The 862,914-nt window shown below is 62.9% G+C and carries 744 protein-coding genes, 6 tRNA genes, 8 pseudogenes and 2 riboswitches (1 of these 760 running past the window's edge); of the genes and pseudogenes, 361 read left to right on the forward strand and 397 right to left on the reverse strand.

Annotated elements, in window-relative coordinates:
* A protein-coding gene (locus tag FJ974_RS23870) for an AGE family epimerase/isomerase (protein ID WP_140532625.1) crosses the window boundary here: on the reverse strand, positions 1-2,201 show its 5' portion. 37 nt of this gene lie to the left of the window's left edge; the window shows 2,201 of its 2,238 coding nt (coding positions 1-2,201); it begins with the start codon at positions 2,199-2,201; its stop codon lies beyond the left edge, outside the window.
* Positions 2,202-2,210: 9 nt separating this feature from the next.
* Complete coding sequence (locus tag FJ974_RS23875; protein WP_140532623.1) at positions 2,211-3,731, reverse strand: phosphomannomutase/phosphoglucomutase; 1,521 nt, start codon at positions 3,729-3,731, stop codon at positions 2,211-2,213.
* A 201-nt stretch (positions 3,732-3,932) separates the two neighbouring features.
* Here FJ974_RS23875 and FJ974_RS23880 point away from each other — a divergent pair.
* Positions 3,933-4,009 (forward strand) — tRNA-Pro (locus tag FJ974_RS23880).
* A gap of 177 nt (positions 4,010-4,186) precedes the next feature.
* On the forward strand, positions 4,187-4,528 hold the full coding sequence (locus FJ974_RS23885) for a hypothetical protein (protein ID WP_140532621.1): 342 nt from the start codon (positions 4,187-4,189) through the stop codon (positions 4,526-4,528).
* 31 nt (positions 4,529-4,559) lie between these two features.
* On the opposite strand, the gene FJ974_RS23890 is transcribed toward FJ974_RS23885, so the two are convergent.
* The 6 genes from FJ974_RS23890 to FJ974_RS23915 form a co-directional block, all read right to left on the reverse strand.
* Complete coding sequence (locus FJ974_RS23890) at positions 4,560-4,919, reverse strand: helix-turn-helix transcriptional regulator (protein ID WP_140532619.1); 360 nt, start codon at positions 4,917-4,919, stop codon at positions 4,560-4,562.
* Between the two features lie 9 nt (positions 4,920-4,928).
* A complete protein-coding gene (locus tag FJ974_RS23895) occupies positions 4,929-5,177 on the reverse strand; it encodes a type II toxin-antitoxin system RelE family toxin (RefSeq protein ID WP_140532617.1) in 249 nt (82 codons plus the stop codon).
* Positions 5,178-5,243: 66 nt separating this feature from the next.
* Positions 5,244-6,860 (reverse strand): ABC transporter ATP-binding protein, encoded by a 1,617-nt coding sequence (locus FJ974_RS23900; RefSeq protein WP_140532615.1) that lies wholly within the window; start codon positions 6,858-6,860, stop codon positions 5,244-5,246.
* A gap of 17 nt (positions 6,861-6,877) precedes the next feature.
* Complete coding sequence (locus FJ974_RS23905) at positions 6,878-8,002, reverse strand: ABC transporter permease (RefSeq protein ID WP_140532613.1); 1,125 nt, start codon at positions 8,000-8,002, stop codon at positions 6,878-6,880.
* A complete protein-coding gene (locus FJ974_RS23910; RefSeq protein ID WP_140532611.1) occupies positions 7,995-8,918 on the reverse strand; it encodes an ABC transporter permease subunit in 924 nt (307 codons plus the stop codon). Before FJ974_RS23910 ends, FJ974_RS23905 begins: the two co-directional genes overlap by 8 nt.
* A gap of 174 nt (positions 8,919-9,092) precedes the next feature.
* Entirely contained in the window at positions 9,093-10,685 is a 1,593-nt protein-coding gene (locus FJ974_RS23915; RefSeq protein WP_140532609.1) for a peptide ABC transporter substrate-binding protein, read from the reverse strand.
* A 293-nt stretch (positions 10,686-10,978) separates the two neighbouring features.
* On the opposite strand from FJ974_RS23915, the gene FJ974_RS23920 reads away from it, so the two are divergent.
* Positions 10,979-11,425: a TadE/TadG family type IV pilus assembly protein gene (locus tag FJ974_RS23920; RefSeq protein ID WP_140532746.1), complete on the forward strand. Its 447-nt coding sequence runs from the start codon at positions 10,979-10,981 to the stop codon at positions 11,423-11,425.
* 23 nt (positions 11,426-11,448) lie between these two features.
* Positions 11,449-13,179, forward strand: a complete 1,731-nt coding sequence (locus FJ974_RS23925) for a pilus assembly protein TadG-related protein (protein ID WP_226891373.1) — start codon at positions 11,449-11,451, stop codon at positions 13,177-13,179.
* A 7-nt stretch (positions 13,180-13,186) separates the two neighbouring features.
* Here the strand turns inward: FJ974_RS23925 and FJ974_RS23930 are convergent, their stop codons facing one another.
* The 10 genes from FJ974_RS23930 to FJ974_RS23975 form a co-directional block, all read right to left on the reverse strand.
* Positions 13,187-14,842: an alpha-glucosidase family protein gene (locus FJ974_RS23930; protein ID WP_140532605.1), complete on the reverse strand. Its 1,656-nt coding sequence runs from the start codon at positions 14,840-14,842 to the stop codon at positions 13,187-13,189.
* A 64-nt stretch (positions 14,843-14,906) separates the two neighbouring features.
* Complete coding sequence (gene glgX / locus FJ974_RS23935) at positions 14,907-16,904, reverse strand: glycogen debranching protein GlgX (protein ID WP_140532603.1); 1,998 nt, start codon at positions 16,902-16,904, stop codon at positions 14,907-14,909.
* A 199-nt stretch (positions 16,905-17,103) separates the two neighbouring features.
* Positions 17,104-18,732: an alpha-D-glucose phosphate-specific phosphoglucomutase gene (locus tag FJ974_RS23940; RefSeq protein WP_140532601.1), complete on the reverse strand. Its 1,629-nt coding sequence runs from the start codon at positions 18,730-18,732 to the stop codon at positions 17,104-17,106.
* Positions 18,733-18,735: 3 nt separating this feature from the next.
* Complete coding sequence (glgA, locus tag FJ974_RS23945; protein WP_140532599.1) at positions 18,736-20,181, reverse strand: glycogen synthase GlgA; 1,446 nt, start codon at positions 20,179-20,181, stop codon at positions 18,736-18,738.
* A gap of 86 nt (positions 20,182-20,267) precedes the next feature.
* A complete protein-coding gene (gene glgC, locus FJ974_RS23950; protein ID WP_140532597.1) occupies positions 20,268-21,533 on the reverse strand; it encodes a glucose-1-phosphate adenylyltransferase in 1,266 nt (421 codons plus the stop codon).
* A gap of 63 nt (positions 21,534-21,596) precedes the next feature.
* Positions 21,597-23,810 carry a 1,4-alpha-glucan branching protein GlgB gene (gene glgB, locus FJ974_RS23955; protein ID WP_140532595.1) on the reverse strand — a complete coding sequence of 738 codons (2,214 nt, stop codon included), beginning with the start codon at positions 23,808-23,810 and terminating at the stop codon, positions 21,597-21,599.
* A 58-nt stretch (positions 23,811-23,868) separates the two neighbouring features.
* Positions 23,869-26,331: a glycogen/starch/alpha-glucan phosphorylase gene (locus FJ974_RS23960; protein ID WP_140532593.1), complete on the reverse strand. Its 2,463-nt coding sequence runs from the start codon at positions 26,329-26,331 to the stop codon at positions 23,869-23,871.
* Between the two features lie 143 nt (positions 26,332-26,474).
* A complete protein-coding gene (locus FJ974_RS23965) occupies positions 26,475-27,257 on the reverse strand; it encodes an ATP-binding cassette domain-containing protein (protein ID WP_140532591.1) in 783 nt (260 codons plus the stop codon).
* Positions 27,254-28,372, reverse strand: coding sequence for an ABC transporter permease (locus FJ974_RS23970; RefSeq protein ID WP_140532589.1), 1,119 nt, complete (start codon positions 28,370-28,372; stop codon positions 27,254-27,256). Before FJ974_RS23970 ends, FJ974_RS23965 begins: the two co-directional genes overlap by 4 nt.
* Before the next feature lie 96 nt (positions 28,373-28,468).
* The gene (locus tag FJ974_RS23975; RefSeq protein ID WP_140532587.1) at positions 28,469-29,488 is read right to left on the reverse strand and encodes a sugar ABC transporter substrate-binding protein; all 1,020 of its coding nucleotides are present in this window, start codon (positions 29,486-29,488) and stop codon (positions 28,469-28,471) included.
* 211 nt (positions 29,489-29,699) lie between these two features.
* On the opposite strand from FJ974_RS23975, the gene FJ974_RS23980 reads away from it, so the two are divergent.
* From FJ974_RS23980 to FJ974_RS23995, 4 genes are all read left to right on the forward strand, one after another.
* Positions 29,700-30,926, forward strand: a complete 1,227-nt coding sequence (locus tag FJ974_RS23980; RefSeq protein ID WP_140532585.1) for an ROK family transcriptional regulator — start codon at positions 29,700-29,702, stop codon at positions 30,924-30,926.
* A 2-nt stretch (positions 30,927-30,928) separates the two neighbouring features.
* Positions 30,929-31,372, forward strand: coding sequence for an RbsD/FucU family protein (locus tag FJ974_RS23985; RefSeq protein ID WP_140532583.1), 444 nt, complete (start codon positions 30,929-30,931; stop codon positions 31,370-31,372).
* A complete protein-coding gene (locus FJ974_RS23990; RefSeq protein ID WP_140532581.1) occupies positions 31,372-32,295 on the forward strand; it encodes a carbohydrate kinase family protein in 924 nt (307 codons plus the stop codon). Before FJ974_RS23985 ends, FJ974_RS23990 begins: the two co-directional genes overlap by 1 nt.
* Positions 32,296-32,547: 252 nt before the next feature.
* The gene (locus tag FJ974_RS23995; RefSeq protein WP_140532579.1) at positions 32,548-33,690 is read left to right on the forward strand and encodes a DegT/DnrJ/EryC1/StrS family aminotransferase; all 1,143 of its coding nucleotides are present in this window, start codon (positions 32,548-32,550) and stop codon (positions 33,688-33,690) included.
* A 161-nt stretch (positions 33,691-33,851) separates the two neighbouring features.
* Here FJ974_RS23995 and cysQ read toward each other — a convergent pair whose 3' ends face one another.
* Genes cysQ through cysD form a run of 3 tightly spaced genes read right to left on the reverse strand, consistent with a single transcriptional unit; the run spans position 33,852 to position 37,490 of the window.
* Complete coding sequence (cysQ, locus tag FJ974_RS24000) at positions 33,852-34,634, reverse strand: 3'(2'),5'-bisphosphate nucleotidase CysQ (protein ID WP_181177080.1); 783 nt, start codon at positions 34,632-34,634, stop codon at positions 33,852-33,854.
* A gap of 10 nt (positions 34,635-34,644) precedes the next feature.
* Positions 34,645-36,582 carry a sulfate adenylyltransferase subunit CysN gene (gene cysN, locus FJ974_RS24005; RefSeq protein WP_181177073.1) on the reverse strand — a complete coding sequence of 646 codons (1,938 nt, stop codon included), beginning with the start codon at positions 36,580-36,582 and terminating at the stop codon, positions 34,645-34,647.
* Between the two features lie 2 nt (positions 36,583-36,584).
* On the reverse strand, positions 36,585-37,490 hold the full coding sequence (gene cysD / locus FJ974_RS24010; protein WP_140532574.1) for a sulfate adenylyltransferase subunit CysD: 906 nt from the start codon (positions 37,488-37,490) through the stop codon (positions 36,585-36,587).
* A gap of 441 nt (positions 37,491-37,931) precedes the next feature.
* Between cysD and FJ974_RS24015 the strand changes: the two genes are divergently transcribed.
* On the forward strand, positions 37,932-39,227 hold the full coding sequence (locus tag FJ974_RS24015; protein ID WP_140532572.1) for an O-antigen ligase family protein: 1,296 nt from the start codon (positions 37,932-37,934) through the stop codon (positions 39,225-39,227).
* Positions 39,224-40,165 (forward strand): NAD-dependent epimerase/dehydratase family protein, encoded by a 942-nt coding sequence (locus FJ974_RS24020; RefSeq protein WP_140532570.1) that lies wholly within the window; start codon positions 39,224-39,226, stop codon positions 40,163-40,165. Before FJ974_RS24015 ends, FJ974_RS24020 begins: the two co-directional genes overlap by 4 nt.
* Here the strand turns inward: FJ974_RS24020 and FJ974_RS24025 are convergent.
* From FJ974_RS24025 to FJ974_RS24035, 3 genes are all read right to left on the reverse strand, one after another.
* The gene (locus FJ974_RS24025; RefSeq protein WP_140532745.1) at positions 40,153-40,647 is read right to left on the reverse strand and encodes a sugar transferase; all 495 of its coding nucleotides are present in this window, start codon (positions 40,645-40,647) and stop codon (positions 40,153-40,155) included. The two genes, FJ974_RS24020 and FJ974_RS24025, sit on opposite strands and share 13 nt — an antisense overlap.
* A gap of 45 nt (positions 40,648-40,692) precedes the next feature.
* Entirely contained in the window at positions 40,693-41,604 is a 912-nt protein-coding gene (locus FJ974_RS24030; RefSeq protein WP_264296791.1) for a glycosyltransferase family 2 protein, read from the reverse strand.
* A gap of 85 nt (positions 41,605-41,689) precedes the next feature.
* Complete coding sequence (locus tag FJ974_RS24035; RefSeq protein ID WP_181177072.1) at positions 41,690-43,711, reverse strand: nucleoside-diphosphate sugar epimerase/dehydratase; 2,022 nt, start codon at positions 43,709-43,711, stop codon at positions 41,690-41,692.
* Between the two features lie 594 nt (positions 43,712-44,305).
* On the opposite strand from FJ974_RS24035, the gene FJ974_RS24040 reads away from it, so the two are divergent.
* A complete protein-coding gene (locus tag FJ974_RS24040) occupies positions 44,306-45,013 on the forward strand; it encodes an ABC transporter ATP-binding protein (RefSeq protein ID WP_140532566.1) in 708 nt (235 codons plus the stop codon).
* A 39-nt stretch (positions 45,014-45,052) separates the two neighbouring features.
* Here FJ974_RS24040 and FJ974_RS24045 read toward each other — a convergent pair whose 3' ends face one another.
* Genes FJ974_RS24045 through FJ974_RS24075 form a run of 7 tightly spaced genes read right to left on the reverse strand, consistent with a single transcriptional unit; the run spans position 45,053 to position 53,876 of the window.
* The gene (locus FJ974_RS24045) at positions 45,053-45,895 is read right to left on the reverse strand and encodes an NAD-dependent epimerase/dehydratase family protein (RefSeq protein ID WP_140532564.1); all 843 of its coding nucleotides are present in this window, start codon (positions 45,893-45,895) and stop codon (positions 45,053-45,055) included.
* Entirely contained in the window at positions 45,892-47,124 is a 1,233-nt protein-coding gene (locus tag FJ974_RS24050) for a class I SAM-dependent methyltransferase (protein ID WP_140532562.1), read from the reverse strand. The genes FJ974_RS24045 and FJ974_RS24050 overlap by 4 nt, the downstream gene beginning before the upstream one ends.
* Positions 47,121-47,681, reverse strand: a complete 561-nt coding sequence (locus FJ974_RS24055) for a dTDP-4-dehydrorhamnose 3,5-epimerase family protein (RefSeq protein WP_319023044.1) — start codon at positions 47,679-47,681, stop codon at positions 47,121-47,123. The genes FJ974_RS24050 and FJ974_RS24055 overlap by 4 nt, the downstream gene beginning before the upstream one ends.
* Positions 47,678-48,805, reverse strand: a complete 1,128-nt coding sequence (gene rfbG / locus FJ974_RS24060) for a CDP-glucose 4,6-dehydratase (RefSeq protein WP_140532560.1) — start codon at positions 48,803-48,805, stop codon at positions 47,678-47,680. Before rfbG ends, FJ974_RS24055 begins: the two co-directional genes overlap by 4 nt.
* Complete coding sequence (gene rfbF / locus FJ974_RS24065; RefSeq protein WP_140532558.1) at positions 48,787-49,557, reverse strand: glucose-1-phosphate cytidylyltransferase; 771 nt, start codon at positions 49,555-49,557, stop codon at positions 48,787-48,789. Before rfbF ends, rfbG begins: the two co-directional genes overlap by 19 nt.
* Before the next feature lie 53 nt (positions 49,558-49,610).
* The gene (locus FJ974_RS24070; protein WP_140532556.1) at positions 49,611-50,459 is read right to left on the reverse strand and encodes a hypothetical protein; all 849 of its coding nucleotides are present in this window, start codon (positions 50,457-50,459) and stop codon (positions 49,611-49,613) included.
* A gap of 21 nt (positions 50,460-50,480) precedes the next feature.
* The gene (locus tag FJ974_RS24075; RefSeq protein ID WP_226891664.1) at positions 50,481-53,876 is read right to left on the reverse strand and encodes a glycosyltransferase; all 3,396 of its coding nucleotides are present in this window, start codon (positions 53,874-53,876) and stop codon (positions 50,481-50,483) included.
* 347 nt (positions 53,877-54,223) lie between these two features.
* Between FJ974_RS24075 and FJ974_RS24080 the strand changes: the two genes are divergently transcribed.
* Complete coding sequence (locus tag FJ974_RS24080; RefSeq protein WP_181177071.1) at positions 54,224-55,084, forward strand: ABC transporter permease; 861 nt, start codon at positions 54,224-54,226, stop codon at positions 55,082-55,084.
* A 53-nt stretch (positions 55,085-55,137) separates the two neighbouring features.
* Here the strand turns inward: FJ974_RS24080 and rfbD are convergent, their stop codons facing one another.
* From rfbD to FJ974_RS24105, 5 genes are all read right to left on the reverse strand, one after another.
* Positions 55,138-56,040, reverse strand: a complete 903-nt coding sequence (gene rfbD, locus FJ974_RS24085; protein ID WP_140532550.1) for a dTDP-4-dehydrorhamnose reductase — start codon at positions 56,038-56,040, stop codon at positions 55,138-55,140.
* Entirely contained in the window at positions 56,037-57,119 is a 1,083-nt protein-coding gene (gene rfbB / locus FJ974_RS24090) for a dTDP-glucose 4,6-dehydratase (protein WP_140532742.1), read from the reverse strand. The genes rfbD and rfbB overlap by 4 nt, the downstream gene beginning before the upstream one ends.
* Positions 57,120-57,133: 14 nt before the next feature.
* On the reverse strand, positions 57,134-57,688 hold the full coding sequence (gene rfbC / locus FJ974_RS24095) for a dTDP-4-dehydrorhamnose 3,5-epimerase (RefSeq protein WP_140532548.1): 555 nt from the start codon (positions 57,686-57,688) through the stop codon (positions 57,134-57,136).
* Positions 57,681-58,571 (reverse strand): glucose-1-phosphate thymidylyltransferase RfbA, encoded by an 891-nt coding sequence (rfbA, locus tag FJ974_RS24100; RefSeq protein ID WP_140532547.1) that lies wholly within the window; start codon positions 58,569-58,571, stop codon positions 57,681-57,683. Before rfbA ends, rfbC begins: the two co-directional genes overlap by 8 nt.
* A 189-nt stretch (positions 58,572-58,760) precedes the next feature.
* Entirely contained in the window at positions 58,761-59,351 is a 591-nt protein-coding gene (locus FJ974_RS24105) for a biotin transporter BioY (RefSeq protein WP_140532545.1), read from the reverse strand.
* Positions 59,352-59,450: 99 nt separating this feature from the next.
* Here FJ974_RS24105 and FJ974_RS24110 point away from each other — a divergent pair, with 99 nt between their 5' ends.
* Positions 59,451-60,356, forward strand: coding sequence for an MBL fold metallo-hydrolase (locus tag FJ974_RS24110; RefSeq protein ID WP_140532543.1), 906 nt, complete (start codon positions 59,451-59,453; stop codon positions 60,354-60,356).
* A 103-nt stretch (positions 60,357-60,459) separates the two neighbouring features.
* Here FJ974_RS24110 and FJ974_RS24115 read toward each other — a convergent pair whose 3' ends face one another.
* Together FJ974_RS24115 and FJ974_RS24120 are read right to left on the reverse strand one after the other, a co-directional pair.
* Entirely contained in the window at positions 60,460-61,245 is a 786-nt protein-coding gene (locus FJ974_RS24115; protein ID WP_140532541.1) for a DUF1499 domain-containing protein, read from the reverse strand.
* Positions 61,246-61,326: 81 nt separating this feature from the next.
* On the reverse strand, positions 61,327-62,955 hold the full coding sequence (locus tag FJ974_RS24120; RefSeq protein WP_140532539.1) for a fatty-acid--CoA ligase: 1,629 nt from the start codon (positions 62,953-62,955) through the stop codon (positions 61,327-61,329).
* Between the two features lie 192 nt (positions 62,956-63,147).
* Here FJ974_RS24120 and FJ974_RS24125 point away from each other — a divergent pair, with 192 nt between their 5' ends.
* Positions 63,148-63,504: a hypothetical protein gene (locus FJ974_RS24125; RefSeq protein WP_140532741.1), complete on the forward strand. Its 357-nt coding sequence runs from the start codon at positions 63,148-63,150 to the stop codon at positions 63,502-63,504.
* A 100-nt stretch (positions 63,505-63,604) separates the two neighbouring features.
* The gene (locus tag FJ974_RS24130) at positions 63,605-63,994 is read left to right on the forward strand and encodes a DUF427 domain-containing protein (RefSeq protein ID WP_140532537.1); all 390 of its coding nucleotides are present in this window, start codon (positions 63,605-63,607) and stop codon (positions 63,992-63,994) included.
* A 121-nt stretch (positions 63,995-64,115) separates the two neighbouring features.
* Here the strand turns inward: FJ974_RS24130 and FJ974_RS24135 are convergent, their stop codons facing one another.
* From FJ974_RS24135 to ppdK, 4 genes are all read right to left on the reverse strand, one after another.
* Positions 64,116-64,850 carry a polysaccharide deacetylase family protein gene (locus tag FJ974_RS24135; RefSeq protein WP_140532535.1) on the reverse strand — a complete coding sequence of 245 codons (735 nt, stop codon included), beginning with the start codon at positions 64,848-64,850 and terminating at the stop codon, positions 64,116-64,118.
* 120 nt (positions 64,851-64,970) lie between these two features.
* Positions 64,971-66,074, reverse strand: coding sequence for a glycosyltransferase family 9 protein (locus FJ974_RS24140; RefSeq protein ID WP_181177070.1), 1,104 nt, complete (start codon positions 66,072-66,074; stop codon positions 64,971-64,973).
* Between the two features lie 169 nt (positions 66,075-66,243).
* On the reverse strand, positions 66,244-67,347 hold the full coding sequence (locus FJ974_RS24145) for a glycosyltransferase family 9 protein (RefSeq protein WP_140532531.1): 1,104 nt from the start codon (positions 67,345-67,347) through the stop codon (positions 66,244-66,246).
* Positions 67,348-67,502: 155 nt separating this feature from the next.
* Entirely contained in the window at positions 67,503-70,187 is a 2,685-nt protein-coding gene (ppdK, locus tag FJ974_RS24150; RefSeq protein WP_140532529.1) for a pyruvate, phosphate dikinase, read from the reverse strand.
* 219 nt (positions 70,188-70,406) lie between these two features.
* On the opposite strand from ppdK, the gene FJ974_RS24155 reads away from it, so the two are divergent.
* The 4 genes from FJ974_RS24155 (at position 70,407) to FJ974_RS24170 (ending at position 72,593) form a co-directional block, all read left to right on the forward strand.
* Positions 70,407-70,751: a VOC family protein gene (locus FJ974_RS24155; RefSeq protein ID WP_140532527.1), complete on the forward strand. Its 345-nt coding sequence runs from the start codon at positions 70,407-70,409 to the stop codon at positions 70,749-70,751.
* Between the two features lie 129 nt (positions 70,752-70,880).
* A tRNA-Gln gene (locus tag FJ974_RS24160) sits at positions 70,881-70,955 on the forward strand.
* Between the two features lie 402 nt (positions 70,956-71,357).
* Positions 71,358-71,648 carry a hypothetical protein gene (locus tag FJ974_RS24165; RefSeq protein ID WP_140532525.1) on the forward strand — a complete coding sequence of 97 codons (291 nt, stop codon included), beginning with the start codon at positions 71,358-71,360 and terminating at the stop codon, positions 71,646-71,648.
* 141 nt (positions 71,649-71,789) lie between these two features.
* A complete protein-coding gene (locus FJ974_RS24170) occupies positions 71,790-72,593 on the forward strand; it encodes a sulfite exporter TauE/SafE family protein (protein ID WP_181177069.1) in 804 nt (267 codons plus the stop codon).
* A 180-nt stretch (positions 72,594-72,773) separates the two neighbouring features.
* Here FJ974_RS24170 and FJ974_RS24175 read toward each other — a convergent pair whose 3' ends face one another.
* The 4 genes from FJ974_RS24175 to FJ974_RS24190 form a co-directional block, all read right to left on the reverse strand.
* Entirely contained in the window at positions 72,774-76,313 is a 3,540-nt protein-coding gene (locus tag FJ974_RS24175) for an autotransporter domain-containing protein (RefSeq protein ID WP_226891376.1), read from the reverse strand.
* A gap of 102 nt (positions 76,314-76,415) precedes the next feature.
* Positions 76,416-77,075 carry a peroxiredoxin gene (locus FJ974_RS24180; RefSeq protein WP_140532521.1) on the reverse strand — a complete coding sequence of 220 codons (660 nt, stop codon included), beginning with the start codon at positions 77,073-77,075 and terminating at the stop codon, positions 76,416-76,418.
* A gap of 177 nt (positions 77,076-77,252) precedes the next feature.
* Complete coding sequence (locus FJ974_RS24185) at positions 77,253-78,428, reverse strand: AraC family transcriptional regulator (RefSeq protein WP_140532519.1); 1,176 nt, start codon at positions 78,426-78,428, stop codon at positions 77,253-77,255.
* Positions 78,425-79,783: an aspartate aminotransferase family protein gene (locus FJ974_RS24190; protein ID WP_140532517.1), complete on the reverse strand. Its 1,359-nt coding sequence runs from the start codon at positions 79,781-79,783 to the stop codon at positions 78,425-78,427. Before FJ974_RS24190 ends, FJ974_RS24185 begins: the two co-directional genes overlap by 4 nt.
* A gap of 270 nt (positions 79,784-80,053) precedes the next feature.
* On the opposite strand from FJ974_RS24190, the gene FJ974_RS24195 reads away from it, so the two are divergent.
* Positions 80,054-81,760 carry an HAD family hydrolase gene (locus FJ974_RS24195; RefSeq protein WP_140532515.1) on the forward strand — a complete coding sequence of 569 codons (1,707 nt, stop codon included), beginning with the start codon at positions 80,054-80,056 and terminating at the stop codon, positions 81,758-81,760.
* Positions 81,761-81,858: 98 nt separating this feature from the next.
* Here the strand turns inward: FJ974_RS24195 and FJ974_RS24200 are convergent, their stop codons facing one another.
* The 5 genes from FJ974_RS24200 to FJ974_RS24220 all read right to left on the reverse strand — a co-directional run bounded on the left by FJ974_RS24200 (position 81,859) and on the right by FJ974_RS24220 (position 88,892).
* The gene (locus tag FJ974_RS24200; protein WP_140532513.1) at positions 81,859-82,359 is read right to left on the reverse strand and encodes a hypothetical protein; all 501 of its coding nucleotides are present in this window, start codon (positions 82,357-82,359) and stop codon (positions 81,859-81,861) included.
* Complete coding sequence (locus tag FJ974_RS24205; protein WP_181177068.1) at positions 82,353-83,543, reverse strand: rhomboid family intramembrane serine protease; 1,191 nt, start codon at positions 83,541-83,543, stop codon at positions 82,353-82,355. The genes FJ974_RS24200 and FJ974_RS24205 overlap by 7 nt, the downstream gene beginning before the upstream one ends.
* Positions 83,544-83,977: 434 nt before the next feature.
* Positions 83,978-87,436 (reverse strand): chromosome segregation protein SMC, encoded by a 3,459-nt coding sequence (gene smc, locus FJ974_RS24210; protein WP_140532507.1) that lies wholly within the window; start codon positions 87,434-87,436, stop codon positions 83,978-83,980.
* Positions 87,437-87,499: 63 nt separating this feature from the next.
* Positions 87,500-88,228: a DsbA family protein gene (locus tag FJ974_RS24215; RefSeq protein ID WP_140532505.1), complete on the reverse strand. Its 729-nt coding sequence runs from the start codon at positions 88,226-88,228 to the stop codon at positions 87,500-87,502.
* Between the two features lie 154 nt (positions 88,229-88,382).
* Complete coding sequence (locus FJ974_RS24220; RefSeq protein WP_140532503.1) at positions 88,383-88,892, reverse strand: DUF721 domain-containing protein; 510 nt, start codon at positions 88,890-88,892, stop codon at positions 88,383-88,385.
* 26 nt (positions 88,893-88,918) lie between these two features.
* Here FJ974_RS24220 and mutY point away from each other — a divergent pair, with 26 nt between their 5' ends.
* Positions 88,919-90,058, forward strand: coding sequence for an A/G-specific adenine glycosylase (gene mutY, locus FJ974_RS24225; protein WP_140532501.1), 1,140 nt, complete (start codon positions 88,919-88,921; stop codon positions 90,056-90,058).
* A complete protein-coding gene (locus FJ974_RS24230) occupies positions 90,051-90,662 on the forward strand; it encodes an HAD family hydrolase (protein ID WP_140532499.1) in 612 nt (203 codons plus the stop codon). The genes mutY and FJ974_RS24230 overlap by 8 nt, the downstream gene beginning before the upstream one ends.
* Before the next feature lie 44 nt (positions 90,663-90,706).
* Here the strand turns inward: FJ974_RS24230 and FJ974_RS24235 are convergent, their stop codons facing one another.
* Entirely contained in the window at positions 90,707-91,840 is a 1,134-nt protein-coding gene (locus FJ974_RS24235) for a site-specific DNA-methyltransferase (RefSeq protein WP_140532497.1), read from the reverse strand.
* 170 nt (positions 91,841-92,010) lie between these two features.
* Between FJ974_RS24235 and FJ974_RS24240 the strand changes: the two genes are divergently transcribed.
* On the forward strand, positions 92,011-92,700 hold the full coding sequence (locus FJ974_RS24240; protein ID WP_140532495.1) for an HAD family hydrolase: 690 nt from the start codon (positions 92,011-92,013) through the stop codon (positions 92,698-92,700).
* 85 nt (positions 92,701-92,785) lie between these two features.
* Here FJ974_RS24240 and FJ974_RS24245 read toward each other — a convergent pair whose 3' ends face one another.
* The gene (locus FJ974_RS24245; RefSeq protein ID WP_140532494.1) at positions 92,786-94,213 is read right to left on the reverse strand and encodes a right-handed parallel beta-helix repeat-containing protein; all 1,428 of its coding nucleotides are present in this window, start codon (positions 94,211-94,213) and stop codon (positions 92,786-92,788) included.
* Positions 94,214-94,378: 165 nt separating this feature from the next.
* Here FJ974_RS24245 and FJ974_RS24250 point away from each other — a divergent pair, with 165 nt between their 5' ends.
* A complete protein-coding gene (locus FJ974_RS24250) occupies positions 94,379-95,497 on the forward strand; it encodes an acyltransferase family protein (RefSeq protein ID WP_181177067.1) in 1,119 nt (372 codons plus the stop codon).
* 205 nt (positions 95,498-95,702) lie between these two features.
* Here FJ974_RS24250 and FJ974_RS24255 read toward each other — a convergent pair whose 3' ends face one another.
* Positions 95,703-96,164, reverse strand: a complete 462-nt coding sequence (locus FJ974_RS24255; protein ID WP_140532490.1) for a cupin domain-containing protein — start codon at positions 96,162-96,164, stop codon at positions 95,703-95,705.
* Between the two features lie 109 nt (positions 96,165-96,273).
* Here FJ974_RS24255 and FJ974_RS24260 point away from each other — a divergent pair, with 109 nt between their 5' ends.
* A complete protein-coding gene (locus FJ974_RS24260; protein WP_140532488.1) occupies positions 96,274-97,836 on the forward strand; it encodes a winged helix-turn-helix domain-containing tetratricopeptide repeat protein in 1,563 nt (520 codons plus the stop codon).
* A gap of 26 nt (positions 97,837-97,862) precedes the next feature.
* On the opposite strand, the gene FJ974_RS24265 is transcribed toward FJ974_RS24260, so the two are convergent.
* Positions 97,863-98,600 carry a hypothetical protein gene (locus FJ974_RS24265; RefSeq protein ID WP_140532486.1) on the reverse strand — a complete coding sequence of 246 codons (738 nt, stop codon included), beginning with the start codon at positions 98,598-98,600 and terminating at the stop codon, positions 97,863-97,865.
* A 128-nt stretch (positions 98,601-98,728) separates the two neighbouring features.
* On the opposite strand from FJ974_RS24265, the gene thrC reads away from it, so the two are divergent.
* From thrC to FJ974_RS24285, 4 genes are read left to right on the forward strand one after another with little or no spacing between them, the layout of a single operon-like run.
* Positions 98,729-100,126 (forward strand): threonine synthase, encoded by a 1,398-nt coding sequence (gene thrC / locus FJ974_RS24270; RefSeq protein WP_140532484.1) that lies wholly within the window; start codon positions 98,729-98,731, stop codon positions 100,124-100,126.
* A 14-nt stretch (positions 100,127-100,140) separates the two neighbouring features.
* Positions 100,141-101,433, forward strand: coding sequence for a M16 family metallopeptidase (locus FJ974_RS24275; protein ID WP_140532482.1), 1,293 nt, complete (start codon positions 100,141-100,143; stop codon positions 101,431-101,433).
* Between the two features lie 15 nt (positions 101,434-101,448).
* Positions 101,449-102,045 (forward strand): GNAT family N-acetyltransferase, encoded by a 597-nt coding sequence (locus tag FJ974_RS24280; RefSeq protein WP_140532480.1) that lies wholly within the window; start codon positions 101,449-101,451, stop codon positions 102,043-102,045.
* Positions 102,046-102,048: 3 nt separating this feature from the next.
* Positions 102,049-104,937, forward strand: a complete 2,889-nt coding sequence (locus FJ974_RS24285; RefSeq protein WP_140532478.1) for an EAL domain-containing protein — start codon at positions 102,049-102,051, stop codon at positions 104,935-104,937.
* Between the two features lie 11 nt (positions 104,938-104,948).
* On the opposite strand, the gene FJ974_RS24290 is transcribed toward FJ974_RS24285, so the two are convergent.
* Positions 104,949-105,557, reverse strand: a complete 609-nt coding sequence (locus FJ974_RS24290; RefSeq protein WP_140532476.1) for a YqgE/AlgH family protein — start codon at positions 105,555-105,557, stop codon at positions 104,949-104,951.
* 126 nt (positions 105,558-105,683) lie between these two features.
* Between FJ974_RS24290 and FJ974_RS24295 the strand changes: the two genes are divergently transcribed.
* The 3 genes from FJ974_RS24295 (at position 105,684) to FJ974_RS24305 (ending at position 107,536) form a co-directional block, all read left to right on the forward strand.
* Entirely contained in the window at positions 105,684-106,490 is an 807-nt protein-coding gene (locus FJ974_RS24295; protein WP_140532474.1) for a protein-disulfide reductase DsbD domain-containing protein, read from the forward strand.
* Positions 106,491-106,574: 84 nt separating this feature from the next.
* Positions 106,575-107,057 (forward strand): peroxiredoxin, encoded by a 483-nt coding sequence (locus FJ974_RS24300; RefSeq protein ID WP_140532472.1) that lies wholly within the window; start codon positions 106,575-106,577, stop codon positions 107,055-107,057.
* On the forward strand, positions 107,057-107,536 hold the full coding sequence (locus FJ974_RS24305; protein ID WP_140532470.1) for a DUF2938 domain-containing protein: 480 nt from the start codon (positions 107,057-107,059) through the stop codon (positions 107,534-107,536). The genes FJ974_RS24300 and FJ974_RS24305 overlap by 1 nt, the downstream gene beginning before the upstream one ends.
* Here the strand turns inward: FJ974_RS24305 and rnhA are convergent.
* The 11 genes from rnhA to coxB all read right to left on the reverse strand — a co-directional run bounded on the left by rnhA (position 107,530) and on the right by coxB (position 116,741).
* Entirely contained in the window at positions 107,530-108,057 is a 528-nt protein-coding gene (gene rnhA / locus FJ974_RS24310) for a ribonuclease HI (RefSeq protein WP_140532468.1), read from the reverse strand. The genes FJ974_RS24305 and rnhA overlap by 7 nt on opposite strands.
* A gap of 18 nt (positions 108,058-108,075) precedes the next feature.
* Positions 108,076-109,038, reverse strand: a complete 963-nt coding sequence (locus tag FJ974_RS24315; RefSeq protein WP_140532466.1) for a homoserine kinase — start codon at positions 109,036-109,038, stop codon at positions 108,076-108,078.
* Positions 109,039-109,044: 6 nt separating this feature from the next.
* Positions 109,045-110,049, reverse strand: coding sequence for a 4-hydroxy-3-methylbut-2-enyl diphosphate reductase (gene ispH / locus FJ974_RS24320; protein WP_140532464.1), 1,005 nt, complete (start codon positions 110,047-110,049; stop codon positions 109,045-109,047).
* Positions 110,050-110,184: 135 nt separating this feature from the next.
* Positions 110,185-110,922, reverse strand: coding sequence for an SURF1 family protein (locus tag FJ974_RS24325; RefSeq protein ID WP_413468365.1), 738 nt, complete (start codon positions 110,920-110,922; stop codon positions 110,185-110,187).
* Positions 110,923-110,936: 14 nt separating this feature from the next.
* Positions 110,937-111,323, reverse strand: a complete 387-nt coding sequence (locus tag FJ974_RS24330; RefSeq protein WP_140532461.1) for a DUF983 domain-containing protein — start codon at positions 111,321-111,323, stop codon at positions 110,937-110,939.
* A 139-nt stretch (positions 111,324-111,462) separates the two neighbouring features.
* Positions 111,463-112,344 (reverse strand): cytochrome c oxidase subunit 3, encoded by an 882-nt coding sequence (locus FJ974_RS24335; RefSeq protein ID WP_140532459.1) that lies wholly within the window; start codon positions 112,342-112,344, stop codon positions 111,463-111,465.
* Between the two features lies 1 nt (position 112,345).
* Positions 112,346-112,972, reverse strand: a complete 627-nt coding sequence (locus FJ974_RS24340) for a cytochrome c oxidase assembly protein (protein ID WP_140532457.1) — start codon at positions 112,970-112,972, stop codon at positions 112,346-112,348.
* Positions 112,973-112,980: 8 nt separating this feature from the next.
* Positions 112,981-113,142, reverse strand: a complete 162-nt coding sequence (locus tag FJ974_RS24345; RefSeq protein ID WP_140532455.1) for a hypothetical protein — start codon at positions 113,140-113,142, stop codon at positions 112,981-112,983.
* 2 nt (positions 113,143-113,144) lie between these two features.
* On the reverse strand, positions 113,145-114,089 hold the full coding sequence (locus FJ974_RS24350) for a heme o synthase (RefSeq protein WP_140532453.1): 945 nt from the start codon (positions 114,087-114,089) through the stop codon (positions 113,145-113,147).
* 74 nt (positions 114,090-114,163) lie between these two features.
* Positions 114,164-115,816: a cytochrome c oxidase subunit I gene (gene ctaD, locus FJ974_RS24355; protein ID WP_140532452.1), complete on the reverse strand. Its 1,653-nt coding sequence runs from the start codon at positions 115,814-115,816 to the stop codon at positions 114,164-114,166.
* Positions 115,817-115,853: 37 nt separating this feature from the next.
* The gene (gene coxB, locus FJ974_RS24360; RefSeq protein ID WP_140532450.1) at positions 115,854-116,741 is read right to left on the reverse strand and encodes a cytochrome c oxidase subunit II; all 888 of its coding nucleotides are present in this window, start codon (positions 116,739-116,741) and stop codon (positions 115,854-115,856) included.
* A 329-nt stretch (positions 116,742-117,070) separates the two neighbouring features.
* Here coxB and FJ974_RS24365 point away from each other — a divergent pair, with 329 nt between their 5' ends.
* The 3 genes from FJ974_RS24365 to FJ974_RS24375 all read left to right on the forward strand — a co-directional run bounded on the left by FJ974_RS24365 (position 117,071) and on the right by FJ974_RS24375 (position 120,219).
* Positions 117,071-117,622: an invasion associated locus B family protein gene (locus FJ974_RS24365; protein ID WP_140532448.1), complete on the forward strand. Its 552-nt coding sequence runs from the start codon at positions 117,071-117,073 to the stop codon at positions 117,620-117,622.
* Between the two features lie 141 nt (positions 117,623-117,763).
* Positions 117,764-119,176, forward strand: a complete 1,413-nt coding sequence (gene tldD, locus FJ974_RS24370) for a metalloprotease TldD (protein ID WP_140532446.1) — start codon at positions 117,764-117,766, stop codon at positions 119,174-119,176.
* Between the two features lie 377 nt (positions 119,177-119,553).
* On the forward strand, positions 119,554-120,219 hold the full coding sequence (locus FJ974_RS24375) for a transglutaminase-like cysteine peptidase (protein WP_413468321.1): 666 nt from the start codon (positions 119,554-119,556) through the stop codon (positions 120,217-120,219).
* Between the two features lie 166 nt (positions 120,220-120,385).
* Here the strand turns inward: FJ974_RS24375 and FJ974_RS24380 are convergent, their stop codons facing one another.
* The 3 genes from FJ974_RS24380 to FJ974_RS24390 form a co-directional block, all read right to left on the reverse strand.
* Positions 120,386-123,070: a caspase family protein gene (locus FJ974_RS24380; protein ID WP_140532444.1), complete on the reverse strand. Its 2,685-nt coding sequence runs from the start codon at positions 123,068-123,070 to the stop codon at positions 120,386-120,388.
* A gap of 170 nt (positions 123,071-123,240) precedes the next feature.
* Complete coding sequence (locus FJ974_RS24385; RefSeq protein WP_140532442.1) at positions 123,241-124,482, reverse strand: class I SAM-dependent RNA methyltransferase; 1,242 nt, start codon at positions 124,480-124,482, stop codon at positions 123,241-123,243.
* Positions 124,479-125,249: a TlyA family RNA methyltransferase gene (locus tag FJ974_RS24390; RefSeq protein WP_140532440.1), complete on the reverse strand. Its 771-nt coding sequence runs from the start codon at positions 125,247-125,249 to the stop codon at positions 124,479-124,481. Before FJ974_RS24390 ends, FJ974_RS24385 begins: the two co-directional genes overlap by 4 nt.
* A gap of 120 nt (positions 125,250-125,369) precedes the next feature.
* Here FJ974_RS24390 and FJ974_RS24395 point away from each other — a divergent pair, with 120 nt between their 5' ends.
* Positions 125,370-125,771, forward strand: coding sequence for a GFA family protein (locus FJ974_RS24395; protein ID WP_140532438.1), 402 nt, complete (start codon positions 125,370-125,372; stop codon positions 125,769-125,771).
* Positions 125,772-125,849: 78 nt separating this feature from the next.
* Here the strand turns inward: FJ974_RS24395 and FJ974_RS24400 are convergent, their stop codons facing one another.
* The 6 genes from FJ974_RS24400 to FJ974_RS24425 all read right to left on the reverse strand — a co-directional run bounded on the left by FJ974_RS24400 (position 125,850) and on the right by FJ974_RS24425 (position 130,866).
* On the reverse strand, positions 125,850-126,137 hold the full coding sequence (locus FJ974_RS24400) for a hypothetical protein (RefSeq protein WP_140532436.1): 288 nt from the start codon (positions 126,135-126,137) through the stop codon (positions 125,850-125,852).
* 256 nt (positions 126,138-126,393) lie between these two features.
* Positions 126,394-128,307: a 1-deoxy-D-xylulose-5-phosphate synthase gene (gene dxs, locus FJ974_RS24405; RefSeq protein WP_140532434.1), complete on the reverse strand. Its 1,914-nt coding sequence runs from the start codon at positions 128,305-128,307 to the stop codon at positions 126,394-126,396.
* A gap of 142 nt (positions 128,308-128,449) precedes the next feature.
* Positions 128,450-129,370: a pirin family protein gene (locus tag FJ974_RS24410; protein WP_140532431.1), complete on the reverse strand. Its 921-nt coding sequence runs from the start codon at positions 129,368-129,370 to the stop codon at positions 128,450-128,452.
* A gap of 9 nt (positions 129,371-129,379) precedes the next feature.
* Entirely contained in the window at positions 129,380-129,646 is a 267-nt protein-coding gene (locus FJ974_RS24415) for a DUF2277 domain-containing protein (RefSeq protein ID WP_140532429.1), read from the reverse strand.
* Positions 129,647-129,684: 38 nt separating this feature from the next.
* A complete protein-coding gene (locus FJ974_RS24420) occupies positions 129,685-129,936 on the reverse strand; it encodes an exodeoxyribonuclease VII small subunit (RefSeq protein ID WP_140532427.1) in 252 nt (83 codons plus the stop codon).
* 3 nt (positions 129,937-129,939) lie between these two features.
* Positions 129,940-130,866 (reverse strand): histone deacetylase family protein, encoded by a 927-nt coding sequence (locus FJ974_RS24425; RefSeq protein ID WP_140532425.1) that lies wholly within the window; start codon positions 130,864-130,866, stop codon positions 129,940-129,942.
* Between the two features lie 113 nt (positions 130,867-130,979).
* Positions 130,980-131,158: riboswitch (cobalamin riboswitch) on the forward strand.
* Positions 131,159-131,200: 42 nt separating this feature from the next.
* Here FJ974_RS24425 and bluB point away from each other — a divergent pair.
* Complete coding sequence (bluB, locus tag FJ974_RS24430) at positions 131,201-131,938, forward strand: 5,6-dimethylbenzimidazole synthase (RefSeq protein ID WP_140532423.1); 738 nt, start codon at positions 131,201-131,203, stop codon at positions 131,936-131,938.
* On the opposite strand, the gene FJ974_RS24435 is transcribed toward bluB, so the two are convergent.
* Together FJ974_RS24435 and FJ974_RS24440 are read right to left on the reverse strand one after the other, a co-directional pair.
* On the reverse strand, positions 131,939-132,922 hold the full coding sequence (locus FJ974_RS24435; RefSeq protein ID WP_140532421.1) for a hypothetical protein: 984 nt from the start codon (positions 132,920-132,922) through the stop codon (positions 131,939-131,941).
* A 110-nt stretch (positions 132,923-133,032) separates the two neighbouring features.
* The gene (locus FJ974_RS24440; RefSeq protein WP_140532419.1) at positions 133,033-133,641 is read right to left on the reverse strand and encodes a TetR/AcrR family transcriptional regulator; all 609 of its coding nucleotides are present in this window, start codon (positions 133,639-133,641) and stop codon (positions 133,033-133,035) included.
* A 121-nt stretch (positions 133,642-133,762) separates the two neighbouring features.
* Between FJ974_RS24440 and FJ974_RS24445 the strand changes: the two genes are divergently transcribed.
* Positions 133,763-134,983: an MFS transporter gene (locus FJ974_RS24445; RefSeq protein ID WP_140532417.1), complete on the forward strand. Its 1,221-nt coding sequence runs from the start codon at positions 133,763-133,765 to the stop codon at positions 134,981-134,983.
* A 258-nt stretch (positions 134,984-135,241) separates the two neighbouring features.
* On the opposite strand, the gene ribB is transcribed toward FJ974_RS24445, so the two are convergent.
* Positions 135,242-136,342: a 3,4-dihydroxy-2-butanone-4-phosphate synthase gene (gene ribB, locus FJ974_RS24450; protein ID WP_140532415.1), complete on the reverse strand. Its 1,101-nt coding sequence runs from the start codon at positions 136,340-136,342 to the stop codon at positions 135,242-135,244.
* Between the two features lie 97 nt (positions 136,343-136,439).
* The gene (gene aroC, locus FJ974_RS24455; protein WP_140538578.1) at positions 136,440-137,558 is read right to left on the reverse strand and encodes a chorismate synthase; all 1,119 of its coding nucleotides are present in this window, start codon (positions 137,556-137,558) and stop codon (positions 136,440-136,442) included.
* A 182-nt stretch (positions 137,559-137,740) separates the two neighbouring features.
* On the opposite strand from aroC, the gene FJ974_RS24460 reads away from it, so the two are divergent.
* A complete protein-coding gene (locus FJ974_RS24460; RefSeq protein ID WP_140538579.1) occupies positions 137,741-138,004 on the forward strand; it encodes a DUF1344 domain-containing protein in 264 nt (87 codons plus the stop codon).
* 44 nt (positions 138,005-138,048) lie between these two features.
* On the opposite strand, the gene FJ974_RS24465 is transcribed toward FJ974_RS24460, so the two are convergent.
* The 4 genes from FJ974_RS24465 to FJ974_RS24480 form a co-directional block, all read right to left on the reverse strand.
* A complete protein-coding gene (locus tag FJ974_RS24465) occupies positions 138,049-138,636 on the reverse strand; it encodes a histidine phosphatase family protein (protein WP_140538580.1) in 588 nt (195 codons plus the stop codon).
* A gap of 48 nt (positions 138,637-138,684) precedes the next feature.
* Complete coding sequence (fabI, locus tag FJ974_RS24470; protein ID WP_140538581.1) at positions 138,685-139,503, reverse strand: enoyl-ACP reductase FabI; 819 nt, start codon at positions 139,501-139,503, stop codon at positions 138,685-138,687.
* Between the two features lie 105 nt (positions 139,504-139,608).
* On the reverse strand, positions 139,609-140,532 hold the full coding sequence (locus FJ974_RS24475; protein WP_140538582.1) for a DnaJ C-terminal domain-containing protein: 924 nt from the start codon (positions 140,530-140,532) through the stop codon (positions 139,609-139,611).
* Positions 140,533-140,632: 100 nt separating this feature from the next.
* Complete coding sequence (locus tag FJ974_RS24480; RefSeq protein ID WP_140538583.1) at positions 140,633-141,097, reverse strand: RT0821/Lpp0805 family surface protein; 465 nt, start codon at positions 141,095-141,097, stop codon at positions 140,633-140,635.
* Positions 141,098-141,137: 40 nt separating this feature from the next.
* Between FJ974_RS24480 and pdxH the strand changes: the two genes are divergently transcribed.
* Together pdxH and FJ974_RS24490 are read left to right on the forward strand one after the other, a co-directional pair.
* Entirely contained in the window at positions 141,138-141,755 is a 618-nt protein-coding gene (pdxH, locus tag FJ974_RS24485; protein WP_140538584.1) for a pyridoxamine 5'-phosphate oxidase, read from the forward strand.
* A gap of 24 nt (positions 141,756-141,779) precedes the next feature.
* Entirely contained in the window at positions 141,780-142,412 is a 633-nt protein-coding gene (locus tag FJ974_RS24490) for a LysE family translocator (RefSeq protein WP_140538585.1), read from the forward strand.
* A 104-nt stretch (positions 142,413-142,516) separates the two neighbouring features.
* On the opposite strand, the gene FJ974_RS24495 is transcribed toward FJ974_RS24490, so the two are convergent.
* From FJ974_RS24495 to FJ974_RS24530, 8 genes are all read right to left on the reverse strand, one after another.
* Entirely contained in the window at positions 142,517-143,272 is a 756-nt protein-coding gene (locus tag FJ974_RS24495; protein ID WP_140538586.1) for a crotonase/enoyl-CoA hydratase family protein, read from the reverse strand.
* A 27-nt stretch (positions 143,273-143,299) separates the two neighbouring features.
* Positions 143,300-145,069, reverse strand: coding sequence for an acyl-CoA dehydrogenase family protein (locus FJ974_RS24500; RefSeq protein WP_140538587.1), 1,770 nt, complete (start codon positions 145,067-145,069; stop codon positions 143,300-143,302).
* A gap of 256 nt (positions 145,070-145,325) precedes the next feature.
* A complete protein-coding gene (locus FJ974_RS24505) occupies positions 145,326-146,933 on the reverse strand; it encodes an FGGY-family carbohydrate kinase (protein WP_140538588.1) in 1,608 nt (535 codons plus the stop codon).
* 147 nt (positions 146,934-147,080) lie between these two features.
* The gene (locus FJ974_RS24510) at positions 147,081-147,809 is read right to left on the reverse strand and encodes an SDR family oxidoreductase (RefSeq protein WP_140538589.1); all 729 of its coding nucleotides are present in this window, start codon (positions 147,807-147,809) and stop codon (positions 147,081-147,083) included.
* A gap of 25 nt (positions 147,810-147,834) precedes the next feature.
* A complete protein-coding gene (locus tag FJ974_RS24515) occupies positions 147,835-149,094 on the reverse strand; it encodes a sugar ABC transporter permease (RefSeq protein WP_140538590.1) in 1,260 nt (419 codons plus the stop codon).
* Positions 149,091-149,912, reverse strand: coding sequence for an ATP-binding cassette domain-containing protein (locus tag FJ974_RS24520; RefSeq protein WP_140538591.1), 822 nt, complete (start codon positions 149,910-149,912; stop codon positions 149,091-149,093). The genes FJ974_RS24515 and FJ974_RS24520 overlap by 4 nt, the downstream gene beginning before the upstream one ends.
* Positions 149,913-149,994: 82 nt before the next feature.
* Complete coding sequence (locus FJ974_RS24525; RefSeq protein ID WP_140538592.1) at positions 149,995-151,059, reverse strand: sugar ABC transporter substrate-binding protein; 1,065 nt, start codon at positions 151,057-151,059, stop codon at positions 149,995-149,997.
* A gap of 170 nt (positions 151,060-151,229) precedes the next feature.
* Positions 151,230-152,114 (reverse strand): AraC family transcriptional regulator, encoded by an 885-nt coding sequence (locus tag FJ974_RS24530; RefSeq protein ID WP_140538632.1) that lies wholly within the window; start codon positions 152,112-152,114, stop codon positions 151,230-151,232.
* 302 nt (positions 152,115-152,416) lie between these two features.
* Between FJ974_RS24530 and FJ974_RS24535 the strand changes: the two genes are divergently transcribed.
* From FJ974_RS24535 to FJ974_RS24545, 3 genes are read left to right on the forward strand one after another with little or no spacing between them, the layout of a single operon-like run.
* On the forward strand, positions 152,417-152,704 hold the full coding sequence (locus tag FJ974_RS24535) for a DUF1778 domain-containing protein (RefSeq protein ID WP_140538593.1): 288 nt from the start codon (positions 152,417-152,419) through the stop codon (positions 152,702-152,704).
* Positions 152,701-153,216: a GNAT family N-acetyltransferase gene (locus FJ974_RS24540; RefSeq protein ID WP_140538594.1), complete on the forward strand. Its 516-nt coding sequence runs from the start codon at positions 152,701-152,703 to the stop codon at positions 153,214-153,216. The genes FJ974_RS24535 and FJ974_RS24540 overlap by 4 nt, the downstream gene beginning before the upstream one ends.
* Before the next feature lie 45 nt (positions 153,217-153,261).
* Entirely contained in the window at positions 153,262-154,422 is a 1,161-nt protein-coding gene (locus FJ974_RS24545; RefSeq protein WP_413468322.1) for a glycoside hydrolase family 25 protein, read from the forward strand.
* A 3-nt stretch (positions 154,423-154,425) separates the two neighbouring features.
* Here FJ974_RS24545 and FJ974_RS24550 read toward each other — a convergent pair whose 3' ends face one another.
* Positions 154,426-155,367: an AraC family transcriptional regulator gene (locus tag FJ974_RS24550; protein WP_319023061.1), complete on the reverse strand. Its 942-nt coding sequence runs from the start codon at positions 155,365-155,367 to the stop codon at positions 154,426-154,428.
* Between the two features lie 147 nt (positions 155,368-155,514).
* Between FJ974_RS24550 and FJ974_RS24555 the strand changes: the two genes are divergently transcribed.
* The 6 genes from FJ974_RS24555 (at position 155,515) to FJ974_RS24580 (ending at position 164,495) form a co-directional block, all read left to right on the forward strand.
* Positions 155,515-156,981, forward strand: coding sequence for an alpha-glucosidase/alpha-galactosidase (locus FJ974_RS24555; protein WP_140538596.1), 1,467 nt, complete (start codon positions 155,515-155,517; stop codon positions 156,979-156,981).
* 104 nt (positions 156,982-157,085) lie between these two features.
* Complete coding sequence (locus tag FJ974_RS24560) at positions 157,086-159,164, forward strand: ABC transporter substrate-binding protein (protein WP_140538597.1); 2,079 nt, start codon at positions 157,086-157,088, stop codon at positions 159,162-159,164.
* A 112-nt stretch (positions 159,165-159,276) separates the two neighbouring features.
* Positions 159,277-160,284, forward strand: a complete 1,008-nt coding sequence (locus FJ974_RS24565) for an ABC transporter permease (RefSeq protein ID WP_140538598.1) — start codon at positions 159,277-159,279, stop codon at positions 160,282-160,284.
* The gene (locus FJ974_RS24570; RefSeq protein WP_140538599.1) at positions 160,285-161,424 is read left to right on the forward strand and encodes an ABC transporter permease; all 1,140 of its coding nucleotides are present in this window, start codon (positions 160,285-160,287) and stop codon (positions 161,422-161,424) included.
* 9 nt (positions 161,425-161,433) lie between these two features.
* Positions 161,434-163,104, forward strand: a complete 1,671-nt coding sequence (locus FJ974_RS24575; RefSeq protein ID WP_140538600.1) for an ABC transporter ATP-binding protein — start codon at positions 161,434-161,436, stop codon at positions 163,102-163,104.
* Between the two features lie 20 nt (positions 163,105-163,124).
* On the forward strand, positions 163,125-164,495 hold the full coding sequence (locus FJ974_RS24580) for an alpha-glucosidase/alpha-galactosidase (protein WP_140538601.1): 1,371 nt from the start codon (positions 163,125-163,127) through the stop codon (positions 164,493-164,495).
* Here FJ974_RS24580 and purD read toward each other — a convergent pair whose 3' ends face one another.
* A complete protein-coding gene (gene purD / locus FJ974_RS24585; RefSeq protein WP_140538602.1) occupies positions 164,496-165,776 on the reverse strand; it encodes a phosphoribosylamine--glycine ligase in 1,281 nt (426 codons plus the stop codon).
* A 219-nt stretch (positions 165,777-165,995) separates the two neighbouring features.
* Here purD and ubiA point away from each other — a divergent pair, with 219 nt between their 5' ends.
* Positions 165,996-166,979 (forward strand): 4-hydroxybenzoate octaprenyltransferase, encoded by a 984-nt coding sequence (ubiA, locus tag FJ974_RS24590; protein ID WP_140538634.1) that lies wholly within the window; start codon positions 165,996-165,998, stop codon positions 166,977-166,979.
* 14 nt (positions 166,980-166,993) lie between these two features.
* Here ubiA and FJ974_RS24595 read toward each other — a convergent pair whose 3' ends face one another.
* The 3 genes from FJ974_RS24595 to FJ974_RS24605 all read right to left on the reverse strand — a co-directional run bounded on the left by FJ974_RS24595 (position 166,994) and on the right by FJ974_RS24605 (position 170,157).
* Entirely contained in the window at positions 166,994-167,560 is a 567-nt protein-coding gene (locus tag FJ974_RS24595; protein ID WP_140538603.1) for a DUF6101 family protein, read from the reverse strand.
* Positions 167,561-167,744: 184 nt separating this feature from the next.
* Positions 167,745-169,175 carry an FAD-binding oxidoreductase gene (locus tag FJ974_RS24600; RefSeq protein WP_140538604.1) on the reverse strand — a complete coding sequence of 477 codons (1,431 nt, stop codon included), beginning with the start codon at positions 169,173-169,175 and terminating at the stop codon, positions 167,745-167,747.
* Positions 169,176-169,194: 19 nt separating this feature from the next.
* Complete coding sequence (locus tag FJ974_RS24605) at positions 169,195-170,157, reverse strand: L-threonylcarbamoyladenylate synthase (protein ID WP_413468323.1); 963 nt, start codon at positions 170,155-170,157, stop codon at positions 169,195-169,197.
* Between the two features lie 170 nt (positions 170,158-170,327).
* Between FJ974_RS24605 and FJ974_RS24610 the strand changes: the two genes are divergently transcribed.
* Positions 170,328-170,897 carry a hypothetical protein gene (locus FJ974_RS24610; protein WP_181177311.1) on the forward strand — a complete coding sequence of 190 codons (570 nt, stop codon included), beginning with the start codon at positions 170,328-170,330 and terminating at the stop codon, positions 170,895-170,897.
* 113 nt (positions 170,898-171,010) lie between these two features.
* Here FJ974_RS24610 and FJ974_RS24615 read toward each other — a convergent pair whose 3' ends face one another.
* Together FJ974_RS24615 and glyS are read right to left on the reverse strand one after the other, a co-directional pair.
* The gene (locus tag FJ974_RS24615; protein ID WP_140538605.1) at positions 171,011-171,382 is read right to left on the reverse strand and encodes an ATPase; all 372 of its coding nucleotides are present in this window, start codon (positions 171,380-171,382) and stop codon (positions 171,011-171,013) included.
* A 164-nt stretch (positions 171,383-171,546) separates the two neighbouring features.
* Complete coding sequence (glyS, locus tag FJ974_RS24620) at positions 171,547-174,003, reverse strand: glycine--tRNA ligase subunit beta (protein WP_140538606.1); 2,457 nt, start codon at positions 174,001-174,003, stop codon at positions 171,547-171,549.
* Between the two features lie 220 nt (positions 174,004-174,223).
* Between glyS and FJ974_RS24625 the strand changes: the two genes are divergently transcribed.
* Positions 174,224-174,406 (forward strand): hypothetical protein, encoded by a 183-nt coding sequence (locus FJ974_RS24625; RefSeq protein ID WP_140538607.1) that lies wholly within the window; start codon positions 174,224-174,226, stop codon positions 174,404-174,406.
* Here the strand turns inward: FJ974_RS24625 and FJ974_RS24630 are convergent.
* Complete coding sequence (locus FJ974_RS24630; RefSeq protein WP_140538608.1) at positions 174,403-175,350, reverse strand: glycine--tRNA ligase subunit alpha; 948 nt, start codon at positions 175,348-175,350, stop codon at positions 174,403-174,405. The two genes, FJ974_RS24625 and FJ974_RS24630, sit on opposite strands and share 4 nt — an antisense overlap.
* A gap of 176 nt (positions 175,351-175,526) precedes the next feature.
* On the opposite strand from FJ974_RS24630, the gene FJ974_RS24635 reads away from it, so the two are divergent.
* A complete protein-coding gene (locus FJ974_RS24635) occupies positions 175,527-175,988 on the forward strand; it encodes a GNAT family N-acetyltransferase (RefSeq protein ID WP_140538609.1) in 462 nt (153 codons plus the stop codon).
* Positions 175,989-176,472: 484 nt separating this feature from the next.
* Here FJ974_RS24635 and FJ974_RS24640 read toward each other — a convergent pair whose 3' ends face one another.
* From FJ974_RS24640 to FJ974_RS24660, 5 genes are all read right to left on the reverse strand, one after another.
* Positions 176,473-178,248 (reverse strand): tetratricopeptide repeat protein, encoded by a 1,776-nt coding sequence (locus tag FJ974_RS24640; protein ID WP_140538610.1) that lies wholly within the window; start codon positions 178,246-178,248, stop codon positions 176,473-176,475.
* Between the two features lie 195 nt (positions 178,249-178,443).
* Complete coding sequence (locus FJ974_RS24645; RefSeq protein WP_140538611.1) at positions 178,444-178,860, reverse strand: DUF1284 domain-containing protein; 417 nt, start codon at positions 178,858-178,860, stop codon at positions 178,444-178,446.
* A gap of 6 nt (positions 178,861-178,866) precedes the next feature.
* Positions 178,867-179,457 carry a biotin transporter BioY gene (locus FJ974_RS24650; protein WP_140538612.1) on the reverse strand — a complete coding sequence of 197 codons (591 nt, stop codon included), beginning with the start codon at positions 179,455-179,457 and terminating at the stop codon, positions 178,867-178,869.
* A gap of 191 nt (positions 179,458-179,648) precedes the next feature.
* Positions 179,649-180,314: a GntR family transcriptional regulator gene (locus FJ974_RS24655; protein WP_140538613.1), complete on the reverse strand. Its 666-nt coding sequence runs from the start codon at positions 180,312-180,314 to the stop codon at positions 179,649-179,651.
* A gap of 107 nt (positions 180,315-180,421) precedes the next feature.
* On the reverse strand, positions 180,422-181,438 hold the full coding sequence (locus tag FJ974_RS24660) for a polyprenyl synthetase family protein (protein WP_140538636.1): 1,017 nt from the start codon (positions 181,436-181,438) through the stop codon (positions 180,422-180,424).
* A 163-nt stretch (positions 181,439-181,601) separates the two neighbouring features.
* Between FJ974_RS24660 and FJ974_RS24665 the strand changes: the two genes are divergently transcribed.
* The 7 genes from FJ974_RS24665 to FJ974_RS24695 all read left to right on the forward strand — a co-directional run bounded on the left by FJ974_RS24665 (position 181,602) and on the right by FJ974_RS24695 (position 185,895).
* On the forward strand, positions 181,602-181,826 hold the full coding sequence (locus FJ974_RS24665) for a DUF2007 domain-containing protein (protein ID WP_140538614.1): 225 nt from the start codon (positions 181,602-181,604) through the stop codon (positions 181,824-181,826).
* A complete protein-coding gene (locus FJ974_RS24670) occupies positions 181,826-182,638 on the forward strand; it encodes a tRNA1(Val) (adenine(37)-N6)-methyltransferase (RefSeq protein WP_226891377.1) in 813 nt (270 codons plus the stop codon). Before FJ974_RS24665 ends, FJ974_RS24670 begins: the two co-directional genes overlap by 1 nt.
* A gap of 111 nt (positions 182,639-182,749) precedes the next feature.
* On the forward strand, positions 182,750-183,607 hold the full coding sequence (locus FJ974_RS24675; protein ID WP_140538616.1) for a S49 family peptidase: 858 nt from the start codon (positions 182,750-182,752) through the stop codon (positions 183,605-183,607).
* Positions 183,608-183,689: 82 nt separating this feature from the next.
* A complete protein-coding gene (locus FJ974_RS24680) occupies positions 183,690-183,875 on the forward strand; it encodes a hypothetical protein (protein WP_140538617.1) in 186 nt (61 codons plus the stop codon).
* Between the two features lie 26 nt (positions 183,876-183,901).
* The gene (locus FJ974_RS24685; RefSeq protein ID WP_140538618.1) at positions 183,902-184,798 is read left to right on the forward strand and encodes a 4-(cytidine 5'-diphospho)-2-C-methyl-D-erythritol kinase; all 897 of its coding nucleotides are present in this window, start codon (positions 183,902-183,904) and stop codon (positions 184,796-184,798) included.
* A complete protein-coding gene (gene moaB, locus FJ974_RS24690; RefSeq protein WP_140538619.1) occupies positions 184,785-185,348 on the forward strand; it encodes a molybdenum cofactor biosynthesis protein B in 564 nt (187 codons plus the stop codon). Before FJ974_RS24685 ends, moaB begins: the two co-directional genes overlap by 14 nt.
* A 118-nt stretch (positions 185,349-185,466) precedes the next feature.
* Positions 185,467-185,895, forward strand: a complete 429-nt coding sequence (locus FJ974_RS24695; RefSeq protein ID WP_140538620.1) for a GFA family protein — start codon at positions 185,467-185,469, stop codon at positions 185,893-185,895.
* On the opposite strand, the gene FJ974_RS24700 is transcribed toward FJ974_RS24695, so the two are convergent.
* Together FJ974_RS24700 and FJ974_RS24705 are read right to left on the reverse strand one after the other, a co-directional pair.
* Complete coding sequence (locus FJ974_RS24700; RefSeq protein WP_140538621.1) at positions 185,885-186,859, reverse strand: hypothetical protein; 975 nt, start codon at positions 186,857-186,859, stop codon at positions 185,885-185,887. The two genes, FJ974_RS24695 and FJ974_RS24700, sit on opposite strands and share 11 nt — an antisense overlap.
* A 195-nt stretch (positions 186,860-187,054) precedes the next feature.
* A complete protein-coding gene (locus FJ974_RS24705) occupies positions 187,055-187,558 on the reverse strand; it encodes a glycosyltransferase (RefSeq protein WP_140538622.1) in 504 nt (167 codons plus the stop codon).
* A gap of 149 nt (positions 187,559-187,707) precedes the next feature.
* Between FJ974_RS24705 and FJ974_RS24710 the strand changes: the two genes are divergently transcribed.
* Positions 187,708-188,862, forward strand: coding sequence for a PA0069 family radical SAM protein (locus tag FJ974_RS24710; RefSeq protein WP_140538623.1), 1,155 nt, complete (start codon positions 187,708-187,710; stop codon positions 188,860-188,862).
* A gap of 153 nt (positions 188,863-189,015) precedes the next feature.
* Positions 189,016-189,714 (forward strand): ribonuclease HII, encoded by a 699-nt coding sequence (locus tag FJ974_RS24715; protein ID WP_140538624.1) that lies wholly within the window; start codon positions 189,016-189,018, stop codon positions 189,712-189,714.
* A gap of 196 nt (positions 189,715-189,910) precedes the next feature.
* On the opposite strand, the gene FJ974_RS24720 is transcribed toward FJ974_RS24715, so the two are convergent.
* The 7 genes from FJ974_RS24720 to FJ974_RS24750 form a co-directional block, all read right to left on the reverse strand.
* On the reverse strand, positions 189,911-190,402 hold the full coding sequence (locus tag FJ974_RS24720; protein WP_140538625.1) for a F0F1 ATP synthase subunit B: 492 nt from the start codon (positions 190,400-190,402) through the stop codon (positions 189,911-189,913).
* 11 nt (positions 190,403-190,413) lie between these two features.
* Entirely contained in the window at positions 190,414-190,992 is a 579-nt protein-coding gene (locus tag FJ974_RS24725; protein ID WP_140538626.1) for a F0F1 ATP synthase subunit B, read from the reverse strand.
* A gap of 62 nt (positions 190,993-191,054) precedes the next feature.
* Complete coding sequence (locus tag FJ974_RS24730) at positions 191,055-191,279, reverse strand: F0F1 ATP synthase subunit C (RefSeq protein ID WP_140538627.1); 225 nt, start codon at positions 191,277-191,279, stop codon at positions 191,055-191,057.
* A 77-nt stretch (positions 191,280-191,356) separates the two neighbouring features.
* Complete coding sequence (locus FJ974_RS24735) at positions 191,357-192,118, reverse strand: F0F1 ATP synthase subunit A (protein ID WP_140538628.1); 762 nt, start codon at positions 192,116-192,118, stop codon at positions 191,357-191,359.
* A gap of 64 nt (positions 192,119-192,182) precedes the next feature.
* Positions 192,183-192,575 (reverse strand): AtpZ/AtpI family protein, encoded by a 393-nt coding sequence (locus tag FJ974_RS24740; protein ID WP_140538629.1) that lies wholly within the window; start codon positions 192,573-192,575, stop codon positions 192,183-192,185.
* Positions 192,576-192,839: 264 nt separating this feature from the next.
* The gene (locus tag FJ974_RS24745; protein ID WP_140538630.1) at positions 192,840-194,024 is read right to left on the reverse strand and encodes a cell wall hydrolase; all 1,185 of its coding nucleotides are present in this window, start codon (positions 194,022-194,024) and stop codon (positions 192,840-192,842) included.
* 141 nt (positions 194,025-194,165) lie between these two features.
* Positions 194,166-195,446 carry an MFS transporter gene (locus tag FJ974_RS24750; protein ID WP_140538631.1) on the reverse strand — a complete coding sequence of 427 codons (1,281 nt, stop codon included), beginning with the start codon at positions 195,444-195,446 and terminating at the stop codon, positions 194,166-194,168.
* A 115-nt stretch (positions 195,447-195,561) separates the two neighbouring features.
* Here FJ974_RS24750 and FJ974_RS24755 point away from each other — a divergent pair, with 115 nt between their 5' ends.
* Together FJ974_RS24755 and FJ974_RS24760 are read left to right on the forward strand one after the other, a co-directional pair.
* Positions 195,562-196,482, forward strand: coding sequence for a LysR substrate-binding domain-containing protein (locus tag FJ974_RS24755; RefSeq protein WP_140538637.1), 921 nt, complete (start codon positions 195,562-195,564; stop codon positions 196,480-196,482).
* 131 nt (positions 196,483-196,613) lie between these two features.
* Positions 196,614-197,564 (forward strand): IS481 family transposase, encoded by a 951-nt coding sequence (locus FJ974_RS24760; RefSeq protein WP_226891378.1) that lies wholly within the window; start codon positions 196,614-196,616, stop codon positions 197,562-197,564.
* Positions 197,565-197,711: 147 nt separating this feature from the next.
* On the opposite strand, the gene der is transcribed toward FJ974_RS24760, so the two are convergent.
* Both der and FJ974_RS24770 read right to left on the reverse strand, forming a co-directional pair.
* Complete coding sequence (gene der, locus FJ974_RS24765; RefSeq protein ID WP_140533238.1) at positions 197,712-199,142, reverse strand: ribosome biogenesis GTPase Der; 1,431 nt, start codon at positions 199,140-199,142, stop codon at positions 197,712-197,714.
* 6 nt (positions 199,143-199,148) lie between these two features.
* The gene (locus FJ974_RS24770) at positions 199,149-199,814 is read right to left on the reverse strand and encodes a tetratricopeptide repeat protein (RefSeq protein WP_140533237.1); all 666 of its coding nucleotides are present in this window, start codon (positions 199,812-199,814) and stop codon (positions 199,149-199,151) included.
* A 183-nt stretch (positions 199,815-199,997) separates the two neighbouring features.
* Between FJ974_RS24770 and FJ974_RS24775 the strand changes: the two genes are divergently transcribed.
* Positions 199,998-201,023, forward strand: a complete 1,026-nt coding sequence (locus FJ974_RS24775) for a polysaccharide deacetylase family protein (protein WP_413468366.1) — start codon at positions 199,998-200,000, stop codon at positions 201,021-201,023.
* A 15-nt stretch (positions 201,024-201,038) separates the two neighbouring features.
* Here the strand turns inward: FJ974_RS24775 and sbmA are convergent, their stop codons facing one another.
* From sbmA to FJ974_RS24790, 3 genes are all read right to left on the reverse strand, one after another.
* Entirely contained in the window at positions 201,039-202,316 is a 1,278-nt protein-coding gene (gene sbmA, locus FJ974_RS24780) for a peptide antibiotic transporter SbmA (protein ID WP_140533235.1), read from the reverse strand.
* Between the two features lie 122 nt (positions 202,317-202,438).
* Positions 202,439-203,593: a YbfB/YjiJ family MFS transporter gene (locus FJ974_RS24785; protein ID WP_140533234.1), complete on the reverse strand. Its 1,155-nt coding sequence runs from the start codon at positions 203,591-203,593 to the stop codon at positions 202,439-202,441.
* Between the two features lie 228 nt (positions 203,594-203,821).
* On the reverse strand, positions 203,822-204,028 hold the full coding sequence (locus FJ974_RS24790) for a hypothetical protein (protein ID WP_140533233.1): 207 nt from the start codon (positions 204,026-204,028) through the stop codon (positions 203,822-203,824).
* Positions 204,029-204,124: 96 nt separating this feature from the next.
* Here FJ974_RS24790 and FJ974_RS24795 point away from each other — a divergent pair, with 96 nt between their 5' ends.
* The 3 genes from FJ974_RS24795 (at position 204,125) to FJ974_RS24805 (ending at position 206,794) form a co-directional block, all read left to right on the forward strand.
* Positions 204,125-205,039: a LysR substrate-binding domain-containing protein gene (locus tag FJ974_RS24795; protein WP_140533232.1), complete on the forward strand. Its 915-nt coding sequence runs from the start codon at positions 204,125-204,127 to the stop codon at positions 205,037-205,039.
* Between the two features lie 82 nt (positions 205,040-205,121).
* A complete protein-coding gene (locus FJ974_RS24800) occupies positions 205,122-206,375 on the forward strand; it encodes an aminopeptidase (protein WP_140533231.1) in 1,254 nt (417 codons plus the stop codon).
* Between the two features lie 56 nt (positions 206,376-206,431).
* Positions 206,432-206,794: a DUF488 domain-containing protein gene (locus FJ974_RS24805; RefSeq protein WP_140533230.1), complete on the forward strand. Its 363-nt coding sequence runs from the start codon at positions 206,432-206,434 to the stop codon at positions 206,792-206,794.
* A gap of 82 nt (positions 206,795-206,876) precedes the next feature.
* Here FJ974_RS24805 and FJ974_RS24810 read toward each other — a convergent pair whose 3' ends face one another.
* The 10 genes from FJ974_RS24810 to FJ974_RS24855 all read right to left on the reverse strand — a co-directional run bounded on the left by FJ974_RS24810 (position 206,877) and on the right by FJ974_RS24855 (position 216,656).
* Positions 206,877-207,230, reverse strand: coding sequence for an ArsC family reductase (locus FJ974_RS24810; RefSeq protein ID WP_140533229.1), 354 nt, complete (start codon positions 207,228-207,230; stop codon positions 206,877-206,879).
* A gap of 220 nt (positions 207,231-207,450) precedes the next feature.
* A complete protein-coding gene (locus FJ974_RS24815; protein ID WP_226891379.1) occupies positions 207,451-207,777 on the reverse strand; it encodes a nuclear transport factor 2 family protein in 327 nt (108 codons plus the stop codon).
* Between the two features lie 83 nt (positions 207,778-207,860).
* Entirely contained in the window at positions 207,861-208,496 is a 636-nt protein-coding gene (locus tag FJ974_RS24820) for a 2'-5' RNA ligase family protein (protein ID WP_140533228.1), read from the reverse strand.
* Between the two features lie 63 nt (positions 208,497-208,559).
* Positions 208,560-209,546 (reverse strand): 2-dehydropantoate 2-reductase, encoded by a 987-nt coding sequence (locus FJ974_RS24825; protein WP_140533227.1) that lies wholly within the window; start codon positions 209,544-209,546, stop codon positions 208,560-208,562.
* The gene (locus FJ974_RS24830; RefSeq protein ID WP_140533226.1) at positions 209,546-211,075 is read right to left on the reverse strand and encodes an acyl--CoA ligase; all 1,530 of its coding nucleotides are present in this window, start codon (positions 211,073-211,075) and stop codon (positions 209,546-209,548) included. The genes FJ974_RS24825 and FJ974_RS24830 overlap by 1 nt, the downstream gene beginning before the upstream one ends.
* Positions 211,076-211,125: 50 nt before the next feature.
* Positions 211,126-212,712, reverse strand: coding sequence for a gamma-glutamyltransferase (gene ggt / locus FJ974_RS24835; protein WP_140533225.1), 1,587 nt, complete (start codon positions 212,710-212,712; stop codon positions 211,126-211,128).
* A 14-nt stretch (positions 212,713-212,726) separates the two neighbouring features.
* Positions 212,727-213,527, reverse strand: a complete 801-nt coding sequence (locus tag FJ974_RS24840; RefSeq protein ID WP_140533224.1) for an ABC transporter permease — start codon at positions 213,525-213,527, stop codon at positions 212,727-212,729.
* Positions 213,524-214,453, reverse strand: coding sequence for an ABC transporter permease (locus tag FJ974_RS24845; protein WP_181177115.1), 930 nt, complete (start codon positions 214,451-214,453; stop codon positions 213,524-213,526). The genes FJ974_RS24840 and FJ974_RS24845 overlap by 4 nt, the downstream gene beginning before the upstream one ends.
* On the reverse strand, positions 214,453-215,535 hold the full coding sequence (locus FJ974_RS24850) for an ABC transporter ATP-binding protein (protein WP_140533245.1): 1,083 nt from the start codon (positions 215,533-215,535) through the stop codon (positions 214,453-214,455). Before FJ974_RS24850 ends, FJ974_RS24845 begins: the two co-directional genes overlap by 1 nt.
* Before the next feature lie 80 nt (positions 215,536-215,615).
* Positions 215,616-216,656 carry an ABC transporter substrate-binding protein gene (locus tag FJ974_RS24855; RefSeq protein ID WP_140533223.1) on the reverse strand — a complete coding sequence of 347 codons (1,041 nt, stop codon included), beginning with the start codon at positions 216,654-216,656 and terminating at the stop codon, positions 215,616-215,618.
* Between the two features lie 230 nt (positions 216,657-216,886).
* Here FJ974_RS24855 and FJ974_RS24860 point away from each other — a divergent pair, with 230 nt between their 5' ends.
* Positions 216,887-217,588: a GntR family transcriptional regulator gene (locus tag FJ974_RS24860; protein WP_181177114.1), complete on the forward strand. Its 702-nt coding sequence runs from the start codon at positions 216,887-216,889 to the stop codon at positions 217,586-217,588.
* Between the two features lie 22 nt (positions 217,589-217,610).
* On the opposite strand, the gene FJ974_RS24865 is transcribed toward FJ974_RS24860, so the two are convergent.
* From FJ974_RS24865 to FJ974_RS24890, 6 genes are all read right to left on the reverse strand, one after another.
* Complete coding sequence (locus FJ974_RS24865) at positions 217,611-218,696, reverse strand: ABC transporter ATP-binding protein (protein ID WP_140533221.1); 1,086 nt, start codon at positions 218,694-218,696, stop codon at positions 217,611-217,613.
* Positions 218,686-219,294 (reverse strand): cupin domain-containing protein, encoded by a 609-nt coding sequence (locus FJ974_RS24870; RefSeq protein WP_140533220.1) that lies wholly within the window; start codon positions 219,292-219,294, stop codon positions 218,686-218,688. Before FJ974_RS24870 ends, FJ974_RS24865 begins: the two co-directional genes overlap by 11 nt.
* Before the next feature lie 176 nt (positions 219,295-219,470).
* A complete protein-coding gene (locus tag FJ974_RS24875; protein WP_140533219.1) occupies positions 219,471-220,541 on the reverse strand; it encodes an ABC transporter substrate-binding protein in 1,071 nt (356 codons plus the stop codon).
* A gap of 28 nt (positions 220,542-220,569) precedes the next feature.
* On the reverse strand, positions 220,570-221,403 hold the full coding sequence (locus FJ974_RS24880; protein WP_140533218.1) for an ABC transporter permease: 834 nt from the start codon (positions 221,401-221,403) through the stop codon (positions 220,570-220,572).
* Positions 221,400-222,287: an ABC transporter permease gene (locus FJ974_RS24885; RefSeq protein WP_140533217.1), complete on the reverse strand. Its 888-nt coding sequence runs from the start codon at positions 222,285-222,287 to the stop codon at positions 221,400-221,402. Before FJ974_RS24885 ends, FJ974_RS24880 begins: the two co-directional genes overlap by 4 nt.
* Before the next feature lie 106 nt (positions 222,288-222,393).
* The gene (locus tag FJ974_RS24890; protein ID WP_140533216.1) at positions 222,394-223,677 is read right to left on the reverse strand and encodes an NAD(P)/FAD-dependent oxidoreductase; all 1,284 of its coding nucleotides are present in this window, start codon (positions 223,675-223,677) and stop codon (positions 222,394-222,396) included.
* A 194-nt stretch (positions 223,678-223,871) separates the two neighbouring features.
* Here FJ974_RS24890 and FJ974_RS24895 point away from each other — a divergent pair, with 194 nt between their 5' ends.
* The 5 genes from FJ974_RS24895 (at position 223,872) to FJ974_RS24915 (ending at position 229,186) form a co-directional block, all read left to right on the forward strand.
* The gene (locus FJ974_RS24895) at positions 223,872-225,029 is read left to right on the forward strand and encodes a fumarylacetoacetate hydrolase family protein (RefSeq protein ID WP_140533215.1); all 1,158 of its coding nucleotides are present in this window, start codon (positions 223,872-223,874) and stop codon (positions 225,027-225,029) included.
* 270 nt (positions 225,030-225,299) lie between these two features.
* Positions 225,300-226,232 (forward strand): substrate-binding domain-containing protein, encoded by a 933-nt coding sequence (locus FJ974_RS24900; RefSeq protein ID WP_140533214.1) that lies wholly within the window; start codon positions 225,300-225,302, stop codon positions 226,230-226,232.
* 102 nt (positions 226,233-226,334) lie between these two features.
* Positions 226,335-227,321, forward strand: a complete 987-nt coding sequence (locus tag FJ974_RS24905) for an ABC transporter permease (RefSeq protein WP_140533213.1) — start codon at positions 226,335-226,337, stop codon at positions 227,319-227,321.
* Between the two features lie 4 nt (positions 227,322-227,325).
* Positions 227,326-228,120, forward strand: coding sequence for an ATP-binding cassette domain-containing protein (locus FJ974_RS24910; RefSeq protein ID WP_140533212.1), 795 nt, complete (start codon positions 227,326-227,328; stop codon positions 228,118-228,120).
* A 43-nt stretch (positions 228,121-228,163) separates the two neighbouring features.
* A complete protein-coding gene (locus FJ974_RS24915; RefSeq protein ID WP_140533211.1) occupies positions 228,164-229,186 on the forward strand; it encodes a LacI family DNA-binding transcriptional regulator in 1,023 nt (340 codons plus the stop codon).
* A gap of 296 nt (positions 229,187-229,482) precedes the next feature.
* Here FJ974_RS24915 and FJ974_RS24920 read toward each other — a convergent pair whose 3' ends face one another.
* Positions 229,483-230,064, reverse strand: coding sequence for a TetR/AcrR family transcriptional regulator (locus FJ974_RS24920; RefSeq protein ID WP_140533210.1), 582 nt, complete (start codon positions 230,062-230,064; stop codon positions 229,483-229,485).
* 246 nt (positions 230,065-230,310) lie between these two features.
* On the opposite strand from FJ974_RS24920, the gene FJ974_RS24925 reads away from it, so the two are divergent.
* The 8 genes from FJ974_RS24925 (at position 230,311) to FJ974_RS24960 (ending at position 242,063) form a co-directional block, all read left to right on the forward strand.
* Entirely contained in the window at positions 230,311-230,550 is a 240-nt protein-coding gene (locus FJ974_RS24925) for a hypothetical protein (protein WP_140533209.1), read from the forward strand.
* Complete coding sequence (locus FJ974_RS24930; RefSeq protein WP_140533208.1) at positions 230,544-233,726, forward strand: efflux RND transporter permease subunit; 3,183 nt, start codon at positions 230,544-230,546, stop codon at positions 233,724-233,726. Before FJ974_RS24925 ends, FJ974_RS24930 begins: the two co-directional genes overlap by 7 nt.
* Before the next feature lie 14 nt (positions 233,727-233,740).
* Positions 233,741-234,895, forward strand: a complete 1,155-nt coding sequence (locus tag FJ974_RS24935) for an efflux RND transporter periplasmic adaptor subunit (RefSeq protein WP_140533207.1) — start codon at positions 233,741-233,743, stop codon at positions 234,893-234,895.
* Positions 234,896-235,144: 249 nt separating this feature from the next.
* Positions 235,145-236,248, forward strand: coding sequence for a mandelate racemase/muconate lactonizing enzyme family protein (locus FJ974_RS24940; RefSeq protein WP_140533206.1), 1,104 nt, complete (start codon positions 235,145-235,147; stop codon positions 236,246-236,248).
* A 218-nt stretch (positions 236,249-236,466) separates the two neighbouring features.
* Positions 236,467-238,131 (forward strand): ABC transporter substrate-binding protein, encoded by a 1,665-nt coding sequence (locus tag FJ974_RS24945; protein ID WP_140533205.1) that lies wholly within the window; start codon positions 236,467-236,469, stop codon positions 238,129-238,131.
* 134 nt (positions 238,132-238,265) lie between these two features.
* On the forward strand, positions 238,266-239,156 hold the full coding sequence (locus tag FJ974_RS24950) for an ABC transporter permease (protein WP_264296792.1): 891 nt from the start codon (positions 238,266-238,268) through the stop codon (positions 239,154-239,156).
* Entirely contained in the window at positions 239,153-240,037 is an 885-nt protein-coding gene (locus tag FJ974_RS24955) for an ABC transporter permease (RefSeq protein WP_140533203.1), read from the forward strand. The genes FJ974_RS24950 and FJ974_RS24955 overlap by 4 nt, the downstream gene beginning before the upstream one ends.
* Positions 240,030-242,063, forward strand: a complete 2,034-nt coding sequence (locus tag FJ974_RS24960) for an ABC transporter ATP-binding protein (protein WP_140533202.1) — start codon at positions 240,030-240,032, stop codon at positions 242,061-242,063. Before FJ974_RS24955 ends, FJ974_RS24960 begins: the two co-directional genes overlap by 8 nt.
* 19 nt (positions 242,064-242,082) lie before the next feature.
* On the opposite strand, the gene FJ974_RS24965 is transcribed toward FJ974_RS24960, so the two are convergent.
* The gene (locus tag FJ974_RS24965; protein WP_140533201.1) at positions 242,083-242,979 is read right to left on the reverse strand and encodes a LysR family transcriptional regulator; all 897 of its coding nucleotides are present in this window, start codon (positions 242,977-242,979) and stop codon (positions 242,083-242,085) included.
* Positions 242,980-243,102: 123 nt separating this feature from the next.
* On the opposite strand from FJ974_RS24965, the gene FJ974_RS24970 reads away from it, so the two are divergent.
* The 4 genes from FJ974_RS24970 to FJ974_RS24985 all read left to right on the forward strand — a co-directional run bounded on the left by FJ974_RS24970 (position 243,103) and on the right by FJ974_RS24985 (position 248,866).
* On the forward strand, positions 243,103-244,758 hold the full coding sequence (locus FJ974_RS24970) for an ABC transporter substrate-binding protein (RefSeq protein ID WP_140533200.1): 1,656 nt from the start codon (positions 243,103-243,105) through the stop codon (positions 244,756-244,758).
* 3 nt (positions 244,759-244,761) lie between these two features.
* Complete coding sequence (locus tag FJ974_RS24975) at positions 244,762-245,643, forward strand: DUF427 domain-containing protein (RefSeq protein WP_140533199.1); 882 nt, start codon at positions 244,762-244,764, stop codon at positions 245,641-245,643.
* A gap of 381 nt (positions 245,644-246,024) precedes the next feature.
* Entirely contained in the window at positions 246,025-247,347 is a 1,323-nt protein-coding gene (locus FJ974_RS24980) for an NAD(P)H-dependent oxidoreductase (RefSeq protein WP_140533198.1), read from the forward strand.
* Positions 247,348-247,366: 19 nt separating this feature from the next.
* Positions 247,367-248,866, forward strand: a complete 1,500-nt coding sequence (locus FJ974_RS24985; RefSeq protein WP_140533197.1) for a xylulokinase — start codon at positions 247,367-247,369, stop codon at positions 248,864-248,866.
* Here the strand turns inward: FJ974_RS24985 and FJ974_RS24990 are convergent.
* Positions 248,856-249,818 (reverse strand): sugar-binding transcriptional regulator, encoded by a 963-nt coding sequence (locus tag FJ974_RS24990; RefSeq protein WP_140533196.1) that lies wholly within the window; start codon positions 249,816-249,818, stop codon positions 248,856-248,858. The two genes, FJ974_RS24985 and FJ974_RS24990, sit on opposite strands and share 11 nt — an antisense overlap.
* 238 nt (positions 249,819-250,056) lie before the next feature.
* Here FJ974_RS24990 and FJ974_RS24995 point away from each other — a divergent pair, with 238 nt between their 5' ends.
* From FJ974_RS24995 to FJ974_RS25030, 8 genes are all read left to right on the forward strand, one after another.
* On the forward strand, positions 250,057-251,043 hold the full coding sequence (locus FJ974_RS24995; protein ID WP_210240701.1) for an ABC transporter permease: 987 nt from the start codon (positions 250,057-250,059) through the stop codon (positions 251,041-251,043).
* A 115-nt stretch (positions 251,044-251,158) separates the two neighbouring features.
* Positions 251,159-252,097, forward strand: coding sequence for a sugar ABC transporter substrate-binding protein (locus FJ974_RS25000; protein WP_140533194.1), 939 nt, complete (start codon positions 251,159-251,161; stop codon positions 252,095-252,097).
* Between the two features lie 29 nt (positions 252,098-252,126).
* Positions 252,127-253,635 carry a sugar ABC transporter ATP-binding protein gene (locus FJ974_RS25005; RefSeq protein WP_140533193.1) on the forward strand — a complete coding sequence of 503 codons (1,509 nt, stop codon included), beginning with the start codon at positions 252,127-252,129 and terminating at the stop codon, positions 253,633-253,635.
* A 107-nt stretch (positions 253,636-253,742) separates the two neighbouring features.
* The gene (locus FJ974_RS25010; RefSeq protein WP_140533192.1) at positions 253,743-254,507 is read left to right on the forward strand and encodes an SDR family oxidoreductase; all 765 of its coding nucleotides are present in this window, start codon (positions 253,743-253,745) and stop codon (positions 254,505-254,507) included.
* Positions 254,508-254,519: 12 nt separating this feature from the next.
* The gene (locus FJ974_RS25015) at positions 254,520-255,305 is read left to right on the forward strand and encodes a glucose 1-dehydrogenase (protein ID WP_140533191.1); all 786 of its coding nucleotides are present in this window, start codon (positions 254,520-254,522) and stop codon (positions 255,303-255,305) included.
* A 454-nt stretch (positions 255,306-255,759) separates the two neighbouring features.
* Positions 255,760-256,734 (forward strand): ABC transporter substrate-binding protein, encoded by a 975-nt coding sequence (locus FJ974_RS25020; RefSeq protein ID WP_140533190.1) that lies wholly within the window; start codon positions 255,760-255,762, stop codon positions 256,732-256,734.
* A gap of 78 nt (positions 256,735-256,812) precedes the next feature.
* Complete coding sequence (locus tag FJ974_RS25025; RefSeq protein WP_140533189.1) at positions 256,813-257,889, forward strand: quaternary amine ABC transporter ATP-binding protein; 1,077 nt, start codon at positions 256,813-256,815, stop codon at positions 257,887-257,889.
* Positions 257,886-259,865 carry an ABC transporter permease gene (locus FJ974_RS25030; protein WP_140533188.1) on the forward strand — a complete coding sequence of 660 codons (1,980 nt, stop codon included), beginning with the start codon at positions 257,886-257,888 and terminating at the stop codon, positions 259,863-259,865. The genes FJ974_RS25025 and FJ974_RS25030 overlap by 4 nt, the downstream gene beginning before the upstream one ends.
* Before the next feature lie 10 nt (positions 259,866-259,875).
* Here FJ974_RS25030 and FJ974_RS25035 read toward each other — a convergent pair whose 3' ends face one another.
* On the reverse strand, positions 259,876-261,234 hold the full coding sequence (locus FJ974_RS25035; RefSeq protein ID WP_140533187.1) for an NAD(P)-binding domain-containing protein: 1,359 nt from the start codon (positions 261,232-261,234) through the stop codon (positions 259,876-259,878).
* 258 nt (positions 261,235-261,492) lie between these two features.
* On the opposite strand from FJ974_RS25035, the gene FJ974_RS25040 reads away from it, so the two are divergent.
* Positions 261,493-262,221 (forward strand): helix-turn-helix domain-containing protein, encoded by a 729-nt coding sequence (locus FJ974_RS25040; RefSeq protein WP_140533186.1) that lies wholly within the window; start codon positions 261,493-261,495, stop codon positions 262,219-262,221.
* Between the two features lie 159 nt (positions 262,222-262,380).
* Here the strand turns inward: FJ974_RS25040 and FJ974_RS25045 are convergent, their stop codons facing one another.
* Genes FJ974_RS25045 through FJ974_RS25060 form a run of 4 tightly spaced genes read right to left on the reverse strand, consistent with a single transcriptional unit; the run spans position 262,381 to position 266,162 of the window.
* A complete protein-coding gene (locus FJ974_RS25045) occupies positions 262,381-263,421 on the reverse strand; it encodes a heme-dependent oxidative N-demethylase family protein (RefSeq protein WP_140533185.1) in 1,041 nt (346 codons plus the stop codon).
* A gap of 9 nt (positions 263,422-263,430) precedes the next feature.
* Complete coding sequence (locus FJ974_RS25050) at positions 263,431-264,396, reverse strand: PDR/VanB family oxidoreductase (protein ID WP_140533184.1); 966 nt, start codon at positions 264,394-264,396, stop codon at positions 263,431-263,433.
* On the reverse strand, positions 264,393-264,989 hold the full coding sequence (locus FJ974_RS25055) for a dimethylamine monooxygenase subunit DmmA family protein (RefSeq protein ID WP_140533183.1): 597 nt from the start codon (positions 264,987-264,989) through the stop codon (positions 264,393-264,395). The genes FJ974_RS25050 and FJ974_RS25055 overlap by 4 nt, the downstream gene beginning before the upstream one ends.
* 39 nt (positions 264,990-265,028) lie before the next feature.
* The gene (locus FJ974_RS25060) at positions 265,029-266,162 is read right to left on the reverse strand and encodes an aminomethyltransferase family protein (RefSeq protein WP_140533182.1); all 1,134 of its coding nucleotides are present in this window, start codon (positions 266,160-266,162) and stop codon (positions 265,029-265,031) included.
* Positions 266,163-266,442: 280 nt separating this feature from the next.
* On the opposite strand from FJ974_RS25060, the gene FJ974_RS25065 reads away from it, so the two are divergent.
* The 14 genes from FJ974_RS25065 (at position 266,443) to FJ974_RS25130 (ending at position 279,405) form a co-directional block, all read left to right on the forward strand.
* The gene (locus FJ974_RS25065) at positions 266,443-266,730 is read left to right on the forward strand and encodes a hypothetical protein (RefSeq protein WP_140533181.1); all 288 of its coding nucleotides are present in this window, start codon (positions 266,443-266,445) and stop codon (positions 266,728-266,730) included.
* Between the two features lie 10 nt (positions 266,731-266,740).
* Positions 266,741-267,118, forward strand: a complete 378-nt coding sequence (locus tag FJ974_RS25070; RefSeq protein ID WP_140533180.1) for a hypothetical protein — start codon at positions 266,741-266,743, stop codon at positions 267,116-267,118.
* A gap of 15 nt (positions 267,119-267,133) precedes the next feature.
* Entirely contained in the window at positions 267,134-267,295 is a 162-nt protein-coding gene (locus FJ974_RS25075; RefSeq protein ID WP_140533179.1) for a hypothetical protein, read from the forward strand.
* Between the two features lie 14 nt (positions 267,296-267,309).
* Positions 267,310-268,713: an APC family permease gene (locus FJ974_RS25080; protein ID WP_140533178.1), complete on the forward strand. Its 1,404-nt coding sequence runs from the start codon at positions 267,310-267,312 to the stop codon at positions 268,711-268,713.
* Between the two features lie 47 nt (positions 268,714-268,760).
* Positions 268,761-269,450: a hypothetical protein gene (locus FJ974_RS25085; RefSeq protein WP_181177113.1), complete on the forward strand. Its 690-nt coding sequence runs from the start codon at positions 268,761-268,763 to the stop codon at positions 269,448-269,450.
* Positions 269,447-269,764 carry a hypothetical protein gene (locus FJ974_RS25090; RefSeq protein ID WP_140533177.1) on the forward strand — a complete coding sequence of 106 codons (318 nt, stop codon included), beginning with the start codon at positions 269,447-269,449 and terminating at the stop codon, positions 269,762-269,764. Before FJ974_RS25085 ends, FJ974_RS25090 begins: the two co-directional genes overlap by 4 nt.
* Before the next feature lie 95 nt (positions 269,765-269,859).
* Positions 269,860-270,756, forward strand: a complete 897-nt coding sequence (locus FJ974_RS25095) for a class II glutamine amidotransferase (protein ID WP_140533176.1) — start codon at positions 269,860-269,862, stop codon at positions 270,754-270,756.
* A gap of 4 nt (positions 270,757-270,760) precedes the next feature.
* Positions 270,761-271,492, forward strand: a complete 732-nt coding sequence (locus FJ974_RS25100; RefSeq protein WP_140533175.1) for a GXGXG domain-containing protein — start codon at positions 270,761-270,763, stop codon at positions 271,490-271,492.
* Positions 271,493-271,498: 6 nt separating this feature from the next.
* Positions 271,499-272,827 (forward strand): FMN-binding glutamate synthase family protein, encoded by a 1,329-nt coding sequence (locus FJ974_RS25105; protein ID WP_140533174.1) that lies wholly within the window; start codon positions 271,499-271,501, stop codon positions 272,825-272,827.
* Between the two features lie 36 nt (positions 272,828-272,863).
* Positions 272,864-274,171, forward strand: a complete 1,308-nt coding sequence (gene glnT / locus FJ974_RS25110) for a type III glutamate--ammonia ligase (protein ID WP_140533173.1) — start codon at positions 272,864-272,866, stop codon at positions 274,169-274,171.
* 36 nt (positions 274,172-274,207) lie between these two features.
* Entirely contained in the window at positions 274,208-275,461 is a 1,254-nt protein-coding gene (locus tag FJ974_RS25115; RefSeq protein ID WP_140533172.1) for a sarcosine oxidase subunit beta family protein, read from the forward strand.
* 74 nt (positions 275,462-275,535) lie between these two features.
* Positions 275,536-275,811, forward strand: a complete 276-nt coding sequence (locus FJ974_RS25120) for a sarcosine oxidase subunit delta (protein WP_140533171.1) — start codon at positions 275,536-275,538, stop codon at positions 275,809-275,811.
* Entirely contained in the window at positions 275,811-278,792 is a 2,982-nt protein-coding gene (locus FJ974_RS25125; protein WP_140533170.1) for a sarcosine oxidase subunit alpha, read from the forward strand. The genes FJ974_RS25120 and FJ974_RS25125 overlap by 1 nt, the downstream gene beginning before the upstream one ends.
* The gene (locus FJ974_RS25130) at positions 278,785-279,405 is read left to right on the forward strand and encodes a sarcosine oxidase subunit gamma (RefSeq protein WP_140533169.1); all 621 of its coding nucleotides are present in this window, start codon (positions 278,785-278,787) and stop codon (positions 279,403-279,405) included. Before FJ974_RS25125 ends, FJ974_RS25130 begins: the two co-directional genes overlap by 8 nt.
* A gap of 117 nt (positions 279,406-279,522) precedes the next feature.
* Here the strand turns inward: FJ974_RS25130 and FJ974_RS25135 are convergent, their stop codons facing one another.
* A complete protein-coding gene (locus FJ974_RS25135; RefSeq protein WP_140533168.1) occupies positions 279,523-280,188 on the reverse strand; it encodes a hypothetical protein in 666 nt (221 codons plus the stop codon).
* 269 nt (positions 280,189-280,457) lie between these two features.
* Between FJ974_RS25135 and FJ974_RS25140 the strand changes: the two genes are divergently transcribed.
* Together FJ974_RS25140 and FJ974_RS25145 are read left to right on the forward strand one after the other, a co-directional pair.
* Positions 280,458-282,827, forward strand: coding sequence for a DUF1989 domain-containing protein (locus tag FJ974_RS25140; RefSeq protein ID WP_140533167.1), 2,370 nt, complete (start codon positions 280,458-280,460; stop codon positions 282,825-282,827).
* Positions 282,828-283,080: 253 nt separating this feature from the next.
* Positions 283,081-284,790: an APC family permease gene (locus FJ974_RS25145; protein ID WP_140533166.1), complete on the forward strand. Its 1,710-nt coding sequence runs from the start codon at positions 283,081-283,083 to the stop codon at positions 284,788-284,790.
* Between the two features lie 81 nt (positions 284,791-284,871).
* Here the strand turns inward: FJ974_RS25145 and FJ974_RS25150 are convergent, their stop codons facing one another.
* The 4 genes from FJ974_RS25150 to FJ974_RS25165 form a co-directional block, all read right to left on the reverse strand.
* Positions 284,872-288,024, reverse strand: coding sequence for an efflux RND transporter permease subunit (locus FJ974_RS25150; protein WP_140533165.1), 3,153 nt, complete (start codon positions 288,022-288,024; stop codon positions 284,872-284,874).
* Positions 288,025-288,275: 251 nt separating this feature from the next.
* The gene (locus FJ974_RS25155) at positions 288,276-289,409 is read right to left on the reverse strand and encodes an efflux RND transporter periplasmic adaptor subunit (RefSeq protein ID WP_413468367.1); all 1,134 of its coding nucleotides are present in this window, start codon (positions 289,407-289,409) and stop codon (positions 288,276-288,278) included.
* An 83-nt stretch (positions 289,410-289,492) separates the two neighbouring features.
* The gene (locus FJ974_RS25160; protein WP_140533163.1) at positions 289,493-290,098 is read right to left on the reverse strand and encodes a TetR family transcriptional regulator; all 606 of its coding nucleotides are present in this window, start codon (positions 290,096-290,098) and stop codon (positions 289,493-289,495) included.
* Positions 290,099-290,490: 392 nt separating this feature from the next.
* Positions 290,491-292,131: an acyl-CoA synthetase gene (locus tag FJ974_RS25165; RefSeq protein WP_140533162.1), complete on the reverse strand. Its 1,641-nt coding sequence runs from the start codon at positions 292,129-292,131 to the stop codon at positions 290,491-290,493.
* 204 nt (positions 292,132-292,335) lie between these two features.
* On the opposite strand from FJ974_RS25165, the gene FJ974_RS25170 reads away from it, so the two are divergent.
* Together FJ974_RS25170 and FJ974_RS25175 are read left to right on the forward strand one after the other, a co-directional pair.
* Positions 292,336-293,301, forward strand: a complete 966-nt coding sequence (locus tag FJ974_RS25170; RefSeq protein WP_140533161.1) for a sugar-binding transcriptional regulator — start codon at positions 292,336-292,338, stop codon at positions 293,299-293,301.
* 84 nt (positions 293,302-293,385) lie between these two features.
* Entirely contained in the window at positions 293,386-295,440 is a 2,055-nt protein-coding gene (locus FJ974_RS25175; RefSeq protein ID WP_140533243.1) for a bifunctional aldolase/short-chain dehydrogenase, read from the forward strand.
* Between the two features lie 67 nt (positions 295,441-295,507).
* On the opposite strand, the gene FJ974_RS25180 is transcribed toward FJ974_RS25175, so the two are convergent.
* The 3 genes from FJ974_RS25180 to FJ974_RS25190 form a co-directional block, all read right to left on the reverse strand.
* A complete protein-coding gene (locus tag FJ974_RS25180; RefSeq protein WP_140533160.1) occupies positions 295,508-296,560 on the reverse strand; it encodes a substrate-binding domain-containing protein in 1,053 nt (350 codons plus the stop codon).
* A gap of 42 nt (positions 296,561-296,602) precedes the next feature.
* Positions 296,603-297,598, reverse strand: a complete 996-nt coding sequence (locus FJ974_RS25185; protein WP_140533242.1) for an ABC transporter permease — start codon at positions 297,596-297,598, stop codon at positions 296,603-296,605.
* A gap of 77 nt (positions 297,599-297,675) precedes the next feature.
* Complete coding sequence (locus FJ974_RS25190) at positions 297,676-299,187, reverse strand: sugar ABC transporter ATP-binding protein (RefSeq protein WP_140533159.1); 1,512 nt, start codon at positions 299,185-299,187, stop codon at positions 297,676-297,678.
* A 137-nt stretch (positions 299,188-299,324) separates the two neighbouring features.
* On the opposite strand from FJ974_RS25190, the gene mtnK reads away from it, so the two are divergent.
* Both mtnK and mtnA read left to right on the forward strand, forming a co-directional pair.
* Positions 299,325-300,599 carry an S-methyl-5-thioribose kinase gene (mtnK, locus tag FJ974_RS25195; protein ID WP_140533158.1) on the forward strand — a complete coding sequence of 425 codons (1,275 nt, stop codon included), beginning with the start codon at positions 299,325-299,327 and terminating at the stop codon, positions 300,597-300,599.
* Positions 300,596-301,690, forward strand: a complete 1,095-nt coding sequence (gene mtnA, locus FJ974_RS25200; protein WP_140533157.1) for an S-methyl-5-thioribose-1-phosphate isomerase — start codon at positions 300,596-300,598, stop codon at positions 301,688-301,690. Before mtnK ends, mtnA begins: the two co-directional genes overlap by 4 nt.
* Positions 301,691-301,814: 124 nt before the next feature.
* Here the strand turns inward: mtnA and FJ974_RS25205 are convergent, their stop codons facing one another.
* On the reverse strand, positions 301,815-302,870 hold the full coding sequence (locus FJ974_RS25205; protein WP_140533156.1) for a zinc-dependent alcohol dehydrogenase family protein: 1,056 nt from the start codon (positions 302,868-302,870) through the stop codon (positions 301,815-301,817).
* 116 nt (positions 302,871-302,986) lie between these two features.
* On the opposite strand from FJ974_RS25205, the gene FJ974_RS25210 reads away from it, so the two are divergent.
* Positions 302,987-303,889, forward strand: a complete 903-nt coding sequence (locus FJ974_RS25210) for a LysR family transcriptional regulator (RefSeq protein WP_140533155.1) — start codon at positions 302,987-302,989, stop codon at positions 303,887-303,889.
* Positions 303,890-303,900: 11 nt separating this feature from the next.
* Positions 303,901-304,058, forward strand: a pseudogene (locus tag FJ974_RS25215) (6,7-dimethyl-8-ribityllumazine synthase); the annotation flags it as partial.
* 45 nt (positions 304,059-304,103) lie between these two features.
* Here FJ974_RS25215 and FJ974_RS25220 read toward each other — a convergent pair.
* Positions 304,104-305,915, reverse strand: coding sequence for an autotransporter domain-containing protein (locus FJ974_RS25220; RefSeq protein WP_181177112.1), 1,812 nt, complete (start codon positions 305,913-305,915; stop codon positions 304,104-304,106).
* Between FJ974_RS25220 and FJ974_RS25225 the strand changes: the two genes are divergently transcribed.
* From FJ974_RS25225 to FJ974_RS25255, 7 genes are all read left to right on the forward strand, one after another.
* Entirely contained in the window at positions 305,914-306,213 is a 300-nt protein-coding gene (locus tag FJ974_RS25225; protein ID WP_181177119.1) for a hypothetical protein, read from the forward strand. The genes FJ974_RS25220 and FJ974_RS25225 overlap by 2 nt on opposite strands.
* Before the next feature lie 73 nt (positions 306,214-306,286).
* Complete coding sequence (locus FJ974_RS25230; RefSeq protein WP_226891380.1) at positions 306,287-307,009, forward strand: FadR/GntR family transcriptional regulator; 723 nt, start codon at positions 306,287-306,289, stop codon at positions 307,007-307,009.
* Between the two features lie 154 nt (positions 307,010-307,163).
* Entirely contained in the window at positions 307,164-308,228 is a 1,065-nt protein-coding gene (gene fba, locus FJ974_RS25235; protein WP_140533153.1) for a class II fructose-bisphosphate aldolase, read from the forward strand.
* A gap of 164 nt (positions 308,229-308,392) precedes the next feature.
* Complete coding sequence (locus FJ974_RS25240) at positions 308,393-308,551, forward strand: peptide ABC transporter permease (protein WP_140533152.1); 159 nt, start codon at positions 308,393-308,395, stop codon at positions 308,549-308,551.
* Positions 308,552-308,721: 170 nt separating this feature from the next.
* Positions 308,722-309,447 (forward strand): MgtC/SapB family protein, encoded by a 726-nt coding sequence (locus FJ974_RS25245; protein ID WP_140533151.1) that lies wholly within the window; start codon positions 308,722-308,724, stop codon positions 309,445-309,447.
* 107 nt (positions 309,448-309,554) lie between these two features.
* Positions 309,555-311,555, forward strand: coding sequence for a protein-L-isoaspartate(D-aspartate) O-methyltransferase (locus FJ974_RS25250; protein ID WP_140533150.1), 2,001 nt, complete (start codon positions 309,555-309,557; stop codon positions 311,553-311,555).
* Between the two features lie 94 nt (positions 311,556-311,649).
* Positions 311,650-311,850: a hypothetical protein gene (locus FJ974_RS25255; RefSeq protein ID WP_140533149.1), complete on the forward strand. Its 201-nt coding sequence runs from the start codon at positions 311,650-311,652 to the stop codon at positions 311,848-311,850.
* Positions 311,851-311,873: 23 nt separating this feature from the next.
* Here the strand turns inward: FJ974_RS25255 and FJ974_RS25260 are convergent, their stop codons facing one another.
* The 7 genes from FJ974_RS25260 to FJ974_RS30325 all read right to left on the reverse strand — a co-directional run bounded on the left by FJ974_RS25260 (position 311,874) and on the right by FJ974_RS30325 (position 320,294).
* Positions 311,874-313,109, reverse strand: coding sequence for a VWA domain-containing protein (locus tag FJ974_RS25260; protein WP_140533148.1), 1,236 nt, complete (start codon positions 313,107-313,109; stop codon positions 311,874-311,876).
* Positions 313,102-315,360, reverse strand: coding sequence for a DUF5682 family protein (locus FJ974_RS25265; protein WP_140533147.1), 2,259 nt, complete (start codon positions 315,358-315,360; stop codon positions 313,102-313,104). The genes FJ974_RS25260 and FJ974_RS25265 overlap by 8 nt, the downstream gene beginning before the upstream one ends.
* A 3-nt stretch (positions 315,361-315,363) precedes the next feature.
* Positions 315,364-316,443, reverse strand: coding sequence for an ATP-binding protein (locus FJ974_RS25270; protein WP_140533146.1), 1,080 nt, complete (start codon positions 316,441-316,443; stop codon positions 315,364-315,366).
* A gap of 19 nt (positions 316,444-316,462) precedes the next feature.
* Entirely contained in the window at positions 316,463-317,893 is a 1,431-nt protein-coding gene (locus FJ974_RS25275) for a DUF5691 domain-containing protein (protein ID WP_140533145.1), read from the reverse strand.
* Positions 317,890-319,287: an SWIM zinc finger family protein gene (locus FJ974_RS25280; RefSeq protein WP_140533144.1), complete on the reverse strand. Its 1,398-nt coding sequence runs from the start codon at positions 319,285-319,287 to the stop codon at positions 317,890-317,892. The genes FJ974_RS25275 and FJ974_RS25280 overlap by 4 nt, the downstream gene beginning before the upstream one ends.
* Before the next feature lie 114 nt (positions 319,288-319,401).
* Positions 319,402-319,968, reverse strand: a complete 567-nt coding sequence (locus FJ974_RS30320; protein WP_319023045.1) for a LysR substrate-binding domain-containing protein — start codon at positions 319,966-319,968, stop codon at positions 319,402-319,404.
* On the reverse strand, positions 319,896-320,294 hold the full coding sequence (locus tag FJ974_RS30325) for a LysR family transcriptional regulator (RefSeq protein WP_319023046.1): 399 nt from the start codon (positions 320,292-320,294) through the stop codon (positions 319,896-319,898). The genes FJ974_RS30320 and FJ974_RS30325 overlap by 73 nt, the downstream gene beginning before the upstream one ends.
* 189 nt (positions 320,295-320,483) lie before the next feature.
* On the opposite strand from FJ974_RS30325, the gene FJ974_RS25290 reads away from it, so the two are divergent.
* Together FJ974_RS25290 and FJ974_RS25295 are read left to right on the forward strand one after the other, a co-directional pair.
* A complete protein-coding gene (locus tag FJ974_RS25290; protein ID WP_264296793.1) occupies positions 320,484-320,894 on the forward strand; it encodes a VOC family protein in 411 nt (136 codons plus the stop codon).
* Between the two features lie 49 nt (positions 320,895-320,943).
* Positions 320,944-321,675 (forward strand): SDR family oxidoreductase, encoded by a 732-nt coding sequence (locus FJ974_RS25295; protein ID WP_210240700.1) that lies wholly within the window; start codon positions 320,944-320,946, stop codon positions 321,673-321,675.
* Positions 321,676-321,999: 324 nt separating this feature from the next.
* Here the strand turns inward: FJ974_RS25295 and FJ974_RS25300 are convergent, their stop codons facing one another.
* Positions 322,000-323,019: an isopenicillin N synthase family dioxygenase gene (locus FJ974_RS25300; protein ID WP_140533142.1), complete on the reverse strand. Its 1,020-nt coding sequence runs from the start codon at positions 323,017-323,019 to the stop codon at positions 322,000-322,002.
* Between the two features lie 174 nt (positions 323,020-323,193).
* On the reverse strand, positions 323,194-323,883 hold the full coding sequence (locus FJ974_RS25305) for an SDR family NAD(P)-dependent oxidoreductase (protein ID WP_140533141.1): 690 nt from the start codon (positions 323,881-323,883) through the stop codon (positions 323,194-323,196).
* A gap of 242 nt (positions 323,884-324,125) precedes the next feature.
* On the opposite strand from FJ974_RS25305, the gene FJ974_RS25310 reads away from it, so the two are divergent.
* Positions 324,126-325,241, forward strand: coding sequence for an anhydro-N-acetylmuramic acid kinase (locus FJ974_RS25310; RefSeq protein ID WP_140533140.1), 1,116 nt, complete (start codon positions 324,126-324,128; stop codon positions 325,239-325,241).
* Positions 325,242-325,348: 107 nt separating this feature from the next.
* Here the strand turns inward: FJ974_RS25310 and FJ974_RS25315 are convergent, their stop codons facing one another.
* Both FJ974_RS25315 and FJ974_RS25320 read right to left on the reverse strand, forming a co-directional pair.
* Positions 325,349-325,771: a GNAT family N-acetyltransferase gene (locus FJ974_RS25315; protein ID WP_140533139.1), complete on the reverse strand. Its 423-nt coding sequence runs from the start codon at positions 325,769-325,771 to the stop codon at positions 325,349-325,351.
* 62 nt (positions 325,772-325,833) lie between these two features.
* The gene (locus tag FJ974_RS25320) at positions 325,834-327,018 is read right to left on the reverse strand and encodes an MFS transporter (protein WP_140533138.1); all 1,185 of its coding nucleotides are present in this window, start codon (positions 327,016-327,018) and stop codon (positions 325,834-325,836) included.
* Positions 327,019-327,066: 48 nt separating this feature from the next.
* Here FJ974_RS25320 and FJ974_RS25325 point away from each other — a divergent pair, with 48 nt between their 5' ends.
* On the forward strand, positions 327,067-327,606 hold the full coding sequence (locus FJ974_RS25325; RefSeq protein ID WP_140533137.1) for an Lrp/AsnC family transcriptional regulator: 540 nt from the start codon (positions 327,067-327,069) through the stop codon (positions 327,604-327,606).
* Between the two features lie 302 nt (positions 327,607-327,908).
* Here the strand turns inward: FJ974_RS25325 and FJ974_RS25330 are convergent, their stop codons facing one another.
* From FJ974_RS25330 to FJ974_RS25340, 3 genes are all read right to left on the reverse strand, one after another.
* On the reverse strand, positions 327,909-329,348 hold the full coding sequence (locus tag FJ974_RS25330; RefSeq protein WP_140533136.1) for a DHA2 family efflux MFS transporter permease subunit: 1,440 nt from the start codon (positions 329,346-329,348) through the stop codon (positions 327,909-327,911).
* 197 nt (positions 329,349-329,545) lie between these two features.
* A complete protein-coding gene (locus tag FJ974_RS25335; RefSeq protein ID WP_140533135.1) occupies positions 329,546-330,052 on the reverse strand; it encodes a hypothetical protein in 507 nt (168 codons plus the stop codon).
* A gap of 57 nt (positions 330,053-330,109) precedes the next feature.
* A complete protein-coding gene (locus FJ974_RS25340) occupies positions 330,110-330,940 on the reverse strand; it encodes a class I SAM-dependent methyltransferase (protein WP_140533134.1) in 831 nt (276 codons plus the stop codon).
* A gap of 85 nt (positions 330,941-331,025) precedes the next feature.
* On the opposite strand from FJ974_RS25340, the gene FJ974_RS25345 reads away from it, so the two are divergent.
* Positions 331,026-331,952, forward strand: a complete 927-nt coding sequence (locus FJ974_RS25345) for a LysR substrate-binding domain-containing protein (RefSeq protein ID WP_140533133.1) — start codon at positions 331,026-331,028, stop codon at positions 331,950-331,952.
* 110 nt (positions 331,953-332,062) lie between these two features.
* Here FJ974_RS25345 and FJ974_RS25350 read toward each other — a convergent pair whose 3' ends face one another.
* Both FJ974_RS25350 and FJ974_RS25355 read right to left on the reverse strand, forming a co-directional pair.
* Entirely contained in the window at positions 332,063-332,398 is a 336-nt protein-coding gene (locus FJ974_RS25350; RefSeq protein ID WP_140533132.1) for a hypothetical protein, read from the reverse strand.
* A gap of 73 nt (positions 332,399-332,471) precedes the next feature.
* Positions 332,472-333,305, reverse strand: a complete 834-nt coding sequence (locus tag FJ974_RS25355) for a helix-turn-helix transcriptional regulator (protein WP_140533131.1) — start codon at positions 333,303-333,305, stop codon at positions 332,472-332,474.
* 99 nt (positions 333,306-333,404) lie between these two features.
* Between FJ974_RS25355 and FJ974_RS25360 the strand changes: the two genes are divergently transcribed.
* Positions 333,405-334,307 (forward strand): SDR family oxidoreductase, encoded by a 903-nt coding sequence (locus tag FJ974_RS25360; protein WP_140533130.1) that lies wholly within the window; start codon positions 333,405-333,407, stop codon positions 334,305-334,307.
* A gap of 72 nt (positions 334,308-334,379) precedes the next feature.
* On the opposite strand, the gene FJ974_RS25365 is transcribed toward FJ974_RS25360, so the two are convergent.
* From FJ974_RS25365 to tssH, 4 genes are all read right to left on the reverse strand, one after another.
* Complete coding sequence (locus tag FJ974_RS25365) at positions 334,380-334,655, reverse strand: hypothetical protein (protein WP_140533129.1); 276 nt, start codon at positions 334,653-334,655, stop codon at positions 334,380-334,382.
* Positions 334,656-334,763: 108 nt separating this feature from the next.
* A complete protein-coding gene (locus FJ974_RS25370) occupies positions 334,764-335,561 on the reverse strand; it encodes a sigma-70 family RNA polymerase sigma factor (protein ID WP_264296826.1) in 798 nt (265 codons plus the stop codon).
* A gap of 59 nt (positions 335,562-335,620) precedes the next feature.
* Positions 335,621-336,094 (reverse strand): carboxymuconolactone decarboxylase family protein, encoded by a 474-nt coding sequence (locus tag FJ974_RS25375; RefSeq protein WP_140533127.1) that lies wholly within the window; start codon positions 336,092-336,094, stop codon positions 335,621-335,623.
* Between the two features lie 105 nt (positions 336,095-336,199).
* On the reverse strand, positions 336,200-339,040 hold the full coding sequence (gene tssH / locus FJ974_RS25380; RefSeq protein ID WP_140533126.1) for a type VI secretion system ATPase TssH: 2,841 nt from the start codon (positions 339,038-339,040) through the stop codon (positions 336,200-336,202).
* A 322-nt stretch (positions 339,041-339,362) separates the two neighbouring features.
* On the opposite strand from tssH, the gene tssA reads away from it, so the two are divergent.
* Genes tssA through FJ974_RS25470 form a run of 18 tightly spaced genes read left to right on the forward strand, consistent with a single transcriptional unit; the run spans position 339,363 to position 359,391 of the window.
* Positions 339,363-340,529, forward strand: coding sequence for a type VI secretion system protein TssA (gene tssA / locus FJ974_RS25385; RefSeq protein WP_140533125.1), 1,167 nt, complete (start codon positions 339,363-339,365; stop codon positions 340,527-340,529).
* A gap of 5 nt (positions 340,530-340,534) precedes the next feature.
* Complete coding sequence (tssB, locus tag FJ974_RS25390) at positions 340,535-341,071, forward strand: type VI secretion system contractile sheath small subunit (protein WP_140533124.1); 537 nt, start codon at positions 340,535-340,537, stop codon at positions 341,069-341,071.
* Positions 341,072-341,074: 3 nt separating this feature from the next.
* A complete protein-coding gene (gene tssC, locus FJ974_RS25395; protein ID WP_140533123.1) occupies positions 341,075-342,583 on the forward strand; it encodes a type VI secretion system contractile sheath large subunit in 1,509 nt (502 codons plus the stop codon).
* Positions 342,584-342,641: 58 nt separating this feature from the next.
* Entirely contained in the window at positions 342,642-343,091 is a 450-nt protein-coding gene (locus FJ974_RS25400) for an Hcp family type VI secretion system effector (protein ID WP_181177116.1), read from the forward strand.
* Positions 343,078-343,833 (forward strand): type VI secretion system baseplate subunit TssE, encoded by a 756-nt coding sequence (gene tssE / locus FJ974_RS25405; RefSeq protein ID WP_140533121.1) that lies wholly within the window; start codon positions 343,078-343,080, stop codon positions 343,831-343,833. The genes FJ974_RS25400 and tssE overlap by 14 nt, the downstream gene beginning before the upstream one ends.
* Before the next feature lies 1 nt (position 343,834).
* A complete protein-coding gene (gene tssF, locus FJ974_RS25410) occupies positions 343,835-345,709 on the forward strand; it encodes a type VI secretion system baseplate subunit TssF (RefSeq protein WP_140533120.1) in 1,875 nt (624 codons plus the stop codon).
* Positions 345,673-346,788, forward strand: coding sequence for a type VI secretion system baseplate subunit TssG (gene tssG, locus FJ974_RS25415; RefSeq protein ID WP_140533119.1), 1,116 nt, complete (start codon positions 345,673-345,675; stop codon positions 346,786-346,788). The genes tssF and tssG overlap by 37 nt, the downstream gene beginning before the upstream one ends.
* Entirely contained in the window at positions 346,785-348,245 is a 1,461-nt protein-coding gene (gene tagH / locus FJ974_RS25420) for a type VI secretion system-associated FHA domain protein TagH (RefSeq protein WP_140533118.1), read from the forward strand. The genes tssG and tagH (FJ974_RS25420) overlap by 4 nt, the downstream gene beginning before the upstream one ends.
* Before the next feature lie 4 nt (positions 348,246-348,249).
* Positions 348,250-348,702, forward strand: a complete 453-nt coding sequence (gene tssJ, locus FJ974_RS25425) for a type VI secretion system lipoprotein TssJ (RefSeq protein ID WP_140533117.1) — start codon at positions 348,250-348,252, stop codon at positions 348,700-348,702.
* Positions 348,703-348,740: 38 nt separating this feature from the next.
* Complete coding sequence (tssK, locus tag FJ974_RS25430; protein WP_140533116.1) at positions 348,741-350,075, forward strand: type VI secretion system baseplate subunit TssK; 1,335 nt, start codon at positions 348,741-348,743, stop codon at positions 350,073-350,075.
* Between the two features lie 4 nt (positions 350,076-350,079).
* Positions 350,080-351,408: a type IVB secretion system protein IcmH/DotU gene (icmH, locus tag FJ974_RS25435; protein ID WP_140533115.1), complete on the forward strand. Its 1,329-nt coding sequence runs from the start codon at positions 350,080-350,082 to the stop codon at positions 351,406-351,408.
* A gap of 1 nt (position 351,409) precedes the next feature.
* On the forward strand, positions 351,410-354,949 hold the full coding sequence (gene tssM / locus FJ974_RS25440; RefSeq protein ID WP_140533114.1) for a type VI secretion system membrane subunit TssM: 3,540 nt from the start codon (positions 351,410-351,412) through the stop codon (positions 354,947-354,949).
* Positions 354,931-355,470 carry a type VI secretion system-associated protein TagF gene (gene tagF, locus FJ974_RS25445; protein ID WP_140533113.1) on the forward strand — a complete coding sequence of 180 codons (540 nt, stop codon included), beginning with the start codon at positions 354,931-354,933 and terminating at the stop codon, positions 355,468-355,470. Before tssM (FJ974_RS25440) ends, tagF begins: the two co-directional genes overlap by 19 nt.
* Before the next feature lie 2 nt (positions 355,471-355,472).
* Positions 355,473-356,336, forward strand: coding sequence for a DUF4150 domain-containing protein (locus FJ974_RS25450; protein ID WP_140533112.1), 864 nt, complete (start codon positions 355,473-355,475; stop codon positions 356,334-356,336).
* 12 nt (positions 356,337-356,348) lie between these two features.
* On the forward strand, positions 356,349-356,771 hold the full coding sequence (locus tag FJ974_RS25455; protein ID WP_140533111.1) for a hypothetical protein: 423 nt from the start codon (positions 356,349-356,351) through the stop codon (positions 356,769-356,771).
* On the forward strand, positions 356,771-357,253 hold the full coding sequence (locus FJ974_RS25460; protein ID WP_140533110.1) for a hypothetical protein: 483 nt from the start codon (positions 356,771-356,773) through the stop codon (positions 357,251-357,253). Before FJ974_RS25455 ends, FJ974_RS25460 begins: the two co-directional genes overlap by 1 nt.
* Positions 357,254-357,256: 3 nt before the next feature.
* Positions 357,257-358,345, forward strand: a complete 1,089-nt coding sequence (locus FJ974_RS25465) for a DUF2169 domain-containing protein (protein WP_140533109.1) — start codon at positions 357,257-357,259, stop codon at positions 358,343-358,345.
* An 8-nt stretch (positions 358,346-358,353) separates the two neighbouring features.
* Positions 358,354-359,391: a hypothetical protein gene (locus FJ974_RS25470; protein WP_140533108.1), complete on the forward strand. Its 1,038-nt coding sequence runs from the start codon at positions 358,354-358,356 to the stop codon at positions 359,389-359,391.
* 1 nt (position 359,392) lies between these two features.
* On the opposite strand, the gene FJ974_RS25475 is transcribed toward FJ974_RS25470, so the two are convergent.
* From FJ974_RS25475 to tssI, 3 genes are read right to left on the reverse strand one after another with little or no spacing between them, the layout of a single operon-like run.
* Positions 359,393-360,556, reverse strand: a complete 1,164-nt coding sequence (locus tag FJ974_RS25475; protein ID WP_140533107.1) for a hypothetical protein — start codon at positions 360,554-360,556, stop codon at positions 359,393-359,395.
* A gap of 9 nt (positions 360,557-360,565) precedes the next feature.
* Entirely contained in the window at positions 360,566-360,988 is a 423-nt protein-coding gene (locus FJ974_RS25480; protein ID WP_140533106.1) for a DUF6484 domain-containing protein, read from the reverse strand.
* A 10-nt stretch (positions 360,989-360,998) separates the two neighbouring features.
* Positions 360,999-363,326: a type VI secretion system tip protein VgrG gene (gene tssI, locus FJ974_RS25485; protein ID WP_140533105.1), complete on the reverse strand. Its 2,328-nt coding sequence runs from the start codon at positions 363,324-363,326 to the stop codon at positions 360,999-361,001.
* A gap of 248 nt (positions 363,327-363,574) precedes the next feature.
* Here tssI and tagH (FJ974_RS25490) point away from each other — a divergent pair, with 248 nt between their 5' ends.
* From tagH (FJ974_RS25490) to FJ974_RS25520, 7 genes are all read left to right on the forward strand, one after another.
* On the forward strand, positions 363,575-364,639 hold the full coding sequence (gene tagH, locus FJ974_RS25490) for a type VI secretion system-associated FHA domain protein TagH (RefSeq protein WP_140533104.1): 1,065 nt from the start codon (positions 363,575-363,577) through the stop codon (positions 364,637-364,639).
* 293 nt (positions 364,640-364,932) lie between these two features.
* Complete coding sequence (tssL, locus tag FJ974_RS25495) at positions 364,933-366,453, forward strand: type VI secretion system protein TssL, long form (RefSeq protein ID WP_140533103.1); 1,521 nt, start codon at positions 364,933-364,935, stop codon at positions 366,451-366,453.
* Positions 366,454-366,475: 22 nt separating this feature from the next.
* Positions 366,476-370,003, forward strand: a complete 3,528-nt coding sequence (tssM, locus tag FJ974_RS25500; protein ID WP_140533102.1) for a type VI secretion system membrane subunit TssM — start codon at positions 366,476-366,478, stop codon at positions 370,001-370,003.
* 153 nt (positions 370,004-370,156) lie between these two features.
* A complete protein-coding gene (locus FJ974_RS25505; protein WP_140533101.1) occupies positions 370,157-370,930 on the forward strand; it encodes a PP2C family protein-serine/threonine phosphatase in 774 nt (257 codons plus the stop codon).
* Between the two features lie 5 nt (positions 370,931-370,935).
* Entirely contained in the window at positions 370,936-373,593 is a 2,658-nt protein-coding gene (locus tag FJ974_RS25510; protein ID WP_140533100.1) for a serine/threonine-protein kinase, read from the forward strand.
* Between the two features lie 11 nt (positions 373,594-373,604).
* Positions 373,605-374,105: a DUF1036 domain-containing protein gene (locus tag FJ974_RS25515; RefSeq protein ID WP_181177111.1), complete on the forward strand. Its 501-nt coding sequence runs from the start codon at positions 373,605-373,607 to the stop codon at positions 374,103-374,105.
* Positions 374,102-376,534, forward strand: a complete 2,433-nt coding sequence (locus FJ974_RS25520) for a M23 family metallopeptidase (protein WP_140533099.1) — start codon at positions 374,102-374,104, stop codon at positions 376,532-376,534. Before FJ974_RS25515 ends, FJ974_RS25520 begins: the two co-directional genes overlap by 4 nt.
* A 312-nt stretch (positions 376,535-376,846) precedes the next feature.
* Here FJ974_RS25520 and FJ974_RS25525 read toward each other — a convergent pair whose 3' ends face one another.
* Positions 376,847-377,404, reverse strand: a complete 558-nt coding sequence (locus tag FJ974_RS25525) for an OmpA family protein (RefSeq protein WP_181177110.1) — start codon at positions 377,402-377,404, stop codon at positions 376,847-376,849.
* Between the two features lie 242 nt (positions 377,405-377,646).
* Here FJ974_RS25525 and FJ974_RS25530 point away from each other — a divergent pair, with 242 nt between their 5' ends.
* Positions 377,647-378,144 (forward strand): DUF6931 family protein, encoded by a 498-nt coding sequence (locus FJ974_RS25530; RefSeq protein ID WP_226891386.1) that lies wholly within the window; start codon positions 377,647-377,649, stop codon positions 378,142-378,144.
* 198 nt (positions 378,145-378,342) lie between these two features.
* On the opposite strand, the gene FJ974_RS25535 is transcribed toward FJ974_RS25530, so the two are convergent.
* Complete coding sequence (locus FJ974_RS25535) at positions 378,343-378,636, reverse strand: hypothetical protein (RefSeq protein ID WP_226891388.1); 294 nt, start codon at positions 378,634-378,636, stop codon at positions 378,343-378,345.
* A 28-nt stretch (positions 378,637-378,664) separates the two neighbouring features.
* Positions 378,665-381,178 (reverse strand): caspase family protein, encoded by a 2,514-nt coding sequence (locus FJ974_RS25540; protein WP_226891390.1) that lies wholly within the window; start codon positions 381,176-381,178, stop codon positions 378,665-378,667.
* 305 nt (positions 381,179-381,483) lie between these two features.
* On the opposite strand from FJ974_RS25540, the gene FJ974_RS25545 reads away from it, so the two are divergent.
* The gene (locus tag FJ974_RS25545; protein ID WP_140535517.1) at positions 381,484-382,980 is read left to right on the forward strand and encodes an HAL/PAL/TAL family ammonia-lyase; all 1,497 of its coding nucleotides are present in this window, start codon (positions 381,484-381,486) and stop codon (positions 382,978-382,980) included.
* A 116-nt stretch (positions 382,981-383,096) separates the two neighbouring features.
* On the opposite strand, the gene FJ974_RS25550 is transcribed toward FJ974_RS25545, so the two are convergent.
* From FJ974_RS25550 to FJ974_RS25580, 7 genes are all read right to left on the reverse strand, one after another.
* On the reverse strand, positions 383,097-384,173 hold the full coding sequence (locus FJ974_RS25550; RefSeq protein WP_140535514.1) for an ABC transporter ATP-binding protein: 1,077 nt from the start codon (positions 384,171-384,173) through the stop codon (positions 383,097-383,099).
* Between the two features lie 9 nt (positions 384,174-384,182).
* A complete protein-coding gene (locus tag FJ974_RS25555; RefSeq protein ID WP_140535511.1) occupies positions 384,183-385,235 on the reverse strand; it encodes a carbohydrate ABC transporter permease in 1,053 nt (350 codons plus the stop codon).
* Positions 385,235-386,263: a carbohydrate ABC transporter permease gene (locus FJ974_RS25560; protein WP_413468324.1), complete on the reverse strand. Its 1,029-nt coding sequence runs from the start codon at positions 386,261-386,263 to the stop codon at positions 385,235-385,237. The genes FJ974_RS25555 and FJ974_RS25560 overlap by 1 nt, the downstream gene beginning before the upstream one ends.
* Positions 386,264-386,283: 20 nt before the next feature.
* A complete protein-coding gene (locus FJ974_RS25565) occupies positions 386,284-387,546 on the reverse strand; it encodes an ABC transporter substrate-binding protein (protein WP_140535509.1) in 1,263 nt (420 codons plus the stop codon).
* A gap of 116 nt (positions 387,547-387,662) precedes the next feature.
* Positions 387,663-390,188 carry a hypothetical protein gene (locus FJ974_RS25570; protein WP_140535506.1) on the reverse strand — a complete coding sequence of 842 codons (2,526 nt, stop codon included), beginning with the start codon at positions 390,186-390,188 and terminating at the stop codon, positions 387,663-387,665.
* Positions 390,185-391,021, reverse strand: coding sequence for a 5-dehydro-4-deoxy-D-glucuronate isomerase (kduI, locus tag FJ974_RS25575; protein ID WP_140535503.1), 837 nt, complete (start codon positions 391,019-391,021; stop codon positions 390,185-390,187). The genes FJ974_RS25570 and kduI overlap by 4 nt, the downstream gene beginning before the upstream one ends.
* Before the next feature lies 1 nt (position 391,022).
* Positions 391,023-392,114 (reverse strand): glycoside hydrolase family 105 protein, encoded by a 1,092-nt coding sequence (locus tag FJ974_RS25580; RefSeq protein WP_140535500.1) that lies wholly within the window; start codon positions 392,112-392,114, stop codon positions 391,023-391,025.
* 111 nt (positions 392,115-392,225) lie between these two features.
* Between FJ974_RS25580 and FJ974_RS25585 the strand changes: the two genes are divergently transcribed.
* Positions 392,226-393,263 carry a LacI family DNA-binding transcriptional regulator gene (locus FJ974_RS25585; RefSeq protein ID WP_140535497.1) on the forward strand — a complete coding sequence of 346 codons (1,038 nt, stop codon included), beginning with the start codon at positions 392,226-392,228 and terminating at the stop codon, positions 393,261-393,263.
* A gap of 296 nt (positions 393,264-393,559) precedes the next feature.
* Entirely contained in the window at positions 393,560-394,306 is a 747-nt protein-coding gene (locus tag FJ974_RS25590) for a hypothetical protein (RefSeq protein WP_226891392.1), read from the forward strand.
* A gap of 56 nt (positions 394,307-394,362) precedes the next feature.
* On the opposite strand, the gene FJ974_RS25595 is transcribed toward FJ974_RS25590, so the two are convergent.
* The 3 genes from FJ974_RS25595 to FJ974_RS25605 are packed head-to-tail and all read right to left on the reverse strand — an operon-like array spanning position 394,363 to position 399,222.
* Positions 394,363-395,880: a hypothetical protein gene (locus FJ974_RS25595; protein WP_140535494.1), complete on the reverse strand. Its 1,518-nt coding sequence runs from the start codon at positions 395,878-395,880 to the stop codon at positions 394,363-394,365.
* 60 nt (positions 395,881-395,940) lie between these two features.
* Positions 395,941-397,017, reverse strand: coding sequence for a glycoside hydrolase family 5 protein (locus FJ974_RS25600; protein WP_226891395.1), 1,077 nt, complete (start codon positions 397,015-397,017; stop codon positions 395,941-395,943).
* Positions 397,018-397,059: 42 nt separating this feature from the next.
* A complete protein-coding gene (locus FJ974_RS25605; RefSeq protein WP_140535492.1) occupies positions 397,060-399,222 on the reverse strand; it encodes a GumC family protein in 2,163 nt (720 codons plus the stop codon).
* 241 nt (positions 399,223-399,463) lie between these two features.
* Here FJ974_RS25605 and FJ974_RS25610 point away from each other — a divergent pair, with 241 nt between their 5' ends.
* Together FJ974_RS25610 and FJ974_RS25615 are read left to right on the forward strand one after the other, a co-directional pair.
* The gene (locus FJ974_RS25610; protein ID WP_226891396.1) at positions 399,464-400,876 is read left to right on the forward strand and encodes a lipopolysaccharide biosynthesis protein; all 1,413 of its coding nucleotides are present in this window, start codon (positions 399,464-399,466) and stop codon (positions 400,874-400,876) included.
* Entirely contained in the window at positions 400,873-401,967 is a 1,095-nt protein-coding gene (locus FJ974_RS25615; protein WP_140535489.1) for a glycosyltransferase family 4 protein, read from the forward strand. The genes FJ974_RS25610 and FJ974_RS25615 overlap by 4 nt, the downstream gene beginning before the upstream one ends.
* Before the next feature lie 41 nt (positions 401,968-402,008).
* Here the strand turns inward: FJ974_RS25615 and FJ974_RS25620 are convergent, their stop codons facing one another.
* On the reverse strand, positions 402,009-403,472 hold the full coding sequence (locus FJ974_RS25620; protein WP_140535486.1) for a hypothetical protein: 1,464 nt from the start codon (positions 403,470-403,472) through the stop codon (positions 402,009-402,011).
* A 292-nt stretch (positions 403,473-403,764) separates the two neighbouring features.
* Between FJ974_RS25620 and FJ974_RS25625 the strand changes: the two genes are divergently transcribed.
* Positions 403,765-404,922 (forward strand): GNAT family N-acetyltransferase, encoded by a 1,158-nt coding sequence (locus FJ974_RS25625; RefSeq protein ID WP_140535483.1) that lies wholly within the window; start codon positions 403,765-403,767, stop codon positions 404,920-404,922.
* A 137-nt stretch (positions 404,923-405,059) separates the two neighbouring features.
* On the opposite strand, the gene FJ974_RS25630 is transcribed toward FJ974_RS25625, so the two are convergent.
* From FJ974_RS25630 to FJ974_RS25640, 3 genes are all read right to left on the reverse strand, one after another.
* Positions 405,060-406,283, reverse strand: coding sequence for an FAD-dependent oxidoreductase (locus tag FJ974_RS25630; RefSeq protein ID WP_140535480.1), 1,224 nt, complete (start codon positions 406,281-406,283; stop codon positions 405,060-405,062).
* Positions 406,280-407,017 (reverse strand): WecB/TagA/CpsF family glycosyltransferase, encoded by a 738-nt coding sequence (locus FJ974_RS25635; RefSeq protein ID WP_140535554.1) that lies wholly within the window; start codon positions 407,015-407,017, stop codon positions 406,280-406,282. Before FJ974_RS25635 ends, FJ974_RS25630 begins: the two co-directional genes overlap by 4 nt.
* Before the next feature lie 458 nt (positions 407,018-407,475).
* The gene (locus FJ974_RS25640; RefSeq protein ID WP_226891397.1) at positions 407,476-408,267 is read right to left on the reverse strand and encodes a helix-turn-helix transcriptional regulator; all 792 of its coding nucleotides are present in this window, start codon (positions 408,265-408,267) and stop codon (positions 407,476-407,478) included.
* Positions 408,268-408,450: 183 nt separating this feature from the next.
* Here FJ974_RS25640 and FJ974_RS25645 point away from each other — a divergent pair, with 183 nt between their 5' ends.
* The 5 genes from FJ974_RS25645 (at position 408,451) to FJ974_RS25665 (ending at position 413,357) form a co-directional block, all read left to right on the forward strand.
* Positions 408,451-409,536: an ABC transporter ATP-binding protein gene (locus FJ974_RS25645; protein WP_413468325.1), complete on the forward strand. Its 1,086-nt coding sequence runs from the start codon at positions 408,451-408,453 to the stop codon at positions 409,534-409,536.
* Positions 409,537-409,557: 21 nt separating this feature from the next.
* On the forward strand, positions 409,558-410,718 hold the full coding sequence (locus FJ974_RS25650; RefSeq protein ID WP_140535475.1) for a spermidine/putrescine ABC transporter substrate-binding protein: 1,161 nt from the start codon (positions 409,558-409,560) through the stop codon (positions 410,716-410,718).
* Between the two features lie 76 nt (positions 410,719-410,794).
* Complete coding sequence (locus tag FJ974_RS25655; RefSeq protein WP_140535472.1) at positions 410,795-411,661, forward strand: ABC transporter permease; 867 nt, start codon at positions 410,795-410,797, stop codon at positions 411,659-411,661.
* A complete protein-coding gene (locus tag FJ974_RS25660; protein ID WP_140535469.1) occupies positions 411,661-412,473 on the forward strand; it encodes an ABC transporter permease in 813 nt (270 codons plus the stop codon). Before FJ974_RS25655 ends, FJ974_RS25660 begins: the two co-directional genes overlap by 1 nt.
* Before the next feature lie 122 nt (positions 412,474-412,595).
* Positions 412,596-413,357 carry an SDR family NAD(P)-dependent oxidoreductase gene (locus FJ974_RS25665; RefSeq protein WP_140535467.1) on the forward strand — a complete coding sequence of 254 codons (762 nt, stop codon included), beginning with the start codon at positions 412,596-412,598 and terminating at the stop codon, positions 413,355-413,357.
* 17 nt (positions 413,358-413,374) lie between these two features.
* Here the strand turns inward: FJ974_RS25665 and asnB (FJ974_RS25670) are convergent, their stop codons facing one another.
* From asnB (FJ974_RS25670) to FJ974_RS25680, 3 genes are all read right to left on the reverse strand, one after another.
* Positions 413,375-415,342: an asparagine synthase (glutamine-hydrolyzing) gene (gene asnB / locus FJ974_RS25670; RefSeq protein ID WP_140535464.1), complete on the reverse strand. Its 1,968-nt coding sequence runs from the start codon at positions 415,340-415,342 to the stop codon at positions 413,375-413,377.
* A gap of 83 nt (positions 415,343-415,425) precedes the next feature.
* Positions 415,426-416,445: an NAD-dependent epimerase gene (locus FJ974_RS25675; protein WP_181177209.1), complete on the reverse strand. Its 1,020-nt coding sequence runs from the start codon at positions 416,443-416,445 to the stop codon at positions 415,426-415,428.
* Positions 416,446-416,483: 38 nt separating this feature from the next.
* Positions 416,484-417,764, reverse strand: a complete 1,281-nt coding sequence (locus FJ974_RS25680; protein WP_140535459.1) for a nucleotide sugar dehydrogenase — start codon at positions 417,762-417,764, stop codon at positions 416,484-416,486.
* A gap of 257 nt (positions 417,765-418,021) precedes the next feature.
* Here FJ974_RS25680 and FJ974_RS25685 point away from each other — a divergent pair, with 257 nt between their 5' ends.
* A complete protein-coding gene (locus FJ974_RS25685) occupies positions 418,022-419,188 on the forward strand; it encodes a glycosyltransferase family 4 protein (RefSeq protein ID WP_140535456.1) in 1,167 nt (388 codons plus the stop codon).
* Positions 419,172-419,975 carry a class I SAM-dependent methyltransferase gene (locus tag FJ974_RS25690; RefSeq protein ID WP_181177208.1) on the forward strand — a complete coding sequence of 268 codons (804 nt, stop codon included), beginning with the start codon at positions 419,172-419,174 and terminating at the stop codon, positions 419,973-419,975. Before FJ974_RS25685 ends, FJ974_RS25690 begins: the two co-directional genes overlap by 17 nt.
* Before the next feature lie 6 nt (positions 419,976-419,981).
* On the opposite strand, the gene FJ974_RS25695 is transcribed toward FJ974_RS25690, so the two are convergent.
* Positions 419,982-421,673 (reverse strand): ABC transporter ATP-binding protein, encoded by a 1,692-nt coding sequence (locus FJ974_RS25695; RefSeq protein ID WP_226891398.1) that lies wholly within the window; start codon positions 421,671-421,673, stop codon positions 419,982-419,984.
* Between the two features lie 478 nt (positions 421,674-422,151).
* Between FJ974_RS25695 and FJ974_RS25700 the strand changes: the two genes are divergently transcribed.
* Positions 422,152-423,285, forward strand: coding sequence for a glycosyltransferase (locus tag FJ974_RS25700; RefSeq protein ID WP_181177207.1), 1,134 nt, complete (start codon positions 422,152-422,154; stop codon positions 423,283-423,285).
* Between the two features lie 167 nt (positions 423,286-423,452).
* Here the strand turns inward: FJ974_RS25700 and FJ974_RS25705 are convergent, their stop codons facing one another.
* Both FJ974_RS25705 and FJ974_RS25710 read right to left on the reverse strand, forming a co-directional pair.
* The gene (locus FJ974_RS25705) at positions 423,453-424,802 is read right to left on the reverse strand and encodes a hypothetical protein (RefSeq protein ID WP_140535448.1); all 1,350 of its coding nucleotides are present in this window, start codon (positions 424,800-424,802) and stop codon (positions 423,453-423,455) included.
* A 264-nt stretch (positions 424,803-425,066) separates the two neighbouring features.
* Positions 425,067-425,297: a hypothetical protein gene (locus FJ974_RS25710; RefSeq protein WP_140535445.1), complete on the reverse strand. Its 231-nt coding sequence runs from the start codon at positions 425,295-425,297 to the stop codon at positions 425,067-425,069.
* Between the two features lie 52 nt (positions 425,298-425,349).
* Here FJ974_RS25710 and FJ974_RS25715 point away from each other — a divergent pair, with 52 nt between their 5' ends.
* Positions 425,350-426,096 carry a hypothetical protein gene (locus tag FJ974_RS25715; protein WP_140535442.1) on the forward strand — a complete coding sequence of 249 codons (747 nt, stop codon included), beginning with the start codon at positions 425,350-425,352 and terminating at the stop codon, positions 426,094-426,096.
* 201 nt (positions 426,097-426,297) lie between these two features.
* On the opposite strand, the gene FJ974_RS25720 is transcribed toward FJ974_RS25715, so the two are convergent.
* Complete coding sequence (locus FJ974_RS25720) at positions 426,298-428,292, reverse strand: acyltransferase family protein (RefSeq protein WP_226891401.1); 1,995 nt, start codon at positions 428,290-428,292, stop codon at positions 426,298-426,300.
* Between the two features lie 378 nt (positions 428,293-428,670).
* On the opposite strand from FJ974_RS25720, the gene FJ974_RS25725 reads away from it, so the two are divergent.
* Positions 428,671-429,723 carry an NAD-dependent epimerase/dehydratase family protein gene (locus FJ974_RS25725; protein ID WP_140535438.1) on the forward strand — a complete coding sequence of 351 codons (1,053 nt, stop codon included), beginning with the start codon at positions 428,671-428,673 and terminating at the stop codon, positions 429,721-429,723.
* Entirely contained in the window at positions 429,720-430,508 is a 789-nt protein-coding gene (locus FJ974_RS25730) for a glycosyltransferase family 4 protein (protein ID WP_226891402.1), read from the forward strand. The genes FJ974_RS25725 and FJ974_RS25730 overlap by 4 nt, the downstream gene beginning before the upstream one ends.
* A 65-nt stretch (positions 430,509-430,573) precedes the next feature.
* Here FJ974_RS25730 and FJ974_RS25735 read toward each other — a convergent pair whose 3' ends face one another.
* The 3 genes and pseudogenes from FJ974_RS25735 to FJ974_RS25745 all read right to left on the reverse strand — a co-directional run.
* Positions 430,574-430,912 carry a slr1659 superfamily regulator gene (locus tag FJ974_RS25735; RefSeq protein WP_140535435.1) on the reverse strand — a complete coding sequence of 113 codons (339 nt, stop codon included), beginning with the start codon at positions 430,910-430,912 and terminating at the stop codon, positions 430,574-430,576.
* A gap of 35 nt (positions 430,913-430,947) precedes the next feature.
* Positions 430,948-431,496, reverse strand: coding sequence for a slr1658 superfamily regulator (locus FJ974_RS25740; RefSeq protein ID WP_140535433.1), 549 nt, complete (start codon positions 431,494-431,496; stop codon positions 430,948-430,950).
* Positions 431,497-431,503: 7 nt separating this feature from the next.
* A pseudogene (locus FJ974_RS25745) lies at positions 431,504-431,689 on the reverse strand (SpoIIE family protein phosphatase); the annotation flags it as partial.
* A 17-nt stretch (positions 431,690-431,706) separates the two neighbouring features.
* On the opposite strand from FJ974_RS25745, the gene FJ974_RS25750 reads away from it, so the two are divergent.
* A complete protein-coding gene (locus FJ974_RS25750) occupies positions 431,707-432,246 on the forward strand; it encodes a serine/threonine-protein kinase (RefSeq protein ID WP_140535430.1) in 540 nt (179 codons plus the stop codon).
* Between the two features lie 3 nt (positions 432,247-432,249).
* Here FJ974_RS25750 and FJ974_RS25755 read toward each other — a convergent pair whose 3' ends face one another.
* From FJ974_RS25755 to FJ974_RS25770, 4 genes are read right to left on the reverse strand one after another with little or no spacing between them, the layout of a single operon-like run.
* A complete protein-coding gene (locus FJ974_RS25755; RefSeq protein ID WP_140535428.1) occupies positions 432,250-433,026 on the reverse strand; it encodes a MinD/ParA family protein in 777 nt (258 codons plus the stop codon).
* Positions 433,027-433,082: 56 nt separating this feature from the next.
* Positions 433,083-433,505 carry a hypothetical protein gene (locus FJ974_RS25760; RefSeq protein ID WP_140535425.1) on the reverse strand — a complete coding sequence of 141 codons (423 nt, stop codon included), beginning with the start codon at positions 433,503-433,505 and terminating at the stop codon, positions 433,083-433,085.
* 25 nt (positions 433,506-433,530) lie between these two features.
* Positions 433,531-433,818 (reverse strand): hypothetical protein, encoded by a 288-nt coding sequence (locus FJ974_RS25765; RefSeq protein ID WP_140535422.1) that lies wholly within the window; start codon positions 433,816-433,818, stop codon positions 433,531-433,533.
* The gene (locus tag FJ974_RS25770; RefSeq protein ID WP_226891403.1) at positions 433,811-436,345 is read right to left on the reverse strand and encodes a DEAD/DEAH box helicase; all 2,535 of its coding nucleotides are present in this window, start codon (positions 436,343-436,345) and stop codon (positions 433,811-433,813) included. Before FJ974_RS25770 ends, FJ974_RS25765 begins: the two co-directional genes overlap by 8 nt.
* A 213-nt stretch (positions 436,346-436,558) precedes the next feature.
* On the opposite strand from FJ974_RS25770, the gene FJ974_RS25775 reads away from it, so the two are divergent.
* Entirely contained in the window at positions 436,559-437,119 is a 561-nt protein-coding gene (locus FJ974_RS25775) for a YdeI/OmpD-associated family protein (protein WP_140535420.1), read from the forward strand.
* Positions 437,120-437,249: 130 nt separating this feature from the next.
* Here the strand turns inward: FJ974_RS25775 and FJ974_RS30455 are convergent.
* Positions 437,250-437,348 (reverse strand): annotated as a pseudogene (locus FJ974_RS30455) (hypothetical protein); the annotation flags it as partial.
* A gap of 121 nt (positions 437,349-437,469) precedes the next feature.
* Between FJ974_RS30455 and FJ974_RS25785 the strand changes: the two are divergent.
* The 3 genes from FJ974_RS25785 to FJ974_RS25795 are packed head-to-tail and all read left to right on the forward strand — an operon-like array spanning position 437,470 to position 441,084.
* Positions 437,470-438,684 carry a glycosyltransferase family protein gene (locus tag FJ974_RS25785; protein ID WP_140535417.1) on the forward strand — a complete coding sequence of 405 codons (1,215 nt, stop codon included), beginning with the start codon at positions 437,470-437,472 and terminating at the stop codon, positions 438,682-438,684.
* Between the two features lies 1 nt (position 438,685).
* Positions 438,686-439,930, forward strand: a complete 1,245-nt coding sequence (locus FJ974_RS25790) for a glycosyltransferase (protein WP_140535414.1) — start codon at positions 438,686-438,688, stop codon at positions 439,928-439,930.
* Positions 439,927-441,084 (forward strand): glycosyltransferase family protein, encoded by a 1,158-nt coding sequence (locus tag FJ974_RS25795; RefSeq protein ID WP_140535411.1) that lies wholly within the window; start codon positions 439,927-439,929, stop codon positions 441,082-441,084. Before FJ974_RS25790 ends, FJ974_RS25795 begins: the two co-directional genes overlap by 4 nt.
* A 161-nt stretch (positions 441,085-441,245) precedes the next feature.
* Here the strand turns inward: FJ974_RS25795 and FJ974_RS25800 are convergent, their stop codons facing one another.
* A complete protein-coding gene (locus FJ974_RS25800) occupies positions 441,246-441,920 on the reverse strand; it encodes a class I SAM-dependent methyltransferase (protein ID WP_413468326.1) in 675 nt (224 codons plus the stop codon).
* A 75-nt stretch (positions 441,921-441,995) separates the two neighbouring features.
* Here FJ974_RS25800 and FJ974_RS25805 point away from each other — a divergent pair, with 75 nt between their 5' ends.
* The 4 genes from FJ974_RS25805 (at position 441,996) to FJ974_RS25820 (ending at position 446,536) form a co-directional block, all read left to right on the forward strand.
* Positions 441,996-442,232 carry a hypothetical protein gene (locus FJ974_RS25805; protein ID WP_226891405.1) on the forward strand — a complete coding sequence of 79 codons (237 nt, stop codon included), beginning with the start codon at positions 441,996-441,998 and terminating at the stop codon, positions 442,230-442,232.
* 16 nt (positions 442,233-442,248) lie between these two features.
* A complete protein-coding gene (locus tag FJ974_RS25810; RefSeq protein WP_140535409.1) occupies positions 442,249-444,963 on the forward strand; it encodes an ABC transporter ATP-binding protein in 2,715 nt (904 codons plus the stop codon).
* 190 nt (positions 444,964-445,153) lie between these two features.
* On the forward strand, positions 445,154-445,603 hold the full coding sequence (locus FJ974_RS25815) for a cyclic nucleotide-binding domain-containing protein (RefSeq protein WP_140535406.1): 450 nt from the start codon (positions 445,154-445,156) through the stop codon (positions 445,601-445,603).
* A 75-nt stretch (positions 445,604-445,678) separates the two neighbouring features.
* Complete coding sequence (locus tag FJ974_RS25820) at positions 445,679-446,536, forward strand: MBL fold metallo-hydrolase (protein WP_140535403.1); 858 nt, start codon at positions 445,679-445,681, stop codon at positions 446,534-446,536.
* 44 nt (positions 446,537-446,580) lie between these two features.
* Here the strand turns inward: FJ974_RS25820 and FJ974_RS25825 are convergent, their stop codons facing one another.
* Both FJ974_RS25825 and FJ974_RS25830 read right to left on the reverse strand, forming a co-directional pair.
* Positions 446,581-447,357 (reverse strand): polysaccharide deacetylase family protein, encoded by a 777-nt coding sequence (locus tag FJ974_RS25825; RefSeq protein WP_140535401.1) that lies wholly within the window; start codon positions 447,355-447,357, stop codon positions 446,581-446,583.
* Positions 447,354-448,442: a glycosyltransferase family 4 protein gene (locus tag FJ974_RS25830; RefSeq protein WP_140535398.1), complete on the reverse strand. Its 1,089-nt coding sequence runs from the start codon at positions 448,440-448,442 to the stop codon at positions 447,354-447,356. Before FJ974_RS25830 ends, FJ974_RS25825 begins: the two co-directional genes overlap by 4 nt.
* 74 nt (positions 448,443-448,516) lie before the next feature.
* On the opposite strand from FJ974_RS25830, the gene FJ974_RS25835 reads away from it, so the two are divergent.
* The 7 genes from FJ974_RS25835 (at position 448,517) to FJ974_RS25865 (ending at position 458,061) form a co-directional block, all read left to right on the forward strand.
* A complete protein-coding gene (locus tag FJ974_RS25835; protein WP_140535534.1) occupies positions 448,517-449,677 on the forward strand; it encodes a DUF3095 domain-containing protein in 1,161 nt (386 codons plus the stop codon).
* Positions 449,678-449,975: 298 nt separating this feature from the next.
* A complete protein-coding gene (locus tag FJ974_RS25840) occupies positions 449,976-451,316 on the forward strand; it encodes an adenylate/guanylate cyclase domain-containing protein (protein WP_140535395.1) in 1,341 nt (446 codons plus the stop codon).
* 149 nt (positions 451,317-451,465) lie between these two features.
* Complete coding sequence (locus FJ974_RS25845; RefSeq protein WP_140535392.1) at positions 451,466-453,361, forward strand: ABC transporter ATP-binding protein; 1,896 nt, start codon at positions 451,466-451,468, stop codon at positions 453,359-453,361.
* A 26-nt stretch (positions 453,362-453,387) separates the two neighbouring features.
* Positions 453,388-455,256: an ABC transporter substrate-binding protein gene (locus FJ974_RS25850; RefSeq protein WP_413468327.1), complete on the forward strand. Its 1,869-nt coding sequence runs from the start codon at positions 453,388-453,390 to the stop codon at positions 455,254-455,256.
* A gap of 2 nt (positions 455,257-455,258) precedes the next feature.
* Positions 455,259-456,257 (forward strand): ABC transporter permease, encoded by a 999-nt coding sequence (locus FJ974_RS25855; RefSeq protein ID WP_140535387.1) that lies wholly within the window; start codon positions 455,259-455,261, stop codon positions 456,255-456,257.
* A complete protein-coding gene (locus FJ974_RS25860; protein ID WP_140535384.1) occupies positions 456,254-457,435 on the forward strand; it encodes an ABC transporter permease in 1,182 nt (393 codons plus the stop codon). The genes FJ974_RS25855 and FJ974_RS25860 overlap by 4 nt, the downstream gene beginning before the upstream one ends.
* Before the next feature lie 146 nt (positions 457,436-457,581).
* Positions 457,582-458,061 carry a class I SAM-dependent methyltransferase gene (locus tag FJ974_RS25865; protein ID WP_140535531.1) on the forward strand — a complete coding sequence of 160 codons (480 nt, stop codon included), beginning with the start codon at positions 457,582-457,584 and terminating at the stop codon, positions 458,059-458,061.
* 58 nt (positions 458,062-458,119) lie between these two features.
* Here the strand turns inward: FJ974_RS25865 and FJ974_RS25870 are convergent, their stop codons facing one another.
* A complete protein-coding gene (locus tag FJ974_RS25870; RefSeq protein ID WP_140535381.1) occupies positions 458,120-459,535 on the reverse strand; it encodes an adenylate/guanylate cyclase domain-containing protein in 1,416 nt (471 codons plus the stop codon).
* Between the two features lie 217 nt (positions 459,536-459,752).
* On the opposite strand from FJ974_RS25870, the gene FJ974_RS25875 reads away from it, so the two are divergent.
* Complete coding sequence (locus FJ974_RS25875; RefSeq protein ID WP_140535378.1) at positions 459,753-460,277, forward strand: GNAT family N-acetyltransferase; 525 nt, start codon at positions 459,753-459,755, stop codon at positions 460,275-460,277.
* 147 nt (positions 460,278-460,424) lie between these two features.
* The gene (locus FJ974_RS25880) at positions 460,425-461,810 is read left to right on the forward strand and encodes a hypothetical protein (RefSeq protein WP_140535376.1); all 1,386 of its coding nucleotides are present in this window, start codon (positions 460,425-460,427) and stop codon (positions 461,808-461,810) included.
* Positions 461,811-461,952: 142 nt separating this feature from the next.
* Here FJ974_RS25880 and FJ974_RS25885 read toward each other — a convergent pair whose 3' ends face one another.
* Positions 461,953-464,862, reverse strand: coding sequence for a trifunctional glycosyltransferase/class I SAM-dependent methyltransferase/polysaccharide deacetylase (locus FJ974_RS25885; protein WP_140535373.1), 2,910 nt, complete (start codon positions 464,860-464,862; stop codon positions 461,953-461,955).
* A gap of 311 nt (positions 464,863-465,173) precedes the next feature.
* Between FJ974_RS25885 and FJ974_RS25890 the strand changes: the two genes are divergently transcribed.
* The 3 genes from FJ974_RS25890 (at position 465,174) to FJ974_RS25900 (ending at position 471,725) form a co-directional block, all read left to right on the forward strand.
* A complete protein-coding gene (locus tag FJ974_RS25890; protein ID WP_140535528.1) occupies positions 465,174-468,470 on the forward strand; it encodes an adenylate/guanylate cyclase domain-containing protein in 3,297 nt (1,098 codons plus the stop codon).
* Positions 468,471-468,489: 19 nt separating this feature from the next.
* Positions 468,490-469,170: a redoxin domain-containing protein gene (locus tag FJ974_RS25895; protein WP_140535525.1), complete on the forward strand. Its 681-nt coding sequence runs from the start codon at positions 468,490-468,492 to the stop codon at positions 469,168-469,170.
* A gap of 329 nt (positions 469,171-469,499) precedes the next feature.
* Positions 469,500-471,725 carry a mechanosensitive ion channel family protein gene (locus tag FJ974_RS25900; RefSeq protein WP_140535370.1) on the forward strand — a complete coding sequence of 742 codons (2,226 nt, stop codon included), beginning with the start codon at positions 469,500-469,502 and terminating at the stop codon, positions 471,723-471,725.
* A gap of 15 nt (positions 471,726-471,740) precedes the next feature.
* Here FJ974_RS25900 and FJ974_RS25905 read toward each other — a convergent pair whose 3' ends face one another.
* The 6 genes from FJ974_RS25905 to FJ974_RS25930 all read right to left on the reverse strand — a co-directional run bounded on the left by FJ974_RS25905 (position 471,741) and on the right by FJ974_RS25930 (position 478,760).
* Positions 471,741-472,811 (reverse strand): adenylate/guanylate cyclase domain-containing protein, encoded by a 1,071-nt coding sequence (locus tag FJ974_RS25905; protein WP_140535368.1) that lies wholly within the window; start codon positions 472,809-472,811, stop codon positions 471,741-471,743.
* Positions 472,812-472,814: 3 nt separating this feature from the next.
* Positions 472,815-473,309 (reverse strand): Rab family GTPase, encoded by a 495-nt coding sequence (locus FJ974_RS25910; protein ID WP_140535365.1) that lies wholly within the window; start codon positions 473,307-473,309, stop codon positions 472,815-472,817.
* Positions 473,310-473,322: 13 nt separating this feature from the next.
* Positions 473,323-476,370 (reverse strand): OmpA family protein, encoded by a 3,048-nt coding sequence (locus tag FJ974_RS25915; protein WP_140535361.1) that lies wholly within the window; start codon positions 476,368-476,370, stop codon positions 473,323-473,325.
* 7 nt (positions 476,371-476,377) lie between these two features.
* Complete coding sequence (locus FJ974_RS25920) at positions 476,378-477,043, reverse strand: hypothetical protein (protein ID WP_140535358.1); 666 nt, start codon at positions 477,041-477,043, stop codon at positions 476,378-476,380.
* Between the two features lie 366 nt (positions 477,044-477,409).
* Positions 477,410-477,715: a hypothetical protein gene (locus tag FJ974_RS25925; RefSeq protein ID WP_210240716.1), complete on the reverse strand. Its 306-nt coding sequence runs from the start codon at positions 477,713-477,715 to the stop codon at positions 477,410-477,412.
* A gap of 229 nt (positions 477,716-477,944) precedes the next feature.
* Complete coding sequence (locus tag FJ974_RS25930; protein ID WP_181177204.1) at positions 477,945-478,760, reverse strand: alpha/beta fold hydrolase; 816 nt, start codon at positions 478,758-478,760, stop codon at positions 477,945-477,947.
* Positions 478,761-478,861: 101 nt separating this feature from the next.
* Between FJ974_RS25930 and FJ974_RS25935 the strand changes: the two genes are divergently transcribed.
* Together FJ974_RS25935 and FJ974_RS25940 are read left to right on the forward strand one after the other, a co-directional pair.
* On the forward strand, positions 478,862-479,761 hold the full coding sequence (locus FJ974_RS25935; protein WP_140535350.1) for a LysR family transcriptional regulator: 900 nt from the start codon (positions 478,862-478,864) through the stop codon (positions 479,759-479,761).
* Positions 479,762-480,161: 400 nt separating this feature from the next.
* Positions 480,162-480,947: an SDR family NAD(P)-dependent oxidoreductase gene (locus FJ974_RS25940; RefSeq protein ID WP_140535347.1), complete on the forward strand. Its 786-nt coding sequence runs from the start codon at positions 480,162-480,164 to the stop codon at positions 480,945-480,947.
* Between the two features lie 92 nt (positions 480,948-481,039).
* Here FJ974_RS25940 and FJ974_RS25945 read toward each other — a convergent pair whose 3' ends face one another.
* On the reverse strand, positions 481,040-481,936 hold the full coding sequence (locus FJ974_RS25945) for a LysR family transcriptional regulator (protein ID WP_140535344.1): 897 nt from the start codon (positions 481,934-481,936) through the stop codon (positions 481,040-481,042).
* Positions 481,937-482,167: 231 nt separating this feature from the next.
* On the opposite strand from FJ974_RS25945, the gene FJ974_RS25950 reads away from it, so the two are divergent.
* The 8 genes and pseudogenes from FJ974_RS25950 (at position 482,168) to FJ974_RS25985 (ending at position 487,676) form a co-directional block, all read left to right on the forward strand.
* Positions 482,168-482,902, forward strand: coding sequence for an SDR family NAD(P)-dependent oxidoreductase (locus tag FJ974_RS25950; protein WP_140535342.1), 735 nt, complete (start codon positions 482,168-482,170; stop codon positions 482,900-482,902).
* Positions 482,903-482,965: 63 nt separating this feature from the next.
* Positions 482,966-483,732 (forward strand): annotated as a pseudogene (locus tag FJ974_RS25955) (SDR family NAD(P)-dependent oxidoreductase).
* 28 nt (positions 483,733-483,760) lie between these two features.
* Positions 483,761-484,360 carry an NADPH-dependent F420 reductase gene (locus tag FJ974_RS25960; protein ID WP_140535339.1) on the forward strand — a complete coding sequence of 200 codons (600 nt, stop codon included), beginning with the start codon at positions 483,761-483,763 and terminating at the stop codon, positions 484,358-484,360.
* Between the two features lie 3 nt (positions 484,361-484,363).
* Positions 484,364-484,894: an SRPBCC domain-containing protein gene (locus FJ974_RS25965; RefSeq protein WP_140535337.1), complete on the forward strand. Its 531-nt coding sequence runs from the start codon at positions 484,364-484,366 to the stop codon at positions 484,892-484,894.
* A complete protein-coding gene (locus FJ974_RS25970) occupies positions 484,891-485,703 on the forward strand; it encodes an SDR family NAD(P)-dependent oxidoreductase (RefSeq protein WP_140535334.1) in 813 nt (270 codons plus the stop codon). The genes FJ974_RS25965 and FJ974_RS25970 overlap by 4 nt, the downstream gene beginning before the upstream one ends.
* A gap of 510 nt (positions 485,704-486,213) precedes the next feature.
* A complete protein-coding gene (locus FJ974_RS25975) occupies positions 486,214-486,543 on the forward strand; it encodes an ArsR/SmtB family transcription factor (protein ID WP_140535331.1) in 330 nt (109 codons plus the stop codon).
* Positions 486,540-486,986, forward strand: coding sequence for an SRPBCC family protein (locus FJ974_RS25980; RefSeq protein ID WP_181177203.1), 447 nt, complete (start codon positions 486,540-486,542; stop codon positions 486,984-486,986). Before FJ974_RS25975 ends, FJ974_RS25980 begins: the two co-directional genes overlap by 4 nt.
* A gap of 27 nt (positions 486,987-487,013) precedes the next feature.
* Positions 487,014-487,676, forward strand: coding sequence for a glutathione S-transferase family protein (locus FJ974_RS25985; protein WP_140535326.1), 663 nt, complete (start codon positions 487,014-487,016; stop codon positions 487,674-487,676).
* 86 nt (positions 487,677-487,762) lie between these two features.
* On the opposite strand, the gene guaA is transcribed toward FJ974_RS25985, so the two are convergent.
* From guaA to FJ974_RS26020, 7 genes are all read right to left on the reverse strand, one after another.
* A complete protein-coding gene (gene guaA / locus FJ974_RS25990) occupies positions 487,763-489,340 on the reverse strand; it encodes a glutamine-hydrolyzing GMP synthase (RefSeq protein WP_140535324.1) in 1,578 nt (525 codons plus the stop codon).
* Positions 489,341-489,499: 159 nt separating this feature from the next.
* Complete coding sequence (locus tag FJ974_RS25995; protein ID WP_140535321.1) at positions 489,500-490,513, reverse strand: hypothetical protein; 1,014 nt, start codon at positions 490,511-490,513, stop codon at positions 489,500-489,502.
* Positions 490,514-490,572: 59 nt separating this feature from the next.
* Positions 490,573-491,562, reverse strand: coding sequence for a hypothetical protein (locus FJ974_RS26000; protein ID WP_140535318.1), 990 nt, complete (start codon positions 491,560-491,562; stop codon positions 490,573-490,575).
* 95 nt (positions 491,563-491,657) lie between these two features.
* A complete protein-coding gene (locus FJ974_RS26005; RefSeq protein WP_140535315.1) occupies positions 491,658-491,894 on the reverse strand; it encodes a hypothetical protein in 237 nt (78 codons plus the stop codon).
* A 218-nt stretch (positions 491,895-492,112) separates the two neighbouring features.
* Positions 492,113-492,751 (reverse strand): 5'-methylthioadenosine/S-adenosylhomocysteine nucleosidase, encoded by a 639-nt coding sequence (locus FJ974_RS26010; protein WP_140535312.1) that lies wholly within the window; start codon positions 492,749-492,751, stop codon positions 492,113-492,115.
* 3 nt (positions 492,752-492,754) lie between these two features.
* Complete coding sequence (locus tag FJ974_RS26015; RefSeq protein ID WP_140535309.1) at positions 492,755-493,216, reverse strand: PaaI family thioesterase; 462 nt, start codon at positions 493,214-493,216, stop codon at positions 492,755-492,757.
* Positions 493,217-493,322: 106 nt separating this feature from the next.
* Positions 493,323-494,612: an RsmB/NOP family class I SAM-dependent RNA methyltransferase gene (locus tag FJ974_RS26020; protein WP_140535306.1), complete on the reverse strand. Its 1,290-nt coding sequence runs from the start codon at positions 494,610-494,612 to the stop codon at positions 493,323-493,325.
* A 450-nt stretch (positions 494,613-495,062) separates the two neighbouring features.
* Between FJ974_RS26020 and FJ974_RS26025 the strand changes: the two genes are divergently transcribed.
* Positions 495,063-495,740: an MIP family channel protein gene (locus FJ974_RS26025; protein WP_027164332.1), complete on the forward strand. Its 678-nt coding sequence runs from the start codon at positions 495,063-495,065 to the stop codon at positions 495,738-495,740.
* A 70-nt stretch (positions 495,741-495,810) separates the two neighbouring features.
* Here the strand turns inward: FJ974_RS26025 and katG are convergent, their stop codons facing one another.
* Positions 495,811-498,018, reverse strand: a complete 2,208-nt coding sequence (katG, locus tag FJ974_RS26030; RefSeq protein WP_140535303.1) for a catalase/peroxidase HPI — start codon at positions 498,016-498,018, stop codon at positions 495,811-495,813.
* A gap of 136 nt (positions 498,019-498,154) precedes the next feature.
* On the opposite strand from katG, the gene FJ974_RS26035 reads away from it, so the two are divergent.
* Together FJ974_RS26035 and FJ974_RS26040 are read left to right on the forward strand one after the other, a co-directional pair.
* A complete protein-coding gene (locus tag FJ974_RS26035; RefSeq protein ID WP_140535300.1) occupies positions 498,155-499,063 on the forward strand; it encodes a hydrogen peroxide-inducible genes activator in 909 nt (302 codons plus the stop codon).
* 201 nt (positions 499,064-499,264) lie between these two features.
* Positions 499,265-499,588 carry a hypothetical protein gene (locus FJ974_RS26040; RefSeq protein ID WP_140535297.1) on the forward strand — a complete coding sequence of 108 codons (324 nt, stop codon included), beginning with the start codon at positions 499,265-499,267 and terminating at the stop codon, positions 499,586-499,588.
* A gap of 370 nt (positions 499,589-499,958) precedes the next feature.
* Here the strand turns inward: FJ974_RS26040 and FJ974_RS26045 are convergent, their stop codons facing one another.
* Entirely contained in the window at positions 499,959-500,411 is a 453-nt protein-coding gene (locus FJ974_RS26045) for a VOC family protein (protein ID WP_210240715.1), read from the reverse strand.
* Positions 500,412-500,784: 373 nt separating this feature from the next.
* Between FJ974_RS26045 and FJ974_RS26050 the strand changes: the two genes are divergently transcribed.
* The 6 genes from FJ974_RS26050 (at position 500,785) to FJ974_RS26075 (ending at position 507,084) form a co-directional block, all read left to right on the forward strand.
* A complete protein-coding gene (locus tag FJ974_RS26050; RefSeq protein ID WP_140539330.1) occupies positions 500,785-501,990 on the forward strand; it encodes an integrase core domain-containing protein in 1,206 nt (401 codons plus the stop codon).
* 251 nt (positions 501,991-502,241) lie between these two features.
* Positions 502,242-502,658: a DOPA 4,5-dioxygenase family protein gene (locus tag FJ974_RS26055; RefSeq protein WP_140536967.1), complete on the forward strand. Its 417-nt coding sequence runs from the start codon at positions 502,242-502,244 to the stop codon at positions 502,656-502,658.
* A gap of 299 nt (positions 502,659-502,957) precedes the next feature.
* Complete coding sequence (locus FJ974_RS26060) at positions 502,958-503,206, forward strand: ATP-binding protein (protein ID WP_181177240.1); 249 nt, start codon at positions 502,958-502,960, stop codon at positions 503,204-503,206.
* 127 nt (positions 503,207-503,333) lie between these two features.
* The gene (locus FJ974_RS26065; RefSeq protein WP_140536962.1) at positions 503,334-505,229 is read left to right on the forward strand and encodes a sensor histidine kinase; all 1,896 of its coding nucleotides are present in this window, start codon (positions 503,334-503,336) and stop codon (positions 505,227-505,229) included.
* Entirely contained in the window at positions 505,226-506,359 is a 1,134-nt protein-coding gene (locus tag FJ974_RS26070) for a hypothetical protein (protein ID WP_140536960.1), read from the forward strand. Before FJ974_RS26065 ends, FJ974_RS26070 begins: the two co-directional genes overlap by 4 nt.
* Positions 506,356-507,084, forward strand: a complete 729-nt coding sequence (locus tag FJ974_RS26075; RefSeq protein WP_140536957.1) for a hypothetical protein — start codon at positions 506,356-506,358, stop codon at positions 507,082-507,084. Before FJ974_RS26070 ends, FJ974_RS26075 begins: the two co-directional genes overlap by 4 nt.
* Here the strand turns inward: FJ974_RS26075 and FJ974_RS26080 are convergent, their stop codons facing one another.
* The 10 genes from FJ974_RS26080 to FJ974_RS26125 all read right to left on the reverse strand — a co-directional run bounded on the left by FJ974_RS26080 (position 507,085) and on the right by FJ974_RS26125 (position 519,379).
* The gene (locus tag FJ974_RS26080) at positions 507,085-508,620 is read right to left on the reverse strand and encodes an N-6 DNA methylase (RefSeq protein WP_140536954.1); all 1,536 of its coding nucleotides are present in this window, start codon (positions 508,618-508,620) and stop codon (positions 507,085-507,087) included.
* A gap of 324 nt (positions 508,621-508,944) precedes the next feature.
* Positions 508,945-509,190 (reverse strand): MoaD/ThiS family protein, encoded by a 246-nt coding sequence (locus FJ974_RS26085; protein ID WP_140536951.1) that lies wholly within the window; start codon positions 509,188-509,190, stop codon positions 508,945-508,947.
* Between the two features lie 59 nt (positions 509,191-509,249).
* The gene (locus FJ974_RS26090) at positions 509,250-511,514 is read right to left on the reverse strand and encodes a xanthine dehydrogenase family protein molybdopterin-binding subunit (RefSeq protein ID WP_140536948.1); all 2,265 of its coding nucleotides are present in this window, start codon (positions 511,512-511,514) and stop codon (positions 509,250-509,252) included.
* 3 nt (positions 511,515-511,517) lie between these two features.
* Entirely contained in the window at positions 511,518-511,994 is a 477-nt protein-coding gene (locus tag FJ974_RS26095) for a (2Fe-2S)-binding protein (RefSeq protein WP_140536946.1), read from the reverse strand.
* Entirely contained in the window at positions 511,994-512,854 is an 861-nt protein-coding gene (locus FJ974_RS26100) for an FAD binding domain-containing protein (protein WP_140536943.1), read from the reverse strand. The genes FJ974_RS26095 and FJ974_RS26100 overlap by 1 nt, the downstream gene beginning before the upstream one ends.
* 186 nt (positions 512,855-513,040) lie before the next feature.
* Entirely contained in the window at positions 513,041-514,801 is a 1,761-nt protein-coding gene (locus FJ974_RS26105; protein WP_140536940.1) for an AMP-binding protein, read from the reverse strand.
* Between the two features lie 207 nt (positions 514,802-515,008).
* On the reverse strand, positions 515,009-515,707 hold the full coding sequence (gene hisG / locus FJ974_RS26110; protein ID WP_140536938.1) for an ATP phosphoribosyltransferase: 699 nt from the start codon (positions 515,705-515,707) through the stop codon (positions 515,009-515,011).
* The gene (locus FJ974_RS26115; RefSeq protein WP_140536935.1) at positions 515,704-516,825 is read right to left on the reverse strand and encodes an ATP phosphoribosyltransferase regulatory subunit; all 1,122 of its coding nucleotides are present in this window, start codon (positions 516,823-516,825) and stop codon (positions 515,704-515,706) included. Before FJ974_RS26115 ends, hisG begins: the two co-directional genes overlap by 4 nt.
* Positions 516,826-517,003: 178 nt before the next feature.
* Positions 517,004-518,509 (reverse strand): histidine--tRNA ligase, encoded by a 1,506-nt coding sequence (gene hisS / locus FJ974_RS26120; protein WP_140536930.1) that lies wholly within the window; start codon positions 518,507-518,509, stop codon positions 517,004-517,006.
* A gap of 228 nt (positions 518,510-518,737) precedes the next feature.
* On the reverse strand, positions 518,738-519,379 hold the full coding sequence (locus FJ974_RS26125; RefSeq protein ID WP_140536925.1) for a DNA-3-methyladenine glycosylase I: 642 nt from the start codon (positions 519,377-519,379) through the stop codon (positions 518,738-518,740).
* Between the two features lie 211 nt (positions 519,380-519,590).
* On the opposite strand from FJ974_RS26125, the gene FJ974_RS26130 reads away from it, so the two are divergent.
* Positions 519,591-520,331 (forward strand): L,D-transpeptidase, encoded by a 741-nt coding sequence (locus FJ974_RS26130; protein WP_140536922.1) that lies wholly within the window; start codon positions 519,591-519,593, stop codon positions 520,329-520,331.
* A 338-nt stretch (positions 520,332-520,669) separates the two neighbouring features.
* A complete protein-coding gene (locus FJ974_RS26135; protein ID WP_140536919.1) occupies positions 520,670-521,590 on the forward strand; it encodes a bifunctional 5,10-methylenetetrahydrofolate dehydrogenase/5,10-methenyltetrahydrofolate cyclohydrolase in 921 nt (306 codons plus the stop codon).
* 152 nt (positions 521,591-521,742) lie between these two features.
* Here the strand turns inward: FJ974_RS26135 and glcF are convergent, their stop codons facing one another.
* The 5 genes from glcF to FJ974_RS26160 all read right to left on the reverse strand — a co-directional run bounded on the left by glcF (position 521,743) and on the right by FJ974_RS26160 (position 527,923).
* Complete coding sequence (glcF, locus tag FJ974_RS26140; protein WP_140536916.1) at positions 521,743-523,068, reverse strand: glycolate oxidase subunit GlcF; 1,326 nt, start codon at positions 523,066-523,068, stop codon at positions 521,743-521,745.
* A gap of 9 nt (positions 523,069-523,077) precedes the next feature.
* Positions 523,078-523,467 carry a DUF4870 family protein gene (locus FJ974_RS26145; protein ID WP_140536914.1) on the reverse strand — a complete coding sequence of 130 codons (390 nt, stop codon included), beginning with the start codon at positions 523,465-523,467 and terminating at the stop codon, positions 523,078-523,080.
* Positions 523,464-524,732, reverse strand: a complete 1,269-nt coding sequence (glcE, locus tag FJ974_RS26150) for a glycolate oxidase subunit GlcE (RefSeq protein WP_140536912.1) — start codon at positions 524,730-524,732, stop codon at positions 523,464-523,466. The genes FJ974_RS26145 and glcE overlap by 4 nt, the downstream gene beginning before the upstream one ends.
* A 221-nt stretch (positions 524,733-524,953) precedes the next feature.
* Positions 524,954-526,450 carry an FAD-linked oxidase C-terminal domain-containing protein gene (locus FJ974_RS26155; RefSeq protein WP_140536910.1) on the reverse strand — a complete coding sequence of 499 codons (1,497 nt, stop codon included), beginning with the start codon at positions 526,448-526,450 and terminating at the stop codon, positions 524,954-524,956.
* A gap of 150 nt (positions 526,451-526,600) precedes the next feature.
* Entirely contained in the window at positions 526,601-527,923 is a 1,323-nt protein-coding gene (locus tag FJ974_RS26160) for a DUF3422 family protein (protein ID WP_140536908.1), read from the reverse strand.
* Between the two features lie 207 nt (positions 527,924-528,130).
* On the opposite strand from FJ974_RS26160, the gene FJ974_RS26165 reads away from it, so the two are divergent.
* The 3 genes from FJ974_RS26165 to FJ974_RS26175 all read left to right on the forward strand — a co-directional run bounded on the left by FJ974_RS26165 (position 528,131) and on the right by FJ974_RS26175 (position 530,924).
* Positions 528,131-528,934 carry a FadR/GntR family transcriptional regulator gene (locus FJ974_RS26165; protein ID WP_140536906.1) on the forward strand — a complete coding sequence of 268 codons (804 nt, stop codon included), beginning with the start codon at positions 528,131-528,133 and terminating at the stop codon, positions 528,932-528,934.
* Positions 528,935-528,952: 18 nt separating this feature from the next.
* The gene (locus FJ974_RS26170) at positions 528,953-530,089 is read left to right on the forward strand and encodes an alpha-hydroxy acid oxidase (protein ID WP_140536904.1); all 1,137 of its coding nucleotides are present in this window, start codon (positions 528,953-528,955) and stop codon (positions 530,087-530,089) included.
* A 61-nt stretch (positions 530,090-530,150) separates the two neighbouring features.
* A complete protein-coding gene (locus tag FJ974_RS26175) occupies positions 530,151-530,924 on the forward strand; it encodes a metallophosphoesterase (RefSeq protein ID WP_140536902.1) in 774 nt (257 codons plus the stop codon).
* 45 nt (positions 530,925-530,969) lie between these two features.
* Here the strand turns inward: FJ974_RS26175 and FJ974_RS26180 are convergent, their stop codons facing one another.
* Both FJ974_RS26180 and FJ974_RS26185 read right to left on the reverse strand, forming a co-directional pair.
* The gene (locus tag FJ974_RS26180; RefSeq protein ID WP_181177242.1) at positions 530,970-531,110 is read right to left on the reverse strand and encodes a hypothetical protein; all 141 of its coding nucleotides are present in this window, start codon (positions 531,108-531,110) and stop codon (positions 530,970-530,972) included.
* A gap of 284 nt (positions 531,111-531,394) precedes the next feature.
* Positions 531,395-532,093: a type 1 glutamine amidotransferase gene (locus FJ974_RS26185; RefSeq protein ID WP_140536898.1), complete on the reverse strand. Its 699-nt coding sequence runs from the start codon at positions 532,091-532,093 to the stop codon at positions 531,395-531,397.
* Positions 532,094-532,168: 75 nt separating this feature from the next.
* On the opposite strand from FJ974_RS26185, the gene FJ974_RS26190 reads away from it, so the two are divergent.
* The 5 genes from FJ974_RS26190 (at position 532,169) to FJ974_RS26210 (ending at position 536,742) form a co-directional block, all read left to right on the forward strand.
* Positions 532,169-532,831, forward strand: coding sequence for a hypothetical protein (locus tag FJ974_RS26190; protein WP_140536896.1), 663 nt, complete (start codon positions 532,169-532,171; stop codon positions 532,829-532,831).
* 97 nt (positions 532,832-532,928) lie between these two features.
* Positions 532,929-533,663 carry a 16S rRNA (uracil(1498)-N(3))-methyltransferase gene (locus FJ974_RS26195; RefSeq protein ID WP_140536894.1) on the forward strand — a complete coding sequence of 245 codons (735 nt, stop codon included), beginning with the start codon at positions 532,929-532,931 and terminating at the stop codon, positions 533,661-533,663.
* A 105-nt stretch (positions 533,664-533,768) separates the two neighbouring features.
* Positions 533,769-535,142, forward strand: coding sequence for a glutamate--cysteine ligase (locus FJ974_RS26200; protein ID WP_140536892.1), 1,374 nt, complete (start codon positions 533,769-533,771; stop codon positions 535,140-535,142).
* A 100-nt stretch (positions 535,143-535,242) separates the two neighbouring features.
* Positions 535,243-536,256 (forward strand): DUF937 domain-containing protein, encoded by a 1,014-nt coding sequence (locus tag FJ974_RS26205; protein WP_140536890.1) that lies wholly within the window; start codon positions 535,243-535,245, stop codon positions 536,254-536,256.
* A 261-nt stretch (positions 536,257-536,517) separates the two neighbouring features.
* Positions 536,518-536,742: a type II toxin-antitoxin system HicB family antitoxin gene (locus FJ974_RS26210; RefSeq protein WP_140536886.1), complete on the forward strand. Its 225-nt coding sequence runs from the start codon at positions 536,518-536,520 to the stop codon at positions 536,740-536,742.
* A gap of 172 nt (positions 536,743-536,914) precedes the next feature.
* On the opposite strand, the gene FJ974_RS26215 is transcribed toward FJ974_RS26210, so the two are convergent.
* Positions 536,915-537,205, reverse strand: a complete 291-nt coding sequence (locus tag FJ974_RS26215) for a DUF1127 domain-containing protein (RefSeq protein WP_140536884.1) — start codon at positions 537,203-537,205, stop codon at positions 536,915-536,917.
* Positions 537,206-537,381: 176 nt separating this feature from the next.
* Between FJ974_RS26215 and FJ974_RS26220 the strand changes: the two genes are divergently transcribed.
* Positions 537,382-538,338, forward strand: a complete 957-nt coding sequence (locus tag FJ974_RS26220; protein ID WP_140536882.1) for a LysR substrate-binding domain-containing protein — start codon at positions 537,382-537,384, stop codon at positions 538,336-538,338.
* 40 nt (positions 538,339-538,378) lie between these two features.
* Here FJ974_RS26220 and FJ974_RS26225 read toward each other — a convergent pair whose 3' ends face one another.
* Entirely contained in the window at positions 538,379-540,589 is a 2,211-nt protein-coding gene (locus FJ974_RS26225) for an EAL domain-containing protein (protein ID WP_140536880.1), read from the reverse strand.
* Between the two features lie 121 nt (positions 540,590-540,710).
* Between FJ974_RS26225 and xseA the strand changes: the two genes are divergently transcribed.
* Positions 540,711-542,276 (forward strand): exodeoxyribonuclease VII large subunit, encoded by a 1,566-nt coding sequence (gene xseA, locus FJ974_RS26230; RefSeq protein WP_140536877.1) that lies wholly within the window; start codon positions 540,711-540,713, stop codon positions 542,274-542,276.
* A gap of 7 nt (positions 542,277-542,283) precedes the next feature.
* A complete protein-coding gene (locus tag FJ974_RS30220) occupies positions 542,284-542,406 on the forward strand; it encodes a hypothetical protein (protein ID WP_264296794.1) in 123 nt (40 codons plus the stop codon).
* A gap of 37 nt (positions 542,407-542,443) precedes the next feature.
* Here the strand turns inward: FJ974_RS30220 and FJ974_RS26235 are convergent, their stop codons facing one another.
* The 3 genes from FJ974_RS26235 to FJ974_RS26245 form a co-directional block, all read right to left on the reverse strand.
* On the reverse strand, positions 542,444-542,698 hold the full coding sequence (locus FJ974_RS26235; protein ID WP_140536874.1) for a DUF768 domain-containing protein: 255 nt from the start codon (positions 542,696-542,698) through the stop codon (positions 542,444-542,446).
* A gap of 272 nt (positions 542,699-542,970) precedes the next feature.
* Positions 542,971-543,047 (reverse strand) — tRNA-His (locus tag FJ974_RS26240).
* A gap of 350 nt (positions 543,048-543,397) precedes the next feature.
* Positions 543,398-543,859: a phasin gene (locus tag FJ974_RS26245; protein ID WP_140536872.1), complete on the reverse strand. Its 462-nt coding sequence runs from the start codon at positions 543,857-543,859 to the stop codon at positions 543,398-543,400.
* Positions 543,860-544,105: 246 nt separating this feature from the next.
* Here FJ974_RS26245 and FJ974_RS26250 point away from each other — a divergent pair, with 246 nt between their 5' ends.
* Positions 544,106-548,167, forward strand: a complete 4,062-nt coding sequence (locus FJ974_RS26250; RefSeq protein ID WP_140536869.1) for a PAS domain S-box protein — start codon at positions 544,106-544,108, stop codon at positions 548,165-548,167.
* Between the two features lie 260 nt (positions 548,168-548,427).
* On the opposite strand, the gene FJ974_RS26255 is transcribed toward FJ974_RS26250, so the two are convergent.
* The gene (locus tag FJ974_RS26255) at positions 548,428-550,386 is read right to left on the reverse strand and encodes an acetoacetate--CoA ligase (RefSeq protein WP_140536865.1); all 1,959 of its coding nucleotides are present in this window, start codon (positions 550,384-550,386) and stop codon (positions 548,428-548,430) included.
* Positions 550,387-550,650: 264 nt separating this feature from the next.
* On the opposite strand from FJ974_RS26255, the gene FJ974_RS26260 reads away from it, so the two are divergent.
* A complete protein-coding gene (locus FJ974_RS26260; RefSeq protein ID WP_140536862.1) occupies positions 550,651-552,528 on the forward strand; it encodes an AsmA-like C-terminal region-containing protein in 1,878 nt (625 codons plus the stop codon).
* A gap of 5 nt (positions 552,529-552,533) precedes the next feature.
* On the opposite strand, the gene FJ974_RS26265 is transcribed toward FJ974_RS26260, so the two are convergent.
* The 6 genes from FJ974_RS26265 to FJ974_RS26290 all read right to left on the reverse strand — a co-directional run bounded on the left by FJ974_RS26265 (position 552,534) and on the right by FJ974_RS26290 (position 559,552).
* A complete protein-coding gene (locus FJ974_RS26265) occupies positions 552,534-553,352 on the reverse strand; it encodes an ABC transporter permease (protein WP_140536859.1) in 819 nt (272 codons plus the stop codon).
* Positions 553,349-554,314 carry an ABC transporter permease subunit gene (locus FJ974_RS26270; RefSeq protein WP_140536856.1) on the reverse strand — a complete coding sequence of 322 codons (966 nt, stop codon included), beginning with the start codon at positions 554,312-554,314 and terminating at the stop codon, positions 553,349-553,351. The genes FJ974_RS26265 and FJ974_RS26270 overlap by 4 nt, the downstream gene beginning before the upstream one ends.
* 9 nt (positions 554,315-554,323) lie before the next feature.
* Positions 554,324-555,463 carry an ABC transporter ATP-binding protein gene (locus tag FJ974_RS26275; RefSeq protein ID WP_140536852.1) on the reverse strand — a complete coding sequence of 380 codons (1,140 nt, stop codon included), beginning with the start codon at positions 555,461-555,463 and terminating at the stop codon, positions 554,324-554,326.
* Positions 555,464-555,536: 73 nt separating this feature from the next.
* On the reverse strand, positions 555,537-556,637 hold the full coding sequence (locus FJ974_RS26280; protein ID WP_140536849.1) for a polyamine ABC transporter substrate-binding protein: 1,101 nt from the start codon (positions 556,635-556,637) through the stop codon (positions 555,537-555,539).
* A 343-nt stretch (positions 556,638-556,980) separates the two neighbouring features.
* Entirely contained in the window at positions 556,981-557,931 is a 951-nt protein-coding gene (locus tag FJ974_RS26285) for a DMT family transporter (RefSeq protein WP_140536846.1), read from the reverse strand.
* Positions 557,932-558,103: 172 nt separating this feature from the next.
* Positions 558,104-559,552: a helix-turn-helix domain-containing protein gene (locus FJ974_RS26290; protein WP_140536843.1), complete on the reverse strand. Its 1,449-nt coding sequence runs from the start codon at positions 559,550-559,552 to the stop codon at positions 558,104-558,106.
* 251 nt (positions 559,553-559,803) lie between these two features.
* Here FJ974_RS26290 and aceA point away from each other — a divergent pair, with 251 nt between their 5' ends.
* The 3 genes from aceA (at position 559,804) to FJ974_RS26305 (ending at position 562,064) form a co-directional block, all read left to right on the forward strand.
* Positions 559,804-561,093: an isocitrate lyase gene (aceA, locus tag FJ974_RS26295; protein WP_140536840.1), complete on the forward strand. Its 1,290-nt coding sequence runs from the start codon at positions 559,804-559,806 to the stop codon at positions 561,091-561,093.
* Between the two features lie 55 nt (positions 561,094-561,148).
* Positions 561,149-561,391, forward strand: coding sequence for a hypothetical protein (locus tag FJ974_RS26300; protein WP_127287374.1), 243 nt, complete (start codon positions 561,149-561,151; stop codon positions 561,389-561,391).
* Between the two features lie 223 nt (positions 561,392-561,614).
* Complete coding sequence (locus FJ974_RS26305) at positions 561,615-562,064, forward strand: response regulator (protein WP_413468328.1); 450 nt, start codon at positions 561,615-561,617, stop codon at positions 562,062-562,064.
* Positions 562,065-562,089: 25 nt separating this feature from the next.
* On the opposite strand, the gene FJ974_RS26310 is transcribed toward FJ974_RS26305, so the two are convergent.
* Positions 562,090-562,797: an HAD family hydrolase gene (locus tag FJ974_RS26310; protein WP_140536837.1), complete on the reverse strand. Its 708-nt coding sequence runs from the start codon at positions 562,795-562,797 to the stop codon at positions 562,090-562,092.
* Between the two features lie 185 nt (positions 562,798-562,982).
* Between FJ974_RS26310 and FJ974_RS26315 the strand changes: the two genes are divergently transcribed.
* The 3 genes from FJ974_RS26315 (at position 562,983) to FJ974_RS26325 (ending at position 567,030) form a co-directional block, all read left to right on the forward strand.
* Complete coding sequence (locus tag FJ974_RS26315; protein ID WP_181177239.1) at positions 562,983-564,419, forward strand: glutamine synthetase family protein; 1,437 nt, start codon at positions 562,983-562,985, stop codon at positions 564,417-564,419.
* Positions 564,420-564,595: 176 nt separating this feature from the next.
* The gene (locus FJ974_RS26320) at positions 564,596-565,882 is read left to right on the forward strand and encodes an NAD(P)/FAD-dependent oxidoreductase (RefSeq protein WP_140536835.1); all 1,287 of its coding nucleotides are present in this window, start codon (positions 564,596-564,598) and stop codon (positions 565,880-565,882) included.
* A 248-nt stretch (positions 565,883-566,130) separates the two neighbouring features.
* Positions 566,131-567,030 (forward strand): SH3 domain-containing protein, encoded by a 900-nt coding sequence (locus FJ974_RS26325; protein WP_181177238.1) that lies wholly within the window; start codon positions 566,131-566,133, stop codon positions 567,028-567,030.
* A 692-nt stretch (positions 567,031-567,722) separates the two neighbouring features.
* Here FJ974_RS26325 and FJ974_RS26330 read toward each other — a convergent pair.
* On the reverse strand, positions 567,723-568,373 hold the full coding sequence (locus FJ974_RS26330; protein WP_226891407.1) for a Mur ligase family protein: 651 nt from the start codon (positions 568,371-568,373) through the stop codon (positions 567,723-567,725).
* Between the two features lie 78 nt (positions 568,374-568,451).
* Positions 568,452-569,198 carry an SDR family oxidoreductase gene (locus FJ974_RS26335; protein WP_140536970.1) on the reverse strand — a complete coding sequence of 249 codons (747 nt, stop codon included), beginning with the start codon at positions 569,196-569,198 and terminating at the stop codon, positions 568,452-568,454.
* Between the two features lie 287 nt (positions 569,199-569,485).
* Between FJ974_RS26335 and zwf the strand changes: the two genes are divergently transcribed.
* From zwf to FJ974_RS26360, 5 genes and pseudogenes are all read left to right on the forward strand, one after another.
* The gene (gene zwf / locus FJ974_RS26340; RefSeq protein WP_140536832.1) at positions 569,486-570,955 is read left to right on the forward strand and encodes a glucose-6-phosphate dehydrogenase; all 1,470 of its coding nucleotides are present in this window, start codon (positions 569,486-569,488) and stop codon (positions 570,953-570,955) included.
* Positions 570,937-571,653, forward strand: a complete 717-nt coding sequence (pgl, locus tag FJ974_RS26345; protein ID WP_140536829.1) for a 6-phosphogluconolactonase — start codon at positions 570,937-570,939, stop codon at positions 571,651-571,653. The genes zwf and pgl overlap by 19 nt, the downstream gene beginning before the upstream one ends.
* Before the next feature lie 60 nt (positions 571,654-571,713).
* On the forward strand, positions 571,714-573,537 hold the full coding sequence (gene edd / locus FJ974_RS26350; RefSeq protein ID WP_140536826.1) for a phosphogluconate dehydratase: 1,824 nt from the start codon (positions 571,714-571,716) through the stop codon (positions 573,535-573,537).
* 55 nt (positions 573,538-573,592) lie between these two features.
* Positions 573,593-573,923, forward strand: a pseudogene (locus tag FJ974_RS26355) (type II toxin-antitoxin system RelE/ParE family toxin).
* Positions 573,920-574,201 carry a helix-turn-helix domain-containing protein gene (locus FJ974_RS26360; RefSeq protein ID WP_140536823.1) on the forward strand — a complete coding sequence of 94 codons (282 nt, stop codon included), beginning with the start codon at positions 573,920-573,922 and terminating at the stop codon, positions 574,199-574,201. Before FJ974_RS26355 ends, FJ974_RS26360 begins: the two are co-directional and overlap by 4 nt.
* Before the next feature lie 203 nt (positions 574,202-574,404).
* On the opposite strand, the gene FJ974_RS26365 is transcribed toward FJ974_RS26360, so the two are convergent.
* The 4 genes from FJ974_RS26365 to FJ974_RS26380 all read right to left on the reverse strand — a co-directional run bounded on the left by FJ974_RS26365 (position 574,405) and on the right by FJ974_RS26380 (position 580,623).
* Entirely contained in the window at positions 574,405-576,057 is a 1,653-nt protein-coding gene (locus tag FJ974_RS26365; RefSeq protein ID WP_140536820.1) for a vWA domain-containing protein, read from the reverse strand.
* 84 nt (positions 576,058-576,141) lie between these two features.
* Positions 576,142-577,140, reverse strand: a complete 999-nt coding sequence (locus FJ974_RS26370) for a GlxA family transcriptional regulator (RefSeq protein WP_140536817.1) — start codon at positions 577,138-577,140, stop codon at positions 576,142-576,144.
* Between the two features lie 17 nt (positions 577,141-577,157).
* Positions 577,158-578,057 carry a bifunctional methylenetetrahydrofolate dehydrogenase/methenyltetrahydrofolate cyclohydrolase FolD gene (gene folD, locus FJ974_RS26375; RefSeq protein ID WP_140536814.1) on the reverse strand — a complete coding sequence of 300 codons (900 nt, stop codon included), beginning with the start codon at positions 578,055-578,057 and terminating at the stop codon, positions 577,158-577,160.
* Positions 578,058-578,259: 202 nt separating this feature from the next.
* Complete coding sequence (locus FJ974_RS26380; protein WP_140536811.1) at positions 578,260-580,623, reverse strand: GumC family protein; 2,364 nt, start codon at positions 580,621-580,623, stop codon at positions 578,260-578,262.
* 200 nt (positions 580,624-580,823) lie between these two features.
* On the opposite strand from FJ974_RS26380, the gene FJ974_RS26385 reads away from it, so the two are divergent.
* Positions 580,824-582,119, forward strand: a complete 1,296-nt coding sequence (locus FJ974_RS26385) for a lipopolysaccharide biosynthesis protein (RefSeq protein ID WP_140536808.1) — start codon at positions 580,824-580,826, stop codon at positions 582,117-582,119.
* A gap of 3 nt (positions 582,120-582,122) precedes the next feature.
* Here the strand turns inward: FJ974_RS26385 and FJ974_RS26390 are convergent, their stop codons facing one another.
* From FJ974_RS26390 to FJ974_RS26400, 3 genes are read right to left on the reverse strand one after another with little or no spacing between them, the layout of a single operon-like run.
* Entirely contained in the window at positions 582,123-583,049 is a 927-nt protein-coding gene (locus FJ974_RS26390) for a DUF6492 family protein (protein ID WP_140536806.1), read from the reverse strand.
* Positions 583,046-583,840, reverse strand: coding sequence for a WecB/TagA/CpsF family glycosyltransferase (locus tag FJ974_RS26395; protein ID WP_140536803.1), 795 nt, complete (start codon positions 583,838-583,840; stop codon positions 583,046-583,048). Before FJ974_RS26395 ends, FJ974_RS26390 begins: the two co-directional genes overlap by 4 nt.
* The gene (locus FJ974_RS26400; RefSeq protein ID WP_140536800.1) at positions 583,837-585,006 is read right to left on the reverse strand and encodes a glycosyltransferase family 4 protein; all 1,170 of its coding nucleotides are present in this window, start codon (positions 585,004-585,006) and stop codon (positions 583,837-583,839) included. The genes FJ974_RS26395 and FJ974_RS26400 overlap by 4 nt, the downstream gene beginning before the upstream one ends.
* A 168-nt stretch (positions 585,007-585,174) precedes the next feature.
* On the opposite strand from FJ974_RS26400, the gene FJ974_RS26405 reads away from it, so the two are divergent.
* The 3 genes from FJ974_RS26405 to proC are packed head-to-tail and all read left to right on the forward strand — an operon-like array spanning position 585,175 to position 588,374.
* Positions 585,175-586,188 (forward strand): glycosyltransferase family 2 protein, encoded by a 1,014-nt coding sequence (locus FJ974_RS26405; protein WP_140536797.1) that lies wholly within the window; start codon positions 585,175-585,177, stop codon positions 586,186-586,188.
* Complete coding sequence (locus FJ974_RS26410) at positions 586,157-587,533, forward strand: O-antigen ligase family protein (RefSeq protein WP_140536795.1); 1,377 nt, start codon at positions 586,157-586,159, stop codon at positions 587,531-587,533. The genes FJ974_RS26405 and FJ974_RS26410 overlap by 32 nt, the downstream gene beginning before the upstream one ends.
* A 25-nt stretch (positions 587,534-587,558) precedes the next feature.
* Entirely contained in the window at positions 587,559-588,374 is an 816-nt protein-coding gene (gene proC, locus FJ974_RS26415; protein WP_140536792.1) for a pyrroline-5-carboxylate reductase, read from the forward strand.
* On the opposite strand, the gene FJ974_RS26420 is transcribed toward proC, so the two are convergent.
* Positions 588,349-589,689, reverse strand: coding sequence for an NAD(P)H-dependent oxidoreductase (locus tag FJ974_RS26420; protein WP_140536789.1), 1,341 nt, complete (start codon positions 589,687-589,689; stop codon positions 588,349-588,351). The two genes, proC and FJ974_RS26420, sit on opposite strands and share 26 nt — an antisense overlap.
* 614 nt (positions 589,690-590,303) lie before the next feature.
* On the opposite strand from FJ974_RS26420, the gene FJ974_RS26425 reads away from it, so the two are divergent.
* From FJ974_RS26425 to FJ974_RS26440, 4 genes are read left to right on the forward strand one after another with little or no spacing between them, the layout of a single operon-like run.
* The gene (locus FJ974_RS26425; RefSeq protein WP_140536787.1) at positions 590,304-591,761 is read left to right on the forward strand and encodes a TolC family protein; all 1,458 of its coding nucleotides are present in this window, start codon (positions 590,304-590,306) and stop codon (positions 591,759-591,761) included.
* 30 nt (positions 591,762-591,791) lie between these two features.
* Positions 591,792-593,924 carry a type I secretion system permease/ATPase gene (locus FJ974_RS26430; protein WP_140536784.1) on the forward strand — a complete coding sequence of 711 codons (2,133 nt, stop codon included), beginning with the start codon at positions 591,792-591,794 and terminating at the stop codon, positions 593,922-593,924.
* 14 nt (positions 593,925-593,938) lie between these two features.
* A complete protein-coding gene (locus FJ974_RS26435) occupies positions 593,939-595,228 on the forward strand; it encodes an HlyD family type I secretion periplasmic adaptor subunit (RefSeq protein ID WP_140536782.1) in 1,290 nt (429 codons plus the stop codon).
* Positions 595,218-595,859 carry a ribbon-helix-helix domain-containing protein gene (locus FJ974_RS26440; protein ID WP_140536779.1) on the forward strand — a complete coding sequence of 214 codons (642 nt, stop codon included), beginning with the start codon at positions 595,218-595,220 and terminating at the stop codon, positions 595,857-595,859. The genes FJ974_RS26435 and FJ974_RS26440 overlap by 11 nt, the downstream gene beginning before the upstream one ends.
* On the opposite strand, the gene FJ974_RS26445 is transcribed toward FJ974_RS26440, so the two are convergent.
* Positions 595,856-596,857: a transglutaminase-like cysteine peptidase gene (locus FJ974_RS26445; protein WP_140536777.1), complete on the reverse strand. Its 1,002-nt coding sequence runs from the start codon at positions 596,855-596,857 to the stop codon at positions 595,856-595,858. The genes FJ974_RS26440 and FJ974_RS26445 overlap by 4 nt on opposite strands.
* A 324-nt stretch (positions 596,858-597,181) precedes the next feature.
* On the opposite strand from FJ974_RS26445, the gene FJ974_RS30225 reads away from it, so the two are divergent.
* The 4 genes from FJ974_RS30225 (at position 597,182) to FJ974_RS26465 (ending at position 607,095) form a co-directional block, all read left to right on the forward strand.
* Positions 597,182-600,574, forward strand: coding sequence for a DUF5801 repeats-in-toxin domain-containing protein (locus FJ974_RS30225; RefSeq protein ID WP_264296795.1), 3,393 nt, complete (start codon positions 597,182-597,184; stop codon positions 600,572-600,574).
* Positions 600,571-605,418: a DUF5801 repeats-in-toxin domain-containing protein gene (locus tag FJ974_RS26450; protein ID WP_264296796.1), complete on the forward strand. Its 4,848-nt coding sequence runs from the start codon at positions 600,571-600,573 to the stop codon at positions 605,416-605,418. The genes FJ974_RS30225 and FJ974_RS26450 overlap by 4 nt, the downstream gene beginning before the upstream one ends.
* 72 nt (positions 605,419-605,490) lie before the next feature.
* Entirely contained in the window at positions 605,491-605,859 is a 369-nt protein-coding gene (locus FJ974_RS26460; RefSeq protein WP_140533076.1) for a hypothetical protein, read from the forward strand.
* Positions 605,860-605,901: 42 nt separating this feature from the next.
* Entirely contained in the window at positions 605,902-607,095 is a 1,194-nt protein-coding gene (locus tag FJ974_RS26465; RefSeq protein WP_319023047.1) for an ABC transporter substrate-binding protein, read from the forward strand.
* 489 nt (positions 607,096-607,584) lie between these two features.
* Here FJ974_RS26465 and FJ974_RS26470 read toward each other — a convergent pair whose 3' ends face one another.
* From FJ974_RS26470 to FJ974_RS26505, 8 genes are all read right to left on the reverse strand, one after another.
* A complete protein-coding gene (locus tag FJ974_RS26470; RefSeq protein ID WP_140533074.1) occupies positions 607,585-608,613 on the reverse strand; it encodes a phosphatase PAP2 family protein in 1,029 nt (342 codons plus the stop codon).
* Positions 608,614-608,658: 45 nt separating this feature from the next.
* Positions 608,659-609,315 (reverse strand): methyltransferase family protein, encoded by a 657-nt coding sequence (locus tag FJ974_RS26475; protein ID WP_181177104.1) that lies wholly within the window; start codon positions 609,313-609,315, stop codon positions 608,659-608,661.
* Positions 609,308-610,105: a sterol desaturase family protein gene (locus FJ974_RS26480; protein WP_140533072.1), complete on the reverse strand. Its 798-nt coding sequence runs from the start codon at positions 610,103-610,105 to the stop codon at positions 609,308-609,310. The genes FJ974_RS26475 and FJ974_RS26480 overlap by 8 nt, the downstream gene beginning before the upstream one ends.
* Before the next feature lie 82 nt (positions 610,106-610,187).
* Positions 610,188-610,709: a prepilin peptidase gene (locus FJ974_RS26485; protein ID WP_140533071.1), complete on the reverse strand. Its 522-nt coding sequence runs from the start codon at positions 610,707-610,709 to the stop codon at positions 610,188-610,190.
* A 12-nt stretch (positions 610,710-610,721) separates the two neighbouring features.
* Positions 610,722-611,261, reverse strand: a complete 540-nt coding sequence (locus FJ974_RS26490; RefSeq protein WP_140533070.1) for a tetratricopeptide repeat protein — start codon at positions 611,259-611,261, stop codon at positions 610,722-610,724.
* Between the two features lie 55 nt (positions 611,262-611,316).
* On the reverse strand, positions 611,317-612,273 hold the full coding sequence (locus FJ974_RS26495) for a type II secretion system F family protein (protein WP_181177103.1): 957 nt from the start codon (positions 612,271-612,273) through the stop codon (positions 611,317-611,319).
* 13 nt (positions 612,274-612,286) lie between these two features.
* Positions 612,287-613,258: a type II secretion system F family protein gene (locus FJ974_RS26500; protein WP_140533069.1), complete on the reverse strand. Its 972-nt coding sequence runs from the start codon at positions 613,256-613,258 to the stop codon at positions 612,287-612,289.
* Positions 613,258-614,643, reverse strand: a complete 1,386-nt coding sequence (locus tag FJ974_RS26505) for a CpaF family protein (RefSeq protein WP_140533068.1) — start codon at positions 614,641-614,643, stop codon at positions 613,258-613,260. Before FJ974_RS26505 ends, FJ974_RS26500 begins: the two co-directional genes overlap by 1 nt.
* A gap of 500 nt (positions 614,644-615,143) precedes the next feature.
* Here FJ974_RS26505 and FJ974_RS26510 point away from each other — a divergent pair, with 500 nt between their 5' ends.
* The 11 genes from FJ974_RS26510 to FJ974_RS26560 all read left to right on the forward strand — a co-directional run bounded on the left by FJ974_RS26510 (position 615,144) and on the right by FJ974_RS26560 (position 623,561).
* Positions 615,144-615,317 (forward strand): Flp family type IVb pilin, encoded by a 174-nt coding sequence (locus FJ974_RS26510; protein ID WP_140533067.1) that lies wholly within the window; start codon positions 615,144-615,146, stop codon positions 615,315-615,317.
* Positions 615,318-615,478: 161 nt separating this feature from the next.
* A complete protein-coding gene (locus FJ974_RS26515) occupies positions 615,479-615,652 on the forward strand; it encodes a Flp family type IVb pilin (RefSeq protein ID WP_140533066.1) in 174 nt (57 codons plus the stop codon).
* Positions 615,653-615,731: 79 nt separating this feature from the next.
* Positions 615,732-616,751, forward strand: a complete 1,020-nt coding sequence (cpaB, locus tag FJ974_RS26520) for a Flp pilus assembly protein CpaB (RefSeq protein ID WP_140533065.1) — start codon at positions 615,732-615,734, stop codon at positions 616,749-616,751.
* 50 nt (positions 616,752-616,801) lie between these two features.
* Positions 616,802-618,244 (forward strand): type II and III secretion system protein family protein, encoded by a 1,443-nt coding sequence (locus FJ974_RS26525; RefSeq protein ID WP_140533064.1) that lies wholly within the window; start codon positions 616,802-616,804, stop codon positions 618,242-618,244.
* Positions 618,231-618,551 carry a hypothetical protein gene (locus FJ974_RS26530; RefSeq protein WP_140533063.1) on the forward strand — a complete coding sequence of 107 codons (321 nt, stop codon included), beginning with the start codon at positions 618,231-618,233 and terminating at the stop codon, positions 618,549-618,551. The genes FJ974_RS26525 and FJ974_RS26530 overlap by 14 nt, the downstream gene beginning before the upstream one ends.
* A 72-nt stretch (positions 618,552-618,623) precedes the next feature.
* Positions 618,624-620,117, forward strand: a complete 1,494-nt coding sequence (locus FJ974_RS26535) for a pilus assembly protein TadG-related protein (protein ID WP_140533062.1) — start codon at positions 618,624-618,626, stop codon at positions 620,115-620,117.
* Positions 620,118-620,122: 5 nt separating this feature from the next.
* Complete coding sequence (locus tag FJ974_RS26540; RefSeq protein ID WP_226891408.1) at positions 620,123-620,641, forward strand: TadE/TadG family type IV pilus assembly protein; 519 nt, start codon at positions 620,123-620,125, stop codon at positions 620,639-620,641.
* A gap of 2 nt (positions 620,642-620,643) precedes the next feature.
* A complete protein-coding gene (locus FJ974_RS26545; RefSeq protein ID WP_140533060.1) occupies positions 620,644-621,282 on the forward strand; it encodes a TadE/TadG family type IV pilus assembly protein in 639 nt (212 codons plus the stop codon).
* Positions 621,279-622,442 (forward strand): AAA family ATPase, encoded by a 1,164-nt coding sequence (locus FJ974_RS26550; protein WP_140533059.1) that lies wholly within the window; start codon positions 621,279-621,281, stop codon positions 622,440-622,442. The genes FJ974_RS26545 and FJ974_RS26550 overlap by 4 nt, the downstream gene beginning before the upstream one ends.
* Positions 622,429-623,004: a L,D-transpeptidase gene (locus FJ974_RS26555; RefSeq protein WP_140533058.1), complete on the forward strand. Its 576-nt coding sequence runs from the start codon at positions 622,429-622,431 to the stop codon at positions 623,002-623,004. Before FJ974_RS26550 ends, FJ974_RS26555 begins: the two co-directional genes overlap by 14 nt.
* Positions 623,001-623,561: a hypothetical protein gene (locus FJ974_RS26560; RefSeq protein WP_140533057.1), complete on the forward strand. Its 561-nt coding sequence runs from the start codon at positions 623,001-623,003 to the stop codon at positions 623,559-623,561. Before FJ974_RS26555 ends, FJ974_RS26560 begins: the two co-directional genes overlap by 4 nt.
* Positions 623,562-623,600: 39 nt before the next feature.
* Here FJ974_RS26560 and FJ974_RS26565 read toward each other — a convergent pair whose 3' ends face one another.
* Positions 623,601-624,155, reverse strand: a complete 555-nt coding sequence (locus tag FJ974_RS26565; RefSeq protein WP_140533056.1) for a hypothetical protein — start codon at positions 624,153-624,155, stop codon at positions 623,601-623,603.
* A gap of 150 nt (positions 624,156-624,305) precedes the next feature.
* Here FJ974_RS26565 and FJ974_RS26570 point away from each other — a divergent pair, with 150 nt between their 5' ends.
* Entirely contained in the window at positions 624,306-625,049 is a 744-nt protein-coding gene (locus FJ974_RS26570; protein WP_226891409.1) for a thermonuclease family protein, read from the forward strand.
* 225 nt (positions 625,050-625,274) lie between these two features.
* On the forward strand, positions 625,275-626,021 hold the full coding sequence (locus FJ974_RS26575; protein ID WP_226891410.1) for a GGDEF domain-containing protein: 747 nt from the start codon (positions 625,275-625,277) through the stop codon (positions 626,019-626,021).
* A gap of 135 nt (positions 626,022-626,156) precedes the next feature.
* On the opposite strand, the gene FJ974_RS26580 is transcribed toward FJ974_RS26575, so the two are convergent.
* Positions 626,157-626,231 (reverse strand) — tRNA-Thr (locus FJ974_RS26580).
* Between the two features lie 221 nt (positions 626,232-626,452).
* Here FJ974_RS26580 and FJ974_RS26585 point away from each other — a divergent pair.
* The 10 genes from FJ974_RS26585 (at position 626,453) to FJ974_RS26630 (ending at position 632,648) form a co-directional block, all read left to right on the forward strand.
* Positions 626,453-626,629 (forward strand): hypothetical protein, encoded by a 177-nt coding sequence (locus tag FJ974_RS26585; protein ID WP_181177102.1) that lies wholly within the window; start codon positions 626,453-626,455, stop codon positions 626,627-626,629.
* A gap of 143 nt (positions 626,630-626,772) precedes the next feature.
* Entirely contained in the window at positions 626,773-628,065 is a 1,293-nt protein-coding gene (murA, locus tag FJ974_RS26590) for a UDP-N-acetylglucosamine 1-carboxyvinyltransferase (protein WP_140533054.1), read from the forward strand.
* Positions 628,066-628,309: 244 nt separating this feature from the next.
* Positions 628,310-628,741: a DUF2948 family protein gene (locus FJ974_RS26595; RefSeq protein WP_140533053.1), complete on the forward strand. Its 432-nt coding sequence runs from the start codon at positions 628,310-628,312 to the stop codon at positions 628,739-628,741.
* 12 nt (positions 628,742-628,753) lie between these two features.
* Positions 628,754-630,046 carry a histidinol dehydrogenase gene (gene hisD / locus FJ974_RS26600; RefSeq protein WP_140533052.1) on the forward strand — a complete coding sequence of 431 codons (1,293 nt, stop codon included), beginning with the start codon at positions 628,754-628,756 and terminating at the stop codon, positions 630,044-630,046.
* A 2-nt stretch (positions 630,047-630,048) separates the two neighbouring features.
* Complete coding sequence (locus tag FJ974_RS26605; RefSeq protein ID WP_140533051.1) at positions 630,049-630,534, forward strand: UPF0262 family protein; 486 nt, start codon at positions 630,049-630,051, stop codon at positions 630,532-630,534.
* A 163-nt stretch (positions 630,535-630,697) separates the two neighbouring features.
* Positions 630,698-631,108: a low molecular weight phosphatase family protein gene (locus FJ974_RS26610; RefSeq protein WP_140533095.1), complete on the forward strand. Its 411-nt coding sequence runs from the start codon at positions 630,698-630,700 to the stop codon at positions 631,106-631,108.
* A gap of 198 nt (positions 631,109-631,306) precedes the next feature.
* A complete protein-coding gene (gene infA, locus FJ974_RS26615; protein WP_006200926.1) occupies positions 631,307-631,525 on the forward strand; it encodes a translation initiation factor IF-1 in 219 nt (72 codons plus the stop codon).
* A 19-nt stretch (positions 631,526-631,544) separates the two neighbouring features.
* Complete coding sequence (locus FJ974_RS26620; protein ID WP_140533050.1) at positions 631,545-632,171, forward strand: Maf-like protein; 627 nt, start codon at positions 631,545-631,547, stop codon at positions 632,169-632,171.
* A gap of 13 nt (positions 632,172-632,184) precedes the next feature.
* Positions 632,185-632,406 (forward strand): DNA gyrase inhibitor YacG, encoded by a 222-nt coding sequence (gene yacG, locus FJ974_RS26625; protein WP_140533049.1) that lies wholly within the window; start codon positions 632,185-632,187, stop codon positions 632,404-632,406.
* Between the two features lie 166 nt (positions 632,407-632,572).
* Positions 632,573-632,648: transfer RNA gene (locus tag FJ974_RS26630), tRNA-Phe, on the forward strand.
* A gap of 71 nt (positions 632,649-632,719) precedes the next feature.
* Here FJ974_RS26630 and FJ974_RS26635 read toward each other — a convergent pair.
* The 3 genes from FJ974_RS26635 to FJ974_RS26645 all read right to left on the reverse strand — a co-directional run bounded on the left by FJ974_RS26635 (position 632,720) and on the right by FJ974_RS26645 (position 633,626).
* A complete protein-coding gene (locus tag FJ974_RS26635; RefSeq protein WP_319023048.1) occupies positions 632,720-633,043 on the reverse strand; it encodes a DUF982 domain-containing protein in 324 nt (107 codons plus the stop codon).
* 146 nt (positions 633,044-633,189) lie between these two features.
* Entirely contained in the window at positions 633,190-633,393 is a 204-nt protein-coding gene (locus FJ974_RS26640) for a hypothetical protein (RefSeq protein WP_140533048.1), read from the reverse strand.
* Entirely contained in the window at positions 633,390-633,626 is a 237-nt protein-coding gene (locus FJ974_RS26645) for a hypothetical protein (protein ID WP_140533047.1), read from the reverse strand. Before FJ974_RS26645 ends, FJ974_RS26640 begins: the two co-directional genes overlap by 4 nt.
* A 413-nt stretch (positions 633,627-634,039) precedes the next feature.
* Between FJ974_RS26645 and FJ974_RS26650 the strand changes: the two genes are divergently transcribed.
* From FJ974_RS26650 to FJ974_RS26675, 6 genes are all read left to right on the forward strand, one after another.
* Positions 634,040-634,702 carry a hypothetical protein gene (locus FJ974_RS26650; RefSeq protein WP_140533046.1) on the forward strand — a complete coding sequence of 221 codons (663 nt, stop codon included), beginning with the start codon at positions 634,040-634,042 and terminating at the stop codon, positions 634,700-634,702.
* Between the two features lie 224 nt (positions 634,703-634,926).
* Positions 634,927-635,979, forward strand: a complete 1,053-nt coding sequence (locus FJ974_RS26655) for a DUF262 domain-containing protein (RefSeq protein ID WP_181177101.1) — start codon at positions 634,927-634,929, stop codon at positions 635,977-635,979.
* Positions 635,979-636,836 (forward strand): SIR2 family protein, encoded by an 858-nt coding sequence (locus tag FJ974_RS26660; RefSeq protein ID WP_140533044.1) that lies wholly within the window; start codon positions 635,979-635,981, stop codon positions 636,834-636,836. The genes FJ974_RS26655 and FJ974_RS26660 overlap by 1 nt, the downstream gene beginning before the upstream one ends.
* 161 nt (positions 636,837-636,997) lie before the next feature.
* Positions 636,998-638,656: a DEAD/DEAH box helicase gene (locus FJ974_RS26665; protein ID WP_140533043.1), complete on the forward strand. Its 1,659-nt coding sequence runs from the start codon at positions 636,998-637,000 to the stop codon at positions 638,654-638,656.
* Entirely contained in the window at positions 638,646-640,469 is a 1,824-nt protein-coding gene (locus FJ974_RS26670; RefSeq protein WP_181177100.1) for an ATP-binding protein, read from the forward strand. The genes FJ974_RS26665 and FJ974_RS26670 overlap by 11 nt, the downstream gene beginning before the upstream one ends.
* The gene (locus tag FJ974_RS26675; RefSeq protein ID WP_140533041.1) at positions 640,469-641,380 is read left to right on the forward strand and encodes a phospholipase D family protein; all 912 of its coding nucleotides are present in this window, start codon (positions 640,469-640,471) and stop codon (positions 641,378-641,380) included. Before FJ974_RS26670 ends, FJ974_RS26675 begins: the two co-directional genes overlap by 1 nt.
* Positions 641,381-641,414: 34 nt before the next feature.
* Here the strand turns inward: FJ974_RS26675 and FJ974_RS26680 are convergent, their stop codons facing one another.
* The 6 genes from FJ974_RS26680 to FJ974_RS26705 all read right to left on the reverse strand — a co-directional run bounded on the left by FJ974_RS26680 (position 641,415) and on the right by FJ974_RS26705 (position 649,627).
* Entirely contained in the window at positions 641,415-642,260 is an 846-nt protein-coding gene (locus FJ974_RS26680) for a phosphoadenosine phosphosulfate reductase family protein (RefSeq protein ID WP_140533040.1), read from the reverse strand.
* A complete protein-coding gene (locus tag FJ974_RS26685; protein ID WP_140533039.1) occupies positions 642,257-645,589 on the reverse strand; it encodes an ATP-binding protein in 3,333 nt (1,110 codons plus the stop codon). Before FJ974_RS26685 ends, FJ974_RS26680 begins: the two co-directional genes overlap by 4 nt.
* A complete protein-coding gene (locus FJ974_RS26690; protein ID WP_140533038.1) occupies positions 645,586-646,515 on the reverse strand; it encodes a DUF4007 family protein in 930 nt (309 codons plus the stop codon). Before FJ974_RS26690 ends, FJ974_RS26685 begins: the two co-directional genes overlap by 4 nt.
* Positions 646,490-647,887 carry a cysteine desulfurase family protein gene (locus tag FJ974_RS26695; RefSeq protein WP_210240698.1) on the reverse strand — a complete coding sequence of 466 codons (1,398 nt, stop codon included), beginning with the start codon at positions 647,885-647,887 and terminating at the stop codon, positions 646,490-646,492. Before FJ974_RS26695 ends, FJ974_RS26690 begins: the two co-directional genes overlap by 26 nt.
* 153 nt (positions 647,888-648,040) lie before the next feature.
* A complete protein-coding gene (locus FJ974_RS26700; protein ID WP_140533036.1) occupies positions 648,041-648,379 on the reverse strand; it encodes a DUF3768 domain-containing protein in 339 nt (112 codons plus the stop codon).
* Positions 648,380-648,454: 75 nt separating this feature from the next.
* Positions 648,455-649,627 (reverse strand): type IV secretory system conjugative DNA transfer family protein, encoded by a 1,173-nt coding sequence (locus tag FJ974_RS26705; protein ID WP_140533035.1) that lies wholly within the window; start codon positions 649,625-649,627, stop codon positions 648,455-648,457.
* 223 nt (positions 649,628-649,850) lie between these two features.
* On the opposite strand from FJ974_RS26705, the gene FJ974_RS26710 reads away from it, so the two are divergent.
* The 5 genes from FJ974_RS26710 (at position 649,851) to FJ974_RS26730 (ending at position 656,084) form a co-directional block, all read left to right on the forward strand.
* On the forward strand, positions 649,851-651,581 hold the full coding sequence (locus FJ974_RS26710) for a ParB/RepB/Spo0J family partition protein (protein WP_140533034.1): 1,731 nt from the start codon (positions 649,851-649,853) through the stop codon (positions 651,579-651,581).
* A gap of 84 nt (positions 651,582-651,665) precedes the next feature.
* The gene (locus FJ974_RS26715; protein ID WP_140533033.1) at positions 651,666-653,003 is read left to right on the forward strand and encodes a hypothetical protein; all 1,338 of its coding nucleotides are present in this window, start codon (positions 651,666-651,668) and stop codon (positions 653,001-653,003) included.
* 160 nt (positions 653,004-653,163) lie between these two features.
* Positions 653,164-653,646, forward strand: a complete 483-nt coding sequence (locus tag FJ974_RS26720; RefSeq protein ID WP_140533032.1) for a helix-turn-helix transcriptional regulator — start codon at positions 653,164-653,166, stop codon at positions 653,644-653,646.
* Positions 653,647-653,798: 152 nt separating this feature from the next.
* Positions 653,799-654,173 carry a hypothetical protein gene (locus FJ974_RS26725; RefSeq protein ID WP_140533031.1) on the forward strand — a complete coding sequence of 125 codons (375 nt, stop codon included), beginning with the start codon at positions 653,799-653,801 and terminating at the stop codon, positions 654,171-654,173.
* Positions 654,174-654,506: 333 nt separating this feature from the next.
* On the forward strand, positions 654,507-656,084 hold the full coding sequence (locus FJ974_RS26730; protein WP_140533030.1) for a recombinase family protein: 1,578 nt from the start codon (positions 654,507-654,509) through the stop codon (positions 656,082-656,084).
* Positions 656,085-656,089: 5 nt separating this feature from the next.
* On the opposite strand, the gene FJ974_RS26735 is transcribed toward FJ974_RS26730, so the two are convergent.
* On the reverse strand, positions 656,090-656,374 hold the full coding sequence (locus FJ974_RS26735; RefSeq protein ID WP_264296797.1) for a Fic family protein: 285 nt from the start codon (positions 656,372-656,374) through the stop codon (positions 656,090-656,092).
* Between the two features lie 74 nt (positions 656,375-656,448).
* On the opposite strand from FJ974_RS26735, the gene FJ974_RS26740 reads away from it, so the two are divergent.
* On the forward strand, positions 656,449-656,643 hold the full coding sequence (locus tag FJ974_RS26740) for a hypothetical protein (RefSeq protein ID WP_181177098.1): 195 nt from the start codon (positions 656,449-656,451) through the stop codon (positions 656,641-656,643).
* Entirely contained in the window at positions 656,597-658,216 is a 1,620-nt protein-coding gene (gene dgt / locus FJ974_RS26745; RefSeq protein WP_226891413.1) for a dGTP triphosphohydrolase, read from the forward strand. Before FJ974_RS26740 ends, dgt begins: the two co-directional genes overlap by 47 nt.
* Before the next feature lie 91 nt (positions 658,217-658,307).
* Here dgt and FJ974_RS26750 read toward each other — a convergent pair whose 3' ends face one another.
* Together FJ974_RS26750 and FJ974_RS26755 are read right to left on the reverse strand one after the other, a co-directional pair.
* Positions 658,308-659,021 carry a DUF932 domain-containing protein gene (locus tag FJ974_RS26750; protein ID WP_210240697.1) on the reverse strand — a complete coding sequence of 238 codons (714 nt, stop codon included), beginning with the start codon at positions 659,019-659,021 and terminating at the stop codon, positions 658,308-658,310.
* A gap of 121 nt (positions 659,022-659,142) precedes the next feature.
* Positions 659,143-660,087, reverse strand: a complete 945-nt coding sequence (locus FJ974_RS26755) for an NUDIX domain-containing protein (RefSeq protein ID WP_140533027.1) — start codon at positions 660,085-660,087, stop codon at positions 659,143-659,145.
* A 162-nt stretch (positions 660,088-660,249) separates the two neighbouring features.
* On the opposite strand from FJ974_RS26755, the gene FJ974_RS26760 reads away from it, so the two are divergent.
* Positions 660,250-660,699 (forward strand): hypothetical protein, encoded by a 450-nt coding sequence (locus tag FJ974_RS26760; RefSeq protein WP_140533026.1) that lies wholly within the window; start codon positions 660,250-660,252, stop codon positions 660,697-660,699.
* Between the two features lie 11 nt (positions 660,700-660,710).
* Here the strand turns inward: FJ974_RS26760 and FJ974_RS26765 are convergent, their stop codons facing one another.
* A complete protein-coding gene (locus FJ974_RS26765; RefSeq protein ID WP_140533025.1) occupies positions 660,711-661,406 on the reverse strand; it encodes a hypothetical protein in 696 nt (231 codons plus the stop codon).
* A gap of 668 nt (positions 661,407-662,074) precedes the next feature.
* Between FJ974_RS26765 and tnpA the strand changes: the two genes are divergently transcribed.
* The 7 genes and pseudogenes from tnpA to FJ974_RS26800 all read left to right on the forward strand — a co-directional run bounded on the left by tnpA (position 662,075) and on the right by FJ974_RS26800 (position 667,094).
* Complete coding sequence (tnpA, locus tag FJ974_RS26770) at positions 662,075-662,428, forward strand: IS66-like element accessory protein TnpA (protein ID WP_140533024.1); 354 nt, start codon at positions 662,075-662,077, stop codon at positions 662,426-662,428.
* Positions 662,425-662,772: an IS66 family insertion sequence element accessory protein TnpB gene (gene tnpB / locus FJ974_RS26775; RefSeq protein WP_140533023.1), complete on the forward strand. Its 348-nt coding sequence runs from the start codon at positions 662,425-662,427 to the stop codon at positions 662,770-662,772. Before tnpA ends, tnpB begins: the two co-directional genes overlap by 4 nt.
* Positions 662,773-662,838: 66 nt before the next feature.
* Positions 662,839-663,942 (forward strand): annotated as a pseudogene (tnpC, locus tag FJ974_RS26780) (IS66 family transposase); the annotation flags it as partial.
* Positions 663,943-664,080: 138 nt separating this feature from the next.
* A complete protein-coding gene (gene istA / locus FJ974_RS26785; RefSeq protein ID WP_140533022.1) occupies positions 664,081-665,343 on the forward strand; it encodes an IS21 family transposase in 1,263 nt (420 codons plus the stop codon).
* Positions 665,340-666,212 (forward strand): IS21-like element helper ATPase IstB, encoded by an 873-nt coding sequence (gene istB, locus FJ974_RS26790; protein WP_140533021.1) that lies wholly within the window; start codon positions 665,340-665,342, stop codon positions 666,210-666,212. Before istA ends, istB begins: the two co-directional genes overlap by 4 nt.
* Positions 666,213-666,273: 61 nt before the next feature.
* Positions 666,274-666,858, forward strand: a pseudogene (locus tag FJ974_RS26795) (IS66 family transposase); the annotation flags it as partial.
* Positions 666,859-666,860: 2 nt separating this feature from the next.
* On the forward strand, positions 666,861-667,094 hold the full coding sequence (locus FJ974_RS26800) for a hypothetical protein (protein ID WP_140533092.1): 234 nt from the start codon (positions 666,861-666,863) through the stop codon (positions 667,092-667,094).
* On the opposite strand, the gene FJ974_RS26805 is transcribed toward FJ974_RS26800, so the two are convergent.
* The 13 genes from FJ974_RS26805 to FJ974_RS26865 all read right to left on the reverse strand — a co-directional run bounded on the left by FJ974_RS26805 (position 667,067) and on the right by FJ974_RS26865 (position 683,463).
* On the reverse strand, positions 667,067-667,984 hold the full coding sequence (locus FJ974_RS26805) for an NUDIX domain-containing protein (protein WP_140533020.1): 918 nt from the start codon (positions 667,982-667,984) through the stop codon (positions 667,067-667,069). The two genes, FJ974_RS26800 and FJ974_RS26805, sit on opposite strands and share 28 nt — an antisense overlap.
* Positions 667,985-668,323: 339 nt before the next feature.
* Positions 668,324-668,620, reverse strand: a complete 297-nt coding sequence (locus FJ974_RS26810) for a hypothetical protein (protein ID WP_140533019.1) — start codon at positions 668,618-668,620, stop codon at positions 668,324-668,326.
* Positions 668,621-668,869: 249 nt separating this feature from the next.
* Positions 668,870-671,614 (reverse strand): CHAT domain-containing protein, encoded by a 2,745-nt coding sequence (locus FJ974_RS26815; protein ID WP_140533018.1) that lies wholly within the window; start codon positions 671,612-671,614, stop codon positions 668,870-668,872.
* A 133-nt stretch (positions 671,615-671,747) separates the two neighbouring features.
* Positions 671,748-676,067 (reverse strand): hypothetical protein, encoded by a 4,320-nt coding sequence (locus FJ974_RS26820; protein ID WP_140533017.1) that lies wholly within the window; start codon positions 676,065-676,067, stop codon positions 671,748-671,750.
* 143 nt (positions 676,068-676,210) lie between these two features.
* On the reverse strand, positions 676,211-676,573 hold the full coding sequence (locus FJ974_RS26825) for a hypothetical protein (RefSeq protein ID WP_140533016.1): 363 nt from the start codon (positions 676,571-676,573) through the stop codon (positions 676,211-676,213).
* A 23-nt stretch (positions 676,574-676,596) separates the two neighbouring features.
* Positions 676,597-677,667, reverse strand: coding sequence for a hypothetical protein (locus tag FJ974_RS26830; protein WP_140533015.1), 1,071 nt, complete (start codon positions 677,665-677,667; stop codon positions 676,597-676,599).
* A complete protein-coding gene (locus tag FJ974_RS26835) occupies positions 677,664-678,353 on the reverse strand; it encodes an acyl-homoserine-lactone synthase (RefSeq protein WP_140533014.1) in 690 nt (229 codons plus the stop codon). Before FJ974_RS26835 ends, FJ974_RS26830 begins: the two co-directional genes overlap by 4 nt.
* A gap of 86 nt (positions 678,354-678,439) precedes the next feature.
* Positions 678,440-679,162, reverse strand: a complete 723-nt coding sequence (locus tag FJ974_RS26840) for a LuxR family transcriptional regulator (RefSeq protein WP_140533013.1) — start codon at positions 679,160-679,162, stop codon at positions 678,440-678,442.
* Positions 679,163-679,426: 264 nt separating this feature from the next.
* Positions 679,427-679,876 (reverse strand): MucR family transcriptional regulator, encoded by a 450-nt coding sequence (locus tag FJ974_RS26845; RefSeq protein WP_140533012.1) that lies wholly within the window; start codon positions 679,874-679,876, stop codon positions 679,427-679,429.
* Between the two features lie 92 nt (positions 679,877-679,968).
* The gene (locus tag FJ974_RS26850) at positions 679,969-680,409 is read right to left on the reverse strand and encodes a replication-relaxation family protein (RefSeq protein ID WP_181177097.1); all 441 of its coding nucleotides are present in this window, start codon (positions 680,407-680,409) and stop codon (positions 679,969-679,971) included.
* A gap of 1,016 nt (positions 680,410-681,425) precedes the next feature.
* Positions 681,426-681,668: a hypothetical protein gene (locus tag FJ974_RS26855; protein WP_140533010.1), complete on the reverse strand. Its 243-nt coding sequence runs from the start codon at positions 681,666-681,668 to the stop codon at positions 681,426-681,428.
* A 364-nt stretch (positions 681,669-682,032) separates the two neighbouring features.
* Positions 682,033-682,995 carry a hypothetical protein gene (locus tag FJ974_RS26860; RefSeq protein WP_140533009.1) on the reverse strand — a complete coding sequence of 321 codons (963 nt, stop codon included), beginning with the start codon at positions 682,993-682,995 and terminating at the stop codon, positions 682,033-682,035.
* 9 nt (positions 682,996-683,004) lie between these two features.
* Positions 683,005-683,463, reverse strand: a complete 459-nt coding sequence (locus tag FJ974_RS26865; RefSeq protein WP_181177096.1) for an NUDIX domain-containing protein — start codon at positions 683,461-683,463, stop codon at positions 683,005-683,007.
* Positions 683,464-683,875: 412 nt separating this feature from the next.
* Here FJ974_RS26865 and FJ974_RS26870 point away from each other — a divergent pair, with 412 nt between their 5' ends.
* A complete protein-coding gene (locus FJ974_RS26870; RefSeq protein ID WP_140533007.1) occupies positions 683,876-684,319 on the forward strand; it encodes a lysozyme in 444 nt (147 codons plus the stop codon).
* Between the two features lie 209 nt (positions 684,320-684,528).
* Here FJ974_RS26870 and FJ974_RS26875 read toward each other — a convergent pair whose 3' ends face one another.
* The 15 genes from FJ974_RS26875 to FJ974_RS26945 all read right to left on the reverse strand — a co-directional run bounded on the left by FJ974_RS26875 (position 684,529) and on the right by FJ974_RS26945 (position 698,157).
* A complete protein-coding gene (locus tag FJ974_RS26875; protein WP_226891414.1) occupies positions 684,529-685,254 on the reverse strand; it encodes an alkaline phosphatase family protein in 726 nt (241 codons plus the stop codon).
* 477 nt (positions 685,255-685,731) lie between these two features.
* Positions 685,732-686,970 carry a hypothetical protein gene (locus tag FJ974_RS26880; RefSeq protein ID WP_140533006.1) on the reverse strand — a complete coding sequence of 413 codons (1,239 nt, stop codon included), beginning with the start codon at positions 686,968-686,970 and terminating at the stop codon, positions 685,732-685,734.
* Between the two features lie 19 nt (positions 686,971-686,989).
* Positions 686,990-687,487 carry a hypothetical protein gene (locus tag FJ974_RS26885; RefSeq protein WP_140533005.1) on the reverse strand — a complete coding sequence of 166 codons (498 nt, stop codon included), beginning with the start codon at positions 687,485-687,487 and terminating at the stop codon, positions 686,990-686,992.
* 46 nt (positions 687,488-687,533) lie between these two features.
* Positions 687,534-688,376, reverse strand: a complete 843-nt coding sequence (locus FJ974_RS26890; protein WP_140533004.1) for an alpha/beta hydrolase — start codon at positions 688,374-688,376, stop codon at positions 687,534-687,536.
* Between the two features lie 5 nt (positions 688,377-688,381).
* On the reverse strand, positions 688,382-689,152 hold the full coding sequence (locus FJ974_RS26895) for a hypothetical protein (protein WP_140533003.1): 771 nt from the start codon (positions 689,150-689,152) through the stop codon (positions 688,382-688,384).
* Positions 689,092-689,793: an acyl-homoserine-lactone synthase gene (locus tag FJ974_RS26900; RefSeq protein ID WP_226891415.1), complete on the reverse strand. Its 702-nt coding sequence runs from the start codon at positions 689,791-689,793 to the stop codon at positions 689,092-689,094. Before FJ974_RS26900 ends, FJ974_RS26895 begins: the two co-directional genes overlap by 61 nt.
* An 82-nt stretch (positions 689,794-689,875) precedes the next feature.
* Positions 689,876-690,598, reverse strand: a complete 723-nt coding sequence (locus FJ974_RS26905) for a LuxR family transcriptional regulator (protein ID WP_140533002.1) — start codon at positions 690,596-690,598, stop codon at positions 689,876-689,878.
* A 413-nt stretch (positions 690,599-691,011) separates the two neighbouring features.
* Entirely contained in the window at positions 691,012-692,001 is a 990-nt protein-coding gene (locus tag FJ974_RS26910; protein ID WP_181177095.1) for a replication-relaxation family protein, read from the reverse strand.
* Between the two features lie 98 nt (positions 692,002-692,099).
* Positions 692,100-694,256: a type IV secretory system conjugative DNA transfer family protein gene (locus FJ974_RS26915; protein ID WP_140533000.1), complete on the reverse strand. Its 2,157-nt coding sequence runs from the start codon at positions 694,254-694,256 to the stop codon at positions 692,100-692,102.
* Between the two features lie 10 nt (positions 694,257-694,266).
* Entirely contained in the window at positions 694,267-694,671 is a 405-nt protein-coding gene (locus FJ974_RS26920; RefSeq protein WP_140532999.1) for a hypothetical protein, read from the reverse strand.
* A 530-nt stretch (positions 694,672-695,201) separates the two neighbouring features.
* Positions 695,202-695,828 carry a glycoside hydrolase family 25 protein gene (locus FJ974_RS26925; protein WP_140532998.1) on the reverse strand — a complete coding sequence of 209 codons (627 nt, stop codon included), beginning with the start codon at positions 695,826-695,828 and terminating at the stop codon, positions 695,202-695,204.
* 49 nt (positions 695,829-695,877) lie between these two features.
* Positions 695,878-696,420, reverse strand: a complete 543-nt coding sequence (locus FJ974_RS26930) for a hypothetical protein (protein ID WP_140532997.1) — start codon at positions 696,418-696,420, stop codon at positions 695,878-695,880.
* A gap of 112 nt (positions 696,421-696,532) precedes the next feature.
* On the reverse strand, positions 696,533-696,892 hold the full coding sequence (locus FJ974_RS26935; protein WP_140532996.1) for a hypothetical protein: 360 nt from the start codon (positions 696,890-696,892) through the stop codon (positions 696,533-696,535).
* A 9-nt stretch (positions 696,893-696,901) separates the two neighbouring features.
* Positions 696,902-697,456, reverse strand: coding sequence for a hypothetical protein (locus FJ974_RS26940; protein WP_140532995.1), 555 nt, complete (start codon positions 697,454-697,456; stop codon positions 696,902-696,904).
* 44 nt (positions 697,457-697,500) lie between these two features.
* The gene (locus FJ974_RS26945) at positions 697,501-698,157 is read right to left on the reverse strand and encodes an acyl-homoserine-lactone synthase (protein WP_140532994.1); all 657 of its coding nucleotides are present in this window, start codon (positions 698,155-698,157) and stop codon (positions 697,501-697,503) included.
* A 242-nt stretch (positions 698,158-698,399) separates the two neighbouring features.
* On the opposite strand from FJ974_RS26945, the pseudogene FJ974_RS30460 reads away from it, so the two are divergent.
* Positions 698,400-698,487, forward strand: a pseudogene (locus FJ974_RS30460) (transposase); the annotation flags it as partial.
* 353 nt (positions 698,488-698,840) lie between these two features.
* Here the strand turns inward: FJ974_RS30460 and FJ974_RS26950 are convergent.
* The 9 genes from FJ974_RS26950 to FJ974_RS26990 all read right to left on the reverse strand — a co-directional run bounded on the left by FJ974_RS26950 (position 698,841) and on the right by FJ974_RS26990 (position 707,680).
* Positions 698,841-699,920 (reverse strand): IS630 family transposase, encoded by a 1,080-nt coding sequence (locus tag FJ974_RS26950; RefSeq protein WP_140533090.1) that lies wholly within the window; start codon positions 699,918-699,920, stop codon positions 698,841-698,843.
* 93 nt (positions 699,921-700,013) lie between these two features.
* Positions 700,014-700,859 (reverse strand): hypothetical protein, encoded by an 846-nt coding sequence (locus tag FJ974_RS26955; protein ID WP_140532993.1) that lies wholly within the window; start codon positions 700,857-700,859, stop codon positions 700,014-700,016.
* Positions 700,804-701,883: a hypothetical protein gene (locus FJ974_RS26960; protein WP_140532992.1), complete on the reverse strand. Its 1,080-nt coding sequence runs from the start codon at positions 701,881-701,883 to the stop codon at positions 700,804-700,806. Before FJ974_RS26960 ends, FJ974_RS26955 begins: the two co-directional genes overlap by 56 nt.
* 163 nt (positions 701,884-702,046) lie before the next feature.
* On the reverse strand, positions 702,047-702,412 hold the full coding sequence (locus tag FJ974_RS26965) for a hypothetical protein (RefSeq protein ID WP_140532991.1): 366 nt from the start codon (positions 702,410-702,412) through the stop codon (positions 702,047-702,049).
* Positions 702,413-703,451: 1,039 nt separating this feature from the next.
* Complete coding sequence (locus FJ974_RS26970; RefSeq protein WP_140532990.1) at positions 703,452-703,652, reverse strand: helix-turn-helix transcriptional regulator; 201 nt, start codon at positions 703,650-703,652, stop codon at positions 703,452-703,454.
* A gap of 102 nt (positions 703,653-703,754) precedes the next feature.
* The gene (locus FJ974_RS26975) at positions 703,755-704,897 is read right to left on the reverse strand and encodes a tyrosine-type recombinase/integrase (RefSeq protein WP_140532989.1); all 1,143 of its coding nucleotides are present in this window, start codon (positions 704,895-704,897) and stop codon (positions 703,755-703,757) included.
* 327 nt (positions 704,898-705,224) lie between these two features.
* Positions 705,225-705,938, reverse strand: a complete 714-nt coding sequence (locus tag FJ974_RS26980) for a hypothetical protein (RefSeq protein WP_140532988.1) — start codon at positions 705,936-705,938, stop codon at positions 705,225-705,227.
* A gap of 7 nt (positions 705,939-705,945) precedes the next feature.
* Positions 705,946-706,485, reverse strand: coding sequence for a hypothetical protein (locus tag FJ974_RS26985; RefSeq protein ID WP_140532987.1), 540 nt, complete (start codon positions 706,483-706,485; stop codon positions 705,946-705,948).
* A gap of 82 nt (positions 706,486-706,567) precedes the next feature.
* Positions 706,568-707,680, reverse strand: coding sequence for an alpha/beta fold hydrolase (locus tag FJ974_RS26990; protein WP_226891416.1), 1,113 nt, complete (start codon positions 707,678-707,680; stop codon positions 706,568-706,570).
* A 380-nt stretch (positions 707,681-708,060) separates the two neighbouring features.
* Here FJ974_RS26990 and FJ974_RS26995 point away from each other — a divergent pair, with 380 nt between their 5' ends.
* The 6 genes from FJ974_RS26995 to FJ974_RS27020 all read left to right on the forward strand — a co-directional run bounded on the left by FJ974_RS26995 (position 708,061) and on the right by FJ974_RS27020 (position 716,084).
* A complete protein-coding gene (locus FJ974_RS26995) occupies positions 708,061-708,291 on the forward strand; it encodes a hypothetical protein (protein ID WP_140532986.1) in 231 nt (76 codons plus the stop codon).
* A gap of 272 nt (positions 708,292-708,563) precedes the next feature.
* Positions 708,564-711,203 carry an AMP-binding protein gene (locus FJ974_RS27000; RefSeq protein ID WP_319023049.1) on the forward strand — a complete coding sequence of 880 codons (2,640 nt, stop codon included), beginning with the start codon at positions 708,564-708,566 and terminating at the stop codon, positions 711,201-711,203.
* Positions 711,204-711,220: 17 nt separating this feature from the next.
* Positions 711,221-712,180 carry an NAD(+) synthase gene (gene nadE / locus FJ974_RS27005; protein ID WP_140533088.1) on the forward strand — a complete coding sequence of 320 codons (960 nt, stop codon included), beginning with the start codon at positions 711,221-711,223 and terminating at the stop codon, positions 712,178-712,180.
* A 5-nt stretch (positions 712,181-712,185) separates the two neighbouring features.
* Positions 712,186-714,207, forward strand: a complete 2,022-nt coding sequence (gene asnB, locus FJ974_RS27010) for an asparagine synthase (glutamine-hydrolyzing) (protein ID WP_140532984.1) — start codon at positions 712,186-712,188, stop codon at positions 714,205-714,207.
* Positions 714,204-715,757 carry a class I adenylate-forming enzyme family protein gene (locus FJ974_RS27015; RefSeq protein WP_181177092.1) on the forward strand — a complete coding sequence of 518 codons (1,554 nt, stop codon included), beginning with the start codon at positions 714,204-714,206 and terminating at the stop codon, positions 715,755-715,757. Before asnB (FJ974_RS27010) ends, FJ974_RS27015 begins: the two co-directional genes overlap by 4 nt.
* 60 nt (positions 715,758-715,817) lie before the next feature.
* Entirely contained in the window at positions 715,818-716,084 is a 267-nt protein-coding gene (locus FJ974_RS27020; protein ID WP_140533086.1) for an acyl carrier protein, read from the forward strand.
* Positions 716,085-716,104: 20 nt separating this feature from the next.
* On the opposite strand, the gene FJ974_RS27025 is transcribed toward FJ974_RS27020, so the two are convergent.
* The 7 genes from FJ974_RS27025 to FJ974_RS27055 are packed head-to-tail and all read right to left on the reverse strand — an operon-like array spanning position 716,105 to position 723,003.
* On the reverse strand, positions 716,105-716,797 hold the full coding sequence (locus FJ974_RS27025; protein WP_140532983.1) for a N5-glutamine methyltransferase family protein: 693 nt from the start codon (positions 716,795-716,797) through the stop codon (positions 716,105-716,107).
* A 45-nt stretch (positions 716,798-716,842) separates the two neighbouring features.
* On the reverse strand, positions 716,843-718,066 hold the full coding sequence (locus FJ974_RS27030) for a polysaccharide biosynthesis/export family protein (protein ID WP_226891421.1): 1,224 nt from the start codon (positions 718,064-718,066) through the stop codon (positions 716,843-716,845).
* Between the two features lie 25 nt (positions 718,067-718,091).
* Positions 718,092-719,360, reverse strand: coding sequence for a hypothetical protein (locus FJ974_RS27035; RefSeq protein WP_140532981.1), 1,269 nt, complete (start codon positions 719,358-719,360; stop codon positions 718,092-718,094).
* The gene (locus FJ974_RS27040) at positions 719,357-720,361 is read right to left on the reverse strand and encodes an SDR family NAD(P)-dependent oxidoreductase (RefSeq protein ID WP_140532980.1); all 1,005 of its coding nucleotides are present in this window, start codon (positions 720,359-720,361) and stop codon (positions 719,357-719,359) included. Before FJ974_RS27040 ends, FJ974_RS27035 begins: the two co-directional genes overlap by 4 nt.
* Positions 720,358-721,104 (reverse strand): sugar transferase, encoded by a 747-nt coding sequence (locus tag FJ974_RS27045; RefSeq protein WP_140532979.1) that lies wholly within the window; start codon positions 721,102-721,104, stop codon positions 720,358-720,360. The genes FJ974_RS27040 and FJ974_RS27045 overlap by 4 nt, the downstream gene beginning before the upstream one ends.
* The gene (locus FJ974_RS27050) at positions 721,101-722,237 is read right to left on the reverse strand and encodes a DegT/DnrJ/EryC1/StrS family aminotransferase (RefSeq protein ID WP_140532978.1); all 1,137 of its coding nucleotides are present in this window, start codon (positions 722,235-722,237) and stop codon (positions 721,101-721,103) included. Before FJ974_RS27050 ends, FJ974_RS27045 begins: the two co-directional genes overlap by 4 nt.
* A 43-nt stretch (positions 722,238-722,280) precedes the next feature.
* A complete protein-coding gene (locus FJ974_RS27055) occupies positions 722,281-723,003 on the reverse strand; it encodes a nucleotidyltransferase family protein (RefSeq protein WP_140532977.1) in 723 nt (240 codons plus the stop codon).
* Between the two features lie 464 nt (positions 723,004-723,467).
* On the opposite strand from FJ974_RS27055, the gene FJ974_RS27060 reads away from it, so the two are divergent.
* On the forward strand, positions 723,468-724,127 hold the full coding sequence (locus FJ974_RS27060; protein ID WP_140532976.1) for a LuxR C-terminal-related transcriptional regulator: 660 nt from the start codon (positions 723,468-723,470) through the stop codon (positions 724,125-724,127).
* 1 nt (position 724,128) lies between these two features.
* Here the strand turns inward: FJ974_RS27060 and FJ974_RS27065 are convergent, their stop codons facing one another.
* Positions 724,129-725,787 (reverse strand): PAS domain S-box protein, encoded by a 1,659-nt coding sequence (locus FJ974_RS27065; protein ID WP_319023050.1) that lies wholly within the window; start codon positions 725,785-725,787, stop codon positions 724,129-724,131.
* A gap of 274 nt (positions 725,788-726,061) precedes the next feature.
* Between FJ974_RS27065 and FJ974_RS27070 the strand changes: the two genes are divergently transcribed.
* Positions 726,062-726,760, forward strand: a complete 699-nt coding sequence (locus FJ974_RS27070) for a helix-turn-helix transcriptional regulator (RefSeq protein ID WP_226891423.1) — start codon at positions 726,062-726,064, stop codon at positions 726,758-726,760.
* Positions 726,761-726,990: 230 nt separating this feature from the next.
* Here the strand turns inward: FJ974_RS27070 and FJ974_RS27075 are convergent, their stop codons facing one another.
* Together FJ974_RS27075 and FJ974_RS27080 are read right to left on the reverse strand one after the other, a co-directional pair.
* Positions 726,991-728,112: a glycosyltransferase family 2 protein gene (locus FJ974_RS27075; protein ID WP_140532974.1), complete on the reverse strand. Its 1,122-nt coding sequence runs from the start codon at positions 728,110-728,112 to the stop codon at positions 726,991-726,993.
* Positions 728,109-729,479 carry a lipopolysaccharide biosynthesis protein gene (locus tag FJ974_RS27080; protein WP_140532973.1) on the reverse strand — a complete coding sequence of 457 codons (1,371 nt, stop codon included), beginning with the start codon at positions 729,477-729,479 and terminating at the stop codon, positions 728,109-728,111. Before FJ974_RS27080 ends, FJ974_RS27075 begins: the two co-directional genes overlap by 4 nt.
* A 349-nt stretch (positions 729,480-729,828) precedes the next feature.
* Here FJ974_RS27080 and FJ974_RS27085 point away from each other — a divergent pair, with 349 nt between their 5' ends.
* The gene (locus tag FJ974_RS27085; protein WP_140532972.1) at positions 729,829-730,839 is read left to right on the forward strand and encodes a class I SAM-dependent methyltransferase; all 1,011 of its coding nucleotides are present in this window, start codon (positions 729,829-729,831) and stop codon (positions 730,837-730,839) included.
* Between the two features lie 142 nt (positions 730,840-730,981).
* Here the strand turns inward: FJ974_RS27085 and FJ974_RS27090 are convergent, their stop codons facing one another.
* The 5 genes from FJ974_RS27090 to FJ974_RS27110 all read right to left on the reverse strand — a co-directional run bounded on the left by FJ974_RS27090 (position 730,982) and on the right by FJ974_RS27110 (position 740,282).
* Positions 730,982-733,213, reverse strand: a complete 2,232-nt coding sequence (locus FJ974_RS27090) for a GumC family protein (RefSeq protein WP_140532971.1) — start codon at positions 733,211-733,213, stop codon at positions 730,982-730,984.
* A 2-nt stretch (positions 733,214-733,215) separates the two neighbouring features.
* On the reverse strand, positions 733,216-735,207 hold the full coding sequence (gene asnB / locus FJ974_RS27095; RefSeq protein WP_140532970.1) for an asparagine synthase (glutamine-hydrolyzing): 1,992 nt from the start codon (positions 735,205-735,207) through the stop codon (positions 733,216-733,218).
* Complete coding sequence (locus tag FJ974_RS27100) at positions 735,207-736,469, reverse strand: O-antigen ligase family protein (RefSeq protein WP_140532969.1); 1,263 nt, start codon at positions 736,467-736,469, stop codon at positions 735,207-735,209. Before FJ974_RS27100 ends, asnB (FJ974_RS27095) begins: the two co-directional genes overlap by 1 nt.
* Positions 736,469-737,677, reverse strand: coding sequence for a glycosyltransferase family 4 protein (locus FJ974_RS27105; RefSeq protein ID WP_140532968.1), 1,209 nt, complete (start codon positions 737,675-737,677; stop codon positions 736,469-736,471). Before FJ974_RS27105 ends, FJ974_RS27100 begins: the two co-directional genes overlap by 1 nt.
* A gap of 868 nt (positions 737,678-738,545) precedes the next feature.
* Complete coding sequence (locus tag FJ974_RS27110) at positions 738,546-740,282, reverse strand: calcium-binding protein (RefSeq protein WP_140532967.1); 1,737 nt, start codon at positions 740,280-740,282, stop codon at positions 738,546-738,548.
* 432 nt (positions 740,283-740,714) lie between these two features.
* Here FJ974_RS27110 and FJ974_RS27115 point away from each other — a divergent pair, with 432 nt between their 5' ends.
* The 4 genes from FJ974_RS27115 to FJ974_RS27130 all read left to right on the forward strand — a co-directional run bounded on the left by FJ974_RS27115 (position 740,715) and on the right by FJ974_RS27130 (position 745,419).
* On the forward strand, positions 740,715-742,463 hold the full coding sequence (locus tag FJ974_RS27115; RefSeq protein WP_140532966.1) for a type I secretion system permease/ATPase: 1,749 nt from the start codon (positions 740,715-740,717) through the stop codon (positions 742,461-742,463).
* Entirely contained in the window at positions 742,456-743,829 is a 1,374-nt protein-coding gene (locus FJ974_RS27120; protein WP_140532965.1) for an HlyD family type I secretion periplasmic adaptor subunit, read from the forward strand. Before FJ974_RS27115 ends, FJ974_RS27120 begins: the two co-directional genes overlap by 8 nt.
* 214 nt (positions 743,830-744,043) lie before the next feature.
* On the forward strand, positions 744,044-744,517 hold the full coding sequence (locus tag FJ974_RS27125; RefSeq protein WP_226891424.1) for a hypothetical protein: 474 nt from the start codon (positions 744,044-744,046) through the stop codon (positions 744,515-744,517).
* A gap of 152 nt (positions 744,518-744,669) precedes the next feature.
* The gene (locus tag FJ974_RS27130) at positions 744,670-745,419 is read left to right on the forward strand and encodes a pseudouridine synthase (RefSeq protein ID WP_140532964.1); all 750 of its coding nucleotides are present in this window, start codon (positions 744,670-744,672) and stop codon (positions 745,417-745,419) included.
* 9 nt (positions 745,420-745,428) lie between these two features.
* On the opposite strand, the gene FJ974_RS27135 is transcribed toward FJ974_RS27130, so the two are convergent.
* On the reverse strand, positions 745,429-746,010 hold the full coding sequence (locus FJ974_RS27135; RefSeq protein WP_140532963.1) for a histidine phosphatase family protein: 582 nt from the start codon (positions 746,008-746,010) through the stop codon (positions 745,429-745,431).
* A gap of 133 nt (positions 746,011-746,143) precedes the next feature.
* Entirely contained in the window at positions 746,144-747,478 is a 1,335-nt protein-coding gene (locus tag FJ974_RS27140) for a dicarboxylate/amino acid:cation symporter (protein ID WP_140532962.1), read from the reverse strand.
* Between the two features lie 237 nt (positions 747,479-747,715).
* Here FJ974_RS27140 and FJ974_RS27145 point away from each other — a divergent pair, with 237 nt between their 5' ends.
* From FJ974_RS27145 to FJ974_RS27155, 3 genes are all read left to right on the forward strand, one after another.
* On the forward strand, positions 747,716-749,581 hold the full coding sequence (locus FJ974_RS27145; protein WP_181177091.1) for a sensor histidine kinase: 1,866 nt from the start codon (positions 747,716-747,718) through the stop codon (positions 749,579-749,581).
* Complete coding sequence (locus FJ974_RS27150; RefSeq protein WP_140532961.1) at positions 749,578-750,927, forward strand: sigma-54-dependent transcriptional regulator; 1,350 nt, start codon at positions 749,578-749,580, stop codon at positions 750,925-750,927. The genes FJ974_RS27145 and FJ974_RS27150 overlap by 4 nt, the downstream gene beginning before the upstream one ends.
* A gap of 238 nt (positions 750,928-751,165) precedes the next feature.
* Positions 751,166-751,507 (forward strand): hypothetical protein, encoded by a 342-nt coding sequence (locus tag FJ974_RS27155; protein ID WP_140532960.1) that lies wholly within the window; start codon positions 751,166-751,168, stop codon positions 751,505-751,507.
* Positions 751,508-751,592: 85 nt separating this feature from the next.
* Here FJ974_RS27155 and ggt (FJ974_RS27160) read toward each other — a convergent pair whose 3' ends face one another.
* The 3 genes from ggt (FJ974_RS27160) to FJ974_RS27170 all read right to left on the reverse strand — a co-directional run bounded on the left by ggt (FJ974_RS27160) (position 751,593) and on the right by FJ974_RS27170 (position 757,079).
* Entirely contained in the window at positions 751,593-753,332 is a 1,740-nt protein-coding gene (gene ggt, locus FJ974_RS27160; protein WP_140532959.1) for a gamma-glutamyltransferase, read from the reverse strand.
* Between the two features lie 257 nt (positions 753,333-753,589).
* On the reverse strand, positions 753,590-754,882 hold the full coding sequence (rhaI, locus tag FJ974_RS27165; protein ID WP_140532958.1) for an L-rhamnose catabolism isomerase: 1,293 nt from the start codon (positions 754,880-754,882) through the stop codon (positions 753,590-753,592).
* A 94-nt stretch (positions 754,883-754,976) separates the two neighbouring features.
* Positions 754,977-757,079, reverse strand: coding sequence for a bifunctional rhamnulose-1-phosphate aldolase/short-chain dehydrogenase (locus FJ974_RS27170; RefSeq protein WP_140532957.1), 2,103 nt, complete (start codon positions 757,077-757,079; stop codon positions 754,977-754,979).
* 188 nt (positions 757,080-757,267) lie between these two features.
* On the opposite strand from FJ974_RS27170, the gene FJ974_RS27175 reads away from it, so the two are divergent.
* From FJ974_RS27175 to FJ974_RS27205, 7 genes are all read left to right on the forward strand, one after another.
* On the forward strand, positions 757,268-758,077 hold the full coding sequence (locus FJ974_RS27175; RefSeq protein ID WP_140532956.1) for a DeoR/GlpR family DNA-binding transcription regulator: 810 nt from the start codon (positions 757,268-757,270) through the stop codon (positions 758,075-758,077).
* Between the two features lie 56 nt (positions 758,078-758,133).
* Positions 758,134-759,129 carry a rhamnose ABC transporter substrate-binding protein gene (gene rhaS, locus FJ974_RS27180; RefSeq protein ID WP_140532955.1) on the forward strand — a complete coding sequence of 332 codons (996 nt, stop codon included), beginning with the start codon at positions 758,134-758,136 and terminating at the stop codon, positions 759,127-759,129.
* Positions 759,130-759,213: 84 nt separating this feature from the next.
* Positions 759,214-760,767, forward strand: coding sequence for a sugar ABC transporter ATP-binding protein (locus tag FJ974_RS27185; RefSeq protein WP_140532954.1), 1,554 nt, complete (start codon positions 759,214-759,216; stop codon positions 760,765-760,767).
* Positions 760,764-761,741: an ABC transporter permease gene (locus tag FJ974_RS27190; RefSeq protein ID WP_140532953.1), complete on the forward strand. Its 978-nt coding sequence runs from the start codon at positions 760,764-760,766 to the stop codon at positions 761,739-761,741. The genes FJ974_RS27185 and FJ974_RS27190 overlap by 4 nt, the downstream gene beginning before the upstream one ends.
* Positions 761,738-762,739: an ABC transporter permease gene (locus FJ974_RS27195; protein ID WP_140532952.1), complete on the forward strand. Its 1,002-nt coding sequence runs from the start codon at positions 761,738-761,740 to the stop codon at positions 762,737-762,739. Before FJ974_RS27190 ends, FJ974_RS27195 begins: the two co-directional genes overlap by 4 nt.
* Entirely contained in the window at positions 762,739-763,053 is a 315-nt protein-coding gene (rhaM, locus tag FJ974_RS27200; RefSeq protein ID WP_181177090.1) for an L-rhamnose mutarotase, read from the forward strand. Before FJ974_RS27195 ends, rhaM begins: the two co-directional genes overlap by 1 nt.
* Entirely contained in the window at positions 763,050-764,408 is a 1,359-nt protein-coding gene (locus FJ974_RS27205; protein ID WP_140532951.1) for an FGGY-family carbohydrate kinase, read from the forward strand. The genes rhaM and FJ974_RS27205 overlap by 4 nt, the downstream gene beginning before the upstream one ends.
* Positions 764,409-764,568: 160 nt before the next feature.
* Here FJ974_RS27205 and FJ974_RS27210 read toward each other — a convergent pair whose 3' ends face one another.
* A complete protein-coding gene (locus tag FJ974_RS27210; protein ID WP_140532950.1) occupies positions 764,569-765,825 on the reverse strand; it encodes a D-amino acid dehydrogenase in 1,257 nt (418 codons plus the stop codon).
* Between the two features lie 112 nt (positions 765,826-765,937).
* Positions 765,938-766,933, reverse strand: a complete 996-nt coding sequence (gene galE / locus FJ974_RS27215) for a UDP-glucose 4-epimerase GalE (protein ID WP_140532949.1) — start codon at positions 766,931-766,933, stop codon at positions 765,938-765,940.
* Positions 766,934-767,211: 278 nt separating this feature from the next.
* On the opposite strand from galE, the gene hemA reads away from it, so the two are divergent.
* On the forward strand, positions 767,212-768,489 hold the full coding sequence (gene hemA / locus FJ974_RS27220) for a 5-aminolevulinate synthase (RefSeq protein ID WP_140533081.1): 1,278 nt from the start codon (positions 767,212-767,214) through the stop codon (positions 768,487-768,489).
* Between the two features lie 11 nt (positions 768,490-768,500).
* On the opposite strand, the gene FJ974_RS27225 is transcribed toward hemA, so the two are convergent.
* Both FJ974_RS27225 and mscL read right to left on the reverse strand, forming a co-directional pair.
* Complete coding sequence (locus FJ974_RS27225) at positions 768,501-769,667, reverse strand: pyridoxal phosphate-dependent aminotransferase (RefSeq protein ID WP_140532948.1); 1,167 nt, start codon at positions 769,665-769,667, stop codon at positions 768,501-768,503.
* Between the two features lie 113 nt (positions 769,668-769,780).
* Positions 769,781-770,200, reverse strand: coding sequence for a large conductance mechanosensitive channel protein MscL (mscL, locus tag FJ974_RS27230; RefSeq protein WP_140532947.1), 420 nt, complete (start codon positions 770,198-770,200; stop codon positions 769,781-769,783).
* Between the two features lie 238 nt (positions 770,201-770,438).
* On the opposite strand from mscL, the gene FJ974_RS27235 reads away from it, so the two are divergent.
* Positions 770,439-773,924 (forward strand): PAS-domain containing protein, encoded by a 3,486-nt coding sequence (locus tag FJ974_RS27235; protein WP_140532946.1) that lies wholly within the window; start codon positions 770,439-770,441, stop codon positions 773,922-773,924.
* A gap of 21 nt (positions 773,925-773,945) precedes the next feature.
* On the opposite strand, the gene FJ974_RS27240 is transcribed toward FJ974_RS27235, so the two are convergent.
* Entirely contained in the window at positions 773,946-774,581 is a 636-nt protein-coding gene (locus tag FJ974_RS27240) for a TetR family transcriptional regulator (RefSeq protein WP_140533080.1), read from the reverse strand.
* A gap of 83 nt (positions 774,582-774,664) precedes the next feature.
* Here FJ974_RS27240 and FJ974_RS27245 point away from each other — a divergent pair, with 83 nt between their 5' ends.
* Positions 774,665-775,321 carry an O-methyltransferase gene (locus FJ974_RS27245; protein WP_140532945.1) on the forward strand — a complete coding sequence of 219 codons (657 nt, stop codon included), beginning with the start codon at positions 774,665-774,667 and terminating at the stop codon, positions 775,319-775,321.
* 188 nt (positions 775,322-775,509) lie between these two features.
* Here FJ974_RS27245 and FJ974_RS27250 read toward each other — a convergent pair whose 3' ends face one another.
* Positions 775,510-776,418 (reverse strand): LysR substrate-binding domain-containing protein, encoded by a 909-nt coding sequence (locus FJ974_RS27250; protein ID WP_140532944.1) that lies wholly within the window; start codon positions 776,416-776,418, stop codon positions 775,510-775,512.
* Between the two features lie 140 nt (positions 776,419-776,558).
* Here FJ974_RS27250 and FJ974_RS27255 point away from each other — a divergent pair, with 140 nt between their 5' ends.
* Complete coding sequence (locus tag FJ974_RS27255) at positions 776,559-778,070, forward strand: MFS transporter (protein WP_140532943.1); 1,512 nt, start codon at positions 776,559-776,561, stop codon at positions 778,068-778,070.
* 12 nt (positions 778,071-778,082) lie between these two features.
* Here the strand turns inward: FJ974_RS27255 and FJ974_RS27260 are convergent, their stop codons facing one another.
* The gene (locus FJ974_RS27260) at positions 778,083-778,742 is read right to left on the reverse strand and encodes a response regulator transcription factor (RefSeq protein WP_140533079.1); all 660 of its coding nucleotides are present in this window, start codon (positions 778,740-778,742) and stop codon (positions 778,083-778,085) included.
* Positions 778,743-778,862: 120 nt separating this feature from the next.
* On the reverse strand, positions 778,863-779,300 hold the full coding sequence (locus FJ974_RS27265; protein WP_140532942.1) for a hypothetical protein: 438 nt from the start codon (positions 779,298-779,300) through the stop codon (positions 778,863-778,865).
* A 109-nt stretch (positions 779,301-779,409) separates the two neighbouring features.
* On the opposite strand from FJ974_RS27265, the gene FJ974_RS27270 reads away from it, so the two are divergent.
* Together FJ974_RS27270 and FJ974_RS27275 are read left to right on the forward strand one after the other, a co-directional pair.
* A complete protein-coding gene (locus FJ974_RS27270; RefSeq protein WP_181177089.1) occupies positions 779,410-779,760 on the forward strand; it encodes a DUF952 domain-containing protein in 351 nt (116 codons plus the stop codon).
* Positions 779,757-780,836, forward strand: a complete 1,080-nt coding sequence (locus FJ974_RS27275; protein WP_140532940.1) for a quinone-dependent dihydroorotate dehydrogenase — start codon at positions 779,757-779,759, stop codon at positions 780,834-780,836. Before FJ974_RS27270 ends, FJ974_RS27275 begins: the two co-directional genes overlap by 4 nt.
* On the opposite strand, the gene FJ974_RS27280 is transcribed toward FJ974_RS27275, so the two are convergent.
* The gene (locus FJ974_RS27280) at positions 780,829-782,163 is read right to left on the reverse strand and encodes an MATE family efflux transporter (protein ID WP_226891426.1); all 1,335 of its coding nucleotides are present in this window, start codon (positions 782,161-782,163) and stop codon (positions 780,829-780,831) included. The genes FJ974_RS27275 and FJ974_RS27280 overlap by 8 nt on opposite strands.
* Positions 782,164-782,290: 127 nt before the next feature.
* Here FJ974_RS27280 and FJ974_RS27285 point away from each other — a divergent pair, with 127 nt between their 5' ends.
* On the forward strand, positions 782,291-783,193 hold the full coding sequence (locus FJ974_RS27285; protein ID WP_140532939.1) for a histone deacetylase: 903 nt from the start codon (positions 782,291-782,293) through the stop codon (positions 783,191-783,193).
* 5 nt (positions 783,194-783,198) lie between these two features.
* Here FJ974_RS27285 and FJ974_RS27290 read toward each other — a convergent pair whose 3' ends face one another.
* Entirely contained in the window at positions 783,199-783,462 is a 264-nt protein-coding gene (locus FJ974_RS27290) for a DUF6460 domain-containing protein (RefSeq protein WP_140532938.1), read from the reverse strand.
* A 394-nt stretch (positions 783,463-783,856) separates the two neighbouring features.
* Here FJ974_RS27290 and FJ974_RS27295 point away from each other — a divergent pair, with 394 nt between their 5' ends.
* From FJ974_RS27295 to FJ974_RS27320, 6 genes are all read left to right on the forward strand, one after another.
* Positions 783,857-784,474, forward strand: coding sequence for an outer membrane protein (locus tag FJ974_RS27295; protein ID WP_140532937.1), 618 nt, complete (start codon positions 783,857-783,859; stop codon positions 784,472-784,474).
* Between the two features lie 273 nt (positions 784,475-784,747).
* Entirely contained in the window at positions 784,748-785,137 is a 390-nt protein-coding gene (locus tag FJ974_RS27300; protein ID WP_140532936.1) for a hypothetical protein, read from the forward strand.
* Between the two features lie 93 nt (positions 785,138-785,230).
* Positions 785,231-785,905 carry a response regulator transcription factor gene (locus FJ974_RS27305; RefSeq protein ID WP_140532935.1) on the forward strand — a complete coding sequence of 225 codons (675 nt, stop codon included), beginning with the start codon at positions 785,231-785,233 and terminating at the stop codon, positions 785,903-785,905.
* Positions 785,902-787,335, forward strand: coding sequence for a sensor histidine kinase (locus FJ974_RS27310; RefSeq protein WP_140532934.1), 1,434 nt, complete (start codon positions 785,902-785,904; stop codon positions 787,333-787,335). The genes FJ974_RS27305 and FJ974_RS27310 overlap by 4 nt, the downstream gene beginning before the upstream one ends.
* Before the next feature lie 55 nt (positions 787,336-787,390).
* Positions 787,391-787,464 (forward strand) — tRNA-Gly (locus FJ974_RS27315).
* 227 nt (positions 787,465-787,691) lie between these two features.
* Entirely contained in the window at positions 787,692-788,696 is a 1,005-nt protein-coding gene (locus tag FJ974_RS27320) for a L,D-transpeptidase family protein (RefSeq protein WP_140532933.1), read from the forward strand.
* 216 nt (positions 788,697-788,912) lie between these two features.
* On the opposite strand, the gene FJ974_RS27325 is transcribed toward FJ974_RS27320, so the two are convergent.
* Complete coding sequence (locus FJ974_RS27325; protein WP_140532932.1) at positions 788,913-789,272, reverse strand: protamine-2 (modular protein); 360 nt, start codon at positions 789,270-789,272, stop codon at positions 788,913-788,915.
* 104 nt (positions 789,273-789,376) lie between these two features.
* Positions 789,377-790,366, reverse strand: a complete 990-nt coding sequence (locus tag FJ974_RS27330; RefSeq protein WP_140532931.1) for a LysR family transcriptional regulator — start codon at positions 790,364-790,366, stop codon at positions 789,377-789,379.
* A gap of 291 nt (positions 790,367-790,657) precedes the next feature.
* On the opposite strand from FJ974_RS27330, the gene chvE reads away from it, so the two are divergent.
* The 5 genes from chvE to FJ974_RS27355 all read left to right on the forward strand — a co-directional run bounded on the left by chvE (position 790,658) and on the right by FJ974_RS27355 (position 797,270).
* The gene (gene chvE, locus FJ974_RS27335; RefSeq protein ID WP_140532930.1) at positions 790,658-791,728 is read left to right on the forward strand and encodes a multiple monosaccharide ABC transporter substrate-binding protein; all 1,071 of its coding nucleotides are present in this window, start codon (positions 790,658-790,660) and stop codon (positions 791,726-791,728) included.
* 101 nt (positions 791,729-791,829) lie between these two features.
* Positions 791,830-793,362: a multiple monosaccharide ABC transporter ATP-binding protein gene (gene mmsA / locus FJ974_RS27340; protein ID WP_140532929.1), complete on the forward strand. Its 1,533-nt coding sequence runs from the start codon at positions 791,830-791,832 to the stop codon at positions 793,360-793,362.
* A complete protein-coding gene (mmsB, locus tag FJ974_RS27345) occupies positions 793,359-794,651 on the forward strand; it encodes a multiple monosaccharide ABC transporter permease (protein WP_140532928.1) in 1,293 nt (430 codons plus the stop codon). The genes mmsA and mmsB overlap by 4 nt, the downstream gene beginning before the upstream one ends.
* Before the next feature lie 302 nt (positions 794,652-794,953).
* Positions 794,954-795,943: an AraD1 family protein gene (gene araD1, locus FJ974_RS27350; protein ID WP_140532927.1), complete on the forward strand. Its 990-nt coding sequence runs from the start codon at positions 794,954-794,956 to the stop codon at positions 795,941-795,943.
* Positions 795,944-796,064: 121 nt separating this feature from the next.
* On the forward strand, positions 796,065-797,270 hold the full coding sequence (locus FJ974_RS27355) for an integrase core domain-containing protein (protein WP_140539330.1): 1,206 nt from the start codon (positions 796,065-796,067) through the stop codon (positions 797,268-797,270).
* A gap of 46 nt (positions 797,271-797,316) precedes the next feature.
* Here FJ974_RS27355 and FJ974_RS27360 read toward each other — a convergent pair whose 3' ends face one another.
* Positions 797,317-798,411, reverse strand: a complete 1,095-nt coding sequence (locus FJ974_RS27360) for a 2'-deoxycytidine 5'-triphosphate deaminase (RefSeq protein WP_140533248.1) — start codon at positions 798,409-798,411, stop codon at positions 797,317-797,319.
* A gap of 119 nt (positions 798,412-798,530) precedes the next feature.
* Positions 798,531-798,608, forward strand: a riboswitch (SAM riboswitch).
* 75 nt (positions 798,609-798,683) lie between these two features.
* Between FJ974_RS27360 and FJ974_RS27365 the strand changes: the two genes are divergently transcribed.
* Positions 798,684-799,874: an O-succinylhomoserine sulfhydrylase gene (locus tag FJ974_RS27365; protein ID WP_140533249.1), complete on the forward strand. Its 1,191-nt coding sequence runs from the start codon at positions 798,684-798,686 to the stop codon at positions 799,872-799,874.
* Between the two features lie 20 nt (positions 799,875-799,894).
* Here FJ974_RS27365 and FJ974_RS27370 read toward each other — a convergent pair whose 3' ends face one another.
* Positions 799,895-801,040: a ceramide glucosyltransferase gene (locus FJ974_RS27370; RefSeq protein WP_140533250.1), complete on the reverse strand. Its 1,146-nt coding sequence runs from the start codon at positions 801,038-801,040 to the stop codon at positions 799,895-799,897.
* 222 nt (positions 801,041-801,262) lie between these two features.
* On the opposite strand from FJ974_RS27370, the gene apaG reads away from it, so the two are divergent.
* Positions 801,263-801,655, forward strand: a complete 393-nt coding sequence (gene apaG, locus FJ974_RS27375; RefSeq protein WP_140533251.1) for a Co2+/Mg2+ efflux protein ApaG — start codon at positions 801,263-801,265, stop codon at positions 801,653-801,655.
* 184 nt (positions 801,656-801,839) lie between these two features.
* Here the strand turns inward: apaG and FJ974_RS27380 are convergent, their stop codons facing one another.
* The 3 genes from FJ974_RS27380 to FJ974_RS27390 all read right to left on the reverse strand — a co-directional run bounded on the left by FJ974_RS27380 (position 801,840) and on the right by FJ974_RS27390 (position 805,179).
* Positions 801,840-802,871, reverse strand: a complete 1,032-nt coding sequence (locus FJ974_RS27380; RefSeq protein ID WP_140533252.1) for an Hsp33 family molecular chaperone — start codon at positions 802,869-802,871, stop codon at positions 801,840-801,842.
* A gap of 180 nt (positions 802,872-803,051) precedes the next feature.
* Entirely contained in the window at positions 803,052-803,963 is a 912-nt protein-coding gene (argF, locus tag FJ974_RS27385) for an ornithine carbamoyltransferase (RefSeq protein WP_140533253.1), read from the reverse strand.
* A gap of 16 nt (positions 803,964-803,979) precedes the next feature.
* Complete coding sequence (locus FJ974_RS27390; RefSeq protein WP_140533254.1) at positions 803,980-805,179, reverse strand: aspartate aminotransferase family protein; 1,200 nt, start codon at positions 805,177-805,179, stop codon at positions 803,980-803,982.
* 357 nt (positions 805,180-805,536) lie between these two features.
* Here FJ974_RS27390 and FJ974_RS27395 point away from each other — a divergent pair, with 357 nt between their 5' ends.
* Positions 805,537-806,055 (forward strand): GcrA family cell cycle regulator, encoded by a 519-nt coding sequence (locus FJ974_RS27395; RefSeq protein ID WP_140533255.1) that lies wholly within the window; start codon positions 805,537-805,539, stop codon positions 806,053-806,055.
* A gap of 113 nt (positions 806,056-806,168) precedes the next feature.
* Here FJ974_RS27395 and FJ974_RS27400 read toward each other — a convergent pair whose 3' ends face one another.
* From FJ974_RS27400 to FJ974_RS27410, 3 genes are all read right to left on the reverse strand, one after another.
* Positions 806,169-807,179 (reverse strand): magnesium and cobalt transport protein CorA, encoded by a 1,011-nt coding sequence (locus FJ974_RS27400; RefSeq protein WP_140533256.1) that lies wholly within the window; start codon positions 807,177-807,179, stop codon positions 806,169-806,171.
* Between the two features lie 208 nt (positions 807,180-807,387).
* The gene (phoU, locus tag FJ974_RS27405) at positions 807,388-808,110 is read right to left on the reverse strand and encodes a phosphate signaling complex protein PhoU (RefSeq protein ID WP_140533257.1); all 723 of its coding nucleotides are present in this window, start codon (positions 808,108-808,110) and stop codon (positions 807,388-807,390) included.
* A gap of 108 nt (positions 808,111-808,218) precedes the next feature.
* Positions 808,219-809,484 (reverse strand): ATP-binding protein, encoded by a 1,266-nt coding sequence (locus FJ974_RS27410; protein ID WP_140533258.1) that lies wholly within the window; start codon positions 809,482-809,484, stop codon positions 808,219-808,221.
* Positions 809,485-809,683: 199 nt separating this feature from the next.
* Here FJ974_RS27410 and ppk2 point away from each other — a divergent pair, with 199 nt between their 5' ends.
* Positions 809,684-810,589, forward strand: a complete 906-nt coding sequence (gene ppk2, locus FJ974_RS27415; protein ID WP_140533259.1) for a polyphosphate kinase 2 — start codon at positions 809,684-809,686, stop codon at positions 810,587-810,589.
* A 63-nt stretch (positions 810,590-810,652) separates the two neighbouring features.
* On the opposite strand, the gene FJ974_RS27420 is transcribed toward ppk2, so the two are convergent.
* The 3 genes from FJ974_RS27420 to FJ974_RS27430 form a co-directional block, all read right to left on the reverse strand.
* Complete coding sequence (locus FJ974_RS27420) at positions 810,653-811,399, reverse strand: enoyl-CoA hydratase-related protein (RefSeq protein WP_140533260.1); 747 nt, start codon at positions 811,397-811,399, stop codon at positions 810,653-810,655.
* 11 nt (positions 811,400-811,410) lie between these two features.
* A complete protein-coding gene (locus FJ974_RS27425) occupies positions 811,411-812,049 on the reverse strand; it encodes an acyl-homoserine-lactone synthase (RefSeq protein WP_140533261.1) in 639 nt (212 codons plus the stop codon).
* Between the two features lie 278 nt (positions 812,050-812,327).
* Complete coding sequence (locus FJ974_RS27430) at positions 812,328-813,059, reverse strand: LuxR family transcriptional regulator (RefSeq protein WP_140533262.1); 732 nt, start codon at positions 813,057-813,059, stop codon at positions 812,328-812,330.
* Positions 813,060-813,302: 243 nt separating this feature from the next.
* Here FJ974_RS27430 and FJ974_RS27435 point away from each other — a divergent pair, with 243 nt between their 5' ends.
* Positions 813,303-814,157, forward strand: coding sequence for a transporter substrate-binding domain-containing protein (locus tag FJ974_RS27435; protein WP_140533263.1), 855 nt, complete (start codon positions 813,303-813,305; stop codon positions 814,155-814,157).
* Positions 814,158-814,169: 12 nt separating this feature from the next.
* Here FJ974_RS27435 and FJ974_RS27440 read toward each other — a convergent pair whose 3' ends face one another.
* Positions 814,170-814,580: a tellurite resistance TerB family protein gene (locus FJ974_RS27440; RefSeq protein WP_140533264.1), complete on the reverse strand. Its 411-nt coding sequence runs from the start codon at positions 814,578-814,580 to the stop codon at positions 814,170-814,172.
* Positions 814,581-814,739: 159 nt separating this feature from the next.
* On the opposite strand from FJ974_RS27440, the gene FJ974_RS27445 reads away from it, so the two are divergent.
* Positions 814,740-816,389, forward strand: coding sequence for a lysine--tRNA ligase (locus tag FJ974_RS27445; protein WP_140533265.1), 1,650 nt, complete (start codon positions 814,740-814,742; stop codon positions 816,387-816,389).
* On the opposite strand, the gene FJ974_RS27450 is transcribed toward FJ974_RS27445, so the two are convergent.
* The 7 genes from FJ974_RS27450 to FJ974_RS27480 all read right to left on the reverse strand — a co-directional run bounded on the left by FJ974_RS27450 (position 816,352) and on the right by FJ974_RS27480 (position 825,265).
* Positions 816,352-817,236 carry a thermonuclease family protein gene (locus tag FJ974_RS27450; protein WP_413468329.1) on the reverse strand — a complete coding sequence of 295 codons (885 nt, stop codon included), beginning with the start codon at positions 817,234-817,236 and terminating at the stop codon, positions 816,352-816,354. The genes FJ974_RS27445 and FJ974_RS27450 overlap by 38 nt on opposite strands.
* A gap of 10 nt (positions 817,237-817,246) precedes the next feature.
* The gene (locus FJ974_RS27455; protein WP_140533267.1) at positions 817,247-817,888 is read right to left on the reverse strand and encodes a helix-turn-helix transcriptional regulator; all 642 of its coding nucleotides are present in this window, start codon (positions 817,886-817,888) and stop codon (positions 817,247-817,249) included.
* Between the two features lie 193 nt (positions 817,889-818,081).
* A complete protein-coding gene (locus FJ974_RS27460) occupies positions 818,082-820,301 on the reverse strand; it encodes a 3-hydroxyacyl-CoA dehydrogenase NAD-binding domain-containing protein (protein WP_140533268.1) in 2,220 nt (739 codons plus the stop codon).
* Positions 820,302-820,315: 14 nt separating this feature from the next.
* Complete coding sequence (locus tag FJ974_RS27465) at positions 820,316-821,524, reverse strand: acetyl-CoA C-acetyltransferase (protein WP_140533269.1); 1,209 nt, start codon at positions 821,522-821,524, stop codon at positions 820,316-820,318.
* A gap of 30 nt (positions 821,525-821,554) precedes the next feature.
* Positions 821,555-822,727 (reverse strand): acyl-CoA dehydrogenase family protein, encoded by a 1,173-nt coding sequence (locus tag FJ974_RS27470; protein WP_140533270.1) that lies wholly within the window; start codon positions 822,725-822,727, stop codon positions 821,555-821,557.
* A gap of 52 nt (positions 822,728-822,779) precedes the next feature.
* Complete coding sequence (locus tag FJ974_RS27475) at positions 822,780-824,576, reverse strand: acyl-CoA dehydrogenase (RefSeq protein WP_140533271.1); 1,797 nt, start codon at positions 824,574-824,576, stop codon at positions 822,780-822,782.
* Between the two features lie 227 nt (positions 824,577-824,803).
* Entirely contained in the window at positions 824,804-825,265 is a 462-nt protein-coding gene (locus FJ974_RS27480; protein ID WP_140533272.1) for a MerR family transcriptional regulator, read from the reverse strand.
* A 443-nt stretch (positions 825,266-825,708) separates the two neighbouring features.
* Here FJ974_RS27480 and FJ974_RS27485 point away from each other — a divergent pair, with 443 nt between their 5' ends.
* The 4 genes from FJ974_RS27485 (at position 825,709) to FJ974_RS27500 (ending at position 833,045) form a co-directional block, all read left to right on the forward strand.
* The gene (locus FJ974_RS27485) at positions 825,709-829,713 is read left to right on the forward strand and encodes an SEL1-like repeat protein (protein ID WP_140533273.1); all 4,005 of its coding nucleotides are present in this window, start codon (positions 825,709-825,711) and stop codon (positions 829,711-829,713) included.
* 192 nt (positions 829,714-829,905) lie between these two features.
* Entirely contained in the window at positions 829,906-830,829 is a 924-nt protein-coding gene (locus tag FJ974_RS27490) for a sulfite exporter TauE/SafE family protein (protein WP_140533274.1), read from the forward strand.
* Positions 830,829-831,623: a TIGR02186 family protein gene (locus FJ974_RS27495; RefSeq protein WP_140533275.1), complete on the forward strand. Its 795-nt coding sequence runs from the start codon at positions 830,829-830,831 to the stop codon at positions 831,621-831,623. The genes FJ974_RS27490 and FJ974_RS27495 overlap by 1 nt, the downstream gene beginning before the upstream one ends.
* A 165-nt stretch (positions 831,624-831,788) precedes the next feature.
* Positions 831,789-833,045, forward strand: coding sequence for an Hsp70 family protein (locus FJ974_RS27500; protein ID WP_140533276.1), 1,257 nt, complete (start codon positions 831,789-831,791; stop codon positions 833,043-833,045).
* 2 nt (positions 833,046-833,047) lie between these two features.
* Here the strand turns inward: FJ974_RS27500 and FJ974_RS27505 are convergent, their stop codons facing one another.
* On the reverse strand, positions 833,048-833,929 hold the full coding sequence (locus tag FJ974_RS27505; RefSeq protein WP_140533277.1) for a LysR family transcriptional regulator: 882 nt from the start codon (positions 833,927-833,929) through the stop codon (positions 833,048-833,050).
* 96 nt (positions 833,930-834,025) lie between these two features.
* On the opposite strand from FJ974_RS27505, the gene FJ974_RS27510 reads away from it, so the two are divergent.
* From FJ974_RS27510 to FJ974_RS27525, 4 genes are read left to right on the forward strand one after another with little or no spacing between them, the layout of a single operon-like run.
* Entirely contained in the window at positions 834,026-834,211 is a 186-nt protein-coding gene (locus FJ974_RS27510; protein WP_140533278.1) for a hypothetical protein, read from the forward strand.
* Positions 834,208-837,135: a molybdopterin oxidoreductase family protein gene (locus FJ974_RS27515; RefSeq protein WP_140533279.1), complete on the forward strand. Its 2,928-nt coding sequence runs from the start codon at positions 834,208-834,210 to the stop codon at positions 837,133-837,135. Before FJ974_RS27510 ends, FJ974_RS27515 begins: the two co-directional genes overlap by 4 nt.
* Positions 837,132-837,866 carry a 4Fe-4S dicluster domain-containing protein gene (locus tag FJ974_RS27520; protein ID WP_140533280.1) on the forward strand — a complete coding sequence of 245 codons (735 nt, stop codon included), beginning with the start codon at positions 837,132-837,134 and terminating at the stop codon, positions 837,864-837,866. Before FJ974_RS27515 ends, FJ974_RS27520 begins: the two co-directional genes overlap by 4 nt.
* Positions 837,867-837,872: 6 nt before the next feature.
* Positions 837,873-838,808: a dimethyl sulfoxide reductase anchor subunit family protein gene (locus FJ974_RS27525; protein ID WP_140533281.1), complete on the forward strand. Its 936-nt coding sequence runs from the start codon at positions 837,873-837,875 to the stop codon at positions 838,806-838,808.
* Between the two features lie 6 nt (positions 838,809-838,814).
* On the opposite strand, the gene pdeM is transcribed toward FJ974_RS27525, so the two are convergent.
* The 5 genes from pdeM to FJ974_RS27550 all read right to left on the reverse strand — a co-directional run bounded on the left by pdeM (position 838,815) and on the right by FJ974_RS27550 (position 845,139).
* Positions 838,815-839,531: a ligase-associated DNA damage response endonuclease PdeM gene (gene pdeM, locus FJ974_RS27530; RefSeq protein WP_140533282.1), complete on the reverse strand. Its 717-nt coding sequence runs from the start codon at positions 839,529-839,531 to the stop codon at positions 838,815-838,817.
* A gap of 71 nt (positions 839,532-839,602) precedes the next feature.
* Positions 839,603-842,122: a ligase-associated DNA damage response DEXH box helicase gene (locus tag FJ974_RS27535; protein WP_140533397.1), complete on the reverse strand. Its 2,520-nt coding sequence runs from the start codon at positions 842,120-842,122 to the stop codon at positions 839,603-839,605.
* Between the two features lie 269 nt (positions 842,123-842,391).
* Positions 842,392-843,252, reverse strand: coding sequence for an NlpC/P60 family protein (locus FJ974_RS27540; RefSeq protein WP_140533283.1), 861 nt, complete (start codon positions 843,250-843,252; stop codon positions 842,392-842,394).
* Positions 843,253-843,352: 100 nt separating this feature from the next.
* A complete protein-coding gene (locus tag FJ974_RS27545; RefSeq protein WP_140533284.1) occupies positions 843,353-843,703 on the reverse strand; it encodes a MarR family winged helix-turn-helix transcriptional regulator in 351 nt (116 codons plus the stop codon).
* Positions 843,704-843,774: 71 nt separating this feature from the next.
* A complete protein-coding gene (locus FJ974_RS27550) occupies positions 843,775-845,139 on the reverse strand; it encodes a leucyl aminopeptidase family protein (RefSeq protein ID WP_140533285.1) in 1,365 nt (454 codons plus the stop codon).
* 128 nt (positions 845,140-845,267) lie between these two features.
* Here FJ974_RS27550 and FJ974_RS27555 point away from each other — a divergent pair, with 128 nt between their 5' ends.
* Entirely contained in the window at positions 845,268-846,095 is an 828-nt protein-coding gene (locus tag FJ974_RS27555) for a tetratricopeptide repeat protein (protein WP_140533286.1), read from the forward strand.
* Positions 846,096-846,177: 82 nt separating this feature from the next.
* Here FJ974_RS27555 and FJ974_RS27560 read toward each other — a convergent pair whose 3' ends face one another.
* From FJ974_RS27560 to FJ974_RS27600, 9 genes are all read right to left on the reverse strand, one after another.
* Entirely contained in the window at positions 846,178-847,194 is a 1,017-nt protein-coding gene (locus FJ974_RS27560) for a type II secretion system F family protein (protein WP_140533287.1), read from the reverse strand.
* A gap of 15 nt (positions 847,195-847,209) precedes the next feature.
* Positions 847,210-848,223, reverse strand: coding sequence for a type II secretion system F family protein (locus FJ974_RS27565; protein ID WP_140533288.1), 1,014 nt, complete (start codon positions 848,221-848,223; stop codon positions 847,210-847,212).
* Positions 848,224-848,354: 131 nt separating this feature from the next.
* Positions 848,355-849,854, reverse strand: coding sequence for a CpaF family protein (locus FJ974_RS27570; RefSeq protein WP_140533290.1), 1,500 nt, complete (start codon positions 849,852-849,854; stop codon positions 848,355-848,357).
* A gap of 30 nt (positions 849,855-849,884) precedes the next feature.
* Complete coding sequence (locus tag FJ974_RS27575) at positions 849,885-851,168, reverse strand: AAA family ATPase (RefSeq protein WP_181177124.1); 1,284 nt, start codon at positions 851,166-851,168, stop codon at positions 849,885-849,887.
* Between the two features lie 29 nt (positions 851,169-851,197).
* Complete coding sequence (locus FJ974_RS27580; RefSeq protein WP_140533292.1) at positions 851,198-851,923, reverse strand: CpaD family pilus assembly protein; 726 nt, start codon at positions 851,921-851,923, stop codon at positions 851,198-851,200.
* 14 nt (positions 851,924-851,937) lie between these two features.
* The gene (locus FJ974_RS27585; protein WP_140533293.1) at positions 851,938-853,479 is read right to left on the reverse strand and encodes a type II and III secretion system protein family protein; all 1,542 of its coding nucleotides are present in this window, start codon (positions 853,477-853,479) and stop codon (positions 851,938-851,940) included.
* Positions 853,476-854,288 (reverse strand): Flp pilus assembly protein CpaB, encoded by an 813-nt coding sequence (gene cpaB / locus FJ974_RS27590; RefSeq protein ID WP_140533294.1) that lies wholly within the window; start codon positions 854,286-854,288, stop codon positions 853,476-853,478. Before cpaB (FJ974_RS27590) ends, FJ974_RS27585 begins: the two co-directional genes overlap by 4 nt.
* Positions 854,289-854,507: 219 nt before the next feature.
* Positions 854,508-855,026 carry a prepilin peptidase gene (locus tag FJ974_RS27595; RefSeq protein ID WP_140533295.1) on the reverse strand — a complete coding sequence of 173 codons (519 nt, stop codon included), beginning with the start codon at positions 855,024-855,026 and terminating at the stop codon, positions 854,508-854,510.
* Between the two features lie 181 nt (positions 855,027-855,207).
* Positions 855,208-855,378 carry a Flp family type IVb pilin gene (locus tag FJ974_RS27600; RefSeq protein ID WP_140533296.1) on the reverse strand — a complete coding sequence of 57 codons (171 nt, stop codon included), beginning with the start codon at positions 855,376-855,378 and terminating at the stop codon, positions 855,208-855,210.
* 355 nt (positions 855,379-855,733) lie between these two features.
* Here FJ974_RS27600 and FJ974_RS27605 point away from each other — a divergent pair, with 355 nt between their 5' ends.
* The 3 genes from FJ974_RS27605 to FJ974_RS27615 all read left to right on the forward strand — a co-directional run bounded on the left by FJ974_RS27605 (position 855,734) and on the right by FJ974_RS27615 (position 857,515).
* A complete protein-coding gene (locus tag FJ974_RS27605; RefSeq protein WP_140533297.1) occupies positions 855,734-856,153 on the forward strand; it encodes a pilus assembly protein N-terminal domain-containing protein in 420 nt (139 codons plus the stop codon).
* A gap of 126 nt (positions 856,154-856,279) precedes the next feature.
* Positions 856,280-856,870 (forward strand): TadE/TadG family type IV pilus assembly protein, encoded by a 591-nt coding sequence (locus tag FJ974_RS27610; RefSeq protein ID WP_140533298.1) that lies wholly within the window; start codon positions 856,280-856,282, stop codon positions 856,868-856,870.
* A 24-nt stretch (positions 856,871-856,894) separates the two neighbouring features.
* Positions 856,895-857,515 (forward strand): TadE/TadG family type IV pilus assembly protein, encoded by a 621-nt coding sequence (locus FJ974_RS27615; RefSeq protein WP_140533299.1) that lies wholly within the window; start codon positions 856,895-856,897, stop codon positions 857,513-857,515.
* A 53-nt stretch (positions 857,516-857,568) separates the two neighbouring features.
* Here FJ974_RS27615 and FJ974_RS27620 read toward each other — a convergent pair whose 3' ends face one another.
* Positions 857,569-858,504: a phosphate/phosphite/phosphonate ABC transporter substrate-binding protein gene (locus FJ974_RS27620; RefSeq protein ID WP_140533300.1), complete on the reverse strand. Its 936-nt coding sequence runs from the start codon at positions 858,502-858,504 to the stop codon at positions 857,569-857,571.
* 130 nt (positions 858,505-858,634) lie between these two features.
* On the opposite strand from FJ974_RS27620, the gene FJ974_RS27625 reads away from it, so the two are divergent.
* The 4 genes from FJ974_RS27625 to rpsT all read left to right on the forward strand — a co-directional run bounded on the left by FJ974_RS27625 (position 858,635) and on the right by rpsT (position 862,005).
* Positions 858,635-859,882, forward strand: a complete 1,248-nt coding sequence (locus FJ974_RS27625; protein WP_140533301.1) for a phosphopentomutase — start codon at positions 858,635-858,637, stop codon at positions 859,880-859,882.
* Positions 859,866-860,756 (forward strand): bifunctional DNA-formamidopyrimidine glycosylase/DNA-(apurinic or apyrimidinic site) lyase, encoded by an 891-nt coding sequence (gene mutM, locus FJ974_RS27630; protein WP_140533302.1) that lies wholly within the window; start codon positions 859,866-859,868, stop codon positions 860,754-860,756. The genes FJ974_RS27625 and mutM overlap by 17 nt, the downstream gene beginning before the upstream one ends.
* Before the next feature lie 39 nt (positions 860,757-860,795).
* On the forward strand, positions 860,796-861,569 hold the full coding sequence (locus tag FJ974_RS27635; protein ID WP_140533303.1) for an enoyl-CoA hydratase: 774 nt from the start codon (positions 860,796-860,798) through the stop codon (positions 861,567-861,569).
* A gap of 169 nt (positions 861,570-861,738) precedes the next feature.
* Positions 861,739-862,005, forward strand: a complete 267-nt coding sequence (rpsT, locus tag FJ974_RS27640) for a 30S ribosomal protein S20 (RefSeq protein ID WP_124996039.1) — start codon at positions 861,739-861,741, stop codon at positions 862,003-862,005.
* Positions 862,006-862,914 lie beyond the last annotated feature (909 nt).

Raw genomic sequence — 862,914 nt, forward strand, 5'->3', positions numbered from 1 at the left:
AGCGCATAGACCAGGTGGTAGAAGATACTGGCCGGCACGTCGGTCGCCAGTGAGCGGCCGCGTTCGTCGATGCGGTCGATCCAGAGGCCCAGCGGCGCCGGGTCGATATGCCAGCGGAACAGCCGGCCGACGCGCGCCTCGATCTCCGGCTTGAGATCAGGTCCGCCCGAGCCGTCGAGCGCGATCGCCGCCTTCACCGCTTCGGCCTGCGGCCAGGTGCGCGAGACACGGTCGAGCGGCAGGCCTTGGCGCGAGACGGCGCCATAGGCGAGACCGGTGGCGCGGTTGAGGCCGTTGGCGATCGCCGAGGCGTAGAGTTTCCTGGCAAAGCCGCTGAGCTCCGTCTGGCCGCTGCGGGCGGCGAAATCGACGAGCAGCGAAGCCCATTCGAAATGATGGCCGGGCTCGGTCCAGGTGGCCTTCTCGCCGGCGACTGGCTTCCAGCCGGCGTCGAAATGTTCGCCCAGCGTCCAGCTTTCCGGATCGAAGAAATAGCTGCGGAAGAGGTCGATGATGCGCGCGGCGCGGCGCAGATAGGCGCGATCGCCGGTCGCCCGGTGCCAGGCAAGGAAGGCTTCGAGCAGATGCATATGCGGGTTGGAGCGCCGCTCACCCTCGCCGTCGGAGGTTTCGAGGAAGCCGGTCATGCGGCTGTCCTCGAGATGCGCGTCGAGAAAGGAAAAAGTCTCTTCGCCGAGCCGCAAGGCGTCGGAATGGCCCGACATATGGGCGTGCGCCAGCGCCAGAAGCACGCAGGAATGATCGTAAGCATCCTCGACAGGGTCGGCCACCGAGCCGTCGACATTGAGCGTGCGCACCCAGCCGCCTCTGGCGGTGCGGCCCCTGCCGGCGATGAAATCGATGCCATGGGCGATCAGCCGGTCGGCCGGGCCGTCCCAGCCGCGCTCCTTGGCGACCGCGAAGGCATAGATCTGGCGCGCCTGCGTGCGCATGCGCTTGGGCTTCATCAGCGGCGCTGCGTCGAAGCCAAGCGCCTCGTGGAAGCCGCCATGGCGCTCGTCGACGCCCGATGTCGACCACAGCGGCAGCGTCTCCTCAAACAGCCAGTGACGCACGCGCCGCCGCCAGGCGCCGCTTTCAATGACGCGGTCATGCGCGGGGGTGAATCTCGTTTCCAGGCGGCCGGATTTTTCCAGCTGCTCGACGATCTTCTTGACATGCTGGCTGTGGCTGACCGGGGCGACAAAGGTGGCGTCGGCGGTAGAGACGATGGCGACGTCCTTCATGCCGATAGCCGACAGCAGGCGGCCGTCGCTACGGATGTAGGAGTTCTCGCAATCGATGGCGACGACGTCGCCGACAATGACGTTGCCGTCCTTGTCCGACGGGCCGACATCTAGCAGCGACTGCCAGGAACCGAGATCGTTCCAGCGGAAGCCGGCCGGCACCATGGCGATGCCGCTCGCCCGCTCCATGACGGCGTAGTCGATCGAGGTCGAGGGAATGGCTGAATAGAGTTCCAGCGGCATATAGAGGCCGGAAAGGTCGCTGATGGCGGCGTTGTAGGCGGCTTCCGTCGCCTGCCAGATCGCCGGCTCGAACGCCGCGAAGGCATCGCGCATGGCGCCGGCCCGAAACAGGAAGATGCCGGTATTCCAGTAGAAGGTACCGGCTTCGAGATAGCTCCGCGCGGTGGCAAGGCTGGGCTTCTCGACGAAGCGCGAGACGTCGAAGACGCCGTCCCTGTCGGCGGCGACCTCGATATAGCCGTAGCCGGTCTCGGGGTGTGTCGGCTTGATGCCGAACACCACCAGCCGGCCCGCGCTGGCTGCGGCAACACCCGCCTCGATGCTCTGCCAGAACTGGCCGGGCGTCGAAATCTCGTGGTCGGACGGCACCACCAGCACAAGCTCGTCGCCGAATTCGGAGAGCGTGCGCAGACTGGCGAGCGCAACTGCGGCCGCGGTGTTGCGACCTGTCGGCTCGAACAGCGGGCCGCCACCAGCGAGATCAAGACCGGCGAGGTCGGCATGGACGCGCTCGGCATGGCGTTCCGAAGCAATCAGGAAGATCGGCGTGGCGCCTTCCGGCCGCGCCGCCAGCCGGCGCAAGGTCTTGGCCAGCATCGAGCCGTCGCCGGAAAAGTCATGGAATTGCTTGGGGTTGTCCTCGCGCGACAACGGCCAGAGCCGCGAGCCGACGCCGCCGCTCATGACGAAACTGACGATGCGCTGGCTCATGGACGCCTGTCAAAAAGTCTGATTGTACGCGCCGACTTCCGGACTGCGGCGCAGCACGGCATCAACGGCTTCGAACATCTGGCGGCGCCGCTCGGACGATACCGGGCTTTCCACCACCACGACAAGCTCCGGCTTGTTGGAGGAGGCGCGCACCAAACCCCAGGTGCCGTCCTCGGCGACGACGCGCACGCCATTGACGGTGATCAGCGCCGATATCTTCTGGCCGGCGAAGGTCGCACCTTCGTGATGCATGGCCTGGAAATCGCCGACCACGCGCTCGACCACGCCGTACTTCACCTCGTCCGCGCAGTGCGGCGACATGGTCGGCGTGCCGTAGGTCAGCGGCAAGGCGCGATAGAGATCGGCCATCGAACTCTCCGGGTTGCGGTCGAGCATCTGGCATACGGCGATGGCGGTGACCAGCCCGTCGTCATAGCCGCGACCGATCGGCGGGTTAAAGAAGAAATGGCCGGATTTCTCGAAGCCGGCGACGGCGCCAAGTTCGGCGACGCGGCGCTTGATGTAGGAGTGGCCGGTCTTCCAATAATCGGTGCGGGCGCCGTTCGTCTTGAGCACATGATCGGTAACGAACAGCCCGGTCGATTTCACATCGACAACGAAGGTCGAGCCCTGATGCAGGCTGGAAATATCCCGCGCCAGCATGACCCCGACCTTGTCCGCGAAGATCTCGTTGCCTTCATTGTCGACGACGCCGCAGCGGTCGCCATCCCCGTCGAAACCCAGCCCGACATCGGCGCCCGTCTCCAGCACCTTTTCGCTGATGGCATGCAGCATCTGCATGTCCTCGGGGTTCGGATTGTAGCGCGGGAACGTATGGTCGAGCTCGACATCGAGCCGGATCACCTCGCAGCCGATGCGCTCGAGCGCCTGCGGCGCGAAGGCGCCGGCGGTGCCGTTGCCGCAAGCGCAGACCACCTTGAGTTTGCGGGCAATATGTTTTGCGCTGGTCAGGTCGTCGAGATAGGTCTCGCGAAAGCCGGAGACGAATTCATAAGCGCCGCCGCCGGCAAGGTCGAAATCGCCGGCGAGCACGATCTTCTTCAGCTCGCTCATCTCCTCAGGGCCGAAGGTCAGCGGCCGCGCCGCACCCATCTTGACGCCGGTCCAGCCATTCTCGTTGTGCGAGGCGGTGACCATGGCGACCGACGGCGTGTCGAGCGCGAACTGGGCGAAATAGGCCATCGGCGACAAGGCGAGCCCGATATCCTTGACCCGCGCGCCGGCGGCCATCAGACCGCAGACCAGCGCCAGCTTGATCGACAGCGAATAGGAGCGGAAATCGTGGCCGGTGACGATGTCGGGCCCGACTCCAAGCCGGCGGATCAGCGTGCCCAGCCCCATGCCAAGCGCCTGGACGCCGATCAGATTGAGCTCCGGCGCCTGCGCCGAGCCCGAATGGCCGAACCACCAACGCGCGTCATATTCGCGAAAGCCCGACGCCTTGATCAGCGCCGAGGTCTCGAATTCGAAGCTGTTGGGCTGGGCTTCGCCAACGATGCGCAAGGGCAATGGTTGAAACTCCAGAAGGCAGGAATGACGGTTTACCGGGGCGATGGCTTATCACACAAGCCTTTAAGCCGCTCTTTATCGGATGGCTAAATCCGAAGCCTTTCCTGCACTTGCGGCGAAAGCCGACCAAATGCGACAGAAGCGCTGCCATTGGCGCTTGCAGGAACGAAAGGCGGCGGCTATAAGCCCGCGGTCTGGTCACGGAGTGTAGCGCAGTCTGGTAGCGCACCTCGTTCGGGACGAGGGGGTCGCAGGTTCAAATCCTGCCACTCCGACCAGAAAAAACAAGCGCTTGGCTGCTTGTTCTCCCGCTCCAGATTAACCAGCAGCGCCGCAAAGCGAGCCGGATCAGTCATGACCGCTCGACAGGAGACCTGCACTTTGACCTAATGGCACCCAAACCCCTAGTTCGAGCGGGTGCCTAGAACATTGGAACGGCAAGACCAGGTAGGGATATGAAGTTGACGCCGACGGCCGCTTTGCCGTTTGTCCTGACCGCCGTGCTGCTTGTCGCAGCCGGCTGCTCGTCGACGGTCGCATCGATCAATCCCGCACAATACGACAAGATGAGTTGCACCGAGCTCAATGTTGCGCTCGGCGACACCGCCACCGACATCTCGCGAACCGCCATCGCGCGCGGCAAGGTCGCCAACACCAGCGTGCCGAGCTGGCTGCTGGGCGGCTCGACGGTTAAGACAGGCATCGCCAATCGCGAGACGGCCAGGATCGAGAGGCTGCAGCAGCAGCAACAGGCGATTGTTGCGGCAAGAGCGCGCAGGTGCACATCGGCGAACTAAGCCGCAGGCGATCGATTTGGTCTCGTCTGCCTCAGTCTTCGTCGACCAGTTGATCGACCGGCACCTCAAGCGCTCGTGACAACCGCAGCCAAAGACTGACGTCCCCGCCCCGCTTGCCGTTCTCAACTGCCGAAAGCATATTCTGTGAGATGCCGACTTCCGCTGCCAGAGCGGCTTGCGTCTTGCCTTTCCTTCCTCGCCAGAAAGCGAGCGGCGATACCGCATTGGCGAAGGCCAGCGCTTCCTCGGCAGTAAATCCTGGGGCCTCGCCGGCACGATAGTTCGCCACCTCCCGGGCACGCACGGCGCGGTCCTGCAGCGCGTCAAGCTCGGCGCGCGGCAAGACGGCCATTTCGTCGCCCTTGGGGGTGGTAAAATAGTGAACGCTCACTACCGTCTCCTATTCGTAAATGGAGCCACGCGGCCCGATCCTGCTTACGATGATCTCGTTTTCCGTTTCGGTGAAGAGGATGCGGTAGTCGCCGACACGCAGTCGTATTTCGTCCGAACCGACCAGCTTCTTGACGTTGTTGGCCATGGCTTCCGGAGTCTCGGAGTAGACCGCAATCTTGGCGACGATGCGAGGCGCGTCAGCCTTGTGTTTGCGGAGCGATTTGAGTGCGGCTGCCAGGTAAACAACCTGCTTCACAGCTTATATCTCATTTTGGGATAAAAAGATCAATCTAGAATCGCATTTAGGGATATTTCGCATACCTCATGCACTCATCCTGAATCGCGTCACATCGATCGCCGCGTTCATCAGCGTCTGCGTATAGGCAGCCTGCGGATTGCCGAAGATCTCCTCGGTGGGGCCTTCCTCGACGATCTTGCCCTGCTTCATGACGATGATGTAGTCGGCCATGGCGCGCACCACGGCGAGGTCGTGGCTGATGAAGAGATAGGATAGCTCGTGGTCGGCCTGCAGCTTGCGCAGCAGCTCGACGATCTGCTTCTGCACCGAGCGGTCGAGCGCCGAGGTCGGCTCGTCCAGCACCACCACCTTCGGCTTCAGGATCATGGCGCGGGCAATGGCGATGCGCTGGCGCTGGCCGCCGGAGAATTCGTGCGGGTAGCGGTTGCGGGCGTTGGGGTCGAGCCCGACCTCGCGCAGCGCCTCGACGGCGCGATGGTCGCGCTGCTTGCCGGTCAGTGAAGGCTCATGCACCAATAGCCCCTCGGTGATGACCTGGCCGACCGTCATGCGCGGCGACAGCGAACCGAACGGATCCTGGAAAACGAGCTGCAATTCGCGCCGCAGCGGCCGCATCTGCTGGCGGTCGGCTTGGGAGATGTCGCGGTCGCCGAAGCGGATCACGCCGTCGCTGGGGAGCAGCCTCAGCAGCGCGCGGCCGAGCGTCGATTTGCCGGACCCCGATTCGCCGACGATGCCGATCGTCTGGTTGCGTTTCAGCCGGATCGAGATCTTGTCGACGGCGCGCAGCATCAGCGGCTCGCCGCCGAGAAAACCGCCGCCGATCTTGAACACCACCTCGACATTCCTGCCTTCGAGCAGCACCGGCGCGTTGGCCGGCGGCGGCGCCTTGGTGCCGGTCGGTTCGGCCGCGAGCAGCATCCTGGTGTAGGCATGCTGCGGGTTGGCGAAGATCGCCTCGGCCGCGCCCTCCTCCACCACCTCACCCTGGCGCATGACATAGACGCGGTCGGCGAAGCGCCGGACGATGCCGAGATCGTGGGTGATGAAGACGATGGCCATGCCGAGCTTGCGCTGCAGCTCGGCAAGCAGCATCAGAATCTGCGCCTGGATGGTGACGTCGAGCGCCGTCGTCGGCTCGTCGGCGATCAGTATGTCGGGGTCGTTGGCCAGCGCCATGGCGATCATGACGCGCTGGCGCTGGCCGCCCGACATTTCGTGTGGATAGGATTTCATGCGCCGCTCGGGATCGGGAATATGCACCAGCCTGAGCAATTTAAGCGCCTCTTCGCGCGCCGCGGCCGCATTCAGCCCGCGGTGCCGGCGGATCGGCTCGATCAGCTGGTTGCCGATGGTATAAAGCGGATCGAGCGAGGTCATCGGCTCCTGGAAGATCATGCTGATCTTGCGGCCGCGCACCTGGTTGAGCTCGCTCTTCGACATCGTCAGAAGATTGCGGCCGCGATAGTCGACCTGGCCGGTCGCCTCACCATTGGAAGAGAGCAGGCTCATCGCCGCCATCATCGTCTGGCTCTTGCCGGAGCCGGACTCGCCGACCACGGCGACCGTTTCGCCGGCATTGACCTTGATGTTGATGCCCTTCACCGCCTCGACAGTGCCGTCGAGCGTCTGGAAGCGGACGCGCAGGTCGTTGACGCTGAGGATTGTTTCGGAGGCCATGTCGGCGATCCCCATCTTTATCGATCTTTCGGGTCGAGCGCGTCGCGCAGGCCGTCGCCGACGAAGTTCAGCGCGAAGAGCGTCGAGACGAGGAAAAAGGCGGGGTACAGCAGCAGCCAGTTGGCGGTGCCGATATTCTTGGCGCCGACCGAGATCAGCACGCCCCAGCTGGTCATCGGCTCCTGCACGCCGAGGCCGAGGAAGGACAGGAAGCTTTCCAGGATGATCACCTGCGGCACCAGCAGCGTCATATAGATCACCACCGGGCCGAGCAGGTTGGGGATGACGTGGCGCAGCAGGATGCCGCGCTGGCCGACGCCCATGGCTTCGGCCGCCTGGACATATTCCTGGCGGCGGATCGACAATGCCTGGCCGCGCACGATGCGGGCCATGTCGAGCCACAGCACCGCGCCCACCGCCAAAAACATCAGCACGAAGTTGCGGCCGAAGAACACCACCAGCATGATGACGAAGAAAATGAAGGGCAGCGAATAAAGCACGTCGACAATGCGCATCATCACTTCGTCGATCCTGCCGCCGGAAAAACCGGCGGTGGCGCCGTAGATGACGCCGATGACGCCGGCGACGACACCCGCGAGCAGGCCGATGGCGAGCGAGATGCGGCCGGCCATCAGCGTGCGCGAGAGCAGGTCGCGGCCGGTGTTGTCGGTACCGAAGAAGAAATATTGCTGCTTGACGGCCGAGCTCATCGTCATTTCGAGCCCGTCGGGCGACTTGTTCTCGATCCTGGTGTCGTCGAAGGCATCGGAACGATCGAGATAGCGGATGTTGCGGTCGTCGACCGGCTTGGTCGAGGTGACGGTGACGATAACGCGGCTACCGTCCTGGTGCCATTCCTTGATGTCGACGCGCATGCGCTTGATGGCGTCGGTCAACGCGCCCTGGATCATGTCGGGCTTTGGATAGGCGGAGAAGCTCGGCGGCGTGCGCACATAGTCGCCGTAGATGGTCGTGTATTCATGCGGCACGACCCAGGGGCCGAAGATGCTGATGACGGCGATCAGCGCCAGGTAATAGAGGCTGAACATGGCGGCGCGGTTGCGTTTCAACCGCGCCCAAGCATTACCCCAGAGCGAACGGCCGACGATGGGCTCTGGAACGGCGACGGCGAGTTCAGTCATAGCGCACCCTCGGATCAACGACCGCGTAAAGAAGATCGACGATCAGGTTGAAGACGATGGTGAAGAGCGCGATCACCACCACGGTGCCCATGACCAGCGTGTAGTCGCGGTTGAGCGCGGCATCGACGAAATAGCGGCCGACGCCGGGGATGGAGAAGATCGTCTCGACGATGATCGAGCCGGTGAGCAGCGCCGCCGCCGCCGGCCCGGTGAAGGAGACGATCGGCAGGACGGCGCCACGCAAAGCATGCTTGACCACCACCGACCAGTCGGACAGGCCGAGCGCGCGGGCGGTGCGGATATGGTGCGAGCGCAGGCTCTCGATCATCGAGCCGCGCATCAGGCGGGCGACAATGGCGATCTGCGGCAAGGCAAGCGTCAGCACCGGGCCGACCTTGTTGATTAAGGCGCCGTCGCCCCAGCCGCCGATCGGCAGCAGCTTCCAGGCCAGCCCGAAGACCAGCTGGATTATCGGCGCGGTGACGAAGGTCGGGATGGTGCTGCCGGCGGTGGCCAGTGCAATCACCGAATAATCGCCGAGCTTGTTCTGGTTGAGTGCCGCGATGGTGCCGAGGATCGAGCCGAGCAGCAGCGCCAGGACAAGTGCCGAGCTGCCGATCTGGATCGAGATCGGCAGGCCCTTGGCGAACAGCTCGGTCACGGTGAAATCCGGCAGATTGTAGCTCGGGCCGAAATTGCCGCGCAAAAGATTGCCAAGATAGTGGACATATTGCAGCCAGAGCGGATCGTTGAGGCCGAACTGGGCTTCGAGATTGGCCTTGATCTCGGGGCTCAAGCCACGCTCCTGGTTGAACGGGCCACCCGGCGCGACACGGATCAGGAAGAACGCCACCGTCACGATGACGAATAGCGTCGGGATGGCGGTCAACAGCCGCCGGAAGACATAACGCAGCATCGGCGCCCCGCTTCAGCCAGGGCGACAGCTCTCCAAACGAAGACCGTGGCGCGCTGGCATCTTTGATCTTCGCACCGCGTCCGCCGGAAATCCAACCCGACTTTCGACCCGGTACGACGTCAAACCGCAGCCGCCGCACCCAGAAGGGCGCGGCGGCACGGCCAAGGTTGCTTGTCAGTCCTTGGAGATGAAGCGGGACGGATGGATGTCCATCACATTGTCGTCGAAGCCATGCAGCTTCGAGGAAACGATGTCGTGGAAGCTGTAGTAGAGAAGCGGGATCTCGCCGACGTCGTCGACGAGGATGCGCTCGGCCTCGGCGAGGTCCTTCATGCGCTCCTCGGGCTTGCCGCCGGCGGCGGCGGCCTTGTCCATGGCCGCCTCGTATGCCGGGCTGTTGTAGTTCGAGTAGTTGTTGCCGCTTGCCTTGCGCGAGATGCCGAGGAAGGTTTCCGGATCCTTGTAGTCGGCGATCCAGGCGGCGCGGGCAACGTCGTAATTGCCCTTCTGCTCGAGGAAGGAGTAGTGGGTCTTGGTGTCGGTGTTGAGCAGCGTCACCTCGACGCCGAGCGGCTTCAGCTGTTCCTGGATGGCGACCGCCGTGTTCTTATGGTTCTCCGAGGTGTTGTAGCGGATCTCCATCTTCAACGGATGCTCGGGTGTATAGCCGAGTTTCTCGAGGACCTTCTTGGCCGCGTCCTCGCGGTCGATCTGCGGCATGTCGGCATATTTGGCCATTGCAGGCGTATAGCCCTCGATGCCCGGAGGCACCATCGAATAGCCGGGTAGCATCGAGTTCTGCCAGACCTTCTCGGCGAGGAAGTCGCGATCGATCGCCATCGAGATGGCGTTGCGCAACTCGACATTGTCCCATGGCGCCTTGTCGGTCTTGATCGCAAAATAATAGGTGCCGAGATATGGCCCGACACGGACCTGGTCACCGAATTTGGTTTTGAGATCGGCGAGCTGTTCGGTCGGCAGGTCACCATAACTGTCGAGCTCGCCGGCCTCGAAGCGCTTCATCGCCGACGAGCGATCCTCGGTCGGGATGTAGTTGACCACGTCGAGCTTGACGCTCGCGGCGTCCCAGAACTTCGGGTTCTTGATCAATTTCATATGGTCGTTGGGAACCCACTCCGCCAGCGTATAGGCGCCGTTGGAGACCAGCTTGCCGGGCTTGATCCAGTCGGCGCCGAGCTTGTCCATGGAGGCCTTATTAACCGGATAGGTCGCCTGATGGGTCAGCATCTCCAGGAAGTAAGGCGTTGGCGCCTTCAGCGTCACTTGCAGCGTGTTGGCGTCGATCGCCTTCACGCCCATGTCCTCGGCCTTGCCTTTCTTGGTGTTGAAGTCCTCGGCGCCCTTCACCGGATAGAGCATCGAGGCGTATTCGGCAGCGGTGGCCGGATCTTCCAGCCGATGGAACGAATAGACGAAGTCATCCGCCGTTACCGGGCTGCCATCCGACCAGAGGCCGTCCTTGCGCAGCTTGAATGTGTAGACAGTGCCGTCGTCGGACACCGTCCAGCTTTCGGCGGCGCCCGGAATGAGGTTCGTCTTCTGGTCATGCATGACGAGGCCCTGGAACAGGTCGCGTATAATATCAGCTTCGTAGGTCGTCGACGTCTTGTGCGGATCAACCGTCTCCGCCTCGGCAGCGGACCCGCGGTTGTAGACGGTCTCGGCATAGGCGTGCGTGTAGAAGGCGCCGGTCGCCAAGACCATGGTGGTGGCGAACACCGTCGCCTTCAGCAGATTTTTCAGCATGAAGTCTCTCCCTGTCGGCGCGGCCCCTCAGCCACACCTTTTGCGTGTTGACGCCCGGAACCGTCGAGCGGCTCGTTTTTTGAGCGTGCCGCCGGTCTGTTCCGGCAGCTGGTGGCGGCGAGACTAGACAGAGCGAAATCTTATTTCAACTACCTACTGCTTGACGTTGAGTGAGCGGCCCCTCGCTAAAACAGCGAATTCTTAAGCTTAAATCTCTTGTTCAACTTGATGCATCTCTCGGTTGTTCCAGCCGTTTTCTGTTTTTGCAGGCAGGTCTTGGCATTCTTCGAGGCATGCTGAAAAACCGCAAATCCCTCACTTCGTGGTCTCGTTTTCGGGCTGACGCCACGGGCACGTCAGCTGTGGAATTCGCCATGTTGGCGCCGATTTTCATCCTGCTTCTGCTCGGCATGGTTGCATACGGAATCTATTTCGGCGCCAGCCATTCGGTCCAGCAAATCGCCGCCGACGCGGCCCGAACGGCGATTGCCGGCCTCAATCAGACGGAGCGCCAGGCGCTGGTCACCGATTTCATCACCCACGACGTCGCGGGCTATGCCTTTGTCGACCCGAAGAAGCTGACGGTCGACGCCAAGGACAGTGCCGTCGACGGCAGCCAGTTCGTCGTCTCGGTCAGCTATGATGCGCGCAACCTGCCGATCTGGAGCCTATTCCATAACCTGCCGCTGCCCGGCACCACGATCCAGCGCCAATCGACGATCCGGGTCGGAGGCATATGATGCGCAATAAAGCGGGGGGACTGATGGGCGCGACCCGACGGCTGATCGCCGATCGGCGCGCCAATTTCGCCGTCATGACCGCGCTCTGCACGCCGGTGGCGCTGGCGTTGACCGCGTTCGCGGTCGATGAGGGCTCGCTCTACAACGAACGCCGCGCCGCGCAGTCGATCATCGACCTCGCCGCGATCACTGCCGCCGCCCACATCAACAATGCCGAGCAAGCAGTCCTGACGACGCTGAAGGACAACGGAATCACATCGGTCGCCGTGCAGCAGAAAGGCACGACCGTTGCGCCAAACGCCACCAAAGCCGTCGTGCAGGTCGTGCCCGGCCGCTATTCCGGGGTCAGTTCGATTGCGGCAGGCAGCCGTTTCGAGGCAGGCAAGCTGCCCTACAACGCCGTCCAGGTGTCGCTGAAGAAGCAGGGAACGCTCTATTTCGCCGCCTCGATGATGGCGCCGCCGGTGATCGGCACGACAGCCACCGCCAGCGCCCAACCCGAAGCGGCGTTCTCGGTCGGGTCGCGGCTTGCCAGCGTCAATGGCGGCGTTCTCAACGCGCTGCTCGGCGGATTGCTGGGCGGCAACATCTCGCTCAGCGTGATGGACTACAATTCGCTGATCTCGGCCGATGTCGATGTGCTCTCCTTCACCGACGCCCTGGCAACCCAACTGCACCTGACTGGGGTGACCTATTCGGACGTGCTGGCCTCCAAGGCGACCGTCGGGCAGATCGCAACCGCCATTGCCAACGTGCCCGGGCTCGACCACACCGCTAAGCTCGCGCTGCAGACCATGGCCTCGAGCGCCACCAACTCGGTCAAGATTCCGCTCAGCCATCTGATCGACCTCGGCTCGGTCGGCAGCCTCGGCATCGGACAGAAGCCCGCAGGGCTTTCGATCGCCGCCAGCGCCCTGAGCATGCTGACGGCGGCTGCCGCGCTCGCCAACGGCACGAACCAGGTTGCGGTCAATCTAGGCGCCACGATACCCGGCCTGACATCGACGACGCTCAACATCGCCATCGGCGAGCCGCCGCAATCCTCGCCCTGGCTGGCCGTGGGAGAACTGGGCACCGTGGTGCGCACGGCGCAGACCCGCATCAAGCTCAACGCCAGCGTCACGGTCGGCACGCCGAACCTTGGCGGCGGCATCAAGCTGCTCGCCGTCAACCTGCCGCTCAACATCGAGGTGGCCTATGCCGAAGCCAAGCTGACCGACATAAGCTGCCCGACCGGCCCATCCAGCATCAAAGTTACCATTGCCGCGCAACCCGGCGTCGTCGCCGCGCATCTCGCCAACAGCAACGCCAGCGGCTTCGCAGACTTCAGCAAGCCGCAGTCCTTCTCTAACGCCGACATCACGGACTTAAAGCTGTTGCTCATTCCGCTGCTGCAGGCGACTGGCTCCTCGGCCTTTTCGGTGACCAACATGGCGCCGACGAACCTGACCTTCAGCGCCTCCGATATCGCCAGCAAGGCGATCAAAACCGTGTCGACAAAAAACCTGACGCAGTCGCTCACCACCTCGCTCGTGAACAACCTATCACTGACGGCCAATGCGCTGGGCCTCGGTCTCGACGTGACCGCCTTGCTCGGCACGGTGAAGCCGGCGGTGACGACGCTGCTCAACGGCGTGACCGCGCCGGTCGACGACCTGCTCTACAATGTGCTTGGCGCGCTCGGCGTGCATGTCGGCGAGGCCGATGTGCGGGTCACCGGCGCGACCTGCGGGCGGTCCGTGCTCGTTCAGTAGCAGACGGTCAGCCAATTCTCCCGACGAAGCAACCTACAGGCGGCAGCGCCAGCGCAATCTCTTCGAGAACGCCGCCAAGAACGCCGGCGACGTCAACGGCAAGAGCCGTTATCTCGATATCCCTGATCTCCGCCGGCAGCGTCCACTTCGCCGGCTCACCGGCGAAGTTGAAGACGCATAACAACTTCTCGTCTTCGTGCTGGCGGATGAAAGCCAGCACGCCGCCTTCGGCGTCGAGAAAACGGATCGAGCCGGCGATCAGCGCCGGGTGGCATTTGCGCAGGGCCAGAATCGAGCGATAGGCAGCAAGGACAGAACCTGCTTCACCATTTTGCACGTCGACCGCCCGGCCACGATGCGCCAGCGGCACCGGCAGCCAGGGCTTGCCGGTGGAGAAGCCGCCACCTTCGGCGCCTGCCTCCCAGACCATCGGCGTGCGGCAACCGTCCCTGCCCTTGACGCCCGGCCAGAAGCGGATGCCCAACGGATCGCGCAAATCCTCATAAGCAAGCTCCGCCTCTTCAAGTCCGAGTTCCTCGCCTTGGTAGAGACAGATCGAACCGCGCAGGCAGCAGAGCAGCGCGATCGAGAATTTCGCCACCGCATCCGGATTCTCGCCTGGCCGCGTCCAGCGGCTGACATGGCGCACTACATCGTGGTTGGAAAAGGCCCAGCAGACCCAGCCATCGGCGACGGCGCTTTCGAAAGCCTCGACGCAGCCGCGCACATGGGCGGCCGAGAATTGCGGGCCGAGCAGGTCGAAGGTGTAGCACATCTGCAGCTTGTCGCCGCCGGAGGTATAGGCGGCGAGCGTCTGCAGCGAACGTTCCTCGTCGCCCACCTCGCCCACCGCGGCGCGATCTGGGTACTCGTCGAGCAGCGTGCGGAAACGCTTCAGAAAATCGAGGTTTTCCGGCCGCGTCTTGTCGAAGAGATGCTCCTGGAAGGCATAGGTGCTGGTGGCCGCATTGGTGCCGGCGACGCTCGCGGCGAGCGGCGGGTTGTCGCGCAACCAGCGGTCGTGGACATAGTAGTTGACGGTGTCCAGCCGGAAGCCGTCGACGCCGCGCTCCAGCCAGAAGCGCACGGTGTCGAGGACAGCGTCCTGCACTTCCGGGTTATGGAAATTGAGGTCGGGCTGCGAGGCCAGGAAATTGTGCATGTAATACTGCCGGCGCGTGGCGTCCCATTCCCAGGCTGGGCCGCCGAACAGCGATTGCCAATTGTTGGGCGCGGTGCCATCCGGCTTCGCGTCGGCCCAGACATACCAGTCGGTCTTGGCGTTGTCGCGGCTGGCGCGGCTTTCGACAAACCATTCGTGCTTGTCGGACGAGTGCGAGATAACCTGGTCGATGATGATCTTCAGGCCGAGCCGGTGCGCCTCGGAGACCAGTGCGCCGAAATCTTCCAGCGTGCCGAACATCGGATCGACGTCGCGATAGTCCGACACGTCATAGCCCATGTCGGCCATCGGCGACTTGAAGAAGGGCGACAGCCATATGGCGTCGACGCCGAGCGAGGCGACGTGGGAGAGCCGCGCGGTGATGCCCTTGAGATCGCCGCTGCCGTCGCCGGTCGTGTCCTGGAAGGAGCGCGGATAGATCTGGTAGATGACGCAGCCCCGCCACCATTCGGCTCCATGCTTGGCATTATCGTCAGCCATAACTAGCCTTTCCTGGCGCGAGCCTTCCCGGCCTGGCGCCAATGATTTTTGATTTCGCATCGGATCATCCGAAAACCGGCTGCCGCTTTTCGGTCCGATGCTCTGTCATGAAAGTCACGCTGCGGCCGGGCAGCGGGCGCACAAGATCGACCACCTGCGTCTCGATCGCCGAGCGCCACTCGAATTCTTCCCGCTCCGGCAGAGTGAAGACGCATTGGCGGCGGTCGCCATTGATCATGACGGCAAGGCGGCCGCCGCCGGTATCGCCGAGCAGCATGACGAGCCGATGTCGCCCGGGGTCGTTCCAATCCGGTTCGCCGAGCGGCGCGCCGGTCTCTGTCAGCCAGGCGACATCGGGAATGCCGGAAGCGTCTTGCGGCTCACCAGTCAGGAAATGCCCGTCCGACAGCACCGGAAAGGTGCTGCGCATCGCCGAAAGTTCCGCGGCATACCGCTCCAGCGCCTTGTCGCGGCCTGTCCAGTCCAGCCAGGTGATGGCGTTGTCCTGCGCATAGGCGTTGTTGTTGCCCTTTTGGCTGCGGCCGAATTCATCGCCGGCGGTCAGCATGATCGTGCCGCGCGAGGCAAAGAGCGTGGCAAGCAGCGCGGATCGATCGCCGAAGCGGGCGTCGGTGATCGCCGCATCATCCGTCTCGCCCTCGATGCCGTTGTTCCAGGAGATATTGTCATTATGGCCGTCGCGGTTCTGCTCGCCATTGGCCGCGTTGTGCTTCCGCTCATAGGCGACGATGTCGGCCAGCGTCATGCCGTCATGCGCGGCGATGAAGTTGACGCTGCGGCTGACCGGCTGAGCGTCCCGGCCGAACACATCGGATGAACCGGCAAGCCGCGTGGCGAGCGCGCCGACCATGCCGGCATCGCCGCGCCAGAAGCGCCTGATATCGTCGCGGCAGCGGTCGTTCCATTCGAGGTAAGGCGGCCGGAAATTGCCGAGCTGGTAACCGTTCGGCCCGATGTCCCAGGGCTCGGCGATCAGCACCCGGCCGGCGAGCACAGGATCGCCGGCGATGGCCTCGAGCAGCGGCGCCGCCGGATCGAACACGCCGTCGACCCGGCCCAGCACCGGCGCCAGATCGAAGCGGAAGCCGTCGACGCCGGCATGGCGGACGAAATGGCGCAGCGTGTCGAGCACCATCTCGCGCACCACCGGATGATCGCAGGCGATCGTGTTGCCGGTGCCGGTGTCGTTGGCCAGCCTGCCATCCGGTTCGTGCCGGTAATAGGCCTGGGCATCGAGGCCGCGCAGCGCCAGCGTCGGACCCAGCCGGTCGCTTTCGCCGGTGTGGTTGAAGACGAGATCGAGAATGGTGCCGATGCCCGCTTCACGCAGCGCCGCGACGGTGTCGCGCAATTCCTTGAGGCCGCCGGGCGCAAGGCGCGGGTCGAGGGCCATGAAGGTGACGGGGTTGTAGCCCCAGGCGTTGCTGAGGCCCAGCGGCGGCAGATGCCGCTCGTCGATCGAGGCGGTGATGGGCATCAATTCGACGGCGGAAACGCCGAGCCGCTTCAGGTGATCGATGATCGCCGGATGGGAGAGCGCCGCGATGGTGCCGCGCTGTTCTTGCGGTACATCCGGATGGAGTTTCGTGAAGGAGCGGACGTTGAGCTCGTAGATCAAACCGCCGGGCTGGAACAGCGGCGGCTTCGGCGGCAGCGGCGTGGGCAGGAACCGCGCTACCGCCTTCGGCATCAGCGAGGCCGTGTCGGCGCCTTCGTTGCGTTTGGCGGCAAGCCGCCAATGATATTGATATGGACTGTCGAGCTCGACGGCATAGGGATCGGTGAGAAGCTTGTTCGGGTCGAACCACAGACCGCGCTCCGGCGCATAGTCGCCATCGGCGCGAAAGCCGTAACGCGTGCCGTCGCCAAGGCCGGGGACAACGAGCGCATGCACGCCCTCGCCTTCCGGGTTGAGTTCCAGCCGGTGGAGTTCGCGTGTGCCGGCGTCCTCGTAGATCGAGACCCACAGGCGCCTCGCTGACGACGACCAAACGGCAAAGCGGATGCCTTCGGCGGTGACGGTAGCACCGAGGTGAATCACGGGCGCGCCTCTCCTTCTCCCCTTGTGGGAGAAGGTGGATCGGCGCGCAGCGCCGAGACGGATGAGGGGTGTTGGAAGAAATGAGGCATTACAGATTTGGATGCAGGTCTGCGCCAAGCTGGAGCACCCCTCATCCGACCGAGCTTCGCTCGGCCACCTTCTCCCACAAGGGCAGAAGGGGGAGCCTTGTCCACCACCCTCACGTAATCACGCTCGGCTTGTCGCGGCCGGTGTGGCTCTTGATTCCGGCGATGTCGTCGGCCGCGGCGATCAGGTCGGCAAGCGCCTCCTGCGTGTCGAGGTCGTGCCTCGCCTTGTCGGGCTCATAGCGCTCGATATAGACGCGGATCGTCGCGCCCGAGGTGCCGGTGCCGGAGAGCCGGAAGACGACGCGCGAGCCGCCCTCGAACAGGACCCTGATACCCTGGTGCTGGCTCACCGAACCGTCGACCGGATCGTGATAGGCGAAATCGTCGGCATTGGCGATCTTCAGGCCGCGCACGCTGGTGCCGGGCAGCGAGCCGAGCCTGGCGCGCAGCTCGTCGACCAGCTTGTTGGCGCGCTCGGTCTCGACTTCTTCATAGTCGTGGCGCGAATAGTAGTTGCGGCCGTAGGTCTCCCAGTGCCTGGTGACGACGTCCTTGCAGCTCTCGCCGCGCACGGCGAGGATGTTCAGCCACAACAGCACGGCCCACAACCCGTCCTTCTCGCGCACATGGTTGGAGCCGGTGCCGGCACTTTCCTCGCCGCAGATCGTCGCCATGTCGGCGTCGAGCAGATTGCCGAAGAACTTCCAGCCGGTCGGCGTCTCATAGATGCCGACGCCGAGCTTTTCGGCGACGCGGTCGGCGGCGCCACTGGTCGGCATCGAGCGGGCGATGCCCTTCAGGCCTTGCTTGTAGCCGGGCGCCAGATGCGCATTGGCGGCAAGCATCGCCACGGAATCGGACGGGGTGACGAAGATGCCCCTGCCGATGATCAGATTGCGGTCGCCGTCGCCATCGGACGCGGCGCCGAAATCGGGCGCGTCCGGTCCCATCATCTCGTCATAGAGGTGCCTGGCGTGGACCAGGTTCGGATCAGGGTGATGGCCGCCGAAATCCGGCAGCGGCTTGAAGTTGCGGCAGGTGCCGTTGGGGGCGCCAAGCCGGCGCTCGAGGATCTCCTTGGCATAGGGGCCGGTCACCGCATGCATGGCGTCGAAGCGCATGCGGAAGCCATATTTGAAATTGGCGCGGATGGCGTCGAAGTCGAACAGGCTTTCCATCAGCTCGGCATAGTCGGCGACAGGGTCGAAGATCTCGACGCTCATGTCGCCGGCCTTGACGGTGCCGATCTTGTCGATGTCGATCGGGTCGATATCGGCGATCTTGAAGCTTGCTATCGTCTTGGTCTTGGCGAAGATGGCGTCGGTGATCTTCTCCGGCGCCGGGCCGCCATTGCCGGCATTGTACTTGATGCCGAAATCCTCATGCGGGCCGCCCGGATTGTGGCTGGCCGACAGGATGATGCCGCCGAAGGTCTTGTACTTTCGGATGATGTTGGAGGCCGCGGGCGTGGAAAGAATCCCGCCCTGCCCGACCATCACCTTGCCGAAGCCGTTGCCCGCCGCGATGGCGATGGCCTTCTGGATGACCTCGCGATTGTAGTAGCGACCGTCGCCGCCGATCACCAGCGTCTTGCCTTCAAAACCGTCCAGCGCGTCGAAGATCGACTGGATGAAGTTCTCGGCGTAGTGCTCCTGCTGGAACACGGGCACCTTCTTGCGCAGGCCGGAGGTGCCGGGTTTCTGGTCGGGATAGGGTTTGGTGGGGACGGTGCGTATCATGTCTCAGGCAGCCCTTTTCGAAAGCAGCAAGCGATAGAGTTCCATATATTTCTCGGCGCTCTTGTCCCAGGAGACATCGGCCTTCATGCCCTGGCGCTGGATCGACGCCCAGGTCGCGGGGCTGGCATGCACCTCGGCCAGCCGGCGGATCGTGTGCAGAAGCGCGCCGCCATTGTTCGGCGCGAACTGGAAGCCGGTGGCGACGCCGGCCGAAAGCGCGGCCTCGTTGGCGTCGATGATGGTATCGGCCAGCCCGCCGGTGCGGGCGACGACCGGCACGCAGCCATAGCGCAGACCATAGAGCTGGGTGAGCCCGCAAGGCTCGAAACGCGACGGGATGACGATGGCGTCGCAGCCGCCCTGCATGATGTGCGAGAGCCCCTCATCATAGCCGATGACGACGCCGACACGGCCGCGGTGACGCGCTGCGGCGGCAAGCAGCGAGCCTTCGAGGCCGGCATCGCCCGAGCCGAGGATGGCCAGCCGTGCGCCGCGCTGAACAATGCCGTCGACGACTGCGGCCAGAATGTCCATGCCCTTCTGCCAGGTCAGCCGGCTGATGACGCAGACGATCGGGCTGTCGTCGCGCTCGAGGCTGAAACGATCCTCGACGGCGGTGCGGTTGAGATGGCGTGCCTCGAGCGTTTTAGCCGAATAATTGGCCACCAGATGCTGGTCGCTCTCGGGGTTCCAGATGTCGACATCGATCCCGTTGACGATGCCGTAGAGGTCGGTGGAGCGCATGTTGATGAGGCCGTCGAGGCCCATGCCGAATTCCGGCGAGCGGATCTCCTGCGCGTAGGTCGGGCTGACCGTGGTGATCGCCCAGGCGGCTTGCAGGCCGGCCTTGAGATAGCCGACGCCGCCATAATATTCGACGCCGTCGAGCTGCATGGCGACGCCCGGCAGGCCGAGCTCGCCGAAGATGCCGGCGCCGAACCGGCCCTGGAAGGCGAGATTGTGCACGGTGATCAGCGACGGCACGCCGACCGCCTTGCCGTAGCGCATATAGGCAAGCGTCATCGCCGACTGCCAGTCATGGGCATGCACGAGGTCGGGCTGGTAGCCGGAAATGGCGCCACCGGCGATGTCGCCGCCGACCTGGCTCAGCGCAGCGAAGCGCCGCCAATTGTCCGGCCAGTCGGCGCCGTTTGCATTGCCATAAGGGCCGCCGGGACGGTCGAAGAGGTGCGGCGCTTCGAGCACGAACAGATCGAGATCGCCGACCTTGACGGCATGGACCGAAGCCTTGCCGCCCTGCAGCAGCGGATACTGGTAGACGGCCCTCTTTTTCTTGAAGGCCGCCATCACCACGGGGTAGCCGGGGACGAGCGTGCGCATGGCGACGCCCTTGCCGGCCAGCGCAATCGGCAAGGCGCCGGTGACGTCGGCAAGCCCGCCGGTCTTGACCAGCGGAAAGATCTCGGGCGTGACCGACAGAACCTGCATGCGCCTCACATTCCGATTTTAAAGTGACAGCCTGTTGATCAAACCGACAACTGCTGATCAAGCTGACAGCTTGTTGATCGACCTGGTCAGGTCGACAACTTGTTGATCATATCCTGCGTGACGAGGCAGATGCCCTTTTCCGACACGCGGAAACGCTTGGCGTCGAGTGCTGCGTCCTCACCGATCACCAGTCCCTCCGGGATGTGCACGCCATGGTCAATGACAACGCGCTTGAGGCGCGCGTTGCGGCCGACCTGGACGTCGGGCAGCATGACCACTTCCTCCAGCTTGGAATAGGAATTGATGCGCGCACCGGTAAAGACCAGGCTGCGGCGCAGCGATGCACCGGAGACGATGCAGTCGCCGGAGACCAGCGAGGAAATCGCCTCGCCGCGGCGGCCGTCCTCGTCATGCACGAACTTTGCCGGCGGCTTCAATTCGGCATAGGTCCAGATCGGCCAGTCGCGGTCGTAAAGGTCGAGCTCTGGCGTGATGTCGGTGAGATCGATGTTGGCTTCCCAATAGGCATCGACCGTTCCGACATCGCGCCAGTAAGGCTCGGCCTCATGCGAGGAGCGCACGCAGGACTTGGCGAAGCGGTGGGCGATCGCCTTACCGTGCTGGACGATATAGGGGATGATATCCTTGCCGAAATCGCGGCTGGAGCCCGGCTCGGCGGCATCGCGGCGCAGCTGATCCATCAGGAATTTGGTCTTGAAGACATAGATACCCATCGATGCCAGGGCGAACTCCGGCTTGTCCGGGATGCCGGGCGGATCGGCTGGTTTTTCGACGAAAGCGATGATGTTGTCCTTGGCATCGACATGCATGACGCCGAAACCGGTCGCTTCCATGCGCGGCACTTCAAGGCAGCCGACGGTGACGTCGGCATTGGCGTCGACGTGCTGGCGCAGCATCAGCTCGTAGTCCATCTTATAGATGTGGTCGCCGGCGAGGATGACCATGTATTCGGGCCCGTAGGCCTCGATGATGTCGATGTTCTGGTAGACCGCGTCGGCCGTGCCCTCATACCACTGCGTTTCGGAGACGCGCTGGCTGGCGGGCAGGATGTCGAAGCTTTCGTTTCGCTCGGGCCGCAGGAAATTCCAGCCGCGCTGCAGATGGCGGATCAGCGAATGCGCCTTGTACTGGGTGGCGACGCCGAGGCGGCGGATGCCGGAGTTGAGCGCATTGGAGAGGGCAAAATCGATGATGCGCGTCTTGCCGCCGAAATAGACCGCCGGCTTGGCGCGGCGGTCGGTCAATTCCTTGAGGCGACTGCCGCGGCCGCCGGCCAGCACGTAGGCCATGGCATCGCGTGCCAGCGGCTGGGTTCTTTTGATCTCTGCCATTTTGTTACCCTCCCAAACAAGCTGCCCGGATCGTTGCAAGAGCAGGATGAGACATCATCTGCTTCAATCCGTGACGAATTCCAGCATGATCGTCGACAGCGGCGGCAAAAGCATCGTCGCCGATATGCCGGCTCCCTCCCCGCTTGCCTCGACCATGCCGCCATTGCCCTTACCGGAACCGCCATAGTCGACGGCGTCGGTGTTGATGATCTCGCGCCACTCTCCCGCCTTCGGCAGCGGCACGCGATAGTTCTCGCGCGGCAGCGGCGTGAAATTGGAGATGACGGCGATCGGGTTGCCGCCGGGCGCGCTGCGCAGCCAGGCGAACACCGAATTGTCGCGGTCGTCGACGATTAGCCAGGAAAAGCCCTCCGGCTCGCAGTCGCGTGCATGCAGCGACGGGCGTGAGCGGTAGAGGTAATTCAAGTCGCGCACGACCTGCCAGACGCCGCGATGCGGGCCGTAATCGAGCAGGTTCCAGTCGAGCGCGCGCGCCTCGCTCCACTCGCGGCGCTGGGCATATTCCTGGCCCATGAACAAAAGCTTCTTGCCGGGATAGCCCCACATGAAGGCGTAGTAGGCGCGCAGCGTGGCGAATTTCTGCCAGTCGTCGCCGGCCATCTTGTGGAGCAGCGTGCCCTTGCCGTGCACAACCTCGTCATGGGAAAGCGGCAGCACGAAATTCTCGGAAAAGGCGTAGACCAGGCCGAAGGTGATGTCGTTGTGGTGGTGCTTGCGGAAGATCGGCTCCTTGGAGAGATACTCCAGCGTGTCGTGCATGAAGCCCATGTTCCATTTGAAGCCGAAGCCCAGCCCGCCTTCGTGCACAGGGCGCGACACTTTCGGCCATGACGTCGATTCCTCGGCGATGGTCACCACGCCCGGATGGTGGCCGTAGAGCTCCTTGTTCATCTTCTGCAGGAAGCTGACGGCCTGCAGGTTCTCGCGGCCGCCCTTCTCGTTGGGGATCCACTCGCCAGCCTTGCGCGAATAATCGAGGTAGAGCATCGAGGCGACCGCGTCGACGCGCAGACCGTCGACATGGTATTTCTCGGCCCAGAACAGCGCGTTGTTGACGAGGAACGACACCACCTCGCGGCGTCCGAAATTGTAAATCGCGGTGTTCCAGTCGGGATGGAAGCCCTGGCGCGGATCGGCATGCTCGTAGAGCGCTGTGCCGTCGAAATGGACCAGGCCATGCTCGTCGACCGGGAAATGCGCCGGCACCCAGTCGAGGATGACGCCGACGCCGGCGCGGTGCGCGCCGTCGACGAAGCGGGCGAAGCCCTCGGGATCGCCGAAACGGGCCGTCGGCGCATAGAGGCCGGTGGTCTGGTACCCCCAGGACGGATCGTAGGGGTGCTCGGAAATCGGCAGGAATTCGATATGGGTGAAGCCGGTATCGACCACATAAGGGATCAGCCGACTGGCGAGCTCGTCCCAGGTCAGGAACGTGCCGTCGTCGCGGCGCTGCCACGAGCCGGCATGGACCTCGTAGATCGAGATCGCCTCGCGCCGGGGATCGGCTTTCCGCCAATAACTGCGATGCGCCTCGTCGCCCCACTGATGCGCCATGGGCGGCGCCGTCACCGAGGCGGTCGCCGGGCGCAGTTCGGACTCGAAGGCGAACGGATCGGCCTTGAGCGGCAGCCTGACGCCGTCGGGGCCGATGATCTCGAACTTGTAGGGCCAGCCGGCGCCGAGGTCGGGAATGAAAAGTTCCCAGATGCCGGTGTCGCGACGGTCGCGCATGGTGTGCCGGCGGCCGTCCCATTCGTTGAAATTGCCGACCACCGAGACGCGCCTGGCGTTCGGCGCCCAGACGGCGAAATGCACGCCGGTTGCGCCCTCATGCTCGATGATATGGGCGCCGAGCTTGTCGAAGAGCCGCAAGTGCGAGCCTTCGGCGATGTAGTAATCGTCCAGCGGGCCGAGCACCGGGCCGAATGAATAAGGGTCGGTCAGCCACCAGTCGCCGCCGGCGTTTCTTGCGTGATAGCGCAGCGGCTGGCGCTTGCGGATCGAGAGCTTGCCCTCGAAGAAGCCGGCATCGTCGCGGCGCGACAACTCGCCAGCCTTCTTGCCGGTCAGCGTGTAGGCGGTGACGAACTCGGCATTGGGCACGAAGCAGCGGGCGACAAAACCGCTGCCGGCTTCGTGCACGCCCAGGATGGCAAATGGATCACCATGCGTTCCGGCGACAATCGCCGCGACATCTCCGGCTGGCGCCGGTCCGTCCGGCCCGCCTGTCGCAGCGGTCACGCGCGGTTTCCTCATCAGGCAGTGTCCCTCCCGGGAGTTGGACCACGTTTGTTCGTGACCTCATGCAATCACATCAGACGGGCACGTTCCAGATTTCTTTCGCATATTGGCGGATCGTGCGGTCGGATGAGAACCAGCCGACGCGGGCGACATTGCGGATGGCGCGTGCATACCAGTCGGGACTGTCGCGCCAGACGGCGTCGACGTCACGCTGGCGGTCGGCGTAAGAATCGAAATCGGCGGCCACCATGAACCAGTCGCTCTGATAGAGGCCGTTCATCAGGTCACGGTAGCGGTTGGGATCGTCGGGCGAGAAGACGCCGGAGGAAATCGCCGCGATCGCCTGCGCCAATTCGGGGGACGCCTCTATGACTTCGCGCGGATTGTAGCCGTTGTTGCGGCGATCGGCGACCTCGGCGGTGGTGAGGCCGAAGATGAAGATGTTGTCGTCGCCGACATGCTCCTTCATCTCGACATTGGCGCCGTCGAGCGTGCCGATGGTCAGCGCGCCGTTCATCATGAACTTCATATTGCCGGTACCGGACGCCTCCATGCCCGCGGTTGAAATCTGCTCCGACAGGTCGGCGGCCGGCATCAGCACCTCGGCCAGGCTGACATTGTAGTTGGGCACGAACACGACCTTCAGCAGGCCGCGCACCGACGGATCGCTGTTGATGACCCTGGCGACGTCGTTGGCCAGTTTGATGATCAGCTTGGCGTTGTGGTAGCTGGGCGCCGCCTTGCCGCCGAAGATTTTCACACGCGGCATCCAGCCGCGCTCGGGATGCGAGCGGATCTGGTCGTAAAGCGCGATCGCCTCGAGGATGTTGAGCAGCTGGCGCTTGTATTCGTGGATACGCTTGACCTGGATGTCGAACAGCGCCGAGGGATCGAGCTTGATGCCGAGCCGGTCGGCGACGAGGTTGGAAAGCTTCACCTTGTTCTGCCGTTTCACGGCGGCGAATTTTTCGCGGAAAGCGGCGTCGGCGGCGAACGCATCGAGCCCCTTGATCGCCTCGATGTCGTCCATGAAGCGGTCGCCGATCGCCTCGCGGGCAAGCGCGGTCAGACCGGGATTGCACTGGATCAGCCAGCGCCGCGGCGTGATGCCGTTGGTCTTGTTGTTGATGCGGCCGGGATAGAGCCGGTGGAGATCGGCGAATACCGTTTCCTTCATCAGCTCGGTGTGCAGCGCCGAGACGCCGTTGATCGAATGCGAGCCGACGAAGGCGAGATTGCCCATGCGCACGCGGCGCTCGCCATTTTCCTGGATCAGCGAGATGCGGCTGATCTGCTCGCCGGAGAAAAGGTTGGTGGCGCGCGCCTCGAGCAGCACCTGCGCATTGATGGCGTAGACGATCTGCATATGGCGCGGCAAAAGCCGCTCGAACAGCGGCACCGGCCAGCTTTCCAGCGCCTCCGGCAGAAGCGTGTGGTTGGTGTAGCCGAAGGTACGCTTGGTGGTGTCCCAGGCGAGATCGAAATCCAAGCCGTGAACATCCATCAAGAGCCGCATCAGCTCCGGCACGGCGATCGCCGGATGCGTGTCGTTCAAATGGATCGCGGCCTTGTCGGGCAGCGACTTCAGGTCGCCATACTGGCTCAAATGGCGCTGGATGATGTCCTGGAGCGAGGCGGTGGAGAAGAAATACTCCTGGCGCAGCCTGAGCTCCTGGCCTGCCATGTGGGAGTCGGCCGGATAGAGCACGCGCGACAGGGCGTCGGCCTTGTTGCTCTCGGCGAGCGCGCCGATATGGTCGCCGGCATTGAACTTGTCGAGCAGGATCGGATCGATCGGCATGCCCGACCACAACCGCAACGTGTTGACGCGCCTGGCGCGCCAGCCGGCGACCGGCGTGTCGTAGGCGACGGCCAGCACGTGCTCGTTCGGCTTCCAGATATGGCGTTCGCGCCTGCCGTCCTTGGAGGTGATCGATTCCACCGAGCCGCCGAAGCCGACCTCGAAGGAGCGCTCGCGCCGCTCGAACTCCCAGGAATTGCCATGGTCGAGCCAGTTCTCCGGCAACTCGACCTGCCAGCCGTCATGGATCTCCTGGCGGAACATGCCGTTGGCGTAGCGGATGCCGTAGCCATGCGCCGGGATGTCGACGGTCGCCATGCTCTCCATGAAGCAGGCGGCAAGCCGGCCGAGACCGCCATTGCCCAGGGCCGCGTCCGGCTCGAGGGCCGCGATCAGATCGAGGTCGACGCCGAGCGAGGACAGCGCCTCGCGCATGTTGTCCATCAGGCCGAGGTTGGAGAAGGCGTCGCGCATCAGGCGGCCGATGAGGAATTCGAGCGAGAGGTAATAGACCCGCTTTTCCTGCTGGTCGTAGGCCTCCCTGGTCGCCTCCATCCAGTGATCGACGATGCGGTCGCGCACGACCTTGATCGAGGCGGTCAGCCAGTCATGCGGCGTGGCGACGGTGACGTCCTTGCCGACCCTGTATTTGAGGGACAGCAAGACCTCTTCAGCGAGCGTCTTCGGATCTGGATAATCGAGAGCGGGAGCCTCGATCGTCACGGCGGATGTCATAATCGCCTCTCATTTGATAGCCTGATCATACCGGCTTTCGTCGTTCGTCCCAGCCCGTCGCACTGCATTGCAGCATACGTTCAATCGGTTTAGATGACCAAGCCATTCGGTCCTCCTGCGGCGATTTACCCGTCAATTGCCGATTAGGCTGCCAGCGCATCCTCCGGCGGTTTCTTCGCGCCGGTCATCAGGGCCACGGCATCCGACATGGAAATCTGCTTCGGATCGACGACGCAGAGGCGTTTTCCAAGCCGGTGGATGTGGATGCGGTCGGCGACCTCGAACACGTGCGGCATGTTGTGCGAGATCAGCACGATCGGCAGGCCGCGCTTCTTGACGTCGAGCATCAGTTCCAGCACGCGGCGGCTCTCCTTGACGCCGAGTGCCGCCGTCGGCTCGTCCATGATCACCACTTTTGAACCGAAGGCCGCGGCACGCGCCACCGCAACGCCTTGGCGCTGACCACCGGACAGCGTTTCCACGGCCTGACTGATGTTCTGGATGGTCATCAGGCCGAGTTCGGAAAGCTTTTCGCGGGCTATGTTCGCCATTCGCGTGCGATCGAGCCGGCGGAATATCTGGCCGCTCCAGCCTGGCTTTCTCAACTCGCGCCCAAGGAACATGTTATCGGCGATCGACAAGGCGGGCGACAACGCAAGGGTCTGGTAGACAGTCTCGATGCCGGCCATCCTCGCTTCCATCGGCGAGCGGAAATGGACCGGCTTGCCCTCCAGGTGGATCTCGCCGCTGTCAGGTAAGACGGCGCCGCACAACGCTTTAATCAGCGTCGACTTGCCGGCGCCGTTGTCGCCGATCACGGCCAGGATCTCGTTCGGCATCAGATCGAAATCGGCGTTGTCGAGCGCCACGACGCGGCCGTAGCGCTTGTTGAGGCCTTTCGCCTGAAGGACCGGCATCTCGTTCATGCTGAAATCCTCCTGATCCATTGGTCGATGGTCACCGCGACGATGATCAGCACGCCGACAGCAAAGTCCTGCCACAGGAGTTCGAGGCCCGAAAGCGCCAGGCCGTTGCGGAAGACGCCGACGATCAATGCGCCGATCAGCGTTCCAACGATTGAGCCGCGGCCGCCGAAAAGCGACGTGCCGCCGATCACCACGGCGGTGATGGAATCGAGGTTGGCGGTCTGCCCGGCCTGCGGGCTAACACCGCCGATGCGGCCGATAAGCACCCAGGCGGCGATCGCGCAAATCAGTCCCGCAAGACCGTAGACGGCGATCAGGGTGCGGTTGGCATTGATGCCCGCGAGCATCGCCGAATCCGGATCGTCGCCGGTGGCATAGACATGTCGTCCGAACGGCGTTCGATTGAGCACGTACCAGATTAAGACCGCAAGAACGAGCATCAGCAGCGAACCATAGGTCAACACCCATCCCTTGAGGAAGGTCCAGTCGAGCCCAAGCGTCCTGGAAAAGAAGTCATAAGGTTTGATGATCGTGCCGGTCCATTGCAGGAACGGCGCCGATGCCTGCATGTCCTGCTGGCGAATGGTCTCGCTTTGCGAGTACCAGACATTGAGCGCGCCAAAAATGCTCCAGGTGCCGAGCGTGACAATGAAGGGCGGAAGCCGCAGCATCGTCACGATGAGGCCGTTGACGACGCCGCAAGCAAGACCGCAGAGCAACCCCAACGGAAAGGCGATGATGACCGGCACGCCATAGACCACGGCAGTTCGCCCCATCACCACCGAGCAGAGGATCATGATGGCGCCGACCGACAGGTCGATGCCCGCCGTGAGGATCACAAGCGTCTGCGCTACGCCGAGCACGGCGATGATCGTGACCTGCTGCAGCACCAGCGAGAAGTTGAACGGCGCGAAGAATCTGTCCGGTGCGGCGATCGTGAAAATGATGACGCCAAAAAGCAGAACTATGAACGGAATGGATGTGGGATACTGGTGCAGGAACCCCTGCAGGCGCCGGATCCATCCGGCGTCCGGTTCGTCGAAACTGGCCAGCGCCTCACCGGCACCCTTCAACCCGCGTTCGGCCGTTGCCAAACCCGCCGTATCGTCACTCATGAAGATAATCCTCCCGGCGCCCCCGTTGTGAGGGGACGCGACGCGTCCCCTCCGAGGTTTTGAACATAGCCGTCGTGTGACGGAGTTGAAAGGCTCTTAACCCCAGCAGAGCTTCAGGCCTTCCTCGACCGAAATCGACTTCACGCCTTCAACCGGCTTGGCGGTGATGAGCTGCGCACCGGTGTCGAGGAAACCCATCTTGGGGTCGATGTCAGGGATCTTGCCCGAGACGATCGCTTCGAGCGCCATCGACGCCATCTTCAACGGATATTGCTGGCTGGTCGCGCCGATCACGCCGGCCTTGACGTTCTTCACGCCCGGGCAGCCCCCGTCGATCGAAACAATCATCACGCTGCCGTCATCCTTGCCCACTGCCTTGAGTGCCTCCCAGGCGCCGGCCGCGGCAGGCTCGTTGATCGTGTAGACGACATTCACGTCCGGGCACTTCTGCAATGCGTTTTCCATCGCCGTGCGGCCCTTCTCCTGGTCGCCCTGGCTGATTTCGTGATCGCAGATGCGCTTGTCGTCCTCATCGCCGTATTTGTTGGGATCCTTCACGTCGATGCCGAAGCCCTGCATGAAGCCCTGATCGCGCAGAAAGTCGACGGTCGGCTGGTTGGTGGCGAGGTCGAGAAACACTATCTTGGCGTTTGCCGCCTTGTCGCCAAGAGTCTTGGAGGCCCACTGACCGATCAGCATGCCGGCCTTGCGGTTATCGGTGGCGAAGGTCGCGTCAGCGGCGTCCATTGGATCGAGCGGCGTATCGAGCACGATCACCTTGAGGCCGGCGTCGCGCGCCTTTTTGATAGTCGGCACGATTGCCTTGGAGTCGCTCGGCACGATGGCAAAACCCTTGGCCCCGGCAGAGATCAGGTTCTCGATCGCCGCCACCTGGCCGTCATTGTCGCCATCGAACTTGCCGGCTGCGGTGATCAGGGTAACGCCGAGTTCCTTGGCCTTGGCCTGAGCGCCCTCGCGCATTTTCACGAAGAAAGGATTGGTTTCGGTCTTGGTGATCAGGCCGACGGTATCGGCCGCATATGAAGCGCTTGCCATCGCGCCGCAAAAGGCAAGGCCAGCAACAGCCGCCTTGACGATATTCCATCTACTACCCATGACGTTCCTCCCAATGATGCATCTTCGGATGCCGGCCAACCGGCCTCCCAAGCATCCATGACATTCTCCCAGCATGGACGCCTGATCGCAACAGATACCAGTCGGCGATTGCTGTCAATAATTAAATCACTCTTATTTATTATTGACACACTTGCGCTGTTCACTCATTCTGAACGAAAAGCCTGTGTAGGGAAACTACGGGAGGAACAGGGTGGAGACCGGCATTGCGAGGCGCGGTTCGCCCGAGGCTTTGGAGAGCCGTCTTAATCGCGGCACCAACCAGAGCGGCATGCGCGACCACAATGAACGGCTCGTGCTGTCGCTGGTCCGCCAGCACGGCAGCCTTGCCAAATCCGACATTGCGCGCATGACCGGGCTATCGGCCCAGACCGTATCGGTCATCATGCGCGAACTGGAGGAAGACAAGCTTCTGCTGCGCCAGGCGCCGTTGCGCGGCAAGATCGGCCAGCCCTCGATCCCGATGGCGCTCAACCCGGAAGGCGCCTTCTTCATCGGTCTCAAGATCGGCCGCCGCAGCGCCGAGCTGGTGCTGATCGACTTCCTCGGCAATGTGCGTTCGATGCTGCAGAATTCCTACCGCTATCCGGCGCCGCGCGAGACGGTGGAGTTCGTCACCGCCGGAATCAAGACGATGCGCGCGGAGCTGACGCCGACGCAGGACAAGCGCATCGCCGGGCTCGGCATCGCCATGCCGTTCGAACTCTGGAACTGGGCAGACACCGCCGGGGCGCCGCGCGACGTCATGGACGAGTGGCGCCATCGCGACATCCGCGCCGACATCCAGGCACAATGCGAGTTTCCGGTCTATCTGCAGAATGACGCCACCTCCGCCTGCGGCGCCGAGCTTGTCTTCGGCCAGGCGGGAGCGGCGCGCGACTTCGTCTATTTCTACATCGGCGCCTTTGCCGGCGGCGGCATCGTGCTTAACGGCCGCCTGTTCAGCGGCCCGACCGGCAATGCCGGCGCGTTGGGCTCGATGCCTGTGCCGGGGCCGGACGGCAAGCCGGCGCAGCTTATCGACGTCGCCTCGATCGCGATGCTGGAAAAGGCGCTTTCCGCCAAAGGCATCGACGGCTCCTACCTTTGGACCTCGCCGCAGGAATGGGGCGAGATCGGCGCCGAGCTGGACGACTGGATCGCCGGCGCGGCGCAGGCGCTGGCCTACGCCATCGTCGCAGCCTGCGCCATCATCGATTTCGAGGCGGCGGTGATCGACGGATGGATGCCGCTTGGCGTGCGGCGCAGGCTCGTCGACGCGGTCACCGACGCCATCGCCGGCATCGACGCCGAGGGCCTGAAACTGCCGGTCGTGCGCGAAGGCACAGTCGGCATTCATGCCCGCGCGCTGGGCGGCGCCAGCCTGCCGCTTTCCGAGCGCTTCCTGATCGGGCCGAACACGATCTCCGGGGGCACCTGATCATGCTGATCGGCATCCCGCCGCTGCTCGGCCCGCAGCTTCTGGCGACGCTCAGGGCAATGGGGCACGGCGACGAGATCGCGATCGTCGACGGCAATTACCCGGCCGAGGAACAGGCAAAGCGGTTGATCCGAACCGACGGCCATCCCATCATTGCGGTGCTCGATGCCGTGCTCAGCGTGCTGCCGGTGGACGACGCCGTGCCGCAAGCACTGTTCCGCGCCTCGGTCAAAGGCGATCCGGCGCTCGCCGATCCCGTGCATCACGAGATGGAGGCGATCTGCGCCAGGCGCGCGCCGGGCCACAAGGTGATTGCGCTGGCCGGTCCCGACTTCTATGCACGCGTCAAGGCCGCGCACGCCATCGTGGCGACCAGCGAACCCAGGCTCTATGCTAACATCATCATTCGCAAGGGCGTGATTTATCCGCCGGAGACCAAGACATAATGATCCTTTGCTGTGGCGAAGCCCTGATAGACATGCTGCCGCGCACGACGACGGGAGGCGAAGCGGCCTTCGCGCCCTATGTCGGCGGTGCGGTGTTCAACACGGCGATCGCGCTCGGGCGCCTGGGTGCCCCGACAGGTTTCTTTTCGGGCCTGTCCTCCGACCTGTTCGGCGGCCAGTTCCGCGAGGCGCTGGGAGCAAGCAAGGTCAGCTCGACCTATGCGCACACCTCGGCCCGGCCGACCACGCTCGCCTTCGTGCGGCTCACCAATGGCCAGGCGACCTACACTTTCTACGACGAGAACACCGCCGGCCGCATGCTCACCATCGAGAACCTGCCGAAGCTGGGTGCCGAGATTGAGGCGATGCTGTTCGGCGCCATCAGCCTGATCTCCGAGCCGGCGGGATCGGCCTATGAGGAGTTCATGCGGCGCGAGCACGAGAGCCGGCTGATGATGCTCGACCCCAATATCCGCCCGAACTTCATCCCGGACAAGGCAAAGCATCTGCGGCGCATCCGCGAGATGATGGCGATGGCAGATATCGTCAAATTGTCGGACGAGGACCTCAACTGGTTCGACGAGGCCGGCTCGCATGAGGACGTCGTCCGCAACTGGCTGGATCGCGGCCCCAAGCTGATCGTCGTCACCCATGGCAGCGAAGGCGCCGTCGGCTACAGCAAGGAACATAAGGTCACGGTCGTGCCGCAGAAGGTCAAGGTGGTCGACACGGTCGGCGCCGGCGACACTTTCAATGCCGGCATTCTCGCCTCGCTGCACGAGCAGGGCCTGCTCAACAAGGCGGCGATTGGTGGCCTGTCCGAGGACGCGATCCGCCAGGCGCTGGCGCTTGGCGCCAAGGCTGCGGCGGTGACGGTGTCGCGCGCCGGCGCCAACCCGCCCTGGCGGCACGAGATCGCCTGACCGGTTGTCCGGATTGGCCGAAAGGCCTCGCCGGCCGATCACTTTATGTTTCCTACGGTCGGAACGACGCGATAGAAGACACCGGAAAAAGCTCGTTTTAGGCTCGTTTTCCGGCTTGTTCGGCAATGCGCCGGCAAAAAGCGGTAACAGGCTGCGACACTTGCGCAATTCGCCCTCGCCCCGGCCGACTTTCTCAGCCGCGCCAAGTCTGGTAGCAGCGGCCCGGTTATTGGCAGAATTATTGAGGCCGACATGCAGTTTATCGATCTTGGCGCGCAGCGCGAACGAATCCGCGACCGGCTGAGGACCGCGATCGACCGTGTCGTCGAGGACGGCCGCTACATCCTCGGACCCCAAGTCACCGAATTCGAGAACAAACTCGCGGCTTACATCGGTACCAAGCATGTCGTGGCCTGTGCCAACGGCACCGATGCGCTGCTGTTGCCGCTGTTTGCCGCCGGCATCGGTCCGGGCGACGCCGTGTTCGTGCCGAGCTTCACCTTTGCCGCCACGGCGGAAGTGGTGGCGCTGGCCAAGGCCGAGCCTGTGTTCGTCGACGTCGATCCCGATACCTACAACATCGACATTGCCAGCCTCGAGGCGGCGATCGACATGATCAAGACGGAAGGCCGGCTGAAGCCGAAGGCGATCATTCCGGTCGACCTGTTCGGGCTTGCGGCCGACTACGAGGCGCTCATGGCGATCGCCAAGCGCGAAGGGCTCCTGGTGATCGAGGATGCCGCGCAGTCGATGGGCGGCTCGGCGGACGGCAAGATGTGCGGCGCCTTCGGCCATGTCGGCTCGACCAGCTTCTATCCGGCAAAGCCCCTCGGCTGCTACGGCGACGGCGGCGCGATGTTCACCAATGACGATGCGCTGGCCGACACGCTGCGGTCCTTCGCCTTCCACGGCAAGGGCGAGACGCAATACGACAACATACGCGTCGGCATCAATTCACGCCTCGACACGCTGCAGGCGGCGATCCTGATCGAGAAGCTCGCCATCCTCGAAGAGGAGATGGAGGCTCGGCAAAAGGTGGCCAGCCGCTACGCCGAAGGTCTCGGCGATATCGTCAAGGCTTCGCGCAATCTGGGCCATGGCCGCTCGGCCTGGGCGCAATACGCCATCGAGACACCGAAGCGCGATGGGCTGAAGGCCCATCTCGGCGAAAAGGGCATCCCTTCGGTCGTCTATTATGTGAAGCCGCTGCACAGCCAGGTCGCCTATCGCGACTATCCGCGCACGCCGACCGGGCTGACCGTCTCGGAAGAACTGCCGAAGCGGATCCTGTGCCTGCCGATGCATCCCTATCTCAGCGAAGCCGACCAGGACCGCATCATCGAGACCATCCGCAACTATATCGGCTCGAACTCGGCGCATGTAGTGGCAGCGTAAGGAGCGCGTAATCTCCCCCCTCGAGGGGGAGATGGCCGGCAGGCCAGAGGGGGTCGGTGCGACCGGGCTCGGCCCTCTATCGCCGACGAAAAAGGTGGGCGCTCCACGCGGGGCGACTCTCTCTGTCGCCTTCGGCGACATCTCCCCCTCAAATAGGGAGATCAGACCGCGCTCTTGCCCGTCGCAATGAAATGCGGGTTGGCGAAATCAGCATCGCCGGCCTGGTTGCGCTTGCCATAGGCGAGCGGCTGGCCGTCAAGCGTGCGCGTCATGCCGCCGGCGGCGCGCAGCACCGCGTCGCCTGCCGCGGTGTCCCATTCCATGGTGCGGCCGAAGCGCGGATAGACGTCGGCCTCGGCGGCGGCGAGAAGGCAGAATTTCAGCGACGAGCCGACCGAGACGATCTCGGCGGCGCCGAGATCGCGGATGAAGGCATCGGTCTCCGGTGTGTTGTGCGAGCGGCTGGCGACGACCGCGAGCGGTGTGCCCCCTTGACGGACGGCGATCGGCCGGCGGCCGGCGATGCGGTAGTCGCCGTCGACTTCGATCGCTTCCGCTCTGCCCGGCCGGCCCGAGAAAAAACGCCCCGTGCAAGGCGCGAAGACGACACCAACCTCCGGCACGCCATGACGCACCAGCGCGATGTTGACGGTGAAGTCGGTCCGGCGGTTGACGAATTCCTTGGTGCCGTCGAGCGGATCGATCAGGAAGAAAGCGCCGTCGAGGTCGGGCGTGGCGATGCCGGCCGCGACCTCTTCCTCAGCCACGCAAGGGATCTGAGGATATGCGGCGCGCAGCCCCGCAAGGATGATCTTCTCGCTTTCGCGGTCGGCTTCCGTCACCGGCGAGGAGTCGGACTTCTTATCGACCGCGCAGCCTTCTTGGAAGACGCGCATGACCTCGCGCCCGGCTTCGAGCGCCAGGCGCTCGAACACGCCGAGCATGGCCTCGTCGTCAGATACCGCCGCCGTTGTCGTATTGGTCTTCGGCAATGTCGCGCTCGTCCAGCCAGTGTTCCAGGGCTTCCACCATCTCCTCGGCCGATCTGCCGAGCGTCTTCAGATGGATTTCGGGATTTTCCGGCGCCTCATAAGGGGAATCGACGCCGGTGAAGTTCTTGATCTCGCCGCTCAGCGCACGCGCGTAAAGGCCCTTCGGGTCGCGCCGGGCGCATTCCTCGAACGGGGTGTCGACGAACACCTCGACGAATTCGCCCTCGCCCATCAGTTCGCGCGCCATGCGCCGCTCGGCGCCGAAGGGCGAGATGAAGGAGACGATGACGATCAATCCGGCGTCGGCCATCAGCTTGGCTACTTCGGCGACACGGCGGATGTTCTCGACACGGTCGGCGTCGGTGAAGCCGAGGTCGCGGTTGAGGCCATGGCGGACATTGTCGCCGTCGAGGATGTAGGTGTGGCGGCCGGAAGCGAACAGCTTCTTCTCGAACAGATTGGCGATGGTCGACTTGCCGGAGCCGGACAGGCCGGTGAACCAGAACACCGCAGGTCGCTGGTTCTTCTGGTCGGACCGGCCGCGTTTGCCGACATCGAGCGACTGCCAGTGAATGTTTTCGGCGCGGCGCAGCGAATGCAGGATCATGCCGGCGCCAACGGTGGCGTTGGAGACGCGGTCAATCAGGATGAAGGCGCCGGTGGTGCGGTTTTCGGCGAAGGGATCGAAAGCGATCGGCGCCCTGGTCGAGATGTTGCAGATGCCGACTTCATTCATGTCGAGCGACTTTGCCGCTTCATGCGCGAAATCGTTGACGTTGACCCGGTATTTCAGGTCGGTGACGGTCGCGCTCACCTGATCGGTCTCGGTGCGCAGGATATAGGAGCGGCCAGGCAGCAGCGCGTGCTCGTCGAACCAGACGATGTTGGCCGCGAACTGGTCGGCGACCTGCGGACGCGCGGCCGGCGACACCAGCATGTTGCCGCGCGACACCTCAACCTCGTCCTCGAGCACCAGCGTAATCGCCTGGCCGGCAACGGCCTCGTTGAGATCGCCGCCATGCGCGACGATGCGCTTGACCCGAGAGGCTTTGCCCGACTTGGCGACCACCACTTCGTCGCCCTGTGAGACGGTGCCGGAAGCGACGGTGCCGGCAAAGCCGCGAAAGTCGAGGTTCGGCCGATTCACATACTGGACGGGGAACCGGAACGGCAACTCGACGGCAGCCTCGTCGACCGACACGGTTTCCAGGTGCTCGATCAGCGACGGGCCGGAATACCAGGGCGTGCGCTCCGAGCGGCTGGTGACGTTGTCGCCGAAGCGGGCCGACATCGGGATCGGCGCGATGCTGGCAAAGCCCAGTCCTTTCGCGAACGCGCCGTAGTCTTCGACGATCCGGTCGAACACCGCCTTGTCGAAGCCGACGAGGTCGATCTTGTTGACGGCAAGCACGATGTGACGAATGCCGAGCAGCGAGGCGATGATCGAATGGCGCCTGGTCTGGCGCAGCACGCCCTGGCGCGCATCGATCAGCACGATGGCGAGATCGGCGGTCGAGGCGCCGGTCGCCATGTTACGCGTGTACTGCTCGTGGCCGGGCGTGTCGGCGACGATGAACTTGCGTTTCGGCGTGGCGAAAAAGCGATAGGCGACATCGATGGTGATGCCCTGCTCGCGCTCGGCTTCCAGCCCGTCGACCAGCAGCGCGAAGTCGATGTCGTCGCCGGTGGTGCCGTGCTTGCGCGAATCCTTTTCGAGCGCGGCAAGCTGGTCCTCGAAAATCTGCTTGGTGTCGGACAACAGCCGGCCGATGAGCGTCGACTTGCCGTCGTCAACCGAGCCGCAGGTGAGGAAGCGCAGCAGCGACTTTTTCTCCTGCGCCGCCATGTAATCGCGAATGCCGTCGGTCGGGGCGAGGCTCTTGGCCATGATGTGGCGCATGATCAGAAATAGCCCTCGCGCTTCTTCTTTTCCATCGAGCCTGACTCGTCGCGATCGATAAGGCGGCCCTGGCGCTCGGAGGTGCGCGCCGTCAGCATCTCTGCCACGATCGCCTCCAGCGTGTCGGCGTCGGATTCAATGGCGCCGGTCAGCGGATAGCAGCCCAGCGTGCGGAAGCGCACAAGGCGGTTTTCGACCGTCTCGCCGGGGCGCAGCTGCATGCGGTCGTCATCCTTCATGATGAGCATGCCGTCGCGTTCGACGACCGGCCGTTCCCCGGCGAAGTAGAGAGGCACGATCGGGATGTTCTCCTGCAGGATGTACTGCCAGATGTCGAGCTCGGTCCAGTTCGACAGCGGGAAGACGCGTATCGATTCGCCCGGCGCGATGCGGGTGTTGAAGATCTTCCACATTTCCGGCCGCTGGTTCTTCGGATCCCAGGCGTGCTGGGCGTTGCGGAAGGAGAAGATGCGCTCCTTGGCGCGCGACTTCTCCTCGTCGCGCCGGGCCCCGCCGAAGGCTGCGTCGAAACCGTATTTATCCAGCGCCTGGCGCAGCGCCACCGTTTTCATCACATGTGTGTGGGTGTTGGAGCCATGGTCGAACGGATTGATGCCTTCACGCACGCCGTCTTCGTTGACATGGACAAGCAGGTCGAAACCGAGCTTCTGCGCCATCTGGTCGCGAAAGGCGATCATCTCGCGGAACTTCCAGGTGGTGTCGACATGCAGGAACGGAAAGGGCGGCTTGGCGGGATAGAAGGCCTTCATCGCCAGGTGCATCAGCACCGAGGAATCCTTGCCGACCGAATAAAGCATGACCGGCTTGGAAAAGGAGGCCGCGACCTCACGGAAGATATGGATGGATTCGGCCTCGAGCCGCTGCAGATGCGTAAGTGCGATATTCATGGGCAGCCTAGCGCTCTCTCGTGCCGACCAGACCTTAACAGGCGATTGGCGCGGTTTCGTCAGAACGGCCCGTCAAGCGCTGGACATTTGTTGCCGGCGTTCTAGCAGATCGCCATGGTCCAGAACAATGCTGGACAGGCCGGCCGCAACACGGTTCGGGAATGAATTTTCCAAGCGAGCTTCATAATTCGCAAAATCCTGCCCGGCGGAGGGGCAGGTTGAGGGGATGAAGAAAAAGCCTATTGCCCCGCTGAAGATTTTGGCCGCCGGCGCCCCTTTGCCCAAGCCGCCGTTTTTTGACTGGACATCTGTCCGGCGCCCTATCGGAGATCGAAGCCAGCCGCTATACCGGCCCCGGGGAACGGGGCAAGGCAAAACCGGGGTTGTTCGAGGCAGCTGTTTGGCTGTCTGCGGACAATCTGGAAAATCGCGAACAAGGCATTGAACCCGTTTTCATCGCTCCAGCGACATCTTACCCCCGCACAGATCAACATCTATTTCTCGATCGTCTGCTTCTTTTCGCCGCCGGTTCTGGGATCGGTGGTGAGCTTCGCCTTCAATGCCGGCGCCGTCTGGTCCGTGCTGCTGCTCGCCGTGAGACGGCGGCGCTTCAACATCGACCGGCCGATGCTTGCCATGACGGCGGCGATCTACGCTTATGCAGCGGCCTTGGTACTTGCCTCGATCGTCAACGGCACGCTGGCGGCCGATCTGCGGTTGTTCCTGCCGCTGATCCCCTTGCTGTTCTTCCCGGTCTCCTATTCGACCTGGAGCATCACGGACAAGGTCACGCTTGCGCGCATTGCCGTGCTTGCCAGCGCGGCGGCATGTTTTGGCGCGCTGGCGAGCGCCATCGTCCAGTATTACTGGATCGGTTCCCTCAGGGCTGAGGGCGGCGCCGGCAATCCGATCGTGTTCGCGGAGGTGACCTGCCTTGCCGCCATGATATGCCTCGCAGGCGCTCTTTCGGGCATCGAAAGGCGATGGATGCCGCTGGCCTTCGCAGCGCTCGCCGGTTTCGCGGCGATCGTTTATTCGGGGTCGCGCATGATCTGGGTGGCGCTGCTGCTGTCGGGCTTCGCCTTGCTGATGATCAACCGGCGCAGGCTTGGAGCGGTGAGGCTGACGCGCCTGATCGTAATCGCCGCCGCGGCCTGCCTTGTGGTCGCCGCCATCGGTTTTCCCATCATCATGGATCGCACCGACTTCCTGTTCAGCGACTGGGACGCGCTGGCCACCAAGGGCGATCATTCGACGGCGCTCGGACTGCGTGTGGCGATGTGGGAGATCGGCCTTGGCGCATTTCGTGAGATGCCGATTTTCGGACATGGCATCGCGGCCAGCCGCGCGCTGATGAAACAGGGTTTTCACGACCAGTTCGGCCTAAACATAAGCTTCGGCCATTTCCATAACGGCTTTCTGACCGCGCTGGTGCAGGCCGGCTTGCTGGGGGCGCTGGCGCTGGCGGCGATCTTTGTCGTCGCCGCCTGGAATGCGGCAAGGGTGCTGCGCCTGAGCACCGATCCGGTAGAGCGGTTCGGCGCAACGATGATCATGATCACCGTCATCACCTATCTGATCGGCGGCCTGAGCGGCATTCTAATCGGTCATGACATCCTCGATGCGACGCTGATGGTGTTCCTGATTTCCGGGACCTATCTGGCTTGCGGGCGAACGGTGCTACCGGTCAGGGAAGAGACCAGTTCCTCAATCGCGGCCGTCAGCCGGCAGCCATGAAGGTCCTGGTCACCGGCGCGACAGGTTTCATCGGGCGCCAGGTCGTCGCCCGGTTGCACGGGACCGGGTTCGATGTGAGGATCGCAACGCGCCGGCCGGAAAAGCTGGCGACCGCAGAGGACGCGGTGCTGCTGCCCGGCGTCGATGCGCCGGACGACGCCTTCCTGGCAATGATGAGCGACGTGGCGCATGTCATTCACTGCGCAGCGCTCAACAACGACCATGATGCCGGCGAGGCCGACTACCGGGCCGCCAACGCGACGCTGACTACCCGGCTGGCCAAAGCAGCAGCCGCACGCACCGGTGGGCGTTTCGTCTACCTTTCCTCGATCCGCGCGGTCGCTGGTCCCGGCTTCAGCGGCACCATCGACGAAGCGACGCCCCCGGCCCCCCAAAATGCCTATGGCCGCTCCAAGCGTGAAGGCGAGGTCGGAGTGTCCGCGGCCTATGCGCCTGCCAACCGGCAAGATGCGACGGCGTTACGTCTGCCGCCCGTGTATGGCGAAGGCATGAAGGGAAACATGGCCGCGCTGATGCGGCTCGCCGATACCGCCCTGCCGCTGCCGACCAGCGCGTTCGCTGGCGTCCGTTCGCTGATTTCGTCCGACGCGGCGGCAGGTGCGGTGCTGCACCTTCTGACCCGTCCCGGACCGCTTCACCCGGCCTATGTCGCGGGCAGCGCCGCGCCGCTCGCGATGTGCGAAATCATCGCCGCGTTCCGGCACGGTTTCGGCCGCCCGGCGCGGCTTTTTCCCATGCCGCCGCGGCCGCTGCGGCTGACGGCGGCGCTGCTTGGCAAAGGCGCGTCCTGGCAAGCCTTGACTGCGACGCAGATCTGCGATCCGGCGCTGCTTATGTCGGAAGGCTGGATGCCGGAGACCGACACGATCGAGCGGCTTCGCGAACTGGCGCGCCGAAGCTCCGCTCAGGCTGGGTAGAGGGTCCCCAGCAAGATCGTGACATCGAGAGCGACCGAGGCAGCTTTGAGATAGGCGGCATCGGTCTCGGCGCAGAGTTTCGGATCGGACATGTCGATGCCCTTGATCTGCGCGAGCCCGGTCATGCCCGGAAGCGCTCCCAGCACACCCAGTTCGGTACGCCGTTCGATAAGTTCCGTCTGCATCGGCAGGCACGGACGCGGCCCGACCAGGCTCATCTCGCCCTTGAGCACGTTCCAGAGCTGCGGCAACTCGTCGATCTTGGTCCTGCGCAGCACCTTGCCGACGGCGGTGACCGAGTCCTCCGGCACCTCGTGGGTAGGCAGCGACGGCGTTCCCAGATACATCGTGCGCAGCTTGTGGCAGGCAAAGAGGACGCCTCCCCGCCCGACCCGAGCTTGAGAAAAGATGGCGGGTCCGGCCGACGTCGCAAGGATCGCGAGCATGGCGGCAAGCAGCATAGGCGACGCCACCACCAGCATCAGCGCCGCGACAATCAGATCGAAAGCGCGCTTCGCCGTCACCGGTCAGATCCGGCGCCAGAGGAATGCGAGGTACAGCCCCAACGTGCCCATGAAGGTCTGCCTGTAGACCCCACTTCTGCCGAGCAGCCTGAATCGTCTGAGAACATTGCCCTTTCGCGCCTTGATGAACAGGCGAAGGCAAAGTGCTGCGTCGTGTGTGAGCAGGTCCCGGTTGACGGCAAGGCCATTGAGATTGGTATCGGTCCATGAGGCGAGCTGGCCCTTGAACAGGCGCCCGATTCTCGAAAACCTCGCCTTCCAGGAGGCATTGGCGCCGACCAGGTTCGTCGCATGCTGGCGGTACCGCACGAGCGGCCGCGGCTCGTAGCGGACCATGCCGCCGGCGGCGGTCACGATAAGATAGGCCCACCAGTCGTGGCTGACGAATTCGGTTGTTGCCGATGCCTTCGCCAAAAGCTCGCGCGCGGCGCGGTTGAGCAGCATGGTGTTGCCGCCGGCGATGCTCTGCACCAGAGCGTTGCGAAACGAAGGCGGACGCCGAAAGAGCGGCGAATAGCCGGCCTGAACGCCGGTCTCCGTGATGGTCGCGGTCCTGGAACAGAACAGCAGCGGTGTTTGCGCGGCCTGCGCCTGCATCCAGCGGATGGCGCTCTCCAGCCGGTCCGGCTCCCAGACATCGTCCTGATCGCAGAACGCGTAGTAGTCGGCGTGGATGCGCGGATCGACGATCATCGAGCGGAAATTGGCCGCGAAGCCTTCTCGCGGGCCGTCCACCAGCGTCACCCGGCCCTTGTTCCAGCGGGTCCGCCACGACTCGACGATCGAGGTCGTGCCGTCGGTCGAGCCGTCGTCGGAAATCCAGAGATCGACGAGAGGCCATGATTGCGCGAGCAGGGATGCCAATTGCTCACCGATGAATGCCGCGCCGTCCTTGGTGCCCAAAAGAACGGCCACGCGCTGATCTTGGGTTGTCACGTTTTTCACTTACCTGCGGGCGCTCCACAGGCTCAATAGCCAATTGCGGGCGGGCAGGACAGGCCTAACCCGTCTGTTCCGCCGTTTTTGGCCCTGCCTGCGCACGCGCGAGATCGGCATCTTCTTCCGGCTGGTGAAGCCCCGCCAGCACGGCAAGGGCGGCAGCCTTGTCCTGATCCCGCATGGCGGCCTGCAGCGCGGCAAGTGCCGCCTGGATTTTGGGCCATTTCACGACATCGGTCCTGAGGCCGAAGACCTTGGCGGTGTCGAGCTTGACGATCTCCTCGTCCTCGCCATGCAGCGCCTCGTGCAGCTTTTCGCCGGGCCTGATGCCTGTGAAGCGGATCGGAATGTCGGTATGAGGGCTCTTGCCGGCCATGCGGATCATGGTTTCGGCGACTTCGAGGATCGGCACGGGTTTCCCCATGTCGAGCATGTAGATGGCATAGTCCTCGCCCTGGCGCTGCTGGGCGTCGGCAGCCGACATTATGACGAGGTCGACGGCTTCCGCCACCGTCATGAAATAGCGGGTCATGCGCCGGTCGGTGATGGTGACCGGACCGCCGGCCTCGATCTGGGCCTGGAAGATGGTCGCCACCGAGCCGTTGGAGCCAAAGACATTGCCGAAGCGCACGGCGATGAACTTGGTGCCGGGGTGACGGCCGACGGCATCATGGCCGTTCGCCGCGCCGGTGTAGGGCCCGGACGACGCGGCATGGGTTTCGTGCAGCGAAGAGACGATCTGCTCGGCTGCCCGCTTGGTGACCCCGAGCATGGAAGACGGGTCGACGGCCTTGTCGCTGGAGACGAGCAGGAACTGCGGCACCCCGCATTTCGCGGCGACCTCGGCGCAGGCGAGCGTGCCGAAGATGTTGGTCTCAATCGCCGCTTCCCAGTTTTCCTCGAGCAGCGGCACGTGTTTCAGCGCTGCCGCATGAAAGATGATCGATGGTTGGAAGTCGCCGACGAGGCGCATCATGTGGCGCCGGTCGGTGACGTCGACGATGCGGCTCGTCAGCCGATCGCGATCGTTCTCGTCGATCAATTGGTCGAGCTGGAAAATGCCGAATTCGGAAATGTCGGCTACCAGCACCGCCGCGGCGCCGAGCTCCAGCGCGCGCTTGACCAGAACGCGGCCGATGGAGCCGGCGCCGCCGGTCACCAGCACGCGCTTGCCGCCGATAAAGGCGCCGATGCGCCCGATGTCGGTGGTAACCGCCGAACGGCGCATGATGGTTTCCATTTCGACGGCGTCGAGAACCAGCTTGCCGCCCTGCCCCAGCTCCGAAAGGCCGGAGAACTGGACGACGGCGATGCCGCTATGGCGGGCGACGCGCACCAGTTCGGCATAGTCCTCGATATCGCGCTCGGCGCCCTTGCCGAAGATCAGAAGGTCGAGATTGGCCGTGCCGTTGACGAAATCCTCCAGCACCTCGACCAGGCGCGGACGGACCGCCACCACGGGGACGCCCTGGATCTGCATGCCGAGCGGCGCATCGGCCTCGGTCGCCATGATGCCGGCGATGGCATATTCCGCCGGCACGGCGGTGCGGGTGAAGCGGACGATGACGTCGGCCTGGCTCAGCCGGCCGATGAACAGCGCCTGCTTGATGGAAGCGTCGCCGGCAGCGCGGCGCAGAATGCGCCAGCTCGCGCCATCGCGCAGGAACCGGTAGTAAAGCCTCGGCGCGGAAATGATGGTGAAGGAGACCAGGAAAAAGACGATGAACTGGCGCTCGTTGAGGCCGGCAACGGGCTGAAAGGAGCGGAATGCGAGCGAAGACAGATAGAGAACCACCGTCAGGATGCCGCAACTCTTCAGGATGTTGAAGAAATCGGGCGTGGACGCAAAGCGCCATACGGTGTTGTAGAGGCCGCAATAGCGAAACAACAGATGGGCGAGCAGCACGATGAGCGCCCAGCAGGCCAGCCCGCCATAGGAGAACGCGTCGAACGAAAGCCGCGACTGCGACAGGGTCAGGCTAAGCGCCACCGCCACCAGGACCATGACGAGATCCTGGACCATGATGATGGCTTGCCGCATCCTGGGTCTGAGACCCGATACGGCTTCTACATATAAGGTCATCAGAAAGTACTGAACTCCCGGGCGTAGATTAGCAGACCGGCGCCGGATGGAACATCATCCCTGTCGCCACTCCAGATTGCAATCCCCAGTCCCGTACCCCCACTATCGCATTAGCGCGGAGCCGAGAGCATCGCCAGAGATTTTTGGAACATAAGCCGGCGGGAGCTGACGATTTTGTTCCGGTGTGACATCGATTTAAAGGCCGACCGGCCGGAACGCGATATTGTTCAACAGACGTTGCTAATTTTTCTCAAAACAATGTCACGGGCGCGCGACGCATTTTCGGTCCGGCTAAGATATCGTGCGGTCAAATTGGATAGCCGGACTAAAGGTTTCCGGGTCAACTTTGGGAGCCGAAAACTGGTGCTTGTCATCGATGCGCTCATCGCGCATATGTCTTGTGCCCCCCGGGGGATCGATTTGTAACCAGCATATGCCCGTCGCTTTGATCGTATCAAACACCATCTTCCGTCCGCACGCGGCAGCACTCATTCGCACGTTGTCCCCCCGGCCCTCTCGTGCCACCCAGGTCACCTGTGGGCGGTTGCATGACAGGCAGCGCGGGCAGCATTCCTGCCCGTTGGAAACAATGTGATGGCGTATATTTCGATCGAAAACCTAACGGTTGAATTCGCGGTTTTCGGTGCCAATTCGCGGTCGCTCAAGAACAGTATTGTGTCCCAGGCGACTGGCGGCCGTGTCATGGCCGGAGCGCGAGACATCGTAACCGTGCGCGCCATCGACAGCCTCAATCTCGAAATCAAGGACGGTGACCGGGTCGGCCTGATCGGTCACAATGGCTCGGGCAAGACGACGCTTCTGCGTGTCCTTGCCGGTATCTACAAGCCGACACGCGGGGCCATTACGATGGAAGGGCGCATTGGGGCATTGCTGGACCCCAATGCGGGCATAGATCTCGAATCGACGGGCATCGAGAACATCTATCTTCGCGGCTATATGCTGGGGATGAGTCGGCGCGAAATCGCTGCCAAGCTCGACGATATCGCTGAATTCACCGAACTCGGCGAGTTCCTGGCCCTCCCAATGCGAACCTATTCGGCCGGTATGTTCGCGCGACTCGCCTTCGCAATCTCGACCGCCGTTCATAATGACATCCTGCTGATCGACGAAGGAATCGGTGCCGGCGACGCCGCCTTCCAGAAAAAGGCTCAGCGGCGGATTGAAGGGCTCTTCGATCGCACACCGATCGTCATCCTGGCGAGCCACTCCGAAGGGCTGATCTCGGAATTCTGCAATCGCCGCATCGAGATGGAGCACGGCGTGTTGAAGTCGGCAGCGTAGAGCAGCTTGCGACTGCCCAACGAGTCCAACCGCCTCCGCTCACAATAGACCATGAGCCCGTAGTTTTTCCGGGATGCCCCAGAATGCCATTGGTTCATAGTCGGGATAGGAATAATGTCCGAAATTGAAGCGGATGTCGCTTTTGCGGTCCATCCGCCACTGCTCGACCAGCCGCCGAATTGAAACCGGCTGACCGCTGGAGCAATTGATTATCCCGGCGCAGGACGGCGTATCGAGGAGGCCTGCTACGATCCGTCCGATCTCAGGGGCGGGCAGGTAGTCGCGAAGCTGTTCTCCGCCGGACATGTCGAAGCTGGCGTCGCCTCGATCGATGGCGGCATCGAGTTGCGCCAGTAAGCTGCGCGGGTTCTGCCCCTGACCAAATGTATAGAACAGCCGGACCCACTGGACCACGAATCCTCGCTCAAGGGCCAGATATTCCAAGGACTTCCGCAATGTATCCTTTGCCAATCCGTAGGGGGTAGATGGAAATGTCCGGTCATCTTCTCTTAGCGGGCCGTTCTGTACTCCATACTCAAGACAGGTGCCGGTGACCAGAATCTGCGAGACCCCTTCCGCTGCAACTGCGGAGAGGAATTTGAGGTCGGCGCCAAGGTTTGTCGTTAGGTGGAAGCTCCCCTGGTAATTAGGCAGGCCAGACCAGGCCAGGTGGATGATCCGCTGGCATTCGCGCGACCGCGCTACGGCTGGACCCGGATCGGTCTGCAAGTCGCACTCGACCCAGTCGAGGCCGTCGTTGCCCAGCAACGCGCTGGCCCGACGGGCATCCCGCACCACAGCCAGGACCGGCGTGCCGGTGGCCCGCAGCGCATTCACCACATGGCGGCCGATGAAACCAGTTGCTCCGGTCAGCAGGATCATGGCTGGAGGACTTGCAGGCCCGGTACGGCAACGACGAACCGGCATCCCCATCTCGACACCAAGGGCCCCTCCTGGCCGACGACTTCTTCGGCAATATTCCAGGGAAGGATCACCAGATAGTCGGGCTTGATCTCGCTGATCCGCTCAACAGGCAGGATGGGAAGGTGGCTGCCGGGCATCAATTTGCCCTGCTTGGAGGGGGCTCTGTCGAATACGCACGCGATCAGATCGGTCTTGACGCCGGCGTAGTTCATCAGCGTGTTTCCTTTTGCGGCCGCGCCATAACAGGCCACCGTCTTCCGGCCGGCCTCGCAATCGAGCAGAAAGCGCAGGAAGTCGTTTTTGACCTTGTCGGCTCGTGACTGGAACGAGGTGTAGGTCTCAACCTTCGTCAGCCCGAAGGCCTTCTCGCGCTCGATCATGTCATTGACGTTGGAGGCTGTCGGCCGCGGGTCGTCATCGTGGCAGCCATAGATGCGCAGGCTGCCGCCGTGAGTGGACAGTTCTTCCACATCGAAGATGCGCAGTCCGCAGGCGGCGAACACCTTGGCGACCGCGATCAAGGACAGATAGGAGAAGTGCTCGTGATATACCGTATCGAACTGATTGTGCATGATAAGCCGCAAAAGGTGCGGAAACTCGAGATTGATCGTCCCCCCTTGCGCCAGGGCGATCCTAAGCCCATTCGTGAAATCATTGATGTCCGGCACGTGCGCATAGACGTTGTTGCCGCAGATCAGCTGCGCCTGGCGTCGGTCGGCGACGATGGTTCGGGCGGTATCCGCACCGAAAAATTCCCGAACGACCGGTATGCCCAGAAGCTCGGCCGCCGCCGCAGTGCTGTCGGTAGGCTCGACGCCCAGGCAGGGTATGCCGGCATCGACGAAGTTCCTGAGCAGGTAGCCGTCATTGGAAGCGACTTCGATGACGAAGGATTTGTCGTCGAGAGCCAACGACTGAATGACCTTGCGGGCGTAGGTTCTGGCATGGTCCAGCCAGCCCCTGGAGGCTGAAGAAAAATAGGCATATTCGCCGTTGAACAGCATGGACGCATCCGCGTAATCCTCGGTCTGCACCAGCCAGCAGTTGTCGCAAACCCTAATTCTGAGCGGCAACGTGATCTCGTGCGCCATGAGCTGGTCGCGGTGCAAATACGCGTTGGATGGCGGTGCGAATCCCAAGTCCAGGAACTTGTGTTTCAGCTCGGCTTTGCAATGCCGACAAATCATATTTGCGCTCCTGCGAAATTGGGCTCGAGCCAAGGATGGCGCTGGTCGCGCGCCGAGACATCGGTCACCGGCAGAGGCCAGCTCACGTTGATCCGAGGGTCGTCATAACGAATTCCCCATTCGGACGCCGGGGCGTAAAATGCCGTGTGCAGGTACAGGAGTTCGCTGTCGGGCTCCAGCACCTGGAATCCGTGCGCAAATCCTTCGGGTATGATGACGGCATTCTGTTCCTCCGCCGACAGCTCGACCGAATACCATTGACAAAATTGAGGTGAATGCGCCCGAAGATCTATGGCGACGTCGAAAACACGACCTCGTAGGCACCGCACGATTTTCATTTCGGCATTTGGCGCGTTCTGGAGGTGCATTCCGCGTATCGCGCCGACGTTCGAGGTGACCGATTTGTTGATCTGGACGATGCGACGCTCGCCCAGGACCGTCGCGAGTTCACCGATGCAGAACAGGCGGGCGAAGCTGCCGCGCACATCGCCTATCACGCTGGTTTTATAGACCGTCAGGCCTTCGATCGGCGTCGCGGAGAATTCGAGCGGCATCATGCTGCTCCGCGTGTTGCTTGTCCCGAAGGCTCCCGCGTCCAGACCGCAGCACGCTCGGTGGCGTCGCGCTCGAAGGCCTGCAACTGGCTCAAGCTCAGCACCTCCCGCTGGCCGAGAAAGCGCTCGTACCACAGCGCCGTGGCGGCGACCCCTTCCTCGAATGTCCATATCGGGCGCCAGCCCAGATTGTGGAATGCACGGGAACTGTCGAGATGGAGCATCGTCGCCTCGTGCGGCTCCAACCGGTTCGAGTGAATCCAGGAGATGCCGGGCCAGTTGGCCTTCATGGCGAGAAGCAATTCCTCGACAGTTCGATTGCCATTGTTGTCGGGTCCGAAGTTCCAGGCGCTAGCAGCGTCCTCGTCGCCGTCCAGCAGGTGCTGGCCCAACACCAGGTAGCCGGAAAGGCATTCGAGCACGTGCTGCCACGGCCGGGTGGCGCGGGGCGAACGGATCTCGACGCTTCGGCTAGACGCGACCGCCCGCACCAAGTCCGGGATCAGCCTGTCCTCGGACCAGTCGCCGCCGCCGAAGACGTTGCCGGCCCGGGCGGATGCAATGAGCGGTGCTCCCTTTTCCCCAAAGAAGGACCGGCGGTAGCTTTGGACGACGAACTCGGCGGCGGCCTTGGAGGTGCTGTACGGATCATGTCCCCCAAGGCTGTCCGTCTCGCGGTAGCCCCATTCCCAACCACGGTTTTCGTAGCATTTGTCGGAGGTGACAACGATGGCGGCCTTGAGACTGTCGACGGCGCGGCACGCGTCCAGCACATGGACCGTGCCCATGACGTTCGTGGACCAGTTGGCAACCGGATCGCGGTAGGACTGCCGCACCAGCGGCTGCGCCGCCAGATGGAAAACAATTTCCGGCCTGGACAAGCGCACTGCCTCGGCAACCGCGTCGCCATCCCGAACATCAATGGCCCGTGAGTCGATATCGATATCGAGGGTTTCCCAGTGATTGGGCGTCGTTGCCGGCGGTAAGGCCAGGGCCGTAACTTCGGCACCCAATCGCGTCAGCCACAGCGCCAGCCAACTTCCCTTGAAGCCGGTATGGCCCGTGAGCAAGACCTTGCGTCCGTGGTAGACACCGCCGAACAATTGCTTCAACTCCAGGTCTTCCATGGTGCCTTTCCTGACTGCCAAAGTTCCTCCAGCAGAACACGATCCCGCAAAGTGTCCATTGGCTGCCAGAAGCCGCGATGCTGATAGGCCGTCAATTGGCCGTCCCTCGCCAGACGCCGCAAGGGTGCCTGCTCCCACACCGTATCGTCGCCCTCGACGTAATCGAGAACGCCTGGTTCTAGCACGAAGAATCCCCCGTTGATCCAGGCGCCGTCGCCCGCCGGCTTTTCCTGGAATTCGCTGACGGCACCATCATTGATCTTGAGAGACCCAAATCGCCCTGCCGGCTGCAAAGCCGTAACGGTGGCAAGGCGGCCGGCCTTGCGATGCGCATCGACCACGGCGGAAATGTCGACGTCGGAGACGCCGTCGCCATAAGTCAGACAGAAAGTCTCGTCTCCCAGATATTTGGCAACCCGCTTCAGGCGCCCGCCAGTCATCGTGGCCTCGCCGGTCTCTATCAGCGTCACCTTCCATTTCTCGGCAGTGCGATGATGAACTTCCATGGTATTGGTTTCCATGTCGAGCGTTACATCCGAGGTATGCAGAAAGTAATTAGCAAAATATTCCTTAATATAATAGCTTTTATATCCAAGACATACTATGAAGTCATTTATGTTATGCTTTGTGTACATCTTCATGATATGCCAAAGTATTGGCTTTCCACCGATCTCAATCATCGGCTTTGGCCTCAGGTGACTCTCCTCGCTAATTCGTGAGCCGAAGCCGCCGGCGAGTAAAACAGCACGCATGTCGTCTAAATCCATTCTTCGTGAGCTGAGAGGAGCGCTTTTCCGCTAACTTGTCATTCCGCCGCGCCTTGTCCGACCAAAGACGCGCTTGTTGGGATCTGCAGAGCCTTCTCCAGTTCTCCGAGGTCGGAGGAATAGTTCTCCTCCCGCACAAAACGGCCCCAGGTTTGTTGAACTAAAAACTCTTTCTCCAGCCAAGTGGAACTTTCATAGGCGCGGGTCATATTGTCGGCGACCAGGAGGTTTTCTTGCAGGCCCTGTCGAAAGGTCCCGCTGAACGGCCACCATTCGGGCGGGAAAGCTCTGCCGTTGCGGCCGACAAGCACCACGCGCTTACCACGCTTCAGAACCAGGCGCGTAAGGCTCCTGCGCCCGCTTTCAAACCGGTACGCATCGCGCTTGCTCGAAATATCGACACCTTCGACAATGCTGCAAAACGTCATCCTTTCAATGGCGAAGGCGTTTGAGCGAACATGAACATTGGGAAATTTGAGGAAGTGGCGACTGAGCGGACGCAGGCTCTCGTAGGAGCCGGTTGCGCCAACCAGACCGACGTCGGCGGCCGAAAGGTGGACCATGAACTTGGCCAGCCACCGATGCCCGAGTATTTCACTGTGGGTGTTGAAGAAGCATAAATGATCCTCCTTCACCAGTCGTGCGGCGGCTGCGTAGGCTCCTATATCGAATCCATCGTCGGGGAGATGGATGATTTCAAATGCCTGCTCGGCAAAAAGTGCCCGTGCCTGGGCGAGACTGGCAGCGTCCGGAAACCCTTTGAGGATGACAAAGGGCAGGTGGGCGGCGCCGGAATCATGGCTGCGGTATGAGGCAAGAAAGGTGTCGGCGGCCGATCGCCACCACCCGTCCGCGCCCCGGACCAAGTATATTACTGCGACCGACAAGGTGTAACGCCCTGCAACACGTTAAAGCATACGCTGCTTGAAGGATGGCTGGAAGGTGGGAGGATTCACCGACAGGAACCGCTCGTTATAGAATGAATCCTGCGTCAACACCTTTGCCCATCGCCTGCGAAAGTACTCCAGTTCGTTGGGATCGGCGAATGCCTCGCGCGACATGGACTCCATGTGCGTCAGCGAAGCCTGTGGCGCGTAAACCGTGCGAAAACCGAGTTGGCGCACTTTGAGGCAATAGTCGACATCGTTAAAGCTTACCGCCAATGCCTCAGTGTAACCGCCAACCTGCCGGAACAAACCGGCTCGCGTCATCATGCACGCCCCGGTCACGGCAAGGTAGTTCCGGGCTCCGCAGGTGCTGAAGAAATAACCTGCCTCGTCGCCAGCATAACCACGGCGAACGTGATCTGGATTGCTGTAGTTGTGCACGACGCCGACGTGCTGAGTCAATCCGTTCGGGTAAAGCAGACGCGCGCCAACGACACCAACGCCCGGTTTTGCAAGCTGGTCGAGCATTCGTTCGATCCAGTCTTCATTGATGATCTCGATATCGTCATTAAGCAGCAGCAGGAACTCGCCGCTTGCTTTCGAAGATCCTAAATTAAGCTTCTCCGCGACGTTGAATACGGGATTGGAATAGGTGACCCGGATGCATCCGGCAGCGTCGAGTGCTGCGATCTGCCCCGGCGTCAGGTCACCGTTGTCAACGACCACGATCTCGAGATTGGGATAGCTCGACAGATGCCTGATTTGCCGGACCACATGCATAATGAGGTCGATTTCACGCGCGCCGACGCGGACCGTGCGGCCTGCCGTTGGAATAATGATGGAAACAAGCGGAAAATTGTCCCGGTGAAGTTCGGTCAGATAGCAGCCGTCATATTTCGGGTGCGGCCGGACAACTCCCGGCCGCCCGGTGCGGGCTAAACGTCCAGTGAGAGCCTCCGCATCCGCCGCTTGCTTCCGGGTAGGGTCGGCGGGGGGTACCGCCTTGTCGGTTCTCATCAACACCTTGGAAATGTGCTTTACCTCGACATTTCCCTCGGTAAATCGCAGATTGAGGTCATAGCCAGTAGCGAGCGTTTCCAACACCGATGCAGCCCGGGCCTTGCGGTAACATGCGGCCCGCCCGATGTAGTCGGTGGCCTCAAGGTAATCGGGACTCCAGTCCGGTTTGTAAAAAATCGGTGCGTCCTCGGCCGGTTCGCTCGAGGCCCGCTGTTCGTCACAATAGATTAGGTCGAGGCTCGGCGTGTGGTTCAGCGCCGACGCGAAGTGGTACAATCCACTTTCAGACAGTTCATCTCCCGGTCGCATCAGCACGAAAAAGTCCCCTGGCAAATCGGAGACATTAAGCGACGCCACACGCGCAACACCCGTGGGAAGTGCGCCGGCGGCCTCATTCCCACCCCAGATCAGGATGTCTGAAGCCTGGTAGATCTGGTTTGCCAGCGATTTCAGCGTTTCATCAAGACCCTGCTCGCCATCACGTGCATCTATAACCACCGAGAACAGCGGCCGCTCAAGCATCGTGCGGATGTCGCGCCGAAACTCGTTGTTCTCGGCGCGCTCGTGCTGCAGGAGCACCCGGCGCCATTCCACTTCGCCGGTCGGCGAATCGATTGACTTGCGCCTTCCAGGAACCCTGAGGACCAAACTGCGGCTTACGCGGACCCAGTGGCCGTCTTCCAGCTGAAGTTCAATCACCAGCCTATGAAGTCCAAACCCGACCGCCCGTTCCGCAGCGAAGCCGCAGGCAATATTCGATTTCAAAGTCGCCTCGAATGCGCGGACCACATCGGGCCGGATTTTCGACACGGCCTTGACCGGTTGGCCTGCGATCGTAACGCGAACCGGCAGCGACTTCTGTGCATTGGCGTCGAACGCCCAGCCCGACACATGTGCCTGCGTGTCTCGCAGCAACGAAAGCCGCCAGATCGGCTCGTCGATATGAAAATAAACCTCTTGCGCAGCCAGCCTTCGCGTCATCGTCGAGGGGTCAAGACAGGCCAGCCTGCCGACCAGTCTCTTGGAGGCAAAATAGCGTCTTGCAACAAAGCGGAGCGGCCAGGCGGCCGCCGGCGACAATCCGGTCGCCTCTTGCACGCGGGCGCGGTATTCCGCGTCGGTGTCAATATTCAACAGGATATCTTCGACGCCGCGCCAGCCGCCGCGCCGAAACGCGGTCAAACCTGCACGGGAAATATGCATTGCCGGCCGCACGAGGGGGATGGCACGACCGATTTGGCGAACAGCTGCGCCGACCGCCCGCAGCGGCTTGGTCAATCGCCAGCTTCTGGATTTCTTGAGCGCTGCGAGGGCCGAAACGGTAGCTGCCAGCTTTTGCTGCTCGTCCGCAAGCTGTGATTGCAGCCTCATGCGCTTAGGCGCCTCATCTGCAGCAGCCTTTTCCAGCCGCATGATTTCGCTCAGCCGCCAGTTGCTGACTTTTTCAATCGCCGCTGTCGCCGCAACGCCGGCTTCAACTTGCTGCCGCACCTCCTCCTTCAGCCGCTCGATTTCCGCAAGCCGCTCCATAAGTTCCTCAGCGGGCGGGTGGTCGCGCATCGACCACGCATTGGTCGATTGGTCGAAGATAATCGTCGCCTGAATCAGACTGCGGTCGACCGGCTGAACACTCGATTCACTGCCACTGATAATCCTTCTGCCAATCTGGTTTTCCAGGGCCTTTCGCTTGCGGACAATGCACATCGAATTGGTAAATTCGATCGAATAGATCTGGGACAGATCCGGATCGTCTATGTCCGATGAACAATGATTTAAAATTCCCGCAAGGATAGATTTCCTGTCTCGACCAATTCCCCAGTGCTGGTGATTTATGCAATCGGATAAGTACTTGAAAAAAGTCATTGGCGAATATGGGTAAAAAAGGCCGCCTTCAAACTGCTCCCAATAGCTGCAATGCAGATCTTCTACAATGTAGATACCGCCGTCCGTGAGGCGTGGAAAATACAAACAAAACGATTTAACAATGTCGCGCGACCGATGCGAGCCGTCATCAATGATCACGTCAAATGTCGGCGAGAGGTCAAATATCCGTGCTGCGGTCTTTTGATCTGTCGAGTCGCCAACAACGATCCGTATCCGGGGATCATCGTACACGAGCTCGCCGCAGGCGGCGTCGATATCAGTGCCTATGATTGCTTCGGCACGGGGGAGAAAACTGGCCCATACTTCCAGCGAACCGCCGTTCTGGACACCTATCTCCAGGAGAGATATCCGCTCCTCCCGAACGGGTTGCAGAATATCTTGATAGACCGGCAGGTAGTGATCCCATTTGTCAGCAGTTTTGCCAACCTTCCGCTCAAACAATTCCCTAACGCTCAGCGATTCCAATAATGCTTTCGAATTGTTGTCCGCCTGCAACTGTTCACTGCCTTCCACCAAGCCCCACACCGCTCGAATTTCTGCGAGGACACGCGCTGCCTTGCGCGATGTTTTGGCTGCTTTGCACCGCCTCGTTGTTGGCCAATGTCAATGGACGCTTAGCATGAAAGATTCTGAGGCGAAAGCTTGCTGACTGCGAGCAGAATATGCCCCGGGGACGACGGCATTTCGCCCTCGCCGGTCCGCGCTGCGGGATGAATGAACCGTCGGCGACTGCGGCATTTCGACGAAGAATTTACGCGGCGACGAAAGGGGGTGGCGGGATTTTCGAGCCAAGGCTCCGGTGGTGACGTCGCTGGCGGGCCATGCTAGATGCCGCCGACGAACAGGAGCTCAGCAGACTATTGCCCACCAAGACCAGCGCGACGCCCGGTGCTCCGACGCAGCCGGCGGGGCGGATTACCCGCATCTCCGCCGACTCCGTGCCGCGGCAAGCCCTGACGGATCTGATCCATGGCGCCAAGCTATTTGATATGTGGAGCCGGTTCGCCCTGTATGACATTCGGCAGCGTTTCCGCCGCTCGCTGCTCGGCCCGTTCTGGCTCACGCTGTCGATGGGCGTGATGGTGGGCGCCATGGGTCTGGTTTTCTCGACTTTATTCCAGCAGGACGTCGGCAAAACCGTACCATATATTGCCACTGGTCTCATCTTCTGGGGATTGTTGACGAGCACCATCAATGAGGGCGCCACCGTCTTCATTTCGGCTGAATCTTACATCCGCAACGTACCGATGCCCTTGAGCGTCCATTATTACCGAATGCTCGCGCGCAATGTCATCATTTGGGCATTCAACATGGCCATCTATTTCTGCGTGCTCCTGGTGTTCCGCATTACGCCGGGATGGAACATTCTGCTGTTCATTCCGGGATTTGCGTTATTTCTCATCAACCTGGCGTGGATCTCACTGGCTGCTGCGGTGCTGTCCACCCGCTTCCGGGACGTCCCGCAAGTCATCCTCAATGTCATCCAGGTGGTGTTCTTTATTACGCCTGTGTTCTGGTCGCCGGAGAGCCTGCCGCGCCGTCCGGTCTTCGTGATGCTGAACCCATTCCACCACCTTCTCGAGCTGGTCCGTGCACCGCTGCTCGGCAGCACCGCGCCGGCGATGAGCTGGTGGTTGTGTCTGGCGATGACAGTCGTCGGCCTTGGCTTCACTGCCTGGCTCTATCGGCGCAGCCATGCGCGTATTGCCTATTGGGTATAGGCGGCGGCAGCCCCTGCGCCAGCGTCGGCGGCGCACGATGCTTGGTCACGCGCTCAATGCCGTCTCGTCTCGCCTTCCAGAAGCCGGCGCACCACCGCCTCCGCCGACTGCCGCCACTCCGGCGCCGTCCATCCGAACGCCGCCGCGAATTTCGCGCTGGACAGCCGCGAATTGACTGGGCGCAGGGCCTTACCGGGGTAATCCGCCATGGCGACATCCCGTACCCGCGCATAAGGACCGCCAAGCTCCCGGCTTTTGTCCAGGACCTGACGGGCGAAGCCGCTCCAGTTGATCTCGCCGGTTCCCGCCACATGATAGACGCCGAAGGCGGCAAAGCTCTTGTTACGGCGCAGGATAGCGCTGGCATGCCGGATCGCATCGGCGATGTCGAGCGCCGATGTCGGATTTCCCCACTGGTCGGCCACCACTGATACCTCGTCACGCTCGCTCGCCAGCCTGAGCATGGTTTTGACGAAATTCCTGCCGAACGGGCTGTAGACCCAGGCCGTGCGCAGGATGAGGTGACGCGGATTTGCGGCCGCCACCGCCCGCTCGCCGGCAAGCTTGGAGGCGCCGTAGACGCCGAGCGGCGCGGTCGCGTCGGTCTCGACATAGGGACCATCCTTGGCGCCGTCGAAGACATAGTCGGTGGACAGGTGGATGACGGGAATGCCGAGCCGGGCCGCCGCCTCGGCGACCTTGCCGGCGCCTTCGGCGTTCACCTTGAAGGCCAGTTCCTTCTCGTCCTCGGCCTGGTCGACGGTAGTGTGGGCGGCGGCGGAGACGACGATGTCCGGCTTTGCCGCCGCAAGCGCTTCGAATACGGTGTCGGGGCGCGCCAGGTCGAGCGCCGGCCGGCCGACGGCGACGACCTCCACGCCTTCCAAATCCCGCCGCCCCACCTCGATCAGGCTGGTCGCAACCTGGCCTTGGTGTCCGGTCACGGCAAGCCTCACGCCGCCCCCTTCCGACCGCCAACGACGCTCTGGCCCAGCCGCTCGCCGTTGTAGCGCTGCTCACGAATCGGCCCCCACCACCATTTGTTGTCGAGATACCAGTCGACGGTCCTCGCCAGACCGCTGTCGAAATTCTCCCGTGGCGCCCAGCCGAGGTCGCGCGCGATCTTGGAAGCGTCGATGGCATAGCGCCGGTCGTGCCCGGGCCGGTCGGTGACGAAGGTGATCAGCTCGCGGTGGCGCTTGCCGCCGGCGCGCGGCCGCCTGGCGTCCAGAAGCTCGCAGATCGCCTCGACGACGCCGAGATTGGTGCGCTCGCAATTGCCGCCGACATTGTAGCTCTCGCCCGGCCGTCCCCTGGTCGCCACCAGTTCCAGCGCGCGCGCATGATCCTCGACATACAGCCAGTCGCGCACATTGGCGCCGGTGCCGTAGACCGGCAGCGGCTTGCCGTCGAGCGCGTTGAGGATGACCAGCGGGATCAGCTTTTCCGGGAAATGATAGGGGCCGTAATTGTTGGAACAATTGGAGAGCACCACCGGCAGGCCATAGGTTTCGTGCCAGGCCCGCGCCAGATGGTCGGAGGCCGCCTTGGACGCCGAATAGGGCGAGGACGGTGCATAGGGCGTCTCCTCGACGAACGTGCCGCCGTCCAGGGGAAGATCACCGAACACTTCGTCGGTCGAAACATGGTGGAAGCGGAAACGGGCGCGGCGCGCCTCCGGCAGGCCGCGCCAATAGTCAAGCGCCGCATTCAGCATCCGGTAGGTGCCGACGATGTTGGTCTCGATGAAGGCGCCTGGTCCATCGATCGAACGGTCGACATGGCTCTCGGCGGCGAGGTTCATGACGATGTCGATGTCGTGGCGGCGCAATATCTCCAGCACCGCGCGCTCGTTGCAGATGTCGGCCTGCTCGAAGCGGTAATTGTGAGCGTTCTCGACCGCCCGCAGCGAAGCGAGATTGCCGGCATAGGTGAGCTTGTCGAGATTGATGACGCGGTAGGCCGGATTGGCGCACAGATGCCGGCACACGGCCGAGCCGATGAAGCCGGCGCCGCCGGTCACCAGAAAGTTCACGCCGCCTTCTTTCCTCACGCGAATACCTCCGCCATGCCAAGCAATGGCGCCTTGCTATCCTTGTCCGAGAGCTGGAACCCGCCTGATAGCGCGGGCCATTCGATACCGATTGCCGGGTCGTCGAAACGGATGGACCGGTCATGCTCCGGCGAAAAGGTGTCGGTCACCTTGTACAGGACCTCGGTGTGCGGCACGAGCGTGACGAAGCCATGCGCGAAGCCCTTCGGCACCAGGATCTGGTTGCCCTTCTCAGCCGAAATCTCCAGCGCCACCCATTTTGCGAAGGTCGGCGAGCCGCGACGGATATCGACGGCCACATCCAGCACGCTGCCCCTGACGACGCGCAGCAGCTTGTCCTGGGCGCACGGCGGCAGCTGATAATGCAGCCCGCGCAGGACGCCGGCGGCGGCGGAATAGGAATGATTGTCCTGCACGAAGACGAGGTCTATGCCGGCCTCGGCGAACCGCCCGGCGCTCCAGGTTTCGCTGAAAAAGCCGCGTGCGTCGCGGTGCCGCTCCGGCACGATCTCCAGCACGCCGTCGAGGCCGAGCGGCCTGACCTCAAGCACCCCGTTCCTCCGTCAGATCGGCGACCCGCTTGCGCAGATAGGAGGCATATTCATTCTTGCCGAGGCGTGCCGCGCGCTCCAGAACCTTGTCGGCGCCGAGCCAGCCCTGCTCGAAGGCGATCTCCTCCGGGCAAGCGACCTTGATGCCCTGGCGGTGCTCGATGGTGCGCACGAAGGAAGCCGCCTCATGCAGGCTGTCGAGCGTCCCGGTGTCGAGCCAGGCATAGCCGCGTCCGAGCTGGTGGACCTGCAGTTCGCCGCGCTCGAGATAGACATTGTTGAGCGCCGTGATCTCGAGCTCGCCGCGCGCCGAGGGACGGATCGTCGAGGCAATGTCAATGACGTCGTTGTCGTAGAAGTAAAGACCGGTGACGGCCCAGTTGGACTTCGGTTTCTGCGGCTTTTCCTCGATCGTCAACGCCTTGCCTGTCGCCTTGTCGAACGAGACCACACCATAGCGTTCGGGATAGTCGACATGGTAGGCGAATACCGAGGCGCCGCGTTCGCGCGCCGCCGCCGCGCGGCAGAGTTGCGACAGGCCCTCGCCGAAATAGATGTTGTCGCCAAGAATCATCGACACGCTGTCCTTGCCGATGAAATCGCGGCCGATGATGAACGCCTCGGCAAGACCATTGGGGTGCGGCTGCTCGGCGTAGGACAATTCCAGTCCGAATTCCGAACCATCGCCCAGCAAAGCCTGGAAGACCGGTAAGTCGCGCGGCGTTGAAATGACCAGGATCTGGCGGATGCCCGTGAGCATCAGCACGCTCAGCGGATAATAAATCATCGGCTTGTCGTATATCGGGAGAATTTGCTTGGAGACCGCTAATGTCAGCGGATAAAGACGCGTTCCGCTGCCTCCCGCAAGGATTATGCCTTTCAACAAGCTCTCCTTGAATTACCGAGGGGCCCGCCAAGATATATCAAGTTGCCCGTGCTTAGGTTTCGCGGATCGGCTTGTCAATTGTCGGTGCTGGCGCTGCTGTCCGTTCAGAAGCCAGCGGTTTCGGCTGCGCACCACGAAAAACAGCCGGCGAGCAGAACACCCGCCGGCTTTTTCGTCTGGTCGATATCAGGAGCGCTTGAGCAGCGTCCAGACGGCCGGCACCAGGCTGGCGGCGAGCGCTACCTTGATCAGGTCGCCGACGATGAAAGGCACGACACCGAACTGCCAGGATTTTTCGGGGCCGATGAGTGCCGCCAGCCAGGCAAAGCCCATCGCCATCATGACGATCTCGCCGGCGAGCATCGCGCCTGACAGCTTGAGCGGATTGCGGTCCCAGCCGCGATCGGCCGCCCAGCCGGCGATGGCGGCCATCACCACGAAGCCGGCGAGGTAGCCGCCGGTGGAGCCGAGCATATAGGCGATGCCGATGCCCTTTTCCGGCGTGCTTTGGAAGACTGGAAAGCCCATGGCGCCCTCGGCCAGGTAGAGAAGCAGCGTCGCGACGGCCAGGCGCATGCCGAAGGCGCAGCCAATCAGCAAGACGGCGAGCGTCTGCAGCGAAAGGTCGACCGGGCCGAGAACGACCTTGGTCTTGGCGGACAGCGTCAACAGAAGGGTTCCGGCGAGCGCCAGAAAGAGCTGCGTCGCCAGACGGGCGGCGCCCTGGTCGGGCAGCGCGAGAGAAACAAGCGGACGCATCGTGGTTGCAGTTGCCATGGTCTTCCCCATTGTGGCTGATTTGCTGGCTCGCATTTTCCTATATTGGCTTCCGTATCAGGCGGCAATCGTTTTGCCGCATGGCGATGGAGCCCCGGCATGGCGCTTGAATTCGACATACGCTTCGATCCTGCTTATGGCCAGGCGGTTACCGTTGCGCCGGACGTGCAGCGCATCACCGCCAGAAACCCGGGCCCGTTCACCTTTCACGGCACCAACAGCTATCTCGTCGGTCGAAAGACGCTGGCGGTGATCGATCCCGGGCCGGATGACGATGCCCATCTCGAGACACTGCTCGCCGCGATCGGCGACAGGGCCGTCAGCCACATTTTCGTCAGCCACACCCATCGCGATCATTCGCCGCTCGCGGCCAGGCTGAAGCTGCGAACGGGCGCCACGGTGCTTGCCGAAGGCCCGCATCGTCCGGCACGGCCGTTGCGCATCGGCGAGGTCAATCCGCTCGATGCCAGCGCCGATATCGGCTTCGTTCCCGATGTCGCGCTTGCCGACAGTGCCCTTACGCAAGGCGACGGCTGGACGGTCCGCGCCGTGCTGACGCCCGGTCATACCGCCAACCACGCGGCCTTCGCGCTCGAAGGCACCGGCATCCTGTTTTCGGCCGACCATGTCATGGCCTGGGCCACCTCGATCGTGGCGCCGCCGGACGGCGCCATGGCCGACTACATGAAATCGCTCGACAGGCTGATCGAGCGCGACGACCGCCTGCTCTTGCCGGGGCATGGCGGGCCGGTGACAGCGCCGCGCAGTTTCATGCGCGGGCTCATAGACCATCGCAAGATGCGCGAAAGGGCGATCCTGGAGCGCATCGCCGGCGGCGACCGCACGATCAAGCAGATGGTGGCGGCGATCTATCGCGATACCGACCCGCGCCTGCATGCCGCCGCCGGCCTGTCGGTGCTTGCCCATCTCGAGGATCTGGTGGCCCGCGGCTTGGTTGCGACCGAAGGCGAGCCTGCGATCGACAGCATCTTCATGCCTGGATAGCGCTAAGCAGGCATTCATGGGTTATCCGACGAATGCCTGCTTAGATTCCTTTGTTTGCCGCAGGTTCTTATCGCAAAACCGTGAGACACTTTGCGGAACCTGCTTAGTCGGCCGGCGCCGCGCCGACCTGACCGGCGACCTCCTGATCGAGCTCGCCGAGGAAGTCCGTGATGCGGGCAGCGTTGTCGCCAAGATCGTAGCGGCCATAGCGCGAGGCCGAACGCATGTCGACGACGACCGCGTCGCCATTGTCGGTGATGCGGATGGCGATATCGGCCGGCAGGCCTAGCGCAAAGCCCTTGGCCACGGCGGTTATGGTCGCCTGGCTTTGCCCGCTGATGTCCGGATAGGGCGCGCTCAACTGCCAGTCCCGCCGGTCGAGCACGGTTTCGACCGCGTCGACAACCGTCTCGAAAGGCAGATTGTAGCTGCGGCCGGTGACCAGCGGGTAGGCATCCGCCTGCAGGCTCTGCTCGCCTGGCGTCGGTGGCGACAGCGCGCTCATGTCGCTCGTCCGGTCGCTGGTGTCGAGCACCGGCGGGTCGTCCAGGTCGGTCGAGATATCGCGCAGCGGCGGATAGATCGTCGCCCAATAGACCGCGACGCCGTACGGCGCGAGCACGAGAACCGCCAGCAGCGCGCCGACACTGAGGTCGCGGCCGCCGCGGTCGCCAAAACTCCATATTCTGGCCAGGGCAAGCCCGGCCAGCAACAGGGCAAATGCAGCAAGCAGCGCGACGACCGCGAGCACCCACAGGAAGGGCGGCGTGTCGACGAGATCGAGACGATAGCCGGCAAGCACGGTCAGCAAAAGGACAAGCGAGAACGCTCCGGTCCGTCGCGACCAGCCGGCCGCCTTCGACGTCTGCCGTTCAGGAATGCTAATCATCGTCCGCCGCACTACCCCAGCCCGAGCAGACACTTAAAGGCTTTTTGCCCGGGCTTGAAGCCGAAAGATCGAACATTCCCCTCAATCCGTCGGCAGCCGATAGTCGCTGAACTGCTGGCGCAAGGCGATCTTCTGAATCTTGCCGGTGGCGGTGTGAGGAATTTCGCCGACGAAAGCGATGTCGTCGGGCATCCACCACTTGGCCACCTTGCCGCTCATGAAGGCGAGGATGTCGGTCCTGCTCGGGTCACTGCCGGGCTTGCGCACGACGACCAGCAGAGGCCGCTCGCCCCATTTGGAATGCGGAACGCCGATGGCCGCGGCCTCCGCGACATCGGGATGGCCGACGGCAAGGTTCTCGAGGTCGATGGTCGATATCCATTCGCCACCGGATTTGATGACATCCTTGGCGCGATCGGTGATCTGCATGTAGCCCGTGGCGTCTATATGCGCGACGTCGCCGGTGTCGAACCAGCCGTCCGCGTCGAACTGGTCCGCGCCGACACCGCCATAATAGGCGCGGGCGACTGCCGGACCGCGCACCTTGAGATGCCCGAAGGTCCTGCCGTCCCATGGCAGCGCATTGTTGTCATCGTCCGTCACCTTCATCTCGACGCCGAAGGGCGGATAGCCCTGCTTGGCCTGGACATCGAGCCTGGCCTCGCCGGTCAGCCCTTCATGGTCCGGCTTGATCGTGCACAGCGTGCCGAGCGGCGACATCTCGGTCATGCCCCAGGCATGCACGACCTGCACATCGTAATTGTCCTGGAATTTTTTGGTGATGGCGCGCGGGCAGGACGAGCCGCCGATGACGACCTTCTTCAGGCAAGGCAATTTCTTGCCGGTCTCCTCCAGATATTGCAGCAGCATCATCCAGACCGTCGGCACGGCGGCGCTGAACGTCACCTTTTCGGTGTCGAGCAGCTCGTAGATCGAGGCGCCATCCATCTTGCAGCCAGGCATTACCAGCTTGGCGCCGATCATCGGCGCGCTCTGGCCGAGACCCCAGGCATTGGCATGAAACATCGGCACCACCGGCAGGATGACGTCGCGCGCGGATATGCCCATGGCGTCCGGCATGGCGGCGATCATGGCGTGAAGAACGTTGGAGCGATGGCTGTAGACGACACCCTTCGGATCGCCCGTCGTGCCGGAGGTGTAGCACATGCCGGCGGCGGTATTCTCATCGAAGACCTTCCAGGCGAAGGCGCCGTCGGCTTCGGCCAGCCATTCCTCATAAGCGACGGCGTTCGGCAACGACGTCTGCGGCATGTGCGCCGCGTCGGTCAGCACGATCACCTGTCGCAGCGACCTGACCGCGCCGGCGATGTTTTCAAGCAGCGGCACGAAGGTCAGGTCGACGAAGACCGCCCTGTCCTCGGCATTGTTCATGATCCAGGCGATCTGTTCGGGAAAGAGGCGCGGATTGAGCGTGTGGTAGATCGCGCCGATGCCCATGATGCCGTACCAGGCCTCGATGTGGCGGGCGGTGTTCCAGGCGAGCGTGGCGATGCGGTCGCCAAGCCCGAAGCCGTCCCGCTCAAGCCGTTGCGCGACCCTGAGCGCGCGGCCATGGATGTCGGCATAGGTGGTGCGCACGATCGGCCCCTCGATCGAACGCGACACGATCTCGCGCCCGCCATGCTGCCGTTCGGCGTTGTCGATGAGCTTGTGGCAGAGCAGCGGCCATTCCTGCATCAGTCCGAGCATCGCGGTTCCTCCCGTTGCGCTTCAGCGTCATTGTTTTGCGCCATTGTGGGACGAACGGGGGGATTGTCCAGCCGCTATAAGTCCAAGGCTGTCCACAGCCGAAATGCCGGGAAGAACCGCCATAATCCGGCCATCGTCGGCGTTAAGCTTCATTAACGGGCTGGGAGCGATTGGCGAATGAAAGAGGTTCGCATGGACGCGCAGCTCGACGACCAAATCCTCGAAAGCACGCTTGCCGAAAGTCTGGCCGATCTGGCGCCGGACGCCAAAACCGTTTCCGATGATGAATTTGCCGAAGTCGTCGGCGGTGCGCTGGATGCTGTCGGCGGAACGCTGCTGTTCAAGATGTGCGTCGAGAACGGCGGCGAAGGCCAACATGTCGCCGCTGCCTGCATCGGCGACGGCGGGAATCGCCAGTTCCTGCTCTTGACGCTGCCAACCGCGGGCGGCGCGCTGAAGGTCGAGACCGCGGCGCGGAGCACCAATCCGGTTGCGGGCATCGCCGCCGCCTATGCCGGCCTGATGGACGCGTTCAAAGCGGCCGCCTGAACGATCGCGACAGTTCAACCAACCGTGATCCGGTGCCGCGAGGTGCCGGGTTGCGCTTGGCCTTTGGCCGACACAACTTATGTCGGACAAGGAGACTTTCATGGACAAGCTCGCCAACCCCTCCCCCGGCTTTCAGCGCAATCCCGACAAGGTGATAACAGTCGAACCCTATCGCGGCAGCGTCACGGTGCGCGCCGGCGAAATGGTTATCGCCAAGTCGACCCGGGCCAGGCTCCTGACGGAGCCGCCTTATTCACCGGTTTTCTACATTCCCTTCGACGACATCGATTTCAGCAAGCTCGCCGGCACCGAGCACTCGACGCATTGCCCCTACAAGGGCGATGCCAGCTACTGGAGCATCGTGCCGGCCGGCGAAGGCGGCAAGAATGCCATGTGGGCCTATGAGCAGCCCTTCGACGAGATGACGGAGATTCGTAATCACGGCGCGTTCTACACGAGCAAGGTAACGGTCGAAGCCACGCCGGACTGAGTGTGCCGATATTCAGGTGATGACGGCCTGCGAACTGCCGGCTCCTGTGCTCACGGAGTTCGAAGCTGTTCTCGGCTAAGCCTGACCTGAATCCCCGACTGCGGTCGCGCCACGGGCCGGTCTAATCCGTGGTGCCGTCGTTGCCGACATCCTCTGCATCGTCGAGGCGAACGAAGGTCATGCCCTTCTGCTTCAGGGCGAGCAGACCTTGGACGACACCCTCGCCCGCCGCATGGGTCGGCTGGTTGATGTGAGCGATGATGACGTCGCCGTCCTTGGCGGCGGCGATGCGACGGGCGGTCTCCTTTGCCCCCAGCAGTGAGCCGCCGTCGCCGTTGACCGAGAAGCCGGCGATCTTGAAGCCCAGCTTGCGGATCATGGCGATCGCCGACGGGCTGTATTCCGCGGTCGCGCCGCGAAACCATTTCGGCGCCGGGCCGCCGGCCCCGGCGAGCGCGGCGGCGCCGGATTCGACTTCGGCCAGCACGGCGTCAGGGCTGCCGGCGCTGCGGATGCCATATATCTTTTGTGGTGTGTCGACCGCCGGAATGTGGCGGCCGCCATGGTTTTCCAGCTCGAACAGGTCGGGATGCGCCCGCATGATCTCGACGGCGGCCGGATTGCGCTTCAGCCAGATGCCGGTGACGAAGATGGTAGCGGGGATGCCGTTGTCGACAAGTGCTGACAGAATGCGTCTATCGGTCTGTCCGCCACAGGCATCGAGTGTCAGCGCGACGCGGCCGCCGCCGCCCTGCGGTTTCAAATGCAGCGTCGGCTCGACCAGCGTCGCGGCATTGCCCGAGACGACCGAGGCCGACAGCACAATCGCGCAAAGATATTTTCGCAGCACGCGCATTCCTTGTTCCAGTCCGTCGGGTCAAACTTCCTACCGCAGGATGATCGCGCCAACATGACCGGCATCAAGGCCAAAATCGGGACGCGTCATGAGGGGAGTGCGGAATCCTGCCCGCAAATATCAGACCCCATGCCCAAGGGCCATCTCCGTCCGCGACAGCAGCTCCCGCACCGCGTCGACGACAGGATCCACTTCGAGGCGCCAGACGCAGCATGCCTTGCTCGGATCGGTCCGGCGGCACAGGTCGCCACCTACGCAGCTGCACGGCATGGAGGGCTGCAGCGAGATGCTGGGCACACCGACCGGCGCCCAGCGGATCGGGTTGGTCAGCCCGAACAGGCCGACCACCGGCGTGCCGGCCGCCGCCGCCATGTGCATCGGGCCGCTCTCGTTGCCGAGGAACAGCCGTGCCTCCTTGAGCAGCGCCAGCAACGTTTCGAGCGATAGCGCCCCGACCAGATCCACGATCGGCGTCTTGACCGCGGCCTTGATTTGCGCGGTCGCCTCGGTCTCGCCGGGACCGCCGACCAGCGCGACGGAGAGACCGGTCTCGTTGGCGATCCTGTCGATCGCCGCGGCGAAGCGCTCGGGCTGCCAGCGACGCCCGGGAAAGCTTGCTCCGGCATGCACAGCCACAAAGGCGTTTGGCCGCAGACCGAACTTGTCCAGCAAGGCCAACGCCTGCGTGGTTTCCAGCGGCAGCGGCTGGATCGAGGGTGCCTTCACCCGCAAATCCACACCGAGCGCCTCCAGCGGCGAAAGGTAGCGGTAGAGAAAATGCCGTTCTCCATACGCGATCGGCCTCATGCGGACATTGGCGGGCTGGCGTTCGTACCAGCGCAGCGGCCTTTCGGGCTGGCTGTAGCCGAGCCGGACCGGCGCGTTGACCAGCCCGGAAACAAACCGGGAGGTTTTCGAGTCGGTAATATCGATGGTCATATCAAACCGGTACCGCCGCAACGCGTGTATCGTCCGGACAAGCTCCTGGCCGCGCTGCAGTATAGTGCCGCGCGCGCTGGCACGCCGGAAAGTGACCGTCTCGGAGGCGATGCCGTTCGCGGTCAGGAAGCTTGCGACGCGGGCCTCGCATAGAAAGACGATCCTGGCGTCCGGATATGCGAGCTGCAGGTTCTTCGCCAGCACGGACGCCAGGACGATGTCGCCGATGAACTTCGTCTGCAGGATCAGGATCGAGCGAAAGGAACCAGGGGGAATCTGCGACACTTGTCTCTGGTCACCGGACGGATCGGAGCCCACGAAACCGGGTTGAGACGATGTCGACATTCAGAACCGCCACGCGCACGTTCACGGGACCTTCTATACAAGACTGTATCTGCGTGGGCCATAGCGCTCAGGCGCGCGACCAACGGCGGCGCAGAGTTCGCCCGCATTGTCAGACTGCATGCTCCAGAGGCGCCTCGGTGCGCGAAAGAAGCTCGCGCACGGCATCGACAACCGGGTCGACTTCGAGGCGCCAGACGCAGCATGCCTTGCTCGGATCGGTCCGACGGCACAGGTCGCCACCTATGCAGTCGCACGGCATGGAGGGCCGCAGCGAAATGCCGGGCACACCGACCGGCGCCCAGTGGACCGGGTCGGTGAGGCCGAACAGGCCGACCACCGGCGTGCCGGTTGCCGCCGCCATGTGCATCGGGCCGCTCTCGTTGCCGAGGAACAGCCGTGCCTCCTTGAGCAGCGCAAGCAACGTTTCTAGCGACAGCGCCCCGACCAGGTTGACAACTGGCTCCCTGACCGCGGCCATGATTTGCTCGGTCGCCTCGGCCTCGCCAAGGCCACCGACCAGAGCTACGCCCAGACCGGTTTCGTTCGATATCCTGTCGATCGCGGCGGCGAAGCGCTCGGGCTGCCAGCGGCGCCCCGGAAAGCTTGCTCCGGCATGCACCGCCATGAAGGCGTTTGGCCGTAGACCGGACCTGTCCAGCAAGGCGAGGGCCTGCGTGGTTTCCAGCGGCAGCGGCTGGATTGAGGGTACCTTCACCCGAAGGTCTACACCAAGCGCCTCCAGCGGCGAAAGATAGCGGTAGAGATAGTGCGGTTCTCCATAAGCGAACGGCCTCATGCGGACATTCGCCGGCTGGCGCTCATGCCAGCGCAACGGTCGCTCGGTCGGATGGTAGCCGACCCGGATCGGGGCATTGACGAAGCCGGAAATGAGCCGCGAGGTCTTCGAGTCGGTAATGTCGATGATCATATCAAAACGATATTGCCGCAATGTGCGCACCGTGCGGAAAAGCTCCCGCCCGCGCTGCAGCGGCGTGCCGCGCATATGTGCACGCCGGAAGGTGACGGCTTCTGAAGCAATGCCGTGCACGGTGAGGAAGCCGGCGAAGCCGGCCTCGCACAGAAAGACGATCCTGGCGTCGGGATATGCGAGTTGCAGGTTCTTCGCCAACGCTGACGCGAGCACGATGTCGCCGACGAACTTGGTCTGCAGGACCAGGATCGACCGCAAAACCGTGGGGGAAATCTGCAACATCTGTTCTTGCACCGGGGGTTCGGGGGCCGGAAATTAATTGGAAACGATGTCGAGATTCAGGGCCGTCACACGCACGTTCGTGTGAGTTTCCATACAAAATCGTAAGGTCGCAAAACCGAAAAGCGGCAAACCGCAAGGCGACGGCGCGCGCCCGCTCAGGCGCGCTTTGCCGCCTCCTTGGCCGCCTCTACGGCAGCCTGGGCGGCGGCAAGCCTGGCGATCGGAACGCGATAGGGCGAACATGACACATAGTCGAGGCCGACCTCCTCGCAAAAGCGGATCGATGCCGGGTCGCCGCCATGCTCACCGCAGATGCCGAGCTTGATGTCCGGCCGCGTCGCCTTGCCCTTGTCGGCCGCGATCCGCACCAGCTCGCCGACACCGTCGACGTCGAGCGACACGAATGGATCCTGCTCGATGATGCCTTTTTGCCGGTAGGTTTCGAGGAAGGACGCCGCATCGTCGCGCGAGATGCCGAACGTCGTCTGGGTGAGGTCGTTGGTGCCGAAAGAGAAGAATTCGGCCGCCTCTGCGATGACATGGGCGCGAATCGCCGCGCGCGGCAATTCGATCATCGTGCCGGTGAGATAGTCGATCTTGGTGCCGGTCTCCTGCATGACGCTTTGCGCCACCGCGTCGATGCGCGCCTTTACGTATTCCAGCTCCTTCGCCAGGCCGACCAGCGGCACCATGATTTCCGGCACGACAAGCGCGCCGGCCTTGCGGCCGGCCTCGACGGCCGCCTCGAAGATGGCGCGCGCCTGCATCTCGGCGATCTCCGGATAGGACACGGCCAGCCGGCAGCCGCGATGGCCGAGCATCGGATTGAATTCGTGCAGCGCCTCGGTGCGCTGCCTGAGCTTGTCGGCCGAAACGTTCATGGCCGTGGCGACCTCGGCGAGTTCGGCTTCGGTCTTGGGCAGGAATTCGTGCAAAGGCGGATCAAGCAGGCGGATCGTCACCGGCAGGCCGGCCATGATCTCGAACAGTTCGAGGAAGTCCGAACGCTGCATCGGCAGCAGCTTGGCGAGCGCTGCGCGACGGTCCTTCTCGGTGTCGGCCAGGATCATCTCGCGCATGGCGACGATGCGGGCGCCGTCGAAGAACATATGCTCCGTGCGGCAAAGGCCGATGCCTTCGGCGCCGAAGGAACGGGCCATGCGCGCGTCGAGCGGCGTTTCGGCGTTGGTGCGCACCTTCATGCGACGCGCGGCGTCTGCCCATTCCATGATGGCGGCGAAGTCGCCCGACAGTTCGGGCTGCAGCATGGCGACCGCGCCCTTCAGCACCTGGCCGTTGCCGCCGTCGATGGTGATGATGTCGCCCTTGCGGAAGGTCTGGCCCATCGAGATCAGCGTGCCGGCCTTGTAGTCGACGCGCAGCGAGCCGGCGCCCGAGACGCAGGGCTTGCCCATGCCGCGCGCCACCACGGCGGCATGGCTGGTCATGCCGCCGCGCGTGGTAAGGATACCCTCGGCGGCATGCATGCCGTGAATGTCCTCGGGACTGGTCTCGATGCGCACCAGGATCGCCTTGCGGCCTTGCGCCTTGGCGTCCTCGGCATCGCCGGAGGAAAAGACGATCTCGCCGGTGGCGGCGCCCGGCGAGGCCGGCAGGCCGACGCCGATCACATTGCGCTCCGCCTTCGGATCGATGGTCGGGTGCAGGAGTTGGTCGAGCGAGGCGGGATCGATGCGGGCGACCGCCTCTTCTTTCGTGATCAGTCCATCCTTGGCCATCTCGACGGCGATCTTCAGCGCCGCCTTGGCGGTGCGCTTGCCGGAACGGGTCTGCAGCATCCACAATTTGCCGCGCTCTATGGTGAATTCGAGATCCTGCATGTCGCGGTAGTGCTTTTCCAGCCGGTCGGAAATGTCGACGAAAACCTGGAAGGCGTCCGGCATCAGCTTCTGCAGCGACGGCTTGTCGGAGCCGGCGGCGATACGCGCCGCCTCGGTGATATTCTGCGGCGTGCGGATGCCGGCGACCACGTCCTCGCCCTGGGCATTGACCAGGAATTCGCCGTAGAGCTGCCTTTCGCCGGTCGAGGGGTTGCGGGTGAAGGCGACACCGGTGGCGGATGTGTTGCCCATATTGCCGAACACCATGGCCTGGACGTTGACCGCCGTGCCCCAGCTTTCCGGGATGCCGTGGAGGCGCCGGTAGGTGATGGCGCGGTTGTTCATCCAGCTCGAGAACACCGCGCCGATCGCGCCCCAAAGCTGTTCGTGCGGATCCTGCGGGAACGGCTTGCCGAGTTCTTCCTCGACCTTGGCCTTGTAGAGCGCGATCACGCCCTGCCATTCGATGGCCGAAAGCTCGGTGTCGAGCTCATGGCCGAGGCTCGCCTTCTGGTCCTCGAGGATTTCCTCGAACACCTCGTGGTCTAGGCCCATGACCACGTCGGAATACATCTGGATGAAGCGGCGGTAGCTGTCATAGGCGAAGCGGGCATCGCCGGAATCGGCGGCCAGCGCTTCGACCGTCTCATCGTTGAGGCCGAGATTGAGCACGGTATCCATCATGCCCGGCATCGACGCGCGGGCCCCGGAGCGGACCGAAACCAGCAGCAGCTTCGCCGGATCGCCGAAGCGGCGGCCGGTGAGCTTGCCGATGTGGTCGAGCGCCGACAGGACGTCGGCTTCCAGCGCCGCCGGATAGGTACGGCCATCGGCGTAATAGGCGTTGCAGACGTCGGTGGTGATGGTGAAGCCCGGCGGGACTGGCAGGCCGAGGCTGCACATCTCGGCAAGATTGGCGCCCTTGCCGCCGAGAAGGTTGCGGTCGCCGGCACGGCCTTCGGCGGCGCCATCGCCGAAGGTGTAAACCCACTTGGTCATGCTCGCCCTCCAAGTCCTTGGAAGATGGACAACACCCGGACCAAGGCCCGGTTCCCCGCCTTCCCGATCCGAGCGATATGATGCTGCAGTGCGAAAGGCAAGGTATCGGCAAAGAAAGCCGTGCTGCTACAATCGATTAAGCAAAAGCTGCGTCAAAAAGACTTGCCGGATCGCGTGCCACGATATAGAACATAAAGGGAACACTTCAGGAGTGGCGTGATGAAACTCGGCGGAAAGCTGGACTATCTGGAATTGCCGGCGACCGGCGGCACGCTGGACAGCGTGAAGGCCTTCTACAGCGCGGCGTTTTCCTGGTCGTTCACCGATTACGGACCGACCTATTCGGCCTTTGCCGAAGGGCTCGACGGCGGCTTCCAGGCCGACGCAGGCGAAGCGCCGGCCAGACCGCTGCCGGTGCTTTATTCCGAAAACCTCGAGGAAACGCTGGACGCGGTGGAAAATGCCGGCGGCGCCATCGTCAAGCCGATCTTTTCGTTCCCCGGCGGCAGGCGGTTCCATTTCACCGATCCGGCCGGCAACGAGCTGGCGGTCTGGGGTGCGTGAAAATCATTTCGCGAAGGCGTGCGCCCAAGCGACATTCTGACCCGTGGATCAGTTCGTCGCCGTCATAGCATTGAGCTTTGCCGCGCCTCGTCCTATAAGGCCGCGCGCAGTGGGGCACGCCCCGCCTGCTGGGGCGTCGCCAAGTGGTAAGGCATCGGTTTTTGGTACCGACATTCCCAGGTTCGAATCCTGGCGCCCCAGCCAAACTGGACTCTGTTGATAATTTGGCTCCGTGGGCTTCTTCCGTCGCCGCATCTGCCACTTTTTTCCCCAGCAAATCAAACGCCTAAACGCGGAGCGAACTTCGCGGCGCTCCCATCCGAGGGATCAGTGCGCGAAGCCGCCAATGGTCATGCCCCGTCGACAATCAACATCTGGCCAAACATAGCTTAAGGCGTCTGAGCAGAGCCAAACGGCGGCTTCTCGGCTTGCCGCCTCGTTGGCGGGAATGGCGTTCTTCGTCTGCGATTTTTCGGGAACTCGGCGATGGAACGCGGCGTTGAAGATATCTAAGGGACGGCCGCTCAGTCGCTGTGATTTCTGAGCAATTTAAGGTCGCGCATCGGGCAGGGCATTGAATTCCTTGCAATCATTGGAGAACCCGACATGCGAATGCTTACCCTCTTTGCTGCGTTTTCGCTGCTCGCCGGCCCTGCGTCGGCAGCCGATCACCTCTTCAGCGCCACATCGGCAGGCGGCTTGACGACCTCAAGCCAACCCTTCCTGAACGGCACAAACAACAGCGCGCCGACAGCCGATGCTGTGCCGGGCCAGGGTAGTCCGCTGTCGGGCGCCGAGCACACCGTGCCGGCCACCGACACGCAGACGGGTGCCTCACTCAGGACCATGCCGTCGGCCACTCAGGGCAAGACGGCGCCATCGGCCAACGCCCGCTGACAGCCTTCCGGGCACCCGAGGCGGCACTCAGAGGACCGAGCGCCGCCGTGGAATCTTTATTGGGACTACACCGCCCGGGCTGCAGCTGTCATGCGCACGCATCGACCGGAACGGTCGAGCGCGAGGCGCGTTTGCTGTCCGATGGATTGGCTACAACTGGGACTGCTCTGCGGCGCAGGCTTTCTGGCCTGGACTCTTAACACGCTGTCGGCGGGCGGCGGTGGTCTGCTGCTGATCCCGGCGGTCACGTTCCTTACCGGCAGTGCCGCCGTCGCTCCGGTGATCACGCTTACCGAACTCATGGGAAATCCGGTGCGGATCCTGGCGTTTCGTCGCGACGTCGACTGGAGCATCGCGCGCTGGTACTTGCCCGGAGCTATCGCCGGCGCGGCAGCGGGCGCCTGGCTGTTCGCCAGCGCGCGCGCCGAGTGGCTGCAAATCCTCATTGGGCTCTATCTGATAGGTGCGGTTTGGGAGTTTCGGGGCGGCGCGCGCAAGCGCAGCTATCGAGCGCGGCTCTGGTGGTTCCTGCCCGCCGGGCTGTTCGTATCCCTGCTGTCGGCGCTGATGGGCACGGTCGGCCCCGTACTGAACTCGCTTTACCTGAACTATGGCTCCAGCAAGGAGACGTTGGTGGCGACGAAGGCGGTGACCTCCTTCGCGACCGACGTGGTCAAGATCGCGGTGTTCACGGGCCTTGGGGTGTTCAGCGGTCACGCCCTTGCCTTCGGTCTGGCGACCGGTCTTGGCGCGGCGCTCTCTACGGTTGCGGCGAAGCCGTGGCTCGAGCGGATGAGCGGCCGCCAGTTCCGCACGGCCGTTGTAGCACTGATGGCCGTGAGCGGCGCGCTGATGATCTGGAAACAGCACGAGGTCATCGTCGCGCTTTATCATGAGTTTGCTCGCGGTCTCCTGGCCAGCCCGGTCGGACCAGCGCAGGACTAAATCCGCGGTCTGGCAGCCTAAATCGACCCAGCCAAGAAAACCCCGTAGATCATCCCCAAAATGGAACACCCCACAAGCACCTGGATCATGCCCAACTTTAAAGCGGGCTGGCCATAGGCGAAGTGCACGAAATACCTCGCTGGCTCGGCGAGCCGTAAGATCAACCCACCCTGTTCTATCTCACCACGCGTAGCGCAAGGTGCCCTTGCCGGCGTAGCTGGCGGTGACACCGGAGAATTCGCCTTCGAAGGTGGCGGCGAATGCGAGACCATTGGCGAACTTCACTTCGGCCGACGCCGTGGTCAGCGCGGCGTCGCGCGCCTGCGCCGCGCCATTGACCACGAAGCTTGCTCCGGGCAGCGCCTGGAAGGTGGCCGAGATGCTGCGGTCTGGATCGAAATTGTGCGCCCACGCCGCGCGTCCGCGCAGGGTGAGGGTCGCATCATTGAGCGCGAACGACTTGTCGGCGCGCAGGCCGAGTTCGCTGCGGGTGGCGGTGACGCTCTTCGACGCATAGCCTAGCGCGAAGGTGTTGCCGCCGGCGATCGCCTGCTCGGCATAGGCCGGTAGATCGAAGGTGGTGACCTGACCCGCGGCATAAGGCGCGAGGCCGATGCCGCCGGTCCACGGCGCGACGACGCGATAGCCGCCTTCGACGCGTCCGGAGTAGGCATTGGCGTTGAAGCGCGCCTGCAAATGGTCGGCGCCAATGCTGCGGTCGGTGGTGATATCCTGCCAGCCATAAGCCAGCGCACCGGTGATATAGGCCGGGCCAATATTGTGGTGCACAAAGGCGCCGGCCTGGAACAGGTCGGAGCGGCCGGTGCCGCCATTCGCCACCGAGAAGTTGGTGCCGCCGCCGGCGAGCGCAAAGCCGGCCACTGTGTATGGCGAGAACCAGTAGTCGGCGCCGGTCGCAGCACCTGCGATCCGGCTGGTGGCGGTGTTGGAGCCGAGCGCACCATTGCCGTCGGTGGTTTGCGAGCCGCCGAAGCCCGCGGCCCACACGCTCCAGCGCGGCTCATAGACCTGCGATTTGGGATGGACGGCCGCATAGGCCTCGCGCTCCGCGCTCGAACGTTCGCGGCCGCCGGCATAGGCGAGCGCATCATTGTCGTCGGCCGCATAGCCCGCAGCACCACCTGACGACGCGCCGGGATCGCCGCGCCCGGCCACGAACGGATCGGTCAGCACGCCTATAAACAGGTTCATGGCGTCAAACGTGGTCTGTTGCGATCCCGTCGCGGCTTCGCCGGATGCCTGCGTCAGCCCGGCCGGCGTCAGCGATCCGAACGCCAGCGGAATACCGCCGGTGCGGTCGAAGAAGTTGATCAACGCATCGGCGACGTTCTGCTGGTTGTCGTTGAGACCCGTCGGCAGATGGAAAGCCAAGGCGAGGTTGAGAAAGGCATTGTTGCCGTCGTAGCTAAGCGTCGAGGTGAAGTTGGACGGCAGGTCGCTGTTGGCCGGACCTGCAAACGTGCCGTTCACACCGTCGTCCGCATGGAGAATGGTGTACTGCTTCGCCACGTAGCTGCCGGGCGCGAAGCTCGCATTCACCGTGGCGCCGCCGAGCGTGGCTTTGCCCGTGACGTTGACGCGGTCGGCATTGGCCGGCGAGACCTCCACCAGATAGCTCGATGCCGCCGTCAACGTGAGGCTGCCGTTGACGGTCAACAGGCCGATGGAATTGCCCGGCGACAGCGTGCCGCCATTGACGGTGGTGGAGCCGACGACGCCGTTGCCGCCGAGCGTGCCGCCCGACATGACGGAGATGGCGCCGCCGAGCGTGCCATTGACGCTTAGGTTGCCGGCGCCCACCTCGGTCGCGCCGGTGAAGCCGGCGCTGTTCCCGCTCAACGTCGTCGTGCCGCCGCCCGCCTGCCGTATCTGGCCGTTGCCGGAAATCTGGCCGGCGAAGGTGTAGGCGTCGGAGCGGTTGAAGGAGAGCGTGCCGTTGTTGGCGACGTCGCCGATGATCGAGCCTGTCGTGCCGCCGTTGCCGAGTTGCAGCACGCCTCCCGTGATCGTCGTGCCGCCGGTATAGGTGTTGGTCCCCGTCAGCGTCACCATGCCCGTGCCGGCTTTGCTCAGCGCGCCATCGCCGGAAATCGTGCCGGCAGAGACCCCGTCAACGGCCTGATCGAAGACGACGCCGCGGCTGCCCGCGCCGCTGGCGAAGGTCACATTTCCGGCAAGGCTGTTGGTATCGCCCTTCAGCACCCCGTCCACGACCGACCAGTCCTGATTTCCGGCCCCGGTCAGCGTCCACGCGCTTGAGCCCGTCTTCTCGAAAATGTCGAAGCCGCGATATTGCTGCGTGGCGCCGATCTGCGACACGTTGAACGTGGCATCGCTCGCGCCGCCGAGCGCCAGCGCGTTGTTGGCGCCGCCCGACGCCACGACATTGCCGGTGATAGTCGAGCCCAAGCGCAATTCCAGGCGATTGTTGCTGCCGAACAGCGAGATGGCGTTGGCCATCACCGCGGGGCCGAGGTTTGTGATGCCCGTTCCGCCAGTGATCGTCCCGGCATTGACGATGGAGATGCCGCCGCTCGCCGCGCCGACGACGCCCACGCCGGCGTGGCCAAGCGCAGGCACCTCGGGACTCTCGCCGCGGGCCCCGCCCTGGATCATCCCCGCGTTGAACAGGCTGCCCGCCTGGCCATTCTGGAACTGGACGCCCGCGCCGCCGTCACCCGCAGTACTACCGAAGAGACTGGTTCTATTATCCCCACCCTTGCCGCCGGTGATGACGCCGGTCGCGGCGTTCACAATGCTGCCACCCCAGGCGACCACGCCCGCGCCGCCATCGCCGCCGGAGGCGCCCCCGAATCCGCGGCCTCCCGCCCCGCCGGCGATCGTGCCCTGATTGCCGATGGTGCCGAGATTGCTGAGCACGCCGGCGCCGGCGCTACCAGCGATGCCGCCGCCGCGGGTGCCGCCGTCCCCACCCATGACGGTGCCGGCTTGAAGGTCCAGCGCGCCACCCTGGTAAAGAAACACGCCAGCGCCGCCTGCGCCGCCGCCGCCGCCACCGCCACCGGCAATGGTGCTGGCCGCACCGCCGGCGACCGTCACCGTGCCGCCATTGAGCAGCACCAGCCCAGCGCCGCCGCCGCCGCCGATGCCCCCATCGCCGCCGGTGCCGCCGCCGCTGTTGCCGCCGGCGCCGCCAGTCACATTATTGCTCACAGTGGCTTGGACACCCGTCCCCGTCAGCACCAGGCCACCACCACCGCCGCCGCCACCGCCGCTACCGGCATTGGCGCCGGTCCCGCCGCTCCCGGCACTGCCCGAGGATCCGGCAATGGCGCTATCGAAGGAAACCGGGCCGGTGACGGCGGAAAGCGTGCCGCTGCCGCCCGCGCCGCCATTGGCGCCATTACCGGGCGCAGTGGGCGAATCGGAGGCGCCGCCGCCCCCTCCACCGCCGCCGGCGGTAAGATCGTTCGGTGTTCCCGGCGCACCGCCGGCGCCGCCCGTGCCGCTATTGTCGCTGCCGGCAGTACCGGCCTCAGCCGATCCGCCTGGGGTGGTTGCTGCGGAACCGCCTGCACCGCTACCACGGCCACCGCCGCCGCCGGCGATGCCGCCCGTGGTATTACCGCCGCCTTGGGTGATCTGCTGCGCCTGCGCCATCGGCGCTGCAATGCCCAACGCGAGCGCCAGCGCCGCGATCGGGGCCGAACTGCGTACCAGCCGGGCATGCCGATGCAACGGCGTCTTCGTCCGCGCTTGTTCAAACTGCTGCTGCACTGGCCCCACCTACCGCCACCCGTCTCGCGGGATCTACGATTGAAATATCAAACCCGCATCGCTTCAGGCCGCCGGCTGCTTGGTCTTGCGCAGATAGGGAAGAATGGCCTCGAAGGCGCCAAAGCGTTTGACGGCGTCCTCGTCCGAGACCGAGCCGGCGATCACCACGTCGTCGCCCGGCTCCCAGTCGGCGGGAGTCGCAACCGGAAATTTGGCGGTGAGCTGGATGGAATCGATGGCGCGCAGGATTTCCCGGAAGTTGCGGCCGGTCGTCATCGGATAGGTGAGTATCAGCTTGATCTTCTTGTCGGGGCCGATGACGAACACCGAACGCACGGTCTGATTGTCGGCGGGCGTGCGCCCTTCCGATGTCTCGCCGGCAGAGGCAGGCAGCATGTCGTAGAGCTTGGCGACCTTGAGCTCCCGGTCGCCGATCATCGGATAGTTGACCGCGTGGCCGGTCGCCTGGCGGATGTCGCCCTTCCACTTGTTGTGGTTCTCCACCGGATCGACCGAGATGCCGATGATCTTGGCGTTGCGCTCGTCAAACTCGGCCTTGAGGCCGGCCATCGTGCCGAGCTCGGTCGTGCAGATCGGGGTGAAATCCTTGGGATGCGAGAAAAGAACCGCCCAGCCGTCGCCGATCCACTCGTGGAAAGCGATCGGGCCATCTGTGCTGTCCGCGGTAAAATCCGGTGCGATGTCGTTGATGCGGAGGGCCATTTTGATCCCCTTTGATTCTGGTGGCGTGGCGCTGTCTTAGCTTCCCGCAAAAGACAGCGCTGACCATCAGCATTACCTTGCCGGAGCTTCAACGGTGGAGGCTGGTCACTTGCCACGCGCGGCGCGCGCAGCACTATGCAATTCCGGCATGAACGGACTGGGATCCTGGCGAAAGATTTAGTGCGCGTTTCGACGCAAGGTTTCGGAAGGACGCTCACCGAAACGAAGGCGATAGGCTTGGGCGAAGCGGCCTAATTCCCAGAAGCCGTACTGCATGGCCACACTGGTCACCAGGGTCGTGGCCGGATCTGACGCCGACAGCCTTTCGCGCACCCGGTCGAGCCGGCGATTGCGGGCATACTGTACCGCGCCCTCTCCAAGGAATTCCTGGCAAGCGAGGTTGAGGGTTCGCTGTGCTACACCGACCGCTGCACAGATGTCGCCCAGCGACAGCATCTCGTCGGGGTGCTCTTCCACCGCGCGCTCGAAGCGAGCGACGATCTGGCGGTGGCGGCCGAGAGCGGCGCGGTCAGGCCTCACCCGGCTATGGGTGAGGCAGGCGACAAGGGTATCCAGGATGGCGCCCGAAAGCGCCTTGGCCGTTTGCGGCGCCTCGATAATCTGCGGCGTCTCCCTGATCGTGCGTGCCATGTCGTTCGTCAGCCCTACAAGCCATGCCATGGGCTCCTTGGGCACCTGGAACATCCGGTCATCGTTCAGCGGAACGCCATGGTCGACGCCTGTTAATTTCGGCGCGTGCGTGGCGAGCAGGTCGAAGGACACCGCGATGAGGCCGGAGGCCCAGGCCTGGCCCGGCGGAGAACTCGTGACGGTCCGTTCGTTCGGTCGCAAGTGAATGATCTGTTGGCCGAAGAGTTTCCTGCCCGAAACGCGGCGGACAGTGCCGGGTTCGGTGGCGAACATGAAGGTGTGCAAATTTGCTGTCACACCAGATTGAGAAACCGCCTCGGCGAAGCGGCCGATGCCGATATTGAGTTGGTCGAAAGCGGCGCGCGCCATCGTCGCATGAAAGTTCCTGCCTGCCGGCCCGAGCGGATGGGGACCGCCGGACCAGGATTTGGTACCGCCGATCGCCTGCGCCATAGCCTCCGGGTCCGAGAAGCTGCCATAATAGGCTCGGGCAGGTATCTCAGCTTTCTGGCCTGATGTCAGATCTGGCGTCATGGTGCTCGCCTTGTTGGTCGTCAAATAGCCCGCGAACAGTTCGAACCTGAAGAGGCCGCAATATGCAAGCGCCGCCGTCGCTTGCCACGCGAGCAACCGTCCCGGAAACGGGTAGCACTGCACGGCCAGCACGCGCGGCTCAACGTTTAGCACGGCTTTCCGGGTCACGCCGCCAGCACCGCGCCCTCGACAATGTCGAGCGCACGGTCGAGGTCGTCTTTCGAAATGACCAGCGGCGGCGACAAGGTCAGCACGTTGCCCTGGCTGACCTTGAAGCTGAGCCCTTGCTCGAGGCACGAATAAAATACCCGCTCAGCTAGATCCCGCGCGGGCTGGCGCGTGGCGCGGTCCTCGACGAGTTCGACGCCCACCATCAGCCCCCTGCCCCTGACGTCGCCGACTTGAGGCGAGCGCGCCATGAGATCCTGCATGCGCGCCTGCATGTGCAGGCCGAGCTCGGCCGCGCGCTCGACCAGCCCTTCCTCCAGGATGATGTCGATCGTCGTCAGCGCCGCGCGGGTCGTCACCGGATTCTTTTCGTGGGTGTAGTGACCGATGGCGAAGCCGCCGGCGACGTCGAGGTCGCGGCGCGCAATGACGGCGGCAATCGGCAGGATGCCGCCGCCGAGCGACTTGCCGAGAACGACGATGTCGGGCGTCACGCCATCATGCTCGTGGGCGAAGAATTTTCCGGTCTTGCCAAGCCCGGTCGGGATCTCGTCGAAGATCAGCAGCGTGCCATGGCGGTCGCAGGCTTCCCGCACCAGCTTCCAGAAACCGGGCGGCGGCGGATTGGGCGTCGCCCGCATCGGCTCGGCGACGACCGCCGCCACGTCCTGCTCGCGGCCGAGCACGTAGGCAATCATGTTGGCGCAAGCCAGCCCCGACGCCTCCAGGGAGGCGTGGCCATAGGGGCAGCGATAGCCATCCCAGGGCGCCACATGCTCGGTGCCGGTCATCATCGGGCCGGCGATGTGGGAGCGGAAGGTCGCTTCGCCGCCGACGCTGGCGGCGCCGAAGCCGGCGCCGTGAAAGGCATCCCAGAACGACAGCGTCTTGAAGCGGCCGGTTGCGGCACGCGCGATCTTCAGCGCCACCTCGATAGCGTCCGAACCGCCGGTGGTGAACAGCACCTTGCCGAGATCGCCGGGCGCCAGTTCGGCCAGCTTCTCGGCCAGCTCGACGGCGGGCTCACAGGCGAAGCGGCGCGGCGCAAAGCACAACTCATCGAGCTGCCTCTTGATCGCGGCCACCAGCCTTGGATGACCATAGCCGAGATGATGCACGCTGTTGCCATGGAAATCCATGAAGCGGCGGCCGGCCGTGTCCTCGATCCAGATGCCTTCAGCCTTGGTGATCGTTGAGAGACAGGGGCTGGACAGGCTCTGATGCATGAACGCCGCGGCGTCGCGATCGAGCAGGCCGCGGATGCGCGGATCGTCCTGCCCGGCGTCCCATCGGGCGCGCGCCGCCGTCATGTTGGAATCACCCTCGGTATGCACAAGCTCTTTTGTCGCGGCCATGTTTGTCTCCAAAATACGAATGAGGGAGCGTGGAGCGCCCTCTGTTGCCCGCCGCTATTGTGGCCCGGTCAGGACCAGGCAGCGACCCGGTTTCACATTTAGTGCAGCTCTTCATCGCTTCGATGACGCCTTCGTTGCAGGACGCCATCCGCCCGGCGCCGGCGGCGTGGAGCGTCGATCGACCTGCGGCAATTCGGATAAACCTTTTCCGTCGACAGGCGTTGTTCGTTCCAACGGGAATAAGCGACGCCAGCCGAGAGGTTCAACCCGATGTATTTCATGGCATTGGCCACCGACTATGACGGCACGCTGGCACATGACGGCAGCGTCACGAAAACTACCCTGTCGGCCTTGGAAAAGCTCAAGAAATCCGGGCGCAAGCTCATTCTGGTCACCGGCCGCGAACTGACCGATCTCAAGGAGGTATTCCCCGAGATCGGCCTGTTCGACAAGGTCGTCGCCGAAAACGGCGCGCTGGTCTACACACCGGCCAGCGAGGAAGAGCGTACGATCTCGCCCTCCCCTTCCGCCGACCTCGTCGACCGGTTGAAGAAACGCGGCGTGAAGCCGCTTTCGGTCGGGCGCTCGATCGTCGCCACCTGGGAGCCGCACCAGGCGACCGTGCTCGATGTTATCAAGAAGCTCGGGCTGGAGCTGGAGATCATTTTCAACAAGGGCGCGGTGATGATCCTGCCCTCAGGCATCAACAAGGCGACGGGGCTGGCCGCCGCGCTCGCAGATCTCAAACTGTCGCCGCACAACGTGGTTGGCGTCGGCGATGCCGAAAACGACCACGCCTTCCTCAGGGCCTCGGGCTGCAGCGTCGCCGTCGACAATGCCTTGCCGGCGGTGAAGGAGACCGCCGACCTCGTTACCAAAGGCGCGCGCGGCAAGGGCGTCGAGGAACTGATCGGCAAGCTGATCAAGCTCGACCATCTCCTGGTGCGCAAGCGCTCGCGGGGCGTCCTGCTTGGCACTGCCCGCGGCAAGGAAGTCTATTTGTCCTTTGTCGAAACCGTGCTGATCGCCGGCAGCTCGGGCATCGGCAAATCGACGCTGGCGACGGCTTTAACCGAGCGGCTGGTCGAAAAGAGATTGCAGTTCTGCATTTTCGATCCGGAAGGTGACTATGACGGCCTGCAGGGCGCGGTGCTGCTTGGCGACGGCGAAAACGCGCCGGGCAAGCAGCAATTGCTGGAATTGATCGAGAAGCCGGAGACTAACGTCGTCGTCAACGGGCTGGCGCTGAAAGTCGACGAGCGGCCCGATTTCTTCGCCGAACTGCTGCCGGGACTTGGCAATGTCCGCTACCGCACGGCCAGACCGCATTGGCTGATCATCGACGAGGCGCACCATCTGCTGCCCAAGCGGCGCGAGGCGAGCGCGGTGCTTGCTGTGGAACAGCCCGGCACGGTTCTGATCACCGTGCATCCGGAAGCGGTCTCGACCGACGCCTTGCGACTGGTGACGGCGGTGATTGCGCTCGGCCCGCAGGCGAAGAGCGTCATCAGGACATTCTGCAGGGAAACCGGATTGCAGGCGCCGAAGAGCATCCCTTCGCCAAGGAGCGACCGCGTGCTGTTCTGGCGGCCACACGATGGCAAGCCGTTCACGGTCAAGGCGATCGAGCCCGGCCAGTCGCTACGGCGGCACAGCCGCAAATATGCCGAAGGCGAGCTCGACGAGGCCGGCAGCTTCTATTTCACCGGGCCGAAGAAGGCGATGAACCTCAGGGCACACAATTTGATCATCTTCGCCCAGATGGCGGAAGGCATCGATGACAAGACCTGGGAATACCACCTGCACGCCGGTGATTATTCCAAGTGGTTCCGCCGTCAGATCAGAGACAAGGACCTTGCGCAGGAAACGGCCGCGGCGGAGAAGAACAAGTCGCTGTCGGCGGAGGAAAGCCGCAAACTGGTGCTCGACGCCGTGCGCCGCCGCTATACAGCGCCGGCGACCGCGTCGGAGAAGTAGTTCGTCAAAAAAGGCGAGCGGCGATGCCGCTCGCTCAGCACGCCGCGCTTCGGCCGCCTGCATGTTTCAACTAAGAGCCGTGCAACAAGCCGCAGACTTTAAGAGCCGACGTGGGCTTCGTGCAGCCGTTTCAATTCCAACTCCGCGGCTCCAAGCTCGATAAACGTCTTAGGGCAAATCGATAACGCATTCCTCAATAGCGGTTTTGCGTCTTCGACTTGCCCTTCGATCAAATCCGCCTCAGCGCCATAAAAAATGGCCTCGCACAATTGATCATTGCCGACGGCTTTCATTTGCAAAGCCTGCGGAGACAGCTTGCCCATGAAGATATCGAAGATCGGATAGGGCCAAGTGGCAGGCGTGAGTTTGGCTTGTGCCTGGCGTGCCTGCATTTGCAATGCCGGGTCTTTTGCGTACCCCATCGCCATGATGCGCCACAGATCGGCATAAGCGACCTGAGCATCCGGCATTTCGCTTTGCTGCTGGAACATCCGCGCAGCGTCGCCGTATCGGCCATTGAAGAATGCTGCAAAAGCATTCTCTCCCTGATAGGCGGCATGGCTGTGAGTGATCGGCACAAGCGCGCCCACCGCTACCAAGGCGAAAACGCCGGCAACGACCCCGCAACGCAGGAATAGAGTGGACGAGCCTGCTCGTGGCGCCAAAATGACATTAGCGCCAGGGCAAGCACGGCACCCACAATCGCGCCGCCAATATGGGCGGAGTAGTCGATCCTCAGCCCTTTATCAGGGGCCGCAAAAAGCGGCAGCAGCGCCGGAACCAGAATCGAAATCGCGCGCGTTTGCATCAGGCTGCGCTTGGCGCTGGATTGGAAATGAAAGCTAAGGACGATTGCCGTGGCAAAAAGGCCGACAATGCCGCCTGACGCGCCAACCCCCACAACATTGGCCGGGGTCATATACAGCGAAGCCACCTCACCGCCCACCGCGCATATTGCAAAAATCGCCAGGAACCATAGGCGGCCCACCAACCCCTCCAGTAGAACCCCTGCGCGCCAAAGCGCAAAGCTGTTGCCGAGGAGATGCGCGATGCTGGCGTGCATCAACGTAGCCGTGACCAGCCGCCACCACTGGCCGTCCCAGATCAAGGATCGAAACATGCCGCCGAGTACAATCAAGGTTTGCGTCGAGGGCGATCCGCCCTGATTAGGATCGACGGCGAAAGTCAGTTCAGCGCAATAGATGACCGCCAGCAGGACGATAAGCCCGTAGGAGGCAAGTGGCTGTGTGGCGGACGAAGGCAAGCTGCGGCCAGCTTGTACTTCCATCGCGTCGGGCGCTGTCGGCTGCGTCGCCATATAGGTACGGCAAAGCTGAGCGATATCCGCGCCCGCGGTGTCGATTTGGCTGATCGGGATACTCAGTGCCAGCTTGCTGCCCCGCCGCAGCGAATACCATCGCCGTGGCACGCTCGCGGCATAGGTAGGATCGAGGGCCAGCCTCAGAATGACGAAGTTTTTGCCGGACACCTCGGAAAGCTTTGTTATCGCGCTCCAAGGTACGAGACCGCGTAAGTAGGATACTCTCACACCTTGCGGCGAAAGCACCACCGCAGGCGCTCGCGTCACCAATCGACGCAGCACCATGGCGGCCAGCGAGGCGCCAGCAATCACGCAGATCCACCCACTGAGGACAAGTAGGGGTAGCGGATGTTTATGCTGAAGGGAGAATATCCCGAGACCTAAAATCGAGACGAATATGGCACAGGATTTGATGAGTTTTGGGGTAGAATAGTAGAATTTCTGCTCCAGATCGCTTTCCAACGTCAAGCCCCACATCTGCCCGAATTTATGCGATCAAAGACAATTAGAGAAAAATCGGCAAGGTCATTTCCGGGGAAATCATGTGTTCGGCAGAACGCAGATATCCCCCAAAACGACAAACAATCGCACCACCTGATAAGCCCCCACTACTTTTGATGGAGGCTATCAGCGGCGCGACCTGGCGCACAATATGAGGCTCGACTCGCGCAGGACACGTTTTCTTGATTTTAATGCTTCGCGGCAAGCTCGTGCGAAGTCGCGCCGGCGGACCGTGCCATGGGAATGAAGCCGGTAAGCGGCCAGCGGTGAACATGAGATAGCCATTCAACTCCGCCACCCCTCGGTTCAGGCGGTTGACCTCGCTGCCGGAGCCGCTCAAGAACGATCCGGTCAGGGGCAGCTACGCCGATCTATTCCGGCAACGAGACCCTGAATCAGCTCGCCTCGCGCATCGCTTCGGCCGCCTGCAGGTCGACCGAGACCAGCTGGCTGACGCCCTGCTCGGCCATGGTGACGCCGAACAGCCGGTCCATGCGCGCCATGGTGATCGGGTTGTGGGTGATGATGACGAAGCGCGTCTCGGTGGTCTTGGCCATCTCGTCCATGAGATTGCAGAAGCGCTCGACATTGTGATCGTCGAGCGGCGCGTCGACCTCGTCCAGCACGCAGATCGGCGCCGGATTGGTCAGGAAGACGGCAAAGATCAGCGACATCGCCGTCAGCGCCTGCTCGCCGCCGGAAAGCAGCGTCATGGTCTGCGGCTTCTTGCCGGGAGGACGGGCGAGGATTTCGAGCCCCGCCTCCAGCGGATCTTCCGATTCGATCAGCTGCAATTCGGCCGTGCCGCCGCCGAACAGATGCGAGAACAGCCGTTGGAAATGGCCGTTGACGACCTCGAAGGCCGCAAGCAACCGCTCGCGGCCTTCACGGTTGAGGCTCTGGATCGCCTGCCGTAGCTTACGGATCGCCTCGATGATGTCCTCGCGCTCGGAAACGATGGTCTCCAACCGCTCCGACAATTCCTTCTGCTCCTCCTCGGCGCGCAGGTTGACGGCGCCGAGCCGTTCGCGCTCGATCTTCAGCCGGTCGAGCTGGCGCTCGATATCGGCCATGTCCGGCATCGGACTGTCGGCGTCGAGGCCGGTATGCTTGATGACCAGATGCGGCGGCGTGTTCAGCGCTTCCTGGATGCGCGCCTCGACCTCGGCGCGGCGCTCGTCGGCCGCCGCCAGCCGCTCCTCGGCGCGGACGCGCGTTTCTCGCGCTTCGGCCAGCGACTGGATGGCGGCGGTTGCGGCCTTGTCGAGCTCGGCCTGGCGGTTTTCCGCTTCCTGCAAGCGGTCGGCCGCCGCCTTGCGCAGCGTCTCGGCTTCGGAAAGCTGCGACAGCAGCGCGCGCCGCTTGGCGTCGATCTCGTCCGGCGCATCGGCGAGCCGCTCGCGCTCGGCCTCGGCTTCCGCCTTGCGCTCGCCCAGTGAGGCGATCTGTGTCGAAGCGTTCTCCGCGCGCTCCAACCAGTTTTTGCGCTCGGTTTCGATGGCATCGAGCCGGCGCATGCGCGTTTCGGCCTCGCGCCGCAGGCCTTCATGCACGGCACGCGCATCGGCAAGTGTGGCCCGGTCGCGCGCGACATTGGCTGATGATTGTTCTAGCTGCAGCTGCAGGTCGCCAAGATCGGGCGCATCCTTGAGCAGCATCTCGGCTTCGAGGAAAGCGGCCTGGGTCTCCTCATGGCTGTCGACGACGCGCGCGCGCGCCTCGTCGAGTGCCGCACGCCGGCTCGCCAATTCGCCGCCGGCCTTCTCAGCCTCGGCCAGCGCGTTGCGGGCAGCATCCAACCCATGCTGGGCATCGCGGCCGGCCTGGCGGGCATTGCGTTCGGCCTCGCTCGTCTGGCGAAGCGCCTGCTCGGCCTGAGCCAGCGCTGCTTCGGCCTCGCGCAGGATGCGCGTCGCCTGCACCGCTTCAGCATCGAGCTCGGCAAGCCGGTTCTTCTGCGCCAGCCGCTGGGCGGCGGCGGTGGGCGCATCGGCGCTGGCGGTCAAGCCGTCCCAGCGCCACAGCGCGCCATCGCGGCTGACCAGTCGCTGGCCAGGCGCCAGCTGCGCCTGCAGCCGGCGTCCGTCTGCGGCCTCGACGATGCCGATCTGCGCCAGCCGACGGGCAAGCTGCGCCGGCGCGCGCACGACGCTGGCCAGGCTCTTCACGCCTTCGGGCAAAGCTGCATCGCCGGGCTGGACCGTGCTCTCGCCCCAATGCACCGGCGCGCTGCGGTCGAGCGGCACGTCGAGATCCTCGCCAAGAGCGGCGCCGAGTGCCGTCTCATAGCCGCGCTCGACGCTGATCTGCTCCAGCACGGAGGGGAAAAGGTCGCCGCTCGCGGCGTTGAGGATTTTTGCCAGCGTGCGCGCTTCGGTCTCGATGCGCGCCAACTCCGCCTTGGCATCCTGCAGCGGCGGGCGGGCAGCGCTTTCGGCGGCGCGCGCCTCGGCGACCGCCTGCTCGGCGGCGATGGCGCCGGCCTCGCTCTCTTCCAGGCGAGCAAGCGCGTCCTCGACCAGAAGCCGCTTCTCGGCCGGATCCGGCAGGCCGGCGACCTTCGAGGCGATATCGGAGAGCTCGCGGTCGACCTCGGCCAGCTGGCGGGCGAAACGGTCGCGGCGCTCGGCGGTTTCGCGCAGCGTGCGCTCGATCTGGTGGCGTGAGGCGGCCGCCTCGGCCCGTTCGGCGGTCAGCGCGGCAAGTTTTGCTTCGCTTTGCGAAAGCGTCGCGGCCGCCTGCTCGAAGGCGGCGCGGGTGGTGGTCTCGCGCTCGGCGGCGCCTGCGTTTTCCGAATTGAGCGAGGCTTCTTCGGCGCGCAGGCGTTCCAGAATGTCGGCATTGTCGCGCACCATCCGCTCTTCGCGGGCGATGTCGCCATCGAGCTGCTGCAGGCGGCGCTCCAGCTCGGCCTGGCGGGCGCGGATGCGGCCGGCCTCTTCCTCGATCTGCGTCCTGGCGATCGACAGGCGCTGGAAGGCAGCCGCCGCGGCCGCTTCTGCGTCGCGCAGATCGGGCATCCTGTGCGCGCCGATGCCTTGCTCCCTGGCGGCGGCCATCTGGGCGGCGGCGCGGTCGCCGACCAGGGTGGTGGCAACGGCAAGCGCCGAGCGGGCCTCGCCTTCCTGGGTCTTGGCCAGTGTCCAGCGCAGGTGCAGAAGCGTGGCCTCGGCCTTGCGGATATCGGCCGACAGGTTCTTGAAGCGCGAGGCCTGGCGCGCCTGGCGCTTCAGGCTTTCTATCTGGCCCTCCAGCTCACCGACGACGTCGTCCAGCCGTTCGAGGTTCTGCTCGGCGCCTTTCAGCCTGAGTTCCGCCTCATGCCGGCGCGTGTGCAGGCCGGAAATGCCCGCGGCCTCTTCAAGCAGCGCGCGGCGGGCCTGGGGCTTGGCCTGGATCAGTTCGCCGATACGCCCCTGGCCGACCATGGAGGGCGAGCGCGCGCCGGTCGACTGGTCGGCGAACAGAAGCTGCACGTCCTTGGCGCGGGCTTCCTTGCCGTTGATGCGGTAGAGGGAGCCCGCCTCGCGCTCGATGCGGCGCGACACCTGCAGTTCATCGGCATCGTTGAAGGCGGCGGGCGCGGTGCGGTCGCTGTTGTCGAGGAAAAGCGTGACTTCGGCGGTGTTACGGGCGGGGCGCGCGCCGGAGCCGGAAAAGATCACGTCGTCCATGCCGGACGCGCGCATGTTCTTGTAGGAGCTTTCGCCCATCACCCAGCGCAGCGCCTCGACAAGATTCGACTTGCCGCAGCCGTTCGGCCCGACGATGCCGGTGAGGCCGCGTTCGATGACGAACTCACCGGGTTCGACGAAGGACTTGAAACCGAGGAGGCGAAGGCGCGAAAACTTCATTCGCGCCGCCCCGCACCACAGGCGCGCGCGCCGAAGCCGGACCGCTTCGGCGCAGTCTGGATGTCAGAGCAGAGGGTCGATGATGGCCGACATTTCCTCAATCGACATCGCCCCTTTATAGGTCTTTCCGTTGATGAAGAAGGTCGGCGTCGAGTCGACCTTGAACTCGTCCGCTCCGCGTTTCTGGACTGCCCTCACATCGTCCAGAAGTTTCTGGTCCGTCAAGCAGGACTCAAAGGACTCCTGTGTAAAACCGGCGAGCTTGGAAATCTGCAGCAGCGCTTCCTTGGTGTTGTTGACGCCCACCCAGCTCGGCTGCTGCTTGAACAGCACGTCGACCATCGGGAAATAATTGTCCTTGGCGCAGCGCGCCAGCATGAATCCGGCCTCGGCGCTCGGGTCGAAGGGGAATTCGCGCAGGATGTAGCGAACCTTGCCGGTGTCGATGTATTTGGTCTTCAACTCAGGAAAGGTGGTCATGGCGAAATGCGCGCAATGCGGGCAGGTCATCGAGGCGTATTCGACGATGGTGACCTTGGCGTCGTCCTTGCCGAGCTGCTTGTCGGGCAGCGCGCCTGGCTTCAGCAGCTCCGCCATATCGACCGTGCCCTGCGCTTCCGGCACCTTGGCGGCGGCCGGCGTGGCCGGCTTGGCGGGCGTCGCCGGATTGGCAGGCTTCACGTCGGCCGCCTTCGCCTCCTCGCCTGAATCACTGCATGCGGCAAGCAGCGCCACCGCCGGAACAGCGGCCAGCGTGGTCAGAAGGTTCCTGCGGGACAAAGAACGGTTCATGCGAATCACCTGATACTGGTTGGATTTTGCAATGCAAGAGCTAGAAAAGGCGAGAGTTGGCGCGAATTAAGGCATCGCCGTCCCCAATCCAATCGCCAAACTTGATGGGTGGGATCACGAATGCGCGAGATCGGTGACGCATTCATGACGCCTGTCACAATCCTTTCGCCTTCTTTTCGCCAAGGATTGTGGCGCCGAGCCGCTCCAGGGAAGCGCGCAAACCCTCGTCCTCGATCTTGCCCACGGTGCGCAAAAGCTTCGACTTCTCAGCGTCCGTGAGCGGCCTCGGCATCGGTTTCGGCCGGGCTTTTTCGGAGAGAACCGGTTTTTGCAAAATCTTGATGCGGCCGATCGCATTGAAGCCGAGAAAGGCGTTAACGCGGTTGATGATCTCGCCGGCCTCATGCTGCAGATGCAGCGCCGCCATGCCCTCGCAGGCGATGACCAGAACCGCCGGCTCGAACGGATCGTCTTCATGCAGGCGGCGCGGCCATTGGATCTTTTCAGGGCGCGAGCGGCCGGCAAGCCGGGGGCCGGCGATCTCTTCCCAGGACTGCACCAGCCCGATCGAGATGCCGGCGCGCTTCTTGAGCACCGGATCGAGGATCTCGGTTGCGAGATCGCTCACCGGAACGGGATTGCCGAAGGGCCTTTTCCCTGCCATGTGCGTTCTCCAATCCGAAGCGATCAATGGCACCGCAAGACCAGACCCGCAAGACCATAACCGAACAGGCCGGACCCGGAGATATCTCCTCCCGCCTGCTTGCCTGGTACGACGCGCATCACCGCGACCTGCCCTGGCGCGTCACGCCCGGCGCGCTGGCGCGCGGAACGATGCCAGATCCCTACCGCGTCTGGCTGTCCGAGGTGATGCTGCAGCAGACCACGGTCGAGGCGGTGAAAGCCTATTTCCGGACCTTCGTCGAGAAATGGCCTACCGTCGACGCGCTGGCGGCGGCATCCGCCGAAGACGTCATGAAGGCCTGGGCCGGGCTCGGCTACTATTCCAGGGCGCGCAACCTCAAGGCCTGCGCCGATCTCGTCGCACGGCAGTGCGGCCGCTTTCCCGATACCGAAACCGGCCTGAGGGAGTTGCCGGGCATCGGCGCCTATACGGCGGCGGCAATCGCGGCGATCGCCTTCGACCGGCCGGCGGCCGTCGTCGACGGCAATGTCGAGCGGGTCGTGTCGCGGCTCTATTCGATCGAAACGCCGCTCAGCGAGGCAAAACCGGAAATCCGCGCGCTGGTCGAAAAGCTCGTGCCGCGAGCGAGGCCCGGCGACTTCGCCCAGGCGATGATGGACCTTGGCGCCACGATCTGCACGCCGAAACGGCCACGCTGCATGCTGTGCCCGGTGCGCGAGGATTGCAGCGCCATCCTCTTGGGCGAGCCCGAGTGCTTCCCGGTACGCCTGCCGAAGGACGACAAGCCGCTCAGACGCGGCGCCGCCTTCGTTGCCGAGCGCGGCGACGGCGCCATCCTTTTGCGCAAGCGGCCGGACAAGGGCCTGCTCGGTGGCATGACGGAAGTGCCCACCACCGCCTGGACGGCAAGAATCGACGGCGCGACCACCGATGCTGCAGCGCCCTTCCCTGCCGAATGGCGGCGCGCCGGGCGCATCGGCCACGTCTTCACCCATTTCGCGCTCGAACTCGAAGTCTTTCATGCCCACATCAAAGGTGATGCGCCGGGCGGGCATTTCTGGTCGCTGGCCCATGAAATTTCCGGGGAAGCGCTGCCCACCGTCATGAAAAAGGTAATCGAGGCGGCGATACCGGGCGCGACGAAGAAACCGTCACCATCAGGTGCAAAGAGGCCCCATGACTGAAATCCGCCACATCGTTTTCGACATCGGCAAGGTGCTGGTCCACTACGACCCCAACCTGCCGTTCAGCCGGCTCATTCCTGACGAGACGGAGCGCAAATGGTTCTTCGACAATGTCTGCACCAGCGCTTGGAACATCGAGCAGGACCGTGGCCGCACCTGGGAAGAGGCCGAAGCGCTGTTGATCGCGGAGCATCCAGATCACGCGGAAAACATTCGCAATTTCCGCCGCCATTGGCATGAAATGGCACCGCACGCTTATGATGACAGTGTTGCCGTCATGGAGAAGCTGATCGACACCGGTCACGACGTGACGCTGCTGACCAACTGGGCCGCCGACACATTCATCGAGGCCCGCGGCCGCTTTCCATTCCTGGACCGCCCGCGCGGCATAACCGTGTCTGCCGAGATCGGCCTGATCAAGCCGGATCGCGCCATCTACGATCATCACGCCGCCGCATTCGGCCTTGAACCATCCGCCACGCTGTTCATCGACGACAGCCAGAAAAATGTCGACGGCGCCAGGGCCGCCGGCTGGCAGGCGGTGCTGTTCACCGACGCCAACACGCTTAAAGCGGATCTTGAGCAGCTTGGAATTTCGGCTTGAGTTGAATCGCTTGCGGCGATCCGTTGATTCAAAACCTTAATGGATCAGGCGCCTGCCCGCTCCATGCCGAGGCGGGCGATGCGGCGCAGCTCGTCGATCGGGGTCAGGCCGCCGCTGCGCTCATAGTGCCAGAAAGTCCAGCCATTGCAGGCGTCAAGGCCCTGCACTTCGGCGCCGATCTTGTGGATCGAGCCGGCGCTGTCGCCGATCGCCAGCGTGCCGTCGGCGCGCACCTTGGCCGCCCAGCGCTTCTTGGCGTCGTAAAGCGTGGCGCCCGGCGCCATCAGGCCGGTGTCGATCAGGCTGATGAAGGCGACGCGCGGCTCGGCGCGCTTGCCGGAAAGCACGGTGAGATCGGCGCCTTCCAGCGGGCGAACGGCGGCGATGCGCTCATTGGCGGCGTCGATATAGCCCTGCTCGCGCTCGATGCCGACGAAGTGGCGGCCGAGGCGCCTGGCGACAGCGCCCGTAGTGCCCGAGCCGAAGAAGGGGTCAAGCACGACGTCGCCCGGCCTGGTCGAAGCCATCATGATGCGGGCGAGCAGCGCTTCCGGTTTCTGCGTCGGGTGCAGCTTGTTGCCGTTCTCGTCCTTCAGGCGCTCGCCGCCGGTGCAGATCGGAAACAGCCAGTCGGAGCGCATCTGCAGATCGTCGTTCGACGCCTTCAGCGCTTCATAATTGAACGTGTAGCCCTTGGATTTCTGGTCGCGCGAGGCCCAGATCATCGTTTCATGCGCGTTCTGGAAGCGGCGGCCTCGGAAATTCGGCATCGGGTTGGTCTTGCGCCAGACGATATCGTTGAGCAGCCAGAAGCCCAGATCCTGCATCCTGGCGCCGACGCGGAAGATGTTGTGATAGGAGCCGATGACCCAGATGGTGCCGTTCGGCTTCAGCACGCGGCGCGCCGCCAGCAGCCAGGCGCGGGTGAAGGCGTCGTAAGCCTCAAAACTCTCGAACTGGTCCCACTCGTCGTCGACGGCGTCGACCTTCGACTGGTCGGGCCGGTGCAGGTCGCCGTCGAGCTGCAGATTGTAGGGCGGGTCGGCGAAGATGACGTCGATCGACTTTTCCGGCAGCCGGTCGAGGGCTGCGACGCAATCACCCTTGAGGATCGTATCCAGCCATTCGGACTGCTGGGGGGCGTGGGAAAGCTCGTCGAGAAGACGCACGGCAGACATTTATGACACCCAAGGCACGCGTTACGGTTACTATCCGTTATGGTTACCGATCAGCGTAAACATTCGGTGAAGGTGGCGCCTCGTCAACCGCGGTTTGCGAAGACGGGCCCGTTGGTGTATGCCGCGCCCGCCTGAACTATCAGGCCATTTCTCCCGCGTTCCGGATCGCCATGCCCCAGCCAGACCTTGTCATCTTCGATTGCGACGGCGTGCTCGTCGATTCCGAAATCCTCGCCGCACGTGTCGAGGCCGAGCTTCTGACCTCGGCGGGTTACGAGATCTCGGCGGAAGAGATTTCCGAGACCTATGCCGGGCTGACCTTCAAGGACATCCTGATGCGGATCGAGGAGAAATCGAAAATCCCGTTCCAGGCCTCGCTGATCGACCGCGCCGAAGACCTCGTCGATCGCAAGCTGCGCAGCGATGTGCGCATCATCGACGGCGCGCGCGAGGCGGTGGCGTCCGTGACAGCGCCACGCGCCGTCTGCTCCAACTCGCGCACCGAACGCATTGAATTCATGCTGGACAAGGTGCGGCTGCTGCCGTTCTTCGCCGGCCGCATTTTTTCGGGGCTCGACATCCCCAGCAAGAAGACCAAGCCAGCGCCCGACGTGTTCCTGTTCGCCGCCGAAAAGCTCGGAGTCAACCCGAAGAACACTTTCGTCATCGAAGATTCCGTGCACGGCATCACCGGCGCCAGGGCGGCGGGCATGCGCGTCATCGGCTTCACCGGCGCCGGCCATAGCTATCCCGGCCATGCCGATGCGCTGACCGAGGCCGGCGCCGAAACAGTCATCCGCCGCTGGGCGGAACTCAGCGGCACGATTGCCGCGCTGTCGGAGTGGTCGGAAGAAGCTTGAGAACGGTGCCGCGAGCCCCGGTATGATGCCGTCGGCTCGCTCATAGTCGTCTTCCGCCAAACGCGATTGGCTCGGCAATTTTTCCTCAGTTGCTCAACAGCCGAGTCCAATTGCCACTGCCAGTGCAGAAATAAGTGGCGATTTTTCCTGTCGCCTGTGCGACGCCGGTTGCGCTCGCAACTCCATTGATCGTGTTCGGGCTGGTGCCAAACACCTGGATGGTGTTCGCGCCAAGATTGGCGACCGTCTGCTGTCGGCCAGGCACACAGGGACCAAGTTTCACCGAAGCCGCAGCGGCCGAAGCGGTCGAGACCGTGTTGACGGTCGCGGTCAACTGTGTCGCGCTGGCCTGGCCGCCTGATGCAAAGGCGGTGATACCCGTAACGGTGTTGCCTGTGTCGGCAATATCGTTCACGCCAGAGACGTTGTAGCCGCTGGTCGGCTCAGGACCCTCCACCGCTGCCGTGGTGAATGAGCCAGTCGGGTTAGTCGTGGAGTTGAACAGTCCCGCCGTTGCAAAGCCCGATATCGTCACGTTCGTGCTCGGCGTGCCGCTATCGTAGGAAAAAACATAAGCCGGCGTGTAAGTGCCCGCACCGCCATCGTCCCGACCGACAAGGCTAAGACCGCCAGTAATGCTCACATTCTTCGCACCGCTCATGTAGACTTGCGCATTCTGGTCGACGGCAACGTTGTTGCGCCCATTGCGGGCGAAGACACTGTTCGAGATGGTGAAGCCGGTCACGCCGTCCAGGCGGATGCCAGCCTTGCAGTTTCGGTCGAAGATACTGTTGGAAATGCTGTTGTTGTTCGTGCCGCCATAACTCTGAATACCATAGCCCTGATTCCATTCGAACCGGCTGTTGACGATGGTGTTGGAGTTCGCGCCACCGCCGAGATAGATGCCGTCGCCGCTGTTGTTGGCGAAATCGGCGTTGACGATGAGCGAGTCAGTTGGATTTGAAATCCCACGCTGATTGCTGCCGAACGTGGTGTCGATGATGTGCGCTTCCGTGGTGTAAGTGCTACCTGCCATGTCACCGAGGCCAGCCGCGCAGTCCACCACCGTAGTGCCTTGGATGGTGAGTTGGAAACTGCCGCCGGAAATACCATTGATGCCTGAACTCTTGCAGTCGATGAAGAGTCCATCGATCGCAGCGCTATTGCTGACTCCGCTGACGTTAATGAGGTTGGTGGAGCCGGCAACACCGACGAGGATCGGCCGCGTCGATGCGGTAGCTGCAGTCCGATCACCATACTCGACAGTGCCGAGGCCGATCAGGCGATTGCCGTTCTTCATCTGCACATCACCGACCGCATAGGTCTTGGCGGGGTCGACCCAGCAGATGACATTGTAGGTCAAGCAGAGGTTGAATGCCGCGGTATCGTTGGCGACGCCGTCACCAACCGCGCCGTAGTTGCTGACGTTGCCACTCGACGGTGTTGCCGATGCGGTCGCCATCATGCACAGGTAGAGCAACGCGGCGAGCACATGAGTTTTCTTATTGCGCACTAACGATCTCCTTTTGTCGGATGACGGGATTGAAGCGCGTTAAGTATTAATTCAACCACAGCTTGCGCAAGCAGCGAATCCCACCTACCCGTTTTTCGCATGGGCTTGGTCAAGAACGCTCCTCGCTATGATGCTCTCGACAGTTGGCGCGGCATTTGCGCCTGCATGGTCGCACTGTTCCATTTCGATGTTTTCAGCCACCTGACCTTCCTGCCTTTGGTCAGGCACGCTTACCTGTTCGTCGATTTCTTCTTCGTGCTCAGCGGTTTTGTCATTGCCGCCAACTATCGCTCGCGCCTCGCCGACGGATTCGGCGTCGGGCGCTTCATGGTCCTGCGCCTGGGGCGAATCTATCCGCTGCATGCGCTGACACTTCTGCTTTTCATTCCCATCGACGCGGCAAAGGATGGCATCGGCCCGAACCTGCTTCAGGCGGTCGTCACGAACGTATTTTTGCTGCAGGGTCTCGGCGTCAATCCACAGAACTGGCTGAACTTCGTCAGTTGGAGCATCAGCGCAGAGTTTGCTGCCTATGTCACCTTTGCCGTCGTAGTGACGAGGCTGGGGGCTGCCATGTGGCCCTGGCTGCTGCCGATTATTGCCGGCCCCGTCGTGATCGCCACGATGAGCCCGCACGGCATGGACACCACATATGACTATGGGCTGGTGCGCTGTCTGTATGGTTTCGCGATTGGTGTCGTCTGCTTCGACGTCCGGGAGCGGTTCCCTCTCCTGAAGCAACCACTATCGTCGGCGGCCGAGACGCTGCTGGAAGCGGCGATCTGCGCTTTGGCCGTGGGCTATGTCTCCGTCGCCGCGAGCAGCCTGCCGCTCTCCATCGGATCGCCGCTGATCTTTGCCTTGGTCGTGCTGGTGTTTGCGCGGGAGCGTGGCTCGGTCAGCGCCATGCTTACCGCTCCTTTCATGCTTTTCGTCGGCACGCTGACATATTCGATCTATATGCTGCATCCCCTGGTCAGGTCGCTCGTTCGAGCTGCCTTCCTGCTGGTTCAACGCGTGCTGCACACCGATTTGTTCATCCCGTACGCGCTGAACCCCGGCAACGAGCCGGCCCCGATCCTCTATCTGCACGGCTCGCTCTGGCTCGGCGACCTGCTGCAGGTCTCGATGCTTCTACTGACGATCCTGCTGTCGGTGGCGACATACCGCTTCGTCGAACGGCCGGGACGCGATTGGGCCAGGCGCCTGGCGCGGCGAGACAAGGCCGGCCCGCTCGCCTCGAGCGCACCGGCAAGGAAGGCCCCTGAGCACGCCGAAGCGTGAGCCGAGTCGCAATCGAAACGCCGGCGCCAAGGCTCGCGCCACAGCCAGCCGCGGCTAAAACAGGCGTGCGCCGGCATTGAAGGTTTTCCGCGCCGCTTGCCTCGCTTGGCCGACTTGGTTCTCGAAGGCGCTGTCCGGCGGCTCGTAGAAGCGACGTCCGAATACAGAAAGGCCAAAAGCTGACATCGAAGGTTGCGGACGAGGCCTACGTTCGTGTCGTCAACGTCGAGAGCTGATCGGTGTCGTAGCGGTTTCGCAGATCGGCGAGTGTTTTTGGATCCGGTGCGCCCTGCACGGCGAGTTTAGCGAGCTCTTCGAAATAATGCTCGTGGCCAGGCGGAGAAACGGTCATCAGCACGCGAGCCGGTTTGTCGCTGACATTCGTGATGTTGTGCGGCACTCCCGGCGGGATGAACAGATAGGTGCCGGGCGTGGCGCGGATTGTCTTGTCGCCGACATGCCACTCACACTCGCCTTCGAGCACGTAAAACGTCTCCTCCTGCACCCGGTGAACATGCCGCCCAGTGGCGAACTTGGGAGGGATCGTCCAGTCGAACATGCTCGTGTGCCTAGTGTTTTCCCCGGTGACAAGGAAGACCATGGGAAAACCACGCAGCATGACGCCCTTGCTCTCGTCGGGCATGCGGATGATGGCATCGGCGCTCATATGATCCTCCTCTGACTGGACGCCTGCTTCTGGGAAGCATTCGTGCAACATCGGCCGTCCATGCCGGAAAGTCGTGAATCCGTTGCCAAAAATTTGCTAAAAGTCTCCAATGACAGTCGGGGGCGACCTCTACCAGTTCGGCCCGTTTCGCCTCGATCAGGAGGCGGGCATTCTCTTTTGCGGCGCGGAGCCGACCATGCTTGGGCAGCGAGCCGTTGCGCTGCTGCGTCTGCTGATCCAGAACGCGGGCGTACCCGTGTCCAAGGACGCGCTGATCGAGGCCGGCTGGGGCGGAATGGCGGTTGCCGACAATAATCTGACGGTTCAGATCGCGGCCTTGCGCCGGGTACTGGCCGATGCAGCAAATGTCGACAGCTGGATCGAAACACTGCCGCGCCGCGGCTATCGCTATGTCGGACCGGCTGTCGCCACGAATGTTCCTGATGCCTCGGCCGCCGCCCGCGCCGCGTCGGCACCGACCTTGCCTGAAAAGCCCTCCGTCGCGGTCCTGCCGTTCTCGAACTTGAGCGGCGATCATGAGCAGGAGTACTTTGCCGACGGGATGGTCGACGACATCATCACAGGCCTGGCACGCATAAAATGGTTGTTCGTCATCGCGCGAAACTCGACCTTCACCTACAAGGGTCGCGCCGTGGACGTGAAGCAGGTCGGCCGCGAGCTTGGCGTTCGCTATGTCCTCGAAGGCAGCGTGCGCAAGGCTGGCGGCAGCGTGCGTGTAACCGGGCAGATGATCGATGCATCGACCGGTGTGCATATATGGGCCGAGCGCTACGACCGCAGTTCCGAAGACATCTTTGCGCTTCAAGACGAGATCGCGCTGTCGGCAGTGGGCGCGATTGCGCCGAGCCTGCGGAAAGCCGAAATCGAACGTGTCAGGCGCAAGCGCCCCGACAGTCTCGACGCTTACGATCTCGTGCTGCAGGCCCAGCCTGACGTCGATTCAGGTATGCCGGAGCAAGTGACCAGAGCGCTTGTGCTTCTTGACCGCGCGATCGCACTCGAACCAACCTATGCGCTGGCGCATGGCAACGCCGCGATGTGCCATCATTGCTTGTTCCTTCGCGCCGGCCTGCAGGAGGTCAACCGTGCGTCTTCGATCCGCCACGCCAGGTCGGCCATTGTCCATGGACAAGACGACGCGCTCGCCCTGACATGGGCCGGCTTTTCCATCGGAATGGATGCGCACGACCGCGCCGCCGCGTTCACGGCGTTAGAAGCCGCCCTCGCCATCAGCCCCTCATCGGCGCTGACCTACATTCTCGGCAGTGTCATTCTCGGGTGGAGCGGCGAAGCGGAGCGCGCGATAGAATGGAGCGAGCAGGGTATGCGGCTAAGCCCGTTCGATTCCTGGACCTGGGCCGCGTTCGATGCGCAGGCAATGAGCCATTTGCTGCGCGGCCGTTACGAAGAAGCTTGCCGTGCGGCTTACAAGTCCGTTCAAGCCAATCCGGCACATAGCATCACATATGTACAATTGGCCGCAGCGCTGGCCAAGCTTGGCCGATTGGAGGAAGCGAGGGCGGCCGCCGCTCGCGTAGTCGAGCTTCAGCCGGCCTTTCGCTACAGCCGCCAGTTTGCGGGCGTGAATTGCGCACCCGCGCTCGCAGAGGCTCTCGGCAGCGCGCTGAGGGCGACCGGATTGCCAGAGTAACCCCGACGCCCGGATAAGTCCACGCATCAGTTCGTGGCCGCCGCGGCGACCCGCTTCTTCCTTTTGCCCTTCGACTTGTCCGTGGCTGCCGGCGTGTTTTCATCGTAACCGGCATAGGCCTGGTAGTCCTGCGCGGCCGGCTCCGGCACCACGACATTGGAATCGGTGAAGACGAACTGCGTGGCGGCCGACGGATCGGTGACCTGCACCTGATATTGATGGATCTGCGAATAAAGCACATCGGTGCCGTGCTGAACCGCGACGCGGATCGGCATGGTGATGGTGCCTGGCGTGAACAGCGGTCCCGGCACGATCTTGCCGGCAACCGCGATCTTCATCGTCAGTTGGCCGTCGGCATGGCTGCAATCGCGCGTCACATCGGTAATCGAGGCCTGGTAGATGATCTTCGCCGGGTCCCGGTTGGGATCGATGGGCTGGCCGTTCGGCCCGGTCTGAGCGGCGGCAGCGTCGGCATCCTGCGTCGCATCGCCCTTCTTTTTCTTCGGCTTGGCGGTTGTGCCCTTGGCATAGGTGTTGAAGAAGGCGGTGCCGTCACGCAGCGTCACCCTCGGGCAGTAGGCGCGCAGCTGGGAGGCGAGCACCTTGGGGTCCTGCGGCGGCGGCGGCGCGGTCGGATCGGTCTTCTTGCCGAAGCCGAGGTTCAGGATGCCGTTGTCGCTCGATTGGCAGCCGGCGGCGGCAAGCATAAAGCCCGCAAGCGCCAGACCCGCGACAAGACGACGGTTGACCGAATAAAACGTCATGAACTGCACTTCCCTCTCACAAAGCCGGTGACGTATATCAACCGCGCGGCAAAAATGCGACTGAGCCGGCTCGGAAAATTAACCAATTTGCGGTGGATGAAACCGCCGGCAGCAATGGGCTTTTTGCGATGCAATATGTGAGTACACGCGGGGATGCGCCCGCGCTTGGATTTGCCGACGCGGTGCTGGCGGGACTGGCGCGCGACGGTGGGCTCTACGTGCCGCGCGAATGGCCGCAATTTTCGGCCGCCGACATCCGCGCCTTGCGGGGCCTCGCCTATCCGGACCTCGCCATCCGCGTGCTGACGCCGTTCCTCGGCGGCGAGATCGCCGGCCCGGTCTTCGAGCGGCTGGTGCGCGAAGCCTATGCCACCTTCCGGCATGAAGCCGTCTGCCCGCTGGTGCAGACCGGCCCCAACAGGTTCATCCTCGAGCTGTTCCATGGCCCGACGCTCGCCTTCAAGGATGTGGCGATGCAGCTGCTGGCGCGGCTGATGGACCATGTGCTTGCCGAACGCGGCCAGCGCGCGACGATCGTCGGCGCCACCTCGGGCGACACCGGCGGTGCGGCAATAGACGCTTTCGCCGGCCGGGATCGCACCGACATTTTCGTGCTGTTCCCGCATGGCCGTGTCTCGCCGGTGCAGCAGCGACAGATGACGACGTCGAGCGCGGCCAATGTCCATGCGCTGTCGATCGAAGGCAATTTCGACGACTGCCAAGGCCTGGTGAAGGACATGTTCAATGACCACGGCTTTCGCGACCGGGTGTCGCTGTCGGGAGTCAATTCGATCAACTGGGCCCGAATCATGGCCCAGATCGTCTATTATTTTTCGTCGGCGCTGTCGCTCGGCGCGCCCGATCGGCCCGTCTCCTTCACCGTGCCGACCGGCAATTTCGGCGACATTTTCGCGGGCTTCGCTGCCAAGAAAATGGGCCTGCCGGTCGAGCGGCTGATCATCGCCACCAACGACAACGACATCCTGGCGCGCACGCTGGCCAGCGGCGAATATCGCACCAAGGGGGTGTTCGCCACCACCTCGCCGTCGATGGACATCCAGGTATCGTCGAACTTCGAGCGCCTGTTGTTCGAGGCGGCTGGCCGCGATGCCGCGACGGTCAGGCGCTATATGGAGGGGCTCAAGCAGTCCGGCGCCTTCACCATAGAGGCCAGCGAAATGGCGCGGATCCGTGCCGAATTCGATGCAGGCCGCGCCAGCGTCGACGAGGTCGCCGCCACCATCCGCTCGACGCTTGCCGGGAGCAACTATCTGCTCGATCCGCACACGGCCGCTGCAATGCATGTGGCGGCTGGCCATGTCTCCGGCACTGTCCCCATGGTGGTGCTTGGCACCGCACATCCGGCCAAATTCCCGGCCGCGGTCGAGGCAGCCAGCGGCATCGCCCCGGCGCTCCCCGCGTGGCTGGGCGGCTTGATGACAGCCGGCGAAAAATACGCGACACTTCCATCCGAGTTGAAAATGGTGGAAGATTACGTGAGCCGCCACACGCGGGCGGCGCGTTAAGGAGTATTTGCCATATGGGTGTTGAGGTAAGCCGTCTGTCGAACGGCCTGACAGTCGCCACCGAAACCCTTCCAAGCCTCGAATCCGTTGCCCTTGGTGCCTGGGTCAAGTCGGGCGCCCGCAATGAACGCGACGAAGAGCATGGCATGGCCCATCTGCTCGAGCATATGGCGTTCAAGGGCACGAGCCGGCGCAGCGCCTTCGAGATCGCCTCGGAAATCGAGAATGTCGGCGGCGAGATCAACGCCGCCACCAGCGTCGAGACGACGTCCTATTACGCCAGGGTGCTGTCCGACGACGTGCCGCTGGCGGTCGATATCCTCGCCGACATCCTGCAGGAGTCCGAGTTCGACCCGGAAGAGCTGGAGCGCGAGCAGCATGTGATCCTGCAGGAGATCGGCGCTGCGCACGACACGCCCGATGATATCGTCTTCGACCGCTTCACCGAAACCGCCTTCCGCCACCAGACGATCGGCCGCTCCATCCTCGGCACGCCGGACACGGTCAAATCCTTCACCTCAAAACAGCTGCACGATTTCATCGAACGGCAATACGGCGCCGAGCGCATGGTGATCGTGGCGGCCGGCGACATCAAGCACGACAATTTCGTGCGCGAGGTCGAAAAGCAGCTCGGCGGCTTCCGCGCCAAGGCCAACAGCAACATCCCGCAATACGCGCAATATGTCGGCGGCGACTTCCGCGAGGACCGCGACCTGATGGACGCGCAGATCGTGCTCGGCTTCGAAGGCCGCGCCTATCACGTGCGCGACTTCTACGCCTCGCAGGTGCTGTCGATGATCCTTGGCGGCGGCATGTCGTCGAGGCTGTTCCAGGAGGTGCGCGAGAAGCGCGGCCTCTGCTATTCGGTCTATGCCTTCCACTGGGGTTTTTCCGACACCGGCGTTTTCGGCGTGCATGCCGCGACCGGGCAGAGCGATATCGCCAGGCTGGTCCCGGTCATCATCGACGAACTGCAGAAGGCCGGCGAAAGCATCCTGCAAGAAGAGCTCGACCGGGCGCGCGCGCAGTATCGCGCCGGCCTCATCATGTCCGCCGAGAGCCCGGCCAGCCGCGCCTCGCAGATCGCCAGGCAATTGCTTCTGTTCGGCCGGCCGATCGCCAAGGAGGAATTGATGGAGCGGCTGGCGGCGCTGACCGTCGAGCGGCTGACCGATCTGTCGTCACGGCTGTTCTCGACCAAGCCGACGCTCACCGCGGTCGGCCCCGTGGGCACGCTGGCGCCCTACGAGGCAATCCTCGATTCGCTTTCGGGCCCGCAGACGACGGCCCGCAAGCTCGCCGTCTAACCCTCTTCAAGCGCCGTGTTCGCACTCCCTTTCTTTCGCCGCGACCTGCCGGCACTGAAGGGCGACAAGGTCATGCTGCGCGTGCCGTTGACCAACGACTATCGCGAATGGTCGGCGGTGCGCGGCGAAAGCCGCGCATTCCTCGAGCCATGGGAACCGCGCTGGCAGCCGGACGAGCTCGACCGCAATGCCTGGCGGCTGCGCATCAGCCGCTACCGCGAGGACTATGCGCAGGGCACGGCCATCGCCTTTTTCATCTTCGAGAAATCGAGCGGCAAGCTTGCCGGCGGCATCACGCTGGGCAACATCCGCCATGGCGTCGCCCAAAGCGGCCATGTCGGCTACTGGATCGGCGAGCGCTTCGGCGGCCGCGGCCTGATGACCGAAGCGGTCAAGCTGGTGTCGCGCTTTGCCTTCGATACGCTGAGGTTGCACCGGATCGAAGCTGCCTGTATTCCCGACAACGCCCGGTCGATCCGCGTGCTTGAAAAAGCCGGATTCCGGCGCGAAGGACTTTTGCGATCCTATCTCAGGATCAACGGCATCTGGCAGGATCACTATCTCTACGCCCGGATCGCGGACGATCCGCCGGGCGATGGAACGAAGGGCTGATTTTTGACGAATTTCCCGCGAATCGCGTCGCTGCTCGCCCTTCTCCTGGCGCTCATCGTCACGTTTTCGGCAGCTGCGCCGGCGCTCGCCGTCGAGCCGATCAAGATCGCCCGCGACGACAAGGCGCTCGACCTCTCGGGCGCCGTCGAGATCTACCGGAACCAGGGCGAGAATTTCCAGGTCTCGACCGCACCTGGCCCCGACGGCATCGTGCGACGCATCGAGGTCGAGGCCAAGGACGCGCGCTCGACCGGCGACTGGGCGGTGTTCGCGCTCGCCAACACCACCGACCAGCAGCTCGACCGGCTGATCGTGGCGCCGCATTTCCGCTTGGTGAATTCCGGCATCTTCTGGCCGGACCTCGGCTCGACCCGCATCGCGGCGATCACGCCCAGCGAGGGCTTCGCGCTCGACCGCCAGACCAGCCCCGACGCAGACGTGTTCCGGGTGACGCTGAACCCCGGCACGGTGATCACCTTCATTGCCGAGCTCGCCTCGCCGAAACTGCCGCAGGTCTATCTGTGGGACCCTGAATCCTACAAGGACTCGGTCAACTCCTACACGCTGTTTCGCGGCATCGTCATCGGCATCGCCGGGCTGCTGGCGCTGTTCCTGACCATCCTGTTCGTGGTCAAGGGAACCTCGATGTTCCCGGCCACAGCCGCGCTCGCCTGGGCGGTGCTGGCCTATATCTGCGTCGATTTCGGCTTCCTCAACAAGATCATCGAGATATCGCCGGGCAATGAGCAGATGTGGCGGGCGGGAACGGAGGTGGCGTTGGCCGGCACCTTCGTGGTGTTCCTGTTCGCCTATCTCAACCTCAACCGCTGGCATGGCCATTTCAGCTACGGCGCGCTGGTCTGGATCCTCGGGCTGCTCTTGATCGCCGGCGTCGCCATCGTCGATCCGGCGGTCGCCGCCGGCATCGCCCGCATCTCCTTTGCCGCCACCGCGCTCACAGGGCTCGGGCTCATCATTTTCCTCGGCATACGCGGCTATGACCGTGCGATCATGCTGGTGCCGAGCTGGGTGATGGTGCTTCTGTGGCTGTGCGGGTCGTGGATGGCGATCACCGGCATGCTCGACAACGACATAGCCCAGCCGGCGCTGGGCGGCGGCCTGATCCTGATCATCCTGCTCATCGGCTTCACCGTCATGCAGCACGCCTTTGCCGGCGGCGCGCTGCATCAGGGCCTGTTCTCCGACCTCGAACGCCAGGCGCTAGCGGTTGCCGGGTCCGGCGACACTGTCTGGGACTGGGACGTGCTGCGCGACCGCGTGGTGACCAAGCCGGATGTGAGCCTGCAGCTTGGCCTTGCCCCCAACAGCCTCGGCGGGGCGGCCCGCAACTGGCTGCCGGTGCTGCATGCCGACGACCGCGACACGTTCCGTACCACGCTCGACGTGGTGCTCGAACACCGCCGCGGCCGCGTGGCGCAGAATTTCCGCCTGCGCGGCGCCGACGGCCACTATCACTGGTTCTCGCTGCGCGCCCGCCCGGTGATCGGATCGGACGGCGAAGTGATCCGCTGCGTCGGCACCATGGTCGATGTCACCGAGCAGAAGAAGTCCGAGGAGAGGCTGCTGCACGACGCCGTGCACGACAATCTCACCGGCCTGCCGAACCGCGAATTGTTCATGAACCGGCTCGAGGCGATCATCTCGATCGCCCGCACCGAAGACAAGGTGCGCCCGACCGTCTTCGTCATCGACATCGACCGCTTCAAGCAGGTCAATGACGGGCTCGGCATCTCGGCCGGCGACACCATTCTCTTGACCATCGCGCGCCGGCTGCACCGGCTGCTGAAGCCCAAGGATTCGCTGTCGCGCTTTGCCGGCGACCAGTTCGCGCTGATGCTCTTGTCGGAGCAGGACCCGGCCCGCATCGCCGGCGTGGCCGACGCCATCAAGCATGCGATCAACAACCCGATCACCTTCGCCAAGCGCGAGATCGTGCTCACCGCCTCGATCGGGCTGATCACCTGGACGACGGCGCAGACCTCGGCCGAAGACATGGTCAAGGATGCCGAGCTTGCCATGCACCAGGCCAAGCGCTTCGGCGGCGACAGGATCGAGCCGTTCCGGCCCGCCTTCCGCACCGTCGGCACCGACCGGCTGCAGTTCGAATCGGACCTGCGCCGCGCCATCGAGCGGCGCGAGTTCACGCTCGCCTACCAGCCGATCGTGCGGCTGGAGGACGGCAGCGTCGCCGGCTTCGAAGCGTTGCTGCGCTGGGACCATCCGCGGCGCGGCATGATCCCGCCCGGGGATTTCATTCCGGTGGCCGAGAATTGCGGGCTGATCGTGCAGCTCGGCCTGTTCGCCATGCAGCAGGCGGCCGAGGATCTGGCGACCTGGCAAAAGCAGATCGGCGACGCGCCGCTGTCGGTCTCGGTCAACCTTTCCAGCCGCCAGCTCATCCGCCGCGACCTGGTCAGCGACGTGCGCTCGGTCATCGCGCGCGCCAATCTGAAGCCGCGCTGCTTCCGGCTCGAGCTCACCGAATCGCTGGTGATGGACAATCCCGAGCAGACCTCGCATGTGCTGACCAAGCTCAAGCAGCTCGGCATCGGGCTGTCGCTCGACGATTTCGGCACCGGCTATTCGTCGCTCTCCTACCTGACGCGCTTCCCCTTCGACACGATCAAGATCGACAAGAGCTTCGTCGACGACGCGACGCCGAAGCGTGCGGTGCTGCTCAAATCCATGGTCAATATGGCGCATGAGCTCGGCCTGTCGGTGGTTGCCGAAGGCATCTCCGACGAGAGCGATGCGCTGGAATTGCGTCAGATGGGCTGCGAATATGTGCAGAGCTTCATGTTCGGCGCGCCGATGCCCGGCGACCAGGTGCTGAGGACGCTGAAGGAGCAGTATCCGCTTACGCAGGCATAACCGGCTTGGAATCAGGCGTGGCCGGCGGCTGCGCTCAAATGAGCGAGGTCGATGCCGATCGAGGCCAGGATGCGGTCGTATTTGCGCTCGATATCGGTGTCGAACAAAAGCTCAGGCGTGGCCGCGCAGGTCAGCCAGCCGTTCTCGGCGATCTCGCTTTCGAGCTGGCCGGCGCCCCAGCCGGCATAGCCGAGCGCCATCAGCGCATGGCGGGGGCCGCGGCCGGTCGAGATGGCGCGCAATATGTCGACCGTGGCGGTGAGGCAGATGTCGTCGGAGACGTTGAGCGAGGACTCCACCCGATAGTCCCCGGAATGCAGCACGAAGCCGCGGCTGCGGTCCACGGGTCCGCCATTGCGCACGACGAAGTCGCGGGTTTGCGCCGGCAGGCGGATCGCCTCCTGCTCGTTCATGATGCCGAGCTGGACCAGCAGGTCAGGAAACAGCATCTGCTGCGTCTGGTTGATGATGAGGCCCATCGCGCCCTCGTCGCTGTGAGCGCAGATGTAGATGACCGAGCGCGTGAAGCGATCATCCTTCATGCCGGGCATGGCAATCAGGAACTGGTCGTCGAGGAAGCCGCGTCCAGCGGCTGGCTTCTTGTGGCGCAATAAGTCCATAACGGGAGGGTAACCCGTTTCGGCGCCGCCGAAAAGATGGTGCCGGTGCCCGATGTCACGCAAATATGATACCGGCCTGATCATGAAATCATTGCGCGGCCAAGAACGGACGATCAAATCACCGCCATGCGAAGCTTGAACATACTGGCGCTAGGCGCACTCCTCGGGTTGGGAGCCGGCATGCCGGCCGAGGCCTCGTCCTCGAATTGGTATAACAGCGAAGGCGGCAAGGTTCGGCTGGTGACCAGCGGCAAGCCGGACGAGCAAGGTCAAATCCACGGGGTGCTCGACATCGCGCTGAAGCCCGGCTGGAAGACCTATTGGCGCGACCCCGGCGATGCCGGCGTGCCGCCACAGCTCGACATCTCGGCCAGCACCAACATCGCCGATGCCCGGCTGTCGTTTCCGCCGCCGCGGCGCCACGATGACGGCTACGGCAAATGGGCCGGCTATGACCGTCCGGTGTCGCTGCCGGTGACCTTCACGCTATCGGCGCCCGGCCAGCCGGCCACCATCGATGCCGACATCTTCCTCGGCATATGCGAGACGATCTGCATCCCGGTGCAGACGCGGCTGAGCGTCGATCCTGCTGCCGATCCGGACAACGCCACGGACACCGCATTGGTCAAGACGGCGCTCGCAACCCTGCCGGCGCCGGCGCGGTCCGATTTCGGCATCCATGTGCTGCCGGGCGACCACGAGACGCTTGTCGTGGAGGCGTACTCGCCAGGCGATCCGAATAGCGTTGATTTCTTCGTGGCCGGCGAGCGCGACTATATGTTCGGCGCGCCGGTGCGCACCGAGCGGGATGGCAAGATAGTATTCACGGTGCCGATCCTCGACCGGCCGTCGGCCACGCCCACGGATGGCGGGCTCTACTATACGCTGACCAGCGCCGAGGGTTCGGTCGACGGACTGCTGCCTTTCCCTTGATCCAGGGTTGGTCAAAGGTTGCGGGAAATCGTCCGGTCCGCTATCGCAGGCTTCAATCCTTCCCCATTCCCCAGCGAGGACCCCATGACCATTTCGGTTGGCGAAAAACTACCCGACGCGACCTTCAAGGTGATGACCGCCGACGGCGCAAAGCCGATCACCTCGGCCGAAATCTTCGCCGGCAAGAAGGTCGTTCTGTTCGGCGTTCCCGGCGCCTTCACGCCGACCTGCAGCAACAACCACCTGCCGGGCTATCTTGAGAACCATGACGCCATCCTGGCGCGCGGCGTCGACACCATCGCCGTCGTCTCGGTCAACGATGTCCACGTGATGGGCGCCTGGGCGCGCTTCACCGGCGGCGAGGGCAAGATCCTCTATCTGGCCGACGGCAGCGGCGACTTCGCCAAATCGGTCGGGCTCGACAACGACCTTTCGGCAAGCGGCATGGGACTGCGCTCGAAGCGCTTTTCTATGATAGTCGACGACGGCAAGGTCGTGGCGCTCAATGTCGAAACCAAGCCTGGTGTCGACGAGAGCGGCGCGGCCAAGATCCTCGAGCAGCTCTGATGCTCGACATCGTCTGGCGTGCGGTGGCGATCGGCATCGGCGCCACGGTGTTCATGGATGTCTGGGCGATTTTTCTCAACAAGGCATTCGGCCTGCCTCGGTCGAATTGGGGGCTGGTCGGGCGCTGGGTCCGGCACCTGCCGGAGAAGATCTTCCACGATGACATCGGCAAGGCAGCACCCTATGCGCATGAGAAGGCGCTGGGCTGGGCCTTTCACTATCTGGTCGGTATCGTCTACGGCGTGATCCTGGTCATGCTCGCGGGAGCGGGCTGGCTCGCCGCGCCGACCTTCCTGCCGGCCTTCATCCTCGGCATCGTCACCGTCGGCGCCGGCTGGTTCCTGCTGGCGCCGGGCCTGGGCGCCGGCTGGGCGGCATCCAAACTGCCCAACCCGATGCTGGTCCGCGCGCTCAACCTCATCTCGCACACGGTGTTCGCGCTCGGCCTATTCTCGACGGCGCTGGTGATCCGTCAGTAGCTCTGCGTCGAACGCCTGGGCGCCGGTTTGCGCGCCGACGCGCGGCCTTCCTTGGGCGCCGTCGTGACCGGCACGGATCGTACCGGCTTGAACGGTGCCATGCCTTGCCTTGCCAGCTCGTCGGCGCGCTCATTCTCGGGATGGCCGGCATGGCCCTTCACCCAGTGCCAGATGATCTTGTGGCGCCTGGTGGCCTCGTCCAGCGCCTGCCACAGTTCGCCGTTCTTGACCGGCTTCCTGTCGGCGGTCTTCCAGCCGTTCTTCTTCCAGCCATGGATCCATTTGGAAATGCCGTCCATGACGTATTTGCTGTCGGTGTAAAGGTCGACCGTGCAGGGTTCCTTCAACGCATCGAGCGCGGTGATGGCGGCGAGCAATTCCATGCGGTTGTTGGTGGTCTCGGCCTCGCCGCCCGATAATTCCCTGGTGGCGCCGTTGTAGCGCAGCACGGCGCCCCAGCCGCCTGGGCCGGGATTGCCCGAGCAGGCGCCATCGGTGAAAATTTCGACGCTCTTGTTCATGTCAGCGCATATTCCCGTTCATGTCAGTCCATATTCCGAAGCAGATTTGATCGCCCGGTGGAAGCGCATCCTGCGGATATATTCGGTCGGATCGCGTTTCATGACCAGGCCGCCGTCGGGAATGGTCAGCCAGTCATAGAGCCTGGTCAGCATGAAGCGCAGCGCCGAGCCGCGCGCCAGCATCGGCAGCGCCGCCTTCTCGTCGCCTTCGAGCGGCCGCACGGACTGGTAGCCGGCAAGCAGCGCCGTGCCCTTGGTGAGGTTGAAGGAAAAATCCTTCTCGAAGCACCAGGCATTGAGGCAGGTGGCGACATCATAGGCATAGAGGTCGTCGCAGGCGAAATAGAAGTCGATCAGGCCCGACAGCTTCTCGCCAAGGAAGAAGACATTGTCCGGGAAGAGATCGGCATGGATGATGCCTTGCGGCAGGCCTGTCGGCCAATCACGCTCGAAATCGAGGAAGTCAGCATCGACTTCGGCCGCCAACCCCGGCTCGACCTCGTCGGCGCGGCCGCGCGATGCGTCCCACAGTTTGCGCCAGCCATCGATGCCAAGTGAATTTTCTCTCTTCATCGGGAAGTCCTGGCCGGCCAGATGGAGTTCGGCCAGCGCCTTGCCGACCTCGCCGCAATGCGCCGCCGTCGGGCGCCTGAGCGACAGGCCCTCGAGAAAGGTGATGATAACCGCAGGCCGGCCGGCGAGTGTGCCGATGACGGTGCCGTCATGCGCGGTGACCGGAAGCGGGCAGGAAATGCCCTTTCTGGCGAGATGACCCATCAGGCCGAGGAAGAACGGCAAGTCCGCCTTGTCGACGCGCTTCTCGTAGAGCGTCAGGATATAGGAGCCGCTGGAGGCATGGACCAGGAAGTTGGAATTCTCGGTGCCTTCGGCGATGCCCTTGTAGGACAAGAGCTCGCCGACCGGATAGGCCTTCAGGAACGCGCCGAGCTCGTTTTCGTTGACGTCGGTGTAGACGGCCATCTGGCTTCACGCGGCTCCGTTGACGAAGGCCATGTCGGCCGCCGTCAGTTCGACATCGCGCAATACCCGCATCACCGGAAAGTCCTCCGTTTCCGTCGCCGTGACGGCCAGATCGATGGTGACGTCGAAGCGCTGCCGGAAGGCGTCGACGATTTCGTCGACGATGATTTCCGGCGCGGACGCGCCGGCCGACAGGCCCAATGTCGAAATGTCGGCGATGTCATTCCACGGAATTTCGGCGGCGCGCTGCACGAGAAGCGACATCGCAGCGCCGGCGCGCTCCGCCACTTCGACAAGGCGGCGCGAATTGGAGGAATTGGGCGCGCCGACGATCAGGAAGAGGTCGGCGCCGGCGGCCGTCTCCTTCACCGCCTCCTGGCGGTTGGTGGTGGCATAGCAGATCGATTCGGCGGCCGGAGCATGGAGTTCCGGAAAACGCTCCTGCAGCGCCCGGATGATGCCGGCGGTGTCCTCGACCGACAGCGTCGTCTGGGTGACGAAACCAAGGGCCGCCGGATCGGCGGGGACGAAGCGCGCGGCGTCCGCCTCGGTCTCGATCAGGGTCACCGCGCCTTCCGGCAATTGGCCCATCGTGCCGATCACTTCGGGATGGCCGGCGTGGCCGATCAGCAGCACATGGCGGCCGAGCCGCTGATGGCGCATCGCCTGCTTGTGCACCTTCGATACCAGTGGACAGGTGGCGTCGAGGTAGAAAAGATTGCGTGCCTGGGCGTCCGCCGGCACCGATTTCGGCACGCCGTGCGCTGAAAAGACGACCGGCGACTTCCGATGCTCAACCGGTATCTCGGACAGTTCCTCGATGAACACCGCGCCCAGGGCCTGCAGCCCCTCGACGACATAGCGGTTATGAACGATCTCGTGGCGAACATAGACCGGCGCGCCGTATTTCTTCAGCGCCAGCACGACGATCTGGATGGCGCGGTCGACGCCGGCGCAGAAGCCGCGCGGCTGGCAGAGCCTGATCGTCAGCGGTGGCTTTGTCTCAATCATGATTGTTGGCCGGTTCAGTCGGAAACTATCTGTTCGTTTTGACGCAATTCCGGACGGAAAACCGCTCACACTTTTCCTGGAATTGCTCAAGGCGAAATGATGCGCGTACCCCTGCCCTGTCAAGAGCGGCGGCCATCACCCTTTCTTCGCCGGGCGGCGCAGCCTGAGGATCAGGATGGCGGCAAGGGCGGCGGCCAGACCGTACCAGGTGACGGCATATTGCAGATGATTGTTCGGCAAATCGATGATGGTGACGCCGCCGACCGGCAGGCCGCCGGGGTTCGGCGTGTTGTCGGCATCAATGAAGAACGGCACCAGCATGGCGCCGGCCGGCAGGCCGGCGCTTTTGGCCATCGCGTCGCGATCCTTCCAATAGAAGATGTTCTTGGCGACGTCGTTGTCGGGAAGCATCATCGACGGCTTTCCCGGCAGCGGATTGCGGGCAAGCCCGGTCACCGTCACCTTGCCCGCAACCTCGCCCTGCCGGCGCCTGGCCGGATCCTTGAGGTCGTAGGGAACGAAGCCGCGATTGACCAGCACGAAGCGGCCGTCGTCGAGCTGCAAGGGCGTGTAGACGTTGAAGCCGGCGTCGCCTTCCCAGGTGGCGTAGAAATGCCGCTCGCCCTGATGCAGGAAGGTGCCGGTCACCGTCACCGGCGTGTAGTCGATGTCGCCCGAGGCGGCGAATTCCTTCTCCGCGTCGGCCAGCGGCAGCGGCGCGGCATGGGTGCGCCTGTCGATGGTCTCGATCAGGCCTTCCTTCCAGTGCAGACGCTGGACCTGCCAGGTGCCGAGACCGACAAGAATGGCGAACAGGACGAGGCCGAGGCCAAGCAGCAATGCAGGGCGCGGCCGCGACCGGCCGGCGGTCAAACCGGTCGTCTCGCTCACTGACCGAAATCCAGCCTGCCCTCGGCGGCCTTCCTCGCGTATTGCAAGGTGATCAGCACGCCCTTGATCAGGCGCAGCGCCGTCAGACTCAGCACCAGCGCCAGCGGTATCCACAATATGAAATGCAGCCAGAGCGGCGGGTTGAGCGTTACTTCCATCCAGAGCGCCAGGCCGACGACGATGAAGCCGATGATCAGGATGACGAACACCGCCGGACCGTCGCCGGCATCGGCGAAGGAATAGTCGAGGCCGCAATTATAGCAGCGCTTGCCGACGCCGAGAAAGCCGGAGAACAGCTTGCCTTCGCCGCAGCGCGGGCAGCGGCCGTGCAGGCCGGCCGAGATCGGGTCGATGGGTGGCCAGATCGCCTTGTCTTCGCTCATGTCAGGTATCCTAGAAGCATTCCGCGCAAAAGATAAGGCGGCCACGTCGCCGCAGCCGCCCTGGCAATCTGTGAACCTTATTTGCTTGAAGCAATTCCGGACGGAAAACCGCTGCGCGCCTTTCCTGGACTTGCCTTGATCAATGGGGTTCGATCATCGCGCCGTTCGAAGCCCAGACATAGATCGCGCTGAACAGGAACAGCCAGACCACGTCGACGAAGTGCCAGTACCAGGCGGCGGCCTCGAAGCCGAAATGCTGCTTCGGCGTGAACTCGCCGCGCATCGCGCGCACCAGGCAGACCAGAAGGAAGATGGTGCCGATGATTACATGGAAGCCGTGGAAACCGGTCGCCATGAAGAAGGTGGCGCCGTAGATGGAGTCCTTGAAGCCAAACGGCGCGTGCATGTACTCGTAGGCCTGCACCATGGTGAACAGCATGCCGAGACCGACGGTCAGCACCAGGCCGTTGATCAGGCCCTTGCGGTCGCCGTGGATGAGCGAGTGGTGCGCCCAGGTTACCGTCGTGCCCGACAACAAAAGGATGATGGTGTTGTAGAGCGGCAGGTGGAAGGGATCGAGCACCTCCAGCCCCTTCGGCGGCCAGACGCCGCCGGTGAAGGCGGCGCGGGCATACTGGTCTGCCTCGCCGGGAAACAGGCTGGCATCGAAGAAGGCCCAGAACCAGGCGACGAAGAACATCACCTCCGAGGCGATGAACATGATCATGCCGTAGCGCAGGTGCAGCGATACGACGCGCGTATGATAACCCTCGTGCGCCTCCTTGATGGTATCCGACCACCAGGCGAACATCGTGTAGACGACGATGAGCAGGCCGATGAAGAACAGCCACGGATTGGCGATGTTGTGGCCGAAGACCGGGAAGTTGCCGGCCTTGAGATACTGCATCAGGCAGACCCCGCCGATCGCCATGACAAGCGCGCCGATGGCGCCCAGGAAGGGCCACGGGCTGGGATCGACGAGATGGTAGTCGTGGTTCGGTTTTGCGTGCGCGTCTGCCATATCAACCCCCGAGGCTTGCTTCGGTATCTGGAATTTTTTTGCTGGTGCCGGCGGCCGGTGCGGACGACGCGACCGGCTGTTTCTTTTCGACCGGGAACATCGTGTAGGACAAGGTGATGGTCTTCAGGTCCTTCAGTTCCGGCACGTTGACGATGTCTGGATCGACATAGAACACGACCGGCATATCCAGCGTCTCGCCGGGCTTCAGCGTCGTGTCGGTGAAGCAGAAGCATTCCACCTTGTTGAAATAGGCGCCGGCCATTTCCGGCTGCACGTTGAAGGTGGCGCGGCCGGTGATGGAACGGTCGAATTTGTTGGTCGCGCTGTAATGCGCCTGCGCCGTCGCGCCGATCTTGACGGTCACCGAACGGGCGACCGGCTCGAACTGCCAGGGAATGCCGTTGGTGTTGGCATCGAAGCGGATGGTGATGTCGCGGTCGAGCACGCGGCCGGCATATTGCTTCTCGACACGCTGTGTGGTGCCGCCATAGCCGGTGGCCTGGCAAAACATCCTGTAGAGCGGCACCGCCGCATAGGCCATGCCGATCATGCCGGTGAAAAAGGCAAGGCAGACGGCCGCGACGACGCAGTTGCTGCTGTTCCTGCCGGGCTTGGCGTCGCCGCTCATCGCCGGCCTCACATCAGGCCCGAGGGATGATGGCCGAACCTCACCATCGTGGCGATGTAGAAGATGGCGACGAGCGCCGCCAGCGCAACGCCGATGGCGATGGAGCGGCTGCGCCGCGCCTTCTGCTGGCGTTCGGTCAAGGTGACCAGTTCAAGCTTCTTGTCGGCCACGCTCATGCTCCCCCCGTCATGAAGGCGCGGCCGACCACGCTGTCGACGAGGTAGGCGGCGAAAATGGCGAAGAGATAGAGCAGCGAATAGCCGAACAGCGCCTTGGCAGGCTTCATGGCGCGGTCATCGCCGGCCATGCCGAGCACCTTCCAGGCATACCAGACGAAGCCAGCGCCGAGCAAAGCGGCAATCGTGCCATACCCGGCCGTGGTGTAGCCGAGCGCCCAGGGCAGCACGCCGACCGGCGCCAGGATCAGCGCGTAGGCGAAAATCTGGCGGCGGGTCGAAGCAGGGCCGGCGACATTCGGCATCATCGGGACGCCGGCGCGGGCGTAATCGTCCGACTTGAACAGGGCAAGGGCCCAAAAATGCGGCGGCGTCCAGAGGAAGATGATGAGGAACAGGATCAGGCTTTCGAGGCTCACCGTCCCGGTCACCGCCGCCCAGCCGATCACCGGCGGGATGGCGCCCGCGGCGCCGCCAATGACGATGTTCTGCGGTGTCCAGCGCTTCAGCCACATCGTGTAGATGACGGCGTAGAAGAAGATGGTGAAGGCGAGAAGTGCTGCCGACAGCCAGTTGATCAGGACGCCGAGCGTCATCACCGACAGCACCGACAGCACCAGGCCGAAGCTCAGCGCCTCGCCGGGCGTGACGCGGCCGGCCGGCACGGGACGGCCGGCGGTCCTGGTCATCACCGCATCGATGTCGGCGTCGTACCACATGTTGAGCGCGCCCGAGGCGCCGGCGCCGATGGCAATCGCCAGGATGGCGATCACCGCCAGCAGCGGATTGATGGAGACTGGTGCTGCGACCAGGCCGACGAAAGCGGTGAACACGACCAGCGACATGACGCGCGGCTTCAGCAGGGCGAAGAAATCGCCCGCGGTCGCTTCCGACATGCGAAAGCCCGCTTCGTCCATCAATCTGTCGTCGGCAAGGGCCATGCGTACTTAAAGTCCATCATTCCGTTGGCCAAGACCGCCGGGCCGGCCGGCAGTCTTGTAGTTCAGGCAGCCGCCTACTTGATCCTGGGCAGCTGTTCCCATTGATGGAACGGCGGCGGCGAAGGCAGCTGCCATTCGAGCGTGGTGGCGCCTTCGCCCCACGGATTGGCGCCGGCCACCCGCTTCTTCTGGAAGGCCTCGAACACGCCGTAGAGGAAGATCGCCACGCCGACGGCCGAGATGTAGGAGCCGTACGACGAGACCATGTTCCAGCCGGCGAACGCATCGGGATAGTCGATGGTGCGGCGCGGCATGCCGGCAAGGCCGAGGAAATGCTGCGGGAAAAAGATCAGGTTGACGCCGACGAAGGTGACCCAGAAGTGGGTGTTGGCGATGACCGGCGAATACATGTAGCCGGTCATCTTCGGGAACCAGTAGTACCAGCCGGCGAAGATGGCGAACACGGCGCCCAGCGACAGCACATAATGGAAATGGGCGATGACGAAATAGGTGTCGTGCAGCGAGCGGTCGAGGCCGGCATTGGCGAGCTGGACGCCGGTGACGCCACCGATCGTGAACAGGAAGATGAAGCCCAGCGCCCACAGCATCGGCGGCTTGAAGCTGATCGAGCCGCCCCACATGGTGGCGATCCAGGAAAAGATCTTCACGCCGGTCGGCACCGCGATGACCATGGTAGCGAAGACGAAATAGCGCTGAGTGTCGAGCGACAGGCCGGTCGTGTACATGTGGTGCGCCCAGACGATGAAGCCGACGGCGCCGATCGCGACCATGGCGTAGGCCATGCCGAGATAGCCGAACACCGGCTTCTTCGAGAAGGTCGAGACGACGTGGCTGATGATGCCGAAGCCCGGCAGGATCAGGATGTAGACCTCCGGATGACCGAAGAACCAGAACAGGTGCTGGAATAGCAGCGGGTCGCCGCCATTGTCGGGCACGAAGAAAGAGGTGCCGAAATTGCGGTCGGTGAGCAGCATGGTGATGGCGCCGGCCAGCACCGGCAGCGATAGAAGCAGCAGGAAGGCGGTGATCAGCACCGACCAGGCAAACAGCGGCATCTTGTGCATCGTCATGCCGGGCGCGCGCATGTTGAAGATGGTGGTGATGAAGTTGATCGCGCCGAGGATCGACGAAGCGCCGGCGATGTGGATCGACAGGATCGCCAGGTCCATGGCCGGGCCTGGCTGGCCGGATGTCGAGAGCGGCGGATAGATCGTCCAGCCGCCGCCGACGCCGTAGGCGCCCGGCGCGCTCGGCATGAACATCGAGGTAAGCAGCAGGATGAAGGCCGGCGGCAGCAGCCAGAAGGAGATGTTGTTCATGCGCGGGAACGCCATGTCCGGGGCGCCGATCATGATCGGCACCATCCAGTTGGCGAAGCCGCCGATCAGCGCCGGCATGACCATGAAGAAGATCATGATCAGCGCGTGCGCGGTGCCAAAGGCATTGTACATGCTCTTGCCGCCATCGATGGCGGCGTCGCCGTTCATGCCGTAGACCATCTGCGCCAGACCGGTGAAGATCTGGATGCCCGGCTCCTGCAGTTCCATGCGGATGACGACCGAGAGCGCGCCGCCGATGATGCCGGCGCAGATCGCGAAGATCAGGTAGAGCGTGCCGATATCCTTGTGGTTGGTGGAGTACACCCACCGGACCCAGCCATGATAGGGCTTATGGTCGTGGTCGTCGTGAGCTGCAGCCTCTGCCATGTTCCGCTCCGTTCCTAAATCCTGCTTGGCCGCGGCATCAATTGCCTGCGGCCGCTACCTTGTTGGTGCCGTCGACCTCGGCCATCAGCGCCTTGTTGGCGCCGGGCAGGTTGGTTTTGGCGGCCTCCAGCCAGGTCTTGAACTGCGCGTCGGAGACGACGCGGATCGCGATCGGCATGAAGGCGTGGTCCTTGCCGCAGAGCTGCGAGCACTGGCCGTAGAAGAGGCCTTCCTTTTCCGCTTTGAACCAGGTCTCGTTAGTGCGGCCGGGGACCGCGTCCACCTTGATGCCGAAGGACGGCATGGCGAAGGAATGGATGACGTCGGTGGCGGTGACCAGCACGCGGGTCATGGTGTTGACCGGCACCACCAGCTCGTTGTCGACGGCCAGAAGGCGAGGATAGAGAGCGCGGTCTTGCTTGCCGGCGCCGGCGCGGTCACGGTCCTGCAGGATCGCCGAGTTGAACGAGAGCGTCTTGTCGACCTGGTATTCGTAGTCCCAGTTCCACTGATTGCCGGTTGCCTTGACCGTCAATTTGGCGTCTTCCGGCGGCGTGTATTGCGCGGTGAGCAACTGGAACGAGGGAATGGCGATGAGCAGCAGCACAACGACCGGCCCGACGGTCCAGATCACCTCGATCAGCGTGTTGTGGCTGGTCCTGGACGCTACCGGGTTCACGCTGGCGCGGAACCTCAGGATGCAAATGCCAAGCAGGACCAGCACAAGGACGGTGATCGGGGCGACAAACCACATCGTGTAGTTCCCGAACCACTCGATCTGCCGCATCATGTCGGTCGCCGGCGCCTGGAAGGTCGTCTCCCAGTTCCGCGGCTGGTCGGCATGGGCGGCGGATGCGACTGCGAAAAACGTCGCGGCGGCCCCAGCATTTGCTAGAAACTTGGCGCTGGCCAGGAATTTTCTCATCGCCCTCTCGTCTCCCACTTCCTGCGATCGCGTCGCACCGATAACGGACGATGCCGGGATCGGGAATCCCGGGTCCGTCCCTAGGCTGGTTCAAACCATACTCTACTTCCCTCCGCAAGAAAGGAGCGGACGGGACCGTGCGGCATTTTTGCGCGCAGCTCTGACGACGTCTTCGGCTATCGTCCCGCGATAGAGCGGGCGGTCGCAATTCGGGCGAAATTGCTATGGAAAAGCGCGTCGTTGCTGGTGCCGGGGCGGACCGGCGGCGGTGTCGTCCTTTACTTGGCCTTGGCGCAGCTTAAAGTGCCGTGATTCGCAATGGAGCCGTCATGTATTCCTGGCTTTCGAGATTGGGGCTTCCGAGAAGCTTGGCACAGCTCGTCCTTGCCGCCTTGCTTGGCGCCGGTCTCAGCGGCGGCGCCGTCGCCGCGCCGACCAATGCCTCGCCGCCCAGCGGCACGGTCAAGTCGACGCATGGGGCATGGTCGATCATTTGCGACACGCCGGCCGGAGCGACCTCCGAGCAATGCGTGATGATGCAGAACGTCGTCGCCGAGGACCGTCCGGAGATGGGGCTTTCGGTGGTGGTGCTGCGCACCGCCGACAACAAAGCCGAGATCCTGCGCGTGCTGGCGCCGCTCGGCGTGCTCTTGCCCAACGGCCTCGGCCTCAATGTCGACGGCAAGGACATCGGCCGCGCCTATTTCGTGCGCTGCTTCCAGGACGGCTGCTATGCCGAGGTGATCCTGGAAAAGCCGCTGCTCGACACGCTGAAGAGCGGCACCTCGGCCACTTTCATCGTCTTCCAGACGCCGGAGGAAGGCATCGGCATTCCCGTCGATCTCAAGGGCTTTGCCGAAGGCTTCGCCGCCCTTCCCTGACTTGAATATCCTGTCGGCAGAATTGCTGTCGCCCGCACGCGGCAACAACGGTAGTCGCGTTCTCGTCGCCGCCGATTGTGTTGGCCTGCCACAACCCCTACATCGGAGAGATCGGCGAAATCTGCCAATGGACACTTTGCGATGAACAGCCTGATCGGCCAATTCGACATTTCCGACGATCGCGTCAAAGAGATCGTCGCCTACACCATCAAAGGCGCTGACGACGGCGAGCTGTTCCTCGAATACAGCGAGAGCGAAGCGCTGATGTTCGACAATGGCCGGCTGAAGACCGCCAATTTCAACACCGACCAGGGTTTCGGGTTACGCGCGGTGGCCGGTGAGGCTAGCGGCTATGCCCATTCCAGCGACCTTTCGGAAGCCTCGCTGCGGCGCGCGGCCGATGCCGTGTCGGCCGTCAAGGGCGGCTATTCCGGCACGCTTGCCGCAGCACCCGCCCGCACCAACCGGCATCTCTATGGCGACGAGAACCCGATCCCCTCGCCGAGCTTCGAGGCCAAGGCCAGGCTGCTGCAGGAGATCGACGCCTGGCTGCGCGCCAGGGACCCGCGCGTGCGCCAGGTGACGGCTTCGCTCGCCGCCTCCTGGCAGCATGTCGAGATCGTGCGCGCCGACGGCCAGATGGTGCGCGACATTCGTCCGCTGGTCAGGATCAACGTCTCGGTCGTGGTCGGCGATGGCGACCGCCAGGAAAGCGGCTCCTACGGCATGGGCGGCCGCAAGAGCTTTGGCGAATTCGTGACCGAGGAGAGCTGGAAGCATGCTGCCAGCGAGGCGCTAAGGCAGGCGCTGGTCAATCTCGAGGCCGTTCCGGCGCCCGCCGGCACATTCGACATCGTGCTTTCCAGCGGCTGGCCGGGCGTCATGCTGCATGAGGCCGTCGGCCACGGGCTGGAGGGCGACTTCAATCGCAAGAAGACCTCCGCCTTCGCCGGCCTGATGGGCCAGCAGGTCGCGGCCAAGGGCGTCACAGTGGTCGATGACGGTACGATCGCCGAACGGCGCGGCTCGCTCACCGTCGACGATGAAGGCACGCCTTCGGCGCGGAACGTCTTGATCGAGGACGGCAAGCTGGTCGGCTACATGCAGGACCGCCAGAACGCCCGCCTGATGGGCATGAAAGCGACCGGCAACGGCCGACGCGAAGGCTATGCGCACCAGCCGATGCCGCGCATGACCAACACCTACATGACCTCCGGCGACATGCAGCCCGACGAGATCATCGCTTCGGTCAAGAACGGCATTTATGCCGTCTCCTTCGGCGGCGGCCAGGTCGACATCACCTCGGGAAAATTCGTGTTTGGCTGCACCGAGGCCTATATGATCGAGAACGGCAAGGTGACACAGCCGATCAAGGGCGCGATGCTGATCGGCAACGGGCCGGACGCCATGCATCGCGTGTCGATGATCGGCAACGACATGAAGCTCGATAACGGCATCGGCATGTGCGGCAAGGCCGGACAGGGCGTGCCCGTCGGCGTCGGCCAGCCGCATCTGAGGATGAACCAGATGACGGTGGGCGGCACCAGGGTTTGAGACCCTGAGGACGTTCTGGTAGAGCATCGTTCGGCAAACAACGTTTCAGCGACCGTATTCCCATTATGTCCAAATCCGAAAATACGCCGGAAGACGTGCCTTTGAAGACGATGCCGGCCTTTGCCCCGACGCGGCCGCAGGACGTGTTTGGCGTCTTGCGATGCGATGGCAAACCAAAAACACTGCCGGATATGGATTCGGGCGTCTTGGCCGAAGCGCAGCGGCGCCATGCTCGCGATTGGTGCTAACCTACAGCATAGCGATCCTCGTCGGCGACCCAACACGATCGTGTTAGGACATTATTAATTGTTTAATTGCCGGGACTGCCATTCCCGCATTAGCCTGACGCCAGACTTCTCGTTGCGATGGTGTTGGCAGTGTTGCGTTCCCCTGGCGTCCTGACCTCTTCTTTCCTGCTTGGCCTTGTTTCTTTGATCGGCGCGACGACGCTGCCTGCCCGCCCGGCGGCAGCTCAGTCGACATTGTTCAAGCGGCCGTCGACACAACCTTCAACCGATGCATTACACGCCGCCGCCGTTGGAGGACGCACCAGCATTCCCTATGGCTGGCTGGATTTCTGCCACCGCCGGCCGAAAGAGTGCAAGGTGCCCGCCCTGCCGGCCGCGAACCTCAAGCTGACCGCGCAGAACCTGCACACTCTCAACCGGATAAATCAAAAGGCGAACCGTGCCATCAAGCCCGTCAGCAATTACGAGCATTGGGGCACGACGATGGACCACTGGGACTATCCGGTGGACGGCAAGGGCGATTGCAAGATCTACGCGCTCTACAAGCGCAAGCTTCTTATGGAAGCGGGATTTCCCCGCCAGGCGCTCCTGATGACGGTGGTGCGCGACCTCAACAATGAAGGCCACACCATCCTGACGGTGAAGACCGATAAGGGCGATCTCGTCCTCGACAATCTGGTCGATGAAATCAGGCCCTGGAACGCGACCGGCTACTATTTCCTGAAACGGCAGTCGCAGCAGAACCCGAACATCTGGATTTCGATCAACCAGCGCGGCGGCACGCCGAAAACCTGACGGATGCCGCCAGCAGCCTCACAGACCGAGCGGCCTTCCGGAACCGAGGCGTTCCGCTTTTGACAGGCTGATAAGCTCTACAGAACGCAGATCCCCCTGCCTTGCAGGTTCATGGGTCGGAAAATTCGGCCCATGAACGGGAAGGGTGCGGGCCGGCCGCGCCAGCCTACTGCTTGCACGGCGGCTCGCCCGGCTGCCCGCAGACCGGCTTCTTGTTTCCTTGCGGCGGCTGCTCCTTGGGCTGCTGTGGCAGGCGCCGCTCCTGCGGCTGGGCCTGAACCCTGGGCTGCGCACGGAACTCCGGCCGCTGCGACTTGGAGAACACCTGAGCGTTGGGCTGTTCCTGCAGCTTGAGCTGGCGCTGCGGATTCTCGTTCGGCCTGTTGACCTTGAAGTTCCGCTGGACGTTGACCTCCGGGCCGGCGGAACCTTCTTCGTTCTGCAACCTGCGGAACTTCCTGCTCCTGTCGTTCCCGCTGACCGAGCCCTGATTCTCGTCAGGGGACACGGCCGGATTGTTCCTCCTGAACCGCTTCTGGATGCTCGGCCCGTTATCGGCCGGTTCACCGTTGACGGTCGGCAGCTTGCGGAACTTCCTGCTCCTGTCGCTTCCGTTGGCCGGACCCTGAGTCTGGTCGGAGAACACGTCCGGATTGCTCCTCCTGAGCCGCTTCTGCATGCTCGGCCCGTTGTCGGCCGGTTCACCGTTGACGGTCGGCAGCTTGCGGAACTTCCTGCCCTTGTCGTTTCCGTTGGCCGGACCCTGATCACCCGGTTCGACAATGGACTGGCCGGCTGACAAATCCCTGCGTGTCAGCTTCCTCGGTTTACCGGACGGCACATTCGGATTGTTCTTCCCGAACCTCTCCTGGGCGCCCTGGCCGTTGTCGGCCGGCATACCGTTGACGGTGGGCAGCTTGCGCAATTTCTTACCCTGCTGACCGGTGCCCTGCTCTCCGGTCACGGCCGCACCGGCATTTCCCGTCGCCTCCTGGTTGCCGCCCACAGTGCCTTGCTTGCCGAACTGCTTCCTGGACTTGTTGCCGGGCAAATTTTGGCCATTAAGCACCGGTTTGCCGTTGACGAGCGGCAGCGTTTTGCCATCGGCTCCCGGCAAGGCGTGGTCAGTCCCAAGCTTGCGGGCGGACAGGTCCTTCGGCAGCGGAGTAGCAGCACCGGGCCGCTGGCCCTGCGTCACACCCTGGCCCGGCTTCAGCGGTAAGCCGCTCTGATTCTGATTGAACCGAGCTTGACCGGACGTGGCCGCTCTCTTCTCCAGCACCGGCGGCAGCGCGACCTTGGCTGCTAGCGCTGCGCCGGCACCGACGGCAGCTCCGGTCATTTTCTGGCCGGTGGTGGGGCCGCCCTGGGCGGTGCCGTTGGGCTGTCGGGCCTGATTTGTGGTCTCGTTATTGATCACCGTGTTGTTGATGACGGTCGCGTTGTGGATGTTGTTGAAGACGATGTTGTCCCGCGGCGGCACGATGTCACGCGGCGGCCTGACCCACACGGGCACGGGCACGAAGACCGGCACCGGCAGGACGAAAATATCGACCGGCGGCCGCGGCGGCGGCAGCACGATGAAATCCGGCGGCGGCGGCGGCAGGAAGATCACCGCGACAGGCGGCGGCGGTTCGAAATCGAAATCGGGATCGTCGAAGTAGAGCACCGGACGGTCGACATAGACGATTTCCTCCGGCGGTGGCGGCGGCACGTCATAGACGACAACGGTGAAGCTCGGCGGCGGTTCGAGCTCGGCGTCGAAATGCTCCAGCCGGCGGCGCGCGTCCCAGGCATGCGGTCCGTGCGGATAGCGTTCGAGATAGGACCAGTAGGCTTCGGGCGTGTCGCGCATCCAGGTCTGGCGCCAGGTGATCGCTTCGCGTCGCGCCGCGATGATGGCGCGCACCCGCTTGGCCATCGGATCGTGCGGATAGGCGGCGAGGAAATCCTGGTAGCCGCGCATCGTGTCACGGTCGAGGGCCGCGACATAAGCGTCATGGGCATCAAAGTCGCGAATCTCCCTGGTCCGATTGGCCTGGGCTTCGGTCTCGGAAACCTTCGGCGCCGGTGCATCCGGTGCGCGGTCGAAGAAAACGAAGGGCGCGCTGATCTTCGAAGCGTTCCACGGCACCTCGGCCCCTTGCGTCACCTCGTTGACGCGCAGGCGCGTGCGGTCGAACACGTCTTCGAGCGGCAGGCCGCCCTCGCGCATCATCTCGGCCAGCGCCTGGGCATAGGCGCCATACGGTCCCTTGCCCTCCGGCGCCACGGTTCCCGGAGCGGCATTGAAGGCAATCAGCATGTTCGGATCGGGATCGACCAGCGCGAGGCCGCCGGCCAGCGGCTGCTTCGTCTGCGGGAAGGCATTCGGCCGCGCTGCGTCGAGCACGACGATGTTGACCTTCGTCGGCAGCGCGGCTAGCGGCCGGGTAAGATCGGAGACCCGAATGGCCTGGATCGGAACGTCGGCTGGATTGGCAATGTTGGCATCGACCGGCAGGAAATAGTTCTCGCCTTCGAACTGCGCGCCGTGTCCGGCCAGGTAGACGAAGACGACCGCATCGGGGCCGGCGGCCGAAACCTTTGCGAGGAAATCGCGGAAGGCGCCGCGCAGCGATTCCTGGTCAACATCGCGCGCGCCGACCACATCGAAACCGGCTGCCTGCAAGGTCTGTCCGATCAGGCCCGCATCGTTGGCGGCCGTCGCAAGTTCGCCGGACTGATAGGCGCCATTGCCGATGACGAAGGCGAGGCGTTTTTGCTCTTGCGCGAGCGCGCCCGTCGCGGACACGGCGCTAAACACGATGAAAACGACAATGAGGCTGATGAATTTTAAAAGCGTCCGCATTGCAATCCGCCGTTCGTTATCCGCCATCCGTTTATATTAGTAACGCCGGAAAGGCAGGAATGTTTCCCTACAGCGCGAAATTAAGACCCTGCAAAAAGGCGCCTTTAGGGCGCAATTTCGTCGGAAGAACAGAGACTTCATAAAATTTCTTGCGAACCGGCGGTTGCGGACTACCGGCGTCGCTTCGGCTTTTCCAAAAGCGCCACGGCCTCGATATGCGGCGACCACAGGAACTGGTCGATCGGCGTGACGCTTTTCAACACATAGCCGCCGTTGATCAGGATGCGCAGATCCCGCGCCAGCGTCACCGGATTGCAGGAGACCGCAGCGACCAGCGGCACGTCGGAGCGGGCGATCTGCTTCGACTGGTCCTCGGCGCCGGCGCGCGGCGGGTCGAAGACCAGACCGTCGAATGCGTTCAGTTCCTTGAAGGTCAGCGGCCGCCGGAACAGGTCGCGACGCTCGCTGGTCACCCGCTTCAAGCCGCTGGCGAAACGGAAGGCATGGTCGAGCGCGGCAAGTGCTGCCGCATCGCCCTCGACCGCGTGGACCTCCGACTTCTCCGCCAGCCGCAAAGCGAAGCTGCCGCAACCGGCGAACAGGTCCGCGACTTTTTTGGCGCGGCTCAGATGCTGGCCGACGAGGCTGGCCATCGTCTGCTCGGCGGCTTCGGTCGCCTGCAGGAAGGCGCCTGGCGGCACGGCGACGGCGACCGATCCGAATTGCACCATCGGCTTCTTCGGCTCGACGATCACCTCGCCGTCGACGGAAAGCCTGGCCAGGCCCTCGGCCATCACGAAATTGGAGGCGATGCGGCGCTGGTTCTCGCCAAGCTTGCCGGCATCCTGGACGGCAACATCGAGACCGGAAGCCGTGACGGTGACCATCATGTGGAAGGCTTTTGGCGTCGCGCAAACCAGATCGGCCAGCCTCCGCAAGCGATCGAGCGCGGCGACGATCGCCGGCAGCGAGATCGGGCATTCCTCGATCGGGATGATCTCGGAAGAAAGCGCGCGCACGAAGCCGAGCAGCATGCCGGCCTCGGTCCGCCGGGCGCTGAAGACGACCCGGCGCCGGCTGTGGGGCGCGCAAGGCACCAGCGCGTCAATCTCGCCGGCGATACCCTTGGCCTTCAGCGCCTGCACCACCCGCTCGCGCTTCCACTGCCGATAGGCTTCGGCCTCGAAATGCTGCAGCGCGCAGCCGCCGCATTCGGTGAAATGGCGGCAGGGCGGCTCGACGCGGAGCGGCGAGGTTTCCAGCACCGACATCAGTGTGGCGCGGTCCTTCTGCCGCGCGGCGGTGACCGTCTCGCCCGGCAGCGTGAACGGGATGAAGACCTCGCCGCCGTCAGCCTCGGCAATGCCGTCGCCTTGCGAGCCAAGCCTGGAGATGGAGAAGCGCGCGCTCATCGCTTCGCGTCCTTGACCGCGGCAAGCAGGAATTCGCGATTGCCGTCGCCGCCTTCGATCGGCGACGGATGCAGCCCCAGCACGCGCCAGCCCGGAATGCCGGCCAGCCAGTCCCGCAAACCGATGGCGATACGCTCTGCCTCGCTCGGGTCCTTGAGCAGGCCACCCTTGCCGATCGCTTCGCGTCCAGCCTCGAATTGCGGCTTGACCAGCACCAGCGCCCTGGCGCCCTCCCCGGCCAGGGTAAGCGCCGGCGGCAGCGCCAGTTTCAGCGAAATGAAGCTGACGTCGCAGACCAGAAAATCCGGAACGCGGCCGTCAAGGTCAGCGGTGGTGAGATCGCGGGCGTTGAGGCCCTCGATCACCGTCACGCGCGGGTCCAGGGCGACGTCCGCATGCATCTGGCCATGGCCGACATCAATTGCGGTGACATGCGCCGCGCCACGTTCGAGCAGCGCTTGGGAGAAGCCGCCGGTCGAGGCGCCGATGTCAAGCGCTTCGCTGCCCGAGGGATCGAGGCCGAAATGGTCGAGGCCGGCAATCAGCTTGAGCGCCGCGCGCGACACATAGGCGCGCGCCGGATCGTCGATGGCGATGCGGCAATCCGGCGCGACAGTTTGACCGGGCTTGCGGGCAACGGCGCCGTCGACGCTGATCGTGCCGCGCTCGATCGCGTCGCGGGCGCGCGAGCGGCTGGCGAACAGACCGCGCTCGACGAGCAGTTCGTCGAGCCGCCGGCGCGTGCTCGATGACAAAGGGGAATTCATCGGTCTTCATTGGCGAAAGCCGGCGGTGAAGGCAAGGATATTGGTTGGCTGTTGAATATCGCGGCGCTTTCGGCACAATGCCACAGGTGAGGTGCAGTTTCATTCAGCCGGGGAGGACGGATGCTTGAGGGAACCTGCCACTGCGGTGCGACCCGCTGGACCCTGGAGGGCGATCCCGGGCCGATCACCGCCTGCAATTGCACGCTCTGCCGCCGCTACGGCACGCTCTGGGCTTACGACTATGTCGACGAGCGCATCCGTATCGCGGGCCCGGTGAACTCCTATACGCGCGACGGAACACAAGCGCCGGAGCTTGAGATCCTGTTTTGCCCGGTCTGCGCCTGCGTGCTCGCCTGGCGCGGGTTGCGCGCCGGCGCCGGCGGCCGCACGCGCATTGCCGTCAACGTCAGGCTTGCTCCGCCGGAGGCCGTCGCCGACCTGCCGATCGACCATTTCGATGGTCTCGATACGTTCGACGACCTGCCGCGCGACGGCCGCTGCGTGCGCGATATGTGGTTTTAGAGGCAATTTCAGGAACAACGCGCAGCGGTTTTCCGTCCGGAATTGCGTGAAAACAAATACTTAGAGCAAGTTGGCGATTTAGAAGACCGTTCGCGGCGCCGGCCGCTCGACGGCCGGCATCAGCCCGTCATTGGCGGAGGTCTGGCTGCGCGGCGGTTCAACGACGACCGGCAGGATCGGGGTTGCTTCAGGCACGATTACAAACCGCGGAACCTGCTTGTAGGAAAAGCCGCCGCGTATGCTGCCCATCTTGCCGGCGACGATGTCCAAAACCGCCTTTTCGAGGTTGCGGTCGTAGCGCGTTTCGGCTGCCGCCGGCGCGCCCATGGCCGCCAAAAGGGCCATGCCGCACAGATACGACTTCATTGTTCCTGATCTCCCTGCCTGGGCGGTTTCTGAAGCATGTCTTTGTCCCGAAACCGCTGCACACTTTCGGAAGACATGCTTTAGCAGGGCGCCGTTGAAAAACGGCCAAAGGAAAAGGTAAGCAAACCACCAAACGGAAGCGTTAACAAAGGATTAGGGTTCTTGCTTGACGCAATTCCGGACGCAAAAACCGCCGCGCACTTTGCTGGAATGCTTCCAAAGCCGGCAAACTGATTGAGCTAGCTCAGAGTATGATTCAGGCGCGCTGCGCCTGGATGCCATGGCCGAGCGCGACGAAGACCGTGCGCACGATGCCGGCGGTGTCGAGCCCGGCATCGGCATACATCTTCTCGGGCCTGGCGTGGTCGGTGAATTCGTCCGGCAGCACCAGCGGCCGTACCTTGAGGCCGCTTTCCAGCAACCCTTCATTGGCGAGGAAATACAGCACCTGGCTGGCGAAGCCGCCGATCGCGCCCTCTTCCACGGTCACCAGAACCTCGTGCGAGCGGGCGAGCCGCCGGATCAGATCCTCGTCGAGCGGCTTGGCGAAGCGGGCATCGACAACGGTGGTGGAAAGACCCGCCGCGCCGAGTTCCTCGGCGGCCGACAGGCAGTCCTGCAGCCGCGTGCCGAAGGAGAGCAGCGCAACCTTGGTGCCTTCCTTCAGAACACGGCCCTTGCCGATCTCCAGCACCGAGCCGCGCGCCGGCATATCGACGCCGACGCCATTTCCGCGCGGATAGCGGAAGGCAATCGGCCCTTCGTCATAACAGGCGGCGGTGCGCACCATGTGGCGAAGCTCAGCCTCGTCGGCGGCGGCCATGACGACGAAACCGGGCAGCGTCGTCAGGAAGGTGGTGTCGAAGGCGCCGCAATGGGTGGCGCCGTCGGCGCCGACGAAACCGGCGCGGTCGATCGGGAAGCGCACCGGCAGCTTCTGGATCGCCACGTCATGGACGACCTGGTCGTAGGCGCGCTGCAGGAAGGTCGAATAGATGGCGGCGAAGGGTTTGTAGCCTTCGGTGGCGAGGCCTGCGGCGAAAGTTACCGCGTGCTGCTCGGCAATGCCGACGTCGAAGGTTCTGGCCGGGAAGACCTCGCCGAAAAGGTCGAGCCCGGTGCCGCTCGGCATGGCTGCGGTGACGGCGACGATGCGGTCGTCCTCGCGGGCTTCCTGGATCAGGCTTTCGGCAAAAACCTTGGTGTAGCTCGGCGCGTTGGCCGGCGCCTTGGCCTGGGCGCCGGTGATGACGTCGAACTTGTTGACGCCGTGATATTTGTCGGCGGCGGCTTCCGCCGGCGCGTAGCCCTTGCCCTTCTGTGTGACGACATGGATCAGCACCGGGCCATCGGAATTGTCGCGGACGTTTCTCAGCACCGGGATCAGGTGCTCGAGATTGTGGCCGTCGATCGGGCCGATGTGATAGAAGCCGAGTTCCTCGAACAGCGTGCCGCCGGTGACATAGCCGCGCGCATGCTCGACGGCGCGCGTGATGGCGCGATCGGCGCGCTCGCCGAGATAGGATGTCAGCTTCTTGCCGAAATCGCGCAGGCCGAGATAGGTCTTGCCGGAGGCGAGCCTGGCCAGATAGGCGCTCATGGCGCCGGTCGGCGGGGCGATCGACATGTCGTTGTCGTTGAGGATGACGATTAGGCGGGCGTCGAGGGCGCCCGCATTGTTCATCGCTTCATAGGCCATGCCGGCCGACATGGCGCCGTCGCCGATGACGGCAATGACATTGTTGCGGCCGCCGGAGAGGTCGCGGGCCATCGCCATGCCGAGGCCGGCGGAAATCGAGGTCGAGGAATGCGCGGCGCCGAACGGGTCATATTCGCTTTCGCTGCGGCGGGTGAAGCCGGAGAGGCCGCCTTCCTGGCGAAGCGTGCGGATGCGGTCGCGGCGGCCGGTCAGGATTTTATGCGGATAGGCTTGGTGGCCGACATCCCAGATCAGCCGATCTTGCGGCGTGTTGAAGACATAGTGCAGCGCAACAGTGAGCTCGACCACGCCAAGGCCGGCGCCAAGGTGGCCGCCGGTGTGCGAGACGGCATCGACCAACTCGGCGCGCAGTTCCGTGGCGAGCTGCGGCAACTCGCTTTCGTCGAGCGCCCGCAGATCCGCGGGGATGCGGATCTTGTCGAGGAGCGGCGTGTCGGGCTTTGCGTTCACTCTGAAGCGGCCTGCTGAAAAATTAACCTTGCGCTAACCTTCATCTTGGGCATGCGCCATGATCATGCGCGAAATATGCCGCTCCAGGCCGAATGTAAATGCGCGTCAGTGACGCGCCCGGTGCAAGATGCCTCATCCTGCTCTATCTTTCGGGCAGCGGAATGAACTCCTCCTCATCACCAGGAACGATATCGAAGCGGCCTGTCTTCCATTCTTCCTTGGCCTGTTGGATGCGTTCTTTCGAGGATGAGACGAAATTCCACCAGATATAGCGCCTGGAACCCAGCGACGCGCCGCCGAACAGCATGAAATGGGCGCCCTGTTCGGACGATACGACAATCTCGTCGCCCGGCTTGAACACCAGAAGCCGCTCGGCCGGAAAACGGTCGCCGGCGATCGAAACCTCGCCTTCCAGCGTATAGATGGCGCGCTCCTCGGCATCGGCCGGGATTTTCACGCTGGCGCCCGCAGCCAGCCTGAGGTCGGCGTAGAGCGTCTCCGAGGCGCTCGCCACCGGCGAGCGCAGGCCGGAGAATTCGCCGATGACGACCCGGCCCTCGACACCCTCGGCATCGATCTCGGGCAAGCGGATCACCGATGTATTCTCGAAGACCGGAGCGATCTCCTCCTTGCCGTCTGGCAATGCCAGCCAGGTCTGCAGGCCGGACATCGACATCGGCGCGCCGCGCAATTCGTCCGGCGTGCGCTCGGAATGAACGATGCCACGGCCGGCGGTCATCAGGTTCACGTCGCCGGGCGCGATCACCATTTCGGTGCCGAGCGAGTCGCGATGCCGGATCTTGCCGTCGAAAAGATAGGTGACGGTGGAAAGCCCGATATGCGGATGCGGGCGCACGTCGATGGCATGGCCGGCGCGCAGGATGGCGGGCCCCATGCGGTCGAAGAAGATGAACGGTCCGACCAGCCGGCGCTTGGCGGTCGGCAGCGCGCGACGGACCTCAAAGCCGCCAATGTCCTTGGCATTGGGGATGACCATCAGCTCGATCTGGTCGCAGGCGAAACCATCGCCCGGTTCAGGGTCGTTTCCCGGAAAGAAGCTCATTCGATCCCCTCAGGCGAACCGCAGCGCGGATCTGGCTTTCGCCTTGGCCGCCATTTCCTCGCGGTTGCGCGGCTCTTGTGTGGTTTCCAGCGAATCGAGCAGCTCGCGCGCCGCGGCGGCGATCGCCTCCACGGCGTGATAGAAAGCATGTTCGTTGCGCTTGGATGGTTTGGTGGAACCGCTCAGCTTGCGCACGAACTGAAGTGCTGCGTCATGCACTTCGTCATTGGTCGCCGGCGGTTCGAAATTGGCCAAGGTCTTGATGTTGCGGCACATAGCTTGAACTCCTGCTTCTCTGCCCCACCCGTTCCAAACTATTCCGCGTCGAGCGGCTCCGTGCCAACCGGCTTGCCGTCGCGCGACAGCCTGATCTTCTCGACCTTGTCCTCGGCCGCCTTCAGCAAACGGTCGCAATGGGCCTTCAGCGCCTCGCCGCGCTCGTAGATCTTGATCGACTGGTCGAGCGGGACGTCGCCGCGCTCCAGATCATCGACGATCTTCTCCAGCGCGTCGAGCGCCTGTTCGAAGCTCATCGCCTTGACGTCTTCATTGCCTTCGCCAGCCATATCCTATCCCTTCATCAGCCGCCCGACATGGGCGGCGACCGAAAATGCCAGTCCCTGCAGATCGTAGCCGCCCTCCAGCAGGGAAACGAGCCGGTTGCCGCTGTGGCGTCCGGCGCGTTCCATCAGCTGGCCCGTCGCCCAGTCGAAATCCTCCTCGGTCAGGTTGATCTCGGCCAGCGGATCGCGACGGTGCGCGTCGAAACCGGCCGAAATGATGATCAGGTCGGGCGCGAACGCTTCGATCGACGGCAGCACGCGCGACAGGAACGCGTCGCGGAACGCTTCGCTGCCGGTTTGCGGCGCCAGCGGCGCGTTGACGATGTTGCCGGCGCCGGTTTCGTTTTTTGCCCCGGTGCCCGGATAAAGCGGCATCTGGTGCGTCGAGCAGTAGAGCACCGACGGGTCGTCCCAAAAAATGTCCTGCGTGCCGTTGCCGTGGTGGACATCCCAGTCGACGATGGCGACGCGCTCGGCCTGGTGCTTTTTTTGCGCGTAGCGGGCGGCAATCGCCGCAGTGTTGAAAAGGCAGAAGCCCATCGCTGTGGTCTTCTCGGCATGGTGGCCGGGTGGACGCGCGGCAACGAAGGCATTGGCGGCGCGGCCCTCGAAAACGTCGTCGACGGCGGCGTTGGCGGCGCCGATCGCCGTCACCGCCGCTTGCCAGCTCTTCGGGCTGGCAGTGGTGTCGGCATCGATGCGGGCGAGCCCGGTTTCGGGGATCGCGGCGCGCACGCGCTCGACGAAATCCTCAGGATGCGCGTAGAGGATGGTCGCCTCGTCGCCCTCCGGCGCCTGGACGCGGTCTAGGGCTGAAAACGCCTCGTCGTCCAGCACGCGTTCGATGGCGCGCAGACGGTCGGGCCGCTCGGGATGGCCGGGCGGCGTGATGTGTTCGAGGAAGACCGGATGGGTGTAGAGACGGGTAGCCATTGCCCTAATCTAGGCACCTACGACCGGAATGACCATGTTTCGAATTCCAATGGCTGGGGAAATCGCGCCTTGCCGTGTCGCCGGCGGCATTGGCGTCGCGCTGCGTTCGCGATAAGGTCCCGCCGCTGCCTGGTGCCCGCGACGCGGGAGAATCGGGAACACGGTTGAATTCCGTGGCGTGCCCAACGCTGTGAGGGGGACCGCGCCGGCAAAAGCCACTGTCGATGACGGGAAGGCGCCGGACGCGGGTCGATCCCGAGCCAGAAGACCGGCCCGGCAGACATGGTCGTCCGCATGGTCAGGCGGAGGACTGCTTATCGCAAGGGGACAAGCGATGACGGTACCAGCAACCGCCGCGGGCGGCGAAGACTTTGACCAATTGGGGCGCGACGCCGTCTACCGGGCGATGTTCACCAGGCGCGACGTGCGCAGCCACTTCGTGTCGGACGATCTCGATGACCGGGTGCTGGCGCGGCTGCTTACGGCCGCTCATCACGCGCCGTCGGTCGGCTACATGCAGCCGTGGAATTTCATCGTTATCCGCGATGCGGAACGGCGGCGGCAGGTGCGCGATTTGTTTCTCGCCGCCCGCGAACAGGAATTGCCGGCCATGGAAGAAGAGCGGCGGGCGCTCTACCGCAAGCTGAAGCTCGAAGGCATCTGCGAAAGCGCGCTGAACCTGTGCATCACCTGCGACCGGCAGCGCTCGCAAAACTCGCCGCTCGGGCGCTGGCACAATCCGGAGATGGACCTCTACAGCACCGTCTGTGCCGTGCAGAATTTCTGGCTGGCCGCGCGGGCCGAGGGCGTCGGCGTCGGCTGGGTCAGCATCATCGAAACGCAAGCGCTGAAGCGGCTGCTGTCGATCCCCGAGCACGTGACGCCGATCGCCTATCTGTGCGTCGGCCGCGTCTCGGAATTCGCGCCGAAACCGGATCTCGAAGCGCATGGCTGGGGCCGTCGGCTGCCGCTGCCAGAGCTGGTGATGAGCGAGATTTTCTGCGGCGCCGGCGAGGCGCCGCTCAAATCGGCGATAGTGAGGCTCGGCGCGGAAGACCGGCGGAAGCCATGATCAGACTGCGGTGCTCGGCGCCTCCCAGCGCGAGCCGCGGAAGGAGGCAAGCGCCCTGTCCTTGAGCTCGCGGAATTTCGACGAGGTTTCGACCAGCCGCCGGTCCCATTCGGGATTGGGAACCTGGCCCTCGATGGTTGCGAAATAGACCTGCATCAGCGAAACGATGGCGAATGGCTCGATGAAGGCCGCCTTGAAGGCCCACGCAAAGACGATGGCGAGCACGAAGGCCCAGCCGGCAAGCTGTCCCGGCATGACCCACAGGATGGCGGCGGCCGGCGCCAGCATCAAAAGGAAAATGAGGAAGGACACGCCCCACATGATCGCCGCCAGCCAGACCGCGTTCTTGACCATGATCTTGCCGTTCTGGGCGTAAAGCACGACGCCTTGCCTGGCAGTCTCGAAAGGCGTGCTCGAATTGATGCGGATGTTGTAGCCGAGGATGATCTCGTCGACATAGGTCAGCGACAGGCGGATGACGGTGTTGACGAAGCTGACGAGGCCGCTAAGGCCGGGAATGGGCAGGAAGGCGGCGATGCCGGCGGTCAGGCCGGTGATGGCGCGGATGGCGCCGTTGACCAGCGTATCGACGACAAAAAGGATATTGGCCTCGGCGAAACGCTGGGCGACCACTTCCCTGGCATAGGCGATCTGGCCCTGCCCGTCGGGAACGTCATGGCCGTCGATGAGATGGACCATGACCGCGATGTGCCCGGCCTTGACGATGTAGAGGATGTATCCGCGGATCCAGTACATAGCGACCGCGACGACGCCGAAGCCGACCACGCCGCCCCAGAGCGCGAAGGAGAGCGGACCGTCGGGATCGGTCGAGATGTGGCCGACGCCATAGCCGACGCTGGCGCCGGTGCCGGTCGCCATGATGAAAGCCAGCGTGATGCCGAAATAGACGATCATGCGAAAGACGATGAAAGGCCATGTCCTCATCATGATGGACACCGACCTGCCGATGCTGAAGTCCCACATGGCCCGACCCCTGCCTTAAGATGGCGCGAGAGGATGCGCCCACGCACGAGATTGTCAACGCGGCAGCGGCGTGCCGGCCCAAAAACCGGTGCACAAGCCGGCGGGTGTGGTTACCCGGTCGTTTGCTTTGGCTTCTTGAGCAACCCTTCGAGCAGCTGCTTGAATGCTGCTATCGCCTTCTTCGACGTCGCTTCAGGGTCCTTGGAATTGGCGATGCGCTGCGAGGCCTGGCTGCTGGCGCCGTTGATCAGCCGCGCCGCGGTTTCGGGATCGAGATCGGGCACGACGACGCCCTCTTGCTGCAAGGCCGTCAGGTGCTCGGTCATTGAAGCGACGCAGGCATTAGCGTTCGCCCATTGTGCCGGGTCGCCGAGGACGGCCGGGCCGTCGCGGAACATGATGCGCTGGATCTCCGGCTCCAGCGCCATCTCGATATAGGTGGTGCACTCGTCGACGAAGTGCTGCCAGCGGGTTGGCGCCCGTGACGCTACCTCGTTCACGCGCGCTGCCATCTCACCGTCGATCTCCGCGATCACCGCCTGCAACAGGCCCTTCTTGTCGCCGAAATGATGGTAGAGCGCACCGCGCGTCAGGCCGGCCGAAGCAGTAAAATCGTCCATCGAAGCGTCTGCATAGCCGATCGTGCCGAAGGCATGGCGGGCTGCGGCGATCAGCTTGGCGCGCGTCTCGGCGATCATCTCCTTGCGGGGTTTGTGCATGGCTTCTGGACCTATCCACATACGCTCCGTATGCCAATTGACATACGCTACGTATGAACTATCTGACACTCATACGCCGCGTATGTAATTGCCTGCCTTCCCCTTGTCGAGGAACAAGACGATGCGAAACCCCTATTTGGAAATCTTTCGGGCTCCCGGCACCAAGGGTTTTGCCGCGGCTGCCTTTATCGCCCGGCTGCCGATCGCCATGGCGCCGATCGGCATCGTGGCGATGCTGGCACAGACGCATGGCGAATACTGGCTGGCCGGAGCCGTCTCGGCGACCTATGCGCTGGTCAACGCCTTTCTGTCCCCGCAGATATCGAGACTGGTGGACCGGCTCGGCCAGACACGAGTGGCCATGCCGGCAACCTTCATTTCCGTGCTTTTCTTCGCAACACTGATCGTAGCTGCCAATCAGCATTGGCCGATATGGACATTGTTCTTGTCGGCACTGCTTGCCGCCGCAATGCCGAGCATCCCGGCGCTGGTGCGGGCGCGCTGGACCGAGATTTTCCGCGATCGGCCAGAGCTCAACACCGCCTTCGCCTTTGAATCCGCGGCCGACGAGCTGGTTTATGTCGCCGGTGCGTCGCTGTCGGTGGGCTTAAGCGCTGCGCTGTTCCCGGAAGCCGGCGTGCTGGTGAGCACCCTGCTGCTCGCCTTCGGCTCGGCTGCGTTCCTGCTTCAGCGTTCGACGGAGCCGCCGGTGCGTCCGGCGGCGGATGGCGCGGCCGGATCGGCGATCCGCCTTAGGCCGGTGCAGATCATCACTTTCGCTCTGATCTTCATCGGCGCGACCTTCGCGACGACGGAAGTGACCACGGTTGCCATCACCAAAGAGCTCGGCCAGCCCGAGGCGGCCAGTCTGGTCATCGGCGTCTATGCGCTGGGATCCTTTGTGCTCGGCATCATCATCGGCGCGCTCAATCTGACAATGCCGCTGCAACGGCAACTGGCGATTGCCGTCGCCGTCATCGCGCTCACCACGCTGCCGCTGCTGTTTGCCGACACCGTACCGTTGCTGGCGCTAGCCGTCTTCGTCAGCGGTTTCGCCATCTCGCCGACCTTCATCACCGCCTTCGGCCTGATCGAGCGTCATGTGCCGGCGGCGATGCTGACGGAAGGCGTCACCTGGGTGACGACCGGGATCGGCATCGGCATGGCGCTGGGCTCCTTCGCTGCCGGCGCGGTGGTCGACGCGTTCGGCCCGCAGAGCGGATTCTGGGTATCGGTGGCGGCGGGCGCGATTGCGCTCGGCACAGTGCTCGCCGGCCAATGCCGGCTGGCAACGGAGGATTGCGACGTGGATCGGGGCGAGGCGGTGGTCCCGGCGGAGTGACGGTTATTCGGTCACAGACGTTGGCAGTTAGCCGAGGGCTCCTCGACATCGTCATCCACGGACGGAGCGACGCGAAGCGGAGCGCGGACCCGAGGATCCATTCCGTTACCTTGATCGTAGAGTGCAGCGGAGCAGAATTCTGAACCGTCGCGACGCTTCGACGTCACGGAATGGATCCTCGGGTCTTCGCGCGTCGCTTCGCTCCTTGCTCCGCCCGTGGATGACGACGTCGCGGAGGACCGTCAATCCGTCGACGGACTACAAAATCTCGGTCTTGGCGATGTGGATGCCAAAACCTTCGAGGCCGACATAGTGGCGCTCACGCGAGGCGATCAGGTTGATGGAGGAAATGCCGAGATCCTTCAGAATCTGGGCGCCAAGCCCGATCTCGCGCCACTCGCTCTCGCGGCGGCGCGCCTCTTCGTGGTCCTCGCGGTCGCCGCTCGCCGGCCGCTTGCGCTCCTGATGGGCGACGCCGACGGAGCCTTCGCGCAGATAGACGATGACGCCGCGCCGGCGCTCGCCCATCGCCTTCATGATGGCGTCCAGCCGATGGCTGGTGCCGAACACGTCGGTGACGACATCCTCCGAATGCAGGCGCACCGGCACCTCCTCGCCATCGCGGATATCGCCGAAGACGACTGCGAGATGGTGCATGGAATCCCAAGGCAGCGTGTAAGTGAAGGCCTGCGCCTTGCCGCCGGGCGTGTCGATGTCCGAGCAGGCGACGCGCACGACCAGCGTCTCTTTGCGCTGCCGGTAGGCGATGAGATCGGCGACCGAAACCTGCTTCAGCCCATGCTCCTCGGCAAAGGCCGCGACCTGCGGGCCGCGCTTGACCGTGCCGTCGTCGTTGACCAGTTCGGAAATGACGCCGACCGGCGGCAGGCCGGCGAGCTTGCAGAGGTCGACGGCGGCTTCCGTATGGCCGGAGCGCATCAGCACGCCGCCTTCGCGCGCGATCAGCGGGAAGATGTGGCCAGGGCGGACGAAATCCGACGGGCCGACATTGCCGTTGGCGAGATTGCGGACGGTCAGCGTGCGGTCATCGGCCGAAATGCCGGTCGTGGTGCCGTGCTTGAAATCGACGCTGACGGTGAAGGCGGTGGTGTGGGCGGAATCATTGTCGGCCACCATCGGCTGCAGGTTCAGGCGCCGCGCTTCCTCGCGAGGCATCGGCGTGCAGACGATGCCGGAAGTGTTGCGGACGATGAAGGCCATTTTTTCCGGCGTGCAATGGACGGCGGCAACGATCAGGTCGCCCTCGTTCTCGCGCCCGTCATCGTCCATGACGACGACGATCTCGCCGCGCTCGAAGGCGCGGATCGCTTCGACGGTTTTTTTTTGGTCGTAAGGCATGGGCTCGCTTTGCTCGCTAAGGGAGTAGGGGAATAAGGGAGTACGGGAGTAGGGAAAGGAAATTCGGATGGCTCGGCATGCCGCGCAACATACTCCCCTACTCCCCTACTCCCCTACTCCCCTTCCCCGTCTGTCCTCTGTGCCGCAGATAATGATCGGCGACCGCGCAGGCAACCATGGCTTCGCCGATCGGCACGGCGCGGATGCCGACGCAGGGGTCGTGGCGGCCTTTGGTCTTCACCTCGACGTCATTGCCGTCCTTGTCGATCGATTTGCGCGGCGTCAGGATCGAAGAGGTCGGCTTGACGGCGAAACGGGCGACGATCGCCTGCCCGGTCGAGATGCCGCCGAGAATGCCGCCGGCATTGTTGGACAAAAACACCGGCTTGCCGTCATTGCCGATGCGCATCTCGTCGGCATTCTGTTCGCCGGTGATGCGGGCGGCCTCGAAGCCGTTGCCGATCTCGACACCCTTGACGGCGTTGATCGACATCAGGCCGGAAGCAATGTCCTGGTCGAGCTTGGCGTAGATCGGCGCGCCGAGGCCTGCCGGCACGCCCTCGGCGACGATCTCGATGACGGCGCCGACCGAGGAGCCGGCTTTGCGGATGCCGTCGAGATAGGCGGCGAAGACCGGAACGGACGCCGGATCGGGGGTGAAGAACGGATTTTCGGCATCGCTGACGAAATTCCAGTTCCAGTTGGCGCGGTCGATCGATTTTTCGCCCATGGAGACCAGCGCGCCGCGCACCACCATGCCCGGCACCACCTTTCGCGCCAGCGCGCCGGCCGCCACACGCGCCGCCGTCTCGCGCGCCGAGGAGCGGCCGCCGCCGCGATGATCGCGCAGGCCGTATTTGACGTCGTAGGTGTAGTCGGCATGGCCCGGCCGGTATTGGCGGGCGATCTCGCCATAATCCTTGGAGCGCTGATCGACATTCTCGATCAGCATCGAGATAGGCGTACCGGTGGTGATCATCGTCTCGCCGTCCTCGTCGAGGATGAAGCCGGAGAGGATCTTCACCTCGTCGGGCTCGCGGCGCTGGGTGACGAAACGCGACTGGCCGGGGCGGCGCCTGTCGAGCTCGGCCTGGATCTCCTCACGGCTGAAGCGGATGCCGGGCGGACAGCCATCCACAACGCAACCGAGCGCGGCGCCGTGGCTTTCACCCCAGGTGGTAACGCGGAACAAATGGCCGAAGGTGTTGTGAGACATTTAAGCGTCCTGCCCGGCCCCGAAGCCGGCTGAAGCCTGCCTTCTATTGGCGTTTTCCACAGTGGTCAAACTGTGATCCGGCGGATTTAGTTTTGACACATTCGGTTGTTTTCTGCTCTCTTCCATCCGCCGTTGAGGACCCGCCGCTGACCAAGCCGGCGCAATGACCAAAGAGGACGACGATGCGTACCCTGATTGGCGCTGTTGCCGCCATGCTCATGATTTCCACCGCCGCCGCTTTCGCCGGCCAGACCGAAGGCCTCATCAAGAAGGTCGACAAGGACAGCCTCACGCTGACGCTGGACGACGGCAAGTCCTACAAACTCAACGCCGAGACCGATCTCGACGCGCTGAAGCCCGGCATGGATATCGTCATCGCCTTCGACGTGACGAATGGCGAGAACGTCGTCACCGACATGGAACTGCCGGACAGCAGCGCGAATTAATTCAGGTGAGGCCGGCCCGACCTGCATTCGCGCGCCTTTCAGTCTTACAGCCATTCCAGGCTCCGGCCTTCCAGCCGGAGCAGTCTATCCTGCGGGATTTCAAGACTGGCCGCCTCCTGTTTGGAGACGCCGGCCACAAAGCGGAACAGGCAGCGCATGACGCCGCCATGGGTGACGCAGACGGTCTGCCTGTCGAGCGCGTCGAACCACGGCTTTACCCGTTCGAGCAGCATCTGATAACTTTCGGCGCCGTCGCCGGGTGGCTGGAAATCCCATTTGGCGAAGCGTCGTGCCTTGGTCGAGCCGGGATGCCTGGCCTCGAGCTCGGCAAAGGTGAAACCCTGCCAGTCGCCGAAACTCAATTCCACCAGAGGTGGATCGGTGCGGTAGGCGAAAGGGTCGAGCCCCATCGCGGCGCGCATCGCTTCCATCGTTTCGCGCGTGCGCCGCATCGGGCTTGAGACAAAGTCGAAATCCGCAGGATTTCTGACAAACTCCGTTAGCCGCCGGCCATTGTGGGTTGCCTGCTCGCGGCCAAGCGCGTTGATATCGGTGTCTGCCTGGCCCTGCAGCCGGCGCTCGGCATTCCACTGCGTCTGGCCGTGGCGGGCGATGTAGACGAGCGGATACATCAGGTCTTCCGTAGGTCGGGCCTGGACGGGAGGGATAAGCAGAGAGGCTCAGTCCTTGACGGTCGAGATGTCGGGCGCGTCGACCGCCTTCATGCCGACGACGTGGTAGCCGGAATCGACATGATGGACCTCGCCGGTGACGCCGCGCGACAGGTCCGACAGGAAATAGACGGCGGAATCGCCGACTTCTTCCTGCGTCACCGTCTGCTTCAGCGGTGAATTGTATTCGTTCCACTTCAATATGTAGCGGAAGTCGCCGATGCCGGAAGCGGCGAGCGTCTTGATCGGGCCGGCGGAGATGGCGTTGACGCGGATTTTCCTGGCGCCGAGATCGACGGCCAGATAGCGCACGCTGGCTTCGAGCGCCGCCTTGGCGACGCCCATGACGTTATAGTGCGGCATTACCTTCTCGGCGCCGTAATAGGTCAGCGTCAGCAGCGAGCCGCCATCGGTCATCAGGGGCTCGGCCCGTTTGGCGATAGTGGTGAAGGAATAGACCGAAATATCCATGGTGCGCAGGAAATTGTCGCGCGTCGTCTCGACATAGCGGCCGGTCAGCTCGTCCTTGTCGGAAAAGGCGATGGCGTGGACGAGGAAATCGAGCTTGCCCCAATGCTTGGCGATGTCGGCGAAGACGGCGTCGAGGCTTTCCGGATCGGTGACGTCGCAATGGCCGGCGACATGGGCGTTGAGTTCCGCCGCCAGCGGCTCGACGCGCTTCTTGAAGGCCTCACCCTGATAGGTCAGCGCGATTTCGGCGCCGTGATCGGCGCAGGCCCTGGCGATGCCGAAGGCAATCGACCGATTGTTCGCGACGCCGAGGATCAGGCCCCGCTTACCGGCCATCAGGCCCTGTCCACCCGCCATGTGCGCGTTCTCCGCAAGAAATATCAGCTTGTGGAGCCTATCGCACAGGCACCGAGCCCCTTCAAGCGTCCATAACGGACTGTCCGCGGGGGAAAACTTATCCGATCAGCCTTTTCGGCGGCGCATCAGCGCCTCGAGCTCGCCGTCGCCGCCTTCCGGCAGCATCAGCCGCACATGGGCGTAGAGATCGCCATGGCCGCCGGCCTTTTCGGGCAAACCCCTGCCCTTCAGGCGCAATACCTTGTCCGAGCTCGACCATGCCGGAACGTTGACGGCGAGCTTGCCGGTCGGCGTCTCGACCGCAACCTTGGCGCCGAGCACCGCATCCGTGAGTTCCACGGGCAAATCGACATGCAGGTCGCGGCCCTCGATGCGATAGCGCGGATGGCGGCGAAAATGGATCTTGACCAGCGCATCGCCCGGCTGGCCTGGGCCCTGCTCGCCCTGGCCCTTGAGGCGGATGGTCTGGCCGTCCTCGACATACGCCGGCAGCTTGACCGCCACCTTGCGGCCGTCCGGGAACATCGCCGTCACCTTTTCGGCAGTGGCCGCTTCCTCGATGGTGACGTCGAGCGTGACGTTGAGGTCAGCGGCCTGGACGGGCCGGCGGCGCTCGCCCGCGCCGCGAACGCCGGAGAAGGCATCGCCAAAGATCTGGCTGAAAATGTCGCTGTTGCCGTCGAACGGATCGCCGCCCGGGCGTCCCGTGCGGAACTCGAAATGCGCCCCGCCGGGTCCCTGCTGGCGGCGGAACCCGGCGAACGGATCGCCACCGCCGGCCGCGCCCTCGAAACCTTGGAATTTCGGCTTGCCGTCGGCGTCGATCTCGCCGCGATCATAGGCGGCGCGCGTCTTCTCGTCGCCGACGATCTCGTAGGCCTGGTTGGCGGCGGCAAACCGGTCCTTCGCCTTGGGATCATTCGGATTCTGGTCCGGATGATGCTTCTTGGCGAGTTTGCGGTACGCCGATTTTATGTCCTTGGCCGATGCGTTCCTGGCAACGCCCAGCACCTCATAGGGGTCGCGCATGCTTCCTGCCTGCTTGAGAGAATGAGTCCGCGGTTGCTCCCTATATGCGCCCCCATAGGAAGAAATTCCAGTGGCGCAAGGCGAGATCGGCGACTGAAAATCAGAGCGCCTCGAACGCCTGCATGTGCCATCCGCCGGCACCGGCCATGCACAGCTCGCCCTTGAACATCGACACCCCGTCGAAGCTCTCGCGCGAAGCGGTGAAGCGGCGGCAGGTCTGGCCGGTGTCCTTCAGTTCGACCAGCTCGGTGATCGAGCCGCGCGAGCCGGTGCCGGCATTGGCCCACGGCACCGCCTGGCCGCCGAGCTGCTCGATGTCGGCGGAGGAGACGGCGTTGCCGATCGTGGTCTGGTCCGACGCCTGGTCGCTGCTCACCGGCGCCCCGGCCGACGAGGGCGCGCTGGAGGTGATGATGGAACGGTCGATCTCGGCCTTTTGCAGGCTGAAGCCGCCGGCGCCGCAGGCGGCGAGCGGAAGCGCCAATGTCAGGAGCGCAACCTTGGCGCTGGCCGAAGCGATAACGCTCCGTTGCCTGCTGTCAAAAGCTTGCGCGATACGCGACAATCGGCGATCTCCTCCACGAACATTAAAAATTCGGAAAACTATGAACGAAACTGAGTTAACAAGCGGTGACTTCACAGACGCGGCTGAGCCGTTCCGGCTCTTTGCCGCCTGGCTGGACGATGCCACCAAAAGCGAGCCCAACGATCCCAACGGCGTTGCGTTGGCAACCGTCGATGCCGACGGCATGCCGGACGTCCGGATGGTGCTGCTCAAGGGGTTCGATGAACGGGGGTTTGTGTTCTACACGAATTTCGAGAGCGCCAAGGGCCGCGAGATTCTTGGCAGCATGAAGGCGGCGATGTGCTTCCACTGGAAATCGCTGCGCCGCCAGGTGCGCGTGCGCGGGCCGGTGGAGATCGTCAGCGAGGCCGAGGCCGACGCCTATTACGCGACGCGGCCGCGCGGCAGCCGTATCGGCGCCTGGGCTTCGAAACAGTCGCGGCCGCTGGAAAGCCGCTTCGCGCTGGAGAAGGCGGTCGCCGAATACACGGCGCGCTATGCCATCGGCGATATACCGCGGCCGAAGCACTGGTCGGGCTTCCGCATCCTGCCGCAGACGATCGAGTTCTGGCATGACCGACCGTTCCGGCTGCACGACCGCGTCGTCTTTTCGCGCAACGCAGCGGGCGGCTGGGACAAGACGCGGCTCTATCCTTGATATCTGCTCCACTGGAGGAATGGCATGACACTCTTTCTGGCATTCCTCGGCGTTTCCCTGGTGGTGATCATGACACCCGGGCCGGACACGGCGATCACGATCCGCAACACGCTGCTTGGCGGCCGTTCCGCGGGACTCTTCACTGCGCTCGGAATCGCGTCAGGCCTGTCGATCTGGGCGCTTGCCACCAGCGCCGGCATCGTTGCCTTGCTCACGGCTTCCGAACCGCTCTTCCTGGCGATCAAATATGCCGGGGCGGCCTATCTTATTTACCTCGGCGCCCAGGCGTTGCGTGAAGCGTTCCGGCCATCTGCCATCCCGCATCCCCAGACGGCAAAAGTTCCGCAAGCCCGTCTGGCATCAGGCGCTGCCTATCGGCAAGGCCTTGTCAGTGATCTCAGCAATCCGAAGATCGCCGTGTTCTTCCCCAGCCTGCTGCCGCAGTTCGTACCGGCCGGCGAAGCGACATTCTTATCGCTGTTGTTGCTTGGGATCACCTTTGCGTTGACGACCTTCGCGTGGCTGGTGTTTTACGCAGCCGTCGTTGCCAAGGCCGGAGACTGGCTTCGCCAGCCGTCGGTCCGGCGCGTCGTCGAAGGGATCACCGGGACACTTCTGATCGGTCTTGGCTTGCGTATCGCGACCGAGCATCGCTAAGCAGACATTCATGGCTCGGCCCACGAATCTCTGCTTGGATTTCTTTGTTTGCCGAGGGTTCTTATCGCAAGATCGTGGGACACTTTTGCGGAACCTGCTTAGGTTCAACCAGCTTTCTTCCGCGTCATGAAAGCCGTGAGCGCGGCGCGCGCCTCTTCGGATCTCAGCCGCTCGCGGAAATGCTCGCTTTCGAGCTTGATGCGGGCGACGAGTTCGTCGCGGGAGCCAAGCATCAGGTCGCGGGCGATCTTCAGCGCCTGCCGCGGCTTGGCGGCAATCTCGCCGGCCGCGGTCAGCACCGCGCTCTCCAGGGCACTCTCTTCGACCACCTCATGGATCAGGCCGGCGGCTTTGGCGCGCTCGGCGGAAAAATCTTCGCCGAGCCCAAGCAGGGCAAAAGCGCCCTGCCGGCCCAGGATCTGCGGCGCAAGCAGGCTTGAGCCGGCCTCAGGCACCAGGCCGAGATCGACGAAAGGTGTGCGAAACACCGTGCGCGGCGTGGCGAAGGTGAGGTCGCAGTGCAGGTTGAGCGTGGTGCCGATGCCGACCGCGATGCCGTCAACGCCCGAAACCACCGGCTTTTCCACCCTGGCCAGCGCCATCAGGAAATCCCAGACTTCAGTGCCGCCCTCGCCGCCGGTGGCAACAACCAGGAAGTCGGCAAGGTCATTGCCGGCCGAGAAGGCGCCGGGCAGGCCGAGGAAGACGTGCACGCGCACCCCTGGATCGGCATCCCCTTCGGCAAGGGCGGCCGACATTTTCGCGTACATGGCGCGCGTCAGCGCATTCTTCTTGTCGGGGCGGTTCATGCGGATGATCTGCACGGCGCCGCGGCGCTCGATGAGGATATGGTCGGTCACGGTGGTCCCTTCGAGCGTTGGAATGTTTCAGGCCGATATCAGCGATTTGCCGGCAGCGGCCAGGCTTTCGGCGCCGTCAATGACGCGCTCCTTGAGGGCGCGCGTTTCGCCAAGCAGGTTTTCGGCGAAGAAGCGGCAAAGGGCGATGCGGCCACGATCGGCAAGCCCGCCTTGCGCCAGATAGGCGCCACCGGCGGTGAACGACATCAGCCTGAGATAGGGGGTGGCGCCGGCCATCGCGGCATCGGCCTTGCCGTCGGCCAGCAGCCTTTGCAGGAAGCGCGTCGCCTCGTCGAGATCGGCAAGCGCCCGGTCGAGATTGTCGGCGGTGCGGCCGAAGCCGTCGATGTTCGAGGTACGCACCGCGTCCGACACCGCTTTCAGTTCGCCGATATAGCGGTGTACATGCTCGCCGCCGCCGAGCGGCAGTTTTCGCGAGACGAGATCGATCGCCTGGATGCCGTTGGTGCCTTCGTAAATCGGGGCGATGCGGGCATCGCGATAGAGCGCCGCCGCGCCCGTCTCTTCGATGAAGCCCATGCCGCCATGCACCTGCAGCCCAAGCGATGCGACCTCGACTCCGATATCGGTTGAAAAGGCTTTCGCCAGCGGCGTCAGCAGATTGGCGCGGTCGCGCCAGTTGGCGGCGGCCTCGCCTTCCGCGACACGGGCACGGTCGATGGCATGCGCGCAGGAATAGCTGATCGAGCGGGCGATCTGCGTCAGCGCCTTCATCGTCAACAGGTTGCGCTGGACATCCGGATGATGAACGATAGGCGCCATGCCGGCACCCGCATAGTCCGAGGCCTTGCCCTGGCGGCGCTCATTGGCATAGGCGATGGCTTTCTGGGTCGCCGCTTCGGCCACCGCCACGCCCTGCATGCCGACGGCAAGACGGGCGTTGTTCATCATGGTGAACATGCAGGCCAGCCCCTTGTTCTCCTCGCCGATCAGCCAGCCGACGGCGCCGGGTGTCATGCCTTGAAACCCGTCGCCATAGATCATGGTGCAGGTCGGCGAGGCATGGATGCCAAGCTTATGTTCCAGGCCGGAACAGAAGACGTCGTTGCGGGCACCGAGCGAGCCATCGTCATTGACCAGGAATTTCGGCACCAGGAACAGCGAGATGCCGCGCGTGCCAGCCGGCGCGTCGGGCAGCCGCGCCAGCACCATATGGACGATGTTGTCGGTGAAATCGTGCTCGCCATAGGTGATGAAGATTTTTTGCCCGAAGATGCGGTAGGTGCCGTCGCCTGCCGGCTCGGCGCGACTTCGCAGCGCAGCCAGATCGGAGCCCGCCTGCGGCTCGGTCAGGTTCATCGTGCCCATCCACTCGCCGGAGACGAGTTTTTCCAGATATTTGGCCTTGAGTTCCTCGGAGGCGTGCTTGGTCAGCGCCTCGACGGCGCCCATGGTCAGCGTCGGGCCGATGCCGAAAGCCATGGCGGCAGAATTCCACATTTCGAGCGCGGCGACGCCAAGCATTGTGGGCAGGCCCTGGCCGCCGAATTCTTCCGGTCCCGACAGCGCGTTCCAGCCGCCCTCGATCCAGCGCCGGTAGAGTTCCTTCCAGCCGCGCGGCGTGGTGACGGCCGCGTCCTTGAGCACCGCACCATGCTCGTCGCCGATCTTATAGAGCGGCGCGATCTCCTCGCTGGCGAAGCGGCCGGCCTCTGCCAGGATGGCGTCGACCAGATCCTCGCCAAGGTCGCCGAACGTGCCCGCCTCCAGCGCCGACTTCAGGCCGGCGACGTGTTTCAGTGTGAAGGCGATGTCCTCGACCGGTGCGCGGTACATGCTCTCTGCTCCTCCTCCGTACTGGCCGTCCGATCGTAGGACCTCAGCCGACGCGAAACCATTGGTCTTTGGCGTTTGGTTCGCGGCCTCCTTTTTACGTAAACGTCAAAATTTGTCACGCGGATTTTGCAATAATATGGACTTTGTCATCCACGAGCGGAGCGGGAGCGAAGCGGACGCATAGGCCCGAGGATGCATGTCATAATCTCGCGCAAAGGGTGCGGCGCTGATGCGGCATCAGCCGGGACGCGTACGCTCAGCGAATGCCACGGGCAGCGGCTTGCAGCGCGATGAACGCTTCGTAGCGTCGGTCGTGCCACGTCCGCACCGAGCCGGCGGCCGGCCAAAAGACGTCGCCCAGCCGTGACATGGCTGGCATGGCGGTCGACAGGTCAGGATAACGGCCTGCTGCGACCGCGCCCAGCATCGCGGCGCCCAGCAACACCGGCTCGGGCGACCGGGAGGCGGCGACTGCCATGCCGGTGGCGTCGGCGAGGAGTTGGCGAACCAGCGGCGACTGGCCGGCACCGCCGCTGATGACGATCGTGTCGATGCCATAGCCCGACGATGCCATCGCCGCGACGATCTGGCGAACTCCATAGCCGAGGCCACAAATCCCGGCGATATAGAGACCAACGAGGCTGTCGACGGAGCGATCGGTGCCGATCCCTGCGATCAGGCCACGGGCATCTGGGTCGGCGAGAGGCGAACGGTTGCCGAGAAACTCGGGGACCACGTGGATGGCTCCAGCGAGCGCAGCCGCCGCCGAGAGGTTTTCCGAGCTTGCGGCAGCAGTCGCAGCCAGCCAGTCGACCAGGGTTTTGCCTTCGGCCGCCGCCCGCTCGGTTGCTTCGGCCGCGGCAGGGTGAAAACGCACCAGATGATCTATGGCGGCGCCTGCCGCTGACTGGCCGCCCTCGTTCAGCCAAAGCCCAGGCACCATCGCCGAATAATAGGGACCCCAAACCCCCGGCACGAAAGCCGGCGCATCGCTGCTTGCCATTGTGCACGCCGAGGTGCCGAGCACATAGGCCATTCGCGACTGGATGCTGCCGATGTCTCCAGCGGCCCCGACGGTCGCCACGCCGCCGGCATGGGCGTCGATCAGCCCGGCGCCAACGATCGTGCCGGCAGCAAGCCCCAGTTCGCCTGCGGCTGCTGCGGTCAGCCCCGAGCCGACCGCCGTTCCCGGCTCAACGACTTCGGTACCGATGCGGACAAAGTTCTCGTCGGCGAGTTCGCCCAGCCCGATGGCTTGAAAATAGCTCTCGTCCCAGCGGTGCTCATGGCTGAGATAGGTCCATTTGCAAGTCATCGTGCATACCGAGCGCGCCAGACTGCCGGTGGCGCGCCAGGTCAGGTAGTCGGTGAGGTCGAAGAATTGCCCCGCCCGGGCAAATGTTTCAGGCAGGTTCTCCTTCAGCCACAACAGTTTCGGCGTTTCCATCTCCGGCGAGATGACGCCGCCGACATAATCCAGCACCCGATGCCGGCCGGCATTGATGCGCTGGGCCTGATCGAGCGCCCGATGATCCATCCAGACGATGATGTTGCGTTGGCTGTCGCCCGACCGGCCGACTGGCAGTGGCGCGCCATCGTCTCCAACCACCACCAGCGAACAGGTCGCGTCGAAACCGATGCCGCCGATTTCCCGCGGATCGACGCCCGACTTCCCGACCGCCTCACGCACGCTCGAGCAGACCGCCTGCCAGATGTCCCGGCTCGACTGTTCGGCGATCTCGCCAGGCTCGACGAAGAGAGCAATGTCGCACTTGGCCGAAGCCAGGAGCTCGCCGCGCTCGTCAAAAACGCCGGCGCGCGCGCTGCCGGTGCCGACATCGATGCCGAGGAAGTGGGAAGGCATGGGGACCTCGGAGTGAATGGTGGATGGTGAGTGGTGAGTGGTGAGTAGTGAGTAGTGAGTAGTGAGTAGTGAGTAGTGAGTGGTGAGTAGTGAGTAGTGAGTAGTGAGCAGATTACCTTCTATTCACTATTCACTATTCACTATTGACTACAAATCATTGCTCTGCGGCAGGATCACAAGATCCCGAATGGTGACGTTGCGCGGACGTGTGAGCATGAACAGCACGGCTTCCGCCACTTCGGCGGGCTGCATCAACCCTCCTGCCGCGAGTTCTTCGTCGAGCTTCTCCTGCGGCCAATCGCTGATCAGGGCCGTCACGACGGGCCCTGGAGCAACGGCTCCGACGCGTAGGCCGTGCTTGGCGACCTGGCGGCGGACGGTATGGACGAAGGCCTGCACGGCATGTTTGGAGGCGGTGTAGATCGGCTCCCAGACGACGGGAACCAGCCCGGCGATCGAACTGGTGACGATGATGTCGCCGGACTTGCGCTCGACCATGTGCGGCAGGACGGCATGCACGGAGCGGAACACCGCGTTGATGTTGAGATTCAGCATGCGGTCCCAGGCGTCCGGATCGCCGTCGAGGACATCGCCGCCGACATAGGCGCCGGCATTGGCATGGAAGATGTCGAGCTGGCCGGCCGTTTCCAGAATCCGGGGCATCATGCCGGCGACATCGGACGGTTTCATCAGGTCGATCACCAGGGGGATCGACCGCGGTCCGAGCTCCGCGCAAACATCCCTCAGCGCTTGCCCGGCACGGTCGACGAGCACGACGCGGGCGCCGGCGGCAAGCATCGCCCTTGCGCATTCCAGGCCAATGCCCGACGCGGCGCCGGTGATTGCCGCGACTTTTCCACTCAGATCCTGAGCCATTTCTACCCTCTTCCTAGTGATCGGTTCAGGCTCGGCCGTGGGAAACCCGCGAGCGCCGCGCCAGGGAATCGACGATGACCGCGATCGCCAGAACGGCGCCGGTGATCATGTAGCGAAGCGACGACGACAGATCGAGCAAGGTCAGCCCGCTGGCGATCGACTGGATGACGATGATGCCGAGCAGCGCCGAATAGGCGCTGCCGCGACCGCCGAACAGGCTGGTGCCGCCGATGACGGCCGCCGCGATGGCGTTGAGGTTGACATCGCCGGTGCCGGCCTGCTGGCTGGCAGAGGCAAGCCGCGCCGCCGAGAGCACGCCGCCGAGTGCGGCGAAACTCGAACACAGCACGAAGGCACTGAGATAGATCAACCGCACCTTGATGCCGGCGCGGCGCGCCGCTTCCCGGTTGCCGCCGACGGCGGTCATCGAGCGGCCCCATTTGGTGCGCGTCAGTGCGTAGTTCATCGCCACCACGAGGCCGACGAACAGGCCGAACATCCAGGGAATGCCCCGCGCCTGGTTGAGATAGGCGACGATCAGCTCCAGCCCGACCGTGATGGCGGCGACACGCAGGATGAGCCCGCCGACCGAGGGCGGCGACAGGTTGACGGCGCGGCGGCGGCTGACGGTGCGCAAGCCTGTGACCAAAAGCACGACGCCGGGAACCGCGGCCAGCGCATAGGAGAGCCAGTCCGGCATGACCATGAGCTGGCCGAAATTCACCAGATTCGAGCCGTAAGGCAGATTGATCGAGCCGGTGGAGCCGAGGATGTAGAGCTGCATGCCGAGCACGGCGAGCAGGCCGGCGAGCGTCGAAACGAAGCTCGGCATGCCGAGCCGGTTGAACAGAAGCGCATAGAGCGAGCCGATAAGTCCGCCGAAGACGATGGCCGTGAGGATGGCGAGCGCCACCGGCCAGCCCTGGTTGACCCACAGCGTGCCGACAAGTGCCGAGGCAAAACCGCTGATCGAGCCGACGGACAGGTCGATCTCGCCGACCATCAGGACGCAGACGATGCCGAGCGCGATCACGCCCACGGTCGAGCAGTCGAACAGAAGGTTGACCAGGTTGCTTGACGAGACGAAGACCGGATTGAGGCTGGTGAAGACGGTCCAAATAATGACCAGTCCGACGACCACAGGCAGCGAGCCGAGATCGCCCGAGCGCACGCGGTCGAGGAAGGCGATGATCCTGCCGCCCACCCCTGTCGCATGCTTGACGCGTGTGTCGCCGCGGTCCAGCGCCGTCGAAGCCGACGTGTCGTGCTTGATCTCCGCAGTCATGGCCGCTGCTCCTGCGCTTGTCCGCGTTCGGCACGGCGCCGCTCGGCGCGGCGCGAGACCGCGTTGTTGGAGGCGCCGGTGATGGCGCTGACCAGTTCCTGGTTCGAGGCGTCGGGCTCGAAAATACCGTTGTTGCGGCCGAGCCGCAGCACGACGATACGGTCGGCGACGGCCCGCACATCCTCCATGTTGTGGCTGATCATCAGCACGCCGAGGCCGCGCTCGCGCACGCGGTCGATTAGGTTGAGCACTTCCGCCGTCTGGGCAACGCCAAGGGCGGCGGTCGGTTCGTCGAGCAGGATGACCTTGGGGTCGAGCAGCAGCGAGCGGGCGATCGCCACGGTCTGGCGCTGGCCGCCGGACAGCGATGCCACCGCCTCGCGGACGCTCGGAATGCGCGCCGATAATTCATTGAGCAGCGTCCAGGCGCGTATCTCCATGGCCACCTCGTCGAGGCGCAGCGGGCTAAGCTCGTTGCCGAGGAAGATGTTGGCGACGACATCGAGATTCTCGCACAGCGCCAGGTCCTGGAAGACGGTGGCGATGCCGAGCGTCAGTGCGGCGCTGGGATCCGGCATGGTGACGGTCCTGCCGCGAAAGGTGATGGTTCCCGAGCTTGGCTGATGGACACCTGCGAGGATCTTGACCAGCGTCGACTTGCCGGCGCCATTGTCGCCGACCAGCGCCACGACCTCGCCCGCATGGACGTCCAGATCGATGTCGGTGAGGGCCGAGACAGCCCCGAAATGCTTCGAGATGCCGCGCAGGCTGAGCACCAGTTCGCCCGGCGAAACCGGATTGTCGGGAATGTCGGTCATTGTCGGCAACCTTCCATTTGCCCGGCCGGCCGGGAAGCATCCGGCCGCCTTGCGACGGCCGGGCGCCATTATACGCCTTCGCTCACTTGATGATGCCGAGCTTCTTGCAGCCTTCGGCATAACGGTCGACGCAGAGTTCCTCGGCCGTGTTGATCTTCTTGTCGATGATCTCGGCCTTGAGGTTCTCCTGCGTCACCACTGCCGGCGTGAACAGCTGCGAGGGCGTGTCGTAGAGCGTCATCTCGGCCTTCGGCGTCTCGCCGGAGAGCAGCTTGACAGCGACGTTGGCGGCGGCCGCGGCGACGATCTCGCTCGGCTTCGAGATGGTGTTGTACTGGTCTCCGGCGATGATCAGCTGCAGTGCGGCGATCGTTGCGTCATTGCCGGTGACCGGCGGCACCGGATCGACGCCGGCCGCTTTGAACGCGGCGATCGCGCCGCCGCCGGTGCCGTCATTGGCGGCAACGACACCGAGGATCTGGCCACTGAAGCGAGTGATCTGGCCGCTTGCCCATTGCTGCGCCTTCGGCGGCGCCCATTCCGGCGTGTCGAACTCGGCCAGGATCTTGTAGCCGCTGTTGTCGAGCCCTTCGTGAATGCCCTTCTTGATCAGGCCGGCGGCGGCGTCGGTCGGCGAGCCATTGATCTGCAGCACGCCGCCCTTGGCGGGATCGACCTTCAGCGCCTTCAAATGCTCGACAAGGGAGTCGGCGATGGCCTTGCCGATGCCTTCGTTGTTGAAGGAGACGTAGAAATCGGCGGGTGTGCTCGGAACCGGCCGATCGTAGGCTATCACCTTGATGCCCTGACTTTGTGCCAGCTTGACCAGCGAAGCGGCGGCGGTGGAGTCCACCGGATCGAGCACGATCGCCTTGGCGCCCTGCGAGATGACGGAGTTGAACTGCTGCTGCTGGCGCGCGGCATCGGCGTCGGCGTTCTGGTAGAGCACCTTGCAGCCGGGGCACAGCTTCTTCATTTCGGCGACGAAGCCCGGATAATCGTGCTGCTCGTAGCGGGTCGACGCCTGATCGGGCATCAGGAAGGCGACGGTGGCGTCAGTAACCGCCCCGGCAAAGGCTGCGGTGCTGCCGAGGAGAGAGAGTGCGAACGCAATCGCGCCAGCCGATTTCGATGCAAATCTGGTCATTTCATTTCCTCCGTTTCAATATAGTTTTATAGTTCTTCATGCAGCCCCAAGCGTTCAGCTCGCCGCACGGATTCCGGATTTCAGAACAAGCGATATCCATCACGGGGCGTTGTTGACACACCCCGCGTCCTTTCTGCCTGCAATTGTTGACTCCTCCCGGTTCCTCCCTGTTAGGCGGCAATCTCCGCGCTTGCATTTTCGCTCAGCAATGCCCTGAAGCGGGACGGCGGCATGCCCTTCTGCTCAAGGAACTGGCGGTTGAAATTGGAGATGTTGTTGTAGCCCGCGGCGTAGCAGATCTCGGTGATCGACAGCCCGGCCTCGCTCATCAGCAACTGGCATGCAAGGTTGATGCGCAACCGCTTTACGTATTGCACCAGCGCCATGCCCGTATGGCGGCGGAAGCTGCGCGAGAACCCGCCGGTGCTCTGGCCGGCGATTGCCGCGAGGTCGCTTTCGCTGAACGGCTCGGTCAAATGGCAACTTATGTAGGCCAGCACCTTGTTGATGCCTTCGGACATGAACCCCGACGGGTCCGGCAGGTAACCCGAACTGGCAAGCTCCACCACATCGGCGGCATGGCTCAGGATGTCGACGAGGCGAAGGAACAGTTCCACCCGGCGAATGCCTTGAGCGCCGACAAGCTCTTCCAGGAGGGGCGCGGCGAGCTCCGCCGTTGCAGCGGGGAACAGCGCGCCGCGGCGGCTGCGTTCCAGCACGTCCGCGCATGCAGCCAATTCGGGGAAGGCCTTTGTTGCATCGGAGAAGAATTCCTCCGAGAACTGCACGACGCGACCGCGCAACGGCACCGCCGCCCCGGCCGGTACGTCGCTTACCCAGTTGTGGGGCAGGTTCGGACCGGTGAGCACCAGGTTGCCGGGCGCGAACTCGCCAATGAAATCACCGACGAAATAGTGACCGGTCGTCGCAACCACATGGTGGATTTCGTATTCCGGATGGAAATGCCAGCGCACCGTGTGGAAGGGATAGCCGTGCTCCCACGCCTTGAAGGATTGCGAGCGCCCTATCTGCACGACCTCCAGCTGTGGCTTCATCGAATAGTCCTCCGCGCCTCTGCACCAACTGTCCAGAATCTGCGCCTCCTCCCAAAGGTCGCTCTCGCCAACTGACATCGACGCTAAGCGCAGATTAGCCGGATCGCTACCACGGGCTGGTCGCAAGACCGATACTTTTTTGACATGTGAGCGCACCGAGGCGCGGGACGCCGCGAAGCACGCTGCCGCAAGAGCCGGCGCCGGATCCGTTCGAGGTGCCGTCGCTGTTTTGGCGCTGATCGCCAAGCAGTCACTTGCTATGTACGTCTTAATCCCGTACATATCATCCGGAGGTGATTGCAATGCCAAACCAACAGACCCGTACTGCTCGTCTCGAAGCCCGTATCTCGCCAGACATGTTGAGCATCGTGAAACGTGCCGCCGAAATCCAGGGCCGCAGCGTTAGCGACTTTGTGGTCTCGGCAGCTCAAGAAGCCGCCCAGCGTACCATCGAAGAGACCGCCATCATCCGCCTGTCCATTGAGGATCAGCAAGCCCTGATGGAGGCTATTCTCAACCCGCCCGAACCCAATGACGCGCTGCGCAAAGCCGCTGCTGCCTACAAACGCCTTATCTCTGAGTCTCGGTGAACCTCGAACTGATCATCGAGGGGTTGGCCGGATCGCACGATCGCACCGCATTTAGCTGCGGCGTCCCGGCGCTCGATCGTTATCTTCGCGAACAGGTAAGCCAAGATATCAAACGCCGGGTCAGCAATTGCTTTGTCGCTGCAAATCGCGATGGTGCAATCGCAGGATATTACACGCTCGCGGCATCGAGTGTGCCCATCCTGTCGTTGCCCGACGACCAAACCAAACGCCTGCCGCGCTGTCCAATCTTGCCCGCCATACTGATTGGCCGGCTCGCGGTTGACAGCAGATACCAGGGACAACGGATCGGATCGTCCCTGATCATAGATGCACTGCGACGAAGCGTGCAGGCCGCTCCTGCATCCTTTGCTCTGGTTGTCGACGCCAAGGACGAGCAGGCGGCAGCATTTTATCGCAAGCATGGTTTCACCCCACTTCGGAGCCGTCCGCTTTCACTCTTCCTGCCCATTGGGACGGCGCTGAAGCTCTTCGGCCTCGAAGCAATTCCTTAACCATGGCGGTTCAGGATCGTTCCCTGGTCAGTGGGGACACCCTGATTGAAAAAGCCGGCGCGCCTCCTTCGCCGCCTGGCGCTCGTCGCAACCGCGATGGTGCTGGGCACGGCGGCAAAAGCCTCTGATTTCAGCGAGCCCTGGCGGAGCCCCGACCGGGCGCTGGTGATCGACGCCTATGAATACAATTCCATCGACTGGGCACAGTTGGCCACCGACAAGCGCATCGTCGGCTTCATCAACAAGGCTTCCGACGGATTGCCGCCGCCCTATTTCTGCTTCGGCAGCGAGACCGACGTGAAACTCTGCAAGGCGCTGTGGAAGCGCTATGCGGTGACGCGCGAACTGTTCCAGACGCGCAAGGTGGTGGCCAAGGCGCTCGGCTTGAAATGGGGCGCCTATCACCTCGCCCGCCCCGGCAGTCCGGTCGAGCAGGCCAACAATTTCATCGACTTCGCCGAGCCGTCGCCGGACGATCTTGTCGCGCTCGACCTCGAAGGCAACGATCCCTCGCAATGGATGTCGCTGGAGGACGCGGAGGAATTCGTGCGCCAGGTGCATCGCCGCCTCGGCCGCTTCCCGGCGCTCTATACCAATGGCAGGACCGCCCAGTACATCGCCGACAATCGCTACACCTATCGGCTGCTGTCGCGGCTGCCGCTCTGGTATGCGCGCTACAAGCCTGACATCGACGTGCATTTCCCGATGGGCAACTGGCAGGGCTACGCGCTCTGGCAGTTTTCCGCAAAGGCGAATTGCGGCCGCTTCAGCTGCCCATACCGCGTGCCCGGCACGCCCAACGACATCGACGTCAGCGTGGCACCTATGAGCGCCGACGCACTACGCCAGCAATGGGCGCTCGGCGGGCTGATCGACGTGCCCGCCGATTATCTTGCCTCGATACCGGTGCCGGTTTCGCGTGACAAGGCGCTCGCCGGCAAGGTGACCATCACCTACGCCGACGTGGCGACGCCGCCGACCTTCGAGGAACTGGTCGCCGTGCTCGGCTCACATTGGAGCAAATTCCGTGACGGTTTTCGTATGCCGGTCGTGAAGACGGTGCCGCAGCGTCCGGGCTTCGGCATTGTCCAGTATGTCGCCTGGAAACGGGCCGGGCAGCGCACGCCGGCACAGCTCGATGCCGCCTTCGCGGCAGCCGACCCGGTCAGCACCGCCTCGACGACGCTCGACCGCCGCCGGCGCTGATTCTCAGCGATGGTTGCCCAGGCTGGCATACATGCCGGTGGTGCGGAACTGCGTCGGGGTGGTGCCGTAGCAGCGGCGAAACACCTTGGAGAAGTAGTTCGCGTCCTCGAAGCCGCACAGCACCGCGACCTCCTTGACCGGCAGGAAATCGGCTTTGGTCAGCAGCTTGGCTGCGCGCTGCAGCCGTTGCTGAAATACGAATTCGGCCGGCGGCAATCCTTCGCTCTCGGCGAAGCAGCGCGAGAAGTGGGCGCGGCTGAGGCCGCTGATTTCGACCAGCTCCGCCACCGGCAGCGGCTTGTCGAGATTGGCGTTGATGTGATCGATGACAGGCTGCATGGCGCTTTGTTTTTCAGCAAAGGCATGGGAGCCGAAGATATCGTCATAGAGCGCCATCGCCGCTTCATAGGCGATCGCGGAGGCCGCGCCTGGCGAAGCGGCGCCCTTGATCAGCCGCAGGCTGCAATCGGCAAGGTGATCGATGGTCGCCGGCTGCAGCCGGAACACGGGGCCGGAGACGCTCAAAATCGATTTATGAATGCGCAGCGCCTCCTCGCCGTTCATCGAGATCCAGAAATATTCCCAGCGGTCACCCTTGGCCAACCAGTAGCGATGGTTGTGCGGCACGAGCACCAGCAGCGTGTCGTTTGCCTGCAGGCGATAGTTGCGGCTCTCGTAGCGCAATTGCCCGTTGCCGCTGATCGTGTGCTGAAGCACGGTGAAGGGCGTCTGGCCGCGCTTTCGCCCGTCCCAGTCGTAGGTCTCGTCCTCGCGCACCTCGTAACCCGTGCTGGTCGGCATGGCGTGCAGGCGCTGGCGGCCGCGCGGCAGCGAGATCGTCCGCATCAGCTTTCCGTTCGCGATCAGGTCCCGCAGCACAAAATTACCCTCGAAAGCATAATCCTTCTCTGGCCCCGTCGGCGAATAAGCGCATAATCCGGCCATCAAGAACGGGAAAGACCCGCGGTCGAGGAGCGGGCGGGAGGAGAAAAGCCGGATTTCCGGCTCCAATGGCATGCATGCTGGTTAGCGTGCGGCCATGTCCTCCTTGCTGCTCCTTGCTTAGCATTCGATTGGATCGAGGTGAAGGTGATGAGTTTCAAAATCGCTATTATCGGCGCCGGCAGCGTCGGATTCACCAAGAAGCTGTTCACCGACATTCTGTGCGTGCCGGAGTTCAAGGACATCGAATTCGCGCTGACCGACATCAGCGAGCACAATCTCGGGATGATCAAGGCGATCCTCGACAGGATCGTGGAAGCAAATAATTTGCCGACCAAAGTGACGGCGACGACCGATCGCCGCAAGGCGCTGGAGGGCGCGCGCTACATCATCAGCTGCGTGCGCGTCGGCGGCCTCGAAGCCTATGCCGACGACATCCGCATTCCGCTGAAATATGGCATAGACCAATGCGTCGGCGACACGATCTGCGCCGGCGGCATCCTCTACGGCCAGCGCAACATTCCGGTGATCCTTGATTTCTGCAAGGACATCCGCGAAGTCGCCGATACCGGCGCCAAGTTCCTGAACTACGCCAACCCGATGGCGATGAACACCTGGGCGGCGATCGAATACGGCAAGGTCGATACGGTCGGGCTTTGCCATGGCGTCCAGCATGGCGCCGAGCAGATCGCCGAGGTGCTCGGCGCGAAGTCGCCAAAGGAACTCGACTATGTCTGTTCCGGCATCAACCACCAGACCTGGTTCATCGAATTGCGGCTGAACGGACGGCCGATCGGCAAGGACGAACTGATCGCCGCCTTCGGGGCGCATCCGGTCTATTCGAAACAGGAGAAGCTTCGCATCGACGTGCTGAAGCGTTTCGGGGTCTATTCGACCGAAAGCAACGGTCACCTGTCGGAATATCTGCCCTGGTACCGCAAGCGCCCCGACGAGATCACGCGCTGGATCGACATGTCGGACTGGATCCATGGCGAGACGGGCGGCTATCTGCGCTACTCGACCGAAACCCGCAACTGGTTCGAGACCGAATATCCGCAGTTCCTCGAAGCGGCGTCGAAGCCGATCGAGCCGGCCAAGCGCTCCAACGAGCATGCCAGCCACATCCTCGAGGCGCTGGAGACCAACCGCGTCTATCGCGGCCACTTCAACGTCAAGAACAATGGCGTGATCGCCAACCTGCCGCAGGACGCGATCATAGAATCGCCCGGCTTCGTCGACCGGTTCGGCATCAACATGGCCGCCGGCATCACCTTGCCGGAAGCTTGTGCCGCCACCTGCATGGCTTCGATCAACGTCCAGCGCATGTCAGTGCATGCCGCGATCGCCGGCGACATCGACCTCTTGAAGCTCGCGGTGCTGCACGACCCGCTGGTCGGCGCGGTTTCGACGCCCGAGGAGGTCTGGCAGATGGTGGACGAGATGGTCGTCGCGCAGGCTCAATGGCTGCCGCAATATGCGCATGCCGTTCCGGCGGCAAAGGAGCGGCTTTCGAAATCCAGGGTCAAGACGCGTGAATGGGCGGGCGCGGCCCGTCGCAGCGTGCGCTCGATCGAGGAATTGCGCGCCGAAAAGGCGGCGCTGAAACAGGCCGGCTGAGATCCTGGCAGGCAGGCGGACGCGCAGGAGGCACGTCCGCCAAAATCAGCCGTCCAGAATAAGAGGCGGGCAGCAGCAGGCGTCCAAACAACTGGGAGGAGACGATGAGGACCTTACGCAGAATTGGCTTTGCCGCCGGACTGGCGCTGAGCGTTGCCATTCCGGCATACGCCTTGGCTTCCGAACCGACAGTGCCGCCTGAACCGGCGACATTTCCGGCCGAGGGCAAGATCCACTATGTGGCGCGCGACTCCATTCTGGAGTTCAAGGCACTGCCTGAATATCACGAGCCCGACTGGGTGACGGAGAAATACGTCAAGACCGGCAAGCTGCCGCCGGTCAAGGACAGGCTGCCGAAGGAGCCGCTGGTCTTCAAGACCGCCAACATGCCCGACGGCATCGGCGTCTATGGCGACACGATGCGCCACGTCATCGGCGGCAGGCCGGAAGGCTGGAACTATGGCGCCGGCCAGACGCAAGGCTGGGGCGGCATCGATATCGGCCTGTCGGAATGCCTGACGCGCACGGCGCCGCTGTTCCAGGTCGAGGCCAAGGACACCGAGCCGTTGCCGAACCTCGCCAAGAGCTGGGACTGGTCGAGCGACGGCCACAAGCTCACCATGCATCTGATCGAAGGCGCCAAATGGTCCGACGGCGCGCCCTTCAACGCCGACGACGTCATGTTCTACTGGGATGACGAGGTCGTCGATCCCAACGTCTCGCCGCTGAACGGCGCCACGCCCGAAACCTTCGGCGTCGGCACGACGCTGAAGAAGGTCGACGACTACACCGTCGAGTGGACGTTCAAAGAGGCGTTCCCGCGGCAATATCTCTATGCGATGGCCTACGGCACCTTCTGCCCCGGCCCTTCGCATATTCTGAAGCCGCAGCATCCGAAATATTCGAAGAACACCTACGACCAGTTCAAGAACGCCTTCCCGCCGGACTATATGAATATGCCGGTGATGGGCGCATGGGTGCCGGTCGAATACCGGCCGGACGACATCATCGTCCTGCGGCGCAACCCCTACTATTGGAAGGTCGACGAAAAGGGCAACCAACTGCCCTATCTCAACGAGCTGCAATACAAGCTGTCGACCTGGGCCGACCGCGACGTCCAGGCGGTGGCAGGCTCCGGCGACTTCTCCAACCTTGAGCAGCCCGAGAATTTCGTCGCCTCGCTGAAGCGCGCCGCCGAGAAGAACGCGCCGGCCCGGCTTGCCTTCGGCCCGCGCCTCATCGGCTACAATCTGCGCATGAATTTCTCCGCCAATGGCTGGGGCAACCCGGACGAGCGCGGTCAGGCGGTGCGCGAATTGAACCGCAACGAGGACTTCCGCAAGGCGGTGACCATGGCGCTCGACCGCAAGGCGCTGGGCGACTCGCTGGTCAAGGGTCCGTTCACCGCCATCTATCCGGGCGGCTTCTCGTCGGGCACCAGCTTCTATGACCGCAAGTCGACGGTCTACTATCCGTTCGATCTCAAGGGCGCCAAGGCCGAGCTTGCCAAGGCCGGGCTCAAGGACACCGACGGCGACGGCATCGTGAACTTCCCGGCCGGCACTGCCGGGGGCAAGAATGTCGAGATCGTGATGCTGGTCAACAACGACTACACCACCGACAAGAGCCTTGCCGAAGGCGTTGTCGCGCAGATGGAAAAGCTCGGGCTGAGGGTCGTCCTCAACGGGGTCAACGGAACGCAGCGCGACGCCATCCAGTATTCCGGCCGTTTCGACTGGCTGATCCGGCGCAACGAGACCGAGCTGACCTCAGTGGTGCAAAACACCGAACAACTTGCTCCCGTCGGCCCGAAGACCAGCTGGAATCACCGCGCGCCGGAAAGCGGCGAGGTCGACCTGATGCCTTTCGAGAAGGACCTCGTCGACATCGTCAACAAGTTCGTGACGACGCAGGACGATGACCAGCGTGCCGACCTGATGCGAAAGTTCCAGAAGATATCGACCGAGCATGTCTACAATGTCGGGCTGACCGAGTATCCGGGCGCGCTTATCATCAACAAGCGCTTCTCCAACATCCCGCAAGGCACACCGATCTACATGTTCAACTGGGCCGAGGATTCGATCGTCCGCGAACGTGTCTTCGTCGCCGCCGACAAGCAGGCGAAGCACGAATTGTATCCGGAGGAGCTTCCCGGCAAACCGGGTGACAAGGGTCCGATGTAAGGTTTACCTCCCCTGACGAAAAGACGTCCGGCCGCGCCGCGGCGCGGCCGGACAAACAGAATCTCCGAACGCACCTCAGGGAGCGACCGGCCAGAAAGGAAGCTGACCGTCCATGCTGCGATTCCTGCTTATGCGCATAGCGTCGGCGCTTCCCGTCCTCGCCATTTTGAGCCTCGTCACCTTCGCCATCATCCAGGCGCCACCCGGCGACTATGCCGATTACATCCGCTCGCAGTTGATCAACCAGGGCGGCGCTTCCTACGCCGAGGCTGAAGCGCAGGCCCAGGCCTACCGGGTCGAGCATGGCCTCGATAAGCCGCTGCCCGTCCAGTACCTCAACTGGATCGGCGGCATCGTCACGCGCGGCGATTTCGGCTATAGCCTCTATTACAACAAGCCGGTGGCCGATGTGGTGGGCGAGCGCCTGCCGCGCACGTTGCTTTTAGCGCTGGTTTGCCATCTGCTCGCCTCGGTGCTCGGCATCACCTTCGGCATATGGGCGGCGACAAGACAGTATAGCTGGATCGACTCCACGCTTTCGGCCATCTCCTTCCTCGGCATGACGGTGCCGCGCTTTCTGATGGCGCTGATCATCGTCTATCTGCTGGTCTTCCAGTTCAACGTGTCTGAAATCGGCAGTTTCTTCTCGCCGCAATATGGCGGCGCGCCGTGGTCGTGGGCGAAGTTCGTCGACCTGGTCAAACATGTCTGGCCGGTGGTAGCGATCGCGACCTTCGGCGGGCTCGCCTACAACATGCGGGTCATGCGCGGCAATCTGCTCGATACGCTCAACGCGCAATATGTCGAGACGGCCAAGGCCAAGGGTTTGACCGGCGGCGCCGTCGTCATGCGCCACGCCGTGCCCAACGCGCTGCATCCGCTGGTGATGTATCAGGGCGTGGTGCTGCCCTACATGCTGACCGGCGAGATCGAGACGGCGATCATCTTCGCGCTGCCCACCGTCGGGCCGGCGATCGTCGGCTCGATGGCGGTCGGCGACGTCTATGTGACGGCAACTTTCATGATGGTGCTGTCGGCAACGCTGATCGTCGGCAACATCATCGCCGACATGCTGCTCGTCCTGCTCGACCCGCGCATCCGCCAGTTCGGGGAGCGCTAGATGCTGGCCCGCGATCCCTCACCCCCGCCGCTGCCGGCCGAAAGCGTCCCGGTGGCCGAAGCCGCGCATGGCAATGAGAGCTACATCGCGCTTGTCTGGCGCCGGCTGAAGCGTTCCTGGACCGGCATGGCCGGGCTTTGCCTGGTCGCGCTCTTGCTTGTCATGGCGGTGTTCGCCGAATTCCTGGCGCCGATGGACCCCAAGGCGACCGACGTCGCCTTCGCGCCACCGCAACTGCCCGCTTTCCACGACAAGGACGGCAATTTCGTCGCGCGGCCGCGGGTCTATGCGCTGGCCGATTCGGCCGATCTCGATCCGGTTACCTTCCAGCCGATCGTCGGCCCCGACTACGACCATCCAAGGCTGCTCGGATTCTTCGTCGAAGGCGCGCCCTACAAGCTTCTCGGCCTCATTCCGGCGAACCGGCATTTCTTCGCCTCGATGGACGGCCAGCCGGTGCACTTCCTCGGCACCGACAAATTCGGCCGCGACGTGCTGTCGCGTGCCATCTACGGCTCGCGCGTCTCGCTGATGATCGCGCTGACGGTGGTCTTCATCGTCACGGTGATCGGCACCAGCGTCGGCATGATCTCGGGCTATTTCGGCGGCCGGTTCGACGTCTGGGTGCAGCGCTTCGTCGAGCTTGTGCTCGCTTTCCCGCAATTGCCGCTTTATCTGGCGTTGACGACGCTGATCCCGGTCACCGCGCCGACCAATGTCTTCCTCGCCTTCGTCATCATCGTCATGTCGGCGCTGGGCTGGGCGCAGATGTCGCGCGAGGTGCGTGGCAAGACGCTGGCGCTGGCGCGGATCGACTATGTGCGCGCCGCCATGGCGGTCGGCGCCACCGACCGGCGCATCATCATGCAGCACATCTTCCCCAATGTGATGAGTCACGTGATCGTCGCGGTGACGCTGGCGATCCCGACGGTGGTGCTGCTTGAATCCTTCCTCGGCTTCCTCGGCTTCGCGGTGAAGCCGCCGCTGATCTCCTGGGGCCTGATGCTGCAGGACACCGCGACATATTCGGTCATCGGCACCTATCCCTGGATCCTGTCGCCGGTCGGCTTCGTGCTGATCACCGTCTTTGCCTTCAACGCGCTGGGCGATGGCCTGCGCGATGCCGTCGATCCCTATTGAGGTGGCCGGATGACGACAATTGCGCTCGCAAACTCCCTCGCGCCGGCCGTCCGGCTCGACTATGGCGGACGCCATGACCAACCCATCATCGACGCCCGCAACATCGAGGTTGCCTTCAAGGTCGAGCACGGCACCGTCGAGGCTGTCAAGGACGTCTCCTTCCAGATCTATCGCGGCGAGACGATCGCGATCGTCGGCGAGTCCGGCTCCGGCAAGTCGGTGACGGCGCGCACCGTTATGGGGCTGCTGTCCAGGCGGGCAACCGTCTCGCCGAGATCGAGCGTCGAATATCTCGGGCAGAACATCCTGAAATTCCCGGAGAGCGCGCGGCGCAAGCTGCGCGGCAACCGCATCTCGATGATCTTCCAGGAGCCGATGAGCTCGCTCAACCCGATCTACACGGTCGGCAGCCAGATCGTCGAAGCGATCCGGGTGCACCGCAAGATGGGCCGTAGGCAAGCCTGGGCGCGGGCGCTCGAGCTTTTGCAACATGTCCAGATCCCCGACCCCGCGGCGCGGCTTAAGCAGTATCCGCACCAGCTGTCCGGCGGGCAGCGGCAGCGGGTGATGATCGCCATGGCCTTGGCCAACGATCCCGACGTGCTGATTGCCGACGAACCTACTACGGCGTTGGACGTCACCGTGCAGGCGCAGATCCTCAACCTGATCCGCAACCTGCAGAAAGAGCTCAGAATGGCGGTGATCCTGATCACCCACGACCTCACCGTGGTGCGCCAATTCTCCGATTACGTCTATGTGATGCAGCATGGCGAAATGCGCGAGCACAACGTCACCGAGCGGCTGTTCGTCGATCCGCAGCACCCCTATACGCGGCGGCTGCTGGCCTCCGAGCCACACGGGCAACCGAAGCCGCTGCCCGAGGGCAGCGGCACCATCCTTGAGGCGAACGGCGTGCGCGTCTGCTTCATGCTGCGCCACGGCAGCTTCCTGAGGCCGGACTGGCGCGAGCTGGTCGCCGTCGACGATCTCGACCTGAAACTTTGCCGTCACGAGACGCTGGGGCTGGTCGGGGAATCCGGCTCGGGCAAGACCAGTTTCGGCCAGGCGCTGCTCAGATTGATCGACGCCAAGCGCGGCGAGATCCGCTTCGACGGTCAGCCGATCCAGAACTTCTCGCGCACCGAGATGCGGCCGCTGCGCTCGCGCATGCAGGTCGTCTTCCAGGATCCCTTCTCCTCGCTCAATCCGCGCATGACAATCGGGCAGATCATCGAGGAAGGGCTGATCGTCAACCGAATCGGGACGACGCGGCGCGAGCGGGTCGAGCGGGTGCGCGAGGCGCTGGTCAGCGCCGGCATGCCCGGCGAGATCCTGTCGCGCTTCCCGCACGAATTCTCCGGCGGTCAGCGGCAGCGCATCGCGATTGCCCGCGCAATCGCGCTGGAGCCCGAATTCATCCTGCTCGACGAGCCGACCTCCGCGCTCGACCTTTCGGTGCAAGCGCAGATCATCGACCTGTTGCGCAAGCTGCAGGACGAGCGCGGGCTGAGCTACCTCTTCATCTCCCACGACCTCAAGGTGGTGCGGGCGCTGTGCCACCGCGTCATAGTCATGCAGCACGGCAAGATCGTCGAGCAGGGACCCGTCGACGAGGTCCTCACCAATCCCAAGACCGCCTACACCGAACGGCTCGTTCGGGCCGCTTTCGACGTGGCGTGAACATATGCCGGAGGCTTACAGTGGCAAGACATCCCAGGATCACGTTCATCGGCGCCGGCTCGACGGTGTTCATGAAGAACATCGTCGGCGACGTGCTGCAGCGGCCGGCGCTGTCAGGCGCGACGATCGCGCTGATGGACATCAACCCGCAGCGGCTGGAAGAAAGCGCCATCGTCGTCAACAAACTGATCGCCACGCTCGGCGTCAAGGCGAAGGCCGAGACCTATTCCGACCAGCGCAAGGCGCTCGCAGGCGCCGACTTCGTCGTCGTCGCCTTCCAGATCGGCGGCTACGAGCCCTGCACCGTCACCGACTTCGAGGTGCCCAAGAAATACGGCCTGCGCCAGACGATCGCCGACACGCTCGGCGTCGGCGGCATCATGCGGGGCCTCAGAACCGTGCCGCATTTATGGAAGATCTGCGAGGACATGCTCGCCGTCTGCCCCGAGGCGATCATGCTGCAATACGTCAACCCGATGGCGATCAACACCTGGGCGATCGCGGAGAAATATCCCCAAATCAAGCAGGTCGGGCTCTGCCATTCGGTGCAAGGCACGGCAATGGAGCTGGCGCACGACCTCGACCTTCCCTATGAGGAGATCCGCTACCGCTCGGCCGGCATCAACCACATGGCGTTTTATCTCAAGTTCGAGCACCGCCAGCCGGACGGCTCCTACCGCGACCTCTATCCGGACCTCGTCCGCGCCTATCGCGAGGGCCGCGCGCCGAAGCCCGGCTGGAACCCGCGCTGCCCGAACAAGGTGCGCTACGAGATGCTGACCAGGCTCGGTTATTTCGTCACCGAGAGTTCGGAGCATTTCGCCGAATACACGCCCTATTTCATCAAGGACGGGCGCGGCGACCTGATCGAGAAATACGGCATTCCGCTCGACGAATACCCGAAACGCTGCATCGAGCAGATCGAGCACTGGAAGGACCAGGCGGAAGTCTATCGTTCGGCCGAGCGGATCGAGGTCGGAGAGTCGAAGGAATATGCCTCCTCGATCATGAATTCGGTGTGGACCGGCGAACCGTCGGTGATCTACGGCAATGTGCGCAACAATGGCTGCATCACCTCGCTGCCTTTCGACTGCGCCGCCGAAGTGCCCTGCCTCGTCGATGCCTCAGGTATCCAGCCGACCTATATCGGCGACCTGCCGCCGCAACTGACGGCGCTGATCCGCACCAACATCAACGTGCAGGAACTGACGGTGAGGGCGCTGATGAGCGAAAACCGCGAGCACATCTACCATGCGGCGATGATGGACCCGCACACCGCGGCCGAGCTCGACCTCGACCAGATCTGGTCGCTGGTCGACGATCTTCTCACAGCCCACGGCGACTGGCTGCCGGCCTGGGCGCGCAAGGGCGGCAGAAGCAAGGCCGCCTGATCAGGCGCCACTCTTCTCGCGCTCGACTGCGCGCCAGCCGATGTCGTGACGGTAGAAGCCCTGCGGCCAGTCGATTTGGTCGATCGCCGCGTAGGCCTTCTGTTGCGCCTCGCCGACGGTCTTGCCGAGCGCGGTGACGTTGAGCACGCGGCCGCCATTGGCGACCAGCGCGCCGCCATTGATGGCGGTGCCCGCATGGAATATCTCGGCGCCCTCGCTGGCCGCCTCGTCGAGGCCGCGGATGACCGAGCCCTTCTCCGGCGTGCCGGGATAGCCCCTCGCCGCCATCACCACCGTCAGTGCTGCTTCATCGCGCCAGCGGATCGACGTGTGGGCCAGTTGGCCGTCGATGGCGGCGTTGAGCAGGACCAGCAGATCGTCCTTCAGCCGCATCATCAGCACCTGGCATTCGGGGTCGCCGAAACGGACATTGTATTCGATCAGCTTTGGCCCGCTGTCGGTGATCATCAGCCCGGCAAAGAGGATGCCGGCGAACGGCGCGCCAAGCTCGGCCATGCCGCGCATGGTCGGCTCGATGATCTCGCGCATGGTGCGCTCGGTCATCTGAGGCGTCATCACCGGCGCCGGCGAATAGGCGCCCATGCCGCCGGTGTTCGGACCGACATCGCCGTCGCCGACGCGCTTGTGGTCCTGCGCGGTGCCGAAGGGCAGCGCCGTGACGCCGTCGCAGAGGCAGAAGAAGCTCGCTTCCTCGCCGGTCAGAAATTCCTCGACCACGACCTCGGCGCCTGCCGCCCCGAGCGAGCCGTCGAAACAGGCGTCGAGCGCGGCCATCGCCTCATCGAGTGTCATCGCCACCGTGACGCCCTTGCCGGCGGCGAGCCCGTCGGCCTTGATGACGATCGGCGCGCCCTTCTTCTCGACATAGGTTTTTGCCGAGGCGAGGTCGCCGAAGCGGCCAAAAGCCGCCGTCGGGATGTCGAATTTCGCGCAAAGATCCTTGGTGAAACCCTTCGAGCCTTCGAGCCGCGCTGCCGCCTTGGACGGGCCGAAGACGCGGATGCCCCAGACGCGCAGATCGTCGGCGATGCCGGCCACCAGCGGGCCTTCCGGACCGACCACGACGAGGTCGATCTTCTTCTCCTGGCAGAAGGCGGCGACGGCGGCATGATCGGAGACGTCCAGCCTGACCAGTTCAGCGATGCTGCCGATGCCCGGATTGCCCGGCGATGCGTAGAGCCTGGTCAGCAGCGGCGAGGCGGACATCTTCCAGGCAAGCGCATGTTCGCGGCCGCCCGAGCCGAGAAGAAGAACGTTCATGGCCACCTCTTGCTGCCGATCGTCTCTGCCCTGAACCCGCTATTGGTCCGGGCGCAACGGGTCAAGGCGTCTCGGCATCTTGACGACAGTTGCACACGGAAACAATCCCGTGCCGGCTTTCATAGAGATGCCAGGGCATGGCTCCGTCACGATGTTTTCACCGGCCGATCGGCTCCTATGCCGCTTGACGGCGCTTGGCGCTGCTGCCACTTCACCACGATGGAACCAATCCAGTCGAAAGCCACCCAGGGCCGCGTCGCCGATGCGCCGAGCGGCCATTGGGTGTACCGGGTGCTGCCGCGCTGGCTGTGGCCCTATGCGCAGCTCGCGCGCTGGGACCGGCCGATCGGTTGGCAATTGCTGTTGTGGCCGTGCTGGTGGTCGGCAGCCCTTGCGGCAAGCGCCTATCCACGCCCGACCGACCCGCTGCTGACGCTTTTACCGGCGCCCTGGTTCCTGTTGCTGTTCCTGGTCGGGGCGATCGCGATGCGCGGCGCCGGCTGCACCTACAACGACATTGTCGACGAGGACATCGACAACCAGGTCGAGCGCACGCGCTCGCGCCCGCTGCCGGCAGGCAAGGTCACGCGCCGCCAGGCCTGGGTGTTCCTGATCGTCCAGGCGCTGGTCGGCCTGGTCGTGCTTTTGCAGTTCAACAGCTTCGCCATTCCGCTCGGCATCGCCTCGCTGGCGATCGTTGCCGTCTATCCGTTCATGAAGCGCATCACCAACTGGCCGCAATTGGTGCTGGGGCTCGCCTTCTCCTGGGGCGCGCTGATGGGCTGGGCGGTCGAGTTCGGCGATCTCGATGATCCCGCTATCATGCTCTATATCGGCTCGATCCTGTGGGTGATCGGCTACGACACCATCTATGCGCATCAGGACAAGGAAGACGACGCCATCGTCGGCGTGCGCTCGACGGCGCGGCTGTTCGGCGACAACACCAAGGCCTGGCTGGTCGGGCTCTATGGCGGCGCGCTTGTCTGCTTCGCCATCGCCTATGCCTCGGCGCAGGCGCCGGTGGTGGCGCTGGCCGGACTGATCGCCGCCGGCGCCCATATGGCGCGCCAGATCGCCCGGCTCGACATCAACGATCCCGACCAGTGCCTGAAGCTGTTCAAGTCGAACAACCAGGTCGGCTGGCTGATCTTTCTAGGCCTGATCGGCGGTTCGGTCTGGGTGGCGCTGAAGCCGCTGGTGTAGCCAGCGCCACCGCGCTACTCCCGCGCAATGATCTCCTGGCCGCCGATGACGAGCCTGAGGCCGAGATTGCCGGCCTTGCGGCGGGCGAGGAAACGTGGGCGGCGCATATTGGACACGCGGCCCTTGCGGCGCTCCTGCGGCGGCGCCGCCTTGATGGCGGCTCCGAGCGATTCTTCCAGCGTGCGCGCAATGCCGTCGGCCTCGATCAGCAGCATCGGCAGGCGATAGGCGTCGGCCCAGGCGCGCCAGTCGGCGGCGACGTCGTCGAGGTCGTCGGCGACCAGCAGCGGCACCGACAGCATCGGATCATTGTGCAGAAGCTCGAGCGTCACCGTGACGTTGCCGTCCGGATCTTCCATGGCGCGGGCGGCGACGCCGCGAAACGCCTTGGCGGGCAGCGCGATGATCGCCGGCACGCCGCTCATCTCCAGCATGCGGCGAATGATGGCGCCGCGCTGGTCGATGGTGAAGGTGACATCGCCGTAATCGTCGCGCGTGGCATAGCTGACCACTTGCGGCAGGCGAAACGGGTCCAGACGCATGTTGCGCCCGGCCCAGACCGGCTTCAGTCCAGTGTTCATCGAATGCCTTCCTGTTTCTCCTGAGGGCCGTTTTCCGGTCTCTCCGGGCCGGTTTTTTCCGGCCTCGCTATGGGCAGAAACATTAGCGCCGGCTTCTTACCGCCGCGCTTAAGAAAGTCGGTTAAATTTTGCTGATCAAAAGGATGGTTATCGGAATGCCACCAACCACCAGATATGGTGAGGATCAGATAACCTTACCGGGATTCATGATGCCGGCCGGATCGAAGGCCGCCTTCACCCTGCGCATCAGGTCGATCGCCATCGGCGGCGCGGTGGCGATCAGTTCGTCGCGCTTCAACTGGCCGATGCCGTGCTCGGCCGAGATCGAGCCGTGGAAGGAACGCACGACATCGTGCACGGCCTTGTTCATGGGATGGTACAGGTCGAGGAACGCAGCATCCTGCCAATCCACGGGGCGCGAAATGTTATAGTGAAGGTTGCCGTCACCCATGTGGCCGAAGCAGACGACGCGCGCGCCGGAGCAGACCGTCTCTACCACGTCGGCCGCCTTTTCAATGAACTCCGGGATCGAGGCCGTCGGCACCGAAATGTCGTGCTTGATCGACGCGCCCTCCGGCTTCTGGCACTCAGGCAACGTCTCGCGGAAATTCCAGAAAGCATCGCCCTGGGCAAGGCTGGCGGCGACCACCGCATCGCCGACGATGCCCTGCTCGAGGCCGGCCGACAGTATCTCCTCGATCAGCGCCCTGCCATCCTCTTGCGAACGGCCTGAGGAGACTTGGATCAGCACATACCACGGCCAGTCATCGGCCAGCGGCCGGGTGATGCCCTGGCCATGCTTCAGCGTGAAGTCATACGGCCTTTTGCCGATCAGCTCGAAAGCGGTGAGCGAGGCGCCGGCGCGGTCCATTGCCAGGCCGAACAGCGACAGCGCGGCGTGGGGCGAGGAGAGCCCGGCGAAGGCGACCTCCCTGCCCTTCGGCTTGGGAAAGAGTTTCAGCACCGCGGCGGTGATGACGCCGAGCGTGCCTTCGGCACCGACGAACAGGTTCTTCAGATCGTAGCCGGTGTTGTCCTTCTTCAGCTTGCGCAGATCGTCGAACACCTCGCCGGTCGGCAGCACCACTTCGACGCCGAGGCAGAGCTCGCGCGCATTGCCATAGGCGAGCACGCCGGTACCGCCGGCATTGGAGGAGAGATTGCCGCCGATCTGGCAGGAGCCCTGCGCGGCGAGCGACAGCGGAAACAGCCGGTCGGCGGCATCGGCAGCTTCCTGCAGCGTCTGCAGGATGACGCCGGCCTCGGCGGTGACCGTATTCGACAGCACGTCGATCTCGCGGATGCGGTTCAGCCGCGACAGCGACAGCACGATGTCGCGCCCGGACTTGTCCGGCACCTGGGCGCCGACCAGCCCGGTGTTGCCGCTCTGCGGCACCACCGGCGTCCCGGTCTCGGTCGCCAGCCGCATGATGCGGCTCACCTCATCGACGCTGCCCGGACGCAGCACCAGCGCCGTCCTGCCGTGCCAGAGGCCGCGCCGCTCAGTGATGTAAGGCGTAATGTCGGCCTGGTTGCGCAGCGCGTATTTGTCGCCGACGATGGCTGCGAAGCGATCGATAAGGGCTGGGTCAAGGTCGAAGGGCTGGTCGTTCATGAGAGCGACCCTATGGCGCTCAGGCGATCTTGTCACGCGGCGCGGCGGCGCGCACGAGCCGGTCGTTGATCGCCTCGCCCAGACCTTCGAACGGGATCGGCTCGACGGCGATGGTCGCGGCGCCGCTGCGGTCGAGGTCTTGCATATAGGCAAAGAGGTTCGCCGCGGCCTCGCGCAGATCGCCGGTCTCGGACAGATTGCGGAATGCTAGCGCATTCTCCCAGCCTTCGACGCGGTCCCGGCCGAAAGCAAGCAGCGCCTCGCCCCCGGCGACCTCTTCAGCATTGAGCCGCACCGATGCGCCCGGCGCATAATGGGAGGCGAGCATGCCCGGCGCCTCGATGCCGGCAGCGCCGCGCAACAGCTTCGCGCCGGCGACCGCTTCGATCTCTTCGGCGGCAATGCCGCCTGGCCGAAGCAGCCGCAGTTTCCCGTCCTCAATCTTGACGATGGTCGATTCGAGCCCGACCGGCGTTGCGCCGCCATCGACCACCAGCTTGATCCTGTCTCCAAGATCGTCGGCGACGGCTTCGGCCGTGGTGGCGCTGATCCTGCCGGAGGAATTGGCGCTCGGCGCGGCGAGCGGCCGGCCGAGGCTGGCAATCAGCTCGCCGCCGAAGCCACGCGGTATGCGCAACGCGATGGTGTCGAGCCCGGCGGTAACAAGGGGGTGGATGCCGTTCCCCGGACGCTGCGGCAGCACCAGCGTAATCGGGCCGGGCCAGAACGCTTCCGCCAGCTTTGCCGACAGCGGATCGAATTCAGCGATGCGGGCCGCCATGGCGAGATCGGCGACATGGGCGATCAGCGGGTTGAAGCGCGGACGGCCCTTGGCCTCGAAGATGCGCGCGACCGCGACGCCGTTGGTGGCGTCGCCGGCCAGCCCATAGACGGTCTCGGTCGGGATGGCGACGACATCGCCACCCTCCAGCAGTGCCAGCGCCCGCCGCATCGCCGCGCCGACGCCAAGTATCTCAGCCAAATTCGTCACCAATCTCGAATATGCCGGTCCCGTAATACGGCGGCGGACACGGGGCAAGTGCGGACATTGGCGATTTATCAATCCCTAAAATGTTAAGTTTCCGCGCAAGCCGACAGCAATGCGCCGGCATTAGGGTTGGGTTTGTTGTTGTTGCGGCTGGGGTTTCGGTCATGATGTCAGTGCGTATCCTGGGAGCTGTCGGCGCCGGATTGATGGCAATGACGAGCGTCGCGCAGGCCTCGTCCATCATCGTGCTCGGGGTCTCTACCTCGACACCGTCCATCATCAGGCTGGGCACGGCAGAACCCGTCAACATCTCCGCCGCTTCGACACCATCGATCGTAGTGCTCGGCGACCCGGTGCCCGCCGTCACCGACGAAAAGGTCGCGGCGATCCCGGAGCTCGGGCACAGGCATGCACAGGCCCCGATGATCATTCGCGCCGGCGTTGTCGGCGGCGCCTTTGCGACGCCCATGGCGACCGCATCAGCCAAGCCCGAAGCACCGGCGCCCACCACGCCAGCCGGCGGCACCGCGCCGGCATCAACGCCGGCCAAGGGCACCGCTCCGGCGACAGCAACGCCTGCCAACGGCACCGCCGAAGCGGCCCCCAACAGCGACACCAAGGCGGACAAGCCGGCCGCGACAGCGAGCGCCTCGGGCGACGGCGCGCAGAAGCAGCAGCCACAAGCCACGCCACCGAGCGCCCCGATACAGCCACGCTTCAGCAAGGCGATGTAGGCTACGCGGCGGCGCCCCCGGCCTGGATGCGTCGGGTGCGAGTGAGCATCCTCGAAGATTGATAAAAAAGGGCGACGCAAGCGTCTCCCTTCGCTTTCAAGCGACGAAACGGCTCAGGCCGCTTCTTCCTTGTCTTCCTTGTCGTCCTTGTCTTCATTGTCGTCGTCGTCCGACTCGTCTTCGTCGTCGTCCTCGCCGTCCTCGTCTTCGTCATCCGAGTCGTCGTCGCCCGAAGCCTTGGCTTCCTCATCGGCGTCTTCGTCCTCGTCGTCGTCCTCGCCGTCCTCATCCTCGTCGTCCGACTCGTCATCGGCCGAGGCTTTGGCTTCCTCGTCGTCGCCTTCGTCCTCGTCATCGTCGGACAGAGCGGCGGCTTCGACCACCGTGGCGGCGGCGGGGTCGATGGTGTTTTCGGAAGCGGATTCGCTCGCCTCGGCGGCGGCCGGCGTTTCTTCAGTCAATTCGATATCGTGATCGGAATTCATGGCATGCCTCCGTTGTTTGGGGGAACGTCTAGTTCTCCCACGCGGAGGTCATCGCCATATGACTGTAAGCCGGCTCCAGCGCATTAAATTTGGCGCGCAAAATGCCGAAGAATGTCCGCACCCTGGCGGACAGAGGCAGCTGCGGAACCCGCTTTTTTGACTTGTCAGCCGACGATTTTGGAGAAATCGGCGACCTGGTCGGTGGCGGCGCGGATGCGGGCAAGCAGGGCCAGCCGGTTGGCGCGTACGGCCTGGTCCTCATCATTCACGAGAACCCGTTCAAAGAATGAATCAACCGGTTCACGCAACACGCTCAGCGCCAGCATGGCAGCGGAAAAATCTTCGTTTTGAATTGCTTGGCCGGCTTCCTTCTCGGCCTGATTCACCGCGGCAAACAGCGATTTCTCGGCATCCTCGCGAAACAGCGCCGGCTCAACAGTCTCGGCGATCAGCGTTTTCTTCTTCTCCTCGGCAGCCAGGATGTTGGCCGCGCGCTTGGTGCCGGCAAGCAGGTTCTTGCCATCCTCGCTGTCGAGGAAGGAACCCAGCGCCTCGACGCGGCGCACGATTTGCAGGAGATCGTCGGACCGCGGCGTGATGACGGCGTCGATCAGATCGTACCGCGCGCCCTGGTCACGAAGGTAGACCTTCAGGCGGTCGTGGAAGAAGGCTAGGACGTCGGACGACTGGTCCGTGCCAGCTGGGAAATTTGCAACGACTTTTGCGAAGGCCGACGCCAATTCCAGACGAATCCGGTTCTCGATCAGGATTCTCACCACGCCAAGCGCCGCGCGCCGCAATGCAAACGGATCCTTGCTGCCGGTGGGCTTTTCGTCGATGGCCCAGAAGCCGGTGAGCGTATCGAGCTTATCGGCAAGCGCCACCGCAATCGAGACTGGATCGGTCGGCACGCGGTCGGACGGACCTTGCGGTTTGTAGTGCTCCTCGGCGGCCGCCGCCACTGACGGATGCTCGCCCTGTAGCAGCGCGTATTTACGACCCATGATGCCTTGCAATTCCGGGAATTCGCCGACAACCTCTGTCTGCAGATCGGCCTTGGCCAAGACAGCAGCTCGGCTTGCGAGCGCGGTGATCTCCCCCCTTGAGGGGGAGATGGCCGGCAGGCCAGAGGGGGTCGGTCCGACCGGGCTCGGCCCTCTATCGCCGACGAAAAAGGTTGGCGCTTCACGCGAGGCGACCCCCTCTGTCGCCCTTGGCGACATCTGCCCCTCAGGGGGGGAGATCGACTGCGCCACGATCGGCGCCAGTTCTTCCGCAAGCTTTTTGATGCGCTCGACGCGCTCGCCCTGCGTGCCGAGCTTGGCGTGAAATGTCACGTTGAGATGATCGAGGCGGGCCATGCGCTGGTCGAGCGGCTTCTTCAGGTCGAGGCCGAACTTTTCCGCCGATGCCTGCAACTGGTCGAGGTCTGGCAAATCGCCCTGGTCAGTCCGCCAGAAATACAAAGCATCCGAAAGCCGTGCGCGCACCACCTTGCCGTTGCCGTAGGCGATCTCCTTGCCGCCGTCGGTCGCCTCGATGTTGGCGACGGGGATGAAGCGGTTGGAGAGATGGCTAATCTCCCCCCTTGAGGGGGAGATGCCCGGCAGGACAGAGGGGGTCGCTTCGGCTGACGCGACCTGATCTGGTCTGTCGTTGAAAGAGGAAGTTGGCGCTCCACGCGAGACGACCCCCTCTGTCGCCTTCGGCGACATCTCCCCCTCGAGGGGTGAGATTGGGCGCGACGTCACAAAACACTTCTGGTTGGCGCGGATGGTGAGCCGGATGACCTCGGCCGGGATGGTCAAAAAATCCTGCTCGAATTCGCCCATCAGCACGACCGGCCATTCGACGAGGCCGGAGACTTCTTCCAGCAGGCCCTGGTCCTCGACCAGGTCGAGCCCGTTGGCGAAGGCGATGTTGCGGGCGTCGGCCAGGATGATCTCTTTGCGCCGGTCGGCATCGAGCACGACCTTGGCCGCCTCCAGCTTGCTCACATAGTCGTTGAAGCGGCGGACGGTGATCGGGCCCGGCGCGTGGAAACGGTGGCCGTAGGTGATGTTGCCGGCGCGGATGCCGTCGATCTCGAAATCGACCACCACCGGCTCTTCGGTCTCCGGGCCGAAAGTGCAGACGATCGACTGCAGCGGCCGCACCCAGCGCAGCGAGCCGGGTTTTGCGGAGGCCGGCCCCCAGCGCATCGATTTCGGCCAGGGGAAATTGCGGATAATGGCGGGCACCAGTTCGGCGATGATCTGATCCGCCGCCCTGCCCGGCTTGGAAACGTGGGCGACGTAAAAGTCGCCCTTCTTCGGGTCGGAATGGACATGCGCCTCGGCAACCGAGGCAAGGCCGGCCTTGCGCAGGAAACCTTGCACGGCCTGCTCGGGCGCGGTCGTCGCGGGCCCCTTGATCTCCTCGCGAATGTCCTTGGAGCGCGCGGTCAGCCCGCGAATGTCGAGCGCCAGCCGCCGCGGCGTCCAATATTCGCGCGCCGCCTCATAGGTGAGGCCCGCCTCGACCATACCGTCGGTCAGCATCTTCCTGAGGTTGCCCGCAGCCTTGCGCTGCATGCGAGCGGGGATTTCCTCGGAACGAAGTTCAAGAAGCAGGTCGGGCATAAATCGGGCTCATGCGGCAAAAAGGTCCGGGCGGGCATAGCAACTCAACCGGCCGCTGTCACCCTGCACGCGAACCGTCGGCGTGGCCGATTTCCGGAAATTTTCATGGCGGCTGTCGGGACGGCGCGAAGCCGCTCGTCCTTGGAGCAGAAATTCCCGTGAACCGAATGCAGCGCTGAAGCGACCAACGCTCAGGCAGAGAGCTATTGGCTGAACGACCATGAAGACGGCATCGAGAACCCTGCAGATCCTGGCGCTCAGCGCCTGCTTCGCCGCGCAGATGCATGGCACGTTCGCGATGCCGGGGGTGAGACAAGCACTGCGCACGATCGACAGCGCCAGCAGCCAAATCACCCTGCCGATCACCGCCGCCACCGAAACCGCAAAAGCCGTATTGGGCTAAGCAGCCGCCAGGCCGCCCGCCCGCGTCTTCAGGAATGCCTCGCCGCAGGCCTTGGCCAGATTTCGCACGCGCAGGATGTAGCTCTGCCGCTCGGTGACCGAAATCACGCCGCGCGCGTCGAGCAGGTTGAAAACGTGGCTGGCTTTGATGCACTGGTCATAGGCCGGGAAGACCATGCGATGCACCGGCAGATTGTCGTTCGACGCCGGCTGGCCGGCGTCGAGCAGCGCCCTGCACTCGGCCTCGGCATCCTCGAAATGCCGAAGCAGCATCGCCGTGTCGGCATATTCGAAATTGTGGCGCGAATATTCCTGCTCGGCCTGCAGGAAGACGTCGCCATAGGTGACTTTTTCGGCGCCCTCGCGGCCGTTGAAATTGAGGTCGTAGATATTGTCGACGCCTTGCACATACATGGCGAGCCGTTCCAGCCCGTAGGTGAGCTCACCCGCCACCGGGGCGCATTCGATGCCGCAGACCTGTTGGAAATAGGTGAACTGCGAGACCTCCATGCCGTCGCACCAGCATTCCCAGCCGAGACCCCAGGCGCCCAGCGTCGGGCTCTCCCAATCGTCCTCGACGAAGCGGATGTCGTGCAGCAGCGGATCGACGCCTATCGCCTCGAGCGAGCCGAGATAGAGCTCCTGCAGGTTGGGCGGGTTCGGCTTCAGGATCACCTGGTACTGATAGTAGTGCTGCAGCCGGTTCGGGTTCTCGCCGTAGCGGCCGTCCTTCGGCCGGCGCGAAGGCTGGACATAGGCGGCATTCCAGCGCAGCGGACCCAGCGCGCGCAAGGTGGTCGCCGGATGGAAGGTGCCGGCGCCGACCTCCATGTCGTAGGGCTGCAGGATGACGCAGCCATAGGCGGCCCAGTAATTGTGCAAAGTCAGGATCAGCCCCTGGAACGAGCGGCTGGGATGCATATGGGCAGGGATGTCGATGGTCACGGCGGCCTCGGGAAGCGCGGAGATCACGCATTCCCTAGTTGCCGGGCCGGCGAGCGTCAAGGCAGCCGCGCCCGTGTGCGCCGGCGAGGTTGAACGCTTTGCGGGCTACTGGCCCATTGCCGGCCGCTGCCGGTGGCCGTCCGCTCGCTCGAGTTTTCAACGGCAAAGGTCTGGCCATGTCCGGTCAATTCATCGTCCGCCCCGTCACCCGGCAGGATTACGAGCAATGGCTGCCGCTCTGGGACGGCTACAATGCGTTTTATGGCCGCTCGGGTGAGACGGCGCTGGCTGAAGATATCACCCGGATGACGTGGTCGCGCTTCTTCGACGCCTATGAGCCAATGCACGCGCTGGTGGCGGAGCGCGAAGGCAGGCTTCTCGGCCTCGTCCACTATCTCTACCACCGCTCGACCACGGCGATCGCCCCGAACTGTTATTTGCAGGACCTTTTCACGGAACAGGCCACGCGCGGCCAGGGCGTCGGCCGGGCGCTGATCGAAGGCGTCTACGAGCACGCCAGGGCCGCCGGCTCGGGCCGTGTCTATTGGCTGACGCATGAGACAAACCACACCGCCATGCAGCTCTACGAAAGAATGGGCGAGCGCTCCGGCTTCGTCGTCTACCGGAAAATGTTCTAGGTCCTCGACATAGGGATTTTGAAAAGTCGCCATTGTCGACGAGTAAGATTTTCGCCGGTCATTTCCGCGAAATCGGCACGAACGCTGAGATTGGCTGAAGCCGCCGAACCTCGTCATTCCAGGGCGGAGCAGCCGCGAAGCGGCGTCGCGGAGACCCTGGGATCCATTCCGTGACCCTGATCGAAGAGTGCAGCGGAGCAGAATTCTGCGCCGCAGCAGCGCTCATGCGTTACGGAATGGATCCTCGGGTCTGCGCGCGTCGCTTCGCTCCTTGCTCCGCCCGTGGATGACGATGGAGTGGGCGTATCTGCCAATCTCCAAAGCATGCCACCTGCCAACGCAAACACAGCCTACGGTCAAGATTTCGCCGCCAGAGATTGGTGTTGCCTACATTCAAGTGAGGCTGACCCGAGCTCGGCAGACGTCGAGCTGAATCGAAAACGGGGCTCAGCGAGCCCCGTTTTGTCAAACGCTGGCGAAAGAGTCAGCCCTTCGGCGCGGGCGTCGGGTCCGGCTTGACCTTCGGGGTTTCCTGCGCCGTGTTGGATTCGATCGGCGGCAGGCCCTTGAGCAGCTTCTGCTGCAAGGCGGCAAGCACGTCCGGATCGGGCTTCAGGTCGCGCGCCTGGTTCCACTGGAAGGTCGCTTCGAGCTTGCGGCCGACGCGCCAATAGGCGTCGCCGAGATGGTCGTTGAGGACCGGATCCTCCGGCTTCAGCGACACGGCCCGCTCCATTTCGCGCACGGCATCGTCGTAGCGGCCGAGGCGGTAATAGGCCCAGCCCAGCGAATCGACGATGTAGCCGTCGCTTGGCCGCAGATCGACGGCCTTCTGGATCATCGCCAGGCCTTCCTTGAGGTTGGTGTTCATGTCGACCCAGGAATAGCCGAGATAGTTCAGGACCTGCGGCTGATCGGGCTGCAGTTCCAGCGCCTTGCGAAAGTTGGGTTCGGCCTTCGGCCATTCCTTCAGCCGCTCATAGGCGATGCCGCGCTGGTAGAAGATGTTCCAGTTGGCGGCGGTCGGCGTCTTCAGCACCTCCGCGGCTTTGTCGTAGAGATTGGCGGCCGAGCGGAAATCCTCCTTGGAGGAGTAGACCCCGCCGAGCGCCAGATAGCCGCGCATGTCGTTGGGATGCTTGTCGAGATAGGCCTTGAGATGGGCGATCGCCTCGTCGTGCTTGTCGAGATCGGCAAGGTTGAGGCCGAGCTGCAGGTCCGACAGCTCCTTCAGCGGCGAGGAATCGGGAATGCGCCGGTAGAGCGCGATGGCGCCCTCGCCGTCCTTCAGCTGCTCGGCGACGGCGGCGAGCTGCACCAGCGCCGCATCGCTGTTCGGCTTCAGCGCCAGCGCGTATTGCAGATAGAGCCGCACGAAAGGCTCGCCGCCGCCGCGATTGAGCGCGGTGGCAAGGTCGAGCAGGATTTCAGAGGCGCCGTCCGACGGGCTGGAGACGAACGGCTCGATCTTGTCGCCCTTGCTGATCCTGTCGCGCAGCGCGGTGATTTCCAGCTTGCCCGGCGCGAATGCCTCGGCCTGGTTGAGAATTGCCAATGCCTTGGACTTGTCGCCCTTGCGGGCGAGGAAGGAGGCATAGGCCTGGGCATTGCGCAGCCAGGTCTCAGGCGCCGAGCCGCCGGCCGCGGTGTCGGCCATGGTGGCGGCGTAGATTTCATCGGCCTTGTCGGAAAGGCCGGAGGCATCGGCGATCAGCGCGCGATGGAAGGACTTGAACAGGCCGAACCAGTCTGGCCCCTTGAGCTTGTCGATGGAGGCCATCGCCTCCGAAGCATCGCCCGCGCCTTGCTTGGCCCAGCCATCCATGACGCCCGACAGCAGCCGGTCGAGGTCGGATTCGAGCGACAGCTTCAGCCAGTACTGGGCCTTGGTGAAATCCTTCTTGTGGAAGGAATCGACCGCGAGCGCCAGCCGCGAGAAGCGCTCGACATCCGGCACTTCCTTGAGCTTGTCGGCGTAGACCAGCGATTCCTCGAAGTGGCCTTGCGCGATCAGCGCCAGCATCAGGCTCTGCTGCAGCTCGGGGTCGCCCGGCGCGAAGGCCAGCGCCTGCTTGTAATAGGCGATGGCGTTGTCGAGGTCGTTGTCGCTTTCGGCGGTATGGGCGGCGAGATAGGCGCCCGAGAAGGACGTGATCTGGACCGGTTGGGCGGTTTCCTTGGCCTGGGCAGGCAGCGCCGAAAGCGCCACACCCGTCAGAAATGCCAGCCTCTTCAGCCAGCGCGAACGTCCTTGCCGCATCTTATCCCTTTCAGTCAGACGCGATCCCGCCCTCGGCGGACCGCCCTTAGACTCGACCTTTTCCGAACAAAGCATGGCCTTTTTGGGGTCATGCTTCAATGCGGCGCGAATCACAATCCGATCATCCCGCATAACAAACGACGGCAAGCACGGGAAATATCCTCCTGCGAGACCGAATGCGCCAGACGGTTCGGCTTAAAGGCGCGTGCCGCTAAAGCCGCTCGCTGCCACCGTGCCGCACAGTTCAAACCACTCGCAACCCGGACACGCGGTGCGCGTCAGGCCGGAAGAAAACGCTTTCCGCATCCGCGCCAGGCTCGGGGCATCCAACCCAAGCCGATCGCCGGTAAGGACGGTCCTGCCGAGCAGCTCGCCGATATCGCGCGCCGCGAGTTCGTCCCGCTCGGTTGCGCTTTCGCCCCGGCAGTGCGGCTCCGGCTCGTTGAGCAGCGGCGCGCAAATATCGTCGGCCCCGGAAACGATCAGAAAATCCTCGCCCCCGCCAAGACGCGCTACGATCCCATCATAGTTGGCGGTGAAGGCGGGGCTGTATCCCTTGCCGACATAGGTCAGCAGGCAAAGCAGGTGGTGGGCGCGGAGCCGGACGGTCATCGGTCCTCAGGATGCACCGGCTGCCTTAGTGCCGGAGAACAGCTTGAGTGTCGCGGCGCCCAGCGCCGACTTCAGTAAGCCGCCGACGATGAACGGCAGGAAGCCGAAGGTGATGGCTTTCCCGGCGCCGATGATGACGGCGAGCCACGCCGTGCCGAGGACCAGGCACAGGAGATTGCCTAGCAGCATGGCGGCGAAAGCAAGCATGACCCGATTGCCGTTCCAGCCGCGCTCGGCCAGCCAGCCGACGAGAGCGCCGACAACCGGAAACGAAAACAGATAGCCGCCCGTCGGACCGACGAAATGCTGCATACCGGCCGCACCGCCGGCCAGCACCGGAAAGCCCGCCGCGGCCTCGACCAGCCAGGCGGCGATGGTGAGCGCGCCGAAACGCCAGCCATAGAGGGCGCCGACCAGCGTCACTGCGAAGGTCTGCATGGTGACAGGCACCGGCACCATAGGCACCTCGATGTAGGACGACAGCGCCAGGAACAGCGTGCCGAGTGCGACGGCCACGACCTGCCAGGCGAGCGAACGGCCATCCAGCCTGAATGGGCTGAAGGAGGGCTTGCGGGTCGGATGTGCAAAGTTGGTCACGGTGATTTCCCTGTTTGTTGAAATTATAGATAATTATCTATTTCGATCTATTATCGAATCCACATTTTTAGCTGGATAGCAAGCGCCTGCCCTGCGAAAAGCAGGTGGACCATCCGCGACGCTAACCATTCAGGTATCACCTGGACGCCAAAAGCCGACATTTTACGGAGACGGAACGCCAGCCGCGCTCGCTATCCGACGATGGCGAAGGCGTCGCGGGTTCTGCCGGAGGCGGTCTTGACAGGCTTCTGGCCGATCCATTGCACGTGCCGGCCAAGCGTGGCCATGGCCGATTCCCTGTTGCCCTGCCTGAGCGCGCTCAAAATCGCGCGGTGATCCTGATCGGTGCGGGTTTCCCATTCGGAGCGCCAGGCCGCAAACAGGAAGCGGGCGCTTGCGGCATGCAGATCATCGATCGTGGAAAGCAGGCGCGGCATGTTGCAGGGCGCCAGGATAAGCCGGTGGAAGGTGCGATTGGCCTCCTCCCAGGAGCGGACGTCACGGGACTTGTCGCCGGCCTTGGTCGCCTCCTCGGCCTGGTCGAGGATGGCGGGCGTCAGGTGCGGCGCGGCGTGGCGCAAAGCCAGCACTTCGAGCGCTGCCCGCATCTCGGCCACCTCCCTCACCTCGCTGAGATCGAAGGCAGCGACGCGCACGCCGCGGCGCGGTTCGCTGATTGCCAGACCTTGCGCCTCGAGACGGCGAAAAGCCTCCCGCACCGGGACGTGGCTGGTGTTGAATTCTTCCGCGACATGGTCCTGGCGTAGCCGCGACCCCGGCTCGATGGCGCCCGATATGATGCGGTCCGCCAGTGCCTTGCTGATGCGGACGGCGATGGTGTCGTCTGAACTGGCCATGTTTTATAGATAATTTGTGGAGCCGTCGGTTGTCGAGACGATCGAGCCGGGATTCACAGGTACCTCCCGGCGGATGCCGGGAGCAAGGCCTGGAATCCGGCAGGCTCTCAGTTCACCCGGCTGATGCAGAAATCGATGACGTCGATCAGCGCCGATTTTTGCGGCGTCGCTTCCAGCGGCGCCAGCGCATCCCTGGCGATCTCGCCGAAATGGCGGGCGCGGCCTATCGTGTCGGCGATGGCGCCATGGCGGATCATCAGGCCGATCGCCTTCTCCAGCCCGGCATCGTCAGTGACATTGTCCTCGATGGCGCGCTTCCAGAAGGTGCGCTCGGCCTTGGTGCCGCGCCGGTAGGCGAGGATCACCGGCAGCGTCACCTTGCCTTCGCGAAAATCGTCGCCGACATTCTTGCCGAGATCCTTGCTGGTGCCGCCATAATCGAGCGCATCGTCGATAAGCTGGAAGGCGAGGCCGAGATTCATGCCGTAGGAGCGCAGCGCGACGCGGTCGGTCCGCGAGGCCTGGGCAATGACCGGGCCGACCTCGGCGGCGGCCGAAAACAGCGCCGCGGTCTTGGCCTTGATGACGGCGAAATGCTCGTCCTCGGTGGTCTCCAGGTTCTTGGCGGCGGCAAGCTGCATCACCTCGCCCTCGGCGATGATCGAAGCAGCGCTGGACAGGATGTCGAGGGCTTCCAGCGAGCCGACCTCGACCATCATGCGAAAGGCCTGGCCGAGCAGGAAATCGCCGACCAGCACGCTTGCCTGGTTGCCCCAGATCATGCGCGCGGTCTTCTTGCCGCGGCGCAGCGCGCTTTCATCGACGACATCGTCGTGAAGCAGCGTTGCGGTGTGCATGAACTCGACCGCGGTCGCCAGCTTGACATGGCCCTCGCCCGAATAGCCGAACATCTGGGCGGCGGCGAGCGTCAGCATCGGCCGCAGCCGCTTGCCGCCTGACGAGATCAGGTGGTTGGCGATCTCCGGGATCATCTCGACGTCGGAGCCGGCCTTGGACAGGATCAGCTCGTTGACTCGGCCCATGTCGGCGGCCGTCAGATCGATGAGATCCTTGATGGAGGCGGGTTCCCGCTTCCCGTTTTCAATGTTGAGAACGACACCCACCACGATCACTCCCGTCTAATCCACGCGCACGACGGCACCCCTTGTCCCGGCGGGACTCTAGGGCGGCACTACCGGGCACGGCAAGAGGCGAATTGGCGCGGCTGTTCCCGTGTGACGTGCGGCATGCGTTTACATCAACGCCGCAAACTGCGAGTTTCATTCCATGATCGAGCTCATCCGCACCAACGACGCCGTCGTCATCTCCTTCGTCGAATCGCTGATGCGCGACGCCGGCATCGCCTGTTTCGTCGCCGACCAGAACATGAGCGTGCTCGACGGCTCGCTCGGCATCCTGCCGCGGCGCGTCATGGTCGATGCCGACAAGGCCGATGCGGCGCGGCGCATCCTGAAGGATGCCGGCATCGAGAACGAAATCCGCCAGAACTAATGGCAGCACAAGCAATGGAAACACCGGGCGCCCTCGCCCCCGACACGCCGGCTCACACGGTCGATGCCTTCCACCGCGGGCGCTTCTGGCTGGTGCAACCAAGGCAGAGCGGCCACCGCGCCGGCATGGACGCCATGATGCTGGCGGCCGCCGTGCCATCCGCCTTTTCCGGGCGGCTCGCCGATTTCGGCGCCGGCGCCGGCGCGGCAGCCCTTGCCGTGCTGTCGCGTTGCCCCGCGGCGCACGCCGTGCTGGTCGAGCGCTCGGCCGAAATGGCGGCGTTTGCCGCCACCACGCTTGCCCATCCCGGCAATGCGCATCTCGGCGACCGCGCCTCGGTGCTGACGGCCGACGTCACGCTATCAGGCCGGGCGCGCGGCGAGGCCGGGCTGGCCGACAATTCCTTCGACTTCGTCATCATGAACCCGCCATTCAACGCCGCCGAGGATCGCGCCACCCCTGATGCGCTGCGCAGGCAAGCACATGTCACGCAAGACGGGCTGTTCGAGCGCTGGATCAGGAGCGCGGCGGCCGTGGTGAAGCCGCGCGGCGGGCTCGCACTCATCGCCAGGCCCGAGCAGCTTGTTGCCATTCTCGATGCGATCGAAGGCCGCTTCGGCGATGCCGAGATGCTTTGCGTTCACCCGCGCCCCGAGGCGGCGGCGATCCGGATCGTCATCAGGGCGGTGCTCGGCGCGCGCGGCAAGCTTTCGGTCCGGCCGCCGTTGACCTTGCATGGCCTATCCGGCAACGAGCCGACGGAGCGGACCGAGATGATCAACAATGGCCTGGCGTCGCTGTTCGGCGACTGAGCGGCCGCGCTTGCCGGCAGAGGCATTTTGCTGTTGGCCGGCGAATTCCTACATGCCAAGAGCAAAGATGAATCCTCATCTTGTCCTGCAAATGACCGGAGACACGCTTTCGTGAAACGCTTCTTCAACCGCCTGCTGCCGAAATCCTGGCGCTCGACAGTCGTCACTATCCCGGTCATCCGGCTGCATGGCACCATCATGGCCGGCGGCGGCCCGCTCCGGCCGACCCTGTCGCTCGCCTCCACGGCCGGCCTGATCGAGAAGGCGTTCGCGTTCGACGCGCCGGCGGTGGCCATCTCGATCAATTCGCCGGGCGGCTCGCCGGTGCAGTCGCGGCTGATCTTCAAGCGCATCCGCGATCTCGCTGCCGAGAAGAACAAGAAGGTGCTGGTCTTCGTCGAGGACGTGGCGGCGTCCGGCGGCTACATGATCGCGATCGCCGGCGACGAGATCTTCGCCGATCCGTCCTCGATCGTCGGCTCGATCGGCGTGGTGTCGGCCTCGTTCGGTTTCCCGGAACTGTTGAAGAAGATCGGCGTCGAGCGCCGCGTCCACACGGCCGGCCAGAACAAGGCGGTGCTCGACCCGTTCAGGCCGGAGAAGAAGGAAGATATCGAGCGGCTGAAGACGCTGCAGCTTGAAGTGCACGAGACCTTCATCGACCTCGTCAAGGAGCGGCGCGGCACTAGGCTGAAGGACGATCCGGACCTCTTCACCGGCCTGTTCTGGACCGCCAAGAAAGGCCTCGAGCTAGGCCTAGTCGATGCGCTGGGCGATATGCGCGGCGTGCTCAAGACCCGTTTCGGCGCCAAGACCGAGCTCAGGCTGGTCAGCGCCCCGCGCGGGCTTTTCGGCCGCTTCGGCCTGTTCGGCTCGCGTCTTTCGGCACCCGACATCGCCGCGGCCGCCGCCAGCGGCGTCATCGATGCGGCGGAAGAGCGCGCGCTTTGGGCGCGCTTCAGGCTTTGAAAAAGCCATAAAAGCCGCTAGCATTGCCACTTGACCGAGCCCATCCGGCCGGCCTTGCCGCCGATAGCGGAAGGAGTTTGAGATGCCGCAGATCATTTTCTTCGCCGTCGTCGGCGCCGCCGCTTATTTCGGCTATCGCACCTTCGTGCGCGAGGCCGAGCGCGTGACGGCCAAGATCCGGCGCACCGAGAAACAGGCGGCCAACGGCACGATGGGAACGCTGGTCAAGGATCCGAAGACCGGCGAGTACCGTCTGGCCAAGGACTGAACGCCATCTCGCCAGCAGCCGACATTTTGGAGACCGGCACACAAGCCCGGACTTGGCTTGCACCTGCCAAGATCAATCTGGCGCTGCATGTCATCGGCCGCCGGCCGGACGGTTATCACCTGCTCGACAGCCTTGCCGTGTTCACCCGCTTCGGCGACCGGGTGGAGATCGGGCTGGCCGAGCATGACGAATTTATGGTGTCCGGGCGCTATGCCGCCGGCGTGCCGCTCGATGGCGACAATCTGGCGGTCAAGGCGCGCGATGCATTGCGGCGGGAAGCCGGCGCACGGCCGACGCCGCCGGTCGCCATCCGGCTGGAAAAGAACCTGCCGATCGCCTCCGGCGTCGGCGGCGGCTCAAGCGATGCGGCAGCGGTGCTCAACGGCCTCGCCCGAACCTGGGGCCTCGACATCGACGAAGCCGGACTGGCGCGGATCGGGCTGTCGCTCGGCGCCGACCTGCCGATGTGCCTCAGGGCAAGGCCGCTGATCGCGCGCGGCATTGGCGACGAGCTGTCGCGGCTCAAGGATTTCCCGGCGCTGGCGCTGGTTCTCGTCAATCCCGGCGCCGCCGTCGCCACGCCCGACGTGTTCAAGGCGCTTGCCAGGCGCGACAACGAGCCGCTGCCGCCCTTGCCGCGCCGTCTCGACTTCCACGCTGTCCGAAACTGGCTGGAGACGACACGCAACGATCTCGAGCCAGTCGCGCGCTCGATCCAGCCGGCCATCGGCGAAGCGCTCAAGGCGCTCAACAAAGCGGATGCTGCCTTCGCCCGCATGTCGGGCTCCGGCGCCACCTGCTTCGGCCTGTTCGAGACCGGCAATGTCGCCAAGCGCGCTGCGATCGAGATCCGCGGCCGCCACCCCGACTGGTTCGTCGCCGCAACGCGCAGCATGGAGGCCGGCGCCCATGGCCAGGATTGACGAAAGCCGCCCCTTCATTGCGGTGCGCATCGCGGTGCTGACGGTTTCCGACACGCGCAGCCTCGCCGACGACAAATCCGGCCAGACGCTGGCCGACCGCATCACCGAGGCCGGCCATATCCTTGCCGCGCGCGACATCGTCACCGACGACCGTGAAAAGATCCGCGACAAGGTGCTCGGCTGGTCGAAAGACGAAAATGTCGATGTCGTCATCACCACCGGCGGCACCGGCTTCACCGGCCGCGACGTGACGCCGGAAGCGCTGGAGCCGATCTTCGAGAAGCGCATGGACGGCTTTTCGGAAGTCTTCCACCGCATCTCCTTCGACAAGATCGGCACCGCGACGATCCAGAGCCGCGCGACCGGCGGCGTCGTCAACGCAACCTTCGTCTTCGTGCTGCCGGGCTCGCCCGGCGCCTGCAAGGACGCCTGGGACAGCATATTGAAGCCGCAGCTCGACTACCGGCACATGCCCTGCAACTTCGTCGAGATCATGCCGCGGCTTGACGAGCATTTGCGGCGCGGCGGCAAGACCGGATCGCAAACATAGGCAAAGCGCCGGTTCGAGATTGCCTTCGCCAGGCAGAATGGCGAGCTCGCCTTCGAAAAGCCATTCCAAGTCCCGTGACTGAAAGTTACCTTGTCTGCGCCAGCAAGGAACTTGTGCGATGGCCATGCATAGCGGCGGATGCCATTGCGGCAACATCCGCCTCAGCTTCTCAACCACGGTCGACCCTGCCCGGATCGAAGTCCGCGCCTGCCAATGCTCGTTCTGCACCCGGCACGGTTCGCGCGCCGCCGCCGATCCAAACGGCCAGTTGGTTATTTCCGTAGAGGACAAAGCGCGGCTGCAGATCTATCGCTTCGGCCTGCGCACCGCCGACTATCTTGTCTGCCGGGAATGCGGTGTCTATGTCGCGGCGATCGCCGGCGACGGCGCCGAGGCCAGGGCGATCGTCATCGTCAACGCGCTGGACGACCGCGAGCGGTTTTCCCGCGAGCCGATCCCGGTGCGCTACGACGCCGAAGGCCGCGAGCAGCGCCTGACCAGACGCCACACCGCCTGGACGCCGGTCAAAGTCACGATCAGCGGATGACCGGCTCGCCATGGAAGCGGCGGCGCGACGGGCGCGAGACGCCGAAGCCGACTTCCATCATCAGCCTTGGCGTATGCGCCGGCACGGTGCCCATGTGGAAGCCGAATGGATCCTCGACAAAGCCAAGGCCGGCCTCGCCGGTCAGCGTGACCGGGCTCTGCGGGCCGTAGACGCCCAGAACCTCTTCGGCCGAGTGCCCGACCAGCAGCGTCAGCTGATGCTTGATCGCCCGGCGCCTGTGGCTGCCGCGGATATAGACATGCGGTCCGGTGCCGGCATCGACCGGCACCAGGTAGAAGAAAAATTTCAGCATGCGCCAGTCGTCGAGGTCGAAATGATATTTGCCGAGCGAGGCGAGGTTCTTGTCGGCGTCGGAGGCCTTGCCGGTCGGGAAGCTCCACCAGACGCGCGTGGTGATCAGCTTGGCCTGGCCGCCGAGATAGTGCTGGGCGATATCGAGCAGCAGCGGATCGTACTGAACGGCGAGCACTGCCTGACAGTCGAGGCTACGCTCGAAATAATGCCCGCTGAGCAGTGAGCGGCCGAAGCGCTTTTCCGCCTCGGCATGCTCGCCGGGCATGAATTCGAGGCGGCGGTCGAAATTGCCGAAACAGGGCGTGCGGCCGGCGAAGGCGCCGATCTCCTCATGGATCGCCCGCGGCAGCATCAGGCCGGAAAACAGCCCATCGGACCGCAGCGCCTCGACAGCAGCGTCGCGCTCGACGCCGGCGAACATGGTCTCATCTGCGTTCTCGAGCGGGCGGGTGCGTTTGGCGCCAAGCCAGTGCATGCGGCGTCCAGGCATGGTGCGCGCCAGCACGAACATCGGCAGCCAGGCCGGGTTCTCACGAAGGTCCGACAGATAGGTCGGGATGCGCACGGCGATGCGGCTGAACAAGCTGCCGTTTCGGGCGATCGCCTCCAGGCTGGCCGTGCCGGATTTGTCTGGGGTAGCAAGATTCATCGGGGGTCCTCGTGATGAACGGCGACCCGACCACGCGTCGGCAGCCTACCGCTCTAGCGTTCCCCAAACCCGATTGTTCCGCACCGAGGAAATTTTAACTCCACCTAATTTTTTGTGCAACGCACAATAGAAGGCACGATCGAGATAGCGCCGAATTTTACCACACTACTCGCTGTGGCCCGCAGAACGGAAACTTCACTTCGGCGGCGCAACCCAGATTTCCGCGTCCAGCCGCTTCGTGGCGAGGCCGCGCGCCAAAGCTTCGGCGCTGCGCGCGCTCTTGGCGAGCGCCGCAGCCTGGCGCTTGCTGATGACAAGCCCTTCGGCGAGCGCGCGGTTGGCGGAAAAGACCCGCGCCAGGAACGGCGCGCGATTTGCCCGCGCGCGTGAAAAGCGCGCCGGCATGGTCTGTCTCGCCATGTGAGCGGCGACCGCTTCGATCCAGCCGTCGGCCAGCCGCGCGCCTGGCTCCAGGATCAGCAGCCAGTCACCCTTGGCCTGGCCGATGCCGGCCGCGATGCCGGCCGCGACATAGTGGCAGCCGGCATGTTCGGCGACGCGATGCGTCTGGTCGGTCGAGCCGGTGTCGCAGACGACGACATCGCGCACGATGCCCTCGACCGCGCCGCCGACCAGCGAGGCGAGCGTGCGGGCAAGGCCCTCTTCGTCGTTGCTGGTTTCGATCAGAACGCTGAGCATCGTCAGCCGAATAGCCGAAAGCCGGACACTGCGCCAGTCGTGCGTTTTGCACGAAAAAGTTCTTGATTTGTTCTCATTGAGGAAATAGGAATAGTTTCATGAACAGAGCGATTCGACAGCCTGCCGACAGTCCCTGGGAGAGGGCGAAAATGGAACAGATCGTACGTGCCGACATTGCCGCTTTCGGAGCTGGCAGAGCCGAGATGGCGAATGCGATGATCGAACAGAGCGGCATGCGGGTGCGGCCGGACCGCAATCGCGGCCGTTCGGCCGGCATCAACCCGTCGGGCCGCTTCGAGCCGGTCAGCCGGCATGTATTCGACGACGGCTGGAATTCGCTGGAGGAATTGCCGCCGTTCAAGACCGAGGTGCAGGTCGAGAAGCCGCGCACCATCATCACCCGCAACGAATCGCCGGATATTTCCTTCGACCGGTCAATCAACCCCTATCGAGGCTGCGAGCATGGCTGCGTCTACTGCTTCGCCAGGCCGACGCATGCCTTCATGGGGCTGTCGCCGGGGCTCGATTTCGAATCGAAACTGTTCGCCAAGCCGGATGCGGCGCGCATGCTCGACAAGGAATTATCGAAGCCTGGCTACCAGCCGCGCACCATCGCCATAGGCACCAACACCGACCCCTATCAGCCGATCGAGAAGCAGTACCGGATCATGCGCGAGATCCTCGAAGTGCTGGAAGCGCGCGGCCACCCAGTCGGCATCGTCACCAAGTCGGCGCTGGTGGTCCGCGACATCGACATATTGTCGCGCATGGCCGAGCGGGGCCTTGCCAAAGTGGCATTGTCGGTGACGACGCTCGACCGCATGCTGGCGAGAACCATGGAACCCCGCGCTTCGACGCCGACCAAGCGGCTGGAGGCGATCAAGCAGCTTGCCGAGGCCGGCGTCCCGGCATCCGTGATGGTGGCGCCGATCGTTCCCGGCCTGACCGATCCGGAGATGGAGCGCATTCTCGATTCGGCGCGCGCCGCCGGCGCCCGCGAAGCCGGCTATGTCGTGCTGCGGCTGCCGCTGGAAGTGGCGCCGATCTTCAAGGACTGGCTGCTGCGCCATTATCCGGACCGCTACCGGCATGTGATGTCGCTGATCCGTTCGATGCGCGACGGCAAGGACTACGATTCGGAATGGGGCAAGCGCATGAAGGGCGCCGGTCCCTATGCCTGGCAGATCGGCCGGCGCTTCGAGATCGCGGCCAAGCGGCTCGGCCTCAATGCCGAGCGGCGGACTCTCAGGACCGATCAGTTCGTCGCGGGAGCCAATGCCAGCGAACAGCTGATGCTGCTTTGACGAAAGAAAAAGCGTGGGCACGCGATGCTGCCCAGGCGCGCAATCCCGTCCGGCCTGTCCCCCGGCCGTGAGACGGTGCCCTCCCGTTCCGACGCCCCATCGGACCCGGAGGGACTTGCGGAGAATCGGAGCCGATGCGAACCTCGCCGCACCATGGCTCGCTCGCGTTCCGATTCTCCGCCCCTGTTTGAAATCGTCGAGAAGCCCGACTTCTCCGTCGAGACGAAGGCGATGGCCGAAGGCCTTTGGCCCGTGGCGGGAATGGATGAGGCCGGGCGAGGGCCGCTCGCCGGGCCGGTGGTCGCCGCCGCCGTGGTGCTGGACCCAACCAACATTCCAGAAGGCCTCGACGATTCCAAGCGCCTCACCCATTTGCAGCGCGAGGCGCTGTTCCTGAAGATCCTGGGCTCGGCGCTCTGCGTTTCGATGGCCTCGATCAGCGCCGAGGGGATCGACAACAGCAACATCCTGAAAGCCAGCCTCGAAGCGATGCGCCGTGCCGTCGCCGGCCTGTCGCTGCGGCCGAAGCTGGCGCTGGCCGACGGCCGCGACGTGCCGCCGGGGCTGCCCTGCGACGGCCGCGCCCTGATCAGGGGCGACCAGCGCTCGCAGTCGATCGCCGCCGCCTCGATCGTCGCCAAGGTGATGCGAGACCGCATGATGTGCGGCTGCGGCGGCCATCACGATCGCTATGGCTTCGAGGTCCATATGGGGTATGCGACGGTCCGACATCGGACCGCGATCGAGGCGCATGGGCCGGTGGCGAGATTGCACCGTGCGTCGTTCGCGCCGTTCCGGCTGGGTAGCGCTGAGGTGGCGGACGAGGAAGAAAGCTTCGCCGGGCTGGAGTGAGCGCCGGCGAGGGTGCGCGTAATCTCCCCCCTTGAGGGGGAGATGGCCGGCAGGCCAGAGGGGGTCGCCTCGCGTGAAGCGCCAACCCTGTTTCTCTAAATTTGGTGTCCGCGCCGAATAGCGTCGCGTCCAGTCGAACCGACCCCCTCTGTCGCCTTCGGCGACATCTCCCCCTCGAGGGGGGAGATCACCTGCATCAGTTCAGCTTGGCTTTCACGTCCTGCAGCGCCGACTTGAACAGATCCGCTCCGGCCTTGGAATCGACCTTGGCGGCAAGCAGCGCGCGGGCCGCTTCGACGGCGATGTCGACCGCGCTGGCGCGAACTTCGCTGACCGCCTCGCGCTCGGCCTGGCCGATCTTCTGCTCGGCAAGCGCGGTGCGCCGCGCGACATAATCCTCGGTCCGCTTTTTCGCCTCGGCGGCGACAAGCTCGGCTTCGCGCTTGGCGGCGGCGACGATGTCGGCGGCCTCCTGCTCGGCTTCCTTGCGCTTCTTCTGATACTGGGCAAGCAGTTGCTGTGCCTCCTCGCGCAGACGGCGGGCTTCTTCCAGTTCGCTGCTGATCTTGGCCGCGCGGGCATCTAGCGACTTGGCCAGCATACCCGGGACCTTCAGGTAGATGACGGCGCCGAGAAAGATGATCAGGGCAATGGTTGCCCAGAGCGTGGCGAGTGATGTGGCGTCCATGATTCCGCTCCTCACCGGCTCGCGGATTTGACCGCGGCCGCGATCTCGGCCTTGTCGGTCTTGCCGCCGACAAGCGCCTCGACGATGGCCGAAGTGGTGTCCTCGGCGATCGTGCCGACTTCCTTCATCGCCCTGGCCTTGATCGAGGCGATGCTCGCCTCGGCCTCGCCGAGCTTCTTTTCGAGCTCCGCCTCGACTTTCTTGCGCGCGGCTTCGGCATCTGCCTTGGCGGCATCGCTCGCCTGCTGGCCGATGGAATTGGCGCGGGCCTTGGCTTCCGCCAGTTCCTGCTCATAGGCGGCAATAGCGGCGTCGCCCTCGCCCTTCAGCCTGGCGGCGTGGTCGAGGTCCTGGGTGATGCGATCGTTGCGGACATCGATGATGCCGCCGACACGCGGCATCACCACACGCTTCAGGAACAAATAGAAGAGCCCGAAGGTGATGACCAGCCACAGGATCTGCGACGGGAAGGTCGCGGCATTGAACGGCGGGAACGTGCCATGCTCGGCAGGCACGGCGGTGCCCGCGTGTGTGTCGCCTTCGGCCGCGGCCGGCGCGGTTTCTTGCGCAAAGGCAGATGTCACGAACATCTCATTCCCCTGTCCATACGGCGGGGCCGCACCATGCGACCCCTTTCGTCAGCGCCTGCTCTTTACTTGAAGACCAGGAGCAGCGCGATCAGGAGCGAGAAAATGCCCAGAGCTTCGGTCACGGCGAAGCCGAAGATCAGGCGGCCGAACTGGCCGTCAGCTGCCGACGGGTTGCGCAGCGCGCCCGAGAGGTAGCTGCCGAAGATGTTGCCGAGGCCGATGCCCGCGCCACCCATGCCGAGGCAAGCGATGCCGGCGCCGATTGCAGCTGCTGCATTTAGTTCCATTTCAAACTCCTGTTGGTTCCGTAGTCGTTGCGGTTGGTACGTCGGGTAAGCTGGCGCCGGGGCGCCGGGTAAATCGATCAGTGGCTCGGGTGCAGAGCGTCGTTCAAATACATGCAGGTCAGCACGGCAAAGACGTAGGCCTGCAGGAAAGCCACCAGCAATTCCAGCGCCGTCAGCGCGACCGCCATGGCGAGCGGCAGCACCGAGCCGGCGATACCGATGGCGCCGAACGCACTGAGGCTGACGACGAAGCCCGAAAACACTTTCAGCGTGATGTGGCCGGCCAGCATATTGGCGAAAAGACGAACCGAGAGGCTGACGGGGCGCGAGACGAAGGAAATGATTTCGATCGCCACCACCAGCGGCAAAAGAAAGACCGGCACGCCCTGCGGCACGAACAGCTTGAGGAAACCGAGGCCGTGCTGGCTGAAGCCGTAGACGACGACAGTGCCGATGACCAGCGCGGCCAGCGTGAAGGTGACGATGATATGGCTGGTGACGGTGAAGAAATAAGGGAACAGGCCGAGCAGGTTGGCGACCAGCACGAACATGAACAGCGAAAACACCAGCGGGAAGAACTTCATGCCCTGCTTGCCCGCCGCATCGCGCAGCATGTTGCTGACGAACTCGTAGGCCATTTCAGAGACCGACTGCAGGCGGCCCGGGATGAGACTGCGGCTGGACGTGGTCAGGTAAAGGAAGGCCGAAGCGACGACGATGGTCAGGACCATGAACAGGGAGGAATTGGTGAAGGAGACGTCATAGCCGCCGATGTGAAGCGGAATGATCGGATGGATCTGGAACTGGTGGATCGGATCGACCTTGTCAGCAGCAGCCACTTTTAATCCCCGTCAAAGCCGCAACCGGCTTCTTAAGTTCACTTCGCGCCTTGCGGCGCCTACTTCATTGCTTCGGCTGGCGCGGCTTGCCGCCCTGGCCGAATTCCGGTGCAAGTCCCGCCGAACGCAGGACATTGAGTATAGCGGCACCAAAGCCCAGCAACAGGCCGGCGATCAGACCCCATGGCGCCGTTCCCGCCAGGCGGTCGATGATCCAGCCCAAGCCGACACCGACCACCACTCCGGCGATGAACTCGCTGGACAGCTTCAGTGCCTGACCGTAACCGGTCGCAGCTTTCGCTTCGTCATTCCCCTCGAGCCGGTCCGTGCGTCTTGTCGCAAGCGATGTTTCAAGCTCGCGCCGGCGGCGCTCAAGTTCGTCGTCGCGGATGGTGGCTTCATGCTGCTGGCCGCGGCCGGTTTGTCCGGTTCCGTCTGGCCCGTTCTTGTCGGCCATCGCAACCCCCTGCCCGGTCAGACTATCGCCGTCCGTCCGCTTGTAAAGTCGCCGGCAACATAGTTAGAGGGTTTGCGCCCGTCAAGCCACGGGCAGAACTTCGGCTCGATGTATTTTGTCTAACGAAATCAATAACTTATTCAGGTGCGACATCGTGCCCGTCGCGCCTATGCGAGGACTCGGGACGAATCCGCGCGGCGGGGCGCACCGACCGGCGCATGCAGGAAACCGCGAAGAGCCCGGCCGGAGGCAGCGCCCGAGCGCTCAGCTCCAGCCGCCGCCATAGGTGCGGTAGAAGATGTGCAGGCCGATCCTGGTCATGCGCTGCATGGCGCGCGCCCAGCCGGGATGGACATAATTGGCGTAGTAATGCGTCGAGGAGCCGACCTCGGGAATGAAGATCTTGCCGGCGGTCACCGCCATGGCGACATCCTGGGCGGTCTTGTACGCTTCCGGATCGTCGATACGCTTCTTGCGGCCGTCGCAGGCGAAGGAGAACTGGCAGCGGTTGAACCAGTTGTCGTTCTGATAGACGACACCGCAGATCGTCTTGGGATAGGCCGGATTGCGGACGCGGTTGAGGATCACCTGCGCGACCGCGGCCTGGCCACGAACAGGCTCGCTGCGCGCCTCGAAATAGATCCCCTTGGCGAGGCATGCCTGTTCCGGCATCGAGAAAACGCTCGCCGGCAGCGGGTTCTGCATCCACGCATGGTCGCCCTTGCCCATCGGCGGGATGAAGCGGCCGTTGCTGGGATCTTCGTCCTGCAGCAGCGCCTCGAAGGGCGAAGCTTTCGCATAGTCGGGCGCCGACTGGGCATAGGCGGTGGCGAGGATATCCGGCCTGTCGTTGTTGACGAGCGCGGCAAGGGCGGCCGGCACGCCGGGATCGGGCTTCTTGTCTTCGCGGATGTGGAAGGCCTGGGCGATCTGCACTTCCTTGCCCTTGATCTGCGGCCTGGCGAAAGCGAGCTTCAGGCCGCTGTCCATGCTCGGGCGAAGCAGCGAGGACGTCCGCTCGAAGATCGAGCCGGCGCTGAAATTCTTCGGCGGCGCGACAGGCGAGACCTGGATGATGCGGCCCTTCTTATCGGCGCGCATGACGCGGTCCTCATCGGGTGTAGCACCGGCGACATTGCCCTTGCCGCGAAAGGCGACCGCGCCGACACCGGGCAGCTTCACGCCGGAGCCGGAGAGCGAGCCGGTGGAGGCGGAATCGACGAACGGCATTTCGGCGGCATGCACCGAGCCGGCGGCGGATTTTTCGACATAGGCGTTCCAGCGGGCGTTGGGCTGCTCCAGGCCGGAAATCAGGCTCGTCATATCCTGATAGGCGACCACCGAGGGAAAGCCGACCCAGATGCCGAGGCCAAGTAGCACAGGAGGAAGGACAGAACGTTTCTTCTCACCGGCGGCGGCCAAAAGCCGCTTCAAAACGCGTCGATGCACGGAACTCTCCAGGAACGCTACTGACCCGACTGGAGAGCCAAAATGATGCATTAACCTTGATGGTGGGTTAACGGCATCGATCGTGTTTATTTTATGTTGAAGCGAGCCGGCTTCCTGCTTACGCAGAAAGCCGGCGAAAAATCAGGCCCGCCGAAGGAAGGTCGGCCAGGCGACCGCCGCGCAGATGGCGGCCGCAAACCACACGCCCGGCCATGCGCAGAAAAGCAAAAGCCAGGGAATGGCGATCGGCACCAGACAGAAGCTGAGAAAGACGAAACTGTTGCCCAGGCTGAGCGCGGTGCCGACATGGCCGGCGCCGGCCAGCGTAGCGAGTTCGGTATAGGCGACGCCATGCCAGGCCGAGACGCAGATGCCGGCGACGACCACCATGAAGGGAAGCATCGGCAGCAGCGCCGGGTGCGCGCTGGCGGCGAGCACCAGCAGCCAGAGGGTCGCAAAGGCCAGCGCGCTGAGCAGGCTGCATAGCCTCAGGAACGGACGGCGGTTGCCATGGCGGTCGGTGAAGCGGCCGCTCCAGACGCGCATCACCATGGCGCCGGTCTGCACGGCGACAAGCGTTGCGCTTGTCACCCATGTGCCCATGCCAGCGAAATCGTGCAGGAAGACGGAAGCGAAGGTTAGCACAGCCACCTGCGGGAAGCAGAGCAGGCCGATGGCCGCCGAGAGGCGCCAGACCTCGATGTTGCGCAGTGGCGGCGGACCATTCGTCACAGCAGCCGCAGCGAGGCCCCCGCCTTCGGCCGGCGGCTCGTGCAGCCAGCGCCAAGCGAAAAAGGCAGACAAAGCGGAGACGACGGCAAGCAGGCCGAAGACGGCGGCGAAGCCGCAAGCCGAGGCAAGCGACGGCAAGACGAGCGCGCCGAGGCCGCCGCCGAACGGCACCGCCGTCTGCCTGATGCTCATGGCAAAGCCGCGCTCGCCTTCGCGGAACCAGCCCATGATGGCGCGGCCGCTGGAGCCGTTGACGCTGCCGCCGAGCAGACCGGTGAGGAGCAGGCTTGCCGAGAGCAGCGTGACACCGGGAATGGCAGCCTTCGTCGGTACGACGAGCAATGCCATGATCAAAAGCCACGCCGCCGTTGCGCCGAGCCCGGTCAGAAGCACGCGGCGGTCGCCCCATCGATCGGTGAGCACGCCCCAGGGCAACTCGCTCAAGGCGACGCCGAGACCGAGAAGGCCGAGCGCCAGGCCGAGCGCGGCATTGTCGAGATGATAGCCCTGACGCATCAGCACCGCCGTTGCCGGTATGCCGGCAAAGGTGGCGCTAAAGGCGGCATTGCTGGCGACGCCGATGCCCAGAACCTTCCAGCGGTGATTGGGCCCAAAGGTCCTGCCGGCGGAGCCGACAGCTACGGCTTTATCCGGAGATTGGCCGTCGTTGCATGTGGCGATAATGGACATGATACGGTTCCCATGGCGCCAGTTGCCCGGCTTGACGGCCACGGTTTATCGCCATAACTTCGTCCATAAAATCAGGAAGTTTTTGATGAACAATCCCGAAAAGTGGGATTATCATATGCGGCGCGTGACCTTCGACCTCGATGTCCTACGGACCTTCGTCACCGGCATGGAGCTGGGCAGCTTCGCCAGGGCTGCTGACAGGCTCGGTCGCTCGACCTCGGCCGTCAGCGCGCAATTGAAGAAGCTGGAGGAGCAGGCGGCGACACCGATCTTCCGCAAGGCGGGGCGCGGCCTGGCGCTGACGGAAGCCGGCGAAACCATGCTCGGCTACGCGCGGCGGCTGATGGAGCTCAATGACGAGGCGGCCTCCGCCATCCGCGACGTCGAGTTGGAGGGCTGGGTGCGGCTCGGCCTGCAGGAGGATTTCGGCGAGGCGGTGCTGCCGGAAGTGCTCGGCCGCTTCGCCCGCACGCATCCCAAAGTGAGAATCGAGGCGCGGATCGCGCGCAGCCACGAGCTTACCGAACGGATCATGGCGGGCAGTCTCGACATTGCGCTCGCCTGGAACGACGGCGCGGTCCTGCCCTACAGCCGCCATGTCGCCGACGTGCAGACGCGCTGGATCGGCCCGGCCAAGCCGATCGAGATCGGCTCGCGTGGCGGCGAAGCGTTGCCGCTGGTGGTGTTCGAAGCGCCCTGCCTGCTGCGCACGGTGGCGACCGAGACGCTCGACCGCGCCGGCCTCGCCTGGCGCATGGCCTTCTCAAGCCCCAGCCTCGGCGGCATCTGGGCAGCTGTCGCGGCGGGGCTTGGGCTGACGATCCGCACCGATATCGGTCTGCCTGCCAACGTCCGGCCGATCGCGCCGGGCTCGCTTGGGCTGCCGGCCCTGCCGAAACTGGCGCTTCAGTTGTATCGGAAGGACGCCGAGCTAGATCCGGTGGCGAGGCGGCTGGCGGATATTCTTTTACAGGCGGCGCTGGAGGCGCTGCCGGAGGATGCTGAGATGAAGGAGAAGCTGCCAGAGGTTGCTTAGTCTCTTGGCCGACGCCTATCGAGTTCGTCATCCTAGGGCGAAGCAAGGAGCGAAGCGACGCGCGCAGACCCTAGGTGTTTCATCCCAGGCTTTAATGGTTCATTATTTTCCCCCGATTGGAAGGAGGCACTATGGGCCAGGTTCTGCATGGGCGCGCCACGACGACAGAGGCAATCCGTCGAGCAATACAAAATAGTCAAGAGAGCCTGAGGAAGCTGTCCAAGCGCTACGGGATCGATCCGAAGACGGTTGCCAAATGGAAGGGGCGAACTTCGGTCGCTGATCTGCCGACTGGTCCCAAAGCCCCGAAGTCGACGGTGCTGTCGATCGAGGAAGAGGCTGTCATCGTCGCTTTCCGCCGGCATACGCTGTTGCCCCTGGATGATTGTCTCTATGCGCTGCAGCCAACGATCCCGAACCTGACGCGCTCGTCATTGCATCGCTGTCTGCAGCGTCATGGCATTTCGAGATTGCCCGAGGTTGAAGGCGACAAGCAGCCCAAGAAGAAGTTCAAGGCCTATCCGATTGGCTATTTCCACATCGACATCGCCGAGGTGCAGACCGCCGAGGGCAAGCTATATCTCTTCGTGGCCATCGACCGAACCTGCAAGTTCACCTACGTCGAACTCCACACGCGGGCCACAAAAATGATCGCGGCCGAGTTCCTGCGCCACCTCATCCAGGCAGTTCCCTACCAGATCCACACGATCCTCACCGACAACGGCGTCCAGTTCAAAAACCGCGAGCAGGACCGCACCGCCATGGAGCACATCTTCGGGCGCACCTGCCGCGACAACGGCACCGAGCATCGTACCACCAAGGTGAAGCATCCCTGGACCAACGGCCAGGTCGAGCGAATGAACCGCACCATCAAGGACGCGACCGTCAAGCGCTTCCACTACGACGATCACGACCAATTGCGACAGCAACTCAACGACTTCGTCGCAGCCTACAATTTCGGCCGGCGACTGAAGACCCTCAAGGGCATCACTCCCTTCGAGTTCATCTGCAATGTCTGGAAAAAAGAGCCTGAGCGGTTCAGACTCGATCCAATCCATCAAATGCCGGGACTAAACAAGTAGGATCCATGCCGTTGCCTCGCGCGAGGAAAGCAGCGGAGCAGAATTCTGCACCTAGCAGCGCCCTGACGTCACGGCATGGATCCTAGGGTCTCCGCTTCGCTTCGCCCTCGGATGACGACCGGAGGGGGCGCCGCCGATCCCAAAGCCTCAGCGCTTCTTCGCCCTACCCGCGAACGGATTGTCCGAGGTGCGCAGCGCCATGCGGATCGGCACGCCCGGCATGTCGAAGGCCTCGCGCAGGCTGTTCGACAGATAGCGAACATAGGATTGCGGCATGGCGTCCGGCCGCGAGCAGGAAACGACGAAGCCCGGCGGGCGGGTCTTGGCCTGGGTGACATATTTGATCTTCAGCCGGCGGCCGGCGACGGCGGGCGGCGGATGATGCGCCAGGATGCCTTCCAGCCAGCGGTTGAGCTTGCCGGTCGAGACCCGGCTGTTCCACACCTTGTGCGTCCTGATGACTGATTCCATCAGCCTGTCGAGGCCGCGCCCGGTCTCGGCCGAGACCGTCACCGCCTGGATGCCGCGTACCTGCGGCAGCAGCCGCCCGGTTTTTTCGCGCAGCTCGGCCAGAAGCTCCTGCGGGTTGTCGATCAGGTCCCATTTGTTGAAAGCGATCACCGGCGCGCGGCCCTCGCGGATGATCAGGTCGGCGATCTGCAGGTCTTGCTTCTCGAAGGGAATGGTGGCGTCGAGCACGATGATGACGATCTCGGCGAAGCGGATGGCGCGCAGCCCGTCCTGCACCGACATCGCCTCCAGCTTTTCGTGGATCCTGGCCTTGCGCCGCATGCCGGCGGTGTCGAACAGCTTTATGCGCCGACCGCGCCAGTCCCAGTCGACGGAGATCGAATCGCGGGTGATGCCGGCCTCAGGGCCGGTCAGCAGCCGCTCCTCGCCGATCAGCGCGTTGATCAGCGTCGACTTGCCGGCATTGGGGCGGCCGACGACGGCGATGCGCAGCGGCTTGGTGTCGTCATAGGCGGGCTCGGCGTCGGGATCGGCGATATCCTCGCCGACCAGCACTTCGCTCACCGCAAGCTCGTCGCTCGCTTCTTCCTCGTCCTCGCCGAAGGCGCGCTCCTCGCCAAGGGCGGCGATCACCGCGTCGCGCAGATCGGGCAAGCCCTGGCCATGCTCGGCCGAGACCGGGATCGGCTCGCCGAGGCCGAGTTCCCAGGCCTCCAGCATCCCCCCTTGAGCGCCACGCGCTTCCGCCTTGTTGGCGACCAGCACGACCGGCTTGCCGGACTTGCGCACGATTTCGGCGAAGGTGCGGTCGTCCGGCATCAAGCCGGATTTGGCATCGACGGTGAAGAAGATCAGGTCCGCCTCGCGGATGGCGATCTCGGTCTGCTGGCGCATGCGGCCGGGCAGCGTCGAGGCGGCCGCGTCCTCGAAGCCGGCGGTGTCGATGACGTCGAAATGTAGATCGTAAAGCTTGGCGGCGTGGACGCGACGGTCTCGCGTCACGCCCGGCGTGTCGTCGACAAGCGCCAGCTTCCTTCCCACCAGCCGATTGAAAAGAGTCGATTTGCCGACGTTAGGCCGGCCGATGATGGCTACCTTGAATGACATCCGGGGTCACGACGCGCTGCCCGAACCGCGGATCAGTTCGGACATCAGCTGCGCCCGCTGGCGTGAGTTGCGCGGGGCGCCGTCATCCGAAGCGATCTGGTCGAACAATTTCAACGCATCCTGCGACTTGCCTTCCTTCCAGGCGGCAAGGCCGAGCGCCTCGCGCGCGGCGTGGCGCAGCGGATTGGTGTCGGCGGTCAGCGCCTCGACGCGGCTGGAAACATCGGCGAAGGACCCACGGTCGACAAGCAGCAGCGCTGCCCTGAGCCGCGCCATGTCGCGGATGCCGGCGGGAATGGCGGTGTCGGCAGCGACCTCGTCGAAATCCTTGACGGCGGCGTCGACCTCGCCCTTGTCGGCCTTGACGGTCGCGGCGCGCATACGGGCGAGCAGCGGATAGGCGCCGTAGCCATCCTTCTCCAGCTGATCGAATGCGGCGATCGCTTCGTCGTTCTTGCCGTCACTGGCAAGCTTGAGGGCCTGCGAGAAGGCATCGCCCGAGCGGTTGGCGCGGGTCTCGTCCCAATAGCGGTAGCCGACGACGGCAGCGGTGCCGAGCACCACCAGAATGGCAAGGCCGAGGATGGCCGGGCCAAACCGGTCCCACAGCGCCTGCGCCTGATCGCGACGAATCTCTTCGTTTACTTCGCGGATAAAACTGTCGTCCGACATCAATCAAAACCATTGCGGCCCCGGAGGGGGCGCTTCTTGAGCCCGCGTTTTAGCGAAATTTTGTCGGCATGGAAGGGGGCGGCCCGGAAAATCGGCGGATGAGCCAAGCTGCCCATGGCCAGGCCGGAACGCATCGGCGCCACATTTGAGCGATAGCCGGCTCTGCAACGGCCCGAAGGGGGGATCAGATTGTCAATGTCACGTTCGTTGCGCGTTGTCGCGCTTTGTCTCGGCTCGCTTGCCTGCGCCGGTTCAGCCTTCGCCGATCCGCCGAAGCCACCGACGCCCGTGGCGGTGGCGCCCAAACAGATCATCCTCATCTCCTTCGATGCCGCCCGCGAGATCTCGCAGTGGGAACGCAGCCGCGCGTTGGCGAAGCGCACCGGCGCGCATTTCACCTACTTTCTCTCCTGCGTGTTCCTGCTCTCGCCGGAAACACGCTTGCAATATGCCGGGCCCGGCAAGGCCGCCGGCAAATCCAATGTCGGCTTTGCCGCCTCGAGGCAGGAGGTCGCCGACCGGCTGGAGGAGATCCGGCTCGCGGCCGCCGAAGGTCACGACATCGGTAGCCATGCCTGCGGTCATTTCGACGGCAAGGACTGGAGCAAGGCCGATTGGCTGGCGGAATTCGGCTCTGTGCGGCGCGTTCTCGAAAATGCCTATGCAATCAACGGCATCTCACCAGAACCGGCCGACTGGCGCGACTTCGCGCGCCACGCCGTTGTCGGTTTCCGCGCGCCTTACCTGTCGGCCAACAAGGCGCTCTACGAAGCGCTGCCCGAGGCCGGCTTCCAATACGACGCCAGTGGCGTTTCGAAAGGCCCAGAGCTGCCGCCGATCAAGAGCGGCCTGACGCACTTCGCCCTGCCGCTTATCCCGGAGGGACCGAACGCGAAGCCGGTGATCGCGATGGACTATAACCTCTATGTCCGCCATTCCGGCGGCTTCGAGAAGCCAGCCATGGCGGGCGAGTTCGCCGATCATGCCTACCAGGCGTTCCGCGCGGCCTTCGACGCCCAGTACAACGGCAAGCGCATTCCGCTGGAGCTCGGCTTCCACTTCACCCAGATGAACGATGGCGCCTACTGGGACGCGCTGGAGCGCTTCGCGGATGAAGTCTGCGTCAAAGCGGACGTCGAATGCATCAGTTTTCGCGATTATGTCGAGCGGCAACGCGCCGGCGAAAGGCAAGCGGCCGTGGGCGGCTGACTAAACTAGCCGCGCCTAGCTTGCTGGCTGATCTTCAGGACGCATACCTGCTTGCTCGCGCTCCAGATAATGCTGGTCGATATCCGGCAGCGGCTCGCCCTGCAGCGTCGCTTCGAAGGCACGCAAACGTTTGTGCACGGACTGCAGCTCGACAATCGTTGACCAGGAATTGAGCAAGAATTGCAGCGAATTCGTCACCTTGCCGAACGCGTTCGAGATCTGGTTCAGGGCGCCGAACGTGATCTTATGCGCAACCAGCGAGGGTCCCAGGATGAGCAACGAGAAGATATTGTCGGCCTGCAGATAGGTGTAACGGACGACGTTGAAATAGATATAGTGGAAATAAAGCCTGAAATAATTGTGGCGGACATTGGCGAACAGTTCCGCCGTCGTTGCCGGCTGCGCTCGGTCGGCATGGTCTTCGCCGTAGACGAGTTCCTTGCGATAGGCGGCCTCGACGCGTTGGTTGCGGAACTGCAGGCCCGGCAGCTTGAGACCGGCGACCATGACGGAAATCGTTCCGAACAGACACCAGCCCAATGCGGCTACGACCAAAGGCTGGGGGACCGCGCCGATGATCGGCAGCTCGGTAATGTGGGCCTGCAATTGAATCAAGACCGGCAGAAAGGCAATCAGGGTCATGATCGACTGGACGAAGGTCGAGCCCAGATCCTCCATGATCTGCGAGAAGCGCATTGTGTCTTCCTGGATACGCTGCGCGGCGCCCTCGATGTGGCGCAGCCGGCCCCAGTTCGTCATGAAGTAATCGTTCATGGCCGTGCGCCAGCGGAAGATCCAGTGGCTCACAATGAAGGCATTGACCACCTGCACATTCATGCCGACCAGCGCCAGCCAGGAGAAGTCGGCTAGTCCTATGTAAAATTCCGAGTCAGTCGACGCTGTCGTCCCCGACATCAAGCCCTGCACGTAGTCGAAGAAGGGCCCGTACCAGTTGTTGACCGCAACCGAAACCTGCACGTTGAAATAGATGAAGAACAGGATGACGGCGGTCATCAGGATCGACCAGTTCTGCCAAGGATGCGGGGCATACCAGCTCCAGAACGCGTAGAAGATCGCCACGCAGGCCGCAAAGTAGAGGTAGAACCACAGGAACGGCTTCGACCACAAAACAGCGATGCCGATGATGGTCGGCGTGCCGGCCGCCGCTGGAGGCAGGCCGATGACAGCGCCCAACTGCTCACCGCCGAAGAACCAGAACAGGATGGCGGCAAGGCTCCAGACGGCGGCCGAGGTGAAAAAGAGCTTCGGCTGCGGGAAGAAAGATACGAACACTGTGGCGGGTTTCCTCGGTCTGAGCGCAAATCAGCGGCGTTGCTGGTCGGCGGGCATAAGGTCACACATTAGCGGGAAAGAAAATGCCCATGCCCGATGCCCGGCACCGAGCAAAACCACAATCATGGCGATTTTGGCGCGGCCGACCAGGCAATAATACCGGAGGCGAGCAACGCCGCCGCCGCCATGATCGAGGCCAGCACGTAATTGCCTGAAGCCTGGGCGAGCATTCCGGCGGCGATCGGACCGATGATCTGGCCAAGGCCGAAGGCGGCCGTCATTATCGCGAAGATGCGGCGCGGCGCCTGCGGCGCAAGCTGCCGCGCCGTTTGCAGGCCAAGCGCGGTGACGGCGATGAAGGTGCCGCCGAGCAGGACGCCGGCGAGCAGCGGCCCGGCAAAGCCGCCGACGGCGACGCTGGCGGTGACGCCGACCACCTCGACCAAGCAGCTCAACGCGTAGGCGGCATAAAGCCCGATCCTGCCCGCAAACTTCTGCCAGAGCCAGGTCGACGGAAAGCCGACAAGGCCGGTGACCATCCAGACCGTTGCCTCGAAGACGCGTCCGCCGCCGCCCTGGCGAACGATGGCGACGAGGAAGGTCGCCGTCACCACATAGCCGAAGCCGAACAGGCCATAAGCGAGGATCATCTTGGTCAGCGACCTGTCCCTCGGCAACGCCGGCTCGGGCCCGTCGACGCCGTTCGTCGGCGCGGCGGAGCCCGACAGCATGGCGACGGCGACGAGCCCCGCAGCAGAAATCACCGCCGACCACAGCCAGCCCGCCGCCCATCCGGCATGGGCGGTGACCAGAACGGCCAGCAGCGCCGAGGACCCTGCAATGCCGAGGCCGACGCCGCCGAAATGCAGCGCCTGCAGATTGTTGCGGCCGGCGGCGGCGAGATGGCTGAAGACGATCGACGACATGAACACCATGACGAAGGCGCTGGCCAGCCCGGCCAGGAAGCGGATGACGACAAAGGCGGTCATCGTTCCGCTGAACCCCATCAGGCCGACGAGCAAGGCGCTGGCGGCGAGACCGGCATACATCAGCAGACGCTCGCGGCCATGCGCCCAGCCGCCGGCGGCGGCTAGCGCGCCGATAAGGTAGCCGAGATAATTGGCGGAGGCGATCCAGCCGGCATCGGCCGGCGTCAGGCGCAGTTCCTCCATCATGCCCGGCAGGATGGGCGTGTAGACGAAGCGGCCGATGCCCATGGCAACCGCAAGGGCGACCATGCCGGCGATGGCGAGACGCAAGGGCGAGGCGGCGTTCATTGCAGTGCACAATAGGCACGCCGATCGGCGAGACAATGTGCTTGCGTTAGGCCAGCCTACGTCCAGGGCACAGACGCCCCCTCACCCAGCCTCCGCTTCGCTCGGCTGACCTCTCCCCGGCGGGGAGAGGAGCCTGTCGGCGCCGGCGCTTCCCTCTTCTCCCCGCCGGGGAGAAGGTGGCCGCGAAGCGGCCGGATGACGGGGAGCGCCGCCGAAAAGGCCAATATCTTAGCGGCCGGCCGCGCCCATCGACTCATAGGCCGTGCAGCGCGCCGTCAGCCGGAACGGCATGTCGCCCAGCTCGCGCTCCGACATGGTGTCGAGCACCGGATGCGACAGCGGATCGACGATCCAGCGGGCAATCTCGCCATCGTTGCGGCGGTCCTGCCTCGTCGCGGTGCTGGAAAGCTCCCTCAGCAACGACAAAATCTTCACCGGATTGCCTCCTAGTCTGGGCTTGCCTCGCCAAAATCCGCCTGCTCGCGCCAAGTTTCAATTGAGATTTCGGACCTTCCGGTTTAGAAAAACTGAATGGCTATGCTGAACCGCGTCCATCTGAACGGCCTGCGCGCCGTGGAGACCGTCGCCCGGCTGGGATCGCTCGCCGCCGCGGCGGCCGAGCTCAACGTTTCCGTCAGCGCCGTCAGCCAGCAGATCAAGCGCACGGAAAAGCAGCTCGGCCAAGCGCTGTTCGACCGCACGCCGGGCGGACTGGTCCCGACGGAATTCGGCACCGTTTTCACGGCCCGGCTGAGCGCCGGTTTCCGCGAGCTGGCGCAGGCGGTGGCGCTGGCCGGCGAAGCGAACGAATGCACGCTGGTGGTTTCGGTGGCGCCGGCCTTCGCCTCGAAATGGCTGCTGCCCAGGCTGTCCCGGCATTTCGCACGGCATCCCAACGTGCTGCTGCGCATCGATGCTTCGGTGCGGATCGCCGATCTCGACCATTCCGACATCGACATCGCCATCCGGCTCGGCGATGGCAACTGGCCGGGCGGACAGGCCGAGTTGCTGCTGGCGCAGGAAGTCTTCCCCGTCTGCGCGCCGTCGATCGCGGCCAGGCTGAAATCGATCGAGGATCTGGCGCAGACCTGCGCCATCACCGACGAGCGGGCCATGATCAGCTGGGACAGCTGGTTCGAGGCGGCCGGCGTCGAGCCGGTCACCTTCCTCAAGGGCGCGCGCTTCACCGACCCGATGCTGTGCCTGGAATCGGCGATCGCCGGCCATGGCGTGATGCTTGCCTGGCAGTTGCTCACCGCCGACGCGCTGGCCGACGGCCGGCTGGTAGCTCCGTTCGGTGTCCGTGCCGAGAGCGGCCTGGGCTACTGGCTGGTGACCTCGCAGACGAAAGGCGAAAGCCGCAAGGTGCGCGATTTCAAGGCCTGGATCCGCGAGGAGATCGCCGCGACCATGGCGCAATTCCGGGCGCTCGACAGCGCTGCCTGAAAACAGGCCCAGTCGATCGCGGTGGAAAGGCCGGCGGCACCGGTCTATGTAAGGACCAGACCCCATCACGGCAGGCAGGATCATGACCACACATTCGCGCGTTTCAGCAACGATCGACCCGGTGAAGCTCGACAGGCTGGCCGAGGTCGCTGTCAAGGTCGGGCTGCAGCTGCAGCCCGGGCAGGACCTGGTGCTGACCTCGTCGATCGCCGCGCTGCCGCTGACCAGGCGCATCGTCGAGCACGCCTACAAGGCCGGCGCCGGGCTGGTGTCGCCGATCTTCAACGACGACGAGATCACGCTGGCGCGCTTCCGCTATGGCGCCGACGCCGGCTTCGACCGAGCCGCCGGCTGGCTCTATGAGGGCATGGCGAAAGCCTTCTCCAATAATGCGGCGCGGCTTGCCGTACGCGGCGAGGATCCGTCGCTGCTATCGGCGCAGGATCCCGCCAAGGTGGCGCGCGCCAACAAAGCGAATTCGATGGCCTACCAGCCAGCGCTGGAAAAGATCACCGGCTTCGACATCAACTGGAACATCGTCGCCTATCCCGATCTTGCCTGGGCAAAGCAGGTATTCCCTGGCGAGCCCGACGACGTCGCGGTGGCGAAGCTCGCCGAAGCGATCTTCTCGGCCTCGCGGGTCGACGTCGAGGATCCGATCGGCAATTGGAAGGCGCACAATGCAGCCTTGGCCGAGCGCACGAAATGGCTGAACGAACACAACTTCCATGCGCTGCATTTCACCGGGCCGGGCACCGACCTGACGGTCGGTCTGGCGGAAGGCCATGAATGGATGGGCGGCGCCTCGACCGCCAAGAACGGCATCACCTGCAATCCGAACATCCCGACCGAGGAGGTGTTCACCACGCCGCATGCATGGCGCGTCGAGGGGCACGTCTCCTCGACCAAGCCGCTCTCTTACCAAGGCACGCTGATCGACGAGATCTCGGTGCGCTTCGAGGCCGGCAGGATCGTCGAGGCCAAGGCCTCGAAGGGCGAGGACGTGCTGAAGAAGGTGCTCGACACCGATGAGGGTTCGCGCCGGCTGGGCGAAGTGGCGCTGGTGCCGCATTCCTCGCCGATCGCAAAGAGCGGACTATTGTTCTTCAACACGCTGTTCGACGAAAACGCCGCCTGCCACATCGCGCTCGGGCAATGCTATTCGAAGTGCTTCGTCAACGGCGCCTCGCTCAGCCAGGCCGAGATCGCCGAGCGCGGCGGCAATAAGAGCTTTATCCACATCGACTGGATGATCGGCTCGGACAAGATCGACATTGACGGCGTGGCCAAGGACGGCAGCCGCGTGCCGGTCATGCGCAAGGGCGAGTGGGCCTGAGGATCTTATTTATTGACGCAAATTCCGCTGGAATTGCTTAGTCAACGGAGGTTGCCATGGCCTTCGACATTGCGGTGAAGCGCATCTACGAAGCGCCTGACAAGGCCGATGGCCAGCGTGTGCTGGTCGACCGCATCTGGCCGCGCGGTGTCGCCAAGAAGGACGTAGCACTCGCCTTATGGCTGAAGGAGATCGCGCCGAGCGACGAGCTGCGCAAATGGTTCGGGCACGAGCCGGAGCGCTGGGCGGAATTCCAGAAGCGGTACCGCACGGAGCTGGATGCGAATGGCGAGGCCGTGGCGCAACTGCGCGGCCTGCTACGCGACGGCAAGGTGACGCTGCTCTACGGCGCGCATGAAGAGGCGCATAATAATGCGGTGGCGTTGATGGGGTATTTGGAAGCCAAGCATAATTATTGAGACGTCGAGTTCCTGCGCCCCCTCTCTGTCCGGCAGGACAGAGAGGGGGCGCAGGAACTCGACGTAAGTGGTCGAGCCTATTTTATTTCCCGCCAACCGCCGCCTGATAAACCTCCGGCTTGAACCCAACCAGGATGTCATCGCCGATCTCCAGCACCGGGCGCTTGATCATGGTCGGCTTGGCCAGCATCAGCGCCTTGGCCTTGTTCTCGTCGAGCGCCTGCTTGTCTGACTCCGGCAATTCGCGAAAAGTCGTGCTTCCCTTGTTGAGCAGCTTTTCCCAGCCGATCTTGCCGACCCAGCCATCCAGCCTGTCCGCCTCGATCCCTTCGGCCCGGTAGTCATGAAAGCGGTAGGCGACGTCGCGGCTCTCCAGCCAGACGCGCGCCTTCTTGATCGTGTCGCAGTTGGTGATGCCGTACATGGTGATCGTCAAGACAGACCTCGGAGATGGATCTTCGAATCTGACTGAAAACTAGGCCTGCCCTGCCCGCTTTGCCAGCGCTTTGCAGCCCTTGGACCATGGTGCTCGGCGAGTTGGCCGATCACGTGAAGACGATGTCGGATGCTTACATGGCGGCCAGGGACATTCGTCCCGGCCGCCATGCCTGACTTTCAATGAGCAACGCTCGCTGAAGCCGGTCGACCTTCCGGCCTCAATAGTAGAAGCGCTCTTCGGCAATCTTGCCGTTCTTGACCGTGTACAGGCCGACCTCGTCCATGGTGACGCGCTCGCCTGTCGCCTTGGGTGTTATGTCAAACTTGAAGCGCAGTGCGAACTGGTCGCCGTTGACATAAGGTCCCTCGACAGAGCCGCCATGGACCTCGTTGTTTTCCTGCCACCACTGGCTCTTCTGCCTGACGGCCTCCTTGCCGTTGCAGACGGCCATCGGTCCTTCCATCGCCTCATAGCTGACGATGTCGTCGGCGTTGTATTTCGCGGCAGCACCTTCCAGATAGGAAAGCACTTGCTGGCCGGCCACCGCCAGGCGGCTCCACAGGTGACAATTCGTGTCAGGATGAACGGTCAGTTTTGCAAAGGTATGATGACGGCGCGTTGGGGTACTCACATGACGGCCAGGACATCGTCCTGACTGCTCAATTGCCAGCGGCCACAGATCTGATATCGGCCCTGCCGCAGGAAGCTATGGATGAGGACGAAGTCCCGCACAGTCCAGCCAATCGGCTCAATCGGCCGCTCGTCAACTTTCGGAACACGCGCCTTGTCACGCAGCAGCGTGATGTGAGGTTCGAACGAAGTCGCAACAAAAGGTTTTAGCGGACTGTCGATAAGCACGGCGCCCAAGCTGCGCCAAAAGGTCTGCAGCGGCGGGATTCCGTCACTGCCGCGCAGCACCAGCGCCCCACCACCGAATGCCGACAAGCGATCGAAGGAGACATTGAACGCATGAGCCCGGACAAGGGCACCTGCGCAGCAGGCGGCATCGACCAGGGGCCTTGGCAATCCGTCGTGATCGCCGAGACCGACAAGAGAGATATGCATCTGTTTTGCTGGGATGAGTTTGCCACGCAATTGCAGGTCGCGTTGCCAAACAGCAGCCCGCTCCTCCAACGGGAGGGCAACTGTGCTCTCCAGAAGAATGGCGAAGAACAACCGGTCGTTCCGGTGCAGGTCGGGTTCGCCCCAGCGGAAGAATGTTTGGCCGTTTTTGCCGATCCCGAATGAAGGCAGCTCGTCCATGGCTGATCCCTTTCGGACTTTTCATCCAAGGATCCGAATATAATAGAACAAATGGGGAACAAACTACAAGGACGAATAGCATCCGCGCTCGATCGCGAGCCGCCGCACCAGCGCCAGCACGCTGTCGATGGTCGGCGTCGGCTGGCCGGTAAGATGTCCCAGTTCCTGCACCGCTGTCACCAGCGCGTCGATCTCCACCAGGCGGCCGCGTTCCAGATCCTGCAGCATCGAAGTCTTGTGCTCGCCGACATCGCCGGCGCCCTTGATGCGCCGGTCGACGGGAATGAGGAAACGCACGCCGAGGCTTTCGCCGATGGCCTGCGCCTCGAACATCATGGAACGGACGACTGCCCGCGTGCCTTCATCGGCGACGATTGCCGCGAGCGTGCTGCCGGTGAGCGCCGAGATCGGATTGAAGGAGAGGTTGCCCCATAGCTTGACCCAGATCTCCGAGCGGATGTCCTCGCGCACCGGCGCTTGCAACCCGGCCTTGACCATTTCGCGGGCAAGCGCGGTCACCCGTTCGCTCTTTTCGCCCGACGGCTCGCCGAGCGAAAAGCGCGTGCCCTCGACATGGCGGATCAGGCCCGGCGCGCCGACCTCGACGGCGGGATAGACGACGGAACCGATGACGCGCTGCGGGCCGATGCGGCGCCAGATCGCGCCGCCCGGATCGACCGCGTCGAGCCGCGTGCCTTCGAGCGCGCCGCCGGCCTTGTAGAAATACCACCACGGAACACCGTTCTGCATGGTGACGACGGCCGTGTCCGGCCCGAGCAGCGGCGCGATCTGCTCGAGCGCCGGCGCCAGCGAATGCGCCTTCAGCGCCAGCACGACATAGTCCTGGGCGCCGAGTTCCTCGGCCCGCTCAACGGCTTTGACCGATGCGACCGTTTCCCTGCCGTCCTCGATCAGCTTGAGCCCTTCGGCCTTGACCGCATCGAGATGGGCGCCACGCGCCACGACCGACAGATCGACCCGACCGGCGATCGCGAGCTTGGCGGCGAGATAGCCGCCGATCGCGCCGGCGCCAAAGACAGTGACGCGCATCAGCCGAGACCGAGTTTCGCAGCGAGGCCGATGCGCTGCAACTTGCCGGTGGCGCCTTTCGGGATCTCATCGAGGATCACCACCTTGCGCGGCACCTTGAAGTCGGCGAGCCGGGTAGCGGCAAAGCCGCGAATGTCGGCCTCGCCGACGGTCATGCCTTCGCGTAGCACGACGGCCGCCGCGACCTCTTCGCCGAGCTTGTCATGCGGCATGGCGAAGGTGACGACCTGCGCCACCGCCGGATGATCCATCAGCACGCCGTCGACCTCGAGCGGCGAGATTTTTTCGCCGCCGCGGTTGATGATCTCCTTCAACCGCCCGGTGACGCGCAGATAGCCGTCCCCGTCGAGCACGCCCTGATCGCCGGTATGGAACCAGCCATGGGCGAAGGCGCTGGCATTGGCGTCCGGGTTCTTCTCGTAGCCGGCGGTGACGTTGGGCCCGCGAATGACGATCTCGCCGATCTCGCCGGCATTGAGCAGCCGCCCGTCCGGCGCCATGACGGCCACGTCCGGCCCTGCTGCAGCCCCGACGCTGCCCGGCTTGCGCTGGCCGGGCGGCAAGCGGTTGGACGCCATCTGGTGCGCAGCTTCGGTCATGCCATAGGCCTCGATCACCGGGCAGCGGAAGGTAGCCTCCAGCTCGGCCATCACCTGCGCCGGCAAGGATGCCGAAGACGAGCGGATGAAGCGGAGTTTCGCTTCGGCCAATTGTTCCGGATTGCGCGCGGCACGCGGCAGGATCGCCTGGTGCATGGTCGGCACCGCCGTGTACCAGCTCGGCTTCGCCTCGCTCAGCCACTGGAAGAAGCGCAGTGCGTTGAAGCCGGGCGTGCAGCAGACGCTGCCGCCCGCGGCAAGCGAGGACAGCACCGCCGCGATCAGCCCGTGGATGTGGAAAAGCGGCATGATGTTGAGGCAGCGATCAGCCGGGGTCAGGCCGAGCGTCGCGCCGATATGCCCGGCGGATGCGGCGAGATTGGCGTGGCTGAGCGGCACCAGCTTTGGACGCGAGGTAGTGCCGGAAGTGTGCAGCAGAAGTGCCGTGTCGCCGTCCTCGGCCAGACCCGACGAAACAGGCGGGGCGACCGGGTCGCCCTCGATCGTGAAGACGCCGGCCGGCGCGCCGCCCGGCACCACCAGCCGCAGCACGGGGATGCCGAGGCGTTCAGCAACCTCGACCGAGGGACCGGCCTCGTCTTTGCCGACGAGGATCGCCTTGACGCCGATGTCGGTCAGATAGAAATCCAGCTCGTCGGTGCGATAGGCCGGATTGAGCGGCGCGGTGGAAGCCGCCGCTGCCACCACGATGAAGGCCGCCGCCATCTCCGGGCCATTCGGCAGCACGATGGCGACGCGGTCGCCACGGCCGATGCCAAGCGCGTTGAGGCGCGCGGCGGTGTCGCGGATCAGGCGGCGCAGCCCGCCATGCGTCAGCGTTGTCCGGTCAGGCGCGGAAATCGCCGGCGCGTCGTCGGCGCCGGGTGCAAGGCGATGGGCAAGATCGGTGGCGTTTTCGCTGTTTGTCATGGTCCCAGACTATGTTTCGAACGATCGGCCGATGTCCAGCAAAGGGCTGCTCAATAGCCGAGCGCCAGGCCGTCCTTGCGCGGATCTGAGGCGCCGGTCAGCGTGCCTTTTTCCCAATCGATCAGCACTGCCTGTCCGCCGCCGAGCGGATGGTCCGGTTCGACCACGCGATGGCCCCGACTGCGCAGTCCCTCGGCGGCATCGGGACGCACGCTGCGCTCGGCCTCGACGACGTCGTGGTTGTAGAAGACGCGCGCGGCATCCAGCGCCTGCTGCGGGTCCATGCCGAAGTCGATCATGTTGGTCAAAAGGTGGACATGGCCGAAGGGCTGGTAGCCGCCGCCCATGACGCCGAACGGCATCACCGCACGGCCGTTCTTGGTCATCATGCCCGGCATGATGGTGTGCATCGGCCGCTTGCCGGGTGCGATTGCGTTTGGGTGCTTTGGGTCGAGGCGGAAGCTGGTGCCGCGGTTCTGCAGCACCACGCCGGTCTTAGGACCGACGACGCCACTGCCGAAGGAATAATAGGTCGAGTTGATGAAGCTCACCGCATTCATGTCTCGATCGACGATGGTGATGTAGACCGTATCGCTGCCCGGCAAATCGAGGCGCGGCAGATCGGTCATGGCGCGCTCGGGGTTAATCGCGGCGCGCAGCCGGTCGGCATAGACGCTGGAGAGCAGCTCCTTCACCGGCACCTCGACATGGTCTTGGTCAGCGATCAGGTTGTCGCGGTCCTGATAGGCCAGACGGCCGGCCTCTATCTCCAGATGCAGGCGCTCGGCGCCGTCGGGATCGAGTGAGCTAAGTTCGAAGCCGGAGAGCACGTTCAGCATCAGCAGCGCCGTCAGCCCCTGATTGTTCGGCGGCATCTGGTGGATGTCGTGGCCGCGATAGGGGGTGCTGACCGCGGTCCGGTAATCGCCCTTGGTGGCGGCGAAATCGTCGGGCGTGTGCAGGCCGCCAAGCGCGCGAAGCCGCCCGACCAGATCCTCCGCGACCTCGCCTTCGTAGAAACCGGCCCGGCCTTTCCTGGCGATGATGCGCAATGTCTCAGCGAGTTCCGGCTGGCGATGGACATCGCCGGCCTTCGGCGACTTGCCGCCGGGCAGGAACATGCGCGACGCCACCTCGTCGAGTGACAGGTCGGTTTCCGGATCTTCCCAGTCGAACGCGACGCGGTCGTGCACGACGTAGCCGTTTTCCGCGTAGTGGATGGCCGGCGCCAGCGCGTCGGCGATGCCCTTGCGGCCGTGATCCTGCAGCAGCCTACACCAGGCATCGACGGCGCCGGGAATTGTGACGGCATGCGGACCCTGCTTCGGCACTTCGCTGAAGCCGTTCTCCAGATACCAGTCGACAGTGGCCGCGGCGGGCGCGCGGCCGGAGCCGTTGAAGGCGATCACATTGCCGTCGCCCTTCGGACAATAGAGGACAAAACAGTCGCCGCCGATGCCGGTCGATTGCGGCTCGACCACCGCCTGCACGGCCGCCGCGCAGACCGCCGCGTCCATGGCATTGCCGCCGGAGCGCAGCATCTCGATCGCGGCCAGTGTGGCGAGCGGGTGCGAGGTCGCGGCCATCGCCTCGGTGGCACGGACCGGCGAGCGGCCTGGAAACTGAAAGTCACGCATTGGTATCCCTGCATTCAACGTCCGCGGCCGAGAAACTGGGCGGCGGACAACAAGACGATCGATAGAACGATCAGGCAAGTCGAAATGGCGGCAATCGTCGGATCGATCTGGTCGCGCAGCGCATTGAACATGCGGCGCGTCAAAGTCGTGGTCTCGCCGCCCGAGATGAACAGCGAAACCACCACCTCGTCGAAGGAGGTGATGAAGGCAAACAGCGCGCCGGAGACGATCGAGAAGCGGATCTGCGGCATCGTCACCTGGCGGAAGGCCGAGAAAAGGTTCGCGCCGAGGCTGCGCGCCACCTTCTCCTGGTTCATGTCATAGGACCGCAAGCCCGACAGCACGGTCAGCACCACCAGCGGCAGGGCCTGCACCGTATGTGCGATGACGAGGCCGGTCAGCGTGTTGTTGAGGCCGATGCGGGCATAGAGGAAGAAGGTGCCGATGCCGATCAGGATGACCGGAATGATCAGCGATGCGGTGAGCAGCGCGTTGATGGCGCCGGTCAGCCTGAGCGTGCCGATGTTGATGGCGTAGGCTGCGGCGGTGCCGAGCGGCGTCGCCACGATCATCGTCATCACCGCCACCTTGACCGAGACTATGGTGGCATCGCGCCATTCCAGCGAGCCGAAATAGCTTTCGTACCAGCGCAGCGACCATTCCTGCGGCGGGAATTGCAGCAGCGTCGAGCCGGAAAAGGACATGATGACGATGATGACCGACGGCGCGATGAGGAACAGCAGCACAAGGCCGCCGAGAAGATAGAGCCAGAGCCTTTGCCGGTGCGATATCGGCAGACTGTTTTCGACGCTCATCGCTCGCTCCACACGCCGGTGGCGCGAGCGCCGAGCAGCCATTGGAACAGGCCGAGCAGCGCCAGCGTCACGGCAAGCAGCACCACGCCGAGCGCTGCGCCCGCACCCCAGTTGGAATAGAGGCTGGTGGTCTGCTCCATGCGCATGGCCCACATGATCACCTTGCCCCCGCCCATCAGCGCAGGCGTGACGAAGAAGCCGAGGCAAAGCACGAAGACGATGACCACGCCCGAGGCAAGGCCGGGCACCGAGAGCGGAAAGAAGATCTGGCGGAAGGTAGCGGCCGGACTGGCGCCGAGATTCATGCCGGCGCGCAGGATATCGGTGTCGATGGTTTTCATCGAGGCATAGAGCGGCAGCACCAGGAACGGCAGCATGATATGCGTCATGCCGATGACGACGCCGGCGAAATTGTTGGCGAGCGGCAGCGGTTGGCTGATCACGCCGAGATCGATCAGCCAGCTGTTGACCAGGCCCTTGCGCTGCAGGATGACGAGCCAGGCATAGGTACGCACCAGCACGGAGGTCCAGAATGGCAGGATAACGAAGATCAGGCAGATCGAGGCGGCGCGGCGCGGCAGCTGCGACAGCATGTAGGCGAGCGGATAGCCGAGCAGCACGCAAGCGCTGGTGACCGCAAAGGCGACCTTGAAGGTGGTGACGAAGGTCCTGATGTAGGACGCCTGCTCGAAGAAGCGGGCATAGTTGGCAGCGCTGAGCTGCCCGGTCTCGTCAAACAGCGAGAGCCAGAACAGCCAGCCGATCGGCACGATAATGACGGCAAAGACGAGCAACAGGCCAGGCGACAAGAGCGCCAGAAGCCCGAACGCCTCCCGGCGCGCATCGGCGCGCAAAGCATCAGCGTTGAGGGGCCTGTCCAGTCGGCCAGCGGTGGTATTTTGAAGACTGACGGATTGCATGCTCATCAGTCGGCCGCCACCAGCACTACGTCCTCAGCATTTATGCCGAGATTGACCGGCTCGCCGGGCGCCGGCAGTTTCGCCAACACGTCGGAGCGGCAATAGTCGCGCAAAGTCAGCTGGCGGCCATCGCGCAGCATTGCGTAGCAGACGAAGCTGTCACCCTGATAGATGACGTCGCCGACCGTGGCCGGGATCACATTGACATTGCCCGCCGGGTCGGCCTCAGCGACCAGGCGCAGCTTTTCCGGCCGCACCACCATGAGGTGATTGCCGGAGGACGGCGCCGCTGCCGTCATGCGGATCTTCCTATCCTCGTACCAGGCGCTGCCATTGCGGCATTCGACCGGGATGAAGCTGGAGTCGCCGATGAAGCCGGCGACGAAACGTGTCCGGGGGCTGGCATAGAGCGTCTCGGGCCGGTCGATCTGCTCGATGCGCCCGGCATTCATGACGGCGATGCGGTCCGACATGGTGATCGCCTCGCGCTGGTCGTGCGTGACGTAGACAGTCGTCATGCCGAGCCGGCGGTGCAGGTTGCGCAACTCGATCTGCATGTGCTCGCGCAACCCCTTGTCGAGCGCCGACAGCGGCTCGTCCATCAGCACGATGCGCGGTTCGAAGACGATGGCGCGGGCCAGCGCCACGCGCTGCCGCTGGCCGCCTGAAAGCTGGTCGACGCGGCGTTCGCCGAGCCCCTTCAGCTGCACGAGATCCAGCGCCTTTTCGACGCGCTCGACGGTCTCCGTCATGGAAACGCGGCGTTGCTTCAGCGCAAAGGCGATGTTGTGGAAGACGTTCATGTGCGGGAACAGCGCATAGTTCTGGAACACCATGCCGATGTTGCGCCGGTGCGGCGGCATGGCGATGATCTCTTCGCCGCCGACCTTGATGCTGCCGGCGTTCGCCCGCACGAAGCCGGCCAGGATCATCAGCAGCGTCGTCTTTCCCGAGCCGGACGGCCCGAGCAGCGTCAGGAATTCGCCTGCCGCGACGTCGAGGCCGAGATCATGCAGCACCGACACGCCGCCGAAGCGCTTCTCGATACCGCTGATGCCGATGGGAAGCGCGGACTGCGCGAGAGACAAGAGCATCTCCTTCAACTCCGGATCATTTTTCGCGAAACGATGCGGAGCGGCGCCTCGTAGACACCGCTCCGATCCGATCGCTACTGCTGGATCAGGTTGTTGAACTTCTCGGTCGCCTCGACGAGCGTGTCGCGCCAGAATTCAGGATCCTGCAGTACCTGCTTCTTGACGTTTTCAGGGGCGGAATTGATGTCCTTGATCCGCTCCTGCGGGATCTTGCCGGTCTCGAAGGCCTTCTCGTTTGCCGGCCCATTGTCGACATAGAGCGGCAGATTGGCCTGGAGCTCGGGGCTGACGAACCTGGCCAGCGCCTTCATGGCGACATCCTTGTTCTTCGAGCCTTTCGGGATGACCATGCAGTCGGCGGTCAGCACGCCCTGGTCGAAGGAGAAGCTGACCGGCGCGCCTTGCTTCTTCAAGGTGCCGGCGCGGCCGTTCCAGATGCTCGCCATGTCGACCTCACCATCCTTGACCAACTGCATGGCCTGCGCGCCGGACGTCCACCAGGCGTCGATATGGCCCTTGACCTTGTCGACGGATTGCAGCGCGCCGTCGATGTCGACCGGATAGACCTTGTCGATCGGAGTGCCCTTGGCAAGTGCGGCGACGCTTAGCGTTTCGGTCGCCTGGCTGCCGGAGAGCGCGCGGCGACCGGGGAATTTTTCGACGTCCCAGAAATCGGCCCAGGTCTTCGGCCCCTTGTCGCCGAAAACATCGGTCCGGTAGATCAGCACGACCGAGGTGTAGGAGATGCCGACCCAGTCGTCATGGACAAGCTTCGGGTTGATGCCGCTCTTGTCGATGACGTTGTAGTCGAGCTTCTCGAACAGGCCCTCCTTGGAGCCGCGCGCGCATTCGTCGGCGCCAAGCTCGGTGATGTCCCATTTGACGGCGTTGCCGGTGACCTGCAGGCGCACATCGTCGAGGCCGTTGGTGGTGTCCTGCTTGATGGTGATGCCGAGATCCTTGGCCGTTGGATCGAAGAAGGCCTTGGTCTGCGCCTCCTGGTAAGTGCCGCCCCATGAGGCGACGGTGATCGTATCGGCGGCCGACGCCGGAACGGCGACGGACGCCAGCAGGCCGGCGACGGCCATGCCGTGAATGCAAAGTCTCTTCGTCATTTTCGCTTCTCCAACCGGTGTTCCCATTATCGTTGCTTTGGTATGCGAATTTGTATACAATTTTGAGTGTAATTCACCGGAAGCCGATGTCAACATGGGCCATGTGCTTTTTGGCCGCGGCAGGAAAAGGGGCGGTTCGGAGCGCTTGCTTGCCCCGATTTGGTCCTGTTCATGCAGGGGCTGAAAGGCACTAGACTGCGAATCCATATAGACCGTTGGAGGCGGGACGTTTGAGCAAGGAGAGAAAGAACACGCTGCGCGACTCGGTGTTCGAGGCGCTGAAGGCGATGATCATCACCGGCCAGATCCCGCCCGGCTCCCGCGTCACCGAAAGCGACATGGCCGAGCGCCTGAAAGTGAGCCGCACGCCGGTGCGCGAAGCCTTCAACCGGCTGGAACGCGACGGCCTTGTCGTCGGCCGGCCGCGCCAGGGCTATGTCGTCACCGAGTTCAACCTGACCATGTTCCGCGAGGCCTTCGATATTCGCGAATTGCTCGATGGACGCGCCACCGAGCTGGCGGCGGCCAACGCCACCGCCGCCGACAAGGCGCGGCTGCGCGGGATGCTGGCCGAGTGCGAGCGGCTGGCGGCGATCCCCGACCGCAGCACGCGGGAGAAATTCGAGGAACTGCAGGTCGGCATCGACCTGCACCGGGTGATCGCCGAAATCAGCGGCAATGAGATGCTCCATGGCATGCTCTGCGGCATCCTCGACAAGTGCCAGCAATATGTCTGGACGGAGCTTTTATGGCTGGACGAGTGGAAGCTTACCCGCGAGGAACACAGCGGCATCGTCGATGCGATCTGCGCCGGCGACGTGGCGCTGGCTGGCGAGCGCGCCCGTGCGCATGTGCGCGGGTCGCGCGAAAACATCCTGCGGCTGCTGCAGGCCAAGTCCGACTACCAGGTGTTTTTCGCCAAGGCGTCGTGAGCGGCCGGCCTCGCCACGGAGATCAGTTCGCGAGCATGGGACAGTTGGCGCCGCGCCGCAGGCTGATATGCGCCACGTCGCCGGCGCTGAATTGAAAACCATCGGCGCGGCGCGGCGCATCGATCACCACCGGCGTCCCCTGCCCGAGCCTGGCGTGCAGGCGCAACGTGCGGCCGTGAAAGACGATGCCGCTGACGCGCGCCGGCGTGGTTCCGGCGGCGGCTTCGGTGGTTGCCAGCAGATCCTCCGGACGTACGCCGATGGTGCGTATGTCGCCTTCGCCGGGCAGGTCGCCGCCTTCCGAGACGGCTTCCAGCAGCAGGTCGCCGGCTGCAAAGCGCAGCCGCTCGCCGTCGCGGCCGATGAAGCGGGACTGCAGCAGGTTCATGGTGCCGATGAAGGAGGCGACGAATTTGGTCGCGGGCCGGTCGTAGAGCGTTGCCGGCGGCGCGATCTGTTCGATCCGGCCCTTATTCATGACGACGATGCGATCGGAGATCGACAGCGCCTCGGTCTGGTCGTGGGTGACCATGACGAAGGTGGTGCCGAGGCTCGCCTGCAGCCGCTTCAGCTCGACCTGCATCTGCTCGCGCAGATGCGCATCGAGCGCCGACAGCGGCTCGTCAAGCAGAAGCACGCGCGGCTCGCAGACGATGGCGCGGGCGAGCGCGACGCGCTGGCGCTGACCGCCGGAGAGTTCGGAAACGCGGGAAGCGAGCTTATCCGCAAGGCCGACCATGTCGAGCGCCTCGCCAACGCGCTTGGCCTGCTCGGAGCCCGATAGTTTGCGCAGCGACAGGCCGAAGCCGACATTTTCGGCGACGTCCATATGCGGAAACAGCGCGTAGTCCTGGAAGACGGTGTTGACCGGGCGGTCGAAGGGGCGCAGCGCCGTGATGTCGCGGCTTTCGAGCAGCACCTTGCCGCTGGTCGGGCTTTCGAAGCCGGCAATGACGCGCAGGCTCGTGGTCTTGCCACAGCCGGAAGGGCCGAGCAGGGTCAGGAACTCACCTGGCGCAATGTCGAGGTCGACCGAATCCAGGCCGACGATGCCGCCAGGAAAAACCTTCGAGACCCCGTCCAGCCGCACGAGTGCGTCAGGCGCCATCGCGCACCTCTGACGGCCTGGTGGTGTTGACCCAGAGGATCTGGCAGCGCTCGGCGCCGGGGTTGCGGAAGGCATGCAGCAGCGTGCTCTTGAAGGCGAAACTGTCGCCGGCTTTGAGCGTGTATGTGGTCGCATCCACCACCAGTTCGACCTCGCCGGTCATCACCAAGCCGAATTCATGGCCGGCATGGGCATAAGCCTCGGCAGTACCGCCACTGGCCTCGACCGTCACCAGCATGCCGGTAAGCGTGGCGCCGGGCGGCGACAGCAGCGCCTTGGCGATGCCTTCCGACTTGACCGGGATCGAGCGCCTTTTGTCGGCGCGGACGCAATAGAGGTCGTTGACGGCGTCATTGCCGTCGGCGATCAGCGCCGACGGCTCGATGTCCAAAGCAGCAGCAAGCGGCCAGATCACCTTGACGCGCAGTGATGACATGCCGCGCTCGATCTGGCTCAGCGCGCCGATGGAGATGCCGGCCTTGGCGGCAAGCTCGGCCAGCGACAGCTTGCGCTCGAGCCTCAGCGCCCGCACGCGCCGGCCGACGCGGATATCGGCATCGTCCTTTGGTTTTGTCGCCGCTTCGTCCAGAACATCCATGCAATGATCCTCGTTTGCTTTCTCCTTCTCCCCTTGTGGGAGAAGGTGGATCGGCGCGCAGCGCCGAGACGGATGAGGGGTGTTCCAGCGGAGTGAGACGCTGGTTTTCCCTGGAACACCCCTCATCTGGCCGCTTCGCGGCCACCTTCTCCCACAAGGGGAGAAGGCAAGAGCGCTCACCCGCCTGCTTTCACCTTCTCGAACATTTTCGCCATATCGTCATTCTGCTTCATCGGTCCGGTGAAGATGGTGGTCTTCAGCATCACTTCCGGGTCCGCCGGCAGCTGTAGCTTCTCCAGTTCCTCCTTCGACACGCCGGCGAAAGCTGTGGAGAGGGAGCTGCCATAGCCATAGGACTGGATCAGGAACTTGCCGGAGTCGGCATCGAGCCGGCTGTTGATGAAGTCATAGGCGAGGTCGACGTTCTTGGCGTCCTTCAGCATGACGAAGCCGCAGGCCCAGGTCAGCATGCCTTCCTTCGGCTTCATGAATTCGACCGGCACGCCCTGCTTCTTCAGCGATGTGGCGGATGCGTTCCAGGTCATCGCGGCAACCAGTTGGCCGCTGGCCAGCGCCTGCTCCACCGAAGTCATATCTGTCGTGTAGCTCGACAGCAGCGGCCGCTGCTCGCGCAGTTTTTCCGCCACCTTGTCCATCTGGTCAGCCGTCATGTCGAACGGATTGACGCCGGCCAGCAGCGCGGCGACGATCGGCGTGTCATGCACGGCGTCGATGGTCGCCATGCGGCCGGCATATTGCTTGTCCCACAGCAGCTTCCAGCTCGCTTCCGGGTTTTTCACCAGATCGGTGCGGTAGAGGATCGAGGTGTTGCCCCAGTCCCAAGGAACCATCCATACCTTGCCGTCGCCGGCCTGCAGGTCGGGCAGGTTCTTGAATACCGGGAAGATCGAATCCCAGTTCTTGATGCGCTTGGTGTCGATCGGCTGCAGCAGCCCTTCTTTGTTCCAGCGCGCCACCTTGTCGTAGCAGGGATGCGCGATATCGGGCCGGAAGCCGGCCTTGACTTTGGTGAAGGCATCGTCGTCGTCGCCGAAGATCGAGGCCTCGACGCCGTCCGGATGCGCGGCAAGGAAGCTCTTGTTGAAGTCGGGCAATTCATAGCCCGACCAGGTGAAGTATTGCAGCTTGTCGGCGGCCAATGCGACAGTCGACGACAGCGCCAGAGCAAGTGCGGCAAAGCCCGCCCGGGCTTTGTGTCCAGTGACCGATTTCAGGTGGAATGTCATTTTTCGTTCTCCTCTTCTTTGTTGTGGTTCAGGCTGGATTAGCGGTTGCTGGCCGGCGCGCGGCGCCGAGGCCCCGATGGCGCAGCATTTCGGCGATACCGGCGATGATGAAGGACACAGTCAGGATCACCGTTCCGAGCGCCATGACGGTCGGCAGCGAGCGGGGGAAGCGCAGCTGGCTCCAGATGTAGAGCGGCAGCGTCGGCTGGGTGCCGGCAAGGAAGAAGACGACGATGAATTCGTCGAACGAGATCAGGAAAGCCAGCATGAAGGCCGACAGCACCGCGGGCGCACTCAGCGGCAGCATGACGCGCCGGAACGTCGTCCAGTCGGAGGCGCCAAGATCGAGCGCGGCCTCGCGAATGGTCTTCGGAATGGCGGCGAAGCGGCTGCGCATCACCACCACGGTGGTCGGCAGAGCGACAAGGATATGGCCAAGCACGATGGCGATGCGAGAAGGTCCAAGGCCGATAAGGTTGACTAGGATCAGCAGCGAGATGCCGACGATGACCCCGGGAATGAGGATCGGCAGCCGGGCGATGGCGCTGACCGCGGCGGCAAGCGGCGAGCGGCCGTAGAGGTCCATATAGGAAACGGTGATGCCGCAGAGCGTCGCGCCCGAGGCGGCGATGGCCCCGATGACCAGGCTGTTGGCGAGCGCGCCGGAGAGCGCCGGATTGCCGTAGAGCGTCCTGTACCATTCAAGCGTGAAGCCCTGCAGCGGGAACGCCGCCTGGATCGAGTTGTTGAAGGAAAACAGCGGGATCAAAAGGATCGGCAGATAGAGAAAGACCAAATAGGCAAGCACGTAGAGGCCGAGCCAGCGGCCGCTCGCGTTGGTGTCGAGGCGCGCCGCGCTCATGCGCGGCTGCCGAATCTGCGGTCGGCGCCGCGCGCCACCAGCACCACGCACAGGATGACCAGCATGACGCAGACCGAGAGTGCGGCGCCGAACGGCCAGTCATTGGCCTTGCCGAACTGCGACTGGATCAGCGTGCCGATCATGGTGCTGGACGGGCCGCCGACCATGGCCGGCGTGACATAGTCGCCGACGGTCGGCACGAAAACGACGAGGGCTGCCGCCAAAACGCCCGGCATCGAGTTCGGCAGCACGACGCGCCGGAACGACGTGAACGGCCGCGCGCCGAGATCGGAGGCGGCTTCGAGCAGCGATTTCGGGATGGTGTCCAGCGCCACATAGATCGGCAGGATAGCAAAGGGCGCGTAGGCGTGGGCGAGCGTGACGACCACCGCCGCCGGCGTGTTGAGGAAGGCCAGCGTCGGCTCCGACCAGATGTGGCTTTCGATCAGCGCCGAATTCAGCACGCCATTGTAGGCGAGCACGATCTTCCAGGCGAAGACGCGCAAAAGGTAGCTGGTCCAGAACGGCAGCGTCACCAGGAAGAGCAGCAGGTTGCGGCGGCGATCGGCGTGAAAGGCGAGGTAATACGCGACCGGATAGGCAGTGACCACGGTCGCCAGCGTCACCAGACCGGCGATGACCAGCGAGCGCAGCGTGACCGTCCAGTAGAGCGGGTCGGTTGCCACTGTGACGAAGTTTTCAACGGTCAGGCCGGCGCCGAGCAGCGAGCCGTCATTGCTCCTGAAGGCGAGGAAGATCACCAGGCCGAGGGCGAAGAGGATCAGGAAGAAGGTGACCAATCCGCCCGGCAGCAGCATGGCGAAACGGAAGGCCGGCGAAGTGCGGGCTTCCGGCGATGGCCGCGCTGCAACGATGATCGACATCTTATTGCCTATTGGGGCTGCCATCCGATTTTTGAAATCGGCTAATGCTTTTTCATATTCATGAAACTGTCAAGCGGAATCGCTTGTGCGCTGCACGCGCTCAGCGTCAGCGCTCGAATGCGTCGAGCATCCGGTACCAGGCGATCGTCGCGGCGACGCCGACCTGCCGGAAGGCATGGAACGGGATTGGCCGGATCGGCGAGAGAGGGAACGGCAATTCTGTGGCGTCGCCGGTCGCCAGATAGCTCGCCATGCGCTTGCCGAGCGCGCTCATCAGGCCGACACCCCTGCCCTGGCAGCCGACCACGGCGAGGAGGCCCTTTTCGGGCTCGTGCAGGTGCGGCAGATGATCCGGCGTCATCGCCACGCGGCCGAACCAGCGTTTCTCGATCGCAATGCCGGCAAGGACGGGATAGAGGCGAAGCAGCGCGCGTTCGCAATGCGCCCAGTCGGCGGGGCTGGAAGGCAGCGCCATGCGGCCGCGACCGCCAAGCACCAGCCGGCCATCGGCGCTTTTGCGGTAGTAGACAAGAATGCGGCGCGAATCCGATACGGCCTGGCCGCCGGGCAAGACAGTGGCAGCCAGGTCGGCCGGCAGCGGCGCGGTAGCGATCTGGAAGGAATGCAGCGGCACGATCGTCTGCGCCAGGCCGGGCAGCAGGCCGTCGGTATAGGCATTGGTGGCGAGCACGACCGCCTTGGCGCGCAGCTCGGCTCCGCCTGCCGTTGCAACTCGCCAGAGGCCGGCCTCGTTGTTGAGCTTCAATACCTTCTGCCGTTCGGCGATCTTCGCGCCGGCCGCCGTGGCAACACGCGCCAATTCCATCGTGTAGGAAAGCGGATCGATGACGCCAGCGCGGCGATCGAGCCAGCCGCCGAGATAGCCTTTGGCGCCGGTGATCGCCGCGATCTCGGCCTGGTCGAGCAGCTTGACGTCGGCGCCGCGCGCCCGCCATTGGCGATCCCGGTTCGCTGCCGCGGTCAAAGCGGTTTCGGTGTGGGCGGCCTGGATCCAGCCATTGCGCGCAAACGGCACCGCCAGTTTCTCGTCGCGGATCAGGTCGAATACGGCATCGGCCGTCGACGCGGCGAAATCGACCAGGGCCTCGCCGCGCTCCCTGCCGAAGTGCTCGATCAGCCATTCCGGATCGTATTTCAGGCCGGGGATGACCTGGCCGCCATTGAGGCCTGAGGCGCCCTGCCCGATCATACCTGCCTCCAGCACCTGCACCGACAGACCGGCGCGGGCCGCATGCAACGCGGTCGACAGGCCCATGATGCCGCCACCGACGATGACCGCATCGACAGTGCCGCCTGCCATAAGCTCCCGCTCAAATGCCAGGGCTATTTTGGGCTTCTGCCAGATCGGATCGGAAAAGGCTGCGGGCAAGAGGTCACCTACGGACTGAACTCGTGAAAATCCTATTGTTGATTTCATGAATTTGAAAGTGCGCTTCACTGGGCCAGTTTGAGCGATGACTGTGAGACAGCGCGCCCATTGGCCCATCAACGATCCCATCAACGGGATAGACGTTTGGTCAAAATCCGGGGAAAGTGCCGCGCGACAATCGAGAGGACAAGACCATGACCGACCCGACCCGCCTGCCCGCCGATGGCCTTTTCGTTGGCCGCGCCAGGACCAGCGAAGCTCCGCATCCGCTGGTGGTCACGGTGCGCGACGGCCAGGTCATCGACATCACCTCCAGAGCAGCGCCAACCGTGCGCGACCTTTGCGGGTTGAAGGACCCGGCCGGCCATGTGCGCTCAGCCAAGGGCAAACCGATCGGCGCGCTTGAAGAGATCGCCGCGAACAGTTTTGAGGCCAAGCGCGACGCGACGAAGCCGATCCTGCTTTCGCCCGTCGACCTGCAAGCGGTGAAAGCCTCCGGCGTCACCTTCGTCGTCAGCCTGCTCGAACGGGTCATCGAGGAACAGGCGCGCGGCTCGGCCGAAAAGGCCGACGCCATCCGCGCCGACATCGCCGGGCTGATCGGCCACGATCTGTCGAAGCTGAAGCCCGGCTCGCCCGAAGCGATGGAGATCAAGGCCAAGCTGATTTCGCGCGGCGCCTGGTCGCAATATCTGGAAGTCGGCATCGGCCCGGATGCCGAGATCTTCACCAAATGCCAGCCGATGGCCTCCGTCGGCTTCGGCGCCGATGTCGGCCTGCATCCGGTCTCGACCTGGAACAATCCGGAGCCGGAGATCGCCATGATCGCCGACAGTTCGGGCCGCATCGTCGGCGCCACCATCGGCAACGATGTCAATTTGCGCGACGTCGAAGGACGCTCGGCGCTGCTGCTCGGCAAGGCCAAGGACAATAACGCCTCGGCGTCGCTCGGCCCCTTCATCCGCCTGTTCGACGAGACATTCTCCATCGATGATGTGAAAAACGCAGTGGTGCGCCTGAAGGTCGAAGGCGAGGACGGGTTTTCGCTGGAAGGCGCAAGCTCGATGGCCGAGATCAGCCGTTCGCCGGAGGAACTGGTTGCGGCTGCCATGGGCCCGCACCACCAATATCCCGATGGGCTGGCGCTCTATCTCGGCACCATGTTCGTGCCATCGAAGGATCGCGGCGAGAAGGGCAAGGGCTTTACCCACAAAATAGGCGACATCGTCACCATCTCGTCGGAAAAGTTCGGCGCGCTGGTCAACCGGGTGCGGCTGTCGCCGGACTGCCCGCACTGGACCTATGGCGCCAGCCATCTGATGCGGGACCTCGCCAAAGCCAATCTGATCTAGCATCGCGTCCCAAGCGACATTGTCCAGCGCCTCCCTGGCAAGCTGGTGTGAGACGGCGCCGCTGCCCCGGAAAATATCACCTCAGCTGATGCAATCTGATGGGATTGCTGATGGCGCGCTTTGTTGTGCCAACATCCATTGGCGATGGAGGCTTGCCATCGGTCGAAAAAGGGAATGCTCTAAAGCTCCCGGTCGGCGCTGGCAGGAGATGCGGTCTTCGATCGCATCGCGCATGACTTGGAACTGTTTTTCAACATGGGAGGAAATCGAATGCTTTCGAGGCTAAGACTGCTTGTGCTTGGCTTGGTCGCCATGCTCGCCATTCCGGCGATGGCTGAAGCCAAGACGTTCTACTGGATTTCGCATGGCGGCCCGGCCGATCCGGTCTGGACCTACTTCCTCGCCGGCGCCAAGCAATGGGCGACCGATACCGGCAACAAGGTGAACACCTCGTTCCACAACGGCGATGTCGCCTCGCAGCAGGAGGCTGTCCGCGCCGCCATATCGGCCAAGGCCGACGGCATCGTCACCACCAGTCCCGATCCGGGCAGCCTTGTCGAGATCGTCAAGGAAGCACGCGCGGCCAATATCCCGATCATCAACTTCAACACGCCCGATCCGAAGGCGAATTTCAACGCCTATGTCGGCGGCGACAACGTCACCTTCGGCAAGCACTGGGCGCAGTATCTGGTCGACAAGGGCCTGGTGAAGAAGGGCGACTTCGTCTGGATGCCGGTCGAGGTTCCCGGCGCCACCTATGGCGTGCAGGAAGAGGAAGGCATCAAGAGCGTGTTCGGGCCGGCCGGTATCACCTATGAGGTGACCGAAGCGACCCTCGACCAGGCCGAAGTGATCAACCGCATGGTCGACTATCTCACCGCACATAAGGGCAAGGTGAAGGCGATCATCGGCCTCGGCGACCTCGTCACCGGCTCGATCAAGCGCGTGTTCGACCAGGTCGGCATCAAGCCGGGCGAAATCCCGGTCGTCGGCTGGGGCAACTCGCTCGACACCACCCAGGAAGTGTTGAACGGCTACGTCAATGCCGGGCAGTGGCAGGACCCGCAGGCGACCAGCTATGTGGCGCTTTCGCTGGCCAACATGGCCGCCAGCGGCATTCCCCCGGGCTTCAACGTCATCACCGGCGCGCTCTATGAGAAGGATACCGCCGGCGTTTACGACAAGATCCTGTCCGGCAAATAATCTGCGCGCAAAAGGCCGTGGCCGCTTTGCGGCCACGGCTCTCTTTCCGTCGAGCCTGCTGCCGCGCGGGCTTAAGCCATTCCTTCACGTCGCGGGCTCACTGTGGAAAATCACTCCTTCGTCCAACGCCTGATTGCCAGGCCGGAACTCGGCCCGCTGGTGCTGCTGGTCATCGAGATCGCCGTCTTCTGGAGCATCAACCCGGATTTTCTGTCGCCGCAGAACATCTCCAACACGCTGGCCTTCACCGTCGAACTCGGACTGATCGCGCTGGCCATGACCTTGCTGATGACATCGGGCGAATTCGATCTTTCCGTCGGCTCGCTGTTCGGCTTCTCACCGGTGCTGATGTGGACCCTGTTCAACGGCGGCGTCACCTCGCTGGAGATGGGCTTCGTCATCGCGCTGGTGGTCGCGGCGTTCATCGGCCTCGTCAACGGCTGGTTCGTCACCCAGCTCAAGATCCCGTCCTTCCTGGTGACGCTCGGCATGCTGCTTGTCGTGCGCGGCACGGCGCTGTTTGTCACCGACGGCTTTCCGCAGCGCACCTGGAGCGCCGAAGGCAGCTGGCTGGCGGAAATCCTGGTCGGCGATTTCTATATCGGGCCGTTTCGCATCTACGCGTCGCTGTTCTGGTTCATCGGCGCCGCGATCGCGCTGGGTTACGTGCTGACGCAGAGCCGCACCGGCAACTGGATCCAGGCCGCCGGCGGCAACCCCAATGCGGCACGCGCGCGCGGCGTCAACGTCAGCCGCGTCAAGATCGGCCTGTTCGTGCTGTCGTCGCTCATGGCCTCGCTTGCCGGCGTCATCTCCTCGCTGCGCACCTCGGCCGCCAATCCCAACAGCGGCACCGGCTACGAGCTCGAAGTCATCGCCATGGTGGTGATCGGCGGCACGGCGCTGACCGGCGGCCGCGGCACCATCATCGGCACCGTGCTCGGCATCCTGATCCTGCGCGTGATGCGCAACGGCATCGTGCTAATCGGTGTGCCGGGGCTTGCCTACAACATCTTCATCGGCGCCATCATCCTCGGCATGATGGCCCTGCATTCATGGCTCGAACGCCGGCACCAGGCAGGGACCTAGAACCATGGCCGAACCGCTGATCCGCATGGAACACATCCGCAAGTCCTATGGGCGCGTGCAGGCGCTGGTGGACGCCAACTTCCATGTCAATGAAAGGGAGATCGTCGGCCTGCTCGGCGACAACGGCGCCGGCAAGTCGACGCTGATCAAGGTGCTGTCGGGCGCGGTGCCGCTGACCAGCGGCGACATCTTCATCCGCGGCCAGAAGGTCCAGCTGCGCAACACCAGCGACGCCATCGCGCACGGCATCGAGACCATCTACCAGGATTCCGCGCTGGTGACGCAATTGTCGATTGCCCGCAATCTGTTCCTCGGGCGCGAGCCGATCAAATCGCCGCGCTTCTTGAACCGCATGGACCAGGAGGCGATGAACACGGTGGCGCGCGACCTGCTGAAACAGGTCGGCATCTCCAAGAACATCCCGCCGACGACACCGATCGGCTCGCTGTCGGGCGGCGAGCGGCAGGCGGTGGCGATCGCGCGCGCCATGCATTTCGACAGCGACCTGATCATCCTCGACGAGCCGACCAACAATCTCGGCGTCGCCGAGACGCAAGGGGTGCTGAGTTTCGTGCGCAACGCGCGCGATTCCGGCCACTCCTGCATCTTCATTGCCCACAACATCCACCACGTGTTCCAGGTGGTCGACCGCATCGTCGTAATGCGCCGCGGCAAGGTGGTGGCTGACGACATCGATCCGAAAAAGACCACCGTCGCCGAGGTCGAGCGGGTCATCACCGGCATGTCGGACAAGGAGATCCGCGACGCCCTCGCCGACGGTGCGCCATCCAAGGGCTGACTTCATCTGGCACGGGATTGCATCAGATCCTATGACTGGACCCATGAAAGCTACGGTATCCGACATCGCCAGGAACTGCGGCCTGTCGACCGCAACGGTCGACAGGGTCTTGAACAACCGGCCGGGCGCGAGTGCCGCCAACCGGCAGCGCGTGATGGAGGCGGCCAAGCAACTCGGCTATCTGCCGGTCGTCGACCAGGTCGTGCTGCCGTCGCGGCCGGCGCATCTGGAATTCTTCCTGCCGATCGGCTCCAACGCCTTCATGATCGACCTCGCCCGCCATATCGAGGACTATGCGGCACGTCTGCCGCTGGTCGCCTCCTGCCGCATCCACAACCTTGCCGGCATTGCGCCGGACGCGCTGCAGGGCGCCGTCGAGAATCTCTCGCTGAAGGCCAACGGCGTCGGCGTGATCGCCGTCGACCATCCGCGCACGCGCAACATTTTGCGCGAGGTGGTCGAGGCCGGCATCCGGCTGGTGACGCTGGTCTCCGACGTGCCGGCAGCACCCCGCTCGGCCTATGTCGGCATCGACAACCGGGTGGCGGGACGCACGGCGGCGCTTTTGATGGGACGCTTCCTCGGCGGCCGGACCGGACATCTGGCGATGGTGGTCGGCTCGCGTTCCTATCGCGGCCATGAAGAGCGCGAGATGGGTTTTCGATCGGTGCTGGGCGAGGAATTCCCCAACCTCACCGTCTCGAGCGCCGTCGAGAGCAATGACGAGCCGGATGCCAGCTATGCCGCGACCATGAAGGCGCTGCACAACGAACCGGAACTGCTCGGCATTTACTGCGTCGGCGCCGGACGCTCGGGCGTGGCCAAGGCGCTGCTCGAATCCAGGCCACGCAAGAAGCCCGTCTTCATCTGTCATGACCTGACCAAGGAAACGCGCGGCTATCTGGTCGACGACCTGGTGGACGTCGTCATCGACCAGAATGCGCGGCTGATCGCCGAGCAATCGGTGATCCGCCTGCTCGGATCGATCGCCTCATCGGCGCCATACCTGACCAAGAAATTCATCGAGCCGCGACTGATCTTCAAGGAAAACGTGCCGGTGCAGTGAACGGGCGGCTGCCCGCTGGCAGTCCGTTTCACCGATTTGTCTGATAATTGATCCCACAAATCTGCACACCAGCTATGCACGTTTGGCAATTGCCGAATCATTGGGCAGACCGTAATTACTGGGTGTCGGCCATCTCCTCCTCCCAGATGTGATGCCGACGCTGAATGCGGTGTATCCTCCTCCCACGCCGTGTTCGAAATCGAGCCCGCTGCCACCTCCTCCCGGCAGCGGGCTTTTTCTTGCCCGTGCGGAAAATAGTGCAGAGGCGGCCGCGAAGCGGTCGGATGAGGGACGTTTCAGCGCGCCCGGAACGAGCCGATCAAGCCTTCCGCCATACGCACGAACTGCGCGCTCGGGCCTTCGGCGCCAACGCTCTGCATGGAGACGCGGGCGCCTTCGAGCAGCAGCGACAGCGTGTCGGCAAGAAGCTCGGCCTGGCCGATGCCGGCGTCACGGCAGAGCGCGACCAATTTTTCGCGCTGGGCTTCCTTCAGTTCCTTGATAACGCGCCTTGCCGGGTGATCGGTCTCGCTGAGCTCGACGGCAGCGTTGGCCATGTCGCAGCCGCGACAGTCGGCGCTGAGCATTTCCGAAGCCTTGCGGACCCAGGCATGCAACTGCGCGAGCTTGTCGCCGGGATGCTGAGCTTCGAACTCGTCCCATATCCTTGATGCTTTCGCGGCCGTGGCTCGCAGGCATTCGATGATCAGCTCGTCCTTCGATTCGAAGTGACGGTAGAGCGTCATCTTGTTGGTGCCGGCCGCTTCGGTTATGGCGTCGACGCCCACGCCCTTGATGCCATGCTTGTGGAACATATCCTGCGCCGTCTCCAGGATCCGGTCCCTGGGGCGAGAACGCTCCACGACGCCGTCTGTCATCACAATCTCCTTTCGTTTCCAAAAAACCCTCGGCCACCTCTTGACTAGGGTGTTACCGGTCTGTAACTTCCAGAATGTTACTTACTGGTAACACCTATAGCGCTCGACGTCAACGACAAGGCACCACCGATAGCCCTGCCAGAGCGAGATGGGACAAGAAACCTGCATGTCATGCGGCTTCGGCCGGTGAAAAAGGAAAAACGGTTCGTGATCAGCTGATGCGAGCCGCAGCAAGGAGCCGCTCCTATGCACAAGGCAAAAGACCTGACGATCGACGAAGCCGTCCGGGATCCGATGATCCGGCTGGTGAACAAGGCGGACGGGGTCAACCCGCGCGCCTTCGAGGCGATGCTGCGCTCGCTGGCTGCCGAACAGGCGCCGGGCGGCAAGGCCCTGCCGGATTTCCTGGAGGATTCCGGCTCGGGCCGGGCCCGGCGCATGCACCGCGCCGCAAAGCCGTTCGGAGAGGCATCCGCATCATGGTAAATTTCTTCATCCACCGCCCGATCTTCTCTTCGGCGATCGCCATCATCATGGTGCTCGCCGGGGCGATCGCCTATTTCCTGCTGCCGGTCTCGCAGTTTCCCGACGTCACGCCGCCTCAGGTCGTGGTCAGCGCCCATTATCCGGGCGCCAGCGCGCAGGTGGTGGCCGATACGGTGACCACGCCGCTCGAACAGCAGATCAACGGCGTGCAAGGCATGACCTACATGTCGTCGACGAGCTCGAACGACGGCTCCTCGACGATCACCATCACCTTCGATGTCGGCTATCCGCTGAGCACCGCTGCCGTCGATGTGCAGAACCGCGTCAGCCAAGCGTCCTCCTCGTTGCCGGCGATCGTCAACCAGGGCGGCGTGACGATCAAGAAGCAGAACCCCAATTTCGTGCTGATCGTCGACCTCACCTCGCCGGACGGTTCGGTCGATCCGGTGGCGCTGAGCAACCTCGCCTATCTGCAGGTGGTCGATCCGCTGAAGCGGCTGCCCGGCGTCGGCGACGTGCAGATCTTCGGCGAGCGGCGCTATTCGATGCGCGTCTGGCTCGATCCGGACAAGCTAGCCAACCTCGGCATCACCGCCGTCGATGTGCAGAACGCGATCGCCGAGCAGAACGTCCAGGTCGCCGCCGGCAAGATCGGCCAGTCGCCGGCCCCCGCCGGCACGGCGTTCGAAATGCAGGTCAACGCAGTCGGCCGATTGAGCGATCCCAAGGAATTCGGCGACATCGTCGTGCGCGCCGACTCGGCCAATGGCTCGCTCGTGCGGCTGCGCGACGTCGCCCGCATCGAGTTAGGCGCGCTGCAATATTCGTCGTCCGCCTTCTTCGGCAAGAACCCGACGGTGGTGCTGGCCGTCTACCAGATGCCCGGCTCCAACGCGCTCGACCTGCAGCAGCGGGTCAAGGACAAGATGCAGGAACTGTCGGCGCGGTTCCCGAAGGGCGTCGCCTACGCCATGCATTATGATACGACGCGCTTCGTCTCGGCCTCGATGCATGACGTGCTGATCACGCTCGGCGAGGCATTGGTGCTGGTCGTGGCGGTGGTGTTCGTTTTCCTGCAGAGCTGGCGCACCACCATCATCCCGACCATCGCCATCCCGGTGTCGCTGATCGCGACGCTGGCGGTGATGTATATGCTGGGCTTTTCGCTCAACATGCTGTCCCTGCTCGGCATGGTGCTGGCGATCGGCCTCGTCGTCGACGACGCCATCGTCGTGGTTGAAAATGTCGAGCGACAGCTCGATGCCGGCCTCAAACCGCTCGCCGCGACGCGGGCGGCAATGGCCGAGGTGACGGGGCCGATCATCGCCACCACCGCCGTGCTGATGGCGGTGTTCGTTCCGGTCGCCTTCATCCCCGGCGTCTCGGGGCGGCTCTACAACCAGTTCGCGCTGACCGTCGCCATCTCGGTCGGCATCTCGGCCTTCAATTCATTGACTTTGAGCCCGGCGCTCAGCGCTGCCTTCCTGCGTCACCGCGGCGAAACGCAGTTCATCCCGTTCCGCTGGTTCAATGCCGGTTTCGACTGGCTGTCGCATGCCTATGCGCATGGCGTGCGTATCCTCATCCGGCTGCGCTGGATCATGCTCGGCCTGTTCGCGGCCGGCCTGGTGGCGACCTATTTCGTCTGGCAGAAGCTGCCCTCGACCTTCCTGCCGGTCGAGGACCAGGGCTATTTCTTCGTCGTCATCCAGCTGCCCGACGGCGCTTCGCTGGAGCGCACCGACGCGGTGGCGCAGAAAGCGCGCGACATCCTGCAGAACACACCCGGCGTCGACATCGTCGGCTCGATCAGCGGCCTCAATTTCCTGACCAGCGCCGCGCAGTCGAATTCGGCGGTGGAGTTCGCGATCCTGAAGCCATGGGACCAACGCGGCCCCGACCAGAGCGCCTCGAAGCTCGTCGCCGACGTACGCAACAAGCTCTTGCAGATGCCGGAAGCCTTCGCGCTGTCCTTCGATCCGCCTTCAATCCCGGGCCTCGGCACCACCGGCGGCTTCGAGTTCCAGGTCGAGGATCTCACCGGCCGCGGCAGCGCCGCGCTCAACGACGTCACCCAGGCGCTGCTCGCCGAGGCGCGCAAGCAGCCGGAGCTCAACCCGCAGCAGCTGTTCTCGTCGTTCTCGACCTCGACGCCGCAGTTCAACTACGACCTCGACCGCAGCAAGGCGAAGCTTCTCGGCCTCAGCCTGCCGGACGTGTTCAACACGCTGCAGATCTATCTCGGCTCGCTCTACGTCAACGACTTCAACCTGTTCGGCCGTACCTTCCGGGTGACGATCCAGGCCGACAAGGATGCGCGCGGCGATGCGACCGACATATCGCGGCTCTATGTGCGCAACGCCTCGGGCGGCATGGTGCCGCTGAGCACGCTGGGCAAGCTGGTGCCGATCGTCGGCCCGGAAACCGTGCCGCATTACAACAACAACGCTTCGGCGCTGATCAATGGCGGCGCCGCCCCCGGCTTCTCGTCCGGACAGGCGGTGGCGGCCATGGAACGGGCAGCGGCGACGGCGTTGCCGCGCGATTTCGGCTATGAATGGACCGGCATCACCTTTCAGGAGCTCAAGGCCGGATCGATCGCCTCGGTCGTGTTCGGACTGGCGATGGTCTTCGTGTTCCTGATCCTGGCGGCGCAGTATGAAAGCTGGGCGATGCCCTTCATGGTGCTGCTCGCCGTGCCGCTGGCCCTGTTCGGCGCCTTCATCGTGCTCCTGCTGCGCGGCATGCAGATCGACGTCTACTCGCAGATCGGCTTCGTCATGCTGATCGGCCTGGCGGCGAAGAACGCCATCCTGATCGTCGAGTTCGCCCGGCGACGGCGCGAGGAGGGCCTCAGCATCGTCGAGGCGGCGATGGAAGCCGCGCGGCTCAGGCTGCGGCCGATCCTGATGACGGCCTTCGCCTTCATTCTCGGCGTGCTGCCGCTGATGTTCGCGACAGGCGCGGGTGCGGCCAGCCGGCAGTCGATCGGCACCACCGTCTTTGGCGGCATGGTGGCGGCGACGGTGCTGTCGCTGGTGTTCGTGCCGGTGTTCTACGCGGTGATCGAGCGGCTGCGCGAACGCGGCGGCGAGAGCGAGCCCGCGCCGTTTCATCAAGATAATGAACCGACCGCCGAGCTAGCACTTCAGTCGCTCGCCGACGCGGCCGAATAGAATTGGAGACCATCATGCGTAAATGGAAAATCGCTTTGGGAACGGCCGTCGCGCTGGGCGCGATCTCGGTGGCCAGCGTGCATCTGCTCGACATGGGTAATTTGAGCCTCAATGGCGGCACCGCGGGGGCGGCACCCGCGCCCGCGGCCTTCGTCATGCCGGTGCCGGTGGTGAACGTCGTCAAGAAGACCATTCCGATCTATCTCGACTACGCCGCGCGCGTCGAGTCGATCCGCAGCATCACGCTGCAGGCGCGCGTGCCGGGCTATCTTCAGGAGCAGACGGCGGCCGACGGCAGCGACGTCAAACAAGGCGACCTGCTCTATCGCATCGCGCCGGATGATTACCAGGCCGCGCTGGACCAGGCGAAGGCTCAAGTGCAACGCGATACCGCGACGCTCGAATATGCAAAGTCCAATCTTGGCCGCGGCACCGATCTTGCCAAGGCCGGCTATCTCGACAAGGACAGCTTCGACCAGCGCACGAGCAATTTGCGCTCGGCGCAAGCCGCCCTTGCCGTCGACCAGGCGGCGGTACGGACGGCCGAGCTCAATCTCGGCTATGCCGAGATCAAGGCGCCGTTCCCGGGCCGCATCGGCCGCAACCAGGCCTCGGTCGGCACGCTGGTCAGCGTCGCCGGCACGGTGCTCAACACGCTGGTGCAGCTCGACCCGATCTACGTCACCTTCAATCCGAGCGAGACCGACCTCGTCCAGATCGAGCAGGCAAAGGCGGCCGGCCCGGTCGCGGTCGATGTGCTTTTGCCCGGCGAGACCGAGCCCAGCCAGAAGGGCGAGCTCACCTTCATCGACAACACGATCGACCATTCGACCGGCACGATCACCGCGCGGGCGACGATCGGCAATGCGAAGTTCACGCTGCTGCCCGGCCAGTATGTGCGGGTCCGGCTGCATGTGAAGCAGCAGCCCAACACGCTGATGGTGCCGCAGGTGGCGCTCGGCTCCAGCCAGCTCGGCAAATATGTTTATGTTCTCGGCAAGGGCAACACGGTCGACCAGAAGCTGGTCTCGCTCGGGCCGACCGAGGGCGACCTGATTTCCGTGACATCCGGCATTTCCGAGAGCGACCAGGTGATCACGGGCAATTTGCAGAAGATCGGACCCGGAATGCCGGTTTCTCCCTTGCCGCAACCGAAACCGGCCAGCTGATAACCCCCATCAGTTTTCCGGCCTGACGGCGCTCTCGGCTCCCACGCCGAGGGCGCCGTTTTATTATGTACGGCGTGGCAAGCGCCGTAATACCGGCCCCTAGCGATCGTACCCTCTAGCTTGCGCGGTGGTCATAGCGGTAAGATTGTTCGGAAAATGCGTCAGTATCGGCGCATCTCCCTATGCGCGTGGCCTCGAAAAGCGCGCGTCCAAGGGCGTCTGACCAACCCTGCCACAACGGACACAAACGTGAAGATCAAGACCATAAAAGCCTATCATGTCGTGCAGCCCTTCGTGGACGGGCCGTACCGCATGTCGAAGGGGCGCATCGCCGACTGTTTCGACGCGGTGATCGTCGCCATCACCTCCGACAGCGGCGTGGCCGGCTGGGGCGAGATGGCGCCGCTCGGCAATTTCTACTCGGCCGCGTTTCCGGCGGGAACGCGCGCGGGCGTGCCGGAGATCGCGCCGCATCTGATCGGCCAGGATCCGCGCGGCCTGGCCGGCATCGGCAGGCTGATGGACACCGTCTTCAAGGGCCATCCCTACGTCAAGTCGGCGCTCGACATGGCCTGCTGGGATCTGGCGGCGCGTGCCGCCGACGTGCCGCTGGTGACGATGCTCGGCGGCCGCGAGAGCGAGACGGCCGAGCTCTATAAGGTGGTCACCCACGGCACGGTCGACGAGATGGCCGCGCTTGCCGGGCGCATCGTTGCTGAAGGTTACCGGCGCCTGCAGGTCAAGGTCGGCGGCAATGTCCGCGACGACATCGAGCGCGTGACAGCAGTGGCCTCGGCCGTGCCGAACGGCACGGTGATCTTCTGCGATGCGAATGCCGGCTGGACGCCTTACCAGGCGCGGCAGTTCGCCGATGCGACGCGCGGCATCGACTACACGTTCGAGCAGCCCTGCACGACGATCGAGGAGAACATGTCGGTGCGCCGCATGCTCGACAAGCCGATGGTGCTGGATGAATCCGTCACCTCGCTGGAGGCGATGCTGGAAATTCATCGCCTGGGCGCGGCCGACGGGCTGACGCTGAAAATCTCGCGGCTGGGCGGCGTAACCCAGACCCGCTTGATCCGCGACGTTGCGGTCGGTCTCGGCTTCATGATCACGGTCGAGGATACCGGCGGCGCCGAGATCGACACCGCAGCCATGGCGCATCTGTCGCTGTCGACGCCGGAAGAACGGCGGCTGCACGCGATCGCCTTCCATGAATGGGTGACGGTGCGCACCGCCTCCAACGCGCCGCCGGCGACGGGCAGCCGCATGGGCATTCCGGACGGTCCCGGCCTTGGCATCGATGTCGTGCCGGACCTGCTCGGCACGCCCTTCTTCGAGATCGGCTGAGATCAGGCGTATCGGTCGGGACCGCGAGCCGAACGGACGAAAGCAATGCATCAAGAAAATCTGACCCTTCCGGCTTAAGGAGCGGATGGACCAGATAAAACCGCATGCTACAGTCCGGCCGACTGATATTGATGAACGCCGGGACAGGAGAACTCCACGGAACTCATCAACTGGAATGCATCCGCCAACCACAAGAACTGGGGAAAGGGGTCACACCCATGAGCAAGGACTATCGCATTCTCGATCTTATCCGGCGCAGTCGCACGCCACTCGAAAACCATCTCATCGACGGCCTGATCGACGGCCGCCTCAGCCGCCGCGAATTCGTGCGCCACGGCAGCCTGCTCGGCTTGTCGCTGCCGCTGCTCGGCCGCATCGGCATGGCCGCCGGTTTTGGCGCCGCGCCCTCGCTTGCCCGCGCAGCGGGCGCACCCGGCGCCACCATCCGCGTCGGCAGCAACGTGCCGTCCGCGGCGATCGACCCGGTCACCATCGCCGATGCCGGCGGGCTTCTCATCCTGCAGCAGGTCGCCGAATTCCTTTGCATCGACGGCCCGGACCTCGTGCTGAAGCCGGCGCTGGCGGAAAGCTGGAAGCCGAATGCTGACGGCACGGTGTGGACCTTCAAGCTGCGCAAGGGAGTGAAATTCCACTCGGGCGGCGAGATGAAGGCCGACGACGTGGTGGCCAGCATCGACCGGCTCGCCGATCCGGCCAACTCGTCCAACGCGCTGTCGGTGTTCACCGGCACTCTGCAGAAGGGCAACTCGAAGAAGGTCGACGACTACACGGTCGAATTCCACCTCGACGCGCCGAATGGCAACTTCCCCTACATGCTGTCGTCCGACAACTATAATGCCGTCATCATTCCGGCCAGCTACAAGGGCGGCTACGAGCAGAGCTTCGACGGCACCGGGCCGTTCAAGCTCGAGAAATACACGCCCAAGGTCGGCGCCTCCTTCGTGCGCAACGACGACTATTGGGGCGAGAAGGCGCTGCCGGCACGCACCGAATTCACCTTCTTCTCCGACATGCAGGCGGAGATCCTGGCGCTGCAGGGCGGCCAGATCGACATCATCAACCAGATGCCGGTGCTGGCCGGCGTCGCCGTCCTCAACGATCCGAATGTTGAGGTCCTCAGCCTGAAATCGTCGGCGCATCAGCAGCTGCACCTGCGCTGCGACGACGGCCCGATGAAGGACCCGCGCGTGCGCCGAGCGATCGCGCTCTCAATCGACCGCGACAAGCTGGTCGCCGGCCTGATGAAGGGGCGCGCCGTGCCTGGCAACGACAGCCCGTTCGCCCCGGTTTATCCCTCGACCGATCAAAGCGTGCCGCAGCGCAAGCAGGATATCGCGCAGGCCAAGCAGCTGATGGAAGCGGCGGGCGCCGGCAAGGGCTTCAAGGTGACGCTCACCACCGAGCGCTATCTGGAAATCCCGGAATACGCACAGCTCGTCCAGAACTGGGTCAAGGAAATCGGCATCGACCTCGAGCTCAACATCCTCGACCAGAGCGGTTACTACGGCGACGCCGTGTTCGGCAAATCGAACTGGCTGGATTCGGTGATGGGCATCACCGACTACGGCCACCGCGGCGTGCCGAACGTCTATCTTGCAGCGCCGCTGAAGAGCGACGGCACCTGGAACGCCGCGCATTTCAAGAACAAGGACTACGACCAGCTGGCGGCGAGCTACATCGCGGCCCTCGATCTCGAAGCGCAGAAGGCCACCGCCGGCAAGATCCAGAAGCTGCTGCTGGAGGAAACGCCGGTCATCTTCGGCTATTTCTACGATTTCCTGACGGCGACTGCGAAGGGCGTCACCGGCGCCCAGCCGACCGCCATGTCGCAGCTGTTCCTCGAGAAGGCGTCGAAAGGCTGAGCGAAAGAGAACCAGCTTATTCCTGACAGCCGGCTCTCCATGCAGAGCCGGCTCCAATCGGAGTATTCGCCATTTTCTTTTTCCTTGTCCGGCGCCTGGCCCTGTCGCTCGTCACGCTGTTCCTGCTCAGCGTCATGGTTTTCCTGGGCGGCCAGGTGCTTCCCGGCAATGTCGGGCGGGCCATACTGGGTCCCTTTGCCGACCAGCGCGCCGTCGATGCGCTCAACCACTCGCTTGGCGTCGATCGGCCGCTGCTCGCCCAGTACGGAAGCTGGATCTGGAACTTCCTCCATGGCGATATGGGCACCTCCTACATCTTTCGCGCGCCGGTGGCGCCGTTCGTCATCGGCGCGCTCGGCCACTCGCTGAAGCTGGCCCTGGTCGCTTTCGTGCTGGTGGTGCCGATCGGCATCCTCGGCGGCGTCGTCGCCGCGCTCAACCTCAACCGGCCGCTCGACCGCATCATCAGCCTTGGCGGCCTGTCGGTGACGGTGCTGCCCGAATTCGTCACCGGCATCATCCTGATCCTGATCTTCGGGGTCTGGCTGCGCTGGCTGCCGATCGCCGCCTCATGGCCGCCCGGCGCCGGCTTCCTTACCCAGCTCTATTATCTGATCCTGCCGTCGCTGCCGCTGTTCCTGGTGCTGTTCGGCTATATCGCCCGCATGGCTCGCTCCGGCATGATCGAGGCGCTGGATTCCGACTATACGCGCACCGCGGTGCTGAAGGGGCTGCCGTGGCGCACCGTGATCTGGCGGCACGTGCTGCGCAACGCGCTGCTGCCGACCATCACCGTCATCGCCACGCAGACCGGCTATCTGATCGGCGGCCTCGTCGTCATCGAAACGCTGTTTCGCTACCAGGGCATCGGCTCGCTGATCTTCACCGCCGCGCGTGGCAAGGATTTCCCGATGCTGGAGGCCGGTATCCTTACCATCGGCATCGTCTATGCGGTGGCTACATTGATTGCCGATTTCCTTTATTCCGTGCTCAATCCACGCATCCGGCTGGGAGCAGAGCAATGAGCGCCACGGAAACTCCCGCGAATCTGCCCGCGCCGGACGCCGCATCGCGGCGCAGCCCCTGGGGCGAGGTTGTGCATTCGCTCTCCAGGTCCGGCACCTTTCTGACCGGGCTTGCGATCGTCGTCTTCTGGATCGTTTGCGCGCTGTTCGGCCAGCAGTTCGTCCCCTACGATCCGCTGGCAAGCGACATCATCAACGCGCTGACGCCGCCTGCGGCCGATCACTGGTTCGGCACCGACCAGCTTGGCCGCGATGTCTTCTCGCGCGTCATTGTCGGCTCGCGCGACATCCTCACCGTGGCGCCGCTGGCGACGTTGCTTGCCACGGTCGCCGGCACCGCGCTCGGCCTGCTGATCGGCTATTTCCGCGGCATCGTCGACGACGTCATCAGCCGCGTGCTGGAAGCCTTCATGGCGATCCCGGTGGTGATCATCGCGCTGCTCGCCATCGTCGCCCTCGGCACCTCGAAGATCACCGTCATCGTCGTCATCGGCCTGAGCTTCGCGCCGATCATTGCCCGCACCGTGCGCTCGGCGGTGCTGGCCGAACGCGAGCTCGACTATGTGGCCGCGGCAAAGCTGCGCCACGAAGGCGCCTTGCATACGATGTTCGTCGAGATCCTGCCCAACGTCATCCCGCCGATCCTGGTCGAGACGACGGTGCGGCTGGGCTACGCCATCTTCGCGGTGGCCACGCTCTCCTTCATGGGCTTCGGCATCCAGCCGCCCTCGCCCGACTGGGGGCTCTCGATCTCCTCCAATTACGGCATGATCGGCGGCGGCTTCTGGTGGACGGTGCTGTTCGACGCGTTGGCGATCGCCTCGCTGGTGATCGGCGTCAACCTGGTGGCCGACGGCGTCCACGGAGCGTTCAATGACTGAGAAGAACGCGCTTGAACTGAAGGACCTCTCGGTCGCCTATCGCGTCGGCCGCCGTAACCGCGCAGTGCTGCGCAACGTCAACCTAACAATCAAGGCCGGCGAGGCTTATGGGCTGGTCGGCGAATCCGGCTGCGGCAAGTCCACCGTGGCGCTCTCGGTGGTGCGCTATTTGCCGCGCAACGGCTCGATCACCGGTGGCTCGATTGCGCTCGACGGCCAAGACATTATGAGGCTCGATGCGGAAGCGCTGCGACGCGCCCGCGCCGAAAGCGTGTCGATGGTCTACCAGGATCCCGGCAAGGCGCTGAACCCGTCGCTGCGCATCGGCCGCCAGTTGACCGAGATCTTCGAGCTGGCAGGTGTTTCCGGACGGGCTGCCGCCGACAAGGCGATCGCCATGCTGAACCGGGTGCGCATCTCGGATCCGGCGAGCGTCATGCAACGCTATCCGCACCAGCTTTCCGGCGGCATGCAGCAGCGCGTGGCGATCGCCATGGCGCTTGCCAACGATCCATCGATGCTGATTCTCGACGAACCGACGACCGGCCTCGACGCCACGGTCGAAGCCGAAGTGCTCGATCTGATCGCGCAATTGCGGCGCGAGCTGTCGGCCTCGATCCTGTTCATCAGCCACAACCTCGCGGTCGTCTCCAACATGTGCGACCGCGTCGGCGTCCTCTATGCCGGCATGCTGGTCGAGGAAGGCCCAACCAAGGACGTGTTCAACGATCCGCGCCATCCCTACACTGTGGCGCTGCTGCGCTGCCTGCCGCGCGGCGGACAGCGCAAGGACCAGGGCCGGCTCGACACCATCCCGGGCTTCCTGCCCGGCATCGGCGCTACAATCGTCGGCTGCGCCTTCGCCGACCGCTGCGCCCTGGCGACCGAGCGCTGCCGCAAAGAGCCGCCGCCGCTCTACGAGATTAGTGACGATCATGGGGGCATCCGGCTGTCGCGCTGCCACTACCACGACAAGGCGCAGTCGCTGCCGCGCGCGACGCCCGCCGAGATTGCTGCCGCCCAGCCAAAACAAGCGCCGCCGGTGCTGCAGGTCGAAGGGTTGAGCAAAACCTATGCCAGCCACGGCCGCCCCCTGAAGGCCGTCAAGGACGTCTCTGTCAGCCTGAGACCCGGCGAGACACTGGGCCTGGTTGGCGAATCCGGCAGCGGTAAGACCACCTTCGCCAGACTGTTGCTTGGCCTTGTCCCGCCCGACGACGGCAGCTCGATCGAGCTCGAAGGCAAGAAGCTCGCGCCACGGCTCGCCAGCCGCTCGGAAGACCAGGTCAAGGCGCTGCAGATCGTCTTCCAGAACCCGGACTCCGCGCTCAACCGGTCGCATTCGATCCGGCATATCCTGAGCCGCGCCCTGAAGCGGCTGGGCGGGCTCACCGGCAAGACGCTGGACACACGCCTCGAAGAGCTTGTCCGCTCGGTGCGGCTTACCGACCGGCATCTTTCGGTCAAGCCGCGCCAGCTCTCGGGCGGGCTGAAGCAGCGCGTGGCGATCGCGCGCGCTTTTGCCGGCGATCCGCGCATCGTCGTCTGCGACGAGCCTACCTCGGCGCTCGACGTCTCGGTGCAGGCGGCGATCCTCAATTTGCTTGCCGACCTGCAGTCGAAGCAGGACGTCAGCTACATCTTCATCTCGCACGACCTCGGCGTGGTGCGCTATCTGGCCGACAAGATCGCCGTGCTCTATCTCGGTCGCATCATGGAGTTCGGACCGTCGGAGGCGGTCTTCTCCGGCCCGCATCATCCCTACACCGAAGCGCTGCTGTCGGCCGTTCCGAAACTCGACCGGGCGGAGAGTTCGCGCATCCGCCTCGACGGCGAAATCCCGAGCGCTGCCAATCCGCCGACGGGCTGCGTCTTCCACACGCGCTGCCCACGCAAGATCGGCGCGATCTGCGAGACGCGGGAGCCGGAGCTAACCGAAGCACAGCCCGGCCACACGATCCGTTGCCACATCCCGTATCTGGAACTGGCGCGGCTGCAAAAGCAGAAAGAGGCCGAACCGGCCTGATCGCGATCCTGGCGGGAGCTCAATCCGCCATGCTGAAGGCGCGGTCGCCTTCGGCGAAGCCCTGGCCCGCAGTCAAATTCAACGCCAGGGCGCGCAATCCTTCCAGCGCGACATCCAGCGTGTCCGACGAGACGGGGTTCGCGGGATAGGCAAGGTAGATCGGCCGCTGGAATACCGGCGCGCCGTCGATGCGCCGCAGTTCGCCGCGCTCGATATGGGCGCTGACGGCGCTGAGCGGCAGATAGGCGGCGGCCTGCTGCGACAAGACATGCTGCAGCCCGATGAACACCAGCCCGGCCGAGATCGCCGGCTTGACCATGCCGCCAAAGGCGCGGTCGTGCTCGACGCGGAACTCCAGACCCCAGTCCATCAGAATGTAGTTCTCGGTCCACGGTCCGGCCTGCGCCGTGTGCTGGACGAGAACCACCTGGTCGACCGCCAGCGTCTCATAGGCGATGCCGGGATGCGGCCGCGGCAGATAGAGGATGCAGATGTCGAGCAGGCCCTCGGCCATCTGGTCGATCGCCAGATCCGGGAAACTGCCTTCGAGCCTCAGCGCCACGTTCGGCCGCCGGGCGCGCATCCATGAAATCCAGGGCGAGGTGATGCGGTCCCACAGATAGGCAGGTGCCGTGAGCCGCAGAAGCGTGTCGTAGCCATCGGGAACGGCGATGTCCTGCCGCGACTGCTCCCAGGTGCGGGTGATCGTCGAGGCATGCGGCAGGAACTGCCGGCCGGCCGGGGTCAGCGTGACGCCATCGCTGTCGCGCACGAAAAGCTTGCGCCCTAACTGCTCCTCCAGGCCGCGAATTCGTACGCTGACGGTCGATTGGGCGAGGTTCAGGCGGCTGGCGGCGACGGTGAAGCTGCCATGCGCCGCGACCTCCAGGAAGCTGCGCAGATTTTCGGTGTCCATGCTTTCTGCCCCGGAGCGACGGCAATCGAAATTTTCGATGGCAATCATCAAAAAATATCGCTTTTCGACCCCGGTCAACAGTGAACTAGATGGCAAGCTCCACGAGACGCGAGGAATGCAGCCATGCCGAAGCATTTCAGGACGATCGACGCCGCCCGCGGAAATCTCAGCGCAATCGAAAATTCCGCTATCGACGAATTGCTAGCCGGCAGGATCGGCCGGCGCGAATTCCTGCGCCACGGCAGCGTGCTCGGCCTGTCGCTGCCCTTGCTCGGCGGCATCGCCTCGGCGGTCGGTCTAGGCGCTCCGCAGGTGCGCGCCGAAGGCAAGCCGGGCGGCACGGTGCGCGCCGGCGTCGCCGTGCCCGGCGGTGCCATCGACCCGGTCACCTACTATGACAGCGGCAGCTATCAGCTGGTCTTCCAGACCGCCGAGTTCCTCTGCGTCACGCAGCCTGACCTGACGCTGAAGCCGGTGCTGGCGGAAAGCTGGTCGCCCAACGCCAACGGCAGCGTGTGGACCTTCAAGCTGCGCAAGGGCGTGAAATTCCACAATGGCGAGGAGTTCAAGGCCGACGACGTCGTCGCGACCTTCGACCGTCTCGCCGATCCGAGCGGCGCCTCCAACGCGCTGTCGGTGTTCAAGGGCCTGCTGTCGAAGGGCGGCACGCGCAAGGTCGACGACCACATCGTCGAATTCCATCTCGACGCGCCGAACGGCAGCTTCCCCTATTCGGTATCTATCGACAACTACAACGCCGTCATCCTGCCGGCGAGCTACAAGAGCGACTACGAAAAAACCTTCGAAGGCACCGGCCCGTTCCGCCTAGAAAGCTACACGCCGAAGGTCGGCGCGAGCTTCGTGCGCAATCCCGACTATTGGGGCGAGAAGGCCCTGCCCGACCGGCTCGAATTCAAGTTCTATGGCGACGTGCAGCCGCGCATCCTGGCGCTGCAGGCGGGCGAGGTCGATGTGCTCGACGCCATCCCGCTCGACGTCAGCCAGGTGGTGCTCGGCAATCCCGACATCACGGTGCTGCGCGTCGCCTCGACCGCGCATCGCCAGCTGCACATGCGCTGCGACATGGCGCCTTTCACCGACAAGCGCGTGCGCCAGGCGCTGGCGCTCTCTATCGACCGCTCCAAGCTGGTCGACGGGCTTTGCCACGGCATGGCGGCGACCGGCAATGACAGTCCGTTCGCGCCTGCCTTCCCGGCCACCGACAAGTCCGTGCCGCAGCGCGTGCAGGACATCGCCAAGGCCAAGCAATTAATGGAAGCGGCCGGTCTTGCCAACGGCTTCGACATGACGCTGACGACGCTGCGCTATTCCGACATCCCCGGCTATGCGCAATTGTTCCAGAATTTCGCCAAGGAGATCGGCGCCCGCATCTCGCTCAACGTCGAGGACCAGGACAAATATTATGGCAAGGCGGTGTTTGGCCAATCCGACTGGCTGGACAGCCCGCTCGGCATCACCGACTACGCGCACCGCAGCGTGCCGAACGTATTCCTGAAGAGCCCGCTGGTCAGCGATGGCCCGTGGAATGCGGCGCATTTCAAGAACAGCACCTATGACGGGCTGGTCTCCAGCTATCTGAAGGCGCTCGACCTCGACGCGCAGCGCAAGGCCGCCTCCGACATCCAGAAACTGCTGCTCGACGAGACGCCGGTGATCTTCAGCTATTTCCCCGACCTTCTGGTTCCGGTGCGCAAGACTGTCAGCGGCCTGCCGCCGATCGCCGCCGGCCTGCTGCTCGATCGCGTTTCCATAGGCTGACCGATGTCAAATCGCGTCGCCAAGACAAGTATCCGGGAGACCACCATTCGCAAGCCTCATTTGCGCGGCCGCGGGCCGCATTTTCCCCTGCTCGACAATATCGTGCAGTATGAGTTCGAGCCGGGCTATGTCGCCTTCACCATGCCTTCGCCCAAGCGAATCAGGGTGCAGGTCGGGCCGATGATCGTCGCGGACACCACCAAGGCGCTGGTGTTCCAGGAAAGCGATCACCTGCCGGTCTATTACTTCCCGATGAGCGATGTGCGTGAGGAATTCCTGCTGCCGAGCAGGACGACGACCGAAGATCCGTTCAAGGGCGTCGCCACGCATTATTCGCTGAACACCGGCATCACGCTGGTCGAGGACGGCGCCTGGCGCTATCTCGACCCGGTCAAGGGCTGCCCGCCAATAGCCGACTACATATCGTTCTACTGGCCGAAGATGACACACTGGTATGAAGAGGACGAGGAGATCTTCGTCCATGCCCGCGACCCGTTCCGCCGCGTCGACTGCCTGCCCTCGTCGCGGCGCGTGCAGGTCATCCTCGACGGCGAACAGGTCGCCGATTCACGGCGCGGCGTGTTCCTGTTCGAGACCGGCCATCCGGTTCGCCACTATCTGCCGATCTCGGACACGCGGCTCGATATGTTTGCGCCCAGCCGCTACATCTCGCGCTGTCCCTACAAGGGTATCTCCAATTACTATCACGTGACGACGCCCAAGAAGCGGCACGAGAACCTCGTCTGGTATTATCCCGAGCCGGTGCACGAAGCCGAGCGCATCAAGGGCCTGGTGTGCTTCCACCACGAGCTGGTCGACAAGATCCTGGTCGACGGCGTCGAGATTCCGAAGGAAGCCACGGCGGCGTCGGACGGCTATTTCTGAGCCGGCTCTTAGCGTCTTCTCGAAGCAACGAAGCGGTGTGGAGTAGCAGCCGTAGCGTTTCCTTCGCGCCTCCCTCTGTCCTGCCGGACATCTCTCCCGCTTGAGGGAGATTGGCCGCTTTGGGCATTCCACTCACTCCTGCGATATTGAAAGTTGGCCAACACGGTCGCGGCGGCTGTTCTCCCCCACAGTGGGGGAGATGTCCGGTCTACCCTCCGCAGCTGCCGGCACCAGCAGCTAGCGTTCCGCCACGCGCGCCTCGGGCCGCTAATTCCTGATAAGACTGCCTAAATGTATGTTGAAATATTTTTCAAATAGAAATAGGAATGTTCAAACGATCATCGCGGTGCGGCGGCGCGCCAAGGACCGGAGGAAAGCGACATGTCCCATCCGCAATTCGCAGCGGAACTCCTGCAGCGCGCTGAAAAACAGGGGCCGATCACCATCGGGCTCGCCGGCGCCGGGCAGATGGGAACGGACATCGTCGTCCAGGTAGCACTCATGCCGGGCATGCGCATCGGCGCCATTTCCGAAGTCAGGCCGCAGGCGGCGATCGATGCCGCGCTTCTCGCCGGCCATGACAGGTCCGATATCGTGCAGGTGCCCAATGCGGCGGCCATCGACCGCGCCATCGAGGCCGGCAAGATCGCGGTCACCGAGGACCTGCACGCGCTTGCCGCCGCCGGCCGCATCGACGTCATCATCGACGCGACAGGCAATCCCAACATCGGCACGCTGTTCGCGCTGGAAGTGATGAAGAACGGCAAGCATATCGTCATGCTCAATGTCGAGGCCGACATCACCATCGGCCGCTTCCTGAAAGACGAGGCGCGCAAGGCTGGCGTCGTCTACACCGGCGCGGCCGGCGACGAGCCGGCCTGCACGCTGGAGATCATCGGGTTCGCCAAAAGCCTCGGCTTCACAATAGTGGCTGCGGGCAAGGGCAAGAACAATCCGTTGAATCTCGATGCGGTGCCCGCCGATTACGCGAAGGAGGCGGCCGAGCGAAACATGAATGCGCGCATGCTGGTCGAATTCGTCGACGGCTCGAAAACGGCAATCGAGATGGTGGCGATCGCCAACGCCACCGGCCTGGTGCCCGACGTGCCCGGCATGCATGGCCCGACGGCGACGCTGGAGGAACTGGCCAGCGTGCTCTGCCCGCGCGAGGATGGCGGCGTGCTGCACCGCAAGGGCGTGGTCGATTATTCGATCGGCAAGGGCGTGGCGCCCGGCGTGTTCTGCATCATCGAGACCAGGCACCCGCGCGTCTTGGAGCGCATGATCGACCTCAAGGTCGGCAAGGGTCCCTATTTCACGATCTTCCGCCCCTACCACCTCACCAGCCTCGAAGTGCCGCTGTCGGCGGCGCGCGCCGTGGTCTACAAGCGCGCCGACATGGAGCCGCTGGACCATCCGGTGGCCGAAGCGGTGGCTGTCGCCAAGACCAATCTCGGCACCGGCCAGTCGCTCGGCATGATCGGCGAGAACGACTATCGCGGCTTCGCCATGACCTGGGAGGACGCGCGCGCCAAGGGCGCGCTGCCGCTCGGGCTCGCCGAGCGCGCCAAGGTGGTGAAGCCCGTCAAGGCTGGCGACTTCCTCACCTATGAAAATTGTGTACCCGACGATTCGATGGTGATAACCCAGATCCGCCGTCGGCTCGACCAGTCGGACGGGCGGTTCGTAACCAACGCAGCCTGATCTTGCGGATACCCGCCTGATGGACGATGTCGTAATCGGGATCGACGCCTCGACGACGGCCGTGAAGGCGATCGCTTTCGCGCGCGACGGCGCGGAGCTCTTCCAGGCACGCGAGACGTATCCCCTTTCCAATCCGGCGCCAGGCCATTTCGAGCAGGATGCCGAGCACTGGTGGGCGGCGCTGCTGTCGGCGCTGAAACAGGTCGCCGACAAGATCGGCGCATCGCGCGTGAAGGCGATTTCGATCGCCCACCAACGCGAGAGCTTCACGTTGATCGACGGCGCCGGCAAGCCGCTCATCCCCGCCATCCTGTGGCTCGACGAGCGCGCCCGCCGCCAGGTGACGCGGCTTTCAGAAGAGCTCGGCCGCGAGGCGATCCGCGACTGGAGCGGCAAGCCGCCGGACCCGACACCGGCGCTCTATGCCCTTGCCTGGCTGATGGAGCACAAGCCGAATGTACTGGCGGAAGCGGCTGCACTCGTCGACGTGCATGCTTTCTTCGCCCATCGCCTGACCGGGCGGCTCGTCACCAGCACGGCGAGCGCCGATCCGCTCGGCCTGCTCGACATCGCGAAAGGCACCTGGCATCCCAGGCTGGTTGAGGCGGCGGGATTGCGGCCGCAGCAATTGCCGGAATTGATAGTCCCCGGCGCAATCTGCGGCCTGCTTTCCGAAGATATCGCTGCGGCGACCGGCCTGAAGGCCGGCACGCCGGTCGTGGCCGGCGCCGGTGACGGCCAGGCGATGGGCCTCGGCATGGGAGTCGACGGACCCGGCAAGAGCTATCTGTCGCTCGGCTCGGGCGTCGTCAGCGGAAGCTATTCCGCCATGGTCACGACATCGGATGCATTCCGCACGCTGGTTTCGCCGACCGGTTCCGGATTCATGCTGGAGACGGTGCTGCGCTCAGGCATGCAACTTGTCGACTGGATCGTGCGCATCACCGGTTCGCCGTCGGCCGCCGTGCTGGAAAAGGCAGCGATGACGGCCGCCCCGGGCAGCGATGGGCTGCTCGTCATGCCCTATTGGGCCGGCGTGATGAGCCCCTATTGGGATGGTGCCGCGCGCGGCGCCGTCGTCGGCCTGTCGCTCGACCACGAGCCAAGACATCTCTTTCGCGCGGTGCTGGAAGGCATTGCCTTCGAGCAGGCGATCGCAACCGATGCGATGGAGGAGCAGACCGGCAAGGCCGCCGCGATGATCGCAGCCGGCGGCGGAACGAATTGCGCATTGCTGATGGAAATTATGGCGAACGTGCTCGAGCGGCCGCTCTTCGTGTCGCCCGTCAACGAGGCGGCGGCACTCGGCGCCGCCATGCTGGCGGCCACCGCAATCGGTTGGTTCGCCTCGCCGGAAGACGCCGCAAAGGCTATGGCCGGGCCGCCGGCAAGGCGCGTCGATCCTGTCGAGGCCCTGATCCCGACTTACCGCGCCCGCAAGGCGATCTACCGCGACCTATATCACGCAACACGCGACATCCACGCCCGCCTCGCCTCATTGCGGAAAACTAGCGGCTGAGCAGCCCCTTGGCCGCGTCCTCGTCGGTGATCAGCACCGAAACTTTCGCATTGGCGAGGGCCGCGCGCATGACGGCGATCTTCTCCTGCCCTCCCGACACAAGAATGGTGGTCGGAATGTCGGAGAGGTCCTGCAACGGATAGGCGCAGACGCGGCGGTTGACCTCATGGTCCACAGTGCGACCTTCGGCATCGATGAAATGGCAGAGGATGTCGCCGACCGCGCCGGCCTCTTGCAATTCCTCCAATTCGCTCGGCTTGATGAAGCCGTAATTGGCGATCGGACTGTCGTTGGAGAAGGAGCCGACGCTGAGAACGGCGACGTTGGCGCGCCGCGCCCGCAAGACAACGTCCTGGACGCTGCGCTGGCTCATGAAAGCATCGCGCTGCTCCGGCCGGTCGGCATAGACCGGCACCGGCAGGAGGTAGCATTCGGCACCGATCTTTTCGGCGAATTCCCAGGCGCTCTCGGTCGGGTTGAGCGGCTGCGCGTGGGTGAGGCCGCCAAGCATCGAGACCACCGCGGTCCTGGCGATCGGCCGTCTGGGCAATTCGTTGATGGCGAATTTCAGCGTGCGGCCCCAGCCCAGCGCAATCACGTCGCCGGGATTGACGTTGTCGGCGAGATAGGCGGCGGCAGCATGACCGATCATCAGCGGCGTATTGCTGCGGTCGGCGGCCGACGGCACCACCACGGCGTGGCTGAGGCCGAAGCGCTGCTTCAGGCTTTGCTCCAGTTGCACGCATTCGACGACGCTGTCGCGGATGCGAAACTGGACCACGCCTTCCTCACGCGCGGCCGACAGAATGCGATGCACTTTGATGCGGCCGATGCCGAGGATCTCGGAGATCCGCTCCTGCGTCAGGCCTTCGACATAGTAGTGCCAGGCGGCGCGGGCCTTGAGCTCGGTATCCGGAAAGCGCGAGGCCTTTTCGTTCTCGATCACCGCCATCCTTATGCCTCCCGCATGCGCTTGGCTTTCCCTATGGCAAACCGTTGGTTCGTGCAAACCGCCGCCGAATGCGTCGCGGCACTTGACAAGTTTCTGATGAACGTCTTAGCTGAACAAAATTGCATATCAAAGATAAATTGTTCACAAGGGAGGATACCTGTGAACAGGGGCGGACGGCGAGGCACGCCGGCCCGCTGACGGAGGAGACGAAGTGGCCGTGAGCAATGAGACGAGCGAGTTGAAAGCCGGCACCGGCGCCGCGCAGGCCGCGTCGGGTGCAAGGCTTTCGGCCCTGTTTGCCGGAACGATGGGACCGCTGATCGGGCTGGCGCTTTTGTGCCTGGCGCTGGCTCTGACCACCGATACCTTCCTGACGGTCCGCAACATTCTCAACGTGCTCGACCAGGTGACCGTGCTTGGCATCATGGCGATCGGCATGACGCTGGTCATCCTGATCGGTGGTATCGACCTTTCGGTCGGCTCGGTGCTGGCGCTGGCCTCGATGGTAATGGGCTATGTCGCCTACCCCGACTATCTCAATCTCGGCGTGCCGGTAGGCATCGCCGCGGCGCTCGTGGTCGCCGCGCTCTGCGGTCTGGTCTCAGGGCTGCTGGTGACGGTGACTAAGCTGCCGCCCTTCATCGCGACACTTGCCATGATGTCGGTGGCGCGCGGCCTCGCGAATATGATCACCGACGGCTCGCAGATCGTTGGCTTTCCCGACTGGTTTACCAACCTGTCGATTGTGCGCCATTTCGGTTTCCTTTCGGTCACCGTCGGGCTGATGATCGTGCTGGCGATCGTCTTCGCCATCTTCCTCAACTATCGAGCCACCGGCCGCAGCCTCTATGCCATCGGCGGCAGCGCCGAGGTCGCCCGCCTTTCCGGCATCCCGGTGAAGTCGCTGACCAACTGGGTCTACGCGATCTGCGCCCTGCTGGCGGGGCTGGCCGGCATCGTGCTCGCCGCCCGGCTCGATTCCGTGCAGCCGAGCTCGGGCGTCGGCTACGAGCTCGACACGATCGCGGCGGTGGTGATCGGCGGCGCCAGCCTTTCGGGCGGCATCGGGTCGATCGGCGGCACGGCGATCGGCGTGCTCATCATCGGCGTGCTGCGCAACGGGCTCAACCTGCTCGGCGTCTCGCCCTTCATCCAGCAGGTGGTGATCGGCGTGGTGATCGCGCTCGCGGTTGCCACCGACACCTGGCGACGCCGCAGGCAATAGGGATTCGCCCGGATGTCCGGGCGAAACGGATCGGTCGATCCGAGACTGGGACTGTCCGGCCGGGGGCGCCGCGATGCGCAGGCTGGACGGAATTGAACACCAACGGAGGAAAAACATGCTGACCAAACGTTCACTGCTGCTTGCTGCCGCGGCCATCGTCCCACTGCTCGGCCTGTCCGATGCCGCCTCGGCCAAGGACGCCAAAAAGCTCGGGCTCGCCGTCGCCAATCTGCAGGCGGATTTCTTCAACCAGATCAAGCAGTCGGTCGAAGCTTATGCCAAGGAGAAGGGCATCGAAATCATCACCGTCGACGCCAAGGGCGACTCGGCAACGCAGGTCAGCCAGGTACAGGACCTCGTCACGCAGAATATCGACGCGCTGATCTACATTCCGGCCGGCGCCACCGCCGCCACCGTTCCAACCAAGACCGCGAAGGCCGCCGACATTCCGGTGGTCAATGTCGACCGCAATGCCGACGGCGCGCCCGGCGACACTTTCATCGCCACCGACAGCGTCAACTCGGCCAAGGGCGTGTGCGACTACATCGCCAAGCAGGCCGGCGGCAAGGGCGAGATGGTGATCATTCATGGCCAAAAAGGCACGACCCCTGAGGTCGACCGCTCCAAGGGCTGCGGCGAGGCGCTGAAAGCCTATCCGGACATCAAGGTGGTCGGCGAGCTCTGGAGCGACCAATGGCACCAGGACGAGGGCTTCAAGCTGGCCCAGGACCTGCTGCAGGCCCATCCCAATGTCTCGATCATCTTCGGCCAAGCCGACGCGCTGGCGCTGGGCGCAGCACAGGCGGTCAAGGTCGCCAACCCCGATCACAAGATCTGGATCGCCGGTTTCGATGGCGACGTGGCGGCGCTGAAGGCGCTGAAGGACGGCGTGTTCGATGTGACCGCGACACAGCAGACGCAGGGCATGGGCCGGCTCGCCGTCGACTCGGCGATCAAGCTCGTGGCCGGCGAGAAGCTGCCCGCCAACCAGTTGCAGGACGCGACGCTGACGACCAAGGACAATGTCGCTCAGTTCATCGAGAAGCATCCCTGAGGGCTGGCTAAGACCTGAAGAGCGCCACGATGTCCCTTGATCCTCACACTGGCGAGAGCCCGCATAACGGGCTCTTCGTCAACGGCCTCTGCAAGAGCTACGGACCGGTGCAGGTCCTGGCCGATGCGAGCTTCGAGGTGCGGCCGGGCGAGGTCGTGGCGCTGCTCGGCGAGAACGGCGCCGGCAAGTCTACGGTGTCCAACATCATCGCCGGCTCGACCAAGCCCGATGCCGGCACCATCATCTGGCGGGGGAGGCCCTATTCCCCCGCCAATCCTGCCGCGGCCATCGAGGCCGGCGTCGGCATGATCCACCAGGAATTGAAGCTGCTGCCGGACCTGTCGGTGGCGGAGAACGTCTATGTCGGGCGCCTGCCGATGCGCGGCGGCCGCATCGACCGCGCGACCATGAACGCCAAGGCCTCGGCGCAGTTGAAACGTCTCGGCCTGGACGTCTCGCCGGAGCGCAAGGTGCGCACGCTGCGCGTCGCCGCCCAGCAGCAGGTCGAGATCGCCAAGGCGCTGACGCTGAATGCCGAGCTTTTGATCCTCGACGAGCCGACCGCAGCGCTCGGCGGCGAGGAGACGGAACTGCTGTTCAAGCAGATCCGCAAGCTCAAGGCCGAAGGCATGTCCTTCATCTATATCAGCCACCGTCTCGACGAGATCGCGCAGATAGCCGACCGCGTGGTGGTAATGCGCGACGGCCGCATCGTCGCCCGGCATGAGCGCGCCGACATCCCGGTGCGCACCGTGGTCGAGCAGATGGTCGGCCGCAGCGTCGAACGCATGTTTCCGAAGCTGTCGGCGCCGGGCACGGAGACAGTGCTCGAAGTCGAGAACCTGTCCTCCCCGGAGCGCAGCTTCAACAACGTTTCGTTCTCGGTGAAGTCGGGCGAGATCCTCGGCATCGCCGGACTGATCGGCGCCGGCCGCACGGAGCTGGTGCGGGCGATCGCCGGCGCCGATCCGATCTCATCCGGTGCGGTGCGCGTCGCCGGCCAACCGGTCCACCTCAGCGGTCCGGCGGCGGCGATCAGGGCCGGCGTCGTGCTGGTGCCGGAGGACCGCAAGGAACAGGGCGTGGTGCTGGAACAGACGATCGGCGAGAACCTCGCCATCGGCAATTTCGACCATGTCGCGCCGAAGGGCTGGGTTTTTCCCAACGCCGTGCAGAGGTTCGCCGAGGCCGGCATCTCGAGGCTTGGCGTCAAGGGCAAGCCGAACCAGGCCGTCTCAAAGCTCTCCGGTGGTAACCAGCAGAAGGTGATCATCGCCAAATGGGTGTCGCGGCCACCCAAGGTGTTCATCCTCGACGAGCCGACGCGCGGCATCGATGTTGGAGCCCGCGCGGCAATCTACGACGTCATCGCCGAGCTCGCTCGCTCGGGCATGGCGGTGGTGGTGGTGAGCTCGGATCTGGAGGAAGTGCTGGGGCTCTCGCACCGCGTGCTGGTGCTGAGCCGCGGCCGCCAGCGCGGCATCCTCGATCGCGATGAAGCAAGCAATGTCGCCGTGATGGAGCTCGCGACGAGCTGAGCCACGGCGGATGGGAACAAAGCGCAGCAGGTGATACCCTCCCAGGCACCGGACCGCGCGGGGCGCCAGCAGGACTGGCGCCCTTTGTTTCAGGGAGAGCGAGAGACATGAAACTGTTCGATCTTCATGGCGACGTGGCGCTGGTGACGGGCGCCGGCAGCGGCATCGGCCAGGCGATCGCCATCGGACTGGCGGAAGCCGGCGCCGACCTCGCCTGCTTCGGCCACAGCTCGAAAGGCGGGCTGGAAGAAACGGCCGGCAAGATCAGGGCGCTCGGCCGCAAGCCGCTGGTGCTGACCGGCACGGTGACGTCCGAAAGCGATCTCGCGGCGGCAATTGAACGTATCGAAAAGGAACTCGGCGCGCTGACGATTGCCGTCAACAATGCCGGCGTTGCCGGGGCAGAGCCCGCCGAGACGCTGCCGATGGAAAAGTGGCAGAAGATCTACGACGTTAACGTCAGCGGCGTGTTCCTGTCGTGCCAGGCTGAGGCGCGGGTCATGCTGCCCCGCCGCAAAGGCTCGATCATCAACATCGCATCGATGTCAGGTTCGATCGTCAACCGGGGCCTGACGCAAGCACACTACAATTCGTCGAAGGCGGCGGTGATCCATATGTCGAAAAGCCTTGCCATGGAGTGGGCCGACCGCGGGCTGCGCGTCAATGTGGTGAGCCCCGGCTACACGCTGACGCCGATGAACAAGCGGCCGGAGGTCGCCGACCAGGTCAAGATCTTCGAGCGTGACACGCCGATGGGCCGCATGGCGACGCCGGAGGAGATGGTCGGCCCGACCGTGTTCCTGGCGAGCCGGGCCGCAAGTTTCGTCACCGGCATCGACCTTATCGTCGATGGCGGCTTCGTCTGTTGGTAGGAGAAGCTTGACGTGCAGAAGCGTTTTGAAGGAAAGACAGCGGTCGTCACCGGCGCCAGCGGCGGTATCGGTGCCGCCATGGCAAAACGCTTCGCCGCGGAAGGTGCTGCCGTCGTCGTCAGCGCCATCGATCCGCGCGTCGACGAGGTCGCCGCCAGCCTGAAAGCTGCTGGCGCGAGGATCGCCTCGATGCGCATGGACGTGACCAAGAAGGACGAGGTTGCGGCACTCTATGACCTCGCCGAGAAGGAATTCGGCCGCGTCGATATCTCAGTGCAAAATGCCGGCGTCATCACCATCGCCAGGATCGAGGCGATGACGGAAGCCGAGTGGGACAAGGTGATGGCGGTCAACACCAAGGGCGTGTTCCTGTGCTGCCAGGAAGCGATCGCCCGGATGCGCAAGCATGGCGAAGGTGGCCGGCTAATCAACACCGCCTCCGGCCAGGCGCGGCAGGGCTTTGTCTTCACGCCGCACTATGCCGCATCGAAGTTCGGTGTCATCGGCATCACGCAGAGCCTGGCCAAGGAAGTTGCCAAGGAGAAGATCACCGTGAACGCGATCTGCCCCGGCATCATCGATACCGACATGTGGGCCTACAACGACGCCGCATGGGGCAAGCTGCTGGGCGACTACAAGCCCGGCGAGCTGATGGCGGAATGGGTGGAGAACATTCCGATGGGCCGCGCCGGCAGCGGCGAGGATGTCTCCGGCCTGGTCAGCTTCCTTGCCAGCGACGACGCAGCCTACATCACCGGCCAGACCATCAATGTCGATGGCGGCCTGATCATGTCCTGAGCAGACCGATCACACCTTGAGCGATGCGTGGCGGGCATGCTCCGGTGGGCGGCCTGAGCGTGTCCGAAAATGCGCAAGTCACGCGGCTTTATGCGTTGCGCGGCATGAACCTTAGTATATATAATTTCATCCCATGAAACGGTTGCGGTGAGCGCCTGGCTTGCCGCGCTGGTGGCCGGGAATTGTGGGACCACCTCGATGGTTGGACGTTTCGGAGCTGCGCAAGCAGCGATCGATCCGTGGATGACTGCTTCGCCGGCAGTCTGCCCGCAATCATGACGGCGTCCTTTCCGTCACGATCCAATTCGAGTTTTCATCCACCTCCCGCGCCTGCCCGCGACAATGCAAATGTCGACGGCCTTGCGCATGGGCCAGCTTATCCAACACAATCAGAAAAACAGAAAGAACACGGGAACGAACGACAATTTCCACATCGCTTGACAGGAGAACGGGCATGTTACTTCGCAGCGTGATTTCGAAATTCTCAATGGGAGCTCTGGCACTTGCCGCGGCAGGCGCCCTGACACCGACGGCACGGGCCGCGGCACCGGAATCCAACGACCCGATCAAGATCGCGCTGTTCGACTGGACCAGCGTCAACCTCAACGCCAAGATCCTCGGCGGCATTCTCGAAAAACTCGGCTACACGGTCGAATATCCGACCGCCGACTACCTCTCCAGCCTGACCACCGGCCTCACCAACGGCGACCTCGATGTCGGCCTGGAATTCTGGGACACCACCGCCGGCGAAGCGATGAAAGCCTCCGACGCCACCGGCCAGACCGAACGGCTCGGCAAGCTCGGCCCGAAAGCCAAGGAAGAGTGGTGGTTTCCCGAATATATGAAGGAAAAGTGCCCGACCTTGCCGGACTGGCACGCGCTGCTCGACGCTACCTGCGCGGCCTCGTTCTCGACGGCGGAGACCGCACCGAAGGGCCGTTATCTCGGCGGCCCAGTAACTTGGGAAGGCTTTGACGACGAGCGCGTCGCGGCGCTGAAACTGCCCTTCACCGTTATCCATGCCGGCACCGACGCGGCGATGTTCGCCGAGCTCGATTCCGCCTATCAGCGCAAGGCGCCGATCATGCTGTGGATCTATTCGCCGCACTGGGCGCCGGCCAAGTACAAGGGCGAGTGGGTGCAATTCCCCGAATACACGCCGGAGTGCTACACCGATCCGAAATGGGGCACGAACCCCGACGCCAAATACGACTGCGGCAAGCCGCACGGCGAAATCTGGAAATATTCCTGGTCCGGCATGAAGGACAAGTGGCCGGTCGCCTACAAGGTGGCCAAGGCCTATACGATCGACACTGACGAGCTCAACAGGATGAGCGGCGAGATCGATCTCGATGGCAAAACGCCGGAAGACGTCGCCGCCGCCTGGATCGCCGCGCATGAGGCCGACTGGAAAGCCTGGGCGCAGTGACCATTCCAACTGGAAAATGCGGGACCCGGTCGTGAACGGCCGGGTTTCTGGCTTTTGCCATTCCAGAAGGACGCGTGAGTGACGGATTTGACTGAACAGGCATCACGCGTGGCGGGCAAGGAAGCCCCTGTCAAGCTTGCCTGCCGCAATGTCTGGAAGCTGTTCGGGGCAAACGCCGCCGGCTTCATCCGCGAGCGCGCCGGCAAGGCCAGCGCCGCCGAGATCGCCACGGCCGGGCTGGTGGGCGCGGTCCGTTCGGTCGACCTCGAAATCCGCCAGGGCGAGATCTTCATCATCATGGGCCTGTCAGGGTCCGGCAAGTCGACACTGGTGCGCTGCATGTCGCGTCTGGTCGAGCCGACGCATGGCAAGGTCGAATTCGAAGGCAAGGACCTGCTCAAGATATCGGATGGCGAGCTGATCGAGCTCAGGCGCCATCGCATGGGCATGGTGTTCCAGAATTTCGCGCTGCTGCCGCATCTCAGCGTGATCGACAACATCGCCTTCCCGCTCAGCATCCAGGGGCAGGACCGGGCGACGCGCGAGAAGCGCGCGCAGGAAGTGATCGAGCTCGTCGGCTTGAGCGGACGCGAGCATTTCTATCCGCGCGAACTTTCCGGCGGCCAGCAGCAGCGCGTCGGCATCGCCCGCAGCCTCGCCACCAAGCCGGAGATCTGGTTCCTCGACGAGCCGTTCTCGGCGCTCGATCCGCTGATCCGGCGCGAGATGCAGGACGAATTGATGCGGCTGCAGACCATGCTGCACAAGACCGTCGTCTTCATCACGCATGATTTCGACGAGGCGATAAGGCTGGCCGACCGCATCGCCATCATGAAGGACGGCGAGATCATCCAGATCGGCACGCCGGAGGAATTGGTGGTCAAGCCGGCGACCGACTATGTTGCCGAGTTCACCCGTGACGTCGACCGCGCCAAGGTGATCTCGGCAAGGAGCCTGATGCGCGCCTGCGACGGCGCCGACCATGGCGGCAGCGTTTCGCCGGAGGCCAAGATCGCCAGCTTCTCGGCCGGCATCGTCGCCGCCGGCAAGCCCTTCGCCGTGGTCAACGGCAGCGGCAAGCCGATCGGCGAGGTGACGCCGCAGGCGGTGATCGAGCTTCTTGCCGGCATCGAACGCGCGCGAGCCGGTGCATGACGGTAACGGCCAGCGCCAGCCAAACGAGGCCGCCGGTTCAACGCTGGCTGGCGGTCTGGGCCGCGGCGCTTGCGGTCGTGCTCATCGTATTCCTGATGCAGAACCGCATGCCCTGGGCGGTGAACTATCCGGCCGATGCCGTCATTCCGGTCGCCGATTGGGTCAGCGCGTTGATGGGCTGGATAAAGGTGAACCTGTCCTGGCTGACCCGCTCGATCACGGCAGTGCTCGGCGTGCCGCTCGATTTCGCGCTCAATCTTCTGGCCAAGAATTTCAAGATCGGCCATGGCACAGAAGCCTTCACCTTGCCGCGCCTGTCCTGGGTCGGCGTCTGCGCGGCGGCGTACCTCGCCGGGCGCGCCGCTGGCGGCTGGAAACTCGGCGCGCTGGTCGGCGGCTGCTTTCTCTACATCGCGTTGTTCGGCCAATGGACCAGCGCCATGCTGACGCTGGCGCTGATCTCGATCGCGGTGCCGTTCTGCATCGTCACCGGCCTGTTGGTTGGCATCTGGGCGTGGCGCAAGCCCTGGGCCGAGCGGCTGGTGGTCTCCCCTGCCCTCGATTTGATGCAGACGATCCCGACCTTCGCCTACCTGATCCCGATGCTGCTTCTGTTCGGCAACAGCCCGGTGTCGGCGATGATCGCCACCGCCATCTTCGCCACGCCGCCGATGGTGCGCGCGACCATGCTCGGGCTGGCGCGGGTGCCGGCCGAGATCGGCGAGTTCAGCGAGATGGCCGGCTGCACAGCCAGACAGAAACTGTGGCGGGTGCTGCTGCCGTCGGCGCGGCCGACGCTGATGGTCGGCGTCAACCAGGTGATCATGCTGGCGCTCAATATGGTGATCATCGCCTCGATGATCGGCGCCGGCGGCCTTGGCTACGACGTGCTATTGGCGCTACGCGCGCTGAAGGTTGGCGAAGCGATGGAAGCGGGCCTTGCCATCGTGGCGCTCGCCATCGCGCTCGACCGGCTGAGCCAGGCAATGGCGCAGAATCAGGCGAAAGGCCGCGCCCATCGCCAGGCCAGCCTGCAATTCTGGCGGCGCTATCCCAACCTGACGCTGGCGCTCGCCATCCTTGTCGCCGCGACGCTGCTCAGCCTCTATGTGCCGGCCTTCGCGGCGGTGCCGAAGGCGATCACCTTCACCACCGCGCCGCTTTGGAAGGCGGCGGTGAACTGGGTGACGATCAATTTCTTCGACACCATCGAAGCCTTCCGCGTCGCGCTGATCCTCAACGTGCTCAACCCGGTGCGTGCCTTCTGCGAGGGCTTTCCATGGCTTGGCGCGGTGTTCCTGCTCGGCCTGGCCGGCTACCAGTTGGGGGGCTTACGCCTTGCCGCGCTGGTTGCTGCACTAACCGCCTTTTGCGCCGTCACCGGCCTCTGGGAAAAGACCATGGCGACGGTCTATCTTTGCGGCATCTCGGCCTTCATCGCTTGCCTGATCGGCATCCCGATCGGGCTGATGGCGGCGCGCAGCGACCGTTTCGAGAAGACCGTCACGCCGATCATCGACACGCTGCAGGTGCTGCCGTCCTTCTGCTTCATCATTCCGGTGGTGATGCTGTTCCGCGTCGGCGACGTCACGGCGATGATCGCCACAGTCGCCTTCGCCGTGGTGCCGGCGATCCGCTACACCAATCACGGCATCAGGCAGGTGCCGCCGGCGCTGATCGAGGCGGCCAAGGTGTCGGGCTGCACGCCGCGCCAGACCTTCTTTCGCGTGCAGATGCCGCTGGCGCTTCCCGAAATCATGCTCGGCGTCAACCAGACGATCCTGATGGCGCTGGCGATGATCATCATCTGTGCCATGGTCGGCACGCGCGACCTCGGCCAGGAAGTGTTCATCGCGTTGTCCAAGGCCGATTCCGGCCGCGGCATCGTCGCGGGGCTGGCGATAGCCTTCATCGGCATCGTCGCCGACCGGCTGTTCAATGCCTGGACGGCGAAGGCTCGGGCAAGATTGGGTTAGCGGCCGATCGCTACTCGGCCGCCACGCCTTTCATCTCGAGATAGCTCTCCATGGAATCGTCGAGCGCCTGCAGCCAGGGCGTATGGTGCAGCGGCGCCATGGTGCCGGTCATCAGTGAGCGGTAGGCGTTGTCGCGGAAGCCCATGATGTTCTCCATCTTGTGGTGCTCCCACTCCATGAAGGTCCGGTTCACCGCCTCGACGTCAAAGCCGGGATAGTCGGTCTGGTCCATCAGCTCCTTGGTGTAGTCGCCCTGGAACCAGATCATCTGCTCGGCGTCTTCCAGCGTCTCCTCGCGTGCCCGCCATTTCGCGCTGTGCTCGGCCATCGCCGCGGCGGAGGGCAGCTTGATGCGGCCCATGATGACGTCGCGCGCGTACCAGGCCTGCGCGTCGAACATGTTGAAGGTGTAGAACTGGTCCTGCATGCCGATGTAGAACAGTTTCGGATTCTTCTCCCAGACGACGCCCTCATAAAGGTCGAGCGGCCACATGCGGTTGGCGGTCTTCAGCTTGAGGTCGTCGGTGAGGAAGGGGAAGGAATGCAGATAGCCGGTGCACAGGATGATCGCGTCGACATCTTTGGTGCTGCCGTCCTTGAAATGCGCGGTCTTGCCGACGACCTTCTGCAGCAGCGGCACCTCTTTCCAGTTCTCCGGCCATTTGAAGCCCATCGGCTTCGAGCGGTAGCTGGAGGTGATCGATTTGGCGCCGTATTTATAGCACTGCGAGCCGATGTCCTCGGCGGAGTAAGAACGGCCGATGATCAATATGTCCTTACCCTTGAATTCCATCGCGTCGCGGAAGTCGTGGCTGTGCAGGATGCGGCCGTTGAAGGTCGGGAAGCCTTCGAAATAAGGCACGTTGGGCACCGAGAAATGACCCGAGGCGACGACGACATTGTCGAACTCTTCCGAATAGGTGACGTCGTTGCTGCGGTCATGCGCGGTGACGGTGAACTTCTTGCTCTCATCCGAATAGGTGACCATGCGCACCGGGCTGTTGAAGCGAACCCATTCGCGCAGGCCCGATTTCTCGACCCGGCCCTTGATGTAGTCCCACAGCACGGCGCGCGGCGGGTATGAGCCGATCGGCCGGCCGAAATGTTCCTCAAATGTGTAGTCGGCGAATTCGAGGCATTCCTTCGGCCCGTTCGACCAGAGGTAGCGGTACATCGAGCCGTGCACCGGGTCGCCATGCTCGTCGAGGCCGGTGCGCCAGGTGTAGTTCCACAGGCCGCCCCAGTCGGACTGTTTTTCGAAGCAGACGATCTCCGGAATCTCGGCGCCCTTGTCGGCAGCCGACTTGAATGCCCGCAGCTGCGCCAGACCGGACGGTCCGGCTCCGATGACGGCAACACGAGTTTTCATTGCGGGCCTCCTTTTTGATTTCCCCAGCGAAACAAATTTCACTGACAGTGACAGTAATTGGCGCTCCTGTGCTGTCAACTGCCTTGCGGCGAAACAGCGTTGCGCAGAATCAATTTTCAGGGAAAGCGATTGGGGGCCGGTCTCTCAAAAACAAGCCGATCCGCCATGGAAGACTTGTTGAGACAGTTGCGCTTCTGTATCGGCAACGAATATGTTCACCGAGAGTGAAAAAAATTCGCGGATCCCCGGGGTGGCGACATGACGAAAAAAACTTCCGGCCCCAAGCCTGGCGCGGATCCCGTCGCGGTTAAAACCAGGCCATCGCCGAAGGGCATTGGTCCGAACGGACGAACGATCCGCACGCCGCTGACTCAAGACCCGCACGCCATTCGCGACACGCGCGAAAAAGTGCTGGAAGTGGCGATCGGCCGCGAAGTGCGGGCGTTCCGCAAGAAGCTCGGCATCACCGTCGCCGACCTCGCCGCCGCCACCGACATTTCGCTCGGCATGCTGTCGAAAATCGAGAACGGCATCACCTCGCCGTCGCTGACGACGCTGCAGGCGCTGTCCAGAGCGCTTGGCGTTCCCGTCACCGCCTTCTTCCGCCGTTTCGAGGAGGAACGCAGCGCCGTCTTCGTCAAGGCCGGCGAAGGGCTCGACGTCGAGCGGCGCGGCACGCGCGCCGGGCACCAATACAATCTGCTCGGCCATATCGGTTCCAACACCAGCGGGGTCATCGTCGAGCCTTACCTGATCACGCTGACCGAGGATTCGGATGTGTTCCCGACCTTCCAGCACGAAGGCATGGAGTTCCTCTATATGCTGGAGGGCGAGGTCGTGTACCGGCATGGCAGCAACCTCTACCCGATGAAGCCGGGCGACAGCCTGTTCTTCGATGCCGACGCGCCGCACGGACCGGAAGAGCTGACAAAGCTGCCGATGCGCTATCTGTCGATTATCTGCTATCCGCAGAAAAGCGCAGGGTGAGGCGCTCGACGAAGGCCCCCTCACCCGGATTGCCAAGGCCGAATTGCGAAGGGCAATTCGGGGCAATCCGACCTCTCCCCGAGGGGAGAGGAGACGCCAGCCCCTTCTCCCCCGCGGGGAGAAGGTGGCCGCGAAGCGGCCGGATGAGGGGGAGTCGCGCTAATCCGGCCCGAACCCCGGGCTCGTCGGGCTGCCGTCGTCGAGCTTCGACAGCCATTCGATCAGCGTCGGCCTATATCGTGTCAGGCCCTTATAGGTGGCGAGCTCTTCCGGCAGGTCGCGGATGACGCGGTGCAGGCGACGCGCCCATTTCGGCTGCGTGACCAGCTCATCCATCTTGATCAGATAGCAGCGGATCGGAAAGACGATGCCGTTCGAGCGCGGCAGGCGCCAGAAGCTCTGCAGCTCGACGCGCAGATGCACCTTCTGGCCGACATTCTCGGGTGTTACGGTGGCGCGGTCCGGACCCCATTTGTGATAGTTCTCGGGGCTGGTGTCCAGGCGCGGGTTGATGGTCATCGTCCAGTTGAGGCGTCTTGCCGGCTTACCCTGCTGGATGTTGGTGAGGAACTTCAGCGCACGAATGAAAATGCCTTTCTCGTGCGCCAGCGGCACCGGCGCGTGCCACTCGAAGAAGTTCATGCCGATGTCGAAATCGAGCGACCAGTCGGCCTGGGTGGTGACCATGCCGGCATCCATCCACAGATTGCCGTCGCGCTGGTCGAGGATGCAGAAATCGCCCTGGCTCTGGCGGGTGATGTATTCCATCGGCCCGTAAGGCAGCGTCGAGGTGTCTCCGAAGGTGAAGGTGTCGTCGATGCCGAGCGGCCGGTTGATCCAGCGCCAGCGGTCGCCGTCGCGGGTCAGCGTGAAATGCTCGGGATAGCCGAGCGCCTGCTGCTCCATCAGAAGCTCGAGCAGGTCCCAGCCAGCCAGCGTCATGTGCGGCAGCGACTGACAGCGCAGCGGATCCTCGGCCAGCACCAAAGCGCGGTCCTGCATCTCGGCGACATAGTGTTCGTCGACGTCGATCAGGTTCTCCAGCACGCTGCCTTTCGGGCCGACGACATGCGGCTCGATGTTGACGGCGTACATGTAGCTGTCTTCGTTGAACGGAAACGGAAAGCGCCTGATGTGATCCGGGCTATTCCTGAACGTATAGTCGTCGCGAAACGTTTCCTTGCGAAAGGTGATGCCCAAGCTCGCCTCCTATCTTTCCAAGACCAGCGATTTGCCCTCGAAGCGCGACACGCAGGGCATGATCTTGCAGCCGGAACGATGGTCTTCCTCGCTCAGCCAGTGGTCGTTGTGGATGAACTTGCCGTCATATGAAATGACGTTGGTCTCGCATTGGCCGCAGACGCCGCCGCGGCAGAGATATGGCGGATCGACGCCGGCCGCCTCGATGGCTTCGAGCAGACTCTGCTGCTCGCCGACACGGATCGTTTTGCCGCTGACGGCCAAGGTCACGTCGAAAGGGGCCCCGGGCTGAGGCGCGGCGAAATGCTCGAAATGCACGGTCTCCGATGGCCAGCCCAGCACGGCAGCGCGGTCGCGCACCCAGTTGATCATGCCGGCCGGCCCGCAGACATAGAGATGCGTGCCGAGCGGCTGCGAGGACAACAACCGGTCGAGATCTACGCGCTCGTTACGGTCGTCGTGATATAGCCGGACCCGGCGGCCGTAGCGCTGCTGCAGGAGATCGGCGTAGGTGCCGAGCGAGGCGGTGCGACAAGTGTAGTGCAGCTCGAAATTGCCGCCGGAGCCGGCGAGCTGGGCGGTCTGCGCCATGAACGGCGTGATGCCGATGCCCCCGGCCAGCATCAGGTGCTTCTTCGCCCTCAGGTCGAGCGAGAACAGATTGACCGGATAGCTGATCACCATCTCGAGGCCGGCGTGGACGCTCCGATGCATGAACAGCGAGCCGCCGCGGCCGATATCGTCGCGGCGCACCGAAATCGTGTATTCGCGCGTGTCGAGCGGCGAGCCCATCAGCGAATACGGATTGAGCCTGGTGCGGTTGCCGTCGCGCATCTCGACCACGACATGGGCGCCGCCCGAAAACGTCGGCAGCAACTCGCCGTCGCGCCGGCGGAAATGAAAGCGGGTGACCAGTTCATTGACCGGGACGACGTCGCTGACGACGACATCCAATTTGGTGGTGCCGGTGCTCATCGGAAAATCTCCTCCATCGGAGGAATTTCTGAGCGGTCCTCGGCATTGATGCAGACGCCCTGAAACGCCGCCAGCCGCCGCGAATAATGATCGCGCACCAGAAGCAGCAGGCCGCAATGCGAACAGAGCGCCGGCTGCGTCGTCACGTTCTCGGTGATGCCCTTGCAGTGCACGCACTGCATGCGTCGGGCCAGCGAGCCGCGATGCTCGGTCTCGATCGAAGTGTGGTCGATGCCGGCTTCGAGCGCCACCTGCATGGCCTGGCCGATCAGCCCTTCAGTGCCGCAGAGATAGAGGCGCAGGCCCATATGGGCGTTGGTCAGCGTCTGCTTGAGCCTTGGCAGCAGGCTGGCGAAGGACGGCGGCAAATGGAGCTGCGCCGGCTTCAGCGCTTCGAGGGCGGCAATGTGCTTGCCCTCAGGGCCGGCGATGAAGACGATCTCGGCTCCGTCGAAAAAACCGTCCGGAGCTTTCCCGGCCATATCGATGATCGCGAGCGCGCCTTCCGCATCCGCGACGAAAAGATGATGCTTGCCGGGCTGTGGGGACAAGGTTCCGTAAACGGGCCGGCTGATGATCGTCTTGGCTGCCATTCTCTTTTAGTGCCTTAAACCCTCGCTGTTGATGATGCCTCAGCCCCTGGCGGTGCGCTTGGACTTTTTCGGATCGTCGAACGGCAATGGCTGCGCTGTCGCCTTGATCGAGCCGCTCCTGTTGCGGATCTCGAGCCTGGTGTCCTTGACGGCGCAGTCGACGTCGAGCCGGGCGATGCCCATCGATTTCTCGACCAGCGGCGAATACATGGCGCAGGTCACCACGCCGACCTTTTTGCCGTCGCGATAGACCGGCGCGCCTTCGTCCGCCGGCTCCTTGCCGTCGAGCAGCACGCCATAGATCTTGAAGCGCTCCTTGCCCTTCAGCCGATAATGCTCCTCGGCGCCGCGGAAGCCGGTCTTGCCGGGGCTGACGGTGAAGTCGAGGCCGAGCTCCCACAGCGTGTCGCCGGGGCCTTCATTCTCGAACGGATATTTTTGCGAATTGTCATAGGGGTAGAACAGCAGGTAGCTTTCGACGCGCAGCATGTCGAGCGTGGTGAAGCGGCACGGGATGATGCCGGCGCTCTTGCCCTCGTCGAGGATCCGGTCCCAGATCGTGCCGGCATCCTGGCCGCGGCAGAAGATCTCATAGCCGCGCTCGCCGGTATAGCCGGTGCGCGAAATCATCACCGGCAAGCCGAACAGCTGCGTCTGCATGTGGTGAAAATAGTTGAGATCGCGGATGCCCGGCACGTGCTTGGCCAGATAGTCGACGGCTGTCGGGCCCTGCAGCGACAGGTCGTGCAGATTGTCGTCGAAGCGCAGCGAGACGTCGCGCCCGACGGAGGCGCGCTGCAATTCCTCGTGACCGGTGCCCGAGCCGTGCACGACCATCCAGGAGTTCGGGCTGATGCGGTAGATGATGCAGTCGTCGGTGAACTTGCCGGCCTCGTTCAGCATGCAGGCATAGGCCGACTTGCCGGGATAGATCTTCTCGACATCGCGCGTGGTGGCGAGGTCGATCAGATGCGCGGCGTGCGGCCCGGTGATGTGGACCTTCTTCAGGCCCGACACATCCATCAGGCCGGCCCTGGTGCGGATGGCGATATATTCCTCGTCGGCGTCCTTGTTGTAGGTCCAGGCGGTGCCCATGCCGCTCCAGTCCTCGAGCTTCGAGCCGAGCGTGCGATGGCGATCCGCCAAGGTCGAAAATCTCCAGGATGCCGTCATCCGATCGTCCTCCATGCGATAGCGTTGATGTTCCCTGCTCCTGCTCGGTGGCGGAGCTTGGGCTGAATATTGATCGCAAACGAGGAAGCGCCGCAATCCCCTTGAAGCAAATAATTTCATTGTCAGGCAAAATTTTTTACATGAAACGAACGGTTCACAAGCCGTAAATTCGTCTTGACAATTGCGAAACTCGGGCGGAATTTATGAAAAAAATTTCACTCTCTTGAAAGAGTGGCGCCCGGTCGTTTCGGGACCGGACGTCGAGCGAAGGGGAAAACCGATGTCCGACCTGCAGCAGCGCATCGAAGCGCTGTACCGTTCCGACGTGCGTGGATCCGTGCTCCTGATCGTCTGCCTGTGGGCGACGATCCTGTTCGTCCTCCTGATGACCTGGGCCTACATCCCCGACAGTGGGATCAAGCTCGTGGTGGCGGTCGCCGCCGCGGCGGTGCTGATCTTCAACACCGCCGCCATCCTGGCGATGCTCAACCACTACAAGGAGGACAAGGATTTCATCTACGGGCTCGACATCAAGAACGCCGACGCGTCTCGCAACCGCCAGTCCTGAGGGGAAAATCATGTCTCGCTACATCCCACCCGAGCAAAGCAGGGCCGGACAGATCTTCGACATCGCCGTCGTCGTCGTCGCCATTTTCGTCGCGCTTTGGCTGCCGCTGAAACTGGGACTTGCCGGAGCGGCGAAATCCATCGACGCGCTCGACGCCAAGACCTGGGAAGCGCTCGGCCAGAACCCGACAATGGCCTCAATCTGGGAGAAGCTCGGCTATACGCCGGAGACCGCGCACGACGTCATCCAGAACCGCTTCCACTACATCATCGACTGGCCGACCCTGATCATCATGGCGGTCGTGATTATCGCCTATTTCGTTTTCCTGTTCCGCGCCTCCGATCGCGAGTATCGCGAGGTCATCAACGAGAAGTTCGAAGACAAGTAACCGGGGACAAGACCCATGTGGATGGCGCTCAATTACGCATGCTGGGGTATCTCGATCGTGCTGGCGTTGTGGATGCTCTACGACTGGTTCCAGGTCGACACGACCTATTCCGAAGAGACGCTGACCTCGTCGCGCGAAGGCGAGCTCGAAGCCGTTTCCGAAAAACACCGGATCTGAGTGGAGATTGAACGATGACGGCCGCGGTTGATTCGGCAGGTATGGCAGTAAATGGCGAGCGGGTCTCGCTGCTCAGGGTGCTCGGCCCCGCCCATGTCTGGGCGCTCGGCGTCGGCATCGTACTGGTCGGCGAATTCACCGGCTGGAATTTCTCCGCCGACAAGGGCGGCGCGCTTGCCGCGCTGATCGTCTGCTGGATCGTCGGGCTGCTCTACACATCGGTCGCCATGATCGATTCCGAGGTAACCTCGACGGTTGCCGCCGCCGGCGGTCAATATGCGCAGGCCAAGCATATCGTCGGACCGCTGATGGCCTTCAACGTCGCGCTGTTCCTGGTGTTCGCCTACACGATGCTCGAAGTATCGGACGCGATCCTGCTCGGCGACACCATCGTCGCCAAGGCCGGCGTCGAAGGGCTGACCCACAACTCCTTTATCGCCGCCACCATCGTGGTGCTGGCATGGCTGAACTATCGCGGCGTGCTGATGACGCTCAACGTCAACTTCATCATCACCGCCATCGCCTATGTCTCGATCGTCATCCTGTTCTTCTCGGTCAGCCCGTGGACGCAAGGGGCGGTGCTGAAGCTCAACGTGCTGGTGACCCCCGCCAACGCGCTGCCTTATGGCTGGATCGGCGTCATCGCCGCCTTCCAGTTCGGCATCTGGTATTATCTCGGCATCGAAGGCACCACGCAGGCGGCAGAGGAAGTGCGCTCTCCGGCGCGCTCGCTGCCCTACGGCACGATGGCCGGAATGATCACGCTTTTGATCGCCGCCGCCATGACCTGGTATGTCTGCGCCTCGCTGATGCCCTGGGAATATCTCGGCATCACCTATTATCCGCTGTGGGATGCGGGCAAATTGACCGGCAGCCCGCTGCTCGAGAACCTGCTCTTCATCGCGACCCTGCTGGCGGCCCTCGCCTCGGCCAATGGCTGTATCAACGATGCGGCGCGCGCCTGGTTCTCGCTCGGCCGCGACCGCTACCTGCCGAGCTGGTTCTCGGCGGTGCATCCGAGATACCGCACACCTTACCGCTCGATCCTGTTCCTGCTGCCGATCGCGCTGGCTTTCGCCTTCATCGCCGACCTCAACCAGGCGATCACCTTCTCGATCCTGTCCGGCGTGCTGCAATACACCTTCATGAGCATCAACATCATCATGTTCCGGAAGAAATGGCCGCTCGGCTCGATCCGCAGGGGCTATACCCATCCCTTCCATCCGCTGCCGGCGATCGTGCTGTTCTGCCTGTGCGTGGTCACCTTCTTCGCCATCTTCCTCGGCTTCGGCTCGCAGCTCAGCGCAATGGTGCTGTTCTATTTCTTGATCTCGGTGTGGTTCCATTTCTACCGCTACAAGTTCGTGCGCCGCGGCGACCAGTTCACCATGCCGTGGCCGAAGCCGCAGGGCTATTGAGCAGAGAGAAAGCCCGCCGGGATGACGGCGGGCTTCGGCGTGTCGAGATGTCCGAACTGACGTCAGCTTTGCTTACCGGGGCGATCGCACTTGCCGTCGTCCTTCACGTCGCATGGCTTGCGCGCGCCAGCCGCAACCGGGCCAGGGCGGCGCTTGCCGCCGACGGGGCCGGCATCCGCGCCGTCATTCCCGATGCTGTCGATGTCTCCGACGGCACGGCCGGCGTCATCACCTGGGCCGGTTCATGGAACGGCCGACGCGCGCAGGTGCGCACCATCGTCGACACGCTGGCAACCAGAAAGCTGCCGACGCGCTGGCTGAGCGTCTCGATCACCGAGCCGGTCGCCGTGCCCGGCACGTTCGACATGATGATGCGGCCGGGATCGCCGACCACCTTCTCCAATTTCGATCATCTCGATCACACACTGCACAAGGGCGCCGGCTTCCCGGCGGAGGCGGTGCTGCGCACGGACCGCAAGGGCGTTGCCTTCCCGCTGGATGTGATTGCCGCGCATACCGAGATCTTTGCCGAAGGACGCGCCAAGGAGCTGCTGATCACGCCGAAAGGCGTACGCATCGTCTGGCTGCTGGCCGAGGCCGAGCGGGCGCGCTACGGCGTGTTCCGGCAGGCAGCGTTCGGCAACGCCAGACTGGAACCGGCGCTGATCGAAAGGCTGCTCACGGCTGCATCCTCGCTGCGCGACGCGATCAACCAGCGCGAACAGCAGGCAGCATGACCGATACACATACATCCGCCCCGCCCTCCAACCCCTATCTGGTGCTCGGTGCCGCCATCGTGCTGCCGGGCAGCGGGCATGTCATGCTCGGCCTGCCGGCGCGCGGTCTGCAGTTTCTGTTCTTCATGGTTATCCTTGGCTGGGTCACCACCAAAGTGGCGCCGCCGGATGCAACCTTCATCGGCCGCCATGCCGGCGGCTTCCTGATCTATGCGCTGTCGGTCCTTGACGCCTACAGGATAGCGCGCATTCGCCATGCCCTATGGGTTCACAAAGCCCGCCCGGACGGCGATAGTGCCGGCTCCGACGCATAGGCGACATATAATCAGAGGAAAATTTCTTTCATACCAATTGAATTCGGCTTACGCATTCGATACATCATTTGGAGCCATAAACGTCGGAGGCTGACATGTGCGGAATCGTCGGACTTTTCTTGAAGGACAAGACGCTGGAGCCCAGGCTCGGCTCGATGCTGTCGGAGATGCTGATTTCGCTCAGCGATCGCGGCCCGGACAGCGCCGGCATCGCCATCTATGGCGCGGCCACCGGCAATGAAGCCAAGATCACCCTTCAGTCGCCGAAGCCGGAGCGCGATTTCCGCGGCCTCGACGCCGAGCTCGCCAAGGCGATCAGCGCGCCGGTGAGCATTGCTGTGAAGTCGACGCATGCCGTGGTCAGGACCACGCCCGACAAGGTCGATGCGGCCCGCGAAGCTCTCCAGACACTTCGGCCCGACATCCGCATCATGGGCGCCGGCGAAGCGGTAGAGATCTACAAGGAGGTCGGCCTGCCGGAAGCCGTCGTCGAGCGGTTCAACGTGCGCGCGATGACCGGCACGCATGGCATCGGCCACACCCGCATGGCTACGGAATCTGCGGTGACGACGATGGGCGCGCATCCCTTCTCGACCGGCGCCGACCAGTGCCTGGTGCACAACGGCTCGCTCTCCAACCACAACAATGTGCGGCGCGAGCTGGTGCGCGACGGCATGACCTTCGAGACCGAGAACGACACCGAGGTGGCGGCCGCCTATCTTTCGCACCGGATGGCGCATGGCAAGAATCTCGGCGAGGCGCTGGAAGGCACGCTGTCCGACCTTGACGGCTTCTTCACCTTCGTCGTCGGCACCAAGAACGGTTTTGGCGTGGTGCGCGATCCGATCGCCTGCAAGCCCGCGGTGATGGCCGAGACCGACCAGTATGTCGCCTTCGGCTCGGAGTATCGCGCGCTCACCAAGCTGCCGGGCATAGACAATGCGAGGGTCTGGGAACCGGAGCCCGCAACCGTCTATTTCTGGGAGCATTGAGCTCATGCCGGCAACCACCGTGTCGAAAGCGCTGCGCGATCAGAGCCATGCAAGGGTCTTCGACCTTGGCGAAATGTCGCTGCGCGAGCTCAACCAGGCGCTGCACAAGCTTACTTCGGGCTCGAACGAGACCGCCTGGGAGGTGCTCAACCCGAAAGGCAGCCATTCGGTCGCCGTCGGCGTCGACCAGCCGATCAGCATCGATGTGCGCGGCAGCGTCGGCTATTATTGCGGCGGCATGAATGACGGCGGCGCGATCACCGTGCATGGCTCGGCCGGGCCCGGCGTCGGCGAGAACATGATGTCGGGCTCGATCGTGATCAAAGGCGACGCCAGCCAGTATGCCGGCGCCACCGGACGCGGCGGCCTGCTGGTCATCGAGGGCAACGCCTCGTCGCGCTGCGGCATCTCGATGAAAGGCATCGACATTGTTGTGCACGGCAACATCGGCCACATGTCGGCCTTCATGGCGCAGTCCGGCAATCTGGTCGTGCTCGGCGACGCCGGCGATGCGCTGGGCGATTCCATCTACGAAGCGCGGCTCTTCGTGCGCGGCAAGATCGGCAGCCTCGGCGCCGACTGCATCGCCAAGGAGATGCGGCCCGAGCACATCGAATTGCTGCAGGGCTTGCTTGACCGCGCCGGCGTCACCGGCGTCAAGCCGTCGGAGTTCAAGCGCTATGGCTCGGCCCGCACACTCTATAATTTCAATATCGACAACGCCGATGCGTATTGAGGCAGCATGACTTATCGCAACCCGCCGACGACGCCACGCAAATCCGCGACCTTCGACGACTACACGCTTTCCGAAATCCGTCGTGCCGCCGCCACCGGCATCTATGACATCCGCGGCGCCGGCGCCAAGCGCAAGCTGCCGCATTTCGACGACCTTTTGTTCCTCGGCGCCTCGATCTCGCGCTATCCGCTCGAAGGCTATCGCGAGCGCTGCGACACTTCAGTGGTGCTGGGCTCGCGTCACGCCAAGAAGCCGATCGAGCTGAAGATTCCGATCACCATTGCCGGCATGAGTTTTGGGTCACTCTCCGGCCCGGCGAAGGAAGCACTTGGGCGCGGCGCAACGCTCTCCGGCACATCGACCACCACCGGCGACGGCGGCATGACCGAGGAAGAGCGCGGCCATTCCAAGACGCTGGTCTATCAGTATCTGCCGTCACGCTACGGCATGAACCCGCGCGACCTGCGCCGCGCCGACGCCATCGAAGTGGTCGTCGGCCAGGGCGCCAAGCCCGGCGGCGGCGGCATGCTGCTCGGCCAGAAGATCTCCGACCGTGTCGCCGAGATGCGCACGCTGCCCAAGGGCATCGACCAGCGCTCTGCCTCGCGCCATCCCGACTGGACCGGGCCGGACGATCTCGAGATCAAGATCCTCGAACTGCGCGAAATCACCGATTGGGAAAAGCCGATCTACGTCAAGGTCGGCGGCGCCCGCCCCTATTACGATACAGCGCTTGCGGTGAAGGCCGGCGCCGACGTCGTCGTGGTCGATGGCATGCAGGGCGGCACGGCCGCCACCCAGGAAGTGTTTATCGAGAATGTCGGCCAGCCGACGCTTGCCTGTATCAGGCCGGCGGTGCAGGCGCTGCAGGACCTCGGTATGCACCGCAAGGTGCAATTGATCGTCTCCGGCGGCATCCGCAACGGCGCCGACGTCGCCAAGGCGCTGGCGCTCGGCGTCGACGCGGTGTCGATCGGCACGGCGGCGCTCGTCGCGCTCGGCGACAACGATCCGCGCTGGGAGGCGGAATACAATGCGCTCGGCACCACGGCGGGCGCCTATGACGACTGGCACGAGGGCCGCGACCCCGCCGGCATCACCACGCAGGATCCCGAACTGATGCAGCGGGTCGATCCGATCGCCGCCGGGCGGCGGCTCGCGAATTATCTCAAGGTGATGACGCTGGAGGCGCAGACGATCGCCCGCGCTTGCGGCAAGAACAGCCTGCACAATCTCGAGCCCGAGGATCTCGTCGCGCTCACCATCGAAGCCGCCGCGATGGCCGGCGTGCCGCTCGCCGGCACCAACTGGATACCGGGGAAGAACGGCTTCTGACACAAACTAGCAATGCCACATAAGCGAGGAACTATAATGGGGAACGATCTCGCCGCCTTCGCCAAAGAGAACGGCGTCAAATATTTCATGATTTCCTACACCGACCTGTTCGGTGGGCAGCGCGCCAAGCTGGTGCCGACGCAAGCGATCGCCGACATGCAGAAGGACGGCGCCGGCTTTGCCGGTTTCGCCACATGGCTCGACCTGACGCCGGCGCATCCCGACATGCTGGCGGTGCCGGATCCGGCTTCGGTGATTCAGCTGCCGTGGAAGCGCGATGTCGCCTGGGTGGCCGCCAATTGCATCATGGACGACAAGGAGGTCGACCAGGCGCCGCGCAACACGCTGAAGCGTGTCATCGCGGAAGCCGCCGGCGACGGCATGCACATCAAGACCGGCGTCGAGGCGGAGTTCTTCCTGATCTCGCCCGACGGCAGCGTGATCTCCGACAAATACGACACGGCGTCGAAGCCATGCTACGACCAGCAGGCGGTGATGCGCCGCTATGATGTCATCGCCGAAATCTGCGATCACATGCTGGCGCTCGGCTGGGGCCCGTACCAGAACGACCATGAAGACGCCAACGGCCAGTTCGAGATGAACTGGACCTTCGACGACGCGCTGGCGACCGCCGACAAGCATTCCTTCTTCAAGTTCATGGTCAAATCCGTGGCGGAGAAACATGGTCTGCGCGCGACTTTCATGCCAAAACCCTTCCAAGGCCTGACCGGCAATGGCTGCCACGCCCATATCTCGGTGTGGGACAAGGCCGGCGAGACCAACGTCTTTGCCGACAAAGCGATGGAACTCGGCCTTTCCGCCAAGGGCCGGAACTTCCTCGGCGGCATCATGAAGCATGCCTCCGCGCTTGCCGCGATCACCAACCCGACGGTCAATTCCTACAAGCGCATCAATGCGCCGCGCACCATTTCGGGCGCGACCTGGGCGCCGAACACGGTGACCTGGACCGGCAACAACCGCACCCACATGGTGCGCGTGCCCGGCCCCGGCCGCTTCGAACTGCGCCTGCCCGATGGCGCGGCCAACCCGTATCTTTTGCAGGCTGTAATCATCGCCGCCGGCCTCGACGGCATCCGCTCGAAAGCCGATCCGGGCAGGCGCTACGACATCGACATGTACCAGCTCGGCCATACCGTGACGGATGCGCCGAAGCTGCCGCTCAACCTGCTCGACGCGCTGCGCGAATTCGACAATGACAAATCGCTGAAGGCGGCGCTGGGTGAGGAATTTTCGTCGGCATACCTAAAGCTGAAGCAGCAGGAATGGAATTCCTATGCTTCGCACTTCACGCAGTGGGAGCGCGACCACACGCTGGACATCTGATGTTCCGCGTGGGGCGAGCGGCCTTGGAATGATTTTATGAAATACTCGATCTTCTCGCTCGCCCGCGCCGCCCTTTCCGGCCACCAGAACTGGCAACGCACCTGGCGCGATGCCGCACCGAAGGACCGCTATGACGTGGTGATCATCGGCGGCGGCGGCCATGGGCTGGCGACCGCCTGGTTCCTGGCCAGCGAGTTCGGTATCCGCAACGTCGCCGTGCTCGAAAAGGGCTGGATCGGCTCGGGCAATGCCGGCCGCAACACCACCATCATCCGCTCCAATTACGGCCTGCCCGGCAACACCGGTTTCTACGAACTTTCGATGAAGCTGTGGGAGCGGATGGAGCAGGACCTCAACTACAATTCCATGGTCAGCCAGCGCGGCGTCATCAACCTCTACCATTCCGACGCGCAGCGCGACGCCTATGCGCGGCGCGGCAACACCATGCGCATCAACGGCATCGATGCCGAACTGCTCGACCAGCCGGCACTCAAGAAGATGATGCCGTTCCTGAATTTCGATCATGCGCGCTTTCCCGTGCAGGGCGGGCTGTTGCAGCGGCGCGGCGGCACGGCACGCCACGACGCCGTCGTGTGGGGCTATGCGCATGCGGCAAGCGGCCTCGGTGTTGACATCATCCAGAATTGCGAAGTCAGCGGCTTCACTCGCGACGCCAACGGCAAGGTGACCGGCGTCGAGACCTCGCGCGGCAAGATCGGCGCCGGCAAGGTCGGCATGGCGGTGGCCGGCTCCTCGTCGCGCGTCGCGGCGATGGCGGGCTTAAGATTGCCTATCGAAAGCCATGTGCTGCAGGCCTTCGTTTCCGAGGCAATCAAGCCGCTGCTGCCCAACGTCATGACCTTCGGCGCCGGACATTTCTACGTCAGCCAGTCGGACAAGGGTGGGCTGGTGTTCGGCGGCGACATCGACGGCTACAATTCCTACGCCCAGCGCGGCAATCTGCCGGTGGTCGAGGATGTCTGCGAGGGCGGCATGGCGTTGATCCCGATGATCGGCCGCGTGCGGCTCTTGCGCCAGTGGGGCGGCATCATGGACATGTCGATGGACGGCTCGCCGATTATCGATAAGAGCCCGGTCGAAGGCCTCTATCTCAATGCCGGCTGGTGCTATGGCGGCTTCAAGGCGACGCCTGGTTCCGGCTTCGTCTTTGCCCATCTTCTGGCCCGCGACGAATCGCACAAGGAAGCGGCACTGTTCCGCCTCGATCGGTTTCGGCGCGGTGCGATGATCGACGAAAAGGGCCAGGGCGCCCAACCGAACCTGCATTAGTGAGATAGAGCATGATGTCGTCCGAAAACCGCTCCACACTTTTCGGCATCATGCTCTGAGGCGGCCTGGAAACCATGCGCATAGTCTGTCCCTTCTGCGGCGAACGTGAACTCGGCGAGTTCACCTATCTCGGCGACGCCAAGCCGCAACGCCCCGCGGCGGATGCCGGCGAAGACGCCGTCTACGATTACGTCTATCTGCGCGACAACATCGCCGGCGTGATGAGCGAGCACTGGTATCATGGCGGCGGCTGCCGGGCCTGGCTGAAGGTCACCCGCAACACGCTGACGCATGAGATTACGGCGGTAGAGCCGGCGGCTGGCGCAGGCGCCGCCAAGGTTGGTGCGTGATGGTCGGCGATCAGGCAAACCGTCTCGCATCCGGCGGCCTCATCGACCGCTCGGCCGCGCTCAGTTTCCGTTTCGACGGCAAGACGTTTTTGGGCTTCAAGGGCGACACGCTGGCTTCCGCGCTGGTCGCCAACGGCGTCACGCTCGTCGGCCGTTCATTCAAATATCACCGCCCGCGCGGCATTCTCACCGCCGGGTCGGAAGAGCCCAACGCACTGGTCGAACTGCGTAGCGGCGCCAGGCGCGAGCCGAACACCAAGGCGACCACGGCCGAGCTCTATGAAGGCCTCGAAGCCGCCAGCCAGAACCGCTGGCCGTCGCTGCGCCACGATGTGATGGCGGTCAACCAGCTGTTCGCGCCGATCTTCGTCGCCGGCTTCTACTACAAGACCTTCATGTGGCCGGCGAAGTTCTGGGAAGCGATCTACGAGCCGGCGATCCGCCGCGCCGCCGGCCTCGGCCGCGCTGCCGGCATTGCCGATCCGGATCACTACGACAAGGCCTGGGCGCATTGCGACGTGCTGATCGCTGGCTCCGGCCCGGCGGGTCTGGCGGCGGCACTTGCAGCGGGCCGGAGCGGCGCGCGGGTCATCCTGTGCGAAGAAGATTTTGTCCCCGGCGGCCGCCTGCTGGCCGATGGCGGCACCATCGACGGACTGCCGGCCGCTGAGTGGGTTGCACGCGCGCTCGGCGAACTCGCCGCGATGCCCGATGTGCGCATCATGACGCGCACGACTTTGTTCGGCGTCTATGATAGTGGCATCTATGGTGCGATCGAGCGGGTCAACGACCATCTGCCGACGCCGCCCGAACACCAGGTGCGGCAGCGCCTATGGCGCATCGTGGCCAGGCGCTGCGTCGTCGCGGCCGGCTCCATCGAACGGCCGATCGTCTTTGCCGGCAACGACACGCCGGGCGTGATGATGGCGTCCGCCATGCGCAGCTATATCGGGCGTTATGCGGCGGCGCCGGCAAAGCGCATGGCGCTGTTCACCAACAACGAGGATGGCTGGCGCACCGTGGAGATGGCGCTGGGTGCTGGACTGCAGGTCGCGGCGGTGATCGACGCCCGGCCGGACATTTCGGCTGCTCATCGCTCGCTCGCCTCCAAGAACGGCTTCACGGTCCTGCATGGCTCGGTCAGCGGCGTCGACGGCGGCAAGGACGGCGTGCGCAAGATCGCCGTGTCGCTCATCGGCGGCGCCCGGGCCGAGGTCGAGGCCGACGGGCTTGCCATCTCCGGCGGCTGGAACCCGGCGGTCGGGCTGACCTCCTACCATCGCGGCCGGCCCAAATGGCGCGACGACATCGCCGCCTTCGTGCCTGATGGCGCACCGCCCGGCATGGTCGCGGCGGGCGCCGCCAACGGTGCCTTCGGTCTTGGCGCCTGCCTGCGCGAAGGTTTTGAGGCGGGTGCAGCAGCTGCGCATAACGCCGGACGCGGCGGCAATGTCGGGTCCATGCCTGTCGCGGACGATGAAGCCTTTTCGCTGACGCCGCTCTGGCATGTGAAAAGCAAGGGCAAGGCCTTCGTCGACCAGCAGCACGACGTCACTGCATCCGACATCGAACTGGCGCAGCGCGAGGGGTTTGAATCGGTCGAGCACCTGAAGCGCTACACCACGCTCGGCATGGCCACCGACCAGGGCAAGACCTCCAACGTCGCCGGCCTCGCCATCATGGCTGCGGTCACCGGTAAGTCGATCCCCGAGACCGGCACGACGATCTACCGGCCGCCCTATGTGCCGGTCGCGATCGGCGCCTTCGCCGGCCATCACCGCGACGAGACTTTCCATGCGACGCGGCTGACGCCGTCGCATCACTGGGCCGCCGAGCAAGGTGCTGTTTTTGTCGACACCGGCTTATGGAAACGCGCGCAGTGGTACCCCCGCGCCGGCGAGAAGGACTGGCTGGAATCGGTTACCCGCGAGGTCAAGACGGTGCGCTCGGGCGTTGGCTTTTGCGATGTCTCGACGCTCGGCAAGATCGACGTGCACGGCCCTGACGCGGGCGCCTTCCTCGACCGCGTCTACATCAACACCTTCTCCACCCTTGCCGTCGGTAAGGCGCGCTATGGGCTGATGCTGCGCGAGGACGGCATCGTCTATGACGACGGCACCACGTCGCGGCTGGCCGATGACCATTATTTCCTGACCACCACCACCGCCAAGGCCGGGCTGGTGATGCAGCACCTGGAATTCTGCCGGCAGGTGCTGTTTGCGGAACTCGATGTGCAGCTGACCTCGGTCTCCGACCAGTGGGCGCAATTCTCCATCGCCGGACCGAAGACCCGCGACCTGCTGAAGGAAATCGTCGATCCGGCCGAGGACCTTTCCAACGAAGGCTTTCCGTTCATGGGCGCGCGGGAAGTCGCGTTGCGCGGCGGCATCAGGGCAAGGCTGTTCCGCATCTCCTTCTCCGGCGAGATGGCCTTCGAGATTTCCGTGCCGGCGCGCTATGGCGAAGCGCTGGTGCGCAATCTGATGATCGCCGGCAAGCAATTTGGCGTCACGCCCTACGGCACCGAGGCGCTTGGCGTGATGCGCATCGAGAAGGGCCATGTCGCGGGGCCGGAATTGAGCGGCACCACGACGGCCGCCGATCTCGGCCTCGGCAAGATGATGTCGACCAAGAAGGATTTCATCGGCCGCGTCATGGCCGGCCGCGAGGCGCTGGTGGCACCGAACCGGCAGGTCGTGGTCGGCATCAAGCCGACCGACAAGGCGCGCCGCCTGCGCTCCGGTGCGCACATCATTCCGAAGGGCGAGACACCCGGTCCCGACAACGACCAGGGCTATGTCACGTCGGTCTGCTTCTCGCCGGTGCTCGACCAGTGGATCGGACTCGGCCTTGTCGAACGCGGCCGCGAGCGCATCGGCGAGATCGTGCGCGCGCACGATCCGCTGCGCGGCGAGGAGTATGATGTCGAGCTCTGCAATTCCGTCTTCTACGATCCCGATGGAGAGCGCCAGCGTGGCTGATTTTTCCTGGGAAGTCCGCAGCCCGCTGCAACACGCGCTCGTCGCGGGGCCGTATGGGGCACGGGGCGAAGCCGGCGTGACGCTGACCGAGATCCGCAATTTCGGCCTCGTCCAGGTGATGGCGCGACGCGGCAAGGCCGGCGAGATGGTCAAGGCCGCGCAGGCGCGGTTCGGCGTCGCGGCTCCGGAAACGCCGAAGGCGGTGGGCACGGCGGACGCAATGCTGATCTGGTCGGGACCGGACCAGTTCTTCGTCCTGTCGAAGGGTGGCAGGCACGGGATTGAAGCGCTCGCTCCTGTCTTTGCAGGGTCGGCTTCGCTTTCCGACCAGTCACATGCGCGGGCTCTGATCAGCGTTTCAGGTGAGAAGGCGCGGGCGATGCTTGCGAAGCTGTCGTCTATCGACCTGCATCCCGATGTGTTCGCGATTAACTCAGCGGCGGCGACCTCGGTGGATCACACCAGCGTCACGCTTTGGCGAGGTAGTGATCGCAACGGACAGGCGGTGTTCAATCTGCTCGTGTTCGCGACTTTCGCTGAGAGCCTGTGGCACACGATGCTGGATTCGGCTGCGGAGTATGGCGTCGTTATCCGGCATTCTGAAGAATTGTAGCTGGATAGTTTTCGGGCCCGGAGTGATGGGCACCTTGCTGTAACAGATTGCATCTCCGTAGACGGAGCAGCCCAGCGCGACTTCCAGGGGGTCAAGTTACGCAATATCCTCTTAAAACTACCAAGGACGACGAACGCAGTGGTTCGGGCTGTATGTGGTCGGGACTGCGTCCATGGCTTTACTATATTCGGAAAAGCTTGGAATGAGCCCCAAATTGATGGCCTGGGCAACGCATCTGTCACCAACGTTCGAGGCGTTTGCCTGAGAAAGGCAATTTTCCAACTTTGTGATTGAAATTGGCGGGGGAGCCTTGATTGAGCTATAACTGATCCGGCCGGAGCGAATGGATACGACCGTTATATCGCCCTTCCTCCATCTAGCAGGGTCAAAGATGTAGTAGAGATTGCGCTTATCAGGATATTCTGACGCTGTCGCAGCGTAGATTGTCATGACAAGCACGTTGGCAAATGACCTAACTCCCATATCAACTTTCATATCCGAATCAGAGGCGGGGAGTTCGAGCCTCCCCCCGAGCTCAGAGGCAAGTTCTGAAAGCGCTTCGCCATCGCCTTCTCGCGCCATTGGCCAAAGCAGCGCCCACTGTTTTTGACATTGGTTATTGTAGTAGGCGTCTGCGGCAACCTTCAGACGCTCCTCACGGGTCAAAGTCGACGTAAGGCTTGATTTACCTGTGAGATCACATCCGCAGAGAAAGGAAGAGACCAGAAGACCGCAACATACTTTCACTGTAAACCGGGTCGGTAGGCTCATGAAAAGCCCCATTCCGTCATCTCCATCAAAGGGCCGAGTCTCGGCACCCACCGGTTGTATCAGCACCTTGTCGTCGAGTGTATTGTATTGTGGGAGCGCGAAAGCCTCGGATGAGGGGCAGTGCCGACGTTCGGGATCAGGGTAGTCGGCAAGAACCTACCTGAACGAGCAGCCCCAATGACGGCACCGCAGCCTTGCCAAATCCATCTCCACTGCTATTCTCCCGGCTAAAATAATTTTACACACAGGCAAACTGTTTCTCCCTCGGAGGAGGGTTTGAGATGAGCCAGTCGCCCTACCCCGAAGTCGCTGCCGGCCCGCCGCGGCCGAGCCTGATCCTGCGGCCCGGCCAGATCGCGCTGCCGCCCGGCATGGAGCGCTATACCGTACAGGGCAATGGCGCGGTGCTGATCGATGTCGAGGCCGGCGATACGGTCAGCGTACGCAATGTCGAGGGCGGACAGCCTTGCGAGCTGCTCGCCTGGGACAAGGCCGGCGTCACCGATCCCGGCATTTTCGGCGAACGGGCCAACAGCAATGCCGCCGGCATCAAGGCGATGCTGATCGATGGCGACGACAGCCTTTCGGCACTGCGCCGTGGCCTCGAGCGCCGCCAGGTTCAGCTTGACCAGCCGAAAGCCGTGCGCGTCTTCGGTGGCGCCACGCCGGCCGGCACCGAGCAGACATTCGCAATACAGCGCGACGGCGCGATGCTGATTGCCGCGCCCGGCGGGCCGATGCTGGTCGACGGCCATAACACCGCGACGCCACTCACGGTGATCGTGCGCCGCGCCACAATCCGCCTGAAGGCGAAGTCGGAGCTGCCAGATCCGCTCACCGATCCGGTGCTTGATCTCAGAGTGCATTCGGCGACGGCGGAATCCTACTTCGTCAAGGCCGGCGACTATCTGCAGATCATCGATGTCGACGGCCGCCAATGCACCGACTTCCAGTGTTTTTCGGCGCGCAAGCTGGACAAGGGACGCGACCACCCGCTCGACGTGACGACAACCCGCACGCTGATGGGCACCGCTTATCCGCTGCCCGGCCTGCATTCCAAATACTACGACCAGGACATGGAGCCGCTGGTCGAGGTGGTGCAGGACACATGCGGGCGGCACGATGCCTTCGCGCTCGCCTGCGCGGCCAAATATTACGACGACATCGGCTATCCCGGCCACATCAACTGCTCGGAGAATTTCAACCGGGCGCTGGACGGCAAAGGCGTCAACCCGCGCGCGGGCTGGATGGCGATCAACTTCTTCTTCAACACGGCAATCGACGCGCATGGCGTAATGGTCTCGGACGAGCCATGGTCGCGCCCGGGCGACTATGTGCTGCTCAGGGCGCTGACCGACATCGTCTGCGTGTCGTCGGCCTGCCCGGACGACACGACGCCCGCCAATGGCTGGAATCTTACCGACATCCATGTGCGCACCTATTCCGGCCAGCACAAGTTCTCGCGAGCGATCGCCAGACGCATGACGCCCGATTCGGAACCGAAAATGACCCGCGAGACAGCCTTTCATTCGAGTTTTGCCAAGCACACGCGCGACTTCGTCGAGTACAGGGGCTATTGGCTCGCCAACTCCTTCGCCAAGGAAGGCGCCATCGCCGAATACTGGGCCTGCCGCCAAGCAGCCGTGATTATGGACCTGTCGCCGCTGCGCAAATTCGAGGTCACCGGTCCGGACGCCGAAGCGCTGCTGCAATACACGCTGACCCGCGATGTCAAGAAACTCGGCGTCGGTCAGGTCGTCTATTCGGCGATGTGCTACGGGCATGGCGGCATGATCGACGACGGCACGTTGCTGCGGCTCGGCAAGGACAATTTCCGCTGGGTCGGCGGCGACGATCTTTCCGGCGAGTGGCTGCGCGACACGGCAACGAAGCTCGGGCTCAACGTGCTGGTGCGCTCTTCCACCGACCAGATGCACAACATCGCCGTGCAAGGGCCGAAGAGCCGCGATATCCTGAAGGAGGTCGTCTGGACCTCGCCGGTGCAGCCCTCGATCGGCGAACTCGAATGGTTCCGTTTCGCGATCGGCCGCATCGGCGGCGGCAACGGCATTCCCGTCGTCGTCTCGCGCACCGGCTATACCGGCGAGCTCGGTTACGAGATCTGGTGCCATCCGCGCGACGCCGAAAAAGTGTTCGACGCCGTCTGGGAGGCGGGCCAGCCGCACGGGCTGAAACCGATGGGGCTGCAGGCGCTCGACATGGTGCGCATCGAAGCCGGCCTGATCTTCGCCGGCTACGAGTTCTCCGACCAGACCGATCCCTTCGAGGCCGGCATCGGCTTCACCGTACCGCTGAAGACCAAGGCCGACGACTTCATCGGCCGCGAGGCGCTGATCCGGCGTAAGGAGCATCCGCAAACCAAGCTGGTCGGCCTCGACATCGACGCCAATATCCCGGTCGGCCATGGCGACTGCGTGCATGTCGGGCGTGCCCAGATCGGCGTCGTCACCTCCGGCATGCGCTCGCCCCTGCTTGGAAAGACCATCGCACTGGCAAGGCTCGATGTTATCCATGCCGAGATCGGCACGGAGGTCGAGATCGGCAAGCTCGACGGACATGCCAAGCGGCTGCCGGCGCGCGTCGTCGCCTTCGCCCATTACGATCCGCAAAAGACAAGGCCGCGCTCCTGACGGCCGCCTCGCAGGCTTGATAAGACCGCTTTGCTGGCTATCACTGGTGATGGGCGAGGCCCCTGTTCACAACCGTGATGTGCACAGCGCGACAAAACGCTTGACGTGAAAGCGCGCCGGATCGATCTTCACTCTTAAGAAAAAAATACGACTGAGTGGAAACACGACGGTCGGACCATGATGGCCGGGGAGCAAGCTTCGCAAGAGCCGAAGCGTCGCCGGCGGGGAACTGAAAAAAGGGGAAGACAATCATATGAGCACGATAAGCACCGTCCTGGAGCAGCCTGCCGAAAGCAAGCTGCTCAGGCACATCGACTGGCGCGGCGCCTTCTGGGTGGCGAGCGGCGTTCCCGCTCTCGTCCTGTTCTCGATCGGCGGCATTGCCGGCACGACGGGAAAGCTGGCCTTCCTGATCTGGACGGTGTCCATGATCATGGGTTTCCTGCAATCCTTCACCTATGCCGAGATCGCCGGCCTGTTCCCGAACAAGTCGGGCGGCGCCTCGATCTACGGCGCTACCGCCTGGCTGCGCTACTCGAAATTCATCGCGCCGCTGTCTGTCTGGTGCAACTGGTTCGCCTGGTCGCCAGTGCTGTCGCTCGGCTGCTCGATCGCCGCCGCCTATATCCTCAACGCACTGGCGCCGGTACCGATCTTCACCGAGACCTCGCCGGACGTCGTTGCCTATATCGCCGCGCATGCCGGAACGGCGCCCGCCGACGCCATCACCGCCGTCACGGCCGCCGCGACGCCGGCAATCCGCACCTGGTCGCTGTGGAGCCATACGCTGGGGCCGGTGTCCTTCACCTTCAACGCCACTTTCTTCATCGGCGCGGTGCTGATGCTGGTCATCTTCTCGATCCAGCATCGCGGCATCCTCGGCACCGCCAGCGTGCAGAAATACATCGGCCTCCTGGTCATCATCCCGATGCTGATCGTCGGCGTGGTGCCGATCTTCACGGGGCAGATCGACTGGGCGAATTTCTCGCCGCTGGTGCCGCTGGCGGCCGCCTATGCACCCGAACCCGGCTCCTGGAACATCGCCGGCTGGACACTGGCGCTCGGCGGCATGTTCATCGCGGCCTGGTCGACCTACGGCTTCGAGACCGCGGTGTGCTACACGTCGGAGTTCAAGAACCCCGGCACCGACACCTTCAAGGCGATCTTCTATTCCGGCCTGCTCTGCATGCTCTTGTTCATCCTCGTGCCCTTCACCTTCCAGGGCGTGCTGGGCTTGAACGGCATGCTGGCGACGCCGATCGTCGACGGCTCCGGCGTGGCCGATGCCTTGGCCGGCATGGTCGGCGGCGGCAACATCATCCACAGTCTTCTGGTGATGCTGATGATCCTGGCGCTGGTGCTGTGCATCATGACTGCGATGGCCGGCTCCTCGCGCACGCTCTACCAGGGCTCGGTCGACGGCTGGCTGCCGCGCTATCTCAGCCATGTCAACGAGCATGGTGCCCCGACGCGGGCCATGTGGACCGACCTCTGCTTCAACCTAATCGTGCTGGCCATTGCCTCGGCCGATGCGACGAGCTTCTTCTTCATCCTCGCCGTGTCGAACTGCGGCTACATCATCTTCAACTTCCTCAACCTCAACGCCGGCTGGATCCACCGCATCGACAACGGCCACATCAACCGGCCGTGGCGGGCGCCGAGCTGGCTCTTGGGGATCGGGGCAATCTTCGCCTACGTCAATGCGATTTTCATGGGCGCCGGCGCCAAGGTGTGGAACCCGATGGCGCTGTGGGCCGGGCTGATCACCGCCGCGCTGATCATCCCGGTGTTCTGCTTCCGCCACTACATCCAGGACGGCGGCAAGTTTCCCGACCACATGCTGGCCGATCTCGGCATGAGTTCGGCCGATCTCAAGGTCAAGAAGGCGGGAATGCTGCCCTATCTGACGCTGGCGGCCGGCGTGGCGGTGATGCTGATCGCCAACTGGGTGTTCGTCATCTGATGGCCTGACAGGCTGGGCGGCTTCTGCCGCCAAAAACCAGAAGCCGGCCGATCGAAAAAACGAGCGGCCGGCTTCTTTCATTCATTCAGCCGCCAGCGCCAGTTGGGGCTGTTCGATGCCCTCCACGGCTTCCGGCTCGGGCGTCTGCTCGTCCGCCGGCACCTTCTTCGGCTCGCGGCCGAAGAACAGGGCGTAGCCGGCCGGCAGCACCAGGATGGTGAGCACGGTGGCGACCAGGATACCGCCCATCATCGCGTAGGCCAGCGGCCCCCAGAAGACGCCGCGCGAGATCGGGATCAGCGCCAGCACCGCCGTCATCGCCGTAAGCATGATCGGGCGGAAGCGGCGGACAGCCGAGCCGACGATCGCCTCCGAGCGTTCCATGCCCCTGGCTATATCCTGGTCTATCTGGTCGACCAGGATGATCGAGTTGCGCATGATGATGCCGAGCAGCGCGATGACGCCGAGGATGGCGACGAAGCCGAACGGCGCGCCGCTGATCAAAAGGGCCGCCGCAGCACCGATGATGCCGAGCGGGCCGGTTGCCAGCACCAGCATCGCCTTGCCGAAGTTCTGCAGCTGGACCATCAGCAGCACGACGATGACTGCCAGCATGATCGGCGCCTTGGCGGCGATCGAAGCCTGGCTTTCGGCCGAGTCCTCGGCGCCGCCCTGGATCTCGATCTTGTAGCCGGGGGCGAGGCCGTCACGCAGGGTCTTCATGTCGTTGTACATCTTGGTGACGACATCGTTCGACTGCACGCCGTCCGGCAGCGTGGCGCGCACCGAGATGGTCGGCAGGCGGTCGCGCCGCCATTCGACGCCCTGCTCCATCACCGGCACGACCTTGGCCACCTGCGACAGCGGCACCGAGCCGCCGAAGTCGGTCGGGATGTAGACGGAATCGACCGAGGACAGGAGGTGGCGGGTCGCCTCCGGTTCGCGGGCGACGATGGAAACGGTCTCCTCGCCGTCGCGGAAGTCGTCGAGCGGCGCGCCGGACATCGTGGCCTGCAGCATCTGGCGGATGCGCTGCGAGGTGACGCCGAGCGCGCGGGCGCGGTCCTGGTCGATCACCAGCTTCATCGCCGGCACCGGCTCCAGCCAGTCGTCATGGACAGCGCCGAGCAGCGGATTGGCCTGGAATTTCGCCTTCACCTCGTCGGCGATGCGACGCACTTCCTGACGATCCGGGCCCATGACCCGCATCTGCACCGGCCAGCCGGTCGGCGGACCGAGGAACAGGCGATCGACCTTGGCGCGGATCGAGGGGAAGTCCTTAGCAAGGATAGAGCGCAGCTTGACGATCAGCCGCTCACGCGCCGGCTCGTCCTTGGCCATCACCAGGAGCTGGGCGAAGTTCGGGTTCCTGAGCTGCTGGTCGAGCGGCAGGAAGAAGCGCGGCGCGCCCTCGCCGATGTAAGTGGCGATGAAGCGCTTGTCCTGATCATCCATCATTTTGGCTTCGAGCGCCTTGGCCTGCGTCTCGACCTCCCTGATCGAGGTGCCTTCCGGCAGCCACAGGTCGACCAGGATCTCCGGTCGTGACGACTGCGGGAAGAAGTTCTGCGGAATGAACTGGAAAGCCCACAGGCTGGTTGCGAAAGTGACCAGCGTCATCACCAGAACGATGATGCGGTGACGCACGGCCCAGGTGACCGTCGCGCGCAGCCGCCGGTAGAAGCGCGTGTCGAAGACATCGTGATGGGTGCCGGCATGCTTGCGCTGCTTCAGGATCATGTAGCCCAGCCACGGTGTGAAATAGACCGCCACGAACCACGACACGACCAGCGCTATGCCGACGACGTAGAATAGCGTGCGCACATATTCGCCGGCAGTGGAGGCCGCGAAACCGACGGGGATGAAGCCGGCCGTGGTGATCAGCGTGCCGGTGAGCATCGGGAAGGCGGTCGAGGAATAGGCGAAGCTTGCCGCCTCGATCTTGACCAACCCCTCCTCCAGCTTTCGCTCCATCATCTCGACGACGATCATGGCATCATCGACCAGCAGGCCCAGCGCGATGATCAGCGCGCCGAGCGAGATACGCTGCAGGTCGATGCCGATTTCGTACATGATGGCAAAGGTGGCGGCGAGCACCAGCGGAATGGCGATCGCGATCACCAGGCCCGAACGCCAGCCGATCGACAGGAAGGAGACGACAAGCACGATCAGCAGCGCTTCGCCGAGCGCCTCCATGAATTCGTTGACAGCATCCTTGACGACCTCGGGCTGGTCGGAGATCTGGTCGACAACAACGCCGTAGGGCAGGCCTTCCTCGAAACGCTTGTAGGTCGCCTCGACGTCCTTGCCGACGTCCCTGACGTTGAAGCCCTTGGCCATGACGACGCCGACCTGGACGCTATCGTGGCCGTTGAAGCGGTACTTGCGCTGGTAAGGATCCTCGAGACCTGAGGTGACGGTGGCGATATCGCCGAGCCGCGTCACCTGGTTGCCGGAACGCAGCCTGAGCTCGCGGATGTCGGCGGCCCTGGTCACATCGCCTTCGACCGAGATGCGCACCGAGCGCAGGCCGGTGTCGACGGAACCCGCCGGATCGACATTGTTCTGACCCTTGATGGCGTTCTGCAGGTCGACCATCGTCAGGCCGCGCTCGGCCAGCGCCTTGGACGAGACGTCGACATAGATCTTCTCCGGCTGGTCGCCGATGATGACGGCCTTCTCGACACCCGGCGTCGTCAACAGCATGTCGCGCGCCTGGATGGCGAACTTCTTCAGCTCCGGATAGCTGTAGCCGTCGCCGCTGATCGAATGCAGCGTGATGAAGGTGTCGCCGAACTCATCGTTGAAATAAGGGCCGAGCAGGCCTTGCGGCAATTCGTTGGCGATGTCGCCGACCTTCTTGCGCACCTGGTAGAAGGCGTCCTTGACCTCGGCGGTGTTGGTGTCGCCCTTCACCTGAAGCGTGATGATGGCGCTGCCGGCGCGGGTGTAGGAACGGACGAAATCGAGATGCGGCGTTTCCTGCAGCTTGCGCTCGATCTTGTTGACGACCTGGTCCTCCATGTCCTTGATCGAGGCGCCGGGCCACACCGCCTGCACGACCATGACGCGGAAGGTGAAATCGGGGTCTTCCTTCTGGCCCATGCGCATCAGGCCGAGGGCGCCGGCAAGGATGATCAGGCCGAACAGGAAGCGCGCGATGCTCGGATGTCCGATCGCCCAGCGCGAGAGGTTGAAAGGCCGCTTTTCAGTGGTGCTGCTGTCGGTGGTCATGGCGTCAGTCCAGTCCAATTAATCGGCAAAGCACGTTCGTCATGCCGCGTATGAATTTCTGTCTGGCTTCCGGGCGGCGAGGCTCCCCGAGCGGAGAGACACTCATCGCGGTGGGACGCTGCATCGATGCGCGGGGGGAACATCGACCCGGCGTCTCCACGAACGGGCGCCTGCCGCCCGGAAACCATGACCTGCCTGACCTCGCGTCTTAGCGGAGCGACGTCAGACTGGATTTGTATTTCGCTCGGCCGTCAGCGCAGGCTGCTGGTGGCCGCGACATCATCGTCCGCCGAGGCGGACTGCAAGGCATTGTCGCCGGAGAGCTTGACCTTCAGGTTCTCGGTCATGAACTGGGTGCCCGCCGCAACCACCACGTCGCCCTGCTTCAGGCCGTCGGCCACCGCGACGCCGTCGGCGGTGAAGTTCGCAACCTTGATCGGGCGCGGATGAACCGTGTCGCTGCCGCGGTCGACCGTCCAGACGATCTGCTTGCCGTCCTTCTCAGCCATCGCGCTCAGCGGGATCGAGACCAGTTGCGCCTTGCTGCCGACGGTCGCCTGCACATTGGCGGTCATGCCGAGCAGCACGCGCGGGTCGTTGGGGAGCGAGACGCGGACGGCGAAGGTGCGCGACTGCGGGTCGGCGCTGCCGGCAACCTCGCGGACCTTGCCGTCGAGGGTCAGCGCATCGTCGGACCAGAAGCTCGCCTTGACTTCCTTGCCGGGCTTGAAGCCGGCAATGTCCATCTCCGGCACGGCGATCAGCACTTCCTTCTCGCCGTCGACCGCAACCGTCATCACCGGCGTGCCGGCGCCGACCACCTGGCCGACATCGGCGCTGACCGCGGTGACGATGCCGTCCTGGGTTGCCTTGAGATCGGTGTAATGGACTTGGTTCTGCGCCTGGGCCAGCGTCGAGCGGGCGGCGTCGCGGGTCGCCACCGCCTGGTCATAGGTCAGGTTCGCCTGATCGAGCTGGGATTTCGGGGCGAAGTTCTTGGCGTAAAGCTGCTCGGCGCGCTTCTTGGCGAGATCGACCGTCTCGACCTGCCGTTCGGCGGCATCGAGACTGGCCGTGGCGCTCTTCACGGAGAGCTCGTAATCGGAAGGATCGACGCGGGCCAGAACGTCGCCCGAGTTTACATGCTGGCCGATGTCGACGAGCCGCTCGGTGACCTTGCCGGCGATGCGGAAGCCGAGATTCATTTCGATGCGGGCGCGCACCGAGCCGGAGTAGTCGAGCTGGCGGGTGGTCTGCGCCTCCCCGATCTCGACGACCTTGACCGGCCGGAGAACTTCCTGGACGACCGCCGCCTTCTCCTGGCTGCAGCCGGCAAGGCCGAGCGCCACAATGAGGCCGGCGACTGGGAGGCCGGCGGCTGGCAGCCTGCGGAGGATGGAACTGGACAAAGACACGTTAGCACTCCCGAACTGGAGATGATCGTCGACCGGCACCCGGCGGGCGGCGGCTATTTCAAGGCTCTGATTGCGTAGTCGATGAGATCGTCGGGCATCGCCCGGTTGGTCTTGGCAAGGCACTGCGCGACCATCTGCGGATGGCACAGGATAACGGTGGCGGCGCCGAAACAGCGCGAGGCGATCACCGGATCCTGCTCTCTGAACTCGCCGGCCGCGATGCCGTCGCGTATCACATCGGCGAACAGGTCGTGGATGCTGTCGATATGCTTGTCGATGACGCCCCAGTCGCGTTCCAGCGCGACGATGACCATCTCATGCACCTTCTGGTCGTCGAGCATGACTTCCATTGTCATCTTGTACTGGGCATGCACGTAGCGACGCAGCCGTTCCTCGGCGCTGATCGGCAGGCGCGAAATCTCGTAGGCCATCCTGTAGCTGGCGCCGAGCAGACGGGCGCAGACTGCCTGGTGGATTTCGACCTTGGAAGCGAAGAAACGGTAGATATTGGCCGGCGACATGCCGAGCTCGCGGGCGATGTCGGCGACGTTGGTCTTGCCGTAACCATAGTGACGGAACAGGCGTTCGGCACAGTCGAGAATGCGCGTCACATTCTCCTGGCGGGCGGGGTCTGCCACTATGTTGGCGGCTTCGGACATGGCTCTCTGTCGTTTTACGAATGACGAATTTCAACTTTCGTCACTCGTAAATCGAAAAATGTTCGATGTCAACGCGGAATCGACGTACGCGTACAAATGATGACAGATGGTGACAGTGAGCGGGTGCCATAAACGACGTCAGCGGTCGGGTACAGGTGCTTGTGCCGTCGTCATCTACGGGCGAAGCAAGGAGCGAAGCGACGCGCGCAGACCCGAGGATCTATTCCGTGACGCTTACCGAAGAATGAGGCGGATCAAAATGGTACGCCGATTTTGTGCAGTGCCCGCTGGCGGCTATTCTCGGCCGCCGGAGCGCTGCCGCGAGGTAACGGCATGGATCCTAGGATTTCCGCGACGTCGCTTCGCGACTGCTCCACCCTAGGATGACGAAGTCAGGCGCCCTTCGCCATCTCCCGCAGCCGGAACTTCTGGATCTTCCCGGTCGAGGTTTTCGGAATCTCGGCGAATACCACCGCCTTCGGCACCTTGAAGCGGGCTAGCAGGCCACGGCAGTGCTCGATGATCTCCGCCTCCGTCGCCGCCTTGCCGGGCTTCAGCTCAATATAGGCGACCGGCACCTCGCCCCATTTGTCGTCCGCGCGGGCGACGACACCACACGAAGCGACGGCCGGATGCTTGTAGAGCGCGTCCTCGACCTCGATCGACGAGATGTTCTCGCCGCCGGAGATGATGATGTCCTTGGAGCGGTCCTTGAGCTGGATGTAGCCGTCGGGATGCATGACGCCGAGGTCGCCGGAGTGGAACCAGCCGCCGGCGAAGGCTTCGTCGCTCGCTTTCCTGTTCTTCAGATAGCCCTTCATGACGATGTTGCCGCGGAACATGACCTCTCCGATGGTCTCGCCGTCGGCGGGCGTCTCCGTCATCGTCTCGGGGTTCATCACCTTCAGCCCCTCGAGCGCGGCGTAGCGAACGCCCTGGCGCGCCTTTTTCGCCGCCCTCGGCCCCCTCTCCAACTCGTCCCACTCATTGTGCCACTCGTTGACCACCGCAGGCCCATAGGTCTCGGTCAGGCCGTAGAGATGGGTGACGGCAAAGCCGGCATCGGCCATGCCGGAGAGCACGGCCTCCGGCGGCGGTGCGGCGGCAGTGTTGAAGGTGACGGTCTGCGGAAACTGGCGCTTGTCCTCATCCTTCGCGTTGATCAGCACAGACATGACGATCGGCGCGCCGCAGAGGTGGGTGACGCCATGGTCGGCGATGGCGTCGTAGATCGGCTTCGGCCGCACCCAGCGCAGGCAGACATGGGTGCCGGCCTGCACCGCGAGCGTCCACGGAAAGCACCAGCCGTTGCAGTGGAACATCGGCAGCGTCCACAGATAGACCGCGTGCTTGGCCATGCCGGCATGAATGGTGTTGGTATAGGCCATCAGCGCAGCACCGCGATGGTGGTAGACGACACCCTTCGGGTTGCCGGTGGTGCCGGAGGTGTAATTGAGCGAGATGGCGTCCCACTCGTCGTCGGGCATCGACCAGGCGAAATCCGCATCGCCGCAGGCGAGAAAATCCTTATAGTCGATCGAGCCGATCCGCTCGCCTTTCGGATAGGGCGCGTCGGCGGCATAATCGGGGTCGTCATAGTCGATGAGCAAAGGCCTGGCCTTCGCCAATGCCAGCGCTTCCCTGACCACGCCGGAGAATTCGCGGTCGACGATCAGCACCCTGGTTTCGGCATGGTCGAGCTGGAACGCGATGACGGCCGCGTCGAGGCGGGTGTTCAGCGAATGCAGCACCGCTTTGGTCATCGGCACACCGAAATGCGCTTCCAGCATCGGCGGCGTGTTCGACAGCATCACCGTCACCGTGTCGCCCTTGCCGATGCCGTGCTTCGACAATGCCGAGGCGAGCTTCAGCGAGCACCGCCAGAATTCGCGATAGGTGATGCGCTGGCTGCCATGGATGATGGCGACATGGTCGGGATAGGTCTTTGCCGCCCGCTCGAGGTAGGTGAGCGGCGTCAGCGGCTGGTGGTTGGCGGCATTCCTGTCGAGATTCTGTTCGTAGGGATTGGCCATCCCATCCTCCCCAAAGTCTTTTCGAGCTTTCTAACCGCTGGTCGGCGATCATGCCATCCCCCTGAACGCCCGGGAAATGCTATCATATGCGTGCCCCCTGGAATGGCCGTCTCGATCAGATCGCAACCGGTAGGCGTTTGCACTAACTTGCCCCGATTTGACTTTTGTCGAGAGCCGTGACTAATGTCAGCCTCAGGAGGCGGCATGGCAATCCGACCGGCAGAACAGCTCATTCACAAGGCCGCCTGGCTCTACTATGCGCATGGCCTGCGCCAGGACCAAGTGGCGAGCCAGCTCAACATTTCCCGCGCTTCGGTCGCCATGTATCTGCGCAAGGCGCGCGAGACCGGCATCGTCAACATCTCGACCTCGACGCAGCTGTTCACCGATGACGTCATGGCGCGCCGGCTGGAGGACGCCCTTAAGCTCGACGTCGTCTGGATCGCGCCGGAAAACGCCTATGTCACTGATGCCTCGACCGACATCGCGGTGCTCGCGGCGAGCGTCTTTCTCGAGCTGGTGAAGAAGGGCGACCGCATCGGCGTCGCCTGGGGCCGCACCGTCTACACCATCGCCGACATCATGTCCTATGCCGATCTTCAGGACGTCACCGTGGTGCAGCTTTGCGGCAATCTCGGAGCGCCCTATTCCTACCGGCCGGACCAGTGCACGATGGAGATTGCGCGGCGGCTCAACGCCAAGGGCCTGAATTTCTATGCGCCGCTGGTGCTGTCGAGCGAAGAGCTGGCGCAAGGCCTGCGCGCCGAGCCGGTGATCCGTGACCAGCTTGCCGGCATCAGCGATTGCGATCTGGCGCTCTACTCCGTCGGCGCGGTCGATGCCGACAGCCATCTGGTCAAATGCGGCGCGCTGACCGCCGACGAAATGGCGGCGCTGCGCAGGCAAGGCGCGGCCGGCGTCATCGCCGGGCAGATCATCGACGCCAAGGGCGAGGTGCTCGACTGCAGTTACAACAGGCGGGTGATTTCCGCCGAGCTCACCTCGCTGCGCGCCATCGACAAGCGCCTGATGGTGGTGCAGGAAGACAGCAAGTTCGAGCCGCTGCTGGCAGCGATCGCCGGCGGGCTCTGCACGCATCTGGTGATCGGCGCGCACATGGCCGGGCGCCTTCTCGACCACGCCGGGGCGGCGAACAAGAAGGCATCCTAGAAACCATCCTCGCCGCGTCTGTCATAAGAGCGTCGCGGCTTCCTGTTCATGAGCAACAAAAAGACGGACATCGGACGGAACGACATGAAGAACCTTTGGAACGACGCCGACGCGGAAAAGATGGTTGCCGACTATGCCAAAAAGGGCGTCGGCCGCGACCTGGCGCTGCGCGTCTACACGACGCGCCTGCTCGGCGGAGAGCCGCGGCTGGTGTTGCATGGCGGCGGCAACACTTCGTGCAAGACCAAGGCCACCGATCTCGTCGGCGACGAGTGGGACGTGCTCTGCGTCAAGGGCAGCGGCTGGGACATGGCGGTCATCGAGCCGCAGGGCCTGCCGGCGGTGAAGATGGGCGCGCTGCTCAAGGCGCGCGCGCTCGACACGCTCTCCGACGAGGACATGGTGGCGCTGCAGCGCGCCAACCTCATCGATCCCGCCTCGCCCAACCCGTCGGTCGAGACGCTGCTGCACGCCTTCCTGCCGCACAAATTCGTCGACCACACGCATTCGACCGCGATCCTTGCCATCGTCGATCAGGAAGACAGCAAGGCGCTGGTTGCAAAGGTGTTCGGCAGCAAAATGGGCTACGTGCCCTACATCAAGCCGGGTTTCGACCTCGCCAAGGTCGCGGCGGAAGTCTTTGATGCCGATCCAAGCGTCGAAGGCCTGATCCTCGACAAGCACGGCATCTTCACCTTCGGCGACGACGCCAGGCAAGCTTATGACCGCATGATCCACTATGTGAATGCGGCCGAAGATTATGTCGCCAAGAACGGCAAGCCGCAGACGGCCAAGGCGGCGCTGCCGGCAAAGCTGGCCAAAGCCGGCGACATCGCGCCGATGCTGCGCGGCGCGGTGGCCGTGGCGCGCGGCGAAGGCCGTTTCGACCGCATGATCAGCGATTTCCGCACCTCGGCTGCGATCATCGATTTCATCAATTCGGCCAAGATTTCCGACTATGCCAAGCGTGGCGTGTCGACGCCGGATCTGTCGATCCGCATCAAGACCGGCCCGATGGCGTTGCCGGCCCCGGACGCCGAGAAGCTCGGCGATTACAAGAGCGCGATCCGCGACCATGTCGAGGCCTTCGCCAAGGATTACACCGCCTATTTCGAGACGAATGACACGCTGGACGATGTCAAACGTACCATGCTCGACCCGATGCCGCGGCTGACGCTGGTTCCCGGCCTCGGCATGTTCGGCCACGGCCGCACGCTCAAGGACGCCAGGATCGCTTCCGACGTCGGCGAGATGTGGATCGAGGCGGTGCGCGGCGCCGAGGCCATCGGCAATTTCCAGCCGCTGTCCAAGGCCGACCTGTTCCCGCTCGAATATTGGTCGCTGGAGCAGGCCAAGCTCGCCTCCAACAAGCCGAAGCCGCTGACCGGCCAGGTGGTGCTGATCACAGGCGGCGCCGGCGCGATCGGTGCCGCGACCGCCAAGCTGTTCGCCGACAACGGCGCCCATGCCGTCGTCGTCGACCTCGACGCCGACAAAGCTGCCGAGGCCGCCAGGAAGACCGGCAACAATTCGATCGGCTTTGCTGCCGACATCACCGATCCGGCCCAGGTGCGCGCCGCCTTCGACAAGGCCGTCGCGGTGTTCGGCGGTGTCGACATATTGGTGTCCAATGCGGGCGCCGCCTGGGAAGGCAGGATCGGCGAACTCGACGACGCGCTGTTGCGCAAGAGCTTCGAGTTGAACTTCTTCGCCCATCAGTCGGTGGCGCAGAACGCGGTGCGCATCATGCTGGAACAGGGCACCGGTGGCGTGCTCCTGTTCAACACCTCCAAGCAGGCGGTCAATCCGGGGCCGAAGTTCGGCGCCTATGGCGTGCCGAAGGCGGCGACGCTGTTCCTGTCGCGGCAATATGCGCTCGATTACGGCGCTTACGGCATCCGCTCCAACGCGGTCAACGCCGACCGCATCCGCTCGGGGCTGTTGACCGACGCCATGATCGCCAGCCGCTCGGGCGCGCGCGGCGTGTCGGAGAAGGAATACATGTCCGGCAATTTGCTCGGCCAGGAAGTGACGGCACAGGATGTGGCGCAGGCCTTCCTGCATCATGCGCTGGCCGAGCGCACCACCGCGGACGTGACGACAGTCGACGGCGGCAACATCGCGGCAGCGCTGCGCTGAGCCAAACATCCCGATAAACAAAAGGGCGACCCGTTGGCCGCCCTTCTAGTTCGTTGTCTGACGAACTTTATTTGGCGTTCGGGTTCGGCATCCAGGCCGGCATGGCGACATCGGCATGGGCGAACTGCGGCAGCTTGGCCGACAGGTCTTCCATGTTCTTGATGTCCTTGTCGATCAGCTCCTTCCGGGTGATCAGCGTCGGCGGCACGATGACGTTGTGGCCGGGATCCTCACCGGCAAGCAGCTGCGCCAGCGCACGCACCGAGACCTGGCCGACGACGGCCGGATTGGTGGCGGCGGTCGCGGCCCAGGCGCTGTCGGTCTCGCGCATGGCGGCGATGTCCGAGGTCGAGATGTCGGCCGAATAGATCTTGATGTCCTTGTTCAATCCGGCCTCGTCGACGGCGATCTTGACGCCCTTGGCGAACTCGTCATAGGGCGCGAACATCACCTTGATGTCGGGATGCGCCTGCAGCACCGAGCGCGCCTGGTTGGCGACGGAATTGGCGATCGGGTTGTCGAGCGTGCCGAACATGGCGACCTCGTTGATGCCCGAATATTTCTTCTTCACGTCGACCCAGGTCTCATTGCGGCGGTCAAGCGGCGCGATGCCGGCGACATAGACATAGCCGGCCTTCCAGCTCTCGCCATTGTCCTTCACCGCCTGCTCGAGCGCGAGCTTGGCCAGGTCGCGGTCCGACTGCTCGATCTGCGGGATCTTCGGGTTCTCGACATTGACGTCGAAGGCGACGACCTTGATGCCGGCATCGACCGCGCGCTGGGCGGCGTCCTTCATCGATTCCGTCAGGCCGTGCTGAATGATGATGCCCTGCACGCCGAGCGCAATGGCCTGGTCGACCATGTCGGCCTGCAGTGCGGCATCCTGGCGGCTGTCGAGCACGCGCAGGTCGACGCCGAGCGCCTTGGCCTGCGCCTCGACGCCGGAGAGATAGGCCTGGAAGAAGTCACCGGTCGAAAGATAGCGCACCAGCGCGATCTTGACGCCGGGCTTGTCGAACGGCGCCGGCTTGTCCGCGGCAAGAGCTGTCCCCTGCATCAGCAGCGCGGCGCCCGCAAGCCCGAATGCGGCCTTTCCCAAAAGTCTTCTTGTGATGTTCACGTCGTTTCCTCCACTTGGTTTTAATCGGACCCGGTCGAAATCCTATGTCCTGCCCCTGCCGGAAAGGGCGAAGGTGAAGACAAGGGCGACGACGAGCACCGCACCCTTGACGAAATCCTGCGTGTAGTAAGGCGCGTTCATCATCGTCAGGCCTTGCAGTAGGACGCCGACGAACACCGCGCCGACGGCCGTGCCGAAGGCGTTGGGCTTGGCGGCGCCGAGCACCGCGTAGCCGATCAGCGCCGCCGCGACTGCATCAAGCAAGAGATTATTACCCGAGGCGATGTCGCCGCGTCCAAGCCGGGCGGCGAGCAAAATGCCGCCGATCGAGGCAAAAACTCCAGAAATGACGTAGGCCCAGATTTTGTATGCCTTGACAGGGGCACCGGCGAGTTCGGCGGCGCGCTCGTTGGAGCCGACCGCATACATCATGCGGCCGAAGCGGGTGTATTCGAGGAAGAACCAGATCAGCACGGCGAGCACGATGAGCACCACCACCGAGACCGGGATCAGGTTCGGGATGAAGAAGTCGAAGCGATGGCGGCCAAGCGCCAGGAAGGCGTCCGAGAACTTGCCGTTGGCGACCGAGCCGTCAGGCATGGTCATGCCGGTGGCGATCGAGCGGCCTTCGGTCGGGATGCGCTGCAGGCCGAGCAGCAGGAACATCATGCCGAGCGTCGCCAGGAGATCGGGGACGCGCATATAGACGATCAGCCAGCCATTGATCAGGCCGACGATGATGCCGATGACCAGGCAGGCGGTGACGGCGACGATGGCGTTCTGCTCCAGCACCACCATGGCGTAGGACGCCGCCATCATGGCGCTGGTGGCGACCGAGCCGATCGACAGGTCGAAGCCGCCGACGACCAGCGTCGCGGTGACGCCGAGCGCCAGCACGCCGGTGATGGCCACCGACTGGAAGATGAACACGGCACTTTGCGGCGAGACGAAACCATCGGCCGCGATCGCGAAATAGGCGATCAGGCCGACCAGAAGGACAATGAAGCCATAGCGGATGGCATAGTCGCGCAATGTCATCGAGCGCTCCCGCGCCTTTGCCTTGCCCGCCAAACTGGAACTCATGCCTGCACTCCGAGTCTCGTCATCCTGCGATCTCACGCCGCGCTGGTGAGCGGCCCGCCGGCCACCTGCGCCAACAGCCGATCGAGATCGATGTTGTCGTTCCTGTGCTCGCCGACGATTGCGTGTTCCGACATCACCAGGACGCGGTCGGCGGTCTCCAGCGCTTCGTCGAGCTCGGTGACGAAGATGAGCGTGGCGCGCCCGTCGGCGCTTGCCCTGAGCTTGGCGGCGATGTCGCGCCTTGCCGAAATGTCGACGCCCTGGAACGGCTCGTCGAGGATGAACAGGCGCGAGGCGTGCGACATCCAGCGGGCGACCATCACCTTCTGCTGGTTGCCGCCGGACAGCGCCGAGAGCTCGTCCTTCTCGGACCGGCAGACGATGCCGAGCTCATCGATCTGGCGGCGGGCGACGATGCGCTCGGTTCGGCGCTTCATGACGCCAAGGCCGGACATGCGCTTCAGGAAGGGCAGGCTGATGTTGCGCTCGATGTTGAAGCCCTGGACGATGCCACTGGCGGCGCGGTCCTTGGCGACGAGGAAAATGCCGGCGGCGATCGCCTCACGTGCGGACCCCGGCGCATAAGGCTTGCCTTCCATATGCATGGTGCCAGCGAGCGGCCGGCGCACGCCGAACAGGGTTTCGGCCAGCGCGGTTTTGCCGACGCCGACAAGACCGGTGATCGCCACAACTTCGCCAGCGCCGAGCGTCAGCGAGAGCGGCCTGGCGCCCTGCGCCAGCTGCAACCCTTCGGCGATGAAGACCGCTTGCGCCGAGCTTCTGGCAACGACGCGGGCGAGCTGGATCTTGCGGCCAAGCATGGCATTGACAGCGCCCTCATAATCGAGCGGCTTTTGGTCGAAGACGCCCGAGACCAAGCCGTCGCGCATCGAGACGATGCGGTCGGCGAGCCGCCTGATGTCCGACATGCGGTGCGAGATATAGAGGATGGCGACGCCCTGTCCGCGCAGCCGATCGATCAAAGCGAACAGCCGCTCGGCCTCGGCGCTGGAAAGCGAAGACGTCGGCTCGTCGAGGATCAGCACTTTCGGCTGGTGCGCCAGGGCACGGGCTATCGCCACCATCTGACGGTCGGCTAGCGACAGGTCTCTGACGCGGGCCCCGAGATCGATTGCCAGCCCCATGCGGTCGGCGACGGCTTTGGCCTCGACACGAACATTGCGCGGCTTGAACAGCAGCGATGCGCCTTTGCCGCTCAGCCGGTCGAGGGTCAAATTCGTGGCGACGTCGAGATCGGCCACCACGCCGTCATTGATGTTCTGGTGCACGGTGACGACACCGGAGCGGATCGCTTCGGCAGGGGCTTGCGGGTCAAACGCCTTGCCTGCGAGCTGCATGGTGCCGCCGCCGCGCGGGTAGACCCCGCTGACAATCTTGACCAGGGTGGACTTGCCGGCGCCGTTGGCACCCATCAGCACGGTCACCTCGCCCGCATAAAACTCGAGCGAGATGCCGCCAAGCACCTCGTTCTGGCCAAAGGATTTCCTGAGACCCTCGACACGGAATATGGCTTCTGCGCCCATTCCTTCCTCCCTGTCCGCGACGCTATGGGCTCATCCGGCAATTGTCAACACGATTGACAATTGCCAGAGCGCTTCCTACCTTGGCCTCGCCGCCGTGGCTCCGCTATCTTCGGACACCATGAGCAGGAGGGGCGAGGATGACCGGGAAGAAGCCGTTCGAAGCACTGTCGGTGGAGACGCTGCCAAAACGCCTCGGCGATAACGAAGCGCTGGCCACGCGTATTGGCGAGGATTCAGGGCGCTGGAAGGTGCGCGAGGTCGGCGACGGCAATCTGAACCTCGTCTTCATCGTCGAGGGCGACCGGGGCGGTGCGGTGGTCAAGCAGGCGCTGCCCTATGTGCGGCTGGTCGGCGACAGCTGGCCGCTGCCGTTGAAGCGCTCCTTCTTCGAATACCACGCGCTGACTAGGCAAGAGCGCCGAGCGCCCGGCTCGGTGCCGGCCATCTATCATTTCGACGAAGGCCAGGCGCTGATCGTCATGGAGTATCTGTCGCCGCCATACATCATCCTGCGGCGCGCGCTGATCGAGGGCCGGCAGCTGCCGAACATCGCCCGGGATATCGGCCTGTTCATGGCCCGCACGTTGTTTCGCGGCTCGGACCTGTCGATGGCGGCCAGGGAGCGCAAGGCCGATCTGGCGCTGTTCGCCGACAATGTCGAGCTCTGCGACATCACCGAGAATCTGGTGTTCTCAGATCCTTATTTCGACGCGAAGATGAACCGGCACACCAGCCCACAGCTCGACGGCCTGGTCGCCGAACTGCGCGCCGACCGCGACCTCAAGGTCGAGGCGCAGCGGCTGAAGCACCTCTTCGCCGCCAATGCCGAGACGCTGCTCCACGGCGATTTGCATTCCGGCTCGATCATGGTCACCGAGACCGAAACGCGGATGATCGATCCGGAATTCGCCTTCTACGGTCCGATCGCCTTCGACGTCGGCATGCTGCTCGCCAATTTCTGGATGGCGTTCTTTTCGCAGCGCGGCCATGAGCAGAACGGCAAGCGCGATGCCATGCGCGCCTACCTGCTTGACGTCACCGCCGAGACCTGGGCCGTCTTCCGCGCCGAGTTTTCGCATCTGTGGCGGACCGAGCGCACCGGCATGCTCTACCAGAAGAGCCTGTTCGAGGATCAGGGCGACCTGCTTGGCGCCGAGCAGGCGCTCGATGTCATGCTGCACTCGATCTGGGACGACCTGCTGGGCTTTGCCGGCATCGAGGTGCACCGGCGCATCCTCGGCCTCGCCCACAATGCCGATTTCGAGACCATTGCCGATCAGGACCTGCGCGCCACATGTGAGGCCAAGGCACTGCGCTTCGGCCGCCACATGGCCGTCAACCGGCGCCAGATCCACGGGATCGACGAGGTCAACACCCTGGCCGCGCTGATCGAACAGGAGAACAGCCTTTGAACGTCGGCGAGCGCCACTACCGCACCATCTGGCTGAGCGATGACAGACGTTCGGTCGAGATCATCGACCAGCGCTGGCTGCCGCATGAATTCCGCATCGAAAAGATCGGAACCGTGGCAGGTATCGCCACCGCGATTCGCGACATGTGGGTGCGCGGCGCACCGCTGATCGGTGTCACCGCCGCCTATGGCGTCGCCATCCAGATGACCGACGATGCGTCGGACGAAGCGCTCGACGCCGTCTGGGCGACACTGCACAAGACCCGGCCGACGGCGATCAATCTGCGCTGGGCGCTGGACGAGATGCGGCGTTTCCTGAAACCGCTGCCAGCCGAACAACGTGCCGAGGCCGCCTATCGGCGCGCCGCCGAGATCGCCGACGAGGATGTCGGACTCAATCGCGCCATCGGCGAGAACGGACTGGAAATCATCAAGGAGATTGCCGCGCGCAAGCAGCCGGGCGAGACCGTCAACGTCCTCACCCACTGCAACGCCGGCTGGCTGGCGACGGTCGATTACGGCACCGCCACAGCGCCGATCTATCTGGCGACCGAAGCCGGCATTCCGGTGCATGTCTATGTCGACGAGACCCGGCCGCGCAACCAGGGCGCCCAGCTCACCGCGTGGGAAATGGCCGGCCATGGCGTGCCGCATACGCTGATCGTCGACAACGCCGGTGGCCATCTGATGCAGCGCGGCGAGATCGACATGGTGATCGTCGGCACCGACCGCACCACGGCCGACGGCGACGTCTGCAACAAGATCGGCACCTATCTCAAGGCGCTCGCCGCCGCCGACAATGACGTGCCGTTCTATGTCGCGCTGCCCTCGCCCACCATCGACTGGACGGTGGCCGACGGACTGGCCGAAATCCCGATCGAAGAACGCTCCGGCGACGAGGTCTCGCTGGTCTGGGGCAAGACGGCGGACGGCAGCATCGCGCAGGTGCGCGTCTCGCCCGACGCGACGCCGGCGGCAAATCCGGCGTTCGATGTGACCCCGGCGCGGCTGGTCACGGGGCTAATCACGGAACGCGGCGTTGCAAAGGCTTCGCGCGAGGGGTTGAAGGCCATGTTTCCGGAGCGCGGGTGAGAGCCGATCTTCCCCCGAAAATATACGCAGCCGGACGCCTGACGTTCCCGGTCTCTTGCGGCGCACAGGCGCGTGCTGACCCTTCCCATCTCCATCAAGCCAATCGCATCCCAGGTTAGCGCGACTACTTTTTCGGGTTCACGGCCACCACGATCTTTCCGAACGGTCCGCGGGCGAGATGGTCGAGCGCGACGGGCAGATCCGCCATTTCATATTCGGCGTCGATCACCGGCTTGATCCCCGCACGATCGACGGCGCGGACCAGGTCTTCCAGCGAGCGGCGATGGCCGACCTGAATGCCTTCCACGATCAGGCGCTTGCGCGCCAGCATCGCGAAGCTGCCCGAGACATCGAAGCCTTCGAGAATGCCGATCAGCGACACTCGCCCGCCCACGGCCGCGGCCTCCAGCGACTTGCCGAGATGCGCCCCGCCGATGATCTCCAGTATATGGTCCGCGCCGCGGTCGCCGGTCATCTCCCACACCGCCTCGACCCAGTCCTGGTTGTGGCGGTTGATCCCGTGCGTGGCGCCGAGAGCCTTGGCGCGTTCCAGCTTGGCGTCGTCGCCGGAGATGACCAAGGTCTCGGCGCCGTGTGCCGCCGCGATCTGCAGGCCGAACAGGGCGACGCCGCCCGTACCCTGCACCACCACGGTCTGGCCCGCGCGCAACCGGCCGCGCTCGACGAGCGCCGTCCAGGCCGTCAGCCCGGCGCAGACCAGCGTGCTGGCAGCTGCCGCATTCAGGCTTTTCGGCGCCTTCACCCAGCACTCCTGGTCGAGCACCGCATAGTCGGCGAGAAGCCCTTTCAGAGGACCGCCGAGCGTCGCCGAGGTCGGCTGGCGCGCCGTGCCCGGCCCGAGGCCCTCGACCCAGCCTGCCATGAAGGTCGAGATCACCTGGTCGCCCGGCTTGAAGCGCGTCACGGCTGAGCCGACGGCCGCCACCTCGCCGGCTGCGTCCGATCCCGGCACCATGGGCTGGCCGTTGGGCCGTGAAAAGCCCAGCCCGGTCTCGACAAGAAGATTGTCGCGATAGTTCAGCGACACCGCAGCGATCTTTACCAGCACCTCATTGTCCGCGGGCACGGGCTTCGCCGCCTCGACGAGTTCCAGATTGGATCGGCCGATGTCCTTCAGCGCCCACTGCCTGATCGTTTCCGTGCCGACATGTTTGTTCATAGGTCGCTATTCCCGAATGTCCTTCGTTTGACTTTCGATCATATTCGCGCCCTTTGATTTGCAGTGCCGATATTTTTTCCTCTAAATGGAGCTATTCTATCTACAATGGGGCTTCCATGGTCGACCGACTGAGTGGAATTCATGAATTCGTGGCGACGGTGGAGACGGGCGGCTTTGCTGCCGCCGCCACCAAGCTGCATCTGTCGCGCTCGGCCGTCGGCAAGAGCATCTCGCGACTGGAGGAGCGCCTCGGCGTTCGCCTCTTCCACCGCACGACGCGTGTCGTGAAGCTGACGCAGGACGGCAGCGTTTTCTACGAACACTGCCAGAATGCGCTGGCCACGCTGAAGTCCGGCGAGAGCGCCCTGCAGACCGGGCGTACGGAGCCGACCGGAAAGGTGCGCATCAGCGTGCCGGCCATCTTCGGCCGGTATTGCGTTGCGCCTGTTCTTTACGAGGTGGCTGCAAAGTACCCGGCCCTGATGCTGGAAATCGGCTTTACCGACCGGCCGGTGGATGTGGTCCGGGAGGGGTACGACCTTGCTATCCGCAATGGAAACGTCGCCAACGAGGCAGGCCTTGCAACGCGCACGCTGGCCCGGCAACGCATGGTCGTCTGCGGCTCGCCTGCCTATTTCGAAAAGCGTGGACGGCCGGCGGCCTTGGCCGACCTTCAGGCTCACGAGGCGATCTACTACGCCAATCCGGCGCGCATCCGCACCTGGCTGTTCCGGGATGGCCAGGGCGACGTCACCGAGGTGGCGATGAACGGCCGCATCAGGCTGGACGATATTGAGGCCATGGCCGACGCCGCAGCAGCAGGCATGGGCCTTGCCTGGCTGCCGTGCTGGCTGGTGAAGCCGCGCGTCGCGTCGGGCGAACTCGTCACGGTGCTCGAAAATCTTACCGCGATCGAATTCAACAGCTCGGCGCTCTGGCCGCAGGCACCGTCCATGCCCTTGCGCGTTAGGGTCCTGATCGACGCGCTGGCGGAACGGCTGCCCGGCATGGTGGGCTGAGCCTCAGGACAAGCGTGCAGCTTGCCACCGGCGTGCCGGTGCTGACCCCGCACATCATGACAGCGCCGAGCACCACCGCTTCTTTCACGAGCATTTCACCGCGAAGGGCAAGGAAGCGGCGAAGGCATGCGTCGAGATCCTCGCCGCGCGTGAGCGGATAGCCGCTTGAGACAGGAAACGCCGGCGGAATTCCCAACCGGCGTTTCTTTCCGGCCTACAGCTTCAGATCGAAGTTGATCTTGAAGGTGTGTCCCTGCGCGTCCTTGGCGATCTGGCCGGAATAGGAGGCGCCAAGCATTGCCTTGGGCGACAGGAGAACATCAAAACCGGCCTCCACCGCCAACGCATCCCTGGCGATCGGCACACCGGCGCTGGCGAAGGACGCTCCCGTGTTGAAGGTAAGCGTCGTCGCCGGTTGGACATCGCCATAGGCGTGCCGCCAGCCCAACATGCCATGCAAGGCGGTCATGCCGGTTCCGAGCCGGGTCGAGGCGCGCAGGCCAAGCGTCGAGAAGGTGTTCTCGCTCGAGGCTCCCTGGCTGGTCAGAGCGGACGTGGTGCCGCCCGTCTCGGCAAAGCCATCCGTGTCGAGATGGACATAGGCCAGATTGGCGAAAGGTTCGAACGCGCCCAGGCTAGTGTCGAACTTGTAGGCGAGCTCGCTGAAAGCCTGCGCCGTCTCGGCCCGGTAGTCCGCCGACAACTGTTCACTGAAGGCCGGGAAGACGACATTGCGCCGGACGTCGATATCGTGCCAGCCATAGATCGCGCCGGCACGGAAACCCAGAGCCCCCCATTGCGTGCCGGCATAGAGGCCGAGATCGTAATTGTCGCTGGAGCCGGAGGATGCGCGGTCGGTGACGTCGAAATTGGTGCGGCTGTAGCCGGCGAGCACGCCCAGCCGCCAGCTGGCGACCGGAATGTCGGCGCCGCCGACGAAACCCGCGGTGGTGCGGTCGAAGCCAGCGGCATCGCCCGAGCCGCTCACATTGCCGGTCATGGCCAGCGCCTCGCTCCAGATCACGATGCCATCGGCCGTGGCAGGCGCGGCATGCAGCCCTGTCGCGTCGATGGCGGCGGTGGTCAGGGACACGTCATCCGCATCGAAGGCCGAACGGAGCCGGCGGTTTGCCGAATCCCGCGCGAAGCGGCTGTCGTCGACGAGCGCGCCCATGATATCGGCATGGACTTCGCCGGAAAGCGCGTTCCCATAGGGGCGCAGATAGCGGTAGAAGCCGACGGCCTCCTCGTTCGGATTGCCCTCCAGCGCTTCCCGGTTGAGGATGTACATCGACCAGCCGTCCTTGGTCATGTTGAAGGACAGACCTTCGATTTCCTGCTCGCCGTCGATCTTCAGATTGCCAAGATTCTCGACTTCGCCAGTCTTCAGGTTCGCCCGGTAGATGATCTTATCGTCGTTGTCGGTGGAGAAATACATCCAGCCGTCGAGCAGCTTGCCGCCCTGCGCCTGGTCGATGGTGTGCGACAGCGGGATGTATTCCTTGAAACTCCAGTCGGCGAGATTGTAGACTGCTATTTCGGTCGCGTTCTCATAGGCCATGCCGTAGCCGAGGCCGTTTTTGGCATCGACGGCCACCCAGCTGGCGATGTCATGGATGCCGTGTGGCGGATTGAGCGCGAAGGCCTGGCCGGTGAAGCTGAGGTCGCTGGCGCGGTAGACAGCGAAGACCGGATTTTCGTATTTGCCGCCGGTGACCGGGTCCTTCTTGCTCGAATCGAGCGAAATGTAGAGATAGCCATCGGCATAATCGATGTCGCCGATGTGGTTGAGCCCGATGTCGGAATACTGGGACGGCAGCTTGAGGACGTCCGGGATCGCCGGCGAGACCTGCAGGCTGGGGTTGTAGCTCTTGTCGGTGCGCTCCAGCACATTGGTGCCGGAGAAATACCAGTTCGTTCCGTCTGTCGTCACACCCTGCTGCTTGGAGACGATCGCGTCGCCCGTGAAGGTCGTCTTCTCGACCATGATCCACGGTTCTGCGGCAAAGACCGGCGCCGACGCCATGACGAGAGCTCCGGACGCAAGAAGGCAGGAGGCCGTGATTTTGGGGATGCAAGCCATTGCCGTGTGCTTCGCGGCGGCGGCCTGGCTGGCGCGCATAATCATTGAGGAAAACATTCTGTCGCGTTCCTGTTGTATGGCTCGTCGACAAAATGCGCGCACGACATCGAGCGACGACGGGGCGCCGCCGGCGATGTCAGAAGCCCAGATTTTTGTGGTTCTTCAGCTACGATTGCGCGGTATTTTGTCGATCGGCTCTGGCTGCTTTTTCAACGGTGTGCTTACTAGGGGGCGCACGTGACAATCATATGAATAATGGGAATAGTATGAAGATTAACGCCAGCCGTCCACGGATGCTCCGGATGGCGCCGTTCATGGCGGGCTCATCCCATACCGGCTTGCATGGCAGGCTGCTCAACGAGATCGGCCAAAGCATCGTCAGCGGCGAATTCACTCCCGGCGACCAGTTGCCGAACGGCGACGACTGGAGCGCCTCTTATGGCGCCAGCCGCACCGGCCTGCGCGAAGTCATCAAGGTTCTCGCCGGCAAAGGCATGGTGGAGATGCGTCCGCGAACGGGGACGCGGGTGCGCCCGCGCCGGGATTGGAATTTCCTCGATCCGGACGTGCTGATGTGGCGGTTCGGACCGAGGGCGACAGCCGAGGATGCGCGTTCCCTGTTCGAGCTGCGCCGCGCCATCGAGCCGATGGCCGGGGCGCTGGCGGCGGAGCGCGCGACCCCTGAGCAGATAGCCGAGCTGTGGGCAATTCTGGAAGAGATGGAGAAGGCCGGCGACGACGGCGAGCGCTTCGCCATTCCCGACCTCGCCTTCCATCAGTCGATCCTGCACATGTCCGCAAATGAGCTGATCGGCTCGCTGGCGGCCTTGATCGAGGCGGCGCTTGTCATCAGCTTCCGGCTTTCCGATGACAATCCGGCCGGGCAGAGCCATTCGCTGAAGCTGCACCGGGAAATCGCCGAAAACATCGAGAAGCGCGATCCGGCAGCCACCAGCAAAGCGTTGATCGTCCTGCTGGACGGAGCGGAAGAGGATGTGCGGCTTTCGCTCGCGGCCAGGCAAGGCAGCCGGAAATAGCGCCAGCGAGCCTCCTACAGGCTGTAACAAGAATTGCGCCGGGCAGGTCTGCGGGCTGTTGCGATCCGGCGGGATTCCGGCCAGAAGCGACGGGGCGGCCCGCCCGGGCGGCCTTTTCAACACGGGCTCGAAACCAGATACGGGAGACTCTTCGTTGGCTCGCATCACGCTCAGACAATTGCTCGACCATGCCGCCGAACACGGCTATGGCGTGCCTGCCTTCAACATGAACAATATGGAACAGGGGCTCGCCATCATGGAGGCGGCCGAGGAGACCAAGTCGCCCGTCATCCTGCAGGCCAGCCGCGGCGCACGCGCCTATGCCAATGACGTGGTGCTGGCCAAGCTGATCGACGCGCTGGTCGAAATCCACCCCGACATCCCGGTCTGCATGCATCTCGACCACGGCAACAACGAAGCGACCTGCGTCACCGCGATCCAGCACGGCTTCACCTCGGTAATGATGGACGGCTCGCTGAAGGAGGACGGCAAGACGCCGGCCGACTATGCCTATAATTCCGGCATCACGCGCCGCGTCGTCGACATGGCGCATTGGGGCGGCGTCTCGGTGGAAGGCGAGATCGGCGTGCTCGGCTCGCTGGAGAGCGGCGGCGGCGAGCAGGAAGACGGCCACGGCGTCGAAGGCGCGATCAGCCACGACCAGTTGCTGACCGATCCGGTGCAGGCCGAGCAGTTCGTGCGCGACACCCGTGTCGATGCGCTTGCCGTCGCCATGGGCACCAGCCACGGCGCCTACAAGTTCTCCCGCAAGCCCGATGGCGCGGTGCTCGCCATGAACGTCATCGAGGAGATCCATCGCCGCCTGCCGAACATGCATCTGGTCATGCACGGCTCGTCCTCGGTGCCGGAAGAGCTGCAGGAGATCATCAACAAGTATGGCGGCCAGATGAAACCGACCTGGGGCGTGCCGGTCGAGGAGATCCAGCGCGGCATCAAGCACGGCGTGCGCAAGATCAACATCGATACCGACAACCGCATGGCGCTGACCGGCGCAATCCGCAAGGTGCTGACCGAGAACCCTTCGGAGTTCGACCCGCGCAAATATCTGACGCCGGCCATGACGGCGATGAAGACGCTCTGCAAGGAGCGGTTCGAGCAGTTCGGCACCGCCGGCAACGCGCCGAAAATCAAGTCGCTGCCACTGTCGGAAATGGCCAAGCGCTACAAGTCTGGCGGCCTCGACCCGAAGTTCGGCTGACACGACAGTTTTTCACGACCGGGTAAAACCGGCCGCCGGGCGGGAGAGCTTGTCGCTCCCTGCCCGGCAGGTCGCGCCAATTCGGCCGGAACTTCGCGCCAGCAAATCGGTTCCTGTTCTGACGCTTCGACGCGTCGTGCTCATCCGCAGGGAAGGAGCAAATCATGAGCAAGGACCGCAAAGGCGAGGGTCCGGTCTTTTCCGGACAGGACGCCCGGCAGGGCGAAATCATCCTGCGCACGCGCGCCCGCCGCATCATCTTCATCGCCGGGCTCGTCGGCATCGTCGTGCTGGCGCTGGTGCTGAGCCTCGCCATCCGCTAGCCACCCGTTGCGACTGCTCGCACTTAGACGGCTCATTTTGTGAGGCGGATGTCTTGTGTTTTAAGCGGTTGATTTCATGCATTTTCGGGCGAGATGCCGCCGTGCATTTCTGATGGAATTGTTTTAAGAATGCGACGACGGCGGGCAGCCTCCGCGCCGCTGGTGAAAACATGTTTGAACCGCTCTGCTGCGATATGCCGCTACATCCGACCTGGCCCGATCTCGTCGGGCGGCTGCTGTTGACCTTGCTTGCAGGCTTCCTGATCGGTCTCAACCGCGAGGCGCGCGGCCATACCGCTGGGCTGCGGACGACCATCCTGGTCGGCCTTGCGGCCTGCGTCGCAATGGTGCAGGCCAACATGCTGCTCGATGTATCCGGCAAGGGCCCGGACTCCTTCGTGCGCATGGACGTGATGCGGCTTGCACTCGGCGTGCTCACCGGCGTCGGCTTCATCGGCGGCGGCGCCATCCTGCGGCGCGGCGATCTCGTCACCGGCGTGACGACAGCCGCAACGATGTGGATAATGACGATGATCGGGCTCGCCTTTGGCGGCGGCCAGTTCGGCCTCGGCGCGATCGCGACGGTGCTGACCCTGGTGACGCTCCAGGCCCTGAAATGGGTCGATCTCAATATCCCGCGTAAACATAAGGCGATGCTTGCGATCTCCTGGCCGAAGGGATCGCCGCCCGATCTCGGGCAGTTGGTGCGGCCGCTGAAGTATGACGCGCGCTTCGTCTGCATGGAGCATAACGCCGCCCAGGACCGTTTCGTGTTTTCTTACAGGCTGGAATGGAAGCAGCCCGATGCGAAAGAGCCGTCGACCGAGGTGCTGACGGTGGTTGGCCAGCACTTCGAGGTCGAACGGTTCGAGATCGTCGGCGAGAAGGCGCCCTGATCCTGCGGGTGCCGACGCGCGAGAAATCGTTCCACCAATGAAACTTTCCCCGCTGCCGATGGTTTTGGAGCAAGGCGGCGGTTTGCAACGACAGCAGGACAATGCCGATGTCCGATCTTTCCTTAGCGCGCGGCAGGATGGTCGATATCCAGATCGCACAGCGCGGCGTCGAGGATGTCCAGGTGCTGGATGCCATGCGCCAGGTTCCTCGCGAGGCTTTCGTCGATCCCGATTTCGAGGAATTTGCCTACGAGGACTCGCCGCTGCCGATCGGCAAGGGCCAGACGATTTCGCAGCCCTATATGGTCGCCTACATGATCGAGGCGGCCGAGATCGAGCCCGGCGACCGCGTGCTCGAAGTCGGCACCGGCTCGGGCTATGCGGCGGCGGTGATCAGCCGCATCGCCGGACGCGTCTACACGATCGAGCGCCATGCGGCGCTCGCCGAGACCGCCCGGCAGCGGTTCGAACGGCTGGGCTACGACAATATCGAGGTCCGCGCCGGCGACGGCACCAAGGGCTGGCGCGACGCGGCGCCGTTCGACGCCATTTTAGTGGCCGCCGCCGGCCCTGGCGCGCCGCTGGCGCTGCAGGAGCAGCTCGATGTCGGCGGCCGCCTGGTGATACCGGTCGGCAAGGAGGCTGACGGCCAGCGGCTGCTCAAGGTGACGCGGACCGGCGCGACGACCTATGAGGAGGAAGACCTCGGCGGCGTGCAATTCGTTCCGCTCATCGGCGAACAAGGCTGGGCGGAACAGCCTCGGCCGCGCCACGACCGGCCGGCGATCATTACCCCGCGGGCACGTGGACGAAGCCTGCCCGAAATGATCGCCGCAGCAGCCGAACCATTGCCCGACTTCGGCGATCTGGCCTTCGGCGAATTGTTCGACCGCTTTGCCAATCGGCGCGTCGTGCTTCTCGGCGAGGCCAGCCACGGCACGTCCGAATTCTATCGGGCGCGCGCGGCGATCACACGCCGGCTTATCGAAAAACACGGCTTCACCATCGTTGCCGTGGAAGCGGACTGGCCGGATGCCGCGGCCGTCGACCGCTACGTGCGTCATCGGCAGCTGCGCGCGGCAGCCGAGCCGCCGTTCCAGCGCTTTCCGACCTGGATGTGGCGCAACACCGATGTCGAAGCCTTTGTCGGCTGGATGCGGGATCACAACGAAGGCATCGACGAAGCCGACCGGCGGGCCGGCTTCTACGGTCTCGACATCTACAACATGAGCGCATCGATCGCGGCCGTGCTGCGCTATCTCGATCAGGTCGACCCAGAAGCGGCGGCCGCCGCGCGGCAACGCTATGGTTGCCTGACGCCGTGGCAGAAGGAGCCTTCGACCTACGGCCGCGCCGTACTCAGCGCCGGCTATCGCAAATGCGAGCAGGCGGTTCTGGAGCAATGCCGCGACCTGCTTGCCAGGCAGTTGGACTATGCCCGCCAGGACGGCACCGATTTCCTCGACGCAGCACAGAATGCAAGGCTGGTCGCCGCGGCCGAGCGCTACTATCGCATCATGTATTACGGCGGAGCGGAGTCTTGGAACCTCCGCGACACGCATATGTTCGAAACACTCGAACATCTGCTCGAGGCGCGCGGCCCGGACTCAAAGGCGGTTGTCTGGGCTCACAACTCGCATATCGGCGACGCCCGCTTCACCGAGATGGGAACGATAAGAGAGGAACTGAACATCGGCCAGCTCTGCCGCGAGCGCTTCGGCGAGCAGGCGGCACTGATCGGCTTCGGCACCGATTCCGGAACGGTGGCCGCGGCTTCGGATTGGGACGAGCCGATGCAGGTCATGCGGGTGCGCCCCTCGCATGCGGACAGCTATGAACGGCTCTGCCACGACAGCGGCGTGTCGCGCTTCCTGCTCGATATGGACCGCGACGCCGCGCTGCGGCATCGCCTGCTGGAGCGGCGGCTGGAGCGCTTCATCGGCGTGATCTACAGGCCGGAAACCGAACTGCGCAGCCACTATGCCGATGTCTCGCTGCCGCGACAGTTCGACGCCTTCGTCTGGTTCGACAAGACCAAAGCGGTGACGCCGCTTGGGCCGGAACATGCCAGGACCGGCGTGCCCGAAACCTATCCGTTCGGACTTTGAAGAGGTCTCAGGGCACGGCGGCGGTCAAATGCGCCCCGGAACATCCGCGGCGGCCAATCTGTTCCTCATCCAGCAATCTTGGAAGGAGCCTGCCATGAGCACCAAGCATCATAAATCACGCAGACCGAGCGATGCCGATCTGGAAAACAATCCAGGCATCGGAACATCAAAGGGCAGCATCAAGGAAGGCGACGATCTCGAGCTTGGCGAGAACACGACAGAGGGCGACGTCGAGAACGACACCACTGCCGCCGGCGGCATCAATCCGCGGCAAAAGATCCGCACCAACAAATAATGCCCTGTGAGTAGACGAACGCCTTACGCATCCGTTTTCGGCCCTTCCGTATCGGCACGGATGAGCTTGATGTCGGCGCCGGCCGCCCAGGCGCCGATGTCCTCGCGGCGCAGAGCGGCGGCCATCATGTCGGGAAAAAGATCCGGCGTGCAGGCAAAGACCGGAATGCCCAATGCCGCAACCGAACCGGCCATGGAAGGATCATAGCCCGGCCGACCCTGGTCTGTCAGCGCCAACAGCACGATCACATTGACGCCTGAACGGACAAGCGCGGCCAGCCGTTGCAGCAGTTCCTTGCCATTGCCGCCTTCATAAAGGTCGGTGATCAGCACGAAATGCGCCTTGGTCGGCCGTTCGATGCGCTCGGCGCAATAGGCGACGGCCTGATTGATGTCGGTGCCGCCGCCGAGCTGCACGCCGAACAGCACCTCCACCGGATCGCTGAGCTCGTCTGTCAAATCGACGATCGCGGTGTCGAAGCAGACGAGCCTGGTGCGCACGACCGGCAGCGAGGCCATGACAGCAGCGAAGATCGAGGCATAGACGACCGAACTCGCCATTGAGCCGGACTGGTCGACGCAGAGCGTCACTTCATCGAGGTCGACCAGCCGGCGCTGGCGGCGCGCGAAACCGACCAGCTTTTCCGGCACGACGGTTTTGTGCTCCGGCTGATAGTGGCGAAGGTTCGCGGTGATGGTGCGCGGCCAGTCGATGTCGCGTTGCCGCGGCCGGTTGGTGCGCCGCGAGCGGTCGAGCGCGCCGCGTATCGCCTCGGCGGTCTTCTGTTCTAGACGCTGCATCAGCTTGGCGACGATGTCGGTGATGATCGAGCGGGCGATGTCCCTAGTCTTGTCCGGCATTGCCGAGCGCAGCGAGACCAGATCGGCGACGAGATTGACGTCGGCCTCGATCGCCTTGAGGAATTCCGGCTCCATCAGCATCTGCTTCAAGTTCAGCCGCTCGAAGGCGTCCTTCTGCACGATTTGAACCACCTGCTCGGGGAAGAACGAGCGAATATCGGCCATCCACTGCGCAACGCGCGGCGCCGAGCGGCCTAACCCGCCGCGCCGCTTGCGCTGGTCGGCGGCCGTGTCGCCGCTGCCGTCGCCATAGAGCGCATCGAGCGCCGCCGAAAGCCGCCGGTCGTCCGCCGATAGCGCGGAAGAAGACTCATCGTCCGCGCCGATCGCCAGCCGCCAACGGCGCTCGCGCGCTCCTTCGATCGGGTCGTGATCGGGCCCGGCGGCGTCCTCATTCATGGCCAGGGTCCCCTGAAAGAAGCTTTCCGAGAAGCCCGAAATGCCGGCGCCAGGCTTCGCCGCCGTCCGGCGCCGGCGTCAGCCCGGAAGGCAGACTTGCCCTTCGGCCGAGCACGGCTTCGATCAGGCGCTTGCGCTCCATGCTGTCGAGGTTGGAAAAGACGCGACGCAGCAAAGGCAGATGCGCCACGAAAGCCTCTTCGTCGAGGGATACCAGCCAGGCATCGACCGCGCCGCGCAGACCCTCGTCATAGATCAGGCGTTGGCCGGCGGCGCTGAAGAAGCCTTCGAAGAAGGCGGACGCATCGGCAACCGGCGTTCCGGGCGACAGGCGCTTTGCCAAAAGGTCAGCCGCGGCTTCAGCGGACAACCGGTCGGCCTCGTAGAGCAGATGCGCGGCGCAGCCGGCGACAAGTGCTGTCGAGCGCGAGGAGTCCAGCACTGCCGCCAAACCGTTGCGCCAGGCGTCCAGAACGTCCTGGCCCGGCTCCGCCAGCCTGATCGCCTCATCAGCCTTGCGCATCGCGCCCATCAGCGCCGCGGCGGCTTGCGCATCGAGATCGCGCGCCGCGTAAGGCAGCGCGATCGAGGACTCGACGATCAGCCGCTCCAGCAGACCGCCGAGCCGCTCCGTCTCGGTCTTGCGCGCCTCGCCATAGCGGATGATGTCTGCGAGCGGCGGCACCGAGGCCAGGATCTCCAGGCATTCGCTGCTATGCGCCGCGCGCTCTTCCAGGGCGACGAGACCGGCCGCCGATGCTTGGTTCAACGCCGCGGTGATGGCGCTCTGGACCAGCGTGGCGAGGGTGTCGAGCGTCGCGCCGGCGCCGATCGCCTGGATCAGCCGGCCATTGGCGGCCTTCTCGATGGTCGGCCCGTAGATCAGGTTCTCGACCAGGCGGACGGCATATTCCGGCTGCCAGGCCAGCATCCAGCGCTCGCGGAAAGTGCCGCGGCTGCGTCCGGTGTCGGTCAGCCTGCCCCAGCTTACGCCGAGCACGTTGAGGCGATGCAGCAACGTCGATCGGAACAGTCCGCTCTCGCTGCGCAGGTCGACGGAAAGCTCGCGCTCCAAAGCCTCGGGTTTCAGCCGGGCCGCCTTCTGGTTGCGCTGCAGGTCCTCGATCAGCGGCGCCAGCGGCGTGTCAGGCGGAATCTCGCCGACATCGGCGCCCAGCAGCAATTCGGCCTCGACCATCTTCCACAGCAGCGCCTCGCCGTTGAACAGGGCGGAGATCGAAGCGTCGCGCAGTTCCTCGAAGCCCGGCTTCGGCCGTTCGCGAATGGCCGCGAGCGCCCGCGCCAGACGCTCCGCCTCGATCAGCGAGGCGGTCGATATCATATGGCCTTTGGCCCTGAGCACCGTGGCAATTTTCGCCAGCCACAGGACCGAGGCCTCATCGTGTCCGCGCGTCCGCCACAGATGTTTGCACCAGCCGGGCGCGACAACGCCGGCGCCATAACCATAGCCCGACGCCAGGCGCGGCCCTGTCCATGGCGCGAAGGTCATCACGGTCTTTCGCCGGCCGATGCCCTTGAGCTGCGCCTGGTCGTTCTTCTGCGTATGCGGTGCCTGCAGGGCCGGCACATGCCATGCCCCGCAGACGACCGCCATCGGTCCGTCGAACTCCTTTCGCGCGGCGGCGATCTCCAACCGCATATGCGCCTCGCGCATCGCCTCGAACCTGCCGATCGCGGTCTCGCCGTCGCGCAGCGTCGTCATGGCGTCGGCGATGGCCGCGAAGATCGGGCCGGGTGCCGGGTTCTGCTCGATGATGTCCGACCACCAGCTTTCGCCATCTTCATAGCCGGCTGCGCGCGCCAAGGTGCCGATCGGATCATGGATCCGCGAGACCTCTTCGACCTGCCCTTGAGCGGCCTCTGCCTCAGTGGCATCGGCCTCCGTCGGACTTTCAGGCGAAGCCTCGGCCAGACGCGCCGCCGATGGCAGGTCGATGAAGCGCAGCGCCGCCTTGTTGGCGACGGCCCACAGAGCTGCCTGATACTCAGGCGAGAATTCGGCGAAGGGCCAGAAGCTCGTCGCGGCCGGCTCGTCTTCGGGGTAGCAGAGCAGCGCCACCGGCGGCTTCATGTCGGGACTGGCAAGCAGCGGCAAAAGCGCGGACGCGTCGGCCGGCCCCTCGATCAGCACGGCGACCGGCTGCAATTCCTGCAGCGCCTTGACCAGGCTCTCGGCGGAGCCCGGCCCATGATGGCGTATGCCGAAATAGCTGATGCCGCCCTGCGCCACGGTTCAGATGGCCGCGTTCAGCGCCGCGTAATAGCCGGCATAGTCCGGACGCTTCTTCAGCACCGTTTCCAGATATTCCTCCAGCACCACCTTGTCCTGGACAGGATCCTTGACGATGGCGCCGACGAGGCTCGGCGCCAGGCCTTCTGCGTGGAGCTTGCCGCCGTCGAACCACGCCGCCTGGCTGAGGCCGCTGACCATCGTGGCGATCGCCTCGGCGGTGGAGAGCGAGCCCGACGGCGTCTTCAGCGTCACCTTGCCGTCGGCGGTGGCGCCGGAGCGCAATTCGCGGAAGATGGTGAGCACGCGGGCGATCTCCTCGCCGACGTTCTTCGGCACCGGCAGGTCCAGGCCGCCGGCCATCTCGCCGACGCGCCGGGAGACGATCGAGACCTCTTCGTTCATGTCCTCCGGCAGAGGAAGGACCACGACATTGAAGCGCCGCTTCAGCGCCGAGGAGAGCTCGTTGACGCCCTTGTCGCGATTGTTCGCCGTGGCGATGATGTTGAAGCCGCGCCGGGCGTAGATCGAGGTGTTCAGTTCAGGCACCGGCATCATCTTTTCCGACAGCACGGTGATCAGCGTATCCTGAACGTCGGAGCCCATGCGCGTCAGTTCCTCCAGGCGGCAGAGCTTGCCGTCCTGCATGGCCCGGTAGAGCGGCGTCGGCACCAGTGCTTCCTGGCTCGGGCCTTTCGCCAGGAGCTGGGCATAGTTCCAGCCATAGCGGATCTGGTTCTCGTCGGTGCCGGCGGTGCATTGGACGATCAGCGTCGAGTTGCCCATGATGGCGCCGGCGAGATGTTCCGACACCCAGGATTTCGCCGTTCCCGGGACGCCGAGCAGAAGCAGCGCCCGGTCGGTGGCCAAGGTGGCGACCGCGGTTTCCATCAATTGCCGGCGGCCGACATATTTTGGTGAAATAAGCGTGCCGTCGGCGGCCTTGCCGCCCATCAGATAGGTCAGCACGGCCTTGGGCGAGAGGCTCCAGCCGGCGGGCCTCTGGCGGTCGTCGCCGCGCGCCAGCGCCTGCAGTTCGGACGTATAGACCTCTTCGACCGGAAGGCGGATGGCTGCGTTCATGCGATCGTCTCCAGCTTGATCATTGGACGGATTGGTTTTCGGCCAGCGCTGCGTTGAGCCGCAGCAGGGCGAGCGATGGGGAAGCAGGTGGTAGGCCGGCGGCGACGGTCTCGTCGATGAATTTTGCAGCCGCCGGCGCCGTTGCCAGGCAACCTATCGTCTCGGCGATGTCTTCCACAGCCCGTCGCGTGGGATCGTCATTGGCGGAGATCCCCGAGCGAAAGACGGCAAGAAACCGTCCGTTCGAAACGTCATCCCAGTCCAGCCAGCCGGCGTCGATGTCATGCGCCAGATGAAGCGCTGCAGGAAACTGCGCATCCTTGATGATCTGACGAATGAGGACACGTTGCCTGCGGCCGTCCAGGCGGGGCATCAGATGCAGCACGAACAACGCCGGCTTGCCGCCGGCAGCCATGAGCATGTCGGCCATATGCGCGACCACGGCATCGCTGCCGGAGGCGGCAACCATGCGCGAAAGAAGGATGTCGGCATTGTTGTCGGTGCCGAACTGCCAGCCGGTTATGAAATCGGACTCGCTCACGCCGAAGCGGGCCGCGAGGTCGACCAGGTTGCAGAGCTCGAACAGTTCGGCGCGGCGCTGCTCCTGCGCATGCGACTTCGTCTTTGCCGGATTGTATGTGATCCGACGGCGGATGAAGCCGGCCTTGCCCTCCTCGATGAAGCCGGCAAGTTCGTTCACGGGAAGGTCCGGCCCGCCGTCGCCCTTTTCGCCCAGCATCGCCAGCATCCGGCCCGCCAGTTCGCGGACCTTGCCGGATCGGTCGGTGGCAAGACTTTTCAGAAACGACGCATCGGCCGGACCGAGACCGATGCGGATAAGTTCGACGAGGGACAGCCTGACATCGGCGGATTCGGCCGGCGCCTTTAATTCGATCAGCAGCCTGGCCGCCGCCGGTTCGCTCCAGCGCATCGAGGCCAGCGCGACGCGACGGGCTGCCGGATAGAAATCGGTCCAGTTTTCCACCGTCAGCTTGTCGAGCGATCCGTGCCGTTGCCCTTCAGAATTCGCCTGCCAGTCGATCCAGGGCGCATAGACATCGGGGGCGGTCTGGTCGGATGTGGCGGGCATCCAGTCCATTGGATGGGCGACAAAGCCGCGGCTTGCCACCAGCTTGACTACCTGCGCCTTGCGCCTCGCATCGGCTGCATGCTTCAGCGCGGCCCGCAGCAGCGGCCGCAGCCGATCGGGGAGCAGCGGCAGCGCAAGCACAGGCAGCGGCGGACGGCGCTTCAGCGTCCTGGGTGCTGCCGGTCGCAGCGCAACATCGAGCGCCTGCGCGGCGATGGCCAATAGCCGCCGCTCCTGCTCGTCCGGGGTCGCGGCTGCCGCGACCGTCTTCCACTCCGCGGGAGCGAGTTCGAAAACCGCGCCGCCCGAGATCCAGCCGTCGCGCAGCCGCGCCAGTCCTGCCTGCTCGAGCTCGTTCATGACAGATCGAGCCTCCCGATGCTGCTCTGCGAGGCCAGCAGTTCCAGCCTGGCGCCGTTCCAGAGTGCGGCCGTGGCCGTGAGGTCGAGACCGAGCACGGTCTGGTTGACCGTGCCTGCCACCGGTAAGGCGATGCCTTGCGGACCATTGGCCCCCTGCCACCAGGCGGCATCTCTTTCGTCCAGCTGGATTGTCCCCGGCGGCAACACGAGCGGACAATCGGACAGCCAAGGCGCACCGTCCTGGAAGGCAGCATAGGCGGCGAGCGGATCGGCGGCTGTGTTCACACCAGCTTCAGGCCAGGCGCCGGATGCCACGTCACCAAAGCGTTCCGCGACCAGCGCCCGCAGAGGGCTGCGGGACGGATAAAACACCAGCCTCGCCTTGAAGCGGTCTCCGGGAGCGAAGGCGTTGGACCGCCGTCCGGCCGACGCCGGGAAGAAGTCGAGCAGGAGGGCAAAGTGCGGCGTGGGGCTTTTCAGGTCGAGCAGCCAGGTCGCGTGGCTGACGAGGCCGTCACGGCGGGTCTCGATCTTCTCTCCCAGAACCTCCCAATCGCTCTCGACCTGGATGGCGTCGGGATGGGCAAGGACCTGCTCGCGCGTCTCCGATGTCGAGACGAGGCGCTTCAGTTCGGGATCGTCAGGCGCGGCCCGCCAGGCCTTGGCGAGCAGCACCAGCTTGCCAAGCTCGCGGATTGCCGCATCCGGCCGCTCTTCATTCCGTAGTGCCAGTAGCCGCGATGGCAGTTCGTCGATGCGGCCGGCAAGCGCGGCCGCCTTGAGGTCGACAAGCCTGGCTGCAATGCGGCGGCAGCGCTCGCTGCTGGCGTCGACAAAGCCGGACAGACCCAGCCGCAGCTGATCGGCTATCCATTGGTCGAGTTCATCGAGCGCCGCCGATACTGCGCTTCGCGTATCCTCGGCCCGCTTGCGCTGGGCCGCCTCGCGGCGTTCGGCGGCCGCGGCATCCTCGACCGGAGCGGGGCTCTCCTGTGGCTGCAAGGCGTCGTCGATGCTCTTGCCTTCGGTGCCCGGCTGGGCCGGCTGCTGCCCCGGTTTGCGGCGGCGGCCAATCCAGTCGTTCACCCAATCGGGCGTCTGATCGACGCGATCGAAGGTGGTGGGCGCCGTGACGCCGATCCACATCAGCGCCAGGATGTGCTTGCACGGGAATTTTCGCGACGGACAGGTGCATTTGTAACCATGGTCGGCGGTATCGAACATGACCCGGTAAGGGTTCGACCCGGAGCCCTGGCATTCGCCCCAGATGAGGCCCAGCTGCTCGTGCGTCTCAAGGCGGGGCCAGTTCGACCGCTTGGTCAGCTTGGCGGCCGCGCCAAGCGATGCCTGGTCGGGGGCGAGCGCCTCGATTGTTTTCAAATCCAGCTGCAAGCCGCCCGCCCCTCATGACCCCGAACCATGATGCGCGATGATAGATAGCCGTTTGCGGCGCGTTGGTGTAGGTCCCGACGAAGCAAAGTTTTCGCGCGCCACATCGCTTCGGCGTCAGTCCCGGAGCGGTGTCATTTCCGCAAAGAGCCAATCGCGAAAGGCCTTTACCTTGCGCTGGCGGATCGCCTCCGGCGGGTAGACGAGATAGAAGCTGGAAACGGATTTCAGCGCGTGACCGAAAGGCCGGACAAGCCTGCCGGCCGCAAGGTCGGCCGCAACCAGCATGGTTCGGCCAAGCACCACGCCTTCGCCTTGCACCGCCGACTCGACCGCGAAGGTGTAGGAGTCGAATGTAAGCCCGCCATGCGGGTCGACGCCCTCGACCCCTGCACTCGCGAGCCAGGTCGCCCAGTCGATCGGAAAGCTGTCACGGATCAAGGTGTGATGCCTGAGATCCTCTGGCTTGCGCAGCGCACGCGCACCGTCCAGCAGCCTTGGGCTGCAAACCGGAAAGACCTCCTCGCTGGTGAGGAATTCCGAGGTCATCCCCGGATAGTTGCCGCCGCCATAGCGGATGGCGACGTCGATGCCGTCGCCAAGAAAGTTGGTCAGCCTGCCGGTGGTCGAAACCCTGACGTCGATATCGCCATGCGCGCGGTGAAAGCGATAGAGGTGCGGCACCAGCCATTTCCGGCAAAGCCATCGGAAGTGCTGACGTTCAATGTCGAGCCCGAATGGCGCGAAGTCGCCGCCTGCGTGGCGGCCGAGAGCCGGTCGAGCGCCTCGCGCACCGCCCGCGCATAAGGTTCGCCGACAGCAGTGAGGCGCACCGAGCGCGTCGCGCGCTCGAAGAGCTGCACGCCGAGCTGGTCCTCGAGATGTTTTACTGCCCGGCTGACGGCCCCATGCGTGACGTTGAGCTCGTCCGCGGCCCTGGAGAAGTTCAGGTGTCGGGCGGCGGCCTCGAAGGCCGGCAATGCATTCAGCGGCGGCAGTCTGCGAGCCATCGTATCAGCCAACATTTGTGAGTTCTGGTAACAAATACTTGCCAAATTTTGGTTTGTCCGTCGAGCCTTTTCCAGCCAAAAATCCTCACAGGATTTGTGATCAAAGCTCACGAGGACAACATGGCTACCGTTCACCCCTTCCTTTGATTCAACCTCAATGCCGAAGCGGCGCGCGACTTCTATCTGTCGGTGTTCAGGAATGGTCGGGCGCTGGAAGCGATCGAGTTCACCGACTTCATCGGCGGCACGACGGTTCCGCACGCGATCTTCGACTTCGAGCTCGAAGGGCAGCGCTTCACCGCGCTCAACGCCGGCTCGATGCCGCCCTTCAATGAAAGGATCTCGCTCTATATCGAGACCAGGGACCAGGCCGAGAACGACTATTACTGGAACGCGCTGACCGCGGACGGCGGTTCGGAAAAACCTTGCGGCTGGCTGAAGGACAAATTCGGCGTCTACTGGCAGGTCATCCCGGAAGCGGCGCTGCGCCTCATGAACGACCCCGACCGCCAGAAGGCGGAACGGGCGCCGCGGGCGATGTACAAGATGAGCAAGATCGTCGTCGCCGATCTCGAGGCAGCCCACGCCGTCCGTTCGTGACGCAAACGCTCGTAACCCAACACTCATTTTCTGAATGACGGAGAAACCCATGGCTACGCTCAAGGGCAAGAAAATAATCGTCGTCGGAGGCAGCTCCGGCATCGGTCTCGGCGTCGCGGCGGCCGCGCTCGAAAGCGGCGCCGAGGTGGTGATCGTCGGCCGCTCGGCCGAGAAACTGACGGCGGCCGAGAAGGCGCTCGCCGGCGCCGGCCTGGTCAAGAGCATTGCCGCCGACATGACCAACGAGGCTGACGTTTTCCGCCTGTTCGACGATGCGGGCGCGTTCGATCATCTGGTGGCGACAGCAGGGACGCCGCCGCCCAACTATCCGGTCGGGGAGACGGACATGCAGTTCGTCCGCAGCTTCGTCGACAGCAAGTTTATCGGCGCCGTCATGCTTGCCAAACACGCGGTGCGGACGCTGAAGACTGGAGGGTCCATGACCTTCACCTCCGGCATCAACAAGGACCGGCCGCCGATACCCGGAGGCTCGGTCGTCTCGGCGATCGCCGGCTCGTTCAGCTATTTCGCCCGCGCGCTGGCGCTGGAGCTGGCGCCGACGCGGGTGAACATCGTGTCGCCCGGCTGGGTCGACACGCAAATGTGGGACGACATTGTCGGAGAGGCCAAATCCGGCTTCTTTGCCGAGATGGCCGCCCGCCTGCCGGCAAAACGGATCGCGACGCCCGCCGATGTCGCCCCAGCCTATCTCTATCTGATGGAGAGCGAATTCACGACCGGCGAGACGATGCACATCGATGGCGGGCAGAGGCTTGTCTAAAGCATTTCGCGTGAAAAGGATTCACGCGACATGCTTTAGATCTTTGATTTAAGCATGTCTTATCCCGAAACCGCTGCACACTTTCGGGAGACATGCTTTAGCTGGCATGCGCAGCCGCACGCTCGCAAGAAAAAGGCCGGGCGCTGGTAAAGCGGCCCGGCCAAAATGAAGGTCAGAACCTTCAGAGGGGAACATCGCCCGGCGCAATGGGAGGAAAACACCGGACGATATGCGTTATTTGGGCACTGACCGGCGCGTTTGCGACGAACAGAATTCCAAAAAATGCTCCAATTGCGGAAAAATCTCGCGCGGAGCGGTGAACTCTCAGCCGGCTGCAGGTGCCCCTTCCAGGAGATCGGCGTAGTGCCGCCGCGCCACGTCCGGGTGCGAGCGCAGGCGGCTCTTCAACACATTGACGCCGACGTTGCGAAACAGCGGATTGTCCGGGTCGCTTGCCGGCCCGCGCGCTTCCGCCGCCAGTTCCTCCGGCAGGTCGAGCAATGGGATCATCGCGTCGAGCCGGGCGCTGAAGAAGAACGGAACGGAAATCCGCTCGATGCCGGCCGGCGGCGTGACGACGCGGTGCACGGTTGCCCGCAGGTAGCCGTTCGAGGCGAGTTCGAGCAATTCGCCGATATTGACCACCAGCGTTTGCGGGATCGGATCCACATCCACCCAGCTGCCGTCGTACTCCATCTGCAGCCCCTTGTTCTCGTCCTGCAGCAGAAGCGTCAGGAAACCGCCATCCTTATGCGCGCCGACGCCCTGGTCGTCGCCGGCGGCGTCGCGGCCGGGATAACGCACGATCTTCATGCGGTGGTTGGGCTCGCCGCGATAGATCGGATCGAAGGCGTCTTCCTGCTGGTCGAGCGACAGCGCAAAGGCCTTGAGCAGGCGGATTGCCACCTCGGTCGCCCTGGCCTGCCAGGCCAGCAGCGCCGGCCTCAATTCGGGAAGCGCCGCGGGCCATTGGTTCGGCCCTTGCAGCCGCGTCCAGGCTGGGATGCCCGGCCCTTGTGGGATCGTCGCACGCTCGACGCCGATGTCGAGCTGCTCGCGCCAGTCGGCCTTGCCCCTGGTCAACTCGCCACCGGCGCGCGTATAGCCGCGGAACTGCGGGGATTTGATCATCTCGATTGCCAGCTTCTCGGCCTCCGGCAGGGCGAAGAACCAGCGCGCGGCGCCAAGCACAGCCTCCATATCCGACTGCGTTATGCCGTGCCCGGTGAGGTAGAAAAAGCCGACATCGCGGGCGGCGGTGCGCAAATCGAAGAGGAACGTTCGGCGCTCCGCCTCGCCCTGTTCGAGACGGTCGAGATCGAGCACCGGGATTATTCTGGGCATGGACAGGCTCCTCTGCCGCGCATTGCACCTGGCTCACGGTTACATGCGATGCACCGCGAACCAAGCAATGCACGATCCAATCTCGACGCCAACGGAGGAAAGCCGGCGCTCAGATCCCGCGCCGGCCGGCAAATTGCGTTCAAACGAAGTAGACGGAGGGAGCGGGCGGCTGCTTCAGAACGTCTCGACCCAGGGCCTGAGCTCGACCTCGAAACTCCAGGCGCTGCGATGCTGGCGATGGACCGCGAGATAGGTCTCGGCGATGGCGTCCGGCGACAGGCGGCGATCCGGCCGGTCGGGCTCGGCAGCCTGTCCGGACGGCTCGATCTGGCCGTCGATGATAAAATGCGCGACGTGGATGTTCTTCGGGTTGAGTTCGCGCGCCATCGACTGCGCCAGTCCGCGCAGACCGAATTTCGGCATGGCAAAACCCGCCGAGCCGGAGAAGCCCTTGAGGCTTGCCGTGGCGCCGGTGAACAGGATCGAGCCGGAGCCGCGCGCCAGCAACCGGCGCGCCGCCTGCTGGCCGACCAGGAAGCCGCCATAGGCGCCGACCAGCAAGGCCTGCTTGACAGCCTCCGGATCGAGCTCGGCGATCGGGCCGCGCGTGCGGCCGCTGGCATTGAAGACGGCAATCTCAAGCGGCCCGAGCTTGTCCGCCGCTTCGAACAGCCGGGCGACGGAGGCGGCGTCCGAGACATCGGTTTCCACGGCTTGCGCGCCGGTCTCGCCGATCAGCGCTGCCAGCTTGTCGACATTACGGGCGGCAAGAATAACGCGAAAACCTTCCCTGGTGAGGAGCCGCGCCAATGAGGCGCTCAGGCCCTGTCCCGCGCCTGCGATCACTGCGACGTCGGCTGCCATATCGTTCCTCCTTGCGAATTTGCGTATCGACGCCGATACCGTCTGCCGCAAGGTCGCGCCTTATTCGTCGAGAGGCAAGAACGGCGTTGCTGCGATTTCGCCGTTCGACGCAAAAAGCGCCGGCAGTTGCCCTCAGGCTCAACCCAAATCGAAACAGGCGAAGGCCTTGCCTGCCGGGCCAATCCGTCCGACACGTGATTTCAGTGGGAATCGCATTGGCGGCAGCGTCTAAGGATACGACCATGGAACCAATCTGGGCCGTCGGCCTGATGACCGGCACCGTGCTCGACGGCAACATCGACGTCGCGCTGATCAAGACCGACGGCGAACGCATCGCCGATTTCGGCAGCTATACGCTGGCCCCCTACCCGCAATCGATCCGCGCCTTGCTGGAAGAGACGCTGCGCCAGGCAAGGGTCTGGAATTTCGAGGGGCCGGAGCCGGCGGTCTTTCGCGAGGCCGAAGAGGCGCTGACCCGCGCGCAGTCGGCGGCGGTCAAGGACCTTGTCGAGAGCCAGGGCAAGACGATGGCCGATATCGGCGTGGTCGGTTTCCACGGCCAGACCGTGCTGCACCGCGCCCCGCAGCCGGGCCGGATCGGCCGCACGCGCCAGCTCGGCGACGGCGAGTTGATGGGTGCAATCCTCGGCACAAAGGTGGCATATGACTTCCGCTCGGCAGATGTGGCCGCCGGCGGGCAAGGCGCGCCTTTAGCCGCCGCCTATCATGCAGCGCTGCTGAAGGAAGCCGATGCCAGCGGCGACACCGCCGTGCTCAATCTCGGCGGAGTCGGCAACATCACATGGTGGGACGGCAAGGACAATATCGTCGCCTTCGACACCGGGCCGGCCAACGCGCCGCTCAACGACTTCATCAAGGCGAAGGGGCGCGGCGAGATGGACCGGGACGGCAGGCTCGCGGCCGCCGGCACCGTCGATGAGGACAGGCTGGCGCGACTGCTGCAGCATCCGTATCTGACAAAGCCCTATCCGAAGTCGCTCGACCGTTTCGACTTCACCGCAGCGATGGCCGACGGGCTCGATGTGGAGGATGGCGCGGCGTTGCTGACGGCCTTCACTGTCTCCGCCGTCGGCAAGGCGCTCGACCTGTTGCCGCGCCGGCCGAAGCGGCTGGCGGTGAGCGGCGGCGGCCGCCGCAACCCGACGATGATGATAATGCTTGCCAGCCGCGCCGGTGTCGAGGTGGTGCAGGCCGAGACGCTCGGCTGGAAGGGTGACGCGGTGGAGGCCGAGTGCTTTGCCTTCCTGGCGGTGCGCGTGCTGCGCGGCCTGCCGATCAGCTTTCCGAGCACGACCGGCGTGCCGCAGCCGATGCGCGGCGGCCGGCTGGCCGGCTGATCAGGCCTAGAATGTTTCACCGTTTCACGGAAAAGGCGAAACACTCTATCCTTTGTTTTTACGCAATTCCGGACCGAAAACCGTGTCACACTTTTCCTGGAATTGCTCTAAGCCAGGCGCTTCTGCAGGAAGATGCGGTGGCGGCCGGGCGGGAAGTCGGGCAGCGTGCCGAACGGCCGATAGCCCTGACGCTCATAAACTCTGGCGGCGGTCGGGCTGAAGGTGTCGATCCAGGCGCCATGGCAGCCGCGTGCCAGCGCTTCGCGTTCGGCTGCGTCGAGCATGCCGGCGGCGATGCGCCTGCCGCGAAAGCTTTCGTCGACCCATAGCCACTGCACATAGAGCCAGCCCCAGGCGGTGTAGCCGGAAATGCCGGCGACGATCTCGCCGGCATTGTCGCGAACGAAGACGACAAGCGGCTTCCTGTCCGAGGCGCCGACGTCGCCGTCATTGAAGGCGGTGAGGCGCTCGCCTAGAAAGGCGAGGTCCCGCGGCAGGGGCTCGGCAGTGATCTCGAGCGTCGTCTTCATCGCGCATCCGGATTCGGTTCGGAAGCCGAGCTGTAGCGAAGGACCGAACGGAGGTGCAAGCGTTACGGCTGGGCTGGCGAGCGCCATGCGGCAGCGGATGCCGCGACCAGCATCAGCAGAGCGGCGATCAAGGCACAGTTGGCAAAGCCGAGACCCGTATAGAGCGGGCCGAAGCCGGCGGTGCCGACAGTGACGGCGAGATAGGTCACCGCGCTGTTCAGGCCCATGATGGTGCCGCGCCGCGAAGGATCGAGCGCGGTCAGCCGCATGACCAGGACGTTGAGCCCGAAATGGTTGGCCAGGCCCCAGACAGCCACCGTCGCCAGAAGCAGGGCAAAGCCGCCGCTGCCAGCCGCCATCGCGACATAGACGGCAGCGACGAGCAAATAGGCGAAGGGCATCACACGGCGCGCGCCGAGGCGGTCGATGACACCGTCGAGCAGTGCCGCCGCGCCGAAGCCAAGACCGTAGGCCACCGCCGCCAGCCCATTGACGCTGACCGGCTCACCGAGCCCTTCGTGGAGATGATCGCCGAGATAACCGTAGACGCCGTAGAAGGCGGTCATGAAGGCGCCGCAGGCGACGAGAAGCGGCAGGATGCCCGGCACGGCCAGCGCGCCGAGCGGCGAAGGCGCCGGACCGCTTTTCTTCTCGTCGGGCAGCGAACTCATCGCCAGGCCGGCAACCCCGGTCGCGGCCAAAAGCGCGACAGCAGCGAAGACGGCGCGCCAGTGGATGAGATCGGCAAGCACAGCCGACAGCGAGACGCCGGCGACCATCGAAAGCGTCCAGCCGGTAAGCACGACGCCGATCGTGCCGCTTTCGCGGCCGGGCGGCGCAATCGCCGCCGAGCTGGCATAGATCGCCGGCATGGCGATGCCCGCGGCGATGCCGGCGACAAGCTGGGCGGCGATCAGCGCGGTCACCGCCGGCGCCAGGGCGCTGGCGACCAGCGCCAGGGCAAGCAGCATCAACGCGCCTTGCAGCATGCGCCGCGCGCCGAGCCTGTCGATGTAACGGGCAAGGAAGAGCGCGCTGGCCGAGGTGCCGAGGCCGAAGGCGGCGGCAGCCGTCATCACAGCCGGCACGCTTGCCCCGAAAGATGCCGCGACGGCTGGCGCAATCGGGCCAAGAACAAGCGAGTTCGAACCGATGACCGCGATGCAGCCGGTGAGCAGATATGCGGCCGCCGGGATCGGCGCGCGGGATGTGGCCGTCAGAATTGCTGATTGATCACCGTTCGACATATCGCCATAATACCCGAACTAAATTCCGCACCAACGGGGAATTTCCAGATGGACGCAGAAACAGATGACATTCAGCGGAACAGGCAGCCGGCCCGCGAAATCGACGCGATCGACCGAAAAATATTAGGCGCGCTCGTCGACGACGCCACCATCAGCTACGCCAAGCTCGGCGACCGCGTCGGCCTGTCGCCGCCGGCGGCGCATGAGCGGGTCAAGCGGCTCAAGCGCAGCGGCGCCATCCGCGCCACCGCGGCGATCATCGACCCGAGGGCGGTGAAGAAGCCGCTGCTCGCCTTCGTGCATGTCGACACCAGGGGCTGGGGCAAGACGCCGGAGCTGATGGCGATTTCCGAATGTCCGGAGGTCGAGGAGATCCATTCGGTGGCCGGCGACAGCTGCATGCTGCTCAAGGTGCGCACCGAGGACACGCGGGCGCTGGAAGGCCTTCTGTCACGCCTCTACGAGACGCCGGGCGTCGTCTCGACGCGCAGCTATGTGGTGCTGTCGACCTATCTCGAGCGGCCGGTGCAGCCCGATAACACGCAAAAGTGGCCGACGCCCCGGCACATGGCGACGCCGGTTTATTAGGCGGAGAGCTGTTGCGGGTTCGCGGCGCCGCGGTAGATATCGAGAATGCGCGTGACTAATTGCATGTTGCGGCTGCATGTTTCCACCTGCGCCGATCGCGGAAATCATCGAACGTCATTGCCACGGATTCCTTGTGGGTCGCTCCAACGCTAGAGCGTTTCACCGTTTCACGGAAACGGCGAAACACTCTATCCCTTTGTTTTTACGCAATTCCGGACGGAAAACCGTGTCACACTTTTCCTGGAATTGCTCTAGCCTGAAAGCGCGCAAGCGTGCTCTTTCCAAGGAATCCGTCATGTGATTCAGACACCATGCTCGGTAACCGCTGCCTCGTTGAGGTGCGCTGGAGCGTTCTGGAGAGCAGGCTTGGTATTGATTGGCACCGAGAACAGCGCGGTCAAAAGTCCACCGATCATTAGAATCGCGAAATGGATATGGAAATTCGAAATCGCTGCCGGGCCGGAGGCGTTTCCGAGCAGCGCAATCACGAGCGCGACGCCGAACACCGAGCCCATTTGGCGGATCGAAAGGTTTACCGCACTTCCAACTCCGAAGCGCTGGGCAGGCAAGCCAAATACCGCGGCCGCCGTCACCGACGGTAGAATCAGGCCAACCCCGATGCCACCCAGTAGTAGTCCCGGGAGCCAACCAGACAGATAGTTCGGCGTTGGCCCGAGCCTGAGCAGATACCAGGCCCCTCCAAGGGCAAAGATAATTCCTCCACCCACCAGTAGCGCACGGTGACCCAAGCGTGCCGCTCGGCGGCCGGCCAGAACCGCGACGGGAATGACCATCAACGGACCAGGTGTCACTGCCATTCCTGCGACCGGTAGCGAATAGCCCCAGACCCGCGTCAGGAAAAAGAAAAACCCGAAGAACATTGCAGTGAACGTTAGAGAGAATACGAACGTCGCTGTGTTCGCAAATCGAAAGTTGGCATCCCTAAACAGCGTCAGATCGAGAGCGGGAGATTTTACCCTTGCGGCCCACGCGACAAACCCGGCAAGGACCAGCAAGCCAATGGCGATTGCGTAGCAAGTCGCGGGAGCGGTCCATGTCCACTCTGACGAGTTGACCACACCGAGCGCCACGCATCCCACACCGAAGATCAACATGAGAATGCCCGGGACATCCGGCAGTGCGCCGGCTTCCGGACTACGAGATTCTTTCAGTCTATTCACCCCGAGACCCAGGGCCACCAGCCCAACGGGCACGTTGATAAAAAACACCCAGCGCCAACCCAACGAGGCGACGACAAACGACCCAAGTGCCGGACCGACGGCTGCTGCGAGCGCGCCCACGGCGCCCCAGAGACTAACCGCAATGGCGCGCTTTTGAGGAGGAAAGGCGTCAAGGACGAGCGCAAGCGACGCCGGCGTCAAAAGCGCGGCGCCTACCGCCTGCAATACGCGGAAGCCGATAAGCGTAGTGGAGTTTCCGGCGAAACCATAGAGCGCCGATGCAAATGTGAAGATCACAACGGCAATCACAAATAGCCATTTGCGTCCGTAGAGATCGGCCAATCGACCTGCTGGAACAAGTAGTGCGCCATATACGATAGTGTAGGCATTGAGCACCCACGAAAGCTCGGTCACTGATGTCCCTGCGAACGAATCGCGGATGTTTTGAAATGCGACGAACAGAATTGTCGTGTCCAACATCACGAGAAACATGGCGAGGCTGCACACGCCGAAACTGGCCCATGGCGAGACCGATGACAGACGGTTGTTCAAGGACGACATGACTTAAACCTCTCTAGCTTGGAGACCCAAGGGCCCCTCAAAGAGATACCCGGTGGGAAGCCGCGCTCGACCACGCCGACGCTCGTTGGTCGTGCAGCCCTGGCAACGTTCTATGGAATGTTCCCTGCCGGCCACCGATCGTCCTTTCCTGTGACCGCCCGCTTCGGCAGCAACGAACCGTGCTGGAAGTCGCACGTTCAGGTCGAATGCGGCCGCACACGGGGGGCAGGTTTCAACAGCAGTCGGAACACCAGGAAATGCGAAACGAGCAACAGGGGCACGTACACCGTCGGGATGTAGAACGCAGCACCGAGAACGCCCGGCTCTAAGCCGATGCCCACCACACCTTGGTAATAGGCAAACAGCAGGTCGATACTTCCCTCGATGTTGAACAACCAAACCGCGGTGATCGCCCAGGATGCGCGCGCAGAGAGGGCGAACGTAGCCACGATGGCGAGAAGTGAGGCGGTTAAGTCACCGTACGCCGCTGGAAGCGCGAAGGCAGGGGGTAGCTGGGGGGAAACAATGCCTGGCATCAAAAAGCTCAGACCTGCGTATCTGATCATGTGAGGGGCGATCAATGCGTTGAGCGCATCCTCCCTGTCCATCACCTGGAGACGCGGCCAAATGTAGAGTTGTGCTACCCGGCCGAATGCTACGAGCCCCAGCAGGACGCTAAGGCCAATGATTTCTTTGGTATTCATGGGCGCACTCCGTTCGCAACAGCGCAGATGATGGTCGCCGGCGACATGGCGGGTTCCTCAGCTCTTGCCTGGAACAGCCTCGAAGACTGCGGTCAGGATGCCAAGCCGGCCTTCCATGAGATTGCGTCCGAGGTTGGCGGCAAGATCCATCATGCCCGGTCCCATGACGACGCCGAGATTGGGCGAAGGGGGCGGACCGGACGCCCGCAGTTGCGCAAACCAGGTCTTGGCGGGCGCGGTGTCGTCCTGCCATACCAGCGCATTGAAGCCGGCGGGCTCGATCGCCTCGCGCGTCGCACTGGCGGTGAGCAGAAAGCTTTCCGCGGGCGTCGGCGCCCAGGGAACGGGATAATGCGGGTCGCCGCTGTTCAGCACAACGTCGAAGGTTGCAAACCTGCCGCCCGGCTTCAGCACGCGTCTGATCTCACGATAGAGCTGCGTTCTGTCGTGGATGTTCATCGCAACATGCTGCAGCAAGACTGCGTCGAATTCACCGTCGTCGAAGGGCAGCGCCAGCGCGCTGCCGCTTTCGAACGACACCTGCCCACTCAGTCCGGTGCGCTCGGTCAGATAGCGCGCGGCCTCGACGAACGGCTCGCTGAGATCGACGCCGGTCACCTGGCAACCGCAGGTCGCGGCGAGAAAGCGCGCCGGTCCGCCTACACCTGATCCGACATCCAGAACCGACATGTCGGCGGTGATGCCGGCTAGCCTGGCGAGCTCGGCGGTCGCGGCGAGCCCGCGGGTGTGGAACTGATCGAGCGCCGCCAGTTGCTCAGGCATAAGCCGCTGCTCCTCCGGTCCGAAAACAGCAAGTGCTGCCTTCAGCCGTTCGGTCAGGCCTGTCGCGCGGTAGTGGTCGCGAACGCGATCGACATTATCGGTCATTGCAGGTTCCTCTGAGCTTCCAATCGTTGCAGCAGACATAAGACCGCTTTCGGCCTGCGACTATCCGCGATAATATCGATGCGCCATGAAGCAGAACTTCACAGTCAGGCAGGGGGCGCTCGACGGCGTCGAGGCTTTCCTGAGCGTCGCCAGGCATCGCAATTTCCGAAAGGCATCGGCCGAGCTCAGGGTGACTCCGTCGGCGATCAGCCAGGCGATACGGACGCTGGAGGCGCGCATCGGCGCGGCGCTGTTCATCCGCACGACACGCAGCGTCGGCCTGACCGAAGCCGGCGAACGCTTCCTGTCGCGCGCCGGGCCGGCCTTCGAGGAACTGGTCGCGGCAAGCGAGGTGGCGCGCGACCTTGGTCAGCGGCCGGCCGGACTGCTGCGGCTCTCGGTGCCGCCGTCGGTCATGCCGGTCCTGCTGGAGCCGCTCGTTGCATCCTTCTGCCAGGCCTATCCGGAAATCGAGCTGGAGATCGTGGCGAGCGGAGAACTCGTCGATCTTGCCGCCGAAGGGTTCGATGCCGGCATCCGGCCCGGCCAGTTCGTCGCCGCCGACATGGTCGCGGTGCGGCTGACGCCGCCGCTGCCCTTCGCCGTCGTCGGCAGTCCCGATTACCTTCGCCTGCGCAACGTCCCGGCGCGCATCGAGGACCTGCGCGGCCATGCCTGCCTGCGCATGCGCCGTTCAAACGGGACGGTGGCGCCCTGGCCTTTCATCGACGGCAACAAGCCGGTCGAGGCCATCGTTTCAGGGCCGCTCATCGCGCATGACTATCCCACGCTGCTTGGCGCGGCGATCCAGGGGGCAGGACTGGCGCAGGTGCCCTCGCCGCTCGCCAGCGCGCCGGTCGCCGACGGGCGGCTGCAGGAGGTGCTGAAGCCCTTCGCCGCGACCTCAGCCGGGATTTTTCTATACTATCCGGAAAAACGTCAGGTGTTGCCCAAGCTGCGCGCCTTCATCGACCATGTCAGGCAGCACGGCAACGACGTTCTGCAAAGGTGAACGCCTCAAGCACCTTCACTATGCGCGCGGGTATTCTTCCTGGGAAGCTTCGGCCAGCCGCCGCAGGCGCTCAGACGCGCGGCGACACGAAGGTTATGACTACCGAGGCTCTATTCCCTGGCATGCCAAGCAAGGAACCTGCGCATCTCCTCCCGCTTGTCTTCGGACAAACCCGCAAGCTGGCTCTCGTCCAGATATCCTTCCCGGATGAGAGTGGCAAAGACGACGATAAGTTGTGAATAGCGATAGTCGAACATCTGATCGATCGTTCGCCGCTGCTGTCGCAGATAGTCTTCGATGTCCCACATGTCGGAAGGCGTCGCCACATCGCCGGCCTTCTTTTTGAATTCGGTCATTGTTTTGCCAAGCGCCGCCTCCAGCGCCGCATCGAAGGCCCTGCGGGCGACCTTCTTTTCGGACGGGGACCATCTTGAATCGACGTTCATGGAATACCTCCCTGACCCTGCAACCTCTGTCTCGGATGCGCAGCCGGCTGCAATTCGAAAAACATGCACCCTATCAGCCGGAGCGGGACGCCATCAGCGCCTGGATGCGTTCGGCGTCCGCCGGCGTTGCGGGATTGTAGACGACCATGCCGAGCTCGGGGCGGCCATCGACCGCGAAGACCGAGAATTCCAACTCGATCAGCCCGACTTCGGGATGCCGGAGACGTTTCACGCCTTCACCATGGCCGGCGACGAGATCATTGTCGCGCCACAGCGCCTCGAACTCGGGGCTGATCCGGGACAGCTCTTCGACGAGTTCAGTAACTTCGGCCCCTGCGCCAGCCCTCGCGGCATCGGCCCTGAATGACCCGACCACGAAGCGGGCGACGCTCTCCCAGTCGTCCTGCGCGGCGCGCACGCGCGGGTTGCCGAACATAAGGCGCAGGATGTTGCGCTGCTCACGCGGCAGCTTGGAATAATCGGTCAGCAGCGCGGTGGCGGCGCGGTTCCACGCAACCACGTCCCAGGTCGCGGTCTTGATGATGGCCGGACTGCCTTCCAAAGCGTCCAGCACACGCTGCAGGCGGGGTGTGACACTGTCCACTACTTTGTAGCGGACTTCCGGAGGACGCCCCAAACCAAGCATGAACAAATGCTCGCGCTCCGGCTCGGTCAGCATCAGCCCGGTTGCGATGCGGTTGAGGACGTCCGCCGACGGCGCGCCGCCGCGCCCCTGCTCCAGCCAGGTGTACCAGGTCGGGCTGATATTGGCGCGCTGAGCCACCTCTTCCCGGCGCAGGCCCTGCGTGCGCCGCCGCCCTGTGGCGAAGCCGAATGCAACCGGGTCGAGCCGCATGCGGCGATCGCGAAGAAAATTGCCCAGCTTGTTCGTCGGCTCGACAGGCATTTCGATCCTGTTGGCATTTATACCATGATGACGTCACTACTTTAACATGATGAGCCATCGCGCGACAAGCATCTTCGAAACAATACAGGAGACACTTCCATGCGCGTATTTCTCACCGGCGCGACCGGTGTCATCGGTTCCAGAATCGTCCCCGAGCTCCTTGCAGCGGGGCATCAGGTGCTTGGGCTGACGCGATCCGACGCAGGCGCGCGATCCCTTTCGGCAGCCGGCGCCGAGCCGTATCGCGGCGACCTGGAAGACCTCGACAGCCTGCGCGAGGGCGCGGCGCGGTCGGATGCGGTGATCCACACCGCCTTCGATCACAATTTCTCGAATTTCGCGGCGAATTGCGAGAAGGATAAACGCGCGATCGAGGCGATGGGCAGTGCGCTGGCCGGCTCGGACCGGCTGCTGATCATCACGTCTGGGACCGGCATGGGCAATGCCAAGCCCGGGCAGCCGGCGAAAGAGGATGTGTTCAACACCGAGCACCCCAATCCACGCGTCCTGTCTGAATTGACCGGCGCGGCGATGGCGGAGGCCGGTGTCAAAGTGTCGGTCGTGCGGCTGCCGCAGGTCCATGACACGGTCAAGCAGGGGCTGATCACGCCGCTGGTCGCACAGACGCGGGCAAAGGGCGTTTCAGCCTATGTCGGCGACGGCCGCAATCGCTGGCCGGCGGCTCACGTGCTGGACGTGGCCCGGCTCTACCGCCTGGCATTGGATAAGCAGCAGGCAGGCGTACGATACAACGCAGTCGCCGAGGAAGGCATCTCTACCCGCGAGATTGCGCAAGCGATCGGCGCCGGCCTCAATGTGCCGGTGGTCTCCTTGTCGCCTGAAGAGGCTGCCGATCATTTCGGTTGGCTTGCCATGTTCGCCGGCCTCGACATGCCGGCGTCCAGCGAGTGGACACGCGAGCAGCTTGGCTGGCAGCCGACCGGCCCAGGGCTGATCGCCGACCTTGAGCGGATGGATTATTCAGTCGCGGCCGCGGCGTAGTGGGTTCATCTTCCCGGAGCGGTTCCGGACGATTCCAGGAACCGCCGAGCCGCTCCGGGCCATGCTTTGAGACTATTTCCCGCAATGATGATCGTTGATCTTGTTCAACGCGTTCGCATCCGGCCCGGTGCGATGGTAGGAGCAGGCTCCCGCAGCCGTGGTGACCAGCATGGCGTCATAGTAGCGTGGTCCGCCGAACAGGATGTCGATGAGGTCGCCTTCGGCGGGGACGTAGCGCTCATGCTCGACCCGACGCTCGTAATGCCGGTCGCCAGCGAAGGCCGGGGCAGACATGCCGACGATGATGCCAAGAACGAGAGCAGGAATCGCAAGATATTTTGTCATCATCGGCAGCACCCTTCCGGCCAATCGGATCTCCAGGATATAGCCAAAATCGCCAGCGGAACAAAGGTTCCCGAGTGGCCCAGCAAAGTGACCGGCAAGAGGCTCGTCCAGCTAATGCAGATGCCTCAGCTTGTCGGGGTTACGCATCACATAGATCGCCGCGATCTTGCCGTCCTCGATGTCGAGCGCGGTGGTCTGGAGTTCGCCATCGGCCTCCAGCGTGATGAAGCCGGGCAATCCGTTGATGAAGCCAAAACGGACAAGCTCGGAGCGATTGTCCTGAAGCCATGCGGTTACGACCGCGTATTGTTTCATGACGGCATCGAACCCGAGAGCAGGTTCTGTTGCCGCCGGACGCTTGCCGCCGCCATCGGCGTGAGCGCTGACATCGGCGCTCAGCATTGCCCCGAGCGCCTTCATGTCGCCGCTGCGCGAGGCGTTGAAAAAGGCTTCGGCGAGTTCCAGCCCGCGCTTCTTCTCGACCTTGAAGCGCGGCCGCGCTTCGCGGACGTGGCTGCGCGCGCGGGCGGCAAGTTGCCGACAGGCGGCCGCATCACGTTCGATCTCCGCCGCGACCTCCTCGAATTGCAGCCCGAACACGTCGTGCAGCAGGAAGGCCGCCCGCTCGAGCGGCGACAGGCGTTCGAGCGCCATCATCAACGGCAGGCTGACATCGTCCACCTCGTCGTCTTCGACGACCGGTTCGGGAAGCCAGGGGCCGACATAGGTCTCGCGCTGGCGGCGCGCCGATTTAAGCTGGTCGAGACAGAGCCGCGTCACGGTGCGGCGCAGGAACGCTTCCGGTTCGCGCACCGCGGCGCGGTCGGCCCTCATCCAGCGGATGAAGGCCTCCTGCACGCTATCCTCGGCGTCGGCGACGGAGCCCAGCATGCGGTAGGCGACCCGCATGAGTTTCGGGCGCAGCGCTTCGAAACCCGCCGCAGCGTCCTCGGATGTCGGCTCCGCGGTCAAGCGGCCGCCGCCTTGTTGCCGGCCCTGACGGCGGCCGGATCGACAAAGCCGCCGAAGCCGACCGCTATGCGGTTCCAGCCATTGATTATGTTGATCATCAATGTGAGCTTGACCCGCTCCTCCTCGGAAAAGTGCGCTTTTAGCGCTTCGTAGGCGGCCTCATGCGTATGGCCTTCGCAGATCCGCGTCAGCGCCTCGGTCCAGCCGAGGGCGGCGCGCTCGCGGTCGGTATAGCACGGCGCCTCGCGCCAGGCCGACAGCAGATAGATGCGCTGCTCGGTTTCCCCCCGTTCGCGGGCATAGGTCGTGTGCATGTTGATGCAGTTGGCGCAGCCGTTGATCTGGGAAGCGCGAATTTCGATGAGTTCGGCGAGGCTCGGGTCCAGGCTGGAGGCAATGGCCAGCGACGCGCGATGCCACTCCTTCATCAGCGAAGGGGCGGCGGCAAGGGGATCAAGTCTGACGGTCATGGTCGGTTTCCTTTCTGGTTCCGACCTCATGACGCGCGACCATCCGCCGATGTGACATGACGCCGGAGATTTTGCCCGGCGCCGTCAAGCTTGATGCGGTCCGCGCTATTCGAAGGAATAAGTGAACCCTTCCGGGGAGGCGCCGACCGTGACCTTCGTCATCTTCTGGCCCTCGAGCGAGCGGTTGAGCACGCCGCGGCTCAGCTCCGGCAGCAGCGTGTTGGTGAGGATGGCGTCGATCATGCGGCCGCCGGATTCGATCTCGGTGCAGCGCGCCTTGATCATATCCATGACGCCGTCGCCGATCACCAGCTCGGCATCGCTGGTTGCCCTGAGCCGTCGCGCGATCTTGGCGAACTGGTGGCGGGTGATCGATTCGATCATCGAATCCGACAGCGGATAATAAGGGATGGTGACGACGCGGCCGAGGAAAGCGGCCGGGAAGACCTTGAGCAGCGGCGCGCGCAAGGCAGTGTCCAGATCGTCGAGCCCTGCCCGCACGGTGCCGTTCCTGGTGCGCTCCATGATGACTTCGGAACCGACATTGGAGGTCAGCAGGATCAGCGAATTCTTGAAGTCGATGCGCCGGCCCTCGCTGTCGTCCATCATGCCCTTGTCGAAGACCTGGAAGAATATCTCGTGCACATCCGGATGCGCCTTTTCGACCTCGTCGAGCAGGATCACCGAATAGGGTTTTCTGCGCACCGCCTCGGTCAGGATGCCGCCCTTGCCGTAGCCGACATAGCCGGGTGGAGCGCCCTTCAGCGTCGAGACCGTGTGCGCTTCCTGGAATTCGGACATGTTGATCGAAATCAGGTTCTGTTCGCCGCCATAAAGCGTCTCGGCCAGCGCCAGCGCGGTTTCGGTCTTGCCGACGCCGGAGGGGCCGCAGAGCAGGAACACGCCGACCGGCTTTTCCGGCGCGCTAAGGCCGGCGCGGCTGGTCTGCACGCGTCTGGCGATCATCTCCATGGCATGATCCTGGCCGACGACGCGCTCGGACAGCGTGGCGGCGAGCTTGAGCGCCTTCTCGGTCTGGCTGGACAGCATCCGTCCCGTCGGAATGCCGGTCCAGTCCTGCACCACGGCGGCCACCGCATTGCGGTCGACGGAGGGCAGGATCAGCGGCGTCTCGCCCTGCGCTTCGGCAAGTTCGGCCATCAGCTCGCGCAGCCGCGCCAGATCGGCGGCGGATTCCGGCGAGGCGTCGGCTGGCGCCCCGGCCGCGGGCGCTTCCGCCTCTGCTGCGTCCGCATCGGACGCCTTGGCTTTTGCCGATTTCATGGCCTTGGCCTCGACCGGCTTGGGTTCGGGTGCTTTGGCCTGGGGCCCTTCGGCTCCAGCTGTCTCCGCGCTTGCCATTTCACCGGCGCCCTCGTCGGCGTCCACCGGATCGAGCGGCAAGCCCTCGCCGCGCAGCCTGGCGCGCAGGTCGAGGATTTCGGCCACAAGCGCCTTTTCCCGATCCCAGCGCGCCTGCGCCGCGGCCAGCGTCGTCTCGGTTTCCGCCAGCCCGGCTTCGACCCTGGCCTGCCGGTCGGTTACCTCGATGCCGATCGCCGCCTCGCGGCCGATGATGCCGCGCTCGACCTCGAGCGCCTGGCGGCGGCGCAGAATGTCCTCGACCTCGGCCGGCGTGGCATGCTGCGAAACGGCGACGCGGGCGCAGGCGGTGTCGAGAAGGCTGACTGCCTTGTCCGGCAACTGTCGGGCCGGGATGTAGCGATGCGACAGCGCAACCGAGGCCTCGATCGCCTCATCCAGAATCTGCACCTTGTGGTGCTGCTCCAAGACGCCGGCGACACCGCGCAGCATCAGAACGGCCACCGCCTCCGACGGCTCGTCGATCTTGACGACCTGGAAGCGGCGGGTCAGCGCCGGGTCCTTCTCGATATGCTGCTTGTATTCGGCCCAGGTCGTGGCGGCGATGGTGCGCAGCTCGCCACGCGCCAGCGCCGGCTTCAAGAGATTGGCCGCATCGCCGGTTCCGGCGGCGCCGCCGGCGCCGATCAGCGTGTGCGCCTCGTCGATGAACAGGATGATCGGCGTCTCCGAAGACTGAACCTCGTCGATGACCGCCTTCAGCCGCTTCTCGAATTCGCCCTTGACGCTGGCGCCGGCCTGCATCAGGCCGACATCGAGCATACGAACGCCGACATTCCGCAGCGTCGGCGGCACGTCGCCCTCCGCGATGCGCAAGGCAAAGCCTTCAACCACGGCGGTCTTGCCGACGCCCGCCTCGCCGGTCAGGATCGGGTTGTTTTGCCGGCGTCGCATCAGGATATCGACGATCTGCCGGATCTCCGGATCGCGGCCGACGACCGGATCGATCTTGCCGTCGCGGGCGCGCTGGGTGAGGTCGGTGGCGTATTTGGCCAGCGCCGAATCCCCGCCCGGTCCGCGCTTCATCGGCGCCTCGGTTGCAGCAGCGGCCCCGGCACCGGCACCGGCTTCGAGCGAGCCTTCGGTGACATCGGCGAAGCGGGAAATGACGCCGTCGGCATCGATCCTGTCGAACTCGCCGCTGATCTTGGACAGCAGGCCTTCCAGCACCGGCGTCTTCAGGCAGGCAAGCAGGATATGGGCGCTGCGCACCTCCTTCACGCCGAATTCGAGCGTGGCCAGATTCCAGCCTTCCTGGATGGCATGAAAGATATGGTCGGAAAACTCTTCCACCGAGGTGGCGCCGTAAGGCAGCTTGTCGATGGCGCGGGTCATATCCGCTGTTATCCGGCTCGCGTCCACGCCGGCGTCAGCGACGATCATCTGCACGTCCGAGCGCTCGGACAATACCAGCTGCTGAATGAAATGAACGAGTTCGACATAAGGATTGCCGCGCAGCTTGGCCGTGTCGGCCGCGGCCTTGAAGGCACGCTGACAGGTGGCATTGAGCTTGGCGACCAGTTCCTTGCGCTTGATGCTCTGCGACGATCGGCGCTGTTCCATCGAACCTGCCCCCAAAATCTGCCTGCCGATACCCTGCCATATAAGCGGCGGCTTGACAAAGCGTGTGACGGATTAGACGCGCGGATACGGTCCGGCCGGCACACGGCTGTTGCATAGGCGTGCAACAAACACCGGATTGGCGCCCGGGCTATGCGATGAATTTCACATACCGGGTTCGCCAATCGCGCCATGGGTTTCGGCGAAGAGCATGAGCGCGTTCAGCATTCGTTAGTTGTTGAGCAGGTGCTCAATTGTGGTAGCGTGAGGCCAGTGATAACGTTAGGTCACGCAGGGATCTCAGGGCCGCTGGCTGGGGGTAGGTGTGATTGATCTCGCACTTTGGCTGAATCCTATAGACGGTGCGAACCCGTCGGGTGCGGACTTGCGCAACGACCCGGCATTCCACGAGTTGGAACGCCTGACCGAACAGCAGAAAAAGGTCGAGTATCAAGGAACCGGCAAATCGGAAGTGGATGTTCCGATCGACTGGTCCACAGTGCTGGCCAAGGCCGAGGAATTGCGCGGGCATGGTCGCGATCTCCGCCTGCTGGTCATCGTCACGCGCGCGCTGGCCAACGAAGACCGCCTGGCCGGGCTGGTCAATGGGCTGACCCTCATCGCGCAAACATTCGATCAGCATTGGGAAACGATGCACCCGGCCCTGCGTACCGGCACGCCACGCGACGCCGCCTTGCGCCGCATCAATGCGCTGACCGACCTGCAGAACAGCCAGGACGGCCTGCTCAAGGACCTGCGGCAGATGACTTTCTTTGCTCCGCGCGCGATCGGACCGATCAGCGGCCGCGACCTGGAACACGGCGCACTGGAAGAGCGCGTCATGCTTCTGGAAGCGGCCTCGGGGCTGAACGACAAGGAAAAGGCGGCGCTGGTGAGCGCGCACAGCCAGTTGGTGAACCGGGTGCGCACCGGATGCATCGCGCAGGTCGAACAAGGTGCGGACGTGATGACGGCGCTGCTGGCCGATGCCCGCGCGGCGATCACCGCCCTGGAAGCGGTCGATACCGCCCTCAACCGCCACATCGACGGCAACGGCCCCACCGTCCCGGAATTAAGAAAGTTCCTGCAGCGTTTGCTGACGACGCTGGAGCGCAATTCTACCGCCGGCGCCGCTGCGAACGGCGTCGCAAAAGCCTCGCCGCAGCCGGTGGAACCGGCAACGCCCGCCCGAAACGGTCATGGAGGCGATACTATGGCCAGTGTGGCAAGCTATGTCGAACCGAGTGCCGGGCTGCCCGACCGGATCACCTCGCGCGACGATGTCGTCAAATGCCTGGACCTGGTCGTCGCCTTCTATGACCGCACCGAGCCGTCGAGCCCTATCCCGCACCTCGCCCGCCGCGTGCGCCGCATGGTGCACATGGATTTCGTGGAACTGATGGAAGATCTCGCCCCGTCGGGGCTGAAGGAGTTCCGGCTGCTTGCCGGTGTCCCCGATCCCAAGAAGCCGGCCCAGAAGGATGAAAGGTAGCGACAATGCCAGCAGAGAGCAAAGCCAAGGTCATCGAGAGAAACCGCGCGCCGCGCGTGCAGATCGCCTACGACGTTGAGACCTACGGCAGTCCGACGACGATCGAGTTGCCGTTCGTCATGGGCGTCATGGCCGATCTTTCGGGCGCATCCCAGACCAAGGAAGCGATGAAGTCGGTGCTCGACCGCAGCTTTGTCGAAACCGACGCCAACCGCTTCCCCAAGTTCATGGAAGCGATGGGGCCGCGCGTGAAGGCGCGGGTGAAGAACACACTGCCGCAGGCCGAGGGCGCCGAGCGGGACGAGGAACTGGCGATCGACCTCACCTTCACCAAGATCGGCGATTTCGCTCCCGACAAGATCGCCGAGCAGGTTCCGCAGCTGGCCGAGATCCTGAAGATGCGCCGTCAGCTCGAGGAACTTCTCGGCTTCATGGACGGCCGTGTCGACGCCGAAAAGCGTATCGCGCAGTTGCTCAACAACGAGCCGCTGCTGAGCAAGATCGCCGATCAGGCGATGTCGGACGAGAAGGGCGAGGAATAAGCCATGGCCGAACAGCAAAAAACCGCAGCCGCCACCGCCGAAGCGGAAGCCATCGACCTCGGCGAATTCAGCGGACTCCTGGAAAAGGACTTCAAGGTCAAGAAGGACGACAGCGAGAAGCTGCAGCAGCTGGTGCGCAATCTGGCGCTGGCGGCGCAGTCCCGCTCCGAAACCACGACCATCTCGTCGAATGCGATCAAGTCGATCAAGTCGCTGATCGCCGGCATCGACAAGATGCTGACGACGCAGGTGAACGAAATCCTGCACGCGCCGGAAGTGCGCGAGATGGAAGGCACCTGGCGCGGCCTCTGGTATCTGATCAACAACACCGAGACGGATGCGAAGCATCTCAAGATACGGGTGATGAACATCTCCAAGGAGCAGCTGGCCGACACTCTCGAAGACTATGAAGGCCAGATGTGGGACCAGAGCCCGATCTTCAAGAAAGTCTACACGGACGAGTATTCGATGCTGGGCGGCGAGCCGATCGGCTGCATCATCGGCGCCTACGAATTCTCCAACCACCCGCGTGACGTCGGCCTGCTGCGCAACATTTCGGGCATCTGCGCTTCCGCGCATACGCCCTTCATCGCCGCCGCCTCGCCGCGCCTGTTCCGCATGGACAGCTGGCAGGAACTGCCCAACCCGCAGGACCTGCAGATGATCGTGAACAATCCGGCCTATGCGTCGTGGCAGTCACTGCGCGAGAGCGAGGACGCGCGCTATATCGGCCTCACCATGCCGCGCGTGCTGGCACGGCTGCCCTACGGCACCGAGACCGTCCCGGTGAAGGGCTTCACCTTCGAGGAGGAGGTGCATGGCGACCACAACAAATATGTCTGGATGAACGCCGCCTTCCCGATGGGCGTCAACATCAACCGCAGCCACAAGCTCTACGGCTGGGGCACGCAGATCCGCGGCGTCGAGAACGGCGGCACGGTGCTCAATCTGCCGGTGCACGCCTTCCCGACCGACGACGGATCGATCGCGATGAAATGCCCGACGGAAGTCGCCATCGACGACCGGCGCGAGGCGGAACTCGCCAAGCTCGGCCTGATGCCGATCCTGCATCGCAAGAACACCGATCTGGCGGCCTTCATTGGCGCGCATTCGCTGCAGGACGACGAGACGCGCGCCGGTCGCTTGGTCGATCCGGACGCGCAGTCGAACGAGCGGCTCAGCGCCAACCTGCCGTATTTGTTCCCGGTTTCCCGTTTCGCGCACTACCTCAAGGCGATTGCGCGCGACAAGATCGGATCGTTCAAGGAACGCTCCGACATGCAGATCTGGTTGACCGAATGGATCAACCGGTACGTGCTGGCCAACCCGGCTTTCGCCGACGACAAGGCGCGCGCCAAGCGTCCGCTTGCCGCGGCCGAGGTCCAGGTCGACAGCGTCGAAGGCCGGCCCGGCTACTACAATGCCCGTTTCTATCTGCGCCCGCACTACCAGCTGGAAGGCATCAACGCCTCACTCCGGCTGGTGTCGGAACTACCGTCCGTGAAGACCTGAATTGCAGCAAATGTCGTCCTGTTTCGTTTGAAAGCGGTGGAGAAAGACAATGCCCACAATGAAGATCGATGGTTTCCTGAAAGTGCCTGACATCAAAGGCCCGAGCACCCGCGACGGTCATGATGACGAGATCGAAATCCACGGCGTCGACTACAAGATGGTCGCACCCTATGACCCGAATTCGCTGTCGCGCCGCGGCCGCGTGTCGATGGGCATGATCAAGTTCACCAAGCATTACGACAAGTCGTCGCCCTATCTGGCGAAGGCGCTGTTTGAGAACAAGGCGCTGGACGAGGTGAAGTTCTCCGCACGCCGGACAATCGACGGCGAAAGCAAGGACTATCTGGTCGTCACGCTGACCGACGCCTCGATCATGGAATACGACATGACGCAGGCCGAAGACGAGGCGGACCTGATCCAGGAAGAGGTGAGCTTCGCCTACAAGAAGATCAAGTTCGTCTATGACGGCAACGACGAAGCCGAAATGGATGTCTATGTCGGCAAGTGAGGGCCGGCGGCCCGGCGCGGGCAAGCAGCAGGCCCCCGGCAGTTCGCGGGCGAAACGCGAAGCGGTCCAGCCTTCTCTCTGGGACCGCCTCGTCAACGACCTGCCGGGCCTGACCTCCGAGATAGACGGGCTGCGCCATGTGCTGGAGGACGAGCTTGGCGCCGAGCGCCTCGACACCCTGCTTGCCGGCAGCGCGCGGGCGATCGACAACGATGCGGAGCTGACGCCCGACCAGAAGCGGCGTCTGCACCGCATGGTTTTCCAGAACCAGCACCGGGCGGAGATCGAAAGCCGCGGCGTGGTAGTGTCGGCGCGGGTGCTGAGGGAAGCGGTGCGGCGTGACATCGAGGCGCTCTTCAACACCGAGCGCTTCGAGTCCACGCCACTGCTTTCCGATCTCGAGCGCGAACAGGTGGTGGACAGCCCGACTTCGCTTGCCGATTTCCCGGAAGTGCGGCGAAGCGTGGTCAACTATGGCGTGCCTTCCTTTTCCGGCCGCTCGTCGCGGGATTTCGACCGCGATGCGCTGGCGCGCGAGATCCGTTCGGTGCTCGCCACCTTCGAGCCGCGCCTCAAAGAGAGCGCGACGACGGTCAATATCACGCTTGGCGACAAGAGCGTCGGGCTGAAGATCGAGATCGACGCCGTGCTGATCATGACGCCGACGCCCGAACGCATGCGGCTGCGCACCACGATCAATCTCGACAACGGCCTGGCGCGCACCGAGTTTGGGGAAGCCTGAAATGGATCGGGTCTTCGTAGAATATTACGAGGAGGAACTGACCCATATCCGCGCGCTTGCCGCGGAGTTCGCCGACATGCATCCGGCGGTGGCGCGCAATTTGTCGCTCGACACCGTCCCGTGCCCCGACCCTTACGTCGAGCGGCTGCTCGACGGTGTCGCCTTCCTGGCCGCCCGCACGCGGCTGAAGGTCGATGCGGAGCGCTCGCGGTTTTCGCGCGCCGTGCTCGACGTGCTCTATCCCGACCTGGTGACGCCGGCGCCGGCAACCGCGATGGCGGTGCTGAAGCCCGGCCAGCAGGTACAGTCGATGATTGCCGGTCACACTGTGAAGCGGAACACGCGGCTGGTCTCCAGCCTGCATCCGGGCCTCTCGACGCGCTGCACCTTCACCACCGCGCAGGACCTGACGCTGTGGCCGATCGCGATCACTTCCGTCAGCTATTATCAGGACCGCAGCGCGCTGGCCGCGGCAGGCATCACACCGCTCGGCGGCACGCGCGGCGAGGCCGCGCTGCGGATCGCGCTCGCCCGGACCGGCAAGGGCAAGCTCGGCGAATTGGCGCTTGATCGCCTCGACCTTTACTTCGCCGGACGCGCCAAGGCGCCGCTGCTTTTCGACGCGATCTTCGGCGCCTGCTCGGCCGTCGGCGCGCGGGTGGAAGGCAAGACCAACCCGCTCTCGGCGCTGCCGGAACCAGAAATGGTCGGCATCCTGGACGACGAGGCGCTGATGCCGCGCACCCGTCCGACATTCGAAGGATACCGGCTGCTGCGCGAATATTTCATGATCCCCGAGCGCTTCCACTATGTGCGGGCCTCGGGGCTGCAGCCTGTCGTGCGCAAATGCGAGGCCGGGATCGAAATCATCTTTTTGTTCCGGCGCCCGGTGCCCGAGCTTGCCGATGTGACGCCGGCCGATTTCGAACTCTTCGTGACGCCGATCATCAATCTGTTCGAGCGCGAGTGCAACGTCGTCGAACTCGATCCGCGCCGGACACGCCAGGTGCTGCATGCCGACCGCACCCGGGCGCGGGATTTCGAGATCTATCGCGTGACGCGGGTCGAGGATGCCGACACCGAAGGCAGCGAGGCCCAGATTCCCGAGTTGTTCAGCCTGGGGCAGAACCGCGGCAGCGGCTGGGTCTATTCGACCGAACGGCGCCCTCGCCGCGCCACCGAGGATGAGCGGCGCGACGGCCTGACCCGCACCTCCTATACGGGCGACGACGTGTTCCTGGCGATCTCGCGCCCCGCCGCAAGCCCGGCCAACCGGCCGCTCAAGCGCCTCGATGTGATGGCGCTCTGCACCAACCGCGACCTGCCGATCCTGGACGACACGCCGACGCTGACGCTGGAGACGGCGGATCCGGTCGAAGCCGTCCGGCTGCTCGGCGCCTTGCGTCCGCCGCAACCGGCAATCCCGGCGTCGCTGCCGGCGGGAGCCCAGGGCGAGTCGCGGGCCGACAATCTCGCCTGGCGGCTGGTGGCGCAGCTGGCGCTGAATTTCTTGAGCCTGGCCAAGGAAGGCCGCGGCGTCGATCCGCTGCATGCGCTGCTCGAGCTCTATGCCGACCGCGGTGATCCGAGCCTGGCGCGCAACGTGCATTCGATCGTTCGCATCGATTCCCGTCCGGTCATCGAGCGGCTGCAGATCGATGGGCCGATGTACTTCGGGCGCGGCACGGAAGTGACGCTGCATGTCGACCAGTCGGTGCTGGCGGGGCAAAGCACGCTGCTGCTTTCGGCGCTGCTGGCGCGGCTGTTCGCACGCCACGGCGGAATAAACGGCTTTGTGCGGACCCGCACGCGGCTGCTGCAGAAGCAGGAGGATGTGCCATGGCCGATGACGCCCGGCAATCGCTACCTGATCTAGACGAGACCGTCCAAGACAAGGCCAATCTCGACAAGCCCATACCGGGCAAGACCGAGGGATTGTCCGAGGGCTTCGACTTTTTCGAGCTGCTGCGCCGGCTGGAGCAAAGGGGCGGCCTGTTCGGCTATTCCGGCCAGCCGGATCGCGAGCCGGCGAGGCTTGGCCAGCATGTGCGCCTGAGCTTCTCGGCCAGGGACGTGGTCAAGATTGAGGACGCACGGGACAAGTCGCCCGGCAAGGATGGCGCCCCGCTGCGCATCACCGTCGCCAATCTCGGGCTCTTGGGACCTGAAGGGCCGATGCCGCTGCATCTGACGCGCTGGGTGCTCGATCGCCTGTCGCAGCGCTGGTTCACCGGCACGGACGCCCAGCAGACCAGCGACACCACCTTCGTCGATTTCGTCAACATCCTGCAGCACCGCATGATCGCGCTCTATTACCGGGCCTGGGCGGACGCGCATCCGGCGGTGCAGGTCGAACGCGCGGTCGGCGGCCGCGTTCGCGCTATGCTGGAAGCCATGGCGGGGATCGGTCTTCCGGGCACCCAGGATCCCGAGCTCGACACGGTGCGCCTGCGCCAGGCCGGATCGCTGGCCAGCCAGGTCGACGGTCCGGAGCGGCTGACGCTGTTTCTGGCGCAGGCGTTCAAGGTGCCGGTCCAGATCAAGGAATTCGTCGCCGCCTGGATCACCATTCCGGCCGCGCTGCAGACCCGGCTCGCCAAGGCCTACGCAGGACTCGGCCGCGGAGCGACGATCGGCCCGCGCGTGTTCAGCCGCCAGAGCAGGATCGAATTGCGCGTCGGCCCGCTCTCCTATGAAGACTTCAAGGCATTCCTGCCGGGCAGCCAGCGCCTCGCTTTGTTCAAGAAGGCAGTCCGCGACATGATCGGGGAATCGCTCGATGTCGATCTCAGGATCGTGCTGGCCCAGGAAGCCGTGCCGCCGCCCGTTATCGGGACTGTCCAGCTCGCCCGCACCGCCTGGCTTGCGCGGCCCGCCGAAAGGGGGGATGCTGACGATCTCAGGCTGCGGACAATCGTCGGATGGCGGCCGGAAATGGCGGGGGTCGCGGCATGAGTTTGCTGCTGACGCTTGAGCAGGGACCACGCAGCCAGGTGGTGAGGCAGACCCGGCTGGACGAGGGCGAATTGGTGATCGGCCGCAGCGCCGATGCCGGCTGGCAGATCGACGATCCGGACATGTTCGTCTCGCGCGCCCATTGCAAGATCAGCGGCGGCCGGGACGGCTATTTCATCACCGATACCTCGAGCAGCGGACTGTTCATCGACGATTCCGACAGCCCGCTCGGCCCCGGCAGGTCGACGCGCCTGCAAAGCGGCATGCGGCTGAGGCTGGGCGACTATATTCTCCATGTCGAGGTTCAGGCACCAGCCGCCCAGGCGCCGGCCGCGCTTGCCCCTGCGGTTAGCCAGACCGCGCCCGAACGATCGCCGCCGCAATCCCGAGCGCCGGTCAGCGTCGGCAACGACGACTTCTTTTCAGCCAGGGTCGAGGAAGAGCCCCGGCGGCCGCGCCCGGCCGATCTGCCGAACCCATTCGAGCAGCCGGTGCCGGGGGCGTTCGATCGCCCCTCGAACCAGCGCAGTTCACCGGCCTTCGACGATCCCTTCAGTCTCGATCCGGTGTCGGCCACCACGCCGGACAGTGCCGCTGCCCCGCGCCCGCTGGACCCCTTCGGCTTCGACCCGGTGCCGTCCAGCAACGGCGCGGCCGAAGCGGCGCCGAAACCATCCGCCTTCGATGACGATTTCGACTTCGGGCCGGCGGCATCGCCAGGCCCCGGGAGCGCCGACCGGGCCGGTCAGCCGCAACGTCAGGCCGAACGGCCGCAGGGCGGCAATCCGTGGGATATGCCGCCGCCGTCGTCGCCGGCGCCCCCTCCTGCCCCACGCCCGGCTGTCGCTGCCAGACCGGCCCGCCCCGCACCGGCCGTGCCACGGAACGAGATGGCGCTGCGTGCTGCATTCCTGCGTGGCATGGGCGTCGAGGAAGCCGACTTCCCGGGGCGCGACGCCCTCGCCGAAATGGAGCGGTTCGGACGCGAATACCGGCTGATGATGGAAGGCCTGCTGCAGTTGCTGCGCAAACGCGCCGAGGAAAAGGGTAGCGCCCGTGTCGCCCAGACCATGGTCGGCGCCTCGGAGGTCAATCCGCTCAAATTCCTGCCGACCGTCGATGACGTCATCGTCACCATCCTCTCGGAGCGCAGTCCCGGCTTTCTGTCCGGCGAAGCGGCAATCGCCGATGCGGTGCGCGATCTCGCGCAGCACCATGTGCGCGCCTGGCGCGGCGTGCAGGCCGCCTTGCGGCGCATGATCGACCGCTTCGATCCGGCGGCAATCGAGGAAGAACTCAAATCGAATTCCGCGATCGGCACACTGCTTTCCGGCGGGCGTGGCGCCAAGCTTTGGGAACTTTACCAGAAACGCCATCGTGAAATCGCCCAGAGCGCGGAATCAAGCTTCCTGGGGGAAATCGGCGCTGATTTTCGGGACGCATACGAAGAGGAGTAGGGACATGATCGATCGACGCAATTTCATTGTTACGCTTGGCGCGACAGGACTGCTTGCGGCGTGCCAGAGCGGCCCGCCGAAACCGTCGGTCATCTCGGTCAATGTGACCGGTGGCGCCGGCATGAATCCGGGACCGGGGGGCGGCGATCGGCCGGTGACGGTTCTGATCATGCGGCTGAGCAGCACCGGCAAATTCAATTCGGCCGACTATTTCGCGCTGCAGGGCGATGCGGGGTCTGCGCTTGGGGCCGATCTCATCGGATCCGATACGATCTCGGTAGCGCCGGGAAAGACCGCGGCCAAGACGATCACGGTCGAACCGAACGCGACCGCGCTCGGCTTTGTCGCGCTGATCCGCGAACCTGGCGGACGCAACTGGCGCACGACCAAGTCGGTGTCGCCGGGATCGAAGTTCACCATCAACGTCACGCTCGGCAAGGGCGGTATTTCCGCCTAGCCGTCAAGGCAAGACCAATTGGTGCAGAGAGTGGTGGCATGAGCGACGCAAACAGGGTGCTGTGGTCCGAAGGGCTTTTCCTGCGGACTCAGCATTTCCAGCAGCAGGACCGGTTTTTCGAAGCGACGGTGCGCGGCGCCTTGCAGGCCGGCCAGCTTCACACATTCGGCTTCCAGCAGCTGACGCTCGACCAGTCCCTGCTCGATGCCGGCCAGGTCGCAATCCTGTCGGCGCGGGGCATATTCCCCGACGGCACGCCTTTTGCCATTCCAGAGATGATGGACGCGCCGCGGCCGCTGCCGGTCACGGCCGACACCGGTGCCGGAGCAGTGCTGATTGCCCTGCCGCTGGAGCCGCCCGGCGGTGTCGGCTTCGACCCTGCGCATGCCGCCTCGACCGGCGCGCGCTATCACGGCCGGATCGTCTCGGTGCGCGATGCCGTCCAGGGCGGATCGGACCCGGAAGAGATCGAGATCGCCCGCCCGCAGGCGGTGCTGCTGGCGCCGGGCAAATCGGTCGGCGGCTACACCGCCTTGCCGATCGCCGAGATCAAGGGGATCCGGGCCGATGGCGGCATCTCGCTCGACGAGGCCTTCCTGCCGCCGACGCTCGTCACCGGCGCGGTGGCCTGGTACCGGCAATTGCTTCAGGAAGTCGTCACCGGCCTCGACCAGATCGCCGAGGCGCACGGCAAGATGGTCATGGGCGGGCCCGGCCGCAGCGTCGAGGACCTGCTGATGCTCCACCTCGCCAATGCGGCGCGTCCGCGGGTGGCCCATATGCTGGCGCAGGACGTCTTCCATCCGGCCGAGCTTTACCTCGAGCTTGCCGGCCTGGCCGGCGAGATGGCGACCTACGGCTCCAGCTCGCGGCGATTGGGCGAATTGCCGGCTTACGACCACATGGCGCCCGGCCCCGCCTATATGGCGCTGGCGGACGCCCTGCGCTCGCTGATCCTCAGCCTGCGCTACATCGAGCCGAAATCGCGCGCGCTGCCAGTGATGCGGCATTCGACCAATGTCTGGAAGGTGCGCATCGACAACCCGAAGCTGCTTGTCGCCAGCCGGATCGTCATCCGGGTCGGTTCCGAACTGTCGGAGGACGCGCTGCGCAAGATTTTCGTCAATCAGGCGACCGTCGGCGCCGCGGACCAGTTCGAAGGCCTGTGGAAGTCCCGCCTGCCCGGCATTCCGCTGAAGCCGCTTCATTCGCAGCCGCGCGAGATTCCCTATGACGGCGACCGGCTGTGCCTGGAGCTGGACCAGAAGAGCGAGCATTGGGCCTCGCTGCTCGACGCACCCGGTTTTGTCATCGGCGTTTCCGGTGTCCTGCCGAGCGAGCCGCAGGTCGACTGCTATTCGGTAAACAGGTGAGATCATGAGCCGGGATGATCCTTTCGGACTGTCGGAGGATCGTGAACGCACACGCATTCGACTGACGGGTGCCGCGCCGCGGCCGATGGCGCCGCTGGCGCCGGGCGCGCCGGTCAAGCGAGCGCGTGCGCATCCCAACCCGTTGATCAACGCCTTCGCGCCGTTGCTCGAATTCGCGCCCGAGCTCGAAAGCGCGCTGGCGCCGGAGAACCCGGAAGTGCTGCGCACGCGGCTGCTCGACGAGCTGGTACGGGCGCGCGATACGGCGATGGCGGCGGGCTCTTCGCTGGAGCGCGCCGACCAGGCTGCCTGGGCGGTGGCCGCACTGCTCGACGACCTGGCGCTCAACACGCCGTGGGGCGGCGCCAGCGCGTGGCCGCGCCAGCCGCTTGTCGTCATGCTGCGCGGCGATGTCGATGCCGGCACCCAGTTCTTCACGCGCCTCGACGAACTGGAGCGGCATCCCAACCGCGACCGCGAAATGCTGGAATTGCAATATTATTGCCTGGCGCTCGGCTTCCGCGGCAAATATCGCGTGCCCGGCCGCGCCGGCGACCGCTCGCTCAATGCGGTGCGCGTGGCGGCGGCGCGCTTCCTGCGCGATGCCGACGCTCAGGATGCACCGCTGTCGCCGAACTGGAAAGGCGTGATCGCCTCCGACGAGCCGCAGCGCTTCATCGTTCCGATCTGGGTGATGGCGCTTGCCGCGGTGGTCATCGCCGCCGCCACCTATACCGGCCTTTCCATGGGGCTGAGCAGCCAGGCGGTCGAGCTTTCCGCGCTGGTCCGCGCCCTGCCGCCCGCCTCGCGCGGCGACATCACGCGCGCCGCGCCGGCGCCCGACGCACCGGAACCGCCGCCGCCGCAAGCGGTCGATTTCGCGCTGCTGCCGGAGTTCAAGGCCGGCGCGCCGGAAGACCTCAAGGGGGCGCTCAGCGGTACCGAGAGCGTGTCGCTGGCCAAGCTGGTCATCCAGTCTTCAAACCCCGAGCTGTTCCAGTCGTCGCGGCCGACGCTCACCCAAGGCTACGAGCCGCTGATCGATTCGATCGCCAAGGTGATCCTCGACAACAAGGAGCTGATCGGAAAAATCACCGTCGTCGGTCATACCGACAATGTCCGACTGCAAAGATCCAACCCGCTTTCGACCAACCAGCGCCTGTCGGAAGCGCGCGCCGAAACCATAGCCAAGCTTCTGGTGCAGGCCGGCGTGCCGCAGGAGAGCATTTCTTCAGAGGGGCGCGCCGAAACCGATCCGGTCGCCGACAATTCGACACGCGAGGGCCGCGCGCTCAACAGGCGCGTCGAGGTGCTGGTCGAGAAGAGGCTGTGATATGATCATCCTGCGCTTCCTCTGGGCTGTCCTGACCTCTCGCTTCCTGTGGACGCTGATCGGCATCGCGCTGCTTTCGCTGGTCATCTGGGTGTTCGGCCCGATCGTCCAGGTCGGCCCCTATTCACCGTTCGATTCCGACAATGTGCGCATCGCCATCATCGCCGGGCTGATCATCCTGTGGCTGATCTGGCTGATTATCGCCCAGCGCCGCGCGATCCGCGCCAACCGCATGTTCGTTGCCGAGATCGCGGCACCCACAGTGGAAAAGCAGCTTACACCAGGCGAGGAAAGCGTCGCCGCGGTCGGCGCCAAATTCTCAGATGTGATGGCGGAACTGAAACGGCGCAAGCTCGGCGGCCGCAAGTTTCTGCGCGAGATGCCCTGGTATGTGATCGTCGGGCCGCCGGCCACCGGCAAGACCACGGCGCTGCGCCAGTCCGGCCTGAATTTTCCGATCGACCTCACCGACGATTTGCAGGGCGTCGGCGGCACGCGCAATTGCGACTGGTTCTTTTCGGAGAACGCGGTGCTGATCGACACCGCGGGCCGTTATGTCCAGCAGGAGAGCCAGCCGGATGTCGATGCGGCGGAGTGGCTGGGCTTCCTCGATTTGCTCAAGAAGCACCGGGGCCGCCGGGCGCTCAACGGCGTCATCGTGGCGCTGTCGATCGACGCGCTGTCGGAAGGCGACGAAGCCATCAAGGCGCATGGCCGCAAGATCCGCCGCCGGCTGGCGGAACTCAACGACCGTCTCGAGATCCGCCTTCCCGTCTATCTGATGCTGACCAAGGTCGACCTGATCAAGGGCTTCGAGGCCTTCTTCGGCGGCCTGTCGACGGCGGCGCGCGAGCAGGTGTGGGGGACGACCTTCGCGCTCGATGCCCGCGTCGACGCCAAGATGATCGAAAAGGAAATCGCCACGCTTGCCGCGGAGCTGGAGCGACGGCTGGTGCCACGGCTGGAGGACGAGGACAAGCTCGCCTCGCGCGCCGAGATCTTCCGCTTTCCGGCCCAGCTCACCAGCCTCTCAGAACCGATCCAGGTGCTGATCGAGGCGATGTTCGGCGAAAGCCGCTACGAGGAGGCCGCCTGGCTGCGCGGCCTCTATCTGACCTCGGCGACCCAGGAAGGCGCGCCCATCGACCGGCTGACCGCCGCACTTTCCTCCTCCTTCGGGCTGCCGCCGCGTCGCGCCATGCCGGCGCCGCGCGTCGAAAAGCGCAGCTTCTTTCTGCGGAACCTGTTGACCGAAGTCATCTTCAAGGAAGCCGGTCTCGGCACATTCGACCCGCTGGCGCAGCGCCGCCGCGCCTGGATCTGGCGCGGTGCGGCTGCCGCGTGCTTGGCTGCCGCAATGCTCGCCGGCGGGCTGTTCGGCTGGTCCTATTACGACAACCGCAATGCGATCACCGCGCAGGAAGGCCAGTTCGAGGCGCTGCAGGCGCCGCTGACTGAAGTCGCCGCCGCCCCGGCATCGGTCGAGCAGCCGGCGCTCGACACCGCGCTTGCCGCGATAGATGCGGTGGCGGCGGCACGGACCACGCCGCCGGACGCGCCCCACGACCTGCTCGGGCCGACGGCCTCGGCAGAACTCGTGCGTGCCCAGACCGACACTTACGACCACGGGCTGCGCAACATTCTCGAACCGCATATGGTCGCCCTGCTCGAAGCCACGATGTGGCGGCAGATCCGCGATCCGGATTTCATACTCGGCGCGCTGAAGACCTATCGCATGATGACCGGTCTGTCGCAGATGGACCCCGACTTCGTCCAGAACTGGTGGGTAAACAATCTGCCTGAATTTGCGCCCGCTCCACCCTTCCCGACCCCGGACGCCGAAGAGCACCAGCTGGCCGCGATCCGCCGCATGACGGTCGACGACAGCTACATCGCCCCGGACAAGGAGCTGGTCGCCGAGGCGCTGAAGACGGTGTGCACGATTTCGTTGCCTGAGCGGGCCTACAAGCAGTTGATGGCCGACCCGGAAGTATCGGCCGTCAAGGAATGGATCCCGGCCAATTTCGCCGGCCCCAACGGCGCCAAGGTGTTCGCACGGCGCTCCGACAAGACGCTGCGCGTCGGCGTTCCCGGCGCCTTCACCTATGCCGGCTTCCACGATGCCGTTCTCGACCGGGTCGAGGATGTCGCGGCCCAGGCAGCGCTCGACCGCGCGGTGTTCGCCGGCGGCTGCTCGGAGAATTCCGAGACCTCGGTGTCGGCGCTGTCGGCGGACATTCTGAAGCTCTATTACGACGACTATATCGCGCAATGGGACTCTTTCCTGCGCGACATGCGGCTGGCGCCGCTGACCGATCTCAATGTCGCCAGCGAAAACCTCAAGGACCTGTCGAGCGCCGATTCGGCGCTGAAGCGGCTTTTGACCGCCGTTGTCCAGGAGACCGACCTCACCCGCTCCGACGAGGCGCCGGCGGATGGCAAGGGCGGCGCTGCGAAGACCGGCTCGACCCTGCTCTCCAAGCTCGGCAAGCTGGGCAAGGTGGTGAAGACAGGCGCAAAGCTTCTGCCCAAGGCCGGCTCCGCGACCCAGGTCGATATGACCGGCAGCCTGGTGGCCGAACACTTCAAGCCGCTCAAGGGCGCGATCGCCGAGGTCGACGGCCAACCGCCGGCGCTCGATGCCGCCGTGGTGGCGCTGACGGCGCTGTCCAACGTTTTGCAGACGGTCACCGCCAATCCCGATCCGCAGGAAGCCATCAAGAAGCAGGGCGGCCTCGCCGAACTGACGGGCGCGGTTGCCAGGCAGGCGCAGATCCTGCCCTCGCCGATCAACGATTGGCTTGGCGGCATAGCCGGCGATACCAGCGGGCTGTCGCAGAAGGCCGTCACCAACGAGCTCAACGCCATCTGGCGCGCCGACATCCTGCCCTTCTGCCAGGCCGCGCTCAACAACCGCTATCCGTTCAGCCCGGACAGCGCTGTGGACGTCAATGTGCGCGATTTCCAGCGCCTGTTCGGTCCGGCCGGCCTGATCGACGCCTTCACCAACGACCATCTGATCAATTATGTCGACATGGCCAGCGAACCGTGGAAATGGCGGGCCGATTTCGGCCTCGACCCGTCGGCGCTGGCGGCATTCGAACAGGCGAGGCACATCCGCGACGATCTGTTCCCCGGCGGCACCGGCCCGGTGATGAATTTCACGCTGGAGCCGAAGGATCTGTCGCCGAACGTGACGCGCGTGACGCTCAATCTCGATGGCCAGAACCTGGTCTACTACAACAACGCGATCAGGCCGCAGCCGATGACATGGCCCGGCAAGGACGGCACCGGTGTCATCTCGCTCGCCTTCCAGCCGGTCGACGGCTCGCCCGAGGTGATGCTCAACGAGACCGGCAGCTGGGCGTGGCTCAGGATGCTGCGCGGCGGCAAATTCGCCGGGACCAAGCTCACCGACGTCTACAGCCTGCGGCTCGGCACGAAAGGCATGTATGCCGATTTCGAGCTCAAGGCATCCAGCGTCGAAAATCCTTACACGCTCGAAATGTTCAAGAAGTTCACATGCCCGCCGCAGATATGAACATAGGCTTCTTCGGCAAGATTCCGGCGACCGGAGATTTCGTCGTGTGGAATTTGCCGCGGACCTTCATCGACCGCTGGGACCGGTGGATGTCGATGGAATTGCGCGCACGGCCGGATGAGGGGGTACTCGATCCGCGCGTCTGGTGCTTCACGGTGCCGGCTGGTATCTTCTGCGATCAGCCCTGTGCCGGCGCGTGGCGGATGAGTGAGGATCGCGTCGGGCGCAGATATCCGTTCGTGGTCGCCGCCATTGGATGCCAACCCCGCATGGATGACGAATGGTTCGATGCGGTGTCCGGGATCGCGGGCGAGGCGGTGTCGCATTACTGGACGAGCGCCGAGATCGCCGAACGGCTCACGGCACTACGGCCGCCGCCAGCAAACGGCGCCGAGCCCGGAATCGTGTTCTGGTGCGACGGCTGGCACGTCCACGAATGCCATTTCAAGGACATCCATGATCTGGCCGACAATGGCCTGCCTACCATGCGCACGGTGCCTCTGCCGGCGGAGGAAAGCTGATCATGGCGATTACCGTCTTTGCCGAGAACATGGGCTTCTTCCACAAGGGCAGCAATGGCAAGGGCATCGCCCCTGGCGATGTCTGTCTGTCGCCGCCGTCGCCGCCCGCTGGCCCCGTTCCGGTGCCCTATGTCAACATGCTGTCTTCCTCCGACCTGTCGAACGGTACCAAAAGCGTCAAGATCGATGGCGAGCCGACGGCCATTGAGAATTCGTCGGAAATATCGACCAGCACCGGCAACGAGCCGGCTACACAAGGCCTCGGTGCAGGTGTCATTACCCACAAAATCAAGGGCAAGGGCGTCTTCAAACTATGGTCGTTCACCGTTAAGGCGGAGGGCAAGGGGGTCGACCGCCACGGCGACATGATGGCTCAGAACACGGCCAGCGATCTGCCCAACTGCATCGATCAGACCGCCATCAATACCTTCAAGGCGCTGCTGAGACGTAAAGGTATCAAACCCGGCCCCTGCCCGAGCAAGCCTTATGACGCGGACGTCCATAGGCCGGACAAGGATCCTTCTCCGGAGCAGAAGAAGGCGGTCCGCAACAAGCCATGCTGGGAATGCGCGCGCGACGACAAACGGGTGACGCGCGCTCACTGGCGCACTGAGCGATTGACCAAGGGCGGACCGATCAAACGATACGAGGATCCTGTCCATGGAAAGGATATGGCGCGCGGCGAAGGCCATATGACCCATGACCATCAGCCGCCGCTGTGCGTGGCATGGGCGCTTGGCGGATGCAATATGAAGCTTGAAGATTTCAAGAAATACTTCGAGCGGGCAAGCCGGGTCAAACCTCACTGTGAAGCGCATTATCGCAGTCAGGGAAGTCAGGCGGAAGCCTATGCGGCTAAACTGTGAGACAAATCGAGCATGGTCGAGATCGCCAAGAGCTACCAGGACATTCAGGAGCGCTACATCGCGGCACTGCGCGCGCTGCTGCCTCAAATCAAAACCTGGTGGAGCGACCTCGTCGCAACCGAAACCTTCGATACGATCTCACTGATATGGCCGACTGGAATTTCAGGGCATCCGCGCTTCCTGAATGTCTTTCGGCGGTTCTATGTCGAGATTGAAAATCTGAATCGAAAGAACGAGCACGAGTTTGTCGAGCAACCCGAAAAATCGCCCGAGGAAAAATGGGGTATCGACGACATCGGCGATAGTCCCCGCTATGTCGGCCAAATAGACCTGCTGATCGACGATATTCCCAGTAAGGCGCCCGATCTGGTCGAGGTCGTCAATGGCTTCGTTTTCATTCCGATCGGGATCGATCAGGACGAAGAGATCACCTGATGGCGCTGATCACCTATTTTGAAACCGACCGCGGCATTCGCCGCCTGCTGCGCCAGCCCGGCTGTATCGAACCGCGAGATGCGAGAATAGCGGCGCGCAAACTCGCCGAGAGTTCCGAGAGGCACCAGGGTATTTTCGACGGGTATCTGGAAGACATTCAAACGGCCTACGAGATTGCGGTGCCCTGGTGGGCCGACACGATCAAAGCGCAGCAACAACTGGGGGTGAGCCGTGACGAGGCTATACGCAAGGCCTTCAACAAGCGCGCCGCCGGCGCAGCCGCCCATGGGAACGTGGTCTGGATTGTGCGCAATTACTGGCTCGATTGCTGCGACGCCAACGAGAGTTCCGGAGACGTCGTTTATCCCGAAATCCTGCTTCTGCAATGGCTGATCGATGCCAGGAAGAAGGAACTGGTGCGCCTCATCGCCTGCATGCCGTATTGGCCGATCGGCATGGATGAGACCGGAGCCTGGTGCTGAGCGATGAGCTTCGCTGTCTGGTTGGAGAATCGTACCCCTTTTGCGGTCGGATCTTACACCTTGCCCGACGCGGAGGGTCAGGAGGTTTTCCTGGGCCTGTTCTCGGCGAGCTTCCAGGGCGCTGAGGAAATGACTGTCCTGGAGCCGGCGGAGGAACAATTGCCGGTGACGCTTAGCGATGTTTTTTTCGGCGACCCCTCCCTTTCATCGACACGCTACGAGGCCGATATCGCCATGCTGAAGCCCGGCATCGACGTCATCGTCAACGGTACCGCTTATGCGCCGAACGGGAAGCCGGTTCGAGAAATGCAAGCAGGGCTAAAGTTCGGACCACTGCAAAAGGTGCTCAGTATTGTCGGCGACCGCATCTACGATGCCGGCAGCTTTAGCGCGCCACATCCATTCACACGGATGTCCATCGTCTATGAACGCGCATACGGCGGCACCACTGCCGATCTAAAAACAGATCCTCGCAATCCGTTGGGAGTGGGTTTTGCCCATGCCCGCTCGGCTGACCCAGCAGTCAAGACGCAGGCGCCAAACATCACCTACCCGGCGGAGCCGTTCATGAGTCCTTCGGACAAGCCGCGGCCGGCTGGCTTTGGAGCACTCGGACGTGGCTGGCAGCCACGCCTGCCTTTTGCGGGCACCTATGATCAGGCCTGGATCGATACCCAGTGGCCCCTGCCGGCTAAAGACTCGGATCCGCGTTACAACCTCGCGGCGCCGGCAGACCAGCAACTTCCACATCTCAACGGCAGCGACCAAGTCACTCTGGTGGGGCTCAGCCCCGGCGGCCGGTGGAACTTCAAGCTGCCACGCGTGGTCGCGCCCATCCGCCTGATCTTCGAAGACCGAGTGGAAGATCAGGTTTTCAGGGCGGATACGATTATCATCGAGCCCGACATCTTCCGGGTGACGCTGAAGGCGCGGGTGGCTGTGACGACGCGGCGTAACCGACCTGCGCTACGCGAACTCATCTTCGGCCATGTCACGCCGGCGCTGATTGCGGCAAAGCGAAAGGGCAAGGATTATTTTGCGCTGCGCGGGACCAACGGCACCATTACCGACCGCCCCGCGTGGCTGCCATGAAGCGGCAATTGTACATCGCTGGCGGTGGCGCGGTGACTGCCGCGGGTCTGAACCGGAGGCAAACGCTCGCGGCGATCCGCGCCGGGTTCTCTGCCTATGAAGAGTACCTGCTGGCCGAGCCCATGGGTGAGTCGCAAATCGTTTCACGCATTCCTACTCACTGGTCGCTGAGAGCCACGGATTGGGACTGGCTTGTCAACATGGCGGCGCGCGCCATTATGGACGCGGTCGCATCAAGAACAGCCGATCCGCGCACGACCGTACTGATACTCGTGCTGCCGGAGCAGTTCCGGAACCATGCGGCCTTCGAAGAAGTCCATCCTTCCGGATTCCTGAATGCCGTCATGCTTGCATCAGGCGGTCCGTTCCATGCGGCGTCGCGCGCGATCGATGGCGGTGCGGCAGCAAGTATAGCCGTGCTTGACCAGCTTTCCGAGATGCTAACCCATCCTGGCGTCGAGCGCGTCCTGCTCGGCGGTGTCGATAGTCTGGTCAATGACAAGGACATCAATCGGCTCGCCGAGGCGGGAAGGCTGAAGGGCTCTGACAATGCTCAAGGGCTTGTTCCCGGAGAGGCCGCAGCCTTCGTTTGTCTGCAGTCGAGGCCCGATCCGAAGTCACCGGGTCTCGCCGCTATCCATGGCGCCGGGTTTGCTCAGGAAGCAGATTCTGTTCTGACGGAGCGATACAGCCAGGGCAAGGCGCTGCTCAGCGCGCTTCAAGGTGCGCTGAATGGGACCGGCAACGGTCCGCGCGAGCCCGATATTGTCTTTGTCGTTAGCAATGGCAATGGCGAGCGCTATAGCGGGTGGGAGGCAAACATAGCGCGGTCTCGCTTCTATCGCACACGGCGCGAGATCTTGCCGATTGCCTACCCGGCAATGACGGTCGGCGAAGTGGGGGCGGCCGGCGGGGCGCTGGCGCTGCTCGTGGCAGCCGACAGTTTCACCGCCGGCTACGCACCCGGTCCGGTCGCCATGTGCGAGGTTGCGTCCGAGGCCGGGTTGCGCGCCGCGGCGCTGGTCAGCCAGGTCAGGTCAAGCTGAATTACATCCAGGCAGGAAAGCGTTGCGTTCGCCGCCAGTCGGCCAGGGGAAGGTCGGGATTGTCGAAAGAGGCACGGATGGCGGCGAGCCGTTGACGACGCATCGAGCGGAATGTCGCGTGTTTGTCCGGCCCCCGTCCCTCGTCCCACCAGGCACTCGCGCGCTCGGCTATTGGAAGCGGCGACTCCTCGATCCCGGCGAACTGCTTTCCAAGCACTGCAGGATCGATGGTGAACACGTCGGTGTCGTTGAAATCGACTTCGAACAGATCGCGCCAGGCAAGGCCAGCGGCATAGGCGGACGAAGGCTCGCGCATCCGTTCGATCAGCCATGGCACGATCGACCTGTCGCCAAGCAACCCCGTTGCAGCCAAAGCGGGCTGCCGCAACGACGGTTCGTTCAGACGTTTCTCAAGCCAGGATTTTGCAGAAGTTCCTGCTGAGGCGAGCAATCGAATATCGATCACCGCACTTGGGGGAAAGCTGGTAGAGGCAAGCAATTCATCAAAGAGAGGCAGGGCGGTGCGGCGGTCGCCGAGCAGACAAGCAGCGAACCCGGCGGCCAATCGTTCCCTCGGCTGGTCGGCAGCCAGACGTTCGGCTACCGCCGGGAGCAGATCGCGACGGCGCAACGCGCCGGCCAATCGCAGTGCTCGGGTGCGGACCTCGGCCTGGCCATTCGCGGCCAGTTCGCCAAGCCTCAGCCCGGCATCGGTGCGATGATGCCAAAGCGCTGCGAGTCCTAGGCATTTGAGCATCGGTTCACTGGAATCGAGCCATCTGGCGACAAAGGGGCGGAGTTTTTCGCGCGGTGTCCGGGCAATGGCGCCTGATATGCCTTTGATTCCGGCTTCGCCGAGCGTGGTGGCGGCTTCGATCACCGCGGCAACTGATTTTTCCATGCCCCAATGAAGCGCAAGGCAGGCCATGACAAAAAGTTCCGGGGCTTGCGGATAATCAGAGAAACGCGCGTTCGCTGCCGCCCATCCAGCCTCGCCGGATGCGAACAGCCCCTCAAGATCAGCGTCGAGCCGCTGGTCGATGCGGCCGATGTCTATTTGATTCAAAACCGGCCCGTCGATCTCGCGACGGCGCCTCATCCAAAGGAACGCCGCATCCTCCGTGTGCTGGTCTACAATGGCGGGGATCGTCGCAAGACGTTGCATCGGCCAAGCCTAATTCAGATGAACGGCCGCGCCTCGTATCCAGTTCGTACCGGTCGCATGGCTATTGAGTTGCGTGCCACGAATGGAGACGCGACCGTTCTTCTCCAGAATGATGGACGCCAAGCCACACCTGAGTTCGATGCGCTCGCGCGCGTCCAGGGTCACCGTCTCGCCGCCGCGCAGCACCTCAACCGGTTGCGGATCGCGGCGTGGATCGACGATGCGTCCGACCACAAGCGGCCGGGTGGGGTCACCTGCTTCGAACAGCAGCGCCACTTCGGAGCCGACAGAGGAGCCGTCGAGGACGGCGAGGCTGCGGGCCTTGAGCGCCTTGTCACTGGGATTGCCGACAAAAACGACGAGCGGCATGCCCTCATCGAAACCGATCAGCAGCCCGATGACCACACCGTCAATACGCTCCACAACGTCCATAGCTCGGCCCTCAATTGTTGTGAACACTGCTGCCTTTGATCTTGGCTTTGCCGTCGGCCTTGACGTCGATGTCGCCGCTGCCGTCGAGCGTTATGTCCTTGCCCTTGATGCTGATCGTGCCATCCTTTTTGAGGACAATGCTAGCGTCACCGCATTTTAGGGCAATCTCGTCAGCCGCCTCGATGTACAACTTCTTGCCGAACTTCATCGTGCCGTCTTCGCCCACGATGACACTACTCGCCTTGGCGACTTTCAGCGAATAGGCCCCGCCGACCTCGATACCCTCGTCAGCTGCGATCTTGGCTACGCGTGACTTGCCGATTAGAGAGGAATGGTCGCCGCCGACGTTGAAGCTCTGGTCGGCAGCGACGTCAACCGACTGCGCAGCGCCGATAGTCCAGTTGTCGGCCGCTCCAATGCTGTGGCTCTGCCCCGCACCCACCGTCACCGATCGCGAGGCCCCGATGGTGTTCGTCTGCACCGCGCCGACGCTTCGCGTCTCCGACGCGCCGACCGTATCAACGCGCGCAGCGCCGACCGTGATCGTCTGCACGATCGCCACCGTCTGCGAGTGGTTGGCGTCGATGTTTTCCGTCGAGTTCGCCCCGATATGGATCGTCTCGTTGGCTCCAACCGTCAGCGATCGGTTCACGCCCACCGTCTCGGTGTCGTTATTGCCGATGTTGGTGGTCTGGTCGACGCCGACCTTGACGGTCTTGTTGTTGCCGACGTCCTCGTCGAGGTTGTGGCCGACGGAGTGCTTGGCGTCGTGGTCGATGCGGTCGGACTGGTCGTGCTGGACGGTTTTGTTGCGATCGTGCTTGATCAGCAGGTGGTGGTCTTTCTGGGCCTGGAAATTGACCAGCTCGGAGCCGGCCTTGTCCTCGAACATCAGTTCGTTGTAGCCACCGCCGCCCTTCGAGGAGTTGGATTTCCAGCCCGATTGCGTGGCGTTGCCGGGCAGACCGTAGGGCGGCATCTGCGAAGCGTTGTAGACGCGGCCGGTGATGATCGGCAGGTCTGGGTTGCCTTCGATGAAATCGATGATGACTTCCTGGCCGATGCGCGGGATTTGGATGAAGCCCCAGCCGCTGCCGGCCCAGGTCTGCGACACCCGCACGAAACAGGAGGAATTCTGATCCTTCTTGCCGAGGCGGTCCCAGTGGAACTGCACCTTCACGCGCGCATATTTGTCGGTGAAGATTTCCTCGCCCGACGGGCCGACCACCGTCGCCGTCTGCGGTCCGCGCATGATCGGCCGCGGCGTGATCCGCGGCGGGCGGTAAGGCAGGGCCTTGGGCGCGACGCCGAGCACGATCTTGTAGTTCTCGCTGTGGGCCTCGTTCTGGGTCCGGTAGCCCGGATCGAACAGCCTGTATTCGGCGCTGATCACCAGATATTCCTGGTTCTGGTCATCGCGCGGAAACTCCTCCAGCGTGAAGGTGCAGCCGGAAAAAAAGCCGCGCACCGTGCCGACGGCGGTGATGCGTTGGTGCACGGCCTGGAGCTCCTCGCGCCGGATCCCGGCAAGGCTGTCGCCGCGCCCGACATCCAGATGCGCCCCGGGCTGGCGGTAGTTCTCGCCGGCGGCCTCCTTGTGGCTGAACGGCTGGGCGGACTTGGCCATCAGGTCGGCGCCCGGCTTCTCGAAATCATAGTCGGTGTGGGCATAGGCGCCCGGCCGCACCGAACTGCCCGGGATCCATTCGGTGATGTATTCGACATCGCGCCGCGTGCCGTTGCCCTGAAAATTATAGGGCACCTTCTCGTAGCCCGGCGCCGGCTTCAGCTTGCTCATCGCATCGCAGAGCACAAGCGTGTGCTTGCCCTCGTCATGCTCGAAGAAATAGAAGATGCCTTCATGCTCGAGCAGCCGCTGCACGAAATCCAGGTCGCTCTCGTCATACTGCACGCAATATTCACGCGTCGGATAGGAGCCTTGCAGCCGCTTCTCGAATTTCGCCGTGCCGTATTTCGAAAAGATCTTTTCGACGATCTCGACGGCGTTCATGTTCTGGAAGATGCGGCAATCCGTGGTGTTGCCGAGGAACCAGAGCCACGGCCTGACCACCGCTTCGTAGTAGGCGAGCTTGTCTTCGATACGCGTCAGCCGGAATTCGGATACCAGGCCGCTGAACCAACGCTTCGGATCGGATTCACCCTCTACCGACACGGCGCCGCCCAGCATTTTCAGCGGGTCGACATCGTGGCTCTTGCTGACGAAGCCGACCGTATAGGCAAAACAGCGGCTGATCTCGTCGCGGCCGACGAGGTGGGTAAAGGTCAGCGTTTCGGCGCCAACCGGCGTCTGCACAACCGTGGCACGTTCATTCGGCATGGGTCGTGCCCCTCCTGGACGCGGCCGCCAGTATGATGGATTTGAATCGCCCCGCTATGTTAATCGCATCACGTTCGGGAACGTTTCGAATTCACCCCACCGGACCTGGCCGGAGCCTAACACATGCCGGCCAAAGTGCGGGAGACGTATTTTAGGCTCCGGGCGATCGGCGTGAAACGCTGCGGTGCCGCGGCGCTCGCAAGCTGCTAGAATGGCGGAATATCGATCAGGCCGGGCGATGGTTGCGGATGTTCATCAGTCTCCAGATCAGCAATGTCGACCAGCTTCTCGCCGGCACCCCGGCGAGCTACGCCGCACGCGATCGCAGCTTCGAGATCGGGCGCGAGAATTGCGACTGGTCCCTGTCCGATCCGGACAAGTTCATCTCGGGCCGCCACTGCGAGGTTCGCTACCAGGCCGGCGCGTTCTGGCTTTACGACGTCTCGCGCAACGGGACCTTCGTCAACGGATCGCGCCAGCGCCTGGCCGGCCCGCATCGGCTCGGCCATGGCGACCGGCTGCTGATCGGCCGCTATGTCATCGCGGTGTCGATCGACGACGAGCGTGGCGATCATCCGCAGGCACGGCAGGCTTCGACGCAGCGCGAGCTGCCTGCGGCGACAGGCAGGCCGCTGGAGTTCGGCAACGAGCCTTTCTTCAGTCCGCTGCAGCAGCGGTCCGGACAGACCACGCCTATGCCGGCGTCCTCGGCGCTGCAGGCGGCCCCGGCCGGCCAACAGCCGCAAGCAGATGCGATGCTGCGCGAGATCGCAAAGGCGGCCGGCATTTCGCCGGACCTGCTTCAGTCGCGTGATCCGCATGAAGTCGCCGCCGAGATCGGCACGGTGCTGAGAACGATGGTCGAGCAATTGTCGCTGCTTTTGAAGGCACGCGCCGCCGCCAAGGTGCTGGCCAAGAGCTCGCACCGCACGATGATCGGCGCCGAGGACAACAACCCGCTGAAATTCGTGCCTGGAACCGACGACATACTGGAAATCATGTTCGCCAAACGCCGGGCCGGCTATCTCGACGCCACGCACAGCGTCGAGGACGCTTTCCGCGACCTGAAGACGCACGAGCTCGCCACCTATGCCGCCATGCAGGCGGCGCTTTCGCGGCTGCTCGACGAGCTGTCGCCCGAAGCGGTGGCGAGGAAAATTCCGCCGACGTCCTTTACCTCGAAGAAGAGCCAGGCATGGGACGCGCTCGTTGCGACATGGCGCACGATGGAAGAGCGGCACGAGAACGGCATGCTGGATGTCTTCCTGGCCTATTTCGGCGAAGCCTATACCAAGGCCGGCAAGCAGAAATAGGCCGGCGAAACCGAACCCGGCGCCGATCCAGATGGCTGTGTGACCAGTCTCATAGAAGGACCCCTTTCTCAGGTCATGCTGCTTTCCGATTTCAATCAGCTGCTTGTGCGACTAGGATAGCTTGGGAAGCTTGCCTGGCGGGCAAAGCGGCGTGGGGCGTGTGCAGCAATGTCATGTTTCGGCGAGATGAGCCTTTCCATCCGGCCCAGCTCAAAGACCCGGCGTGACAGACGCGAAGCTGGCCGCGTCGCCTGCCGAAGACATTTTCGCCGCGCTTTGACGGTGGAACGCCGATGAGCTCGAAGGACGATCCGTCCGCGCCGCCGGACAAGACCGTCATCCGCGCCCCGAGGCGAAGGCCTTCGGCTGCGAGCCCGGCTTCGGATGCCGCGCAACCCAAACCGTCGCCGGCCCGGGAATCGACGGTTTTCGACGCTGGCGTCGGCCGGCAGATGCCGCCCGGCTGGTCGTCCGGAACCGTGGTCTATCAGGGCGCTGCTCCCGCAGCGGCAGCGGTGGCCGGATGCCCTGCGGCGGCGCAGACACCGGCGGTGCTACAGCAGTCGCTGCTCGATGCCGCAGATGGGGTGAAATACGCTGCTGCAAATCCCATCCTCGGCGCGGCGGCACCGCTCCTGATGCTGTTTGGCCAGTTGCGGATCATCCCGGTCGAGAAGCAGGCTGCGCCGCTGGCGGAGCATATCGCCGCCGCGGTCGACATGTTCGACCGGGCCATCGGCAAAGCCGGCATAGCCGAGGAAGACGCGCGGATCGCGAAATTCGCGCTTTGCGAAACCGCCGACGACCTCGTCGGCAACCTGCCCTGGCCGAAGCAGGACGCCTGGGCTCGGCACAGCCTAGTCAAGCAGTTCTTTCATCCCAAGCCGACGGGCAGCGGTTTCTACGAGGCGCTGAACAATATCCTGAGCAGCCCAGAGGCACATTACGACGTGCTCGAACTGATGCATGCCTGCCTGTCGCTGGGCTTCGAAGGCCAGTATCGGGGGTTGCCGGGCGAACGAGAAACGCTCGAACGCATCCGGCGTGACGTCTACGACACGCTCCGCTATTTCAGGCCGCGCGCCGGGGAAGACATCTCGCCCCATTGGCAAGGCATGGCGGCCATCATGTCAAAGCCATCCATGCGGCTGCCGCTTTGGGCGGTCGCGGCCGCCGCCGCGACGCTGGTGACGGCGGTGTTCTTTGCCCTGCGCATCTTGATCACCGACCAGGGCGATGCCACCGCCGGCGAGCTGCTGGTGCTCAATCCGTCGACGCCGGTCACCATCGAACGCGCCAGCGTGACGCCGTCGGCCGAACCCGTGGAAGCCGCCGCGCCCGCCACTGCACCCGCTGTTGCCACCACCACCCAGATCGATCGCATCCGCTCGGGGCTCGCCAGGGAGATCGCCGGCGGCGAGCTGACGGTCGGCACCAAGGGCGATTTCATCGTGGTGGAGGTCAACAACCAGGTGTTGTTCGATTTCGGCAAGGCCGAGACGAGAGAGGAATTCGGGCCGATAGCGGCGGATATCGCCGCGGCATTCGATGCCGAGCCCGGACCGATCAAGATCGTCGGCCATACCGACAATGTGAAGCCGCGCAAATCGAGCCCGTTCAAGTCCAATTTCGATCTCTCCGTCGCCCGGGCAAAGGCGGTGGAAACGGTGATGGCGAAAGCGCTCAAGGACCCATCGCGGATAAGCGTCGACGGCAAGGGCGACGACGAACCGATCGCCGACAACACAACAGCCGAAGGCCGCGCCAGGAACCGTCGTGTCGACCTGATGATCCCGAAGGAGGAGACGCTGTGAGCGGGCGCGGCGGGATGCGGCAATGATGCGCTGGATGCTGCGGATAGTCTGCGTGCTCGCCCTGGCCGGCTTCTCGGCGGCCATCTGGTATGCCGGGCCATTGGTTCACTTTGCCGATAGCCGGCCGCTTGGGTCCGCGTGGCTGCGGGCGGCGATCATCGGCGTGACCATTGCCGTCCTGGCGCTGTTCTACGGCATCCGCTTCTGGCAGCGACGCAAGGCGCAAAAGGCGCTCGAAACGGCAATCGCCCGCAGCGACGAGCGCAACGACGACAGCCAGGTGCTCGAAACGCGCATGAGCGAGGCGATCGCGACGCTCAAACGGTCGAGCGGCAAGCGCAATTTCCTCTATGACATTCCCTGGTACATCGTCATCGGCCCACCCGGCGCCGGCAAGACGACGGCGCTGGTCAATTCGGGACTGAAGTTTCCGCTTGCCGGATCCGGCAATGCCCAGCCGGTGGCGGGCGTCGGCGGCACGCGGTCGTGCGACTGGTGGTTCACCCACGAGGCGGTGCTGGTCGACACGGCCGGTCGCTATACGACGCAGGATTCCAACGCCGAGCGCGACAAGAGCAGCTGGCTCGCCTTCCTGGCGCTGCTCAAGAAATACCGCGCCAGGCAACCGATCAACGGCGTCGTCCTGGCTATCAGCCTAGCGGACCTGATCAGCCTCGACGATAAGCAGCTCGACGTCCATGTCGTCGAGATACGCAGCCGGCTGCGGGAGCTGCACGAGACGCTGATGATCCAGTTTCCCGTCTATCTGCTGTTCACCAAGGCTGACCTCGTTTCCGGCTTCATGGATTATTTCGGCGATTTCGACGAGGCGCGCCGGCGCAAGGTGTGGGGCGCGACATTCCAGACCACCGACTGCAACAAGAACATGGTGGGCGCGGCTCCGGCCGAATTCGACGCGCTGGCCAGGCGCCTGGCGGAGGAAGTCTCCGACCGCCTGCAGGACGAGGCCGACCCGGTCGCGCGCATAGCCATCTTCGGCTTCCCAGCGCAATTCGGCGCACTGAAGAGCCGGATAACGTATTTCATCGGCAGCCTGTTCGATGCCTCGCGCTCCCAGGTGAATGTCAGCCTGCGCGGCCTCTATTTCTCGTCGGGCACCCAGGAAGGGACGCCCTTCGACCAGGTGCTGGGCGCGATCGGCCGAAGTTTCGGCAGCGCGTCCCCTGCGCATCTGTCCGGCACCGGCAAGAGCTTCTTCCTGCATGATCTTCTGACCAGCGTGATCTTCCCGGAAAGCGGCTTGGTTTCCTATGACAAGGCAGTGGAACGGCGGGCCGCGCTGGCCAGATATGGCGGCCTCGCCGTGATCGCGCTGGCCACCGCGGCGGCGCTGGGTGTGACAGGGCTCAGCTTCTCGGCCAACAAATCGCTGGTCGCGTCCACCAGACAGGCGATGGCCCAGTATCGCGATACGGCGGATGCGCTGCTCAAGAGCACGACGGTGACCGATGTCGACCTCGAGAACGTCATCGGCCCGCTCGACCAATTGCGCAATTTGCCGGCCGGTTTCGACACCGCCGATCAGCCGACGCCGGTCCAAGAGACGTTCGGGTTGAGTCAGCGCGACAGGCTGGTCTCGGCGTCAAGGACGGCCTATCGGCAGGCGCTCGAGCGGACTTTCCGTTCTCGCCTGCTGGTCCAGGCCGAGCGGACGATCCAGGCCAAGATGGCCGATCCGATCGCGCTCTACGAACCATTGAAGATCTATCTCATGCTGGGCGGCAAGGCGCCGAAGGTCGACGACGAGCTGATCGTTTCCTGGATGAAGCAGGACTGGGAGGAAAACCGCTATCCGGGCGAAAACAACCGCGAGGGCAGAGCGCAGCTCGAAAAGCATTTGCGGGCCATGCTTGCGCTTGACGACGCCTATGATCCTGTGTTCGAGCTTAACCAGCCGCTGGTCGAGGCCGCGCAACGATCGCTCGGGCGCATGAGCCTTGCCGACCGTGCCTCGGCGCTGATCAAGTCGGCCGTGTACGCGGCAAGGCTGGAGGATTTTTCGGTTTCCGCCAAAGCCGGACCGGAGGCGCAGCTGGTGTTCGAGCGCACGGACGGCAGCGACCTTTCCGGGCTTCGTGTTCCCGGCCTCTATACCAGGGCCGGCTTCAATGGCTTTTACCTCAAGCAGCTGTCTCGCATGGCGCAGATGCTCGTCGACGACCAATGGGTTCTGGGCGGCGGCGGCGAACAGGGCAGCATCAACCAGGACCTGCCCAAGCTCGGCCCCGAACTTATCGATCGCTATGGCAAGGAGTTCGCAGCGGCCTGGAACGGCGTCCTCGACCAGCTGAAGTTCAAGGCGATGCTGAAGGACAAGCCGCAATACATAGCGCTTTCCGCCGCCGCTTCGCCCGGCTCGCCGCTCGACCAGCTGTTCACGGCGATCGCCGATGAAACCGCGCTGACCCGCAACGACACCGACGCGCCGGCGGGCACGGCCGAGCAGGACACGGCCAGCATGGCCAAAGGCCTGGCCCGCATCGGCATCCAGATCGCGGGCGGCAAGTCGCAGAGCCGCGCCGGCACAAGCTCGGCCGCCGCGCAGAATGCCGGTGCCAATGTCGAGGCGCAGTTCAGGTCGTTCCAGGCGCTGGTCGGCGGTTCCGCCGGACGCCGCCCGATCGATGCGCTGACGCAGAATTTCCACGACATCTACCAGAGCGTGAAGCTGGCGGCCGATGTTCCCTCGCAGGCGGAGCGCGTCAATTCGAACCTGCAGCTGCAGATTTCCACGCTGCGCGCCAATGTCTCGCGCCTGCCGAGGCAGCTCGCGCACATGGTCAACGCGGCCGCGGACGAGTTTGCAGGCAATGTCGCCGAAGCATCCGTGGCCAACCTCAACCAGACGCTCGACCAGACGGTCACGCGGCCTTGCGAAGAGGCCGTCAATGGCCGCTATCCCTTCGTCAGCGACGGCTCGGAAGAAATCTCCATGGCGGATTTCGCCAAATTGTTCGCACCGGGCGGCCTGATGGACAGGTTCTTCGCGCAGAACCTTGCACCGCTGATCGACATGACCGGCCAGGACTGGAGCTGGAAGCAGGATGTCCGTTCCAGTCGCGGCCTTGCGAAATCGACTCTCAAGGCATTCCAGTCGGCGGCGGAAATCCGCAACGCCTTCTTCCCTTCGGGCGGCTCGGTGCCGTCGGTCAGCATCACCTTCACGCCGTTCTCGCTCAACGGCGATGCCGACGGCGCGGTGCTCGATGTCGACGGCCAGACGGTCCAGAGCAGCCAGGCAGGTAATATACCGAGCATGGTGACGTGGCCGAACGGCACGGCTTCCTCTACCGCGAGCCTCAGCCTGACGCCGGAAATGCCGGGCCGCGAGTCCGGCATCAAGTTCGAGGGGCCTTGGGCATTGAAGCGGCTGCTGGACAAGGCAGCCGTCACGGCCAAGGACGGCAACACGCAAGCGCGCTTCGTCATCGGCGGGCGCGACGTCGTCTACACGATGCAGACCGGCTCGGCCGCCAACCCCTTGCTGCTTCCCGCGCTGTCGGGATTCAGCTGTCCGAAGGCGTTCTGAGATGGCGGTACCACAACCGGCGAGATTGTTCCCGACCCGCGCCGGATCAGGCGTTCATTTCGGTACTCTAATGTTTTCGCTTATGGCAAAGTGGCCTGAACACGCGGCCCGCGGTTGGTCACAGAGGACGCTCGAGCAGCGCTTGGTGGCAAATTGAGCACTGTTGCCCTTCCCGTCGAAAGCTTCGGCGTCAGCCACAAGGGCTGCGTGCGCGACCACAATGAGGACAATTATCTGGTCGAGCCGCGCACCGGTCTGTGGGTGGTGGCCGACGGAATGGGCGGGCATGAGGCCGGCGAAGTCGCTTCGGCCAGCATCGTCGATCACCTGGCGACGATCGGCATCGCCAGCTCGGCGCCGGACCTTCGCGCCCGCTTCGAGGACCGGCTGAGCCGCGCCAATGCCGAAATCCGCAACATATCGCGCACGCGCGGCATAACCATCGGCTCGACCTTCGCCGCCCTGCTCGCCATGGAGGGGCGCTTCGCCGGCCTGTGGGCTGGCGACAGCCGCATCTACCTGGTCCGCGGCGGCGCGATCTCGCAGATTTCGAAAGATCACACCGAAGTTCAGGAACTGCTCGACCGCGGCATGATCAGCGAGACGGAAGCGCTAACCTGGCCGCGCCGCAATGTCATCACCCACGCCGTTGGGGTCAGCGACGAGGTCGTCATCGATTTTCAGCAGGGCGAGCTGATGCCGGGCGACATCTTCGTGCTGAGCACCGACGGGCTGACCGCGCATGTCAGCGACGCCGAGATCGAAGCGGCGGTCAAGTCGGCGCCGGCGCAGGCGGCGTGCGAGGAGCTCCTGGAAACAGTGCTTGCACGCGGCGGAACCGACAACGTCACCATAGTGCTCGTCAGGATCGGCGACGGGCGCAACGGACCCTCGCTCCATCCAGATCGGTCAAGGGCGCGGGGCTGAGGCAGATGAACGACGACGACAACAAGACGCGGATGTCGCCAGCGCTCGCTCATACCGGCGTCGGCACGCAGCTCAGCGGCATCTACGAACTCGACGAGCGGATCGCCTCCGGCGGCATGGGCGAGGTCTATCGCGGCCATAATATCCAGACCGGCGACCATGTCGCGATCAAGATCGTGCTGCCCGAATTCGCCCGCGACCAGACGATCCTGTCGCTGTTCCGCAAGGAAGCGTCGATCCTCAACCATTTGTCGCATGACGCGGTGGTGCGCTATCACGTCTTCACCATCGATCCGGGCATCGGCCGTCCTTACCTGGCGATGGAGTTTGTCGACGGTCAATCGCTGTTCGACGTCATGCGGCGCGGCGCCATGGCGCCAAAGGATGCGCGCAAGCTTTGCCACCGGCTGGCATCGGGCCTCAGCGCCGTGCATCAGGCGGGCGCGATCCACCGCGACCTGTCGCCGGACAACATCATCCTGCCGGGAGGACGGGTCGAGCGCGCCAAGATCATCGATTTCGGCATCGCGCGCTCGGCGACGGTCGGCGGCGAAACGCTGATCGGCGGAAAGTTTGCCGGCAAATACAACTACGTCTCGCCCGAACAGCTCGGCCTCTATGGCGGCGAAGTCAGCGAGCAATCCGATATCTACAGCCTCGGATTGGTGCTTGCGGCCGCGCTGCGCGGCAAACCGCTCGACATGAGCGGCTCGCAATATGAGGTGATCGAGAAACGCAGGACCGTGCCGGATCTCTCCGACATCGACCCGGATTTCCGCGATCTGGTCGAAGCGATGCTGCAGCCGGATCCGGGCGACCGGCCGGCCAGCATGGCGGAGATCGCCAGGGCAACGCGCGACGACGATATCGATGCCACATTGCCGCCGCCGGGATCGTTCGCCCCGCGCGAGCGTTCGGGTCTGCCGAGAGCCGTGTGGACGGCGCCGCCGGATTCCAAGATGCAACCCTCGACGCCTCCCAGCGAACAACGTTTCGTTCCGTATGTGCGGCCGGCGCATCTGTCGGAGCCGCGACCTTCGCCGGCGGCCACGCCGCCCCGGGCGGCGGCACCGGTTATCCAGCGGAAATCCTCGAATATCCCGACCATCGCCATCAGCGCCGGGGCGGCGCTGGTTGCCGTGACAGGAGCAGGCCTATATTTCGGCGGCTTCATGACGCCTCAGCCGCCGGTGACGGAAAAGAATGCGCCGCTTTCGCCGAAACCTGTGCCCAAGCCTGCGGCAGAGACGCCCAAGCCTGCGGCGGAGGCGCCCAAGCCTCCGCCGGGAGCATTGCCCAAGCCTCAACCGGAAGCGCCAAACCCCGATGCCGCCGCTGGCAATGAGCCGGCAAAGCCCGTCCCGCCTGCGCTGCCTCAGACGCAGGCCAAGTCGGCGCCCGTCGAAAAACAAGCGGATGCCGCAGCCGACCAAAAGCCGGAGCCCATACAGCCGGCCGAAATTCCCGTGCCCACCGTCAGGCCCGAGCAGTCTCCCGCAACGGAGGCTCGGCAGCCCGCCCAGAAAACGCCGCCAGCCGCCCAGCCGGAAACTGTGGCCAGCGACAGCCAGCGGACGGCTCCGCCCGCGAAGGTCGCACCCGCGCCAGCTGAGAAACCGGCCCCGCCTGCCATCCAGCCAAAGAGCGTAGCCAAGCAAGAGCCGGCTTCGGCGCCCGCCAAAAATGCACCCGCGCCAGCGGCTGAGAAGCCGATACCGCCGGTCACCCAGCCGCAGAGCGTCGCCAGCAACGATCAGGGGACGGCTCCGCCGCCCGCCAAGGTTGCTCCTGCCCTGCCGCCGGCCGAGACATCGCCGATGCCGACCTCACCGCCAAAGGCTGCGGAAAGCCAGACACCCGTGCGGCCGGCCAGCCAGCCGGCAACGCCCAAAGAGCAGCAGCCGAGCCAAGCGGAAGCGGAAAACACAGGCCCGCAACCGCAAGTGCCAACGGCCAAACAGCCCCAGAAAACAGACGTCGCCATCAATCTGCCCAAGCCGGCGATCCCGCTGCCAGCGAAGGCCGTCGACGAGCTGGCGCAGCGCGCCTCCTGGGTGCGCGATTTCGGCGGCGGCGACTGTTTCTATGCAAGCCTGACATCGGCAACGGACAAGTCCGCCGCGATCGAAGGCTTCGGAACCGCTGTCCAGCCCTTCGAGCAGATGCTGAGCGATTTCCAGACGAGGTTCCACCTCGAGCCGGACATCAGCGTGCGTCTCATCGACCAGCCGCAATGCGAAGTAACCAAGTTTCTGCGCTTTCTCGACCGCAGCGGGACCGAAAGGCCGCAGCTTGTCCTCGATGAGACATCGGTGCCGGACGGCGCCCCGATCAGCGGCACGCTGGTGACGCGCGGCGGGCTCGTTTCCAACGTGCTGCTGATCGACCACAAGGGCATGGCCTTCAACATCGACGACCGCCTCGTCGCGCAGGCGGACAAGGCGACCTTCAACATTCCGATCGGCCTCGGCGCCGCCGACAAGGCGGCCGGCAAAGCCCTGCCGCAGATCATGCTGGTGATCACCGGGCCCAAGGATATCCAGGCCGCGATGTTTTCGAGACCGACGCCTGCTTCGGAGCTGTTGCCAAAGATCCTCGAAGAGATCGAAGCCGATGGGGCCGACTTCTCCGCTACCGCCAAATATTTCCGCCTTGGCGGATAGCATGGACGCCGATGGAAGTCCGCGGCCCGCGTTTTTCCTTCCCGTCCCCGTCACGCAAGGAGCGTGGCTGGTTTTACGTCTTGTGTGACGCAGCGGGCCGCACGAAACTTGCCGCGCTGCTCGGCGGGGTGCTGCTCTCAATCCTCTCAGCCGGCGAGGCGCATGCCGAATTTACCGTCTGCAACCAGACGCTGGACGTCGTCAATCTCGCCGTCGGCCAGAAGGTCGACAATGCCGACCAGACCGACGGCTGGTGGACCATCGGCGCCAACCAATGCGTCAATGTCATCCGCGAGGAACTGGCCAACCGCTACATCTACATCTATGCGACGGACGTCTTCGGCCACGCGATCCTGAACGGCTCGACCGAAATGTGCATCGACCGGCGCCGCTTCTCGATACGCGGCATCGAGGAATGCTGGCAGCGCGGCCATATCGCGGCGCAGTTCGTCGAAGTCGACACGCTCGAGCAGGCACGCTGGACGTATTTCCTGACCGGAAACAGCCCGTGACGCACAGCATCGACACCAGCTTCAAGGCGAAGAAGCAGGCGCGGCTGGCCGAGCGCAGGCGCCGTCTCTGGCGCAGGATCCTTGGCAGCCTTGCCGCGCTCGCCGTGGTTTCGGTCGCCACGGGTTTCTACCTCACCAGGGACTATTGGTCATTCGGTGATGAGGACGAGGACCTGCAGCCTGTCGAGGGCACCGAGGACTTGCCGCCCGACGCCTCGGTCTATGTGCCGGCCATCATCGATCTCGCCGGGGACCCGATGTGGATCACGCTTGCGCCCGACGCCGACACCGCCTCGAGAGGCCACAAGGTGGCGCGCCCGGCCGAGCTCGACAGTTCCGGAGCTTCGCCGCAGATCGAAATCCTCTCCGACGTGATGCTGAGCGCCAGCGAAAAGTTCATGACGACGATCCCGTCGACGCAGGAGGATTTCGCCTTTTTCCAGGCGCAGCGGCAGACCGCCCCGACATCTCCTGCGACGGCGCCCGACGACCAGCAAAGCGCCCCGGCCGCGGCACCCGACGATCAGCAAAGCGATCTGGAGAACGACCTCCAGGCATCGCCCGATACGGAAGCGGCTCCGGCCGGTGTCGCGCCCAAGGCCGATGCCGACGATCCCGAAGCCGGCTGGGGAGAGACCATCGACCAGGGCGAGGCGGCGCTGCCGGCCTTCAAGAAAACCGAGATCGAGAACAACACCAGCGTCGCGACTGTCACCAGCGAATACCAGCGCTTCGAGGCGACCGAGGACACTTTCGTAAAAATCCTCAACGACCGTAGCCTGGACAGCGTGGCGCTCGACGCGCATTTCTCCGCCGAGGATGCAAAGCTGGCCAGCGAGGCGTTGAAGACGCTGTTCAACCGCGACGGCCTGGAAGCCGGCTATGTCGTGGCCATGCGAGGCTTCAGGCCGACGCGCGAAACGACGACGATGTCGCTCATGCAGGTTTCGATCTACGCCAGGAATGTCTATGTCGGCACGCTGACGCGCAACGCGGCGGGCGCCTTCGTGTCGGGCGTCGATCCGTGGGTGCGCGAGGACCTGTTCCATTATTCGGGCGCAGCCGACACCGGCGGGCCCAAGCGCCAGTACCGCCTGCTCGACGCGATCTATTCGACGGCGGCGCGCAACAAGGTTCCGACCAGCGTCATCGGCGAGGCGATCATGTATCTATCGAGAGGACAGGATCTGGACGCCTTCGCCAGCGAGGACCAGCGTCTGGTGCTGATCTATTCGCAGACGCCGCGCGGCAACGATCAATCTTCCGGGCGGGTTCTTTATGTGGGCGTCCAGGGCGGCAAGAGCCTCGAGTGCTTCGTCTTCCAGCAGAGCGACGGCCAGTTCGCCTGCGTCACGGGTGATGATCAGGTCCGCTCGCTAGCCGTCACCAACGGCATGGTCACGCCGGTGAGCGGGGTGATGACCTCGACCTTCGGCCCGCGCAAGCATCCGATCCTCGGCACGGTTCGCATCCACAAGGGCGTCGACTGGGCCGCTCCGGTCGGCACGCCGATCTTGGCCGCCTTCGACGGCGAGATTTCTTTCCAGGGCGATGGCGGCAGCTATGGCAATCTGGTGAAGATCGCGCATGCCAACGGGCGTGAGACGCGCTACGCGCATATGCAGAAATTCGCCATCGCAAGCGGCGTCGGCACCAAGGTGAAGGCCGGCGACGTCATCGGCTATATCGGCACCACGGGGCTTTCCACCGGGCCGCATCTTCATTTCGAGCTCTACCAGAACGGCGAGGCGATCGATCCGCTGGGGACAGTCACCGCGGTTGCCGCCTATGCTTCCAGCGATTCCGCCGGTTCTTCCGGTTCTGCCGATGCCGCCGTGGAGACGCTGACCGACCGCATCGTCCATGTCGAAAGCGGCGGCAGCGCGCGGGCCAAGAACCCGCTTTCCTCGGCGACCGGCGCCGGCCAGTTCATCTCCAAGACCTGGATCAGGATGATGAACACCTATCGTCCCGATCTGGCGAGGACGCTGTCGACGGCCGACCTGCTCGCGCTTCGCTACGATTTCACGCTTTCGCGCGAGATGGTGCGCAACCTGGCGCGCGAAGGCGAAGCCTATCTGCGCGCGCGCGGCCACCAGATCACCGCCGGGCGCCTCTATCTCTGCCATTTCCTCGGCATGGAAGGCGCGCATCAGGTACTGGCGGCGCCGGGCTCGTCGCAATTGAGCGCAGTGCTCGGGGCTTCGGTTATCCAGGCCAACCCGTTCCTCACCGGCAAGACCGCCAGCTATGTCGTGGATTGGGCCGAGCGCAAAATGGGCCAGAAGGTGACCCGGGTGGCCACTGATACGAGCCAGCCGACAACGACCACGACGGAAATCCGCCAGACGTCACCGGAGTTCGAAAAATACAAGCAGGCCATAACGGCGCTGGTCAATTCGATTCAAAATGCGGTCGAGCCTGGCTAACCCCGGGTTCAACTTCGGGCAGGCCGCAGTCAGCCCTCACGCGGATTGGGTTTTCAGGCCCGCGGATGGTAGATTACGCCTTGGTCAGGAAGTCGTTATTGTCGTTCGGCGGCGGCGGATCGTCCTCGCACTGATCTTCGGGACCGGCATCGCGGTGGGCGGCGCGCTTCATAAGCCCTGAGACAGGCCAAGCCCTGAGACAAGCAAGCCAAAAGCGGTTCGGAACCATCCGAACCGCTCCTGGCTATCTGCGTTTTGAGTAATTGCGGCCGCCCGCCAAATACCTCTCGGACGCTCCGGTGCCGGGTGCCGCTACTCGGTCCTGATCCGCATCTCGACCCGGCGGTTGACCGGATCGTAAGGGTTGGCGCTGCGCGGATGCGTTTTGCCCAAGCCGATCGCCTCGAGCCGGGCAGCGTCGACGCCGTTCGCCGTCAGGAAGGCGGCCACCGACTGCGCCCTTCGCTGCGACAGTTCCTGATTGTAGCGCGCCGAACCCGAAGCATCGGTATGGCCCTCGACGACGAAGCTGAACGAGCTCAGCCGGTTGTCTTTCAGCGCCTTGGCGAATTCGTCGAGTTCGCTGCGCGCGGTCGGATCGAGCTGGGCTGAATCCAGGCCGAAATTGATCATCATATCGAGGCCGGTCTTCTGCTCGGCTGCGCCGCTCTTTTGCTCGGCCGCGCCGCTCTTGTCGGTCTTGCTCTTGCACTCTTCCTCGGTGCCGACACAGATGCCGCGCGAGGCGCCGAGATTTCCCGCGCCGGTGAAGAATTTCACGATGTCTTCCGATTTCTGAAGCGGATCGGCGAAAACGTGCGTCGAAAAAAGCACGGCCGCCAATGCAAAGGCTGAACTGGCCCACCGCATGAGATCTACTCCTGTCCAGGTGCCGGATTTCGCAGCTGTGGATGATATCAAATTCCGAAGCGATTGTCTGTGAACAAACACACGTTGCCGGCGATTGCCGCGTGCCAAAAGCTGAGGCTTGACCGGCGCCCCCGCCTGGGGCTTGAGTGTTTATTCCCTGGTGTGAGGCAGCCATGGCCAATGAGCTCCGTTTCAGCACGGCAAAGGATCTCTTCCTTGCTTGTCCCGCCATCGCCGGGGACATGAAAGCGCCTCCAACCGATCAGCCCCCGATCGAGTTCTGCCGCGCCTTGCTGGCTGGGCGCGTGCCGGAGGAGGCAATCACCTTCTGCGCCTATCTGCTGCCCGAGCGGGCCGCGGTCTGGTGGGCGCATGAGTGCCTGACCCATCTTGCCGAACTGCTTGGCGACAGGGATCTCGAACTGCTGGTGCTGGTCCGCGACTGGGTCGGCGAACCCGACAACCTCCAGCATCGCGCGGCGGTGAGCGAGGCCGTGGATATGCCGCCGGCGACGCCGGCTGGCTGGATCGTGCTGGCCGCGGGTTGGCGCGACAACGGCTCGGCCGTCGCCATGGCGCCGGCCGGATTTCCTGCCGCCCATGCGATCAGCGCCGGGATTCTGGCAGGGCTGGCGCGCGTATCGCTCGCGGACCGCTTCGCGGTTCTTTCGGCCTTTGTCGAAATGGGCATCCAGATGGCGGAGATGGAGGCGCAGCGGCAGTCAGCTGACGCCTATTAACTCCCCCCGATCGGGACGACTTCGAATATGGGAATGGAACGCCCCCCTGCCCGGGCCAACCTATCTCGATACCGGCATGAGACTGGAGCATAGCGGGCTCCAGCAATTGTGAGCAAGGTGAAGGATCGGGGACAAACCCGGACGCAACGCGAGATCAGCTTAGTGGCCCCCTATACATCGCTGGGGCCGAGGCTCCAATCAGCCTCCCCAGCCACCGCCGCCACCGCCACCGCCGCCACCGCCGCCACCACCACCGCTACCACTACCACCTAAGGGGGCAATGACAGGCGTGGTTTGCTGCACTGGTTTGACCACGTCTTGGGCGGCCACGGTTTTCCGCTTCACGATCTTCGGCTTGGTGGTTGTGCGGACCGCCTTTGGTGGCGGCTTCGTCGTCGTCACTGTCGGCTCAGGCTTGGGCATCACGGACGTGCAGCCCGCCAGTCCCGCCACGGCGCCGGATAGAACTATCGCGATGATCGCTTGTTTCATTGCCCTGCCCACCATTGTCTCCCAGCTATCAAAACACGTCGCGACGCGGATTGGCTTGCTCCCAGACCGCCCTGGCCGTCTTGACCAGTTGGTCGTCCACCGAACCGCCCGACGGAATTTTCGACTTGAGCTCGCCGCGCAGCTGCTTCAGCGCCGCCGTTTTCGCCGTCGCTCCGAATTTTGCCAGCGTGCTGCGTGCATCCGGCAGTTCGTTGCGCAGATCGAGCGCGGCCGCCAAGGCGAGATAACGCACGGCTGCGGCCCGATCGGCCTTGTCGCCCTTCTGCATCTCCATGGCCGCGCGGTCATACGCGCCGGATTGGTCGCCGCGCGCTGTCGCCAGTTCGAACAGCCTTTGCGCTTCATCGAGGTTCTGCTCGACGCCGACGCCGTCGCGATACATGCGCCCAAGACTGGCCGGGGCGTAGGGCTGGCCGAGGTCGATAGCCTTCTGGAAGAGCGCTACCGACTGCTTCGGATCCTTTTCGACGCCCTGGCCGCTGAGATAATTGCGACCGAGAAGGTTCATCGAGTACATGTCCTGCCGCTCGACGCCCGCCTTCAGAAAGGCAACGGCGCGAGCAGGATCGGCGGGCACGCCGTTGCGGCCCTCGGTGAAGATCGCGGCAAGATCGTTCATGGCATAGGTGTGCCCCATCGCCGCCGCCTTGAGCAGCAGGTCCAACCCCTTGCCGGTGTCGCGCTCGACGCCGTAGCCGTTGAACAAGGCACGGCCCCATGACGTCATCCCGTAGGGATCGCCCTTGTCGGACGCCGCCGCGTAGAAGGTGTTGGCCTGCTTGCGGTTGACGGGCATTCCCGTTCCCGTCGCGTTGAGGTAGCCGAGCTCAAAGACGGCACGGACGTGCCCCTTGTCGGCAGCCTCCTGGATCGCCTTCTTCGCCTCCTCGACCTTGCCGACCGCGAGCAGCGCCCGACCGAGCTGGTAGCGAAAGCGGGCGACGTCCGGATAGGCCTTCACCGCCGCCCGGCAGACGTCCACGGCGTTGCTGCTGATTTCGTTCGGCAGCAGGCCTGGCACAACGCCTTGCAAGTCGAGAGGCTCGCCGGCCTCCCTGTCGCAGGGCTCGACGCTTGGCGACAGCTTCATCGTCGCCGGCTTGGACGACGCGTTGTCGGCCCTGATTTCGAAGCCGACTATCAGTGGCTTGACGGCGCCTATCTGGGGTTCGTAGCGCAGATGGTCGACTTCGTCGGCCATCAGGCTCGAGTCCGGCGACAGCGTCCGGTCCGGCAGCGACAGCGTTCCCGTCGCCGGATAGCTCGCGAGCTTCAGGCTGACGGCGGGATCCTTGGTCGGGAAATCGAGCTTCAGCGGCACCGGGCCGACGCCGACCGGGACGCTGATGTCGCGGTTCTCGATCGCCTCGGCGGCGCCGGTGATGTGGATGCCGCGCTCCAGCACCTGTTGCTTCTGCTCGGCTTCGAGCGAGGCGACGATCTTTTCGCCCTCGGCGCCCTGGCCGCTCTTGACGCGGAACACCATGATGCCCTGGGATTCGCCGCCCCAGTCGTCACGGGCGGCATAGGCCAGCATGTCGACTTCTTCCTGCGCGCCAGCCCCCTTGGGCACGTCCATCTTCAGGCGCGGCAGGTCCTTGCCCTCGATCGGCTCACCCACTTCGACAGGCTTGCCGTCGAGCATCAGGCGCCCGAGCGCCGGCGGCCTTTCGACGCTTATGGTGATTGCCCCGCCACCGACGTCGACCGGTTCCGGCAGATCGAGCGCCACGGGACCGACGCCCGACGGCACGACTTTCTCCAGCACCGGCGGCAGCGAGGGCCGGCTGTCGCGGCGCATTAGCACCACGTCATCGATCAGCGAGGAATTCTCCCAGGGAACCTGCTTGCCATCGGTGGCCTGGACGACGTCGCGGCGCACCGCGGACATGACGGTACGGATCTCCTGGTTCGGCGCCAGCGCGCGGCGGGAAAAAGCGGATGAGAACGGGCTGGCGTCGCCGGCGCCGTCATAGGCGACCGCTCCCGGCTCGGTGGCGAAGGCAATCAGCGTGTTCAGCGAGCTTTTGACCTGCGCAAGACCGCCCGTGTTGCCGGCCGTGATCAGCTGGTCCTTCAGCCAATAGTCCTTGCGCGGAAACGGATTGTTGCGGCAGGCGTCGAGGATGATCACCTGTATCTTCGATTTCGAGCGCAGCTGCTCGAGCACGTCATCGAGCTTGACTGCCTGGACCTCGATGTCGGCCGCACCTTTTAGCGAGGCGTCGACTGGGATCAGGAAATTCTCGCCGCCGATCTGAAAGCCGTGGCCCGAATAATAGACGACCGCCAGGTCGGCGCCGTCGGCCGCCGCAAGATAATTGCGGAACTGCTTCTCGAATTGCAGTTTGGTAAGATCCCTGGCGACGAACACCTCGAACCCGGCCGCCTTGAACGTGGTCGCCACGTCCGCGGCATCCTTGTCGGGATTCTTCAGCACCGGGAATTCGCGATAGTCGGAATTGCCGATCACAAAGGCGACCCTTCGATCGGCGCGAGCCTCGAACGTCGTGAGGCTCACGAGGATCAAGGCTGCAAGGAACACGCAGCATCGCAGCATGGCAAATCCTTAACTGCTATGACCTGACGGCCACAAGAACGCAGCTTGCGACGCCGAGGTCTGTTAAAGAGTTCACAGTCTGCCGAGACAAGAGCAGGGCAAATGCATAACGACGGCGGCCATGCCCCTCATCCAATCAGGTTCTAAAATACTCCAGAGCCAAAGGCGCCGCAATGATCAACGGTGCCTGACCGGATGCGCTGTGCCTTCGACCTGCGGCTGGAGGCACATTTCCAGGACATCCATCATCGGATAGATGCAGGGACATGACAGCCAGGGTAATCGTCCTCGACGCCAAATCGCTCGGCACGGCGGATGTCGCCGAGATCGCGCGGCGCAATGCCCGCCTCGTGCTCGGCGAGGAGGCCTTGCGCCGCATCCGCGTCAGCCGCGCCGTCATCGAGCACCTGACCCAGCTCGGCAAGCCGCTCTACGGTGTCACCACCGGCCTTGGCGCGTGCGTGGACACTCCGCTCGCCGAAGCCGACCTGATCGCCTTCCAGCACAGCGTGCCGCTCAGCCACAGCATGGGCGCGGGTCCGGCGCTGCCGACGGAGGCGGTGCGGGCGCTGATGGCCGCGCGCATCTCGGGCATGGTTGCCGGCGGCACCGGCACCTCCGAAGGCGTGGTGATGGGCCTGGTTGCGGCGCTGAATGCCGGCGTACATCCGGTGATCCCCAGTTGGGGATCGATCGGGGCGGCGGACCTTGCGCCTCTCGGCCATCTGGCGCGGGCGCTGCGCGGCGATGGCGAGGCTGAATTCCAGGGCCGGATCATGCCGTCCGCCGAGGCGCTCCGGCTTGCCGGGCTCGAGCCGCTCGACCTGCGCGAGAAGGATGGCCACGCCATCATCGTCGCCAACAGCCTTACGACCGGAACGGCTTGTTTGTGCCTCGAGGACGTCGCCTGCCTGATCGACTGGTCGCTGGCCGCGATTGCCCTTAATTACGAAGCGTTCCGCTCTTCCCTCCATGCCATCGATGAAGATGCTCTGTCGGCGCGGCCGGCCTTCGGCCAATGCGAGATCGGCGCCCGGCTGAGGGCGGAGCTCGCAGGAAGTGGATTGTGGAAGGAAAACTCGGCGCGCCGCCTCCAGGATCCGCTCAGCTATCGCTGCGCGCCGCAGGTGATGGGCGGTCTGCTTCATGCGTTCGACCAGGCCAAGATGGCGACGGAGATTGAGCTTGCCCATTCGGGCGACAACCCGGTGATCCTGGCGGCGGCCGGACGGGTCGTCTCGAACGGCAATTTCGACCTCACGGCGCTGGCGCTGGCCTGGGAACAGCTCGGCCAGGCGCTCGCCCATTGCGCGGTCGGCAGCGCAAACCGCTCGATGAAGCTGATGTCGCCGACGGTGGCGGGACTGCCGCGTTTCCTGTCGGCCAGGGGCGGCAGCCGCCAGGGCTATGCGGAGTTGCAGAAACCGCTTGCGGCACTGGAAGCCGAGATCCGGCATCTGGCCAATCCGATGTCGCTCAGCCCGCTGGCCGTTTCGGACGGCATCGAGGACCAGTCGTCGATGGCGCCGCGGGTGGTTGCCAAGACCGCCGCGATCATCGAGCGGCTGCGCTACCTCGTCGCGATGGAGCTGATCTTCGCGGCGACGGGGGTGGAGTTGCGCGGCGTCGTCGACAGCATGGGCGAAGGGCCGCAACGCAGCTATGCCGCCGTGCGCGCGCTTGTCGAACCGCTCGACGACGACCGCGAAATGAGCACGGACATGACCCGGATTGCGCGCATGGTGGCGGGGCCGCGGCTTTAAGCCAGCGCCTGTTCGCCATTCGTCGCTGCGGGACGGTTCATGCTATCTGTCGACGGTGGAATGCACCGCCATGCGGGCGCGGGTTCTGGCCTTCGCCGCGCAGCATCTTGGCGGCGTCAGTTGATCCGGCTGCCGGCCTCGTCGAACAGGTGAGCCTGGCCGGGATCGAACACGAGGGACACCGTGTCGCCGGCGGCGATGGCTTGTTGGCCTTCCAGCGTCAGCAGCAGGCGCTGGTCGCCCTCGGCGACGGTATGGACGATGGTTTCGGAGCCGAGCGCCTCGACCAGGGTGACTTTCGCCGGGATCGCGCCGTCGCCGGCGGCGCCCAATTTGATGTGCTGCGGACGGATGCCGAGCGTCAATTGCTGACCGGCCCTGGCCGAGGTCTCGGGTATGTCGATCCCCAGCCGGTGCCCGCCGGCCAGTGTCAATCCCGCCTCGCCTGTCGCGCCTCCGGTGACGGCGAGAAAATTCATGCGCGGCGCGCCGATGAAGCCGGCGACAAAACGGTTCGCCGGCTTGTTGTAGAGATCGAGCGGGCTGCCGACCTGCTCGATGCGGCCAGACCGCAGCACGACGATGCGGTGCGCCAGCGTCATCGCCTCGACCTGGTCGTGGGTGACATAGACCATGGTGACGCCAAGCCGCGCATGCAGCGCTGCCAGTTCGGCGCGCGTCGAGATGCGCAATTCCGCGTCGAGGTTGGACAGCGGCTCGTCGAGCAGGAAGGCGGTCGGGTTGCGGACGATGGCGCGGCCGATGGCGACGCGCTGGCGCTGGCCGCCGGACAACTGGCCGGGGCGCCGCTCCAGCAGGGCGCCGATCTCCAGCATGCGCGCCGCCTCGGCGATGCGCTTGTCTATCTCGGCGCGCGGCATCCTGGCGTTCTCGAGGCCGAAGGCGAGGTTCTGGCGCACGCTCATATGCGGATAGAGCGCGTAGGACTGGAACACCATGGCCAGGCCGCGGTCGGCCGCCGGCACCGTGTTGACCAGCCTGCCGTCGATGCGAATCTCGCCCGAGGTCGGCCGGTCGAGCCCGGCGATCTGGCGCAGCAAGGTCGACTTGCCGCAGCCGGACGGCCCGACGAAAACCATCAGCTCGCCATCGACGATGTCGAGATCGATGTCCTTCAGCACATCGACCTTGCCGTAGGACTTGCAGAGATTGTTGAGGACGATCCGGCTCAAGCCGCTCTCCTATTTCAGGCCGGTGCCGGCGATGCCGGCGGTGATGAAACGCTGCAGGAAGACGAACACCAGCACCACCGGGATCATCGTCACCACGGTCATGGCGAGGATGAAATGCCACTGCACGTTGAGCTCGCCCGAATAGATGTTGAGGCCGACCTGCAGCGTGTAAAGCTCCTTGCGGCTGAGCGCGATCAGCGGCCAGAGGAAGTCGTTCCAGCGCCACACCACCGAGAAGATGCCGAGCACGGCGAGCGCGGGCGCCGCCAGCGGCAGCACGATACGCCAGTAGATCTGCCACTCCGAGGCCTTGTCCATACGGGCGGCGTCGATCAGCTCGTCGGGAATGGTGAGCATATATTGCCTGAGCAGGAACACGCCGGTCGGCGTCGCCACGGTGGGCAGGATGACGCCCCACAGATTGTTGACCAGCCCGAGCGCGCTGATGATCGAATAGAGCGGCACCATGATGACCCCGAGCGGCACCATCAGCGTGGCGAGGATCAGCATCATGATCATCGACTGGCCGCGGAACTGGTATTTCGACAGCGCAAACGCCGCCATCGAATTGACCACCAGCGTGATCAGCGTCGCCATGGTGGTGACGAACACCGAGTTCCACAGATAGCGCAGGAAGTCGAAGTGGATGAACGGCTCGGTGTAATTGGAGGCGGCGAAGGCGATTTTCTGCAGCGGCGCCCGCTTGGCGATATCGACCTTGACGATGGTCTTGGGGTCGGCCGGATCGATCATCTGGGCGACGAGGCCGATGCGGCGGACCTCGGCCAGAGCCTTCGTAGAGCCGTCCGGCAGCGTCACGGTGAACAGCGGCAGCGGCTTGTCGTGACCCTCGACCATCACCTGTTGGGTGACATAGGGCAACAATGACGGCGGAAACTCGGCCAGGGCCGCGGGCGTCTTGAACGACGACAGGGTCAGCCACACGGCGGGACCGAACATCAGGATGACGCCGCCGATCAGCCAGACCCAGGTGACGACGTCGGTCCAGTGCCAGCCTGCGCCGCCGCGCCGCCGCAGAAGAAAGGCGGAGACCGTAGCCATCAGCGCTTTCCCCTTTTCTCGCTGGAGCGCGAAGCGGCAAGCTGCATCAGCGTCAGCACGACCAGCACGACGCCCATCAGGATGGAGGCGGCGGCGGCAAGGCCGGGATTGCGCAATTGCGAGGCGAAGCCGGTCTCGAAAATATACTGGATCATGTAGAGGGTGGACGTGCCCGGGCCGCCGCCGGTCAGTACATAGACCTCGTCGAAGACCTGGACGGAGCGGATCAGCGCCAGCACCAGCACGACCAGGAGGTTGGGCATCAGCAGCGGCAGCGTGATGCGCCAGAAGACGCGCGCCGGCCGCGTGCCGTCCATCTCGGCCGCCTCGTAGATATCGCGCGGGATCGCCTGCAGGCCGGCCAGCAGGATCAGCGCATAGAAGCCGACATGCGCCCAGATCGAAACGCCGACGGCGGCGACGAAGGCCCAGAAGCGGTCGGTCAGCCAGGTGTGAGGGTCGGCGCCCGCCGTCTCGAAGAGCAGCAGGTTGAGCAGGCCCTGCCGCTGCAGGATCCAGCGCCAGATCAGGCCGGTGACGACGGGCGACAACAGCACCGGGAAGAAGAAGACGGCGCGCCAGAAACTGCGCCCGCGCATGTCGCGGTTGAGCACCAGCGCCGTGGTCAGCGCCACGACCAGGAGCAGCGGCACCTGGACGACGACGAAGACGCCGGTGTTGCGCACCGCGATCCAGAACTTGTCCTCGACGCAGCTGTTCGGATCGAGGTAGCTGGCGCAAGTCAAAAGCCGCTGGTACTGCTCGCCACCGACGAAGGAGCGGCCGTCGAGGAAGATCGCGGTGCCGCCGGTCATCGAGTAGACGAAGTTGATGACCAGCGGCAACAGCACGAAGATCGAGAAGATCGCCATATTCGGCAGCAGGAAGAAGCTTGCCATTCCGGTCAGGCCGGTGGCCTTCTGTAGCGCGCGCAGCGGCGCGTCGACGACGCCCATGGCAAGCCGCACCGGCACGAACAGCGCGCCGGCGAGCGTTGGCGACGCGGTTGCGGGCATCTCAGCAGCCAAGGCTTTTCTCCGCCTCAGCGCTACTGCGCCTGCTTCACCTTGTCGGCGACGTCCTGGTCGATGCGTTTATAGGCCTCATCGAGGGAAAGCTCGCCGGCGACTGCCTGGCCGACACGGCCGACCAGCGCGCTGTAATAGGCGTCGGACCATTTCCAGCCCGGCAGCTTCAGCGCCGCCGGCGACGTCGTGGTGGACGCCGCGACGAAAGCGTTGAGCGCCGCCTTGACCTGCGCGTTATCCGACTTGAAGTCGAGGCCCTTGGCGATGACGGCCTTGTTCGACGGCAGGAACAGCGTGCGTTCGGCGAATTCCTTGGCGATCGGCTCGCTGGCCAGGTAATCCATAACGCGGCCGACATCCTTGGGGTTCTTGGTGTATTTCACCGCCACCAGGCCGGCGCCGCCGGGCATGCCGGTGCAGGCGGCCGTGCCGCAAGGACTGCCTGTCGCCACCCAGTCGAAATTGTCGCCGATCTTGGTGGCGAAGTTGGGCACCTGCCATGAGCCGGAATAGTAGTAGACCAGCTGGCCGTTGATGAAATCGTCGGCGGCGGCGCGATAGGTGGTGCCGGCGGCCGACACCCAGACATCCTTCTCGGCCGTGCCATTGGAGTTCCAGCCAACGAAGCGCGAGATGAAGTCCTTCGACCCCTGGTCGACCGGCGCCGGCATGCCGTCGGCGCCGATGTAGTTGGCGCCATAGGAAAGGTTCGGCCCGGTGAGCCGATGGCCGGAACGGTCAAGCGCCAGCGCGTAAGGGACCTTCTGGCTGTCGGCGACCTTCTTTGCCGCCGCCGCCCAGTCGTCCCAGGTCGCCTTGGCGTCGGGGATCGGCACGCCGGCCTGGTCGAACAAAGTCTTGTTGGCGAAGCCGCCGGTCAGGGTGATCTGCGTCATGAAGCCGGTGATGACCTTCGAGCCGTCCGCCCGCATCCAGTCGGCCTGGTCGCCGTAATTGTCCTGCCAGTATTTCGGGTCCTTGATGTAGGGCGTCAGGTCGAGCCAATGCTGCGCCTGCGCCTTGAGGTTGGTGACGCGGGCGATGTCCGGTCCGTTGCCGGCCGCAAGCTGCACCGGCAGCTGCTCCTGGATGTTGGCGTAGGAGACGTTGTCGATCGTCACCTTGACGTCGGGATTTTCCTTCATGAACCTGTCGATCAGGTCCTTCAGCACCTCGCCCTCGACGCCGTCGGAATACCACATGATGCGGACGTCGCCGGCGAAGGCCGTCGTGGTCAGCAGCGTTGAGAGAAGAGCTGCCAAGAGCAGTTTGGTTCTGGTCATCGTTTCCTCCACGATGGACGGTCATCCGTCCGGTTGATTGTCGCGGCCGGCGATCTCTTGTCGGATCGTCACGGCCAGGCCTGCCAATGTTTTCATCTGCCAAATGTCTTTGTCTGCTAATGCCTTTCGATAGGCCCCTCCGGCAGATGCTTTGCCTCCCCCCTGACAGTCCACGCAGCCGGATCGATCAGGCGGCCCTCGGCCTCGACGCGGCCATCGGCATGGAAGACGACGGCGCCGTACTCAGCATCGTCGATGCGCAGCGTGCCGTCGCTGTCCGCCGCGACAGCCAGCCCGGCGAAGCGACCGGTAAATTGATCGATGTCGCCATGGCTTTCGGTGCCGCCCAGCCGCACGATCCATGTCGCCTTGCGGCCGGCAAGCCGCAATTCGTTGCCGGCCGTCGGGCCATGCGCGACCAGTTCGAATGGTCCGCTGCCCTTCAGCAGCACCAGCCCCGCCCCGGCCCGCGCCGTGGCCAGGCCGCCGTCGACCCGGCTGTCGTCGAATGCGGCTTGCGGAAACCAGGCATGGGTGAAGCCGGGCTGTTCCGGCGAGCAGTCGAACAACAGGACGGCGAGGCCGCGATAGTGGTGCAGGCGCGGCAGCGTGCCGGAGCCGCCCCAGTAGGAAGGCCGCCCATAGCCGGAATGAATGACTTCGCCGGGATGGTTGATCCATACTTGCGCATCCGGATTGCGGCCCAGGCGCAGATGCAGCACCGTCTCCTGATAGCCCCATTCGTTCCAGCGGTAGTGCGCGGCACTGCCGATGGCGTAGTCACCGGTCTTGTAATGGTAGAGCTTGGCGATGCGGTCCTGGCCTTGCGCGAAACACCATTCCTGCGCGCCGTCGCCACGGCTGTCGGCGATCGTCTGGAATTCCGCCGGCAATTCCAGTCCATGGTCGCGCAGGCAGAGCGCCAGCTGCGGCAGCGCGTGGAAGCGGCAGCCGTAATTGCCCGTGCCCCACAGCATCCGGGCAATGCCGGACAATTCCAGCGACGAGGCGGCGCGCAACGTATGCTCGTAGGAGCGACCCTGCGCACCGGTGAGGATGCCGTGATGGGCCGAGCGGGCGACGATCTCGATCAGCCTGACTATTGCCGAGCGGGCCCGGACGCGCACGTCGGCATCGGGCGCCAGCGCCATCAGCGCGGTCAGGCCCTTGAGGTCGATCGGGAAATATGGCGCCGAGTTGAACTCGGCCATCTCCCATTGCTCGAAATGGTCGAGCCAGGCGCGCACCCGCCCCAACCCGATGCGGGACTGCTCGGCGCCGCCGCGGCCGGAACGGACGAAGCGGGCTTGTGGCAGCAGATGGCCGGCCAGATAGGCGGCGGTGTGGAACAGCAGCGCGTGGTTTTCCGAGAAATACCACTGCACGTCGTTGCCCGGCTCATCCATCCAGTAGCGATAGCCGAGGATGGCCTGATCGATGCGCAATATCACTTCCGCCGCTATCGCCTCGCCGTAGACCCGCCGGCACCAGAGCAGCGGCACCAGGATGAAATCGGCGCAGTCGTGGCAATCCTCGATCGCCGGCAGCATGGCGAGGATCATGGCGTCGGTTTGCGCTCCGGCCCGACCCGAAGCCAGCCGCGCCAGCGCCCTCACCGTGTCGGCCTCGGCATGGTCGGACACCTCGTCCAGCGCCTCGGCGATGCGGGCGTCGAGGTCGGCGGGCGCCTCGCCCTGTCTTTCCGCATGGCAGATTTCGACGCCGAAGACGCGTGAGGCGGCGAAGCCGCCGACATCGAGAGTCACCTCGAAATGACGGAAATCCGCCGGCAGCGCCTCGGTTTCGGCGATCGGCAGCCTCGTCGCGCCCGCTTCCAGGCGCGTGTGCCGGTCGAGGCTTTGCGACGACATGAAGTCGCCTGCGATCTTCACCGAGACGTCAGCCGCTACCGGCAGGGGCGCCGCGGAAGTCAGCGCCACTTCGCTGGACCTGTAGGCCGGCTTCTCGGACCACATGTCGTCCAGCGTCGCCTCGACCGCGCCGGCAAGCGCGCCATCGACGGCAACAGGCAGCGCCTGTTCGACTGCAGGTCCTTCGAGATAGTCGAGCTGGAAGAAATAGCGGGCATCGCGCTCCGCCAGATCGTCGAACCAGATCATGACCTCGTTCTCGCCGGCGCTGAGATCGACTTCGAATTCGCGGCGAGCCTCCAGGTTGCGCACATAATCCGCCATCCAGCCGATCTCGGCGCCGTTGACGAACAGCACCGCGCCGCCACAGGTGCCGAGCCGCAGCCTCGCCTTGCCGGGATGGGCGGCGACCAGCACCGTGCGCGCCCAGGTGCCAAGCGTCGTCGGGCGGAACCAGAAACCGGATAGGTCAATGCGCGGCGCGCCGAACGGCAGCCAGTTGCGATGGGCTTCGAAATTTTCGATCGGTTCAGGGCGCTTGCCGCGCCTTTCCTTGCCGAAAATGGTGCGGCAGGGATATTCGTGCGGGATGAAATTCTTGTGCTTGGTGAGAAAGAAGAACGGATCCATCTCGCCCTGCATCGGCTGGTCGGGCACGTCGTAGCGCTGCTCGACGGTACGGCCGAGCTGCCAATAGACCAGCGGATTGCCTGCCGCGAGCGGCCGGCGCAGGAGGTCTCGGGTTTGCCGGATGCGCGCCGCTTCGGTCATCTGAGCTCCGCCACCGCCACCGGATTGACATCGTTATAAGCCTGGTTCTCGCCGGTCATGCCCCAGACGAAGGCATAGGGGCCGGTCCCGGCACCCATATGGATCGACCAGGCCGGCGACAGCACCAGGTCGCCATTGGCGACCATCAAATGCCGGGTCTGGTCGGGCCGGCCCATCAGATGCACGACACGGTCGGCCGCGGCGAGGTCGAAATAGAGATAGGCCTCCATGCGCCGCTCATGCAGATGCGGCGGCATGGTGTTCCAGATGCTGCCCGGCGCCAGATCGGTGATGCCCATCAACAGCAGGCAGGACGGTGCCACCTCGGGATGGATATACATGCGCAAGGTGCGCTTGTTGGCCCGCCTGTCCTCGCCGAGATCAAGCGGCTTGGCTTCCGCCCTGGTGATCAGCCGGTGCGGGATGTCCGCGCCGGCGGGCACGGAATTGATGTAGAACCAGGCCGGCTTCTGCGCATCCTCGCTCTCCAGCATGATGTCACGGCCGCCGCGGCCGACATAGAGCACGTCGCGGTTGGCGAGCGCGAATGACTGGCCGTCGACCGTGATCCGGCCCGCGCCGCCGAGATTGGCGATGCCCATCTCGCGGGCGGAAAGGAAGAATTCGGTGCCGACATCCTCGCCGCCACCGAAGCGCAGCGGCATACCGGTCGGGCATGCGCCGCCTACGATCATGCGATCGATATGCGTGTAGGCGAAATCGAGCTCGCCAGGACGGAACAATCCCTCGATCAGGAATTCCGCGCGCAGCCGGGCGGTGTCGTAGCCGGCGAGATCGCGGGGGCCTGTCCCATAGATCTGACGCATCGTCATGCTACTCCAATTCGTCGGCATGATGCAGGCCCTCGACCAGGCACAGCATGGCGAGCGCCTGGCCATAGCCGGTGGGCTGGATCGGAATATCGCGGTAGAACTGCAGGTCGTGGCCCATGCGCGTTCCATAGGACACGTTTGCGACAGTTCCGTCGTCGCCGATGTTGCCAAGCACCGCCTGCAGCGCCTTGAGGCCGGCGCGGCGGCAGCCGCCCGGGCCGAGGCCAAGTCGCGAGGCCTTAAGCAGGCCGTAGCCGAAACCGGCGGTGGCCGAAATCTCCTCATAGGACGAAACATCGTCGAGCAAGGTCCGCCAGGCGCCGGACGGCGCCTGCAGCTTTAAGATCGCCTCGACCTGGCTCGTCAGCACGGCAAGCAGGAAATCGCGGACCGGCGCCGAAATCTCGGCAAGCTCGATCAAATCGAGGATGCCGACGGTGATCCAGGCATTGCCGCGGGCCCAGCGCGCCTTGGCGAAATTGTGCCAGCCATCGAAAGTCCAGCCATGGAACCACAGGCCGGTCTCGCGGTCGGCGAGGTAATGGGCATGGACGAGGAATTGCTTCTCGGCCTCATCGACCAGGTCGCGCCGGCCCGCCGCCTCGCCATAGCTGGCCAGGAAGAGCGCTGCCATGAACAGCGTGTCGTCCCATAATTCATGGTCATTGATACGGTCGGAGACGTCATGCTGGAAGGCGCCGCCGAAGGTGCGCGGCGCCTCGGCGATGAGACGGCCGGCCCAGTCGTCGAGCACGACGCGCCAGCGTTCCTCGCGCGTTTCCTTCCACAGCACCGAAAGCGCCAGCATCGGCGCCGTGGTGTTGATGTTGAGCGCCGGCAGGCCGCTGGCGAGGTGGCCGGCATACCAGTCCTCGACGATCTGCCGCAATTTGTCGTCGCGCGTGTGCTGCCATAGGCGCACCAGGCCATAAAGGCCGACGCCTTGCGGCCATTCCCAGGCATCGAAGCTGATGTAGTCGCCCGCCGTGCCGTCGAGATTGGGCTCGTCGAACCGGCCGGAATGGCGCAATCCGGTGATGCCCGCGACAAGCAGATTCAGACGCTGACGCAGCGTTTCACCGGCCGGTGACACAGTCGCTCCTCCCGTGGCGCTTTTTCATCGTTGTCGTTTCGTTTTTCACGAAATGAAAATTTGCGCAATCTGAAAACTTTTTGCAGTATCGGCGTTCATGGAGGGCATCGCATGCCAGAACGCAAACGCGACAAGCCGAGCCGGCGGGTGCGGCTCGAGGACCTCGCCCGCCACTGCAATGTCTCGATCAGCACCGCCTCGCGGGCGCTGGCCGGCGGCAAGGGCGTGCGCAGCGAGCTGCGCGCGCAGCTCCTGGAAGCGGCGAAGACCCTGAACTATGCCCTGCCGGCGTCGATCGCAGACCGCAAGGTGATCCTGGCGGCCAGCAGCGTCGCCATGGTCGACTATGTGCGCAACCAGTTCACCTTCTATGTGCTGGAAGGGCTCAATGCGCGGGCGCAGTCGCTCGGCGTCGAGATCCTGACCCGGCCGATCGCCAGCGGCGCCGAGGAAATCCGCGTGCTGGAAGAGGCGCGCGACAATGACGAGGTCGCCGGCTGCCTGTTCCTGACGCTCGATGACGAGGAGATGCTGACGCTGGCGACGTCGTTCGGCAAACCGATCGTGCTGGTCAACGGCGACGACCCGTCGATGCGGCTTTCAAGCGTGACGCCGTGCAACCGTTCGGCCGCGCGCATGGCGACCGAGTATCTGATCCGCCTCGGCCACCGGCGCATCCTGTTCCTGATGCGGCGCGGCCGCCGCACCATCGAACGCCGCTTCGAAGGCTGGCAGGACGCCATGCGCCAACACGGCATCGCCGGCCTGGAGGCACTGGCTGTCCATGTCGAGGATTGGCTGCCCGAGCTCGGCGCCGAGGCGATCGAACAGCGCATCGCCAGGTTCGGACTTGATTTCACCGCCATCCTGACGGCGGGCGACAGCCTTGCCGTCGGCGCGGCAATAGGCCTCGAACGGCTGGGCTACAAGGTGCCCGACGATGTCTCGGTGATGGGCATGGACGACCTGCCGCAGGCGGCCTTCCATAATCCGCCGCTGACCACCATGCACATTCCGATGCGCGAGATCGGCGCCGCCGCCCTCAACCTGCTTTTGGACGATCTCGGCGGCTTCTCGATGCCGCCGCGGCGCGTCGAACTGGCGTGCAGGCTGGTCGAGCGCCGATCGACGGCAAAGCCGCCGGAATAGTCTCGAACCGGCACAGATGTTCGGTCGGCCCCTGGTCGATACCGAGAGCAGACGCGGCAAATCTTTTCCAAAACCATGAGGGTTCGTTAATGGTTGGGCCGTAGTCTTGCTGACGGGGGAAGTATTGAACAAGACTGTCAGTATTACCGGGTTTTACAATGGCCGGGCTTGGCGCCTTTCCCCCCGACCTTCACTGCCGACCAATTCAGGAAGATGATTGGGAGAGCGTTGCCGATTGCCTGTCCCGCGGGTTTCCCGAGCGCCGGCGAAGTTATTGGCTGCACGCGCTGTCCCGCATGTCGCAGCGCCCCGCCGTCGGCGATTTTCCGCGCTATGGCATAGCCCTGGAGAAGGCCGGCCGGATCGTCGGCGTGCTGCTCACCCTCTATGCGCGTTACCAGGGGCAGGATGGCGAGGAAGTTCGCTGTAATCTTTCAAGCTGGTCCGTCGACGCCGAATTTCGCCCCTACGCCATGAAGCTGATCTGGGCGGTCATCCGGCAACGGGGCGTCACCTTCACCAACATCTCGCCGGCGCCCGCGACGTTGAATGCCAACAAGGCGGTGGGTTTTCGCCTGTTCTCCAATGGACAAGTCGCTTTCCTGCCGGCAATGAACACGGCACGACCGTCCTGGCGCCTGCTCGATGTCGGCGCCGATCCGGCCGAAATGGCGATGCTGTCCGACAAGGACAGATACATCCTGTCCGAGCACGCGGCGCTGGGCTGCCTGTCACTGATTTGCGTCGGCGACGGCCAAGCGTTTCCCTTCGTGCTGATGCCGCGCCGGATCCTGCACGGCCTCGTGCCCTGCGGCCAGGTCGTCTACTGCCGTTCTCTGGCAGAGTTGAGCCAGTGCGCCGGCACGCTGGGCCGCTTCCTGCTGCGACGCGGAATCCTGCTCTGCCTGGTCGATGCCATGGAGCCGGTTCCCGGCCTGTTCGGCCGCTACTTCCCGCGAAAAGGGCTGAAATATTTCAAAGGCCCGAAACCGCCCGCGGCGGGAGACCTCACATTCACTGAATTGGTGGTATTCGGCCCCTGAACGAAGCGGTATCTGTCCCTGCCCTCGCCATCACGCCGCCGCAGCGACGCGGCGGGTCAGCCTTGCGATCTTGCCGCTGCCGCTTCCCGCCAGCGGGTTCCGAGCGTCACGCCGACAAGCAGCAGGCAGAAGCCCAGCGCCAGAGGCGAATAAAACGCCTCTTCCTGCAGCACGGCATTGGCCGAGATGGTGACGATGCCGACGAAGGCGAACAGGAAGTCCGGATCGCCGGTCTCGATCAGCTGCCGCCGCGCCGTCGCAGCAAGCGCCGCCAGGAAGCCGAAGAAAACGAGGCTGCCGACCCCCATCTGGTAAAGCATGACGCCGACCGCGCTCTCGACCGGGACGGAGGCAGCGCCCTCCGCCTGCGCGTTCGACCAGTTGAGGTTGAGGCTCGTGCTCGACAGATTGCCGCCGAGACCGAGGCCCTGGCCGAGCGGGTTGGCCAGGAAATCGCGCATGCCGGCGATCAGGCCAAGGACGTGGTAGTCGCCATGGGTCACGCCATAGCCAATCGCGGCGATGGTCCACACCAAAGCCAGGACCAGGGCGACCATCACCGTCAGACCGGCGCGGGAGGGCGTGTAGATGATGCGCACGGCAATGGCGACGAGCAGCATGAATGTCGCGCCCTTGGAGCCGATGACGAGCAGCAGCGGCAGGGCCGCAACGGGCAGCACCCACCGCCCCCTGAACAGCAGCCAGGCCGAGATGATGCCGAGCGCATAAGCATAGCTGATCGGATGAAAGTTCGGGCCGCCGATGCGAAAGACGCTCGGCAAGATGTCGTTGAAGAAGGGCGTGTTGAAGAAGGTCGTCGTCATCACGTCCTGCAGCCCGCGAAAGACGAAGCCGGTTTCCTTGAGTGCCTGCTCCCACACGCCGGTCTCGATCTGCCGCGCGATGCTGCGCTCGATGTAGAGGTCGCCGTGGAAGAGGCCGAGGAAGTCCATGGTGAAGATCAATTCGACGTAGCCATAGACAACGGCACCGGCGCCGAGCCACAACATGCTTTTGCGCAGGTCCACGGGATAGAGGCCGGCGGCAAGCAGCGCGATATGGAAGCAGGCAAGCGGGGTTATCGTATTGCGGAAATAGACAACGGCATCCTTTGGCCCCCCATGCACGACGCCCAGCGCGAAATAGAAACAGATCGTTGCGCACAGCACGACGCTGAGAAGCAGCCAGAAACGCAGTTCCGTGAGCGCGCGCACGCGGTGTTGAAACGAGGCCACGAAGAAGATGCCGTAGGCAGACATCAGGATGATGAAGTTGGTGCCGCGCAGCGCGTCGAACGTGTCGTTGTTAGGAATGTAAGGCGTGAACCAGGCAACCACGAGGTTCTGGTAGAGGAAGGCGCAGATGATCATGACCGGAATGCCGGCCGGCATGGCGTTGGCCATGATCAGCGTCAGCAGGAACGTCGCGGCTATGCCGAAAGACGTCCAGACCGCGAAGGCCGAAACCGACAGGGTAACGACGATAAGCGCCGTGCAGACATGCAACAGCGCTTCGGCGCTTGCCGCCGACAGGCCGCGCGCGGGCAAACCGAGGGGCGTCCCTGCAACGCTCACTGCCAGCCCATCCTGATTCCAGGGCCGGCCAACGCACAGACAGGATATCTCGCGCTCATGTCAGCCGTCTCCCAACAGGGCCGCGACCATCGAACGATCGAACCCGTCGGTGGCCTGCCTGCTGCGGATGAAGCCGAAACCCTGGTCGAGTTCCCAATAGGCCCAGCCGATTTTGTTGGCTTCGGCGGCCATGCGCACGGCGCGGACCCATGACGCGCGACTGTCGCCGTCGACGCAGAAATTGAGCACGCCGAATTCGTTCAGCATGACCAGGCAGCCATGGCTCGCCGACCAGCGTCCAAGCTCGGCAAAATCCTGGGCGATCCGCGCCTCCGTCCATGGTTCCGACAGTTCCTGCTCGACAAGGCCGGCGGCTTCCTGGTCGCCCGCCGACCGCAGTTTCGAGACAAGGTTGCGGACCGCCGGCGCGTCCTTCGTCGCTGGAAAAGGCAGGTCCGCGATACGGCCGAGCGGCGATGCATCCCAGTTCTCGCATTGATGGGTGAACGCCATGGGCGCGTAATAGTGGATAGCCGCGATCTGGTTGTCGTCGGCCAGAGGCGGCGCGTCGGCTATTTCCCAGATGCCCTGAAATCGCGCCGGGCCCCAGACCAGCGTGTGGTCCCGGCAGCGGGCGCGCAGCGTCCCGGCAAGCTTGTCCCGCAGCGCCAGCCACGCCGCCTGGTCCATTGGCGGCTCGTTCAACAATTCCGGGTAGACCGAGCTTGCCGGCAATTCGGCGATGACGGCGCTGAGCGCGGTCCAGGCCTGCACCACCCGGTCGGCCGCGGCGGCGGGATCGCTTTTGAAGACCGTGTGGAGGTCCCCCGAAGGGTGCATGTCGACGAGAACGGCAAAACCTTGGCCGACAAGGTCCGCGACCCCGTCATGAATGCGGCGCAGCGCCACCGGGTCTCCGGTTGCGACGAGATCGCCGTTGACCGGCAGGCGGATCGTTTCGAACCCCGTCCGGCGAAGCTTCTCCAGCGTCGCCCGTGAGGGCGCAATCCCGTCTTCCTGGTCGAACCAGCCCGGAAGGTTGAAGCCGCGCGTCGGAACGGGGCGAATAGTCGCGGCAGGCGTCGTGGCCGAGGCGGCGAAGGGAGCGCTGGCGAGGAGAGCTCCGCCGACAGCCATCGCCTGTCGCCGCGACATGATCGGCGAAGGCGCCCGCACGGATCAGCCCCCTGCGACGGAGCCGCGGCGCCGATCGCGAAGCTCCGGCGCGATGTCGTCGGTCCTGCGTCCGGCCGGCTGCGCCACGTCCGGCCCTATCACAAGCGTGGCGCTGCGCCCAATCTGGCCGGCGCCAAAATGCTTCTCCAGCAATGCGGCGGTGTCGGACACCGATTCCGCCGGGCTGAGCGGGAACAGCGCCAGGTCGGCATTGGCGAAAAGCTCCGGGTTCCAGCCGTTTTCGCTCAAGGGCGGGACCATGACGAGCACGAATTCGAACGCACTGCCGACCTCGGCGAGAACGCCGCGCAAGGAATGGCGGTCGAGCAGTCCCGGGGCATTTTGAACGGCGGGGCCGCATATCACCGTCTGCAGGCCGCTTACGCTGTCGGTGAACAATCCGGTTCCGCTTCCGACCGGGCGGAGCGGCTGGCCGTCAATTTCGACCATCAGCACCTTCTGGCCGGCCCGCTGCAGGCCGATCCCGACCATGGTGCCCGCAAGCCTCGCTTCGACGCTGGCGCGTACGGAGGACACCAGGATCACGAACGGTTTGGGGTGGTCGTCGAGGCGCGAGATCATCTGGCGCATCAGCTTCAGGACGTCGCGCGACAATCCCTCATTACCGGCCTGGAACAGCGACCTCCGCATCGCCTTGATGGTTGCCTGCGCGCCGCCGCCGGCGACGCCCGGCAGACGGTATTCGCCGAAATTGGCAGGCACCGGCACCGGCCGGGACGGTGCGGGGGCAACGTCCTTTTTGGGTTCGATCGCCGGAACGGCCTCTTGCGGATCCTGCGGATCGTCTTCAGGCCGACGGATCGGCCCGAGCGCCAAAGCGAGGCCGCAGCCGGCCATCAGGCCCAGAACGGCGCTCACCGGCAAAAGCAAGGCCGGCTTCGGCCATGTCGGCTGCGTCGGGGCGGAAGCCTTGCTGATCTTCTTCGCCTCGGAGGTCTGGACGCCCTGCATCTGCGACGTTTCCTGCGCGCGCTTAAGGTAGTCGTCGAGCACCGCGCGGGCGGCCTGCGCCTTGGAGTCCAATTGCCGCAGCTGGACCTGGGCCAGGTTCGAGGTGTTGGACTGCTTGCGCAGGGCATCGAGCTTGGCCTGCAGCTTGGCGACATTCTGCGCGGCGAGATCGTAGCTCGCCTTCAGCTGCTGTCTTATCCGCTCGGCTTCCGCCGCCATCAGCCGCTGCATCCGGTCGAGCTCGGAGCGAATCCGGCCGATGGCCGGATGGCGGGGGCCGTACATGGCCTCGAAATTGGCAAGCTCGGCCGTACGCTGGTTATAGTCGTCACGCAACTTGATGGCGGAGTTGGACGACAGGATTTCCGACAGCCTGGCGAGACCGGCCGGCGAAGTGCCCGCCGCCAGCGCCTGGTTGTACCTGTCCTTTGCCTGATCGGCATCGCTTTGAGCCGTGATCAATTGCGCGGTGAGCTGGTCGAGCTGGGACTGCAAGGTGCCGCCGTCGGTCGGGTCGACGATCTGGTGCTGCGACTTGAAGTCCTGGACGGCGCGCTCGGCGTCGCTGACGTCCTTCTGAAGGCTTTTGATCCTGTCCGTGAGCAGCGAATTCACGTCGCTGTTGGCGGTTTCCCTTTCTCCGGCGAGAGACGCGCTGTAGCGGTCGACGATGGCGTTGGCGATGCGCGCGGCCTTTTCCGGCGACTGGGACGTGAAGCTGACGCTGATGACATAGGTGAGCCCTTCACGTTCGACCGTTACATGGCTCTGAAAGCGCTTGAGGATCGAATCCCGCGACGGGCTTGCCCCCGAGCCAACCAGCGATAGCAGGCGCGACACGAGCCCACGGCTGGCGAATTCGGGATCGTTTGCGAGCCCCTGATTGTCGAACACGCTGCCCAGCAGGTCCTGCGACTGGATGACGAAGACCTGGCTGGCAATGGCGGCGCTGTCGGATCCGATTCCTGGAAGCACATTGTTGAAGTTGGTTGCGTGCGAATCACGCGGGTCGATCAATATCGATGCCGTGGCGGTGTAGCTCGGCGTCGCCACAGCCAGATAGGCGAGCGCCAGCAGCAAGGCGGCGCCGGCGATGGCTGCCACCATCACGCGCCGCGCCCACAGGATCGCCCAGACGGCTCCTATGTCGAACAGCGGCGGAAGAGTGCGCTCGTCGAACCTGGCTGGCGTCATCATTTCCTCTTTGAGTGCCGCGGCCTCACGACCTCACTCCTCTCCGCATTATTAAGGAGTATCGTTAGCCATCCGTTAAGACTGCTGTCGCGACAATGGCATGCGCGAGCGCCGCGCCGGTAACCATGCCCGGCGTTCGCTCTGGCGCGAATGCCAGCTTTTGCTCTATTCAGGGTTGGGTTTTGAGCGACGGCGCGTGGGGTCAAGGGGTGGCCACGGCCAGTCGTCTCAGGAGGTAAGGTTGGACGACACGACAGGCAACCGCGACGCTGGCTTGGCCGGGCGGGCCAAACCTGCAATCGACATGCGCATGTCGATTGCGGCGCTTGCCAGGAGCGGCGCGGTGGCCGGCGTCATCAAGCTTGCCAGCGCAGGCCTTTCCTTCCTGATGTTCGTGGCGGTGGCCATGGTGATGGATGGAAGGGAGTTCGGCCTCTATAGCGCCACCTATGCCGGCGCCAGCCTGGTCTCCTTCTTCGCCTCGGTGGGCCAGCAGAGCACGGTGCTGAGGTTCTGGCCGCAATATGCCGGTCTTGGCGACCTCAACTCGGCGCACGGCCTGATGGCCCGCGCCATTCTCGTGGCGCTGGCCGGGCTTGTCGGCTCGAGCCTGCTCATCCTGCTGGTCGGGTTTTTGCCGTTCATCGGCAGAGGCACACCGGAATGGTTTTCGCTCTGCCTGGCGGCAGCGGTGCTGTCGTTCTCGCTCGGCTGGTCGGAGTTCACCTCCGGCGCATTCCGGGCTAAGAACGCGCTGATATCGGGGCTGTTGCCGCGCGACATCATCTGGCGAGCCTTGACGATTGCTGCTGTTCTGGTCCTGCATTTCGTGCATGTCGAGATCGGCGCGGTTGCGGCGACCTATCTGACGGCGTTGCTGCTCATCCTTTCCGTGGTGCCGCAAACGGTGCTTCTGCTGCGCGACACCGGGCGCGCCGAGCGAGGCCCGCTTACGGAACAGCAAAAGAGGGAATTCAAGACTGTCACGCTTGGCCTTTGGGGCGTCACCTCGCTGCCGCCGGCGCTCGGCCAGGTCAGCACGCTGCTCGTCGCCCTGATCCTCGGACCCGAGGCGGCCGGCGCGATCTTCGTGGCCGACCGCACCACGCGCTTCGTGGTGCTGGCGCTCAACGGCATCAATCAGGCGCTGGCACCGCAGATTTCAGCCGCCTTCTACAGCGGCGACAGGGCGCATGTGCAGCGCATCACCAGCCTCGCCGCGCTGAGCAGCTTCGCCATCGCGCTCTGCGTGCTGGCGGCATTCTGGATTTTCGGCGACTTCATTCTTTCGGTTTTCAACCCGGCCTATGCCACGCCCACCATGCGGGCAACGCTGGTCATCTTCGCCATCGGCGCAACCTTCGGCACCGCCTGCGGGCCGATCGAGATCCTCTTGCAGCTGACCGGTCTGCAGCATGCGCTGTTCAAGGTGCTGGTCGTCGTCAACATGGCGGGGCTTTGCGTGACGGCGGTGGCGACCTATTGGCTGGGGCCGATCGGCGCGGCGCTCAGCATCGCCGTGACGGTCATTGCCTGGAGCGCCATAGGGGTGTCGATCGCGCGGCAAAGAATTGGCATAAACCCGTCGATCCTCGGTTTCCCGCTGGGCAGCGCGATGCTCTTTCCGCGCGCGCTGTTGAGAGGCCGGACGTGAGAATCGTCCAGGTCCAGACACAGGCGGAAGCCGCCGGCGCCCAGCGTATTTCCGACATGGTGGGCGAAGGATTACGCGCCCGCGGCCACGACGTGCGCACCGTTTTCATGTACCGCAAGACGGAAGCCTATGATGGCGACGCTTATGCGGATTTCGTCCTCACCGACCGGCCAAAAGGGCTGCCCGGGCAGATCCGCGCAATCATCGGCCTCGCGGCCTATCTGCGCCGGGCCAGGCCCGATGCCGTCATCACCTACCAGCATTACGGCAACCTCTTCGGCACGATCGGCGCCAGGCTGGCGGGTGTCGGGCATATCGTCGCCAACCAGAGCGGCGCCCCGCACGGCAAAGGCGTCATGGGTCTTCTCTCCCGGATCGACAAGCTGATGGGCGTGGTCGGCCTTTACCAGGCAAATGTCGTCAATTCCGGCTGGACTGAGGCACAGTTCGAGGGCTATCCGCTGGCCTATCGGCGGCGCATCCGCCGCATCGATCACGGTGTGCCCACGCCAGGCGAGGAATTCGACAAGGCAACAGCGCGTGCGTCGTTCGGCTTGCCGCAGAACGCATGGCTCGCCGTCTCGTCAGGCCGCCTGACGCGCTTCAAGAACCAGATCGCGCTCGTCGGCGCATTGGAATTGCTGCCGGATCTTCACCTGGGCCTGGCCGGCGCCGGGCCGGAACGGGACACGCTTTTGACCCTCGCCGAAAGCCGGGGCATGGCTGAGCGGCTGCACCTGGTCGGCGAAGTCCCTCCGGCGCGCATTTTCGAATTCCTGGCCGCAGGTGACATCTACGCGTTCCCATCCACCAGCGAGACCTTCGGCATGGCCTGCGTCGAAGCGGCAATCTCCGGCTTGCCGATCGTGGCGAGCGATCTTGCGGTATTGCGTGAGGTGTTGACCGCCGAGGATGGGGAGCCGGCGGCGCTGTTCGTCGAGCCCGACGCCACCGGCATGGCCAAGGGGCTTGCCGCCATGGTCGCCGCACCGGAACTCAGGGCCAGACTTTCGGCGGCTGGGCGGCGGCTCAAGGAAAAGTATTCGCCGGCAAGGATGTGCGCGGCCTACGAGGCGTTACTGATAGCCTAGCATGTCTCCCGAAACCGCCGCACGCTTTCGGGAGACATGTTCTATCGCTTTCGCACCGCCGCTATTCCGTCGATCACTTCAAGCCTGCCCGATCGGTTGAGGGTGTGGATTTGCGGATACGGCCAGTCGCCATCGGTGGCGATCGGCTGCGGCTCCGAGATGCGCACGGTGTCCTGGTTGAGCTCCAGAAGCTCGGAAAGACCCAAGCCACCGCCGTAACCCAGCGTCCCATCCTGGACCGGCAGGAGGATGCGGCCCTGATCGTCGCGAATGAAAGCGCCGCCCGGCCGAGCCATGCGCCGGTCGATCAGCACCGGGTTCATACGATGCGGCTTCCAGGGGCCGGCAAGCGTCGGGGCACTGAAGACCACCAGCGTGTCGGAGGTGCTGCCATGGCCGTCGCGATTCGTGGCGAACAGCCAAAGCAGTCCGTTGTGGTCGAGCAGCGTCGCATCGGAAATCTCGCCCTCGATCAGCACGGTCTCAGCGATCCAGCGATCCGGAAAGCTTGCGGCGCGGTAAAGCGTCAGCCTGCCGCTGGCGCTTGCCTCCGGCAGCATCCAGATCACGCCGTCGCGCTCGAACACTTGCGGGTAGGAAAGATGATGAGGCTCCTCCAGCACCACCCGCGGTTTCTCGGGATTGCCGCCGGCGTCGAATGGAACCACGGAAATGACCGCCTTGCCGGTAGCGTGAGGATAGTCCTCTACGAACAGGAACAAGCGGCCCTGCCATTCGAAAGCAAAGGGATCGGCATAAAAATGATCGCCGGAGTCGGGCAAAACCGACCAGCCGCTGCCAAGACGGCCGGTCGCCGCGACCCCCGGCGCATCGGTAAAGCGGTAGCCGATCCGCCAATGCGCGTGGCGAAAGCGGACACGCCGGATTGCCTCCCGTCCGAGCCGCGGCAGCGCGCTGGCAAGATAGGTCGAAGCGAACTGCAGCGTGCCGGCGCGGCCCTTGACCTTGGCGGTCGGTTCCGTCCCGGGCAGCCGGCCTTCGGCAAACGCCCGCACAACAGAGACGACCAGCGTGATGGCGCGGGCCAGAACATCCTCGGTGCCGAGCGCGGCCGATTCGCGTTTGTCGACCATCGGCCTTGCCTCGCCCACGGCCTTGCCGCCGAGAACTGCCTCGATCACCGGCAGCCGCCCGGCGGCGACCGTCATTGCCGCTGTCAGATCGGATTCGGAACCGTCGAACAGCAATCCGATGGTTGGAACATCAAAGGCGTTCGCATTGCCTGCAAGATCGACCCGCAGCACGGCTGGACGGCTGCCGGGCCATGCCGGGATTTCAGGCAGGATGGCGCTGAGCAGCGGCCCACCGCGACGAAACAGATGCCGCTCGAATGCGAAGGCGGCGGTTGCCGCCGCCGGCCAGCCGGCGGTTGCGGGTTGATGCCTCACCGCGACGTCGTGGCCTTCCGCCTGGAGACGCTCTATGGCGATCTTCTGCCAGCGCCGGGGCGCGGATTGCGGAACAATGACCTCGATCGCCAGCATGTCATTCCCGTCGGCGTTGTATTCGTGCCCGGATTTTGAGACCGTGAAAGAGAAATGACTTGGCCGAAAAAACTTACCTTGCGGTTACGCTTCTTGTCCGACTGCTCATTTTATAGGCAGGAGTCTTGATGCGGCTGTCACGGACCGGCAGGACAATTGGCTGTGACTCGCTCCGTGCACCCTGGATTAGCACTTTGCGCATATACCAAGATTCCAACTCTGGTCGCGATCGATCTTGACCTGAAACGCAAGACGTCGTCGATAGGCCGCTGTCCCGCCGGTTCGGATGATAATGTTTAAGGTCACTGTCGAAGATTCGTTCGATTTCCGCTCGACGGAATATGTCGAGCTCTTCACCAATTCGGCGGCGACCGCCTTCCAGCATCCGATCTGGCTTGCCCTGCTATACGAGAAGATCGTGCGGCGCGGCGCCGCAACGCCGCTCATCATCGTCGTGCGCGACGACGCCAGTGGAAAGCTGGCGATGGTGTTGCCGCTGGTCAGAAGCCGATACATGCGGCTGAAAGTGGTGGAATTCGCCGATATGCGCGTTTCCGACTACGTGTCGCCGGTCACCGACGAGCAGACCTTTTCGCGCATCCTGGCGGATGGCCGCACCGTCGCCGCGATCCGCAAGCAGCTGAAGCCCTATGATCTGCTGCGCATCGGCAAGCTCGGAGATCGCTCGCTGCCGCTCGAGCGGCTGCTCGGCATAGACAAGCGCGAGAGCATGGGGATGAGCGCCTATTCCAGCAAGCTGGAGGCGACATTCGAAAGCTGGCGCGAGCACCAGCTCGACCGCTCCTACCGCAAGGAACTCGACAAGAAATCCCGGCAGCTCGGGCGAATTGGCGAGGCGCGCTTCGAATGCGCGGACAATCCCGATGCCATCCGCACGACATTCGATGCGCTGAAGCTCTATCGCGGCAAGCGGTTCGACGGCAGCGACGGTCCCGCCGACCTGCTGCAGCAGCCATCCTACTTTGAATTCTACCTGGCGGTGGCGACAGAGGGACGCAGCGGCTTCGCGCGCACCTACACCTTCTGGATGAACGGAAAGCCGATCGCCGGCGCGTTGGGGCTTGCGCATCGAGGCTCGCTTCTCGTCATCCTGGGCGGTTTCGACGAGGCCGGATACCGAAAGCAGTCGATCGGCAGCCTGACATTCGAGCGGATCGCCGCCGACTGCATCGCGCGCGGCGATCATTCGCTGGATTTCACCATTGGCGACGAACCTTACAAGCTCATCTTCGGCGGCCGGCCGTCACCGATGTGGCAGATATTCCGGGCAGGCAGCCCGCTCGGCTACGCGGCGCACCTGACGGTGGAAAAACTGCCGGCAGCCAAGGCCCTGGCGCGACGGCTTTTCCACGCCTCGCATGGAAGGCCTTCCGCTGCGGCTCCGATGATGGCGCCGTCCGTTACCACCGACGAGGCGGCCGGATCCTGAGGCAGAAATAGGTTCTGAAACTCTACCGACGGCCTAACGCCTGTCGCGTGAAAAAGGATTCACGCGACAGACTTTAGGTCTTTGCTTTTTAGCATGTGTTTGTCCCGAAACCGCTGCACACTTTCGGGAGACATGCTCTATGCGGCGGGTTCGACCCGCGGCCTGCCGAGGCTGCGCAGCTTGGCCGCGAAGGCAGGGCTCACCTTGTTGATCTCATGCAGGATGCGGCGGCGGCTGAAATGGATTTGCCGGCGCGCGCGCCATTCTAGATCGGTGTCGATGGTCAGCCTGCGGCGGAAATGCGCCAGCTGCAGGCCGTGCGTGTCCATCGCCTGCTTGGCCGGGTCGTCGTAGAATTGAGTGATCTTGCCGGCCGCCATGCCGGGTGAAGCCAGCCACCGCGGCACGTGGACGGCGAGGCGCTCGACGTCGGTGAGCAGCCGGCTGACGCCCGTTCCGGCGGCGGGACAGGAGGTCTGATAGGCATCGCCGATCAGGACGACGCCATCACGCTTGCAATTTTCGGCCACCGTTATGTCCGTCAACCAGCTCTCGACGCGGTCGATCACCTCGAAATCGCCGAATGCCTTGACGAGCCCGGGGAGCGTCTCGATGAGCGTTTCCCTGGGGCGCTCGCGCATCGCCTTCACCCATGGATCGCGGTGGTCACGGAACACGAAGAGATTGGCGCGCGTCACGTCGGCGGCGGGGAAGAAGTTGAGGTAGTCGACGCCGTCGGAGACGCGCTCGCCGTAATAGGTGAGAGCCGGATGCCTGAAGGCGCCGCTCCCCGCCGGGCGAAGGTTGAAGCCGAAGGTCAATGACTGGCGCTGATGGACGAATTTGCGCTCGATGCCGAGGTCGCGCTTCAGGATGTCGCCCATGCCCGTGGCGAGCACGAGAAGCCGCGCTGTGACCTCGCCTTGCCCGAGGATCGATACGCGCTGGCGTTCCGCACCGGCCTCGACGCCGCTGACCCGGCCGGCGATAAAGCGCACTGTACTGGGCAGTTCTGCCCGCATGGCGCCGACGAGGTCGTCGTAGAAAATGCCGTAATGGCGCGCGTGGGTGCGGTCGAGAACGCGCCCCCTGCGCACATTGACGATCTCATCGAAGGCCACGGCTGCTTGCGAAAGCCTGTCGAGCAGGCCGAGCCGGCGCATTTTTACGATCTGGTCGCCGGCGATCTTCTCTACCCGGAATTCCCTCGGAAAGACATCGTAGCGATCGATCAGCGTGACCTGATGACCAGCCCGTCCGAGCACGATCGCGGCGATGGTGCCGGAAAGCCCTCCGCCGACGATGGCGATCTCCGTGTCGGTTCCGGCGGGAAGCGGACGGGGGGATTGTTCGGCCGTCATCTGGAATACCTCAGGATGGCATAGAGCGCGCGGGGATTGGTGGTGACATAGCGCCAGAAGAGCCGGCGCGGCTCCATCAGCATGCGCCATAGCCATTCGAAGCCGGCCTTCTGGACCCAGAGCGGCGCCCGCCGGACTTTGCCGCCAAGATGGTCGAAAAGACCGCCCGACGTCTTGATGACCCCGACATTGGCGAGACGCGTTGCAAAGTCGCGCACGAAGATCTGCTCGCGCGGAACGCCAAGGCCGAGCCACAAAATGTCGGGCGCCAGCGCATTGATTTCGTCGAGCTTTGCTTCGAGCGCTTCGCCGGCAAGATAGCCGTGACAATGACCGACGACGCGCAGGCCCGGGTAGCGGCGCTTGATCGCGGCGAGGGCTTTGCCGTTCTCGGCCTCCGTCGATCCGAGCAGGTAGAACGTCACGCCCTTCTGTTCGGCGAGTTCGGCCACGTCGTGGAAGAGATCGGTGGTGGCCACGCGCTCGGGCAATTGCGTGCTGCACAGCAATCGCGATGCCAGGACAAGCGGCTGGCCATCGGCGAAGATCTGGTCCGCGTCGCGGAAAAGCGCCGCGATCTCCAGATTTGCCCGCGCCTGCGCGATGACCTCGCCATTGGCCGAGGTGAAGTAATAGGGGCGGCTTCCCTGACGATGCCCGCGCGCCGCCGCTATCATCAGCCTGGCCGCGCTCTGCCTGTCGATCACTGTGATCGGCAATCCTCCAATCTGCACGGCTGGAAACGCCGGCAGGCTCTCCGGGAAGGGAGCTGGCTCTGGTTGCGCGATAACCGTCACGCCTGCGCTCCGTGCTTAGGCCCGGCGATGCAGGCGGAGACTTTGACGGTTCTCATCGGGACTGTCGCTATTTCTTGACTGGCGAAGGGCGGACGTGTGCTGCCGTTCGTAACTTTTTCTTCTTCAAAATCTCTTCGAGAACTCTCTAAAACTTTCCGCATAGGAGAAGTCGCCCCACTCTCCGTTATCGATCACCCCCTTGCTCGCGCACTATAAGTAAAAATTTAAGGTTGTTAAGTTGTTTCTTAATAAGTAGTTAATATAGATAATTAGAGTAAAAGTTTACGGAACCGAATATCGAAGTCGAACGCTTACTCACTTCCGATCCAATCCCCGACCTGGAACGAGTTGTGGTCAGCTTGATCGACGCCTCGCCGAGGCGAGTCATCTCACCTTCACGACAGGCTCTTCAGGTAGATGGACAACAGTTCCGTCTGCGAGGAAATTCCCAACTTTCGATAAACGTTGCGACGATGTACCTTCACGGTCCCGGTGGAGATGTTCAGCCTCAGACCTATGGATTCGGAGGAGTGCCCCTGAAGGACCAGTTCGATAATGTCTGCTTCCCTGACAGTCAGCTTCAACGTGCGCCAAACGCTCTCGTTTTCTGCCTGTAGCGTCCTGCTCCGTCGTCTCCGGCTGGCTTTTGCCGCGTCGAAGCGGCTGCCCAGGCCAGACCAGTGCCGGCTCGCCATTGCCGAGACCAGCGGGGCGGCCCTTTGCAGCAATGTGAATTCGGCGGCCGGAAACGGCCCCGTCTCCTGTCGGCGCATCAATGAGAGCACGATCGACACATCGTCGGCGGCGGCGAGGAAAAAGCCGACCTCCTCGGCCAGCCCGGTTTTGACATAGTAGCTGCGATAATATTCGCTGGAGAAGAAGCGGTCAGGCGCCAACTGCCGCATTCGGAACACACCGGTCCGGCGCTCACGCGCCGTATGATAGAACGGATCGAGCATATACGGCCCGGCCTGATAGAGCGCCACGAACACATAATGGTCGTCCGGGTCAAAGCTGCTGTAGAGTTCAATGGGCCGCTCGTTGCCGCGATAGGCGAACACAACGACATGGTCGAATTTCACCAGGGTGTTCATGAGCGCCCGGAATGTCCGGCCGAATTCGTCATCGGAGACGGTGGGCGCATCGAGCGCACTGCCGAGAACCGAAAAAAGCGCCTCGATGTCCACCGCCTCCCCTCCGTCGCCTTACCCCGGCATATACCTCTCGCAGAAAAGCAGATGCTCAAAACTACCCCTATCGGGGTATATATCCGACCCGGCCTTTCTTACTAGGCTTCAGTCCAAGAAGCGGGTAATCGCGGCGAAGACCGCGGCTGCGCTTCACTATGGGGAACTGGCGTGGAAGCTGCGTTGCGGAACGACATCGAGTTCCGATCCGTCACCAAGACCTATGGCGCCGTTACCGCCGTCCATGAGGTCGACCTGAATGTAACCAAGGGCGCATTTCTGGCGCTGCTGGGCCCGTCGGGCTGTGGCAAGACGACATGTCTGCGCATCATCGGCGGCTTCGAGCAGCCAACAAGCGGATCGGTGCTCATCAACGGCCGTGAGATGAACGGCGTGCCGCCTTACCAGCGGCCGGTGAACATGGTCTTCCAGCACTATGCGTTGTTCCCGCATTTCGATGTCGAGCAAAACGTTGCCTACGGGCTGAGGCAGATGCGCCCCAGGCTGGCTGCCGCCGAGATCAGGCGGCGCGTTGGCAAGGCGCTCGAAATGGTGCGCCTCGACGGCTTCGCCAAACGGCGCATCCACGAAATGTCGGGCGGCCAGCAGCAGCGCGTGGCATTGGCGCGGGCCATCGTCAATCAGCCCGCGGTCCTGCTGCTGGATGAGCCGCTGGCGGCGCTCGACAAGAAACTGCGCTCCGCCATGCAGATTGAATTGCAGACCCTGCAGCGCGAGCTCGGCATCACCTTCGTGCTGGTGACGCACGACCAGGAAGAAGCGCTGTCGGCCGACATCGTCTGCGTGATGAACGCCGGCCGTATCCGGCAGCTCGGCACGCCGCAACAGGTCTACGATCGGCCGACCGACATCTTCGTCGCCGACTTCGTCGGCAAGACCAACCGGTTCTCCGCGACGCTGGAGAACGGCGGCAAGACATTGCGGCTGGCGGACGGTTCCGCCCTGACTGTAGGCCCGCGACAGACCGTCTCGCCGGGCAGCGCCATCCTGGCGATCAGGCCCGAGGCAATCCGGCTGAGCAGATCGCATCCCGCCGATGGCGCGGCTATGAAAGGAACCGTCACTCATCGGATCTTCCTCGGCTCTTCCGTGGAGTACGCGGTCACGGTTGCCGATCTGGGCGACTTTCTCGTCACCGCGGATCGCAAAACCTTGAGCGAAGGCGAGCTGGTCGAGCCGGGCGAAACCGTGTTTCTCGGCTTCGATCCGCTCGCGGCGCATGTTTTTCCGGCATCAAGTGCAGCATAAGAAACAGCAAGGGAACACGTCATGACCAAGAGTTACAAAGACAATCTGCCCATCTCCGCCGAAGGGTTCATGCAGGAATTCATGCGCCTGAAGCGCGGCTCCGTCACGCGGCGGCATTTTCTAGGCATCACCGGTCTCGGACTGGCCACCGCCGTGATGTCGCGCTTCCCCGGCGCGCTCTCGACACCGGCCTACGCCGAGGATCTCGGCAGCCAGATGTCGATCGCGACATGGCCGAACTATCATGATCCGCAGACCTTCGAGCGGTTCAAAGCGGCGACCGGCGTCGCCGTCGAGGTCAACGTCTTCGGCTCGAACGAAGAAATGCTTGCCAAGCTGCAGGCCGGTGCCTCAGGCTGGTCGCTGTTCGTGCCGACCAACTACACCATCTCGACCTACGCGAAGCTCGGACTGATCGACGAACTCGACATGTCCAAGCTGCCGAACTTCAGCGCCAGCACGGAGAATCCCCGCTTCACCAAGGAAGGCCAGATCGGCGGCAAGACCTACGCCGTGCCGAAGAACTGGGGCACCACCGGGTTCTCCGTCAACACGAAAAAGATCAAGACGCCGCTGGCCAGCTGGAAGGACTTCTTCGAGGTTCTGCAGACCGAGGCGGACGGCCGCGGCATGGTGCATGACTATCAGCTGACGACCATCGGCAGCGCCCTGGTTTCGCTCGGCCATGACTTCAATTCGATCAAGCCCGACGAGTTGGCCAAGGCCGAGGAGTTGCTGATCAAGGTCAAGCCGCACCTGTTCGCCATCAACAGCGACTACCAGCCGGCCATGCGCGCGACCGATGCCTGGATCACCATGTGCTGGACCAATGACGGCGCGCAGCTCAACCATGACATGCCCGAGCTTGCCTACATTCTCGGCAAGGACGGCGGCGAGATCTGGACCGACTATTACGGCATTCCGAAAGACGCCCCCAACAAGCCGGCCGGCTATGCGCTGCTGAACTATCTCATGGACCCGCAGAACGCGGTGAAGGAGCATATCGCCAATGGCGCGCCGACCACCGACAGCCGCGTCCTGGCCTTGCTGCCGAAGGAAGTGACGTCGAACAAGATCGTCTATCCGGACGAAGCGTCGCTGACGCCGCTCGAGTTCGGCGCGGCGGTAACGCTCACCGATCCAAGCCGCGCCGAACTGATGGCACGGTTCAAATCGGCCTGACCGGTATCATGGCCTGAGGGAGGTGGCCAACGCCGGCCGCCTCCCGCTTCTGCAATTTTTTCAGGTTCAATCAGACATGGCTCTTACGGCCGCCAGCAAGAAACGCCTTGTCACCGCCGCACTGGTAGGCCCCGCGGCGGCTTGGCTGTTCGTTTTCCTGGTGCTGCCCTTTGTCGCCATACTGGTCTTTGCGTTCGGCAGGCGCGCGCCCGAAGGCGGCTATCAGCCCGCCTTCACGCTGGAGCAATTCGCCAATCTGGGCGCGCGCTCTGCAGCCTTCGTCAACACGCTGGTGCTGGCGCCGGCCGGCACGGCCGCCTGCCTGCTGGTGGCCTATCCGGTCGCCTACTACCTGGCAGTAAAATCCAACCCGAAATACCGATTGCTGCTGGTGTCGCTCGTCGTCGTGCCGTTCTGGACCAGCATGCTGGTGCGCACCTATGCCTGGATGTATCTGCTTGGCGCCCGCGGCATTCCGCATCTGCTGGAATTTGTCGGCCTGACCGACGTGCGGCTGCTCAACACTGCGGGCGCGGTGCTGCTCGGCATCGTCTATGGCTATCTGCCGCTGATGATCCTGCCCATCTATGTCAGCCTGGAGAAGCTCGACCGGCGGCTGCTGGAAGCGTCGGCGGACCTGGGAGCAAGACCGGTCGCGACCTTCTTCGGCATCACCTTGCCGCTGTCGCTGCCCGGCGTAATGACCGGTGTCGCGCTGGTCATGATCCTGCTGCTCGGCGAATACCTCATTCCGCAACTGCTGGGCGGTGGAAAGGTCTTCTTCATCGGCAATGCGCTTGTCGATCTCTTCCTGCAATCGCGCAACTGGCCGTTCGGCTCGGCGATCGCCGTCACGCTGGTTGCGGTGGTGGTGGTTATCCTTCTGGTGGCGATGCGCGTCGCCTGGCGCGTGGCCGGCACCCGTCAGGTGGATCTGCTCTGATGCGCGCCTTGGTGACCGCGGTTTATCTGTTCCTGTACGCGCCGATCGCGCTGGTTGTGCTGCTGTCGTTCAATTCCGGCCGCAACGCCAGCGACTTCGTCGGGCTGTCGACGCAGTGGTACGGCAAAGCGCTGTCGAACACATTCCTCATGGATGCCCTGCGGACGAGCCTGATCGTCGGGCTGACCAGCGCGGCGCTGGCCGCCGTGTTCGGCACGATGGCGGCGATGGGCATGGAGCGGCTCGGCGCGCGCAGCCGCGCCGTGTTCGACGGGCTCTTTGCCGCGGCCATCGTCGTGCCCGGCGTCGTCATCGGCATCGCGACGCTGGTGGCGCTGGTCGAGCTGCTGTCCATCGTCAATCCGGCGCTGGCCGCGTTCTGGCCTTTCGAACCGGCCCCGAAACTCGGTCTCGGCTACGGCTCGATCATTGCCGCGCATGGGCTTTTCACCATGGCGCTGGTGACGATGATCGTGAAGGCACGCCTTGCGAGCCTCGGCCGCGATATCGTCGAGGCATCGAACGATCTCTACGCGACCCCGCTGACGACATTCCGTGAAATCGTGCTGCCGCAGATCAGCCCGTCCATCCTCGCCGGATTCCTGCTTGCCTTCACCTTCTCCTTCGACGATTTCATCGTCGCCTTCTTCGTTGCCGGCTCGAAGACGACACTGCCAATGTATGTCTTCGCCTCGATCCGGCGCGGCGTCACGCCGGAGATCAACGCCATCGCCACGATGGTGCTTGGGGCCTCGCTCGTGCTGATCATCATCGCGCGCGTGCTGATGCGCGAAAAGAAACCAAGACACTAGAGCCGGATGATTTCAGGTCGACCTGAAATCTGAATCCGGCTCTAAATCAAGGAGATAGAGCATGATGCCGTCCGAAAACCGCTTCACACTTTTCGGCATCATGCTCTAGAACGGGCGCTGTCATGATCCTTCGCAATCACGTTGCGATCGTAACCGGTGCGGCATCCGGAATTGGCGAGGGCGGCGCCGCGATCATGGCGCGCGAAGGCGCGCATGTGATCCTGGTCGACAAGGATCCTCGGAGATCGGAAGAAGCGGCAAGCCGCATTCGCTCGGCCGGCGGCAGCGCCGAGCCATTGGTGCTCGATGTGACCGACGACACGGCGTTGCAGGCCGGCATTGCCTCGGTCGCATCGAGGCACGGTCGTATCGACATCCTGCACAACCACGCAGGCGCGCAGATCGCCGGCGATGTCGAACATGTGGAGACCGAAGGTTTCGACCGCTCCTGGGCTCTCAACGTGCGCGCGCATTTCATGGCTGCCCGCTTCGTGATCCCGGTCATGAAGGCCGCCAGCAAGGGCGTGATCCTCAACACCTCGTCCAGCTCCGGCGTGCTTTATGACCGGCAGATGATTGCCTACACCACGACCAAGCACGCCGTCATCGCCATGACCCGGCAGATGGCCGGCGACGTCGCGCGCCATGGAATTCGCGTCAACGCGCTTTGCCCGGGCTGGGTCGACACGCCCTTCAATGCACCCTTCATTGCGCAAATGGGCGGGCGCGAGGCAATCGAGACCTATATAGCCGAAAAGGTTCCGCTCGGTCGCTGGGCCGACGTTGCAGAGATCGCGGAATCCATCCTGTTCCTGGTCTCCGACCGCTCTTCCTACATGACGGGGCAGATTCTCGTGGTCGACGGCGGCGAGACGATTGCCTGAATGGCGCTTCGCCGCCCTCAGGCGGCGGTAGCCAGGGCGCCTTGCTGCGCCTCACGCCAGGATTGGAACATCAGCACGTCCCAAAGCAGATACTGGTTGTTGCGGCGTCCCGAAAGATGCTCTGACCAGGCGCGCCGGATCGGCTCAGGCTGGAACAGGCCGTCTTCGCGCAGCCGGCGTTCGTCGAGAAGAGCCTCCGCCCAACCGCGAAGCGCACCGCGCAGCCAGGCGTCGATCGGCACGCCGAAGCCCATCTTGGGGCGGTCGACAAGCCCGCGCGGGACGTGCTTGTAGAGCAATTGCCTGAGCGGCCATTTCGTCTGGTTCTGCGCCCGCAGAATGGAAAGCGGCAGCGAGAGCGCGAAGCCGACGAGGCGATGGTCGAGCAGCGGGACGCGGGTCTCGAGGCTGACCGCCATGGCCGCGCGGTCGACCTTCACCAGGATATCGTCCGGCAGATAGCTCATCATATCGAGATACATCATCCGCTCGACATTGCCCGGCAGAGCCGGCAGCGGTTCGAGCCCGGTCAGCATCGTCGGCGGCTCGGCCGCGCCCGCGACGATCTCGGTCGGCTCCCAATGAGAACAGAGGCGACGATAGACGTCGTTCACGCTTCGAAGCGAAAGCACCGACGCCGCCTTGTGGATCTTGTCGCCCACCCGCTCGCGGCGGAAACGCGGCGGCAGGAGCGGCATGATTCCCTCCGCGACAGCGTCGTAAAGTCCGGGTGACGGCAGCGTCGCCAAGCCCGCGGACGCGCGGCGCAGGCCCGCCGGAATGCGGGAAAGCTTGTTCCAGGCCGCATCGGCCAGCGCATAGCGCGTATAGCCGGAAAAGAGCTCGTCTCCGCCATCGCCCGACAGCGCCACCGTGACGCTGCCGCGTGCCAGCCTGGAGACCAGGAAGGTGGGAATCTGCGAGGAGTCCGAGAACGGCTCGCAATAGATGGCCGGCAGTTGCGGCACCACGTCGAGCGCATCCTGTTCGGTCAGATAGAGTTCGGTATGATCGGTGCCGAGGTGCCGCGCCACCTGCTCGGCATGATCAGCCTCGTTGTAGCCGGATTCGTTGAAGCCGATGGTGAACGTCCGCACCGGTCTCGAGCTGATCGACTGCATGACCGCCACGATCGCCGAGGAATCGATGCCGCCGGAAAGGAAGGCGCCGAGCGGCACATCGGCGATCATCTGCCCTTCGAGCGCGCGGCGAAGCTGGCGCTCGAGCTCAATGACAGCTTCTTCGGGGCTTCCCCGAAATGGCTCCAGCCGACCCTGCTCCGCAAGCGCTTTCGCGCTCCAATAGCTCTCGACGCGCGGCTCGCGGGCACCGTCGTCAAGGATGAGGATGTGGCCCGGCCTTAGCTTGCTGATCCCCTGATAGACGCTGTAGGGCGCGGGAATGCTGTTGTGACGCATCAACAGCGTCAGGGCATCGCGATCGATATCCGGGCGCCAGTCGGGAAGCGGATGAAAGGCCTTGAGCTCGGAGGCAAACGCGAATGCCCTGCCGATGCGCCCGTAATAGAGGGGCTTCTCGCCCAGGCGATCCCGCGCCAGGACCAGCGTCCTCTCGCTGCGGTCCCACAGGCCGAATGCGAACATGCCGACAGCGGCTTCGAGAGCCCGCTTCAGGCCCATTTCCTCGATCGCTGCGAGAAAGACCTCTGTGTCGGAATGTCCGCGCCAGGGATGATCGCCATGCTGCCGATCGAGAAGCGCGCGCATCTCGCGGTGATTGTAGATCTCGCCGTTGAAGACGATGACGTAGCGGCCGCTATGGGATGTCATCGGCTGCGTGCCCGCCGAAGACAAATCGACGATCGCCAGCCGGCGCTGCGCCAAGGCGACGCCGGCTTCCGCGTCACCCCACACGCCATCGCCATCCGGCCCGCGATGCCGAAGCATGTCGGCCATGCGGCGAACGGTGAAAGCGCCGCTGCCTGTCGCCGCGGGTCCTCCCACAATACCGGCAATGCCACACATTCGACGTCAATGCTCCATCACGGCCATGCAAATTCGCCCGCTCGAACCGCGACTCGCCACCCGTGTCTCGGGTGTACCGGAGATCATACCCGATAGAATTCCCGATACCATTCCACGAAGCGCGGAATCCCGATCTCGACCGGAATCTCGGGTTTGAAGCCGGTCGCCTCTTCCAGCGAACTGACGTCGGCGTAGGTCGCCGGGACGTCTCCCGGCTGGAGCGGCATCAGGTTGCGGATGGCCTTGCGCCCCAGTGTCTCTTCCAGCACTTCGATCAATCGGTTCAGCTGAACCGGCGCGTTGCCGCCGATATTGTGGATCCGGTACGGCGCGCTGCTGGTCGCCGGATCCGGCGCCGCGCTCTTCCAGTCCGGATTGGATGTGGCCGGATGTTCCATGACGCGGACCAGCCCCTCGACGATATCGTCGATGTAAGTGAAGTCGCGCTGCATGTTACCATGATTGAAGACGTCGATCGGCTCGCCGGCGAGTATGGCCCTGGTGAAGAGGAAAAGGGCCATGTCCGGCCGCCCCCAGGGGCCGTAGACGGTGAAGAAGCGGAGACCGGTCGTCGGCAGTCCGAAAAGATGGCTATAGGTATGCGCCATCAATTCGTTGGCCTTTTTGCTGGCGGCATAGAGGCTGAGCGGATGATCGGCCGAATCGTGGACGGAGAACGGCATCCTGGTGCTGCCGCCGTAGATCGAGCTTGACGATGCATAGACGAGATGGCGGACCGAAGCATGCCGGCATCCCTCCAGTATGTTGAGGAAGCCGCCGAGATTGCTTTCCGCATAGGCGTGCGGGTTAGTCAGCGAATAGCGCACCCCCGCCTGCGCCGCGAGATTGACAACGATCCCGGGCGAGACCGACAGGATGAGCGCCGCAATGCGATCGCGATCCGTTAGATCGACCTGCTCGAAACGAAAGTTCGGGAATTGGTTCAGCCGGTCGAGCCGTGCACGCTTCAGGGTGACGTCGTAGTACTCATTCATGGAATCGAGGCCGACAACCTGCCGGCCTTCGGCAAGCAGCCTCTGGCAGAGGTGAAAACCTATGAAACCGGCTGCGCCGGTGATCAGAATCGGCCCGCTCGCTGTCAAGACATATCCCCCAGTACCATGGAAATACCCGATCGCCCTCAGAGGCTCCAGTATTTTATTGTCTCAGGAATTTCATTGGGCCGGATGGCCGATTTGACGTCGAATAGGGTCCCGCCCGACTTGATCATCCGAAAAATACGAGATTTTTCCCTGGAGAGATATTCTTTATGGGGAACAGCCAGGACAAGAGCCTCCAGATTGCCCATTTCCTCGAGCGGCAAGATTTTCTCGCCATAGTCGCGTTGAGCGGTATCGGCGTCGGCAAGCGGATCGTGGACCTTGGGAGCAATTCCGAACTGTCTCAACTCCCTGACCATGTCGAAAACGCGGCTGTTGCGCAAATCCGGCACGTCTTCCTTGAAGGTCAGCCCGAGGATGCCGACGGAAGCGCCTTTCACGGTCATGTCCGAGCGGATGAGCTGTTTGACGATCTGCTGCGCGACGAAGGCTCCCATGCCGTCATTGATGCGACGGCCGGCAAGGATGATCTGCGGGTGGTAACCTTCGGCCTCCGCCTTGGCGGTCAGGTAGTAGGGATCGACGCTGATGCAGTGGCCGCCCACAAAGCCTGGCTTGAAGGGAAGAAAGTTCCATTTCGTCGATGCGGCCTCAAGCACATCCTGCGTCCTGATCTCGAGCCGCTCGAAGATCATGGCGAGCTCGTTCATCAGCGCTATGTTCAGATCGCGCTGCGTGTTCTCGATCACTTTCGCAGCCTCGGCCACCTTGATCGACGGCGCCCGGTGGACGCCGGCATCGATGATGCGGCCATAGACGCTCGCCACCCGTTCCAGCGTCTCGGCATTCTCGCCCGAGACGACCTTGACGATCCGCGGTAGCGAATGCTCCCGATCGCCCGGGTTGGCCCGCTCCGGCGAATAGCCGAGCGCGAAGTCGCGTGGATGCCGCAATCCGGAAATCCGTTCGATGATTGGTCCGCAGAAGTCTTCAGTGACGCCGGGATAGACGGTCGATTCGAAGACCACGACCGCTCCCGGGCTGATCGCGGCGCCGACGAGCTCGGACGCGAGCTTCAGCGGGGAAAGATCCGGCGCGCGGTTGATGTCGATCGGGGTTGGAACGGCGACGACGAAGAAAGTTGCTCCCTTGAGCGCCTCGCGATCCGTCGTCAGGAGAACCGAGGATTCCCGCAGCGCCGCGGCGTCGACCTCTCCCGTGCGATCAACGCCGTCGCGCAGTTCGCCGACACGCCGCTCGCTGATATCGAAGCCGATCGTTCCCGGAAACATCCTGGCGAAGGCGACCGCGACCGGAAGGCCGACATAGCCCAGACCGATCACGGCAATACGTTCGGACATGGGTGTATTCCTCAAGGTCGTTCAGTTGCACGTTCAGTTGCTCGCGGGGCTTTTATGGCAGGCCGTCGATGAATTCAACGACGCGCCGTTGCGAAGGCGCAGCTCTCCACCTAAAAGACAGCCGATGGCCCTGCCCCGGCGCGAAAGTCGATGGGGTCAAGGCTGTGGATAACCGAAGGCAGGATTGGGTTTCGGGGACCCAAGGACCTACAAGAGGCGGCAATGGCTTGGGGGAGCCGGCCTGAGACGTTGGAAGCATGAACCGAATCGTCGTCATCGCGGGCGAACCAAAATCCCTCGCAACAACCCGCGGACATTTTCTTGTGTCGCTCCGTCTTGCGGGCTACGAGGTGCATGCCGTGGCCCCGCCCGATGCGATGACGGCGCGCTGGCTCACCGAACGTGGCATTCATTTTCATCCCTTGCCGATGGCGCGCGCGGCGGTTGCCCCGATCGGCGACGCGATCCTGGCCGTACGCCTTCATAGGAAGATACGGGAATTGCGGCCCCAGATCGTGCTGACCTGCACGATCAAGCCGACCGTCTACGGGATACCCGCGGCACTGATTGCACGGGTGCCTCGCCGCCATGCGCTCATCACCGGTCTCGGCTATGCGTTCACCGACCGCCGCAAATCGGTGCGTTGGAGGATCGTCAACGCCGCGGCGCGTTTTCTCTATCGGGCCAGCCTGCGCTTCGCCACCACGGTGACGTTCCAGAACGAAGATGACCGTGACGACTTCCGGCGCCTCGGACTGCTCGGGCGGACACCCGCTCATGTCGTCAACGGTTCGGGCGTCGATCTCGACCGCTTCACGGTGGCCCCTCTGCCGGAGGAGCCGCGCTTCCTCCTGATCGCCCGCCTGCTGCGCGACAAGGGCCTGGCGGAGTATCTTGGCGCGGCGAGACTGGTGAAGGCGGTGCGGCCGGAGGCTCGTTTCGATCTGGTTGGCGATACCGATCCCAATCCCGCGGGATTCCCGATCTCGGAAGTGAAGGCAGCCGTCGCAGACGGGACGATCCGCTATCATGGATCCGTCGAGGACGTGCGCCAGGTGATCGCCGATTCGCGGATCTACGTGCTTCCGTCCTACCGCGAAGGCATCTCGCGTTCGGTGCTGGAGGCGATGGCGATGGGCCGGCCGGTGATCACGACGGACGCGCCCGGCTGCCGTGCGCCGATCGTGCCCGGCGTGAACGGCCTGCTTGTGCCGGTCGGCGACAGCGCCCCGCTGGCGGAGGCAATGATCCGGCTGATCGACAATCCGAACGAGGCCATGTGCATGGCCAAACAGAGCCGATCGATCGCTGAACAGCGGTATGATATCCGCTTGGTCACGGCCCACATGATGGAAATTCTTGAATCGAGCAACAGGCCGCTGCCAAATGACCTCCGCAGAGAATTTGATGTCGAGCCGGTATGAATTCGGAGCCAACTGGGCCTCGTTCGTCGACAACCACTATTCCGCCGAACGCCGGCAGATGGCGGCCGAGAAGCTTCTGGCCTTCCTGGGAAGGAAGAACCTTGAGGGGATAGATTTCCTCGACATCGGCAGCGGCAGCGGATTGCATTCCCTCGCAGCCTTCGACGCAAAGGCGAAGCGGATTCATTCCTTCGACTTCGATCCGCTCTCGGTCCGCACGACCGGCAAGCTCCGCCAAATGGCGGGAGGTCCGCAGGCCTGGACCGTCGAACAAGGCGATGTGCTGGACGTCGACTATCTCGAGAAGCTCGGCACGTGGGATCTCGTCTATTCCTGGGGCGTGCTCCACCATACCGGCGCCATGTGGCAGGCAATCGAAAATGCCGCACACAGGGTGGCGCCCGGCGGCCTTTTCTTCATCGCGCTTTATTCATCGAACGTCGTCCAGCCATCCGCGGAATTCTGGCTCGACGTTAAGCGCCGCTACAACGCCGCCGGCACGTGGAAGCGTCGCCAGATGGAAGGTTGGTATGTCTGGCGTTTCGGGCTCGGTGGTAGTCCACTTCGGCTGCCTCAACTGCTGAAGCGTATCTCCGAAAAGAAAAGGGGGCGCGGCATGAGCTACATGACCGACGTGCGCGACTGGCTGGGCGGCTGGCCGATGGAATTTGCCGACGATCAGGCGGTGGTCGATTTCTTGAAGGAGAAGTTTGATTTCGAGCTCGTCAGGATGTCGACTGGCGAGGCTTGCACGGAGTTTCTCTTTCGGAATCCGAACGGCCGATAAATAGGCTCAAGCGATCTGCCCGCCGGCTCTCGTCCAGATATGCGGCCGGCCGTTCTCGATGGTGACGATCTCGTCGCAATATTCGACCGTCGTCAGGCGATGCGCAATGATCAGCACCGTCAGGTCGGCGGGCAGCTCCTGGATCGCCTCCATGACGGCTGCCTCGGTCTCCACGTCCAGCGCGCTCGTGGCTTCGTCGAAGACGAGCACGCTCGCCTGCTTGTAAAGCGCACGGGCAATGCCGATTCGCTGGCGCTGGCCGCCCGACAGCCGGACGCCGCGCTCACCGACACGCGTTTCGTAGCCCTGCGGCAGACTGTCGATGAAGTCCGCGAGCGCGGCCTGCTGGGCCGCGTTGCGGACGCGTTCGCGATCAATCTTCGCCGGCTCGATGCCAAAGGCGATGTTTTCGGCGATCGATGCGTCGGCGAGGAAAATAGTCTGCGGCACATGCGCGATCTGCCTGCGCCAGGCACGGCGCGTCGTGCCGTCAAGGCGCTGGCCATCGATCTCGATCGCGCCGCCGGTCGGCTCGAGCAGGCCCATCACGAGGTCGACCGTCGTGCTTTTCCCGCTTCCGGTCTTGCCGACGAAGCCGACCTTGCTCCCCCTGCGGATCGTCAGGCTGAACCGATCGAGTATTGGCTGCTGGTCAGGTGCATAGCGGAACGACACGTCCTTCAGCACAACAGCCTCGTCGAATGGCAGGCGCTCGCTGGCAGACTGAACCCATTCCACCGGAAAGGCGGCCTCGAGCGTTTTCAACACGACTTCGGTGCTTGCGAGATTGCTAACCACGAGCGCCCAATTGCCGTACACCAACTGCATTGAAGGAAGCAGCCGTTGTGCGCCAAGAACGAAGGTGCCAAGCATCGGCAGCGCCTGACCGGCGTCGTTGGTCCGTGTGATCAGCCAGTAGGCGAGCGCTGCGATAATGACCATGCCTGCGGCCTCGACCGCGAAGCGCGGAGCCGAGGCAGCGAGCGCATTCGTCGCGTTCGCGCGTTGGAGATGTCTGTCGAGTTCGCCGAAACGTGAAAGAAAGTAAGGCTGGGTATCGTTGATGATTACGTCGCGGATACCCCCCAGACCTTCCTGCACCGAACGGATGCTCTCCGCCTGGACCCTCGCGATAACCCGTGCGTTCCTCTCGAGATGCTTCCGGATGCCGAAGGACATCGCGACGTAGACCGCGCCAAATCCCGCGAAGATCACGAAAGTGATGAACGAGCTTAAGACAAATAGAGCCGCGACGACGAAAGCGCCGATGATCGTTCCGCCGATAACCTGGAGAAGCGGCAGAAGCACGCCCGCGGTGATGGTCTGAACCTGACGAAGGGCGGCCAAAACGGAGCTGGAGTTGCGCGAAACGTGATAGCTATATGGCTGATAAAGCACGCGCTCATAGACCCTTGCCCCCAGTTCGTGCCCCAGCGAGAAGACATAAGAATTGGTGGCCCAGGTGAGGAGTATGCGTATTGCTCCAGCGATGATCGCCACCGCTGAAAACAAAAGCGTCAAGGTGAGTAAGCTGTTGTGAAGGTCGGTAAGGCCGAACCCCGCCAGTTGGCGTGCGACGAAGGACTGGTTGTTGGTTGCATTGGGATTAGCAATCAGCGCGAGAAACGGCAGCAGCGCGCCGAGTGTCGCCGCCTCGGCGATCGCGCCGAAGATCATCAGAACCAAAAGCCCGAACATCTGGCGCCGCCGGCGTTTCGACATCTGCCGCCAGATGCGTAGAAGTCTGCTGGTCGTGCTGTCCGGGGCCTTATTTCCGTCCAATGCCAAATCGATGTCCGCTTTTTAAAGGCGCCCAATGCACACGTTCAGCGCGTCAGGACAAGCCATGATTGGAGCGGATTGACAATTTTCTCGCAAAAGGTCGATGTCAGGTCCAGTCGTAGGCTCAACAATCAAAGTCAGTTCCTGACGTGGCGACTTGACTTGCCGAATTCCCACAAGCCAACCCTGCCTTATGCTTGCGGGGTGCACCATGGCTGTGGCAAGCGAGAGACGGACGGCGGGGACAATGACGGCGCGAGAAGACCTTCCCATGACAGATGCTAGAGCAAGAGAGCACGTTGTCGCGCCCCCGATAGCGCTCACCGGAAGACGCCGGCGCGGTATCCTGTTTGTCATCGGCCAGCTCGATCTTGGTGGCGCGGAGAGTCAGCTCGTGCTGCTAGCCAAGGAATTGAAGAAGCGAGGCTGGAAGGTAGAGGTCTTTGTGCTTGCCCAAGGTGGCATGCTGGCTGAACCCTTGGCTCGTGCCGGGATTCGGGTAATTCATGGGTTTCAACGGTCGAGCGCATCCGCGTCGTCAACATCGGCAGATGCTAAATCTGGTGCCACGCCAAAGACGCATCTGCGCGTGAAGGCAATGCTGGTTCTGGCCGCTTTCGCCACATCGCTCGTTGTTCGCATCATCTCGACCAGGCCCGGTGTGGTTCACGCCTGGTTGCCGCTAACCAACTTCGTGGGCGCAGTGGCAGGACGGATTGCGCTTGCGCCACTCGTCATCAGCTCGCGGCGGAGCCTCGGCACCTACCAGGAGCGATGGCCCCGCCTCAAGCGCATGGACCGCGTAGCCAACAGGCTCTCCCATGTGGTGGTCGCGAACTCTCATGCTGTGGCCGCCGACACCGCGGCTCGCGACGGCTACGAAGTCGACCGCATAGCAGTCATCCCCAACGGCCTCGATCTCAGCCGCTTCGATGAAATAGGTCACCGCCGGGACGAAACCCGGCGCCGGCTTGGTCTCAATCAGGACGAAATCGGGATCGTCATCGTCGCCAACCTAATTCCATACAAAGGGCACGAAGACCTTATCGAAGCATTCGCTCTTGCAACCGAAAAAAGATCGAATCTGAAGCTGTTCATGGCCGGGCAGGATCGAGGCATCGGACCGGAGCTGGCGAAGCAAGCCCAACGCCTTGGCGTCGGATCGAAAGTGCACGCTTTGGGGACACAGGACGATGTCCCCGGCTTGCTCGCCGGCATGGATGTCGGCGTCATCGCCTCTCACGAAGAAGGCTTTTGCAACGCCCTGATGGAGAAGCTCACAGCCGGTCTTCCAGTCGTCGCCACCAAGGTTGGTGGAAACCCAGAGGCCGTCTCCGGCATGCCGGGATGTGTGTTGGTGGAGCCGCGTGCCCCTGCCGATCTTGCTCGAGGACTTCTTGCTGTTCTTGATCGATTGCCGGAGCCGGCAGTTGACCAGGAATTTCGGCAGCGGACGATGCGGCTGCGCTATTCGGTCGGTGCTATGGTCGACGCCTACGAACGCCTCTATCTCGCTGGAGACAGGTGAGATCAGCGAGAGTGGCTACTCCCCCGAAGGTAGCCAATCGTCGCGGGGTGTCTGCGCGGCGGCCGCTTCTGATCGATCTCGCGGCTGGATTCCAAGCGTTACGATCGCCATATTTCAATTCGTTCGCTGCGGCTGCGGGAAGACAGGCGTAACGAAACAGCACCGCGTCAAACGTGATCAAGTTTACGCTTACGCCGTAGCCTGTAGATCGACCACGTCACGAAGCATGCGACAGCAAGGATATACGCTGTTTGTTTCATGATCCCGATCTGTATCAGGAGGTCATTGCGGTGGAAGTAGAAGGCCAACCACGCGGCCAGCGTCGCAATGCACCCTCTGCAAGGGCCTGAAGTCTTCCAGAAGGCCAGCGACAGGCCGGCCACTGACATCGAGTAGCCCAAGGCGAACACGAGGACCATAGCGAGCCCTCCGGCTGCATACGCCTGCGCCCATGGATTGCTCGCCATGTCGAAATCAACATCAGGAAATAGCTCCGCCTGAAACATGGAGGTGAACGTTGGCACGTCGCCAAGGTGCATTCCGAAAATGGTAGCTCCTCCAGGGACGCCGCTAAGCAACTGCCTGACGAGGTAACCATCGTTGGTCCTGAAGTCTTGCCTGACGGTTTCATTGAGGATCGACTGGGTGACAAACGGTTCCGATTGCGTGACAGCCGCAACGTAAACGTCGGGGCGTCGTAGCTGGCCTCCGAAGTGGAATAGCTGTTCTTGTGCGGAGACTTGGCTGATGCGTGGCGCCGTCGGATCTGGGGCTCTCAAATCCCCCGTCTCCGGCGCGGTTGATTCTGGAACTTCCAGATAACATTGCGACGCCATCGCATATTTGATCGTGTAGGCAGCTTGTTTAACAAGCAGCAATCCCACCCCGATGACCAGAACCACTGCGGCAAATGTCGCAGCCCTTCGCCATCCCTTGAGGGCTCCTTGACCGTATAATGTTGCGGCCCCGAGAAACGTGATGGCGGTAGATGCCCTAAAGCCGATAGCCAAGTCTAAGACCAGCAGGACAGAGCACGCAAAAACGATCGCCCATTGTCGACATGCCAATGCGGCCACGAAGCTAAAAGGAACTGCGTAGGCCGCGTAATAATACCAGAGGTCGATATGCTTCAGCATTTCCACCTTGTCAGCGCAGACGTAGCCCGACCCGATGGTCACCAGGGAAACCGCCATGCTTGCGATGGCCGCAAGCAAGAGCGCGGGGGCAATCATGCGCCCAAAATCGGCATCCAGAGGTGGGCCGAGCGCAACCTTGTCTGCCGCAGCAGCTACCACCGTCAGAGAAGTCACTACGATAGCCATAGCTACATAGGCGATGGGATCTATGGGTGCAGAATACCCGCCAACGTGAACGGACCCGTAGAAGCCCGGTGCGAAATAAATACAGGTAGAAGCGAATGCCAGGGACAGCGGGTCAACCCGGCCCTGCCAAACGGTGCGCCACAAGAAAAAACACGAGCAAGCCACCGCAAGCAAAATGAAAGTCGTTTGCGTCACAACGCCTTTGCCCTCTTCGCGATCGCTTTGATCACCTCGGCCGGTTGATTCCGAGATGCAAAAGACCCTCCTCTTGCGATTCTTGGCATCATGTCGGCGTCGCACAATATCTTACTCACGCCAAGTCTCTTTCTAGCGATCGCTTCTCGGAATCGGCGGCACGCTCGCTGGGCCTAGCGGCGCTTGCTGCCCGAGGCGGATTACGGAGTTTGTTTGCAGCCGCCATGGATGAAAACTTACGAGCAGCCTGAGCCGCTTTGTGCTTCATCCTTCCGAATCAACCGATGAGAGTGCTCTCGTCGCACTGCTGCCGAATGATCGCCCGAAGGCTCTCGACAATTGCTGGACGTCAGTCATCGCCAGGTCATCCACATCAGGATGCACGACCCATTTTGACATCAACGCCTTGCTCAAGTAACGAGAAACTGTGGAAAAATCTGCCTGTATCCGACTGGCTTTACTTTGCACCGCCATCGTATGCGCGGCCATTTCCATTCAGCACTTTTGGACCATATATCCTAGCAGGCTGGGAGTCGGTCTGGCGGGGATGACCGCAGTCACCATAAAGCCGATATCCGAAATTGCAGACAGCGCACTCGATATAACAGAAGGTGAGAGCCAGCTCGGATACGTCAAGCGCGTTACGGATGTGGTGCACCTTTCGACCTTCAACTGCGACCCGACCGAATTTTCATTGAGTTGGCTGGACAGGCTTTTCTTGTGGCGGTCGGGAAACCCCAGCGCATTTGCCGAAGGTATGTTGGTAAAGGACCGCTTCACGTGCGGCTTCTGCCATCAGCGGGCGTTCCTGGTGCATCAAGCCCTAAAGCGAAATGGCATCGCGTCCGACGTGTTTGGGCTGAACGGTCACGTCGTCACCCGGGTCAACATTGATGGGAAACAGTATTATACCGATTCCGACTATGGAGTCGGGCCGTTCCCGGCGGCAGCTGAAACCTTGGAAGAGACTGTACGGAACACCTATTCTTTGTCCGCCTGGGGGGATCCCGATCTTCTCGCGAGTCTTTACACAAGTGCAGAAGACAACCAGATATATATAAACAACAACATTGATCAGATGGCCACTCAGCAGGCCACTATTTTAAGGCAGTCCGGCGTGGCGGCAAATCTACTTCTGTCGACGTCTGCGCTATACCTCTTGTCATGCATTTTTCTCACCCGTCGCAAGGCCGAACACGAGTCTTCCGTCCCGCACGGGGCCGCAACTTCCGCTGACGGCCCTGATGCCGTTCCAATAGTTCTGGTCGGCGCCGATGATGCTGGACTTGGCTAAATGGCCTGACGTTCGGGGCGACCCTCTTCGCCCTCGAATGCATCGTGACGTCATCACCGACCTGAAACTCGAGATCGAGCCTTCAGAAGGTACACATCGCGCCGCGGGGCTAAGGAGGAGCGTTGCCTTACGCTCAATCATCTCTCGCCAAGTGGCTGTCGGCTACCCCAGACTCCGGCCGGCGAGTTTTTTATCAGCGAATCAATCGCTGGCAGCAGCCGATATTCGGCTTTGACCATCGTCGATGCCAAGTGCGTAATAAAGGTCCATCATTCGGGCCAATGCAGCCTTAGTCTCTGGCCTCAGATTTCTGCGAAGATGCGATCCATCGCGGTAGATGAACTCATCATTGACATAGGTTAGGCAGTGTCCGTGCGGGCACATGCCCTTGAGCGGGTCGATGAAGACCGCCTTGTTCTTATCCGCAAGAGATTTGAATGCAGCGGTCATTGGCGACCACACTCTCAGGGTTCGCTCACTGTCCATATCCGTCGTGCAAGGCTTACGAGGAAGCGAGCTTTCCCGCATCGTTGCGCAGGACGTCAGGTCCACCCCCGGGCTTGGAACCTGCCCGATGATGCCGATGTGCCGATTGGGCGCAGCAATTTCCCCAAGGAGGCTTTGCAAGCCTTCGCGAAGCAGCAGGACTTTGTCGACCTTACCTCCATCATCGGCAACAACGTCCTCGTGGGCAAGGTCAGTCCATGCTGAAGATAGCACCACAAGGTCGATATCCGGGCGCTGCCTAAGCATGCTGACCGCCGCCTTTCGAGACAATGCACAGCTGTCTCGGTAGTTGGGAAGCTCTGGATGATTGCGATGAACGCCTTCTCCGAAAGCGGCAGGGCAACGTTTGTAGAGAAAGAAGGCAGTTCCCTCGCGCTGCCCAACGACATCCAGCAAGGGCGCCGTATGCTCCGCGTGACTGTCGCCCCACAGCACGCCACGATGCTTCGCCTTGTCCCAAGGCGCTCCGAAGGCGCAGAATGTGCCGCCCAGCTCGGCGATTGTCACCATCTGCGGGCATGGCCAATCCCACATCACGTCGAGGCTGCTCATCGCTTCGGCCTCTTTCGGGATCCGGCTGCCGATGCCGCCTGCCTCGAAGATCGCATTGCCGCTCAGACCGACGATCGATGCGGCAACCACCCCAGCCGCTATGGTCCTGAGCGGCACAAGGCGCAAGTGGCGGGCCGGCTCCTCGACGAATCGCCAAGAGAGGTAGGCGACGAGCATGCTCGCCGCGACGAGGGCAGACGCCTCGGCTGGTGTCGGCATGGCGCCGTCCGCATAATGGCGGAAGTAGACCAGCAGCGGCCAATGCCAGAGATAGAGGCTGTAGGAGATCTTGCCCGTGAAACGCAGCGGCGCTGTCGAAAGGAACGCCGAGACCATCGACTGCGAACGCGGCCAGACGAGCAAGACGGCGCCGATCACCGGAAGAAGCGCGCGCGGTCCCGGGAATGGCTGGCTCGACGATAGCCAGATGGCGCTCGCGATGATTAGGCAAAGGCCGACCATGCCGAACGCTTCGGAAATGCCGCGGCGGCCGACGGCCGGCATGAACACGACCAAGCCGCCCAGCGCCAGCTCCCAGGCTCGGCTGAAAGGAACGTAGAATGCCAGCTTCGGATCGACTGCCACCAGGTGCAGAGCGATCGAAAAGCTGGTCAGCGCGACGAGGCAGATTGCCGCGACTGACAGTGACTGTCGGCCCCGGGACAGGTAGCCCGCAGCCATCAGCAAGGCCGGCCACACGAGATAGAATTGCTCTTCGACGCCGAGCGACCACAGATGCAGCAGGGGCAGAAGCGTCGCTTCGCGGTCGAAATAGCCGGTATTCCAGAGAAAGTAATAATTTCCGAGACCGGCCGAGGAAAAGGCGGCGCTGCGTCCCAGGCTGGCATAGTCTCCGGGCAGCAACAGGAACCAACCGGCTGCGAGCGACAGTCCTATCATCACCAGCAAGGCCGGCAGGATCCGACGCACCCGCCGGCCGTAGAATTGCGCGAGCGACAGTTCGCTGCCTTCGGCCACCAACAGCCGCGTGATCAAGTAACCCGAGATGACGAAGAAGACATCGACGCCGACGAACCCTCCAGGGAAGCCGGGCACGCCGAAATGGAAAAGCATGACGGCAATCACCGCGATCGCGCGTAAACCGTCGACGTCGGGCCGATAGTCGAACTTCAACATTCCCCCCGGGCTATCTACCGTAGCGTGATAACCTGATCGCACCTCGTGAGTCGATGGCGGGCGAGATAGGCCGGGCAAATGCCGCGGCTCCAACAATGTCATCGATATATTCAGATATTAGCGCGTACTTATAGTCTCGATTGCAAGAAAGATGGGGATACCCTCACAATTTATTTCGCGCTAGAACGACGAAAACCTACACAAGGGACAGAGGCGCGCCGGAATCGCTTCTGCCCTCATCGGCGAAGGTGTCTGGCTCGTGTAAGTGTTGGGACGGCGTGCTTATTCGTTAAAATTATCGAGGGACCATCGAAAACTCGGCCGGCTGATAGAAACGAGTTGTTCGCCGCGTCCATGACTGTATAGAAAGTTTGTCCCGTGCGTGACGAGGCCACGGGCGTTCTGGAGGGAACAAATTTGGACAACCATAGCGCGGACGTGGTTGAATTCAGCCCGCGGACACATGTCTTGGTTACCGGCGGCGCGGGCTTCGTGGGATCGGCACTGGTCGACCTGCTGCTTGCGCGTAACTGCAGCGTGACCGTTATCGATGACCTCTCGAACGGCTCGCTTCGCAATCTTCCGGCCAACCATCCCCGCCTGACGATCCGTACCTTCAGGGTTGGCGATCAGGCATTCAGCGCGGCGGTCCACGACGCCGTCGGTTTGGCCGACGCAGTATTCCATCTGGCGAGCCCGATCGGGGTCCAGCGCGCCCACAAGGAACGCTTTGCGGTCACCAGCGGCATTCTCGAATCGGGTTGCGCAATCGTCGAGGCGTGTCGGCTGCACCGGCGTCCGCTGCTTTACACGTCGAGTTCGGAAGTCTACGGCTCGGGCCGCGACCGTCCGATTACCGAGGCCGATCCCGTGATGACGGATCTCCGGCCGCGCTGGGGCTATGCCGCCGCCAAGGCAGCGGTCGAGCATCTGGTCGCCGGGCTGTTCTTCGATTTCGGCATCCCGACTTGGATCGTTCGGCCATTCAACATGGCTGGACCGCGGCAGCAGCCGGCGACGGGCCTCGTGCTGCCGGTTTTTGTCAACGCTGCCTTACGCGGCGAGCCGCTTGTCGTTCACGACGACGGCGAGCAGAGACGGGCTTTCCTCCACGTTGCCGACGCCGCCGAAGGGTTGCTCCTGGTTATGCAGTGTCGATCCTTGCGCGGGCGGCCGGTCAATCTGGGCGGCAGCGAAGCGGTGCAGATCGGAAGCCTGGCAAGGATGGTGGTTGACGCCACGAGCACGAACGCGCCGATCGTCATGAAGCCCTCCAACGCGGTTTATGGCGAGAAGTTCGCCGTGACGTACGATCGGGTGCCGGACACAAGCCTTCTGACCATGATGACCGGCTGGCGTCCGCTGCGAAGCACCAGGCAGACGATCGTCGACTGCATCGAGCATATGCGCACCGAACGAGTGATGGCTTGACGCTTGGCCCATTGGTCCCGTTCATCGGGGCCCTTCTCATCGCGATCCCTGGCGTCTGGTTGTTCGCGCGGCTTGCGGCGCGCATCGGCGCCGTCTCGAAGGTCAAGAGCGATCGCTGGCACACTTCCGGCGAGGTTCCGCGGCTTGCCGGGCCGGCGCTGCTGGTTGCGATGTCACCATGGCTGTCGACCGGCCACATTGTGTTGCTGGCGCTTTTTTGCCTGATCGGCGCGCTCGACGACGTTCGCTCCCTTTCGGCCGGCCCCAAAGCGGCGGCATTGGCGGCGGCAGCGATCCTCGCCGGCATCGTAACGGGGATATGGTGGCTGCCGGTTGTCGTGTGGGTCGCCTGCAACGCGGTCAACATGCTCGATCACGCCGACGGTCTTGCGGCAAGCACGATCGCGGCCGCCTTCTTCGGCCTTGGCGGCGATGCCGGACTGGCAGGTGCCGGCGCCTGCATCGGCTTCCTCTGCTTCAATTATCCGCCGGCGCGGGTCTTCATGGGCGACAGCGGCAGCCTGCTGCTCGGCGCGGCCATCGTGCTCCTGGCCAGCGAAAGAGGTTTCGGATCGTCGCTCGCATGGATCGCCGTTCCCCTCATCGATGCCGTGTTCGTCGTCTTCCGCCGCCTGCGGCGGGGGCAGCAGCCCTGGATCGGCGGCACGGACCATCTCGGCCACACGCTGCTGCGCGCCGGCGTGAGCAGCAAGGCGCTGCCGGCTCTCTATGCCGGGGCGGCGCTGGCGATCGGCCTGGCGTTTTACGAATTTGCTAGCTTGTAGGATCGGCGCTGGTTCCGCGATCGTTGCGCGCGACTAAAGCCGCCACAAGATCTTGCTGCAAAGCGTCAAACGATGGCGAGGTCCACCGCCTGATGGAGTTTCTTCAGGTTGGGAAGGGATTTCGACTGCCACGGTATGCGCGTCGAGCCTTTCACCGCCAGGCCTATGCCCGGCCGCTTGCGCACCTCGATGGTGAATTTCGCCAGAAGATTGATGCCGGAACTGTTCAGGAATTCCAGTTCGGTCAGGTCCAATACGATCAGGACAGGACTGGACTTCAGGACATCGTCCATGAGCGCCAGGATCGGCGCATAGGCTTCCGTGCCGGACAGCCGCATCGTCCCCTCATAGTGGATGGTCGCTTCTTCCGTCCAGACCCGATATTCCTTCGTCTTGATTTCCATGATCGATATCCAGTTCCGGTAGGAGATGCGGCAGTTCAGGAAAGGGGTAGCGAGGCGCAGGTTTCAACCCGCACGGGTCCGCTGGACGCATCGCGGCGGAAATTCCAACCCAATCCCACGCCGTAGTCGCTCATCAGCGTCAATAGGCCGAGGCCTGAAGCGCTCGATGACGGGTCCGCCGCGTTGAGCTCGATCCGCTCGATCAGCAGTTCGCCGGGATCGCGCGCGGTTATCTCTTCGAGCAGGCGCTGGAAACGCGCCGCCGTGCTTTCGGCCACGAGGTTGCAGACGCGCACCTCGAAATTGTTGTTCTCAAGCGTTGCATTGATGACGATATCGCCCGCCGCGCGGAATTTCACCGCGTTCTCGAGAAGCTCGTTGAGCAGATATCCGATGCTGTGCAGGGCATCGTTGTAATTGGCATTCGACTTCCTCGCCAGATTGGCGAAGAAATCGGCGAGGAAGTCGGACGTCGTGCCGCAATGGTGCCAGCCAAGCTCCAGCGGGCCGTCCGACAGGCGCAGCCGATTGGCCTGCGCGGCGGCGCTGTTGGAAAGTTGCGTTGCTCCGAATTGCTGCATCATGCACTTGTTACCGGTGTTTCATGACGACGAGGGTGATGTCGTCGTGAATTTTCTGGGTGCCGATATGCGCCATCAGATCTTCGATGATGCGCTCGGCGATTTGCTCCGCGCCACCGTCGCGATGGCGGCCGGCGCTGTTGCAAAGCCGCTCGATGCCGAACAGCTCGCCGGTGGGGCTTTCGGCCCGACCGATCCGAGATATTCATCGTCATGGAGCTGCTCTCGGGTAAGCCGCTCAGTCGCCACCTGGCCAGCGCGGCGGGTCAAGGCCTGCCCGGGACGCGCATCGCGGCAATCCTCAAGGGCATTTGCTCGGCGCTGTCTTACGCGCATCAAAATGGCGTCGTGCATTCGGATTTGAAACCGGGCAACATCTTCATCATCGACGACGGCGCGGTGAAGCTGATCGACTTCGGCCTTGCCACGGCGGGCACGGCAGGCGGCTTCGACATTTCCACTTTGGGTGGGATGACCGCAGTCTATGCCAGTCCCGAAATGTTTACTGAAGCGCCCCGCGATCCACGCGACGACGTTTTCGCCCTGGGATGCATCGCCTATCAGCTTATGACCGGCACGCATCCATTCTCGATGAAAGCCTCGAACGAAGCGGCCGAACTCAAGCTTGAACCGGCGCCGGTTGCCGATCTCGACCCGGCCGCCTGGTCGGCGCTCCGTGGCGCGCTCAATTTCGACCGCGAGAGCCGCACGAAATCGGTCGACGAATTCTTCAACGGGATATTCGAATCCTGACGCTCAATGCTCGATCATGTCGAGAATTGCCTCCACGCCTTCGGCGAACGCGTGCTTGGGATGCAGCGTACGCACCAGCCCGGTGCTGCCGATGCGGATCAGATCGTGGGAGAGTGGCAGCACGGCGGCGACCGGCGTTCGGTAGCTGGTGAAGACGCGCTGCGCCAGGTCCTTGAAATCGAAGCTTTCCAGCGCCTTGTTGACGACCAGCAGCAGCTGCGGCACTTCCAGTTTGCGGGCCAGTTCCAGTGTCACCGCGGTGCCTTGATAGTCCTGAATGTCCGGCCGCAGGATCAGCATCAGCGTGTCCGAGATGGCGATCGACAGCAACGTCTCCTCGTTGACGCCCGGATGCGTGTCGATCATCAGATAATCGAGGTCGAGCTGGGCGCAAAGTTCCTGGAAACCGGTGTTCAGATCCTCGACGTCGTATTTTTCCTTGAGGATGCGGGCGATCTCGCCGGTCTTGATGCTGGAAGGCACCAGAAAAACCTTGCCGCCCTCGGGCACCACCACCGCACCGGTCTCGTCGACGACGCCGCCGGTCACGTCGAGCGCCGCCTCGGCGACGCCGCAGCGACCCCACAGATAGTCGTTGAGCGTGAAATGCACGGCGTGGGGGTCGACCTTGAACAGCGTATGGATGCCGGGCGACTGGATGTCGGTATCGACAATCCCGACCCGATGGCCACGCAGCGCCAGCCCGGCCGCCAGATTGGCCGTCAGGTTCGACTTGCCGGTACCGCCGCGATAGGAATGGGTCGAGATGATTTTCGTCATTGTGCCTTGCCGTGAAACGGGCCGCGGATCGCGCCCGAAAGACCGCGCTCGTCCGTTCAGCCGTTCGTCTTGAATCTTGTCCGCAACGACTTGGCCCGCTGCTGGAGTTCGCGGAAGTAATCGCTTTCGACGATCTCGGCGATTTCCAGATTGGCCTGCGTTTCGTTGTATTCGACATCGAGCTTCTTGAGCCGCTCGCGCAGATCGGTGTTTTCGCGTTTCAGCTGCTGTTGGGCGGCCTGCAACTGGCGTTGCGTTTCCTTGAGATCGGCGATGAGCTGGTTGGCGTGGAATTCGCGCGCTTCAACCTGCACGACCATGCCGGCGAAACTTTCGGCAAGAGCGCGAATCTCTTCCGACACGTCCATGTCGGAGACCACGGCAAACAAATCGTCGATGTCGTCGAACTGGCCTTTGGCTATGGCCTCGCAGGTCGAAGCCAGACTTTCGATCGCGTTCTTTCTTTCCGATTCCGCCACACCACCCCCAAAGCCAGCCGAAGCATCAAACTAGCTTTTTCGTGTGACCGTTTGATGCAATGAGCAGCCGTGTCAATCGGTGGCAGGCGCGATGTCTTTCGCGAAGTGGCGAGGCCTGTACCAGCACCGAACCTTGATTAGCGGTCGTCGAGCTCGATAGCCCCAGCAGATTTGCGATGGTGTCCCACAGCGTGATGTAGCTGGTGCGACCCGCGCTCTTCTCGGCTCCACGGACAATCGAGATCAATCGGATTTTGAAATCTTCGACAAAAGTGGCCATTCCCCAGCCCGGCAAAGAAAGACCGTCACGCAATCCTGCCTCGCAATCCATCCGCGAGCGCCGAAAGCGCATCGGCGAGTTGTCGCGTGGTCTCCGGCGGCGGCAGCGGCATCTTCAGGCTCCGCACGCCGGTTGCCGGATCGTGTTCGACCCACGGATGCGCGGAACCCCTGGGATCGTTGGCGGCCGCCAGGGCGGCAACGAACTGCGCACCCACCTGCGCCAAGGCAAGCCACGGATCGGGATCGCTCCGCGACGCTGCGTGCCCGTTCGAGCGCGCGATATCGCCGGCACCGATATCCGCATCCGCCTTCGTATCGTGCGCGGGTCCGGTATCGTCAGCAGCGGCGGTGCTGTTCCCGGCCTCCTCCGCCGGCGTCACCGCCTCGCTTTCGCCCATGCGCCCAGTGACGTTCTCCACCTCCTTCATGAAGCGGTTGAGACGCGAGCCGCCCAGCGAAATCTCGCCGCTGCCGCCGTCGAGAATTCCGGCCGCCAAGGAGCGCTTGAACGCCAGCACCGAAAGCATCCCCTCTTCGATGGTGCCCTTCGCGACGAAATTGATGACCCGCACGGGCTGTGCCTGACCAATGCGATGGATGCGCGCGATGCGCTGCTCCAGTATGGCCGGGTTCCACGGCAGGTCCATGTTCACGAGAGTCGAGGCATGCTGCAGATTGAGGCCCGTGCTGCCGGCGTCGGTGGACAGGAACACCCGGCAGGCCGGATCGTCGCGAAAGCGCTCGACGAGTGCAGGCCGCTTGTCCGACGGCACGCCGCCGTGGAAGCTGACATAGCCTAAGCCGCGCGCTTCCAGGCGCCGGATGACGATGTCGTGGGTCCGCGTCCATTGCGAGAACACCACCGCCTTGGCTTTCGGCTCGGCGAACAAGTCGTCGAACTCGGCCGCCAATTCATCTGCCTTGACGCCATGATCCGTCTCCTGGTCCAGGAGATAGGTGCTGTTGCACGACATGCGCATATTCTGCAGCGCACAGGTCAGCCGCCGCTGGTCCTTGTCCGACAAGAACCGGGTCCTGCGCCAGCGCTGGATGATTTTCGCCACCACGTCGGCATTTTCCTGATGATAGAGCATCTGCATCTCTGTCATCGGCACCAGAAGGTTCTGGTCGAGACGGTCCGGCAATTGCTTTAGCACCTCGGATTTGCGGCGGCGGATCATGATGGGCGCCAATGTCTGACCGATCTTCTCAAGCCCCGTATAGCCGGTGACGCGCCCGCCTTCGTCCTTGACCTGGTGCTCGTGCAGCAGCTTCCACGTCGGCCCCAGCCGGTGTTGATCGACGAACTGAACGATCGAGATCAGCTCTTCGAGCTTGTTTTCCAAAGGGGTGCCGGTCAGCACGATCGCGTAGGGACTGTCGATGCGCTTCAAGGCCCGCGCAGCGATGGTGTTCCAGTTCTTCACCCGTTGCGCCTCGTCCACGATCACGAGCTCGGGCGCCCAGGCCACAATCAGATCGAGGTCAGGCTTGAGCTTCTCGTAATTTGTGATCTTGCAGAAATCGTCCAAACGATAGTCGTTCTGGCGCTGCGCCCGGCCACCATTGATGACCCGCGCCGCGTTCCCGCTTTGCCTGCCGGAGAAACGCAGAATCTCGCTCTGCCACTGGTATTTGAGCGAGGTCGGGCAGACCACCAGCACCCTTGTGACGCCGAAATGCCGCGCCAGTATTTCCATGGCGGCGATGGCCTGGATGGTCTTGCCCAATCCCATATCGTCGCCGATCAATGCCCTGCCAGCCTGGACAGCGAACAGCGCGCCTTCGGCCTGATACGGATAGAGCGGCACTTTCAGAAGGGCCCCAAGCTCGGGGTCGGCAGCTCCGCGAGGAAACAGTTCCGCGAGCTCCGAGGCCCGGCGCTCCGCATCCCGCCTTCCCGCGATGAAATCGAGCGCATCGTCATAGGCGCGGAACTCGTGACCCGACTTCGACGCCATGGCCATGAAAGGTCCGAGTTCGTCGTAGCGGTCATCCGGCAGCATCCCGTCGTGAGCGACGTCGAACAATGCCGCGGCGGCCTCACGCAACGCTGGCGGGCAGTCTGTTCCGGCCCGGAAATGGATACGGCGCCTACCGTCGTTTCGGAGATACAGCTCGGAAAAAGCTGGCTGGTAGCCACGCGCAAATGCGGCTTTGGCGCCACGCTTCTTCCCCAGCCGCGCAAGCGTGAACTCGATGTGCTTGCAGGTGCCGAGCTCGCTCGTCGCATAATCGGGGCATGAGCAGAAATTGCCGCCGGGCCCCATGCCCCGGATCGCCACGCGATAGCTCGATTTCGATGCGGGACTGCTGACCCGAAACTCGGAGAAAAACGGTTCGCCAGTCAGATTCTCGAGCCCGAAAGCCTGCTCGCGGCCGAACTGGCGGCGTAAACCTCTCTGCCATTCCACGGGCGATAGATCGGCGGGCGCATGGCTGCGCGAGAGCTTGGGTTCCCCGTTCGGGCTGGTCGTGGAATTCAGGCTGCGGCGTTTGGATTTCATCGAATCATTCCCGTTCAATAAACTGTGTCGGACCATCGATTGAGTAGCCAAGGTTTTTTTGTAGCCTCTGGCTCACTTTTCGCTGATGCGCTTGTACATCGAAGGCGCGGCTAAAGCCGTCGGCCGCGAATGTGATGTTCCGCCACCATCGGATCATCAATCCGGCGCGATGCCAAAACTGCGTGACTCGCGGGCCGCGGGTTCAGATTTCGGTTCGAGAACGGTCGCGGCTACCGGGCCGATTTGCAACAACGGAGGTGCAGCATGGAAATGGCGTATCGAGAGCGGTGGCAGGCTGAAATTGCCGAGCTGCAAGGGATCTTGTCTGGATTTGACCTAAGAGAGGAGTGCAAGTGGGGAAAGCCCTGCTACACAATGAATGGGAAAAACATTGTCATCATTCAGGGCTTCAAAGAATATTGCGCGTTGGGCTTCTTTCAGGGTGCGCTGCTGAAGGATCCGAAGAAGCTGCTGGTGCAGCTCGGACAGGTTCAGGCAGCGCGGGTGATGAAGTTCACCAGCGCCAAGGAGATTGCGACGAAAGCGGCTACCATCACGGCCTACGTGCGCGAGGCCGTGGCGGCCGAGAAAGCCGGAATGAAGGTCGAGACGAAGCCCCCAGAGTTTCCTGTACCCGAGGAGTTGAAGGAGAAGTTCCGCAACGATCCGCGTTTCAAGCGCGCGTTCGAGGCGCTGACGCCGGGTCGGCAAAGGGGATACCTGTTTCACTTCGCCGGCGCGAAGCAGTCTGGGACGCGGACCGCGCGGATCGAGAAGGCGATGCCTGCGATCTTTGAAGGACGAGGGTTCCTGGAGCGGCGATAGATCGTGAAATTGTGGAGCGTACCGAGAGATAGTCTTCTTCCACTGCAGGAGTTGGACTGGGAACGCGGTAGACGCGAGCGCTTCGCGCGAATGCAGCTTCATGCAGGGCTTCGCATTCCTGGCGTCCAACGGATACCACGAAGCGTGAGTCTGGAGTGAAGCGCGCCGTCTGGCCTTTCGCGTCGCGCCGGTCGGCGCAGTGCGCATAGGAGGCGATGAACTCGCGGATGGCGAGGCGATCTGCGGCTTGTTAGGTAATACAAATTGAAAATTGCGCCCTCATGTTTCACAACAGGTCGGTAGAGGTCGCCCACGATCCTCAAGGCGAGAATTCGAAAAGACGTTCAACAATGACCAAGCACGCACAAAATGCCCGAATTCTCATGTACAGCCACGACACATTCGGGCTCGGCCACCTGCAGCGCTGCCGGACGATCGCGCATTCGCTGGTCGAGGATTTCCGCGGACTTCAGGTGCTTATCATTTCGGGTGCGACTATCGCTGGCGCGTTCGACTACCGCGCCCGTGTGGACTTCGTGAAGATCCCCAGCGTCATCAAGTTGCGCAACGGCGAATACACCTCGCTGGAAAAGGATATCGATCTGCATGAGACGCTGAGGATGCGCCAATCGATCATCCGCCACACAGCCGAGACCTTCCGGCCTGATATCTTCATCGTCGACAAGGAACCGCTCGGCCTGCGCGGTGAGATTGAGGACACGCTGTCCTACCTCAAGACGCGGGGCACCACGCTGGTGCTTGGCCTGCGCGAGGTGATGGATGCGCCGCATCTGCTCGAAGCAGAGTGGGCGCGCAGGGATGTGATGCGCAAGATAGGCCTGTTCTACGACAGGGTCTGGGCCTATGGTCCGCCGGATTTCTACGATCCGTTGACCGGCCTGGATGTACCGCCGGCTGTCAGGGCAAAGATGAGGTTCGTCGGTTTCCTGCAACGGAGCCTGCAGCGGAACGAGTTGCCCGGCCATCGGCCCGAGGGCGACTATATCCTCGTTACCACCGGCGGCGGCGGGGACGGCGCCGAACTGATCCACGACGTCATCGACGCCTATCAGCAGGACCCGCGGTTGCAGCATCGGGCGCTGATCGTGCTTGGCCCTTACATGCCGGCGCGCAAACGCAACAAGCTGCTCAAGAAGGGGGCCAAGATCCCCTACATCAAGATCATCGAGTTCGACAACCGAATGGAAGACCTGATTGCCGGCGCCAGGGCGGTGGTGGCGATGGGCGGTTACAACACCTATTGCGAGATACTGTCTTTCGACAAGCCGGCGCTGATCGTGCCGCGCGTCGAGCCCCGCGAGGAACAACTGATCCGCGCCCGCCGCGCAGCCGAGCTCGGCCTCATCGAGATGCTTTTGCCGAAAGAAGCCAAGGATTCCCGGCGCTTTGCCGATGCGCTGATGGTGCTGCCGGACCGGCCCCGCCCATCACAGAGCAATCCGCATCTGACGCTGGAAGGGCTGCCTCATATTTCCGAAATCGTCGAGGAACTGCTCGACCGGCGGGCCGGCCATCACCTTTCGGTCATCGAGGGAATGAACTGAGTTGCAACATCGCAAGATCGTGGTGGTTCTGAAGGGCTATCCGCGGCTGTCGGAAACCTTCATCGCGCAGGAATTGCTCGGTCTGGAGCGTGCGGGATTCGACCTGATACTGGTCGCGCTCAGGCGGCCGACCGACGCACAACGCCACCCCGTGCATGACGAGATCAAAGCGCCCGTCCATTATCTACCGGAATATCTGCATGAGGAGCCGCTGCGCGTGGCTCGCTCGCTGTTTGCCTATCTGTTGCGGCCGAGCTTCTGGCGCGCGCTCGGATCGCTGGCTGCCGACATCCCCCGCGACTTTACGCGCAATCGCGTGCGCCGCTTCGGGCAAGCGCTCGTGCTGGCGGCCGAATGGCCGGAGGATGCTGGATGGCTGCATGCGCATTTCGCGCATACGCCGGCATCGGTGACGCGTTATGCCAGCCAGCTTCGCAGCCTGCCCTGGAGCTGCTCAGCCCATGCCAAGGACATCTGGACTTCGGCGGACTGGGATCTGGCTGGCAAGCTTTCCTCGGCGCGCTGGACGGTCACTTGCACGAAAACCGGCTTCGACCGTCTGAAAGAACTCGCTAACGGCAACTCGTCCGTGCATCTGAGCTACCATGGGCTCGACCTTGATCGCTTCTCCAGTTTCGGCGAGGCGCGAAAGCAGCACGACGGCCTGGCGCCGGACGAACCGGTCATCATTCTAAGCGTCGGGCGCGCCGTTGAAAAAAAAGGCTACGACACCTTGCTGAAGGCCCTCGCCCTCTTGCCTGGCGATTTGGCATGGCGTTTCGAGCATATTGGCGGCGGCGAGGAACTGGAACGGCTCAAGGCGCTGGCGCAAAAGCTCGGACTGGATGGTCGCATCTCCTGGAAAGGCGCGCTTGCGCAGCAGGAGGTGCTTGAGCACTACCGCTGCGCCGACATCTTCGCCCTGGCCTGCAGGATCACCGCAAATGGCGACCGGGACGGTCTGCCGAACGTTCTGGTTGAGGCAGCCAGCCAGCGGCTGGCCTGCGTTTCGACCGATATTTCCGGCGTGCCGGAGCTTTTATCGCCGGATGAAACCGGGCTGCTGGTTCCGACGGAAAACCCAATTGCGCTGGCACAGGCGCTGGAGCGGCTGATCCGCGATCCCGTGCTGCGCGCCCGCCTCGGCGACGCCGCGGAGCGGCGCGTGCGCGGCAATTTCGATCATATGGCAAGCATCGGACAGCTCAAGGAACTGTTCGAGCGCGGGTGGCGGGCTGTCGATTGAAGCGGCTGCGCGCCTTCCTCTATGTCCAGCATCTGCTCGGTATCGGCCATCTGGCGCGCTCCAGCCGCATCGCGGCGGCTCTGGTGGACGACGAATTTGACGTAACCGTCGTGACCGGCGGAGCGTCGATCGCGGGGTTTCCGGGACCGGGGGTAAAATCCGTGACCCTGCCGCCTGTCACCTCCGGCGATGAAGGATTTTCCGGACTTGTCGACTTGCAAGGCAAAGCCATCGACGACGATTTCAAGAAACGGCGTTCAGAGATGCTGCTGCAGGCATACCGGGATTGCAGGCCTGATATCGTCATTGTCGAGGCGTTTCCATTTGGACGCCGGCAGATGCGTTTCGAACTCTTGCCGCTGATCGAGGTCATCGAGGCGACGTCACCAAGACCGCTGCTGGCGACGTCCGTGCGCGATATCCTTCAGGAGCGTGTCAAGCCGGGCCGAAACGAGGAAACGGCCGATCTCATCAACAGGCATTTCAACCTTGTTATGGTCCACGGCGATCCGGCTTTCGCAACCATCGACAAGACATTTCCACTGGCTCGGGCGATCAGGGCCGAGGTCGCCTACACGGGGCTCGTTGCGGCGCCGCCATCGCCGGCGGCCTGCGAGCGCTTCGACATTCTGGTGTCGGTTGGCGGGGGAGCCGCCGGCAAGGCGCTTGTCAGCTCCGCCGTCGCGGCGGCGCGCAACGCCAACAACCGTTGGAAATGGTGTTTGATCACCGGCCCGAACCTGCCGAAAGACGAGTTCGACGCGATCGCACGCGATGCCACGCCGGGCCTGTCCGTCTTCCGGTTTCGCGAGGATTTCGCCAGCCTGCTGACCGGCGCCCGCCTGTCCGTCTCGCAGGCAGGTTACAACACGGTCTGCGATGTCCTGCGCGCGGGTTGTCGCTCTCTGCTGGTTCCATTTGCGGCCGGCGGGGAAACCGAACAAACGGTTCGCGCCCTAGTACTCGAAAAACTCGGTCTTGCAACGGTGCTGATTGAAAAGGATCTGACGCCCGAAGGTCTGGCGCAAGCGATCGAACAGGCGCTTGCGGCACCGACGCCATCCGCGCATCGTCTCGATCTAGAAGGCGCGCGTCACTCGGCGCAAATTCTGCGCGAGCGGTATCGGACATGGTCCCTGAAAACGGGACTCTAACGGGCGTCGCGCGATGTCGTTGTCCCGGAACCCGAGGCACTTTCGGGCTAAAGCATGTCGCGTGAAAAAGGATTCACGCGACCTGCTTTAGGTTTTTGATTTTTATGCATGTCTTTATCCCGAAACCGCTGCACACTTTCGGGAGACATGCTTTAAATGCGTCAGACGGCTCCAATCAGCATGAAGCGCGTATATTTCTTTGTCGGCAGCTCGCCGGAGAACCGCACCTCGCTTAGCGCCGCCATTGTCTCGAAGGCTGCGAGCGAAGCCACGCAGTTGATGTGCGTCGGCTCGCTGAAATAATCGTTGGATTGCAGCAATACATTCGTACCCCGCGGAAGCAGGGCAAGCCAGGCGCGCAGATCGGCTATGTGTTCGCAGCTCGTATTGACGATCAGGTCCGACCGCCCGGCTGCATAGTCGAGCGCGTACATATCTGCCGTCAGCGCCCGGAACCGTTCGCCGGCTTCCCGGTTGAGTGTCCGGGCGATCGGCGCGACTTCGGGATCGATGTCGATGCTATCGACCGCCGCGATATCGAAGCGGGCATCGTTGAAAAGCATTGCCGGCAATACGCCGTACCATCCACCCAAAACCCATATGCGCCCGAACCGGCCGCCGCAGCTTTCGAACAGCCTGTCGAGCGCCCACATCTTGCAGGCGACCTGCTTGTGGTTGAAGGCGTTGGCGATATCGGCCTTCGGATGCTTGCTGATGACGCGCGCCAGCCCCGCCACGAGAGGGTGGTTGAGATAAGCAGCAATTCCCCGCGTGAGATCCAGGGCTTGCTCATGCTGGTCCATGCCGGCATTGCGTGGCTGCGTGATATCCATCATATTCGTCTTGTATGTTGGGGTTTCGGACGAGACAACGCAATCTTGCCGTCATTGCCCGGTGCCGGAGGGAGCCTGTTGCATCTGTTCGGACCATCGGCGTCCATCCGCCAGCACCAGCCGCACAGCTGCGGCCTCGTGCCGCTTGGCCATTCGCCAAAACCCTACGGAAGCCGCGAACCGTTTGGCCGGCTGCATTCTTGGCCGACGAACAATGCCGATGTCGTGATCATCGCCCGTGCGCCGGAACTGGGTCGCGCCGCCTCGCAGGTTGCTTCTCACCAGCAGCTGCTTTTACATCCATCCTTCAACTGAAGGTCCGCAGTCGCATATGGAACCCAGCCTAGCCCGCTATATCTGGACGCACACCAAGAAGCAGCAGATCTGGATATTGCTGATCGTCCTGCTTTCGATGATCCCATACTTCATGTCCTTCGATCTGCCGAAGCTGATCGTCAACGGCCCGATCCAAGGCAAAGGCTTCGAGCAACCGGGCGCGACCCGGCCATTCATGAAGCTGCACTATGACCTGCCGTTCATCGGAGACGTCCAGTTCTTCTCCGGTTTTCAGCTCGACCGCCAGGAGACGCTGCTTGCCCTGAGCCTTGTGTTCCTCTTTCTGGTCATCGTCAACGGCCTGTTCAAACTCTACATCAACACCTACAAGGGTCGCCTCGGCGAACGCATGCTGCGGCGTATCCGCTTTGAGCTGGTCGATCGTGTGTTGCGGTTTCCGCCGCGTTACTTCAAGCGGGTGAAATCCGCCGAAGTGGCGACCATGGTGAAGGACGAGGTGGAGCCGCTTGGCGGCTTCATCGGTGATGCCTTCCTGCAGCCGGTGCTGCTCGGCGGCCAGGCGCTGACTGCCATGCTGTTCATCATGGTCCAGAATTTCTGGCTCGGAATGATAGCGGTCGGGATCGTGGCGATCCAGATCGTGCTCATCCCGCGAATGCGGCGGCGGCTGATCGTGCTCGGGCGCCAGCGGCAGTTGACGGCGCGCGCGCTGTCGGGCCGGGTTGGCGAAATCGTCGACGGCATCGGCGCCGTTCACGTCCACGATACATCAAACTACGAGCGCGCCGACATAGCAGCCCGGCTCGGACTCATCTTCAAGATCCGCTTCGATCTTTACCAATGGAAATTCATGGTGAAGTTCCTCAACAATTTTCTCGCGCAGGTCACGCCCTTTCTGTTCTACATGATCGGTGGGTATCTGGTCATCCAGGGGCGGCTGGACGTCGGCCAGCTCGTGGCCGTGATTGGCGCCTACAAGGACCTGCCCGGACCGATGAAGGAGCTGATCGACTGGGATCAGGACCGACAGGATGTCCAGGTCAAATATCAGCAGGTCGTCGAACAGTTCACCGTCGAGGGGGTCATTGCACCGAGAATCGGGGCATTGACGATCGACGACCCCGGTCCGATGACGGACCCGCTGTCGGCGATCAGTCTGTCCATGGCAGACGATGGCGGTGCAATGCTCCTCGACCGTATCTCGCTCCAGATCAAGCCAGGTGAGACGGTGGCGCTGGTCAGTACCTCAACGGGTGGAGCGGAGGCGCTCGCAGAAGCCTTCGCGCGGCTGGACTGGCCGAACAGCGGAAGGGTCGTTTCGGGCGCTCACGACCTGCTGGAACTCCCCGAAGCAGTGACCGGCCGGCGCATGTCCTATGCCTCGTCGGATGTTTTCCTGTTCCAGGCAAGCCTCCGCGATAATCTGCTCTACGGGTTGAAGCATGCGCCGCTGACATCGGTGAGCTATGACGGTGCTGCGGCAGACCAGCGCCGCTGGCACATTACCGAGGCGAGCCGGTCGGGCAATCCGGATCTTGATATCCACAGCGACTGGATCAACTATGGTTCCGCAGGCGCCACCGGCCCACACGACCTCTTTGAAGCCGTCCGCCAGGTGCTCGACGCGGTTCTTCTGTCGCGCGACATCCTGGATCTTGGCTTGCGCTCGTCGGCCGACCTGACGCGTCACACGGAGCTTGCCAGGCGGATTGTCCAACTGCGTGCGGCGCTCCGAGCCCGATTGGAACACGAAGGGCTGAGCGCACTGGTGGTTCCTTTCGAACCGGGCGCCTACAACAAGGAAGCAACGATCGGCCAAAACCTGCTCTTCGGCGCTGCCGCCGGTCCCGAACTGGCCGACAGGGCCCTGGCGGCCAATACCTATTTTGCCTCCGTGCTGAGGCAAGCCGGCCTCGACCGCACGCTCTACGAAATGGGCATGCAGATCGCCGAACAGGCGATCGAGCTGTTTGCCGATCTGCCGCCCGATCACCAGTTCTTCCAGCAGCTCACCTTCATGAGCGCCGACGAGATACCCGCCTACGAGACCTTGCTGCAACGGCTCAAGAACCGTCCATACGAGGCGGTTTCGGAGAACGACCGCGCCATGATCGTCAGCTTGAGCTTTGCCTATATCGAGCCCCGGCACCGCTTCGGCCTGCTGAGCGACGAACTGATGAGCAAGATCGTCTCGGCACGCAACCTGTTCTATGAAAACCTGCCGCCAGAGCTGCAAAATGCCGTCGAACGTTACGATCCTGCCAAATACATTGCCGCGGCTACCGTCATGGACAATGTCCTGTTCGGGCGCGTGGGCACCAACCATCCCGACGCGCCGGACCGCATACGCTCCATCGTCTATGACATTCTTGACGAACTGGGGCTTTATGCCGAACTGCTGAATGTCGGCCTGGATTTCAACGTTGGCGCCGGCGGCAGGCGGCTGACCGGCGGACAGCGACAGAAGCTCGATGTTGCCCGGGCCTTGCTCAAGCGGCCAGATTTTCTCATCCTCAACCGGCCGCTGTCGGCGCTCGACCAGCGCGTGCAGGATAAGGTGCTGCAAAATGTGCTCGAGGAGGCCAGACGCGACGGCCGTTCGCCGGCGATTGTGTGGGTAATGACGAACCCGGCGATGGCGATGTTGTTCGATCGCATTGTCGTCTTCGACTCGGGTCGTTTGGTGGAAGACGGAACACACGAGACACTTTTGGCAGGGAACGGTGTTTTCAAGGAATTGCTGTCATAGAGGATTGGACATTCAGATGGGATCGTTCCGCCGGTGGGAACTTGCTGCAAGGTCAAGGAATTGAGGTTCCGGCCGATCAGCTCGCCACCTTTCGCGTGGTTCGTCTCGCCATCCGCAAACGGAATTGATTCCATCCGGGTGTCGGTTGTTCTAGTCTCAAAAAACGTGAACTTTGGGAAGGTTTGCGACAATGCTGCTCAAGGATGAGGTTGGAATGCTGCAACGCGTTCCCTTGTTCTCCGGCATAGAGCCGGCAAAGCTCAAGCTGATTGCGTTCACATCCGATCGCGTGAGCTACAGCGTTGGCCAGATCCTTTTCCGGCAGGGCGACGAGGGAGACGCTGCCTATGTCATCCTTTCAGGCAGGGCCGATATTCTGGTCGATTCCGACAGCGGACCGACAAAAGTTGCCGAACTGGCGCCAAATTCGATCGTTGGCGAGATCGCCATATTGTGCAACGGCTATCGCACCGCCACCGTAAGGGCCGCAAGTCCGCTGGAAGTTTTGAGGATCCGCAAGGATCATTTCCTGAGGCTTATGAGGGAGTTCCCGGAAATGACGATCGAGATATTGCGGGTTCTTGCCGATCGCCTAAGCCATACGACCGCGGATCTGATCGACGCACGAAGGGCCAAGTAGCGAGTGACGTGCGCTTAATCCTCGCCGTCGTGATGGCACCGGCTACCATGGGCGACTGGACTGCGAAGGGGTAGCATGGACGACGACGTTTTCCTGGTCAGGTTTTGGGGCGTGCGCGGCAGCATCGCGGTATCGGGGCCAGAATTCTCTCGCTATGGCGGCAACACCATCTGCATCGAGATGCGATGCGGTAAGCATACGCTTCTGTTCGACGCGGGCTCTGGCCTACCTCCTGCCGGGGGGGCGCTTCGGGCGTCGGGCGTGACCGATTTCGACCTGTTTTTCACCCATTGCCACTACGATCACATCATCGGGCTGCCTGCTTTCAAGCCGATCTATGACCGGCGCTTCAAGATTGCGCTTTGGTCCGGGCATCTTTCAGGACGCATGACGACCCGGCAGATGGTCGATGCGTTCATGCAGCCGCCGTGGTTTCCGGTGACACTCGATATCTGCAAGGCCAGCCTCGACTGCCGCGATTTCGTATCCGGAGATGTGCTTCGGCCGCGCGAAGGGGTGGTGGTCCGAACCGGCAGTCTTACCCATCCGGGCGGCTGCATAGGCTACCGCGTCGAATGGGGCGGGCGCGTCGTGGCGGTGATCACGGATACTGAGCACCAGCCCGACAAACTCGATCAGGCGGTGCTTGGCCTGATCGAAGATGCCGACCTCGTCATTTACGATGCCACCTACACCGAGGAGGAAATGGAGCACCGCCGCGGCAACGGGCACTCGACCTGGCAACAGGGCGTCAAACTCTGCGAGGCGGCCGGTGCGCGGCGGCTTGCGCTGTTTCACCATGATCCGTCACGCACCGACGAGGAACTGGACGAGATCGAGAAACTGGCCAAAGCCAGGTTTGCCGACGCTTTTGCAGCGCGGGATGGCCAGACGCTCAAATTTCCGGTCTCATTGCACAAAAAAAAGCGCTGAGCTGTTTTCCCCTATCTCCTTGTTTTGACGCAATTCCGGACCGCTCACACCTTTCCTGGAATTGCTCTACCGGCGCTGCGCCCGATCAATGTCCTGATCGGAAGCCATGAGCAGGCTTCAGTCTGTGCCGTGACTGCGAACAGCCGTTCCAGGAAAAGCCAGGCCGATTCATCATGCACGAGATGGTGGGTGAGCAGGCCGACCGGTTCGCCGCCGTCGAATGCACGCTGCAATTGCGCGATGACAGCCTGAACCAACAGGCCATGATCGCGGCAACCGCGCGTGCCATGCCAATCCATGATGTCGACATTGCTGTTGATGACCGCCAGCGAAGCCGGCTTCGGCGGCCCGTACACCGACAATGCCGCAAATCCTATCGATCCAAGGTCGGATACCAAGCCGGCGTCGATCCTGTTCCAGGGTGGCACCAGCATCGGAACGGCACGTGCGCCGTGCAGGCCGGTTACGTGCGAAAGCCCGCGAGCGAGATCATCGAGCACCGCCTCGCGTGGCCGATGAGTGCCGAGCTCCTGCTTTTTCTGATCCTCGGGCGCATGATTTCGGTGCGCCCAGCCATGGATGGCGACCGTTGCATGTGGCGCCTCGTCAAGCCGTGCGACAAGCTTCTCATCAGTCAGGGCAGGAATGACGGCCAGAGTGACCGGAACCGCAAATTCACCGGTGAGCTCGAGCAGCCGATCAAGCGCAGGCGTCGGGTCCACGGCGTCATCGTCGCGCAGCCAGAACTCTGCCTTGTGGCCCGCCCGTTGCCGGGACGCCAGCAGTTCCACCAACGGCTGCCAGATCCGATCGGATGTCATGAAATCGGGATATCCGCAAGAAGTTCGGCCAGACGCGCCGCCGCAACGCCGAGGGAGCGTTCTTCGAGGACGAAACGTCTGGCTTCTGCCGCCATGACGGTTCTTTCATCGTTGCGGGTCAGAAGCCTTTCAATGGCGGAAGCGAACGCCGCGACATCGCCCGGCGGGGTGAGAAACCCGGTCCGGCCATGCCGCACGACCTCCGGCACGCCGGCGATGTCCTGAGCCACCACCGGGAGGCCAGCGGCCTGCGCTTCGAGATAGGCTACGCCATAGGCCTCGCCAAAACCGGGCCACACGTAAATTCCCCCACCGTAGAGGACGTCCGGCACGGCGGCTGGCTCTATCGCGCCAAGCCATTCGATACGGTCGGCGGGCAGGCCGGCGAATTGCGCTTTGACCTCTTCACGGGCGGGCCCGTCACCCGCGACCGACATGGTCCAAGGCAGGTAACCGATCGAACCGAGCGCTCGCGCCAGCATGCGATAGCTTTCGACTTTGTCGCCGGGGCGCATCATGGCGACGGCAACGAGATGCGTCGAACAAACCGGTGCCGGCGTTTCCCGGAATACCGATGTGTCGATGAAGGGCGAAAGCATGCCGAAGGCGGCATCGGGTATCGCATCCGTCAGTCCCTGACGATCCCTTTGCGTGAAGCAGATGTTCAGTGCCGCCTGTTCGACGGCTCGCGCCACCAACGCTTGCGTATCGGCCCACAAGCCGGTGTTGCGCCGCCTCGAATAGGAGGCTTCCGCTGTCACGTATGGGACAGCAAAGGCCGACGCCAGCTCGGGCCCGATCAGGTCGGGCGCCTTGTAATAGGGATGATAGCAGAACCAGAGATCGGGCTTGCCGTCATGATCCCAAAGCCTTGTCAGCCGCGCGGCTTCTTCTCGGGCCTCGACCTTGAGCGCATCGAAACTTTTCGTCTCCGGCTCGCGTAGATAGAAGCGTAATTCGGACGCCAGTTCGACGCTATGCCCGCCGTGCTCCAGCGCCTTGATCAGCGTCCGCGCCATCTGGCGGTCGCCGGAGGCAACCGGATGATTGGGTGACTTCAGCGGCGCATAGAAGGCAATTCGCATCGCCGGACCCTATCATCGGAAAGCCGGCGCAAGTCAATTTCGAAGCAAGCCGTGGAATGTGCTATCTAATGCCCATGCAAACAGCAGCCGCGCCCGACCCGTTTGTCGCTTCTCTGCCGGTCTTCGCAAAGTTCGAGAGCGTTGCCGATATCGACAACTATCGGCCTCTCCCAGATGGCTGGGCGCTGGCCACCGCCGACATCGTCGGCTCGACCAAGGCGATCGAGGCTGGCCGCTATAAAACCGTCAATATGGCCGGTGCCAGCGTCATTTCGGCGCTGCTCAACGCGCTGGGTCGGCAAGATCTTCCCTTTGTCTTCGGCGGCGACGGCGCGCTCGTGGCGTTTCCCGGCTCGGCGCTCGAGATCACCCGCAACGCGCTGGCGGCTGTCCAGAGATGGGTGGCGGACGAACTGGACCTGACCTTGCGTGCCGCAATCGTGCCGATAAAGGACATAAGAGCGCAAGGCCTCGACGTTCGCGTGGCGAGGTTCCAGGCATCCGAGGCGGTCTTCTATGCCATGTTCGCCGGCGGTGGCGGCAGCTGGGCGGAAGCCGAGATGAAGGCGGGGCGCTACCGCATCGATCCAGCGCCGGCCGGCGCGCGGCCGGATCTGACCGGCCTCTCCTGCCGCTGGAATCCGATCGAATCCAGGCATGGCGAAATCGTCTCGATCATCGCCATACCCGGGGCATCGCGCGACTTGCGCGGTTTTCAGTTTCTGGCTTCCGACATCATCGCCCTCGCCGGCATGCAGGAACGCGACGGCCACCCGGTGCCGGTGAACGGGCCGGGCTACAGCCTCGTGCCCGCCGGCCTCGATATCGAAGCACGGGCCGTAGCGCCGGCAGGACGGCGGTGGCAGTCGAAGCTGTGGATAATATTCCTGATGACGCTTACGGCTGTCACCGACAGATATGGCTGGACGATCGGCAGTTTCGATCCAAAGGTCTACAGACGCGACGTGGCCAGCAATTCGGATTTCCGCAAGTTCGACGACGGCTTGAAGATGACCATCGACGTTGACGCGGATGTGTTGCAACAGATCGAGAACCGGCTGAAGCAGGCGGAAGATGCGGGCATCTGCAACTACGGCCTGCATCGCCAGAAATCGGCCTTGATGACCTGCCTCGTCGCTTCGCCGCTGCAGCGCGATCACCTGCATTTCATCGATGGCGCGGCCGGCGGCTATGCGATGGCTGCCGCAGGCCTGAAGGCGAAGGTGCCGGTCTGATGACGGCTTGTGGAAATCGATCTTCCGCAAAATGCCTCGGCCATGGTTCTTGGGACCAGTAAGCCTCGCCATGGAACCGGACGGCCTGTCCGAATTGCATTCCGCCGGCAGCCTCGCCACATGATGCCACAGGACATGCAGGCAGTGGAGCATGCTACTTGGCTATGGGGGCAGGCGTCCGGGCATTCTTCGCCGCTTTTGCCGCCGAAGCCGGCCCCGTTGACTTCGCGGCCTTATCTTTGGGTTGCTGGCGGACTGTGTTATGGCGGATCAAAGCAAATGGCGGTTTCGAGATAGCATGAGCACGGCGCAAGCGGAAATTTCCACCATTCTCATGGATAAGGTTGCCGATTGGCTGACCCAGTCGGCGCTGGTGGGCAACGACCTGGAAACGTTGATAAAAGGCTTTTGCGAACGGCTGGCTGCTGCCGGCCTGCCGCTGAAGCGGGTGCATCTGAGCTTTTCGATGCTTCATCCGCTTTACGACGCGCTTGGCTTCACCTGGTTTCGCGGCCAGGGCATGGAAGTGGAAGGTTTCCGCAAAAAGGACGGCGTGCCGTCTGACAGATTCCTGACCAGCCCATACTATTATCTGCTCAGCAATAAGCTCGAGCATCTGAGGCGCCGGCTCGACCCGTCGGTGCCGTCGGAGTTTCCTGTTTTCGATGACCTCAAGCTTATGGGCGTCACCGATTACATGGCCTTCGTCCATCACTTCAGCGGCAACACCGGTCAGGGCATGATAGGGTCTTGGTCCACCGACAGTGCTGCAGGCTTCAGCGACAGCATGATTTCGGCGCTGCTGCGCATCCAGAGCCATCTCGCTATCGCGACCAAGATGGCGGTGCTCACCAAGCTCGCCGACAACATGATGACCACTTATCTGGGCGGCGACGCCGGCCGGCGCGTGCTGGACGGTCAGATCAAGCGCGGCGAGGGCGATACTATCCGGGCCGCACTGGTCATGGGCGATATGCGTGGGTCGTCGAGACTTGCCGAAACCTCGGGCCGCGAAATTTATATCGACACGCTGAACCAGTTTTTCGACGCCGTTGCCGCACCTTTCAATCGCAAAGGCGGCCAGATCATGAGTTTCATCGGTGATGGCTTTATCGCCGTCTACCCTTGCGAAAGGCACCGTTCGCAGTCCGAGATCGCCTGCCAGGCTGCTCTTGCGGCAGCGCACCAGGCCACGGCGCGCATGATGGACCTCAATCTGCGCAGAAAGGAACTAGGATTGCCCGACATAAAATTTGGCATCGGCCTGCATGTCGGCAATGTGATGTTCGGCAATGTCGGGCTTACCGACCGGCTCACGTTCTCTGTTTTCGGCTCGGCTGTAAACGAGGTCCAGCGCCTCCAGACCTTGACCAAGAAATATCCGCATAGTGTTCTCGCCAGCAAAGATTTCGCCAGCTATTGCGGCGCCGGCAACTGGCTGACGCTCGGCAACGAGGAATTGGATGGCATCAAGCAGAAGCTGATGGTGCTTTCACCCGATCTGTCGGGTGCTCTTGCAGTCGATGAAGACGGTGCGCTGGAGCCGGTTTACGAGCGAAGATCGGACGCCGAGCAGGTCATGCTGCTTCACCGCGATGCCGCGCGGATGTCGGCGGGCGACCCGATGAAACTCCAGTAACCGCCACGATCCGATTCGAACGCCTTTATGCAGTCCAGTCGCCGACTGACGATCGTTTCGAATCCAAGTTGCTCTAAGCTGGCAATGCGCTAGTCTCGCTTACTGGGGCTGCCGCGCGGCAGGCCGCCAGAGTGGGGTCTGGTGTGAGAATGAATTCGCAATTTGATCTGCTGCGGATCGAGGATGTTGGCATCTCTTTTGCCATTATCGGGGGACCGTTGCATGCCGTCAGGCGCGCAAATCTTCGCGTCCTGCCCGGCAAGGTTACGGCGCTTGTGGGCGAGTCAGGCTCCGGAAAATCGGTTCTCAGCCAGGCAGTGATGGGCATTTTGCCGAACATAGCCCATGTTCGCGGCCGTATCCTGTTTTCCGATCCTGAAAAACCCGGCACGACGCAGGATATGCTGCAGATGCCGCGTGATGGCCCCGAAATCCGGGCGTTGCGAGGCAGCCGCATCGGCAAGATCTTTCAGGAGCCGATGACATCGCTGTCGCCGCTGCACACGATCGGCAACCAGGTCAGCGAATCCCTGCAGATTCATACGCTCATGGGTCGGGCGGAGCGCAAGGCGCGAACCGAGGAAATGCTCAGCCTTGTCGGCTTTCCCAATCCCAAGCGCGCCTATGACATGTATCCCTTTGAACTTTCGGGAGGACTGCGTCAACGCGCCATGATCGCCATGGCTCTTATCTGCCGGCCCGCCCTGTTGATCGCCGATGAGCCGACGACGGCGTTGGACGTCACCATCCAGGCGCAAATCCTGCAATTGCTGCGCAGGCTTCAGCTCCAGCTGAACATGGCGATGCTGCTGATCACGCACGACCTCGGCGTGGTCGCCAATGTCGCCGACGAGGTGGTGGTCATGTATCATGGCGAGATCATGGAAGCGGGACCTGTCGAGGCGATATTCCGCCGGCCGGGTCACCCTTACCTGAAGGGCCTGATGGCTGCCGTTCCGCATTTCGACCTGAAGCCTGGCGAAAGGCTAAAGGCGCTCCGCGAGGTGCCGGTGAATGTCGGGAACCTGCTCGGCAAGCAGACGGCGCCCGCATCGAAGGGACCTGACGACATCCTGCTGTCGGTCAGGGATCTGAAGAAGACCTTCACCATCCGCAAATCCGGATGGTTCGGCGGGGATCATCAAACCTCTGTTCGCGCCGTGGACGGCGTGAGCTTCGATATCAGGCGGGGTGAGTGCCTGGGCCTGGTCGGCGAAAGCGGCTGTGGCAAAACCACCGTCAGCAAGATCCTCATGCGGGCTGTCACCCCTAACGGCGGGTCCGTGATCTTCAACGGCCGCGATGGACCGATCGACGTTTTGGCGGGCGAGGGAGACGCCCTGCGCATGCTGCGCGCGAAAATCCAGATGGTCTTCCAGGATCCTGTTTCGTCGCTTTCACCTCGCATGACGGTGGAGAACATCCTGAGCGAGCCGCTGGAAATCCATCAACGTGGCAATGCCGCGTCCCGACTCGCCACGGTCAAGAGCCTGATGCAGGCAATCGGGCTCGATCCGCGCTTCATCAAGCGTTATCCGCACAGTTTCTCCGGCGGGCAGCGTCAGCGTATCGGCATCGCACGCGCGCTGGCGCTGGGGCCTGAACTGCTGATCTGCGACGAGCCGGTTTCGGCGCTCGATGTCTCTGTCCAGGCGCAGATCCTCAACCTTCTGAAGGACCTGCAGAAGGAACTGGGCCTGACCTACCTGTTCATATCGCACAACCTGGCGGTGGTGGACTACATGGCGGACCGCATCGCGGTGATGTGCGGCGGGCGTATCGTCGAGCTTGCGCCGCGCGAAATTCTGCTCAGGAAACCGATCCACCCCTACACGCGCTCGCTGGTCGCCGCAGTGCCTTTCCCCGATCTCGACAGGCCGATGGATTTCAAGACGCTGAAGCTCGGCGGCGCTTCCGACACCAGCGCATGGGGACCGCAATTCCGCGACGAGGGTGACGAGGATGTGCTGTCGCCGCTCGATCTTGGCGGCGGCCACCTCGTGCTGGCGCGACGTTCGGCCGATGTCAGCGAGCTGCGCCATTGATCAGCCGGCGCACCATCCTTGGACTTATGGCTTCGGCATTTCTGCCGAGCACGGTGCATGCCGGCGATCTGGAGCCGGAATTTCTTCAGCCCCAGCTGAAGGCCAGGGCGCTGCCGGCACTCGCCGACCGCTTGCCCAAGAGCCCGCGCGTGTTGAATCTCGCTGCAATGGGCCGGCAGCCCGGCCAGTATGGCGGCACGCTGCGCACGATCATTGGCAGCCAGAAAGATATCCGGATGATGACAATCTACGGGTATGCTCGCCTGGTCGGCTACGACGAAAAGCTTAACTTGCACCCCGACATTCTCGAAAGTTTCGACGTAGCGGATGATCGCGTCTTCACTTTCAAGCTACGGGAAGGACATAAATGGTCCGACGGCAGCCTGCTGACGCCGGAGGATTTTCGCTATTGCTGGGAAGATGTCTGGCTGAACGATGAGCTTTCGCAAGGCGATCTCGCCCCTGCCCTGCTGGCGGATGGCAAGCCGCCACGCTTCGAGATCGTCGATCCGTCGACGGTCCGCTATAGTTGGGATGCGCCCAATCCCGACTTCCTGCCCAAGCTCGCCGCGGCTTCGCCGCTATCGCTTGTTCTGCCGTCCGCCTATCTCAAGCAATTCCACAAGAAATACCAGGATCCGTTCCGGCTCGCCGGCCTGATGAAGGAGAACCGGGCCCGGAAATGGACGCTGCTGCATATCCGCATGTCGCGGCAGTATCGCCCGGAAAACCCGGATCTGCCGACGCTCGATCCCTGGCAGAACCGGACCAAGCCGCCGGCTGAGCAGTTCGTCTTCGAGCGGAACCCGTTCTTTCATCGAATAGACGAGAATGGCCGGCAACTGCCCTATGTTGACCGTATTGTCATGAATGTCAGCTCATCTGCGATCATTTCCGCCAAGACCGGTGCGGGCGAGAGCGATCTGCAAGGGATGGGAATTGACTTCACCGATTACGCCTTCCTGAAAGACGCGGAGAAGCGCTACCCGGTGAAGATGCATCTGTGGAAACGCACACAGGGTTCGCGGCTGGCGCTGCTGCCCAATCTGAATTGCTCCGACCAGGTGTGGCGTGGCCTTCTTCGCGACGTGCGCGTGCGCCGCGCACTTTCGCTGGCTGTGGACAGGCGCGAGATCAATTTGGCCGTGTTCTACGGATTGGCGCAGGAAAGTGCCGATACGGTCTTGCCGGAGAGCCCGCTCTACCGGCCGGAATTCGCGAAGGCCTGGGTTGCCCACGATCCCGACCAGGCCAATGCCCTGCTCGACGAGGTCGGGCTTAAGGCACGTGACAATGATGGCCTGCGGATCCTTCCCGATGGACGCCCGGCGCAGATCATAGTGGAAACGGCCGGCGAAAGCACGCTGGAAACCGACGCGCTCGAACTCATCACCGATCACTGGCGCCAGATCGGCATTGCCCTGTTCATCCGGACTTCCCAGCGCGACATCTTCCGCAGCCGCGCGCTTGGCGGCCAGATCATGATGTCGATGTGGTCGGGCATCGACAATGGCGTGGCGACCGCCGACATGAACCCGTACCAACTGGCTCCCACCGTCGACGACCAGCTGCAATGGCCGCTCTGGGGTGCCCACTACTTGTCGCATGGCACGGTCGGCGAGGCGCCCGACCTTCCGCCTGTGGTCGAGTTGATGGCTTTGCTCAAGCGCTGGAACGCATCGACCGCAGCCGCGGAGCGCGCCGAAATCTGGAATTCAATGCTGTCGATCTACACCGATCAGGTGTTTTCGATCGGCACGGTGAACGGAACGCATCAGCCGGTCCTGGCATCCTCGCGGCTGCGCAATCTGCCTGACAAGGCCCTCTACGGCTACGACCCGACTGCCTATTTCGGTGTCTACATGCCGGACACATTCTGGCTGGGAGAGTCCTGAGCGTGCTTCGATATATTGTCTGGCGCATTGCCGTTATGGTTCCAACGCTGCTGGTCATATCGGCGCTGGTGTTCACGATCATCGAGCTTCCCCCAGGCGACTATTTCGACAGCTATGTTGCCGAGCTTCGGGCCCAGGGCGAAGCGGTGGATTCCGATCGCATCCAGATGATGCGCAAGGAATATGGTTTCGACAAGCCGCCGGTCATCCGTTACTTCTACTGGGTCGGCGGGATGCTGCACGGCGATTTCGGCTATTCCTTCGAATACGAGCTGCCGGTTCGCGATGTCATCGGGGACCGAATGTGGCTGACCGTGCTGGTTTCGTTCGTCACGATCATCGTCACCTGGCTCATCGCCTTTCCGATCGGCATGTACTCCGCCACGCATCAATACAGCTGGGGCGACTACGGCCTGACTCTCTTCGGCCTTCTAGGCCTTGCCATTCCGAACTTCATGCTGGCGCTGATCCTGATGTATTTCGCCAACATCTGGTTCGGCACGTCCATCGGCCATCTCATGGACCAGCAATATCTCGGCGAACCGATGAGCTGGGCCAAGGCGAAGTCGATCCTCGCCCACCTCTGGATCCCGGTCCTGATCATCGGCACCGGGGGCACGGCAAGCATGATCCGGCGGCTGCGCGCCAATCTGCTCGACGAGCTTCACAAGCAATATGTCGTTACCGCGCGCGCCAAAGGTCTTCATCCCTTCAAGACGCTGGTCAAATATCCGCTGCGCATGGCGCTCAATTTCTTCATTTCCGACATCGGCTCTATCCTGCCGGCCATCATCTCCGGCGCCGAAATCACGGCGATCGTGCTGTCTTTGGAAACGACCGGCCCGATGCTGATCAGGGCGCTGCAAAGCCAGGACATGTATCTGGCAGGGTCGTTCCTGATGTTCCTCGCCTTCCTGACGGTCATCGGCGTCCTGATTTCCGACCTGGCGCTGGCGCTGCTTGATCCGCGAATTCGTCTGCAGGGCGGCAGCACCAAATGAACACGCAATCGCCGCTGCCTGCTCCGGGTGCTCCGCTGCAACACTACGTTTCCATCGCGCCCTTTGACCTGCAGTCGGTCGAGGCGATGACGGCGGAGCAGTCGAAGGTCTTTCAGGCGTCGCAGTTGCGGCTGATGTGGTGGAAATTCCGAAAGCACCGGCTTGCCGTTATATCCGGCATATTCCTGGCAGCGCTCTATTTCGGGATACTGATCTGCGAGTTCCTGGCGCCCTACAACCTGCACACGCGCAATATGGACTTCATCTATTCGCCGCCGCAGCGGGTGCACCTGTTCCACAACGGCCAGTTCGTCGGGCCGTTCGTCTATGGCCGCCAGATGACGCTGGATATGGATACACTCAAGCGGAACTACATCGAGAAACAGGACGATGTTCAGCCGATCCGCTTCTTCTGCAAGGGCGACAGTTACCGGTTCTGGGGCCTGTTCGAAGGTGACAGGCATTTTGTCTGCCCAGCCGAAAACGGCCAGCTCTTTCTGGCGGGCACCGACAGGCTGGGGCGCGACGTGCTCTCGCGCATCATCTATGGCGCACGCATTTCCCTGACGATCGGCCTCGTCGGCATCAGTTTCAGCTTCCTGCTCGGCATAGTCATCGGGGGGCTGGCCGGCTATCACGGCGGTATCTTCGACCTGATCGTCCAACGGATCATCGAAGTTCTGCAATCGATCCCCAGCATTCCGCTATGGCTGGCTCTGGCGGCGATCATGCCGATAACCTGGAGTCCGATCCTGATCTATTTCGGCATCACCGTCATCCTCGGGCTGCTCCACTGGACCGGACTGGCGCGGGCCGTGCGCTCGAAGCTCCTAGCCTTGCGCGAGGAGGATTACGTTCTGGCCGCGCAATTGATGGGCGCCACCAGCAGCCGCATTATCCGGCGGCACCTCATTCCCGGCTTCATGTCGCATCTGATCGCGACGGCGACGATCTCCATACCCGGCATGATCCTGGGCGAGACGGCGCTGAGCTTCCTCGGGCTCGGCCTGAGGGCGCCGATAACCAGTTGGGGCATCCTGCTTACCGAGGCGCGCAGCGTCAGCGTGATCGCGTTCTATCCATGGCTGCTTTTGCCGATGCTCCCAGTCATTCTCGTCATCCTGGCGTTCAACTTCCTCGGCGACGGCTTGCGGGACGCCGCGGACCCCTACAAGTGAGATCGTTGTTCCGCCGCGCGGCCTGCCGACGACTCCACCCGAAATGACGCTTGTCGGCGGCCGGTTGCGTTATTGCAGGGTTCGTCGTTCGCCTCTATATGCGGCAAGCGCCGATCGGGCTGCTGGTTCAGGACGTACAATCGCATATGAGTCGCCTCGACAATTTCATCAGCCGGATGACCGCACAGCGCGACATTCTCAATCAAATCTGCCCCGAGGTAGCGAAGATGGAGGGGCTTGTGCTCGAACTCGGCCTCGGCAATGGCAGGACGTTCCACCATCTGCGGGAGCGCCTGCCCGGACGCCGGATCGTGGCGTTCGACCGTGAAGTTGGCGCGCATGCCAGCTCAATTCCCGAAGCTGAAAACCTCGTGCTCGGCGAAATACGCGAGACGGCCCGCAGGTTCATCGGCATCGACGCCGCTCTTGTTCATGCCGACATCGGCACCGGCTATGACGATCGCGATGCAGTGACCGCTACCTGGCTTCCCGATCTGATTGCGCGCCTGCTTCGCGTCGGCGGGTTCGCGGTCAGCGGCACGCCCCTCGATCATCCGCTGCTGCAATGCCTCCCGCCGCCGACTTCGGAGCCTGCCGACCGTTATTTCCTCTGCAGGCGCGTGTAAGGGGCGGAGACGGCCCAAATCTTCAGGGGCCCAAGCCTTCTCTTCGTGGCCTGAGTCTTCAGGGGATCGTGTATACCGCTATCTCTCGCCCAATCCCACGCAGCGCCACCTCGTGGGGCACGGGCGTCAGCGCGTTCTTGTGCAACAGGTCGGCGGTGAGATTGTCGTCGACCACAGCGCGCGTAGCGAAAATCGCCTGTGCATTGGCAAGGTTCTGGACCCGCGAGGCAATGTTGACCGTCTGGCCGAAATAGTCCTGTCGCTCGTTCATTGACACGGCAATGCAGGGGCCGGCATGGACTCCGATCTTGAGCAGCAGATCCTCGCGCCCGCTCTTTTCGTTGAGCGCACGCATGGCTTCGCGAATCCTGAGGGCCGCGGCAATCGCACGATCAGGCGTCGCGAAGGTCGCCATCACCGCATCGCCGATCGTCTTGACTACCGCGCCCGCCTCGGCCGCGACGATCTCGTGCAGAACCTGGAAATGCTCGCGCACGAGATCGAAGGCCGAAAGGTCACCTACCCGCTCGTAAAGCGCGGTCGATCCGCGCAGATCGGTGAACAGGAAGGTCAGGCTGGTGATCTTCAGGCGCTGGTTGATGTCGAGCGTATCCGCGCGATAGAGATCGCGGAACGTCTGGTTGGTGAGCAGGCGCTTGGCGGTGAGGAAGGGCCGGCGATTGCCAAGCAAATCATGCAATCCCTTGCCGGCGATGAAGACCGTCGGCAGCACGCGGGTGTCGGTCCTGTTTTCCAGCGAAATGCGCAACGGGCCGGGCTGCATCTCCAGCGTCTGGCTCTGGACATGGTCGCGGTCGAAGACCAGGGAGAGGCTTCGGCGCTCCTTTGTCGGCTCGCCCTTCACGTCGATGAACTGCACCGAATGGGTGACCGGTTCGAAGACGATAATGAACTCGGACGGAAGCTGTATGGGCAGAACCGCCTTTTCACCGGGCGCGAGCTCTATATCCTCCAGCGAGATCTCTTCCATCTTTTTCGCGAAATCCCCATCCGGCAGATCGACGCCGGACGCCCAGTAGATCTGGCGGAAATATTCCGTCAACGGCAGCTCGTGCGGATTATGGGCGGCAATCCTGCGTATACGGGGACTGACGGTGAATGTCACCTCGACCATCTCGTCGAGGTTCGGCGAATAACCTACGGCGCACAATGCGCAGGTGTATTCGTCCTTCTGCAGGGTCTTTAGCGTGGCGTTGGTGTCGAGCACGCCGCCGCAGCCAGGGCATAGAACATTCCACGAGATATCGAAGATGCCCAACCGCGCGGCATGGAGAAAGGCGCTTATCACGCGCTCCTCGTCGAGGCCATGCCTGCTGGCGAAGGCCGGGGCATTGATGCGGCAAAGCTCGCGGTCCTCGCCCTCCGCGATGGTTCGCTCAATCGCGTCGATTGCCGACGGATCGACATCGGTCGATTGCCGCAGAAGCGAGAACAGATCTTGAGCTTCGTTCATCGTGAAGGCTCCGGAAAATGCGCCATCAAGGCGTGTTGACCGGACCGCTCTTGGTCCGAGTGGCGCATTTTACTTCGAAACGGACCGTACGGCTATTCGAATAGCGAGCTGACGACGGCGCGATTTCCATTAGGGCATCATAGGTTGCAGAGACGGCTGGATTTTCAGGTGACGTCCGGTGCATCGTGCAGGACCGATTGTCTTCGCCGGGAATGCCATGATCAGCACGACCTCGCCGTCCTCCGACAAGATCCAGCCGCATCTCCGAGCCGTCCGGCCAAGCGATGCGGAGGCGCTATGCGCTATCTTCAATATGCCGGGTTTCCGCTGGGGCACGTTCAGGATGCCCTTCGAGAGGGTGGAGCAGGTGGAGCGGCGCATCGCCAAGTCCGGCCAGGAGACCACCTGGATCGTCGCCGAATTGGGCGGCAAGGTCGTCGGCCATGGCAGCCTGGTCGTGCAGGGTTCGCCGCGCCGTTCGCATATCGGCGAGATCAATATCGGCCTTGACGACGCCTTTGTCGGCAAGGGCATCGGTTCTGCCATACTTGGCGCGCTGCTTGACGTGGCCGACAATTGGCGGGCGCTAAAGCGGGTCGAATTGACCGTCTATGCCGACAACGAACCGGCCATCCGTCTCTACAAAAGCCACGGCTTCGAGGTCGAAGGTCGGCATGTGAAGGCCGGTTTTACCGACGGGCAGTACCACGACCTCCTGAGCATGGCCCGGCTGCGGTTCTAAGTTCCGCTGTTTCCCTTGGCGTTTGCACAACATGCGGCTAAAGCAGGTCGCGTGAAAAAGAATTCACGCGACCTGCTTTGATTTTTAAGCATGTCTTTATCCCGAAACCGCTGCACACTTTCGGGAGACATGCTTTAGACGGGAACAATGAGCGCCGTCCTTGACCCAGCCCCTGCGCCTCCAACGGAAATTCTGGCTTTGCTGTCGCTGCTCTGCCCGGAAGTCGCTCATGACATCAAGCAGAACTGGAATGCACCGGTTTCCGGTTACGCTCGCCATCTGTGGCGGCCGGTGGCAAGGCCGGTATCGAGCCCGGCGATCGCTGCCCGCTCGATCCTGCGCGACGTCCTGCATCAGCGCCTCGGCCTGACTATGCAGTCTGCGGAGATCGGCAAGGTCCTCGAAGAGTTCGAGCGTAGACCGGTGATTCAGTCCGGCCTGCACTGCCTGCTGCTGATGGACCGGATCACCTTCGATGCCCTGCTGCTTGCCTGGCTCGGTGCGGTCGAAAACGGGCTATCGGCCTTCTTCTGCTTCATGGGAGCGACGATGACCATGGAGACAATTGGCCGGGAGGGGCCGGGATGGCTCGATGTTGGCGACGACAAGATCAACCTGTTTGGCATGGGACGCCACAAACTGTGCCGCAAAAGCGCCTGCGTGGCCGGTCCCGTCTCCCTCAACAAGCGCGCGCTCGAAGCGGTGGGCGATGAAACGGATGCCAGCCGCTGGCTGGGCACGGTGCTTGCCAGTCGGGACAAAGTGTTTGGAACCGCCGCCGATGCGTTGACGGCCCTCAACGAGGATCTGGTTGCCAATTGGGACCGTTCCGGCATGGCCCTGCCGGTTTTCATCGATGATCGGCTCGCCGCGGCTGCCATGGCGCGGCATCTGGAATATGACGGCAGCCTTCTTTCCAGGCTGCTCGTCGACCCCGCAAGACGCCGGCGTCTCGACCATGCCTTGCAAACGGCGGCATCGAGCCCATTTGGCAGATTCCTGCCCAATGCCACGGACTATTTCTGGGGAATCCGCGAGGAGCGTGTGCGCAAGCTCGTCATCGAGAACGGGCACCTGATCGAGCCTGACAGGCCGCATGGTCTTTCCATCCCGTTCGAGCGGACCCATCTCAGGCAGGCGCTGCTGGACGGCGTGCTGCTGCCGAACCTATTCCTGATGTTCCTCGTCCTTGCCATATTGCCGCGGGTTCGGGTCGTAGGGGGCTTGAGACAGATTGGCTATGTAGCGCTTTTCCACTCGATCCTGCTGGATGCTCTGGACGAAACCGCGCCGGAAGAGCGCGATCTGGCTGCGGAGCTGCAGGTTCGGGAAAATGCCTGGGGCATGCGGGTCATCGACGAAAAGATCTCGGTCCGCGAGCAGCTTGCCGGCCTTCCGGAAGGAGCGGTCTTTCCTGAGCTGCTGAGGCAATATCGGTTGCGGACATTTGCCGAAACGACCGACGACCTGAAACTGGTTCCCGAAAACGCCCGATGGCGCAAGATCGGCAGAGCAGAGATCAAGGCGACCTAAAGCGTTTCACCGTTTCACGGAAACGGCGAAACACTCTATCTCTTTGTTTTACGCAATTCCGGACGGAAGGCTACGGCGAAGTCGCCGAGCCTAACCGTGTCATACTTTTCCTGGAATTGCTCTAAGCCTCGCTTCACGCGCTTCATTCGAGCACGGCCTCGACGATGGCAACAAAGTCGTCGAGCGAGCGATCCCCGCGAATCTCGATGCGCGGAAGGTCGATGGGATCGCCATCGAGGCCCGCCGGCCCGTGTCTGCCGCCAAAGCCGATCCGGTAGCCGCACTCCCTTGCCAGCCGGCCAAGCCGTCGGTCGGTGACCGAGTAGGGTGCAGCGAACGCCGTGGTTGGCCGACCGGTCCATTTTTCGATGAACATGCGAGAGCGCAGGAGCTCGGCGGCCAGCTCGGAGCTCGACAGACCGTCGATCGCGCGATGCGTCGCCAGATGGCTTCCGAAGAACGCACCTTCGCCGGCGAGGCGCCGCACCGTCGCGGCGTCCATAAGCGGCGCCGGCGGACCGCTGATGGCGTCCCACTGAGCACTTTCACCCACCAAGTCCGTCACCAGGAACACTTCCGCGGTCAGGTCGTTCTTGCGCAAAGTCGGCCAGGCATGGTCAGCAAAGTTCTGGAAGCCGTCGTCGAAGGTGATGAGCACCGGGCGGCCGGCAAAAGGTTGACGGTTGGCGATGAGCCGTTCCAGCTGCTCTGACGAAATCGCGTGAAAGCCATTGGCGCGCAGCCATGCCATCTGGCTGCCGAATGCGGCGGGCGTGCACCGAAAACGGGCGAGCGCGGCCGGACCATCGTCGGCGACGCTGTGATACATGAGGACAGGGATACGCTGCCGCCGCTCGCTGCGCGCGACATCGCGGCGCAAGGCGTGCGCCCCGCCCCAGACGATCCTTCGCGCGACCCCAACGTCGACAGGCGCGCGGATTGGCACATGATCAATCATCGGTTCCGTCGCCACATCGCCTGGTGACTGGCGGCGGAAGCGGTCTATGCGATAGAGCTCGGTCTGGATCGATTGCTCGAGAACAAGGCCTTCGGTCGCTGCCAGTGTCTCTGAGATCGCTTGTGCACCGAATGTATTCCAGTCGAAGCCCGTCCTTTCAGGATTGTCACGGAGCACGAATGCGTGTGCGCTGATGAAACTGCCGCCGGGGGCCAGTGCCTCAACGAGTTTTTTGGCGACGCGCCGCAACTCGGCGAGATCCTCCAGGTAATAGAGCACTTCCGAACAGACGATCAGGTCCATCTCACCCGGCAAGGTATCCGTGGAGAAATCCAGTGTGCCGAACTCTACATTCGGCTGATCGCCGCATCGCGCGCGCGCCCGCCCGATGGCTACGGCCGAGATGTCGGTCGCGGTCAAATGGCCCACTCGCGGCGCCAGCTGCCGCGTGAAGTGACCCTCCGCGCAGGCCAGCTCAAGCGCCCGTGCGATGGGACCGGCAGGCAGAATTTCGAGCTGCCGCTCATATTTTTCCTGCTCATAGGGCGAATTATAGTTCCAGGGATCCTCGGTCGCGAAATGGCGATCCCAGAACGACGACGTGCGATCATTGTCGTGCCCATCCGCGGCCGGTGCTCGGCGCGGCGCTGCAAGGGGCTCTGCAGCTTCGGCGCTCGACCGAACCAGCTCTTGCGCTTCCGTGGCCAATCGCGCGAGTTCGCCGAAATGGCTGTCCGCATCAGGCCGGCGTCCCGCCATGGACAACGATGCCTCGGCTGCAAAAATGGATTTGCTTACTAGCCGCTCAGGAGGCACGACATTCAGGATCAATTCAATCCAATGACGCGTTGTCACTTTCCCGAGCACGCCGAATTGCACGCGAGCCTCGATCTGGCCATCGATCATCAGACAGGCATAGATTTGATCGATACCTTGCGGAAGCTCGATCGCGGTCGGATTTCGGGCGTCGACGCGAATTCCGAGTGTCCGCGCCAGTCTGCGCGGCGCGGCAAGGTCGTCGAACTCGAGAAGCATTTGCTCAAGGTGATACTGGACCCGGCGACCCGCTACGGGATCACCCCAGACTTCGCCGAGTTTGATGATCAACTCGGTGAGGGAGCCGCCGAACCTGTCCCACCTGGCAGCCAATTGGGTTGGCACGGACAGGCTTCCTACCATAAGGCCATCGAAGATCACCTTGGCGATCTCATGCGACCACTTGCGTCCTGCCGGGAGCGCGTGCAGGGATTGCGGGTTGATCGAGCGCGAGCCGCAGCCGCAATCCGACGCGGCGTTCCACAATGCGAACCACGCGAGTGCTGCGGAAGCGGTGCCACCGTTCGCATCGATCGCTCCATTGGCGTGTGCCGATGCCGGGTGTTTGACCCTGGGATCAGGAGAAAAGCCGCGGGCGATCACGATTTCCGCATCGGCCGTCATCTGCGTCGAATTGCGGGAGAGCGCGTTGGGGCTGACCCGATAGAAAGCGAGCGGCTCGTCGACCATCACCCAATTTTTGCCGAGACGTGCGAGGCGCTGCCACAGATCCCAGTCTTCGCAGGTGCGCAGCGACACGTCGAAACCGCCCAGCTCGACGATTGTCTCCCGGTCGACCAGCAGCGCGTGAGTGCAAATTGCACACCGGCGGGCGAATGTTTCGAAGGGCCCGATCGCAACCTCCGTCGAGATGCTCGACGGGGTAAGTTCGCCATCGGGCATCACGCGCCGAGAACCGCAATAGGCGGCCACTGCATCGGGAGCACTTTTCAGCGCGGCCAGCATTTTCGCAAGGAAGCTGGCGTCCACCCAATCGTCCGCATCCAGAAACATGAGCCAGCGACCGCGCGCCGTCGAAATCCCGCTATTGCGCGCGCCGGCGGGGCTATAGGCGCAAGACCTCAACGTCCGAAATCGGGCATCGCGCTCTACATATCCGGCAATGATCGCTGGGGTGCGGTCCGTCGAAGCGTCGTCGACGATGATCGCCTCCCAATCCACTATTCCCTGGTCGAGAAGGCAATCGAGCGCGCGCGCCAGTGTAGCCTCCGCGTTGCGCGCAGGAACCACGATTGAAACCAAGGGATCATGCGCCACGCCGTCTTACCCGCGCCTGGACCATATCCTGTGCCTGGTAGATCTGCCGGGGGATGCTGGCAAGCGTTGCGCCGATGATTTGCCCGGCATCGAACATCGGTGCCACGAATGACGGCATCGGACGGCAGCACTGCTCTGTCAAGATCGGAGACGAATTAGAGGCAGGCAAAAAGGACTTGAAGACAGGGTTGAACGGCAAGCGCTCGATGCCGCTTGCCGGTCGACGGCTATCGGTTCATCCTTGTGAATACCCTGGCCGTGAAGTGCATAGCGAGATTATGTCGTCACGGCCGCTGGTGAGGTCTTGTTCCATGGACTGCTCGGGCTGCGGTTTCCAGGTTGAGAGCGGTTACGCCTTCTGTCCGAAGTGCGGCAGGCGCCAGCCCGTGCCATGCGCCGGTTGCGGATACCTCTGCGCGCCTGATTTCGAGTTCTGTCCGAAATGTGGGGCAAGCGTCGGTGCGCCCGCAAAAGCCGTCGAACGGCCTGCTCCGACAACCCGGACCATCGTGCCGCCTTCCCGAACTCCGTCGCTGCTTGCGAACATCGAAGGCGAAGAAGGGCTGCATCCCGTCTCTGACGCCGATCGCCGCACGGTGACGGTCCTGTTCGCCGACCTTTGCGGCTTCACCACACTCAGCGAGCAACTCGACCCCGAGGTCATGCAAGCGCTGCAGAACGAACTGTTCAAGGAGTTGACGGCGGCCGTGCGAAACTTTGGTGGTTTCGTCGACAAATTCATGGGCGATGCCCTGCTTGCTTTGTTCGGCGCGCCGGTCGCGCATGAGGACGATCCGGAACGTGCGCTCCGCGCCGCTCTCGACATGATCGCCCGGACGGCGCGGCTCGGCGAAAGCGCCCCCCAATCCGGTTCGCCTCTGTTACTCCACATCGGCATAAACACTGGTCCGGTCGTCACTGGCGGATTGGGCATCGGGACCGCCAAATCCTACTCGGTGACCGGCGACACAGTGAATACGGCGCAGCGCCTGCAATCGCTGGCCGCACCGGGTGAGGTGCTGGTCGGCGAGCTCACTCACAGGCTGACCCGGCATGCCTTCTCCTACGAGTCGCTGGGCGATGTCGGGCTTCGAGGCAAGGCTGGCAGTGTGCTCGTCCATCGGCTGGGCGGACCGCTTGCGGCGCCGCGCGCGGCGCGCGGGCTGGAGGCGCTCGGCCTCAGCGCGCCGATAATTGGTCGTGGCGCGGAGCTCAATAGAATGCTGGCGTGCCTTGACCAGGCGTGCGGCGGCTCGGCCCAACTTGTCCGCCTCGTCGGAGAAGCCGGTATCGGGAAATCGCGGCTGGTGAAGGAGTTCGTGGCCCGCGTCGGCGACGAGGATCGTTTTCGCAACGTCGCCGTGCGGCAGGCCACGTGCTCACCGCTGGGCGAGCAATCGTTTGGCGCCTTGGGCGCAGTGGTGCGCAGCGCCGCCGGGGTGATGCAAAACGACAATGGGGAGGAAATGCGGGGGAAGCTCGCAGGCTTGCTTACCGATCTCGGCCTGCAGGGCGAGGAGGCGAAGCGGCTGATGCCTTTGCTCTACCATGTTCTTGGCATTGGTGACCCCGACGTCACCTTGCAGCATGTCGAGCCCGAGCAGTTGCGGCGGCAAATTCTCTACGCGGTCCACACAATCATGGAACGGCGGCTTGCGTTGTCGCCGCTGTTGATTGTCGTCGAAGACCTGCACTGGGCCGACGCCGTGTCGCTCGAGGCACTGCGTTTCGTGATGGACAGGTTGGAACGCACGCGGTTGATGCTGCTGGTCACGCATCGTCCGGCGCCGGACAACGGCCAGCTCGACTCAAGCCGGGTCAGTCACACAGCGCTCAGGCTTTCGCCGCTCAACGATGATGACGGGCGCAGCCTGCTGGCGGCGCTGTTCGGCGAGAGCTGGGTAAACTCCGCAGGCGGGCTTCTCGACCAGATCCTCGAACGCGCGGGCGGCAATCCCCTTTTCGTGGAGGAGATCGTTCGCGGCCTGATCGATCGCGGTCTTCTGATGCGCGAAGGCCAGCGATGGCGGACTGCGGCAGGCGAAGTCGCAACCGGCATTCCCGCCACCATCCAGGCAATGTTGCTTGCCCGCGTCGACCGGCTGCCCCAGGAGGTGCGCCGGTTGGCCCAGGAAGCCGCGGTAATCGGTCCGCGCTTCGATGCCACACTTCTGAAAACCGTGACAGCCGATCCCGGCCGCTTGGAGGCCGGCTGCGAACTGCTTTGCGATGCGGAAATCATCGAGGAAGTTGCCGGATCAGGCTCGGTCTCGTCGCAAAGCTACCGCTTTACGCAAACGTTGCTGCAGGATGTGATCTATCAGAATCTGCTCCTGCAACGCCGGACCGACATTCATGGGCGGGTCGGTGCCGCCTTGGAGCAACTGTACGGCGACAAGCCGGAACGGCTCGAGGATTTGACCGTGCTCGGTCATCATTTCGCACAGAGCGCCGAGCGCGAGAAGGGCGCGCATTACCTGCTGGCGGCGGGCGATCGCGCTCGCATGATATACGCCAATGACGATGCCCTTCGTTTCTACGAGCGAGCACTGACTGCGCTGGGCGCGATCGGGCAAACACCGCTCAAACTGGCTATTGCCGAGCGCATTGCCGATTTGAGCGGTCCGGCAGGCCGCCGCGAGATCGCGCACCACCACTACGAGACGGTGTTGCAGGCATACCGCGAGGCAGCCGATCGTGTCGCTTCGGCGCGCGTTTTGCGGAAGATCGGTCGCCTGCTATGGGACGTCGGCAAGCGGGACAACGCAGAATCCCGCTACGCTGAAGCGGCAGCGCTCCTTGATGGAGCGGATGCCCCGGTCGAGCAGGCGCATCTCTGGCAAGAACGTGGCCGACAGGCGTTCCGCAGTGGAGATCACGCTCTCGCGGCAAAATGGGCGGACGCGGCGCTGGATTGCGTACGCAGTCTGGCGACGGAGCATGTCTCCGAGGGAGGGCGTGACGCCACTCTTGTGACCGCCGAGGCACTCAATACCAAGGCTGTCGCGCTGGCTCGCCTTGGGCGAGATCTTGAAGCGGTGCGTCAGATTGAGCGTAGTATCGAACTGGCCGAAGACGCCGGTCTACTGGGCACGGCCTGCCGCGGCTACACCAATCTCGGCGTGCTTTATACGACCATCGATCCGACACGGGCCATAGAGGTCTGTCGGCGCGGTCTTGAAGTGGCGCGCCGTATTGGCGATTTGGGCTTCCAGGCGCGCCTCCTCGCCAATCTGGCGGTCGCTTGTTGTACCTTTACGGATCGCTGTCCAACGGAGGGCGTGCCTGCCGCCGAGAAGGCCATCGAGATCGACCGGGCGCTCGACCAGCGCGAGCACCTGCCGGTGCCGTTGATCGTGCTTGGGCAGATCCACCAGTGCAACGGCCGTCCGGAGCTGGCGGTTAGCTTGTTCAACCAAGCACTGGAGGTAGCCCGCGAGACGGGCGAACCCCAACAGCTGTTTCCGTGCTATGATGGTCTTGCGACGCTTAATCTCGACCTCGACAATCTGGCCGAGGCCGACCGGTACTTTTCCCTGGCGCAGGGTATATGCGCCCAGCACGGGCTCGACCCGGAAGCGCTTGTGGTGCTGCCTTTTCTCGACTAGCCGGGATGGGAGGTTGGAAATGTCCGCGCCTAGTGACTTGTTACCGCTTCAACCGGGCGACCGTGCGCCGAACGTCGTGCTCGACGCCATCACCCAGGAAGGCAAGATCGCGCTTGACGACTTTCGCGGACAAAAACCGGTGCTGGTCGGCTTGTTTCGAGGCCTGCATTGTGCGTTTTGCCGGCGCCATATCGCCGCCCAGGCGCGGCTTGATCCAGAGCTGCGCGAAAAGGGCGTGGGGAGCCTGACGGTTGTCAACACGCCGATCGAGCGAGCGCGTCTCTATTTCCGCTACCACCCGATGCCGAATCTGCTTGCGGCCTCGGACCCCGAACGCGCTTCACATCGTGCCTTTGGATTGCCCAATCTCGAATTCACCCAAGACGAGACGATCTGGCCATACAAGGTCTCGATGGCAGCGGCAAAGGGAATGCGGGTCGAGATGCCGAGCGAGTTGCCCGGTCCAATGGATCCTTTTGCAGCCAGCGAATTCCTCGACAGGAAGGACCATTACGAAGTGACCGAAGCCGACCAGCAGATGATGGCAACGGGACACGGACAACTGATCGGTCAGTTCCTGCTGGACCGGCAAGGGATCGTCCGCTGGAGCTTCACGGAGGTTCCAGAGGGTGGGCGATACATGTTTGCGGCGGCAAACCCGCAGGAGCTGATGTCAGCCGTGTCCCAAGTGGCCCAGTAGACTTGCAAACGAGCTAGACCCACTCGTGCTGCGGGCCTGCGATCCTGGTGCCGAGCGCGTTCTAGATCGGAGGCCCGGGCAAGGTGGGAATGTCTTCCCCCCCCCGGCTAAAATAAACATCGCCAGATACCCGGCGCAACGGTCCAGCTTCGGAACGATGAAGTCTTGCAGCGCAGTATCGGCTTCTTCAAGGTAGGAGCAGTGGCGGGCATGGATGTCATTGCTTGCCGATTTGGCCGGAAGGTTACAGCACGATGCCGCTCATGCTTCGACGATTGGGAGCCAGGAATCTGGCCGGCTCGGCACGACGTGTCAGAGATCCGGCTGCTATGTTTGTCCTGATTGTCAGGCCGCTCGTCTTCGGGATCGCCCTTTTGCTGGCTGGCCCCGTACAGGCGCAGGCGCCAGCGAGCGTCCCGCCTGAAAAGGTCAAACAGCTGTTCCAGCTTCTCGACGATCCGTCCGTGAAGGCCTGGGTGGCCGGACAAAGAAATCAGGACGCGGGATCGACGGGAGCGCCTGCCGAAGCAGGAGCTTCACCGGCCAACGGATCGTCCGACGCCGCGGCCGCACCAGGCCAGATGAATACCATGGCCTCCTCGACGCTCGATCGCATCAAGCATCATATCGAAAGGATCGCGCGGACTGTGCCCTCGCTGCCAGGCCAGTTCGCGCGCGTTCGGACAGAGACCATGGAGGATATGTCCAGCAAGGGGTCCGCCGGCGTATTTTTGCTGATTGCGATGTTCATCGCTGCCGGCGTGGCGCTCACCTGGGCAACGTACAAGCTCACCCGTCCGTTTCGTCTTTGGGTCATCGCGCAGCCGAAGGACACGCCCATTGGCCGAGCCAAGAAGATTGGCGGCCGTACGCTTTACTCGAGCCTGCTGATCGTCTCGTTCGCGCTGGGCAGCGCCGGCGCGTTCATGTTGTTCGACTGGCCGATGCTTATCCGCGAGATCGTGCTGACATTTCTGATAGCTGCGGTCTTTACAGCGGCTGTGCGCATGTATCTCGCAGCCATGCTCGTGCCTTCCTTCATGCACGTCGAGAACGCCGTCGAGGTTCGTGCCTTGCCGATCACCAACGAAACGGCTGACCATTGGTTCTATTGGCTACCCCGGATCGTCGGCGTTTTCGCCTTCTTCGCCGCCGCGTTCATCCTCTTGCCGGGTCTCGGCATCGATCAGGACGGAATGATGGTCCTGTCAACGGGCGCCGATTTCGTGCTGCTGCTGCTCTTGCTGCTTGCCGTCTGGCGTCGGCCAAGAACACAGCGAGAGGGTGCGCACCAGAGCGGCCACACCGCAGCGTCATGGTTGTTGACTTCCTATTTCATCGTTCTGTTCCTGCAGCGCATCGCCGGCCTCAATATATTGTTCTGGTTCACCTTCGCCGCATTCTTTCTGCCTTTGGCAATTGTGCTGACGCAGCGCGGGGTCAATTTCGTCCTGCGGCCGGGTTCGGAAGAAGCTGGCCGGCCTACGATCCCGGCGGTGACGATCGCTGTCGTCGATCGCGGAGTCCGGATGATTTTGATACTGGCGGCGGCTTATTTTCTGGCGCGTGTCTGGGGTCTGGACATGCAATCAATGGAGGGCAGCGATACGACGACCACGCTCATCTTGCGCGGCTTGATCAATGTCATGGTCATTGCCCTTGCCGCCGATTTCGGCTGGTCGATCATCAAAGCCCTGATCGAACGAAAGCTGGGCATCGAAACGCCGCACGCGGTGACCGACGACGAGGAGGTCCCGATCCTCGATCCGCAGCAGGCGCGATTGCGCACGCTCCTGCCGATCATCCAGAACATTTTGCTCGCGGTGATCGTCGTAATGGCGGTGCTGATGATGCTCGCCTCAATGGGTATCGAGATCGGCCCGCTGATCGCCGGCGCCGGAGTCGTCGGCGTCGCTGTGGGATTCGGAGCTCAAACCATAGTCAAGGACATCATTTCGGGCGTGTTCTTTCTGCTCGATGATGCGTTTCGTGTTGGCGAATACATTACATCCGGCCGTTATGTGGGAACGGTGGAGAGCTTTTCGCTGCGCTCGGTGAAGCTGCGCCACCATCGTGGCCCGCTGTTCACAATACCTTTCGGTGAGCTCGGAGCAGTCCAGAACCAGAGCCGTGACTGGGTCACCGACAAATTCAACATCACCGTCGGTTACGACACCGATATCGACTTCGCTCGCAGGCTGATCAAGCGGATCGGCCTCGAACTGGCGGAAGATCCCGAATTCAAACAGTGGGTGCTCTCGCCGATCAAGATGCAGGGCGTGCAGGAGTTCGGCGAGTACGGCATCGTCTTGAGGGTCAAGGTCACAACCAGACCGGGAGGCGCCTTCGCCATGAAACGCAAATTCTATGTACGTCTCCGCCAGGTCTTCAAGGAGCAGGGCATCGAACTGCCATTTCCGACCGTCCACGTCGAGGGGCTGCAGAACCCACAGGGGGCAGAGAACGCGCCGTTGGAGATCACACCCGAGTTGAAAGTGGCCGTCGCGCAGTCGCATACCAATCGGCGCAGAAAAAAAGCCAGCACAACGGAATAAGAAAGCCGTGACAGATCAAGCCGGGAGCCGCCACATTTGCACACGGCCTGTACCACGCAATTCCGTTTCCGCGAGTGGGTCGCAAGCAAACTTTGGTCCAAGCAGTTTGTGAGTTGCATCCGAAATAAGGATTTCGTCGGGCTCCGCGGACTTTTGAATACGTGCGGCGAGATTGACGGTGTCGCCCCACAGATCATAGGCAAACCGCCTTTTGCCTATGACGCCCGCGACGATTGGTCCTGAATGAATTCCAATTCTGAGTCTTAGCGGTTCTCCCGCGAAGCGTTCGCGCTTGGCCGCCTTCCGCAGTTCAAGTGCATAGTGCGCGAGGGCTTCCGCATGATCGGATCGCGCTGCAGGCAGGCCAGCGACCACCATCACACTATCGCCGATAGTCTTGATCTTTTCGCAGCCGTATCGTTCCGAGAGCCGATCCGCCGCCTTGAAGAAGTAATTTAAAATAGCGAGCGTCGCCACGGCGCCGACGCTTCGCGCTCTTTCGGTAAAACCGACGATGTCGGCAAAAAGCACACTCACCTCCGCGTGGTTGTCTGCAATTCGTTCGCGCGCCTTTAGCCGCGCCGCGATCGGCGCCGGAAGAATGTTGAGGAGCAGGGTTTCGGCGCGCTGGTATTCACGCGACAATTCCTCTTGGCTCTTCCTCAACGCCTCGTTCGTCGATTGTAATTTCTCGTTGAGTTGACGCTCCCTCTCTTGCAGGAGCGTCATTTCATACGCCTTCTGTTGAAGCCGCTGCCTATTTTCGCGTTCGGCAGTGGCGTCAAGAAAGAGCAGCCACACGCAGGCATCGTCGGCAAAAAGATGAAGGTCGGCGACACGCCCGCTGGGCAGTTCCATCATGGGCATATGATATGGAAGCTCCGGGCAAGGCAGCAAACCTTCCATCAATTCAAGCTGATCGACAACAGGCTTACCAATGCGAAGCGATGAAAGTCCGTAATGTTCAACGTTACCGCCCTTCGCAGCTATGCAAAGCCGGGCGTCAATTTTCAGGTATGCGATAGCGTGCTCATTGTAGAAGAAATTGTAAATCCAGCTTTTGACCTCTCCTGGCAATCCACGCATGATCTATTTGGCGACCATCGAGGCAAGCTGACGAAACGCATCGTCAACATTTGCGCCAGAAAGCGCACTTGTTAGATAGATTTGCCATCCACGTTGCCTGAGGTCGTTAATCTCATTATCCTGTATCGCCCACCGATCGGCCAGATCGGATTTGTTGACCAGCAACACAAACGGCATAGCGCCGAATTCGGCCTCGGCCCGCTCGCGCAGCGTCAGCGCCACGCCAAGAGTAGCGGCGCGGGTTCCGTCGACGACAAGCACCAGCCCGGTCGAACCTCGCACATAGCTGACGCGGAATGAGCCGATATCGTCTTCGCCGGCCAAATCCCACAAGATCAGATCTACGGTTTTGTCCGGGAGCGCGACGCTCTTCTTGTCGATTTTCACTCCCACCGTGGTCAAGTAGGTTTCTGAAAAGATGCTTTGCACAAACCTGCGAACCAGACTCGTCTTTCCGACAGAAAACCCGCCCAACATGCAGATCTTTTTTTGCAGCATCCCGGGCTCCGCGCTAGTCCAAGTTCACCGTAACCGAAACCCGGCGATTGGTGGGGTTCCCAGTTCGACTATTTTCATTTTCGGGCACCGCCGGCTCAAACGTGCCGGCGCCCCGAACCAGCAGCAGTTCCAGAGCGACGCCGCGCTTGTTGAGAAGCGCGCGAACTGTCTCTGCGCGGGCGGCGCTGATCGACGCGTTTGCCGTCTCACGGCCCGTTGTGTCCGAATGGCCGGTCAACATGAACCGCGCTGTCACGCCTGCCTTGCGGGCATTTTCGGCGAATTCCTTCAGCTGATCAGCCAATCTGTCGAGCACCGGCGTCTGCTCCGGTCCCGGGACAACTCTGCCGGAAGAGAAGAAAATATCGGTCGTCTGGATGGCCTCTCTCAAATGATTAAGTTCTGCAAGGTTCAACTCGCGCAGCTGCGAGACATCCAGAACCACTCCGTCCGCCGAAAGTTGTTCGGCGGCGGCCTGCGCCCGGCTGATCCAGCCGGCCGGAGCCTCGCCCATGACAAGGATGCGACCCTGGACGATCGAAAGCCGAACCGATTTCGGCGGGGACAGCGACGCCGTCAGCCGCTTCACCACGAACTTCGGATCAAGACTCTGATAGAATTGCCACAGTGAATGAACGCGCGCAGGATCAACCTCCGTTCCGGACAGAAGAGCTTGCGGGTCGGCGGCAAGAGGGTCTCTCAGACCGGAAATGTAGAAATCTCCGCCCCTCGCCGTTTGTTGAGCGACGATGATTCCCGGTTGGGCCTCAAGTCGCGACACATAATACTGCCAATGCTCCGCCGCGCGTGCATCGGGGCTCACATCACGAACCTTGGAGATGTCGAACTCCGGTCCGCCTGCTGAAAGCTGTCGAGCCGCTGCGCGCGCTCGGTCTATCCAGGTGTCGGGAGCCTCACCCTCGGCAACGATGCGACCCTGGACGATCGAAAGCCGAACCGATTTCGGCGGATACAGCGACGCCGTCAGCCGCTTCAGCACGAACACCGGCTCAAGGCTCTGATAGAATTGCCAGCTTGAATGAACGCGCGCGGGATCGACCTGCGTTCCCGACAACAGCGACTGCGGGTCCGCGGCAAGTGGGTCTCTCAGGCCGGCAATATAGAATTGGCCATCGCGCACATTCTGTTGGGCGACGATGATGCCGGGCTGGGTCTGCAGTCGCGACACATAGGCCTGCCAGCGCTCCTCGGGGCTCACGTCACGGACCTCGGAGATGTCGAAGACCGGTCCGCCGGCTGAAAGCTGCTGGGCGGCGGCCCGCGCCCGGTTGATCCACGCGGTTGTGGCCTCACCCGCGGCAACGATGCGATCATTGACGACCGAAAGCCGCACCGAACCCGGCGGCGCCAGCGACGCCGTCAGCCGCTTCAGCACGAACTGCGGTTCAAGGCTCTGGTAGAATTGCCAGCTTGCATGAACGCGCGCGGGATCGACCTGCGTTCCGGCCAACAGCGACTGCGGGTCGGCCGCAAGCGGATCTCTCAGACCGGTAATATAGAATTGGCCGTCGCGCACATTCTGATCGGCGACGATGATGCCGGGCTGGGTCTGCAGTCGCGACACATAGGCCTGCCATCGGTCCTCGGCGCTCACATCACGAACCCTGGAGATGTCAAAGACCGGTCCGCCTGCCGAAAGCTGCTGGGCGGCGGCCCGCGCCCGGTTGATCCACGTGGTGGTAGCCTCACCCTCGGCAACGATGCGATCATCGACGACTGAAAGCCGGATCGAATCCGGCGGCGCCAGCGACGCCGTCAGCCGCTTCAGCACGAACTCAGGCTCCAGGCTCTGGTAGAACTGCCAGTTCGAATGAACGCGAGCGGGATCGACGTCGGTTCCCGACAACAGCGACTGCGGGTCGGCGGCGAGCGGGTCTCTCAGTCCGGCAATATAGAACTGGCCGCCACGCGCCTTTTGTTCGGAAACGACGATGCCCGGCTGGGTTTCCAGTCGCGATAGATAGGCCTGCCAGCGCTGTCCGGATTGCCAGGAAAGAAAGAACCAGACGCCTGCCGCAATCAGAACCAGCAGGGCTGCCGTCACCACCAGCCACGGAAATCCCTCTTTTGAATCCGTATGCTGCAGTTCGACGCAGGTCTGCAACTGCGTCTCCACGCCGGCCAACTGCGAGGTGTCGCCGTCGAACTGCTCCAAAGCCTGCGAGGACTGATCATGGATGCGAAGCAATACGTCCCGGATTACTTCATGCAACTCCTCCGGCGGATTTCCCCGGATCACCGCAACCAGGGTCGCGAACGGTCCGACTTCCGACCAGAGGCGAAGTTCGCCGAACCGGATGGTGTCCAGGCCGCTGTTTTCCTTCTCGTTGAATGAGTCCTTCACAAAATCCTGGATTGCGCTGAGCATCGAGGAAATCAGCTGGGGGTCTTCGCTGGTCGCGTTTTCGGCGGTTACATGCGCAATCAAAAGCCCGGAGCTGCGGCTGATGAGAAAGACATGTTCGACACGATAGACGAGAGAATGCTTGAGAACGACCTCGGAGAAGCTTGTTCCCGTTCGCCAGGCCTCAAATCTCCACTTCAGTCCATGCCAAGTGAATATATGCCTTAAAGATTCATTCAGCGATTGAAAGGTCTGGTCGATCTTTTCGCCGATCGACTTGCGGATAGCCGGCAGAAACACCGGGTATAATATATCCGTCAGCGTGCGCGGGTTTTTCTGGATGGATCGTTGCGCAGCCCTCTCGACAGCCGGTGCAAGCGCCTCACCGAGTTGCGCATGAGACGCACGTGCGGCTGCATCGGGGAGAACGCTCCCCACCGCGGCCGCAAGCTGCTCAGGTTCGTCGAGCAGGTGCGTAACTCGTGAAAGCTCCGAGATTTCGCCGCCGACGAGCAGCTGACGAAGCGTTTCCATGCGGTGATCGGCGCTTGGAATTCCGTCGAAGCGCGCATGATTGTCCGGATCAACGTTCCGGGCAATTTCGACCAAAAGACGAGCCAGAGCCTCGCGATCAATCTCGGTATCGTTCGAAGCTGCGCTTTGAGGAAGGCTGATTGGGTCGACGCTCGACGTCAAGTTCCGATCAACTCACTTTCCAGCCACGATCCGAATTGCCCTTGCTGCCGACGGGATCCTGATTGAGACATTTCGCAACCTCGACAAACAGGCCGGCCAAAAGATTTCGGTCGGTCTTGACGTTGCTGAGATCGGAAAACAATTTCTCCAGCAGCATCTGCATGCTTTCATTCTTCTGCTTGATTTCCTCACGCAGCGAATGATCGCTTCGATTTATCCGATCGGCAACTTCGCGTTCAAGGTCGCTCAATTGATCCGACAACGCGCGCACCTGTTTTTCAAGCGCCTGATTTTGCTCGCGCAGATTCCGGTCAATCTCCTTGTCGGCATCGGCTCGCGCATCTTTTTCGTTTCGCAATTGCCCCGCAAGAGAATCGACCTGCTTCTTTGCATTCGACTCGTACATTTCAAGATTGCGCTTGGCCTCGGATTCGACATCCTTGAAGCGCTGCAAGAACCGTTCTTCAAGCTTGGAAAAGCGGCGATCATAGTCCTGCATCTGATTGCCGAACAGCAGATCACGTATCTTGTCGACACCTACGGCGTCGCCGGAGCCTCCGCCCTCGCGCGCCTGGGCCGCCATGAAAGCCAGCCCGTTCTCGTCTGCATTTTTTAACAGGTTTACGTCCGTCTTGTTTGCCGAAGAAGCGGCATTCGAAGATTCCTTGGCCATCTTTACGCCCCAATTGCCACAGTGCAGGAAACGGGAAAATATGCCAGCAAAATACCCGGCCTGCAAGCCGGAATCCTCTTGGGCTTAAGCCGATTCGTGCGTCCCTTGTTCGTCTCTTGGACTAGGGCGGTTCACCGTTTCAGGGAAACGCAGAACCGCTCTATTTCTTTTGTTTTGAAGCAATTCCGGACGGAAAACCGTTTCACGCCTGTCCTGGAATTGCTCTGGCGACAAATGCATGGATTCGGATTGAGTCGCTCTTGCTTCCGACGGACCGGCATCAATCGGTCGATGTTTGGAGTTCCGGAAGTACTAATCTGGCGGCTTCCCTGCTTGGCGCGCGGCTGTCCTTCGCGGCCCAGAAAGTCACGGCCGCGCCGAGGATTGCGGGCAACGTGACTGCCGGGAAGTCACGTGCAATCGCCGATGGACCACAAATGCCAACGGCGACCTCCCAGACAAGACATGCCCCCATACCCAGAACGTGGGCGCAGCCCACAGAAACAGGCGAAGTCGTGGGCGCGCGACGCCGATCAGAAACGCCGCTCCGACAAAGAGGAAGACAAGGCCGATATCGCGGACGAAATGCTGATTGAACGGACCGGTCGTGGTGACGCCCGGCACCGAGAGGTACCAATCCGCTGGTAAGGCGAGCATGAATATGCCGTTCACGTTTGCTCCGATGCCTAGCAGGACGGCGGTTCCGAGAACGAAGTTTTCTCATCTTCAGGCCTCATTGATTTTGATCGATGTTGTGGGCGAAACATCGGCGATTCACCAGTCGAACCATGTCGGACCAAGGATGGGACCAGAGCCGGAACGAGCGACCGATCATCCAGCTGATGCCGACGTAATACGCGGCCGGGTTCGCCCTCACCGTCCCCGGATCCCAGTCGGTTTTTCAGCCCATCATGCGTCGGATCGATTCTACGACCGCCCGAGGATCGTCGCGTTGAACGAAGTGACCGCTGGTTCTTACGAAGGTCTGTATCGACCGGGAAGACAATCGCAGTAAGCGTTCCTGCAATCCTTCCCAAAGCCCTTGGAGAGTCTCACGGCGGTCCGGCGGAATGAACGGCATATGCAGGAAGGTGCCTGCCGTGATGACGTGCAAGGGGAGATCGCCCAAAGACCCAACCTCGCGGCCCTGACGGATGGCTTCGACGAAATCGATCCGTTCAACCGTGGATTCAGGCTTTTTCCAGCCGCTCGTCCAGAATTGCCTGATCCCCTCCAGGAGTGGCGGATCGGATGGCGTGGGCGGCGGAAAGACGGGGCCGAACACGTCGAATTGGTCCTCATGCATCGAGTCGACCAGTACGAGGCCGACGACATCTGCCGGATATCTTTGCGCGAATACTCGCATCAACAAACCGCCGAGCGATTGCCCGACCAACACATAGGGGGCCGGAACATCTGCCTTACGAAGCAATCCGCGTAGTTCATCGACGATCACGTACGCGTCGCGCGGCGTCGGCGCGCGATCACTTGCTCCGCGTCCCGCGCGATCATAGCGGAAAATACGGGCGAAGCTGGCTACGGCGTTCTGGACGGATGTCCATTCCTCGCTCTCCGCGCCCAAGCCCGTTTCGAGCACGACGGTCGGGCTCCCCCGACCGGAACAGGCGAACGCGATTTGGCGCCCATCGACCCTGATCGTTTGCATCGTCGCCTCGTCCGGGCGAGCCGCGATGGCATCGGAGGTGTGAGTTGTCATGAGCAAAGTCTCCAATTCAGAAGCGATAGGAGGCCTCACAACATCAGAATGCCTCCCCAAAATAAATTGCATAAATATGTTCGCTCGCTATACATTTATGCATGGAAAAAACAGAACCCTCTTGGGATCTCTACCGAACCTTTCTGGCGGTGGTCCGCGATGGCAGTTTTTCCAAAGCAGCGCAAAGGATCGGCGTCACCCAGCCGACCGCGGGCCGACACATCGAAACACTGGAAACCCTGATCGGCGCGCGGTTGTTCACTCGCCTGCCCAGCGGCCTTGTGCCGACCGAAGCGGCCCGCGCACTGCTCCCTCACGCCGAGGCGATGGCCATCGCCGCGGGGGCGTTGCGGCGAGCTTCGTCTGGCGAGACACGCGATGAGAGCGGCGTTGTCCGGCTCACTGCCGCTGAGCTAATCGGTCAGGAAGTCCTGCCGGAAATTCTGAGTCCGTTCTGCGCAAAATATCCGGGCATCGTGCTGGAACTCAAGCTCTCCAATCGGAATGAAGACCTCCTGCGCGGCGATGCCGATATTGCCGTTCGCATGGTCCGGCCCACACAGAAGGCGTTGATTGCGCGCCGCATCGGCGAGGTGAAGCTCGGACTGTTCGCCCATCGCAGCTACATCAATGCGTTTGGCGCGCCCAAAACGCCAGCAGACGTCAGTGGCCACCGTCTGATCGGGTTTGACGAAGAGCAGCATATTCTTCGGTCTGCGGACGGTGGCGCGCCGCCGCCGAGCCGCACACAGTTCGGGTTTCGCTGCGACAGCGCGTCAATGCAGGCGGCCGCTCTTCGCGCCGGGATCGGCATTGGTTCCCTTCACGTGAATACGGCACGCCGAAATCCCGATCTCGTCCGGGTTTTGGAGAAGACCTTTACGTTCACGCGCGAGATGTGGCTGGTCATGCACGAGGATGCGAAGGCTACGCGCCGAATACGATTGCTCTTCGAACATCTGGCCAAAAGTTTGACCACATATGTAAAAGACAGCTCATAGCATTCATACCCAAGAGATCTGGACGCCAAGACCTTGCGCAATATGCCTCACCCCCACTAGATTGTTCCGAGCGATAACGAGACTAAGATTTCCAACGCAAATTATTCAGCTCGCAGACAAGCACCGATTTTTGCGATTAGCCAAAATATTGGCTCTTTATTTCAAAAGAGAATATCGCCGATTCGGAATTGACTCGGGGACTATCGACAGCGATCGGACGATCTGTTGAACAACTCTGGCGACGATGGCGGTTTCAGGCTGACGAAAGAGACCGTCAGCCTACAATTGGCGTCGGTGTTTAGCGCCCGCGCGATTGCGAGCGTGGGGCGCAGGAGCGACAAAACTGCGGAAACCATCGGTCGGACGAGGCGTTCTTAATTCATGATCAGGCGCATGAATTATGAGTGAGCGCGTAGCCATCGTAACTGGTGCAGGGCGCGGCCTTGGGCGCGTCATGGCGATGGCTTTGCTAAACGCAGGCCATCGCGTATTTTTGACGTCGACAGACATTGAGTCGCTCGACGAGACACGGCGCGCCAGCGGAGCGGGCGAGCGCGCTGCCGTAGGGACCGCCGATCTCGGCAATGAGCGAGAGCTGGCTGACCTGGTCGATGCCGCCGTGCGCGCATTCGGGCGCGTCGATGTCCTGGTCAGCAATGCGGGCATCCCAAACCCACCGGCAGAACGGCCGCTCGACGTCACACCGGATCAGTTGCGGCAGTTGTTCGAGATCAACACAATTGCCTCAATCAATTTGATCCGACTGGTCACCCCCGGCATGGTTGCGCGCAGATGGGGTCGGATCATCTTCATCTCCACCAGCCTCGATACCATGCTTGATCCGGGTCATGTCGGGTATGGAATGACCAAGGCGGCTGGAGAAGCCTTCATCGCGGCTCTCGCAACGTCCCTTCAGTCGACGGGGGTCACGGCCAACGTCCTCTCGCCCGGTGGCGCGGTCGCAACGAGGATGTCGGCAGGCGTTGCGGACCCAAAGAAACTCCTTCAGCCTGAAATTATGGCGGCGCCCATTGTGTGGCTGGCGTCAGATGATTCGAATAGCGTAACCGGCCGGCGCTTCATCGCCGCGAAGTGGAATGCTGCGCTCAATCCCGCTCAAGCGGCGCAGGCCGCAAGCGCGCCCGCGGCATGGGGCGGCTACGGCGACAAAAGCATCAGACCGTGAAAGACCGTAGCCACTCAAAAAGTTCTCCGCCTTGAAAACTCCGGAGGGCCGAACCGTCAGACGCGCAATTGTCCCCGGCGAGCTGCCGCGTGTCAGTCGCGCGATATGGGCAGCCCCGCGAGAAGCGGAGCGTGCGCGGCGAGCCTGCGGGATATGAACTCGGTGAAGAGCCGCACGCGCTTCGTCTTGCGGGACTCCCCCTGTGTGAGAAGCCAGAGCGTTCCGTACATGTGCAGGTCGGTACCCGGCACTCTTACCAGCAAAGGGTCGGCATCGCCGACGAAGCATGGCAGCGTCGTGATCCCGAGCCCTTGCCGTACAGCAGCGATCTGCGCCTCGGCGTCCGTGGTCCTGAATGGAACCGCCGTGGTGCGAACCTCACCCTCGCTGGCCCAATCCGGAATTCCATGAATGCTTATGACGATCCACCGGATGGGATCCGGCGCGCCCGCACGCCACGCGGCCAGTCGATCGCGGGACATGTAGACGCCGCCGAACACCTCCGGCCCCTTCAGGCCGTGAAGATTGAGCGGCAGGGTTTTGCGGTCGTAGACAACGCGGATCGCCACGTCGGCCTCTCGGTTGGTCAGATTCGCCAGCTCGCCGGACGACAAGATGTCCATCTCGATGTCCGGATGCAGACGCGCGAATTCGGCGAAGTCCGGCATGAGCAGGTGCGTCGCGAGGGGCGGCGCCAGCGTCACCCGCAGACGCCCGCGCACGCTCTGGTCGCGCCCGAAGACGCGCGTCTCCAGCAGGTGCGACGACGCTTGCATCTGGTCCGCGAACTCCAGGACCTCCTCGCCCGCAGTCGTCAGGCGGTAGCCCGAAGGCAGCTTTTCGAACATGTGCACCCCCAGGCGTTCCTCGAGCTGCGCGATGCGTCGCAGCACGGTCGAGTGGTTCACACCGAGGCGCTCGGCGGCAGCCCGCACCGAGCCTCCGCGCGCGACGGCAAGAAAGTAGCGAACGTCATCCCAGTCGATCATGGTGCAATCCTGCGCCGCGGGGTGCGCCTTCCAAAGCCCGTATCTAGCACATCGACCAGAAGTAATGGCGACCGTCACACTGACATCAGTCGCCCAGCCGGATCGATTTCGCACCACCGATGTGCGCGCTTGCGCACTGAACGCCTCACTCCCGCGGACCCATCTTGGCCGTCTCAGGGGCCTACTCGAGCAACCAGAGACTTCAGACGGCGAAACAAGGAGACTGCACTCTTGACCAGATTGAATGGAAAGACCGCCGTGATCACCGGCGGCGCTACAGGCATCGGCCGCGCCGCAGCAAAGCGATTCGTCGAGGAGGGCGCCTTCGTCTTCATCTTCGGCCGCCGACAGGAAGCGCTCGACGCCGCTGTGGCGGACCTCGGGCCCAATGCCCGTGCGGTGAAAGGCTCGGTCTCGGATGAGGCCGACCTCGACCGGCTCTACGCTACGGTGAAGGCCGAGCGCGGAAGCCTTGACATCGTCTTCGCCAATGCCGGGGCCGGAGGCCCGCTTCCGCTCGGCCAGATCACCGCCGAGCACATTGACGAAACCTTCGACACCAATGTGAAGGGTACGATCTTCACGGTCCAGAACGCGTTGCCGCTGATGGGCCCGGGGGGTTCGATCATCCTGACCGGATCGAGCGCCGGCACCACAGGCGCCCCGGGGTTCACTGCCTACAGCGCGAGCAAGGCGGCAGTGCGCAACCTCGCGCGGACCTGGGCGGAGGACCTGAAGGGCACCGGCATCCGCATAAACGTGCTGTCGCCCGGGGCGACGGCGACCGAACTCGCGAAGGAAGCGCTGGGCGAGGAGGGCCAGAAGGCCTACGGCGCGATGACTCCGCTCCAGCGCATGGCCGATCCGGCGGAAATTGGGGCGGTGGCTGCCTTTCTGGCGTCGTCGGACAGCAGCTTCATGACCGCCAGCGAGGTCGCCGTCGACGGCGGCCTGGCGCAACTCTGACCCCCTCGCCCGGCCGCTCACTCCAGTGATCCGATTATGCGCACACCCACGGAAGAAAATAAAATGGACCAATCTCTTAAAGGAAAAGCTGCTCTCGTTACCGGGGCATCGCGGGGCATTGGCCGCGCCATCGCCGAACGTCTTGCAAAGGATGGTGCGACGGTCGCGCTGACCTACAACGCCAGCAAATCTGGCGCAGAGGAGGCGGTCGCGGCTATCGAGAAAGCTGGAGGTACTGCGTTCGCGATCCACGCGGACCTCGTCGACCCGGCGACCGTCCCGACCTTGTTCGAGAGACTCGATGACGAGTTCACCAAGCGGAACGGAAGCAAAACCCTCGACATTCTGGTCAACAACGCTGGCAGCTCCGGCTGGGTTGGCTTCAAAGACGCAACGCCGGACAGTTGGGACGCCTGATCGCGGTCTACGCCCGTGCGCCCTTCTTCATCGTTCAGGCCGCTCTGGGTCGTCTCGCCGATGGCGGACGCATCATCAACATCTCTTCCGCTGCCGCCACGAAGCCCGTGACAGCCGCGCCCATCTACTCGATGGCCAAAGCGGCCATCAACAACCTGACCCATGCGCTCGCGTCCGAGCTGGGGCCGCGCGGAATTACCGCGAACGCCGTAGCGCCGGGCTACACGCGAACCGACGCGAACGCAGCCTTCCGAGAGAATCCCGAACTCGTAAACGCGGTCGAGGCCCAAATCGCGCTGGGACGCTTTGGCGAGCCTTCGGAAATCGCCGCCGTCGTGGCGTTCTTGGCTTCCGACGAAGGCCACTGGGTGACCGGCCAGACGATTGAGGCGAGCGGCGGCTACAAGCTCTGACCGCGCCGAAAAACCGAAGGAGAATATAATGAGCTACGCAATTATCGGCTTCGGCAAGATCGGCCAGGCCCTCGCCCACGCCTTCGCCCGTAAAAACATCGACGTGAGCGTCGCGAGCCGCCGGCCGGCCGAGACGTTGGCGCCGCAGGCTCGAGCGATTGGCCCCACGGTCGTCGCCAAGTCGCTGCGCGATGCACTCGAAGCCGACACAATCATCCTGGCGGTCCCGTTCGGGGAGCACCGCGAGGTTGCGAAGGCCCTGCCGAGCTGGGAAGGCAAGACGGTCATCGACGCGATGAACGCGTTGGTTCCCCTTGAAGAGCTGGACGGTCTCCCGTCCTCCGCCTTCGTCGCGAAGGCGTTCACCGGCGCCAAGCTCGTGAAAGCTTTCAATCATCTGATTGCGGCCACCTTGGCTGCCGATCCGATCGTCGAGGGCGGCCACCGGGTCGTCTTTCTGTCGAGCGACGACGAGGACGCGACCGCTCCCGTGGCGGCCTTGGCCAAACAACTCGGGTTCGCACCCGTCAAGCTGGGAAAGCTCAACGAGGGTGGTTGGCTAGTGCACGCACGCGGCCGCGTTTGGGGTCAGCTCATCTTCCAGGATTTGTTCAAGAAGGAGCAGTAATCGGTGTACGACCGTGTGATTTGGCCCGAGAAGTACGACCCCAAAACGTCGGCGATCTATGCGCTCAACGAGATCGACGTGAAAGCGCCCCCAGGAGTGGTATGGAAGCTGCTGGTCGATGCTGAGAACTGGTCGAGCTACTTTCCTCCTGAAGACCAGGTCAAAATCCTGAGCGGCGAAAGGGAATTGGCGCGCGGGACCAAATACAGCCGAGTGACCGTCGGATTCCCGATGAGCCTGGTTGTTACGGAGTGCGAGCCCTTCCGCCGACTTGCGTGGGCAACGACTGTCGATGGTGATGACACCGGCTCGAGCGCGTACCATGGCTGGGTCATCACCCCCACAGATGATGGCTGTCACGTGCTGACCGAGGAAACGCAGCAGGGCTCGTGGTTCCTCGACGAACTCGGGCGCAAGCGTCCCGGTGGGCTCTATCGCTATCACCAGGAATGGGTCGAACGCCTTGCCAGCGCGGCGGAGGCGAAAGTAGAAGTCAAGGGCCGCGCCGGCCAAGGTTGGAGATCATTGAAATGAATATAGACCTCAAAGGTAAGAAGGCGATTGTCACCGGGTCAACGGCGGGCATCGGCCGTGCCACTGTGGAGGGTTTAGCCCGTACAGGGGCGTCAGTCGTTATCAGCGGTCGTGGGAATGCCCGGGTCGACGAGGCGGTGCAACAAATTCGGCAGACCATTCCCGGGAGCAATGTCACTGGCGTTGCAGCAAACTTGGCCACCGTCGAAGGTGTCGAGGCTTTCATCACGCAGGTGCCGGACGCCGATATCCTCGTGAACAACGTGGGTACGGCATATATCCGGGACTACAACGGCATCGAGGACATTGCGAATATCCCGGATGAGGACTGGCTTGGCCTGTTCCAGCTGAATGTCATGAGCGGCGTGCGCATGACGCGCCACTACCTGCCGCGCATGGTGAAAAAGGGCTGGGGCCGAGTCGTGTTCGTCAGCAGCGAGTCCGCGGTCAATATCCCCAAGGAGATGCTCGACTACGGCATGACAAAGACCGCGCAACTCGCGATCTCGCGCGGGCTTGCCGAGGCGGCCGCGGGCACGGGCGTCACCGTCAACGCCGTCCTGCCGGGCCCTACTCGGTCTGAGATCCTGGGTCAGTTCATGGCAAAGCAGGCGGAGGCGAACGGGATCACGCAGGAGGAAGCCGAGCAAGGCTTCCTGAAGGCGATGCGTCCGACCACCCTCATTCAGCGTTTTGCGACCACCGATGAGGTCGCCAACATGATCGTCTACGCCTGCTCGGAGCAGGCTTCCGCGACCACCGGTGCGGCTCTGCGCGTCGACGGCGGCGTAGTCCGCTTCGTTGCCTGATCGGGGAGGTTCGGGCCGGATCGCTCGATGTCATTCGACTGCTATTGGCAGCCTGTAATTCACTTAGTGTCCCCCGCTATCCGTCCTACTCCACAGCACTCCCCCTCATTCCCACTCGATCGTTTTGGAGCGGCAATAACGGTTTGATCTAGCAAATTTTTGTAGGGCGCCGAAGAACCGTCTCCCCGATCCGTCAGAAATTCGCGCTCTTGAATTCAAAGGCGAATTTCGCCGATCCAAAATCTGCTCGATCTTAGCGGCTATCGGTATCAATCGGTCGGTTTTTGACGTCTCCCACAACGAATCACCATCCGCCCAGCAGCGGAGATACCGTCAGCGCTGGTGCGCGATCCGATGTGCCGACGACCGGTGGGCACTGGTTTGCAACCGGGGGACACGCCGGGACCATTCCGGTCGCCGATGCGACGAACTCAACGTCCAAGCGCGCCACAAAATCCGGCCGACCGTAAGCTATTGACTTAACCGATCGGTTAATTCATATTTCGGTTAATGCATGATCTTGACCCAATATTCGGCGCCCTGGCCGACCCGACACGTCGGGCGATCCTCGCGCGGCTAGCTCAAGGCGAAACCAATGTCGGGACTCTGGCCAAGCCGTTCGCGATTTCCCCGCCTGCGATTTCACGCCACCTCAAGGTGCTGGAAGAAGCGGCGCTGATCTCGAACGAACGCCAAGGAAAACAGAGGGTATGCCGATTGAACCGTGAGACGCTGGCGCGGGCCCAAGAATGGCTCGATTTCAGCCGCCGGTTCTGGAGCGGAAGCTTCGACCGTCTTGATAGCCACTTGAAGAAACCATCGGAGGAGAGGGCGCCGTGACCGTAACAGAAGACACCACCCTGGTAATCACGCGTAATTTCGAGGCTCCGTCCACGCGCGTGTTCGATGCCTGGCTGACGCGCGAGGAGTGGCAGTCCTGGATCGGGCCCGACGGAGTTGATTGCGAGATTTCCAAGCTCGAACCCCACGTCGGTGGCCAATATCGGCTTGAGATGCATATGGGCGGTCAAGCGCCGATTGCTGTCGCCGGCGTATTCAAGATCATCGATCGACCCCGCACGTTGAGCTTCACCTGGGGAGCGGAAGGCGACCTTTCGCGGCAGAGCCTAGTGACGCTCACGTTCACCGAGCTGGAGGGCAAGACCGAAATGACGCTGCGCCAGGAAGGCTTGGGAAGTGCCGCCAACCACGATCAGCACGAGCAGGGCTGGAACAGCACGCTGAACAAACTCGCCCGCCATCTTAAGCGGGAGCAGCGTTGATGAGCATTTTAAGCGGGAGCAGCGTTGATGAGCATTCGGATCAGCGCATTTGCATGGGTGCCACCTGTCGCGCAAGGCTTAGTGCGCGACCTCAGGGTGCGGTGGGCGCTTGAAGAAGCTGGCCTCGGCTACGAGGAACGAAGGCTCAAGCTGGGTGACAACGCGGCCCCAGAGTATCTTGCCCTGCAGCCGTTCGGCCAGATTCCGGCTTACGAAGAGGATGGTTTGGCGCTGTTCGAGTCTGGCTCTATCGTGCTGCATATCGCCGAGCGCTGTGAGACGCTTTTGCCCTCGGACCCGAAAGGCGGTGCGCGAACCAAGACCTGGATGTTCGCGGCCCTCAACACAGTTGAGCCGCCGGTGCTGTTCTTGAACCAACTGCAACAGATGAACAGTCCAGAGGCCGCCGCACTTCAGAAGCCCGTCGCCGAAGCCGTGCAGCGACGATTGGACGGCGTGGCCAGCCGGCTTAGCAATCGCGACTATCTGGAGGAGGATCAGTTTACGGCTGGCGACCTCCTAATGACCACGGTGCTGCGCATCCTTCGCAATACCGATTTGGTCAGCGACATGCCTGTGCTGGTTGCCTACCAGTCGCGCTGCGAGGCGCGCCCCGCCTTCCAAAGAGCGCTCAGCGCCCAGATGGCCACGTTCCACAGGAACGACCCGGCCCGTCAACCGTCGGCCTGAAAGCGACTATCGGCATCGATTAGCCGATTTTTCCTCCAAAGGCCGCGACAGGCTAGGCCGACTACTCTACTCCACAGTACTCCCCCTCACTCCCACTCGATCGTCCCAGGTGGCTTTGACGTCACGTCGTAGACTACCCGGTTGATGCCGCGCACCTCGTTGATGATGCGGGTGGCGGCGGCGGCGAGGAAGCTCATGTCGTAGTGGTAGAAATCCGCGGTCATCCCGTCGACCGAGGTGACGGCGCGCAGCGCGCAGACGAATTCGTAGGTGCGGCCGTCGCCCATCACGCCGACCGTCTGTACCGGCAAGAGCACGGCGAAGGCCTGCCAGATGGCGTCGTAGAGGCCGGCCTTGCGGATTTCGTCGAGATAGATGGCGTCGGCCTCGCGCAGGATCTCCAGCTTCTCGCGCGTGATGCCGCCCGGGCAACGGATGGCAAGGCCGGGGCCGGGGAAAGGATGACGGCCGATGAAGCTTTCGGGCAGGCCGAGCTCCTTGCCGAGCGCCCTCACCTCGTCCTTGAACAATTCGCGCAGCGGCTCGACCAGCTGCATGTTCATGCGCTCGGGCAGACCGCCGACATTGTGGTGCGACTTGATGGTTACCGACGGGCCGCCGGAGAAGGAGACGCTTTCGATGACGTCGGGATAGAGCGTGCCCTGCGCCAGGAAATCGGCGCCGCCTAGCTTCTTTGCCTCTTCCTCGAAGACTTCGATGAACAGCCGCCCGATGGTCTTGCGCTTCTTCTCGGGATCCGCTTCGCCCTCCAGCGCCGAGATGAAGCGGTCGGATGCGTCGACCAGGATCAGCGGCAGATTGTAGTGCTGGCGGAACATCTCCACCACGCTTTGCGCCTCGTCCTTGCGCATCAGGCCATGGTCGACGAGGATGCAGGTGAGCTGGTCGCCGACCGCTTCGTGGATCAGCAGTGCCGCGACCGAGGAATCGACGCCGCCCGACAGCGCGCAGATCACCTTGCCTTTGCCGACTTGGCTACGGATCGCTTCGACCGCATGCTCGCGATAGGCGCGCATGGTCCAGTCGCCCTCGATGCCGGCGATATTGTGGACGAAGTTCCTGAGCAGCCTGGCGCCGTCAGGCGTGTGCACCACTTCGGGGTGGAACATGATGCCGTACATCTTGCGCTCGATGTCGCCGAAGATGGCGAAGGGCGAGCCTTCAGATTTGCCAAGCACCTCGAAGCCCGGCGGCAAGGAGATGACGCGGTCGCCATGGCTCATCCACACCTGGTGGCGCTGGCCCGGCGCCCACAGGCCCTCGAACAGCGGGCTCTCCTTCTCGATCTCGACGAAGGCGCGGCCGAATTCGCGATGCTCGGAGCTCTCCGCGACGCCGCCCATCTGCACGCAGAGCGTCATCTGGCCGTAGCAGATGCCGAGCACCGGCACGCCGGCCTCGAAGACAATCTGCGGCGCGCGCGGGCTGCCGATGTCGGTGGTGGAGGCCGGGCCGCCGGACAGGATCACCGCTTTCGGATTGATGCGCCTGAAGGCCGCTTCCGCCGACTGGAACGGCACGATCTCGGAGAAGACGCCGGCTTCGCGGATGCGGCGGGCGATGAGCTGTGTGAACTGGCTGCCGAAATCGACAATCAGGACAGTGTCGGCCGGGACGGTGCTGGAATGATTGGCTGTCGTCATGGCGAGCCTTTAGAGAAAGAAACGAGTCGGCGCAATGGGTTGCGCGGTCGCGCCGCTCACTTCGAGCCCGGTGCGCCGTGGTGGACGCGAGACGCTGATTGGCACCCAATTCAACGGAGTTTGGCCGCCGCAGAGAGTGCAAATTGGCGGGCGGGTGAATTACCGTTTTGCTTCGATCGACGTGCCGACCAGATGTGATTCCAGTTGTGCGACCAACCCGGCAAGACGGACATGCATGGCGTCGAATGCTGCCCAACGTTCTGTAAGCTTATTGAGGCGGTAACCAGGTTCGGTGCCGTTTCCCTTGATATAGGCCAGTAAATCCGTTTCACTGATATTGATGGGCGCGCCACTGGCACACTTGCGGAGCCAAGCTACAAAATCCTCGCCGCGTGCTTGCGCCGCCTCCTGTTCGCGCTGTGAGGCAGTTTTGGTAAGAACGTGCCCGTATTTGGTGGCGAATTCGAGCGGCGTGCCCTCGAAATCCGGATCAACTTCTTCCGGCGTTAGAAAGTTGGTCTTCGGAATGTTGCGGCGGAATTCCAGCCCGCGTTGATAGATTTCCTCGGCGGCGGATTCCTTGGCGGCGGATCGCTTAGCAGCGGTCCGCTTGGCGTGCGGGCCCTTCGGCGGGCGCGCTTTTTCTGATGCAGCTTGAAGCCTGATTCTCTTGTCCTCGACAGCCTTTTCCAGTTCCGGCGCGTACTGAATAATAGTGCGGGCTCGGGCAAGCGAACCCGTAGAAACTTCCATGATCAAAGCCGCTTCCTTAACGAAACGATTGTGACCAGGGAGGCTAGGATCACGCGTCGCGCCGGTAGGCATTTTTACCTTTTCTTGGAACTGAATTTGTTGCTTTAAATGCGCGAGCCTTGCCGCCGCGAAAGCCCGCCGTTCGAAGGTTGAATGTTGTCGCCGATAGTCGTTGAGCGAAACGGCCAGATTAAGCGCATCAATATCGTTTGACGTCCCTGTATGTTGGAAGCGCGGCTCAATGCCCGCCTCAACGCAGGCGCGGTAGCGGGCGCGCCCGTCTAGAATCCTTCCCTGATAAAGCACGACAGGCACGCGCATACCGTTGGCCTTGATATCGGCCACGAATTTCGCAAAATCCTCGCCGCTCAGAAGAGGCCAGATTTCGGCGAAAGGATGATCTTGATAGTGAACAGCCATTTGGTTCTGTCCCTGCGGGAGAGATAGAGGCGCATTCGCGCGCCTCCCCGTTGAACGTCTTATGCGGCCTCGGCTTGTTTCTGTATGAAACGCGGGAACGCTTCATCGACTCTCAGACTGATTTTCTTGACCTGCTCGCCAGCCACCCAGGCATTAAATGCCTTGATGACATGCGCCAAGACCTGATGTTTCTGCATCGGCTCCTTGGCAACGCTGTTGAATTTCAGGACATGCTGCAAAGCCGCAATCGGGCTTCCCGCGCCGAATTCCTCACCCTCGGAACCCACGTCATTCATGAACTCGTCGAGAGTGAATTCATCATGGAGGTCGAGAATCTTGACCGCTGCAAAGGCTGCGACATCGTTATGGCCGATTATCGCGGACGCGGAGGCATGCTCGCCCGCCATCAATTGAGCGCCTCTACGAACGTTCGGATTCGCTTCGACGTAGTCGATGAATTGCTTAGGCGACATGCGCGGAAGACGATGCTTCTTCGTTGCCGTGTATGCCTTGTTTTCGTAAAGCTGGGCAATCGCGACCGTTTGTGCAGTCAACGCCGAAAGACCGTTCAGACCCGCCGTGGCCAACGCATCCTTGGCAGTGCGCGCCTTGACATTGTCGATGTAGGCGAAGGCTGATTTGATCGGCTTGCGCTGATTGACGATATACGTTGCGAACGGTACCCCGGAAAGATAGCAAGCCCAAAGCCGATGCTGGCCGTCTAATAGCTTGCCGTCTACGTCGAAAATCAGCGGTTGGCCGGTTTCGGGCCAATCCTCCGCGGCCATCTGCTCGGCATAGTAAACGATGTTCGCCAATACAGCCTTGCGATTGGACCCAGCTGGGTTCTTTAGCAACAGCCTTTCGGCCGTTTCCGGGGTAATGATGTGCCAGCCGTCGGAAAGCTTGTCCTCGCTTTCCGGCTGGGTTTTCCTCCATTCCTCGAACTGATCAACCAGCGCGTAGAACGTGTTCGAATTGGCGGTTTTGAGTTCAAGATGGAATTTCGGCTCCCATACGGGCGCCGCTGCTTTTTCAACATCACTCATGGCTTACTCCCATTGCCGCGCCTATCGGGAACGACGGCTGCCCGGCAACTTGGCAATATAGGTTGATAGTGCCTATGCTACAAGGCCGAAAAAGCCTAGCCGTCGAGTTGCGTCATGGCGGCGGATTGCAACTGTTTCACTGTAATTCTCTTTGTCGCCAGCAGGCGAGCGATCATGGCGGCATGTGGTGGTATCTGCCGCTCGGCCAGCGCCCAGGCGCGCACCGTGCGCGGAGCAACACTTAGCAATCGGGAGAAAGCCAGTTGGGAAAGAGGGATGGCGGCGAGGCAAGCGCGGAATTCGGTCGCCGTCATCGGGACGTAGAGCATCATGCGAATCGGTATGTCATGGTTGTCATGAGATGTAGGCGAAATCGACCTAACAAAAAAGCCCGGCGCTATGGCCGATCCATTTCCGCGATGGGACAAACGCGGAATAGCGGCTCTGCTAAGCTTATGAAATCACGGCGTTTTCCTATGCCTGCACGCTTAGAGATACGGCGCAATGGCTTGCGAGGCCGGCCCCTCAACCGGTTCTTCTTCTTATGCACTCAATCAAACTGCAGCAGACCGTCGCCGATCGCCTGCTCCAGCTGGCCGACGGCGGCGGCGAGCTTCTCGTCGATGACGTGCAGATACTCCGTCCAGTCGCCGACATGCCGGAGATCGGCGGCGCCGTCGGAAATGCCGCGAAGGCCGATCAGCGGCACGCCGAACAGCTGGCAGGCGCGCAGGCAGGCGAAAGTCTCCATGTCCACCATATCGGCATCGATCGCGTCATAGGCGACGCCGGTGACGATGGCGCCGCCCGTCGACAGGGATGCTTCTCTGATGCCGGGAATCCGAAATGGCAGCGGCACCGTCACCGGCAGGTCGAGGAACGGCGTCGCCCCCTTTTCGAAGCCGAGCGGCGAGGCGTCGATGTCGCGGTAGGCGACCGACACCGCCTGGTAGATCTCCGCCTGCTCCAGCCGGCGGCTGCCGGCCGAACCGAGCGAGACGACGAGATCGGGCAGCGCATCCCGGCCTTTGAGCGTCGCAAGCTCGGCGCCCAGCCGCACACCGGCCTCGACCGGGCCGATGCCGGTCATCAGCGGCGTGAACAGGTTTTTGAGATGCGGGCCGTATTCAGCCTCCGCCGCCATGACGAAGAGAACGTTCTTGCCCGCAATTCGCACGGCGTCTGCCATGGACTAGCCCTCGATCCCGTCGCGGCCGACAACCGTCATCATCGTGCCGGTCATGGTGGCGATCAGCCTCGCCTCGCCGTCGGCGGCGAAGGCATAGGCCTGGCCGTCGGCGACGATGATGGTGCGGCCGGGCTTGGTGACCGAGCCGCGGAACAGGAAGCGCTCGCCCCTGCCCGGCGCCAGCAGATTGACCTTGAACTCGATGGTCAGCACGCCGGAATTCTCCGGCATCAGCGAGAACGCCGCATAGCCGCAGGCCGAGTCCAGCGCCGTCGAAATGACGCCGGCATGCAGGAAGCCGTGCTGCTGGGTGAGCGACGGCGCGTAAGGCATCTCGATCTCGATGATGCCGGGCGTTACCAGCGTCAGCTCGGCGCCGATGGTGGCCATCGCTTTCTGGCGGGCAAAAGAGCTCCTGACGCGTTCCTCGAAGTCGGGAGCGGGTACGATCTTAGCTGCTGCCATGGCCGTCGCTTTCGTTTGCTGGGAAAGCTTATTGCAGAGGCAGGCAGCAGAGGCAATGTCTTATGTTGCAGTGCAGCAAACCGGACCTGTCCGGGACGCGTGGTCCTCAACCGGCCCGACGCAACGCATGGAAATAAAACCCGTCGGTGCCGCTCAGTGCCGGCGACAGCGAGATGCCGCCGCAGTCGGCGATGCGCGCGGCCGCCGCATGGCCGGGAAAATGGCTGTCCCACAGCCGGCGATGATCGACCGGCGCAAAGCCGTCATGGCGTTCGCGGAACGCCGCGACCTGCCCGCCGTTCTCGGCCTCGAAGACCGAGCAGGTGATGTAGACCAGCAGGCCGCCCGGTTTGACGAAGGCTTGGGCTGAATCGAGGATCGCCTGCTGCTCAGCCCTGCGGGCATCGAGCTGTCTCTCGGTCAGCCGCCATTTGGCGTCCGGCCGCCGCCGCCAGGTGCCGCTGCCGGTGCAGGGCGCGTCGATCAGCACGATGTCCATATGGCCAGCGAGCGGCGCAAGCTCCGCCGGCTTGCTGACGATCTGGATGTTGCGGTTGTGCGAGCGGCGGATGCGCTCGAAGATCGGCGCCAGCCGCGCTTTTTCCGCATCATGGGCAAAGAGCTGGCCGCGGTTGTCCATCTCGGCCGACAGCGCCAGCGTCTTGCCGCCGGCGCCGGCGCAATAGTCGAGCACCTGCATGCCGGGCTGAGCGCCGGCGAGTGCGGCGGCAAGCTGCGAGCCCTCGTCCTGCACCTCGAACCAGCCCTTCTGGAAGGCGGGTTCGGCCTGCACGTTGGGATGCCTGCCGTCGCCATCGATCGGCGGAATGCGGATGCCGTGCGGCGCGATCGCCGCCGGCGCGGCACCGGTGCCCTGGAGCTCGGCCAGCACCTTGTCGCGATCGGACAGCAAGGTGTTGACCCTCAGATCCAGCGGCGGGCGCATCGCCAGGGCTGCGCCCTCTTCGACCCAGGCTTCGCCATAGGCTTGTTCGAGGAGCGGCGCGCACCAGTCGGGAATGTCGGCGCGCACGGCATCGGGCGCATCGGCAAGCCTTCGCCCGGCGATAACCTTCAACTCGGCCGCGCCGAGCAGCGGCGGCGCGAACTTGTCGCCGTCGAGCGCCTGGTTGAGCGACTGCGCCGTCTGGCCCCATTCAAGCAGAAGTGCGCCGAAGCCGGTGGCGCGCGGCGTGTCCTCGCCGAGCAGCCAGCCGGCCGAGCGCCTGCGGCGCAGCGCGTCGTAGACGATGTTGCCGATCGCCGCGCGGTCGCCGCCGCCGGCGAAGCGGTGCGACAGGCCCCAGTCGCGCAAAGCGTCGGCCACCGGCCGGTGCCGCCGGGCGATGTCTTCCAGAACTTCGATGGCCGCCGCCAGCCGTCCGCCCAGTCGCATGTCGTCTTTCCGCTACGCTACAAATTGTTCCGGCCCGCTCTTAATGCGTTTCGGGCCAGGATTGAAACAGTTCTATTTTTGGCAAGCACGAGCGACCCGCACCAAAGGCAGCGAATGGTCGCCATCGCAAAGCCTTGCCGCCAGCGTGAAAGTGAAAAATGCCCAAGAAGGTCCGGAACAATTTAGCCAGTACATGAACGGGCCCTAATGCAATCAACTGGCGTGTTCAAGCAAGCACGCTGGCTTAACCACTCAAAGCGCGTCGCGATCTTTCAGATTCGCTCCATGCGCTTTGGGTTTTTGATTTTACGCATGTCTTTGTCCCGAAACCGGTTCCCACTTTCGGGAGACATGCTTTGGCTTTCCAAGTTTTCCAGGTGGGAATACTCTTTCGCACGTGATTCGCGACGCGGGAAACGCGATTTGGCGGATCCTCACGAGGAGAGGACAATGAAGACTTACCTGGCAGAAGTTCTCGGCACGTTCTTGTTGGTGTTCATCGGCACGGCCTCCGTGGTCACGGGCGGCTTCGGCGGCGCGCTGCCGCTCGGCCAGGAAGGCATCGGCCTGGCGTTCGGCATCGGCCTGATCGCGGCGGCCTATGCGATCGGTCCGATCTCGGGCGCGCATCTCAATCCGGCGGTGACGCTGGGCGTATTCCTGGCGGGGCGGATGCCGGCCAAGGATGTCGTGCCTTACTGGATCGCGCAGATTATCGGCGCCATCATCGCCTCGCTGGCGCTGTGGATCATCGTCAGCGGCCAGGCCGGCGGCCACACCGGCGGCTTCGGCGCCAACGGCTGGGACGAAGCCAAATGGGGCATGAGCTCGGCCTTCCTGTGGGAGCTGATCGGCACCTTCACCTTCGTCACCGTGATCCTCGGCGTCACCAACGCCAAGCACACCACCGCCTTTGCCGGCCTGGTCATCGGCCTGACACTGGCGGGAATTCACTTTGCCATGATCCCGGTGACCGGCACCTCGGTCAACCCGGCGCGCTCGATCGGCCCGGCGCTGTTTTCGGGCGGCGCCGCGCTCAGCCAGCTCTGGCTGTTCATCGTCGCGCCGCTGATCGGCGGGGCGATTGCCGGCGTCGTCGCCAAGGCGGGGATTTTCGAGAAGGACTGAATGTCTTTCAGCCAAAATGCAAAAGGCGCGAGGCATGACCCCGCGCCTTTTTACTTGGAAGGATGAGACCTTACTTCGAGACGAGCTCGAAGCGGTCGAGGTTCATCACCTTCGCCCACGCCTTGGCGAAATCCTTGACGAATTTCTCCCCGGCGTCAGCCGAACCGTAGACCTCGGAGAGCGCGCGCAGCTGCGCGTGCGAGCCGAAGATCAGGTCGGCGCGGGTGCCGGTCCATTTCACTTCCCCGGTCTTGCGGTCGCGCGCCTCGTAGACTTCCTCGGCGCCCGGCTCCGAGCCGGCGGCCGGATCCCAGACCGTCGCCATCGAGAGCAGGTTGACGAAGAAGTCGTTGGTCAGCGTGCCCGGCCTGTCGGTGAAGACGCCGTGCTTGGCGCCGCCGGTGTTGGTGCCGAGCACCCGCAGCCCGCCGACCAGCACCGTCATCTCCGGCGCCGTCAGCGTCAGCAGCTGCGCCCGGTCGACCAGCATGGCCTCGACCGACATCGGCAGCTTGCCGCCGACATAGTTGCGGAAGCCGTCGGCTTTCGGCTCCAGCGCGGCGAAGGAGTCCACATCCGTCTGTTCCTGCGAAGCGTCCATGCGGCCAGGCGTGAACGGCACCTTCACCTCGTGGCCGCCGTCCCTGGCCGCCTTCTCGACCGCGGCGACGCCGCCGAGCACAATGAGGTCGGCAAGCGAGACCTTCTTGCCGCCGGTCTGGGCGCTGTTGAACTCCTTCTGGATGGTTTCGAGCTTGCCCAGCACTTTCGAGAGCTGAGCCGGCTCATTAACCTGCCAGTCCTTCTGCGGCTCAAGCCGGATGCGGCCGCCATTGGCGCCGCCGCGCTTGTCGGAACCGCGGAAGGTCGAGGCCGAGGCCCAGGCGGTCGCAACCAGCTCCGACACCGACAGGCCGGACGCCAGGATCTTCGCCTTCAGCGCGGCGATGTCCTGGTCGCTGACCAGCTCATGGTCGATGGCCGGGATCGGATCCTGCCAGATCAGCTCTTCCTTCGGCACGAGCGGGCCGAGATAGCGCACGACCGGACCCATGTCGCGATGGGTGAGCTTGAACCAGGCGCGGGCGAAGGCGTCGGCGAACTGGTCGGGATTCTGGTGGAAACGCCGCGAGATTTTTTCGTAGGCCGGGTCGACCCGCAGCGCGAGGTCGGTGGTCAGCATCGACGGCGCGTGGCGCTTCGACGGATTGTGCGCGTCAGGCACCGTGGCCGCACCGGCGCCGCCCTTCGGCGTCCATTGATGGGCGCCGGCCGGGCTCTTGGTCAGCTCCCATTCATAGTTGAAGAGATTGTCGAAGAAGTTGTTGCTCCACTGGGTCGGCGTCGCCGTCCAGGTCACCTCGAGGCCCGAGGTGATGGCATCGCCGGCAATCCCGGTGGCATATTTGCTCGACCAGCCGAGCCCTTGAGCCTCTATGCCGGCGCCTTCCGGCTCCGGCCCAACCAGCGAGGCATCGCCGGCGCCGTGGGTCTTGCCGAAGCTGTGGCCGCCGGCGATCAGCGCCACGGTCTCTTCGTCGTTCATCGCCATGCGGCGGAAGGTCTCGCGGATGTCGCGCGCGGCGGCGAGCGGATCTGGCTTGCCGTTCGGCCCTTCGGGATTGACGTAGATCAGGCCCATCTGCACGGCGCCGAGATGTCCCTGCAGCTCACGGTCGCCGGAATAGCGCTGGTCGTCCAGCCACTTGGTCTCCGAACCCCAGTCGACGTCCTGCTCCGGCTCCCAGACGTCGGCGCGGCCGCCGGCAAAGCCGAAGGTCTTGAAGCCCATCGATTCCAGCGCGACGTTGCCGGTCAGGATCAACAGGTCGGCCCAGGAAATCTTGCGGCCGTATTTCTGCTTGACCGGCCACAAGAGCCGGCGCGCCTTGTCGAGATTGGCATTGTCCGGCCAGCTGTTGAGCGGCGCGAAACGCTGCTGGCCGGCACCCGCGCCGCCGCGGCCGTCGCCGATGCGATAGGTGCCGGCGCTGTGCCAGGCCATGCGGATGAACAGCGGCCCGTAATGGCCGAAATCGGCCGGCCACCAGTCCTGCGAATCCGTCATGACATGGCGCAGATCCTCGATCACCGCATCGAGATCGAGGCTCTGGAACTCCCTGGCGTAGTCGAAGTCCTCACCCATCGGATCCGAAAGGTTCGACTGCTGATGCAGCACGCCGAGGTCGAGCTGGTTCGGCCACCAGTCCTTGTTGGTCCTGGCGCCATGCGCGACAGGGCATTTGCCAGCGCTGTTGTCGTCGGTTTTCGCGTCCATCTTAGTCTCCAAATCTGCCGAGGTTTGATTTTGCCGGAGCGGCCTGGGAGCCGCGCACCCTGGAATGGTTCCAGATTAGGCCGGCTTGCCGATAAAGACAAATTGCCTTTGCTGATTTTTTCGATAGGGTTTTCTTATGATCGGTATCACCGTGCGTCAGATGCTTTATTTCGATGCGTTGGCGCAGACGCTGCATTTCGGCCGCGCCGCGAAGCTTGCCGGCGTCAGCCAGCCGGCGCTGTCCTCGCAGATCGCGGAGATGGAGCAGCGGCTGAATTGCCTTCTGTTCGAACGCGGCGGCAAGACTGTGCGCATGACCGACGAGGCGCTCGCCCTGCTGCCGCGCATCGAGCGCATTCTTGCCGACATTCGTGACGTCGAGACGACGGCCCGGCGTGGCCGCCCGGCCATGGAAGGACGTTTTCGCCTCGGCATCATACCGACGGTCGCGCCCTATTTGTTGCCGCATGTGCTGCCCGCAATGAGAAGGCAGTATCCGGCCCTGCAGCTCGAACTGCGCGAAGCGGTGACCGCCTCGCTGGTCGAGGATACGAGCTCCGGGCGGCTCGACGCCTTCATCGCCGCCTTGCCGCTCGATCATCCCGGCCTTGTCACCGAAGAGCTTTTCCCGGATCGCTTCTTCCTCGCCGTGCCCGTCGGCGATCCGGCCTTCGCCTCGCCGCCGGTGCCGCCGGAAAGCCCGGCGCTGGAGCGGCTGATGCTTCTGGAAGAAGGCCATTGCCTGCGCGAGCAGGCGCTGGCCGTCTGCGGCAATGTGCGGCCGGTGGCGATGGCAAGCTACGGCGCCACCAGCCTGACGACGCTGCTGCAGATGGTGGCGCATGGGCTGGGCGTGACGCTGGTCCCGGAAATGGCGGCAAGTGCGGCCGGAATCATGCCCGATCTCAGGATCGTGCCGTTCCAGGAGCCGATGCCGCAACGCATGATCTGCCTCGCCTGGCGCCGCAACAAGGTGCGCCAGGACGAATGCGTGGAGCTGGCCAAGATCATTCGCGGGCTGGATGGGGTGGTGCTTGGGGCGTGACATCCCAAGGGTTCGCACGTTGATTAGCCGGCGAATGAAGCGCCCGAACACCTTGCGGCGGCGACGGAGAATTTGTGAAGGTTTGACGACAAGATTTCACAAAAAGGTGTCGATTCTCAGCGGAACGCCGATCCGACAGTTGGGTTCTGCCCATGCCGGGCACAATCCGGCAGAAGCAAGAAACGAAATGGAGTACCTGCCATGCTCACAAAAATCCTAGCAGCCTCGGCCCTCACCATCGGCCTTGCGACGGCGGCGCTGGCCCAGGATGCCAGCACCTATAACCCAAACAGCGGCACGACTTCCGAGGTCCACCACCCAAGGCACCATGCAAGAAGGGTGGTCGTCGATCCGAACCCCACCTCCAGCATCGGCATCACCGGGACGAGCTCGGATTACATGAATTCGAATGCCGATCAGAATTGCCCCGCTGGCCCGCAGGGCGCCAGCGCGGATATACCCAATGCCAGCGGCAGGCCGCCGAAGGCGCCGACAACGGTGAACGGCCGCCATTGCGGCCAGTAAAGGCGCCGCGGCAAACAGGGAGTCCATGTACCCCCTCCGCCGTACGGCAATCGCATATGGTCTGTCGGCGAAGGCCAAGCAACGCCGTCATCCTCGGGCTTGTCCCGAGGATCTGCCGTCGCACGCGGATTTAGTGCGACCAGTTCAGGGAGGCCCGTAGATCCTCGGGACAAGCCCGAGGATGACGCAATCAAGGCGCGCCGTTATCCGAACTTCCAAAGCCATATGCGATTGCCCTGCTCGCCGCTGCGGCCTTCGGGTGGGTCCATTCAGACGATGACAATTATCCGCTCTGCGCCGGGAGCCGGCATTTAACTCCGCGCTCGGGAGAGGACGTTCAGCGACGCACGACCCGGCCGAGACGGAGCGGCTAGGACTGAGCCTTGGAATCCCCGCCACCCAGGGCCGCTTTGCCGCGACGCTCCATTTCGGCCGGCGAAAGATCTTCCTTCCATGTCAGCAGCACCCAGACATGGCCGAAGGGGTCGCGCACGCTGGCCGAGTTTGCACCGTAGAACATATCGGTTGGCGGCTGGACCACTTCGCAGCCTGCCGCCACCGCTCGCGCCAGAACCGCTTCATTGTCGTCCACCATCAGATGCAGGCCCGCCGTGCATGCTCCAAGTTGCCGCGGCTCATCGTAGAGCTGACCGGTCGGGTCGCCCAACATTACCGTTGCGTTGCAGACGGCAAGCTCGCTGTGGAGGATCCGACCATCCGGCGCCGCGATGCGGAACAGCTCCTGCGCCCCGAACGCTTCGGCATAGAAGGCGACGGCTTTGGCCGCGCCCCGGATGTAGATGTGCGGAACGACGGCGTTCAAGTAGCGGAGAGGTCGTGTTGTCATCCCTGGTGCCACTGTTTGTCATCGCCACGGTCGCCTCATGCGGCCGACGCGCCGCCGGTTTTCGCGACCGCGATCGGTTATAAACACAGGCCGTTCTCTCCGGTTCCCCCGGGGCCAATCGCAGATGGCGCTCCCCCACTCCGTCTCGGCTTCGCCGAGCCACCTCTCCCCCACCTTCGGTGAGGGAGAGGAAATGCCAACCGCCGAGGCCGCGGCCTTGGAAGGCTTGGGTTTCCTCTCCCCCATGGACATGGGGGAGAGGTGGCCGCGTGTCCGAACCGGATAGATAGGTAACAGAATGGACCGATTAGATGGGTGACAGTTTTCTTGTCCGCCGGGAGGACCGGCGATGGTTTGGCGAGAGACTGGGCTCATGGATGAGCGGCTTCGTTTTGTTGCGGAATGCCTATCTGGCGAGGAGACGATGACGCAGCTTTGTGCTGCCTTCGAGATCTCGCGCAAGACCGGTTACAAATGGCTTGGACGTTACCGGGCGTTCGGGCCGGAAGGCCTGCACGACCAGCCGCGGGCGCCGCTCGAGCACGGCCGTGCCACGGCAGCGGAGCTGGTGGAGCGGATCGTGGCGCAGAAGGAAGCGCATCCGCTGTGGGGGCCGAAGAAGATCATGGCCCGGCTGAAGCGGGCGGAGCCCAGCTGCAGCTGGCCGGCGGTGTCGACAGCCGGCGAGATTCTGAAGCGGCATGGCCTTGTCGGGCGTCGGCGCGCGCGCTGGAGAGCGGCGGGCAACGGTCCATGGCCGGAGCCTGAGGCGGCGAACGCGCTGTGGACGGGAGATCACAAGGGCTGGTTCCGGACCGGCGACGGCTGGCGCTGCGAGCCGCTGACGGTGATGGATGGGGCGTGCCGCTACCTGTTGGCGCTGGCGGCGATCGGCTCGACGTCGGAGGGTGAAGCCTGGCCGGTGTTTGAACGGACATTCGAGGAGCATGGCCTGCCGGATCGGTTCAGAAGCGACAATGGGGCGCCGTTCGCGTCAGCCGGCGTCACCGGGCTGACGCCGCTTGCGGTGCGCTTCATCAAGCTCGGTATCGTGCTGGAGCGCATTCAGCCGGGCAAACCGCAGCAGAACGGATGCCATGAGCGCTTCCACCTGACCATGCTGCCGCTGGCCAAGGCGCCGGAGGCCGACAGGGCCGCCCAGGCTCGGGCTTTCGAGGCTTTCCGGCGCGAGTATAACGAGGAGCGCCCGCACGAGGCGCTGGGTATGGACACGCCGGCACAGCATTACCGCCCCTCGACCCGCGCCATGCCGAAGACGACACCAGAGCCGGACTATCCGGCCGAAGCTGCGGTGCGCAGCGTGCGCCAAAACGGCGAGATCAAGTGGAACGGCGACTTCATCTACGTCTCAAAAGCGCTGGCCGGTGAAGCGATTGCCGCAACCGAGACCGAGAATGGGGAATGGGCACTCCACTTCTATGCCCATCCGCTCGGCTTCATTGACGGCCGACACAAGAAACTGGTCCGCCGCAGTGCCGTTCAACCCCGACCAGACGGCACTGCGGCGGACAGCAACTCAGGGAGAAAACTGTAACCCATGTATCCGGTTCAAAGTGTTACCCATCTATCGGCTGGACACGCGGACGGAGTGGGGGGCTGGCGCTGCCATATGCGATTGCCCTGCCGGTTCCCCGGAGCGAATATGACACTCTGGAACGGCGCAAGGTCGGCGCCCGGCTGGTTCGCGGATGCCGCGCCGGCTGCAGACAAGGCGTCCGTGCTTCGGCTAGAGTTCCGCCGGGGTCGACAATTACGCGATGGCAGGCATCGAAGGGGAGCACCGAGGTGAACCAAAAAGCCAGTCCAAGGCCACTTTCGGAAATCGCCAGCTATCACGCACATATCTATTACGACGGGCCGGCCGAGCGGCAGCACGCCGAATGGCTGCGCCGGCGCATCGCAGAACGTTTCCGCGTGCGCCTGGGCAATTGGCGCGACGAGCCGGTCGGCCCGCATCAGCAAGCCATGTACCAGGTCTCCTTCGCCACCGAACTTTTTGCGACGCTGGTTCCATGGCTGATGCTGAACCACGGCGGCTTGAGCATCCTCATCCACCCGAACACCACCAACCCCAAGCGGGACCATCTGGTTGACCCGATCTGGATAGGCCGGGCGCTGGCGGTGAAGGGCGAGGTTCTTGGCGAGGAGGATGAGGCGGAAGAGGCGCTGGAGGTGAATACGGAGCCGACGCTGGGGGCGTGAGGTGAGGCAAACCTCGCCAGTTCGATTATCCGCCGAGCAGCGAGGCCAGTGCACAGTTCCGCGCAGTCTTCCCGTGCCGGACGCAATAGCGCCATGGAATACCTGTCGCCGGCGGTTGGCGGATGAGTTTGTTCGGTCGAAACCCGACCGACGGCTTCTAGGACTGAGTGTTGCGATCGCTGAAAAGCGCAGCAACTCTTGGGACTTGCGCCCGCGATTAATAAATCGCATCTGAATGGTAGTGGATCTGCGACCGAGAAGCGCTAGTGGTTGCATCCACATCGACAAGGGGGGCGCACTTGCCAGGATTTTCCGTCGACACAAAGCTCTTCCGCGAACTGGGTGAGCTGCTTGTCGGTCGCGAGTCGACGGCTCTAACCGAGCTGATCAAGAATGCTTACGATGCCGATGCCACTGAGGTCACGATCCTTGGAAGGGGAATCGCCGAAGCTGGCGAAGGCAGTATTATTGTAATGGATAACGGAATCGGCATGTCGGAAGCCGAATTCTCAAGGGGCTTCCTCCGCATTGCTGGTCGTGGGTGCTGATCGGCGCTCCCCGTGGTTCGAGAGGCGGTATACCGGTGAGAAGGGTGTCGGTCGGCTCGCTGCTCACAAGCTTGCACATGGGCTAGAGGTTCGGTCACGACGATGGAACGGTGCGGAGCGGGACACTTTGGAGGGGTTTCCTGCTGACAACGAAATCCAAGCGAAGATCGACTGGGACGCGATCGAGGCATTGGAAACGCTAGCCGATATTGAAGGAAGCGGTGCGGTCGACGTTCGCAGAATAAGCGGCACGCGTCGCCCTGCAGGCACAAGACTGACGCTATCACCGTTGCGTCGCCAATGGCGCGATCGTGATCGAGAGCGCTTCTTCGAAGAGGTAGCGACTCTGACACCCCCTGACGTTCTGTTGGAACCTCTAGAGAGTGTACTCGCATCACCTCATTTGCTCGAACGGCTCACTGTCCGTGACGAGCGCCGCGCCGGCGGTTTCCAGGTAAGTTATCGCGGCGATCTGGCGCTGTCTGAAGGAGACCTTCCGGCTGCGCTGGCTAGCGCATCTTGGATCATTGAGATCGACTGCAAAAAAGAAGAGCGACGCTTGAGGATCGCAGTCACCCCTACCCGACGAACGCTTGCCGAGTACGGTAACGCTGAAGGTTTCGTCCTCGATCGTCCGCTGGGTGGAAATGACCCCGCTGTTGGGTTTCAGGCCCGCATTCTTCAAATGTCAAACGCGCAGTGGCCCAAGCGTTATCAAGGTGTGCGGGTATATTACGAGGGCTTCCGCGTCCTCCCATATGGCGATCCGCGCGATGACTGGCTGGAGCTGGATCGTGATTACCGTTCACGTGGTCATCAGGAACTCGGCCGACTGCGGAGCCGAAGCGCCTGGAATCTGCCCGCCGGCTCCGAGAAGGAAGGTCTCGCTATCCAGGGCAACACGGCATTCTTCGGTGCGGTACTCCTAACTCGCTCCGGCGCCAACGAGCTACAGATGCTTGTCAACCGTGAGGGCTTTCTGCCCGGTGACCAGTTCACTTTCATTGAGGAGACGGTTCGGCTTGCGATCGACCTACAGGTGCGCCTTCGCTACGCAACCACTTCAGAGGTCAAGCAAGCGCGACAGCTTGTGGGCGGCCGGCAACAGCGCTCTGCAAGGCGTGCGGCCGCAGGGCAATCCCCGTCCGCCTACTTGCTCCGTGAACTTCACCAAACTGCGCAAACTGCGCTGACTAACGCGCGAACGGCGATCTCCGCCGGGCGAAGTACCGATGCGCGAAACCAACTCGAGCAGCTTGAGCAAACGCTCGGCTCGGCTACGGATCTTTCCGACGAAGTGACATCGGAAGCCACTATGTTTCGAGTACTGGCGTCAATTGGTCTCGAGCACGCCGCATTCGTGCACGAAGTGCGCAGCCTTTCGCTTGCCGCTCAGACGCTCGCTGACACACTGGAAAGGTTGGCCAATGCAGAGCGAGACGCTCGTAAGGCACGGCAGCTGCGCGCGATCGCCGTCAACGCTAAGGATATCCGTGAGCGGCTTCGCCGCAATGCCATATATCTTGCGGACGTTACGGGAATTGAGGGCCGGCGCCGTCGTAGTCGGCAGAATCTTCGTGAGCGGATTGAGCGTGTACTCGGCTTTTTCGAGCGCTCAATAGCCAGGCGACGTGTCGATGTCCGGATCGACGTGTCGAATACGTTGCAAACGCCACCGCTCTTTCCAGCAGAACTAACCGCTATCCTGAGCAATCTTTTCAGTAATGCGATTAAATTTGCAGGCAATCGGGGGACAGTCCGTATCTCTGCCCGAGAACTCGACGACGTGTTCCAAGTTCGCGTTGAAAATAGTGGAATTGCCGTGGATTTAGCCACCGCTGAGCGTTGGTTCGAGCCATTCCGTTCGACCACCACAGAGGTTGATGAGTCGCTTGGTCAAGGCATGGGGCTGGGATTGACTATCACGCGAAGCCTAATCGATGAATATGGCGGCTCGATCCGATTCGTGCCGCCATCATCCAGCCAGGCCACAGCAATCGAGCTGGAGCTTCCGCGGCGATGACCAAGCCTCACGTTCTGCTGATCGACGATGCCCCGCAATCGGCCACCCTTCCGGATTCCATCCAGGCAATTCCCCTTGACCCCGAGGACGCGAACTTCGGACCTGACCTCGAAGCAGCGTTGGTGTACGCCGACCTGATCCTGCTAGACCAAAATCTTCACCGCGAACAGGTGTTGGGATTGGGAGCATTGGATGGGGCTAGCTTCGTCGGCAATCTGCGCTCTTGGGCGCGCGCTAAGGAACTCACTCTCCCGCCAGTTGTAATTTACACCAGTGAATATGAAGCGTTCGCCGATGAAATCCCGACGCTTGGTCCGGCGGTGCCGCTCGAGGGAAGTTTCATCGGCAAGGAGGCGCGCATCGCGTCGGCGCTAGACGTTGAGTGGCTTATCCCTAAGGATGAGAACTATTCCGTCGGGCATATCGCCAGCCTTGCACGTGATTGTCTATTGCTGCGCGCGGACGCAGCGGATGCAAGGATGAACTTGCAAGAAATCAGCGACTTCCTTGCCGTTCCACGCGACCAAGCTTGGTCTGAGATCGCGGTCGGCCAGATCGCCAAGTGGCGTCCGCCAATAAACGAAGCCGGCAATGCGCCCGCAGGAAGCCGGGGGGTGACTCCGGTGCTGCGATGGCTGCTTCACCAAGTGCTCCCATGCCCCGGCCTACTCCTTTCCGATCTCTATGCGGCTTGGTCGCTTGGAATCGAGCCTAAGAGTTTCTCAGCCCTGTACCAATCTGCAAATACGCGAGACTGGGTGCAAGCGCTTCGCGCTACTTGCTACGGCGGTGCGGCTAAGGATCTTGTTAATCGCCGCTGGTGGGCAGCGGGCATAGACTTTATTGGGTGGCGCCTACGCGAGCGTGGCTACGAACTGGGCAGTTTCCAGCATGCACTAGATGAGTTGGCCGGACCAGGGCTTATGCCACTTGCGGCAGCGGAGTCGGTCGTGGTGGTCAATGTCGATCTTGAGGAGGCCGGCATTGCCGCACTCGAGGATGCAGTTCAGATTTACCCACCTGGTTGGCCGACAGAAGCGGTCGATCCTTGGATGCGCCGTGACGAAGTGAAAGCCGATCCGGTGGCGCAAACGATGATCGATCTGACGGAGCTGCCTGTCGTCGAATGAGCTTTACATTCAATCCCGACTACATGGCGCAGGATTTGCTAGCGCTCGCGCGAGGCGCTGCGGATTTCTTGGCTCCGCGATCACTGGTGCGCGTGGAACGGCTGACTACCAACCTGCGCAACGCGGTTGCAAATGCTAAGGCTGGTGGGCAGGCAAGCTTCGCTTGGCGGACCGACGCAGACGCCCCGATTCAAGTCCGCGCGTCCAAAAGTTGGAAAGGCGGCACCGACGATTTTGACCCAATTGCTGCGGATATTCGGCTGGATTACGCCTGCCAATTTCTACCAGCGACCGGCCGAGTAAAGATCAAAGGCGTGGCGGTGATTGTCATTCGTGACATCGGCGGGGGCGGTGAGAAGGTTGTTCACTTCGATGTCGATGAAGGGGGCTGGAGCGAGGTAGTCAATGGCCAGCCCGTCCATCGTGCAGGTCACCCGCCTTTCCACGCGCAATTCTATGGCGTTCTCAATGATATTCCGCGCATGCCCAGCCTCATCGTATATCCGGTCGACGTCATCAACTTCGCAATCCTCGAGCTCCATCAGAAGAATTGGAGACAGCACGTCGAATCATTTCAGGCAAAGTCGCAACTGCGCAATTTTCCACCTCGACAGCGCGAACGCCTTGCCGCGATCCTACAATGTTGGAGCGGGACGGTTTGCAATCCCGACTTCCATCCTTTGGTAGCCATGCAGCGCCCGTTCGGCGAGCCTCTTTCGTTTTGACTAGCGTCCACGCCGCATTTGGCGGCGTGCGCATAATTCCGCCCGGAGTGCCGCGAGCAGGCGGCGCCAATCGCGCCCCAGCAACGGTGCGACGAGCGCTTCATCCGCCAGTTCCGTCGCTATGTCGTGCTCGCCGCGACGCAGCGCTGCATCAACGCTGGCGAAGATAGCTTCCATTGAACCGCTCGCCGGCAAGATCGGCATTCCGCGCGCGTCCTTGAGTTCAAATTTGAGGACGCCGCCGCCATAGCTACGTCCGCCGCGCTCGGCGGCAAGCTGCCCGAAACTGGAGAGGAGGCTCAGCGATGCAGTAAGCCGGATTTCGCGCGACACATCAGGATTGAAGCGCACGCTATGCAACGTGTTGGTGCAGCCAACGGTATCGTAAGTTAACACAAGGCGAGGACCACGGTCGTTCATGTACGTGAAGATTGCGTCGCAATCGGGAACATCAATCTTCCACCACGGAGAGCGCTTGGATAACCACAAAATGGACCGTCGAGATTTCGGTGAAATCTTTGCAAGCTGGGCACGACCGCCCGAGTTTTTGATGGCTATTCTTGGCGATGCTAACAGCCAAGTCTTTTCGCCAGCGTGCGCCCGCTCGATCAACTGAGCAGCGCTAGTTGTGAGGCCAGGAATTTGACGCCCGCGCGACGCCACGGGCCGAACTTCGCTCCGATCAATGCCCATCAGGAGTCGCTCATCCTCATTAAGGAGGAAGATTCTGTTGCAACCGGTTACAGCTCCGATACGTAACTCCGCGATAGTACCGAGTGGGGTCGCATACCGTGCTAGCTGTTCAAATACCGCGTCCGCACGGACGATCTCACCAGCCGGCTGGCCGTTGACCATCCAGCGCTTAGGGTCAGGTAGCGAGCACGCGCCCTGCGCAAAACCTTCGGCGAGTATGAGCGCTCCGCGCTCGTCGGCGTTGTTGCTCCAGAGCGGCCTGTCGGCAAATTCTCGGATTTCGACATTAGCAAACCGATGGCAGAGACGATCAAGTGCGGTGCGGCCGTAGTCGCTGAACAGACCTGACGCAGGAATAATCGCGGCAAGCCGCCCACCAGGCAGCAGAAACTCCAGCGCGTGGATCAAAAAGTGCACCCAAAGCCCGGCGGCGCCCGGCACAGAAAAGCGGTCCCGTAGTGCAACTCGACGGCCCTTCTCAAGGCTATGATTGCGTGTGAAAGGTGGATTGGTCAGGACGCCATGAAACAGGCCAGTGCTAGCCGGATCAAGCTGAAGAAAATCAATAACGCGCGCATCACAATCAGGAGCAACATGCGGAATGACTGTCTCGATGACGTGCGGATTAACATCGCAGGCCAGCACGCGGATCTTGGAGCTTCCGTGCATCGCAATCGATCGCCGTACCGCGGCTTCAATAAGGGCTCCCTCGCCGACGCTTGGTTCAAGAATCCGCTCGCATCCAGTGCGGACGAGCCAATTTGCGAGCATATCGGCTAGCGTCTGCGGTGTGTAAAATGCACCGAGTGATTTCGGTTTCCGGAAGAGGGCGTTTGACGACATGACTCAAATTAGCAGGTTGGTTGCGATATGTCTCGAGAGACTTCCGGGAGTCTTGGCGAGTTTCGAAAAGCGACTGTGGACAACGCCACAAGCTGTAGTGCGTCGGTCGGATGATCAGCCTGACACCGGAGTGGTGGTTGATGCGTCGTTCTGTAGCCCGTCCCTGCCGGCCCTACGCTATCTGTTTTCGGGATCTGACGGAGCTTGTCCTACGACTGACCTGCGCGTCTCCATCCATACTATATACACTCGAACTATCGGTGCAGATCAGACGCAGGCATTGTTGACGAGCAGGCACGTGTCCTGGCTTCCCGGCCTCGCTGCTTACCCCCCAGCCAACCGCGGCAGCAAAAAAATCTCCGCCCCCGGCGGCAGCTTCTTCCCCCAAGTATCCCTATAAATCACCCCGTCGATCGAAACCGCAATTCCCTTCTCGATGTACGGCTCCAGGCCGGGATACTGTTCAGCCAGTTTCCTGAACAGCTCCCTGATATCCCTGGCCTCGACCTCGACCTTGCTCTGGCCTCCGGCGAGCGTGCCTAGCGATCCCCAGAGCGTCACCTCGACCATGAGCGATAATCCTCATTCGACCGTGACGTTAGCCGAAAACCGCTTCGCGCCTTTCGTCATTAGCCTTCCCGCTCCGCCTCGATCGCCGCCAGGATGCGCGGTGGCGACATCGGGATGTGGGTCATGCGCACGCCGGCGGCGTTCGACACGGCATTGGCGATCGCCGCCAGCGGCGGCACGATCGAGGTTTCGCCGACGCCGCGCACCCCATAGGGGTGGTTGGGGTTGGGGATTTCCAGGATCTGCGTGTCGATCATCGGCAGGTCGGAGCAGACCGGGATGCGATAGTCGAGGAAGCCGGGGTTCTGCAGCCGCCCGTCCTTGCCGTAGATATACTCCTCGTTGAGCGCCCAGCCGATGCCTTGCGCCGCACCCCCCTGGTACTGGCCCTCGACATAGGTCGGGTGCACCGCCTTGCCGGCGTCCTGCACCACCGTGTAGCGGATGACCCTGGTGGCGCCGGTGTCGGGGTCGACCTCGATGTCGCAGATATGGGTGGCGAAGGAGACGCCGGCGCCGTCGGCGACGAGCTCGCTGTGGCCGGCGATCGGCCCGCCCGTCGTGGCGGCAGCGGCTGCGATCTCCTTCAGCGACAGCTTGCCGAGATTGCCGTGCTTTTCGCCCTTGGCGACCGCGTGGCCCTTTTCCCAGACCACGTCGTCGACGGGGATGTCCCACATCTGCGCGGCGCGCTCGCGCAGGATTTTGATCGCGTTGCGGGCGGCCGAGATGGTCGCCATCGACGAGGAGAAGGTGCCGCGGCTGCCGTCGGTCATGTCGTTGTAGCCCAGGCTCGAGGTGTCGGCGACCACGGCCTTGACCTGATGATAGTCGATGCCGAGCTCCTCCGCCGCCACCAGCGACAGCGACGCGCGCGAGCCGCCGACATCGACGGTGCCGACGGCCAGCGAGACCGTGCCGTCGATGCCGACATTCAGGTCGGTGCAGGTCTGGCCGCCGAAGTTGAACCAGAAGCCGCAAGCCATGCCTCGGCCCTGGTTCTTCGCCAGTGGCGCCTTCATGTGCGGATGGCTCTTTGCGGCTTCCAGCGTCGGGCCGATGCCGATCGGGCCGTAGACCGGGCCGTAGGAGGATCTGGTGCCCTCCTGCGCGGCGTTCTTGATGCGGAACTCGACCGGATCCATGCCGATCTCCTTGGCCAGCTCGTCGATGGCGCTTTCCACCGCGAAGGCCGCCATCGGCGCCGACGGCGCGCGATAGGCCGCGGTTTTCGGCCGGTTGACCAGCACTTCGTAGCCAACCGTCTTGACGTTCTCCAGCCTGTAACAGGCGAAGGCGGTCATGGCGCCGATCTCGGCCCACATGCCGGCATAGGGGCCGCAGGAATAGCGCAGCGTCGCTTCCGCGGCAGTGATCGTGCCGTCCTTGCGGGCGCCGATCTTGACGTCGATCGAGGTGGCGCTGGTCGGACCGGAGGCGCGGAACACCTCGTCGCGCGTCATCACCAGCTTCACCGGCCGTCCAGCCTTCCTTGACAAAGCGAGCGCCACCGGCTCGGCCCAGACATGGGTCTTGCCGCCGAAGCCGCCGCCGATCTCCGAGGAGGTGACGCGCAGCTTGGAGACATCGATGCCGAGCAGTTGGGCGCAGTGCTGGCGGTAGACGAAATGGCCTTGCGTGCAGACCCACAGCTCCGCGGTGCCGTCGGGATTGACGCTCGCCACGCAGGCATGCGGCTCGATATAGCCCTGATGCGTCTGCTCGGTCTTGAAGGAGCGCTCGACGATCATGTCGGCCTGGCTGAAACCTTCATGCACATCGCCATGGCCGAACTGGCTGCGCTTGGCGACATTGGACGGTTTGGCGGGCTTCTGCTCGAGGCCCTCGGTGAAGATGCTGTCATTGATCAGGGGCGCGGTGTGCTTCATCGCCTCGTCGACATCAGTCACATGCGGCAGCACCTCGTAGTCGACCTCGATCAGCTTCAGCGCCTGCCTGGCGGTGCGGGCGTCGACCGCGGCGACGGCGGCGACCGCGTGGCCGTCATAGAGCGCCTTCTCGCGCGCCATGCAATTGTCGAGGACGTCGTGCATGGCGGCATCGCCATTGGTCAGGTCAGGCAGGTCGGCCGCGGTGATCACCGCCTTGACGCCGGCGAGCTTCTCCGCCTTCGAGATGTCGATCTTCCTGATTTTCGCATGGGCATGCGGGCTGCGCAGGATGCGCCCGACCAACTGGCCGGCCATGTTGAAGTCGGCCCCGTAGCGCGCGCGGCCCGTCACCTTGTCGACGCCGTCGGGACGGATGGGACGCGTGCCGACGGATGCGAAATTGCGTCCTGAGTAGCGCGGATCGAAATTCATGCGTTACGCTCCCTTCATTACGTCTGCCGCGTCCTGGACGGCGCGCACGATCTTATCATAGCCGGTGCAGCGGCAGAGATTCCCGGCCAGCCCGAAGCGGATTTCCTCCTCGCTCGGATCGGGGTTCCTGGCCAACAGGTCCTTGGCAGCGATCAGGAAGCCCGGCGTGCAGATGCCGCATTGCAGTGCGGCATGTTCGAGGAATTTCTGCTGCAGCGGATGCAGCTTGTCGCCCTGCGCCATGCCTTCGACGGTCTCGACGCGCCGCCCTTCGGCCTCGGCGCCGAGCACCAGGCACGAGCACACCAGCCGGTCATCGAGGATGACGCTGCAGGCGCCGCAGTCGCCGGTGCCGCAGCCTTCCTTGGCGCCGGTAAGCCCGAGGCGGTCGCGCAGCACGTCGAGCAGCGTCTCGTCAGGCTGGCAAAGATATTCGACGTGGTCGCCGTTGATTGTCGTTGAGACTGCTACACCGGCCATCACTTGCCTCCTGCACGCTGATAGGCGGTCATGGCGGCTCTTCTCGCCAGCACACCCGCAACTTTTCGTCTGAATTCGATGGTGCCGCGCTTGTCGTCGATGGGCCGGCAGGCCCCGGCGCAGACCTTGGCAAGCCGCTCGAGTGCGGCTTCGTCCAGCGTCCTGCCAATGACGGCCTCGGCGGCTTCCTCGACCAGAAGCACGGTCGGCGCCGCGGCGCCGATGGCGACGCGGGCCGATGTGACGACGCCTGCCCCATCGAGCGTCAGGTTCACGCCGGCGCTGACCACGGCGATATCCATCTCGGTGCGCGGAATGAAGCGCAGATAGGCGTCGCCCGAATGCGGCGGGCGGCTGTCGAGCAGGATCGCCTCGATGATCTCGCCCTTGGCAAGCGACGTCCTGCCCGGCCCGGTCGGCACGGCCGCCACCGCGATCGTGCGTTTGCCGCCCGGCCCGGCAACCACCGCCTTGGCGCCGGCCGCCACCAGCGCCGGCACGCTGTCGGCCGCCGGCGAGGCGTTGCAGAGATTGCCGACGATGGTGCAGCGGCCCTGCACCTGCTTGGAGCCGATCAGCCTTGCCGCCTCGACGACGCCGGGCCATGCCTTTTTCAGGGCGGCATGCTCTCCCAAAGCGGCGCAGGGCACCGCGGCGCCGATGCTGAAGCCGTCCGGCGTCTGCCGGATCTCGCTCAGGCCCTCGATCGCCTTGATGTCGACGATCAGGTCGGGTTCGACAAAGCCACCCTTCATCCTGACGAGAAGGTCGCTGCCTCCGGCAAGTATCGCGGCGGTGCCCGCCGATCCGGCCAATTGGCCGACGGCATCTTCGATTGAAAGCGGACGTATGTAGCGCATCGTCTCCCCTTGGTGATCGCAATCTCATCGACCGTTATAAACAGTCTGCTCATAATGGCTATCCTGTGGTGCGGCATTAAGGCCAGCGCCACACATCGGATGAACCAGGGCCGGCGAGCGCCCGTTTTATCCGGGTGTTTTGACGCAATTCCGGACGGAAAGCCGCGCTGCATTCGGCCGGCCTGTTCACGCCGTCTTCTGCGCCACCAGGCCGAGCTCCTCGACCATCGCCTGGCGCATCAAAAACTTCTGCGGCTTGCCGGTCACCGTCATCGGCAGTTCGGTGCGGAAGCGGATGTAGCGCGGGATCTTGTAGTGGGCGATCTGGCCGGCGCAGAACGCCTTGATCTCCTCGGCGGTGGTGATCTGCCCGGGCTTCAGCACGATCCAGGCGCACAGCTCCTCACCGTATTTCTCGTCGGGAATGCCGAAGACCTGCACTTCCTTGATCTTGGGGTGTCGGTAGAGGAATTCCTCGACCTCGCGCGGATAGACGTTCTCGCCGCCGCGGATGACCATGTCCTTGACCCGGCCGACGATGTTGCAATAGCCCTCGGCGTCTATTGTTGCGAGGTCGCCGGTGTGCATCCAGCCGTCGGCGTCGATCGCCTCGCGGGTCTTTTCAGCGTCGTCCCAATAGCCCTTCATCACCGAATAGCCGCGCGTGCAAAGCTCGCCCGGTTCGCCGACCGCGACGGTCGAGCCATCGGCGCCGATGGCCTTGACCTCGACATGCGGATGGATGCGGCCGACGGTGGAGACACGCTTTTCCAGCGGATCGTCGACACCGCTCTGGAACGACACCGGGCTGGTCTCGGTCATGCCGTAGGCGATGGTCACTTGTGCCATATGCATCAGCGACACCACCTTCTTCATCACCTCGATCGGGCACGGCGAGCCGGCCATGATGCCGGTGCGCAGGCTGGAGAGGTCGAAGGTCGCAAAATCCGGATGGTCGAGCATGCCGACGAACATGGTCGGCACGCCGTAGAGGCCGGTGCAGCGTTCCTGCGCCACCGCCTTCAGCGTGGCGCCGGCATCGAAACCCTCGCCCGGAAAGACCATGGTGGCGCCTTTGGAGACGCAGCCCATCGTGCCCATCGACATGCCGAAGCAGTGATAGAGCGGCACCGGAATGCAGAGCCGGTCGTCGACGGTGAGTTTTATCGCCGAGGTGACGAAATTGCCGTTGTTGACGATGTTGTTGTGGGTCAGCGTCGCGCCCTTCGGCGCGCCGGTGGTGCCCGAGGTGAACTGGATGTTGATGGCCTCGTTGGGCTTCAGCCCCTCGGAGATGCGGTCGAGGCTGTCATGCTCGTCGCGCCCGGCCATGGCCAGCACGTCGGCGAAATTGAACATGCCGGGCGAGTTGTCCTCGCCCATGCGGATAACGATTTCGAGCGTGGGCAGTTTCTGCGCCTTGAGCTTGCCTGGCTCGGCCTTCGCGATCTCCGGCGCCAGCGTCTCGATCATGCTTAGATAATCCGAGCTCTTGAATTGGGCGGCGGTGACCAGCGCCCGGCAGCCGACCTTGTTCAGCGCATATTCGAGCTCGGTCAGCCGGTAGGCCGGATTGATGTTGACCAGGATCAGGCCGATGCGGGCGGTGGCGAATTGCGTCACCAGCCATTCCCAGCGATTGGGCGACCAGATGCCGACGCGGTCGCCCTTCTCCAGGCCGAGCGCCAGGAAGCCGGCGGCAAGCGTATCGACCGTGTCCGAAAGCTCGCTCCAGGTGAAGCGCTTGTCCTGGCCGACGAAGACCGCCGCATCGAGCGTGGCGTATTTGCTGACCGTGTCGGAAAACAGCTCCGGGACCGTCTTGTCGAGCAAGGGTACCGAACGGTCGCCCGAGACATGCGCCCTGCCGTCGACCGGAGCAATGAAGGTGCCACCGCGCCCGCGCAGATTGGTGGCGTTCTTGAACTCGTCGAGATTGATCGCCATCGCCGTCTCCTCCCGGGACATGCCAGCCTATCAGCCTGCCGGGGCGGTGGAAATCCCGTCGATGGTACTGCCCCTCACCCAGCCTCCGCTTCGCTCGGCTGACCTCTCCCCGATGGGGAGAGGAGACCTTCAGCGTCGGGGCCAACCTCTTCTCCCCATTGGGGAGAAGGTGGCCGCGAAGCGGCCGGATGAGGGGCCGCGCCGACGCTACCCCGCTATTGCTGACATCTTCGCGGCGATTTCCCGCAACCGCGCCTCGTCCGTCGCCGCACGCTCTTTCCTCGATGCCACCAGGCAGGCCTGCGATTTCAGGATGACGCCGTCGCCCAGCACCTTGAGGTGGTTGGCGCGGAGCGTCGAGCCGGTAGTGGTGATGTCGACGATGACGTCGGCAAGGCCGGCCGCCGGCGCGCCTTCGGTGGCGCCGAGGCTCTCGACGATGCGATAGACCTGGATGCCGTGCTTTTGCGAGAAGAATTGCTGCGTCAGCCGCCAGTATTTGGTGGCGATCCTCAGCCGCCGGCCGTGGCGCTGGCGGAAATCGGCGGCGACATCGTCGAGATCGGCCATGGTGTCGACGTCGAGCCAGATGTCGGGCACCGCGACCACGACATCGGCATGGCCGAAGCCGAGGCGGGCGACGATCTCGGCCCGCGCCTCCCAGTCGGCAAGGTTTTCGCGCAACAGATCCTCGCCGGTGATGCCCAAATCGACCGACCCTTGCCCGATCTCGCCGGCGATCTCGGAGGCCGAGAGAAACGCGATCTCGACGGTGTCGACACCTTCGATGCGGGCGCGGTATTTGCGCCTGTCATCCGGCAGGCTGACGACCAGCCCGGCCTTTGCCAGCACCTCCAGCGCCTGCTCCTTGAGGCGGCCCTTGGACGGCAGAGCCAGCGTGATCATGGCGCGCTCCCCCGCAACGCCTCGATGCGGTCGAGCCAGACCGAGAAGCCGACGCCGGGGATCGGCTTTTTCGCGCCAAGCAGCGTCAGCAGCCGGTCGTAACGGCCGCCGCCGGCCAGCGGCCGGTCGCCACCTTCGGCTGCGATCTCGAAGACGAGGCCGGTGTAATAATCGAGCGGACGGCCGAAGGCGGCGTCGTAGCGAATCGTCGCCGCCGGCAGGCCGTGCGCTTCGATAGCCTTGGCGCGGGAGGCGAAATTGTCGAGCGCGGCGCCGAGGGAGAGGCCGGCACCTGTGGCGAAGCTTTCGAGCGCCGCGGTCGCGCCACCCAGCGCGACATCGATCGCCAGAAAGTCCTTCAGTGCCGAGAAGGCCTCGTTCGACAAGCGCACGCTGCGCAATTCCGCCTTCTCGATCAGCCGGCGGGCGATATCGGCCGGGGCGCGCCCCGCCGATGCCGACAGGCCGGCTTCCTCCATGCCGTCGGCGATATGAGCGGCAAGGCCTTCAACGTCGCCGTCGAGCACCAGCGTCGCCACATCTCCCGAAAGCTGGCTGTTGCGCGGCGGATTGGCGAGGTCGGCAAGGGCCGCCTCCAGCATCGAAGCCGAGCCGAAAGCGCGGGCAAGGCGCATGCGCCAGCCGCGCGGCAGGCCGAGTGCCGCGAGCACCGCTTCGAATACCGTCTGGTCGCCAAGCGTTATGGCGAGCGAGCGGCCTGGCAGCGTCAGCGACAGCAAGGCATGCGCGTCGGCCAGCGAGCGGGCATCGGCGGCGGCGGTGTCGCGATCGCCGAGATCCTCGATGCCGGCCTGGAAGAACTCGTTGCCGCCCTCGCGGCGCTGGCGGAACACTTCGCCCAGATAGGAATAGCGGCGCGGCGTGCCGGCCTGGCTGGCGATGTGGTCGAGGCAAACGGGGATAGTGAATTCGGGACGCAGGCAGAGCGTCTGTCCGGTCTCGCTCTCGGTGAGGAAGATGCGGCGGCGCAGGTCCTCGCCGGCCATGTCGAGGAAGGGGTCGGCCGGCTGCAGCACGGCGACTTCGACGGCGTGGGTGTTGCGCTCGGCGAAGAGGCTGGTGATGTCGGCGGCGATGGCGGGGCGGCGGGAGGTCATCGATAGGTCGGGCGCGAGGCCCCCCTCTCTGTCCTACCGGACATCTCCCCCTCAAGGGGGGAGATCAGCAGCTTTGCCGGCAGCGCTCGCTCTGCAACGTCGGCGATTGGCGAAAGCAAAGGCGACATCCAATCTCCCCCCTTGAGGGGGAGATGGCCGGCAGGCCAGAGAGGGGGGCTCAAGCGCCACCCTTGGCGCGATCGGCAGCCTGCGCCGCCAGGATCTTCTGCACCTCTCCTACCAACTCACTCTCCGCCACCGTCACCTGCGCCGGCCGGGCGGCGCGCCATTCGGCATTGTCGGTGATCTCCGCCGACATCCTCGCGCCTTCGATCAGATCCTTGATCTGCACCTCGCCCCTGGCGCGTTCGTCGCCGCCCTGGATGACGGCGACCGGGCTGCCGCGGCGGTCGGCATATTTCAGCTGCGCCTTCATGCCGGCGCCGCCAAGATACATTTCGGAGCGGATGCCGGCGGCGCGCAGCTCGGCGACCATTTTCTGGTAGCGGCCGAGGCTTTGCGTGTCTTTGTCCATGACCAGCACGACGACCGGGGCGATGACATCGGAAGTGTCGAGCTTGCCGAGGTTCTTCAGCGCCGTCATCAGGCGGGAGACGCCGATCGAAAAACCGGTCGCCGGCACCGGCTCGCCGCGGAAGCGCGACACCAGCCCGTCATAGCGCCCACCGCCGCCGACCGAGCCGAAGCGCACGATCTGGCCTTCGTCGTTGGGGATTTCGGCGAGGAGCTCGGCCTCGAAGACGGGACCGGTGTAGTATTCGAGGCCGCGCACGACCGAGCGGTCCATCGCAACGCGGTCCTCGCCATATCCTGCAGCCCTGACCAGAGCTTCAATCGTTGCAAGTTCGGCGACGCCTTCCTGATACACAGCGTTGGCGCCGACGCTGGAATCCTGGCCAGCCTGTCCGTTCCTTGCCGTCGCGAGCAGAACAGCTTCGGCCTGCGTGCCGTCCAACCCGGCGCCCTTGGCAAAATCGCCTTCGCCTTCCTTGCCGCCGTCCCATCGTCCCGGGCCAAGCAGGAGCCTCACGCCTTCCGGCCCCAACTTGTCCAGTTTGTCGATGGCGCGCAGCACAGTCAGCCGTCTTCCCACATTCTCGTCACCGCCCAGCCCGATCGCCTCCAGCACGCCGTCGAGCACTTTGCGGTTGTTGACGCGGATGACGTAGTCGCCGCGCTTGATGCCGAGCGCCTCCATCACGTCGGCCATCATCATCGCCATCTCGGCGTCCGCCGCTACGCCCGGCGTGCCGATGGTGTCGGCGTCGAACTGCATGAACTGGCGGAAGCGGCCGGGGCCGGGCTTCTCATTGCGGAACACCCAGCCGGAACGGTAGCTCCGATAAGGTTTCGGCAGGCGCTCAAAATTCTCGGCGACGAAACGCGCCGTCGGCGCGGTCAGGTCGTAGCGCAGCGACAGCCACTGCTCGTCATCATCCTGGAAGGAGAAGACGCCCTCGTTCGGCCGGTCCTGGTCGGGCAGGAACTTTCCGAGCGCATCGGTGTATTCGATCAGCGGCTGGTCGGCCGGTTCGAAACCGTAAAGCTCATAGACGCCGCGAATGGTCGCCATCATCTTTTCGACGGCGCGGATGTCCTCGGCGCTGCGGTCGGCAAACCCGCGCGGCAACCGCGCTTTCGTCTTTTCGGATTTGTCGGCCATGGGATGGTCTTCTCTGGTAATGGGCGCGCGTTTCCTAAACGATGCGGCTTGGAGCGGCAAGGGTTAGCACCTTTCCCTTCTCCCCTTGCGGGAGAAGGTGGATCGGCGCGCAGCGCCGAGACGGATGAGGGGTGTTCCAGCGGAGTGAGACGTCGGCGTTCCCTGGAGCACCCCTCATCCGTCGCCTTCGGCGACACCTTCTCCCACAAGGGGAGAAGGGAAAGGGCCCTATTTCGGCCGTTTGAACTTCTCCCGTTCCGCCTCCACCTCAACCCGACAGTAGCAGCCTTCGAGATGGTCGTTGACCAGGCCCATCGCCTGCATGAATGCGTAGACTGTGGTCGGGCCGACGAAGCTCCAGCCGCGCTTCTTCAGTTCTTTCGAGATCCTGACCGAGACCGCCGTCGTGGGGTTGGCGCGCAGATGGAGCAGGTCGACGATCTCCGGCCGCTCATCATCAGGGCCTGGCTCGAACTTCCAGAACCAGGCAGCCAATGAGCCGAATTCGTCGACCATTTCGCGGGCGCGCCTGGCGTTGTTGATGGTCGAGACGATCTTGCCGCGGTGGCGGATGATGCCGGCATTGCCGAGCAGGCGCTCGACATCCTCGTCGGTGAAGGCGGCGACCTTGTCGAAGTCGAAGCCGGCGAAGGCCTCGCGGAAATTCTCGCGCTTGCGCAGGATGGTCAGCCAGGAAAGCCCCGACTGAAAACCTTCCAGGCAGATCTTCTCGAACAGCCGGCGATCGTCCGCCATCGGCCTGCCCCATTCATGGTCGTGGTAGTGCAGATAATCCGGCAAATTGCCATGCCAGAAGCAGCGCGCCTTGCCATCGGGGCCATCCAGCAGGCCGGCATTTTCGTTTCCCATCGCCAGAAATCCATTCGTTAATGCGCTTGAGCACCGGTTTTACCGTGGCTTTACCAGATTCCTGAACCGGCCGGTAACCACACCAAAAGGTTTACTGACAGTTCCGCATTTTACGCATTCCGATTCATGTTTTGCTTGCCGCTTCGCGCCAAGGATCGCGAGACCGAGGGCCCCCCGCCCCGGACGAGTTCGACGATCAAGGTGCGTTGCGATGAAGATAGTTTTGCTTTCCCTGCTTGGCGCAGCAGCTGTGCTTGCGGCCGGCGTCACGCCTTCCCTTGCCGGCGACCGCTATGCCGACAGACCGCCGGTGATGGTCAGCCCCGACCTTTCAGCACCCTGGGTGCTGCAGCTTGGCCATGCGCCGGGCATCGTGCGGCAGAATCGGCAGGCAGTGCAGCAGCCGCTGCGGCGGCTGTTCCAGGCGCAACCCGACCAGCAGCGCACCGCGGCGGTACAGCCGCAGGCCAGGCGCATGGTGATGCGTCCGCAGATCAACCCGATCTATTTGCCGCAGGAAGTCGCCTATGACGGCCCGCAGAAGCCGGGCACCATCGTCATCGATACGCACCAGAATTTCCTCTATCTGGTCGAGAAGAACGGCAAGGCGCGGCGCTATGGCGTCGGCACCGGCAAGCCGGGGTTCGAATGGTCGGGCACGCACAAGATCACCGACAAGAAGGTGTGGCCCGACTGGCGTCCGCCGGCGGTGATGATCAAGCGCGAGGCGGCCAAGGGCCGTTATCTGCCGACCTATCTGGCCGGCGGCATCGAGAACCCGCTTGGCGCGCGCGCGCTCTATATCGGCACCACCGAATACCGCATCCACGGCACCAACCAGCCCTGGACGATCGGCAGCGCGGTGTCTTCCGGCTGCATCCGCATGCGCAACGAGGACGTTGTCGACCTTTACGAGCGCGTCAATGTCGGAACCACGGTCGAGGTGATATAGTCTTCGCGAATCAATCGTTTAGGCAGCGCTGGGTCATTTTGGCGCGGGCTGTTGCTTTCATGCCATAGCGCGCTTTTGGAAGACGTGCTTAGACTGGCATCGAGTTAACGGGGGACGGGCCGTGTGGGGATACGGCCGGTCACGAAAGGGCAGCACGGGAAACCGCGCTGCCCTTTTCGCTTTCGCGCCGGTTCGGCTGGCCGCCTCCGAAGCAGGCCGCTTCGTTTTCGGAGCTGATTTCCCGGCCGTCCTCTGCTATTGCGGCGCACAAATCTTGGTTTACGCAATTCCGGGGAAGTCACTTTCCGGAATTGCTTTAGAAAGCAGAGGTGCCACCCATGTCCCGCACCGACGACAGCCGCTATCTCAAAGGTGGCCCGGTCGCCCAGCGGATCATCGCCGCCGTGCGCGAGGATGCGGCGATCGCCAGGGCCGAAGGCTTTCCGCCGAAGCTGGTGTCGATCACCGTCGGCGACACCGACGCGGTCGATGTCTATGTGCGCAACCAGCGCGCCAAGGCGGAGCTAGCCGGCATCGGCTTCGAGGAACGACGCTTCGCCGCCGACATCAGCGCCGGCGAGCTCGAAGCGGCTATCCATGGCCTCAACGCCGATCCGCGCGTTACCGGCATCATCATCCAGCGGCCGGTGCCGGCGCATATCCCGATCAAGACGCTGCAGGCGGCGGTGCATCCGCTGAAGGATGTCGAGGGCATGCATCCGGCCTCGATCGGCAACATCGTCTACAACCAGCTCGATCTGGCGCCGTGCACGGCCGCCGCCTCGGTTCAGCTGCTGAAGGAGACCGGCCTCGACCTCAAGGGGCTCGAGGTCGTCGTCGTCGGCCATTCCGAGATCGTCGGCAAGCCGATCGCTTTCCTGCTGATGAGCGAGGGCGCGACGGTGACGGTGTGCCATCACATGACGCGCTCGGTGGCGGCGCATGCACGGCGCGCCGACGCACTGTTCGTCGCCGTCGGCAGGCCGCGGCTGATCAAGGCCGACATGGTGAAGCCGGGCGCGTGCGTCATCGACATCGGCATCAATTCCGAAATCGGGCCGGACGGCGAGAGCCGCATCGTCGGCGACGTCGATACCGAGAGCGTCAAGGAGGTGGCCTCCTGGATCACGCCGGTGCCGGGCGGCGTCGGCCCGCTGACGGTGGCGATCCTGCTGCGCAACACCATGGTGGCGCTTAACCGCCAGCGCGCGCTCTACCGCGCGACTTATGGCGTGCCCGACCAGCTCGCGGCGGAATAATCGCGCCACGCCCCCTCACCCAGCCTCCGCTTCGCTCGGCTGACCTCTCCCCAGTGGGGAGAGGAGACTGTCAGCGCCGGCACCAATCTCTTCTCCCCGCTGGGGAGAAGGTGGCCGCGAAGCGGTCGGATGAGGGGCCGCGACGACGAAGGTCACTCTGCCGCCAACGGCCCCTTCTCCAAAATGCCTTCCGGCTTCGCGCCGCCATAGGCCCAGTCGAGCAGTTTTATCGTGTGCACCACCGGCAGCCTGGCGGCGGAAGCAATCTGGGTGATGCAGCCTATATTGCCGGTGGCGACGATCTCGGCGCCGGTGGCCTCGATGTTTTTCACCTTGCGGTCGCGCAGTTTCGCCGAAATCTCGGGCTGCAGGATATTGTAGGTGCCGGCGGAGCCGCAGCACAGGTGTCCCTCGCGCGGCTCCCGCACGACGAAGCCGGCCTTGGCCAGAAGCTCCTTCGGCTGGCGGGTGATCTTCTGGCCGTGCTGCATCGAGCAGGCCGAGTGATAGGCAACGATTGTGCCCGGCTTGCGGACCGGCTCGGGCAGTTCGAGCGCGGCGAGGTACTCGGTGATGTCCTTTGCCAGCGCCGAGACGCGCGCCGCCTTTTCCGCGTAGACCGGATCGAGCCGCAGCATGAAGCCGTAGTCCTTGATCGTGGTGCCGCAGCCGGACGCCGTGATGATGATGGCGTCGAGCCCGCCCTGGTCGATGGCGCGCGTCCAGGCATCGACATTCTGCCTCGCCGAGGCAAGGGCCTGATCCTCGCGGCCCATGTGATGGACGAGCGCGCCGCAGCAGCCTTCGCCTTCCGGCACTAAGACCTCGACGCCCAGCCTCGTCAGCAGAGAGACGGTCGTGTCGTTGATGGCGGGATCGAGCACGGACTGCGCGCAGCCGGTGAGGATGGCGACGCGCCCGCGGTTCGCACCCTGCCCAGCACGCGTGCCGGGCGAAGCCATCGGCGATGCTGGCGGGATTGACGACGGCGCGAGCTTCAGCATGGCGGCGATCGGCTTCAGTGCCGGCAGTTTTTCGAACAGGCCGATGAACGGCCTGCCCAGCCCGGCCAGTTTCAGCGCAGCGCGGAAGCGGCTGGGGTACGGCAGCACGAAAGCGAGCATGGCGCGGGTCAGGCGGTCAATTAGCGGTCGCCGGTAGGTCTGCTCGATATGGGCGCGGGCATGGTCGACCAGATGCATGTAATTCACGCCGGAAGGGCATGTGGTCATGCAGGCGAGGCAGGAGAGACACCGGTCGATATGAGTGACGATTTCCCTGTCGGCTGGGCGGCCGTTCTCCAGCATGTCCTTGATGAGATAAATGCGGCCGCGCGGTGAATCGAGCTCGTTGCCTAATGTCACATAGGTCGGGCAGGTGGCGGTGCAGAATCCGCAATGCACGCATTTGCGCAGGATCTTCTCCGATTCCGCGACATGCGGATCGGCAAGCTGCGCGGCTGAGAAATTGGTCTGCACAAAACGTCCTTACTGTCCGAGGAGCCAGCTTTCGGGGTTCCTGACCGGCTCGCCGCGCTGCAGCGCCTGGATACCCAGGATGCAGCGGGCGATGAACCAGACGGCGACGACGAACATCAGCAGGAAACCAACGATAAGAAAGACCAGCACCAGGGAGATCAGTGCGTAGAGAATGCCGATCCAGAAGGTCCTGATCAGGAATGTGTAGTGGCTTTCGACGAAACCGCCGGCTTTGCCGCGATTGATGTAGGCAAGCACGATGCCGACAATCGCGGTGACGCCGATGACGAGGCTGGCGAGATAGAGGATGTAGATGACCAGCGCGTTGGTCGAACCCGGGTCGAGCCAGCCGTCGGTCCGGCGCGGCGCCTCATTCGGGCCAGGATTGACGTTGCTCATGCTACTGCTCCCTCCGTTGATTGGCGGAGATTAGCAGAGCCTGAGGGGAGCGCCATGCGGCCGGGGTTGAGGATGTGCTTCGGGTCGAACTCGGCCTTCAGCCGCGCCGAAAGTGCGGCCAGATGCAGCGGCTGCGGCTCGAAGACCGGCAATGCGGCGCGGTGCGCGGCGGAGGCACGTACCAGCGTCGCGTGGCCGCCGCCATGTTTTTGGATCAGCCCGCGCAGCAGGTCGGCTTCCGGATCGGTCTCGCGCATCGACAGCCAGACAAGACCGCCCTGCCAGTCGTAGAGGGCGTCGACCGCTGCCTGCATGCGCAGCGCCATGACCATACGATGCGCAGCGGACGGCGCCATCGAGACGCGCCAGACCGGCCTTGCGCCGCCATCGGCGAAGGGCGCGCAATCGCGCACATCGCGCCAGATGGTTTTGGACGCCTCGCCGGCGATCTCCTGCAGCGGGCCGGCCTTGCCGAGCAGCGCCTTCAGCGCCTCGATGCGATAGACGACCGAGGGGCCAAAACCTTCGACCCTGAGCAGCGTCGCGGCATCGTTGCCCAGGCGGCCGCTGGCAACGCGCGCGGCGATCCGCTCCGGCAGATGTGCCGCACTCGAGACCTCGGCGCTGGAGCCGAGTGCCAGCGCCATGGCGGCGACAGCGGCATCGTCGAGCAGGCCGCGAAGGGCGAGCGTCACTTCTGTCTCGGCCGCCGGCAGCACCTTGAAGGTGACGTCGGTCAGCACGGCGAGCGTACCCCAACTGCCTGCCATCAGCTTGGAGAGATCGTAGCCGGTGACGTTCTTGACGACGCGGCCGCCCGACTTGAAAGCCTCGCCGCGCCCCGAGACGGCGGCGACGCCGAGGATGTGATCGCGCGCGGCACCCGCCTTGAGCCGGCGCGGACCGGAAAGGTTGGAAGCCAGTATGCCGCCGATCGTTCCGCTCTTGCTCCCTTGGCCCGGCTCGCCGCCGAGCAGCGGGCCATAGTCTATCGGCTCGAAAGCGAATTGCTGGCCGTTTTCGGCAAGCAGTTTTTCGAGCTCCGCGAGCGGCGTGCCGGCCCTCGCCGACAGGACCAGCTCGGCCGGCTCGTAGAGCGTCACGCCGGTGAGCTTCGACAGGTCGAGCGTGTGCTCCGTCTGCAACGGACGGCCGATGCCGCGCTTGGAGCCATGACCGAGGATTTCGAGCGGCGATTCTTCGGCGGCGGCCCACTGGACGGTTGAGACGACTTCGGCTGGGGTGGATGGAGTGAAGGTGGTCATGGTGGGCCGCCGATGGCCAGGAAGGATAGGTCGCGTTCCTTCGCCCCCCTCTCTGTCCTGCCGGACATCTCCCCCTCAAGGGGGGAGATTAGCAGTTCCGGCGCCTCGCCATTCAGCCCGCGCTGGAGATTAGCGAACCCCGACGCGGCATCTGATCTCCCCCCTTGAGGGGGAGATGTCCGGCAGGACAGAGAGGGGGGTTCAAGCGCCAGCGTAGCCACTCAAAACCTCGGAATATCCGGAAAAGCCACCTGCCCGCGATGCACATGCATGCGCCCAAGCTCGGCGCAGCGGCGCAGTTGCGGGAAGACTTTTCCCGGGTTGAGCAGATGGTTGGGGTCGAAGGCGCATTTGACGCGCATCTGCTGGTCGAGGTCGATCTGGTTGAACATTTCGGGCATCAGGTCGCGCTTCTCGACGCCGACGCCGTGCTCGCCGGTGAGCACGCCGCCGACCTCGACGCACAGCCGCAGGATATCGGCGCCGAAGTTTTCGGCCTTGTCGAGCTCGCCCGGCACATTGGCGTCGTAGAGGATCAACGGGTGCAGGTTGCCGTCGCCGGCATGGAAGACATTGGCGACGCCCAATCCATACTTCTCGGAAAGGTCGCGCATACCGGCAAGCACCCGCGGCAGTTCCTTGCGCGGGATGGTGCCGTCCATGCAGTAGTAGTCCGGCGAAATGCGGCCGACCGCCGGGAAGGCCGCCTTGCGGCCGGCCCAGAAACTCAGCCGCTCCTGCTCCGACTGCGAGATGCGGCAAATGGTCGAACCGTTCTTGTAGGCGATCGCCTCGACCAGGCCGATCAGGTGGTTGACCTCGACGCTCGGCCCGTCGAGATCGACGATGAGCAGCGCTTCGACGTCGAGCGGATATCCGGCATGGACGAAATCCTCCGCGGCGTGGATCGCCGGGCGGTCCATCATCTCCATGCCGCCCGGAATGATGCCGGCGCCGATGATGTCGGCGACGCACTGGCCGCCCTGTTCGCTGGTCGGAAAGCCGATCAGCAGCGCGCGCGCCGTTTCCGGCTTCTTCAGGATGCGCACGGTGACCTCGGTGACGACACCGAGCAACCCTTCCGAGCCGGTCATGACGCCGAGCAGGTCGTAGCCTTCCTGGTCGAGATGACTGCCGCCGAGCCGCACCACTTCGCCATTCATCAGCACCATCTCGATGCCAAGCACGTTGTTGGCGGTCAGCCCGTATTTCAGGCAGTGCACGCCGCCGGAGTTTTCCGCGACGTTGCCGCCGATCGAACAGGCGATCTGGGAGGATGGATCGGGGGCATAATAAAAGCCCTCCTGCTCGACGGCGGTGGTGATGCCGAGATTGGTGACGCCCGGCTGGGCGACGACGATGCGGTTCGGATAGTCGATCGCAAGGATGCGGTTGAAGCGGCTCATCACCAGCAGCACCGCATCCTCGAGCGGCAGCGCGCCGCCCGACAGCGAGGTGCCGGAGCCGCGCGGCACAACGCGGATGTTGCGCTCGTTGCAGTATTTCAGCACGCGCGAGACCTGCGCGACCGTCTCAGGCAGCACCACCACCAGCGGCAATTGCCGGTAGGCGGTGAGGCCATCGCTCTCGAAGGCGCGCATTTCGTTGGCGGTGTCGACGACGCCCTCGCCCGGCACGATGATGCGCATGTCGGCGACGATCTCGGCGCGGCGGCGCATCGTGCCGGCATCTGGCTTGGGCATGGCTAGGCCGGACATCGGGCAGGCCTCATCTCGCTTAGCTGGTCAAAATCTTTTACCAGCTTGACCGTTTTGTTGCAAACGCTGCTTTGGCTGCATCCGGCGGCGAGCGCGGCGTCAAGCTTCCGCAGCGGCAATCTGCCGCTGGCTTTCTCCTCCCAAGGGAGATTACTCGCCTGGATGCTTCGCCGGCTCGGAATGCATTTTCCGCACCCGGCGCACGCCCCACCAGACGAGCAGGATGGCGACCGGCACCGAGGCGGCGGTGACGACTTCCGGCGCGAAGGCGTGGCCGAAGACCGAAGCGCCCTTGGCGAGGTAACCGATCAGGCCGACGACATAGTAGGAGACGGCGGCGACCGAGAGACCTTCTACCGTCTGTTGCAGGCGCAATTGCAGGCGAGCTCGGTTGTTCATCGAGGCGAGCAGGTCGCGGTTCTGCTTTTCGACCTCGACGTCGACCCAGGTGCGCAGCAGTGTGGTGGCGCGGGTGAGTTTTCGCGAGAGATTGGCCTGGCGCTCCTCGACCGAACGGCAGGTGCGCATCGCCGGCGCCATGCGTCGCTGCAGGAAACCGGCCCAGGTGTCGAAGCCTTGCACCGGCTCCTCATCCAGCGCCTCCAGCCGCTCGGTGACGATGCCGTCATAAGCACGGCTGGCGCCGAAGCGGTAGAGGCTGGAGGCGGCATCGGCCTCCAGCTCAGCGGCGAGCTCGGTAAGGTCGGCAAGCAAGGTCTGGCTGTCGCGGGTCTCGGCCGCCTTCATCTCCAGCGTGGTTTGCGCCAGCCGGTCCTCGATGCGGCGCGCGCGGCCCGACAAGGTCAGCGCCAACGGCAGACCGAGCATGGCGAGCGTGCGATAGGTCTCGATGTCGATCAGCCGCTGCGACAAGGCGCCGGTGCTCGCCGGCGTCAGGCCGCGGTCGAGCACCAGCATGCGGGTCAGGCCATCGCCGTCCTGGCGGAAATCAGTGACGATGGCGGCGGCACCGCGCTCGACCAGCGAATAGCACAGGCTGGTCGGATCGAAGCCGGCGATCAGCTTTTCGCTCGCCTGTGTCCATTTGCGGATCTCCAGCCGGATGCCGGAGATCACCGTTCCCGGCGGCGAGAAGCCGTTGCCGAAGGGCGAATCCTCCTGGCCCCTCCCGCTCTCAGCAAGCGATCCTTCCCACAGATAGGTCGAGAATTCCGTATGGCGTTCCCAGCGCAGCGAGCCCTGGCCCCATTTCATGGCGTGGTGGCGGGCCTGACGGTCGGGCGCCGCAATGCCCAAGCGCCGCGACAGTTCCGAGAGCACGGCATGATCGACGGCCGAGCCGCCTTCGGTCATGAAGGAAAGCTGGACCAGCACGCGCGGCTTTTCGACCAGCGGATGCGGGCGGGCATGGACCTCGCCCAGCGCGCCGGGCCGTCCCTCATGAGCCGGAAAACCCATGACGCTGCCTTGGGTGCGCGGCTGGAATTGGAGATCGGATGTCTCGTCCGACACGGCTGGTCCCCCTGGTTTCGACCCTTCGTGCAATGGCGTCGTCTTGCGGCAATAGGCAATGGAGGTAAACAGCAAAATTTGGCAGCGGCCGATGCAAGGCGCGGCACAGGAACCGACCGGACTGGGCGAATTGGATAAATAATTTGACCAGTTGGCGACAGTGGCTTTAATCTGCGCGACATTCCGTCCCGTTCCCAGGCGCCTCCGTTGAGCGACATTTTTTCCAGGATCGAGCATTCGCGCACCGCCGACGAGGTGGTGCAGCAGATCGAGAGCCTGATCCTCGAAGGCGTGCTGCGCACCGGTGACCGGCTGCCGGGCGAGCGCGAGCTGGCACGCCAGTTCGACGTGTCGCGGCCGATCCTGCGCGACGCGCTGAAGGCGCTGGAAGCCCGTGGCCTGCTGACGACCCGGCCGGGCGGCGGCACCCATGTCGCCGACGTCATCGGCCAGCTGTTCACCAGGCCGGTGACGGACCTCATCTCCACGCATCGCAAGGCGGTGACCGACTATCTGGAATACCGGCGCGAGATCGAAGCGGTGGCGGCCGAATATGCGGCGCGGCGCGCGACGCCCGAGGACCTGGCGCTGCTCGACCGCATCATGGCGCGCATGGACGAGGCGCACCGCACCGGCGACTTCGACGACGAGGCCGAAATCGATGTCGAGTTCCACCACGCGGTGTGCGAATGCGCGCACAACATCATCCTGTTGCACACGCTGCGCTCCTGCTACCGGCTGTTGTCCGAAGGTGTGTTTCAGAACCGGCTTCTGGCGTTCACCGTGCCCGGCGCGCGCGATGCGCTGCTTCACCAGCACCGGGCGATCCACAAAGCGATCAAGGCCGGCGATCCGATCGCGGCGCGCAAGGCGGCGATGGACCACATCACCTACGTCGAACGCTCGATGGCCGAGGCGGAGCGCAGCGGCGACTGGCAGCGCGTGTCGCGGCTGAGGTTCAGGCAGCGCTCCGAGGCCGGCGACATCGAACCCACACGCAAACGATCCTAAGGGGACAAACGGACCAGCATGAGCGACATCCTCACCATCGCCGATCTCAAGGAACTCGCGCGCCGCCGCGTGCCGAAGATGTTCTTCGACTATGCCGATTCCGGCGCCTGGACCGAGAGCACCTACCGCGCCAACGAGGAGGATTTCGGCAAGATCAAGTTCCGCCAGCGCGTGCTGGTCGACATGAGCAACCGCTCGCTGGAATCGACCATGATCGGGCAGACCGTGGCGATGCCGGTAGCCTTGGCCCCAACAGGCCTGACCGGCATGCAGCACGCCGATGGCGAGATGCTGGCGGCGCAGGCGGCGGAAGAATTCGGCGTGCCGTTCACGCTGTCGACGATGAGCATCTGCTCGATCGAGGATGTCGCGTCGGTGACGAAGAAACCGTTCTGGTTCCAGCTCTATGTGCTGCGCGACAAGGACTTCGTGCTCAACCTGATTGACCGCGCCAAGGCGGCGAAATGTTCCGCACTGGTTTTGACGCTCGACCTGCAGATCCTCGGCCAGCGCCACAAGGACGTGCGCAACGGGCTTTCGGCGCCGCCTAAGATGACGCCGGCCAACATCATCGACCTGGCCATGAAGCCGCGCTGGTGCCTGGGGATCGCCGGCACCAAGCGGCGCACCTTCCGCAACATCGTCGGCCACGCCAAGGGCGTCGGCGATGTCTCTTCGCTATCGTCCTGGACGAACGAGCAGTTCGACCCGCATCTGTCGTGGAAGGACGTCGCCTGGATCAAGGAACGCTGGGGCGGCAAGCTGATCCTGAAGGGCATTCTGGACAAGGAAGACGCGCTGATGGCGGCCGAGACCGGCGCCGATGCAATTGTGGTTTCCAATCATGGCGGGCGGCAGCTCGACGGCGCCGCCTCGTCAATCTCGGTGCTGGAAGAGATCGCCGATGCGGTCGGCGACAGGATCGAAGTGCATATGGATGGCGGCATCCGATCCGGCCAGGACGTGCTGAAGGCGCTCTGTCTCGGCGCCAAGGGCACCTATATCGGCCGCCCGTTTCTCTACGGCCTCGGCGCCATGGGAAAGGAAGGGGTAACCAAGGCGCTCGAAATCATCCGCAAGGAGATGGACATCACGCTGGCGTTGTGCGGGAAACGCCTGGTGACCGACATGGGCAAGGACCAGCTTCGTCGCTAGCTAGGAGGTTGTTCACCCCACTGGTCCTAGCTTCCGTGTTCGACACGGAGAAGCATTCGCCTTGACCGAGACTGGAATTCACTTCCTCGACGCGCGCGGACCGGATGGCATGCGGCTCTATGCCATTGGCGATGTGCATGGCCGCCATGATTTGCTGGCTGCCATGCACCGCAGGATCGAGAGCGAGCTGGAATACGCCCCGTCCACCGACTGGCGCATCATCCACCTCGGCGACTATACGGACCGGGGACCGGACTCGAAAAGCGTCATCGATTTCCTGATCGAGGCCCAGAAGCGCAATCCGCGCAATCTGATGCTCGCCGGCAATCATGACCTCGGCATGCTCGATTTTCTTGCCGACCCCGACCCGGACGGCCTGTTCATGCGCTATGGCGGCGTCCAGACGGCGCAGTCCTATGGCGTGGACCTGACAGGAGACGCCCGCTGGTTCGGCAAGGCCGAGGCGGTGCGGCGGGGACACGCGGCGCTGGTCGATGCGGTGCCGCAAGCCCATATCGACTTCCTGCGCTCGCTGCAATTTTCAGTGATTTTTGGCGACTTCTTCTTCTGCCATGCCGGCATCCGCCCCGGCATTCCGCTCGAAAGCCAAAATCCGCAGGACCTGATCTGGATCCGCGACGCCTTCCACCACCATCCTGGCCTTTATCCGAAGGTGATCGTGCATGGGCACACACCCGTTCCCGAGCCGGAGGTGCTGGCCAACCGCGTCAATGTCGACACGCTCGCCTGGCAGTCGGGAACGCTCAGCGCGCTCGCCGTCAATGGCGCCGATAAACGCATCCTGGCGGTGCAGGGAAAACGTTTTGATCCCTGATCCCGAAGGGCGGGACCAGCTTCCGCTTGCCGGGAAGGATCAGGCTTAATTGAGCGAGGCGGTGACGCCGTAGCCGTCAACGGCCCGGTGGTTGGCCGCGGCGTCGGCGGCATAGATGCCGAGGCCGCACAGAACAATGGCAGACAGCATGACAAAAGACAAAAGCGCTGCTTTCACGGACGTCATCTCAGGTTGAATTTTCTGCATCTGGGCACGAGGCGGTTACCAATGCGTTGAAACAATAAAATGCGTATCAATGTTTCGACGATTTCGCGCTTCTAAGCAGATTCTGTATCGCCGGTGTGTCGCGTGGATCACACAAAAGGTTCATCGCGGTTGCACCGAAGATGCAGAGCGCGCGCTTCTAGGATGGCTACCGGACACAAGCCAAGGATGAAGCGGGTTTTCCCCAGGCGGAACTGCGGCAGCGTGCCAATTATGTCACGCCGCGCGGTGCGACCAGCGCAGTTTCAGATCGTCGCCACCCAGGCGCGGGCGATCGCAAGGCCGGCAGCGTCGGCGTCCGGTCCGTTGCGGGCCATTTCGTCGTCGAGCCGGTCGTTCCAGTCGGGGTTGCGCTCGGCAATGAGCGAGGCGAAGGACGTGCTCCAGTCGCGCACCATCGGACGATCGGCCTCGAAATGGAACTGGAAGCCGTAGACGGCGCGGCCGAGGCGGAACGCCTGGTTTTCGGCAACGGCGCTGCCGGCCAGCCGCACGGCTTGCTGGGGCAACTCGAAGGTGTCGTCATGCCATTCGAAGGTCGGGAAATTCTCGGGCAGCTTTTCCAGCACCGGATCGGACTTCGCCGCCGGCGTCAGAGACACCTCGTGCCAGCCGAATTCGGTGGCGCCGCCGATCTGGTTCTTGCCGCCGAAAGCACGCGCCAGAAGCTGGCTGCCGAGGCAGATGCCGAGCACCGAGCGATCCTTGTCGGCGAAGTCGCGAGTCAGGTCCATCAAGCGGGGGAAATAAGGGCAGATCTCGTCGTCAAGCGCATTCTGGGCGCCGCCGAGCACCACCATGGCGTCATGGCCGTCGCTATGCTCAGGCAGCGCATCGCCACGATAGGGCTTGCGCAGGTCGATATCGGCGCCGGCCTCGACAAGTGCTGCGCCAATCTGGCCGAGGCCCTCATTGTCGAAATTCTGGACGACCAGGACGCGCATCGAAACTCTGCTGACATGATGTTGACGACGCGAGCGATATCATGGTGCCCTTAACGCAGCCAATAAGGAACGCCTATGCCACTGCAGAACCGGGTCGATCCCTTCGGCTCCATCCATTCCGTGCCGAATCGCGGCCTGTTCACCGGCAATCGCGGCATCATCCACGACCCCGAGACCAGGACGCTTCTGAAGAAGCGCTGGGCCTTGCAGGCCTGGATCGTCTGCACCTGCCAATTCCGCGATGTGCGGCGCGAGCCGATGGGGCGCAACCGGCGAAGTGATGGCCAATTGGGCGGCAAAGCCGGCTGGACCGAACTGTTCTTCCTCGACGAGGTGACGGCGTTTGCCGCCGGTCACCGGCCCTGCTTCTTCTGCCGGCGCGAACGGGCGAGCGACTTCGTGTGCCGCTTCGGCGAGGCCTTCGGCATTGCCGAGCCGCGCGCGCCGATGGTCGACAAGCGGCTGCACAAGGAGCGCCTGGCCTCGGGTGGGCAGCCGCCAGCCATCACCGTTGAGGAGCTTGCCGGCCTGCCGGATGGCGTCATGGTCGCTGACGACGGGACCACCTATGCCCTGCGCGGTGGCAAGGCACTGCCCTGGTCGTTCGCGGGTTATAGCGATCCAATGAGGCTCGACAGGCTTGCGGGGCAATCGCTGCGGCTGCTGACGCCAGCGACAAGCGTTGCAGTGCTGAGACAGGGCTATGCGCCAGTCTGGCATCCCTCCGCCGATACTTGACGGCAACGCCGGCCTCGCCCATTGCTTAGATTCCCTTGTTTTTCGCAGGTTCTGATCGCAAGACCGCGAGACAACTTTTGCGGAACCTGCTTAGGCCATGCGCGCCAATTACAAAATGCAGCGGCTGTTCGTGCCGGACGATCTCGGGCCGGGCCTCGAATTCGATGCCGGACAGCAGCAGAGCCATTACCTCGCGCATGTGCTGCGGCTCGGCGAAGGCGCCGAGCTGCTTGTCTTCAATGGCCGCGACGGCGAATGGTCGGCGGAGGTCGCCGCCAAATCCAAGAAGGCGTTGCGCCTGAAAGTCGTCGCCCTGCAGCGGCCGCAGCCGCCATTGCCCGACCTCGTCTACTGTTTCGCGCCGCTGAAGCAGGGACGCCTCGACTATCTGGTGCAGAAGGCGGTGGAGATGGGCGCCGGCATCCTGCAGCCGGTCATCACCCAGCATACGCAAGTGGCGAAGCCCGGCATCGAGCGGCTGCGCGCCAATGTCGTGGAAGCAGCCGAGCAATGCGGCATCCTGGCGGTGCCGGAGCTGCGCGAGGCGGAAAAGCTCGAACGCCTGCTCGGCAATTGGGACAGAGAGCGGCGGCTGATTTTTTGCGACGAGGACGCCTCGACCAACAATCCGTTGCCGGCGCTGCAGGCGGTGCGCGTGAAAAAGCTGGCGCTGCTGGTCGGCCCGGAAGGTGGCTTTTCCGACGAGGAGCGCAGGACGCTGCGCGCGCTGCCTTTCGTCACCGCCATCCCGCTCGGGCCTCGCATCCTGCGCGCCGATACCGCGGCGGTGGCAGCCCTTGCGGTCATGCAGGCGACGGTCGGCGACTGGTGATCAAATCCAGTTGAGCCTTGGCTCAGGATTTTTTGCTTGATCGGCTCCTGACATTTCGTCCATCTAGCGCCGGCAGTCGTCCGGCTGCCTTGAAGGGGCTGTTAAATGGCGCGCGACACTACCGATACCCGGCCTATTGAAGGCGTCGACGAACTCGTCGGCTATCTGGCGGCCGGCAACAAGCCGCGCGACAAATGGCGCATCGGCACCGAGCACGAGAAGTTCCCCTTCTATGTCGACGGCAACGCGCCGGTACCTTATGGCGGCAACCGCGGCATCCGCGCCATCCTCGAAGGCATGCAGGACAAGCTTGGCTGGGACCCGATCCTGGATGCCGGCCGCATCATCGGCCTGGTCGAGCCGACCGGCCAGGGCGCCATCTCGCTGGAGCCGGGCGGGCAGTTCGAGCTCTCCGGCGCGCCGCTGGAAACGATCCATCAGACCTGCCGCGAAGGCAATGCGCATCTGGCGCAGGTGCGCGAGATCGCCGAGCCGATGGGCATCCGCTTCCTCGGGCTTGGCGGCAGCCCGAAATGGTCGCTCGCCGATACGCCGAAAATGCCGAAATCGCGTTACGAGATCATGACCCGCTACATGCCGAAGGTCGGCACCAAGGGCCTCGACATGATGTACCGCACCTGCACGATCCAGGTGAACCTCGACTTCGAGAGCGAGACCGACATGCGCCGCAAGATGCAGGTGTCGCTGAAGCTGCAGCCGCTGTCGACGGCGCTGTTTGCCAACTCGCCCTTCACCGAGAGCCGGCCGAACGGGCTTCAGAGCTGGCGCGGCGACATCTGGCGCGACACCGACAACCAGCGTTCCGGCATGCTCGAATTCTGCTTCTCGCCCGACTTCGGCTTCGCCGACTATGTCGGATGGGCGCTCGACGTGCCGATGTATTTCGTCATCCGCGACGGCCACTACCACGACATGACGCATGTCACCTTCCGCCAGTTCATGACGGGCGCCGCACGCAACGATATACCGGATGGATTGCCGACGATGGGCGACTGGGCAAATCACCTGTCGACGCTGTTTCCCGATGTGCGGCTGAAGCGCTTCCTCGAAATGCGCGGCGCCGATGGCGGGCCGTGGCGGCGCATCTGCGCGCTGCCAGCCTTCTGGGTCGGCCTGCTCTATGACGAGGCCGCGCTGGACGCCGCCGAGGCGCTGACCTCGAGCTGGACCTACAAGGAAGCACTGGCGATGCGCAACGCGGTGCCGGAGCTAGGCATCTCGGCGCCGTTCCGCAACACCAGCCTGCGCGAGGTCGCCCGGGAGGTGCTTGCCATCTCGCGCATGGGGCTGAAAAACCGCGCACGAAAAAACCGCGACGGCTATGACGAGACGTCGTTCCTCAACACGCTGGACGAGGTCGTGGCGCGCGGCACCACCAGCGCCGAGGAGATGCTGTCGGCCTATCACACCCGCTGGGGCGGCTCGATCGAGCCGGTGTTCATGGAATACGCCTATTAACCGTTCGCCGGCTACCGGACGGTGATACCGCAAAAGCCGCTTCAATCGGTGATGGAAAAGAACTAGGCTTCCCCGCAACAGTATTGCGGAGGAAAACGCGATGCCTTCCTTGTTCGACATCTTTGCGCAGGCCCAGAACGGCAACGGCATGCAAGCGCTGGCCCAGCAGTGTGGGCTTTCGATGCAGCAGACGCAGGCGGCGGTCGAGGCGCTGCTGCCGGCCTTTTCCCAGGGGCTGCAGCGCAACACCGCAGATCCCTATGGGCTGGCTGCCTTCATGACGGCGATGGCAAGCGGCCAGCACGCCAAATATTTCGAGGACGCGACGCGGGCCTTCTCGCCGCAAGGCATCGACGAAGGCAACGGCATCCTGGGACATCTGTTCGGCTCGAAGGACCTGTCGCGCGCGGTCGCCAGCCAGGCTGCGCAGGCAACCGGCCTCAGCCAGCAGGTGCTGCAGCAGATGCTTCCGGCCATGGCTTCGATGATGATGGGCGGGCTGTTCAAGCAGACCAATAACCAGATGCAGGCGGCAGGCGGTTTCGGCGGCGGTAGCAATCCGCTCGGCGAGATCATAGAGCAGATGATGCGGCAGGCCGGCGGCGGCGCGCCGGCGCCGCAGCAGCGCCAGATGCCGCAGCCTCAGAGCCCGATGGATAATCCGCTCGGCAAGGTGCTGCAGGATATGTTCGGCGGCGGCGCGCAACAGCCGCAAAGCCAGCCGCAGCAGACGCCCAATCCTTACGGCGAGAACCCGCTCGGGAAGGTGCTGCAGGACATGTTCGGCGGTGGCGCGCCGCCGCAAGGCCGACCGCAGCCGCCACAGCAGACACAAAGCCCCTATGGCGACAATCCGCTCGGCAAGATCTTCGAGGAGATGCTGCGGCAAGGTGGAGGCGGCGGATTCGGCATGCCGGGCGGACAGCCGGCGCCGCAGCAACCGCAACAACGTCAGGCTCCGCAGCCGCAGACCAATCCGAGCGGCAGGCTGCGAAACCCGTTCGACGATATTTTCGGCAAGATGTTCGAAACCGGCGCGCAACAGCGCGACGAATATCAGAAGGGCGTGGAATCGATCTTCGACCAGTTCAAGAGGGGAATGGATAGGCGGTAGCATTCATGGGTGCGGATTGATGTCCCTTGAGTAAACGGTTGGAGCAAATGCGCCGCAATCCTCGCGGCGATTGGTCGATAGCGGACGTAAAAGCCGTTTGCGGTGAGGCCGGCATCCAATGCGTGCCGCCAAGATCAGGTGGGTCGCACTACAAGATCAGTCACTCAGCGATGGTCGACATTCTGACCGTGCCTTTCAAACGCCCCATCAAACCCGTATATATTCGAAAACTCGTAACGTTCATCGACGAGGCAAAGAGACATGACGGACAGACTTGAATATCCGGTCGTCATCGCGCCGCTTGCGGCAGAAGACGGCGGCGGGTTTTCGGCCGTTGTACCCGACCTTCCAGGCTGCATCAGCGATGGAGAAACCCCCGAAGAGGCGATCGCGAATGTCCAGGATGCCATCGCGTCCTGGATAGAAGCAGCCCACGAACTTGGCCGATCGATACCAAGGCCGTCGCGAAAGCTGGCTTTCGCCTGATTTCCCAAGAAACCTGACTTCCTAAGAAAAATGCCCGGTCCTGGAGGAGAACCGGGCAATGCGCAGGCAGGCCGGCGGGGAACCGGCAGGGAGTGGGAAGCCTGCATGAAGCTTGGTCGCGCCGAGCCTTGAAAAGGTTCAATGCGACCGAAAAGCCAAGCACTGAAGCCGGTCAGGCGACCTTGCGGGCGAGGTCCTCAATGGTGTCGGCGCGGTCGCTGGCGATGGCACGCAGCTTCGCCGTCGGATCGCGGCCGAAGGGCACATCGATGGCGACGTGGAGATCGGCGCGGGTCAGGCCGATATCGGCGAGCTCGGCATCCGACATCTCGCCGAGGCGATAGAAGGCGCGGCGATTTTTCCAGGCGCGATAGCTGTCGGCGAGCGCATTGACCAGACGCGCCACAACGGCCGGGCGCGTGGTGATGCGCGGGGTCTCGGTGGCGAATTCGATCGTGGCCATGTCGGTCCTCCTTCGGGACAGAGCGGACGAGCCGGGCAAACGGCGCCTGGGAGAGCGCCGTTCCGGTCTCGATGCACATGCTTTCATGTGGATGGCGCTAATTTGCCATGGCGTGATTGATTAATCCAACGAATGTTTCTAATCTTTAGCATCAACATCAATGATGGGTTGGACCGATGAAAGCGCCGCTCGATCTCGATCAGTTGCAGACCTTCATCTCGATCGCCGATACCGGCAGCTTCACCCGCGCTGCCGAGGAGGTGCACCGGACGCAGTCGGCGGTGTCGATGCAGATGCGCCGGCTGGAGGAGCGGATCGGCAAACCGCTGTTCGAAAAGGACGGCCGCACCAACAGGCTTACCGAGGAAGGCGACAGACTGCTCTCCTACGCAAGGCGGCTCATCTACCTCAACCGCGAGACACTCGCCGCCTTCGATGACCAGCGGCTGGAAGGCACGATCCGCATCGGCACGCCGGACGACTACGCCGACCGCTTCCTGCCCGAGATCATGGCGCGCTTCTCGCGCTCCAATCCGCGCGTGGAGCTCACCGTCATCTGCGAGCCGACGCCGGGGCTGGTCGAGCATATCAAACGCGGCAATCTCGACCTCGCGCTGGTGACGCACAACGACACGCGCGGCCAGTCGGAAGTGGTGCGGCGCGAGCCGCTGCTGTGGGTCACCTCGGCCAACCACGCCACGCATGAGCAGGAAATCCTGCCGATGGCGTTCGGCAGGCCGAACTGCGTCTGGCGGCGCGCGGCCGTCGACGTGCTCGACCGGCAGAACCGCGAGTATCGCGTGCTTTTCTCGAGCTTCTCGGCGACCGTGATCACCGCCGCCGTGCTTTCCGGCCTCGCTGTCTCGGTGCTGCCGGAATGCGCGCTCAGGCCCGGGATGCGCGTTCTGGGCGAGGCCGACGGGTTCGGCACGCTGCCCGACTGCCGCATCGGCATCATGCGCGGCCAAACCTCGCAGCCGGAGATCGTCGATGCGCTGGCCCGCCACATCTCGGAAAGCCTCGACAATATTTCCGTGCCGGTCGGCGAGGAGACGGGAAGCTTCGACTTTGCAGCCCTCGCCTTCGCCAGGATGAAGCGGACAAAGCCCAACCAGATCCTGCCCGGCTGGTAAGAGACTGTCTGGGAGCAGAATTTCGAAACAGTCTCTAAAGTCAGGCGCGGGCGGCGGAGCGTTCCGGGGCGTCGGACGACAGGCCTGGCAGCGCCAGCAATTGGCCGGGTTCCAGCGGCGGCGACAGCAGATAGCCCTGCAGTTGATGGCAACCCATGCCGACGAGCAGGGTTTTCTGGCCGTCGGTCTCGACGCCTTCGGCCGTCACCTCGACCCTTAGAGCCAGCGCAAGCTCGATCAGCGCCTTGACGATTGCCGCCGCACTTGCGTCCTCGTTCAGAAGGTGCACGACGGAGCGGTCGATCTTCAGCTTGTCGATAGCTTGGCGGCGCAGATAGCTCAGCGACGAATAGCCGGTGCCGAAATCGTCGAGCACGATGCGGATGCCGGATTTGCGCAGCGCGGCAAGCACCGAGCCGATGGTGTCGTTGTGTTCGAGAAGCACGCTCTCGGTGGTCTCGAGCTGCAGGCGGGCCGGCTCTAGGCCGGTTTCGCTCAGGATCGACGCGACCTGTTCGGCGAAACCGACGTCGCGCAATTGCATCGGCGAGACGTTGACGGCGATCCACGGCAGCTCGGTGCCGACCGCGAAGCGGCATGCCTCCGACAGAATCCATCTGCCGAGCTCGCCGATCATGCCGCGCTCTTCGGCGATGGCGATGAATTGCGCCGCCGGCAGCGCGCCATGCACCTCGTGTCCCCAGCGGATCAGGGCTTCGGCGCCCAGGATCCTGCGGCAGTCGGTGGCGAAGACTGGCTGATAGGCGAGCTTTATGCCGCCATCGCCATCCAGCGCCTTGCGCAGTTCGGCCTCGACCCTGCGCTTGCGCAGCAGCAGGTCATCCATGTCGCCGGCGAAAATCTGGTAGCGGCCGCGGCCGTTCTTCTTGGCCTCGTAGAGGGCGATGTCGGCCTTGCGCAGCAGGTCATCCGCGTCGGTGTCAGGCCCCGACGACAGCGCAATGCCAATGCTGGCGCTGGCAAAGATCTGGTCGTCGATCAGCTTGAACGGCTCGCGCAATTTCTGCAGCAGCCTGTCGGCAATGTCCTCCGCGCTCCTGACATCGCGCACATCCAGCAGGATGATGGCGAATTCGTCGCCGCCGAGCCGCGCCACCGTGTCGACCTCGCGGATCGTGTGCCTAAGCCTGGCCGCCGTCTGGCGGACAAGCTCGTCGCCGGCCGGATGGCCGAGCGTATCGTTGACATGCTTGAAGCGGTCGATATCGAGGTAAAGCAGCGCCACCCTTGCCGCTTCGTGGCTGGCAAACAGCAGCATGCGCCGCAAGCGATCCTCGAACAGCGCCCGATTGGGCAGGCCGGTGAGCGTGTCGTGGAAGGCAAGATATTGCGCCTGATCCTGGCTGGTCTGCAGCGCCGTCGAGGCGCGGCGCAGCCGGCGCAGCAGGAAGACCAGGACGCCCGTCGCCAGAAGCAGCGCTACCGCCAGGGCCGGAGCCATTTTGCGCACCAGGGCGAGGCCGGGCCGTTCCTGGTCCCAGCCGATATAACCAAGAATGACGCCGCGGGAATCGACCAGTGGGACGGCCGCCGCGCCGGCTGGTTGCGACAGCGGCACCAGGCGGGCGCCTTCGAGCAGATATTTCCCGGCGATCTTGCCGATCACCGCGTCATTGATGAACTCAGCCGAAACATCAAGATATTCGGTGCCGGGCGCCTGTGTGACTCGGTCCGAGCTCGGCACCAGCGGCATGACGCTGAGGATCGCCGGCTGGCCGCCGAGCGATACTAGGTCCTCGACCACCATCTTGGCCGGCTGGCCGGAGGCATCGGTCCGCGGCGGCTGGCCCAGCATGGCGCGCAGCCTTTCGACGGCCGCCCGTATGGCCGGCTCGTCCTCGCCATAGGCGGACGGATCGACCACCTTGCCTTCGCGCATGGCATGGACCGGGCGGTTGGCGGCGTCGAGAATGTAGACCCGGTTGTGACCGTAGTAGGTATACATCCAGACGCTGAGGTTTTCCTCGATCCAGACCTGGTTACCCTCCCTGACGTTGGTAACGGAATCGTCCCAGACGGCGACGCTTTCCTGCTCGCGCTGGACCGCGGCGACCTGGTCCTTCAAACCGTCGGCGATGAAGATTTTCTGCCGTTCGAGCGAAGCATGATCGGCCTGGGTGGTTGCGTAGAAGCCGAAGCCGGCGACAATGGCCAGCGCCAAGGCGGCAAGGATCAGCACGGTCAACGTGACCTGATGCGTCAGTGGGCTGCTGTTGGGGCTTGGGCTCATGCGTCCTTGGTGGGCTGTGTTGCCGGCAACTCAAAGCAAATCGACCTTAAAATCGCGTTATAGTATTAGCGAGATTGCGCTTTGCCTTGACGCGGACCGATAAGCGTTCCCCAATCCCAGCATGAGTGAAGCAGGAAGCGAATCGCGCAGCAACGCCACCGAATATACGGTGAGCGAGATTTCCGGCGCGCTGAAGCGCACCGTCGAGGACGCGTTCGGCAATGTGCGCGTGCGCGGCGAGATCTCCGGCTATCGCGGGCCGCATTCCTCCGGCCACGCCTATTTCGCGCTGAAGGACGACCGGGCTCGCATCGACGCCGTGGTGTGGAAGACCACGATGAGCCGGCTGAAATTCCGCCCCGAGGAAGGGATGGAAGTGATCGCCAGCGGCAAGCTGACGACCTATCCCGGCAAATCCAACTACCAGATCGTCATCGACAATCTGGAGCCGGCGGGCGCCGGCGCGCTGATGGCGCTCCTGGAAGAGCGCAAGCGCCGGCTGCAGGCCGAAGGGCTGTTCGATGCCGGCCGCAAGCGGCGGCTGCCGTTCATGCCGCGGGTGATCGGCGTCATCACCTCGCCGACCGGCTCGGTGATCCGCGACATCATCCACCGCATCAAGGACCGCTTTCCGCTCACAGTGCTGGTCTGGCCGGTCCGGGTGCAGGGCGAGACGGCGGGCCGGGAAGTGACGGCCGCCGTCAATGGCTTCAACGCGCTGGAATGGGCCGGGCCGATCCGCCAGCCCGACCTTTTGATCGTGGCGCGCGGCGGCGGCAGCCTCGAAGACCTGTGGGGCTTCAACGACGAGGCGCTGGCGCGCGCGGTCGCGGATTCCCGCATCCCGGTGATCTCGGCAGTCGGCCACGAGACGGACTGGACGCTGGTCGACTTCGCCGCCGACATGCGGGCGCCGACGCCGACCGGCGCTGCCGAGATGGCAGTGCCGGTCAAGGCGGAGCTCGAAGCGACGCTGGCAAGCCTCGGCGCACGGCTCAATGCCTGTGCCTCGCGCCATCTCGAGCGCAAGCGCCAGGCAGTGCGTGCGGCCGCGCGGGCACTGCCCTCGCCCGACCAGCTGCTGGCCCTGCCGCGCCGCCGCTTCGACGACGCGACCAGCCGCCTCGGACGAGGGCTGACGGTCAATATCGAGCGCAAGAGGGCAACGCTGGAGCGGCAGCGGCTGACGCCGGCAACCTTGTCGCGGCGCCTCAACGAGGCGCGCACGCTGACGGGCCGCGACATCGCCCGCGCGCGGGCGGCCTTCTTTGCGATCGTACGGCAGGGGCGTGCACGCTTCGAGCGAACGTCGGTGCGACTGTCGCCCGCGCCGATCGCCAGGCGGCAGAAGGCGCAGGCCGACACGCTGGCCGGGCTGACGCGCAGGCAGGACCAGGCACTGGCGCGGCGGCTGGACCGCCTGCGCGCGGCGCTGACCCAGGCGGACCGGCTGCTCGCCACGCTGTCGCACAAGGCGGTGCTGGCGCGCGGCTTCGCGCTGGTCAAGGACGTTGACGGCTCGGTCATCAAGCGGGTCGCGGATCTGGCGCCGGGTGCCGCCCTGCAGCTGGAATTCGCCGACGGCAATGCCGATGCCATCGCCACCAGCGGCGGCGCGCGGCCGAAACTGGCCGCCAAGCCGCCAGTCAGGACCAAGGACCCGGGCAACCAGGGCTCACTGTTCTGAGGATTGGATGAGCAGCCACGATCCGCATCATCGCACGCTGTCGGGCAAGCCGCGGCTGTGTTCATTCGGGGTCGCGCTCGACGGCACGCCCTGCCGCTTCAATGCCGGACACCAGCTCGGCTATTTGTAGGGAATTACTGGCCTTTCCGGCTTATGCCGGAAAATCGTCACTTGGACGGCTTGTCCGTCGTCGTGTCGCGTTCGCTCTCCTCGGCAGCTTCCTCGAGACGCGAGGCGATCAGCTCCTGAATATCGCCGACTTCTTCCTGGATGTCCTCAAGCGGAATGCCTTCTTCGGCAGCCTTGGCGGCGCACTCCCTGGCGAGGGTCTCGGCCTGCTTCTCGATCCTGACCGGCGAATGCTGGCAATGGACCTTTTCGCCGATCCATCCGCGCAGGAACTCGATCGCATGTTCACTCATACTGCTTCTTCCCTAGCGGCCACCGCATCGGCCCGAAAATCGGAATCGATTTTCGGAAAGCACGATGCGTGAACCCAAGTTTTTAGAGCGTCCTTTGCGCGTCCAACGGACGCGCGGCGCTCTAACCCGGTTGGTAAACGTCAGCATCCCGCCAAAGGATGCATGCCCCATTCGAGCCGAGTCGGCCTCACCGGGCAAGACATCTTGCCCAAGGTCCGCACAGCCGAAGAAATGGAAAGGTTCAAGGGGCACGTTCAGATCATCGAGAATGGTGGTACCGTTGGCTGGGATCGAACCAGCGACCTCCGGATCCACAATCCGGCGCTCTAACCAGCTGAGCTACAACGGCACATCTGCCTGAGCAAGATCGAGGTGAAAGCTTCATTCTCCGGGATCCGCTCCGTCGTTCGGCGATGCGTCAAATACGGGCTATCGGAATCTAATTCAAGGCCCTTAATAAGGCAAAGGACTGGTTGTCCTCATCGGCGCCGGTTTTCAGCAGGCAAAGAAAAGGCCGGCGGGAGGAGGTGCCGGCCTTTTCCTGTTCCGAGCCAGCGGGAGGAGGAGCTGGCTGGTCACCCCGGGAAGCGGAGGGAGGAGGTTCCGACTGCCCGGGTATCTGTATTCACAACCCTATCGCACATCTATTTGTCTGATAAAATGCGACGTTTTGATGCGGCTTCGGGTTGTGCGTAAAAATCAGGCCGCCTTGGCGTCCTTCATGGCCTTCTCGAAGGCGGTCTTGGCCGGCTTGGAGACGTCCTCGACCGCCTTGGAGGCAACCGTCTGGAGCTCCTTGGCCTGCTCGACAGCCATTTCGACACGCTTGCGCAGGAAGGCAGTCTGCAGCTCGACGACTTCCGACAGCGTCTTGGCGCCGATCAGGGCTTCGAGATGCGAGAAATTGGCCTCGGCATTGGCGCGCATAACAGCGATGGTCTTGAGCGAGAGATCGCTGGAAACGGTCTTGGCGGTCTCGAAGGTCGACTCCAGAACCTTCTGGGTCTCTTCCGCGCCAGTCTTCAGCTTGGCATAGGCTTCCTTCGACTGCTCGACGCCCTTCTCGGCGAAAGCGCGCATCTGGTCGGTGGTCTTGGAAGCGTCGAAGCTCGGGAATTCAACGTTTTCGGCGGTCTCGGTCTTGGTGGTCGTCTTGGACATTTTCCAACCTTTCAGGATAGCGGCTTTGACAGAAAGCCGTCTCATTCATGTACTATGGCAACATAAAGGATTTTTTGTGCATTGCAACATCTTTGTTGCAGCGCAACATAAAATCCTTACGGCCATTAACCAAACGCCCAGAGATTTCGACCGCCTTGCAGCATGGCTTGTGGACCTTCGCACCGCGGGCTTTTATTAACAAAGCGTTAACTGAAAAATGCCCGCTCCGTGAGGGTTTGCCAGCGCATGCCGCCTGAAAACTACTCCTTCCTCGACGTCGCCGTGCTCGACGCGGTCCGTCAGCGCTTTGCCGCGGGCGACGCGCTCGCCATATTGTCGGCCGACCTCGAACAGGTGATCTGGGCCAACGGCCCGGGTGCCGCGATGTTCGGCTATCCGGACATCGAGGCGATCATCGGCGCCTCGGCGCAGCTGCCGCTGATCGCCAGGCGGCAGATCATGGCGACCAGCGGCTTTCCGGAGATCGGCAGCGACCGCGCCATCACGGTCAGGCTGGCGACCGGCATGGTGAGCCGCGCCGTCGGCTTCTTGGCCAGCGCGGTGACGATGCCGGACGGCGAAAAGGCCATCATGCTGGCGCTGCCGGCCGCGCAGACCGGTTCGCGCAGTGCTGCCGAGATCGCCGGCCGCGCCATTGGCGGCTTCACCGAGGCCGGGCATTTCATCGCCTTCGTCGATGCTCAAGGCAATGTCGAGGCGGCATCGGAGGGCTTTGCGGCGCTCGGCATCGAACCGGAGACGCTGGCTGCCCTGGTTGCCGACGTAGCTAGCAGCGGCGACCGCATCGTCAAGCGCCTCGTTCCCGGCGCCGGGGCCACCTATCCCGCCGGCTTTGCGCAGCTGACGGACGTGCGCCACCTGCTGGTGGTGATCGACGAGGACCAGCTTGACGGCGCAGACAGCCTTGCTGACGATCGGGCTGGCGATGGTCAAAGCGGACAGGCTAGCGATGACCAGGGCGCTTTGGCGAAAAGCGCAGTGGCTGCTTCCGCAGACGAGAGCGGCGTGGCGGAACCGGTTCAGGACAACAATCCGACAGCGCCGGCCGCGGTAGCCGGCGAAGCGGCCGTCACCGAAATTCCCGAGGACAGCAGCGCCGAACCCGCCGTCGAAGATAAGTCTTCGGGCCCGGTGGGCCAACCGGCCGAAGATGGCGGCGCTGCGCAATCCGACCATCCCGCACAGCACGACCATTGGTATTTCAACGCCGGCGGTGACGACGCCAAAAAACCTGAACCGGAGATGCCGGCCAAGGTCGAACCGGTGCAAGGCTCGGTCGAAGACAAGGAGCTGGCTATCGCAGAGGTCGCATCATCGCACGAGCCGATGGCGCCGCGAACGATCGACCGCTCGGCGCCGCCGCTGCGTTTCGTCTGGCGCACCGACGCCGAGGGCAAGTTCAGCACTCTGTCGCCGGAGTTCGCCGACATCGTCGGCAAGCCGGCCGCCGACGTGATCGGCCGCCGCTTCAGCGATGTCGCGACGACTTTCGGCCTCGACGCCTCAGGCGAAATCGCCGGCCTGCTCGAGCGGCGCGACACCTGGTCCGGCCGCTCGGTACTGTGGCCGGTGGCCGGCACGGAGCTGAAGATCCCGGTCGATCTGGCGGCGCTGCCGGTCTATGGCCGCAGCCGCGCCTTCGAAGGTTTTCGCGGCTTCGGTGTGGCGCGCAGCGCCGACGCCGTGGTCGATCCGGAAGCGCTCGGCATGGCGCTTGTGCCCAACGGCGCAGCGCCGGCCGAGCTGGAGCGCGCGGCCGAACCGCCGCCGATCGAGCAGCCGCCGATCGAGCAGCCGGCGGGCGAGCAGCCGGCGGGCGAGCAACCGGCGGCGGAACCGCCGAAGCCTGCCGATCCGTTCCGCGGCGAGGTGCCGGCGCTGACCATCGTGCCGAAGCCGGAGCGGCGCTTTGCCGACAAGGTAATCCGGCTGGCCGAACACCGGCAGCCGGCCAACGACAAGCAGCCGGCAAGCGACAAGCAGCGGGCAACCGACAAAGGCCTGTCGGTGCTGGAACGCAGCGCCTTCCGCGAAATCGGCGAGCGGCTGCGCAAGGACAGTTCCAGCCCAACCGAGCCGCACACCCCCGAAGCTGAGCAACGCACCCCCGAAGCTGAAAAGCGGCCCGATGCGACCGCGGACGTCGATACGTCGAAGGCAACCGCGGAACAGCCGCGGACTGGCGAGGTGAAGACCGTTGAGGTGAAGACTGGCGAGGTGCAAGCCGGCGAAGCCGAGCCGGCGGCGCCCGACCTGGCAACGCCCGCTACAGAGGAAGCGAGCCGTACGCCGCCGAAGGCCGAGGCCGCTGACACCGCGGAAGCGGAGACCGAGGCGGAGGACCAGAAGGATCTGGCCCGGCTCGACGGCGTCGAAGACGCTTCCGGAGTAAGCGCCGCCCAGGGCGAAACACCGCCGGCCGTCTCGCTGCTCGACTATGCGGGGCGCGAGAAAGCGGTCGAGACGACTGGCGAAGCGCCGGTTTCCGAGCCGGACAAGATTGCGGAGACGCAGCAGGCCAGCGAGCCGAGCGAAACGCAGCCGGCCGTGGCCGAGGTGCCGGCCCCGGATGCCGGCGCGAACGACGATAGCATGACCGCCGACGATTTTCGCGATGCGGAAGACAGCGAGGATTGGGTCGATCCCGACATTGACAACAGCTCGTCCGCCATTGATCGGACAGCCGGGATGCCGGCGCCGCCTGCGGAGCGGCCGCGCTTCGAGGTGCCGCCGCTCAAGTCGGCTGGATTTGTGCCGTCCGCCTTCTCTACCGGAGAGGAGGCTGGAACTCCCGACACGTCCATCGTCGCCAGGCTGCCGGTGCCGCTGCTCATCCATTCCGGCGATATGCTGCATTACGCCAATGAGGCGTTCCTCGAGCTCACCGGCTATGATACGCTGGAGGACCTTGCCGATGCGGGCGGGCTGGGGGCGCTGTTCGCCGACCACTACGCCGACGATGGCGAGGCCGACGAAAGCGACCGTTCGCTGAAGCTGAAAACCCGCCAGGGCCAGGAATTCCCGATCGATGCGCTGCTGCGTTCGGTTCCCTGGCGCGGCGGCAAGGCGCTGATGCTGGTGGTGCGCCGCTCGGGCGAGGACGAGGCGATGCCCGCGCATTTCGGCGCGGCGAATGACGAGCCGACCCATCAGCCGGATGTTCCCGAGCTCAAGGCGCGCATTGCTGAAATGCGCACCATCATCGACACCGCCACGGATGGCGTGGTGCTGATCGGCCGCGACGGCAATATCCGTTCGATCAGCCGGCCGGCGGAAGCGCTGTTCGGCTTCGACAGCGACGAGGTCGCCGGCAAGCCTTTTGCCTCGCTGTTCGCCATCGAGAGCCAGCGCGCGGCGCGCGACTATCTCAGCGGTCTTTCCGAGCCCGGCGTAGCGAGCGTCTTGAATGACGGCCGCGAGGTCATTGGCCGCGAGTCTCAAGGGCGCTTCATTCCATTGTTCATGACTATCGGCAGGCTGCCCAACGACAGCGGCTTCTGCGCGGTGGTGCGCGACATCACGCAGTGGAAGCGGGCCGAGGAAGACCTCACCCAGGCGCGCGCCGTGGCCGAGCGCGCCTCCTCGCAGAAGACGGATTTCCTCGCCCGCATCAGCCATGAGATACGCACGCCGCTCAACGCCATCATCGGCTTTTCCGAATTGATGGTCGACGAGAAGTTCGGCCCCGTGGCCAACGATCGCTACCGTGACTATCTGCGCGACATCAACCGCTCTGGCAATCACGTGCTCGATCTGGTCAACGATCTGCTCGATATCTCCAAGATCGAGGCCGGCCAGCAGGAGATGGATTACGAGGCGGTGTCGCTCAACGACACGCTGGCCGAAACGGTGGCGATGATGCAGCCGCAGGCCAATCGCGAGCGCGTCATCATCCGTTCCAGCTTCGCCTCGCGGCTGCCGGAAGTGGTGGCGGATCTGCGCAGCGTGCGCCAGATCGCTCTCAACATCCTATCGAACGCCATCCGCTACACCCAGGCCGGCGGCCAGGTCATCGTGTCGACCGCTTACGAGGCCTCCGGCGATGTCGTCATGCGGGTGCGCGACACCGGCATCGGCATGACCCAGGCCGAGATCGAACAGGCGCTGAAGCCGTTCAAGCAGATCAATGCGCTGAAGCGCGGCCGCGGCGACGGTACCGGCCTTGGGCTGCCGCTGACCAAGGCGATGGTGGAGGCGAACCGCGCCCGTTTCATCATCACTTCGACCCCCGGCGAAGGAACGCTGGTCGAGGTCGCCTTCCCCTCGACCCGCGTGCTGGCGGAATAAGCGCTTTCGCGCCCGGGCTCCTGCAAAGAAAAAGGCGTCCAACGGGACGCCTTGAAATGGGATTTGCTGTCACAACGGGGGCTTGAGCGAATCTGAACCTCTAGGGGCGAGGAACGGGATTTCTCCCTCAAGTTATCCGCGACTATCGACGCCGTCCCTTAACAACTCCTTACCGGGAGGCGAAAAAATTTACGAATGTGTACCACTCGTGAAATCTAGGTAAATTCGACCGAGAGAATTGTTTAACCATGCCGCGGCAGTCACCCGGCAAGCTGCGGCAGGTTGCGGAACAGCTCGAGCGCCTCCGGGTTGGCAAGCGCCTCCTTGTTCTTGATGGCACGGCCATGGACGACGTCGCGCACGGCGAGCTCGGTGATCTTGCCCGACTTGGTGCGCGGAATGTCGGTGACGGCGACGATCTTGGCCGGCACGTGGCGGGGGCTGGCGCCCGAACGGATCTTGGCGCGGATGCGCTTTTCGAGATCCTCGTCGAGCGTGACGCCGGCGGCCAGACGCACGAACAGGACGACGCGCACGTCGTTGTCGAAATCCTGGCCGATGCACAGCGCCTCCAGGATCTCCGGCATCTGCTCGACCTGGTTGTAGATCTCGGCCGTGCCGATCCTGACCCCGCCAGGATTGAGCGTGGCGTCGGAGCGGCCATGGATGACCATGCCGCCATGCGCCGTCCACTCGGCAAAGTCGCCGTGGCACCAGACATTGTCGAAACGTTCGAAATAGGCCGCGTGGTACTTCTTGCCGTCCGGATCGTTCCAGAAGCCGACCGGCATCGATGGAAATGCCCTGGTGCAGACCAGTTCGCCTTTTTCCTGGCGGACCGGCGTGCCGTCATCGTCCCAGACATCGACCGCCAGGCCGAGGCCCGGTCCCTGGATCTCGCCGGTCCAGACCGGCTCGGTGGGCACGCCCAGCACGAAGCAGGAGACGATGTCGGTGCCGCCGGAGATCGAGGCCAGGTGCACGTCCTTCTTGATGCCGTCATAGACGAAACGGAAATCCTCCGGCGACAGCGGCGAGCCGGTGGACGAGATGGTGCGCACGCTTGCCAGGTCATGACTGCCGATCGGTTTCAGGCCTGCCTTGCGCACGGAATCGATGAACTTGGCCGAGGTGCCGAAATAGGTCATCTTCTCGGCGTCGGCGAAGTCGAACAGCGCGTTGCCGTCGGGATAGAAAGGCGAGCCGTCATAAAGCAGAAGCGTCGCTCCTGAAGCCAGGCCCGAGACCAGCCAGTTCCACATCATCCAGCCGCAGGTGGTGAAGTAGAAAAAGCGGTCGCCATCGAGCAGCCCGGCATGCAGCCGGTGTTCCTTGACATGCTGGATCAGCGTGCCGCCGGCCGAGTGCACGATGCATTTCGGGATGCCGGTCGTGCCCGAGGAAAACAGGATGTAGAGCGGGTGCGCGAACGGCAGCCTTTCGTAGCTCAGCGGCTTGGCGGCGAAGGGCGAGAGCGCTTCTTCGAGCGCCGCCGCCTTGTCGATGGTGGCGGCGACATCGGCAGACGTGCCGAGATAGTCGACGATCAGCACCTTGCGGACGGTGCCAAGCTTGGCCGCCACCGCGCTGACCTTGTCGGCGACCTCTATCGCCTTGCCATTGTACCAGTAGCCGTCCGGCGCGATGAAGACGACCGGCCCGATCTGGCCGAAGCGGTCGAGCACGCCCTGCTCGCCGAAATCGGGAGAGCAGGACGACCAGACGGCGCCGATCGACGCGGCGGCGAGCATGGCGGCAACGGCCTCGGGCATATTCGGCATCATGGCGGCGATGCGGTCGCCCGCCTTCACGCCCAGCGACAGGAAGAACTGCTGCAGGCGCGAGGTCAGCGCATGAAGCTCGTTCCAGGAGAGCCGGCGCTCGACCTTGTCCTCGCCGCGAAAGACGATTGCCAGGCTGCTCCCGGTCTTCTTCAGAAGGTTCTCGGCGAAGTTGAGCCTTGCGTCGGGAAAGAAGCCGGCACCCGGCATCCTGTCGCCGTCGACGAGAACCCGCCCGCCCTTGTCGCCGACGAGCCCGCAGAAGTCCCAGACCAGGTCCCAGAACCCTTCGCGATCGTCGATCGACCAGCGGTGAAGCCCGGCATAGCTCGAAAGGGGCCCGCCGGTCTTCGCTGCCGCAGCTTTCATGAAAGCGGTCAATGGCGCGGAGGCGACCTGGTCCGGCGTCGGGGTCCACAAGGGGGTGTCGGCGGCCATGATCGTTCCTCCCAGCACGTCGCGCTTGCGGCAGTTAAACGCAACGTAGCGCCTGTCGTTGTCCCAAAACCGGCGCGCAATTTCGGGCGGCGATCAGGGCGTATCGCTTATGCATAGCGCAACGCAGCAGGGCAAGATTTTGTTCGGACGCGCGATGCCGAAGCGGCGCATATGCCATCGCAGGGCCATAAAGACTTGAAAAGCGTCAGCGCTCGGTTACACCCGTCGGGCGAATTTGTCGGCAACGGAAGCATACGGGGCGAAATGCCATCATCTCTGATCCGCCGCGGGGTGTGGATGGCCGGCGTTGCCGTGCTGGTCATCGCGCTTGCGGTCGCCGCCCTGCCGCTGATTGCCTCGACCCGCATCGTGCGCGACCGCATCGCCTGGGAGTTGAGCGCCTGGAGCGGCTTCCGCGTCACCATCGACGGCTCGCCGCGCATCGAGGTGTGGCCGAAGTTCCGGGCGATCCTGAGCGATGTGACACTTTCGCAATGGACCGAGACGGATGCGCCGCCGGTGGTCGAAGCCGAGCGGGTCGAAGTCGACCTTTCCGCCATGGCCGCCTTGCAGGGCGACGTGGCGTTTTCGACCGCAAGGCTGGTGCGGCCGACAATCAGGGTCGAGCGCACCGCGAGCGGCTTCTATCTGCCGCCGCTTCCAACCGGTGGCCGTATCACGCGCTCGATCGACGCCGCCCGCGGCGTGGTCACCGCCAACCCGCAGAAGCCTGATCTCGGCAAATTGCCCTCGGACCCGTTCGGCACCGTCGAGTTCCGCGATGGCCGTGTTGTGACTTCGGCGGGCGGCAAGGACACCGAAATCCTGACCAGCCTGAGCGGCCAGGTGAACTGGGAGGCGATGAACAGCGATGCCTCCCTGACGGCAACCGGAATATGGCGCGGCGAGAGCGTCCAGCTGAATTTTTCCTCGTCGAAGCCGCTGGTGCTGTTTGCAGGAGGTGCCGCGCCGGTCACGCTCGCCTTCAAGGCAGCGCCCGCCACCTTCTCGTTCGACGGCGTCGCCGCGATGTCGGACAACGCCTATTTCGACGGCCAGGCGAAGTTCGCCGCGCCATCGCTGCGGCGGGTGCTGGAGTGGTCGCAGGCCGGCATTGCCCCAGGGGCCGCGATCGGCTCGGTTTCGTTTGCCAGCAAGGTGACGGCATCGGCGGGGCGAGCGAAGTTCGAGAACACCACCGTGGCGCTGGACAACAATCCAGGCATGGGCGCGCTGGACTTCTCGTTCGCCGAGGCGCGGCCGGTGATCGCCGGCACGCTTGCCTTCGATACGCTTGACCTGAGATCATTCCTGTCCGCCTTCACGCCGATCGCCCCCACTGGCGAAGCGGGTCCCGGCGCGATCGACACCAGTTTCGCCGACCGGATCAATCTCGACCTCAGGCTCTCGGCGGCGCACGCCACGGCCGGCCCGGTCCAGCTTGCCGACGTCGCCGCCACGGCGCAGGTCAAGAACGGCCTCGCCGTTTTCGACATATCCGATGCTTCTGCCTTCGGCGGCAACATCCAGAGCAGCCTGCGCTTCGACCGCAAGCCCGAGGGCACGCAGATCGAGATGCGGCTGCTGGCCTCGAACATCGACAGCGGCGCCTTCGCCACGACGGCGGGAATGACGCGGCTGGTGCCGGCCAGCACCGGAACCGTGTCGATCATTCTCAAAGGACCTGGCAGGGCCTGGGACTCCATCTTCGAGAATGCGGACGGATCGTTCTCGGCCACGTTCGGGCCGGGCTCGCTGAACGGGCTCAATTTGCCCGCCTTCCTCAAGCATAACGAACAGGGCGGCTTCTTCGCGCTAGACGATGTCGCCGACGGCTCGCTGCCGATCGACGGCGCCGAGATCAAGGCGAGCATCTCGAAGGGCGTGGCGCGGCTGGACAAGGCCGAGGTCAATTCGCAGAAGTACAAGATCTGGCTGTCCGGCATCGCCTCCTATACGGGGCGGGGGCTGGCGCTATCCGGCGGCATCGTCCCGACCGGACAACCGGCGCAGCAGCCCCAGGCCAACGGTCAGGCGGCCAATCCGGCTCCGCCGGGACCGACCCAGTCGCTGTTCTTCGTCGGCGGCAACTGGAGCACGCCGTTCATCTCACCGATCAGCCGCGGCGTTTCAGGCCAGTAGGGCTATTACCCGCGCTGCGCGGCCTGCTCGTCGCGCTGGCGCTGGACCTCGCGGCGCTTGTTGGCGATCGAGGCGATGATGACGCCTATCGCCACGACGGCGATCAGGAGGGTGCAGGCGGCGTTGATCTCGGGCGTCACGCCGAGGCGAACCTGGCTGTAGATCTTCATCGGCAGCGTCGTCGCACCGGGTCCTGAGGTGAAGCTGGCGATGACCAGATCGTCGAGCGAAAGCGTGAAGGCCAGCATCCAGCCCGAGACGATCGCCGGCAGGATGACCGGCAGCGTGATCTGGAAGAAGGTTTTCACCGGCGGCGCGCCAAGGTCCATGGCGGCCTCTTCGAGCGAGCGGTCGAAGGTGACCAGGCGCGACTGCACGACGACGGCGACGAAGCACATCGTCAAGGTGATGTGGGCGAGCGTAACGGTGAAGAAGCCGCGGTCGAGCCCGACGGCGACGAAGAGCAAAAGCAGCGAGAGGCCGGTGATCACTTCCGGCATCACCAGCGGCGCAAAGACCATGCCTGAAAACAGGATGCGGCCGCGGAAGCGCGTGTAGCGGGTCAAGGTGATGGCGGCCAGCGTGCCGAGCACCGTCGCCACAGTCGCCGAGATGACGCCGACGCGCGCCGTCACCCAGGTGGCGTCCATCAGTCCCTGATTGTGGACCAGCGACACATACCATCTGGTCGAGAAGCCGCCCCAGACGGTGACGAGCTTCGAATCGTTGAAGGAAAAGACGATCAAAAGGATGATCGGCAGATAGAGGAAGGCAAAGCCAAGCGCCACCGAGGTGACGTTGAAGCGGCTCCAGCTGGCATTCATTTGCCCTGCTCCTGAGCGCGCGCCTGGGCCTGCTGGTAGAACATCATTGGAATGGTGAGCACCAGCAGCAGGATAATGGCCACCGCGGACGCAACCGGCCAGTCGCGGTTGTTGAAGAACTCGTTCCACAACGTCTTGCCGATCATCAGCGTCTGCGAGCCGCCGAGCAGATCGGGGATGACGAACTCGCCGACGGCCGGAATGAACACCAGCAGGCAGCCGGCGATGACGCCTGGCAGCGACAGCGGGAAGGTGATCTTCCAGAAGGCGATGACCGGTCGGCAGCCGAGATCCTCAGCCGCCTCGATCAGCGAATTGTCCATCTTCTCCAACGACGAATAGAGCGGCAGCACCATGAAAGGCAGGTAGGAATAGACGATGCCGATGAAGATTGCGGTATAGGTGTTGAGGATCTGCAGTCGCTCGCCGATGAGGTGGAGCGACAAAAGCAGCTCGTTAAGCAGCCCTTCGGGCTTCAGGATGCCGATCCATGCATAGACGCGGATCAGAAACGAAGTCCAGAACGGCAGGATCACCAGCATCAAGAGGGTCGGACGGACCGTCGCCGGCGCACGCGCCATGCCGTAAGCGATCGGATAGCCGACAATCAGCGTAAGCAGGGTTGAGATCGCGGCGATGACGAGGCTGCTGACATAGGCCTTGATGTAGAGCGCATCCTGTGTGAGCGAGACGTAGTTATCGAAATTGAGTTCGCGGAGCCCCGCGAAGAATCCGGAAATGCCGTCGCTGAAATCGAGCACCGGCGTGTAGGGCGGCATCGAGATCGCAGGCAGCGACATCGAGATCTTGAAGACGATGATGAACGGGATGAGGAAAAAGAACAGCAGCCACAGATAGGGGATGATGATGACGAGGCGATTGATGAAGCCATTGGCCAGCCTCGCCGGCAATGCCGCGGTGGTTTCGGCGGACGGAGAGGCGGTGGAGGCGATGTCGCTCATGGCCCTCTCCTACCTGGTCAGCACGACGCCGGCGTCGGGCCGGAACGAGACCCAGGCGCGGTCGTTCCAGGTCAGCGGATCCTCGCTGATGCGCGCGGCGTTCAACGCGCTTGCCCGCACGATCTGCCCGTCGTGGAGCCTGATGAGGTAAACCGTCATGTCGCCGAGATAGGCGATATCGTAGACCTCGCCTTCCAGCGCGTTGACGGCATCAGCCGGCTTCTTCGAGGAAACCTTGAGCTTCTCAGGCCGGATCGCAAAAACGATGTCCGCGCCGGCAGCGGCCCCGTTGCCGCTGTCGACGACGATCTGGGCGCCGCTCGCCCCGGTGATGCGTGTCGTGTTGGCCGTGCGCTCGGCGACCTTGCCGTCGAACATGTTCACGTTGCCGACGAAATGCGCCACGAAGCGTGACGCCGGAGCCTCATAGATCTCCGCCGGCGTGGCGACCTGCATCACTTCGCCCTTGTCCATGATGGCGATACGGTCGGCCATGGTCATGGCTTCTTCCTGGTCGTGGGTGACGACGACGAAGGTGAGGCCGAGTTCCTGCTGCAGGTCCATCAGTTCGAACTGCGTCTCCTCGCGCAGCTTCTTGTCGAGCGCGCCGAGCGGCTCGTCCAGCAGGAGGACCTTCGGCCGCTTGGCGACCGAGCGGGCGAGCGCGACGCGCTGGCGCTGGCCGCCGGACAGCTGATGCGGCTTGCGCTTGGCAAACTGCTCCAGCTTGACCAGCTTCAGCATCTCGGCGACGCGCTTTTCGATATCGGGCCTGGGCATGCCTTCCTGCTTGAGGCCGAAGGCGATGTTGTTTTCGACCGTCATATGCGGAAACAGCGCATAGGACTGGAACATCATGTTGACCGGCCGGCGGTAGGGCGGGATGCCGCGCAAATCCTGGCCGTCGAGCAGGATGCGCCCGGCCGTCGGTTGCTCGAAGCCGGCCAGCATCCTGAGCAGGGTCGATTTTCCGCAGCCGGAGGCGCCGAGCAGCGCAAAGAACTCGCGCTCGAAGATGGTCAGCGACAGATTGTTGACGGCGGTAAAATCGCCGAAATTCTTGGTGACCTTGTCGAATTGAATGTAGGGCTTGGCATTGGGATCGCTCCATGGTGCGAAATCCCTGCGGATGCTGCCAAGCGATTTCATAGTTTACCCCTCTTGTTCTGTCGTAGCGTCAAAAGGAAAGCCCCGGCGAATCCGCCGGGGCTTTCGCCGTTATTTATTGTCCCGTGATCACCTTCGTCCAGGACCTGGTGACGAGGCGTTGCGTCTTGGGATCGTACGGGCCGACAGTGAACAGCTTGGCCAGCATCGCTTCATCCGGATAGACGCCCGGATCGTCGAGGACCTCCTTTTTGACGAATTGCTGCGAGGCCTTGTTGCCGTTGGCGTAGAAGACGTAATTGGTCGACTTGGCGATCACTTCCGGCCGCATCATGTAGTTCAGAAACTCGTGCGCCTCGGCGACATGCGGCGCGTCGGCCGGGATCGCCATCTCGTCGAACCACATCTCGGCGCCTTCCTTCGGAATGGCGTAAGCGATGTCGACGCCTTTCTTGGCCTCCGCGGCGCGGTCGCGGGCCTGGAAGAGGTCGCCCGAATAGCCGACAGCCACGCAGATGTCACCATTGGCGAGCGCGTTGATATATTCCGATGAATGGAATTTGCGGATCGAAGGCCGGATGCTGAGCATCAGGTCGGTGGCCTTGGCGATATCATCCGGAGAGGTCGAGTCCGGCCTGAGATGAAGATAGTTCAGCACGGTCGGAAAGATATCGGTGGGCGAATCGAGGAAGTACACACCGCACTTGGAAAGCTTAGCGATGTTTTCCGGCTTTAGAACCGCATCCCAGCTGTCGATCGTGTCGACACCCAGTGCTTCCTTGACCTTGGCGGTGTTGTAGCCGATGCCGGTCGTTCCCCACATATAGTTGACCGAGTATTGGTTGCCGGGATCGAACTTGGCGACGCGCTCCATCACCACGTTCCACATGTTGGAAAGATTCGGCAGCTTCGATTTGTCGAGCTTCTGGTAGACGCCGGCCTGGATCTGGCGAGCCAGGAAGGGACTTGCCGTCGGCACCACGACATCATAACCGCTGCCGCCGGCAAGCAGCTTGGTTTCGAGAATTTCGTTGGAATCGTAGGTGTCGTAGACGACCTTGATGCCGGTTTCCTTGGTGAAATCGTCGATGATCGAGCTGTCGATATAGTCCGACCAGTTGAAGACGTTGAGGACACGGTCTTCGGCATGACCGCCTACAGTGAAAAGTGTCAGAAATGCCGAGGTCGCCGAAAGGCAGAGCGCTTTGCGGATCATGCTGTTCTCCTTTGGTGAGTGTTCCATCGCCAATCCGTCGCGGCGTCCGCGCGGCTGGGCATTTGCTTAAGATTATTATTGAGCTTTCCAGGCAGCAACAAGCGCGAACGGCCTGCACCATGACGGTTCGATACGGGGCTGACGGAAGCTTTGGGCCGTTGCCGTGGCCGGGGTGTTGTGCTGGCGCCGTCAGCGGCGTTCGCGACGGCGTAAGCAGGGATGTGACGATGCTGTCCGGTCCCGATCGGGCCGGCGGAGAAATCTGGCAAGATACGCCTGCTTGTTGTTGCCGTGATCGCAGCCTGCCCGCCCGGCAACAGGGTTGTCAATGGGGGAAGCGCCGTCAATTGGGGGATGGCAGGCCGGTAATTCCTGGCCGCGCCGGACGCGTCTGGCGCTTGAACTCGAAGCCGATATGGACAAGCAGCGCCATGACGACCACCGCGCCGCCGATGATGGTGCGCACCGACGGTACCTCGGAATGGACCAGCCAGACCCAGATCGGGCCGAGGATCGGCTCGAACGTACCGAGAAGCGCGGCGACCGCTGCCGGGACGAGCCGCGCGCCCATGGCGAAAAAAGCAAGGCCCAGACCGAGATTGAGCACGCCGAAAGCGAAAAGAAAGCCCATCTCGCGCGTGGAAACCGCGAATTCGGAAGCCTGGGAGGCGGCGAACGCGCAGGCAAGCAGCGCCGCAAGGCAGTTGGCCGGCACCATGCGGACATGAGCGAAACGACGGGTAATCACGGTGGCGAACGAGAACATCACCGCGATCAGCAAGGCCAGCCCATCGCCGATGGGAGAGACCGCGCCGTCGAGGGATTCGGAAACCATGATGGCGACGCCGGTAATGACGGCGGCAATGGCGATCCAGGTGGCCGGGCCGACGCGTTCGCGAAACAGGACCCAGGCAAGCAAAGCCGCCAGAAGCGGCACGCCGGCCTGCATCAAAAGGATATTGGCGACCGTGGTGTAGGAAAGCGCCACCACGAAGCTGGTCGAGGCGGTGGCAAAGCACAAGGCGACGCCGAGGCCGGGCAGGCCCATTTCACGGACCAGTTTGAAGGTGCCGCGCCAGCCATCGCGCCAGGCCATGAAGGCGACGAGAAAGACGGCCGCCCAAAGCGAGCGCCAGAACACCACGGTCCAGCTGTCGCCGACGTGGATGAAGCGGGCAATGGTGCCGCCGAAGCTCCACATCAGCGCCGACAGGAAGACCAGCAGCATGCCGATCCGCTCCTCGCGCGGCGAGACTGCGGGCAAGGCGACGCGAGGCGAGGCGTTATCGGTCATGGACACGACTGTCAGCGCGTTTGCGGGCGGCACGATCTACCGGGAACGACAAGACTATGTCCCATTCGCGTAGCGCAAAGACGCGGGCCACGCGTGATCCAGCATCCGCTGAAATGTGGGACAAAGCCAACGGCGCCCCCTGCTGAGCCGTTTCAGGCTTGGGCAGCGTGCATCATCCCTGGAAATCGAAAGCGCTGAGGCCGGTGACCATCTCGTCGAGGCCGAGCGGGCGCGTCACCGGCGGCTCGGCGCGCGCCAGACAGCCGACGCGCTCGCAGAGCCGGCACGCCGGGCCGACCGGCGTGGCGAAGGTCGGGCCCGGCGCGGTCTTGCCGGCGACGGCTGCCGGCAGCGCCGCGCCATAAATGATCTCGTCGCGGAAGCCGATGTCGCAGCCGAGCAACAGGGCGGTGCGCCGCGGCCGCTCGGAGAAGGCGCCCTGCGGTCCGTCCAGCGTGCGGGCAATGCAGAGAAATTCGGCTCCGTCCGGCATCTCGACCGCCTCGACGAGAATCCGGCCCGGCTGGGAAAAGGCCGCATGCACGGGAAGCTTCGGGCAGCCGCCGCCGAAGCGGCTCTGCGGATAGCCCTGGCTGCCGGCCTTGCGGAAGCGGTTGCCGGCATTGTCGACCTCCAGCATAAAGAACGGCACGCCCGACGCGCCCGGCCGCTGCAGCATGGTCAGGCGGTTTGCCGCCTGTTCGAAGGAGACGCCGAAGCGCGAGCGCAAAACGTCAATGTCGTAGCGGGCACGGACGGCTGCGGCATGGAAAGCCTGATAGGGCATCATCAGCGCGTGGGCGGCATAGCGGCCGAGCTCGAAGCGGGCGAGCCGGCGGGCCTCGTCGGTGCCGAGCTTCAGCGCCTCGATCTCGCCGGCAACGGCGACGGTCATGCGGATGAGGCAAGCCTCCATCGCGACCTCGTGCAATTGATCGAAAGGCGACAGCCGCTCCGACAGGAACAGGCGTTGCGAATGGCGGTCATAGCGGCGGCGCCAGTTCGGCATGGTGGCGACCGGCAGCACCTTGACGACGATGCCGTATTCACGCTTCAGCCAGGCCTTCAAGGCGCCGAACAGATCGTCGCCGGGGTCGAGCACCGAGATGAAGGCTTCGGCCTCTTCCTCAAGTGCCGCGAAATGGTTCGGCCGGCGTTCGAGAACTTCGTGCACCTCATCGACGGGCAGGCGCGTGCCGGACAAGGCGGTTGCCCTGCCCTCCCGCGCCAGAAGCTCGTTGAGGTCCGACAGCCGTTCGGCCTGCTCGCGATAGGCGCGGAACAGTTTTATCATCGCCGCCGAGGCATTGGGGGCCGCCTCGGCGAGGTCGATCAGTTCCTGGTCGCCCGGCAGTTCGCCGCTCAGCAGCGGATCGCCGAACACCTCCTTCAGCGCCGCGATCGAGCCTTTCGTCTCGCCTTGCAATTCGTGCGGATCGACCTTGTAGACGGAGGCAAGCCTGAGGATCAGCTGCACCGTCAGCGGCCGCTGGTTGCGCTCGATGAGGTTGAGATAGGAGGGCGAGATGCCCAGCCCCTCGGCCATCGCCGTCTGGGTCAGGCCCTTGGCGTTGCGCAGGCGGCGGATCCGCGGCCCGGCGAAGATCTTCTGGTCGGCCAACCGGCTGTCCTTGACAAGAATTTACACAGCTGTCGTGCGAGGTTCCGTCGATACGGCGTTTACAGTTGTGACAACTTTACAGTCATGACCTGTCAAATTCAATACATATTTTCCCTTATTTCTCCAGCAGTCTGGCGATTCTGCTCGCTCCTTTCGCACTGCAATGTCAATGATGTCACACATCATCGGGGACGAACCCGACTCCAAAGGGGCGTCGCTTGAAGCAGCAGCAAAATGATCTGGAGTGATTTATGACCGATTTTTACAACCTCGTCCCGTCCGCGCCGGAAGGCCGCTTCGACGGAATAGAGCGTCCCTATTCGCCGGAGGACGTAAAGCGGCTGCGCGGCTCGGTCCAGATACGGCAAACGCTGGCTGAAATGGGCGCCAACCGGCTGTGGAAGCTCATCCATGAGGAGAACTTCGTCAACGCGCTCGGCGCCATGTCCGGCAATCAGGCCATGCAGCAGGTGCGGGCCGGGCTGAAGGCGATCTATCTGTCGGGCTGGCAGGTCGCGGCCGATGCCAACACCGCGTCCGCCATGTATCCGGACCAATCGCTCTATCCGGCCAATGCGGCGCCAGAGCTGGTCAAGCGCATCAACCGAACCCTGCAACGCGCCGACCAGATCGAGACATCGGAGGGCAAGGGGCTTTCGGTCGAGACCTGGTTCGCGCCGATCGTCGCCGACGCCGAAGCCGGCTTTGGTGGACCGCTCAATGCCTTCGAAATCATGAAGGCCTTCATCGAGGCGGGGGCAGCGGGCGTCCACTACGAGGACCAACTGGCTTCGGAAAAGAAGTGCGGCCATCTTGGCGGCAAGGTGCTGATCCCGACGGCGGCGCATATCCGCAACCTCAACGCGGCGCGGCTTGCGGCCGACGTGATGGGCACGCCGACGCTGGTGGTGGCGCGCACCGACGCGGAGGCGGCCAAGCTGTTGACGTCCGATATCGACGAGCGCGACCAGCCTTTCGTCGATTACGATGCCGGCCGCACGGTGGAAGGCTTCTATCAGGTGCGGAACGGCATCGAGCCGTGCGTCGCGCGCGCCGTCGCCTACGCGCCGCATGCGGACTTGATCTGGTGCGAAACCTCAAAGCCGGATCTCGCGCAGGCAAGGAAGTTCGCCGAGGGCGTGCGCAAGCATCATCCGGGCAAGCTGCTCGCCTATAATTGCTCGCCGTCATTCAACTGGAAAAAGAACCTCGACGACGCGACCATCGCGAAGTTCCAGAAAGAGCTCGGCGCCATGGGCTACAAGTTCCAGTTCATCACGCTGGCCGGCTTCCACCAGCTCAATTTCGGCATGTTCGAGCTGGCCCGCGGCTACAAGGACCGGCAGATGGCGGCCTATTCGGAGTTGCAGGAGGCCGAGTTCGCTGCGGAGGCGAACGGCTATACCGCAACCAAGCATCAGCGCGAGGTCGGCACCGGCTATTTCGACGCCGTGTCGATGGCGATCACCGGAGGCCGGTCTTCGACCACCGCCATGCATGAGTCGACCGAGCACGCGCAGTTCAGGCCAGCGGCGGAGTAACGGGATAACCACCAGAGGGAACGCCCGACAGGGCAACAAAACAAGGAGAAGAGCAATGGCATCGATAAGCCGCGTCAAGGAGCGCGCCGAAGAACAGTCGAGCGCGATGAGCGTCGATCAGCAGGCGACCATCCGCATGCTCGCCAACGACCTGCACAGGCTGAACCAGTCGGTCATGAAGGCGGTCGAGGCGGGTGTGTCGGTGGAGCTCGTGCGCTCGGCCAGGCACCATGGCGGCGACGGCAATTGGGGCGACCTGCTGATTCCGGTGATCGTTACCCAGCAGAGCCATAGTTGACGTAACGTCAACAATCTTACGCGAGTGTCTCCCGCGCGCTATACGTTCGGGAGACTGTCGCTTTTTTTCGAATTCCTTTCGGCGCGACAGGCAGGACTTGCGCTGAATTCTGGGATTTCTTGCCATATTCTCGACTTCAACTCTTTCAGCTTGACACCGGCTGCGATCTCACGCCAATTGTGCCTGGTTTCAACCCTGCATTGAACCTGAGCGCTGACTGCCCATGTGTCCTGCCAATCGTGATGACGCTCCTGAAAAACACCTGAAGCCGGTGGACCGCAGCGGCGGGTTGCTGACCGATCTCTCAAGGGTGCTAGTCGTCGGCAAATCGTCGATTAACCGGGTCGTGGTCTCGAAGATCGTCGAGAAATCCGGACTGAAGTCGATTTCGGAGCCGCCCGAGACCGCCGCGAAAGCGCTGAACAGCCTCGTCCCCGGGACGATCATTCTTGACGGCGGGCCCGACAACAAGGATTGCGACAGGCTGATGCCGGACATCGACGCCTTGCGGCGCGCTTCCGGCAAGGTGCTGCCCTCGGTGATCCTGCTTTCAACCAGGAATGGCACCCCCCAGAGCCTCGGCCTGTCGAGCATGGTCGACGCGGTGGTCGCCAAACCGATCACGCCCGAAAGGCTGCAGCCGGTAATCGATCGGCTGGTCGGCCGGCGCTAAAGCATCTCTGCAGAGGTCAACAGCGTCAGCCAGCGGCCACGATGCTTTCGACCAGCGCCGGCAGCTCGCCAAGATCCGCAATCTGGCGGAAGCACGGCGCTGCTACCGGCGCTTCGGCATGCTCGGCCGCCCAGGTCAATTCGTGCGGCACATAGATGCCCCAGCCACCGGCCTCGATGGCCGGAACCACGTCAGACCTAAGCGAGTTGCCGACCATCATGCTCTTTTGCGGCCCGTCGCCATGGCGGCTGAAGATGCGGGCATAGGTGGCCGCGTTCTTGTCGCTGACGATCTCGACGGCATCGAAAAGCTCGCCCATTCCCGACTGCGCCAGCTTGCGTTCCTGATCGAGAAGGTCGCCCTTGGTGATCAGCACCACACGATAGGAGCCCGCCAGCTTTTCAACAGTCTCGCGCGCGTGCGGCAGCGGCTCGATCGGATGGCTGAGCATATCGCGGCCGGCGGCCAGGATCTCGGCGATGGTCGAGGCTGCAACACGGCCCTCGGTGACCTCGATCGCCGTCTCTATCATCGACAGCGTGAAGCTCTTTATGCCGAAGCCATAGATGCCCAGATTGCGCTTTGCGGCTTCAAGCAGGTTTGCCGAAACCTGGCTTGCCTCGCGATGCTCGGCAAGCATCGAGACAAAGCGCTGTTCGGTCGTGCGGTAGAACTGCTCGTTCTGCCACAGCGTGTCGTCGGCGTCGAAGCCGATCGTGGTAAGAGCGGGCATAGCAGACACTGCCTCTTAGCGAATAGGGCTGATGTAGACGTTGTCGCGCTAGGCCGCCAGCCAGAAAGACGGGCGTGGACATTGACCTCGGCCGGCGGCGCGCGCTGTCGCGGACTGACCCACCTCCCCTTCCCTTCCCCCACGGCTGCCGGCTATACTTCACAATCCGCAACACAATCTGGTGAATGATGCCGCCTGAAAAAAGGGAAGTCCGTCCGTCAAACCGGGGGGGACGCGTCCGCACGCCTGCCTTCTTGAAAAACCAACGCGGTGTGAAGAACTGGAAGGAAGCCAGCGCCTGGCTGGAATGGCGCGGCATCGAAGATATCGAGTGCATCACGCCGGACCAGGCGGGCGTGGCCCGCGGCAAGATGATGCCGTCGAAGAAATTCACCTCCAACACCTCTCTAGCGCTGCCCTCGGCCGTGTTCATGACGACGATCTCCGGCGGCTATCCCGAGGACGGCAACGGCTTCCATTATCCGGAAGATGACGGCGACCTGAAGCTGTTGCCCGACCTTTCGACGCTGACCGTCGTGCCCTGGGAAGAGGACCCGACGGCGGCGGTGATTTGCGACCTCGTCCACCAGGATGGCCGCTCGGTCGAATTCACGCCGCGCAACGTGCTGAGGCGCGTGCTTGCCGCCTATGACGATCGCGGCCTGCGGCCCGTGGTGGCGCCCGAGATCGAATTCTACCTGGTGCGCAAGAACCCCGATCCGGACTATCCGCTGACGCCGCCGGTCGGGCGCTCGGGACGGCCGATCGGCGGCGGCGCCGGCTATTCGATCGCCGGCGTCAACGAATTCGACGAGCTGATCGACGACATCTATCATTTCTCCGAGCGGCAGGGCCTGGAGATCGACACGCTGATCCATGAGGAAGGCGCCGGCCAGCTCGAGATCAACCTGCGCCACGGCAACGCGATCGAGCTCGCCGACCAGGTGTTCATGTTCAAGCGCACCATCCGCGAAGCCGCGCTGAAGCATGAGATCTACGCCACCTTCATGGCCAAGCCGATCCAGGGACAGCCAGGCTCGGCCATGCACATTCACCAGTCGATCATCGACAAGAAGACCGGCCGGAACATCTTTTCGGCCGAGGACGGCTCGGAGACCGACGCATTCTTCCATTTCATCGGCGGCATGCAGAAACATGTGCCGAACGCGCTGGTGATGTTTGCGCCCTATGTCAATTCCTATCGCCGGCTGACGCAGCAGGCCTCGGCGCCGGTCAACAACAAATGGGGCTACGACAACCGTACCACGGCATTTCGGGTGCCGCGATCCGATCCGGCAGCGCGGCGCGTCGAAAACCGTATCCCGTCCTCCGACGCCAATCCCTATCTGGCGCTGGCCGCGTCACTCGCTTGCGGACTGATCGGCATGACCAGCAAGATCAAGGCCGAGCCGCCGGTGCTGACCACGGCCAACGCCGACGAGATAGACCTGCCGCGCAGCCTGCTCGAAGCCGTCGATCTGTTCGAGGCCGACAAGGAGCTCGGCGCCATCCTCGGAAAATCCTTCGCCGCCACCTTCGCGGCGATCAAGCGGGCGGAGTTCGAGACCTTCATGGAAGTGATCAGCCCGTGGGAGCGGGAGTATTTGTTGCTGAATGTGTGAATGAGTGAATGGTGAATAGTGAATAGTGAGTAGTGAGTAGTTAGTAGTGAGTAGTGAGTAGCGTGGCACTACCGAGGCGCATGACGCCATTCCCCGTCCTATTCACTACTCACTAGTCACTATTCACTATTCACTACTCACTTCTTCAGCAAAGAACCTCCGAGCCCAATCGCATCATGCCCTACCAATCCCCCATCTCCCCCGGCCGTTCCTGGTATGAGGATACGGCCGGACCTCGTCCTGAATATCCGGCACTCGACGGCGACCGGAGTTGCGACGTCGTCGTTATCGGCGGCGGTTTCACCGGTCTTTCAGCCGCAGCGCATCTCGCCAAGGCCGGCACGAATGTCGTGCTTATCGATGCTTATCGCTTCGGCGATGGCGCTTCGGGGCGCAATGGCGGGCAGCTCGGGACCGGACAGCGCGCCTGGGCCGAGGAGATGGAGGCAGAATACGGCTTTTCCCGTGCCAGGGCGCTATTCGATCTGGCGGAGGAAGCCAAGGCACATCTCCTCGAATTCGCCGCCGTCAACAGCATCGATATCGACTATATGCCGGGCCAGCTGTCGGTGGCGCATAAGAGGCGTTATGTCGACGACTACAAGCGCCATGCCGAGATCATGGCCGAGCGTTTTTCCTATCCGCACATATCTTTCATGGATGCGGCGGAAACGGCGGAGCGGCTGGGCTCGACGACCTATTTCGGCGGCACCCGCGACACCGGCACCGGACATATCCACCCGCTGAAGCTGGTGATCGGCACGGCCAAAGTGGCGGCCGCGGCCGGCGCGCACCTGTTCGAGCAGACGCCGTCGACAGGCGTCACTTCCGCCGCTGGCAAGGTGAGGGTGACGACGCCGAAAGGCACGATCTCGGCGGAAAAATGCCTGATCGCGGTCAACGCCTATGGCGGCAATCTTGAGCCGGTAAGTGCGGCGCATATCATGCCGATCGGCTCCTTCATCGGCGCAACCGTGCCGCTCGGCGCCGGCTCCAAGGTGCTGCCGGGCGGTGAAGCGGTGGACGATTCCCGCTTCGTGGTGCGCTATTTCCGCAAGTCGAAGGACGGGCGCTTGCTGTTCGGCGGCCGCGAGATCTACGCCGTCAATGACCCGAAGGACATCCATATCCACATCCGCCGGCAGATCGCCGAGCTCTATCCGGCGCTGAAGGATGTCGAGATCACGCATGGCTGGGGCGGCTATGTCGGCATCACGGTGCCCAGAAAACCGTTCGTGCGCGAGGTGATGCCGAACGTCATCTCGGCCGGCGGCTATTCCGGCCATGGCGTCATGCTGTCGAACTTCTTCGGCAAGCTCTATGCCGAGACGGTCGCCGGCAACCGCGACCGGCTGAGACTGATCGAGGATCTGAAGATCCCGGCCTTCCCGGGTGGCCGCCGTTTTCGGGCGCCGCTGCTGTTTCTGGCGCTCAACTGGTTCGCGCTGCGCGACAGGATCTGAAGCCCGGCGTTTCGCCGGATGCCGTTGATTCCACGGACGCTTCCCCAACGGCAGGTTGCGGAAACATTAACAAACGGGCAGAATTTTCGCACTGATGCCATAATCGGCGGCAAAAGATACAAGCTCTGGGCGATAAAACGGGGATTTGAGCGGGCCTGCCCGCTGTGATTTCGGGACCGATGCGGATCGAAAGCCGGCTTCCGGCAACGATCGAAAGAACGCCGGCCCGCTTGTTGGAGGTGGTTTAAGTGAACGAGCCCTTCAGTTTCGGCGCGCCGGAACGGCGGCGCTTTGCAATGCAGTTCGGCTATGATGTGCGCCCGTCCTTCTGGCAGAGCGTGCAGTCGAACTCGCATCTGGTGATTGCGGCGATCGGCACCGCAGCGCTGCTTGGCGTGGCGGCGGTGGCGCTTTGGCTGGCCCTGCCGGCCAAGGACCGGCAAGCCGTTGCAAGCACGGCCCAGTCTGTCCCGGCAATTCCGGTCAAGACCACGAAGATCGCTCCGGCCGCGGCGAGTGCCGCGGTTTCGGTGGCGGCCGCGCCTCAGGCTGCGCGCAAGGCCGATGCGGTTTCGCCGGCGACCGCGGCCCGCGAAGCCGCGATCCCGGCACTGGCAGCCAACGATCCGCGCTGGACCGCTCCGGGTGCCGACAGTGCGCCCGCTCCGGCCAAGGCTGGCGCTCAGCCGTCCGACAAGGCGGCAAACCAACCGACCGAGCAGACCGCGAAATCGGCCGCCGCGGCCTTTGCCGAGGCGGCTGCCGGAAACGACGCCTCGACGGCCCTGTCTGAGGTCGCGGCGACCGCACCGACGGACGGCCAACCGGCCGAGAAGAAACCGGACAACAGGATGGATGGCGCCCAGACGGCTGCCATCCCTGAGGCAGAGCCGCAGGTCCCGGCGGCCCAGCCGGCGGCGGCCGAAAGCAATGCCAAGCCGAACGCTCAAAAAGCAAGCGCAGCCAGCAACGGTCGCATTCTGAGGCCCGTCACCATGCGCGCCGGTCCGAAGAAGGGTGCCGCCGCCATCGTCACGGTGCCCGCTAAGGCGTCGGTGCAGGTGATGAGTTGCAACAAATGGTGCGAGGTCGTCTATAACGGCAAACGCGGCTGGGTCTACAAGAGCTACGTCAAGACCGGCGCCTGAGATCTATCGCGCCGATCGGGCCCAGCCGAGCCACGCCCAGCATTGTGATCAACCGCCAGCCAGCCATCCAAACCGGCGCCTTCTGCGGTCGAGCTTGCGCTTCCTGACGAAGTCCCCATGCTCTTCGAAGGGCACTTCATAGAGCCCGCAGGTCTGACAACCTTCCTTCTTGCCGCAAGTCGTGCTCCAGCATTTGACGTCATGGGTCCAAGCGAGCGCGATACGCTCCAGGTGCAGATTGGAAGAGCTCTTGATCAGGATCAGTTCACCCGGCACCGCGGTTTGCTTGATGTAATCCGAAACCTGTTGCGGCGTGCGTAATTCGACGAACCGCCCAGCGTCGCGATCGGCCTGGCTGGCCTTCGAGCGATGTGCATGATCGCCGACATAGATCACCTGGTCCGCAATCTCGCGCGCGCTTTTGTAAGCGTGGGCATACCTTATGTTCGAGCCGGCAAAGTCCGACAACTGGCCAAGGATGATCCGCTTCTTGTCGACGGTCGATTTCGCCACCATGTCGAAAGCGAGGGCCAAGGAATGCAAGGGCGCCTTGGCGGAATCCACGATAAAGCGCGGGCCGCCGTCGGCCACGAAAATATGGCAGCGGTTCGCCAGCGGCTGGAATGTCGCTATCCTCTCCTCCACAGTCCGGGGCGGCACTCCAAGTTCAAGTGCGGTGGCGGCTGCCGCGGCTATCGGCAACCAGAAGTGCTCGCCCGGAAACGATGCTCGAATTTCCAGCGCGCCGCCGCGCCAGTGGAGTGAAAATCGTAGCGGCTGCGGATAGGAGGCGTGTATGTCACTGACACGATAGTCCGCGGTTTGCGCCTGACCAAAGTTACGGCCCGACACGCCAGGCCGGATGCCATGCCGAGCACGTGCGGATCGTCGGCATTGAGGACCGCAAGTCCGCCGGGCTGCAGCGCATCAACCAGCGCACGCTTCTCCTTCGCCACGGCCTCCAGGGTCCTGAAGCTGGCGAGGTGTTCCAGCCGGACCATCGTCACCACCGCCACATGCGGTTTCAGCAGCTGCGCCATCGGCCTGATGGAGCCGGCTGCAAAGGCGCCTGCCTCGAAGACGACGTAGTCGACAGGGCCGGCGCGCTTCAACCGCTTGTAGAGGGTGCGGATCAGCGCCTTGATCGTGTTGGCCAGTACTTGCGTATGAACGCTGCCGTGACCAGCCAGGATGTGTCCCAGCAGGCTCGCCGATGTCGACTTGCCGGAGCTGCCGGTGATGCCGATGAAAGTCGCCTTGCTTCGCGCCCGCACGCGCTTTGCCTGATAGACCTTCAGGCGCCACGCCAGATCTTCGCCAATCTTCCGCAGTCTGGCGCTCATCGCTCCGCCAATCCCGACCCCGTTTTTCTTATGCCTCCCGGCGGATCGCGAAGTCAAACCGGTTCCAGCGACATCCACTCAGATGCAGCGACCGCCGTCGACCTCCAGGGCCACGCCGGTGATGAAGGCGGCTTCATCGGACGCCAGCCACAGCGCTGCATTGGCGATGTCGAGCGGTGTCGACAAACGGCCGAGCGGGATCGAGGCGCGGAATTTCTCGCGGATCTCCGGCGTGTCGGCGCCCATGAATTTTTCCAGCATGCCGGTTTCGCCGGCAACCGGGCAGAGGCAGTTGACGCGGATGTTCTTCGGCGCCAGTTCCACCGCCATCGACTTGGTGGCGGTGATCGCCCAGCCCTTCGAGGCATTGTACCAGGTGAGGCCCGGCCGCGGCCTGATGCCGGCTGTGGACGCCGTGGTCAGGATGACGCCGCCGCCTTGCCTGTCCATGATCGGCACGACGGCGAGGGCCGCGTGATAGATCGCCTTCATGTTGACGGCGGTGATCAGGTCGAAGGTTTCCTCATCGACGCCCAGCATGTCGCCATTGCGGTGCGTGTAGCCGGCGTTGTTGACCATGATGTCGATGCGGCCGAAGGCGCTCTTTGCGGCATAGACCATCTCGTCGAATTCGGAACGCTGCGAAACGTCGGTCTGGGTCCAGATTGCATTGCCGCCGATCTCCTCCGCCACGCGCTCGGCGCCCTTGGCATTGAGGTCGGCGACGACGACCCGCGCGCCCTCTTGCGCAAAGCGCCTCGCCATGCCTTCGCCGAAGCCGGACGCCGCGCCGGTGACGATGGCGACCTTGTTCTCAAGACGCATGGTTTTCCCGCTCATTGCGATCATCCTACTTTTTGGCGAGCGCGGCTGCCGGCAGAGATCGCCATTCTCCCTTAGCTTTCGTCACATTCGCGTTCTATGTTGCAGTTGCGAACGCTGCCGGAGACTATTCGCTTGCCGACAAGCCTGCCGGTAGCGCGCGTGTCAAGGACGCATGTGGACCCGTTCAAAAGCAAGCGACTGGTCCTGCATGTGACACCGTGGCACTGGAAGATTTAAATCGATTAGAATAATATCCCCACGCTGCCCGGCATCAAATCGGACTGACCATGACCAGCCAGATCATCCCCGTCGATCCTTTCGACTTCATCATCTTCGGCGGCACCGGCGACCTGTCGGAACGCAAGCTTCTGCCCTCGCTCTATTACCGTCAGCGCGACCACCAGTTTTGCGAGCCGACGCGCATCATCGGCACATCGCGCGCCAAAATGAGCGACGAGGAATTCCGGGCCTTCGCCAAGCAGGCGATATCGGATCATGTCAAGCCGGCCGATATCGACGCCAAGGAGCTGCAGACCTTTCTGGCGCGGCTTTCCTATGTGCCGGCGGATGCGACCACCGGCACCGGCTTCGACAAGCTGAGGAAGGCGATCGGCGACAGCGAGCGCATCCGCGCCTTCTATCTGGCGGTGGCGCCGGCGTTGTTCGGCGATATCTCGCACCAGCTCAAGGAGCACAAGCTGATCACGCCGAACTCGCGCATTGTGCTGGAGAAGCCGATCGGCCGCGACCTCGCCTCGGCGCGCGCGCTCAACGACGCCGTCGGTGACGATTTCCACGAAAACCAGATCTTCCGCATCGACCACTATCTCGGCAAGGAGACGGTGCAGAACCTGATGGCATTGCGCTTTGCCAACGCACTCTACGAGCCGTTGTGGAATTCCGCCCAGATCGACCATGTGCAGATCACCGTGGCCGAGACCGTCGGCCTTGAGGACCGCGTCACCTATTACGACAAGGCGGGCGCGCTGCGCGACATGGTGCAAAACCATATCCTGCAGCTGCTTTGCCTGGTTGCGATGGAAACGCCGTCGTCGATGGACGCGGACGCCGTGCGCGACGAGAAGCTGAAAGTGCTGAGGGCACTCAAGCGCATCAACGGCAACGAGGCGCCGAAGCACACTGTGCGCGGCCAGTATCGCGCCGGTGCGTCCTCGGGCGGGCCGGTGAAGGGCTATGTCGAGGAACTCGGCAAGGACAGCAACACCGAGACCTTCGTCGCCGTCAAGGCCGAGATCGGCAATTGGCGCTGGGCCGGCGTTCCCTTCTATCTTAGAACCGGCAAGCGGCTGGCGACCAGGGTTTCGGAAATCGTCATCGAGTTCAAGCCGATCCCCTATTCGATCTTTGGTGACAGCGCCGGACCGATCTTCGCCAACCAGCTGGTCATCCGGCTGCAGCCCGACGAAGGCGTCAAGCAGTTCATCATGATCAAGGATCCGGGACCCGGCGGCATGCGGCTGCGCCAGATCTCGCTCGACATGAGCTTTGCGCAATCCTTCGACGGGCGGGCGCCCGATGCCTATGAGCGGCTGATCATGGATGTGGTGCGTGGCAACCAGACGCTGTTCATGCGCCGCGACGAGGTCGAGGCGGCGTGGAAGTGGATAGACCCGATCCAGGATGCCTGGGAAAGCGCCAGGCAGGAGGCGCAAGGCTATACCGCCGGCACCTGGGGACCCTCGGCCTCGATTGCGCTGATCGAACGCGACGGACGGACATGGCACGAGAGCAATTGAGCCAGCCCGCTTACCACTGGAACGGCTTCGCCGACCGCGATGAATTGGCGGAGGCCTTTGCCGGCCAGGTCGCGGCGCGCTTGACCAATGCCGTCGCCGAGCGCGGTACGGCGCTGCTTGCCGTGTCCGGCGGCACGACGCCGGCGAAGTTCTTCGCCGCGCTGTCGTCGATCCCGATCGCCTGGGACAAGGTCACGGTGACGCTGATCGACGAGCGTTTCGTTCCGGCCTCATCTGCGCGCTCCAACGCCGGGCTGGTGGCGGCCAATCTGCTCAAGAACGAGGCCGCGGCAGCGCGCTTCGTGCCGCTGTACCATGAGGCGGCAAACATCGAAGACGCGGCGGCTGCGGACAGCGAGGCGCTGACATCGCTGCCCTGGCCGCTCGACGTCGCCGTGCTCGGCATGGGCGCGGACGGCCACACCGCCTCGTTTTTTCCCGATGCCGACAATCTCCCGGCATTGCTCGATCCGGCCGCGCAAAGGATCGTGCTGCCGGTACACGCTCCGAGCGGCGGCGAGCCGCGGCTGACGCTGTCGATGGCGCGAATCGTTGCCGCGGGGTTGGTCGCGCTCCACATCGAAGGCGAGGACAAGCGCATTGCCTTCGATAGCGCGATGAGACCGGGTGCGAAAAAGCCCATTCGCATGGTGCTCGAAGCGGCGCCGATACCAATAGAGGTGTTCTGGGCACCCTGATTTCAACATGACGGCCCGGCGGCGATGGGAGGACGCTTGCCGGGCATGAAAGGACGGACCATGACAGCCAGACGCGACATCGAAGCCATCACGGAACGCATCCGCCAACGCTCGAAAGCCGGACGCGAGGCCTATCTCGGCCGCATCGCCAACGCCTCCAGCCGCACCGCCAACCGCGCGGTTCTCGGCTGCGGCAATCTCGCCCATGGTTTTGCCGTCTGCAGCCCGTCGGAAAAGGTCGCGCTCGGCAGCGATCAGGTGCCGAACCTCGGCATCATCACCTCCTACAACGACATGCTGTCGGCGCATCAGCCCTTCGAGACCTTTCCGGCGCTGATCAAGGAAGCGGCGCGCGAGGCAGGGGGCATCGCCCAGGTCGCCGGCGGTGTGCCGGCAATGTGCGACGGCGTCACGCAAGGGCAGCCAGGTATGGAGCTGTCGCTGTTTTCGCGCGACGTGATCGCCATGGCGGCGGCGATCGGCCTATCGCACAACATGTTCGACGCCGCCGTCTTCCTCGGCGTCTGCGACAAGATCGTGCCGGGGCTGGTGATCGCAGCATTGACCTTCGGCCACCTGCCGGCGATCTTCATCCCGGCGGGGCCGATGACGACCGGCATACCCAATGACGAGAAGGCCAAAATCCGGCAGCTCTATGCCGAGGGCAAGGTCGGCAGGGCCGAACTGCTCGAAGCCGAGTCCAAATCCTACCATGGGCCTGGCACCTGCACCTTCTACGGCACCGCCAACTCCAACCAGATGCTGATGGAGATCATGGGCCTGCACACGCCCGGCGCCTCCTTCGTCAACCCCGGCACGCCGCTGCGTGACGCGCTGACCAAAGAGGCGGCGAAGCGGGCGCTCGCCATCACCGCCATGGGCAATGCCTACACGCCGGTCGGGCGTATGATCGACGAGCGCTCGATCGTCAACGGCGTCGTCGGCCTGCACGCCACCGGCGGCTCGACGAACCACACCATCCATCTGATCGCCATGGCCGCCGCCGCCGGCATCGCGCTGACCTGGCAAGACATTTCGGACCTGTCGGAAGCCGTGCCGCTGCTGGCCAGGGTCTATCCGAACGGGCTCGCCGACGTGAACCATTTCCACGCCGCCGGCGGACTCGGCTTTCTGATCCGCGAACTGCTCGACGAGGGCATCCTGCACGAGGACGTGCAGACGGTCTGGGGCGAAGGCCTGCGGCCCTATGCGGTCGAGGCCAGGCTCGGCGCCGACAGCAGCGTCGTACGTGAAGCGGCGCCCCTGGAGAGCGGCGACGAAAAGGTGCTGGCGCCGTTCAAGAAGGCGTTCCAGCCGACCGGCGGCCTGAAAGTGCTTGCCGGCAATCTCGGCCACGCCGTGATCAAGACCTCGGCCGTCAAGCCCGAGCGGCGCGTCATCGAGGCGCCGGCAAAAGTGTTCGACAGCCAGCAGGGACTGAACGATGCCTTCAAGGCCGGCAGCCTGACCGGCGACTTCATCGCCGTCATCCGCTTCCAGGGGCCGAAGGCCAACGGCATGCCGGAACTGCACAAGCTGACCACGGTGCTCGGCATCCTGCAGGACCGCGGCCAGCGCGTGGCGCTGGTCACCGACGGGCGCATGTCGGGTGCCTCCGGCAAAGTGCCGGCGGCGATCCATGTGACGCCGGAAGCGGTCGAGGACGGACCGATCGCCAGGATCCACGACGGTGACATGATCCGGCTCGACGCCGATGCCGGAACGCTGGAGGTGCTGGTGCCGGGGACGGAATTCGCGCTGCGGCGCACAGCGGACGCCGATCTCATCGGCAACGAATTCGGCTTCGGCCGCGAACTGTTCGCCGGCTTCCGGCAACTGGTCGGACGCGCCGACCACGGGGCGGCGGCGTTCGGCAATGCCTGACGTTCCTATGAAAAGCAACTTGCGCTGACTATACAAAATTCTGTATAGTTGTCGCGTGAAGATGCTTAAATTCCAGGGTAGCGCCCTCAGCGATCTGCGCGCCTTTCCAAACTCGGCACGGCGTGAAGCAGGCTACCAGCTCGATAAGGTACAGAACGAGCAACCTCCGACCGACTGGAAGCCTATGCCTACGGTCGGCAAGGGGAGTACTGGAAATCAGAATCAGGGACGAGACCGGCGCATTTCGGGTCATCTATACCGCCAAATTTGCCGAAGCGATCTACGTACTGCATTGCTTCCAGAAGAAGACACAGAAGACCAGCAAAACAGATTTGGATTTGGCCGCAAAGCGCTACGGCGATCTTATGAAGGAGCTAGGCCAATGAGCAATGAAACTTTTGCAAGTGTGTGGGACGCCGTCGAAGACACTCCCGCCGAAGCAGAGAACATGAAGCTCCGCTCCACGCTCATGATGGCGCTGGAGCGGCATATTCGAGCAAAGGGCTGGACACAGGCCGAAGCCGCGCGCCGGCTTGGCGTGACGCAACCGCGCGTGTCCGATCTCCTGCGCGGGAAGATCAACCTGTTCGCCCTCGACACCCTCGTCAATATGGCGGTCGCGGCCGGGCTTCATGTCGAAGTGCGCGTCTCGGAAGCGGCCTAGAGCGTTTCACCGTTTCGCGGAAACGGCAAAACACTCTATCTCTTTGTTTTTACGCAATTCCGGACGTGAAACCGTGTCACACTTTTCCTGGAATTGCTCTAATCGGCGAAGCCGAGTTTCGCTGCGTTGCCGAGATGGGCATTCCGCGACTCATTCGCGGAATGCCCGGGCTGTCCGACTGGAACGCAGGTATGCTGCGGTTATTATTGGACGGTGAGTTCGTTCCGCTCGCCGGCTTTCACCGTCGCGGCGCCTTCTTTCGTGCTGTTATCCGATTTCTCCGAGACGACAGCATAGTCGCCGGCTGGAATCGCCGCCTGATATTTCTCGTCATAGGCGTAGCCAAGCGACTTGCGCTTGCCGTTGACGTCCTTCTTCGCCTCGAAAACCTCGATCTTGGAGGCGCCGGGCGCGGTGATCGCCAGAACGCCGGCATTCATGGTGATCTTCAAATCCTGATCGTGGCCAACCTTGATGCTGAAGGGCTGCTCGACGACCGCAAGATCGACGGTGGCGATTGCCACATAGTCATCCGGCGGCAGCCAGAATTTGCTATCGGGCCCATAGGAGTGCTCGATGCTTTCGCGTGTGCCGTCGATCTTCTTCTTCGCCTTGACGATCTCGAAGCCGATGCCGGAGCCATCGGCCTTGTCGCCGCCGGCGGTATAGAAGGCGTTGACGACGAGGTGGCCGACGCCGACGATCACATCCTTCTCGACCGTCTGCCCGGCCGCGAGCTGAATGGTTTCGGTGACCTTGCCGCTGCCGATCGTCACCGTGACCTTCTCCTCGCCGGCCGGCAGGATGATCTTGGTATCGCCATAGGTCGTCGTGTGATCACCCGGATAGGCGAATTCCAGCGCCGCACCGTCGGCAATGTCAGCCCCCTGACTTGGCCGCGGATGAAGGATCAGCGTGCCGGCATTCAAGGTGAAGAGCGGCTGGTAGACCTGGCCTGCCTCGATCTTGATTTTCTGCTCTGTCCTGGCCTGGCCGTCAGATGCGACGACGACGTAATCGCCGGGTTCAAGATTACCCTTATAGGCGCCGTATTCGGTGGTGACGGAATCGCCGCGTGTGCCGTCGGGCTTGGCCGTGTAGATCTCCCAGGCGTTGCCGTCGGTGACCGGATCGCCGCCTTCGGCGAGCACCACGCTCGGCATGAAATTGAACTCCGGCTTGGCTGGCTCGGTCGCCGGTGCTTGAGCCGGCGCAGGTTCGGGCGCGGGGGCCGGCGCCGCTACGGTCTCGACCAGCGCTTCCTGCAACGCCTTCTCGTCGGAGGCCTGGATGTATTTGCCGCCGGTGTTGTCGGCCAGACAGGCGATCTGCTTGCCCTCGTCGGCGGTGAGGCCGAAGCCGACGACGTCGGCGGTGAAGTCGACGCCTGAGGCTTCCAGTTCCTTGCCGAGCGCGCACGGGTCGCCGCCGCAGGTCTCCAGCCCGTCGGTGATAAGCACGACGGTCGCCTTGTCCTCGGTATATTTCAGCGCCTCGGCGGCCTGCTTGACGGCCGCGGTCAGCGGCGTCTTGCCCAGGAATTTCATGCTGTCGGCGGCGGCCGTGATCGCGCTGGCCGAGCCCGCCTGCGGCGGCACGATCAGCTCGATGTCGTCGCAACTGCCCTTGGTGCGATGGCCATAGGCCATGAAGCCGATTTCATCGTCGGCCGGCACCGACTGCAGCACCATGCGCAGCGATTCGCGCGCGATTTCGAGCTTCGGCTTGCCGTCGATCTGGGCCCACATGGAGCCCGATGCGTCGAGGATGATGATGACCTTATTGGCGGCAAAGCCAAGCGTGGTCATTGACAAAAGGAGGATCGCCGCAGCGACGCTCCGTGCCAGTCCCGCCATGAAAATCACCTGAACCCCGTGTCCGCGCCAGGAAGCTATTTGAGCTCGCGTCAGGACACAAGGCCAACGGGGCGCCTGCCAAACTCAATAGGTGGTGCGGCGCTCTTCGGACGGCGGGCGGCCGAACTGCAGCCGGTAGCTCTGCGCGAAGTAGGAGTGCGAGGTGAAGCCGGTGGCGATCGCCACGTCGAGGATCGGCATGTTGGTCTGGCGCAGCAATTCGCGCGCCCGCTCCAGCCTCAGCCGCATGTAGTAGCGGCCCGGCGTCACGCTGAGGTGGCGCAGGAAGAGGCGTTCGACCTGGCGCACCGAGAGGCCCGCCGACTTGGCAAGCTGCACCGCCGAAAGCGGCTCGTCGAGATGGTCTGCCATCAGCTCCACGATGCGCCGCAGCTTCTCCGACTTGCCGGTGAGATCGCGCTCGGGCCCGACGCGCTGGCGGTCGCCGGCCGAGCGGATGCGCTCATGCTGGAACTGGTTGGCGACGCCGTTGGCGAGGTTGGAGCCGAAATCGCCGCGCACGATTTCCAGCATCAGGTCGATAGAGGTGGTGCCGCCGGCGCAGGTATAGCGCTTGCGGTCGATCTCGAAGACGTTGCCGGTGCAGTTGATGTCCGGAAAGCGCTCCATGAATCCGGCGCGGTTTTCCCAGTGAATGGTGCAGCGATAGCCATCGAGCTGCCCGGCTTCGGCAAGCAGATAGGAGCCGACCGACAGCGCGCCGAGCGCATTGCCGCGCCGGCCCCAGCTGCGCAGCGCCGCCAGCACCTTGCTCTTGCCCGGGAATTCGATGGAAAGGCCTACGGACACGAACAGGATGTCGACCGGCGGCAGATCGGCGACGGCATAATCGATCTTGAGCGGCAGGCCGTTGGATGCCATGACCGCGTCGCCGTCGGCGGACACGGTGGTCCAGCCATAGAAATCGCGGCCGAGCAGACGGTTGGCCGAGCGGAAGGTGTCGATTGCCGCGGCGAGCGAAAACATCGAGAACTTGTCGACCAGCAGGAACGCGAACTGCCGACCGCCTTGAACGGGATCGTTCGTGACCGGCCGTTCGACGGAAGCAGTAAGGTTAGGCAATGCTTGAGGCTTTCCGGTCAGAAGGACGGCCGCTTCATCCCGGCCGCGAGGTAGGCGGAAGCTACAGTGTTCGCCATCAGCATGGCAATGGTCATCGGCCCGACGCCACCGGGAACCGGCGTGATGGCGCCCGCCGCCTTCGCCGCCTCGGCATAAGCGACGTCGCCGACCAGCCGTGACTTGCCCTCGCCCTTCTCGGGCGCCGGTATGCGGTTGATGCCGACATCGATGACGGTGGCGCCGGGCTTGACCCAATCGCCCTTGACCATTTCCGCGCGGCCGACAGCGGCAATTAGAATGTCGGCGGTGCGCGCCAGCGCCGGCAGGTCCTTGGTGCGGCTGTGGGCGATGGTGACGGTGCAGTTGGCCGCGAGCAGCAGATTGGCCATCGGCTTACCGACGATGTTGGAGCGGCCGACGACGACGGCGTTGAGGCCGGACAGATCCTTGCCGCGCACGCGCTCGATCAAGAGCATGGAGCCGGCCGGCGTGCAGGGCACGAAAGCCGTCTCCAACTCGCCGGTGCCGAGCTTGCCGACATTGATGAAATGGAAGCCGTCGACATCCTTCTCCGGCGCGATGGTCTGAATGACCTTGCCGGCATCGATGTGCCCCGGCAGCGGCAATTGCACGAGGATGCCGTGGATGGACGGGTCGGCATTGAGCTCGCCGACGATCCTGAGCAGTTCGGCCTCCGAAGTCTCCGCCGGCAGGGTATGCTGAAGCGAATGGAAGCCGCATTCCTTGGCAGTGCGCGATTTCGAGGCGACATAGACCTGGCTTGCCGGATCCTCGCCGACGATCACCACCGCCAGGCCCGGCCTGGTCGCGTCCTTGGCCGACAGCTCGGCGGTCAGCGCCTTGACCTTCCGCACCACGTCCTCGGCGACGTTCTTTCCGTCAATCACTTCGGCCATCACTCACCTTCAACACTGTTTTACGGCGCACATGACGCGCAGCCCGAACCCTCAGCCCGGCACGTCGAACCGCCGGCGCCAGCCTGGGAGCGTCCGAGATGCCGCGCGGCATTCTCACGAAAATTCAACAGCGCAATCCCGTCAAAGCGTCGTCGGATGCCGTTAACCCGCAACCGGCTGCTTTTATCGGACGCGGTGCGTTTTAGAAATAGCGGCGGCGCGAGCGGTTTTCGGTGAGCTCGCGCACCGCCTCGCGGAATTCGTGCAGGCCGGCGCGGATCTCGTCGATCTGGCTCTGCTGGTCGCCCGGCGCCGCGGCCGGATCGGGCTCCGGCGACTCGAACCGCTGCCCGGCATAAGGCGCCGCCGGCCCGGAATACCAGTAGCTCGACGCGTCGTCGGGCTGCTGCTCCTCGGGATAGGCCGGCGCGGGCGCCAGCTCAATCGCTTGCCGAGGCTGAGCGACCGGTTGCGCCTGACGTACCTCCGGCACGGCGGCGCCGCCGGGCAAAACGGGATCTGCAGCGGCCGGTTTTTCCGCCCTTGCCGGCATGAGATTGCGCAGCGCGGACGTCAGCGACCCAAACAGCCCGGGCCGTCCGGCATCGCCAGCCGGCGGCGGCGCGGATGGCGGAGCAGGTGGCAGCGCGGATGGCTGCGTGAACGATGGAGCCGCAATCGGCGGAGCGGTGCGGTATGTCCTGTCCTCAGCGGCAGGGACACGCTCCTGGGTGCCTTGGCGCGAGGCGGGCACGCGCTCTTCAGCCTCGCGGCGCGAGCGGGCGTTGGCCGCTTCACGCAGGCTTGCATAGGCGCCGCGCAGCCCGCCGAGGCCAATGCCGGCAAAGAGGCCAAGCAGCAACCCGGCCAGCACCATCACGGCGCGCGACGGCCCCTTGGCTTCCAGCGGCGGATAGGCCGGCGATATGACGCTGACATTGGCGGTGTTGATGTCCTTCTGCTCGCCGGTCTCCTTGGCGCGCAGCAGATATTGTTCGTAGACGGAGCGCTTGGCGGCCGCCTCGCGCTCAAGCTCGCGCAGGGAAACCAGGTTGTTGTTGACGTCGCCGCTCTGCACCTTGGCCTGCGCCAGGCGCGACGCAAGATCCTGCTCGAGTTGGACCGAACGCTTCAGGTCGACCTGCAAGGAGGAGGCGATGCGCTGCAATTCGGCGCCGATGCGTTCGCGTGCGCCGGCAAGCTGGGCGTTAAGCGCCTGCAATTGAGGATGGCGCGGCCCGAATTTGATCGCGGCGCTGTCGGCCTCCTGCTTCAAGGCCGCATATTGCGAGCGCAGTTCGCTCATCGTGTTGGAACCGATCTCTTCCGGCAAGGTGCCGTTCAAGATTGAATTGACGTCGAGCGAGCGTGCCGAGGCTGCGCGGGCGTTAAGTTCCAAGGTGCGTGCGCGGGCAACGGAAAGCTGCTCGTTGAGCTTCAGCATCTGGTCGTCGCTGATCAGGTGACCTTGCGCATCGACGAGATCATGCGTGGCTCGGAAATCCTCGACCGCGCGCTCGGCCGTCTCGACGCCCTTGCGCAATTCGCTGAGCCTGCCGGTCAGTTCGTCGGTGGCGCGGCCAGCGGTCTTGGACTGGATGTCGCTGGAGATCTGCTGGAAAGCGCTGACCATGGTGTTGGCGATCAGCGCCGATTTTTTCGGCTCCTGGGTGGTGGCGGTGACCGAGACGACGAAGGTCTTGCCGCCACGCTCGACGTCGAGCTTCTCCGCCAGATTGCCAACCGTCAGCCCGCGGCGGCGGGCCTCGTCGGCCGGACCCTGGGCATCCTGCCGCGATAGGATCGAGCGGAGCATCGGCATCAGGCCGATGCCTGCCTCGCCCTGCCCGTTGAATTCCGGATCGTTGGTGAGATTAAGGTCGTCGACGACCTTGTTCAGGACCATGCCCGAGGTGAGGATGCGGACCTGGTTCTCGACGATGGCCAGCGTCGCATCCGAGGCGACCACGTTCTGCGTCAGGTCGCGATCGGTGAGCTTGAGGTCGCGCGGGTCGATGATGACGTCCGTCGTGGCCTCGTATTTCTTCGGCGTCGACAGCGCGATGGCAATGCCAAGTGCCGCGCCCAAAATCGTGGTGGAAAGGATCAGCGCCCTGGAGCGGGTGATGCCGCGAATGACCTGCATCGGGTCGATCAGCGGCTTCCATTCCTGAGCATCCTGATCGTCGCCGCCAAGCGGTCGCCTTGCGTATCGAGGCTCGACTGCGGCTTCCGTATTACGGTTCGCGGAAAGTCCCTGCTCCGGCGGTTCGGGCTGCGCGTCTCGCGCAACCCAGTCGTATTCGGCCTGCATCGGGTCCGAAACCGGTTCGGCCTGATACTGGCTGGGCGCCGCCGCATTCTCGGACCGGAGCTTCGAGGGGCTTTCGCGCCCGGCGCGCGCGGCGCGGTGCCGGGCGGCGGCGTCCTGGCGCCATGACGGGTCGGCCTTGTCGCCTATCGAAACCAGCGATGCGTCCGCGCTGTCCTCGCCGCGCACGGCTTCGCCGAGCGCCAGCAGGGAGCGCTCGCGCCTCCAGTCCTCACGGTTTTCCCTGTCGACCATTGTCTTGGAGCTTACTCTCAGGCGGCTTGGAGCGGCGGTCGGCCAATCGTTAAGCCACGCTAAACAGGCATAGGAAACAAAAGGTTAATTTTGACCGCCGGAAAGCAGAGTTTCTCGCTTTGATTGTATGTCCGCGCGGGAGCGAAATCGCACCGCCAGAACGGCACGTTAAGCTTTCCGCCCTAAGTTTTGGCCGACCTATGACCCAGACCAGCGACATACCGCACAGGCGGACCCTCGCGCGGATCGGCACCTTCGTGGCCGCACGCCGCAAGCTGGTTTTAGACTATTTCTCGGCGATCAGCGGCGCCGGCGGCCGGCTGGTGTTCTCGCTCGCCTATTTCATTGCGCTCGCCAACACGCTCTCGATCGCCGAATTCGGCATGTTCGCCACGGCGTCGGCCGCAGGCATCATGCTGTCGCGCATCCTCGCCTTCGGCTTCATCTCGGCGCTCTACCGCACGGCGACGATCCGACCCAAACTGATCGGCACCTTCACCGCCGGTTTCCTGCTGCTCGGCGTGGTCTCGCTGCCATTTCTGGCCGCCGCCTCCTACGCCGTCTACCTGATCTTCTTTGCCGGCACCGTGCCGCTTCCGGTCTTCGCCGCGGTCGTCTTCGCCGAAGCGCTGCTGTGGCGGCCGGTCGAGGTGGCGCTGATCGTCAACAACGGTCTCGGCAAGTTCGGCCGCGCCGCTGTGCTGGCGATCCTGGCGACGGCCTTACGGGCGCTCGGGGCCGTGCTGTTCATGCTTGCCGCGCAGCACAGCGTCAATGTCTGGTCTTGGTATTATATCGGTGCCAACGCCGCATCGCTGATCGTCGCCTTCGCCTTCTTCTATCCGCGCCAGCGGCTGAGATTGCGCTCGGAGCTCTATTTCAGGCGGCTCGCCGATTCCATCTATGTGGCCGGATCGGAGGTGCTGTTTTACCTGCAGATGGAATTCGACAAGCTGCTCGTACTTTCGATCGGCGGCGCTCATCTTGCCGGTATCTATGCCATCATCATGCGGCTGGTCGACCTGACGGCGATCCCGATCCGCACCTTCTCGATGATGCTGGTGCAGCGCATGATGCGGGCGCCCGAGCTTTTGTCGCGGCTGACGGTCAAGAGCGGCATCGAGGGCGGCGTGTTCCTGGTCTCGACGCTGGCGCTGCTGGCGCTCGGCATCGTGCTGCACTTCTTTCCCAACGCGCTGGGCAGGAACGTCGCCGAGGCAGCGCCCCTGGTGGCGCTGGCGATCTTCGTGCCGGGTCTGCGCAACCTCGTCGAATACCAGGCCGAGCTTCTGTTCGCGCGCGGCCAGACCGCCGTCAGGGCGATCAATCTCGGCCTGCTCGCCGGGCTGAAGGCTGTGCTGTTGACCTATGTGCTGACGACCATCCTCGACACGCCCAAGCTGGTGCTGTCGCTCAACGTCGTCTTCCTGCTGCTTTACCTGGCCTCGATGCTGCTGACCTATTCGGCGATGCGCCGCCCGGCCAAAGCCATCTAGATCCTACATGTCGAGTCCGATCAGGCGGCGGATGCGGCCGACATCGGTGCCGATAAAAGACTGCATGCCGATCGCCACCTGTTCAGGCCCCATGTCGGCGACAAAGCGGCGAAACGCGTCATCCGATAGCGCCTCGCCGTTCCAGTGGACGCGGCAGAATTCCTCCGCGCCGTGGAAATGGCCGGCGCCGTCCAGCACGTCATCGACATAGCGGCCGTAGATCATGCATTCGGAGAATTTGCGCGCCGAGCCGACGACGCTCACCCAGTCGCGGCCGTGCATTTTTTCGATCCGCTCGCACATCGCATTGACCGTCTCACGGCGCCAGGCGATCAGCGTCGAGATATAGTCGTGCGTGGAGACGCTGGGTGGATCTATGCCAAGCGCCGCGCCGGCATTGCGCGACCAGACGCGGTGCTCGTCATGACCGTTATTGGACAGGACGCCGTCGCGCCGGAACAGCCGCACCTTGCCGTCGCGCCATAAGACGCCGGTGTCGAACGGTTTGAGGAAGGCGACATCGGAATCGCAGAAGACGAGCACGTCTTCCTTCGCATGGCCGGCAATGGCGACGCGACGCAGTTGCTGCACATGCCAGCCGCGCAGCGGCTGGGTGCGCAAGCTCAGCCAGACGCGGCGGCGAAACAGGCTGAGTGGATCGTCGAACACCCGCAGCCAGCGGGGCAGCAGGTCGCGCTCGTCGATGACGGTGCGACGGCTCGATTCCAGCTGGCGAAACTGCGCCACGTCGCGGTGCTCGACAAGAATGTAGTGCCGCGCCACGCCGGTCACGTGGCGGTCGATGGTTTCGCACAGCAGCCGGCAGCGTTCGAAATCCGGCGCGTAGCTCGCCGTCACGATTGCCGCGGAAGGCGTGCGCGGCGACGGCTCGGCGGTGGTAGCCGCGTCCGGTACGAAACGGCTGTTCACCGGCGCGCCTCCACCGGTTGCGGCCTGTGCGCCAGTTTCTGCTTGAAGACGCGCCACAGGAAGAGCGGGTTGCCGACCACGTAGCGGCGCCACAGGCGGCCGGGTTCGATACACAGCCGAAACAGCCATTCGAGCCGCAGGCGGCGCATCCATAGCGGCGCGCGCGGCACCGTGCCGCTGAGGAAATCGAGCAGCGCGCCGACCGCGATGGGCAGCGTGCAGTGACGCTGGTCGATGTGGCGCTCGATCCACAACTCCTGCCGCGGCACGCCCATGGCGACGAGCAGCACGTCGGGCCGCAGCCTGGCGATGCGCTCGATGATCTTTGGCTCCTCGGCGGCGGAGAAATAGCCGTCATGGATGACGACGAATTCGTGTTGCACGGCAAGCGTCGAGAGCTTGACGGAGGCCGCCTCGGCGCTGACGCGCGTCGCGCCGAGCAACGCCACCGTCAGCGGCCGTTTCGAGGCCTGGAGGAAGGCCGGGATGAAATCCGTGCCGTTAAGGTTGTCCGGGAACGGCGCGCCATAGAGCAGCTTGGCCGCGATGTCGACGCCGACGCCGTCCGGCAGGATCAGGAAATCCTCGAGCGCTGCGGCAAAGACCGGATCGGTGTAGGCGATGTTTGCGTTGTGGGCGTTGAGGAAGCTGACCTTGGTGAAACGCCGCTCGGCAATCAGCCGGGCGAGCAGCGCGATGGCGTCATCCCAGCGGATGGCCAGCACTGAGATGCCGAGGATGGACCTCAACGTGTCGAGACCGAAGGCGGCGCGGGCGGCGTGCATGTTCATGCAAACGCCTCCTGTCTGACGGCGCCGAGCTTGCTCAGGCCCAGCCCGATCGACGCATCGAGCGCCTTGAGCTGACGGCGGTGGAAGGCGCTGCCGTCGACATCCTGCACATCAGCGGCTGCCTGCTCGAGCGCCGCGGCGAAGGCAACCGGGTCGTCGGTCACGACGCAATTGTCGGGGCGATAGCCGATGCCGCGCAGCGAGCGGCTGGTGGCGACCGATGGCAAGCCTAGCTCGAAGGTTTCGATGGTCTTGAGCTGCACGCCGCTGCCGGCTGTGCTGATCAGCGGAATGACGGCGGCGCCGCGCACGAAGGCTTGAGCGTCCGCAACGCGGCCGACGAATTCAACGCCGGGATGGGTGGACGTCACGCCTGACGGCATGTTGCCGGCCACCCTGATGCGGAAATCGGGCCTCAGATGCGGCACGACCTGGGTAAGAAACCAGTCGAGACCGATGCGGTTCGGCTGCCAGGTCCAGGTGCCGATCAGCGCCGCGTCACAGTCGATGCGGCGCGGGACTTTTTTCGCGGCTTCGGCGCGGGTCACCAGCGGCAGCACGGCCGAGCGATCGTCGGAGGCAACGCCGAGCGCGGCTCGGTCCTCTTCGGCCAGGGTGAATACGAAGCGCGCGGCGCGGCAGAGGTGCTCCTCGACAACCTTGAGCAGCCTTGCCTCGCGGCGAAACAGCCAGCGTTGCAGCGCGCTGCCCGCCGCGGCGGCATTCTCCTCGGCCGAGCGGTGCTCGACATTGTGGGCAACGAAGATCGACGGCCGGTCGGCAAAGAGCTCTTCAAAGGCGCCGGCGAACTGCACGGAATTGAGCACATAGCCGTCGAAGGGGCCGGCGCGCTCGATCGCGGCGCGGATTTCGCTATCGGAAACGACGCGCAGCTTCGCCGAGGCGAAAGTGAGGCCGGCAAGTATCGCCTTACCGACCCAGGCCAGCTTCCGCTGCGGCGGGGCGCTTTGCGTGCGCACGTCGATGGCGCCGAGAACGATGGTGTTTTCGGGATCGGCGGGTATTTTGCCGGGCCAGATGAAGCCGATCACCGTGACGCGCACGCCGGCACGCCGCAGCGCGGCGATGATCGCAGCATTGGCGATCTCGTAGCCCGAGGCGAGAGCGCCGTCGGGCACGATCGATGTGGCGAACAGCAGATGCATCTCACCTATCCAGTGCGACCCAGTTAGCAAACCGGGGTGAACCCTTGATTAAGTGAACCTGATCAGCGCCCGGCGCTTCAGGATTCAAGCTTTGACCGCCCAAGGTGATTAACGAAACGTTATCACCGCGGTGCTATCGAGGGATCGAACTCACGCGGCTGGAAACGGATGATCCCTTTGCCATCGGACGTTTTGGTATCGATCGCGGGGGTATCGATCGCGGGGCGGTCTCCGGGGCTTGTCGCGGAGACTGTCGAGGCGGTCGTCACGCTGCCGACATTCAAGCGGCCGCGGCTGCTGCTGGAAACGCTGGCATCGCTCAAAGGGCAACGCACCGACAGGCGTTTCGCCGTCATCGTGATGGAAAACGAGGCCGAGGCGCACGAAGGCGCCAGGGCGGCGCTTCCGCTGTTCGAGCGCGCGGAAATGCCGGGCGTTGTGATCGTCGCGCATGAGCGCGGCAATTGCAGCGCCTACAATGCCGGCTGGCAGACAGCGATCCTGCATTTCCCCAATTTCCGGCACCTTCTGGTCATCGACGACGACGAGATCGCCGATGCCGATTGGCTGGAGCGCATGTGCAAGGCAGCCGAGACGCTAGGCGCCGACATCGTCGGCGGGCCGCAGGTGCCGGTCTTCGCGGATCCGAGCCATGGCAGATGGGCCGAGCATCCGGTCTTTGCGCCGCCCTACCGGGAAACCGGCCGCGTGCCGGCGCTCTATTCGTCCGGCAATCTGCTGATCGGACGCCACGTGCTGACGGCCATGGGGCCGCCCTTCCTCGATCTGAAGTTCAACTTCATGGGCGGCGGCGACGCCGATTTTCTGAGCCGCGCCGCGCAGAAAGGCTTCGTTCTCGCCTGGTGCGCGGAGGCGAGGGTCAACGAAACGGTTCCGGCCCGGCGCGTCGAGGCCGACTGGATCCGCGCCCGCAGCCTGCGTAACGGCGTCATCTCCACTTTGGTCGAGAAAAAAAAGCGCGCCGGCACACCGTTCGCCGGCGCCAAGGTGTTTTTGAAGAGCCTGGCGCTGCTTGCCGCCTCGCCGGTGCGCGGCGCCATCCGGCTGGTGCGCACGGGCTCGCTGGCGACGGGCCTCTACCCGGTCTATGTCGCGATCGGCAGGGTGCTTGCCGAATTCGGATATGCCAATGAGCAGTACCGACAGCCTGAGAAGAACTGAGCGCGCGCCGCTCGGCGCCGCTTTCACGCGCGACGGTATCGCGACGGCGATCGCCGCACTTCTGTTTGCCGTCATCATGGTCTCGTTCCGGCCTTTTCAGCCGGCCGGCGCGGAGCTTACCGGCGAGGGCGGCGACATCGTCAACCAGCTCGGCTTCGGCTCGCTCGGCGCTGTCTCGATCTTCTCGCTGCTCGCCTTCGCCGACCCGCGCGTGGTGCGCTCGCTGCTCAGCCCGTCCTGGATGCTTATGCTGGGCTTCTTCTTCCTGTCGGTGGTGCTGGCCACCGATCCGCCCGTGGCGATGCGCGCCGCCTCCTTCACCATGATCGGCATCATCACGATGGCGGCGATCCTGGTCGTGCCGCGCGACGCCGATGCCTTCGCCAGGGTCATCATCTTCACCGCCGTCGTCGTCATGGGGCTCTCCTATGTCGGTCTCATCATGTTTCCGCACGAAGCACTGCACACAGCCGACTCGCAGGAGCCGCAGCATGCGGGCCTGTGGCGCGGCGTCTTCACCCACAAGAACATCGCCGGGCCGGTCATGGCCTGCTTCAGCTTCGCCGGGCTCTATATCTACCGGCGCGGGCAACGCTGGTGGGGCGCCGGCATCTTCTGCGCGGCGATGTTCTTCATGCTGCACACTGGCTCGAAGACGACTGCCGGCCTGGTGCCGTTCTCGATCATGATCGTGGTGCTGCCGAGCCTCATCGGCATGCGGCTCGGCACGCCGATCCTGTTCCTGGTCGCGATCGGCGCGACCGCGGTCGGCACGCTCGGCATCGTCTTCATCCCGCCGGTGAAACATCTGGCGGCGATCTATTTCCCGGACCTCACCTATACCGGCCGCACGACGCTGTGGGAGTTCGCCGGCGAGATGCTGGCCAAGAAACCCTGGACCGGCTACGGCTATGAAAGCTTCTGGGGGACGCCGCTGCTGCTCAACCAGGACCAGCCCTTCGACCGCGCCTGGGACATCCGCACCATCGTGCACGGCCATGACGGCTATCTCGACATCGCCGTGCTGATGGGCATCCCGGCGCTGTGCGTGGCGGTCTACACCTTCCTCATCGCGCCCTTGCGCGATTATATGCGCATCCCGGCGCGCAAGGAGAACATCTTCCTCGGTGACTTCTTCATGATGGTCGTGCTGTTCACAGCGCTGAACGGCTTCCTCGAAAGCTTCTTCTTCCACCGCGGCGACCCGGTCTGGCTGTTCTTCGTGCTGGGCGTTCTGGGCCTCAGGCAGGTCTCGCTGCGGCCTATCCCCGTTCGCAGTCCGCGCCAGGCCAGGACCATCGATCTCCCGCCGACAGGACTTTCCCGCCGCCAGCCGAACGTCTAAGGAGAGCCAACTCGCGGAGGTTTTCATGACGATCAGGCTCGTTCTCGCCGGTTGCGGCAATATGGGTTACGCCATGCTTTCGGGCTGGCTGAAGGCCGGCAAGCTTCCGCCGGCGGAGGTCTTCGTGGTCGAGCCCAATGCCGAATTGCGCCACCTCGCCGAAGCGCTGGGCTGCCGCGCCGCCGCCGACGCTGACGGCATCCCGGCCGATGCCGTGCCCGATCTTGTCGTCATCGCGGTGAAGCCGCAGGTGATCCGCGACGTGACGGCTGCTTACAAGCGCTTTGGCGGCGGCCTCACGACTTTCGTCAGCATCGCCGCCGGCACGCCGGTCGCCACCTTCGAGGAGATTCTGGGCAAGCTTGCGCCGATCATCCGCTGCATGCCGAACACGCCGGCGGCGATCGGCAAGGGCATGATGGTGGTGTATTCCAATCCGCTGGTTACCGACGACGTCCGGCGTTTCGTCGCCGAATTGCTTTCGGCGAGCGGCGTGGTGACGACGATCGACGACGAGGGACTGATGGATGCGGTAACGGCGGTCTCCGGCTCCGGCCCGGCCTATATCTTCCATTTCATCGAGGCGCTGACGACTGCCGCCGAAACGGCAGGGCTGCCGCCGGCAACCGCAAAGCTGCTCGCCATGCAAACGGTCTATGGCGCCGCCTCGCTCGCCGCCGAAAGCGATGAGGAACCAGGTGTGCTACGCCGGCAGGTGACCAGCCCCAACGGCACAACCGCCGCCGCCCTTGCCGTGCTGATGGGCGAGGACCGGCTGACCAAGCTTTTGACCGAAGCAGTGGAGGCGGCGCGGCTCAGGTCGGTAGAGCTGGGGCAGTAACTTTTGCCCCATAGAGCATCTCGTCCTGCCGCTTGCGCAGGGCATAAAGCCTAGTGGTCTGATCCGGCGCGGCATTGTCCGTCGTCAGCAGTTCGCCCTTCCTGACCGGCTTCAGCACCGTGCCGCCTTCGAGCAGGCCGACCGGCACGGCGCGGCTGGCGCGGGCCTCGGCGACGGTCATGGTCCAGGAGCGGTAGCAGGTCTCGCCTATGGCGTCGAACGTTTCGCCCGCGGCAAGATCGCGTTTGGCGACGGCGCAGACTTCGGCCACCGGCCTCGGCAACGGCACCATGTCGGGCCGGCCGTAGAGCATGATCCGGGCGGCGGTCAGCGGCACTTCCAGCGAGGTCAGATGATAGGGCCTGAAGAAGCTGTAATAGGGACCGTGGCCGACATGGAGATCGTTCATGCGCTCGACGATGCGCGGGTGCGTCGCCTCGACGATGACGAAGACGCCGGGCGCCACACCCTTGCCGACGGTGTAATCGACGACGCCCTTCCTCGACAGGATGCCGCCGTCCGCACGCGGGATGAGCACCCTGGCCAGGTCGTCGCGGTCGGCCTTCGGGCCGTGCATGCCCGCGACATCCGGCACCAGGCCGGTGGCGTTGGCGATGGCGCACATCTCGACCATGGTCTTCGAGCCATCGACGAACTCGACCAGCATGCGCGGGTTCATGTTGCGGCGTTCCGCTTCGTCCCGGTAGTCGTCCGGCACGGCATCGTGGTTGAGCGGATTGTTCTTGCCCTTGCCGGCGGAGACGATGGTGTAGCCGAGCGCCGAGGCGAACTCGATCAGTTCCATGCAGCTCGACGGCTCGTCGCCGGCGCCGACCGAATAGACGACGCCCAGGCGGTCGGCCTGCTGTTTCAGATAGCAGCCGATGGTGACGTCGGCTTCGACATTCATCATCACAAGATGCTTGCCGTGCTCCATCGCCATCAGGTCGAAATCGGCGGCGACGCCCGGCTTTCCCGTGGCGTCGATGACGACATCGATCAGCGGGTTGGTGACCAGCATCTCGTTGGAGGTGATGGCGATCTTTCCGGCCTCGATGGCCTGGCTGACCCTGGACGCGGTGCCTGCCTCGGCGGCCATCGCCTCGTCGCCATAGGCGATGCGGATCGCCTCGCGGGCGGTATGCGGCCGGCGCGTCGCGATGGCGGCGACCGAAATGCCCGGCATCAGCATGCCCTGCGTGACCAGATCGGTGCCCATCTCGCCGGAGCCGATGACGCCGATGCGCACGGGGCGGCCTTCGGCGGCGCGCCTGGCGAGGTCGCGGGCAAGCCCGGTCAGGGCGACATTTGTCATACAAGAACGTCCATGCTTTTTGCTTTCAGCCCGCAATACAGGCAACGATGCCCGTTTGCCAACAAAACCAGCCGCGCATGGCAATTTCCGGCGCCAACGTTGCAGAACCGGAGCAGATTTTTCGCAGCAATCCGCGGCGTTCTGATTTTGCGGCAAGACGAGCTAATGCTCGAAAAGAGCAACATTCAGGAGGAGGCCGGAAATGACGGAATTCACGCCGGGGTTCGACCTGAGAGGCAAGGTTGTTCCGCTCACCGGCGTGGCAGCCCTGGGCGGAGGGCCTCCCATGACGTGCGAAAGGCGTTGCCCGCTGCGCAAATATGACAGACAAAGCCAGCAATAATGAGCAACCGATTCCAAACGCGAAGCTGCAGTTGTCAGGAAAGTATCCGTTCACGGCTAATTGGCAGTCCGGCAGCGCGACGTTTATGTGCCATTTTTGTTACATGCGCCGAGGCTTATGACCGGAATTCACGCTTTTAGACGCGTCTAATCCATTAAACGCTCACATCCCCGAAAAATCTGATAGATACTGGCCGCAAGCTCCGGTGGCAGGCTTGGGCAAATAAGCGCCGACAAAAACAATAAGGCGCGGGGATAGTCACGGGGTAAAAATGACCAGGACGGGTAAAGTGACCGTCGGCTGGCGCTTTGCGCTCGCCATGACGGTGTCGATGCTGGCTTGCGGGAGCGCCGGCGCAATCACACTCAAGGAAGCCGTAGCAGTCGCGGTCGAGTCCAATCCGGAAATTGGGCAAGCGATCGAAAATCGCGAAGCGATCGAATTCGAACTGCGCCAGGCGAAGGGCCTCTATCTTCCGAGCGTAGACGTGGAAGCGTCGACCGGCGTTCGCCGCCTGGACAATTCTTCCCGGCGCGCGCTCGACGAGCAGCACGACGCTCTCTACCCGAACGAGGCGGACCTCACCGTTTCGCAGACGCTTTATGACAGCGGGGCAAGGCGGGCCGAATTGGACCGGCAGGCCTCACGCGTCGACGGAGCGTCTTTCAGGGTGCTGGAACGCTCCGAATTCATCGGGCTTTCCGTAGTCCAGGACTATCTCGAATACATGCTGCAGGCATCGATCGTCGCCGAAGCGAAGAAGAACCTCGCCTTCCACCAGTCCATTCTCGGCGACATCAAGCAAGGCATCGCGGGCGGCGCGCTCAACGATGCCGACCGGCAACAGGCCGAGGAACGCCTTTATGCCGCCAAGGCGCGGATGCAGGAGGCAACTGAAGAGCTTGAAGCGGCCAAGATCCGCTTCTTCAAGAATGTCGGCAAACCGCTGACCAATCCGTCGCGGCCGGCCGATGTCGCGGCCGCGCTGCCGCGGTCGCTCGACGACGCGATCGGCCTCGCCAGGCAGAACAATCCGCGCGTCCATATGGCCAACAGCGACATCGATGCCGCCGCGTCGCTGGTCGACGCCGCGCGGGCCAAATACGGCCCCACGATCACCGCCGAGGGAGTCGCCCGAGGTGGATATGACATCGACGGCGACAATGGCGACACCAGCGACCTGCAGGCACGCCTCGTGCTGCGCTGGAACCTTTATCGCGGCGGTATCGACAAGGCCAATGAACAGGAACAGATCCGCCGCACCAGCGAGCAGCGTCTTGCGCTGCATCAGGTGCTGCGCGAGATCGAGGAAGCCGTCCGCACATCGTGGGACCGCCGCTTCCGCCAGGCCGAATTGGCAGGGACGCTGAGGCTGCAGGCCGCAACCAACGAAAAGCTGGTTGCGTCCTACCGAGAACAGTTCAAGGTCGGACAGCGCTCGCTGCTCGACGTGCTCGATGCGCAGAACACGCGTTTCAATACCGCAACGCTGGCCGACACTTCGTCCTATGCGTCGCTGTTCGCCGAATACCGGCTGCTGGCCGCGACCGGGGAGTTGCTGAAGACGCTGAACATCCAGCCGGCCAAGCAAGCGGCGGCCTACGCGCGAACGGAATTCGGCGTGCCGAAAACGGCCGATACCGAAACCTATGCGCGAACGCCGTCGGAGCAGAAGAACGATCTGCCATTCGACATTCTCGCGCCGGTCAGGAAGAAGCAGCCGATGTAAGTATCGATCATTGGTCCTTCGGGGCGGATCGTGAATCAGCAGCCAAATATCCTGTCGCCCAAGGAGGCTTTCAAAGCCTGCTTCTCGGCCATTGCCGCCTATCTCGGCAGGCCGAGCGCGGAGACAGTGCTGTTTGCCGGAGTGCCGATTTCGGACACGCGCATCGAGCCGGACGACATCAGGCATCTGGCCGAACGCATCGGCCTCGAGGTCCAGGAATTCAGCCACCGCGATTTCGCGCGCGGCCGTGTCGATCTTCCGGCCATCGTCTTTCGCGTCAGCCAGTTGCCGATTGCGCTGCTGGCGGAGATCGAAAACGGACAATATCTGACGGCGCCGCAGGAAAACGGCCGCACCACGATCGGCAGGTCGGAACTCACCGAAAGCTATATCAGCGGCGGCGCCTCCTTCTCGATCACCTACGCCAACACCACCGAGGAGATGACGGTGGACTCGGCGCCGCGGATCGAAAGGCGGCATTGGCTGACCGGAACGATGGGGGCGTTCTGGCGCACCTATTCGAAGGTCGTGCTGTCGGCGGTCTTCATCAATCTGCTGGCGATCGCCTCGCCGATCTTCACCATGAATGTCTACGACCGCATCCTGCCGAACAAGGCGATCGCGACGCTTTGGGTGCTGGCGATCGGCATCGGGGCGGCCATCCTGTTCGATCTGCTGCTGAAGACGGCGCGCGCCTCGCTCATCGACTATGCCGGACGCAAGGCGGATCTCAGAATTTCCTATCTCCTGTTCGAGAAGGTGCTCAATTCATCCCTGTCGGCGCGGCCGGGATCGACCGGCGAATACGCCAACCGCGTCACTCAATATGAGTTCGTGCGGGAGTTCTTCACCTCGAATACCATCAGCGTCTTCATCGACACGGTCTTCGTCTTCATCTTCCTGCTGGTCATCTATGCCATTGGCGGCTGGCTGGTGATCATACCGGCCCTGGCCTTCGTCATTTCCATCATCGTCGGCCTGGTGACGCAGCGGCGCATCGGCAAGCGGGTCGCCGCCTCGATGAACGAGGCGGCGCAGCGCCAGGCGCTGCTGGTCGAATCCATTTCCACGCTGGAGACGATCAAGTCGCTGCGCGCCGAGGCCTATCTGCTGCGCAAATGGGGCGAGCATTCGAAGAACGCCGCCAACACGTCGGAGAAGATCAAGGAGCTTTCCGCCGCCGCCGGCAACATCACCGGCGCCATCCAGCAGCTGGTGACCGTGGCGCTGGTGGTGGCCGGAGCCTATGCCTTCTCGGACGGCCAGGTTTCGACCGGCGCGATCATCGGCACGGTGATGCTGGCCGGCCGGGCGGTGGCGCCGCTCGGGCAGATCGCCATCACGCTCGCCCGGTTCCGGCAGGCGACACTGTCGCTCAGGATCGTCAATGCCATCATGTCGCAACCCGAGGATCGGCCGGACACGGTCGGCTTCGTCAATCGGCCGATACGCAGCGGCGCGGTCGTCTTCAGGAATGTCGGCTTCGTCTATCCGGGCACCGAGAACGAGGTGCTGAGCGGGCTGAACATATCGATCAGGGCCGGCGAGCGGATCGGCATCATCGGCCGCATCGGCTCGGGCAAGACAACGATGGGACGGCTGGTCGGACGCCTCTTTCTTCCGACCTCCGGCGAGCTGCTGCTCGACGGCATCGACATGCGCCAATACCACCCGTCTGAAGTCCGCGCCGCGGTCGGCATCGTCGCGCAGGCCGGCGACCTGTTTTCGGGCACCATCAAGGAAAACCTCCTGATGGCTGCCCCGGAAGCGACGGATGAGGAGATCATCGATGCGGCGAAGGCAGCAGGCGTCGACGACTTCGTCTCGCGCCATCCGCGCGGCTACGACATGAATGTCGGCGAGCGGGGCACCAATCTATCGGGTGGCCAGAGACAGGCGGTGGCGATCGCGCGGCTGCTTCTGACCAAGCCGAAGGTCGTCTTCCTGGACGAGCCATCGGGTTCGATGGATCTGGCCTCGGAACGGCAGCTGATCAAGCAGCTCAAGGTGGCGTTCGACCGCAACACGACGCTGATCGTGTCGACCCATCGCTACAGCATGCTGGAGCTGGTCGAACGCCTCATCGTCATCGAGCAGGGCCGCGTGGTTGCGGATGGCGCGAAGGAACAAGTCATCCAGGCGCTGCAAAAGGCGAATGCCTGAACGGAACAAGGCAAATGCTTGCAAGAGAAGATCGCCCGCCATTTTTCGCATCGGCGTCCATCTACATCATAGGGGCGCTGTTCGTGGCCTTCATCGGCTGGACATCCTTTGCCGAGATCGATGAGATCGCGCGCGGCGACGGCAAGGTGATACCCGCCTCGAAGACGCAGATCATTCAGGCCAGCGAGCCCGGCGTCGTGCAGGAGATCGCCGTCAAGATCGGCCAGACCGTCAAAAAGAACGACCTCATCATCCGTCTCGACAACTCCGGCAACACGTCGAGCCTTGGCGAGGAGAAGGCCAAGGCGCGGGCGCTGCAGGCGCGCATCGCGCGGCTGCAATTCGAGCAGAGCGGCAATGTCGAAGGGTCGTTTCCCTGCCCCGCTGAAATCCGGAAGGTGGCGCCGGAAATCTGCGACAATGAGCAAAAGCTGCTCGTCGCGCGCCGCGACAATTTCGAGGTCAAGCTGTCGGTTCTCAAATCGCGCCTCGATCAACGCGAGAAGGAGCTGGACGAAGCCACGGCCAATTCGGACCGCCTGTCCAAGAGCCTGGCCGTCAGCGACCAGGAGACGGCGCTGATCGAGTCGATGGTCAAGAAAGGCCTGATGGCCAGGACCGAGCAGATCCGCGTCGAGCGCGAGCAGACCGATCTGCGCGGCCAGCTCAACCTCGCAGGCGAGACCATCAAGAAGGGCCAGGCGGCGATCACCGAGGCCAAGCTTCAGGTCGACGAGCTCGGCTTGCAGTTGCAGCAGGAAGCATTGAGCGACCTGACGCAGGCGCTCGCCGATCTTTCCGTGGTCGACGAGACCATTCGCGGCGCAACCGACAAGGTGGCGCGCACCGACATCCGCTCGCCTGTCGACGGCATCGTCAACACGCTCGATGTCAACACGCTCGGCGCCTTCGTCCAGCCGGGCGCGGTCGTGGCCGGCATCGTGCCGACTTCCGAGACGCTTCTGGTCGAAGCGCGGGTTTCGCCGCGCGACGTCGCCTTCATCCAGCCAAACCAGGATGCGCTGATCAAGGTCACCGCTTACGACTTCTCTATCTTCGGCGGTATCGAAGGCAAGGTCTCGAACATCACCGCCGACAGCCTAGTCGACCAGAAGACGGGCGAGCCCTACTACCAGGTGCGGGTCGCGACCGACAAGTCGACGCTGACAAGGGACGGCAAGACCTACTCGATCATCCCCGGCATGATCTGCTCGGTCGACATCAAGACCGGGCGCAAGACCATCCTCACCTACCTTTTGAAGCCCATCAACAAGGCGCGTCAGGAGGCGATGAGTGAACGGTAGCGCCACCCGCCCCGACACGCCGCGCGAGCGGCTGCTGCCGTCGCTCGAGGCCGAGGACTTCGGTCCGGAGTTCCGGGTCGTGGCGCGTGGCGGCGTGCGCCGCGGCATCCGGCTGGAGCGCGCCTTCTGGGTGTCGTTGAAGCAGATGGCGGAAAGCCGTAAATGTACGATCGGCATGCTGGTCGAGGAGATCGCTGAAAACCATCCCGACCAGGGCAATCTCACCTCGGCGATCCGGGTCGCGTGCATGCGCGGCCTGGCCGAGGAAAGCATGACGCTGCGCAAGCTCGCCTCGATCCGCACCATCAACGCGATCCTGGTCGCCTGCCCCTCGCCCGCTTTCGCGCTGTCGTCGTCGAAGAAGATCCTGACCTTCAACGCGCCGTTCCAGCAATTGGTCAGGCGTCAGTTGCCAAACGCACCGGGCGACGACGGGCGGCAGGACCTCAAGCTGGCGCTGGACCTCAACGTCACCGACATCTTCGCCAGGCTTGACGCCAATGGCGAGACGCCGGTCACCACCGGCTTCGTCATCGGCGCCGGCGAGCGCCGGTACCGCGGTCAACTCAGCGCCGTGCGCGCCCCGGTGACCGAGCCGGAACTCCTGATGGCGTTCGTCTTCAACGGCTAGAAAGGCAAGCCGCCTTTCGCACCAAAACCGGAGCTCGCGGGCGTCACCGCCGTATCAGGCGAAGAGCCTTCGCCGGGCGCCACCGTCGCGAAGCCGCCGGCGGTATCGGCGATCTGCGCGCCCGACTTCGATCCGTGGATCCAGGCGCGATCTGTGCTGAAGGAATAGAGCGGAACATAGTCGGGAAGATCGCTGTCCATCGCGACATTATTGCTGAGGCTGTCCAGGATGAAGATGCCACTTCCCGTGCTCACCGACAGCACAGCGTGGAAGAATTTCCGGCGGCGGTCCTGCAGCACGACGAGCGACATGCTCTGCGCCGGAATCCCGGCGCGCAACAGCGCCGCCATCTTCAATATGGCGAAATCCTCGCAGTCGCCGGCGGCATGCTCGAGGATCTCCGCAGGCGTCGCCCAATAATCGAGCTTGCCGTAGACGACGCTGTCCTTGCGATAGGCGATCAGGCGGTTGATGCTGCTGTTGACGAAGGCCAGCTTGTCGCGAAAGCCTTTGCTGCCGGCAATGTCGACGATTGCGCCAAAAGCCGCGTTCTTGCGGTCGCAGGCGCTGCCCGGCGTGCAATCAAGAATGGCCCTGTAGACGGGGGCCCAGCGCGCCGCGACCGGGAAGTTGCGCATGGACAAGGCCACCGATCCGAACACCCCGGGGATGATCGCCCCGGTCTGAATCGGGTCAACCTGGATCGGGCCGATGCTGTGGGCGGCATCGCCGCTCGAAGAACCCGCCGCCGGGTAAGCGTATAGGGGTCCGTAGGCGCCGGCGACGCCGGTTATCCGGTAGGCGGGGGCTGGCTGCCAGGGCTGCGGCCTGGCCAACGGGACGCCGCCGAGAAGGACCGGCGCAGGCACCGTTTGAGGGGTCGGATTTGCCAGGGAGATCGTGCTGGCGGATGACGGGTTCGCCATCCCGGCGAGGCCGATGGCCACCAGCAGAACCTTGATCCCCGACGCCCCCGGGATAGCCTTTTGTATTTTCATAACGCCCACCTTTGACTGTGGACGCTACCGATATTGTCTCAAATTACCGGAAATGAAGGTAGGTAAGTTTCCGCGAATCAGTCTATTCTGTTTTCAATCAAATTTTATTCAAATTTACACTTTCATTTACCAAACCGGAGTCGCGCCCCGAAGTTGGCCCGGCGCCGCTTCCGAGAATGCATAACTGCATATATCATCGCGATTTACCAAGTGTAAAAAATGCAAATCTCTACATATTTGCGTATATGAAACAAGTTGAAGGTCTGTTGCAAAGTTCGAGCCTCGCATGTCTCTTTCCGGGAAATGCCGAAGGGGGCTTGAGCTATGACGACCAGTATCGAATTCGACGCCGTTTCAAATTCCTGGGACGAGCACACGAGCGTTGGCGAACATCCGGTCCCGGCGGGCGTGCAAGTCGCCCAGGCCGCCAGCGGCCAGGCCGCGGGTGAGCCGGTGCCGGTCGATGTCGGCAAAGGCGCGCCGGCACAGGGTGCGGACAATGCGCAGGGCGCAAACAAGCCGGCGGCGAATGCCGCGGCTTCGAACGTTCCACATGAATATCACGCCGACGCCGGCAATGTGGTGAAGCTACCGGCCAATGTTTCGATCGACAACATCAAGGTCGAAGGGCACAACCTGGTGCTCCAGCAGCCCGACGGATCCGAGATCGTCATCAAGGACGGCGCGCTCAACGTGCCGACCTTCATCATCGGCGATGTCGAGGTGCCGCGCGTTGCCCTGATCGCCGCGCTTGAATCCAGCCATGTCGATGTCGCCTTCGGCGCCGACGGTTCGATCTCAGCCGGCGGAAACGGCTCGCCAGGCAGCGCCGGCGGAAATTTCGAACATCCCGCAGGCGGGATCGGCGACGGCTTCGGCCTGACGGCGCTTTTGCCGCCGACGGACCTGGCGTTCGGCCAGCCGGATCATCGCGAGCTGTTTCCGGGATTGGCACCGAACCACACGCCGACGATCCTCGATCTGACGCCTTCCGTCGATGGCGGCGATACCACCGTTAACGAGAAGGGCCTGCCGGCAAGCTCAGGATCGGAAGGTTCCGGCGAGGCGCAGGATCCTGCCCCCAACACCGACCAATCCGAGATCAACACCGGCACGTTCACCATCAACTCGCCCGACGGCATCGGCTCGGTGAACATCAACGGCCAGGTGATCTCGGGCGCAGCCCTTGCCAACAGCGGATCGACGCCGATCGACATCACCACGCCGGCCGGCAACACGCTGACCATCACCGGCTACGACGCCAGCACCGGCCAGGTGAGCTACAGCTACACGCTGCTCCATAGCGAGCCCCACCTCGGCGCGGGCACCGATTCCATTTTCGACAACATGACGGTGACAGTCACCGACACGGACGGCGACGTCTCCCTTCCGGGCACACTCTCAGTCCAAATCATCGACGACGTGCCGACGGCCAATGCGGATGCCAACAGCGTCTCGGCGGGCAGCCATGCGCAGATCTCAGGCAACGTGATGACCGGCGCCGGCGAGATCGACCCGTCCACGAGCGCAGATGTGAAGGGCGCGGACGGCGCCAGCGTAACGTCTGCCTATGGCACGGGCTCGGCGCAGGATGTGACGTCGGCGGTTACCGGAACGACCATCGCGGGCCAGTACGGCACGCTGACGCTCTATTCGGACGGCCATTACACCTATGACCGCGCGGCGAACACGCCGGGTGGCGTAAGCGATGTCTTCCACTACACGCTGACGGATGGCGACGGTGATCAGTCGAGCACCACGCTGACGATCAATATCGGCAACGAGCCGCCGAAGCTGGGGGATATCCCGGCGGCGGGTGCTGATGGCGCGATCGTGTACGAGGCGGGACTGGCGAGCGGCTCATTGCATGATGGCTCGAACGCGGTGAGCGGTACGATCGGCTTCACCTCGCAGGATGGAGTGAACTCGGTATCGCTGGGCGGCCACGCGCTGTCGAGCGATTCGGGCAATCCGACGACGTTCACGGACGCCACCACAGGCGGCACGGTGAGCGCGTGGTACGAGTACAATAGCGCCACCGGCGCAGGCACGATCCATTACAGCTACGAGCTGACGGCGGAGTACCCTAGCGCCACGGGCGGCGATGGAGCCAATACCGAAGCGGCACCCAGCTTCGCGGTCGTGGTAACCGACCTGGATAACCAGCCCGCTTCCGGCAACCTGGTCATCAACGTCATCGACGACGTGCCGACGGCGAAGGCCGACACGGACGCAGCACAGTCCGGCGAGACGGTGACCGGCAATGTCGAGGCCGGCACGAGCACGCATGGCATCGGCGCGGCGGACACGGCGGGAGCGGACGGGATCGCGTCGATCGCCTGGACGGGTTCGGTCACGAGCAACGGCGTGACGACGGTAACCGGCGCGCACGGCGTGCTGACGGTCTTCGCCAATGGCGATTACAGCTATCAGGCCAACCCGAACACGCCGACTGGCACTGACGTCTTCAAGTACACGATCACCGACGGCGACGGCGATACCTCTCCGGCAACGCTGACGATCGATGTGACCGGCAGCCAGCCGCGTGTGGTAGCGGAGATTGCGGCGGTCGACGAGGCGGGCATCGACACGACACCACCGGTCGGCGATCTGGGCCCCGGGACGGTGGACGGCTCGCATGCGGGCGACGGCTCGGAGACCACGACGGGCCAGCTGACCTTCTCGGACCCCGACGGGGCGACGGTGACCGGTGTTCAGGCCGGTAATATCGGCAGCGACGTGACCGGCAATGTCGGCACGAATATCAATGGCACATACGGTATCCTGCATGTCAACGCAGATGGCACCTACACCTATACGTTGACCAATCCGGAAGCGAATGTGCCGGCGGGCAACGACGGCCCCAATGTGCAGCCCGGGCAGGACGTGTTCACGTTCACGGTAACCGATGGCTTCGGCAATACATCCACTTCGACCATCAAGATCAATATCACGGACGATGTTCCCTCGATCGGGCTGAGCGGGACGACGCATGCGCTGACGATCGACGAGAGCTTCCTGACGGCGGCGACGAACGGCGTCGCCGGCTCGGGCCAGGCGCCTGCCGGCTCGACGCATGCGGAAGCCTCCTTCGGCGACGCCTTCACGGTGACGACGGGCGCCGATGGCGGCACGACCGGCTACGCGCTGAGCGTGGCGGCCGGGCCCTCCGGCCTGGTCGACACGGCGAGCGGCCAGGCGGTGGTTCTTTCGGTCAACGCCAGCGGCGTGGTCGAAGGCCATGCCGGCGCCGGCGGCCCGCTGGTGTTCACGGTGAGCGTGGACGCCAGCGGCAAGGTGTCGTTCGACCTCGACCGGGCGGTGCATGAGGACAATCTGGCCAACACGCCGAACGACGCCACCAGCCTGTCGAGCCTGATCACGCTGACGGCGACGGTGACCGACGGCGACGGCGACAAGGCCTCGCAGGCGCTCAATCTCGGCAGCCTGCTGACCATCAACGACGACGGCCCGACGATCGGGCTGAGCGGGACGACGCATGCGCTGACGGTCGACGAGAGCTTCCTGACGGCGGCGACGAACGGCGTCGCCGGCTCGGGCCAGGCGCCTGCCGGCTCGACGCATGCGGAAGCCTCCTTCGGCGACGCTTTCACGGTGACGACGGGCGCCGATGGCGGCACGACCGGCTACGCGCTGAGCGTGGCGGCCGGGCCCTCCGGCCTGGTCGACACGGCGAGCGGCCAGGCCAGGCGGTGATCCTTTCGGTCAACGCCAGCGGCGTGGTCGAAGGCCATGCCGGCGCCGGCGGCCCGCTGGTGTTCACGGTGAGCGTGGACGCCAGCGGCAAGGTGTCGTTCGACCTCGACCGGGCGGTGCATGAGGACAATCTGGCCAACACGCCGAACGACGCCACCAGCCTGTCGAGCCTGATCACGCTGACGGCGACGGTGACCGACGGCGACGGCGACAAGGCCTCGCAGGCGCTCAATCTCGGCAACCTGCTGACCATCAACGACGACGGCCCGATGATCGGGCTGAGCGGGACGACGCATGCGCTGACGGTCGACGAGAGCTTTCTGACGGCGGCGACGAACGGCGTCGCCGGCTCGGGCCAGGCGCCTGCCGGCTCGACGCATGCGGAAGCCTCCTTCGGCGACGCCTTCACGGTGACGACGGGCGCCGATGGCGGCACGACCGGCTACGCGCTGAGCGTGGCGGCCGGGCCCTCCGGCCTGGTCGACACGGCGAGCGGCCAGGCGGTGATCCTTTCGGTCAACGCCAGCGGCGTGGTCGAAGGCCATGCCGGCGCCGGCGGCCCGCTGGTGTTCACGGTGAGCGTGGACGCCAGCGGCAAGGTGTCGTTCGACCTCGACCGGGCGGTGCATGAGGACAATCTGGCCAACACGCCGAACGACGCCACCAGCCTGTCGAGCCTGATCACGCTGACGGCGACGGTGACCGACGGCGACGGCGACAAGGCCTCGCAGGCGCTCAATCTCGGCAGCCTGCTGACCATCAACGACGACGGCCCGATGATCGGGCTGAGCGGGACGACGCATGCGCTGACGGTCGACGAGAGCTTCCTGACGGCGGCGACGAACGGCGTCGCCGGCTCGGGCCAGGCGCCTGCCGGCTCGACGCATGCGGAAGCCTCCTTCGGCGACGCCTTCACGGTGACGACGGGCGCCGATGGCGGCACGACCGGCTACGCGCTGAGCGTGGCGGCCGGGCCCTCCGGCCTGGTCGACACGGCGAGCGGCCAGGCGGTGGTTCTTTCGGTCAACGCCAGCGGCGTGGTCGAAGGCCATGCCGGCGCCGGCGGCCCGCTGGTGTTCACGGTGAGCGTGGACGCCAGCGGCAAGGTGTCGTTCGACCTCGACCGGGCGGTGCATGAGGACAATCTGGCCAACACGCCGAACGACGCCACCAGCCTGTCGAGCCTGATCACGCTGACGGCGACGGTGACCGACGGCGACGGCGACAAGGCCTCGCAGGCACTCAATCTCGGCAACCTGCTGACCATCAACGACGACGGCCCGACGATCGGGCTGAGCGGGACGACGCATGCGCTGACGGTCGACGAGAGCTTCCTGACGGCGGCGACGAACGGCGTCGCCGGCTCGGGCCAGGCGCCTGCCGGCTCGACGCATGCGGAAGCCTCCTTCGGCGACGCCTTCACGGTGACGACGGGCGCCGATGGCGGCACGACCGGCTACGCGCTGAGCGTGGCGGCCGGGCCCTCCGGCCTGGTCGACACGGCGAGCGGCCAGGCGGTGGTTCTTTCGGTCAACGCCAGCGGCGTGGTCGAAGGCCATGCCGGCGCCGGCGGCCCGCTGGTGTTCACGGTGAGCGTGGACGCCAGCGGCAAGGTGTCGTTCGACCTCGACCGGGCGGTGCATGAGGACAATCTGGCCAACACGCCGAACGACGCCACCAGCCTGTCGAGCCTGATCACGCTGACGGCGACGGTGACCGACGGCGACGGCGACAAGGCCTCGCAGGCGCTCAATCTCGGCAGCCTGCTGACCATCAACGACGACGGCCCGACGATCGGGCTGAGCGGGACGACGCATGCGCTGACGGTCGACGAGAGCTTTCTGACGGCGGCGACGAACGGCGTCGCCGGCTCGGGCCAGGCGCCTGCCGGCTCGACGCATGCGGAAGCCTCCTTCGGCGACGCCTTCACGGTGACGACGGGCGCCGATGGCGGCACGACCGGCTACGCGCTGAGCGTGGCGGCCGGGCCCTCCGGCCTGGTCGACACGGCGAGCGGCCAGGCGGTGGTTCTTTCGGTCAACGCCAGCGGCGTGGTCGAAGGCCATGCCGGCGCCGGCGGCCCGCTGGTGTTCACGGTGAGCGTGGACGCCAGCGGCAAGGTGTCGTTCGACCTCGACCGGGCGGTGCATGAGGACAATCTGGCCAACACGCCGAACGACGCCACCAGCCTGTCGAACCTGATCACGCTGACGGCGACGGTGACCGACGGCGACGGCGACAAGGCCTCGCAGGCGCTCAATCTCGGCAGTCTGCTGACCATCAACGACGACGGCCCGACGATCGGGCTGAGCGGGACGACGCATGCGCTGACGGTCGACGAGAGCTTCCTGACGGCGGCGACGAACGGCGTCGCCGGCTCGGGCCAGGCGCCTGCCGGCTCGACGCATGCGGAAGCCTCCTTCGGCGACGCCTTCACGGTGACGACGGGCGCCGATGGCGGCACGACCGGCTACGCGCTGAGCGTGGCGGCCGGGCCCTCCGGCCTGGTCGACACGGCGAGCGGCCAGGCGGTGGTTCTTTCGGTCAACGCCAGCGGCGTGGTCGAAGGCCATGCCGGCGCCGGCGGCCCGCTGGTGTTCACGGTGAGCGTGGACGCCAGCGGCAAGGTGTCGTTCGACCTCGACCGGGCGGTGCATGAGGACAATCTGGCCAACACGCCGAACGACGCCACCAGCCTGTCGAGCCTGATCACGCTGACGGCGACGGTGACCGACGGCGACGGCGACAAGGCCTCGCAGGCGCTCAATCTCGGCAGCCTGCTGACCATCAACGACGACGGCCCGACGATCGGGCTGAGCGGGGCTACAGCCCCGTCGCTCGAAGTTGATGAAAGCTATTTGCCGAACGGCTCGGCGCCGAACGCGTTGCTGACCTCAGTCACGGCCGCTTTTGCTGGGATGTTCACCGTTGTGCAGGGTGCCGACGGCGCCACTACCAACTACGGTGTGAGCGTCTCCTCGCAGGGTGTGACTTCGAACCTGATCGACTCGGCGACCGGCCAGGCTGTGGTGCTGACGCAAAGCGGCGGCACTGTTTCGGGTTACGTGACCGGCCACAGCGGCGATGCAGCCTATCTGGTGTTCACACTCGCCGTGAACACCACAAGCGGTCAGACGACGCTAACGGAGTTCCGTGCCGTACACCAGAATACTGTGGACAATCCAACGGATACTTCCGAAGGCATCAGCCTGACCTCGGGCCTGGTGACGCTGACGGCGACCGTGACCGATGGCGATGGCGACCACGCCTCCCAGTCGATTGATCTCGGCTCCAAGGCCACTTTCCATGACGACGGTCCCTCGCTCGGCTCGTTCACGTCGGGATCCATCCCGAACGAGGTTGGATCGGTGGCGGGCTTCTTCTCGCTAGTACCTGGCGCGGACGGCATTGATCACTTCAACATCACAGGCCCGACAATCGCCGGCATCACCTATAACAGCACGACCGCTGCGGACGGCACGACCGTTCTCCATGCGATGTCGGGCGCGACGGAAGTGTTCGACCTCACAGTAAGGCCGGACGGAACTTACGAGTTCGATCTTATCAAGCCCGATGCCGGCACAACAATTACCTATTCGCTACAGAACCTTCCCGCGGGGGGACCGAACTGGCGGGAAACCACTGACGGCCATATCGAATTTTCAAGCCCCGACGGCATCAACTCCAACAACAACGGATTTGGCGTCGCAAACACCTTCGTTGGCGGAAATGAATCCTTCACGATGGAGTTCCATACCGCCGGGACTGGAATCGGTGTCGATAATCCGCCCAACACCAATGCTGAGTTGAATGACTCCGTGAGTTTGGTTGTCAACTCGCTGAACGGTGCGGGTGGAACCTATCACTGGGTTGCGACGAACACTCTCACCAACACGTCTGTATCCGGCGACATCTCTATCACTTCAACGGGCACGTTCGTGATCGATCCGTCGATCAGCTTCAACCAGTTGCAGGTCAGCGCAGTCAACGTTTCTGGGCAAGGCGCTCAGTTCTCGAACGTTTCTCTAACGCACAACGTCCTACCCCAGGATCAGAACCTGGCCTTTACTGTCTCAGCGACTGACAAGGATGGCGACACGACCGGCACGCAGTCTCTCGGCGTTCATGTTGTGGCGGCGGACGGATCGGGCAACTACACGCTCACCGGGACGGCGGGCAATGACGTGCTCGCCGGCAGCACACATGCCGACACGATCGCGGGCGGAGCCGGCACCGATATCGTCGATTATACCGGCAGCGTTGCGGCCATCTCAATCCATTTGGCCGATGACGGCCATGCGTCGGGTGCTCCAGCGGACCCCACCAGCCCGCTCGCGGGAACGATCGGCGGTGGCGACGCGGCTGGCGATACGCTTACCGGCATCGAAGGCATAATTGGCGGTTCGGGGAACGACCATCTGTTCGGCAATTCCAGCGACAACTACCTCGCGGGCGGTGCCGGCGCCGACACGCTCAACGGCGGTGGCGGCAACGACACTCTCATTGGTGGTTTGGGTCAGGACACGTTGACCGGCGGCACAGGGGCCGACACCTTCAAGCTCGACCACCTCGACATCAAGGATCTGATCACCGACTATAGTGGCGTGGGCGGTGACGGCGACAAGATCGATCTGACCGCGCTGTTCGACGCAGCGCCGGCCGGCAATATCAGCAACTACGTGCATTATAACAATGCGACCGGCGCGCTGAGTGTGGACACCAGCGGTTCGGGTAACGCGGCCAATTTCGTGGACGTCGCGCAACTGACGAACATTCCCGCCGCCGGGACCATCACGATCCTTTACGACGACAACACGCATGCGCAGCACACGGCCACGATTTAGCACTTATACACAGCCACGCTGCCGTGCTATGCATCAGCGAACCGTGAATTGACAATCTGGAGAGGGGCTTACATGAGACATTCCGCGAGATTGCTGGCTTCGGCCACGGCATTTCTGCTGGCCGGATCGACGGGCTTTGCCGCCGACATCATCGAGGGGCCGGTGGCCGACTATTGCCGCACCGTCGGCACCTCCAACCTGGTGCTGACCGACAACATGGTCGAGCTCAAGGGCCAGGTGGTGAAGCTGATGGACGAATCGATCGCCGTCGCCAACAGCCCGGAATGGATCAACTCGTCGCGTCCCGCCTTCGTCTGGGCCTCGGAGGCCAAGGTCGCCTGCGGCATGGCCTATGGCTATCTGAAGACGAGCTACAAGGACGAGGACACCCTCAACAAATGCGAGTGCTTCCACGACCGCATGGTCGAATACATGCACTGAGCTGAAGGGCGAACGCACAACAGCTGGCTGGCGATGAGGGCCATGAAAGCCTGGGCGGCGGCCGCGCTTGCGCTGACGGCGGCCATGTCCGGCTGCCAGTCGAAAAGCGCGGACGTGCTCGATCCTTCCGCCCTCACCGCGCCGACAAGCCCGGCCGGCGCGGCTCCCCGCTCACAGCAGACGGCAGTCGCGACTTCCGCGCAGGCCAGCCAGACGCTCGGCAGCGGCTCGACGAAGGTCACCATGCTTTTGCCGCTGTCGGCCCCCGGCAGCGCCGGCGAAAACGGCAGGAAGATGTATGACGCCGCGCGGCTGGCGATGACGGACCTCGGCGACAAGCTGTTGACGCTGACGGTCGAGGACACGCGCGGCGACAGCGCCTACGCCAAGGACCTGGCGGTGAAGGCCATCACATCGGGCGGGGCGAAGGCCGTCATCGGGCCGGCCGAGCTTGCGGCCGCGCAGCATCTTGCCAAACTGTCGGGCTCGCAGCGGCCGCCGGTGCTTGCGCTGGCCGACAATTTCGCCGGCGGCCCCGGCGTCTATTCAGTGCGGCTCAGCGAAGCCGACAGCGCCGCCGCGGGGGCGGCCGCCGTCGCCGGCAAGGGCGCGAAGAAGTTCGTGCTCTTCGTGCAGGCCGGCGCGGATGCACAGACAATAGAGGCGCGCGTCGCCAATGCGCTCAGCATCTATGGCGCGACGCTGGCGGTGACGCTGCCCTATTCGGCCGCGGACGGCGGCGCCAAGGCGGTGAGCGACATGGGCTCGCTGGTCGAGGCGCCCAACGCCGTCATCGTCGCCAGCGGCGATTCGAGCCCGACGGCGATGCTCGCGGCGCTGAAGGCGAAAGGCATTCCCGGCAAGGCGGTGACGCTGATCGGCACCGACCGCTGGCTGGAGCATCCGATGGATCCGCTCTATGAGGGCGCCTATATCGCGACGCTCGACCAGAGCGAGACCGGACCGATCGCCGACCGCTTCAAGACGGCCTACAATTACCAGCCCGACGTCAACGTCGCCTACGCTTACGACATGGTGGCGCTGTCGGCGGGCATAGCGAGCGCGGTCGGACCGGACGGTTTTTCCAAAAAGGTGCTGGAGAACCCGAGCGGCTTCCGCGGCTCGACCGGCCTGTTCCGCTTCCGCGCCGACGGCTCGAGCCAAAGGTCGATGCCGTTCTTCAAGGTGGAGAAGGGGGAGTTGAAGCTGGTGGAGAAACAGACGGCGGGGTTTTGAGGGGGCGAAGACCCGTGGAGGATAGGCAGCTACGGCTTCAAGTTGTTCGGTCGAAGCGATTGCGTTTTCCCACGACTATCCGCATTCTCCCATCGCGGACGGGGCTTCAGTTTTGGACTTTCTAAAAAAACTCCTTGTCATGGCGGTCATCGGCGCGGTCAGCGCCGGAGCAGTTGCACTCATCGAGTACTTGATATTCGAACCGCCCAGGCCGGCCATGATGCGCAAGCCGCCCCCGCTGCCGATCATCAAAGAACAGCCGATACGTCAGACGACGTAGATCTTACTGGACGGCGGCGTTCCGGCCTATTGGCCAAGTTGGCCACGCGGGTCTGTTCCGCTTCCGCCGACGGCTCGAGCCAAAGGTCGATGCCGTTCTTCAAGGTGGAGGAGGGGAGTTGAAACTGGTGGAGAGGCAGACGGCGGGGGTTTTGAGCGGGGCGCCAAGGCAACTTGTCTTGAACGGCGCCAGATAACTCACCGCGCCAGCTAAGTGCCCGCGGTGGATCTAGCTTCGGAAGCGACCGCTTTTTTGGGCACACGGCCCAAGATTCGGACAATCGCTACCGACAGCGCGCCGATAGCCGCGCCGACGACTACGTCAATCAAATGATGTCCACCTTCCGGCAGCGTGGACACGATCATGACAGCATTGACTATCAGAGCCACTACAAAGAGTGGGCGAACATCTCGCAGGGCATGGATAACCAAAATACCCAACGCGGTGTGGAACGACGGGAAAGTTACGAGCCCGTCGGCCTTTGACACGATTAATTCGTATGGAGCACCTGAACGCAGAGACAGCAGCGTCTGGTAGTGCCACATGCCGGCCTGAGCGGTGAGGTTGCTAAAGAGCTCGGGAGCCGGTTTATAGAAAGTATATGCGCCAGCAGTTGGAAACATGGCCATAAGAGGCCCCGTGAAGAGCGACGACACTGCCATCAGTGCAATGAATTCGAGCACACGATCCCATCGCTGCCGCATGACCTGAATGATGAAAACCATCGGTACCTGCGGACCCAAGGCATGGTAAGCGTAGAATAGTACAGAGCTCCAAATAGCGTTTCGATTGCTTGCTGCCAGGAAACTTAGCCAGTCGAATCCCAAGCTTGCGTCGATCGACGCGAACTGCTCGTCCATGAGCGGCCTTGCCGTCGCGCTCGCCAGGTACATGAACACGGTCGTTGCGATTGTAAGTGGTATGAAGACCGCCGACCCCGACACCAGCATAAGCAGCGATTTCGAAAGATATCTGATGGCCGAAGCCATCGCGCCAGCGTCTGACCCGAGCCTCTTGAGAACAAATTTCGCAACGGCCCACGCAGCGATGAGGGCGACGGTAACCTGCCCGATATCGACCCAATTCCTTGGTGAGAACTCGACGTTTGAGAATGGCAGCCATAGAAGGTCGATCAGCCCGAAAAAAACGATGGCCAGGGCAATGATTACGAGATGGTTTCGGATACCCGTTTCGGTGCCGACGGATGCAGCGTTGGCAACGGCGCGATACAAGATCATACGAAGACTCTGCCCCTTCCAGACTGCGGATCATTATCGTCGTGGTTACCGCCACCAAGATAGGGAGGATATTGATGGGATCAGCATTGGCGTCATTTGCCCGTAGGCGCTGTATTCCGGGAACGCCGTTCGCAAGACTTTCTCCTCATTGACCATCCGCCGATATTGGAAAGCGAGAACAATCGCGGCGACTGCCACGGTCGCCCATATCGGATTGCGCAAGACAATGCCGAGCAGGAGGATCGCTTCGCAGGCATAAAGTGGGTGCCTCACAAACTGATAAGGGCCGGCCGTGACGAGACGTCTGGCCTGCGCTGTGATGCTGAATGATCTGCCGAGCCACCACAGGCACCAAATGCAAAGCGTGAAACCAATGATGGTGATGAGGTCGGCGACCAGTTCTAGCTGCGGAAGAGTCTGAACACGAGGGATAGCGATCAAAGTCACGGTCGCAAAGCATCCGATCAGGGCCGAAATGCGAGGCTCGATCCCTTGCGCCGTCTTTACTGGTGGAAGGCGCGCCACCGTCGTCCCGACAATGAGCACAAGGAAGCCTAGAGCCGCGAAGTCCGCGGCGACGCTGATCCCCCGCGCCCAACTCCAGTTTGGGTCTCGCAATGCCACGATCATGGTCCCGGCCTTCAAGGTCGCGCAGACCGTGAAGTAAAGCGCCATCACTGCGCGCCCGATGAAATCACGCATCGCGGGTCGCGGGAGCTTCATTGATTTTACTCTTCGGGAGTAATGGGTAAGCAAGTTGCTCGACGTAGGTTGGTGGGATGGGATCATCAACGCCATAGCGCTCTGGGACAGTATCGCCGGGCAGGTGCATGGTTCCAAAGAGCACATCGATGAACGCAAGCTGACCTGCGAAATTCTTGTCGTATGCCGCGCGCTCGTGAGCGTGATGCCAATGATGGAACTGGGGTGAGGCGACCAGCCACCGAAACGGACCGATGTTCAGCTTGATGTTGGCATGCAGCAACAAGCCGTGAGCGTGAAAAATGATCGCGAAGAGGGCGATCGCAGAGCTGCTGAACCCCAGCAAATACAACGGCACGAATGACGCACCTTTAGTGAGAGCCAAGTCAACGGGATGGATCCGGTGCGCAGCTAACCAATCGAGTTCTTCGATGCTGTGATGGATTGCATGAAAGCGCCACAAAAACGGAACGGCGTGAAAGGCACGATGCGCACCGTAGAAACCAAAGTCAGCGATGACGATGATCTCTGTCAGTTGCAGCCAAACTGGCTGAGACGATACGGCGTGGCCGACATAGTCCGGCACCAGTTCCCCCACGGTGCTCGTTGCCAGCGCAACAATCGCGATCAGGCCAACGGTTGTCGGGACACTGTTGAAGAGAGCGTAAATCAGGTCGTTGAAGAACGCCTTCCTGAATATCTTTTGACCCGGTCGCAGAGCGAACAGGTGTTCGATCGGAATGAAGATCAGAGCTGCTATCAAAAGCGCTTTGTAATTGAAAAGAGTCATATGGCGCCCCGCCAGCAACACGCAATCCAACCACCTTGCCGGTTTTAGCGCAAGCTAATGGTTTCCGAAGGGTTAATCGGGGCTAGAATGATTTAATGAGAGCGTCGAGGCCGTATACGACCTGAAACGCGATCGTGCAGATCGCAGCGGCCGAAATTGGCACGCCAAAGGGCACCACACCCTTGCGGTCTAAATGCTGGACATAAAAGCGAAATGCGCCCGCCGGCAGCAGGAATGGATTTTTTACGACCATCACCATTGCGAGGGCAAAACCCAAAAGCAGCATAGAAAACAGGGCCAGCCCGCTGCCACCCATAAGGAAGGGCGACGTCGCCATCAGCTTAACGTCGCCGGCCCCGACCTTGCGCAGCACCCAAAACGGGAACAATCCGACAAATAGCACGAGCGCAGCGATTGTACTCAGCCCCATATCCCACCATGATCCTGCTTCGACCGACACCAATTGCAGCGACCCAAGGCCGAGGCACAATAACAGCAGCACATTCTGGTTGGATATCTTCTGAGTGGTAAAGTCGAGCCAGGCTATCCTTGCAAGCAGAGGTATGGTCAGCGCCTTCAGCAGCAGCGATGCGGCAAACAGCATGCCCCCGGCTCTCTATCGCTCGACGTTTTCTACGCTAGACGAGAGCAGCTTCAGATTGTTGGCAACCGTCGGATCGTTGGGCGCCAGTTCGTAGGCTTTGAGGAAATTGCTGCGCGCCTCCTGTAGCTTGCCGCGCAACAAATAGGAATAGCCGACATTGTTGTAGTATTCCGGCGTCGCGCCGAGCAGCTTATAAGCCCGTCCGTAGGCGAGATCGGCCAAGTCGAAGCGCCTGATGCGATCGCAGGACGCAGCAAGGCCCAGCCAGGCGACGCCATCATTGGGCGCCAGCCGCGTAGCCTTGTAGAACAGTGCGCCGGCATTGCCGTAATTTTCGGAACGGAACTGGGTCTTGGCCTCGGTGACTGCCTGATCCGATGCGTAGTAGTCGACATCGCTGACTGTCTTCAGCCCGTCGAAGGTGTCGCCAAAGGCGGTGTAATCGCCTTTGGCCGGTTCGTTAGTGCGCACAACTCCGCCCGTGGTAGCCGTCTGGCAGCCGGCAATCGCCATTATCAATAGACCGGCCGCGGCCGCATTTTGCCATCTCATTCAGATTCCCCCGAGGGCTCCCCGACACCACATTAGGACCAAAGCATATGCATACCTAGAAGAAAATGCCCTTCATGCGGATGACCACGGGCAGCATGACGATCATCATTACAACGGGGAAAATGCAGAGCCCCAAAGGGATCATCATTTTAACCGGCAATGCATTAGCCTGCTCCTCGGCGCGCATAATTCTTTGGTTCCGCATTTCGTCGCTGTAGACACGCAGAGCGTCCGTCAGGCTGGTGCCGAGTTCCTCGGATTGCCGGAACAGAACCGCCAGTGCCCGCGCCTCTTCAAGCCCGATGCGATCTGCGAGTTCGCGCAACGCCTCGCGAAGCGGTTTGCCTGCGCGCAATTGCAAGGTCATGATCGAAAGCTGAATGCCAAGCCATTTGTGGGTGCCGGCAAGTTCGTTGCTGACGCGCTCGACCGCCGCCTCGAGACTCATGCCTGCATCGGCGCAAGTGATGATCATATCCATGAAATCGGGAAAGCCTCGACGATAGATCTGCTTTTGCCCATTCTCGAACCGGTCGAGCGCGATGCTTGGGATGACGATGCATGCCAACCCGAGCAAGGCCGCCCCCCCAAACGCGACAAGGCTGGGTAATCGCGGCGGCAAAATCTGGGAGAAAATTGCGTAGGTCACCGCGAAGCCAACGCAGACCGCACCGAGTCGAGATAGAGTATAGATGAGCGGCGCGCTCGCCTGATAGAAGCCCGCTCGAAAGAGCTTTGCCTCAAGGGCATTCGGCTCGTCACGTTCCTTTTCGATTGACCGAAAATAAGCATCGACGGGCCGCTGCGCCGAGATCCTGGCCAGTTGCTCCTGGCCTACAAGCGAGCGGCGGCTATGAATACCCTCCGCCATTAGGCTTTGCGCAACCAGTTTTCGCGTCTGCAAGGCCGGTGTGAAGACAAGCGCACCCAACAGAAAAAGCGCCACGGCTGCCAGGAAAACGGCAACAGAGACCAGAACGCTTAGATCCTGAGTATTGGAAAACAGATTCATGGCTCGCCCCCTGTCAAATGTCGAAATTGACCATGCGATACATGATGAAGTCACCCAGCAGCGCCCATGCCCCAAAGATTGTAAACACAGGCACGATCAAAGGACTGCCCCACACGTCGCCGTAAAAGCTCGGTGCCAAGATCATGAGGATGACAAGCATGATGATCGGAAACAGGGAAATGATCCACGCGGATACCCGCCCCTCCGCCGAGAGCGCCCTGATCTTCAACCTGAGTTTCTGCCTATCGCGCAGCACTGATGATAGGTTCGACAGAATTTCAGTAAGGTTGCCGCCAGTCTTGGCCTGGATCGATAGTGAAACCGATAGCAATTGTAGTCCCTCGAAGCCGACGCGTTGGGTGAGTTTGCGCACTGCATTTTCAAGGCTGAGCCCGAAGGTTATTTCGTCGGAAACGATCCCAAATTCGGTGCCAAGAGGGTCGGGCATTTCACGGGCGACCAAGGCTATCGCGACTGTCGTTGGATGTCCCGCCCGAAGGGAACGTACAATCATATCCAAGGCATCTGGCAGTTGCTTGGCGAATCTCTGGATTCTCCTGGCCCGCGCCCGTTGGAGGACCAGAAGCGGCAAGACAAAGGCTACGAATAGAAAGATGGCGAACGAAGGTATGGCAGAGAAATGCAATAGAAACGAGAACACGAGAGCCAGGGCCATACCGGCAATAATGAATATTGCGATAAATGACGCCGGATTTCCAGTAATGCCAGATTGGGTGTACAATCTGTTTAGTGCGATCAAACTGAAAAGAAAGTCTCCTGAGCTGGAAAGCCCGCGCTCGCGCAGCAATCCCTGTAGAGTCTGTTCAGCCGGAGCATCATCAACTAGTCGGGTCAAACGACGATTGATCGTCTTAACCCGTGAGCGGCGTTTGGAATAGGTAACGTATAGAGCTTCGGCAGCGAGGATAACCGACGCCGCGGCGAGGACATAAATCAAATAAAGTAGTGTCTGGCCGGTCGGCATCAGAGCGAAACCTGTGGATTGAACGCATCCTTGCTGAAGTGATGTCCCAGCGTGGCTGCCTCCGGGGCAAAACGCGGCCGTATGCCGGTGGCCCGGAATTCTCCGATTATCTGGCCATCAGCCGTGACATCGCGGCGGACGAAATGATAGAGTTCCTGAAGCTGGACGACATTACCTTCCATGCCGGTCAATTCCGAAATGGAGACGACCCGCCTTCCGCCATCGGAAAGACGCTGCGTTTGCACGATGATGTCGATGGCCGAGGCGATCTGCGAGCGAATGGAGTCGTTCGTCATCGGCATGCCCGCCATGCCGACCATCTGCTCCAGACGCGAAATGGCATCGCGTGGCGTGTTGGCATGGATGGTGGTCATTGAGCCTTCGTGGCCGGTGTTCATGGCCTGCAGCATGTCGAAGGCCTCTTCGCCGCGAACCTCGCCAACGATGATTCGATCGGGCCGCATGCGCAGGGCGTTCTTCAGCAGTTCGCGCTGGCGCACCTCGCCCTTGCCCTCGACGTTGGGAGGACGGGTCTCCAGCCGCCCGACGTGCGGCTGCTGCAATTGCAGTTCCGCAGCGTCTTCGATCGTAACCAGGCGCTCCTTGCTGGGAATGTAGCTCGACAATGCGTTGAGAAGCGTGGTCTTGCCGCTGCCCGTGCCACCGGAGACCAGGATCGACTTGCGTGTCTGCACCGCGATCCGCAGCAGTTCGACCATCGGAGGGCGGATCGAATTGAACGTAACCAGCCGTTCAAGCGAATAAGGGTGCTTGGAGAATTTGCGGATCGATACCAATGGGCCGTCCACCGAGATCGGCCGCACCGCTATGTTGACGCGCGAGCCGTCGTCAAGACGCGCATCGACCATCGGCGCCGATTCATCGACACGTCGACCAATGTTCGAGACGATTTTGTTGATGATGCGGAGGAGATGGGCCTCGTCGCGAAAACGGATCGAGGTTTCCTCGAGCACACCCCGCCGTTCGATGAATACGTGGTTGTGGGTGTTGATGAGGATATCAGCGATCGAATCGTCCTTGAGCAGCGGTTCGATCGGCCCAAGTCCGAGCATCTCGTCGGCGGTGTCGCTGGTCAGCTGATCGAGCTCGCGTGCGTTCAGCGGCACATTCCGGCCACGCACGAATTCGCGCACGATCGGCCGAATCTCATCCAGGATCTCTTCCTTGGACGCAGTTTCGAGGGCTGCGAGATTGAACCGGTCGATGAGATGGCGATGCAATTCGACCTTGAGCGTCAGGAAATCGTCGCCGTGCGGTTCAGCGTCCGAGACCGGCGCGGCAGCGATCCCATTCGATGCCGCAGCCACAGGTGCCGGCTGCACTGCCCGCTGCTCATTCGGTCCTTTGATGAAGCGCCCCAGCATGCCGCATAAGCCCCCGCGATTTCCCCAGGGATCGAAAACTAAGCGTTAACCACGAAGGGCACAAGCGGCCTGCAAGCCATAAGGGATGTATACTTGCAACATAGTTAAAAAATAGAGGCCCGGAAAAATCGTTTTATTTATCCTGCTCCACATTCACAGACCAAGGTCCTACGACCTTCGTCGCTCCGTAGACCGACCAATGTCGCTAAGCCGTTAGATATATTGAGTTATGTAGCAATCCTAATATGGCAAGTGCGCGGCATGGCTACGGCGAAATTGTGAACGAATGGTTAAGACCACTTGAAAAATGAAGCGAATCAATCTGTTGTCGGAAATGGAAAAGCTTTCGCCCGAGTATTGAACGGTTAAGGGATTGTTAATCCGTTTGACACTGCTTTTTCGTGCGACCTAGGATTGATTTCGACGGGGGATGCTTGGGTATGGGGTACATTCCTTGGCTCTGTCTCGTCGGGTTCGAACCTCCAAAGGGAGAAATTGGCATGAAGAAGCTCATGACGATGGCCCGGCAGTTCCGCGACGAAGAAAACGGCGCTGCTATGGTCGAATATACGATCTTGCTCGGCATGATTACCGTGGCGGTGATCGCCACGATCATACTTGTCGGCAACTGGGTCGTCGGTCGGTGGACCACGCTGCAGGCGGCGCTGCCGTGACATCTTAATGGCTATGATCGGGGCCGGGAATGTCCGGCGCCGATCATATTAGTCACGCACGCGTGCTTGGCGATCGAATTAAGGTGACGGGGGATGCTTGGGTATGGATTTCATCCTCGGCTCGTCTCGTCGGGTTCAAACCTCCAAAGGGAGAAATTGGCATGAAGAAGCTCATGACGATGACCCGGCAGTTCCGCGACGACGAAAACGGCGCTGCTATGGTCGAATATACGATCTTGCTCGGCATGATCACCGTGGCGGTGATCGCTACGATCATTCTTGTCGGCAACTGGGTCGTCGGTCAGTGGACCACGCTCCAGGCTGCGCTGCCGTAACAGCGTAACAACTTACAGTCGACGCCGGGCTTTCCCCCGGAGTCGACTGGCCGAGATGCCGGGCTGGCGGGGGGAAAAAATGCGTGCAAACACTGTTATTATGATTGTCTTGGCCGGCGTGTTCGGCGTGCTTGCGGTCGTACTCGCCAATATCTGGCTGGCTGGCCAGCGCAGTGCTTTGGCGCGGACCGAAGACGTTCCGCGCGAAACGGTCGTGGTCGCTGCAGTGCCCTTGAAGTTTGGCGACACGCTATCGGCAGATAAGCTGCGCGAAGTCGCCTGGCCCTCTGGCGCGGTCCCGACCGGCGCCTTCAATACAACTAAGAAGCTTCTTGAGGGCGATGGGGCCAAGCAGGCGCTCCAGGCAATCGGAGTGAACGAACCGGTCCTCGCCACAAAAATTACCGGCCCCGGTCAGCGCGCCACCCTGTCGGCGGTGCTCGCCGAAGGCATGAAAGCCGTTTCCATCCGCGTCAATGATGTTCTAGGTGTCGCCGGCTTCGTGTTTCCAGGCGATCGGGTCGACGTGCTGCTAACACGCACGGTGCGCAGCGAAGAAGGCGCTGACAAGAGTTTCGTCGACGTGCTTTTGCAGAGTGTCAAAGTGCTTGCGGTCGACCAAGTGGCCGACGAAAGCAAGGACAGTCCCACCGTGGTGAAAGCAGTGACAGTCGAGGTCAGCACAAAGGACGCGCAGAAGCTGACGCTTGCCGCCGGAGCCGGCCAGTTGTCGCTTGCGCTGCGCCAGGCGGCAGCCAGCAAGTCTGAAACGACCGAGCGCGTTACGCTTACGGATCTCACGGGAGACACACCCGATGATGTCGCCAAGCGGCAGGCGGCGCTCGAAAAGCAGGCCGCCGCGGATGCAGCGGCTGCGGAAGAGCGCAGGCGAGCCGACGCCAGAATCGATGGACTGGCCAAGGCGGTCGACCAGTTGAGCAAGATGAAGTCAGTTCCAGCTGTGGCCTCCGCGCCACAAGTGCAGGAAGTCGTCAAGGAAGTGGTCAAATACGTGCAGCCCGAGCCGCCGGCTCGGGCGACAATAGGGGTGTTTCGAGGCGTCAAGCTCGAAACCTACGATGTGCCGCGACAAGACTAACGAGGCACAATAAGGTGAGGCTGTCGTCGGCAGCAATTGGGGAGACGGGGATGCAGGGGTTTTGGGTGAAGATAGCGGCGGCCGCGCTATCCGTGGTGGCGTTGTCGGCGACCTCCGGCCATCCCGCCATGGCGGCTGACCGCTTCATCGACGTTTCGAACCCGGCCCTCCACCGTGTCTTCGTGCCAGTTTCGCAATCCGTCACGATCCAGGTTAATTCCACGCTTGGCGACATCGTCGTCGGCGACGAGAAGATCGCCGACGCGCAACCGATGACCGACAAGACGCTCTATGTCATCGGCAAGAGCGTCGGCACCACCACAGTCAATTTGTTCTCGGATGACAAACGCTCGCTGGGCGCTATCCAGATCGAGGTTGGCCAGGATGTTAGCGACATGGCGGCCGCGATCCGCCAGGTGGCGCCAAAAGCGCGCATCGAGATCGGCTCCATCAACGGCAAGATCAGGCTTTCCGGCCATGTCAAGGACGCCGCGACGCTGGCCCAGATCGTCGAGGTGACGCAGCAATATGGCCCCGATGCCATCATCAATGCCGTCACAGTCGACGATAGCCAGCAGGTCAATCTGGAGGTTCGCATCCTGGAGGCCAAGCGCAATGCCGGGCGGGATCTCGGCGTATCATTCCGAGGCCGCAACGGGAGCGGCACAACCCGGCTGGGAACCGGCATTGGTACAGTGGATAAAGACGGGGCGGAACTCGGAGCGGGAGACCTCGTCACTGGTCTGCTGTCGAACACCAATCCGTTCGCAGCCTTGATCACCCGTGTCATCGACAGCAACATAAAGGTCGACCTGATCATCGAGGCGCTCGAGGCCAAAGGTGTGGTGCGCTTGCTGGCAGAACCCAATCTCACAACTCTTTCCGGGGAAACAGCAAGCTTCAATGCCGGCGGCGAGGTGCCTATTCGCCAAGTCGTCAACGACTCGGTGAGCATTGTGTTCAAACAGTTCGGCGTCAACCTGAACTTCACGCCGGTCGTGCTTGACGACGACAAAATCCATATCAAGCTGGCCCCTGAAGTGAGCGACCTGACCGGCTTCACTACCGCCGGCGATCCGATCTTCACCAATCGCAAGCTGGAGACGGTGGTCGAATTGCGCGACGGCCAGAGCTTCGCGGTTGGTGGTCTGCTCTCCAGCAAGAGCACCAGGCTGCAAAACCAGGTGCCTTGGCTCGGCCAGGTGCCGATCGTCGGCGCGCTTTTCAAAAATTCGAGCACCCAGAAAGAAGAGACCGAACTGGTCGTCATTGTCACACCTCATCTCGTGCGGCCGGTGAAACCCGGCGAGCAACTGGCGACACCGTTCGACAAGACAAAGCCCGCCAACGATCCGGAGCTTTTCCTGCTCGGCCAGCTCGAAGTCAGCAAGGACATGATCAGGAAATACGAGCACGGCGAAGGCGTCACCGGCCCTTACGGGCACATGCTGGATGTGAAATCGAAGGACAAGCTGATCTATGTCAAAAAGTAAGCTCCTCCTCGTTCTTCTCAGCTCGAGCCTGCTCGCGGGCTGCGCGGCCGACTATCTGAACAACTACGACACGATGACGTTGGCATCTGGCGACTCGCAGAAAGCCAACTCGATGCTGCAGACAGTCGATCCTTACAATCCGGCCTCGAACAACACGAGGATCGAAGGTGACGGCGAACGCGCTGTTGGCGTCATTCAGAAATACAAAGTTCCGCCACCGCCGCCGCCAACGACGAACATGACAGTCAATGTCGGACCATCGGGTGCCAATAACGGTCTATCGGCTCCGACTAACGCAGCGAACTGAACGGAAGGATGCGGTTTCAGGGCGTCAGGCGAAACGAGGGATCCTTGCGTCGGAGTAGCAAAGGGCAGGGCCATGTTGCGAATAATTCGCGCGTTCTGGCGTGACCAGAGGGGAATAGCGCTGATACTGGTCAGCGTGACACTGCCGGCGATCATCGGCTTTTCGCTCTTGGCGATCGACATGAGCCGGGTCAACAATCTACACAATGATCTACAGAAGGCGGCTGATGCGTTTGCTCTTGCGGGAGCAGCAGAGCTTGACGGAAGCACCGGTGCCTGGGCGCGTGCCGAGCGAGCCATGGCGACGCTGGTCAGCAATGAGGGACGTTTCTCGACGGCTGCGCCGAACGGAAGGTTTACCCTGACTTCTGGACAACCTGGCGGCGCCCTGCGATGCAACAGCGCTGGGAACATCTCCTGGTGTTTCCTGAAGACGATCCCCAACGATGATGTGGCGATCACTACCGCCAACTACGCCAACGCCGACCCTGCGGTTGGCGAGTTGGAGACACGATTTGTCCAAGTAACGGTCACACCGACCGGCTTTGCCGCCATCTTCCCCGTTTCGTTCCTGTCCAACACAGCGACCGGTTCATTCAATGTGGGTGCTGTTGCTGTAGCCGGCTTCAGGTCAAGCGTCTGCGACTACACTCCCGTCTTCATGTGCAACCCTTACGAGGACACGAGTCTCACCGGCGGCGTAACGCTGGAAATGGCGGCCAATCAGCAGCAGTATCGCCGTAGACAGATACTTTTGCGCGACAATGGCTTCTATCAGCCGGGCAATTTTGCGTTTCTTGCCTCGCCTGAGGGCAACGGCGCCCAAGCGCTGGAAGCATCGCTGGCCCGCGTCAAGCCGGTCGGCTGTTACGCCCAAGATGGCGTCGACACGGAGCCTGGGCAAAGTACTGGACCGGTGCAGGACGGACTGAATGCCCGCTTTGGCATCAGCAAAAGCTATATCGGATCGGCCAATGGACCGGCGGCAAACGTGCGGATGGGACTGAAAAGCATCAACTGCAACAACGGACAAACCAACTTTGAAACCGACCCCACTAAGGGTGTCGGGCTCGAGCGGGATTCCTGTCTCATCGCAGGCAACTGCACGCTAATGGGCGGACGCATGGGCACAGGTGATTGGAATGCCAGCCGTTACTGGGCCGCCAATCATCCGACACGTGGCGCCCTGCCCTCCTCACTTGTAGGCGCGACACGCTACGAAATGTACCGTTACGAACTCGATCCCGACGGGAATCCTGCCACCAACGACAGCATCGCCGGGGATGCTGCAGTGAGTGGGGAGACCGGCAATCCATCCTGCAACCAGACACCGGTCACGACCGTGGACCGGCGTATACTTTACGGCGCGATCATCGACTGCCAAGCGATAGGCGGCTTCAACGGTCGTGCGAACAATATTCCGGTGCGCGCCTTCGGCAGCTTCTTCATCACCGAGCCGATCAAGGACAGCAAGGACATCTATGTCGAGTTGGTCGACATCACCGGCAAGGGCGGCCGCGGGACACTCGACAATTTTCTGCGCGACGAAGCGCAGCTTTATCGGTGATGCCAATGTTCAAGATGCTGACCCGTCACCTCGCTCGATTCAGATGCGACCAGCGCGGGGCAGTGCTTATCGAGATGACGCTGATCACGCCGCTGATGCTGTTCCTGTCGGCGGGCGTGTTCGAATTCGGCAATCTCATCCACGACAAGCTGCTGATGGAGGCAGGGCTTACAGACGGCGCCCGCTTTGCGGCCCGCTGCAACAGCCAGATGTACACCGATGCCGGCTTGGCGATAAACTGCACAAGCACTGCTGCTAATATTGCCGTTTTCGGCAATGCGGCAGGGTCGGGAACTCCGCGCCTCGGGGGATGGCAGACGTCGAATGTAACGGTGTCCACTAACTTCGCCTGCTATGACGCCGTAGTCGCCGGCGTCACCCGGTACCGGTCCACCACCGCGCAGGTCTGCACCGTCAGGGCGGCGGGTACCTACGCCTACACGGGTGTCGGCATGCTTGCCTTGGTCGGCGTTGGCCCGATTACCCTGAGCGGGTACCACGACGAAAGGTTGATCCGGTTCTGATCATGATCAGGCGTTTCGCAAAATCAGAAGATGGTGCGGCGATGGTCGAAATGACTATCGTATCGACGCTGCTGTTTGCCCTTGTGCTGGGCTTCGTCGATTTCGGTAACGCTTTCTACCAGTGGAATGCTGCAACCAAAGCCGTGCAGATCGGCGCGCGCCTGGCCTCGATCTCCGATCCCGTGGCGACAAACCTCACCACCGCTGGTCCCACGACGACGCCAGGCGCACCCGTTGTCGCCGGCGCCTATGGTCCGTTCGTCTGCAGCTATACTGGCACCACTGGTTCCTGCACCAACAGCGGCGTATTCAACGCTACCAATTTCAGTCGCATCTTTCGCGGCGACACGGCCGTCACCAATGACGACGCCTGCCCGGCTCTCACAGGCACCCAAAGGCCCGGCATGTGCCATTTCTTCCCTGGCCTTCGCCGGGACAATGTGGTCGTGACCTATACAGCGACTGGCCTTGGCTTCCAGACTAGGCTGGGCGGCCCCGTTCCGACGATCACCGTCAGCCTTCAGAACCGGACCTTCCAGTTCTTCTTCCTCCAGGGACTGATGGGGTTCGCCAACATCAACATGCCCTCCATGCTCAGCACCGTCACGGGCGAAGATCTGAAAACGAGTGCGCCATCATGAACGCCATCGACACCAGAGTCCTTCCCACCAAGCGAAAGCAGGTCGCGCTGTTTTCGTCCGATCCGAATTTCACACGCGAGGTGACGACGCGGCTCGACGCGCTGGCGATCTATGACGTCAGGGTTTCGGAGGCGGCGGACTTTCTCAAAGGGCCGCCTGCGGACACCCGCGCGGGTATCATCATCCTCGACCTCGGCAATGGCGAGTTGCTCGGCCAGCCCGGCGTCGTCGAGGCGCGTTCCAAATGGGCGCAGGTGCCGCTGATCGCGATTTCCGGCGAGCTGACTTCCGAGCAGACGCGCGTGCTGGTGCGCATGAACGCGTCCGACTGGCTGCACAAGCCGCTCGACGCCAAGGAATTGCTCAACGCCGTCACCTTCCACGACACCGGCAGCCAGGGCACCAAGAGCCGGATCGTCACTTTCATTGCCGCCAGCGGCGGCGCCGGCGCCACCACGCTGGCGATCTCGGCGGCGGAGCACCTGGCCGCCAAGTCGGCCGAGCGGGCGGCCTCGACCTGCCTGGTCGACCTCGACTTCCAGAGCGCCAATTGCGGCGCCTATCTGAACCAGTTCAACCAGTTCGACCTCACCGGCATCATCGGCCAGCCGGAGCGGCTCGACGTCGAGCTGATGGACGTCATCAAGCTGTCGCGGCCGTCGGGCCTGACGCTCTATTCCTTCGAGCGGCCGGAACTGCCGTTCGATCCCCACGGCGCCGATTTCGTCTTCCGGCTGCTCGATCTCGTCGCCTACCGTTTCGACGACATCGTCATCGACCTGCCCAACATCGAGACGCCGTGGCACGATTCGGTGCTGCGCACGAGCGACGAGATCTTCATCGTCTTCGAGCTCAACGTCGCCTCGCTGCGGCAAGGCAAGCGGCTCTACAAGAAAATCCGCGAATTGCGCGGCAACAAGGTCAGCATCACGCTGGTGGCCAACAAACACAAGCGCAAATGGTTCGGCAATCATTTCTCGCGCAGCGAGCTGGAGAAGATCTTCAAGGCGCCGCATATCAAGTCGCTGGCGCTGGACAACGCGCTTTTGACCGACGCGCTGAACCGCGCCATCCTGCCTTCGGAAGTCGACGGGCGGGCGCGCTTCAACAAGGATCTGAAGCGCATGCTCAAGGAGCGGCTGGACAATGCCCAGCGCTAGGCGTCTCATCGCCAGCTGGCTTGCCGGCGCCTGCCTGGCCGGCATAGCGCTGGCGTCGGCCTGCGATCTTGCGGCGGCCGGATCGGGGCTGCCGCCGCTTCCCGCCATGGGTCCCAGCCTGCGCAAGGCGGTCGCCTTCCAGACCGGCGAGCAACCGGGCACGATCGTCATCCGCAGACAAGAGAGGGCGCTCTATCTGGTGACCGGCCAGGGCCAGGCGCTGCGCTACCAGATCAGCGTCGGCCGCGACGGCTTCGGCTGGACCGGGACGGTCAAGATCGCTGCCAAGACCGAATGGCCGCAATGGCACCCGCCGAAAGAGATGCGCTCGCGCCAGCCGGAACTGCCCGATATGGTACCGGCCGGGCCCTACAATCCGCTCGGCGCACGCGCGCTTTATTTGTCGCGCGACGGGCGCGACACGCTCTATCGCATCCATGGCACCAACGATCCAAAAGGTGTCGGCTTCGACGGCACGTCCGGGTGCTTTCGCCTGACGAATACCGATGTGATCGATCTCTTCAAACGCGTCGCGGTGGGCGCAAAGGTGGTGGTGGAATGACGACGATCAGCGAACCGGATATTCCGGCGATCGAGGTTGGCGAGCAGGAGAAAGCTCCGGGCAAGCCGAGCCGGGCGAAAACCATCGCCGCCATCGCGGCGGGCGCGGCACTCATAACCGCGATCAACGTCACCGCCGCCGTCTATCTCTATCGCGGCGTCGCCGAGCTCAGGTCGATGGAGGCGCGGCTGGGGCAGCTCGGCCAGTTCGAGCAGCGGATCAGCGCCCGCATCGATACGGTCAACAACGGCTTCCAGAGCCGCTTCGAAACGCTGGACAGGCAGCTGCAGGCGAGCTTCGGCCGGATCAACGGCAATCTTGCCCGGATGGAGCAGACCCAGCCCGCCGCCGACGCAGACGTGCCCGCCGCGCCGGAGCCGCCGGCGCTGACCGGCGCGGTGACGGAAGCGCCTACCGTCGCTGAAAATACTGTCGAGCCGGGCGACACACCGCGTCCGTTCAAGCGTAAGGCGGCGGCCCCGCCGCCCGGCCCCAACCCGTCCTACCAGCGTATCGAGCAGTCGGACGGCAAGGTCTACTACAAGAAAATCAACTGACCGGCAGGCCAGGCCGTCTTCGACAAGGATGTGGTGCGATCAAAGATCGCGCTGCAGCGCCAGGATGCGGACGGTGCGGGCTTCCGCGCGCTGCCGGGCTTCGCGCAGGAAGGCGACGTGGCAATAGGCACAGGCCGCGAGGCCAAGGCACAGCACCAGGCTGTTCTTCAAGCTGAAATCGACCATCAGCGAGAACTGAAGGCCGCGCGGCGTGGTGAAATTCGCAATCGTGCTCGCCGTTTCGGCATGGCTGCCGGCCGCGATCATCAACCCTGCGAAAAGGACCGCGGCATGATTGGCGAGGAAAAAGCCCCCGGACCATTTTGACCGGCTCGCCATCCAGCAGAGAAGCGACGCGATGACGATCATTGCCGCATCGAGGGCCATCGATCCGCCAAGCCCCCCAAGATAGCCAAGATAGAAGTGCGCCTGCTGCCAGAACATCGTCGAGAAGGGCCGCAGCTCGAGCCAGGCCTGCCACATTGCGGGGCTTGCCGGATAGAAGCCGAGCAGCAGCGTCGCGGTTCGCTCCGCCGCCAGCAGAAGCAGCATCAACGCCGGAAAGGCAAAGAGCAGTATCGGCTTGCGCGTCATGTCGTTCCCCTCGACGATTCTGCGCGGAGTTTAGGCCGTATTGGTTGCGCGAGACTTAACGCAACACCTTGCTTTTCAAGCGGTGTCACCGGTGCCTAATATATGATCAGGGCACCCGGGCAGTGCCCGTTTTGACAAGGCTTCGAAGGGGTGTCGAAAAGGTCGATCAACGATCGCAACCAGCTCGGTTCGGGCAGGCGCGTGGCCGAGATGAAACCGGTCATTCGCCCCCGGCTTGCCCCAGCGCTCGGCAGTGCCGGGCTGGTCGCCGGAATGCTGCTGATCGCCGGGTCCAGGACCTGGCTGCCGCTCGAAGCGCCTTCCGCTCCCCACGACGCCGTCAGCGTGCAGCCGGCTCCTCCCATTCGTGATAGGTCGCCAGGCCAGCCGGCACGGAAGGTCGCCGAGGACCTCATCGCGCCGCCGCCGCTCGACGCTTCCGGGATCGAGCGCATCGAACCTCGACCGCCGCTTGGCGAGCTTGGCCTGGCAGTGCCGCCGAAGACACCGATGCCGCGGCGCGAGACGCTGCTTTATCGGCCGGTCGCCAGCTCCTCGACTGTATTCGAATCCATGGGCCGCACGGTCGCCGTCAGCGGGACCATCGATATCGATCCCGACAAGATCTGCTCGCTCAGTGGCACCGCCTGGCCCTGCGGCCAGCGCGCCCGCGCCGCCTTCAATGCCTGGCTGCGCGGCCGCGCGCTGAAATGCCTGCTGCCTCCCGAAGTCGACCGCTTCGCCATCGCCGCGCCGTGCAAGCTCGGCAAGCAGGATGTCGGCGCCTGGCTCGTATCCAACGGCTGGGCCCTGGCGTCGCCTTTGGGCATCTACGGCAAGGCCGAAGCCGTCGCCAGGGGCGCCGAGATGGGTGTCTTCGGTCCACCGCAATAGCGGAAGACCCGCGACCGATTCAGCCCTGGAATTGCGTGAAAGCAGAATGGTTGCAGCGGCTCGGCGATAGTAAAAAATGGTGGACTGCTCCGGCGGCGGCGCAGTCGCCCGATCCAGCGCTTCCCATGGAGAAGATGCCGACTTTGCATCAAATTGTACGCTTGCCTGAAACCGAAATCCTAACGGACCTCCTGTAAGCCAATGCGCCAAACAGGAGATTGGGCCGTGGCCACAAAAACGCAGAGCACACCGGTTCATGCATGGAAGCATGTCGTCTGGCTGGCGCTGCTCGGCACCGCCGCCTGTGTCGGCCTCTCGCTCGGGCTAAATTACCTGCTGCTGCTCAGCGACGGGCTGACGCCGTTCGGCCGCAGTGTCGTCACGGCCGTGCTGCTGCCCATCGTCATCGGTCTGCCGCTGTTTGTCCTGCTCGGCTGGAAGCAGGTCGAGACCCGCCGTTACCGGCAGGAGCTCACCAGGTCAGGCACCTACGACCAGCTGACCGGCACTCTCAACGGGGCGGTGTTCACCTCGATGGTCGACAGGAGGGCAGCGCGGCCGGCCGGCCCGCGTTCCGGCGCCTTCCTGGTCATCCACCCGGAGCACCTGTCGTCGATAAACCGGCGCTTCGGCCTCGGCTGGGGCGACGAAGCCTTGCGGCTCGTCGCCTCGGCCATCAAATCCTCGGTGCGCAAGGAGGACCTGATCGGCCGCATCGGAAACGCGATGTTCGGCGTCTTCCTGCCCGGCGCGAGCAAACAGGACGCCAGCGACATCGGCGAGCGCATTCGGGCACAGGTGGGGCAAATCTATTTCGCGCCGAAGGGCGACAAGGACGTGCTCGCCATTCGCGTCGGCGGCGTCGTCTTCGAGCATGAGCTTGCCTTCGAGGACATGTTCCGGTCGGCCGAGGAATGGCTGTTGGAAGCGCAGGGCGAAGACGGCGTGAAGCTGTCGCATTTCAACAACTGAGCAGGCCCGGCCAGCGTCCTCGATAGTTGGCATAGCAGCCAAATTCAGCCCACCCTTGTCTCGGCTTTCCGCCGGGGGCGTAAATGCTGGCGCACTCGTCCGTCTCGGTGCTAATGGGGCTTGTCGTGAAATAACTGGTGCTGCGAGAGAGGATTGAACTCTCGACCTCTCCCTTACCAAGGGAGTGCTCTACCACTGAGCTACCGCAGCTGCGATGGCGGCGCTTCTGCCATAACGAACCGGCAAGCGCAAGGCCAAGAAAACCTTAAAACAACGCCATCTCGTTGTCCCAAAACCGCTGCCGGCCTTTGGGCGACATGTTGAATGCCCCGGTTGTGAAAGCCGCTTCCAAGCGGCATCCATGACATGGCCGCGCCACAATGTTAACTATGCCGGAACAAGAGCCGGCTATCAGCCGGCGGAGACCGACGATGAACGGCAAGTCAAATCCGCCAGGGAAAAGCGGCGGCGAGCGCAAGGACCGGCTCGCCGAAGCGTTGCGCGCCAACCTGCAGAAACGCAAGGCGCAGGCGCGGTCCCGGCGCGCCGGAGATCCCGATCAGCGGCCAGAGGGACTTCCGACTGCTGGAAAAATGCAAAAAAAGTAACTCAAATCAGCCACACTGGCCGAGCACACTTCGTCCACAGGGTGGGGAAATCCTATTTCTTGAACCGCATCGGCCAATAGTCTAGAGCCGGACATACTCAACCGATTGAAACCGGCCCGTCCGGGCCGAGGGGACGTTCTCTCATGGATCGCATCAGAATTGTCGGCGGCAACGAGCTGGCCGGACGCATTCCGATCTCGGGCGCAAAAAACGCGGCCTTGCCGCTGATGATCGCCTCGCTGCTCACCGACGATACGCTCACGCTGGAAAACGTGCCGCATCTGGCCGATGTCGAGCAATTGATCCGCATCCTCGGCAATCACGGCGTCGACTATTCGGTCAACGGCCGCCGCGAAAAGCAGCATGAAGGCTATTCGCGCACCATCACTTTCTCCGCCCGCAACATCGTCGACACCACCGCGCCCTATGAGCTGGTGTCGAAGATGCGGGCCTCGTTCTGGGTCATCGGCCCGCTGCTGGCGCGCATGGGCGAAGCCAGGGTGTCGCTGCCGGGCGGCTGCGCCATCGGCACGCGGCCGGTCGACCTGTTCCTCGAGGGCCTGCAGGTGCTGGGCGCCGACCTCGACGTCGACAATGGCTATGTCGTCGCCAGGACCAAAAACGGCCGCCTGGTCGGCAACCGCTACGTGTTCCCGAAAGTGTCGGTCGGCGCCACCCATGTGCTGATGATGGCTGCTTCGCTGGCCAAGGGCGAGACGGTGCTTGAAAACGCCGCCCGCGAGCCCGAAGTCGTCAATCTCGCCGAATGCCTGATCGCCATGGGCGCCAGGATCCATGGCGCTGGCACCGCCACCATCATCATACAGGGCGTCGAGGCGCTGTCCGGCGCCCGTATCCGCGTCATTCCCGACCGCATCGAGACCGGCACCTATGCGATGGCGGTGGCGATGACCGGCGGCGACGTCATGCTCGAAGGGGCGCGTCCGGACCTTCTGCAGACCGCGCTCGACGTGCTTGTCGAGACCGGCGCCGAGATCACGCCGACCAATGAAGGCATCCGCGTCAAGCGCAACGGCGCCGGCATTGCACCGGTCGACGTGACGACCGCGCCGTTCCCGGCCTTCCCGACCGACCTGCAGGCGCAGTTCATGGGCCTGATGACGATGGCCAAGGGCAAGTCGCGCATCACCGAGACGATCTTCGAGAACCGCTTCATGCATGTGCAGGAGCTCGCCCGGCTCGGCGCCCATATCACGCTCTCCGGCCAGACGGCGATCGTCGACGGAGTCGCCAAGCTGAAGGGCGCGCCGGTGATGGCGACCGATCTGCGCGCCTCGGTGTCGCTGGTCATCGCCGGCCTTGCCGCCGAAGGCGAAACCACGGTCAACCGGGTCTATCATCTCGACCGCGGCTTCGAGCGGCTGGAGGAGAAGCTTTCGGGCTGCGGCGCGGTGATCGAGCGGATTTCTGGCTGATCAGTCGCCGGGTAAGCGCTGCGGATACCCCTCCGACCAAAGTCCGCGCTGCCTTGCCATCTCTTCCGCGTTGAGGGTTGGCGAAGCGAAGCAGCATCCGATCTTGCCCGCAAAGGGGGAGATCAGCAGCTCCGCCGGCGGCGCCCTTCAGTGATTGCCGCGGGCAGGATCGGTGTCGCGGTTGCACCGACCGAAAAGACCGCATAACAGAGGCTGAAACATCAAGCTTAGGTGCGTATTCCGCATGGCTCTCAAGCTCATCGCGCTCGACGACCAGGATCTGAGCATCGTCTCGGCGCATGTCCAGGATGCCGTGATGAAGGTCTCCGACCTTGAATTCCTGCCGGCGGCCAAGCGCTTCGTGCTGACCATGAACCGCTTCGTCTGGGAGGCTAAGTCCGGCTTCTTCCGCCAGCACAATGAGCGGCGGCACAGCATCCTGCATTTCGACCGCGTGCTCGGCGCCAAGACCAACGGTATCCCGCGCGACAAGCCGGCCGAGGTGCTCTCGCTGCTGGCGATCAGCTTCGTCGCCATCAGCAAGCCGGCCGGCATCATCGAGCTGGTCTTCTCGGGCGGCGGAACCATCATGCTCGACGTCGAATGCATCGAGGCGCGGCTTGCCGATATCGGCGGTTCCTGGGAAGCCACCTCGCGCCCTGTTCACAGAGGTTAGAGGCGTATCAAGATGGCCATTACGCTCAACCAGTCCGATGCCGATTTCGAGCAGCGTTTTTCGGCATTCCTCACCACCAAGCGCGAGGTGTCGGCCGACGTCGAGGCGGTGGTGCGCGACATTATTGCCCGCGTCCGCGCCGAGGGCGACAAGGCGCTGATCGATTACACGTTGAAATTCGACAGAGCCGACCTCGGCAAGCTCGGCATCGCCGTCTCGAAGCACGATATCGCCAAGGCCTATGCCGCAGCCGACCCGGCCACGGTCGAGGCGCTCAAATTCGCCCGCGAGCGCATCCGCTCGCACCACGAGCGGCAGAAGCCGAAGGACGACCGCTATATTGATGCCGCCGGCGTCGAGCTCGGCTCGCGCTGGACGGCCATCGAGGCGGTCGGCCTCTATGTGCCGGGCGGCACGGCGAGTTATCCGAGCTCGGTGCTGATGAATGCAGTGCCGGCAAAGGTCGCCGGTGTCGAGCGCATTGTCATCGTGGTGCCGGCGCCCGGCGGCGTTATCAACCCGCTGGTGCTGGTGGCGGCCGACCTTGCCGGCGTCTCCGAGATCTACCGGGTCGGCGGCGCGCAGGCGGTCGCGGCACTCGCCTATGGCACCGAGACGATCCGGCCGGTCGTCAAGATCGTCGGCCCCGGCAATGCCTATGTCGCAGCGGCCAAGCGCCAGGTATTCGGCACCGTCGGCATCGACATGATCGCCGGCCCGTCCGAAGTGCTGGTCGTCGCCGATGCCGACAACGATCCGGACTGGATCGCCGCCGACCTGCTCGCCCAGGCCGAGCATGACGTGTCGGCGCAATCGATCCTGATCACCGACAATGCCGATTTCGGCAAGGCGGTGGAGCAAGCGGTCGAGCGGCAGTTGAAGACGTTGCCTCGCGCGACGACTGCCGCCGCAAGCTGGCGCGATTTCGGCGCGGTGATCCAGGTCGCGTCGATCGAGGCCTCGCTGCCGCTGGTCGACCGCATCGCCGCCGAGCATGTCGAGCTCGCCATCGAAAACGCCGAGGGCTTCCTCGCCAGGATGCGCAATGCCGGCGCCGTGTTTCTCGGCCGGCACACGCCGGAAGTCATCGGCGACTATGTCGGCGGTTCCAACCACGTGCTGCCGACGGCGCGTTCGGCGCGCTTCTCGTCCGGTCTGTCGGTGCTCGACTTCGTCAAGCGCACCTCGATCCTGAAGCTCGGGCCGGAGCAGCTCAAGGCGCTGGCGCCGGCGGCGATCGCGCTCGCCAAGGCGGAGGGGCTCGACGCGCACGGACGCTCAGTGGCGATCCGGTTGAACATGTAGCGATGTCCGGCCACGACCAAAACCGCAACCGGCTGATCGACGTCGAGCTCGACGAAACGATCGGCCGTTCGACCCCTGACGTCGAGCACGAGCGGGCCGTGGCGATCTTCGATCTCATCGAGGAAAACAGTTTTAGGCCGGTCGGCGACGACGGCGCCGGTCCATACCGGCTGAAGCTGTCGCTGGCCGATCAGCGCCTGGTCTTTGCCGTCAGCCGGGAGGATGGCGCCGACGTGGTCACCCACATCCTTTCGCTGACGCCGCTCAGGCGCATCGTCAAGGACTATTATCTCATCTGCGAGAGCTATTACGACGCCATCCGCTCCTCGACGCCAAGCCATATCGAGGCGATCGACATGGGCCGGCGCGGCCTGCACAATGAAGGCTCGCGGACGCTGATGGACCGGCTCTCCGGCAAGATCGACATCGACTTCGACACGGCGCGCCGGCTGTTCACGCTGGTCTGCGTGCTGCACTGGCGAGGCTAGATCAGGATGACGTTTCGTTGAATCGCCGTCCTGATCTGACTCTTTGCTGGAGCATGATCTTTTCCGAAAACCGGTTCCCACTTTTTGCGTTCGCTGACCTTCGGTTCGGGATCATGCTCTAGTGCCGACCGCGCTGCCCCGTTCGGTCCTGTTTTTGTGCGGCATGAACGCCGTACGCTCGCCGATGGCCGAGCTGCTGGCAAGGCGGGTGCTGCCGGCCGCCACCTTCGTCGCCTCGGCCGGTGTACGCAGCGGCGAACGCGACCCCTTCGTCGACGCCGTGCTGGCCGAGGAGGGCCTGTCGCTCGGCGAGCGACAGCCCAGAACCCTGGACGAGCTCGAAGACGACTATTTCGACCTGATCGTCACACTGGCGCCGGAGGCGCACCATGCCGCGCTCGAGCTCACCCGTTCGCTCGCCGTCGAGGTCGAATATTGGCCGATGCCGGACCCGACCGACACCGGCGGCACGCGCGAGCAGATCATGGCCGCCTATCGCGACGTGCGCGAGCGTCTGAAGGCCCGCATAAGCCGACGTTTTTTGCTTCCGGAGGCAAAAAACGCGACGGATTAAGCATGTTCACAAGCGGGCGATTATCATATAGGTTCCGCCGCAAATTCCGGCTGGGAGTCGGATGGTTTCAGGTCTGCTCGACCTGAAACCATCCGACACCAGGTCAAAGAAGCAGAGCATGATGTCGTCCGAAAGCCGCTTCACACTTTTCGGCATCATGCTCTAGGTGCCGGAACCGTCTCCAAGCAAAGGTATCGAATGCCGAAGGAAGAAGTCCTCGAGTTTCCAGGTGTGGTCACGGAACTGCTGCCCAATGCAATGTTCCGGGTGAAGCTCGAAAACGAACACGAAATCATCGCCCATACGGCCGGCCGCATGCGCAAGAACCGCATCCGCGTGCTGACCGGCGACAAGGTCCTGGTCGAGATGACGCCCTATGACCTGACCAAGGGCCGCATCACCTACCGCTTCAAGTAAGGTCTAGAGCCGGACCACGATGAGCATTCTGCAGAAGCTGGTGCTTGCCTCGGGTTCGCCGCGCCGCATCGAACTGTTGCAGCAGGCCGGCATCGAGCCGGACCGCGTCATGCCGTCCGATGTCGACGAGACCCCGCTGCGCGCCGAGCATCCGCGCTCGCTGGCCAAGCGCCTGTCCAAGGACAAGGCCGAGAAGGCGCTCGCCTCGCTGAAGGGCGAGGCGGACTATGCGCCGGCCTTCGTCCTTGCCGCCGACACGGTGGTGGCGGTCGGACGCCGCATCCTGCCCAAGGCAGAGACGATCGACGATGCCGTCAACTGCCTCGGCCTGCTCTCCGGCCGCTCGCACCGGGTCTATTCCGGCATCTGTCTGATCACGCCGGGCGGCAAGCTGCGCCAGCGGCTGGTCGAGACCAGGGTGCGCTTCAAGCGGCTGCCGCGCGAGGAGATCGACGCCTATGTCGCCTCCGGCGAATGGCGCGGCAAGGCCGGCGGCTACGCCGTGCAGGGTCTGGCAGGCGCCTTCGTCGTCAAGCTGGTCGGTTCCTACACCAATGTCGTCGGCCTGCCGCTCTACGAGAGCGTCGCGCTGCTTTCCGGCGAAGGTTTCAAGGCGTACCGGAACTGGCTCACCGCGCGACCATGAGCTTCGACGGCAGATGAGTCCGGACGACAAGGTGACACCGCTCAGGCCAAAGCGCCCCTGCCCCGAATGCGGCAAACCTTCCGCGCGCGAGCACTATCCGTTCTGCTCGGCACGCTGCAAGGACATCGACCTCAACCGCTGGCTGAAGGGCGCCTATGTCATCCCCGACCGCCCTGCGGAGGAAGAGGACGGCGACGGTCCCGAGCAAGGTTCCCCGCCCAAAAGCGAGCCATAGGCAGGCTCGGAAGCCGCTGTTTGCGGCGATTTTTCTTTCCTGCTGAAATCCGCAGCTAGGCGCTGGACAGGCAAGATTCCCGTGCTATAACCCACGCGCTTTCAAGGGGGCGCCGCTCGGCGCTCTGGTGAAACCCGGCAGGCGAAAATCTTGTTAGCCGGCACAGGCCCAGATAGCTCAGTTGGTAGAGCAGCGGACTGAAAATCCGCGTGTCGGTGGTTCGAATCCGCCTCTGGGCACCATCTTTTCAATAGCTTAGCACAATACTGTCAAATCTTAGGCTCGCTATAGGCTCGGGAAAAATGGCAAACTGCTAAGCAAGAGAAGAGGTCCCCCTAGGTGCCATAGGTTCGAAGCTCGAGTCGCCTCGTAGAATATTCGCTTCGCGCGCGGCCGCGACGAAGGCCCTTCGGGCCGCGGGGGGATGAGCCTTACCTCGTAGGACCTTCAGACAGGCGTCCATAGCTGCCCTGCGCTTCTCCGTCTGGCTACCAAAATCCCGCAGCAAGATGGAGGCTGCATCATTGACATCGAATACGGAACGTTCTGGGCTATGGTTGCCAATCTGAATCACGACCGGCCTCTCAAATCTCACTAAGCTGGTCATCCTCGCCTTGCCCTCAAACGTACCGAACATCAGCGGACTTCGTTTGCATTTTCAGGCTTGCAAAGGAAGCTGCGACAGATGCCGGTGAACTCTGGTCAGATAGTTTCTTCCAGGGATCTGGCAGCCTGAGGCGGGTAAAGGACAGAGCCCGGCCTTACCGACTGCAACAATGTCCTTCAGTCGTCAGCCCGAGGAGTGCCACTGCGATCTTGTGCCAAAATTGCTTTGAGATGGCGCATTAGAAATTCGGTGGCGGCATTCTTGTCACCGAATCGCCTGCCAAATAGGCGCGGCAAATCTCCGTTTTCGTGACCGAGTACGGTCACAAAAACGCCGGTGCGATCTTCGGAAATTCTAAACGATAGCAGGCGCTGTTTCATCGTTGCGCCTCCGCCTTGGGTTCCTGGGCGAGCGGGTAGCTCGCTGGATCCATATCCCGGCTGACAATGGAGCGGATCAAATGCTCGTAGATGTAAAGTAGTAGATATTCATTGCGATCGAGCAGATCGAGGAGATGGAAGAGCTCGGCCTCCGCTTCCCAAACTCTCAGGTACGACTTTGCAGTTTCTCCGTCCGCCGGGTAAAGACTTCGTCGGTGCAGCTCATCACTCATATCAGTCTCCGCATTCCCGCAGAGAGCAAAACGCACGGACCACCAAGGCCAGCGACACCTCTTTTACCCTGTGGAAACACGGTGTTGACACCCATTACCACGGGTGTAGGATAACCTAGGTGTACCTGATTGAGGTACAGTTTGGTTCTGGCCGTTGAACGGCCGACGTAATGGAGTTCGCTAGACGTTTAATGGTTCGCAATGCTCATCCTCTGCGATTGGGTTTCGACAAAACCGTTAATCGTCGTTCGCCTTGGGTGGTCTAGACCCTTGGTGGCGGACTCCTACCAACGGTAGGCTATAGGGTGCCAGACATTATTGCCTTGTCAAGGGCATTCGTAGCTGACGGAACAGGCCCCGGGAATCAAAACCCCGGGGCCTTATTTTTTGGATCGTTGCTCGTGGGGGGAACAATGGGTTCAGAGTTACCTTGGAAAGTGGGCGCGAGGCGGAAGGCCGAGGACAAGTTGTTCCCGGACGGCATAGAAGCAACATTCCTAGCCATCCAAAATTACTGGCTCAATCTGAAAATGAAAAAGCCTGAACGGATGTCTGCGCTGCAATTTACAAAGGCTGGCTTTAGACGCGTTTTCAAGGCGGTCGTCGCGAAATATGGGGCGGTAGTCGATCCCGGAGATGTGGACGACGACGATAGCATCAAGCGAGTGCTACAAAGGCTCTGCAGCCAAAATCGAGCTCTTGAGTTCTATCACCTCCGCAGTTTCGCTGAATTTGTAGAACTTCCGACCGGCATGCTACTTCTGTTTTCGCAAATGGTGTCTGACGAACGGCGAATGCTTGACGATGGCTTCAGTCTAGAACAGACAAATGACTTCCTCATCGACTTCATCACATCCACCGAACATGCCGTTAAAGCGGCACGACAACTCCTCGAAGAACGCGGCAAGTTTGATCGGGTTTTCACCTTCGCCTATGACAAAAAGGGGCACAAGCAGATGGCGAGAGCGAAGACGTTGCTGGCTTGGAGTGAGGCGTTCAACGCAGGACCATATCCAGCTCACAAGGCGAAAATCTGGCCGGCCGAGACGATTACACTGCCTTGGCACAAGTCCTGACACTCGATGCAATTGGGCTGTGCTTCTAGCGTAGTCCTCATCCTCAAAGCCAAGGCAAGTAAGCGATACGGTTATTGCCTGATGAATGAAGCCAATTTCGGCAACCTGTCTCCTCGTTTTAGAGTTGCAAGAGGCCTGCCCATTGAAGCGCATCGGCTCCAGATGTATCTGTCCCCGCTGCGATGGGGACGTCGAACCAATCGGCGGCAGGGGGAATCTTCAATATGAGAATCCGGCAACGGCGATGGAAGGTAGAGAGACTTGTCCGTGACCAAGCCGCGATCAATTTGAATCCGGCCTGGCAACGGGGCCCTGCGTGGAAGCCCCAGCGACAGGCTCTTCTCATAGACTCGATCCTGCGCGGAATGGACATCCCGAAGGTCTATCTGCGAACTCTTTCGGCCGGTGGACTCCACGCTTATGATGCAGTCGACGGTCAACAGCGCCTTCGCGCGATCTGGGAGTTTCGCGATGGCACTCTTGGTCTTGATCATCCTGATGGGTTACCTCCCATCGACGGACATCCTGTCGCGGGTCGACGATATGCCGATCTCCACATCAATTTGCGCACACGCTTCGACAATTTTGTCGTCAGTATCGCTGACATCGAGTCCGCGACCCAGGACGAAATCACCAACTTGTTTTCGCGTCTGCAGATGGGTGTGTCACTAAATCCTGCCGAGTTGCGCAATGCGCTTGGCGGACCGATGCGACATGTGATTGACGCAATCGCGACCTCCCATGAGTTCTTCCTTAATAGTCGGATTCCCGATAGTCGCTACAAGCGCCAGGACTATGCGACTCACGCCTTTGCGATGGCAGCCTACCGCGGCACTCGGGATATCAAAGCACCGGATCTCAAGGCGATGATCGTCGAATACGGCCCGGATCGCGCCTCCGAAGTTCTCGAATTTTCCGCAGAAATCGGGGACGCGTTAAACGTCCTCGCTCAGGTCAATGAACTCACCAACCGGTGGATTACCCAAAAATGGATCTTCGTCGACCTGTGTTGGCTCGTTGTGCAGAGGCACGCAGCCGGCGTCCAGGTTGATCCAGCTAAGCTTGCCACCGCCTACCACGCGTTTGAGACCCGCCGCAGACAATACAATAGCTCTCCCGACACCCTTATTCGGGGCCGGCGCAGGGATAGGGCTTTGGATCGGCACCTTTACAACTACATCCATGCGTTCCGCCTCCAAGCGGGCACAGCCGCCAACGTAACCATCCGCGCCGCAGCTTTGCGGGCTTTCTGCCCCGACATTGATGGGAGCCCCTAATGGCGTTCGACCCCAACCGAATTCCCGACAATCTGAAGGCCGCCTACAGAGACAAACGATGCGCGGTACTTGTTGGAGCGGGCGCCTCTGTCGGCGCCGGCCTTCCCACGTGGGGCAAATTTCTGAGTGATATGATCGATGGGGCCAACTCACATCGTGTTATTAGCGACCACAAGGCGGCCGAGTATCGAAAACTTATCTCAGACCCAGCCAAGTATCTGATGATCGCTGCAGGCTTAAAGGAGGATATGTCCGCATATTTTGATGAGTTTATCGATAAAACATTCATGGCGCCAAAACCCCGGCCCACCGATCTTCACCGCTCCCTGACCAAGGCTGACCGACTTCAATTCGTTCTCACGACCAATTACGACATCGTCATCGAACAAGCATATCGTGCCGCGGGAATGTACGACGTATCGGTCTGCACATTCACCGATACGGGCGAAATTCAGCGAAGGCTGTCAAAACGAGAATTCTTCATTCTTAAAGCGCATGGCGACGCATCCCGGGTGGGCAATGGCATTATTCTTACCGAGGTCGACTATCGAAACATAATCTACCGGCAGCGAGCGTACCAAAGCCTGCTGTCCGCCATGTTTACAATGTTCACTATAATATTTGTCGGCGCATCAATGACCGATCCGGAGATAAAACTCCTTTTGAGTTACATTGCCGATTCTTTTTCTCCGACCTCGGGACCCAGTCATTTTGCTCTGATGGCAGAGGAGGATATCACCAATATCGAGAAAGAGCGGTGGCTTCGAGATATGAAGGTTCAGCTCGTTCCCGTTAGCAAGGCTGGAAAATACAAAGAAGTAACCGAGTTCATGCATGCGCTACACAAGTCAGCGTAGTCTATCGGGATCTGTATATCGGCAAGCGCCTAAGCCTCCGGGCACGTTGGAAAAACCTTGGCATCTACGGTCATTGACGCCGTTTCCAAGGTTTGCGCGAGCGCTATAGCTTCCTACGCCGGGACTGGCTATGAATCGCTAATCAGGGGGGCAATGAGATCGTGGCGTTCGATCCACAGCGGGGCTATGCGGGTGCTTCTCCGGGGCAAAACTTGGAGAGTTTGCTTGGTCGCCTAACCGCACGCGACCTTCAGATCATTATTGGCCCGCGCGTGCTTCCCCTTCTTCCATCCAAGCCCAAAGGCGATCGTTCTGCCCTTCTTGCTGCGGCAGAGCGTGCTCTGCAGGACCGCGCGCAAGTGGCTGTTTCGGATGTCGAGATCAGGAAGACCCTACTGCGAAATCTGGACCCTGGAAAATTTGAGGAACTGAAGAACCGATTGACGCAAGGGGGGATCGATGTCGCGCAGGATGGACTGGACTTTAGCGATCTTGCGACACCGCGGCCTTGGAGCATCGCCAGTGGCTTTTTCGGCTTGCAAGGCGAGGATAGAGCAACGGGGACAACGGCTCTAGCCCGCCAAGAGATCGAACCATCATTCTCGCTCTTTCCCCATCAGCGATCTGTGGTTCGACGAGCGTATGCCCGTGTTGGCAGCGGATATGGCCGGACATTGATCCACATGCCCACCGGCTCCGGAAAGACGCGAACTGCGATGCACTTGGTGTCCCGTGCTCTGAACGAGTTCGAGCCGGCTATAGTTGTTTGGCTCGCCACCAGCCGCGAACTCTTAGAGCAAGCCGCAGAGACCTTCGAGGCCGCTTGGGTTTCGCTAGGCAATCGAGATCTTGAGGTCCGTCGCTTCTGGGGCGCGCGCACGCCGGCGCCAGACGACATGGAGGATGGCATTCTCGTAGCTGGGCTCGCCAAACTGCATGCATGGCGCGAACGCGACGGTTTGGCTTTCCTGAAGTTGGCGGCCAAGGTTCGCTTAGTCGTCATGGATGAGGCTCACCAGGCGGTGGCACCGACCTATCGGGAGGTAATTGAAGGATTGTGCGGCGCGGGGGGAGAAGGCGCCCTGCTCGGCTTGACCGCCACACCGGGTCGGTCGTGGAATGATATAGCCGCCGACGAGACCTTGTCGGATTTCTTTGGCGGTTCGAAGGTCGTCCTGGAGATAGGCGACGATCCAAACCCGGTCAGATACCTACTCAACAACGGCTATCTGGCGCGACCTACCTTTCAACAGATTGAATACTCACCTGCCGTACGCCCGTCCCCGGCAGAGCTTAAGAAGTTGGCAAGCCTTGATGATTTTGCCGATGAGACTTTGGACAAGCTTGCAGCCGACACGGCCCGGAACCTTGCGATCCTTGACGCGGCCAAGGGGCTAATCGATCGCGGGCATACCCGGATTATCCTGTTCGCGGTTAGTGTTGAACACGCTCAAGACATGGCTAGCGCCTTGGCTGCCCATGGTGTCATGTCCGCCGTGGTTTCAGGCGATACGCCAAGCACCAAGCGGACTTCAATCCTGAAGACTTTCAAGAGCACGACTTCTCGTCCCCAGGTGCTCTGCAATTTCGACGTCCTGACGACTGGGTTCGATGCGCCGCGAACGAGCGCAGCCATTATTGCGCGACCAACAAAGTCGCTCGTGCTCTATAGCCAAATGGTCGGCCGGGCCACGCGCGGTCCGCGCGCCGGCGGCAATGACAACTGCGAAATCCTCACTGTCCACGATCCCGCCTATCCAGGGTTCGGAGATATCGCCGAGGCATTCTTTAACTGGGAGGACGTCTGGCATGGCGACTGACACTATCACGACCGAAGACGCGTCCTTCATTCCCGCCGATCTGGCGATCCAGGCGATGCGAGACAGCGGCTACAAGAACACTGCTTATGCGCTCGCAGAACTGATCGACAATTCTGTGCAGGCCGAAGCCAAGAGTATCGAGATAATCTGCATCGAGGAGCAGGTCCAGCTCGCAGACCGCAAACGCAAACGGCTCACGAAGATCGCAGTGCTCGATGACGGGTTAGGGATGGATGCAGTGGTGCTCCGCAAGGCGCTGCAATTCGGCAATGGGACGCGCCTCAACGATCGCTCCGGCATCGGAAGGTTCGGCATGGGCCTTCCCAATGCGTCCATTTCGCAAGCCGGAAGGCTCGACGTTTGGAGCTGGCAAAACGGACCCGACAATGCCCTCCATAGCTTCCTCGATGTTCAGGAGATTCGGGATCGCCTGCGCAGAGACGTGCCTATGCCAGAACCGTCAGCGGTTCCGGTTGAATGGCGCGATCGAGCTCTGAGCTTGGGACATAGCGGCACCCTGGTCGTGTGGACCAAACTTACTCCTGATCGGCTGACCTGGAAGGGGGCCAAAGCCACACTGAAGAACACCGGTTGGCTGCTTGGGCGCATCCATCGCAGGTTTGTGGGCGATGGAAGTCTCAGTATCCGCCTGGCGGGTGGGGAGGATGGCTACCTGGAGTCCGACGCGGTCACAATCAACGATCCGATGTACCTCATTGCGGCGCCGACCATGCCGGCGCCGTTCAACAAAGAACCAATGTTCAAGGATGTCTTCAGCGTTCCGGTCACGGTAGAGGTCAACGACAAGACCTATCAGGTTCATACCCGCTACTCGGTCGCAAAGGACATCACGCTCGATCTGGCTGGCACGGTGAATCGCGGCGACACTGCTTACGGAAAAGACGCTGCCAACAATATTGGCGTGTCCGTTATGCGGGAGGGCCGGGAGCTGATGCTCGACCGATCTTGGACAATTCAGTACGATCCGCGCGATCGTTGGTGGGGATGTGAGGTAGAGTTCCCCGCAGCACTCGACGAAATCTTCGGCGTCACCAACAACAAGCAGGCTGCGACGGTTTTCAACGAATTGTCCGGCCTAGACTGGAAGGATCTTGCGGAGCCTGGCGAAACCATGCCCGAGGTCGTTGCGCGTTTGAAGGACGAGGGAGATCCGAAAGGCGTGCTTCTCTATCTCAGCGAAACCATCAAGAACAACCTCTCCCAGCTCAGAAGTACGATTAAGATCCAGGCCAAGGGGACGCGGAAAGGCGGCAAGCGTCACACCGATGGCGACCCAACCGAAGAGGCCAACAAACGCTGGAAGCAGCGGGATGAGACGAACCCCATCCCCGACGGGGATGCTAAGCCCTCAACCGACGATCTGAACGAGCTTTCGGACGACCTAACCGAGGACGGACGCAACGCCGAGGCTACGTCGGAGATTGTTGCGCGGGTTGTTTCCGGCGACCTAAAGGTCGTGTTCATTGATAAAGCCCTCGGGGGGTCGTCTGAGCTTTTCACCGTTGTCGCACGTGGGCCACTCACCGAGGTCGTTTTCAATCGCCGGCATCCAGCTTTTGATATGATCTTCGATACCGTTTCCGCCGATGACGATCTCGACACTCTCTCCAGTACCGAATTGCAGGATCGCCTTCTGAAAGCCGGCCAAGCCGTCCAACTTCTCTTCGCGGCTTGGGCGCGTATGGAGCGCGAGGATCCGCCAAACCAAGCGCGGTATGAAAGGGTCCGGGAGAGCTGGGGCAAGCTTGCTCGTGATTTCCTTGATCCGGTCGACATTTCGGGCCTCGACTAATGCGGCGCGATGGCGATCTGCTCGTCTCGCATTTGGAGCGAGCGACGACGAGCGTGCTGCTCTGCGCACCTTTTATCAAATTGGGCGTCGCCAAGCGGCTGCTCGCCGCAATCAGTCCCAATGTCGCCGTGGAAATCGTCACGCGTTGGCATGCTGAAGAAGTCGCTGCCGGCGTGAGCGACTTAGCGGTGTTTGACCTCGCCGTCAGCCGGCCCGGCGTCACGATGCGACTTCTCGACAATCTGCACGCTAAACTCTATGCCTCCGATCATTCGCTCCTCGCTGGGTCTGCAAACCTCACCGCGACGGCACTTGGCTGGTGCGACGACCCCAACCTAGAGCTACTCATCGCCGTCCGGCCAGACGATGAGGCTGTGGTGCGGTGTCGCCTCGCACTATCTGCGGCGCGCCTGGCAACCGCCGGGGAGCGCGCAGCAATTCAAGCGGTCGTGGATGGTTTTCAACGACCGCTTCTTCCCGCGGGCAAGCCTGTTGACGAAGCGCTCGCCGAACTTTGGCTGCCCAAACTAGCGGCCCCCGAGCGATTGTACGCTGCCTATCTACCCTCGGCTCGGGAGAGACTGACGTCTTCATCTATCGAAGCGGCTGATCATGACCTTCGAGCTCTGGCTATTGAGCCCAATTTGAACGAAGCGGCTTTCCGCGCGCGGGTAGCTGAGCGCTTTTCCACCATGCCTGCTGTCAGCACGGTCCTGACGGCGGCTCAGGACGATCTGTCGGACGCAGCTGCCACCGAACTCGTCCAAACTCTTGTCGGAACGTCCGATATGAGTGCAATAGCCCGTTGGCAGATCGTGCGCGAATGGCTGACCTACTTTCTCCGCGAGAAGTACGAAATCGCACCACAATCCTATATCACGCGTCCCCGTCCTGGAACCGGTCGCGAGTAGACTACCCTAGCTCTGTTTGCTGATCACGCCCGAGCTATTTGTGGCATACGACGCAGCCGGCCGAGACTTCGTCGATGCCGTAATAGTCGTCAACAGTCAGAGTCTTGTCACCGGCGAGAGGATTAACACGCCGTCGTGCCAAGAGGCGCGCACGCCGCTGCTCGAACTCGGACTCCACTGCTCTGATCCGGTCAGGCTGCTCAAGATCGATAAGGCTCTCCCCCTGACTCCAGGTGAAGGGTGACCCGTGCTCAAGCGCGGTTTTCTCATATCGTTTCGCATCCTCGTAGGCGTCGGGATGCTCGCGTCTAAGCCGGACCCACTCGATCTTCTGCTGAAAGAAGCAAAACGTGCATCCTGATCGTGTCCGCCACTGATAATACTCGGGCTCCCCTACCCCGGCACTCTCTAGGATGTCGATCACGCCGGCTCGATCGATACCGGCTTCGCGCAGAGGAAAATGCACGACCATATTCCCGTTCGTCGCTTGGTAGCCCTCTCGGTTCGGCTCATCGGCTCGTATCGCGACATAGGAATGGACGACAACACCGGCTTCGAGATCATCCTTGAGCCAGTGTTCCAAGGGCCGCAACTTGAGCTGTCGGGTACACCAACGCGTGCGCGGCGATGGTAGGAAATGCTTATATTCCTTGAGCCAAAAATCAAAATCCCGATCCGGATTGAGCCGGGTGATAGGCCGACCCAGAAAACCTTCAAGCCGGTCCAAAAAAGAGTAGACTTCGGCCAGTTCCTTGCCGGTGTCGGTGAAGAAATATTCCAGATTCAGATCCGGTCGGGTTTGCCGCATGTGAACCGCCAAGGCGGCGCTATCCCGTCCACCCGAAATGCCGAGAATATGCCGTTCGCGGGGATGAGTCATGCGACCTCCGTGGCTTCCTCGGCCGACAGCCGCTCGACGATCCTTGCTACTGCCGCTAGCTCGACAGTTGACCGAAAATTGCGTCCGCGCATTAGCCCAAGGAAGTCATCGGCTAGCTTCTCAGCTTGGGCAAGCTCCTTGTCTGTCACTTCAAAAGTATGAAAGACCGGTCGCTCCTTCGGATTGAGGCCAACCATAACTGAAATCGCTTGCGAGGTTGGCGCTCGACCCTTCACCCCCGCAAAGGTTTCCGCTTCGCGGAAACGGCGCGACAGCTTGGCTAATTCGAACAAAGCCTGCTCATGCTCACGGTCGGACCAACTGCGGGGTGGCTTATGCACCAGTAGGCTGGCCAGACCCTCGATATCGCCCTCGTTGGCCTCAAAAGCGCCAGCGCGCATAGCAAAGGCGTCCAAGCGCAGGTCGGCGGTCACCCCGGCAGCGGTGACCGCCCGAATGCCTAGCCCTTCGAACGTGTCTACCTCGACGCCGAGATGATCCGCGACCGCCCACTTCAGCGCCGAGAGCATGGCGGGATAGGCGGCTTCAAAAGCCGACAATGCCTTGGCGACCACAACCGCAGGATCAACTTCATCCTTCAAAACGTCAGCGAGATCGGAAAACAACAGAGCTTCCGGATCCTTCGCTTTCAGAATGACGTCGCGCACCCGCGTCACGGCAGGCGGCAAGCTCAGGGTGCGCTGCGACCATATCGGGAGCGCATGGAAGCGCTGAAAAAGCGCTGACGCAACCGGCAACGCCTCGGCTTCAACCGCCTCGCCGCTTTGGGACAGCAACGTCGCTAGAGCTAGAATGAAGGCATCATCCTTCTTCGACCGCACAACGCGCCGGAACTCGATCGCATTGGGTTCCTGCAGCATGCGATCCACGAAGACATCGTCGATCACCGCTTGGTAGAGCCCGTCGACATAAACGGCGATCGTGGCGCGGTGCGCCATGAGGAAGGCAAGAACGAAGACCGGCATGACCCCGCGCTTGAGGCCATAGGGTCGCCTACTCCACTTGTCGTAGAGTTCGTTGAGCGGCAAGCGTCGGCCGGTGGCTAGCACCTTCCAGGCAGGGCGCAAACTCTCGCCGGCTTCATCATTGGGATCCTGGAACCGCCAAGCTCCAGCATGGTCCTGACCGTGAAGCCCGAAAGGTTTCAGGATCGTCAGATAGAGGCCCCGCTCGGCTGGAAATCCGATCATGCCTAAATCCGCCTCTCCGGATTTAGAAACCATGGCGTGCGTCAAGGCCCGTAAGCCAGCCATAGCGCTGCTCGACGGACGATCCCGATAGAGCAACTCACTCTGGATGATCGGTGCGCTGTAGAATGCCTTGCTAGCGACGGCCGATGCCACGATGCTGAGCGATCGCCCGTCGAGACTCTTATCGCGCTCCCCAAGCCGCCACCAACTTGCCGCGGCGAACGCGTCGAGCAATTCGCGCCGAACCGCGTCGGTAATCAGAGACCGGCGGGCAGACAGTTCGCGGCGGGCGATGCGGTCGCCCTCCAGTTGTGGGTGAGACGCCTCGATGCGGTCGACGGCGTATAGATCTGTCGCGTGCTCGCGCAGCATAAAGATGTTCCTTGCCGTGGCCACAGCGGCAAGAACTCCGGCTTCCTCCAGCGATTCCCCCAGGACCTTCGCCGCAGTCTCGGGTTTTGCCTCGAAGGTGTAGGCATCAGGCAAGAGCAAAATGAGCACACCGCTGGCTCGCCGTTTGGTCCTGGCTAAACGCGCCGCAATGGCAGCCGCCCAGGGCTTACAGTCCTTAGGAACCTGCTCACCGAATTGCAGCAAGACATCGAAGGTGCGCAGCGCGCCGGTTTCGAAGTAATGACGCTTCGCCGCGATCGGGCCGATCCCCAACCGAACCGGCAAACCCGTTAAGGCGTCTGCTTCAAGCTTCTCACTCACCAGACCGATCGCTTCATCGAGATCAAAGTCGCTGCCAGCAAACAGCGCGTAGCCGCCCAGGCGCGGTTGACGGATCAAGATCGCGCGGGCGACCAACTCAGCCAGCGCAGCATCGACTTCTGCGGTCGTCGCGGTCGATGCGCACAGGCGCAAGAAGTCGTCGGCAACGGCTAGACCGGAGCCATTTCGAAAGAACTCGATAAGCGCCGCCGCCTTGGCTAATTTGGCGCAGAGCACACTGCGAAGTGCAGCCCGCTCAACTGCTTCCATCGCCAGCGTCATCCGGGCTCCGTCCGGACCGACCGATAAAGCTGACCCAAAGTTGGCTACCAGATAATCCCATAACTGGTCCGGACCGAACCAGGCGTCTGCTGCCCGCGCGTCGGTCGCTTCCAAATGCGCCTGAAATCCGTATGGCTCGGCTGACGACAGGAAGCCGAACACGCTACGTTCGTTCTGGGTGAAGCGCTGTCGAGACACGGGTCCGAGCAAAAGAGCGGTGACCGGATGAAGCGGCCACGCCTGCCGCAGGGTTTCCCCCAGATTGTCTGCATCAACCGGACGGCGCGCTGAGACGGCCTCGGCAGTTTTACGAGCCAGAACCTCGGCTGCAGCCGGGGTACGATCGCTGGTAACTGCCCGCGCCAAGAGGGCAGCTACCTCGTCCGCTTGGGCCACGAACGGTACGTTCTGGAAACGGCCTTGCACCTTGGCCCATTCGTCTCGCGCCGTGCGATTGAGCTTCCCCGCATATTGCTCGAAGGATTGGTGAAGCACACCAACGATCACGAGTCTTCCCTCGGAGCGGTTGGCGCGTTCGGCAAGATCCTGAAGGAGATGCACGTCTCCGCCTTCGGCAATTGCGTGCTCAAAGAACTTCCCAAGCTCATCAACAATGAGCAGAAGGCCGCCTCGCTTTTTCGCCTCGGCTTCAAGTTGCGCAATCAAGGCGCGATCGTCCGCCTCGACCATCGCCCGCATGGTCTTCGTCCACTTGAACGCACCCGTGGCTGCGGCGATCAGGTCGCCCGCAAGGCTAGCCCGGCGCCCGGTCAAGGCAAGGACGGCCCAATCCCTATCATCTTCAGGAAACGCTCGACCGAATTGCGCCACAAGTTCTTCGCCCGCGATACCACGCGCAATCTTGCGCTGCTCGGGGGCACCTGCGACCAGGTTGGCCACGAGCAGCGCCGCGCACGACTTGCCGCCGCCATAGGGTCCAGTCCAGGTGAATGCCCGCTGACCGCCATCGGCGATGCCGGCGACCATGGCCTCGAGGGACTTTCGCACACTCGGCTGGAGGACATAGCCGGTTAGCGGCGGAGTTCCTGTCAGGTCAGAATCAAGGCGTGCTGAAAGAGCGAAGCGCCGCTCGACACGAACAATCTTCGCGAGCGTTGTCATGCGGCCCTCCGGTAGGGGTAGCTGGAAGTAACAAGTGCTGCGTCGTCGATAGTGGCGAGTTTGCGGGTCATAGAGACCTGTCGAAGACCTGCGGTGTCGGTCCAAATGATCGCGCCGCTCGTAACCTCGCCTATCTTCGCCAGACGCGCCATGACGCTATCCTCATCAAGCTTGAACACCCGGCCAGGGGACCCTGCGCCATAGCTCACCTGCTCGGCCGACAGGGTGGGCGCATCGTAGTGCCAACGCGCCCAGAACCGCTTCAGGACCAGCGCAAAGACGCCGTCCTGCAGGTTCGGCTTAGGGCCACGCACGAACTCGAACTGCCCTGACAGCCGAGATTCACGGATCAAAGCTAACTCGGCCAGAAGCGGCTCCGCAGCATCCTCGCCCACGTCGCCCGAGCGCGGAGCATAGCTGCGCAAGAAGACTTCAACGTCCCGCCTGACTGTCTCCGCTGTCGCGCGCGCACCGCGCATTTTCGCCAGCTCATGGATCGTCTCGACCAGCCCGTCACGATCAAACACCGTCTGATTCAATGAATTGAAGGCAAAGAAAAATGTCGTCGACTGTTCCGGTTCACCCGCCAACGCAGCATGAACCAGCCAAAGCGTACTCGGATCCTCAAGGAAAGGATCAAGACCGGTTCGGTCGTCAAGCAGCAACCGGGCCAAAGGCGTCGGGACGAGCGAACTGCCTTCATCCGTCAACATTCCCGTTGCCATCGCCCAATGGCGCATGGCGAGGGCCATATTCTTGCCGACTCCAAATTGCGCTATCGCCGATTGTTCTTGAAATGTTCTACGATCCGCCCCATGATATGCAACTGCATCGAAGGCCTTCTTCAGCCAAAGAAGGCGAAGCGGAAAAGTTTCGTGACCTGCAAATTGCAGGCGCAGATCAGAATCGGTGAGGATGTCCTTCATGCGAGGACCTTACTGGAGGATCGGTCCAGTGCGCAAGCGTCATACCGCACACGGCGTCGGCGATCGCGGTCGCGGCGTAGTTGATTTCCGAGATGTCATTATATCGCCCGCAATAGATACGAACAGTTTCGCGTGCCTCAGCATTTGAAAAACCCATTGCGGAAAGAACATGAGACGACTGGATTTGCCCGCTGTTGCATGCTGACCCTTCTGATAAACATACAGTATCGGCCAACATATCAATGAGCGACGGCGCATCAACTCCCAAGAGCCTTAAACTTAGGCTTCCGGGCAACTGGTGTTCTTTAGGTACATTTCTTCTCAGCCGGATCTGACGAGCCTCCAGAGCCGCAACGAGGCTGTCCGCCAAGGCGTGGGCATGTGTGCCGTCCCGCTTCAACCGTTCCGCCGCAACTCTCGCTGCAGCCCCAAAGCCGACGATCAGCGGTGTCGGCAATGTTCCTGGGCGCAGTCCGCCCTCCTGCATGCCGCCATGAAAAAGTGGCCGAGGTCGATATTGCGCGGCCGCGCTTACGAATAAGGCGCCGACCCCCATCGGGCCATACATCTTGTGCGATGAAATGCTAACGTAGTCGTAGTCGGCCACGTCCAGCATAAGTTTGCCAGCAAGCTGGGCGGCATCGACATGGATCATCGCACCCGCTGACCGGACGATGGGCAGCAACGCATCGATCGGCTGGAGTGTCCCAACCTCGTTGTTAGCCGCCATAACCGACACCAGAAGCGTTTGATCGGACAGCATGACCTCGAACGCAGCGATATCGAGCCGACCATCCTCTTTTACCGGGCAGATCTGAGCACGAAACCCACGATCCTCGAGACTTCTAGCCGCGTTCAGAACGCTCTTGTGCTCAATTGCCGAGACTATGATTTCCCGACGCGTGTCGCCTGCATCAGCGGCGGCTTCTGCGACGCCGATGATCGCGATATTGTTGGATTCCGTCGCTCCCGACGTGAATACAATCTCCTGCGGAGACGCTCCAACGAGGGTCGCTACCTCAACTCGGGCATGCTCTACGGCAGCGGCCGCTTCAGTCCCACGACGATGCGGGGAATGGGCATTGGCCGCACGATTATGCCACCAGGGCGCCATCGCAGACTCAGCTTCCGGAGCCAGCGGCGACGTTGCGTGACCATCTAGATAAACCGGTCGCACGTCGTGTTCTCGTTCATTTTGTCTCCTCGATTCTCTCCATCTTAGCGTGCGAACCATCCGCCTGCGATGACCTAAATGACGAAGAGCACGTAGTGCGAACGAGCATCTCGAGCCAAATGCGCGGGGTTCGCATGATTTTTTTGGGGGTTTTTCAGTTCTCACTACCATCATCTCAAAATACCAAATTTTTTCCATTTGCAGGCGTTTGCCTGATCGCGAAACGATCCCTGCAACGGTCCCTGAGCGCATCGACGCGCATGTTAAGGCGCAGCCATGACGCCCATCCTGCACGCGGAACAGATTCCACAAGAGAATGGCACCCCGCAGGGGTGCCGTTCAGATGCGTGCCTAGTATTCCTCCTCCAGCATGATCGTCATCACACGTCGGGTGACACCGGGGTCGGCGGCATTGTCCGAGTGATGCAACAGGGTCGGATCGAAGTAGTCGATCTTCCAGATGACGCTTAGTCCGCCGACGTCGACGACCGAACAATCATGTTCGCCATAGGAGTCGTTGTCCTGGCTGAAAGCGTCGAAGGCAGCGACCGCCCTTATCACATCGGCCCACACCGCTCGATCTAGTGCCGCTAGTCCGCGGGAAATGACGACCATTCCACCGCAATGAAGCTGGCGCAGTTGATCATTCAAGATGCGAATGCGGTCAACTTCAGCAATCGAAGAACTCATTGACGTGCTCCTTCTCTCTTCCGCCTGGCTCAACCCATTTGAGCCGGGCGGTGAAGGAATGAGCGGCGGGAATGATCAGGTGGGCGCCAGTGTTTCAGCACTGAACGGTTTCGAGGGCATGCCGTCGATCATAAGTTTCAGATAGATGTGGTGATTGGCCAGGTTCAGCAAGTCGCGTTCCGATACAACCTGACCAAACTCGCGAGACAGATAGGCGGCATCTTCGGCGCCGAGCCTGAAGGAAATCACCGTGCCAGAATTGCCGAGAACCGCATGCCTGATATCCGACTCCAGCTGATAGAGGTACTGGTGTGCCGCGACCATGCCAACGTTGTACTTCCGCAGCTCAGAAAACATGTTGGCGACGGACAAGGTGGTGAACGATTGAAATTCGTCGATGTAGCAGAAGAACGGTCGCCGGTCGCTCTGCTCAACCTCGGCGCGGCTCATCGCGGCAAGCCCTACCGTAGTCACCAACAACGCACCCAGAAGTGACGCGCTGTCCTCGCCAACCTGCCCCTTTGCTAGATTGACCAGCAGGATCCTTCCCTCATCCATCATCGCCCGGATGCGGATGTCCTCTTTGGGAGCGGTCAGAATGCGCCGGAGCGTTGGATCGGACAACAGTGCCCCGAGCTTGTTCTGTATCGACGCAATGCCATCCGCGCGATAGCCGAACGAATAGCGTTCATATTCCTTTTCCCAAAATGTCCTGATGGTTGGATTGCGCAAAGACTGCGTGACTTCCTTTCGAAACGCCTTGTCCGAGAACATTCGCAGGATATCCGAGAGCGCGGCATTCTTCTGCTCGAGCAGCGCGAAGACTGCATTGCGCAAAATATGCTCCATCCTTACGCCCCAGGCATCGCCCCAAACCTTCTTCATCGCCTCCAATATTCCAGAGGCGGCGAGCGGAATGCGCTCATGCCGCACCCGACGCAGGGGGTTGTAGCCGAAGGGCTGCTCGGCATCGGGCACATTCAGGTAGCGGATGTCGCCGCGTCTCCAAGGAGGCACACGGTCGTGAATGCGCGTCACGATATCTCCGTGCGGATCGATGAACGCGACGCCGTGGCCGTGGGCCATGTCTTGAAGCACCATGGTTTCGAGAAGAGACGATTTGCCGGTGCCTGTTTTGCCAATCACGTAGACATGCGAAAACCGGTCCGTCGGTCGCAGCCCAAAAACGCGTCTATCGCTTCTTGATGCGACCCTGCCAAACAGGGTCGGAAAATTCTGTGGCGCCATGCATCTACCATGAACCGGCACTCCAGCTGCGGCACGGCACCCTCTTTTGACCGGTTGCCAGAATCTGACGTCTAGCCCGTTCTGGCGGTTGCGGCACGATAGGTCGAGGCAGTTCTTCAACAGCCTCGCGCTCCTAGGGAGCGCGTCCATTAGCAACCATCGTGAGCCAACGTGACAGGCCCCCAGCCCCTCAACGCGCTCGCGCATCATCAGGAGACTACATATGTCACAGACCTATCTCCCCCTCTCCGCGCTCTCCGCCCCGAAGGGCAACCCCCGCAAGGCGTTCAGCGCAAAGACCATCGCAGGACTGGCCCAGAGCATCAAAACCGATGGCGTCCTGCAGAATCTGACGGTGATCCCGCAGCAGGACGGAACGTATCGCATTCACATCGGCAAACGCCGCTACCTGGCCCTCCAACTGCTAAGGAGAAACGGCGATATCGACGACGCGTACCGCGTCCCCGTCGAAATCAAGGAAGACCTCGACGGGCGCGCCGCGTTGCGGATCGCCACGGTCGAGAACGTTCAGCGCGAGGCACTCGATCCGATCGACGAGGCCGAGGCCTTCAGAACCCTGCTTCGCAATGGGTCATCCCTGGCGGACGTAGCGGTTCAAACCGGACTGTCGGAGAACACGGTTCGGCGCCGGCTCGCCCTTGCCAACCTCTCCAAGGAAGCGAAAGCCTTGGTGCGGTCGGGGCACTTACCGCTCGCCGTGGCCGAGGCGCTGACCCTTGGCAACGAAACTCAGCAGAAGCAGTTCGTGGAGGCGGCCAAGGATGGCGCCCGTTTGACCAGTGACTACGTTCGCGCTGCTCTCCTCGAAGCTAGGCCCGCCAAGTCCACAGCGGTATTCGATCCTTCGCTCTACAAGGGGACCTACACCACCGACTTGTTCGGCGACGAGGAGGCTACATTCTTCGACGATGTCGAGGAGTTCCATCGCTTGCAGAAACAAGCAGTTGACGATTTGGCCGACACGCATCGAAAGAAGGCAGACTTCGTCGACGTCTTCAATGGTTACAGCACGCCGTGGTGGCAGTATCGAAAGGCCGATAAAGGACAAAAACGCGGCGTGGTGATCAATCTCGCGCCGAACGGTGCCGTCGAAATCCGCAAAGGCCTGACGAAAAACACTCCGGATGACGACGGGCAAACTACCGAATCTCAGCAACACAAACCGCGTCCGGAATTCGGTCCGAGCCTGCTAGCCTACTTCGCACACCACAAGACGATCGCGCTCATGGGCGCGCTCGCCGAACAGCCGCGCAAGATGATGGAGGTTGCCGCTGTCCTACTGTTGTCCGCGCATCGGATCGGTAACCGCATCCGCATCGATCAGCACCCTGCCCTGCGCGATCCGTCGCTAATCGAGGCGCGGCCGCGCGGCTACGCCACGATGGAAGGCACCGCCCAAGCCCTGGCGGAACGACTTGGCTTCGGCAAAGGAGCTAGCGAGGAGGAGCAGGACGAGTCGTCGGCGCCAGTGTTTCCGCTAGGAGGAAATGTTGACGAAGCCTCGCTTTACCAGTCGGTGAAAACACTGTCTGATGAGGATCTAGGCTTCCTGATCGCCTTCCTGCCACTCGTCGCATTCGGCAAGGATGGGATTTCCGAAGAGGACGACTTGAACAGCCTCTATCACGTCATAGCGAAGGACCTTGATCTGGCGACGCGAGACTGGTGGATGCCAACTGAACAGTTCCTCGCAATGCTGAAGCGTGAGCAACTGGAGGAGGCAGCTATCGAGAGCGGCGCCTCGATCCGGCTCGGCCGCCTAGAGCGGTTGAAGAAGAAGGAACTGGTAGCCGCACTAGCCAACCACTTCCGCAAGACTGCCGATCTTTCCGCTGAACTAGATGAGTTCGACGCAAAAGGTCGCCAGTGGTTACCGCGGCTCATGCAGTTTCACGAAGACGCGCAGGAGCCCTCGGTCGACGAAGCAGCATAGATTGAACAATACCTTGCCGCCCCATACGGGCGGCTTTTCTTTTGCTTCCGGCCTTGGCCGCCTGGTCAGTTCTGGTGCCGGTGCATGGAACGGGTCGCATGCAATTATAGCAGGATGCATGACCGGCCCGAAAAGCATGTAAGAAGCGTCGTATCGGAACGTTTGGCCAACGGCTCGTTGATCGAGCTAATCTATAATCCGGAGCAGCGCCGCACAGCGCTGGCTCGCTGGTCAGCTGATGGCCAGATCTCGATCGAGGATCGGGCCGTGGTTGGCGCTGAAACGCTCGTACCGATCATGGCCACCAACAACCTGATCCGTCACGAAGCCGTGCTTCTGCCTTCGGCGCCGCAGGATTATGTCGACGAGTCGACTTTGCTGCGAGACATCCAAGCCTTCATCCATCGTTATGTCGATCTCACTGAGACCTTCGAAGCGATTGCAAGTCACTACGTGCTGCTCTCGTGGGTCTTCGATGCTTTCAACGAACTTCCCTATCTGCGATTTCGAGGCGACTACGGAACCGGCAAGACCAGAGCTCTGCTCATCATCGGCGCTATCGCCTACAAGCCGTTCTTCGCTTCGGGCGCCTCCACGGTGTCCCCGATCTTCCACACCCTCAACACATTCTCCGGCACGCTCGTCTTCGACGAGGCGGACTTTCGGATGAGCGACGAAAAAGCTGAACTCACCAAAATCCTCAACAATGGAAATGTTCGCGGTATGCCAGTGCTGCGCACCATCGTTAACAGCAAGCACGAATTTAATCCGGCTGCCTTCAATGTGTTCGGCCCGAAGATCGTCGCCACGCGCGGTGTCTATGATGATCGTGCGCTGGAAAGCCGCTTCATCACCGAGATCATGACCGGACGCCGGTTGCGCAGAGACATCCCGATCAACTTGCCGGACCACTGGCGAGACGAGGCGCTGAAACTCAGGAACAAGCTTCTCATGTATCGTTTCCGCAATCGCGCGAAGGTCAAGCTCGATGCTGGGCAAGTCGATCATTCACTCGAGCCACGACTGAACCAGGTTCTCGTGCCACTGCTTTCCGTCATTTCTGACAAGGCCGTTCGGCTCGATGTGCTCGACCGCGCCGGCGCCATGCAGCAGACAATGGTGTTGGACCGCGGGCTCTCCATCGAAGCTGATATCCTCGAGGCCCTCACTTCGCTCGTTTCCGACACTTCGCGGAAGGTCATCGCCGTGAAGGCGATCGCCGAGGCGGTTGCCAGCCAGCATGCCGGCGAATTCGCGCGTCCCGTCACACCAAAATATGTCGGATCACTATTACGCCGCCGCCTAAACGTCGCTGTCTATAAATCGAACGGCTCCTATGTCGTGCCGGTCAGCGAATGGCCAAAGATCAAGGAACTTTGCCGTCGCTACGGCATCGACACAGAAACGGCCCCGACAACATAATTGCGCGTTAGGCAGCCCTCTTCCGCGATGGGCAGCATGCCGGCGGCAGGAGACTTGGGGACTTCGGCCGGAGGTAAGCGGGTCAACGAGATTAGATCACCAATACAGGCGTTACCGGATGTAACGTCCCCAAGTCCCCTTTTTTCCTGATAAGATAGATATGAAAAGAATTCGTTGTTCTTTATGTGAACTTTGCGCACAGGCGAATTACTACTCCTTTCACGACAGACATTCGGGACTGAAAATCAAACAAAAATCGCAAAGATTTTATCGTTTAAAAGCCAAATGTATGTCCAGTAATCTGAAGACCTATGTGCGAACTTACCGTCGCCTCCATGCTCTCACTCAAGACGAGTTGGCGCTGCTGGTGGGCCTTAAGAGTGGATCAAGTCTCTCCGGGCTTGAACGCAATGTGAAGGTGCCTTCCGCCTCACTTCTCATCTCGCTGGCGTACGTGTTTGCGGTGCCCGTTGAGGATGTCTTCCCAGCCTACTACGAACAGGTGATCCGCGGCGTGGAGAACAGGGCTGAAGCGTTGTACGAGGCTCTTCAGGGCCATCCAGGCTTGAATGCTCGCACCAAGCTTGACCTTCTCGAAGATATTATCGGCCGCGCCATGAGCGCCAAGCGCACGGAGATATGACGGGGCGACGGCGCTACAACTTGCTGCTCGCGGTTTCCTTGACCCCCAGAGGCTATGGCTGGGTGCTCTTCGAAGGTCCGCATTCGCCAGTAGATTGGGGAGTAAGCGCCACTGGTAGAGCTGATCGGTCTAGCCGGTCCACCGTTGGAGTGATGAAAATAATCGAACGCTTCAGCCCCGACGCCGTGATACTCGAGGAAATGGAGATGGCTGACTCGTGTCGATCTCCGCGCTTGCGGACCATCAATGGCTATCTTGCCGCATACATCGAGGGTTACGGCTTGCCGCTGTACCGCTACTCGCCAACCCAAGTGCGCACGACTTTTTCATATTTACCACAGGTGACCAAGGGCGCAATCGCGGTCGAGATCGCCCGCCTCACTCCAGCCTTTCTGCGGTTGGTGCCGCGGCGCCGGCGCGCATGGATGAGCGAGAGCGCGCGGATGGGATTATTTGACGCTGCCAGCTTGGTGATAACGCACTACCGTGTCGAACTTGGAGGCCAGGACCTACAACCAACTCCTTGACGATACCGCAGAAACCCTAGCCCCATCAGCACTCGATTTGAACCATTGGCGAATTTCGGACACCGTGCGCCAGCCTGCCGGCACTCATACCATGACCGAATGACGGACCTAGCATTGGCGAACCAGAAGATCATCTTGGCATTGTACCGCGAGATCTATCCATGTTGGTCCGAGGAAGAGATTGAAGAATTGCGGGACTGCAATCGGCGCCTCCTTACGCTTGCTATGAAACAGATTGATCGGCTGAAGCGGGAGGGGCGATGGCCGACCGATGGAGGTGACGAGATTCGCGTAAAAAGCGAACAAACCGTATGATTGTGCAGTCAGCTTCACATGCAAACTTGCTTTGCCTACATAAGGGTTTCGACCGTCAAACAAGGCACGCGGGGAGTTTCGCTCCAGGAGCAACGCTCCGCGATTGAAGCATACTCTCTTCGGAACCAAATCAACATTCAGGAATGGTTCGAGGAGCGGGAGACAGCCGCCAAGCGTGGGCGTCCCGTATTCACGAAGATGCTTGGGCGCCTAGACCGGGGGGAGGCATCGGGAGTCGTCATTCACAAGATCGATCGAAGCGCACGCAATTTGCGCGATTGGGCAGACCTTGGGGAGCTCATCGATAAGGGAGTCCAAGTGTACTTCGCCACCGAGAGCTTGGACCTGGCATCGCGCGGCGGACGTCTCTCAGCAGACATTCAAGCTGTGGTCGCAGCCGACTATATCCGGAATCTACGCGAGGAAACGCGAAAGGGCTTTTATGGGCGACTGAAACAAGGGCTTTACCCGCTGCAAGCGCCGCTGGGTTACCTCGACACTGGCAAAGGAAAGCCGAAGGCCGTCGATCCTGTGAGGGCTCCGCTAATTAAGCGAGCTTTCGAGCTTTACGCAAGCGGAACGCACACGTTGCAAAGTCTCCGGAAGGAACTGAAATCACTAGGCCTCGTGAACAAGGGCGGGAAACCTCTGACGCTCGGTACACTGTCGCATTTGCTCAACAATTCCTTCTATGCCGGGCTCATCCGGTTACGAAGCAAAGGGGATACATTTCAGGGGGTTCACGAGCCGCTTATCTCCATGCATCTGTTTTTAGAGGTAGCAGACATTCTCCACGGCCGCGCCCCGAAGCGAAAGTATAAGCATGACATGGCATTTAGGAGGATTATCACATGCCGCACCTGTGGCGGACACCTAACGGGCGAGCGGCAAAAGGGGCGCGTCTACTATAGGTGCCATGGAGACGAATGCAAAGGGACGTCAGTCCGCGAAGACGACGTAGAGGTCTCCGTGAGGGAGGCGTTGAACGCGATCGAAATTACCACGGAGGAGCATTCTCTGCTTTTGACTGAATGTACCGATCTTAGGTCTGTACAGATGCAGCGCCACTCCGATCTACTTCAAACGCTGGATGCCCGGATCCAAGCCACAAAGGTACGGCTGGATCGCTTGGTGGATGCCTTGCTAGACGGGCTGATTGACAGGCAAACCGCACTATCTCGCCGTGAGTCGCTGCTTTCGGAGCTAATTGAGATTGAGCAACAGCGGGCGCGTTTGGCCGGGAATCCAGAGCAAGGCTTCGCCGAAGTCGTTACCCTGCTCGAACATTCAAAACTGGCTCTACATCAATATGAAATCGGCACTCGGGCGGAGAAACGGGAGGTTCTGAAGATCGTGACTTCGAACCTAAAACTAGTCGAAAAAAACGTTGTGGTTGAGCTACGAAATCCATTTCGCCTGATTGCCGAGCACCGAAAAGTCGACCGATGTGACCCCTCATGTGGCACGGTTCGAACCGCACTTGTACACAAACTGTTCGACCTCATTTCGGAAGAGCGCAAGCTAGTCGCCGCAAACGACAACGCTCAGCTTAACCCTGGGATGGAGGTTGATGAAGGGGGTAAGATTGGACCGTAGGGAAACTATGCTGCCAAGTCTGCCGACAGTTCCCGCAGATCGACGAATCGCTCTCTGATCCAGATCGCCAGTTCCGTCTTGATGGTGGGGAAATCCAGGGATGGAGTGTTTGCAAGCCAGAGCGCCTTCTCCGTGAGTTCATCTGGCTTCAGCTGTAGCAGCTTCCCGTTGATACCCAGGAACACCAGCAGGCACAGAGTGGACATGCGCTTGTTGCCGTTGAGAAAGATCTGGCGCTTGTTGATTGAATAGAAAAGAAACGCGGCCTTCTCCTCTAGGCTTTCGTACAAGTCCCTCCCTCCAAGCGCCTGTTGCGGCGCCATGATGAGTGAATCAATGTCACCCTCTCTGGCATGAGATAGCGGTGGTACCGGCCATCGACACGATGGTCAAAGCGATCGTTGCGTTAGAGATCGAGGTCACCAGCATGGTCGGAAAATCTAAGCTGAGTCAGAACAAAGACGTGCGTGATATCCGTAGCGCCGGGGAGGCGCTCATCAGCGGAGCAGAGAATGGCGTTGGTCAGGCAATGCTTTGGGCTGCGTCCCAAAAAAGCTAGGCACGTCCGCGGTTATCTTCCCCAGCAAACAAAATCTATCCCCGAACCGCGTCCCGGCGGCTTTGGACCGGGAGCGGTCGGTCGGCTTCAGCCCCGTTGCATCAACAGCGGAAATCAGATCCGCTTCTGGGCGATCGTCCCCAACCGCCGGATCAAGACATTCGCTTGGCGACCATCTCAGCACAAGCTACTGATTGGCATCGAAGCGCATTGGAGTTTGTGGCAACAAATGGAATGGGAAAAACTGCTGTGTAACGAACGACTTGGCGACAAAGACTACGAGCCTAAGCCGAACCGGTCGATCTTCGTTCAGGATCATGACCGGATCGTCTTCTCGGCTCCATTCCGGCGATTAGCCAACAAGACCCAAGTGCAGCCTCTCTACGAGCACGATCATGTCCATCACCGTTTGATCCATTCCGTTGAAGTCAGCAGCGTCGGACGATCGTTGGCAATGCGAATCGGTAACTGGCTAGAGGAGACGCATCGGATCGCCAGCGGAGAGTCGAACAGCTTGGCGAACATCGTTCAGGCGGCGTGCGTCGCCCACGATATCGGTAACCCTCCTTTTGGTCACTCAGGCGAAGCGGCGATGGGCGACTGGTTCGCCGAGAAATTCGACGATGCCAAAGGTGTCATGGGCGAGATCGACGAGCGGCACCGCTCGGAGTTCATAGACTTCGAAGGAAATGCGCAAGGATTTCGCATAGTTACTCGTCTCGAAATGTACCGCAACGAGGGCGGCATGCGACTCTCGAAGGCAACGTTGGGCGCGTTCACGAAGTACCCTGTCACTTCTGCCGCCCGCCAGAGCATCGTCGGCAAGGGAACTGCGTCATATGTCGGCCTCAAGAAGTTTGGCGTCTTCCGTTCCGAGATCGAGCTGTTCAAGGAAGCAGCTGATTCGCTGGGCCTGCCGCAGGAAGCGCACCAAGCCGGGAATTGGTGGCGGCGCCATCCCTTGGTCTTCATCGTGGAGGCCGCAGACGATATTTGCTACAACATCGTCGATCTTGAGGATGCGTTCACGACCGGTGAACTCCCATTCGAGACGGTCAAGAACCTGCTGCATGAGGCCGCGAACAATCCCAACCGCGACGTGAGCAGCCTTAGCCAAGCCGAGCACATCGCATTGCTGCGGGCATTGAGCATCGGGAGCGCTGTCGAGAGCTGTGTCGAGGCCTTCATGGCCAACTATGACGCCATCATAACCGGCACGTTCTCTGCTTCCTTGACCGATGCCGGCCCCATGGCTTCCATCTTCGCCAAGATGAAAGCCCTTTCTCGGGACCAGGTCTTCACCGCCCGGAGAAAAACCGAACTGGAAGTGTCTGGTCGGCGCGTGATTGGCAATGTGATGTCAGGTGTGCTTCCCGTATTCGAGGATCTTGCTAGGGCCAAGTGGGATCAGGAACAGCTCTCTGGACACAACCGGCAACTCGTCAGAGCCCTCGATCTAGATTTGCGGAGCGTAGCGGATGCCGAACAAGCGCTACACGCTCTTGCAGACTTCACGTCGGGCATGACCGATCGATATGCTGTGCGGATCGCCAGGATGCTTACCGGCATCTAGGTGATACGTGCAGGTAGGGGCTACTCAAATCAGTCCGCGAATTGAATGAAAAGAGCCCCCTGCAGGAGGGGGCTGAATTGCTGTGATAGTTTCAGTCGCTTAAGCAAACCGCCTCCACAATCCGGTGAAGGCGGGGTGTGAGATCGCTGTTTTCGATCACTCTCCCAGTGAGAGCAAAGGTGGCGGCATTGAACAACCGCCAAACAGTCTCACCTCCCCAATCATGGGCTGGCCGCACAAATTGCTCGTGCACGTCGGCGATCTTGGTGACCGAGATTATCCCTTGGCGGTACAACGACATGATCGTGTGATCCGCCTTGGCCTGGTCGATCTGCGTGTGTTTGTACAACGCAATCTTCCGCGCCTGCTCTTCGCGCCTAACGGCGAGCGGTTCGATGATTTCGCCGATAAGGCCCGGCAGATCGTGTTTGGCCTTCGCGGTGTGCTTGCGCTTGATCGTGTAGTCGCCCGAGAAAGCCATGTTGTCGCAAATGAAGACACGACTTCCGAACGCGATACCAATCGGGAAGCTTTTATCGTGGCTGTTGCGCAAGCCAATCGTGTCTGCGTAGTCGCCGTAGGGGCTACGCAGAGTCATAACTCCGAAGAAGCGCATGCCGTCTTCCGTTACTCCAAAGTGCCGCTCCATCACTTCGTGTCCGAAATACGATAGACTGTAGGCCGCGAGATCGACCACGCGATGGTGCGGTATCGGCACGTGGGTGTCTGTAGCAGGTGGTGTCGAGAGCGTGCGCAAGCCGTCATATTCTATCGGCACAGCGCCGGCATGTATCATGAGGGACATTGAAAGAACTCCTTGGTTGCGGTGGTTACTATGACCATCGTAGCCAAGTCCCTGAGGACGTAACGGTGTATTAAATAGCCTATTCGACAAGTCTATACACTTCGACTTATTGTTCCATCGTTCAGCGCCGCTGATCGAGGCCTTCGGCTTTGGCCAATTGAGATTTAAGCTTGTTGTAGGTCTCGAGCGTGTGGCGAGCATTGGGCTCTAAATCGAGTTCCTTCAAAGCTTCGCTCGATGGAAGCCAAACGAACTCTTCGGCCTCTTCGTTGAGACGCACGCGGCGCTCTTCCACGGTCACGACATTGTCCACAAAGATGTGCTGAACACCGGGACGGTAGTAGCGGGTGTCCGCTATCTGATCGAAGGTGGCTATGTGGTGCCCGATTGCGCCAACGAGGCCGGTTTCCTCTTCAACTTCGCGCAGTAGGGTCTCACTCAAGCGTTCGTTTCTCCGCACCCTGCCACCTACGATCGAGTAACGTCCACCCCACTTGTGCGTGCGGACGAGAAGTACCTCATTGGTCCCAACGTGTTCGACGATGGCGCCGGCCGCTACGATAGATCCTGGGACCATGAGCGACTCCCACATCTTGTGGAGCAGCCGCTCATTTCCCCGCACCCGCGGTGCTGGCACCTTGCCGTACCACTTGACGTACTCTGCCAACGCATCGGGTTTCCAGACCGCGTTCCCGTGCACGTATGCGGGATGATCAATGAGCGGGTCGGAAAAGAAGCATCTGGTGTTCGTGATTTGCGCGATCCCAAGCTCGTAGGATGCGCTCCTTCCCATGTATCCGCTCGGATTTACGAAGTAGCTGAACCCCTGGTCCCCCAGCCGCTTTAGCTGGCCAAGGTAGACCAGCTCGATTGCCCGGGGATCGAGGTGCCCGTTCTCCGTGAAGTAAGCGAAACCATTTTTGACGGCAGTGATTTGTGTCGCACTTGGCGCAACCACTTCAATCCCCGCTTTTAGGAAGGCCTCATGAGCTTCTTGGATAATGTCAAAATGCTTGTTGAAACTGCCATGCAGGACGCATCTGATTGTAGTCGGAGGATTGCCCACCTTTTGATTATAATCTGTCGCCGGCGCCGGTGATGCTGAAAGCCAGAGTTATCCACCGGGCTGCACGGGTGTGACTGGGGCTTGTTCTTCTTGAGATCGTCGTCCTCCTTTGGCGATCTCCCAGGACCTGAAGCGATCCGCCGAAACTGGAGACTGTAGCGAATGATCCCACCCGAGCCGATTGACGACCAATCGGAGGTCAGTCCGAAGAGAAACCTGAAAGTGGTTGTGTCAGGTAGTTTTCATCGCCACATGCCGGCCATTCGAGAGGCCATTAAACATCTGCAGTCGATGGGGGTTGAGGTGCTTTCGCCGAGCGATTCCGAAGGCGTAGATAGCGCCAACGATTTCGTGTTTTTAGCAGGTGACACCGTACGCTCGATTAAAGCTATCGAAGATCGCCACCTGGAGTGTATTCGAGCGGCCGATTTCCTTTGGGTGGTATGCCCCGACGGCTACACTGGGTCATCGACTTGCCTGGAGATCGGTGCGGCAATTGGGTTTGGCGTACCCGTTTTTGCGGCTACCGCCGCTGAAGACACGACCATCTCGCAGTATGTAACGGAGGCAATGAATGTCGCTGACGCAGTGTCTCGCATCCGGAAGGTCTGAGGAGCCGGATTTCAAGGGGGAAATGCAGCATTGATCGCATCCCGGCGCCTTATTCGATGATCATTTTTTCCGACGTATCCTGATAGCACCTGCTCGGGTCGCCAGCCATATTTTTTGGCAAGCTGTTTGAACCCGCCGCTGCCGACAGAGTTCGCTACCCCCGTAGCAATCGCGAGGCTTCTGCTGCTGGTCCACCCGTGTTGCAAGGCCAATTCAATGGTGGGCCGCATCTGTGCGAGCCATGCCTGGTTCTGGACATCGCGAGACTCGGGGCTATGAACGAATTGGACCATCCCTTCGCGCCACCATTTTTGGGAGTAACATCCCCATCCCGTATCGTTCCCTTTGTGCTTTCCCGGTCTGCATTTGCTGGAGTAGTGATCGACCATGTCCTCTCGGGATCGCCCAAAATATTTCTGCGTGTCCATAAGCTTGTAGAGGCTGGCCAAACCGCCCACCGCGAAATTGGCAATGCCAACGGTGCCGCCATCTAAGGCAAAAACTTGCGTGTAATCCTTTGATTTGCCGTTACGGGCTAGGACCTTCCACAAAATGTCCTGAGGAACGCTTGACTGCGCGAATGCAGCATAGCTGTCAAATGTATCCCCCGCTGCTTCAGCAGGAAACCAGGCCTGGGCAAGAAGCGCTGACGCGATAAGACCCGCGCGCACCGAGGGCAAGCGAAGTCTGCAGAACCAGTCACGCATTGGCTATCCTCCCGTTCCTGCTCTTTTGACTACTGGCGACCAACTCGACTAGGTATCGCACGGTTGCTGAACCTTCGGATGGCTTTGACATACGCTACCAGCCGATACTGTTCGAAACTGGGCCGCGACGGCAAGACCATACCGTCCGAGGTGAAGCGGGTCAGTTTCGGACTGCCTGCGTGAACCACTGCGCGATCGCCGGATCCAAGATCGATCCCAGAAGGCGGCAAGTCCGATCGTTCAGAGTTGGGGGATGTTACACTGCCTCGGCCTGCCAGAGCTGGCCTGCCTTACACGCGCAAATCCCACGCGCCACAGCTAGGCAGGCCGAACCAAGCTCGCAAACTTAACGGCAGAGGCACATGCCGCAAAAGCTTCCATCACAATCATCGACCAGAATATGATTTTTGTCCTTCCGGCGATGCTTTTCCAGGATATGGCTATGCTCTCGGGATTCTCCAACGAACCCACCTGCCCAAGTATCTTATCAATGTCCTGCTGGCCCTTGGTGACCGCAATCGAAAGGGTCGCCTTCCCTTATGGATTTCCTTTAGGTCCGCTATCGGATCTAGAGTATGCCTCCGGCGAAGGCCGCCTTGCGCGAACACGGCACGGTAGCGAGGCTGCGCTCTTAAGGTCGTCCTTACGAGCGTAGTCAGCAGCACAGCATGAGCCAGATGACGATATTGACCGGGCCGGAGCGCCGTCGTCGTTGGAGTGAAGAGGATCAGTGCCGGATACTGGCCGCGGCATTCGCGCCGGGGGCCACGGTGGCGGCGGTGGCGCGTCAGTACGATGTCGCGACCAGCCTGATCTATAAGTGGCGCCGCATGGCAAGAGCCTGCGAGACGAGCTTTGCCGAAGTTGTCGTGGTTCCCGATGAACCTGTCGCCGCTTCGGTGCCGGCGGCGCCACCAGCGGTGATCGAGCTGGAGATCGCCGGCAAGGCGCGGCTGCGGATACCGCCGAATACGCCGCCGGCATTGGCGGCGGCGATCGTGAAGGCGCTGGGCGTTTCATGATCCCGGTGCCGAGCCAGGTGCGGATCTGGTTGGCGGTCGGCCGCACCGATATGCGTCGCGGGATGCAAGGCCTCGCCCTGCAGGTTCAAGAGACGCTGGGACGGGATCCGCATGCCGGCGATCTTTTTGTCTTCCGCGGCCGCAGCGGCAATCTGATCAAGATTATCTGGCATGATGGGCTCGGCATGTCGCTATATGCAAAACGGCTTGAGAAGGGCCGGTTTCTCTGGCCGTCGCCGGCAGACGGTACGGTTTCCATATCACCGGCGCAGCTCGCCTACATGCTCGACGGGATCGATTGGCGCAACCCGCGTCACACCTTCCGCCCCCAGCGCGCGGGCTGAGTTTTTCTTTGAGTTTGCGCCATTTTCCGCGAGTCAGCGGATGCGTTTTATGATTCACTCCGGGGCATGGTTGCCACCGCCCAGGATGCTGTTCCGGACGATATCGGCGCGCTGAGAGCAGCGCTGACCACGGCGCTGGCCAGAGCCGAAGACGAGGCCGCGCGCGCTGCGCTGGTCGAGGCCGAACTGGCGGTCGCCAGGGCCAAGGCATCGGATGATGCGGCGCTGATCGCACATCAGGATCTGACGATCCGGAAGCTGCAGCGGGCGCTGCATGGTCAGAGTTCTGAACGCTCAGCCCGTCTGCACGACCAGATGGAGCTCGCCTTCGAGGAACTCGAGAGCACGGCGACGGAAGACGAGATCGCCGCCGAACAGGCCGCGGCCCGGACCACCGAGGTGGCGCCCTATGTGCGCAAACGACCAGCGCGCCAGCCATTTCCCGAGCATCTGCCGCGCGAACGCGTGGTCGAGCCGGTGCCGACCGCTTGCCACTGCTGCGGCGGTCATCGGCTGCGCAAGCTGGGTGAGGATATCACCGAGACGCTGGAGGTGGTGCCACGGCAATGGAAGGTGATCCAACACGTGCGGGAGAAGTTCACCTGCCGCGACTGCGAGGCGATCAGCCAGGCTCCGGCGCCGTTCCACGCCACCCCGCGGGGCTGGGCCGGTCCCGGCCTGCTGGCGATGATCCTGTTCGAGAAGTTCGGACAGCATCAGCCGCTCAACCGCCAGGCTGAACGCTATGCCCGCGAAGGCGTGCCGCTCGGCCTGTCGACGCTCGCCGACCAGGTCGGCGCCGGCGCCGCGGCGCTGATGCCGCTGTTCAAGCGGCTCGAAGACCATGTGCTGGCCGCTTCACGTCTGCACGGCGACGACACGACGGTGCCGGTCCTGGCCAAGGGCAAGACCGATACCGGCAGATTATGGACCTATGTGCGCGATGACCGACCGTTCGGCGGCGCCGATCCGCCGGCGGCAGTGTTCTACTATTCCCGCGATCGTCGAGGGGAACATCCCGCGGCGCATCTCGCCGGCTGGAGCGGCATTCTGCAGGCCGATGCCTTTGGCGGTTATGGCGATCTCTATGCGACGGGTCGTCAGCCGGCGCCTGTTCTGGAAGCCAGCTGCTGGGCCCACAGCCGGCGCAAAGTGTTCGAGCTTGTCGATGCCGGCTCAATACTCCCCAGAAGTGCCGTTTGAATCTTCCCCAGTTTAGCGCCGCCGCCGGTCTTCCGGAGCGCGCTCCGGAAGACCGGCGGCGCGTAATCGCTGATGTTTCTCCCGATGGTCGGGAGAGGGTTTTCGGTGATCAAGATCGGGGAGATGATAATGATACTGGATTTGCATCGGCAGGGCTTGTCGGTGTCGGCGATCGCCAGGGAGAGCGGGATCGACCGCAAGACGGTGCGCAAATACATCGAGCGCGGGCTCGAGGCTCCGGCCTACGGGCCTCGCAAGCCGCGTCAGGCGGTGATCGATCCCTTCACGGGCTATCTTCGCGAACGTGTCACGCGATATCCCGGCCTCACCGGTAGCCGGCTTTTCCGGGAACTGAAGGAACTCGGCTATGGCGGTGGCTATACGGCTGTCACCGACTTCCTGCGCGACATCCGTCCAGCCGCGGCCGAGCGCGGCTACGAGGTCCGCTTCGAGACCCCGCCCGGTGAGCAGGCGCAGGTCGATTTCGCCCAGTTCAATGTCGTCTTCACCGATGAGCCGACCACGCCGAGAATCGTCTGGCTGTTCTCCATGGTGCTTGGCTTCAGCCGCCTGATCTGGGCACGTTTCGTCGTCCATCAGGATCTGCCGACGGTTCTGCGCTGCCATGCTGCTGCATTCGAAGCGCTGGGCGGCGCCCCTCGCGAAGTGCTTTATGATCGTATGAAGACGGCGGTCATCGGCGAAGGCGATGCCGGCGGCATCGTCTACAACCGTGCCCTCGTCGATCTCGCGCGCCACTATGGTTTCCACCCCAAGGCTTGCCGGCCGTACCGCGCCAAAACGAAAGGCAAGGTCGAGCGGCCATTCCGCTATATCCGCGAAGACTTCTTCCTGGCCCGCTCCTTTCGCAATCTCGACGACCTGAACGCGCAGTTGCGTCACTGGCTGGACACGGTCGCAAACCCGAGGGTTCACGCCACCACGAGGTGCGTCGTCAACGAAGCTTTCGCCGAGGAGCGGGCATTGCTCCGGCCGCTGCCATTGGCTCCGTTCCGATCGGTCCTGAAGCTCGAGCGACGCATCAGCCGGGAGGGCATGGTCAGCGTCGGCGGCAATTTCTACAGCGTGCCCGACGCAACCAGGCGCCGCGTCGTCGAGGTGCATACGCTGGCCGAAGAGGTGCGCATCTTCGAGGACGGCGCGCTGATTGCCGCCCACCCCATTCTCGAAGGCCGGCATCAGCGTCATGTCGAGCCCGGTCATCGCAACATCCATGTCCACAAGCGGCGACAAAGACTGAGGAACGACGAGGTCACCCTTCATGGCTCGGGCGACAGGGTCGCTCAGCGCCCGTTGGCCTTCTACGACGCCGTTGCCCGGGTGATGGCGAAGGAGCAGCGTCCATGACGAACGCGCTCGACAACACGCCATCCACGATCGACCGGATCCGCCACGACCTCGTCGGTCTGAAGATGCCGCGGGCGCTCGAAGCGCTGGACCATGTCGTGCGCCGGCTCGAGCAAGGCGAGATCGCCGCCCTCGAAGCCATGGACATTCTCCTCTCGGAGGAGTTGACCCTCCGCGAGAACAGTCGGATCAAGACGGCGCTGCGCATGGGGCGCCTGGCCACGATCAAGACGCTCGCCGGCTTCGACTTCTCTTTCCAACCCTCGCTCGACCGCGATCGGATCTTCACGCTCGCCCAACTCGGCTTCGTCGCTCGCTGCGAGGTCGTCCACTTCCTCGGCCCGCCCGGCACTGGCAAGAGCCATCTGGCCATCGCACTTGCCGTCGAGGCCGTGAAGGCTGGAAAGAGCGTCTATTTCTGCACGCTCGCCGAACTCATCGCCGCGCTGGCGCGTGCCGAACGCGAAGGCCGCCTGCAGGAACGCATCCGCTTCTTCTGCCGGCCGGCGCTCCTCGTCGTCGACGAGATCGGCTACCTGCCCGTCGTCCATGGCGGCGGCAATCTGTTCTTCCAGCTCGTCAATGCTCGCTACGAAAAGGGCGCAATGATCCTTACCTCAAACCGCGGATTTGCCGAATGGGGCGAGGTCTTCGGCGACCCTGTCGTCGCGACCGCACTTCTCGATCGCCTGCTTCACCATGCCGTCGTCGTGCAAATCGAGGGATCAAGCTATCGGCTCCGTCAGCACGCGGAACTCATGCCGGAGCATCTGCGATCAAAAGCCGCCATCACCCCGCCGACACTAAACGCACCATCACGGCCACGCGGCAGGCCGCCGAAAAATGGATATCCCGCCGCGACAGCCTGAGCGGCGAAACTGGGGAATTTTACTTCGGCACTTTTGGGGAAAATTCGAGCGGCATTGACACGAGCTGGCCGATATCGAAGCGGCGGCGCGCAAGAAGGCACACGGCGAGAAGCCCAACCTGGTCTATCCGCTCGCGGTTGAAGCCGTGAAGCGCATCGATGCCCTGTTCGATATCGAGCGCGAGATCAATGGCCTGTCGCCGGCCCAACGCCACGCTGTGCGCCAGGAGCGGAGCGCGCCGCTGGTCACCGAACTCGAGCGCTGGATGATCGAGACGCGCGACAGGCTCTCGCGCGGACACGATCTGACCAAGGCCTTCAACTACATGCTGCGCCGCTGGTCATCCTTCACCCGGTTCCTCGACGATGGGCGGATTTGCCTCTCGAACAATGCAGCCGAGCGAGCCCTGCGCGGCATCGCTCTCGGCAGAAAGTCATGGCTGTTCTGCGGTTCCGATCGCGGCGGACAGCGTTCTGCCGTCCTCTACAGCCTGATCTACTCTGCCAAGCTGAATGACGTCGATCCTCAAGCCTGGCTCGCCCACGTGCTCGCCCGACTGCCCGCCTATCCGGTCCATCGGATCGATGATTTGCTGCCGTGGAATTGGAGATCCGCAAAACTGCGGACCCAACCAGCCGCGGCCTGATCATGCAGCGCAATAAGGTGCATCACGTCTACACCGTCGAACGTGTCGCCAGGGACCTCGGCGTCAGCGAAGCGCTCATCCAGGACCTGACCCTCGGTCTCGAGCCCGAGGACAGTGTCATCTGGGTGTACGACGCCAACGATGACGACGGAATCTTGGCCTTCACCGATGAAGGCCTCGAGGAGGTCAAACTCCTCCTCGAGCAATATCATCGCGTTTCCCCATCGAAAGCTTGACCCCAGCACCGCAGTGCGTGGCCGCTGGAACGCACGCCTGCGGTCTTCACCGGATGGGTACGATCTAGAAGTCCCAGCTCTCGCTCAATCAATGTCTTTTTAAAAATCGCCTCTCTGTAATAATTCTTCCCCGATGAAACCGTTTCCAGCCCCATTTCCGACATGATGATTGTAATTATGAAAAAAGCGACGAGGAACATGGAGACCAGCATGCTTTCATCGGCCAACTTAAATAGACCGATCCCGCCGGTGATCAGCGCCGAGTTAAGAAGAAGAAAGAACTTCGTCCGGTCCCAAGCTAACTCGACGTTAAAGCGACACCCTTCAAGTGAGGCTTGATAGACCTTTAGCAACAGCTCTTCGGATTTCCGAGCTGCAACCTTACGCTTTGGACGTTCGCTGGTAATGGGAAATACCTCTAGAAACGTCGGCGTGAAAGTCGTGGGATGCTTCCTAGCGAGCTGTGATACCTCAGATTCTTTCATAAGCACAAGAGAGTCGATCTCCCTTTGATTGTATTCCGGCAAGCTCCCGACGCTGCCCGTATAGACCGTCACGAACTTGGTTGACCTCATATCCTTCATTTCAAACTCGCAGCGGAAATCGAGCGGTGTGGACAAATACAGCTCATCTCTCAGTCTGCGGCGTGCAGCGTCAAACGGGGTCTCCCCGCTGCGCATATACCCCGCGACCGAAGAGCCAAGCAGCCGAGGACTCCGCGCATGCTCCACCGGCAGCCGTTGGAGAACAATTTGATCGCTTTGGAAGAGGAGAATATGGACCGTCCGGAAGTTTTTTCCTTCCTCCAGGACCTTGCGTCGTCTCACCCGGCCAATGGGGTGATTTTGGTCATCAACAACGTCGATTATCATATTCAGGTTTGGGGACATCAAACCCTCGAATCGCCCGGCCGAGCGTGAATCGAGGAATTGCCGCAATCAATCCGTTGACCGGTGATACCTGTGGACAGTCGAGAAAAGTCCCCTGCATTAATCTTATCACACCCCATACCTCCGCAATTTCGAGACGGCACCTTCAATTGAAGGCAATCCCGGTGTCGAGAATGGGCGGAGGCTGGCAGATCCCATTGCGACTATTTCGTCTCCCCTGCTAGGCGAGGGAGACCTCGACATTCTTCGATGAGCTTGGTCAGTGACCCAAGCGCTCAAGTCTGCTCATCCGCGACCGTGGCAGCGCCCGCTTCTTGCAATCGCCGCCGTGGCTGTTCGTCACCAAGTAGCAGGGTCAAGATTGCTCTCGCTCAGCCTCCTAAATTCAGCCGTTTTACCCAGCTTTTCCCGTAGCCCCAACAATGCTGGATGGTCAGGTCGATCCTCCTCAACCGGAACCACAATGATCTCTATGAGGTGGAACATTGCCGCAGCCCACCACGCACCACGCCTGACACTGGTTCTGAATTCAAAGCCGCCGTCTAGGGCAAGAATGCCTCGTGGGCTCTGCGTCACACGCTTGATCTCTTGGGTTTCGGCGTGGATGCCATACAGTACACTTTTTACCTTGCGCATTGCTCTCTCCCAAAAAAGGAGGGTAGCACGAAATCGGCTCTGCGAAGTGGACCGGTGACGAGACTGGCTGCAAAACGAAAAGACGGCGCACATCGGCCGGTAGAAACAAGGGAAATGCGACCTGCGCCGACGGGAAACACCGGCTAATGGTGACGTAGCGCCGTATACAGATTACGAACGTCACAGACCCGGACTGAGTGCCGCGAACCTCGCTTGCTGACTGCCTCGAATTTACCGTGCCGTATCGGGTTACCACACTTCGTTGCCTGACCGTTCATGAATAGCGTATGACGCCCAGTAATATGGATGAGCAGCGTCGATAAGATCGCCTTTTATTGCCCCGCTAATTGCCGCTCTTTGGGCTTTTGCCAGGGCCAGAGCCAAATCGCCCGATTGCGCATGCTGGCAATATGCCTCAATCAACTTTTGGCCGACGGCGTCAGTCACGCGCCAGAACGACGCCAACACGGTCAAGGCACCTGCACGCAGTAGAGAATAGGGCAATCCGATCGGCGGACTGCCCGATACCGAAAACGAGTCCGCAGAATAGCACGCGGACAGTGCGATGTATCTTGGAACCCGCGGAAGCGCTTCAATGTCCTTCAATGACAAGATCACGCCTTGCCCACAATCATCTAGCACCACGAGGCCAGACGATTGCGGCTCGCCGGGATCAAAGGAACCATGGCAAGCGAAGTGGATGCGGGAGACCTTTGTCAGCCAACCGAGAATGCTGGATTTCGTGGGCTGAGGATCATCCGGAGAGTCATCGGTGAGCCTGATCACATCGCTACCAGCCTGAGCAAACCAAAACAGCGCTGCTCGACCTTCTTGGGAGACGCCTGGTAAGGGTGGAAAACTAATTGGGTTTCCACCCCTACTGGTCGCAATATTGACAGCCGATCTTACCGAGACCACGCACGCAGGGCCGTCCTCGGTTGGTGAGTTCTTGCTCGTGATCGTGTGGCGACTGGCAAATGTGAATGCCTCGATTAAGTACTGACCTCCAACTCTCAAGGCACCGATTGGAAGATTGGTTAGCGGCCCATCAGTTTCGACCGAGACGCGGCCTTGGCTACCATCAAGGAGACTAAATGTTTCCTCCATCTTCAGCGCGTCGACGATGTCCTGATTTGCCAACCGTAGGGACTCGAAAGCGCGGTCAAAATCGACCTGAATGGTTCCCGGTTCGGCAAAGCGCGCGATCGAGCTCGCTGAAGTCCACGCGCGGAGGGCGTTGTGCCATGCGTATGTCATTCCGGCCAGGTCGACTGCATCAAGAGATAGAATTCGCCACCAGACACGACTGCCCCGCCTGACAACAACAAGCGTGGTGGAGCGCAGAACGATGAAGATAACCGATTGTCCCCCGCCAAACTCCGTCGCAAACCACTTCCTGAGAGACGACATCCATCGAGCCGGCTCTCTTGGACCTTGCGCTGTTCTCGAGCGCCTAAAGATGCGTCGGACGCGACGGCTGGCTTCGCTGTCCCTTCTGAAAAGCCGTCCTGCTCTGGTAGATAGGCCACTCGTTGCCAGGCGCGAGACCTCCACAACGTCCTGCTCCAGCTCGTCATCGTGGGGACTAATCTTGTCGATCAGATAGACCGAACGGGTGTGGATATCCATTCCCTGAGTTAGCGAGTGGATAAGACGGTCGGCCTGTTGCCTCGCTCCTTGCGCGAGGCTTTCATCGCCGCACTTAGATGCGATGCCGCTTAGGATTCGATTGCATTGCCATTCGTCCAATCTAGCCCCGAGCAATTCACACTGAGTGGCGGCAAGCTGAGCAAGCCGGTAAGCATCTTCAAATTGGCCCGCTTTGTTACACATTAGCGAGGAAAGGATGTTCATTCTTGCGATCAATATGGGCGAATCCACGGTTTGAAATTTGGCGCGGCAAACGTCAAATGCTTCGGAAGCGGCTGCTAGATCTCCTTCATCGAGATGCATACGAATTAATGTTGCACGCTGCGCGAATTCCGAGTCGAGCTCGTAGGCAGGAACGCGAAGTGTCCACTGGGTTAGTCGCAGCGGTACCTGCTTTTCCTCATCTTCGGTTTCGGCGCGCTCCCCGTAGAGGTCAGACAACGATTGAGTGAATTCGGCATTAAAATTCGCCGATCGGGCGACTTGTAGCGCTCGGATGAACGCGACCTCTTCGCGTACCGCCGATGTTAAGGAGCCCCAGTCAATCTTCTCTAGAAGTGCCAAGACGCTTTCGGCCCGGCTCGCTTGGTTCATAAACATGAGAACGTGTGCCGCCTGGATCAGCCAGGCAGCGATTGCCCTATTGGAGCCGACAGACCGGACCAACCCACCCACTTGTTCGAGCGAACGAACTGCAGTCGCCAGATCATCGCCCAAGATATGAAGCCGGGAAATCAGAGCCAGTCTGCGCAATTCAAGTGGGGCGAAAACAAAAGGTCTAGCGGTCGGACTAAGACACCCGAGTGATTTGGCCGTAGCGAAATCCCCTCTCTGCAAGACGATGATGGCGTCTGCCAATTCAATCCTTTCTCGAAGGAGCAACACCGAAGCCTCCGCCGACACCACCTTTCCCAGCAAGGAGCCCGCTCGCGCGATTGTAACTCTGGCTTGAGAGAGCAAGCCACTTGCGGCGAGCAGCAGGCCTACCGAATGATAGACTCGCGCCGCAACCTCCCGACCATCCGGTGCGTCAGGCTGCGCGGCATGCAGTATCCAAGGCTGTCGAAACTCCCAGCTTTCGAAATCTGCCGTGCCAGCCGTCGCCGCCATGCCGGTCAATTCAGGCGCAAATCGTGCTAGCGCGGCGTCCGCGCCGGCGCGGTCTCCAAGCTCTAGGGCGGAACGGGCAGAGTGAGCTGCCGCTTCGGCCTGCGAAAGGACGCGCACTCTGAAGGGTTGATGGGAGGCATATGCTTCCGCCGTGCGGCAGAACGCTTGAGCGTCGTCATCACGATCGAGCACCATGCAGATATCAGCCGCGTCGAGCACGATCTGCAGGTCCAAACGATCGACTACCGACCCGGAAGTCAACCGTTGCACCGAGGCTTCATGCGCATCACACAGCGCAACCAGTGCACGAGCGAATTGTCGCCCCCTGATTGCCTCATTGGATCGCCAGACCGGCTCGAGGCGAGGATCAGCTGTCACGCACGGATTTCAGACAGGAAATTGGGACAATTTGCGCGCTCTTCTCGACTGGGGCTGCGAGAGGTACGAAGCAGCCGCTAGTGACCGTGGAGGGGCTTACTATCAACAGCAAGCTCCCTTTTGTAGCAGCGAGCGCGGACAATCGTCCGGAGTCTGAATCGTCAGACCGCATACCGCCTGAATCTCCGCCATTTCCGGAAGGAGGACTATTGCATGCTGCCAAATTTGAAGCTTCCTCAGGACAGACATAGCCGGTGACAAGATGTTCCATGAAGGTGGCGTACTCGGGAGTCCACACCTTCTCCCCTCGCTCAAAGTCGGCCAATGTCGGCTTTGCAATACTACTGCGGGCCAGACCAAGACGGACGTTTGAGCTAACAATAATGTCGTCAGGCACTGCCGAAAGAACGCCGCCGGCGATCAAGGCTTCAGGATCGCGGATTTCCAACACAACTGCGTCACGTTCGATGGTTGCGAGCACAAGAGGGTCTGACAAGTTGGCGAGCCGATATTGCGCGTCGGTGTAGATCGCGCTGGCTTTCAACAGCTCACCTGGCAGCAGCTTACGAGCCTTCACGGGTGCTGGCACATTAATCTGCACGGTCGATACATCGGCACCTGGCTCGACATGCAGACCCGTGCCTAGTCGGCGCTGACTGAGTTCTGCCAACGCGATATGATCTGACTGCAGGTTTCGCTGCCATGCTACCGCGCCCTTGTCGCGGGCAACTATGGCGGCTCGTTTCGACAATTCGGCTGCGTATTCGGACGGGCTCAATGGCCTCTTGAATAGCGCAAGCAACGGATCGGCCATTGGCCTGCCATCGCGCTGCAGACGTGTTGCCGTATCGGTTAGCGCTTCCTCGCGATTGGGGCGGAAGGCGGAGTCGAAATCGTTCTGAAGAAGCTCGGCAGTTTGGCCATCCTTGGCCGCTTCAGCCTCTGCAAGTTGCATGCGAAGGTCTTTGCGAACACGGGCAATCGCCGCCAAGGATTTGCGAGCGTCTGGCCCCATCCCGTTCGTGAGCATGTCGGTTAGCTCGGACCGCACTTGGGCGATCGCAGCAGCGTCGAATTTTGTGTCGAGCGAGGCTTGAAGGAGCAAGGTGTCGTCGCGGCCCGCGCTCTTCAGACGCTCCAAATTGAGATCTTGAAATGCCCTAACAAGTTCGTTCAGCGCCGGCTTGCGTTTGCTGATAGCAATTACCGCTGAACCGTCGTCGGCGATAAAGTTCCCTCGAAAAGGATCCTCTGGCGAGCCAAAGGCAAGCTTGGGCGTGTCGGTCGGAGGCGGACCACCAGGCGGGCCCCGGATCATGATCGCAGCACTTCCGCTTTCGCGGGGAGTCCTGGTCACTTCGATTTCAAAAAGGTCGGCCAGCTTTTCGGAAACTTTCCCTTCCTCAACCTCGCGCGATAGAACGACGGACGGCTGTTGGAACAGATCAAGGAAGCTTGGCTTCGTATCGGCCGCCCGCATCTGCCATCCTTTAGCAATGGTTGCAGATCGCGGCGGCTGCAGCTGAAACTCGTGCCAATGGAGGCCAGCCCGGGCAAACAGTGTCTCCTTGTCGATTTGCACCACCGCATCTACCCGCGGGTCTGCAAGCAGCGTAGTCGCCCAATATTGTTGCGGCGTCCGCGATAATCCTACCGAGAGACCTTGTGCGATCTGACGCGATAGCGGCTCAGCTTCGATCGATAGAAAATTGTCATTCGCGTTGACAGAAAGACGTGCGAGTTGTCCGTCCCCGGTCGCCGAAACTATCGACAGCGTTCCGGGGGAACCGCTCGAACTCAATTCCTGCGTGAACTGGGTGTCGCTGAGTTCAACGCCATTGCCGCGGAACAAAACTGCTTGGTCGCTCGCAGAAATGCCACCGGAGGCGTTAATTTCGACGGCCTTGGCGGAGGAAACTACCTTTGCGCGCAACGGTGAATCGAAATTGATCGCGTACGTTTTTTGATAGCCATACTCCGGGGCAAATTTCACACTGAGCGACTCCGGGCCTTTGACCACGTCCTGCGCAGTTATCTGCCCACGCCACGCTGCGCCATGGGTGCCCAATTCTTCGATTGCCGCACGTTCGCCCAATTGTGCTGCACGAGGGAGCGACACTCCGCCCCGAAGCGAATAGGTCTGACCACTCCAAATTTTCCCGTCATCAGGCCGACCTTCGCACCAGGTAGTGGGTGCGAACTGCCAGCCGTTGTGGATGATATGTACCGTTTCGACGGAATCCTCGGCCGGTCGTGTGAGGTGATCAAAGCAACGGAGCCAAGAAATATTCTTATTGTCGGCAACGACGTTTGCGTTCACCCATTCCGGGAACCAAAGGTTCCGCCGGACGGGTTCCTGATCCATTTCATCCGCGAGTTGCGGGGCTACAATCTGGAGATGGCCCCGAACGACGTCGAGCGCGAGAGACCATTTTGTGAGCTGGTTGAGTTGATCGTATCTCTGTTCGAATGCCGCGATGCTAGAGAAATTGTTGTTGAAAAAATCGACCCACCTTTGATCTAGGGAGCTCGGTTGCAGCTCGCGCTCTTCACCGGTCCCGCTATTTGAAAGAGCAAAGACCCTCGTTGCCGTTCGGCCAAATGTGACCGCCTTCTTATCGGTGTCTAAACGGAATGAATCATTTCGTAGGCCAAACCAAATCCGGGTAGCCGGAATTTCGCTGTCTGCTCTCGCCTGAACCGGGTCGGCGGTATCGAAAACCGTAGGCACCCACTCCGCAATCGCCTTTCCGTAACTGCGCGAGGCGGTGCCGTCGAAGTCCATTCCGTACAGCTTTGCGAGCAAGTCGGTATAGAAGAGTATTTGACCGACCTCTGTGCCTGCAATGCCGCCATCATATCGGGCCGTCTGAAACGATGATTCAGCGAAGATCGCGTCGTCAACGGACCGGAGCAATCCGCCGCTGCTAGCGTTGTCCGGAGATTGCACGAGCCCCAGCATACATCTCAGCAGTTTGGGGTTTCGCCGATCGAGAGAGTTCAGAAGCGACTGCTTGTTTGCATTCAGTCCTTTAACGAGCGCATCAATGACTTGATCTGCCACCTTCTCGGAGTCGTTCGTGGCGCCATCCTGCGCATCTGGATCCGATGCGCGCTGTAGTTCAATCAATTGAACCAGCCGACCCTTGAGACTAGCCGTGTCACCTGCGGTGATCGCCTTAATGCTCGCGGCTAGGAGATCGAAATTGTATTCTGGGTCCAGGGAAAACCCCGGCGCGCCGCGCCGGAGCGAACGCTCTTGTGCAGAGCCGCTGTTTTCGATTTGCTCAATGGCTTCAGTGAGGTCAAGCAGCCGTTGCTCATCAGATGATTTCGACGTCTTTTCTTCTAATTGAGCCCTGCGCTCTACAAATGCACAACTTTTGGCGACTCCTCGCAACTTATCAATATCGTTGACTATCGATTTCTGAATCTGCGCTTTTGCCTTATTAAAACTGTTGATTATTTCAATAGCTTGGTCTCTATCGTCAGAAGCATATACCTGACTATTTACTATTTTTTTTGCCGCCTCCAAGGCGTCAGCTAAATCTTTATTTTTCGACAACGTTTCCTTGACACGTTCTTCCGTCAATTTTTGAACTAGGGCAGTATATTTCGCTTGAGTCCGCTGCGACTCTTCATCGATTCCTTGGTAGCTCTGTAGTATCGTTGCCACGTGCTCCGGGGTTATTTGCCGAAACGCACGTGCCCGATACTTTCTACCGGTGGCCGTGAGGCGTCCTCCGTCGACGCGCAGGGAGATGAGATCATCGACTTTGCCAAGGAACCCTGCCAAATCACTTCGATTTTGAAGGCTGGACTCGACCCAGCCATAGGCGTCCGCGAAAAGCGCTTTTCCATCTATTGGTCCTATGCGTTCTAGGCTGGCGGTCCAGGCTTGCGGGACTTTTGGAGAGTTTTGGTCATTAATGCAGTAGATGATAACCTCAGCGCGCGTAGGCCTCACTGCCCGTCGAACAACAAATTCGTCCGCTGCCGCAGCGATGGCATCTTGCCGCTCAGCTTCCGTTGCGCCCAACGGGACCAACACCACCATGGCATCGTCCGCAATGGGCGCCCAGCGAATGACCCCATTCTGAAATTCGCCAACCGAGCTTGTGTATCCAACCCGGGTGACCGGCGTCTCATAGCTATTGCCGGCCACGTCGCTCGCGTCGGACCCGAACGAGCGTAACACGGTAAGAAGCAGCCAATCTCTGATCTGTTCGCGCGCCTCATAGGGCGTCTCCCCTAAGAAGGTTTCGCCACGAAGGGTGAGCAAAACCGGACGTCTAAAGCCGATAGGCAACGTCTCTTGGACGCCTTGGCCTGACACAGACGAGAGCGACAACGACGCAACACTGGCAGCGGCCTCTGTCGAATTCAGAGCCCACGCATACAGCCCTCCCGCGACAAGCGCCAAGGCGGCAAAAACCGCGAGCAAGTATCTATTCATCTGATCGCCCCCGCCTGCGTCTCTAGAATCTTCTGAGCGGCCGTGAACCGTTCGAGTTCCGCTTCGACATCCTTGGTCGGGGTATCGGGATTTCTTCGAATCCAGCGGAAGAGCGACGACCCGTAGAGCGCGAGCACGGTGCGATCTAGGTCAACGGAAGGATTTCTTGGTCGCGTGGCAAGGAACGCTTCGGCTCCTCGCATGGCCGAAATATCGAAACCCGCCTGCCAATCTTCGTCGATCTGCGCCGCCAATCTATGGCGGGTTTCAAGCATCGACCGCTGTTGATACAGCAGGTAACCGCCGTGGCCGATCGCAGCCAGCAGAAGCAAAATGATTAGCCCATAAGCTATTTTCACGGCCTTTTCTCCACCACGCAGGGCTAGAGCGACATGGCGTCCCCGATCGATAGCGGACCCGTCGGGGCAGACTCAGCAGCCCGAAACTGCAGGAGGTCAGGCTGGTGCTTATTTATGTTCGCAATATCAGACTGGATGTCCGAGCCACTACGCTCCACCGAGGCGGGGGGACCGACTGCGCCTCTCACTTCATTGATGTTTGCCTTGATCCCAGCGATAAGGCGGGCCTTGTCGCCGTTCGTGAAACTCTCATGCACCATGACTTCTGCGGCGAACCGCCTGTAGCTTTCGGTAATCTCCGCTTCCGAATTGGCGCCGCCTTTCAGAAGACTTCCGACTATGCTGTCCAAAGTGGATTTTGCAGAACTTGCTATCGGATGGGTGCTCAAGTCATCCCTCTCGGATACGAAATCGAGATCAAGGAGGACAATGTCTGCTTCACCGACGATCCGGCCACGAGAGACAACGTCTGTCCCATCGAACGACAGCGTACCGGGCTCGAGTTCGTGACCGGATCCGATTAACAGGAAGCGCTTGTTCTTTTTCAAGCCGGCCGCAAAAAGCTGCACCTTAAGCCCCAGTTGCAAGGACAGTTTGTTGCGGGAAAGCAAGCCATCGATGGCGCTCTTTATCGGCCCCGCAACCGCAAACGCCGCAGACAACGACGTGTTATTGGCGACCTCCGAAATAGATTTGGCAAAATTTAGAAACTCCTGGGCCCAATCGTCACCCGGCGCCGCGTACAGCCCAATTTGGACACCGATATCACCACCACGGTAGACGCTTATCTCTGTCAGATTCTGACCACGTAAAAATACTTTATTGAGGCGGGAGCTGCTGTCTTCGCCTGGTATTTCAGGAGTTACAACGACCGTTGTGTCCTTTATATTTCCATATGATCCGAACGTGATGTTTCCGTGTATCACTGGATAGTATTCTCTGAAAAATCGCGAATAGTTCGCTATCTTCATCAATTGAAGCCTGACTTGGAAGTAACAGTTGTCCGAGACTATCTTCGCGTCATCGTCTGACCGCGGATCGATCGCCACCCCAAGGATATCCTTGGATTCTCTTGCAAAGAACTTTTTGATCATAGGTGACGACATAGTGCCCACCCCGAACGTGCGTCGCTGTTCATGCGCTTTTCAGCTCTTTCCATAAACGGCAATTGGGTCCCCCGCCGCACCAGGAGCGAACGGTCGATGCCGAGCATCTTGCGGACGCTTGCCAGCGCCGCCTCATTCACGTCGATGTAGGCGACGATGTCCCATTCGCCATTCACTTCCCTGGCCATGCCCATCGGCTCGGCCCGCCACTTGAGCGCACCGTGGTGAGGCATGAAGTAGGTCTCCTGGACACCGCCCACCGCGCTGAGGCCCTCATCGAAGGCGTACTCCATCACCGCGCAACACAGCTGGGTGAGCGTGCCTCTGAGTCCGCTGGAGCGTTTGTCGGGAACGACGAAGGTGCGCGTCAATTCGGCCCAATTAGGACGTCTTGGGACGCCGGATTTCTCACACAGGTGTGGAAAGACCTCCGAGACCATGTGCGGCTCGCTCGTTGGGATCAATCGAGCCGAGGTCACTACCCGATCGTCTTCGATACCGATCAGGTACGTGGCTGCGTCCGTATCGAACTGGTCTAATTCGCGACCGTCTGGGCTGGGAGGGCGCCACTGTTTCTGGTGCACGAAGAAGTCGTGACGGCGGCGCAAAAACTCGTCGAATTCGTTCTCGTAGAGATGCTTGTTTAGCGCATTGACAACGTGGGCCGAAATCATCTCGCAACCCCCCCCGATATTCTCTCAGCGGGATGATTGCAGTGATGCTAAAATACGTCACCTGTCCGATCGGACAGTTGACGCGTCTATGGATGGATCAAGCGCCTGCGAACGGCTTCGACGACAGCCTGGGTGGTCGTGCCAACGCCAAAGGCTTCGCGAGCCCGCATGGCATGCCATTTGACAGTTCGCTCGGTCAGGCCAACGATCTGGGACGTTTCAGACGAGGTTTTGCCAGCGGCTGCCCACAGAAGCACTTCCTTCTCACGTTCTGTCAGGACGCCATCAGCTTCGTCGTCGACGTCCGATAAGGCCTGAATTGACATGCCGGCATAGACCGCCATGGTGACTAGCTGCACTTGCTGACGGGGCGAAAGCTTGCAGGCCTTTTGCGACGAGGCGAACGATAGAACCGACTGCCAATGGTGCACGCTAAGCATGGGCACGGCAAAGCCGCTGCAGATACCAAACTCAGTCGCTTCTCCAGCAACTCGACGCGAGCCTTCGGTTGCGGACCATTTTGCCGGGACATCGGCCCAGACAAACGGCTTCAAAGTCTTCGCCGAATAGATGCAAACGCCGTCGACAGCGGCGTGCTCGGCTTCAACGTAGCGTTCGAACCAGCCGGCGGGCCACCCGTTCAATTCCACCATTGGTGCAAGCTTTTGCCCGCCGAGCGGCACCCCGCTCAGAATGAGGTGTTCGAAGCCAAGATTCCGCACAGTTTCAAGGAGATCGCTCAAGAGCGGTCCAGTTGCCGTGTGCTTCCGGCAGCGTTCGACAAAGTCGAATACATCTGAATCGATCATGCCGAAGACCCCACAGCGACATGCAACTAAATCCTACTTTAGCAACATATCATCCAAAGGCCCGCCTTTTTTCGTCGGGAACGTGTCGCTTTTTGTTGTTTCTAATGGGATGCGGAGAGGAATTGACGGGCCTAGCTGCCGCTACGAGGCCGTCATTGGATAGCGATTAGGTGCCGATGCCATAATAGTGCGCCATCGCAGGAAGGCGTGAGTGACGTGAATCTGGTCGTGTAGGTAGCGACCGGCTCTCATTCCTGCCTTGGCTTACTTTTTGCGCTTGGTCCCTTTGGAGGCCACCTTGCCAGTCGCTTTGCGGCCTAGACCGGCGGACTTCGCAAGCGCAGATCTCTGGGCCGCATAATTTGGCGCAACCATCGGATATTCCTTCTGCAGCCCCCACTTGGCCCGGTAGTCGTCTGGCGTCATGTTGAAATGAACGCTGAGGTGCCTCTTCAGTGATTTGAACTTCTTTCCGTCTTCCAAGCAAATGATGTAGTCGGGGAATACAGACCGCTTCGGATTGACGGCAGGAATAGGAGTAGCAGTCGGCGACGCACTAGGTCTACTAAGGCCGAGCAGCGCGGAGTTAACGCTTGCAATAAGATCCGGGAGGCCGGAGACAGGGGCCGCGTTGTTCCGGACATACGCCGCGACAATATCCGCTGTGAGACCCAAGAGGTCGTTGCTCACCTGGGTTTCTGTGTGATCTGCCAATGTAAACACTCCTCTTTTCCGTAGCTAAGTGTCGAAATCCAGCCTCAATAAATCGGCCAGAAGACGACATTACTAGCGGAGCTTCGGCAGTACTACAAGCTATGCAACTCGACATCCTTCTTGCCCGCACGAAGCCACGGTTCCGAGAACGGCACAGGCATTGGCCTTTGACAAAACTGCGCGCCTGCGGGCAGACATTTAAAGAGCATATATGCATTTCCCGTTCCAGATGAAATTTTCATAGTTGTCTCAAGCATCCGCTCCAACTGCCGACGGCTCGTCGTCAGAAACAAAACCACTAGGCCTTCGTCAAATCCATACTGACGCTTGTAAGACTGGCCACCGATGAACTGTCGATATTGCAGAAGGCTTCTCAGATATGACTTGCGTTCAAACGAACTCTCAGAAACCATCTCGGTCGACCGATCAAACTCCAACAGAAAGAAAAGTTTGCGGGCTCCATAGCGAATGCCGAAAAGCTGATCAGGAATGAGTTTGTGCGAATGTCTTCGCCCTTCATAGGTGAAGGACACAACAGCCGAGAGGCTGCGATCAGCAACGATTTCATGCCGCGGAATGAATGCGAGTGCGGATAGTCAAATGTAGCGAGTTCGATTGAGGCTAGTGCGCAGGCGAGCCCCAATTGGTGCTCCCACCAGCCCCCATGGCCTACTTCCACGTACCGCCCAGCATCACGAAGTGCCCGGAGAGAGCAGGCATTGATTGAATAGATGTTGGTGTGATCGCGCGGCAGATAGCCGCCTGGCAACGACGGAAACTGAGCAGCGGGCTTGTCGAGATACCGCCCGCCATGTGGCGTATTTTCTTCATGAAAGAGGTCGGTCAGCCTGTCTCGCGCCCTGCCCAAGCTCTTGCGGCCGAAATGGCGAGAATACTCGAGTAAGTAGGGTGATGGCAGGGGTCCGTGGCGTCCTGCCACACCGTTCGAACCTTTGTGGGGATCGACCGGCAGATACTAATCGAGGAAATGAAGACGGCACTTGAATCCGAACCACGGCGGGAATTGATTTTAGAGAACATAGCAATTCTCACTCGGGATCCGGACGGTTCACCTTCCCAGAAATCAGCTCAGCATAAACACCGATCAGTTTTGTAAGCCGTTCCGCTGCGTCACGCGCTGATAGCTCCTCACCGTACAGCTTTTTCCAAAGGGCAATGAACTCGGCAGACCTTTCGGGGGTCACAGTCGCTCTTGACATCTCGCCATTCTGTCACTGCATTACCAAGCCAAAAGACCCCCATCTCGTCCTACGTGTCACATATCGCGGCGTTGATAATTTCTGTCTCCTTTTGCTTAGGATGACGAGGTCAGGGGCGATCTGCGATTCCTAGAATTCCGCCTCAATCGCAAGCTCGCGGTCTTCCTCGCTTTCAAATATAAGGCATGGCTTGCTTCGCATTCTTGCCCATGTGCCCGATTGTATCAGATTCGACCGCCGCGACGCGCCATGTCTTCGTCGTCGATGTGAAAGGCGGTTCGCAGCAGCGGCAGCACAACAGCGGGTTCCGGTCGGAGGTCTTGTCGATATCAACTACGCGCGCGGGGTACTTTTTTCAACTTTTCAACCTCCAAGCCCAACTCGACAAAAGCGGAGCGAATGCGTGTGGGCGTGAATTCGCTTCCCAGATCGACGATCAGTCGAGAATTGGTGCCTGACACCGAGAATTCGAAGACTATGCCCCCATCCTGCTGCTCTGCCCTTATTGAGCAATCGCCACCAAACCTTTTCAAAGCCAAGGCGATGTACCGATCGATGAAATCACCAGTCATTGTCACCCGGTTCCTTCATTTCGCCGCTCTCCAGATAGTCCATTGCTGGCCGCTTGGTGCGCTCAGCCGCCGCCCAGCGCGCCGGCACGCATTGCGGCGGCCAATGCTGGAACTCCTTGTGGCGGTCACCCTATAGTGGGACCGCTCGAACCGCACTGGTGCAACAAACTCTTCGAATTCATTGACGAGGAACGCAAGCTAATCGCCGCTAACGACAATGCTTAGAGTAGAACCGGGTCGATGACTAGCGAAGGTGGCAAAACTTGTCTGCGAGTCGGCCCGACAACGATTTTCAGCGCAGGTTTAAAATCTCAGCCCACTTGTACGTTTGGAAGCTGTCTCACTAGAGGCATCCCGCAACTGTTCATCCTTGGGCATCCATCCATGCTCTATACTTCGTACTCATAAATGTATTTTCCCAAGCGCCGTCCTCACCGTGTTTTCTTTCGAAATACGTTTTTAGAGGATCAACAAGCCCCGTCATCATCGCCTGGAAGGCAATCTTCAGAAACTCATCTCCACCCCACTTTTCAATGAAAAGTTGGGTTGGCCGTGTGACCGATTGGAAGAATTTCAGCGCGTGCTCATATCCGCTCGCCTCGATCGGCTCACCAATCACCTCGGCGAAGACCGAGCGATCAAACGGAGTGAGGTTTTCCACAGTGAACAGGCGCTTAATGAGCGAACCGGCCGTGATCATCACAATCCCATCCATCAAAAGGTTCAGGTTGATCGCATTAGGAACACGCGCCGTAAGCTCTTTGTCGGAATAGGCCACACCCTCACAGTTGCGGAAACTGAATCCATACTGGCGCCGGTACACTTTTGGCTCCGATCTCTTGGCCTCACTGGCAGTGAGAGATTTATGGGGCCGTATCGCGTACAGGTGAAAGCTCGAGTAATGCAAGCAATCGTGAAGATAGGAGCGCACTGCCTCGGCAGTCCTAACCCTCACATCCTTTACGCGAGACGGATTTAGGAGCACCCCAAAACCAGCTTGATAGAGCTGATGATAACCAACGCTCCATTTGCTGTGAAACCCGCCTAGCGCTGTGGGCTTTTCGGAAATACCGAAAATATATCGCCTTGGATCGATCAATGAAAACTCTTCTGAGTACTCGTCCTGGATTATTGCCTTCGCTCTATTGACGGCGTTCCAAAATAAATCAATGTCAATGTGTGGGAACTCACCCGATTCGATGATATTGGCCACAGTAGCGTAGTTCGGCAACGTTACGATTGCAAAAGGCGCCAAACTTCTTATGTTATTCAAATATCTTTGAATGTACGTCCTGTTTTCCTCATTTCCCTCATAAATCTCGATCATCTCTGCGCCCTACCAGGTACTAGCGATCGGGGTTTCACCTAGGTACTCTTGAATACGCCTCTTTGTTCCAGGAGAGGCATCACTCGGAAGAACATTCCAAGCGAAAAAGGCGTTCGCATCAATTTCGAAATGTTTTTTATGGCGCTGCGAAAAGTTAGTGATTACGTATACCGTTATCACATCCCGCTTGTACTCTTGAGTGCTGACGTAAGTGCCCAGGGCGCGATCCACAGACGCTACGGATATCCCCAGCTCCTCCCACAATTCGCGCTCGATGGCGACTAAGCTTGCCTCACCGCGTCGAACTTTCCCACCAGGAAGATACCAGCCCCGACCATATTTATGTCTAACAAGCAGGACTTTTTTTTCACTATTCAATATGATTGCTCTGACGCCGAACGTCTGGGGCTGAAAGACACGCCAATACAGACGCCTTATTCGCAGAGCTAGGTCGAGCAGAGTTTTCATCATCCTTCTTTTTAGCAAAGATCAGGCGGGATGCCAATCGTTAGCGGGTGATAGGTTTCGTAAGGCAAGCTGTAGTGATGGCTCAACAGAGCGGCCCGGCTCTGACACGCGTCATCCGCAGACTGAAAAGGGCACTTGCTGGGGTTGATCCCGGGCGTTACAGGTTGGAGCCGAGAGGCCAAGGTGCAGCGGCCTGACAGCGTGCTGGCGAGGCGCGCGTAGCCATTCCGATACGGCTGAACGGCCACTCCTAGAGCGATGTTTCGAAGTCGCAAATAAAACGGCATCATTCGCTTTCGTCTTCGGTTTGCGGCTTCTCACAACAATCCAGCGCTCCTATTAAGCAATACGAAGTTGCCAGAGACCAGTATTCGATATAATCTTTGCCGGTAAAAAACCTTTGGGGGATGTCATGATCCGGCGTGTAACGGACAATGCACGTGGCTTGATCGAGCAATGGGAAGGGCTGAGGCTGACCGCCTACACGGACAGTGTGGGCGTATGGACCGTCGGCTACGGCCATACCGGGCCGGAGGTTCACAAAGGTTACACGATAACAGCCCCCCAGGCCGATCAGCTGCTCACAAACGACCTGGCCGGTTCCGAACAAGCTGTGTCAAGCTTGGTAAACGTCAATTTGAACGACAATCAATTCGGCGCCCTGGTGAGCTTTGCCTTCAATCTCGGTGCCGGTGCGCTACAAAGCTCGACGCTTCTCAAGCGCATCAACAAGGGCGATTTCGATGTCGCTAACGAATTCCTGAAATGGGACCACGGACATGTCCACGGGCATCTAGTCGAGATTCCGGGACTTAAAACCAGGCGCAAGGCCGAGGCGAAACTATTCGCGTCTTAAATTCCGACAACTGAGCTGATGCACTCTCTTTGGTAGACCCTGGCTTTCCGCTTTGCAGGCATTTTTTGGTCGGCTCTGGCGCAGCCTTACATCCTAGGTCAACGATTTTGCCACTGCCCGACCGCGCAGCGGGATAGCTTGGCGCAACCATAAAGTAGTCCTTGGTCAATCCCGTTTGGTGCGGTACCTCTCCTCATTTCTCAAAGGCTCTACCGATGTTTCCAGCCGCTGCCGATCGCCTTTCTGACGACGGTGGTGCCTAGCGGTGCTGCGCCCTCGATGTTCTCGATGGTCCGCAGCAACGTGTAGTGATCGATCCTCTCGGCGTAACGACCGGGCTTGACGCCCGCGCCGTAGAGCACTGTAAAAATGTGGTTCTCAAAACCGTAGTCATCCTCGTCGAAGGTAACGATCAACAGGCTGTTGTGCTTGCGCGACCAGTTGGCATAGGCGCCCAGATGGGCTTTCAGCCAGGCATCGGCCTCCCCGATCGTGCCGTCATGCATGTCGTGGCGAAGGTTGGGGATAACGAAGCTGACGGCTGGCAGCCGTGCATAGTCGCTCGGAAATTCGGTCAGTGACTTTCCGGCCCCTCTAGCGTCGGCGAAGGATTCCCACGGATTGTGCTTGCGCGGTGACCTTGCCTCGACATAGCCCACGAATGTCTTATTGGCAGCCTGAAGGCGGCCGGCAAGGTTGGGCGCGGCGATCTCGTGGACGCCGTCGTCGCGTATCCCGTGCGTCGAGCCACTGAACAGCGCTAGGTAGTTGGGCTGGCTGGGATGAGCGACCCCATGCGAATTATCGAAAAGGGCACCGTTCCTCGCCAGCTTCTGCAGATAGGGAGCCACGCCCGGTTGCGCGATCTGTTCGAAGGAATGGTTCTCCATGACGACGACAACGACATGGTCGTATCTCGGTGGCGCGTCAGCCATGGCGACTGCGCCCCGATCCAAGGCAATGCCGAGGGCCAGGACAAGCAACACGGAGAACCGTTGAAGAAGATTATGTTGACGCACGCTCACCTCTCTCGACATATTCGTCCGACGCTTCACGCAATTATGTGATCGTCATTCTCAGCAAGCGCGCCGTGTATCCAAACGACATACGCCTGCTACTGCGGCCAGTCGGTAGCTCTCAAGACCAAGTTCAGAGCGGTCAGATCGTCGCGAAAATCTCCATCAGCACAATTCAAGCCTGAGCGAGAAGCGCTGAGGCGATTGAGGCTATCCGTACCGAGATCGCGCCTAATCTGCCATGCGGGTCATGCATTTGGCTATCCTCCTACCGCCCCACTATTTGAACGACGGCCATGCGTTAAGCCAAGAAGCCAATCGCTTTGCCCGAGGTCTCAAAAGAGAGGCGGTAGCCCGATTGCTCCAACGACCTCAAATGGTTCAGTTGCCCTCCGGTTAGTACAACCTTCGAATCTCGAAAAAACCCGATTTTTTTGGTTCTTCGCTTGTAGAGTAGGCGATCTGGCAGACCTGATACGCTAGATCTATCTTGCCCATATCTTCCGGAGCCGCGGGAAGGCCACCCAACGACTTGAAATCTAATGTCCTGCTTGTGTTGCCTGCTATCACTAGGTCTCTCTCCAAGGGACTAACTATCTCTGGGAACTGCATCCCTGCTTTGTCCGCTATCCTTTGCCCTTTTGAGTCGTAAGCGTAACATCCATAGTTCCCAAAGAGAGAAACGCTTACGCTCCCAGAATTTTCTATCGAAATGCTATACACGGGAAAACCGTCGGCAGCCTCGCGCTCCTCAACAATATGGCCTGATAGGAGTGCTTGCCCCCGCCCTATTTGCTTAATCCAAGGATCATTCGCCTCGAGTTGCGATTTCGTTACACCGAGCGTAACATCTTCATTGTGCTGGCGCGTCAAATCAAAAAGTGCTGCCTCATTCGCCGTCAACGCCTTCTGGAACTGTTTTTTTCCAGCCAAATAGGCAATAATTGCACTTGCCTTGAGCTGTTGATTTTTGCCTTGATCCAGTAAACGCTTGACCTCTGGCAGCGTTAGAGGCTTGATGTTCACGTCTGCCTTGTTAGAAAAATTAACAAATATTTCGCTCAAGACTCGAAGCAAGTCTTCATCGATACCTAGAGATAATCCGTTTGACTTTCTATATAGGTAGTCATTGGCAATCATCCAACCATTTATTGCACGAAGGTGATTCGGCGCCCATTTGTCTGCAAGCTCCAACTTATGAGCTAGTGACTGGCAAGTATAGAACATCGAGAAGGCGATCACACGGTTGGTAGGTGTCCTGGCAACACATTCTCTAGCGACTATTTCTTTAGTCGGACTGAGGTCTGGGGCACGACTAAGGCGCACCTCCTCTGGCTGCTGCTGGGCGCTGAACGTGGCCACAATTGGAAATCCCGTTGTCGTACCATCCGTCCAAGTCACAAAGAGCTGGCGCGACGCGGCCGATGGATCAACGGGAATGTTTACAAGGTCGCCTTTTGGGCTGAAGGGGTCCGTGATCTCATCGTCGCTCGTCGTTCCGCTGACGCGAAGCGTGGTCGCCTCGTTGTTCGGAGTAACAACAACTTTGAATACAATAGCCTCTTGGGCCGACGCGGCGTTGCAAACCAAAACGCTCAGAACCAGTACAAGCGAGGGAATTCGGCGCAAGGTCATCTTATCGATCTTCCCCTCTTCAGCCCTTCTTGGCATCGCCAATCTTTAGCCCAACTATCAGCATTACGTAGGTCGCAAGGTTGCCAGCGGCAGAAATAAACAATTGGGACGTAACGCCCTTGTTGTCGCTCGGAGAGAAGGTATTAAAAATAGCGGCGTCGACCAGGCAAATGAAAATGGTGAACAGCGGCAATATGAACAAGTATGTGACGACTCCGCGGACTCGTAACGCCGAGGTATTTGCGGCTGTTATTACTGCCGCTACGGGCATAATCATCTGGTGAAGCACGTTGGTATATATTCCTGGATCTTTCGCTATTGCCGTTACCAGTTGTAGGACTAAAGTTTCGTCGAGTTTTGACGAAAGGTTTTGTGCTGGGCTGTCATGAATCGAGATGAGTGCCGCAAATATTACAACAATTGGGCCGAGGCAATAAAATAATAGTAGAAGTAAGAGCAACACGAATTGTTGTGTAGCCCTGTTATCGGTGTCTGGCTGAGCTTCTGTCGCTGTCATAAATTCGGTCCCGCTTGGATTTTTTGGCTCTGATGTTTACCACAGGTTACGGCCAAGTCTGTGATTTGCCTTCGAATGCCCGGTTCATAAACTCCGCAGCCTTCGTCCATCTGCTGCTAGGATCTGGAAACAGGGCGCTAGGGTTGCTCGGTGGCAGGTAGTCGCCATGGTCGTATTCGCATTTATCGGGGATTTGCCACGGGGGAACAGCTGAGCCAACCGCCCCTGGCGGACCGGCATAACCTAAGGCTGATGCAAATGGTCTGTGGTCGGGATGCAGAATATCTGCGATCGGGTCGCCAATCGGGAAAGCCAATTTAAGCACCCGATCCCGGCGCGAGGCAAGAACGGAAACCACAGAGGTATTGGCGAATGCACTGGCATATTCCGATGTCAGGCAGTCATCATTGATTGCTCCGGCCGTGAGACAGAGAGAGCGAACTCTGCGGTTGAGTTTCGACGCCGCTTCTAGGGCGAGTCTGGCACCGAGACTGTGAGTGACAAAGGAGACGCTCGCCGCCCCGGTGAGACGTCGATTGCAAAAGCTAGCCAAGCGACGACCACATTCAATCGATGTTGAGCCTTCAAACGGGTAATTTAGGATCGGCAACCATGAATCGCCGGGCCAAAGGACAGCAATGAAGTGGCACGTTGAAGGCAGGCTCAGCGCCACCTCTAGCCGACCAAGCGTGCATACGCCTTGCATGAACGAGACGTTGAAGCCATGCACGCCAAAAAGTACGTCACGATTGGCAACCATCGTGCCAAACTGTTCTTCAGAAAGATCGCGAAGGCTCGGGGAAGCAGTCGTGCCGTCGCCCTGCAGAAGCGTTGGGCTCTTGACGCCACCACCGACAGTTTTCTGGCGAAAAGTCATGTAGACCGTCATGGATTTCAGCCTTTTGCGGCTTTCATCGCGGAGACGGCTATGCCGAGCGCGCTTGCCAGATCTTTGGCAATTGGCGCCACCGGCGTCGACACAATCCCGATCAACAAGGCAGCTAGAAAATTGCTGGTGCCATCTTCACCGCTGTAACCATACATCACTCCGATAGCGAGAACCGCGAGCGCTATGGCAAACCCGGCGGCCAGAACTTTAGCGGAGTTGCGATATTTCTGGTCTGCACGCTCGAAACTGGCATCCATTTGAGCATCGACGATGGTGTCGAAGCGCCCCAGTACATTGATGTCGTCCTCGGTCAAAGGTTGAGCGCTGTCCACCTTCGACGAGGCCGTTTTAAGAGCTCCTGCGTTAACTCCAGGAGCTGCTGCTGCTAATTCGTCAACAGTCGTTGCCGTGAGTCCCAGCCGAATGAGTGACTTCACGGTTGCTTTTTGGTCAGACTTGGAGACGCCGTTCAGCCAATTTGCGCGGATCGTCGCCAGCGGATCGGACTTATTCACCAGCTTCAGAGCGGCTTTGTATGGAGTGACGGCATCCCTGATAAACCCGAAGCCAATGTTGGACACGCCGCCCCGATACACCTTAGTCGCATCAACAAGACCGAACGCCGCCGTTCCCAACGCACCTATGGACGACACTATCGTCCCGAGGTTGTCTGCGCTTATCAACATGTTGCTTCCCCCGATTTGCTCCGACGTGATTAACTTGGCGAAACTCCGGCTGTTGATGCCGGAACCCGGACACTCTTCGTCGACCCCCACGCGTTTCTCAGGACAGGGGAGAACGGCATTTGCGTGCCACGCCGAACCAGCAGCGACCGCTCAATGCCTAGGATCTTGCGGACGCTCGCCAGCGCCGCCTCGTTCACATCGATGTATGCGACGATGTACCACTCGCCATTTTTTTCCCTGGCCATGCCCATCGGCTCGGCCCGCCACTTGAGCGCACCGTGGGGAGGCATGAAGTAGGTCTCCTGGACGCCACCCACCGCACTGAGGCCCTCCTCGAGGGCGTATTCCATCACCTTGCAGCATAGCTGGGTCAGCGTGCCGCGTAGTCCGGTAGAGCGCTTGTCGGGGACGACGAAGGTGCGTGTCCACTCGGCCCAATCGGGCCGTCTCGGGACGCCCGATTTCTCGCACATATGAGGGAAGACCTCCGAGACCATGTGCGGTTCACTCGTTGGGATCAATCGAGCCGAGGTCACGACGCGACCGTCTTCAATACCGAGCAGGTAGGTTGCCGCGTCAGTATCGAACTGATCGAGCTCGCGACCGCCCGGGCTTGCAGGGCGCCAGTGTTTCTGATGCACGAAGAAATCGTGCCGGCGGCGCAAGAACTCGTCGAATTCGTTTTCGTAAAGGTGCTTGTTCAGCGCATTGACGACGTGAGCCGAAATCAAAGCTCAATCCCCCCGATACGTATCGGGGGATAGTTGCAGCCGTGCTAAAACACGTCACCTGTCCGATCGGACAGTTGACAGTCTATGGATGAATCAGGCGCCTGCGCACAGCCTCGATCACCGCTTGCGTCGTCGTGCCGACGCCGAACGCTTCGCGGGCTCGGGTGGTATGCCATTTGACCGTGCGTTCGGTCAGGCCAAGGATCTGGGATGTTTCGGATGAGGTCTTGCCGGCAGCAGCCCACAACAGCACCTCTTTTTCACGATCCGTTAGGACGCCGTCTGCTTCGCCGTCGACGTCCGAAAATGCCTGGATCGACATACCAGCGTAGACCGCCATCGTTACCAGTTGCACCTGTTGACGTGGCGACAGACTGATGGCCTTTTGCGAAGAGGCGAAGGAGAGGACAGACTGCCAATGATGGACGCTGAGCATTGGCACGGCGAAGCCGCTCCAAATGCCAAACTCCGTCGCCTCACCCGCAACGCGTCGGGAGGCCTGTGTGTCAGACCATTTTGCCGGCACTTCGGCCCAGAGGAACGGCTTCAGGGTTTTTGCCGAGTAGATGCAAACACCGTCGACCGCGGCATGCTCTGCTTCGATGTAACGTTCGAGCCAGCCCTCAGGCCAGCCGTTCAGTTCGACCATCGGTGCCAACTTCTGACCGCCAAGCGGAACGCCGCTCAAGATGAGATGCTCAAAGCCGAGGTTCCTCACGGTTTCGAGAAGGTCGTCCAGTAGCGGCTCGGTTGCCTTGTGCTTCCTGCAACGCTCGACAAAGTCGAACACGTCCGAATCTATCATGCCAGAGACCCCGCCTCTCTGCCGCGATGCAAGACGCAGGTAAATTAGCATCTCGGAATGTCTTAGTAGAAAAGCGGGCATTTGCCAATGATTAAAGGGGGGTTAAATGGCGTTCCTTGATGAAAGGTTTGACGTCATTGGTACACACGATCAAGACGTTGTACGCGTACATTATTCAATATACATACCGATCCGGATGTCATGGCACGGCAGCATGGCATTGGCCTAGCCTCTCTTTGGATACGCTTAAATTTTCTTGAAGGAGTTACGAAGTATATTATTTCATTTTTACATTTAGGCTTAATTGATAGTGCAAATTTCAATTACTTTATTGTTGACCTACACCACCGATTCCTATTGTCAACTTAACCGTTCCAACCTCTCGTTTTCGCTGGCAGCGGGAGGTCATCCGATCACTCAGGCTCACGGAGACTGAGGTCCCCCTTGCCTGCCCTTCTCCAACGGCCGGCAACCAAGTCAAGTATCGGGCTTGGCAGTGCGCCTTTTGTTGCGAACCTAGATTCACATCTAAACAGCACATAATTGTTCCCCTTGCCCTCTGTGACACGCATGACAAGGTCGATCATGTTCTGCAGCTGACGCTCGGTGGTGGTCAGAAAGAGCACGACCATCCCCTCTTCTATGCCATAATGCTGCTTGTACGTTTGGCCACCAACGAAGTGCCGATATTGCAAGAAGCTTCTCAGGAACGATTTCCGCTCGAAAGATCCATGCGAAACCAGCTCGGTGGAGCGATCGACCTCGAGCAGGAAGTAGAGTTTCTTGTCGCCGTAGCGGATTCCGAAAAGTTGATCGGGAATGAGCTTCAAGGAATGGCTTCGGCCTCCGTGAGTAAACGGCGCGACCGCCGAGAGCTGCCTATCGCCGATCGCCTGGTGTCGAGGAATGAAGCCGAGCGAAGGATTCGCCAATATCGCCAGTTCTATCGACGCCGTCACGCAGGAGACCATCAATTGATGGTCCCACCAGCCGGCGTGCGTGGTTGAAACGAGGCGGCCGGCTTCCGCGAGCGCTTTTTTGGAGGCGGCGGTAAGGGCATATACGTTAGTGTGGTTGCGGGGAACGTAGCCACCAGGGAGCTGCGGATACTGAGCCGCCGGCTTGTCAAGATAGCGGCCGCCATGGGCGGTGTTTTGCTCATGGCCGAGATCGGTCAGCCGGTCTCTGGCTCGTCCAATACTCTTATGCCCGAAGTACCGAGAATACTCGATGAGATAGGGAGATGGCAGAGGTCCGTGCCAGTTGAGGCGCTCGAACAAAAAGAGATCACGCGGCATTGCCGTAATGAATTTACCCGTTGAGACCGGCCGAACCGGCATCCGACGCTGGAGACTATCCCATGCTTTTGGCGAGGCAATCCGCATGGCGCCGACATAGGCCAAATCCCCTGCCGGCGAAACGTGCGGCATATTCGGCTGTGAGTTGAGGTCAACACCCTTGGTGCACCATGCGCAATCTTCACAATGTGTTGCAGAATACGTTAGCGCGGGGTGATGTCGCCCTCATCCAGGTCTTTTGGTTTCGGGCGAATGTCTCCGGTTTCCTGGAGACGATCTGATGAGGGTGGTCCGGCCGGCGACCGCTCGTCTCTCAATCTCAAAGGCTGGGCGTAGGTAGCGCGCATCCTGTTGCGCACCTCGCGCGCCTCGTCTTGCGACATCGTCTCCAGTTTCTCCATGAAGCCGAATGGTACCGTGAGCGATACCGCGGTCGGCGTGACGTTACGAACAAAGGCGGCAAACGAGCCCTGGCGCTGCGCGTGCACAAAATCGTGGCCTGTGCGCATTTCCTTGGCCAGGCGTCCGGCGTCGGCATGGCTGGCTCCGCCGACAAACTTGATTGAGGTGTTGGCGGCGATGCTATCCGCGGTCTTCGTTGACAGATCGCCGAGCATCTGATGCGCTACGATCATGCCAATCCGGCGCTTGCGCGCCTGCTGGAAGATGTTGGTGATGAAGCTGTCGGCGTTCGCGGCATAGTCGCCGAACTCGTCGATATAGACGAAGCAGGGCAGCGCATATTCGTCGCGCTCCTGAGCGGCAAGCGCGATCATGGCGATGAAGAAACGGCCAAAGATCTCCGTGCCGCTCTGCTGCAACAGGCTCTTGTCGGCATTTATCAGGATAACCTTGCCTGCCGCCATCTCAGTGAACAGGTCGAACTTGCTGGTCGCCGACGACATCATGCGTTCGAAAGCACTATTTTCGAGGAGACCCCATAGACGGCGCAGAACTTGCCGCCGTGTCTCCCCATACTGCTTTGCATCGGAGTACTCGGTTTCGAAGAACAGTCGCGCCGAACCGGACAGGCCCATAAGGTGTTCGCGGAATTTTTCTTCGCCGTTGGGCTCCAACAGTTCCCGGAACGTGTGGATCGTTGCGTCCGGAATGATCAGCATGGCGCGAATTAAAAACGAGAACAGTGTGCCCTGCTTGGCTGTCATTTCGGCGCTCATCAGGCTACCCAGTGCGAACGAAAGCAATTCCACCAACGCGTTCTGCAGCCGCTCCCGGTCGATCGGCGCGTAGGTTTTGAGACGCTCCTTGCCGACTGAGAACAAACCGAGCGTTATCGGAAATTCGATGTCGGTGGGATCGATCACGACTAGCCTGTCGCTGAGCGGTTGGCCGCGGGCGAACAGTTTCAGTCGGCTAATTTTGCGGATCAGGTCGCCTTGGCTGTCAATCACGACGATCGAGGCTTCGCCGTGGGCCACCTTGACTAGGTCCATGGTGATGAAGTGCTGCAGGGTCTGGGTCTTGCCGTGGCCACTGCCGGCGACGATGTGATGATGTTCGAAACGAACCCGTTCCGGGATCGAAAAGGGAATTCTGGCGCCTAGAATGTCGAGAAGGGGGGTATCCTTGAGATAGGCGAAGATCGGATTGTTGCCCTTGTAGGCCGTCGGCAGCACCGGCTCGCCGAACAGCTTTCCACCTTTGGCTACGCCAGACACCTCCAATACATTCTGGTCAATCTGCTCACGAAGGCCGGCCAAGAGGTTGCGGCTGATCACCTCGTCTTTGAAGAAAGAGAGGATCATGCCTTCGATCAGAGGCCTACAGTCCATGACATCCGACAATCTCGTGCTCAATCGGGTTGGATCGTCGGCATCGACCTCGGGCGTATGCAGGGCAACGGCACGCCATGCCGTCAGCAACGTCTTGTGAAGAAGGTCCGGAGCGGTGCGATCGCAGACCTTTGCGCCTTGCTCGCTTAGGTAGTCCAAATACCGCCATCCCGCAGGGCAGTCGCACACGGGGGGCGGCTCCGCAATGGGCTCAGAAAATCCCTCGGCCTCATAAAGCCTGGCTGACGCAAGTGCGATTTCATCCGCCAGGTTCGTTGGCAGACCCGACGGAAGACGCTCAAAAATGCCGACGGCAAACTCCTGCGGCGAAGGAAAATCCGGCCGTCGACGCAGGATTTCATCGTAGCGATGCTGCGCGTTTGCCTTTGCCTTCCGTTCCCGCGCGGCATCCGTGTTTGAAAATGCCAAGCCTACCTTGTATGCGATCCACATCAGGCTGATCGGCACTACGATGAACAACATCAGCGGCACGACGGCCGCCATCAACATTGTTACGATGGCGGCCCCGGCCAGCGCAGTACCGACGTCGGGCCCTTTGTCGCTCACGACACTTTTTTCAGATATCGAACACCTGCTCTCGACCGTCAAAGGTTGCTGCGGTTGCAAGGAACCCCTTCAGGTTCTGGCACGCCGTCATGACTGCTTCCTCAGCCGCCATAATCTCGGAGAGATCTTTCCCCTCGATCAGCTGCCCCCTTGTCAAGCTGTCGACCGTGATAACGAGCGAGAGCTTCGTCAGTGCCAACTCTTTCAGAGTGCGGAACAGACCACCGCCCGAACTTGCGGCGGCAGCGTGCGATTTAGCTGCCTCACTCGCGTAGACGACTTCCTTCCCGAGGCCGTATTTACGAACGTATTCCGCTTCCTCATGCCGCAATTCAGCGCGGGCATCGAGAACAAAGACGGCGACCTTTGACAGCAAACCCGACGTTTTCTGTGAGCGCCTCAGACGCAACTGCATGGTGATTCCTCCCTTTCGAGCATAGGTGAGAAAAGTCTTTCACGTCTCCGCCGGCGGCGGCGTGAGATGGATTCTGCGATGTCTAAATAGACGCTTGTCCTCCAAGCACGGAGCGTTTCCAATAGACACAAACGAAGTGACGTGGATGGCATCCGCAATCTAATTAGAGTAGGAGTCGTCTTTTTTGAGCGACGGTTTTACGTGCTTCAATGTGCAAGCATGGACAGCTATATTCCCAGCTGGAACCCTCTCCATCGATGGGGATACTAGGATCGCGCCCCTATCCCCACTTGTTCCCAAGAAAAGAAGCCCTGCCGCTCCGCTTCAACGCCGTCCTGAAAGCCACGTTCATGCTTCATCGATAAGCAGCACGCTGACCATTGCGGCACCGCCGACAATCGTCGGCGCCGAGCTACGAATGTGCCCGGCGTTGACTGCCTCGCCGCCCTACTACGCCACAGCGCCCGCGCGGATTTGGACGGCACGCAGACTGAGGCTGACCCCAACGAGATCGCTGCAATTGGAAGCCCCTATGAAGTTTCCGAAGCCCAGAACCCTCTCAGTTTTGCTTCATCTCCGTTGAACATGTCGCGGTCAGAACGACCAACGCCACGAACAGTATGGGGATCCGGGCCAAACGCCCCATCGGTGTACTGCCACATGGTCCAACTTGGCCAATTAGGTGGAACGACAGGAGTCGGACCATACTGAGCCAACCAGAACCAACATTTCGCTAAAATGGGATCAGTCTTGGTGCCGAGCAGTTGCTTGATATAGTGCCCGGAATATAAACCGGGAAAGTGACCCGTCTTGTCGTGGACGTGAGTGACAAAGGCTCTCGCCTCTTCCAGGCTCATGCTTGGACCCGTTGGATTTGGCTCGAGATCGAGGACAAGAAGGGCTTTGCGATCTCCAACTACGCCGAGGAAATTTTCTGCTTGTCTGACTCCATCGCTGCCGGTGCCAAAGTGGTAGGCGCCCCATAGCAGCTGTGCAGTCTCCGCACGCCCGCGATTCCTGGCATAGGTCGGATCGACGCCCGTCTGGCCTTGGGTAGCTTTCTGGATGACTCCAACGATTCCGTCAGTTTTGGCGGTGGCCAAATTGACGTTGCCGTTGTGATGCGAAATGTCGATTACCCCATTGAAATTAGGCATTGCCCGCTCCCTCTTGCTTAATGCACTGCTCGCGTGAGTACCGATACGTTCAGGGCTCCCCGTCGATCGCAACCCATGCGTTGTCGATGGGTTGTCCGTTGTGATGGGGGAACGCATTTCCTGCGAATGCTCGGAGGTCATCGATCGCCGCGATGATGCGGTCGCGGCTGTCCACGAATGGTATGTCGGTGTTGGCGCTCGCCAAAGCGCTCGTCAGGTTGATGCAACCGATACTCGCCAGAAATCCGTGGCCAGGATGTACGAGTATTTCGCGACGGTTGCCCGTCTGCCGCAATTCCAGACCTGGTTTCGGAGTCTGGTCACAATCGTTGCTGACCAAATAGCCTATGGTCAAATAGTGTGAGCCAGCCTGCGTGGCCAAAGGATATCTACCCGCCTCGATCCTTCGGCCATTTCCCGCCACGTTATTGTCGCCGGGTCCTTTCGCTTCAACCGAAGTACCTTTGAGTTTCGCCTGGGCAGTTCCATTGTGATAAATCTGATAGGTGCCGATGGTGCGAATTCTGCCCCGTCTTTGCTGAACAATTTGTCGGACTATGTGCAGTTCCCATCCTAGTCCCGCGATCGGCATGTGCTTGTCCTTCCCATCGATCCCTGGCGAGTTGGTCAATACGATTGACGTTGGAAACGATCCGCTCGTGACCTCTCTCCATTGCGGCGAGGCCTTCGTCTTGCACCAAGTGCTAAAGTTCGGGCAGAGTCAGAAGACCCTTGGTTGCAGTCGAGAGCGCTTTGTTGATAGCTCCCCAAAGTACTTTGACGGCGGCATTCCACACCTTCTCCACCGTGAGAATGGTCAGTGCTGCTACGTCACTCGCTAGGCTTCTAACGGAGTCGGCCAACTGATCGGCAAACCAGCCCCTAAGATCATCCTTGAGGGTGCCAGCGATACTGCTTTCGGCGATCCAGGCAGCCTGTTGCGCCATCATTTTAGATTGCTGTGTGACCAATGTGGATATTTTGGTCCAGCCTTGTTTCGCTTGTTTTTGAATCGCATCAACCAAGGCGTTAACTGTCGCGTTTACATCGATGATAGCGGCCAAGACAATCTCCTATCGCTGCAAGGCAGACTCGAATACCAAGATGCGGCTCATTTCTATTTCGTATTGGTATTTGAACCCGCCTATGCCATTTGACCCCGTGACGAAGTTGCCCTTCAACTCTCCGCTTTGGTGAATGTCACGCATCTTGGTCAACACTTTGATCACCTGATCCAGATGATGGGGCGTTGGGTTCACGCAGTTGGTCGGATCATTCCCGCAAACGCTATTCAAGTGGGCGATCTTGAGAACCCTTTGGCTGGGAGCCGGAACATCGCGCGATGCCGTTTCCATACGCGCGGCCGAGAATCCCCCAATGAGTTGGTCATATGTGGCCTTGTATTTCGCAAAGTCCCCCGCCGTGCCGCCTTGAGAAAGTGAGGCCATGAGCGTTTCAGTTTTCACATTAAGGTCAGAAATACTGGTGAAGGTCGCCTGGTTGTAGGCTGGTGAAAGCTGGATCGCGCAGCTGGAAAGGACTAGGGCGATAAGAATTACGAGAGACCGAATAGCAGATGCTACGGGCGGTGTACGGTCTGGCCGGGATACCGAACGCGCTTGATACATCACATCAACATCCAATTTGGATCGGACCGGCCAATGGGGAACTGCTAGGCGACTCTGCTTAGCTTCTCGACAGGTCCGGTGAACGGCACCTGCCTTCCCCGCCGCACCAGCAATGAATGCTCAATCTTCAGTATCTTCCTGACACTCAACATCGCCGCCTCGTTCACATCGATATAGGCGACGATGTACCATTCGCCGTTTTCTTCCCTAGCCATGCCGAGCGGCTCGGCATGCCATTTCAGCGCGCCGTGGTGGGGCATGAAATAGGTCTCCTGGACGCCGCCAACCGCGCTCAGGCCCTCGTCGAGGGCGTATTCCATCACGGCGCAGCACAGTTGCGTCAGCGTGCCTCGAAGCCCGGTCGCGCGCTTGTCGGGAACGACGAAAGTGCGGGTCCATTCGGCCCAATCGGGGCGCCTCGGAACGCCTGTCCGCTCGCACATGTGAGGAAAAACCTCCGAGACCATGTGTGGCTCGCTCGTTGGGATTAGTCGAGCCGAGGTCACGACACGGCCCTCTTCAATACCGAGCAGATAAGTCGCTGCATCGGTATCGAACTGGTCTAGCTCGCGACCGTCGGGGCTCGGAGGGCGCCACTGTTTCTGGTGCACAAAGAAGTCGTGACGACGGCGCAAAAACTCGTCGAATTCGTTCTCGTAGAGAAGCTTGTTGAGCGCATTGACGACATGGACCGAAATCATCGCGCAACCCCCAATGTTTTCCCAGCAGGATGATTGCAGTGATGCTAAAATACGTCACCTGTCCGATCGGACAGTTGACGGGTGCAACTTGCACGTTCTTAAGCTTCGCAACGAACAAATCCGGCTTCCCTTGTTTATGGCCTATGGCTCGCTATCCGGCCTGGTTAAAGCTGCGGTCTGCCGCCCTCAATGCCAGATAACACAGGGGCGAGAATAATGAAGGGGGCTATCCCGAGAGCTCGCGCCCGATTATCTACACGACCAACGCCATCGAAGCATTTGAACTCCAAGCTGCGACGCGCCGTCCGAACCAGGGGCCACTTTCCGTCACTGGGGAAATCCAGTGGGTTCGGGCGTACGGCTGCTCTATTCGAAGAGAGTTGCGGCCAGGGCGAAGAAGGCCATTTAACGACGCCTCATCAGCGTACCAACTACAGCGCATCCCCGAAGTCATGACAGGACCTTCTCCATAGCAATGGTCACCTTGTACGCCAACCGGTCCCCCATATTGGCAAGCGATCACTTGAATCGAAAACCTACATATTCATTCGATCTAGACCGACCAAACGACAATCAGCTCCCGGGCGCTGCTGTCAGGAGATCTTGCGTAGTGGCTTTAAGGTGATATAGCCGGCAAACAGATTGCAGCAATCAAATCCAGGTTGGTCACTCTTTTGTTGCAGCTAGTGGATTGATTCCAACGCTTGGTGCCCACGTTTGACAGCGGCGATTATCTGATTTGGATCGGCTTTCCAGATGAAGGGGTGCGAGGCCTGATTGTGCTCCTTGATGAAGCGATTGATGGCGGCCTGGAGGTCGACGACGGAATGGAAGACGCCATGTTTCAGGCGTCTGAGTGTCAGCTTGGCGAAGAAGCCCTCGACGGCATTGAGCCATGAGCAGGAGGTTGGCACGAAGTGGAAGGTCCATCGTGGATGCCGGGCCAGCCAGGCGCGGACTTTGGGCTGTTTGTGCGTGGCATAGTTGTCGAGAATGATATGGACAGCCTTGTCGGCCGGCAGTTCGGCCTCGATGGCGTTGAGGAAGCGGATGAATTCCTGATGGCGGTGGCGCTGCATGTTCTTGCCGATGACGGTACCGTCGAGAACGTTGAGGGCGGCAAACAGCGTGGTCGTGCCATGCCGTTTGTAGTCATGGGTCATGGTGCCGAGCCGCCCCTTCTTCATGGGCAGGCCGGGCTGCGTGCGGTCGAGCGCCTGGATCTGGCTCTTCTCATCCACCGACAGCACGATGGCGTGGGCCGGCGGCGAGACGTAGAGCCCGACCACGTCGTGCAGCTTTTCGGCAAACGCCTTGTCATTGGACCGCTTGAAGCTGCGCCAGCGATGCGGGGCAAGACCATGATCGTGCCAGATCTTCACGACGGAAGACGCGGCAATGCCAGCAACCTTGGCCATTGCACGGACGGTCCAGTGCGTCGCTTCGTGCCGGGGCGGTTCCAGCGTCAGCGCGACGACCTTGTCGACCAAGGGGCGCTCCAGTGGAGCAACACCAGGAGGCCGGGTCTTGTCGCGCAGCAGGCCATCGACGCCTTCGGCCATGAACCGCTCCTGCCATCGCCAGACGCAGGTCTTCGACTTGCCCGTCGCCGCCATGATCGCAATGGTCCCCAGGCCATCGCCACTCAAAAGGATGATGCGGGCGCGCCATACATGCTTCTGGGGCGAACTCCGAGCCGCCGCGACCGCCTCAAGTCGCGCCCTGTCCGAAGCCGTGATGTCGATCGTGATACCCGTGCGCATTCCCCATCGTCGCACGATGGCCACATAAGGGGAATCCCAAATCGGACTCTTCCGTCTCGATCAATCCACTAGTGCGCCCACACGCGACCAAGTTTAGCAAGGCGTTCCAGCCCGGCACTCCCACGTTGTCATTGTCCCCAGAAACGTCGCGCCACAAAAACAGTCGCCCACCTCGTCGCCTAAGTCACCCTTGAAGTTCACAAATGCTGCGTCACTCGCGAATGCCGCATACTTCTTTTGGGCATCCTTCAGCAAGGCAACCAACTTCTCCGGTCGTTGCTCTTCTGGGACTTCGTCGATTCCCCGCTTTAACGCCTCGCCCACGGTATCACTGCTTGCCATTATCGCGTATGCCTTGTCGCTAGAAATATCGAACCGCGTCGTAAGAATGGAGTAAATGCCCCCCAGTCCTCCGCGTTCCACATATACGGACAAAGCGGTAATAATTCTCCGCGTTCCCTGGGGTAAATATGTGATGCTCGACGGCTTTACCAGGTCAAAGGTAACTGGGCGACTCACGTCATTATTCTTAATGAAGCCACTGACTTCAGTATTATTGCGTAGCGAGTCAAAACGCACCGACAGTTGGTTTGCGATTGCCGCAATAGCTCGGTCCCCTTCACCAGGCGCCACTGCTTCGGCTGCTCTCCACACCTGATCGAGCTTTCGGATGCCAGGAAACAACTTCCAAAGAGCAGCTGATCTCGGCTGAAATCCTATGCCCTGAATAACAGGCGATAGCGCATCATTCGCCGGCAGCTCGTATCTCGCAACTGCATCCAGCACCCCCCTTGTAAGCTCATCCTGCGTCGCGCTTGTGGCGGTCCCTAACAGACCACCCAAAAGCACAACCATCGTTGCGATTAGCGTGAAAACCCTCTTCTCACATTGACGGAGCAACGGAAACATCGACACCTCCATGCCGTTCACGATAGTCATCTTCGATTTGCGTAACTAGGTTATCTGCTTTGTATTTGTATTCGGCAGGTATTCTTCTTGCGACCAGACAGGCCAAGATGGCCATTGTCTTATGACCCTGCAATCCTGCTTCGTCGAAAAGAGACCGCCAGAAAGCTAATGACGTTGAGCTCAGAACCAAATTTCCACGGCTAATTCGAACCGCCCCCGAATCAGCGCGCCTCAATATCGAATTCGCTCTATCCACCATCGCGAGAGCTTTGCTTATGTCGTAGAGGATATCACTGACTGTCTCGAGGTAAGTCTCCGTTATTATATCAGATCCTACAATTCCAACATTTCGCAGGTTATCAAAACAGCAACTTTCTAATTCATCGGTGAGTACTGGATTCGGTTCTGGCGCCGTCAGGAGGGTTGATACGCGATCGGCAAAGTTAGGGAATATAGCGAGTTCAGCCGCATCTACCCCCTTCTGGCGGGGAGAATGAACCTCGGGCCTCACGCCCGTTAGCCCATGTCTTGATCGAATTGCTTCCTGCGTTGCCCTTTCGATATCATGAAGGGTAAGGTTGTCTGGCGCTCCCGGTATGCCATCTCTCAAAACGTTCAGAAATGCTTCAGAGAACATCGTGTACTTTTTACCCACCGGCGATATCGCAGGTTCGTCCTTTGACGACGCCACTAACAACGCGGTTCCCGCCTTCGGAAGCGCATCGAAGGTCTTCGCTTCCACTATCGCATTTAACTCATTTGACTGGAATATCTTCACTGCTTCTCCTGCGAAGCAGCAGTCCAATATTATGAACAAATTTCTGTCCGCGATAAACTGACTAAGCGTCTCAGCCAAGGCCCGTATACGAAGACCAGTCGTGTGCTCGCGCCTTTTGCGGGTTGATTGTATAGTCAGATAGTACTCTCTATCTGACAAGAACCCCCCGTGACCGGTATAAAATAGCAATATGTTTCCTATGGTGTTCGCCGTTAGAAATCGCGATATTCTCTCGTCCAAATCGATCACGTTCGACGGGTCGTCAAAGAGATTCAATATTTGTTCCGCTCGCATGTCTAGGCCGTCTTGCAAATACGAAAGCAAGGCGTCATTGGACGCGCCAAACGCTTTGTTGTCCAGCGACCGATGATCTGGATACGTTTGAGCACCCAGTAATATCGCAACGAACTCTGGTTCAGTGCTACCGTCACTCACTGTTCTATTTTTCTTCCTGGATAGCTGCCATCGTCTTGGCAACGTCGATATTCTTTGCGCCGTCCCCGGTCGCGATTACCTTGCCGTTTTTTGTTTCAATAATTACGCGATCACCCCATTTGGAAATGAAGTTGTGAAGTCCCTTTGCTATCGCAAACGCAGCTGGGGTTCCAAGGACCAGGATAAGGGTGGCCCCCAGATCCTGAGTAACATCGCTGTCACGAGCGATCTGAATCGAGCCGCTTGGGCCAACACTAGGCGCCAAAAGTCTCTCTAGCTCCTTCGACCGTTTATTGGCGTCCGCCACACTTAACCCTTCAAAACGAACTCGCAGCTCGTGCAGATTGCTATTTTCCATTTCTGTCATCATGAAATCCTCAAGATACACGAATAAGAATCGGTACCATCCAAGATCACCCTATTGGGTGCCTCACGCATCCGTTTGGCTTCAGGACGCCCTCGTCATCGCTGCCCTTGCAGCATCCCATGATGACCGGGGAATCGTTATTCTTTCGCTGGTCTTCCGGGACCGCCGCATCCAACCGCGCACTTGGGTACAGCGGTCACACTGTATCATGCGACATCATCTAATAACATAAGCAACGACTAAACGATAGTCCGTAGCGGCGGGTTTGTTGGGCGGCGGTAAGGAATACCGTACAGCTCAGACCAGAAGGGGTTGGCGCTTCGGTTCACCAGACCGTGGTCCGCAAGCGGTTCGGCCGTCACCGTAGGTGTGATCATATTGACAAGACATCCTTTCACTGGCCTGCGGGTGAGAGTGCAGCTCAATCGAATGACAAATAGCCACGAGGTAATCAGCGAGCACATCTGAGACACCGACACGTCATCCGAGCATCGGCACGGAGTAGGAATGCAAGACGAGGGGCCTGCGTGCGCTGCAAAAGAGAGGAAATAGCGAAATCTGCCATGGCTGGCAGAGGAGGTTCAATGAGAGTGAAGACCCAAACTGTACCTCTGCCTGCAACGTCGGGTGCGTGTTGAAGAGGAAATAGTTTGTTCCCCTTCCCCTTCGTGACGCGCAATGCCCTCCTGCAACCCGTGGTGCTTCCTATGCATTTGGCTACCGGCAAACTGCCGGTATCGCAAGAAGCTCCTGGAGATCGATTTTCGCTTCACACGACGCGTACGAATCGGCGCTAGATCGGTCGCTCTTCGAGCGAGAAGAGCGACCTTTTGTCCCCGTATGCGATTCCGAAGAGCCGGTCGGGGATACGCTTGTGGGAATGGCTTTGATCTGGGTGAGCAAATGGCAATCCCGCCGCTGTCGCGGGTATCTGACTATCGCGTTCCCGTCGAGCCTCGGGCTTCTATGACTCTTGTCGCCTCCCGCACATGACTGGGAACAAAAAAAGCCCCCGGCTTTGGATGCCGGGGGCCGCTCCTGATCATTCGTCAGGAGTGTCGGTGAGTGATCTGCTGTCAATGCGTACCTGAAGCCAGGCTCGTACTTCATCGAGGACCCAGCACACCCGGCACTGGCCGAGAGTTACCCTCAAGGGGAACTGGTTGGCCTGTTCAAGGCGGCCGATATGCTGTCTGGAATACGGAACAATGGTTTTCAGTTCTTTCCAGCTTATGCACCTCATCGCGGTAGCTCCTGCAAGGGAGCATCGCGATGCCCAATGGACGACAATCCAATTGGCGCGAAGAAAGTATCATTCCACAAGTAGCTTGGCGAGCGGCTCGCATCATGTCTTCAGAAGGTTGACCAAGTGGGTCTCGTACTTCGTCACGGCGTCGCGCATTTCAGGCAGATACTCATAGACGTTGTAAACTTGGGCTATGTCTGACTGCGACTGCTTGGACACGTGATTCAAAAGTTTCTCTACGACGAGCTGCGGGACTTTGAGTGGCGCCATGTGGGTGCTGAGCGACCGCCGCAGGTCGTGGAGTGTGTAGGGTCGAACTCCATCAAGTCCTTCGTCGAATATGAGCTTGGCCTTGCCCCATCCATTGAACGTCGTGGTGGGTTTGCCCCTCACGTGGTCGCGTGACGCCGGAAACACATACCGCGCGTTGCCAACGATCGGAATGCTTTCGAGGACAGCTGCGGCCAGGTCTCCGTACGGAAAGACGTGCTCTTTGTGGTTCTTAGTGATGCTGCCGGGAAGGGTGATCGTGCGGTTGGTCCGGTCGATCCATTCCCATTCCAGCGCGGCGATCTCACCCCTCCTCTGCCCTGTCAGCAAGCAGAGGGCGACAATCGGACCATACGGATAGGAGGTAGTGAGGCTCCGAGCCAGTACTTTGCCCAGTTCCTCGTGTGAGAGAGCGTGCTTGCGCTTCTTGGCCGATGATGGGACTTGCAGCCCCTCACAGGGGCTGTGCGCGAGATACTCCTCGCGAACAACCCAATTGAAAAAGACCTTGATGGCGACAAGCGCGTGGCGCCTCTCGGAGGGAACGCGGTCGAGTTTGGCGAGACGTTTCTTGATGTCCTGCTTGGCAATGTCGCCGAGCTTGGTATTCCCAAACGCGAAATGTCGCATCAGGCGCGAATAGTCGCGGTGCGTCCGGACGCGGTTCTTGCTTTTAACCTCGCCGAGGAACTCCTTCCTTGCCTCGTTGTATGATACGGTTTTGGGGCGGTTCTTCCCAAGCGTCTTTTCGGCCAACAACCGCTTCGCTTCGGTTCTGGCTTCAGATAGCGTGATTATGGGAAAGCGGCCGATTGTTATCCGTTCCCGCGTGGGGCCGCACACGACGACGAAAGTTTTGGTTCCGCCTTGTGAGACACGCACGCCGAATCCGGGAAGCGCTTCGTCAGAGTAGGTCTTCTGGCCTGTGTTAGGTGCCTGGAGCGCTCGCACAGCAATGTCGGTGAGGCGCATTTCTTGGACTCCTCTTAGGCTCACCCTAGGCTCCGGAATGAGGCGTGTAGGGTTGGTTTTCGATGTGCTCCTATGTTCGATTATACCATTGATTTTGATAAGAAAAAACGTTCAGCATCCGTAGCTATGTTACCCCTTGAACACACACTTGGAAGAACTGAAAATCCGCGTGTCGGTGGTTCGAATCCGCCTCTGGGCACCATCCCCTCTTGGGTCCATTCTGGGCACATGGGTTGCGGTTTATACCGGCGGGGCAAGTGCACTTCCGACCCGCAACTGCTTGCGGCGGTGGCCGGCTTTGGCTCCAACCGAGCGCCGCAAGACCCTTCAATACGCCATCTCAAAGGATTCGCCCGCAGCAATATTCGCCAACAGCCGCGTTACTGCCGGGAAGCCGCCGTGGCCTGCAATCCACCTGCTCACCCGGCAGGCGGCCTTGGCGTAGAGCCCGGCCGACGCCGCACTTTCGATCCAAACGCTCCTCGTCGTCGGCAGCGCGCCATCCGGTTCCACCAGGCAACGATCGGGGGACGATGTTGGCCTCAGGTAGCGGCCGTCGTCCGAAACGATGACCGCAACCCCCTCGTCAAACCATTGTGGCACGTCACGACGGAAAGTCTTGATCAGCCCGATCCGGGAATGAAGTTCAATGTGCGACATCTCGTGTGATGCAATGGTGACGGACGTTCCTCGGGGCGAGAGGAACAATGCGAGATTGAGAAGCGCCATGCCGCGCGATCGGCCGCCGCCGATCCTGCGGTAGCAATCGTCGTCGCCGCAGACGAAGATTTCGGGATCGCTTTCCGTCGTCCCGTAGAACCCGCGAAGTCGATCGCGAGCCATGGCGATCGTCTGGAGCACCATGGCCTGCTCTTGAGGCGCCATCCCATCCTCGACGTAGACTTGACCGAAGGCCTTCCTGAACCCAAGGCAGTTCGGGCACATTATGGCCGCCGCCGCCGGATAGGTGGCTGCGAGGCCGGCGGCTGTCGTCGCGGCCAGAGCGATTGCGAGCGCGGTCGCCTTCCATCGTGACGCCATGGTCCTTCTAGTGCCTCGCAATCTGGGATGCTGCCGCATCGCCGGCGAAAGAGGAAAGGGCGTTCGACCGAGAACGTGCAAGCAGGTAGAAAGCGGCGAGGTGCGTGATCATCTGCAATGGCATGTAGATGATCGGGAACGCGTACATGGCGCCGAGTTCGCCTGCGACCGCAGGAAGGTCGACCCGGACCGCGTCGTAAAAGTCGACGGCGATGTCGGCCACCCCGACGAGATTGAAGGCGAGGATGAACAGCCAAAACAGCGGTCGTATCCTGACCGCGAGCAGTGCCAGCATGGCCAGCACCCCGGTTGCGAAGTTGGCATAGGCCGCGAAGGTGGCGAAGCCGTCAGGCAGATTGGGGCCAACCACGCCGGGAAGGAGGAAGGCGAGCCCAAAGAAACGGAAGCTGTGCAGGGCCGCGATGGCCCGCTGTGCATCGAAATGATCCATCGCTTTGAGCCTTGGCCAGATAAATGCGCCGAAGCAAAGCAGCCACGGGACATAACCCAGGATGAGATGGGTCAGGAAGACGATTTGCGACGACATGCGAGCTCCCGCCATTGGATTTCGTTCACGAGGCCGCGGCGCGAAACACCGCGGTCGGCATGCCGAGCCGAGCTTTCTTCGACTATAGGCTGCGAAGGAAGTCGATCATCGCCGAGTTCACCTCCGGCGCACGCTCCTGCTGGGTCCAATGGCCACAGCCCGGCAGGATGATTGCCGGCCGGAGCTTGGGAACCAGCGCCGATTGCTTGGCGATAATTGGCCGAAACACGTCAAGGATGATATCGCGGTCGCCCGCGACATAGAGCGCTGGAACGGCGACCTCTGCCTGGCCGAAGGCGGCCATGAGTTCCCAACTGCGATCGATGTTGCGCCACCAGTTCAGGGCGCCGCGGAATCCACTCCGGGCGAACTCCTCGACATAAATGTCGATATCGGACTCGCTGATCCAGGAAGGCAGGGACGCCGGATTGGTCAGGAAATCCCCGTTGCGAGGGACCATCCCCGCGGCGAATCCTCCGGCGTTCGTCGCCGGCGGGCTGTCGCCCGAAAGCGAGTAGAACATGGAGCGGAAGGTGCGACGAAGATCGTGTTCCAAGGCGGCCTCGGCCTCCGGGCTCTGGAAGTAGAGCTGGTAAAACAAGGCGTCTTCGGTCCGCGGCATCAGCGTCGTCGGCGGCCCCGCGTCACCAAACCCCCGCGAGCGGAACGGCGGGCTGAACGCGATCACGGCGCGGAAGCGGTCGGGGCGCAGCAGCGCCGTTTGCCAAGCGATCGCGGCGCCGATGTCGTGGCCGGCGATCACAGCTTGTTTGGCGTCCAGAGCGTCGACGAGGCCGACCATGTCGCCGATGTCGTCGAGGATCGTATATTTCTCGAGCTCCTCCGGACGATCGCTCCGCCCATAGCCGCGCAAATCGGGCGCCACGGCGCGAAACCCGGCCTTCGCCAGCGCGCCAAGCTGATGACGCCAGGAATACCAGCATTCGGGAAAGCCGTGACAGAGGATGACGAGCGGACCTTCACCCTGTTCGGCCACATGCAAGCGGATCCCGTTCGTCTCGATCATGCGATGCGTAACCTCGGGCATCGCAGAATCCACCCAGGACGTCGGCTCCGCGCCGCCTCCGCTGCGTTCCGCGGCGGCGAGCTTGAGCGGCCCGGCGAAAGCAGCACCGACGGTAAGCGCGCCCCCGGCCCAAAGGACGTCACGTCGGGAAAATGTCGCGTCTCGCATTGTGTGTCTCTCCTGAACATTGCGCATCTGGGCCTCGATTGCGCCGCACGCTGCCGAATTGCGGCCTGTCCAGATTTGCCCACCGAATGTAAGGCTGCTACCCGCGATCGACTATTGGCGATAACGTCAATGGGCTGTGAAGCAGAGCTTCACAATCAGACAGAGTGCGCTCGACAAGGCGGGCCTGGAGCGGAGTGATCGGCTCCTGAAAAGAAACCAACGTTCGGAACAATTAGCTGCGTTGAATGTTCTTTAGGGCCGATTGGCTCGAATCCTGCGCGAGGGGGAGATGACGTGCGCCGGTGCAATCGGCCCGACTGCCCAGACCGCCGAAATCTCCAACAGCAACGATGTTCTCCCTTCGGGTCGAGGAGCAAAAGATGCCGATCTATCGCGTAGAGCAGATGCAGGGCGACGAGGTCCTCGCAGCGCAAACCGTCGATGCGCCTACCCCCTCCGAGGCGGCAACCGGCATGAGCGGAAAAGATGTGACGTTAGGAAGATGGGAGGAGAACTGGTTCCGTGTGATCGACGAAAATTGGGGCAAGGTGTTCGCCTACAGCTTCGCATCCGATCAGCCGGCTGCCGGGAATTCTCAGAAAACCGACTGAGCCGCCAACATGCGGGTTGTTGGCACTGGGAGACGATCCACGTCGCAATTATTACCAGCGTGCAGACCAGGCCTGGCAGCGAATTTGGGGGTCTCGCCCCGCAAGCCAAATACATCATCAGAATGATTGATGAAAATCACGATGCGTAGAGCCATAACCGGGTATCACTCTGGTTCAGGCAAACCATGCTCCCGGCATATTTGAACGCATTAGCGGCCGATCAGAACCTTCACGAGGATTCTCTTCCGCCTGCAATCTACAGATGGCAAAGCATGCCCGACTATCCCCTCGACCACGGGGGACCGGCCTTGCGCCCATATCAGCGACTGGGGCCCGGGTTCGCAGACGAGGCGATCGGTGCCCAGCTCAAAAAAATTGCTGGGCAATATCCTGATAAACCCGCTGTCAATGACGGCGTGGATGAACTGTCCTACGCGGCGCTCGATGCCGCTGTCGAGACATTGTCCCGCCACATCACGACCGTCGTCCCCGAGGGACGGCCGGTCGGCATTCATCAGCCCACTTCCGTCTGGTACGTTGTTGCCCTCCTCGCAACCATAGTTGCGGGACGAATTTCAGTCCCGCTCAATGCCAGGGATCCAGCCAACCGGATCAATGAGATTGTATCCGCGGCGCGGCTCTCGGCCATTCTCGGCAGAGAAAGCCGGCCTGACGGTTTGGCTGGCGACGTCCAATGGATCGACATGGCGGCAAGTCCGTCGGCACATCCGTCTGCCGCGCCGCTGCCGTCGCCTTCCGTCGATGCCCCGGCTATTATTCTCTATACATCGGGCAGTACCGGGCGACCCAAGGGCATCGTCAACAGCCAGCGGAGCCTGCTCTGGCGGGTACACCAATACGTCGATGCATGTCACATCGATTCCGAGGACGTTTTCCTTCCGTTGACCGGGCCCGCCACCATTGCGGGCTGCCGGGAGATTTTGGCTGCGGTCCTCACCGGAGCCAAGCTGCATCTCGTCGAGGTGGAGGCGATCGGCCTGCGCGGCGTTCGCGCCCGAATGCAGGACCAGGGCACGACCGTCACCTACATCGTGCCCGCCTTGCTTCGCGCGCTCATGGCCGATGCTCCAGCCGACACGTTCCGGTCGCTCAGGGTGGTCCGCATCGGCGGTGAAAAAGTGCTTTGGAGCGATATTGCCCTGTTGCGGAAGGCAACCACGGCGAATTGTCTCTTCCAGATCGGCTATTCGTCGACGGAGACGACCGGCTCACAAGGGTTCTTGCCTCGAGCACCAAAGTCCGACACCGACGTGCCGGTGGGCCGGCTTTTGCCGGGGATAAACTTCGCGATCGTCAACGAGGAAGGACGCTGCGTCCCGCCCGGAGAGACCGGAGAGCTTGTGATAAAGAGCCCCTATGTGCTGCTTGGGCATTGGGAAAACGGGGCCGTCATCCCTGCCGAAGCAGACCCTGACGATCCGCATCAACGGATCTTTCCGACTGGCGACCTCGTGCAATTGGACAGTCGGGGCCTGTTGAGGATCATCGGTCGCAAGGGCCGACAGATAAAGATCAACGGTCGACGTATCGAGCCCGCCGAACTCGAAAGGGTGCTTCGATCCGCCCCATCCGTCCGCGAGGCCGTGGCTATCGTGACCGAGGCGAGTGAACTTGTAGCCTTCGCGATCCCCAACGGTTCTGCCGGCCCAGCCTTTGCGGACGAGCTTCGCGAGCGCATCGCAACGACGCTGCCCTCGCCCCTGCGTCCCCTGCGGCTTCACCGCGTCGAGGAAATTCCACGCCTGGCGAGCGGAAAAGTGGATCTGGCGAAGCTCGGGAAAATGGACCTTTTGGCCAGAAAGCCGACGCAGGTCGCCGATCCGCCCGCTCCGGGAAGCGACCTGAAAGTCCTTCAGGTGGTGCAACATGCCTGGGGCAAAGTCCTCAACACGCGGGCAGCCGTAGGCCGGTGGGACGAGGCCGGCGGAGATTCGCTGAAGCTGCTGCACTGCGTGATGGAGATCGAGAACCTCATCGGACAGGAGCTCGGCCTTGAGACCTTCACCGTTGGGATGACCGCGGACGAGATGGCGAAGGCGATCGTCTCGGCACAAGCAGCCACCCACCGCAAAGGTGCGCAGGAGCATGAACCCCCGATCCTGTTCCTGTTTCCCGGCTCCGTCGGCTATGGCCCGAGCCTCGCTGCCTTCGCCTCGGCCATGGGCAAGGTCGCAAGAGTCGTGCCGATAAGATATCCCGGCCTCACAATGATCCTCAAGGGACAGAAAGATCTTGCGAACATGGCGGAAGCCGCGGTCGACCAGGTCAGCCGCGCCCAGCCGTCGGGTCATATCAGGCTTCTCGGTCACTCGCTCGGCGGAGCGGTCGCGTTGGAAGTGGCCGTGCGCCTGCTCGAGGCGGGACGATCGGTAAAGTTTGTCGGCATCCTCGACACCAGCCTTGAGGGAGAGCGGTCCCGTCGCCGGGACACGATCATCCGCACGTGGCGCCGGATCCGGTCCAACCGCATATCGTTCTACCGTGTCGCTTGCCGCGCCCTGGCGAAAATTGCAGTGAAAATGGGGTACGAAACGCGTCTCGCAAAGGCGATCGACCGTTACACCGAAGGGCAGTTCAACGCGGCGTGCTTCAGGATCAAGCTGGAGCTGCAGGAAGTCTTGCGCGCCCAGGCCTTTTTCCGCTGGCTGGCGGAGCCGAAAGCGGCACTGCCGATCACCGGCACGCTGTTTCGCTGCGCTCGTCCGGGCATGTCCCTGGCCATTGGATGGGATCGCGTATTCGCGGACCTGCAGGTAATCCCGATCGTCGGCACGCACATCGACCTGGTCGTGGAGCCTCATATAGCGACCAACCGCCCGCTGATCGAAAAGGCCGTCATGCAAACCTATACGCCGGCCGAATCCCTGCGTTTGGAGGACAGGCAAGCGTGATTTCGTTCACCAAGGATGTGCTCGAACTGGATGCCGCTGCGGAAATAGACCGGATCGTGGAGTCGATGCGCGAACAGGTTTTGGCGACGCTTCGGCGACGCGGCGTGGTTGTCGGGCTTTCAGGCGGGATCGACAGTTCCGTCGTCGCGTCGTTATGCGTGCGTGCCTTCGGCAAGGACAAGGTGCTGGGGGTCTTCATGCCGGAGCGCCACTCCTCCGGCGATTCGCTGAGACTCGGTCGCGTCATCGCGGCTCAGCTCGGCATCGATACCCTGGTGGAGGATATAGCGCCGGCGCTGGACGCCATCGGCGCCTATCGCCGGCAGATCGAGGCGATCCGCTCCGTCGTTCCGGACTATGGCGAGGGCTGGAAATGCAAGCTGGTGCTCGCCTCGGTGCTGGAGAACCAGGGCCTCAACATCACTCGTCTCACGGTTCAGGACCCCGAGGGGAAGATCGATACGGTTCGGCTGCCTTCGGCAGCCTATCTGCAGATAGTGGCGGCGACCAACTACAAGCAGCGCATTCGCAAGATGACCGAGTATTATCATGCCGATCGCCTCGGCTATGCGGTCGCGGGAACGCCGAACCGGCTTGAATACGACCAGGGCTTCTTCGTCAAGCAAGGCGATGGGATCGCCGACGTGATGCCGATCGTGCACCTCTACAAGACGCAGGTGTACCAGCTGGCGGAATATCTCGGGGTGGACGAAGAAATCCGGCGCAGGCCTCCGACCAGCGATACGTTCTCCATGGCGCAAAGCCAGGAGGAATTCTACTTCGCGCTGCCCTATCATCTGACGGACCTGTGCCTTTACGGCGTCAACCACGGCATCCGCGCCGACGAGGTCGCCGCGGCGGCGGGGCTTACCGGAGGCCAGGTTCAGAAGGTCTTCAAGGACATCGAGGCCAAGCGTCGGGCGGCACGTTATCTGCACGCCCAGCCCTTGCCGTCCGTGCCACTGACCGTGGACTGACCCGGATGTGCGGGATCGCCGGAATAGTGGCGCTGAACGCCGCCGCCCCACCACCTTCACGCGAGGCGCTGTTGCGCATGGTGGGCACACTCGCGCATCGCGGCCCCGACGAGCGAGGCCTGTATCGCGACAGACGTGCAGGGCTGGCGCATGCCCGCCTTTCGATCGTCGATCTGTTGCACGGCCAGCAGCCTCTCACAAACGATGACGGCTCGACCTGGATCGTCTTCAATGGCGAAATCTTCAACTACCTAGAACTGCGCGACAGACTGATCTCGCTTGGCCACAGGTTCCGCACCCATAGCGACACCGAAGTGGTCCTTCATGCCTATCTGGCCTGGGGGCAGGCCGCTTTTGAACGGATGAACGGCCAATGGGCATTGGCAATCTGGGACTCGGCCGCCGGCCGCCTGGTGTTGTCGCGCGATCGCTACGGCATCTGTCCTCTGCATTTCTGCGAGCATGGCGGCCGCCTCTTCTTCGCGAGCGAAGTCAAGGCGATTTTCGCGGCTGAGACCGCGATCCGCCGCGCTTTCGATCCTGCCGGCATCGATCAGACTTTCACCTTGTGGACGGTTGTTGCGCCGCAGAACGTGTTCCAGGGCATCCGGGAACTCCCGCCTGGACATATTCGCGTTTATGAGAATGGCGTGACGCGCGAGAGGGCCTTCTGGGAGCCTCGCTACCCGGAGATCCCGAGCTCCGATCAGGACCGCTTCGCCGGCTCATGCGGCGAAGCCGTCGAAGAGGTTCGCGCGGCGCTGGAAACCGCGACGGCGCTGCGCATGGTGCAGGCCGACGTGCCGGTCGGCTGCTATCTGTCGGGAGGGTTGGACAGCTCTCTTGTCGCGACCCTTGGCAGGCGTTTCGCCGGCGAGCGCTTCCAGACCTTCTCCTTGCGGTTCGCGGATGCCGAATATGACGAGACGCGCTTCCAGCGGCTGGTTGCCGCTGCAATCGGCAGCGAACACCACGAGGTGATGGTGTCGCGCAACGACATCGCCGCGATCTTTCCCGAGGTGGTCCACCACACAGAGAGGCCAATCCTCAGGACCGCGCCGGCGCCGCTTTTCCTGCTGTCCAGGCTGGTGCGCGAACGCGGCGTCAAGGTGGTGCTGACCGGCGAAGGCGCCGACGAGATGTTTGCCGGCTATGACCTCTTCCGCGAAGGCAAGGTGCGGCGCTTCTGGGGGCGCCAGCCAGCATCGATGCGCCGCGCCCGGCTGCTTGAGCGGCTCTACCCCTATCTCTCGCGCTCGCCGGTTCACCAGCAGGCATTGGCGCGTCAGTTCTTCGGGCGCAACATTCAAGCCCATGACATGCCCGGATTCGCGCACGACACACGCTGGCGCACGACGAGCGCCATCAAACGTCTGTTCTGCCCGGACATGCGCGCCGCCTCGGAGCACCGCGATGCGGTCTCTGAGCTCCTTGCTTGCCTGCCTGCCGAATTCCCGCGATGGAGTTCGCTTGCCCAGGACCAGTATCTCGAGATCCGGACCTTGATGTCGGGTTATCTGCTGTCCTCGCAAGGCGACAGGATGCTGATGGCTCACTCCGTCGAGGGACGCTTCCCCTTTCTGGACGACAATCTGGTGGCGTTGGCGAATTCGCTTCCGGACACTTACAAATTGCGGATCCTCGATGAGAAGCATGTGCTGAAGCGCGTCGCGGCGCCGATCGTGCCGACGCAGGTCGTTGCCCGGAAGAAGCAGCCCTACCGGGCGCCCAACGCGCTCAGTTTCGTCGCCCGCGATGCCCCGGAATACGTCCTTGACGCGCTGTCGGAGACGGCATTGCGCGCGGCCGGCATCTTCGATCCAAAATCGGTTGCCGGCCTGCTTGGAAAGTGCCGCGCCAAAACGGGCGACGGCGATCTGTCCAATTCCGATAACATGGCGCTGGTGGGCGTGCTGTCGACGCAGCTTCTGCATCAGCAATTCATCGCGGGCCGTCCCGGCGATACGCGCAGGGTAGAGCTCCGCATCGACGTCGATCACGAACACCGGGAAAGGGCGCTTGCATGATGCACGGTGCAGTACCGCTTCTGCAGGATTACCTCATCCACTCAGCCGGGCGGCTCAGCGCCAAGGTGGCATTGGTTTGCGGCAAGCAACGCGTCACCTATGCCGAGCTCGACGAGCGCTCCAATGGGGTCGCCCAATCTTTGGCAAAGGCCGGCGTGCAGCGCGGCGACCGCGTGATGATCTTCGCCGACAACACGGTCGAAACCGTTGTCGGCTTCTGGGCGGTGCTCAAGGCCAATGCTGTCGTGTGCATCGTCAACCCGCTGACAAAAAGCGAAAAGCTCGACTACCTGCTCAATGATTGTCGGCCGACGGCGCTGATCACGGACAAGCACCTGCAATCGGTCTTCGGCGAACCGGTGCACAATTGTCCGTCCTTGCTCCGGGTAATCGTATCGGGAGTGATCGACGAGGACGAACTCGGCCGCCTGCCGCATGCAATGCGCTGGGAAACGGCCGCCGAGAGAAACGCGGCCGCGCCGGCGCGCAGGTCGATCGACATTGATCTTGCCGCGATCATCTACACTTCCGGTTCAACGGGCGAACCGAAGGGAGTGATGCTGACGCACCGCAACATGACGGCCGCGTGCACCTCGATCGCTTCTTATCTGGAGCTTCGTGAAGACGAGGTGATCCTGAATGTGCTGCCTCTTGCCTTCGATTACGGCCTCTACCAGATGCTCATGGCCTTCCGCACGGGCGCCCGGCTCGTCCTCGAACGCTCTTTCGCTTTTCCGGCGCAGATTCTTCAGATCATCAGGGAAGAGAAGGTTACCGGCTTTCCCGGAGTACCAACCATCTTTGCCGCGCTCTCGGAGCTCAAGTCGCTGAAGGATCACGATTTTTCCAGCATCCGCTACGTCACCAACACGGCAGCTGCGCTATCGCTCAAGCATATCACCATGCTTAGGGAGCTATTTTCCAGCGCCCGCATCTATTCGATGTACGGCCTCACCGAGTGCAAGCGCTGCACCTACCTGCCGCCGGAAGATCTCGGACGAAAGCCCCTGAGCGTCGGCATCGCCATTCCGAACACGGAAATGTGGATCGTCGACGAGGATGACAGGCGGGTGCCCGCCGGTACGGTCGGCCAGCTCGTCATCCGTGGTGCGACGGTGATGAAGGGCTATTGGGGCAAACCCGAAGCGACAGCCAGGAAGCTCAAGCCCGGCCCGCTGCCGGGCGAGCAGGTCCTTTATACCGGCGATTACTGCCGGATGGATGCGGAGGGCTACCTCTACTTCGTCGGGCGTGGCGACGAGATCATAAAATCCCGGGGCGAGAAGGTCGCGCCGAAGGAAGTAGAGAATGTGCTGATGAATATCCCGGGCGTAAGGGAGGCGGCGGTGATCGGCGTTCCCGACGAGCTTCTCGGGCAGGCAGTCAAGGCGTTCGTCGTGATCGAGCAAGGCAGGATCGTCGGCGAGAGGCAACTCCAGAAGGAGTGCCAGAAACGGCTCGAAAGTTTCATGGTTCCGAAGTCCATCGTCATCGTGCCCAGTCTGCCGATGACGGATACCGGAAAACTCAAGAAGGTGGCCCTGTCGTAGCCTTGACGGGCACCGATTCATTTATCCCTTTTGAACGGGAGGACACATCAGATGGATTCAATGTTGGAGACAAAGGAAGCAGGCGAGATCTACCACGGGCAAATTCGCGCTTTCCTGGCCTCGAATTTCTATATCGCGGACGTGAAATCTCTGAGCAGCACCGCGTCGCTGCTCGATCAGGGTATCGTCGACTCGACAGGGGTGCTCGAGGTGATCGGCTTCATCGAAGAGACCTTCGGCATCATCGTCGAAGACAGCGAACTCCTGCCGGAAAACCTCGATTCCATCCAGGGAATAGCGCAGTTCATCGCCCGCAAGAGGGCATGACGCCCGGCCCGTGATCCGGTTCAGGTGCGTGGCTTGGCGGATCCGAGCACCACGCGTGCTTCACCGGCGTGGTTGGTGACGGAGCGGATGTTCTCGTAGCCCTTGCTGCGTTCCAGAAGACCTGCGACCTGGCGGTCCTGGCCGAGGCCTACCTCGAACAGCAGGACACCGCCGGGCCGCAGATACCGAAGTGCGTCCTTCACCACTCGCATGTGGATGCTGAGCCCATAGGGCCCCGCCGCAAAGGCCTCGCGGGGCTCAAGCGCGACCAGATGGGAACGGTCGCCCTCAAGCCGTTTTTCCGAAATGTAGGGCGGATTGCAGACGACGGCGTCGATGGTGCCGTGAAGCGCCAGGCCGGACAAGGCTTCGAACAAATCGCCCTTAAGAACGGATAGCCGGCCGGCCAGGTCGTGATGAGCGACATTGCGGCGCGTTGCCTCGACACACCCATCGGTGAGGTCGCTGGCCCAGACCCGCGCGGCCGGGACGTGATGCGCGATGGCACAGGCGAGATTGCCGGCACCGCAGCACATGTCGATCACCCGCGGCGCCGGCAGGTTCATCTGGTGCAGGACGTCGACGGCGACCGTGCCCAGCAGCTCCGTCTCCGGCCGCGGGACCAGTGCGCCGGCAGCGACAAGCATCTCCACTCCCATGAAGACAGTGCTGCCTTTGCTGTAAGCGTCGGCGACGCTGATCTCTTCGCTCACGACTTGTGCACCCGCAACGACTTCAACGCTTTCGCCCGCAGCGGCCTACTGGACCGCTGCGCTTTCGAGCTCACTGCTGAACCGGACCTCGACCGTATCCCCGGGCGCCACCTCGGCGTCTTCGTCCGCCGGCTCCTTGCGCCATTGCGCATCGACCTTGCGAATGATCGTCACCTGGGCCCGAACGGTTTCGCCGGCGAGCGGCAACGACGGAGCGGTTGCTCCCGCGGGTTGCAGTTTCTGGCTCGCCGCGCGAAGTCTGGAGGTGATGTCGGCAAGCCGCACCTCGGTGTCCCGCAAGTCGTTCAGCAGGCCGACGCGCCTCTGGTTGTCGTTGCGCTCGAGCTGCCTGGCAAAATCCTCCTGCTGGCGCCGCGTTCGCATGAGTTCGACCGATGTTTCCAGCGCCCGGCTGGACGAAAGAAGCACGGAACGCCGGACATCGGAGAGCCTGTTGTTGGTCAGGTTGCCGGCCTTGAACAGCTTGGTCACCTGCTCCAGGTCCTCTTCATCGGCTTTCACCCCATCGGCCTCATCCTGCGTGCGTTTGAGCAACGCTTCGACCTGCGTCGCGGCATCCTTGGCACCTTTTTCGACGAAGCTCTGCTCCTGCTGGAAATTTTCCAGGGAGAGCTTGAGCGCCTCCGCCTCGGCCTGCGCCACCCCCGCCGCGAAAGCGGGAGAAAGGGGGGATCCTTGCGGCGGCTGCATATCGAAACTTGCCTGTTTTTGAAGTTCCGCGCGTATGCGGGCGCTGTGGAAATAGTCCCTGGTGTATTCTCCCCAGATCATCTCATAGTCGCGCCGCAGGTCCGTGGGATCGGGTCCTGCCTGGTTCGCCCGTGACCGCAAGAGGCTGAAACCGCCAGCTACCGCTATCGCCTGACGGACGGTCATAAGCGGGCGATAGGCTTGCTGTCCGGGGGTAAGCACATCGCCGGTCACGTAGATCGGCCGATATTCAGCGATGATCGCCGTTACGTCGCTCGGTCTGACGACCGCCATCTGCTCGCGGCCGTCAGGCATGCGTATGTGGAAGATCTTGGTCGGCAGTATCGTCTGCATGCGCATTTGCAATTCCGGCGGGGTCAGGCCGCCCACCGATACTGTGCCGGCGTCGGGGAGCACGATCGTGCCGTCCATCTGGACCACCGCACGCTGCGTCCGGTCGGGAATTGAGGTTATGCCGATTTCGACCGTGTCTCCGGGTGAAATCCGGTAGGCCGTCGGCAGATCGGCGGCGGCGGCCATCGACAGGGCGGCCGGCATGGCGAGTGTGGCAAGGAAAAATCGGCTAGGGTTGACCATTCGCAACAATCTCCTTCCGGTTCTGTTGTTTGGGCCAATCGACACGGGAGACGAAGTCATAAACGGGGCCGCCCGGCACGCCCCAGTTGCTTGACCAGATCACCTGGGATCCATCCGGAGACGGCGAGGCATGCGTCTCGCTCCAATAGTCGGAGGGAGGATTTCGTGTCTGCAATATCCGAAGAACGGCACCGCTGCCGTCGATGCGAAGCGCGATGACTTCGCGGGCATACGGAGCCGCGGTCGGATCGCCTGATATTTCGCGCGGATCGCCGCCATAGCTTATGAATGCCCAACCGGGCCTGTCCAGCGCGCGGGTCGATGTATGCTCGGCCTCACCATGCGCAGTGAGGGAGGTGACCTTTCCGTCCGAAAGCCGGCGCTTGATTATCTGGTACTTGTCCGGATCGGATTTGCTGACGCCAACGTAGACTTCGCTGCCGTCGTCGTCGAGCGTGAGGTCGCCGTGGCCTGGCCGATGATGGTCCGTCCACCTCTGACGCAAGGTGCCATCGACCGCGAAGATGGCCCTCTGCTCGGTCCCGTCCCAAAGGTTTTGAAAACACAGAATATTCGCGCCAAGTGGGGAGATCGTGCAGGAACTGGTTGTTCCGGGAACCTGGGCAAGATCTATGTCGGGGAACTTCTGCCGCTGATTGAGATCATAGGCAAAGACAACTGCCTTGCCGTCCTTGCGAGTTGCGCGCACCGCGATGCGCCCGCCGTCCCGGCTTGGATTGCCTTTCGATGGTCCAAACTGCAGATCGTGGTAATCCGTCGAGGTGAACAGGACGTCTTCGTGGTTTGTCCGTGGCGCCCAGGTCGAAATCTTCCGGTCTTGAACACAGATCATCAGATCCGCGTTTCGCGGATGCCATTCGCATTCACCCCCCCGGTAACGGCGAAACAACGCGACATAGGTGTGCCCGTCGAGAAAGCACAGCCCGTTGCAGCCGTTCATGAGAACGAGCAAACTCTGGTCGGCGTTCCAGGCTTGAGCGCTCGAATAACGATGGCTGCAATATTTGGGGCCGCAAACCACACCATTCCCGAGAGACCCCGGCTTGGTGATGCGAACGAAGCTTGTGCCGAATGCCGGGTCGGACGCGGGACGAAGATAATCCGGCAGATCCATCGGCACCGGCGCGACGAACCCGGTCAACAGGTTGCGTCCGTGACTGCCGGCCACCCGCAGATCTAAAAATGCGGCAGCGGCAATCAGGAACAATACCGCTGCAAGCGAGTGAAACCTCATGTCATATAGCCCATTTCATGACGCACCCGGCCCGCGCTGAGGCGCGCGCGCCACCACGCGATGGTTCGGGCCAAGCCTTCGCGCAGGCTCGTTTGCGCCCTCCATCCGGTTGCGACCTCGAGCCGGGATGAATTCGCCAGCAAGGCGCGGACTTCGGAATTTTGCGGCCTCAATCGGCTTTCGTCTCGATGGACCGGCTTGTTGGAACCGCTCAACTCGAGCACCAGCTCCAGCACATCCGATATGGTCACTGCGCGCTGGCTTCCGGCATTGTAGGCGTGACCGAATTCGAGTTCGGCCGAGCCCGACTTCAGAAAAGCCGCCGCGGTGTCTTCAACGAAGGTAAGGTCGCGGACCGGGCTGGTATCTCCCACCATGATCGCGGCACATTTCGGATCGAGGGCCTGCCTGATGATCGTCGGCACGATTGCCCGTTCGCTTTGCCGGGGCCCAAACGTATTGAAGGGACGAAGGATCACGACCGGCACATCGAACGATCGAGCGTAGGATTCCGCCATCATGTCGGCGCCGATCTTGGAAGCCGAGTATGGCGATTGCCCCTGCAGCGGGTGGGACTCGCTGATCGGCATGCTCAAGGCGGTGCCGTAAACCTCGCTGGTCGAGGTGTGCACCACACGTTCCGTTTCCCACTGGCGCGCCGCTTCGAGGACATTCACCGTGCCCATGACGTTGGTCTCCACATATGACTGGGCGGCCGCATACGAGTATGGAATGGCAATCAGCGCGGCGAGATGGAAGACGACAGCCTGGCCGCGCACGATCCGGTTCAGGAACGCACTGTCGCGGACGTCGCCGCGGACGAGTTTGAGGTGATTTCGGATGTCTTCCGGCAGGTCATCCAGCCAGCCGTGACTATCGAAAGAATTGTAGAGGGCCAACGCCGTGACATCCGCTCCGTTGCGGACGAGCGCTTCGGTCAGATGTGATCCGATGAATCCATCTGCGCCGGTGACGAGAACTTTCTTGCCCTTATAGTTCATGGACCGGACAATCCTCGCATAATTTGGGTTCTGACCTTGCGAATGAGCTCTGAGGACATGCGGAACGCCGCCCTATCGGTCAGACGCGGCAAACCCAGCTCAAGAACAACGAAAACGCCCCGCACGATGAGCCCAATGTCCGAGACAATCGTGCGTCGAGAATAATAGGAGAGATCTATCCTCGCCTTTGCCGGGAACAAAACTTCCTTGTAGAAACTTATTGGATCCACATCACGAGGATAAAAAAGGGCCTCGCGGCGGAAGAAGATCTGCGCTGGACCAAGCAAGCCCGGTTTGTATTGCAAAACCGCTTCGTAGCCGTCCCTGAAACACTCGGCGAAATCAAGACTTTCGGGTCGCGGTCCGATTATTGCCATCTCACCTTTCAGAACGTTCCAAAGCTGCGGCAATTCATCGAGCTTGGCGAGGGCAAGGACCCGACCTATCGTCGTCATGCGACTGTCATCGGCAAGTGTCAGCGCGAGACCTCCCGATTCACAGCGAACAGCAAATTTTCGGAACTTGTACATGCGGAAGAGCCGGCCGCCGGCGCCCAGGCGGGGCTGAACAAAGAGCACGGGCCACCCGCCTTCGAGCCAAAGCGCGATGGCGATCAGCAGCATCAGCGGCATTAGAACGGCGGCGGCCACACATGCGACGGTAATGTCCATCGCTCGCCTGACAAACCCGTGATTTGTCCCTGTCACGGGCGGCTGGAGGATGGAAAAGTCAAATGCATTCATGCGGCGGCTCCTGCCCGGGCGGCGTCCTCGAGCGCGGCTGCCAGAGCGTCCACGACCGCCTCCGCCACTGGCGATGTAATCTGGGGATGCAGCGGAATCGTCAGTTCGCGCTCGGCGAAATCCTCGGTGCGCGGCAGGTGAACCCCCGGGCAGCGTTCCCGGTACAACGTCATCTGATGCACGGGCGGATAATGAATTGTGGTCTGTATGCCCTGGGCGCGCAATTCATCGATGACACATTGCCTGTCGACGTGGCGCGGCAAGAGGACCGGCATGATGTGGTATGCCGAGGTGCGCGGTTCGCCAAATGGCATTGTGATGGACGGACAGCGCGCCGTGATGAGGCGCCGATACAGGGCAACCAGGATGCGCCTGACCTCATTCCATTCCTGCAGGTTGCGCAACTGAACCAGGCCGATTGCGGCCCGCATCTCGTCCATGCGGTAGTTGAAGCCGAGCATGGTCACATCATATTGCGGCGTGCGGCTGTTCAGCCTCTGGCGCGTTCCGCTAGTCATACCGTGCCCCCGGGCCAGGCGTATCTTCTCCCGCAGGTCAGGATCCCGTGTAATGACGACCCCGCCCTCCGCGGTGGTCATGTTCTTGTTGCCATAGAAGCTGAACGCTGCACCGGCACCAAACGTCCCAACGTCTTTCAAGCCGGGAGCATGGGCTGCGTCCTCGACGATGTAGAGCCCCCGTACGCTAGCGAACGCCTGCCATTCCGCCTTGTCGGCGAGATAGCCCGCGAAATGGACGAGGATCACGGCCCTGGTCCGCGAGGTGCAGCGTGCCTCTGCTTCCGCTATCGACATCAGCGGCACGTCCGCGGATTCTATGTCGACGAAAACCGGCTTGGCGCCGACATAGAGGACCGCGTTCACGGTCGCCACGAAGGTCAGCGAAGGCACCAGGACCTCGTCGCCAGGGCCGATTCCAAGCCCATACAGGATGAGGTGAAGCGCTGCCGTGCAGGAGTTGACCGCGACGCAGTCTTCGGCGCCATGCATTACGGCAAACGCCTCTTCAAACGACCTCACCCGCTCGCCCATAGTCAGCCAACCGCTGTCGATCACCTTGGACAAAGCAACTTTCTCTGGCACGCCCAAGACGGGAGCACTCACCAAGAGCATTCTTACCTCCTTGATGGTCTTTGCGGCTGTGTCGACAAGCGCCTCATGCTGCCGCGGCGGCGACCTCGATCGAAGCCGACTGCTCCTCCCAGGAAATCTCCTGCGCCTTCTGGAAATCTTCGACGCGGCCGATGTCCAGCCAAAGACCGTCGTGCTTATAGACGTGCACAGCGCTTCCGCCTTGAAGCATCTGCAGCATGAGATCGTCAAACCCGAAAGGTATGCCCGAGGGAATGAACTGCAGAACGTCCGGATTCATGCAGTATATGCCCATGCTTACCAGGTGAGTGAACGCCGGTTTTTCCCGGAAAACCTGCACGGTATTGTTCACTTCATCAATAACACCGAAGTCCATTTTGGTGATGCGCGAGGCGGTCGCTATCGTGACCGAATCCTTGTGCTGGCGGTGCGCCGCCACAAATCGACTGAGGCTCAAGTCGGTGAGCACGTCGCCGTTGAGGACAAGAAACGGCTCGTCCAGCTCATCCCTGATCAGGGAGAGTGGACCGATGGTCCCGAGCGGCTCCATCTCCTGCGTGTATCGGATCTTCAGGTTCCACTGCGAACCGTCGCCGCAGACGCTGCGGATCAAATGACCGAGATAACCGGTTGTGACATACACGTCCGCGATGCCGTTGCGCCGCAGCCATTTGAGCAGCAACTCAAGGACCGGCCGGGCGCCGATGGGCATCAGAGGCTTCGGCAGAACCGACGTGAATGGCCGAAGGCGCATCCCCATTCCGCCGCATTGAATAACCGCTTTCATACGATCCTCCTACGCACAGCCGACAACGGCCACGATCAAAGTCAGCGTCCGGAAGCTCCTATCCGTCGACAGGATCAGTGAAATCCCATCGGCTCACGGCCTGCCGGACATGCAGCAATCCGAACTTGGTAGGGAAAATTATGCCCCTGGCGGCAGACTGTCGTCGTGCGTTCGAATGGCAATCTCGATCCATTTTTCTGCTCAAATCCGTATGATCCCCATTCGCATCGCTGGCGGCCAATGGGTGCCCTGCGGGTCCGCCGAGGGACCAAGGTCCGACTTGAATCTTGGTTAACCGAGGAGCACTTTGCTAAGTTAGACAGGTCGAATTAAAAGGAGGGATCCGGGGGCAGGCATGTTTTGACTAACCGTAGGCTGTGTGGACCGTCACATATCCATGCCTTCTGGGGGTGTAAGACGATTGCGGTTGGTGCCCGATAGGGCAGTGTGAGCGTTGGGGTCACATGTATAAGATTATCATCGCCGATGATCACGGTCTGTATCGACGTGGCCTGCGCCTGGCCTTGACTGCGGGCATCCCGGGCGTAGAAATATTCGAGGCGACGTGTTTCGATGCCGTGGTCGGCCTTCTTGCGGAACAAGGGCCCATCGATCTTGCAATGCTGGACCTGAACATGCCGGGACTCCTCAATCAGGAGGTGCTCGGCGATGTCTTGGTGGCTTATCCAGAAACGCGGTTTGCGATCGTTACCGGAAACGATTCCCGTTCGGAAATTCTGACGGCTCTCTCGGTGGGACTCCACGGCTACATCGTCAAATCGCAAAAAGACGAAGAGGTCGTGCTGGCGGTCAAAGAGATCCTGTCAGGTCGAATTTACGTGCCCGCCCTTCTATCCCGAAACTCCGGAGGCCAGGAGCCGCAACCGCTCGAGGTTCCACATCGAAATGGCATCGGCGCCCGCTTCCTGGAGAGACTGACGTCCCGGCAGAAGGATGTCCTGAAGCTGATGGCCGAAGGGTATTCGAACAAGGAAATCGCCCGGGATCTTGATATCGCCGAGGCAACAACGAAAATTCATGCGGCCGCAATCTTGCGGGAACTGGGCGTTCGCAATCGCACGGAAGCGGCCGTTTTGATAAAGACATGGTTGGGCACGATATGAGTCAGGCCTGGATTTCCTTCCGCGACAGGCGGAGGGAATATCGCAGCCCGCCATCGGTCATTTCCAGTTTTGAAGAGTGACCTACCAGCGGCGTTCCGTCGGCACCCAGAACCATTGACCCGAAACCATGGCGTGTGATCGGAGAGACGCTTGGGTGGCCGGTCTCGATCCACTCGAACACGACCTCGCCTTCCGGGCTGGAGGCGAAAGCCCAACGAACCTCGACCTTGCCTTGTGAACTGCCAAGCACGCCGTGCTTTACCGAATTGGTCGTAAGTTCGTGGACGATCATCGCGAAGCTCTCGGCCGCGCCGCTTGAAATTTTGATCTGAGGGCCCGTCACCGCTGTTCTGCCTGCTTCGGCAAAGGGCCGAAGCTCCTGGAGGACAAGATCATGGACGGTGGCAGATGCATTGGCGCTGCCCAGCAGCAGCAGATGCGTCGCCTGGAGCACGCGAATTCGCTCGAGGAGAGTCTCCTTGTACTTGACGAGGTTATCGTCCGGCGCGTCGACCAAATTCACCACGGCCGCGATCACCGGGAACAAATTGCTGAATCTATGCCGCTGTTCGAGCATCAGGCGTTCCTGCTTTCTTACCGCCGCACGCAAGAGGATCGTTTGCGTTCGCTCGGTCAAGTCCGCCGCGACGCCAATCCGCTGGTTGTGACCGTTGCGGTTTTCCTGCCGCCCCCGCAAGGCAATCCAGCGGATCTGCCCGTTCGCACGCCGGAGCCGGATCTCCGCGTCATAGTTGGTTGCCGACGCATCCCTTGCCGGAGGAGACGCGAGTTTTGGCCAGTCCGCCGGGTGGACGTGCACTTGCATGTCGTCCAGAGAATGGAGCGCAGCCTGGGGTAGACCGAGAATTTCCCAAAACTGGCTTGAACCTGAAATGACCCCTTCGTCGTAGTCTATTCGCCACGTGCCCAGCCTCCCGGCAGACAGTGCAAGGTCAAGCCACGCTTTCTGAGCCACCAGTGCTTCGCGGGCAGCTCGTGGTTCGGTGATGTCGTCCACGACGACAAACACGCTGTCCGATGGCACCGTTTCCGGCGTTGACAGAGAAAGCGTCAGGCGGGCCCAGAACGTGGAACCGTCCTGTCTTATCAAACGGATTTCTGATCCGAACGAAGGCGTATCGGCGCTCAAAGCCCGCAGCGATTTCATGAATGAATGACTGTCGTCCGGATGAATGAGCGTTTCCATCTGCCGGCCGACGAGGTCGCCTTCGCCATAGCCCGACATTCCGCAAAGGCGCCTGTTCAACCACAGCAACTCGCCTTTCGCATTGGCGGTGGCAAACCCCATGGCAGCCCGTTCAAAAGCCCGGCGGTATCGCGACTCGGCAGCCTCGACTGCAGCCAGCCTGACATCGAGTGCTTCGCGCAAGCTCCGCTTCGACCGATGGAACAGGAAGGCAATCATCCCCCCCGAAAGCAACAGGAGAATGGCGCGTGCCCAATCTTCGGCCCGCAACTGGCCATTGGTCAGCGTCCGGACGCCCAAGCCGACAGCCACCATCACGACGGTCGCAGCGACCGCAGGCCAGCGGTCCTCCAGGAAAGCGATGATGACTATCGCCGGCACAAACTCAAGAAAACCCAGGTCGGCGCCGCCCGCCAGAAAGGCCTTCGCCTCGAAGAGTAGCGTCGCGAGCAATACGACTGTCGACGCCAGGTGGGTCCGTATGCTGTCCGACAGGATTGGACCGGGCAACCTCATGCCATCTAACTACAACGTTCGGCCTAGCCCGTCGAGCTTAGACCCTCGAGTGCCCAATCTAGTACGCCTGTTCGCTTCCGTGCATCAAAGTCGCGCCTTATTAAAATCAAAAGCGAAACTTTCTGGCTATGGAACGCAAATTGACCCGGCCAGCAGCAGCTTGGCGTCAGTGCACCGGTAGCCAGAGATTACACAACGATGGTGATGGGCGATGAATCCGATCGGTGGGCAGAACGACACGGGGTACAAGACGCGACATATAGTGGCGGCAGGCCATGGCAGCAGGCCGCCTGCCCTGGGCTACGCGCACAGCTTTGATCACAAAGCCGACAAGCCGAGCATCGCGAGCGAAAGCAGGCGGCCCGGACTGGATACAATAACAGGTATGCTCGATCGCATAGGCTGCGGCTGGCTTGTGCTGAGCGAATCCAAGAGAGTGCTCCAATGGAACGCGGCTGCTGAAACCATTCTCGAAAATTATGGGGACACCGTGGATCAACCGAGCGGTCTTTCGGGGGCGCTGAGGAGCCTGATAGCCAACGTGCCCACTCATTTTGTCCCAGGCTCGTTGTCCTGGATCGTAATACGCAGCGTTGGCGATCGCCCGGTCATCCTTGACGAGCAGGGAGTTGCTACTCCAGACAGGTCGATCATAGTGGCATTGCTCGACCGCCAGCCCAGGTCCGGGCCGAACCCTCTGACCCTGCAAAAGATGTTCGGCTTGACCGGCGCCGAAACGCATCTGGCGTTGCGCCTAGCGCGAGGCGATGCCCCCTTGGAAATCGCCGAGCGTTGCCGGCTTAGCCGAACCACCATCCGTACTCAGCTCGCCTCGTTGTTCGCCAAGACGGAGACGAGGCGCCAGGCGGAATTGGTCGCTCTTTTAGGGCGCATCTCGGTATTGCCGTAAACGCTGCGACCCGTTTCGGTCACAGCCAGGCAAGCAAAAAATCGATCGCGCGGCTGGCGGCAGCCTTTAAACTCGCAATCCGCCCGGACGCGAGATGCGAGATGCATGCAGCTGAATCGGGAATGCGCCAGACCGGTTCATCGTTTCACGGAAACGCCGACCGGCTCTGTCTCTTTTGATGACGCAATTCCGGACGGAAAACCGCTTCACACTTTTCCTGGAATTGCTCTCTAACCCGCCAGCTCGCCGCTTTGCCCTGCGCGTCTGCGGGTCTGCAACGGGCCGAGTTTCGGGCGGATCCTGAACAGATATTCCCGGACGTATTGATTGGCAATTCTCATAACCGATGGGCGAAGAATTTGCACCGCATCCCGCATGGTTGCCCGCCAGGACTGATACCTGAACCTGGCCGGAATGCGGGCAACGCGCAGCGCGCGCAGGAGGGTCTCCGGATCGGGGAGGCCTTCCCTGTCCTCGATGAGACGCCAATTGAGCTGTTTCACAGCCAGGGTCACCTCGTCCACATCCTCATAGCTCTTCGTTGTCGTGATGCTCGGATGACGCGTCGCATCGTAGAAGATCAGACCTTCATTGATGGCAACCATCTCCCCGTGCCGGGCCAGATCCACGAAGAACAATTGGTCGACGCCGGCGGGGATCGACTTATGCGCCCGCATCCGGCATCCGGCGTGAATGACGTTGCTGTTTATCAAGAGCGTCGACGGTATGATGCCCAGGCTCCTGGTGGTGCGGACCAGATAAAGGTCGGTCAGGCACTGCTGGCTCGAATAGAGCGAAACTTGATTATCTTCCGGCGGCGCCGAGCGCAGTATCACCCGGCCCTCCTCGACAACGTTGGCTGCGCAGGTCATGAATGCCGCCGAGGGGTGTTTCAGGGAGATTTCGGCAAATCTCTTGAGAGCTCCCGGGGCCAACCAATCATCGTCGTGCAGCAACTTGATCCAGTTTCCGGTGCACGCAAGCATGGCGTTGTTGGTATTCTCCACCTGCCCTCGCTCGCCGTGGTTTTCCACGATCCGAACGCGAGGGTCATTTCGGGCGTATTCGTCCAGGATCGCCCAACTCGGCCCCTGCCGTCCCTCGTCATCGCTGACAACCAGTTCCCAGTTCGAAAAATCCTGTCCCAGGATGCTATCGATGGTGCGGCTGATGGTGTCAGGGCGGCGGAAGGTCGGGACGGCGACTGAAATGAATGGACGTGCATTCGAAGCATCCGGCTGAAGTCGATCAAGCCGTGACAGCTTCGTCTCGTCGTCGTCTCGCGACGGGAAACCCGTGGCCGGCCGAGCCCCCCCTGCGGGACCTGCATCGCTACTCACGAGAGGCTTCATTGTGTCTTTCCTTGCGATGGTGCATGAGCTTGGGGCAGGAGCGCCGGTGCCAACTCCACATCGGCCTTCAAAAGGTACAGCGAGGCCGCGGTCTTGAGAGCAAAGCCGACCGTGCCGCCTGCCGCCATGAGATAGATGACGTTGAGAGGCTCCCAACCGGCCCTGGCCCCGGCGAGCAGCGGACCAAACACAAGCGCGATCCGCGCGGCGTCGACGACAAGCCGCACCTCCTGCCGCCGCAGCAGGGCCGGGACTTCGCTGAGCGGCGTCGACAACGCCTGCACGGCGCCCATGAACGCCAGGGCGGTCATGATCTGTGCGGTGGGCATCCAGGCCGGGCCTAGAAGCGGAACGACAAGATAGGGCGCTGCCAGTCCGAGCGCCAATATCGGCAGTGAGGTAAGACAGGCTGCGAGGATCAAGAGGCCCCATGCGATGCCGAGCATGTGGCCGCGATTGCTGTTCTTGTTCGCCTCGGCGACAAAGACGTTGCTGAGCGGCGTGGCGATCAGCACGATAGGTCCGGTTATCAGCCGCGCAGCAACCCCGAGATAGCCAGCAAAGGCGGCACCGAACAACGAACCGACCATAATCGCCGGAAGGTTGTTGATGGCGTAGCTCCCCAGCGTCGCGGGAATGTCGAACAATGGGAATTTGTATTCCCTCCTGGCCTTGTTGAAGACGCTTCGCCACGGCGCCTGGACGATGCCGCGCACGTCCTCCCAGGTCAGAATCCGGGAGCCCAGGAAGGCGAGAAAGACGAATTGGCTGAGGATGTGGGCATACACCATGGCTTCGCCCCCGAGATGGGCAAACCCGAAAGCCAGTTGCAGGAAAGCCATGGTCGCGGGCAATATCAGGCGGCCAAGGGCGAAGTCGCGCAGCAGCCCGGCGCGCAGGCTCCAGCAGTTCATCGTTTCGACGAGAGCAGCGCCGCCCATCCCGATCGGAACGAGCCAGACAAGGTATGCGACCTCGCCGGGCGCAATGCTCAACAAGGCCCCTCCCGCCGCAAGGGTCAGCACGCTCGTGACCGCGACGGCCAGCAGAATGAGCTTGACCGTGATATAGGTCTGCCCGGTGTCCTTGACGCCGTAGAGAGAAGCCTCGAAGCGCAGTGCTGCGACCGCGCCCAGTATGTTTACCGTCGAAAGGTAGATAGTGAAGATGCCGAAATCGGCCGGGGAGTAGAGCCGGGTCAACACCGGAATGGTCGCGACGAGGATGAGTTGCCCGGCGATAGCCATGGCCGACACGCCGCTCGCCGCACGGACGATTTTGCCGATCGGGCTCGGCGAAAGGTTGGTAGCCTTCTCAGCCCTGGGAACCGTCTTGGATCTCAGAAGGTCGCTGTCGCTGTGTGACATGAGTTCGCGCTTCCGAGGAGGCAAGGTCATCGCGGTCCGAGGAGCTTACGACAGGCGCCTGGCCTCGCCATCATTCACCTGAATGAGACCATCCGGCAGAGCGGCTATGTGTTGAACCCGTATCGTCCCCTGTGACACAAATCTCGCAAAGCGACTTTCATCGTGGCGCTTGTTGACCTGGTCGCCCGTTGCACGCGCGTAAGGCTGCACCCGCGGCGGAGCATAACAATTCGCAGCGCCGAACGCCTGTCATTCAGATGGATGATGGTGGCGTTCGAGAGCCATCGTAAGCTCAGCAAATCGCATTTTGCCTCGCGGTTTCGTTCGGTCAGGCTTTGGGACAAGCGAAATGACCATTTGTCCGGGGTGTGGCAGCACATCAACTTCGAAATTGTTCGAGGTGACAGCGGACGAGGCCTCTCGACATTTCATCAATCCGCGTCAGTATCCCGATCGCTCTCGAAAGTTAACGTGCCATCTGTCGGACCTCTGGGGCGGCAACACCTGCGATGTCCGCAAGTGCTCGGATTGCGGATTCGGATTTGCGGATCCCTTTGTCGCGGGCGGCGCCGAATTCTATAACTTAGCTTTGGTGTACCCTTGCTTTCCAACCATGAAATGGGAGTATGCAAGGACAATCGAAGAGCTCACAGGCCTTGACACTTTAGGGAAAACCACCCTCGAGATAGGAGCCGGGCTCGGGTATTTTCTCGACTGCGTCAAGAATAAATTCTTCAATATTTCAGATATTTCCGCGGCCGACTACAACGAAATATCGCTATCGGTATTGGAATCGAAAGGGTTCAAGACCTTTTCGAGCGATTTTCGACAATCCAGCTTCGACCCTCTGAAAGACTCTTTCGACTTTATTTTCATGTTTCAGGTCTTCGAGCATATGGATAAAGTCGATGACGTCTTTGCCCGATTAAACTATCTGTTAAAAACGCAAGGAACTATCTTCATTGCGGTGCCAAATGAGAACCGAACATACTATATGGAGGCTTATGGCTCGCTCGTAGACATGCCGCCTAACCATATCGGCCGGTGGACGAAAGAAGCGTTCAGCGCGATATGTGAGCGACACGGCTTGCAATTGAGCAAATGCGAGCGGGAACCGTTCGATCTCGCCAAGTTCCTGAAGCAGGATATAGTACATAGCTTTTTGCGAAAGGCGCAGAAGCCGGGCACGTTGAGTGAGTTCGTGCGCGCCTTGCCGCGGAGCAAAGCGCAGCGGATTGCCCAGGGTTTGACTGCGCTTGCGATTTCACCGTCAAGGCTGCCGGCATGGGCGTATGCGGTCAGCAACGCATCCACGCTGGGCGGCAGCGCGCTCTGGGCCAGGATCGACAAGGTCTCGTAGCCGGCGCTACAGGAGTGGTCGCCAGGCCCAGTAGCAAGTGAACGGCCCGGCGCCGATGAAACGACCTAAAGCATGTCTTTATCCCGAAAGCGCTGCACACTTTCGGGAGACATGCTTTATCCCCCCGCCGATCCGGTGATCCTCACGATATCTTCTCGTGCAAAAGATCTGCGCTGTCGCCGAGCCGATACCTGGCATGCTGCTTGAGGTTCACGCGCGTAAGGACGCTTCCCGTTGGGACCGAAGCGGCTCCATCCCCCTGCAGCAGTTCCAACACTCCGCGAGCGACACTGCGCGACGTCCAGCCCCAGCGAACGGCAAGAAGAATGGCGTCCGCCCAGCCGGCCAGGAACCTGGCTTCGGGCCCGGCAAGCCCCGACGGCCCGTTTATGATGACGACGCGGTATGCCGCATGCAGTTCGTCCCGGCAATCGGAGCTGTCTGCGTGAAACAGAAGAGCCAGCAGGTCCTCCGAAGCACCTACAGTCATCAGGTCTATGCCGATTTCAGGAATGCTGGCGACCGCATCCTCCAGGATACAGCGGTTGCTGATGAAGTCGCCGAAGGAACGGCGAGACTTGGGGCCGCCGAACTGGTGAAGGAACTCGCGGGTGAGTTGATTGCCCGTGCGTTCAAGATCGACCAGAAGGACTGGACCGTCCAGACGTGTGGCGGCCAAGGCCAAGCTCCATGCAAGTTCCGACCCCCCATCATCGCGCACGCTGGACGCCACAAGGATCGTATGCGGTGAACGCGTTCCCGCTCTATTCGGTGTCGCAGAGACCAGCAGAGATGTCACGGCCCGGCTATAGGCCGACTTGTTCCGGTGTAGAACGATCTCCCGGAGCTGCTTCAGGTGTACTTGCCCGGCCTCGGGAACAAGCCCCAGGCAAGGAACTCTGAGCTCGGCTTCGGCTTCGGCCTCGCCACGCAACGAGCGGTTGAAGCGATTGCGCACAAGGACGAAGATCGCAGCCAGGATGGCAAAGACAATCATTCCCGGCGGGATGAGAAAAACAGGTGGCAAGGTTTGCGGTTTGGTCGGCGGCCATGCCGGGGAAAGGATGGAAACTCCCGCTGTAGGAGCTGCGATGCGCCTGATCAAATCCTGCTGCTGGCTCAGAAGGTCGTTGTAGCGCTGCGTAAGCAGGGCGACCTGAGGCTCGAGCGCCCGCAACCCGGAAAGCCGGCCGGCAGTGTCGGCCACGACAGCGTCCAGAACATTCTTGCGATCTTCCAGAGCCCCGACCTGAGCCCGATAGATGTTCACCTCGGCGGTAATGCCGGCGACGGCTTGCTCGACCTGACGGTCGATCGCTTCATTCAAATCCTTGTCTGCCGGCGCGCCGGCCAGGCGGGCCGCAAGGTCGGTCAGCTCGGGCGTGCCGATGGCCTCGGCCAGCGAGGCGACCGGTGCGCCCTGCTTGCGAAGCTCCTGGATGCGTTGAAGACGGGATTCCATCGCGGCGAGATCCGCGTTGGACATCGATATCTGCTGGCTGAGATCGGCTCTCTCCTTGGCGGCGTTATCCGCCGAGCCTTGATCAACCGCGCCGTGGCTCAGCCGATACTTCTCCAAACGATCGGTTGCAGCGACCAGGTCGCTTTGCACGCGAGGCAAACTGGCAACGACCCCATCGAGTTCCAGCTTGTCCGATGCTTGCCTTTTTTCGGCGAGGTCGTCGACATAGACCTGAGCGAACGTGTTCGCCACCATGGCGGCCCGCGCCGGGTCTTCATCGGCGAAACCTACGGAAATGATCCTCGATCGCAGCTCCTGACCAACCCTGGTGCGGTTCCTCAACAGCTTCAGTTCGGAATCGGCCGCGGCTTGCGGGCTTTGCGTCGCCCCAGTGCTCTGCGGCCAAAGTCGCTGGATGAGGTTGGCTGCAAACGAACGACTTTCCGGAACGATACCGGGTGCCGGGCCAGGCTTGGAATTTCCGGTTTTCGAAGCGCCTTGTCCAGGCGTGCTGGCTTCTGTTTTTTGCAACGCCGCCGCGACGCGACGCAGGTGACCTTGTGACGACAACATGGTGATGTGGTCATCGATGCTCGAATCGATCAGATCCTGGGCAGAAGCTCCAACGGCGGGCAGCGAATTCCGTGCCGGCGGATCGATGATAAGCTGAGAGGTCGCCTCAAACAGAACGGGGCGCGCGAGGCCTACCAGCGCTGCCAGGACCCCACCCAGAATGGCAAAGGCGAGTATCGACCATTTTCTCCTCGCCAGGGTCACCATGAGCTGATGCGATTGAGCTTGTGGGCCCGCGTATTCACGCCTTGGCCACTTGCGCTCTCTGTTTTCAAGAACCAAGGGCGCTGGTTGAGCGGCTCGAGGACGTTGAATTCGGCTGACGGCGGAACCTGCCATTTCTATACTCCTGCCAGGTCGAGTTCGCGGGATTTGTCTATTGGCGCTCTTTGCCGCCCGGCTTCATTGCGCCAGGCACGGAACATCAGCGCCGACCACAATTCGCGGGACCGGTCCTGTCCGCGCATATGGTCGCGCCAGCATGCGTCCACCTTCGTGCTGTCAAGCACGCCGTCCGGGTCGCGGCGAATGTCTGCGAAGAGATCGCTGGCCCAGCTACGCAGCGGCCCTCGCAGCCAGGCGGCGATGGGAACGTCGAAACCCTGTTTCGGCCGGTCGATCAGCCGCTGCGGAAGATACCGGCGTAGCAGATGGCGAAGGATCCACTTGCCTCTGCCGTCGCGCACTTTTGCTTCGGAGGGAAGACGCCAGGCGAATTCGACGACCCGGTGATCGAGCAGCGGACATCGACCCTCGAGGCTGTTGGCCATGCTGGCGCGGTCCAGCTTCACCAATATGTCGCCGGGCAGGTAGCCGGCCATGTCGTCGTACAGCAGACGCGACAGCAGCCCGTCCAGTTGCGGTGCGCTGGCGATCGAAGCGGGAGAGCCATGGCGCGTGAGGTCTTTGGTCGGCGACACAAGCAGCCGCCGGTACAACTCGTCCGCATGCGCCGCGGTAAGCAAACCGGCGAAGCGATCGAGCCGGTCGCTGCGCAGCATATGGCGCACATTTGCGGCAAGCGGCAAGCTGCTTAGGAAATCGTCGCGGGCCACACGGGCCAACAAGCCTACACCGGCTGCCATCACGCGCCGGAGCGGCAAGGGCAGGCTTTGGTGACGCTTCAGCCGGTCCGCCATGAAGTGGCGGCCGTAGCCGGCGAAACACTCATCTCCGCCGTCGCCCGACAGCGCCACGGTAACATGCTGACGGGCGAGCCGCGCCACCAGCAGGGTTGGTATTTGCGATTCGTCGGCGAACGGCTCGTCCCATATCCGCGGCAATTCCGGAATGACATCGCGCGCGGCGGCGGACGAAAGATGAAGCTCGGTGTGATCGGTCCCCAGATGTCGCGCGACCTCGGCCGCGTAGGGCGCCTCGTCAAAGCCGCCTTCCGCGAAGGCGATGGTGAAAGTGCGCACCGGACTTCTGGATTGAGCTTGCATCAGGGCCACGACGGCCGAGCTGTCGATGCCACCCGACAGAAAGGCGCCCAGCGGCACATCGGCAACCATCCGTTCGCGAACGGCGAGTCGAAGCAGATCATCCAGTTCATCGGTTAGTTCGTCATCGCCGCCGACGATCGGTTGTTGCCGGCCGTTCGCCGCGACTTCGGCCAGCGACCACCAGCGGCTGCTGCGCTGGGAAAGCGAGGCCGCACCGCCTGCCTCGGCAATATCTGCAGCCTTTATCGAGAGGACGGAGCCGGGCGGCAGCTTGAACGCGTCTCGCCAGATGCAGCGGTGATCCGGCACCCATCCCTTGGAGAGCATCGCGGCCGCCGCATCGAAGTCGAGGTCAGCCGAGAAACCTGGAAAGCGGTTGATCGCCTTCAGCTCGGAAGCAAAAACCAGCGCACGCCCTGCCAAAGCGACGTAGAGTGGCTTTTTGCCCATTCGATCCCGGGCGAGATGAAGGGTCCTGGTCTTCAGATCCCATAAGGCAAATGCGAACATGCCGGCAAAGCGCCGGAGCGCGGCCTCGAGTCCCCAACTCTCAATGGCGCACAGCATAACTTCCGTGTCGCTGGTGCTGTGAAAGCGGTGACCGGCGCCTTCGAGTTCGCGCCGCAGGTCCCGGAAATTGTAAATTTCACCGTTGAAGGTGACTACATATCGCCCGCTTGCGGAATACATGGGCTGGCGTCCACCCTCGGACAGGTCGACGATCGCGAGTCGCCTGTGACCCAGGGCAATCCCGGCTTCACGATCTGTCCAGACTCCTTCGCCATCCGGCCCGCGATGCCGAAGCGATGTCATCATTTGCGCTATTTCGTCGAGCGGCCCGGTATCGGCCGCATCGTTCGCCAGAAGAATTCCAGCAATCCCGCACATCACACGGCCCTCAGCATCTCGAGCCGCCGACCGACCTGGCGAGGCGTTCCTGCGACCAGGCAGAAGGTCAGCACAAACCACACGATCGGATGGCGGATGATCAGATGTGGTATGCTGAAGACAGCCACTGACGCCAACAGCACCAAGAGCGCATCGAACTGACTGCGCCAGGCGGACATGGCGGCCGATCCAACGATCCACAACAAGACGAGGACGGCCATCAGTCCCCCCTGAAGGTAGAGATCGAGGATCGTGTCGTGAGCCTCAAAGGGCAGGTACGCAAATTGCTGGTCGAAGACCGGCGGGCGGTCGAGATGCGGACCGGGACCAAGGCCAAGCGACCCGGATTGCAACCCCTTCTCCACCGCCGCCCCCCACAGATAGACCCGAAGTGCGAATGTCTCGGCCGTTGCTTCCCCGCCGCCGTCCTTGGTGAGGCTCTTGGCGAAATTTTCGACGCTGGTCTCTTCGGTCACGGCGTAAGGCATCATCGCCACTGCGAGCGGGAGCGCGCCCAGCATCAGCAAAACCGCAATTTGCCGAGGAAGGCTCGGTCGATTGCCGTTGGATGCCAACCAAGCCCTTATGCGCAGTCCAAGGAAAACGAGACCGCTGACAACGGTTGTGTAAAGATAGGTGTCGCTCTTGGTCAGCCGTCCGACATAGAAGATCAGAATCAGGCTGGAGAACGCAAGGAACTGCGCCCATCGATTGCCGGTGGTCGTTCCGAGATGCAGCGCCAATGGACCAAAGATCGCACAATAGAGTGCGAGTTGGTTCGGATTCTCGGACCAGCCGCGGAGCCGGTCCCAGTACCAGGGATCGACGCCGGACTGATGGAACCAGCCCCAGGCAAGTCCAAGCTGGACGGCAAAGGCGACGTCGGCGATTGCGATCATCCACCAGCCGGTGCGCCGCAGATGGTGCGCGGCATCGGGCTCCAGCGCCGCCAGGCAGGTGAAGCTCGCCAACAGCACGTAGGCCATGGTGTCGTGCCACACTCCCGTCATGTAGAGCACGGTGGTCAGATAGCCGACGATCATTCCAATTCCCAAAGCCAGGGAAAACAGCAACCAGAAACTCGCGAGTTGAAAAAAGACCGGCGTCGCTTCGATGCGGCCGCCAGCAAGTATCCGGATGACCGACAGCATGATCCAAAGCGCCAGGAACAATTCGCCTAAGCCGAATGGCCAGGCCGGCACCGATAGTTGCGACGCAAAGGACAGGGTGACGCCGCAGGCAAGCAATCCGTCGCGCAACATCACTGCACCCCGCCCAGCCGGCGGTTGCCGATGCCGTCGGCGAAAGGTGGCAGAGCGAGACCGCCGCCGGGCTGGGCGCTGAGGGTGCGCCCATAGAGGTCGCAGTACTGGTCGACGATCCGCGAAAGCGAAAACCGCTCCCGAACAAGCGCCGCGGAACGCCCGCCCATGATTGCTCCGAGCGGACGATCCGACAGTATGTCAACTATTCGACTTGCAAGCGCATTGGCGTCGCGCGGCGGGACGAGGTAACCGTTCCACCCGTCTTCGACGACATCGCTGCAGCCGGGCATCCTTGATGCAACTATCGGCAATCCTGCGAATCCTGCTTCCAGCAATACACGCGGAATCCCCTCGCGGTATTGGGTTGGAAAGGCGAACGCGTCGGCCATGCCCAGGAGAGCGGGAACATCCTGGCGTTTCCCCAACGCAATCACGTGAGGAGCAAGCCGTTTGATCTCGGACTCGTCGACAGCAAACGGTCCTTCCGATTGCCGCGGACCGACAAGCACAAACCGCGCATTCGGCCTCTTGGCGAGGACATGCGGAATCGCTTTGAGGAGCGTCGGTATTCCCTTCTGGCGCGTCAGGCGGCCGACAAAGATGACGACTTCAGCCGACTGCAGCCCAAGTTCCTGCCGCATCCTCATTGCCGAGGGGCCAAGGCGTTTGGCCGCTGTGAACGCATCGATGTCGATGCCGGAGCCGCCAATCAGCCGCCTGTCGCCGCGCGCGATCAGCCGATATTTTTCGAAAAACGCCTGATCCTGGCGGTTTTGGAAAACAGTCACGGCCGTCCAGAACGATGCAAGCCATTGCAGGCCACAAAACACCGGTCGCAGGGCCAACGCGCGCGGCTCAAGCGATGAGAACGTCCAGCCCAACCCATTTATCGTGCGGATAACCGGAGCCTGTCCACGCACCGCCAGCGGCGCCAGAAGGTTGGGCTTGGTATCGAAGCTTTGAACGATATCCGGGCGAAGTTCCGATATCAGCCGGCGAAGCATTCTGATGGCTCCAGGCCTGCCGCTGCCGCTGGCGAAGCGGTCAAATCCGTAACGCGTGTGCGCAATTCCGTGTCGCCGAAATGGAGCCTCATCGCCGCTTGAGATTGCAGATACCCGAAAGCCCCTCTCCCGAACCTCCATGAGGAACGGAATTCTTAATGCGTGGTCCTCGCCTCCAACGCAAACCAGATGCGGGCTCATCTTGCCGCTCCCGCAACCCAGCGGTGCTTCGGCAGCCGCAAGTGGTTCGAAGCTGAATTGTGTCTCATGGCCCGATTTCGTCGCGATGGGATGCGATGCCAAGCTACGGGCAGGCCTGATCTTTGTCCTCGTATGTTCGAATGACGTTGACTTCACCGACACCGCGGGGGCAACGGTGAGTTGGCCAGGTTCCGGAGAACGCGAGACCAACGTTGTTTGAGATCGCACCGCCTAAAGCATGTCTTTGTCCCGAAACCGCTGCACACTTTCGGGACATGCATTGGTGGTTCCGGGCAGGCGTGCGGCGCTACCGGCAAAACGGGCGTCCAGCCATCAGGTCAACGAGGCTGGCGGCCTCTTGGGGAAGCGGCGTTTATCGCCAAACTCGCCACCAGGACAGAGAGTTTATTGCTGCCCATTACGCGGAGAGAGGTAAGGTCTATCGGAGAATGTATACTCGTATGCGCGGTGTCGCCGATCTTCTTCGAACACCCTGATCCAGCGGACCTCGGAGCTTCGGAGCGTGATGTCCCGTTTTGTCGCAAGTTTTGCAGCTCGGAAGGGTGTCGGTGCAGCAACCCGGTGCGTGACCACCACCTTGCCAGCGAAAATCTCCTCGACCTCGTAGTTCGGCATTTGGTCCTCCCGCACCAGCAATCATAAACCTCGATCACTGGGAATTGTTCCCGGCGGAGGCCAGGAAAATCATCGGGCGGGTATGCCAATAGTATATGATCAGCCCAAGACCGTCCATGGGGCGCGAGCCAGCCTGTCTTCCGGCTGAGACTCCTCTGATTTGTCGACGATTGACGGATATCAGACGACCGATCCGGCAGGAACGTCCAGTTCCTGCCGGAAAGGCGCGTCTTCAAACCACGAAAAACGAATTCGCGTGGAGGGAGAGATGCGGCGCAAGCGTGGCAAAGTGCGTCGGGGCGTGGCCGCCGCTTCCGTCGCTGTCAAAAGAGAGCGCCCCGGTCGAACTGTCGTAGACGATGTGGTCGCCGGCCGCATGCGCGGCTTTACCGATGTGGAAATTGGCGGCGGAAAGCGCACCCGGGTGAAGTCCGGTGAATACGCTATGGTCGAGTTGAATCTTGTCCTGGGAGACGTTGAAGTCCGTGATCCGATCGACGTTTCCGGCGCCAAGAGCCGTATTGAACACAAAAGTGTCCTTGCCGCCCAGGCCCGTCAACGTGTCGGAACCGCCACCACCGTTGATCTTGTTGGCGCCGGCATTGCCCTGGATGGTCTGGGCCAACTCATTGCCGGTCAAGTTGATCGCGGCCTTGCCGTTGGCCTGCATGGTGGCGAGGTGCTCAACGGATGAGCCCGCTGAGAGAGCATAGCTCACAGAGGCAAGCACCTTATCGATGCCGCCGCCTTTCTGCTCCAACACCTTGTCATGCGCATTGTCGACATAGTAGGTGTCGTTGCCGCCGTAGCCCTTCATGGTGTCGGCACCGCCGCCGCCATTGATCTTATTGGCGCCGTAGTTGCCGTTGATTGCCTGGCCGAACTCATTGCCCTTCAAGTTGATCGCCGCCTTGCCGCCCGTATTTGTGGTGGAGAGTTGCTCGACGTGCGAACCGGCCGATAGAGCGTAGCTGACCGAGGCCAGCACCTTGTCGAAGCCGCCGTTTGCCGCCTCCATCACCTTATCGTGCGCGTTGTTGGCATAGTAGGTGTCATTGCCATTGGTCGGGTGGAATGAATCCGCGCCCTTTGTGCCATGGAAAATATGATCGCCGGCCGATGACTTGACGGGATCAGAGGGCGAGGTGGGCTGTGAAGTCGGGGGCGGTGTCGGGTCTGAGGTTGGCGGCACCGGCTCGGAAGTTGACGGAGGCGTCGATGAGGTCGACCCGGCGTTGTGCTGGCGGAAGACGGCCTGCAGCTCAGGCGAGTTCTCAAGCGCGGTGTCGCCGTTCTGCGAGCCCCACGCGTAGGCATAGTCGAACGCCGGCGACGGAACCAGCTTGGCCCAGTGATCCATCATCGTCTGCATCTCAGATGCGTTGGGCATGACGTGTTTTCCGCCCGTGTCGGTCGCCCAGCCGCCACCGCCGAACGCCTGATACACCGGAATGATCTTGTCGGCGGGGATGCCGGACTTCACCGCCGCGGCCACGGCTCTGTCGATCATATTGTAGTCGACAGTCGTCGTGCCGGTGCGTACCGGATAGGGATCCAGGCCATAATAGTCGATGCCAGTGCTCGCCGGATTGTAGGTGTTGGAAAAATCCGGATTGGTCGACGATCCCATGTTCATCATCGTGATGAAGGTCTTGGCGCCCGGGAAGTGAGAATGGATCCAGTCGGATTCCGCCTTTAGATTTGCGGTGCTCGCATAGGTCCCCCATCTGCCGGTGGGATCCGGCTCATCCATGAGAAAGAATCCGAACACCTTCGGGTTGTTGAGGAAAGGAGTGACCTTGTCGATGAACGATTGGGTGACGCCGTCATGGGCGCTGAGATAAACCAAGCCCTTCATTCCGTCAGGCAGTGCATTGACCTGCGAAAGATACTGCACATCGACCAGGTTGAACCCGGCGCCTGCAACTTCGGCAGCAGATCCGCCCGAAGCATAATGGAGAGTTGCCATGCTTTTTCCTTTTGTCTGATGATTCGGCAACGCACCCCCGCAGCGGCTTGGTTAACGGAAAGCTATATTAGACAGAAATCACATAAGGATATCGTCGGTCAAAATAATTGATCAGCAGGAAAAAAGGGGCCGCCACGAGGATCGGCAGGTAACCCGCTAAGTTTGCCGTTTATAAGCGGAATTGCCGATTCCCCGCCCTGGGTAAACCTGGGCTTGCGCCAGGGTCATCCACTGAATTCACAGATTTGTCAGTCCCTGAATCCGAGCCACGATCATGATTTCGCTTCATTTTGAATAAACCTCGAATAACTTAGCGACGCCTTATGTCCGGTAATGTCACGCGGACCGGACGATTCCCCCGAGTAAGAGGTTGTTTACATTGGACCGAGCCAAGAAAGCCACGCGGCACTTCCGCGTGAAAAATTGCGGATTATGAAGACAAGCCAGGAACACTCTCCCCCTCTACGCTTCGCCATATTGGACTGCGTGCCCGGACTGATCGGCGTTGGAGTTTTTTCAGCTGTAATAAATGTGCTGGGGCTGACCGGATCCCTCTATATGCTCCAGATCTATGATCGGGTGCTGCCTTCCCAGAGCGTTCCGACACTGATCGGATTTACCGTCGGGATGCTGGGTCTTTATGCCGCCTACGGGTTGCTCGATTTCGTGCGGCTTCGCCTGCTGGTCCGCATTGGCAGCCGGCTCTACAGGAACCTGCACCAAAAGGCATTTTCCATATCGCTGCTGCTGCCGCTCAAGGCCGGCCGGGAAGCGGACCGGGTGCAGCCGCTGCGGGACCTCGACCAGTTACGCGGCTTCCTGTCGGGATCGGGGCCGACTGTGGTCTTCGACGCTCCTTGGATCCCGTTTTATCTGCTGATCATCTATATGCTGCACCCGGCGCTCGGCGTGCTGGCGACGATCGGCGCGCTTGCCGTCGTGATGCTGACTGCGGTCGCGGAGGTGCTTGGTCGCCGGCCAGCCAGGCTGGCATCGGAAGCCATCCTAACGCAGCGTTTCCTTGCCGATGCCGGCCGCCGCAACGCGGAGGTCGTCCATGCCATGGGGCTTTCCTCCAGGCTCGCCGCGCGCTGGGGCGGGATCATACATGCCCATCTCACGCATCAGGAGCGGCTCTCCGATGTCATCGGAGGAACCGGTTCTCTGTCGAAGGCGCTGAGGATGGCGCTGCAATCCCTTGTGCTGGGACTTGGCGCCTATCTGGTGATCGGCGGTGAGGCTTCCCCCGGCGTGATCATCGCATCCTCCATATTGCTGGGCCGCGCGCTGGCTCCCGTGGATGCCGCCATCGCCAACTGGCGGGGATTCCTGTCGACCCGGCAGAGCTATTTCCAGCTGAAGGCGACGCTCGATGCGTTCGGAAGCCCTGTTGAGCCCATGGAACTGCCACGCCCGCAAACGCGGCTGACGGTCGAGAAATTGACGGTAGCGCCGCCAGGCTTGCCAAAACCGACGGTGGTCGACGTCAGCTTCCAGCTGTCCAGCGGTGCAGGAATGGCCATCGTCGGCCCGAGCGGCGCGGGCAAGACGACGCTGGTGCGCGCGCTGGTCGGAATCTGGACCCCGCTTCACGGAAAAGTAAGACTGGACGGGGCCTCTCTCGATCAGTGGGATCCACATTCGCTCGGCGCCCATATCGGCTATCTGCCGCAGGATGTGGAGCTCTTCGACGGGACCGTCGCGGACAACATTTCAAGGTTCGGCGGCAAGGCCGATGCCAAAGGCGTGCTGGCGGCAGCCAGAGACGCGGGCGTCTACTCGATGATCATGCATTTGCCGGAAGGTTTCCAGACCCGCATCGGCGAGGGCGGCAGGGCCTTGTCGGCAGGACAAAGGCAACTCATCGGCCTCGCACGGGCGCTTTATGGCGATCCGTTTCTGGTCGTCCTGGACGAGCCCAATTCCAACCTGGACGTGGAAGGCGACGCTGCCTTGGCCACGGCGATCCAGGCGGTGCGCCAGCGTGGAGGCGTCGTCATCGTCGTCGCACACCGCCCGTCCGCCCTTACCAACATCGACCAGGTCCTGGTCTTGTCTAACGGCACGATCCGCTCGTTCGGCTCGCGCGAGCAGGTGCTGACCAGCATGGCGCAGCCGCCCGCTGCGAACCGTTCCTCTCCGGTGATCCCGCTGCAGAAAGGCGTGAGCGGACATGCGTGATCTTCTGCCCCGCCTTTTTACGCTCCTGCCGTCCTATGCTGGCCTCGGCGCTGGTCAGCGCTCCGCTGAAACTGGCTTGCTCAAGAGGCCAGGCAGGATATGGCCCAGCATGGCGCTCGGCCTTAGCGTGACTTCATTGCTGGTCGTCGGCGGAGGACTCTGGCTTGGCCTGACCAAGATAGCGGGCGCGGTGATCGCGCCGGCGACCGTGGTGGTCGAGACCAACACCAAAAAGGTTCAACATCAGACCGGAGGCACGATCGGGGGCATCTTCGCGCAAGACGGCGACCATGTGCGGGCCGGCGCCGTTTTGGTCAGGCTGGATGACACGCTTCCGCGGGCCAACCTGAAGATCATCAGCGAGGATCTCGATCGCACCACCGTCCGCCTTGCCCGGCTGGAGGCCGAACGCCAGGGGCTGCCGACGATGCAGCTTCCAGCCAGCCTCCAGGCGGAAATGGGCAGGCCGGACCTGGCCGCGCTTGTCAATGGCGAGCGCATTCTGTTCGACACGCGTGCATCGGCATTGGCAGGGCAAAAGGCGCTTTTGCGGAGCCAGACGGAACAGCTCCAGCGCCAGATCGAAGGTCTCAAGGCGCAGCAGACCGCAACAGATGAGTCAGCGGTTTTCCTCGGCAGCGACCTTACGGATGTCAATTCTCTTTATTCGAAGAAGTTGGTGTCCAAGGAGCGGGTGAGCAACGTCAGGTTGGATGCGACACGGGCCAAGGGTGAATCCGGGCGGCTGGCGGCTGCGGTGGCCGAGGCTCAGGCCAAGATCAGCGAGACCGAGCTGCAGATCCTGCAGCTTGACGAGCAAAGGCGCAGCGATGTGACGAGCGAGCTTCGCGAAACGGAAGCCAAGTGGACCGAACTCAACGAGCGCAAGGTCGTGGCGCAGGACGAGCTGACCAAGACGGAAATTCGCGCTCCGCAATCCGGGACGATACAACAGTCTTCCGTCCACACGGTTGGCGGCGTAGTCGCCCCGGGCGAGCTGCTTATGACGATCATTCCCGACGCCGACAACCTCGTTGTGGACGCGCTGATCCCGCCGTCCCGAATAGACGACGTACGCCCGGGACAAAGCGTATCGATCCGGTTTCCGGCTTTTGACGTCGGCACCACGCCTGTCTGCGAGGGCTCGGTCAAATACATCTCCGCCGACCTGATCAGAGATCCGCAGCGTCAGCTTTCGTATTTTTCGGCGCGCATCAAGGTCGAGAACAAATCGAACTGTCTGACGGAAGCCAAGGAACTGAGACCGGGCATGCCGGCCGAGGTTCACATCCGCACCGATGAGCGCAGCGTTTGGTCTTATCTGTTGAAACCTCTGACGGATCAGATGTCCAAGGCTTTCCGATAGCAGGACGGTGGTCCTCCGGCAGGCCATGCCGGCCACCCTGTTCGACCTGCCGCCGATCGCCGGCGGCTGACGACGTCGAATTCGCCCAGCCGCCGAATATCCGCTGAGCGGCTTGCGCGAAAATCCGATTGGCAAGATTGTACCCGACGGCAGCCGGGCAAACCGGCACGCCGCAATCGGTATGGCTGCTGGAAATCGAATGTCGCGAGCGTGCTTGGCCCTTCTCGCCATTGTTGCCTTGGGGAGCCCGACAGATGCGGGCGAGGGCATGTCGCATCTGTTCGATCGCGCCGATCTGGCGACGGCCTATCTGCGCGAGTCGGATATTGTGACCGCATACACGACAGGCATGGCGCGCTACCGGCTCCAGTTCGCGGCGCTTGGCGGCGCAGCCAATCTCGCTGTCCCGCTCGAACCCCGGCTGCTGCGGCCGGAATTTGTCGCACGGACGTGGCGTTCTGCGGACGGCAGTCTGTTGCAGGGCTTCGCCGGCAAAGGCGGCTTCCGGCTGACTGTCGGCAACTGCCTTGCCCGCATCTGCCTGGCAAGCGAATGCAGCGAGGCCGGCTGGCCGGTCTACGCCTGCAGCGACGGACGCAAGCGCAAGATGTCGGTCAAGGACTTCGTGACGGCAAATTTCGACGGCATCTCGTACAGGCGATTGAGCGCGCCGCCCCAGCCGGAGTGAGCTTTCGCGACGCTGCCGCAAGAGCCTTGCCGGCGGGGCAAGCGCGAACTGCCGGATCCGATCCGAGCACCTGGCCAGGCTGAAATACTTGGGTTGCGTTGGTATCGTCGCACGTGGCATGCGCATGCCGTTTGGTCTCGAAGGAACAATCCTTGGCAAATTCGCCGGACACCATCAGGCGGCGCTCTGCCGCGAAGGTCAGCCTCAGCCGGGCGCTGTCGAAGCTTGGGTTTTGCTCACGCAAGCAGGCGGAGCTGCTGATCGCGGACGGGCGCGTGCGGGTCGGCGGCAAGGCGGTACGCGACCCCACGCTGCGCGTCGATCCCGACCGCGACCGCATCACGGTCGACGGCGAGCGCGTCGTCGGCGGGCGCAAGGTCTATCTGATGCTCAACAAACCGCGCGGGCTGGTCAGCACCCGCGACGATCCCGAGGGCCGCGGCACGGTCTATGACTGCCTGGAGGGGCTCGACCTGCCCTTCGTGTCGCCTGTCGGCCGGCTCGACAAGGCAAGCGAAGGCCTGCTGTTGATGACCAACGACACGCACTGGGCGAACGACCTGCTCGACCCCGCTTCGCATGTCGCCAAGACCTATCACGTGCAGATTGCTTCGGTCCCCGACGACACGATGCTCGAGCGGTTTCGCAAAGGTGCCGACGTGGATGGCGAGCTGCTGACCGCGAGCTCGATCGAGCTCTTACGCAGCGGCGGCCGCACCGCGTGGCTGGAGATCGTGCTCGACGAAGGCCGCAACCGCCAGATCCGCCGCCTGCTCGGCGCTTTCGACATCGAGGTGCTCAGGCTGGTGCGGGTGGCGATCGGCCGGCTTGAAATCGGCGATCTGGCCAAGGGCAAGGCGCGATATTTGACGGCCGAAGAGCTGGCTACCCTTGCTGAGTAAGAGCCGGAGCTATTTCTGGTTCCAGCGGCGAATGACCGGCTCGGTCAGGTCGTGCTCATAGCCGAGCATGCTGAGGCTTGCTGTATCGAGCACGAAGTGCTCGCCGCCTTCGGGCGGCAGGCCGGTCCAGCGCGCCGCAAGCACGCGCAGGAAATGCGAACTCGAGAATATGAGCACATTGCCGGCGATGGCGCGGAGTCCGGCGATAATGGCATCGGCCCTGGCGCCGACATCGGCGGCTGCCTCGCCGTCCGGGCAGCCGTCGCGGAACAATTGCCAGCCGGGGCGCCGGGCGAGGATGTCTTTCGTCGTCACGCCTTCATAGGCGCCATAGTCCCATTCCTGCAGGTCGTCCTTCTTGACTGCAGCAGCGCCGAAGCCGGCGAGCCGGCAGGTGTCGAAGGCGCGCTGCGACGGGCTCGACCAGACGGCCTGGAAGGTCAGGCCTCCAAGGCGCTCCGCCACGCCGCGTGCCGCGGCCTCGCCGTTTGCCGTCAGCGGAATGTCGGTGCGGCCGGTGTGCTTTCCCAATGCGCTCCATTCGGTCTCGCCGTGCCGGACCAGGTAGATTTCGGGAAACGCGCTGCTCATTTCATCGGCCCCTCGCTACTTGCGCCAAGGCCGCCAGGCGCGGCCCGCGCCACCCTATGCGGCGCCTGCCGAAAAGAACAGGCCGCGACCGGCGAACCGGTCGCGGCTTATCAGGCTTGGGAGACCTGATCGCTCAGGCGGGCTGCAGCCCGCCGGACAGCGCGAGGTCGGCCTCTTCCGGCAGCGTGCCGGCCATGGCGGCGGCGAACTGCTTCTGGTCGAGCTCGCCCTCCCAGCGCGCCACGACGATGGTCGCCACTGCGTTGCCGACGAAGTTGGTCAGCGCCCGGCATTCCGACATGAAGCGGTCGACGCCGAGGATCAGCGCCATGCCGGCGACCGGCACCGAGGGCACGACCGAGAGGGTGGCGGCGAGCGTGATGAAGCCGGCGCCGGTGATGCCGGCGGCGCCCTTGGAGCTCAGCATGGCGACGAGCAAGAGCAGGATCTGGTCGCCGAAGGTGAGCGGCGTGTCGGTCGCCTGGGCGATGAAGAGCGCGGCCAACGTCATATAGATGTTGGTGCCGTCGAGGTTGAAGGAATAGCCGGTCGGGATGACCAGGCCGACAACCGAGCGGTTGCAGCCGGCGCGCTCCATCTTGGCCATCAGGCCTGGCAGGGCAGCCTCCGAGGAAGAAGTGCCGAGCACCAAAAGCAGCTCTTCCTTGATGTAGCGGATCAGCGCCAGGATGGAGAAGCCGTTGTACCAGGCGACAGTGCCGAGCACGACCAGCACGAAGAGCAGCGACGTCAGGTAGAAGGTGCCGATCAGCATGGCGAGGTTGGCGATCGTGCCGATGCCGTATTTGCCGACAGTGAAGGCCATGGCGCCGAAGGCGCCGATGGGGGCCGCCTTCATCAGGATGGCGACGAGGCGGAAGATCGGCGCGGTCAGCGCCTGCAGGAAATCGACGACCGGCCGCCCGCGTTCGCCGACGAGCGCCAGCGCCATGCCGAACAGCACCGAGAAGAACAGCACCTGCAGGATGTCGCCTTGAGCGAAAGCGCCGGTGATGGTGTCGGGGATGATGTTCATCAGGAAGCCGACGATGGTCGTGTCATGCGCCTTCTCGGTGAAGGTCGAAACTTTCGAGGCGTCGAGCGTGGCCGGATTGATGTGCATGCCGGCGCCCGGCTGGACGACGTTGGAGACGACGAGGCCAACGATGAGCGCCAGCGTCGAGAAGACGAGGAAGTAGATCATCGCCTTGCCGGCGACGCGGCCGACCTTGTGCAGGTCGGAGACGCCGGCGATGCCGGTCGCCACCGTCAGGAAGATCACCGGCGCGATGACCATCTTGACCAACTTGATGAAGGCATCGCCAAGCGGTTTCAGCGAAGCGCCGATGTCGGGGTAGAAATGGCCGAGCAGGATGCCGGCGGCGATGGCCGCCAAAACCTGCACGTAAAGATGCCGGTAAAAGGGAACCTTGCCGCGCGGCTCGGCGGCAGCGATTGCTGTCTGCATGGTGTCTCCTCCGTTCATGCCCCGATCGAGAAGCTCGACCTCCCAGGGCAGTTGACCTCCACAGCCTCGCGGCTGCTGGACATGCATCTGCAACGGGCGTGCCAGATTGTCTCGGAGGACTCTTTTCATTGATTTTGCAGGGTTTTTCGCCCGATCCGAGGACGCGTTCCAGGGTAGCGGTGCGGCTATCCGCATAGGTCGAATTGTGCTTTGTGCGAAATCATGCACAAATGCGGCATGCTGCAACGCTCCGCCGCTGCCTTCGCCTCGACGCCCGAACTGCTCGCCGGGCGGGCGCGGCGCGCCTGGCTGCTGTTCGCGGCGATCGCATTTCTGATCGTGCTGGCAGCGCTCTACGGTGCCGGCCTCTACGGCCGTTCGACCGAGATCGAGGCGCTATCCGCGCAAGGTCGCACGGATGCCAATCTCAAGGTCGCGCTGCTGCGCGCGGTGCTGGAGAATCCGCGCGCACTGCCGCTGCTCCTGTCCGAAGATCAGCAGGTGCATGACGCGCTGAGCGAGCGCAGCCCTGCCTCGATCGATGTGCTCAATCGCAAGCTCGAAGGGCTGGTTTCCGGCACCAAGGCCTCGGTGCTCTATGTCACCGGCACGGATGGATTGGCGATCGCCTCCAGCAACTGGCGCGAACCGGTGAGCTTCGTCGGCAACGACTACGGTTTTCGCGCCTATTTTTCGGGCGCGATGCAGTCCGGCACGGCCGAGTATTTCGCGCTCGGCAATGTCAGCAAGCGTCCGGGTCTCTACATTTCGCGCCGCGTCGGCAGCGCGGCAGCGCCGCTCGGCGTTGTCGTCGTCAAGATGGAGTTCGACCAGCTCGAGGCCGACTGGCACGAGGCGAACCGCCCCGCCTATGTCAGTGACGAGCACGGCATCGTGCTGATCACCAGCGTGCCTTCCTGGCGCTTCATGACGACGGCGCCGCTGGCCCCCTCAGTCACGGCTGACATCCGCGCCAGCCAGCAGTTCGGCGAGGCGCCGCTGGTGCCGCTGCCGATCACGCGGCTGCAGGCGCTGAGCGCCGATGTCGCGCTGGTCCACGCCATCATGCCGGGCGGCAGCGATGCGCAGTATCTTCGCCTTTCGACGCCGGTGACCTCGACGCCGTGGCGGCTCGACTATCTCGTCCCGGCCGAGGCGCCGATTGCCGCGGCGCAGCGCGAGATGCGGCTTTTGGCGCTCGGCGCGGTCATTCCGCTCATCGCCCTCGCCGCCTATCTGTTGTGGCGCCGGCAGTCGGCGCAGATGCGGATCGCTGCCGAACAGGTGGCGCGTGCGGAACTCGAACGCCGCGTTGTCGAGCGCACCCAGGACCTCAGCCTGGCGCGCGACCGGTTGCAGGCCGAAATCGCCGATCACCGCAGCACCGAAGCCAGGCTGCAGGTCATGCAGCAGGAGCTGGTACAGGCCAACCGTCTCGCCACCCTCGGTCAGGTCGCCGCCGGCGTGGCGCATGAGATCAACCAGCCGGTGGCGACCATCCGCGCCTATGCCGACAATGCGCGCGTGTTCCTGGAACGCAAGCAGACGACGCCGGCCGAGGAAAACCTTGGCGCCATCGCCGCGCTGACGGAGCGCATCGGCAGCATAACCGAAGAGTTGAAGGCGTTCGCCCGCAAGGGCCGCACCGCGGCCGAGGCAGTCGAGCTGCGATCCGTCATCGAAGGCGCCGTCGTGCTGCTCAGGAGCCGCTTTGCCGGACGGATCGAGGCGCTGGCTATCACGCTGCCGCCGCCGACGCTCAAGGTGATGGGCAACCGGCTGCGGCTGGAGCAGGTGCTGATCAATCTGTTCCAGAACGCGCTGGAAGCGCTGGAAGGTCGTGACGACGCGGCGGTCGAGGTCTCCGCCGCGGAGACCGCCGACGACGTGACGCTCATTGTGTCCGACAACGGGCCGGGTATCCCGCCGTCGATCCTGAAATCGCTGTTCACGCCGTTCAACACCTCGAAAGAAAAGGGCCTCGGGCTCGGCCTCGTCATCTCCAAGGACATCGTCGCCGATTATGGCGGGCGCATCGAGGTTTCGAGCAGCGGCCAAGGCACCCGTTTCACCGTCCACCTCTCGAAAGCCGGCGCGGCATGACCAACGGCAACCCGGTCATCCTGATCGATGACGACGGCGACCTGCTCAAGGCGACAAAGCAGACGCTGGAGCTCGCCGGCTTCGCAGTCTCAGCCTTCGCCTCGCCAAGCGAAGCGCTTGCCGCCCTCGACGCGAGCTTTGCCGGCGTTGTGGTGTCGGACATCCGCATGCCCGAGATGGACGGCCTGCAGCTCTTCGACCGCGTGGTCGACCTCGACCCGGACATCCCCGTCATCCTCGTTACCGGACACGGCGACATCGCGATGGCGGTCAAGGCAATCAAGGACGGCGCCTACGACTTCATCACCAAGCCGTTCGCTGCCGACAGGCTGGCGCAAAGTGTGTGGCGCGCGGCGGAAAAGCGCCGGCTGGTGATGGAAAACCGCGCCTTGTGCGAGGCGGCCGAGCAGGCGCAGGACAGTCTGCCGCTGATCGGCCAGACGCCGGCGATGGAGCGGCTGCGCCGCACGCTGCGGCAGATCGCCGACACCGATGTCGACGTGTTGGTGACCGGCGAGACAGGCTCCGGTAAGGAAGTGGTGGCGAGCCTGCTGCATCGCTGGAGTCGCCGCGCCAAAGGCAATTTCGTCGCGCTCAATTGCGGCACGCTGCCAGAGACGGTGATCGAGAGCGAATTGTTCGGCCACGAGGCCGGCGCCTTCACCGGCGCGCAGAAAAAGCGCATCGGCCGCATCGAGCATTCGAGCGGCGGCACGCTGTTCCTCGACGAGATCGAAAGCATGCCGCCCACGACCCAGGTGCAGATGCTGCGCGTGCTGGAAATGCGCGAGGTGACGCCGCTCGGCACCAACGAGGTCCGGCCGGTCGACCTGCGCGTCGTCGCCGCCGCCAAGGTCGATCTCGGCGATCCCGGGCAACGCGGCGCCTTCCGCGAGGACCTTTATTACCGGCTCAATGTGGTGACGATCTCGATCCCGCCTTTGCGCGAGCGGCGGGACGACGTGCCGCTGCTGTTCGGCTATTTCGCCGAGCGCGCCGCCGCGCGCTTCCGGCGGCCGGTGCCGACAGCGCCTGCCGCCATCCAGCGCCAGCTGAGAGAACACGATTGGCCGGGCAATGTGCGCGAGCTCGCCCATTTCGCTGAACGATTCGTTCTCGGGCTGGAGGAAGCGGGCGGCAGCTCTTCCCCAGCGAAGGCGGAGCCCGACGCCGCTATTTCATTGCCGGAGCGGCTGGAGCGCTACGAGGCCGAGATCATCCGCGAGACACTTGGCCGCAATGACGGCGACGTCCGGCGCACGATCGAGGCGCTCGGCATTCCGCGCAAGACCTTCTACGACAAGCTGCAGCGCCACGGCATCGTGCGCAGCGATTTTTCCAGATAGATCGAGCCCAAAACGATTCATCTTTGTCGTGAGTTTTCAAGCAATTCCGAACGGAAAAGCCGCTTTGCGCTTTCCTGGAATTGCTCTTTGGAACCGCATCGCCCATCAGACCGTTGAACGCGACCGGCAGACCGTGGCGCGTCGGCACCATCGGGTGCTGAACATATCACAGCAACGGCGTTGCTGGTTGCGCTCGGCAGGCGTTGATGGTTTGTTGCCGCTCAGCGGAGAATGAGTGATGCGCGAATCCATCGGTCAAGACGAATACGGCTCGGCCAACCCGTTCGATCCGGACGATCTGCCGAATCTGAACGCAATAGGGCCAAGCGCGGGCAGCAATGATTTCGAGAAATACGCCGTCGCCGTGATCATCGTTTTCGGCGCGCTGATCATCGGCGGGCTGATGGCCGCCTCGATGACTTTCGGCCACCGCAACGGCTTCCTGTTCGCGCTCGGCGGCGCCACTGCCGCCTGGATTTCCGGCAATGCCTTGCTGCTCGACCGCCCGCGCATTTATGCGCTGTTCGTCGGCATTGCGGCGGTGCTCCTGATCGGCTCTACCTTAACGCTGGTCATCTGATCGGGGATCAGAGGGAGCCACTATCTCTTTGTGTTTTTACGCAATTCCGGACGGAAAACCGTGTCACACTTTTCCTGGAGTTGCGCTAATATCCCAGCGCCTCACCCGATGCAGCGCGGCTGTCGATGGCGCCGTTGTAGCGGGCGCCGCCGCCTTTCTCGATTTCCGCCAGGCTCTTGCCACCAACCAGGATGCCGGCCGCCTGTCCCCACGTCTGGTCAGCGAGATTAAGGTGATAGCCCAAGCCGGCGAGCAGTTTTTCGGTGTCCGGGGATAGACCGAACGGCTCGATATAGACGGTGTCGGGCAGCCATTGATGGTGGATGCGCGGCGCGTCGATCGCCTCCTGGATGTTCATGCGGTGGTCGATGACGTTGACGATCGCCTCCAGCGTGATGGTGATGATGCGCGAACCGCCGGGGCTGCCGATGACCATGAACGGCTTGCCGTCCCTGGTCACCACCGTCGGGCTCATCGAGGACAGAGGCGTCTTCTTCGGCTGGATGGCGTTGGCCTCGCCTTGGACCAGCCCGTAGAGGTTGGGCACGCCGGGTTTTTGGGTGAAATCGTCCATCTCGTTGTTGAGCAGGATGCCGGTGCCGGCGGCGACGACGCCCGCGCCGAAGGAGCCGTTCAGCGTATAGGTCACTGCGACCGCATTGCCGTCATTGTCGATGATCGAGTAATGCGTCGTTTCCTTCGACTCGCCGAAGCCTTTGGGCATCAGGTCTTTCGAGACGCCGGCGCGGAACGGGTCGATCTTGTCGCGAATGTCCTTGGCGTAGCCCTTGTCGAGCAGCTTGGGGACGGGGTTGTCGACGAAATCCGGATCGCCGAGCGCCGAGTTGCGGTCGATATAGGCATGGCGCATGGCTTCCACCATGACATGGACCGTCTCGGCCGAGCCGGCGCCGAGATAGGACAATGGATAGCCTTCGAGCACATTGAGGATTTCGCAGATGATGACGCCGCCGGAGCTCGGCGGCGCCGAGGAGATGATCTCGTAGCCGCGATAGGTGCAAGTGACAGGCTTCAGCTCGCGCACGGCGTATTGCTCGAAATCGGCCTTGGCCAGGATGCCGCCCTTGGCGCCGCTCGCCTTGACGATGGCGTCGGCAATGGCGCCCTTATAGAACGCGTCCGGACCTTTTTCCGAGATCGCCGACAGCGAGGCGGCAAGGTCCGGTTGGACGAGCTTCTCGCCGATACCGTAGGGCTTGCCGTCCTTTTTCAGGAAGATGGCGGCCGCCGCCGGGTCCTTCGCCAGCCTGTCGGCGTTGCCGGCGAACGACGCGGCGTCGCCCTGGTTGAGCACGAAGCCATCCTTGGCATAAGCAATCGCCGGCGCCATCAGATCCTGCCTCGACAAGGTGCCGTATTTCTGGCGAGCCATCTCGAAGCCGGCCACCGAACCCGGCACGCCGACGGCAAGGTAGCCGTCGAGGCTGGCGCCCTTCACCGGATTGCCGTCCTTGTCGAGGTACATGGTCTTGGTCGCGGCAAGCGGCGCCCGCTCGCGGAAATCGATGAAGGTCGAGCGGCCGTCCTTCAGACGGATGGTCATGAAGCCGCCGCCGCCGATATTGCCGGCGTCGGGATAAACCACGGCCAGCGCATAGCCGACGGCGACGGCGGCATCGACCGCATTGCCGCCCTTCTTCAGCACGTCGACACCGACTTGCGTGGCGAGATGCTGGGCGGTCACCACCATGCCGTGCTCGCCCTTGGCTGGTTGCGGCGAGGCGGCGAAGACGGAGGCGGATGGCGTGAGCGCGAATGCGAGCGAAAGGGTGACGCCAATCAGCGTCCGGCGGGTCAAGGGCATGGCGGTGCTCCTGGCGTTGGTTGCACACAGGAAAGACCGTTGTGGGGATTTAGTCCAATAACAATTGAAGCAGCGGGCAGAACCGTGCCCCTCACCCGGATTGCCAGCCGAATTGCGAAAGGCAATTCGGGGCAATCCGACCTCTCCCCCGAGGGGAGAGGAGCCGGTCAGCGTCGACGTGAACCTCTTCTCCCTCGGGGAGAAGGTGGCCGCGAAGCGGCCGGATGAGGGGGAGTGCAGGCAAACTGGTCGAGGTCTCAAACAATCCCGCCGCCGCCGCCGGCGACCGCCGGGCGCTCCGCCGCGACCTTCGCCCGGTAGCCGGCTTCGCGATAGGCGGCTACCGGATCGATGGCGCCGCCCGTCTTCAGCCGCGCCATGGCGAGGATCGGCTCGACATCGGTGCGGTAGGCGGCCTTCAATGTCTGCGTCGCCATCAGCGCATCGTTGGCTTCCTGGAAACCTTCCAGCGCCTCGCGGTCGACCAGCAGCGCCTGCGCGTAGGCGCGCTGCACTTCGACCGCCGACAGCATCAGGCTTTCGATCGGGTCGGTGACATTGTGGCTCTGGTCGAGCATGTGGGCGGGGTTGAATCCTTTCGCGCCGGAAAGCTCGGCATCGACCAATTCGTTGAAGACCAGGAACAGCCGGTAGGGATCGATCGAGCCGGTATCGAGATCGTCGTCGCCATATTTGGAATCGTTGAAGTGGAAGCCGCCGAGTTTTTTGAACTGGATCAGCCGCGACACGATCATCTCGATGTTGACGTTGGGCGCATGGTGGCCAAGGTCGACCAGGCAGAAGGCCTTATCGCCAAGTTCCTTGGCGATGATGTAGTTGGTGCCCCAATCCTGCACGACGGTCGAATAGAAGGCCGGCTCGTACATCTTGTGCTCGGTGAACAGCCGCCAGTCGTCCGGCAGGCCGGCATAGATTTCGCGCATGGCATCGAGGTAGCGCTCGAAGGCCTTTGCGAAATTGACCTGGCCGGGGAAGTTGGAGCCATCGCCGATCCACACGGTCAGCGCCTTCGACCCAAGCGTCTTGCCGATCTCGATGCATTCGAGATTGTGCTCGACCGCCTGGCGGCGCGTGCCGGCATCGGCATGCGACAGTGAGCCGAACTTGTAGGACAGCTTCTGGTCCTTGGCGTCGGAGAAGGTGTTGGAATTCATGGCGTCGAAGCCGAGGCCAAAGCGCGAGGCCGCCTGCTTCAGCCGGTTCGGATCGGCCTTGTCCCACGGGATGTGCAGCGATACGGTCGGCGTCGCCTGCGTCAGTTGCTTAATGACGGCGCAGTCCTCGATTTTGTCGAAGATGTCGCGCGGTTCGCCGGGGCCGGGAAAGCGGGCAAAGCGGGTGCCGCCCGTGCCGACACCCCAGGAGGGAATCGCCACGGCGAATTTCTCGACCTTGTTGCGAATGGCGTCGATGGCGATGCCTCGGCGGTCGAGGCGCTCGCCGAGCGAGGCGTAGTCGCGTTCGAGATCTGCTTTGCGGGTGGTGTTGCTCTTCTCGACGACGTCGGCGGAGATGATTGTTTCGGACACTGCACTTCCTCCCAGTACTCGTTAAGCTGGCGCCGCTCCTCATCCGCCCTTCGGGCACCTTCTCCCCTAGAACGGGGAGAAGGGAAGCGCGCGCCTACCGCGTAAAGCTCTGCGCGTTGCCGGCGTCGACGTTGACGATATTCCCCGTGGACTTGGCCGACATGTCGGAGGCGAAGAAATAGATCGCCTCGGCGATATCTTCCGGAAAGACCGAGCGCTTCAGCATCGAGCGCGAGCGGTAATGTTCCTCGAGCTCATCAGTCGACATCTTGTAGGCGGCGGCGCGCTGTTCCTTCCACTCGCCGGTCCAAATCTTGGAGCCGCGCAGCACGGCGTCGGGATTGACGACATTGACGCGGATCTGCGCCTCTGCGCCTTCCAGCGCCAGGCAGCGCGCGAGATGGATCTCGGCCGCCTTGGCGGTGCAATAGGCGGCGGCGTTGGGCGAGGCGGCAAGGCCGTTCTTGGAAGCGACGAAGACGACATTGCCGCCGATCTTCTGGGCGCGGAACAGCCGGAAGGCCTCGCGCGACACGAGGAAATAGCCGGTGGACAGGATTTCCATGTTGCGGTTCCAGAGCGCCAGCGTCGTCTCCTCGATCGGCGCTGAGGAGGCCAGCCCGGCATTCGAGACCAGAATATCGATGCCACCGAACTCGACCGCTGTTTCGGCGAAGCCGGCGATGACCTGATCCTCCGAGGTGACGTCGATCCGCACCGGCCGGACGAAATCCCTGCCGTAGGCCTTGGCCAGTTCGTCATTGGCGCTGGTGAGCGCTGCCTCGTCGATATCGGCCAGCACCACGCAGGCGCCCTCGCGCAGCAGCCGGGTGGCGGTGGCGCGGCCGATGCCGCCGGCGCCGCCGGTGACCAGCGCGATCCGGCCGGCAAGCGACTTCGGCTTCGGCATGCGCTGCAGTTTCAAATCTTCGAGCTGCCAGTATTCGATGTCGAAGGCTTCCTGTGCGGGCAGGCCGACATAGGACGAGACGGTCGAGGCGCCGCGCATGACATTGATGGCGTTAACGTAGAATTCGCCGGAGATGCGCGCCGTCGCCTTGTCGCCGGCAAAGGTGAACATGCCGACGCCCGGCATCAGATAGACCACGGCGTTGGGATCACGAATGGCGGGCGAATCCGCGTGTTTGCAGCTGTCATAATAGGCCTGGTAGCCGGCGCGGTATTCGGCGATATTGTCGGCAAGGCGCTCGATAACCGCATCGACGTCGGGCTTGGCCGGATCGAATTCGATAACCAGCGGCCGGATCTTGGTGCGCAGGAAATGGTCCGGGCACGATGTGCCCAACGCCGCAAGTGGGCGCAAATTCTTCGAATTGACGAATTCGAGCACGGCGGGCTGGTCGTCGAAATGGCCGAGCTTGTGGCCCTTTTCGGAGATCAGGCCGCGAATCCTCGGCATCAGTTTTGCCGCGATGGCGCGGCGCGCTGCGGCATCGAGCGATTTCACCGCCTCGCCGCCGAAGATCGCCACGCCTTCGGAGCGGCGCTCGAACCATTCCATCGCCTGGTTGATCACCGAAATCGTCGTCTCGTAGCATTCCTTCGGCGTGTCGCCCCAGGTGAACAGGCCGTGGCTCTCCAGCACGACGCCCTTGGCCTCGGGATGTTCGAGACAGAATTTCTCCAGCCACAGACCGAGTTCGAATCCCGGCCGCTTCCATGGCAACCAGCCGATGGCGTCGCCGAAGATCTCCTTGGTCAGGGCTTTCGAATCCTTGGCCGCGGCGATGGCGATGATGGCGTCGGGGTGCATATGGTCGACGCAAGCCTTCGGCACATAGGCGTGCAACGGCGTGTCGATCGAAGCCGCGCGCGGATTGAGGTTGAAGGTGCAGTGCGGCAGATAGCCGACCATCTCGTCCTCATGCTCGACACCGCGATAGAGGCCCTTTAGCGCGCGCAATTTGTCCATGTAGAGTGTAGCGAAGCCGTCGAGCTTGATCGACGCGCTGTCGCCGCCCGAACCCTTGACCCACAGCACCTCGACCTCCTCGCCGGTCAGCGGATCCTTCTGCCAGACCTTGGACGAGGTGTTGCCGCCGCCGTAGTTGGTGACGCGCTTGTCGGAGCCGAGCGTGTTCGAGCGGTAGACCAGAAGCTCGGGCCCGCTCATACCCTCGGCCTTCGCATCGTCCCAAAGGTTGGCGAGGCGCGAGCCGGAGCGCTTGTCGAGCATAGGTATCCTCCCTTGAGAACGCGAAAGGCGCGGTCCCTTTTCGCTGCGAAATGTCTACGCAAGCAGGCCGTTTGTCAATCACAAACGATCAACATCGATCATATTGCACTGCACAATGAAATTATATGATCGGAAATGATTGACACTGCTTGTTTTGAGTGCCTAGATGGCCAGGCAGGGGAGGAACCATGCACGAGAAAGAGCGCCACAGGATCATTCTGTCCGCCGTCCAGGAAAAACCTGTGGTGACGGTGCAGGAGATGGTCGAGCTGACGGACTCCTCGGAGGCGACGATCCGGCGCGATATTGCGGCGCTGCATGTGCAGAAGCGCCTGCGCCGCGTGCGCGGCGGCGCCGAGGCGATCTCGCCGCCGCAGTTCATCGGCCTCGCCGGCCGGCCCTTCTCGGTCAACGAGACGCTGAACGCCGCGCAGAAGCGGGCGATCGCGCGCGAAGCGGTGAGCCTTTGCCAGGACGGCGAGCCGATCATCATCAATGGCGGCACCACCACCTTCCAGATGGTGCATTTCCTTTCCGGCCGGCGCATGCCGATCTTCACCAATTCCTTTCCGATCGCCGAGCATCTGCTCAAGCACTCGAAGAACACGGTGATGCTGTCGGGCGGCACCATCTACCGCGAGCAGAACATCATCCTTTCGCCTTTCGACAATGACGTGACGCGCAACTTCTATGCGCGCCGCATGTTCATGGGTGCGCAAGGCCTGGGCCCGCTTGGGCTGATGGAAGGCGATCCGCTGCTGATCCAGGCCGAGCAGAAGCTGATCGACCAGGCCGACGAATTGGTGGTTCTGGTCGATTCCTCGAAGTTCCGCATGCGCTCGAGCCTGATCCTGTGCGGGCTGTCGCGCATCGCGACCGTGATCACCGATGACGGAATCGAGGATCGCGAAGCCAAGATGCTGGAGACGGCGGGGGTCGCGGTGATCGTCGCGCGCAAGCCGGCAAACGAGAAGGAAGAATCTTCACTGCAGGCCTGAGATCAACTCACGCCCGCAGCGGCGATGGAAATGCAACGCTCAAGGGAGGATATTCGATGAGCTTTTTGAAGAAACTGCTGGTCACGGCGGCCTTTTCCGCCGCTATGTTCGTGAATGCCGCCTATGCCGAAAACGTCAAGATCGCGCTGGTGGTGAAGTCGCTCGGCAACGGCTTCTTCGACGCCGCCAACAAGGGCGCCGAGGAAGCTGCCAAGGAACTGGGCGATGTCGACGTCATCTATACCGGCCCGACGAAGGCTACCGCCGAAGCGCAGATCGAGGTGATCAACTCGCTGATCGCGCAGAAGGTCAACGCGATCGCCGTTTCGGCCAATGATGCCGACGCGCTGGTGCCGGTGCTGAAGAAGGCGATGGCGCGCGGCATCACCGTCATTTCGTGGGATTCGGGCGTCGCCAAGGAAGGCCGCCAGCTTCACCTCAACCCGTCCGATACCGGCCTGATCGGCGAGACCATCATCAAGCTTGCCGCCGACTATCTGCCGGAAGGCGGCGACGTCGCCATCCTGTCGGCATCCTCGACCGCGACCAACCAGAACGCCTGGATCGAAGCGGCCAAGAAAGTGCTGCCGGAGAAGTTCCCGAAGATCAAGCTCGTCGCCACCGTCTATGGCGATGACGACTCGGCCAAGAGCACCGACGAAGCCAAGGGCCTGCTGAAATCCTATCCGAACCTCAAGGCGATCATCGCGCCGACCACCGTCGGCGTCGTCGCCGCCGCGCAGGTGGTGACCGACGCAGGTCTTATCGGCAAGGTCAATGTCACCGGCCTGGCGCTGCCTTCGGAGTTCAAGAAGTTCATCGACAACGGCGCTTCGCAGGCTGTCGCGCTGTGGAACCCGATCGACCTCGGCTATTCGGCCATCTACCTCGCCCATGACCTGGCGGTGAAGAAGGAAGAAGCCAAGCCCGGCGCCACGCTGTCGATCGGCCGCGTCGGCAAGGTGACGCTCGACGACACCAACGCGGCTGCGATGGCTCCGCCCTTCCAGTTCGACAAGACCAACATCGAGAAGTTCTCCAAGATCTATTGATCAGGAGCCTCAAGCTAAACGCGGCGGGGGCTGTTGGGTCCCGCCGCGTCTTTGAACGGACCTTGTTTCAGGCTTGATACGATTATGGACACGACAGCCCAACGCAAAGTGGAGACGGAGCGGGCTCAGCCGACGGGAGCGTCGCAGAGCCCACGCCTGACGCTGTCCGGCATCTCCAAGAGCTTTCCCGGCGTCCGCGCGTTGCACAATGTCAGCCTGTCGCTCTATCCGGGGCAGGTGACGGCGCTGATCGGCGAGAACGGCGCCGGCAAGTCGACCCTGGTCAAGATCATGACCGGCATCTATCAGCCCGATTCCGGCGAGATCAGCATCGACGGCCAAGTCACGGCGCTGCCCAGCGCGCATGCTGCCTTCGGCCACGGCATTACCGCCATCCATCAGGAAACCGTACTGTTCGACGATCTATCCGTCGCCGAAAACATCTTCCTCGGCCACGCGCCGCGCACCCGCTTCGGCACCATCGACTGGCGTACCATGCGCAAAAATGCGCGCGAGGTGCTTGAGACGATGCGCGCCGGCCATATCGACGCGGATGCGCGGCTGAAGGATCTCGGCATCGCCAACAAACACCTCGTGGCCGTTGCCCGCGCGATGTCGATCGACGCGCGCATCGTCATCATGGACGAGCCGACCGCCGCACTTTCGATGAAGGAGATCGAGGAGCTTTTCCTGCTGATCGAGTTCCTGAAGAGCGACGGCAAGGCCGTGCTGTTCATCAGCCACAAATTCGATGAGATCTACCGCATTGCCGACCGCTACACGGTGTTCCGCGACGGCGAGATGGTCGGCGAAGGCCTGCTCAAGGACGCAAGCCAGAACGAGATGGTGCGCATGATGGTCGGGCGCAGCGTCGACCATATTTTTCCGCAGCGCGAGCCGAAGATCGGAGCGCCGGTGCTGTCGGTCTCCGGCCTCTCGCATCCGACCGAGTTCGACGACATCGGCTTCGAATTGCGCAAGGGCGAGATCCTCGGCTTCTACGGCCTGGTTGGCGCCGGGCGCAGCGAGGTGATGCAGGCGATATCGGGCATCACCCGCACCAGTAGGGGCACGATCTCATTGGAGGGCAAGACGATCGCGCCGAAATCGGCCGCCGATTCCATAGAGGGCGGCATCGTCTACGTGCCGGAGGAGCGCGGCAAGCAGGGCGTGGTGATCGGCCTGCCGATCTTCCAGAATGTGTCGCTGCCTTCGCTGTCGCGCACCTCCAAATCCGGCGTGCTGCGGCTGGCGGAGGAGTTCGCGCTGGCGCGCTCCTACACCGAGCGGCTCGACCTGCGCGCCTCTTCGCTGAGCCAGGATGTCGGCACGCTCTCAGGCGGCAACCAGCAGAAGGTTGTCATCGCCAAATGGCTGGCGACGACGCCGAAGGTGATCATCCTCGACGAGCCGACCAAGGGCATCGACATCGGCTCCAAGGCCGCCGTGCACGGCTTCATGGCCGAGCTCGTGGCGCAAGGCTTATCGGTGATCATGGTCTCGTCGGAACTGCCCGAAATCCTCGGCATGTCGGACCGCGTCGTGGTGATGCGCGAAGGCCGTATCGCGGCCACCTACGACAACAAGGGGCTCGATGCCGAGACGCTGGTCCGGACGGCGGCGGGGATCGCGGCATGAAGAATTTCCTCAAATACCGCGAGCTTTGGCTGCTTGCCGGCATCATGCTGCTGATCGGGCTGATCTCGATCCGCTTCCCCGGCTTCGCCGATCCGGCCAATCTGCGTCAGGTGTTCAACGACACGTCGATCCTGATGATCCTGGCGTTGGGGCAGATGGTGGTGATCCTGACGCGATCGATCGACCTGTCGATGGCCTCCAACCTGTGCTTCACCGGCATGGTGGTGGCGATGCTCAACGCCGCGCATCCGGCGATCCCGATCCCCATGCTGATCGTTATTGCTCTCGCCGTCGGGCTGGTGCTCGGCGCCATCAATGGGTTCCTGGTGTGGCGGCTGAACATCCCCTCCATCGTGGTGACGCTCGGCACGCTCACCATTTATCGAGGCGCCACCTTCGTCATTTCTGGCGGCGCCTGGGTCAATGCCGACCAGATGAGCCCGGATTTCATCGGCTTCCAGCGCGCGGCGTTCCTCGGCATTCCGGTGCTGTCCTGGATCGCGCTGCTGGTGATCGCGCTGTTCTTCGTGGTGATGACGCGCACCGCGATCGGCCGCTCGATCTATGCTATCGGCGTCAATCCAACCGCCTCGGTCTATGCCGGCATCAATGTCGGGCGCACCAAATTCATCGTCTTCTGCATCTCCGGCATGATCGGCGGGCTCGCCGGCTACTTGTGGATCTCGCGCTATGTGATCGCCTCGGTCGAGGTCGCCAATGGCTATGAGCTCAACATCATCGCCGCCTGCGTCATCGGCGGCATCTCGATTGCCGGCGGCATCGGCTCGGTCGGCGGCGCGGTGCTCGGCGCGCTCTTCCTCGGCATCATCTCGAATGCGCTGCCGGTCATCAACATCTCGCCCTTCTGGCAGATGGCGATCTCGGGCAGCGCCATCATCCTGGCCGTGGTGCTCAATGCGCGCGGCGAGCGACGGCAGGGCCGCATCATCCTGAGAAAGGCGGAAGCGGCATGACCGACACCCCTGCCCCGCGCCACATCCCGGACCGGTTGGACAAGCCGCTGTCCTCGGCGATCTTCTCCTGGGAGGCGCTGCTCGTCGTCATCGCGGTCCTCATCTTCGCGGTGAACAGTTTTGCCTCGCCCTATTTCCTCGATCCGTGGTCACTTTCGGACCTGACCTTCAACTTCACCGAAAAAGGGCTGATCGCGCTCGCCATGGCGCTGCTGATCATTTCGGGCGAGATCGACCTGTCGGTCGCGGCAATCGTTGCCCTTGCCTCGACGATGATGGGCATGGCGGTGCAGGCCGGCGCAGGCACGCCGGTGCTGGTGGCGATCGGCGTCGTTGTCGGCCTGGCCTGCGGCGCCTTCAACGGGCTGCTCGTCACGCGGCTGGGACTGCCGTCGATCGTCGTCACCATCGGCACGATGAGCCTGTTTCGCGGCATAGCTTTCATCATCCTCGGCGACCAGGCCTACAAGGGCTATCCCGAAAGCTTCGCCTTCTTCGGTCAGGGCTATGTCTGGTGGGTGGTGTCGTTCGAGCTGACGCTGTTCCTGGTCGCGGCGGTGATCTACTGGTTCATCCTGCATCGGACCAGCTTCGGCCGGCGGGTCTTTGCCATCGGCAACAATCCGGTCGCCTGCCAGTTCTCCGGCGTGCGCGTCGGTCGCACGAAGTTCATCCTGTTCTGCCTGACCGGGCTGATGTCGGGCATCGCCTCGGTGCTGATCACCTCGCGGCTTGGCTCGACAAGGCCATCGATCGCGCAGGGCTACGAACTGGAAGCGATCACCATGGTGGTGTTGGGCGGTGTCTCGATCCTCGGCGGCGCCGGCAGTATTCTCGGCGTGGTGCTTGCCGCCTTCATCATGGGGCTGGTGACGTTCGGGCTCGGCCTGCTCAACGTGCCGGGCATCGTCATGTCGATCTTCATCGGCCTGTTGCTGATCATCGTCATTGCGCTGCCGATCGTCTGGCGGCGGCTGCGCGAAGGACGCTTCGCCTGATGGAAAAATACGCCTTCAAGATGAAACTCAATCCCGGCATGAAGGCCGAGTACAAGCGCCGCCACGACGAGATCTGGCCGGAGTTGGTGACGCTGCTGAGAGAGGTCGGCGTTTCCGACTATTCGATCCATTTCGACGAGGAGACCAACATCCTGTTCGGCGTGCTGTGGCGCAGCAGCGATCACGGCATGGCCGACCTGCCGAAGCACCCCGTGATGCAGCGCTGGTGGGTGCATATGGCCGACATCATGGAAACGAAGCCCGACAACGAGCCGGTGGCGGTGCCGCTGGAAACAATGTTCCATATGGCATGATCCGCCACGTCGCCGTCATCGATATCGGCAAGACGAACGCCAAGGTGGCGCTGGTCGATCTCGCGACCATGCGTGAGGCGGCGCTGCGCCGCGCGGCGAACGCGGCTTCTACCGGTGGCCCCTACCCGCATCACGACGTCGAGCGCTTGTGGGCGTTCATCCTCGACAGCCTGGCCGAACTCCACCACGAGCAGCGGATCGACGCCATATCGATTGCTACCCATGGCGCGACGGGGGTGGTGGTCGATGCAGAAGGCAGGCTTGCGCTGCCGGTGATCGACTACGAATTCGGCGGCCCCGACCAGGTCGCGGAGGACTATGATGCAATCCGCCCGCCCTTTGCCGAGACCGGTACACCGCGCCTGCCGGCCGGCCTCAATGTCGGGGCGCAGCTGTTCTTTCAACAGAAGCGCTTTCCCGCCGAATTCGCCAGGGCAGCAGCGATCCTGATGTATGCGCAGTACTGGGCTTTGCGGCTTACCGGCATTGCCGCCAATGAGGTGACCTCGCTCGGCTGCCACACCGATCTCTGGAACCCGTGGAAGGCGGACTATTCCTCGCTGGTAGATCGGATGGGCTGGCGCCGGCTGATGGCGCCGGTGCGGCCGGCGAAGGACCGGCTGGGGCCGATCCTGCCGCCGCTCGCCAAGCAGACCGGGCTCGATCCGCAAACGCTGGTGTTTTGCGGGCTGCACGATTCCAACGCCTCGCTGCTGCCGCACCTCATCTCCGACGCGCCGCCCTTCTCCGTCGTTTCGACCGGCACCTGGGTGGTGTCGATGGCGGTTGGCGGCAGGAAGGTGGAACTCGATCCGGCGCGCGACACGCTGGTCAACGTCAACGCGCTTGGGGATCCCGTGCCATCGGCGCGCTTCATGGGCGGGCGGGAGTTCTCGCTGCTCACCGATGGCACGCCGCAGGACTGGAGCGAGGACGACGTTGCCGACGTGCTGGCGCGAAAAATCTTGCTGCTGCCTTCCACTCAGCTCGGGTCCGGACCTTTCCCGCAGCGCACCGCGCAATGGACCAATGCCGAGGGCCTGAGCAGTGGCCAGCGTTTCGCCGCCATCTCGTTCTATCTGGCGCTGATGACCACGACCTGCCTTGACCTTATCGGCGGCGACGGGCCGACGATCGTCGAAGGGCCGTTCGCGCAGAACCGGCTCTTCATCCGCATGCTGGCGGCGGCGACAGGACGGCCGGTCGTCGCGTCGGAGACCGCGACCGGCACCAGCATCGGCGCGGCATTATTAGCCTCAGATGGCGCTACCCTTGTGAGCAAGGGTGAGCGCACAGAACCACCGACTGATCAGCCTTGGGGCGAATATGCTCGGGCTTGGCGCCGCTCTACTTGACGGTCAGCGCCGCCCCTCATTGCCCTGACGGGCATTTCTCCCCGTATAGTGACGGCGAGAAAGACGCTCTCCTCGGCAGTTTCGCCAATCGCCAGCATTGCAGCAGAATGGGTGCCGGCCGGCGGATGAGGGGAGCGCCGACCTCGGCAATTAAAGACCCTCAGCGTCCCGTCCCGTACAGCAATCCTTTGGGATCGATCTCCGGCTTGCGGCCGGCGACCAGGTCGGCCAGGAATTTTCCCGAGCCGCAGGCCATGGTCCAGCCGAGATGGCCGTGGCCGGTGTCGAGATAGAGATTGCGGTATTTCGCCTGACCGAAGATAGGCACTGAGCTGGGCATCATCGGTCTCAAGCCGGCCCACAGCAGTGCTTTCTTCTCGTCGAAGGCGCCGGGAAACAAGTCCTTGCCTGTTTGCAGGATGGTTCTGAAATCGCGCGGCTTGGAGCTGCGGTCGAAGCCGGTGAACTCGGCCGTCGAGGACATGCGCAGACGGTTGCCCAACCTCGAATAGCCGATCAGCCGGTCCTCGTCGGCGCCGCCCATGGTCGGTCCTTTGTTTTCGTCTTCGAGCGGGACGGTTACCGTGTAGCCCTTCACCGGATAGACGGGCAGGTCGATGCCGTAACGGCGACCGAGCAGGCCGCTTTCCGGCCCCATGGAGATGACGACGGCGTCGCCCGTAACCGGGCCTGCCGAGGTCATGACGGCGCGCACGCGGTCGCCCACGATATCGAGGCCCTGAATTGTCGTGCCGAACAGGAATTTGACGCCGAGCTTCTCGGCCGCATAGGCGGCAAGCTTGTCGACGAATTGCTTGGAATCACCGGTCTGATCGATCGGCGAATAGATGCCGCCGGCGATCTTTTCCTTCACGCCGGCAAGTCCGGGCTCCAGCTCGATCAGGCGGTCGCGGCCGACGATCTCTATCGGCAGGCCGTGCTCACCGAGATAACGGTAATTGTCGGTGCCGGTGTCAAAACTCTTCTGCGAGCGGAAGAAATACAGGATGCCTCTTTTGCGCTCGTCATAGTGAATACCGGTTGCGTCCGAGAGCGCATTGATGCAGTCGCGCGAATAGAGCGCCAGCCTGAGCTTGACGTTGGTGTTGGCGCGCAGCCGCGCCGCCGTGCATTCGCGCAGGAAGCGCAGGCTCCAGGCATAGAAGTACGGATCGAGGCGCAACCTGACCTTGATGCCGAGATCGTGGTTCCAGAGCCCGCGCAGGAAGGTTTTCAGCGCCGCGGGCGAGGCCCAGGCGGTGGCGTCCCCCGGCGAGACCAGGCCGGCGTTCGACTGGCTGGTGCCGCGTGCCACGGCTTCATGACGCTCGATCACCGTCACCTCATGGCCATCGCTCGCCAGATAATAGGCGGCTGCCGTGCCAACGACACCGGCCCCGAGCACCAAAACCTTCATGCCGCCCCCACGAGAATCGAACCGGGCGCCGCGCCTCCACGCGCCGCTTCACGACCCTCAATAGCGTGTCTCGGCAGGCCGGACGAGCCCTTGGCCCAACAGCTTGCTGTAGCTAGCTTCGCGCCGAGTTCTTGCCGGTCAGAATGCGTTCCCAGGCCAGCGCATCCTTGACGATCTGGTCGAGATCGTCGCGCTGAGGCGTCCAGCCAAACGCGCCGCGGGCGAGGTCCGAATTGGCAACCACGGCGGCGGCATCGCCCGGGCGGCGGTCGCCCATGCGGACATCGAAGTCGTGGCCGAAGGCGCGGCGCACGCTGTCGATGACTTCGAGCACCGAATAGCCATGGCTGTAGCCGCAATTGGCGACGAGGCTTGCACCGCCGTCGCGCAGCCGCTGCAGCGCCAGCCGGTGCGCCGCCACCAGATCGCTGACATGGATGTAGTCCCGGATGCAGGTGCCGTCCGGCGTCGGATAATCGGTGCCGAACACCTGCATGAAAGGCCGCTTGCCGAGCGCTGTTTCGCAAGCGACCTTGATCAGATGCGTGGCGCCGGGGGTCGACTGTCCGGTGCGGCCCTTGGGATCGGCGCCGGCGACGTTAAAGTAGCGCAGCGCCGTGTAACGAATGTCATGCGCCAGGCCAGCGTCGCGCAGCATCCACTCGCTCATCAGCTTGGAGAGGCCATAGGGCGATTCCGGCGCCAGGCGCGCGTCCTCGCGCACGGGCTCCAGCCCGGCGCCGCCGTAGACGGCGGCTGTGGAGGAGAAAATGAAATGCGGCACGCCTTCGCGCACGGCCGTCTCGATCAGCGTGCGCGTCTTGCAGGTGTTGTTCTCATAGTAGCCGAGCGGATCGGCGACCGATTCCGGAACCACGATCGAGCCGGCGAAGTGGATGATGGCGTCGACATGATTGTCGCGGATGATCTTGCCGACCAGCTCGCGGTCGGCGACATCGCCGACGACCAGCCTTGCCTCGGGCGCCACCGCCCATTCGAAACCGGTCGAAAGCCGGTCGAGCACGACGACGCCCTCGCCGGCATCCAGAAGCTCCCAGACCATGTGGCTGCCGATATAGCCGGCACCGCCTGTCACCAAAACCGTCATCTCTTACCTCGCTGATCAAGATTTATCGGAAACTGTCTCAACAGCCGCCGTGCTGGAAACCCCGCCGCAAGCCCATTAGCCTCCCTGAATGTTAAGTCTGTAACAGTTCCTCCTGCCCGAGGCATCGTAACGAAACAAAACTGGTTCACATCCCCGGAATAGGCCACGATCCTCCATCGTTAGGAACAGGCGCGGGGCGTGGCATTTTGACCGGTAGGGCGCGGTGGACGTGGCATGGAGCTATGACTATGATCCGGCGCGAAAATTGGGAAGCCGACATGAACTACCAGCGGTTCTTCGAAGACGCGATAGACCAGCTTCATGCCGAACGGCGCTACCGTGTCTTCGCCGACCTCGAGCGCATCGTGGGCAAGTTTCCGCGCGCCATCTGGCGCTCAAACGGCCGCGCTCAGGAAATCACCGTCTGGTGCTCCAACGACTATCTCGGCATGGGCCAGAACCCGGACGTGATCGCCGCCTTCCAGAATGCCGCAGGCAAGATGGGCTCGGGCGCCGGCGGCACCCGCAACATTTCCGGCACTTCCAATCCGCTGGTCGAACTCGAGCTTGAACTCGCCGACCTGCACGACAAGGAAGCCGCCCTGGTCTTCACCTCCGGCTTCGTCTCCAACGAGGCCTCGATCTCGACCATCGCGCGGCTGCTGCCCAATTGCCTGATTATCTCGGATGAATTGAACCACGCCTCGATGATCGAAGGCGTGCGCCGCTCGGGCGCGGAGAAGAAGATCTTCCGCCACAACGACGTCGCGCATCTGGAAAGCCTGCTACAGGCGGCCGGGCGCGAGCGCGCCAAGCTGATCGTGTTCGAAAGCGTCTATTCGATGGACGGCGACATCGCGCCGATCAGGCAGATCGTCGAGCTGGCCGAGCGCTACAACGCCATGACCTATATCGACGAGGTCCATGCTGTCGGCATGTATGGACCGCGCGGCGGCGGCATCACCGAACGCGAGGGCCTGGCCGACCGCATCGACATCATAGAGGGCACGCTTGCAAAGGCCTTCGGCACGCTCGGCGGCTACATCACCGGCACCAGTGCGGTGATCGACGCGGTGCGCTCCTACGCGCCGGGCTTCATCTTCACCACGGCATTGCCGCCGGCGATCGCCGCGGCCGCCACCACTTCGATCCGCCATTTGAAGCGCTCGCAGGCCGAGCGAGACGCTCAAGCGCGCCAGGCCTCGCGCACCAAGCAGGTGCTTGCCGCAGCCGGCCTGCCGGTGATGGAATCGCCGACCCACATCGTGCCGCTGCTGGTCGGTGATCCGGAACTCTGCAAGATGGCCAGCGACCGCCTGCTCGGCGTGCACGGCATCTACATCCAGCCGATCAACTATCCGACCGTGCCGCGCGGCACCGAGCGGCTGCGCATCACGCCGACGCCGTTCCATTCCGACGCGCTGATCGCCGAACTGCAGGACGCGCTGGTCGAGACCTGGGACGCGCTCGGCATCCCCTACGGCGCCGCCGGCCGGCCCGCCGTCGCCAAGAGCGACCGGATCATCCCGCTGTTGGTGCCGAAGTCAGGCGGCTGAAGCCGCCTTTCTCACACCGTCTTCATCCATTTCGCCAGGCGATTTGCCGCTTCCTCCAGCTGATCGAGGCGGCGGTGGAAGCATAGCCTGAGAAAGGCTTCGCCGCCCGGGCCGAAGGCGGTGCCGGGCGCCAGGCCGACATTGGCGTTGTCGACAATGTCGAAAGCCGCGGTTCGGGAATCGGCGATGCCGTCGACCGTGAAGAACAGATAGAAGGCGCCCTGCGGCACGGTAAAGCGCGCTTTGCCGGTGGCGCCCAGGATATCGCAGACCAGATCACGTGCCGCCCGTGCCCGTTCCACCTGCTCGGTGATGAAACCGTCGCCCTCGTCGAGGGCTGCCACAGCGCCGCGCTGCATGAACTGGGCAACGCCCGAGGTCGAGTACTGGATGAGGTTCTCGAACACCTGCTGCAAACTCGGATGCGTCTTGATCCAGCCGACGCGCCAGCCGGTCATCGCCCAATTCTTGGAGAAGCTGTTGACGAACAGGATGCGGTCCTCGGCCGACGCGATATCGAGGAAGGACGGCGCGCGGCCGTGGCCGTAGTGGAACAGCGAATAGATCTCGTCGGCGATGATCCACAGGCCGCGTTCGTGGGCGAGGTCGAGGATGGCCTGCAGCGTTTCCCTGTCGGCGGTCCAGCCGGTCGGATTGGACGGCGTGTTGATGAACAGCGCCTTGGTGCGCGGCGTGACCGCCGCCGCGATTTTTTCGACATCGCAGGACCAGCCGTTGCCGGACTGGTCGAGCACGACCGGCACGGGAACGGCGCCCGCCACGCCGGCCGCGGCGGCGAAATTCGGCCAGGCGGGCGAGAGATAGACGACCTCGTCGCCCGCGTCGGCGAGGGCGTCGATGGCGAGCTGGATGGCATGCATGCCGGAGCCGGTGACGATGAATTCTTCCTCGGCAAAGGTCCTGCCGAAATGCCTCGCATAGTAGCGGGACAGAGCCTGCCTGAGTTCCGGAATGCCCTTCTGCCAGGTGTAGAAGGTCTCGCCATTGGCCAGCCCGCGCGCAGCGGCGTTGCTGATGAATTGAGGCGTCGGCAAATCGCCCTCGCCGGCCCAGAGCGGGATCAGGCCTTCACGCAGCCGGCCGTGGTTGACCACGGCGACAATGCCGCTTTCCGGCGCGGCGCGAGCCTCTGTGCGCAAGCTCTCAATCAAGGTCATGGGCGGTCCGTTCCGGTCTCGGGCGTTGATCAGCGCTCCCTTACCAGATGCAAACGCGGAAAACCCCAGCCGCGAACGACCGGGGTTTTGGTCCAGCACGTTGATCCGAAAAATTACCTCCTGGCGAGCAGGTCGCGGATTTCGGTCAGAAGCTGCACATCGGCAGGGGGCGGCGCGGCCGCTGGGGCGGGCTTTTCGCTTTCCAGGCGCTTGCGAAGATTGTTCACCGCCTTGACCATCAGGAAGATGATGAAAGCAAGGATGAGGAAATTCAGCGCAACTGTGATGAAGTTGCCGTAAGCGAAGACCGCACCTTGCTTGCGCGCATCAGCCAGGTTCGTTGCGGTCACATTGTGAGAGAGGCCAATAAAATAATTGGAAAAGTCGACGCCTCCGAGCGCGCCGATGAATGGCATGATGATGTCGTTGACCAGCGAATCGACGATCTTGGAGAAAGCGGCGCCGATAATGACGCCGACAGCCAAGTCCATCACATTGCCCTTGGAGATGAATTCCTGGAATTCTTTCAGCATTCGACCCTCCTTGCCATGGTGCCGTGCTGCCGCTCCCCCTGTCCCTCGGCGCCGACCCAACGCACCATAACAAAAGCCCCCGGTTGCAAAACCGGAAAAAAGGCGAAGGCACCGGTTTGTGTTTACCCCACGCCAACCGGCACATATGCAGCGAAAGCCGCAGTGGACAGGGCTTCCAAGCTGTGGTTGCGTTTAGGCGGGGCGGCCCGACAGGCCGGCCAGGGAGGAAGTTCGGACCGTGCTGGGCTGGTTCGTCGTCATCGTTGCGATCGCCTATGTGACGCTGCTTTTCGCCATTGCGAGCGTCGGTGACCGGCGTGCGGCCGCTGCCGGGCTGGGACGGGCGCGACCGTTCATCTATGCGCTCAGCCTTGCCATCTACTGCACCTCCTGGACCTTCTTCGGCTCGGTCGGCCTCTCCTCCGAACGCGGCCTCGAATTCCTCGGCATCTATACCGGCCCGGTGCTGGTGTTCGTGTTCGGCTTCCCGCTGCTCAACCGCCTCGTCCGGCTGGCCAAGACAGAGAAGATCACCTCGATCGCCGATCTTCTCGGCGCCCGCTACGGCAAGAGTTTCATCGTGGCGGCGATCGCGACGCTGATCGCGACGATCGGCGCCGTGCCCTATATCGCGCTGCAGCTGAAGGCGATTTCAGGCTCGGTCAGCCTGATGGTCGAGCACTACACCGGCTCGCCGCCCTCGTTCGATCCATTTGTCAGCGACATCTCGCTGGTGGTCGCCATGTTGCTGGCGCTGTTTGCCGTGCTGTTCGGCACGCGCCATGCCGATGCCACCGAGCATCAGGACGGGCTGGTGCTGGCGGTGGCGGTCGAAACCGTGGTCAAGCTCGCGGCCTTTCTTGCCATCGGCCTGATGGTGACCTTCCTGATCTTCGGCGGACCCGGCGACATGGTCGCGAAGCTCGCGACGAACAGCGAGGTGCGCCAGGCCATGAGCTACAATACCTCTCTGGCCACTTGGCTGGTGCTGACCGGACTGAGCGGCTTTGCCATCCTGATGCTGCCGCGCCAGTTCTACGTCACCATCGTCGAGAACCGCAGCGAGGCGGAGCTGCGCACCGCGACCTGGGTGTTCCCGCTTTATCTGGTGGCGATCAATCTGTTCGTGCTGCCGATCGCCTTTGCCGGCCTGTCGCTGGTCGGCGACAAGACCAGCAGCGACCTCTATGTGCTCTCGCTGCCGTTGTTCAGCGGCCTTGACGTGCTGGCCATGGCCGCCTTCATCGGCGGTCTGTCGGCGGCGACCGCCATGGTGATCGTCGAAAGCGTGGCGCTGTCGATCATGATCTCCAACGATCTCATCATCCCGCTGTTCGTGCGCCGCCTGCTCAAGACGACGACGTCGGAGAACGAGGACTGGTCGACGCTCATCCTCAACGTGCGGCGCGCGTCGATCTTCATCATGCTGTTCATCGCCTTCCTCTATTACCGCGAGAGCACCAACAGCGCGCGCCTATCGTCGATCGGGCTGATGTCGTTCGCGGCGATTGCGCAATTCGCGCCGGCGCTGATCGGCGGCTTGATCTGGCGCGGCGCCAACGGCCGCGGCGCCGCGCTCGGCATGGTCGCCGGCATCCTGGTGTGGGGCTATACGCTGCTTCTCCCTTCCTTCCTGGCGCCCGACACCGACATCCTCGTCCACGGCCTGTTCGGCTTCGAGGCGCTCAGGCCGCAGGCGCTGTTCGGCACGATCGCCGAGCCGCTGAACCACGGCGTGTTGTGGAGCCTATCGATCAACACGCTGTTCTTCGTGATGGGGTCGCTGTCCCGCGCGTCTGTGCCGCTGGAGCGTATCCAGGCGGCGATCTTCGTACCGCGCGAGGCCGGCCCGATGCCCTCCCTGCGCCGCTTCCGCACCGCCGTGACGGTCAACGACCTCAAGGATACGATTTCGCGTTATCTCGGCGTCGAGCGCACCGAGCGCTCGTTCCAGTCATTCGAGAAGAACACGAATGTCTCCCTGCATGGCAAGGAACAGGCCAGCATGGATGTCATTCGCTTCTCGGAGCAGTTGCTGGCCAGTGCGGTCGGCTCATCCTCGGCGCGGCTGATCCTGTCGTTGCTCTTTCGCCGCAACGACCGCGATTCCCGCGATGCCTTCCGGCTGCTCGACGACGCCACCGAGGCGCTGCAGCACAATCGCGACCTGCTGCAGATCGCGCTCGACCAGATGGAGCAAGGCATCACCGTCTTCGACCGCGATTTCCGGCTGATCTGCTGGAACCGGCAATACCGGACGCTGTTCGACCTGCCGGACGAGATGGGCCAGGTCGGCGTGTCGCTCGACCAGATCCTGCATCACCTTGCCCAGCGCGGCGACATCCCCGCCGATCAGCGGATGGCGATGCTCAACCGGCTGACCAGCTTCGTCAGCCCCTGGCAGATGGAATTGAAGACCAGCGGCCGCATCCTGGAGCTACGCTCCAACCCGATGCCCGCCGGCGGCATCGTCGCCACCTATGCCGACATCTCCGGCCGCGTCGAACAGGACCTGGCGCTGAAACGGGCGAACGAGTCGCTCGAACAGCGGGTCAAGACCCGCACCATCGAGCTCACCCGCGTCAATGAGGAGTTGGCGCAGGCGCAGATGCTGGCCGAGGAGGCCAATCTCGGCAAGACGCGCTTCCTCGCCGCCGCCGGCCATGACATCCTGCAGCCGCTCAACGCCGCGCGGCTCTACTGCTCGTCGCTGATCGAGAAGGCCGGCAAAGGTCCGGCAGGCAATGCGGCGGTCAACATCGAATCCTCGCTGGAATCGGTCGAGACCATCCTCGGCGCCGTGCTCGATATCTCGCGGCTCGACGCCGGCGCGATGAAGCCGGAGGACACCGCCTTCAGTCTCGGCGGCCTGCTCAGCCAGATCGGCAACGATTTTCGTCCGCTCGCCGCCGAAAAGCGGCTCGGCCTGAAAATCATGCCGTCGTCGCTCGGCGTCATGACGGACCGCAACCTGTTGCGCCGGCTGATCCAGAACCTCGTTTCCAACGCCATCAAATACACACGCCAGGGCCGCATCCTGGTTGGCGTGCGGCGGCGCGGCGAGCTGGTCGAAATCCAGGTGATCGACACCGGCATCGGCATCGCCGGCGACAAGCTGAACACGGTGTTCCACGAATTCACCCGACTCGACGAAGGCGCGCGCGAGGCCGAAGGACTCGGACTCGGGCTCTCCATTGTCGACCGTATCGCCCGGGTGCTCAGGCTCGAAATCCGCATCTTCTCGACGCCGGGCAAGGGCACGCGCTTTTCCGTCATCCTGCCGGTCGCGGCTATCGCAGCGCCCCGGCGCGAGGCCGAGAAGGTGCCCGCTCGCGCCGCCTCGTCGCTGGCCGGGCTCAATGTGCTCTGCATCGACAACGACGCCCGCATCCTCGGCGGCATGCGGCTGCTGCTCGAAGGTTGGGGCTGCAGCGTCGAGACCGCCTCAGGATCGCTCGATGGCACACGGCCCGGCGTGCGCCGGCCCGATATCGTGCTCGCCGACTATCATCTCGACGGCGGCACAGGGCTCGACGCGATCAGCACGCTTCGCGCAGCCTACGGCCAGGACCTGCCCTGTGTGCTGGTCACCGCCGACCGCTCCAGCGAGGTGCGCGCCGCCGCCGGCCGGCTCGACATTCCGGTGATCAACAAGCCGCTGAAGCCGGCGGTGCTGCGCTCGATGATGGCGCGCGTCAGGCCGCTTGCGCCCGCGGCGGAGTGACGTCAACCCGCTCCGGCCGGCTCAGCCTTGATGACCCAGGCTTCTCAGATAGGCGCAGAACATGTCGGCCAGCGCGTCGGAACAGGCTTCGATCTCGGCTGACGTTCGCGGGTTTTCCGAAAAGTCCGCTCCCACGGCACTGAGCGTCTTCATGATCAGCTCGCCGGTCATGGCACGGACGGCATCCGGAACCTCGGGCAGCGTCTCCCGCATGAAGGCCTCGACGGTGCGGTTCGCCGTGGCCCTCGCCTCATGCGCCTCCGGCGCATCCCGATAGAGGGGTGCCGCGTCGTTCAACGCGCCGCGCACCGCCGCCTCCTCGCATTCAGAGCGGATGAAGGCGTGGACCAACGTTCTTATCCGCTCGAGCGGCGATAGTTCGGTGTTTTCGAGAATGCCGCACAAGAGCTCGGTCGTCTCGCGCCATTCGTCGCTTTGTAGGCGAAACAGCAGCGCCGCCTTATTCGGGAAATATTGATAGAGCGAACCGACGCTGACGCCCGCCCTTTCGGCTACGCGCGTGGTGGTGAAGCGCTGCGCGCCTTCAACAGCCAAAACCTGAGCAGCCGCTTCTAAAATCGCCGCGACGAGCTCCGTCGCGCGCGCCTGTTTGGGCTGTTTTCGGGTGGAAATTGAAGGGCTTGGGCGAATCGTCACGGGCACGCTCGGGAATGCGAATTGGAAACCTGAAGGATTATTCGTATTTTCGATGCAACACAAGAACCCGCCCGGAGACAATCATGACGACCCTGACCGAAACCCCTTTGGCCCCGCTGCTCGCCCGCCTGTTCAAAGAAGCCGATGCGGCGACCAGTCCGGCGATCGCCCGGTACTCGCGCGAGGAACGGACGCGCCTGCTCCACAGCAAGACCGAGTATCGCCAGTTCTACGGCAGCCTGAAGGACCTGTGGCTTGCGGTCTCGCCGGAGACCGGCACGCTGCTCTACATGCTGGCGCGCAGCACCGGCGCGCGCATCATCGTCGAATTCGGCACCTCTTTCGGCATCTCGACGCTCTACCTCGCCGCGGCGCTGCGCGACAATGGCGGCGGCCGCCTGATCACGATGGAATTCGAGCCGTCCAAGGTGGTGCGGGCCAAGTCAAACCTGACGGAAGGCGGCCTCATCGATCTGGTGGAGATCCGCGAAGGCGACGCGCTGGAAACGCTCAGCACCGACCTGCCTGACCGGATAGACCTCCTGCTGCTCGACGGCGCCAAGGCGCTCTATCCGGAGATCCTGGGCCTGGTCGAAAGCCGGCTCAGGCCGGGCGCGCTGGTCATCGCCGACAATGCCGACTTCTCGCCCGAATATCTGGAGCGGGTGCGTGCGCCGGCCGGCGGCTATATGTCGACGCCGTTCGGCGACGACGTCGAGCTGTCGATGCGGCTCGGCTGAAGCTAGCCAGATCGGTTCATCGTTCCAGGTAAACGCTGAACCGCTCTATCTCTTGGTTTTTTAACGCAATTCCGAACGGAAAACCGTTTCACACTTTTCCTGGAATTGCTCTACCGGCGGCAAAAGTTACGGATGGTGGTTCGGTCGCCCGGCACGGAAAACACCGCGATGTTGCTGGACACTTGCCGTTAGATCGGGCTCTGCGCCATTTGCGAATTGCGAAATTTCGGCCTTCCGGCATTGTTGGACGGCGGCGGCCGATGCTCGCGAAAGGCCATGGCAAGGGTGCGCAGCGCCTCGCGCGATTGCGGATCTGAGAGCGTGGAAAGCAGCAGGATTTCGGTCGCCGGCAGCGGCGGCAAGCCGAATTTGCGGCTGATCTCGATGGTGCCTGGCGGGGCGAGCCGACAGGAGAAGACAGCCGCGGCAAGACCCGCCGAAACGGCTTCGGCAACGGCAAAGGAGCCGCAGCCCAGGAAAACCTGCGTCCACGGTATGCCGACCGCATCGAGCGCGCCGGTGACGATGTCTCGGATGCTGCAGGATGGCGAGGAAGCAGCCAGCCGCAGCGGCTCGCCGGGGCGGTAGACGAAATCCGGCGTCGCGTACCAGCCGAATTGCTCCGGCGCCAGCACCTCGCCGTCGCGGCGGTCGTCCTCGCGCCGCACGATCGCGGCGTCTAGCTCGCCGCGATCGAAAGCAGCGAGCAGGTCGCGCGTGTCGTCGAGCCGCACCTCGATGGTCAGCGCCGGGTCATGCGCGTTGAGTCGCGCCAGCAAGGTCGGCACTTCCGCCCCGCCGACATGGGTGGCGATGCCCAGCCTGAAGTGGCGGCGAATGGCGGACAGGCTGGCGACGGCGCGGTCATGCGCGGCAAGCAACTGGCGCGCCGGCTCGAGGAACACCGCGCCGCGCGCCGACAGCCGCACCAGCCGCGGCGTCCGCTCGATCAATTTTTCGCCGATCCTCTCCTCCAGCCGCTTCAGCTTGACGCTGATCGCGCCCTGGGTGCTGCCGAGGGCCTCGGCGGCGCGCGTGAAGGAGCGCAGGTCAGCGACGGCAATGAAGGCTTTCACGGCATCTACGTCCAGCGTCATGTCAGCTATCTCGTTTCGTTGTCACTGAAATATCCAACCATGCAATTTTAAAATGATCAAGCCTCCGCTAACTTGGTTGAGCGCGCAGCGGCGAACGGCCATCCGGTTGCGCCCTGCCCAGGAACTCGAGAGGTTTGACCATGGCACCTGTCCTCACCCGCCGGGGCATCATCGTTCTGTTCGCCGTATGCCTTGCCTGCCTGATGTTCGGGCTGGAGATATCGAGCGTCCCAACCGTCCTGCCGACACTGGAGCAGGTGCTCGACGCCGACTTCAAGCAACTGCAATGGGTGATGAACGCCTATACGATCGCAGTCACCACTGTGCTGATGGCGGTCGGCACCATGGCCGATCGCTATGGACGCAAGCGCGTCTTCCTGGTCTCGATCGCCGCATTCGGTCTCACCTCGCTGATCTGCGGTCTGGCCGGCAATGTCTCGACGCTGATCGTCGCGCGCTTTCTGCAGGGCCTGAGCGGCGGCGCGATGCTGATCTGCCAGCTCGCCGTGCTGTCGCATGAATTCCAGGAAGGCCGCGAGCGCGCCGTGGCCTGGGGCTGGTGGGGCGTCATTTTCGGCATCGGCCTCGGCTTCGGCCCGACCGTCGGCGGCGGCATCGTCGCCGTGTCGAGCTGGCAGTGGGTGTTCCTCATCCACGTGGCGGTCGCGATCGTCGCCTTCGCGCTTGCGCTTTCCGGCGTCCATGAATCGAAGGACCCGCAAGCTGGCAGGTTGGATCTCGCCGGCATCCTGACCTTGTTGCCTGCCGTCTTCTGCCTCGTTTTCTATATCACGCAAGGACCGGAGCTTGGCTTTGCCAGCCCGGCCGCCCTGGCGATCCTGGGATTGTCGATCGCAAGCTTCGTCGCGTTCCTGATCGCCGAAAGGATCAACAAGCGGCCGATGTTCGATTTTTCGGTCTTTCGTATCCGCCCGTTTTCCGGCGCGATCGTCGGCTCGGCGGCAATGAACATCAGCTACTGGCCGTTCATGATCTATCTGCCGATCTGGTTCCATGCCGGATTGGGCCTCGACAGCTTCGCCACCGGCCTTGCCTTGCTCGCCTACACGCTGCCGACGCTGGTGATGCCGCCTTTGGCAGAGCGGCTGTCGCTGCGCTACCGGCCCGGCGTCATCATCCCGGCAGGGCTCGCGATCATCGGCATTGGCTTCCTGCTGATGAGGTGGGGCAGCGCCGCGGCTCATGCCAGTTGGCTGACCATGCTCCCCGGCTGCCTGATCGCCGGCGCTGGCCTCGGCATCACCAACACGCCGGTGACCAACACCACCACCGGCTCGGTGTCGCGCGATCGCGTTGGGATGGCCTCCGGCATCGATATGAGCGCGCGCATGATCTCGCTTGCCGTGAACATCGCAGTGATGGGCTTTATCCTGGCGAGCGGCGTGCTCTCGCATCTCATAGCCACGCTGCCCGACCTCGATAGCGCCAGGCTTTATCAATTCGCCGAGGCGATCGCCGCCGGCAATCCGGTGCCGGGACTGCAGGACAACGTCGCCCACGACGCGCTGGCAAACGGCTTTGGCTGGGTGATGCTCTATGGCGGCATCGGCGTCTGGATCATGGCGGCGATCGGCTTTGCCATCTTCAAGGCACGACCGGTGCGGCAGGAAGTGGTTCAGCGCCAGGATTGAACCCGATGATGGTCAGCCAACCGGCTGCAGCGGGTCGCCGCCGATCTTGGATAGCTGGATGACCGCCTGGGTGCGGCTGTCGACGCCGAGCTTCTGCAGAATGGCCGAGACATGCGCCTTGATGGTGGCTTCGGAGACGCCGAGCTCATAGGCGATCTGCTTGTTGAGCAGCCCTTCGGCCAGCATGCCGAGCACGCGCGTCTGCTGCGGGGTCAGCGCCTGCAGCCGCTTGATCAGGTCGGAAATCTCCGGATCGCGCTCGACGCCGAGTTCAACACCGGCGGGCGCGGCGATGTCGCCGGCGAGCACCGCCCGCACGGCGCCGCGTATCTCCTCCATGCTGGCCGATTTGGAGATGAAGCCGGAAGCGCCGAGATCCAGCGCGCGGCGGATGGTGACGGGATCGTCATGCGCCGACACCACCACCAGCGGCACGGTCGGATGGATGCCGCGCAGCGAGATCAGCCCCGACAGGCCGCTGGCGCCCGGCATCGACAGATCGAGCAGCACCATGTCGACGTCCTCGTTGGCCACCACCAGCGCCTTGGCGCTTTCGAAATCGCCGGCCTCGTGGATGGCGGCGACGTCGCCGATGCCGGCCAGCGCCTCCTTCAGCGCGCCGCGAAAAAGCGGATGATCGTCGGCAATGACGAAGGTGTGGCCCGACGGCAAGTAGCCCTCCCCCGATCCCATCGTTGTCATGTGCTTTTTGCGGGATCGGCAACGATTATGCGGCGACGCGGCCCGTTTTCAAGCAACAAAGACCGCGCGCCGGGTTTTCCCCAGAGCGGTTCAAGTCTTTTGCGCGTTGGGCTTGGCGCCGCCTTCGCCGTCTTCCTTGTCCATATCCTTGACGATGTCCTTGAAGGTCCGGAAGAAGCGCTCCATGTAGCCCATCGTCCTGTTGAAATCCTCCTCGCTCGGCAGGTTGGATTCGAGCCGGGCAGAAGGCGAGTTCTCGAGCTTGGTGACGCGCTCATCCAGCGCCTTGACCGAATTTTGCAGGCGGTCGATCTCGTCCTGGTAAGCAGAGCGCTCGTCGGCCGCCATCTTGCAGACGAGCTGGCCGGAACGTTCCTCGCAGACCGACATGGCGCCGGTTTTGGTGTCCATGCGGACATAGCCGTTGGCCGATTTCTCCAGCCGGTAGCGGTCGGCCTCCTCGGACCAGGCGGAAGCGGCGACCAGGGAGCAGAGGGCCGCGGGGATCAGGATGTGCTGCAGACGCATGTTGTCCTCCATGAGCCGGTGAACGCACCTATCACAGGTTTGCGCCGGAAATGGGGAAGAGTTCGGGTGGAGCCTTCCCCGCATGTTCTGTTCGGACTATAGCGCAACTATGTCTCAGATTATCTACAAGATTGCCCCTGAAGCTCTTTGGCGCGAAGCCGAGAAGAACGGCCGCTTCACGGGTGCCGCGATCGACATCGCCGACGGCTTCATCCATTTCTCCACCGCGCAGCAGGTCCGCGAAACGGCGGCGAAGCATTTCGCCGGCCAGACAGACTTGCTGTTGATCGCTGTGGATGGGGCGCAGTTGGGTGAAGCGCTGAAATATGAGGTGTCGCGCGGCGGCGCGCTGTTTCCGCACCTCTACGCTGCGCTCGGCCTCGATGCCGTTCTGTGGGCAAAACCGCTGCCGCTCGGCGACAGCGGCCAACACGAATTCCCGGCGCTGGAGGGCGAATGAGCATGCTCGACCGGATCGGCCGGAAGGTCTTGTTCACATTCGATCCCGAAACCGCGCATGGGATGTCGATCAAGGCACTTCGCTGCGGCCTGCCGATCGGCGCGCCGGCTCCGCGTGACGCCAGGCTCAAGGTCAAGGTCTGCGGACTCGATTTTCCGAACCCGCTCGGCATGGCAGCCGGCTACGACAAAAATGCCGAGGTGCCGGATGCGCTCATCGGCCTCGGCTTCGGCTTCGCCGAGGTCGGCACCATCACGCCGCTGCCGCAGGCCGGCAACCCCAAGCCGCGCATCTTCCGGCTGACGGCGGACGAGGCGGTGATCAACCGGCTGGGTTTCAACAATGAAGGCCATGCAGCGGCTGAAAAACGCCTCGCGGCGCGCAAGGGGCGCCCGGGCATCGTCGGTATAAACATCGGCGCCAACAAGGACAGCGCCGACCGCATCGGTGACTATGAGCGCGGCGTGACGCGCTTTGCGCCCTATGCTTCCTATCTCACCGTCAACATTTCCTCGCCCAACACGCCCGGCCTGCGCAACATGCAGGCGCGCGAGCAGCTCGGCGAGTTGCTGTCGCGGGTGATCGCGGCGCGTGCGGCGGCAGCGGCGCAGCCGCCCATCTTCCTCAAGATCGCGCCTGACCTCGTCGAGGCGGAGCTGGAAGACATCGCCGCCGAGGTCACCGAGAAGAAGCTCGACGGCGTCATCGTCTCCAACACGACGCTGGCGCGGACGGGATTGCGCAGCACCGCTTTCGCCGGCGAGACCGGCGGCCTGTCGGGCAAGCCGCTGTTCGAGCGCTCGACCGCGGTGCTTGCCCGGATGCGCAAGCTGCTCGGGCCAAAGATGGCGATCATCGGCGTCGGCGGCGTCGATTCAGCGGAGGCGGCGCTGGAGAAAATCCGAGCCGGCGCCGACCTCGTGCAACTGTACACCGGCATGATCTATGCCGGGCCGGCGCTGCCCGGGCGGATCATTGCCGGCATGCTGGGCTTCGCGGAGCGGGAGCGCCTGAGTTCAATAACGGACTTGCGCGATATCGCCTGCGAGCGTTGGGCATCCACGCCGCTCAGCTAAAGGCGGTCCGCACCCTAAGTCGCAGGACCGCGAGCAGGCTGATCCCGCGCACCAGCAGGAAGACATGCAACGATGCCCACAGGCCATTGTTGCCGAAGGCAGGCGCCAGCGTGATGAGAGCCGTGCTGAAGGCGAGGAACGACAGCAGCATCATGTTGCGCATGTCGCGCGACCAGGTGGCGCCGATGAAGACGCCGTCCATCTGGAACGCCAGCACGCCGCTCAGCGCGGTGAAGGCCGCCCACGGCAGATAGGCGTCGGCGACCGCGCGGACATCCTGAGAGGTGGCCACCAGCGCGACGAGATCGGCGCCGGCGGTCAGCAGAATAAGAGTAGCGACACCCGCGAGGCCGAAACCCCAGATGAGCGTCAGCCGCACGGCCTGCCGGAAAGGCGCGGCGGCATGCGCGCCGACGGCGCGGCCGGCCAATTGCTCGGCGGCGGTGGCGAAGCCGTCGAGGAAATAGCCGGCAATGAGGAAGAAATTCATCAGCACAGCATTGGCGGCGAGCGTCACCGTGCCGAACTGCGCGCCCTGGCGGGTGAACAGCGCAAAGGCGGCAAGCAGCGAGAAGGAGCGGATCATGATGTCGCGGTTGAGCGACAGCATGCGCCGGTAGGCCGGCAGGTCGAGGATGCGGCAGCGCGACGGCCGCTCCAGCCTGCAGAACCGCCTGAGGACGATTGCGAGACCCAAGAGCATGGCCAGGAACTCGCCGGTGACGGTTGCCGAGGCGACGCCGGCGACGCCCCAGCCGAGCTCCAGGCCAAGCAGGATGCAAAGCACGATGTTGATGCCGTTGAGCACGGCCTGCAGCATCAGCCCCAGTCCGCCTTCGCCGCGCCCGAGCACGTAACCCAGTATGGCGTAGTTGATGAGCGAGAAGGGTGCGGCGAGCAGCCTGATGCGGATATAGACGGACATCGCCGCACTGACGCGCGGCTCGGCGCCCATGAACCACTGACCGGCCACGGCAAAGAGCGGCGCCAATACAGCAAGTACGACGCCGGCGACGACAGCGATCAGCACGGCGCGCCACAGCACCGCCTGTTCCTCCAGCGCGTCGCCGCGCCCGAAAGCCTGGGCGACGAGGCCGGTGGTGCCGGAGCGCAGGAAGTTGAAGGTGGTGAAAACGACGTCGAAGATCAGCGCGCCGGCCGCAAGGCCGCCGAGCAAGGCGGCGTCGCCGAATTGTCCGACCACCGCAGTGTCGACGATGCCGAGCAGCGGCGTCGTCAGATAGGCAAGCGTCATCGGCACGGCGATCGCCAGCACCGAGCGGTTGGTGACGGCGAAGGATCTTGCGTTGGCCCCGGTTACATCCAAAGGATTGCTGCCCTGCTGATTTGCGGCTTGATCGAACAGCCGGTGTGCCCCAGTTTGCCGGCGTCACGCAACCGCCATCCGGCCAACCGCCAACCGAATTCCAGCCCTGGCGCAGACTCGCTCATACATGCCGCTGCAGATCGTCCACCATCCCGACTACGATGCCGGCTTTGCCGTCAACCATCGCTTTCCGATGAGCAAATACCCGCTTTTGATGGAAGCCTTGCGCTCGCGCGGCCTGGCGGTGCCGGAAGCGCTGTCGATGCCCGAGCCGGCGCCGGCAGCCTGGCTGAAGCTGGCGCACGCGGCCGACTATGTCGACCAGGTGCTGGCATGCGAAGTGCCGGCAAGGATCGAGCGCGAGATCGGCTTTCCGGTCGGCAGGCGCGTTTCGCTGAGGGCGCAGCTTGCCACGGCCGGCACGGTGCTGGCGGCAAGGCTGGCGCTGCGACACGGCATTGCCTGCAACGCGGCCGGCGGCAGCCACCATGCCAGGCGCGCGCAAGGCGCCGGCTTCTGCACCTTCAACGACGTCGCCGTCGCCTCGCTCGTGCTGCTGGCGGAAGGTGCCGCCGAAAGCATTCTGGTCGTCGACCTCGACGTGCATCAGGGCGACGGCACGGCCGACATCCTTCGTGACGAGCCGCGCGCCTTCGCCTTTTCCATGCATGGCGATCGCAATTATCCGGCGCGCAAGATCGCTTCCGACCTCGATGTCGCGCTGCCAGACGGCACCGGCGATGCCGCCTATCTCGAGCGGCTCGGCGCCATTCTGCCGGAACTGTCAGGCAAAAGGCGCTGGGACCTGGTCTTCTACAATGCCGGGGTCGACGTCCATGCGCAGGACAGGCTCGGCAGGCTGTCGCTCAGCGACGACGGCCTGCGCGCCCGCGACGCCATGGTGATCGGCCATTTCCGTGCGCGCGGCATCCCGCTGTGCGGGGTCATCGGCGGCGGCTATTCGACCGATGTGCCGGCGCTTGCCGCGCGCCACGCCATCCTGTTCGAGGCGGCATCCGGTTACGCTTGAAAATCTTATTTCCTATAGCTGGTGATCCTGAGCAGGATGAAGACCGGCACAACGATGGCCGCACCAAGCAGGATATAGCCGAGGAAACGGTCGATCGCGTGGAAGCCGAGGTTCCACAGGTCGACGAAGAACTTCTGGACGCCATAGAAGACATCCATCGGCGTCCAGCCGAAGGCGTTCATGACGAGGCCGACGAGGAAGGAGATCACCAAAAGCTTCAGGAACACCCTGAGCGGCGAGTCGCCGAGAAAGCGCGTCAGTGAGGACAAAGCCAATCTCCGGTTCGAGCTGCCCGATTCGGGAGCATGACCCCAGAAATACGCACTTGGGCGTCCGCCATCAAGCAGTGCGGTTGCTGATCGGGCATCATCCCAACTGCTTAATTTTGTGTAAACAGGAACGCTGCAAACTACTGAAAATAAATAGAAAAAACCGCATTTTTCCAACCTGCGCAATGTGCATGCAATTTTCGCCTGCCAAATAGAGCGGGTCTTCGAGCGATGTCTCATATCGGGAGTTCGGACGCAGGGTGAAGCCTGCGGGCCGCCGGAATTGCATTGCCCGCGAAAGACATTCGAACCGGAGCGCGGCCATCCCAAGGGCGGCTCCAAGGATCAATCTCCGCATCGGTCTTCCGCTGCGTGCGCGTTCTGGAGTGTTGCTGTGTTTTCTCAAACCAGGATTTTTCTATCAGCGGCTGCCATTGCCGCAAGTCTCAACGGAGCGGCGGCGGCCGCCGATCTCACGCCCGCTTACAATGATCCGCCCGCCTTCCAGTGGAGCGGCGCCTATGTCGGCGTGCATGGCGGAACCGCCTTCACGAAAATGCCCAACCCGTTCGCCGACAGGAACGGCTTCAGCGGCGGCGTGCAGGGCGGCTACAACATCCAGACCGGGCCGGCCGTGTTCGGCGCCGAGCTCGAGGGCTCCTATCTCGGCGGCGCCAGGCATGATGTCGAGGGCGGCAAGATCAAGGAGAAGTGGCGCTCCGCAGCCAAAGCCAGGGCAGGCCTTTCCTTCGACCAGACGCTTGTTTTCGGCACTGCCGGCGTCGCCGTGACCACATACGGCAAGGGCGACGGCGTGCGCGACACCGACAGCCGCAAGCTTGGCTACCTGGTGGGCGGCGGCATCGAGCAGGCTTTTGCCGGCGGCCTCTCCGCCAAGATCGAATACGACTACATCCGCACGCCCAATGTGGAAACGAGATCGGTCCTCGGCACGGCGAAGACCGATATAGGCAGCCAGGAACTGAAGGCCGGTCTCAATTACCGCTTCTAGAGCATGATCCCGAAAAGTGGGAACCGGTTTTCGGACAACGATCATGCTCCAACAAAGAGTTAGACCGCGATGGCGATTCAACGAAACGTCATCACGGTCTAGGTCCCGGCACGGCCGCAAAGCAGTTTCCCGTGGCGGTTTCCCGCCGATCTCCACCACGGGAAGCTGCCTCTCTGCGACGCTCCTATGCAGCCGCGGCCGCTCGGGGCCGCGTAATGTCGGGGCAATTTTCGTGGCCTAGATGCAACTCGCCTTCAAGCAGGAAATCAGACCATGTCCATCTCAATCACGGGCCCTAGATGGGCTCCGAGAGCCTTCCTTGCCGCAGCATTGCTGGCAGTCTCGGCTTGCGCCTCCGACATCATGAAGAACTATGTCGGACAACCCGTCGAGTCGGTTATCCTCGACTACGGTCCGCCGACGGCGATCGTCGATCTCGGCACGGGCGAGCGCGCCTATCAGTGGCGCAAGATATCCACCAATGCGGTTTCCGGCACGTCGAGCGGCGAGGTGCATCATACCAAGCACGGCACCGAGTATGAGGTGACCGAGACGCCGGGCTATGTCGAACGCCAGGAATGTTTTTACACATTCTACGCCCGCTCTTCGGGCGGCCGCTGGTTCATCACCAATTTCCGCAAGCCGAAGCTGGAATGCGAATGAGCCCACCACAGGCGGCAGGCTGGCTCTTGCCGAGTCCCGGTCAACGCGTTACCCGCGGCGGCAACCAGCCGCTTCGATGACGGAGACTGCAAAATGCGTATCCTGCTGATCGAAGACGAGCCGGAAATGGCGTCCGTGCTCAAGACCGCGCTGGAGCGACAGGACATCATCGTCGACCGGAGCTCGACGCTTGCCGACGCCGAAATGATGGCGAGGGTCGGAAGCTATGACGCGATGATCCTCGACCGCCGTCTGCCGGACGGCGAAGGACTAAGCCTCATCCCACGCCTGCGCGACATGAACATCGACACGCCGGTGATCGCACTGACGGCGATGGGCGGACTTGAGGATCGCGTCAGCGGACTGAATGCCGGCGCCGACGATTACATGGTCAAGCCCTTCGCCACCGAAGAGCTGGTGGCACGGCTTCGCGCGCTGCACCGGCGCCAGTTCAGCTTGCGCGCCGACCGGATCGAGGTCGGCCGCCTTGTTTACGATTTCCGCCATCGCGAGGCGCTGGTGGACGAACGGGCGCTCGACCTGCCCCGGCGCGAGCGTCTGGTGCTTGAAACGCTTGTCCGCCGGCATGGCCGGACGATCATGCGCGGAACCCTGGAGGACGCCGTCTACGCGCTGGACGACGAGATCGGCTCCAACGCGCTCGACGCCCATATCTCCAGGCTGCGCCGCAAGCTCGAGGACGTCACCGCAGGCATCGAGATCCGAGCCATCCGCAACATCGGCTATCTGCTCAGGGCCCTGCCATGAGGCAACGGCGACCGCGTTCGCTGCAATGGGTGCTGGTGCGGCGGCTGATCCTGCTGCAAGCGGCCATGCTTGCCATCTTCATCGCGCTTTGCGCGGCGGCGCTGTGGATCGCCAACCCGAGGTTGCTGGTCGACAACGAGGCCGCTGTGGCGGCGCTGAGAGACGCCATCGATCGCAATAGCGACGGCACGCTGGTCGTGCACGAGACGGAGGCGTTGAGACAGTTCCGAAAGAGCTTCCCGCACGTCTGGTACATCATTCGCGACAAGACCGGACAGAGCATCCGCTCCGGTGCTGTGCCGGATATTTACACCGGCGCGCCCGGCGCGCTGTTGGGCACGGTCGATCATGCCACGCTCGAGCTCGCCAGGGACGACCTTCGCCCGGAAGCCTATGTCGAGAACACCGCGACCAAAGCCGGGCCGGTCCAGATCATCGGAGCCACCCGCTCGTCGCGAGAGCAGACCGACGGGGTGGAAGTTAACATCTCGGCGACAGTCGACGTCGCCCGCAATCCCGACGGCAGCCGCAACTGGCAGCGGGCCTTGCCGGCGCTGGCGCTGCTGATCGCGATCCTGCTTTTGCCCATTGCGGTGGTGATGGGCATCACCACGCTGGTGACGACGCCGGCAGTGGTGCGCAGGTCGTTTGCCGGCCTCGTCGACACCGCCGATCAGGCAGCCCGTATCGACATCAACACGCGAGGCATGCAACTGCCCGTCCAGCGCGTGCCGCAGGAGATCGCGCCGATGGTCCAGGCTTTCAACCAGACGCTCGCCCGGCTAGCTCATGGCTATGACCGCCACAACCGTTTCCTGACCGATGCCGCGCATGAATTGCGCACGCCGATCGCCATCTTGCGCACCCGCGCCGAACTGCTCAGGAAGGAACCCGAGAGCGAGCGTCTGCTGCAGGATATCGAACGGCTGTCGCATCTGGCACAGCAATTGCTCGATCACCAGATGCTCGAGCGGCCTGCCGACGAGCGCCAGGTGGTCGATCTCTGCGACCTCGCCCGCAGGGTGGTCGCCGACTTCGCGCCCTTGGCCATCGAGGCGGGCTACGACCTCGCCTTCGAGCCGTCGGCCGGTACGGTCTGTGTCGAGGCAAACGGCCTGCAGATCGAGCGCGCCCTGGCAAACCTGATGCGCAACGCCATCGATCACGGCGGCGGTGCCGGGACGATCACTGTGGCGGCCGACGAGAGCGGGGGCATCGAGGTCCGCGACGAGGGGCCGGGCATTCCGCTGGAAGAGCAGGAAAATGTGTTCCAGCCGTTCTACCGCCTGCAGCCGCTTTCCCGCGGAGCGGGCCTCGGCCTCAATCTCGCCCGGCAGATCGCCCAGTTGCATGACGGCACGGTCAGGATTGTGAACGGCGCGTGGCGTGGCGCCCGCGTGCGCATGGAGCTGCCCGTGCTGCAGCGGTGAGGGCCTTGCTTTGCCGATTGCCTGAGGCCCGGCCATCATGGTAACGAGGGCTCGCGCGGGTATGATGTAATGGTAGCTTGTCAGCTTCCCAAGCTGAACGCGCGGGTTCGATTCCCGCTACCCGCTCCATCACCTGGCTCACCACGATATCGACGGCCGCCAGCGCGGCGGCGGGCTGCGCGTTTCCTTTGATGCGTTCGGGTTCCTGACATTTGTCGGATTTGCGTGTTGGGCAATCACCACCGGTCTCGCCGGCGCAGGCTCATGGATATTGGCCGACTAATTGCGAAAAGGAACTACATAGGCCGTCCCGCGTCATAGATGCAGGTTCCTGTCGCAGTCCGGGAGTGACATCGATGATCAGGCTTCTTCTCGTCGTTGCAGCAGTCCTGGCATTCGCATCCGGCGGAACCAGGGCGGCCAAGCTGGACGCCGGTGCGGTCAATCAGGCCCAATTCGCCGCCGGCGAACCGAAGGGCGTCAATCCGATGGTGCTCAAAGCGCAGATTCTTCTGGATCGCGCGCGCTTCTCGCCGGGTCTGATCGACGGCCGTCTTTCGGAGAACTTTACCAAGGCCGTCGGGGCCTTTCAGGCGGCGAACGGCCTTCAGTCCGACGGCAAGCTCACATCGGAGACGTGGGATAAGCTTGCGGCAACTTACTCCGGCCCCGTGTTGGTAACATATGAGGTGACGCGAAAGGATTTGCGCGGGCCCTTCACCAGGCGCATTCCGGCTCGCATGGAGAGGATGGCCCATTTGCGGCGGCTCGGCTATCGAAACGCGCGAGAGAAGCTGGCGGAGCGCTTCCATATCAGCGAGCAGTTGCTGGGGATGCTGAACCCCAAAACCGGATTCAGGAATGCCGGCACCAGCCTGGTGGTGCCTGACGTCGGCCGGGGTGATCCTCCTGCCGCCATTGCAGAGGCCGAGGTCGACAAGGGAGCCCGCCTGGTGCGCGTTCTCGATGCTTCAGGCAAATGGCTGGCTGTCTACCCCGCCTCGATCGGCAGCGATGAGAAGCCGGCGCCGAGCGGTACGGCTGAGGTCAAACGTGTGGTGCACAACCCCACTTACCACTATGATCCGGATTTCGCTTTCAAAGGCGTGAAGACCAAGCGCCCCTTCACCATCGCTGCCGGGCCAAACAATCCCGTGGGATCAGTTTGGATCGATCTCTCTATCGAAAGCTACGGCATTCACGGCACGCCCGAACCCGGCAAGATCGGCGCCACGTTCTCACATGGATGCATTCGATTGACCAACTGGGATGCAGAGGACCTCGCCTCCATGGTGAAGCAGGGCACCAAGGTCGCGTTCAAGGATGAGATAGCGCAAGGCAGCGACGAGCCCGCTCCGTAGGCGCTGCGTTTTCGGTGTAGCTGAACTGCCTCAATATCGCGCATTGCACGAGGTGACCTGACAACGCGAGACTTCACCGATGCCAAACCCTGCGATCGGGCGGCCGATGAGCACGCATCTTCGCCAAGTCCGACAAGAAGGGACCCGCGATTGCCCGATCGACGACCTAATCCAGCATGGCCACCCCGGGGGCGGCCATGCTGGATTACCAATGCTCTAGAGCCAGAAGCCGACCCAGACGCGGCGGCGCCAGCAGCGGACATGGCGCCGGCCATAGCGCCAGTAGCGACGGCAGACCCTTCTCCAGACGTGCCGGCGGCGGTAGTACCGATGGCGGTAGTGCCGATGGCGATAGTACCGATCATGGTAGTATCGACGGCGGTAGTATTGAACCGGCTGCAGCGGATCGGCCTGGTCATCCTCCTCGTAGATGGCCGGATCCGGCTTGTCCAACTCATCCAGAATTCCGTTGCCGTTGGGGATCCCGGCAGCCGCCTTGCCGGTTCCGGCGAGACTTGCGAATGCTGCTGCCCCGGCAATGCCAAGCATTCCAGTCAGAAACAACCGACGTTCCATGGAGACCTCCCGAGCTGTTAGCATCGGCAGTTCGATCCCTCACCCGAAACAGGCTCCAGCGAGCCGCCGATCGATTTGAACGCGCAGGTAGCATTCTCGTTCCATTAGCCCACTTCGCGCAAAATGAAATCGTGCAGCATTTTGGCGGCCGGCGAGAGCGCACGGTTCTTTATGGTTATCAAACTGTAAGGCCTGACCTCGATATCGAACTCGGTCTGCACGACGTCGATGGCGCCGGCCAGCCCGTCTGACCCCTGGATGAACTTGGCCACCTGGACCGACACCGGCGCGATGGCGTCGGACTGTGCCACCATCACCAGCGTCAGCAGCAGCGAAGAGGTGTTGAGGATGCGGTCCGGAAGCGCGATGTTGCGGTTGAGGAAATTGCTCTCCATCGCCTGGCGCAATGGCGAGCCGCCGGACTGGAAGACCCAGTCATAGGCCGCCGTCTGCTCCAGCCGCACCATCTTGCCGCTGGCCAGCGGGTGGCCGCGGCGCACGATCAGGCAAGCCTTCTCGACACCGATGACGCGCGATTCGAACAGCCGCGGATTGAGATCGTCGGGAATACGGGCGATGATGAAATCGTGGCGCGATGCGATCAGCTCGCGGGCCAGCACATTCGAGGTCTCGACCTGCATGGTGATCTCGATGCGCGGATAGATGCGGCGGATCTCGCGGATCGCCGGCACCGCGAGCTCGATGGCCGGCGCCGTCACCGCGCCCAGGAACACCGAGCCGCCTTTGCCGGCCTTGAGCTCGGAAATCTCGCGGTCGGCCTCGCGCATTTCGAGCAGGATCGAGCGGGCCCGCCTGGCCAGCGCCTGGCCGTAAGGGGTCAGCGTTACGCCGCGCGGCAGCCGCTCGCATAGCTTCACGGCGAGCACCGCCTCCATCTCGGCGATCATGCGCGAGGCGGCGGGCTGCGATATGTTCATGACCTGGGCAGCGGCGCTTACCCGTCCGTGATCGTCGAGCGCGGCGATCATGCGCATGTGGCGCAGGCTCAGGCCGCTGCGCAGGAGTGTTTCGCCGCCTCCCGGCAATTTCTCGTAACCGCCCGAGATTGCATCTGGATCACGCAATGCCGCCATAGTTTCTCAGCCGCTCCACCAGTTTCCGTTGCGCCATAAGCCATACCGGCTTCGATATAGCAACCACCAGAGATCGCATTTGACAGTTATATCAAAGGGACACACCCTTCGCGCGTTCCGAGACGTAACGATCGGTGACGAGCAAAATCGTATCGATTAAAACAACGTCGCGGGGCCGATTGGGAGGATACCGGAGATCGATAAAGCCGACAGTGGCGCGCCAGCGCTCCTTGTCGACTGCGCGGCCCGCGAAGCCCCGAGGTGTCGCGTCCATCAACCAGGGAGAGTAATGTGAAGATCATCAAGACGCTGGCCGCCGTCGCGGCCCTTGGCATCGCTGCCACGACCTATTCGGCGCATGCCGCCGACAAGGGTCTCGTCGGCGTGCTGATGCCGACCAAGACCTCGCAGCGCTGGATCAACGACGGCGATGCCGTCAAATCCCAGCTCGAGGCGCTCGGCTACACGGTAGACCTGCAATATGCGCAGGACGACATTCCGAACCAGCTCAGCCAGCTGGAAAACGAAATCACCAAGGGCCCGAAGGCGCTGATCATCGCTTCGATCGACGGCACCACCATGGCCGACGCGCTGCAGAAGGCCAACGATATCGGCGTGGTCACCATCGCCTATGACCGCCTGATCAAGAAGACCCCGAATGTCGACTACTACACCACCTTCGACAATTTCGGCGTCGGCGTCATCCAGGCCAATTCCCTGGTCAAGGGCCTCAAGGAGCGCTTCCCGAACACCAAGCCGTGGAACGTCGAACTGTTCGGCGGCTCGCCCGACGACAACAACGCCTTCTTCTTCTACAACGGCGCGATGTCGATCCTGCAGCCGATGATCGACAACGGCTCGATCAAGATCAAGTCCGGCCAGATGGGCATGGACAAGGTCGGCACGCTGCGCTGGCTGGCGGCGACCGCCCAGGCGCGCATGGACAACCTGCTGTCCGCCAACTATTCGGACGGCAGCCGCGTCGATGGCGTTCTGTCGCCCTATGACGGCCTGTCGCGGGGCATCACCGCCTCGCTGCGTGCCGTTGGTTACGGCACGGACGCTCAGCCCTGGCCGATTGTCACCGGCCAGGACGCCGAGACCGCCTCGGTCAAGCTGATCATCTCGGGCGAGCAGTATTCGACGGTGTTCAAGGACACCCGCGAACTGGCCAAGGCCACCGTGCAGCTGGTCGACAAGGTGCTCTCCGGCGGTAAGCCGGACGGCCTCGACACCAAGACCTACAACAACGACGTCAAGGTCGTTCCCTCGATCCTGTTGACGCCGCATGAGGTCGACAAGTCGAACTACCAGAAGCTGGTCGTCGACTCCGGCTACATCAAGGCCGCAGACCTGAAGTAATTTCGGTTTCAGAAACAGGGGTCCTGCGCAACGCAGGGCCCCTTTTCGTTCACCAGTGAGCCCGGTATTGTTTTGCCGGCCTCGGAGGAGCTTACTTTCTTATGACGACGATTTTGGAGATGCGCGACATCACCAAGACGTTCCCCGGCGTGAAGGCGTTGTCGAACGTCAATCTCAGCGTCGAGGAAGGCGAGATCCACGCCGTTGTCGGCGAGAACGGCGCCGGCAAGTCGACGCTGATGAAGGTGCTGTCGGGCGTCTATCCGTCCGGAACCTATGAAGGCCAGATCATCTTTCGCGGCCAGGAATGCCATTTCAAAGGCATCCATGACAGCGAGCATATCGGCATCGTCATCATCCACCAGGAGCTAGCGCTGGTGCCGATGCTGTCGATCGCCGAAAACATTTTCCTCGGCAACGAGCACGCCACCTACGGCGTCATCGACTGGAACGCCAACGAGAAGCGCACCGGCGAGCTGCTGAAAAAAGTCGGCCTGAAGGAAGATCCAAAAACCCTGATCACCCATATCGGTGTCGGCAAGCAGCAATTGGTCGAGATCGCGAAGGCGCTCAGCAAGGAAGTGAAGCTGCTCATCCTCGACGAGCCGACGGCCTCGCTCAGCGAAAAGGACAGCCAGGCGCTGCTCGACCTCCTGCTCGAGTTCAAGCGGCAGGGCATGACCTCGATCCTGATCTCGCACAAGCTCAACGAGGTGAACCGCGTCGCCGACAAGGTCACGGTGATCCGTGACGGCCGCACCATCGAGACACTTGCCCGCAAGGACATCAGCGAGGACCGCATCATCACCTCGATGGTCGGCCGCTCGCTCGACGACCGCTACCCGCCGCGCGAGCCGAAGATCGGCGAAATCGTCTTCGAGGTGAAGGACTGGTCGGTCTATCACCCGATCCATGCCGACCGGCAGGTGATCAAGGGCATCAATCTCAATGTACGAAAGGGCGAGGTGGTCGGCATCGCGGGACTGATGGGCGCCGGCCGCACCGAATTCGCGATGAGCCTGTTCGGCCGCACCTACGGCCGGCACATCACAGGCGAAGTATTGCTCGAAGGCAAACCGATCGACCTCTCATCGGTGAGCAAGGCGGTGGAAAACCGCATCGCCTACGTCACCGAGGACCGCAAGACCTACGGCCTCAACCTCATCGACCATATCAAGCACAACATCACGCTGGCCAATTTGTCCGGCGTGTCGCAGCGCGGCGTCATCGACGACATGCGCGAGATGAGCGTCGCCAACGACTACCGCAAGAAGACCAATATCCGCGCCTCAAGCGTCTATCAGCTGACCGGCAATCTTTCCGGCGGCAACCAGCAGAAGGTGGTGCTGTCGAAATGGCTGTTCGCCGACCCGGAAGTGCTCATTCTCGACGAACCGACGCGCGGTATTGACGTCGGCGCAAAGTACGAAATCTATACCATCATCGCCCGCCTCGCCGCCGAAGGTAAGGCGATCATCGTCATCTCGTCGGAAATGCCGGAGCTGCTCGGCATCACCGACCGCATCTATGTCATGAACGAAGGACGTATCGTCGGCGAGATGGCGGCAAGCGACGCCAGCCAGGAAAAAATCATGCGCGCCATCGTTCGGGGAGAAGGAAAAAAAGCATCATGAGCACAGAGAGCGCTCCCGCACCGCAAAGCGGCGTTGCCGAAGACGTCAAGCAGGGTCCGCGCATCGCGGTGTCGGCGCTGACGGCAAACCTGCGCGAATACGGGCTGATCATCGCGCTGATCGTCATCATGCTGTTCTTCCAGTACACAACGTCGGGAACGCTGTTCAAGCCGGTCAATCTCAGCAATCTGGTGCAGCAGAACTCGTTCATCATCGTGATGGCGCTGGGCATGCTCCTGGTCATCGTCTCCGGCTATATCGACCTCAGCGTAGGCTCGGTCGCCGGCTTCATCGGCGCGCTTGCCGCGATGATGATGGTGATCTGGCCGCTCGGGATATTCAGCAATCCGCTGGTGGTTTCGATCGTCTGCCTGATCGTGGGTGGCCTCATCGGCGCCGCGCAAGGCTACTGGATCGCCTATCACAAGATACCGAGCTTCATCGTGACCTTGGCCGGCATGTTGATCTTCCGCGGCATCTGCCAGGCGCTGCTCGGCGGCGGCTCGTCGGTAGGCCCGCTTCCGCCTGACTTCAAGGCGCTGAGCTCCGGCTTCATCCCCGATGTCATCGGCCCGTTGGCGCTGATCCCGCCGACGGTCAATGCCGCCGGCAAGACCATCGTCGGCAGCGGCCTGACGCTGCACATGACGACGGTGGTGCTGGGCGTGATCGCCGTGCTTGCCTATGCCTATTTCGGGCTCCGCGCCCGGCGCAAGCGCGAGCGCCATGGCTACGAGGCCGAGCCCTTCCCGATGTTCGTCATCAAGACGCTGGTGGGCAGCGCGCTGGCGCTGTTCCTGGTCTTCCAGTTCGCGACCTACAGGGGTCTGCCGATCGTGCTTTTGGTGATGGGCGTGCTGATTTCGCTGTTCGTCTTCGTCACCAAGCGCATGACCATCGGCCGCCGCATCTATGCGATGGGCGGCAACGCCAAGGCGGCGCAGCTGTCGGGCATCAACACCGAACGGCTGACGCTGCTGGTGTTCATCAACATGGGCGTGCTGTCGGCGCTCGGCGGCCTGATCATCGCGGCGCGGCTCGGCCAGGCCGTGCCGGCGGCAGGCCTCGGCAGCGAGCTCGACGTGATTGCCGCCGTCTTCATCGGTGGCGCCTCGGCGATGGGCGGCGTCGGCCAGGTGATCGGCGCGGTGGTCGGCGGCTTCATCATGGGCGTGATGAACAACGGCATGTCGATCATGGGCGTCAATGTCGACTGGCAGCAGGTGGTGAAGGGCCTGGTGCTGCTCGGCGCCGTGATCTTCGACGTCTACAACAAGAACAAGGCTTAGAGCAATTCCAGGAAAAGTGCGCAGCGGTTTTCCGTCCGGAATTGCGTGAAAACAAATGTTTAGAGCGGTTCAGCGTTTCTGGCAGAAACGCTCTAACGCCGGAGCGAGGACTTAGGAGGCATACGGGTTCTAGATCGCGACGCTGCCGGCAACCCGTCGGCGCCAAGAAGTCCAGGCAAGGACCAGGCTCGCGAGCGCAATCCGGACGAAGAATTTCAACCGTGGCGCGGATCTTCTCCGGGCCGCGCCGGTCAGGGTTTGCCCATCGGCAACCGGGCCCAGGCACAATGAGAGGGTACATCATGCTGATCTCCCAGATCCTCGACGACGCCGAGACGATCCGCGTCGTGGCCCGCACCGGCGGCAAGACCCGGGCCATCAACGGCGCGCGCAGCGTCTATTCGCTGGCGATGGAGGCCGCGCGGACAGGTACCGGCCTGGAAGCGCTGATCGAGCGCAAAGGCTATGGCGAGGCGGTCGACCTCGACGCCGCCTACAAGAAGGGTCGGCTGGTGTCGCCGATCAACCATCCCGATCCCGCGCATCTCCATCTTACCGGCACCGGGCTCACGCATCTGGGGTCGGCGGCGACGCGCGATTCCATGCACAAGAAGCTCAGCGACGGCGAGGAGCAGCTGACCGATTCCATGAAGATGTTCCGCATGGGGCTCGAAGGCGGCAAGCCGGCCAAGGGGCAGATCGGCGTGCAGCCAGAATGGTTCTACAAGGGCAACGGCACGATGGCGGTGGCGCCCGGTGCCGCGCTGATGTCGCCGGCTTTCGCGCAGGACGCCGGCGAGGAGCCGGAGATCGCCGGCATCTATGTCATCGGCGACGACGGCGCGCCATTCCGGGTCGGCTTCACGCTGTCGAACGAGTTCTCCGATCATGTGACGGAGCGGGTGAACTATCTGTTCCTTGCCCACTCCAAGCTGCGCAACGCTTCTTTCGGCCCGGAGATCCTGATCGGCGACCTGCCCGCCGATATCAGGGGCTCATCGCGCATCTGGCGCGATGGCAAGCTGCTGTGGGAAAAGCCGTTCCTGTCGGGCGAGGCGAACATGTCGCACACGATCGCCAATCTCGAACATCACCACTTCAAATATTCCGCCTTCCGCCAGCCGGGCGACGTGCATGTGCACATGTTCGGCACGGCGACGCTGTCGTTTGCAGACGGCGTCAGGACGGAGGCCGGCGACACGTTCGAGATCGAGGCCAAGGATTTCGGCCTGCCGCTGCGCAACCCGCTGGAGATCGAAAAGCCGGTCAAGGTGGCGGTTAAGGCGCTGTGAGGTAGCGTGATCTCCCCCCTTGAGGGGGAGATCAGCAGCTTCTGTCCGAACCGGATAGATAGGTAACAGAATGGACCGATTAGATGGGTGACAGTTTTCTTGTCCGCCGGGAGGACCGGCGATGGTTTGGCGAGAGACTGGGCTCATGGATGAGCGGCTTCGTTTTGTTGCGGAATGCCTATCTGGCGAGGAGACGATGACGCAGCTTTGTGCTGCCTTCGAGATCTCGCGCAAGACCGGTTACAAATGGCTTGGACGTTACCGGGCGTTCGGGCCGGAAGGCCTGCACGACCAGCCGCGGGCGCCGCTCGAGCACGGCCGTGCCACGGCAGCGGAGCTGGTGGAGCGGATCGTGGCGCAGAAGGAAGCGCATCCGCTGTGGGGGCCGAAGAAGATCATGGCCCGGCTGAAGCGGGCGGAGCCCAGCTGCAGCTGGCCGGCGGTGTCGACAGCCGGCGAGATTCTGAAGCGGCATGGCCTTGTCGGGCGTCGGCGCGCGCGCTGGAGAGCGGCGGGCAACGGTCCATGGCCGGAGCCTGAGGCGGCGAACGCGCTGTGGACGGGAGATCACAAGGGCTGGTTCCGGACCGGCGACGGCTGGCGCTGCGAGCCGCTGACGGTGATGGATGGGGCGTGCCGCTACCTGTTGGCGCTGGCGGCGATCGGCTCGACGTCGGAGGGTGAAGCCTGGCCGGTGTTTGAACGGACATTCGAGGAGCATGGCCTGCCGGATCGGTTCAGAAGCGACAATGGGGCGCCGTTCGCGTCAGCCGGCGTCACCGGGCTGACGCCGCTTGCGGTGCGCTTCATCAAGCTCGGTATCGTGCTGGAGCGCATTCAGCCGGGCAAACCGCAGCAGAACGGATGCCATGAGCGCTTCCACCTGACCATGCTGCCGCTGGCCAAGGCGCCGGAGGCCGACAGGGCCGCCCAGGCTCGGGCTTTCGAGGCTTTCCGGCGCGAGTATAACGAGGAGCGCCCGCACGAGGCGCTGGGTATGGACACGCCGGCACAGCATTACCGCCCCTCGACCCGCGCCATGCCGAAGACGACACCAGAGCCGGACTATCCGGCCGAAGCTGCGGTGCGCAGCGTGCGCCAAAACGGCGAGATCAAGTGGAACGGCGACTTCATCTACGTCTCAAAAGCGCTGGCCGGTGAAGCGATTGCCGCAACCGAGACCGAGAATGGGGAATGGGCACTCCACTTCTATGCCCATCCGCTCGGCTTCATTGACGGCCGACACAAGAAACTGGTCCGCCGCAGTGCCGTTCAACCCCGACCAGACGGCACTGCGGCGGACAGCAACTCAGGGAGAAAACTGTAACCCATGTATCCGGTTCAAAGTGTTACCCATCTATCGGCTGGACACTTCAGCGCGCTGCGCGAAAATGCTTGGAGAGCTTCAGGCCCTGCGCCTGGTAGTTCGAGCCGAGGTCGCTGCCGTAGAGCGCCTGCGGCCGCTGCAGCATGTGCTCGTAGATAAGGCGGCCGACGATCTGACCGTGATCGAGTATGAACGGCACCTCGTGGCTGCGCACTTCCAGCACGGCCCGGCTGCCGCTGCCGCCGGCGGCGGAATGGCCGAAGCCCGGATCGAAGAAGCCGGCATAGTGGACGCGGAATTCGCCGACCAGGGGATCGAAGGGCGTCATCTCGGCGGCGTAGAGCGGCGGCACATGCACCGCTTCCCGGCTGACCAGAATGTAGAACTCGTCCGGGTCGAGCACCAGCTCGCCGGCGCCGCTCTTGTAGAGTGGCTCCCAGAAGTCGATGACATCCTGCGCGGCGCGCTTATCGACATCGATGAGGCCGGTGTGATGCTTGCCGCGATAGCCGACGAGGCCGTCCTTGTCGCCGTCGAGGTCGATCGACAGCGCGATGCCGCCGCCGGAAATGTTGGGCGGCTCGGTGGCGACCAGCATCTCGGCTTGGTGGAGGTCGCGCAGTTCGCTTTCCGACAGCACCGCGTTGCCGGTGCGGAAGCGGATCTGCGACAGCCGCGAGCCGGCGCGCACGACGATCGGGAAGGTGCGCGGACTGACTTCGAGGTAGAGCGGACCGTGATAGCCGGCTGCGATCTTGTCGAACTCGTGGCCGCGATCGGTCATCACCCGAGTGAAGATATCCAGCCGCCCGGTCGAGCTCTTGGGATTGGCCGAGGCGGATACGTTCGCGGGCAGCGCCAGGCTTTCGATCAGCGGCACGATATAGACGCAGCCCGTCTCCAGCACCGAACCCTCGGTGAGGTTGATCTCATGCAGCTTCAGCCGGTCGAGCTTGTCGGACACCAGGTGATCCGGGCCGGGCAGGAAGGAGGCGCGCACACGAAAAGCTTTGTCGCCGAGCCTGAGGTCGAGGCTGGCCGGCTGGATCTGGTCGGTATCGAGCGCGCGCGGCGACTTCAGCGCCCCCGACTGGAACAGCGCCGCGATGTCCTGGTCCGGAAGAATGCCTGTCTGCCGCAAGGGTGGCTCCGCTCGACCGTCGACCGAGGACCTGATTATAGCGGGTTCCCGGCGCCTGGCTGGTACAAACCTCTTAATCAAGCCGGCAATTGACGCAAGCGCGGCGCGGGTCTAAAGGGTCGTTATCCCGTGGTGATTTGGCCGGTCGGCTTGCAGCCACGTTAAACAAGTCGCTAAAGGACCGTTGGCCGCAAGGCCGTATGGACCGGTTGCGACTTTCGCCGCCGGTTTTTTTGTGTCTGGACTGTTCTTTTGCGAGTGGAATTAGGGCGATGAGCACCAAGAAGCGTAACTGGAAGCCTCAAACGGCACTCGTGCATGGCGGGACATTGCGTTCCGGCTTCGGCGAAACGTCGGAGGCCATGTACCTCACCCAAGGCTATGTCTACGAGACGGCGCAGGCGGCGGAAGCCCGCTTCAAGGGCGAGGAGCCGGGCTTCATCTATTCGCGCTACGCCAATCCCACGGTCGATATGTTCGAAAAGCGCATGTGCGCGCTGGAGGGAGCGGAAGATGCGCGCGCCACGGCCTCCGGCATGGCGGCGGTGACCGCGGCCCTTCTTTGCAGCGCTCGGGCCGGCGACCACATCGTGGCGGCGCGCGCGTTGTTCGGCTCCTGCCGCTGGGTGATCGAGACGCTGGCGCCGAAATACGGCATCGAGGCGACGCTGGTCGACGGCACCGACATCGCCAATTGGGAGAAGGCGGTCAGGCCGAACACAAAACTGTTCTTCCTGGAGAGCCCGACCAACCCGACCCTGGAAGTGGTCGACATCGCCGCCGTCGCCAGGCTCGCCAATTCGATCGGCGCCAGGCTGATCGTCGACAATGTCTTTGCCACGCCTTTGCAGCAGAAGCCGCTGCAGCTCGGCGCCCACATCGTCGTCTATTCGGCGACCAAGCACATTGACGGACAAGGCCGCTGCCTCGGCGGCATCGTCCTGTCCGACAAGAAATGGATCGACGAGAATTTGCACGATTATTTCCGCCACACCGGTCCGAGCCTGTCGCCCTTCAACGCCTGGACGCTGCTCAAAGGGCTGGAGACGCTGCCGCTGCGCGTGCGCCAGCAGACGGAAAGCGCCGGCAGGATCGCCGACTTCCTCGCCGGCCGGCCGGAGATCGCCCGCCTCATCTATCCGGGCCGCGCCGACCATCCGCAGGCCGATGTCGTCGGCAAGCAGATGTCGGGCGGCTCGACGCTGATCTGCCTCGACATCAAGGGCGGCAAGCAGGCGGCCTTCGCCTTCCAGAACGCGCTCGACATCGTGCTGATCTCCAACAATCTCGGCGACGCGAAGAGCCTGATCACGCATCCGGCGACGACGACGCACAAGAACCTAAGCGAGGAGGCGCGCGCCGAGCTCGGCATCGGGCCGGGCACGCTTCGCCTGTCGGTCGGACTGGAGGACGCCGACGACCTGCTCGAGGATATCGAACAGGCGCTGAAGTCGGCCGCGTAAGCAGCGCCCCGGGGCGCTGCTCAGGCGACTTCTTCCAGCTCGGTCATTTCCTTGGTGCGGATGGTCATGGCGTTGCCGCGCCATTCGACCGCACCGCCGAGCCAGCCGCGGATCCAGATGGCGGGCAGCATTGCGTCGCGCACGATCATCGCGGTGACGCTGCGCGGCGACAGATACCAGCCCTTGCTGCGGGCCAGCAGGCATTCCGGCAGATAAGCGATGACCAGCACGCATAGCACGGTAGTGGGCAGGCTCACGCCGGCGCTTGCCGCGGCGACCAGCGCCAAAAGCAGCGGCATCATCACGCCGGTCAGGATCTCGGGCGCAAAGAACAGCGGAAAGGTGACACGGCGCAATCGCGCCCAGCGCGCCTGGCGCGACCAGATTTCGTCGAGCCGGCGCTGGCCGAGCGGCTGCTCGAAGGGCGAGGCGACGAGATTGACGTAGAGGCCGAGCCCGTTGACCAGCTTGGTGGCGGCCGCATCCTCGGCGATCTCGGCGGAGAGCGCCTCGATGCCGCCGTTGGCGTCGAGCATCGGCTTGTTCCACAACATGCTCTTGCCCTGGGCGAATCCCAGCCCGAGCGCCTCGCCGGCATACTGCCAGCGCGCCTGCAGCGTGTTGAGGAAGGCGCATTCGACCTCGGCCCAGAAGCCGTCGGGGCGCGAGCCGATCGGAGTCGAGCAGACGAGGCCGGTTTCCGGCCGCCATGCCGCCATCAGATGCTGGACATAGTCCTTTGGCATCAGCACGTTGGAATCGGCGAGGATGACCCAATTGTGCCGCGCCGCCTGCCAGCCCTTGACGCAATTGTTAAGCTTGGGGTTGGCGCTGATCCTGTCATTGCCGATCAGAAGTCGCGCGGGAACGTCAGGATGGCCGGCGATCGCGGCGTTGATCAGCTTGACGACCGGATCTTCTGCGTGCGCGACGCAGAAGATCAGCTCGTAGCGCGGCCAGTCGAGCGAGAAGGCGCGTTGAAGCGTCTCTTTGGTGAACGGCTCGACGCCTCGCGACGGCACGACGATCGAGACAGGCGGCTGGTTGCCGGAGGGCGGCGGGATGACACGGCGCCGCTTCAGTTGCGACGATGCGAGCGCGATGCTGGCGAAATTTGAAAGGAGAAGGGCTGACGAGGTGAAGGCGGCTGCGAGGGTCAGTTCCATCGAGATCTGGTCACTCCGGAAAGGCCACCCGCGGCCGTTTCATCAGTCGACAGGCCGCCCCGAGTCGCCCGCACGGTTTGTGCACACCAACATTGTCATGTGTCACTTAAATGACATTGTTTTTCGGCACGTGCGCTTTGAGGCTGGCAGAATGGAATACGCTTCGCGTAACAACCGCAAAGCGCGACAAAGGTTCCCCTGCCGCGGCAACCGGAGTGGGCCATGTATCGCGCCGTGACGCGCAACATCGAAGTGCTGGTCAGGCCGTTCTATCTGGAGGATCGCTCCGATCCGTCCGAGAACCGCTATGTCTGGGGCTACCAGGTGACGATCGACAACCGCTCGGACGAGTTCGTGCAGCTGATGTCGCGCTACTGGCATATCACCGACGGCCGCGGCCGCGTCGAGGAGGTGCGCGGCGCCGGCGTCGTCGGCGACCAGCCGGAGCTCAATCCCGGCGACAGCTATCAGTATACGTCAGGCTGCCCACTCTCGACGCCGTCCGGCATCATGGTCGGCCACTACACGATGCGTAACCAGCGCGGCGAGACATTCGACATCGCGATCCCCGCCTTCTCGCTCGACCTGCCGGGGACGAAGCGGACGGTGAATTAGCGTTTTTCTCCCCGTGAAACGGGGAGAAATGCCCGGCAGGGCAATGAGGGGCAGCGCCAGACTTGCAAGATTATCGTTCAGGCATGCCGCTCGAGTGAAGGGGCGCGACCATCGCCGGAAGTTGGCGCTGCCCCTCATCCGCCCTTCGGGCACCTTCTCCCCGTGAACGGGGAGAAGAAAGAAATCACTTCGCCGAAAAATCGGCCGGGTCGAAATCGTACTGCGTCGAGCAGAACTCGCAGGCGACATGGATGCCGCCATCCTCGGTGCTGTCCTTGATCTCCTCAGCCGAAAAGCCTTCGAGGATGCCGCGGATCTTTTCACGCGAGCACGAGCACTGGTCGGCCACCGGAACGCTGCGGAAGACGCGCACGCCATGTTCGTGGAACAGCCGGTAAAGCAAGCGCTCGGCGCCGACCGTCGGATCGATTAGCTCCGTCGGCTCGATGGTGTTGAGCAGCGCCAGCAATTCCTGCCAGGAATTGTCGGCCGGCTCCGGCGCCACCTCGCGCGGATCACCGTCGCCGCCTGAAATATCGGGCACCCGCCTGCGCTCCGGCGCCTGCGGCAGGAACTGCGCCAGGATGCCGCCGGCGCGCCATTGCTCGCGCGCGCCGCCGGGGCCGGGCGTCACCAGCTTGGCCACCGACATTCTGAGATCGGTCGGGATCTGCTCCGACTGACGGAAATAGGTGCGCGCTGCGTCCTCAAGCGAGGTGCCGTCGAGCTGGACGATGCCCTGATAGCGCTGCGTGTGCGAGCCCTGATCGATGGTCAGCGCCAGAACGCCAGCGCCGAGCAGCTTCTGCTGCGAGGTTTCGCCGCTGGCGATCAGCGCCTGCAGCCGCTCGGCGTCGAAGCGCGCATAGGCGCGCAACGCATGCGGCGTGGTGAAATCAGCCACCAGCATGTCGACCGGCCCGTCGGTGCGGGTCTGCAGGATGAACTTGCCCTCAAACTTCAGCGACGTGCCAAGCAGAACCGTGAGCACGCAGGCTTCAGCCAAAAGGCGGGCGACCGGCTCCGGATAGTCGTGACGGCTGAGGATGGCGTCGAGCATCGGCCCGAGCTGCACGGTGCGGCCGCGAACGTCGAGCGGCGCTACCTCGTAAGGCACGACATGGTCGTCGCCGGCGTAGCCGAATTCGCCGAGTTTGGGTCGATGCTCAGCCAATGAATGCGTTTCCAACATGACAATACTCCGGGGCGCGGCCATGCCACCGGTTAAGCGGCATGCATCGAAGCGCGTTCAATTTACGTGATGGCCCGCAAATAGGCATCACGTATTCCCGGATCAAGGCGACATATCCCCGGATCAAGTTGCCGGATCAGGCGGCAAGGCACTTCAAACACCAAGGCACTTCAAACACCAAGGCACTTCAAACACCGAGGCACTTCAAACACCAAGGCACCAGGCCAGCACCGCCTTCTGGGCGTGCAGCCGGTTCTCGGCTTCGTCGAACACCACCGAGTGCGGCCCGTCGATCACCTCGTCGGTGACCTCTTCGCCGCGATGCGCCGGCAGGCAATGCATGAACAGCGCATCGGTTTTTGCCCTGGCCATCAGCGCGGCGTTGACCTGATAGGGCAGGAAGACGTTGTGGCCGCGGGCGCGATGTTCCTGGCCCATCGACACCCAGCTGTCGGTGACGACGCAATCCGCCTGGTCGACGGCCTCTTCGGCCGAACGGGCAAACCTGATCCTGCCGCCATTGGCCTTGGCCCAGTCGACATGCTTCTCGACCGGCTCGCTGCCTTCTGGCACCGCGACATTGAGGTTGAAGCGAAACCGCGCCGAGGCTTCCAGCATCGAATGCAGCACGTTGTTGCCGTCGCCGGTCCAGGCGAAGGTCTTGCCGGCCACCGGACCGCGATGCTCCTCGAAGGTCATGATGTCGGCCATCAGCTGGCACGGGTGGGTATCGTCGGTCAGCCCGTTGATGACCGGAACGGTGGCGTTCTCGGTCAATTCGATCAGCCGGTCATGCGAGGTGGTGCGGATCATGATGGCGTCGACATAGCGCGACAGCACCTTGGCGGTATCGGCGATGGTCTCCGAACGGCCGAGCTGCATCTCGGTGCCGGTCAGCATGATGGTCTCGCCGCCGAGCTGGCGCATGCCGACATCGAAGGAAACGCGGGTGCGCGTCGAGGGCTTGTCGAAGATCATGGCCAGCACCTTGCCTTCGAGCGGCTTCGACCGCTCGCCGGCTTTCAGCCTTGCCTTTCGCACCACCGCATCGTCTAGGATGAAACGCAGGTCGCCTTCGGAAACGGCGGATAGATCGGTGAAGTGACGGACGCTCATCGGCAAGATTCCAGAATTACTTGGCGGCTTCGGCGGCGATGGCGTCGGCCAGGCCGCGGGCGCCGGCGCGTATGCGGTCGAGCGCCTCGCCGATCTCGGCGTCGGTGACGGTGAGCGGCGGCAACAGACGAATGACATTGTCGCCGGCGGGCACGGCAAGCAAGTGCTGATCGCGCAGCGCCATGTTCACCTTGGTGTTGGGCATGACGCATTTCAGCCCGAGCATCAGACCGGTTCCCCTGATGCCTTCGATGACGTCTGGAAATTCGTCGGCGACCGCAGCCAGACCCTGCTTCAGAAGCAGCGCCTTGTGCTGCACGTCCTCGAGGAAGCCGTCTTCCAGCACGACGTCGAGCACGGCGTTGCCGACTGCCATTGCCAGCGGATTGCCGCCGAAGGTGGTGCCGTGCACACCGGCGGTCATGCCGACCGCGGCCTGGTTGGTGGCGAGGCAGGCGCCCATCGGGAAGCCGCCGCCAATGCCCTTGGCGATCGCCATGATGTCAGGCGTGACGCCCGTCCATTCATGCGCGAACAGCTTGCCGGTGCGGCCGATGCCGCATTGGACCTCGTCGAAGATCAACAGCAGGCCGTGCTGCTCGCAGAGCTGCCTGAGCCGCTTCAGCGACTGCGTCGGCACCGGGCGGATGCCGCCCTCGCCCTGCACCGGCTCGATCAGGATCGCTGCGGTCTCTGGCGTGATCGCCTTTTCAGCGCCATCGATGTCGTCGAAAGCGACCTGGTCGAAGCCCTCGACCTTGGGGCCGAAGCCTTCGAGATATTTATACTGGCCGCCGGCGGCGATCGTCGCCAGCGTGCGGCCGTGGAAGGCGCCTTCGAAGGTGATGATGCGGAAGCGCTCGGGATGGCCGTTGACGAAATGATAGCGCCGCGCCGTCTTGATGGCGCATTCCAGCGCCTCGGCGCCGGAATTGGTGAAGAACACCTTGTCCGCGAAGGTCGCTTCGACCAGCCGCTCGCCCAGCCGGCGCTGCTCGGGAATCTCATAGAGATTGGAGACGTGCCAAAGCTTGGCGGCCTGCTCGGTGAGCGCGGCGACCAGATGCGGATGGCTGTGGCCGAGCGAATTGACGGCGATACCGCCGGCAAAGTCGAGATATCGCTCGCCCTTGTCGGTGACCAGCCAGGTCCCCTCCCCGCGGTCGAAGGCCAGGGGTGCGCGAGCAAAGGTCTCGTAAAGCGCCGAACCGCTCATTATATGCGTCTCCGGAACCGGAAATCAAAAAAGCCGCCAATGCGGCGGCCTTTGCGGCTTATCATGTTTTTCGGCCATGAAGTCAACGAAAACGTCGCGCAGAAGCGCGCGGCAAGGCTCCGACGGCACGCCGGCTCATCAGTGGACCGGCAAGTTGGGGAAAACCGAAAAAACCGATTCGTGTTGCCTTCGGGACTCTTGTCACCGAGTCAGCGCTTAAGGTATTTGTAGTCGAGAAATAACTAGATTTCGTGCGGCGGACCTAATCACCCGGTATATGTGGTGTTGTTTGCCCGGCGAGAGCCGGGGGCGGGAAAGGATTCTGACTGCCGTACGCCTCAGCAGGAGCGCGGTCTCATGAACTGGTCTGACGAGCGGGTCGAACTTCTCAGGAAATTGTGGTCGGAGGGCCTGAGCGCCAGCCAGATTGCCGCGCAGCTTGGCGGAGTGAGCCGCAACGCCGTCATCGGCAAGGTGCATCGCCTGAAATTGTCGGGCCGCGGTCGCACGACTGCCGCCCCGGCGCGCCAGAAGAAGACGGCGCAGGGCGCCTCGATGCAGAAATCCGTAGCGCGCGCCGCAAGCGCGTCACGCCATGTGACGGCCTCGATCGGCGCGACCGCCTTGCAGATACAATTCGATGCAGAGCCCGTGGCCCGTCACTACATCCGGCCGGTCGAGAACGTCGTCGTGCCGATCTCGCGCCACCTGGCGCTGGTCGAATTGACCGAGCGTACCTGCAAGTGGCCGAACGGCGATCCGCTGTCGGAAGATTTCAGCTTCTGCGGCAACGATGCCGCCGAGACCGGGCCTTACTGCAAATATCACGCGCGCTTGGCGTTCCAGCCGGCCGCGGAGCGGCGCCGGGCGAGGTGAGCGATGTGAGTAGTGAGTAGTGAGTAGTGAGTAGTGAGTAGTGAGTAGTGAGTAGTGAACGAGGATGCGGTATGTTCTCACTAACCACTACTGACTAATCACTACTCACTACGTCACAACCACCCATTCTTCCTAAACCGCCAGTACAGGAACGAGCAGATCAGCGCGATCGCCAGCAGCACCATCGGATAGCCGTATTCCATCTTCAGTTCCGGCATGTTGGTGAAGTTCATGCCGTAGATGCCGGCAAAGGCCGTCGGTACCGCCAGAATCGCGGCCCAGGAGGCCAGTTTCTTGGAAATCGCCGTTTCCTGGCTCTGCCCGACCAGCAGGCTTGCCTCGAAGGCGAAGGCCAGAACCTCGCGCAGGCTGTCGATCTTTTCCTGCACGGTGCGGATGTGGTCGGTGACGTCGCGAAACAGCGGATGCATGGCGACATGGATCTGCGGCAGGTCGGCGCTGGTGAGGCGCCGGCAGACCTCGACCAGCGGAAGCGCCGCATTGCGCAGGCGCAGGAGGTCGCGACGCAGCATGTAGAGCCGCTCGATGTCGGCGCCGGTCATCGGCTTCAGCAGCACCTTGTCCTCGATCTGCTCGACCTCGTCCTCGATCTGCTCCAGCACGGGCATGTAATTGTCGACGATGAAATCGAGAATGGCGTAGAGGACGAAATCCTCGCCCTTGGCCAATGAATGCGGGCAGCTTTCCCAGTGCTGGCGCACGGCGGCATAAGAGGTCGACGGACCGTGCCTGACGCTGACGATATAGCCGGTGCCGACAAACAGATGCGTCTCGCCGAAAGTGACGCGGCCGTCGATCAGCTGGGCGGTGCGGGCAACGATGAACAGGGCGTCGCCATACTGCTCGATCTTGGGCCGCTGATGCGGATGCTCGGCATCCTCGATCGCCAGGTCATGCAGATGAAACTGCGCCCGCACCCTGAGCAGCAGGTTGCGATCCGGCTCGAGCAGGCCGATCCAGACGACATGACCGGGCTTTTGCGCCCATTCGCCGGCCTCTTCGATCGGAATGTCGGCGACGCGCTTGCCGGCGGTGTAGACGCTGGAGGCAATGATGCCCGATGTCGGCTGCGGGGCCGGGGTCAGGTTTCGAACGTTTTCCATCGCAAACCTCCCGAAACGGCGGCTGGCAAAGCTTCAGCGCCTGTAGGAGCTTAGCCTAAATTAGAAGGCCGTTCGAGGGGGCAGCCCTTCACTTAGAGCGGTTCAGCGTTTGATAGAATCGCTGACCCGCTCTAAGAGTTTGCTTTGACGCAATTCCGGACGGAAAACCGCTACGCACTTTTCCTGGAATTGCTCTAGCCGATACCACTCACTTGGCCGATACCACAGCGGAAACCACGACCTGATCAGTCTTGTCGCCCTTCGGCCGCTCGGCCGGCATCTGGTCGCCGGTGACGATGTAATAGATGGTTTCGGCGATGTTGGTCGCGTGGTCGCCGATGCGCTCGATGTTCTTGGCGCAGAACAGCAGATGCGTGCAGGGCGCGATGTTGCGCGGATCTTCCATCATGTAGGTCAAAAGCTCGCGAAACAGCGAGGTGTACATGGCGTCTATCTGGTCGTCGCGGTCGCGAACGAAGCCGATCTTCTCGACCGAGCGCGACGCATAGATGTCGAGCACTTCCTTCAATTGCGTCAGCGCCAGATCGGCCAGCGCCTCGAGGCCGCGAAACAGGCTGTTCGGCTGGCGGCCGTCGACCGCCGCGACGCGCTTGGCGACATTCTTGCCGAGATCGCCGACGCGCTCGATATCGGCCGATATGCGAATGGCGCCGACGATCTCGCGCAGGTCCGTCGCCATCGGCTGGCGCTTGGCGATGATGACGATCGCCTTGTCGTCGATCTCGCGCTGGCCTTCATCGAGGATGATATCGTCCTGGATGACCTTCTGGGCGAGGCCCTGATCGGCGTTGACAAGGGCAGCGACCGCCTGTTCGACCATGCGCTCGGCATGGCCGCTCATCGCAGCGATGCGCTTCGACAGGAATTTCAGTTCTTCGTCATAGGCACTGATGATGTGGACGGACTGCATGGAAATGCCTTCCTGGTATTTGCCGGCTGAGTCGCTCCCTCAATCTGTCGCTGATACGCGAGCCGGATGACAGAAAGAAGAAAATACCAGTTGGCAACCGATACAGGATCAGCGAGCCGGCAAATGAACTGTAAACGCCGCGCCCTTGCCGACTTCCGACTTGATCGACAGCCTGGCATTGTGACGAGTCAATATATGCTTGACGATCGAAAGCCCAAGGCCGGTGCCTTTCTGGGTGCGGCTGTTCTCGACATCGACACGGTAAAAGCGCTCGGTGATGCGGGGAATGTGCTCTTCGGCAATGCCGGGGCCATAGTCCGTTATGGTGACGTCGAAGCCCGGCTCCTGGCCGGCCCCGCTGTGGGCAATGGCTACGGTGACGTGTCCGCCTGACTGACCGTATTTGCAGGCATTCTCCAGAAGGTTCTCGAAAACCTGGAAGAGCTCGTCGCGATCGCCGGGCACGGAAAGCGGCCCATCGATGAAATCGCGCTCGATGACGACGCCGTTGTCGCTGGCCAGCGGACCAAGCGAATCGATGACGCTGTCGATGGTCTGACGCAGATTGACCTCGGTTCCCGGCTTCAGATAGGGCTTCATCTCCAGCCGCGACAGCGAAAGCAGATCGTCGATCAGGCGTGCCATGCGGCCGGTCTGGTTCTGCATGATCTGCAGGAACTGGTCGCGCGCCGCCGCATCGTTGCGCGCCGGCCCGCGCAGGGTCTCGATGAAGCCGGCGATCGAGGCGAGCGGCGTGCGCAGCTCGTGACTGGCATTGGCGATGAAGTCGGCGCGCATGCGGTCGATGCGGCGCGTCTCGCTCTGATCCTTGAAGACCAGCACGTAGAGATCGGTGGCATGACCGACCGAGGATGCGCTCACCCGGTAGGTCCGCTCGACCGGAAGTTTTTCGGTGTAGTCGACGGCATCGGAGGCAAGCTCGCCGGAAAGGATGCTGTCCAGCAAAGCCTGCATTTCCGGCGCTCGGAATTTCAGCGCCAAGGACATGCCCGGCGCCAGCCCGCCGAAGGCGGCGAAGGCCGCCGCGTTGACGTGCACGATGATGGCGGAACGGTCGAAAATGATCAGTGGATCGGCGACGGCGGCGGCGAGATATTCGCCGGAGAGCCGCTGCAGCCCGCTTGCCTCGATCGCCGCCGCATCATCCGAGGACTGACCCTCGACATCGGTGGGCAGCATTGCCGCCCCGACCAGAGCGGCCAAGGCCAGCAGCGGCACATAGATCGACATGCCGGCGAAACCATAGACGGTCAGGACCCCGACAATGCCGGCACCAAGCAGCCAGCGGCCGCGCCACAGCCGGGCTGCAACGGCTTGCCTGGCGCTGTCGCCTTCCGTGCTCGTCTCCGCCATGCGCTGCCCCGCATTCCGCTCTGCCGGCCGGCGGACCTTCCACCGGGCCGACCCGGCGCATGGCCTTGCGAAAATCGGGATCGATTTTCGCAAGGGTTCATGCGCAAAATCAAAGTGCTAGCCGCTTTGCGTCCGGAGAGGCGCGGCGCTGCACAGGGCTCCCATAGCATGAGTCCGCCAGCTGGAAAGGTTCGTCTGAATGAAAAAAGCCAAGGAACAGGCCGAAGCCGGACCCGCCGCGGGACCGATCAAGATCAGGATCGATGGCAAGGAACGCACCTTCGACATCGACAATCCGGAGCTTCCGGACTGGATCGAGGACAACAAGCTGACCGCCGGCGGCTATCCCTACGACAAGAAGATGAAAGGCGAGGACCACGACAAGGAGCTCGAGCAGCTGCAGATCGAACTGGTCAAGGCGCAAGCCTGGCTGCAGGCGACCGGCAAGCGGGTGATCGCGCTGTTCGAGGGCCGCGACGCGGCCGGCAAGGGCGGCACGATTTTCGTGCTGAGGCAATACATGAACCCGCGCACGGCGCGCAACGTGGCGCTGACAAAGCCGACGCCCACCGAGCTCGGGCAATGGTACTATCAGCGCTACGTCGACCACTTCCCGACGTCAGGTGAGTTCGTCACATTTGACCGTTCCTGGTACAACCGTGCCGGCGTCGAGCCGGTGATGGGCTTCTGCACGCCGCACCAGCACGAGAAGTTCCTCGACGAGACGCCGCATTTCGAGCGCATGATCTCGAACGAGGGCATCCATTTCTTCAAATTCTGGCTGAACATCGGCCGCGAGACGCAGCTCGAACGGTTTCACGATCGTCGCTGGAGCCCGCTGAAGAACTGGAAGTTCTCGCCGATCGACGTCGCCGGCATCAACAAATGGGACGACTACACCAGGGCATGCGACCTCATGGTCGAGCGCACGCACAAGGAGTTCGCGCCCTGGATCATCGTGCGCGCCAACGACAAGCGCAGAGCGCGGCTTGCCGTCCTGCAGCGCATCCTGTTGTCGCTGCCTTATGACAGCCGCGACCTCGATGCCATCGGCAAAGAGGATAAAAAAATCATCGGTGAAGGGCCGTCGTTCCTGGAGACGTAGCCGCCAATATTACAGCGCCGCGGCCCTTTTCGGGTCCGCGGCGCTGAGGTTTGCGCGGAGGCTTTAAGCAGCGAGGCGCGCTATCCGCTGCAGCCGCTTCAAGGTGGCGTCGTCCTGCAGCGCCTGCTGGAACAGCGATATCTCATGGTCGATACGGTCGCAGAGCACGTCCGTATCGCCCTTGAGCAGGTCGCGGGTCTGCAGGAGCGCGGCAACCGGCTTCTTGGCCAGCTGCCTTGCCCGCGCCAAGGCCACCTCCTCGGCGCTGCCCTCCACGATCTCGCCGACCAGTCCGAGCGCCTTTGCGTCTTCGACGCCGAGCGTATCGCCCAGGCAAAAGAAGCGGAAGGCGCCGGCGTAGCCGAGCTTCTGGGGCGCAAGGATGCTGGTTGCCGCGTCCGGCACGAGGCCGAAATCGACGAACGGCACCCTGAAGGTGCTCCCCTTGGAGGCGATCACCATGTCGCAGTGGAACAGGATGGTGCAGCCGACACCGACGGCGTCGCCGTCGACGCAGGCAAGCACCGGCTTGGGGAAGGTCGCCAGCATGCGGAACATGTCGGTGACGGCGGCGATCAGCTGCTGGTGCTTGGTGGCGTCCAAGAATTCCGAAAAGTCGCCGCCGAGGCAGAAGCAGCCGGCGAGGCCGCGAAGCACGACCACGCGGACCTCGTCATTGACGGAGGCTTCGTGGAGCGTCTTTGCCAGGCTGGCATAGGCGCGCCTGTCGAGCACTGGGCGGCCGTCATGCGAGGATACCGTGACGACCAGCGTGTGGCCGCGCAGTTCCGGTTCGGGATGGAAGCTCATGACCCCCTCCATCACGAAGCCTGCCTCAGGCCGAGCTGGCCGGGATAGCCCCTGCTCAGCACCGGCGCGAAGTGACTGCGGCGCTGGCGCACCACATCCAGCGTATGCTCGGTGAAGGTCAGCAGCGTCGCCACGACCTGCTGGTTGCCATAGGTACGCTGGTAGCCGAGCGGCGTCGCCAGGAAGTGCAGCTGAAGCGCCCGCAGCACCCACATCGGCTCGAACTCGATGATGACCTGGTTGACGTCGCGCTTGAGGCCCCATTCGACGAAGCCGGCGATCAGCTCGGTGCCGACCGTCGAGACGCCGCGCTTGCCGTCACGAAAGCCCGGCGCCACCGCATAGCGGGTGAGCTCCCAGACATGCGGCCCCGAGGGGGACGCACCTTCGCAGAGATCCGACAGCACATCGGTCAGAAGATGCGGCCGTGTCGTCGGCAGCATGCGCTGGTAGCCGGCGAGTTCGCCGTTGCGGATGACGAGGTGGTGCTCAGCCTCGTCATGATCGAACTGGTCGATCTCGAGACCGTCCGGACGCTCGAGATCGGTCCATCCCATCTCCTCGACGAAGATCCTGTAGCGCAGGCGGTGGACCGCCTCCCAAAGGTCGGGACGTTCCATCAGTTCATGAGTGGTAAGGGAAAAAAGCATTAGCCGTCTCCTGGGCTTAAGAGGAAGATACGGCCGGGCTTTCCCGAAAATATTACGCGATCGCGTAGGCAAGAATTTCTAGGCCAGCACGGCCGACCTAGCTAATATATCCACGCCTAATCGCCTCGGCGACAGCCCGCATATGGGGGAGGCGCCGAGTTTGCTTTTGGCGTTAAGAAAGCATTAGCCGTCTCCTGGGGGCCAAGTAAGATACGGCCGAACTTCCCGAAATTACCATGCAATGGCGTATGCAAGAATTTCCGGGCGGCACGGCCGACCTAGCTGATATAGCCGCGCCTAATCGCCTCCGCGACGGCTTGCACACGATTGGCGGCGCCGAGTTTGCTTTTGGCGTTAAGAAGGTGTTTCTCGGAGGTGTGCTCGGAGATGCCGAGAATCTGTGAAATTTCCCACTCGGACTTGCCGACAGCCGCCCATTGGAGGCATTCGCGTTCGCGCGGCGTCAATTCTACGTGATCGATGACCTTGTCGGCCATCGTGTGAAGCTGCATGGCGCGACCAATGGCGTAGGTCGACACCAGCGAGACCATTCCGAACTCGGCCTCCGACAGGTCGACGGACTCGCCGCCCAGCGAGACCATGACGATCTGGCCGTCGAGCGTGACCAACGGGAAGGCAAGGCCGTCGCGAAGCCTGAACTCGCGGGCGTCGCCCATGACCTCGCCGCTGTTCTTGTCGATGGTGATGGCCTGCGAGGCCTCCCGCCACTGAAAGGGAGCCTGCAGCTGCTTCATGTGGCTGACGACCGGGTCGTGGTCGACATAGTTGCGGGCCACGTAGCGCTCCAGCCACTCGCCAGGCCAGTCGCAGAGCAGCACATGGTCTTTCTGCTGGCCGCGCGGCGTGCCGGGCTGCGGCACGGTTCCGGCCATCAGCGCCGTCAGGCCGAATGTCGAGGTGACGCCGAGCAGCCGCTCGCACACCGCGGCTGCGGTGTTGGCGTGCTGCAGCTGATCTATATATTCCAGCGTTCTGTCGAACATGCCCATCGCAACATCTACCCCATGTTGCTTCTGCTTTGATTGTCGATGGTAGATGCCCGAACCGCCCTTCGCCATCAACCACGAATTGCAATGTCTCGCGGCGCGCCGATAACCTCCCCTTTCCGGCGCGCAGAGCCACTTGCAAACGTGCTAAACCATACGCCTAATTCAGCGGTATGAAATCAAAAACCATTGTGCGTGCGCCATTTTCATACGAAAAGCCGGGGCATGACTGGGCGGAACCTTATCGTGACATTCCGGTGGATATCTCTGGCCCTGATCTCGATGCTGGTCGGCGCCGCGCTGCCGTTTGCCGGCGTGGCCCACGCCGCGCAACCGCAGGTGCCGGTGCTGTGGGACGCCAAGGAGCGGCTGCCCAAGCCCGACCTCTCCGCTTTGCCGAGGCTCCGATTCCTCACCACCACGGATTTCCCGCCGTTCAACTTCCTCGACGGCGCCGGCCGGCTTTCCGGCTTCCATATCGACCTCGCCAGAGCGATCTGCGCCGAACTCGACGTCGCCGAGAAATGCCAGATCCAGGCGCTGCCCTGGAACGAGCTTGATGGCGCGCTGCAGAAAGGCGAAGGCGAAGCGATTATCGCCGGTATCGCGGCGACGGCGGAAAGCCGCACGAAATACGCCTTCTCGCGCTCCTATCTGCAGTTTCCGGCACGCTTCATCATGCCGAAAACCAAGGCCTTCACCGAGCCGATCCTCGACAAGCTGCGCAGCAAGCGGGTCGGCGTCATCGCCGGTTCTGCACACGAGAAGATGCTGCGCGATTATTTCGGCACCGTTCAGGTCGTGCGCTTCGACAAGCCGGAGGAGCTCTATGCCGACCTCAAGGCGGGGAAGATCGACGCCGCCTTCGGCGACGGCATGCGCTTTGCCTTCTGGCTGGGCGGCTCCGACGCCGCCGGCTGCTGCCGCTTCGCCGGCGGCCCGTATCTGGCGCCGGAATATCTGGGCTCCGGCATGGCGATCGCTACCAGAATAGGCGACCCGGCGCTGGCCGCCGCCTTCGACTACGCGCTGCAGGAGATCTCGATCAAAGGCACCTTCGCCGAATTCTATCTGCGCTACTTCCCGGTCAGCTTTTTCTGACGACCGCCCATATCACGTAAGCGTGCGCAGACGCGCTTTGGCCGCGCGGGCGATCGCCGCGACGGTCAGCGTGTCGAGATCGAGCTTGAGGCGGATGAGCTGCAGCACCCGCACTTCCTCCAGGCGCATTTCGAGATCGACGGCGGCGACCTCGAACGCGGCCGCGTAGGCGGTATCGCGCAGCCGCTCGGGCAGCGCCTCGGCGGCACGCGTGAGCACGCCTTCCAGTCCGTCCTTGTCTTGCAGGGCCTTCTGGCAGGCCTGGGCGACGGCGATCAGCCTTTCGTGCCTGAAGTCGACGAACACCGGCCATGAGCGGCAGACGTCGCCTATCCGTGCCAGTTCGACATCGGTCATGTCGCGATCGGAAGCCGAGGTGATGACCATCAGGTAGATCAGCGCTTCGTGCGGCGTCAAAGGCATTCAAAGCTCCATGGTGGGTGACGCCCCAAGGTAGGAGCGTCAGGCAGGCGCCGCAAGGAAAACCGCCGCAAATCGTTGACGCTCCGACAAGTCGCGCCTAGAGACCGGTTGAAAAACCCTTGCGTGCCGCCAAGCCGGCACATGACCTGGAAAAGCGACATGACGGGATCAAACATCCTCGATCTCAATCCGCAGATGCTTGCGGCCGCCGCCGAAAGCAAAGCCTGGCCGTTCGAGGAAGCCAGGAAGATCATCGCCCGCTACAAGAACAAGGACTTTCCCGAGACGGTCCTGTTCGAGACCGGCTACGGCCCGTCCGGCCTGCCGCATATCGGCACGTTCGGCGAAGTGGCGCGCACCTCGATGGTGCGCCATGCCTTCCGCGTGCTGACCGAAGACAAGGTCAAGACAAAGCTGCTCTGCTTTTCCGACGACATGGACGGCATGCGCAAGATCCCCGACAGCGTGCCGGACCGCATGGCGCTCGAGCCCTATCTGCACATGCCGCTGACCTCGGTGCCCGATCCGTTCGGCGGCGACTACGAAAGCTTCGCCGACCATAACAACGCGATGCTCTGCCGCTTCCTCGACACATTCGGCTTCGATTACGAGTTCGCCAGCGCGACGCAGTACTACAAGTCCGGACGCTTCGACGCCGTGCTGCTGCGCGTCGCCGAGCGCTATGACGAGATCATGGCGGTGATGCTGCCGACGCTCGGGCCGGAGCGCCAGGCAACCTACAGTCCATTCCTGCCGATCTCGCCTAAGAGCGGCCGCGTCCTCTACGTGCCGATGAAGCATGTCGACGCCAAAGCCGGCACTATCACCTTCGACGATGAAGGCACCGAGACCACGCTGCCGGTCACAGGCGGCAGCGTGAAGCTGCAGTGGAAGCCGGATTTCGGCATGCGCTGGGCAGCGCTCGGCGTCGATTTCGAGATGTTCGGCAAGGACCACCAGACCAATGCGGTCATCTACGACCGCATCTGCAACATCCTCGGCGGACGCGCGCCTGAGCATTTCGTCTACGAGCTGTTTCTCGACGAGAACGGCCAGAAGATCTCGAAGTCGAAAGGCAACGGCCTGACCATCGACGAGTGGCTGACCTACGCGCCGACCGAGAGCCTCGGCCTCTATATGTACCAGCGGCCGCGACAGGCAAAGAAACTCTATTTCGATGTCATCCCGAAGGCGGTCGACGAATATTATGCCTTCCTGTCCGCCTATCCGCGGCAGGACTGGAAGGAGAAGCTCGGCAACCCGGTTTGGCACATGCATGACGGCAATCCGCCGGCCATCGACCTGCCGGTGCCGTTCGCGCTGCTGCTCAATCTGGTCAGCGCCTCCAACGCGCATGACAAGGCGGTGCTGTGGGGCTTCATATCACGGCATGCGCCGGGCGTGACGCCGAAGACGCATCCTGAGCTCGACCGGCTGACCGGCTATGCGATCCGCTATTTCGACGACTTCGTGAAGCCGACCAAGGTTTTCCGGGCGGCCGACGAGGTCGAGCGCGAGGCGCTGGCGAAGCTTTCGGAGGCGCTTGGCGCGCTGCCGCAAGGCGCCGACGGCGAAGCGATCCAGAACGCCGCGCTCAACGTCGCGCGCAAGATCGAGCGTTATCAGGACCATTCCAAGCAGAGCCCGGAAGGCGGGCCCGGCGTTTCGGTCGCCTTCTTCCAGATGATCTACCAGGTGCTGATCGGGCAGGAGCGCGGACCGCGCTTCGGTTCCTTCGCCGCACTTTACGGCATCGCCGAAACGCGCGCGCTTATTGAGCGGGCGCTGGCTGGTCAGCTGGCGGCATAGCGGCGCCTTCTTCCGCCGGCAGGATGGAGGCCGGCGCGGCGGGCGCCGGGCCAATAGCGGCCGGCAATGCCGGCAGGCCGCCAAGACTTGGCCCCGCGCCGAAGATGCCTTTCTTGGCCGCGCGCGCCTTGTCGCCCGCCTCGGCATAAGGGCCGCCTTGCGTGGCGCGCGCCCAGCCGTTTTCCACCAGCCACTCGCCGACATCCTTTTTGCCGACCCAGCACTGCGTGGAAACGGCGTCGTGCCCGCCTTGCGAAGGAACCGCGCAGGCTAGCGTCCGCCCGCGCAGGAAGGCACGGAATGCGGTCCGGGCACGCGCACCGCACGCCCAGGATTTGCCTTCATCGCTGCGGGTCTCATCGTCCTTCACCACGTCGATACCCGAAACGGTGACAGAATAGCCTTTCGCCTCAATAACGCCGGCGGCGGAAGCGACCGGCTGGAACAGCTTGGTGCCGTCGCGGCCGTCCGGCATCTTCGATTTGCGCGGTTTGGGCGGGCCGGCTAGCGCCAGCTCGCTGAGCGGCGCGCGCGGCTCGACGCGCTCCAACTGCTCCTCGGAGAGTTCGGGCGGCGCCACGACTTCCGGATCGATTGCCCGCGAATGCGCCATCGACTTCGGCGGCTGCGGAGCGGCCGGCGCCAGAATGGCGGAGGTCGCCGGTTCCCCGGGCGCCGGTTCCTCGGGCGCCCCGCCGATGTCTTGCGCTGGAAGCGTATCGGCCGGATCGATCCGATCGACCGCGACGACGCTTTCGCTGCCCTTCAGCGAGCGGCCTCCGGCAATAACCAGCGCGGCCATTGCCGGGATTGCCAGAACCGCGAAGGCAAAATGGAGGACCCGCACCGGCGCGGACCTACTGGCTTGCCCAGACGATCCGCGCCATCCATTCGACATCGCGCATCGGGATATCACGGTCCGGGTGGGCGGGATTGAGCGAGACCAGCACGATCGATTTCACAGTCCGCCGTTCGAGCACCTTGGCCATCACCTCGCCGGCGGTGGTCTTGACGACGACGCGATCGCCTTTGCGGACGGGCGCGCCAGGCTCGACGATCAGCAGGTCGCCGTTGCGGTAAAGCGGCAGCATGGAATCGCCCTGGACCTTTAACGCGTAGGAGGTTTCCGCCGTTCGTGCCGGAAGCTCGACCAGATCCCAGCCCTGGCCGGCAGGATAGCCGGCGTCATCGAAGAAGCCGCCGGCCCCCGCCTGGGCAAAGCCGAGCAATGGCACGGCCCTGAGCGGGTGCGGGCCGGAAGGGCCGCCGCGACCCTCGACCAGCCCGGTGAATTCTTCCAGCGAGGCGCCGGTGGCCTCGATGATCTTGGCCAGCGATTCGGTCGAGGGCCAGCGCGGCCGGCCATCGGAGGACAAGCGCTTGGACTTGTTGAAGGCGGTCGAATCGAGCCCGGCACGCCGGGCGAGGCCGGAAGCCGACAGCGAATAGCGTTCGGCAAGAGCGTCGATGGCGGCCCATACGCGATCGTGTGAGAGCAAGACCGCTCTCCTTCGAAACAGGAAAAAATGCCTCTGCCTGTCTACCCTGCAACCGTCCGGTTGTCCACCGGCACTGCGGTGAGTCATCAACAAATCTGGACCACGGCTGGACGCCGTGGCCATCATGCGCGCCAGGCTGGCCCCCAAGCTTACATCACAGCGCCGCGCGTCCTCTCGGACTTTTGCGCACGCGTCAGGCGGCCTGTTTCACGTCGCCCTTGGAGTAGGGATCGAAGCGCTGGTAGAAGGTCTCGCCCTTGTCAGCCATGTCAAGGAGCAGCTTCGGCGCCTTGAACTCGGCCCCGTATTTCTTCTGCAGGCCCTTGGCGATCTTGACGAAGCGCTTGGCGCCGATGCCGTCGATGTAGGACAAAGCACCGCCGGTGAAGGGGGCGAAGCCGAAGGCGAGGATCGAGCCGACATCGGCTTCGCGCGGATCGGTGACAATACCCTCTTCCATGACCCGAACCGCTTCCAGCGCAATGGTGACCAGAAGCCGCTGCTTCAGTTCCTCATAGTCGACCTTCTCGGGCTTGAGCTGCGGATAGAGATCCTTGAGGCCCGGCCAAAGCTTCTTCTTCGCCGGCTTGGCGGGATAGTCGTAAAAACCCTTGCCGTTCTTGCGACCGAAGCGGCCATGCGTGTCGATCATGGTGTTGATCAGGTCCATCTGCTTCGGATCGACGGCGTTGTCGCCGAGATCCTTGATGGTCTGCTTCATGATCTTCTGGGCAAGGTCTATCGCCGTCTCGTCTGTCAGCGCCAGCGGGCCGACCGGCATGCCGGCGGCCTTGGCGGCATTCTCGATCATCGGCGCCGGAACGCCCTCGATCAGCATCTTGTAGGCTTCCGACATGTAGCGGAGCACGCAGCGGTTGACGTAGAAGCCGCGCGTGTCGTTGACGACGATCGGCGTCTTCTTGATGGCGCGGACAAAATCGATCGCCACGACGAGCGCCTTGTCACCGGTCTTCTTGCCCAAAATGATCTCGACCAGCATCATCTTGTCGACCGGCGAGAAGAAATGGATGCCGATGAAGTTCTTCGGCCGCGCCGAGTTCTTCGCCAGCGCGGTGATCGGGATGGTCGAGGTGTTGGAGGCAAAGACCGCCGACGCTTTCAGCACAGCTTCGGCCTGTTCGGTGGCGCTCTTTTTGACGGCCGAATCCTCGAACACCGCCTCGACTACGAGATCGCAGCCGGCAAGGTCGGCATAGTCGGCCGTCGGCGTGATCAGCGACAGCAGCTTGTCCTTTTCCTCGGGCCTGGCGCGGCCCTTCTTCACCTGATCCGAGATCAGGCTGTCGGAATGCGCCTTGCCCTTTTCGGCCGACTCCATGTCGCGGTCGAGCAGCACGACCGGAATGCCGGCCTTGGCTGTGACATAGGCAATGCCGGCGCCCATGAAGCCTGCACCGAGGATGCCGATCTTCTTGAACCTGGTGTCCGGCACGCCGGCCGGGCGGCGCGCGCCCTTGTTCAATTCCTGCAGCGAGACGAACAGCGAGCGGATCATCGCCGCCGCTTCCCTGGTCTGCATGATCTCGGTGAAGTAGCGCTGCTCGATCCGGAGCGCGGTGTCGAACGGCACCAGCAGCCCTTCATAGACACATTTGAGGATTGCAGCAGCGGCTGGATAATTGCCGTAAGTCTCGCGGCGCAGGATGGCGATGGCCGGCGGCCAGAGATTGGCGCCGGCAGCAGAATAGATCGGGCCGCCTGGCAATTTGAAGCCCTTCTCGTCCCAGGGCGCCACCGGCTTCAGGCCGTTCCTGATCATCGCCTTGGCGGTCTCGATCAGCTTCTTCGGTTCGGCGATCTCGTGGATCAGGCCCATCGACTTCGCCTTTTGCGGCGTGAGATTCTGGCCTGACGTCAGCATCTGCAGCGCCTGCTGCTGGTCAGTCAGCCGCGGCACGCGCTGGGTGCCGCCGGCGCCCGGGAAGATGCCGATCTTCACTTCGGGAAGCGCCATCTTCACCTTGTCGCTATCGGCGGCAACGCGGCCGTGGCAGGCGAGCGACATCTCGAAGGCGCCGCCCATGCAGGTGCCGTTGATCGCCGACACCCAAGGCTTGCCGCAAGTCTCTATCTTGCGGAACAGGCCGGTCATATAGCCGGCGTTGTCGAACAGTGCCTTGGTCGCCTTTTCGAGATCCTTCTCCTTTTCGGCGGCGAAGGTGGCCAGCATCTTCTGCAGCATGGCGACGTCGGCGCCACCGGAGAAACTGTCCTTGCCCGAGGTGATGACGACGCCCTTGATCGCGGCATCGGCGGTCACCTTCTCGACGATGGCGTTCAGCTCGCGCATCGCCTCCTCGGTGAAGACGTTCATCGAGCGGTCCGGCATGTCCCAGGTGACCAGCGCGATACCGTCGGCGTCGATGTCGAGGGTGAAATTGGTGTAGCTCATCTTTTCTCTCCCCGTCAGACGCGTTCGATGATGGTCGCGGTACCCATGCCGGCGCCGATGCACAGCGTGACCAGCGCGGTGTTCAAGTCGCGGCGCTCGAGCTCGTCCAGCACGGTGCCGAAGATCATGGCGCCGGTGGCGCCGAGCGGGTGGCCCATGGCGATCGCGCCGCCATTGACGTTGATCTGGTCGTGCGGGATGTCGAAGGCCTGCATGTAGCGCAGCACCACCGAGGCGAAGGCTTCGTTGAGCTCGAACAAATCGATGTCCGACAGCTTCATCTTGGCGCGCTTCAGAAGCTTCTCGGTAACGTCGACCGGCCCCGTCAGCATCAGCACCGGCTCCGAGCCGATATTGGCGAAGGAGCGGATGCGGGCGCGGGGTTTCAGGCCCATGGCCTTGCCGGCCTTCTTGGAGCCGAGCAGCACGGCTGCGGCGCCATCGACAATGCCGGACGAATTGCCGGCGTGGTGGACGTGGTTGACCTCTTCGACCTCCGGATGCTTCTGCACGGCGACCGCGTCGAAGCCGCCCATCTCGCCAGGCATGACGAAAGACGGGTTAAGCGAAGCCAGCGACTGCATGTCCGTCGAGGGGCGCATGTGCTCGTCACGGTCGAGGATGGTGAGACCGTTCTGGTCCTTGATCGAGATCACCGAATTCTTGAAGCGGCCCTCCTGCCAGGCCTTGGCGGCGCGCTTCTGGCTCTCGACCGCATAGGCGTCGACGTCGTCGCGGCTAAAGCCGTATTTGGTGGCGATCAGGTCGGCCGAGATGCCCTGTGGCACGAACCAGCCGGGCAGGCCGACGGAGGGGTCCATGAACCAGGCGCCGCCGGACATGCCCATGCCGACGCGCGACATGGATTCCACGCCTCCGGCAATGACGATCTCGTCGGCCCCTTGGGCGATCTTGGCGGCGCCGAAATTGATGGCGTCCAGGCCGGAAGCGCAGAAGCGCGAGATCTGCATGCCGGGCACTGAGGTCGCGTAGCCGGCCTCGAAGGCCGCGGCGCGCGGGATGACGGATCCCGCCTCGCCGACCGGATCGACGCAGCCGAAGATGATGTCGTCGACATTGCCGGTGTCGAGTTCGTTGCGGTCGCGCAGCGCTTCAAGCGTTTTGGCGGCGAGCCGCACCGCCGGCACCTCGTGCAGCGAGCCATCCTTCTTGCCCCTGCCGCGCGGCGTGCGCACGGCGTCATAGACGTAAGCTTCGGCCATTTTCGTGCTCCTTGGTTTGCCGGTCGACGCTTAGAGCGAGCGGCCGATCAGCAATTTCATGATCTCGTTGGTGCCGCCGTAGATGCGCTGGACGCGGGCGTCGCGGAACATGCGGGCGATCGGATATTCGTTCATGTAGCCATAGCCGCCGTGCAATTGAAGGCACTCGTCGACGACTTTGCCCTGCAGGTCGCTGAGCCAGTACTTGGCCATCGAGGCCGTCACCGGATCGAGGCCGCCGGCGATGTGGCGGGCGACGCAATCATTGTAGAAGACGCGGCCGATGGTCGCCTCGGTCTTCAGCTCGGCCAGCTTGAACTGGGTGTTCTGGAAATCGATGATCGCCTTGCCGAAAGCCCGGCGTTCCTTGACATACTCGACGGTCAGCGCCAGTGCCCGCTCGATCATGGCGATTGCACCGGTGCCGATCTGCAGCCGCTCCTGCGGCAATTGCTGCATCAGCTGGACGAAGCCCTTGCCTTCCTCATGGCCAAGCAGGTTGGCGGTCGGCACGCGCATGTCGTTGAAGAACAGCTCCGAGGTGTCGTTTGCCTTGAGGCCGATCTTATCGAGGTTGCGGCCGCGCTCGAACCCTTCGACCTCGTCGGTCTCGACGACGATCAGCGAGGTGCCCTTGGCGCCCTGGCCCGGATCGGTCTTGGTGACGACGATGATCAGATTGGCAAGCTGGCCGTTGGTGATGAACGTCTTGGAGCCGGTGATCTTGTAATGGTTGCCGTCCTTCTCGGCCCGCGTCTTGACACCCTGCAGGTCCGAGCCGGCGCCGGGCTCGGTCATGGCGATGGCGCCGATCAGCTCGCCGGTCGCGAGCTTCGGCAGCCATTTCTGTTTCTGTTCCTCCGAGCCGTAGTGGAGGATGTAAGGGGCGACGATCGAATTGTGCAGGCCAATGCCGAAGCCGTCGACGCCGACATGGCCGATCGCCTCGATGATGGCGCTCTCATGCGCGAAAGTGCCGCCGGAGCCGCCATATTTCTCCGGCATCGAGGCGCAAAGCAGGCCGGCGGCGCCCGCCTTCAGCCAGCTCTCGCGATCGACCATCTCGTTCTTCTCGAACTCGTCATAGCGCGGCGCGATCTCTTCCGACATGAAGCGGGTGGCCATGTCGTAGAGCATGCCGACCTCGTCCGCCGCCCAGGCGGGCTTCGGCAAGCCAAGAACTTCGGCTGGATTTGTCGCCACGATTTCCTCCGCGTTCCGACAATTGTGGGCCGGGCGTGCCGGCCCGCCGAACCTAGAACGCTTCCGCCGGCAGCGCCATTAGCGTGTCCGCGCCACTGGAAATGCGGGCAAGGCGGGTCGCGGTCTCCGGCATGATGCGCTCCATGAAGAAGCGCGCCGTGACCAGCTTGTTGTCGTAGAAGGAGGAAGCGCCGTTGGCGCCGTCGGCCAGCCTGGTACCTGCGGCCTTGGCCATCTGCGCCCACATATAGCCGAGCGCCACAAGGCCGAAGAGATGCATATAGTCGGTCGAGGCGGCGCCCGCATTGTCGGGCCTGGCCATGCCGTTCTGCAGCAGCCACATGGTCGCCGCCTGCAGGTCGTTGAGCCCCTTCTTCAGCGCCTTGGTGAACGGCGCCATCTTTTCATCGGCGCGGTTTTCCTCGCAGAACTCGCCGACCTCCTTGAAGAAGGCCTGCACGGCGCGGCCGCCATTCTGTGCCAGCTTGCGGCCGACGAGGTCGAGCGCCTGGATGCCGTTGGTGCCCTCATAGAGCATGGCGATGCGGGCATCGCGCACGAACTGGCTCATGCCGTGCTCCTCAATATAGCCGTGACCGCCGAACACCTGCTGCGCCATCACGGCGTGATCGAAACCCTTGTCGGTGAGCACCCCCTTGACCACCGGCGTCATCAGGCCGGTGTAGTCGTCGGCGGACTGGCGGTCCTTGTCGTCGCCCGAGCGATGCGCGACGTCGGACTTGATCGCCGTCCACAGCGTCAGCGCGCGGCCCGCCTCGTTGAACGCTTTCATGGTCATCAGCGAGCGGCGGATATCGGGGTGGACGATGATCGGATCGGCTTTCTTGTCCGGTGCCTTGACGCCGGAGAGCGAACGGCCCTGGAGGCGATCCTTGGCGTAGGACACGGCGTTCTGGTAAGCGATCTCGGAGATTGAAAGCCCCTGCAGGCCGACGCCGAGGCGGGCCTCGTTCATCATCGTGAACATCGCCTTCAGTCCGCCATTCAACTCGCCGAGCAGCGTGCCTTCGGCCTCGTCATAGTTCATGACGCAGGTCGAATTGCCGTGGATGCCCATCTTCTCCTCGATCGAGCCGCAGGAGACGGCATTCCTCTCGGCGGGATTGCCGGAGGCGTCGAGCTTGAGCTTGGGCACGATAAACAGCGAAATGCCCTTGACGCCGTCCGGCGCGCCCTCGACGCGGGCCAGCACCAGATGGACGATGTTGTCCGCCATGTCGTGCTCGCCGGCGGAGATGAAGATCTTCTGGCCGGAAATTCTGTAGCTGCCGTCGCCGTTCGGCATGGCCTTGGTTCGCAGCAGGCCGAGATCGGTGCCGCAATGCGGCTCGGTCAGGTTCATGGTGCCGGTCCAGATGCCCTCGACCAGCTTCGGCAGCCATGTCGCCTTCTGCTCGTCGCTGCCATGGGTGATGATGGCGGCGATCGCGCCTTGCGTCAGACCGGGATACATCATCAGCGCCATGTTGGCGGAGACCATGTATTCGGAAACGGCCTGGTGGACCGTGTAGGGGAGGCCCTGGCCGCCGAACTCGGCGGGGGCGGCAAGCCCCATCCAGCCTCCTTCGCGATATTGGTCGAAAGCCTCCCTGAAGCCCTTCGGCGTCGTCACCGAGCCGTCGTCGTGGCGCACGCAGCCTTCAATGTCGCCGACGCGGTTCAGCGGGTGCATGACATTCTCCGCGAGCTTGGCGCCTTCGGCGAGGATCGCCTCGAGCACGTCGGGCGTGGCGTCGGAGAAGCCCGGAAGATTGGAATAGCGCTGATAGCCCAGCACGTCGTTGAGCACAAAAAGCGTGTCCTGGACCGGCGCCCTGTAGATCGTCATGCCTTCCTCCACCCTGGTCCTGGCCGGACGGCAAAGTTCCCATCCGCATCCTGGACGGGGCCGAGCCGATATCGATGTCCCGATAACAAATATTGACGTTTGCGTAAACGTCAACTTAGTCACGACCAGAAAAAATTTTGGTGAGTGGCTTGGACACTGGCGACAAAAAAAGCCGCGCGGCTATGGCCACGCGGCTTTCATTTCTCAGGATCAGTTGAGACGCGCGGTCAGCCGGCGGCGCTTGCCTGCGGCGCAGCGCGCTCGATGAGCATCTGGCGCACCGTCGTCATCGAGGCGCTGAGCTCGTTGATCGCGTCCTCGATCAGCGCCCGCTGCTTCTGCAGTCGGGCAAGCTGCTTCTCCGACTTATCGAGCGCCAGCCGCAACTGCTTGGTGTTGGAGCCGGTCGGGTCGTAGAGATCCATCATCTGCTTGACGTCGCGCAGCGAGAACCCGACCTTGCGGCCGAGCAGGATCAGCTTCAGCCTGGCCCTGTCGCGGCGCGTGTAGAGACGGGTCGAGCCGTCGCGCTGCGGGTTGAGGAGGCCCTTGTCCTCGTAGAAACGCAGCGTGCGCAAGGTCACGCCGTATTTCTTGGCCATCTCGCCGATTCGGGCGAGTTCTTCGCCGGCCTCGGCCGGTAAGGTGTTGGTATTGGCCGCGGCTTCGCCGGGCGAAACAAGTTTCATGGTCACTGGCTTTCCCCTGGTGGCGCCGCGGTTCTTGACCAAGCGTCGCCTGAGTGGAAGCGGGGGCGTGCTTCCAATCGTGGTTTCAACAAAACAAGCGCAAAAGGCACGGTCGCGCACCTTTTACGTTTACGTCAATTCTATACCGATAGCCGGCACCTGACGCAAGGGCGTTGTCGGAACGGAGCTTTATGCCGCACCCGGCAGCCGGTTCAGGATTTATGCGCAGCTTCTTAAGCTTGGTTAACGCCTTGTTTACCACGTTGGGCGAAATGTGCGCATGTCGGTCATCCGTGTTTATCCTGTAGTGAATTTTTCACGGTCTTCGAAGCGTGGGTGAAAAACCCGGAAGCCCGTCTTCCGCCGCAGCGCGGCCGTCTTCGTTCCCGGCAGGACTTTGCGACAACCGGCCACGGCCGGCCATTCTGAACACGGGCGCATCGATGAACAGCAAGCGGTCCTATCTCGATACCCTCAACGCCGGCAGGCAGCGCCGGCCGCACACCTCGCTGGAGGAGTTGAACCGCTCGCTCGAAACACTGGAGCAGCGGCTGGAGCGGACGCGCAGCGACACCCCGGAGCGCTCCGATCCGCGCCGGCCGGCCGTCGAGCCGCGCTACCCCAGCGCCCAGCCCTACGGCCAGCAGCCGCGCTGGTATGAGGACCCCTACCCGGCGCAAGGGTCGCAAGATCGGGCGCCGCAGATCCCGGCGCCTACCGCTCCTGCCCCCGGCCAGAACTATCAAGCCATCGCCCGCGACATCGATCGGGTGCGCGGCCAGGAAGACAGCGTCGCGATGGTCGGCAAGATTGCCGTCGAACTGCGCGGCCTGCGCGAGGAATTGCGCCACCAGATGACCGCCGGCCTCGAGCGCGAATTCGAGGCATTGCGCAAAGACATCGATCGCGCCATGCAGGCAAACAGCCAGCCCGGCGCCCAGGCAGGCAAGGGCAGCGCCGAGCTCGGCCTCGAGTTCGAACGGCTTTCGGGCGCCATCCAGACGCTGGCCGAAAAGAGCGACGACCGCAGCGTCAACCTGCTGCGGCTGGAGCTGGAGCAGGTCAAGGCGGCGCTCGACACGCTGGCGCGCGAGGAAAGCGTGCAGAAGGTCGACCGCCGCTGGGACGATTTCGACCGCCGCTGGAGCGCCTTCGAGGATCGCGTCGACGCCGACCAGCGCCAGCGCGCCGAAGGCCCGGGCCTTTCGGTGCTGACCGACCGGCTCGAGCAGATCGGCAACGCGGTGAACAATCTACCGGAGTCGCTGTCGCTGCGCTCGCTCGAAGAAAAGGTGCGCATGCTTGCCGGCGCGGTCGACCGCTTCGCCAGCCAGCAGACGGCGCGCGGCAGCGAGACGCTCGCCATGATCGACGAGCGGCTGGACGAGATCTCGCGCGCCATCGTCGCCTCGACGGTGGCGGCGCAGGCCAATGCCTTCGACCCGGAGACCTTCGGGCGGATCGAAAAGCGCATCGCCTCGCTGGCGCAGCAGATCGAGGAGGTCGCGCAGGCGCGGCCCGGCGCCGAAGTGATCGACCGCCTCAGCCTGTTGTCCAGCCGTGTGGACGAGCTGGCCGGGCGCGCCGACCTGCCCGAACAGGCCATGGAGCGGCTTGGCAAGCAGATCGCAACGATTGTCGACAAGATCGACCGTGCGCCGGCGATGCCCGACGCCGACCATATCTTCCATGGGCTGGAGCAGCGTTTCGATGCGCTGTCGAGCCTGCTGGAGCGCCGCCAGGGCGATGCGATCGAACAAGGCAATCTTCTGTTCCGCGATCTCGAGCGGCGGCTGGACGAGGTGACGGACAAGCTCGACCAACGCATGCAGCAGGACGACAGCGCCGGCATCATGGAGGCGATCGACGCCCGCTTCACCGCGCTTGCCAAGCGCATCGAGACGCGCGCACCCGATCCCGCCCAGGAAATGGCGATGCGTGGCCTCGAAACCCGGCTCGAGGACATATCCAGCCGGCTGGAATCATCCGCCGCGCAGGTCGCGGGCATCGATCCGGCGCTGATCCGCAGCCTGGAGGCGCAGGTCGCCGGCCTGTCGGCGCATCTTTCGAAGCCGGGCATACCGCTGCCCGAGTTCGAGGACATCAGCCCGCGGCTCAACGAGATCGAGAAATCGCTGGCCGGCACGCGCGATTCCATTCTGGGCGTCGCCCGCGAGGCGGCCGAGAACGCCGTAAGGTCGCTGGCCCAGTCGAATTCCGAAACCGCTGCCTCCAATTCGGTCGCCGTTGCCGGCCTCGCCCAGGACCTGAAGACGCTGGAGGCGCTGACCCGCCGTTCGGACGAGCGCAATTCGCGAACCTTCGAGGCGATCCACGACACGCTGCTGAAAATCGTCGACCGGCTGGGGTCGCTGGAGCCCGCCGAGGCCAGCGAAGCGGTCAGCGAACTCATCGATCCGCAACCGGGCGACAGACGTGCCGCCCGCGGCAAGATCGCCGTGCAGGACGCGCCGTCGATGGATATCGACCAGCCGCTGCCTTTGACCGGCGACATGGCCGATCTCGATGTCCGGGCCGCTGCCATCCTGCGCAACGAACCGGCTACGCGAAGCGAACCTGGCCAGCGCTCGCCTGCCGAGGCCGCCGCCGCGGCGGCCATGGCCGCGCTCGGGTCGGATGCGACCGCCGAGAAGAAAGAGAAAACCGGCGGCAAGAAGTCGATGTTCAGCGGGCTGGCGCGCGCGTTCAAGGGCAAGAAGGACCCGAACATGCCGCCGCTGGCCGGCTCCGCGCCGGCCGCCGATGTTCCGAACGTCGACCTCGATGAACCGCTTGATCCCAAAGCGGCCAACCGGCCGCTGGAGCCGGGCTCTGGCGCCCCGGATCTCAATGCCATCATGAAGCGGGTGCGCGACGAGCGCGGCCAGCCGCCGAAGCGCACCGAGACCGATGCCGCCAAGTCCGACTTCATCGCTGCCGCCCGCCGCGCCGCGCAGGCCGCCGCCGCCGAGGCCGACGCGCTGAAGCGGCAATCGACCATGAAAGGTCCGGTCAAGGCGCTGAGAATAGGCGACCTGCTCAAGGCGCGTCGCAAGCCGATCCTGATGGCGGCGGCCGCCATCATGATGGCGCTTGCCGGCCTGCAGCTCGGCAAGGCCTTCTTCGCCGATCCCGTCGCGGTGGCCAGCAGCGAGCCGACGCCCGTTATCTCCGCACAACCGGTCGAGACGGCTTCGCTCAACGCCACCAGCGCGCCGAAGCCCGACACGCAAGCCGCGCAGCCCGAGAGCACGCCGGCCCGTGTCATCAGGCAGGCCGAGCCGGCGAAGGACAATCCGACGGCACAGGCCGCCGCCACGCCGCCCGCCCCCGGAATGCCCGCCGAAGCGCCAGCAGAACCAGCGCCTGCGCCGACCGCCCTTGCCGCGCCTTCCGACCCGGCGCCGGCCCCAATGGCGTCGGCCATGCCGTCCGAGCCGGTCGCTCCGGCTGTCACGGACTCAGATGCTGACCCGGAACCGATGACCGGCTCGCCGGCAGCCGATACTTCTCCGACCGCCAAGCCAGCCGGCACGGCCGCGGAAACGACCGGCGCTGTTGCGCCGGCCGAGGCTGCGGTATCCGCGGCCAAATTCGACATTCCGTCCGAAATCGGCCCGGCCGCTCTGCACGATGCAGCAGCCGGCGGCGATGCCAGGGCGCTGTTCGAGATCGGCTCGCGCTACGCGGAATCGCGCGGCGTCAAGGAAGACATGGCGGCGGCGGCCAAATGGTACGAGAAGTCCGCCGAGCTCGGCTTCGCGCCGGCCGAATACCGCATCGGCAATTTCTACGAGAAGGGCATCGGAGTCGGACGCGACATCAAGAAGGCCAAGACCTACTACCAGCTCGCCGCCGAGCAGGGCAACGCCAGCGCGATGCACAATCTGGCGGTGCTGTTTGCCATGGCGGCGGACGGCGTCACCGACAATGAATCGGCGGCGCACTGGTTCCAGGCGGCGGCCGACCTCGGCGTCAAGGACAGCCAGTTCAATCTCGGCATCCTGGCGGCCAAGGGCGTCGGCATGAAGCAGAACCTGGAGGAGTCCTACAAGTGGTTCGCGCTGGTCGCCAAGACCGGCGACAAGGACGCGGCCGCCAAGCGCGACGAGATCGCCAATGCGCTCAGGCCCGAGCAGCTCGAGCGGGCACGCGCCGCGGCGGAACTGTGGAAGGCAAAGCCGCTCGATGCGGCCGCCAATTCGGCCGACGTTCCGGAATCCTGGCAGGACAGCACGCCGCAGACGACCGCCGGCATCGACATAAAGAAGGCGGTCAAGAACATCCAGCTGATCCTCAACAAGAACGGCTATGAGGCCGGCGGCGCCGACGGCGTGATCGGCGACAAGACCAAGACCGCCATCATGGCTTTCCAGACCGACAACAAGATGAAACCGACCGGCGTGATCGACGCGCCGCTGGTCAAGGCGCTGCTGGCGCACAAATAACGGCATATGCGTCGCATACGCGACGCCTTGCCACAGATTTGCCTGTTAACTGATTGAGATATCTTTTTGTTTCGGCGCGGTGGCGGGGTTTGACCCCGCCACCGCCTCGGCGCAAGAAAAAATTGGCTTTTCTGTGCGAGACTACCCAAAACGGCTGCATTTGCCGACAAGCAAACTGATCGAGACAGACGGGTGGGCATCTATCTCCCGATCGCGGAAATTTCCGTCAACGTCTTCGTGCTGCTGGCGATGGGCGCGGCGGTGGGCTTCCTGTCGGGCATGTTCGGGGTCGGCGGCGGCTTCCTGATCACGCCGCTGCTGATCTTCTACAACATCCCGCCGGCGATCGCGGTCGCCACCGGCGCCAACCAGGTCATCGCCTCCTCCTTCTCCGGCGCGCTTTCGCACATGAAGCGCGGCACACTCGACTTCAAGCTGGGGGCCGTGCTTCTGGCCGGCGGCATCGTCGGCTCGACAGGGGGCATCTTCGTCTTTGCGCTGCTGCGCCGGCTCGGCCAGCTCGACCTCTTCATCTCGCTGCTCTACGTCGTGCTGCTCGGCACCGTCGGTGGGCTGATGCTGGTCGAGAGCGTCAACGCGCTGCGCGCCACCCGCAGCGGCGCGGCGCCGGTGTTGAAGAAATCAGGCCAGCACAACTGGATTCACCGGCTGCCGCTCAAGGTGCGATTCCGGGCCTCCAAGCTGTTCGTCAGCGTCATCCCGGTGCTCGGACTGGGGGCGGCGATCGGCTTCCTGTCGTCGATCATGGGCGTCGGCGGCGGCTTCATCATGGTGCCGGCGCTGATCTACCTGCTCAAGGTGCCGACCAATGTCGTCATCGGCACCTCGCTGTTCCAGATCATCTTCACGTCCGCCTACACAACGCTGGTGCACGCCACGACCAACCAGACGGTCGACGTGATCCTCGCCTTCCTGCTGATGGCCGGCGGCGTCGCCGGCGCCCAATACGGCGCCAAGGCCGGCCAGAGGCTGCGCGGCGAGCAGTTGCGAGCCCTGCTGGCGCTGCTGGTGCTGGCGGTGGCCATCCGCCTGGCCATCGATCTTTTCGTCACGCCGCCCAATCTCTACTCGCTCTCCGCCGCGGGCCTGAACTGATGGCGGGCTTGAGAACGTTCGCAGCCACGGCCTCGATCTCTCTGCTCTTTGCCCTGTCGCCGGCGACGGCGCAAACGCCGCCGCCTGCCGAAAGCGTCCAGATCGGCCTGTCGACCGACGCCATATCTATCACGGCCGGTTTCTCCGGCGCCGACCTCACCATCTTCGGATCGCTGGAAAACCCCGATCCGCTGGTGGCGCGCCAGGGGCGCTATGACGTCATCGTGGTGCTCGAAGGGCCGCCGCGGCCGGTGGTCGTGCGGCGCAAGGACAGGGTGCTGGGCGTTTGGATCAACCTTGAATCCGAAACCTTCGAGAACGTTCCGGTTTCCTATTCTGTCGCAACGACGCGGCCGCTGCAGGACATCACCGAGCCCGCCAAGTACAAGCAGCTGTCGCTCGGGGCCCAGAACCTCTACATGAAGCCAGCCGACGCAACCGACGGCCCGGCGACGATCGAGGAATTCACCGCGGCGCTTCGCGACCGCAAGGCGGCGACCGGGCTCTACAGCGAAAATGTCGGCGGCGTACAATTCCTGTCGCAGAACCTGTTCCGCGCTACTGTCCGGCTGGCGCCCAACATTCCGGTCGGCACCCATAAAGCCCGCGCGTTCCTGTTCAAGAGCGGCCTGTTCATCAAGGAAAGCTCAGCCCAGCTCGAAATCCGCAAATCCGGTTTCGAACAGTCGGTCTTCCGCGTCGCGCACGACTATTCCTTCCTCTACGGCGTCTTCGCCATATCGCTGGCCATGCTGACCGGCTGGCTCGGACGCCTCGTCTTCCGCAAGGATTGAGGACGAAAGGGGTTTCCCTTTCGGCGATCATGCGATAAACCGCCGCCTCCCAACCCACGGGCAAACACGCACAATCCAATCGGCAGAGCAGTCCGGTCATTCCGGAGGACGGCGCGTCTTCCGACGCCGTAACCCGCTGCCGGGAGCCAATGACAGGAGGCTGCGATGCGACCAGCATTCGGCGGCATCGACTTCGGCACGTCCAATTCCACCGTTGGCGTGGTCAGGAGCGGACAGCCGCAACTCGTCCCCCTGGAGAACGGACAACCCACTTTGCCGAGCGCGGTGTTCTTCAATTTCGAGGACGGCTACACCTATTTCGGCCGCCGCGCGATTGCCGATTATACCGACAGCATCGAAGGCCGCCTGATGCGCTCGCTAAAGAGCGTGCTCGGCAGTTCGCTCGCTAACGAGAAAACGCGCATCAAGGCGCGCCAGATCGGCTTCATCGATATCATCGGCTTTTTCATCGGCCATCTGAAGACGCGACTGGAAGAGGATGCCGGCGGCGCGGTCGAGAGCGTCGTGCTCGGCCGCCCCGTGCAATTCGTCGACGATGATGCAGAGGCCGATGCGAAGGCGCAAGGAGAACTCGAGAAGGCGGCGCGCGCGCAGGGCTTCAGGCATATCGCCTTCCAGTTCGAGCCGATCGCCGCGGCGCTCGACTATGAGCAGACGGTCATTCGCGAGGAATTGGCGCTGATCGTCGACATGGGCGGCGGCACGTCCGACTTCTCGATTGTGCGGGTCTCTCCTGAACGCGCCCGCTCCAACGATCGCAAGGGCGACATACTGGCCAATCGCGGCATCCATATCGGCGGCACCGACTTCGACCGGCTGCTCAGCATCGCCCATGTCATGCCGGAGCTCGGCTATCTGACGCCGACCAAGGACGGCAAGCGCAACCTGCCGGCCAGCTATTTCGTCGACCTGGCGACTTGGCAGCGCATCAACCTCGTCTACACCGCCAAGGCGATGACGGATCTGAAGCAAATCCGCTTCGAGGCGGCGCGCGCCGATCTCGTCGGCCGCTTCATCCATATCGTCGAGCATCGCTACGGCCATGCGTTGGCCGGCCTGGTCGAGAAGGCCAAGATCGCGCTGACCGAACAGGCGTCGGCCGAGGTGAAGGTGCCGCTGCCCGGCGCGCGCTTCGCCGCCGAAATTACGCGCGCCGGCCTGGAGGAGACGATTGCCGCCGACATCGAAAGGGTGACCGCGACGGTCAGGCAGACGATTGCCGATGCCGGCGTTCCCGCTTCCGACATCACCGCCGTCTTCCTCACCGGTGGCTCGACCGCGATCCCGCTCGCCAGGCGGCAGATCCTGTCGCTGATGCCGCAGGCCTCCGTTATCGAAGGCGACATCTTCGGCTCGGTCGGGCTCGGCCTGGCGCTTGACGCCCAGCGGAAGTTCGCCTGACGCTACTTGCCGCTGAGATGTGACTTCAGCGCCATCTGTGCGAGACTCGCCTGGCGATCGCGGTGGGTGATCATGGCGAAATCGCGCTTCGGCAAATCGACCGGTACGGATCGCAGGCTGCCTTCCGCGACGGCACGCCCGACGACGAGCTCCGAAATGATGGTGGCGCCGGCGCCGGCCTCCACTGCCTGACGCACCGCCTCGTTGCTGGGCAGGACCAGGAATATCTGCAGCTCGGCGGGCGAGACGGCTTCGCTGCGCGCAAAATCCTCCAGCGCCTCGCGCGTACCGGAACCGCCTTCCCTGATGATCCAGCGCAATGCCCTGATGTCGAGATTCCCGGCCGGCGTCGTCAGAATTTCAGGATGCGAGGCGGCGACAACCAGCATGAGGCGGTCCTCGTCGACCTTGGCGCGCCGCAGGATGTCGGACTCGGTGCGGCCCTCGACCAGCCCGAAATCCGCCCTGCCGTCCAGCACGTTGGTTTCGACCTGCCTGGTATTGCCGATCGTCACGCTGAGGCGCACCGCCGGATAGGCCTCGTGAAAGGCGGCCAGCCGGCGCGGCAGCCAGTAGCTGGCGATGGTCTGGCTGGCGGCGATCGACAGGCTGCCGGTGACGGTCTGCGAGACATGTTCCAGCACGTTGTGCGCGGCCGCCGCCCGTTCGAGCACCGCCTTGGCCTCGGGGAGGAAACGGTGACCGGTCTGCGCCAGCTCGATGTTGCGGCCGACCCGGTTGAACAGGCGCACGCCGTGCTGCCGCTCGAGCGAGCGGATGGCGGCCGAGGCGGCCGACTGGGAGATGCCGAGCAGCTCCGCGGCTTTGGTCATATGGCCGTGCTCGGCGACGGCTACGAATATGCGCAATTGATCGAGGGTCATGGCTGACTAAGAAGCAAAACCGATCGGAATTACAAGAGCTGCTTGTTAGACAGATCAATAGCTTTGTTCTAAGTTTTTGCGAGAAGTTGGAAAAAATTGGCGGCGCTGCCGCAAGAGTTGGAAATGATGGGGCGCTTCAAATCGCTGTTCGCGCACTGGAGCCGTCGGTTGCGGCGGCATTTAGCCGGCGAGCGCTACCATCCTGAACAGCACTATATGCGTGGCCCCGGACCGAAGACGAAAGCCAGGATGGCGAGCGGCAAGAGCGTCCACGAATCATGAGCCAAATGCCGCGCGGCGCCAATTCCGCACCCTCGCAGCGGCCGCTGGCCGATAGCCAGGCGCCTGACGAAGGCGACGGCGTCCACACCTCGCCCAGCGTCTCCGACCGCATCGCCAAAACCACGTGCTACATGTGCGCCTGCCGCTGCGGCATCGACGTCCACATCAAGGACGGGAAGGTGCGCTACATCAACGGCAACAAGGACCATCCGGTGAACCGCGGCGTGATCTGCGGCAAGGGCAGTTCCGGCATCATGCAGCATTACAGCCCGGCGCGGCTGCAGAAGCCGCTGCTGCGCAGCGGTCCGCGCGGCTCGGGCGAATTCCGCGAGATCGAATGGGAAGAGGCGCTCGGCATCGCCGCCGGGCGGCTTTCGGCCATCCGCCGTACCGACCCGAAGAAACTCGCGTTCTTCACCGGGCGCGACCAGTCGCAATCGCTGACCGGCTGGTGGGCGAGCCAGTTCGGCACGCCGAACTTCGCCGCCCATGGCGGCTTCTGCTCGGTCAATATGGCGGCCGGCGGGCTCTACACGATCGGCGGCTCATTCTGGGAGTTCGGCGAGCCCGACTGGGACAACACGAAATACTTCATGCTGTTCGGCGTCGCCGAGGACCATGATTCCAACCCTATCAAGATTGGCCTCGGCAAGCTCAAGGCGCGCGGCGCCAAGGTGGTCTCGATCAATCCCTGCCGCACCGGCTACAACGCGATTGCCGACGACTGGATCGGCATCAGGCCGGGCACCGACGGGCTGTTCGTGCTGGCGCTCGTCCATGAATTGCTCAAGGCCGGCCGCATCGATCTCGACTATCTGCTGCGCTACAGCAATGCCCATGTGCTCGTCATCCAGGAGCCGGGGGCGGCCGACGACGGTCTGTTCATGCGCGACAGCGATGGCGATCCGCTGGCCTGGGACAGGGTGGCGAAGATATCGGCCAAGGCAGCCGATCCAGAGGCAAAAGCAGCCCTGACCGGCAGCTATGCGGTCAACGGCCGGCGCTGCGCGCCGGTGTTCCAGCTGATTGCCGATCGCTATCTGGACGAGAGCCATTCGCCTGATGCCGTCGCCGGGCGGTGCGGCGTTGCCGCCGACACGATCCGCCGGATCGCGGCGGAGCTGGCGCATGTCGCTTTCGAACAGACGATCGAACTGCCGGTGGCCTGGACCGACTGGGCCGGGCGCCGTCACCAGACAATCAAGGGGCGGCCTGTCTCGATGCATGCCATGCGCGGCATCTCGGCCCATTCCAACGGTTTCCATACCTGCCGCGCCATCCATCTGCTGCAGGTGCTGCTCGGCACTGTGGATGTTCCCGGCGGGTTCCGCTTCAAGCCGCCCTATCCGCGCTCGGCGCCGCCGGGACCGAAGCCGGCAGGCAAGAATGTGCGGCCGATGGAGCCGCTTGAGGGCATGCCGCTCGGCTTCGTCTGCGGACCGGACGATCTGCTGGTTGACGAAGTCGGCACGCCGCTGCGCATCGACAAGGCCTATTCCTGGGATGCGCCTCTGGCCGCGCACGGGCTGATGCATACCGTCATCCGCAACGCCTGGGCCGGCGATCCGTATCCGGTCGATACGCTGATGATGTACATGTCGAACATGGCCTGGAACTCCTCGATGAACACCGTCGAGACGATTCGTATGCTGACCGACAAGGATGCGTCGGGCGCCTACAAGATCCCGTTCATCATCTATTCCGACGCCTATTATTCCGAGACGGTGCCGTTCGCCGACCTGGTGCTGCCCGACACCACCTATCTCGAGCGCCACGACTGCATCAGCCTGCTCGACCGGCCGATCAGCCATGCCGACGGACCGGGCGATGCCATCCGCCATCCCGTCGTCGAGCCGGACCGTGACGTGCGGCCGTTCCAGTCGGTGCTGATCGAGCTTGGCGCGCGGCTCGGCCTGTCCGGCTTCGTCAACGAGGACGGCGCCGCCAGATACCGCGATTATGCCGACTACATCGTCAATCACGAGCGCACGCCGGGCATCGGCCCGCTCGCCGGCTGGCGCGGCAGGGACGGCGGCTCGACCGGCCGAGGCGAGGTCAATCCCGACCAGCTGCAGCGCTATATCGACAATGGCGGCTTCTGGCACCAGGACTTCGCCGACGACCAGCGCTACTACAAGATGGGCAACCGTTCCTATCTCGATTTCGCGGCCGAGATGGGTTTTATCCCCAAGGCTGAGCCGATCGTCTTTCAGCTCTACTCCGAACCGATGCAGCGCTTTCGCCTCGCCGCGCGCGGCCATGGAAAGGTGCAGCCGCCGGACGCCGAACGCGGCCGCATCGAAGCCTATATGGACCCGCTGCCTTTCTGGTACGCGCCGTTCGAGGAAGACGCCGTCGACCTCGAAAAATACCCGCTGCATGCGCTGACACAGCGGCCGATGCACATGTACCACTCCTGGGGTTCGCAGAATGCCTGGCTGCGGCAAATCACCAGCCAGAACCGGCTGTTCGTCCATCGCGAAACGGCCGGAAAGCTCGGCCTTGCCGATGACGACTGGGTGTGGATCGAAAGCATCAACGGCCGGGTGAAGGGACAGATCAAGCTGGTCGACGGCGTCAACCCCGACACAGTGTGGACCTGGAACGCCATCGGCAAGCGGCGCGGCAGCTGGGGGCTGAAGGACGATGCGGCCGAGAGCAATCGCGGCTTCCTGCTCAACCACATCATCGCCGACCAGACCGCGGCCGACGCCAATGGCCGGCGCTATTCGAATTCGGACCCGGTCACCGGACAGGCGGCGTGGTTCGACCTCAGGGTGCGGATCGTCAAATGCGCGCCGCAAGAAGCCGGCTTCACAGAGCCGCAGTTCGAGCGCTTCAGCCGGCCGCCGCATTTCCCGGCGCCGCCCGACACGCTGCGCTTCGGCGCCGAATTCCGCATGAACAGGGAAGCCGCCGAATGACCTGTCTTCCCACCCATAGCGACAAAAGGCTCGGACTGGTCATCGACCTCGACACCTGCGTCGGCTGCCAGGCCTGCGTTACCGCCTGCAAGGAATGGAACACCGGCGGCCATATGGCGCCGCTGACCGATGTCGACCCCTATGGCGGCCATGTCGATGGCATCTGGTTCAACCGCGTGCACAGCTATGAACACACGACCGAATTGGGCGGGCGCACGGTGAACTTTCCGCGCTCCTGCCTACATTGCGAGACGCCTGCCTGCGTCACCGTCTGCCCGACCGGCGCGTCCTACAAGCGTGCCTCGGATGGCATCGTGCTGGTCGACGAGGACAAATGCATCGGCTGCAAATTGTGCAGCTGGGCCTGCCCCTATGGCGCGCGCGAATTCGACACCGAAGTCGGCGTGATGAAGAAATGCACGCTCTGCGTCGACCGCATCTACAACGATAATCTGGCGCAAGAGGACCGGGTGCCGGCCTGCGTCGCCGCCTGCCCGACCAGTGCCCGGCATTTCGGCGATCTCGGCGACCCGGCCTCGGCGATCTCGCAACTGGTGGCGGAGCGCGGCGGAGTCGACCTGATGCCGGAGCTCGGCTATAAGCCGACCAACAAATATCTGCCGCCGCGCGCCCGCACCGAGCGTGCCGCGACGGTGCCGGCGCCGGCTCTGGAGCCGATCCGGGCGGAGGGCGGCTTTCTCGGCTGGATCGACCGCATGCTTTCGAACTAGCTAGCCATGCATCCCGCCTTTTCCGTCGTCTTCTTCACCACTGCGATCGGCGCCGGCTACGGCCTGCTGGCGCTGCTGGGCGTGCTCGGCGGGCTGGGTTTTGTCCAGCCCGATTTCTGGCTGGGCTTCATCGGCATGGGCCTGGCGCTCGGCCTGGTCGCTGCCGGGCTCTTGTCATCGACCGGCCATCTCGGCCGACCGAAGCGGGCATGGCGTGCCTTCTCGCAGTGGCGGAGCTCCTGGCTGTCGCGCGAAGGCGTGGCCTCGGTGGCAACCTTCATCCCGGCCGGGCTGTTCGGCATTGGCTGGGTGCTGCTTGGCCGCAGCGGCGGCTGGGTTGCCATAGCGGGATTGCTGGCCGCGATCGGCGCGGTGATCACGGTCTGCACGACCGGCATGATCTACGCCTCGCTGAAGCCCATCGCACAATGGCACAGCCGCTATACTTTGCCGGCTTATCTTATTTTCTCCGGCATGTCTGGCAGCGTTCTATTGAACGCCTTACTGCAAGCCCTCGGCGTCGGCTCGACAGTCGTGCTGATCGTCTCGGTGCTGGCCACCCTTGTTGGCTGGGGCTGGAAGCTGGCGACCTGGCGCTACAATGACCGGCTAGAGATAGCGACCACCGCCAATACGGCAACGGGTCTGGCCGGCGGCGTTGTGCGGTCGATCGAGTGGCCGCACACTGAGGAGAACTATCTGCTCAAGGAAATGGGTTTTCGCATTGCGCGCAAGCACAGCGCGAAGCTGCGCCGGGTCACGCAGGGGCTGGCCTTTGCCCTGCCCGCCTTGCTGCTTGCCGTCAGCCTCGCTTTGCCCTGGCCCTTCAAGGCAGTCCTTGCGGCGCTTGCAGCCATTGTTCAGCTCGCCGGCATGCTGGTCGAGCGCTGGCTGTTCTTCGCCGAAGCGAAGCACACCGTTACCCTCTATTACGGCAGGTAAATCCGCTCAGCCCGGTCGCAGCATCGAGCCGGATATCGCGAAGATACGCTCGGCGCCGAGCATATAGGCCATCAGTGTCTCACGGCGGAACAGACCGGCATAGGCGCGGTCGAGCACGTTGAGCGAGCCGGTATAGGCGCCGAAGGCCGGCATGATCATCCGGCCGCCGTCGCCGGCAAAGCAGCGCCGCCTGACCGAGCGGCCGCGCTGGACGATACGCGCGCAAGGATGCAGATGGCCGGCGATCTCGCCCTCCGCCCGCATCTTCGAGGGTTCGTGCCGGAACAGCAGCGAACCGATGGCAAGCTCGCGCACCGTCTCGCCGGGCAAGTCGGCAGGCGCTTCCGGATCATGGTTGCCGGCGACCCAGAACCAGTCGCGGCCGGCCATCAACGCTTCCAGCCGCTCGCGAAAACTCTGGTGCATGCGCCCGGCGCCGCCGCCGTCGTGGAAGGAATCGCCGAGGCTGACGACGATGCGTGGCTGATAGTCGGCGATGACCGCCTGCAGCCGCAGCAAGGTAGCACCGGTGTCGTAGGGCGGGATCAGCGCGCCGCGGCGAGCAAAGGATGATCCCTTTTCGAGATGCAGGTCTGAGACGGCAAGCAGCCGCAGATCGGGGAAATAGAGCACACCGCGCCGGTCGCAGACCGCGCGCTCGCCGGCGATACCGACCAGATCGGCCTCGGCGATCAGCGTTGCGCGCGACAGCGAAAAATTCATCCCCTCTCCGTTCTCATCTGTTTTACGCAATTCCGGACGGAAAACCGCTACACATTTTCCTGGAATTGCTTTTACCTTTGGCCCATGGCCTCCTCGACCAGATCGGCGGCTTCCATCAGCAGCGTCTCGTTGGCGCCGCCATTGACCGATTCCTTGCCGATCTCCAGCATCACCGGCACCGCTAGCGGCGAAATCTGGTCGAGATGCTTATGCATGATTCGACCGCGTACGCGCGAGAGCATCTCGCCAAGTCTGCTGACATCGAGCAATCCGGCCGAGGCGTCGGTGCGCGTCGCCTGCAGCAGGATATGGTCCGGCTCGTGGCTGCGCAGCACGTCATAGATCAGGTCGGCCGACACCGTTAGCTGGCGGCCGCTCTTTTCCTGACCGGGATAGCGCTTCTCGATCAGCCCGGCGATGACTGCGCAGGTGCGGAAGGTGCGCTTCAGCATCCAGCTGTCGTTCAGCCAGGCCTCAAGATCGTCACCCAGCATGTCCTCGTCGAACAGGGCGGCTAGCGACGGCTTCTTCGCCTTGAACAGTGCCGCCATGTCGTCCAGAGCCCATACCGCCAGCGAATAGTCGGTGGCGACGAAGCCGAGCGGCCGGGCATGGGCGCGCTCCAGCCGGCGCGTCAAAAGCATGCCGAGCGTCTGGTGCGCCAGCCGGCCTTCAAAGGGATAGGCGACCATGTAGTGCCGATTGCCGCGCGGAAAGGTCTCGATCAGGAGGTCGCCCCGCTTCGGCAGCACCGATTTTTCCTCCTGAATCCGAAGCCAGTCGGCGACCTGTTCGGGCAAGAGCTTCCAGCGGTCGCTGTCGGCCAGCATGGCGCGCACCTGCTCGGCGAGATAGGTCGACAGCGGAAACTTGCCGCCGGCATAGGACGGCACGATGATGTTGGCGCCGGCGCCGTTGGAGACGACGCATTCGTTCTCGCGAATGCCCTCGAAGCGCAGCACCTTGCCGGCGAACAGGAAATTGTCGCCGGGGCGCAGCGTCTCGGCAAAATATTCCTCGATCTTGCCGAGCACCGGCCCGCCGCGGCCAACCATGCCGCGCCCCTGCCTGACATAGCGGATATTGAGCTCCGGCATTTCGACGATGGTGCCGACATTCAGCCGGTATTGCTGGGCGACACGCGGATTGGAGACACGCCACAGCCCGTCCCTGGTCTGGCGGATGCGGGCGTAGCGCTCGTAGTTCTTCAGCGCGTAGCCGCCGGTGGCGACGAAGTCAACGACGCGGTCGAAGGTCTCGCGTTCCAGCGCCGCATAGGGCGCGGCACTTCGCACCTCCTCGAACAGGAGATCGGCGTCGAAAGGTCCGCCACAGGCGACGCCGAGCACATGCTGGGACAGCACGTCGAGCGCGCCCTTGACCAGCGGCGGCGTGTCCTGCGCGCCGAGATAATTGGCGTCGAGCGCCGCGCGGCATTCCAGCACTTCGAAGCGGTTCGCCGGGATCAGAATCGCCTTCGACGGCTCGTCCATGCGATGGTTGGCCCGACCGATGCGCTGCGCCAGCCGGCTGGCGCCCTTGGGCGCGCCGACATGCACGACCAGATCGACATCGCCCCAGTCGATGCCGAGGTCGAGCGTGGAGGTGGCGACAATGGCGCGCAGTGCGTTCTCGGCCATCGCCTTCTCGACGCGCCTTCGCTGGCCGACGTCGAGCGAGCCGTGATGCAGCGCGATCGGCAGCGAATCCTCGTTTGCCCGCCACAATTCCTGGAACAGCATCTCGGCCTGGCTGCGGGTGTTGACGAACAGAAGCGTCGTGCGGTGCTGTTTGATCGCTTCGTAGATTTCGGGAATGGCGTAGCGGGCCGAATGGCCGGACCACGGAACACGCTCGCGTGAATCGAGAATGGAGATGTCGGGCTTGGCGCCTCCGGCGACCGTGATGAGCCCGGCCATGGTGCCCGGCGGGTTCTGGCCGACCAGCCAGCGACGCAATTCGTCGGGCTCGGCGACAGTCGCGGACAGGCCTATCGTCTGCAGGCCGGGTACATAGCTGCGAAGCCGCGCCAGGCCGAGCGCCAGAAGATGGCCGCGCTTGGAGGTGACGAGCGAATGCAGCTCGTCGAGCACGACATAGCGCAGATCCTCGAAGAAGCGCCGGGCATCGCCTGCCGCGATCAGCAGCGCCAGCTGTTCGGGCGTGGTGAGCAGGATGTCGGGCGGCACCAGCTTCTGCCGATGTCGTTTGTGCGAAGGCGTGTCGCCGGTGCGCGTCTCGATGGTGACCGGCAATCCGATCTCCTCGACCGGCTTGCCGAGATTGCGCTCGATGTCGACGGCCAGGGCCTTGAGCGGCGAGATGTAGAGCGTGTGGATGCCGCGATGCGCCTGGCCGGGCTTGCGGCGCGGCCGGCTGGCGAGCTCCGTCAGCGACGGCAGGAAGCCGGCCAGCGTCTTGCCTGCACCGGTCGGCGCAATCAGCAACACCGATTGCCCGCCCTGCGCATTTGCCAGCAATTCAAGCTGGTGGGCGCGCGGCGACCAGCCTTTTTCGCCGAACCATTTGACGAACGGTTCGGGCAGGAGAACGGCGGCATTCTGTTCGGCAAGGCGCGGCTGCTCGGTCACGCGCAAGAGGTAGCGCGACGGCAAGCGATCGCCAAGAAAAATCGGAACAAAAGGGGATCGTGCGATTCTCCCTTCCCCCCTTGTGGGGGAAGGTGGATTGCCGCGAAGCGGCAAGACGGATGAGGAGTGTTGGAAGAAACGAGGCCTGACAAGACAGAGGTACTAAAGACGCTTAGCTGTTCAACGTAGCGATCCGTCCAGCACCCTCATCCGTCTCGGCGCTGCGCGCCGATCCACCTTCTCCCACAAGGGGAGAAGGGAAGCTGGCGCTATGGCCTCCTGAACCCTGTCGGACCGCCATAGAGGTAGCCGATGCGGGTTATCGCGTCCTTCAGCCCCTCGCGCGAGACCAGCATGGTGTGGCCGTTGGCGTGGATCATGGTGTCTGCATCGGTCATGATGGCGACATGGCCTTCCCAGAAGACGAGATCGCCGCGCTGGAGCCCTAAGTAATCCGGCCCCGGCTCCAACGGCTCGCCGATGGATGCCGCCTGCATATCGGAATCGCGCAGCACATTCCGGCCGGCTATGCGCATCGACAATTGCACGAGGCCGGAACAATCGATGCCGAACCCGGAGACGCCACCCCACAGGTAGGGCGTGCCGAGGAAGCTTTCCGCGACCGCGACATAGTCCTCGGCCACCTCCGCGAGCGGCCGCAAATGACCGGCGATGAGCGCCTGGCCGGATGGCAGGACGGCGTAGTGCGTGCCGCGCGTCTCGGCCGAGCCTGTCACCGCCACCGCCGAGCCCATCGACAATTGCCCGCTGATCGGGAAGCGCAGGTCGGGTCCCGGATAAAGGAAGGTGCGCGGCACCGAGACGACATGGGTCGGGGCATGCTCGCGTGGGCCCACGACGTTGTCGGCGACATAGCCGACATAGCCGTCGTGCTCCGCCTGCACCCACGCCCAGCCTTCCGCGTCCTCGAAAACCAGCACGTCATCGCCGAACAGTGCCTGCGTGTGGATGCCGGCGTCCGGTCGCGGCGCCTTGCGCAGATCGGCGACGGAAGCCGTAATGCGCGCCGGGCGGCCGGCAACAAAACGGTCGGCGGCGACCTCGCCTTCCAACCTCGCATCGGCAAGGTCGGAACGGAAGGCGTGAAGGCGGGCATCCCTGGCGGTCAAATCGGTAATCCAGTCAAATAGAGTCTTCGTTGGAGCATGATCTTATCCGAAAACCGGTTCCCACTTTTTGCTGCGCTGACCTACGGTTCGGGATCATGCTCTAGATGGGCAGCTCGTGCGCCCTGGCAACGATACCATCGCCGAAGCGCTCGACAAAGAGCGCGCCCTCGACCGTGCGCCTGATCAAAACGTTGCGCTTGTCGAGCTCGTCGCGATGGCGCGAGACCAGTTTCAGCGCGCCCATCGTGTCGAGCGCCCGGGTGATGACGGGCTTGGTGACATTGAGCCTGGCGGCCAGCCCGCGTACCGTATGCGGCGGCGGATCGAGATAGATGGTGAACAGGATCGCCGTCTGGCGCATGGTGAGGTCGGGCGCACCGTCGCGCACCTGCGACAGCATCACCTGCTGCCACAGTCGCAAGGCCTGGCTCGGGCGCATCGAGATCGACATCGCTCCAGCATGACGGCAAATTGTTTCGGTTCCGTTTCAGTCTCGACATTTCGCCGGCTTCTTGTTGCGCCTCACCCAAAGCGCGTCGAGATGGTCCGCTCCAGCGCGCGGATGCCTTGCGCCTCGCCGCCGGTCAGTCCGTACGGGCGGTCGCTCGGGTTCCAGGCGAAGATGTCGAAATGAGCCCAGCCGGGCGTCTTCTCGACAAAGCGTTTCAGGAACAAGGCAGCGGTGATCGACCCGGCAAACCCATCCGTGGTGACGTTGTTGACGTCGGCGATCTTCGAAGACAGCTTTGCATCGTAGGGACGCCACAAAGGCAACCGCCAGAGCGGATCCTCAGTCGCAGCCGAGGCGGCGGCAATGTCGGAGGCCAGTGTATCATCGCTGGTGTAGAAAGGCGGCAAATCGGGGCCGAGCGCGACACGCGCCGCACCGGTCAGCGTCGCCATATCGATCAGCAATGCGGGCGCCTCCTCATCGGCGAGCGCCAGCGCGTCGGCCAGGACCAGCCGGCCCTCGGCATCGGTGTTGCCGATCTCGACCGTGGTGCCCTTGCGGCTCCGCAGCACGTCGCCCGGCCGGAAGGCGTTGCCGGCGATCGAATTCTCGACCGCAGGGATCAGCACCCGCAGACGCACGTTGAGCTTCGCCGCCATGATCATGGAGGCAAGGCCCAAAACGTTGGCGGCGCCGCCCATGTCCTTCTTCATCAACAGCATGCCCGAGGACGGCTTGATGTCGAGGCCGCCTGTGTCGAAGCAGACGCCCTTGCCGACCAGCGTCACCTTCGGCGCGTCGCCTGGCCCCCAAGTCATGTCGATCAGCCGCGGCGCGCCGGTCGAGGCGCGGCCGACGGCATGGATCATCGGGAAATTCCGAGCCAGGAGATCGTTGCCATGGATCACGGAGACCTCGGCCCGATGCGCGGCGGCCAAGGTTCGAGCGGCCTCCTCCAGTTCATCCGGCCCCATGTCGCTGGTTGGCGTGTTGACGAGGTCGCGCGCCAGGAACACGCCTTCGGCGATGCGGCGCACATGCGCGCCGTCGGCCCCGGACGGCAGCGCGAAGCGCAATGCCTTGCCTGGCTTCTTGCCGTAGCGGGTGAAGACGTAGCCGCCGAGGACGAGCGCCAGCGCCGCAAGATCGGGCGCAGGCAAATCCTGGGCAAAATGCCATTCGCCCTCCGGCAACGCCCTTGCCAAGGCGCCTATGGCCAGTGCGCTGTCGCCGTCGCCGGTCCCAAACAGCGCTCCCGCGACGGTGCCATCCTCGCCCGGCAGGATCAGGGTCCGGCCCGCCTCGCCGGAAAAGCCGTTGGCGCGCGCCCAGGCGACAGCGGCGGCTGAAAGGCCTGCCATGTCCAGGCCATCCCGGGCCACCAGATGCACCGGCAGGGCGTTGCTCGATTTCGACTCGATGAGTTCAACAGGCATTCGATGATCTCCGGCCGAACCCATTGCCCGAGTCGGCGCTTCTTAACCGTCCGTTAGGGTTAACAGAATATTTCTGCCGGAGGGAAGACGGCCAGACAATGGCCGCGCAGAATGGAGACCGGGTGCCGATGCCGATCAAAGCCTTGAACGCTACCAGCAAGCGTCTGATCACCACGGCATTCATCGCGGCGCTGGCAGCCAGCGTGGCCGGCTGCGGCAGCACCAGCAAATTCACCACCGGCTCCATTTCCCGTTCCGACAGCAGGCCGCTCGAAACCATGTCGGCCAGCGAATTGCATACCGCGACGACCAGGCTCGGCGACTCCTATGCCAGAAATCCGAACGACAAGCGGATCGCCACCAACTTCGCCGCGGCGCTGCAGATGGACGGCGATGCCGACCAGTCGCTGGCCGTGATGCGCAAGCTGGCGATCGCCTATCCCAAGGACCGCGACGTGCTGGCCGCCTACGGCAAGGCGCTCGCGGCCAACGGGCAGTTCGAACCGGCGCTCGATGCGGTGCGCCGCGCTCAGACGCCGGAATATCCGGACTGGAGACTGGTGTCGGCGGAAGCCGCCATCCTCGACCAGATGGGCCAGAAAGACGAGGCGCGCCAGGATTACCGCAAGGCGCTCGAGCTCAAGCCGAACGAGCCTTCGGTTCTCTCCAATCTCGGCATGTCCTATGTGCTCGAGGGCGACCTGCGCACGGCCGAGACCTACATGCGTTCGGCTGCGCAGCAGCCCAGTGCCGACAGCCGCGTGCGGCAGAACCTGGCGCTGGTCGTCGGCCTGCAGGGCCGCTTCGACGAAGCCGAGAAGATCGCCTCGCAGGAGCTTTCGCCCGAGCAGGCGCAGGCCAACGTCGCCTATCTGCGCCAGATGCTGGCCCAGCAGAATGCCTGGAGCCAACTCAAGGACCAGGACAAGGGCAAGCCGAAGACCGCGACGAACTGATTTCGCCCGCCCGCATCCACCCCTCAAAAAAGCAAAGTCCGCGCTGACAGTCGCCGCGCGGCTTTCGCTTGATTCGAGTGCGTCATTCGCTGCTGGAATTGTGCTGGTCGCCGAAGATGCCGCGCTGGCTGACCTGGATGCCGGCCGGTCCCAGGATGATTGCGAACAGAACCGGCAGGAAGAACAGGATCATCGGAACGGTGAGCTTCGGCGGCAACGCGGCGGCTTTCTTCTCCGCCGCGTTCATGCGCATGTCGCGGCTTTCCGAGGCAAGCACGCGCAGCGCGTGCGCCACCGGCGTGCCGTAGCGTTCGGCCTGGACCAGGGCCTGGGACACCGACTTCACCGATTCCAGGCCGGTGCGGCTGGCCAGGTTCTCATAGGCGACCTTGCGCTCCTGCAGGTAGGAAAGCTCGGCATTGGTGAGCACGAACTCTTCGGCAAGCGCCACCGACTGGGCGCCGATCTCGTCGGCGACCTTGCGAAGCGCGGCCTCCACCGACATGCCGGATTCCACGCAGATCAGCATCAGGTCGAGAGCATCCGGCCATGCCATCTGAATCGACTGTTTGCGTTTGGTCGCGCGGTTGCTGACGTAGAGGATCGGCGCATAGAAGCCGCCATAAGCGACGACAATGCAGACGAACAGCTTGACGAAAGCTGGCTGCTGCGGCAGCCCGCCCAGGACGAACAGGTAGACGGCGGCCAGCGCAAATCCGACAAAGGGCAGGACCAGACGGAAGAACAGGAAGCGCGTCAGCGGGTTCTGACCGCGAAAGCCTGCCACTTTGAGCTTCTGCAGCGTGTTTTCGTCGGCAAGGGCACGCCTGAGGTCCAGCCGTTCGACGATGTTGCGCATGCCGATCGACTGCTCCTCGCGCAAGCCCTTTCGGCGGCGGTCAGCTTCGTTGGCCAGGCGCGCGCGCTGCTTAGCGCGCAGTTCGTCACGCTCTAGCGCGACGGTCTTCATGCGTGCCTTGAGCTGATTGCCGCCAAGTGCCGGCAACAGCGTGAAGACGGTCGCGAACACCGCGATGCCGACCAGCAGCGCGATCAGGAAGGAAGGATCGGTAAGGGTTTTGACGACGTGGTCTGTCATTGGATCCGCGCGCCCCTACACTTCGAAATTCATCATCTTGCGCATCACCAGGATGCCGATCGACATCCAGACGCCGGAACAACCTAGAATAATGTTGCCGGTGCTCGTGGTGAACAGCGGCATGATGTAGGTCGGACTCGAAAGATAGACCAGAAAAGCGACGACGAAAGGCAAGGCGCCGATGATCACGGCGGATGCTTTGGCTTCCATCGACAGCGCCTGCACCTTGGCCTTCATCTTCTTGCGATCGCGCAGCACGCGCGACAGGTTGCCAAGCGCCTCGGAGAGATTGCCGCCGGCCTGCGACTGGATCTGGATGACGATGCCGAAGAAGCCCGCTTCGGTGCACGGCATGGTCTCGGACATGCGCAAGGCCGCATCGGGGATCGATAGCCCCATCTGCTGGGAATCGACGATGCGGCGGAACTCCGAGCGGACCGGCTCGGGAGATTCGACGGCGATCATGCGAATGGCGTCATTGAGCGGCAGGCCGGACTTGACCGCGCGCACAATGATGTCGAGGGCGTTCGGGAACTCTGCCAGGAAAGCCTTGACCCGGCGCGAACGGCGAAACGACACGAACCAGCGCGGCAAGCCCAGGGCGCCGGCCAGCAAAGCACCCGGCAAGGCAAACAACGGCGCACCGGCGAAATAGGCAAGGATCGTGAGCACGATGCCGCAGACCGCGGAATAGATGTAGAAGCGCTCGATGGAAACCTGCATCCCGGCCTGGCGGATCTGCGCCTTGAGCGGCGGCTTCTTGACGTTGCGATCGTTGGCCTTCTGCTTTTCGTCGAGCTGCTTGAGCGAATCCTGGACGTTTTTGCGCCGCTTGACCGCCTCGGCTGCCCTGTCGCGCGAAGCCTTCACCACGGACCGGTCGGTTTCGGCCGTCTTGATGGTCTGGAGCCGCTTGCCGGCCTGACTTTCGTTGCTGATGCGGGTGAACAGGAAAGCATAGGCTATGGCGCCGGCGCTGAGGCCGGCAAGCACGACGAAAGCCAGTACGGTGGTGTCAATTCCGAACATCGACCGGGGTCCTTGGGCCATTTCGCCGTTCCAAAGAAACGGCGAACTGCCCTATCTCTTTGTTTTGACGCAATTCCGGACGGAAAACCGCTTCACACTTTTCCTGGAATTGCTTCCAACCTCCAGATGCATCAGTCAGCGCGCTTCTCCATGGCCTCGAGCGCGTTGGCGAGACGCTGCTCCTCGCCGTAGTAGCGGGCGCGATCCCAGAAATGCGGCCGGCCGATGCCGGTGGAGACATGCTCGCCGAGCAGACGGCCGTTCGCGTCCTCGCCCTTGATGTTGTAGAGGATGATATCCTGGGTGATGATGACGTCGCCTTCCATGCCGATCACCTCGGTGATGTGGGTGATGCGGCGCGAACCGTCGCGCAGGCGCGCCGCCTGGATGATCACGTCGACCGAGCCGACGACGATTTCGCGCACGGTCTTCTGCGGCAGCGAATAGCCGCCCATGGCGATCATCGATTCGATACGGTTCAGGCATTCGCGCGGGCTGTTGGAGTGGATCGTCCCCATCGAACCGTCATGGCCGGTGTTCATCGCCTGCAGGAGGTCGAACACTTCCGGCCCGCGCACCTCGCCGACGATGATCCGTTCGGGCCGCATGCGCAGGCAGTTCTTCACCAGGTCGCGCATGGTCACCTCGCCCTCGCCTTCGAGGTTGGGCGGCCGGGTTTCGAGGCGGACCACATGCGGCTGTTGCAGCTGCAGTTCGGCCGAGTCCTCGCAGGTGATGACGCGCTCCTCGCGATCGATGTAGTTGGTCAGGCAGTTGAGCAGCGTCGTCTTGCCCGAGCCGGTACCGCCCGAGATGACGACATTGCAGCGGACGCGGCCGATGATCTTGAGCACCTCGGCGCCCTGCGGCGAGATGGCGCCGAACTTGACCAACTGGTCGAGCGTCAGCTTGTCCTTCTTGAACTTGCGGATGGTGAGCGCGGTGCCGTCGATCGAGAGCGGCGGCGCAATCACGTTGACGCGCGAGCCGTCGGGAAGGCGCGCATCGCAGATCGGGCTCGATTCATCGACGCGGCGGCCGACCTGGCTGACGATGCGCTGGCAGATGTTGAGCAGCTGCTGATTGTCGCGGAAGCGGATGCCGGTCTGCTCGACCTTGCCGTTGACTTCGATGTAGACATTCTTGGAGCCGTTGACCATGATGTCGGCGATGTCGTCGCGGGCGAGCAACGGCTCGAGCGGCCCATAACCCAAAACGTCGTTGCAGATGTCCTCGAGCAGTTCCTCCTGCTCGGCGATCGACATGGCGAAATTCTTGATCGCGATGATATCGTTGACGATGTCGCGGATTTCCTCGCGCGCGCTCTCGGGATCGAGCTTGGCGAGCTGCGACAGGTCGATCGTGTCGATGAGGGCGGAAAATACCTGGCTCTTGGTGTCGTAATAGGTCTCCGAGCGCTCGCGCTGGACCTTTCTTGGCGGCTCGGGCGCCATTGGCGGCGCCTCGACCGGACGGCGGACGGGTGGCGCGGCTGGCGCGCTGGACGTCGGTGTGGCCGGCCGCTCGAGAACCGCCGTCGTAGCGGCGCCTGGCGCGGCGGGAGCCGGTGCTGGCGGACGGAACTCGGGCTTCGCCCTGTTGCCGTCGTCGGAGCCTCTTTTACCAAACATGATCGACTACCCGATGCCGCAATGTGAGCGTCACTTCTTGTTGCGCGAAAGCTTGCCGAGGATGGAGCCCAGGCCAGCTTTCTTCCTTGCCTTGATTTCGCTGCGCCCGGTCAGCACATGGGCGATTTCGTTGATGATGCCGACGACCGGGCTCTTGGCATCCATCTCGCCGAGCATTCGGCCGTTGTTGGCCGCGTTGCCGAACAGCAGCGGTTCGAAATTGATGACCGCCATCGGCGTGATGCCGAGCGGCTCAGCGAAGTCCGAGGCCGCGATCTCGGGGCGTTTCGGCACGCCGGCCTGGTTGATGATCAGCTTCGGCGGCGGATCGTTCGGACGCAGCCGCTTCAGCATGTCCACCATGTTCTTGGTGTTGCGCAAATTGGCAAGCTCCGGCGTAGCGGTGATGACGATCTCGTCGGCCTTGATCAACGTGCTCTTGGCCCATCCGGTCCAGATGTGCGGCACATCGAGGACAAGCAGGGGCGCGCTGCGCTGCGCCGTCTCGATGATCTGGGAGAAGGCATCCTGCTCGAAATCATAAACACGCTCGAGCGTGGATGGCGCGGCGAGCAGAGAGAGATGTTCGGCGCACTGCGCAAGCAGGCGGTCGAGATAAACCTCATCGACCCGCTCCGGCGAAAACACCGCCTCGGCGATGCCTTGCGCGGGATCCTGGTCGAAATTGATGTTGGCGGTGCCGAAGGCGAGATCGAGATCGGCGACGACGACTTCGGACTTGAACAATGACGACATTGCCCAGGCGACATTGTGGGCGATGGTCGAGGAGCCGACGCCACCCTTGGCGCCGATGAAGGCGATCGCGCGGCCGATCGGATCGGCTTCAGGATCGACGAAGATCGACGACACGACGCTGACGATGTCGGTCATCGAGACCGGCGCGATGACATATTCGGAGATGCCGGAGCGGATCAGCTCGCGGTAAAGGCCGACATCGTTGTAGTGGCCGACCACCACCACCTTGGAGGAGGGATCACAATATTCCGAAAGCTGGCCGAGCTGCTCAAGCAACTGCTTCGGCTCGCTGCGCGATTCCAGCAGGATCAGGTTGGGTGTCGGCGCCGACTGGTAGAACTCGATCGCCGTGGCTATGCCGCCCATGTGGACTTTGACATGGGCCTTGGCCATGCGGCGATCCTCGCCGGCGCGCGCCACCGGATTGGCGACGCCTTCGGTCTCGCAGAAGGCCTGTATCGAGATGCGCGGCACCGGCCGCAGCGCCTGCATGGCGGCGATGTCCTGTTGCGAGGTGTCGCCGACATCCGCGGATGCGTCGTAGGCAAGATTGCTCATCGTCATGCTCTTTCCGTCATCTGGCGCGGTCAGTAAGTCACTTCCGAATTGCCCAGGAACTCGTCCGAAATGCCTCTCGAGCGGTAGACGTCGATCACGGCACCGCGATTTTCGGCGTCGATGTCCGACTGCTTGCGCGGCCCGAGCAGGTCGTTGGGATTGGCCAACTGAGCGGCAAGGTTGTTCTGATAGGAGCAGCCGAAATCGGCGTAGTGCTTGTTCTCCGCCGTCTCCGCCAAGTCATCGGGCCAGCGCCCGCATTTGTCGGTCTGCGCTTTTACAGCGACAAAGGCCACTCGGATCGGAGCCGAGGCTTCCGGCACGGCCGACTGATAGGACGTGATTATGATCCGGTTGCGCTTGACGCCGGCTGCGATTGCAAGCCTGGCGAAGTCGCGGCCGGCGGCGGCGGCGGCGGCCTGATTGGCCGATCCGAACGGGATCGCGATCGTCAATGCCGGGGCGGCGCTCCTGTCGTAGCCATCGAGGAAGCCAAGCAGCGTGTCGCGTTGCGAAACGGTCATGCCGCGATCGCCGGCGCCGACCGGAAGATCGATCTTCTGGTTCTTCTCGGCGATGACGATCGGATGATTGGTGCGATAGTCGTCGGGGATTGCGCCCACCGTTATGCTGTCGCGGTTTGCGCAGCCGGCGAGCGACGCCGCGAGCGCGATCGCCAGAGCCGGGACGGCCGGCCAGCGGATGCGTTCGCGACCCGCCGCGATCGTCGGGGCCTTAGATGCTGATTGAGACATGTCCACTTCCCCGCTCACTTGTAGATGAAGCCGACGACGCCGTGGTAGCGACCCGGCGGCCTGTCGGTCTGCATGGTGCCGTAGACGCGATTGACGCGGCCAAGGAACATGCCGGCGCCGTCGCTTGGCGGATTGAAATTGTCGTCCGGCTTGTCCAGCTCGTTGCGCGCCACCGGCTTCACCAGGTAGGGCGTGATGATGACGACGAGTTCGCTCTCGTTGCGCACGAAGTCCTTGCTGCGAAACAAGGTGCCAAGCACCGGTATCTTGGCCAGACCCGGCAAGCCCGAGACAGCCTGGCGAACATCGTCGCGGACCAGGCCGGCGATCATCATCGATCCGCCCGAAGGCAATTCGACGGTGGTGTCGGCCAGTCGCTTGCGGATCGACAAAAGCGTGGTGCCCGGCAATTCGGCAGCCCCTTCCAGGGTCGTCGCACCTTCCGCGGTCGGCTCCGAAACGGCCGTTCTTACCTTGAGACTTATCCGCCCGGCCGACAACACGACCGGCTGGAACTCGAGGCCGATGCCATATTCGAGCTTTTCGTTGGTGTACGTCACCTGGCCGGTCTGGTTGTCGGTCGAAACGTTGTTCGTGCGCGAGGTGATCAGATTGAACTCACCACCTACCTTGAACGTCGCCTTCTCGCCCGAAACGGCGGTGAGGGTCGGCTCCGCCAGTGTCTTCATCACGCCGCTTTGCTCCATGGCGTTGATGTAGGCCTGGATGCCGTTTCCGAGTCCGCCGCCGAGCCGCAAGTTGGAAGTCTGCGCTATCGGCTTTCCCAATCCGTAGGGAGGCGAGCTCATGGCGCCGTAGGAGATGCCATTTGCGCTGCCGCTGCCGATCATGTTGACGCCGAGCTGCTTCATCACCGAGCGACTGACCTCGGCGACGGTCACCTTGAGGGTGACCTGATCGTCGCCGATGATCTGCAGCAGGTTGACGATCTTCGAGACGCGGCGTTCCTGGTCGGGATTGTTGATGTCGACGCCGCCATTGGCCGAACCGCCGGCCGCGGTCTGAGAGTACTGACCGGTGGTCGCTTCACCACCCGACACGAAGATGGTCGCAAGGTCGACGGCGCGCTTGGCATCCAGCGGCGTGTCCACCATGCCGGTGAGGACCACGTTGTCATTCAGGAGCTCGACCTTGATCTGCGAGGACGGAATGAAGCGCTTGAGATAATCTTCCAGTCCGGCGACATCGCGCTCGACGGCCAGATCCAGGCTGACGATCTGCTCACCGTTGGGGCCGAAGACGAAGATGTTGGTTTCACCCACCGCCTTGCCGAACAGATAGATCCGCCTGGCGGTGCGCGTTACCGCGTCGGCGACCGCGGGATTGGCGACCAGAATGTCATAGGCATCGCTCGGCAGATCGATGACCACCGATTTGTTGAGGCCGAGCTTGACACGCTGCGTGGCGACCGAAGCCGTTACGCCGGCGACCTTGTTTGCGGCCCTGGCCTCGACCAGGCCGGGTGCGTTGGCGCCGAGCAGGAACAGGCCGATCGCCACCGCCGTCAGGACGGGCAGTTTACCGTTTAGCCTCATTTCCTTGCTCCCACTTCGGAAACTTCGCCCGACTTGATCAGCCGCACCGTGCCGCGCCGGCCATTGCCGTTGACCAGATAGTCGGCCTCGTCCTGGTTCTTTTCATGAGCGTCCGTGATCGGGCGCAGCGCCAGCGTCAGCCGGTCCGCCATCTGCTGCGCGACGGTGATGATCTCGGCCTGCTGCGGCGTCAGTTCCAGCGTCGCGGTCTGGCCGACCCTGGTCTTCTTGCCTTCTTCGTCTTCCTGGATGGTCTGGTCGATGGCCAGGACACGGATGTTCTTGAGGATGGTCTCGGTGTTGAAGCCGGTGCCGCCGTTGGCGGCGTCGGCGCGGCGGGTCATGATGACGTCGACAGTATCATTGGGAAGGATGAAGCCGCCCGCCGACGTGTCGGCCGATATCGCGGTCGCGACGGCACGCATGCCGGACGGCAGGACCGACGACATGAAGCTCTGCCCTTCGCCGACCAGCTTGGAGCGCCGCAGCGGCTCGCCACTGTACAACCCCACGCGGGCAACCGAGCTCTTGAGCTTCTCAACCGCGTCGGGTTCGGCGGCGCGGGTGATGAAATTGGCGTTGATGCCTTCGGACGGCCACTGCTGCCAGCTGATGTTGTTGCCAAGCTGGCTGCCCATCGCCACGTCGCCGGAAAGCACCAGCACGTCCTGCAGCGCCATGGCTGGCTGCTGAGGCCCTTCGACAACGACCTGGGGCGGCGGAGCCGCAACCATGTTCTTTGCGACATAACCCGCGCCGCCCGCCGCGGCCACCGCCACGCCTAAAATGATCAATCGGGATGCTGGCATTCGTCCGAACCCTTCGCCCAAGTAGCAAACCACCACGCCAGGCCGGACTTTGCAGTTGCAATCGTCAAAACAAGGTTAATGTAATGCTTACGATCGTGATTAATTTAAGGTTTACTCAAATTGGACGGAACCGGCTTCCGTTAACGAAAAAGGGCGGCCAAGCCGCCTTGAGCATGCTGTTTTATCAAGAGGAATTCCGTTCAGTTAAATTAGGACCGGTCAGGTCGTAAGCCTTTCCAATGCCCAGACCATCAGCGGCGAATCCGGAAAGGTGATGAGCCCGCCGAGCCCGAGCGCAACGCCGTAAGGAACGCCCACACTTTCGTCGGCGAAGTGACGCAGAAACCGGCTGTGCCCGGTATAGGCCGCCAGCGGCGATTTCCTGTAGACCAGAATGGCAATGGTCAGCAGGCCGCCGATCAATGTCGCCGTCACCAGATATCCGACGAGGTTGATGTTGAGGCCCATCCAGACGGCCGTCGCGGCCAGAAGCTTGGCGTCGCCGCCGCCCATGCCGCCAAGCGCGAAAAGACCGAACGTCACCGCCAGCACCAGGGTGCCCGCCGCGAAATGCCAGCCATAGGTTGCCCAATCCATTCCGGTCAGCGGAGCAACCAGGGCAAACGTCACCACCAGCAGCACCGGTACACGGTTGGCGATCGTCATCGACAATGTGTCCGAGATTGCAGCAAACAGCATGCAAAAGGGAAAGACGACAAAGATCACGGCTTCAAGCATGGAGGCGGTGTCCGCGGTGAAAGCTTGCTGGTTTCGAGTCTAGGCGCGTTCGATTAACGATCGATGAGGCCGGACGTTCAAAATCCTTGTTCCCGCTCGACGTGCCAATGACATGACCATGAACAGAACAAGGGCCGCCAGGTTGGCGGCCCTTGTTCGAAGCGACTGGATTGCTTCGATATTACGACTTGTTGACAGCAGCCGCGATGGCGTCGAACTTGGCGTTCAGCGCGCCACCGAGCGACGTAGCGCCGACCATGATGGCGAGGGCGATGAGAGCGGCGATCAGACCATATTCGATAGCGGTCGCGCCGGATTCATCCTTCACAAAGCGTGCGATGAGGTTAGACATTCGAGAGCTCCTACTCCACGTGTTACAGCACTTCCGTCAACTTCTCTGGTGGTTGATCGGATGCTGCCAATCTAGGCGGGAGCCCTTTCGATCGGCTTAATAAATAGCCTTACCAATTCCTTTCCGGCGGCGATCCCGTCGCGTGGTTAACCGTGGCCTAAACCTCCAAAAGCTGGCCGGCGGGCCCGGAAACCCGTGCAGACAGGCGCGTCCCGCAATATTGCTAAAACAGCATTTGCTGTGGCGGGCAGCACGGAAGACGGCCAATCGTTATCGCGGCCGGCTTCGGTTTAACCGTTGGTTCACCAATCTCCTTCATGTTCCGTTGAACAGTTCGCCGCCTAGGAACGTCTCAATGATCTGGTCGAAGCCATCATTCGCTGCCGCAGCGCTGGCAGCCGTTGCTTTCGTCATGCCGGCAAAGGCGGGCGCGGGCATCGAAGTCACCATGAACCAGGCAAAGATCGTCAAACTGTCGCGTGCGGCCGACACGGTCGTCGTCGGCAATCCGGCGATTGCCGACGCCTCCGTGCAGGATGCCTCTACCATCGTCCTCACCGGCAAGGGTTTCGGCGTCACCAATCTGGTCGTGCTCGATCCGGACGGCAGCCCTATCATCGACGAGCAGGTGACCGTCGTGCGGCAGGCAGCGTCTTCGGTGCGCATCTACCGGCGCGCCGAGGTCCAGACCATGTCCTGCACGCCCTATTGCGAGAGCTCGTACAAGAGCGAGGCCGAGAAAGCTTCCGAAGCAGAAATGAACGCCGGCCACTGAGCCGATAGCCGTGACGTTAACGGCGGGTTAAACGTCGCCCGGCGAATTTAGCGATGATCCAAACCGGACTTCAATGGGTTTTCGCTAATGTGCCGCCGGTATCGCAAGGGATCGGCAGGAACGGACATGAGCAGGGATCCGGCACCCGGCAAGGGCGTGGGCAAGGGGGCGGGAGCGAAGCCCCGCCATGGCTTTTTCAGCGACAAACGCGGCAGCACGGCGATGGAGTTCGCAATGCTGGCCATTCCGTTTGCGCTGCTCGTTTTCGCCATCCTCGAAAGCTGCATCTCATTCGCCGGCCAGGAGGTGATGGCCAACATTACCGACGATGTCGCGCGCCAGTTGCGGACCGGGCAGCTGAAGAAGGCAACCGTGACCGAGGCCTCGATCAAGCAGCTGATCTGCAGCAGGCTGGAGATCATGGTTGCCAAGAATTGCCCGGGATTGCTGGTGGACCTGCACGAATATGCGACCTTCGCCGACGCCGCCACGGCGGGCTTCAAGATCGTGAACGGCGACATTGTGCTGACGCAAGGCACAAACCCGACGGCCTTCGGCGTATCGCCGGGGTTGGCGGAATCAAAGAATATGCTGCGGGTTTTCTATAAATGGCCCGTAATGACGGATTTCATGGCCAAGCAGATGGCCAACCTCAAGGACGGCAACACGCTGCATTTTGCCTCCGTGACCTGGCAGAACGAACCGTTCGACGACTGAGACTGCGGCGTGGGGGATAAGAATATGTACCGTGCGGGGGCACAGCGGGGGATTTCGGCCGTCATGGCGCGAGCGATGCGGTTTTGCCGCGATCGCCGTGGCGTGGCGGCCATCGAGTTCGCGTTCATCGTGCCCGTGCTGCTCATCATGTACTTCATCACGATGGAAGCCTCCCAAGCCATCGAGACCAGCAAGAAGGTCAGTCGTATCGGCAGCATGGTGGCGGATCTCGTCACCCAGCAGCAGACGATCGTCAAGGCGGATCTCGACGCGATCATGAAGATCGGCACTTCGACGCTGCAGCCCTACAACCGTTCGTCGCCGTCGATCATCATCACCGGGATCCAGATTACCGACGAGGCATCACCGAAAGTGCAGGTGGCATGGTCGCGCAAGGTCGTGGGCACCACCTACAGCGCCGACGCGGCCAAGGACAGCATCACCACGGTTCCGGCGACGCTGAAGATCCGCAACACTTTCCTGGTGCGGGTGCAAAGCAACCTCGCTTACCAGCCGATCATCACCTGGTCCGCCAACAACGCAAAGGCGCTGGGCTTGACCGCCGCCTTCAACAACATATCGATGGGCGAAACCTACTATCTCAGGCCCCGCCGGAGCCCGACGATCCCCTGCAGCGACTGCTGAGGGCCAAAGCGTCCTTCGTCCCGAAATCGCTGCGCCCTGTCGAGAGACATGCTTCATGGCCGGTCGACTGTTTCACCCCGAACGATAGCCTCTGCCAGCGCGTAATCCTTTGCCTCGGCGAGCGCGAACCCGCCGGAATGCGTCGATTCGAGAAGATCGTAGACGTCGGGAGTCAGCGACTTGAGGTTGGTGAGAAAAACCGTCAGCCGGCGCTTCGCTTCGGGATCGAGATCGCTGCGAACGGCGTGCGGCCCGTAGCGCAGCAGACCCGAGGTCCAAAGCACCCGAAGCGACGTCTTCGGAACACCGGCTGCCTCAAGCCTCGCGACCGTTCCGCCCGAATCGCGCGGCTGTCCGTCGGCGCCGGCCGACTCCCAGCCGAACAGGCCGTCGGCCTCGCCGTCGTTCAGCATCGCCTCGGCCGCGGTGGCGGAGGCGGCGCGCGTCAGGAAGGGTGAGTCCCGCGCGATTTTGACGCCTTCGGCGGAGAGCCCGGCCAGCGGCAGCAGGGAACCGCCGACATTGTCGGGGGGTGCGACGGCGATCCGATGCGCGGCGATTGCGGCGAGATCGGGTATCTTGCCATCGCGCGTCACCAGGACGGAGCGGATGCCGACCGCGCCATCGGCGTCGACCGGCGCAACCAGCGGCTCCACGCAGCCGCAGCGCTCGGAGGCGGCGGCATAGGCAAGCGCCGAATAGATCGCATACTGGACGCGGCCGCTCGCCTGCGCCTCGATCAGCGCCGCATAGTCGCGGGCGACGACGAACTCCACCTTCATGCCGAGCGCATTGGTATAGGCCTCCGTCAGGCGCGCCAGCCCCGGAACCGTGTTGCCGCCACCGGGTTCGGCGACAATGCCGATGCGGAATGTGCCGATATCGTCGCGCCAGTCGGCGCGGGCCGGCAAGCACGCGGCCACCGTAAGGAGGATGCCCGCGAACGCCGCCAGGGTCCGCCTTGCCGCGTGTTTGCCGCCGCCTACCATCTTCTCCGTCCCAGCCCACATTGCGCCTTGTGTCGACTATGGCGCCAAGCCGTTGCGGTTTGGTTTCCAATTTGCCAACGCGGCCGCGCAACCTTATGTCTGGATGCTTAGATCCACAACGACGGCACCCATGGCGCGCGCTTTCCTGTTCGTTCTCGATTCCTTCGGCATCGGCGGCGCGGCCGACGCCGAACGCTATGGCGATGCCGGCGCCGACACTTTCGGTCATATCCTGCAGGCCTGCGCCGAAGGCCGCGCCGATCGCGAAGGTCTGCGCGCCGGACCGCTCGCCGTGCCCAACATGATCTCGGTCGGGCTGGGCCGCGCCGCAGAGATCGCGAACGGGCTGACCCTGGATACCGGCAAGCCGCTCTTTGCCTCATCCTTCCACGGCGCCGCGCAGGAAGTGTCCAGCGGCAAGGACACGCCGTCTGGCCATTGGGAGATCGCCAGCCACCCGGTGCATTTCGACTGGGGCTATTTTCCGGATATAGTGCCGGCCTTCCCGGCCGATCTGACCGCGGCGATCCTCCGGGAAGGCAAGGTGCCGGGCATCCTCGGCAATTGCCATGCGTCAGGCACTGAGATCATTGTGCGGTTCGGCGAGGAGCACATCCGAAGCGGCAAGCCGATCTGCTATACGTCAGTCGATTCGGTGCTGCAGATCGCCGCCCACGAGACGCATTTCGGCCTCGAACGTCTTTATGAGCTTTGCTTGACGGTACGCCGGCTGGTCGATCCGCTGAAGATCGGGCGGGTGATCGCGCGACCCTTCGTGGGCGAGACGCCGGCCACCTTCCAGCGCACCCACAACCGCCGCGACTATGCCGTGCCGCCGCCCGAGCCGACCCTGCTCGACCGGCTGACGGAGCGCGCAAGCAAGGTCATCGGTATTGGCAAGATCGGCGACATCTTCGCGCATCGCGGCATCTCGGAGGTGCGCAAGGCGGGCGGCAACATGGCGATGCTGGACAAGGCGCTCGGCGCCATGGACGACGCCGGCGAAGGCGATCTGGTGTTTGCCAATTTCGTCGATTTCGACAGCGAGTTCGGCCATCGGCGCGACGTTGCCGGCTACGCCGCGGCGCTCGAGGCCTTCGACCGGCGCCTGCCGGAGGCATTTGCCCGGCTCAGGCCAGGCGACCTGCTCATCCTGACGGCCGACCATGGCAACGATCCGACCTGGCGCGGCACCGACCATACGCGCGAGCGGGTTCCGGTGATCGGCCTCGCACCTGGACTGAAGGGCGGCGATATCGGCTTGCTGCCGACCTTCGCCGATATCGGCGAAACCGTCGCGGACCATCTTGGCCTGGCACCCGGCCGCCACGGGACCTCTTTCCTTGCGACGATAGGCGGCCATGCCGGAACTGCCTGAAGTCGAAACCGTCCGGCGCGGCCTGCAACCGGTGCTCGAGGGCGCGCGCCTCGTCAAGGTCGAGGCGCGCCGGCCCGATCTCAGATTTCCGTTTCCGGACAAGTTTTCGGAACGCCTGACCGACAAGACCGTCACGGCGCTTGGCCGGCGGGCAAAATACCTGACCATGCATATCGAAGACGGTCCACTGCTGATCTGTCATCTTGGCATGTCCGGATCGTTCCGCATCGAAACCGCCGAAAGCAGCGGCGTGCCCGGCGCTTTCCATCACGAACGCTCGAAAAGCTCGGCGCACGACCATGTCGTGTTCGATGTCGTGTCGCCGCAGGGCGAGCGGTCTCGCGTCATCTTCAACGACCCGCGCCGTTTCGGCTTCATGCTGTTTGCCGAGGGCGCGCCGGACACGCACCCAATGCTGGCCGGTCTGGGCGTCGAGCCGACCGGCAATGCGTTGGACGGCCCGCTGCTCGCCTCGCTGCTGGAGGGCCGGCGGGCGCCGCTCAAAGTGGCGCTGCTCGACCAGCGGCTGATCGCCGGGCTCGGCAACATATATGTGTCGGAGGCGCTGTGGCGCGCCGGCCTGTCGCCGCTGCGCGAAGCCGGAACCGTTGCCGGAACCGGCAAGAAGACCAGGGAGCAATGCCGGCGCCTGGCCGAGGCGATCCGCTCGGTCATCGCCGACGCGATCGCCGCCGGCGGGTCGTCGCTGCGCGACTATGTCCAGGCCGACGGCTCGCTCGGCTATTTCCAGCATTCCTTCGCGGTCTACGATCGCGAAGGCGAGCCCTGTCCGAAGCCCGGCTGCCGCGGCAATATCGAGCGCATCGTGCAAAGCGGCCGCTCGACATTCTATTGCCGGACCTGTCAGCGGTGAGCTAGACCGATCTCCTCAACAAAGCGAGGAGACGATGCCATGACCTATGAAACCATACTCGTGGAAACACGCGGCAAGGTCGGGCTGATCACGCTGAACCGGCCCAAGGCGCTCAACGCGCTGAACTCCCAGGTCATGGCCGAAGTGGCATCAGCGGCGACCGCGTTCGGCGCGGAGGCCGGTATCGGCGCGATGGTCATCACCGGTTCCGAAAAAGCTTTCGCGGCGGGCGCCGACATCAAGGAAATGCAGTCGATCTCCTTCGTCGACGCCTACACGCAGGACATCTTCGTCGGCTGGGAGGAGTTCACGCGCACGCGCAAGCCGATCATCGCCGCCGTCGCCGGCTATGCGCTGGGCGGCGGCTGCGAGCTGGCGATGATGTGCGATTTCATCATCTGCGCCGACACCGCCAAATTCGGCCAGCCCGAAATCACGCTCGGCGTCATGCCCGGCATGGGCGGCTCGCAGCGGCTGACCCGCTTCGTCGGCAAGTCGAAGGCGATGGACATGTGCCTGACCGGCCGGATGATGGACGCCGCCGAGGCCGAGCGCTGCGGGCTGGTGTCGCGGGTGGTGCCGGCCGCCGAGTTGGTCGAGGAAGCACTGAAGGCAGCGGCCAGGATCGCGGAATTTTCATTGCCGTCGGTGATGATGACCAAGGAAGCCGTCAACCGCGCCTACGAGACGACGCTCGCCGAAGGCCTGCGCTTCGAGCGCCGCCTTTTCCATTCGTTGTTTGCGCTCGACGACCAGAAGGAAGGCATGGCCGCCTTTGGGGAGAAGCGGAAGCCGAACTTCACCAACAGGTAGGGCGGGTTTCGGCGACGTTAAGACGCTAAAAAGACGGCGAAGCGGCGTTGACGCGCCGGAAAAGCTGAACTATAAGCCGCACCACCCGAGGCGGCCCCCATGGCTGCCCGTTTGTTTTTTGCGCCCTGCGGCACCCCGCTGGCGCCCACCAGATCAGAAGAGAGGCATCATGGCCAATACTTCCTCGGCCAAAAAGGCAACGCGCAAGATCGCCCGCCGCGCGGCGATCAACAAGAATCGCCGGTCGCGCGTCCGCACCTATGTCCGCCAGGTCGAAGAGGCGCTGGCCGCCGGCGACAAGGCCGCAGCGCTGGAGGCCTTCAAAGCCGCCGAGCCGGAATTGATGCGTGCCGCCACCAAGGGCGTGATTCACAAGAACACGGCATCGCGCAAGGTTTCGCGGCTGGCCCAGCGGGTCAAGGTGCTGTCGGCATAACCGACTTCCGCCAAGTTTGACTGTTAAACCCGGCTCAATCGCGCCGGGTTTTTTTCGTTTGCCGGCAAGCACTTAAAAAGAACGCTTGCAAATGCCGCCAGACCAAGATTCCAATATTGCAATTGCTTTGCCGGCACATACATGATCACGGATGTCGGCGATACTGCAATGCGGCGATCGCCTTAAATTAGCCTGTCACAAAATCTCTAGTTTTTTCAGAGACTTGCAGACGGTCATCCACAGCTTGTTCAACTCACGGTCGAGCGTCGGGGGACAAGTAGCTGTCAAGAACATTATTTCAGAAAATTTCGAAAGGTGTGGCCTTTTTCACATTCGCCGGAAAAGGGTTTGAATCACAATGGCTTTGTCAAAACGTGCCGCCGTGGCACCTGCTCCCGACCCGTCTTCGGTAACCAGATTCGTTAAAAATCCGTTAGACGTGGCCTTGCCCTATCCACAGCGATTTCGGTAATGTCCATGCATCAAAGGGACGGGCTTTAGCCCCTGACCCAGCCTGAATCGGCCAGCACAAAATGGCGGAATTCATGACGTGGAGCAATTCCGCGCGCGGCTTGGTTTGTCTCTTTGGTGCGGGTAGGGGACTGGCGTAATTGTACATGGCAGGTCGATGTCGCGCCGGCGTTTCGCCGGACGGTATTTTATTGCCCTGACGTGATCAGGCCGGCTTGCGAGAGGCCGGCAGCAGGTTCCTTGCGCGACGTTGCGATGATTATTGCCGGCGGCGGCGACAACGCAGCGAAAAAGATTGCCGGATCCAGGGTGCAGGAGGCGCATCCCCGGCGGAAAAAGGGTACGAGAAGACAAGGAACTTTGATCATGCAGAGCGGCATCGAACGGGAGATAACTGGCGAACTCCCATTCCCAGCAACATTCGTCGGAGGGGACGGC

This window comes from Mesorhizobium sp. B1-1-8, assembly GCF_006442795.2.
Lineage (GTDB): Bacteria > Pseudomonadota > Alphaproteobacteria > Rhizobiales > Rhizobiaceae > Mesorhizobium.

Coding starts and splice junctions, on each gene's coding strand:
- mmsA (WP_140532929.1), top strand. CDS start 791,830: ATGACGACGATTTTGGAGATGCGCGACATCACCAAGACGTTCCCCGGC.
- rfbF (WP_140532558.1), bottom strand. CDS start 49,557: ATGCGTGCTGTTTTACTCGCCGGCGGCTTCGGCTCACGAATTAGCGAG.
- FJ974_RS24965 (WP_140533201.1), bottom strand. CDS start 242,979: ATGGACACCGAAAATCTGCGCAGCTTCCTGGAGGTCGCGGCGCATGGC.
- FJ974_RS27020 (WP_140533086.1), top strand. CDS start 715,818: ATGTTGGAGACAAAGGAAGCAGGCGAGATCTACCACGGGCAAATTCGC.
- FJ974_RS24390 (WP_140532440.1), bottom strand. CDS start 125,249: ATGAATTCCCCTTTGTCATCGAGCACGCGCCGGCGGCTCGACGAACTG.
- FJ974_RS24755 (WP_140538637.1), top strand. CDS start 195,562: ATGCGGCGCGTGACCTTCGACCTCGATGTCCTACGGACCTTCGTCACC.
- tagH (WP_140533104.1), top strand. CDS start 363,575: ATGTTCATCAGTCTCCAGATCAGCAATGTCGACCAGCTTCTCGCCGGC.
- tssM (WP_140533114.1), top strand. CDS start 351,410: ATGATCATCCTGCGCTTCCTCTGGGCTGTCCTGACCTCTCGCTTCCTG.
- FJ974_RS25450 (WP_140533112.1), top strand. CDS start 355,473: ATGGCGATTACCGTCTTTGCCGAGAACATGGGCTTCTTCCACAAGGGC.
- FJ974_RS24595 (WP_140538603.1), bottom strand. CDS start 167,560: ATGAACACTGGACTGAAGCCGGTCTGGGCCGGGCGCAACATGCGTCTG.
- proC (WP_140536792.1), top strand. CDS start 587,559: ATGACGATCAGGCTCGTTCTCGCCGGTTGCGGCAATATGGGTTACGCC.
- FJ974_RS25920 (WP_140535358.1), bottom strand. CDS start 477,043: ATGGCCAAGGAATCTTCGAATGCCGCTTCTTCGGCAAACAAGACGGAC.
- FJ974_RS23915 (WP_140532609.1), bottom strand. CDS start 10,685: ATGCTGAAAAATCTGCTGAAGGCGACGGTGTTCGCCACCACCATGGTC.
- FJ974_RS24740 (WP_140538629.1), bottom strand. CDS start 192,575: ATGGCCGACAAGAACGGGCCAGACGGAACCGGACAAACCGGCCGCGGC.
- fabI (WP_140538581.1), bottom strand. CDS start 139,503: ATGGCGGGTGGACAGGGCCTGATGGCCGGTAAGCGGGGCCTGATCCTC.
- FJ974_RS25145 (WP_140533166.1), top strand. CDS start 283,081: ATGAGCACGATAAGCACCGTCCTGGAGCAGCCTGCCGAAAGCAAGCTG.
- FJ974_RS26965 (WP_140532991.1), bottom strand. CDS start 702,412: ATGATGACAGAAATGGAAAATAGCAATCTGCACGAGCTGCGAGTTCGT.
- argF (WP_140533253.1), bottom strand. CDS start 803,963: ATGAGCGTCCGTCACTTCACCGATCTATCCGCCGTTTCCGAAGGCGAC.
- FJ974_RS25240 (WP_140533152.1), top strand. CDS start 308,393: ATGAGCAAGGACCGCAAAGGCGAGGGTCCGGTCTTTTCCGGACAGGAC.
- FJ974_RS24875 (WP_140533219.1), bottom strand. CDS start 220,541: ATGACATTCCACCTGAAATCGGTCACTGGACACAAAGCCCGGGCGGGC.
- FJ974_RS25370 (WP_264296826.1), bottom strand. CDS start 335,561: ATGCGGGTCGCCTACCGCATGCTGGGCTCCGTCGCCGACGCCGAGGAT.
- FJ974_RS25685 (WP_140535456.1), top strand. CDS start 418,022: ATGAACCGAATCGTCGTCATCGCGGGCGAACCAAAATCCCTCGCAACA.
- FJ974_RS25350 (WP_140533132.1), bottom strand. CDS start 332,398: ATGAACGTCGATTCAAGATGGTCCCCGTCCGAAAAGAAGGTCGCCCGC.
- tssK (WP_140533116.1), top strand. CDS start 348,741: ATGAGCGACGCAAACAGGGTGCTGTGGTCCGAAGGGCTTTTCCTGCGG.
- FJ974_RS26210 (WP_140536886.1), top strand. CDS start 536,518: ATGACGGACAGACTTGAATATCCGGTCGTCATCGCGCCGCTTGCGGCA.
- FJ974_RS24315 (WP_140532466.1), bottom strand. CDS start 109,038: ATGGCCGTCTACACCGACGTCAACGAAAACGAGCTCGGCGCGTTCCTG.
- FJ974_RS26200 (WP_140536892.1), top strand. CDS start 533,769: ATGGCGCGCGACACTACCGATACCCGGCCTATTGAAGGCGTCGACGAA.
- FJ974_RS25835 (WP_140535534.1), top strand. CDS start 448,517: ATGCAAACAGCAGCCGCGCCCGACCCGTTTGTCGCTTCTCTGCCGGTC.
- hemA (WP_140533081.1), top strand. CDS start 767,212: ATGAACTACCAGCGGTTCTTCGAAGACGCGATAGACCAGCTTCATGCC.
- FJ974_RS24970 (WP_140533200.1), top strand. CDS start 243,103: ATGCCGAAGCATTTCAGGACGATCGACGCCGCCCGCGGAAATCTCAGC.
- FJ974_RS24275 (WP_140532482.1), top strand. CDS start 100,141: ATGGGTGTTGAGGTAAGCCGTCTGTCGAACGGCCTGACAGTCGCCACC.
- FJ974_RS26310 (WP_140536837.1), bottom strand. CDS start 562,797: ATGCCCGCTCTTACCACGATCGGCTTCGACGCCGACGACACGCTGTGG.
- rhaS (WP_140532955.1), top strand. CDS start 758,134: ATGAGCTTTTTGAAGAAACTGCTGGTCACGGCGGCCTTTTCCGCCGCT.
- FJ974_RS24465 (WP_140538580.1), bottom strand. CDS start 138,636: ATGTATCCGCTCGTCTACATCGCCCGCCACGGCCAGACGCAGTGGAAT.
- FJ974_RS26490 (WP_140533070.1), bottom strand. CDS start 611,261: ATGAGATGGCAAAATGCGGCCGCGGCCGGTCTATTGATAATGGCGATT.
- FJ974_RS24410 (WP_140532431.1), bottom strand. CDS start 129,370: ATGAGCTTCTTTCCGGGAAACGACCCTGAACCGGGCGATGGTTTCGCC.
- FJ974_RS27610 (WP_140533298.1), top strand. CDS start 856,280: ATGAGCAGGGATCCGGCACCCGGCAAGGGCGTGGGCAAGGGGGCGGGA.
- FJ974_RS24770 (WP_140533237.1), bottom strand. CDS start 199,814: ATGTCGGACGACAGTTTTATCCGCGAAGTAAACGAAGAGATTCGTCGC.
- FJ974_RS26705 (WP_140533035.1), bottom strand. CDS start 649,627: ATGGCGCCACAGAATTTTCCGACCCTGTTTGGCAGGGTCGCATCAAGA.
- FJ974_RS27185 (WP_140532954.1), top strand. CDS start 759,214: ATGGACACGACAGCCCAACGCAAAGTGGAGACGGAGCGGGCTCAGCCG.
- FJ974_RS27475 (WP_140533271.1), bottom strand. CDS start 824,576: ATGACGATCTACAGGGCGCCGGTCCAGGACACGCTTTTTGTGCTCAAC.
- FJ974_RS27560 (WP_140533287.1), bottom strand. CDS start 847,194: ATGACAGACCACGTCGTCAAAACCCTTACCGATCCTTCCTTCCTGATC.
- FJ974_RS27395 (WP_140533255.1), top strand. CDS start 805,537: ATGAACTGGTCTGACGAGCGGGTCGAACTTCTCAGGAAATTGTGGTCG.
- FJ974_RS26940 (WP_140532995.1), bottom strand. CDS start 697,456: ATGTATCAAGCGCGTTCGGTATCCCGGCCAGACCGTACACCGCCCGTA.
- cysD (WP_140532574.1), bottom strand. CDS start 37,490: ATGAATATCGCACTTACGCATCTGCAGCGGCTCGAGGCCGAATCCATC.
- FJ974_RS25465 (WP_140533109.1), top strand. CDS start 357,257: ATGAGCTTCGCTGTCTGGTTGGAGAATCGTACCCCTTTTGCGGTCGGA.
- glgA (WP_140532599.1), bottom strand. CDS start 20,181: ATGCAGGTTCTGTCGGTCACGCCCGAGATCTTTCCGCTGGTCAAGACC.
- thrC (WP_140532484.1), top strand. CDS start 98,729: ATGCAATATGTGAGTACACGCGGGGATGCGCCCGCGCTTGGATTTGCC.
- FJ974_RS27575 (WP_181177124.1), bottom strand. CDS start 851,168: ATGAGCAATCTTGCCTACGACGCATCCGCGGATGTCGGCGACACCTCG.
- FJ974_RS27250 (WP_140532944.1), bottom strand. CDS start 776,418: ATGACGCTGGACGTAGATGCCGTGAAAGCCTTCATTGCCGTCGCTGAC.
- istB (WP_140533021.1), top strand. CDS start 665,340: ATGACGAACGCGCTCGACAACACGCCATCCACGATCGACCGGATCCGC.
- FJ974_RS26975 (WP_140532989.1), bottom strand. CDS start 704,897: ATGCGCCTCACCGACATTGCTGTGCGAGCGCTCCAGGCACCTAACACA.
- FJ974_RS25775 (WP_140535420.1), top strand. CDS start 436,559: ATGGAAATGGCGTATCGAGAGCGGTGGCAGGCTGAAATTGCCGAGCTG.
- murA (WP_140533054.1), top strand. CDS start 626,773: ATGGATCGCATCAGAATTGTCGGCGGCAACGAGCTGGCCGGACGCATT.
- FJ974_RS25515 (WP_181177111.1), top strand. CDS start 373,605: ATGGAAGTCCGCGGCCCGCGTTTTTCCTTCCCGTCCCCGTCACGCAAG.
- FJ974_RS24625 (WP_140538607.1), top strand. CDS start 174,224: ATGAAGACGGCATCGAGAACCCTGCAGATCCTGGCGCTCAGCGCCTGC.
- FJ974_RS27155 (WP_140532960.1), top strand. CDS start 751,166: ATGCGCGAATCCATCGGTCAAGACGAATACGGCTCGGCCAACCCGTTC.
- FJ974_RS27480 (WP_140533272.1), bottom strand. CDS start 825,265: ATGAAACTTGTTTCGCCCGGCGAAGCCGCGGCCAATACCAACACCTTA.
- FJ974_RS27110 (WP_140532967.1), bottom strand. CDS start 740,282: ATGGCAACTCTCCATTATGCTTCGGGCGGATCTGCTGCCGAAGTTGCA.
- FJ974_RS27090 (WP_140532971.1), bottom strand. CDS start 733,213: ATGGCAGGTTCCGCCGTCAGCCGAATTCAACGTCCTCGAGCCGCTCAA.
- FJ974_RS23920 (WP_140532746.1), top strand. CDS start 10,979: ATGCTGAAAAACCGCAAATCCCTCACTTCGTGGTCTCGTTTTCGGGCT.
- tssG (WP_140533119.1), top strand. CDS start 345,673: ATGGCCGATGACGCCCGGCAATCGCTACCTGATCTAGACGAGACCGTC.
- FJ974_RS26260 (WP_140536862.1), top strand. CDS start 550,651: ATGCCATCATCTCTGATCCGCCGCGGGGTGTGGATGGCCGGCGTTGCC.
- FJ974_RS26700 (WP_140533036.1), bottom strand. CDS start 648,379: ATGAGTTCTTCGATTGCTGAAGTTGACCGCATTCGCATCTTGAATGAT.
- FJ974_RS25330 (WP_140533136.1), bottom strand. CDS start 329,348: ATGTCGTCCTTGAACAACCGTCTGTCATCGGTCTCGCCATGGGCCAGT.
- FJ974_RS24655 (WP_140538613.1), bottom strand. CDS start 180,314: ATGGCCAGTTCAGACGACACCATCGCCGTCCGCATCAGCAAGGCACTG.
- FJ974_RS26765 (WP_140533025.1), bottom strand. CDS start 661,406: ATGCGTGACTGGTTCTGCAGACTTCGCTTGCCCTCGGTGCGCGCGGGT.
- FJ974_RS25365 (WP_140533129.1), bottom strand. CDS start 334,655: ATGATGACAAAATATCTTGCGATTCCTGCTCTCGTTCTTGGCATCATC.
- FJ974_RS24120 (WP_140532539.1), bottom strand. CDS start 62,955: ATGCTCGGACTGATGCAGGAATGGCCGCTGCTCTGCCACAAGCTCATC.
- FJ974_RS30220 (WP_264296794.1), top strand. CDS start 542,284: ATGAGCAGCCACGATCCGCATCATCGCACGCTGTCGGGCAAGCCGCGG.
- FJ974_RS24700 (WP_140538621.1), bottom strand. CDS start 186,859: ATGAATCTTGCTACCCCAGACAAATCCGGCACGGCCAGCCTGGAGGCG.
- FJ974_RS25545 (WP_140535517.1), top strand. CDS start 381,484: ATGACAGCCAGGGTAATCGTCCTCGACGCCAAATCGCTCGGCACGGCG.
- FJ974_RS27425 (WP_140533261.1), bottom strand. CDS start 812,049: ATGCTTTTTTCCCTTACCACTCATGAACTGATGGAACGTCCCGACCTT.
- FJ974_RS26595 (WP_140533053.1), top strand. CDS start 628,310: ATGGCTCTCAAGCTCATCGCGCTCGACGACCAGGATCTGAGCATCGTC.
- glyS (WP_140538606.1), bottom strand. CDS start 174,003: ATGCCCGACCTGCTTCTTGAACTTCGTTCCGAGGAAATCCCCGCTCGC.
- tssJ (WP_140533117.1), top strand. CDS start 348,250: ATGATCGATCGACGCAATTTCATTGTTACGCTTGGCGCGACAGGACTG.
- FJ974_RS25005 (WP_140533193.1), top strand. CDS start 252,127: ATGTCCCTTGATCCTCACACTGGCGAGAGCCCGCATAACGGGCTCTTC.
- FJ974_RS24575 (WP_140538600.1), top strand. CDS start 161,434: ATGACGACAATTGCGCTCGCAAACTCCCTCGCGCCGGCCGTCCGGCTC.
- FJ974_RS26105 (WP_140536940.1), bottom strand. CDS start 514,801: ATGGCGATCAATCTCGACGAGTTCAAGAACGCCACCAATCTGCGCGGG.
- FJ974_RS27285 (WP_140532939.1), top strand. CDS start 782,291: ATGCCGCTGCAGATCGTCCACCATCCCGACTACGATGCCGGCTTTGCC.
- FJ974_RS26855 (WP_140533010.1), bottom strand. CDS start 681,668: ATGACTGGTGATTTCATCGATCGGTACATCGCCTTGGCTTTGAAAAGG.
- rnhA (WP_140532468.1), bottom strand. CDS start 108,057: ATGAACAAGAGCGTCGAAATTTTCACCGATGGCGCCTGCTCGGGCAAT.
- FJ974_RS24715 (WP_140538624.1), top strand. CDS start 189,016: ATGGCTCGCTCGCGTTCCGATTCTCCGCCCCTGTTTGAAATCGTCGAG.
- glgC (WP_140532597.1), bottom strand. CDS start 21,533: ATGGCAGAGATCAAAAGAACCCAGCCGCTGGCACGCGATGCCATGGCC.
- FJ974_RS24670 (WP_226891377.1), top strand. CDS start 181,826: ATGGCAGCACAAGCAATGGAAACACCGGGCGCCCTCGCCCCCGACACG.
- FJ974_RS25115 (WP_140533172.1), top strand. CDS start 274,208: ATGAAATACTCGATCTTCTCGCTCGCCCGCGCCGCCCTTTCCGGCCAC.
- FJ974_RS27035 (WP_140532981.1), bottom strand. CDS start 719,360: ATGAGGTTTCACTCGCTTGCAGCGGTATTGTTCCTGATTGCCGCTGCC.
- FJ974_RS25715 (WP_140535442.1), top strand. CDS start 425,350: ATGACCGCAGTCACCATAAAGCCGATATCCGAAATTGCAGACAGCGCA.
- FJ974_RS26585 (WP_181177102.1), top strand. CDS start 626,453: ATGAACGGCAAGTCAAATCCGCCAGGGAAAAGCGGCGGCGAGCGCAAG.
- FJ974_RS26365 (WP_140536820.1), bottom strand. CDS start 576,057: ATGGCGGGACTGGCACGGAGCGTCGCTGCGGCGATCCTCCTTTTGTCA.
- FJ974_RS27380 (WP_140533252.1), bottom strand. CDS start 802,871: ATGGCCGCGCCCCGGAGTATTGTCATGTTGGAAACGCATTCATTGGCT.
- hisD (WP_140533052.1), top strand. CDS start 628,754: ATGGCCATTACGCTCAACCAGTCCGATGCCGATTTCGAGCAGCGTTTT.
- FJ974_RS26380 (WP_140536811.1), bottom strand. CDS start 580,623: ATGGTCGACAGGGAAAACCGTGAGGACTGGAGGCGCGAGCGCTCCCTG.
- galE (WP_140532949.1), bottom strand. CDS start 766,933: ATGACGGTTTTGGTGACAGGCGGTGCCGGCTATATCGGCAGCCACATG.
- FJ974_RS25570 (WP_140535506.1), bottom strand. CDS start 390,188: ATGACCGAAGCGGCGCGCATCCGGCAAACCCGAGACCTCCTGCGCCGG.
- FJ974_RS25625 (WP_140535483.1), top strand. CDS start 403,765: ATGTTTAAGGTCACTGTCGAAGATTCGTTCGATTTCCGCTCGACGGAA.
- hisS (WP_140536930.1), bottom strand. CDS start 518,509: ATGGCCGACAAATCCGAAAAGACGAAAGCGCGGTTGCCGCGCGGGTTT.
- FJ974_RS24925 (WP_140533209.1), top strand. CDS start 230,311: ATGCACAAGGCAAAAGACCTGACGATCGACGAAGCCGTCCGGGATCCG.
- FJ974_RS24135 (WP_140532535.1), bottom strand. CDS start 64,850: ATGCGCGTGCTGCGAAAATATCTTTGCGCGATTGTGCTGTCGGCCTCG.
- FJ974_RS27505 (WP_140533277.1), bottom strand. CDS start 833,929: ATGACCCTCGATCAATTGCGCATATTCGTAGCCGTCGCCGAGCACGGC.
- guaA (WP_140535324.1), bottom strand. CDS start 489,340: ATGACGACAGCCAATCATTCCAGCACCGTCCCGGCCGACACTGTCCTG.
- FJ974_RS24695 (WP_140538620.1), top strand. CDS start 185,467: ATGGCCATGCATAGCGGCGGATGCCATTGCGGCAACATCCGCCTCAGC.
- FJ974_RS25960 (WP_140535339.1), top strand. CDS start 483,761: ATGAGCTACGCAATTATCGGCTTCGGCAAGATCGGCCAGGCCCTCGCC.
- FJ974_RS26930 (WP_140532997.1), bottom strand. CDS start 696,420: ATGCCGATCGCGGGACTAGGATGGGAACTGCACATAGTCCGACAAATT.
- tssI (WP_140533105.1), bottom strand. CDS start 363,326: ATGCCGAATGAACGTGCCACGGTTGTGCAGACGCCGGTTGGCGCCGAA.
- ppk2 (WP_140533259.1), top strand. CDS start 809,684: ATGAAAAAAGCCAAGGAACAGGCCGAAGCCGGACCCGCCGCGGGACCG.
- FJ974_RS25815 (WP_140535406.1), top strand. CDS start 445,154: ATGCTGCTCAAGGATGAGGTTGGAATGCTGCAACGCGTTCCCTTGTTC.
- FJ974_RS25375 (WP_140533127.1), bottom strand. CDS start 336,094: ATGACCGTCAGACTTGATCCCCTTGCCGCCGCCCCTTCGCTGATGAAG.
- FJ974_RS25060 (WP_140533182.1), bottom strand. CDS start 266,162: ATGACGGCATCCTGGAGATTTTCGACCTTGGCGGATCGCCATCGCACG.
- FJ974_RS26050 (WP_140539330.1), top strand. CDS start 500,785: ATGGTTTGGCGAGAGACTGGGCTCATGGATGAGCGGCTTCGTTTTGTT.
- FJ974_RS27105 (WP_140532968.1), bottom strand. CDS start 737,677: ATGAGCCCGCATCTGGTTTGCGTTGGAGGCGAGGACCACGCATTAAGA.
- FJ974_RS26145 (WP_140536914.1), bottom strand. CDS start 523,467: ATGAGCAACGTCAATCCTGGCCCGAATGAGGCGCCGCGCCGGACCGAC.
- coxB (WP_140532450.1), bottom strand. CDS start 116,741: ATGAGAAAATTCCTGGCCAGCGCCAAGTTTCTAGCAAATGCTGGGGCC.
- FJ974_RS24045 (WP_140532564.1), bottom strand. CDS start 45,895: ATGATCCTGCTGACCGGAGCAACTGGTTTCATCGGCCGCCATGTGGTG.
- FJ974_RS25555 (WP_140535511.1), bottom strand. CDS start 385,235: ATGGCTACGGTCTCCGCCTTTCTTCTGCGGCGGCGCGGCGGCGCAGGC.
- FJ974_RS27050 (WP_140532978.1), bottom strand. CDS start 722,237: ATGCTCTTGGTGAGTGCTCCCGTCTTGGGCGTGCCAGAGAAAGTTGCT.
- FJ974_RS27565 (WP_140533288.1), bottom strand. CDS start 848,223: ATGTTCGGAATTGACACCACCGTACTGGCTTTCGTCGTGCTTGCCGGC.
- FJ974_RS24420 (WP_140532427.1), bottom strand. CDS start 129,936: ATGGCTGGCGAAGGCAATGAAGACGTCAAGGCGATGAGCTTCGAACAG.
- FJ974_RS24730 (WP_140538627.1), bottom strand. CDS start 191,279: ATGGAACTAAATGCAGCAGCTGCAATCGGCGCCGGCATCGCTTGCCTC.
- FJ974_RS24530 (WP_140538632.1), bottom strand. CDS start 152,114: ATGAAGCCACAGCTGGAGGTCGTGCAGATAGGGCGCTCGCAATCCTTC.
- FJ974_RS26530 (WP_140533063.1), top strand. CDS start 618,231: ATGTCAAAAAGTAAGCTCCTCCTCGTTCTTCTCAGCTCGAGCCTGCTC.
- bluB (WP_140532423.1), top strand. CDS start 131,201: ATGACGGTACCAGCAACCGCCGCGGGCGGCGAAGACTTTGACCAATTG.
- FJ974_RS25255 (WP_140533149.1), top strand. CDS start 311,650: ATGAGCACCAAGCATCATAAATCACGCAGACCGAGCGATGCCGATCTG.
- FJ974_RS26095 (WP_140536946.1), bottom strand. CDS start 511,994: ATGGCCGGTGTAGCAGTCTCAACGACAATCAACGGCGACCACGTCGAA.
- folD (WP_140536814.1), bottom strand. CDS start 578,057: ATGGCCGAAGTGATTGACGGAAAGAACGTCGCCGAGGACGTGGTGCGG.
- FJ974_RS25985 (WP_140535326.1), top strand. CDS start 487,014: ATGAGCATTCGGATCAGCGCATTTGCATGGGTGCCACCTGTCGCGCAA.
- FJ974_RS24250 (WP_181177067.1), top strand. CDS start 94,379: ATGGTCGCACTGTTCCATTTCGATGTTTTCAGCCACCTGACCTTCCTG.
- FJ974_RS24400 (WP_140532436.1), bottom strand. CDS start 126,137: ATGAAGTCGTATCTGTGCGGCATGGCCCTTTTGGCGGCCATGGGCGCG.
- FJ974_RS25820 (WP_140535403.1), top strand. CDS start 445,679: ATGGACGACGACGTTTTCCTGGTCAGGTTTTGGGGCGTGCGCGGCAGC.
- FJ974_RS26330 (WP_226891407.1), bottom strand. CDS start 568,373: ATGAGCGCCAGACTGCGGAAGATTGGCGAAGATCTGGCGTGGCGCCTG.
- FJ974_RS24845 (WP_181177115.1), bottom strand. CDS start 214,453: ATGAGCATGCAATCCGTCAGTCTTCAAAATACCACCGCTGGCCGACTG.
- tnpA (WP_140533024.1), top strand. CDS start 662,075: ATGAGCCAGATGACGATATTGACCGGGCCGGAGCGCCGTCGTCGTTGG.
- glgB (WP_140532595.1), bottom strand. CDS start 23,810: ATGAGGAAACCGCGCGTGACCGCTGCGACAGGCGGGCCGGACGGACCG.
- FJ974_RS26225 (WP_140536880.1), bottom strand. CDS start 540,589: ATGAGCCCAAGCCCCAACAGCAGCCCACTGACGCATCAGGTCACGTTG.
- FJ974_RS26040 (WP_140535297.1), top strand. CDS start 499,265: ATGCTCACAAAAATCCTAGCAGCCTCGGCCCTCACCATCGGCCTTGCG.
- FJ974_RS27175 (WP_140532956.1), top strand. CDS start 757,268: ATGCACGAGAAAGAGCGCCACAGGATCATTCTGTCCGCCGTCCAGGAA.
- FJ974_RS26710 (WP_140533034.1), top strand. CDS start 649,851: ATGTCACAGACCTATCTCCCCCTCTCCGCGCTCTCCGCCCCGAAGGGC.
- FJ974_RS27410 (WP_140533258.1), bottom strand. CDS start 809,484: ATGGCGGAGACGAGCACGGAAGGCGACAGCGCCAGGCAAGCCGTTGCA.
- yacG (WP_140533049.1), top strand. CDS start 632,185: ATGAGTCCGGACGACAAGGTGACACCGCTCAGGCCAAAGCGCCCCTGC.
- FJ974_RS24870 (WP_140533220.1), bottom strand. CDS start 219,294: ATGGATGTTCTGGACGAAGCGGCGACAAAACCAAAGGACGATGCCGAT.
- araD1 (WP_140532927.1), top strand. CDS start 794,954: ATGCTGATCTCCCAGATCCTCGACGACGCCGAGACGATCCGCGTCGTG.
- FJ974_RS25890 (WP_140535528.1), top strand. CDS start 465,174: ATGGACTGCTCGGGCTGCGGTTTCCAGGTTGAGAGCGGTTACGCCTTC.
- FJ974_RS26840 (WP_140533013.1), bottom strand. CDS start 679,162: ATGATCGATTCAGATGTATTCGACTTTGTCGAACGCTGCCGGAAGCAC.
- FJ974_RS23940 (WP_140532601.1), bottom strand. CDS start 18,732: ATGATACGCACCGTCCCCACCAAACCCTATCCCGACCAGAAACCCGGC.
- FJ974_RS23960 (WP_140532593.1), bottom strand. CDS start 26,331: ATGACATCCGCCGTGACGATCGAGGCTCCCGCTCTCGATTATCCAGAT.
- FJ974_RS26475 (WP_181177104.1), bottom strand. CDS start 609,315: ATGCGTGATTTCATCGGGCGCGCAGTGATGGCGCTTTACTTCACGGTC.
- FJ974_RS24725 (WP_140538626.1), bottom strand. CDS start 190,992: ATGTTCGTGACATCTGCCTTTGCGCAAGAAACCGCGCCGGCCGCGGCC.
- FJ974_RS27140 (WP_140532962.1), bottom strand. CDS start 747,478: ATGCAGACAGCAATCGCTGCCGCCGAGCCGCGCGGCAAGGTTCCCTTT.
- FJ974_RS25020 (WP_140533190.1), top strand. CDS start 255,760: ATGTTACTTCGCAGCGTGATTTCGAAATTCTCAATGGGAGCTCTGGCA.
- FJ974_RS27150 (WP_140532961.1), top strand. CDS start 749,578: ATGACCAACGGCAACCCGGTCATCCTGATCGATGACGACGGCGACCTG.
- FJ974_RS24515 (WP_140538590.1), bottom strand. CDS start 149,094: ATGACTGCGGAGATCAAGCACGACACGTCGGCTTCGACGGCGCTGGAC.
- FJ974_RS26885 (WP_140533005.1), bottom strand. CDS start 687,487: ATGACAGCGACAGAAGCTCAGCCAGACACCGATAACAGGGCTACACAA.
- FJ974_RS23910 (WP_140532611.1), bottom strand. CDS start 8,918: ATGCTGCGTTATGTCTTCCGGCGGCTGTTGACCGCCATCCCGACGCTA.
- FJ974_RS24190 (WP_140532517.1), bottom strand. CDS start 79,783: ATGGCCGCGACAAAAGAGCTTGTGCATACCGAGGGTGATTCCAACATG.
- FJ974_RS24385 (WP_140532442.1), bottom strand. CDS start 124,482: ATGAGCGCGCGCTTCTCCATCTCCAGGCTTGGCTCGCAAGGCGACGGC.
- FJ974_RS25895 (WP_140535525.1), top strand. CDS start 468,490: ATGTCCGCGCCTAGTGACTTGTTACCGCTTCAACCGGGCGACCGTGCG.
- FJ974_RS25810 (WP_140535409.1), top strand. CDS start 442,249: ATGGAACCCAGCCTAGCCCGCTATATCTGGACGCACACCAAGAAGCAG.
- FJ974_RS26970 (WP_140532990.1), bottom strand. CDS start 703,652: ATGAGGTGCATAAGCTGGAAAGAACTGAAAACCATTGTTCCGTATTCC.
- FJ974_RS26470 (WP_140533074.1), bottom strand. CDS start 608,613: ATGATCTTGTATCGCGCCGTTGCCAACGCTGCATCCGTCGGCACCGAA.
- FJ974_RS27170 (WP_140532957.1), bottom strand. CDS start 757,079: ATGCTCGACAAGCGCTCCGGCTCGCGCCTCGCCAACCTTTGGGACGAT.
- FJ974_RS27310 (WP_140532934.1), top strand. CDS start 785,902: ATGAGGCAACGGCGACCGCGTTCGCTGCAATGGGTGCTGGTGCGGCGG.
- FJ974_RS24510 (WP_140538589.1), bottom strand. CDS start 147,809: ATGGCTCAGGATCTGAGTGGAAAAGTCGCGGCAATCACCGGCGCCGCG.
- FJ974_RS25800 (WP_413468326.1), bottom strand. CDS start 441,920: ATGATGGATATCACGCAGCCACGCAATGCCGGCATGGACCAGCATGAG.
- FJ974_RS25075 (WP_140533179.1), top strand. CDS start 267,134: ATGTGGATGGCGCTCAATTACGCATGCTGGGGTATCTCGATCGTGCTG.
- FJ974_RS26640 (WP_140533048.1), bottom strand. CDS start 633,393: ATGAAACAGCGCCTGCTATCGTTTAGAATTTCCGAAGATCGCACCGGC.
- xseA (WP_140536877.1), top strand. CDS start 540,711: ATGAGTGAAGCAGGAAGCGAATCGCGCAGCAACGCCACCGAATATACG.
- FJ974_RS27580 (WP_140533292.1), bottom strand. CDS start 851,923: ATGTCTCAATCAGCATCTAAGGCCCCGACGATCGCGGCGGGTCGCGAA.
- tldD (WP_140532446.1), top strand. CDS start 117,764: ATGAACAGCCTGATCGGCCAATTCGACATTTCCGACGATCGCGTCAAA.
- FJ974_RS24535 (WP_140538593.1), top strand. CDS start 152,417: ATGCCAAACCAACAGACCCGTACTGCTCGTCTCGAAGCCCGTATCTCG.
- FJ974_RS27495 (WP_140533275.1), top strand. CDS start 830,829: ATGGCGGGCTTGAGAACGTTCGCAGCCACGGCCTCGATCTCTCTGCTC.
- FJ974_RS27245 (WP_140532945.1), top strand. CDS start 774,665: ATGACGACCCTGACCGAAACCCCTTTGGCCCCGCTGCTCGCCCGCCTG.
- FJ974_RS26675 (WP_140533041.1), top strand. CDS start 640,469: ATGCGGCGCGATGGCGATCTGCTCGTCTCGCATTTGGAGCGAGCGACG.
- pdeM (WP_140533282.1), bottom strand. CDS start 839,531: ATGAATTTTTCGCTGTCGCGCGCAACGCTGATCGCCGAGGCCGATCTG.
- FJ974_RS25355 (WP_140533131.1), bottom strand. CDS start 333,305: ATGCCTGTCGAGCCGACGAACAAGCTGGGCAATTTTCTTCGCGATCGC.
- FJ974_RS27545 (WP_140533284.1), bottom strand. CDS start 843,703: ATGTCGATCTCGATGCGCCCGAGCCAGGCCTTGCGACTGTGGCAGCAG.
- FJ974_RS27275 (WP_140532940.1), top strand. CDS start 779,757: ATGAGCATGCTCGACCGGATCGGCCGGAAGGTCTTGTTCACATTCGAT.
- FJ974_RS25710 (WP_140535445.1), bottom strand. CDS start 425,297: ATGGAAATGGCCGCGCATACGATGGCGGTGCAAAGTAAAGCCAGTCGG.
- FJ974_RS24600 (WP_140538604.1), bottom strand. CDS start 169,175: ATGAACGACCAGCCCTTCGACCTTGACCCAGCCCTTATCGATCGCTTC.
- FJ974_RS26525 (WP_140533064.1), top strand. CDS start 616,802: ATGCAGGGGTTTTGGGTGAAGATAGCGGCGGCCGCGCTATCCGTGGTG.
- FJ974_RS25825 (WP_140535401.1), bottom strand. CDS start 447,357: ATGACATCCGATCGGATCTGGCAGCCGTTGGTGGAACTGCTGGCGTCC.
- FJ974_RS24445 (WP_140532417.1), top strand. CDS start 133,763: ATGCGAAACCCCTATTTGGAAATCTTTCGGGCTCCCGGCACCAAGGGT.
- FJ974_RS24295 (WP_140532474.1), top strand. CDS start 105,684: ATGCGAAGCTTGAACATACTGGCGCTAGGCGCACTCCTCGGGTTGGGA.
- tagF (WP_140533113.1), top strand. CDS start 354,931: ATGCCCGCCGCAGATATGAACATAGGCTTCTTCGGCAAGATTCCGGCG.
- FJ974_RS26315 (WP_181177239.1), top strand. CDS start 562,983: ATGATGCCGCCTGAAAAAAGGGAAGTCCGTCCGTCAAACCGGGGGGGA.
- FJ974_RS24550 (WP_319023061.1), bottom strand. CDS start 155,367: ATGGCCGGATTATGCGCTTATTCGCCGACGGGGCCAGAGAAGGATTAT.
- FJ974_RS25605 (WP_140535492.1), bottom strand. CDS start 399,222: ATGACGCCAGCCAGGTTCGACGAGCGCACTCTTCCGCCGCTGTTCGAC.
- FJ974_RS25165 (WP_140533162.1), bottom strand. CDS start 292,131: ATGGCCAATCCCTACGAACAGAATCTCGACAGGAATGCCGCCAACCAC.
- FJ974_RS24610 (WP_181177311.1), top strand. CDS start 170,328: ATGATGTCAGTGCGTATCCTGGGAGCTGTCGGCGCCGGATTGATGGCA.
- FJ974_RS25085 (WP_181177113.1), top strand. CDS start 268,761: ATGTCCGAACTGACGTCAGCTTTGCTTACCGGGGCGATCGCACTTGCC.
- cysN (WP_181177073.1), bottom strand. CDS start 36,582: ATGCGCCACATCATGGCCAAGAGCCTCGCCCCGACCGACGGCATTCGC.
- FJ974_RS26020 (WP_140535306.1), bottom strand. CDS start 494,612: ATGCGACTGGGCGGACGGCTGGCGGCGGCCATCGAAGTTCTGGAAGAC.
- FJ974_RS27430 (WP_140533262.1), bottom strand. CDS start 813,059: ATGGGCATGTTCGACAGAACGCTGGAATATATAGATCAGCTGCAGCAC.
- dgt (WP_226891413.1), top strand. CDS start 656,597: ATGGCGTTGGTCAGGCAATGCTTTGGGCTGCGTCCCAAAAAAGCTAGG.
- FJ974_RS27135 (WP_140532963.1), bottom strand. CDS start 746,010: ATGAGCAGCGCGTTTCCCGAAATCTACCTGGTCCGGCACGGCGAGACC.
- FJ974_RS26360 (WP_140536823.1), top strand. CDS start 573,920: ATGAGCAATGAAACTTTTGCAAGTGTGTGGGACGCCGTCGAAGACACT.
- FJ974_RS26195 (WP_140536894.1), top strand. CDS start 532,929: ATGCGCGCCAATTACAAAATGCAGCGGCTGTTCGTGCCGGACGATCTC.
- FJ974_RS24215 (WP_140532505.1), bottom strand. CDS start 88,228: ATGAACCGTTCTTTGTCCCGCAGGAACCTTCTGACCACGCTGGCCGCT.
- FJ974_RS26255 (WP_140536865.1), bottom strand. CDS start 550,386: ATGGCCGCCGACACCCCCTTGTGGACCCCGACGCCGGACCAGGTCGCC.
- FJ974_RS25270 (WP_140533146.1), bottom strand. CDS start 316,443: ATGAACGCAGCCATCCGCCTTCCGGTCGAAGAGGTCTATACGTCCGAA.
- FJ974_RS25585 (WP_140535497.1), top strand. CDS start 392,226: ATGCCAGAACGCAAACGCGACAAGCCGAGCCGGCGGGTGCGGCTCGAG.
- FJ974_RS26400 (WP_140536800.1), bottom strand. CDS start 585,006: ATGCATCTGCTGTTCGCCACATCGATCGTGCCCGACGGCGCTCTCGCC.
- tssE (WP_140533121.1), top strand. CDS start 343,078: ATGTCGGCAAGTGAGGGCCGGCGGCCCGGCGCGGGCAAGCAGCAGGCC.
- FJ974_RS26925 (WP_140532998.1), bottom strand. CDS start 695,828: ATGCCTAATTTCAATGGGGTAATCGACATTTCGCATCACAACGGCAAC.
- FJ974_RS26645 (WP_140533047.1), bottom strand. CDS start 633,626: ATGAGTGATGAGCTGCACCGACGAAGTCTTTACCCGGCGGACGGAGAA.
- FJ974_RS26725 (WP_140533031.1), top strand. CDS start 653,799: ATGAAAATAATCGAACGCTTCAGCCCCGACGCCGTGATACTCGAGGAA.
- FJ974_RS26445 (WP_140536777.1), bottom strand. CDS start 596,857: ATGAAAATACAAAAGGCTATCCCGGGGGCGTCGGGGATCAAGGTTCTG.
- asnB (WP_140532984.1), top strand. CDS start 712,186: ATGTGCGGGATCGCCGGAATAGTGGCGCTGAACGCCGCCGCCCCACCA.
- FJ974_RS25665 (WP_140535467.1), top strand. CDS start 412,596: ATGATCCTTCGCAATCACGTTGCGATCGTAACCGGTGCGGCATCCGGA.
- FJ974_RS27525 (WP_140533281.1), top strand. CDS start 837,873: ATGCATCCCGCCTTTTCCGTCGTCTTCTTCACCACTGCGATCGGCGCC.
- FJ974_RS25260 (WP_140533148.1), bottom strand. CDS start 313,109: ATGAATGAGGACGCCGCCGGGCCCGATCACGACCCGATCGAAGGAGCG.
- FJ974_RS26830 (WP_140533015.1), bottom strand. CDS start 677,667: ATGATCAAAAAGTTCTTTGCAAGAGAATCCAAGGATATCCTTGGGGTG.
- FJ974_RS25905 (WP_140535368.1), bottom strand. CDS start 472,811: ATGCGTGGATTGCCAGGAGAGGTCAAAAGCTGGATTTACAATTTCTTC.
- FJ974_RS26435 (WP_140536782.1), top strand. CDS start 593,939: ATGCTTGCAAGAGAAGATCGCCCGCCATTTTTCGCATCGGCGTCCATC.
- mscL (WP_140532947.1), bottom strand. CDS start 770,200: ATGCTGAAAGAATTCCAGGAATTCATCTCCAAGGGCAATGTGATGGAC.
- FJ974_RS24615 (WP_140538605.1), bottom strand. CDS start 171,382: ATGAATTCCGATCACGATATCGAATTGACTGAAGAAACGCCGGCCGCC.
- phoU (WP_140533257.1), bottom strand. CDS start 808,110: ATGCAGTCCGTCCACATCATCAGTGCCTATGACGAAGAACTGAAATTC.
- FJ974_RS27060 (WP_140532976.1), top strand. CDS start 723,468: ATGTATAAGATTATCATCGCCGATGATCACGGTCTGTATCGACGTGGC.
- FJ974_RS27225 (WP_140532948.1), bottom strand. CDS start 769,667: ATGACCTTGATTGAGAGCTTGCGCACAGAGGCTCGCGCCGCGCCGGAA.
- tssF (WP_140533120.1), top strand. CDS start 343,835: ATGGATCGGGTCTTCGTAGAATATTACGAGGAGGAACTGACCCATATC.
- FJ974_RS27465 (WP_140533269.1), bottom strand. CDS start 821,524: ATGGCCGAAGCTTACGTCTATGACGCCGTGCGCACGCCGCGCGGCAGG.
- FJ974_RS25220 (WP_181177112.1), bottom strand. CDS start 305,915: ATGGCGTCGGCGCCGGTCTTTGCCGCAGAACCGTGGATCATGGTCGAG.
- FJ974_RS25995 (WP_140535321.1), bottom strand. CDS start 490,513: ATGGCTGTTCACTATCAAGATCATCCTTTCGCCGAAATCTGGCCTCTT.
- FJ974_RS27015 (WP_181177092.1), top strand. CDS start 714,204: ATGATGCACGGTGCAGTACCGCTTCTGCAGGATTACCTCATCCACTCA.
- FJ974_RS25100 (WP_140533175.1), top strand. CDS start 270,761: ATGCCGGCAACCACCGTGTCGAAAGCGCTGCGCGATCAGAGCCATGCA.
- FJ974_RS26905 (WP_140533002.1), bottom strand. CDS start 690,598: ATGATAGATTCGGACGTGTTCGACTTTGTCGAGCGTTGCAGGAAGCAC.
- FJ974_RS24440 (WP_140532419.1), bottom strand. CDS start 133,641: ATGCACAAACCCCGCAAGGAGATGATCGCCGAGACGCGCGCCAAGCTG.
- FJ974_RS24570 (WP_140538599.1), top strand. CDS start 160,285: ATGCTGGCCCGCGATCCCTCACCCCCGCCGCTGCCGGCCGAAAGCGTC.
- FJ974_RS26005 (WP_140535315.1), bottom strand. CDS start 491,894: ATGATGCTCTACGTCCCGATGACGGCGACCGAATTCCGCGCTTGCCTC.
- FJ974_RS26805 (WP_140533020.1), bottom strand. CDS start 667,984: ATGTCCCCAAACCTGAATATGATAATCGACGTTGTTGATGACCAAAAT.
- FJ974_RS27330 (WP_140532931.1), bottom strand. CDS start 790,366: ATGGCGGCATTGCGTGATCCAGATGCAATCTCGGGCGGTTACGAGAAA.
- FJ974_RS24230 (WP_140532499.1), top strand. CDS start 90,051: ATGACTGAAATCCGCCACATCGTTTTCGACATCGGCAAGGTGCTGGTC.
- FJ974_RS25690 (WP_181177208.1), top strand. CDS start 419,172: ATGTCGAGCCGGTATGAATTCGGAGCCAACTGGGCCTCGTTCGTCGAC.
- FJ974_RS26275 (WP_140536852.1), bottom strand. CDS start 555,463: ATGAAATCGCTTGGCAGCATCCGCAGGGATTTCGCACCATGGAGCGAT.
- FJ974_RS27205 (WP_140532951.1), top strand. CDS start 763,050: ATGATCCGCCACGTCGCCGTCATCGATATCGGCAAGACGAACGCCAAG.
- FJ974_RS25530 (WP_226891386.1), top strand. CDS start 377,647: ATGAAAGCGCCTCCAACCGATCAGCCCCCGATCGAGTTCTGCCGCGCC.
- FJ974_RS27445 (WP_140533265.1), top strand. CDS start 814,740: ATGACGGGATCAAACATCCTCGATCTCAATCCGCAGATGCTTGCGGCC.
- FJ974_RS26015 (WP_140535309.1), bottom strand. CDS start 493,216: ATGGCAGCAGCTAAGATCGTACCCGCTCCCGACTTCGAGGAACGCGTC.
- FJ974_RS25185 (WP_140533242.1), bottom strand. CDS start 297,598: ATGACATTGCGCGACTATGCCATCCGCTATGGCTTCATTGTCCTTCTG.
- FJ974_RS24165 (WP_140532525.1), top strand. CDS start 71,358: ATGCGAATGCTTACCCTCTTTGCTGCGTTTTCGCTGCTCGCCGGCCCT.
- FJ974_RS27300 (WP_140532936.1), top strand. CDS start 784,748: ATGTCCATCTCAATCACGGGCCCTAGATGGGCTCCGAGAGCCTTCCTT.
- FJ974_RS24830 (WP_140533226.1), bottom strand. CDS start 211,075: ATGACAAACAGCGAAAACGCCACCGATCTTGCCCATCGCCTTGCACCC.
- FJ974_RS26760 (WP_140533026.1), top strand. CDS start 660,250: ATGATCCCACCCGAGCCGATTGACGACCAATCGGAGGTCAGTCCGAAG.
- FJ974_RS26995 (WP_140532986.1), top strand. CDS start 708,061: ATGCCGATCTATCGCGTAGAGCAGATGCAGGGCGACGAGGTCCTCGCA.
- FJ974_RS26190 (WP_140536896.1), top strand. CDS start 532,169: ATGCCACTGCAGAACCGGGTCGATCCCTTCGGCTCCATCCATTCCGTG.
- pgl (WP_140536829.1), top strand. CDS start 570,937: ATGGCACGAGAGCAATTGAGCCAGCCCGCTTACCACTGGAACGGCTTC.
- tagH (WP_140533118.1), top strand. CDS start 346,785: ATGAGTTTGCTGCTGACGCTTGAGCAGGGACCACGCAGCCAGGTGGTG.
- FJ974_RS25190 (WP_140533159.1), bottom strand. CDS start 299,187: ATGGGCGCAGAAGCCATATTCCGTGTCGAGGGTCTCAGGAAATCCTTT.
- FJ974_RS26875 (WP_226891414.1), bottom strand. CDS start 685,254: ATGGCTGACGCGCCACCGAGATACGACCATGTCGTTGTCGTCGTCATG.
- FJ974_RS27070 (WP_226891423.1), top strand. CDS start 726,062: ATGAATCCGATCGGTGGGCAGAACGACACGGGGTACAAGACGCGACAT.
- FJ974_RS27075 (WP_140532974.1), bottom strand. CDS start 728,112: ATGAAGCCTCTCGTGAGTAGCGATGCAGGTCCCGCAGGGGGGGCTCGG.
- FJ974_RS26605 (WP_140533051.1), top strand. CDS start 630,049: ATGTCCGGCCACGACCAAAACCGCAACCGGCTGATCGACGTCGAGCTC.
- FJ974_RS26860 (WP_140533009.1), bottom strand. CDS start 682,995: ATGATCGAGATTTATGAGGGAAATGAGGAAAACAGGACGTACATTCAA.
- FJ974_RS24710 (WP_140538623.1), top strand. CDS start 187,708: ATGGAACAGATCGTACGTGCCGACATTGCCGCTTTCGGAGCTGGCAGA.
- FJ974_RS25870 (WP_140535381.1), bottom strand. CDS start 459,535: ATGAACGAAGCTCAAGATCTGTTCTCGCTTCTGCGGCAATCGACCGAT.
- FJ974_RS24520 (WP_140538591.1), bottom strand. CDS start 149,912: ATGACCGACATTCCCGACAATCCGGTTTCGCCGGGCGAACTGGTGCTC.
- FJ974_RS24265 (WP_140532486.1), bottom strand. CDS start 98,600: ATGACGTTTTATTCGGTCAACCGTCGTCTTGTCGCGGGTCTGGCGCTT.
- FJ974_RS27400 (WP_140533256.1), bottom strand. CDS start 807,179: ATGGAAAACGTTCGAAACCTGACCCCGGCCCCGCAGCCGACATCGGGC.
- FJ974_RS24290 (WP_140532476.1), bottom strand. CDS start 105,557: ATGGACTTATTGCGCCACAAGAAGCCAGCCGCTGGACGCGGCTTCCTC.
- FJ974_RS27440 (WP_140533264.1), bottom strand. CDS start 814,580: ATGCCTTTGACGCCGCACGAAGCGCTGATCTACCTGATGGTCATCACC.
- FJ974_RS27325 (WP_140532932.1), bottom strand. CDS start 789,272: ATGGAACGTCGGTTGTTTCTGACTGGAATGCTTGGCATTGCCGGGGCA.
- FJ974_RS26185 (WP_140536898.1), bottom strand. CDS start 532,093: ATGCGCGTCCTGGTCGTCCAGAATTTCGACAATGAGGGCCTCGGCCAG.
- FJ974_RS25600 (WP_226891395.1), bottom strand. CDS start 397,017: ATGGCTGTCGGCGGAGCTCTCCTCGCCAGCGCTCCCTTCGCCGCCTCG.
- FJ974_RS26720 (WP_140533032.1), top strand. CDS start 653,164: ATGAAAAGAATTCGTTGTTCTTTATGTGAACTTTGCGCACAGGCGAAT.
- FJ974_RS27000 (WP_319023049.1), top strand. CDS start 708,564: ATGCCCGACTATCCCCTCGACCACGGGGGACCGGCCTTGCGCCCATAT.
- FJ974_RS27270 (WP_181177089.1), top strand. CDS start 779,410: ATGTCTCAGATTATCTACAAGATTGCCCCTGAAGCTCTTTGGCGCGAA.
- FJ974_RS26865 (WP_181177096.1), bottom strand. CDS start 683,463: ATGAAAACTCTGCTCGACCTAGCTCTGCGAATAAGGCGTCTGTATTGG.
- FJ974_RS26220 (WP_140536882.1), top strand. CDS start 537,382: ATGAAAGCGCCGCTCGATCTCGATCAGTTGCAGACCTTCATCTCGATC.
- FJ974_RS26285 (WP_140536846.1), bottom strand. CDS start 557,931: ATGACCGATAACGCCTCGCCTCGCGTCGCCTTGCCCGCAGTCTCGCCG.
- FJ974_RS27485 (WP_140533273.1), top strand. CDS start 825,709: ATGAACAGCAAGCGGTCCTATCTCGATACCCTCAACGCCGGCAGGCAG.
- FJ974_RS24920 (WP_140533210.1), bottom strand. CDS start 230,064: ATGACAGACGGCGTCGTGGAGCGTTCTCGCCCCAGGGACCGGATCCTG.
- asnB (WP_140532970.1), bottom strand. CDS start 735,207: ATGTGCGGGATTGCTGGAATTCTTCTGGCGAACGATGCGGCCGATACC.
- FJ974_RS25695 (WP_226891398.1), bottom strand. CDS start 421,673: ATGTTCGGGCTTTTGGTTCTGATGATCTTCGGCGCGATCGCCGAGGCG.
- FJ974_RS25345 (WP_140533133.1), top strand. CDS start 331,026: ATGAAGCAGAACTTCACAGTCAGGCAGGGGGCGCTCGACGGCGTCGAG.
- FJ974_RS25565 (WP_140535509.1), bottom strand. CDS start 387,546: ATGACCAGAACCAAACTGCTCTTGGCAGCTCTTCTCTCAACGCTGCTG.
- FJ974_RS27420 (WP_140533260.1), bottom strand. CDS start 811,399: ATGAGCTTCCATCCCGAACCGGAACTGCGCGGCCACACGCTGGTCGTC.
- FJ974_RS26920 (WP_140532999.1), bottom strand. CDS start 694,671: ATGCAGTTGCGTCTGAGGCGCTCACAGAAAACGTCGGGTTTGCTGTCA.
- FJ974_RS25320 (WP_140533138.1), bottom strand. CDS start 327,018: ATGTCGAACGGTGATCAATCAGCAATTCTGACGGCCACATCCCGCGCG.
- FJ974_RS24130 (WP_140532537.1), top strand. CDS start 63,605: ATGGACAAGCTCGCCAACCCCTCCCCCGGCTTTCAGCGCAATCCCGAC.
- FJ974_RS24560 (WP_140538597.1), top strand. CDS start 157,086: ATGAGGACCTTACGCAGAATTGGCTTTGCCGCCGGACTGGCGCTGAGC.
- FJ974_RS25850 (WP_413468327.1), top strand. CDS start 453,388: ATGGCTTCGGCATTTCTGCCGAGCACGGTGCATGCCGGCGATCTGGAG.
- FJ974_RS26485 (WP_140533071.1), bottom strand. CDS start 610,709: ATGCTGTTTGCCGCATCGCTGCTGCTGAAGGCGCTGACCATACCTCTG.
- FJ974_RS24950 (WP_264296792.1), top strand. CDS start 238,266: ATGGTTTTCCTGGGCGGCCAGGTGCTTCCCGGCAATGTCGGGCGGGCC.
- FJ974_RS26420 (WP_140536789.1), bottom strand. CDS start 589,689: ATGACAAATGTCGCCCTGACCGGGCTTGCCCGCGACCTCGCCAGGCGC.
- FJ974_RS27305 (WP_140532935.1), top strand. CDS start 785,231: ATGCGTATCCTGCTGATCGAAGACGAGCCGGAAATGGCGTCCGTGCTC.
- FJ974_RS25935 (WP_140535350.1), top strand. CDS start 478,862: ATGGAAAAAACAGAACCCTCTTGGGATCTCTACCGAACCTTTCTGGCG.
- FJ974_RS25335 (WP_140533135.1), bottom strand. CDS start 330,052: ATGAATACCAAAGAAATCATTGGCCTTAGCGTCCTGCTGGGGCTCGTA.
- FJ974_RS24975 (WP_140533199.1), top strand. CDS start 244,762: ATGTCAAATCGCGTCGCCAAGACAAGTATCCGGGAGACCACCATTCGC.
- FJ974_RS25735 (WP_140535435.1), bottom strand. CDS start 430,912: ATGGAAATCAAGACGAAGGAATATCGGGTCTGGACGGAAGAAGCGACC.
- FJ974_RS25660 (WP_140535469.1), top strand. CDS start 411,661: ATGCGCGCCTTGGTGACCGCGGTTTATCTGTTCCTGTACGCGCCGATC.
- FJ974_RS25070 (WP_140533180.1), top strand. CDS start 266,741: ATGTCTCGCTACATCCCACCCGAGCAAAGCAGGGCCGGACAGATCTTC.
- FJ974_RS24960 (WP_140533202.1), top strand. CDS start 240,030: ATGACTGAGAAGAACGCGCTTGAACTGAAGGACCTCTCGGTCGCCTAT.
- FJ974_RS25010 (WP_140533192.1), top strand. CDS start 253,743: ATGAAACTGTTCGATCTTCATGGCGACGTGGCGCTGGTGACGGGCGCC.
- FJ974_RS25865 (WP_140535531.1), top strand. CDS start 457,582: ATGAGTCGCCTCGACAATTTCATCAGCCGGATGACCGCACAGCGCGAC.
- ppdK (WP_140532529.1), bottom strand. CDS start 70,187: ATGACCAAGTGGGTTTACACCTTCGGCGATGGCGCCGCCGAAGGCCGT.
- FJ974_RS26500 (WP_140533069.1), bottom strand. CDS start 613,258: ATGCCGACCGGCCAGACACTACTTTATTTGATTTATGTCCTCGCCGCG.
- FJ974_RS25475 (WP_140533107.1), bottom strand. CDS start 360,556: ATGCAACGTCTTGCGACGATCCCCGCCATTGTAGACCAGCACACGGAG.
- FJ974_RS26660 (WP_140533044.1), top strand. CDS start 635,979: ATGGCGTTCGACCCCAACCGAATTCCCGACAATCTGAAGGCCGCCTAC.
- FJ974_RS27615 (WP_140533299.1), top strand. CDS start 856,895: ATGTACCGTGCGGGGGCACAGCGGGGGATTTCGGCCGTCATGGCGCGA.
- aceA (WP_140536840.1), top strand. CDS start 559,804: ATGACCGATTTTTACAACCTCGTCCCGTCCGCGCCGGAAGGCCGCTTC.
- FJ974_RS25305 (WP_140533141.1), bottom strand. CDS start 323,883: ATGGCAGCCGACGTCGCAGTGATCGCAGGCGCGGGACAGGGCCTGAGC.
- FJ974_RS25080 (WP_140533178.1), top strand. CDS start 267,310: ATGACGGCCGCGGTTGATTCGGCAGGTATGGCAGTAAATGGCGAGCGG.
- aroC (WP_140538578.1), bottom strand. CDS start 137,558: ATGTCTCACAACACCTTCGGCCATTTGTTCCGCGTTACCACCTGGGGT.
- FJ974_RS25460 (WP_140533110.1), top strand. CDS start 356,771: ATGGCGCTGATCACCTATTTTGAAACCGACCGCGGCATTCGCCGCCTG.
- FJ974_RS25210 (WP_140533155.1), top strand. CDS start 302,987: ATGGTCGACCGACTGAGTGGAATTCATGAATTCGTGGCGACGGTGGAG.
- apaG (WP_140533251.1), top strand. CDS start 801,263: ATGTATCGCGCCGTGACGCGCAACATCGAAGTGCTGGTCAGGCCGTTC.
- FJ974_RS25510 (WP_140533100.1), top strand. CDS start 370,936: ATGAACGACGACGACAACAAGACGCGGATGTCGCCAGCGCTCGCTCAT.
- FJ974_RS24505 (WP_140538588.1), bottom strand. CDS start 146,933: ATGCCTTCCCACTTCCTCGGCATCGATGTCGGCACCGGCAGCGCGCGC.
- FJ974_RS24785 (WP_140533234.1), bottom strand. CDS start 203,593: ATGAACGCCGCCTCGCCCTTGCGTCTCGCCATCGCCGGCATGGTCGCC.
- FJ974_RS27595 (WP_140533295.1), bottom strand. CDS start 855,026: ATGCTTGAAGCCGTGATCTTTGTCGTCTTTCCCTTTTGCATGCTGTTT.
- FJ974_RS26560 (WP_140533057.1), top strand. CDS start 623,001: ATGACGACGATCAGCGAACCGGATATTCCGGCGATCGAGGTTGGCGAG.
- FJ974_RS25245 (WP_140533151.1), top strand. CDS start 308,722: ATGTTTGAACCGCTCTGCTGCGATATGCCGCTACATCCGACCTGGCCC.
- FJ974_RS25590 (WP_226891392.1), top strand. CDS start 393,560: ATGTCGCAGCGCCCCGCCGTCGGCGATTTTCCGCGCTATGGCATAGCC.
- FJ974_RS24665 (WP_140538614.1), top strand. CDS start 181,602: ATGATCGAGCTCATCCGCACCAACGACGCCGTCGTCATCTCCTTCGTC.
- FJ974_RS27120 (WP_140532965.1), top strand. CDS start 742,456: ATGCGTGATCTTCTGCCCCGCCTTTTTACGCTCCTGCCGTCCTATGCT.
- ggt (WP_140533225.1), bottom strand. CDS start 212,712: ATGCGTGACTTTCAGTTTCCAGGCCGCTCGCCGGTCCGTGCCACCGAG.
- FJ974_RS27515 (WP_140533279.1), top strand. CDS start 834,208: ATGAGCCAAATGCCGCGCGGCGCCAATTCCGCACCCTCGCAGCGGCCG.
- FJ974_RS24365 (WP_140532448.1), top strand. CDS start 117,071: ATGTATTCCTGGCTTTCGAGATTGGGGCTTCCGAGAAGCTTGGCACAG.
- FJ974_RS26715 (WP_140533033.1), top strand. CDS start 651,666: ATGGAACGGGTCGCATGCAATTATAGCAGGATGCATGACCGGCCCGAA.
- FJ974_RS25295 (WP_210240700.1), top strand. CDS start 320,944: ATGGCTACGCTCAAGGGCAAGAAAATAATCGTCGTCGGAGGCAGCTCC.
- FJ974_RS24500 (WP_140538587.1), bottom strand. CDS start 145,069: ATGTACCGCGCACCGGTCGAGGACATCGCCTTCACACTGAAACACGTC.
- infA (WP_006200926.1), top strand. CDS start 631,307: ATGCCGAAGGAAGAAGTCCTCGAGTTTCCAGGTGTGGTCACGGAACTG.
- FJ974_RS26810 (WP_140533019.1), bottom strand. CDS start 668,620: ATGCGCAAGGTAAAAAGTGTACTGTATGGCATCCACGCCGAAACCCAA.
- FJ974_RS25095 (WP_140533176.1), top strand. CDS start 269,860: ATGTGCGGAATCGTCGGACTTTTCTTGAAGGACAAGACGCTGGAGCCC.
- FJ974_RS24640 (WP_140538610.1), bottom strand. CDS start 178,248: ATGCGGCAAGGACGTTCGCGCTGGCTGAAGAGGCTGGCATTTCTGACG.
- FJ974_RS25750 (WP_140535430.1), top strand. CDS start 431,707: ATGGAGCTGCTCTCGGGTAAGCCGCTCAGTCGCCACCTGGCCAGCGCG.
- FJ974_RS26465 (WP_319023047.1), top strand. CDS start 605,902: ATGAAAGCCTGGGCGGCGGCCGCGCTTGCGCTGACGGCGGCCATGTCC.
- FJ974_RS27080 (WP_140532973.1), bottom strand. CDS start 729,479: ATGTCACACAGCGACAGCGACCTTCTGAGATCCAAGACGGTTCCCAGG.
- FJ974_RS26495 (WP_181177103.1), bottom strand. CDS start 612,273: ATGAATCTGTTTTCCAATACTCAGGATCTAAGCGTTCTGGTCTCTGTT.
- FJ974_RS23965 (WP_140532591.1), bottom strand. CDS start 27,257: ATGAACGAGATGCCGGTCCTTCAGGCGAAAGGCCTCAACAAGCGCTAC.
- ubiA (WP_140538634.1), top strand. CDS start 165,996: ATGGAACCAATCCAGTCGAAAGCCACCCAGGGCCGCGTCGCCGATGCG.
- FJ974_RS24795 (WP_140533232.1), top strand. CDS start 204,125: ATGGCTATGCTGAACCGCGTCCATCTGAACGGCCTGCGCGCCGTGGAG.
- FJ974_RS24525 (WP_140538592.1), bottom strand. CDS start 151,059: ATGACCAGATTTGCATCGAAATCGGCTGGCGCGATTGCGTTCGCACTC.
- FJ974_RS26245 (WP_140536872.1), bottom strand. CDS start 543,859: ATGTCCAAGACGACCACCAAGACCGAGACCGCCGAAAACGTTGAATTC.
- FJ974_RS26035 (WP_140535300.1), top strand. CDS start 498,155: ATGATCGGTATCACCGTGCGTCAGATGCTTTATTTCGATGCGTTGGCG.
- FJ974_RS24460 (WP_140538579.1), top strand. CDS start 137,741: ATGCGTACCCTGATTGGCGCTGTTGCCGCCATGCTCATGATTTCCACC.
- FJ974_RS25680 (WP_140535459.1), bottom strand. CDS start 417,764: ATGTCCGAACGTATTGCCGTGATCGGTCTGGGCTATGTCGGCCTTCCG.
- FJ974_RS26480 (WP_140533072.1), bottom strand. CDS start 610,105: ATGACTCTTTTCAATTACAAAGCGCTTTTGATAGCAGCTCTGATCTTC.
- FJ974_RS24110 (WP_140532543.1), top strand. CDS start 59,451: ATGGCGCTTGAATTCGACATACGCTTCGATCCTGCTTATGGCCAGGCG.
- FJ974_RS25840 (WP_140535395.1), top strand. CDS start 449,976: ATGAGCACGGCGCAAGCGGAAATTTCCACCATTCTCATGGATAAGGTT.
- FJ974_RS27115 (WP_140532966.1), top strand. CDS start 740,715: ATGAAGACAAGCCAGGAACACTCTCCCCCTCTACGCTTCGCCATATTG.
- FJ974_RS25030 (WP_140533188.1), top strand. CDS start 257,886: ATGACGGTAACGGCCAGCGCCAGCCAAACGAGGCCGCCGGTTCAACGC.
- FJ974_RS26170 (WP_140536904.1), top strand. CDS start 528,953: ATGAGCGACATCCTCACCATCGCCGATCTCAAGGAACTCGCGCGCCGC.
- FJ974_RS24990 (WP_140533196.1), bottom strand. CDS start 249,818: ATGGCGGTGATCGAGAACGAAAAGGCCTCGCGCTTTCCGGATACCGAG.
- FJ974_RS27500 (WP_140533276.1), top strand. CDS start 831,789: ATGCGACCAGCATTCGGCGGCATCGACTTCGGCACGTCCAATTCCACC.
- FJ974_RS27625 (WP_140533301.1), top strand. CDS start 858,635: ATGGCGCGCGCTTTCCTGTTCGTTCTCGATTCCTTCGGCATCGGCGGC.
- FJ974_RS24645 (WP_140538611.1), bottom strand. CDS start 178,860: ATGACCGTCCGGCTCCGCGCCCACCACCTGCTTTGCCTGCTGACCTAT.
- FJ974_RS27030 (WP_226891421.1), bottom strand. CDS start 718,066: ATGCCGGCCGCCCTGTCGATGGCCGCCGCCGCCGATCTGCCGACGGCC.
- FJ974_RS24985 (WP_140533197.1), top strand. CDS start 247,367: ATGGACGATGTCGTAATCGGGATCGACGCCTCGACGACGGCCGTGAAG.
- FJ974_RS25755 (WP_140535428.1), bottom strand. CDS start 433,026: ATGACGAAAATCATCTCGACCCATTCCTATCGCGGCGGTACCGGCAAG.
- FJ974_RS25050 (WP_140533184.1), bottom strand. CDS start 264,396: ATGAGCACCGGCACCACCAAATTGGATGTCGTCGTCAGCGACGTCGTC.
- FJ974_RS24300 (WP_140532472.1), top strand. CDS start 106,575: ATGACCATTTCGGTTGGCGAAAAACTACCCGACGCGACCTTCAAGGTG.
- FJ974_RS24195 (WP_140532515.1), top strand. CDS start 80,054: ATGTATTTCATGGCATTGGCCACCGACTATGACGGCACGCTGGCACAT.
- FJ974_RS25400 (WP_181177116.1), top strand. CDS start 342,642: ATGAAGATCGATGGTTTCCTGAAAGTGCCTGACATCAAAGGCCCGAGC.
- FJ974_RS25230 (WP_226891380.1), top strand. CDS start 306,287: ATGGCGGGCTCATCCCATACCGGCTTGCATGGCAGGCTGCTCAACGAG.
- FJ974_RS24565 (WP_140538598.1), top strand. CDS start 159,277: ATGCTGCGATTCCTGCTTATGCGCATAGCGTCGGCGCTTCCCGTCCTC.
- FJ974_RS27570 (WP_140533290.1), bottom strand. CDS start 849,854: ATGTTTGGTAAAAGAGGCTCCGACGACGGCAACAGGGCGAAGCCCGAG.
- FJ974_RS25975 (WP_140535331.1), top strand. CDS start 486,214: ATGCATGATCTTGACCCAATATTCGGCGCCCTGGCCGACCCGACACGT.
- FJ974_RS24980 (WP_140533198.1), top strand. CDS start 246,025: ATGTCCCATCCGCAATTCGCAGCGGAACTCCTGCAGCGCGCTGAAAAA.
- FJ974_RS26130 (WP_140536922.1), top strand. CDS start 519,591: ATGAAGATAGTTTTGCTTTCCCTGCTTGGCGCAGCAGCTGTGCTTGCG.
- FJ974_RS26620 (WP_140533050.1), top strand. CDS start 631,545: ATGAGCATTCTGCAGAAGCTGGTGCTTGCCTCGGGTTCGCCGCGCCGC.
- FJ974_RS24350 (WP_140532453.1), bottom strand. CDS start 114,089: ATGGCCCTTGCCGACGACAGATTGATGGACGAAGCGGGCTTTCGCATG.
- FJ974_RS24050 (WP_140532562.1), bottom strand. CDS start 47,124: ATGATTTGTCGGCATTGCAAAGCCGAGCTGAAACACAAGTTCCTGGAC.
- FJ974_RS24555 (WP_140538596.1), top strand. CDS start 155,515: ATGAGTTTCAAAATCGCTATTATCGGCGCCGGCAGCGTCGGATTCACC.
- FJ974_RS24260 (WP_140532488.1), top strand. CDS start 96,274: ATGACAGTCGGGGGCGACCTCTACCAGTTCGGCCCGTTTCGCCTCGAT.
- FJ974_RS26515 (WP_140533066.1), top strand. CDS start 615,479: ATGAAGAAGCTCATGACGATGACCCGGCAGTTCCGCGACGACGAAAAC.
- FJ974_RS26010 (WP_140535312.1), bottom strand. CDS start 492,751: ATGGCAGACGCCGTGCGAATTGCGGGCAAGAACGTTCTCTTCGTCATG.
- FJ974_RS25845 (WP_140535392.1), top strand. CDS start 451,466: ATGAATTCGCAATTTGATCTGCTGCGGATCGAGGATGTTGGCATCTCT.
- FJ974_RS23885 (WP_140532621.1), top strand. CDS start 4,187: ATGAAGTTGACGCCGACGGCCGCTTTGCCGTTTGTCCTGACCGCCGTG.
- FJ974_RS27210 (WP_140532950.1), bottom strand. CDS start 765,825: ATGAAGGTTTTGGTGCTCGGGGCCGGTGTCGTTGGCACGGCAGCCGCC.
- FJ974_RS23930 (WP_140532605.1), bottom strand. CDS start 14,842: ATGGCTGACGATAATGCCAAGCATGGAGCCGAATGGTGGCGGGGCTGC.
- FJ974_RS27585 (WP_140533293.1), bottom strand. CDS start 853,479: ATGAGGCTAAACGGTAAACTGCCCGTCCTGACGGCGGTGGCGATCGGC.
- FJ974_RS25880 (WP_140535376.1), top strand. CDS start 460,425: ATGAGCGCCGTCCTTGACCCAGCCCCTGCGCCTCCAACGGAAATTCTG.
- FJ974_RS27190 (WP_140532953.1), top strand. CDS start 760,764: ATGAAGAATTTCCTCAAATACCGCGAGCTTTGGCTGCTTGCCGGCATC.
- FJ974_RS26090 (WP_140536948.1), bottom strand. CDS start 511,514: ATGAATTTCGATCCGCGCTACTCAGGACGCAATTTCGCATCCGTCGGC.
- FJ974_RS26395 (WP_140536803.1), bottom strand. CDS start 583,840: ATGAACATGCACGCCGCCCGCGCCGCCTTCGGTCTCGACACGTTGAGG.
- FJ974_RS25910 (WP_140535365.1), bottom strand. CDS start 473,309: ATGCTGCAAAAAAAGATCTGCATGTTGGGCGGGTTTTCTGTCGGAAAG.
- asnB (WP_140535464.1), bottom strand. CDS start 415,342: ATGTGTGGCATTGCCGGTATTGTGGGAGGACCCGCGGCGACAGGCAGC.
- FJ974_RS26135 (WP_140536919.1), top strand. CDS start 520,670: ATGTCCCGCACCGACGACAGCCGCTATCTCAAAGGTGGCCCGGTCGCC.
- FJ974_RS24155 (WP_140532527.1), top strand. CDS start 70,407: ATGAAACTCGGCGGAAAGCTGGACTATCTGGAATTGCCGGCGACCGGC.
- FJ974_RS24330 (WP_140532461.1), bottom strand. CDS start 111,323: ATGAGCGAAGACAAGGCGATCTGGCCACCCATCGACCCGATCTCGGCC.
- FJ974_RS26410 (WP_140536795.1), top strand. CDS start 586,157: ATGAGCAGTACCGACAGCCTGAGAAGAACTGAGCGCGCGCCGCTCGGC.
- pdxH (WP_140538584.1), top strand. CDS start 141,138: ATGAACGAAACTGAGTTAACAAGCGGTGACTTCACAGACGCGGCTGAG.
- FJ974_RS24115 (WP_140532541.1), bottom strand. CDS start 61,245: ATGATTAGCATTCCTGAACGGCAGACGTCGAAGGCGGCCGGCTGGTCG.
- FJ974_RS25525 (WP_181177110.1), bottom strand. CDS start 377,404: ATGCGGTGGGCCAGTTCAGCCTTTGCATTGGCGGCCGTGCTTTTTTCG.
- edd (WP_140536826.1), top strand. CDS start 571,714: ATGACAGCCAGACGCGACATCGAAGCCATCACGGAACGCATCCGCCAA.
- FJ974_RS26460 (WP_140533076.1), top strand. CDS start 605,491: ATGAGACATTCCGCGAGATTGCTGGCTTCGGCCACGGCATTTCTGCTG.
- FJ974_RS26540 (WP_226891408.1), top strand. CDS start 620,123: ATGTTCAAGATGCTGACCCGTCACCTCGCTCGATTCAGATGCGACCAG.
- FJ974_RS26880 (WP_140533006.1), bottom strand. CDS start 686,970: ATGACCTTGCGCCGAATTCCCTCGCTTGTACTGGTTCTGAGCGTTTTG.
- FJ974_RS26075 (WP_140536957.1), top strand. CDS start 506,356: ATGAGCTTTACATTCAATCCCGACTACATGGCGCAGGATTTGCTAGCG.
- cpaB (WP_140533065.1), top strand. CDS start 615,732: ATGCGTGCAAACACTGTTATTATGATTGTCTTGGCCGGCGTGTTCGGC.
- FJ974_RS24680 (WP_140538617.1), top strand. CDS start 183,690: ATGCCGCAGATCATTTTCTTCGCCGTCGTCGGCGCCGCCGCTTATTTC.
- FJ974_RS24750 (WP_140538631.1), bottom strand. CDS start 195,446: ATGTCCATTATCGCCACATGCAACGACGGCCAATCTCCGGATAAAGCC.
- FJ974_RS25140 (WP_140533167.1), top strand. CDS start 280,458: ATGAGCCAGTCGCCCTACCCCGAAGTCGCTGCCGGCCCGCCGCGGCCG.
- FJ974_RS24380 (WP_140532444.1), bottom strand. CDS start 123,070: ATGCGGACGCTTTTAAAATTCATCAGCCTCATTGTCGTTTTCATCGTG.
- tnpB (WP_140533023.1), top strand. CDS start 662,425: ATGATCCCGGTGCCGAGCCAGGTGCGGATCTGGTTGGCGGTCGGCCGC.
- FJ974_RS24035 (WP_181177072.1), bottom strand. CDS start 43,711: ATGACCTTATATGTAGAAGCCGTATCGGGTCTCAGACCCAGGATGCGG.
- FJ974_RS25860 (WP_140535384.1), top strand. CDS start 456,254: ATGAACACGCAATCGCCGCTGCCTGCTCCGGGTGCTCCGCTGCAACAC.
- FJ974_RS24895 (WP_140533215.1), top strand. CDS start 223,872: ATGACCGACCCGACCCGCCTGCCCGCCGATGGCCTTTTCGTTGGCCGC.
- ctaD (WP_140532452.1), bottom strand. CDS start 115,816: ATGGCAGAGGCTGCAGCTCACGACGACCACGACCATAAGCCCTATCAT.
- FJ974_RS24720 (WP_140538625.1), bottom strand. CDS start 190,402: ATGGACGCCACATCACTCGCCACGCTCTGGGCAACCATTGCCCTGATC.
- FJ974_RS26155 (WP_140536910.1), bottom strand. CDS start 526,450: ATGTCCGGCCTAGCCATGCCCAAGCCAGATGCCGGCACGATGCGCCGC.
- FJ974_RS24145 (WP_140532531.1), bottom strand. CDS start 67,347: ATGTTGCAGATTTCCCCCACGGTTTTGCGGTCGATCCTGGTCCTGCAG.
- FJ974_RS25000 (WP_140533194.1), top strand. CDS start 251,159: ATGCTGACCAAACGTTCACTGCTGCTTGCTGCCGCGGCCATCGTCCCA.
- FJ974_RS27255 (WP_140532943.1), top strand. CDS start 776,559: ATGGCACCTGTCCTCACCCGCCGGGGCATCATCGTTCTGTTCGCCGTA.
- FJ974_RS25310 (WP_140533140.1), top strand. CDS start 324,126: ATGGAACCAATCTGGGCCGTCGGCCTGATGACCGGCACCGTGCTCGAC.
- purD (WP_140538602.1), bottom strand. CDS start 165,776: ATGAACGTTCTTCTTCTCGGCTCGGGCGGCCGCGAACATGCGCTTGCC.
- FJ974_RS27520 (WP_140533280.1), top strand. CDS start 837,132: ATGACCTGTCTTCCCACCCATAGCGACAAAAGGCTCGGACTGGTCATC.
- FJ974_RS26405 (WP_140536797.1), top strand. CDS start 585,175: ATGATCCCTTTGCCATCGGACGTTTTGGTATCGATCGCGGGGGTATCG.
- FJ974_RS23925 (WP_226891373.1), top strand. CDS start 11,449: ATGGGCGCGACCCGACGGCTGATCGCCGATCGGCGCGCCAATTTCGCC.
- FJ974_RS24025 (WP_140532745.1), bottom strand. CDS start 40,647: ATGCTGGTGGTGGCGTCGCCTATGCTGCTTGCCGCCATGCTCGCGATC.
- zwf (WP_140536832.1), top strand. CDS start 569,486: ATGACCAGCCAGATCATCCCCGTCGATCCTTTCGACTTCATCATCTTC.
- FJ974_RS25480 (WP_140533106.1), bottom strand. CDS start 360,988: ATGGACGTTGTGGAGCGTATTGACGGTGTGGTCATCGGGCTGCTGATC.
- FJ974_RS25250 (WP_140533150.1), top strand. CDS start 309,555: ATGTCCGATCTTTCCTTAGCGCGCGGCAGGATGGTCGATATCCAGATC.
- FJ974_RS30225 (WP_264296795.1), top strand. CDS start 597,182: ATGACGACCAGTATCGAATTCGACGCCGTTTCAAATTCCTGGGACGAG.
- FJ974_RS25300 (WP_140533142.1), bottom strand. CDS start 323,019: ATGCCCAGAATAATCCCGGTGCTCGATCTCGACCGTCTCGAACAGGGC.
- FJ974_RS25205 (WP_140533156.1), bottom strand. CDS start 302,870: ATGAACAAACATGTCGGCACGGAAACGATCAGGCAGTGGGCGCTGAAG.
- FJ974_RS27370 (WP_140533250.1), bottom strand. CDS start 801,040: ATGGAACTGACCCTCGCAGCCGCCTTCACCTCGTCAGCCCTTCTCCTT.
- FJ974_RS23990 (WP_140532581.1), top strand. CDS start 31,372: ATGATCCTTTGCTGTGGCGAAGCCCTGATAGACATGCTGCCGCGCACG.
- FJ974_RS26985 (WP_140532987.1), bottom strand. CDS start 706,485: ATGTCGTCGCAAATCGTCTTCCTGACCCATCTCATCCTGGGTTATGTC.
- FJ974_RS25630 (WP_140535480.1), bottom strand. CDS start 406,283: ATGACGGCCGAACAATCCCCCCGTCCGCTTCCCGCCGGAACCGACACG.
- cpaB (WP_140533294.1), bottom strand. CDS start 854,288: ATGCCAGCATCCCGATTGATCATTTTAGGCGTGGCGGTGGCCGCGGCG.
- FJ974_RS25650 (WP_140535475.1), top strand. CDS start 409,558: ATGACCAAGAGTTACAAAGACAATCTGCCCATCTCCGCCGAAGGGTTC.
- FJ974_RS27635 (WP_140533303.1), top strand. CDS start 860,796: ATGACCTATGAAACCATACTCGTGGAAACACGCGGCAAGGTCGGGCTG.
- FJ974_RS26300 (WP_127287374.1), top strand. CDS start 561,149: ATGGCATCGATAAGCCGCGTCAAGGAGCGCGCCGAAGAACAGTCGAGC.
- ggt (WP_140532959.1), bottom strand. CDS start 753,332: ATGCCCTTGACCCGCCGGACGCTGATTGGCGTCACCCTTTCGCTCGCA.
- FJ974_RS24955 (WP_140533203.1), top strand. CDS start 239,153: ATGAGCGCCACGGAAACTCCCGCGAATCTGCCCGCGCCGGACGCCGCA.
- mtnK (WP_140533158.1), top strand. CDS start 299,325: ATGACCGGGAAGAAGCCGTTCGAAGCACTGTCGGTGGAGACGCTGCCA.
- FJ974_RS24490 (WP_140538585.1), top strand. CDS start 141,780: ATGACACTCTTTCTGGCATTCCTCGGCGTTTCCCTGGTGGTGATCATG.
- FJ974_RS25740 (WP_140535433.1), bottom strand. CDS start 431,496: ATGATGCAGCAATTCGGAGCAACGCAACTTTCCAACAGCGCCGCCGCG.
- FJ974_RS26305 (WP_413468328.1), top strand. CDS start 561,615: ATGTGTCCTGCCAATCGTGATGACGCTCCTGAAAAACACCTGAAGCCG.
- FJ974_RS25125 (WP_140533170.1), top strand. CDS start 275,811: ATGGTCGGCGATCAGGCAAACCGTCTCGCATCCGGCGGCCTCATCGAC.
- FJ974_RS23905 (WP_140532613.1), bottom strand. CDS start 8,002: ATGACTGAACTCGCCGTCGCCGTTCCAGAGCCCATCGTCGGCCGTTCG.
- rfbG (WP_140532560.1), bottom strand. CDS start 48,805: ATGGAAGACCTGGAGTTGAAGCAATTGTTCGGCGGTGTCTACCACGGA.
- FJ974_RS26280 (WP_140536849.1), bottom strand. CDS start 556,637: ATGATCCGCAAAGCGCTCTGCCTTTCGGCGACCTCGGCATTTCTGACA.
- moaB (WP_140538619.1), top strand. CDS start 184,785: ATGGCCAGGATTGACGAAAGCCGCCCCTTCATTGCGGTGCGCATCGCG.
- FJ974_RS26550 (WP_140533059.1), top strand. CDS start 621,279: ATGAACGCCATCGACACCAGAGTCCTTCCCACCAAGCGAAAGCAGGTC.
- FJ974_RS26955 (WP_140532993.1), bottom strand. CDS start 700,859: ATGACTATCGTGAACGGCATGGAGGTGTCGATGTTTCCGTTGCTCCGT.
- FJ974_RS23970 (WP_140532589.1), bottom strand. CDS start 28,372: ATGAGTGACGATACGGCGGGTTTGGCAACGGCCGAACGCGGGTTGAAG.
- FJ974_RS25720 (WP_226891401.1), bottom strand. CDS start 428,292: ATGTTGAAGTTCGACTATCGGCCCGACGTCGACGGTTTACGCGCGATC.
- FJ974_RS24240 (WP_140532495.1), top strand. CDS start 92,011: ATGCCCCAGCCAGACCTTGTCATCTTCGATTGCGACGGCGTGCTCGTC.
- FJ974_RS24945 (WP_140533205.1), top strand. CDS start 236,467: ATGAGCAAGGACTATCGCATTCTCGATCTTATCCGGCGCAGTCGCACG.
- FJ974_RS25830 (WP_140535398.1), bottom strand. CDS start 448,442: ATGCGAATTGCCTTCTATGCGCCGCTGAAGTCACCCAATCATCCGGTT.
- FJ974_RS27055 (WP_140532977.1), bottom strand. CDS start 723,003: ATGAAAGCGGTTATTCAATGCGGCGGAATGGGGATGCGCCTTCGGCCA.
- FJ974_RS25225 (WP_181177119.1), top strand. CDS start 305,914: ATGACGAGAGCTCCGGACGCAAGAAGGCAGGAGGCCGTGATTTTGGGG.
- tssH (WP_140533126.1), bottom strand. CDS start 339,040: ATGGAACAGCGCCGATCGTCGCAGAGCATCAAGCGCAAGGAACTGGTC.
- FJ974_RS26215 (WP_140536884.1), bottom strand. CDS start 537,205: ATGGCCACGATCGAATTCGCCACCGAGACCCCGCGCATCACCACGCGC.
- FJ974_RS25970 (WP_140535334.1), top strand. CDS start 484,891: ATGAATATAGACCTCAAAGGTAAGAAGGCGATTGTCACCGGGTCAACG.
- FJ974_RS24305 (WP_140532470.1), top strand. CDS start 107,057: ATGCTCGACATCGTCTGGCGTGCGGTGGCGATCGGCATCGGCGCCACG.
- FJ974_RS25150 (WP_140533165.1), bottom strand. CDS start 288,024: ATGACCACCGACAGCAGCACCACTGAAAAGCGGCCTTTCAACCTCTCG.
- FJ974_RS24880 (WP_140533218.1), bottom strand. CDS start 221,403: ATGAGCGCGGCGCGCCTCGACACCAACGCGAGCGGCCGCTGGCTCGGC.
- cysQ (WP_181177080.1), bottom strand. CDS start 34,634: ATGCTCGGCGTGTTCGAGCGCCTGGCGCTCGAAGCCGGGCGCGAGGTC.
- FJ974_RS25040 (WP_140533186.1), top strand. CDS start 261,493: ATGACGAAAAAAACTTCCGGCCCCAAGCCTGGCGCGGATCCCGTCGCG.
- smc (WP_140532507.1), bottom strand. CDS start 87,436: ATGAAGTTTTCGCGCCTTCGCCTCCTCGGTTTCAAGTCCTTCGTCGAA.
- FJ974_RS24105 (WP_140532545.1), bottom strand. CDS start 59,351: ATGGCAACTGCAACCACGATGCGTCCGCTTGTTTCTCTCGCGCTGCCC.
- rhaM (WP_181177090.1), top strand. CDS start 762,739: ATGGAAAAATACGCCTTCAAGATGAAACTCAATCCCGGCATGAAGGCC.
- FJ974_RS27145 (WP_181177091.1), top strand. CDS start 747,716: ATGCTGCAACGCTCCGCCGCTGCCTTCGCCTCGACGCCCGAACTGCTC.
- FJ974_RS26085 (WP_140536951.1), bottom strand. CDS start 509,190: ATGGTCGAGGTGACGCTCTGGGGATCGCTAGGCACGCTCGCCGGAGGC.
- FJ974_RS24935 (WP_140533207.1), top strand. CDS start 233,741: ATGCGTAAATGGAAAATCGCTTTGGGAACGGCCGTCGCGCTGGGCGCG.
- FJ974_RS25655 (WP_140535472.1), top strand. CDS start 410,795: ATGGCTCTTACGGCCGCCAGCAAGAAACGCCTTGTCACCGCCGCACTG.
- FJ974_RS25535 (WP_226891388.1), bottom strand. CDS start 378,636: ATGAAACAAGCGATCATCGCGATAGTTCTATCCGGCGCCGTGGCGGGA.
- FJ974_RS24705 (WP_140538622.1), bottom strand. CDS start 187,558: ATGCTCAGCGTTCTGATCGAAACCAGCAACGACGAAGAGGGCCTTGCC.
- glnT (WP_140533173.1), top strand. CDS start 272,864: ATGGGGAACGATCTCGCCGCCTTCGCCAAAGAGAACGGCGTCAAATAT.
- FJ974_RS24855 (WP_140533223.1), bottom strand. CDS start 216,656: ATGACGAAGAGACTTTGCATTCACGGCATGGCCGTCGCCGGCCTGCTG.
- FJ974_RS24395 (WP_140532438.1), top strand. CDS start 125,370: ATGCTTGAGGGAACCTGCCACTGCGGTGCGACCCGCTGGACCCTGGAG.
- FJ974_RS24425 (WP_140532425.1), bottom strand. CDS start 130,866: ATGGCTACCCGTCTCTACACCCATCCGGTCTTCCTCGAACACATCACG.
- FJ974_RS25035 (WP_140533187.1), bottom strand. CDS start 261,234: ATGAAAACTCGTGTTGCCGTCATCGGAGCCGGACCGTCCGGTCTGGCG.
- FJ974_RS26070 (WP_140536960.1), top strand. CDS start 505,226: ATGACCAAGCCTCACGTTCTGCTGATCGACGATGCCCCGCAATCGGCC.
- FJ974_RS26320 (WP_140536835.1), top strand. CDS start 564,596: ATGCCCTACCAATCCCCCATCTCCCCCGGCCGTTCCTGGTATGAGGAT.
- FJ974_RS25275 (WP_140533145.1), bottom strand. CDS start 317,893: ATGAACGAGCTCGAGCAGGCAGGACTGGCGCGGCTGCGCGACGGCTGG.
- FJ974_RS26180 (WP_181177242.1), bottom strand. CDS start 531,110: ATGACGTCCGTGAAAGCAGCGCTTTTGTCTTTTGTCATGCTGTCTGCC.
- FJ974_RS27620 (WP_140533300.1), bottom strand. CDS start 858,504: ATGGTAGGCGGCGGCAAACACGCGGCAAGGCGGACCCTGGCGGCGTTC.
- FJ974_RS25455 (WP_140533111.1), top strand. CDS start 356,349: ATGGTCGAGATCGCCAAGAGCTACCAGGACATTCAGGAGCGCTACATC.
- FJ974_RS26115 (WP_140536935.1), bottom strand. CDS start 516,825: ATGACCTCCCGCCGCCCCGCCATCGCCGCCGACATCACCAGCCTCTTC.
- FJ974_RS24825 (WP_140533227.1), bottom strand. CDS start 209,546: ATGCGCGTCACTGTCTTTGGCGCCGGCGCGATCGGCGGCTATCTCGCC.
- ribB (WP_140532415.1), bottom strand. CDS start 136,342: ATGCCTTACGACCAAAAAAAAACCGTCGAAGCGATCCGCGCCTTCGAG.
- FJ974_RS25875 (WP_140535378.1), top strand. CDS start 459,753: ATGATCAGCACGACCTCGCCGTCCTCCGACAAGATCCAGCCGCATCTC.
- FJ974_RS30325 (WP_319023046.1), bottom strand. CDS start 320,294: ATGGCTCGCAGACTGCCGCCGCTGAATGCATTGCCGGCCTTCGAGGCC.
- FJ974_RS24900 (WP_140533214.1), top strand. CDS start 225,300: ATGCTTTCGAGGCTAAGACTGCTTGTGCTTGGCTTGGTCGCCATGCTC.
- FJ974_RS27320 (WP_140532933.1), top strand. CDS start 787,692: ATGATCAGGCTTCTTCTCGTCGTTGCAGCAGTCCTGGCATTCGCATCC.
- FJ974_RS26505 (WP_140533068.1), bottom strand. CDS start 614,643: ATGCTGGGGCGCTTCATCAAAGGACCGAATGAGCAGCGGGCAGTGCAG.
- FJ974_RS27195 (WP_140532952.1), top strand. CDS start 761,738: ATGACCGACACCCCTGCCCCGCGCCACATCCCGGACCGGTTGGACAAG.
- FJ974_RS26535 (WP_140533062.1), top strand. CDS start 618,624: ATGTTGCGAATAATTCGCGCGTTCTGGCGTGACCAGAGGGGAATAGCG.
- FJ974_RS27365 (WP_140533249.1), top strand. CDS start 798,684: ATGAGCACCAAGAAGCGTAACTGGAAGCCTCAAACGGCACTCGTGCAT.
- FJ974_RS25620 (WP_140535486.1), bottom strand. CDS start 403,472: ATGCTGGCGATCGAGGTCATTGTTCCGCAATCCGCGCCCCGGCGCTGG.
- FJ974_RS25170 (WP_140533161.1), top strand. CDS start 292,336: ATGGCAATCCGACCGGCAGAACAGCTCATTCACAAGGCCGCCTGGCTC.
- FJ974_RS25120 (WP_140533171.1), top strand. CDS start 275,536: ATGCGCATAGTCTGTCCCTTCTGCGGCGAACGTGAACTCGGCGAGTTC.
- tssM (WP_140533102.1), top strand. CDS start 366,476: ATGATGCGCTGGATGCTGCGGATAGTCTGCGTGCTCGCCCTGGCCGGC.
- FJ974_RS26945 (WP_140532994.1), bottom strand. CDS start 698,157: ATGATTTCGGTCCATGTCGTCAATGCGCTCAACAAGCTTCTCTACGAG.
- FJ974_RS26250 (WP_140536869.1), top strand. CDS start 544,106: ATGCCGCCTGAAAACTACTCCTTCCTCGACGTCGCCGTGCTCGACGCG.
- FJ974_RS26425 (WP_140536787.1), top strand. CDS start 590,304: ATGACCAGGACGGGTAAAGTGACCGTCGGCTGGCGCTTTGCGCTCGCC.
- ispH (WP_140532464.1), bottom strand. CDS start 110,049: ATGATTGAGACAAAGCCACCGCTGACGATCAGGCTCTGCCAGCCGCGC.
- FJ974_RS25175 (WP_140533243.1), top strand. CDS start 293,386: ATGAAGAACCTTTGGAACGACGCCGACGCGGAAAAGATGGTTGCCGAC.
- FJ974_RS25945 (WP_140535344.1), bottom strand. CDS start 481,936: ATGATCGACTGGGATGACGTTCGCTACTTTCTTGCCGTCGCGCGCGGA.
- FJ974_RS24635 (WP_140538609.1), top strand. CDS start 175,527: ATGTCCGGTCAATTCATCGTCCGCCCCGTCACCCGGCAGGATTACGAG.
- FJ974_RS24760 (WP_226891378.1), top strand. CDS start 196,614: ATGGGCCAGGTTCTGCATGGGCGCGCCACGACGACAGAGGCAATCCGT.
- FJ974_RS26990 (WP_226891416.1), bottom strand. CDS start 707,680: ATGCGAGACGCGACATTTTCCCGACGTGACGTCCTTTGGGCCGGGGGC.
- FJ974_RS24800 (WP_140533231.1), top strand. CDS start 205,122: ATGACCACACATTCGCGCGTTTCAGCAACGATCGACCCGGTGAAGCTC.
- FJ974_RS25325 (WP_140533137.1), top strand. CDS start 327,067: ATGGACGCAGAAACAGATGACATTCAGCGGAACAGGCAGCCGGCCCGC.
- FJ974_RS24885 (WP_140533217.1), bottom strand. CDS start 222,287: ATGTCGATCATCGTTGCAGCGCGGCCATCGCCGGAAGCCCGCACTTCG.
- FJ974_RS24805 (WP_140533230.1), top strand. CDS start 206,432: ATGGCCTTCGACATTGCGGTGAAGCGCATCTACGAAGCGCCTGACAAG.
- FJ974_RS24180 (WP_140532521.1), bottom strand. CDS start 77,075: ATGGCCCTCCGCATCAACGACATCGCACCGGATTTTACCGCGGACAGC.
- FJ974_RS27265 (WP_140532942.1), bottom strand. CDS start 779,300: ATGCGTCTGCAGCACATCCTGATCCCCGCGGCCCTCTGCTCCCTGGTC.
- hisG (WP_140536938.1), bottom strand. CDS start 515,707: ATGATCACGCTGGCTCTGCCGTCCAAGGGCCGCCTCAAGGAGCAGGCG.
- FJ974_RS23900 (WP_140532615.1), bottom strand. CDS start 6,860: ATGGCCTCCGAAACAATCCTCAGCGTCAACGACCTGCGCGTCCGCTTC.
- FJ974_RS24415 (WP_140532429.1), bottom strand. CDS start 129,646: ATGTGCCGCAACATCAAGACCTTGGCCAATTTCGAACCGCCGGCGACC.
- FJ974_RS26000 (WP_140535318.1), bottom strand. CDS start 491,562: ATGAGTGATGTTGAAAAAGCAGCGGCGCCCGTATGGGAGCCGAAATTC.
- FJ974_RS27550 (WP_140533285.1), bottom strand. CDS start 845,139: ATGCCTGTTGAACTCATCGAGTCGAAATCGAGCAACGCCCTGCCGGTG.
- FJ974_RS26265 (WP_140536859.1), bottom strand. CDS start 553,352: ATGAATGCCAGCTGGAGCCGCTTCAACGTCACCTCGGTGGCGCTTGGC.
- FJ974_RS24340 (WP_140532457.1), bottom strand. CDS start 112,972: ATGAGCGGCGACGCCAAGCCCGGCAGGAACAGCAGCAACTGCGTCGTC.
- FJ974_RS27045 (WP_140532979.1), bottom strand. CDS start 721,104: ATGAATGCATTTGACTTTTCCATCCTCCAGCCGCCCGTGACAGGGACA.
- mutM (WP_140533302.1), top strand. CDS start 859,866: ATGCCGGAACTGCCTGAAGTCGAAACCGTCCGGCGCGGCCTGCAACCG.
- FJ974_RS25930 (WP_181177204.1), bottom strand. CDS start 478,760: ATGACAACTCACACCTCCGATGCCATCGCGGCTCGCCCGGACGAGGCG.
- FJ974_RS24435 (WP_140532421.1), bottom strand. CDS start 132,922: ATGTGGGACTTCAGCATCGGCAGGTCGGTGTCCATCATGATGAGGACA.
- FJ974_RS27605 (WP_140533297.1), top strand. CDS start 855,734: ATGATCTGGTCGAAGCCATCATTCGCTGCCGCAGCGCTGGCAGCCGTT.
- FJ974_RS26685 (WP_140533039.1), bottom strand. CDS start 645,589: ATGACAACGCTCGCGAAGATTGTTCGTGTCGAGCGGCGCTTCGCTCTT.
- FJ974_RS26695 (WP_210240698.1), bottom strand. CDS start 647,887: ATGGAAAAAATTTGGTATTTTGAGATGATGGTAGTGAGAACTGAAAAA.
- FJ974_RS24865 (WP_140533221.1), bottom strand. CDS start 218,696: ATGGCGCCTGACGCACTCGTGCGGCTGGACGGGGTCTCGAAGGTTTTT.
- FJ974_RS26080 (WP_140536954.1), bottom strand. CDS start 508,620: ATGTCGTCAAACGCCCTCTTCCGGAAACCGAAATCACTCGGTGCATTT.
- FJ974_RS25135 (WP_140533168.1), bottom strand. CDS start 280,188: ATGGGGCTTTTCATGAGCCTACCGACCCGGTTTACAGTGAAAGTATGT.
- FJ974_RS26750 (WP_210240697.1), bottom strand. CDS start 659,021: ATGTCCCTCATGATACATGCCGGCGCTGTGCCGATAGAATATGACGGC.
- FJ974_RS26690 (WP_140533038.1), bottom strand. CDS start 646,515: ATGAAGGACATCCTCACCGATTCTGATCTGCGCCTGCAATTTGCAGGT.
- FJ974_RS26800 (WP_140533092.1), top strand. CDS start 666,861: ATGCAGCGCAATAAGGTGCATCACGTCTACACCGTCGAACGTGTCGCC.
- FJ974_RS24125 (WP_140532741.1), top strand. CDS start 63,148: ATGGACGCGCAGCTCGACGACCAAATCCTCGAAAGCACGCTTGCCGAA.
- FJ974_RS26565 (WP_140533056.1), bottom strand. CDS start 624,155: ATGACGCGCAAGCCGATACTGCTCTTTGCCTTTCCGGCGTTGATGCTG.
- FJ974_RS26235 (WP_140536874.1), bottom strand. CDS start 542,698: ATGAGTGAACATGCGATCGAGTTCCTGCGCGGATGGATCGGCGAAAAG.
- FJ974_RS26270 (WP_140536856.1), bottom strand. CDS start 554,314: ATGAGCGACATCGCCTCCACCGCCTCTCCGTCCGCCGAAACCACCGCG.
- FJ974_RS26635 (WP_319023048.1), bottom strand. CDS start 633,043: ATGTTCGGTACGTTTGAGGGCAAGGCGAGGATGACCAGCTTAGTGAGA.
- FJ974_RS25315 (WP_140533139.1), bottom strand. CDS start 325,771: ATGAAGACGACGCTCGAGATCACTGCCGAGCCCCTGCCGCGGGACCTC.
- FJ974_RS24820 (WP_140533228.1), bottom strand. CDS start 208,496: ATGGACGAGCTGCCTTCATTCGGGATCGGCAAAAACGGCCAAACATTC.
- FJ974_RS25055 (WP_140533183.1), bottom strand. CDS start 264,989: ATGGCAGCCAAGACGATCATCAGCCGGCCCGTTTACGGAACCTTGTCC.
- FJ974_RS26650 (WP_140533046.1), top strand. CDS start 634,040: ATGGGTTCAGAGTTACCTTGGAAAGTGGGCGCGAGGCGGAAGGCCGAG.
- FJ974_RS24020 (WP_140532570.1), top strand. CDS start 39,224: ATGAAGGTCCTGGTCACCGGCGCGACAGGTTTCATCGGGCGCCAGGTC.
- FJ974_RS24840 (WP_140533224.1), bottom strand. CDS start 213,527: ATGAGCGTCGAAAACAGTCTGCCGATATCGCACCGGCAAAGGCTCTGG.
- kduI (WP_140535503.1), bottom strand. CDS start 391,021: ATGACGATGCGTCAGATCTATGGGACAGGCCCCCGCGATCTCGCCGGC.
- FJ974_RS24055 (WP_319023044.1), bottom strand. CDS start 47,681: ATGATGCCGCTCGAATTCTCCGCGACGCCGATCGAAGGCCTGACGGTC.
- FJ974_RS26610 (WP_140533095.1), top strand. CDS start 630,698: ATGAACGCCGTACGCTCGCCGATGGCCGAGCTGCTGGCAAGGCGGGTG.
- FJ974_RS27390 (WP_140533254.1), bottom strand. CDS start 805,179: ATGAGCGGTTCGGCGCTTTACGAGACCTTTGCTCGCGCACCCCTGGCC.
- FJ974_RS25785 (WP_140535417.1), top strand. CDS start 437,470: ATGACCAAGCACGCACAAAATGCCCGAATTCTCATGTACAGCCACGAC.
- FJ974_RS24220 (WP_140532503.1), bottom strand. CDS start 88,892: ATGGCAGGGAAAAGGCCCTTCGGCAATCCCGTTCCGGTGAGCGATCTC.
- FJ974_RS27460 (WP_140533268.1), bottom strand. CDS start 820,301: ATGAGCTACACCAATTTCACCCTCGACATCGACGCCGACGGTATCGCG.
- tssL (WP_140533103.1), top strand. CDS start 364,933: ATGAGCTCGAAGGACGATCCGTCCGCGCCGCCGGACAAGACCGTCATC.
- FJ974_RS25090 (WP_140533177.1), top strand. CDS start 269,447: ATGACCGATACACATACATCCGCCCCGCCCTCCAACCCCTATCTGGTG.
- FJ974_RS26025 (WP_027164332.1), top strand. CDS start 495,063: ATGAAGACTTACCTGGCAGAAGTTCTCGGCACGTTCTTGTTGGTGTTC.
- FJ974_RS26205 (WP_140536890.1), top strand. CDS start 535,243: ATGCCTTCCTTGTTCGACATCTTTGCGCAGGCCCAGAACGGCAACGGC.
- FJ974_RS24335 (WP_140532459.1), bottom strand. CDS start 112,344: ATGGCAGACGCGCACGCAAAACCGAACCACGACTACCATCTCGTCGAT.
- FJ974_RS23995 (WP_140532579.1), top strand. CDS start 32,548: ATGCAGTTTATCGATCTTGGCGCGCAGCGCGAACGAATCCGCGACCGG.
- FJ974_RS26125 (WP_140536925.1), bottom strand. CDS start 519,379: ATGGGAAACGAAAATGCCGGCCTGCTGGATGGCCCCGATGGCAAGGCG.
- katG (WP_140535303.1), bottom strand. CDS start 498,018: ATGGACGCGAAAACCGACGACAACAGCGCTGGCAAATGCCCTGTCGCG.
- FJ974_RS27555 (WP_140533286.1), top strand. CDS start 845,268: ATGCCGATCAAAGCCTTGAACGCTACCAGCAAGCGTCTGATCACCACG.
- FJ974_RS26680 (WP_140533040.1), bottom strand. CDS start 642,260: ATGACTCATCCCCGCGAACGGCATATTCTCGGCATTTCGGGTGGACGG.
- FJ974_RS26670 (WP_181177100.1), top strand. CDS start 638,646: ATGGCGACTGACACTATCACGACCGAAGACGCGTCCTTCATTCCCGCC.
- FJ974_RS24255 (WP_140532490.1), bottom strand. CDS start 96,164: ATGAGCGCCGATGCCATCATCCGCATGCCCGACGAGAGCAAGGGCGTC.
- FJ974_RS27355 (WP_140539330.1), top strand. CDS start 796,065: ATGGTTTGGCGAGAGACTGGGCTCATGGATGAGCGGCTTCGTTTTGTT.
- FJ974_RS25340 (WP_140533134.1), bottom strand. CDS start 330,940: ATGACCGATAATGTCGATCGCGTTCGCGACCACTACCGCGCGACAGGC.
- FJ974_RS24235 (WP_140532497.1), bottom strand. CDS start 91,840: ATGTCTGCCGTGCGTCTTCTCGACGAGCTTTCCCACGCCCCCCAGCAG.
- FJ974_RS24915 (WP_140533211.1), top strand. CDS start 228,164: ATGAAAGCTACGGTATCCGACATCGCCAGGAACTGCGGCCTGTCGACC.
- FJ974_RS26835 (WP_140533014.1), bottom strand. CDS start 678,353: ATGATTTCGGCCCACGTTGTCAATGCGCTAAACAAGCATCTCTACGAG.
- tssC (WP_140533123.1), top strand. CDS start 341,075: ATGGCCGAACAGCAAAAAACCGCAGCCGCCACCGCCGAAGCGGAAGCC.
- mutY (WP_140532501.1), top strand. CDS start 88,919: ATGGCACCGCAAGACCAGACCCGCAAGACCATAACCGAACAGGCCGGA.
- FJ974_RS27100 (WP_140532969.1), bottom strand. CDS start 736,469: ATGTTGCGCGACGGATTGCTTGCCTGCGGCGTCACCCTGTCCTTTGCG.
- FJ974_RS26510 (WP_140533067.1), top strand. CDS start 615,144: ATGAAGAAGCTCATGACGATGGCCCGGCAGTTCCGCGACGAAGAAAAC.
- tssB (WP_140533124.1), top strand. CDS start 340,535: ATGCCAGCAGAGAGCAAAGCCAAGGTCATCGAGAGAAACCGCGCGCCG.
- FJ974_RS25900 (WP_140535370.1), top strand. CDS start 469,500: ATGTTTGTCCTGATTGTCAGGCCGCTCGTCTTCGGGATCGCCCTTTTG.
- FJ974_RS26890 (WP_140533004.1), bottom strand. CDS start 688,376: ATGACGGTCTACATGACTTTTCGCCAGAAAACTGTCGGTGGTGGCGTC.
- FJ974_RS26870 (WP_140533007.1), top strand. CDS start 683,876: ATGATCCGGCGTGTAACGGACAATGCACGTGGCTTGATCGAGCAATGG.
- FJ974_RS24040 (WP_140532566.1), top strand. CDS start 44,306: ATGGCGTATATTTCGATCGAAAACCTAACGGTTGAATTCGCGGTTTTC.
- icmH (WP_140533115.1), top strand. CDS start 350,080: ATGAGCCGGGATGATCCTTTCGGACTGTCGGAGGATCGTGAACGCACA.
- FJ974_RS25065 (WP_140533181.1), top strand. CDS start 266,443: ATGTCCGACCTGCAGCAGCGCATCGAAGCGCTGTACCGTTCCGACGTG.
- FJ974_RS25105 (WP_140533174.1), top strand. CDS start 271,499: ATGACTTATCGCAACCCGCCGACGACGCCACGCAAATCCGCGACCTTC.
- FJ974_RS27085 (WP_140532972.1), top strand. CDS start 729,829: ATGACCATTTGTCCGGGGTGTGGCAGCACATCAACTTCGAAATTGTTC.
- der (WP_140533238.1), bottom strand. CDS start 199,142: ATGTCATTCAAGGTAGCCATCATCGGCCGGCCTAACGTCGGCAAATCG.
- FJ974_RS26100 (WP_140536943.1), bottom strand. CDS start 512,854: ATGCGCTACATACGTCCGCTTTCAATCGAAGATGCCGTCGGCCAATTG.
- mmsB (WP_140532928.1), top strand. CDS start 793,359: ATGAGCACAGAGAGCGCTCCCGCACCGCAAAGCGGCGTTGCCGAAGAC.
- FJ974_RS25160 (WP_140533163.1), bottom strand. CDS start 290,098: ATGTCCGAAGCCGCCAACATAGTGGCAGACCCCGCCCGCCAGGAGAAT.
- FJ974_RS26335 (WP_140536970.1), bottom strand. CDS start 569,198: ATGCGTCTTGAGAACAAGGTCGCCATCGTCACCGGCGCGGCGTCCGGC.
- FJ974_RS26545 (WP_140533060.1), top strand. CDS start 620,644: ATGATCAGGCGTTTCGCAAAATCAGAAGATGGTGCGGCGATGGTCGAA.
- FJ974_RS26950 (WP_140533090.1), bottom strand. CDS start 699,920: ATGCGCACGGGTATCACGATCGACATCACGGCTTCGGACAGGGCGCGA.
- FJ974_RS24170 (WP_181177069.1), top strand. CDS start 71,790: ATGGATTGGCTACAACTGGGACTGCTCTGCGGCGCAGGCTTTCTGGCC.
- FJ974_RS25360 (WP_140533130.1), top strand. CDS start 333,405: ATGCGCGTATTTCTCACCGGCGCGACCGGTGTCATCGGTTCCAGAATC.
- FJ974_RS25940 (WP_140535347.1), top strand. CDS start 480,162: ATGAGTGAGCGCGTAGCCATCGTAACTGGTGCAGGGCGCGGCCTTGGG.
- FJ974_RS27600 (WP_140533296.1), bottom strand. CDS start 855,378: ATGTCTAACCTCATCGCACGCTTTGTGAAGGATGAATCCGGCGCGACC.
- FJ974_RS23985 (WP_140532583.1), top strand. CDS start 30,929: ATGCTGATCGGCATCCCGCCGCTGCTCGGCCCGCAGCTTCTGGCGACG.
- FJ974_RS26655 (WP_181177101.1), top strand. CDS start 634,927: ATGAGAATCCGGCAACGGCGATGGAAGGTAGAGAGACTTGTCCGTGAC.
- glcE (WP_140536912.1), bottom strand. CDS start 524,732: ATGACCACCTTCACTCCATCCACCCCAGCCGAAGTCGTCTCAACCGTC.
- rpsT (WP_124996039.1), top strand. CDS start 861,739: ATGGCCAATACTTCCTCGGCCAAAAAGGCAACGCGCAAGATCGCCCGC.
- FJ974_RS26980 (WP_140532988.1), bottom strand. CDS start 705,938: ATGGCGTCACGATGGAAGGCGACCGCGCTCGCAATCGCTCTGGCCGCG.
- FJ974_RS24930 (WP_140533208.1), top strand. CDS start 230,544: ATGGTAAATTTCTTCATCCACCGCCCGATCTTCTCTTCGGCGATCGCC.
- FJ974_RS24475 (WP_140538582.1), bottom strand. CDS start 140,532: ATGCGCGACCCCTATGAGGTGCTGGGCGTTGCCAGGAACGCATCGGCC.
- FJ974_RS26385 (WP_140536808.1), top strand. CDS start 580,824: ATGACCCAGACCAGCGACATACCGCACAGGCGGACCCTCGCGCGGATC.
- FJ974_RS26555 (WP_140533058.1), top strand. CDS start 622,429: ATGCCCAGCGCTAGGCGTCTCATCGCCAGCTGGCTTGCCGGCGCCTGC.
- FJ974_RS27040 (WP_140532980.1), bottom strand. CDS start 720,361: ATGAACTATAAGGGCAAGAAAGTTCTCGTCACCGGCGCAGATGGATTC.
- FJ974_RS26730 (WP_140533030.1), top strand. CDS start 654,507: ATGCAAACTTGCTTTGCCTACATAAGGGTTTCGACCGTCAAACAAGGC.
- FJ974_RS23975 (WP_140532587.1), bottom strand. CDS start 29,488: ATGGGTAGTAGATGGAATATCGTCAAGGCGGCTGTTGCTGGCCTTGCC.
- FJ974_RS24910 (WP_140533212.1), top strand. CDS start 227,326: ATGGCCGAACCGCTGATCCGCATGGAACACATCCGCAAGTCCTATGGG.